The 844,930-nt window shown below is 28.7% G+C and carries 751 protein-coding genes, 31 tRNA genes, 5 rRNA genes, 2 other RNA genes and 3 pseudogenes (1 of these 792 running past the window's edge); 395 read left to right on the forward strand and 397 right to left on the reverse strand.

From position 1 onward, the window contains the following. A protein-coding gene (locus tag QIA19_RS00855) for a 16S rRNA (uracil(1498)-N(3))-methyltransferase (protein ID WP_301365125.1) crosses the window boundary here: on the forward strand, positions 1-124 show its final stretch. The gene continues 593 nt to the left of window position 1, outside the view; the window shows 124 of its 717 coding nt (coding positions 594-717); its start codon lies beyond the left edge, outside the window; it ends in the stop codon at positions 122-124. A 53-nt stretch (positions 125-177) separates the two neighbouring features. Here the strand turns inward: QIA19_RS00855 and QIA19_RS00860 are convergent, their stop codons facing one another. The 5 genes from QIA19_RS00860 to QIA19_RS00880 form a co-directional block, all read right to left on the reverse strand. Next, positions 178-1,185: a PASTA domain-containing protein gene (locus tag QIA19_RS00860; RefSeq protein WP_301365127.1), complete on the reverse strand. Its 1,008-nt coding sequence runs from the start codon at positions 1,183-1,185 to the stop codon at positions 178-180. 63 nt (positions 1,186-1,248) lie between these two features. Continuing rightward, on the reverse strand, positions 1,249-2,187 hold the full coding sequence (gene fmt / locus QIA19_RS00865) for a methionyl-tRNA formyltransferase (protein WP_301365129.1): 939 nt from the start codon (positions 2,185-2,187) through the stop codon (positions 1,249-1,251). Then, positions 2,184-2,681, reverse strand: a complete 498-nt coding sequence (def, locus tag QIA19_RS00870; RefSeq protein WP_008882607.1) for a peptide deformylase — start codon at positions 2,679-2,681, stop codon at positions 2,184-2,186. Before def ends, fmt begins: the two co-directional genes overlap by 4 nt. Before the next feature lie 38 nt (positions 2,682-2,719). Further along, complete coding sequence (locus QIA19_RS00875) at positions 2,720-3,409, reverse strand: hypothetical protein (RefSeq protein WP_301365132.1); 690 nt, start codon at positions 3,407-3,409, stop codon at positions 2,720-2,722. Further along, complete coding sequence (locus tag QIA19_RS00880; RefSeq protein ID WP_301365134.1) at positions 3,406-5,184, reverse strand: aminopeptidase P family protein; 1,779 nt, start codon at positions 5,182-5,184, stop codon at positions 3,406-3,408. The genes QIA19_RS00875 and QIA19_RS00880 overlap by 4 nt, the downstream gene beginning before the upstream one ends. Positions 5,185-5,298: 114 nt before the next feature. On the opposite strand from QIA19_RS00880, the gene QIA19_RS00885 reads away from it, so the two are divergent. The 13 genes from QIA19_RS00885 to QIA19_RS00945 all read left to right on the forward strand — a co-directional run bounded on the left by QIA19_RS00885 (position 5,299) and on the right by QIA19_RS00945 (position 19,849). Next, on the forward strand, positions 5,299-6,180 hold the full coding sequence (locus QIA19_RS00885) for an HAD family hydrolase (RefSeq protein ID WP_301365136.1): 882 nt from the start codon (positions 5,299-5,301) through the stop codon (positions 6,178-6,180). A gap of 9 nt (positions 6,181-6,189) precedes the next feature. Next, the gene (locus QIA19_RS00890; RefSeq protein WP_301365138.1) at positions 6,190-7,428 is read left to right on the forward strand and encodes an aminopeptidase; all 1,239 of its coding nucleotides are present in this window, start codon (positions 6,190-6,192) and stop codon (positions 7,426-7,428) included. Positions 7,429-7,442: 14 nt separating this feature from the next. Next, the gene (locus QIA19_RS00895; RefSeq protein ID WP_008882623.1) at positions 7,443-7,904 is read left to right on the forward strand and encodes a divergent PAP2 family protein; all 462 of its coding nucleotides are present in this window, start codon (positions 7,443-7,445) and stop codon (positions 7,902-7,904) included. Between the two features lie 15 nt (positions 7,905-7,919). After that, positions 7,920-9,392 carry a hypothetical protein gene (locus QIA19_RS00900; RefSeq protein WP_008882812.1) on the forward strand — a complete coding sequence of 491 codons (1,473 nt, stop codon included), beginning with the start codon at positions 7,920-7,922 and terminating at the stop codon, positions 9,390-9,392. A 7-nt stretch (positions 9,393-9,399) separates the two neighbouring features. After that, positions 9,400-11,718 carry an RnfABCDGE type electron transport complex subunit D gene (locus tag QIA19_RS00905; RefSeq protein WP_301365142.1) on the forward strand — a complete coding sequence of 773 codons (2,319 nt, stop codon included), beginning with the start codon at positions 9,400-9,402 and terminating at the stop codon, positions 11,716-11,718. Continuing rightward, the gene (locus QIA19_RS00910; RefSeq protein ID WP_301365144.1) at positions 11,715-12,275 is read left to right on the forward strand and encodes a hypothetical protein; all 561 of its coding nucleotides are present in this window, start codon (positions 11,715-11,717) and stop codon (positions 12,273-12,275) included. Before QIA19_RS00905 ends, QIA19_RS00910 begins: the two co-directional genes overlap by 4 nt. Before the next feature lie 15 nt (positions 12,276-12,290). Continuing rightward, positions 12,291-13,368, forward strand: a protein-coding gene (gene prfB / locus QIA19_RS00915; protein WP_301365146.1) for a peptide chain release factor 2 whose coding sequence is annotated in 2 segments (ribosomal slippage) — positions 12,291-12,346 and positions 12,345-13,368 — 1,080 coding nt in all. Because the reading frame shifts where the segments join, the coding sequence is not laid out codon by codon here. Beyond that, positions 13,350-14,759: a hypothetical protein gene (locus QIA19_RS00920; protein ID WP_301365148.1), complete on the forward strand. Its 1,410-nt coding sequence runs from the start codon at positions 13,350-13,352 to the stop codon at positions 14,757-14,759. The genes prfB and QIA19_RS00920 overlap by 19 nt, the downstream gene beginning before the upstream one ends. 36 nt (positions 14,760-14,795) lie before the next feature. Next, positions 14,796-15,641 (forward strand): signal recognition particle-docking protein FtsY, encoded by an 846-nt coding sequence (gene ftsY, locus QIA19_RS00925; RefSeq protein ID WP_301365149.1) that lies wholly within the window; start codon positions 14,796-14,798, stop codon positions 15,639-15,641. Then, positions 15,638-16,666: a hypothetical protein gene (locus QIA19_RS00930; protein WP_301365151.1), complete on the forward strand. Its 1,029-nt coding sequence runs from the start codon at positions 15,638-15,640 to the stop codon at positions 16,664-16,666. Before ftsY ends, QIA19_RS00930 begins: the two co-directional genes overlap by 4 nt. Continuing rightward, positions 16,667-17,920, forward strand: coding sequence for an ABC transporter permease (locus QIA19_RS00935; protein ID WP_301365153.1), 1,254 nt, complete (start codon positions 16,667-16,669; stop codon positions 17,918-17,920). It begins immediately after the preceding gene. A gap of 1 nt (position 17,921) precedes the next feature. Next, a complete protein-coding gene (locus tag QIA19_RS00940) occupies positions 17,922-18,602 on the forward strand; it encodes an ABC transporter ATP-binding protein (protein ID WP_002656931.1) in 681 nt (226 codons plus the stop codon). Continuing rightward, entirely contained in the window at positions 18,599-19,849 is a 1,251-nt protein-coding gene (locus tag QIA19_RS00945; RefSeq protein ID WP_301365155.1) for an ABC transporter permease, read from the forward strand. The genes QIA19_RS00940 and QIA19_RS00945 overlap by 4 nt, the downstream gene beginning before the upstream one ends. A 9-nt stretch (positions 19,850-19,858) precedes the next feature. Here the strand turns inward: QIA19_RS00945 and QIA19_RS00950 are convergent, their stop codons facing one another. Both QIA19_RS00950 and QIA19_RS00955 read right to left on the reverse strand, forming a co-directional pair. Continuing rightward, positions 19,859-21,157, reverse strand: coding sequence for a hypothetical protein (locus QIA19_RS00950; protein WP_301365156.1), 1,299 nt, complete (start codon positions 21,155-21,157; stop codon positions 19,859-19,861). After that, positions 21,150-21,470 carry a hypothetical protein gene (locus tag QIA19_RS00955; protein WP_301366211.1) on the reverse strand — a complete coding sequence of 107 codons (321 nt, stop codon included), beginning with the start codon at positions 21,468-21,470 and terminating at the stop codon, positions 21,150-21,152. The genes QIA19_RS00950 and QIA19_RS00955 overlap by 8 nt, the downstream gene beginning before the upstream one ends. Before the next feature lie 180 nt (positions 21,471-21,650). Between QIA19_RS00955 and QIA19_RS00960 the strand changes: the two genes are divergently transcribed. The 3 genes from QIA19_RS00960 to QIA19_RS00970 all read left to right on the forward strand — a co-directional run bounded on the left by QIA19_RS00960 (position 21,651) and on the right by QIA19_RS00970 (position 25,085). Next, on the forward strand, positions 21,651-22,919 hold the full coding sequence (locus QIA19_RS00960) for a cysteine desulfurase (protein WP_008882802.1): 1,269 nt from the start codon (positions 21,651-21,653) through the stop codon (positions 22,917-22,919). A gap of 208 nt (positions 22,920-23,127) precedes the next feature. Continuing rightward, the gene (locus tag QIA19_RS00965) at positions 23,128-23,553 is read left to right on the forward strand and encodes an iron-sulfur cluster assembly scaffold protein (protein ID WP_301365157.1); all 426 of its coding nucleotides are present in this window, start codon (positions 23,128-23,130) and stop codon (positions 23,551-23,553) included. Next, entirely contained in the window at positions 23,550-25,085 is a 1,536-nt protein-coding gene (locus tag QIA19_RS00970; RefSeq protein ID WP_301365159.1) for a YifB family Mg chelatase-like AAA ATPase, read from the forward strand. Before QIA19_RS00965 ends, QIA19_RS00970 begins: the two co-directional genes overlap by 4 nt. Before the next feature lie 29 nt (positions 25,086-25,114). Here QIA19_RS00970 and QIA19_RS00975 read toward each other — a convergent pair whose 3' ends face one another. From QIA19_RS00975 to murI, 14 genes are all read right to left on the reverse strand, one after another. Beyond that, entirely contained in the window at positions 25,115-26,065 is a 951-nt protein-coding gene (locus QIA19_RS00975; protein ID WP_301365160.1) for an L-lactate dehydrogenase, read from the reverse strand. 121 nt (positions 26,066-26,186) lie between these two features. After that, the gene (gene lepA, locus QIA19_RS00980) at positions 26,187-27,986 is read right to left on the reverse strand and encodes a translation elongation factor 4 (RefSeq protein WP_162470429.1); all 1,800 of its coding nucleotides are present in this window, start codon (positions 27,984-27,986) and stop codon (positions 26,187-26,189) included. 31 nt (positions 27,987-28,017) lie between these two features. Next, positions 28,018-28,998 (reverse strand): hypothetical protein, encoded by a 981-nt coding sequence (locus QIA19_RS00985; protein WP_008882446.1) that lies wholly within the window; start codon positions 28,996-28,998, stop codon positions 28,018-28,020. A gap of 71 nt (positions 28,999-29,069) precedes the next feature. Beyond that, entirely contained in the window at positions 29,070-29,504 is a 435-nt protein-coding gene (locus QIA19_RS00990; RefSeq protein ID WP_008882539.1) for an ATP synthase subunit K, read from the reverse strand. 16 nt (positions 29,505-29,520) lie between these two features. Further along, the gene (locus QIA19_RS00995; protein ID WP_008882839.1) at positions 29,521-31,347 is read right to left on the reverse strand and encodes a V-type ATP synthase subunit I; all 1,827 of its coding nucleotides are present in this window, start codon (positions 31,345-31,347) and stop codon (positions 29,521-29,523) included. Further along, positions 31,344-31,952: a V-type ATP synthase subunit D gene (locus tag QIA19_RS01000; protein WP_301365162.1), complete on the reverse strand. Its 609-nt coding sequence runs from the start codon at positions 31,950-31,952 to the stop codon at positions 31,344-31,346. The genes QIA19_RS00995 and QIA19_RS01000 overlap by 4 nt, the downstream gene beginning before the upstream one ends. 2 nt (positions 31,953-31,954) lie before the next feature. Next, on the reverse strand, positions 31,955-33,259 hold the full coding sequence (locus QIA19_RS01005; protein WP_008882586.1) for a V-type ATP synthase subunit B: 1,305 nt from the start codon (positions 33,257-33,259) through the stop codon (positions 31,955-31,957). A gap of 24 nt (positions 33,260-33,283) precedes the next feature. Then, positions 33,284-35,011: a V-type ATP synthase subunit A gene (locus QIA19_RS01010; RefSeq protein WP_301365163.1), complete on the reverse strand. Its 1,728-nt coding sequence runs from the start codon at positions 35,009-35,011 to the stop codon at positions 33,284-33,286. A 13-nt stretch (positions 35,012-35,024) separates the two neighbouring features. Continuing rightward, on the reverse strand, positions 35,025-35,570 hold the full coding sequence (locus tag QIA19_RS01015; RefSeq protein ID WP_002661908.1) for a hypothetical protein: 546 nt from the start codon (positions 35,568-35,570) through the stop codon (positions 35,025-35,027). A gap of 9 nt (positions 35,571-35,579) precedes the next feature. After that, positions 35,580-36,179 carry a V-type ATP synthase subunit E gene (locus QIA19_RS01020; RefSeq protein WP_301365166.1) on the reverse strand — a complete coding sequence of 200 codons (600 nt, stop codon included), beginning with the start codon at positions 36,177-36,179 and terminating at the stop codon, positions 35,580-35,582. 178 nt (positions 36,180-36,357) lie between these two features. Next, positions 36,358-36,744, reverse strand: a complete 387-nt coding sequence (locus QIA19_RS01025) for a hypothetical protein (RefSeq protein ID WP_301365167.1) — start codon at positions 36,742-36,744, stop codon at positions 36,358-36,360. 5 nt (positions 36,745-36,749) lie between these two features. Next, positions 36,750-39,092: an endonuclease MutS2 gene (locus QIA19_RS01030; protein ID WP_301365169.1), complete on the reverse strand. Its 2,343-nt coding sequence runs from the start codon at positions 39,090-39,092 to the stop codon at positions 36,750-36,752. Beyond that, the gene (gene rsgA / locus QIA19_RS01035) at positions 39,082-40,005 is read right to left on the reverse strand and encodes a ribosome small subunit-dependent GTPase A (protein WP_301365171.1); all 924 of its coding nucleotides are present in this window, start codon (positions 40,003-40,005) and stop codon (positions 39,082-39,084) included. Before rsgA ends, QIA19_RS01030 begins: the two co-directional genes overlap by 11 nt. Beyond that, the gene (gene murI, locus QIA19_RS01040; RefSeq protein WP_008882716.1) at positions 40,002-40,787 is read right to left on the reverse strand and encodes a glutamate racemase; all 786 of its coding nucleotides are present in this window, start codon (positions 40,785-40,787) and stop codon (positions 40,002-40,004) included. Before murI ends, rsgA begins: the two co-directional genes overlap by 4 nt. Before the next feature lie 163 nt (positions 40,788-40,950). On the opposite strand from murI, the gene asnS reads away from it, so the two are divergent. Continuing rightward, positions 40,951-42,339, forward strand: coding sequence for an asparagine--tRNA ligase (gene asnS / locus QIA19_RS01045; RefSeq protein WP_301365173.1), 1,389 nt, complete (start codon positions 40,951-40,953; stop codon positions 42,337-42,339). Between the two features lie 22 nt (positions 42,340-42,361). Beyond that, positions 42,362-42,883, forward strand: a complete 522-nt coding sequence (locus QIA19_RS01050) for a hypothetical protein (protein WP_301365175.1) — start codon at positions 42,362-42,364, stop codon at positions 42,881-42,883. On the opposite strand, the gene QIA19_RS01055 is transcribed toward QIA19_RS01050, so the two are convergent. The 7 genes from QIA19_RS01055 to QIA19_RS01085 form a co-directional block, all read right to left on the reverse strand. Continuing rightward, positions 42,880-43,473 carry a phosphoribosyltransferase gene (locus tag QIA19_RS01055; RefSeq protein WP_301365177.1) on the reverse strand — a complete coding sequence of 198 codons (594 nt, stop codon included), beginning with the start codon at positions 43,471-43,473 and terminating at the stop codon, positions 42,880-42,882. The two genes, QIA19_RS01050 and QIA19_RS01055, sit on opposite strands and share 4 nt — an antisense overlap. A gap of 181 nt (positions 43,474-43,654) precedes the next feature. Beyond that, complete coding sequence (gene htrA, locus QIA19_RS01060; RefSeq protein WP_301365179.1) at positions 43,655-45,079, reverse strand: DegQ family serine endoprotease HtrA; 1,425 nt, start codon at positions 45,077-45,079, stop codon at positions 43,655-43,657. A 66-nt stretch (positions 45,080-45,145) separates the two neighbouring features. Continuing rightward, positions 45,146-45,901, reverse strand: a complete 756-nt coding sequence (gene map, locus QIA19_RS01065) for a type I methionyl aminopeptidase (RefSeq protein WP_301365181.1) — start codon at positions 45,899-45,901, stop codon at positions 45,146-45,148. Continuing rightward, the gene (locus tag QIA19_RS01070) at positions 45,894-47,561 is read right to left on the reverse strand and encodes a tetratricopeptide repeat protein (protein ID WP_301365183.1); all 1,668 of its coding nucleotides are present in this window, start codon (positions 47,559-47,561) and stop codon (positions 45,894-45,896) included. The genes map and QIA19_RS01070 overlap by 8 nt, the downstream gene beginning before the upstream one ends. After that, positions 47,548-47,976: a transcription antitermination factor NusB gene (nusB, locus tag QIA19_RS01075; protein ID WP_039949481.1), complete on the reverse strand. Its 429-nt coding sequence runs from the start codon at positions 47,974-47,976 to the stop codon at positions 47,548-47,550. Before nusB ends, QIA19_RS01070 begins: the two co-directional genes overlap by 14 nt. Before the next feature lie 37 nt (positions 47,977-48,013). Then, positions 48,014-49,024 carry a peptidylprolyl isomerase gene (locus tag QIA19_RS01080; RefSeq protein WP_301365185.1) on the reverse strand — a complete coding sequence of 337 codons (1,011 nt, stop codon included), beginning with the start codon at positions 49,022-49,024 and terminating at the stop codon, positions 48,014-48,016. A gap of 79 nt (positions 49,025-49,103) precedes the next feature. Next, positions 49,104-50,300 (reverse strand): acetyl-CoA C-acyltransferase, encoded by a 1,197-nt coding sequence (locus QIA19_RS01085; RefSeq protein WP_301365187.1) that lies wholly within the window; start codon positions 50,298-50,300, stop codon positions 49,104-49,106. Between the two features lie 136 nt (positions 50,301-50,436). On the opposite strand from QIA19_RS01085, the gene QIA19_RS01090 reads away from it, so the two are divergent. Then, positions 50,437-51,801, forward strand: coding sequence for a hypothetical protein (locus tag QIA19_RS01090; protein ID WP_301365189.1), 1,365 nt, complete (start codon positions 50,437-50,439; stop codon positions 51,799-51,801). A 3-nt stretch (positions 51,802-51,804) separates the two neighbouring features. Here the strand turns inward: QIA19_RS01090 and dnaB are convergent, their stop codons facing one another. The 6 genes from dnaB to QIA19_RS01120 all read right to left on the reverse strand — a co-directional run bounded on the left by dnaB (position 51,805) and on the right by QIA19_RS01120 (position 56,733). After that, positions 51,805-53,172 carry a replicative DNA helicase gene (gene dnaB / locus QIA19_RS01095; protein WP_301365191.1) on the reverse strand — a complete coding sequence of 456 codons (1,368 nt, stop codon included), beginning with the start codon at positions 53,170-53,172 and terminating at the stop codon, positions 51,805-51,807. A 3-nt stretch (positions 53,173-53,175) separates the two neighbouring features. After that, on the reverse strand, positions 53,176-53,697 hold the full coding sequence (gene rplI / locus QIA19_RS01100; protein ID WP_008882747.1) for a 50S ribosomal protein L9: 522 nt from the start codon (positions 53,695-53,697) through the stop codon (positions 53,176-53,178). Between the two features lie 16 nt (positions 53,698-53,713). Further along, complete coding sequence (gene rpsR / locus QIA19_RS01105) at positions 53,714-54,004, reverse strand: 30S ribosomal protein S18 (protein ID WP_002556715.1); 291 nt, start codon at positions 54,002-54,004, stop codon at positions 53,714-53,716. A gap of 13 nt (positions 54,005-54,017) precedes the next feature. Beyond that, positions 54,018-54,467: a single-stranded DNA-binding protein gene (locus QIA19_RS01110; RefSeq protein WP_008882656.1), complete on the reverse strand. Its 450-nt coding sequence runs from the start codon at positions 54,465-54,467 to the stop codon at positions 54,018-54,020. Between the two features lie 11 nt (positions 54,468-54,478). Further along, positions 54,479-54,898 (reverse strand): 30S ribosomal protein S6, encoded by a 420-nt coding sequence (gene rpsF / locus QIA19_RS01115; protein ID WP_008882471.1) that lies wholly within the window; start codon positions 54,896-54,898, stop codon positions 54,479-54,481. A 140-nt stretch (positions 54,899-55,038) separates the two neighbouring features. Further along, positions 55,039-56,733: a PTS transporter subunit EIIC gene (locus tag QIA19_RS01120; RefSeq protein ID WP_301365198.1), complete on the reverse strand. Its 1,695-nt coding sequence runs from the start codon at positions 56,731-56,733 to the stop codon at positions 55,039-55,041. 203 nt (positions 56,734-56,936) lie between these two features. On the opposite strand from QIA19_RS01120, the gene trhA reads away from it, so the two are divergent. Beyond that, positions 56,937-57,638: a PAQR family membrane homeostasis protein TrhA gene (gene trhA / locus QIA19_RS01125; protein ID WP_301365200.1), complete on the forward strand. Its 702-nt coding sequence runs from the start codon at positions 56,937-56,939 to the stop codon at positions 57,636-57,638. Here trhA and rseP read toward each other — a convergent pair. From rseP to QIA19_RS01205, 16 genes are all read right to left on the reverse strand, one after another. Further along, positions 57,635-58,936 (reverse strand): RIP metalloprotease RseP, encoded by a 1,302-nt coding sequence (rseP, locus tag QIA19_RS01130; protein WP_301365202.1) that lies wholly within the window; start codon positions 58,934-58,936, stop codon positions 57,635-57,637. The genes trhA and rseP overlap by 4 nt on opposite strands. Before the next feature lie 18 nt (positions 58,937-58,954). Beyond that, positions 58,955-59,806, reverse strand: coding sequence for a phosphatidate cytidylyltransferase (locus QIA19_RS01135; protein ID WP_301366216.1), 852 nt, complete (start codon positions 59,804-59,806; stop codon positions 58,955-58,957). Position 59,807: 1 nt separating this feature from the next. Then, entirely contained in the window at positions 59,808-60,500 is a 693-nt protein-coding gene (uppS, locus tag QIA19_RS01140) for a polyprenyl diphosphate synthase (protein WP_301365204.1), read from the reverse strand. 4 nt (positions 60,501-60,504) lie between these two features. Next, entirely contained in the window at positions 60,505-61,059 is a 555-nt protein-coding gene (gene frr / locus QIA19_RS01145) for a ribosome recycling factor (protein ID WP_008882588.1), read from the reverse strand. 34 nt (positions 61,060-61,093) lie between these two features. Further along, complete coding sequence (gene tsf / locus QIA19_RS01150; protein WP_301365207.1) at positions 61,094-61,933, reverse strand: translation elongation factor Ts; 840 nt, start codon at positions 61,931-61,933, stop codon at positions 61,094-61,096. A 3-nt stretch (positions 61,934-61,936) separates the two neighbouring features. Next, positions 61,937-62,719 carry a 30S ribosomal protein S2 gene (rpsB, locus tag QIA19_RS01155; protein ID WP_008882320.1) on the reverse strand — a complete coding sequence of 261 codons (783 nt, stop codon included), beginning with the start codon at positions 62,717-62,719 and terminating at the stop codon, positions 61,937-61,939. Positions 62,720-62,932: 213 nt separating this feature from the next. Next, on the reverse strand, positions 62,933-63,211 hold the full coding sequence (locus QIA19_RS01160) for a hypothetical protein (RefSeq protein WP_002556726.1): 279 nt from the start codon (positions 63,209-63,211) through the stop codon (positions 62,933-62,935). A gap of 18 nt (positions 63,212-63,229) precedes the next feature. Continuing rightward, positions 63,230-63,952 carry a hypothetical protein gene (locus QIA19_RS01165; RefSeq protein WP_301365211.1) on the reverse strand — a complete coding sequence of 241 codons (723 nt, stop codon included), beginning with the start codon at positions 63,950-63,952 and terminating at the stop codon, positions 63,230-63,232. 56 nt (positions 63,953-64,008) lie between these two features. Beyond that, positions 64,009-64,620, reverse strand: coding sequence for a tetratricopeptide repeat protein (locus tag QIA19_RS01170; protein WP_301365213.1), 612 nt, complete (start codon positions 64,618-64,620; stop codon positions 64,009-64,011). Further along, positions 64,620-66,275, reverse strand: coding sequence for a 30S ribosomal protein S1 (locus QIA19_RS01175; protein WP_301365215.1), 1,656 nt, complete (start codon positions 66,273-66,275; stop codon positions 64,620-64,622). The genes QIA19_RS01170 and QIA19_RS01175 overlap by 1 nt, the downstream gene beginning before the upstream one ends. A gap of 2 nt (positions 66,276-66,277) precedes the next feature. Further along, entirely contained in the window at positions 66,278-66,943 is a 666-nt protein-coding gene (cmk, locus tag QIA19_RS01180) for a (d)CMP kinase (RefSeq protein WP_301365217.1), read from the reverse strand. Further along, positions 66,927-67,676, reverse strand: coding sequence for a pseudouridine synthase (locus QIA19_RS01185; RefSeq protein WP_301365219.1), 750 nt, complete (start codon positions 67,674-67,676; stop codon positions 66,927-66,929). Before QIA19_RS01185 ends, cmk (QIA19_RS01180) begins: the two co-directional genes overlap by 17 nt. Next, entirely contained in the window at positions 67,663-68,430 is a 768-nt protein-coding gene (locus QIA19_RS01190; RefSeq protein WP_301365221.1) for a hypothetical protein, read from the reverse strand. The genes QIA19_RS01185 and QIA19_RS01190 overlap by 14 nt, the downstream gene beginning before the upstream one ends. 23 nt (positions 68,431-68,453) lie before the next feature. Further along, on the reverse strand, positions 68,454-69,542 hold the full coding sequence (gene recA, locus QIA19_RS01195) for a recombinase RecA (RefSeq protein ID WP_301365223.1): 1,089 nt from the start codon (positions 69,540-69,542) through the stop codon (positions 68,454-68,456). Positions 69,543-69,555: 13 nt separating this feature from the next. Then, complete coding sequence (gene greA / locus QIA19_RS01200) at positions 69,556-72,261, reverse strand: transcription elongation factor GreA (RefSeq protein ID WP_301365225.1); 2,706 nt, start codon at positions 72,259-72,261, stop codon at positions 69,556-69,558. A gap of 37 nt (positions 72,262-72,298) precedes the next feature. Then, positions 72,299-73,243 (reverse strand): tetratricopeptide repeat protein, encoded by a 945-nt coding sequence (locus tag QIA19_RS01205; RefSeq protein ID WP_002656953.1) that lies wholly within the window; start codon positions 73,241-73,243, stop codon positions 72,299-72,301. 183 nt (positions 73,244-73,426) lie between these two features. Here QIA19_RS01205 and QIA19_RS01210 point away from each other — a divergent pair, with 183 nt between their 5' ends. Continuing rightward, entirely contained in the window at positions 73,427-74,554 is a 1,128-nt protein-coding gene (locus QIA19_RS01210; protein WP_301366218.1) for a tetratricopeptide repeat protein, read from the forward strand. A gap of 46 nt (positions 74,555-74,600) precedes the next feature. On the opposite strand, the gene hisS is transcribed toward QIA19_RS01210, so the two are convergent. Next, positions 74,601-75,971 carry a histidine--tRNA ligase gene (hisS, locus tag QIA19_RS01215; RefSeq protein WP_301366220.1) on the reverse strand — a complete coding sequence of 457 codons (1,371 nt, stop codon included), beginning with the start codon at positions 75,969-75,971 and terminating at the stop codon, positions 74,601-74,603. A 131-nt stretch (positions 75,972-76,102) separates the two neighbouring features. On the opposite strand from hisS, the gene QIA19_RS01220 reads away from it, so the two are divergent. Next, positions 76,103-77,992, forward strand: a complete 1,890-nt coding sequence (locus tag QIA19_RS01220) for a penicillin-binding protein (protein ID WP_008882417.1) — start codon at positions 76,103-76,105, stop codon at positions 77,990-77,992. A 9-nt stretch (positions 77,993-78,001) separates the two neighbouring features. Here the strand turns inward: QIA19_RS01220 and QIA19_RS01225 are convergent, their stop codons facing one another. The 5 genes from QIA19_RS01225 to QIA19_RS01245 all read right to left on the reverse strand — a co-directional run bounded on the left by QIA19_RS01225 (position 78,002) and on the right by QIA19_RS01245 (position 86,304). Further along, on the reverse strand, positions 78,002-79,894 hold the full coding sequence (locus QIA19_RS01225) for a long-chain fatty acid--CoA ligase (RefSeq protein WP_301365228.1): 1,893 nt from the start codon (positions 79,892-79,894) through the stop codon (positions 78,002-78,004). Between the two features lie 659 nt (positions 79,895-80,553). Beyond that, positions 80,554-80,871 carry a PG0541 family transporter-associated protein gene (locus QIA19_RS01230; protein WP_301365230.1) on the reverse strand — a complete coding sequence of 106 codons (318 nt, stop codon included), beginning with the start codon at positions 80,869-80,871 and terminating at the stop codon, positions 80,554-80,556. A gap of 1 nt (position 80,872) precedes the next feature. After that, the gene (locus QIA19_RS01235; RefSeq protein WP_301365232.1) at positions 80,873-84,085 is read right to left on the reverse strand and encodes an efflux RND transporter permease subunit; all 3,213 of its coding nucleotides are present in this window, start codon (positions 84,083-84,085) and stop codon (positions 80,873-80,875) included. Positions 84,086-84,103: 18 nt separating this feature from the next. Further along, positions 84,104-85,057: an efflux RND transporter periplasmic adaptor subunit gene (locus QIA19_RS01240; protein ID WP_301365234.1), complete on the reverse strand. Its 954-nt coding sequence runs from the start codon at positions 85,055-85,057 to the stop codon at positions 84,104-84,106. 11 nt (positions 85,058-85,068) lie between these two features. Next, the gene (locus tag QIA19_RS01245) at positions 85,069-86,304 is read right to left on the reverse strand and encodes a TolC family protein (RefSeq protein ID WP_301365236.1); all 1,236 of its coding nucleotides are present in this window, start codon (positions 86,302-86,304) and stop codon (positions 85,069-85,071) included. Positions 86,305-86,431: 127 nt separating this feature from the next. Here QIA19_RS01245 and yidD point away from each other — a divergent pair, with 127 nt between their 5' ends. Continuing rightward, positions 86,432-86,722 (forward strand): membrane protein insertion efficiency factor YidD, encoded by a 291-nt coding sequence (yidD, locus tag QIA19_RS01250; protein ID WP_363322305.1) that lies wholly within the window; start codon positions 86,432-86,434, stop codon positions 86,720-86,722. Here yidD and QIA19_RS01255 read toward each other — a convergent pair. The 5 genes from QIA19_RS01255 to fliD form a co-directional block, all read right to left on the reverse strand. Continuing rightward, positions 86,711-87,583 (reverse strand): glycine betaine ABC transporter substrate-binding protein, encoded by an 873-nt coding sequence (locus tag QIA19_RS01255; protein WP_301365238.1) that lies wholly within the window; start codon positions 87,581-87,583, stop codon positions 86,711-86,713. The genes yidD and QIA19_RS01255 overlap by 12 nt on opposite strands. Positions 87,584-87,595: 12 nt before the next feature. Further along, the gene (locus QIA19_RS01260; RefSeq protein ID WP_301365240.1) at positions 87,596-88,495 is read right to left on the reverse strand and encodes an ABC transporter permease; all 900 of its coding nucleotides are present in this window, start codon (positions 88,493-88,495) and stop codon (positions 87,596-87,598) included. 6 nt (positions 88,496-88,501) lie between these two features. Then, positions 88,502-89,620, reverse strand: coding sequence for an ATP-binding cassette domain-containing protein (locus tag QIA19_RS01265; protein WP_301365242.1), 1,119 nt, complete (start codon positions 89,618-89,620; stop codon positions 88,502-88,504). Between the two features lie 151 nt (positions 89,621-89,771). Next, positions 89,772-90,785, reverse strand: coding sequence for a flagellin FlaB (gene flaB / locus QIA19_RS01270; protein WP_301365244.1), 1,014 nt, complete (start codon positions 90,783-90,785; stop codon positions 89,772-89,774). A gap of 123 nt (positions 90,786-90,908) precedes the next feature. Next, positions 90,909-92,906: a flagellar filament capping protein FliD gene (fliD, locus tag QIA19_RS01275; RefSeq protein WP_301365245.1), complete on the reverse strand. Its 1,998-nt coding sequence runs from the start codon at positions 92,904-92,906 to the stop codon at positions 90,909-90,911. A gap of 190 nt (positions 92,907-93,096) precedes the next feature. Here fliD and nagA point away from each other — a divergent pair, with 190 nt between their 5' ends. Both nagA and nagB read left to right on the forward strand, forming a co-directional pair. Further along, entirely contained in the window at positions 93,097-94,302 is a 1,206-nt protein-coding gene (gene nagA, locus QIA19_RS01280) for an N-acetylglucosamine-6-phosphate deacetylase (protein ID WP_301365247.1), read from the forward strand. Between the two features lie 26 nt (positions 94,303-94,328). Continuing rightward, positions 94,329-95,135, forward strand: a complete 807-nt coding sequence (gene nagB / locus QIA19_RS01285) for a glucosamine-6-phosphate deaminase (protein ID WP_301365250.1) — start codon at positions 94,329-94,331, stop codon at positions 95,133-95,135. A 62-nt stretch (positions 95,136-95,197) separates the two neighbouring features. On the opposite strand, the gene QIA19_RS01290 is transcribed toward nagB, so the two are convergent. Continuing rightward, the gene (locus tag QIA19_RS01290) at positions 95,198-95,809 is read right to left on the reverse strand and encodes a superoxide dismutase (protein WP_301365252.1); all 612 of its coding nucleotides are present in this window, start codon (positions 95,807-95,809) and stop codon (positions 95,198-95,200) included. Between the two features lie 15 nt (positions 95,810-95,824). After that, a complete protein-coding gene (secA, locus tag QIA19_RS01295; protein WP_301365254.1) occupies positions 95,825-98,524 on the reverse strand; it encodes a preprotein translocase subunit SecA in 2,700 nt (899 codons plus the stop codon). Positions 98,525-98,586: 62 nt separating this feature from the next. Between secA and QIA19_RS01300 the strand changes: the two genes are divergently transcribed. From QIA19_RS01300 to alr, 6 genes are all read left to right on the forward strand, one after another. Continuing rightward, positions 98,587-99,723, forward strand: a complete 1,137-nt coding sequence (locus QIA19_RS01300; protein WP_301365256.1) for an LIC_12708 family protein — start codon at positions 98,587-98,589, stop codon at positions 99,721-99,723. 28 nt (positions 99,724-99,751) lie between these two features. Beyond that, complete coding sequence (locus QIA19_RS01305) at positions 99,752-100,186, forward strand: hypothetical protein (RefSeq protein WP_008882661.1); 435 nt, start codon at positions 99,752-99,754, stop codon at positions 100,184-100,186. Then, complete coding sequence (locus tag QIA19_RS01310; RefSeq protein ID WP_301365259.1) at positions 100,183-100,599, forward strand: hypothetical protein; 417 nt, start codon at positions 100,183-100,185, stop codon at positions 100,597-100,599. Before QIA19_RS01305 ends, QIA19_RS01310 begins: the two co-directional genes overlap by 4 nt. A 153-nt stretch (positions 100,600-100,752) precedes the next feature. Further along, on the forward strand, positions 100,753-101,544 hold the full coding sequence (locus tag QIA19_RS01315; RefSeq protein WP_008882553.1) for a S2/P23 family protein: 792 nt from the start codon (positions 100,753-100,755) through the stop codon (positions 101,542-101,544). Positions 101,545-101,567: 23 nt separating this feature from the next. After that, positions 101,568-102,242: a S2/P23 family protein gene (locus QIA19_RS01320; protein WP_301365263.1), complete on the forward strand. Its 675-nt coding sequence runs from the start codon at positions 101,568-101,570 to the stop codon at positions 102,240-102,242. Between the two features lie 47 nt (positions 102,243-102,289). After that, on the forward strand, positions 102,290-103,408 hold the full coding sequence (gene alr / locus QIA19_RS01325) for an alanine racemase (RefSeq protein WP_301365265.1): 1,119 nt from the start codon (positions 102,290-102,292) through the stop codon (positions 103,406-103,408). Here alr and QIA19_RS01330 read toward each other — a convergent pair. After that, entirely contained in the window at positions 103,400-105,001 is a 1,602-nt protein-coding gene (locus QIA19_RS01330) for a hypothetical protein (RefSeq protein ID WP_301365267.1), read from the reverse strand. The genes alr and QIA19_RS01330 overlap by 9 nt on opposite strands. 76 nt (positions 105,002-105,077) lie before the next feature. Between QIA19_RS01330 and QIA19_RS01335 the strand changes: the two genes are divergently transcribed. Next, positions 105,078-105,245, forward strand: coding sequence for a hypothetical protein (locus tag QIA19_RS01335; protein WP_002657037.1), 168 nt, complete (start codon positions 105,078-105,080; stop codon positions 105,243-105,245). Between the two features lie 26 nt (positions 105,246-105,271). Here QIA19_RS01335 and QIA19_RS01340 read toward each other — a convergent pair whose 3' ends face one another. The 4 genes from QIA19_RS01340 to malQ form a co-directional block, all read right to left on the reverse strand. Beyond that, positions 105,272-107,020 (reverse strand): hypothetical protein, encoded by a 1,749-nt coding sequence (locus QIA19_RS01340; protein WP_301365269.1) that lies wholly within the window; start codon positions 107,018-107,020, stop codon positions 105,272-105,274. 80 nt (positions 107,021-107,100) lie between these two features. Continuing rightward, a complete protein-coding gene (locus tag QIA19_RS01345; protein WP_301365270.1) occupies positions 107,101-108,087 on the reverse strand; it encodes a calcium/sodium antiporter in 987 nt (328 codons plus the stop codon). A 27-nt stretch (positions 108,088-108,114) separates the two neighbouring features. Beyond that, positions 108,115-109,959 (reverse strand): putative glycoside hydrolase, encoded by a 1,845-nt coding sequence (locus tag QIA19_RS01350; protein ID WP_301365272.1) that lies wholly within the window; start codon positions 109,957-109,959, stop codon positions 108,115-108,117. A 119-nt stretch (positions 109,960-110,078) separates the two neighbouring features. Then, entirely contained in the window at positions 110,079-111,599 is a 1,521-nt protein-coding gene (gene malQ, locus QIA19_RS01355) for a 4-alpha-glucanotransferase (RefSeq protein ID WP_301365274.1), read from the reverse strand. Positions 111,600-111,741: 142 nt separating this feature from the next. Between malQ and QIA19_RS01360 the strand changes: the two genes are divergently transcribed. After that, entirely contained in the window at positions 111,742-112,911 is a 1,170-nt protein-coding gene (locus QIA19_RS01360) for an OmpA family protein (protein ID WP_301365276.1), read from the forward strand. A gap of 11 nt (positions 112,912-112,922) precedes the next feature. On the opposite strand, the gene QIA19_RS01365 is transcribed toward QIA19_RS01360, so the two are convergent. Beyond that, positions 112,923-113,300, reverse strand: coding sequence for a TraR/DksA family transcriptional regulator (locus tag QIA19_RS01365; protein ID WP_008882447.1), 378 nt, complete (start codon positions 113,298-113,300; stop codon positions 112,923-112,925). Positions 113,301-113,465: 165 nt separating this feature from the next. Here QIA19_RS01365 and infA point away from each other — a divergent pair, with 165 nt between their 5' ends. Then, complete coding sequence (gene infA / locus QIA19_RS01370) at positions 113,466-113,687, forward strand: translation initiation factor IF-1 (protein ID WP_002556767.1); 222 nt, start codon at positions 113,466-113,468, stop codon at positions 113,685-113,687. 47 nt (positions 113,688-113,734) lie between these two features. Here the strand turns inward: infA and QIA19_RS01375 are convergent, their stop codons facing one another. Genes QIA19_RS01375 through mnmE form a run of 10 tightly spaced genes read right to left on the reverse strand, consistent with a single transcriptional unit; the run spans position 113,735 to position 125,005 of the window. After that, positions 113,735-115,738, reverse strand: coding sequence for an SH3 domain-containing protein (locus QIA19_RS01375; protein WP_301366222.1), 2,004 nt, complete (start codon positions 115,736-115,738; stop codon positions 113,735-113,737). Next, positions 115,732-116,319, reverse strand: coding sequence for a tetratricopeptide repeat protein (locus tag QIA19_RS01380; RefSeq protein ID WP_301365278.1), 588 nt, complete (start codon positions 116,317-116,319; stop codon positions 115,732-115,734). Before QIA19_RS01380 ends, QIA19_RS01375 begins: the two co-directional genes overlap by 7 nt. Then, the gene (locus tag QIA19_RS01385) at positions 116,301-117,287 is read right to left on the reverse strand and encodes a vWA domain-containing protein (RefSeq protein ID WP_301365280.1); all 987 of its coding nucleotides are present in this window, start codon (positions 117,285-117,287) and stop codon (positions 116,301-116,303) included. Before QIA19_RS01385 ends, QIA19_RS01380 begins: the two co-directional genes overlap by 19 nt. Then, positions 117,284-118,285, reverse strand: coding sequence for a vWA domain-containing protein (locus QIA19_RS01390; RefSeq protein WP_301365282.1), 1,002 nt, complete (start codon positions 118,283-118,285; stop codon positions 117,284-117,286). The genes QIA19_RS01385 and QIA19_RS01390 overlap by 4 nt, the downstream gene beginning before the upstream one ends. Then, on the reverse strand, positions 118,272-119,177 hold the full coding sequence (locus QIA19_RS01395; RefSeq protein WP_301365283.1) for a hypothetical protein: 906 nt from the start codon (positions 119,175-119,177) through the stop codon (positions 118,272-118,274). Before QIA19_RS01395 ends, QIA19_RS01390 begins: the two co-directional genes overlap by 14 nt. A 3-nt stretch (positions 119,178-119,180) precedes the next feature. Further along, positions 119,181-120,056: a DUF58 domain-containing protein gene (locus QIA19_RS01400; protein WP_002656651.1), complete on the reverse strand. Its 876-nt coding sequence runs from the start codon at positions 120,054-120,056 to the stop codon at positions 119,181-119,183. Between the two features lie 14 nt (positions 120,057-120,070). Then, complete coding sequence (locus tag QIA19_RS01405; protein WP_002556774.1) at positions 120,071-121,063, reverse strand: AAA family ATPase; 993 nt, start codon at positions 121,061-121,063, stop codon at positions 120,071-120,073. Positions 121,064-121,119: 56 nt separating this feature from the next. Further along, the gene (rsmG, locus tag QIA19_RS01410) at positions 121,120-121,746 is read right to left on the reverse strand and encodes a 16S rRNA (guanine(527)-N(7))-methyltransferase RsmG (protein WP_301365286.1); all 627 of its coding nucleotides are present in this window, start codon (positions 121,744-121,746) and stop codon (positions 121,120-121,122) included. Beyond that, positions 121,743-123,608: a tRNA uridine-5-carboxymethylaminomethyl(34) synthesis enzyme MnmG gene (gene mnmG, locus QIA19_RS01415; RefSeq protein ID WP_301365288.1), complete on the reverse strand. Its 1,866-nt coding sequence runs from the start codon at positions 123,606-123,608 to the stop codon at positions 121,743-121,745. Before mnmG ends, rsmG begins: the two co-directional genes overlap by 4 nt. A 2-nt stretch (positions 123,609-123,610) precedes the next feature. Next, positions 123,611-125,005, reverse strand: coding sequence for a tRNA uridine-5-carboxymethylaminomethyl(34) synthesis GTPase MnmE (gene mnmE / locus QIA19_RS01420; RefSeq protein WP_301365290.1), 1,395 nt, complete (start codon positions 125,003-125,005; stop codon positions 123,611-123,613). 83 nt (positions 125,006-125,088) lie between these two features. On the opposite strand from mnmE, the gene QIA19_RS01425 reads away from it, so the two are divergent. From QIA19_RS01425 to csrA, 5 genes are read left to right on the forward strand one after another with little or no spacing between them, the layout of a single operon-like run. After that, positions 125,089-125,583 (forward strand): flagellar protein FlbF, encoded by a 495-nt coding sequence (locus tag QIA19_RS01425; protein ID WP_301365292.1) that lies wholly within the window; start codon positions 125,089-125,091, stop codon positions 125,581-125,583. Between the two features lie 11 nt (positions 125,584-125,594). Further along, complete coding sequence (gene flgK / locus QIA19_RS01430; RefSeq protein WP_301365293.1) at positions 125,595-127,478, forward strand: flagellar hook-associated protein FlgK; 1,884 nt, start codon at positions 125,595-125,597, stop codon at positions 127,476-127,478. A 2-nt stretch (positions 127,479-127,480) separates the two neighbouring features. Further along, positions 127,481-128,755, forward strand: a complete 1,275-nt coding sequence (locus tag QIA19_RS01435; RefSeq protein ID WP_301365294.1) for a flagellar hook-associated protein 3 — start codon at positions 127,481-127,483, stop codon at positions 128,753-128,755. A gap of 1 nt (position 128,756) precedes the next feature. Further along, entirely contained in the window at positions 128,757-129,149 is a 393-nt protein-coding gene (gene fliW / locus QIA19_RS01440) for a flagellar assembly protein FliW (RefSeq protein WP_301365295.1), read from the forward strand. 2 nt (positions 129,150-129,151) lie between these two features. Further along, positions 129,152-129,397 carry a carbon storage regulator CsrA gene (gene csrA / locus QIA19_RS01445; protein ID WP_008882526.1) on the forward strand — a complete coding sequence of 82 codons (246 nt, stop codon included), beginning with the start codon at positions 129,152-129,154 and terminating at the stop codon, positions 129,395-129,397. Here csrA and tsaB read toward each other — a convergent pair. The 6 genes from tsaB to infC all read right to left on the reverse strand — a co-directional run bounded on the left by tsaB (position 129,381) and on the right by infC (position 132,062). Then, the gene (gene tsaB, locus QIA19_RS01450) at positions 129,381-130,034 is read right to left on the reverse strand and encodes a tRNA (adenosine(37)-N6)-threonylcarbamoyltransferase complex dimerization subunit type 1 TsaB (RefSeq protein ID WP_301365296.1); all 654 of its coding nucleotides are present in this window, start codon (positions 130,032-130,034) and stop codon (positions 129,381-129,383) included. The genes csrA and tsaB overlap by 17 nt on opposite strands. Next, complete coding sequence (gene tsaE / locus QIA19_RS01455) at positions 130,027-130,440, reverse strand: tRNA (adenosine(37)-N6)-threonylcarbamoyltransferase complex ATPase subunit type 1 TsaE (protein ID WP_301365298.1); 414 nt, start codon at positions 130,438-130,440, stop codon at positions 130,027-130,029. Before tsaE ends, tsaB begins: the two co-directional genes overlap by 8 nt. Next, a complete protein-coding gene (locus tag QIA19_RS01460) occupies positions 130,437-130,697 on the reverse strand; it encodes a hypothetical protein (protein WP_002556785.1) in 261 nt (86 codons plus the stop codon). The genes tsaE and QIA19_RS01460 overlap by 4 nt, the downstream gene beginning before the upstream one ends. Positions 130,698-130,910: 213 nt before the next feature. Then, positions 130,911-131,258, reverse strand: a complete 348-nt coding sequence (rplT, locus tag QIA19_RS01465) for a 50S ribosomal protein L20 (RefSeq protein WP_008882497.1) — start codon at positions 131,256-131,258, stop codon at positions 130,911-130,913. A gap of 20 nt (positions 131,259-131,278) precedes the next feature. Beyond that, positions 131,279-131,479, reverse strand: a complete 201-nt coding sequence (gene rpmI / locus QIA19_RS01470; protein ID WP_008882757.1) for a 50S ribosomal protein L35 — start codon at positions 131,477-131,479, stop codon at positions 131,279-131,281. A 22-nt stretch (positions 131,480-131,501) separates the two neighbouring features. After that, complete coding sequence (gene infC / locus QIA19_RS01475) at positions 131,502-132,062, reverse strand: translation initiation factor IF-3 (RefSeq protein ID WP_002556788.1); 561 nt, start codon at positions 132,060-132,062, stop codon at positions 131,502-131,504. 204 nt (positions 132,063-132,266) lie between these two features. Here infC and QIA19_RS01480 point away from each other — a divergent pair, with 204 nt between their 5' ends. Both QIA19_RS01480 and QIA19_RS01485 read left to right on the forward strand, forming a co-directional pair. Then, positions 132,267-132,920 carry a hypothetical protein gene (locus QIA19_RS01480; RefSeq protein ID WP_301365301.1) on the forward strand — a complete coding sequence of 218 codons (654 nt, stop codon included), beginning with the start codon at positions 132,267-132,269 and terminating at the stop codon, positions 132,918-132,920. A 1-nt stretch (position 132,921) separates the two neighbouring features. Further along, positions 132,922-133,668, forward strand: coding sequence for a hypothetical protein (locus QIA19_RS01485; protein ID WP_301365303.1), 747 nt, complete (start codon positions 132,922-132,924; stop codon positions 133,666-133,668). Between the two features lie 52 nt (positions 133,669-133,720). Here the strand turns inward: QIA19_RS01485 and QIA19_RS01490 are convergent, their stop codons facing one another. Next, positions 133,721-134,530, reverse strand: coding sequence for a TatD family hydrolase (locus tag QIA19_RS01490; protein WP_301365304.1), 810 nt, complete (start codon positions 134,528-134,530; stop codon positions 133,721-133,723). Further along, the gene (locus QIA19_RS01495; protein ID WP_301365305.1) at positions 134,527-135,666 is read right to left on the reverse strand and encodes a tetratricopeptide repeat protein; all 1,140 of its coding nucleotides are present in this window, start codon (positions 135,664-135,666) and stop codon (positions 134,527-134,529) included. The genes QIA19_RS01490 and QIA19_RS01495 overlap by 4 nt, the downstream gene beginning before the upstream one ends. A 337-nt stretch (positions 135,667-136,003) precedes the next feature. Between QIA19_RS01495 and prfA the strand changes: the two genes are divergently transcribed. Genes prfA through QIA19_RS01515 form a run of 4 tightly spaced genes read left to right on the forward strand, consistent with a single transcriptional unit; the run spans position 136,004 to position 142,154 of the window. Next, positions 136,004-137,077, forward strand: a complete 1,074-nt coding sequence (prfA, locus tag QIA19_RS01500; protein WP_301365306.1) for a peptide chain release factor 1 — start codon at positions 136,004-136,006, stop codon at positions 137,075-137,077. A 2-nt stretch (positions 137,078-137,079) separates the two neighbouring features. Further along, positions 137,080-137,940, forward strand: a complete 861-nt coding sequence (prmC, locus tag QIA19_RS01505; RefSeq protein WP_301365308.1) for a peptide chain release factor N(5)-glutamine methyltransferase — start codon at positions 137,080-137,082, stop codon at positions 137,938-137,940. After that, positions 137,897-139,900: a guanosine-3',5'-bis(diphosphate) 3'-pyrophosphohydrolase gene (gene spoT / locus QIA19_RS01510; protein ID WP_301365310.1), complete on the forward strand. Its 2,004-nt coding sequence runs from the start codon at positions 137,897-137,899 to the stop codon at positions 139,898-139,900. Before prmC ends, spoT begins: the two co-directional genes overlap by 44 nt. Then, entirely contained in the window at positions 139,890-142,154 is a 2,265-nt protein-coding gene (locus QIA19_RS01515) for a hypothetical protein (RefSeq protein WP_301365312.1), read from the forward strand. Before spoT ends, QIA19_RS01515 begins: the two co-directional genes overlap by 11 nt. Positions 142,155-142,168: 14 nt before the next feature. Here the strand turns inward: QIA19_RS01515 and QIA19_RS01520 are convergent, their stop codons facing one another. Together QIA19_RS01520 and QIA19_RS01525 are read right to left on the reverse strand one after the other, a co-directional pair. Next, positions 142,169-143,254: a D-alanine--D-alanine ligase gene (locus QIA19_RS01520; protein ID WP_301365314.1), complete on the reverse strand. Its 1,086-nt coding sequence runs from the start codon at positions 143,252-143,254 to the stop codon at positions 142,169-142,171. A gap of 1 nt (position 143,255) precedes the next feature. Beyond that, a complete protein-coding gene (locus tag QIA19_RS01525; protein ID WP_301365316.1) occupies positions 143,256-144,782 on the reverse strand; it encodes a UDP-N-acetylmuramoyl-L-alanyl-D-glutamate--2,6-diaminopimelate ligase in 1,527 nt (508 codons plus the stop codon). Between the two features lie 114 nt (positions 144,783-144,896). Here QIA19_RS01525 and QIA19_RS01530 point away from each other — a divergent pair. From QIA19_RS01530 to QIA19_RS01560, 7 genes and pseudogenes are all read left to right on the forward strand, one after another. Continuing rightward, positions 144,897-144,969 (forward strand) — tRNA-Cys (locus tag QIA19_RS01530). Positions 144,970-145,053: 84 nt separating this feature from the next. Continuing rightward, positions 145,054-146,293 (forward strand): annotated as a pseudogene (locus tag QIA19_RS01535) (hemolysin family protein). Positions 146,294-146,341: 48 nt separating this feature from the next. After that, positions 146,342-147,277: an FtsH protease activity modulator HflK gene (hflK, locus tag QIA19_RS01540; RefSeq protein ID WP_301365318.1), complete on the forward strand. Its 936-nt coding sequence runs from the start codon at positions 146,342-146,344 to the stop codon at positions 147,275-147,277. After that, a complete protein-coding gene (gene hflC, locus QIA19_RS01545; protein ID WP_301365320.1) occupies positions 147,278-148,249 on the forward strand; it encodes a protease modulator HflC in 972 nt (323 codons plus the stop codon). Between the two features lie 309 nt (positions 148,250-148,558). Beyond that, positions 148,559-148,631, forward strand: a tRNA-Phe gene (locus QIA19_RS01550). A 22-nt stretch (positions 148,632-148,653) separates the two neighbouring features. Further along, positions 148,654-148,726: transfer RNA gene (locus tag QIA19_RS01555), tRNA-Phe, on the forward strand. Between the two features lie 28 nt (positions 148,727-148,754). Further along, positions 148,755-150,305, forward strand: a complete 1,551-nt coding sequence (locus QIA19_RS01560; RefSeq protein ID WP_008882673.1) for an HD-GYP domain-containing protein — start codon at positions 148,755-148,757, stop codon at positions 150,303-150,305. 3 nt (positions 150,306-150,308) lie between these two features. Here the strand turns inward: QIA19_RS01560 and rsmD are convergent, their stop codons facing one another. Continuing rightward, positions 150,309-150,878, reverse strand: coding sequence for a 16S rRNA (guanine(966)-N(2))-methyltransferase RsmD (rsmD, locus tag QIA19_RS01565; RefSeq protein ID WP_301365322.1), 570 nt, complete (start codon positions 150,876-150,878; stop codon positions 150,309-150,311). A gap of 52 nt (positions 150,879-150,930) precedes the next feature. Here rsmD and QIA19_RS01570 point away from each other — a divergent pair, with 52 nt between their 5' ends. The 7 genes from QIA19_RS01570 to QIA19_RS01600 all read left to right on the forward strand — a co-directional run bounded on the left by QIA19_RS01570 (position 150,931) and on the right by QIA19_RS01600 (position 159,993). Next, on the forward strand, positions 150,931-151,767 hold the full coding sequence (locus tag QIA19_RS01570; RefSeq protein ID WP_301365324.1) for a UTP--glucose-1-phosphate uridylyltransferase: 837 nt from the start codon (positions 150,931-150,933) through the stop codon (positions 151,765-151,767). Continuing rightward, positions 151,754-153,499 (forward strand): BB_0208 family protein, encoded by a 1,746-nt coding sequence (locus QIA19_RS01575; protein WP_301365326.1) that lies wholly within the window; start codon positions 151,754-151,756, stop codon positions 153,497-153,499. Before QIA19_RS01570 ends, QIA19_RS01575 begins: the two co-directional genes overlap by 14 nt. 26 nt (positions 153,500-153,525) lie before the next feature. Next, on the forward strand, positions 153,526-154,293 hold the full coding sequence (locus QIA19_RS01580) for a tetratricopeptide repeat protein (RefSeq protein ID WP_301365327.1): 768 nt from the start codon (positions 153,526-153,528) through the stop codon (positions 154,291-154,293). Then, positions 154,286-156,997: a tetratricopeptide repeat protein gene (locus tag QIA19_RS01585; protein ID WP_301365329.1), complete on the forward strand. Its 2,712-nt coding sequence runs from the start codon at positions 154,286-154,288 to the stop codon at positions 156,995-156,997. The genes QIA19_RS01580 and QIA19_RS01585 overlap by 8 nt, the downstream gene beginning before the upstream one ends. Positions 156,998-157,003: 6 nt before the next feature. Further along, the gene (gene mutL, locus QIA19_RS01590) at positions 157,004-158,839 is read left to right on the forward strand and encodes a DNA mismatch repair endonuclease MutL (RefSeq protein ID WP_301365331.1); all 1,836 of its coding nucleotides are present in this window, start codon (positions 157,004-157,006) and stop codon (positions 158,837-158,839) included. Between the two features lie 18 nt (positions 158,840-158,857). Further along, positions 158,858-159,892: a coiled-coil domain-containing protein gene (locus tag QIA19_RS01595; protein WP_301365333.1), complete on the forward strand. Its 1,035-nt coding sequence runs from the start codon at positions 158,858-158,860 to the stop codon at positions 159,890-159,892. A 27-nt stretch (positions 159,893-159,919) separates the two neighbouring features. Beyond that, a tRNA-Ile gene (locus QIA19_RS01600) sits at positions 159,920-159,993 on the forward strand. An 11-nt stretch (positions 159,994-160,004) separates the two neighbouring features. On the opposite strand, the gene QIA19_RS01605 is transcribed toward QIA19_RS01600, so the two are convergent. Both QIA19_RS01605 and efp read right to left on the reverse strand, forming a co-directional pair. Beyond that, positions 160,005-160,658, reverse strand: a complete 654-nt coding sequence (locus QIA19_RS01605) for a hypothetical protein (protein ID WP_301365335.1) — start codon at positions 160,656-160,658, stop codon at positions 160,005-160,007. Then, the gene (gene efp / locus QIA19_RS01610; protein WP_301365337.1) at positions 160,636-161,214 is read right to left on the reverse strand and encodes an elongation factor P; all 579 of its coding nucleotides are present in this window, start codon (positions 161,212-161,214) and stop codon (positions 160,636-160,638) included. The genes QIA19_RS01605 and efp overlap by 23 nt, the downstream gene beginning before the upstream one ends. Positions 161,215-161,379: 165 nt before the next feature. Here efp and QIA19_RS01615 point away from each other — a divergent pair, with 165 nt between their 5' ends. The 4 genes from QIA19_RS01615 (at position 161,380) to pstB (ending at position 165,541) form a co-directional block, all read left to right on the forward strand. Beyond that, positions 161,380-162,219 carry an extracellular solute-binding protein gene (locus QIA19_RS01615; RefSeq protein ID WP_002556814.1) on the forward strand — a complete coding sequence of 280 codons (840 nt, stop codon included), beginning with the start codon at positions 161,380-161,382 and terminating at the stop codon, positions 162,217-162,219. A gap of 89 nt (positions 162,220-162,308) precedes the next feature. Then, positions 162,309-163,217 carry a phosphate ABC transporter permease subunit PstC gene (gene pstC / locus QIA19_RS01620; protein ID WP_301365340.1) on the forward strand — a complete coding sequence of 303 codons (909 nt, stop codon included), beginning with the start codon at positions 162,309-162,311 and terminating at the stop codon, positions 163,215-163,217. Between the two features lie 104 nt (positions 163,218-163,321). After that, positions 163,322-164,758, forward strand: coding sequence for a phosphate ABC transporter permease PstA (gene pstA / locus QIA19_RS01625; RefSeq protein WP_301366224.1), 1,437 nt, complete (start codon positions 163,322-163,324; stop codon positions 164,756-164,758). Then, on the forward strand, positions 164,759-165,541 hold the full coding sequence (pstB, locus tag QIA19_RS01630) for a phosphate ABC transporter ATP-binding protein PstB (RefSeq protein WP_002660520.1): 783 nt from the start codon (positions 164,759-164,761) through the stop codon (positions 165,539-165,541). Between the two features lie 2 nt (positions 165,542-165,543). Here the strand turns inward: pstB and QIA19_RS01635 are convergent, their stop codons facing one another. From QIA19_RS01635 to QIA19_RS01660, 6 genes are read right to left on the reverse strand one after another with little or no spacing between them, the layout of a single operon-like run. Beyond that, positions 165,544-166,365: a ZIP family metal transporter gene (locus QIA19_RS01635; RefSeq protein WP_301365343.1), complete on the reverse strand. Its 822-nt coding sequence runs from the start codon at positions 166,363-166,365 to the stop codon at positions 165,544-165,546. A 41-nt stretch (positions 166,366-166,406) separates the two neighbouring features. Beyond that, on the reverse strand, positions 166,407-168,191 hold the full coding sequence (locus tag QIA19_RS01640; RefSeq protein ID WP_301365346.1) for an alanine--tRNA ligase: 1,785 nt from the start codon (positions 168,189-168,191) through the stop codon (positions 166,407-166,409). Beyond that, positions 168,191-169,408 (reverse strand): flagellar motor switch protein FliG, encoded by a 1,218-nt coding sequence (locus QIA19_RS01645; protein WP_301365348.1) that lies wholly within the window; start codon positions 169,406-169,408, stop codon positions 168,191-168,193. Before QIA19_RS01645 ends, QIA19_RS01640 begins: the two co-directional genes overlap by 1 nt. After that, positions 169,395-170,102 (reverse strand): 6-phosphogluconolactonase, encoded by a 708-nt coding sequence (locus QIA19_RS01650; RefSeq protein ID WP_301365350.1) that lies wholly within the window; start codon positions 170,100-170,102, stop codon positions 169,395-169,397. Before QIA19_RS01650 ends, QIA19_RS01645 begins: the two co-directional genes overlap by 14 nt. Before the next feature lie 20 nt (positions 170,103-170,122). Beyond that, positions 170,123-170,476, reverse strand: coding sequence for an SIMPL domain-containing protein (locus tag QIA19_RS01655; RefSeq protein WP_301365352.1), 354 nt, complete (start codon positions 170,474-170,476; stop codon positions 170,123-170,125). Continuing rightward, entirely contained in the window at positions 170,454-170,729 is a 276-nt protein-coding gene (locus QIA19_RS01660) for an SIMPL domain-containing protein (RefSeq protein ID WP_301365354.1), read from the reverse strand. Before QIA19_RS01660 ends, QIA19_RS01655 begins: the two co-directional genes overlap by 23 nt. Positions 170,730-170,797: 68 nt before the next feature. Between QIA19_RS01660 and dusA the strand changes: the two genes are divergently transcribed. Then, complete coding sequence (gene dusA / locus QIA19_RS01665) at positions 170,798-171,805, forward strand: tRNA dihydrouridine(20/20a) synthase DusA (RefSeq protein WP_301365357.1); 1,008 nt, start codon at positions 170,798-170,800, stop codon at positions 171,803-171,805. Here the strand turns inward: dusA and serS are convergent. Next, positions 171,795-173,072, reverse strand: a complete 1,278-nt coding sequence (gene serS, locus QIA19_RS01670) for a serine--tRNA ligase (protein WP_301365359.1) — start codon at positions 173,070-173,072, stop codon at positions 171,795-171,797. The two genes, dusA and serS, sit on opposite strands and share 11 nt — an antisense overlap. 129 nt (positions 173,073-173,201) lie before the next feature. Here serS and QIA19_RS01675 point away from each other — a divergent pair, with 129 nt between their 5' ends. Together QIA19_RS01675 and QIA19_RS01680 are read left to right on the forward strand one after the other, a co-directional pair. Then, positions 173,202-173,903, forward strand: coding sequence for a hypothetical protein (locus QIA19_RS01675; RefSeq protein WP_002657065.1), 702 nt, complete (start codon positions 173,202-173,204; stop codon positions 173,901-173,903). Between the two features lie 15 nt (positions 173,904-173,918). Next, the gene (locus tag QIA19_RS01680; RefSeq protein ID WP_301365362.1) at positions 173,919-176,834 is read left to right on the forward strand and encodes an insulinase family protein; all 2,916 of its coding nucleotides are present in this window, start codon (positions 173,919-173,921) and stop codon (positions 176,832-176,834) included. Between the two features lie 35 nt (positions 176,835-176,869). On the opposite strand, the gene QIA19_RS01685 is transcribed toward QIA19_RS01680, so the two are convergent. The 8 genes from QIA19_RS01685 to QIA19_RS01720 form a co-directional block, all read right to left on the reverse strand. Continuing rightward, positions 176,870-177,115, reverse strand: coding sequence for a type B 50S ribosomal protein L31 (locus QIA19_RS01685; protein ID WP_151551523.1), 246 nt, complete (start codon positions 177,113-177,115; stop codon positions 176,870-176,872). A 60-nt stretch (positions 177,116-177,175) separates the two neighbouring features. Continuing rightward, positions 177,176-178,723, reverse strand: coding sequence for a transcription termination factor Rho (gene rho, locus QIA19_RS01690; RefSeq protein ID WP_301365365.1), 1,548 nt, complete (start codon positions 178,721-178,723; stop codon positions 177,176-177,178). 79 nt (positions 178,724-178,802) lie between these two features. Then, positions 178,803-179,210, reverse strand: a complete 408-nt coding sequence (locus QIA19_RS01695) for a bactofilin family protein (RefSeq protein WP_002556830.1) — start codon at positions 179,208-179,210, stop codon at positions 178,803-178,805. Continuing rightward, positions 179,211-179,537 carry an HU family DNA-binding protein gene (locus QIA19_RS01700; protein ID WP_002655986.1) on the reverse strand — a complete coding sequence of 109 codons (327 nt, stop codon included), beginning with the start codon at positions 179,535-179,537 and terminating at the stop codon, positions 179,211-179,213. It lies immediately after the preceding gene. A gap of 12 nt (positions 179,538-179,549) precedes the next feature. After that, entirely contained in the window at positions 179,550-179,807 is a 258-nt protein-coding gene (gene rpsT, locus QIA19_RS01705; protein WP_301365370.1) for a 30S ribosomal protein S20, read from the reverse strand. Positions 179,808-179,881: 74 nt separating this feature from the next. Then, complete coding sequence (locus QIA19_RS01710) at positions 179,882-180,709, reverse strand: hypothetical protein (RefSeq protein ID WP_301365372.1); 828 nt, start codon at positions 180,707-180,709, stop codon at positions 179,882-179,884. Positions 180,710-180,724: 15 nt separating this feature from the next. Continuing rightward, positions 180,725-181,831, reverse strand: a complete 1,107-nt coding sequence (gene ychF / locus QIA19_RS01715; RefSeq protein ID WP_301365373.1) for a redox-regulated ATPase YchF — start codon at positions 181,829-181,831, stop codon at positions 180,725-180,727. A gap of 32 nt (positions 181,832-181,863) precedes the next feature. Beyond that, entirely contained in the window at positions 181,864-183,870 is a 2,007-nt protein-coding gene (locus tag QIA19_RS01720; protein ID WP_301365375.1) for a hypothetical protein, read from the reverse strand. 148 nt (positions 183,871-184,018) lie between these two features. Between QIA19_RS01720 and lnt the strand changes: the two genes are divergently transcribed. After that, the gene (gene lnt / locus QIA19_RS01725) at positions 184,019-185,584 is read left to right on the forward strand and encodes an apolipoprotein N-acyltransferase (protein WP_301365377.1); all 1,566 of its coding nucleotides are present in this window, start codon (positions 184,019-184,021) and stop codon (positions 185,582-185,584) included. On the opposite strand, the gene QIA19_RS01730 is transcribed toward lnt, so the two are convergent. Next, positions 185,524-186,294, reverse strand: coding sequence for a hypothetical protein (locus QIA19_RS01730; protein ID WP_301365378.1), 771 nt, complete (start codon positions 186,292-186,294; stop codon positions 185,524-185,526). The two genes, lnt and QIA19_RS01730, sit on opposite strands and share 61 nt — an antisense overlap. A gap of 63 nt (positions 186,295-186,357) precedes the next feature. Then, positions 186,358-186,960 carry a deoxynucleoside kinase gene (locus QIA19_RS01735; protein ID WP_002663810.1) on the reverse strand — a complete coding sequence of 201 codons (603 nt, stop codon included), beginning with the start codon at positions 186,958-186,960 and terminating at the stop codon, positions 186,358-186,360. Positions 186,961-187,321: 361 nt separating this feature from the next. On the opposite strand from QIA19_RS01735, the gene QIA19_RS01740 reads away from it, so the two are divergent. From QIA19_RS01740 to QIA19_RS01750, 3 genes are all read left to right on the forward strand, one after another. Beyond that, a complete protein-coding gene (locus QIA19_RS01740) occupies positions 187,322-188,086 on the forward strand; it encodes an MIP/aquaporin family protein (protein WP_301365380.1) in 765 nt (254 codons plus the stop codon). A gap of 42 nt (positions 188,087-188,128) precedes the next feature. Continuing rightward, a complete protein-coding gene (gene glpK / locus QIA19_RS01745) occupies positions 188,129-189,634 on the forward strand; it encodes a glycerol kinase GlpK (RefSeq protein ID WP_301365383.1) in 1,506 nt (501 codons plus the stop codon). A 403-nt stretch (positions 189,635-190,037) separates the two neighbouring features. Next, positions 190,038-191,621: a glycerol-3-phosphate dehydrogenase/oxidase gene (locus QIA19_RS01750; RefSeq protein WP_301365385.1), complete on the forward strand. Its 1,584-nt coding sequence runs from the start codon at positions 190,038-190,040 to the stop codon at positions 191,619-191,621. Between the two features lie 86 nt (positions 191,622-191,707). Here QIA19_RS01750 and QIA19_RS01755 read toward each other — a convergent pair whose 3' ends face one another. From QIA19_RS01755 to QIA19_RS01765, 3 genes are read right to left on the reverse strand one after another with little or no spacing between them, the layout of a single operon-like run. Beyond that, the gene (locus QIA19_RS01755; RefSeq protein ID WP_002556843.1) at positions 191,708-192,202 is read right to left on the reverse strand and encodes a YaaR family protein; all 495 of its coding nucleotides are present in this window, start codon (positions 192,200-192,202) and stop codon (positions 191,708-191,710) included. Then, a complete protein-coding gene (locus tag QIA19_RS01760) occupies positions 192,189-192,743 on the reverse strand; it encodes a bactofilin family protein (protein WP_002556844.1) in 555 nt (184 codons plus the stop codon). Before QIA19_RS01760 ends, QIA19_RS01755 begins: the two co-directional genes overlap by 14 nt. Next, positions 192,744-193,769, reverse strand: coding sequence for a M23 family metallopeptidase (locus QIA19_RS01765; protein WP_008882330.1), 1,026 nt, complete (start codon positions 193,767-193,769; stop codon positions 192,744-192,746). 196 nt (positions 193,770-193,965) lie between these two features. Between QIA19_RS01765 and rdgB the strand changes: the two genes are divergently transcribed. From rdgB to QIA19_RS01800, 7 genes are all read left to right on the forward strand, one after another. Beyond that, entirely contained in the window at positions 193,966-194,571 is a 606-nt protein-coding gene (gene rdgB / locus QIA19_RS01770; RefSeq protein WP_008882676.1) for an RdgB/HAM1 family non-canonical purine NTP pyrophosphatase, read from the forward strand. 119 nt (positions 194,572-194,690) lie between these two features. Continuing rightward, a complete protein-coding gene (gene pepF, locus QIA19_RS01775; protein WP_301365389.1) occupies positions 194,691-196,463 on the forward strand; it encodes an oligoendopeptidase F in 1,773 nt (590 codons plus the stop codon). Between the two features lie 13 nt (positions 196,464-196,476). Further along, entirely contained in the window at positions 196,477-197,181 is a 705-nt protein-coding gene (pcsA, locus tag QIA19_RS01780; RefSeq protein ID WP_106017283.1) for a phosphatidylcholine synthase, read from the forward strand. Beyond that, the gene (locus QIA19_RS01785) at positions 197,178-197,792 is read left to right on the forward strand and encodes a DedA family protein (RefSeq protein ID WP_301365392.1); all 615 of its coding nucleotides are present in this window, start codon (positions 197,178-197,180) and stop codon (positions 197,790-197,792) included. Before pcsA ends, QIA19_RS01785 begins: the two co-directional genes overlap by 4 nt. Before the next feature lie 20 nt (positions 197,793-197,812). Then, positions 197,813-197,896 (forward strand) — tRNA-Leu (locus tag QIA19_RS01790). A 98-nt stretch (positions 197,897-197,994) separates the two neighbouring features. Next, complete coding sequence (gene leuS, locus QIA19_RS01795) at positions 197,995-200,517, forward strand: leucine--tRNA ligase (RefSeq protein WP_301365394.1); 2,523 nt, start codon at positions 197,995-197,997, stop codon at positions 200,515-200,517. A 14-nt stretch (positions 200,518-200,531) separates the two neighbouring features. After that, positions 200,532-202,835, forward strand: coding sequence for an efflux RND transporter permease subunit (locus tag QIA19_RS01800; RefSeq protein ID WP_301365397.1), 2,304 nt, complete (start codon positions 200,532-200,534; stop codon positions 202,833-202,835). Here QIA19_RS01800 and lon (QIA19_RS01805) read toward each other — a convergent pair. Further along, entirely contained in the window at positions 202,824-205,244 is a 2,421-nt protein-coding gene (gene lon, locus QIA19_RS01805) for an endopeptidase La (RefSeq protein WP_301365399.1), read from the reverse strand. The two genes, QIA19_RS01800 and lon (QIA19_RS01805), sit on opposite strands and share 12 nt — an antisense overlap. Positions 205,245-205,519: 275 nt before the next feature. On the opposite strand from lon (QIA19_RS01805), the gene recJ reads away from it, so the two are divergent. The 3 genes from recJ to rpsU are packed head-to-tail and all read left to right on the forward strand — an operon-like array spanning position 205,520 to position 208,807. After that, entirely contained in the window at positions 205,520-207,646 is a 2,127-nt protein-coding gene (gene recJ, locus QIA19_RS01810) for a single-stranded-DNA-specific exonuclease RecJ (protein ID WP_301365401.1), read from the forward strand. Next, positions 207,639-208,583 (forward strand): M23 family metallopeptidase, encoded by a 945-nt coding sequence (locus QIA19_RS01815; RefSeq protein WP_301365403.1) that lies wholly within the window; start codon positions 207,639-207,641, stop codon positions 208,581-208,583. The genes recJ and QIA19_RS01815 overlap by 8 nt, the downstream gene beginning before the upstream one ends. A gap of 14 nt (positions 208,584-208,597) precedes the next feature. Further along, on the forward strand, positions 208,598-208,807 hold the full coding sequence (rpsU, locus tag QIA19_RS01820) for a 30S ribosomal protein S21 (protein ID WP_002656880.1): 210 nt from the start codon (positions 208,598-208,600) through the stop codon (positions 208,805-208,807). A gap of 37 nt (positions 208,808-208,844) precedes the next feature. Here the strand turns inward: rpsU and QIA19_RS01825 are convergent, their stop codons facing one another. From QIA19_RS01825 to QIA19_RS01840, 4 genes are read right to left on the reverse strand one after another with little or no spacing between them, the layout of a single operon-like run. Further along, entirely contained in the window at positions 208,845-211,208 is a 2,364-nt protein-coding gene (locus QIA19_RS01825) for a DNA translocase FtsK (RefSeq protein ID WP_301365405.1), read from the reverse strand. Then, positions 211,205-212,005, reverse strand: coding sequence for an undecaprenyl-diphosphate phosphatase (locus tag QIA19_RS01830; RefSeq protein ID WP_301365407.1), 801 nt, complete (start codon positions 212,003-212,005; stop codon positions 211,205-211,207). The genes QIA19_RS01825 and QIA19_RS01830 overlap by 4 nt, the downstream gene beginning before the upstream one ends. Positions 212,006-212,019: 14 nt before the next feature. Next, a complete protein-coding gene (locus QIA19_RS01835) occupies positions 212,020-214,173 on the reverse strand; it encodes a flagellar assembly lytic transglycosylase (protein WP_301365409.1) in 2,154 nt (717 codons plus the stop codon). After that, on the reverse strand, positions 214,166-215,170 hold the full coding sequence (locus tag QIA19_RS01840; protein WP_301365410.1) for a hypothetical protein: 1,005 nt from the start codon (positions 215,168-215,170) through the stop codon (positions 214,166-214,168). Before QIA19_RS01840 ends, QIA19_RS01835 begins: the two co-directional genes overlap by 8 nt. Positions 215,171-215,376: 206 nt before the next feature. Here QIA19_RS01840 and QIA19_RS01845 point away from each other — a divergent pair, with 206 nt between their 5' ends. Then, a complete protein-coding gene (locus QIA19_RS01845) occupies positions 215,377-216,759 on the forward strand; it encodes a tetratricopeptide repeat protein (protein ID WP_301365412.1) in 1,383 nt (460 codons plus the stop codon). Between the two features lie 6 nt (positions 216,760-216,765). Here the strand turns inward: QIA19_RS01845 and QIA19_RS01850 are convergent, their stop codons facing one another. After that, complete coding sequence (locus tag QIA19_RS01850; protein ID WP_301365414.1) at positions 216,766-218,019, reverse strand: M23 family metallopeptidase; 1,254 nt, start codon at positions 218,017-218,019, stop codon at positions 216,766-216,768. Positions 218,020-218,080: 61 nt separating this feature from the next. Here QIA19_RS01850 and lepB point away from each other — a divergent pair, with 61 nt between their 5' ends. Beyond that, entirely contained in the window at positions 218,081-218,587 is a 507-nt protein-coding gene (lepB, locus tag QIA19_RS01855) for a signal peptidase I (RefSeq protein WP_301365416.1), read from the forward strand. Between the two features lie 25 nt (positions 218,588-218,612). On the opposite strand, the gene QIA19_RS01860 is transcribed toward lepB, so the two are convergent. From QIA19_RS01860 to QIA19_RS02100, 49 genes are all read right to left on the reverse strand, one after another. Then, positions 218,613-220,082, reverse strand: coding sequence for an Hsp70 family protein (locus QIA19_RS01860; RefSeq protein WP_301365418.1), 1,470 nt, complete (start codon positions 220,080-220,082; stop codon positions 218,613-218,615). Beyond that, positions 220,060-220,581, reverse strand: coding sequence for a DUF6115 domain-containing protein (locus QIA19_RS01865; protein WP_301365420.1), 522 nt, complete (start codon positions 220,579-220,581; stop codon positions 220,060-220,062). The genes QIA19_RS01860 and QIA19_RS01865 overlap by 23 nt, the downstream gene beginning before the upstream one ends. 19 nt (positions 220,582-220,600) lie before the next feature. Continuing rightward, positions 220,601-220,903: a hypothetical protein gene (locus tag QIA19_RS01870; RefSeq protein ID WP_008882674.1), complete on the reverse strand. Its 303-nt coding sequence runs from the start codon at positions 220,901-220,903 to the stop codon at positions 220,601-220,603. Positions 220,904-220,929: 26 nt separating this feature from the next. Continuing rightward, entirely contained in the window at positions 220,930-222,834 is a 1,905-nt protein-coding gene (locus QIA19_RS01875) for a FapA family protein (RefSeq protein ID WP_301365423.1), read from the reverse strand. Positions 222,835-222,836: 2 nt separating this feature from the next. Then, the gene (gene hfq / locus QIA19_RS01880; RefSeq protein ID WP_008882809.1) at positions 222,837-223,316 is read right to left on the reverse strand and encodes an RNA chaperone Hfq; all 480 of its coding nucleotides are present in this window, start codon (positions 223,314-223,316) and stop codon (positions 222,837-222,839) included. Between the two features lie 6 nt (positions 223,317-223,322). Next, positions 223,323-224,210, reverse strand: a complete 888-nt coding sequence (locus tag QIA19_RS01885; protein WP_002556868.1) for a MinD/ParA family protein — start codon at positions 224,208-224,210, stop codon at positions 223,323-223,325. An 11-nt stretch (positions 224,211-224,221) separates the two neighbouring features. Continuing rightward, entirely contained in the window at positions 224,222-225,388 is a 1,167-nt protein-coding gene (gene flhF, locus QIA19_RS01890) for a flagellar biosynthesis protein FlhF (protein ID WP_014023517.1), read from the reverse strand. A 3-nt stretch (positions 225,389-225,391) separates the two neighbouring features. Then, the gene (gene flhA, locus QIA19_RS01895) at positions 225,392-227,485 is read right to left on the reverse strand and encodes a flagellar biosynthesis protein FlhA (RefSeq protein WP_301365427.1); all 2,094 of its coding nucleotides are present in this window, start codon (positions 227,483-227,485) and stop codon (positions 225,392-225,394) included. An 8-nt stretch (positions 227,486-227,493) separates the two neighbouring features. Further along, positions 227,494-228,612, reverse strand: coding sequence for a flagellar biosynthesis protein FlhB (gene flhB, locus QIA19_RS01900; RefSeq protein WP_008882351.1), 1,119 nt, complete (start codon positions 228,610-228,612; stop codon positions 227,494-227,496). After that, positions 228,612-229,400 carry a flagellar biosynthetic protein FliR gene (gene fliR / locus QIA19_RS01905; protein ID WP_008882517.1) on the reverse strand — a complete coding sequence of 263 codons (789 nt, stop codon included), beginning with the start codon at positions 229,398-229,400 and terminating at the stop codon, positions 228,612-228,614. The genes flhB and fliR overlap by 1 nt, the downstream gene beginning before the upstream one ends. Positions 229,401-229,432: 32 nt before the next feature. Further along, positions 229,433-229,696 (reverse strand): flagellar biosynthesis protein FliQ, encoded by a 264-nt coding sequence (gene fliQ / locus QIA19_RS01910; protein WP_301365431.1) that lies wholly within the window; start codon positions 229,694-229,696, stop codon positions 229,433-229,435. Positions 229,697-229,704: 8 nt separating this feature from the next. Beyond that, positions 229,705-230,469: a flagellar type III secretion system pore protein FliP gene (fliP, locus tag QIA19_RS01915; RefSeq protein ID WP_301365433.1), complete on the reverse strand. Its 765-nt coding sequence runs from the start codon at positions 230,467-230,469 to the stop codon at positions 229,705-229,707. A 10-nt stretch (positions 230,470-230,479) separates the two neighbouring features. Next, positions 230,480-231,106 carry a flagella biosynthesis regulatory protein FliZ gene (locus tag QIA19_RS01920; RefSeq protein ID WP_301365435.1) on the reverse strand — a complete coding sequence of 209 codons (627 nt, stop codon included), beginning with the start codon at positions 231,104-231,106 and terminating at the stop codon, positions 230,480-230,482. Then, positions 231,099-231,440 carry a flagellar motor switch protein FliN gene (gene fliN / locus QIA19_RS01925; protein ID WP_002556876.1) on the reverse strand — a complete coding sequence of 114 codons (342 nt, stop codon included), beginning with the start codon at positions 231,438-231,440 and terminating at the stop codon, positions 231,099-231,101. The genes QIA19_RS01920 and fliN overlap by 8 nt, the downstream gene beginning before the upstream one ends. Positions 231,441-231,485: 45 nt before the next feature. Continuing rightward, the gene (gene fliM / locus QIA19_RS01930; protein WP_002656446.1) at positions 231,486-232,544 is read right to left on the reverse strand and encodes a flagellar motor switch protein FliM; all 1,059 of its coding nucleotides are present in this window, start codon (positions 232,542-232,544) and stop codon (positions 231,486-231,488) included. A gap of 37 nt (positions 232,545-232,581) precedes the next feature. Continuing rightward, positions 232,582-233,118, reverse strand: coding sequence for a flagellar basal body-associated protein FliL (gene fliL, locus QIA19_RS01935; protein ID WP_002656257.1), 537 nt, complete (start codon positions 233,116-233,118; stop codon positions 232,582-232,584). Positions 233,119-233,166: 48 nt separating this feature from the next. Further along, complete coding sequence (gene motB / locus QIA19_RS01940; protein ID WP_301365439.1) at positions 233,167-233,949, reverse strand: flagellar motor protein MotB; 783 nt, start codon at positions 233,947-233,949, stop codon at positions 233,167-233,169. Continuing rightward, on the reverse strand, positions 233,949-234,731 hold the full coding sequence (locus tag QIA19_RS01945) for a motility protein A (protein WP_301365441.1): 783 nt from the start codon (positions 234,729-234,731) through the stop codon (positions 233,949-233,951). Before QIA19_RS01945 ends, motB begins: the two co-directional genes overlap by 1 nt. Continuing rightward, complete coding sequence (locus tag QIA19_RS01950; protein ID WP_301365444.1) at positions 234,728-234,952, reverse strand: flagellar FlbD family protein; 225 nt, start codon at positions 234,950-234,952, stop codon at positions 234,728-234,730. Before QIA19_RS01950 ends, QIA19_RS01945 begins: the two co-directional genes overlap by 4 nt. A gap of 21 nt (positions 234,953-234,973) precedes the next feature. Further along, a complete protein-coding gene (gene flgE, locus QIA19_RS01955) occupies positions 234,974-236,302 on the reverse strand; it encodes a flagellar hook protein FlgE (RefSeq protein ID WP_301365446.1) in 1,329 nt (442 codons plus the stop codon). Between the two features lie 4 nt (positions 236,303-236,306). Next, a complete protein-coding gene (gene flgD, locus QIA19_RS01960; protein ID WP_008882406.1) occupies positions 236,307-236,750 on the reverse strand; it encodes a flagellar hook assembly protein FlgD in 444 nt (147 codons plus the stop codon). Positions 236,751-236,763: 13 nt separating this feature from the next. Beyond that, the gene (locus QIA19_RS01965) at positions 236,764-237,942 is read right to left on the reverse strand and encodes a flagellar hook-length control protein FliK (protein WP_301365448.1); all 1,179 of its coding nucleotides are present in this window, start codon (positions 237,940-237,942) and stop codon (positions 236,764-236,766) included. A 7-nt stretch (positions 237,943-237,949) separates the two neighbouring features. Further along, a complete protein-coding gene (locus QIA19_RS01970; protein ID WP_002656732.1) occupies positions 237,950-238,567 on the reverse strand; it encodes a periplasmic-type flagellar collar protein FlbB in 618 nt (205 codons plus the stop codon). After that, the gene (locus QIA19_RS01975; RefSeq protein WP_301365450.1) at positions 238,560-238,991 is read right to left on the reverse strand and encodes a flagellar protein FlbA; all 432 of its coding nucleotides are present in this window, start codon (positions 238,989-238,991) and stop codon (positions 238,560-238,562) included. Before QIA19_RS01975 ends, QIA19_RS01970 begins: the two co-directional genes overlap by 8 nt. Then, the gene (fliI, locus tag QIA19_RS01980) at positions 238,988-240,298 is read right to left on the reverse strand and encodes a flagellar protein export ATPase FliI (protein WP_301365452.1); all 1,311 of its coding nucleotides are present in this window, start codon (positions 240,296-240,298) and stop codon (positions 238,988-238,990) included. The genes QIA19_RS01975 and fliI overlap by 4 nt, the downstream gene beginning before the upstream one ends. Before the next feature lie 18 nt (positions 240,299-240,316). Continuing rightward, positions 240,317-241,237 (reverse strand): flagellar assembly protein FliH, encoded by a 921-nt coding sequence (gene fliH / locus QIA19_RS01985; RefSeq protein WP_301365454.1) that lies wholly within the window; start codon positions 241,235-241,237, stop codon positions 240,317-240,319. Positions 241,238-241,251: 14 nt separating this feature from the next. After that, the gene (gene fliG, locus QIA19_RS01990; protein ID WP_002556889.1) at positions 241,252-242,286 is read right to left on the reverse strand and encodes a flagellar motor switch protein FliG; all 1,035 of its coding nucleotides are present in this window, start codon (positions 242,284-242,286) and stop codon (positions 241,252-241,254) included. Positions 242,287-242,301: 15 nt separating this feature from the next. Then, positions 242,302-244,011, reverse strand: coding sequence for a flagellar basal-body MS-ring/collar protein FliF (gene fliF, locus QIA19_RS01995; RefSeq protein ID WP_008882741.1), 1,710 nt, complete (start codon positions 244,009-244,011; stop codon positions 242,302-242,304). 14 nt (positions 244,012-244,025) lie between these two features. Continuing rightward, on the reverse strand, positions 244,026-244,361 hold the full coding sequence (gene fliE, locus QIA19_RS02000) for a flagellar hook-basal body complex protein FliE (RefSeq protein ID WP_002660553.1): 336 nt from the start codon (positions 244,359-244,361) through the stop codon (positions 244,026-244,028). An 11-nt stretch (positions 244,362-244,372) separates the two neighbouring features. Further along, positions 244,373-244,831, reverse strand: a complete 459-nt coding sequence (gene flgC / locus QIA19_RS02005) for a flagellar basal body rod protein FlgC (RefSeq protein ID WP_184107401.1) — start codon at positions 244,829-244,831, stop codon at positions 244,373-244,375. Between the two features lie 23 nt (positions 244,832-244,854). Continuing rightward, entirely contained in the window at positions 244,855-245,262 is a 408-nt protein-coding gene (gene flgB / locus QIA19_RS02010; protein ID WP_008882632.1) for a flagellar basal body rod protein FlgB, read from the reverse strand. A 33-nt stretch (positions 245,263-245,295) separates the two neighbouring features. Then, a complete protein-coding gene (gene hslU, locus QIA19_RS02015) occupies positions 245,296-246,642 on the reverse strand; it encodes an HslU--HslV peptidase ATPase subunit (protein WP_301365458.1) in 1,347 nt (448 codons plus the stop codon). Further along, a complete protein-coding gene (gene hslV, locus QIA19_RS02020) occupies positions 246,635-247,183 on the reverse strand; it encodes an ATP-dependent protease subunit HslV (RefSeq protein ID WP_002556895.1) in 549 nt (182 codons plus the stop codon). The genes hslU and hslV overlap by 8 nt, the downstream gene beginning before the upstream one ends. 8 nt (positions 247,184-247,191) lie before the next feature. Continuing rightward, a complete protein-coding gene (gene dprA / locus QIA19_RS02025) occupies positions 247,192-248,136 on the reverse strand; it encodes a DNA-processing protein DprA (protein ID WP_301365461.1) in 945 nt (314 codons plus the stop codon). Between the two features lie 9 nt (positions 248,137-248,145). Beyond that, positions 248,146-248,838: a tetratricopeptide repeat protein gene (locus QIA19_RS02030; RefSeq protein WP_301365475.1), complete on the reverse strand. Its 693-nt coding sequence runs from the start codon at positions 248,836-248,838 to the stop codon at positions 248,146-248,148. Then, positions 248,839-250,038 carry a cell division protein FtsZ gene (ftsZ, locus tag QIA19_RS02035; RefSeq protein ID WP_002657741.1) on the reverse strand — a complete coding sequence of 400 codons (1,200 nt, stop codon included), beginning with the start codon at positions 250,036-250,038 and terminating at the stop codon, positions 248,839-248,841. Between the two features lie 21 nt (positions 250,039-250,059). Further along, on the reverse strand, positions 250,060-251,301 hold the full coding sequence (gene ftsA, locus QIA19_RS02040) for a cell division protein FtsA (protein WP_002656287.1): 1,242 nt from the start codon (positions 251,299-251,301) through the stop codon (positions 250,060-250,062). Continuing rightward, a complete protein-coding gene (locus QIA19_RS02045) occupies positions 251,301-252,044 on the reverse strand; it encodes a cell division protein FtsQ/DivIB (protein ID WP_301365479.1) in 744 nt (247 codons plus the stop codon). Before QIA19_RS02045 ends, ftsA begins: the two co-directional genes overlap by 1 nt. A 35-nt stretch (positions 252,045-252,079) precedes the next feature. Further along, positions 252,080-253,138, reverse strand: coding sequence for a putative lipid II flippase FtsW (ftsW, locus tag QIA19_RS02050; RefSeq protein ID WP_008882686.1), 1,059 nt, complete (start codon positions 253,136-253,138; stop codon positions 252,080-252,082). Positions 253,139-253,180: 42 nt separating this feature from the next. Beyond that, on the reverse strand, positions 253,181-254,236 hold the full coding sequence (gene mraY / locus QIA19_RS02055) for a phospho-N-acetylmuramoyl-pentapeptide-transferase (protein WP_301365481.1): 1,056 nt from the start codon (positions 254,234-254,236) through the stop codon (positions 253,181-253,183). Positions 254,237-254,253: 17 nt separating this feature from the next. After that, positions 254,254-255,645, reverse strand: coding sequence for a UDP-N-acetylmuramoyl-tripeptide--D-alanyl-D-alanine ligase (locus QIA19_RS02060; RefSeq protein ID WP_301365483.1), 1,392 nt, complete (start codon positions 255,643-255,645; stop codon positions 254,254-254,256). A gap of 22 nt (positions 255,646-255,667) precedes the next feature. Next, the gene (locus QIA19_RS02065) at positions 255,668-255,949 is read right to left on the reverse strand and encodes a hypothetical protein (protein WP_008882728.1); all 282 of its coding nucleotides are present in this window, start codon (positions 255,947-255,949) and stop codon (positions 255,668-255,670) included. Beyond that, complete coding sequence (rsmH, locus tag QIA19_RS02070) at positions 255,946-256,836, reverse strand: 16S rRNA (cytosine(1402)-N(4))-methyltransferase RsmH (protein WP_301365486.1); 891 nt, start codon at positions 256,834-256,836, stop codon at positions 255,946-255,948. The genes QIA19_RS02065 and rsmH overlap by 4 nt, the downstream gene beginning before the upstream one ends. After that, positions 256,829-257,665 carry a hypothetical protein gene (locus QIA19_RS02075; protein ID WP_301365488.1) on the reverse strand — a complete coding sequence of 279 codons (837 nt, stop codon included), beginning with the start codon at positions 257,663-257,665 and terminating at the stop codon, positions 256,829-256,831. Before QIA19_RS02075 ends, rsmH begins: the two co-directional genes overlap by 8 nt. Beyond that, positions 257,662-258,738, reverse strand: coding sequence for a hypothetical protein (locus tag QIA19_RS02080; RefSeq protein WP_301365490.1), 1,077 nt, complete (start codon positions 258,736-258,738; stop codon positions 257,662-257,664). The genes QIA19_RS02075 and QIA19_RS02080 overlap by 4 nt, the downstream gene beginning before the upstream one ends. 31 nt (positions 258,739-258,769) lie before the next feature. Continuing rightward, positions 258,770-259,528: a hypothetical protein gene (locus QIA19_RS02085; protein ID WP_301365492.1), complete on the reverse strand. Its 759-nt coding sequence runs from the start codon at positions 259,526-259,528 to the stop codon at positions 258,770-258,772. Positions 259,529-259,798: 270 nt separating this feature from the next. Beyond that, positions 259,799-260,638, reverse strand: a complete 840-nt coding sequence (locus tag QIA19_RS02090; RefSeq protein ID WP_301365494.1) for an NAD(+)/NADH kinase — start codon at positions 260,636-260,638, stop codon at positions 259,799-259,801. Then, on the reverse strand, positions 260,628-261,158 hold the full coding sequence (locus tag QIA19_RS02095) for a chemotaxis protein CheW (protein WP_008882745.1): 531 nt from the start codon (positions 261,156-261,158) through the stop codon (positions 260,628-260,630). Before QIA19_RS02095 ends, QIA19_RS02090 begins: the two co-directional genes overlap by 11 nt. Before the next feature lie 43 nt (positions 261,159-261,201). Beyond that, on the reverse strand, positions 261,202-261,780 hold the full coding sequence (locus tag QIA19_RS02100; RefSeq protein WP_008882734.1) for an SAM-dependent methyltransferase: 579 nt from the start codon (positions 261,778-261,780) through the stop codon (positions 261,202-261,204). Between the two features lie 50 nt (positions 261,781-261,830). Here QIA19_RS02100 and QIA19_RS02105 point away from each other — a divergent pair, with 50 nt between their 5' ends. Both QIA19_RS02105 and QIA19_RS02110 read left to right on the forward strand, forming a co-directional pair. Then, entirely contained in the window at positions 261,831-262,874 is a 1,044-nt protein-coding gene (locus QIA19_RS02105) for a polyprenyl synthetase family protein (RefSeq protein WP_301365498.1), read from the forward strand. After that, a complete protein-coding gene (locus QIA19_RS02110; protein WP_301365499.1) occupies positions 262,874-263,560 on the forward strand; it encodes a tetratricopeptide repeat protein in 687 nt (228 codons plus the stop codon). The genes QIA19_RS02105 and QIA19_RS02110 overlap by 1 nt, the downstream gene beginning before the upstream one ends. Before the next feature lies 1 nt (position 263,561). On the opposite strand, the gene QIA19_RS02115 is transcribed toward QIA19_RS02110, so the two are convergent. From QIA19_RS02115 to QIA19_RS02135, 5 genes are all read right to left on the reverse strand, one after another. Next, positions 263,562-264,368 carry an ABC transporter permease gene (locus tag QIA19_RS02115; RefSeq protein ID WP_301365500.1) on the reverse strand — a complete coding sequence of 269 codons (807 nt, stop codon included), beginning with the start codon at positions 264,366-264,368 and terminating at the stop codon, positions 263,562-263,564. Continuing rightward, positions 264,369-265,301 (reverse strand): ABC transporter permease, encoded by a 933-nt coding sequence (locus QIA19_RS02120; RefSeq protein WP_002664871.1) that lies wholly within the window; start codon positions 265,299-265,301, stop codon positions 264,369-264,371. Then, on the reverse strand, positions 265,298-266,758 hold the full coding sequence (locus QIA19_RS02125) for an ATP-binding cassette domain-containing protein (protein WP_301365503.1): 1,461 nt from the start codon (positions 266,756-266,758) through the stop codon (positions 265,298-265,300). The genes QIA19_RS02120 and QIA19_RS02125 overlap by 4 nt, the downstream gene beginning before the upstream one ends. Then, positions 266,758-267,810, reverse strand: a complete 1,053-nt coding sequence (locus QIA19_RS02130; protein ID WP_301365505.1) for a BMP family ABC transporter substrate-binding protein — start codon at positions 267,808-267,810, stop codon at positions 266,758-266,760. The genes QIA19_RS02125 and QIA19_RS02130 overlap by 1 nt, the downstream gene beginning before the upstream one ends. A gap of 412 nt (positions 267,811-268,222) precedes the next feature. Continuing rightward, positions 268,223-269,281, reverse strand: a complete 1,059-nt coding sequence (locus tag QIA19_RS02135; protein ID WP_008882718.1) for a hypothetical protein — start codon at positions 269,279-269,281, stop codon at positions 268,223-268,225. Between the two features lie 274 nt (positions 269,282-269,555). On the opposite strand from QIA19_RS02135, the gene QIA19_RS02140 reads away from it, so the two are divergent. Continuing rightward, the gene (locus tag QIA19_RS02140; RefSeq protein WP_301365507.1) at positions 269,556-270,692 is read left to right on the forward strand and encodes a LysM peptidoglycan-binding domain-containing protein; all 1,137 of its coding nucleotides are present in this window, start codon (positions 269,556-269,558) and stop codon (positions 270,690-270,692) included. A 94-nt stretch (positions 270,693-270,786) separates the two neighbouring features. Further along, positions 270,787-271,146, forward strand: coding sequence for an outer membrane protein assembly factor BamD (gene bamD / locus QIA19_RS02145; protein ID WP_301365508.1), 360 nt, complete (start codon positions 270,787-270,789; stop codon positions 271,144-271,146). A 21-nt stretch (positions 271,147-271,167) separates the two neighbouring features. Here bamD and QIA19_RS02150 read toward each other — a convergent pair whose 3' ends face one another. The 3 genes from QIA19_RS02150 to QIA19_RS02160 are packed head-to-tail and all read right to left on the reverse strand — an operon-like array spanning position 271,168 to position 276,058. Further along, positions 271,168-272,277: a VWA domain-containing protein gene (locus QIA19_RS02150; protein ID WP_301365509.1), complete on the reverse strand. Its 1,110-nt coding sequence runs from the start codon at positions 272,275-272,277 to the stop codon at positions 271,168-271,170. 50 nt (positions 272,278-272,327) lie between these two features. After that, positions 272,328-275,141: a periplasmic flagellar collar protein FlcA gene (gene flcA, locus QIA19_RS02155; protein WP_301365510.1), complete on the reverse strand. Its 2,814-nt coding sequence runs from the start codon at positions 275,139-275,141 to the stop codon at positions 272,328-272,330. A 20-nt stretch (positions 275,142-275,161) separates the two neighbouring features. Beyond that, on the reverse strand, positions 275,162-276,058 hold the full coding sequence (locus QIA19_RS02160; protein ID WP_301365511.1) for a 1-acyl-sn-glycerol-3-phosphate acyltransferase: 897 nt from the start codon (positions 276,056-276,058) through the stop codon (positions 275,162-275,164). 418 nt (positions 276,059-276,476) lie between these two features. Here QIA19_RS02160 and QIA19_RS02165 point away from each other — a divergent pair, with 418 nt between their 5' ends. The 7 genes from QIA19_RS02165 to QIA19_RS02195 all read left to right on the forward strand — a co-directional run bounded on the left by QIA19_RS02165 (position 276,477) and on the right by QIA19_RS02195 (position 285,711). Then, a complete protein-coding gene (locus tag QIA19_RS02165) occupies positions 276,477-278,048 on the forward strand; it encodes a peptide ABC transporter substrate-binding protein (RefSeq protein WP_301365512.1) in 1,572 nt (523 codons plus the stop codon). 120 nt (positions 278,049-278,168) lie between these two features. Next, complete coding sequence (locus QIA19_RS02170) at positions 278,169-279,755, forward strand: peptide ABC transporter substrate-binding protein (protein WP_008882564.1); 1,587 nt, start codon at positions 278,169-278,171, stop codon at positions 279,753-279,755. A 134-nt stretch (positions 279,756-279,889) separates the two neighbouring features. Further along, positions 279,890-281,515, forward strand: a complete 1,626-nt coding sequence (locus tag QIA19_RS02175) for a peptide ABC transporter substrate-binding protein (protein ID WP_301365513.1) — start codon at positions 279,890-279,892, stop codon at positions 281,513-281,515. 357 nt (positions 281,516-281,872) lie between these two features. Then, positions 281,873-282,793 carry an ABC transporter permease gene (locus QIA19_RS02180; RefSeq protein WP_008882696.1) on the forward strand — a complete coding sequence of 307 codons (921 nt, stop codon included), beginning with the start codon at positions 281,873-281,875 and terminating at the stop codon, positions 282,791-282,793. A 12-nt stretch (positions 282,794-282,805) separates the two neighbouring features. Beyond that, positions 282,806-283,855 (forward strand): ABC transporter permease, encoded by a 1,050-nt coding sequence (locus QIA19_RS02185; RefSeq protein ID WP_301365514.1) that lies wholly within the window; start codon positions 282,806-282,808, stop codon positions 283,853-283,855. 11 nt (positions 283,856-283,866) lie between these two features. Then, positions 283,867-284,739, forward strand: a complete 873-nt coding sequence (locus QIA19_RS02190) for an ABC transporter ATP-binding protein (RefSeq protein ID WP_008882343.1) — start codon at positions 283,867-283,869, stop codon at positions 284,737-284,739. Continuing rightward, positions 284,740-285,711 (forward strand): ATP-binding cassette domain-containing protein, encoded by a 972-nt coding sequence (locus QIA19_RS02195; protein ID WP_008882440.1) that lies wholly within the window; start codon positions 284,740-284,742, stop codon positions 285,709-285,711. A 12-nt stretch (positions 285,712-285,723) separates the two neighbouring features. Here QIA19_RS02195 and QIA19_RS02200 read toward each other — a convergent pair whose 3' ends face one another. After that, positions 285,724-286,455 (reverse strand): early set domain-containing protein, encoded by a 732-nt coding sequence (locus QIA19_RS02200; protein WP_301366225.1) that lies wholly within the window; start codon positions 286,453-286,455, stop codon positions 285,724-285,726. A 139-nt stretch (positions 286,456-286,594) separates the two neighbouring features. Between QIA19_RS02200 and eno the strand changes: the two genes are divergently transcribed. Next, positions 286,595-287,896 (forward strand): phosphopyruvate hydratase, encoded by a 1,302-nt coding sequence (gene eno, locus QIA19_RS02205; RefSeq protein ID WP_301365515.1) that lies wholly within the window; start codon positions 286,595-286,597, stop codon positions 287,894-287,896. A 66-nt stretch (positions 287,897-287,962) separates the two neighbouring features. Here eno and rpsI read toward each other — a convergent pair whose 3' ends face one another. The 9 genes from rpsI to QIA19_RS02250 are packed head-to-tail and all read right to left on the reverse strand — an operon-like array spanning position 287,963 to position 296,833. After that, positions 287,963-288,373 carry a 30S ribosomal protein S9 gene (gene rpsI, locus QIA19_RS02210; protein ID WP_301365516.1) on the reverse strand — a complete coding sequence of 137 codons (411 nt, stop codon included), beginning with the start codon at positions 288,371-288,373 and terminating at the stop codon, positions 287,963-287,965. A 19-nt stretch (positions 288,374-288,392) separates the two neighbouring features. Beyond that, a complete protein-coding gene (rplM, locus tag QIA19_RS02215; RefSeq protein WP_002556936.1) occupies positions 288,393-288,833 on the reverse strand; it encodes a 50S ribosomal protein L13 in 441 nt (146 codons plus the stop codon). A gap of 49 nt (positions 288,834-288,882) precedes the next feature. Then, the gene (locus QIA19_RS02220; protein WP_301365517.1) at positions 288,883-289,692 is read right to left on the reverse strand and encodes a hypothetical protein; all 810 of its coding nucleotides are present in this window, start codon (positions 289,690-289,692) and stop codon (positions 288,883-288,885) included. Beyond that, positions 289,685-291,142, reverse strand: coding sequence for an Asp-tRNA(Asn)/Glu-tRNA(Gln) amidotransferase subunit GatB (gene gatB, locus QIA19_RS02225; RefSeq protein ID WP_301365518.1), 1,458 nt, complete (start codon positions 291,140-291,142; stop codon positions 289,685-289,687). Before gatB ends, QIA19_RS02220 begins: the two co-directional genes overlap by 8 nt. Further along, the gene (gene gatA, locus QIA19_RS02230; protein ID WP_301366226.1) at positions 291,132-292,577 is read right to left on the reverse strand and encodes an Asp-tRNA(Asn)/Glu-tRNA(Gln) amidotransferase subunit GatA; all 1,446 of its coding nucleotides are present in this window, start codon (positions 292,575-292,577) and stop codon (positions 291,132-291,134) included. Before gatA ends, gatB begins: the two co-directional genes overlap by 11 nt. Positions 292,578-292,587: 10 nt before the next feature. Beyond that, positions 292,588-292,863, reverse strand: a complete 276-nt coding sequence (gene gatC / locus QIA19_RS02235) for an Asp-tRNA(Asn)/Glu-tRNA(Gln) amidotransferase subunit GatC (protein WP_008882666.1) — start codon at positions 292,861-292,863, stop codon at positions 292,588-292,590. Between the two features lie 9 nt (positions 292,864-292,872). Next, complete coding sequence (locus QIA19_RS02240) at positions 292,873-294,969, reverse strand: ATP-dependent helicase (protein WP_301365519.1); 2,097 nt, start codon at positions 294,967-294,969, stop codon at positions 292,873-292,875. A gap of 2 nt (positions 294,970-294,971) precedes the next feature. Beyond that, the gene (locus tag QIA19_RS02245; protein ID WP_301365520.1) at positions 294,972-296,171 is read right to left on the reverse strand and encodes a BB_0345 family helix-turn-helix protein; all 1,200 of its coding nucleotides are present in this window, start codon (positions 296,169-296,171) and stop codon (positions 294,972-294,974) included. Positions 296,172-296,182: 11 nt separating this feature from the next. Next, the gene (locus QIA19_RS02250; protein WP_301365521.1) at positions 296,183-296,833 is read right to left on the reverse strand and encodes a LolA family protein; all 651 of its coding nucleotides are present in this window, start codon (positions 296,831-296,833) and stop codon (positions 296,183-296,185) included. 192 nt (positions 296,834-297,025) lie between these two features. Between QIA19_RS02250 and QIA19_RS02255 the strand changes: the two genes are divergently transcribed. The 3 genes from QIA19_RS02255 (at position 297,026) to amrB (ending at position 300,730) form a co-directional block, all read left to right on the forward strand. Continuing rightward, positions 297,026-298,441 carry an NFACT RNA binding domain-containing protein gene (locus tag QIA19_RS02255; protein ID WP_301365522.1) on the forward strand — a complete coding sequence of 472 codons (1,416 nt, stop codon included), beginning with the start codon at positions 297,026-297,028 and terminating at the stop codon, positions 298,439-298,441. A gap of 97 nt (positions 298,442-298,538) precedes the next feature. Then, positions 298,539-299,972, forward strand: a complete 1,434-nt coding sequence (gene pyk, locus QIA19_RS02260; RefSeq protein WP_301365523.1) for a pyruvate kinase — start codon at positions 298,539-298,541, stop codon at positions 299,970-299,972. Between the two features lie 17 nt (positions 299,973-299,989). Next, positions 299,990-300,730 carry an AmmeMemoRadiSam system protein B gene (gene amrB, locus QIA19_RS02265; RefSeq protein WP_301365524.1) on the forward strand — a complete coding sequence of 247 codons (741 nt, stop codon included), beginning with the start codon at positions 299,990-299,992 and terminating at the stop codon, positions 300,728-300,730. An 18-nt stretch (positions 300,731-300,748) separates the two neighbouring features. Here amrB and rpmB read toward each other — a convergent pair whose 3' ends face one another. Together rpmB and QIA19_RS02275 are read right to left on the reverse strand one after the other, a co-directional pair. After that, a complete protein-coding gene (gene rpmB, locus QIA19_RS02270) occupies positions 300,749-301,027 on the reverse strand; it encodes a 50S ribosomal protein L28 (protein ID WP_002556947.1) in 279 nt (92 codons plus the stop codon). A gap of 17 nt (positions 301,028-301,044) precedes the next feature. After that, positions 301,045-302,610, reverse strand: coding sequence for a hypothetical protein (locus tag QIA19_RS02275; RefSeq protein WP_301365525.1), 1,566 nt, complete (start codon positions 302,608-302,610; stop codon positions 301,045-301,047). 109 nt (positions 302,611-302,719) lie between these two features. Here QIA19_RS02275 and QIA19_RS02280 point away from each other — a divergent pair, with 109 nt between their 5' ends. Next, positions 302,720-303,853, forward strand: coding sequence for a hypothetical protein (locus QIA19_RS02280; protein WP_301365526.1), 1,134 nt, complete (start codon positions 302,720-302,722; stop codon positions 303,851-303,853). Here QIA19_RS02280 and QIA19_RS02285 read toward each other — a convergent pair. The 6 genes from QIA19_RS02285 to QIA19_RS02310 are packed head-to-tail and all read right to left on the reverse strand — an operon-like array spanning position 303,850 to position 309,923. Continuing rightward, positions 303,850-305,649: a hypothetical protein gene (locus QIA19_RS02285; RefSeq protein ID WP_301365527.1), complete on the reverse strand. Its 1,800-nt coding sequence runs from the start codon at positions 305,647-305,649 to the stop codon at positions 303,850-303,852. The genes QIA19_RS02280 and QIA19_RS02285 overlap by 4 nt on opposite strands. A gap of 12 nt (positions 305,650-305,661) precedes the next feature. Beyond that, complete coding sequence (locus tag QIA19_RS02290) at positions 305,662-306,612, reverse strand: hypothetical protein (protein WP_301365528.1); 951 nt, start codon at positions 306,610-306,612, stop codon at positions 305,662-305,664. 34 nt (positions 306,613-306,646) lie between these two features. Next, entirely contained in the window at positions 306,647-307,135 is a 489-nt protein-coding gene (locus tag QIA19_RS02295; RefSeq protein ID WP_301365529.1) for a CarD family transcriptional regulator, read from the reverse strand. A gap of 39 nt (positions 307,136-307,174) precedes the next feature. Then, positions 307,175-307,768 carry a hypothetical protein gene (locus QIA19_RS02300; RefSeq protein ID WP_301365530.1) on the reverse strand — a complete coding sequence of 198 codons (594 nt, stop codon included), beginning with the start codon at positions 307,766-307,768 and terminating at the stop codon, positions 307,175-307,177. Then, positions 307,761-308,492 (reverse strand): 16S rRNA (uracil(1498)-N(3))-methyltransferase, encoded by a 732-nt coding sequence (locus tag QIA19_RS02305; RefSeq protein WP_301365531.1) that lies wholly within the window; start codon positions 308,490-308,492, stop codon positions 307,761-307,763. The genes QIA19_RS02300 and QIA19_RS02305 overlap by 8 nt, the downstream gene beginning before the upstream one ends. Positions 308,493-308,495: 3 nt before the next feature. After that, entirely contained in the window at positions 308,496-309,923 is a 1,428-nt protein-coding gene (locus QIA19_RS02310; RefSeq protein WP_301365532.1) for a S41 family peptidase, read from the reverse strand. A 64-nt stretch (positions 309,924-309,987) separates the two neighbouring features. Here QIA19_RS02310 and QIA19_RS02315 point away from each other — a divergent pair, with 64 nt between their 5' ends. The 5 genes from QIA19_RS02315 to mgsA all read left to right on the forward strand — a co-directional run bounded on the left by QIA19_RS02315 (position 309,988) and on the right by mgsA (position 315,055). Further along, positions 309,988-310,413: a hypothetical protein gene (locus tag QIA19_RS02315; RefSeq protein WP_363322310.1), complete on the forward strand. Its 426-nt coding sequence runs from the start codon at positions 309,988-309,990 to the stop codon at positions 310,411-310,413. A 3-nt stretch (positions 310,414-310,416) separates the two neighbouring features. Continuing rightward, positions 310,417-311,559, forward strand: coding sequence for a MinD/ParA family protein (locus QIA19_RS02320; RefSeq protein ID WP_002556956.1), 1,143 nt, complete (start codon positions 310,417-310,419; stop codon positions 311,557-311,559). Further along, entirely contained in the window at positions 311,559-312,545 is a 987-nt protein-coding gene (gene lgt, locus QIA19_RS02325) for a prolipoprotein diacylglyceryl transferase (RefSeq protein ID WP_301365533.1), read from the forward strand. Before QIA19_RS02320 ends, lgt begins: the two co-directional genes overlap by 1 nt. Before the next feature lie 20 nt (positions 312,546-312,565). Beyond that, complete coding sequence (gene pdeA, locus QIA19_RS02330; protein ID WP_301365534.1) at positions 312,566-314,578, forward strand: cyclic di-GMP phosphodiesterase PdeA; 2,013 nt, start codon at positions 312,566-312,568, stop codon at positions 314,576-314,578. A 93-nt stretch (positions 314,579-314,671) separates the two neighbouring features. Then, positions 314,672-315,055 carry a methylglyoxal synthase gene (gene mgsA, locus QIA19_RS02335; RefSeq protein ID WP_008882427.1) on the forward strand — a complete coding sequence of 128 codons (384 nt, stop codon included), beginning with the start codon at positions 314,672-314,674 and terminating at the stop codon, positions 315,053-315,055. A 41-nt stretch (positions 315,056-315,096) separates the two neighbouring features. Here mgsA and p22 read toward each other — a convergent pair whose 3' ends face one another. Continuing rightward, complete coding sequence (gene p22 / locus QIA19_RS02340) at positions 315,097-315,681, reverse strand: lipoprotein P22 (RefSeq protein WP_008882458.1); 585 nt, start codon at positions 315,679-315,681, stop codon at positions 315,097-315,099. 125 nt (positions 315,682-315,806) lie between these two features. Here p22 and QIA19_RS02345 point away from each other — a divergent pair, with 125 nt between their 5' ends. Together QIA19_RS02345 and QIA19_RS02350 are read left to right on the forward strand one after the other, a co-directional pair. Beyond that, positions 315,807-317,183 (forward strand): aminopeptidase, encoded by a 1,377-nt coding sequence (locus tag QIA19_RS02345; RefSeq protein WP_301365535.1) that lies wholly within the window; start codon positions 315,807-315,809, stop codon positions 317,181-317,183. Between the two features lie 7 nt (positions 317,184-317,190). Next, positions 317,191-317,469: a PTS sugar transporter subunit IIB gene (locus tag QIA19_RS02350; protein WP_301365537.1), complete on the forward strand. Its 279-nt coding sequence runs from the start codon at positions 317,191-317,193 to the stop codon at positions 317,467-317,469. 21 nt (positions 317,470-317,490) lie between these two features. On the opposite strand, the gene QIA19_RS02355 is transcribed toward QIA19_RS02350, so the two are convergent. From QIA19_RS02355 to QIA19_RS02380, 6 genes are read right to left on the reverse strand one after another with little or no spacing between them, the layout of a single operon-like run. After that, the gene (locus tag QIA19_RS02355; RefSeq protein ID WP_301365539.1) at positions 317,491-318,549 is read right to left on the reverse strand and encodes an NAD(P)H-dependent glycerol-3-phosphate dehydrogenase; all 1,059 of its coding nucleotides are present in this window, start codon (positions 318,547-318,549) and stop codon (positions 317,491-317,493) included. Positions 318,550-318,566: 17 nt separating this feature from the next. Continuing rightward, a complete protein-coding gene (locus QIA19_RS02360) occupies positions 318,567-320,855 on the reverse strand; it encodes an AAA family ATPase (protein ID WP_301365540.1) in 2,289 nt (762 codons plus the stop codon). A gap of 10 nt (positions 320,856-320,865) precedes the next feature. Next, on the reverse strand, positions 320,866-322,083 hold the full coding sequence (gene tyrS / locus QIA19_RS02365) for a tyrosine--tRNA ligase (RefSeq protein WP_301365542.1): 1,218 nt from the start codon (positions 322,081-322,083) through the stop codon (positions 320,866-320,868). Next, entirely contained in the window at positions 322,080-323,417 is a 1,338-nt protein-coding gene (locus QIA19_RS02370) for a glycine--tRNA ligase (RefSeq protein ID WP_301365544.1), read from the reverse strand. Before QIA19_RS02370 ends, tyrS begins: the two co-directional genes overlap by 4 nt. 17 nt (positions 323,418-323,434) lie before the next feature. Then, positions 323,435-324,907: a glutamate--tRNA ligase gene (gltX, locus tag QIA19_RS02375; protein WP_301365546.1), complete on the reverse strand. Its 1,473-nt coding sequence runs from the start codon at positions 324,905-324,907 to the stop codon at positions 323,435-323,437. Between the two features lie 12 nt (positions 324,908-324,919). Then, complete coding sequence (locus QIA19_RS02380; RefSeq protein ID WP_301365548.1) at positions 324,920-325,687, reverse strand: hypothetical protein; 768 nt, start codon at positions 325,685-325,687, stop codon at positions 324,920-324,922. Between the two features lie 124 nt (positions 325,688-325,811). Here QIA19_RS02380 and pdeB point away from each other — a divergent pair, with 124 nt between their 5' ends. The 4 genes from pdeB to QIA19_RS02400 are packed head-to-tail and all read left to right on the forward strand — an operon-like array spanning position 325,812 to position 329,333. After that, positions 325,812-326,951, forward strand: a complete 1,140-nt coding sequence (pdeB, locus tag QIA19_RS02385) for a cyclic di-GMP phosphodiesterase PdeB (RefSeq protein ID WP_301365549.1) — start codon at positions 325,812-325,814, stop codon at positions 326,949-326,951. A gap of 23 nt (positions 326,952-326,974) precedes the next feature. After that, positions 326,975-327,688: a 5'-methylthioadenosine/adenosylhomocysteine nucleosidase gene (locus QIA19_RS02390; protein WP_301365551.1), complete on the forward strand. Its 714-nt coding sequence runs from the start codon at positions 326,975-326,977 to the stop codon at positions 327,686-327,688. Beyond that, positions 327,685-328,863, forward strand: a complete 1,179-nt coding sequence (gene metK / locus QIA19_RS02395; protein WP_301365553.1) for a methionine adenosyltransferase — start codon at positions 327,685-327,687, stop codon at positions 328,861-328,863. Before QIA19_RS02390 ends, metK begins: the two co-directional genes overlap by 4 nt. Beyond that, positions 328,860-329,333, forward strand: a complete 474-nt coding sequence (locus tag QIA19_RS02400; RefSeq protein ID WP_301365555.1) for an S-ribosylhomocysteine lyase — start codon at positions 328,860-328,862, stop codon at positions 329,331-329,333. Before metK ends, QIA19_RS02400 begins: the two co-directional genes overlap by 4 nt. Before the next feature lie 10 nt (positions 329,334-329,343). On the opposite strand, the gene QIA19_RS02405 is transcribed toward QIA19_RS02400, so the two are convergent. The 23 genes from QIA19_RS02405 to QIA19_RS02515 all read right to left on the reverse strand — a co-directional run bounded on the left by QIA19_RS02405 (position 329,344) and on the right by QIA19_RS02515 (position 351,978). After that, the gene (locus tag QIA19_RS02405) at positions 329,344-330,006 is read right to left on the reverse strand and encodes a hypothetical protein (RefSeq protein WP_301365557.1); all 663 of its coding nucleotides are present in this window, start codon (positions 330,004-330,006) and stop codon (positions 329,344-329,346) included. Positions 330,007-330,032: 26 nt separating this feature from the next. Beyond that, on the reverse strand, positions 330,033-330,452 hold the full coding sequence (locus QIA19_RS02410; RefSeq protein WP_002656400.1) for an HIT family protein: 420 nt from the start codon (positions 330,450-330,452) through the stop codon (positions 330,033-330,035). A 50-nt stretch (positions 330,453-330,502) separates the two neighbouring features. Further along, positions 330,503-331,867 (reverse strand): magnesium transporter, encoded by a 1,365-nt coding sequence (gene mgtE / locus QIA19_RS02415; RefSeq protein ID WP_008882505.1) that lies wholly within the window; start codon positions 331,865-331,867, stop codon positions 330,503-330,505. Between the two features lie 53 nt (positions 331,868-331,920). Next, on the reverse strand, positions 331,921-333,345 hold the full coding sequence (locus QIA19_RS02420; protein WP_301365560.1) for an MGH1-like glycoside hydrolase domain-containing protein: 1,425 nt from the start codon (positions 333,343-333,345) through the stop codon (positions 331,921-331,923). 112 nt (positions 333,346-333,457) lie between these two features. After that, the gene (gene bmpB / locus QIA19_RS02425) at positions 333,458-334,483 is read right to left on the reverse strand and encodes a nucleoside ABC transporter substrate-binding protein BmpB (RefSeq protein ID WP_301365563.1); all 1,026 of its coding nucleotides are present in this window, start codon (positions 334,481-334,483) and stop codon (positions 333,458-333,460) included. An 86-nt stretch (positions 334,484-334,569) separates the two neighbouring features. After that, positions 334,570-335,589, reverse strand: a complete 1,020-nt coding sequence (gene bmpA, locus QIA19_RS02430; protein ID WP_301365565.1) for a nucleoside ABC transporter substrate-binding protein BmpA — start codon at positions 335,587-335,589, stop codon at positions 334,570-334,572. Between the two features lie 41 nt (positions 335,590-335,630). After that, on the reverse strand, positions 335,631-336,692 hold the full coding sequence (bmpC, locus tag QIA19_RS02435; protein WP_301365567.1) for a nucleoside ABC transporter substrate-binding protein BmpC: 1,062 nt from the start codon (positions 336,690-336,692) through the stop codon (positions 335,631-335,633). A gap of 319 nt (positions 336,693-337,011) precedes the next feature. Beyond that, positions 337,012-338,037 carry a nucleoside ABC transporter substrate-binding protein BmpD gene (gene bmpD / locus QIA19_RS02440; RefSeq protein ID WP_301365570.1) on the reverse strand — a complete coding sequence of 342 codons (1,026 nt, stop codon included), beginning with the start codon at positions 338,035-338,037 and terminating at the stop codon, positions 337,012-337,014. Between the two features lie 97 nt (positions 338,038-338,134). Next, on the reverse strand, positions 338,135-338,608 hold the full coding sequence (gene rpsG, locus QIA19_RS02445; protein WP_002556981.1) for a 30S ribosomal protein S7: 474 nt from the start codon (positions 338,606-338,608) through the stop codon (positions 338,135-338,137). A 24-nt stretch (positions 338,609-338,632) separates the two neighbouring features. Next, positions 338,633-339,007, reverse strand: coding sequence for a 30S ribosomal protein S12 (gene rpsL / locus QIA19_RS02450; RefSeq protein ID WP_212102622.1), 375 nt, complete (start codon positions 339,005-339,007; stop codon positions 338,633-338,635). A gap of 67 nt (positions 339,008-339,074) precedes the next feature. Beyond that, positions 339,075-343,208, reverse strand: a complete 4,134-nt coding sequence (gene rpoC / locus QIA19_RS02455; RefSeq protein WP_301365572.1) for a DNA-directed RNA polymerase subunit beta' — start codon at positions 343,206-343,208, stop codon at positions 339,075-339,077. A gap of 15 nt (positions 343,209-343,223) precedes the next feature. After that, the gene (gene rpoB, locus QIA19_RS02460; RefSeq protein ID WP_301365574.1) at positions 343,224-346,691 is read right to left on the reverse strand and encodes a DNA-directed RNA polymerase subunit beta; all 3,468 of its coding nucleotides are present in this window, start codon (positions 346,689-346,691) and stop codon (positions 343,224-343,226) included. Between the two features lie 82 nt (positions 346,692-346,773). Continuing rightward, on the reverse strand, positions 346,774-347,148 hold the full coding sequence (rplL, locus tag QIA19_RS02465) for a 50S ribosomal protein L7/L12 (protein ID WP_002556985.1): 375 nt from the start codon (positions 347,146-347,148) through the stop codon (positions 346,774-346,776). Between the two features lie 70 nt (positions 347,149-347,218). After that, complete coding sequence (gene rplJ / locus QIA19_RS02470) at positions 347,219-347,707, reverse strand: 50S ribosomal protein L10 (protein ID WP_301365579.1); 489 nt, start codon at positions 347,705-347,707, stop codon at positions 347,219-347,221. A 4-nt stretch (positions 347,708-347,711) separates the two neighbouring features. After that, positions 347,712-348,392, reverse strand: a complete 681-nt coding sequence (gene rplA / locus QIA19_RS02475; protein ID WP_008882498.1) for a 50S ribosomal protein L1 — start codon at positions 348,390-348,392, stop codon at positions 347,712-347,714. Beyond that, the gene (gene rplK / locus QIA19_RS02480) at positions 348,392-348,823 is read right to left on the reverse strand and encodes a 50S ribosomal protein L11 (RefSeq protein WP_008882701.1); all 432 of its coding nucleotides are present in this window, start codon (positions 348,821-348,823) and stop codon (positions 348,392-348,394) included. The genes rplA and rplK overlap by 1 nt, the downstream gene beginning before the upstream one ends. Before the next feature lie 51 nt (positions 348,824-348,874). After that, positions 348,875-349,429 (reverse strand): transcription termination/antitermination protein NusG, encoded by a 555-nt coding sequence (nusG, locus tag QIA19_RS02485; protein ID WP_184107488.1) that lies wholly within the window; start codon positions 349,427-349,429, stop codon positions 348,875-348,877. A 23-nt stretch (positions 349,430-349,452) separates the two neighbouring features. Beyond that, positions 349,453-349,623, reverse strand: coding sequence for a preprotein translocase subunit SecE (gene secE, locus QIA19_RS02490; protein WP_002556990.1), 171 nt, complete (start codon positions 349,621-349,623; stop codon positions 349,453-349,455). A 27-nt stretch (positions 349,624-349,650) separates the two neighbouring features. After that, positions 349,651-349,723, reverse strand: a tRNA-Trp gene (locus tag QIA19_RS02495). 8 nt (positions 349,724-349,731) lie between these two features. Then, on the reverse strand, positions 349,732-349,911 hold the full coding sequence (gene rpmG / locus QIA19_RS02500; RefSeq protein ID WP_002556991.1) for a 50S ribosomal protein L33: 180 nt from the start codon (positions 349,909-349,911) through the stop codon (positions 349,732-349,734). Between the two features lie 27 nt (positions 349,912-349,938). Then, positions 349,939-350,011 (reverse strand) — tRNA-Thr (locus QIA19_RS02505). A gap of 73 nt (positions 350,012-350,084) precedes the next feature. Next, on the reverse strand, positions 350,085-350,933 hold the full coding sequence (locus tag QIA19_RS02510; RefSeq protein WP_301365584.1) for a hypothetical protein: 849 nt from the start codon (positions 350,931-350,933) through the stop codon (positions 350,085-350,087). A gap of 13 nt (positions 350,934-350,946) precedes the next feature. Beyond that, a complete protein-coding gene (locus QIA19_RS02515; protein WP_301365585.1) occupies positions 350,947-351,978 on the reverse strand; it encodes a tetratricopeptide repeat protein in 1,032 nt (343 codons plus the stop codon). A 339-nt stretch (positions 351,979-352,317) separates the two neighbouring features. On the opposite strand from QIA19_RS02515, the gene QIA19_RS02520 reads away from it, so the two are divergent. After that, positions 352,318-352,977 (forward strand): ankyrin repeat domain-containing protein, encoded by a 660-nt coding sequence (locus QIA19_RS02520; protein ID WP_301365587.1) that lies wholly within the window; start codon positions 352,318-352,320, stop codon positions 352,975-352,977. Positions 352,978-352,986: 9 nt separating this feature from the next. Here the strand turns inward: QIA19_RS02520 and QIA19_RS02525 are convergent, their stop codons facing one another. Beyond that, positions 352,987-354,537: a hypothetical protein gene (locus QIA19_RS02525; RefSeq protein WP_301365589.1), complete on the reverse strand. Its 1,551-nt coding sequence runs from the start codon at positions 354,535-354,537 to the stop codon at positions 352,987-352,989. A 106-nt stretch (positions 354,538-354,643) separates the two neighbouring features. Between QIA19_RS02525 and QIA19_RS02530 the strand changes: the two genes are divergently transcribed. Then, positions 354,644-355,846 carry a dicarboxylate/amino acid:cation symporter gene (locus QIA19_RS02530; protein ID WP_301365591.1) on the forward strand — a complete coding sequence of 401 codons (1,203 nt, stop codon included), beginning with the start codon at positions 354,644-354,646 and terminating at the stop codon, positions 355,844-355,846. A gap of 11 nt (positions 355,847-355,857) precedes the next feature. Here QIA19_RS02530 and proS read toward each other — a convergent pair whose 3' ends face one another. Together proS and QIA19_RS02540 are read right to left on the reverse strand one after the other, a co-directional pair. Further along, on the reverse strand, positions 355,858-357,324 hold the full coding sequence (gene proS / locus QIA19_RS02535) for a proline--tRNA ligase (RefSeq protein WP_301365592.1): 1,467 nt from the start codon (positions 357,322-357,324) through the stop codon (positions 355,858-355,860). A gap of 52 nt (positions 357,325-357,376) precedes the next feature. Next, on the reverse strand, positions 357,377-358,054 hold the full coding sequence (locus QIA19_RS02540; protein ID WP_301365594.1) for a DUF2259 domain-containing protein: 678 nt from the start codon (positions 358,052-358,054) through the stop codon (positions 357,377-357,379). A 165-nt stretch (positions 358,055-358,219) separates the two neighbouring features. Here QIA19_RS02540 and QIA19_RS02545 point away from each other — a divergent pair, with 165 nt between their 5' ends. From QIA19_RS02545 to QIA19_RS02555, 3 genes are read left to right on the forward strand one after another with little or no spacing between them, the layout of a single operon-like run. Continuing rightward, positions 358,220-358,636 (forward strand): hypothetical protein, encoded by a 417-nt coding sequence (locus QIA19_RS02545; RefSeq protein WP_301365596.1) that lies wholly within the window; start codon positions 358,220-358,222, stop codon positions 358,634-358,636. Continuing rightward, positions 358,633-359,244 carry a DUF3996 domain-containing protein gene (locus QIA19_RS02550; protein WP_301365598.1) on the forward strand — a complete coding sequence of 204 codons (612 nt, stop codon included), beginning with the start codon at positions 358,633-358,635 and terminating at the stop codon, positions 359,242-359,244. Before QIA19_RS02545 ends, QIA19_RS02550 begins: the two co-directional genes overlap by 4 nt. A gap of 10 nt (positions 359,245-359,254) precedes the next feature. Next, a complete protein-coding gene (locus QIA19_RS02555) occupies positions 359,255-359,866 on the forward strand; it encodes a DUF3996 domain-containing protein (RefSeq protein ID WP_301365600.1) in 612 nt (203 codons plus the stop codon). A 52-nt stretch (positions 359,867-359,918) separates the two neighbouring features. On the opposite strand, the gene manA is transcribed toward QIA19_RS02555, so the two are convergent. Continuing rightward, entirely contained in the window at positions 359,919-361,037 is a 1,119-nt protein-coding gene (manA, locus tag QIA19_RS02560; protein ID WP_301365602.1) for a mannose-6-phosphate isomerase, class I, read from the reverse strand. Beyond that, positions 361,034-362,911, reverse strand: a complete 1,878-nt coding sequence (locus QIA19_RS02565; protein ID WP_301365604.1) for a fructose-specific PTS transporter subunit EIIC — start codon at positions 362,909-362,911, stop codon at positions 361,034-361,036. The genes manA and QIA19_RS02565 overlap by 4 nt, the downstream gene beginning before the upstream one ends. A gap of 173 nt (positions 362,912-363,084) precedes the next feature. Here QIA19_RS02565 and QIA19_RS02570 point away from each other — a divergent pair, with 173 nt between their 5' ends. The 3 genes from QIA19_RS02570 to QIA19_RS02580 are packed head-to-tail and all read left to right on the forward strand — an operon-like array spanning position 363,085 to position 365,368. Beyond that, positions 363,085-363,714, forward strand: coding sequence for a hypothetical protein (locus QIA19_RS02570; protein ID WP_301365606.1), 630 nt, complete (start codon positions 363,085-363,087; stop codon positions 363,712-363,714). Continuing rightward, complete coding sequence (locus QIA19_RS02575) at positions 363,711-364,592, forward strand: DNA/RNA non-specific endonuclease (RefSeq protein WP_301365608.1); 882 nt, start codon at positions 363,711-363,713, stop codon at positions 364,590-364,592. The genes QIA19_RS02570 and QIA19_RS02575 overlap by 4 nt, the downstream gene beginning before the upstream one ends. Further along, positions 364,589-365,368: a hypothetical protein gene (locus QIA19_RS02580; protein WP_301365610.1), complete on the forward strand. Its 780-nt coding sequence runs from the start codon at positions 364,589-364,591 to the stop codon at positions 365,366-365,368. The genes QIA19_RS02575 and QIA19_RS02580 overlap by 4 nt, the downstream gene beginning before the upstream one ends. Here QIA19_RS02580 and QIA19_RS02585 read toward each other — a convergent pair. Continuing rightward, positions 365,363-365,977, reverse strand: coding sequence for a diacylglycerol/polyprenol kinase family protein (locus QIA19_RS02585; RefSeq protein ID WP_301365612.1), 615 nt, complete (start codon positions 365,975-365,977; stop codon positions 365,363-365,365). The genes QIA19_RS02580 and QIA19_RS02585 overlap by 6 nt on opposite strands. 250 nt (positions 365,978-366,227) lie before the next feature. Here QIA19_RS02585 and QIA19_RS02590 point away from each other — a divergent pair, with 250 nt between their 5' ends. The 5 genes from QIA19_RS02590 to QIA19_RS02610 are packed head-to-tail and all read left to right on the forward strand — an operon-like array spanning position 366,228 to position 371,207. After that, entirely contained in the window at positions 366,228-367,085 is an 858-nt protein-coding gene (locus QIA19_RS02590; RefSeq protein WP_301365614.1) for a protein-glutamate O-methyltransferase, read from the forward strand. 32 nt (positions 367,086-367,117) lie between these two features. Further along, positions 367,118-368,245 carry a chemotaxis protein CheB gene (locus tag QIA19_RS02595; RefSeq protein ID WP_301365616.1) on the forward strand — a complete coding sequence of 376 codons (1,128 nt, stop codon included), beginning with the start codon at positions 367,118-367,120 and terminating at the stop codon, positions 368,243-368,245. A gap of 24 nt (positions 368,246-368,269) precedes the next feature. Next, a complete protein-coding gene (locus QIA19_RS02600; RefSeq protein ID WP_301365618.1) occupies positions 368,270-369,484 on the forward strand; it encodes a TraB/GumN family protein in 1,215 nt (404 codons plus the stop codon). 36 nt (positions 369,485-369,520) lie between these two features. Further along, positions 369,521-370,177 (forward strand): adenylate kinase, encoded by a 657-nt coding sequence (locus tag QIA19_RS02605; RefSeq protein ID WP_106020893.1) that lies wholly within the window; start codon positions 369,521-369,523, stop codon positions 370,175-370,177. Between the two features lies 1 nt (position 370,178). Further along, positions 370,179-371,207, forward strand: a complete 1,029-nt coding sequence (locus QIA19_RS02610; protein WP_301365621.1) for a hypothetical protein — start codon at positions 370,179-370,181, stop codon at positions 371,205-371,207. 18 nt (positions 371,208-371,225) lie between these two features. Here QIA19_RS02610 and rrp1 read toward each other — a convergent pair whose 3' ends face one another. From rrp1 to QIA19_RS02650, 8 genes are all read right to left on the reverse strand, one after another. Further along, on the reverse strand, positions 371,226-372,149 hold the full coding sequence (gene rrp1 / locus QIA19_RS02615; protein ID WP_301365623.1) for a cyclic-di-GMP-producing response regulator Rrp1: 924 nt from the start codon (positions 372,147-372,149) through the stop codon (positions 371,226-371,228). 2 nt (positions 372,150-372,151) lie between these two features. After that, positions 372,152-376,633, reverse strand: coding sequence for a response regulator (locus QIA19_RS02620; RefSeq protein ID WP_301365625.1), 4,482 nt, complete (start codon positions 376,631-376,633; stop codon positions 372,152-372,154). A 98-nt stretch (positions 376,634-376,731) separates the two neighbouring features. Next, a 5S ribosomal RNA gene (gene rrf / locus QIA19_RS02625) occupies positions 376,732-376,842 on the reverse strand. 23 nt (positions 376,843-376,865) lie between these two features. Next, a 23S ribosomal RNA gene (locus QIA19_RS02630) occupies positions 376,866-379,794 on the reverse strand. A gap of 183 nt (positions 379,795-379,977) precedes the next feature. Further along, positions 379,978-380,088, reverse strand: a 5S ribosomal RNA gene (gene rrf, locus QIA19_RS02635). Positions 380,089-380,111: 23 nt separating this feature from the next. Continuing rightward, a 23S ribosomal RNA gene (locus QIA19_RS02640) occupies positions 380,112-383,040 on the reverse strand. Positions 383,041-383,244: 204 nt separating this feature from the next. Continuing rightward, the gene (locus tag QIA19_RS02645) at positions 383,245-384,084 is read right to left on the reverse strand and encodes a Cof-type HAD-IIB family hydrolase (RefSeq protein WP_301365627.1); all 840 of its coding nucleotides are present in this window, start codon (positions 384,082-384,084) and stop codon (positions 383,245-383,247) included. Between the two features lie 106 nt (positions 384,085-384,190). Continuing rightward, complete coding sequence (locus tag QIA19_RS02650) at positions 384,191-384,718, reverse strand: DNA-3-methyladenine glycosylase (RefSeq protein ID WP_301366228.1); 528 nt, start codon at positions 384,716-384,718, stop codon at positions 384,191-384,193. A gap of 414 nt (positions 384,719-385,132) precedes the next feature. Between QIA19_RS02650 and QIA19_RS02655 the strand changes: the two genes are divergently transcribed. Further along, positions 385,133-385,206: transfer RNA gene (locus tag QIA19_RS02655), tRNA-Ile, on the forward strand. Between the two features lie 629 nt (positions 385,207-385,835). Here the strand turns inward: QIA19_RS02655 and QIA19_RS02660 are convergent. From QIA19_RS02660 to QIA19_RS02700, 9 genes are all read right to left on the reverse strand, one after another. Continuing rightward, positions 385,836-385,909: transfer RNA gene (locus QIA19_RS02660), tRNA-Ala, on the reverse strand. A 165-nt stretch (positions 385,910-386,074) separates the two neighbouring features. After that, a 16S ribosomal RNA gene (locus QIA19_RS02665) occupies positions 386,075-387,610 on the reverse strand. 210 nt (positions 387,611-387,820) lie between these two features. Further along, positions 387,821-388,369 carry a 2'-deoxyribosyltransferase gene (locus QIA19_RS02670; protein WP_301365629.1) on the reverse strand — a complete coding sequence of 183 codons (549 nt, stop codon included), beginning with the start codon at positions 388,367-388,369 and terminating at the stop codon, positions 387,821-387,823. Between the two features lie 227 nt (positions 388,370-388,596). Further along, positions 388,597-389,106 carry a nucleoside-diphosphate kinase gene (locus QIA19_RS02675; RefSeq protein WP_301365631.1) on the reverse strand — a complete coding sequence of 170 codons (510 nt, stop codon included), beginning with the start codon at positions 389,104-389,106 and terminating at the stop codon, positions 388,597-388,599. Between the two features lie 170 nt (positions 389,107-389,276). Then, positions 389,277-389,576, reverse strand: coding sequence for a nucleoid-associated protein EbfC (gene efbC, locus QIA19_RS02680; protein ID WP_301365633.1), 300 nt, complete (start codon positions 389,574-389,576; stop codon positions 389,277-389,279). Between the two features lie 4 nt (positions 389,577-389,580). Next, positions 389,581-391,263, reverse strand: a complete 1,683-nt coding sequence (gene dnaX, locus QIA19_RS02685; protein WP_301365635.1) for a DNA polymerase III subunit gamma/tau — start codon at positions 391,261-391,263, stop codon at positions 389,581-389,583. 191 nt (positions 391,264-391,454) lie between these two features. Further along, an RNA gene (gene ffs / locus QIA19_RS02690) (signal recognition particle sRNA small type) lies at positions 391,455-391,551 on the reverse strand. 3 nt (positions 391,552-391,554) lie between these two features. Further along, positions 391,555-391,641: transfer RNA gene (locus QIA19_RS02695), tRNA-Ser, on the reverse strand. A gap of 16 nt (positions 391,642-391,657) precedes the next feature. After that, positions 391,658-391,731 (reverse strand) — tRNA-Arg (locus QIA19_RS02700). Positions 391,732-391,805: 74 nt separating this feature from the next. On the opposite strand from QIA19_RS02700, the gene QIA19_RS02705 reads away from it, so the two are divergent. Next, positions 391,806-392,519 (forward strand): hypothetical protein, encoded by a 714-nt coding sequence (locus tag QIA19_RS02705; RefSeq protein ID WP_301365637.1) that lies wholly within the window; start codon positions 391,806-391,808, stop codon positions 392,517-392,519. A gap of 23 nt (positions 392,520-392,542) precedes the next feature. On the opposite strand, the gene QIA19_RS02710 is transcribed toward QIA19_RS02705, so the two are convergent. The 4 genes from QIA19_RS02710 to QIA19_RS02725 form a co-directional block, all read right to left on the reverse strand. Further along, positions 392,543-392,629: transfer RNA gene (locus QIA19_RS02710), tRNA-Ser, on the reverse strand. A 56-nt stretch (positions 392,630-392,685) separates the two neighbouring features. Then, positions 392,686-392,774, reverse strand: a tRNA-Ser gene (locus tag QIA19_RS02715). A gap of 63 nt (positions 392,775-392,837) precedes the next feature. After that, positions 392,838-394,148: a tetratricopeptide repeat protein gene (locus QIA19_RS02720; RefSeq protein WP_301365639.1), complete on the reverse strand. Its 1,311-nt coding sequence runs from the start codon at positions 394,146-394,148 to the stop codon at positions 392,838-392,840. Next, positions 394,141-395,658, reverse strand: a complete 1,518-nt coding sequence (locus tag QIA19_RS02725) for a fibronectin type III domain-containing protein (RefSeq protein WP_301365641.1) — start codon at positions 395,656-395,658, stop codon at positions 394,141-394,143. Before QIA19_RS02725 ends, QIA19_RS02720 begins: the two co-directional genes overlap by 8 nt. A gap of 121 nt (positions 395,659-395,779) precedes the next feature. Between QIA19_RS02725 and uvrC the strand changes: the two genes are divergently transcribed. Continuing rightward, a complete protein-coding gene (gene uvrC / locus QIA19_RS02730) occupies positions 395,780-397,591 on the forward strand; it encodes an excinuclease ABC subunit UvrC (protein WP_301365643.1) in 1,812 nt (603 codons plus the stop codon). Positions 397,592-397,642: 51 nt separating this feature from the next. On the opposite strand, the gene QIA19_RS02735 is transcribed toward uvrC, so the two are convergent. Then, positions 397,643-398,248: a hypothetical protein gene (locus QIA19_RS02735; RefSeq protein WP_008882500.1), complete on the reverse strand. Its 606-nt coding sequence runs from the start codon at positions 398,246-398,248 to the stop codon at positions 397,643-397,645. Positions 398,249-398,251: 3 nt separating this feature from the next. After that, a complete protein-coding gene (gene holA / locus QIA19_RS02740) occupies positions 398,252-399,241 on the reverse strand; it encodes a DNA polymerase III subunit delta (RefSeq protein ID WP_301365645.1) in 990 nt (329 codons plus the stop codon). Between the two features lie 56 nt (positions 399,242-399,297). Here holA and QIA19_RS02745 point away from each other — a divergent pair, with 56 nt between their 5' ends. Next, positions 399,298-400,449 carry a lipid galactosyltransferase gene (locus QIA19_RS02745; protein WP_301365647.1) on the forward strand — a complete coding sequence of 384 codons (1,152 nt, stop codon included), beginning with the start codon at positions 399,298-399,300 and terminating at the stop codon, positions 400,447-400,449. On the opposite strand, the gene QIA19_RS02750 is transcribed toward QIA19_RS02745, so the two are convergent. Then, a complete protein-coding gene (locus tag QIA19_RS02750) occupies positions 400,446-401,288 on the reverse strand; it encodes a mechanosensitive ion channel family protein (RefSeq protein WP_301365649.1) in 843 nt (280 codons plus the stop codon). The genes QIA19_RS02745 and QIA19_RS02750 overlap by 4 nt on opposite strands. A 207-nt stretch (positions 401,289-401,495) precedes the next feature. Here QIA19_RS02750 and QIA19_RS02755 point away from each other — a divergent pair, with 207 nt between their 5' ends. The 7 genes from QIA19_RS02755 to aspS are packed head-to-tail and all read left to right on the forward strand — an operon-like array spanning position 401,496 to position 408,336. Further along, the gene (locus QIA19_RS02755; protein ID WP_301365650.1) at positions 401,496-402,083 is read left to right on the forward strand and encodes a chromate transporter; all 588 of its coding nucleotides are present in this window, start codon (positions 401,496-401,498) and stop codon (positions 402,081-402,083) included. Between the two features lie 14 nt (positions 402,084-402,097). Then, on the forward strand, positions 402,098-402,631 hold the full coding sequence (locus QIA19_RS02760) for a chromate transporter (RefSeq protein ID WP_002557043.1): 534 nt from the start codon (positions 402,098-402,100) through the stop codon (positions 402,629-402,631). Between the two features lie 2 nt (positions 402,632-402,633). Then, a complete protein-coding gene (gene rpoN / locus QIA19_RS02765; protein ID WP_301365652.1) occupies positions 402,634-403,893 on the forward strand; it encodes an RNA polymerase factor sigma-54 in 1,260 nt (419 codons plus the stop codon). Beyond that, entirely contained in the window at positions 403,883-404,176 is a 294-nt protein-coding gene (locus QIA19_RS02770) for an HPF/RaiA family ribosome-associated protein (RefSeq protein WP_008882744.1), read from the forward strand. The genes rpoN and QIA19_RS02770 overlap by 11 nt, the downstream gene beginning before the upstream one ends. A gap of 12 nt (positions 404,177-404,188) precedes the next feature. Next, the gene (locus QIA19_RS02775; RefSeq protein ID WP_301365655.1) at positions 404,189-404,464 is read left to right on the forward strand and encodes an HPr family phosphocarrier protein; all 276 of its coding nucleotides are present in this window, start codon (positions 404,189-404,191) and stop codon (positions 404,462-404,464) included. A gap of 2 nt (positions 404,465-404,466) precedes the next feature. Beyond that, positions 404,467-406,572: a cation:proton antiporter domain-containing protein gene (locus QIA19_RS02780; protein ID WP_301365657.1), complete on the forward strand. Its 2,106-nt coding sequence runs from the start codon at positions 404,467-404,469 to the stop codon at positions 406,570-406,572. Between the two features lie 3 nt (positions 406,573-406,575). Next, positions 406,576-408,336 carry an aspartate--tRNA ligase gene (gene aspS, locus QIA19_RS02785; RefSeq protein ID WP_301365659.1) on the forward strand — a complete coding sequence of 587 codons (1,761 nt, stop codon included), beginning with the start codon at positions 406,576-406,578 and terminating at the stop codon, positions 408,334-408,336. Between the two features lie 454 nt (positions 408,337-408,790). Here the strand turns inward: aspS and fbaA are convergent, their stop codons facing one another. From fbaA to dnaA, 9 genes are all read right to left on the reverse strand, one after another. Next, positions 408,791-409,870 (reverse strand): class II fructose-bisphosphate aldolase, encoded by a 1,080-nt coding sequence (gene fbaA / locus QIA19_RS02790; RefSeq protein ID WP_008882527.1) that lies wholly within the window; start codon positions 409,868-409,870, stop codon positions 408,791-408,793. A 166-nt stretch (positions 409,871-410,036) separates the two neighbouring features. After that, positions 410,037-411,104, reverse strand: a complete 1,068-nt coding sequence (locus QIA19_RS02795; RefSeq protein WP_008882639.1) for an NAD-dependent epimerase — start codon at positions 411,102-411,104, stop codon at positions 410,037-410,039. 45 nt (positions 411,105-411,149) lie between these two features. Next, positions 411,150-411,878: an RNA-binding cell elongation regulator Jag/EloR gene (gene jag / locus QIA19_RS02800; RefSeq protein ID WP_002557035.1), complete on the reverse strand. Its 729-nt coding sequence runs from the start codon at positions 411,876-411,878 to the stop codon at positions 411,150-411,152. 12 nt (positions 411,879-411,890) lie between these two features. Beyond that, the gene (gene yidC / locus QIA19_RS02805; protein ID WP_301365663.1) at positions 411,891-413,525 is read right to left on the reverse strand and encodes a membrane protein insertase YidC; all 1,635 of its coding nucleotides are present in this window, start codon (positions 413,523-413,525) and stop codon (positions 411,891-411,893) included. After that, the gene (rnpA, locus tag QIA19_RS02810) at positions 413,512-413,871 is read right to left on the reverse strand and encodes a ribonuclease P protein component (RefSeq protein ID WP_301365665.1); all 360 of its coding nucleotides are present in this window, start codon (positions 413,869-413,871) and stop codon (positions 413,512-413,514) included. Before rnpA ends, yidC begins: the two co-directional genes overlap by 14 nt. After that, entirely contained in the window at positions 413,852-414,007 is a 156-nt protein-coding gene (rpmH, locus tag QIA19_RS02815; RefSeq protein ID WP_002557032.1) for a 50S ribosomal protein L34, read from the reverse strand. The genes rnpA and rpmH overlap by 20 nt, the downstream gene beginning before the upstream one ends. 91 nt (positions 414,008-414,098) lie before the next feature. After that, positions 414,099-414,398: a DciA family protein gene (locus QIA19_RS02820; RefSeq protein ID WP_301365668.1), complete on the reverse strand. Its 300-nt coding sequence runs from the start codon at positions 414,396-414,398 to the stop codon at positions 414,099-414,101. A 90-nt stretch (positions 414,399-414,488) separates the two neighbouring features. Further along, the gene (gene dnaN, locus QIA19_RS02825; RefSeq protein ID WP_301365671.1) at positions 414,489-415,646 is read right to left on the reverse strand and encodes a DNA polymerase III subunit beta; all 1,158 of its coding nucleotides are present in this window, start codon (positions 415,644-415,646) and stop codon (positions 414,489-414,491) included. A 232-nt stretch (positions 415,647-415,878) separates the two neighbouring features. Continuing rightward, positions 415,879-417,336 carry a chromosomal replication initiator protein DnaA gene (gene dnaA, locus QIA19_RS02830; RefSeq protein ID WP_301365673.1) on the reverse strand — a complete coding sequence of 486 codons (1,458 nt, stop codon included), beginning with the start codon at positions 417,334-417,336 and terminating at the stop codon, positions 415,879-415,881. Positions 417,337-417,523: 187 nt separating this feature from the next. Here dnaA and gyrB point away from each other — a divergent pair, with 187 nt between their 5' ends. From gyrB to QIA19_RS02845, 3 genes are all read left to right on the forward strand, one after another. Then, on the forward strand, positions 417,524-419,428 hold the full coding sequence (gene gyrB / locus QIA19_RS02835; RefSeq protein ID WP_301366230.1) for a DNA topoisomerase (ATP-hydrolyzing) subunit B: 1,905 nt from the start codon (positions 417,524-417,526) through the stop codon (positions 419,426-419,428). A gap of 11 nt (positions 419,429-419,439) precedes the next feature. Then, positions 419,440-421,872 carry a DNA topoisomerase (ATP-hydrolyzing) subunit A gene (gyrA, locus tag QIA19_RS02840; RefSeq protein ID WP_301365675.1) on the forward strand — a complete coding sequence of 811 codons (2,433 nt, stop codon included), beginning with the start codon at positions 419,440-419,442 and terminating at the stop codon, positions 421,870-421,872. Between the two features lie 117 nt (positions 421,873-421,989). After that, positions 421,990-422,772 (forward strand): ParB/RepB/Spo0J family partition protein, encoded by a 783-nt coding sequence (locus QIA19_RS02845; protein WP_301365677.1) that lies wholly within the window; start codon positions 421,990-421,992, stop codon positions 422,770-422,772. A gap of 177 nt (positions 422,773-422,949) precedes the next feature. Here the strand turns inward: QIA19_RS02845 and QIA19_RS02850 are convergent, their stop codons facing one another. From QIA19_RS02850 to QIA19_RS02860, 3 genes are all read right to left on the reverse strand, one after another. Further along, positions 422,950-423,663: a hypothetical protein gene (locus QIA19_RS02850; RefSeq protein WP_301365679.1), complete on the reverse strand. Its 714-nt coding sequence runs from the start codon at positions 423,661-423,663 to the stop codon at positions 422,950-422,952. A gap of 2 nt (positions 423,664-423,665) precedes the next feature. Next, positions 423,666-424,418: a ParA family protein gene (locus QIA19_RS02855; RefSeq protein WP_301365681.1), complete on the reverse strand. Its 753-nt coding sequence runs from the start codon at positions 424,416-424,418 to the stop codon at positions 423,666-423,668. 133 nt (positions 424,419-424,551) lie between these two features. Further along, positions 424,552-425,133 (reverse strand): YigZ family protein, encoded by a 582-nt coding sequence (locus QIA19_RS02860; protein WP_301365683.1) that lies wholly within the window; start codon positions 425,131-425,133, stop codon positions 424,552-424,554. Positions 425,134-425,246: 113 nt separating this feature from the next. Between QIA19_RS02860 and QIA19_RS02865 the strand changes: the two genes are divergently transcribed. Then, entirely contained in the window at positions 425,247-425,636 is a 390-nt protein-coding gene (locus QIA19_RS02865) for a DUF1893 domain-containing protein (protein WP_002557021.1), read from the forward strand. 29 nt (positions 425,637-425,665) lie between these two features. On the opposite strand, the gene QIA19_RS02870 is transcribed toward QIA19_RS02865, so the two are convergent. Next, positions 425,666-425,983 carry a hypothetical protein gene (locus QIA19_RS02870; RefSeq protein ID WP_301365685.1) on the reverse strand — a complete coding sequence of 106 codons (318 nt, stop codon included), beginning with the start codon at positions 425,981-425,983 and terminating at the stop codon, positions 425,666-425,668. Between the two features lie 211 nt (positions 425,984-426,194). On the opposite strand from QIA19_RS02870, the gene rsmI reads away from it, so the two are divergent. From rsmI to QIA19_RS02925, 11 genes and pseudogenes are all read left to right on the forward strand, one after another. After that, on the forward strand, positions 426,195-426,869 hold the full coding sequence (rsmI, locus tag QIA19_RS02875) for a 16S rRNA (cytidine(1402)-2'-O)-methyltransferase (protein ID WP_418905143.1): 675 nt from the start codon (positions 426,195-426,197) through the stop codon (positions 426,867-426,869). A gap of 150 nt (positions 426,870-427,019) precedes the next feature. Further along, positions 427,020-427,547, forward strand: coding sequence for a hypothetical protein (locus QIA19_RS02880; protein WP_002557056.1), 528 nt, complete (start codon positions 427,020-427,022; stop codon positions 427,545-427,547). Continuing rightward, entirely contained in the window at positions 427,544-428,239 is a 696-nt protein-coding gene (locus QIA19_RS02885; RefSeq protein WP_301365690.1) for an LptA/OstA family protein, read from the forward strand. Before QIA19_RS02880 ends, QIA19_RS02885 begins: the two co-directional genes overlap by 4 nt. Next, positions 428,217-429,008, forward strand: a complete 792-nt coding sequence (gene lptB, locus QIA19_RS02890; RefSeq protein ID WP_301366232.1) for an LPS export ABC transporter ATP-binding protein — start codon at positions 428,217-428,219, stop codon at positions 429,006-429,008. Before QIA19_RS02885 ends, lptB begins: the two co-directional genes overlap by 23 nt. Further along, entirely contained in the window at positions 429,005-429,694 is a 690-nt protein-coding gene (gene pgeF, locus QIA19_RS02895) for a peptidoglycan editing factor PgeF (RefSeq protein WP_301365692.1), read from the forward strand. Before lptB ends, pgeF begins: the two co-directional genes overlap by 4 nt. Position 429,695: 1 nt before the next feature. Next, positions 429,696-430,442, forward strand: coding sequence for a Nif3-like dinuclear metal center hexameric protein (locus tag QIA19_RS02900; RefSeq protein ID WP_301365694.1), 747 nt, complete (start codon positions 429,696-429,698; stop codon positions 430,440-430,442). A gap of 10 nt (positions 430,443-430,452) precedes the next feature. Beyond that, positions 430,453-430,965 (forward strand): signal peptidase II, encoded by a 513-nt coding sequence (lspA, locus tag QIA19_RS02905; RefSeq protein ID WP_301365696.1) that lies wholly within the window; start codon positions 430,453-430,455, stop codon positions 430,963-430,965. A 44-nt stretch (positions 430,966-431,009) separates the two neighbouring features. Then, a complete protein-coding gene (locus QIA19_RS02910) occupies positions 431,010-431,189 on the forward strand; it encodes a hypothetical protein (RefSeq protein ID WP_002665281.1) in 180 nt (59 codons plus the stop codon). A 13-nt stretch (positions 431,190-431,202) separates the two neighbouring features. Further along, positions 431,203-432,024 carry a TIGR00282 family metallophosphoesterase gene (locus QIA19_RS02915; RefSeq protein ID WP_002557063.1) on the forward strand — a complete coding sequence of 274 codons (822 nt, stop codon included), beginning with the start codon at positions 431,203-431,205 and terminating at the stop codon, positions 432,022-432,024. A gap of 89 nt (positions 432,025-432,113) precedes the next feature. After that, positions 432,114-433,397, forward strand: a complete 1,284-nt coding sequence (gene murA, locus QIA19_RS02920; protein ID WP_301365701.1) for a UDP-N-acetylglucosamine 1-carboxyvinyltransferase — start codon at positions 432,114-432,116, stop codon at positions 433,395-433,397. 788 nt (positions 433,398-434,185) lie between these two features. Further along, positions 434,186-435,423: pseudogene (locus QIA19_RS02925) on the forward strand (MATE family efflux transporter). A 196-nt stretch (positions 435,424-435,619) separates the two neighbouring features. On the opposite strand, the gene QIA19_RS02930 reads toward QIA19_RS02925, so the two are convergent. Then, a complete protein-coding gene (locus tag QIA19_RS02930) occupies positions 435,620-436,009 on the reverse strand; it encodes a hypothetical protein (RefSeq protein WP_301365703.1) in 390 nt (129 codons plus the stop codon). Positions 436,010-436,499: 490 nt separating this feature from the next. On the opposite strand from QIA19_RS02930, the gene tuf reads away from it, so the two are divergent. The 31 genes from tuf (at position 436,500) to QIA19_RS03085 (ending at position 453,861) form a co-directional block, all read left to right on the forward strand. After that, positions 436,500-437,684, forward strand: coding sequence for an elongation factor Tu (gene tuf / locus QIA19_RS02935; RefSeq protein WP_091972162.1), 1,185 nt, complete (start codon positions 436,500-436,502; stop codon positions 437,682-437,684). A gap of 50 nt (positions 437,685-437,734) precedes the next feature. Further along, on the forward strand, positions 437,735-438,046 hold the full coding sequence (gene rpsJ / locus QIA19_RS02940) for a 30S ribosomal protein S10 (protein ID WP_002557068.1): 312 nt from the start codon (positions 437,735-437,737) through the stop codon (positions 438,044-438,046). Positions 438,047-438,081: 35 nt separating this feature from the next. Continuing rightward, entirely contained in the window at positions 438,082-438,702 is a 621-nt protein-coding gene (rplC, locus tag QIA19_RS02945) for a 50S ribosomal protein L3 (protein ID WP_301365707.1), read from the forward strand. Positions 438,703-438,711: 9 nt separating this feature from the next. Next, a complete protein-coding gene (gene rplD / locus QIA19_RS02950) occupies positions 438,712-439,341 on the forward strand; it encodes a 50S ribosomal protein L4 (protein WP_002557070.1) in 630 nt (209 codons plus the stop codon). Between the two features lie 20 nt (positions 439,342-439,361). Then, entirely contained in the window at positions 439,362-439,658 is a 297-nt protein-coding gene (gene rplW, locus QIA19_RS02955; protein WP_002557071.1) for a 50S ribosomal protein L23, read from the forward strand. Positions 439,659-439,679: 21 nt separating this feature from the next. Continuing rightward, on the forward strand, positions 439,680-440,513 hold the full coding sequence (rplB, locus tag QIA19_RS02960) for a 50S ribosomal protein L2 (RefSeq protein ID WP_301365711.1): 834 nt from the start codon (positions 439,680-439,682) through the stop codon (positions 440,511-440,513). A gap of 9 nt (positions 440,514-440,522) precedes the next feature. After that, entirely contained in the window at positions 440,523-440,801 is a 279-nt protein-coding gene (rpsS, locus tag QIA19_RS02965) for a 30S ribosomal protein S19 (protein ID WP_002557073.1), read from the forward strand. 6 nt (positions 440,802-440,807) lie between these two features. Further along, positions 440,808-441,170 (forward strand): 50S ribosomal protein L22, encoded by a 363-nt coding sequence (gene rplV, locus QIA19_RS02970; protein WP_002656402.1) that lies wholly within the window; start codon positions 440,808-440,810, stop codon positions 441,168-441,170. Between the two features lie 3 nt (positions 441,171-441,173). After that, the gene (gene rpsC, locus QIA19_RS02975; protein WP_301365714.1) at positions 441,174-442,052 is read left to right on the forward strand and encodes a 30S ribosomal protein S3; all 879 of its coding nucleotides are present in this window, start codon (positions 441,174-441,176) and stop codon (positions 442,050-442,052) included. A 4-nt stretch (positions 442,053-442,056) separates the two neighbouring features. Further along, positions 442,057-442,473, forward strand: coding sequence for a 50S ribosomal protein L16 (rplP, locus tag QIA19_RS02980; protein WP_002656214.1), 417 nt, complete (start codon positions 442,057-442,059; stop codon positions 442,471-442,473). A 2-nt stretch (positions 442,474-442,475) separates the two neighbouring features. Then, entirely contained in the window at positions 442,476-442,676 is a 201-nt protein-coding gene (gene rpmC / locus QIA19_RS02985) for a 50S ribosomal protein L29 (protein ID WP_002557077.1), read from the forward strand. 2 nt (positions 442,677-442,678) lie between these two features. Next, positions 442,679-442,933, forward strand: a complete 255-nt coding sequence (gene rpsQ / locus QIA19_RS02990; RefSeq protein WP_002557078.1) for a 30S ribosomal protein S17 — start codon at positions 442,679-442,681, stop codon at positions 442,931-442,933. Positions 442,934-442,960: 27 nt separating this feature from the next. Then, positions 442,961-443,329 carry a 50S ribosomal protein L14 gene (gene rplN, locus QIA19_RS02995; protein WP_002655934.1) on the forward strand — a complete coding sequence of 123 codons (369 nt, stop codon included), beginning with the start codon at positions 442,961-442,963 and terminating at the stop codon, positions 443,327-443,329. A gap of 14 nt (positions 443,330-443,343) precedes the next feature. Then, a complete protein-coding gene (gene rplX, locus QIA19_RS03000) occupies positions 443,344-443,649 on the forward strand; it encodes a 50S ribosomal protein L24 (RefSeq protein ID WP_301365717.1) in 306 nt (101 codons plus the stop codon). A gap of 5 nt (positions 443,650-443,654) precedes the next feature. Next, the gene (gene rplE, locus QIA19_RS03005; protein WP_002557081.1) at positions 443,655-444,203 is read left to right on the forward strand and encodes a 50S ribosomal protein L5; all 549 of its coding nucleotides are present in this window, start codon (positions 443,655-443,657) and stop codon (positions 444,201-444,203) included. 16 nt (positions 444,204-444,219) lie between these two features. Beyond that, positions 444,220-444,405, forward strand: coding sequence for a type Z 30S ribosomal protein S14 (locus tag QIA19_RS03010; protein WP_002557082.1), 186 nt, complete (start codon positions 444,220-444,222; stop codon positions 444,403-444,405). A gap of 9 nt (positions 444,406-444,414) precedes the next feature. Then, positions 444,415-444,813 (forward strand): 30S ribosomal protein S8, encoded by a 399-nt coding sequence (gene rpsH, locus QIA19_RS03015; RefSeq protein ID WP_301365720.1) that lies wholly within the window; start codon positions 444,415-444,417, stop codon positions 444,811-444,813. A 16-nt stretch (positions 444,814-444,829) separates the two neighbouring features. Continuing rightward, on the forward strand, positions 444,830-445,372 hold the full coding sequence (gene rplF, locus QIA19_RS03020; protein ID WP_008882708.1) for a 50S ribosomal protein L6: 543 nt from the start codon (positions 444,830-444,832) through the stop codon (positions 445,370-445,372). A 17-nt stretch (positions 445,373-445,389) separates the two neighbouring features. Continuing rightward, complete coding sequence (rplR, locus tag QIA19_RS03025) at positions 445,390-445,749, forward strand: 50S ribosomal protein L18 (RefSeq protein WP_008882555.1); 360 nt, start codon at positions 445,390-445,392, stop codon at positions 445,747-445,749. Between the two features lie 12 nt (positions 445,750-445,761). Continuing rightward, a complete protein-coding gene (rpsE, locus tag QIA19_RS03030) occupies positions 445,762-446,259 on the forward strand; it encodes a 30S ribosomal protein S5 (protein ID WP_002557086.1) in 498 nt (165 codons plus the stop codon). Between the two features lie 3 nt (positions 446,260-446,262). Further along, positions 446,263-446,568, forward strand: coding sequence for a 50S ribosomal protein L30 (gene rpmD / locus QIA19_RS03035; RefSeq protein ID WP_002657114.1), 306 nt, complete (start codon positions 446,263-446,265; stop codon positions 446,566-446,568). Continuing rightward, on the forward strand, positions 446,568-447,005 hold the full coding sequence (gene rplO, locus QIA19_RS03040) for a 50S ribosomal protein L15 (protein WP_002658858.1): 438 nt from the start codon (positions 446,568-446,570) through the stop codon (positions 447,003-447,005). Before rpmD ends, rplO begins: the two co-directional genes overlap by 1 nt. 12 nt (positions 447,006-447,017) lie before the next feature. Further along, positions 447,018-448,322: a preprotein translocase subunit SecY gene (gene secY, locus QIA19_RS03045; protein WP_301365725.1), complete on the forward strand. Its 1,305-nt coding sequence runs from the start codon at positions 447,018-447,020 to the stop codon at positions 448,320-448,322. A 12-nt stretch (positions 448,323-448,334) separates the two neighbouring features. Beyond that, entirely contained in the window at positions 448,335-448,448 is a 114-nt protein-coding gene (rpmJ, locus tag QIA19_RS03050; protein WP_008882649.1) for a 50S ribosomal protein L36, read from the forward strand. A gap of 17 nt (positions 448,449-448,465) precedes the next feature. Further along, the gene (rpsM, locus tag QIA19_RS03055) at positions 448,466-448,843 is read left to right on the forward strand and encodes a 30S ribosomal protein S13 (RefSeq protein WP_002557091.1); all 378 of its coding nucleotides are present in this window, start codon (positions 448,466-448,468) and stop codon (positions 448,841-448,843) included. A 27-nt stretch (positions 448,844-448,870) separates the two neighbouring features. Then, positions 448,871-449,263, forward strand: coding sequence for a 30S ribosomal protein S11 (gene rpsK, locus QIA19_RS03060; RefSeq protein ID WP_002557092.1), 393 nt, complete (start codon positions 448,871-448,873; stop codon positions 449,261-449,263). A 15-nt stretch (positions 449,264-449,278) separates the two neighbouring features. Beyond that, on the forward strand, positions 449,279-450,313 hold the full coding sequence (locus QIA19_RS03065; RefSeq protein ID WP_008882817.1) for a DNA-directed RNA polymerase subunit alpha: 1,035 nt from the start codon (positions 449,279-449,281) through the stop codon (positions 450,311-450,313). A 21-nt stretch (positions 450,314-450,334) separates the two neighbouring features. Next, positions 450,335-450,706: a 50S ribosomal protein L17 gene (gene rplQ / locus QIA19_RS03070; RefSeq protein WP_002658786.1), complete on the forward strand. Its 372-nt coding sequence runs from the start codon at positions 450,335-450,337 to the stop codon at positions 450,704-450,706. A 72-nt stretch (positions 450,707-450,778) separates the two neighbouring features. After that, on the forward strand, positions 450,779-452,311 hold the full coding sequence (gene rny / locus QIA19_RS03075; protein ID WP_301365731.1) for a ribonuclease Y: 1,533 nt from the start codon (positions 450,779-450,781) through the stop codon (positions 452,309-452,311). Then, on the forward strand, positions 452,301-453,089 hold the full coding sequence (locus QIA19_RS03080; RefSeq protein WP_301365733.1) for a TIGR00282 family metallophosphoesterase: 789 nt from the start codon (positions 452,301-452,303) through the stop codon (positions 453,087-453,089). Before rny ends, QIA19_RS03080 begins: the two co-directional genes overlap by 11 nt. Further along, a complete protein-coding gene (locus tag QIA19_RS03085) occupies positions 453,070-453,861 on the forward strand; it encodes a TlyA family RNA methyltransferase (protein WP_301365735.1) in 792 nt (263 codons plus the stop codon). Before QIA19_RS03080 ends, QIA19_RS03085 begins: the two co-directional genes overlap by 20 nt. Here QIA19_RS03085 and QIA19_RS03090 read toward each other — a convergent pair. Then, complete coding sequence (locus QIA19_RS03090; protein ID WP_301366234.1) at positions 453,858-454,604, reverse strand: GerMN domain-containing protein; 747 nt, start codon at positions 454,602-454,604, stop codon at positions 453,858-453,860. The two genes, QIA19_RS03085 and QIA19_RS03090, sit on opposite strands and share 4 nt — an antisense overlap. An 86-nt stretch (positions 454,605-454,690) precedes the next feature. On the opposite strand from QIA19_RS03090, the gene der reads away from it, so the two are divergent. From der to trxB, 7 genes are all read left to right on the forward strand, one after another. Beyond that, entirely contained in the window at positions 454,691-455,992 is a 1,302-nt protein-coding gene (der, locus tag QIA19_RS03095) for a ribosome biogenesis GTPase Der (RefSeq protein WP_301365737.1), read from the forward strand. Further along, positions 455,989-457,248: a hypothetical protein gene (locus QIA19_RS03100; protein ID WP_301365739.1), complete on the forward strand. Its 1,260-nt coding sequence runs from the start codon at positions 455,989-455,991 to the stop codon at positions 457,246-457,248. Before der ends, QIA19_RS03100 begins: the two co-directional genes overlap by 4 nt. After that, positions 457,245-457,931, forward strand: a complete 687-nt coding sequence (locus QIA19_RS03105) for an HAD family hydrolase (RefSeq protein ID WP_301365741.1) — start codon at positions 457,245-457,247, stop codon at positions 457,929-457,931. Before QIA19_RS03100 ends, QIA19_RS03105 begins: the two co-directional genes overlap by 4 nt. A 19-nt stretch (positions 457,932-457,950) precedes the next feature. Further along, positions 457,951-464,451 (forward strand): SpiroCoCo family coiled-coil protein, encoded by a 6,501-nt coding sequence (locus tag QIA19_RS03110; RefSeq protein WP_301365744.1) that lies wholly within the window; start codon positions 457,951-457,953, stop codon positions 464,449-464,451. A gap of 11 nt (positions 464,452-464,462) precedes the next feature. Beyond that, on the forward strand, positions 464,463-466,034 hold the full coding sequence (gene pheS / locus QIA19_RS03115) for a phenylalanine--tRNA ligase subunit alpha (protein WP_301365746.1): 1,572 nt from the start codon (positions 464,463-464,465) through the stop codon (positions 466,032-466,034). Then, positions 466,012-467,712 carry a phenylalanine--tRNA ligase subunit beta gene (gene pheT / locus QIA19_RS03120; protein WP_301365748.1) on the forward strand — a complete coding sequence of 567 codons (1,701 nt, stop codon included), beginning with the start codon at positions 466,012-466,014 and terminating at the stop codon, positions 467,710-467,712. Before pheS ends, pheT begins: the two co-directional genes overlap by 23 nt. Positions 467,713-467,782: 70 nt before the next feature. Next, complete coding sequence (trxB, locus tag QIA19_RS03125) at positions 467,783-468,763, forward strand: thioredoxin-disulfide reductase (protein ID WP_301365750.1); 981 nt, start codon at positions 467,783-467,785, stop codon at positions 468,761-468,763. 55 nt (positions 468,764-468,818) lie between these two features. Here the strand turns inward: trxB and rlmB are convergent, their stop codons facing one another. Genes rlmB through grpE form a run of 4 tightly spaced genes read right to left on the reverse strand, consistent with a single transcriptional unit; the run spans position 468,819 to position 473,149 of the window. Next, entirely contained in the window at positions 468,819-469,559 is a 741-nt protein-coding gene (gene rlmB, locus QIA19_RS03130) for a 23S rRNA (guanosine(2251)-2'-O)-methyltransferase RlmB (RefSeq protein ID WP_301365752.1), read from the reverse strand. A gap of 1 nt (position 469,560) precedes the next feature. Next, positions 469,561-470,655, reverse strand: coding sequence for a molecular chaperone DnaJ (dnaJ, locus tag QIA19_RS03135; protein WP_301365753.1), 1,095 nt, complete (start codon positions 470,653-470,655; stop codon positions 469,561-469,563). Then, positions 470,655-472,562 (reverse strand): molecular chaperone DnaK, encoded by a 1,908-nt coding sequence (dnaK, locus tag QIA19_RS03140; protein WP_301365755.1) that lies wholly within the window; start codon positions 472,560-472,562, stop codon positions 470,655-470,657. The genes dnaJ and dnaK overlap by 1 nt, the downstream gene beginning before the upstream one ends. A 23-nt stretch (positions 472,563-472,585) precedes the next feature. Next, positions 472,586-473,149: a nucleotide exchange factor GrpE gene (gene grpE, locus QIA19_RS03145; RefSeq protein WP_008882627.1), complete on the reverse strand. Its 564-nt coding sequence runs from the start codon at positions 473,147-473,149 to the stop codon at positions 472,586-472,588. Positions 473,150-473,526: 377 nt separating this feature from the next. On the opposite strand from grpE, the gene nadE reads away from it, so the two are divergent. Further along, a complete protein-coding gene (gene nadE, locus QIA19_RS03150; RefSeq protein WP_301365758.1) occupies positions 473,527-475,065 on the forward strand; it encodes an NAD(+) synthase in 1,539 nt (512 codons plus the stop codon). 690 nt (positions 475,066-475,755) lie between these two features. After that, on the forward strand, positions 475,756-476,610 hold the full coding sequence (locus tag QIA19_RS03155; RefSeq protein WP_301365762.1) for an inositol monophosphatase family protein: 855 nt from the start codon (positions 475,756-475,758) through the stop codon (positions 476,608-476,610). Between the two features lie 23 nt (positions 476,611-476,633). Here QIA19_RS03155 and QIA19_RS03160 read toward each other — a convergent pair whose 3' ends face one another. Continuing rightward, positions 476,634-477,056 carry a hypothetical protein gene (locus tag QIA19_RS03160; protein WP_002557113.1) on the reverse strand — a complete coding sequence of 141 codons (423 nt, stop codon included), beginning with the start codon at positions 477,054-477,056 and terminating at the stop codon, positions 476,634-476,636. A gap of 103 nt (positions 477,057-477,159) precedes the next feature. On the opposite strand from QIA19_RS03160, the gene QIA19_RS03165 reads away from it, so the two are divergent. Together QIA19_RS03165 and QIA19_RS03170 are read left to right on the forward strand one after the other, a co-directional pair. After that, positions 477,160-478,983 (forward strand): hypothetical protein, encoded by a 1,824-nt coding sequence (locus tag QIA19_RS03165; RefSeq protein ID WP_301365765.1) that lies wholly within the window; start codon positions 477,160-477,162, stop codon positions 478,981-478,983. Next, positions 478,976-479,764 carry a type III pantothenate kinase gene (locus QIA19_RS03170; RefSeq protein WP_301365767.1) on the forward strand — a complete coding sequence of 263 codons (789 nt, stop codon included), beginning with the start codon at positions 478,976-478,978 and terminating at the stop codon, positions 479,762-479,764. The genes QIA19_RS03165 and QIA19_RS03170 overlap by 8 nt, the downstream gene beginning before the upstream one ends. Positions 479,765-479,783: 19 nt before the next feature. On the opposite strand, the gene QIA19_RS03175 is transcribed toward QIA19_RS03170, so the two are convergent. From QIA19_RS03175 to QIA19_RS03190, 4 genes are all read right to left on the reverse strand, one after another. Then, the gene (locus QIA19_RS03175; RefSeq protein ID WP_301365769.1) at positions 479,784-480,731 is read right to left on the reverse strand and encodes an aldo/keto reductase; all 948 of its coding nucleotides are present in this window, start codon (positions 480,729-480,731) and stop codon (positions 479,784-479,786) included. A 91-nt stretch (positions 480,732-480,822) separates the two neighbouring features. After that, entirely contained in the window at positions 480,823-481,632 is an 810-nt protein-coding gene (locus QIA19_RS03180) for a TIGR02757 family protein (RefSeq protein WP_008882349.1), read from the reverse strand. Further along, positions 481,616-482,230 carry a glucosaminidase domain-containing protein gene (locus QIA19_RS03185; protein WP_301365772.1) on the reverse strand — a complete coding sequence of 205 codons (615 nt, stop codon included), beginning with the start codon at positions 482,228-482,230 and terminating at the stop codon, positions 481,616-481,618. The genes QIA19_RS03180 and QIA19_RS03185 overlap by 17 nt, the downstream gene beginning before the upstream one ends. Before the next feature lie 2 nt (positions 482,231-482,232). Continuing rightward, on the reverse strand, positions 482,233-483,525 hold the full coding sequence (locus tag QIA19_RS03190; protein ID WP_301365774.1) for a hypothetical protein: 1,293 nt from the start codon (positions 483,523-483,525) through the stop codon (positions 482,233-482,235). A 193-nt stretch (positions 483,526-483,718) separates the two neighbouring features. On the opposite strand from QIA19_RS03190, the gene QIA19_RS03195 reads away from it, so the two are divergent. Genes QIA19_RS03195 through QIA19_RS03210 form a run of 4 tightly spaced genes read left to right on the forward strand, consistent with a single transcriptional unit; the run spans position 483,719 to position 488,843 of the window. After that, on the forward strand, positions 483,719-484,480 hold the full coding sequence (locus QIA19_RS03195) for an MBL fold metallo-hydrolase (protein ID WP_008882618.1): 762 nt from the start codon (positions 483,719-483,721) through the stop codon (positions 484,478-484,480). Between the two features lie 24 nt (positions 484,481-484,504). Then, positions 484,505-485,272 carry an exodeoxyribonuclease III gene (gene xth / locus QIA19_RS03200; RefSeq protein WP_008882525.1) on the forward strand — a complete coding sequence of 256 codons (768 nt, stop codon included), beginning with the start codon at positions 484,505-484,507 and terminating at the stop codon, positions 485,270-485,272. A 15-nt stretch (positions 485,273-485,287) separates the two neighbouring features. Then, a complete protein-coding gene (locus QIA19_RS03205) occupies positions 485,288-486,061 on the forward strand; it encodes a hypothetical protein (RefSeq protein WP_301365776.1) in 774 nt (257 codons plus the stop codon). Next, entirely contained in the window at positions 486,042-488,843 is a 2,802-nt protein-coding gene (locus QIA19_RS03210; RefSeq protein ID WP_301365777.1) for a M16 family metallopeptidase, read from the forward strand. The genes QIA19_RS03205 and QIA19_RS03210 overlap by 20 nt, the downstream gene beginning before the upstream one ends. Positions 488,844-489,000: 157 nt before the next feature. On the opposite strand, the gene QIA19_RS03215 is transcribed toward QIA19_RS03210, so the two are convergent. The 6 genes from QIA19_RS03215 to fusA (QIA19_RS03240) form a co-directional block, all read right to left on the reverse strand. Next, positions 489,001-489,073, reverse strand: a tRNA-Lys gene (locus tag QIA19_RS03215). Positions 489,074-489,181: 108 nt separating this feature from the next. Continuing rightward, positions 489,182-489,254 (reverse strand) — tRNA-Lys (locus QIA19_RS03220). Between the two features lie 48 nt (positions 489,255-489,302). Continuing rightward, positions 489,303-489,947: a tetratricopeptide repeat protein gene (locus tag QIA19_RS03225; protein WP_301365778.1), complete on the reverse strand. Its 645-nt coding sequence runs from the start codon at positions 489,945-489,947 to the stop codon at positions 489,303-489,305. Continuing rightward, on the reverse strand, positions 489,944-490,342 hold the full coding sequence (locus QIA19_RS03230; RefSeq protein ID WP_002656249.1) for a bactofilin family protein: 399 nt from the start codon (positions 490,340-490,342) through the stop codon (positions 489,944-489,946). The genes QIA19_RS03225 and QIA19_RS03230 overlap by 4 nt, the downstream gene beginning before the upstream one ends. Positions 490,343-490,376: 34 nt before the next feature. Beyond that, the gene (locus QIA19_RS03235) at positions 490,377-491,075 is read right to left on the reverse strand and encodes a Bax inhibitor-1/YccA family protein (RefSeq protein WP_002656001.1); all 699 of its coding nucleotides are present in this window, start codon (positions 491,073-491,075) and stop codon (positions 490,377-490,379) included. A 23-nt stretch (positions 491,076-491,098) separates the two neighbouring features. Then, complete coding sequence (gene fusA, locus QIA19_RS03240) at positions 491,099-493,180, reverse strand: elongation factor G (protein ID WP_008882337.1); 2,082 nt, start codon at positions 493,178-493,180, stop codon at positions 491,099-491,101. Positions 493,181-493,472: 292 nt separating this feature from the next. On the opposite strand from fusA (QIA19_RS03240), the gene QIA19_RS03245 reads away from it, so the two are divergent. The 5 genes from QIA19_RS03245 (at position 493,473) to QIA19_RS03265 (ending at position 498,029) form a co-directional block, all read left to right on the forward strand. Then, a complete protein-coding gene (locus QIA19_RS03245; protein WP_002557128.1) occupies positions 493,473-493,700 on the forward strand; it encodes a KTSC domain-containing protein in 228 nt (75 codons plus the stop codon). A 240-nt stretch (positions 493,701-493,940) separates the two neighbouring features. After that, entirely contained in the window at positions 493,941-494,468 is a 528-nt protein-coding gene (locus tag QIA19_RS03250; protein WP_008882451.1) for a tetratricopeptide repeat protein, read from the forward strand. Positions 494,469-494,587: 119 nt separating this feature from the next. Continuing rightward, a complete protein-coding gene (locus QIA19_RS03255; RefSeq protein WP_301365782.1) occupies positions 494,588-495,238 on the forward strand; it encodes a hypothetical protein in 651 nt (216 codons plus the stop codon). 202 nt (positions 495,239-495,440) lie between these two features. Further along, positions 495,441-496,661 carry a ribose-phosphate pyrophosphokinase gene (locus QIA19_RS03260; RefSeq protein ID WP_301365784.1) on the forward strand — a complete coding sequence of 407 codons (1,221 nt, stop codon included), beginning with the start codon at positions 495,441-495,443 and terminating at the stop codon, positions 496,659-496,661. 3 nt (positions 496,662-496,664) lie between these two features. Continuing rightward, positions 496,665-498,029: an FGGY-family carbohydrate kinase gene (locus QIA19_RS03265; RefSeq protein WP_301365786.1), complete on the forward strand. Its 1,365-nt coding sequence runs from the start codon at positions 496,665-496,667 to the stop codon at positions 498,027-498,029. Here the strand turns inward: QIA19_RS03265 and QIA19_RS03270 are convergent. The 6 genes from QIA19_RS03270 to QIA19_RS03295 are packed head-to-tail and all read right to left on the reverse strand — an operon-like array spanning position 498,012 to position 503,254. After that, positions 498,012-498,752 (reverse strand): SPOR domain-containing protein, encoded by a 741-nt coding sequence (locus QIA19_RS03270; protein ID WP_301365788.1) that lies wholly within the window; start codon positions 498,750-498,752, stop codon positions 498,012-498,014. The two genes, QIA19_RS03265 and QIA19_RS03270, sit on opposite strands and share 18 nt — an antisense overlap. After that, complete coding sequence (coaE, locus tag QIA19_RS03275) at positions 498,736-499,353, reverse strand: dephospho-CoA kinase (RefSeq protein WP_301365790.1); 618 nt, start codon at positions 499,351-499,353, stop codon at positions 498,736-498,738. Before coaE ends, QIA19_RS03270 begins: the two co-directional genes overlap by 17 nt. Beyond that, positions 499,335-502,061 carry a DNA polymerase I gene (gene polA, locus QIA19_RS03280; RefSeq protein WP_301365792.1) on the reverse strand — a complete coding sequence of 909 codons (2,727 nt, stop codon included), beginning with the start codon at positions 502,059-502,061 and terminating at the stop codon, positions 499,335-499,337. The genes coaE and polA overlap by 19 nt, the downstream gene beginning before the upstream one ends. Continuing rightward, positions 502,058-502,456, reverse strand: coding sequence for a hypothetical protein (locus QIA19_RS03285; RefSeq protein WP_008882318.1), 399 nt, complete (start codon positions 502,454-502,456; stop codon positions 502,058-502,060). The genes polA and QIA19_RS03285 overlap by 4 nt, the downstream gene beginning before the upstream one ends. Next, positions 502,446-502,865 (reverse strand): flagellar export chaperone FliS, encoded by a 420-nt coding sequence (locus QIA19_RS03290; RefSeq protein ID WP_008882355.1) that lies wholly within the window; start codon positions 502,863-502,865, stop codon positions 502,446-502,448. The genes QIA19_RS03285 and QIA19_RS03290 overlap by 11 nt, the downstream gene beginning before the upstream one ends. Positions 502,866-502,873: 8 nt before the next feature. Continuing rightward, entirely contained in the window at positions 502,874-503,254 is a 381-nt protein-coding gene (locus QIA19_RS03295; protein ID WP_002656967.1) for a response regulator, read from the reverse strand. Between the two features lie 241 nt (positions 503,255-503,495). On the opposite strand from QIA19_RS03295, the gene ligA reads away from it, so the two are divergent. Next, a complete protein-coding gene (gene ligA / locus QIA19_RS03300) occupies positions 503,496-505,478 on the forward strand; it encodes an NAD-dependent DNA ligase LigA (protein WP_301365793.1) in 1,983 nt (660 codons plus the stop codon). 21 nt (positions 505,479-505,499) lie between these two features. On the opposite strand, the gene QIA19_RS03305 is transcribed toward ligA, so the two are convergent. Next, entirely contained in the window at positions 505,500-506,993 is a 1,494-nt protein-coding gene (locus QIA19_RS03305; RefSeq protein ID WP_301365794.1) for a coiled-coil domain-containing protein, read from the reverse strand. Between the two features lie 279 nt (positions 506,994-507,272). On the opposite strand from QIA19_RS03305, the gene QIA19_RS03310 reads away from it, so the two are divergent. The 6 genes from QIA19_RS03310 (at position 507,273) to crr (ending at position 513,163) form a co-directional block, all read left to right on the forward strand. Further along, positions 507,273-509,135, forward strand: a complete 1,863-nt coding sequence (locus tag QIA19_RS03310; RefSeq protein WP_301366236.1) for a hypothetical protein — start codon at positions 507,273-507,275, stop codon at positions 509,133-509,135. Continuing rightward, entirely contained in the window at positions 509,122-509,589 is a 468-nt protein-coding gene (locus tag QIA19_RS03315) for a hypothetical protein (protein WP_008882580.1), read from the forward strand. Before QIA19_RS03310 ends, QIA19_RS03315 begins: the two co-directional genes overlap by 14 nt. Beyond that, positions 509,582-510,451 (forward strand): xanthine dehydrogenase family protein subunit M, encoded by an 870-nt coding sequence (locus QIA19_RS03320; RefSeq protein WP_301365795.1) that lies wholly within the window; start codon positions 509,582-509,584, stop codon positions 510,449-510,451. The genes QIA19_RS03315 and QIA19_RS03320 overlap by 8 nt, the downstream gene beginning before the upstream one ends. Before the next feature lie 137 nt (positions 510,452-510,588). Then, complete coding sequence (locus tag QIA19_RS03325; protein WP_301365796.1) at positions 510,589-510,849, forward strand: HPr family phosphocarrier protein; 261 nt, start codon at positions 510,589-510,591, stop codon at positions 510,847-510,849. 20 nt (positions 510,850-510,869) lie between these two features. Continuing rightward, a complete protein-coding gene (gene ptsP / locus QIA19_RS03330; protein ID WP_301365797.1) occupies positions 510,870-512,591 on the forward strand; it encodes a phosphoenolpyruvate--protein phosphotransferase in 1,722 nt (573 codons plus the stop codon). A gap of 2 nt (positions 512,592-512,593) precedes the next feature. Then, positions 512,594-513,163 (forward strand): PTS glucose transporter subunit IIA, encoded by a 570-nt coding sequence (gene crr, locus QIA19_RS03335; protein WP_301365798.1) that lies wholly within the window; start codon positions 512,594-512,596, stop codon positions 513,161-513,163. Positions 513,164-513,200: 37 nt separating this feature from the next. On the opposite strand, the gene htpG is transcribed toward crr, so the two are convergent. After that, a complete protein-coding gene (gene htpG / locus QIA19_RS03340) occupies positions 513,201-515,051 on the reverse strand; it encodes a molecular chaperone HtpG (protein WP_301365799.1) in 1,851 nt (616 codons plus the stop codon). Positions 515,052-515,163: 112 nt separating this feature from the next. On the opposite strand from htpG, the gene gnd reads away from it, so the two are divergent. Beyond that, positions 515,164-516,558, forward strand: a complete 1,395-nt coding sequence (gene gnd, locus QIA19_RS03345; protein ID WP_002557149.1) for a decarboxylating NADP(+)-dependent phosphogluconate dehydrogenase — start codon at positions 515,164-515,166, stop codon at positions 516,556-516,558. Positions 516,559-516,584: 26 nt separating this feature from the next. On the opposite strand, the gene QIA19_RS03350 is transcribed toward gnd, so the two are convergent. The 3 genes from QIA19_RS03350 to QIA19_RS03360 all read right to left on the reverse strand — a co-directional run bounded on the left by QIA19_RS03350 (position 516,585) and on the right by QIA19_RS03360 (position 518,487). Next, positions 516,585-517,127: a DUF3996 domain-containing protein gene (locus tag QIA19_RS03350; protein ID WP_301365802.1), complete on the reverse strand. Its 543-nt coding sequence runs from the start codon at positions 517,125-517,127 to the stop codon at positions 516,585-516,587. A 153-nt stretch (positions 517,128-517,280) separates the two neighbouring features. Continuing rightward, positions 517,281-517,799 carry a DUF3996 domain-containing protein gene (locus QIA19_RS03355; protein ID WP_008882541.1) on the reverse strand — a complete coding sequence of 173 codons (519 nt, stop codon included), beginning with the start codon at positions 517,797-517,799 and terminating at the stop codon, positions 517,281-517,283. Positions 517,800-517,881: 82 nt separating this feature from the next. Next, complete coding sequence (locus tag QIA19_RS03360) at positions 517,882-518,487, reverse strand: DUF3996 domain-containing protein (RefSeq protein WP_008882533.1); 606 nt, start codon at positions 518,485-518,487, stop codon at positions 517,882-517,884. A gap of 223 nt (positions 518,488-518,710) precedes the next feature. On the opposite strand from QIA19_RS03360, the gene QIA19_RS03365 reads away from it, so the two are divergent. Genes QIA19_RS03365 through QIA19_RS03390 form a run of 6 tightly spaced genes read left to right on the forward strand, consistent with a single transcriptional unit; the run spans position 518,711 to position 525,140 of the window. Further along, on the forward strand, positions 518,711-519,253 hold the full coding sequence (locus QIA19_RS03365) for a chemotaxis protein CheW (RefSeq protein WP_301365805.1): 543 nt from the start codon (positions 518,711-518,713) through the stop codon (positions 519,251-519,253). An 11-nt stretch (positions 519,254-519,264) separates the two neighbouring features. After that, entirely contained in the window at positions 519,265-519,576 is a 312-nt protein-coding gene (locus tag QIA19_RS03370) for an STAS domain-containing protein (RefSeq protein WP_002557154.1), read from the forward strand. A gap of 15 nt (positions 519,577-519,591) precedes the next feature. Then, a complete protein-coding gene (locus tag QIA19_RS03375) occupies positions 519,592-521,736 on the forward strand; it encodes a chemotaxis protein CheA (RefSeq protein WP_301365807.1) in 2,145 nt (714 codons plus the stop codon). A gap of 57 nt (positions 521,737-521,793) precedes the next feature. Next, positions 521,794-522,951: a CheB methylesterase domain-containing protein gene (locus QIA19_RS03380; protein ID WP_301365809.1), complete on the forward strand. Its 1,158-nt coding sequence runs from the start codon at positions 521,794-521,796 to the stop codon at positions 522,949-522,951. A 1-nt stretch (position 522,952) separates the two neighbouring features. Further along, positions 522,953-524,725: a BB0569 family chemotaxis protein gene (locus QIA19_RS03385; protein ID WP_301365811.1), complete on the forward strand. Its 1,773-nt coding sequence runs from the start codon at positions 522,953-522,955 to the stop codon at positions 524,723-524,725. A 40-nt stretch (positions 524,726-524,765) separates the two neighbouring features. Further along, positions 524,766-525,140 carry a response regulator gene (locus tag QIA19_RS03390; protein WP_002557158.1) on the forward strand — a complete coding sequence of 125 codons (375 nt, stop codon included), beginning with the start codon at positions 524,766-524,768 and terminating at the stop codon, positions 525,138-525,140. Between the two features lie 260 nt (positions 525,141-525,400). Here QIA19_RS03390 and QIA19_RS03395 read toward each other — a convergent pair. Beyond that, positions 525,401-525,484, reverse strand: a tRNA-Leu gene (locus tag QIA19_RS03395). Between the two features lie 8 nt (positions 525,485-525,492). Further along, positions 525,493-526,182 carry a UMP kinase gene (pyrH, locus tag QIA19_RS03400; protein ID WP_301365813.1) on the reverse strand — a complete coding sequence of 230 codons (690 nt, stop codon included), beginning with the start codon at positions 526,180-526,182 and terminating at the stop codon, positions 525,493-525,495. 199 nt (positions 526,183-526,381) lie between these two features. Here pyrH and QIA19_RS03405 point away from each other — a divergent pair, with 199 nt between their 5' ends. The 4 genes from QIA19_RS03405 (at position 526,382) to pyrG (ending at position 530,960) form a co-directional block, all read left to right on the forward strand. Beyond that, positions 526,382-527,458, forward strand: coding sequence for a glycosyltransferase family 2 protein (locus tag QIA19_RS03405; protein ID WP_301365815.1), 1,077 nt, complete (start codon positions 526,382-526,384; stop codon positions 527,456-527,458). A 62-nt stretch (positions 527,459-527,520) separates the two neighbouring features. Beyond that, positions 527,521-528,327, forward strand: coding sequence for an ATP-binding cassette domain-containing protein (locus QIA19_RS03410; protein ID WP_008882779.1), 807 nt, complete (start codon positions 527,521-527,523; stop codon positions 528,325-528,327). Positions 528,328-528,333: 6 nt separating this feature from the next. Next, positions 528,334-529,185, forward strand: coding sequence for a hypothetical protein (locus tag QIA19_RS03415; protein ID WP_301365817.1), 852 nt, complete (start codon positions 528,334-528,336; stop codon positions 529,183-529,185). A 173-nt stretch (positions 529,186-529,358) separates the two neighbouring features. Further along, positions 529,359-530,960, forward strand: a complete 1,602-nt coding sequence (gene pyrG, locus QIA19_RS03420; RefSeq protein WP_301365819.1) for a glutamine hydrolyzing CTP synthase — start codon at positions 529,359-529,361, stop codon at positions 530,958-530,960. A 16-nt stretch (positions 530,961-530,976) separates the two neighbouring features. Here the strand turns inward: pyrG and QIA19_RS03425 are convergent, their stop codons facing one another. After that, entirely contained in the window at positions 530,977-531,501 is a 525-nt protein-coding gene (locus QIA19_RS03425; RefSeq protein ID WP_008882472.1) for a DUF1761 domain-containing protein, read from the reverse strand. A gap of 139 nt (positions 531,502-531,640) precedes the next feature. Between QIA19_RS03425 and QIA19_RS03430 the strand changes: the two genes are divergently transcribed. The 5 genes from QIA19_RS03430 (at position 531,641) to recG (ending at position 539,894) form a co-directional block, all read left to right on the forward strand. Then, positions 531,641-532,228 (forward strand): hypothetical protein, encoded by a 588-nt coding sequence (locus QIA19_RS03430; protein WP_008882483.1) that lies wholly within the window; start codon positions 531,641-531,643, stop codon positions 532,226-532,228. A 262-nt stretch (positions 532,229-532,490) separates the two neighbouring features. After that, on the forward strand, positions 532,491-533,660 hold the full coding sequence (locus tag QIA19_RS03435; protein WP_301365822.1) for a methyl-accepting chemotaxis protein: 1,170 nt from the start codon (positions 532,491-532,493) through the stop codon (positions 533,658-533,660). Positions 533,661-533,748: 88 nt separating this feature from the next. After that, positions 533,749-537,234 (forward strand): DNA polymerase III subunit alpha, encoded by a 3,486-nt coding sequence (gene dnaE, locus QIA19_RS03440; RefSeq protein ID WP_008882335.1) that lies wholly within the window; start codon positions 533,749-533,751, stop codon positions 537,232-537,234. Positions 537,235-537,245: 11 nt separating this feature from the next. Continuing rightward, a complete protein-coding gene (locus QIA19_RS03445) occupies positions 537,246-537,824 on the forward strand; it encodes a YggT family protein (protein ID WP_301365824.1) in 579 nt (192 codons plus the stop codon). Positions 537,825-537,833: 9 nt separating this feature from the next. Further along, the gene (gene recG, locus QIA19_RS03450) at positions 537,834-539,894 is read left to right on the forward strand and encodes an ATP-dependent DNA helicase RecG (protein ID WP_301365827.1); all 2,061 of its coding nucleotides are present in this window, start codon (positions 537,834-537,836) and stop codon (positions 539,892-539,894) included. Here the strand turns inward: recG and QIA19_RS03455 are convergent. Then, positions 539,891-540,679, reverse strand: a complete 789-nt coding sequence (locus QIA19_RS03455; protein WP_301365829.1) for a M15 family metallopeptidase — start codon at positions 540,677-540,679, stop codon at positions 539,891-539,893. The two genes, recG and QIA19_RS03455, sit on opposite strands and share 4 nt — an antisense overlap. A 118-nt stretch (positions 540,680-540,797) precedes the next feature. Here QIA19_RS03455 and QIA19_RS03460 point away from each other — a divergent pair, with 118 nt between their 5' ends. The 3 genes from QIA19_RS03460 (at position 540,798) to murD (ending at position 545,032) form a co-directional block, all read left to right on the forward strand. Further along, entirely contained in the window at positions 540,798-542,147 is a 1,350-nt protein-coding gene (locus QIA19_RS03460) for an MATE family efflux transporter (protein WP_301365831.1), read from the forward strand. Positions 542,148-542,312: 165 nt separating this feature from the next. Then, positions 542,313-543,647, forward strand: a complete 1,335-nt coding sequence (locus QIA19_RS03465) for an MATE family efflux transporter (RefSeq protein ID WP_301365833.1) — start codon at positions 542,313-542,315, stop codon at positions 543,645-543,647. A gap of 29 nt (positions 543,648-543,676) precedes the next feature. Then, positions 543,677-545,032, forward strand: coding sequence for a UDP-N-acetylmuramoyl-L-alanine--D-glutamate ligase (gene murD, locus QIA19_RS03470; RefSeq protein ID WP_301365835.1), 1,356 nt, complete (start codon positions 543,677-543,679; stop codon positions 545,030-545,032). Here the strand turns inward: murD and QIA19_RS03475 are convergent. Both QIA19_RS03475 and metG read right to left on the reverse strand, forming a co-directional pair. Then, positions 545,029-546,072 (reverse strand): lipid II:glycine glycyltransferase FemX, encoded by a 1,044-nt coding sequence (locus tag QIA19_RS03475; protein ID WP_301365838.1) that lies wholly within the window; start codon positions 546,070-546,072, stop codon positions 545,029-545,031. The two genes, murD and QIA19_RS03475, sit on opposite strands and share 4 nt — an antisense overlap. Positions 546,073-546,081: 9 nt before the next feature. After that, positions 546,082-548,286: a methionine--tRNA ligase gene (metG, locus tag QIA19_RS03480; RefSeq protein WP_301365840.1), complete on the reverse strand. Its 2,205-nt coding sequence runs from the start codon at positions 548,284-548,286 to the stop codon at positions 546,082-546,084. A gap of 154 nt (positions 548,287-548,440) precedes the next feature. Between metG and QIA19_RS03485 the strand changes: the two genes are divergently transcribed. Together QIA19_RS03485 and pta are read left to right on the forward strand one after the other, a co-directional pair. Further along, a complete protein-coding gene (locus QIA19_RS03485; protein WP_301365842.1) occupies positions 548,441-549,235 on the forward strand; it encodes a 5'-methylthioadenosine/adenosylhomocysteine nucleosidase in 795 nt (264 codons plus the stop codon). A 105-nt stretch (positions 549,236-549,340) separates the two neighbouring features. Next, on the forward strand, positions 549,341-550,378 hold the full coding sequence (gene pta, locus QIA19_RS03490; RefSeq protein WP_301365844.1) for a phosphate acetyltransferase: 1,038 nt from the start codon (positions 549,341-549,343) through the stop codon (positions 550,376-550,378). Here the strand turns inward: pta and rsmA are convergent. Both rsmA and QIA19_RS03500 read right to left on the reverse strand, forming a co-directional pair. After that, the gene (rsmA, locus tag QIA19_RS03495) at positions 550,361-551,206 is read right to left on the reverse strand and encodes a 16S rRNA (adenine(1518)-N(6)/adenine(1519)-N(6))-dimethyltransferase RsmA (protein ID WP_301365846.1); all 846 of its coding nucleotides are present in this window, start codon (positions 551,204-551,206) and stop codon (positions 550,361-550,363) included. The two genes, pta and rsmA, sit on opposite strands and share 18 nt — an antisense overlap. Positions 551,207-551,242: 36 nt before the next feature. Beyond that, a complete protein-coding gene (locus QIA19_RS03500) occupies positions 551,243-552,493 on the reverse strand; it encodes a ComEC/Rec2 family competence protein (protein WP_301365848.1) in 1,251 nt (416 codons plus the stop codon). A 115-nt stretch (positions 552,494-552,608) separates the two neighbouring features. Between QIA19_RS03500 and QIA19_RS03505 the strand changes: the two genes are divergently transcribed. Beyond that, entirely contained in the window at positions 552,609-553,322 is a 714-nt protein-coding gene (locus QIA19_RS03505) for a CPBP family intramembrane glutamic endopeptidase (RefSeq protein ID WP_301365850.1), read from the forward strand. 25 nt (positions 553,323-553,347) lie between these two features. Then, a complete protein-coding gene (locus QIA19_RS03510) occupies positions 553,348-555,285 on the forward strand; it encodes a long-chain fatty acid--CoA ligase (RefSeq protein ID WP_301365852.1) in 1,938 nt (645 codons plus the stop codon). A 28-nt stretch (positions 555,286-555,313) separates the two neighbouring features. On the opposite strand, the gene argS is transcribed toward QIA19_RS03510, so the two are convergent. From argS to QIA19_RS03525, 3 genes are read right to left on the reverse strand one after another with little or no spacing between them, the layout of a single operon-like run. After that, on the reverse strand, positions 555,314-557,071 hold the full coding sequence (gene argS / locus QIA19_RS03515; protein ID WP_301365854.1) for an arginine--tRNA ligase: 1,758 nt from the start codon (positions 557,069-557,071) through the stop codon (positions 555,314-555,316). Positions 557,072-557,119: 48 nt separating this feature from the next. Further along, positions 557,120-557,746 (reverse strand): hypothetical protein, encoded by a 627-nt coding sequence (locus QIA19_RS03520; protein WP_301365856.1) that lies wholly within the window; start codon positions 557,744-557,746, stop codon positions 557,120-557,122. A gap of 21 nt (positions 557,747-557,767) precedes the next feature. Further along, a complete protein-coding gene (locus tag QIA19_RS03525) occupies positions 557,768-559,915 on the reverse strand; it encodes a methyl-accepting chemotaxis protein (RefSeq protein ID WP_008882811.1) in 2,148 nt (715 codons plus the stop codon). Between the two features lie 268 nt (positions 559,916-560,183). On the opposite strand from QIA19_RS03525, the gene QIA19_RS03530 reads away from it, so the two are divergent. Then, positions 560,184-562,391 carry a methyl-accepting chemotaxis protein gene (locus QIA19_RS03530; protein WP_301365859.1) on the forward strand — a complete coding sequence of 736 codons (2,208 nt, stop codon included), beginning with the start codon at positions 560,184-560,186 and terminating at the stop codon, positions 562,389-562,391. Positions 562,392-562,400: 9 nt separating this feature from the next. Here QIA19_RS03530 and murB read toward each other — a convergent pair whose 3' ends face one another. Then, positions 562,401-563,309, reverse strand: coding sequence for a UDP-N-acetylmuramate dehydrogenase (gene murB, locus QIA19_RS03535; RefSeq protein ID WP_301365862.1), 909 nt, complete (start codon positions 563,307-563,309; stop codon positions 562,401-562,403). Positions 563,310-563,360: 51 nt separating this feature from the next. On the opposite strand from murB, the gene QIA19_RS03540 reads away from it, so the two are divergent. From QIA19_RS03540 to QIA19_RS03555, 4 genes are read left to right on the forward strand one after another with little or no spacing between them, the layout of a single operon-like run. Next, a complete protein-coding gene (locus QIA19_RS03540; RefSeq protein ID WP_301365864.1) occupies positions 563,361-564,803 on the forward strand; it encodes a cysteine--tRNA ligase in 1,443 nt (480 codons plus the stop codon). A gap of 3 nt (positions 564,804-564,806) precedes the next feature. Next, the gene (locus QIA19_RS03545; RefSeq protein WP_301365866.1) at positions 564,807-566,363 is read left to right on the forward strand and encodes an IPT/TIG domain-containing protein; all 1,557 of its coding nucleotides are present in this window, start codon (positions 564,807-564,809) and stop codon (positions 566,361-566,363) included. Beyond that, on the forward strand, positions 566,363-567,616 hold the full coding sequence (glyA, locus tag QIA19_RS03550) for a serine hydroxymethyltransferase (protein WP_301365868.1): 1,254 nt from the start codon (positions 566,363-566,365) through the stop codon (positions 567,614-567,616). The genes QIA19_RS03545 and glyA overlap by 1 nt, the downstream gene beginning before the upstream one ends. Positions 567,617-567,641: 25 nt before the next feature. After that, positions 567,642-568,394 carry a J domain-containing protein gene (locus QIA19_RS03555; RefSeq protein WP_301365870.1) on the forward strand — a complete coding sequence of 251 codons (753 nt, stop codon included), beginning with the start codon at positions 567,642-567,644 and terminating at the stop codon, positions 568,392-568,394. A 54-nt stretch (positions 568,395-568,448) separates the two neighbouring features. On the opposite strand, the gene QIA19_RS03560 is transcribed toward QIA19_RS03555, so the two are convergent. Both QIA19_RS03560 and QIA19_RS03565 read right to left on the reverse strand, forming a co-directional pair. After that, positions 568,449-570,305: an integrin-binding adhesin P66 gene (locus QIA19_RS03560; RefSeq protein ID WP_301365873.1), complete on the reverse strand. Its 1,857-nt coding sequence runs from the start codon at positions 570,303-570,305 to the stop codon at positions 568,449-568,451. 246 nt (positions 570,306-570,551) lie between these two features. Further along, positions 570,552-572,054 (reverse strand): L-lactate permease, encoded by a 1,503-nt coding sequence (locus QIA19_RS03565; protein WP_301365875.1) that lies wholly within the window; start codon positions 572,052-572,054, stop codon positions 570,552-570,554. A 70-nt stretch (positions 572,055-572,124) separates the two neighbouring features. On the opposite strand from QIA19_RS03565, the gene QIA19_RS03570 reads away from it, so the two are divergent. The 13 genes from QIA19_RS03570 to QIA19_RS03630 all read left to right on the forward strand — a co-directional run bounded on the left by QIA19_RS03570 (position 572,125) and on the right by QIA19_RS03630 (position 583,796). Further along, positions 572,125-573,342 carry a D-alanyl-D-alanine carboxypeptidase family protein gene (locus tag QIA19_RS03570; RefSeq protein WP_301365876.1) on the forward strand — a complete coding sequence of 406 codons (1,218 nt, stop codon included), beginning with the start codon at positions 572,125-572,127 and terminating at the stop codon, positions 573,340-573,342. A gap of 4 nt (positions 573,343-573,346) precedes the next feature. After that, complete coding sequence (gene cheD / locus QIA19_RS03575) at positions 573,347-573,838, forward strand: chemoreceptor glutamine deamidase CheD (RefSeq protein WP_301365878.1); 492 nt, start codon at positions 573,347-573,349, stop codon at positions 573,836-573,838. Between the two features lie 2 nt (positions 573,839-573,840). Beyond that, positions 573,841-575,820: an ATP-dependent helicase gene (locus QIA19_RS03580; RefSeq protein WP_301365879.1), complete on the forward strand. Its 1,980-nt coding sequence runs from the start codon at positions 573,841-573,843 to the stop codon at positions 575,818-575,820. A gap of 116 nt (positions 575,821-575,936) precedes the next feature. After that, a complete protein-coding gene (pepD, locus tag QIA19_RS03585) occupies positions 575,937-577,367 on the forward strand; it encodes a beta-Ala-His dipeptidase (protein WP_301365880.1) in 1,431 nt (476 codons plus the stop codon). 132 nt (positions 577,368-577,499) lie between these two features. Next, a tRNA-His gene (locus tag QIA19_RS03590) sits at positions 577,500-577,572 on the forward strand. A gap of 24 nt (positions 577,573-577,596) precedes the next feature. Beyond that, positions 577,597-577,670, forward strand: a tRNA-Arg gene (locus QIA19_RS03595). Between the two features lie 79 nt (positions 577,671-577,749). Next, positions 577,750-577,830, forward strand: a tRNA-Leu gene (locus QIA19_RS03600). Between the two features lie 5 nt (positions 577,831-577,835). Further along, a tRNA-Gly gene (locus QIA19_RS03605) sits at positions 577,836-577,907 on the forward strand. A gap of 40 nt (positions 577,908-577,947) precedes the next feature. Further along, on the forward strand, positions 577,948-579,312 hold the full coding sequence (gene tig / locus QIA19_RS03610) for a trigger factor (protein ID WP_301365882.1): 1,365 nt from the start codon (positions 577,948-577,950) through the stop codon (positions 579,310-579,312). Positions 579,313-579,326: 14 nt separating this feature from the next. Continuing rightward, positions 579,327-579,911, forward strand: coding sequence for an ATP-dependent Clp endopeptidase proteolytic subunit ClpP (gene clpP, locus QIA19_RS03615; protein WP_301365883.1), 585 nt, complete (start codon positions 579,327-579,329; stop codon positions 579,909-579,911). 23 nt (positions 579,912-579,934) lie between these two features. Further along, positions 579,935-581,227: an ATP-dependent protease ATP-binding subunit ClpX gene (gene clpX / locus QIA19_RS03620; RefSeq protein ID WP_301365885.1), complete on the forward strand. Its 1,293-nt coding sequence runs from the start codon at positions 579,935-579,937 to the stop codon at positions 581,225-581,227. Beyond that, positions 581,214-583,604: an endopeptidase La gene (lon, locus tag QIA19_RS03625; RefSeq protein WP_301366238.1), complete on the forward strand. Its 2,391-nt coding sequence runs from the start codon at positions 581,214-581,216 to the stop codon at positions 583,602-583,604. The genes clpX and lon (QIA19_RS03625) overlap by 14 nt, the downstream gene beginning before the upstream one ends. A gap of 39 nt (positions 583,605-583,643) precedes the next feature. Continuing rightward, entirely contained in the window at positions 583,644-583,796 is a 153-nt protein-coding gene (locus tag QIA19_RS03630; protein WP_002656638.1) for a hypothetical protein, read from the forward strand. 57 nt (positions 583,797-583,853) lie between these two features. Here the strand turns inward: QIA19_RS03630 and rpsD are convergent, their stop codons facing one another. The 3 genes from rpsD to QIA19_RS03645 all read right to left on the reverse strand — a co-directional run bounded on the left by rpsD (position 583,854) and on the right by QIA19_RS03645 (position 585,998). Further along, positions 583,854-584,480, reverse strand: a complete 627-nt coding sequence (gene rpsD / locus QIA19_RS03635) for a 30S ribosomal protein S4 (protein WP_301365888.1) — start codon at positions 584,478-584,480, stop codon at positions 583,854-583,856. 28 nt (positions 584,481-584,508) lie between these two features. Beyond that, positions 584,509-584,581: transfer RNA gene (locus QIA19_RS03640), tRNA-Met, on the reverse strand. A gap of 67 nt (positions 584,582-584,648) precedes the next feature. Continuing rightward, positions 584,649-585,998 carry a cation diffusion facilitator family transporter gene (locus QIA19_RS03645; RefSeq protein ID WP_301365892.1) on the reverse strand — a complete coding sequence of 450 codons (1,350 nt, stop codon included), beginning with the start codon at positions 585,996-585,998 and terminating at the stop codon, positions 584,649-584,651. Positions 585,999-586,119: 121 nt separating this feature from the next. On the opposite strand from QIA19_RS03645, the gene QIA19_RS03650 reads away from it, so the two are divergent. Beyond that, the gene (locus tag QIA19_RS03650; protein WP_301365894.1) at positions 586,120-586,488 is read left to right on the forward strand and encodes a hypothetical protein; all 369 of its coding nucleotides are present in this window, start codon (positions 586,120-586,122) and stop codon (positions 586,486-586,488) included. Between the two features lie 22 nt (positions 586,489-586,510). Here QIA19_RS03650 and cdd read toward each other — a convergent pair whose 3' ends face one another. Next, positions 586,511-586,948 (reverse strand): cytidine deaminase, encoded by a 438-nt coding sequence (cdd, locus tag QIA19_RS03655; RefSeq protein WP_301365896.1) that lies wholly within the window; start codon positions 586,946-586,948, stop codon positions 586,511-586,513. 117 nt (positions 586,949-587,065) lie between these two features. Here cdd and QIA19_RS03660 point away from each other — a divergent pair, with 117 nt between their 5' ends. Further along, complete coding sequence (locus QIA19_RS03660) at positions 587,066-588,028, forward strand: DHH family phosphoesterase (RefSeq protein WP_008882163.1); 963 nt, start codon at positions 587,066-587,068, stop codon at positions 588,026-588,028. On the opposite strand, the gene QIA19_RS03665 is transcribed toward QIA19_RS03660, so the two are convergent. Further along, positions 588,006-589,601: a glycoside hydrolase family 3 N-terminal domain-containing protein gene (locus tag QIA19_RS03665; RefSeq protein WP_301365899.1), complete on the reverse strand. Its 1,596-nt coding sequence runs from the start codon at positions 589,599-589,601 to the stop codon at positions 588,006-588,008. The two genes, QIA19_RS03660 and QIA19_RS03665, sit on opposite strands and share 23 nt — an antisense overlap. Before the next feature lie 211 nt (positions 589,602-589,812). On the opposite strand from QIA19_RS03665, the gene QIA19_RS03670 reads away from it, so the two are divergent. Then, positions 589,813-589,886, forward strand: a tRNA-Met gene (locus QIA19_RS03670). Positions 589,887-589,899: 13 nt separating this feature from the next. Further along, positions 589,900-590,454 (forward strand): DJ-1 family glyoxalase III, encoded by a 555-nt coding sequence (locus QIA19_RS03675; protein WP_008882309.1) that lies wholly within the window; start codon positions 589,900-589,902, stop codon positions 590,452-590,454. Positions 590,455-590,516: 62 nt separating this feature from the next. Here the strand turns inward: QIA19_RS03675 and QIA19_RS03680 are convergent, their stop codons facing one another. Continuing rightward, positions 590,517-591,734, reverse strand: coding sequence for an acetate kinase (locus QIA19_RS03680; RefSeq protein ID WP_301365902.1), 1,218 nt, complete (start codon positions 591,732-591,734; stop codon positions 590,517-590,519). Positions 591,735-591,759: 25 nt separating this feature from the next. Further along, complete coding sequence (gene mfd, locus QIA19_RS03685; RefSeq protein WP_301365904.1) at positions 591,760-595,137, reverse strand: transcription-repair coupling factor; 3,378 nt, start codon at positions 595,135-595,137, stop codon at positions 591,760-591,762. Between the two features lie 96 nt (positions 595,138-595,233). On the opposite strand from mfd, the gene QIA19_RS03690 reads away from it, so the two are divergent. The 3 genes from QIA19_RS03690 to QIA19_RS03700 all read left to right on the forward strand — a co-directional run bounded on the left by QIA19_RS03690 (position 595,234) and on the right by QIA19_RS03700 (position 598,366). Beyond that, a complete protein-coding gene (locus QIA19_RS03690) occupies positions 595,234-596,196 on the forward strand; it encodes a hypothetical protein (protein WP_301365906.1) in 963 nt (320 codons plus the stop codon). Then, positions 596,156-598,252 carry a LysM peptidoglycan-binding domain-containing protein gene (locus QIA19_RS03695; protein ID WP_301365908.1) on the forward strand — a complete coding sequence of 699 codons (2,097 nt, stop codon included), beginning with the start codon at positions 596,156-596,158 and terminating at the stop codon, positions 598,250-598,252. Before QIA19_RS03690 ends, QIA19_RS03695 begins: the two co-directional genes overlap by 41 nt. Positions 598,253-598,294: 42 nt before the next feature. Further along, a tRNA-Asn gene (locus QIA19_RS03700) sits at positions 598,295-598,366 on the forward strand. Here QIA19_RS03700 and rnmV read toward each other — a convergent pair. Beyond that, positions 598,348-598,893, reverse strand: a complete 546-nt coding sequence (gene rnmV, locus QIA19_RS03705) for a ribonuclease M5 (protein WP_008882295.1) — start codon at positions 598,891-598,893, stop codon at positions 598,348-598,350. The genes QIA19_RS03700 and rnmV overlap by 19 nt on opposite strands. A gap of 2 nt (positions 598,894-598,895) precedes the next feature. Next, positions 598,896-600,167 (reverse strand): M18 family aminopeptidase, encoded by a 1,272-nt coding sequence (locus tag QIA19_RS03710; RefSeq protein ID WP_301365910.1) that lies wholly within the window; start codon positions 600,165-600,167, stop codon positions 598,896-598,898. An 80-nt stretch (positions 600,168-600,247) separates the two neighbouring features. On the opposite strand from QIA19_RS03710, the gene QIA19_RS03715 reads away from it, so the two are divergent. Then, the gene (locus tag QIA19_RS03715) at positions 600,248-600,973 is read left to right on the forward strand and encodes a hypothetical protein (RefSeq protein WP_008882310.1); all 726 of its coding nucleotides are present in this window, start codon (positions 600,248-600,250) and stop codon (positions 600,971-600,973) included. 20 nt (positions 600,974-600,993) lie between these two features. On the opposite strand, the gene QIA19_RS03720 is transcribed toward QIA19_RS03715, so the two are convergent. Further along, entirely contained in the window at positions 600,994-602,865 is a 1,872-nt protein-coding gene (locus tag QIA19_RS03720) for a fructose-specific PTS transporter subunit EIIC (protein ID WP_301365911.1), read from the reverse strand. A gap of 90 nt (positions 602,866-602,955) precedes the next feature. Between QIA19_RS03720 and pfkB the strand changes: the two genes are divergently transcribed. Then, positions 602,956-603,879 carry a 1-phosphofructokinase gene (gene pfkB / locus QIA19_RS03725; RefSeq protein ID WP_301365912.1) on the forward strand — a complete coding sequence of 308 codons (924 nt, stop codon included), beginning with the start codon at positions 602,956-602,958 and terminating at the stop codon, positions 603,877-603,879. 73 nt (positions 603,880-603,952) lie between these two features. Here pfkB and QIA19_RS03730 read toward each other — a convergent pair whose 3' ends face one another. From QIA19_RS03730 to QIA19_RS03755, 6 genes are all read right to left on the reverse strand, one after another. Then, positions 603,953-604,267 carry a hypothetical protein gene (locus QIA19_RS03730; protein ID WP_008882218.1) on the reverse strand — a complete coding sequence of 105 codons (315 nt, stop codon included), beginning with the start codon at positions 604,265-604,267 and terminating at the stop codon, positions 603,953-603,955. Positions 604,268-604,420: 153 nt separating this feature from the next. Then, a tRNA-Asp gene (locus tag QIA19_RS03735) sits at positions 604,421-604,494 on the reverse strand. 37 nt (positions 604,495-604,531) lie between these two features. Next, positions 604,532-606,364 carry an exodeoxyribonuclease V subunit alpha gene (gene recD, locus QIA19_RS03740; RefSeq protein WP_301365913.1) on the reverse strand — a complete coding sequence of 611 codons (1,833 nt, stop codon included), beginning with the start codon at positions 606,362-606,364 and terminating at the stop codon, positions 604,532-604,534. Next, a complete protein-coding gene (recB, locus tag QIA19_RS03745) occupies positions 606,361-609,870 on the reverse strand; it encodes an exodeoxyribonuclease V subunit beta (RefSeq protein WP_301365915.1) in 3,510 nt (1,169 codons plus the stop codon). The genes recD and recB overlap by 4 nt, the downstream gene beginning before the upstream one ends. Positions 609,871-609,875: 5 nt before the next feature. Further along, positions 609,876-613,115 (reverse strand): PD-(D/E)XK nuclease family protein, encoded by a 3,240-nt coding sequence (locus QIA19_RS03750; RefSeq protein WP_301365917.1) that lies wholly within the window; start codon positions 613,113-613,115, stop codon positions 609,876-609,878. A 3-nt stretch (positions 613,116-613,118) separates the two neighbouring features. Continuing rightward, a complete protein-coding gene (locus tag QIA19_RS03755) occupies positions 613,119-614,564 on the reverse strand; it encodes a nicotinate phosphoribosyltransferase (RefSeq protein ID WP_301365919.1) in 1,446 nt (481 codons plus the stop codon). 129 nt (positions 614,565-614,693) lie between these two features. Between QIA19_RS03755 and zwf the strand changes: the two genes are divergently transcribed. From zwf to QIA19_RS03770, 3 genes are all read left to right on the forward strand, one after another. Next, on the forward strand, positions 614,694-616,130 hold the full coding sequence (gene zwf / locus QIA19_RS03760; RefSeq protein ID WP_301365921.1) for a glucose-6-phosphate dehydrogenase: 1,437 nt from the start codon (positions 614,694-614,696) through the stop codon (positions 616,128-616,130). Between the two features lie 307 nt (positions 616,131-616,437). After that, entirely contained in the window at positions 616,438-617,781 is a 1,344-nt protein-coding gene (locus tag QIA19_RS03765; RefSeq protein WP_301365923.1) for a Na+/H+ antiporter NhaC family protein, read from the forward strand. Positions 617,782-617,879: 98 nt separating this feature from the next. Next, positions 617,880-619,268, forward strand: coding sequence for a Na+/H+ antiporter NhaC family protein (locus QIA19_RS03770; RefSeq protein ID WP_301365925.1), 1,389 nt, complete (start codon positions 617,880-617,882; stop codon positions 619,266-619,268). Between the two features lie 31 nt (positions 619,269-619,299). Here QIA19_RS03770 and QIA19_RS03775 read toward each other — a convergent pair whose 3' ends face one another. From QIA19_RS03775 to ylqF, 5 genes are all read right to left on the reverse strand, one after another. After that, a complete protein-coding gene (locus QIA19_RS03775; protein WP_301365927.1) occupies positions 619,300-620,346 on the reverse strand; it encodes an ABC transporter substrate-binding protein in 1,047 nt (348 codons plus the stop codon). Positions 620,347-620,365: 19 nt separating this feature from the next. Beyond that, positions 620,366-621,157 carry an ABC transporter permease gene (locus tag QIA19_RS03780; protein ID WP_008882167.1) on the reverse strand — a complete coding sequence of 264 codons (792 nt, stop codon included), beginning with the start codon at positions 621,155-621,157 and terminating at the stop codon, positions 620,366-620,368. A gap of 3 nt (positions 621,158-621,160) precedes the next feature. After that, the gene (locus QIA19_RS03785; RefSeq protein ID WP_008882225.1) at positions 621,161-621,964 is read right to left on the reverse strand and encodes an ABC transporter permease; all 804 of its coding nucleotides are present in this window, start codon (positions 621,962-621,964) and stop codon (positions 621,161-621,163) included. A 5-nt stretch (positions 621,965-621,969) separates the two neighbouring features. Then, positions 621,970-623,013, reverse strand: a complete 1,044-nt coding sequence (locus QIA19_RS03790; RefSeq protein ID WP_008882173.1) for an ABC transporter ATP-binding protein — start codon at positions 623,011-623,013, stop codon at positions 621,970-621,972. Positions 623,014-623,091: 78 nt separating this feature from the next. After that, entirely contained in the window at positions 623,092-623,931 is an 840-nt protein-coding gene (gene ylqF, locus QIA19_RS03795; RefSeq protein ID WP_301365933.1) for a ribosome biogenesis GTPase YlqF, read from the reverse strand. Positions 623,932-624,084: 153 nt separating this feature from the next. Here ylqF and QIA19_RS03800 point away from each other — a divergent pair, with 153 nt between their 5' ends. Further along, positions 624,085-624,783, forward strand: coding sequence for an N-acetylmannosamine-6-phosphate 2-epimerase (locus QIA19_RS03800; RefSeq protein ID WP_301365935.1), 699 nt, complete (start codon positions 624,085-624,087; stop codon positions 624,781-624,783). Between the two features lie 45 nt (positions 624,784-624,828). Next, a complete protein-coding gene (locus QIA19_RS03805; RefSeq protein ID WP_301365937.1) occupies positions 624,829-626,373 on the forward strand; it encodes a maltose/glucose-specific PTS transporter subunit IIC in 1,545 nt (514 codons plus the stop codon). A gap of 31 nt (positions 626,374-626,404) precedes the next feature. Here the strand turns inward: QIA19_RS03805 and QIA19_RS03810 are convergent, their stop codons facing one another. From QIA19_RS03810 to QIA19_RS03820, 3 genes are all read right to left on the reverse strand, one after another. Then, positions 626,405-627,388 carry a lipase gene (locus QIA19_RS03810; protein WP_301365939.1) on the reverse strand — a complete coding sequence of 328 codons (984 nt, stop codon included), beginning with the start codon at positions 627,386-627,388 and terminating at the stop codon, positions 626,405-626,407. Beyond that, positions 627,385-627,915 carry an oxidative stress transcriptional regulator BosR gene (bosR, locus tag QIA19_RS03815; protein WP_301365941.1) on the reverse strand — a complete coding sequence of 177 codons (531 nt, stop codon included), beginning with the start codon at positions 627,913-627,915 and terminating at the stop codon, positions 627,385-627,387. Before bosR ends, QIA19_RS03810 begins: the two co-directional genes overlap by 4 nt. 99 nt (positions 627,916-628,014) lie before the next feature. Next, positions 628,015-629,703, reverse strand: a complete 1,689-nt coding sequence (locus QIA19_RS03820) for a hypothetical protein (protein WP_008882220.1) — start codon at positions 629,701-629,703, stop codon at positions 628,015-628,017. Between the two features lie 194 nt (positions 629,704-629,897). On the opposite strand from QIA19_RS03820, the gene groL reads away from it, so the two are divergent. The 6 genes from groL to QIA19_RS03850 all read left to right on the forward strand — a co-directional run bounded on the left by groL (position 629,898) and on the right by QIA19_RS03850 (position 636,103). Beyond that, positions 629,898-631,535: a chaperonin GroEL gene (groL, locus tag QIA19_RS03825; protein WP_301365942.1), complete on the forward strand. Its 1,638-nt coding sequence runs from the start codon at positions 629,898-629,900 to the stop codon at positions 631,533-631,535. Positions 631,536-631,600: 65 nt separating this feature from the next. Next, the gene (locus tag QIA19_RS03830) at positions 631,601-631,897 is read left to right on the forward strand and encodes a hypothetical protein (protein ID WP_301366239.1); all 297 of its coding nucleotides are present in this window, start codon (positions 631,601-631,603) and stop codon (positions 631,895-631,897) included. Further along, positions 631,890-632,207 carry a preprotein translocase subunit YajC gene (yajC, locus tag QIA19_RS03835; RefSeq protein WP_002657363.1) on the forward strand — a complete coding sequence of 106 codons (318 nt, stop codon included), beginning with the start codon at positions 631,890-631,892 and terminating at the stop codon, positions 632,205-632,207. The genes QIA19_RS03830 and yajC overlap by 8 nt, the downstream gene beginning before the upstream one ends. Positions 632,208-632,291: 84 nt before the next feature. After that, complete coding sequence (secD, locus tag QIA19_RS03840) at positions 632,292-634,052, forward strand: protein translocase subunit SecD (protein WP_301365946.1); 1,761 nt, start codon at positions 632,292-632,294, stop codon at positions 634,050-634,052. Further along, complete coding sequence (gene secF, locus QIA19_RS03845; protein ID WP_301365948.1) at positions 634,036-634,935, forward strand: protein translocase subunit SecF; 900 nt, start codon at positions 634,036-634,038, stop codon at positions 634,933-634,935. Before secD ends, secF begins: the two co-directional genes overlap by 17 nt. Positions 634,936-634,960: 25 nt before the next feature. Continuing rightward, positions 634,961-636,103, forward strand: coding sequence for a hypothetical protein (locus QIA19_RS03850; protein WP_008882215.1), 1,143 nt, complete (start codon positions 634,961-634,963; stop codon positions 636,101-636,103). Here QIA19_RS03850 and QIA19_RS03855 read toward each other — a convergent pair. Further along, positions 636,100-636,930, reverse strand: coding sequence for a DnaJ domain-containing protein (locus QIA19_RS03855; RefSeq protein ID WP_008882211.1), 831 nt, complete (start codon positions 636,928-636,930; stop codon positions 636,100-636,102). The genes QIA19_RS03850 and QIA19_RS03855 overlap by 4 nt on opposite strands. Before the next feature lie 108 nt (positions 636,931-637,038). On the opposite strand from QIA19_RS03855, the gene psgB reads away from it, so the two are divergent. Next, the gene (gene psgB / locus QIA19_RS03860) at positions 637,039-638,172 is read left to right on the forward strand and encodes a HemN-related non-iron pseudo-SAM protein PsgB (RefSeq protein ID WP_301365951.1); all 1,134 of its coding nucleotides are present in this window, start codon (positions 637,039-637,041) and stop codon (positions 638,170-638,172) included. Here psgB and rpiA read toward each other — a convergent pair. Beyond that, positions 638,159-638,845, reverse strand: coding sequence for a ribose 5-phosphate isomerase A (gene rpiA / locus QIA19_RS03865; RefSeq protein WP_301365952.1), 687 nt, complete (start codon positions 638,843-638,845; stop codon positions 638,159-638,161). The two genes, psgB and rpiA, sit on opposite strands and share 14 nt — an antisense overlap. Positions 638,846-638,993: 148 nt before the next feature. Here rpiA and gpmA point away from each other — a divergent pair, with 148 nt between their 5' ends. Next, positions 638,994-639,740, forward strand: a complete 747-nt coding sequence (gpmA, locus tag QIA19_RS03870; RefSeq protein WP_301365954.1) for a 2,3-diphosphoglycerate-dependent phosphoglycerate mutase — start codon at positions 638,994-638,996, stop codon at positions 639,738-639,740. Positions 639,741-639,808: 68 nt separating this feature from the next. Here the strand turns inward: gpmA and lysS are convergent, their stop codons facing one another. Both lysS and era read right to left on the reverse strand, forming a co-directional pair. Then, the gene (gene lysS / locus QIA19_RS03875) at positions 639,809-641,374 is read right to left on the reverse strand and encodes a lysine--tRNA ligase (RefSeq protein WP_301365956.1); all 1,566 of its coding nucleotides are present in this window, start codon (positions 641,372-641,374) and stop codon (positions 639,809-639,811) included. Between the two features lie 86 nt (positions 641,375-641,460). Continuing rightward, positions 641,461-642,333: a GTPase Era gene (gene era, locus QIA19_RS03880; protein WP_301365958.1), complete on the reverse strand. Its 873-nt coding sequence runs from the start codon at positions 642,331-642,333 to the stop codon at positions 641,461-641,463. A gap of 104 nt (positions 642,334-642,437) precedes the next feature. Between era and QIA19_RS03885 the strand changes: the two genes are divergently transcribed. Genes QIA19_RS03885 through QIA19_RS03895 form a run of 3 tightly spaced genes read left to right on the forward strand, consistent with a single transcriptional unit; the run spans position 642,438 to position 643,683 of the window. Further along, positions 642,438-642,794, forward strand: a complete 357-nt coding sequence (locus tag QIA19_RS03885) for a hypothetical protein (RefSeq protein WP_301365960.1) — start codon at positions 642,438-642,440, stop codon at positions 642,792-642,794. 9 nt (positions 642,795-642,803) lie between these two features. After that, positions 642,804-643,214 carry a hypothetical protein gene (locus QIA19_RS03890; protein WP_301365962.1) on the forward strand — a complete coding sequence of 137 codons (411 nt, stop codon included), beginning with the start codon at positions 642,804-642,806 and terminating at the stop codon, positions 643,212-643,214. 19 nt (positions 643,215-643,233) lie between these two features. Then, positions 643,234-643,683 (forward strand): DUF192 domain-containing protein, encoded by a 450-nt coding sequence (locus QIA19_RS03895; protein ID WP_301365964.1) that lies wholly within the window; start codon positions 643,234-643,236, stop codon positions 643,681-643,683. A gap of 8 nt (positions 643,684-643,691) precedes the next feature. Here the strand turns inward: QIA19_RS03895 and QIA19_RS03900 are convergent, their stop codons facing one another. Beyond that, positions 643,692-644,360: a hypothetical protein gene (locus tag QIA19_RS03900; RefSeq protein WP_301366240.1), complete on the reverse strand. Its 669-nt coding sequence runs from the start codon at positions 644,358-644,360 to the stop codon at positions 643,692-643,694. 57 nt (positions 644,361-644,417) lie between these two features. On the opposite strand from QIA19_RS03900, the gene QIA19_RS03905 reads away from it, so the two are divergent. The 8 genes from QIA19_RS03905 to QIA19_RS03940 all read left to right on the forward strand — a co-directional run bounded on the left by QIA19_RS03905 (position 644,418) and on the right by QIA19_RS03940 (position 653,054). Further along, positions 644,418-645,377 carry a glycosyltransferase family protein gene (locus tag QIA19_RS03905; protein WP_008882190.1) on the forward strand — a complete coding sequence of 320 codons (960 nt, stop codon included), beginning with the start codon at positions 644,418-644,420 and terminating at the stop codon, positions 645,375-645,377. After that, on the forward strand, positions 645,370-646,368 hold the full coding sequence (locus tag QIA19_RS03910) for an N-acetylmuramoyl-L-alanine amidase (protein WP_301366241.1): 999 nt from the start codon (positions 645,370-645,372) through the stop codon (positions 646,366-646,368). The genes QIA19_RS03905 and QIA19_RS03910 overlap by 8 nt, the downstream gene beginning before the upstream one ends. Then, on the forward strand, positions 646,358-646,909 hold the full coding sequence (locus QIA19_RS03915) for a flagellar filament outsheath protein (protein WP_301365967.1): 552 nt from the start codon (positions 646,358-646,360) through the stop codon (positions 646,907-646,909). The genes QIA19_RS03910 and QIA19_RS03915 overlap by 11 nt, the downstream gene beginning before the upstream one ends. A 77-nt stretch (positions 646,910-646,986) precedes the next feature. Beyond that, complete coding sequence (flaA, locus tag QIA19_RS03920; RefSeq protein ID WP_008882275.1) at positions 646,987-648,012, forward strand: flagellar filament outer layer protein FlaA; 1,026 nt, start codon at positions 646,987-646,989, stop codon at positions 648,010-648,012. Positions 648,013-648,075: 63 nt separating this feature from the next. Then, positions 648,076-650,670, forward strand: a complete 2,595-nt coding sequence (locus QIA19_RS03925; RefSeq protein WP_301365969.1) for a chemotaxis protein CheA — start codon at positions 648,076-648,078, stop codon at positions 650,668-650,670. Between the two features lie 6 nt (positions 650,671-650,676). Beyond that, on the forward strand, positions 650,677-652,077 hold the full coding sequence (locus QIA19_RS03930; RefSeq protein ID WP_301365971.1) for a CheR family methyltransferase: 1,401 nt from the start codon (positions 650,677-650,679) through the stop codon (positions 652,075-652,077). Positions 652,078-652,088: 11 nt separating this feature from the next. Next, positions 652,089-652,574, forward strand: a complete 486-nt coding sequence (locus QIA19_RS03935) for a chemotaxis protein CheX (RefSeq protein WP_002557258.1) — start codon at positions 652,089-652,091, stop codon at positions 652,572-652,574. A gap of 39 nt (positions 652,575-652,613) precedes the next feature. Next, positions 652,614-653,054 (forward strand): response regulator, encoded by a 441-nt coding sequence (locus tag QIA19_RS03940; protein WP_002557259.1) that lies wholly within the window; start codon positions 652,614-652,616, stop codon positions 653,052-653,054. A 41-nt stretch (positions 653,055-653,095) separates the two neighbouring features. Here QIA19_RS03940 and QIA19_RS03945 read toward each other — a convergent pair whose 3' ends face one another. The 4 genes from QIA19_RS03945 to QIA19_RS03960 are packed head-to-tail and all read right to left on the reverse strand — an operon-like array spanning position 653,096 to position 656,170. Then, the gene (locus QIA19_RS03945) at positions 653,096-653,611 is read right to left on the reverse strand and encodes a hypothetical protein (RefSeq protein WP_301365973.1); all 516 of its coding nucleotides are present in this window, start codon (positions 653,609-653,611) and stop codon (positions 653,096-653,098) included. Continuing rightward, positions 653,608-654,654 (reverse strand): hypothetical protein, encoded by a 1,047-nt coding sequence (locus QIA19_RS03950; RefSeq protein WP_301365975.1) that lies wholly within the window; start codon positions 654,652-654,654, stop codon positions 653,608-653,610. The genes QIA19_RS03945 and QIA19_RS03950 overlap by 4 nt, the downstream gene beginning before the upstream one ends. Further along, positions 654,648-655,511, reverse strand: a complete 864-nt coding sequence (locus tag QIA19_RS03955) for a hypothetical protein (RefSeq protein WP_008882222.1) — start codon at positions 655,509-655,511, stop codon at positions 654,648-654,650. Before QIA19_RS03955 ends, QIA19_RS03950 begins: the two co-directional genes overlap by 7 nt. Next, positions 655,508-656,170 (reverse strand): HAD family hydrolase, encoded by a 663-nt coding sequence (locus QIA19_RS03960; RefSeq protein ID WP_301365978.1) that lies wholly within the window; start codon positions 656,168-656,170, stop codon positions 655,508-655,510. The genes QIA19_RS03955 and QIA19_RS03960 overlap by 4 nt, the downstream gene beginning before the upstream one ends. Before the next feature lie 238 nt (positions 656,171-656,408). Here QIA19_RS03960 and QIA19_RS03965 point away from each other — a divergent pair, with 238 nt between their 5' ends. The 5 genes from QIA19_RS03965 to QIA19_RS03985 all read left to right on the forward strand — a co-directional run bounded on the left by QIA19_RS03965 (position 656,409) and on the right by QIA19_RS03985 (position 664,417). Continuing rightward, entirely contained in the window at positions 656,409-658,019 is a 1,611-nt protein-coding gene (locus tag QIA19_RS03965) for an ABC transporter ATP-binding protein (RefSeq protein WP_301365980.1), read from the forward strand. Beyond that, entirely contained in the window at positions 658,020-659,171 is a 1,152-nt protein-coding gene (locus QIA19_RS03970) for an ABC transporter permease (protein ID WP_301365982.1), read from the forward strand. Further along, positions 659,143-660,069, forward strand: coding sequence for an ABC transporter permease (locus QIA19_RS03975; protein WP_301365984.1), 927 nt, complete (start codon positions 659,143-659,145; stop codon positions 660,067-660,069). Before QIA19_RS03970 ends, QIA19_RS03975 begins: the two co-directional genes overlap by 29 nt. Before the next feature lie 154 nt (positions 660,070-660,223). After that, entirely contained in the window at positions 660,224-662,485 is a 2,262-nt protein-coding gene (locus QIA19_RS03980) for a methyl-accepting chemotaxis protein (RefSeq protein ID WP_301365986.1), read from the forward strand. 30 nt (positions 662,486-662,515) lie between these two features. Next, a complete protein-coding gene (locus QIA19_RS03985) occupies positions 662,516-664,417 on the forward strand; it encodes a methyl-accepting chemotaxis protein (RefSeq protein ID WP_301365988.1) in 1,902 nt (633 codons plus the stop codon). Between the two features lie 42 nt (positions 664,418-664,459). Here QIA19_RS03985 and mnmA read toward each other — a convergent pair whose 3' ends face one another. After that, entirely contained in the window at positions 664,460-665,527 is a 1,068-nt protein-coding gene (mnmA, locus tag QIA19_RS03990) for a tRNA 2-thiouridine(34) synthase MnmA (RefSeq protein ID WP_301365990.1), read from the reverse strand. Positions 665,528-665,620: 93 nt separating this feature from the next. Between mnmA and QIA19_RS03995 the strand changes: the two genes are divergently transcribed. The 6 genes from QIA19_RS03995 to mvk are packed head-to-tail and all read left to right on the forward strand — an operon-like array spanning position 665,621 to position 671,903. After that, complete coding sequence (locus QIA19_RS03995; protein ID WP_301365992.1) at positions 665,621-666,844, forward strand: hydroxymethylglutaryl-CoA synthase; 1,224 nt, start codon at positions 665,621-665,623, stop codon at positions 666,842-666,844. After that, entirely contained in the window at positions 666,828-667,892 is a 1,065-nt protein-coding gene (gene fni, locus QIA19_RS04000) for a type 2 isopentenyl-diphosphate Delta-isomerase (RefSeq protein WP_301366242.1), read from the forward strand. Before QIA19_RS03995 ends, fni begins: the two co-directional genes overlap by 17 nt. Beyond that, positions 667,882-669,150 carry a hydroxymethylglutaryl-CoA reductase, degradative gene (locus QIA19_RS04005; RefSeq protein ID WP_301365994.1) on the forward strand — a complete coding sequence of 423 codons (1,269 nt, stop codon included), beginning with the start codon at positions 667,882-667,884 and terminating at the stop codon, positions 669,148-669,150. Before fni ends, QIA19_RS04005 begins: the two co-directional genes overlap by 11 nt. Then, entirely contained in the window at positions 669,134-670,072 is a 939-nt protein-coding gene (mvaD, locus tag QIA19_RS04010) for a diphosphomevalonate decarboxylase (RefSeq protein WP_301365996.1), read from the forward strand. The genes QIA19_RS04005 and mvaD overlap by 17 nt, the downstream gene beginning before the upstream one ends. Then, positions 670,063-671,016: a GHMP family kinase ATP-binding protein gene (locus QIA19_RS04015; RefSeq protein ID WP_301365998.1), complete on the forward strand. Its 954-nt coding sequence runs from the start codon at positions 670,063-670,065 to the stop codon at positions 671,014-671,016. Before mvaD ends, QIA19_RS04015 begins: the two co-directional genes overlap by 10 nt. Continuing rightward, positions 671,010-671,903, forward strand: a complete 894-nt coding sequence (gene mvk, locus QIA19_RS04020) for a mevalonate kinase (RefSeq protein WP_301366000.1) — start codon at positions 671,010-671,012, stop codon at positions 671,901-671,903. The genes QIA19_RS04015 and mvk overlap by 7 nt, the downstream gene beginning before the upstream one ends. Before the next feature lie 8 nt (positions 671,904-671,911). Here the strand turns inward: mvk and QIA19_RS04025 are convergent. Together QIA19_RS04025 and QIA19_RS04030 are read right to left on the reverse strand one after the other, a co-directional pair. Next, positions 671,912-671,985: transfer RNA gene (locus QIA19_RS04025), tRNA-Val, on the reverse strand. A 43-nt stretch (positions 671,986-672,028) separates the two neighbouring features. Then, positions 672,029-672,496, reverse strand: a complete 468-nt coding sequence (locus QIA19_RS04030; protein WP_301366002.1) for a BB0689 family surface lipoprotein — start codon at positions 672,494-672,496, stop codon at positions 672,029-672,031. 84 nt (positions 672,497-672,580) lie between these two features. Between QIA19_RS04030 and napA the strand changes: the two genes are divergently transcribed. The 14 genes from napA to rnc all read left to right on the forward strand — a co-directional run bounded on the left by napA (position 672,581) and on the right by rnc (position 682,822). Beyond that, the gene (gene napA / locus QIA19_RS04035; RefSeq protein WP_008882307.1) at positions 672,581-673,117 is read left to right on the forward strand and encodes a neutrophil-activating protein NapA; all 537 of its coding nucleotides are present in this window, start codon (positions 672,581-672,583) and stop codon (positions 673,115-673,117) included. Positions 673,118-673,190: 73 nt separating this feature from the next. Then, complete coding sequence (gene fusA / locus QIA19_RS04040; protein WP_301366005.1) at positions 673,191-675,200, forward strand: elongation factor G; 2,010 nt, start codon at positions 673,191-673,193, stop codon at positions 675,198-675,200. A 277-nt stretch (positions 675,201-675,477) separates the two neighbouring features. Beyond that, on the forward strand, positions 675,478-676,686 hold the full coding sequence (gene badR / locus QIA19_RS04045; protein WP_002557280.1) for a host adaptation transcriptional regulator BadR: 1,209 nt from the start codon (positions 675,478-675,480) through the stop codon (positions 676,684-676,686). Positions 676,687-676,748: 62 nt separating this feature from the next. After that, the gene (gene ffh, locus QIA19_RS04050; protein WP_301366009.1) at positions 676,749-678,083 is read left to right on the forward strand and encodes a signal recognition particle protein; all 1,335 of its coding nucleotides are present in this window, start codon (positions 676,749-676,751) and stop codon (positions 678,081-678,083) included. A 12-nt stretch (positions 678,084-678,095) separates the two neighbouring features. Further along, entirely contained in the window at positions 678,096-678,356 is a 261-nt protein-coding gene (gene rpsP, locus QIA19_RS04055) for a 30S ribosomal protein S16 (RefSeq protein ID WP_008882209.1), read from the forward strand. Then, positions 678,357-678,605: a KH domain-containing protein gene (locus QIA19_RS04060; protein WP_301366012.1), complete on the forward strand. Its 249-nt coding sequence runs from the start codon at positions 678,357-678,359 to the stop codon at positions 678,603-678,605. Positions 678,606-678,608: 3 nt separating this feature from the next. Next, the gene (gene rimM, locus QIA19_RS04065; RefSeq protein ID WP_301366014.1) at positions 678,609-679,109 is read left to right on the forward strand and encodes a ribosome maturation factor RimM; all 501 of its coding nucleotides are present in this window, start codon (positions 678,609-678,611) and stop codon (positions 679,107-679,109) included. Continuing rightward, the gene (trmD, locus tag QIA19_RS04070; protein ID WP_301366016.1) at positions 679,106-679,825 is read left to right on the forward strand and encodes a tRNA (guanosine(37)-N1)-methyltransferase TrmD; all 720 of its coding nucleotides are present in this window, start codon (positions 679,106-679,108) and stop codon (positions 679,823-679,825) included. Before rimM ends, trmD begins: the two co-directional genes overlap by 4 nt. Then, entirely contained in the window at positions 679,803-680,168 is a 366-nt protein-coding gene (gene rplS / locus QIA19_RS04075) for a 50S ribosomal protein L19 (RefSeq protein ID WP_002557286.1), read from the forward strand. Before trmD ends, rplS begins: the two co-directional genes overlap by 23 nt. Positions 680,169-680,540: 372 nt before the next feature. After that, positions 680,541-681,080 carry a hypothetical protein gene (locus tag QIA19_RS04080; protein WP_301366018.1) on the forward strand — a complete coding sequence of 180 codons (540 nt, stop codon included), beginning with the start codon at positions 680,541-680,543 and terminating at the stop codon, positions 681,078-681,080. Between the two features lies 1 nt (position 681,081). Next, positions 681,082-681,573 (forward strand): pantetheine-phosphate adenylyltransferase, encoded by a 492-nt coding sequence (gene coaD / locus QIA19_RS04085; protein WP_008882239.1) that lies wholly within the window; start codon positions 681,082-681,084, stop codon positions 681,571-681,573. 63 nt (positions 681,574-681,636) lie between these two features. After that, on the forward strand, positions 681,637-681,819 hold the full coding sequence (gene rpmF / locus QIA19_RS04090; protein WP_002557290.1) for a 50S ribosomal protein L32: 183 nt from the start codon (positions 681,637-681,639) through the stop codon (positions 681,817-681,819). 23 nt (positions 681,820-681,842) lie between these two features. Next, the gene (acpP, locus tag QIA19_RS04095; RefSeq protein WP_002656801.1) at positions 681,843-682,085 is read left to right on the forward strand and encodes an acyl carrier protein; all 243 of its coding nucleotides are present in this window, start codon (positions 681,843-681,845) and stop codon (positions 682,083-682,085) included. Beyond that, positions 682,085-682,822 (forward strand): ribonuclease III, encoded by a 738-nt coding sequence (gene rnc / locus QIA19_RS04100; RefSeq protein WP_301366019.1) that lies wholly within the window; start codon positions 682,085-682,087, stop codon positions 682,820-682,822. The genes acpP and rnc overlap by 1 nt, the downstream gene beginning before the upstream one ends. Here the strand turns inward: rnc and QIA19_RS04105 are convergent. Next, entirely contained in the window at positions 682,793-684,025 is a 1,233-nt protein-coding gene (locus tag QIA19_RS04105) for a CCA tRNA nucleotidyltransferase (RefSeq protein WP_301366020.1), read from the reverse strand. The genes rnc and QIA19_RS04105 overlap by 30 nt on opposite strands. Before the next feature lie 114 nt (positions 684,026-684,139). Here QIA19_RS04105 and QIA19_RS04110 point away from each other — a divergent pair, with 114 nt between their 5' ends. From QIA19_RS04110 to QIA19_RS04195, 18 genes are all read left to right on the forward strand, one after another. After that, complete coding sequence (locus QIA19_RS04110; RefSeq protein ID WP_301366022.1) at positions 684,140-685,912, forward strand: hypothetical protein; 1,773 nt, start codon at positions 684,140-684,142, stop codon at positions 685,910-685,912. 5 nt (positions 685,913-685,917) lie between these two features. Then, on the forward strand, positions 685,918-686,241 hold the full coding sequence (locus tag QIA19_RS04115) for a hypothetical protein (RefSeq protein WP_002557295.1): 324 nt from the start codon (positions 685,918-685,920) through the stop codon (positions 686,239-686,241). A gap of 85 nt (positions 686,242-686,326) precedes the next feature. Then, positions 686,327-686,400: transfer RNA gene (locus tag QIA19_RS04120), tRNA-Thr, on the forward strand. A 5-nt stretch (positions 686,401-686,405) separates the two neighbouring features. Then, positions 686,406-686,487 (forward strand) — tRNA-Tyr (locus tag QIA19_RS04125). 209 nt (positions 686,488-686,696) lie between these two features. Next, positions 686,697-687,728: an endolytic transglycosylase MltG gene (mltG, locus tag QIA19_RS04130; protein ID WP_301366026.1), complete on the forward strand. Its 1,032-nt coding sequence runs from the start codon at positions 686,697-686,699 to the stop codon at positions 687,726-687,728. Positions 687,729-687,733: 5 nt separating this feature from the next. Continuing rightward, positions 687,734-689,515 carry a DNA primase gene (gene dnaG, locus QIA19_RS04135; protein ID WP_301366028.1) on the forward strand — a complete coding sequence of 594 codons (1,782 nt, stop codon included), beginning with the start codon at positions 687,734-687,736 and terminating at the stop codon, positions 689,513-689,515. Between the two features lie 3 nt (positions 689,516-689,518). Beyond that, on the forward strand, positions 689,519-691,414 hold the full coding sequence (gene rpoD, locus QIA19_RS04140; RefSeq protein ID WP_301366030.1) for an RNA polymerase sigma factor RpoD: 1,896 nt from the start codon (positions 689,519-689,521) through the stop codon (positions 691,412-691,414). A gap of 12 nt (positions 691,415-691,426) precedes the next feature. Next, positions 691,427-692,185: a zinc ribbon domain-containing protein gene (locus QIA19_RS04145; RefSeq protein ID WP_301366032.1), complete on the forward strand. Its 759-nt coding sequence runs from the start codon at positions 691,427-691,429 to the stop codon at positions 692,183-692,185. Positions 692,186-692,211: 26 nt separating this feature from the next. Continuing rightward, positions 692,212-692,562, forward strand: an RNA gene (gene rnpB, locus QIA19_RS04150) — RNase P RNA component class A. Positions 692,563-692,586: 24 nt separating this feature from the next. After that, positions 692,587-693,555: a tetratricopeptide repeat protein gene (locus QIA19_RS04155; RefSeq protein WP_301366034.1), complete on the forward strand. Its 969-nt coding sequence runs from the start codon at positions 692,587-692,589 to the stop codon at positions 693,553-693,555. A 10-nt stretch (positions 693,556-693,565) separates the two neighbouring features. After that, on the forward strand, positions 693,566-694,615 hold the full coding sequence (locus tag QIA19_RS04160; protein WP_301366036.1) for a rod shape-determining protein: 1,050 nt from the start codon (positions 693,566-693,568) through the stop codon (positions 694,613-694,615). A 3-nt stretch (positions 694,616-694,618) separates the two neighbouring features. Continuing rightward, positions 694,619-695,464, forward strand: a complete 846-nt coding sequence (gene mreC / locus QIA19_RS04165; RefSeq protein ID WP_002657455.1) for a rod shape-determining protein MreC — start codon at positions 694,619-694,621, stop codon at positions 695,462-695,464. After that, positions 695,464-695,946, forward strand: coding sequence for a rod shape-determining protein MreD (gene mreD / locus QIA19_RS04170; protein WP_008882249.1), 483 nt, complete (start codon positions 695,464-695,466; stop codon positions 695,944-695,946). Before mreC ends, mreD begins: the two co-directional genes overlap by 1 nt. Beyond that, a complete protein-coding gene (mrdA, locus tag QIA19_RS04175) occupies positions 695,946-697,745 on the forward strand; it encodes a penicillin-binding protein 2 (RefSeq protein WP_301366039.1) in 1,800 nt (599 codons plus the stop codon). The genes mreD and mrdA overlap by 1 nt, the downstream gene beginning before the upstream one ends. Before the next feature lie 4 nt (positions 697,746-697,749). Further along, positions 697,750-699,066: a rod shape-determining protein RodA gene (gene rodA / locus QIA19_RS04180; RefSeq protein ID WP_008882187.1), complete on the forward strand. Its 1,317-nt coding sequence runs from the start codon at positions 697,750-697,752 to the stop codon at positions 699,064-699,066. 193 nt (positions 699,067-699,259) lie between these two features. Then, the gene (thrS, locus tag QIA19_RS04185; RefSeq protein WP_301366041.1) at positions 699,260-701,005 is read left to right on the forward strand and encodes a threonine--tRNA ligase; all 1,746 of its coding nucleotides are present in this window, start codon (positions 699,260-699,262) and stop codon (positions 701,003-701,005) included. Positions 701,006-701,009: 4 nt separating this feature from the next. Continuing rightward, positions 701,010-701,639 carry a CDP-diacylglycerol--glycerol-3-phosphate 3-phosphatidyltransferase gene (gene pgsA, locus QIA19_RS04190; RefSeq protein WP_008882268.1) on the forward strand — a complete coding sequence of 210 codons (630 nt, stop codon included), beginning with the start codon at positions 701,010-701,012 and terminating at the stop codon, positions 701,637-701,639. Then, entirely contained in the window at positions 701,626-703,071 is a 1,446-nt protein-coding gene (locus tag QIA19_RS04195; RefSeq protein ID WP_301366042.1) for a hypothetical protein, read from the forward strand. Before pgsA ends, QIA19_RS04195 begins: the two co-directional genes overlap by 14 nt. On the opposite strand, the gene cyaB is transcribed toward QIA19_RS04195, so the two are convergent. Continuing rightward, positions 703,045-703,578: a class IV adenylate cyclase gene (cyaB, locus tag QIA19_RS04200; protein ID WP_002665721.1), complete on the reverse strand. Its 534-nt coding sequence runs from the start codon at positions 703,576-703,578 to the stop codon at positions 703,045-703,047. The two genes, QIA19_RS04195 and cyaB, sit on opposite strands and share 27 nt — an antisense overlap. 96 nt (positions 703,579-703,674) lie before the next feature. Between cyaB and QIA19_RS04205 the strand changes: the two genes are divergently transcribed. Genes QIA19_RS04205 through QIA19_RS04220 form a run of 4 tightly spaced genes read left to right on the forward strand, consistent with a single transcriptional unit; the run spans position 703,675 to position 708,140 of the window. Beyond that, entirely contained in the window at positions 703,675-704,997 is a 1,323-nt protein-coding gene (locus tag QIA19_RS04205; protein WP_008882253.1) for a TrkH family potassium uptake protein, read from the forward strand. Between the two features lie 5 nt (positions 704,998-705,002). After that, complete coding sequence (locus tag QIA19_RS04210; RefSeq protein ID WP_008882162.1) at positions 705,003-705,785, forward strand: potassium channel family protein; 783 nt, start codon at positions 705,003-705,005, stop codon at positions 705,783-705,785. Between the two features lie 9 nt (positions 705,786-705,794). Next, positions 705,795-706,766: a MinD/ParA family protein gene (locus QIA19_RS04215; RefSeq protein WP_002557312.1), complete on the forward strand. Its 972-nt coding sequence runs from the start codon at positions 705,795-705,797 to the stop codon at positions 706,764-706,766. A 30-nt stretch (positions 706,767-706,796) separates the two neighbouring features. After that, on the forward strand, positions 706,797-708,140 hold the full coding sequence (locus QIA19_RS04220; protein ID WP_301366045.1) for an ATP-dependent 6-phosphofructokinase: 1,344 nt from the start codon (positions 706,797-706,799) through the stop codon (positions 708,138-708,140). Between the two features lie 11 nt (positions 708,141-708,151). Here the strand turns inward: QIA19_RS04220 and QIA19_RS04225 are convergent, their stop codons facing one another. From QIA19_RS04225 to QIA19_RS04245, 5 genes are all read right to left on the reverse strand, one after another. Then, positions 708,152-709,483 (reverse strand): CoA-disulfide reductase, encoded by a 1,332-nt coding sequence (locus QIA19_RS04225; RefSeq protein ID WP_301366047.1) that lies wholly within the window; start codon positions 709,481-709,483, stop codon positions 708,152-708,154. Positions 709,484-709,497: 14 nt separating this feature from the next. Further along, positions 709,498-710,889 carry an L-cystine transporter gene (locus QIA19_RS04230; protein ID WP_301366048.1) on the reverse strand — a complete coding sequence of 464 codons (1,392 nt, stop codon included), beginning with the start codon at positions 710,887-710,889 and terminating at the stop codon, positions 709,498-709,500. A gap of 65 nt (positions 710,890-710,954) precedes the next feature. Beyond that, a complete protein-coding gene (locus QIA19_RS04235; RefSeq protein WP_008882186.1) occupies positions 710,955-712,547 on the reverse strand; it encodes a glucose-6-phosphate isomerase in 1,593 nt (530 codons plus the stop codon). Positions 712,548-712,569: 22 nt separating this feature from the next. Continuing rightward, entirely contained in the window at positions 712,570-712,971 is a 402-nt protein-coding gene (locus QIA19_RS04240) for a ParB N-terminal domain-containing protein (protein WP_008882248.1), read from the reverse strand. A 6-nt stretch (positions 712,972-712,977) separates the two neighbouring features. Further along, complete coding sequence (locus tag QIA19_RS04245; protein ID WP_301366051.1) at positions 712,978-715,743, reverse strand: PBP1A family penicillin-binding protein; 2,766 nt, start codon at positions 715,741-715,743, stop codon at positions 712,978-712,980. Between the two features lie 308 nt (positions 715,744-716,051). Here QIA19_RS04245 and plzA point away from each other — a divergent pair, with 308 nt between their 5' ends. Beyond that, entirely contained in the window at positions 716,052-716,837 is a 786-nt protein-coding gene (plzA, locus tag QIA19_RS04250; RefSeq protein WP_301366053.1) for a c-di-GMP-binding receptor PlzA, read from the forward strand. A 148-nt stretch (positions 716,838-716,985) separates the two neighbouring features. Here the strand turns inward: plzA and QIA19_RS04255 are convergent, their stop codons facing one another. Then, the gene (locus QIA19_RS04255; protein WP_301366055.1) at positions 716,986-717,999 is read right to left on the reverse strand and encodes an L-threonylcarbamoyladenylate synthase; all 1,014 of its coding nucleotides are present in this window, start codon (positions 717,997-717,999) and stop codon (positions 716,986-716,988) included. Positions 718,000-718,104: 105 nt separating this feature from the next. On the opposite strand from QIA19_RS04255, the gene QIA19_RS04260 reads away from it, so the two are divergent. From QIA19_RS04260 to valS, 3 genes are all read left to right on the forward strand, one after another. Continuing rightward, entirely contained in the window at positions 718,105-718,893 is a 789-nt protein-coding gene (locus QIA19_RS04260; RefSeq protein WP_301366057.1) for a septal ring lytic transglycosylase RlpA family protein, read from the forward strand. Between the two features lie 191 nt (positions 718,894-719,084). Continuing rightward, a complete protein-coding gene (locus QIA19_RS04265) occupies positions 719,085-720,074 on the forward strand; it encodes a tRNA-dihydrouridine synthase family protein (RefSeq protein ID WP_301366059.1) in 990 nt (329 codons plus the stop codon). A 3-nt stretch (positions 720,075-720,077) separates the two neighbouring features. Next, positions 720,078-722,705 carry a valine--tRNA ligase gene (gene valS, locus QIA19_RS04270; RefSeq protein ID WP_301366060.1) on the forward strand — a complete coding sequence of 876 codons (2,628 nt, stop codon included), beginning with the start codon at positions 720,078-720,080 and terminating at the stop codon, positions 722,703-722,705. Positions 722,706-722,788: 83 nt separating this feature from the next. On the opposite strand, the gene QIA19_RS04275 is transcribed toward valS, so the two are convergent. The 3 genes and pseudogenes from QIA19_RS04275 to groES all read right to left on the reverse strand — a co-directional run bounded on the left by QIA19_RS04275 (position 722,789) and on the right by groES (position 724,558). Beyond that, the gene (locus tag QIA19_RS04275) at positions 722,789-723,385 is read right to left on the reverse strand and encodes a hypothetical protein (RefSeq protein WP_301366061.1); all 597 of its coding nucleotides are present in this window, start codon (positions 723,383-723,385) and stop codon (positions 722,789-722,791) included. A gap of 78 nt (positions 723,386-723,463) precedes the next feature. Beyond that, positions 723,464-724,139: pseudogene (gene mnmC2 / locus QIA19_RS04280) on the reverse strand (tRNA (5-methylaminomethyl-2-thiouridine)(34)-methyltransferase MnmC2). Positions 724,140-724,285: 146 nt separating this feature from the next. After that, positions 724,286-724,558, reverse strand: a complete 273-nt coding sequence (gene groES, locus QIA19_RS04285; RefSeq protein ID WP_301366062.1) for a co-chaperone GroES — start codon at positions 724,556-724,558, stop codon at positions 724,286-724,288. 141 nt (positions 724,559-724,699) lie between these two features. On the opposite strand from groES, the gene QIA19_RS04290 reads away from it, so the two are divergent. The 3 genes from QIA19_RS04290 (at position 724,700) to QIA19_RS04300 (ending at position 730,272) form a co-directional block, all read left to right on the forward strand. Then, positions 724,700-726,331 (forward strand): ABC-F family ATP-binding cassette domain-containing protein, encoded by a 1,632-nt coding sequence (locus tag QIA19_RS04290; RefSeq protein WP_301366063.1) that lies wholly within the window; start codon positions 724,700-724,702, stop codon positions 726,329-726,331. 35 nt (positions 726,332-726,366) lie between these two features. After that, entirely contained in the window at positions 726,367-728,064 is a 1,698-nt protein-coding gene (locus QIA19_RS04295; RefSeq protein ID WP_301366064.1) for a PQQ-binding-like beta-propeller repeat protein, read from the forward strand. A 105-nt stretch (positions 728,065-728,169) separates the two neighbouring features. Continuing rightward, a complete protein-coding gene (locus QIA19_RS04300; protein ID WP_301366065.1) occupies positions 728,170-730,272 on the forward strand; it encodes a P83/100 family protein in 2,103 nt (700 codons plus the stop codon). Positions 730,273-730,356: 84 nt separating this feature from the next. Here the strand turns inward: QIA19_RS04300 and QIA19_RS04305 are convergent. Beyond that, positions 730,357-730,429 (reverse strand) — tRNA-Pro (locus QIA19_RS04305). Positions 730,430-730,436: 7 nt separating this feature from the next. Next, positions 730,437-730,510 (reverse strand) — tRNA-Arg (locus tag QIA19_RS04310). Positions 730,511-730,612: 102 nt separating this feature from the next. Here QIA19_RS04310 and QIA19_RS04315 point away from each other — a divergent pair. Continuing rightward, a complete protein-coding gene (locus QIA19_RS04315) occupies positions 730,613-731,248 on the forward strand; it encodes an endonuclease III domain-containing protein (RefSeq protein ID WP_008882185.1) in 636 nt (211 codons plus the stop codon). An 8-nt stretch (positions 731,249-731,256) separates the two neighbouring features. Here the strand turns inward: QIA19_RS04315 and QIA19_RS04320 are convergent, their stop codons facing one another. From QIA19_RS04320 to QIA19_RS04330, 3 genes are read right to left on the reverse strand one after another with little or no spacing between them, the layout of a single operon-like run. After that, positions 731,257-732,117 (reverse strand): ABC transporter permease subunit, encoded by an 861-nt coding sequence (locus tag QIA19_RS04320; RefSeq protein WP_008882286.1) that lies wholly within the window; start codon positions 732,115-732,117, stop codon positions 731,257-731,259. Next, positions 732,117-733,097 carry an ABC transporter permease subunit gene (locus QIA19_RS04325; protein WP_301366067.1) on the reverse strand — a complete coding sequence of 327 codons (981 nt, stop codon included), beginning with the start codon at positions 733,095-733,097 and terminating at the stop codon, positions 732,117-732,119. Before QIA19_RS04325 ends, QIA19_RS04320 begins: the two co-directional genes overlap by 1 nt. 6 nt (positions 733,098-733,103) lie before the next feature. Continuing rightward, positions 733,104-733,562, reverse strand: a complete 459-nt coding sequence (locus tag QIA19_RS04330) for a septum formation initiator family protein (RefSeq protein ID WP_008882200.1) — start codon at positions 733,560-733,562, stop codon at positions 733,104-733,106. A 98-nt stretch (positions 733,563-733,660) separates the two neighbouring features. Between QIA19_RS04330 and QIA19_RS04335 the strand changes: the two genes are divergently transcribed. Beyond that, entirely contained in the window at positions 733,661-734,929 is a 1,269-nt protein-coding gene (locus tag QIA19_RS04335; RefSeq protein ID WP_301366069.1) for a hypothetical protein, read from the forward strand. Between the two features lie 220 nt (positions 734,930-735,149). Here QIA19_RS04335 and QIA19_RS04340 read toward each other — a convergent pair whose 3' ends face one another. From QIA19_RS04340 to QIA19_RS04365, 6 genes are all read right to left on the reverse strand, one after another. Further along, positions 735,150-736,163 carry a DUF4340 domain-containing protein gene (locus tag QIA19_RS04340; RefSeq protein ID WP_301366070.1) on the reverse strand — a complete coding sequence of 338 codons (1,014 nt, stop codon included), beginning with the start codon at positions 736,161-736,163 and terminating at the stop codon, positions 735,150-735,152. 19 nt (positions 736,164-736,182) lie between these two features. After that, positions 736,183-737,691, reverse strand: coding sequence for a GldG family protein (locus tag QIA19_RS04345; protein WP_301366071.1), 1,509 nt, complete (start codon positions 737,689-737,691; stop codon positions 736,183-736,185). 4 nt (positions 737,692-737,695) lie between these two features. Beyond that, positions 737,696-738,430 carry an ABC transporter permease gene (locus tag QIA19_RS04350; RefSeq protein WP_008882192.1) on the reverse strand — a complete coding sequence of 245 codons (735 nt, stop codon included), beginning with the start codon at positions 738,428-738,430 and terminating at the stop codon, positions 737,696-737,698. Next, positions 738,427-739,356 (reverse strand): ABC transporter ATP-binding protein, encoded by a 930-nt coding sequence (locus QIA19_RS04355; protein ID WP_301366072.1) that lies wholly within the window; start codon positions 739,354-739,356, stop codon positions 738,427-738,429. The genes QIA19_RS04350 and QIA19_RS04355 overlap by 4 nt, the downstream gene beginning before the upstream one ends. An 8-nt stretch (positions 739,357-739,364) precedes the next feature. Continuing rightward, positions 739,365-740,324: a ribonuclease Z gene (locus QIA19_RS04360; RefSeq protein WP_008882261.1), complete on the reverse strand. Its 960-nt coding sequence runs from the start codon at positions 740,322-740,324 to the stop codon at positions 739,365-739,367. Between the two features lie 191 nt (positions 740,325-740,515). Continuing rightward, positions 740,516-741,583 (reverse strand): NAD(P)/FAD-dependent oxidoreductase, encoded by a 1,068-nt coding sequence (locus tag QIA19_RS04365; RefSeq protein ID WP_008882208.1) that lies wholly within the window; start codon positions 741,581-741,583, stop codon positions 740,516-740,518. Positions 741,584-741,784: 201 nt separating this feature from the next. Between QIA19_RS04365 and QIA19_RS04370 the strand changes: the two genes are divergently transcribed. From QIA19_RS04370 to QIA19_RS04380, 3 genes are all read left to right on the forward strand, one after another. Then, positions 741,785-742,381: an ATP-dependent Clp protease proteolytic subunit gene (locus QIA19_RS04370; protein WP_301366074.1), complete on the forward strand. Its 597-nt coding sequence runs from the start codon at positions 741,785-741,787 to the stop codon at positions 742,379-742,381. Between the two features lie 46 nt (positions 742,382-742,427). Continuing rightward, complete coding sequence (locus tag QIA19_RS04375) at positions 742,428-743,087, forward strand: hypothetical protein (RefSeq protein ID WP_008882203.1); 660 nt, start codon at positions 742,428-742,430, stop codon at positions 743,085-743,087. A 67-nt stretch (positions 743,088-743,154) separates the two neighbouring features. Further along, positions 743,155-743,238: transfer RNA gene (locus QIA19_RS04380), tRNA-Leu, on the forward strand. A gap of 12 nt (positions 743,239-743,250) precedes the next feature. Here the strand turns inward: QIA19_RS04380 and QIA19_RS04385 are convergent. Both QIA19_RS04385 and QIA19_RS04390 read right to left on the reverse strand, forming a co-directional pair. Further along, complete coding sequence (locus QIA19_RS04385) at positions 743,251-744,108, reverse strand: undecaprenyl phosphate translocase family protein (protein ID WP_008882219.1); 858 nt, start codon at positions 744,106-744,108, stop codon at positions 743,251-743,253. A 39-nt stretch (positions 744,109-744,147) separates the two neighbouring features. Beyond that, complete coding sequence (locus QIA19_RS04390) at positions 744,148-744,477, reverse strand: nucleoside triphosphate pyrophosphohydrolase family protein (RefSeq protein ID WP_008882255.1); 330 nt, start codon at positions 744,475-744,477, stop codon at positions 744,148-744,150. 110 nt (positions 744,478-744,587) lie between these two features. On the opposite strand from QIA19_RS04390, the gene QIA19_RS04395 reads away from it, so the two are divergent. After that, the gene (locus QIA19_RS04395) at positions 744,588-745,475 is read left to right on the forward strand and encodes a LysM peptidoglycan-binding domain-containing M23 family metallopeptidase (protein WP_301366077.1); all 888 of its coding nucleotides are present in this window, start codon (positions 744,588-744,590) and stop codon (positions 745,473-745,475) included. 247 nt (positions 745,476-745,722) lie between these two features. Here the strand turns inward: QIA19_RS04395 and QIA19_RS04400 are convergent, their stop codons facing one another. The 14 genes from QIA19_RS04400 to QIA19_RS04465 all read right to left on the reverse strand — a co-directional run bounded on the left by QIA19_RS04400 (position 745,723) and on the right by QIA19_RS04465 (position 758,474). Continuing rightward, a complete protein-coding gene (locus QIA19_RS04400) occupies positions 745,723-747,081 on the reverse strand; it encodes a sigma-54-dependent transcriptional regulator (RefSeq protein ID WP_008882166.1) in 1,359 nt (452 codons plus the stop codon). A gap of 2 nt (positions 747,082-747,083) precedes the next feature. Beyond that, on the reverse strand, positions 747,084-748,232 hold the full coding sequence (locus tag QIA19_RS04405; RefSeq protein ID WP_301366080.1) for a two-component system sensor histidine kinase NtrB: 1,149 nt from the start codon (positions 748,230-748,232) through the stop codon (positions 747,084-747,086). After that, positions 748,229-749,275: a hypothetical protein gene (locus tag QIA19_RS04410; protein ID WP_301366082.1), complete on the reverse strand. Its 1,047-nt coding sequence runs from the start codon at positions 749,273-749,275 to the stop codon at positions 748,229-748,231. The genes QIA19_RS04405 and QIA19_RS04410 overlap by 4 nt, the downstream gene beginning before the upstream one ends. Before the next feature lie 10 nt (positions 749,276-749,285). Beyond that, positions 749,286-749,774 (reverse strand): CvpA family protein, encoded by a 489-nt coding sequence (locus QIA19_RS04415; RefSeq protein WP_008882172.1) that lies wholly within the window; start codon positions 749,772-749,774, stop codon positions 749,286-749,288. Continuing rightward, positions 749,771-750,862: an undecaprenyldiphospho-muramoylpentapeptide beta-N-acetylglucosaminyltransferase gene (murG, locus tag QIA19_RS04420; RefSeq protein ID WP_301366084.1), complete on the reverse strand. Its 1,092-nt coding sequence runs from the start codon at positions 750,860-750,862 to the stop codon at positions 749,771-749,773. The genes QIA19_RS04415 and murG overlap by 4 nt, the downstream gene beginning before the upstream one ends. Before the next feature lie 148 nt (positions 750,863-751,010). Next, entirely contained in the window at positions 751,011-751,805 is a 795-nt protein-coding gene (locus QIA19_RS04425) for a PfkB family carbohydrate kinase (RefSeq protein ID WP_301366086.1), read from the reverse strand. Then, on the reverse strand, positions 751,780-752,820 hold the full coding sequence (tsaD, locus tag QIA19_RS04430; RefSeq protein ID WP_002557356.1) for a tRNA (adenosine(37)-N6)-threonylcarbamoyltransferase complex transferase subunit TsaD: 1,041 nt from the start codon (positions 752,818-752,820) through the stop codon (positions 751,780-751,782). The genes QIA19_RS04425 and tsaD overlap by 26 nt, the downstream gene beginning before the upstream one ends. Beyond that, entirely contained in the window at positions 752,817-753,698 is an 882-nt protein-coding gene (locus QIA19_RS04435; RefSeq protein ID WP_301366087.1) for a divergent polysaccharide deacetylase family protein, read from the reverse strand. The genes tsaD and QIA19_RS04435 overlap by 4 nt, the downstream gene beginning before the upstream one ends. 50 nt (positions 753,699-753,748) lie before the next feature. Beyond that, positions 753,749-754,549: an RNA polymerase sigma factor RpoS gene (gene rpoS, locus QIA19_RS04440; RefSeq protein ID WP_002557358.1), complete on the reverse strand. Its 801-nt coding sequence runs from the start codon at positions 754,547-754,549 to the stop codon at positions 753,749-753,751. Between the two features lie 153 nt (positions 754,550-754,702). Beyond that, positions 754,703-755,029: a rod-binding protein gene (locus QIA19_RS04445; protein WP_301366088.1), complete on the reverse strand. Its 327-nt coding sequence runs from the start codon at positions 755,027-755,029 to the stop codon at positions 754,703-754,705. Beyond that, the gene (locus QIA19_RS04450) at positions 755,013-756,017 is read right to left on the reverse strand and encodes a flagellar basal body P-ring protein FlgI (RefSeq protein WP_301366089.1); all 1,005 of its coding nucleotides are present in this window, start codon (positions 756,015-756,017) and stop codon (positions 755,013-755,015) included. Before QIA19_RS04450 ends, QIA19_RS04445 begins: the two co-directional genes overlap by 17 nt. 170 nt (positions 756,018-756,187) lie before the next feature. Next, complete coding sequence (locus tag QIA19_RS04455) at positions 756,188-756,622, reverse strand: hypothetical protein (RefSeq protein WP_301366091.1); 435 nt, start codon at positions 756,620-756,622, stop codon at positions 756,188-756,190. 193 nt (positions 756,623-756,815) lie between these two features. After that, the gene (gene flgG / locus QIA19_RS04460; RefSeq protein WP_301366093.1) at positions 756,816-757,613 is read right to left on the reverse strand and encodes a flagellar basal-body rod protein FlgG; all 798 of its coding nucleotides are present in this window, start codon (positions 757,611-757,613) and stop codon (positions 756,816-756,818) included. 12 nt (positions 757,614-757,625) lie between these two features. Beyond that, the gene (locus QIA19_RS04465) at positions 757,626-758,474 is read right to left on the reverse strand and encodes a flagellar hook-basal body protein (protein WP_301366243.1); all 849 of its coding nucleotides are present in this window, start codon (positions 758,472-758,474) and stop codon (positions 757,626-757,628) included. A gap of 235 nt (positions 758,475-758,709) precedes the next feature. Here QIA19_RS04465 and QIA19_RS04470 point away from each other — a divergent pair, with 235 nt between their 5' ends. The 17 genes from QIA19_RS04470 (at position 758,710) to QIA19_RS04550 (ending at position 771,720) form a co-directional block, all read left to right on the forward strand. Continuing rightward, positions 758,710-759,270 (forward strand): DUF2147 domain-containing protein, encoded by a 561-nt coding sequence (locus QIA19_RS04470; RefSeq protein WP_301366094.1) that lies wholly within the window; start codon positions 758,710-758,712, stop codon positions 759,268-759,270. Between the two features lie 62 nt (positions 759,271-759,332). Further along, complete coding sequence (locus QIA19_RS04475; protein ID WP_008882202.1) at positions 759,333-759,863, forward strand: adenine phosphoribosyltransferase; 531 nt, start codon at positions 759,333-759,335, stop codon at positions 759,861-759,863. Between the two features lie 56 nt (positions 759,864-759,919). Then, positions 759,920-760,231, forward strand: a complete 312-nt coding sequence (rplU, locus tag QIA19_RS04480; RefSeq protein ID WP_008882214.1) for a 50S ribosomal protein L21 — start codon at positions 759,920-759,922, stop codon at positions 760,229-760,231. A gap of 5 nt (positions 760,232-760,236) precedes the next feature. Further along, complete coding sequence (locus QIA19_RS04485; RefSeq protein WP_002660340.1) at positions 760,237-760,557, forward strand: ribosomal-processing cysteine protease Prp; 321 nt, start codon at positions 760,237-760,239, stop codon at positions 760,555-760,557. Continuing rightward, positions 760,557-760,802, forward strand: a complete 246-nt coding sequence (gene rpmA / locus QIA19_RS04490) for a 50S ribosomal protein L27 (RefSeq protein ID WP_002656482.1) — start codon at positions 760,557-760,559, stop codon at positions 760,800-760,802. Before QIA19_RS04485 ends, rpmA begins: the two co-directional genes overlap by 1 nt. A gap of 55 nt (positions 760,803-760,857) precedes the next feature. After that, positions 760,858-761,844 carry a GTPase ObgE gene (obgE, locus tag QIA19_RS04495; protein ID WP_301366244.1) on the forward strand — a complete coding sequence of 329 codons (987 nt, stop codon included), beginning with the start codon at positions 760,858-760,860 and terminating at the stop codon, positions 761,842-761,844. 78 nt (positions 761,845-761,922) lie between these two features. Continuing rightward, a complete protein-coding gene (gene nadD, locus QIA19_RS04500) occupies positions 761,923-762,504 on the forward strand; it encodes a nicotinate (nicotinamide) nucleotide adenylyltransferase (protein ID WP_301366098.1) in 582 nt (193 codons plus the stop codon). Then, a complete protein-coding gene (locus QIA19_RS04505) occupies positions 762,501-763,685 on the forward strand; it encodes an LCP family protein (protein ID WP_301366100.1) in 1,185 nt (394 codons plus the stop codon). Before nadD ends, QIA19_RS04505 begins: the two co-directional genes overlap by 4 nt. After that, complete coding sequence (gene rsfS, locus QIA19_RS04510; RefSeq protein ID WP_301366103.1) at positions 763,660-764,010, forward strand: ribosome silencing factor; 351 nt, start codon at positions 763,660-763,662, stop codon at positions 764,008-764,010. Before QIA19_RS04505 ends, rsfS begins: the two co-directional genes overlap by 26 nt. Positions 764,011-764,209: 199 nt before the next feature. Continuing rightward, positions 764,210-764,503, forward strand: coding sequence for a DNA-binding protein SpoVG (spoVG, locus tag QIA19_RS04515; RefSeq protein ID WP_002557374.1), 294 nt, complete (start codon positions 764,210-764,212; stop codon positions 764,501-764,503). A 64-nt stretch (positions 764,504-764,567) separates the two neighbouring features. Beyond that, positions 764,568-764,639 (forward strand) — tRNA-Gln (locus QIA19_RS04520). 23 nt (positions 764,640-764,662) lie between these two features. Further along, positions 764,663-765,211 (forward strand): 50S ribosomal protein L25/general stress protein Ctc, encoded by a 549-nt coding sequence (locus QIA19_RS04525; RefSeq protein WP_301366105.1) that lies wholly within the window; start codon positions 764,663-764,665, stop codon positions 765,209-765,211. Positions 765,212-765,215: 4 nt separating this feature from the next. Then, positions 765,216-765,782, forward strand: a complete 567-nt coding sequence (gene pth / locus QIA19_RS04530; RefSeq protein ID WP_008882131.1) for an aminoacyl-tRNA hydrolase — start codon at positions 765,216-765,218, stop codon at positions 765,780-765,782. After that, positions 765,782-767,104 (forward strand): tRNA lysidine(34) synthetase TilS, encoded by a 1,323-nt coding sequence (tilS, locus tag QIA19_RS04535; RefSeq protein WP_301366107.1) that lies wholly within the window; start codon positions 765,782-765,784, stop codon positions 767,102-767,104. The genes pth and tilS overlap by 1 nt, the downstream gene beginning before the upstream one ends. After that, positions 767,101-769,020 carry an ATP-dependent zinc metalloprotease FtsH gene (gene ftsH, locus QIA19_RS04540; RefSeq protein WP_008882151.1) on the forward strand — a complete coding sequence of 640 codons (1,920 nt, stop codon included), beginning with the start codon at positions 767,101-767,103 and terminating at the stop codon, positions 769,018-769,020. The genes tilS and ftsH overlap by 4 nt, the downstream gene beginning before the upstream one ends. Positions 769,021-769,030: 10 nt before the next feature. Continuing rightward, positions 769,031-770,512, forward strand: a complete 1,482-nt coding sequence (locus tag QIA19_RS04545) for a hypothetical protein (protein WP_301366110.1) — start codon at positions 769,031-769,033, stop codon at positions 770,510-770,512. A gap of 104 nt (positions 770,513-770,616) precedes the next feature. Continuing rightward, complete coding sequence (locus tag QIA19_RS04550) at positions 770,617-771,720, forward strand: thymidine kinase (RefSeq protein WP_301366112.1); 1,104 nt, start codon at positions 770,617-770,619, stop codon at positions 771,718-771,720. Here QIA19_RS04550 and QIA19_RS04555 read toward each other — a convergent pair. Together QIA19_RS04555 and tmk are read right to left on the reverse strand one after the other, a co-directional pair. Then, positions 771,717-772,340, reverse strand: a complete 624-nt coding sequence (locus tag QIA19_RS04555; protein WP_008882132.1) for a hypothetical protein — start codon at positions 772,338-772,340, stop codon at positions 771,717-771,719. The genes QIA19_RS04550 and QIA19_RS04555 overlap by 4 nt on opposite strands. Positions 772,341-772,353: 13 nt before the next feature. Next, positions 772,354-772,962: a dTMP kinase gene (gene tmk, locus QIA19_RS04560; RefSeq protein ID WP_301366115.1), complete on the reverse strand. Its 609-nt coding sequence runs from the start codon at positions 772,960-772,962 to the stop codon at positions 772,354-772,356. An 80-nt stretch (positions 772,963-773,042) separates the two neighbouring features. Here tmk and QIA19_RS04565 point away from each other — a divergent pair, with 80 nt between their 5' ends. From QIA19_RS04565 to QIA19_RS04650, 18 genes are all read left to right on the forward strand, one after another. Next, complete coding sequence (locus QIA19_RS04565; RefSeq protein WP_301366117.1) at positions 773,043-777,440, forward strand: translocation/assembly module TamB domain-containing protein; 4,398 nt, start codon at positions 773,043-773,045, stop codon at positions 777,438-777,440. Positions 777,441-777,457: 17 nt separating this feature from the next. Continuing rightward, positions 777,458-779,923 (forward strand): outer membrane protein assembly factor BamA, encoded by a 2,466-nt coding sequence (gene bamA, locus QIA19_RS04570; RefSeq protein ID WP_301366119.1) that lies wholly within the window; start codon positions 777,458-777,460, stop codon positions 779,921-779,923. Between the two features lie 20 nt (positions 779,924-779,943). Then, on the forward strand, positions 779,944-780,477 hold the full coding sequence (locus tag QIA19_RS04575) for an OmpH family outer membrane protein (protein WP_008882138.1): 534 nt from the start codon (positions 779,944-779,946) through the stop codon (positions 780,475-780,477). Between the two features lie 288 nt (positions 780,478-780,765). After that, complete coding sequence (gene mutS, locus QIA19_RS04580; protein WP_301366122.1) at positions 780,766-783,354, forward strand: DNA mismatch repair protein MutS; 2,589 nt, start codon at positions 780,766-780,768, stop codon at positions 783,352-783,354. A gap of 1 nt (position 783,355) precedes the next feature. Then, positions 783,356-783,973, forward strand: a complete 618-nt coding sequence (locus tag QIA19_RS04585) for a ComF family protein (protein ID WP_008882116.1) — start codon at positions 783,356-783,358, stop codon at positions 783,971-783,973. 100 nt (positions 783,974-784,073) lie between these two features. After that, positions 784,074-784,511: a ribosome maturation factor RimP gene (rimP, locus tag QIA19_RS04590; RefSeq protein WP_301366125.1), complete on the forward strand. Its 438-nt coding sequence runs from the start codon at positions 784,074-784,076 to the stop codon at positions 784,509-784,511. 13 nt (positions 784,512-784,524) lie between these two features. After that, complete coding sequence (gene nusA, locus QIA19_RS04595; protein WP_301366127.1) at positions 784,525-785,973, forward strand: transcription termination factor NusA; 1,449 nt, start codon at positions 784,525-784,527, stop codon at positions 785,971-785,973. Positions 785,974-785,975: 2 nt separating this feature from the next. Continuing rightward, positions 785,976-788,558 carry a translation initiation factor IF-2 gene (infB, locus tag QIA19_RS04600; protein ID WP_301366129.1) on the forward strand — a complete coding sequence of 861 codons (2,583 nt, stop codon included), beginning with the start codon at positions 785,976-785,978 and terminating at the stop codon, positions 788,556-788,558. Between the two features lie 23 nt (positions 788,559-788,581). Then, positions 788,582-788,944 carry a 30S ribosome-binding factor RbfA gene (gene rbfA, locus QIA19_RS04605; protein WP_301366245.1) on the forward strand — a complete coding sequence of 121 codons (363 nt, stop codon included), beginning with the start codon at positions 788,582-788,584 and terminating at the stop codon, positions 788,942-788,944. Between the two features lie 2 nt (positions 788,945-788,946). Beyond that, positions 788,947-789,795: a tRNA pseudouridine(55) synthase TruB gene (truB, locus tag QIA19_RS04610; protein ID WP_301366131.1), complete on the forward strand. Its 849-nt coding sequence runs from the start codon at positions 788,947-788,949 to the stop codon at positions 789,793-789,795. A gap of 198 nt (positions 789,796-789,993) precedes the next feature. After that, positions 789,994-790,260, forward strand: coding sequence for a 30S ribosomal protein S15 (gene rpsO, locus QIA19_RS04615; RefSeq protein ID WP_002557393.1), 267 nt, complete (start codon positions 789,994-789,996; stop codon positions 790,258-790,260). 14 nt (positions 790,261-790,274) lie between these two features. Beyond that, a complete protein-coding gene (gene pnp / locus QIA19_RS04620) occupies positions 790,275-792,443 on the forward strand; it encodes a polyribonucleotide nucleotidyltransferase (protein ID WP_301366134.1) in 2,169 nt (722 codons plus the stop codon). A 6-nt stretch (positions 792,444-792,449) separates the two neighbouring features. Further along, positions 792,450-793,970, forward strand: coding sequence for a ligand-binding sensor domain-containing protein (locus tag QIA19_RS04625; RefSeq protein WP_301366136.1), 1,521 nt, complete (start codon positions 792,450-792,452; stop codon positions 793,968-793,970). Continuing rightward, positions 793,945-795,234, forward strand: a complete 1,290-nt coding sequence (locus tag QIA19_RS04630) for an LptF/LptG family permease (RefSeq protein WP_301366138.1) — start codon at positions 793,945-793,947, stop codon at positions 795,232-795,234. Before QIA19_RS04625 ends, QIA19_RS04630 begins: the two co-directional genes overlap by 26 nt. Continuing rightward, a complete protein-coding gene (locus QIA19_RS04635) occupies positions 795,231-796,298 on the forward strand; it encodes an LptF/LptG family permease (RefSeq protein WP_301366140.1) in 1,068 nt (355 codons plus the stop codon). The genes QIA19_RS04630 and QIA19_RS04635 overlap by 4 nt, the downstream gene beginning before the upstream one ends. Before the next feature lie 26 nt (positions 796,299-796,324). After that, positions 796,325-797,452, forward strand: coding sequence for a tRNA guanosine(34) transglycosylase Tgt (gene tgt / locus QIA19_RS04640; protein ID WP_301366142.1), 1,128 nt, complete (start codon positions 796,325-796,327; stop codon positions 797,450-797,452). Next, complete coding sequence (gene murJ / locus QIA19_RS04645; RefSeq protein ID WP_301366144.1) at positions 797,445-798,965, forward strand: murein biosynthesis integral membrane protein MurJ; 1,521 nt, start codon at positions 797,445-797,447, stop codon at positions 798,963-798,965. Before tgt ends, murJ begins: the two co-directional genes overlap by 8 nt. After that, positions 798,962-800,371 (forward strand): HEAT repeat domain-containing protein, encoded by a 1,410-nt coding sequence (locus QIA19_RS04650; protein ID WP_301366147.1) that lies wholly within the window; start codon positions 798,962-798,964, stop codon positions 800,369-800,371. Before murJ ends, QIA19_RS04650 begins: the two co-directional genes overlap by 4 nt. Positions 800,372-800,394: 23 nt before the next feature. Here the strand turns inward: QIA19_RS04650 and coaBC are convergent, their stop codons facing one another. After that, entirely contained in the window at positions 800,395-801,567 is a 1,173-nt protein-coding gene (gene coaBC / locus QIA19_RS04655; protein ID WP_301366149.1) for a bifunctional phosphopantothenoylcysteine decarboxylase/phosphopantothenate--cysteine ligase CoaBC, read from the reverse strand. A 116-nt stretch (positions 801,568-801,683) separates the two neighbouring features. Here coaBC and QIA19_RS04660 point away from each other — a divergent pair, with 116 nt between their 5' ends. The 9 genes from QIA19_RS04660 to miaA are packed head-to-tail and all read left to right on the forward strand — an operon-like array spanning position 801,684 to position 809,059. Then, on the forward strand, positions 801,684-801,836 hold the full coding sequence (locus tag QIA19_RS04660) for a hypothetical protein (protein WP_301366151.1): 153 nt from the start codon (positions 801,684-801,686) through the stop codon (positions 801,834-801,836). Positions 801,837-801,848: 12 nt separating this feature from the next. Further along, positions 801,849-803,231 (forward strand): sodium/pantothenate symporter, encoded by a 1,383-nt coding sequence (gene panF / locus QIA19_RS04665; protein ID WP_418905144.1) that lies wholly within the window; start codon positions 801,849-801,851, stop codon positions 803,229-803,231. A 9-nt stretch (positions 803,232-803,240) separates the two neighbouring features. Then, positions 803,241-804,188, forward strand: a complete 948-nt coding sequence (locus QIA19_RS04670; protein WP_301366156.1) for a pseudouridine synthase family protein — start codon at positions 803,241-803,243, stop codon at positions 804,186-804,188. After that, on the forward strand, positions 804,157-805,104 hold the full coding sequence (locus tag QIA19_RS04675) for a hypothetical protein (protein ID WP_301366158.1): 948 nt from the start codon (positions 804,157-804,159) through the stop codon (positions 805,102-805,104). Before QIA19_RS04670 ends, QIA19_RS04675 begins: the two co-directional genes overlap by 32 nt. Then, positions 805,094-806,500 carry a UDP-N-acetylmuramate--L-alanine ligase gene (murC, locus tag QIA19_RS04680; protein WP_301366160.1) on the forward strand — a complete coding sequence of 469 codons (1,407 nt, stop codon included), beginning with the start codon at positions 805,094-805,096 and terminating at the stop codon, positions 806,498-806,500. The genes QIA19_RS04675 and murC overlap by 11 nt, the downstream gene beginning before the upstream one ends. Before the next feature lie 10 nt (positions 806,501-806,510). Then, positions 806,511-807,377: a YicC/YloC family endoribonuclease gene (locus QIA19_RS04685; protein ID WP_301366162.1), complete on the forward strand. Its 867-nt coding sequence runs from the start codon at positions 806,511-806,513 to the stop codon at positions 807,375-807,377. Next, positions 807,374-807,916, forward strand: coding sequence for a (d)CMP kinase (cmk, locus tag QIA19_RS04690; protein ID WP_008882114.1), 543 nt, complete (start codon positions 807,374-807,376; stop codon positions 807,914-807,916). Before QIA19_RS04685 ends, cmk (QIA19_RS04690) begins: the two co-directional genes overlap by 4 nt. 35 nt (positions 807,917-807,951) lie before the next feature. Beyond that, positions 807,952-808,152 (forward strand): DNA-directed RNA polymerase subunit omega, encoded by a 201-nt coding sequence (locus tag QIA19_RS04695; protein WP_008882122.1) that lies wholly within the window; start codon positions 807,952-807,954, stop codon positions 808,150-808,152. Then, positions 808,139-809,059, forward strand: coding sequence for a tRNA (adenosine(37)-N6)-dimethylallyltransferase MiaA (gene miaA / locus QIA19_RS04700; protein ID WP_301366166.1), 921 nt, complete (start codon positions 808,139-808,141; stop codon positions 809,057-809,059). Before QIA19_RS04695 ends, miaA begins: the two co-directional genes overlap by 14 nt. A 141-nt stretch (positions 809,060-809,200) precedes the next feature. Here miaA and QIA19_RS04705 read toward each other — a convergent pair whose 3' ends face one another. After that, complete coding sequence (locus QIA19_RS04705; RefSeq protein WP_008882133.1) at positions 809,201-809,572, reverse strand: hypothetical protein; 372 nt, start codon at positions 809,570-809,572, stop codon at positions 809,201-809,203. An 82-nt stretch (positions 809,573-809,654) separates the two neighbouring features. Between QIA19_RS04705 and QIA19_RS04710 the strand changes: the two genes are divergently transcribed. Next, on the forward strand, positions 809,655-810,200 hold the full coding sequence (locus QIA19_RS04710) for a hypothetical protein (RefSeq protein WP_002663899.1): 546 nt from the start codon (positions 809,655-809,657) through the stop codon (positions 810,198-810,200). On the opposite strand, the gene QIA19_RS04715 is transcribed toward QIA19_RS04710, so the two are convergent. The 4 genes from QIA19_RS04715 to topA form a co-directional block, all read right to left on the reverse strand. Continuing rightward, complete coding sequence (locus tag QIA19_RS04715) at positions 810,193-810,975, reverse strand: phosphodiester glycosidase family protein (RefSeq protein WP_301366170.1); 783 nt, start codon at positions 810,973-810,975, stop codon at positions 810,193-810,195. The genes QIA19_RS04710 and QIA19_RS04715 overlap by 8 nt on opposite strands. Beyond that, positions 810,968-811,483, reverse strand: coding sequence for a hypothetical protein (locus QIA19_RS04720; RefSeq protein WP_301366171.1), 516 nt, complete (start codon positions 811,481-811,483; stop codon positions 810,968-810,970). Before QIA19_RS04720 ends, QIA19_RS04715 begins: the two co-directional genes overlap by 8 nt. A gap of 88 nt (positions 811,484-811,571) precedes the next feature. After that, positions 811,572-814,043, reverse strand: a complete 2,472-nt coding sequence (locus QIA19_RS04725; RefSeq protein ID WP_301366173.1) for an ATP-dependent RNA helicase — start codon at positions 814,041-814,043, stop codon at positions 811,572-811,574. Positions 814,044-814,045: 2 nt separating this feature from the next. Beyond that, a complete protein-coding gene (gene topA / locus QIA19_RS04730; RefSeq protein ID WP_301366175.1) occupies positions 814,046-816,598 on the reverse strand; it encodes a type I DNA topoisomerase in 2,553 nt (850 codons plus the stop codon). Between the two features lie 74 nt (positions 816,599-816,672). On the opposite strand from topA, the gene QIA19_RS04735 reads away from it, so the two are divergent. Genes QIA19_RS04735 through QIA19_RS04745 form a run of 3 tightly spaced genes read left to right on the forward strand, consistent with a single transcriptional unit; the run spans position 816,673 to position 821,716 of the window. Further along, positions 816,673-817,914: an exonuclease SbcCD subunit D gene (locus QIA19_RS04735; RefSeq protein WP_301366177.1), complete on the forward strand. Its 1,242-nt coding sequence runs from the start codon at positions 816,673-816,675 to the stop codon at positions 817,912-817,914. Next, positions 817,901-820,747, forward strand: coding sequence for an AAA family ATPase (locus QIA19_RS04740; protein ID WP_301366179.1), 2,847 nt, complete (start codon positions 817,901-817,903; stop codon positions 820,745-820,747). The genes QIA19_RS04735 and QIA19_RS04740 overlap by 14 nt, the downstream gene beginning before the upstream one ends. Before the next feature lie 33 nt (positions 820,748-820,780). Continuing rightward, positions 820,781-821,716: an ROK family protein gene (locus QIA19_RS04745; protein WP_301366180.1), complete on the forward strand. Its 936-nt coding sequence runs from the start codon at positions 820,781-820,783 to the stop codon at positions 821,714-821,716. A 16-nt stretch (positions 821,717-821,732) separates the two neighbouring features. Here the strand turns inward: QIA19_RS04745 and QIA19_RS04750 are convergent, their stop codons facing one another. Genes QIA19_RS04750 through QIA19_RS04765 form a run of 4 tightly spaced genes read right to left on the reverse strand, consistent with a single transcriptional unit; the run spans position 821,733 to position 829,645 of the window. Further along, on the reverse strand, positions 821,733-822,557 hold the full coding sequence (locus tag QIA19_RS04750) for a hypothetical protein (RefSeq protein WP_301366182.1): 825 nt from the start codon (positions 822,555-822,557) through the stop codon (positions 821,733-821,735). Continuing rightward, positions 822,551-825,679 carry an isoleucine--tRNA ligase gene (ileS, locus tag QIA19_RS04755; protein ID WP_301366184.1) on the reverse strand — a complete coding sequence of 1,043 codons (3,129 nt, stop codon included), beginning with the start codon at positions 825,677-825,679 and terminating at the stop codon, positions 822,551-822,553. The genes QIA19_RS04750 and ileS overlap by 7 nt, the downstream gene beginning before the upstream one ends. 14 nt (positions 825,680-825,693) lie before the next feature. Continuing rightward, positions 825,694-827,913: an AAA family ATPase gene (locus QIA19_RS04760; protein ID WP_301366186.1), complete on the reverse strand. Its 2,220-nt coding sequence runs from the start codon at positions 827,911-827,913 to the stop codon at positions 825,694-825,696. 22 nt (positions 827,914-827,935) lie between these two features. Beyond that, on the reverse strand, positions 827,936-829,645 hold the full coding sequence (locus QIA19_RS04765; protein ID WP_301366188.1) for a phospho-sugar mutase: 1,710 nt from the start codon (positions 829,643-829,645) through the stop codon (positions 827,936-827,938). 132 nt (positions 829,646-829,777) lie between these two features. On the opposite strand from QIA19_RS04765, the gene uvrB reads away from it, so the two are divergent. The 3 genes from uvrB to QIA19_RS04780 are packed head-to-tail and all read left to right on the forward strand — an operon-like array spanning position 829,778 to position 838,035. Then, positions 829,778-831,784: an excinuclease ABC subunit UvrB gene (gene uvrB / locus QIA19_RS04770; RefSeq protein WP_301366190.1), complete on the forward strand. Its 2,007-nt coding sequence runs from the start codon at positions 829,778-829,780 to the stop codon at positions 831,782-831,784. 3 nt (positions 831,785-831,787) lie between these two features. After that, positions 831,788-834,640 (forward strand): excinuclease ABC subunit UvrA, encoded by a 2,853-nt coding sequence (gene uvrA, locus QIA19_RS04775; RefSeq protein WP_301366192.1) that lies wholly within the window; start codon positions 831,788-831,790, stop codon positions 834,638-834,640. Further along, positions 834,595-838,035 carry an LPS-assembly protein LptD gene (locus QIA19_RS04780; RefSeq protein ID WP_301366194.1) on the forward strand — a complete coding sequence of 1,147 codons (3,441 nt, stop codon included), beginning with the start codon at positions 834,595-834,597 and terminating at the stop codon, positions 838,033-838,035. The genes uvrA and QIA19_RS04780 overlap by 46 nt, the downstream gene beginning before the upstream one ends. A 9-nt stretch (positions 838,036-838,044) precedes the next feature. Here QIA19_RS04780 and QIA19_RS04785 read toward each other — a convergent pair whose 3' ends face one another. From QIA19_RS04785 to QIA19_RS04795, 3 genes are read right to left on the reverse strand one after another with little or no spacing between them, the layout of a single operon-like run. Beyond that, a complete protein-coding gene (locus QIA19_RS04785) occupies positions 838,045-838,590 on the reverse strand; it encodes a hypothetical protein (protein ID WP_008882154.1) in 546 nt (181 codons plus the stop codon). Next, positions 838,559-839,161 carry a ribonuclease H family protein gene (locus QIA19_RS04790; RefSeq protein ID WP_008882103.1) on the reverse strand — a complete coding sequence of 201 codons (603 nt, stop codon included), beginning with the start codon at positions 839,159-839,161 and terminating at the stop codon, positions 838,559-838,561. Before QIA19_RS04790 ends, QIA19_RS04785 begins: the two co-directional genes overlap by 32 nt. A gap of 8 nt (positions 839,162-839,169) precedes the next feature. Beyond that, complete coding sequence (locus tag QIA19_RS04795; RefSeq protein ID WP_301366246.1) at positions 839,170-840,786, reverse strand: hypothetical protein; 1,617 nt, start codon at positions 840,784-840,786, stop codon at positions 839,170-839,172. Positions 840,787-840,950: 164 nt separating this feature from the next. Between QIA19_RS04795 and arcA the strand changes: the two genes are divergently transcribed. The 3 genes from arcA to QIA19_RS04810 are packed head-to-tail and all read left to right on the forward strand — an operon-like array spanning position 840,951 to position 844,697. Beyond that, positions 840,951-842,180, forward strand: coding sequence for an arginine deiminase (gene arcA, locus QIA19_RS04800; protein WP_301366201.1), 1,230 nt, complete (start codon positions 840,951-840,953; stop codon positions 842,178-842,180). Positions 842,181-842,237: 57 nt separating this feature from the next. Further along, positions 842,238-843,221 carry an ornithine carbamoyltransferase gene (gene argF, locus QIA19_RS04805; RefSeq protein ID WP_301366202.1) on the forward strand — a complete coding sequence of 328 codons (984 nt, stop codon included), beginning with the start codon at positions 842,238-842,240 and terminating at the stop codon, positions 843,219-843,221. A gap of 51 nt (positions 843,222-843,272) precedes the next feature. Next, on the forward strand, positions 843,273-844,697 hold the full coding sequence (locus QIA19_RS04810; RefSeq protein ID WP_301366204.1) for a YfcC family protein: 1,425 nt from the start codon (positions 843,273-843,275) through the stop codon (positions 844,695-844,697). Positions 844,698-844,930 lie beyond the last annotated feature (233 nt).

Below are 844,930 nucleotides of genomic sequence, written 5' to 3' on the forward strand. Positions count from 1 at the left end.
AGAAAAACAATTAATAGCGCAATATAATTTTTCCTCTTACAGCATATCCACAAACACCCTGAGAACAGAAACAGCCACAATTGCTGCATCTATTATTACAGCATCAAAACTAATTAATATGTGATTTTATTTAGAAATTTTTTTTATCATTTTAAATCAATATGTTTTTGAGCACAATTAATTTATAACTGTTTGATTAATTAGCTTGTCATAAATATAAAGCTCAATCATAGAACCTTTGTTAACCTCATAGGGCAACTTAATCAATCCTCCCTTTGACTTAAAAGAATAAATCAAGGAATTTTTACCATCCACGCCTTTTAACCTAACAGATATATCAACATAAGATGGATGTTGTCTTAATTTATAAGTCAAAATTCCAAAAACAATTTTATTGTCAACCTTGGGCTTTGCAATAGTAATTAAAATTTTATCTGATTCATTTATTTTGGTTCCAGGCGGAATAGACTGAGAAATAATATTTCCAAAATCGCCGATATTTGCCAAATCAATGTCAAAGTTAATGCTATCGCTTAAAAGAGAAGCAATTGCATCTTTATAATAAATTCCAACATAATTTTTAACATGTTTGTCCAAATGATCTTTACCCTTACTAATTAAAAATTGAAGATCCGTTAAACTTGATATTTGACTACCCGGTGATGGATTTTGACTAATTATTATTCCTTTTGGCAATTCGCTCTCAACCTCAAGAGGTTGAAGAATATGGTAAAGTAATTTAGAATTATCAAAAGAATTGGCCTTTAAATTAATAATAACATCGTCAATGTTTTTACCAATAAAACTATCAACTCTGTTTATTATAGCCCCTTTGCTAATGAAAATTATAACCTTATTGCCATGTCTTAAAACAGTACCTGGTTTTGGACCCTGATCTATTACTTTCCCTTTATCAAGAGCACTTGAAGAAAATTTAAATTCAATGTGCGGAATCAACTCTTTTCTCTGCAATTCAAGAACAGCATCCTCAATAGCAAGAGAATAGAGATTTGGAACGACTGTAATCTCATTATTTTCTAAAACCATAAAGAAAATTGCAAAAGAAACAATTAAAGATCCAAAAATAACTAAAAGCAATGCCTTAATTGTGGTTTTGGGCAAAATCAACATTTCATTATTGCAATTTTTGTCACTCTGAGTCAGATCTAATTTATTTTTAAACAATTCCTCTTCATTAGAAAATTTATTTTCTAGATTGTCATTATTATTAAAACTAATATATCCCCCCTATTCTATTGAAGAAAACACTTGCCCTATTAACTGCCTACTTCCATTATAAAAGGACTTAAAGTCCAAAACCTTTCTTCCAGGTCTTTGAACTTCTAAAAGCAAAAGAATCCCTTTCCCGGTATTAACAAATAATCCTTTTTCAGAATTAAAATCAACAATTTCTCCTATTTTTCTATTCTTATATAAATCTACCTCCAAAAAATCGGCACGATGAAAAATAATGTCATTATAATCAAGCCTAGCTCTTACAAGTGGCCAAGGATTGCACGCATTAATTTTATTTTTAATCTCAAACGCACTTAAATTAAAATCTATAAATCCAGATTCTTTTTTTAAAAAAGAACAAAAAGTAGCTTCGCTTGATTTTTGAGGAATTCCCAAAAAACCCTTGCTAATTTTTTCCAAAGCTTCTAGAACAAGGCTTGGACTAAGGCTTGATACAAGTTTTGAAATATCATGACTTGTATCATAAGATCTTATTTTAAAATTTTTTTGCACTAAAATATTGCCACTATCCATTTCTAAAGCCATGCTCTGAATAGTAACACCGCTAACACAATCGCCATTTAAAATTGCAGATTGAATCGGAGAAACGCCTCTATATTTGGGCAAAAGAGAAGGATGAACATTAATACACCCCTTTGGGAAAATATCTAAAAATTCTTTTTTAAAAATCTTGCCATAAGAAAAAACCAACATTAAATCTGGATTCAAACCCCTAACTAAATTTAATACATTCTCATTAAGAATCAAGGGATCAAGAACTTCAATATTCCTAGCAATAGCCTCTGACTTTATTACATTTTGACTTAACTTTTGCCCTCTACCCTTAGGTTTATCAGGCAAAGTCAAAACTCCCACCACTTCATAATGCTTTACAATCTCCTTGAAAACTTCTAAAGCAATAGAAGAAGAGCTTACAAAAAATATTTTCATTTTGCCTTAAGCCCTCTTTCTCTCATATAAGGCTTTAATAATTTATTTTTTAACTTTTCTTCGTAATAATCAATAAAAAGAACTCCATTTAAATGATCCATTTCGTGCTGAATAATTCTTGCCAAAAAATCAGAATTTTCTATAGTAAAAGATTTTCCATTCTCATCATGAAAATTTATCACAACAGCCTTAGGCCTCATTAAATCATAATAAACTCCTGGGATACTTAAACACCCCTCTTTGTAAGAACTAAGCTCATAAGAGGTCTCTATGATTGAAGGATTGATAAAAACCAAAGGCCTTGCCATTTTATTCTCTCTAACTACAAAAAGCGCCAAATCAAGGCCTACTTGAGGAGCAGCAAGCCCAACTCCACCGCTAATATCCATTAATTCTATCATCTTTTTAGCATAATCTCTAATCTTATCGTCAATATTCTCGACTTGCTTTGTCTTAACACGAAGCAAATCATTAGGATAAAATACCATTTCCATAAAAACTAATCCATCCCCCTTTCAAACAAAAAAGACACTTATTTTATTTTTCCAAAAAGCTTCCATTCTTCATTTCCCAATAATGAAAAATAAATATTACCAATCCTAGACTTAGGAATAGCATAAAGCTTGTTTTCATTAATATCTTTAAAAACTAAAAATTCTTTAAGATCTGTATCAAAAAGAACAAGCTTTCTGTCTTTACCATTAAACTTTAATCGCCAATCACCTTTTAATGTTTTGTAAAAAAAGGTTCTCTCATCAGCAGTATTAATTTCATAATCTTTTTGCTTTTTTAAAACACTTGTTGATTTTATAGCTCCCATAACATAGCTTAAAAAATCCTTATCAAATTGAACACTGCTCAAAACAGCTCCCACATAAGCTGCCTTTATTTGCTCATTCTTAGAATCAACAAAAAAAATAGTTGGACTTTTTTGTAGATTAATTTTATTAAAAATTTCATTATCCTTATCAATAACTAAAAAAACACTTTTTCTAGATACTTTGTGAATAACTTCACCATTTGCAAAAGAGTTTAAAAAATCTTTTATTAAATTTTCTTTAATATCTCTGCCAACCAAAATTAAAACATTTTTATTCAATTTTTGAGCTTTTTTAATTGCAATCTCATAAGAACTCTCAAAAATAATATCTTCCGGTGGCAAAGAAAACAAATTTGAAAATCCTTGATTTAAAATCATTAAAAATGCAATTATAAATCTCATATTTTACTTGTTAGCTTTGCTAAAAATTCCAACTCTCCTTCATTATCAAAACGCTCTTTTAAGGTTAAACACACACATTCATGATAATCATTGATATAATTTAACTCATCTTCTGAGAGCATTTCTTTTACTATCAACTCCTTTTCAAAAGGAACAAGGGTTAAATTTTCAAACTCTAAAAAAGCTCCAAAGTCGTTTGTAAAAGCTTGTCTTACAAAAACTAAATTCTCAATTCTTATTCCGTGACTAAATGTTCTATAAAGACCAGGCTCAATTGAAACTACCTCAGATCCTTTAAAAAGATAACTAGAATTAGGACTAATAGAAACTGGAAGTTCATGAACATTAAGAAAAAACCCAACACCATGCCCAGTGCCATGAATAAAATTCAATTCATTTTTTAAAAGCGGTAATCTACAAATTCCATCGAGAAAAGCTCCAGAAGATCCATATGGAAACTTTAAAGAAGAAAGGCCAATGAAAGCCTTAAGAACCAAAGTATAGTCACGCTTTTCTTCATCAGAAGCATCGCCTATTAAAAAAACTCTTGTAACGTCTGTCGTACCAAGTCCAAAATATGAACCCCCAGAATCAATTAAAAGAAGACCATTGGTATTTATTTTTTTACTTCTTTTGGGCTTATAATGCGGAAGAGCTCCATTTTCTCTAAAACCAACTATTGAGTCAAAGCTAGAGCTAAAAAATTCTTTGTTCAATTTTCTAAAATGCAAAAGCATATCAGCAATATCTATTTCATCTAATTCAGACAATTCAACCTTGCTAAGACTTTTAAATTTACGTAAAAATTTAATCAATGCAATAGCATCAATAACATGCGCTTCTTTCATCTTAAGAAGCTCATAATCAGTTTTTAATGCCTTAAGACTACTTATAATACTCTCTCCCAAAATAATATTAGCCTCACCAAGAACTTTTAAAACCCCAACATTGGCATAAAATGAAACAAAAAATTTACCTTCATGCTTTATTTTGTCCAAAAAACAGTAAAAATTGCTGTAAGACTCTATTTCAAAATTTTCCATTTCAAGTGCTTCTTTAACGCCTGAATCAAGTTTTTTTATATCAACAAAAAGAACGTTTTTTCGATTTTTATTCCTAGATATTAAAAGAAACGAATAAAACAATGCTGATTCTTTAACATCTGCCCCTCTTAAATTCAGTACCCAAGCAATCTCATCAAGAGCGGTAATAACATAAAAATCTGCCAAATTCTTTTCTAAAATTAAATAAATAGATTTGATTTTTTCAGCTCTTTTATTATTCTTCTCAGCATCAGCCAATTCAAATACATGGCTAAACTCAAGCTGAGGCCTAGATTTCCAAATCAAATCAATTAGATCTTGATTTAAAGCCTTGATATGTGTATTTTTACATTTTTCAGACAACTCTTTATAAAACTTTATACTAATCTCATCTGAATAAATTCCAAGCTTTGATTCTTGAAGATTCAAATTTATATACGTAAAAATATCAGGAAATCCTTTTATTCCAAGCTTTATTAATGTAACTTCGGTTCCCTTAAGCTCTTGTTCGGCCTGTAAGAAATACCTACCATCTGTAAAAAGAACAGCTTTTGATAATGTTATAATTACCGTACCAAAGCTACCAGAAAAACCTGTAATAAACTTACGAGTGCTATACCTTTCATGAGAATATTCACTAAAATGAGGATCGTAGCCTGCTACCAAATAAGCATCAACCCCATTATCCCTCATATGATCTCTAAGCAAAGCTAATCTTTTATTAATATCCAAAAAAATCCCCTTTATACAACCTTACTAATATTAGTATACCAAATAATTATCAATTTTAAAAAAAAAAAATATTTGATATAATTTAGCTTGAAATTAACTCCTAAAGGATAAAACATGAAAAATATTAAAGCGGTTGCCTCTGATCTTGATGGCACTCTTTTACTATCAAAAAGCTATATTGGAGCCTTTACAGAACTTGTAATTAAAAAATTAACAAAAGAAAAAAAGAAATTCATAATAGCAACAGGAAGAAGTAAAAATGAAATCATTCAAATTACAAAAAAAACAGATCAACTGCAAGTTTCATTTTTTATTACATTAAACGGAGCAAAAGTTTACAATCAAGAATGGAAATTAATAAAAAGTCATAATTTATCTGCTGAAGTGGTAAAGAAGATTTTAAATTTAAGAGACGAGAAATTTAGCCACATACCTCATTTTTTACATAAAGCAGATCAAAACGACGACCAATTAAATATTGACATCAAGACTAAAATTGCAATTGATCAATGTAAAAAATTGCAAAAAGAATCCAATGTCTTAAGACATGAAATAATCAGCCCAATCAATAAAATTCAAGAAATTAAAGACTTTAACGAGCTTAAAAATTTTGAAAATGTTGCAAAAATAATACTAGCTGGCAGAGAAGAAAGCCTAATAGAATATGAAGCAATGATTTTAGAGAAATATAAAGGAGAAATAAATGCATACCTTTCTACCCCAAATTCACTAGAAATTGTAGATCATAAAGTCTCCAAAGGCAATGCATTAAAAGAGGTTCTTAAAACTATAAATATTAATTTAAGCGAAACCATAGCTTTTGGAGATGGATTTAATGATACTGATATGCTAGAAAATGTTAAAAAGGGATTACTAATGGGAAATGCAAATTATAGATTAAAAGCAATGCTTCCTTACTTAGAAGTAATAGGAACAAATGATGAAGAAGCTGTTGCAAACTACATTAATGAGAATATCTTAGAAGAACCTATTTAGGAGGAATAAATGGAGAAAGATTTAATAAAATATGCAGAGCTTATAATTTTAAAGGGAATTAATTTACAAAAAAATCAATGTGTTTTAATTCAAGGTTCAATCGACAATTATAATTTTTTGAAAATATTATCAAAAAAAGCTTATGAACACGGGGCTAAGTATGTCAAACTAAACATTAAAGACATTGATATTTTAAAATCAAGACTAAAATTTTCACAAGAAGAAAGCTTGAAATTTATTCCAAATGCAGAAAAAAGCTTTTTAGAAGAAATGGTTCAAGATAAATGGGCAAGAATAAACGTCGATGATACAGAAAATTTTGAAGACTTAAAAGAAAGCATTGGTCAAAAAATGTCAATTTATCAAAAAGCCTTAAATTTGGCAAGCAAAACCTTATCACAAGCAATAATGAACAACGAAATAGCCTGGTGCGTTGTTTGTGCACCAGGTCCAAAATGGGCCTCCAAAGTTTTAAATAAAAAAGAAGGAAGTCAAACTTTAGAAGAATTTTTTAAAATACAAAAAAAAATATTATTACTCGACAGCGAAAATCCAATAGAAAGTTGGGAATCCCATGGGGAAAAACTTCACAAAAGATGCAAAATATTAAATGAACTTAACCTAAAAAAGGTAATTTTTAAAACCGAAAAAACAAACTTGGAAGTATATCTGCTTGAAACTTCCCTATGGACAGGTGGAAGCGAAAAAATCAAAGGAACAGAAATAGAATTCAATGCCAATATGCCAACAGAAGAAGTTTTTACAACTCCAAACTATAAAAAAACAAAAGGCATTGTGTACGCCACCCGCCCTGTAATGGTCCTTGAGACACTAATATATGGAATGTGGTTAAAATTCGAAAATGGAAAAGTTGTTGACTTTGGCTGTGATGATGAGAAGCAAAAAGAAATATTAAAATCACACATTGAAACCGACATTCAAGCAAAATATATAGGAGAAGTAGCATTAGTTGACAGCAGCTCCCCTATTTATCAAAGCAATCTTATTTTTTACAGCACATTATATGATGAGAATGCAAGTTGCCACATAGCACTAGGAGCTGCATATCCATCTTGTTTAAGCAATGAAGAAGATTTAAAGACCGATGCCGATAAGCTAACTTACGGATGTAACGTTTCATTGATACATACAGATTTAATGATTGGAAGCGATGACTTAAATGTCATTGGTGTAGACAAAAATGGAAAAGAGTACACAATAATAAAAGCTGGTAAATTCGCAATATAAAAGGAGGCTTAATAATGATAGGGGCATTGCTTACCAATGATCTTTTTTTGTCTTGTCTTGTATCAGGAATTTCTGCTCAAGTGATTAAATATGGTATCCAAACTGTAAAAACAAGAAAGTTAAAACTAACTCCAGTACATCTTTTAAAAAAAATTTTTCTAGAAACAGGAGGCATGCCAAGTAGTCATTCATCAACAGTCACCGCTCTTTCAACCTCAATTGCACTAACTGAAGGAATAGATACAAATTTTATAATAGCTCTTGCATTTGCCCTTATTACAATAAGAGATTCTTTCGGCGTAAGATATATGTCTGGAGTTCAAGCAGAATATTTAAATGCATTATCAGAAAAATTAAAAAAAGAAATAAAAATTGACACAACAAAAATAAAAGTGGTCAAGGGACACAAAAAGAAAGAGGTTCTAACGGGTATAATAATAGGAATAGTCTCTGCGTATATTGTGTGCTATTTTTAGCATAGGAAAAAATAAATGGTGCGTTTTTTAGGTTTTTTATATTTAATTACAACAATACCACTTATCAATTCCTGCGATGCAGCTCAATTTGGAGACTACAAACCTTTATACTTTGAAAATGAAAATGATCTAAAAACTGCCAATGAATATATAAATTCACTAGGATACAAAACAATCTCAGAATACACAACAAAAATTGACATTTTAGACTTTCCCGAAAATAAAGAAATCACAATAAATGAGATAAACAAACTTAACAATCTTGACCTGAGAAAAAGCATATTTTTAAAAAAGCTCTCCAATCTTTTCAACATAGAGCACAAAAAACTTCTTTATGTTGAAAACAGGTTCAAAAGTATAAATTTTAAAAACCTAAAAAAAGAACTCAATATTAATGCCGACATACATTCTCTTGACTACAAAACAAAAATTAATTTTATTTCAAGCATAATATTTCTAATCATAATAATTTTATTAATTTTTTTAGACCCAACAAATTCTATATTTACTTTAATTTTTCTATTAATTTCATCTCTTACTTTTATGATAAGCAAAGAAATAATGTATTTTTATCCATTTACAGTTCTCTCTTATTTGTTATTTTCAATAATCAGTAATTTTAACAAAAATTACAATAAAATATATTTAAAAGAAATAAATTTTTTAACACTAATGACAAAAATAAAACACTTACTATTTTTATTTATATTCACAGCTCTATATTTCATTACAATCACAACCTTTTTTACTACAAATATTGATCCCACTTTTATTGCATTTGTCGCAATACCAACCCTTTGCATTTTCTTAATTTTCAGCTGGATAAAAACAGAAAGCAATTTTAAAGGCACTTTCTTATTCCCAATTGAGATTAAAGAGAAAAAAATAGAAGGAAAAAAAGCTTTAAAATCAAAAATAGCAATACATTTACTGCTATTTACACTCTCATTAATTCCTTTTGCTTATTCAAGCTATATGCTAAATTCTTATGAAAACATTAACTACCTTTACAGCAAAAAATTAAATTACTTTGATTATTTAAATCCTAATAATATTTATATAATGCTGGGATACAACAAAGACATGCCCAATATTATAGGGTACCTGTCCCACATTCTTTATCAAAACGAACTAAAATACAATATTACCGCTAAGTATGGGAAAATTCTTAAAGATATAAAAGAAAATTACTTTGAAATCAAAAACGACAAAATAGAAATTCATCCTAAAACTGTTTACGAAGTAGACAAATCATTTATTGATGAAATTCTTAAAAAAGATCTTGCAAGTCTGTTTTTAAAAAATAAAAATCCAATCCTAATATATAAAGAAAACAAGAATAATATCAACACAGATAAAAAAAATTACAAAATACTTTTCTTTTTCTCTTTGCCCTTCTTTGTATTACTATTCCTATTTAAAGCAATAAGATTTACAATTCTTTTAAACATAAATGAAAAAACCTATAAAAAATATATTCAAGGATAAATAGCTAATGCTAGACTTAGAAAAAGTAAAAACAATTTTAAAAAAATACAATAAATACGAAATGAACATTAACGAGATTCAAATACCTGAGTATGCCCTAATACCCCTTGAAACAGAAAATTCAAAATCCATAATATACATAATTGAAAAACAAAAAATAGAAGAAAATCAAATTTTATCCAAAAACTCAAACATAGAGCTATACACATATTCTCCAATATCTGGAATAGTAGAAAAAATATACACAGCCAATTTTCCAGATGGAAAAAATTTAAAATCAGCATTAATCAAATTTCAAGGAAAAATAAAAACTGAAAAAACACCAATTGAAGAAGGAGCCTCAAGAGAAAAAACCTTGGAAAAATTAATTCAACTGGGAATTCCTTGGTTTAACGAAAATTCTTTATTTCAATTCATAAACAAATGTAAAAAAATAGACAAAATGATTTTATTAACAAACGGAAAAGATGCATTTACAAATATTTCAGAAGCACTGATGGCAGAAAAATTAGAAGAAATTTTTTCAGGATTCCAAATAATCGACAAAATATTCAAATTCAAAGAAATAATAATAATATCAAATAAAGACAAACTTAAAAAAGAATTTGAAAAATTGAGTATTTTTAAAAACAGAAAAATAAAAATTAAATCTTTAGAAAATGCATATCCTTATACAAATCACGAAATGATAATGCACTTTTTATACAATAATAAAAATACAAAAGATGATATAAACCCCCACAATAATATTTTATTAGCAAATATTGAAGATCTATACAATGCAAATCTTGTTATAAAAAATAACAACCCTTATAAAGAAAAATTTGTGGCTATAAATGGAAATAAAAAAATAAAAAGTAGAATGCTGAAAGTAAAAATTGGAACCTCTTTCAGCCAGATAATAAATGAGAAAATTGATACAAAAAAATATGAAATTTTTTTAAACAACCCAGCCAATAAAATAAAAATCAATACATTAAACATACCGATAACAAGAGATATTTATAGCCTCACCATATTAAAGAAAAAGTCAATATACGACAAAATTAAAGCATTATTTATATCAAGCTTTGCACCATTGCAAATGGAAAATATTATTTTTTCATTCTTAAAGAATGAAAAAATAAATAATAGCAGCAAATTAAAAATATTTAATTATACAGACAAAGAAGTAGAAGAAGAAATACATAAGGTTCAAAAAGAAATTAAAAGCAAAATTCTAAATGAAAGCCTAACAAATGAAGTAATATACACTGAAAACAATTTAAAAGACATATACTTTGCTATCATACTATCACTATCACCTAGCCTGATATTTTCTTTCCTAAATAACACAAAATTCATGACAGACACCTTGCTGTTAATATTTATTAGTGTGGTAATTTATATACCTATAATGCTAAAAATTAATTACAAATGTTTGTCTTTTTTTGTTTACGCCGCTTTAATGATAAGCATTATATTACCCTTGGATTTAGAAATTACACTAAAAATAACCTCCTTATTATTTACTTTTTTGGTATTCTTTTACTTTTTCAGACTATCAACATTTTTGGCAAACCCCATATTAATTTCTTTTATGTTTTTGGTATTAAATTTTCCAGTAAGTTTTAAGCAAACCTATCAAGAGGGACTTAAAAACTCAAATTCAATAATTCCAACCTGGAACGAAATAATTGAAACAAATTCAAACATAAAAAATTTAAAAAGTTTAAATACCTTTACAAGATATGAAAATAAAAAAATAGATGTAATTGAAAACTTTGTAAATCAAAACATTTTTTCCGCTTTTAATATAATTGTCACAAGATTTCATATTGAAAGTCTTTTGGGAGTTAATAATGAAAAAAAAATATCTCCTATCTTGCTTTATTTTGGCCTCTTATTAATAGTTGGCAAATATATAATCAACAAATTAATACCACTGTCATTTTATATAAGCTTAATGGCAATCTCGTACATAGCACATAATATAGGATTGCTAAACCACATCAGCTCCGACATGTTAACACTACTTATTTCCCCAATTCCAATGCTGCTAATATTTACAATGGCAACAGAATTGCAAATAACACCTCACTTTAAATTTGAGCAAATACTCTACGGATCAATATTGGCATTTATATACTTTTTGACATTAAGCTATATTCCTTTTGAAACTTTATCAGTCATAATATCTATTTTCATCTTACAAACAAGCTCAAACTTAATAAAAAAATATAGCTTAACCTTCAAAATTAAAAAAATAATACATGTTTTAAAAACAAATAAAGAAAAAGCACTCAAAACACCTCTTGAAAATGAAAAGGATATAATAAAATTATGACCAATAATTTAATTGCATGCCTAATTATTAACAACTTAACCTTAATACACTTTGTTGGATTTGAGGACATAAAAATAAAAAACAATATAATGCTAATAAAAAAATACGTCATAATAACAATTACTTCTTTATTAATATATTCAATATCGTTTTATTTCTATAAACTGTTTGCAAAGAATAATTTACTGTTCTTAGTGCCAATTTTTTATGTAATTTTAATTTACGTGTTGATATTATTATTTAAAGTATTAAATGATGTATTTATTGCTTACAACAAAAAATCAAATTATTCAAACGATTTCATGCTTTCAAATAGCAGCTTAATTGCAATAACGTTTTTTGCGCTTGATAAGAGCAACGGATTTTTTGAAGGATTAGAAATACTTATTCTATCTGCACTTGGCATACTAATAGCTTTAATGTCAATAACATCAATAAAAAAAAACTTTGACAAAAACCCCAAAATCAATATATTGGAAAACGAACCAATATATTTTTTTATAATGTTTATTTTATCTTTAATTCCAAATATAATTATATTAATATACAATCAATAATAGCGAGAAATAAAAATGAAAGAAAAAATAAATACATTACTCAAACAGGCCGAAGACATTTGGAGGAAGCTTTGACAAAAATGAAATTCAAGCTAAAATCGAAAAATATGAAAAAGAAATAAACCAGAAAAATTTTTGGAATGATCCTAAAAGAGCTCAAGAAGTAATTAAGGCTCAAAGTATTTTAAAAAATAAAATTGATCCGTGGAAAGAGCTAATAAATAAAATAAAAGACTTAAGCGATTTGTGCGAAATTGCTGAAAATGAAAAAGATACTAGCGGCTTGGAAATCGAATTTAATACGCTTGAAAAACAATACAAAGATTTGCTCACAATTTCTTACTTTAAAGAAGAGCTTGACGCAAACAATGCTTTTTTAACCATTCATTCTGGGGCTGGGGGCACTGAAGCATGTGACTGGGTTGCAATGCTTTACAGAATGTATTCAAGATATGCTGAGAGAAAAAAATACAAAACTGAACTTATTGATTTGCTCGAAGCAGAAGGTGGAATAAAATCTGTTACAATAGAAATCAAAGGTGAGTATGCTTATGGACTATTGAAAAGTGAAGTCGGAATACATCGTCTTATAAGAATTTCTCCTTTTGATGCTGCTAAAAAAAGACATACCTCTTTTGCATCAGTATTTGTTGACCCTGTTATTGATGACAAAATAGAAATAATAATCAAACCAGAAGATATAAGAATTGATACATACAGAGCATCGGGAGCCGGGGGGCAACACGTCAATAAAACATCTTCTGCTGTAAGAATAACTCACATTGAAACAGGAATAGTAACTCAGTCTCAAAGCGACAGAAGCCAGCACAAAAACAAAGACTTGGCAATGAAAGTTTTAAAATCAAGACTTTATGAATACTATAAGAACAAAGAAGATGAAAAAAACAAATCCAAGCAAGACACAAAAAAAGAAATTTCTTGGGGCAACCAAATAAGATCTTACGTATTTCAACCTTACAATTTGATAAAAGATCACAGAACAAAATTTGAAAATTCAAACACCACTTCGGTTATGGACGGCAACATAGACAATTTCATAGAAGAGTATCTAAAATGGAAAAGCTTAAACTAAAGCTAGCAATACCATTGCTAGTATTTACAATATGCAAAATACATTCTCAAAGTAATATTGAATACAATTTTTCCTATATCATTAATACAAAAAAAGAAAATATTGACCTAAAAAAGGGAATTGAAAAACAATTGGACAAAATCTATGATAAAATAACAGAACATATAGTAAGCAATGATGACAAGAATATTATTGAAGATATTTATATAAATCAAGATATAATAAAAACAGAACTGGAAATTAGCAAATTAAAAAAAGAAATGGATAAAAAAAAACTTCAAAACATAATAACCGCAAAAGAAAAGCATAACACCAAAACCAAAATTGATGAGCTTAAAAAAAATATTCAAAATATCAACAGTAAACAAAAAAAATTTGCAGAATATTTTAATAATTTAAAAAAACTAAAAGTAAAATATAAAAAAATCGAAGAGCAAACAAATATATCAAATTTAAATAAAGAATTTTTTATAAGAGAAGAATTATTTTTTATTAACTATATTGATCTTAAAAAAATAGAAAATTATTATTTGCTAGAAATTAGCAACATCACTCCTGAGAAAATTAAGACTAAAAAAGCGGTATTTAAAACATCATCTTCTGTTAATGAAATTGCAGATCAAATAACACAATACAGCCTCAAAGAAATATTGGGCAGAGAATTTTTAAAAATCAACATTAACGTCAAAAATAACTCAGATGCAAAAATCTATATAAATGAAAAATTTGTTTCAAAAGGAATCTATCACGATAATATTTTTGACATTTCTAAACTCCCAAACAAAGAAATTGAAATACAAATCACAAGTGCAAATTTCGAAAACTATTCTATCAAAAGAAAGGTAAAAAATGCAGACTCAATAATATTAGATATTGACTTAAAAAGAACAATATCTAAAAAAGTATCAATTACAAGCAATGTACAATCTAAAGTTTTTAAAAAAGGAATATTTATGGGAGAAACCCCAATTGAAATTGAAAAACCAGAAAATCAAGATATCATCTTGCTTAAATCTAAAGGATATAAAGATAAATTCAAGTTAATAAATAAAGAAGAAGATCAGGTAGAAATAGAAATGATAAAAACTAACAAAAATAGACTTATCGACACAAGAGATAAATTTTATGTCAATCTGGCTGTCTTTACATTAAGCACAATAGGAACCATTTTTGCAGGAACATTACTTAACAATTCAGAAATACTTTATAAAATAACGGGCAATCACTTTATTAACAAAAGATTAACAGCAGAAGATGTTTATATGGCAAAAGCGGAACAAATGACTGCAACATTTCTATTTGGAGTAGGAATCACTTTAACTATTGGAAGCTTTATCTCATTAATAACTCATTTAGTAGAATATATTAAAGAAGCAAATATGGGAGAATAGATTTAATAATCTGTAATAAAATAGGAGAACAAACTTTTGGGCATTTTAGAAAAAATAAAAAATTTATTTAAAAGCAAACAACAAGAAAATGTTATTGAAAATTTAGAAGACATTTTATTAGAATCAGACATTAATAATGAAATTGTAATAGAGATAATAAATAAATTAACAAAAGAAAAAAATGAAAACGAAAAAACTATTATTGGAAAACTAAAAGAACTTTTAAACAGCTATATTAACACAAAAAAATTTACTCTAGAAAATAACAAATTAAATATTTTATTAATAGTTGGTATAAATGGAATTGGAAAAACATCAAGCATAGCAAAACTTGCAAATAAATTAAAAAATGAAGGCAAAAATATATTAATATCGGCTGCTGATACATTCAGAGCAGCTGCAATTGAACAAATGAAAATTTATGGAGAACAAATCGGTGTTAGAATAATATCTCAAAACCAAGGAAGCGATCCATCAGCTGTGATATTCGACAGCATATCAAGCGCTAAGCTTAAAAATTACGATGCATTAATTATTGACACAGCCGGAAGATTGCAAAACAAAGAAAATTTAATAAAAGAGCTTCAAAAAATAAATAATGTAATATTAAAGCAAATAAAAAACACCAACATTAATTACCAAAAAATACTTGTAATAGATTCTACTATTGGAAAAAATGCAAATAGCCAAGCAGAAATTTTTAATAAAGCAATAGAAATAGACGGAATAATAATCACAAAACTTGATTCATCCTCAAAGGCAGGTACAATAATAAATATTTCAAAAATTCTTGAAAAACCTATATACTTTACTACCTTTGGAGAAAAACTAGAAGATATTAAAGAATTTGATATAAATGAATATTTTAATAAATTGCTATGAAAAAAAACCAATTAATACTTCTTCTATTTATGCCACAAATTATTTATGCAAAAAGCTATTTTGCATCTGATGTATTTTTTAATAAATACCAAAAATTAAATGAAAAACCAAAAACGGGGTTTTATATTGAGTATTATTCTGTTGATGATACTGAAAAACTCTACTTATACAAAGAAAATAACTTAATAAAATACAAAACAATTCAAATCATAGAAAACACAAAAAAAATTACATGTTATGATACAAAAGATACAAAAAGAAAAGAAGAGATTTACGATAATTTAAATAACAAAATACAAGAAATTGAATATGATAGCAAAGGAAAAATTCTTGAAACAGCAAATTACGTTTATGAAAACGAAAACTTAATATCTAAAAATTTAAAAACAATAAACCAAAAACCAAAATTAATATATTATTCTAAAGACGACAATGGTAAATTACTAAAAATAACAGGATCAAATTTCCAAATTTGGAACTATGGAATTAATGGCGACATAAAATCTACATATTTTGATATCAAAAAAGAAACAACAAAAGTGATAAAATATGATGATAAAAAAAGAAATTCAAACAGTACAATAATTGTTAATAATAAAATAAAATCCAAAGAAAAAAACCAATATTTGGATGAAGAAAAAATAGTAAATACCTTTGAAGAAGAGAATACAAAAATCATATCTACCTACAAGGCAAACAACCTAATTAAAGAAGAAACATATAAAAATAATGAACTTATAAAAGTAAATGATTTTCAATACAACGAATCTGATATGATAATTTTTCAAAACACTAAAGAAAAGGATAAAGACCAATACACCAATACTAAAATTGAATACGAATATAATAAAGACAATCAATTAAAAAGCAAAAAAATTTATGAGAACGATATAATTTATCTAAAAACTGAATACCACAATGACAATGAATATGAAGAAGAAATATACTACAATAAAAAACCTGCTCTTAGGGTAAAACACAAGAACGGAAAAGTCACCGAAGAAAAACCAATAGGAACAAATTAAATGGGTATAAGAAATTTTTTACTTAAAAGATTAATACTAGAAGAAAAAAATAGCCTAGCCCTCACAATTGTAATAATATTAAGCATTGCATTAGGCGAAACAATAATTATTCTAACAATATCAATCATGAATGGTTTTCAAAACGATTTTTTTCTTAGCATTACAAATGTAGAAAGTGGAAACTTAAAAATAGAAAATGAACTAACTCAAGAAGAAATCAAAAAAATTAAAAAGATTGAAGGAATAAAACATATAAATAAAATATACGAAACACAAGGCATTGGAATTCAAAATTATTATTATCCAACTATTTTAAATATCATTGCAGTTGATATTAAAGATCTCAAAAAAGATCAAAATTTTATTTCATTTACAGGACTTGAAAAAGATGAACTGGATCTTAAAGACAATGAAATCATTATTGGAAATGTACTCTCACACAATTTCAACTTATTCGAAAATGATCCCCTAGAATTAATAATAACCGATGAAATAAAAACACTTATATCGCTAGAAAATGATATAAAAAGCTTTAAAATAAAATCGATTTTCAAAAGTAATTATGCAAAAATAAATGAAACTTTAATTTTTATGAATATAGACTATTTCATTAAAAATAAAATTTTACATAATTCTGGTATTAATTACCAAGTAAAAACAAAAAATTTAAATCCAAGCAACAAATTAATTGAAAAGATTAAAGCTGTTAATCCAAAAATTAAAGCAAAAACTTGGAATGAATACAATAAAGAATTCTATAAAATATTGAAAATAGAACGAAATACAATGTTAATTATTTTAGCAAGCATTTTCATTGTTATTGCCGTTAATGCATATTATCTTCAAAAAAGAATAATAATAAACAAAAATAAAGCTATTTTAATACTATTAGCCATGGGACTTAGAATAAAAAAAATAAAGCAAATTTTTTTTATTCATTCAATAATAATTTGCACTGTAGGAGGACTTCTTGGCTTGACACTGGGAATTTCCATTTCCCTAAATATAAATGAAATTTTCAAAATAATTGACAATCTGGTAAACACTTTAATAAATTTTTTAAATCAAATATTGGCTTTAAAAATAGATGGCATTAAAATACAAATAGTAAAAAATACAATTACTCCTAAATTATTTTTAAGCGATTTAGCATTTACTTTCTGCTTTGCATGCTTTTCTACAATGTATTCAAGCATGAAGGCAACAAAAAAAATTGGAAGTCAAAAAAACATTGAAACTATTAATGGGCAGTAAAATGGAGAATATATTAATTATAAAAAATCTTTGCAAAGCATATAAAAAAAATAAAACAAAAATTCAAGTAATAGAAAATCTAAACTTAACTGTAGAAAAAGGTGAATTTATTTCAATTCAAGGAAAAAGTGGTTGTGGAAAATCAACTCTTTTTAACATGATTTCAGGAATTGATAAAATAGATTCTGGAGAGATAATATCGTGTGGAATATTTTTGAAAAATGCAAATGAAAAAACATTAAGTTTGTACAAAAACAGACAAATAGGCTTAGTATTTCAAAATTATAATTTAATAAATGAATTTAGTGTAATTGAAAATATAATTTTACCCCAAATTATCTCAGGCCAAAAAACAAAAGAAACAATAAATAAAAAAGCTTTAGATCTAATGAAAATATTAAAAATAGAAAACAGAGCAAATCATTACCCTTCAGAGCTCTCAGGGGGCGAATCACAAAGGGTTGCTATTGCTAGAGCGTTAATCAATGAACCTAATATAATATTGTGTGATGAACCCACGGGAAATTTAGACTTAAGCACAGCCAAAACTGTAGAAAATCTACTTATCAATACGGCAAAAAATTTTAAAAAAACCTTAATACTAGTTAGTCACAACCCACAATTTGCAAACAAAGCAGATTCAAAATACGAATTCAAAGATAGGACATTGAAAAAATTATGATACTAAGGCTACCAGAAATTACAAAAATTGCATATTTAATTTTCAAAAATTCAACAAATAAAATAGCTTTAATAGGTTCTGGAATATCATTAAGTTTAGTAATGATCCCATTAATTATTGTTTACTATATGTCTAGCAACATCATGACTTCTACTATTAATAAATATATTGAAAGTGAAGGATTTTCAATGCAAATAGAATACAACGAAACAAATAGAACTCATTATCTAAAAGACAAATTAAGCTTATTGAAAAAAAAATATAATTATAAGGATCTAAATTATTTTTTCGAGAAAAGAACCTATGGAATTATTGGAAACAATAAAAAACAAGGTGTATTAATAAGAGCAATAGAAAATAAATTCATATTAGAAAACAAATCAATAAAATTAATAAAAGGTACTAAAAATTTAAAAAAGGATTCTATACTCATTTCAAATCAAATCAAAAATAAACTTAATTTAAATCTTAATGAAAAAATTGATATTTTGATTCCAAATACAAAAAATGATAAAATAATGCCCAGAATAAAAAAATTTAATATCTCGGGAATAATTGAAACCGGATTAAAAGATATTGATAATAATTTGGTATTGATTTCTTTTGAAAACGAGAATGTAATGTCAAAAAAATTTTCAAAAAGCATAATTGGGCTTAAAATAAATTCCAATTCCATAAAAAATAATGAAATCTTAAAGCAGAATTTAGAAACCAAATTTCAAGAATTCCAAATAAAAACATTCTATGAACTTTACTCAAATAAATACAATAATCTAGATATAAGTAAAAAACTTTTAATATTCATTATGGCTTTGATTATAATATTCGCAAGCATCAATATATCTTCGTCCCTTTCAATGCTTATCTTTGAAAATAAAAAGAAAATTGCAATACTAAAATCAATTGGAATGAGTAATTTAAATATAAAAACAATATTTCTTTTGATATCGATCACATTAAGCACTGCCTTTTGTGGAATTGGAATAATAATTGGAAATTATTTAACACTTAAAATATCTTATTTAATAAACTTTGTTGACAATGTTTTAAACTTTTTTTTAAAAATACTTGGAGAAGAAAATTCTGAAATATTAAACTCAGAATATTATGTATCTGAATTTCAAATACATTTAAGCCTAAGCTTTAGCTTAACACTTCTTGGCCTTTATATGTTAATAAACATTTTAACTACACTGATTCCGCTTAACATTGTCTCAAATCTAAAAGAAAAAGAAATCTTAAGATAGCTTAAAACTTTATTTAATCATCACATTATAAATTTTAATAGAAGAAAAATCCTTTTCAATTGTAGGATAAATCTCATTTGGGAAAATCGTACTAATTGTGAAACTCTGCTTGGATTTAGACTTTAAAAAAGAATTGGCAGAAGAAATTAATTTGCGTCTCAAAGACCTAATGATTCTACCTTCCTTATCAATATAACCAATTTCAATCTCCAAATTTTTAACAACATCTTTTGAAGAATTGAAAACTTCTATAACAGTATTTGCCTTGCAAATCCCAAAAGACTTTTGAAAATAATTTCCAATATATTTAAATTTTAATATAAAAGAATCTGAGCCAAGATTTACACCAATTTTATCATCAACATTCTCAAAAAAATCAATGTCAATGATATCTAATACTATTTTTTTAGGATTAACATCAATGGCTCTTGGTATGCTTGATATAACATCAATTGGAATATAAACATCTTTACCCCATTTTGCAGAAAAATCACTTTCTTTAGAAAAAATCTGATTAAACACAGATTTGCCAAGATTATCGTAAACTGTAACTCTGTAGGAAATCTTTTTAACAGGGTGCATTGTTGAGATAATCCCCGCTTTAAGCTGATACAAATGCGCATCTTCAAATACCAAAACTTTAGCGTCCTCTATTTCTATGTAATATAGATCTTTGGGACTTGAAATAAGATTAACAGCTTCAACTACTAAATCCGTAGCCATAGTAATAGGAGGAAGACCTTGCGATGTAAAAGAGGGAGCAAATTTTTCTTTTAAAGCCATTGCACCATTCCCGTTCATACTCATGAAACCCTGAAAAGATCTGTAAGTAATCAAAGAAATACAAAATATCAAGATAGAGCTTATGGTTAATATTAACATCCTGTTCTTGGATTTCTTAAATTCATAATAGTCGATTAAATCTAAATCATCTCTTATTCCAAATTCTTTTGCCTGTAAAGTTACATGGATCATTTTTTTTTTAGATTCTTTAGTATTTACCTTATCCGCAACTTCTTTAAAAAGAAAAAAAAATAAACTGAACATTGACTTGTCGTGAAGAGAATAAAAATAGACAGATTCAAGCTCTCTAAAAGCAATATCTATCTTGCCTATATCAACAAATTTTTTGGCTCTCGCATAAGATCTTTTAAAGTGAAGACCCATATTTTCAATGTCATTATCAGAAATATCTGATACTTCAATAATATTTTTAATACTCTTTTTGCTTAAAATTTTATTTCTATGCTTCTTAAGCTTTGATAAATAAATCTTAATTCTATCTTCAGATGTTTTACTACTATTCATTGTCTTCTAATTCATCAACTTTTTTTAAAAGCCAATACGCAATATTTCTAGCAGTGGTCTTTGTAATAGAAATCCCTATAAAAGAGTTGATTAATACTATTTTTCCCTCTTCTCCGCTTTTAAATTCTTTTGAAACCTCTTCTAAAACACCTTCTTTGGTTTTTGTGTAAGCAATCTCTTCAGAAATCTCTGTGGATTCAAAAACAAGATCACAAAAAATTTCTCCTGTATCAGTTACATTCCCATAAATATTATTAACAGGAACTAATTTATAATCTTCGGCTTTTTCAAACCTATAAATTACTTCTTTCATATAAACGAGTATATCATAATCAAAAAACATAGCCAATAAACAAAATTTATATAAAAATAAATTTCAATTTAAAAAAAATGATTATTAATTAATAATCATTTTAAACTTTTCTTTTGAAATAAAAAATAATGATATAATAATTAAAAGCTAAAAATTAAAATAAAGGAACTTATAAGGATTATGGATTTCAAACAAATAAACAGCAATGTCGAAAAGGTTAAATTTTTAAGAAAAGATTTTCCTATTTTAAATAAAAAATTTGACAATAAGCATATAATTTACTTTGATAATGCAGCAACCTCTCAAAAGCCCAAAAACGTAATTTATTCTAACGTTGAATATTATGAAAATTACAACGCAAATGTACACAGAAGCGGACATAAATTTGCAATTCAATCGAGCATAAAAATAGAAAAAACAAGAGAACTTGTAAAAAATTTCATTAATGCAGAATCTGCAAAAAATATAATATTCACCTCTGGAACTACTGATGGAATTAATACCATTGCAAGTTCATTTTTTTATTCAAAATACTTTAAAAAAAAAGATGAAATTATTCTTACAACTCTTGAACATAACAGCAATTTACTGCCTTGGGTAAATCTTGCAAATTTAGCTAATTTAAAAATTAAATTAGCTAAATTCAATGAAATGGGAATTATTACCCCTGAAGAAATTGAAAAACTTATTACAGAAAAAACAAAGCTCATCAGTATTTCAGGAATAAATAATACCTTAGGAACCATTAATGATTTGGAATCTATTGGAAAAATCGCAAAAAAATACAATATATGTCTTTTTGTAGATGCTGCACAAATGGCCCCTCATATAAAAATAGATGTTAAAAAAATTGGCTGTGATTTTTTGGTATTTTCTGGACATAAAATGCTTGCTCCAACAGGAATAGGAATTTTATATATTTCAAATAATATGGTTGAAAAACTTCACAGCTCAAAATTGGGGGGAAATACTGTAGAAGAAATATTTATAGAAAATGAAAAAATTAAATTTAAAGCATCTGATTCTCCCAATAAATTTGAATCGGGAACCCCAAATATTGCAGGAATTATTGGACTTGAAGAGGCAATAAAATATATTGATAATATTTCTATGGATTTTATTTTAGAGCATGATAAGCAGTTAATCGAATATGGGGTAAAAAAATTACAAGAGATTGATGAAGTTGAATTTATACTAAATACAAATCTTAAAAGAAATTCAATAATATCATTTACAGTAAAAAATATTCACTCTCACGATATTGAAACATATCTAGATACAATGGGAATAGCAACCAGAGCCGGAAGAACTTGTTCCTATGTGGCATTTTTCCCAGAAAATTTAAATAAAAACCATCTTTTAAGAATTAGCTTTTATTTTTATAATACACAAGAAGAAATTGATAATTTCATATTGGGATTAAAAAAGGTAATAAAAGAGCTTTCATAAAAATTTATAAAATAAAGATCTTAACAAAGTTAATCAAAAATACAATTTTTGATTAACTTTAATTTTAGGATTAATAAGAATCGTTTTAATTTTTAAAAATATAAAAACAATTCCAAATGTATACTATATTTTTAAAGTTTTTTATTTAAAAATCTTTATATTATCTTTTATTATTGATTTAATAAATCAAAGAAAATAAAATTAAATTATGCTCACTGAAAAAACTAAAAAAGAATTAATAAGGTTAAGCAAAGTAAATAATTACATAATAAAAGTAGAAACAAACCAGAATTTCAAACATCAATCTAAATGTGGAGACCAAATTTTATTCCAAATAATAGAAACCAATAATGGGAAATTTAATTTAAAACATCATGCATCTGGATGCATAGTTTTACTTGCAAGCGCAAACGCTTTAAATAAATTGTGCAATAACAAGCCAAAACCCGAAATCCTAAATTTAGTGCAAAAAGTGATAAACAGTGATTTTGCAAATCTAGATGAAATTGACGTAAGTTTAAAAATTTTTGACGTATTTACAAATACAAATAGAAAAGACTGCTTTTTACTGCCATACAAATCATTAAAAGATAGTTTGGAAAGCTATAAGCCTTTAAGGAGAACTATCAGATGAAAATCTATTCACACTCATCAATCGGATATGAAGGAGAACTAATTGAGATTGAAATAGACATTAAAAAAGGAATTTCTGGAATTGATATCGTAGGACTTGCTGGGAGTGAAATTAAAGAATCAAGAGAAAGAGTAAAATCAGCTATCAAAAATTCAAATTTTCATTTCCCCAAAAATAGAATATTAATAAATCTTGCACCAGCTGGAATTAAAAAGCTTGGAACAGCTTTTGACCTTTCGATAGCTATTAGTATTATTAAAATCAAAGAAAGCAAAGATGATAAAAATTTAGAAATCTTAATATTAGGAGAATTGCAATTAGATGGCAAAATAAGATCAATAAAAGCGGTTTTACCAGCCATTGCACTTGCCAAAGAAAAGGAAATAAAATTTGCAATAGTTCCCTTTGAAAATTTAGAAGAAGCTAGCCTAATAAATGGTTTAAATATTTGGGGTGTTAAAGATTTAAAAGAAACTATAAAAATAATAGAACAATTAAACAGCAATATACTCCCCCCAAGAACAAATACTAAGCCTCAATCAATAATTGAAAAAGATTATATTATAGATTATGACTTTAAAAACATAAAAGGACAACAAAGGGCAAAAAGAGCAATTGAAATAGCAATTGCCGGTGGACATAGCATCATGTTATTTGGTCCACCTGGAAGCGGAAAAACACTTAGTATTAAATGCGCCCAATCTATTCTTCCTCCACTTACAAACAAAGAGCTTATAGAAACAAACAGAATATGGTCAATATCTGGGAAATTAATAGACAGAAAAATAATAAAACAAAGACCTTTTAGAAATCCCCACCACACTGCTAGCAAAGAAGGAATAATCGGTGGGGGTCCCAATCCTTTACCTGGAGAAGTGTCTCTTGCCCACAACGGAATATTATTTTTAGATGAAGCTTTGGAATTCAAAAAATCTATCCTACAATCTTTACGCGAACCTATTGAAGACAAATCAATTTCAATCTCAAGAGCAAGTTCTAAATTATTCAAATACCCCGCTAACTTCCAATTAATGCTTGCAATGAATCTTTGTCCTTGTGGAAATCTTGGAAAAAAAAATACAGATTGTTTTTGCTCACAACAAGAAATTTCAAATTATTGGAAAAAACTTGGAGCCGCAATGCTTGATAGAATTGATATTAGAGTTCCAACAAGAGCAATTAATAATGAAAAATTACTCAGCGAAACAAGCGAAAGTTCAAGTGAAATAAAACAAAGAATAATAAAAGCAAGAAATATTCAAAATATAAGATACGAAAATTTTGCAAACATAAATAAAAATTCTGATCTTAATTCCGATCATATTGAAAAATTTTGCGAATTAAGTGCAATCTTAAAAAATGATTTGATTTACATTTTAAATAAACTCAACATATCTTCAAGAGCAACACATTCAATACTAAAAATTGCAAGAACAATCTCCGATTTAAAGGAAGAAAAAAATATTTCAAGAGAAGCATTGCTTGAAGCAATTGAACACAGAAAAAACGGAGAAAATATGCTTGAAAAATGAAAACCCCTAAAATATTTGGGGTCTTAATACTAAAATTCTATTTTATCAATATAGCTTTTAAGCTGATTAGCAGAACTGTTAAACTTATCAAGCTCTTTAGGGCTTATCTTAAAGTTTAAAACTTCTTTGACCCCTTCCTTGCAAACTATAGCAGGTGCTCCAATATAAATATCTTTAATCAATCCCCCATACTGGCCATTAATATAAGAAGATATTGGCAGAATAACATTCTGATCTCCAATTATTGCATTTACAATATTCTTAATACCAAGTCCAATAGCATAATAGGTTGCCCCCTTTAACTTAATAACTTCATAAGCAGCATTCACAACCTTTTTATGAATTTCATCAAGCTCCAACTCAGTTATTTTACCTTCAGCAAGATATTCTGACAAAGGCTTCATTGCTATTTTTGTTTCATCCCACGTAGCAAAAGAACTGTCACCGTGCTCACCCATAATATATGAATGTATATTTTGAGTATTCACATTAAAATGATCACTTAAAAAATATCTAAGTCTTGAAGTATCAAGAATAGTCCCAGTACCAATAACCTTATGAATAGGAAATTTGGAATATTTCATTGTAACATAAGTCATAATGTCTACAGGATTGCTTGCAACAACAAAAATACCATCAAAACCACTAGATACAACATTAGTTATAATATCTTTAAAAATTTTAGAATTTTTATCAACCAAATCAAGTCTTGTCTCACCAGGCTTTTGATTAAGTCCTGCTGTAATTACAACAATATCTGCATTAGCACAATCTTTGTAAGTCCCAAACAATACATTAATATTCTTCTTTAAAAACATTTGGCCATGATTAAGGTCCATGACCTCCCCTTTTGCCTTACTTTCATTAACATCAATAATTACAAGTTCATGTACAAGTGAATTGTCTATTGTCAAAGCATAAACAAAGCTTGAACCAACCCCACCAGCTCCAATAAGAACAACTTTATTAGACTTAAGCATAATTACTCCATATAAATTAAAACTATATACAAAACTAATTTTAAATAAGTAATGATAAAAATATTCTATCGCATTTCTAAGGGCTTTGCCAATCACATACCTTTAAAAATTAAAAACAAATTTAATTATCATTGGATTTTAGAACCGCAAGAAAAGCACTTTGTGGAATCTCAACATTTCCCACCATCTTCATTCGCTTTTTACCTTCTTTCTGCTTTTCCAAAAGTTTTCTCTTACGAGTAATATCACCACCATAACACTTGGCAGTAACATCTTTTCTAACAGGAGAGATTGTCTCTCGAGCAATAACATTAGAGCCAATAGCACCTTGAATGGCTATTCTAAATTGTTGCCTTGCTATTTCATCTTTCAACTTTTTACAAATCCCAATAGCCTTAGTTCTGGCGCTATCTTTAAAAACCAACTGAGAGAGCGCATCAACTCTATCTCCATTGACTAATATGTCTAATCTTACCAAATCTGTATATTCATAATCTAAAAGCTCATAATCAAAAGAAGCATATCCACGGCTCACGGATTTAATTTTATCATAAAAATCAAAAAGGATTTCAGAAAGAGGCATTTTATAAATGAGTTCAACACGCTTAGTATCAAGATAAATTAAGTTCGTCTGAACTCCTCTTTTCAATAAACACACACTCATAATATTGCCCAAAAATTCTGTAGGAACAATAATATTGGCCTTAATATAAGGTTCAAGAACGCTTTCAATAGCTTCATTTCCGGGAAATTGCTCAGGAGTTTCAATAAAATAAGATTCTCCCTTTTTAGGAATTATTTTGTATCTAACAGAAGGAGAAGTCAATATCACATTTAAATTAAATTCACGCTCAATGCGTTCTTGAATAACTTCTAAATGCAAAAGACCAAGAAATCCACACTTAAAACCATGCCCAAGAGCAGATGATGAATCTTTTTCAAATGTTAACGATGCATCATTAAGTTTTAATCTATCCATTGCCTTTAAAAGATCATCATATTGATTAGCATCAACAGGATAAACTGAAGAGAACACTACAGGCTTAACTTCTTTAAATCCCTCAAGAGGAGACAATGCAGGAAAATCACAAAGTGTTACTGTATCTCCAATTTTCACATCTGATATATTTTTTATTCCTGCAATAAAATATCCAACATCTCCTGCTTCTAAGGTATCTTTTCTTTCAAGTGATATTTTAAAAATTCCGATCTCTTCAATTAAATGCTCGCTATTAGTATGCATTAACCTAATCTTATCGCCCGTTTTGATTTGTCCTTCGAAAATCCTAAAGTGAACAACAACTCCTCTATAAGAATCATAATGAGAATCAAAAATTAATGCTCTTAATGGATCCTTAATACTTCCCCTAGGAGATGGCACATACTTACAAATAGCTTCAAGCAAATCATCAATTCCTATTCCATTCTTAGCAGAAATCGAAATAGCAATTTCTTCATTTAATCCTAAATCATTTTTTATTTGCTTTTTTACAAAATCAACATTAGCATTTGGAAGATCTATCTTATTAATAACGGGAATAATTTCTAAATCATGCTCAAAAGCCATATAAAAATTAGAAACTGTTTGGGCTTGTATTCCCTGACTTGCATCAATTAATAAAAGAGCACCCTCACAAGATGAAATTGCCCTTGAGACTTCATAAGAAAAATCAACATGGCCTGGAGTATCTACAAAATTTAACTCATAAAAATCACCATCATTACTTTTATAGGTAATTGTTACTGCCTGACTTTTAATTGTAATTCCTCTTTCTCGCTCAATATCCATACTGTCAAGCATTTGACTTTTAAAATCACGATCAGATATTATTTTAGCCTTTTGAATAAATCGATCAGCTAATGTAGATTTACCATGATCAATGTGTGCAATAATGCAAAAGTTTTTCTTACGAATACTAATACTACTTCCCCCCTGAACTACAAGTCAAAATTTAAAAATTATTTTTTTTTAAATATACAGAATCTTTAATTTGACTTCTTGATTTCGCAATATAAGGAGAAAACCTTGGTGCAAGATCTACTATTAATTTCCAAGTATCTATTGCTCTAAATTTATAATTGCCATTAGAATATGCATAAGTAGCAGTAGCAACATTATAAACTATTTCCCAAAAATCTGTAGATTCAAAAGCATTTTTTATTGCCTTGTACTTATTAATTTTTTGAACAAAAGACCTTAAATTTTTAAACTGATACACAGGTTCATAATAACAAACATAATCATACATTCTTGTTAAAATTCCTACTGCAGCTATAAGTCCATGAGTAATTGAAAGTTCATAAGCTTTTAAGTGCAAATAAACTTTTGACAATAATTGATGAGTATCAATAACATTGTAGTTTTTAAATCTGTAAAGATTAAAAGTAAAATCAATACCAAAAGCTCCTCTTACTTGTTTTAAATAAGAAGTCAAATAAAATGAAGCATTAAGTTCATTGTTTGGCATACTATTTTCGCCTTGAGAATAATCATGATAACTATAATAATCTTTTTTAGTTGAAAACTTATTTAATATGTCATTCAAATAATCAATAGTATCAACATAATTATTCTCAAGCTCAGCCATTTTAGCTAAAGAAAAAAGTATTTTTTTTTCAAAAGATTCATCTAGTAAATAATATCTGTCTTCAAAAGACTTGTAAAGGTTTAATTTTTCAAGAATAGCATTGCCAGACATACCATAAGCTACTGACAAATAATAACTAGCTTCAGGATAAACGCCTTTTCTAAGCAAAGCTTCCTGCAAATAATTAATAGCATGTGTAAGATTAGACTTACTAAATTCAGATTTAGAATAAAGAAATTGCCTGCCTTTTTCAAGTAAAATCCAATACGGAAAATTTTTATTACTTGAAGAATTCAAAGAAATAGAAAAAGGCAAAGCAAAAAAAAATAAAACCACATTTCTCATAATAATAAATATATTAAATTAACTCATAAATTACGAGAAAATTTAATATTAAAAGAAATAATAAATCAAAATTAAACAAACTTAAATATCATTAAGAATACCATTACAAAAAGAGCAACAGATTCTATTAATCCTAAAACTAATAGATATGTGGCAAATCCTTTCCCAGTTTCAGAAAATGCATCGCAAGCACCTGCTGCCGCTTTACCTTGAGCAAACCCAGAAACAGCAATGGCAAGCCCACCACCAATACCAGCTCCAAGCAACAACCATGGATTTGTCTGCATCATTACCTCATATAACGTGTTCATCAAAATATATCCATATATTATTTGAGTCAATGGTGCTGAAACAAAAACGATCAATAAAAATGGTGCTGGCTTTCCTTGCATATAGCATCTCTTCCATGCTCCAATAGCAGCACTACCTGCCGCCCCCATACCCAACGCAGAACCTATTGCTGAGATTGTTAAAGCTGAATTAACCCCTATTAAACCTATATCCATAAGTACTCCTTTTTATTTATTTTTTCATTTTTTTAAAAGGCCTATAAGCACATCCACTCCATTCTTGCCCTAAATGGTTTGAAAATTCAAGCATATTAAGCCTTACTCCATGAACAATCACTGAAAGCAAAGATAACATTATATTTAAAACATGCCCAAAAAGTATGACAATAATTCCAGCTACTATAAGACCAATATTAGAAGATTTTAACAAAGGTATCGACATAGTATTAAAACTTGCTGATATTGAAAGCCCCGCAAGCCCAACTGCAAAAAGTCTAATATAAGATATTATATCTGCAAACCCCGACACAGTGGTTAAAAACTGTTCTATAATACCCCCAAAACTTTTCAATATACACTTGAAAAAATTTGAACCATCTTGCTTACCAAAAACAAATACAAGTGCAACGCCAAAATATATTACATTATAAACAACATTATACATGGGAAATCTAGATTGACTTAGTATTAAATTCAAAACAAGATAATAAAGTCCAACTATACACATAAGCCAACCAATCTGTGCAATTGAATGAATATGGGGCTTTTCTTTTACCTGTCTGAAAAAATTCCAAACATGCGCCAATGAAATTTGCAAAACCCCTATTGAAAAACAGATAAAGATAATATTTTGTACACTATTTTTCTCTGTCAAATAACTAACTTTAAATGAATTTAAAATAGGAAACATTTCAAGAATTAAAGGACTACCAAACCAAGTCCCAGTCATAGCACCATAAATTATCGATGATACACTCAGATAAAATATTAACCCATGAAATGGCGTTAAGGGCTTGCCCTTAAGAAGAAAACTCAAACTAAGCAAAATTCCTATCAAAAAAAATATCACTCCATAAGCTGCATCACCTATTATCATACCAAAAAACACAAAGAAAAATAACATAAAGATAAAACTTATATCCCTTTCTTTGTACCCAGGAATTGTCTCTAAAATATTAAAAATGGGTGCAGCTAAATTGGCAATTCCTTTTCTTTTTATATAAGTTGGAATAATATCATTTTCTTCAGGATCTGCAAATTGCGCTGCAAAACCTGCTTTTAAAACTGCGCTTTTAAGAGATTCTTGACTTTCAGCTGGAACAAATCCTGTAATATACGAAAAATCTTCAAAATCAGTTTGCATATCAGCTAAAACTTGCTCAAACTCTACGATTTGATCGTAATTTTTTATCTCATCTCTTAAAATATCAATATATTTATTAAAAAGAGAAATTTGTGTTAATTTTTGATCTAAAATCTCATCAACAACCTTTAATTTATTATTAATATAATAAAGATCAAAATTAAATTTAAACTCATCGGCAATTTCAATTTTTTGCTCAAACTCACCAACACTCACAAAATAAGAAGTGTTTTTTACATTTTTAATCAAAAGCACATTGACATTAGGGTCTCTTAATAAATTTTTATATTCACTTTTTTGGATTTTAAAAAATTGAATATAAATGTTAGACTCTTTTAATTCGTCAATATTCTCTAAAGAAAAATTTCCCCAAACAGAAATCAAATTCCTTTCATGTAATAAAGATCGTTTAATATCTTGAAATTCTTTAATTTCATTGCCTAAATTGACTATGCTTTTTGCAATATCTAAAAAATTTCCATTAGAAGATTTTAAAGCTTTAACACCTCCATCTTCTTTAAGCAGGGAAAAAGCTTGCATTAAAATTCGTCTATCATCAATGCTTTTTTTTAAAGAATCTGAATTCTTGTTGCAAGAATTAATATGAACTGCTCCAAAATCTCTTAAAATCTCTAATGACTCTTTTTTATATTTTGATAAAGTTAAAAGTAAAACTTTTTTCATTTTTACAATCATAAGCTGTTCCTATTTTTTTTTATCAAACTAGATTTAGCAATTTTGCCTCTTACAACAGCCGAAGTTTGCTGATCTCCAAGATATATATTAATTTTTTTTATATTAGCCTTAGCTGTTGGTATCATAACTTTCTCAAATAAATTAACCCTCTGAGATGTTATTCGAAACTCTCTTAAAAGCAAATCAATCTGTTTTTTTAAAATTTTAAGTTCTACATCAATTTGAATCACAACTTTAAGAATCTCAATCCCCTTATCTACCCAATAAGGAGTAAAAAGTAAATCATGCCTTATGTCTTCATATTCAATAGAATCGAATATAGGAATTGCAACTCCAGCAATATTTAAAGACTTTTTGACCACTGTTTTTACTTGAATCCAACTCTCAAAAGGAAATTTTTCACTAAAAAGAGAAATCCAATTAGAAATATTCTCCTTAAGTTTTTGTTGCTCAAGATTTTTGATCTTGTAAGAATTCTCAATTTTAACAATTTCCATATAAAGCTGCTGCTTCTTAAGCTGCAAAGTAGGCAAATATCTCTTAAACATTTTAAGTTCGTCTTTTTGCTTTTTAAGATCATTTTTGGTCAATTTAATTTTAGACATAATCAATAAGTCTCTTTTTTAGGCCAATATTTTTCAATAAGATCTGTTTTTATTCCCGTTTCTTTTGGGCTAAAACAACTAGCAAGAATGCTCCAACCTAAATCTAAAGCCTCTTCTAAAGGAATATTAACAGACAAATCCATCATCTTGCTTTCAAACATATTGCTATACTTGAGCAATTTTTCATCCCACTTAGTCATATTAAACCCCATAGCCTTTTTTTCTACAGACTCTTTTGAAGATGCATAAAGCTTGATCATTGAATCCATTATAGTCCTGTGATCGTCTCTAGTTCTACTATTTACCATTTGCTTAAGTCTTGAAAGAGACCCAAAAGGCTCTATTCTGCCGCCTTTTAAATAGTATTGGCCTTCTGTAATGTATCCGGTATTATCAGGAACAGGATGAGTAACATCGTCACCCGGCATTGTTGTAACTGCAAGTATTGTAATTGATCCTGCACCTTCAAAATCAATAGCCTTCTCATAACGATATGCAAGCTGAGAATATAAATCCCCGGGATAACCTCTGTTAGAAGGCACTTGTTCCATTGTAATAGATATTTCTTTCATTGCATCAGCAAAATTTGTCATGTCTGTGAGAAGCACCAAAACTTTTTTGCCCTTTAGAGCAAACTTTTCAGCAACAGAAAGTGAAATATCGGGAACAGTTAAAGATTCAACAACAGAATCATTAGCGGTATGAACAAAAAAAATTGCTCTACTTAAAGCACCTCCCTTTTCCAAAGAATCTTTAAAAGTTAAATAATCATCATGCTTAAGTCCCATTCCGCCAAGAATTATTAAATCAACTTCTGCTTGAAGTGCAATTCTTATAAGAAGCTCATTATAAGGCTCACCAGAAACAGAAAAAATTGGCAATTTTTGAGATTCAACAAGAGTATTAAAAACATCTATCATTGGAAGCCCTGTCCTTATCATATTTCTAGGAACAATACGTTTTGTAGGATTTGCAGAAGGCCCACCAATTTCAATCAAATTATCATCAAGAGAAGGGCCCCCATCTTTAGGATTCCCAGAACCATCAAAAATTCTACCCAACAAATTGTCAGAAAATGAAACCTGCATTGAATGCCCTAAAAACTTTATCTCGTCTGACGTGGAAACACCTCTTGTACCACCATAAACCTGAAGAGAAACTTTTTCTCGATCAAGCTTAATTACTTCGGCCAGAGAACTTGTATCTTTTGCTTTCACAATAGCAAGCTCACCATACTTAATACCTTGAGCTGTAACAGTTATTACATTGCCTGCTATAGACTCTATTTTACTATAGACTCTTTTCATATATATATTTCTCCAACCCCCCCCCTAAATTACCTTTTTAAAATTTATCAATTCACCCAAAGCATGCTCCAACCTATTAAACTTATGCTCCTTAAAAGAAGAAAGATTCATGTCTAAAAGATTTTGCCTTAACTCATTTATAAAATCTCTTGCTTGAAGCTTATCAGAAAACTCAAAGTTAGTTTTAAGAATGTTATAAACTATATCAAACATATAATTTTGACGCTCTGAACTAACAGCAGCATCAATAGAATCAAATGAATTTTGCTGTAAATAGCATGAATCAAGTAGCTCGGATTTTAAATAAATTAAAAAATCATCGTTACTTATGCCTTCTTCTCCAACAACTTTCATCATTTGATTAATTTCGTTACCTTTCACCAAAAAAGATCTTGCATATTCGGTCTTTTTTTGATCAATAACGCCTTTATATTTACTCCAAGATTCAAGAGGACTAATAGCTGGAAATTTCCTAGCATCAGACCTTTCTCTTGTAAGCCCGTGAAATGCTCCTACAACTTTTAAAGTTGCTTGAGTAACTGGCTCTTCAAAATTACCACCAGCAGGACTTACAGAGCCACCAACTGTTACAGATCCAATATCTCCATTATTAAGAACTACAATGCCTGCCCTTTCATAAAAGGAAGCAATAACAGACTCAAGATATGCCGGAAAAGCCTCCTCACCAGGAATTTCCTCAAGGCGACCAGACATTTCTCTCATTGCTTGAGCCCATCTTGAAGTTGAATCTGCCAAAAGAAGAATATCAAGGCCCATTTGCCTGTAATACTCACCAATAGTAATAGCAGTATAAACAGAAGCTTCTCTAGCTGCAACTGGCATTGAAGATGTATTACAAATAATACAAGTCCTGTCCATTAAAGACTTGCCGGTTTTTGGATCCATTAATTCGGGAAATTCTTTAAGAGTTTCTACCACTTCTCCTGCTCGCTCACCACAAGCTGCAATAATCACTACATCAACATCAGCATTTCGACTTGTAACCTGCTGAAGAACCGTTTTTCCTGCTCCAAAAGGCCCTGGAATACAAAAAGTTCCACCTTTGGCAACTGGGAAAAATGTATCTATAATTCTAGTTTGAGTCAACATAGGTTCACTAGGAATAAGGCGTTCCTTATAATTAGTAATAGGAACTTTAACAGGCCAATGAAAAGACATTGTAATATTATGCCTCATACCAGAATCATCTTCAATTACAGCAATTTGCTCATCAATCGAATAATCGCCATCACTTACAATCTCCACAATTTTATAAGAATCCCTTTTATAAAATGGAATCATTATTTGATGGTGAACAGTTCCCTCAATTACAAAACCCAAAAAATCTCCTGCAATAACGATGTCTCCAACTTTGGAGGTTTTTTTAAAATTCCACTTTTTATCTTTATTCAAGGGCCTTAAGTATACTCCCCTTTCTAAAAAAAATCCACATTGAATAGCCAATTCAGGCAAAGGATTTTGAAGCCCATCATATACTTGAGTTAAAAGGCCCGGTCCAAGTTCAACTGTTAAAAGTTTGTCTGTAAATTCAACTAGATCTCCAACAGATATCCCTTTTGTTAATTCAAAAACCTGTGCATCAACTTCATTGCCCCTAATACGAATTACTTCTGCTTTTAAATTTCTACCAGCAGTCTTTACAAATAAAACTTCATTCATAGAAACTGAACCTTCTACCTCAATAGTAACTAAGTTTCCATTAACTCCAACGACTTTTCCTTTTGTATTCATTTAAATTCCTTTTCTAAACTTTTTCATTAGTTTTATCAATTAAATTTTTACAAATATTGTCAAAATTTTGAATACCCAATTTTTCTTTAAATAAATTATGCCTTAAAAATAACCTTAACTTTAAAAAGTAAATTATTAATTTTTCAAAATCAAATTCATGCCCAACCTCAAGATCAGTTAAAAATTGCCACTTAAGAAGGTCAAAACTTAATTCTATTTCAAAAGGATTTTCTTTCAAGCAGATGTTTTTCAAAATACTCAGATAGTAACTTGAAAAATAAGTAGATTCTAAATAAAAATCCTTAGACAATCCCAATTTTTCTGCCCTTAAAGCTGCAAGTGTATACCTTATTGTATCTTCAAAATCAAGAAAAAGGTCAATAACTCTTGACTTACCCCTATCTACCCTAAATTCTAGCAACTCTTTTAAAAAATTGAAGTCCTTTTTACTTAAAGAAATTTCGACATTATTTAAAAAATCTGAAACACTATAATTTTTCAAAGATTTTAAATCAATATAAGGCAAAGAAGATAAAACATAATAATATGAATCCAACACAAAAGTCTCCTAGACCACTTTTATAACTTCCTTAAATCTTGGATTAAGATAATCAAAAAGAATGTCTGCAATAGTTTCAGCTGAAAAATCATAATGCAAACCAATATTCTTTTTTTGAATCTTAAAACCTTTGCTTATGCCTCTGAAAGGCCTAAGCTCCATCCCTTCCTTAAGCTTATTGCCAAGCTTTAGTCTTAATATCTGCTCTAAACTAAAAAAATCAGATTCATTTAATTGAATAACTAATTTTTCTCCCTTAGCCCATGAATCCGTTATTTTAATTATAAGCTCTGCTAAGAAATTATTATCACTTAAAACTTCCGTCACATTATCTTTTAAAGCATTTTCAAAAAGAGATTTAAGATTCTTTTCAACTCCAATAATTAAATCTCTTATTGCCTGACGAGAAGCTTCAAGGGCATGACATTTATAATCATTAGCTTCTTTCTCTGATTTTGCCTTTAATACTCTAGCAGCTTCTTCTGCTCTAGCAACTATTTCTTCTGCCTCTCTTTTAGCCTTCAAAATAATATCATTAGATGCTCTCTCAGCTTCTTCAAGCCCATCTTTTTTAATTTTATTTATCAGATCCTTTACTTCAAATTGCATCAAAACTCCTTATCATATAAGATAAAAATAATAACTTAACACTTATTAGCAAACAAAACTTTAAAAAAAAATTTCTAATATCAAAAATTTTACAATATTAAAAAATATATCAAGTTGGCGCAATAATACTTCTTTAAAGAATATATTTATTCTCAACTATTAGAAAATACTACAACCATTAAAAAAATGGTCCAATAATTTTATAAACATTACCATCAAGCACTATATCAAGATTTTTGCTTGGAAATTTATTTTTAAGTCCTTCTCTAAAGATTTCAATACCCCTTTTATTTATCTTATCCCAAAATTCATCATCAAGAAAATTTAAAGTTAATATCTCAATAATAATCAAATAACCTCTTCCAAACTTAGATCCATAGCCTGACGTAAAAGTTGTTGTAACACTAAAAAGACCATCTAAAAGACCATTTGCAGCCTTACCCCTAAAGGGCCTGTTGGGGTGAATATCATAAGAATTGCCAAATTCATTCTCAAGCACAAAATCAACATCAAGGCAAATGTGAAACAATACATTTTCAAATTCATTAAATTTCGATATATTCACTTAAATTAAATCTCAACTATGGTTTTTCCAGACCCTCCATCACTAGGGTGAGCAAAATAATATTTTCTAACAAACTTCAATTCTTTTAGTAAATTGTGAACTTCTCTCATAAGATGGCCTTCCCCTTTTCCATGAATGATCTCAAATTTATTAATACCATTTAATATAATATTATCTATTTTCTTATTCAAAAAGTCTAGAGCATCAACAGACCTCATACCCCTAATATCAATGGTAAAACTTAATAAATTTTCCTTATTATAATCAATTGAAAAGTTAAAATTTTTTCCACTCTCTTTTTTTTCTTTAAAGCTTTCCAAAGATATCTCTGAACTAGAAACACTAACGTTAAAAGCACCTACATTGACGGTGATCTTCTTTTTTGAAATCCCGACTATTTTTCCTTTTGCATTAGAATTAACTATTCTAACTCTGTCTCCTATTTTAAAATCTGCAAACACATTTCTCTTATTGTTAAGAGAATTCACTTTATTTGTCTTGAGGTCTATATTTTTTTCCAAATCTGATATAAAAGCTTTATTCTTTGCAACATTAATATTGCCCTCTTTTATTTCTCTAACCAAATTTTCTAAAACTTTTCTTGAATTTTTTAAAAATTCATTCTGCTCATTTAAAAGCTGTGTCTCAATATTTTTTTCCCTTAATAAAAGATCTTGATAAAAATTTTCTAGCTCTTTTTCTTGCAATTCTATTTGGATTAATTTCTTATCCATACTTTCTTTAATTAAAAGCAAATCTTTTTCTTTTTCTATTAATTTTTCTAAAATTTCATTAATTTCTGTTTTTTGAGATGAATAAATTTCATTAGCACGAATTAATATGCTCCTGTCAATCAAAGCCTTGCTAGCAACATTAAACGCATAACTTTCACCAGGAATGGAAAAAATTAAATTATAATTAGGATGCATTGTCTCTAAATCCACCCGCATAGAAGCATTAACAACACCTTTATGGGTATATGCAAAATATTTAAGAGCATTATAATGAGTTGATATTAAAACATAAGAATTAATATTGATCAAATATTCAAGAATTGAAATAGCAAGCGCCTGCCCTTGATCAATGTCTGTTCCTGAGCAAAATTCATCAAATATTACAAGGCTATCTTTTGTAGTATGTTTTAAAATATAAGAAATATTGCTCATATGGCTTGAAAAAGTTGAAAGAGAATTAGAAATTGACTGCTCATCTCCAATGTCAATAAAAATGTTATCAAAAATTTTAAAAGTGCTAGACTCACCAACAACAATAGGAATCCCAAATTGAAACATTGCACTAAGCAGTCCAATTGTCTTTAAAGTTACCGTTTTTCCACCAGCATTAGGACCAGTAATAATTACAACACGATTCTCAGCAGGAGTAAAAGTTATTGCCTTTGAATCCTTTAACAAAGGATGGTGTGCATCAAAAATATTTAATACATTTGAAATTTCGGGAAATACCCCTTTAGTTTTGATTCCATAAATCGCTCGAGCTTTTAAAGAATCATAATACAAAAAATTATTATAAAGGTTATCTAAAAGAACAATGTTGCTATGAACTTTAGCAGAAAGATTTAGTAAAATTTTCAAAATTATTCTCTCTTTTTCTAAGCTCAAATAATTTAACCTGTTGTTATCATTTACAATATCGTTTGGCTCAATATAAAATGTTTCACCCGATGAAGAAATAGAAATAATATTACCCTTAATTTTGCCTTTAAAATTAGACCTAAGAGCAAGAGTATATTTATTCGATTTATAATAAACAAAATTAGAAGTCAAATATTCTGTGTTTAAACTAATTATTTTTTTTATCTGATTTCCAACTCGTCTATTTAAATTTTTAATTTCAAATTCAATCGAATCATATTCTTTTACAACACCACTTTTCAATTCAAGAGCATCAACATCTATATGTTCTTTCAATTCATTAAGCAAATTTTTTAGCTCTGAGTTTAAAAATAATAAATCAGATAAAATCTGAACATTAAGATGCTTGATATCACTATTTTTATGCAAAAATAAATTTATTCTTAAAACCTCATCTAAAAACACTATAATATCTCTCAAATTTTCAATAGAAACTCTTGAATTTTCTTTTGATAATAATAAAATGGGATATTTTAAACTATTTATAAAAGAATTTGGATATCCTTTACAACTTTCAAAAAGCATTCTAATCAGACTTACAAAGGAAAATATTTTCTCCAAACTTTCTCTTGTTTTTAATATTTTTTGATTACTTAGTAAATTAACAGTGTCTGGATTAGAAACGTATTTAGATACTAAAGATAAAATTTCATAAAAGTCAATATTTTTTAAATATTTATCTTGTTCATCTTGCATAATTTTTATAATTTTTAAGCTCTGACAAAATCTTTAAATAGCTTTCGTATCTAAGTTTAGAAATCCCATTATCCAAAGAACTTGTAACAGAACAATAAGGTTCGCTAACATGCAAACAGGATTTATATTTACAAAAACTAGCAAAATTTTCAAACTCTTTAAAATAATACTTAAGATTCTCAAAGGGCAATGTTTCAATTCCAAACTCCTTTATTCCTGGAGTATCAACTATTATTCCGCTCTCAGAATGAAATGATATTGAATAAACGGTAGTATGTTTTCCCCTAGAATACTTATGTGAAATTTCATTTACCGATTGAGAAGCTCTTGAATCAATCAAATTTATCAAAGAAGATTTACCAACGCCAGACTGGCCAATAAAAGAAGTTCTTGAATTTTTCAAAACCTCTTTTACTTCTTTAATGCCCTCAGAAGTTTTAACAGAAGTTTTTAAAACCTTGTATCCTAGATTTTCATAAATTTCAGAAAATTCTTGTGCCCTTTGGCCTATTCCTTTGTCAATTTTATTAATCACAATAATAGGAACAATATTTTGTTCTTCTGCAACAACAAGAACTCTGTCAATAAAAAAATTTTTCATCTCAGGAAAATTAGCAGAACTTACAATCAAAACATTATCAATATTAGAAACAATTGTCTGTCTAAGATCTGCTTTCTTATTGTAACGCCAAAGAATATTTTTCCTACTTAATCGCTTATCAATATACACTTTGCGAGAACTATAAATATATCCTAAGACTATATCCCCTGGAACTAAAGGACTGTACTCCTTGCAACCTGTCTCTAATACCTTACCTTTAAAAATTCCTTCATAAATTAACTTACTGTTAAGCTCTAAAATGGAATATATGTTATTAACTCCCCAAATAACTTCAAATTCAAGATAATTCAAACTATCATTCCCTTAAAGCGGAGATTATATTTTTTGCAAAAATTTTGATAAAAAGTCAAATTTTTATTTTCGGTCAAATAAAACTCATCATCTACAAAATCAAAATCATTCTTATAATAATTACCTTTATGCTCAGAAAAATTCATTGATCTAATAAGATTTTTTACCACTAATTCACGATTCTCATAAACGGGAATTTTTAAAAAATCTTCTATCATTGCCTTAAGATGCAAATAATGCGTGCATCCAAGAAAAACAATTTCTCTACCAGTATTTACAACTTCAAATTTTAAAGCTTCTAAACATCTAAGAGCATCTTTTTTGTAATTCTCTCCATATTCAACAAAATTAACAAGCTCTCCAGCAGCTTTTACAATCAAATCATTATGTATATTTACTTGATCCTTAACAAATTTGCTTTCAAGAGTAGTATTTGTTGCAATCAAAAGAACTCTTTTTAAAACAAGATCTGAAACTGAACTTACATCTGGCAAAGTATAGACTACTGGAAAAACAAAATTTAATTTATTGTATACACTAACAGAAATTGTATTACAAGCCAAAACTAATGCACCAATATTATAGATTTTTTTAAGTTTCTCAATCAAAAACAAAACTGCTTCTAAAAGATATTCAGGACTTTTTTCTCCATAAGGGAAATTTTTATTATCGGCAACATAAACATATTGGCATTCCCCTATTCTACTTTTAATATATTTAAAATAAGAAAGTCCTCCTATTCCTGAATCAAAAATAATTATTACTTCTTTGAAATTTTTCATTACAAAATAATAATCACCCCTAAAAAGTAAAGTATAAATATTAACAAAGTTAATATCAAGAATTAAAATAATAAAAATTGTTAAATGTTTTTTTAAAAAAAAGTTTTAAGCTATAATAAAATTGATTTGACAATATTAATAAGTATTTAGGATGATAAATAAAATGTTTGCAAGCATTAAAGATATTTTAAAAAACCCAATTTTAAACAGCAATGTTACAATAAACGGCTGGATTAGAACCAAAAGAAGTAACGGCAAAATTGGATTTATAGAAATTAATGATGGTTCAACGCTTAAAGGAATTCAAGCTGTAATAAACGAAGAAGAAAATCAATTTAGTGGAAAAGATCTAAAAAAATTAACAACAGGAACAAGTATATCGTTAACGGGCCTATTAGTAGAAAGTCCTGCAAAAGGGCAAAATTATGAAATAAAAACACATAGTTTTAATGTAATCGGAGAAACAGACCCAGAAACTTACCCATTGCAAAAGAAAAGACATTCTTTTGAATTTCTAAGAGAAATACCCCATTTAAGAATACGAACCAACACATTTGGAGCTATTGCGAGGGTAAGAAATAAAATTTCATACAAAATTCATGAATATTTCCAAAAAAATGGTTTTTTTTATATTAATACACCAATAATTACATCAAATGATGGGGAAGGTGCTGGAGAAATGTTTAGAGTTTCCACACTAAAATTTAATAAACCAAACAATGCGCCTAGCAATATTGATTTTAAAGACGATTTTTTTGGAAAAGAAGCTTTTCTCTCTGTCACTGGCCAATTGCATGGGGAAGCATACGCAATGGCTTTATCTAAAATATATACATTCGGACCAACATTTAGAGCAGAAAATTCTAACACCACACGCCACGCTTCAGAATTTTGGATGATAGAACCAGAAATGGCTTTTTATAAGCTTAACGACAATATTGCCCTAGCAGAAGATCTCTTAAAATATCTTTTAAGTTCAATTTTAAACGAATGCTCACAAGATATGGATTTTTTAGAAAATTACATTGAAAAAGGTTTAATTAAAAAACTAAAAAATGTAATAAATTCAAATTTTGAGGTTATTACCTATACTAAAGCAATTGAAATTCTTGAAAACTCAAAAAAAAATTTTGAAATAAAGCCTTACTGGGGAATAGATTTGCAAACAGATCACGAAAGATACCTAACAGAAGAGACTTTTAAAAAACCGGTAGTGGTCATTGATTATCCAAAAAATTTCAAAGCATTTTACATGAAAGCAAATAAAGACAATAAAACTGTTAAAGGAATGGACATACTTGTTCCAAAAATTGGAGAGATTATAGGGGGAAGCGAAAGAGAAGATGACCTGCAAAAATTAGAAAATAGAATAAAAGAATTAAACTTAAACATTGAACATCTAAACTGGTATCTTGATCTAAGAAGATTTGGCTCGGCTCCTCATTCTGGTTTTGGACTTGGACTTGAACGATTGGTGCAATACTCAACAGGAATATCTAATATAAGAGATTCAATACCATTCCCAAGGACTCCTAAAAATCTTTATTTTTAATCAAAAGAAAGGAAACAAAAAGATGAAATTACCAAAACTTTACAAATTAATGCTACTCTTTCTTTTTACAACAAGATTGTTTTCAGTAAAAGATGAAAAATCAGACAATAAATTGGAATTATTTTCAAACGTAGAAACAAGAATAAAAAAAAATTCTAAAAATTACGATTCAAATTCAAACAGCAAAAAAATTAAAAAAGAATCAATTTTAAAAAGAGATAAAAAAAGAGAAAAAAATATAAATTCCAATATATACATACAAAAATCAAAAAAAATTAATTACCCCAACAGAAATTTAGGCAATAATATCAATCAAAAAACTGCAAATGATGTAAATTTTACAAAAACTAGTTACGTTAAAGTTTATCCCAACTATAAAGACGATAACTTTCAAGAAATTAAAAATGCTAATAAATTTCCAGTTAAAACCGAAAAAACTCACATGCTAATCGGCCCAATATTAAAAGATAATCTAGGAATAATAATTAAAATGCTAAAAACAAAGGGATTCACTTTAATAGAATACATAGAGGACAATAATTAAGATTTATTTTTTGCCAAAAATTTTAAAATCTCATTAAGCTCATCATCTATGTATTTGAAACTATTCTTATATTCGCTTTCACTTAATCCTGTCAGCTCATGATTTCCATAATGAATCCAAGTATTTAATTCTTCTTGGTTAGAATATTTGTTAACATAATAATCAGGAATATAATCTACAAATCCATGATCCTTATAATCGTAAACTGCTATTTTAACATTTTTACTCTCTATGCCTTTTTTTAAAACTTCATTTCTCAAATAAACAATAGTACGACCCGTATCAAAAATGTCATCAACAAATAAAACTTTATCGCCTGCCCTTAAATATTTTGGATCATAAGTCCAACCATCTATCATTATCTTTTTTTGCTCATTAAAAATATCATAAGATCTAGCAACAACAGCAGCATATAAAAGAGGTTTATCTGCTTTTACAAATTTAAAAAATTCGCTAATAATATTGCCAAGATAGGCTCCTCCTCTCAAAGAGACATACATAATATCTGGAATAAATCCATCTTTATAAATTTTATAAGCAAGCTTAAATCCATTAATTCTTATCTCCTCATAAGAAACATATTTCTTCATAATTCAAACTTATTCCTTTTATTCTTTCCTAATAACAATAAAATTTATTTAATCAAAATATTTTAACTTGCAAATTAACACACAAATATTTGCATAAAATAAAATCATTACAATCTAAAAGCTTTGCAATTATATGTAAAAAAAGGGCTAAGATCAACTCTTAACCCAAAACTAAAATTTACTAAAATGTAATTTTAAAAGAATCGTTTCCTCTTAAAATTTTATAAGTATTTTTTCCAACCTCAAGAGCATCATAAAATTCTCTTAAATTAGAAACACTTTTTGAATTTACAGAAAGAATTACATCTCCTGATTTCATTTTAATATTTGATGCTAAATTTTTATCAATATAATCAACAACAACACCTTTAATCCAATTTCTTAAATTAAGCTGAGCTTTAATATCCTCAACTAATGGATACACAACAAAACCTGGAAGCATCTTTGAAGAAGAAAGCTCTTTATCCTTAGGTCTAACAGCAAGAACAATCTCAATATTTTTTTTGACATTGCCCCTTAAGATTTCTACATTTACTTTCTCACCAGCATAAAAATCACTAATATATGATGTAACATCTTGAAAAACGCTCATGGAAACCCCATTAACCTTCATAATAATATCCCCTGCTCTAAGCCCTGACTTAACAGCAGGTGAACCTGGATAAAGAGAAGCAATAATTGCAGCTGAAACATCATTACTTTTAACCCCCAAGCTTTTTAGCACCTCAGAATCTCTTGTCTTTAGCGGATAAAAAGAAATTCCAAGCCACGCCGATTCAATTTTTTTACCCTTAAGGAAAAAATCTACAGTGCTTTTAATATTGTTAACAGGAATTGCAAAACCTAGCCCAATATTTCCGCCAGAATTTGAAGCTATCCAAGCATTAATTCCAATAACCTCGCCCTTTATATTTACAAGAGGACCACCTGAATTACCTCTGTTGATTGCAGCATCGGTTTGAATAAACAGATTCCTTGATTGCAAATTAGGATTTGCAGAACGTTGCAATCCACTCACAATGCCTGCTGTAACTGTAAAACTAAATTGAAAGGGGCTGCCCACTGCCATAACCCAATCACCTATTTCAAGCTTATCACTATCTCCAAGATCAGCTACTTTAATAGTTGCGTCATCGCTTTCAAAGCTAATAAGGGCAATATCTTTTTTTTCATCCTTGCCAATTAACTTAGCCTTGTGCTTTTTTTTATCATAAGATACAACTTCAAGTTCAGTTGCCTTATCTACCACATGACTATTCGTAACTACATAAAATAATGATTTTTTTTGAGAATCTCTACCAATTATTACTCCAGACCCCGCCCAATTGCTTTTTCTCTCAGAATCAAATTCTGGCATATCAAAAAAGAAAAATGGAATAGGAAAACTCTGCTTGATTACCCCTGTTGCATGAACTTCCACAGATGATGGTAAAATTTTCTTGGAAACCTCTCTAAAAGAATCTTGTAAGGCTCGTACGGTATTGTCCTTTTCTTCTGCAAAAACAATGTTGCTTCTATTAGAATCTAAATAATGCATTCCAATAAAAAATCCAATACTCAAAGCCAAAAAACTAAGAAGAAATCCAGAAAAAAACTTTTTTTCCACTTTTATAACCTCCACATAATTACTCAATTTTATAAATAATATTTAAATATTTGATTAATTTAAAATTTAAACTTCACTTAAAATTAAGGGCAATCCATCAACAACAGCAACAGTATGTTCAAAATGTGCAGAATAACTAAGATCAGATGCAAAAACAGTCCAACCATCACTTTTTATTGAAACCTTGTGCCCCTTTAAGTTTACCATAGGCTCAATAGCCAAAACCATACCCTCTTGAATTCTAATATTTTTAAAAAAAGGAGCATAATAATTTGGAACACTTGGTTCTTCGTGAAGTTCAAATCCAACACCATGACCCGTATATTCTCTAACTATTCCAAAACCAAACGGCTTTATATAATCTTCTATTGCCTTTGATATATTTAAAATTCTATTTCCAACTTTCATCTCAGCAATACCCTTGTAAAGAGAGGTATTTGTAACTTCTAAAAGTTTATCGATACTAGAATCCACATTTCCAACTTTAAAAGTTTTTGCCATATCGCTATAAAATCCATCAAGGATAACCCCACAATCAATACTAACAATATCCCCATCCGCTAATTTTCTTTTTCCGGGAATGCCGTGAATAACCTCTTCATTAACAGATGCGCAAATAGTGCCCTTAAATCCACGATATCCCTTAAAAGCAGGCTTAGCTCTATTTTTAATAATAAAATCATAGGCTATCAAATCAAGCTCCTTGGTGCTAATACCAGGAACAATATTTCTCTCAACTTCTAACAAAGTAAGCGCTAACAAACTTGCTGAAGCTTTTATTTTTTTAATCTCATCTTTAGACTTCAATCTTAGTTTAGTCAAAATTCAACTTCCTTTCTCTAAGTGTATCTATCATATTTTTATAAAGCCTTCCTTCATCGGTTTCGTAAAAAGAATAAGAAGCTAAAATAGACTCTTTGCCTTTTTCCATTTTTCCTAAATAAAGATAATTAATCCCTTGTTTTAAATAAATTTTTGATACAAGCTCACGCTCATAGGGGGTAGTAGAATCTTTATCGTAAAAACTACCAGGCAATAAAGATATTCCTTTATTAAAATATCTTTCCGCTTCTTTATAGTCTTTTTCAGAAAAGCTCAAAACTCCAAGATTATAATAAATTCCAAACATATATTTTTGAGATTTATTGTCAAAAATTATCTTTTTTGAACTAATAAAATCTCTTTTAAGGAAAAAATAATAAAATTTATAAAAATCATACCAATCTTGTTTATTTTCAGAAAAATTATAAATTCTAAAAAATAAATCCAAGTCCTTTAAATCTGAATAAAGTAGCAAATTCCAAGCCAAAAATTGAGCAATACTAGAATTATACTCAGTTTTATAAAATAATCGCCACAAATAAGATTTTTTTGCCTCATACTTAGAATTTGCATAATTTAATGCAAAATAAAGTTTAAAAAATAACGGATCTTCCTTATAATTAGCCGTAATTTCATTAGCTTTAAAATAATTTTTAATTCCAAAGTATATGTTTGCTAAATAATAATTTATTATCTTATTATCTTTAAACACCTCATTAGCCTTATTTAAATAAGAAATTGCTCTTTTATAATCATTCTCACTATTAGCTATGAGTGCAAGATTTAAATAAACAAGAACATTGTAATCAGGAAATCTTGTATAAAGCTTTAAATATTCATTCTTAGCATTTTTAATATCTCCTTTTTTAAAATAAGCATCGGCAAGCAAAAAAAGCAAAGTGGGATCTTCTTCATTTTTAATGGACTTAAGATTGGAAATTGTATAATCTAAATCATTAAGATTATATGAAATATATGCAAGTTCTTTTAAAAAACTTTTGTCTTCTTTGATTTTAAAAAGTATGCGCTTAGCAGAATCTATGTTTTTTTTCTCTATATACAAAAGCATTGAATTTATTAAAAATGCATTATTTTTAAGATTTAAACCTATCTCTTCAAAAATACGAGCATCCTTTTCTTTATAGATTTTATCAATAAATTTGTTAAAATCTAAAATCCCATTATCTGAACTTAAATTTTTAATAAAAACTTCATCATAAAGACCTTGATACTCTTCGCTATTTAAAAGATATTCATTTGCAATTCTATAAGCATCTTTTAAAAGCCCAATTTTAAGCTTAGAATAAACTTCCAAAGCTCTTAATTTCAAATTCCCCGGCAAAACTTTAACACCAAGATTTACTATCTCCCCCATAAGATGATAATCGCCTGTATTTAAAGCCCAAAGTTTAGCTCTTTTAGCAAGGGCTAGCCATTTAAATTCAGTATTAGCATAATATGATGAAAATAGCATTGCTTTTTTAGCATCAGCAAATTTTTTTTTATCAATATAAAAATCAATTCCCATAATAAGTTTGCTAAAATCTTTCTCACCTTTTAGAAGATATAAAATATTGGGATCGAAATAGAAATAAAAGCCACCTAAAAAAACTGATAATAAGAATAATGAAATGAACACTAAAGTTTTATTTTTTTTCAATACAACTCTCCATATTTTTAAGCAAAGCATCAAGTATACCATTTATAAACTTGTAAGAGTTTTTACTGCCATATTTCTTGGCAATCAAAATTGCCTCATCAATTACAGCACGTTTTGAATTTTCAAAATTTTGGAACTTCAAAGAATAGACGCCCATCCTAAGTATTGCAAGATCAACCTTATCCATGCGTTCTAAAGACCAATTCAAAGAAATATCCCTAATGAGGCTATCAATATGCTCTAAATTATTAAAAGTACCAATTACTAAAGAAGAATAAAACGACTTAATAGACTCATTTTCTATGTCTAATCCTTTATCTTCAATATTAAAAATATCAAAAATATCGTCCATTGCGCTTTGATTAATATCAATGCTATAAATCTTTTGAAAAGCTAAAACTCTAACTTCATGCATTAAATCCATAATAAAATTATATAAATAAAAATATGTTTTATTTTAGACTAGAATCCAAGATTTGTATATTTGCAGACTTGTTAAGCTTGCCATACATATCTTGCTGCACTTGAACAACAATTTGCTGTTGTTGAAAATTAATCATGTTATTTCTTATTGCATCTTTGACAATCAAATCTGCAGTAGGAGACACTTTATCATTCAAACCTAAAAATCTCTGAGCATATTTTTCTGTAACTTTAATAATATGAAACCCTTCCTTTGAAGCAATAGGCGAAGATATATCACCCTTATTAAAATTAAAAACCTCTTTCACAAAATCGGCTCCAAGAAGATTTTGAGCATTTTGATCGCCTCTTGATAAAAACCCAAGATCACCATTTTTAGCCTTAGAAGACTCGTCATTTGAATATTTTCTTACAGCTTCTTCAAAAGTAATTTTTTTTGATCTTATTTGGCTTAAAATATTTTTTGCTTGATCTAAAATATCTGATCTTTTTTTATCTTTAGTAGAAAAAAATATATGACTAACCCTTGAAATATCGGGATTTACAAATTTAGTTTTATTAGCCTCATAATACTCAATAATTTCTTTCTCACTGGGAGTTTTAATTTCAGAAAACTTGGGCTGAGCTTGCTTTAAAACAAGCTTTTGAGAAGACAGAGATCTTTTCATTGAAGACAAAAGCTCGACCCAATTTGTACCTTGTTTTTCTATCATCTGCTTGATTTGTTCATCAGTAAAATTCACAAGTCCAAATTGAGTTCTAATTGTTTGCATAACCTCATCATCTGAAATTTTAATTCCTTGTTTTGAAGCCTCTTGACTAAAAAGAACATCTGCTATTAAAACTTGCAGAACTTGCTTTTTCTCAGCATCAGTTAAGTCTCTACCTTGGGTCTTTTTAAATATATCAACCTTAGAATCAAAACCGGTTTTAGTAATAATTTCATTCTTATATAAATTAATAATAGCAACAGGAGTATTTTGAGCAAAAGAGCTAATCCCTACAGTTCCCAATATTACCCAAAATAAAAAACTCTTCATAACATAACCTCTTATTAAAGAATCACTTACCCACTAATTTAACAAAATTTTACATTTAAATCTAGTTAATAAAACATTTTCATCTATACAAAAAACTAGAAATTCCTTGTCCGCCACCAATACAAACAGATACTATTCCTTTTGTTTTATTCTTCATTTTCATAGAACGAGAAAGTGTTAATAAAATTCTTGAACCGCTAACGGCAAACGGATGCCCCAAAGCAATAGCACCACCATTTACATTAATAATATCACTAGTTATATTGTATTTTTTAAACAAGGCCTTTTCAATGCTTAATGCTTGAGCTGCAAATGCCTCATTTACCTCAATCAAATCTATTTCGCTAGGATTTAAACTTAATTTACTAATAATACCTTCAATAGCCATATAAGCTCCAAAACCCATATAAAGTGGATCAAGCCCCACACTTTTAAATCCCCCAATATAAGCTAATGGACTTACCCCTAAGCTTTTTACTCTTTGCTCACTTGCTAAAATTAAAAAACAAGCACCATCATTTAAACTTGAAGAATTTCCGGCAGTTACTGTGCCTGATTCTTTAAAAACAGGATTAAGAGATGCTAGCTTATTTAAAGTTAAATTTTCTCTTATTTCCTCATCACTTGAGATAGTCATATTAGAGTTGGTCTTCTTATCAAAAACAGTCAGGGGATAAATTTCATCCTCAAAATATCCAAGCTCTCTTGCCTTTAATGCCTTTACATGAGAATTATATGCAAATTCATCTTGCATTTCTCTTGTTATTCTATATTTTTTTGAAAGATTTTCAGCTGTAAGCCCCATGGAAATAAAATTCAGAGAATCTACTAGGGCGTCTTTTTGGATTGAATCTTCAATTCCAAAATTACCAAATTTAAGACCGTCAAATCTAATCTTTCTAGGTAATAAATAAGGAGAATTGGTTAAATCTTCAACTCCTCCAGCTAAAACAATATCATTGTCTCCAAGAGCAATAGAATTAAATGCAAGCTCCAAGGCCTTAAGCCCAGAACCACAAACTTTATTAACGCTAAATGCAGGCACAGTATCGCCTAAGTCAGACTTTAAAGCAATTTGTCTTGCAATATTTTGACCAAGTCCCGCAGATATTACATTACCAATAATAACCTCATCCACTTTGTATAACTTATTTCTTTCAAGCAAAGCTTTAACAACTTTTGAAGATTCATCAATAATATTTAAACCCCTAAAAGAACCTCCAAACTTAAAATTAGGTGTTCTAAGTCCATCAATAATAGCTACCTTTTTTATCACAATTACTCCTAAAGTCTTAATAAACTTATTGAATTATACAATACAATAGATCATATAAAAACTAAGTTTATTAAATAAAAATAAACTATTTAACCTGAATTATTTAATAAACAAGCTAAAATGTTATAATTTTAAAATGCGGTTTAAAAAAATATTTTTAATAATATTTATAATTTCTAATTTAAAAGTTTATTCTTATAATTATGCAATCCAATATAAAAATGAAGGTATTGACAAATATTATTTTGAAATACTAAATGATGGATTCGGATTTTCATTAAGCGATTTTTTTGATGACTTGAGAAGTGGTTCTCTTATTTTTAACTATGTTTCAAAATACAATTTTATAATAAATTTAGAAGCACACATGTTAACCTATAGGGGTTATAAAGACTCTCCGAAATCTTTAATTAGTAGAACAGACTTAATTGAAATAGGCTTCATGTACTATTTTCCAATCTTGTTGCTAATTAATGGAAAAAATTTTGGAGAAATAGACTTGGGAATTGGAGTTAAAAACTTATTATTTGGAGACTGGGGAGGGCATTTAATGCAAAGCATAATTCACCTCATTTTAAATCAACACCGTCCAATTCCAAGTATAAAAAGCTACGACAGCTACAATTATAGAGGATTTTTAAGCTTTGCTCTAAATTACTCTTACATGAATTTTTTAAATTTAGAAAATTATATGGATCTATCTTATTGTGCAGATTATTTTATTAAAAACAGTATTGGAATTACCTTAAAAAATGAAAATATTGGATTTGATATAAAACTTTATTCCCAAATTCAAAATCAAATCAAAAGCCTCAAAACATATTCAAAAACACAAGAAGCAGAAACAGGAATTGGAATAAATTATCAATTTTACTCTAAAAATTTTTTCATAACCAATAATTTAAACATTAAAAATTTTTCAACCAAAGAAAATTTCTTAAGCGTTGGAGGATTTGGAATAATCATTACACCTGAAGAATACAAAAAAATATCAGAATCAAATAATGAATTTAATGTTGTAAGTAATAATTTTTACTTTGGATTTGATATTATGATCCCATTAAAAATAAGAAATTCATTATTTTATAAAATAAATGAAAACATTAACCATTACTTTTCAATATCAACAAATTATTACACTAATTATAATGAAACTAATAGCTTCACAAATCAATTATCATCAGGCATCATGTATGAATTTTTACCACAAAAAACATTCAATCCTTACCTAATTTCGGGATTATTTTTTGCCTATAATCAAAATAACAAAGATATTAAAAGCATCTCAAGACCAATAAGAATAAAAAACATTCTTCAAGTCGGAATTGAAAATGAATTAGGATTTTTGTTCAAAATGCTAAAATACCGAAACACTGAGTATATTTTCAAAATATATTCAAAAGTTAGCTATATTCCTATAGCTTATAACTTAGATGAAAAAAAATTAGAAAAACATTCTATTAACTTTAATTATTTAGGAATTGGAATAGTCGTTAAATAACAACTAATACTGGTGGTCTTTGTTAACAAACTTAGTAATGTGTGGCAAAAATAATATATCTGCCCTACCTGTAGGGCCATTTCTATGTTTTGCTACAATAACCTTGGTTTCTATTGGTTCTACCTCAGCAGAAGACTCAAATTTAAAATCCTTGTCCCTATGAAGCAAAATTACAATATCAGCATCTTGCTCTAATGCTCCTGATTCCCTTAGACTAGCAAGATTAGGCTCGCGCCCTTCTGTATCTCTTGTAAGCTGAGACAATGCAACAATAGGAATCTCAAGCTCTCTAGCAAGCTCTTTGAGAGATTTGCTAATCGAAGCAACTTGTTCATGCCTTGGAAGATTTTTTGTTTCAAAAGAAATCAGACTGATATAATCAACAAATATTATATCTATACCATAAAATCGCTTAAGTTTTCTAGCTTGAGTTGCCAAAGTTAGCAAACTAATATTGGGAGTATCTTCAATATAAAGCTCAGAATCACTAATTTCATTTATAATATCATTTAATGATTTTATCTCCTGTCCAGATAAAATGCTATTTTGAACTTTAAAGCTATCAATACAAGATTGAGAAGATATTATTCTTTTTATTAAAGCATCTGCTGTCATTTCAAGGGAAAAAAATCCTACTTTTTTCTTTTCTTCTTTTCTTAATGCTATAGAAGAAGCAATATTTAAAGCAAATGCCGTTTTACCGATGCTGGGACGAGCACCAACTATAATAAAATCACTATTTCTAAATCCCCCAATAAGAGAGTCGACCTTTCTAAAGCCACTTGGAATGCCAAAGTTTGCTTCTTTTTTCTTCATGCTACGCTCATATATCTCATTATGAACACGTTCTGCAATAACTTTAGCATGATAGAGGTTCTTACTAGAATAATCTAACTCAATTGAAAGAATTTTTTGTTGAGATTCTTCAACAATCTCATTAATAGATTTTGTAGAATCATTTATATAGTCATTAAGCTCCTTAGAAACATTTAAAATGCTTCTGCGAACACTCTGTTCTTTTACAATTTTCGCATAAACATTTATAGTTCTATCTGTTGGCAAATAAACTGAAAGTGAATCTAAATAATCAGGCAAATTGATTAAATCTTTTTTAATCAAAAGTTGCGTTTTTGAAACATGCTTAGATACTTCTTCAAAAACAGTAATAGGATCAATATTTTCCCTTTTTTCATAAAGCGAAACCATTGCTTTGAAAATCAACCTATGAGTTTCATTGTAAAAATCATCAGCTCTTACATGAAAAGCAATTTGCTCTATCTTATCTGAATTATAAAATATACTAGAAATTACCGCTTTTTCTGCACCATCATTAAAAAGAAGTGCAGAATTCGAAAAAGCTGCTAAAGCCACAAACTACACCTCTACTCTTTCACCTTGTTCATCTGCTTTATTCAACTTTTTACTTAAAGACTTTTTATCCTCTTGCTTTCTTTCTTTTTTTATCTCTACTTTAATAATAGAGCTAATACCTTCATAAAGCTTAATTGTCACATCATAAGTTCCAAAAGTCTTTAAAGTTCCATGATGTATATCTATTTTTTTTCTCTCTATATCAAAACCAAGTTTTAAAAGTTCATCAGCAATATTTAAACTGTTAATACTATGAAACAATTTGCCAGAATCATTAGATTTCATAAAAAATTCTAATTTAACAAGATCAAGCTTGGATTTCAAATCGTTGGCCATTTGTTTTTTTGCTTCCTGCTTTTTTAATATTGATCTTCTTTTTTGATTAAAAATCTCAACATTATATTTATTTGAAAAAACTGCAAAACCCTTGGGTAGTAAATAGTTTCTTGCAAATCCATCTCTTACCTCTACAGTATCTCCTTCTTTTCCAAGATTAATAAAATCTTCCTTTAAAATCACTTTCATAATTACCCCCAAATAATCATTTTTTTACAAAAGGCAACAAAGCCATATATCTTGCCCGTTTAATTTCTAATGCCAAGCGCCTTTGATGCTTAGCAGAAGTTCCAGTAATTCTTTTGGGTAAAATTTTACCTTGCTCGGTAATAAACTTTTTAAGAAAATCAAAATCCTTATAATCAGGATGTTTACCAGAATCACAAAATTTACATGACTTTCTCTTAAAAAATCTGAAATTTGAATTTTTTTTAAAGCCATCCTGCTGATTTTCAAATCTTGAATCTCTTTGATTTGTATCTCTATCTTTATACATAACTTAAACTCCATTAAAAAGGTATATCTTCGCTAAATTTATCATCAACAATATCAATATCCTTAACTACATCTTCTTTTTTATGATTTGTCAAACTATTAACATCTGAATCTTGCATTTGAATAGTATTAGAACCTGAACTAAACATTTGCAAATTATCTACAAATATATTTATCTTACTCCTCTTGTCACCTGTATTTCTATCTTGCCAGCTTTCATATTTAAGAGATCCACTTACCACAACTTGTTTGCCCTTTTTCAAATAATCGTTGAGACTTTCGGCTCTTTTTGAAAAAATAACACAATCAAAATATTGTGGATAATCAATCCATTCATCATTCTTCTTCATTCTTCTATTATTAGCTATAGAAAATCTAAGAACAGCCATACCACTTTCTGTATAAGAAAGCTCAGAATCTCTTGTAAGCCTACCAGACAATACTAATGAATTAATATCAGCCATTAAAAACCTTCTTATTTCTCCTGAATATCTGCGCTTTCAGGACCTGTTGGTGTTTCAACTTTAGAGGCACCTTTAAGACTGTCTTTGTCAATATTGTCTCTAAATTCTCTAAAATTTCTTCTTTTGATTTTTTTAGTATTGATCTTTCTAACTATTTTCACCAAAATCATATACCTAAGCAAGTTTTTAATTAACTTAAGCCTTGATTCAAGTTCTTTTAAATTATTGCCTTCCATACTAAACTCTATTATTTCATAACGACCTCTAGCCTGCTTTTTAATAGGATATTCCAAGGCTCTCTCTCCAATAAAATTGCTAACAACATCAGTTGCACCAAAAAACTCTAAAGATTTTTTAACCTCTTCTAAAGAACCCTTATATTCAATTTCTTCACTTTTAAACAAAAAACATGCCTCATATCTTTTAATCATTACTAAAACTCCTTATGGTCTATCGCATTGCAAAATATGCAACAAAGGTTACTTAGTTAGTATATAAAAGAGACTAATTTTTTTCAACAATAAAAACTTTTTATAACATACAAAATGTAACTGAAAAATAATCTTAAACCCTAATCTTCTTCTAATTCGCTAAGCTTATAGGTTTTCCCTGATTTACCTTGCTTTTCAAGTTTTTTGTCTTCCTTCATTTCAATATAAGTCTTAAAGCCTTTTTTTACATTATCAACTGCAACCATAACACTAGCTTCAAAAAGACTCTTTGGAGAATAGGTATCAATGGCCTTTTTAATATAATAAACATTAGATCCATAAAAAAGCTGAACCTTGCCATTAACAAGCCCTATTTTAAGAACTCCAGCCTCTTTAAGCAAATCATTATCAACAAGCTCAGTATTAACAACATCTACATGCAATCTTGTAGAACAAACATCAAGCTTTGTAATATTATCAAATCCACCAAGACCTTGAATTAAAAGATGCGCAATCCCTAGACTCTCTAGCTTTCCTTCTTGGCCTTCAAAAAATGGATCGTCTGTAACAAATATCTGAAAATCAAAGTATCTATAAAGCCAACTAAAAGTAAAATAATAAAGAGCAAAAAACATTGCCCCCAAAGGCAATACACTAATCCAATTTGTCTTAGAATTTCCTTGAAGTATCCCAAACATAAAAAAATCCAAAAATCCAGTAGAGAAGGTATTGCCAATCGTAACATCAAAAAAATTAGCAAGCAACAATGCAAATCCCGAATAAGCGGCATGAACAAAATAAAGCAAAGGCGCTGTGAAAATAAATAAAAATTCTAAAGGCTCAGTTATTCCTGTTAAAAAAGCTGTCAAGGCTCCAGAAAAAAGAAGCGCTGCAACCTTATTTTTATCTTCATGAACAATGCCCTTGTAAACCCCTAATGCTGCTCCGGGCAGTCCAAACATAATAGAGAGATAAAATCCACTGCTAATTTTGGCAAAACCCGATGAAAATTTACCAAGTGATGGGTCTAATAGCTGAGCATAAAATATATTCTTAAGACCTCTAACAGTATCGCCATTAACTATCTCCACTCCCCCCAAAGAAGTAAACTCAAAAGGAAAAGATAAAATAGAATGCAACCCCAATGGCAATAAAAGCCTATTTAAAAATCCATAAAGAAAACTGCCAAAATATTCAAACTTAAAAACAAACACACCTAAAGATGTAATTAACTTGTCAAAACTTGACCAAATTAAACAAAAAAATATAGCTAAAACAACACAAAAGGGTAAAATTATTACTATAGGCACAAAATGGCACTCTGAAAAAAAAATAAAAGGCTTGGGCAGCTTCATATTATAAAATTTGTTATGCAAATAGCCAACTACAAGGCCTACCGCTAAAGAACCTGCAATTCCCGTATTTAAAGTTTGAACACCAAAAAAATTTATACGCCCCACAGAAGACATTGTCTCTGCTTCAACAAGCCCTGAAAAAGCCTCAATAAAATAATTTTCGGTAATATTAAATGTTAAATAACCAATAAGGCCCCCCAAAGCCGCTGTTCCCTGCCCCATTCTTGCAACTCCAATAGAAATTCCAATAGAAAAAATTAAAGGCATATTGAGAAGAATAGCATTGCCTATAGCCTTCATTAAGGCTAAAACATTTTGAATAAAAATTTTATCAACATAAACAATACTAGAAGAATTTGAAAATACAGATCCAATACCAATCAATAAACATGAAACTGGTAAAATAGAAATAGGCACTCGTAGTGCTTTAGAAAATTTTTGCAAACTTGAAAAGTTAATTATTTTAATAAAATTAATCATGCTAAGCCTCTCCAATGCTAATTTCAGCAAACACTATTTTATTATAAAGCTTTTTTTGCAAAAAAAAACTTTACTTACTAAACAAGCCAAATAATAAGATTGGATAAATCAAGCAAGATTTAATTTGATCTTGAGAAAAACTTACAATTAAAGTAAGGTATTATATATTTTTTATAAATAAATGATAAAACGGAGGCAAAGCTGTGCTTAGAGAAAACAAACTTAAAAATTACTCGTTAAGCGATGTTAACACAAGCAAAATACCAAAAAATGAGCTTTTTAGTTCAATCTCGCATCTTTTTGGAATTATTTTGTCTATCATTGGAACAACAATTCTTGTTACAATATCTACTCTTAAGAAAAAAGATTTACATATACTTGTATTCTTGATTTACGGATTTTCAATGACCCTATTATATGTGATGAGCACTCTTTACCACATATTTCCAAAAGGAAGTAAAATAAAAAAAATATTTAGAAAATTTGATCATATCTCAATATTTATTCTAATAGCAGGAACATATACTCCTGCATGTGCAATCCTTGTGCCAAATAAATCAGGACTAATAATCTTATGCGTAGTGTGGAGCCTGGCTATAATTGGAATAATTTTTAAAATAATATTTACAAACAGCCCCGGATGGTTTAATGGATCCATATTTATAATCATGGGGTGGATTATCATTTTTAAAATTAAGCCCATTTATAAGGCCCTCAGCGGAAAAGGATTTTTTTGGCTAGTTTTTGGCGGAATCGTATATACAATAGGCGGAATAGTATACATATTAAGTAAAAAATTCAATCCAACAATTAACATGAAAATGCATGATGTATTTCATATATTAATAATAATCGCATCAGCATCTCACTTTTGGCTTATGCTAAAATACATTTCTAATTTTTAATTAAATATATTCAAAAGACCTTTCAAATCATTAAAAAGGCCTAAACCAAAAAGAAACAGCCCAAAAAAAATACCAAAGCTATAAAAAGAATAAATGGTTTTGGCCTTAAATCTTTTTCCACGCAAAAGCTCAATAAAGCTGATAAAAATTTGTCCCCCATCAAAAATAGGTATTACAATAAAAAATAGATTCATACCAGCAAGAATTAAGCTCAAGAAAGAAATGCTATTAATCCAATACAATATCCCTAAAGAATAAGATGAAGAGAGAATGCCCACAATTCCAACAGGGCCTGATACACTCTTAGAAGTATTTAAGAAATTTGTCATTAATAAAAAAATAGAATATAAAATGTCTTGCAAAGCATTTACAACCTTAAAAAAAGAATTCTTAATGGCACTTGAAACATTTTCTACTTTAACTATCCTTTTTAAAGGTGGTGAAAAATATATACCAATCATTTTATTTTTATCATGAAATACTAACTTAGAAGAAAAAATCTCCCCATTTCTAGAAAACTTAATTTCCACAACATCCGAATTTAAATTCTTAAGAAAATAATCTAAATCTCTTTTATTTTTCAAAAGAACATTATCAATGCTGATTATTTCGTCACCCGGCTTCATTCCCGCAATCTTAGCAGGCGAATTTGAAACCACATCTGCTATCACAAGATCAACCCAAGGGCCAATTTCTTTTAAAAAATCTTGCAAACTAACAGTCTCTTTAACAGTAATATTTTCTTTTTCCCTTAAAACATCAAACGTAACTGTAGATTTTTCCTCAGGAATAACTTTTTTTAAATCAGAAAAATATTCAATTTTTTTATTATTAACCTTTAATATAACATCACCGTCTCTAAATTTATCTTTTAAAAAAGAATCTTTATTTAAAATACTAACTCTTGAAGAATAATCAAAATATATAATACCCGCCATACTTATAAAAATAAAAACAACAAATGAAAAAATCAAATTAAACAACGGACCTGCAAAATATATTAAGATTTTTTTAAAATGTGAAATTCCAAACAAAGAATCTTTATCTGCTTCTAATTCTTTATTTGCCTTAAGCTCTTTTTCTAAGTGATCAAATCCCTTAAGCTTACAATATCCTCCTAGAAGGATTGGGGAAAGTCTATACTCAGTATTATTAATTTTAAACTTTAATATGCTAGGACCTATACCCACAGAAAAAACTTCAACCTTAACTTTAAAAAGTTTAGCAAATAAAAAGTGCCCTAGCTCATGAATAAATATTATAAAACTGAGAGCCAACACACTAAAAAGAATATACATAATTTCCTCCAAAAATCACTAAGATAGGTATAAATAAAATATCGGGCCTGTTAAAAGAAAAGAGTCAATCGAATCAAGAGCTCCGCCTCTACCAGGAACGATTTTCCCAGAATCTTTTACTCCAGCACTTCGCTTTAATCCAGATTCAAACAAGTCGCCAATAATGGTAAAAACTCCAATCAAAATGCCTAAAATAATAGATTCTCCATAGCTTAAATTTATTAATTTAAAAACTACCGCAAATATAGCAGTAAGCACAGAAAACAAAATACCCCCCAAAAAACCCATTAATGTTTTATTTGGGCTAATAATAGTGGGGCGATAACTGTTTTTCCCTAAAAAATAACCAAAAAGATATGCAAAAGTATCGTTTCCACTTACCATAGCAAAAAGCATTAACATTAAAAATGGTGCCTTGGGTAAAGTTGTAATAGAAACCGTAAAAGACATTAATACCCCGGGATATATAAGTATAAAAAGTATTGACGTTGCTTGAGATAAAAAGTTTCCAATCTCATGCTCTTTAATAAACACCAAATCAACAATCCAATTGCTAAAAACTAAAGCTATAAACAAGTAATATATTACATTCATGCCTAAATAAAAAACATTAAAATGAATATATGTTAAAATTGGGGGAGCAAATCCTAAAAAAAAAGATAATATACTCGAAAGTCCTGAAAATTTGAATTTTAATTTTAATAAATCATTAACTTCTTTTGCCGCAAAGCCACTAAATATAAAAATTAAAATATTAAGGAATAAATAATTTTTAAAATCTAAAAATATTAAAAATAAAATCAAAGGAACAAAAAATAGAAATGTTCCCAACCTTGCAAAAAAAGCAAATCTCTTAACCTTGCTCAACAAATCATCTCCCAAAATTTCTTCTTCTAAATTGGAAACATTCCAAATCCTTACTATATCTAGTGTCATAATATTCAGGCCACAAAACATTTGAAAAAATTAATTCAGAATAAGCAATCCTCCATAAGAAAAAATTACTTATTCTAACATTTCCGCCTGTACGTATTAAAAGATCAAGATCGGGTAGTTCTGGATTGTCTAAAAAACTGGAAAAAATATTCTCATTCAAAGACTCTAAATCAAAATCACTTGAAACAAATTTTTTAACAGCTCTAAGTATTTCATTACGACCCCCATAATTGATTGCTAAATTTAAAATAAGGTTGTTGAAATTTTTAGAAAAGCTAATAGAGTCTTTTATAGAACTTTTTACTTCCCCGCTTAAAGACTCAACATCTCCTGAAACTATTATTTTTATTCCATTTTTTTCGTAAAAATCAAATTCAGCTCTCAAATAATTAGCAATTAAAAACATTAAATTTTCTATCTCACAATCATCCCTTCTCCAATTCTCAGTAGAAAATACATAAAAGGATAAATATTTAATACCTACCCTTAAAGAATACTTAACTATTTCTTTTGCTCTTTTAAGACCCTCTTTATAACCTTCTAAAAAAGACAATCCTTTGCCTAAAGCCCACCTTCTATTGCCATCCATAATAATTCCAACATGACTTGGAAGAGAACCTTTATTCATGGATTTAAGCTTCCATTATTTCTTGAATTTTAGATTCTAAAATAGAATCTATCTTTTTAATATACATATCTGTAGATTTCTGAATATCATCTAAAATTCTTTTTAAACTGTCCTCTGTAATTTCAGATTCTTTTTCTTGCTTTTTAACCTTATTATTTAAATCCTGTCGTATATTTCTAGTTGAAATTTTATGTTCTTCTGCTATTTTTTTAGCATGTTTTACAATGTCTTGCCGCCTTTCACTAGTTAACGCTGGAACCTTAATTCTAATAACAGAACCATCACCTGAAGGGTTCATAGAAAGATCAGAATTAAGTATGGCTTGTTCTATCTTATTCAAGATGCTTTTATCCCAAGGCTGAATAACAACAAGCCTTGCTTCAGGAATTCTAATGCTTGACACTTGAGTTATAGGTGTTCTTTGGCCATGGTATTGAATAAAAATTCTATCAAAAATATTACTACTAATTCTACCTGTTCTTAACGTTTTATATTCATTATCAAGTGATAAAAGAACCTTGCTCATCTTTTCATCTAGAAAAGCCTTATAATCTTCCATATAAACTCCTCCTTGCTGACAAAAAGCATATTATCTACCCTATTCTTAAATATTTAAACTCAACTATTTCTATCTTGCTTGAAACTGTCTTTGAAATCTCTTCAAGCATTTCCCTTACAGTAATTTTATCATTCTTTACAAAACTTTGCTCAAGAAGAGAAATCTCAGCAAGATGTTTTTTAATTTTTCCCGCAACTATACTCTTGATTATGCTTTCTGGCTTACCACTGGATTCTAATTGTTTGGCAAATATCTCTTCTTGCTCTTTAATATAATTTGGACAAACATCATCATTTCTCAAATAAACAGGAGCAAACGCAGCCACATGCAAGGCTAAATCCATAGCAAAATCTTGAAACATTTTATCTTCGGTTTTAGAAAAATCATCTACTTTTAATTTAACTAAAACACCTATCTTGGATTGTTCACCATGCAAATAAATTTTTACAAACTCATTAGATTGAATTTCGGTAATAAAAATTTTTTTAACCTGAATATTTTCTTTTATTGTAGCTGCTAAATTTTTAAGCTCTAACTCTTGAGAAGTAGTTAAAGAATCTATTCCACTTTCTACCAATTCCTTGATCAAGGAATTGCCAAAATTAACAAAATCGTGATTCAAAGCAACAAAGTCTGTCTCACAAGAAACAAGCAAAAGCCCAGCATGAATATTGTTTGAATATGAGAATACTCTACCTTCTTTTGCATCTCGGTCAAGTCTTTTCTCAGCAGATGCAATTCCCATTTCTCTAAGTTTTTTTTTAGCCAATTCAAAGTCTCCACCAGCAGCGGACAAAGCTTTTTTACAGTCTCCAAAACCAGCATTGGTTTCTTCTCGAAGCTTTTTTACATCTTGAGGACTAATACTGCTCATAAATTACTCTCCCCTTTCTTCAATAGAATCACTTTTATCATTTTTAATTTCAATTTCTTTCATCAAATCTTCTTCATTCAAATTTTCAATTATTTGAATACCAACCTCTTTATCACTTTCTAAAATAGCATCAGATATTATTTTGGTAAACAAAGCAACAGAACGAATCGCATCATCATTACCAGGAATTGGACAATCAATAACATCTGGATTACAATTCGTATCAACCACAGAAATAATAGGGATTTTTAATTTTCTAGCCTCATTAATAGCTATCTGCTCTCGCTTAGGATCAATGATAAAAATAGCACCGGGAAGTATTTCCATATCCTTGATGCCTGTTAAATTTTTAGCTAATTTTGATTTTTCACGATTAAGTTGTGAAATCTCTTTTTTACTTATCATATCAAAAGTTCCATCAACTTCCATCTTTTCTAGCTTTTTTAATTTTTGAACAGATTTTCTAATCGTATTAAAATTAGAAAGCATGCCCCCAAGCCATCTATTATTTACATATGGCATATCACTTCTTCTTGCTTCTTGTTCTATGATCTCACTAGCTTGCTTTTTGGTTCCAACAAAAAGCACCTTTTTGCCATCTTTTATTACCTTTTGAACAAGCTCATAAGAATCTTTAATGCCCTGCAAAGTCTTTTGAAGATCTAAAATATGTATTTCATTTCTCTCAGAAAAAATAAATCTTTTCATTCTAGGATCAAGCCTTTTTACTTGATGACCAAAATGAACTCCGGCCTCCAACAGGCTTTTCATCGTAACAATTGCCAAATCAACCTCCTATTATCCTTCTCTTTTACTCACCATGAAAACACACGGCGGAAATTATCCCCTCTTTTATAAGAATATAATAAAACAATCCAATTAATAAGTCCACCTCATTAAAAATAAACGTCATTCTCTTTAATAAAATTATCAGCAAATTATATTAATAAAAAATATTAAAAGCAAAATTAATATCCAACTCTTTAAAAAATGATTCTTTTATAAATCGTTCTTATTTCTTTCAGAGAATTTAATCAAACCTATTAAAATAACCGACCCCAAAATAGGAAACAAATAAAGAACAAAATCTATTTGCCTTTCATAATAATCAGAATAAAAAAAGGGAATAAAAAACTGAAATATAATTCCACCTAAAAAGCTTATTAAATAAACTACTATAAATTTAAAATTCAATATGTTTAAAAACGTAACAAAAAAGCTTACCAAAAAAGAAATAACAATGTTTGTTAAAATCAAATGAGAAAAAAATACTATCATGTTCCCCCTTAAAAAGAACTAATTAGATAAACTAAATCCTGACAAATCCCCAAGATTAATAAGAACACTATAAGCATCATCAACAATGCTGCCCACACCCATAACAAAAATTGCCAAATTATACTTGGGAGAAATATCTTTTGTAAAAAAATCCTCATTTATATGTTTCAGATCAATTGGCCTTTTCTCTTTATCTAAAAAATTGGATTTTTTAATAGATTTTGAAAAACCTACATATTCTCCTTTATCAATATGGGACCTATATATATTTTTTTTCTCAAGAATAACAGATGAAGAAGTATTCCCATTTTTTACAGTAATGAAAGCCTCACCAGGAACATCCTTTCTTAATTCCCCAAAATTTATTTCAAAATATAAAGGCAATTTGCTATCTACCCATTCTTTATTTAATTTAAAAACAGGTTTACCCGAATAAACAGTAGAACTCAAATTTATTTTATAAAACCCTCTATTATTAAATTCACCAACATTGTCAAAAACACCCTTTAAGGCTTCAAAATCTTTCTCTACGCTTTTCTGGAAACTACTTATGTGATAATTGGCACCTTCTGGATAAAATTTGTAATATATGTCAAAACCTCTTAATTTACCAGCTGCTTGATTAGAAAAATAACCCGCTGGTAAAAAAAAAGCTACAGAATCTCTTGAAATTCGATTATCAACCTTTTCTGGTGAAGGAAGTATTAAAATATTGTCAAGACCACATCCAAAAAACCCCATACAAAATACAAAATATAAGATAAAAAAAATTATAAAACCTCCCCCAAAAATACAGATTAATTTTGCTTAAGTTCTAAAATTTTATTATTTGCCATATTTATATATAAATTATTTTCATACGGAAACTTAACAATCTCTTCGTATACTTTCACAGCAAGCTCTTTATCTTTTTCCTCAATCAATATTGCCTTGCTCAAAAGAGCTCTTACCTTTAAAAAGTCCAAACTAGTACTATTGATAAGATCTTCATAAACCAACAAAGCATCTTCTTTAAATCCCATTTTTTCATAAACTGTAGCTTTATTAAGAAAAGCAATTTCACTTTCAATGCCTTTTACCTTAATAACAGCATCTAAATCTTTAATAGCCTCATCATACCGTGCTTGACTTTGGAAATAAACAGCTCTGGCTAAATAGAACCTTGAAATAAAATAAGATGAAATTTCTTTTTCCTTTGAAATAAGTTCCCTTATCCTAAGAAATATTTTTTCTCTCTCTTTGCTATCATTTTCTCTTAAATAATCATTTAAATCTTTTTCAAGATTTTCTACTATTTCTCCACCACTCTTTACATAATCCTTACCTAAAGAATTATAAAAAACAACAATAATAGACACAAACACAAAAATAATGGCAATAAAGAAAACTAAAAGATTATTTTTAGTCATTATTCATCCCTCTTTAGCAAATTCTCAAATGGCTTGTAAGATTCCTCATCATTGCCCTTAAATAAATAAGAAGAAATTTCTTCTCTTGATCTTTGATTTTCATACTCCCTATAAGAGAGCAGCACTGATTTGTCTTTAGAATCAATACTTGTTATTACCACTTTAAGCTTGTCTCCAACGTTTAATTTTTCGAAAGTTTCTAAACTAGATTCTTTTGTATCTCCCAATTGAATTTTACTAATAAATCCCATTATTTTATTATAAACTCTTACCTGAAAACCTTTTGATTTTTTTTCTACAATCTCAACCTCAATAGCATCACCTTTTTTATAACTTTTAGAAAAATCTTCCCAGGGGCTCTCTTCTAGCTGCTTAATTCCTAATCTAACATTTCTTTTTCGCTTGTCAACCTCAAGCACTTTCCCATTCACTAAATCGCCTATCTTGAAATATTCTTCAGGATCAATCTCTTCAAGCCAAGAAATATCAAACTTACTAATATAAGCATCTATGCCTTCTTCAATATTTACAAAAGCACCTGTTTTTGTAATATTAGTAACAACTCCTTGAACAACTCTCCCAATAGGATATTTCTCAGTTAATTTCTCCCAAGGATTCTCATTGATCTGTTTAATACCTAGCGATATTTTTTGATTTTCTTTATCTATCTCTAAAATCTTAACTTCTACAATCTGGCCAAGTTTTATTAATTCTTGAGGACTTTTTATTACTCTTATCCAAGAAAAATTACTTATATGCAAAAATCCCGACAATTCGCTGTCAAGTTCAATAACAGCTCCAAAGGGTAAAATTTTTACAACTTTCCCTTTTACAATGCTATCAATTTTATATTTAACATCTACAGAATCCCAAGGATTTGCTTTTAAGGCCTTAAGGGACAATTCCATTTTACCTGTTTGTGGATTTATCTTGATAATTTTCAACTTTAGCTTATCACCAACTCTAACAAAATCTTCAACATTTTCAACTTGATTAAAGGCAATATTTCTTTTATGCAAAATTCCTGTAACAAAATTTTTAATTTTTACAATCGCACCATATTCTGTAATACGCTCAACCATACCATCAACTACATCTTCTTCATTGTAAGAACTGACTAGCTCTATTCTCTTAGCAAGATCTCTTTCTTTTTCTAGGGTGCGTCTATCAAGAATAAGTCTCAAGCCGTCTGCTTCGCTTGCTTCAAGAATATAAAATTCAACAACAGACCCTCTTTTTAATTTCTCATCCTTAGATTTAGAGCTTAAATAAAAAGGCATGAAGCCAGAAACATTTTCATTAATTTGAATTTTATAACCATTTGGAAGCTCAAACAACACTTTGCCTTTAATTATTTTTTTGTTTTGAATATATTCATATACTTTATCTTGAAAATTTAAAGAATCAAGCTTTTCAACACTTAAAATAAGACCTAATTCTCCACCTATTCTTACAACGATTGCTTCAAGTCTATCACCAACTTTGGGAACATTTTCAAATTCTTCAATCTTAATAAAGCCTTCCGATTTATAACCAATATCTACTAGAACATAATCCTTCATAATGTTAACAACTGTACCAGAAACACGACTTCCAAGTTCTACTCTTTCAAGCACTTTCAAATAATTTTCTTGTAAATCTTTTTGATTTTCCATTCTCACCTCTCTCTTACTTTTTTCAAATTAAACTTTTCTATTATAATATTACACACATCGTCTAATCCTTTGTAGCTTGTATCAAGGTAAAAAACCCCTTTTGATAATTTTAACTTACCATATTGTTTTTTCTTGTCAACATCATCTCTTCTTTTAAGAGTATGCTCTAATTCTTCTAAGGTCTCATTCCCATTTCTTTGCTTATATCGCCTCAAAGCTCGAACTTTAACAGAAGCATCAAGATATATTTTAAATTCAGATTCTGGAAAAACTACAGTAGTAATATCTCTACCTTCTATTATATAATTATCATCGCTAAATTTAACAACCTCTCTTAATTTTTTATTCACAATGTTTCTTATTCCAACATAAGAAGAATAAAAAGAAACTTGAAAATCAATCTTATCGTTTAAAATTTGATTTTCAACATTCTCTCCATTAAGCAAAAAGGCGGAATTATTAAAACTTATATCATTTTCAAGAATCAAATTTAAAAGACTATCCTCACTAATAAAATCGCAGCTATTCATAAGAGATCTTTGAGCAATTAAAGTTATTATCCTGTAAAGATGTCCAGAGCTAATAAATTTATAGTTCAACCTTACACCAAGCTCTCTTGCAATTGAGCTTTTTCCTGATGCTGAAGGTCCATCAATTGCTATTATCATTTAATTTCTCCAACCTGGATTTTAAACTATTTATCTTAGACAAAGGAACAATTTTTACTTGCCCCTCCTTTAAACTATCTAAATTAATATTGCCAATTCTAATTCTATGAATTTTTTTTAAAAAAATATTCTTACTCAAAAACACTTTTCTTATTTCTCTATTTTTCCCTTCATCTAAAATCAATCTAGCAGAATTTTTATTTAAAATTTCATAAGATTTTAATTTAAAAAATTCTTTTTTTACCTTTACACCCGATTTAAAAGAAATAAGCAAATTTTCATCAATATCTTTTTTTGATTCAATAATATATTCTCTTTCAACTTTTTGCCTTGGATGAATAATATCGTTTGCAAATTTACCATCATTAGTGAATAATAGAAGTCCAGAGCTTTTAAAATCAAGCCTACCAATTGAAAACACGCGCTCTTTAAATAAAGGTTGAACTAAAGATATTGCTAAATTTCTTCCATTAATATCAAAATTGGAACATAAATAATTTCTAGGCTTGTTAAGAGCTAGATAAATTCTATTATTAATTTGAAAATCTTTAAAAACAAAAATCTGTTTTTTATAAATTATTCTGTCTCCTAAAGTTACTTTATCCCCAAGCTTAGCAATAGTGTTATTAACTTTTACAAGTTTCTTTCTTATCAGTTCCTCGCAAAATCTTCTTGACCCCACTCCCTTTTCAGCTAAAAAAACGTGAACTCTAGGAGCTTTAAGTGCAATCATTAATTTTACAACCTCGATACAATACTAATTTATTATTCAAATATCCTAAATTTACAATATTAAGCATTTTACACTCAAGAGATACTAAAAAATAAGAAAATCTCTCAAAAGAATAATTATCGGCATTAAAATCTAAAAGAGAATCAAAAATTACGCTACTCTCTTTATTTAAAAGAGAAATAATTTTCATCTTTTTCTCAAAAATTTTCAATTCATACTTATTGCAAACAGCTTTAAATTTTTTATCACACAAAAAATTTTTATTAATAACTTTTTTCTTCAATGTACAAGACATTCTCTTCAAATTTTTCTTTTTATTATTATCATTAGCAATAGTATTAATATTTTTAACAAAATTGCCACTATCGCTAAAAATAAACTCTTCAATCATTTTTGAGTCATAGAATTTAAAATTTTTCGCTTGGTTTAATTGTAATTTTTCATTTTCTCTATTCTTGCTATAACATATTAATCTTTCCACAACTTTGCGCTCAGCTTTATCTTTGTATTCAAACTTCAGTGGGAATAAAATTTGAGTTTTCCAATAAAACAAATTATTAGCAAGATAAAAAAAATCGATCAATCCCCTAATACTTATATTAAGGTCACCTGAAACAGCTATAAATTCTTCAATTATTTGATTTAAACTCAAAGTTCTCAAAACATGCCTATTCATACTAACATATTCAAAAAAAAGCTCTATTCCGCCTGTAAAATTATCAAGACTGATAGAGTAACTACCCAATTCAGACATTTAAATTTTCCATATTACTCAGATTAATCTTCTTTAAATTCAATAAAATTATCATTCTCTTGATCAAAATTATTAAAAATTATTTTTCTAAGCCTCTTATCCAAATCATTTGCAAGTTCTACTTCTTTGCTAAGATGCTCAATAACACTCTCTCTCCCTTGTCCCAACTTATTATCTCCTAATGAATACCATGAGCCTGTTTTTTGTATTAAATTATGCTTAATAGCAGCATCTAAAATGCCAGCTTCTCTTGAAATACCTTTCCCAAAATAAATTATCAATTCTACTTTACGAAAAGGTGGAGCAACCTTGTTCTTCACAATCTTAACTCTAATCTTATTGCCAATAACATCATCGCTTGAGCCCGATCTGGTTACTTGTTCGATCTTTCGAACCTCAAGTCTAAGAGATGAATAAAATTTTAAAGCATTCCCACCAGTAGTAGTCTCGGGATTGCCAAACATAACACCAATCCTCATCCTTATTTGATTAATAAACATAATGCAAGTATTGGATTTAGAAAGTATACCAGTAATCTTTCTAAGAGCTTTGCTCATTAGCCTTGCTTGAAGGCCAATCTGAGAATCTCCCATTTCTCCATCTATCTCTAATTTGGGGGTTAAAGCCGCTACAGAATCAACTACAATCAAATCAACACCACCGCTTCTGATTAAATGCTCAGCAATCTCAAGAGCTTGCTCTCCGGTATCAGGCTGACTAAGCCAAAGTTCTGCAACATTAACACCCAAAGCTTTTGCATAAACAGGATCAAGAGCATGCTCAGCATCAATAAAAGCAGCTATCCCGCCTTCTTTTTGCACCTCAGCAATCGCTTGAAGAGTTAAAGTGGTCTTGCCAGACGACTCGGGGCCAAAAATTTCTATTATGCGACCCCTAGGATATCCACCAATGCCAAGAGCCTCATCTAATACGATAGATCCACTTGACATACTTTTTATACCTTGTCCAACAGGAGATTCTCCCATCTTAATAAGACTTCCCTTTCCAAAAGCTTTTTCTATTTGAACTCTTGCAAGCTCAATAGCTTCCTCTTTACTTACTCTTTCTATGCCAACAACTGCTTTTTCCCTTTTTTCCTTTAACTTTGACATTCTTAAATTTTTCCTAGCTAAATTTTATGGGCTCTATTTTCTTTACAAAATATTTAAAATTAGTATTATTTATAACAAAATTAAGACTATCCCCTTCTCTAGAATCAAGCAAATTTTCTCCAAAAGGCGATTTATATGAAATAATGCCTTCATCGGGGTTTGATTCCCAAGGTCCAAGTATTAAATAAGATTCATCTTTGCCTGTAACTTCATTTAAAATGACAACCTTGGTCCCAAAACCAACAACAGAGCTTTGAAGATCCTTAGTATCTATAACTTTTGCATTCTCTATTTCCAGCATTAAGGAGTTTAATCTTTTTGTCAAAAACTGTTGTTTTTCCTTAGCAGAATGATATTCAGCATTTTCTTTTAAATCACCAAGTTCACGAGCTTTTCCAATTTCTTTTGAATTTTCTGGAATTTCAACTTCCTTTAAATATTTAAGCTCTTTTTGTTTTTTATTCAAAGAACTTAATATGGTTAAAAATCCAATTTCCATTCTCTCGACTGCAAGCTGCATCTTTTCATCTTCAAACTCAACAGAATCAAATAATTGCCTTATTATAGATTTAATCTCTAAAAGATCCTTTGGGGGAAAATCTTTTACATAAAAACAAGTCATATAAACTCTTTTTGCAAGTTCTTCATCTCTCACGACCTCTAAGACTGATTTAAGATACCCATCTTTAACTAAAAGATTAATTACCATTTTATAAATTCTTTTACTTGCAACAGAATTATTTTTATTATTAATTTTGATAACACTATCTGTTAAAATTTTAATCAAATTGGACAAAAGATCCGAATCTGAATAACTCAGCTCTATAGAATAAGTTTTACAGTGCTTCAAAATCCAAATATAAGCATCTTTATAGATCTTATAATTTTTTATAACATAATTAAATAATTTTTCCACTTCTCTGGGATCTTCTTTGTAAAGTGATTCAACCAATCTTTTATTAACAGAATGAGGAAAAAGTTCTTTGTAATACAAAATCCAATTGCTAAGTTCTTCTTTAATTAAAACAACTAATTCTTTTTTGATTTCTGCATTCAAAATTGAATCAAAAAGATCCACTATTCCTTTTGGATACTCTTTTAAAAGAGATTCTAAATTAACATCTTTTTCTATATTAACTTTTGATGACAATTCTTCAGAAAAATTACCTAAAGATTTAAGAATAACGTAAGAACTTATAACATGATGATCAACCTTTGTAAAATTGTTAACATAAATTAAAAAATAGTTAAGCATCTCTTCTTCAATATGCAAATCCTTAACAATTCCCTTAACATTGCAATAGTTTATAAATATCTCGTATCTTTTATAAAAATCTTTCTCAATCTTAAATTTATCATACATTTTTTCATTCAAATTGGAAGATCTCTCATTATATATATAACAATCAAGCTTGCCAGAATCCATAACAAAATGGGGATTATCCTTTAAAATTTGCTTTGCTTTCAAGCTCCATGAATTCCACGAACTTTGAGTCATCAAGCTTGGCACTAACTCTTTTTTTATTCCCTTTAAATCAATAGCTTTATAACTTTTTATAATAACCTTTATGGCCCACTCAATATCTTTTTTTACTCTATCTGCAAGTTCCTCTTTAGGTGTTACAGCCTTTAATACTCTAATATCATCTCTACTAAGGGGAGATAAAGCCGACATAGCCATATCAAAACCAATAAAATGACCTCTTTTGGAAACAAAATCAACCGTAATGCCGTTATCATTTACATCTCTTACTATTCCAACAGACCAAGTCTGATGATAAACAAAATTACCTTTTGCAAAAAACAAATATTTTTCAAAGTCTGAATATACATCAACAAAATTTTTATCTAAGTTTTCAATATCAGACTTTACAAGATAATCCTCAATATTTTTAACATCTTTATATCTTTCTCTTAAAAATTTAACTAAATTTTCTCTTGCCTTATGATTTTTGTTATCAAGCTTTAAAATACCTTTTAAAATTTCTATTGTCTCATCAACATTGTCAGTCAAAGAATAATGATCAAATAAATCCTCATAAAGAACTATGGCCTTTTTAAATCCAAGATCTTTTTCAATTTTTTGCAAAATAAGCAAAAAAGAATCAAAATCATCTGAAACATAATGAATAAGCTTGGCCCATACTTCTCTGATTCCTGACATTTGTTTTTTATCAATAAAACGATAAATAGCTTTTCTAAAATAGAAAATTGATTTTTGCAAATCAATAGTTTCATAATAAGTAGCAAGTTGCCTAACAAACACAGTGTCGTCAATATCTGCTTCAACAATTCTAGTCCAAATACCTGGAAGCTTATCATTTTCATTGTTCTGAGCATATATTTTTGCAAGAGTATAAAGAGCGTGCTTATTCTCAGAAATTAAAAGCATTTCATTGCATATATGCTCAACAAGAGTCCATTTTAAATTTTGAGAAAACAAATCAATAACAGCAAGTAAATTCATATCATTTAAAGGTCGCCTACTATATATAAGCATTCCAGAAATATAAAGACCTGCTATGCTTTTTTTAACGTCCTTTAAATGCCTGCCACAAATATCAAGCACATCCTCTGTTAACCCCTCATCAATTATATTATTTATTAAATCATCCAATTCTTTTATTTTGGCAAGAGAATAATTATTAACAACTATTCTTGTCCACTTATCTTCTTGTAAAATACTATCTAATTTCTCTATGGTAGTAACATTAGACATCAAACTCTCCTAATATCGATTTTTTAGCATCAAGCAACTAATTTACATACTGTTGATAAATACCTAGGTCTATTTCTTTTATGTATAGCAAAATCTCATCAATACGTGCTCTATCTTCTTTTATCCTTACATAATGATCAATAAGCCAAAAATATTTATTAATAAGCCTTGGAAGCAATATGCTCTCATTTATTGATCTATAAGACTTTTCTTTAAGTTCATTGCGCAAACTGTAAACAGACTGCTTTAGCTGTCCAAGCTCTATAGGCCTTAACTCTCTTTTAATATTAAAAACACCATTAAGAGAGCCATAAACAGGAATCCATTCTTTTATAAGATCATCTGAAATATTTCTGTCAGATTTAATAAGATCTATTAATCTTAAAATCATATCAGACTCAAGAGAATATATATCTATCTTTTGAGGATTAATAAAAAAAGCCTCTCTGAATAATACTTTAGCTTCTTTAATTTCATCAACTAACGCATAAGAATCAGCAAGCTCTGCAACAACATCTGAGTTATCTTTAAAATCTCCTAATATTTGCAAAAAAACATTGATTGCTCTCTCGTAATTTCCCATACCCTTATAAGACTTAGCAATTTTTATTAAAAGGTCCAAATTTTCTGGATGCATTTTGTATATATTTTTATATATATAAAGACAGGTCTGAAACACAAAATATTTTATAGAATTGCGACCTTGCAAAAAATTACAACCCATCTTTTTCAAATATCGTCCTGCAAAATTATTCCACTCTCTTATTAAAAATTCTGCCTTTTCATAATCTTGCCCTATTCTATCAAGGCTTTCAACTTGACCATTCCAATACACAGAACTTTTCAAAGCTGTTAGAATTTCAATATTATCAAAATCAAGAGAATGAGCCTCTTCGGATTTTACTAAAGCTTCTTTGAAATTGCCTTTTCTAAAATCTAAATAAATCTCTTTAATCAATTCAACGATTCTTTCTGATGACACATTCCCACCATTTTAAACAATATATACAAACCCCCGTTACACTTTATATAATTATATCATTTATCAATTTTTAGTCAAACAAGAAATTGGGGCAAAATAACAATATTTCATTTGTTATTCTTTTAAAATAAAATCTTATATTATAATATTAAAAAGAAAATTATGGGGTCAAATTCTAGCTATATGGAACCTAATAAAATTATCAACAAGTCTATTTATTACTATAATTCAAAAAAATATTCACAAGCAATAAAACTCCTAGAAAAAGAAATTTTTTTCTACAAAAATTACTATTTGTATCACTATGTCTTAGGAATGTCTTATCTTCGTATCGGGAACCTTGGCAATGCTCAAACATATCTTAAAAAAGCTTACACTTTAAATCCCAGCGAATCAAATATAAAACAGGCTATTGCTATACTTTTAGTAAGCCAGGGCAAAGAAGAAAAAGCTATTCAGATATGGCTTAAAATGATAGAAGAAAATCAAGAAGTAGATCGATCAGAGCTGTCTCTTGAAATTATTCGAAAAAATCCCATTAAAGGTTCTGCCTTTTTTAAAAATAGTAACCTATACGAAAAATTGTTCCCAACAATTAAAGCAATACCTGATAAAAATTCAACAAAGTTAATCATAATAATTATCATAGGGGGGATTGTATTTATTTCAATGTTAGCAATCTATTTTATTTTTTATGAACAAAAAACAACAACATCCGCAAATCTAAAAGCAGAAATAAACAAAAATTTAAACAATATTGCTGCTTACATTGATGACATTAAAATAAATAACAAAGAAAAAATAAAAAATGAAGAAGGTCAATTCATATTAATACTAACCAGCGACGAAATTAAAAACTCTTTCGAAAAAATCAAAATTTATTTAAAAAAGGGAAAAGATAATTTTGCAAGAGTAGAAATAAATAAAATATTAAATTCAAATGCATCAGAATCTATAAAACTAAAGGCCAAAAATCTTGCAAGCTTTATCTCAAGGCCAGATTTCATTGGCTTTAATGAACATCTAAACCTAAAAGATATTAAAAAAGATCCATCAATATATTCAAACGTATATGTAAAATGGGAAGGAGTAGTAAATAATATCGAAAAAAAAGATAACATAATTCAATTTGACTTTTATGTAGGATACAACAAAAATGTACTCTCCGGAATTATTCCCACAAAAACAACCCTTGATATTGATATTGATTTTAAAGACAATGTTGAAATACTTGGACAAATAGAATACAAAAAGAACAAACTTACCTTAAATGCAATAACAATTAGAAAAATAGATAAAAATGCAAATTAATCCTAATATCTTTGCCAAAATTTCAAAAAATAATTAACATTTAAGATTAAAAAGGGGTGCACAACAACTTTTCATTACATTTGATAAGATTTATTGATTCTTCAAAAGAAAGCAGCAACTCTTCTTTTTTGGTCAAATCTCTTACTTTCATTTTATTTTCTTTGTATTCTTCTTGACCAACAAAAATTAAAAATCTTATTTCTTTGCTTAAGGCATATTCTATTTGTTCTTTAATATTTTTACCATTTTTATTTTTAAAATAGACTTCACAAGAAATATTTTTAACCTTGGAATAATCATGATTTCTAAATCTAGTAGCAAGTTCATAATAATAATTTTGCAAAGCACTATCTAAATTTACAATTAAAACTTTAGATCTAGCCTTAGTGACAAATATTTTAATATAACTAAACTTTTCAAGATCAATTATATCCTTTATTCTGTCAACACCAAAAGATCCCCCAACCCCTGAAATTTTTTGAATAGAGTTTGAGAACAAAGAAACCAAATTATCATATCTTCCCCCACTGCAAACACTACCCATATTACTGCCAAACACCTCAGATTCAAAAACAATCCCCGTATAATAATCAAGTCCACGCGATATTTTAAGATTTAAGTTAAAAGAATCTTGAATTTTTAATAAACTAAGATGCTGGAAAACATCTTCTACTCTCTTGATAGACTCATTATCGCCTAGAATACTTTTTAAAGCTTGTATTTTGTCTTTAAAAGTACCTTGCAAACTCACTAAACTTAAGATTGAATCTACCGCTTCTTTTTCAATCTCAAGAAGCAGCGCTTCTTTAACCCTATCAATTCCTATTTTATCTATTTTGTCAATATTTCTTAAAATAAAAATAGATTTTTCTTTAAGTCCTAATTTTTCAAAAAAAGAATTCAATATGCCAATATGAGAATAATGGATAATAAATTTTTTATTAATGCCTTCTATAAAATTCAAAAAAATCTCTTCAAGTCCATAATATACAACAGAAAGAATCTCGGCATCGCCCCTAAAAGTGTCCTCTCCAACTATATCAAAATCGAACTGCATAAATTCTCTGTATCTACCCTTTTGAGAATTTTCTCCTCTGAAAACTTTTCCAAATTGAGAACGTCTGAAAGGAAGCTTTAAAGCAGAAATATTTGTAGCAACAAATCTGGCAAAAGGAACAGTTAAATCAAATCGCATGGAAACATCTCTACCTCCATTATCCTTAAACCTATAAATTTGCTTTTCAGTCTCATCCCCACTCTTTTTTAAAAGCAAATCTGAATATTCAAGAACTGGAGTATCTATTAGGTCAAAATTATAAGAATTAAGAACGCTAAATATTTGCCTAACAATATGAATTCGAATCAAAGAATCCTTCGGTAAATAATCTTTAAAGCCTTTTAAAGTTTTAATATCCATCACATTATACCCTCTGCTATATAGTAATTTACTTTTTCAGAATATAATAACATATAATAATATAGATGCAAAAAAAAATGAATAATTTTTTATTTCATATAGTCATAAATAATTTAAGAGGTCCAAAATTCATGACCAAAAGAATGCTTAATAACACTTATCGAATAAAAACAATATTAACAATATTCTTGGCTATAACTTTGCTAACTATTTACAAATATTTCACACTAATGGCCTTCAATAACAGCCCAGACAACACAATATCCTTAAAGTCAAATGATATTGCCAAAAGAGGAACAATTTATGATAGAAATGGCAAACCAATAGCATTCTCTTCAAAATCCTACTCAATTGGTACAAATCCTCAAAAAATAGAAAATATTGTAAGCACATCTGAAACTCTTGGCGCAATACTTCAAATTGATTCAAGAATTTTAAAGGAAAAGCTTTCCTCTAACAAAGGGTTTTTATATATAAAAAGAAAAATAAAAAGAGAAGAATCAGATTTAATAAAAAGAATTCAAGCTGAAGGCAGGCTTTCAAACATCACTTTATATCCTGATTACACAAGAATTTATCCCTTCAGAAATACCACAAGTAATATTACTGGCTTTGTAGGAACAGATAATCTTGGCCTTGAGGGCATTGAATTTTCCCTAAATAGCATATTAGGAAAAGATAAAACCAAACAACAATTTTTAAATGAGGAGCCAGAAACAAACAATATCCACTTAACAATAGACATGGACATACAACAAGGTGTTAGCAAAATAGCTAAAAAATACTTTAAAGAAAATAATCCTGAAAGTTTAATTACCTTGGTAATGAACTCCCAAAATGGAGAAATATTGTCCATGGTTCAATTTCCTCAATATGATGCAAACTTTTATTCTAAATATCCCGAAGAAATACGGAAAAACCTTTCTTCGTCTCTAACCTATGAGCCTGGAAGCATCAATAAAATTTTTACAGTTGCAATAATATTAGAAAGTGGAAAATTAAATTTAGAAGAAAAATTTTTAGACAATGGAATATATCAAAAACAATTTCCATCAGGAGAAAAAATTACAATCAAAACACTAAATCCTCCCTATAAACATATCGACTCTACAGAGATTTTAATTTATTCATCAAATGTTGGAATAGCTTACATTACTGAAAAAGTTAGCAATGAATACTTTTACAAAAAACTTTTAGATTTTGGCTTTGGGGAAAAAGTTGGATTTCCATTTCCCGGAGAAACAAAAGGACTATTAAATCATTATTCAAAATGGTCAGGACGAAGTAAAGCTACAATTGGATTTGGACAAGAAATAGGAGTGTCAGCGGTTCAAATATTACAAGCTGCAAGCATACTAGGCAATAATGGAATAATGCTAAAACCTAGAATAATAAAAAAAATAAGCAACGATAAAGGAGAAAATATAAAAGAATTTGATAAAGAAGAAATAAGAAGAGTAATATCCAAAAGTTCAGCACAAAAAGTTTTAAAAATGATGCGAGAAGTTGTAAATAAAGGTGGAATTCCAAATCTTAAAATTAAAAATCTTGACATTTCTGCAAAAAGTGGAACATCTCAAGCTATTGATAGAAAAACGGGAAAATACTCAGAAGAAGACTATACATCCTCTATATTGGCAATATACCCCACAGAACAGCCAAAATATATTATTTACATTGTATACAGATACCCCAAAAAAATAATATACGGAACAAGAATAGCAGCCCCAATGGCAAAAGAAATAATAGAATTTATTGAGCACCAACAAAATACAATAGCATATAAAAAAATTAAAATGCCATCAAAAATCAAGATCCCTAAAACTGAAACTAATTATAAAAACAAAACATACTTGCCAAATTTTATCAATCTTTCTAAAAGAGAAGCAATAGACATACTAAAATACTACAAAAATACTATGAAAATAAAAATAAATGGCGATGGATTTGTTTACAAGCAAAGTATATCTCCCAATACAAAATTAGAAGATATAGCAGAGCTTGAACTGTATTTAAAATAATTGGGTTAATTAAATAAATAAATTTTTAATTTCATTTTTATAAAAATTTAAAATATAGCTTCGCTTAATGTCCATTTTAATGGACATTTCTTTACCAACTTCAAATGGTTTTTCTAAAAGAGTAAACTTTAATATCTGCTCAAAAGGCTTAAATCCATTAGCTTTATTGATTAATTTTTTTATTTCATCATTTATGGCCTTAAGAACAATATTATTTGCAATAATTTGACGCCTATTATTAGCATCAAAAATTTTTTGCCCAACACTTTCTAGATATTTATTTATTTCTTCAAAATTTGGAAGAATAAGAGCGCCTAAGAATTTTTGATCTTGCCCTACAACAACTGCTTTTTCTATTAATGCTGATTCTTCAAGCTTAATCTCAATTGGAGCAGGCTCAACATTCTCTCCATTATTCAAAACAATTGTATCTTTTTCTCGACCAATAATTTGAACAACATTATCCTTAGATAATTTTGCAATATCACCCGTGTTTAAAAACCCATCAGAACCAATAATCTTACAAGTTGCTTCTTTGTCCTTGTAATATCCAAGCATTACTTGAGGCCCTTTTACAAACAAAATTCCCTTTCCAGGCTTTTTAAGCTTATTCCCATCAGTATCTCTAATCTCAGCAAGAGTTCCGGGCAAAATTTTACCGCAAGTCCCAATAATCACTTTTTTATGCTTATTAGAAGCCACTCCAGGCGAGGTTTCTGTCAATCCATAAGCATTGGCAAGTTCAATACCAATTGAATTAAAAAATCTAACAGCAGACAACGGCATACTCCCGCCACCAGTAATCCCAACAACAAAATTATTGCCCAAGATCTTATTTATTTTATTAAAAATTAAAATATTCCCCAAAGCCTTAAAAGGAAATGCGCAGATTAATCCAAATATTCCTAAAATTTTCTTTATAGGGAAAAATAAACTAAACCCGTTGTCTGGATAAAGCCCCATTACCACCCTATAGCAAATATCGCTAAGAAATGCCGCTTTTACAAAAAAATGAAAAATCATTCTAGAAATAAACGGTTTCTTAGAAACTTCTTTGTAAATATTTTGTCTTATTGCAATCCAAAGCCTAGGAACAGCTGCAATATAATGAGGATTAATATTTTTAATATCATCAAGCATTGCCCTTGGAACAATGGTGGAAAATAAACAAACCATACCCTTGAGGAAAATATTGTAAGAAAAAGACCTTTGAAAAGAATGCCAAATTGGCAAAATGCACATAAATATTTGTCCCACATGCGTATCAACCATTAAACTAAAGCTAGAAACCTGATAAAGAAGGTTGGCATGGCTGAGCATTACCCCCTTTGGATGGCCTGTTGTTCCAGAAGTATATATTATTGTTGCCATATCATTAGAATCAACTTTACTTGCAATCTCAATAATTTCTGAATCTTTTCTTAAGTTATCTCCAAATAAAATACAATCGCTATAAGTATAAATTTCGAAATCACTATATTTTAATCTATCCTCTTGGTTTAAATTTTCAATAATAATAAATATTGGCTTTACTGTAAATTTAATTTGAATAAACATATTAAGAAGATTTAAATTTTCTAAAATAACTACACTTGGAAGAACGGAGTTAAAAATAATTTCCGCTTCCAAAAGAGTAACATCAGAACCCTTTGGAATGTCAACGGCACCCAAAGATAAAATTGCAAAATCTATCACAGTCCACTCAGACCTATTCTCAGAGCAAATAAATATTTTATCTTGATGTTTAACATTGATTGACTTTAAAAAGGAAGCAAGCTTTAAAACATTGTTTTTTAAGTCGCCATAAGTAACATGGGCATATCCATTGCAAACTTTATATATTTGAGCAATTTTATCTTTTTGTTGATCAGCCACTTCAAAGAATGCCTTTGCTATTGACATATAATCCTCCTTTTAAAAAAGTTAACATGGTTTATTATATCATTATTAACCATAATCATAAAGATTATTTATAAAGCCCTCCTGTTGTAAAAAACATACAGAAAGCGATTAATTAACAAAACCCTAAAAAATCAAAACAAAGTTTAAAAAAATATTTTAATAAAAAAATAATTGAAAATCTAAAAGTAAATTTCAATTTTAATATTTTAGCAAGTAATATTTTTTTCTCAAAATACCTAAAGCATTAAATATTATCCAATTATTTTCACAAATATAAAAACAATGTTTAGGATCTATTTTATCACTTTTAAAACAATCCATCACTCTTTCTAAAAAATCTTCTTATTTTTTCTTCAGAAATACAGGAAATATAATTTTCATAGGCCTTAAAATATATTTATCTGATCATATCTATCTGATTTTGCTTGAATACGATGAATACGCCTATAAAATATATTGACCCTGACTTTAATAAAAGAATGTAAAGAAAAAATTTTTGTAGCTATTGAAATAAAATAATAAAATTTATTTTGTAATAAATATTTATCATTTAAAACAAAACACCCACAAACAAACTTTGATCGCGTGTCTATAATATTCTAATAATTTTTGAAAAATTATTAATTATTCCCTTGTTAACCAAAACAGCAAATAAAATTTTACCCTTGAGAATTTCTCAAAACAAAAAAATTAATCCCTTCTGTAGGGTAAGAACGATTCAAATCATCCACAATATCCTTTAATCGATCAACAATAGACTGATTGGAGGTATAAATAATCAAAATAAAATTTTCTTCAGGCCAAACACCATTACCATGCTTTTCCCCCTTCTTACCTTTTCCATAAACATTTCCTATCTTAGAATAATATATAGACTCTCCTAACTCTTGCTCTATTTTTTCTATACATTCAAAAACATCAAGCTCTAAAGATAAGTTAGAAACTATTTCAATCCTATAATTATAAAATTTAGTCATATCATTCCCCATCTTCTTCAAATAAATCATCATAACTGCTTTTAGTTGAATTATTAATTTTGAATGATTTTTCAACATCTAAATTGAACGTCACTCTTTTTAGCCTAGATTTGAAACTTGAAACAATGTTGGAAAAAATTTCAAAAAGCATGGGAATAAAAAACAAAGTAAGAAATGTGCTAGCTGTCATTCCGCCAATAAAAGTAAATGCAATTGGTTTTAGAAGTTCATTTCCACTTCCGCTAGAAAATGCCATTGGAATAAGCCCTATTATTGAAGTCAGAGAAGACATTAAAATTGGCCTAAGCCTTGAACGACAAGATTCAATAATTGCTTCTCTTAGGCCAAATCCCCTCTTGATCAATAAACCAGTATAGTCTACAAGAACAATTCCCGTATTTACCACAACACCAACAAGCATAAGCATACCAATTGCAGCAAAAATAGAAAGTTTTTCTCCTGCAAGAAAATGTATAAGCACAACCCCTATTGCCGTTAAAGGAATTGTAAAAATAATAATAAAGGGTTTTAGAAAAGATTCAAATTGAGAAGCCATAATACCAAACACAACAATAATAGCCATCATAATGATTATTTTAAACTGATTCATGATATTTGAAAATTCATTATATTCTCCTTCAACCTTAAGAACTATGCCTTCTTTATGAGGCACCTTATTATTAATAAAATCTACAACTTTTGCAGTTACTTGGGTTAAATTATCATCTGGAGAAATACCCGCATTAAGATAAATGGTTAAAGCTTGATTTTCTCTGTAAATAGATTCGGCTTTATTGGTTTTTTCAAAGGTGGCTATTGATGAAAAAGGAATTTTAACTCCAGATGAATTTGTAATAAATATTTTTTCTAAATCTTTTAAATTTTTAACATCCATTCTATCAAGCTTAAGAACAATATCATAATTAAGTCCCTTCTCCACATATTGCCCAGCAACAACACCATTAATATTGGCCTTCAACTCATTTAAAATAGTATTCATGTCAATGCCATAATTATAAGCTAGCGCTCTGTCTATCTCAACGCCAATTTGAAGTTGAAAATCACTTATGCTAAGCCTTGGATTTACAAGTTCAGGAATTTCCTTTTTTAACATGGAAACTAAAATTTTTCCATAATCTTTTATATATTCGAAATCATTGGCCGAAATTTTAATTTTAATAGAATCTCCACCACCCAAAGCATTACCACTGGAAGGATCAATATTAAATTCGGGATAAAGATTTCCAATACGATTCATAATTTTATATTTAACAGCATCGTAATCTATGTTTTGGATCAACTTATCTCTTGATTCTTCCTTGAGAGGGAACAATACGTTGAAAATTATTCTATCAGCATGCAAAGTAGCAATAATGCTTTTATATCCTTTAGCCTCACTTTTTACAATTTCTAAAAATCTATTAGAATAAAATTTTGCATATTCCAAATTAGTTTTATGGGGAAAATTTAAATTAATAGTAATTGAGTTCTCTTTGCCTCTAGCAAAAGTTGTCACATCTAGCAATAATCCTAAAAGCAAGCTACCAATAAAAGTAAAAAAAACAATCAACCCAAAAATCAATTTGTGATTTAAAACTATATTTAATAAATTGATATACAAAAATTCTAAAAAATAATAAATACTAGCAAAAAAAGCATCAATTTTCCTAATAAAAGGATTCTTAATATTTTTTTGGAAACTTGTGTATAAACCGACATAATGGCTTGATAAAACAGGAACCAAAAAAATCGCAACTAAAAGAGAAACACCTAAAGAAATAACAATCGTAAATGAAAAGTCTTTAAAAAAATCTCCATAGACCCCAAGTTCTGATTTGAAAATAAGAAATGGACCAAAAACACAAATAGAAGTAAAAGTTGAGGATGTAATAGGCAGCATCATCTCTTGAGCCCCGAGAATGGAAGACGAAATAAGCTTTGCTCCTTTTTGCCTATATTTGTATATGTTGTCTATTACAACAATTGAACAGTCAACAACCATTCCAATCCCAAGTGCAAGACCTGCAAGACTCATAATATTAAGGGAAATATTTACAAAGTACATTAAACAAAAGGTCAAAACAATTGCTATTGGAATAGAAATTCCAATAATTATTGTGGCCCTAAAGCTTCTTAAAAAGAAAAAAATAACAAATATTGCAAGCATGGCCCCAAAATAGGCTGAATTTACAACCGTTGAAATGGACGCTTTAATAAAATCGGTACTATCAGAAGCAATCTCCAATCTCATATCTTTAGGCATAGATAATTTCAATTTTTCTATTTCATTCATAACAACATTAGAAACTGCAATAGAATTAGCATCACTACGTTTTTGAACCGACAAAGAAATTGAAGGCAACCCATTATATTCAACATATTCAGATAAATCTTCAAAATCAGTTTTAATATTAGCAATATCTTTGAGTTTTATCTCAATAGGAGATAAATTTATGCCAGAAGAAATGTCGGGTATCTTATAAGCTATGACCACATTACCTATCTCTTCAATTGATTTAAATTTTCCAGAAACTTCAACCAAATATTCCAAGTTGTTCTCCAATATATTGCCAGCTGAAAGTTCCAAATTTTGAGATGCTATAATTGAAGATATTCTTGACAAAGAAAGCCCATAAGACTCCAGCCTGTTTTGAGAAACTTCAATTAAAACACGCTTTTTACTTCCACCATTAACAGTAACAATTGCAACTCCATCAAGCCTTTCAAGCCCAGGTTTAATGATTTCATCGGCATATCTTTTAAGCTCAGAAACTGGCCTTACAGAATTAATAACAATTTCCATTACAGGGATATTTTTAAGATTGTATCTAAAAATTCTAGGGGCCTGCGATTTGCTGGGCAATGAAGATTTTACCAATTCAAGAGCATCTCGAATTTCATTTAAAACCAAATCTAAATCGGTTCCATGATAAAATTCAAGTGAAACGGTGCTGCTTTCTTTGGAAGATACACTATATATATTTTTTAAATTCTTTACCGAACTCAAGCCACTCTCAAGGACTCTAGAAACACTCTCTTCAACTTCTCTAGGAGAAGCGCCAGGATAAACAGTGTGAATACTTATTTGGGGAATATCAATTCCCGGCAAAAGGTCTACTTTTAATCTTGAAAAGGTATACAAACTTATCATCAATAACAATGAAAATAAAATTAACATTGTTATTGGTTTGCCAACTATTCTCTTTACCAACATAACACATCCCCCAATAAATTAAATATTGCTTTCAGCTGAAAGACCCTCTTTGGTATCTACCAAATTTATTAGAGCTCCATTAGAAAGAGCAGACATGCCTTCTACTACAATTAAATCATTCTCTTCAACCTCGCCCGAAAGAGCTACAATGTTATCTATTTCAAAAAGCACTGTAATGGGCAACATTTGAACACTCTTACTCTCTAAATCAACCTTAAATACAAATTTTTTGCCCTCTCTCTCAACAACAGCCTCTCTTGGAATCTTAATTACATCTTTAAATCGTTTAGTAATAAGTTTGATTTTAGAAAACATACCAATAATCAGTTTATCTAAATTACTACCAATAGGCGTAAGATATACTTCGATAGTTCGACTTTTAGAATCTAAAATAGGAGATATTTCTGAAACTTTAGCTTTAAACTTTTCATTAGAATAAGCTCCAACCTCAATAATAGCATCATTTCCAACTTTAATATTTGAAATGTATTTCTCAGACACATAGGTTAAAATTTGCCTTGCATCTATCCTTCCCACTACTGCTATGTTGGACTGGGGATTAACTGTTTCACCAATTTTTTTTGTAATATTTAAAATATATCCTGATATTGGCGCTCTAACAGGGCTTTTCAAATATACAGAACCAGGTCTTGAGGGATCAAGAGTTGCAACTATTTGTCCCTTTTGAACATAAGCTCCAAGTTTTATTCTCAAAGAAGTTATTTTGCCCACAGCGTCTGGAAAAATATCTGCCTTAACTTTTGTATCTACATCTCCATTTAAAGACAAATAATCGCTTAAGATTCCCTTTTTAACTTTCATAGCAATTACTGGGAATCTATAAGGACTTTCTTTCTCCTTATCAATATTTTTGTCATCTAGCTTGTTCTTACCAACACAGGCAACTAAAACTAAGAATAAAACTAAAAAATATTTTTTTAAATATAAATTAATATTAAAAATCAAATTCATCAAAATACCTCTTAGTCTAATGAATTTATTAAATTTTTATATTCAAGTATAGAATTGGCATAATTTAATTTATCTTCAATGAACTTCAAATCGCTCTGCTTATAAACAAGTTCAATATCATTTAATTTAGAAAGATCCATGACTCCGGAATTAAAAGCATTAAATGCCATTTGATAATTTTTATTCGCTAATTCTACATTAATTTTAGAAGCATCAAGAATCGCCTTATATCTTCTAATATCCTTTCTTTTTTGCACAATACTAGATTTTAAATTCCTAATTTTACCTTCAACATTGTTTTGTAGTATTTTTAGCTGATAGTTATTATCTTGTATTTTTGTAAAACTCTTTGAAAATGGAAATATTTCAGTTAAACCATAATTTAAACTAAAGGATGCTAAAAATCCAGTTGAAAAACCTTTAGAATTTTCATGAAATGATTTATAAGGAGAGTAAGAAAATGACAAAGAAAAGCTTGGCAAATAGGTATCTAGCCAAAGCGAATCAATAAGCTGCTCGATCATTTTTAAGCGCATATTCAAATCCTTAATCTCTAATGATTCATTAAAATTTAATGCCTCATTAAATAGAGAAAAATCTATTGTTTCGTCTGGCAATTCTCCAATAATTTCAAAATCTTGATCTGGATCTAATCCTATTAATAATTTAAAAATTTCTTTTGATTTTTCAAAATTAATAATCTGACCATCCAAATCTGGTTGAGATTTTTTATACTTAAGCTGCGCATCAAGGAAATCTATTTCCGATATTAGTCCATTGTTATAAGCAATTCTAGCTTGTTCAAATTTAAGTTTACTATTTTGTATTTGACTCTCAAAAACTTTCAAAGTGCTTTTTAAAGCTATTAATTGATTGTAAGACTTAAGAACATTTAGCTTGATATTACGAACAGCACTCTCCCTTTCTATTTTTGCACTTTCATATTCCAACATAACAAGTTGCATTCTCTTTAAAACAGAAGGGGACAAAGAAAGATTAATCCCAACTCCAAACCCAAACCCCCAATAATCTCTCTCAAGCTCACTCAAAGCAGAAGGATTTCTACTAAGTGTAGAGCTAAGGTTAACATTTGGAACAAAAACATTCCATGCATTATTTTTATAAAGTTTTTTTATATTTTCCTTGTACAAAGCATTTTCTGAATCCAAGCTATTTTCTAAGGCCATATTTACAGCTTGTTTGGGTGATATTTGAATAATTTCAGCAAAAGAAAAAGAGACAGTCATAAAAATTAAAAAAATTTTTTTAATTTGAAGCCCCCTTATAATAAAAATCAAAACTTTAAAGTTATAAAACTTAATTAATATTTTCAATTCATTTGATTAATTATTATAATATAATACAATTCTAAGTATGAACATTTTCAAGATTTTATTTATCTTAAATTATCCTCTTATCTTTCTAATAAAAATTTACCAAAATACTTTATCTAAAATATTTGGACTACAATGCATATACAAACCTACTTGCTCAAAATATTCAATTGAATGTCTTAAAAAATACAATTTTTTAACGGCCTTAATATTAATGACACTAAGAATAATAAGATGTAACGCATTATTCAAAGGAGGAAGCGATTTTATTCCTGAATACAACCCTATTTTAGAATCTTTAAAAGAATTTAAAAAAAGATTAATCAAATAAAGTCTTATATTTTTCTGGAACCCACATCTTTACAACTTCTTTATTCTTTTCTACAAATTCAATTGCATTGCGGTATTCTTTGCCTGACTCTTTATCATTTCTATCCATTAAAGGCAATATTAAATCATCACCCCAATAAAAATGATCAAAAACATAATATGCATCAAAATCATCATTTTCAAGACCAAGTCTAACAAGAGTATGCACGCTCTCAATTCCCCCCATAATTAAATCAGGATCATCAAGAAACTTAATATCATACCTAGAAAAAGCCCAATGGGGCTTCCACAAAGGAACTAAAATCCACTCGTTCCTCTTTATTGAAGAATCCAAACTTGCAAGCATAACACTCTCACTTGAAGGAACTAGCTCATACTCTTTACTTAATCCATAATAATTAAGCGCTTGTTCTGTAACAATTTGAGTTCCCGCGCCAGCATCTATGCCAATCATTTTGTTTTTAAACTTATCGCCTTTACCCCTAAGCTCACTAATGCTGGAAATTGGAACATAGCTTGGCACCACAAAACCCTGAATAGTTCCTTCATAATTTGCACCAAGATCAACAAACTTTGTTTTCAGTTTTTCATAATAAAATTTATCGGCTGTAGGAACCCAAGAAGATACCGTACCATCTATCTTTCCAAATGCTAAGTATTGATACATTATAGATGTAGTAACTGAAAATATTTCTGCATTGTAGCCCATTTTCTCAAAAACAACCTTTAATACATTTGTAGCTGCTGTTTCTCCGCCCCAATTCACATATCCAATTTTTACCGATTTCAAATTCTTTGAAATCTTTTTTTCATCACAAGACAAAAACATAAGAATAATAAAAAATAAAAATAATTTATACATAAAATATCCTCCTTATTTATTATAGATTTCTAAGAATCTTTTAAATTTATTCTCTTTCTTTCCACTATAATGATCTGTGTTTAAATAGCTAAATTTAATAAAGATAGATTGCATAATCCTATCTAAAATAATAGCTATAATAACAACTGCTAATCCAGATATTAAACCCTCACCAAAATTTAATCTTTCTATGGAGTAAATCACAGTTCTGCCCAAACCAGACGATCCAACCATTGCAGCAATTACTATCATAGATATCGCCATCATTATTGACTGATTAATACCTTCAATTATACTTTGAAGAGAAAGGGGAAGCTGAACTTGAAAAAGAATACGCAAATTGCTACTACCAAAGGACTTAGCTGCCTCTATTACTTCATCTGAAACTTGAACAATTCCCAGTCTTGTATATCTAATAACAGGAGGCATAGCAAAAACTATTGTAGCAAAAATAGCAGAAGCTGTACCCATTCCAAAAAAAGGAATAGCGGGAATCAAGTAAATAAAAGGGGGCATGGCTTGCATTAAATCTAGAATAGGTTTCAAAAAAACATAAAATCTTGGGAAATATCCGCCCAAAATGCCTATAGGAATTCCCAAAATAACAGAAACTAATACAGAAACAAATATAATAGCTATTGTATCCATTGAAGCTTCCCAAAGATTAAAATACAAAATAAAAAAGAATCCGGGTAAAATTAAAAATATTAATCTCTTTTTTAAGAAAACAAAACTTAGCAAACATATAGTCAAAATAAAAAGAAGTGGATTAACAAAAAGAAATAAATTTTTTAAATTTTCATATAAAAAAATTATACTTTTAGAAAAACCTACCCCATCAGAAATTGAAAAATTATCAACCAAAAAATCAAAAAAATTATCTATTTTTAATATAAAAAAATCTTTAGTCATAAATTCCTATCTTGATAATAAATAAGAGATTTCATTTAAACTAATATATCCGACAATAGTTCCCTTTTCTTTTATTATTAAATAATCTTGCTTATTTAAATATTCAACAATTTTTTTTATCTCATCATTTAGATCTAAATTTAAAGATACAAGATTATCATACCTTTTGTTAAGAACTTTGTCATACAAACTAAAATTTTCACCTTGACATTTAATAACAACATTTAAGCCATTATCACTACCAGAGTTTAAATCAAAATCATCTTTTAAAATATCTTTTATTTTTAAAATATTTAAAACAGGTAAATTTTTAATAAAATCAGATATAAAATCTGTACTAGGATTAGCTAAAATTTCTAAAGGTTTGCCAACTTGAATAATTTTTCCATCTCTCATAAAAGCAATTCTATGTCCCAATTTAAAAGCTTCATTTAAATCATGAGTAATAAACACAACTGTTTTTTTAAGCTTAGCTACTAGCCTCAAAAGTTCTTCCTGCATTTCTCCTTTAATTAAAGGATCAAGTGCCGAAAAAGCTTCATCCATTAAAAGAATATCTGGATTAACCACCAATGCTCTTGCTATTCCAACTCTTTGTTTCATCCCTCCAGAAAGTTCATTAATATACTTATATTTTGAGTCTTCAAGGCCCACAAGATTTAACACCTCAATAGCAAGTTCTTCTCTAATTTTTCTGGGGATATGCTTAACCTCAAGTCCATATGTAACGTTTCTTAGTACATTCATATGGGGGAAAAGTCCAAAATTTTGAAAAACCATTGCAAATTTATCTTTTCTTAAATTAGAAAGATCTTTGCGATTTATAGCATTCATTTCCATATTATTTACCAAAATAGATCCTGAATCTATTTTATAAATACCATTTAAACACCTGACTAAAGTAGACTTGCCACAGCCCGACATACCCATAATAACTAAAATTTCATTTTCATAAACATCAAGATTAATATTGGCATTTGCAATAAAAATAGAAGATTCTTTGTAGATTTGCATTCTATCTTTGCCATCTTCATAGTCTTTTATAGCTCGACTTATCTGCTTTTTGTCAACATAATACGAAAATACTTTATAACAATCTTTAATTTTAACAGCAACCCTACTCAAAGCAAACTCCTCAATAAGCCTGCATTATGCTTTATAACACATCATTATAAATTATACTAAAATTATTAAATTTTTGCCGATCCGAAATAAAAAAACAAAAGATCCTTTAAAGGATCTTTTGTTAATAATTTGCATCAATTAAACTAAAATTTTATCTAAGCAATGACAAAACATATTGAGGAACTTGATTAGCCTGCGCAATCATTGCCATTGCAGATTGTGTTAAAATACTATTAGTTGTAGCTGCCACAACCTCATCTGTCATTGTAGCATCTTTTATTTGAGCATAAGATGCTTTTAGATTTTCAATTGCATACTCAGTGCTATTCTTTATAGATTCAAGTCTATTTTGGAAAGCACCTAAATTTGCCCTTTGATCACTTACCATTCTAATAGCATTTTCAATTTTAGCAAGTGATGTATTAGCATCAACTGTAGTTGTAACATTAACAGGAGAATTAACTCCACCTTGAGAAGGTGCTGTAGCAGGTGCTGGCTGCTGTTGAGCTCCTTCCTGTTGAACGCCCTCTTGAACAGGTGCAGCCTGAGCAGTTTGAGCTCCCTCACCAGAGAAAAGATTTGCAACATTAGCTGCATAAATATTTACAGCAATAGCCTCATCTTGGTTTGCTCCAACATGAACTCTTAAAGTCCAAGACGCTTGAGACCCTGAAAGTGATGCTGGTGTGTTAATTTTTGCAGGTTGCATTCCAAGCTCTTCGGCTGTTCTTACATTTTGAGAAGCAGATTTGTTTGATAACATGTGCATTTGGTTATATTGAGCTTGATCAGCAATTCTATTAATTTCGTCTGTAAGTTGCTCTATTTCAATTTGTATAGAACCTCGGTCTGCATCTGAATATGTGCCGTTACCTGATTGAACTGCCAATTCTTTCATTCTTACTAAGACTTTTTCTACTTCATTTAAATTCCCTTCTGTTGTCTGAATAAAATTGATAGCCTTTGAAGTATTTCTAGAAGCTTGTGACAAACCTCTTATTTGAGCATTAATCTTACCAGAAACTCCCATGCCAGCAGCATCATCAGAAGCTCGATTAATTCTGTACCCACTAGAAAGCTTTTCTTGAGTTTTACTAAGATTAGCAGCGTTAATGCCATTATTTCTTGAAGCATTAATAGCTGATGTATTATGATTGATAATCATATATCATTCCTCCATGATAAAATTTAATTATTTGGTTTTGGCAAATCCTTTTGCCTGTTAAAAAGAATAGCACAAAAATTTAAAAAAAAGAAACGCAGATAGCAATAGCATTAAAAATAATTATTATTTATTTCTTTGATTAAAATCAAAAGCCCTTAATGTATTTTCTTGATCTTTCATACGCTTAACGGTAAAATCCAAGGTATTAAGCTCACCTTCCACTTTTCTCTCTCTGTCTTCGTACTTCTTTTTATAATCTTCAACTTTATTTTTTTGATTAAAAATTTTCAAGTCGTAATTCTTTATTTTATTATAAATAACTCCTCCGGAAGCCACAAGAGGCGACAGGCAATCTCCTAGCATTTTAGCAATTCCATTATCATATACTCTGTCACCATTAAGATCATATAAAAAAAGCTCTCTAACATTATCAATATTATTGCGAATTGATTCATCAAACTTTTTCTCATCAAGTCTTAAATATCTAGAAAGTCCACCAGAAGAAGAAATGGAATTTGTAAAAACTCCCATCTGATTAATTATTGAAAAATTAGGATCACTAGTAACATAAGGCTTAAAAATTATTGACTCTAGCCTGGACTTAAGATTTTTCAATAAAAATTCAGACCTTAGAATACCTAAATTTTTATAAGCCTCTTCTTTTTGAGAATCACTAAGATAAGTCAGCTCTTCAACTATATTAGACTTTTGATTATTAGGCTGATCTCCATTAGAGCTTACAATATTAATCTCAGCAAGAACCTCATTATAAGCACCAATAAAATCTAAAAGAACCCTCTTAATCCCCTCATAATCAGGTTCAATTTTAGCCTCAACCATATCACTTGAGGGTTTTTTTAAACTTAATGTCACATTTGGAACCAAATCATTTATAACATTTGAATCTCTCTCAACATCTACTCCATCAAATTTAATTTTTGCATTTTCAGCAAAACTTTTAGCATTTATTGGCAAATGCCCATCTCTATTTTTTGGATCAAAAATTTCAACATTGCTAATCACAATTACTTTATTATTTGCTTTATTTTCAATATTTATTTCTTCCAGATTAGAAAGAGCTCCAACATCAACTTCAACTTCTTCAAAATTATTTGAAATATTTATTAAAGGAAGCTCTAAAGAACCTTCCTTGCTACATATTTTAACCATATTCATTTGAATATATTTTTTTTCCAAAGGAGTTTTTAAATCAGTTCCAAGATCAACTACACTATCTTCACTCTCAACTTTTGCATCCTTAAATGTAGCCCCTCCGGGATTAAAAATAATCTTACTATCAGACTCTTCCAAGCCTGTATCAAAATACCTAACTTCAAATTTAATCTTACTCCTAGATGTAATTTCAATATCTTCAGGAATTTCAATTGATACTTCTGAAAGCGGATTTAAAACAAGACTATTGTTTTCAAAAGCAAGTTTATTGTTACTGCTAGATTGATTTACAACAATGTCTGAAAGATTAGGATTAAAATTGGTTTTAAGTTCACTTAAAATTCCAATTTGCTTAGCAAAAGACAATCCTTCCCCTTTGATAACAAGCTTATTTTCTTTGCCTTCCTTTAAGGATTGTAAAACAAAACGACTATTTCCATTTTTATCACTTTTTACTATTTTTGCAGATAAAAAGCCCTTTCCCTTGTTATTAATATCCTTCACAAGTAAATCAATGTTGCCATTACTTTTTACATTAATTTCTTTCTTGCCAACTAAAAATATATAATCTCCCACTGGAATTGTAACTTTTTTAGGATCAAAATTTGAAGACAAAAACACATCAGCTGACGCTATTTGATCAACAATTAATTTATGGGTCTCATTCTTAGATCCATATCTAGTAGACAAAGTTAAAACTTCGCTATTACTAGAATTTCCTGACATTAGATTAAAAGGACTGTTAAGCGATGTAAGTTCTTTTGCAAGAAAATTTAAAGTAGAGATTTTTCTATTAATTAACTGCCAAGCACTTTTCTCTTGCTCCAAAGATTCAAGTTTCTTAAAAGAAGAATCAATTTTAGCCTTATCGGACTTAAGCATGGATTCACGAATTTCTTTAGTATTGTATTTACTCTCAAGTCCAGGAACAAAAAATCCTGATGCCAAAATAATGCCCTCCGGGGTAAATTATATCATTAATAAAATTGAAAACAAAATATAGCGTATAATTAAAAAAATAAAATAAATTTTAAAAACATTAATCCTTAAGCATCCAAACACTTTAAAATAAAAAATATAAGCTTTAAAAAAGATTAATGCTTATAGTAAAATAAAATAAATAAAAGGAAAATGAAAAATGCCAAATTTTTGCTTATTTAACTCAAAATCCGTTTTAACTGGAAATGATAAACTAGATAACTCAGCGGTTCTAATTAAAGATAATAAAATTTTTGATATTGTAACGTCTGACAGACTTAAAAAAATGGATCTCAAAGAATACCAAATGATTGACACAAAGGGCAATTATATAACTCCTGGTCTTTACGATAATCATATTCATGGATTTCACGGTCATGGGACAGACCAGTGCTCAACAGAATCGATACTTAAAATGTCAGAACATTTAGCACAATACGGTGTAGTAGGATTTTTACCAACCCTTTATCCAAGACCAATAGATGAAATGATTGAAACAATAAAAGCTTGCATAGCAGCAATTGGTAAAGAAAAGGGAGCTAAAATTCTGGGACTTCACCTTGAAGGACCATTTTTCTCTCCTGAAAAAAAAGGAGCTCATCCTGTTTCTCACCTTCATGAACCTAGTATTGAAGTTATGCAAAAACTAATAGATGCAGCTGGCGGAGTATTTACAGGATCAAACGGCAAAAGAAAAACACATATAAACACAATGACTGTTGCTCCTGAGCTTAAGGGCATGAGAGAGCTTGCAATATTTTGTCTTGAAAACAATATAAACCTTCAAGCGGGACACACAAATGCAACATATGAAAACATGATAGAAGGATTTCAAGTTGGAATACTTCATACAACCCATTTTTTCAACGCAATGTCAAAACTTGATCACAGAAATCCAAATGCAATAGGAGCGGTGTTAATACATGGCGATGTTTCTTGCGAAATTATTGCAGATGGCCACCATATACACCCAAAATTAATTTTAATGCTTAGAAAGCTTAAAGATATAAGTAAAATAGTCCTTGTAACTGACGGGCTTACTCCGAATTGTCAAACTTGTGGAAAACTAATTGCAAACGGAGACGAGGTTTATATTGCAGAAGATGGATTATTTCATAGCGTGAAAAGCAACACAATAGCTGGATCAACACTCACAATGATACAAGGTCTTAAAAATTTAGTAGAATTTGGTTTCAGCTTAAGCGATGCTGTTCAAGCAAGCTCTTACAATCCAACAAGAATTCTCAATATTGATAAAAAGGGCTTAATATGTCATGGATATGATGCAAACATCAATGTCCTAGATAAAGATTTTAATCTAAAGTTAACAATGATAGAATCTAAAATAATTTTTAACAATCTCTAACTTTAATTAATTTTAAGGAGATCTCAATGAGATTAATAATCAGACCCACATACGAAGACATATCAAAATGGGCAGCTAATCATGTAGCACAAAAAATTAAGGAATTTTCTCCAACAAAAGAAAATCCATTTATCCTTGGACTTCCAACAGGAAGCTCTCCGATTGGCATGTACAAAAACTTAATTGAATTGAATAAAAGTAAAAAAATTTCATTTCAAAATGTCATAACTTTTAATATGGATGAATACATAGGAATTGAAGAAAATCATCCTGAAAGTTACCATTCATTTATGTGGAACAATTTTTTTTCCCACATTGACATTAAAAAAGAAAACATAAATATACTAAACGGAAATGCTTCAAATCTCAAAAAAGAATGTGAAGAATATGAAAAAAAAATCAAATCTTTCGGGGGAATAATGCTTTTTGTAGGGGGAATAGGCCCCGATGGTCACATTGCTTTTAATGAGCCGGGCTCCTCCTTAACATCAAGAACAAGAATTAAAACCTTAACCCAAGATACAATTATTGCTAATTCAAGATTTTTTGAAGGCGATGTAAACAAAGTTCCCAAAAATGCACTAACTGTTGGAATTGGAACTATCATGGATTCACAAGAAGTTTTAATAATAGTAAATGGACATAACAAAGCAAGAGCATTAAAGCATGCCATTGAAAAAGGCATTAACCACATATGGACAATTAGTGCACTCCAACTACATAAAAATGCAATCATAGTATCTGACAAAAATGCAACTCACGAATTAAAAGTTGGAACAGTAGAATACTTTAATGACATAGAAAGAGAAAACTTTAATAATGACTTAAAATAAATTGCTTAAAATTTTAAAGTAAAATACTAAATATAGAATTGAAAATCTTTATTAAATAGAGGCTAATTGATCACTTCATTGTAAACTTTTGAAACTTCTTCCCAATTTAAAGCCTTTAAAAATGCATCGACATATTCAATTCTTCTATTTTGATATTTAAGGTAATAGGCATGCTCCCAAACATCAATACCTAAAATAGGCTTATAAGAATTCATCAAAGGACTATCCTGATTAGGCATTGAAATCACTTTAAGGCCACTCTCAGGACACAATACTAACCATGCCCAACCACTTCCAAAAATTTTCATTGCAGTATCTTTCAAATCGGCCTTAAGAACATCTAGGCTTCCAAAAGCTGCATTAATATCATCTTTAAACCTTTCAAAAAGATTATCCTTATTTCCTGGCCTTAAAGTTCTAAAATATAAAGTATGGTTAGAATAACCACCAGCATTATTTCTTATTAAAGTTTGAAATTCTTCTGGAAAATCATGAATATTTTTTAATATGTTTGACACATCTGTTAAATGAATTTTTCCCATTTTTTCCAAAATAGAATTCAAATTCATTACAAAACCATTATGATGCTTGCTGTGATGAATTTCCATAGTTTTAGCATCAATATAAGGCTCAACAGCATCATAATCATAACCAAGTTCTGGCAGCTTAAACATAAAAAACCTCCTGTTTTAACTTTTGCCATGACAATTTTTATATTTCTTCCCACTTCCACAATAACAAGGCTCATTTCTGCCTATTTTAGGAGAACTTCTAACCACTTGAACATTAGAAACGCTTTTATTCTCATTAATAACAATTCCAGAAAGTTCTTTATGAATTGGTTTAACATTCCTAGACTTCTTTGTTGACTTAAAATCGGAAGAATTGCTATCCAATTTTAATTGAAGAACACGCCTTATGGTAGACACTTTAATGTCTTTAATAAGCTCGCTAAATATTGAAAATCCCTCTTCTTTGTATTCTGTGATTGGATTTTTATTAGCATAAGACCTTAAATAAACAGCCTCTCTTAAAGAGTCTAAATTTGCAAGATGTTCCTGAAATTTAAAATCAATATTTTTCAAATATTCATATCTTAAAAATCCATTAAAAAGATCCCTACCAATCAAATTTTCCTTTTCATCTAAATTTGCTTTTGCTATTTGCATTAACTTAGCCTTTAAATCAAGAGAATTAATATTTTCAATAGAGCCAAGACTCTCAAGCATATAAGCAAAAATTGAATTTACTTCATTTAAAAAAACATTTGAAACTGTGCTACTTTTTGTCCCTTCAAGCAAAAAACTAAGATATTCTTCTAAAGCAACAAGAATACGATCCTTAATAGCTGTATCTTCAAGAATGGAATTTCTCTGAGCATAAATAAAATCTCTTTGTTTTGTAATAACATCGTCATACTCTAACAAATGCTTTCTAATTTCAAAATTTCTGTCTTCTACTCGTTTTTGAGCATTAATCAAAGATTTAGTTAAAAGAGAATGAGTAATAGGCTCTCCTGTTGCCATTCCAAGCTTACCCATTAATGATCTTAGATTGTCTCCAGCAAAAAGGCGCATTAAATCGTCCTCAAGGGACACATAAAATCTTGAGCGCCCGGGGTCACCTTGTCTTCCACTACGACCACGAAGCTGATTGTCTATTCGCCTTGATTCGTGACGTTCACTACCAATAACATAAAGCCCACCAAGACTTTTAACCTCATTATAGTCTTTCAGGTAATTTTCTCTCTCATTTTTAACAGCCTCTTGAAATTCTTCAAGGCTTACATTAGTTCCGATTTTTTTTCTAACTCTGTGCTCAATATTTCCTCCAAGTTTAATATCCGTACCACGACCAGCCATATTTGTTGCTATTGTAACCGCATGCTTTGCTCCAGCTTCAGCAATAATAAATGCTTCTCTAGAATGATTTTTTGCATTAAGAACTTCATGCTTAATGCCTCTACTTTTAAACATGGCTGATAAAATCTCAGATTTTTCAATAGAAACAGTTCCCACTAAAACCGGTTGACCCTTTTTGTAAGTTTTATAAACCTCATCTGTAATCGCATTAAATTTAAATTCTTCCGTATAATAAATAGTATCATCCTCATCTATTCGCGCTAACAATCTATTTGTTGGAACTACAACTACATCAAGATTATATATTTTATGAAATTCTTTAGCTTCTGTATCAGCTGTACCTGTCATGCCAGAAATTTTATCAAACATTCTAAATAAATTTTGAAAAGTAATAGTTGCCATAGTCTTATTTTCATTAGCAACTCTAACTCCTTCTTTAGCCTCAATAGCTTGGTGAAGCCCATCTGAATATCTTCTCCCTGTTAAAACTCTCCCGGTAAATTCATCTACAATCTCAACCCCAGAATCACCAACAATATATTCTCTATTTTTTAAAAAAAGCAAATGCGCTTTTAAGGCTTGAGTCATATAATGAACATAATTAAAATTTGAATCAGTATACATAGACCCACTAATAATGCCTTTAGAAACTAAAAGCTGTTCAAGATTATTAAGCCCTTTGGCAGTAAAAGAAATTCTTTTAGCTTTTTCATCAACAGTATAATCACCATCAAGGTCGTCTATTTCTAAAGGATAATCACCTGTTTTGGGATCTTTGGAGCATTCTTTTAAAAAAGATACAAGAGAATTAACTTCAAGATAAGCATTAGTGTTGCCTTCAGTAGGCCCTGAAATAATCAATGGGGTTCTTGCCTCATCGATCAAAATAGAATCAATTTCATCAATAATACAATAATTAAACTTTCTCAAGGATTTTTCATTCAAGTCATAACGCATATTATCTCTTAGATAATCAAATCCAAGTTCATTATTTGTAACATAAGTAATATCTTTAGCATATTGAGCCTTTCTTAGCTCATAATCCATATTAGATAGAACAACCCCCACGCTAACACCCAAAAGATCAAAAACCGGCTTCATCCAATTGGAATCACGCTCTGCAAGATAGTCATTAACAGTAACAATAATAACTCCATCTCCTGTTAAACTATTTAAATACGCCGCTTGAACTGAGGAAAGGGTTTTTCCTTCTCCCGTTTTCATTTCTATTATTTTGCCTTTGTGAAGAGCAAGACCTGCAATGATTTGCACATCATAAGGCCTTTCTTTAAGACGCCTTCTAGCAGCTTCTCTAGACAGAGTAAAAGCTCGCTCTAAAATATTCTCTAAAGAATTACCCGATTTTAATTCATCTTTAAGCTTTTCTGTCTCCTTTGAAAAATCTTCATCTGCCAACAATAATGCCCAACGCTCAAGCTTATTAATATTTCTTAAAGTCGGAAGATAATCTTTTAAATCTCTTTTACTTTTTGAGCCAATAGTTGTCTCAAGTACTGCTTTTAACATGGTAGGTATTAATTCTCCTAAATAATTGACTTAAAGTCATTTTAAATAATAATATAAAAAATATGAAAAAACACTATAAAGCTCTTATATTAAGCCTGCTTTTTGCAATTATATCATGTAATGCTAAAACTTTAAACGAATTAGGAGAAGAACAATTTAAAATACCATTTGGAACACTTCCTGGTGCAATAATGCCTTTGAATAACAAATTTACAAATTCAAAATTTGATATCAAAACGTATAATGGGCTAGTGTACATTGCAGAAATAAAAACAAATAAATTAATGATTTTCAACTCATATGGAAAACTAATACAAACATATCAAAATGGAATATTTAAAACAAACCCCGATTTAAAAATAAAAAAAATAGATTTTGAAGGAATTCAAGCAATATACCCACTAAAAGATTTTATTATTGTCGCAGACAAACTAAATAATAAAAAATCAAAATTCAACCAAAAAGAGAATATTGCCTACTTCATGAGAATACTAATACTAAACAAAAACTCATCTGTAGAAATTTTAGGTCAAGAAGGTTTAAACGGAATGCCATTTCCACAAATTTATGATGTTAATGTTGATGAAAATGGCAACATTGCAATAATATCAATATATAGCGAAGGATATATAATATATTCTTACAATAAAGAATTTTCCCCGCTTTATAAAATTTACGTCAACAAAAACCTGTTAAAAACAGTAGACAATCAAAAGAAAAAATACAACATTTCAATAGATAAGGTTTTTTTTGAAGTCAACAAAAAAACTCTTTATGTAAAAACTACTTACTATGAAAACATTGGTGACAATGAAAATATAAATGATCTTGGAATTAAAATTAAAGATCAATATATCTATAAAATGAGTTTGAAAAAAAACAAAGAATTAGAAGTAATAAATAAAATTGCTCTTCCTAAAAACTTACTAGATGATAAACAAGAAAGCTTTATAAACATTATAAAAATACAAAAAGACAAAATAATAGCATCTACTAATATGAAAAATTTATCTAACAATTTAATATGGAAATTAGACAGCAAGGGTTTAATTAAAGAGCAAATAGCTTTAATTGAGCCTCCAAATTTAATGTTTCTCTCTGAAAGTTTATCTAAAGATGGAATACTTAGTATACTTTATGGCGGAAAAACTGGCGTTAGTGTTTACTGGTGGAATTTAAATGCATTATTAAAATTATAATTATAGTAAGGTTAGATTTGCAAATACAATGAAAAAGATTAATTGCAATCAAAAACTAGAAATCGAATACCAAAAAAAAATGAAAAAACATATCATTATTGGGATAATCTTTGTTGTAATTCTTTTATTTTTTAAAATTTTATTAATTCCCAGAATTCAAAATCACGAAAATAATAAAAATAATATCAAAATGATAATAAGCTACAAGCAAGACAAAAACAGATTATCGCTAAAAATAAACATAAAAACAAAAAAAACTTCCAACCTGGGAAAAGCCAAACTAGATATTTATCTGGACAGTAAATTAATTGAAAGCAATTTGCTTTATATAAGCAGTAAAAACTTTACAACATATGCTAATATAATCTATCAAAATGAAAGTTTATTAAGTATAATATTAAAGAGTAATGGCAATAATAATGTCTTTTATAGTAAAAGAATAAAACCTAGAGGTAAAATATGATACAAATATACTTCATGTCTGTTTCACTTAACATCTTAGGGGGAATAATACTTGCATTTCCAATATTAATAGAAAAAATAAGCTTTTTAAAAATTTTTGAAGATTTTGTAAATTTAATAAACGATAACAAAAAAGTAAAAAGCATTTTTGGATTATTATTTTTAATAACCAGCGCCCTTGAAATAATCAAGCCCTACAAATTGCCAATAATTGGAAATTTGATTCCAGCTGTAAGTTTATTTTTAATTGGATTTATCTTGTTTTTAAAACAAAAATTACCTACAGAAGTTCAAAATAACAAAAAATATGGAAAATTTAAATCAATACTTGAAAGCAATCAGCAAATAATTGGCATTATATCAATCATTATAGGAATAATTCATTTTTTAGCAGCAGAAATACCTTTATTGTAAGATATTGAAAGATTAAAAATAAAAATGCAATTTTTAATAAAACCAAAAGCGACTTGACTTTGACATAAGCATTCTATATTATTACTATGGTTTAATGTAAATTTTAATTACCGCCTCAAAAAGGCTTTAAATGGTATAAAGGAAGAAGATATAATGATATTTAGAACATGTAAATATTTGGAACTAATAATGCTGCCCATGTTAATGCTGAGTTGCGCTTTTTTTAAGAAACCACAATCTGTACATCAAGACAGCAATACTGGCAAACCAATAAGTGATAAAAAAATACATTTAAAAAATTCACAACATACATCTGTACATCAAGAAAACGAAACTGGCAAACCAATAAGCGATGAAAAATTACATTTAATATCAGGCAAAATTTCAAATAAAAAATTGCCAATCATAAATGGTAATCATGACGTAACTTGGATAAAAACAAAGGCAATGAAAATCTTAGACGAATATGGAAAAGAAATACCAGAATTTAAAAACAAATTTGGATATTCTTATATACTATCTCCTATAAAAATGGATGGAGAATATAGTTATTACGCGTCACTATTAATGCTTTTTGAAACAACTAAAAATGGGGATAAAGAATATGAAATTGAAGATATTAAATTTGTAACAGCTGGTTCCACCCTAGAACTTAAAAATTCTCTTCTAGCTGTTGAAAATTCACAAGAAGAAGGATATGTTACTGCATACCCATTTGGAATATTAATGAGTGACGAAATTAAAAATGCTTTTAAATTAACACATAAAAATGGTCATTGGAATTATATGCTTGCAGATTTAACTGTCAAAAATAAACTTACTCAAGAAACTAAAATTTATAAAATTTCTCTTAATTCAAAATTAATTATTGAATTTTTAAAAGAAGTGCTAAAAGAAAATTCTATATTAAAAGACATAACTGGAGATTTATTTGAAGATATATAAATAAAAACAAAAGGAAATATCTTATGAACATTAAAAAATTTATTTTAACCTTGATAATTCTTTCTCTAGCTAAAAATAGCTTTTCTGAAAACGAAATTAATATCTTCGAAAACGAAAATTATATTGTAAAAGAAAATATAAAAACAGAAATTAAAAAACTAAAACAAAGTTTTTTACTTGCATCTGTTGATGTCGCCATTAGCCAACCCTACATGGAATTGGCAGACTTAAATGGAGAACCAATAAAAGAACTTGAGGGGATTAGTTATTCATTTATAAATGTATTTTCAAAAATTGGATCTTCTGCTATTATTTCATTTGACCTATCAAACGAAGCTTCCAAGAAATATAAAATCACAAAATTAGAATTTTTAAGTCCAGATAAAGGCAATTTTATTAACCGGCTAAGCAGCCTTACTAGTGGAAAACAGCAATCAAAAAAAGAGCTTGCAAAAGACGCTTACTCATTTGGTACATTAAAAACTGAATCTCTTTCAAAAACAATTGCAGAATATTATAAGGATAACAACTGGCATTATATTTTAGCAGCAATAACAGTAGAAAATAATATAAATAAAGAAACTGAAAAATACGAAATTAGAATTAACCCTAAAATATATAACGATTTTCAAAAAAAAATGAGATTACATTTTAAAAGCAACCAAATAAAAAAATTTCCAATACCCATTATAGAATAAACTACAAATTAATAGAAAAAAGATTTTCACTTCTCTAAGAGAGCTAAATGTATAATAATAAAACAATGGGTAGCAACAAAACAATAATAATAAATTTAAATAATTTAGAACATAACTTAAATTTAATTAAAAATAAAATTGGCGAAAAAGAAATAGTAGCCACCTTAAAAGGTGACGCATATGGTCACGGGCTTATAAACATCTTTAAATTTTTAAAATCAAAAAAAATAAATTATTTTGGACTTTCTAATATTGAAGATGCTAAAACACTTAAAAAAATTGATAAAAATATAAAAATATTGATGTACATTAAAGTGGATAAAAAAGAAATTAAAAATTTGATTAAATTTGAATTAGTACCATTTGTTGCTGATTTTGAATATCTATTTTCAATAGAAAAAGAATGCGCATTGCAAAAAAATAAAATAAAAGTCCACTTAAAAATTGATATCGGAATGAATAGATATGGAATAAAAATAGATGATGCCCTTGAAATAGCTACATATATTCAAAATTCAAAATTTCTAGAACTAGAAGGGGTCTGCTCACATCTCCCATCAACAGAAAACTTTAAAACCACACAAAAGCAAATAGAGCAATTCTTATTTTTTTTAGAAACACTAAAACAAAAAAATATTCATCCCAAATTTGTCCATATTTCTAATTCGGGACACATTATTAACTACAAACTAAGTCCACAATTTAATATGGTAAGACCAGGCCTTATTCTTTACGGTTACTGTCAATCACAAAAAAACAAAAAACCTGCTTTAAATTTTAAACCTGTATTAAGCTTATTTTCAAAAATAATATTTATCAAAAATGTCAAAAAGGGTGAAAAAATTTCATATTCGGGTATATTTCAAGCCAAAGAAGATATGAAAATAGGAATTATTCCAATCGGATATTTTGATGGAATACCTCAAAATATAAGTAATGATTTTTATTTTTTAATAAACAATAAAAAATGTAAAATAAGGGGAAAAGTTTGCATGAATCTGGCAATAGTAGAAATTCCCAAAGACCTAAAAGTTAAAACAGGTTCAAAAGTAGAAATTGTATCAGAAAAATTAAGTATAGATGAAATGAGTAAATTTTCTAAAAGAAGTCATTATGAATTACTATGTAATATAGGAAAATACGAAAAGAGAAAATACTTAGATTAAATTGCCCAAAGAATCAAATTTTTGAAAATCTATTAAATTGCCTCTAGAATCATAAATCCACTTATAAATTGAAAATCCCCCAACATCATCTCTTAATCTCAAATCCGGACCATGATTAGACTGCTTTGACATTTTCCCAAATTTATTATATTCATATTTATAAACACTAACTCCATGAATATCGTCCTGCAACTGTCCCAAGCTGCCAAAATTTTTTTGAGAAATAAGCCTATTTTGTTTATCATATTCATATAAATACTCAAAAACAAAATTACAATCAGCAACCAAAACTCCATCCTTAGAATAATTTTTCTTGGAAATCATATTGCCATTAGAATCGTAACTAAATTTATACTTTGAAACTCCTTCAAAATCATCTATTGGATTAACAAAATCCCCACCAAAATGTTCTTGAGCAATCAAAAATCCTTCTTTGTCGTAAGAGTATCTATAAATCATCACGCCTTTAACATCAGCTATTAAATTAAAATTTTTATCAAAAAAAATATTTTCTATTAGATAAAAATTATCATCATATTTATAACTATAAATAGCAATACCTTTAAAATTATCCATTATTTCATACTTTTCCTCATAAACAGTAGGAATATCTCTATTATAGTTTTTATTGATCTTATTACTGTAGTTTATTATTCTTTTTTCATTATTTTGGATATAAAAAATAGTCTTCTTCATGGCATACCCATTTTGACTGATTGTTAAATTATTATTATTGTCGTAATTATATTCCTTGTAATAGCAATCTTTATCTTTAAAATAATATTCATAGCGATAAATTGCTACATTATTTTCATCAGGAGTCAAGTTGTTATTAATATCATAATTTAAAATCTCAATAACTTTTCCATCAACATCATAATGATATATTTTAGTAGCTACAGAAAATGGATTTGAAACAGCATAAGCCGATTTATCAAGATATTCCTCTTTAATAAGATTATGATTAGCATCATAAGTTAATCTAAACCCAAAAGTACCATTTTTTGATCTTACGATATAACCATTCTCATCGTAATACAAAACCGTTTTAACAAATTTGGTATGATCATAGCTGATCTTTGTAAAATACACATTATTTAAATCTTTGATTTGAATCCCTGATTCATTAAATCTGTAAACACTAAACTCTCTCTCATTGTCGTATAAAAAATGATAATAAGAAACATCATATTTATCTCTAACCATTTCATTAGATCTATTATAATTAAAAATATTTTTAATCCTGCCATCACTCATATACTCTATATGTTCAATATAAACACCATTATTGTTTTTAAAAGCAAGTCCCCTATTTAGAAATATGCGCCTTTCGCTGCGCTTGGATCTTTCTATTTTAATTTGGCTTGCATTAAAAAAAGAAGGCATTAAAATACTAAGCTTACCAATATAATCAACTAAAATAAGATTATTATTGCGATCATAAGTAAATTTATATCCGTACTCTTCCTCAGATTCTTCTTTTGTAATCTCATATTTACCCACTATACTGTAATTAACAGAATAATCTGCAAACCTATAGTAAACTTCTTTTGAAAAAAGAGGAGCACTAATAAAAAATATTATAAATAACATGAATAAATTCCTTGATAAATCAACCCTATTTTGATAGATTTTATTATACAATAAATCTATCAAAAGGAGCTTTAAAATGGCTAAAATTTCTAAAAACGCTCAAAGAGTGGGTTCAAAAGAACTAATAAGTCGATGGGGAGGAAAAATTATAATGAAATCAAAATTTGAAAATGGGAAAATAAAGCATTATGCAGAATGTCAAACTTCAAAAAATACAGCAAGAAAGCCAAGGGATTTATTTTAACAAATAAATCCGCTTACTTACAAACGCTATTTTTTTTGTATCCTATCACTAAATTTGACCCAAGCTTCGTCTTGCTCTTGTTTTGTATAGCTCTTATTTGCTACTTGCTTAGACGCTGTGCCCTTCTTGGGGAAAGAATTTCTAACTTGCTCTTTTATTTCCTCTCTTTGTTTTCTAATTTTTTCCAATTGTCTTTTAACTCTTTCATTTGAATCAAAAAGACCGCTTCCACTTTTATTCAAACCAGCTCTAAAATCCAATCTAGACAAAGCCTCTTTATAACTTTGATGTTTGCCTGTCAAAAACAAAACAATTCTTTTAAACAAGCTTAAATCTTTATAAGCAGCATTTAAAATCGAATACAAATCAAGTTTATATATTTTATATAAGGGTAACAATTCATTACTATTCTTAAAATATTTTGCTGCTTCAACTTTAATCAAATCTTTAAGATGAACCTGAACACTTTGTGTTTTACAAACTCTCCTGTAATGAGAAACAATAAGATCAAGAAACTTAACTTTATTTTTTAAGCAATACTCATTCATAATATATCTAGATACCAATCTACTTAGAACTTCTTCTAAACCTTCTTCTGTGAAAATAGAAGAAGGATCATCCCCAAAGCTAAGAATTTTAAATATACTAGCCTTCAATTCACTATTAAGAAATTGCAAAACCTTTTCATATTCTTCTAAAAAAAACTCATATGCAAAAGGCTTGTACAAATAAAAATTTTCTTTTACTTGAAATATTTTTGGCAAAATATCATGAATTTTAGATTCAAAAAAGTACATATTAGCAACTAACAAAAAATTTTCAGGATCGTTTAGCCCTTCAGAATAAACTTTTAAAATCCCAAAAAACTCTTCTGTATCAATTGAGCCTTTTTTAAACTCTAAAGTCTTTTCAATTGCTTTTAAAGATTCATCAATTTTAACAGCTTCTATAGCCTTAAGCTCTTCTAAGTCTTTTTCATTTTTAATAAAAAAATTAAGAAACTCTAAAAAAACAAAATAATTTTTTGAAAAAGTAATTCCTTTTTTGCCAAGAACTTCATCCTTGATTTCAATTATGCCGGAGAGAATCTTAGAAATAGCACCAATAATATTCTTGCCCTCTTCTAAAGTTTTCTCATAATCAATAAGCTTTAATCCTTTTATTCTAACGAAAACATCTTTTACAACATTATTAGAAGCAATATTAAAAAATATTTTTTTAACAAACTCAATAAAATATAAAGCCCTGCTCGATGGAATTATCAATGATTTCCAAACTAATATTTCTTTCAATTGTGATTTTGTTTCAAAAAATTTATAGTTAATATCTGAATCTGTAATAGTTATAAATTCATTCTTAAAAACCAACAAACTAGATTCTATATTCTTAACAGTAAGCAAAGAGCTAAAAAGCTCTATTCCTATATAAGTTTTCAAAAATAAATCATCAATAGAATAATAATAAAAATCATAACTGGCCTCATCGGTCAAAATTATACTGTCTGGCAAAAATTCTCCATCAGTTGCTATTCTATTAGTAACTATTCCTCTTTTAACTTCATAAAGTTTACGAAATAAAAAATCAAGCTCCCCTTTTAAACCTCTTATTTTTACAGAATGCTCTTCTATAAAAGAAGAATAATCTATAGCTTCCTTTTTATAAGACAAAATAGTTTTCAAAATTGATTTTTGGGTATCAGAAGATATTCCTAGTTGAGAAATCAAAATATCCACTTCTTTGCTACTCATATAAAAAATTTCTGGTAATTTTTTCATATTGTTCCTTATATTACATTTAAATAATAAAACATATTACATTAAAAATATATTAACAAGTCAAAATTAAGATCAAATAATCAATAAAAGTTAAATAACATTAAATTATATAAAAAATATAAAAGCAAAAAAATTAAAGAAATGCCCCTACCAAAAACCCCTTTAAATTTAACCACTAAAAATAAAACTAAAGTTATAAATACCATTATACTAAAATCTAAAATATAAATATTTTGCAATAAGATAGGTCTGAAAAAACTACTACTAGCTAAAATAAATCCGATATTAAAAATATTACTACCAATAATGTTGCCAAATGCAATGTCTGATTCTTTTCTAATTATTGCAAAAAGAGATACAACAAGCTCGGGAACACTTGTCCCAAAAGCTACAAGTATAATTCCAATCAACTTTTCACTAATATTAAAAACATTGTTGGCAATGTAAAGAGCTCCATCTACCAATAATTTCGATCCCAAATAAAGAAAATACATGCTAATAGCAAAACTTAACAAGTTAAAAAATACAAAGTTAAAACTCTGATTTAAATTACTTGCACCTTCTTGGAAAGAATTTTCCAAGCTGGCATGCGCTTTTTCTTCTTTATAAAAAAGCAACAAATAGGATAAAAATAAAATTAAAATACTAAATGAGCTAAAACGATTATAAGGTGTTATAAAAAAAGAGTAAGATCTAAAATCAAATGAAAGCAATAAAAGAAGAAACATTAATAAAAACAAAAACATAAAAGAAAGTTTAAGTCTTTTAAAATCTGCCTTAATCTTAAAAAAGAATCCTGCTAAAGGCAGAGCAAGCAACATATTAATAATATTGCTACCAATAACATTAGAAACAACAATTTCGTTTTTACCCTTAAAAGCTGCCACCAAACTTGTAAAAAGCTCTGGAGCACTTGTTGAAAAAGATACTATTGTAACTCCTATTAAAAGTGTTGGGACTTTTAAATAAGTAGCAATACCAACTGAACTTTTTAAAAGTAAATTACCACCAAGATACAATAAAAAAATCCCAAATCCTACGTAAAAAAATTGAATTAAATGTTGCAAATAAATCTCCTTTACAAGAAACAATAATTAAAAAGAATCTAAATATTCTTTTAAACTACCTTTAATCATATAATAAACATTAGATGCATTCCAAAGACTAAAGCCACTACCAAATGACTCTTTGATTCCTTTAAGCTGAAACTTTAAATACTCCAAATAAATCTCGTCATCCACCAATCTTTCTTTTCCTAATAAAAAAGCTTGAACATAAGGTCTAATAACAACCCCATCTAAAGAAAAAGCAAGCGCTCTATCACTTCCCTCTTTATAAAGCCTATAAGCTCTTTTTGTGTAATAAAAATTGCTTGGCAAAAAATCATCAGTATAATGCGAAGGATAAAACATAGGAGATATAACGTCAACATAATCTGATAACATTGAAATATTTTGCCCAATACTATTGGTAGGAAACCAGCCATTGTACCCATAAATATCAACAGAAATAGGAACATAAAGCTGTTCTCTTGCCATAATCAAAAAAGATTCAAGTGCATCAACGGGTTGCATCTCATGCTTATTCATTCTCGAGATTGCAAGAGACACGGGCCCATCTGATGGAAATCTAATATAATCAAACTGTATCTCGTCAACTCCAAAAGATTGAATTTCTTTTGCGATAGAAATATTATATTCCCAAGTAGCAGGAGAAAAAATATCTACCCAATGCTCTACTTGTACATATTTCACAAGGCCACTAGAATCAACTTTTTTAATCAAATGAGCCCAAGGTTTATTGGTTTTTTTATTCCAAAGAGCGTGTTTAAAATTATCATAATAATACAATTTTGAATCTTTAAATACAACACATCTAGCAATAACATAAATTCCAAGCTCTTTTGCTTTTTTAAGAATATAGGGAACATCAATAAAGTTTTTAACAGATCTCAACTTATTGGGCAAAGAAAGCTTACTAGAATAAGTCAAATTACCATTATCATCTTTAAAATCAATTACAACGGCATTCATACCTGAATCTTTAATAAATTTAAATCTTTCATCAACTGCCCTCTTATTACGCAATGTATATGCTGTTAAATAAATAGACCCTTTATTTTTAGCAAGCCGCATCCTTTGTGATTTTTCAAAAAAATCCTGATCCTGCAAAGATAATTTTCCAATAAATACCCATTGCCCATTAATATAAGAATAAAAATGATTGTCATATGTTCTGACTAAAATTTTTTCTACATTCTTGCTAGATAAGTCTAAAATACGTATTATTTGCTTTTTAAAAGGAAAAGATATTTTTTTAATAAATCCACTTTTCTGACTAATTAAAAAAATATCTCCATAAACTCCAGAGGAAAAATATAAATTATTTGTCTCTTCTTTTGAAAATTCAATAGCACTAATAATATCGTAATATCCTGCACCTAAATAAATCTGCGGAATCAAACGATTTAAATTTTTAAAACTAATAGCTCCATTAACACTAATATAAATACCATGAATCGCAGTTCCAATAGCAATACGCTTGTAATCTCCTTGAGAAAAGGCACTAGATGTAATATATGCACCGCTATTAAATTTATCAATTCCCACTAATTTTCTAAAATTTTTTGAATAATCATAAGAAACATAAAGATTGTTACTTGTAGTCAAAAATGAACTTGAAGAATAAACATCCTCATAAATAGAAGTAATTCGACTAGGAACAAGCTTATGAAAAGGGTAAACCCACCTAGAATTTATCCCATTGACTTGAACTTTGGTTATTTTCCCATTAACATTTTTACTTAAAAATCCTTTATGAACAAAAAATAAACTATATTTTTTAAAAAATTCTTCATCGGTTAATGAATATATACTAAAAACCTTAAAAACAAAAAAGAAGAAAATAACCACCCAATAGATAAAAATTTTCATATACATTAATACATGATACTTGCAAATGAAAAAATATTAAATAACAGTGATTTTTATTTGAACAATTGGATCTCAATTAAATTTAAAAAAACCTAAATTTTATAACGACTTTGCTCTTAAAAATCTTAAGCTCTGCCATAAAGCCTTGTAATAAAACTTATATTTTGACTCAAAGTAGTATCTAAATCACTTTCTAATAATCTAAAAATACAATTATCTAAAGTGCTTTTTGGGATATTTACACTAAATTTATCTCCTAAATTAATATAATCTTGCATTGGCACTATCACATTATCAGAAACACTACCCATAGCACTTCTTATCATGTCCCAAACAACAAAATTTTCATTTGTATTTAAATAATCAAAAATGTACTTTTTATGCAAATCATCTAAAGAATTAATAAACTCTCGTATTGTATCATTATCACCACTTCCTGTGTAAACTATGCAATTTTTAATATAATTATGAGGAAGATTTTGATTGCTTGAATCAAAATCAAAGGCAAGATTCATTATTTTCATTCCTGGAAAATTAAAAAAATCTCTTAGTCTTGAAACATCTTCAAGATCATTTTGAAAATCTTCAACCCAAATTTTTAAATCTTTAATTTCATTTAAAATAAAATTGAAAAAATCTCGTCCTGGCGACTTTACCCACAACCCATTAAAAGCATAAGACTCACTCGCACTAACTTCCCAAGTAGAAACAAAACCTCTGAAATGATCAATTTTAATTATATCTGCATACTTTCTTAAAACCTCGATCCTTTTTGCCCACCATTCATACTTAAATTTCTTTAAAACATTCCAGCTATAAGCTGCACTATCCCAAGCTTGCTCTTGTTCTAAAAAATAATCTGGAGAAATTCCTGCAATCTTATCTTTGCTTGCATCAAATCTTAGCTTAAAATATTTTTGGTGTGCCCAAACATCAGCAGAGTCATATGCCATAAAAAAAGGCACGTTCATAATTAGCTCAATCCCCTTATCATTTGCATAGCACTTTAAAGCTTGAAACTGTGAAAAAAAGAAATACTGCAACACCTCTTGTACTTTAATCTCTTTTGAAAGGATATTTCTCAATTTAAATAAATCTTTTTCATTTCTTTTAAGAATTCCTCTATCAAAAAGAACATTAAAAGCATTCTTTGACTCTTTAAAAAAATATTCTTTAAACGCAACAAAACTTGCAAAATCTAAAAGCCAATAAGAAGACTTTTTTTTAAATTTTTCAAAGCTTCTAACCTCATCAGCTGAAGCTCTATTAATAAAATTTAAAGCGGCTTCTTTAAGAAATTTATCTTTAAAACTTAATTTTTTTAAATCAGAATACCTGGTTTCATTTTCTTTTAAAAGGCTTAAATCTGAATCTATAAATTTGTCAAGGGCTTCTAAATCAATATAATAAACATTGCCAGCAAAAGCCGAAAAAATTGAATAAGGGGGAGATCTTGTAAAATCAATAGGGGAATAAGCAAACATTTGCCAATAACTTTGAGAAGATGCAAACAAAAAATCTATAAATTTATAAGCTCCTTTTCCTAAATCTCCAATGCTATATTTAGATGGTAAAGAGCTTATGTTAAGCAAAATACCACTTTTTCTTTTTAAGTCTAAATTAAACCTTGTTTTTTTATATTTCATATAAAACCTCTATTAATTAATAATTTAAATAAATTCCCACTGTGTTATAAATTATAATAAATATCAGATCAGAACAACATATTAAATAGCAATTTTTAAAAAAAAATTTAGAAATTAAATACTTTTATGATAGAATCTATTAATGAATACCGAGGCGACTACACCATTGTTGCTATTATTTTTAGTTCAAAGCTTAGCTTTTTCTTCTGAAATCTTTGAATTTAAATACATTAAAGGTTCAAAGTTTAGATTAGAGGGTACAGATAATCAAAAAATATATTTCAATGGCCATTATAATTCAAGCTCTAATACCAATATTCAGATTTCAAGTGAAATAAAAGACATAAAAGAAAACTTTGCAAGCATTAAAGCTTTTTTTAGAATCTTAAAAAGAGAAAATATTAATGAACCTTACCTATTAAATGAAGAGTTTGAAGAAATCTTCAGCGTAAATAAGCAAGGAGAATATACAATAGGAGCAAATCAAAAAAGACCTTCTGTTAGAGGCATTCCAAGATTTCCAAAAACACCAATCAAAATAAATGAAAAATGGTCATATCCTGCAGAAGAATATATAGAAGCGTCAAAAATAGACAAAAGTATAAAAGATTTTGTTGTAAAATTTAATGTTAACTACAAATATAAAGGCAAAGAAGAGCACAATGGCAAGCATTACCACATAATTCTTTCGAATTATGAATCACAATACAATGTAAAAAACATCTCTTTCTATCAAAAAGTAGACCAAAAAATTTATTTTGATAATGAAATTGGCAATACATATAAATACAGCGATAAATATATATTTGAAATAAATCAGAACAACAACCAACATTTTAAAATGATTGGAAACTCTCTTGGTAGAATAGTTTCAATTGAGCTTCCAAATGATAATCTTATTGAAACTGAAGTTGAAAATTACATCCGAGAAAAAAAAATAAAAGCTATTGACGTTGAAAAAAACAATAAAGGTATTAATTTAAGCTTCGACATTGAATTTTATCCTAACTCATTTCAAATACTACAAAAAGAATATAAAAAAATTGACCTTATAGCTAAACTTCTTGAAAAATTTAAAAAAAATAACATACTAATAGAAGGACATACTGAGCAATTTGGATTGGAAGAAGAGATGCACGAGCTATCTGAAAAAAGAGCTCGTGCAATTGGAAATCATTTAATAAAAATGAAAGTAAAAGACAAAGACCAAATACTATTTAAAGGATGGGGATCTCAAAAACCAAAATATCCTAAATCTTCCCCATTAAAGGCTAAAAATAGGCGAGTAGAAATTACAATATTAAATAACTAACTTAAGATGTATCATCTTTTGTTCTTTTTTTCTTTTTTTGTCTGACAACTAATACACAAAAAAGCATAAGGAATAGCTAAAAGTCTCTCCCTAGCAATCTCTTTTTCACAAGCCAAACACTTACCATAAGAATTTTGAGAAATTCTATAAAGAGCTTGATTTATTAAATTCAACTTTCTCTTTTCAACAAAACCTAACGCTTCAAGATTATTTCCATCCATATTATCAAAAGCAATATCGACAACATCCTTTGGATACATGTCATTATTAATTATTTCTTTTTTGCTATTTTCTACAGACTTAATAGAATCTAATATCTCTCTTTTTTCAGCTGAAAGAAATTTTTTGATCTCTTCAATAAACTCATGCTCAGAAACAGCTTTTTGCATGATACCTCCCTATAAATTACATTTTTAAAAAACTTCGTGTAATTATATACACAATTTCTTATAATGTAAACAAAAAATAATGCTTTTATTCTTAAAAAGAATAATTGAAATGATATGTTTAATCATGTAAAATTTATCCTATTAGAGAAAATTATGGAGGTTGTCTTGAATATTAAAGAAGAAGCTATTGAAACTGAAGGAATTGTAAAAGAATCCCTTCCAAATACCATGTTTAGAGTAGAGCTTAAAAACAAGCACATTGTACTTGCTCATCTATCTGGCAAAATGCGAAAACATTTCATAAAAATAGTTCCTGGTGATAAAGTAAAAGTTGAGCTATCTCCTTATGATCTTACAAAAGGTAGAATAGTATACAGGGAAAAATAAAATTAAACCCTTTTAAAAAATTTTCAAGTGTTGTAAATATTTATTTTTTAGATCAAATCATCTTTTAAGGACACAACAAAATTCTTGTGAATCCAGCCTTGAAGTCCATAACTTGTTTCAATAAGAACAAAATCGTCTTTGCTGTCAAGAATATAAACACTTGCATTTCCTTTTAAAAATCTCCAACTCCTTGAAAAATTGTCAGGAACTTTATAAAGAGAGACTAAATCACCCTTAATTATTCCTACTTCAGATTGTTGTTCATAATAAAAATAATATGTTTCAAATATAGTAAAACAAACCGCAGAAAAAAGTAAAAATATAATTATTTTTTTTAAATTTTTTGCCAAAAATCTATAAGAAATAGATACAACTAAAAAATTAATCAAAAATAAACTGATAATAAAAAAAATATTAGAAAAAACAAAACTATTATTACGAACATTGTCTATAACTCCATTTTTAGCTTCAATCAAATCAATAACTTTATAAGAGGTTTCATTATTTGGAGAAGCCAAAAATGCCTTATAAGCTGAATAAATAGCATCAAAATCTCTATCCATTTTACTTAAAACAAGGGCTCTATTTAACCAAAGTCCTGAATAATTTGGATATTTTTTAAGAATGTTATCAATCTTGATAAGTGTGGCATCATAATTTTTAGTATTATAGTTTTCAATCAAATCATTTATATTTTTCTCTGACAATAAACCATCATTTACAGCATTTAAACTAATGCCAACAGCCAATATTAAAATAACCAGCCCAAAGCTTGATGCTGCAAAAAATTTTTTATAGTTAATTAAAATAATTAAAGATAATAAAAATCCTGGAATCAAAAGTAAATAATAGTATGAAACAAAAAATAAAAAAGTTTTATTTTTATAATTCAAAATATCGGCATAAGATAATAGTTTAAAATCAGAATCTACATTATTTTGTGCTCTATTTATACTGTTAAACTCTCCTGAATATTCGTACTTCAATTTTTTCCCTTTAAGGGTATAAACTGTATCATTATCAGGATTTAAATAATTAAAATCACCAATATTTAAAAATACACTACCTTTAGTGTCGGGCTTAACTGTATAAATTTGAGAAATACTACCCTTGTATCCATTTTTAGAAGGCTTAAAGCTATAATTTTTCTTTTTATTAAGAATTTTAGAATTATAAGTTTCAATCTCTGGAAAGTAAAAATGTGGGAAATTCCCTTGACCTGTAATTTTTATTAAAATAGTAAATATATCTTGCTCAATTGTCGAATAAGTTGGAGTCTCATAATCAATTCTAAAAGTTCCTACTGCTAAAGATTTAACCTCTCCAGGAATCGGTTTAACTTTTAATAAAAGCTCAGGGGTATTCCTAACAAGGCCAGAACCAATATTAAAAGAAAAACTGGGAATCAAAACATTTTTTGAGCCCTTAAGAGGAGTTAGTACAAAGTTATAAAAAGGTACATCTAAAATCTCTTTATTATGAAAAGTTCTATATTTAATATCCCCAAATATAGGCATCTTTTCAACCATTGCATCCTTAATAGCAGGCAAAGATCCAGACATTTCATTAGAATTGCTATCTGAAAGCCAATTTGAGCGCAAAATAAGTCCAATACTTTGATATTCATAAATTTCTTTCTTATCAAGATCCCAATATAAATCAACTGGCAAACCAAAAGAATTTATTTCATCAGCTCTTAGCACACTAACTTCAACTTCTGAAGATATATAAAAATCACCCTTATAAATTACTTTTAATGGAGGAATTTTAATAAATCCCAGACTCTCAAAAAGATATTCAACCCTGATCTCAATAAAAGAAAAGTTATTATCCGTTGTCCTAGATATTGATAAAACATTGGAATTGGATTGAACTTCTTTGTTTATTTCAACTTTTAGTAAACTTATGTCAATATCTTGCAAAGGATTATTAAGCCTTACAATCTGAATAAATTTGTCGCCCTTTAAAACTTTAATATTTTTAACAAAATCAATACCCGTAAGCGAATAAAGTCTTGCGATTGAAAAAAAATAAATAAAAAATATTACCAATCTTCTTTTGGAACAGCTAGATTCTCGTCTATTTTTCTCAACCATACAACCCTCTCAAGATTTTCAATATACCTTAAAAAATTTTCATTACTTTCAACAAAATTTTCACCTTTTTCTACACTTAAAGAATTCAAACTATCACGCACCGTTCGTTTTTTTATTATTGCAAGTTCAAGATTATATTTAGCATTATAACTGCCAGGATTAATCTTTAAAGCTTCCTTGAAAGCCACCTCGGCCTTATGATACAGCCCTTGATTATAGTATATTACTCCCTCGTTATAATTGACATTAAAATTTAAAAAAATATCATTAGTCTTCTTAGCGTAAGAGAATATTCTAAGAGAACTTTCATACTCCCCTAAAGAATAATATACAACACCAAGATTGTAATATCCCCAAGCAGAATATTTTTCATCCTCTACAAGATTATAATAATTTGAAATTGCATTTTGATAATTTCCTCTAACATATTCGTAATTACCAATAGCCATTAAAGACATGGATTTAACATTTGAACAAGACAAAAAACCTAAAAACAAAAAGCAAGAATATAAAATTGCTAAAAAGTTTCGTCCCACTTTATCATCCTGACAAATAAATACATAAAAATAAACAACAATGAAATAACCAAAAAAATTTTATATCTTGATACATCAACAAGTATAATGTCGTTTGACGTTCTTCTTATTATACCATTTCTTATATCATTGACAACAAAGTTAATCCCTTTTAAATACAAGTTATAATATGATCCCTTAAGAGAAGAGGCCAGAAGAAGCAAATTTTCTTCATTTATCCCAGTTTTAACAAGATTTCCATTTTTATCTTTAATGCTAAAATTTTGATTAAATAAAACGGGATTACTCCCGCCAATCCCAACCACAAAACTTTCCAATTTTAAATTATTGACAAATTTAGAAAACCTATAATAATTATTTTCCCCCCAATCATCGCCATCTGTTAAAATAACTAAAAAATTATAATAAGAGTCATCCTGCACATTAGAGATTACACTAAAAACAGCATCTCCTAAAAAACTCCCAGGAGAGCTTATTAAATCAGGCTCTATATAATTTAACATCTTGTTTAAACTGTTTTTATCCTTAGAAAAAGGTAAAACCAATATAGACTTACCTTTAAAAATAGTAAGGGAATATTCTGCATTCTCAAAATTACTTAAAATTAAACTAATCATATTTTTAGCACTCTCAAGCCTATTAATAATTTTACCTTCATCCACACTTAACATGCTACGAGAAATATCAAAAATAAAAGAAATTCTCAATTTATTTCTTTCATCCTCAACAGCTCTTTGTCCCCAAGAAATATCCAAAATGGATAAAATTAAAAAAATCAAGCTAAAAATAAAAAACATTGACATTAGAACTTTTTTAATGTAGTAATTTTGAATATAAGAATTGTCCCTATACATAAAACTTAAAGTTTTAAAAAACGGAATATTTCGTCTAAAATCAAGCACACATAGAAAAAAAATAAACAATAAAACTAAAAAAAAGTATAAAGCACTATAATTATTTATACTCATAGTATCTCTTTTAAGAAAATTTTTGAAAAAATAAAATAAATAAGCAATAAGCAAAACGCTAAAACTAAAAATTCTTTATAAATATCTTTATTGTCCACAGCTATTTTAATTTTTCTCTCCAAATTTTCCTTTTTTGAAAAATCTTGAATTGCAAATTGAAAAGAAAAATCATCATTAACCGAATAAAAAAGCCCCCCCGTTTTATTTGAAATCTCCACAAGCATACTAGGATCATAAACCTCTTTAAAACTTCCCTGATAAAATTTTCCAGATCTTAATTTAAACTCAACACTAAATTCCTCAGAACTTCCAATACCAATAGAATAAATCTTAACATTTAAACCTTGAGCAAGATTGATCACTTGATCTTTATAAATCTCATCTGAATTAACAACCCCATCTGTTAAAACCACTATTGATCTTTTAAGAGCCTCAGAATGCTTTAAATGAGACAGCGCAATAGAAATACCTAGTCCTAAAGCAGAACCATTGCCAAGATCCATAATATAAATATCATCTAACTTTTTATTAAAAAATTCTCTATCTGTTGTTATAGGCACTACTATTGAAGCATCTTTTGCAAAAGCTACCAAACCAATATTATCATTTTCGCGTTGAGAAATAAAACCTCTAATCAATTCTTTTGAAAATTCAAGTCTATTCTTGGAAGAAAACTCAACAGCCCCCATACTAGGCGATATGTCAAGAACAATGACAATGTCAGCACCAGCACTAAGATGTATCATCTTCTTTTTTGAAACTGAAGGACCTGCTAAAGCAAACACCATAACCATTGCAGCTAAATATAAAAAAGAATAAGTAAAAAAATACATTAAATTTAATCTATAATCCTTAAGTTTTAAAGAGTTGAAATTGCCGTAAAGCGATATTGGAAACTTTATCTTGCCTCCTCTATTTTTAAAAAAATGATTAAAGTAAATTATTAAAGGGAAAATTACTAATAAAAACAAATATAAAGGCTCATTAAATGTTAACATTAGCACCTCTATTAAATTCTTCAAAATTCGATGCTGCCGTTCTTAAATCCTCTAAAACAAACGACAAGCCATCAAATACCAAATCAACACCACTAAATTTACTAAAATCAGAAAGTCTTAACGTATTAATAAAAATTGAGCGAATCTCATAAGGAACCTTAAGATCTTGCAAAATTATAGAAATTTCTGTTGTAGTGATTGCATTAAAATCAAAACCTGTTTTTTTAGATAAATAAACTCTTAAAGAAGAATTTATTAAATTATAAAATGCACTTTGATCACCACCATCTCTAACGTATTTAGACAAAATAACAAACTGCCTCTGCAATACTTTATAAGGCTTTTTAAGTCCGTGCTTAACTATCAAGTAAATCAAAAGCCGATTTAAAAGCTTTAAAAGCTTAATAATCAAATAAGGAATTAAAAACAAAACAAAAATGAATAAAAACAAATAGGTGCTTGTTCCAGGAATAAATAAAACGCCTTCTATATTTTTAATTTTAAAATCAGAATTATTAGATACTAGCTTATCTGTATTGATTTTTATATTCTTTAGAATAACCTTATTTTTCTTACCATTGCTAATTACATCACCAATATAAATAGAGGGAAGAGAGCTGCTTCCAATATAAAAAGAAACAAAATTAACTATTATTTCATTTGTTGTGCTATTAAAACTAATCGAATTTACTTCAACAAATTCATCTTTAATATTAATATCTTTAAAATCTACAGGGGAAAACTCTTCACCATCATTTAAAATTAATGAAACTTTAAAATCAACAGAATCACCTACATAATAACGAGTCGGCATAAATATTTCATTTTTTATTTCATAAGAATACAAAGATAAGGTTAAAAAAAGAAAAAGATTTGAAACAGCTCTCTTCAAAATCTATTGTCCCTTTTTAAGAAGAATTTTAAGTTTTTTAAAAACATCTTCTTTAGTATCAATCTCAATAAAACTAATATTTTTTTTAATACATTCTTTTTTCCATTTTATTTTATCAAGCGTCCAATAGTTTTTATAGCCACTTAATGTTGACTTGCTAAACCCTGAAACTAAAAAATTTTCTCCAGTTTCAATATCTTCACAAATCAAAGTCCCAATTTTAGGAAAATTTTCATCAAAAAAATCTGAAATTCTTATAGCAATAACATTGTGTCTCTTGCTTAAAACATTTAAAGATTTAAAATAAGCATTCGCCTTAAAATCAGAAATAATTATAACTAAAGATCTTTTTTTATAATATTCTGCCGTATTTTTAAAAATATAAGCCAAGCTGCTACCCGGCTTAAGATTTCTATTAATTGTTTCACTTAATATCAATCCTAAGTGTGAATGACCTTTGCTAGAGGGTATAAACTTGTCTGTTCCACTTGAAAAAAAAGTAACGCCTATTTTATCATTATTAAAAAATGCCATATGTGCAAAAATAGAAACCAACAAATCCTGAACATCCTTTTTATTTACCTTGTCTCCCAAGCTCATGGAAAGTGAATTATCAACAAGAAGATGAAGATTCATCCCCCTATCCTCTTTGAAAACCTTTGAAAAAATGCTGTCGGCTTTTGAACTCACATTCCAATCAATAAATCTAGCATCATCAGAATCCTCATACGGTCTAAATTCATGAAATTCAAGGCCAAGACCTTTAAAAATTGAACGATAACCACCAAAATTAAGCTCTGAAAGCATTTTCCTTGAAAAGAATTTTAAAGCTTTTATCCTAGTTTTAGTACTACTACTTATCTCATTATCTTGTATCATTTTAAAATTATTTCCTAAGGAAGCGCTACAGCAGAAAGAAGCATTCTAATAATATCATCAATGCTCATTTCCTCTACCTCTGCCTCATAAGATGGTGTAATTCTATGCCTTAATACGCTGTAAGCAACAGCTTTGACATCTTCTGGTAAAACAAATATTCGCCCCTCATAAAGAGCATTAACACGGGCACACTTTAACAAACTAAGAGAAGCTCTAGGAGATGCTCCAAATTCAATATATTTGGCAAACGGATAAGTTTTTTTATCTCTCTCACGAGATGCTGAGATTAAAGTAACAATATAAAGCATTATCTTGTCATCAACTTTTACTCTGCCAACCGTTCTCTTGATATCAGCCAAAGAATAAGCATTCATCACCTTTGCAACTTTAATATTCTCAAGACGCCCATCTACTGAAAATATTTTCAAAAGCCTTACTTCATCTTGCACTGATGGATAATGAACATTAACTTTTAATAAAAATCTATCAAGTTGGGATTCTGGCAAATTATAAGTCCCCTCTTGCTCTATTGGATTTTGAGTGGCAAGAACAAAAAACGGATCTGGAAGTCTATGAGTTTCGTCCCCAAGAGTTACTTGTCTTTCTCCCATAGCTTCAAGAAGAGCAGACTGAACTTTTGCAGGAGCCCTGTTGATTTCATCTGCTAAAATAACATTTGAAAATACTGGGCCTTTTCTAACCTTAAAAGTGCCTGTAGCACTTTTATAAACCATATTACCAGTAAGGTCAGATGGCAAAAGATCTGGGGTAAACTGTATGCGCTTAAATTCAAGATCAAGAACATCAGATACAGTTTGAATTGCAAGAGTCTTGGCAAGACCTGGAACCCCTTCAAGCAAAACATGCCCATCTGTTAAAAGACCCATTAAAATAGCATCTATCATTTCTTTTTGACCAAGAACTCTGGTTGCAACCTCTCTTCTAAATTTATTTATCAAATGTAATGCATTCTCTACTTCTGAATCTATCTGAAAACCACTCTTCATAATACTCCTAGTCAAAATCGCTCTAAAATATAAATTGAACTTAAACGATAATAATATTATCTGTAAAGCAAAACCAAATTTCTATCTACTCTTAATTTTGAATTTAAAGGCTTTACTTCTATTTTACTAAATAAATTTTTAATTTGATTGACTTCAAAGTTAATTCTATCAAATTTACCCTTATATGCCATAATCAATCCCCCAACCTTTAAAAGATTTTTTAAAATTAATGCATATTCATTCATACTTCTAAAAGCTCGAATTGTAATAAATTCATACTTCTTTTTTTCTTTTTCAATCTCATATTCTAAAATTTTTACATTTTCTAAATCAAGTTCTAATTTTATCATTTTTAAAAAAGTAGACTTTTTTTTACTTCTCTCTAAAAGATAATATTTTCTAGAAGAGTCAAAAATAGCCAAAATAATGCCCGGAAATCCAGCACCACTTCCAACGTCAAGAACTTCGGAAGGATTAATCTCTTTAACAGTAGACAATCCCAAAAGAGAATCTATAACGTGTAGATTAAGAATAGAATTAAAATTGCTATTACTATTTGAAATTAAATTAAATCTAGTATTTAAAAGTAAAATTCTCTTTATGTATAAATTTATCTTCTGAAGATCTTTGTAAGCAAACTGCAAATTATGTCCTGACAAAGCAAATTCAATATCACTTATCATAAAGAAAAATTTATAACTACCTTATTTTTAGGATTTGAAAAATATATTAACAAAACAGTAATATCTGTACTTCTTATTCCAGGAATTCGACTTGCTTGAGCAAGGGTAGCTGGTTGAATCTTGGAAAATTTTTCTCTAGCTTCTCTTGAAAGGCCTTCAACAATCTCATAATTAAAATCAAATGGTAGCTTGACAAGCTCTAGATTATCAAGCCTTTTAATTAAATCCTTTTGTCTATTAATATAGCCTTCATATTTAACATCTAATTCAACTTGCTCTAAAATTACTTTTGAATCACTTAAACTTGGATCAATCTTTATAAGATTATCTAAACTAATAGAAGGATCTTTTAAAATATGGTAAAAATCTTTACTAACATGTTTTTTTAATTGTTCATCAACAACATCTTTTAAACTAAGGCGCCTTTGCTTTAAAAGCTCCTTTATCTCTTCAACCCTACTCTCTTTAAAAAGATATCTTGAATATCTCTCCTCATCAACAAGCCCAAGATCATATCCAATCTTAATCAAACGCTTGTCACTAGTATCGTGCCGTAAATTAAGTCTGTGCTCAGCTCTAGAGGTAAACATTCTGTAAGGCTCTTTAGTGCCTTTGGTAACAAGATCGTCAATAAGAACTCCAATATAAGAGCTAGTTCTTGTTAAAATCATTGGCTTTTTATTTTGAAGTCTAAGAGCAGCATTAATTCCAGCCATTAACCCTTGAGCTGCTGCTTCTTCATATCCTGAAGAGCCATTAGTCTGCCCCGCTATAAAAAGTCCTTTGACTCTTTTACTCTCAAGATTTGGGTAAAGTTCAATTGGATTTATATAATCATACTCAACAGCATAACCGGGCCTTGTAATAACAGCATGCTCAAGGCCTTCAATACTATTAATCAATTTTTGCTGAATATTTTCAGGCAAAGAAGAGCTAAGGCCATTAAGATACATTTCTTCAGTATTAAACCCTTCAGGCTCAATAAAAATTTGATGCCTATCTTTATCTTTAAATTTTACTATTTTATCCTCAATAGAAGGGCAATATCTTGGACCATTACCCACAATCTCACCAGAATAAAGAGGTGATAGATGCATATTCTCACTAATTATTTCGTGAGTTTTTTTATTAGTATAGGTTACATAACATGAAAGTTGAGATTTATCTAACTTACCATTTGAAAAAGAGAAAGGAATAATGTCTGAATCTCCAAATTGAACCTCCGTCTTTGAAAAATCAACACTTTTCTTATGAATTCTTGCTGGAGTGCCCGTTTTAAGCCTACCCATTTCAAATCCAAGACCAAGTAAAGTTTTATCAAGCCCATAAGCAGAAAATTCAGCAAGCCTGCCCATATCAGCTCTATACTCGCCAATAAATATTTTACCTCGAAGAAACGTCCCTGTTGTAAGTACCACAACGCTTGATCTAAACTTATTGCCTCTCTCTGTAACAACACCTTCAATTTCATTTTTCATAGAATTAAGAAGAAAATCAACAACTGTATCCTGAAAAAGATCAAGATTGTCTTGACGCTCTAAAGTTTCTTTAGCCTTGGTTTGGTACATTAATTTATCAGCTTGAGCACGTGGAGCTTGAACTGCCGGGCCACGACTTTTGTTTAAAACTCTAAACTGAATCATGCTAAAGTCAATAATACGACCCATTTCACCACCAAGAGCATCAATTTCTCTAACCATATTACCCTTAGCAAGCCCACCAATAGCAGGATTACAAGAAAGCTTACCTATTGTATCTAAATTTTGAGTAATCATTAAAGTTTTAAAATTCAGCCTTGAAAGAGCAAGAGCAGCTTCAATCCCTGCATGCCCCCCTCCAATAACAATTGCGTCAAAATCCATATTTATTTCCCCAAACAAAAATTCTTAAACATATTGTCAAGAACATCTTCACTACTAACTTCTCCTGTTATTTCCCCTAAACAGTTGATAATCTCATAAGCATCAAATGCTAACATATCATAACTTACTTGGCGATCAATTTTGCTAAGTAAATTTAAAATCAAAGCATAAGCTTTCTCTAAAAGTTGCATCTGACGACTTGATGATATTATTATATCATCAAGTCCAATCTCGACTCTCTCATAAGAGATCAAAGCCCTTATTTTGTCATAAAGGATATCTATTCCTTCTAAATTTTTAGTACTAATCATTATTAAATTTGAAGAATTTAAAACCTTTGAGCGAACAAATTTTTCAGTGGACTTATTTATCTTTAAATCTATCTTATTTAAAACAAACAATATTTTACTATTAGATTTATTTGAATCAATAAATAAGAAATCATCTTTTGTTAAATTTGAACTAACATCGATCACATAAATTACTAAAGATGCTTCCTTTATTAAAGAATTACTTTTCTCAATTCCCAATCTCTCAACAAAATTGTCAGCATCTCTTAGTCCTGCTGTATCAAAAAGATTAAATAAAATACCATCAAGCTCAAAACTTGCTTCAATATAATCTCTTGTAGTGCCTGGATATGAAGAGACAATTGATCTATCTTTTTTGAGAAACAAATTAAATAACGAAGACTTTCCAGCATTAACAGAACCTGCTAAAACCAAAGCAACACCACGATCAATTTTTTCATAAACCTTATAAGAATTAATTAATTTTTTAAGTTCAGCTTTGCTACTTAAAATTAAGTCAAAAGGAATGCTAATCTCATGATCATCAACTTCATAATCAAGATAAACACTAACAGCTGATAGAAAATTTAAAATACTTTTTTTTATTGCATCTATTTTAACAAACAAAGCTCCAGAAAGTTTATTAACTGCAAGAGAATAAGTTTTATTGGTTTTGGCAAAAATAATCTCATGAATTGCCTCTGCCTTTGTAAGATCAATTTTCTTAGCAAGAAATGCGCGCAAAGTAAATTCACCAGGTTCAGCCATCCTAAACCCACTTTTTAAAAACAAATCTATAATCTTTTTAATTCCAATCACAGAACCATGCGCCATAACTTCAATAGCATCTTGTCCTGTAAAGCTTTTTGGTGCTCTATATAAACAAACAACAACTTCATCTACCTTGCAATCATTCTCATTATCTAATATATAACCGTAATGAATCGTATTCCCAGATGCTGAATTGAGAGCTGAATGATTTGAAAAGATTTTAGAAAATTTAGATATAGAAGAAGCACCACTGCTACGAATCACACATAAAGCACTACTTAAAAAAGGTGTTGCAAGAGCTACAATATCATCATCTCTCTCAAAAAATTTACTCATACTTTAATGTATTATAACACAATAAAAAAGACAAAATTGATTTGTAAATATGTTTATAATAGCTTATAATTAATTTCATAAAAATGAAAACAAAACTTGAAGCTGAACTAAAAGAAGTCTTAAAAAAAGAACTTCTCTTGGTAGAAGAAATATATAATTCATACTTAAAAATAAAAGAATATATCGACAATAAAAATGAAATAGGACTTAAAGAGGTTGCAAACAAAACAAAAATATTGCTTGAAAGTTTTAAAGAAATTGAAACAAAAAGAGATGAAATTTGGAAAAAATTTACCAAAAATGAAAACTTTAAGTCAACTTACGAAGCTGTAGAAAAATTGACTACAATTTACAAGCAAGAAATATACGACTATCTACACAAATTGAAAATTGGTATACTGAATATTAAAAATTTAAATTACATAATACAAAACTATGTAAACACCTCCCTTGACATGTTATCAATAATATTTCAAGATATCCAAGAAAGCGTAGAGAATGTAACTTACAAAAACCCTTACAGGCCAAAAATTGGACGCTCAAACGAAGCTTCCGTTTTAATAAATAAAAAACTTTAAAGGAGTTTAGAGTGGATTCAACATTTTCAGGAATAGAAATTGGCAAAAGAAGTTTATTTGCACATAAAGATGCTATGAATACAGTTGGGCACAATTTATCCAATGCTACAAAGCCTGGGTATTCAAGACAAAAAGTAACAATGAAAACCGAAATTCCTCTTTATGCTCCACAATTAAACAGAGCCAAAAAACAAGGACAATTGGGCCAGGGGATTGTGGTTCAATCTATAGACAGAGTAAAAGATGAACTACTTAACACAAGAATCATTGAAGAATCGCACCGACTAGGATACTGGACTTCACAAGACAAGTTTATATCAATATTAGAAGATGTTTATAACGAACCTGAGGATCAATCAATACGGAAAAGATTAAATGATTTTTGGGAAAGTTGGCACGATCTAGCAAATCAACCACAAGGTTTAGCAGAAAGAAAAATAATTCTAGAAAGAGGCAAATCTTTTTGTGAAGGAATAAGAAATAGATTCCATTCGCTTGAAAGAATTTACATAATGGCAAACGATGAAATAAAAATTACAACGGATGAGGCAAACAATTACATTAGAAACATTGCAAATCTTAATAAACAAATTTCAAAATCTCAAGCAATGAAAGACAATCCAAATGACTTAATGGATGCAAGAGACTTAATGGTTGAAAAATTAGGCAATATAATAAGTGTATCAATTGAAAACAAACAAGATCCCAATGAATTTTTAATCCACGCAGAAGGAAGACATCTTGTACAAGGTTCAATTGCAAATGAATTCAAACTAGAAGCTACAAACGGGCCCACCAGAACTAGATGGAACATTTTATGGGCAAATAATGATAAAGCTTACCTTAAAACGGGAAAGCTAGGATCTTTGCTTAACATAAGAGATGAAGAGATTAAAAACGAAATCAATGAACTAAATAATATAGCTGCCAACATTATAGCAATTGTTAATGAAATACATGAAGCAGGACATGGAATGGATAAAAAAAATGGAAGAAGTTTTTTTTCTCAAGAACTAAAACTAACTGATGATCGAGGTAGATATGATACTAACGGAAATGGCCAGTTTGATTCTGTTCATATTTTCAAAATTAACAGCACAAACGAAATATTTCCAGAAGAAAAATTGGGATTTTACGGAACTCTTAAATTTGAAGCTACAAATAGTAATGAAATTGTAGAAATATCCTACAATGCTCCAGATACAGTTCAAGATGTAATAAATAGAATAAATAATTCCAACGCACAAGTTACAGCAAGAATTAACTCAGAAGGCAAGCTTGAAATCAAAGCAGTTAAAGAACAAGAAGATGAGAACATAACATTTAGAATCAAACATATAGAAGATTCTGGATTATTTCTAACAAAATATACAGGAATATTAAATGCATCTGGACCTGAGGGAGCTTATGATTATAAAAATATTGACACAACAGACAAATTGGCGCCTAAATCGACTTATTCAATCTCTCCTCTAAAAAATCCTGCAGCATGGATAAAAGTTGCAGACATAATAGACTCAGATCCTTCAAAAATAGCATCAGGAATTAAAAATCCAACAAATGAAATATCTATTGGAGATAACCAAGCAGCACTGAGAATCTCCTCTTTTGGAAATTCTCAGATTATGATTGGCAAAAATTTAACATTAAATGATTACTTTGCAAATACAGCATCAAATATAGCAATAAAAGGACAAATTTCAGAAATCACAAAAGAAAGCCAATCTCAAATATTAAAAGATTTAACAGAACTAAGAATGTCTATTTCTGGAGTAAACAAAGATGAAGAGCTTGCAAACATGATCGAATTTCAACAAGCATTTATTGCAGCAAGTAAATTTATCACTGTTTCTGTTGAACTAATAGACACGATAATAAATAAAATGGGAGTATAAGCATGATAAATAGAGTAAGTCATCCATTAACATATGAAAATTTCAAAACCTCTTCAGCAGAGCAAGAGTCTAAAATTACAAAACTTTTAGAAAACTTATACAAAGGCGGCAAAAGAATTGTAAAACTAAGAAACGATCCAACAGGCGTTACTCACGCAATAAGACTAGATAACGACATATTTAAGCTTAATGTATACATAAAAAATATTAGCACTTCTAAAAGCAACCTGAGGTATGCGGAAGGATATTTACAATCTCTTACAAATATTTTAACACGAGCTAAAGAAATTGCAATTCAAGGAGCAAGCGGAACTTATGAATCAGATGACAAAAAAATGATATCAAAAGAAGTAAATGCCTTGCTTGAAGATGTAGTTGCAATAGCAAACGCCAAAGGGCCTGATGGATACAGCATATTCTCGGGGACTAAAATTGATAGCGAGGCGTTTAAGGTAACTAGAGAGAATAAAATAAGCAAAACAAGCAAAGATGGTGCAGGCCCCCAAATAATCAAAGTAGAATACAATGGCAACCAAGCTGAAAAAAAAACAGAAGTATACAATGATATTCATATGTCAAATAATTATCCTGGAAATGTAATATTTTTCTTACAAAACCAAAATATTATATCATCAATAAACACTAATGGATTTGCCGTAAAAGAAAATACAAAAATTTATATTGACAATATTGAGATAGGACTAACAGCAGGAGATACTGCTCTTGACATTGTTGCAAAAATCAATGAATCTTCAGCGCCTGTTGAAGCAAGCATTGATCCCGTTTTAAACTCATTGTCTATTAAAACCACAACTCCACACCAAATTTGGATAACAGAAGAAAAAGAATCAAATGTTTTACAAACACTTGGAATACTTACCAAAAACAATGATACCAAATTACCTCCTTACAACCTTTCTAGCAGCACAGAAGTTAGAAGTAGATCTATTTTCGATGCGCTTATTGAGCTTAGAGACACACTTTACAATAACAAAGAAGAGCTTGTTGGAAGTAGAAGCCTGGCAGAAATTGACGAAAGCTTAAAAAGATTACTTATATCCGTTGCAGATCTTGGAGCAAAAGAAAATAGACTTGATAGAAGCTATGAAAGAATAAGCAAAGAAGCTGCAGATATGAAAGAAGATATGGTTCAATATACAGATCTTGATGTAACAAAAGCAATAACTAATTTAAATATGGCAAGCTTAGCTTATCAAGTGTCTATAGGAATATCTGCTAAAATAATGCAAACGACTTTATTAGATTTTATAAAATAGAATGATAGATGAAAAAAGTATAGAATTTGATTTTCCCGAGGGAATACTTGGATTTGAAAACATTAAAAAATTTATAATAAAAGACTCTAAGTATAAGCCTTTTTCTATTATGCAATCCATCAATAAAGACGTAAGTTTTTTGGTGACATCTCCTTTCAATTTTTTAAGCGAATACTTACCAAATATCCAGGAAAAAGATTGGTCAGACATTAAAGCAAAAGAAGAAGATGAAAAAGTTATACTATGCATAATCAATATGCATGTCAATGATTATAAAGACATTACAGCTAACCTAAAGGCACCAATTATAATAAACAAAAAAAAATTACTTGGAAAACAAGCTATATGCACAAATGAAAAATACTCACTATACCATAAAGTTTTCAAGGAATAAAGATGCTAGTATTGTCAAGAAAAGTAAATGAAAGCATTAAAATAAATTCTGATATTGAGGTTTTAATATTAGAAATAAAAAAGGATGCTGTTAAAATAGCAATTAAAGCCCCTGAAAACATTAAAATATTTAGATCTGAAATTTATGAATTTATTATAGAAGAAAATAAAAAATCACTACTAAAAGACAAACACAATATAAGCAAAATTAAAAGCCTTTTTAATCATTATTTCAAGAATGAAAATTAACCTTTGCATCACTTTGTCTTATGTAAAGAGGTCCTGACAAAATATCATCACCTTTGCGATTTTTTAAGTATTTAGCTACCCCAAGTTCTGTTAAAATTTTTCCAAACGAACTTAAATTTTCAATGATTTTAAATTTATAATTGAACTCTTTGCAAACATCTTCAAGATTGTTCCCAATAAGCACTGAATTTGGATCAATCTGATTCAAATATTCAAGCAAATCTTCCTTAGAAAAACTCAAAATCTTCCCTATCAATTTGCAATTTTTATAATTCCCAATAAAATATTTACCTGCAGTAAAAGTTAATACAATTACACTGGGGTTATTTTTAACTAAATTCGCAAAAACATCTAATGTGGAAATATTGACAAAAGGAATAGAAAGACCTAAAGCAAGACCTTTGACAAAACTTAAACTAATTCTAAGACCAGTAAAAGAACCAGGACCACAAGAATTTATAATTAATTCAATTTGATTAAGATCAATATTATTTTTAATTACAAAATCATTGAAAATTTTTGGAACACTAAAATTTAAATTTGATTTAAGTTCAACCAACGAAAAATTATTATTATTAATTCTACAATAAATTATTAATGCTTTATATGAATATTCAAATGCAAGTGTATTAACCATTAAGTTCTACAACCCTGCCTGAACCGACTATTTTAAAAGTTAAAGAAAATAATCTATCTTTTGGAACAATGTTCAAAGCAATTTGTGGCCATTCAATAGCAATAATTGAGTCAAGATCCATAAGTATTTCCAATCCCCCAACAAGCTCAAATTCTTCCAAAGAAGAAACCCGATATAAATCAATATGATAAAATTTAAAATTTACAAAATCATAAACATTAACAATATTATAAGTTGGACTTGTAAAATAAGAAATTCCAAGGTTAAGGGCAAGTCCCTTTAAAAAACTAGTTTTTCCAGATCCCATATCACCACTTAAAACAAATATTTTGCCAATTGGCAAAGGATAAAAAAAAGATTTGGAAAAATTTATCATTTTTTTTTCTGACTTAAATTCTAAAATCAAGGAAGCTTACCTTTAAACTCCAAATCGATTACACGCCTTTTAATTGCAACCATTAGTTTTAAAACAGGATAATTTAAAAGATCTATAAAATCAATAGTGACATGCTTTTCTCCTAAGGGTGTAGCTTCAATTACAAACTTGACTTTTTTGATTTCTAAGATGTCATTATACTTATAAATAACATCAGCAAAATATACATTTCTATAGTATATAAAACTCTCTTGCTTTTCAATATTATTAAGAGAAATAAGCTGCACAATAATAATCCTTAAAATAAATTAAACTCCCAAAAAGCCAACATAAGAACATTTTTATTTAGCGCTATTTTTCAAGGCGGAATTTTTATTCTTAACCTCTGAATTGCTTTTGGCTATCATCGACTAAAAATATTCAAATTCCTAAATTTTATGAGATGTCGCAAAAAAATAACTCTAATTCTTAAAATTAAACCTCCCAGGAGCTTTGATTTTTCATCTTCTTATTTCTAAAACAATTTTTTTAAAAGCTTCAACATCCTCAATTGCCAAATTAGACAAAATTTTTCTATTAATTTTTATATTAGATTTCAATAAACCCTCAATAAATCTTGAATAAGTAATCCCCGTATCACTTAAAGCAGCCGAAATTCTTGAAATCCACAAGCGCCTAAAATCTCTTTTTCTAACCTTTCTATCTCTTGTGGCATACATCATGCCTTTTCTCAAGGTATCCTTAGCTTTTTTATAATTGCTCTTTTTTGTACCCCAAAATCCTTTTGTTTTTTTTAAAATTCGCTTACGCCTTGCAACGTGAACTGTGCCGTTTTTAGCCCTAGCCATATATATCTCCTAAAATTATTTTAACCATAAGGTAATAAAGTTTTAATTCTTTTAACTTCAAAACAAGAAAGATTGCCCGATTTCCTTAAATTTCTCTTGCGCTTAGAAGATTTTTTTGTCAAAATATGCCTTAAATTTTGTTTTTTATGCTTAACTTTACCGTTTACAGTAAAAGAATACCTTTTTTTTGCACTTTTGCGTGTTTTCATTTTATTTGCCATTTCTTCCCCTTTAATTTAATATTTATTTTTTAAACTTAGGCGCTACAATCAAAAACATTGTTTTGCCTTCCATTTTAGCTGCAGATTCCAAAACATAATTCACATCCCCTACTTTTTCAAGAATGCTATTTAAGATACCATATCCTAAATATGTGTGAGCAAGTTCACGCCCTCTAAATCTTATTGTAACTTTAACCTTATTGCCATCTTTTAAAAAACCTAAAATGTTTTTTGATTTAAAATCAAGGTCATGAGCATCTATCTTGGGCTGCATTCTGACTTCCTTAAGCTTAATTACTTTTTGATTTTTCTTTTGCTCTTTTTGACGCTTTTCTTGATGGAATTTATATTTTCCATAATCAATAATCTTGCAAACCGGAGGAGATACATTAGGAGAAACCTCAACCAAATCAAGTCCAGCTTCTTTTGCTTTTTTAATAGCATCTTCAATTGATAAAACCTCTTGTGTTCCATTTTCAAAAATAACTCTTACTTCGCGAGCCTTAATTCTGTAATTAATTTTTAATTCCTTGTCATTTGATCTGGACCTATCCCTATCTCTATTGGCATTTCTATTTATCATCTAAAAAATATATACTCCTAAATCAATTAATAATTAACATTAATACTTAATTTTATTATACATTCACTAAAAAGTAAATTCTAGAAATAATGTTTACAAAAAGTAATAAAATCAATAACATTGATAAAACAAATATACAAATCACACAAGTTTTTAATCAATCAATTGATTTAAAAAACGTTTAAAAGTAGAATTGTACTTACAATGAGTTTATTTTTATTAACAAGTCTACCACTAATATTAAAAATTTATATAAATATTCGGCTAAAACAAGGTCAAACAAAAAATACCCAAGCCCATGTTTTAGCAATATTTCTTGCAATAACAATGTTTTCTTTTCTTTATTTAACTCAAGAATTTATTCTATACAGATCATTTGAATTAGATTACACATCAAGAATAAGCCTGGGGATTTCAATATTTATTAAAGAACATTTATACTACTATATATTCCCACTATTAATATTTATATTTTTCTTTACTCTAAATGAAAATTCTTTATTTAAAAAAAATTTAACAATTCTTATATATTTCACATTTGGACTAATATTTTCTAAAAACTTAGAAATAATAATTCTAAATAGCAAAATTTTTGGAATTTATGAATATATAGAATTACCAATACTTAATGCAATAGAGCTAATCTTTTCAGCCACAATTTTTGAAAAGAAAATTAAAAAATGCCAAAAATACTCGGCAAAAGAATACAAAATCATTCTTTCTCCTATTCTATTTTTAGGATTATTTATTGCAACTTTAAAAACATTAATTCTAACCAACATGAGCATCTATGCACTAATAATACTTGGCTTGGCTTTAATATCTATGGCTATTAATAATAAATATACTGAGAAATAAAATGTCTGGCCCCAAAAAACTTGCTATAATAGCGCTCTTAGTAATTTCAATACAAGGATGCAAAGAATCTTCTATTATTGAAAAACAATTTAATTATGCAATAATTTTTTCAGATGCAACTGAATATTTTTTTGAAATTCAAAAAACTCCATTCATAAAAAACGAAATACTATTTATAAATGATAAAAATTTAGAAATTATAAAAGACAAGCTTAAAACAACGAAAAAAATAATATTAACTCATAAATCAAATAATGAAATTCTAAATAACGAAATTCTAAAGGAGAAAATTTTTTATCTATCAAAAATAAAATTTTCTCTAAAAAAATCTATTGATTTCCTGCTTAACGAAAAATCAATAGATTTGCAAAAAACATTACTATTTAGAGACAAATCTCTAAATAACGAAGACCTTGAATACTTGGAAAAAAAGGGCAAAGAAAAAAATGTTAATATTACTCTAATAAACGAAAAAAACATATCCTATATTCAAACATTCATTACTTCTCAAATAAAAACAATAATATTATTCTCTTTAAGGGATAATATTATTATTTTAAAAAAGATACTAAATTCGCCTTTTTTTAAAAAAATAAAATTTGTATTAATTGGCAATACAAGAAAAGACTTAAAAATTATTAAGCTAAAATATATAATAACTCTTAAAGAGCCTGATTTGATAAAAATAGCAAAAGATGTTGAAAAAGATTTTCAATATGAATTTAACATTTATAAACAACAAAAATGATTAAATTTAAAACTAATAATAAACCATACAAATGAATAATTATAAATAAAATTTAATACAGCAATAAAAGATCTTTAAAGCTATTGTATACTGCAACAGCAACATCATTAACAGAGCAATTTTTAATCCTTGCAATCTCAAGACATACATATCCTAAAAACAAAGGTGAATTAATTTTGCCTCTCAATGGCACTGGAGCTAAAAAGGGGCTATCCGTTTCTATTAAAAGATCATTGATATTTAATTTGCCAACAAGAATTCTTAAAGGTTGTGCATTTTTAAAAGTTATATTGCCTGAAAAAGAAACTTTAAATCCCAAATCAATAAATTTTTTAGCATGCTCATAAGTTCCTGAATAACAATGCAATATACCCCTATTTAAAAAATTTAAAGACCTTACAATATTATAAACATCATCATAGGCATCTCTTATATGTAAAATAATTGGCTTTTTATATTTATCAGCCAAATACAATTGCTCTTCAAGAGCTTTAATTTGAAATTTCTTGTTATCTGCCTTAAAATAATCAAGGCCCATCTCCCCAACGGCAACAACATTTTCACTAATCAAAATTTTTTCAAGCTGTTTAATATCATCTTTAAAATGATCACTTAAATTTAAAGGATGAATACCTGCTGTTAAAAACACATTAGAATAAGGGCTTAAAAGATCTTTTCTATCATTAAAATCACTAGGGTGCAATCCAACATCAAGAAAATAAGAAAAGCCGTTTTTAAAACATTCATTAATAATGTAATTAACATCCAAAGATCTTTTCTTTAATTCATAAAAATGAACATGAGTATCTATTAATTTGTCAAAAAAAATAGATTTTTCAGTTTCAAGTAAAGAATCCATCATTCCATTTTTTTCCTAAGAGACGCAAGGTAGTCAATAACAACAATATTTTTCATACCAAGCTGCAAAAAGCTTGATAAAATATCAACAGCATTTCCAATCTGCCCTAATGCTTCATAACATTCAGCAGCATTAACATACAATGCTGAATTTTTAGGATTGTTTTTAATTAAACTTTTAATAGCTATTAATGCTTCTTCATATTTACCTTGTTCCTTTTGAATAAGGGCAAGTCCAAGTATGGCAAACATATCAAAATCAACATCAAGAGCCTTTTTATAATAAATTTGAGAATTTTCATAATCATTTAAATAACGATAAGCATCTCCTACTCTTGTAAGAACCAAATTATTTTTGGGATCTTTTTCGATAATATCAAGCCAATATTTTAAAGCCTCTTTGTACTCCTTATTGCCTCTATAACAATCAGCAAGTCCAAAAACAGCATAAAAATTACTAGGTGAAATTTCTAAAGCTTTTTTAAAAAAATAAATTCCTCTGGTAAATTCCCTTAGCTTGCGATAACAATTACCAATTGAAGTTAACACTCTAACATCAACTTTAGATTGATTTAATTCATACATTTTAAGCCAATACTTTAAAGCCTCTTTATATTCTTTAAAGTCATAATACAAATGGCCAATACCCACAAGAGCATAATCATTATCAGGCATTAATTCCATTACCTTAAGATAAGTTTGCTTAGATTTTTGAAAATTTTTTAGCTTCCTGTAAGATGCCGCAACTCTTGTTAAAACCGTTATATTCTCAGGATCATATTTTAAATATTCTTCCCACATGTCTGTGGCTTTTTTATAATTATCTAAATTTCTGTAACAATCTCCAAGTCCAAAAAGAGCATAATTATTGCTTGGATGCTTTACAAGACATTTTTGATAATAAACTATTGCTTTATCGTAATTATTCTTCTTCCTTTCAATATCTCCAAGCCCAACAAGAGCATAATTATTCTCATTATCCTTTTCAAGGATATCAGAAAATAAACTTTCTGCTTCAGAAAGTCTTTCTTCTTTGATCAACTGATACCCTCTTTTTGATTTCTCAGTGACATCAAGAAGTTGATCATCAGAAATGCTCGAGAGATCTCCTAAAGCATCCAAAATTTTTTCATTTAACATAAATACCCCTTTTAAATCGGTTTATCAAAGATATAACTTCAACTACCTCAAACACACCGCAAATAATAATACGCAAAGCTCAATTTATTTATAAATACAACAAAACCTAATTTAACTTTAATATCCAACTTAATAACATTTATTATATAAAAAAACATGAAAAAATATAATTGATTTTTTTTAATCACGCTTATTCTATTTATTTAATAAAAGCAGTTTTAAAAAAAAATGTTAAAATAAAACATAAACATGGGCATCCACACAAAACTTATTAAAAAGTCTAACAAAAAAATCTAAAATTAATATAAACTATTACTATCTTTCAGGAGAAACCATAATGCTTTTAGAAAAATTAAATTCAGCAACAAGCAAGATTAAGTTGATAGAAGAAAAATTGCAAGACATAAATCTAATTAAAGATCAAAAAAAATATTCAAAAATAATAAAAGAATATACATATTTAGAAAAAATAAATACTAAAAAAATTGAATACGAAAAAATACTAAGTCAAATCAATGATACCAAAACCATCTTGGAAAAAGAAGATCAACAAGAAATGAAAGAACTAATAAAACAAGAATTAATTGACCTGGACAAAAAAAAAGAAGATCTTGAACATCAAATAAAAATACTACTTTTGCCTCAAGATGAAAATGATAGCAAAAATATAATAATTGAAATTAGGGCCGGAACGGGTGGAGAAGAAGCTGCTCTTTTTGCAAACAATCTTTATAGTATGTATATAAAATATTCAGAGAAAAAAAAATGGAAAACAGAAATTATAAACTTCAATGAAACAGAACTTGGGGGATTTAAAGAAATAATATTTGAAATTAAAGGAAAAGATGTATTTAAAAAATTAAAATACGAAAGCGGTGTTCATAGGGTGCAAAGAATCCCTATAACAGAGTCTAACGGAAGGCTTCAAACTTCGGCTGCTACTGTAGCAGTGCTACCTAATATTGAAGAAACTGAAATTGATATCAATGAAAAAGATTTAAGAATTGATGTTTACAGGTCATCTGGAGCTGGTGGACAACACGTCAATACAACTGATTCTGCAGTCAGAATAACACACCTACCAACAGGAATTGTTGTACAGTGCCAAAACGAAAGAAGCCAACATAAAAACAAAGATCAAGCAATGAAAATATTAAGAGCAAGGCTTTATGAATTTGAAGATTCCAAAAAACAAGAGCAAAGATCAAGCAATAGAAAACAACAGGTCGGCTCAGGAGATAGATCTGAAAGAATTAGAACCTATAATTTTCCTCAAAATAGAATAACAGATCATAGAGCAAACATCACTCTTTATAAATTAGAAGAATTTATACAAGGAGAACTTGATCCACTTCTTGATCCTTTGATGATAGCACTTCAAGAACAAGAATTAAAAAGCAACAGTATATAGCAATGAATATAAACGAAGTTATAAATTATGCTAAAAGTAAAAATTTAGATACAATAGAAGCGCTACTAATACTTGAATTAATTTTAAAAACCAGAAAAGAATTGCTAATTGCAAATATAAAAAAAAGCTTAACAAAAAAAGAAAAAAAACTTTTTTTTGATCAAATAGATAAAATAGAAAAAGGAACTCCTATTCACTACATACTTCAAAAGAAAGAATTTATGGGGATTAAATTTAGCCTAAACAAGCATGTATTAATTCCAAGATTTGATACAGAATGTTTAGCAGAAGAAGCCTTAATTCAAATCCAACAAAATGGTTTTAAAAAAATATTAGACTTATGCTGCGGTAGTGGATGCATAGGGCTTTCGATTGCCTATTACATTAGAAAAAAAGTAATACTCTCGGATATTTCAACAAAAGCTTTACAAATAGTTGAAAAAAATACAAAAAAGCTCAAACTTGAAAAATTTGTAGAAATAATTCACTCTAATTTGCTAAAATGTATAAAGGGAAAGCTTGATATAATTATTACAAATCCTCCTTATTTAAATAAAGAAGAATTAGAAATAAAAAATAAAATAAAAAAAGAACCCACAAAAGCTCTTTTGGGATTTGGAAAAGATGGGCTTAATATTTCTAGAAAAATATTAAGCCAAGCAAAAGAAAAGCTTAACCCAAATGGACTAATAATAATAGAATCGGCTCCTTGGCAAATAAAAAGCTTGAAAGATTTTGCAATCAAAAAAGGATTTTCACATTTAAAAACAATTTACGATCTTGAAAAGAGAGCAAGGGCGCTGATATTGGGACAAAGAGATGATACAAGCATACGAGATTGCACATTTAATAAAGATAAATGATCTTGAAAAAGCTAGAAATATTTTTAAAAAAACTGTTGAGAATACTTACAAAAATGAATTTGAACGAAAAAGCATATTCAAAGCTCTAGAAATAGCAGAACAGCTCCACTATGGCCAATACAGAGAAAGTGGGGAGCCTTACATTATTCACCCAATAATGGTTTCATTATTTCTTGCCAAATTTCAACTAGACTTTAAAGCAACTATTGCTGGACTACTGCATGACGTACTTGAAGATACAAATGTTGAAAAAGAAGAAATAGTAAAAGAATTTGACGAGGAAATTTTAAGCCTAATCGACGGTGTAACTAAAATTCATGATTTACATAATAAAACAAGAAGCATAAAAGAGGCTAATACTATCTCAAAAATGTTTTTTGCAATGACACATGATATTAGAATAATAATAATAAAACTGGCAGATAAACTTCATAATATGACAACTCTCTCTTATTTGCCCAAAAACAGACAAGACAGGATTGCAAAAGATTGTCTTTCAACTTACGTTCCAATAGCAGAGCGTCTTGGAATCTCATCTCTTAAAACATATCTTGAGGATCTTTCATTTAAGCATCTTTATCCTAAAGATTATAAAGAAATAAAAAATTTTTTATCTGAAACAAAAATAGAAAGAGAAAAAAAATTATACAAAGGCAAATTATCAATAGAAAAAGAACTTCAAAAAAGCGGAATTGAAGCAGAAATTACAGTAAGATCAAAACACTTTTATTCAATATTTAGAAAAATGCAAGCAAGAACAAACAAACTTACTCAAATTTTTGATACTCTAGGAATAAGAATAATTTGCAAAAAACAAAAAGAATGTTATGAGATATTAGAAATTGTTCACCGGGTGTGGAAACCAATCCCGGGAAGACTTAAAGACTATATTGCAAGCCCAAAAGAAAATAAATATCAATCACTACACACTACCGTAAGAATACCTGAGGATAACCAGCTTATTGAAATACAAATTCGAACAGAAGAAATGGATAGAATTGCTAATTATGGGGTTGCAGCCCACTGGATATATAAAGAACAAATTGAACTTAAAGCTGATGATCTTTCATTTATAAACCGAATAAAAAAATGGCAACAAGAATCGGCCAACAAAAGTCAATATTCAATGAATGACATACACAAAGAGTTGTTAAATACATTCATATATGTTTACACCCCAGAAGGAGAAGTAGTAGAGCTTCCTTTTGGATCAAATTCAATTGATTTTGCATACATAATTCACACAGATATTGGAGATCAAGCTCTTTATGCAAAAATAAATGGAAAAATAAGCTCAATCACAAAACCGCTTAAAAACGAACAAATTGTTGAAATATTCACATCAAAAGACTCAAAACCGGATGTAATATGGCTAAACAGCGTAAGAACAAAAAAGGCCCGAACAAAAATTAGATCATGGCTTAACAAAAATGACAACACAATTTTTGTAGACAACAATATTATTGCTTATCTTGTTGGAGCAAACAAAGAGCAAAGAAAGCTTTTTAGCTTATTCAAATCTTATACCAAAACCAAAATAAAAAGAATTGCAATAGACCCTGAATGTAGTCCAACAACAGGTGAAGATATTATTGGAATAATACATAAAGACGAAATAATAGTGCACAATGAAAATTGTCAAAAGCTTAAATCCTATAAAAAAACCCAATTGATTGAAGTTGAGTGGGAAGCAACACCAACTAGAAAAGTGCATCACATTATTTTACTTTTAAAAGAGCTTAAAGGAATATTTAGCTATCTTGAAAACATTTTCACACTCAATGACGTAAGACTTATTAGCGAAAAAATAGAAGACTGCGGAAATGGTCATGGAATAACAAATATAATAGTCTCATCAAATGCTAAAAATATAACAAAAATTATTTCTGCTTTAAAAGAAAACCCAAATATCTTACAAATAATGCAAATAGAAGAAGACATTAAAAATTATGACAATTAATATATTGTTATTATTGTTATTGCTTGGTTCAACAGGCCCTACCATTGTGCCAAATAAAATGGAAAAAAATGCATTCAATTCAAGCAATAAAATTGCAAGCTTAGAAACTGAAAAGAACATAAAAACGCACATTAGAAAAATTCATCAACTAAATGAAAGACAAGAAAAAATAATAAACACTTTTAATTATATAAAAAAATATTTTAATACAAATGAAGTTAAATATATGGAATACTCTTTACAAGAAATTGGATTTATTGGGTATTCACAAAAAATAATACATTCTAAAATAAAAGGGAAAAACGCAAATACTTATAATATAATTGCTCCAATTAAAATACAAAATAATTTAAAAAATAATTTAGCAATTGGAATTGCAATTGAGCTTTTAAATAAACTTAAAAATACTAATCCTGAAAACAACATAAATTTTTTTTTTGTTGAGGATGATTCTTTAGAACAAAATACAATAATTAGTAGCAGAATTTTACTTAGTAATAAATATTTAGGGAAAAATACAAATACAATATACTTAATGTTAAACGAAAATAAAATAAAAAATAAAATTTACCTAGAAAATGAATCTTTCATAACAAATTCAAAAACAAATTTGGGATTTTTAAAAACTATTATAAAAACCTTTGAAAAAAATAAACTTGATTTTAATACAGCAAAAATAACTGAAAAAAAATCAAACAATTTGTACAATCTATATCGTGATGAATCTATACCCCTTTTAATAATAAATAATAATTTAAACCCTATATTAACTCAAAATAAAAATACTATTTTTGAAATTTACAAATCAATCGAAGAAACATTAACTAATGAGTACAAAAGTAAAAATACCGATGAAACACACTATATTGTAATTGATACACCTTTTAAAAAAATAATAATTAATGAAATTACTTTAATAGCATTAATTTACATTTGTTATAACTTAATTATAATTGTATTTATTAGAAAATTTAAAGAAGCCGGACTAGTTATGAAAAAAGTAAAAAATAATTATTACAAATTAGTAAGATTGTTTTTTACTTTATTTTTAAGCACTTACATATCCTTATTGCTTACAAATAAAATATTTGCAGGCTATGAAAATACAACGGTTTACAGCATAACAAATCCCAAACATCTAATAACTTTTTTTGCAACTTTGCTCATACATAATCTTTTGTCTCTTTTTACATATAATTTCACAATATATTTAAATTACAGGCAACTTAAATACCTAGCAATATCAACCTCTATTATTGAACTAATAATATTAATGTTTATTAAAATAGAATTTATCTTAATAATTATCATAAAAAGCATTTTATTATTAATAAAACCAAATAAAAATACTATTATTCGAAAAATAGTGATATTAATCATTTGGATAATCAATTTTGTATTAATAACATTAATACAAAATACTACATCAATCAAAAATACACTTACACTAAGCTATATAATATCAACTTGTCTTTTCTCTATCATATTTATTAATATCTCAGAACATTTAAAATCCAAACTCCCAAAAATTAAACAAAATTTAAAAAAAGCTGAAAACTTTGGTCTTGTAATTTTTTTTTTAATAACCACAATTATAATATCTAGCAATATTGATAAAAAAGAGCATGAAATACAAATAGAACAAACGGTTAGCTTTCCAGAAAAAATAAACAAAATAAAAATTGAATATCCAAAAGATAAAAAACATCCTATCCAAATAATTTCAAACGACTTTAATCTAACTTTACAAGCAAACGAAAAAATATTAAAAACCAACATTGAAGTCGATGATGAGCTAATGAATATTGATTTTAAAAAAATAGATATAGCAGAAAGAGCTGTTTATAGCATCGATTTAGTTACTCAAAAAATTGCAAATCAAATCGAGCTGCATTTTAAAAACGCATCTAAACTAATAATTTATCAAAGCAATACTCCTTATAAAATATTGGCTAATAAAATTATCTTTACACTTAAAAACATTAACTCTAAAAAAACAACAATTGCATTTACTCTTAAATCTCAAGATGATATAGCATATGAAGCATTTGCAAATATTCATATTAAAAAAAATCAAGTTAAAATTTACAATAAAACTAATAATACAGAAGAAAAAAATATAAAAATAAATTATTCTTACAAAATAAAATATTCAGGAATATTGCCTAAAGCAGAAAAATATAAAAATCTTGAATACTTTAAACTAAAAGATGATAAAGAGATTGAAAATCTAAAAAATTTAAAATTAAATTAATCTAATAATCTAAATTAATTTTCAAAATCAATCCTTTTTTTCCTATTAATGTAACTTTGAAAAGCATAATCGATTAAATTATCCACTAGGTCTTTAAACTGAAGACCATCATTACTACACATTTTAGCAAACATAGATATATCGGTAAATCCTGGAATAGTGTTTATTTCATTAAGATAAATGGTTCCTGATTTTTTTTCAACAAAAAAATCAACTCTTGCCATACCTCTGAGTTCTAGATTCTTATAAGCAAGAAAAGCATATTCTTTAATGCTTAACAACTGATTTGTCTCAAGATGTGCAGGAATATTAAAAATAATAGAATTTCCAGGAATAACAGAATATTTAGCATCATAATCATAAAATATAAAATCTTGAACAACAACTTCCCCAGGAGAAAATATTTTCATCTTTTCATTCCCAATAATAGAACATTCGATCTCTCTAGCCTCAATAAACTTCTCTATTACAATAGTAAGGTCATACCTTAAAGCCTCTTTAATAAAAGATTCAATCTGATTTTCACTGTAAGCCACATTTATTCCAATTGAAGACCCTAATACTGCGGGCTTAACAATAACAGGATAGCCTAAAACCTCCTTTACATTTCTTTTTATTTCTTCTTTGTCTAAAAAATAATCATGCTGTCTAAATCCAATAAAAGGAACCAAAGGGATATCAAAACTTTTAAGCAAAAGTTTGCAAAAATACTTATTACTAGAAATAGCGCTCCCTATAATACCAGCACCAACACAAGGAATGTCCACAACCTTTAAAACCCCTTGAATAGCGCCATCCTCACCGGTTCTTCCGTGAACAACGGGAAAAACAACATCAATTTCAAGATTTTTATTGTTTGAAAAAATTCCAAGACCTGGCAATAAACTAACAATAGGCAAAACATCTGTATTAATGGGCTTTGGAGGATCAGAAACAGAATCTAATAAATACCAAACACCTGTACACTTATCAATATAAACAGGGTAAATATTGTATTTATTTAAATCTAAAAGGGCTAAATAAATACTATAAGCGGATTTACAAGAAATTTCATGCTCAAAAGAAACGCCACCAAATATCAACATAAGATTTTTTTTCAAATCACTTCTCCTTTTCTGATTTTTCTAAACTTAAAATAGCATTTTTAACTACCTCTTGTTCATTCCAAAAAACTTCTCTATTTTTATAAATTATTGAACTTTCATGACCTTTGCCCAAAGCTACAACCAAATCTCCTGCCTTTGCAAGACTTATTGCTTTTTCAATAGCCTGCTTTCTATCAGCAATAAAAAATAAATCCTTATTTTCAACTTTATTTACAATTCCTTTTGCAATGTCTTTAATTATACACATACTATTCTCGCCTCTTGGATCTTCATCGCAAAGCACTATTAAATCAGAATAAATATCTGCAATTTGCCCTTGCAAAAATCTTTTTTCAACATCTCTTTCTCCCGCAGAACCAAAAACAGAAATTAATCTATCGGTAGTAAATCTCTTAAAAATAGGAAAAAGCTTGGAAAAAGCACCAGGAGTATGAGCATAATCAATTATTACAGAAAAATTTTGCCCCAAATTAATACTATCCATACGCCCATCAAGACTTTTAATACAGTCAAGTTTATCAACAATATCTTGAATATCGCTATTTAAAATTTGAGAAACTAAAATAAGGGCAGCCATTACATTCTCAACATTAAAACTCCCCAGCAAGTTAACATTAGCAAAATATTTAACCCCCTTGTGATAAAATTCAAATCTAGTAGAATCGGTTTTCTCATCAATAAAACTAACAAAAAAATCTGCTTTACTGCTTTTTAAGCTATAAGTAAAAGATTTCTTAACAGCATTCTTAAAATCAGAAGAATAAAAGTCATCAAGATTAATAACCCCAAAACCAGCATCATCGCTAACAGACCGAAAAAGACCCAGCTTGACATTCAAATAATTTTGAATTGTGCCATGAAATTCAAGATGCTCATGTCCAATATTGGTAAAAACAACTGCAAAATAATTAACATCAATAAGCCTTGCTGTTTCAAGATCAAGCCCATGAGAAGTAGATTCAAGAATTGCATATTGAGCTTCATTTTTAACCATGTTGCTTAAAAATGAATGTATTTCCGTAGACTCGGGAGTTGATTGTCTGTAAGGATTTTTAATCAAGCTCCCACTCCCATCATCAAAAAATACTGTCGATATAAAACCTACTTTAACACCCTTTTTTTTTAAAAGAAGATATATATAATAACAAACAGAACTTTTCCCATCAGTGCCAGTGACTCCAATAACTTTTAATTTTTTTGAAGGCTCATCATAAAAAATATTTGAAAAATTAGACATAAATTTTCTTATGTTAAAGTCATCTACCTTAATATAAGTAACATTAGAACTGTAAAAATCCACATCTCGTGAACACACAATAACATTACTACCCTTTTGAATTGCAATTTCAATAAAATCATGCCCATCAAAATGAATTCCTGGAAGAGCAAAAAACACAAACCTGGGCAAAACCAATTTAGAACTATAAGTAACTCCTGATATTTCTAAATCAAGAGAACCTTTTACACATTTTATTAAATCTTGATCTAACTTTAATAAAACTTCATTAAGTTTTTTATTCATACATTAAAATTTTACATAAAACTAATAAAAATAGCTAAGAAATTCAAAATTATGCTTCAATAGAAAATATATTTACAATTTTCTATTTTTTTAATAAACTAAGCAATGTTACAAGGCGCTGTACCCAAGTGGCTAAGGGAGAAGTCTGCAAAACTTTGATTCGCCGGTTCGATTCCGGTCAGCGCCTTCTAAGGTCAAGTCAAAAATATTTTTATACTTAAGGACATAACTTAAAGCATTTTTATTAAAGATAAATTAAAATAATACATATATGCTAGAATTAATCATAATACTACTATTTATAATATTATCTGCTATTTTCTCAGCATCTGAAACAGCTTATACTTCATTAAGCATAATTCAGATACAAGACATAAGAAAAAAAGGGAAATCGGGAATATCGGTGTACAATTTGGTTCAATCTCCTTCAAAATTAATTACTACTATTCTTATCGGCAACAATATATCAAACATTGTAGCAAGCACACTTACAACAAAATTTGTACTTGAAAAATACGGAAACAGTGCACTTGCAATATCAACGGGCCTAATAACAATAATCGTTCTAATTTTTGCCGAAATACTTCCAAAACAAATTGCAATTCTAAATAATGAAATAATTGCCCTATCTACTTCATTTTTTTTAAAGCCATTAATTTTTATATTTACTCCACTAATATATATAATAAACAAAATCATAAAAAAAAATATTAAATCTCTTTAAAGTTAAGACTAGCTCCCAAATGACTAAAGAGAGCATAAAAAATATGCTCTCTTTAGCAGGAAGTTTGGGAATTTTAAAAAATGACTCTAGAATATTTATGCAAAAAATGTTAGATATAGATCAGGTAAGAGCTTCTGAAATCATGACCCACAGAACAGGGGTTTTTTCACTCTCAAGCTCATCAAAGCTAAAAGATGTAATCAAATTGATCAAAGAAGAAGGATACTCTAGAATTCCTATATACAAAGGACAAAGCAGAGAACAGATAATTGGGATTTTAATAGCCAAAGACCTCATAGAAGTCAATAAAAAAGATATGAATAAAAACGTTTCTCAATTTATTAAACCAGCTGTATTTGTACAACAAAACAAAAGGATAAAAGACATACTGGATATTATGAGGAAAAAACAAAAAATAATGGCAATCGTAATCGATGAGTATGGTGGTTTTTCGGGGATACTTACAATAGAAGACATAGTAGAAAAAATTTTTGGAGCAATATCTGACGAATACGACATTAAAGAAGAAAAGCCTCTGATTACCCAAATCAACGACAATACTTACTCAATACTTGGAGAAACTACTTTTGACGAGATTGAAGAGGCAATTGGGATATCCATTAAACATAAAGAATATACAAATACAATTGGTGGATACTTAATAGATCTGCTTGACAAAATACCAACAAAAAACGAAACCGTAAAAACAAATGATGGAGAATATTTTATTAAGGAAATTCAGAATAATAAAATTGAAACAATAACTTTTATCAAATCTAAAAAGTAGTGACAAAATTCGCTTACTAAAAATAATTTAAAACATTAGGAGAAGCAAATGTTTGACATAAAACAAATTTTTAATAAAACTTATGAATATTTAATAATTATTATTACATTGATACTAATATCAATAATAGTTATTGCAAACATATTCATAGTAGGACCATCAGAAGAGGCAATTGTACTTCGCCTTGGCAAGCTTAACAGAACTCTTGATTCAGGAATACACGTAAAGATTCCATTAATTGAAGAAAAATTTATCGTACCTGTAAAAATAGTCCAAGAAATTAAATTTGGATTTCTAATATCTTCAAGCGATATTAGAGAAAATGATAATGCAAACGACGAAAGCAGGATTATTACTGGGGATTTAAATATCATAAACATCGAATGGTTAGTGCAATACAAAATAAGAGATCCTTATTCGTTCAAATTTAAAGTAGAAGATCCTGAAACAACAATTAAAGATATTGCAAAGTCATCAATGAATAGATTGATTGGGGATAATACTATTTTTGAAATAATAAATGATAACAGAGTGGGAATAACAGAAGGCGTAAAATCTTCTATGAATGAAATAATAGATAATTATAATTTAGGCATCGATGTAGTGCAAGTACAAATTAGAAATGCCCTACCCCCAAAAGGAAAAGTTTACGAAGCTTTCGAAGATGTAAACATTGCAATTCAAGACAAAAATAAATACATAAACGAAGGGAAAAAAGAATTTAACCAAATAGTTCCCAAAATCAAAGGTGAAGCATTAAAGGTTATTGAAGAAGCTAGAGGATACAAAGAAAGCAGAATAAACAATGCATTAGCAGACACAGAAATTTTCAATGCCATATTAGACGCTTACTTAAAAAATCCCGATATCACAAAAGAAAGACTTTACAATGAAACCATGAAAGAAATACTTGAAAACAAAGATAACATTGAATTAATTGACAAAAACTTCAAAAATTTTCTACCATTTAAAGAGGTAAAATAAATGAAATTTATAATAAATCTTTTATTATCTGCTATAAAGATTATAACCTTTACAGTAATAGTTTGCTTGACTATTTTGTCTATTTTCCAACCAATTTATATTTTAAAAGAAAATGAAATTTCAATAACCACTCGACTTGGAAAAATTCAAAGAACTGAAAATTTAGCTGGACTTAAATATAAAATCCCATTAATTGAAAATGTGCAAATATTTCCCAAAATCATTCTTAGATGGGATGGAGAACCTCAAAGAATCCCAACAGGAGGGGAAGAAAAGCAATTAATATGGATTGATACAACTGCTAGATGGAAAATTGCAGACATAAATAAATTTTACACAACAATAAAAACAATGAGTAGAGCTTACATTAGAATTGATGCAGCAATTGAACCTGCTGTTAGAGGGGTTATTGCAAAATACCCTTTGCTTGAAATTATAAGAAGCTCAAACGATCCTATTCAACGTTTGTCTAATGGAATACTCACCCCACAAGAAACAAAAATTAACGGTATTTATAAAATAACAAAAGGACGAAAGATAATCGAAAAAGAAATAATTCGTATAGCAAACAACAATACCAAAGATATTGGAATTGAAATTGTAGACGTACTAATAAGAAAAGTTACTTATGACCCAAGCCTTATTGAATCTGTAAACAACAGAATGATCTCAGAAAGACAACAAATCGCAGAAGAACAAAGAAGCATAGGATTAGCTGAAAAAACAGAAATTCTTGGAAGCATAGAAAAAGAAAAACTGAAAATATTAAGTGGAGCAAAAGCCACTGCTGCAAAAATAAAAGCCGAAGGGGATAGAGAAGCCGCAAAAATTTATTCAAATGCATACGGCAAAAATATTGAATTTTACAAATTCTGGCAGGCATTAGAAAGCTATAAAGCAGTATTAAAAGATAAAAGAAAAATTTTCTCAACAGATATGGATTTCTTTCAATATCTTCACAAAAGAAATTGAAATTTTATTAGCATAAATTTTTTCTTTAAATACCTGTAAAATATATATTATAAATCTGTTATTATAGATTAAACAGTAACGCAAATCTTTATTTAAATTTTAAAAAACAAACAAAAACATTTAAAAAAATACTCAAAAAATATTTTACTACACACCTTGAAAAATTAATTAAATTTTTAGAATTGTCCATTTTAAAGCCTAAAAACTAGCTATAAATCATTTTTTTAGCACTACATTTGAAAGCTAAAATTTAAAAAGAGTTGACAAACATATATACTTATGAAAAAATTAAGGTACTAGAATAAAAATGCTGCTGTAGCTCAGTTGGTAGAGCATAGGACTGAAAATCCTTGTGTCAGGAGTTCGATTCTCCTCGGCAGCATACATTTGTTTAAATTACAATTGTCGCTGTAGCTCAGTTGGTAGAGCATAGGACTGAAAATCCTTGTGTCAGGAGTTCGATTCTCCTCGGCGACATTTATTTAAAGATTAAAAGGATCTCAAAGTGATACTTAAAGAAATAAAGCAAATAAAAGATCTAAGCGAACAAGACATAATTTTTTCAAGAATAGGAAAGTTATCAAAACTTGGCACAAGAATAAATGAAAAAATCATTAAAATACTTTCCAAAGGCAATACGCCATACATTCCTGTACTTAAAAAAGAAGAAGATGAGTCATATGAAGACCTTATAAAAAAAATAAATGAAGAAATTTTAAATGATGATCTTAACTATTTAAGAGAAAAGCTAATAGATAATCTAAAAGATGTATATAAGCCCTTTAAGGAAGACGATCCAATATTTATTACCAAGGGCAAAAAACCGCTCATGAAAATAAATACATTGATGGAGACTGAGCCTAATCAAATTTATTGGAAAGAAATATTGGAAGGAAGCTTTAAAATACTTCCAAGACATAAAATAACATCTTTGCAAAAAATTTTATTAGAAATATATCATTATTTTGATGTTAAAAAGCTTAGAACAAAAGAAAATCTTAAAGATAAAAAAACTTTAAAAAAATTATATTTATATTCTGCTAGAAGAGACTATGAATTTTTTAAAGGAAAAGTCAAAACAGAAGGTGATTCAATACTGCTACATTCAGTCGATACAACAATTTACTTTCTAATTACAATTGCAAATTTAAACAAAATAAGGTCTTTGAAAAATGCACCTCGTTCAACCATTAAATTTTTTCTTGATAAAACTGAATATACCGAATTTACAGAATTTTTTTATGCAGAAGACATGATACTACAAGCCGCACTTGGATCGTTGCTACACTCAATAGGATTAATGCATATAACAATATTGGAAAATATGGGTAATAAAATAAGCCTTAAAGACAAGAATTTTAAAGAACATCACAAATTAAAAATAGAGCACTTGGAAAAAAATATTAACATTGCTAAAAATTTGTTTAGAATAAGAGAAGATATTTCAGCTATTACAAAAATGATAATCAATGGGCAAAAAGACTACCTTGATGCTACTGGGCATCCGCAACTAAAAATCAACAAATTTATTCATGAACTTGTTAGAATTTTTTGTATAGTAGACACTTACGATGAATTGGTAAATCCAATCATAATTAAAGAAAGTGCTAACCCTTTAGAGACTGTTAAATTCTTAATAGAAAATAGTGGGAAATACTACTGGAGCAGAAAAGAGCCAAAAGAGCAAACAAAAAACAAAAAATTCGACATTAAAATGCTTGAAAATTTTTTAACAATACTTGCACCTTTTGATTATGGGCAAATAGTAGATGTAAACAAAAAAAATAATAATGAAAATCTTTTTCAAGCTGCTGTTCTGGAATACAAAATGGGCATTACGCCAAATCTATCTATAATAAACAAAAAAAACCAAACTTACAAAATAGAAGAAATAATAATGGATCTTGAGAACAAAGAAATTTTAATAAAAGATGCAAATGGAAATTATAAAAAAAATCCGTTAAACAATGTGGATGATTTTGTAATAAAAAACAGTATTTCAGAATTAAATAAAAATGAAATTCAACTCATTCCTTTTAGTTATGGAAAAAAATAAATCCTACAATATTCTCAAAAAAATAAGTTTTGATCCCCCATACCTTTTTAAATTATAAACTGAAAATTTTGATGTATTTATCTCCAAATCTTCACTAGAAGGATAATGCATAATGATGTTAACTTTATCATTTAAAATTTTACCCTTTAAAATAATCTCAAGCAGATTAATCTTATTTTTATAATTAAACGGAGGATCAAGATAAATAAAATCATAAAAAAGATCTTTTTTACTCAAAAAATCCTCTGCTCTTTGAAAAAAGAATTTATAAAATTCCTCAACAAAATTAAAATTCTTAACTAATGTAATTTTAATTTTTCTATTACATTCAACAAGATGAGCAAGACTAGCCCCCCTGCTAAGAGCCTCAATAGACATTATACCAGTCCCTGCAAAAACATCCAAAAATTTTGAGTTAACAATATCCTTAAAAATAATAGAAAAAAAGGCTTCTCTAACAAGAGACATCACAGGACGAACAGAGCCATTCTTGGGAAATAAAATCTTTTTACCTTTATATTTACCCGAACTTACATACATAAATAAAAATTTTAAAACAATTTTAAAAAACAATGAATATATAAAATTAAATTTTTGCTATAATCTTATTTTAAGAGAGAAAAATATGAAAGGCATTATTCTGGCAGCTGGGTATGGAACAAGATTTTTACCAATAACAAAAACAATTCCAAAAGAAATGCTACCAATTTTAAACAAGCCAGCCATAGATTATATTATTCAAGAATTCATTGATTCAGGAATAAAAGATATTTTATTTATAAGCTCAAGAAGAAAAAAAGTTCTTGAAGATTATTTTGACAGAGAAATTGAACTTGAAAATATTTTTTTAAAAGAAAATAAAAAAGATGAATTAGAAAAGATTAGAAGCAAAAAAATCAACATAAGCTTCATAAGACAAAAAGAAATGCTAGGAACAGGAAATGCCCTACTTTATGCAAAACCCTGGATAAATAGAGAACCTGTAGTTGTAGCTTACCCTGACGATCTTTGCATTGGAAATCCACCATTAAGCTTGCAATTGATCAAACTTTATGAAAAAACTGGAAAGAACATAATATCTATCATTGAAAATCCAGAAAATATAAATAGATACGGAGTAATAGATCTCTACAAAGACGAAATCCATGTAAAAAACATTGTTGAAAAACCAAAGATTGGAAGTGAGCCTAGCAATAAAGCATCTATTGGAAGATTTTTGTACAATTATGAGTTTTTTGAACATTTAGAAGAAGGATTCAAACTACATAAAGAAGGTGAATACTATCACATTTATGCTTTAAAAAAGCTAATGGATCAAAAAAAAGTATTATATAAAACCATTGAGGGGAAAAGAATTGACATAGGAACTCTTGAGGGTTATCTAGAGGCAATAATAAATTCTGCTAAAAAAGATAAAAATTTAATGGAAATTATCAAAAAAGGAATAAATGAAAACGATTAAAAAGGATTCAGAATTTTATGATTCCCTTGCCACATTAAAAAAGTATATAAACAAATATATAGAAGAAAAAGTTTTAAAATATGGCATTTCTTCCCAGCTTTACAAATTAGAAAAACCTGAAATAATTGAACTTATAAAAATTAGCAATGATTATGAAAAAGAAAAAAATGCATTTAACACTTCACTTGAAGAATACTACTACAAAAACACTAAAAATGAAGCAATTAAAAAATGGATATTAGAAATAGTAAGAAGCAAAAATTTTATTCAAATAAACAAAGAAGCTAATCTCAACACCAAAAAACTAGGAACAACATATAAACTAAAATCTAGCAACTTTTTAAAACTAATTGAAATACAAAATAGCCCTTATTATTCTCAAGAAAAAAAAGACATTTACAAGCAAATTATATTAAATTTTTCCAGCAATATTAACATTGACAGCCTAGAACAAACAATAGATATTCTGGTAGCTGTAAGAAACAGAAATAAAATTAAAATACTAAATATTTTAAATAAAAATTTAAAATATCAACCAGAAAATCAAAAAGTTTTTAAATCAAGCTTAACCAATAAAGAAAGTAGACTAATAAAATTAAAAAGAATGCTAATACTTACATATTGGCCAGTTGGGTGTTTGAGTAAAAACATTTTTATTAAAATTTTAATAAAACATTACAAATACTTGGAAGAAGAAATTCTAGCGCTAAAATACAATGAAATTTTAAACTACTTACGTGCACTAAAAACTTTAAGTCTTAATGAAATTTTTTATAAAGGTTCGAGTAAAAATATTAGCTTTAATTATTTTTTTAGCGATTTCACACAATACACTCCAAAAGATTTTCAAGACACATTAAAGTGTTATTTATATGTAATTGAAAAAACAATAACAAAAAAATATTTAACTTGGTTTTTCAAAGACAAAATATCTAACAATTGGGAATCTTTCATAGATGCGCTTGAGTACATTGAAAAACATAAATTAATTAACATAAAAGAAAAAATAAAAGAAATTATAACTGCAAAATTTCAAACAGAAGATTTTTTTATATCTTTTGACAAAACAAATTTCAACCCATACGAAAGCTCAATCTTTAAAGAAAGATACATTAAGAGTGCATTCTTAGAAATTATTATGCATTATGTCAAAAAAAATTCTCAGAATATAGAAACTTATGGCTGGATTGCATTCTATATTTATGCTGATAATAAGGATAAAAAAATTTTTTGTCAACGCATGAAAGAATTTTTCAAATCTAAAACCTTTGAAATACAAAATCAAATACTTGTATATTTTCTATCCTTTTACCCAAATATTGAATATAAGCATTTCAAATTTATATCAGACATACTACTCTACCTTGACGAAAATAAAATTACAATACCCAAAAAAATAATAAAAATACAAAAAATAAATCCCAGCCAACTAGATTACCAAAAATCATATCTTTTAATAAAATCACTAAAAACAAGATCAAGAATTTTAAAAATTATTCTCAAAAATATAAGATTTAATCTTATTGAAAAACTGGAAGATGAAAATGGAAAAAAATTATTACCTGCAATGTGCTATTTAATATATTGTGAGAATCTGGTAGAATTAAAAAACAATAGAAAGATAAAATCTAATGAAAAAAATAGTTTATTAGAATTTATTTCTTTTTTCAAAACAAAATTGAAGCAAAAAATAAATTTTAAAAAAGAGCTTATGAAAGCTAAAAGCATTTAATCTAAAATAAGTATAATGGGAAAAGAATGAGGATTTATTTATTTTTAAATAAAAATTACAAGATTTTTATTTTATTTTTGATTTTAATATTAAATTCAAAATTGGCATATTCTCAAAGGCTAATTAGAATTGGCAAAGAAGAGATGAAAAACAAAAATTATATTCAAGCAATCGAAACACTAAGTGATGCTATTAAAAAATACCCAAAAGTACAACTCGGCTATTACTTTTTATCAATAGCATACAGAGAAAATAATCAACTAACAGAAGCAGAAGGAGCATTGCTTGATGGAATTGCAGTAGGAGGTGAAATCGACTACATACTATATTACGAATTAGGCAACATAATGTTTAACAGAGGGGAAGGTTACTATCCTTTAGCAATAAAATATTATTCTAATTCTATTAAAAGTAGACCTAATTATGACAGCGCGCTACTAAACAGAGCCAATGCCTATGTTCAACAGGGCAAAATAACTTCTAAAGAAAAAGAATACCAAAAAGCTTGGGACTCTTATACTATGGCTATCCACGACTACTCTCAATTTATTACCCTTAGATCAAAAACAGAAAAAAAAGATAGCATTTTGCTTATAATAAGTTATTTAAGAAATGAAAAAATTAATCTTGAACAACTTGACAAAAGTTTGAAGGGGCGAACCGAGCATATTGTATACGCGAAAGAAAATAAAAATCAAATACTTAAAGATAGTTTTAAAGACAACCTAGAAACGAATTCTTTAATTGAGCTAGAAAAACTTAATTGGCAAGAGGAGTTATACATAGATGAATAAAAAACATACAAATTTTTCGGTATTATTGCTTTTAATTTTCTTACTCATCTTATCATTTGGGGGCTTTGGTTACTATATATATCAAAGTAAATTAAATGACAAAAATCGAGAAATAATGCTAAACGAAGTTAAAAATAGCGTAATAGATCGAAACTATAAAAAAGCATATTCTGTTGCAAAACTTCTGCAAGACAAATACCCCCAAAACGAAGACATTGCAATGCTTACAAATACACTAGCAGAAATTGCCAACAGTAGTCCTTTTGAATCAAAAGACTTGCAAAGAGATTCTGCGAATCAAATCTTAGACAAGATTAAAGGTCAAGACAATACAAAAACAAATGTAAACGAAAATTTTGATATAGCATTTAATAATAGATACATCAAAGACAGCACAATAACAGAAAACTACTCTGACAGAAACGATGATGTTGGCATTGAAGATGAAGACATATCTGAATTTAAAAAAAGTAAAATCCCAGAAAAAATAAAACCAAATACAAACCCAAAAGAAGAAAACCAAATAATACAATCTCCAAATCCCAAATTGAGTGTTAATGACCAAAAAAATTTATTTAATTTGGAAAAACTAAAAAAAAAATTAAGTGAAAAATCAAATAGTGAAAATATTTTAAACAACTCTCAAAAAATAGAAAATGATAAGCAAAACACAAATTTATCCAAAGAAAAAAATTCGGAAAATATTTTAAAAGCTCCAGACAGCAGTAAATATCCAAACAATAACAATGCTACATCTTTAAAAAAAATTCCTTCAAATTTCCAAAAAGAAAGCGAACTTTCTCCGCCCAGTCAAACAATAATAGGGAAAATTTACAGGCCATATAGCTACTTAATAAAAAAAGAGCTCTATGAAATATTAGACGATATTAACACCGGGAGAGTCACACTTGGAAAAAACAGATTAAAAGAATTAATTAAAAAAGGTCTAAGCAACAAATTTCAAAAAGTAAATGAATTGATTGAAAATTCAAAAAATAAAGAAGCTTCAAATTTACTATTAACCTTAATAAAAAAAGATATTGAACCAAATCTCATTAATATACCAAAAGATCCTTACAAAAAAGAAATTTTTCAATTAGATAAAGAAGACAAGAAGCCTCAGCACCTAGAGGACCTTAAATCCAAAGTTCATTCAATAAAACCCACTGATCTTGAAAACACAAAATCACGTCAACAAGCCATTAAGAATCTAAACGAATTCTTAAAAAACAATCCCAATGACGCTCAGGCCTCTAAAACCTTAGCTCAAGCTAATAAAATACAGCACCTGGAGGACCTTAGATCTAAGGTTCATTCAATAAAACCCACTGATCTTGAAAACACAAAATCACGTCAACAAGCCATTAAGAATCTAAACGAATTCTTAAAAAACAATCCCAATGACGCTCAGGCCTCTAAAACCTTAGCTCAAGCTAATAAAATACAGCACCTGGAGGACCTTAGATCTAAGGTTCATTCAATAAGGCCTATTGATCTTGAAAATACAAAATCACGCCAACAAGCCATTAAGGATTTAAAAGAATTCTTAAAAAACAATCCCAATGACGCCTGGGCCTCTAAAACTTTAGCTCAAGCCTATGAAAACAATGGAGATTTGCTAAAAGCAGAAAATGCATACGAAAAAATTACCAAACTCACAAATACCCAAGAAGATCACTATAAGCTTGGAATCATTAGATTTAAGCTTAAAAAGTATGAACACTCAATAGAATCATTTGATCAAACAATAAAGCTCGAACCAAAACATAAAAAAGCATTTCATAACAAAGGAATAGCTTTAATGATGCTAAATAAAAACAAAAAAGCAATAGAATCTTTTGAGAAAGCAATACAAATTGATAAAAATTATGGCACTGCCTACTACCAAAAAGGAATAGCAGAAGAAAAAAATGGTGATATGCAACAAGCATTGGCAAGCTTTAAAAACGCCTACAATCTAAACAAAAACCCCAATTATGCATTAAAAGCAGGAATAGTATCAAATAACTTGGGCAACTTCAAACAAAGTGAAGAATATTTAAATTTTTTTAATGCCAATGCAAAAAAACCTAATGAAATTGCTATTTACAACCTATCAATAGCAAAATTTGAAAACAATAAACTTGAAGAATCTCTTGAAACAATAAACAAAGCCATCGATTTAAATCCAGAAAAAAGTGAATATTTATATTTAAAAGCATCTATAAATCTTAAAAAAGAAAATTACCAAAATGCTATACCACTTTACAGCTTAGTAATTAAAAAAAACCCTGAAAATACTTCAGCCTATATAAACCTAGCAAAAGCATACGAAAAATCAGGAAATAAAAGTCAAGCAATCTCAACTCTTGAAAAGATAATAAACAAAAATAATAAATTAGCCTTAAACAATCTTGGGATACTTTACAAAAAAGAAAAAAATTATCAAAAAGCAATTGAGATTTTTGAAAAAGCAATAATCAATTCAGATATTGAAGCAAAATATAATCTTGCAACCACTTTAATTGAAATTAATGATAACACAAGAGCTAAAGACCTTCTAAGAGAATATACAAAATTAAAACCAAACAATCCAGAGGCCTTACATGCACTAGGAATAATAGAATATAATGAAAATAACAATGATCAAACACTAAGAGAACTTATAAAAAAATTTCCAAATTACAAAAAAAATGAAAATATTAAAAAAATAATAGGAATATAAATTTCAATGAACAAAATAAGATTCTTAGATAAATACTTGGTTCAAAAAATAGCAGCAGGAGAATCAATAGACAGGCCATGTTCAATATTAAGGGAATTGCTAGACAATTCAATAGATTCTGGAGCTACTAAAATTGAGGTTTTTCTTGAAGAAGGGGGAATTCACAAAATCTTAATAATAGATAATGGAAGCGGAATAAGTAAAGAAGATTTAAAAATCTGCTATCTACCACACACTACTTCAAAAATATCATCAGAAGAAGATTTAAGAAAAATAGAAACTCTAGGCTTTAGGGGAGAGGCTCTCTCTAGTATTGCAATTTGCTCCAACATTTCAATAACAAGCTCAACAACTAGCAATGAAAGCTATCAAATAGAAGTAGAAAATGGAATTGAAAAATGCTTTAAAAAACAACCTGCCATAAACGGAACAATAGTAGATGTCACAAAAATATTTCACAACTTCCCAGCAAGGAAAAGATTCTTAAAGCAAGAACCCATTGAAACAAAAATGTGTCTAAAAGTTTTAGAAGAAAAAATAATAACCCACCCCGAAATCAATTTCGAAATTAATTTAAATCAAAAGCTAAGAAAAATTTACTTTAAAGAATCCTTAATTGACAGGGTTCAAAATGTATATGGAAATGTAATAGAAAATAATAAATTTAGGGTCTTAAAAAAAGAACATGACAATATAAAAATAGAAATATTTTTAGCACCAGATAACTTTTCTAAAAAAAGTAAAAGACATATTAAAACATTCGTCAACAGAAGGCCTATCGATCAAAAAGATCTCTTAGAAGCAATAACTAATGGACACAGAAGAATACTTTCTCCTGGCAACTTCCCAATATGTTATTTATTTTTAGAAATAAACCCCGAATATATTGACTTTAATGTACACCCTCAAAAAAAAGAAGTAAGATTTTACAATCTTCCATTTTTATTTAAACTAATATCTGACAATATTAATAATTTTTTTGATAAAAACATAAATAACTACCAAGACATAATAATAAAAAGACAATTAACAGAAGATGATCATTTAATAGAAATGACAAACCAACCAGAAAACTTTAATAAAATCAACACATATGATATAACACAAAACAATAATTTAGAAACAGAGGATAATGTAAACGAGCCAAACAAAAACATAACACAAAGCAATATTGACCTTAGAAGGTACAATTCAATTATACAGAATAGACCAACACTCAGGGAAAACATTGGAAACATTTTCTCTGACAACTTTTTAGAATTTGAAGAACCTCCAAATAAAAATGAAAAAGAAGAAATAAAATTTAACTATATTGGACAAATATTCTCTGAATTTTTAATCGTTGAAAAAATAAATGAAATTTACTTCATAGACCAACACGCAGTTCATGAAAAAATAATATATGAAAAACTTAGAAATTCAAAAAAAATTGTTCAAAAACTTCTAGTACCAATTGAATTCACAGTAGTTGATAAAAACACAGAAGAAATTATAGATAGTGAGATTGAAGAATACAAACAAATGGACATTATAATCTCTAAAATAGGCTCTAAAAAATATCAACTTGAATCTATTCCTAATATTTGTAGTCAATATGAAAATACTCTTATTAATTTTTTTCAATCAAGAAGAAGCAGGACAATAAATTCTCTTGAATCTGACTTATACGCAACTATTGCCTGTAGAAAGGCTGTTAAAAGAAATGACATGCTAAGCGTTGAATTTAGTAAATTTTTAATAAATGAATTTTTTAAACTAGAAATCAAACATTGTCCTCATGGACGAAAAATTTATTACAAAATATCTAAATTTGAGCTTGAAAAAAAAGTTGACAGAGCATAAAATAAAACCAGAGTTCCCATGATAAAAAAAATCAAATCAGAAGTCAACTTGTTAAAGATAGAAAAAGACAAAAATTTAATTGAGCTTGGAAAAATATTAAAAAATAATAATGTAGTAGAATTAAAAAATTTAAACCACTATCCCAATTTAAAATTAGTAGAAAAAGAATTGTATCAAATGAAAAGCAATTTAAGCAAATCAGAAGAAAATGAAAACATATTAAAAAATTTAAACAAAAAAATTTATATTCTTAAAAAAGAATATAAATCTACTAGTAAATCATATAAAAAAAACCTTAAAGAAATTGCTAAAACAATCATCGAAATTTATCCTCAAAATCTAGAATTAATATCCAAATACAATATGAATTTTTCTAAATTGAAACTTGAAAAATATAAAAAAATAGAATTAGCAAGCGATCATAAAACAAAAAATTATTTACAAAGAATAATGATTGAAGCTAGCTCAACAATAAACAATATTATTAATATGATAAATGTATATAAAATATCAAAAGAATTTGAAAAGCAGGTATTCACAAAATATTACCCTTCTGAAAACTTTGAAAGTATAATGAATGAATTTTCATTAAATAAAAAGTTAAACAATGTAATTGTTAAAGAATTTAAAATAATAAATGAAATCAAAATAAATATAAAAAACATAGAAGAAGAAATAAAAGGAATAATATCTACAAGCAAAAAAGAAAAAATATACAAAAAGAATAAAATAAAAAACGAAATCAATGTTATTACAAAAAACAAAGAAAACATTTTAAAAAAAATTGCTGAAGAATTTATTGAAATCACAAAAAAAGATAAAATGACAGCCAAAACCAATGCAATCAGCTCAATAATTCAAAAAATAGAAAAAATAAACCAAAAAATATTAAACTTAAATAATGATTTACTAAAAATAACAAAACAGGAAGAAATAAAAAACATTCAACAAAAGATACAAGCCCTAACAAAAGAAAAAAATAAAATTAATAACAAATTAGACGTATTAACTTCTAAAATAGAAGTTATTCAAAATGAACTTGACAATGAATAAAAAATAAATATAATAAATTAGAGCTAAGGGCCCATAGCTCAGTTGGTTAGAGCACCCGACTCATAATCGGTAGGTCCCAGGTTCAAGTCCTGGTGGGCCCATTTTGATCTTTTCAGCCAACTTTAAAAAAAAGATTTGAATTTTTTTCGACATAATAAAAACCTATGTAATTATCAAATGCTTTATCAATCTCTAGAATATCCATTGAATCGATTTTAATAACTGAAGAAACAGGATGTAGTTTATCTTTATAAGTTTTAACAAAAAATACTTTAGAGTTGCTTAACTTGTTTAACATTTCCATATCTTTAGACTTATATACATAATTGTGAACATCATCTAAATCATATTTTGACATGCCCAAAGAAATAACAAGCTCTCTATTGTATACTCTCATGCCCTTATCAAAAAGGCGAACACATGAGGTAAAATCTTCAAAAGTTTTATCAAAAAAATTAAACCTCAAATCCCTACAATATAGAATATCCTTTCCAAGGCCAGAATCAATAAAAAAAGAGCTATAATTATTATTAATCACTTGAATAAACTCATTAGTGTTCTTATTCTCTATTGATAATTTAAAAACATCTTTTGAATTTATAACTTTAATTGCAAAATCAAAACTCATGGAATAATCTAAGCGATTTTCAGTAAAATAATAATTTATCTTATAATCAAGCTCTTTTATTTCTGGATAATTTATGTCGCAAGAACAAGCAAAACAACAAAAAAACAATATTAATTTAACTTTTAATCCGCTCTGCATACTCTTTGGTTTCAGAATTAATTAAAACCTTATCTCCAACGTTAATAAAAAGTGGAGCTTTTACTACAAGCCCTGTATTAAGAGTAATATTTTTCATTGCATTTGTTACAGTGTCACCTTTAACAGCCGCCTCAACTTCTACAACTTCAAAAGCAATCTTTGGAGCCAGCTTAATGTCAATAACCACATTGTCAAAAGTTACAAGAGAATAGATTTCAGACTCCTGCAAAAAAGGCACTTTATCTTGTAAATTAGCACTTTCTTTTAAGTCCAAACTAACTTGATCATAAGTTTCTAAATCCATAAAAACCAAAACGTCTTTATCTTTGTATAAATACTGAGCACTAACTTCATAAATTTCAATAGCTTCTGCAGTATCTGCCCCTTTTAAAGTTTCTCTAATGACAAATTTGTTTTTTAAGTTCTTAAGCTTTAACCTTACTATCGCCCCCCCCCTACCTGTTTTTGAGAATTCTCTTTCAAGAACAATATGAGGAGCCCCTTTGATAAGCAAAAAAGAACCTTTTTCAATCTCACTAGATTTCACTACTGCCATTTAAATACCTCGCAAAACTTAACATACAAATCTAGTAGTAATTTATACCAAAAAATTAAAATATTTGCTATTATTCCTCAATTATAACTTAATCAATAAGGTTAATTTGTAATTGACTTATTTTAAATTAATGCTATTATATACTTAAACAAAGGAGTTTACTTGATGAAAAAAGTTATTATCTTAATTTTTATGCTATCAACAAGTTTATTATACAACTGTAAAAATCAAGACAATGAAAAAATTGTATCAATTGGAGGATCTACAACTGTAAGCCCAATACTAGACGAAATGATTTTAAGATATAATAAAATAAACAATAATACTAAAGTAACATACGATGCACAAGGAAGTAGTGTTGGCATAAACGGGCTATTTAACAAAATATATAAAATAGCAATATCATCAAGAGATTTAACAAAAGAAGAAATTGAACAAGGGGCAAAAGAAACTGTATTTGCTTATGATGCTTTAATTTTCATTACAAGCCCTGAAATAAAAATTACAAATATTACAGAAGAAAATCTAGCTAAAATACTAAATGGAGAAATTCAAAATTGGAAACAAGTGGGGGGTCCTGATGCTAAAATCAATTTTATCAATCGAGACTCTTCTTCTGGTTCTTATTCGTCTATAAAAGATCTACTTCTTAATAAAATATTCAAAACTCACGAAGAAGCTCAATTTAGACAAGACGGAATAGTGGTAAAATCTAATGGAGAGGTAATTGAAAAAACAAGCCTTACTCCCCACTCAATAGGATATATAGGTCTTGGATACGCAAAAAATTCAATAGAAAAGGGTTTAAATATTCTTTCTGTTAACAGCACATATCCTACAAAAGAAACAATAAATAGCAATAAATACACCATTAAAAGAAATTTAATAATAGTTACAAATAACAAATACGAAGATAAAAGCGTAACTCAATTTATTGATTTCATGACAAGCTCAACCGGACAAGATATTGTTGAAGAACAAGGCTTTTTAGGGATAAAAACATAATTAAATTAAAGAAAAAAAAACTTGACTTAACCTTAAGTCAAGTAATACAATTTAACACTGACATGAGCTTTAAGGGATTCTTTTAAAAAATGCATCTAAGCTTAAAGACAAAAAGAAAAATAATTGAAATTATTTTCAAATCTTTTATTCTTATATCTGCAATAATCAGCTCCCTATCAATATTGTTTTTGGGTTTGTTTATATTAAAAACCGGAATAATGCCATTTCTTAATAACAAAATTAAAATTTTAAACTTTTTATTTAGCACAAATTGGGATCCTGCTAGCAATTTACAAAAATCTTATGGTATTTTGGCATTCATTATTAATTCCCTTTTAACTACACTTTTTTCTATTCTAATTGCTTTACCAATTGGGTTGGGATTTGCGATATATTTACTTGAAAAAGCAAAAGGATTTTATCGACAATTTTTACAAACAGTAATAGAGCTTTTAGCGGGAATCCCCAGTGTAGTTTACGGATTTTTTGGAAGCACATTTATTGCAGCTTTAGTAAAAAACATTTTTAAAAGAGAAGACAATTTGGGATACAATTTAATAAGCTCATCACTCATATTAAGCATAATGATAGTTCCCACAATAATTAGCGTTTGTTATTCATCGCTCAAAGCCGTTCCAAAATCATATAAATTTGCATCTCTTGCATTAGCAGCAACAGACTGGCAAACAATATATAAGATAATAATACCATCAGCTAGTCGAGGTATTTTAGCAGGAACAATATTGGCAATAGGAAGAGCTATTGGAGAAACCGTGGCAGTATTAATGGTAGGAGGAGGCTCTCCTCTTTTTATAAAAAACATATTTTCTCCTATTAGAACACTAACTGTAAACATTGCTATGGACATGGGATACGCCTCGGGTGTTCACAGAGAAGCTCTCTTTTCTACAGCTCTAGTATTATTACTATTTTCAATAATTACAAATTTACTCAAAAATTTTATACTATCTTCCAATAAAGGGTTAAAGAAAAAGTGACTAAAACTCAAATAAATAAATTAATTAATAAGTTCTATTTCTTTATAATCAATTCTATTGCATATTTTTTAACAGCGGTATTAATTTTTCTAATAGCATATGTATTGTACAACTCTTTATTTTATTTCAAAAAAAAACAAACTTTATTTTTAAACAAAACTCAAAGCTTTGTGCCATTTAAAACAGAATACGGCAAAGAAATACAAATTGCTTTTATTGTTAACAAAAATATCAACACAGATAAAATCTCAATAGAAGACATTCACAACATATATAATAATAAAATTTCACACTGGGGAAGCATTTCAGATCAGGGAATTGACATTATACCTATTGGAAGTTCAATTGACAGCATATCTAACAAAGCTATTCTAAAAACACTAATCAAAAATAATGCATTTAATAAAAGATACATAAAAATCGAACCATCTACCAAAAAAATACTTCAAACCATAAACAGCACAATAGGCTCTGTAGGCTATTTAACAAAAGAAGAATTTGAATCCCTAGATTTTAAATTATATCCCAATATTAAAGCTTTAAAAATAAAAACTATGTCTGTCCTAATAAGTAAAAAAACTTTAACAAAAAATGAAAATGAAATAATCAATACATTAGGTGTTGATGAAGTTGAAAAACTTATTAAAGGCAAAGAAAAATGGGTCAATTTAATATCAAAAGATATTAAATTAGAAATAATAAAATATCTTGATCAAGAAAAAAATATAATACAATTTATAGAAAAAACAGAAGGCGCACTAGCAATTGTGCCTTGGCATTATTTTCAAAATTTTAAAGCACCCTTTATTAAAATGCATTATGTTGATAAAAGCAGTCCTTTAAATTTAAATTTCATATTATCTATTCCAAGAGATTCTGGCGCATATGGTGGAATTTCTTATTTAATATTAAATACCTTTTATGTAATACTATTAACAACCGCTATTTCAATATGCATTGGAATAGGAACTGGCATAATGCTTGCCGAATACACTTCTAATAAAATATTTTACAAAATACTGTCTATGAGCGTTGACATTCTCTCCTCAATTCCCGCAATAATTTTTGGACTTTTTGGACTGATTTTTTTTGTGCCAATTTTTGGAATAGGAATACTCTCGGGAGCAATAACAAGCTCCCTAATGATATTGCCAATGATCGTTAAAACAACCGAAGAAGCATTTAAAACAATCCCAAAATCATACAAATACGCTTCATTCGCCTTAGGGGCAAATAAAACAGAAACTATAATTAAGGTTATGGTTCCAGCAGCTATTCCTGGGATACTAACAGGAATAGTTCTTGCAATAGGAAGAGCTTTAGGAGAAACGGCTGTATTGCTTTTTACAATGGGAACAAACTTGGGGCTTGCAACAAATTTAAATGAACCTTCAAGAACATTAACTGTACACTTACTAATGTTATTTCAAGAAGGACACCTGGACAAAGGATTTGGAACAGCCTCAATACTTGTTATTATGGTACTCATAATAAATTTAACATCAAAATTTTTAATAAACAAATTATATAGGATTAAATAAGTGATAAAAGAAAAAGATACACCAAAAAATGAAGTTATAATAGAAACGGAAAATCTAAATCTATTTTATACAGACTTTAAAGCTTTAAATAAAATAAACATGAAAATACTGAAAAATAGTATTACCGCCTTAATAGGCCCATCTGGCTGTGGCAAATCAACATTCTTAAGAACTCTTAATAGAATGAATGACCTTGTTGAGGGAATTAAAATAGAAGGCAATGTAATATATGAAGGGAAAAACATTTATTCAAATAATTTCGATATCCTGGAGCTTAGAAGAAAAATAGGAATGGTATTCCAAACCCCTAACCCATTTTTAATGTCTATCTATGACAATATAAGCTATGGTCCAAAAATTCACGGAACAAAAGATAAAAGAAAGCTAGACGAAATAGTAGAACAATCATTAAAAAAATCTGCACTCTGGAACGAAGTCAAAGACAAACTTAATACAAATGCCTTAAGTCTCTCAGGAGGCCAACAGCAAAGGCTCTGCATTGCAAGAACTCTTGCAATAGAACCCAATGTAATACTAATGGATGAACCCACCTCTGCTCTCGATCCAATATCAACAGGCAAAATTGAGGAGTTAATAATAAACTTAAAAGAAAGTTACACAATAATCATTGTAACTCACAACATGCAACAAGCCGGAAGAATATCTGACAGAACCGCATTTTTCCTTAATGGATGCATTGAAGAAGAAAGTTCAACTGATGAATTATTCTTCAATCCTAAAAATACTAAAACTGAAGAATATATCAGCGGAAAATTTGGATAATTTTAACCTAATGAAACATCGAGAAACATCATTAATGTAAAACCAATAACACCAAATATACTTGGCACTTTATTGTCAATGTCTTTTCTCTTAGCTTCAGGTATTAATTGTTCAATTGACACATAAATCATAGCTCCTGCAGAAAAAGCCAAAGCAAAAGGTAAAATTCGAGTAAAAGAATAAACCGCATAAGCACCCATAAGCCCCCCCACAATTTCTACCAATCCTGACATTTGGCCATAGTTAAAGCATTTTGCCAAAGCAACATTACCTCTTCTTAAAGGTAGAGAAATAGCTGCTCCTTCGGGGATATTTTGAATACCAATACCAAGCGTAAGAAGCATAGCCCCAACTAAAGTTTGAATATCTGGATTAGACGCCAAGGCTCCAAAAGCAACTCCAACAGCTAATCCTTCTGGAAAATTATGTAAAGTAACAGCAGTAAAGAGTAAAAAATCTTTTTTACCATGTTTAGTTAAGTCTTCATCAATAAAAGTAAGTTTATCCAGATCTGGAACAAATACGTCTACAATATATATAAAAAATGCTCCAACAAGAAATCCAAAAACAGCCGGCACCCAAGCAATGTATCCAAGCTCTTCAGCTCTTTCTATAGCAGGCTGAATAAGCGAAAAAAAACTGGCCGCTATCATAATACCAGCTGAAAAACCAAGCATAGCGTCCATTATTTTATTATCTACCTTTCTAAAGAAAAAAACTGCTGCTGCTCCAAAAGCTGTAGTAAACCAAGTGAAAGTAGAACCCAAAAATCCCAATAATACAGGATGCAAAGTTAATAAATAATCTAAAATTGATTTTATCATAAAGCCTCCTATTAAAACAAATCAACAAATAATAAACAATTTTATTCATCAATCAAAATAGCTTTTATTCTTCTTATACCCGAAGATGAGGATTGTTCTTTTTGTATTTTAAAAGTACCAAGTTCATTAGTATTCTCTACATGAGGGCCTCCACAAACTTCAAGCGAAAATCCATCTATCTCATAAACGCTCACCAAATCGTCATATTTTTCTCCAAAAAGAGCCATAGCACCTTTTTCTCGAGCTTCACTTAATTCCATTATAATTTTTTTTACAGACAAAGAATTTTTTATCTGTAAATTAACAATCTCTTCAACTTTTTTTATCTCATCATCCGTCATCTTTTCAGAATGAACAAAATCAAACCTTAATCGCTCAGCAGTAATATTGCTTCCTTTTTGTCTAACATGATCGCCTAGTACTAATTGAAGTGCCTTATGCAGTAAATGGGTCGCTGTATGTAGCTTAGTGGTCTCATAAGTATAATCGGCAAGCCCTCCTTTAAAGACTTTGTCACCCCCTTTCTTTGAAGTTTTTTGATGCTTTTTAAAATGCTCATTAAAACCCAACTTATCAACATTAAAGCCATATTCAATAGCAAGCTCTTCTGTTACTTCGTATGGAAAACCATAAGTATCATATAGTTTAAAAGCGATATCACCAGGAATAGTCTTGGAAGGCAAATTTCTTGTTATTTTAATAAATTCTTGCTCTCCTTGAGATAAAGTTTTAAAAAACTTTTCTTCTTCTTTGCTTAATTCCTTTTTGATAAAATCTTTTTTTTCTGTTAGCTCATTATAAAAAGATCTATAAATAGCTTCTACAGAATCAACAAGATCAGCTAAAAAATGGGATTTTATCCCAAGTTTCTTTGCATATCTGATAGATCGCCTTATTAGTCTTCTTAAAACATATCCTTGCCCCAAATTGGAGGGAAAAACAACAGAACTATCAGCAAAAATAAAGCAAGCTGCTTTAACATGATCAGAAATTATTCTAATACATCTATCATCATCTTCTTTTTGTCCATAAATTTTACCAGAAATATATTCTATTCTCTTTATTATGGGCATAAATGCATCTGTATCATAAACTGAAGATTTGCCCTGCAAAAAAGCAATTGTCCTCTCAAGACCCATTCCCGTGTCAACGCATTTTCGACCCAATTCTATGTAATTGCCATTTTCATCTTTATTGTATTGCATAAAAACATTATTCCAAATTTCAAAATATTTACCACAAGAACACGTAATATTACAGTCAAGAGAACATTTAGACTTTCCAGTATCCACATATATTTCAGTATCTGGTCCACAAGGCCCTTTAGATCCAACAGGCCCCCAAAAATTATGATCCTTAGAAAGATAATGTATTCTATCTTTGGGAATACCCAGACTTTCCCAAACTTTAGCAGTCTCTGTATCACGCGGAATCTCTTGATCCCCTTCAAATACGCTCACATAAAGACTGTCTTTTGGAATATTTAAATAATCAGAAGACGTCAAAAATTCAAAACTACACTTTACAGAATACTCTTTAAAATAAGCTCCAAGAGACCAATTTCCAAGCATTTCAAAAAAAGTTAAATGGCTTAAATCTCCAACTTCATCAATGTCGCCTGTTCTTAGGCATTTTTGAACATTAACAAGCATATCTCCTGATGGATGCACTTCTCCAAGAAGATACGGGATAAGGGGCTGCATGCCGGCTGTATTAAAAAGAACTGTAGGATCATTTTCAGGAACTAATGATTTCCCCATTATTTCAAAATGTTTTTTTGATTTAAAAAAATCAATATATTTTTTACGCAACTTATTAAGTGTCATTAAATAAATTCCTCATTTTTTCTATATATTATTAAATCGCCTTTTAAAGTTAAATTTTTAATATAATTAACAAAAGCTGTTGTCATAGTTTTTAAATCTTTTTTACTTATTTTCCCCAAAAAAGCTTCTTCGTCTAAAATAATTTCTTTGCGCCTTTTTGAAACATTTGAAAGCATTTTATCTCTAACCTCATCAGCTTTATCCTTAATAATAATTGCAATCTCTTTGTCTGTAAACTCTCTTAAAATATTATGAAGGTCATTATCCATTATTCTCAATATTACATTGATATCAAATATTTTTTCTCGAATTTCACTGTCCACAACAGGATTTAAATCCCGCATATTAATATTATTAAGCAAATTTTTCTCTTCATTAGAATCCATATAGCTTAAAATATCAACAAGTATCTTAGATCCATCAAGTTTATCTGTCTTAAGATTCCCCTGCATCTTAAATCTATCCTTAAGCTTATTTGAAATTGCCTCTATTGTCTCCATGCTCAATTGCCTTGGTTTGGCAAGATCTTTTACAAATTTTCTTCTATCTTCTTCTTCTAGCATTGAAAAAACATATTTTTTTTGATCTTTATTTAAATAATTATATAATATAACAAGCGTTTTAATATTCTCATCCTTAATTAATGCCCAAAGTTGTTCATGCTCAATTTTAGACAAATAATCAAAAGGAATAAAAATATCATTACCAGTAACTTTTTTATAAATTGATTTTGCTTTAGATTTTCCTAATGTTTTATTTAATAACTCATAAGCAAAGTTATCATCAACCTTAACATACCTTTTTTGATTTCTTAGTAACTCTTCAAATTCTTTAATAATATGCTCTTTTTCTTCTGGAGCAATATAACTAATCTTTGAAATTTCTCTGGTAATTAAGATTATATCTGAATCATCAAGCTCAGACATAATCTTAGCAGATTTTTCAAGTCCAATAGCCAAAAAATATTTTGCAATCTTTGTGACCTTACTCTCTTTGCGAATAAACCCTGGCTTTAACTCATTAATATTGTTGGATTTAGGCTCGACAGGTGCTTTACTTTTATTACCCTTAATAAGGCTTATCCAAGATCTAAGCATAGAGCCTTGAATCTCTGAATCGGAAAAATTTTTATTTAAACTTAAAGTATTAATTTCTTCAACAGTTTTTTTGCTTAAATTTTTAGCATTTTTATACTTGGAAAGCCTAGGATCCTGCATAACTTTCATCTCTTTTAATGTTTGTAAGAACTAGTAAATTGGGATGCTCTTTGAGAAGTCTGGCTGGACATTCATTAATAGAGCTATTAGAAGCTAAAAAATTTTCTAAAGCACGCTTTTTATCAACACCCATAAATAACAAAACAACAGCCTTTGAACTAAACAAAGATTTCGGCGTTAAGCTTATTCTTTTGCTTGGGAATTTGGGAGAATTGTATTCATACTGATAACCTTCTACATCTGAAAACAACAATTTTCTTGAAGGGAAAAGCGATGCTATGTGGCCATCCTCACCAACAGAAACTATAATAAAATCAAAAATATTAAACCTAGAATTAAATTCAATATTATAGTCATGAATAGCTGTGGCTTCGTCTACTTCGCTATAAACAAACACATGAAATTTGGAAATGCTTATTAAATTTTTATCAACCATTTTGGAAAAAAAATTTTTATTTAAAAGATTATAATTGCTATTCTCATCATTTAACGGAACACACCGTTCATCAACTAAAAAAAAATGCGATCTTCTAAAAGAAAAATTTTGTTTAAGAAAAACGCTTAAAAAACCAACTATACTTCGGCCGCCACAAATTCCAATACTTGTATATTTATCTTTATCTACATTCATATTAAAAAAATCAAAAAATCTATCTTTTAAATAATTCTCTTCATCAGAATATAAAAACTCCATCTAACTTCCCTTAATACATATTAATCTAAATAATAATAAATAGTTGAAGCAATCCTTAATATTTTTTTAGGATAAAGCTTTGGATTGCCAAAGATTATATCAACTAGAAAAAATTTAAAGTATTCTTGATTTGCATTTTTAATTTTATCTAATTTAGAACCAAAATGTCTCGCAAATTCTAAAGCAGAGAGTTCTGCATTTCTTATTGAACCCGCTAGAATTTGAAAATTTGTATAATTAATTCTATTTAAATAATATCTTAAATCTATATTACTGCTAATTGGCAAGCCTTGATTATAAAACTCAATAATATTTTTTTCTAATGTTTTCATTTTTTCAATATCAATTGTATTAGCAATTAAAGCAACATACATACATATTTAATAAAAAAGTTTTAATCTTAGATAAATTTAAATTATTTGCTTTAATGCCGTCATTAATCGAATCACCATTCAAATCATACTGCAAATTACAACTCGAAGATGCCAAAAGGATTTCTTTTTCGCTTATGCCCTTAGCCTTAATACAATTGTCATTTTTGATGACAATTTCTTTTACTCTGCAAGAAATTATAATTGAAAATGACAGAAAAAGTATTAAAAAAAATAAATCTTTTCTTCCAGGCATATAACAATTCCTCCTAAAAAAGAACAAATAATTGTTAAATTGGCTCGTTTATTCTAACATATTATATAATGTTAATGAATCGAAAAATATCAATAGCCCCAATGGTAAACATCACAGACGAGCATTTCAGATATTTAATAAGACTTTTATCAAAAAAAGTTACATTATATACCCCAATGATTTCTGCAAAGTCAATAATTATGGGTGATGTAAAAAAAATTGTAAAGCAAAACCCCTTAGAATCTCCAATTGCAATTCAAATAGCAACAAACTCCAAAAATGATGCCCTTAAAGCTATTCAAATTCTTGAAAAACACTTTAATTTTGACGAATACAATCTTAATGTTGGATGCCCATCTCTAAAAATCCAAAATGCAAATTGTGGAGCTTGTCTAATGAGCAATGCTAATCAAGTAGGTGAAATTTTAAAAACGATGAAAGAAAGCACAAATAAGCCTATTTCAATTAAACATAGATTGGGTATAAGGCCTTTATCTAGTGATTACAAAAATGAAAGTTATTCTGAGGTAAAAAACTTTGTCAAAATAATCTCAGATTTTGGTATCAAAAATTTTATTGTACATGCAAGGATTGCAATATTAAAAAGATTTTCTCCTAAAAATAATAGGAATATTCCAAAATTAAGACATGAATTTGTATATAATCTGAAAAAAGAGAATAAAAATTTGTTTATTGAGATAAATGGAGGAATCAAAAACTCAGAGCAAATTAAAAAACACTTATCTTTTGTTGATTCTGTCATGATTGGGAGAAGTGCGTTTGAAAATCCATACTTTATTGCAAATGCCTCAAGAGAATTTTTAAACGAAACTGATGAAATTCTTACAAGAAAAGATATATTGATGCAAATTGTAGAATACATTAAAGAATACGAAAATTATTTGTCAATAAATATATTATTCAAGCATCTTATGGGAATAGTATTTTCCAAAGAAGGAGCTAAAAAATTTAGACAAAATTTAACAGCACCATTTCCAAAAAACTTAAAAAAGCATGAAATATTGCTAAAAGCTATAGAAACATTGCCAGAAAAAATACTAAATTCTAATTCTTAAAAGGAATATAATCAAAACCTGTATACTTAACCAAACTTTTAGGAATTCTAATTCCTCCCTTTTGATCCTGAAAGTTTTCAAGTATGGAAATAATAACCCTTGTTGTAGCTATTGCTGTTCCATTTACCATGTGTGCAAATTTATTTTGTCCATCTTGATCTTTGTATCTAATCTTAAGCCTTCTTGACTGATAATCTGTACAATTTGAAGTTGAAGTAATCTCCCCGTAACCACCTTTTCCGTCTCTTCCAGGCATCCAAGCTTCAATATCATATTTTTTATAAGCTGGAGAGCCAAGATCAAAAGAGCAAATATTTAAAACCCTATAAGGAATTTCAAGCTCAGTAAAAATTTGCTCTTGAATACTTAAAAATTCATCATGAATAACTCCAGATTCTTCTGCTTTGCAAAAACAAAACATCTCCACCTTGCTAAACTGATGAACTCTATAAAGACCTTTTGAAAGCTGACCATATGCTCCAGCTTCTTTTCGAAAACAATGTGAAAACCCTGCCATTCTTATTGGCAAAGTGAGATCTATTATTTTATTATAATAATAACCACCAAGCGTAATTTCAGAAGTGCCCACAAGATATTTATCTGTATCTTCAATCTTATAAATATTGCTTTCGTTGCCACGAGGATTAAAACCAATTCCATCAACTATAAACTCTCTTGCAACATCAGGAGTAATAAAAACATCAAAACCTTTTTCTCTTAATTTATTTAAAGAGAAATTAATAAGAGCAATTTCTAAAAAAACTGCTTCATTTTTAAGATAATAAAATTTACTCCCGCTAATCTCACGTGCTCTGTCAAAATCTAGAAGATCTAAATCTCTGCCAAGCTCTAAATGATCTTTTGGCTTAAAATCAAACTGCGGAACAACTCCAACCCTTTTTATTTCAAAATTATCTTCTTCACTACTGCCAATAGGCACATCAGGTGACAAAATATTGGGCACTTTCTTATTTTCAAGGTCAAAATCAACAGATACTCTTTCAAGCTCTTCTTCTAGATCAATAAGCTGTTTTTTCAAAATCTTTCCGGTTTCTATTAAAGAGATTTTTAACACCTTATCAAGATTTTCTCGCATTTTAGAAGAATTTTCATTTCTTTTTGCATTAAGCTCACCAATTTTGGTAATTAGTTTTTTTCTCTTATCATCAAGATAAATTAACTTATCAATATCTAAAACAAGGCCTCTTGCTTTAATACTTCTCTTAACAAGATCAAGGTTATCTCTAATAAATTTCAGATCAAGCATCCTATCTCCTAAGATATGTCTTAAGTAAAATTTTTAAACAAAATTACAAATAATATTAATTCATATCAAGGTTATTATATAATATCTTATAACAGGATTAGAATAAATATTGCAGGGAGAAATCATCGCATGCTAAATCCAAGAACAATAAAAACAACTTTTATGTTAATATCTACATTAATGATTTTTAACGGATGTACAAAAAAATTAACCAAGATCAATTTTAAAGATATTAGCTTAAATAGCAACAAAATGAATTCTTTAATAATAAATTCAATAAGCTCAAAAGAAGAATCACAATTTTATGAATACAATATTAGAATACCCAAATTAATAATTGAGGGAAAAGAAAAAGGAAATCTTGAAGAATTGAATAATGAGATTAATGAATATGTGAGCCAAATTGTAGCAAGACTTGACATTGTTAGCAAAGAGCTTAAACCTGAGAATAAAAAATTCAGCTTAAAAATAGACTATGAAATTTACCATGGGCACAATATTTATACAATAATACTTATTGCAACCCAAGAAATTAATGATAGCCCCATTACAAATTACAGAAGTTATTACATTCAAGATAAAGGAAATTATATTCATAATATTGACGACATAATTAAAACAGATGAAGCATTCCCATTTTTTATAAAAAAAATTAAAGAAAAAATTCTACCTAACGAATTATTATTTGATTTACAACAAGCAGTAATTTACTTTGAAAACAAAAAAATTATTATTAAATTCCCAGAATACACATTTAAACTAGATGACACAGAGGAGCTGCCAAACATATTTGAATTTAATGAAAGCGAAATAGCACAATTTGTAAAATAAGGATTAAAGACATAAATGAAAAAGAAAAAAATTTTCACACTAATTTCAAAAACTTATTTAGAAGAACATGATGCAGAAGGATGTTATTTTAAACATGAGAGTGGCCTTGAAGTATTTCACTTAAAAAGTGATTCTTTTAAAGAAAATGCATTTTGCATAGCTTTCAAGACAATACCTTCAAACAATACTGGGGTTGCACATGTTTTAGAGCACACAATTTTTTGCGGCTCTAACAAATATAAAATAAAAGATCCATTTCTTTACCTATTAAAAGGAAGTCTAAACACATTTTTAAATGCAATGACATTCCCAGACAAAACCATCTACCCAGCAGCATCAACAATTGAAAAAGACTATTTTAATTTATTTAATATCTATGCCGACTCTATATTTAACCCATTGCTCAAAAAAGAGTCATTTATGCAAGAAGGATACAATATAAATCCAAAAGATTTTAAAGTATCTGGAATTGTCTTTAATGAAATGAAGGGTAGCTATTCAAATAAAAATTCTCTAATAAATGAAATAGCAAGCAGTTCTCTTTTTGAAGAGGGCACATATAAATACGATTCAGGCGGAATCCCAACAAATATTATTGATCTTACCTATGAAAGTTTTTTAGATTTTTATAAAAAATATTATACACTTGAAAACTGCAAAATATTTTTATGCGGCAACACTCAAACTGAAAAAAATCTAAATTTCATTGAAAAATACATAATAAGGCCTTATAAAAAAGAAAAAAGCAACGTTAATATTGACATAGAAAACGTTAAAAGATGGGAAAAGGGGAAAAAATTAACATATAAAATTCCTAAAGAAAACGATAATTCTCTTGGAGTATACACAATAAATTGGCTTTGCACAGAAATTAATAATATTGAAGACAGCATTGGTCTTGAAGTTCTCTCAGAAATACTCTTAGACGATTCTTGTTCATTCACAATTAATATCTTAAAAAGTGGGATAGGAGAAGACATAGCCCACATTAGCGGAATCAATACAGATTTAAAAGAATCTATTTTTTCATTTGGACTCCAAAATGTCATTGCAAACAAAGAAAAAGAATTTAAAAATTTAGTTTTCAGCGAGCTTAAAAATTTAGTAAAAAATAAAATTCCAAAAGAATTAATAAAAGGAATTCTTTTTGGCTACGAATTCGCTTTAAAAGAAGAAAAAGGACAAAATTTTCCTATCGCTTTAATGATAAAAAGTTTAAAAGGTTGGCTAAATGGACTACATCCAATCAAAACATTACAAACAAGCTACTATATAAATGAAATTACAAATAAATTGGAAAAAGGAATTTATTACTTCGAAAATTTAATTGAAAAATATCTAATACTTAATAATCATTATACATTAATAAGCTTTATTCCATCACACGATACAGAAAAGAAAATGGAAGAAGAAATTGAAAAAAAATTGATGACAAGGGAAATTGAAATTAAACAAAATCCAGAAGAATTTTTACAATTTAAAAAAGACTACAATCAGTTTAAAAAATACCAAAATAAAAAAGATTCTAAAGCAGATATAGCAAAACTTCCCTTACTAAAAATAGAAGATTTGCCAAAACAAATAGAAAAAAGTTTGGATCTTAATGAAATAAAAGAGCTAAATCTACATTCTTTTAAGCTTAAGAGTAACAATATTTTCAATGTAAATTTATTTTTTAAACTAAATTTTTTAGAAAAAGAAGATTACATATACCTATCTTTATTCAAAAGAGCTCTTCAAGATTTATCTACAAAAAATTATTCTTACATAGACATTAACAATAAAATCCAAAATACTTTAGGGCAAATAAATATATCTGAAAGTTACGACGAGGATATTGATGGAAACATTTTAAATTCATTTAACATTGGCTTTAAGTCTTTTAACAATAAAGTTAAAGAATCATTTGAGCTGATAAAAGAAATTTTAATTAATATTAACTTTCATGATTATGAGAGATTAAAAGAAATAACACTAAGCTTGAAAAATGATTTTAAATCCTTATTAATCCCTAAGGGACATCTTTTGGCAATGTTAAGATCCAAATCAAAACTAAAATTAAATGAATATTTAAAAGAATTGCAAAATGGAATAACAGGTAGAGAGTTTTGGCAAAAAGCAAAAACCGATACAGAATCTTTAAAAGAAATCGCAAATAAATTAGACAATTTAAAAAACAAAATAATTTTAAAAAACAATCTATCTGCACTAATAATGGGAAATACTGACGACATTCTTAAAAACTTAGAAAATGAATTTTTCAATCTAAAAGAAAGCCTAGAAGAGAGCACTCATTACAATAGGTTGCTCAATCTTGATACAAACAGCAAAGCATTTAGAGAAATAATAATTATCCAATCAAAAGTAGCTTTTAATGCTATATGTTTCCCTAGTTACAAAATCAACGATGCGAATTATCCAAAAGCAAATTTTCTAGAGCATGTATTAAGAAGTGGAATTTTTTGGGAAAAAATAAGGGTAATGGGGGGTGCATACGGAGCAAGCGCATCAATTACCAATGGAATCTTCTCCTTTGCGTCCTACAGAGATCCTAATTTCACCAAAACTTATCAGGCTTTTGAAAAATCTTTAGAAGAATTAGCTAATAATAAAATGACAGATGAAGAGATTTATACCTATTTGATAGGCTTAATAGGAACTAACATCTATGTAAAAACTAAAGCTACAGAAGCTTTGCAAAGCTATAGAAGAAAAATGCTAAATATTAGTGACAGCTTAAGACAAGATATTCGAAATGCCTACTTTACAATTACACCGCAAGATATTAAAGAAATATCCACAAAGATTCTAACACAAATAAGACAACACAACAGCATTGCATCTTTGGTAAATAACCAAATATACGAAGAAGAAAAAAACAACCTAGAAAAATTAATAGGAAAAGAATATAGCTTAAAAAAAATTTATTAATATTTTCTCAAAATTTCATACAAAAAAGCCAATTTTTAGGACTTTTTATACCTTTTATTAAATTTATCAATTCTTCCTGCTGCATCAACAAACTTTTGTTGGCCGGTATAAAAAGGATGAGATTTGCTTGTAATCTCAACAGTAATCAATGGATATTCCTTTCCATCAATATATTTAATAGTTTCCTTTGAATTCAAAGTAGACCTGGTCAAAAACATTGCTCCATTTGATCCGTCTTTAAATACCACTAAATTATTTTTAGGATGTATATCTTTTCTCATAAAACCTTCCTCTTAATCTTCAATAAAGTTTAATTGACATTAAAAATAATGTCAATTTATTTAATTACCATTGCTCATTGTCTTTAAGAAAATTTCATTGTTTTTGCTTTTTTTCATCTTTTCTATCAGAACTTCAACTCCCTCATAATCATCAACACCTCCAAGTATTCTTCTAATAAGCAAAATCTTAGAACGCTCCTCTTCACTAAGAAGCAATTCTTCTTTTCTGGTACCTGACTTTTTAATATTAATAGCAGGGAAAAGTCTTCTGTCTGCCAAACTTCTATCAAGAATTAATTCCATATTACCAGTACTTTTAAATTCTTCAAAAATAACTTCATCCATTTTACTGCCAGTATCAACCAAAGCAGTAGCTATAATAGTTAAACTTCCCCCTTCTTCTATATTTCTAGCAGACCCAAAAAACCTCTTTGGCTTATGAAGAGCATTAGAATCTACCCCACCCGATAAAATTTTACCAGAAGTTGGCATAGTTTGATTATATGCCCTTGCAAGCCTTGTAATAGAATCAAGCAAAATAACAACATCTTTTTTGTTTTCAACAAGCCTTTTAGCCTTTTCAATAACCATCTCTGCTACCTGAACATGCCTACTAGCCTGCTCATCAAAATTAGATGCAATTACTTCGCCTTTAACACTACGAATCATATCTGTAACTTCTTCTGGCCTCTCATCAATAAGTAGTATCATTAAAATAACATCTGAATAATTAGTAGTTATTGCATTAGCTATTTTTTGAAGCAAGGTAGTCTTTCCTGCTTTTGGAGGAGAAACTATTAAGGCCCTTTGTCCCTTACCTATAGGTGAAAAAAGATTAATAAGCCTTGTAGAAATATTGCAATTTTCATATTCAAGATTCAATTTCACATTGGGATAAAGAGGAGTTAAATTATCAAAAGGTATCCTGTTTTGAGCAAACGTAGGATCTTGATCATTAATAGATTTAATTTTAACCATTGCAAAAAATCTCTCACCATCTCTAGGTGATCTAATTTGGCCATATAAAATATCACCTGTCCTTAAATTAAAAAGTCTAATCTGAGAAGGAGAAACGTAAACATCATTGCCCCCAGAAAGATAAGAATTTGATGCAGTTCTCAAAAACCCATAACCATCACTAAGCACATCAAGCACACCTGTAAATAAAACATCAATATTATTCTCACTTAATATTTTCACCAATAAAAATATTAATTCGGTTTTTTTCATTGTTACAGCAATAGTATGATTGGTCCCAAGACCTTCAACAATTTTCCTAACCTCTGTAATTGGCTTATCATAAAGTTTTTCAATCTCTACATAATCTTTACCATTAAAAAATTTGATGATATTACTTTGCTCTAAAGTTTTAATATTATTTTCTAAACCTGAAGAAGGAATATCATAATCAAAATCAGGAAATATTACCCCGTTTGAATCCTTTACACCACTTAAATCTGCAGATTTTGTCACGTTAGATGCAGAATCCTTTTTAGCAACAACTTTAACTACTTTTTTTTTCAAATTATCTTCAATCTTAAACTCTTTAGAAACATCCAACCGCCTTATTTCACTTTCTAAATCAAATCCACCATTTTTTTTATCCATATTTTCCTCTACGAATTAAATTTTTAAGAAAGGATTTTATAAAAATCTACTTATTATTAATTAATAAAAAACACTGGCTCTATTGCAAAGTATCTTTTATTTGTGAAACGGTGAAAGAAAATAAATCTACAATTTCATTAGATTTTATCATTTCACACTTACCATCAAAAATTATATTATCATTAATAAATATTTTTTTTGTTTTTACATCCCCATATATTTTACAACCGCTGTTTAAATAAACCTTACTAGCAGCATCTACATTACCCTTCAAAATTCCTTCTACTATTAATGTATCACAAATTACCACATTGGTAATAACCTTACTATTCTTGCCAATAAAAAGCACACCCCCTTTTGAAGATATTTCACCCTCAAAAGAAGAATCAAGATACAAAGTTCCTTCAAATTTTAATTTTCCTCTAAAAGTTAAACTGGAGTCCAGCTTACAATCCCATTTATAAGAATCTACAATATTAACCGGCATTTAACCTTTGATACCCCACACTCTCTCTTTCAAATCTTTGCCTGGACGAAAATACGCAACGTGATGATCCAAGACCTTAACATACTCCCCTGTTTGAGGATTGCGAGCATTTAAGCGCCCCTTTCTTTTTCTAACTTCAAATGTACCAAAAGATCTAAACTCAATAACATTATTAGAACAAAGATTACTTTTAAGCTCTTCAAAAAAAGCATCTATTACAAGTCTTATGTATTTTTTTTCTAATTTCAGATTATTATTTTTAATATTCAAAGATATTTGATCAACAATGTCTGACTTAGTAACCTTTGGTCTTCTTGAAAAAGACATAAACTAATTTCCTTACTTTAATAGCAAAACATTTAAACGAGATTTTTTTCTAGCAGCCTTATTTTTATGAATTATTCGCTTTCTAGCAGCAGTGTCTAGTTTTTTTGCAACAAATTTAAAAAATTCAATAGCTTCGTCTTTCTTGCCCGCTTTTATCATCTTGATACAGCGTTTTTCTATTGTTTTTAATTCACTTTTTACACTTACATTTCTAATCTTTCTTTTTAAATTTTGACGAGAGCGCTTCAATGCAGATGCATTTTTTCTCAAGTTATACTCCTTAACAATATTATTAAACAATAGCTTTAATATATCAACTAATTCAAATATAGTCAATCAAAGATTTAAGTTAATTCAGTGCAATAGTTTTGATTAATATATTCAAAAACCTTTTGCATGGAATAAGAAATTTTTTTATTCAAAATATATACCTTTTTTGTCTGATGATTTTCTTTGTATAAAAAGCATAAATAATTTTTATTGTTAAATTCAAATTCTCTGGCAATAAAAATTTTTTCAAAAAATTCATAAAAATAAATTTCACTTTTAAAAATTTTTCTTTCACAGATTGAATCTTTCCTAAACTCATAAAATAACACTATATTGCTAATAACTGAAAAATCCCCCAACAAAACTTTAATATCAATAAAACAAATAAATAAAAAAATAAATATATTGCTTAATGAAATGTAATAAACAAATAAAGCAATCATAATGCGAGCTAAAAACATAAAAAGATAAGTATAAGATAAATAATATCTTATTGGAAAATTTTCCAATTTTGGAACAAACAGATCTTTTCTCTTAATTTTAAGCTCTTTAAATAATTCACTTGAACCATTGCCTGTCCAAAAACAAACCTTAATCTTTTTTTTATTTTTTAATTGCAAAATCAAAACATTGTCTGATAATCTTTTTTCAAACGAAATAATATCACCAAAATCAAAATTATAACTTAAAAAAATGCCCTTATAATAAATCTCAGATCCCTTAAAAGAAATAAAACAAAAATATCTTAAATAAAAAAAAAATACAAAAAAATTTACCAAAAGAAGTGCTAAAACAAAGTAAAAAAAACTTACGTCATAAAAATCCAAATAAAGCAAACAAATCACAACATTAAACACAAACAAACTAATTAATTTTACATTATTGAAAAATAAATCACGCATAATATAAAAATAAATCTACACATTAAATTTAAAAAAGATTACATCTCCATCTCTTACAATATATTCTTTGCCTTCAATTCTAACAAGTCCTTTCTCTTTTAATTTTTGAACACTTTGAAATTTAAATAAATCCTCGCAAGAATAAACTTCTGCTTTAATAAAACCCCTCTCAAAATCACTATGAATTATTCCAGCAGCTTTGGGCGCTCTCATGCCCTGCTTGAATGTCCAAGCTCTAACTTCTTGTAAACCTGCTGTAAAATAGGTTCTAAGGCCCAAAGTATAATAGGCTTTTTTAATTAAATTGCCAAGACCGCTATCATTTATTCCAAATAATTCTAACATTTCATTTTTATAAGATATATCCTTTATTTGGGCAAGTTCAGCTTCAATTTTGGCACATAAGATTAAAAAATCATTTCCTTCTTTCAAGGCAATATTTTTTACAATATTTGTATATTTATTGCCGCTAAGTGAATTTTCATCAACATTACAAACATACAAAACTTTTTTAAAAGTCAAAAGATTTAATGATCTAATAAAGTTGTATTCAAGATCATCAAATTTAAACTCAACAGCAGGATTCATATTGCTTAAATGGTCTTCAAGTCTTTTTAGCATTAAAACAATTGCCTTAGAAGATTCACTAATTTTATTATCAGTGCTTTTGGCATTTTTTTCTTGTTTTTGAAGACTTTTTTGAACAGTTTCAAGATCAGATAGACAAAGCTCAACATTAATTGTAGTTATATCTTTCTCAGGATTAATATCGTCATTAATATGAATAACCTCTTTTTCTTCAAAACATCTTACAACATGAACAATAAGAGAAACTTCGCGAATATTAGCCAAAAATTTATTGCCAAGCCCTTCGCCTGTTGATGCTCCCTTGACAAGGCCTGCAATATCCACAAATTCCATAACAGCAGGAATAATTTTGCGTGGAACAATGCACTCTGAAATTTTTAAAAGCCTTTCATCGGGAATCTCTACTATTCCTATATTTGGCTCAATGGTACAAAAAGGATAATTCGCGATCTCAACATTAGATGATGTCAAAGATGAAAATAAAGTAGATTTACCCACATTGGGAAGTCCCACAATCCCCGCATTAAGTCTCATAGCTTAAACCTCTAATAAAATCAAAAATAAATCTAATTAATAAAATATGCAAACTCCCCTCTTCCTGTCTGTTGATTTATATTTGCTTCAACAGATAAATTAAAATATTTATTAGGTTCTTGAGGGCCTGGATAATAATATTCCAACAAATAAGTGCCCGTTTTTTGTTCTAAAATTAAATCATAAACTTTAGATACACCTTCATAAGATGAAAAAGGAATTATGGCGCCACCGGTTTCATTAACTAAGTACTGAAGCTTGCTATTAATAGGATCATTACCAAATAGTATTAAGTAAAACCTTATATCATTATTTTTATAATAGCTTACTATTGTATCTAAAGAGTACTTTTCAAAAGCTTTACGATTTAAAATACCACCACTAAAATAAACTACTGCTCTTCTTGAGCTTTTTGACATAAGCCCAGAACCTGCCAACTTCAAACTAACGTCTGTTTTTACAGCATCTGTACTATAAGGACCAAGAGAACTTGTATTTCTAATGCTATTTGTCAAGCTTTCAATATTATCTATAATGGGCACACTTGTTGCATTTATAAAACTAAAGTTCTTATTTTTTGACAACTCTATTAAAGAATTTAAACCTACAATTTGATCTAAATCATATTTTTTCATATAAGAAGATTTATCAAAAACAACTGCTATATTAATGTCTTTTGAAGCATTTACATTATATGCTACCTTAGGATTGATAATGTAATAATTTTCATTTGAAATTGAAAAATTTTCACTTTTAAGCCCAACAACTGGTAATCCGCTTTTACTGCTAACATTAAGCTCAACGTAAATTTTAGGCCCTCCAAGCCTAACTATTCTTCTAACATCAACATTTAAACTGTCATAAAGACTTGCATCACTCTTGTAAACTGAAACCTTGGCATTATTAAAATCTGAGACAATCATCTGATTATTGGCATCCAAAATAGATGAAGAAATTTTAGAATTCATTTTATCTGCTTTTAAAATTTTTGTAATTGTCTTTTTAGCAATACTATATTTATAAACACCATCTTTTGAGGATACTATAACATTGTTGCCTACAAAATCACTACTAAGCCCCTCTATTCCCTCAATAGAAGTAAAAACTGAATACAAATGATTACCACTGGTATCAAAAACTTCAATGGTATTTCTCAGAGAATCTGCAACATAAATGTTTTCATTCAAATAAGTAACACCTGTGGGGCCTAAAAGGCCCTTATAACCTGAAGTCCCAGAACCAAAATGCAAAATAAAATCACCCTCAAGTCCAAATTTACTTACTCTTTTATTTCCCCATTCACTTACATAAATATAATTTCTCTTATCAATAGCCATATACTGAGGAGCAAGCAATTCGCCATCTTTTGTGCCTTTCTTTCCAATAGATTTCCTTTTAACTCCAAGAACTTTGTCATAAACACCAATTTCATCACTTGAATAAAGAGTCACATAAAGCAGATTATTAGCTTCAATAACATCATAAGGTGATTTTAAATAACTAAAGCCATCTTTAACTAAAGCATTAACATTATTATTAACATCAAAATACAATATTTCATTGCCTACAAAGTTAGCAGCGTAATATCCGCCGTACTTATCAGCCCTTAAAGATGTAATCTGATACCCATGTGGCCTTTTATAAATAGAATTATCAAGAGAAGCAACTTTTACAAGTTTTTTAAAATTAAGTTCATAATTTGAAAAAATACCTCTCCTTTGCTCAATAGTAGAAATCAAATGTCTAAGATAGGGAACCTTATAGCCTTGATCTTTTAAATTTCTCCATTCCATTAAAGCTTCTTCAACATAACCCAGTCTATAATAAACATTGCCAGTCCAAAAATGATAATCAAGATTATTAGGATCAAAGCTTAAAATTTTTTTAAAAGATAAAAGAGCATCATCGTAAATTCCATTATTATAAGAATTAAGAGCCCATTTAAACTCTTCCTGAGCATCTTTATTAGTAACTATTCCTTGGGCATGCAAACTAAAAATATTTAAAAAAAACAAACCAATAAAACCAAAAATTAACATAATCCCCTTTACTCTTTAAATACCTATTATAAGCATAACTTTTCCAAAAAAAAATACAAAAAAATTAATACTATCATATAAAATTATTAATGATAATGTTAAATATACTACACCATTATGTTACTAATAATAGTAAAAAAGAGGAAAAATGAAAACTAGATGCTTTTGCTTAGCCGCATTTTCAGGAATTCTTACAACACTTGCAATTCCAAATGAGATTAAAGAAACCGGATATTCAATCCTGGGATTTGTTGCTTATGTACCACTTTTTATAGCCTTAAACAAACTAGAAGATAAAAAAACATTAATGGGACTGACGGTATTTTACTTTATAATAGCCAACAGCCTGCAAAATTTTTGGCTTGGGTTTTTTCATGCATTTGGATGGATTACATTCATTGGAGTGATAATAGGGTACATTCCATATTCATTAACTTTAGGCTATTTCCTTTATTATTCTTTAAAAAGCTTTAAAAATAAAACGATGAGCATAACAATGCTTTTTACATTTTATGATTACTCAAGATCAATTGGATTTTTAGCATATCCCTGGGGGCTTGCAGCTTTCACCGTAAATAACTTCAATAATTTAATTCAAGTAGCAGACATTTTTGGTGTATTTTTTGTATCATTTGCAGTCTACTTTTTAAACTCGGGAATTGTAGACTTTCTAATCCACAAAAACAAAACAAATTTGCTAAACATAGCATTTCCAACATTGCTAATAACAACATCTTTTACTTACGGAATGATCAAAAAAATTGAGCTAAAAAACTTATTAACAAAAGAAATAGACAGTCTAAACATTGCAGCTATTCAGCTTAACACTGATCCATGGTTGCCAGGAAATGACAAAAAAGGAATAAGAGATTCTATTGAAATTACAGAGCAAGCCTTAAAAGAAAATCCAAAAATAGAATTTGTAATCTGGAGCGAAGGGGTACTAACCTACCCTTTTAGCAAAGAAGATCAACACTTTAAAAGCTCTGATTTGCATAATGAGCTTAAAAATTTTATAAAAGAACACAAAATCCCATTTGCCATTGGGGCTCCCTCAAATTTGGACAAAGCCATGGGGATTCAACAAAATTCTATTTATATGATAGAGCCAAACCTCAACATTGCAAACATATATTCCAAAATATTCTTAGTCCCTTTTGCAGAAAAAATTCCATTTTACGAATATAAATTTGTAAGAAACTTTTTTTTAAAAAACTTTAGAATCTTGGGACAGATTGAAGGAAATAAAATTGAAATATTAAAATTGAAAAAGTTTAAATTTGCTCCTTTAATATGTTATGATGATGCATTTCCAGAGCTTTCAAGGTTTTACAAAACCCAGGGCGCTAATATATTAGTAAATTTTTCAAACGATTCTTGGTCAAAAACAAATTCAGCAGAATGGCAACACTTTGTTGTGGCTAAATTTAGAAGCATTGAAAATGGAATCAAAACTATTAGAGCTACAAACTCAGGAATTACTGCAACCATCAACGAATATGGAGAAACCATTAAAAAACTGGAAACTTTTAAAAAAGGATACCTATTATCAACCGTAAAACTGTCCCCAACGTTTACAACCATTTATGAAAAAATTGGAGACTCGTTTATACATATATTAGTGATGATGTTTTTAATCACAACACTAAGATTTCAATTTATGGAAGACAAAAACCAATTATTATCATCCTCTGTAGTAAAAATTAAAGTTTGACGTTCTTTCCAAAATGGAAAATTTTTAGTAACATCATTTTTTTTGGCATTAACATTAACAGCAAAAGAAGTATCGTTGGATTTTGAAATTTTTAAAGACTTTAAATCGTAATAATCATCAACTGACAGATACTCTAACTCATCAACATCGGCCTTAGATGAAGCACTTGACAAAGTTGATATAAAATCATTTTTTGATTCAAATTGACCCATAACATTAACTTTATCCGCAATAACTGAATCAAACAAGTCAAAGTTCCTAGAAATTAAAGCTCTTGCAAACTTTCCAAATTGAAACTTAATAATTTTATCTTGATTTTTGCTTCTCTCTCTTTGAGCAATATATTCTATTTTAGGAGCATTTGTAAAATCATTGATTTCTATTTTTTCGTGCACTATTCCAGGTACTTCCTCAAGCTTAATATCCTCAAGCATAACAACCTTAGGATTGTCATCTTTAATCCTAGCATCAAGCTCTTTAACTGCAAGCTTGATATCAAATCCCTTTTTCAAATCTGGATAAATCTTTAAAGCTTTTACTTGAAAAAGCTTTCCTTTTTTAATTTTACCAACGTTTATATATCTTTGACCAACCTCATAATAAAAAATAGCAAGTTCTTTTTGCTTATCAATATAAGAAGAACTACCTTGAGCAAATAAATTCAAAAAAACAAAAGAACATAAAATATATAGAAGAAATAATCTTCTCATAAGAACCTCCATTAACACTCAACCTTAAAATAAAACAAAAGAATGTCAATCTACTATAAATAATTATAGTACAAGTTTATCTCTAATTAAAGAAATCACTTTATTCCTATCTTCTTCGCTAAAAATATTTATATTATCGTAAGAAAATTTTATTTTTGACGACAAGTTGTATTCATCATACCACTTTAAATATTTCCTATTAAGACCCTCAAGATAATCTCTGGGAATATTCATTTCAAAGCTTCTATTTCTATTTTTAATTCTGCGCTCAACTTCATCAATACTACAATCAAGATAAACAAGCAAACTTGGTCGCTGAGAATGTTCAAGCATATTATCAAGAAGATCGATATATATTTTATATTCCTCATCAGAAATATGCCCATCACAATTTAAAAGAGACGCAAACACACAATCACCATAAATAGATCTGTCTAATATGCCCCCTTTTGTTCTAAATACACCTTTTATTAATTTAAATCTCTCATTAAGAAAATTAATTTGAACTGGAAATGCCCATCTGGATTTATCTTTATAAAATTTGTCTAATACAGCTAAAGTAAAATCATTATTCAGTTCACTGTAAAAAGGAACTTCCAACTCCTTTGATAAAATATTTCCAAGAGTAGTTTTTCCTACCCCAATTAAACCTTCTATTACAATCACCAAGTCTACCTCCAAAATAACTTAAATAAATTCAAATATAAGCTAAAAAAAGAATTACTAACGAACAAAACTTCATTAATGAAAAAATCCAATGTAAAAATTTTAATATAAAATAAAAAATCCTTAAACAAATTTTAGAAAAGAAATTCATAATTTAAAAATTAAAATTCCTAAATTATTGACATTAATCTTAATTAAAAATAAGATATTAAATATAATTTTAATAAAGCTTTTATTAGAAAAATTAATTTTTTTTAATAAAAGAGACTAAAATAAAAAAATTCTAACCATCTTGCAAAAAACAAAAATTAAAACTTCTTAATAAAAAATAAAATAGTTATAAAGATAAGGAGATATAATTATGAATTATACAAAATTCCAAGAATTTATATCGGAATTTTTGGGAACATTTATCCTATTGGCTCTAGGAACTGGATCTGTTGCAATGACAGTATTATTTTCCTCAAGTCCCGAAATACCAGGAGAAATAATAAAAGGAGGATATACAAATATAGTATTTGGATGGGGATTGGGTGTAACGTTTGGTATTTACACAGCAGCAAGAATGAGCGGAGCACACCTAAACCCAGCTGTTAGCATAGGATTAGCAAGTGTTGGAAAGTTTCCCGTTTCAAAACTTTTACATTACATTGTAGCGCAAATATTAGGAGCTTTTACAGGTGCATTAATGACACTTGTCGTATTTTATCCTAAATGGATAGAAATGGATCCTGGCTTAGAAAATACTCAAGGAATAATGGCAACTTTCCCTGCTGTTCCTGGATTTTTGCCTGGATTTATTGATCAAATTTTTGGAACTTTTTTGCTAATGTTTTTAATTTCTGTTGTTGGAGATTTTACAAAAAAACACAGCGACAATCCATTTATTCCTTTTATTGTAGGAGCAGTGGTTTTATCAATAGGAATAAGTTTTGGGGGAATGAACGGCTATGCTATTAATCCTGCAAGGGATCTGGGACCAAGAATTTTGCTCTTATTTGCTGGATTTAAAAATCACGGATTTAACGATCTAAGTATAGTTATTGTACCAATAATTGGCCCAATAATTGGAGCAATTTTGGGAGCTACAATTTACGAATTTACACTAAAAAATAACAAAGACTAAAAGAAAAAATATTTATCTTTATTAAAGAAAAAAGGAAAAACTATGAAATACATTTTATCTATTGATCAAGGTACTACTAGCTCGAGAGCAATGGTATTTGATAAAAATGCAAACATAAAAGGGTTTGCTCAAAAAGAATTTACTCAAATTTATCCACAACCAAGTTGGGTGGAACATGATCCTACAGAAATATGGGGCTCACAACTTGGAGTTATAACAGAAGCTATGGCAAATGCAAGAATTTTGCCCAACGAAGTTGATGCTATTGGAATAACTAATCAAAGAGAAACTACGGTTATATGGGAAAAAAATACAGGAAAACCCATCTATAATGCAATAGTATGGCAAGACAGAAGAACTGCAAAAATTTGTGACCAATTAAAAAAAGAAGGAAAAGATAAAATTATTTTGGAAAAAACAGGCTTGGTGCTAGATTCTTATTTTAGTGGAACAAAAATAATGTGGATATTGGATAATGTAGAAGGCGCCAGACAAAGAGCTGAAAATGGCGAATTATGCTTTGGGACAATAGATACATGGATACTGTGGAATCTGACTCAAAAAAAAGAACATGCAACTGACTACTCTAATGCTTCAAGAACATTATTATTAAACATTAAAACATTAGAGTGGGATGATGAGCTTTTAAGCATATTAAATGTTCCAAGAGCAATTTTGCCTGAACTTAAAGAAAGTTCTACAATATATGGCAAAACAGACAAAGCACTATTTGGAGCAGAAATTCCTATTGCAGGAATTGCTGGAGATCAATTTGCAGCAACATTTGGACAAGCCTGCCTTAAAAAGGGTATGGCTAAAAACACTTATGGAACTGGTTGCTTCTTAACGGTCAATATAGGAAAAGAACCAATCATTAGCCACGACAAGCTTTTAACTTCAATTGCATGGGGAAGAAAAAAATCTGTAACTTACGTTCTTGAAGGAAGTGTTTTTATTGGAGGAGCTGTAATCCAGTGGCTAAGAGACGGTCTTGAATTTTTCAGAAAAAGCTCAGATGCAGAAGCTTTAGCAAGCTCTGTCTCAGATAATGGTGGAGTTTATTTTGTGCCAGCATTTGTTGGGCTTGGTGCACCTCACTGGGATTCTTATGCAAGAGGAACAATCATCGGAATAACAAGAGGCTCAACAAAAGCTCACATTACAAGAGCTGCTCTTGAGAGTATCGCATTTCAAAGCTTTGATATACTAAATACCATGAAAAAATCCATTCCCAACTTTGAAATTCAAGAATTAAGAGTAGACGGGGGAGCAAGTCAAAACAATCTATTAATGCAATTTCAAGCTGATCTTTTAGAATGCAAAGTTGTAAGACCAAAAATAACAGAAACAACCGCTCTTGGCGCTGCTTATCTTGCAGGACTTGCAACAGGTTATTGGCAAAGTGCCGAAAAAATCATAAGCCTTTGGCAAGTAGACAAGATATTCGAACCTTCAATGCCAAAAAATCAAAAAGAAAAGCTTCTTGAGAATTGGAACAAAGCAGTTGGAAAAGCAAAATCCTGGATACAGAATTCTCATAGTTCATAAAAGTTCAAAACAGAGCTTTAAGATTATAACAAAAATATACTGGTAACAAAATTATGCATAATTTATTTGATTTTTTAAAACTAAAACAACATATAATAAAAATGTTTGGCAAGCAAATAAATCAATTATACAAACGGCTCTTAATTAAATTTTTTCATCGATATCTATTAATATTGTGCATGTATTCAAAAAATAAACTGTCTAATCCTTTCAAAAAGGTAAAATTCATTGGAACAATACAAAAAATGATTAATAATATATTAAATCTAAAGAAAAATCACAAAAAATTGAAAAATTTACCAGCGCAATTGGTCTATAGTGCTATTCAATAAAATTAAAACAAATGGACTTTTCGAATTTCTTCAATCTAGTATTTAACTAAAAAGAAAAGAAATTAACCAAAATGGAGGAATATTTAAATTTCATGAATAATAACAAAGAAACAAAATTAAAAGATCTTGAAAATCAAGAATTTGATCTTATAATAATTGGAGGAGGCGCAACAGGTCTTGGCATTGCGGTGGACGCAATTACAAGGGGGTATAAAGCAATACTTATAGAAAAATTTGATTATGCAAAAGGAACTTCCTCTAGATCAAGCAAATTAATTCACGGTGGAGTAAGATATTTAGCCCAATGGAATATTTCTTTAGTTAAAGAAGCTTTGCACGAAAAAGCCATTCTTGAGAAAAATGCACCCCATTTAATTAACGAATGTGCACTTATCACGCCTATTTATAATGTTTTAGAAATACCTTATTATTATTTTGGATTAAGTTACTACCACAATCTTATGGGTAAAGAAAAAACTACCAAATACAAAACTAAATTACTATCCAAAAAATCTACCATTGAAAAAGCTCCCAATATTAAAACAGAGGGCCTTAAATGCTCTGTTCTATATTACGATGATTCATTCGATGATGCTAGAATGGCAATAACATTGTTAAGAACCTTTACCGAAAAAGGAGGCATTGCCCTTAACTATACAGAACTTAAAAAATTCAACAAAGAAAACGGAAAGCTTTCGGGGGTTCTAATACAAAATAAATTGTCAAAAGAACAAATTTCATTAAAAAGCAAATGCATAATAAACGCAACAGGAATATTTTCAGATAAAATAAGAAGGTTGGATGATGAAAAAGCCTTAAACATCATTAAACCTTCCCAAGGTAGCCATTTAATAGTCAAAAAAGACAAATTTCCCAAAAATCATGCAATACTAATACCTAAAACTAGTGATAATAGGATTTTATTCGCTATTCCTTGGCATGATAGTGTTGTTTGTGGAAGCACTGATATTCCAATAAAAGAGATAGAAGAAGAACCTAAAAGATTTGAAGAAGAGATTGACTTTATAATAAATAATTTAAATAACTATTTAAATATTAAAATAGAAAAATCAGATGTAAAAAGTGTATATACCGGAATAAGGCCATTAATAATGGATCCAAAAGCTCAAGGAAACACTTCAAAAATCTCAAGAAACGAAAAAATATTTATATCAGATTCAAATCTTATTACAATAGCGGGGGGGAAATATACCACATATAGAAAAATGGCAGAAAAAACCTTGCTTAAGGCCATAGAACAAAATTTAATACCAAATTGTGCACCAACTACAGAAGATTTAAAGTTGCACGGCTATCTTAAAAAAGAAGAGGCAATGAAAATTCCTGAACCTTTTAGAGCTTATGGCAGCGACTTTGAAATTTTAAAAAATATGGAGGGTTTTGACAAAAAAATACACGAAAACTTGGATTTAAATGAAGCTCAAATAGATTTTTCAATTAAATTTGAACAAGCCAAAACTATTGAGGATGTTTTAGCAAGAAGAACAAGATCACTACCTTTAAATCCTCAAGCTACAATTGAGGCTGCTCCAAGAGTTGCTGAAATAATGATGGAAAAATTAAATAAATCTGAAGAGTGGAAAAATGAACAAATAAAAAACTTTTTAGAAATAAGTAAAAAATATTTAATTTAAAATTAATTTTTATATTAAACAAAGGGATTGTTTAACAATCCCTTTTAATTTTAAAACCTAAAACATTAAAAAGTCTTAAACCCAATTCACATTAGCAAATTCACAAGCAAACCCTGAATCTCTTCAATGCTATCCAAAAGTTTAATCTGAGTCATTTGATTTTGTAAAACAGAATAAGCAAGTTTGTCTAACTTGTCGTTAATAATCTTAATAATTCTATACTTGGGACGCTTGGGATCTCCCAAATTTCCCCCTTTTTGCTCTTTCAAACAAACAGAAGATGATATAATAATGGATATAAACTCTGAAATAACTTTTTTGTAAAAAATAACATTTTGTCTGGAAGGCTCACTCAAGAGTCTCTCACCAGTCTCATTAATTCCATCTAACATACTTTTAATTAAATCAAGATTAAATTCTCCATTTTCAAGTAAAATAAAATGCTTATCCTCTTTGACACTTTCAGCCTGAAACATCGAAGAAAAAAGATTGTTCTTATCAAAAGATACCTTTTTGCCACTTTTTTTATAATCTTTTGAATTAAGATTTAATGCCCCAGCAATTAAATTATTTACTTTCATCTATTTTGTTCACAACGCTTGAAAAATATTTATCATCTTTACCTTCTAAAAGTTGAAAAGACTTTTTTTCTTCTTGATGCACCTTATTGATTTCAATTAAAAGATCTTCATTAACCTTGTAAGAACCAGTATAAAAAAATGTATTTCTTTCAGGAGCTCTAAGATACTCAGCGCCAATATCCATATACCCATCAATAATAGCGCCCTCTTCAACTTCAATTGACTTACAAGAAATATTTCCAATAACACACCCTGATGCAAATATTTTAATCTTGCTTTTAGCATAAATATTGCCCACAACCATTCCAGAAATAACAAGTTCATTAGCATCAATGCTAGATTTAACCCTACCACTCTCCCCAATAATTACCCTTTTAGTAGAGCTAATGGTGCCTATAAAATCACCATCAAGCCGAATAAAATTATTTGAAACTAAGTCTCCTTTAAAAAAATCACCAACGCCCACTATTGTTTTTATTTCATCAAAAATAAACAAAGATGGGGCTTTTCTTTCTTTTTTTACAGTCAAAAAATTTAACATCTATTTTGAAGCTCCTGTTGCTAAATTTAAATACATATCGGGATTAATAACTTGAGAGCCTACACGAACCTCATAATGAACATGAGGACCTGTTGCATAACCTGTCTGCCCCATAAATCCAATTATCTGCCCCTTTTTAACATAAGACCCTTTAGAAGTATTAAGCCGCGACATATGCGCATAAAGGGTTGCAAGTCCATACTTATGCTTAATTTGAACAAAATTACCATAGCCTGCTGACTGATAACTTGCCCTAACAACCTCCCCATCAGCAGTTGCAACAATAGGAGTTCCAATTCTAACTCCCCCAAGATCTATGCCTTTGTGAATATACCATTGCCTAGTAAAAGGCTCAATAGCAGGACCAAAATGCAAAGTAATAATTCCAGATCCACCCGCAAGAGGCCAAAGAGAAGGAATATCATTTAAAAGCTTGTCTTGGGCGTGCAAGACTTTAACTATGCTTTTAAGAGGAGGAATTGAACTTTCTATTTTGCTTTTAATATTTTTAAGATCACTAAGCTCTTTTATTGAATTAGCTTCTAAAATTTGCAAATCAATAAAATCAGAAAGATCTCCATCTAGTTTATTTTTATTTAAATCAACACCATTAGAATTGATTTTTAAAGAAGTTTTAAGCTCATCTAAAACTTTAGAAAAATTTTTTGCAACAGAATTAATTTCTACAACTGTATTTCTAAAATCTTCAATCTCAGATTCTGCTAAAGAGTAATTTTTCTCTGTAGACTTCACAATTGATGAGAGAGTAACATAATTAACAGCAAGTAAAACAAACCCTATAAAACCGCCTAAAAAAAAAGTAGAAAAGAAAAATAAAGTCAAAAAAGAAATTTTAATATTTTTAACATTCCCTTTAACATGGGGAATAACAATAAAACTAATATTTTGCTTAAAAAAAGAATGTATAACTTTAAGGGCTATAAACAAAGAATTATAAATAGCTAAAAAAAACTTTAAAATTCCTTTAAAACCCAAAATAATCTTAAATCTAATTCTTTTCTTCATAACAAACCTTACTAAAAATTACCATGATCAAACAAGAAAATTAAAAATTTATTTTAACACCTTAGACAAAAATCCAAATTTTTTCGATAAAAACCTAGCAAAAAAATACTTAACAAATACACAAAATTAAAGAGAATAATACTTAAAACCAATATAATTATACAATTAAACTCATAAATACTTTATTATTATATAGATGAAAACACTATTTTTTGCAACAACAAATGAAAATAAAATAAATGAAGTAAAAAACATATTAGATATACCTAATTTAAACTTAATAGTCCCTCAAAATTTTAACATAAAAGAAACAGGAAAAACATTTAAAGAAAATTCTTTACTTAAAGCAAAAGCACTGTTTGAAATTTTAAATAACAATCAAAATGTTTTCGGAGAAGATTCTGGGCTGTGCATTGAGGCACTAAACTTGGAACCGGGAATTTACTCTAAAAGATATGACACTTATAAGCTATGTAAAAAATTAAGCACTAATGAAAAAAATCAACTAATTTTAGACTTAATGAAAAATGAAAAAACCAGAAAAGCATATTTTATATGCAACATAAGCTATATATCAAAAAATGGGCAAATATTAAATTTTGAAGGAATTATTAAGGGAAAAATTGCCTTAAGCTTAAATGACAAGAAAAACTATGGATTTGGGTATGATTCAATATTTTTAACTAAAAATAATAAAAAGCTTAGTGACCTAACACTTGAAGAAAAAAACAAAATATCCCACAGAGGAATAGCATTTTTAAAATTTAAAAAATTTTTACTAAAATCTTTATTCAATAGTTAAACTTAAAGGCTTTTTATATATAAAGTTTAGACTTTATTGTAAAATAAAAAGCACAATGTTTATAAAATTTCAACTTATTATTTCTTTTCAAACAATAAAAAAAGGAAGGGGAGAATTTAGTGATAAATAGAAATGAAATCAATGAGAATGATAAATGGGATTTATCTTTTCTATTTGCAAATGAAGAAGAATATGCAAAAGCAATCAATGCTATTGAAATTAAAACCAAAGAATTTAAAAAATATGAAAAACTGGAATTAAATTTTGATTTATTTAAAGAAACTTTAAACAAATACTACGAAATCATAGAAGATTTAGAGAAAGTCTCTTACTATGCAATGCTTCAATTAGAAACAGATGTAACCAATAAAGATTCAAATAAAATATATTCTATATGTGTCAATATAGCTACAAAAGTATCTAATACTACATCATACTTTATGCCTAAAATACTAAAAACAGATGAAAAAAAAGTTCAAGCCTGGATAAATGATCCAGAGCTTAAGGATAAAAAAATTGCAATTGAAAAAATACTAAGAGAAAAAAAACATATTTTAAGCGAACAAGAAGAAAAAATACTTGCTAACTACACCCCTCTTTACTCATCTTATCAAAGCATATTCTCAGCATTAACAAATGCTGATATGGAATTTGGAGAAATTAATAAACAGCCTTTAACCAATTCTACCTACACACTATTTTTACAAAACGAAGATCAAAAAATACGAAAAGAAGCCTTTTTAAGATTTTATCAAAAATACAAAAATAATGAAAATACACTTGCTAATCTTATTATTTCAGACTTTAAGAAAAATCACTTTATTGCAAAGACAAGAAAGTTTCAAAATACTTTTTCAATGCAACTCTTTTCAAACAATATTGATAAAAAAGTTTATACAAATTTAATCGAAACTGTCAATGAAAATTTATCTGTGCTTAACGACTATTATGAGTTTAGAAAAAAAGTCTTAAACCAAGAATATTTATATCACTACGATGTTTACGTACCATTAACAAAAGGAATAACATTTAAAAATTCATTTGAAGAAGCTTGTAAGAAAATATTAAAATCTTTAGAGGTACTAGGAAATGAATATACAAAAATCTTAAGAAACGGTCTTTTAAAAGAAAGATGGGTTGATAAATACGAGAATACTGGAAAAAGATCGGGGGCTTTTAGCGCTGGATCATACAACGGAAAGCCTTATATACTTCTTAATTACAAAGACGAATCAATAAGAGATATGTTTACGCTTGCACATGAAGCAGGACATTCAATGCACTCTTACTTTAGTATAAAAAACAACCCATTCCCGCACTATAATTATTCCATTTTTGAAGCAGAAATAGCATCAATAATCAATGAACAAATATTGGCAGAATATTTGCTTAAAAACGAAACCGATACTAACAAAATAAAATATATAAAACTAACACAAATTGATGACATGATTTCAACATTCTTTAGACAAACAATGTTTGCTGAATTTGAGTACATTATTCATGAAATGATTAGTAAAGAAGAGCCTGTAGTAAAAGAAACACTAACAGAAACTTATATGAATTTGTTAAAAAAATACTTTGGACCTAGTCTAAAATTTGATGAATTAAGTCCCCTTGAATGCCTTAGAATTCCCCACTTTTATTCACCCTTTTATGTGTATCAATATGCTACAGGCATTGCAGCTGCTCTGTCAATATATAAAGGCATTAAAGAAAATAAAAAAGATGCAGTAGAAAATTATATAAAATTTTTAAAAACAGGTGGTTCTAAATATCCACTAGATTCCTTAAATATTACCGGAGTAGATTTAACAAAAAAAGCAACAATAGAAAACACTATTAACATTTTCAAATGCAGACTTGAAGAGATAAAGAAAATATTCCAATAAAAGGAGATTTACTGTGAAAAATATCAATTTGATTTTAGCTTGGCTTGTACATATTTTTACAGCATCTGGCTTGATTGTAGGACTTTACTCAATAATTTCAATTGTAAATGGTGATTATTCTCTTCTTTTAAAACTAACAGTAATAGGGCTTATCATAGATGGAATTGACGGAACTATGGCAAGAAAACTTAAAGTTAAAGAATTAATACCTGAAATTGATGGCACTCTGCTTGATAATATTACAGACTATATAAACTATACATTCATACCCGTTATATTTTTTTATTTAGGAGAATTTATTGAAGAAAAATATAAAGTCGCCATTTGCATCGGAATTTTACTCTCATCAGCATACCAATTCTCAAGAACAGACGCCAAAACAAATGACAACTACTTTAGGGGATTTCCTTCTCTATGGAATCTCTTTGTGATATTAAACATAATATTTAAAATGGAACAAATAACAAATCTTATTACAATGTCAATATGCATTATAACAAGCTTTATTCCAATAAAATTTATTTACCCATCAAAAACCAAAGAATTAAGGAAAATTACAATACCAATAACAATAATAAGTTGCCTAATATTTGTTGTATCAATATTTTCAGAGCTGTCCACAACAGCGTTAAAAATGGCAAAAACAGTTCTTATCCTTTACTTTGCATATTTAACTTTAGCAAGCATATATTTAACTTATAAAACAAGAAATAGATGACAAAAATGTATATAAACACAATAATAGAATATATTGATTCAAACATAGCTTATTCCCCAATAGTATTTTTTTCTTTACTAATTTTAGCAGGACTTAATGTTCCTATTTCTGAGGATGCAATAGTGCTAATGGGTGGAATTTTATCTAGTCGAAAAAATGAATATACTGTATTAATATTTTTAGGAATTTTTTGGGGAGCCTATCTTGGAGACATAATATCTTTTTACATTGGAAAATTAATGGGAAATAAATTATTTAAAAACAAAAAAGACAATAACCTTCTTGACAAAATAAATTACTATTATGGTCAATATGGGGTACTAACTTTATTTATAGGAAGGTTTATACCCTTTGGAGTTAGAAACGCAATATTTATATCGGCAGGAATGGGAAATATGAAATCTAATCTATTTATTGTTTCTGACTTTTTTGCAACTTTGCTCTCAATAGTTGTTTATTTTACTCTAAGCTTTAAACTAGGCCAATCATTTGAAATAATATTTTCAAAAATAAAAATAATTATATTTGCAATATTTATCACTGTAATAGCAACAACAATAATAATCTACGTAATTAAAAAAAATAAAAAAGTTGACAAAAATTTAAAATAAAAAATATAATAATTAATAGTGCTGTGGTGGTGGAAGTGGTAGACACGCTAGCTTGAGGGGCTAGTGGGCGCAAGCCCGTGCTGGTTCAAGTCCAGTTCACAGCATCAAAATTGTTAGCAAATTATTAAATAAAATTAACAAAAATGCGATCTAAAAGAATATTAGAGAATAAGTTGTTGTGGGTTAATTTTCAAGAGGATAAATGTCTAAATACGAATTCATAAAAATTGAAAAAAAATGGCAAGAATTTTGGGATAATAATAAAACATACAAAGTAGAAGAAGATCCAAGTATTCCTAAGGAAAAAAGATTGTATATACTTGACATGTTCCCCTATCCTTCTGCCAACGGACTTCATGTTGGTCATCCAGAAGGATACACAGCAACAGACATATTTGGAAGATACAAGCTTTTGAATGGATTTCATGTACTTCACCCAATAGGATTTGATAGCTTTGGACTTCCTGCTGAAAATTACGCAATACAAACAGGAACTCACCCTCAAAAAAGTACAGAAGAAAATATTAATAAGTTTAAAAAACAAATAAAAGCTTTGGGGTTTGCCTATGATTGGGATCGAGAAATTAGAACACATGAGGAAAATTACTATAAATGGACACAGTGGATTTTCCTGCAATTATATAAAAAAGGGCTAGCTTATGTAAAAGAAATGCCTGTATGGTACTGCCCCGAGCTTGGAACGGTACTAGCAAATGAAGAGATTATTCAAACTTCAGATGGACCAAAATCTGAGAGAGGATCTTACAACGTCGAAAAAAAATATTTAAGACAGTGGGTTTTAAAAATTACAAAGTATGCTGAAAGATTGATAGACGACCTTGAAGAATTAGAATGGCCTGAATCTGTAAAAGAAATGCAGCGAAATTGGATTGGCAAATCAACAGGAGTTGAAATTGACTTTGAAATTGAAGGCCACAACGATAAAATTAAAGTCTTTACAACAAGGCCAGACACAATCTTTGGCATCACATATTTAGTGATCGCACCAGAAAATAAACTAATAGAAAAAATAACAAAGAACAACTTTAAACAAAATGTTTTAAAATATGTAAAGCGCGAAGAACTCAAAAGCGATCTCAATAGGACTTCTCTTGAAAAGGATAAATCGGGAGTTTTCACAGGATCTTACGCATTTCATCCAATAACAAATGAAAAAATTCCAATTTGGGTTGGAAGCTACGTACTAGGAACTTACGGAACCGGAGCTGTAATGGGTGTTCCAGCACATGATGAAAGAGACTTTCAATTTGCTACAAAGTATCAATTAGAAATTTTACCCGTAATATCAAAATCGGGGAAAAATGAAATATTAGAAAAAGCATTTGTTGATGATGGAATTTCAATAAATTCTCCCAATGAATTTAATAATCTTAAAAATTCTGAAGTAAAAGACAAAGTAATAAAATGGCTTACTAAAAACAAAAAAGGGAAAGAAAAAGTTACCTACAAGCTTAGAGATTGGATTTTTTCAAGACAAAGATACTGGGGAGAGCCTATACCCATTTTGTTTGATAAGCTTGGGAATGCAATACCTTTGGAGGAAAATAATCTTCCCTTAAAGCTTCCAGAAATTGCAAACTATAAACCTTCTGGAACAGGTGAATCTCCTTTATCAAGAATTAAAGATTGGGTAAACGTAAAAGATATGGACCTTATAAGAGAAACAAACACAATGCCTCAATGGGCAGGCTCTTGTTGGTATTATTTAAGATACTTAGACCCCAAAAACTCAAAAGAGTTTGCAAACAAAAAAAAAATTGAATATTGGATGCCGGTTGATCTATACATAGGTGGAGCTGAACATACAGTATTACATCTGCTTTACTCAAGATTTTGGCACAAAGTTCTTTATGATCTAGGATACGTAAATACCAAAGAACCTTTTAAAAAACTAATAAATCAAGGCATAATAACGTCATTTTCTTATCAAAAAGAAAATGGGGTTTTAATACCCAATGACCAAGTTATAGAAAAAGACAATAAATTTTTTGATAAAAAAGATAACAAAGAAGTAACCCAAGTAATTGCCAAAATGTCAAAATCTTTAAAAAATGTAATAAACCCAGACGACATTATTAAGGAATTTGGAGCAGACTCAATGAGAATTTATGAAATGTTTATGGGGCCACTAACAGATTCTAAACCTTGGAACACTAAAGGAATTATTGGTGTTTTTCGATTTTTAAACAAAATTTGGAACTTAAGAGAAAAAGAACTGTCAAAAGACAATCCTCCAAAGGAAATAATATCTGAACTACATAAAGCAATAAAAAAAGTCACAGAAGACACAGAAAAACTAAATTTTAACACAGCAATCTCCGCAATGATGATATTTATAAATGAACTTCTAAAGTATGAAAAAAATTATTTAAACATATTTAAACCGTTTATCATTATTTTATCTCCCTATGCACCCCATTTAGCAGAAGAGTTGTGGGAATATATTGGAGAGCTTCCTAGTTTATTTAAAAATTCAAAATGGCCAAAATTTGATGAAAGCCTTATCATTAAAGATAAAAAAGAAATCGTCTTGCAAATAAATGGAAAAATAAAAGACAAAATTTTATTAAACAAAGAAACAGACGAAGAAGAACTAAAAGAAATAGCAATGAGAAATAGCAAAATAAAATCAAACTTATTCAATAAAAAAATAGTAAAAATAATTGTAATTAAAAACAAGCTTGTTAACATAGTGATAAAGTAAAAAAGAGGCATTATATGGACTTTGAAGGTCTAAGCATTAGATATAAAGGAATTATATTCACAATATTTATCTTAATTACTATTTTTTTAGGATTTTTTTTAAAAAATCTTAAATTCGATGCAAACATCTTAAAGCTTATACCCAAGACCAAAGAAACTGAAAGCTTAATAGACATTGACAAAAGTAATTCACTTTTATCTACAATAGTAATATTTCAAGATAAAAAAAATATCTTCAATAAAAAAAATTTTGAAACAATAAACAGCGTAATCAATGAAATAACCAAAATTTTAAAAGTATCTCCAAATGCCGTTACAAGCATATTTTCTTATTTCCCACAATTTAAAAAAGAAATCTACACAGATAAAGATATAGAAGAAATAAAAAATAAAATAAAGGCAACTCCATTTGTAAAAAACACATTCTTAGGCAGCTCAGAAAATTTAATATACTTCATAATAATCCCATCAGAAAGTGACCAAATAAACTTCAGTAGAAATTTAAAAACCGAACTTGATGAGATGGAAAAAACAATTAAAAAATATGAAACTGACGATTTAAAGTTGTATCTTACAGGAGATTTAATAGTAAGAGAAAAAATTTTAAACTACATGGTTGAAGACTTCAAAATCTTAGGGCCTCTTGCTACTTTTGTAGTAATAATTTCACTCTATCTTATTATAAAAAATCTAATTGGCGCATTAATTCCTATTTTTATTGCATTATTATCATTGATTTGGACTTTTGGAATTAAAGGACTTGTACAATCCCCTATTACAGTGCCAGAAACTTCAATGATTGTTTTACTTATTTCAATCGGATGCGCCAATGCTGTACATATAATAAATGAAATATTTAAATTAATAAAAAAAGAACAACTCTCAAAAGAATCCATAAAAGAAACAATTAAAAAACTTAAAACACCCATCCTGCTAACATCTTTTACAACTGCATTTGGATTTTTATCTCTTACAACCTCTTCAATTAATGCCTACAAAACAATGGGTATTTTTATGTCAATTGGAGTAATTATCTCAATGATAATTTCATTAACCGTTTTACCTGGAATAATAACATTAATCCCATTTGCAAAAAAAAAGTCTTTTGAAAAAGAAAAAGAAAATAAACAAAATAAAATATTCTTCCTTGAAAGACTTGCCAAACTAAATACACAAATAACAAAATCTATATTAAAAAGAAAATATACATCCTCTATAATGGTCCTCATCATACTGGGAATTTCTTTTGTAGGTCTTTTAAAGATCGAAATCAATTTTGATGAAAAAGATTACTTTAAAGAAAGCACAAGTGTAAAAAAAACATTAAACCTAATGCAAAAAGAAATGGGGGGAATATCGATTTTCAAAATAGAAATTGAAGGCAAGCCCGGTGAATTTAAAAATGCTAAAGCAATGCGAATATTAGACTTAATTACAGATAAGCTTGATGCATTTTCTGCAAAAACTCAATCTAGTTCTATTAATGGCATTTTAAAATTTACAAATTTTAAAATTAAAAAAGAATCCCCACTAGAGTATAAACTGCCTGAGAACAAAATTATACTAAACAAACTGATAAATTTGATAGATAAAAGCGATTGGACTAAGGACAATAAAAGAATGTACATTAACGATGACTGGTCATTAATATCTATCATAGTAAGAATTGAAGACAACTCAACCGAAGGAATAAAAAAATTTGAAAAATATGCTATTAAAACAATTAATGAATATATGAAAAATAATAAATATCATTTCTCAGGTGTTTATGATAAGGTATTAATAGCTAAAACAATGGTAAAAGAACAGGTTATAAACATTATAACAACTCTTGGATCAATAACACTACTACTTATGTTTTTCTTTAAATCTATAAAAATCGGAATAATTATTGCAATCCCAGTAGCATGGTCAGTGTTTTTAAACTTTGCTGTAATGAGATTATTTGGAATAACCTTAAACCCAGCAACGGCAACAATTGCATCTGTAAGCATGGGAGTAGGGGTAGATTATTCAATTCATTTTTTCAATACGTTTATTTTACAATACCAAAAAAATCAAATCTACAAAACCGCACTTCTTGAATCAATACCCAACGTATTTAATGGAATATTTGCAAATTCTATTTCCGTTGGAATAGGATTTTTAACTCTAACATTTTCGTCTTATAAAATAATATCAACTCTTGGAGCAATAATTGCTTTTACAATGCTAACGACATCTCTTGCATCGCTAACTCTTCTTCCATTATTAATTTATTTATTTAAACCTAGAGTAAAACTAGCCTCAAACAACAATTTTAAAAAATTAAAACAATAATTTAATGACCTCGCGCATATTATCTACAAGATAAAAATTAATTCCGCTCTTAATGTTAGTAGGAATCTCTTCTAAATCCACTCTATTTGCCTTAGGAACAATAATATGCTCCACACCACTGCGCTTTGCTGCAATTATTTTTTCTTTAAGGCCCCCTATCATCATTACATTCCCAGTAAGAGAAAGTTCTCCTGTCATAGCCAAATGGGGTCTAACAACCTTATTAAGAGCAAGAGAGATAAAAGCACTAGCTATTGTAATTCCTGCAGAAGGCCCATCTTTTGGGGTAGCTCCTTCTGGAATATGTAAATGAATAATATTTTTTTCAAAAAAAGATTTACTAATACTTAAATCTCCTTTAATACTATTAACATAAGTATAGGCAATATTAGCAGATTCTTTCATAACATCTCCAAGTCTACCTGTTAATTTAATTCCACCTACCTTGGATTCCGTCTTTACAGTCTCAATCATCAAAGTTGAACCTCCATAATTTGTCCAAGCAAGGCCCATTACCATCCCTGAATACATAGCATTAGGCATGCTTTCTTTTCTAAAAACAGGAACACCAACATATTCTTCTAAATTGTCATTGGAAATTTGATAAGATTTAACCTCAGTATTCTCAATAAGCTTTCTAGCAACCTTTCTTACAATTTTGTTTAAATATTTTTCAAAATTTCTCACTCCATTATCTCTTGCATACTCTTGAGCAATTTGAACAAGAGATGAACTTTGAAATTTTAAAGAATCTTTATCAACTCCGTTTTCACTTAAAACTTTGGGAATTAAATACTTTCTTGCAATCTCTATTTTTTCGTTATCAATATATCCAGAAATTTCAATAATCTCCATTCTATTTAACAAAGGTCTTGGTATTGTTTCAACAGAATTAGCAGTTAAAATAAAAAATACATTCGAAATATCAAAAGGAAGATCAAGATAATGATCTCTAAACCTAACATTCTGTTCAGGATCTAAAACTTCAAGAAGAACCGAAAAAGGATCCCCATAACTTGAAGCAGAAATCTTATCCACCTCATCAATTAAAAAAACAGGAGAATTTGTCTTGGTAATTCTTAAGCCCTGAATAATTTTTCCAGGCAAAGCACCAACATAAGTTCTTCTGTGTCCCTTAATCTCCGACTCATCGCGCATTCCACCAACAGAAAACCTAAAAAACTTGGTACGCAAAACCTTTGCAATAGCTGCCCCAATAGAAGTTTTTCCCACACCAGGAGGTCCCACCAAAAGAATAATAGCCCCCTTTTGAGTCTTTCTTAATTTAAGAACAGAAATATATTCAATAATTCTATCCTTAACTTCGTTCATTCCGTAATGAGTTTTATCTAAAATTTTTTTAGATTTTTGCAAATCTAATTTATCAAAATTAATTTTCAAATCTCGCCAAGGAAGCTCAGTAATAAGTTCAAGATAATTTCTAACAACAATGTATTCAGCCGAACTTGTTTCAAGAAGCGAAAATTTTTCTAACTCTTTTTCAACTACCTCCAAAGGCTCACCCTTCAACTCTAAAGCCTTTAGCTTAGTTTTAAGCTTTTCTAAATCGCTGTTTTTTTTATCTCCTATGCCAAGTTCAGCTTTAATAGCCTTAAGCTGTTCTTTTAAAAAAAACTCTTTTTGCTGTTTCTCTAATCTCTCTTGAATGCCCTTGGCAATTTTATTTTGAATTTCAATTAAATTAAGCTCTTCATAAATCAGTTCTAAAACTTTTTTAAGCCTATCTTTTACATTCAAAGTTTCAAGAACTATTTGATGATCATTTTTTGAAGATGAAATAGTGCTGGCCACAATATCACATAGTTTCCCCTTATCCTCAATATTAACCATATTTAATTGAACTTCCGGCATTTTCCTATGTGCAAATATTTCTTTAGTTCTAAGCAAAATACTACCGTAAACTGCCTTTGATTGAATATCATCTTTTCTAACTGGAATTTGCTTTAAATAATCAATCTCAATTATGGGAAACTTATCATTAAGAACAACTTTAACAAATTTGATCCTATCAAAAGTTGAAACAAATATATTGTAACCACCATCCGGAAGATTAATTTTTTTTATTATCTTTCCAGTAACTCCAACAGAATAAATATCTTTACTATAATCAATAATTAATTTCTGTTGAGCATTATTGTTGTTTTTTTCTAAAAATTTATCATTCAAAACAAATAAGGCAATGATCCCATTGCCTTTCATAGCATAATCGATTGCTTTCATATCAGAATCAGAGATTAAAACAATCGGAATAAACATCCCTGGAAAAACTGGATGAGAAGGAACCGCTATTAAAGGCACTCTTGCGGGTTTATTAGAATGGGGTAAAATCCCAGCTACGGCTTTTTCTTTTTTTTTATCTCCTGACCTAGCTTTTTTAGATTCATCCATAAAATTTGAAATCTCCTAAGCTAATTATAACAAAACAAATATTTTATGGAAATTCATTTAATAATAATTTTTTTTATTATAAAATAATAAAATGAGAATTTTAACAGTTAAAATTATGACCATTAATTTGGATTATAGTAAAAATTACAATCCGCTAAAACTATACCATTCGATAATAAACATAATAACTACTACTTAAAATTAATTAATCTATGGTGAAGTTAGTAAAGAATAATCCTTGAAAAATCGATTAAAAATGAATTCTAGAGAAGTAAATGAAAATTTGGAAACAAAAAGAAACTAATATACAGGCCCAAGAATTAACTCGCATTGCTAAGCAATATAATATCAATACCTTTGCGGCAACTTTACTTATAAATCGAGAAATCAAAGAAGAAGATTTTATGTTTTTCCTTGAAGACAGCGTAAATTTATTGCACAACCCATTTTTATTAAAAAATATAGATAAATTTATAAACAGAATTAATAAAGCAATCAAAAATAATGAAAACATATTAATCTTTGGAGATAAAGATGCTGATGGAATCACAGCGACAATAATAATGTACGAAACTCTTAAAGATTTTGGACTTAATGTGAGCTATAAAATACCTTCAAATGGAGAGTTTTATGGACTTTCAAACGAATTAATCGACACAGCTTTAGAAAAAAAAATCTCTTTAATAATAACTGTTGATAATGGGATTTCTAGCATTGAAGAAATAAATTATGCAAATTCAAAAGGAATAGAAATAATAATAACAGACCATCATCTTCCAGGCGAAAATTTTAAAACTGAAAACATAGTTATAAATCCTCACCTAAAAGATGACAAATATCCATTCAAAGAAATAGCAGGATGTTGTGTAAGCTTTAAAGCTTGCCTTGCTCTTAATATGTCCTTTACAGACCTTTATTCTAAAAACCTTGTATTTTTATTTTTAGAAAAAACAAAAAATGAAATTATTCTTCACGCAATAGAAATAAACAACTACATTCTAAAACAATATCTAAGATTAAATAATAAAAATGATCCCTTAATTAACTCAAACAAACTAGAAAAATTTGTACAAAACAAATGTATAATAATCTTTAACAAAGAAGATCAAAATGAATTATTAAATAAACACTTCGCAAAAAGCATAAACATAAACACAATTGATATTAGTGAAAATTTTATAAAAAAATACCCAAACTTTAGAAAAAAAACATTAACGGACTTAATCCAAGCAACCAAATATTTCAAATACAAAGAAGTTGAGATTAAAGACAAGCTTTACTACATATTTTACAACGTAATTTTTGAAACTAACAGAAATTTGCTCCAAAAATGCCTAAAAAGACTTAGCTTTGTTGCAATAGGAACAATAGCAGACAATATGCCCATTATTAATGAAAACAGAATAATCCTAAAAGTAGGACTTAAAGAAATCGCACTAAGAGAGAGAATGTCTATTAATTATCTATTAAAAGATGCAAACATATTAACAAAACCAAATATAACTTCAACAGATATTGCATATAAAATTGCACCAATACTAAACTCAACAGGAAGACTTGAAAAAGCAGATATTGCAATAAATTTTTTACTAACTAATGACATTAATCAAATAGAGAACAAATTTAAAGAAATAAAAGAAATCAACGAACTGAGAAAATACAAAGAAGAAAAAGCTTGGAATTCGCATAATAAAAATACTATTTTTAAAAATGATAAATTCATAGTTTGCTATGATAACAATACTCCAAAAGGAATAAGTTCTAGAATTGCAACTAGACTTTCTTCTTACTACCAAAAAGTTGCTATTTTTTTAACAAAGCAAGATAACATTATTAAAGGATCAATTAGATCAAACAATAAAATCAATTCAAAAACACTAATATCAATAATACCTTCCCATTTAGTAATAAATTCGGGGGGTCATAAAGCTGCAGCTGGATTTACGCTGCATGAAAATTTACTCGAAGACTTTATTAAAGAATTAGAATATGCAACTACAAAAGTTGAATATGAAACTACTAATGAAAACGAATCAATACCAATAGATGCTATTCTTCCAAAGAATTTAACAAAAGATTCTCTTTTCAAAACAATAGAAATATTTGAACCTTATGGCTATGAATTTAGAGAGCCAATATTATTGATGAAAAATACTTACCTTCAAGAACTCAAAATAATTGACAAAAATCATAGCTCAAAACATATAAATATGCGAATTAAATCACAAAACGAATACTATAAAGCTATTTTTTTTAACGGAACAAAAAAAATAGAAGAATTGGATATAAAAGAAGATCAATACTTAGATATCATTTTTACAGTTAATGAAGATTTTTATTATCCTAGAGAAAAAATTTTGAAAATCATAGACATAAAAAAGAATGCTCAAATCAATGTATAAAATACAAAAAGTCCTACTTATACTGTGTATCCTAGGAATAGAAAATATAAATTCAGAAATAATAAATACTATTCCTAAAGTCCAATATAAAAAAGAGGCATTTCAAGGAGATTACATATACTTTGCAAGTAATCAAAACTTCAAAAGTTTATCACTTTTAAGCACAAATAAAAACCCAATCATAAGCTCTTCTCCGTTTAAATTTACAGTAGGAAGTAAAATTTACTACATAGCATTTATGGGAATTACACCAATGATAAAAGAAGGTAAAAGAAAAATTCAAATAGAATTTGAAAATAAAAGCTACATCAAGGAAATAGAAATAAAAAAATTTCACTTCAAAAGAACAAAAATTAGTTTTAATAAAGAAAAAGCCAAGCTTATCACCCAAAAAAAATCAACAAAACAAAAAGAACAGGCTTTGGTTTTGTGGAATATTATTGGCAATGCTGGAGACACAACAATATACCACTACGATGCTTTAGTCAAACCAATAAAAGATCAATACATTGTAACAAGCCTATACGGAGATTTAAGGCTTTACATGCAAGGTGACAAAAAAATTTCAAATTATACAATGCACAATGGAATTGATTATGCCCCATTCAAAAGAGAAAATACTCCGATTTTTGCTGCCGGCAAAGGAAAAGTTGTATTTGCACAAAATAGAGAGCTAACGGGCAACACCCTTATAATACAACATTTACCGGGAATATTTACAATTTATCTTCACCTCTCAAAATTGGGAATAAGTGAAAATAAAATAGTTAGTGCTGGGGAATATATTGGACATACTGGAAATACAGGCCTTTCAACAGGCCCTCATTTACACTTTGAAGCAAGAATTAATGGCATAGCAATAAATCCAGATTTCCTTTTAAATGGCATGCTTATTGACAAAAATAAAATAATAAATAATATTAAAAGAATAGAATAAAAGGGGGTGATTTTTTGGTAACAGTAACTGTGGACAAAAATGAAAATCTTGAAAAAGCATTGAAACGTTTTAAAAGAATGATTGAAAAAGAAGCAATTATTCGCGAATGGAAAAGAAGAGAATACTATGAAAAACCATCCACAATACGTGTAAAAAAGGAAAAAGCTTTTAAAAGAAAACAGGCAAAAAAAGTAAGAAAATTAAAACAAAAAACTAATAGATAGATCGCACAAGAGATGTTCAAATGGACATCTCTTTATTTTAAATTAACACCTCTCTTGGTTTTGATCCATTAACAGGTCCTACATATCCCATATCTTCCATAATTTCAATAATTCTAGCTGCTCTATTGTAACCTATCTTCAACCTTCTTTGCAGATAAGATGCTGAGGCTTTTCTTGTGGTTTTAACAATCTCAAGAGCTTCATCAAACATTGGCTCATCAGAAGGTCCAAGAGCAACCAAATCTGGCTCTTTTACACTATCAATAAATATTTCATCATCAATATAATTTGGAGAACCAAATTTTTTAACCTCTTCAACAAGCCTGTAAACTTCTCTTTCCTTTAAAAATCCACCCTGAATTCTTTGAGGAAAAGGATTTAAAGAGCTAATATAAAGCATATCCCCCTTTCCTAAAAGTTTTTCAGCACCAGAAGATCCAAGAATTATTCTCGAATCCATAGAACTGGCCACCATGAAAGAAATCCTTGAAGGAAAATTGGCTTTTATTACCCCCGTAATAACATCAACTGAAGGTCTTTGGGTCGCAAGAACCAAATGAATCCCCACAGCTCTAGCCATTGCAGCAAGTCTAGAAATTAAATTTTCCAAATCCTTTCTTGCAGAAAGAATAAGATCTGCAAATTCATCAATAATTATTACAAGATATGGCAAAATCATTAAATTCAAATTCTCATCTTTTATTTTTTTATTATAAGAAGAAATATCTCTTACCAATAAATTATCAAGAAGCACATACCTTCTCTCCATTTCATCAAGACACCATCTAAGAGCCTCTAAGGCTCTCTTTACATCTGTAATAACTGGAGTTAATAAATGAGGAATATCATTAAAAAGTTTAAGCTCAACTATTTTGGGATCTACCATAATTAATTTCACTTCATCTGGAGATTTTGAAAAAATAATTGAAGCAATTAAAGAATTCACACAAACAGATTTACCTGCCCCAGTTGCACCAGCTATTAATAAATGCGGAGAATTAACAAGGTCAAAAACAATATTTTCGCCACTAATCTCTTTTCCAAGAGCAAAAGGAATTCTAAAATCACCTCTGAATTCCTTACTGTCTATTATCTCTGAAATTAAAATAAACTCACGCCTTTTATTAGGGATTTCGATTCCTACAGCTTCTCTGCCAGGAATTGGAGCAATAATCCTAACCCTAATAGCCGCAAGCCTTAAGGCAATATTATCAGAAATAGAAGTGATCTTAGAAAGCTTAATTCCCTTATCCGGACGAACAGCATACATTGTCACAACAGGGCCTTTAATAATATCAATTAATTTGGCATTAATATTAAACTCTTTTAATGTCTCCTGGAGAATCATTGATTGCCTTTGGATTTCTTTATCATATTCAATATCCTCTACATCATTTTTAATCTCTTTCTGGTCAAAAACTGAAATATCAATAACGTAAGAATCACTTTTTTTATTCAAAGCTACACTTTCATTATAAGCATGAGAAATAGCGACCTGACTAATTATACCTTTAGCCCTTATCTCACAGGCTTTAACCTTTCCACTAATAATTAACTTATTATCCTCAAGATTGTCTAAATATTTATACTCACAAGACTCATTAATTTCATCTACATTTTCATCTGAATTTAAAGCATTCTCATTTAAAATGTCCTTATTTAAACAGCTTGCTTCTTTGAGATCTGAGCCTTCAAAAACAGTTTTGTCTAAATTAATATTGGAAGGCTTTTTATTGTTTCTTAAAAAAGCACTAAATGACCATAAAGCCTGATATTCTTCATCATTAATAATATTCTTTTTCTCATCAAAAACTTGAGAATCTTTAAGATCATCTACAGAATCCCCATAAACTTTAATATCTTTTTTTACATCCAATGAATTTGAAAAGGGAAAATAACTTAATATATTTTCAAACAAAATTTTAATCTTAAACTCTAAAAATTTAAAAGTATCTAAAATAAAATTAACATCCTTGAAAAAAACATAATTCAAGTAAATCCACACAACAAATTCTAAAATTAAAAGAGTAAAAATAAAAAAATTCCCCAATACTATGCCAAAATTAATAAGAAATATCTTAATAAAATAAGATTTTTCAACATTAGAATTAATTTTTATTAAAAATATTAAAGTAAAAAACAATATTACGGTATAATTCCAATTAAATATAAATCGTTTAGTAAAAATATGTTTTTTATAGGCGTACCAATTAACAATTGGATATACTATTAAATAAAATGACAAAAATGAAAAAACATTAAGAAGTATTTGTCCTAGTAAATTGAAAACAAAAAATACAAATACATTGCTCAAAGGGGTTAATGCTACAAAAAGAGAAAAAGAAATAACCGAAAGCATGAAAAAAAACAAAAATTGAAAATACTGATAAAAATCTTTCATATTCTAAAAAAATAACAAACTATAATTGAAAGTGCAAATAAATATATCGAAAAATAATACAGTTTTTTGTTATTAAGCATTTTAAAAAAGAAATTTATTGAGAAAATACCAACAACAAAAGCAACCAATGCTCCTAAGTTTATTTCAAAAAAATTTAAAACCATAAAAATATCATAAAATTCTTTATGTTTTAACAAAATCGCTCCAAAAACTATTGGAATTAAAGATAAAAATGAAATTTCAAATGCACTTTTTCTATTAAATCCAATAACCGAAGCCGAAAAGATTGTAATTCCTGAACGAGAGATTCCTGGAAGCGCACCCAAGCCTTGCATCAGACCCATAAAAATTCCTGCTAACAAAATATTACCTTTAAAATCAATTTTTAAAAAATTAAATTCTAGCATCAAGATTAAAATCCCTGTTATAATAAAATTAATTAAAACAAAAGGCAATGTAAAAATTCTCTCGTATTTTGAAATAAAAGTCCCAACAACTCCGGTAACAATGGTTATTATTAATATTAGCAATATTAATTTTAAGTTTGTTAAATCAGATTTAACAGTTTTTCTTAAAGAAAATCTAATAAAAGTTAAAAAAAGCTCTAAAATCCTTTTACGATAGTAAATAATAATCACCAAAACTGTTGCAAGATGTAAATAAATATCAAATATTATTGAGAGCTTTAAATTTATAAAATGCCTAAAAAGTAATAAATGTCCCGAACTAGATATTGGTAAAAACTCTGTAATGCCTTGAATAATGCCCAAAATAATTGCACTTAAAATATTTGTCATTAAATGCTCCAATATTAATTTTTGGGAAATTCGCCCATAATTTTAACTATTACCGAATCTATTCCCTTCTTTTCATACAAAGCATCATAAAATACCGAATAAACTAATATTTTTTTAATATAATTTCTAGTTTGACTAAAAGGAATTGCCTCAATAAAAAGCTCTTTTGACAAATGTCCGTAACTTTTCTCCCACTTTCTAACATTACCAATACCCCCATTGTAGGACGCAAGAGCCTTATAAAGACTGCCGGTTGTAGATATTCTTTTTTTTAAATAATATGTTCCAATTATTATATTATCTTTTGGGATCTTTAAATCATAGTTAAAATACTTAAGTTCTTTGGAAATATCATTTGCTGTTGATGGCATAACCTGCATAAGGCCAACAGCACCCGGTTTTGAGACAGCATTTTTCTCAAAGCTGCTCTCTGCTTTTATTAAAGAAAATACAACACTAGCTTCAAGCCCTCTCCTTTTAGCCCAATATTCTACCAAAGATCCATACAAATAAGGATAAAGTCTTTTATAGTCATTCTCCATTAAAGCAGATTCATCTTGGTTTACAAGATAATTAATCACAAGGGTTGCATCGTAATAATTTTCACTCTTTAAAAGTTCATCGTATACTTTTCGATAAAAATCGAGTGAAAATTTATATCCATTCCTAAAATCCTCAGAAATAAACCCTCTAACATAATTACAAAGATTGAATTTTAAAAACCCTTCCAAAAAAATCTCATAATCGGATTGCTCATACTTAATATCAGACCCACCTGTAAAAAATTCATCAATATTTTGATCTAATAAATACCTACTCATAAATGAAGAATAAGACCATTTATCATAATTAACAGCAGAATGCAAAAGACTCTTGTATTCTCCGCTTACGTTAGGTTTAATTAATTTATGATATATAAGCCTTGCATTAATAAAAGCAAGCTTAGATAAAACAGAATTAGAAATAACTTTTTGAGCATTAGAATAAAGCTTATAAAGATTACCATAGTCTTCAAGCTGAATTGATTCTAAAATATACTCTTCTAAAATCTTAATAAAAGTAGAATTTTTTTTATCGCTCTCAGTATAAAACTTGGCCACACTTTCTGCAAAATAATCCCTTGCGCTCTTAGTAAAAATTAAATTGCTAAAAGCAGTATTAAGCAAATCTAGCCTGTTAATCTCATTGTTAAGATTTAAACCTTCAAAATATTCTTTTAAAAGAAGAAGTCCTAAATTATTTTTTTCTCTAAGGTTTAGAATGCCTAAATAATAATTTTTATATTTGCTCTTTATTTTGCTAAAAAATGTTAAAGCACTTGAAACTTTGCCAGAACTAATAAAAGCCTTATAAACATCACTTAATACAATATTATTATCATAATAATCATTTAAACCATTTTTATTTAATATATTTATTGCACCATTAAAATTACCATTTGCCACTTCATACTTAAATCTAACAAGATTTAAAAAATTTGCACCAAAATACTTAGACTTATTTTCAATAATAAAATAATCATAAGCTCTTACATGTAAATAATTTGCAGGTAAATTCTCAAAAAGTTCATTAAAATAAATTTTTGACTCACTTACATTAGAAAGATTAAGATAAAGAGCTGCTTTTAATAAAATATTTTCATTTTCCTGATAATCGGAAAATTTCATCTTATCAAGCTTATTTAAAAGACTAAGTGCCTTATCGTTTTTCTTTTGCCAATAAAGACTTTTAAAGTACCCCAGTATAATAAATTTATTATTTTCGTATTTTTTATAAAGCCCCTCTCCAATCAATTCAGATGCAAAATACTCTTTTATTGAGTTAAAATATTCAATAAGCTTAATCCCAGCAAACTGGGATGCAATGCTATCTCCATTAGCTATGGCCTTTTTCATATACTCTACAAATTTCTCTTCAAATCCTATTTTTTTAAATAAATAAGCAACATATATGTAAGAACTTGGATCTATGTTAAAATGCTTATCAAAATTTTTTTTTGAATAATCAAAATTCCATAACCAATTTAAATTATTTAAATCAAACTCTTTTGAATGCGCCTTAATAAAATCATTGCCTGAGATTTCTTTTTTTGCAAAGCAAGAAACTAAACTTAAAAATAAAAAAAGAAAAAGAAAATTTTGTAATACACAAGAACTTCTATTAAACATATTGATCTTTTTCATATCTCTTAATTCTATCTTTATCATATTCAAAGTAATATGAAACAAAACCTCTAGGTTTTAAAATTTTTGAAAAAACTAAAAACAAAGAAAAAAATATCAAAAGAAAAAGAGAAATAAGACTCAAATACAACATAGGAGAATGAACCATCCCCTCACTTGAATTTAATTTAAAATTGTTTTTTACCATATCATTCTCAAAATCTTCTCTAAGATCTAGTTCAACATCTTCATCTGAAGTATCTATTAACTCTTTATCAATATCTGCAATAATGTCTTCAACGCTTAAATCATGCAAATCTTCTTCTTCTAAAGAAGATTCTTCTAATTTTTGAAGCTCAAAATTATTAAGATTTAAAGACTTCTCGTCAATATACTCAACTTTTTTATTTTCTAAATTAAGCTTTTTAGAATCAACATAGCTATCGTCATAATTATCATCAAAATCTGAAGCATTTGTCTCAATTTTTTGGTCTTCTTCGGTTTTTAAATCTAAAGAATTAATAGTAGGCATACTTATATCAGAAACATCTTTTTTGACAAAATCATCTTTTTCTTTAAAATTTAAATCAAATTCAGAACCCAAATTTTCAACAGACAAATCACTGCCAATGCCACTTTTAAAATCATTTAAAGGGTTGCCCCTATTAGATCCTTTAAAATTTTGATTAAAATCTACAAGGCCTAAATCAAACTTCGATTTATCTTTAATCCCATCAGATTCACCATAAACATAAAGTATTTCATCCACAACTTTAAAATAAACATTGACACTCAAGCTTTCCTTTTTTAAATTATCTAAGAAAAAAGAACCAACCAAAAAAGGATCTAAAAAATCTTCATATTCACTAACATAAAAATTCAACTTAATGCTGGTATCACCTGCAACCTTGCCCAATATTATTCTCTTAACAGAACTATCATCTAAATTTAAAACCGAATAATACTCATTATTAGATAATTTTATCGCTAAAAACCCTTTCAAAAATCATAACCTCTTTGCTTTGCTAATTTTATTGAAACCAAGCTTACGCACTAATTATAGTTATCATTATTATTATAACTATAATATAATATAAATAATGTGATATTCAACTTACAAATTACTTTTATTTTAAGTAAATAACTTTTATTAAAAGTAACTATGATGATGCAAATTAATGGGATATTTTTAATTTAGGAGCAATACGAGTGTTGTCACTATTTATAGTAATCTCTTCATTGACAGTATTTATTTTAGTGTTTTTATTTTTTAAAATAGCATTAAAACTTACAATAGGTAAAAATATAGGGAAAATCAAAAAAGATGATGAGAGAACGCGAAAATTAATCGAAAGAGCAATTTCCCTATTAAAAACAAACCCAAACGAAATAGGCGCCCTTGAAATTTTAAATAATTACTACTATAAAAACAAAGACTATGAAAATGGCATAAAATATGCAAAAAAATTATGCCAATTAATAGAAGATAACCCAATAAGTCAAGAAATAAACACATTTAAAGCTTTTTTAAGTTATGGATTTTATAATCTTAAAAGAAATTTTAACAGAGAAGCCTTAGAATATTTAAGAAAAGCTTTTCTGATTAAAAAAACAGATGAAGATGCAAATTATTATCTTGGTATAGCATTCTTAAAAAACGAAATGTATAAAGAGGCTCTATACTATCTTAAAAAAGTCCACAATTTTAATAAAAATAATAAAGATATCCTAAAACACCTGGGAATAACTTTATTTAATTTAGAAAGCTACAGACAAGCTGTTATAATATTTAACAATATAAAAAAAAATATACAAGGCGACATTGAAGCTCTTTTGGCATATGCTAAGTCTTTGTCAAAAATGAATCAAGATCATCTAGCACTAGAGATTGCCAACAAAATAAAACAAAAAGATGGAATGATTTATGAGGCTTTATTGATTACATCTGAGATTCATTCAAAAAATAAAGAATTAGAAAAATTAGAACAAAATATTAAAGAAATAATAAAAGTAAAGCCCGACTTGCCTAAAAAAACTTTCCTTGAATTATTTTATAATCTTGGAGAACTTCAAATCTCTGCTGAAAATTATCAAAAAGCTACAGAAGCTTTTACCAAGGTTGAAGAGATTGATCCAAATTACAAAAATATTAAAGAAAAATTGGAATTCAGCAAAAGGTTAAATGAAAACATAGCCCTAAGAATATATTTGCGCAGTTCAAAAGAAAATTTTGAAAAAATATCAAATGAAATTATTTTAAAACTATATTTAAATAAATTTCAAATAAGAGATTCTAAAATAAACGAAGTAACAACACAATTTATTGATATAAACTTTCACTTAGCTAACAATCAGTGGGAAGAAAATTTAATAGTGCGTTTTGTAAGAACTGAACAAGATACTTTTGGTGAATTATTCTTAAAAGATTTCATTTCAAAAATAAAAGAAAATAAAATAAAAGGACTCTGTATTGCTCCATCAAAATTCTCTTTAAAGGCTAAACAAATGATTGAAGGAAGACTTATTGATCTAGTAGAAGGCAAAAAACTAACTCAAATACTTAAAAAAATTAACATATCCAAATACACATGAAAAACATTATCTTAAATATTTCATAGGATTTTCAGTTTTACCATTTTTAAAAATGGTAAAATGCAGATGATTGCCCGTACTATAACCAGTACTTCCCATATAACCTATTACCGCTCCCCTTGAAACTTTTTTTCCAACCTTAACGGCAAAAGAATTCAAATGCGCATATAAAGTTTGGAATCCATTGCTGTGAGAAATGACAATATATTTTCCATACCCCCCCGCATTAAATCCCGCAGTTACAACAACACCTTCTCTTGAGGCTTTAATAGGGGTATTAGCTAAATTTGCAATATCTATTCCATTGTGAAAACTAATAACTCCTGTAAACGGATCTGGTCGATAGCCATACCCCGAAGTAATAACGCCCTGCACAGGATAAATAAAAGTCTCACCTAATACCTCTTTTAAAAAATCTTTGGGCAATCTTCCCCCGGGAATAAACAACTTTTGCCCTAAAAATAAAACTTCATTATCAAGATTATTAGAATCTAAAATATCAACCTTGGGAACATTATAAGCACTAGCTATAGATGAAATAGAGTCATTTTTTTTAACAACATAAACAATTCCTTTCATATTGGGAACTTTAATAACTGAATTTGGCTTAATATTTCTCACATCTTTAATTTCATTAAAAGAAATTAAAGTTTCACTGGTTATTTGATATCTAGCTGCAACATGCGAAAGCGTTTCTCCAGGCTTAATTTTATGATCAAATACCTTTAATACAAAATTTTTTTTAAATCCAGGAACATTTGCAGAAATATTAGATTCAGGTAAATAACTACTAATTTGAGCTATATCTTGATCACTATAATATAAAAATGTATCAATAAAATAATCTTTGGGCAAAGAAAGCCTATTTAAAAAAACATACGAACCATAATAAGAAAAAATGTTAATATAAAATGTTAATATAAAAATAAAGATTATTGCATTAAGCTTAAAAACAAATTTATAATCTAATCTTACACTAAAGATATCAAAAACTTTATCTCTCAAGCTCTTGTAATAATATTTATATTCATAATGATTAATATTTTGTATTTTAAGCTTATAGAAAAATAAAGAAACTTTTTTAAAAAAATTGATTTTTTTTTTAAAGAAGTTCTTAATCTTAAAAACTTTTTTTCTTCTTTTACCAATATTAGAAATATTTGCAAAATCTTTTAATTCAAAATTAACACTCTTTTTGCTATTGAATAAAAAATTTTTTTTACGTTTTTCTACCCTTTGCTTTTTTTTTGGTATAATCATAACATGCTATTTCATTATACAATAGAAAATTGCATTTGAATGAAAGCATCGTTTAAAAGTTATGAGAATATTTAAAGCTCACAAATATGAACTAGCGTCGATTTTAGCCGCTTGCTTATTTTTAATAACCTTAATAAAACTATTCTTATCATTTTACATAGTAAAAGGCGAATCAATGACTCCAGCAATATTTGAAAAAAATTGGATTGTAAATAACAAGTTTGCATATGGACTTAGGATTAAAAATCAGCAAAAATACCTTTTATTATGGAAAAACCCCAAAAAAAATGAAATGGTGCTTATTAAAGATCCCATAACAAACAAAATTGCCATTAAAAAAATTTTTGCAATTCCAGGAGAAAAATTTAAACAAATAGAAAAAAATAAAATATGCATACATAATTTAAACTTTAAAATAGATGAAAATATTTTAAAAAAAAATACTAAAAAAATTCCCGAAGACCACTATTTAGTTATAGGAGAAAACAAACGGATCTCATTAGACTCAAGAGATTACGGATTTATAAAAATTGATAATATATTGGGAAAAATAATTTATTACTTTTAAAAAATATTTTTGCTTCTTTGAGTTTTTAATCAATAATACTTGTAAAAGTGTTTGAAAGACTCTCTTTTGCTACATTGTCAGATGAACTTGTAATTTTTATTTCAATAAAATTAGAAGAATTGGTCTCTAAATCTTTAGCATTAACACTCAAAATACCACTTTCATTTAAAGTAAAAAGTACCTCTATTTTGGGAATTCCTTTTAAAGCTTTTTGAATATTGCCAAAGGAAAACCTACCTATAGAATAATTCAAAGAGGCTTTTTTATATTCGCCTTGAAGTATGTGAATCTCAATTTCATCTTGATAATCATTGGTAGTCGTAAATAGTTTGCTCCTAGAAATTGGCAAAGAAGTATTTCTCTTTATTAGAGTAAAAAATTCATTATCCTTTATCTCAAGTCCAAGAGAATAAGGAGTCACATCCTTAAACTTGATAACAGGGACATTTCTAGAAAGACTAAAAGCATGAATACCTGCACCAATAGCTACAACTTCATCTTGATTTAAAGCATCTAAAATTGTAGCAGAAGGAAAGGATTCCTTTAAAACTTTTTCAATCAAGGGTATCCTTGTTGAACCACCAGAAAGTATGATTTTTGAAACACTACTAATATTAACCCCAGAATCAGCAACACATTCCATAGATAACTGAATAGTTTTGTCAATATATTCACTTATCATTGAATTAAATTCATCCCTTTTAAGATTATAATTTAAATGCTTACCATCAAGAAAAAGCAAAGTAATGTCGACCTCTTCCATAACAGATAGATTTTTTTTACCCTCTTCAATTCGCTCTCTTAACTGCTCTAGAAGAAAAATATCTTCTAGATTAAAATCAGGATATTTATTTTTAAAACTATCTAAAACATGCTTTTCAATGATTTTATTAAAGTCATTACCTCCAAGTCGACTTTGCCCTTTAACCGAAAGAACAGTATAGGTGTCGCCTTGTTTTTCCATAAGAGTTACATCAAAAGTTCCACCCCCAAGATCATAAATAAGAAAAATTCCATCAATCCGTCTTTCAAAGGCATAAGCAATGGCAGCTGCGGTTGGTTCATTAAGTATGGCCTTACAATTCAAACCAGCAAAATTTGCAGCCTCAACAACACATCTTCTTTGAATCTCAGAAAAATAGGCAGGGACTGTTATTACAGCATTTTCAATCTCTTCATCTAAAAATTTTTCAGCGTTCCTTTTAACACTAGCAAGCAAATGTGCTGAAATATATTCTGCTTTATAAAATTCACCATCTACTTTATAAAAATTATTAGAGCCTATATTGGTCTTAAAATTATAAAATGTTTTTTGAGGGTTAACTAATATTTGATTTTTAGCGGCACTTCCAACAAGAACATCCTTATCTGAGAAAGAAACAATAGAAGGAGTTATTCGCTCACCCCTTTCATTTAATATTATCTTAGAACTAACATCAAAATACGATGCAACAGTATTTGTGGTTCCAAGATCAATACCTATCCATTTTTTCATGAATACCTCCCCTATGTATTGAAATAATCAACTCAACCTCACCTAAATCTAACTTAAACTTTTTAGCAATAGCTTCAAAAGACATACCTTGTTCATGAAGTAAAATAATCTGATTGCGAACATTATAACTTTCTTTTATTATATTTTTTTCAATAGTAGGCATAGAATAATCCAAATTACTTTTATAAATTCCATCACTTTTCGATCCAAAACTAGAAGGACTATTGCCAGGAATAGAGTTGTTGTTAAACCCTAACAACCTCTGGTCAAGAATTTCAATTCTCTCATCAACCTCTTTGATGATTCTATTTAAACTTTCAATTTTTATTTCAATAATATTTACATTTCTATCCGTAGCCTGATTAATTTCAATAATTGTTTTATCTACCTCACTTTTAAACTTTCTAAGTATGCTATTAGATTTTATTTTAAAATTAATATACACATGAAAATATATAAAAATAAATATAATTAAAATAAGATAAAAAACAATAAACATATAAAAGCCCTAAAACATTTTATCTCTTAATATTAACATTTTTACCAATTTTAGGATCTTCAAACTTATCAGAATATAAACTAAGCATTACCTTCTCTTCATTCTTGTTTTTTTTAACTGGAAACGAAAGTAAATAATTATCCTCGACTTTATTAACTACACATACATTACCAACCTCAGAATCAGTATGACAATCTCTTAAAAATCTAAATCTAGCATTTTGATTAATTTTTAATCTTTTGCGCTTTTCACTTTCACTTAAAAATTGTCTAGCTTTAAAAGATCCAACAACAGACATTTTAAAAACTTCAAATGTATCCATATACAAATCCTTATATTAAAGATCATTCACCTAGACTTAAAAGGAATATAGGTCATAACTTTAATATAATTATCATCCTCTATAAAAGTAACGTTGTTATAATCTTTTGAAAGCTCATAGAAAGCATTCTTAATATAAAGCTTAACGCCTGAACAAGCTATATTTTCAACAGAAATTTTACCCTCTATCTTAGTATTTTCAAGATCATTTTGCAAATTAATTCGCTTGGCCTCTATCATTTTTATTTCCATTCTAAGAATTTTACTCTCATTAACAAATTCATTGTAACTATCAATCTTTAAGGATTTTTCTGCCTTATCTGTAATGAGCACAATATTCTTTTTTAAAGCAACAATATCTTTAGTTAAAACTTCTAATCGCTTTTCAATCTTTTCAAGATGACTAGTAAACCTAGTTAGTAAATCTTTAATTTCAGGATCATAGCCAACATCAATGCAGGTTTCACAACTTCTATCAGAGCCTATAGAATAAGCCCTAACCTCTTCTTTTGCACAAACATTAGAACCAACTATTTTTGATTTTTTACCAATACAAAGAACTCTCTTTTTAGAAGAAACTGAAGAATTAACAATACCCCTTAAAACTTCAACTTCCCCACCACAATTTAAGGTGACATTTTCTAAAAACTTAGCCCTAACATTACCCCGCGCATAAATTTTAGAATCGCCCTTACCATTCACACCACTATGAAAAATAATAGACCCATCCGTTTTTAAATTGCACCGCCCCACCAATCCTTTCACCTCTATTCCACTTTTAGCCATAATATTGTATCCATCCAAAACATTGCCCTGCACAAGAACCATTCCATTGTTTACTATATCTCCAGTAGCAGGTCCAACATCACCTTTGACCAAATAAATATTATAAACGGATATTACACCATCTGAAACAGACATATACCCATTACATTTTGCCCGAATTTTATAACCATCTCTAAAAGTATTCTCGCCCAAAATAAAATCAATATCCTGCCCACTCTCTGATTTTAACACTTTGCCAAAAACGGTATAACCATCTACACCTTTGCCAAAAGGAATAATTCTGGCCAATTCCTCGCCTTCAATTACATTTCTAAATCCTATGCTTGAAACCTCATACTCATCAAACCTATTATTTTCATCAACAATAAAATCAATATAAGAATCCTTGCCCTTTACTGGCTCTAGACCCCTTGCAAGTTCAACAGGCTCGCCATAAACAGGATAATCCACAAATTTTGCTACTTTATCCTTAAGTATTGCAATATCTATTACTCCATATTTTCTAAGAATATTGAAAATATCTTGTGCAAAAATTTCAGCTCCATTAATTCCAGGCGCGGTAAATTCAATGGTAACTGACATTGAATTTTCTGATATTTGAACCATCATTGTAACATTTTCAGAAGGATCAGATTCAAAATCAGCAATTTTTTCATAATATCCACTAGCATTCTCAACTATACCTTTCACAATATCTTTGTTGAAATTTTCAATATTGCTATGCAATTCTAATTTAAAAATAACATCTTGATACTTAATAGGAATTCCTTGTCCTTTTGGTGAGATAACCTTTAGAAATACGCCTTTTGAAGATTTCCTGATAAAAAATTCACCATCTGATGAAATAACTTCTTTTTCTCCTGAATCATTTTTTGAATCAAGAGACACTTTAGGCTTGCTAGAAGAATTCCTATAGGCAACTATTTTCCATTTTTTCTTCCCATATCCCAATATACCATTACTACCTTTTAACAAAATCTCATAGTCTAATTCTTTATAAGGCACCGAAAGCTCCAAAGAAGCATCATTTAAGGCCTCTTCAAGAGTATCGGCTTCTATTTCCATCAAGTCAACATGACTTTCTCTTTCTAAGTAAGATCGCATCTTATCACAAAGTTCAGAAAAATTTATAGCCCTGTCATCCATATTTATTCCTTCTTGCTCATTAAAGTTTTAATAGCATCTGCAACAACTTTTGGATCATTATCTTCAATAAATGACATTTTTTTATTTTTGTCACTCCCCCCAATCATGTCTTCCGTCTCAAATTTATACTTTTTAACTTCTTCTATAAAATCAACACTACTACTGATATTTTGAGAATTCTCATAAAGAGAATTTTTATTTTGAAAATCAAGATTCTCTTTAAAATCTTTATCACTCTTCTTATCATCTTGAAGCTTATTTTCCATATTGCCAGACAATTCTGTTGAAAAAAGATTCGACAAATATTTCTTAAAGATATATTCAATTAAAAGTCCAATAACAAAAAAAAATAAAAACTGTAACAAAGATCTCATTAAGATTGTAAAAAATGATAAACCACAAAACAATCCTAAAACTGCTGAAATAAACAGTGCTGACACACTAGCTAATAAAATATACTTCAATTCTCTGCTTACAAACATAATGTCTTATTCCACACCAAAAAATCTTAATATAAAACCTATAACCCCTCTTCTTTTTCTATTATCTAGAGAAACCTCCTCAAGGGTGGCAACAATAGAATCAAGACAATAGCTAGCTTTGCTATTTGGATTTACCAAAACAAAAGGTTTTTGCTTAAAAACAGAGCTTCTAATGTTTTGATCCTCATAAATATGACCCAAATAATCAATATTTAAATTTAAAAATTGCCCTGAAATATCTATAACCTTTTTAGCAACTCCCTTGGCCTCACTAACATTAGCTACTCTATTAACAATAAGCCTTAAATTTTTCAAATTCTCCATCTTATAAGACAAAACCTTTATTATTCCATAAGCATCAGTAATCGAAGTGGGTTCTGGAGTAGTAACAATAACAACATCGTCACTAGAAAGCAAAAACGAAATAACCTGTCTTGAAATTCCGGCACTAGTATCTATTACAACTATATCATATTCATATATTTTTAATAATTCTTTTATAAATTTATTAACATCAACATCAGAGAGATCTAAAAGCTCCATTGTACCAGAAGCACCGGCCAAAAGATCAATATTGTACTCGGTCTTTGTTATTACTTCTCTGATGTCACGACTTTGAGCAATCATATGATATATACTATACTTGGGAATAACTCCAAGCAAAATATTAACATTAGCCATTCCAATATCAGCATCAAGTATTAACACCTTTTTACCAAGCTCAGAATATTTAAGAGCAAGTCCAATTGCAATATTACTTTTACCAACACCACCTTTGCCACTACTAACAGCAATAAATCTTGTTTTGCTGTTTTGAACTTTCTCATCAACTGAAAAATTAAATTTACCATTTAATCTCATCATATCTCTTAAACTTTGAGCTTGATCTTCCATTATAACTTTCCTTAATAATAAGATTTACTTTTTATCTTCTTAATAAACTCTGAATCATCGCTTATTCTGTAGCCATTTATTCTTCTAATAAAAGTAAGTGGTTCTGCAACGCTGATATTATGAGGAACAATTTGCCCATCCGTAACATAAGAAACTACCTTCTTCATTTCATAAATCAAACTTATCAAATTTCCAACACAAGTGGTTTCATCCACTTTGGTAAAAATCACAGTTTTATAATTAAAAGGAGAGAATTGGTGAAATATTTCTTTGACATCTGATGTTTTTGTAGTAGAACTGACAGCCAAATGAAATTCGGCATCCCTTCCACAAGCATTAAGAAGCTCCTTCATCTCAGCAAGCTTCATGAAATCTTTGGGACTTTTACCAATTGTATCAACAAGTATAAGATCAAAATCCTTTGAATCAGTAATTTCATCTTTTAAATCTTTAAAAGACTCAATTGCTCTAACCGGAATACCCATAATATCACCATAAGTTTGAATTTGTTTTTTAGCTCCAATACGATAATTATCAATAGTAATAATTTTAATATTTAAGCTCTTAGATTCTCCATTAATACCATAAATTGCTGCAAGTTTTGCAATTGTGGTAGTTTTTCCAACACCTGTTGGACCAACTAAAATAAAAACCCTTTTCTTAAGATTATCAATAATAGATCCTGAACATTTAATTGTCTTTGCAATATATAAAACAACATCCTCTCTAACCCTCTCATAATCATCAAGATCTGACAAGCTAAATTCTCTCTTAATAAACTCATTAATGTCTTTAATATAATTTTCAGAAAAATCATTTTCTCTTAAAATGTCTTCAATTTTTGTAATTGTTGGATGATTAATATTTTCTTTTTTATGAGCAAGTTCTGTTTTAAGAGACTTAACTTCTTTAAGCACATCTTCAATTGAAGAATTTTCTTCTCTTTTAATGCTTTGAAGAATCTTTCGCTTTTCATCTTCAACATTAATTTGTTGATTGCCAATGTCATATCTAACATAACCTGAAACTTCAACCCAATCTTTGCTAAATAAACCTAAAATCCCCCCATGGGGAACAGTTTTATAAGTCATAACCCTAGCATTCTTACCATATTTTTTCTTAATTATTTCTATGACTTCATTATAAGTTGGACCTTTTTCTGTAAAATATTGAACCATATATTATTCTTCAACCTCTACTGTTTTAAGAACATTAACTTTAATATTTTGGGGAACCTCTAAAACAGACATAACAACAAGATCTGGAATCTCTCTACTTGTTATCACTTTTATTATAGGTCTTGACGATTCGCTTGAGAGAACAACTGGATAAAACCCTTCTGCTTGAACTTCGTTTACAATTTTGAAAAGTTCATAAATAAATTTAGTTTTTAAATTAGGATCAATTGAACTTATAATATCATGATTGGATTCTACACGAGAATCAATTATCATTTGCTCAAAACTGGGGTTTAAAGTTATTACATTAAGCTCAGAATTTAAATCTAAATATCCACTAGTTATTTGCCTGCCAACCGATTGCCTACATTTCTCAATCAAGAAAAATATATCCTTAGTAATACTTGTGAAATCTGCAATTGTTTCAAAAATTGTAACCAAATTGCGAATTGAAACCTGTTCTTTTAAAAGACCTTGTAAAACCCTTTGAATCTCACCAACCGAAAAATTCTTAAGAACCTCTTCAACAATAGCTCCATAATCTTTTTTAAAAACATCAAGAGTATTTTGAACATCTTGACGAGTCAAAATTTCATAAGAATGTCTTTTAATAAGTTCTGTCATATGAGTAGCAATAATTGAAGGAGGATCTACAACTGTATATCCTAATTTTTCAGCAGTTTCTCGCCCATCATCATTTACCCAAAGAGAAGGAAGTCCAAACGAAGGATCTTTAACAAGATCTCCATCTATTCCAGAATCAATTCCAACATTTATCACTAAAAATTTGCCAAGCTTAATCTCGCCCCGCCCAACTTCAACTCCTCTTAGCTTAAAAGAATAAGCATTGGGCTCAAGTCGCATATTATCAACTATTCTAATCTTGGGCACAACTATTCCAAATTCAAATGCAATCTCACGCCTTATCTTAACAATACGATCAAGCAGCTCAGAAGTTTTTGTATCATCAACTATTGGAACAAGATTATATCCAATCTCAAGAGCTAATGGATCAAGCGGAACAACAGGAGCAACATCTTTGTCTGAATAAATTGACGCCTGCTCTTCTTCAAGTTTCATTTTTTTTTCTATTTCTTCTTTTTGTCTTATTCCTGAAAGAGAATAAGCTAAAAATGCAATTGACAAACTTAAAAACATAAGAATTAGGGTTGGAAATCCTGGAAGAAAAGCTAAAAAAAACAAAAACCCGGAAACAATCCAATAAATTCCTAAATGATTTGTGAATTGCTCAAAAATCTCGCCACCAAAACTATTTTTTGAAATCGACCTAGTAACAATCAAGCCTGTAGCCGTTGAAATTAAAAGAGATGGCAATTGAGACACAAGCCCATCACCAACTGTCAATGAAACATAATTGTTAAGAGCTTCGTTAAAGTTAAGACCTTGCAAAGTTATTCCCACTAACAAGCCACCAAGAATATTTATAAGAGTTATTAAAAATCCAACCTTAACATTTCCTGATACAAATTTAGAAGCTCCATCCATTGCACCATAAAAATTGACTTCTGATTGTAAATCGTTTTTTTGCCTTGTAGCCTCTTCTTCTGTCAAATTTCCAGAACTGTAGGCAGAATCAATCGCCATTTGCTTACCAGGAAGTGCATCAAGAGCAAACCGAGCTGCAACTTCAGCTACCCTTGTTGCTCCCTTGGTAATTACAATAAATTGAACAGCAATGATTATTATAAATATTATAAATCCAATAACAAGTCCTTGAATTCCAGAACTACCCACAACAAATGTCCCAAATGTTCTTATCATTTGTCCATCAAAATTTATACCTTTGGTTAAAATTAACCTAGTAGAAGAAATATTAAGAACGAGTCCAAAAATAGTCATCACAAGCAGCAATGTAGGAAAAACAGAGAAATCTAGAGATCTCTTAGAATAAAGAACAATTAAAATAATTAAAAGGCTTATTACTAAATTAACCGTAATCAAAACATCCAAAATAACTGCAGGAAGAGGCAAAATAAATCCGGCAACAACAAATATCAAACCGACCGAAATTATTAAATCAGACTTATTATTAAGCCCCAAATACCCTAATATAGAATTTTTTCTAGCATCCAACAATAGAACCTCTAATTAAACTTTTTAGTAATAGAATATACTCTCACAAGAATTTTTGAAACAATCTCCCAATATTCTCTTGGAATCTCTTCGTTAACCTTAACATTAGCATAAAGAGCTCTTGCAAGGAGCTTATTTTCCATTAAAGGAACATTATTTTCTCTTGCAATTTTTTTAATTGTGAGAGCTATTTCATCTTGACCTTTTGCAAGCACCCTTGGAGCTAGCATTGTTTCGCTATCCCATTTAATAGCAACTGCAAAATGTTCTGGATTTGTAATTACTACATCTGCTTGAGGAATAGCTACTCTTAAATTGGTACTTAAAATAACCCTCATTCTCTCTTTTATTCTAGATCGAAGCAAAGGATCACCTTCCATTTCCTTTCTTTCCTGCTTTACTTCTTCTTTTGTCATTTTCAAACTCTCAATGTACTGAGATCTTTGAAACAAATAATCAAACACCCCTACAATTGCCAAAAACATTACTGAAAAAAAACATATCTTATAGGCAAGCACTAACACAATAGAAATTCCAGACTGAAGTGTATACTCCGAAAGCTTAGAAATTTTGCCTATATTGTTTTCTATAATAAAATAATATATCAAGCATATTATAACAACTTTTAACAAACTTTTAAACAAATTGAAAAAAGCCCCTGCTGAAAAAAAAGAATTTTTTGCCCATCTGGAAAAATTAAAACTAATTTTATCCCACCTTGGCTCCAAAGATTTAAAAGTAATAAAAAAGCCTACTTGAATAATATTGACAAAAAAATTAACAGCTAAAGATGCTAAAAAAAACAAAACGACATACCCCATGATAGATCTAATATATGCAAAACCCATAGTATAAACACTCATACGCATAACTTCAGGAAGCTTGATGGCCTGCTCTTTAAAAACAGCTATTAAATCTAAAGCAAAATAAGAAAGCATGAAAAAAAACAATGCAAATAACAATAAAAGACTAACGGCAGTATTAATTTCAGTAGACTTTAATACCCGTCCTTCTTCTCTTGCTTTTTGCTTTTTCTGGTCAGTAGGTAATTCAGTTCTTCCCTCATCATCTGCAGAAAAAAAATCAAGGGGAATATACCAACTTTTAATCAAAAATTCATCTTTTATCATTATTTTAAAACTCTAGAAAACAATTTTAAAAAACTATCAAGAGAATCTAGTGAAAGTTCAATCACTCTTTTTGAAGATATTGCTAAGCTTGGAAATCCAATATATAAAATTAACAACCCTAAAAATAGCGAGGTTGAAAAACTAATTATTAATAAATTAATCTGAGGCGATGACTTTGAAAGTATTCCCAATACCAGATAAAAAAGTAAAAGCAAAGACAATATTGGAAACGAAATTAATAAAGCTTTTTCAAAAAGAAAACCAAAAGACATAAGCAAAAGCTTGACAAATTCTGAATTTCTCATATTGACCAAATGTTCAACCCTAATGTTCAAAACAGAATCATGTATGCCAATCACAAAAAACCGAAGTAAAAAATCGCTTGATAAGAACAAAAGCAAAAACAAATAAGCAAAAATTTGTGAAATAATCATGCTATCTTCTTCTGAAAAAACATCAAAAATATTTGCATAAGCAAGCCCAATTTGATTAGAAAAGAAAAATCCAACTAAATGAAAAACATTAAAAATTATATTAACAAAAAATGCCTGAATAAGGCCTAAAATAGCTTCTCCTAATAAAATTAACGCAAAAGAAAGCATATTGTCTAAAGGATAAATAATTTTAATCTTTTCAACAACAATTACGGAGAGAATCAAAGAAAAGAAAAAATTAAAATATCCAATTTTTATTGTTGAAAAAAATGGAGAAAATTTTAAAAACATAAAAATTCTAACCAACACAGGTAAAATTGTAAAAGATTTTAAAACCAAAAAATTTAAATTCAAAATTTCATCCCAATAGTACAATTAGTCATAAATTAAACATTTTGCAATTGACTAAAAATAATATAGGTAAACTGCATAAGCTTATTCAAAATCCAAGGACCAAAAATCACAATAGTTAAAAGTATAACAATAATCTTTGGAATAAAACTCAAAGTTTGATCTTGAATTGAAGTAATAGCCTGAAAAATTGAAATCAAAAGACCAACTATAAGAGCTATAATCAACATTGGAGCTGATAAAATAATAATGTTTTCAATAGAAATTCTAATCAAATAAAGAATGTGTCCTGCAGTCATATATAACCTTACATAAAACTTTTAATAAGACCACTAGTAACTAAAGTCCAGCCATCTACCATTACAAAAAGAATAAGCTTAAAGGGCAAAGATATCATCACAGGGGGCAACATTATCATACCCATAGCCATTAAAACAGAAGCAACAATAATATCTAAAACTATAAAAGGCAAAAATATTAAAATTCCCATCTTGAAAGCCACTTTAAGCTCATGTAAAATAAAGGCTGCAATTAAAACATGCGTTGGCACTTCGCTAAAATTTTTTGGTCGATCATAATTACTCATACTCATAAATAATCTAATCTCTTCATGACGCCCATCAGACATCTGCTTATACATAAAAATTCTAAGAGGAGCAATTCCTTTGTTATAAAATTCATTAAAATTTATTTTTGACTCTTTAAGGGGCAAATAAGCTTGTTCATACATAGAATTAAAAGTTGGCCACATAGTAAAAATGGTTAAAAATAAAGCTAATCCCATTACTATCTGAGTAGGAGGAGATTGTTGAAGAGATAAAGCACGCCTAATAAAATCCAAAACTATGGATATTCGCAAAAACGAAGTCATTAAAACTAAAAAAGCTGGAGAAAGGGTAATAATGGTTAATAGAATCAAAAGCTGCAAAGAAAAAGCTATCTCTGAACCACCAATACTGTCAAAATTTAAAAACGGAAAATTAAGACCATTAGTAGTCTGCAAAGATTTTGTTTGAGCAAAAGATAAACTTGTTACACTAAAAAATAAAAAAAAATTAAAACACTTTCTCAAAATAAACCCTCTAAAATTTTTTTAATCTATCTTGTTTATCCTTAAGTGAAGTCTCAATTTTCTCCTCAAGTTTAACATAATCATTCCCAGAAAAAGGAATCTCTTCTTTTTTGAGCAACATTTTCTTAAAGATTGACTGGAAAGAATCTTTCTTGACAGAATCATTAATTTTGCTAAGCCTAAGTTTTAAATCTTCCAACTCTTCTTCCGATTTAATCTCTTTGAGTAAAGTAAAAGAATTACTAGAAACTAAAAATATATAAACATTCTCTAATATGTTTATGATTCTTATTGAGTTTTTAACATCTATCTCGTAAAAAACAAGCTCCTTAATTAAATTAGAATTTTGTTCATATTTGCTTTTTTTTGAATAAAAAATTAACTTCTTTAATAAGAAAAAGATAAAAAAAGCAATAAGTAAAAATAAAACTATCTTAAGCAAATCCGAAATATTGAAAAGAGAAACTGGCTGAGTACTATCATTGTTAGCAAAATTTGCCTTATCCTCTTCAAAGATTGGCAAGTTAGATTCATTTCCTAAATCGGTAGATACTGAATTTACCTGCTCTTGTGAATTAGCATATGTAAAAACATTAAAAAACGCTAAAAAAACTAAAAATAAAAATTTATTATTCATTTTTAGTTTTAATTATCTCAGTAATTCTAACTCCAAAATTTTCATCAATTACAACTACTTCTCCCTTGGCAACTATTTTACCGTTTACTAAAATATCCACAGGCTCACCGGCAAGTTTGTCAAGAGTAATAATAGTCCCTTCAGACATGCCAAGTATGTCTTTTATCTTGCGCTCTGTTCTTCCAAGTTCTACAGTAAGCTGCATAGAAACATCCATTAAAAGCCCAAAATTACTAGGATCAACCCCCTCTGGTAAAGTATCAATTAAATCGGGAAGCTTAACCCCCTTTATTTCTGGCTTTTCTCCATTATCACTTTTTTCATCTACGCTCATAATTCAACCTCTTAATAATTTAAGTTTTAATAAATAAAATAACTATCACTCAACCTCTTCTGTAAGCTCTTTTAATAAATCAAAACCTTTTATATCTCCAATTTTTTCTGTAATTTGCACTGAAACTTTATTTCCCATTAAACCCATTCTACATTTAAACTTTTCTTTGGTGCCAACTTTCAAAGTTAAATCTTTATTTATTAGAGAAGATTCAAGATTTAAAACATCACCTTTGTCAAGCGATAAAATTTCTCTTACTTTAAGTTTAACTTCCCCTATTTCTGCTACCAAAGGCATCGCTGTATTTTCCAACTTTTCACGCAAAGCATCAAGATTCTCGCTAGTAGTTCCAACCCCAATCAAAGAATGCCAATATCTTGTTGATAATTTTGAAACAATAGGCTCTATGGTAATATACGGTAAACAAAAATTCATAAGCCCTTCTACTTTTCCTATTTTAACCTCAAGAGTTACTAAAATAATCATTTCTGTGGGGGGAACTATTTGAGCAAACTGTGGATTGACCTCAATATGACCAAATCTTGGTCTTAAATCAACCACTTGAGACCAAGCCTCTCTCATATTAGCAAGTATACGAATAATAACACTTTCCATAACAGACTGCTCAATTTCTGTTAAATCTCTACTTTTATCTTTAATCGTATCTCCATCACCCCCAAAAAGCCTATCAACAATAGCAAATGCTATTGTTGGATCAACTTCAAAAATAGCAGATCCTTTAAGAGGGTCCATATTTATTATTGCTAAAGTTGTGGGGTTGGGTATTGACCTAATAAACTCTTCATAGGTTAATTGATCAACTGAGGCTACGTGAACATGAACCATTTTTCTTAAAAGAGCAGAAAGTGAAGTTGTAGTATACCTGGCAAATGCCTCATGAAAACTTGAAACTGTTCTAACCTGCTCTTTTGAAAATTTATCTGGCCTTTTAAAGTCATAAACCTTAACTTTCTGCTTTTTGCCTGTAGGGCTAGAGATAACATTAGAAAGAGATTCGTCTAAGGATAAACTTTCAGACGAGTTAATAGACTCTAAAAGACTATCTATATCATCTTGAGATAAAGCTCCTGGATTGTTTGCCATTTAAAATTCCTTTAAATTTAAAATTCTTTTAAATTTATTACATATCAAAAATATCAATTTGGGTTAATGCTATTTCTTTTATTTCTCCATTTCTAAGAATGCTATTAATTCTTGCCTTAATTTCTGCTTTTATTTGACTTTCATTCTTTATTTCTTGACCAGTTCTTTGGCTAAAATATTCTCTAATAATGTCTTTTAAGCGCACCTTCTGTCTTCCAAGCTCATTAAGAATATTAACATTATTCTCTGCATACCCTAAAGCAAGCTTTACAACAAAAGTTTTTGGAGGAACATCTAAGGTGTTACCTCTAATCTCATCTATACTTTCATACCATATAAGCATAGGTGGCTTTCCTAAGTATTCATTAGAAAAAACTGGAAAATCACTAGGAGCTCCACTTTGACTTACCACCATTTTAGACACAAAATAAGAAACAATTATCATTATTGCAACAGTAAATATTCCTATTGCAAGTATTTGTAAAATTTTTATTATAATATCAGGCAATAAACCGCCTTTTCTACTAACATTGGAATCCCCCATATCTAAATTGTCATCGTCTTTATTAGGCATAATAAAATTCCTCCCATTAATTTCTTTTTTAAAGTTAAAAAGAATTACTTACTGCTTAATTTCCTTAGGGAAACTTAAAGATGCATCTGTAGTAATTAATATATCAATTCTTCTATTATAAGCCCTACCCTCAGGGGTATCGTCTGTTGCAATAGGCCTACTTCCACCAAAACCAGATACTTCAAAATTATTTTCAATTCTTTTAACATTAGATTGATCTAAATAGTTCAAAATATGCTCCAGCATATTAACAGATCTAGCAACCGAAAGTTCCCAATTGCTTTTCCAAGGTCCATTTATATCAGTATCAATATTATCTGTATGCCCTTCTATTTTAAAATTATAGCCTCTAGGGCTTAAAAAGCCAATAAAAGATGCTATTTTTTGAATAGAATCTCTATTCTCTTCAAGCTTAACATCTGCACTAGCAGAATCAAAAAATGCATCTGCTGCAAGAGATATTACAATACCTCTTTCTTCTTGCCTAACTACAATATTTTTAGACTGAATCTTCTCAATAAATTCAATCATAGATTTATTTTTAGCAGTCTGAGATGCTTGTTTATTGCGCACAGTAGAAGGTAAAGACATAAAACTATTACTCAAATAAGATAATTTACTAAAATCTAAAGTTTTACCGCCCTTGAAAAATCCCGCACCCGTGAAAGAAGCAGACATTATTCTTATCACATTTTCTTGAAAAATAATATCATTTAATGAAAACATTGTAACAAAAAACACCAGCAGCAAAGTAACCATGTCTCCATAAGTCAACATATAATCTGGAGACCCTTCATCACATTTTGAAGGTTTCTTAATTCGCAAAGCCATTATTCACCACCAATACTGCTATTAAGCTGACTTCGATCTTTGGGGGTTAAAAACGTCATTAATTTTTGCTCTAAAATTCTAGGATTATCTCCAGACTGAATTGATAAAACACCCTCAATTATCATTGTCTTTACTGCAGCCTCTTCAGTATTAATTTTTTCCAACTTAAGTTGAACAGGAGTAAACATTAAATTTGCCATTATAGTTCCATAAAGAGTTGTAATAAGAGCAACAGCCATAGAAGAACCAAGCGCAGATTTATCCTCTAGATTGCCAAGAAGAGCTACAAGCCCAATAAGAGTACCCGTCATACCAAAAGCTGGAGCAAGCTTTGCCCAAGTTTTAAAAAGATCTGAACCAACCTTATGCCTTTCTTGCATTTGATCAAGCTCTAAATAAAGCATAGTTCTAATTACCTCAGGATCTGCACCATCAACAACAAGCCTCATTCCTGACTTAAAAAATGGATCATTAATTTGTTCAAGCTCATCATCAAGAGATAAAAGACCTTCTTTTCTAGCCTTTTCAGAAAGCTCTACTAATATTTTTATAATAGAAACCTTAGCATATGAATTTCTTCTAAAGAAAAATCCCAAATACGTTGGAATTTTTTTTACAGCAACAACTTCTGAAGAAGCCATAAGAGCAGAAAAAGATCCAACAACAGTAATAAAAACAGAGCTTAAATCCCAAAAAACACCAAGTCCTGTAGGAGTAAATGCCATAGAAATTAAAATAGCTCCAAATCCAACTCCCCACCCAATTATACTAGCTAAATTCATAATTCAACGCCCCCATTTCCTTCTCCTAAAATTTTTTCTAAAGAAGCAACTTCTTTCCTATACAACTTAATCCTACTGACCACCTCTTCAACTTTTTCTCTAACAATTAACTTCTTACCATTCATAAGAAGAATTGTAGTATCAGGATTAGCCTCAATACTTTCAATATGATAAGGATTTAAATAATATCCATCACCATTAAGCTTAGTTACAAAAATCATATACTAAAAAACAATCTTAGATTAATTTTTCAATCTTACAAGTTCTTGTAATAATTGATCAGAAGTGGTAATGGTTTTGGCATTTGCCTGAAATCCTCTTTGGGTCACTATCATGTCTGTAAACTGCTCTGCAAGATCAACATTAGCCATTTCTAAAACACCAGATCTAATATCACCAAGTCCAGCAAGTCCAGTTTCGCCTATTCTAACTTGACCTGAATTGCTTGTTTCTACAAAATTAGTATCCCCTGATTTTGCAAGTCCTCCGGGATTCATAAAAGAAGCAAGAGCAATCTTGCCAAGTTCTCGTCTTATGCCATTTGAATAAATGCCAACTATAACACCATTTTGATCAATTTCATAATTTTCCATATATCCCATGCCATATCCATCTTGAATAATGGCCTTTGTACTACTAGAATCAGCAAACTGAGTAACTGAATCGGTGTAGCTTCCAACTGTTCCCAATTTTAAATTTACAGTTTGCTGCTCACCAGCTTCACCTACATTTGCGCCCAAAACATTAAATGTTATAGGAATTTGAAGAATATCTCCTTTTTGGCCTGGTTGACCATTTAAAGACGCTAATGCTCCTTCATTGTCAAATCCAAGTGTAAAATTTGAATTTTGCTCACCATTTATTAACACTGTTGCATTCCATAAATTAGGCGTATTTAGATCTTTTACAACTCTAAGCTCAAGAACACTAACATTTCCAAAACTGTCATACAATGATTTATTGACAACCCAAGTTCCACGTGCAATATCTGCAGGACTTGCACCTTCTTGAATTAAGGGCAATCTCTTATCAAGATTACAAGCAAAAGTAACATTTTTGGTAGACCTTGCTCCCTCTTTATCTCCAATCGGAATAATCAGATCCTCAATATCAGAAGCTGTATTTATAACCTTTTTACCTTCTAAATCTCTTGCCATCCAACCTTGAATTCGCATTCCATTTGCAGGATTTACAAGATGTCGATCAGAGTCCACATCAAAAGCGCCGGCTCTTGTATAAAACAAATTTTTACCTTCTTTTAAAATAAAAAATCCGTTGCCGCTAACCCCAAGATCAGATGCTTTTTGGGTGCTTTGAAAAGCTCCTTGAGTGTGAATAGTGTCAATTGAGGCAACATTCATGCCTAATCCAACTTGCCTGGGATTAGTCCCACCACGAGCATCAGTAGGGCGAGAAGCTCCAGAAATAGATTGCGATATCATATCTTGAAAATTTACTCTTCCCTTTTTAAAGCCAATTGTATTTACATTGGCGATATTGTTACCAACAACATCCATTCTTGTTTGATGATTCTGAAGCCCAGAAACACCAGAATATAAAGACCTCATCATATAATTATTCCTCCAAACCTACCGATAATATGTTTTTATATACATAATAATTACCATTAACCATAACTTGAGGTATTGCGCCTGTCTTAATGTTTGTGACACGACCTTCAACAATCTCCCCATCACCATGCTGAAATTTAATTACTTTGCCTAATAAATCCAAATCTTTTCTTATTTCTAAAGAAGATGAAAGTTTTTCAAACGATCTACTCATATTAGCCATTTGCTCAAGAGCCGAAAATTGCGCCATTTGCGCAATAAATTCTTTATCCTTCATTGGATTTGTAGGGTCTTGATACCTAAGTTGAGTAATGAGTAACTTTAAAAAATCATCCTTGCCAAGATTAACCTTATTAGATATATTGTCAACATTAAAATCTGGTTTTTTTTTAACTTTATTACTAATATTTAAATTAAAAACATTTTCAACACCGTTCATTTTATTCATTTAGCTCCACCCTCTAAACAATTAAATTAATATTTTTATCTACATCGTAAGAAAATTCAACTTCTTCTTCAATTTGAAAAAATTTATTATAACCAAAATGAAAATTTTGATTCTTAGGGTCATCTTTAAAATCTCCAGTAAAAGAATTTAAATTCTCACCTGCAAGAAAAAGATTTAAGCTGGCATTAAAACCACTCTCACCAAGCATTTTATTTAATGAATGCATATTTTGGTCAAAAAGCATTTTAACATTTTGATTATCCACTACAATCTTTCCCAATAAATTATTATTTGAATCAAGGTTTAAATTAATTCGTATACTACCAAGCTCTTTGGGCTTTAAAACCAACTTAATCTCTCCTGTATTATTCGATTTTAACACAACTTTAGCTTTATCCACAATATTTTTATTAATCTTAAGATTCCACTCTGGCTTTAAACTGCTGACAAAATCAAAGCCTCCAACATCTTTGGAGCTTTTTATATTATAATTAGCAAATTCTTCAACAAAGCCTTTTAAAGAATTGTTTGATATTTCTTTAACTTTATACCTATCAACAAAATTTTGACCATCAATTGCATTTAAGCTAAACTTTGAAAAAACAAAATCATTATGCTCACTATTATTCTTTTTGAAGTTTTTTACATCAATGTTAATAACATTCTTTTCTTCCTTTTTATCATTCAAGCTTATCTGATTATAATGATCATCAATCAAAGCAGTTAAAAAATCGAAAACCAAAAAAGAACTCAAATCATTAAAAGCTAAACAAAGTTTTTCGATTTTTTCAAAAAATTTTTCTTTACCTAAAAAATCAAAATTGGATGATAAATCTTCTTTAATGCTATTTAAACCTTTAAAATCTAAAAATACATTCATTCTAGCAATTAAGGATTTCAAATCGGAAACAAAATCTTCATTTTCAAGTTTTTTTAAAAAAAAGGATTTATTTAAAGGTGATTTTTTTAAATTTTTAGCAATAAATCCATTGTCTTTAAAAAAATTTAAAAAATCAAATATCATAAATTTTGCTTTAGCTAATTTTTTAGATTCAGAAGACATAACATTTAAAAAAGAGCTCGCATTTCCTTTAGATTCCATCTTAGAAACATTTAAATTTAACCCCTTAATTGTATTCAGGAGATTTAATTTATTCCCATAAGCTTTACTTAAATTTAATAAATTATTCATATACACACTACTCCAATGAACTAACAGACATTTTTCTAATCAATATAGCAGCTTTTTTAGAATCCATAAGAGACAACCAATAAGGAACAATTGATAAACGACCTTCTTTTTTGGAAAGCTCTTCAATTTTCCGCATATAAGATATTGCAAGCTCGGGATTTAAATCTTCAAGCCGCTTAACAGCATCTTCTGGCGGCATATTCATCAAATATACAGCTGTTTGCAAAATATTTGCTTCCTCATCATTATATTTATTTATAATGTCATCTATTACCTTTTGTTTTAAATCTAAATCTTTCTGCTTTTGTTTAAGCTCAAATTCAAGCTTATTTAAGCTGTCTTCTTTTAGCTTTAGATCTTCTTTAAGCTTTTCAATCTGCTGATTCTTAATATCAATAGCTTCTCTTTCCTTAACAAGTCTAGCTTCATCAAGAATTATATTAGAATTATGATCAAAGACCAGAGAAGTTTCTCCTAACAACTTGGTTCTTACAAATTCGGGAAAATATCTTTTAGTATTATACATTCCAATAAAATCAATAAAGAATAATACAAAGAAAAATAAAATAACAATTAAAAATAACAAAAAAAATGCCCTAAAAAAGAACGATAAAAAATTATTCACTTTCATTCCTTAGATTTTGACAAACTTTATAATTTACATGCTCATCTAGCAGCAAGCTTTCCTTTTTTTCTCTATTTTTAATTATAGAATTATTTAAATTTTTTATTAATATCTTAATCTTTTTTTCTTGCCTATATTTATCTACATAAATATCATAACATTTGTTATACTGCTTTCTAAGCTCTTCAAGAATTTTAAAATTTTGGGTTTTTTTATAATTTAAACAGTCTATATAACCTCTTATGTAAAGATCATCAAAACCATTCAAGTTTTTTAAAACATTAGGAATTCCATCTGAAAACTGATTTATTTTTGAAATTTTCTTATTTATATTCATTAAGTCTCTCTCGCTTAGCTTTCGAAAGTAGGTTCTAATCGTCAATATTCTACTAAGCTTTTGCTTTCTAAAGTTTAAATAATTCAAGATAATATTTCCTTTATTTCATCTTCTAAATTTTCAAAATCAAATGTTTCGTTTATTCCTTGAGAAATAAAATCAATAATCTTAGGATACTTGGAAATTGCAAAATCAACATCCTTATTGGATCCTTTGAGATAAATTCCTGTTCTAATAAGATCTTCATAATCTTTATAAATAGACAATAAATTTCTGGCTTTCATTATTAATTTTTGTTTTTCTAGGCTCATTATTCTATGAATAGATCTTGAAGTTGAACTTAAAACATTTATTGAAGGATAAATTCCCCTGTCAAACAAATCTCTGTCTAAAATAATATGACCATCCAAAACAGCTTTAATATTATCGGCTACAGGCTCTGTAAAATCATCCCCCTCAACAAGAACAGTATAAAACCCAGTAACACTTCCCCCATTACCATTAAAGCCCGATCTCTCAAGCAAAATTGGAATTTCAACAAAAACAGAAGGCGGATAACCTTTAGCTACCGGAGGCTCTCCTAAAGAAAGAGACATCTCTCTTTTAGCATTTGCAAACCTGGTAATAGAATCAAAAAGCAAAGCCACATCTTTGCCTTGCTCCCTAAAGTATTCTGCTATCATGGTAGCAACATAAGCTCCCTTATACCTTGAAATGGGAGATTCATCAGAAGTTGAAACAACTAAAACACTTTTTTTTAAACGCTCTTCACCAAGCTCATGTTCAATAAACTCATTAAGCTCTCGGCCCCTTTCCCCAATAAAAGCAATAACGTTTACATCTGCATTTGAATTTTTTGCAATCATGCCAAGCAAAGTAGATTTACCAACACCAGAACCAGAAAAAATACCAACTCTTTGTCCTTTTGCAACTGGCAAAAACCCATCAAGAACTTTAACTCCCGTTAATATTTGATCTTCAAAAATACTTCTATTAATTGGATTAATTTTTTCAAAAATTAACTCTTTATAACTATTGTTCAAAAATGACCCTTTATTATCAATGGGTCTGCCAAGAGAATCAATAACTCTTCCCAAAAGCTCATCACTAAGATTTATTTCTAGCCCTTTGTTTAAAGAATAAACTTTATTTCCAACTTCAATCCCGCTAAATCCTTCATAGGCCATAAGGCTAACATAAGGACCATTAAATCCTAAAACCTCTGCGCACACCTTTTTACCATTTCTTTGATCAATTAAACACAAATCTCCAATAGCACACTGAGGTCCTAAACTCTCAACTAAAAGACCTTTTATTTTTTGCACCCTGCCAACAAAAGAAACAGTTTCAATATTATCTACTTGTCTTAAATAATTTTCAAAAAAATTGCTCACTAAAATTCCTTTAGATACTTAACTTAATAAAGAAAAATTTTTAAACTTTTCCTCTATTTTATCAAGTTGAGAAGAAATGCGCGCATCAATCTCTCCAAAATTAGTTTCAATTATACAACCGCCTTTGCCTATGTTGGGATCTTCTATGATCTCTAAATTTTCTATAATATCAAATCTAGAAATAAAATCACTCTTTTTGTGTCTAACAATATCTAAATCATCAAGATTTACACGAATGGTAATCTGTGTTTTATCTTTTACCCTTTTCAAAACCTCATTAACATTTTCCAAAACAATATCTTTTTGAGAATCTGTAATCCTCTTAATAACCTTAATTGCAATTTGCATAACAAGACTTACTATCTGGCCACTCGAAGATTCAAGAATACCTTTCCTTTCAGCAATCAGAGATGCTATTATAGCATGTAATTTTCTCATAACTTTGTCAAAATCTTCAAAACCACTTTCATAACCTTTGCTATATCCCTCTTCCCTGCCTTTAGCTGTTGCTATCTCAAGATCTGTTTTTAATTTTTCTTCATACTCTCTTGCTAATCTTTCAATCTCGGCATTAGATTCAGTCTCAATAGATTCTTTCTTGTAAATAGCTTCCTTTTGTAAAAGATCTGCTTCTTGTTTGGCTGCTTCTAATACTTCATTAGCCTTTGCCCTAGCCTCTTCAATAAGCCGCTTAGATTCAATTTGAACTTCCTCTTTGGCAAGTTCTTGCCTTTTAGCAAGCTCTTCCTCAAGTCGTAATTTTTCATCTTTTAAAAGCTGCAACTCTTCTTTAAGATTGGAAATTTGATTTTCTATGTCGTAAACCTTGCCTTCCTTCTCCTTGATTTCCAAAGATTCAAAAACAGGCTTTGCTATCTCAACAAACTCAAACTTTACTAAATTATCAACTTCTGATGATTTATATAAAACCTTAGGCAAACAAAACTCCTTTATCAGACAAGCACATCTTCTTCACCACCCCTTGAAATAACTATTTCTCCCTGTTCTTCTAATTTTCTAATAAGAGAAACAATTTTTTGCTGAGATTCCTCAACATCTTTTCGCCTAGTAGGTCCCAAAAATTCCATGTCTTCCTTAAGCATTGAAGCCGCTCTTTTTGACATGTTTTTGAAAATTTTTTCTTGGACAGGAATATCTACAGATTTTAAAGCTTTTGCTAACTCTTGACCATCTATTTCTCTTAAAACTCTTTGTATAGATCTGTCATCAAGCAAAACTATATCCTCAAACACAAACATTTTCTTCTTAATCTCTTCTGCAAGCTCTGGATCTTCTTCTTCAAGAGATTCAATAATAAACTTCTCCGTTTTTCTATCAGCCATATTAATTATCTCAACAACATTGTCAACTCCCCCTGCTGATGTATAATCTTCTGAAGAAAGAGAAGCTAGTTTTTTCTCAAGAACTCTCTCAACCTCTCTTACAACCTCAGGAGAAGTTCTATCCATTAATGCAATTCTTCTTGCAACATTGGTTTGTACCTCTGTGGGCAAACTAGAGAGAATAAAAGAAGCCTTTTGAGGATCAAGATATGAAAGAATTAAAGCAATTGTTTGGGGATGTTCTTGCTGAATAAAGTTTAAAATATTCGCAGGATCTGCTCTTCTTACAAATTCAAAGGGTCTAGACTGTAAAGCAGAACCCAAATTATTAATAATATCAACTGCTTTTTGAGTCCCAAGAGATTTTTCAAGAAGCTCTCTTGCATAATCAATTCCACCTTTTTGAATAAATTCTTGAGCCATCATTAATTCTTTAAACTCTAAAAGAACATTATCTTTAAGCTCAGAAGTAATTGTCTCAAGCTTTGCTATCTCAAATGTCAAAGACTCTATCTCTTCTTGAGAAAGATACTTAAACACTTTAGAAGAGATTTCAGAACCTATTGAAACCAACAAAATAGCAGCCTTTTGCTTGCCTGTTAAAGCAGAAACATCCAGAATCTCCTTTTCTTTTTTTTCTTCCATATCAATTACTACCTTTTACGCGTTTTTCAAAAGCCATGTTCTTATAAGCTTAGCAACATCTTCTGGCTTTTCTCTGGCTAAAAGCTCAGCATTGCTTTGAAGCTCATCGCCTTCTCTAATCCCACCAACAACATCGTCAACGCCAATATCGTCACCACCATCCATTAAGGCTTGTTGACGTCTCAAGTGTGCTTGCTTTGCTAATTCCTCTTCTCTAAGACGTCTTCGTCTCTCAAGTTCTCTAGAAATAGCAAAAAATATCGTAAATACTAAAATTAATAATGAAAATACTATACTTGCAATAAATAAGAAATATTTAAACCTTTCACTTGCAAAATAATTTTCATCTATTTCTCTAAATTCATTCATACGATCAAAAGATATATTTCTAACCGTTATTGAATCGCCTCTTTCTGGCTTATATTCAAAAGAACTTTGCAAAACATCTTCAATATTTTTTATTTCTTCTAATGCCATAGGCTTATATTCTCTTTTTCTCATTCCATTTTCTATTACGAAATCTCCCTTCTCATCGTACACAAAATTCCAAATACCATCTACGAAAATACCAAGAGAAACACCTACAATCCTAGCGGGCTCTTTTTCGCTTGTAGATTTTTTTTCATTCAAAGCAACATTTTTGATCTCTTGAGACTCATTATATTTACCAGTAATATCACTTAAATCCTGATATTCAGGAGGAGTATTGCCTTCCTGCCCAGGAGGTCCCCAGGGGCTATATCCCTGACCCTGATATTCTTTTTTTTGAGTCTGAGAAGATATAATAGTTGAATCGCTTACTTTCCTAGTGTTATAAGAAGCTTTTGGATCTTGAGATTGAAGCTCAATAGGGGCATACTCTTTAGACTCTGTAGTTTCTTTTGAAGTATCAAGCTTTACATTTACTCTTGCTATCATAAATCTATCAACAGACAAAACCTTACTTAATGCAGAATCGATTTCACCCCTAAGCATAGCTTCATACTTAAGCTTTAACTTACGCTCTTTTTCTGCTAAGTCTATTCTATCTATCCCATCCAAATTAGAAAAATCATTTAAAATAGTTCCCCTATTATCAACAATAGCAATATTGTCAGATTCAAGACCTTCAATGGCATACTGAATAAGTTTAACAAGTCCTTCAACTTTTTTTCTATTGGTAATAATATCAGAACCGGGCCTTGGGGTAATTCTAACAGATGCCTTAACAGGCTCTTGAGACTCTTTAAAAAGAGCTTTCTCGGGCATAACAAGATTCACACTAACAGCATCAACATCATCTAAAGCTACAATATGCTGTTCAACCGCTCTTGTAATAGATCTTCTAAGATTAATGCTTCTTTCAAAATCAGTAATAGTCCACCTATCAATATCAAACAAAGCCCATGGATCCATATGAACGGGCACAAGCTCTTCTCTGACAAGAATTGCTCTCATTTTTTTTGCAAGCTTTTCATCATCTAAATAAATTCTTCCATCAGAACTCAAAAAATACTTAACATTTTCTCTATCAAGTCTTTGCGATATCCTATCTAAGAGATATTGATCTTTAATTTCAACCCCAAAAAGAGCAATGCTTTGACTTTTAGTAGAAAACCCTATTAAAAAAACAAGCGCAAGAATCACAAAAAAAATAATCAATCCTAAGGCTATTTTCTGAACCGTACTAGCTTTTTTGAAGATTCCTTTTGCTGAAACAAAAAAATTAGTAAAAAATTTGCTCAAAATCTTATGGCTCCTTAACGAATATTGATTATATCTTGATAAGCCTTCACACCTCTCTCAACAACGGCCTTTAAAATGCTTAAATTCATATTCGCCTTAGACATCGCTATTACAACATCATGAACATCAATGCTACTAGGCTTAAGAATAGCTTGTTCTGTAACCTTAGAAACATTTAATTGGCTTTTGTTGACATCAGTAATCGAATTTATTAAAACATCCTTAAAAGTTTTAATATCATTGTCTTTGGCATTACTTTTAGAACTAAAAAGATTCACATCAAAATGCAAAGGATTTTTTTTAACCAAATTAATATTATTTTCTGTAAAAAAAGCATCTGTTCTCACCAATGATCTCTCCTTTAGCCTTGAAGTATAGCTAACGCACTTCTAAACATAGACTTACTACTATTGATGACAGTAGAATTTGCCTCATAAGCACGAGAAGCTGAAATCATATCTACCATTTCTTCAACTAAATTAACATTGGGAAGCTCCACATAACCTTTTTTATCTCCAGAACTTATTGAATCAGGATGAGTTGGATCATATTTTAACTTTAATGGAGATTTATCTTTTTCAATGCTAGCAACCCTAACTCCTTGACCAATGCCATTATCAAGATAATCCGGAATAAAAGGCCCTTTCCAATAAGGATTATTAACCCTTGGTGCAAAAATAATCCTTTGCCTTCTATAAGGTCCACCATCAGGAGTTCTAGAAGTAGAAACATTTGCAATGTTATTAGAAATAACATCAATCCTTAACCTTTGTGCTGTTAATCCCGTTGAAGCTACATTAATGCTTGAAAACAATCCCATTTTACATTCCTTAAGATATTAATTTATTTTAATACAATATTTATACTTTTAAAATAATGCGCCTGAACATTAGTCATAAGATGATACATCATTTGGTTTTGCACAAGTGCCTTAACCTCAGAATCAATATCAACATTATTGCCATTATTATTCATAGTTGAAAAATGGTCAAGAACTCTGTGAGGCTTGACATCTGAATACTTTAGATTTTTAAACCCAGACAGGTGCTTATCACTAGATTTAATTAAGTTTAAATTATTTTTATCTTCATTTAAAAAAGCCTTTTCAAGCTCTGATTCAAAAGAAATTTTGCTTCTTTTAAAATTTGGAGTATCTACATTTGCTATATTGTCAGAAATAACGCTTTGTCTTAAACTCAAAACATCTAAATACCTATGTGAAAAATCCACAGATCTTTCAAAATCATTCAAATTGAAACCTCCCTCATTTAAAATTGCTTTTAACTAAATTATATAATAATTCAAATCTTTTTGTTCGTTAATTTGTATTTTTTTATTAACATAGTCCAAGTTTATTTCAAATTTTTTCAACTTACTGCCGGGCACTTCAAAAAAAAGATCTGCAAGCACTATTTCCATAACACCATGAAGTCTTCTGGCACCAAGATTTTCACTCTCAAGATTCATATTAAAAGTAAGCTCTGCAATTCTATCTATAGCCTCCTCACTAAACTTTAAATCTAAATCATAAACCTTAAACATCGCAACATATTGTTTTATTAAAGAATTTTTTGTTTGTTTTAAAATTTTTTTCAAATCGTCTATGCTTAAACTCTTAAGTTCAACCTTAATAGGAAATCTTCCTTGAAGCTCGGGTATTAAATCAGAGGGTTTGGCTAAATTAAATGCTCCTGCTGCAATAAATAAAATATGAGAAGTATCAACTATTCCATATTTTGTATTAACTTTAGAACCTTCAATAATTGGCAAAATATCTCTTTGAACACCTTCTCTGGACACATCATTGCCACTCCTATTCTTAGCAGCTATTTTATCGATCTCATCAATAAAAATAATTCCCATATTTTCAACTTTAGATTTTGCAATATCTGAAATGTTTTCGTGATCGACCAATTTCTCAAGCTCTTCTGCCAATATTATTTCCTTTGCTTTTTTAATCTTCAATTCTCTTTTCTTTTTTCTATCAAATATATTGCCCAGCAAACCGCCAATTCCCATATCAATCTCTTCAAAATTACCACCCGTAAATATTTCTATTGTAGAAAATGGCATTTTACTAGAAATTTGTATTTCAATAGTAGTATCATCAAGCTCACCTGCTCTAAGCTTTTTTCTAAGCTTCTCTTTTACCTTTTCTTCCGCCTTTATTTCATTTGGATCCATATTCTCAGAATTACTAGATCCCTTAAAAAGACTATCAACTATTCTCTCCTCTGTTCTTACTAAAGCATCATCTCTTACAGTACTATACATCTCTTCTTTTACCATATTAACTGCAATGCCCATTAAATCTCTAACCATAGATTCAACATCACGACCAACATAACCAACCTCAGTATATTTTGTAGCCTCAACTTTAATAAAAGGAGCTTTAATTAATTTAGAAAGTCTTCTTGCAATCTCAGTCTTCCCAATGCCAGTTGATCCAATCATAATAATGTTTTTAGGCATTACCTCATCTTTTATTTCTCTTGGAAGCCTAGACCTTATATATCTATTAACAAGAGCAATTGATACTAATTTTTTAGCTTCGTCTTGACCTATTATATATTTATCAAGTTCTGCAACTACATCTTTGGGAACTATATAGTGCTCTTCTAATTTATTCATTTTCAATCTCCTCAAGCACAATATTAGAATTAGTATATATACACACTCTTGCTGCTATTTTTAAAGATCTAAGCGCAACCTCAAAAGCACTTAATTTTTTGTTCTCCATGTAAGCAAGAGCTGCTGAATATGCATAATTGCCACCACTGCCAATTGAAATAACATCCTCTTCAGGCTCAACAACATCACCAGTACCAGAAATCAAAAGAATATTGTTAGAATCAGCAACAAGCATCATAGCCTCAAGCTTATGAAGTATTTTGTCAGAACGCCAATCTTTTGCAAGGTCAACAGCCGCCCTTTTAATGTCAATCAAACCATCGCCTTTTGCTTTGATTTTTTCTTCAAATTTTTCAAAAAGAGTAATTGCATCAGATGTTGAACCTGCAAATCCTGCCAAAATTTTCCCATTAAGCAATTTTCGTATTTTAATAGCATTACTCTTTAAAACAGTATGTCCAAAAGTTACTTGTCCATCTGCTGCCACCACAGTCTTACCATTTTTTTTTATTGCAATAACTGTGGTTCCTTTAAAGCTCATATTACCCCCTATTTATATACCTCTTTTAAAAGTTCCCCAATAAGAACATCAGATACATTTTTACAATCACAACACTCTTTAGAATCATCTTCAATATTATTGGAATCTACATATTTAATATTTAATAAAGCATAAAGATCCTTAACGGTTTTTATTTCTTGCGCACCAAAATCATGCAATTTTACAGCTCCATCACCACAAAAATCTAAATCATAAACATAAACATCAAGTCCTAAGTCAAGACCAAGCTCAGCTGTAATTAAAGCTCCTGATTTCAAGGGCGCATATGTTATAAAAATAGCATCTGACAGGCCTGAGACCAATCTATTTCTTTTGGCAAAAAAATAATTTTGAATTTTATCAAATGGCAAAGTCTCAGTAATTATTCCTCCACCTTGTTCTAAAAGCTTGAAAACATATTTTCGATTTTGCTTAGGATAAATATTATCAATATCTGTTGGAATAACAGCAAATGTTCTCTTATTCTCATTTATTGCAGCTATATGAGCCTCAATATCTGCCCCAATTGCAAATCCAGAAATAATCTCTACACCATTTTTTGCAAGATGTGAAGAAAATTCCCTTGTTCTCTCAGCAAGAGTTTTACTAATTTTTCTAGAACCAACAACAGCCCAAGACAATAAAGAACAATCTGGTAAATTGCCCTTGTAGTAAATAGCAAAAGGAGGGTCATAGATTCTTTTAAGCTTATTAGGATAAAACTTAGACCCCAGAATAGCAACTTTGGCCTTGGTCCTTTGAATAACTTTTTCTTGCAACTCTACTAATTTTAGATCGGGCAACCCAAACAATCTTTTAAATGATTTTAGAAAATAAGACTCAATGTCCTTCTGGGTCAATTTAATAACATTATTAAAATCAAAATTATTAAAAAGTTTTAATTTTTCTTTGCCTTTTAAAAATTTCAAATTATCAATATAAAGCAATTTCATCATAAATAATTACTTCAAATTACTCATGATCCTAGAAACACCTTCTTTTTGCTCTTCAGTTGAAGCCTTTTTACTAGCTTTATCATAAAACAATATAGCATTACCAAGATCGCCCAGCGAATAATAATTTGCACCTCTTAACATTAAAAACTCAAAATAGTCCTCACCCATATCACCAAGTTTATTTAAATAATTTTTAGCTTCAAGTTGTTTATCAAGATCATATACGTACATATTAGAAATGGCAAAAAGAGAATCTTTAAAATCATCTCTAATTGAAAGTGATTTTAAAAAAGAATTTTCAGCAAGAATTATGTATTTTTCAACTTCATCTTTTACTCTTAAATTTTTAGCTAAATTATAAGAAGCAACACCTATATAAAAATGAGATAAATAATTATTGGAATTGATTTCTAAATTTTTAGCAAAATATTCAATAGCAGGTCCGTACTGACCAAGCTTAAAAAATTCAAGACCAATTAAATTAAAAAATCTGGCTTTCTTATCAATGGAATTAACTATCTTTAAAATATTTTTATCTTCTTTTTCAATAAATTCTTTATAAACTTCAATCTTAGATTCAGATCCACCACCTGAAATTTCCAAATCTCTTAATCTAAGCCCAAGATTTGATTTTTCTTTAGACTCATTACCACAAGATAAAAATAAATTAACAAGAATTATTAACCACAAAATTTTCACCTAATCATCGCTACTTTTTTTATTTAAATTTCTAAGAAATGTTGGAACATCAATGTCATCATCAAAATAATTAACATTTTTGGACTTTGCCGCAAAAGAAGAATCTTGTTGCTCATAAGATCCAGAAGGAGCATTTTGATTGCCTGACATTAAAGTATCAAACTCTTTGGAACTTAAAGTATTATTTTCTGGTGCACTAGATATTTCTTTTTGCTTTTTAGATGCAAAGCCTGTAGCAACAACTGTAACGTAAATTTCATCTTCAAGATTCGAATTAATAGCATGCCCATATATTACAGTAGCCTCATCATCAACACTAACCGTGATTATCCCCATAATCTCTTCAAGTTCAAGCAATGAAAAATCATCTCCGCCAGTAACATTAACAAGAAGCCCTTTAGACCCTTCAATACGAACTTCCTCAAGTAATGGATTACTAATGGCAGAAGTTGCAGCATCAACAGCTCTATTTTCGCCTTTGCCATATCCTATTCCCATTAAAGCATCGCCCTGGCCTTGCATAATACTTTTAACATCGGCAAAATCAATATTAACCTCTCCATGCTCAATAATAAGCCCTGCAATACCTTGAACGCCCATTCTAAGAACATCGTCTGCACGCTTAAAAGCATCTTTAATGGTGGTTCTTTTGTCAACAACAGTTAAAAGCTTTTGATTTGGAATAATAATCAATGTATCTACAGACTTTCTTAAGTTATTTATTCCCTGCTCAGCAAGTCTCAACTTCTTAGGACCTTCAAACTTAAAAGGCTTTGTTACAACTCCAACTGTTAAAATACCAAGCTCTTTTGCAACTTGCGCAATAACTGGAGCTGCTCCGGTTCCTGTCCCGCCCCCCATACCAGCAGTAATAAACACCATATCGGCACCAGAAAGATGGTTGCGTATAACATCTATGTCTTCCTCTGCTGCAGCTTGCCCAATCTCAGGCTTTCCCCCAGCACCAAGCCCTGCTGTAACTTTTGCTCCAAGGGCAATTTTTATGGGAGCAATAGAGGTTTGGAGAGCCTGAAGATCAGTATTAGCCACAATAAATTCAACATCTCTTACTCCATATTCAATCATACGATTAACAGCATTACTACCTCCTCCGCCCGCACCAATCACCTTAAGAATTGTAGGATTTGTAGTAGAATCAAATCTTCTTGTATGGCTATCAATCATATTATAATCTTTCATTAACGCTTCCTCCATGATTGGTCAAAACCATTCTTTCAAAAACCAACCTTTCAACTTTGAAGATATTTTATTTTTTCTTTTAACTTTACTGCTTACCTTCTTTAATTTATTGAATTTTTGTTGCTCGTGCTTATAAAGAACAAGACCAAGAGCTGAAGAAAACTTGGGGTCTATATGCTCTTCTCCAATTCCATTAATACTCATTGGCAAACCTATTCTTGCAGGATAATTAAATACTTCTTCTATTAAATTAGAAATGCCTGGGAATAAAGCTCCTCCACCTGTTAAAACTATTCCACCATTAATTTTATTATAAAGTCCGCGCTTAAGTATTTCCGCTTTCATCATTTCAAAAATTTCTCTCAGTCTTGAATTAATTATTACAGACAGCTCTTTTCTACTTTTCTCTTGAGGAGGTCGAGTTCCAAGATTTGGAATAATTACAGTTTCCATTTGACTCTCAAGAATAGACGGATGAGCAATGCCAGCTGTTATTTTAATATTTTCAGCAACATCCTCAGGAACCTTCCAAACTTGCGCAATATCAAGAGTCACTCTATTAACACCAATAGGAATTACGCCTGTATAATAAGGAGAACCATCAATATAAAGAATAATATCTGTTGTCCCTTTACCCATATCAATAAATAAAACTCCCATCTCACGCTCTTCTTTGGAAAGAGTTGCATAAGATGAAGCTAGGCTTCCAAGAACAACCTCATCAACGGCAAAGCCAGCTCGATTTACGCATCTGACTAAATTCTGACTAGAAGAACTAGAGCCCGTAATAATGTGTACCTCTCCTTCAAGGCGAATACCCATCATGTCTATTGGATTTTTTATATGGGGTATCCCATCTACAATAAATTCTTGAGGAATAACATGAAGAATTTCTCTATCCATTGGAATAACAATTGCCTTTGCTGCTTCAATCACCCTTTCAACATCTTCTTCGTTAATCTCTCTTGTTTTTGAATTTATTGCAACAACACCGCGTGAATTAGTCCCCTCAACACTGCTTCCAGACATAGAAACTGAAAGTGATGTAATGTCACATCCTGAGATGAGCTCTGCAGCCTCAATAGAATTAGATATTGAATCAAGAGCCGCCTCAATATTTATTAAAACTCCCTTCCTAACTCCTCTTGATATACTAGTGCCTATTCCAACTATTTCTAATTGATCATTTAAATTTACCTCGGCAACAACAGTACAAATTTTTGAAGTTCCAACATCTAAACCTACTATCAAATTCCTAGACACTAACTTTCTCCTAACAAAATGATATCACCGCTTCTTAAATCTATAACGCCGGGCTTTCCTTTAAGTAAATTAACCGCAAGAAACACTTTATGCATCACATCCATTAAATTCATATCAACTGTTATCAATATTTTATTATATATACTTTTAATATACAAAATTACATTATAATCATAGAAATTCAATTTTAAAAAATTGACCTCTGATATTAAATTATACAAATATTTTTGATTTATTTTAAGATAATCAAGGCCTCTTACAATATTAAGCATTCTATCCTCTAGAAAATCTCCTATATTGTTGTCATTTAAAACTAATCCGCTAATTACGGGTAAATCATAAATTAAATGCTTACTCTTTTCCAAAATTACACCATCTGATGCAATACAATAATAAGTAATATTACCATTTACGTTTTCTAAAGCAACAGCAATCGGTATTCTTTTTTCTATTTTAATATTAATTTTATTGGGAAACTTAAGATCAACTTTAACATCCTTTACCCTTAAATCTTTTTTAAGATTCTCTTCATATATTCTAACATTAGCATTATGATAATACGTATTGGGCTTGATTCCTGAAATCTTGATTATATCCTCTTTAGAAAGAGAAATATCATTATTGATACTAATATACCTAATCAAAAAATAAGGAGATGCAAAAATGTTAATTATTATTTCAAAAAAAATTAAAGACGTCAAGAAATATATATACTTAATTAAAAATTTTCTCTCAAAAATCATAACCTAACTCAATTTACACTACTAAAAAAATCCAATCAATTATTACTTAAATTTTTTGAAACATTTGAAATAAGGCCAGACAGTGCCATGGTAACAATAATAGAAGATCCCCCAGATGAAAAAAATGGTAAATTTATCCCTGTGGGAGGCAAAAGACCGATTGCAATTAAAATATTCATCATGCTTTGAAGAAAAATTGCAAGACTTGAAATAAATGCAATAAAAAATTTAAACCTACTATTAGAATGAATAGCTATAAAATAACCAAAGTAAAAAAACAAAAAAAACAAGCTTATGGCAAACAAAACACCCAAAAATCCTAATTCTTCTCCAAGAACTGAAAAAATAAAATCCGAATTAGCCTCTGGTAATTTTCCAAGTTTTACCTCTCCCATTCCAAGCCCTTTACCTAAAATTCCCCCACTTTTTAAAGCATTAAGAGATGCTATTATCTGGTAACCTTTGCCAGAAGGATCATCGTAAGGATTGAGAAAGGCAAAAATTCTAGAAACCCTATAAGGTTCAAGCATCAAGAATATAGCAGAAACTGGTAAAAAAGTAACCACAATAGCAAAAACATAGCTAAATGCCATATTAGAAACAAACAAAACAATAAAAAAAAGAATGGCAAAATAAATAGCTGTTGAATAATCGTTTTGCAAAATTATTAACACCCAAAAAATTGCAAAAATTAACATTGGCTTTATCCAGTATGCAATACCATTGTTTTTTCTTGGGTCAAACTTACTCAAATAAGCTGAAAGATAAATAGTAAAAGATATTTTAAAAATCTCAGAAGGTTGAATGCTAACACCTTGAAAGAATATCCATCTCTTTGCTCCAGAAATACTTGGAGATAAAAAAGTTGCCATAATTAAAAAAAGAGTTATAATCAATACAGGAAATATTGATTTTTTTAAAAAATTTAAAGAAATCCTTTCAAAAACAAGAAAAACTATAAAACTTAAAAAAAGATAATTAAGTCTTGTGAAAAATAAAAAATTTGGATTACCTGTCAATTCTAAGCTTAGGAAAAAGGAAGAAGTATAAAAAACTACAAGGCCATAGGCTACTAATAGCAGCAAAACAAGCAAATAACATGTCCTAAGTGAATTTATCTCTACAACCATAATAAATTATCTGATTTTTATCGTGCTTAAAGCAATTATAGCAAATATTAACCCTACTATCCAAAATCTAATAACAACTTGCATTTCAGACCACCCAAGTTCTTCAAAATGATGGTGAAGTGGAGCCATTTTAAATACTCTTTTTTTGGTTTTTTTGTAAACCAAAACTTGAATAATTACAGACATAGTTTCAATAATAAAAACACCCGCAAGAATTGAAAAAAGTATTTCACTTTTTAAAATCAAAGCTGCCATTCCAAGAATGGCCCCCAAAGCCAGACTACCTGTATCTCCCATCATAATTTTAGCAGGATAGGCATTAAACCATAAAAATCCAAAACTACCCCCAAGCAAGGCCCCAAGAAATATTACAAGCTCTTCAGAACCTTTAATATTTGGAATATGTAAATAAGCTGCAAAATCAGCTCTACTTGTAAGGTAAGCTATTATTATTAAAGCCCCTGTTATAACTATACTCAATCCAATTGCAAGTCCATCAAGCCCATCTGTTAGATTGAAAGAATTAGAAGCAGAAATTAAAATAAACATGCCAAAAGGAATGTAAAATAACCCCAAATCTATTTGAAAAGACTTAATAAAAGGAAAATAGATTACACTAACATGCTCACCACCAAAATAATATAGAATGCCAACAGAAAAAAAAGAAAATATTATTTGTCCATAAATCTTAAATCGAGCTTTAAGTCCATCTGAGGTTTTCTTTTTGATTTTTAAAAAATCATCTATAAAGCCCAAAAAAGCAAATCCCAGCATAACAAAAACCATAATCAAAAAATAAACATTTAAAATATTGCTCCAAAATACTAAAGAGATAAAAACACAAAAAAAAATAAGAATGCCCCCCATGGTAGGAATTCCTGCTTTTTCACTCAAATGTCTTTTAGGGCCATCTTCTCTTAAAATCTGATCAGCTCTTAATTTTTTTAACTTTAAAATAATATAAGGACCCACAATCAAAGAAAGTAAAAATGCAAAAATTGTAGCATAAGCCATTCTAAAGGTAATATATTTGAGCAAACGCAAACCTAAAAGGTAAAACATAAAAACCCCACTATCATCTAAATATAATTTAAAATTCTCTCAAGCCTGTTAAACCTTGAGCCCTTAATGACAATAAAAACTGAAGGTTCCAAGCTTTTTAAAAAAAAATCAATAAATTTATCAAACTCGCTAAAGTAATATAAACACTTTTCAACTAAATTCTCAGAATCCCTAACATCTAAAAATTCTTCGCCAATTAGAAAAATTTTATCAAAATTCATTGAAACAGCCTCTTGGATTAAATCTTTGTGAGTTTTGTATGCCAATTCCCCAAGCTCTTTAAAAGACCCAAGAACTATAAACTTTTTGTTTTGAATATTAAGATCCAAAATCATATTTTTTAAGGCCATAAAAGAACCCATATTACCATTATAAGAGTCGTTTAAAATCAAATATCCATTTTTTGTCAAAATTTCTGCTCTACCTTTTTGAAAAGCAGTTTCAATAAGGCCCTCTTTTATTTCTTTTTCTCTCATTCCTAAAAATAAGGCCAAATTAATACACCCTATTGCATTAAAAATATTATGCCGACCCAGCAATAAAATAGAGTATTCAAACCCTTTGTAAACAAAATCAAAAGAGAATTTCCCCTCCAAAAAAGAAAATGATTTAATACTAAGATTTTCAAAATCAAAATAAACGATTTTAACATTTGGATTTGCGATTTTTGCTCTTTTTTCAAGATAAACACAATAATCATTCATTTCATTTACAACAAAGATTTCAATGTTTTTGCCAATTATTTTGCTTTTTTCAAAAGCAATAGTTTGTAACTCCTTGAAAGCTTGCATATGTGCACAGCTTATATTAGTAATAATAACAATTTCTGGTTTTAAAATTTGGGATAAAAGATCCATTTCTCCAACATAACTAACTCCAACTTCAAAAACAGCATATTCTTCATTACCCTCTACCCTTAAAATACTAAGAGGAAGCCCAATGTCAGAATTTAAATTGCCCCAAGTTTTGTAAGTTTTGTATTTCTTTGAAAGTATACTATAAAGCATCTCTTTAGTTGTGGTTTTGCCATTGCTACCCGTAATAGCAATTCTTTTAAAGCTTGTTTTTTCAATTAAAAACGATGCCAAAGTTTGAAGAAGTTTTATTACATTACTTGTAAGCAAAAAAACTAACTCTTCATTGTCATTTAAATATTTAATACACTCAGATTCATGCTCTCTTGAACATACAAAACATTTAACACCCAGATCAATTAAATATTTAACAAAAGAAAATCCATCTACTTTATTTCCCTTATACGCAAAATAAAGACTATCATTGATATTATCATCCTTTATTTCGCGACTATCTAACGAATAAAAAGACACTACTCTTTCAATATTTTTTATATTCCCCACAAATTTCACATCTTTAGAAGAGATTAAAATATCCTTAATCTTTATACGCACTCAAACCTCATTCTAAAATCTTTTACTCAACAAAAATATTTATATCTTCATTAGCTTTTTTTTCCAAATTTAATTCTCCAAAACAAAAACTCTCTATTCTATCAATATTTTCAAGCTCATATATTACCGTCAGCAACCTTAAATTATCATCAATAATATTTTCCTGTTCATTGTCTAAGCGATTAAATTCCCTAAGCTTTACAACATATCTGAAATTTAAATAAATATTAAAACACAATATAACTGTTAGTATCAAAACTAAAATACAATAAACTTTAAATTCAATCTTACTTATGCTGTTCATAATTTTTTTATAACTCTAAGTTTTGCACTCCTTGAAGGTTTGTTTTTTTTAATCTCATCAAAACTTGGCATAATGGGCTTTTTTGAGATCTTAGCATACAAATCACAGCTCAAGCCTCTAAAAAAATCTTTTACAATACGGTCCTCTATTGAATGAAACGTAATAATGGCTAAAATTCCATCTTTGGCTAAATTTTCTACCCAAAAAGGCAAGCTCCTTTTAAGCCGAGCAAGCTCATCATTCACATAAATTCTTAACGCTTGAAAAGTTTTTGTAGCTGGATTTATTTTAACTTTTGAAAAAGGATAAACTTTGCTTATTATGGATTGCAGCTCTTTTGTGGTTTCTATTTTTTTAATTTTTCTATATTCTATAATAGCTTTAGAAATTCTTCTAGAATAATGTTCATTGCTTAAATCATAAATTAAAGCTTCAAGGTCATATTTACTAAAAGTGTTTACAATCTCAGACGCACTAATTTTGCAAGAAGAAGAACAAAGTCTCATATCTAAAGGCTCATCTTCAAGAAAAGAAAATCCTTTTTTACTGCCCTTGTAATGAAACATAGAAATACCAAGATCAACCAAAATAAAATTGGCTTTGACATTTAAAGGATAATTGACGAAAAAATTATCAAACCAATCATTAAAATATGTAATTCTCTCTTCAAAAATAGAAAGAAAATGCTTTGCTCTTTCTAAAATTTGAGGATCTCTTTCAATTCCAACCAAACTTAAAAAGTCATATTTCTCAAGAATAGCTTTTGCATGAACACCTTCTCCAAGAGTAGAATCAATGTATATTAAATCACTTTTTACGGGCAAATCTTCTATAAGCTTACAAATTGCATCAAGAAGCACTGGAAAATGAAAAGCATTATTATTCATTTAATTTAAACCTATAAATTATTTTTTTTTCATTTCCATAAACATCGCCATATTTTATTTTAAGCTCATTCTTACCCTTAACAAAATTAAGATCATTTATCTTAAGGCATCCCCCATCTTTTTTAATATTCAAAATATCTAACCCATAATTTTTCTCTTGAGCTAAGGTATGTGTATTTTTAATCAAAAAAATATTTTGAAAATCTGAACGAAGAATACTTTTATTATTCAAAATAGCTTCAAAATAATAAATTCCTTTAAGAGAATTTTCAAAAGATTCTACTTTTTGAGTATGAAAATATAACAAAAGACTGTATTGACCAGAATCGACATTTAAATTTATATTTTTTGATAATTCCAATCTTTCATCATCACCCTTTCCTTTTAAAAAAACCCTATCCAATGTATAAACTGTCTCAGCAACCACATTATTCCTATTTTTGATAATAAACAAAGGATTGATAATTTTTTTAGCACTAGGATCATTAACTACCAAATCAATAACACTCTTTTCATCTTTTAAAAAAATTTTTCCAAGCTTATAAAAAAAGCTCCCAAAAACCTCTAAATTTAGATTTAAATCATTATCAAAAATAATTAAAATACTGCCATCCCTATTTAAACTATTTTTTGAATATAAAATTTTATAATTATTGGAAAAAACAGATACATTTTTTTCCAAGGGCCTTAACCTTAGGCCAATATTCAATTTATTATTATCCAACACACCAAAATCTTTAATTAAAGCAAACTTTTCATCATTTCTAAATTCCAAAAATGAATATAAATCTAAAATATTAAAGAAAAATATAAAAACAATTAAAATCACTGAGCCAATCCCAAGTATTTTAAATCATTATTACTATTAAAATACAAAAGTCCTTTTCCAAATTCAACAAAAGAGCTTATTTCATCTTTAATAAAAATATTATCAAACAATTTAAAAGAATTTGCAGAATAAGTTTTTATATTAATGATTTTTTCACTCTCAGAATAAAAATATACTCTATAAATATTTTGAAAATAATCATATGACACTCTTAAAATAGAATTTTTATTTTCAACCTTAAATATTTTACCACTTTTAATATTTATCACCGCAAGTGAATTTTTGGCCTCAATAAACAAATTATGATAATCATCTATTTTTATAAAAGTCTCAAAACTATTAATAGTTAAATTGTTTAATTCTAAAATTTTTTTATAATTATTCTCTAAATCAATTATTTCTAAAAAATACTCAGAATTACCTTTTAGTGAAACCAAATATTTATTATCAGAACTTAATTTAACAAAACATGTTGGAAATTTTCTCTCTAAAAAATTTTCCATATAAATTATCTTACCCTGTTTATATATATAAATCTCACCATTAGAAAGTCCCAAAACCAAAATTTCATTATTATAGTCCACACTTAAAATTGAGGACAAAAAATTGAGCATTAGTATATTATTTCCACTAGAATCATAAACTTCTAAAGTTTTATATAAATTGTTGAAAGTAAAAATTAAATTATTTATTGCAAAAACAAAATCCTTTAGCTTGAGTGTAAATAAAAATTTATTGTCTTTAACAGAAAAAACAGAATAATCCTCACCGGAATTAAAAAGAACATAATAATAGTCTGAATAACTTATTAAGTTATCACTTAAAGGGGAATAACAAGATTCCCCTAAATTAAGACTTAAAACCTTATTTGATACAAAAACATTCTTGCTTAAATTTATATTTTTACAATCAGATTTATTTTCAAAATTCTTAAAATCATAAAAATTAGATACATTCATAGTGGATCTTATAAAAAAATCAATCAAAATTATAAATAATAAAAACAAACTTAGAATCAAAAAAAATTTTAATTTTTTGAATTTAATAGTGCCCTCTTCTACATTAAAACTCAATATAACTACTTTTTCCCCCACTTTAATTTATCTATTTTACTTTAATTAAGTCTGAACTAAACTTTGAAGACCAAACTCCATGAAACCTTGAAAATTTTTCAGCAGCTTCTTTTTGAGAGGCTATGGTAGCCAAAGCCCTTCCAGCTTCAAGATAACCAAGAGAATGCAGTCCAAATTCATGAGATCCACTAATCTCATATTTGCCCCTTAAAATAAAAGCTCCTTCTTCTAAAAGCTCCAACACTTTAATAAGGTGTTCAAATTGAAATTTATAATAAGGACTCTCAAGTTTTAAATTCTTAGAAAAATCTCTAAAATCAATAATATTTTTAGAAAAAACAATAAATTTGAGATACATATCCTCAAGAAAAACAAGCGTTTTAGAATCTTTTTTGCTAAAAATTTTAGCCAAATCAATTAAATAGCCTAATTTTTTAATAATTAAAAACCTCTCTTCTGGATTTAAATTAAGAGCCTGAGGCATTTCAATCAACTCTCTTGGAGTAATGCTAAGAACAGGGCTAATAACTAAACTAAAATCAGAAATCAACCCAGACAAAATTTTTTTTATAGAATAATTTACTTTCAATCTAGGCCTAGTATAAAAATAATTTAAAGAAGAAATATAACTTAAAACATTTAAATTGAAATCAATAAGATTAAATGAAAGTTTAGCATTTGATGTAAATTCGCCAGTCTCTTTTATAGCTGCTATATCATTTAAAGTCCTTAAAACAAGATTATTAATGTACACTATTTTTTCATAATTTTCATTATCAATTAAATCCATAAACACCTGCCTAAAACTCATAAAAGGGTGATTTATCAGCTATCTAATATATTGATTTTAGCAAAAAATATATTAAATATTTTAACAAGTTATAAATTTATAAAAAACACCCTTTAAAAATTAACTCTGTGAATCAACAAAACATTAAAATCCTTATAATAAAACATGTAAAATCCTCTAGCCTTATTAAGGATTAGATTAAACCAAACATTCAAATAACAGCCAAGAAAAATTTTTATTAAAAAGAACACTGTTTAAAAAACATTGAACTTACAATAATTTGTTTTTTAATCTCTTAACAAAAGTATCCGTACAAAATGAAACAAAATTCAAGCTTTGAGAAGAAATTTTAAATTCAAAAACAACGTCAACCCCGAAAGAACCAAAATTAATCCCATCCAAAAAAATTGCTGCTGCTGCTATAAAATATTCCTTTGAAAAAGAAATAGAAAGTTTACTTAATTTAGAAAACACAAAAGAACGATTATAAACAGAATGTGGAGAAATAGGCGTAAGTAAAAATCCCTCAAGATCTGCTTCTAAAATAGGCCCCCCCGCTGAGAAAGAATACCCTGTTGAGCCTGTTGGAGTAGACACAATTATCCCATCACTTTTGTATGATAAAAAACTCTCAGAATTAACCATAAGATCTACATAAATCATTTTATTAAGAACGCTTGAGCGAATAATAATATCGTTTAAAGCATATTTAGAAATTAAATCTTTACCATGTTGAGAAACTGCTACATGAAGCAAAAATTTTTTATTAATAACCAAAGAATTGTTAAAAAATCTATCTATGACTTTTTTAAAATCTTCAATCTTAATATCTGCTAAAAATCCCACATTGCCCATATTAATTGAAATAATTGGAATATCAATATTTTCATCTTCAAGAAGCAAATTAACAGCCAAAAGAACTGTACCATCTCCTCCTAAAGTTATCAAAAAAAGAAAATTTTCTTTTGGGAAAGAAAATAAAGGTCTGCTAACATCTACTAACACTACCTCAACAAAATACTTGGTTTCTAAATAAACTTTAACATCATTGCCTAAAATACTAGCTCCCGACTTTAAAGTATTAATGCAAAGAAGAACTTTATTCTTCATGTTGATCTTTATAGGGAATATCGTCAAATTCGCATTTATCAAAAATTTTTGCTATATCAATTAATACTAAGTATTCACTCTCAAGATTATCAGCCTCGTCAAGCTTTACAACTCCAGATATATATTTTCTATCTAAAGTTTGTAAAGTAGCGGGAGGTTCTTGAATCCTAGAATCATCAAAACTAATAACTTTAAGAACTCTATCAACAAAAATGCCTAAAAGCTTATTTTTAATCTTAACTATTAAGTATCCTGTTAAAAGCATATCTTCTTCTGTTACCGAAATAGAAGGAACTCCAAATTTAATATTTAAATTAATTAAAGGAATAATACTGCCTCTAAGATTATAAATACCTATAATATATTCAGGAACATTTGGTATAGCATAAACTCCTTCTGATGGAACTTTAATAATTTCTCTAATGTGCTCTATTGACACCCCATAGCTTTCTTTTCCTATTTTAAAACCTGCAACTTGAAGCTGTGATCTGCTGTCTTTAGAACTTTCTTTTCTAAACATATTTTATACCTTTAAATTTGTTTATAACAATTTGATTAATTTGCTACTTGCCAAAACTTTTGCCTAAAAAATAAATTTCAAAAGAATTTTTCCTTACAGCTTTGGGTCTAATTTTTTTTACAAATTTAAAATATTTTTCAAACTTTTTAAAAATTTGCATCTCGTCTCCTCCCTGAAAAACTTTAACAAGTAAATTCCCTTTTTTAAGTAAAACTTCAAGTGATAAATCTATTATTCTCATGCTTAAATTAAAAGAATTGCTGGTATCTACAAGTCTATTTCCAGTAGTCTTGGGAGCCACATCGCTAATTACAAGACTATAGGGTCTAAACGTATTAATTTTAAAAACTGTATCATCTGAAAAGATATCTCCCTTTATAAAATAAAAATTATCATCATATCTAAGACCAATATCATTAATATCAACAGACACTAGAATTCCTCTTTTAAGCTTTTTATAAGCATACTGAGAAAAGCTGCCAGGTGATGCACCAATATCTAAAACATTGCCAGAAGAAAATAAAGAAAATTTTTCATTAATTTCTATCAACTTGTATACAGACCTTGCCAAATATCCTTCTCTTTTGGCTTTTTTAGAATACTCATCATCCAAGCGATACACATCAATCCCTTTAATACACTTTATTATACTTTTTCATTATAATTCTTATTATGCAAAATAAACTATTTTTAAAAAATATTGAAAAAAATATTAATAAAATCTTTTCAACAACTAATTTTCTAAATTTATTCAAAGATAACGATTTAAAATTTACTTTTAAAATAAAAAAGAAAACCCTTGATTATATTAAAGCACCGGCAATTGAAATTGTTAATAGGGGCGGAAAACGAATAAGACCAATGATAATGATTCTTTTAGCATATGCATTAGGTTTAAAAGAAAAAAATACCAAACTAATATATAAATTAAGCTTGCTGCTTGAACTTCCTCATTCTGGAAGCTTGATTATTGATGACATTGAAGACAATTCACTAAAAAGACGCGGTGAATCAGCAGTACATTTAATCTACGGAATAGATAACAGTATAAATGCTGGCAATTTAATTTATTTTTTACCTGCAAAATTAATAGAAAGATCAAATTTAAAAGAAAATCAAAAATTACTAATTTATGAAAATTTCTTTACAACTCTTTCAAATCTTCACCTAGGACAAGGAATTGATATTAAATTTCACAATGAGTCATACATCCCAAGCATTAAAGAATACATCTCTTTAGTAGAATTAAAAACAGCTTCACTTTTTGGAATGGCCAGCTTTCTAGCTGCAATACTCACAAATAATGAAGACAAGGCGAAAAAAATTTACAGTACATTTTTAAAACTTGGTGTTTATTTCCAAATAATAGATGATATTAAAAACATTAAAAATAAAATTAATGGTAAAGAATTCGGAGATGATTTACTCGAAGGGAAAAAAAGCTTGCCAATAATTTATTTTTTACAAGAAAAAAAGTTTGAACCAAAAATTATTTCAAAATTCAATAAAATAAAAAATACCAAAACTACTAAAGCAAGAAAAGAAATATTTAAACTAACAGAAATGATAAACTCATCAAAATCAATAAAAAATTCAACTATTGTTGCCTTAAAATACTTAAACGAGTTTAAAAACGAACTCAATTTATACCCACTAACAAATAGATATAAAAATCTACTAATAGATACTATTGAGCAAATAAAAGAAGGAATATAATGAAAAAAATAATAATAATGATACTTTTCTATGGCTTGATTATAAATATTTGCCCTACTACAACAACATCAATATTAAAACTTGATGAAAAAGCAAACAAATATACAATAGAAAAACTTTACCAAAAATCAATGTTGCTAAAAGATTCAAAAAAATATAATAAAGCAATAGAAAGTCTAACAAAAATAATTAACATGGATAAAAATCAAGCTGATGCTCATCTTTTGCTCTCAGAATTAGAATATTTAAATAAAAACTGGAAAAAAGCAATTATTAAATCTCAAGATTACTTAAAAATAATAGACTTTAAAGATAAAAAGAACTTTTTAGATATCTCTTGGGCATACTTTTTAATAGGAGAAGTTAAAAATTCAATGGACTATATAATTAAATTTTTCCAAAGCGATAAAGAATTGTTCAGAGAAAACATATTTATAGCAATTGATGCCCTTTTTAAAAAAAGTATTTATCATTTTACAAACAATGAAAATGCAGTATTCAATGCAATATTATCTTCAACGTTTCAATTAGCACTTAATGACGACACATTGTTTATAATTTTTTTAAATAATTTAGAAATAATAAAACAAATACCCTTCTATCATTTTAATAGAAAAAAATTAGAAGAATTATATCTACAAATCAGCACTCTAAAAACAATTCAAAACACAACATGCAGAACTTAAACTAAGATCCATCTTTTCTCTTAATCAACGAAACCAATATATTTATTATTATTGCTACATAAAATTGAAAAGAAAGAGAAAAATAAGAATTTACATACTCTTGAGTACGAAAAAATTGATATTCAAAAAAAACTATCAAAAAAGAAATTGGGAAAATTAATAAAGGATTTGAAAATGCAATATAAAGAATGCAAACAGCAAGCCAACCATTGTTTAATCCTAAATTATAAGAGTAGGCATTAAGACTTACCGCAATAAATGAGCCAGCAAGACTTGCTGTGAAAATTGATACAAAAATTGCAAAAGATTTGAAACGACTGCTTATTTTCTCGCCCAAAATGTCTTCATAATTCCCCGAAGAGATAAATTCAAACACTGCTCTAATTCTTGAATAACTTATAACATAAACAGTAATAAATAAAAAAATGAAAAAAACAGCAATAAAAACAAAAATCTCAAAATTTCCAGATAAATTTAAAGTAAAACTAGGAATAAAATTAAAATTACTCTTCATTAAATAATCAACAAAAAAATAACAAAAAATATTAATGCCTATTCCTGCTATAAAAATATCATAATTTTTTTTTACTACAAAAGATAAAAAAAATCCAAACAAAAAACTAATAAAAAGGGTAAAAATGGTTGACATAAAAATTCCATATCCTAAATAGATGAAAAAAGATGTTAAAAATATTGAAAGATACGAAATGCCCTCAATAGATACATTTAAAAATCCTATTTTCTCTGTATAAAGAACTCCAAGTGCTAAATACGAAAATACAATGGCCTGCTCAAAAATACTAAACATCTACTTTTTCCTAGCTTTAATCAAAAATAAAGAGATAAAAATAGCAATTGATTGACAAAGCCCAATAAATTCATACTTAAAGTCATAATTTATATTAAGAAAATTATTAAATTCAATTAATATCGAAAACAATAGGCTAAAAAATAATACATAAACATAATTAAATCCTGAAATTACAGCAACAATTAGACTACTCCAACCAAGTCCTGAAGTTAGCCCTAAAACCAAATATGGTCTAAAAAACACTACAAACATAGAGCCTGCAAGACCATTTAAAAAAGCACTGCCAAATACAGCGAAAAACTTATATTTAAATTCATTTATATTGAAAAAAATGTCTATCTTTTTTTTATTGCTTAATATTTCAAGCTGAAGACCATAAATAGTTTTTTTGTGAATAAAAACATAAAAAAGCCAAACTGATACACCAAACAAAAATAAGTAAATAAGTGATGAATCTAAAGCAAACAAACTATTAATCCTTTTTGTCTGATTAGAAAAACTACCTGTTTTTAACATATTTAAAATAAATCCATCAACCAATCTTTGATTTCCATAAGATATTAAAAGACCTGTTAAGGCTTTATTTAATCCGAAGAAAAAAGTAATAAAAAAGGGAATAAGCCCTAAAAGTCCTACAAAAAAAGAACTTAAAAGTATCAAAAATACAAAATTAAAATAGGTTAATCCAAAAAAACTTGAAAATATATAAACTAAAAATGCCCCAAAATAAATCTGACCTTCATTCCCAAGATTTAATGAATTACTCTTGGCACAAGTAGCAATCCCCGTAGCCATGATTAAAAATAAAATAAAGCGCCAAGATATCATCTTAATATAAGAAAATTGAAAAAAATCACCGAAAAAATAGCTAATACTTAATATTGAAAAAGAAAAAATTAATGCCATAAAGCTATTTCTAAAAAAGATCATAAAAATAGCAATTCCTTTAATTTTTCTTTACTAATCTTTTCTCTAGATACGTTTAACAAAATTCCTCCCATTTTCATTGCTAAAATGTTATCAGAGAGCAAAAGCAATTCATCTAAATTGGAAGTAATCAAAAGAACTGGCTTTTCTTTTGAATAATTACGAATAGCAACAGACATTTCATTATAAGCTTTGTGATCTAAATTGCTCAAAGGAGAAAAACAAATTAAAAAACTTTTTGCAATATACATCTCTCTATAAAGAGCAAATTTCTTCAAAGTTCCTCCAGAAAATGCCAAAGATTTTGAATAAAGAATTCTATATATTTTCTCTTCGCTATAAAATTCCATTTTTTTTTTAAAAAAATCTTTAATTTGATTAATGTAAGATTGCCTAATAAAAATTTTATTTTCAAAATTCATAAATTTGGCCAAAAAATTATCTAATATGCTGCTATTATCGGGGAATAAATTACCAATACCTAAGGGTAAAAATCCCGCTTTACACTCAAAAATATTTATTCGCTCATATCTAATGCCATCAATTTTTATGCACCCAACAAAAAGAAGCTCTCCTAAGAATAATTTTTCCCAAGTTTTAATTACAGCTTCTTCACCAATTATTCCTAAAACACCCCTTTTATTTAAAGAAAAACTAACATCGTACTTCCAAAAATCTTCAAAAAACAAATTAAATTTAATAGGATCTTTTTCAAATTTGTTGCAATTAATGTTTGCAACAAATGCTTTGTCACTAGAGGATTCAAGTTTACTTAAAATTGATTCTTTGTTTACTGTTCTAAAACACTTTCCATCTTTTAAAATAATAAACTCATCGCTAAATTTTACAGCATCTGTAATCTCACTGTGGGTAATAAAAAGAGACGCAACTCCCGATTTCTTAAGCAATACAAGCAATTTTATAAAAGCTTGCGCTTCTTTTTGAGAAAAATAAGCAGCACTCTCATCAAAAATAATTATTTTTGCATTCTCTTTAAGAGCAGCAATAATAAGTAAAAAATAAATCTCTTTAATATTTAAATCTTTAATTTTCTTATCTAAATCAAAAGAAATTTTATAAAATTGCATAAGCCATCTATAATATTTGTAGGTCTTAGATTTATTCATCGGCATGAAAAATTCATAACCAAACCAATAGATACTCAAATATTCCCATACTCTTAAATTCATTTTCAAATTAGGAACTTGAGAAACAAGATAAATACCATTATTTTTAGCTTTATCTACATTCCAATTTTTTTGCTTAATACTATTTACTAATATTTCACCCTCATCAAATTCAATAAGTCCGGCAATAATCTTGGCTAGAGTGCTCTTCCCTTCTCCATTTTTACCAACTACTGTAAAAATTTTAACTTCCCCAATTTTTAAATTAATACTGTCCAAAATAGGCTTGTCAATATCTGGAAAATACTTAACTATGTTTTTAAACTCTACCATTAATTTTGTTCCAAATTAATTTTTATACCATTTGCACTAACTTCTTCTATTTTTTTAAAAAGATCTTCTTTTAACTTTTGACTGGTTTGCTCTAAATAAAAAACATTCGAAACATTAAACAAAACTCCTTTATGTTTTATACCAAAAATATCAGAATTTCCATAGTTAATCTCTGACTTAAGGGCTTTATCTAAAATATGTGAAACATAATATTTTTGATTTGTAATTCCTGAACCAATAATATTTTCTTTATTATCCAAATAATCTTCGCTATCAAAAAGAACCGCAGAGATATTATTCTCTCTAACAGAAGAAAGCACTCCTTCAACAGCAGGCCCCACAATAGGAAGTATTACCAAAGCCCCCGAATCCTTAATCAAAGAGTCTGATAACAATTTAGCTAAATTGCTATCATACCAATTGCCCAAAACTCGATAATAAACTTCAGATCTCATACCAGTATCAAGAATGCCTTTCTTGAAATAACGATAAATATAATCATTCATAACAGGATAATTTTGACCTGCAATCAAAGCAGCATTTCCAAAGCCAGATTTAATAAATTCCTTTAAAAAAAGTCCTACATAATATCCTAAAATATATGCCTCTTCTGCTACATTATAAGAAACTGAATAAACCTGCTTATTGGTATTTTTAACCAAAGAATCAAAAATGAGAAACTTAGTATTAGGATAATTACTTGAAACACTGTCAACAATGTCTTGCATAGCATTATTTGTAGTTATTAAAAAATCATATTTTTTTGAAGTTAATAGTTTTTCAAGCATTTCTATCCACTCGCTTTGATTAAATCCAGCTTCTAAAACTTTAATTTCAAGATTTTCGTGATTTTTTTTAAATTCAAACAAAGAATCATACATTTCTTTATAAGATGGAGATCCTGAAATAACCCCGGGAATAAATAAAGCAATATTAGTTTTGTTAGAAATATCAACCTTTCGCTTCTTGAAAAAAATTAAATAAACAAATAAATATAAATGAAATATCGTAAATAAAATCCAAAACCCTTTAAAAAACGCCTTTTTACTCATAAAAATAAAACATCCTTTTATTAATTATTATTAAATTCACTTTAATGCCATAAAAGTCAAATAAAAAATCAATAACAAGCTATAAAAAATAAAACCGCCAAAACTAATTAAAAAATTAATTGTCCGAACAACTGAAGAAAGCATTTTTCCCCCTTACGATAAAATTTTGGCAAAAAAATTCTCAACCCAAATTTAATAAAATATTAAGCAAATTATGAATGTGAATTTTAAATTCCGCTGAATAATATAATAAAACTTGAAAATTTTTCATTTTTTTTAAAAATGGCTGATATTAATAGTTTTAAACAGCTAATAAAAACAAATATGTTAATTTCTTCTTCAATTTGAATTTTCAAAGAATATATCATGTCATCTAACAAATAACTTTAACATAAAGCTAAATATATAAAAATCAAAACTCTCTAGGGCGCAATAAATACAATTCATCAACATTTAAATTACTAGTAATATCATCATTTGAGCGTCTTAAATACATCTTTAGAGAATGGATTGTTTTAAAAAACTTATTTTTTAAAAGATTTTTATTAGCTTTGTAATCTTTTAAAAATTTTGAAATGGGCCCGTTAACAGTTATTGAATTGTCGAAAAAAGCGGGAAAATATTTCAAAACATCATCTACAAAATAAAACCTATTAGCCAAATCAACAAAATTATTAAAAAGCACTCCGATTCTACCCTTTAAATAATTAACATTTTTAATCATATCAACCCTGTTACCAAATTTATAATTTTTATCTTCCAGGCTCCATTTTGAATATATAGAATTAAATTTAAAATCTTTCATTAAATAATTATACATAAAGTTGAATCTAAAACTATCCTCAATATATTTTAAAATAAAAAAATATAAAAACCCCTTATTTAAAGACATAAAATTATCTTTAGCCATCCTTATAAAATTTTGATTAACACCCTTTAAAGTGCCTTCATTAACTTTGTGTAAAAAAGAATTTCCATTAAAAAGCAAAAGACTGGTATTGGGAAAAATTAAATATTCAGTTTTATTAATATGCCTGATGCTACCCTTGTAAACATTAATAAAACAATTATTAAAATAATCGCTATTGACATAAAATTTTGAAGTATTTTCGGCTTTAAACAGGTTATTATCTATTATAACAGAAAATGAAGATCCTTTAACAATGTTATGAACTATAGCATCAACACTTCCTCTAAATAAATATATTTTTGCGTCTTGCAAATCTTTAAGAGAAGAATAAAACACAAAACTATTTGTATTGGAATAAAAAATTAAATCTGCAGAAATACCATTTATTTCATATAAATTTATTTTAAGCTTTGAATTTTCTCCAACCTCAATAAAATCATATTCAAAAATTTCGTCATCTAAATCTAACTTAACAAGAAATGTATTTCTAACAACACTAACTCTACCTTCTATTTCTTTTACAACTGCCACTTGAGAAAATAAAGCTCTACTTGAAAGCAATATTAAAAGTATAAAATGATATATTCTAAAAATATAGTTCTCCTGATCTTTGAAAAACTCATAAATTTAATTATACCTTGTTTTACATAAATTTATTACACTTTGAACAATGATAAAAAAGAAGTATAATTTAATTTAAGAATTAAAAATATTAAGTTTTTATTGACATACTATAATTGCTATACTAATAAAAATAGTAAAAGTAAGAACTTTAATATTTATAGGTTCTTACTTTAAAGATTAATAGAAGCCAAGTTATTAGAAGGGTGTATTTATGAATATAAAGAATAAATTAATATCGCTGCTGCTAATTGCAGTAGCAATCTCTTTTATCGCATGCAAAACGCCTCCAGAATCAAGAGAGAGTAAAAATGCTAAAATTGCACAACCAGATAACAAAAATTTTCAATTAAGAGATATAAAAGACATTAAAAATGAACTAATAAGAGAACGGGGACATCTTTTTTATTCTAAAGAGTTTAATGAAGCTGAAAGATTAGAAGAAGCAATGAAACAAAGTTTTTCCAAAAAAAAAGCAATAGAGGGAAATGAAATTGCTCTAAAAGTACTTGAAAGATACAAAACAATAATAAGAGAAACGAGGGAAAAAAAAGAAAAAACAAATTACCTTAAAGAAAATATTGAAAAGTATCTAAACGATGCAGAAGCAAATGAAGCATACATATGGATCCCGCTGGAAATTGACGAAGTAAATAATTTATATTTTGAAGCAACAAGAAAATATAAAAATTACGATCTTGACAATGCCCTTGACATGTATAGCAAGGCCTTTAACAGAGCACAACAAGCAGCAAAAAATGCCAAAGAAGCTAAAGCTTTAAAAGAAACTGATGAGAGAATGTACAAACAATTAAAAGCACTTGAAGCGGCTTCCAACTTGCCAATTTATAGCAATAATAAACTTATAAAGCCATCCCCATGGAATGGTAGAGCATTCATTAAAGAAAGAAACAGTCACTTAAACCTTTTAAATACCAATAAAGACACTTATCTTCTTGGAGAAGCAGAAGCTTCAATTCCAATAGTACTCGCATACGAAGAAAAGATAGAAATAGCAAAAAACTCCAAACCTCAAGAACAATTCAAAACACTAGAACTTATTGAGCGATCTAGAACATTGTGGGAAAAAGGGGTTGAGGCTAAAAATGTAAAAAACTTTAGACTTGCCAATGAACTATTTTTAGAATCTGCAAGATACCTTGAAGCTTATCAAAGCAATGCAAGCAGCGAGCTTTACGTAATAAAAATAGGCAATACCCTATGGGGCATTTCCAAAAAATTATACAACGATCCTTACTTGTGGCCAAAAATTTGGTTTGCCAACAGACAAAAAATACAAAATCCGGATCTAATTCATTCTAACTGGAAGATAATAATTCCTGCCAAATAAGCAAAAACAATCATAAAGCAAGGCTTTTAAGCCTTGCTTTCTTATTTTATATCTAATAAAATTAAATAATAAAAACATTCTAAAAGAGACAGAAATGAAAAAGCTGATATTACTAAACTTAATATTTATTTCCTGCTATACGATCAACTTAGAAAAATTAACAAAAGAAACTCCTTATGGAGTTTATCTCAGAGAAGCTCAAAAAGCTGTCAATGTTAATGATTATAACTCTGCTTTAAAAGCATACGAAAAAATGATTCAAAATTTTGCTCACAATTCAAATATAGTTGCTACTGGTAAATATGAAATTGCATTCATATACTATACAACAAAGAAAACAGAAAAAGCAAAAAAAATCTTTGAAGAGTTAATAGGAAATAATATGGAAATGCCTAAATGGATTAAGCCTTTAGCTAAAAAAATATTAAATAAAATAGAAAATAATAAAAAATAATAATTTAAGAAATAAAAATTTTTACTGGAATATTATTCCATAAATTGTAATATCTTTTTCCTTTGCAGAATTGATAACATCTTTATAAACAACAGACCCTCTTGGATACTCATGAGGAGGCGCATCTCCTATAACAATAATAAATCTTCTTTCTGCCCGCCAATCAAACTGGGTCACAGCAGCATCAATCCCCTCAAAGACAGCTTCTGGATAATCCCCACCGCCACCAACATTAACATACTTAAGAATATTATTTAAATAAGGAATAGTATTAAAATCAAAAGCTTTGGTTAAAAAATCTTCAAGATAGTCTTTATAAAAAACAAGACCTATTCTGTAGGATTTAAACTTTTGAAGTTGAGGTTCTATTATTGAAAACAAATGCTCTTTTAGAATCTCAATATTGCTTTTCATACTATCAGTAACGTCAACAACAAGAACTAAATCTAAATCATAAACTGAATCTTCTGAGTTTTTTAAAATTTTGTTTATTTTATCAACAATATCAATGCCATTATTAGCAATAACAACCTCATCTGAAAATTTTGTAAAAGTATCTTTTAATTCATTAAATTCAATTTTTCCCTGATTTTGATCATCCTTGAAAAGCAATTCATAAGCATTGTCTTGATACCTGCCCAAATAATCATTATATTTTTTCTCAAAAGATCTTATAGAAAACCAAAAGGGCTCTTTTTTGTTTTTTAATACTTCTAAGTCAATATCACCACTTCTTGTTGAAAAATTTGGAAATCCATATTTTAATTTTTTTGGAATCAATATATGAAAAGCTTCTCCAAACTTTTTATTAGGAACAGGGGTGGAAGATGTCAATGATAAAAGTTCTTTATTCTTAATAACTCTTCCATTTAAAATACGAATTTCATCTCCATTAACCTTATTATAACTTAACGTACGAAATGAATAAGTGGCCACATCTTTTTTCTTATCAGGAATTTCAAAAGACTCTGTCAATATTACTGATTTGATTGCAGGTTTTTTTCTAATAAAAAGATGAAATCCCTCTTCATGAGCCTCAACATAAACATCATCAATGCCTATTTTCAAAGAACTATCTTCAAATCCAAACAAATAAAAGCTAATAAAAAGAAATAAAAAAATTTTCTTCATAAGGAAACCACCCTCATAAATAACTCAAAAACAATGAATAAGATCTATAATTAAAGTTTTTCGGATAAATTTTCATAAAATAAAACATTGGATTTAGAAAAACTATTCTTAAAAATATTCCTGAGATTTAAACTAGCAAGATCTTTTTTAACACTTTTCACCATATCTTCATCCCTATTTAATATATCAAAAATCTTGGCTGACTCGCTTAAATTGCTAACCCCAGAATTAAAAAGTTTAGTGTCTCTTATAGATGAAAAAGAAGCCATCACTTCTACAACCCCCAGATTATTATAAGTCTCAACTTCTTTTAATAAAAGAGTTTTATGATAATCATTTTCTTTGGGATTAAAATTCAAAACATTAGCCTTCTCTAGTTCTAAATTTTGCATAACCCTTAAATAATAGCTTCTAGAAGCTAAAAAATCACCTATTTTATAAAGGGTTAGGGCAATAGTATTTAAAACTTCGTTACTACTTGAAAACCCCGCCATACTCTCTACTTTAAATAAATATTTCAATGCATCATCATAATTATTTTCTCTGTAACTAAGTAGTCCAACTTTATAGCAAACATCTGGATAATCAACGCCCTCATTTATTGCCAATTTGTAAGAAGATATCGCAGACTTAAAGTCATTTAAAGATCTAAGAATATCTCCTTGCTTTTCATAAATTGAAGAAATCTCCTTAGATCCTTTTATAAGATTATGTTTTTTATAAAAAGAATAATCACTCAAGGCTAAACCAATAATATTACTAGCCCTAAGAGAATCTCGAGATTTTTCATAAATGTCCGCTAAAATTTTATAAGCCAATATCTTGTCCCCAGCATCTTCAATTGAATTTTTATGCCTAAAACTATTTAACGCTTTAAGCAAATAAACTTCGGCCTTCTTAAAATCTCCTATGTAATACGAATATCTTCCACTTTCAAAAAGTGCCTTGTCGTAATTGGGATTTTTATTCAATATTTTTCTGAGAATGTATTCAATCTCTGAATTCATATTAACATTATTGTCAAGCTTAAAAATAGTTCTGCCATCATTTCTTTTAAAATCAGAAAATTCCTTATTCAATAAATTTGTTTGCCCATTAAGATAATTTAAATTTATAGCAAGATTATTTGCTCTTTGATTATAAGTCACAAAAGAGACATACTTATCTACAAGCTTTTTAGCATATTTTGTGTAAACAACTTCATCAATATCTAGAATTTCATTTGACTTAATAAAATTATTAACATTGTCGGACTCGGTATCTAAATTAGCTTCAATATAAGCATTGAAAAGCTTAAATAAAATTTCCTTCTTTTGTCCATATTTAGAAAGCACGACCGTATAGCTATTAATACTATCTTTATAGTAGTTAGAATTTGTTTTAGCCCATTTAAAATAATTATCTCCCTTTAATACTAAAGCATCATAATCGTAAAGATCATAAGATATAACCTCATCAAGTATTGAATTAGCCTCAGAGTGCTCTCCAAGACCAATTTTCATGGCAGCATATGAAATATATCCTTCCTTATTAAACTTTTTTCGTCTTCTGTTTGTAGAATTTTTAGAAAAAGGCTCAATAGTAAACAATTCCTCATACTTCTCTTCAGCACTATCAAAATCTCTAACGTCTTCAAACGCCTTAGCATAATTAATAAACCATTTATCATCAGGCCTAATATAATAAGCATCTCTAAAGATAGATTTGGCAAGATCTCTTTTATTTGCATATATAGATTCTATACCCTCTTTATACTTGCTCTCAGAGGCAACATAAAAAAATATTACATCTACTATAAGGTATAAAGAAACTAAAACTAAAACAACAAAAATAGAGGCTATTTTTATCAAAGGTAGCAAAGCCCTTGAAACTCTGTAGCTCAACTTTTGCTGAAGCTTGCTAAATTCTTCCGCCTTGAAATAAATTACAGGCAATTTAATAGATCGCCCAACAATATCTCCTACAAATTTAGCAATAAATTTCAACCTTTTTTTATTTTTTTCAACAAGATCAATTAGCGCTTCAAGCTTAAACCTTGAAACATTTTCCTTAGTTAAAGCTTCAGCAATTGCAATTCTTAAATTTCTAGGATAGGAATTTAAATGCTTTAAAAATAATGGGTAATTAACCTTAAATTCAAAACGTTTAAAATTTGCATTTTGCTCATACTCTAAAAATTTAAAATCATCTACAACGTTTTCAAAATCATCCTCATCGGCACTTAAATTTAAACTGTCTCCAACAAACATCTCTGATTGTTCATCTGTTTGGTTTTTGCCATTTACCGCATCATCAATATTAAATTCATTAGATTCATTAAATTCATTAGACTGTAAAAAATTACTATCCCCTGAAACAGAAGAATCATTATTGGCTTCAAAAAAATTATTATTGCCTTGATTATTAATCAATTCCTCAGAACTTAATTCTGGGGAATTGATTAAATTATCAAAATCAAGCTTAGAAGCAATTTCTAAATCAATAGAATTATCATCAAGAACTTTGTCAATATTATTCTCAAAAGAATCGCTAGAAGAAACGTCAAAATCATTATTTAAAGTTGAAAGCTCTGAATCCACATCAACCCTCAAGTCAGAACCACTTAAAGGCAAATTGTCATTAAAAATGTCAGAATAGGACAATTTATCCTCATTCTCAAGAGCATCAAGCATAAAATTTAAATCAAGTTCATCATCGGTTTCACCTAAGGCAAGATCTTCGCCTATCCAAGGAACAATACTCTCTCCAGGCTCAGGGAGCTTAACATCCATGCTTACGCCAAAAGATTCTTTAGATAATCTTTCATTAGAAAGATTATCTAATATTTCTCTTTTAAATTGTATTATCTTATCTACATCAGGCATATTGTAATCAAGTTCCTAGCTCATAAAAAGCTTTTTTTATAAAATTCATGACCTTCTGCATGAAGAACATTAAAGCGATTTTCTAAATCTTCAGCAATTTTTAACCCCAAAACTTCCTTTGTAATCTCAGCCTGAGAATCTTTCAAGGTGTTTAAAATTTCATCCCTATACTCAGCAATACTTATAACCTTGTCAGCATTATATATAAGTGAATCTCTTTTAAAAACATCGTGAGACATATCTCCATCCTCAGAAACTTCTAAAACATTTCCATTGACTCCAATCATCAAATAATAATCAAAAATTTTAAAATAATTGCCAATTTCTAAAATTATTTTTTTTGTTTCAGGTCTTCCTTTTCTATACCTAGTAGCAGTAGGAAAAATAAGTATAATGTACCCACTATTTTTCTTTTCATAAATATACTTCATAGAATTAGCATTAAAAACACGCCTTTGCCTAGCATGTTCTAAACCAACCCCAACAAATGCGTGCGGTGGATACACTAATATTGCATTGTATCCCAAAGAAAGAGTCTTAACAAATAAATTATCCCTGAAAAGCTTAACTCCAGCTATTGGAATAATATGATCTGCAATATCATGATAACCCATTTTGTAAAGTAAAAATTGGAAACAAGGAAAATCAAAATTACTATAATGCTCCATTAATATAATTGAAGACTTGCCAGATTTAGTCTTTTGGTAAAGTTCTAAAATATTTTGTATACCAACAATGGTAGATCCACTCTCAAGAAGTCTCTCTATCATTCTATCTGCCAATCTTCTACTATTAGAATCTGCATTTCGATAAGACTTATCCAAATAATTAACATTTTCAACAGACTTAAATTGACTTACAAAGTCGCTTTCCATGTCTTTAAAATATTTATCAAAACTTTCATTTTGTACAAACATAAAACCAGCACCCTTTAAAGCATTCTATGTTGCCACTTAACCATTAGTTATATTTTATTTACTAAAGACAAAAAGCTCTATAAGACTAACAATAAATAACTAATATTAAACAAGCATACATTTTTGAAAACATTTCACACCATTATACCTTATTTACTATACAAATTAAAGTAAAATTTTAGCTTGCAACAATAGACAAATAATACTAAAAACTATTTAAAATTATTAGACTTTTTTTATTGCAAGAATTAAAGTAAAATTTAAATACAAGACAAATCAAAGCAAGACAAATCAAAGTACTGGAGGCATACATATTTAAAATTAAAACAAAATAAATATTCTTTATTAAAATTTATTAAAAAAGATTAATAAAGAATGAGAACAAAAAATATATAAAATATTGAAAAAGGAAAATCCCATGAAATATACAAAAATAGCCTTAATGCTAATAATTTTTTCTTTAATAGCATGTATTAGTAATGCTAAAAAAGAAAAAATAGTTTTCAGAGTATCAAACTTAAGCGAGCCATCATCACTTGATCCTCAACTCTCAACAGACCTTTACGGTAGCAACATTATTACAAACCTATTCTTAGGCCTAGCGGTAAAAGATTCTCAAACTGGAAAATATAAACCAGGACTTGCGAAAAGTTGGAATATTTCTGAAGATGGAATTATTTACACATTTAACCTAAGAGAAGATATAGTTTGGAGCGATGGAATTGCCATTACTGCTGAGGAGATAAAAAAATCATATCTAAGAATTTTAAATAAAAAAACAGCTGCAATGTATGCTAATTTAATAAAATCTACAATAAAAAATGCACAAGAATATTTCGATGAGACAGTGCCTGAATCTGAGCTTGGCATAAAGGCTATTGACAGCAAAACCCTAGAGATAACATTAACATCTCCAAAGCCTTATTTTCCCGATATGCTAACAAACACAGCATACATACCAGTTCCTATGCATATTGTTGAAAAATATGGAAAAAATTGGACAAATCCTGAAAATATAGTTGTTAGTGGCGCATACAAACTTAAAGAAAGATCAATTAACGATAAAATCGTAATAGAAAAAAATGATAAATACTATAATGCAAAAAATGTAGAAATTGATGAAGTAATATTTTACCCAACAGAAGGTAACGTGGCCTACAATATGTACATAAACGGTGAAATCGATTTTCTACAAGGAGCAGAAAAGAATAACTTGGAAGAAATTAAAATAAGAGATGATTATTACTCCGGATTAAAAAACGGAATGGCATACATAGCATTCAATACAACAATAAAACCACTAGATAATTTAAAAGTTAGACAAGCCATCTCCCTTGCTATTGACAGAGAAACTTTAACTAAAGTAGTTTTAAAGGGAAGTTCAGATCCAACAAGAAACCTAACTCCAAAATTTGATGATTATTCTTATGGGAAAAATTTAATACTATTTGATCCTGAGAATGCAAAAAAACTTTTGGCTGAAGCTGGATATCCGGATGGAAAAGGATTTCCCACATTAAAATTTAAAATATCAGGGGGAAGACCAACAACAGCAGAATTCTTACAAGAACAATTTAAAAAAATACTAAACATTAACTTAGAAATCGAAAATGAAGAATGGACAACATTTTTAGGAAGCAGAAGAACTGGAAATTACCAAATGTCAAGCGTGGGGTGGATAGGAGACTATTTTGATCCCTTAACATTCTTAGACAGCTTATTTACAACAGAAAATCATTTTTTCGGAGCGTACAAATATTCAAACAAAGAGTATGATGCTTTAATAAAAAAATCTAATTTTGAACTTGATCCAATAAAAAGACAAGACATTTTAAGACAAGCTGAAGAAATAATAGCAGAAAAAGACTTTCCTATGGCACCTTTATATATACCCAAATCTCATTATCTTTTCAGAAATGATAAATGGACGGGGTGGGTACCAAATATCGCAGAAAGCTATTTATATGAAGATATTAAAACTAAAAAATAATAAAATTAAGTAAAATAAGTAATTTTAAAATTAAGATTTAAAATTAATATCTACGGAAGGAAAATTATGAAATTAAAGTTAAATTTTAAAACAAACTTTAAAATGGAGGTATAAAAAATTATGAAATTACAAAAGTCATTATTTTTAATAATATTTTTTCTAACTTTTCTTTGTTGTAATAACGAGGAAAGAAAAGAAGGAGTATCATTTAAAATAAGTTTGGGGGCAGAGCCAAGCAGTCTTGACCCCCAATTAGCAGACGATAATGTCGCATCAAAAATGCTAGACACAATGTTTAGAGGGATTGTCACAGGAGATCCTAATACAGGGGGAAATAAACCAGGACTTGCAAAAGGGTGGGATATTTCTTCTGACGGAACAGTTTACACATTTAATCTAAGAGAAAAAATCACTTGGAGTGACGGAGTTGCGATCACTGCAGAAGGAATTAGAAAATCTTATCTTAGAATTTTAAATAAAGAAACTGGCTCAAAGTACGTTGAAATGGTTAAATCGGTAATTAAAAATGGTCAAAAATATTTTGATGGACAAGTGTCTGACTCTGAACTTGGAATTAGAGCGATTGATGAAAAAACATTAGAAATAACACTAGAATCACCAAAACCTTATTTTATTGATATGTTAGTACACCAATCATTTATTCCAGTACCAGTTCATGTTACCGAAAAGTACGGACAAAGTTGGACAAGCCCTGAAAACATGGTGACAAGTGGTCCTTTTAAATTAAAAGAAAGAATTCCTAACGAAAAATATGTCTTTGAAAAAAATAACAAATACTACGACTCAAATGAAGTAGAATTAGAAGAGATTACATTTTACACAACAAATGACAACTCAACAGCGTATAAAATGTATGAAAATGAAGAGCTAGATGCAATTTTTGGTTCCATACCTCCAGATCTAATCAAAGATCTAAAATTAAGAAGCGACTATTACTCATCAGCTGTTAATGCCATATACTTTTACGCATTCAATACACACATTAAACCACTTGACAACGTTAAAATTAGAAAAGCCTTAACTCTTGCTATTGACAGAGAAACGCTTACATATAAAGTTCTTGACAACGGGACTACCCCTACAAGAAGAGCAACTCCCAACTTTAGTTCATATTCTTATGCAAAAAGTTTAGAATTATTTAATCCTGAAATTGCAAAAACTCTTCTAGCTGAAGCTGGGTATCCTAATGGCAATGGATTTCCAATTTTAAAATTAAAATACAATACAAACGAAGCAAATAAAAAAATTTGTGAATTTATTCAAAACCAATGGAAAAAAAATTTAAATATTGATGTGGAGCTTGAAAACGAAGAATGGACAACATACTTAAACACTAAGGCAAATGGAAATTATGAAATAGCAAGAGCAGGATGGATAGGCGATTATGCTGATCCTTTGACATTTTTAAGCATATTCACACAAGGATACACACAATTCTCATCTCATAATTACTCAAACCCAGAATACAACGAACTTATAAAGAAATCCGACCTTGAGCTTGATCCAATAAAAAGACAAGACATTTTAAGACAAGCAGAAGAGATAATTATTGAAAAAGATTTTCCAATAGCACCAATATACATATATGGGAACAGTTACCTTTTCAGAAATGACAAATGGACAGGATGGAATACCAATATTTTAGAAAGATTTGATTTATCTCAACTAAAATTAAAAAATAAATAATTAATATTTAATTTAATCAAATAAAAATCGTCTATTATTTTATTCCTTATGGACGATTTTTATTGACTTTCTTATAAAGAAAAGATAGCTTAAAACTTATAAATAAATAATTTTAATTTGGGGAAAAGGTTAATATGAATTTTAATAAAACTAAAAAAATCGGTAAAAAAATTAAAATAGTAACACTGCTTATGCTTGCTGTGTCTTTAATTGCATGTAATAATAATTCAGAAAAAGAAAAATTAGCATTTAAAGTATACATAGGGGGAGCGCCCTCATCGCTTGACCCTCATTTGGTAGATGAGACAATAGGAGCAAGAATTTTAGAACAAATATTCTCAGGGCTTTTGACATTAAATACCAAAACAGGAAAGCTAAAGCCCGGACTTGCTAAAAATTGGGAAGCCTCAAAAGATAAAAAAACATATCAATTTTATCTAAGAGACAACCTTTTTTGGAGCGATGGAGTTGAAATTACTGCTGAAGGGATAAGAAAATCTTTTTTAAGAATTCTAAATAAAGAAACAGGATCTACAAACGTTGACATGCTCAAATCAACAATAAAGAATGGACAAGAGTATTTTGACGGAAAAGTATCCGATTCTGAACTTGGAATCAAGGCAATTGATAGTAAAACGCTGGAAATAACACTTACAGCTCCAAAGCCATATTTTCTTGAGCTGCTTCTACATTACGCATTCATGCCAGTACCTATTCATGTGATTGAAAAGTATAAGGGAAATTGGACAAGCCCTGAAAACATGGTTACTAGCGGTCCTTTTAAATTAAAAAAAAGATTACCTAATGAAAAAATTATCTTTGAAAAAAACGAACGTTATTATAATGCAAAAGAAGTAGAACTTGATGAGCTTGTCTACATTACGTCTGACAATGATCTTACTGTGTACAATATGTACAAAAACAACGAAATTGATGCTATTTTTAACAGCATCCCGCCGGACATTGTAAATGAAATAAAACTACAAAAGGACTATTACCAACACAAAAGCAATGCAATTTATTTATATTCATTTAATACAAAAATAAAACCCCTTGATGATGCTAGAGTTAGAGAAGCTTTAACCTTGGCTATTGACAGAGAAACTTTAACTTACAAAGTGCTAAATGATGGCACAGTTCCTACAAGAGAAATAACTCCTGATCTTGAAAATTACAATTATGGTAAAAAATTGGCTTTATTTGATCCTGAAAAATCTAAAAAGCTTTTGGCGGATGCAGGGTATCCTAATGGGAAAGGATTCCCAATGCTAACACTAAAATATAATACAAACGAAACTCACAAAAAAATTGCTGCATTTATTCAAAACCAATGGAAAAAAATTCTAAATATCAATCTTATGCTTACTAACGAAAATTGGCCTGTTCTTACCAACAGCAGAAATACTGGCAATTTTGAAATAATAAGAGTTGGGCGAATTGGGGAATATTTAGATCCACACACATACTTTACTATATTCACAAAAGAAAATTCACAACTTGCATCATACGGATATTCAAACCTAGAATTTGACAAACTCATCAGAGAATCAGATCTTGAAAAAGATCCTATAAAAAGAAAACAATTGCTCAGAAAAGCAGAATCAATAATAATTGAAAAAGATTTTCCTGCTGCACCAATATACATATATTCTGGGCATTATCTTTTTAGAAACGATAAATGGACTGGATGGAGTCCTAATGTATCAGAGGTTTATTATCTTTCTGAATTAAAACCAATTAAAAATGCAAAACATAATTAATTTTAAAAGGATTTTAATATAAATCAAAAACAATATTTAAGTCTAAAAGCAAAGCTGACTAAGCTTAAGACAGTATCTTTATTTAAAACAAAAATACATAAATAATGTGTAAGATTCTATGATAATTTTACTTAGAATCTTACACAAAAAAATTCTTCTCAAATCAAGACAATAAAATTTTAAATAAAAAATTAAAAACAAAAAATACATTTTATTAAAAATTAAATTAATCATTATAATACAAAAAACCCCCTATTCTATCAAAAATTATCAACCATAGCTTGAAAAACAATAAAGACTATATGATATAATTGACTAATACGTAAGTTATCAATATCTATTTACAAAGGAGCAAAAATGTTAAAGTTTACTTTAAAGAAAATATTAGGAATAATACCAACTTTACTGGTAATAATTTTTTTATGCTTTTTTGTAATGAGAATGGCTCCTGGAAGTCCATTTGATTCTGAAAAACCTATTGATCCTCAAGTAAAAGCAAGATTGATGGAAAAATATCACCTTGACAAACCTTTTTATATTCAAGCTTTTTATTACATTTCAAATGCTCTCAAAGGAGACTTGGGGCCTTCTTTAAAAAAGAAAGACCTTACAGTCAATCAATACATAAAATTAGGATTTCCAAAATCACTTACACTAGGAGTAATATCCCTTATTATATCACTATCAATAGGAATACCAATAGGTATATTAGCTGCCATTTATAAAAATACTTATGTGGATTATATAATAACATCAATAGCAATATTGGGGATTTCAATACCATTATTCGTAATAGGGCCAATTTTGCAATACTTTTTTGCAATTAAATGGGGCTTGCTTTATACCTCTGGATGGATTACAGAAAGAGGAGGATTTTCAAATTTAATTCTACCCATAATAACTCTTAGCATGCCTAATGTAGCTATTTTCGCAAGAATAATCAGAGGATCAATGCTAGAAATAATACAGAGTGACTTTATAAGAACTGCACGTGCAAAAGGGCTAAGCTTCAAAACAATAGTTATAAAGCACATGTTAAGAGGAGCAATGTTGCCTGTAGTAAGCTATATAGGCCCAGCATTTGCTGCTATAATATCTGGAAGCGTAGTTATTGAAAAAATATTTAGAATTGCTGGAATGGGAATGTTTATAACAGAATCCGCACTAAACAGAGATTATCCCGTATTAATGGGAGGACTATTAGTATATTCAATAATCCTGCTTATTTCCATATTAATATCAGATATTATATACAAAATGTTAGATCCAAGAGTATAAGGGGAAATCAAAATGAATAGCCTTAAAAAACAAAACGAAGAAAACAATTCTAAACTTGAAAGAAGAGCTTGGTCAAGATTTAAAGAAAATAAGCTTGCATTTGGCAGTCTTTTTGTAATTGGATTTTATATCTTAATTGCCATTTTACAACCAATATTGCCAATATATAAATACCATACTCAAATAGTAGAGCATTCTGATTTGCCACCATCTTTCCAGGCCGCTGGAGAACTCTGGTACAATAAAGAAAAAAAATTTATTGAAAAATTAGCAAAAAAAGAAAAAAGAGAAATAAACGAAGAAGAACTAAAAAAACTCGAAGACATAAAAAGAAAAATAGAAAATGAAGTTCAAATAATAGATAAAAGGGAAGTAAAAATACATAAAAGAGTATATTTGCTTGGTACAGACAATCTTGGAAGAGATTTGCTTGCAAGATTAATACAAGGTAGTCAAATTTCTCTTTCTGTAGGATTTATTGGGGCTTTTTTGTCTATGATAATAGGAACTATCCTGGGATCCATAGCGGGATTTTTTGGGGGATTGCCTGATAAAATAATAACTAAAATAATCGAAATTCTTTACGTACTACCCTATCTGCTTATTGTAATAATACTAATGGCAATAATGGAAAGAAGTATAATAGGATTATTCATAGCACTTGCATTTGTGTCGTGGCTAACAGTAGCTCGAGTTGTACGAGGTCAAGTACAATCACTATCAAGTTCAGAATTTATACAAGCAGCCAAAACGCTTGGCGCAACAAATCAAAGAATAATCTTAAAACACCTAATCCCTAATAGCATTGGAATGATCGTTATATTCACAACAATAAGGGTTCCAAGCTTCATTATGGCTGAAGCATTTTTATCCTTTTTAGGACTTGGAATTTCAGCTCCAATGACAAGCTGGGGAGAATTAGTGCAAAATGGAATTGCTGCATTTGTTGAATATCCATGGAAAGTTTTTATTCCAGCTATAGTTATGACAATATTTCTATTATTTATGAACTTTTTAGGTGACGGGCTAAGAGATGCTTTTGATCCAAAAGATAGCATCTAAGGAGAAATTGAATGGAAAAAGAAAATATATTGGAAATAAAAAATTTAACAGTTGAATTTAGATTAAAACATACGACAATTCATCCCGTAAGCAATGTTAACCTATCTGTAAAAAGAGGAGAAATTAGAGCTATTGTTGGAGAATCCGGAAGTGGAAAATCCGTAACAAGTATGGCTATTTTAAAATTATTACCAGAACTTACAACGGTATATAAAAGTGGAGAAATACTATTTGAAAATCAAGATTTGCTAAAACTTAGCGAAAAAGAACTTTTAAAAATCAGAGGGAATAAAATATCAATGATATTTCAAGACCCAATGACTTCATTAAACCCATTTTTAAGAATATCAACTCAACTTGAAGAAACAATAATCTTGCACCAAGGATTAGGGAAAAAAGAAGCCAAAGAAAAAGCAATAGAAATGTTAAAAACTGTTGGCGTTGTAAATGCAGAAGAGAGAATAAAACATTTCCCACATCAATTTTCAGGAGGAATGAGACAAAGAGTTATGATTGCCATGGCTCTTAGCTGTCATCCATCCTTATTAATAGCAGATGAACCGACAACAGCACTTGATGTTACAATCCAAGAGCAAATATTATTATTAATCAAAAACCTATCTAAAAAATTCAATACCTCTACCATATTTATAACTCATGATCTTGCAGTTGTTGCTGAAATTTGTGATACGGTATCTGTAATGTATCAAGGAAAAATTGTAGAAGAAGGAACAGTAGAGGAAATATTTAACAATCCTAAGCATCCTTACACCATTGGGCTTTTAAAATCAATTCTTACGCTAGAACACGATCCAAATAAAAAGCTTTATTCAATAAAAGAAAACCCTATAAAGATCACAAAAACCAGCACCGAGGAGTTTTAAATGAGCAGTAAAAAAGAAATAATTCTTAAAGTAGAAAACTTAATGCAAACATTCACAACAGGAGAAGATTTTTTATTCTGGAAAAACAAACAAAAAGTAAATGCGGTAAACAATGTTAGCTTTGAAGTTGAAAAAAATAAAACTTTAGGACTCGTAGGAGAATCTGGTTGCGGCAAATCTACTACTCTTCGCTCAATAATGCAGCTTTACACGCCAACTTCTGGAAATATTTACTTTAACGGAAAAAACATAACTAAACTTTCAAAAAAAGAACTCTTAAAAACAAAAAAAGATATGCAAATGGTATTCCAAGATCCTCATACTTCGCTTGACCCAAGAATGACAATAAAAGAAATAATAGCAGAACCACTAGAAATATATAATGAAAACAAAATTCTTCCAAAAACAAAACAAGAAATAGAAAAAAGGGTAAACGAACTAACAGATATTGTTGGACTACATAAAAATATGTTAACCAGATATCCTCATGAATTTTCAGGAGGACAAAGACAAAGAATAGGAATTGCTAGAGCACTAGCTTTAAATCCTAAGCTTTTGCTTTTAGACGAAGCCGTTTCTGCGCTTGATGTATCAATCAGAGCTCAAATTTTAAATCTTCTAAAAGCTCTGCAAAAAGAATTCAATTTGTCTTATTTATTTATTTCTCACGATCTTGCCGTAGTAAAATATATGAGTGATAAAATTGCTGTAATGTACCTTGGAGTTATCCTGGAACTTGCACCTAGAGAAACGCTATTTTCAAACCCAATTCATCCATATACTAAAATGCTAATAGCATCAATTCCTGAAATCAACCCCGAAAAAAGAAAAAATAAAAATATAAAACTAGACGAGCAAACTCTAGCAAACATTAGAAAAATTCATTTATCAACCCAAGTACATCCAAAGCTCGAAGAAGTAGAAAAAGATCACTTTGTATCTAAATATCTTTTTGATGAGATGAATAGATAAATAATTAAAAGCTTACTTATGATCAAAATAGGAAACTTCGAAATCTATTTTATTATCAATTCCCTCAACAAAGTATAAATTAATTCTATTAACATTATTTTTATCTATTACTTTGTTACCAGAATCAATAAAATAATAATAAATTCTATCCTTGGGTAAATTTTTAAGCTTAATAGTATAAATTCCCTTATTGTCCTCTTTCTCAATAAGCCTATTTAAAAAAGGATTAAAATTATTAAAACTACCAACTATTGTAACTATTTGTCCAGGACGACCTATATAAAAAATTTCAATTTCATTGTTATCATATGATTGTATTGGATTTCTTAAAGAAATATAGCTGGACTTCTCTTTAGAGACCTCAATTTTAGAAAATGGGATTAAATCCTCATTATAAACTACATTTTTATTATACTCGTCATTAGTCCAAACACCGTCTACAATAAGCCTATATTTTAGGCTGCTTGTGCCATGAGGAATATTAACTTTAACAAAAAAAACTCCATGCTCATTTTTTTTGAATAAATATTTCTTAGAATACTGATCAAAGTCAAAGGCAGCAAAAATTTTTCTAATTTCCTTATTGGGAGGATAAAACAATAATATACGATTGGAATCAACCATAGGCTCAAGATTGTCTTTTCTTGTTGAAACTTCTAGAAATTCATTCAAACTTAAATCAAAATCATAAATTAAATAATCATCTGAAAAAAGATTGTTAACACATAAAGCTACAAAAACCAATAAATACAAACACCTTTCTTTCATAGATTATACACAAAGCTCACAATAATAATTCTTTTGGCAAAATACTACACATTTAAACTTTTTAACATTATACTAAAAACATACATTAAAGTAAATAATACGAGGAGTACAAAAAATGGGTTTTCACATTTATGAAATCAAAGCCAGACAAATCATTGATTCTAGAGGCAATCCAACAGTTGAAGCTGATGTCATTTTAGAAGATGGAACTTACGGAAGAGCTGCCGTACCATCAGGTGCATCAACAGGAATTAACGAGGCTGTTGAGCTTAGAGATGGTGATAAGTCTGTATATATGGGAAAAGGGGTTTTAAAGGCAATTGAAAATATAAAAAACATAATTGCCCCAGAACTTGAAGGTATGAACGCCTTAAATCAGGTTGCAATCGACAGAAAAATGCTTGAACTTGATGGCACCCCTACAAAAGAAAAGCTTGGTGCTAATGCAATTTTAGCAGTTTCAATAGCTACAGCTAAAGCTGCTGCAAAGTACCTTGGACTTAAGCCTTATCAATATCTTGGAGCGTACAAAGCCAACATTTTGCCTACACCTATGTGCAATATTATTAATGGCGGCGCCCACTCTGACAACTCTGTTGACTTTCAGGAGTTCATGATAATGCCAATAGGAGCAAAAACATTCAGTGAAGCAATAAGAATGGCAGCAGAGGTTTTTCATACGCTAAAGGGCATTCTAAGTGGCAAAGGGTATGCAACTTCTGTTGGAGATGAAGGAGGATTTGCTCCAAATTTGAAATCAAATGAAGAAGCCTGTGAAGTGATTATAGAGGCAATAAAGAAGGCAGGATATGAGCCTGGAAAAGACATTGCAATAGCTCTTGATCCCGCAACATCTGAGCTTTATGATCCAAAAATAAAAAAATACGTACTTAAATGGTCAACAAAAGAAGAACTTACTTCCGAACAAATGGTTGAATATTGGGCAAAGTGGGTAGAAAAATATCCAATTATTTCAATTGAAGATGGAATGGCTGAAGAAGATTGGGATGGATGGAAAAAACTTACAGACAAAATTGGAAACAAAATACAACTTGTTGGAGATGATTTGTTTGTAACAAATACCTCGTTTCTTAAAAAAGGAATTGAAATGGGAGTTGCTAATTCAATCCTTATTAAGGTCAATCAAATTGGAACACTAACAGAAACATTTGAAGCTGTAGAAATGGCTAAAAAAGCAGGTTACACGGCAATAGTCTCTCACAGATCGGGAGAAACAGAAGATACAACAATAGCTGATCTTGTAGTAGCTCTTGGAACAGGACAAATCAAAACTGGTTCACTCTCAAGAACAGACAGAATAGCAAAATACAATCAACTCATAAGAATAGAGGAAGAATTGGAAACAACTGCTGAATACCACGGTAAAAGCGTCTTTTACTCCATTAAACAAAAATAAATCAAATCCCTTTTACAGGGATTTTTTTAATTAAATAAAAATGTAAAATGTATAAAAAAAATAAAATTATCTTTTGGAAAATTGGAAACTTTTTCGTGCTTTTTTCTGCCCAAATTTTTTACGTTCAACCTTCCTTGAATCTCTTGTTAAAAAACCATTAGATCTCAAAATCATCTTATTAGATTCATCAAGTTCAAAAAGAGCTCTTGAAATGCCGTGCTTTATTGCCCCTGATTGACCTGAAATCCCTCCCCCATAAACATTAATATAAAGGTCATATTTCCCAAGTGTGTTTGTCAAAACCAAAGGCGATAAAGCCATTGTTCTTAAATTTTCAAGTTGGATGTAAGAGTCAAAGTCTCTATTATTTACTTTGATATTGCCAATACCCTCTCTAATGTAAACTCTAGCAACAGAAGATTTTCTCCTACCAGTTCCCATTGATAAATTAACATTGCTAAAATTTGATTTTTTCATTTTACCTCTCTAAATTAGCTTACAGCTTTATAGGATTTTGAGCTTTAAGAGTATGCTCTGAACCAGAAAAGACTTTTAAATTTCTAAAAAGATTACGCCCCAAAGGGCCTTTTGGCAACATACCCTTAATAGCAATTTCAAGAGGAGCACAAGGCTTTCTCTCTGACAATGTTCTAAAAGTGTCAGAATAAAGACCTCCAGGATATCTTGAATGCCTATAATAAAGTTTTTGTTGATATTTTTTTCCCGTCAGCTTAACTTTAGAAGCATTAATAATAATAACATTGTCACCTAAATCTTGATGGGGAGTATAATAAGCCTTATGTTTGCCTCTTAAAATTTTAACAACATCCACAGCAACTTTACCTAAAATTCTATCTGCTGCATCAATTACATACCATTTTTTCTCAACAGTCTTTGGCTTGATCCAAATCGTATCATTATTGGTTATTTTATTCATAATAGCGCTATACCCTTTATAATTTTATGTATAAATCTCATTCATTGTATTATTTGTAAGGTTCACTGTCAAGTCCATCAATAAACTTATTTTTAAGAGCAAAACAAAGTTTTTTAAAATTATCCAGATCTCCTTTAGAGAACTTCAAGGGAACAATAGATGGAATACTAAAATTTGGACTAATTAAATACCCAAATTTGAGAAATTCATTAAAAATTTCAGCATGATAACAAGCATCATAAAGAGGAAGCATATACCTATCGGTTATTCTAAACAAAGGTGTGGCAAAAGAATTAAAATCAATATCGATATTTTTCTTATAAAATAAAAGCTTGCTTAACGTATGTCTAGCTAAAGATAAAGTTACAGCATCAAAATTATCTTTAAATTCTATTTTTCTAGAAAGATTATCCATAACAACAATGCTAACAGACATAAAATCGGGCAAAGGAATATTAAAAATCATAGGATATTTAATATTGCTAAATCCTACTCTAAACTCATATATTCCTTCTTCTTTTTCCCAGGGCATAAAAAATTTATTTTTACCAGTTAAAGATAATAAAAATTCTTTTGCATCTTTTTCTAGCTTAAAAATATAAACAGCCCCAGCCTCTTTAAAAAAAGTAAATACCAAATTGATAAACTGATTTTTAAAAACAGAAGGATAAGGAGATATCAAACCCCTTGACATAGTTTGTTTAAAAAGACGATTTAAACCTTGAACCCTATAACCTAAAAAATTTTTTCCACCATTTAAATATAAATCCAAATATCTCTTACCATGAATATCGTAAAGATAAAAAAATCTTGCCCTTTTAATCACTGGTAAATTGTCTATTAAAGGCAAATCATACATTTGATAAACTTTCTAAAAGAATTTCATTTGCAAGTATAGGATTAATCTTTCCTGAAGATTTTTTCATTATTTGCCCCATCATAAATTTGATAGCATGATCTTTGCCCTTTTTGTAAAGTTCAATTGATTTAGGATTTTCATCTAAAACTTTAAGCACAATCTGCTTAATAACAAACTTATCACTTACTTGCTCTAATTGATTTTCACTTATAACAACAGAGGCAGAAACTCCTCTGGTCATCATCTCTGAAAATACCCTTTTTGCCATTTTGCCACTTATTTTGCCAGCAACAATAAATTCAACAAGCTCTGTAATATAGCTTGGAAGCAAATTAAATTCAAGAACACTAATTCCTTTATCATTAAGAACGCTTAAAACTTCAGACAATATCCAATTGGCTACTTTTTTAGGATCGCTTGAATTAATAACAGCCTCTTCAAAATATTTAAGCAGGTGCTTATCTGCTGTTAAAGTAATAACATCAAAATCACTTAACCCATATTGGCCCTTAAGCCTAATTCTTGCATGAAATGGAAGTTCAATTAACTTTAAATTTTTAATATTATCAATATAAGAATCATCAATCTCTATTAAAGGCAGGTCGGGCTCTTGAAAATAGCGATAATCAGATACTGTCTCTTTATTTCTTTGAATAACCGTTGCTCCACTCTTATAATCAAATCCTCTAGTGTGCTTACCACAACTATCAAGAGTTTTCTTAAATTGAACCCACTCCTGTTGCTGCCTTAATTCTTCATATTCAATGGCCACTTTAATAGATTTAAAAGAATTTAAATTCTTTATTTCAGCTATAGGAGTTTTATACTCAACACCATTCTCTTTAACAATTAAATTAACATTTACATCACATCTAAAAGAACCATTCTCCATATTACATTCAGACAAATCAAGATACCTAAAAATTTCTCTTAAAGAGCTTAAAAAAGCAACTGCCTCATCCCCACTGCTAATATCTGGAGCAGAAACAATCTCAAGCAAAGGAGCACCCGAACGATTAAAATCAACATAGCTTTGATTTTCACTGTCCAGTAAATGTAGGCTCTTGCCAGAATCTTCTTCCATATGAATTCTAATAATGTTAATCTTTTTGGGCCCAGAAGGGGTTTCAATCAATAAGCTTCCCCCCTCACAAATTGGCTTATCATTTTGCGAGATTTGATATCCTTTTGGCAAATCTGGATAATAATAATGCTTTCTATCAAATTTAACAACATTTCTAATCTTTGAATTTGTGGCATGCCCCGCTAAAATTGCACTATTAATAAGCTCTACATTCACACTTGGTAATGAACCCGGCAATCCAAGACAAATTGGACAAACACGAGAGTTGGGAACTCCTCCAAACTCATTTTTACATCCACAAAAAGCCTTTGTTTTTAAACCCAGTTGAACATGAATTTCTAATCCAATAACTAATTTATATTCCATTAAGTCCTAATTCCCTAATCACATTTTTTGAAAAACTTAAAAGTTCAAAATCCTTCTTGCTACGCCCAATAATTTGCATCCCAATTGACAATCCTTCCTCATCCTTAGAATATGGAAGCGAAATAGCAGGAGCTCCAATAAGATTTGCAATAACAGTACAAATATCTGAATAATACATTTTAACAGGATCATCAAAATCCAAACCAAGTCTAAAAGGCTTAACAAAGCTTGTTGGGGTAATAATAAAATCACAACTTTCAAAAAGCTTGTTAAATTTAGGAATAATCAAATTTTGAAGAATTTCACAAGCTTTTGCATAATATTTAGAATCATACCCTTCTGATAACAGATAATTTCCAAGAACAATACGCCTTTTAACTTCTTCTGAAAAGAAATTGCTCCTATGTTTAAAATAAAAATCATTAAGACTCAAGCTTTCAGAGATTCTCTTGCCATAACAAAGTCCAGTATAACGAGCAAGATTGGAGGATGCTTCAACAGGAGAAATTGTATAATAAATTGATAAAATAAAATTAATCTCTTCTATTGAAACTTCTTTTATATTAATGCCTTTTGACAAAAGGTCTAATTTAAACTTTGCAAAACTATTTGCAACATTTTTGTCCATTAGATCTTCGCCAAGCTCTTTGATTACAGCTAAATTTTTACTTTGCAACGATTCAATTTTTAAAGGATAAAAATCATCAAAAATGTCTACGCTAGTAAAATCCATTTTATCAGATCCACAAGTATGCTTTAAAATCAAAGCAATATCTTCAATAGAATGAGAAAAAAATCCTATTTGATCAAAAGACGAAGCATAAGATGCAAGCCCATAGCGAGAAAGACCTCCATAAGAAGGTTTAAAGCCCAAAATTCCTGAAAAAGATGCGGGCAGCCTAACAGAACCCCCAGTATCACTACCAAGCGAAAAAGGCGCTTGAAAAGCTGCAACTACAGCTGCAGAGCCTCCAGAACTACCACCTATAACATATTCTCTATTTAAAGGATTTAAAGTTGCGCCGTAATAAGAAAATTCACAAGTAGAGCCCATGGCAAATTCATCCATATTGGTTCTACCAATTAAAATTGCTCCTTTATTCTTAAGCCTTTTAATCACAGTCGCATCATAAGGAGAAATATAACCTTTTAAAATCTCAGAAGCACAAGTTAAAGATTTATCTTGAATTGAAATATTATCTTTAACTGCAATAAGCATACCAATTAACGGCAAATCTTCTAATTCACAATTTTTTAAACAATCGTCATACCTTTTTGCAATCTCTAAAGAATCATCAAAAAATTCAATATATCCATTGATATCTTTATTTAGCTCATAATTATTTTTATAAGCAAGCAAAATATCATAAATTTTACATTTTCTAGTTAAAACTAATTCTTGAATTTTGGTTAAAGTTAAATTACTTAAGTCCAACACCTTATCCTTACTCCAATATTTTAGGAGATGAAAAATATCCATCTAAAAACGAATTACTAAGTTTTTTAATTGATTCAATAGAAAGAGAAAATTCTATTTTATCCTCGCGCAACGTAGAAATCTTTTTCTTATTAGCATTAAAATTAATTTGAACCTCAAAATTTGAAATTTCATTAACCAATTTAATAACTTTCTCAAATTTTGAAATAAATTGATCTTCACTCTCTCTATTAAGTGTCACTAAGCTTAATTTTAAGCTATTTTTTAAATGTATATCTTTCAAAATAAACCTCTAAACTTTGATAATTTTTTTAATATACTCAGGACTCAAAATAGCTTTCTTACCATTTCTCAAGCTAATTTTAACAAACTGCAAGTTGCTTTGGTACCAGCTATCAACAACTATTCCCTTTTCTCCATTATAAATTATATAGTCTCCAATATTAAATCCAATATCCCTTTTATTATTAATAAAAAAATTATTAAAATTCTCTTTTAAATACTCAGGGATAAAGATAATGTCATAAGAGTTTTTGTCAATATCTTGGAAAAAAACAGAAGGCAAAGTGCCCTTATAAGAACCTCTAAAAGCTCGCCTTAAGTTTAAGGTAACAATAAGCTCTGATTTAGCTCTTGTGATTGCAACATAAAAAAGCCTTCTCTCCTCTTCAAGTCTATCTTCTGTTAATTCTTCAATTTCAGCAGGTAAAAGACCTTTCTCAAGCCCAGAAATTACAACTCTATCAAATTCAAGCCCCTTAACACCGTGAATTGAAGACAAAAGTATATTGGACTTAAAATCTCCAGAAATTAAAGGAGAAAGTGAAGAATTTTCTAAAAATATAGCAAGACCTTCAAACGTGCCTGAATATTCAATTCCACTATTAATAAGTTCATCAATATTTCTTAATTTTTCATCCTTATCAAATTTTTTATAATAATCTAAAAGACCAAACCTAATTACGACATCCTCAATAAAAGTAGATAAATTAATATAATTATCTTCAAAAAGTTTTTTACCCAGCTCATCATAAACATTTAAAAATAATAAAAGGGACTCTTTGGCTCTATTTTTAAGCAAACCTAAAGTCTTTTTACTAGCACAAAACAAATTGAAATTAACATCTTCATCGTTTAATGAACTAATTATTTTGTCTAGAGTAGTTTTTCCAATTCCTCTAGAAGGCTTGTTTATCATTCTCAAGAAAGATATTTTATCTTTCTTGTTTATAAAAAGCCTAAGCAAACAAATAATATCTTTTATTTCCTCTCTATCATAAAATTTAATTGATCCTAAAACCTTGTATGGGATATTCTTCTTTAAAAAAGATGTTTCAAAATGAAAAGATTGAGAATTAAATCTATAAAGTATTGCTGTCTGAATATCATTGGAAATAAGCAAATTAGAAAAATATTCAGCTTCATCTGAAGTGCTTTGAAAAACTAAAAATTTCATCCTTTTATTAGAACTATTTTGAGTTGTTATTTGCTTTTCGTATCTATTTTTATTTTTTGAAATAACCTCATTTGCAATGCCCACTATATTTGAATTTGAACGATAGTTTTGAACTAAATAAAATTTAATAACATTGTCAAAAGTTTTTTCAAATTCAAGAATATTTTCAATTCTAGCTCCCCTAAAAGAATATATTGACTGATCTTCATCTCCTACGACCATAAAATACATACCATCTAAATAAAGTTCTTTTAAAAATAAAAATTGTGAATAATTTGTATCTTGATATTCATCTACAAAAATAACTTTAAATCTAGATTGAATAGACTCTTTTAAAGATTTAGATTGCCTCAGCATTAAAATAGGCTTAATAATAAGATCTGAGAAATCAAAAGCATTATTTTTGGCTTTCTCTTCCTCATAAATTTTAATATACTCATATTCCTTTTCTGTAAATTCAATAAATTTTTCTAAGAAAAAATTTTCTTTGTCTTTTAAAATCAAAGCTGCAATATGTTTTGCCATTTCAAGATTTGGAGCAAGATCAATTTGTTTAATAAATTTAACAACATCATTAGTATCCCAAATTGTAAAATTTGAATCATAATTTTTGTTAAAATCCTTATAGTAAACTCTCAAAAGCCAAGACCCAAAAGAATGAAAAGTTTGAATATGAAGTTTTTTATCAAATTTTAAAAGATCATTTATCCTATCATTCATTTCATTTGCAGCTTTATTGGTAAAAGTTAAAGCCAAAATTTCATTAGGATCTATATTCATATGTTTGATTAAATACACAATTTTTGCAATTATAACTCTTGTTTTACCACTTCCAGGCCCTGCTAAAACAAGCATTGGATTTTTACTTTTATTAAAAACAATTTTTTCTTGAGAAGTATTTAAACTAGAAAAAAATTTTTTTATTTTATCCATCACTAATAAACTTCAGAAACCTTAAGATCAAACCCTGAGGGGGTCTTTACCCAAAAAAATTGAACAGCAAAAATTTCTTTTCCCTGCTCTTTTAAAAAAGGAGTAATGTCTCTGTCATTAAGAATGATATTAACATCAGAAAGTCTTGAAAAAAATAGTATCAAAGATTTTTCAAAAGCTAAATTAATAGGAATACCTTTGGATGCAAAAAGAGACTTGCCATAAAGATTGTTTTCATCGGCATATCTAAAAAATGTATCATTTAGAAAATCGATTTTCAAATCAACATTTGAAAGTTTTTGAGAAGAATATAGGGTAAGATAATTGCTGCTCGGCAATTTTTCAGTTCCCTTAACATCAAACTGCCAATTTAAAATATTAAATCTATTGTCAATATTAGTTTCAGATACATATTTAACATTTAAGGCAAAAGACTCTAAACTTACATGAGCTATTTTCAACTTATCATAATAATAATTCTCATAAATAATTTTGACTCTAATATTATCATCAAGATTTATCTCTTTAAACTCTCCTAAATTTAAAATATTCTTACTTTTTTTAAACTCATCAACAATAACTAAATCATCGCCAATAAACGATGCTCTATATTTTGCAATATCATCACTATACGTTAAAGATAAAAAATCTCCCTCTTTAAGAGAAACGTTCCAAAAATTCTTTTTATCAAAAGACACTTCATGAATATTTGAAATTATCTTTTCATCCTGGCTAAGATTGAAAAATTTTTTAAAATAGCCTTCCACTTCTCTAAAATATACAAACACAAATAATAATAAAAGAACACCAACAATGCCTAAAAAGACTTTAAAAATACTTAAAGACTCTAAACTAAAAAAAAACAATTTTTTTTCTGAAACTTTATTGTCGCTTAAAAACCCTAAATTTGAAATTTTATCTTCAGATTTAATCCCAATATAACTATTATTAAGTCTACTTTTATAATCCTTAAAAAGTGTTGATATCAATCTAGAATCAATGTCTAAATATTCGCTATAAGTTCTTAAAAATCCAACAGCCAAAACTTCGTTTGGGAAAATTTCAATATTAGAATCTTCAAGGGCCTTAAGATACTTAATAGAAATTTTAATATCCTCAGCTACCATTTCAAGAGTAAAATTTTTACTATCTCTAACTTTTCTCAAGTAACTCCCAAATTTAATAAAATCATTTTCTTCCATAGATTTAAACCTTAATTTTTTTTAATATCATATAAAAAATTGTCTACCTTATTTGAAGATTTTGGAGGATCATATTTAAATTTGCTATCAAGAATTCCAACATTGAACTTCACAGCAGTCAAATCAATAACTATTTCGCGCCCACCACTAGTAGGAAAAGCAGTAATTCTTCTAATTATTCCATCCGGAGCAAAAGCAATAATAAAAGAATTAATAGTAGCAGCCCCCTTGTAAAGCTTTCTAGAAAAAGTTAATTTAATATATTTTCCAGGCTCAGATGAATCGAGATCTTCTAAATTTGGAGAATTGGTATAAGATACGCTGTACTCACTATTTAAAACTTTCATAAGACCTCCTCCACTACTACCCTTTAATAATTGCTGATTAAAAGAAGTCCCAAGAGATGGAACATAAACTGTCAAAAATTCACCATCACTTACAAAAACTTGATTATTTGAATCTAAATTAATAATAAACTTGTCTGGAAACTTATAAAGCAAAACACCTGTTTGCTTTAACCCCTTTAAAGTAAAATTAATTGTTGCTTGCATATCCTCTATATTTTGATATTTAGCATAAATTCCTTCAAAATATTGATTTGCAGATATTTGAGAAAACACAGCAACAGGATACAAAACTAATAAAAGCATTGTTTTTATCATTCTATGAACTCTTATTATTAAGCTTAAGCTATTAACAAAACTACATTTAAACTATTTATTGTCAATAAACTTTATTTCCATAATACTACATATCATGGAAATAAACTATTATTAATAGTACTAGTTTAATACATAAAATAAAAATTTAAAGCTTGGGTATAAACACCTTGAAAGAATTAGGATTTGATAAAAATGTCTTTGAATTACACTGAAATAAATACTTTAATTAAAGAAATTCCTTTCACAAACTCTTTAATAACAAAAATAATACAACCAGATTACAAGAGTTTAATTTTAGAGATTTACAATAAAATTGACAATAAAAAATTTAAAATACTAATCTGCTTAAATCCAAACACTACAAGATTCCATATAACAAAAAAAAATTTCAAAAAGAATGCTTTAAAATTAAGATTTTCTGACTTCTTAAAATCAAAAATTCAAAATGGAAAAATTATAAAAGCTTTCCAAATGAAAAATGAAAGAATCATTTCTCTTGAGATTTTACAAAAGGACATAATTATCTTATTTATTAAATTGTGGCCATCCTCGCCCAATATAATAGCTACAAATTCAAACTTTAAAATACTAGATGCATATTACAGAAGGCCAAAAATAAAAGAAACAACAGGTGAAATCTTTTTAAAAGCCAAAGAAATACATGAAAGCAATAAAATGTCTGATAAAAAAATTATGGGACTAAAGGAAGAATATAATAATACTAGCTATACATCTTATTCTGAATTTCTTGAAAATTACTACGAATCGCTTAATGATCAAATTAAAAAAAACAATACAAAAGAATTGCTTATTGAAAAATATAAAAAAGAGTTAATTGTTTTAGAAAAAAGAATAGACTCTTTAAAACAACAAATTAAACTGCTTGAAAACATTGAAAACGAAAAGGAAAAAGGCGAATTGATTTTATTAAATATTAATAAAATACAAAAAGGGATTAAAAAAATAAACCTATTAAATTATAAAGAAGAAAAAATTAAAATATCCTTAAACCAATCATTATCACCAAAAGAAAATGCCTTACAATATTTTAAAGCATATAAAAAGGGTAAAAATTCTTTTAAAACCATACAAAATCAATTAAAAGATAATCTAGATAAATTTAATTTAATTCAATCAAAAATAACAATGTTAAAAGTCGAAAATTTAATTCCGGAAGAAGAATATAATAAAGAAAAAACTGCTAAAGAAAAAGAAAAAACGCCAAAAATAGGCTTGCATTTTACCTATTGTGGATTTGAAATTCTTATTGGAAGACACGCAAAAGAAAACGATGAACTTTTAAGACATTGCGTTAAAGGAAATGACTATTGGCTTCATACAAGAGATTATCCTGGAGCTTATGTTTTTATTAAAAATCAAAAAAATAAAACTCCTAGCCTTGATGTCCTTTTGAGTGCTGGTAATTTATGCGTATTTTACACAAAATTAGCAAAAAAATCGGGAAAAGCCGATCTTTACTATACTCAAGTTAAAAATTTAAGAAGAGTTAAAAATAAAAAGCTGGGCCTTGTAATTCCAAAAGCAGAAAAAAATTTACATATTAAGCTAGATGAAAATCTAATAAAAAAAATAAAAAATCAAACCTAAACACTGCTTATAACAAAGTAAAGTTTTGAATTTTTTGCAAAATATTGTTATTCAATGACAAAAAGCATAAAATTTATAAAAGTGGAGGAAGAACTTTATGATTTCAAAGTTAACAAAAATTGTAGCAACAATATCTGATCTTAGATGCGAACCAGAACATATAAAAGATTTGCACGATGCGGGGGTAAATGTTATAAGGCTAAATACTGCCCATCAATCACACGAAGATACAATAAAAGTAATAGACAATGTTAGAAAAATTTCAAATAAAATAGCTTTAATGATTGATACAAAAGGACCAGAAGTTAGAACAGCAAATATTGAAAATCCTATTATTGTAAAAACTGGAGACAAGGTAATCATTTCAACCTCGCCTATTAATGAGCCTAATAACTTTCAAACCAATTATGATGGATTTGTTAAAGAAGTACCCCAAGGATCTAAAGTGCTAATTGATGACGGTGAGCTTGAAATGACTGTTGTTACCAAATTGCCTGACAGATTAATTTGTGAAATTAAAAATGACGGCCAAATTAAAAATAAAAAATCAATCAACACCCCCGGAATTTCTCTTAAGCTACAATCAGTAACCGAAAAAGACAAAGGATTTATTGAGCTTGCAGCAAAATATAATGTTGATTTTATTGCCCATTCGTTTGTAAGACATTCCAAAGACGTTCAAGATGTTCAAGAAATTTTAACTGCCTCTGGAAATCCTGATGTAAAAATTATATCCAAAATCGAAAATCAAGAAGGAATTGATAACATTGAAGAAATTGCAAAAGCTTCTTACGGAATAATGGTTGCAAGGGGAGACATGGGAGTTGAAATTCCTGCAGAAGATGTACCCATTGCTCAACTCAAAATAACACAAACCTGCATAAAGTATGGAATACCCGTGATTACAGCAACTCAAATGCTTCATACAATGATTGAAAATCCAAGACCTACTAGAGCAGAGGTGTCTGACATCGCTAACGCTATTTTAAACGGCACAGACGCAATTATGTTATCCGGAGAAACCGCCTACGGGAAATATCCAATTGAAGCTGTAAAAATGATGACAAGCATTGCTAAAAAAGTTGAAAAACACAGAAAAATGACCTTATATAAGGATGAACTTTTTTACGATAAAAGCATCACAAGAAACTATATTATCAAATGTGCAATTGATGCCACAAAACTTATGGACGTAAAAGCAATTATTGTAGATTCTCTAAAAGGTAAAACCGCAAGAATAATGGCAACCTACAGAGCAAGTGTTCCATTATTCATTACAACAAATAGCGAGAGACTAGCAAGAGAATTAGCATTATCTTACGGAGTTTATTCTAATCTTGTAGACAATAATTTCAAAAGAACTACCGAATTTGTAGTAACTTCTCTTAAAATGTTAAAAGAACAAGGTATTGTTAATGACAAAGATACTGTAATAATTATTTCTGGAAATCCAAATAGAAATATTGAAAAAGGAACAGAATTTATGGAAATAAACACAGTAGAAGATGCAATCAAAGGACGAAATATATAAAGCAAGCTAGAAACTCCTTGGTTGAAAACATATTTTATTTAAATAATACAAACGACTTGTCATTTAAGTTGGAAGAAAAAAAAACTCACAAAGCCCTCCTAACAAGTTATGGAAGCTATGAGTTTTTTTTAAAAAATGAATGCTTGTTTAAAAAAATAATATCAAATCAAACTAATAATGTATTTATAATCTCTGAAGCCAAAAGCAATTTTTTAATTAATATATCTAATCACAATGTGTGGAAAATTTTTAATAAAAATATTAAAGTAAACCTAAAGATATTAAAATCATTAAAAACCTTAAATTTTATTAATATAGACGATAAATTAATCGAAAATGATCATAAAATTGAAATTACATTGAATTTTATTAGCAACATAAAGGAAAACATAAAAATAATTCCAATAATTTTTGGAAAAACTTGCAATAAACATTTACTAAAATTTTGCGAGTTTTTAAAACCTTTTATAAACAGAGAAGAAAATTCATTTATTTTGCTATCTTGCTTTATTTCAAAATCTACAAATATAAAAAAAGCCTTAAAGCTTGAAGAAAATTTAAAGCATATCCTTCTTGAAGAAGAATTGCCTAATCTTAACCTAATACTAGAAAACTATAAATCAAAAAAAATATTTCCGGAAAATATAAATGCGATCATGACCATTTCAAGCCTTTTTAAACATTTCGAATTTACAGACTCAAAAATAACATTTAACTCCCCAGAATACTTAATATCAAGCAGTATTCTAATAAGATAAAATTATCAAAATTAAAATTTATAAAAAGTTTTCTATTTTTTTGCAGTTTTTCTTTAAAAAAGCATCAAGCCCTATCTTTGAAATACTTCTTAGCGCATTAGCAGAAACTTTAATGCTAACACTTCTTCCAAGATTTGGAATAAAAAATTTTTTATTTATTAAATTAACCTTAAAGGTTCTTTTGGTTTTTACTCCAATATGTTGTCCAGCTCCACCTTTTTTCTTGGCAAGCCCCTTCCTTGGAACATTGTTTCCAAACATAGTTTTTTTCCCTGTTATCTCACACTTCCTAGCCATTTTAACACTCCTTCAAATTAAGACTTTTTTTCCAAATATAAATCCATTAACTTTAAAAATAAAGCTAAACTACCCAAAATATTTTTCATTATACCTCCAAAGTTTAAATTGTTTCCATAGCTTTTAGCAAGATCCATATCAAGCTCTTTCCAATTATAAATCAGCTCTCTTTCCAAAGAGACTTTTGAATAGTCTGAAAGACAATCTTGCAAACGCTGCTCAATAGAATATATTTTGGAATAATATTCGCTTGATATAGTAAACGCCTTTTTATTAACATCTGCTATTATATTTAACAACAATTTCTCCGAAGATTTATCCCCCAAAGAAGCTCTGTGCAATAATGCATTTATTCTATTGCCATAACCGCCTTGTTCCCCCAAATTAGAATCAAAATCAATAAGACTTGCATAAATATTAATCAAAGCATGCATGTCGTTAGACATTTCTCTTGAAAGCTCTATAAGCTTCCATTGTCCTTTAATAATAAGCAAATTAATAATATCATTAAGATCTTTTTTAACAAAATAAATAGTATATGTTCTCAAATAAACTAAAAGTTCGCAATAAATATAACCCGTAGTGCTCATAATTTTAGATACAATCTTTTCATTCATTTTTTCATTATAATTATCCAAATTTAAAAAAGATATTCCTGGGAAAAGCTGTTCGGCTAATATTTTAGATTTATTATTTTTTTGCAAAACTTTAATCTTTTCAATTTCAGTGGCAACATGCTTGGTAAGATCATTAAAAAATATTCTTGCTATTGGATTGGGTTTTTGCCCAACAGAAATAGGGAAATAATCTGGATCCCCGCTAACATATCTTATTAGATATAAAATTTCTTTACCCTTATTTATATCCAAAATAGAAGAAATAATCTTAATCCAGACATTAGACTTAATAGGAAAATCTTCTTTATTTCCATAAATTTCTAAAATAATGTCATAAAGGTTTTTCCAAATAGAAATATTCTTAATGCAAGAAATACATTCTAACAAATCTTTAAGATCATCTATAATAACTCCACAACCTATAGAGCTGAATCTAGGCCTATACACAAAATCATCTTCTGGAAGTAAGTTGTCAAAATTTTTAAGAACCAAATGATATTGATATAAGACTAAATCAAAAAAATTATGCAAAGCTTCATAAGTTTCATCTATCAATTTAATTTGCTCTTGAGTTATGTTTTTAAACAAATAAGATAAATTATTATGTAAATTTTTAGGAAGATCTGAAGCAAAATTTATGTTATCGCTTGCAGAAAAAGAATAAATATAATCTAAAGACTTCTTCTGGCTTTCATTTAAGTATTTTTCAACAACAAAATGAACAATTTTATTAGAATTTTTATATCTTTGCGCAAATGGCCTTAAGGGAGAAAAAATTTTATAAAAATTATAAAGAAATCTAGAAAATTGAGGTAAAGCCTGAATTTTTGAAGCATTAAAAAAATTACTTACTCTGCCCAAACTAACTTTAACTTCTTTTAACCTTTTTTGCTTTATTTGCTCAGAAGTAAGTTCTTTATTAATACTAAACATAGAAAGTATAAAATCAAATAAACCCAAATTCATCATCCCCCTAAAAGCTCTTAAGCCGCCTTACTCTAATTTCCAATTAAGCATGGAAATTAATATAACTATAAAAATTATACATAATTTATTGTAAAATAAAAGAAAAAACTTGAATAATTTTATGATAATAAAAAATTTAATACTAACAGCAATTTTATTAATTAGCCCTAGCTGTTCAACAAATAAGAACATCGTTGTACTAACTGACAATAAAACAATACCATTTTATATAAATCAATTTAATATAGAAAATAAAGCAAATTTTATAATTAAGTTTAGAAATAATATTGACCTGCAAACAATAGGAAAAGAAAATGCACAAATAATTATTTCTAAAAACATTGGTAACACAAATATTGCCAACCATTTTAAATCTGTAAAAATCAATTACAATCCAGATTATCCCATCTTAAAGCATATTTTCAAGCAATTTAACTACAAAATTATTCCATTGGGCTTTGACATTCCTATTTTAATCTATAAAAATACACATCATATTAAAAAATACATAAACACTAAATATTTAAAAGAAAAATACGAAAATTTCATTAAAGATGGAAAATTTTTTATATCGCCTTATGTTTCTGAAAATTTATTTTATGTGATTTCTCAAATAAATAATGTGAGATTTTCTTTTGAAAAAAATAAATTAAATTATAATGAGAATCAAATTTTAAAAATGCTAGAATATTTCTCATCATTTTTAAATACAAAACAAATGGACTTGCAAAAAGATTTCTTTAATAAATACGGCTACTTAAAGTTAAATAAAATATTACTTAATAAAAAATCTCTTTTAATAGCAGGATTGAGCGATATAACCTTCTACAATAGCTTAAGCGAACAAGAGAAGTCACAAATAAAATTTTCTTATTTAATAAACGATAACAATGAAATTGTTATCTCAAACCCAAATTTTATTGGCATTTTAGAAACATCTGTTTTAACTAAAAAATTTATCAACTGGATATTGGATAAAAAAACCCAAAAAACCCTAATTGGATTTAACAATCAATCCCAATCAAATATATGTTTTGGATTTGCCGATGGCTTTACTCCTTACAAAGAATTAAATCTAAAAATAAAACATTCAATTGATGGAATATCTCCTTTTATTATTGACGAAACTCAAATCAATAGCCATTCCTATGTATTAAGCAAAAAAACAATTGGAAAAGAAAACTTACTAATAAATGAATGGTTTTTCTCTAAAGCTAATAATCTAAAAAAAAATAAAAATTAAATATGTTTTTCCTTGTAATTCAAAGTAATTATTTTAAAAATAAGAAAAAACAATAATGCAGAAAGAATAGCTAAAGATACGTACACGCCATTAAAAACATATATAAGAAGAGAGGTAAAAACAATTAGAAAATAATTTACAAAAAGACAAGTAATCCCTGAGAAAATAGCTATCATTAATGAAACTAGAAAAATCATAGCCTTGGAATTGAAATTAAATTCTATTTTAGAAAACAAAGAAATAAAAAATGCCCCTATTAAAACTAGCGAAATAGGAGAAATCAGTAAAACCAAACTTAAGGAAAAAGTATTAATTAATTTCAAATTTAATATAGCAACCCTATGAAAAGCGCTTGGCAAATTTTGAATTTTCAAAAAAAATCCAAACTCAGTAAAATTTGAAAATAAAGCTAAATTTTCTACATTCTCATTAATTTTGACAACCTCTAAAACATTTGTATCAAAGCTATCCGTAGACACAAAGACCTTTGTAAGAGTAATTTCGCTCTGCTCATTGTCTTTATCTAAAACATTTTGATACACAGAATTACCCTTCAAAGTAGCAAATGGAATTTTAATATGTAATATAACATTCCCTGTATTATTAAATCTAATAAGTTCAAAATTTTTTATTATTTTAGAATGATTGTTAAAGGCGACAACTTTTTGCATGTAAATATAATCATAAAAACCTCTCTTAGAATCTGGTTGCAGTAAAAATACATCGTTTATTCCGTAATATTCAAAATATTTTTCAATCTCATCAAAAAAAAGATATCTTTTCCTAAGCTTTTCAAGAGATTTATTTTTATAATTCAAAATTTCATTATCACTGGGCAATAACTTATGAAGATTCGAAAACCCGTAATAAGCTAATTTAAATTTTTCAGTATTAAGAAACAAAAAATTTTTTTGTTTTTCTTCGGAAATCAACTGCATTTTTTCTTTTTCAAAATTCCTGTTTTCATTAATAAACTTTAAAGTCAAATTTAAAAGCACAACAAAATTATCGTCTTTTGTTGCAACATAAGCAATATAAGCAAAATAATTGGCTGTATAATAATCATTTTGAGAAATAAATTCATTGACAATATTAAAAAAATCTTGCTTTTTAAGACTTTGTAAAGGATATTTTGAAAAAGTTTTTTTAACCTTTTCTAAATCAACGTCATAACTTGGAATTTTACTATATTCAGATTTCACTAAATAATAATTTGTTAAAAGCTCTTCATTATTTACATAAATAATTCGCATTTTATCATATATTCTAATCAAATTTTCAAGATGCTTTCTCTTTTGCTTCATTGAATCTGCCAAATCAGAAGATAAAAAAAATCTATTTGCAGACAAACTTATATCTATATGTTTGATTTTAAGAGATATTTCATTTGCTTCACTTTCAAGAAGATTATATCTGTCGTAACTAAACTTATACTCATTTCTCTGAGCAATTATATAAGGCAAAATTAAATTAAATATAAAAGTAAAAAAGAGTCCTATAATAAAAAATAATAGTAAAAATGCATAAAGCCTAGAAAATAAATATCCATTATGCGATTTTAAATAAATCTTTATTTCTTGCTGAACAAAAAAAGCAAAGTAAATGCAAACAATAAAAATAAAAAACCCAAAAAAATACTTATAAAAAAGCAAAATAGAATCAAAAAAAGTTGCTATTAACTTATGCTTTTCTAAAAAATTTTCTCCAAAAAAATATGAATAACTAAAGAGCAAACCCAGAAAAAAACACATAAAAATAATAAAATTGCTCAAAAATGCATATATTTCTCTTTTCATAAGCCTTAAGAATTAACTACCCTTATATAAATTATTATCCAAATCTTTGCTGATTTTAATATATTCTGAAACAAAACCAAATAAATAGGTAGAAAAAAAAGTTAAAACACAAAAAATAAAAGGAATAAAATCAGAGATCATACTCTTTCCTATTATTACATTGTAAATCTTGGGAAACTCAATCGAATAGACATTATAAATTTTTAAAAAAAATATAATAAAAATAGGATAAAGAAATATTGCAAAACTATTTGAAAAAATAAGATTAAAAACATAAGAAAAAGCAAATAACAATAAAGAAATTCCCAATATATTAAAAATTAAATTTAAATAATTTAGCGAGAGTAGAAAATTATTTAAAATTTTTAAATCTCTGAAAAGAAAATCAACAAAATTATTATAAATCTTTTGCTCTAAAAAATTATTCTCAACAAAATCAATCTTACTAGAATTAGAAATATTTGATTGGCAAGAAAAACCTTTATCCCCTTTGTCATTCTCTGAAACGATTAAAGCTCCATTAAAACCATAAAATCTAGGCCTATTGCTAGAAAATATTATCCCACCATTTAAAAAATGCACAACCTCATCTTTAAGGATAAAATTATCATTTCTATTGCTATTAATATAGTAAGAATGAAAACTATGACTAACTAAAAATCCTAAATAAGAAAACAATAAAATAAGAACAAAGATAATACAATAAAAATAGAAAGACTCTCTAGATGAATTTAAAACTATTCCATAAAAGGGACAAGATATTCTCATAAAAGTAACAACAAGGGACAAAGGAAAAGAATAAATATAAGCATTGTAATAAATACTATAGCTAAAAATAGAAAAATTAAAATACAAAAACTTATATTTTAAATAAAATGTACATATAAACATTAAAGAAAAAAGGCAAAATATTAAGATAAACCTACAAATTATTAAAAAGATAAATCTTAAAGAATCAAACACAGCAAATCCTCCCCCCTCGAAAATTGAAAAAACTTTAAGCCCTTTTGTTATCGACCAAAATATTTTTAATCTTCTTCTTAGCCTCTTCAAAGCTAATTTGCAAAGCTAAGCTAATCTCGTGCTCCAATATTAACTCAAAATCATTCAAAATCCTTTTTTCGTAAAAAGGAAGTTCTTTTTGGGTAGATTTTTTATATAAAAACTTATATAACTTTGCTGTATCTAAAATATCGCTTTTTTTATAAAATTCATGGCCACCATCTTTTATTTTTTTTGAATCTATTTGACCTTCAAACTCTTTAATAATATCAAAAACTTCTTCTACCTTTTCCCTGCTAACCAAAGCTCTAATTCCAAAATCATCAACTTTAGCAACAGGAACCATAAAAATCATATCATTAAATGGAAAATGTATTTCATAATAATCAATAATCTCACCATTAAACTCTTTGGTCCTAATATCCTTAATCGTCCCTACTCCATGCATTGGATAAACTACTGATTGATTTAGCAAAAATGCCATACTTACCTCATAAAATATAGATAGTTAAAATTTAAAAGTTCATAAAAAAACGCTTAAATTGGTTCTAATATTAAATTTATTTTCATAAAATAAATTTTCAAGATGTCTATCATTACAAAAGCTTATTATTACACTAGGAGTAAGTTTATTAATATTTGCAAAAAACATTTCTTTATTTCTCTTTACAGCTTTTAAATCATAATACCCAATAAAACTAATTTCTTTATGAGATTCTTTCAATCTTAAAAATTTTTTCTTTGAAATCACTTTATCCTTGTCAATAATATAACATGTTTTATGGGCATTTTCTAGTATTTCCATTAAAATGAGAAGAACTGTATTTGAATCATAACAATCAATATTAACTCTTTTAAAAATCTTATAAAAAAATCTTACAATCTTAGAATTTAAAAAAACAAGAGAAGAATTTTTAATATGATTTCTAAACTTTTTAAAAATCAAAGCCTTTAGAAAAGCTTTAAGCCCGATAAAAATTACTATTGAATGATAAGGATGCCCTGAAAGATACACAAATCTGCTTATAAGCTTGCTACGACTATCAAAAACATCTATAGGCACACCTAAAAAATAAAATCTGTCTGGTTTTGAATATATGTCTTTTAAATTAGCCATTATAATCCTCTAACAATGCCTTAAAATAAGCAAGCGAATAAATAATAGCCGTATCTGCTCGTAAAATTGGAGTGTTAAACCTTATAAAATTAAAGCCTTTCTCCTTGAAAAAGACAATTTCGGGCTCCGAAAAGCATCCTTCAGGACCTATTATAATTCCAATTTTGCCAAAATTGTCAAAACTTCCATTCTTGCTTAAAAGCATTCCGCTTGGATGAGCAACATAATATCTGGTAGTACAAAAAGAATAAGGTAAATAAAAAAAATTATTATAAAAATTAACTTTAGGAACAATTTTATTACCACTTTGCTTTAAGGCCTCATCTATTATTTTTGAAAATCTTAAAATTTTGGCAGGTGCATTGTTTATATCTATTTTCGATACAGAACGATCCGCATTAATAATATTGATTTCTGAAACTCCAATCTCAACAACCTGTCTTAACACCAAATCTATTTTTCTGCCCTTTAAACTAGAAATAAAAATACTTATCTCAAAATTATTTTTTTCAATTTTATCTATTTTATTGGTAGTAAACTTAATAAAATTACTACCAATCTTTACTATTTCTGAGGCCCTTAATTCTTTATCTTTTAAAAGAATGTTCAGCTTATCACCCTTTTTAATTCGTCTTACATTAACAAGATGGTGATATATTTTTGCATCTTTAACAATAATAAAATCACCTGCTAAACAATTCTCATCCAAAACAATTTGCTTCACAATTTAATTACCTAATTTAGACAAATACTCACAAGCTGTTTTTAAAACTTTGTCATAATGTAGATTATAAATTGGCAATTCTTTATTATTGTCCTGATAGTAATTAAAAAACACATACTTGCCTAAAAATTCTTTATCAATTTTATATTTTGGATTTTCTTTTACAAGATTCTCAACAAAAAAATCAATCTCTTGTTCGGTAATGGATTTTTTACCCTTCAAAAAATCTTCTATCAGCTTTTTATCAAAAATTTCTTTATATATTAATGCTTCCTCCTCAGAAAAATCTGGAGATTTTATTTCCAAATCAGGCTCAATTCCAACCTTATGAATACTCTTTCCAGATGGAGTATAATACTTTGAGCTTGTAATTTTAAATCCACCAGTATAAAAAGGAACTACATGCTGAATAAGCCCCTTGCCATAAGACTTTTCCCCTATAATGTATGCTCTCTTATTGTCTTTTAAGGCTCCTACAAAAACCTCTGATGCTGAGGCTGATGATCTGTCTATTAAAGCAACAATTTTTATATCTGAAGGCAAAACTTGTTTTGAGCTTGCCTTATAATCAATAGGCTTGCTAGAATTTCTTGATTTTGTGGAAACAATAATTCCTTTAGATAAAATATCATCCGCCATTTTTATAGCTGCCTGAAAATATCCTCCAGTATTAAGCCTTAAATCTAAAATTAAAGATTTAATATTTTTATTCTTAAGATTATCTAAAGCTTTTCTAAAATCTACAGAGGTGTGTGGATTAAAACTTACTATTCTTATATAGCCAACATCTGAATTAATAACGTCATACTTGATTGTTTGTATTTCTATCTTCTCTCTTGTAAGTTCAAAATCCAATGTTAAATTTTTTCCCCTAAGAATAGATACTTTAACTTTTGTGCCTTCTTTACCTTTTAAAAGATCAACAACTTGATCTACTTCCATAGAATAAACACTCTTGCCATCAACAGCGGTAATACAATCTCCAGATTTAATTCCAGCCTTATAAGCCGGACCTCCTTCAAAAGGCGTAACAATAGAAACGCAAGCACTATTAGGATCAAAATCTTTTGCCTTGTCTTGCTTATCTTGGGAATGCATTTTTTTTATTATAGAAATTCCAATGCCAACATAATCTCCTACTGTTGTTTTTGAAATTTCTTCTAAATCTTTTTTTGTCAAATATTGAGAATAAGGATCGCCTAGGGATTGAAATATTCCTTTTAAAGCGCCTTCAAAAATTACTTCATCGCTTACAGGATCAACATAATTTTCTTTTACAAATTCAAAAGCTTGAATCATCATCTGCTCATAATTTGATCTTGATAACTTATTATTAGACTCATCAAAAGCAAAAATAGATTCAACAATTACTAAAGAGCTTATACCCAAAGTCAATAAAAAATATACACATATTAAAAATTTATTTTTCATTTATTCATTCCTAATGCAAAAATTAAAACTTGATTTTATTTCCATAATATAATATTTTAAAACTATGTTAAACTCACATCCTAAAAAAAAACAAAGCCTTTACAGAGCAGGACTTATTGTTTTACAAATTACTGAAAGCCTTTTAATCTTAGCCTTATTATACCAAGCCATTAATAAATTAATTTTCATTAATAATTACTCCATAAAGTTTATGCTAACATTTATCTTATACTCACCTGAATTTTTCATGGCCAATTTAACAATCTATTACTTTATTTACGAAAAATTCAAAATTCTTCACAGCATTATAGTAATAACTAAATTATTCCAAATAATATTAACATTAATATTATTCATCTTGGGATTTATTTTTAAAATATACGTCTATCAAACCTCTCTAGCTATACTTTTAGGAATTACAGTAGTTTACCTAGCATTTAATGTAACAATATTAGCGCTAATTAAAGCAAAAATAAAAAACCTGGAGTAAAGCTTGATTATTATTCCTGTAGCCAGTGGTAAGGGAGGAGTTGGCAAATCCCTTTTTTCAACAAACATAGCAATTTGCCTGGCAAACGAAGGAAAAAGCGTATTGCTTGTTGATCTTGATCTTGGAGCATCTAATTTGCACTCAATGTTAAACATTATACCTAAAAAAAGTATAGGAACATTTTTAAAAACAAGGATTAATTTCTCAGACATTATTATTCAATCTGGAATTAAAAATCTAAACTTCATTGCAGGAGATTCTGACATTCCAGAACTTGCTAATATAGCTGCTTCTCAAAAAAAAATCATAATAAAAAATTTAAAATCTTTAAAATATGATTACTTAGTGATTGATCTTGGAGCAGGAACAGCTTTTAATATTATAGACTTTTTTTTAATGTCAAAAAGAGGAGTAATAGTAACAACACCAACAGTAACAGCTACAATGAATGCATATTTATTTCTTAAAAATATAATATTTAGACTGTTATCAAGTGTGTTTAAAAGAGGGACAAAAGGAAATGAAATTCTCAGAACAATAAAACAAAATTCAATCGATCTTCAAAGGGTTTATATACCTAATTTGCTGTTAAAACTTGAAAGCGAAGATCCTGAAAATTATTCTAAATTTAACAAATTGTTTAAGACAATTAGCCCTTTCATGATATTTAATATGCTCAAAGCTCCCAAAGACATTGAAAAAACCGAAAAAATAATAAAATCAGCAAAAAACTATTTAAGCATAAATTTACAAAGTATTGGAGCAATCTATAAAGATGAAATAGTTGATCAGGCTTTAAACAGCAAAATACCCATCACTATATACAAACCTACAAGCTCAACTTCTAAAAGTATAAAAAAAATTGCAAAAAAATTAATCGAAATTGAAGATTTAACAAATGATGCCGAGCTTTTAAACGAAGAAGATTTAAATGAAAGTTATGATTTTGTACTAAGAGAAGCTCAAGAAGAATATATTGAAAAAATTGAATACCTTGAATCGTTGATAAAAAACAAAACAATAGAAAGTAGTGAAATTATTGATATAATAAAATCTCAGAAAAGAGAAATCGAAACCTTAAGAAAGCAAAATATGCTATTTAAAAAAAAGCTTGTTGAAAAGCTTGAAAAGGCTAAGGAGGTCTAATGCCAAATTACATAAATTACCCAAGTTGGTTGCATCCTGAAGTAATTCAAGGTATACCAATTACATGGTATAGCCTATCTTATATTTTAATCATACTAATCTCTTATAAGTTTATTTGGTATCAAATACAATCAGACAACGTTGATATCAAAAAAGAAGATTATGAAATATTTATGTTCTCACTTGTACTTGGAGCAATTTTAGGAGGCAGATTAGCATCTACCTTAGTTTACGACAAATCGGGAATTTATTATTCTAATCCCTGGCTAATCCTTTTGCCATTCGACCAGCATTGGAATTTTACAGGCTTTAGAGGCATGGCCATCCATGGTGGTTTTTTGGGGGCAATAATTGCTCCTCTAATAACAATAAATACAAAGCTCAAAAATACAAATGTTCAAAAATATTTTCTAAAACTAACAGACTATGGATCAATAGCTTTTTCTTCTGGCTACATACTTGGAAGACTTGCTAATTTCGCAAATGCAGAACTTTATGGAAGAGTAATGAAAGGGGGAATAATATTTCCCAATGCAGAACCATTTGACACAAATATACCAGGTGTAAAAGAATTTGCATCATCAGTAGGGCTTGAAATTTCGCCTCATGACCTGCTAATCAACCTTCCAAGAATACCTTCTCAACTTATTGAAGGATTTTTCGAAGGACCTGTAACTTTTCTGTTGCTATGGTTTTTATTTAAAAAAATTAAAAAATATGATGGATTTATTTTTGGTACATATGTAATGCTTTACGCTTTTTTCAGATTCTTTATTGAATATTTAAGAGAACCGGACAAAGAACTTGGATTTATAATAACCTACAAACCAATTACAAGCCTGTCCGAATTTTCTTTTTTAAACATATCAATGGGACAAATTCTCTCGCTAACGCTGATGCTCTCAGGATTAATCTGGATAATAGTCACCAAAAAAATTGGAGATAAAAAAATAAAAAACAACACCAACTTGGCATACAAAAATTAAAATAAGAGCAAGCCAATAAAATGAACGAAGTCAATAATTATCAAAATATAAATTCAGTTATAATCTCTAAAAAAGAAGTTGAACTTAGAGATCTCATAAAGCTTAAATCTATTTTCAACTTAATTCAAATCGTAAAATCTGAAAAAGCTTTATACAGCGAATATGTAAAACAAAATAATATTAAATTCGCTATTATTTATAATTATGAAAAACCAATAGATTTTTCAATAAACGTTGCAAACGAATTAAAAAATGCAAACAAAATACATTCTATTATAATTAGCAAAGAAAAATTTGATGAGAAATATTTAAAACTTGATCACATAGAAATAATAAAAGATATAAGCGAATTAGAATATAAGCAAAGTTTAATACATCAAAAAAAATTATTTTGCGACAATAAAAACACAACTCTGGATTTCTTTTTAAATTTATCAGAACTCATAAAAGAAATAGTAATCATCACAAACACCAAAAATGAAATTATTTATATCAATGAAAAAGGTAGTAAAAATCTTAATCTTCCAATGAAAACTTCTGGAAATATAATCAAAGTAACCGACATAGATATCAGAGATTGGGAAAAGTTAGAAAAAATAAATTTAAGTTATCACACAAATTCTATTCCTGAATTTAAAAATATATTAATAACTGATTGTCTTTTAATTTTAAAAAATAACAAAAAACTGCATGTGGATATATTTATTAGCACAATTGCTCAAAACAATATCGATAAATTAATAACGATTAAAGAAATATCAAACTCTAATAAAATAGAAAACTATAAATATCTAGAAATTATTGATTCGCAAGACGAGATTCAAAATGCCAAAGAAATTGAAAAATTACTAGTAAACCATATGGATATTTACAAAAAAAAAAGAATATATTTGCTTAATTTAGACGTATCTCTAACAGCAGAATATGAATACAAAGAAGATCAAGAAAAGCTTAATGCAAAAATACTTAAAATAATGTATTCAAAAATAATGTCATTATACTCTGAATATATTTTTAAGTTAAAACACAACAATTTAATAGTAATCATAAGCACAAGTGGCGGAGAAAAGCGAATAATCTCAATTGCCAAAAAAATCAAAAAAACAATTGCTCTGGCATTTAAAAAAGAAGATATTATTATATTCAAATTCAATATTGGAATAATAGAGGTAAATTTAAAAGAAAACTTAGAATTCAAAATCCCTAAATTAATGATGGCTACAAAAATATCATCGGAATACAAAGAATCTAATCCCACTATATACAAAGAAGAACTACCAGAGGCGGTGATTTTAAAAAATCAAAACAAAATTTTTCAATATATACTCAAAGCAATAAAAAATGATTTTTTTACTCTTTATTATCAAAAAATAAATCCTCTTAAAAAGAACTTAAAGCCCAAAATAGAAATCTTGACAAGACTTTTTGACCACATGGGCAAATCAATTCCAAACAATCAAATTTTTAAATTAATAGACAAATATAATTTAACTGTTGAGGTTGATACATTGGTGGTTAAAAAGGCTTTAAGAGAATACAAAAGCTTTGTATCAAAAAATGGAATTCACATTTTCTCAATTAACATATCTCCTTATTCACTAAAATCACAAAACTTTCGAATCTTTTTAAGAGATACTTTATTGAAAAGCCAAATCCCGCTTCAAAATATATGCTTGGAAATAACAGAAACTGGAATTCTTGAAAACTTTGAGATAATAAACAAATATTTTCAAGAATTAAAAAGTTTTGGAATCAAGCTAGCACTTGATGACTTTGGAAGCGGACATACATCACTCTCATATATTAAAACACTACCAATAGACTTACTTAAAATAGACGGATCTTTCATAAAAGCAATAAACTCTAGTGAAATAGATTTTGTAATAATAAAATCTATTAAAAAAATAGCAGATACAAAAAATATAAAAATTATTGCCGAATTTGTGTATAATGAGGAAATATTAAAAAAAATAATTGAACTAGAAATAGACTATGGGCAAAGATTTTTATGGCACAAACCAGAACCAATATAAATTCTAAAAAAGTGAAATCTAAAAATATACTTATGCCTAAATTTTATTAAATTTCAACAAAAATTATTTTACATTGAAAAAGGAATAAAATTAATGGAAAAAAAAATAGCATTAATTGCACATGATAAAAAAAAGGAAGATTTGGTAAATTTTGTCAAACAAAACTATCTATTCTTATCCAAATTCAAGCTTATTGCAACAGGAACAACAGGGTCTAAAATCCAACAAGCTACCGATCTTACGATTTTTAAATATAAATCAGGCCCTATGGGAGGAGATCAGCAAATTGGAGCTGAAGTAGCCGAAGGAAATATTTTAGCTATATTTTTCTTTAGAGATCCCCTAACAAGCCAGCCTCACGAACCAGATGTGTCAGCTCTTATTAGGCTTTGCGATGTACATAAAATACCGCTTGCAACCAACGTAAAAACAGCAGAAATTTTAATAAAAGGACTTGAGAGCTTAATTTTAAAATAGGCTTTAATTTAGATTAAAGCCTATAAAATCAAAAATATAAATTAATTCGTTAACATAGGTGAAATTTTTTCAACACCGTCGATAATGTAATTAACAGATTCAAGGAAAGTCTTGGCATCTGAATTATTCTCATCAACTGTAATTTCCAATTTTGAATTTTTAATATTAAGATCTTTAAAAGTACCAATAAGATCACTTCGAACACCATGTAAATTACTATTTATAATCTTTTTAAAGTCAGGGGTAATCCCAACAAAAATAAAGGCTTCTTTTCCAGAGATACTAATTGGAGCCTCTCCTGCATAAATATTGTCATAAAAATAAACTATTAACTTTGCATTTTCTTTTGAGGGTATTGTTCGAAAATGTCCATCTTCTTCAGAAAAATAAAAAACCTTTATATTTTTCCCCAAACTTTTTCGATCCTTTTTTGAATGAACTACTCCCATAGCATGAAAAACGTGCCCAATAGTATGTTCATCTATTTTAGAATCATCAGGCTTAGAAGAGTTCTCCGCTTCTTGCTCCTCAACATATTCATTTGAGCTGTCTTTTGAAGTACAAGCAATTACTAAAAAAATTAAAAGCAATGACAAATAGTTTTTAAAAAAACCATTTTTATACATAAAAATTCTCCCTTATAATTTATTAATTATATTAAAATTAAAAGTAAGTTTACAATAAATAATTTATTTTGTACACACTTTAAAAACAATTAAAATGTTAAAATGAAACAGGAGGTCTTATTAATATGAAAAAACAAAATCCATGGATATATTTAAATGAAGAAGAAAAAAATCAAATTTTCAATTTTTCTGAAAGTTACAAAAAATTTATAAGCAAATTCAAAACAGAAAGAGAAGTTACAGCCTATGCCCTAGATAAAGCAAAAAAATTGGGGTTTATTAACGCTGAAGAAAAAAAAAATTTAATGCCAGGTGACAAAATTTTTTATACCTGTAGAGAAAAATCTGTTGCTTTTGCTATTATTGGCAAAAATCCCATTGAAGATGGAATGAATTTTATTGTTTCTCACACAGATTCACCAAGACTTGATGCAAAACCCTCACCAATCTCTGAAGAAAATGAACTTACATTTATTAAAACCAACTATTATGGGGGAATAAAAAAGTATCAATGGCTATCTACACCCCTTTCAATAAGAGGTGTGGTATTTTTAAAAAATGGAGAAAAGGTTGAAATCAACATTGGGGACAATGAAAACGATCCTGTATTTGTAATTCCCGACATTTTGCCTCATCTTGATAGAAAAATACAAAGAAATAAAAAATCAGATGAAATTGTTGAGGGGGAAAATCTAAAAATTTTAATTGGAAGCCTACCAATCGAAACAGAAGAAAAAAATAAAGTTAAACTGGCAACTTTGCAAATAATAAAAGAAAAATACAAAATAGAAGAAGAGGATTTTGTATCATCAGAAATTGAAATAGTGCCTGCAGGAACAGCAAAAGACGTTGGATTTGACAAAGCGTTAATTGGGGCTTACGGACAAGATGACAAAATATGCGTTTTCACTTCACTAGAATCCATATTTGATCTTGAAGAGACTCCAAACAAAACAGCCATTTGCTTTCTTGCAGACAAAGAAGAAATTGGTTCAACAGGTTCAACCGGACTAGATTCAAGATATCTTGAATATTTTGTTTCTGACATGATCTTCAAAATTAAAAAATCAGAATACAACAATCTTCACGTCCAAAAAGCTTTGTGGAATTCAAAAAGCATTTCTGCTGATGTTTGCGCAGCAATAAACCCACTATTTAGTTCAGTCCATGACGAACAAAACGCTCCCCAACTTGGCTATGGAATACCTATAATGAAATACACAGGACATGGTGGAAAAAGTATGGCTAGCGATGCTGATGCTGAGCTTGTTTCTTATATTAGACAATTATTAAATAAAAACAATATAGCCTGGCAAGTAGCAACACTCGGAAAAGTAGAAGAAGGAGGAGGAGGAACTGTTGCTAAATTCTTAGCTAGCTATGGAATAAGAACAATAGACATGGGGCCTGCTGTTATAAGTATGCATTCTCCAATGGAAATAACTTCTAAATTTGATTTATACAATGCTTATTTAGCATATAAAGCTTTCTACAGAGAATAAAATTACTATGATAGATTTAGAAAAAACAAATAAAATTAAAGTAGCAGAGCATATTGTAGAATGCTTTGGAGGAATTAAAAATATCAAAAACATAAACAAAGACCTAACAAGAATAAAAATTTTAGTAGACAGCAATTCTTTAGTCAAAAGAGACGATTTAACAAAAAATGACAACATAATAGGAACTATTAAATCTAATGAACTTACAGAAGTTGTAATGAATTTTGAAATAATCGAAGATGTTTACAATAAAATTTTATATATGATGAATGAGCAAAAACAATAAAGCCTCTGCAGAGGCTTTATTTTATTGTCTAACATCTCTCATATACTCAATAATAGATTTGGGCTCCAACTCTTTATTTAAAATTTTATATATAACGCTTAACAAACTATTAGGATTGAGATCACGATTTAATTGTTTAAAAAAGGAAAAAATTGATTTAGCAGCCAAAACTCCCTCTGGCAAATATCCAATTTTTTCAATATTACTTATCAAATCATCTATACTGAAAAAGCTTTCTAAAATGTTTTTGCTAACAATTTCATTGCCAAATCGTCTATTTCTTCCAAACATGCTTCTACAAGTAACATCTAAATCACCAGAACCAGACAAAAATAAAAACGTTTCAATATTTCTTCCCCCAAGCTCCATTGCAATATCTTTTATATTATTTAAGGATATTGAAAATAAAAATGATTCTGTATTATTACCTATTAAATTAGGATAATTCAATTTATAGGCATCCAAAATTCCAAATGCAATGGCAAACACATTTTTTAAAGCTGCTGCTATTTGCACCCCAAAAACATCGTTGCTATAAAATAAAGAAATTGGGGTTTTACTAAATAAATTAATAAACAAATATGCATTTTCTCTGTTATTGCTAGCCGCAACAAGTCCTGTTATCACACCAAGCCCAACTTCCTCAGCATGACTTGGACCAACAATATAAGTAATTTCGTCTTTATATCCTTTCATAACTCTCTCAGCAGCTTCAATAACTGTCTGAGTTTTACCATCAAAAGTAATAAACCCTTTTGTAAGTATTGCTAGCTTTGGTTTTATCTCCAGAGAATGTAAAAATTGATCCATTTTTTTTAAAATTTCAACAGTAAAAAGAGAAGGTGTTGCAATGAAAATATAATCGGACATTGTTACAACTTCAAATAAATCTGAACTTGCAACTAAATTTTTTGGCAATTTAATTCCCTTTAAATATTTAGTATTAAAATTATCATTATTAATATCATTCTTAACATCTTCTTCAAAGACCCATAAAAAAATATTAAAATCAAATTTATCTGCCAAAGACTTTGCAATAGCTGTTCCCCAAGCACCTGCCCCTATTACTGATATTTTCATAAATACTCCCTATAACCTTATAAAAACTCATATTTTATTGTTTCATCTAAATAGATTTTTATTTTACCAGAATTTTCAATTTTCTTAAAAAGAATTTCATCTATCAAAAGCTTTCCCAATTCTTTGAAAATAAATTTTCTAACACTTTTTAAGCTGTACCCCTTTCCATAAATCTTTTCTCGAATATAATCAACAACACTTTTTTCAAAAAAAACATCAAATTTTCTATCTCTTAATATCCTTCCAAAATAATTAAGTTCATTAAAAATGATTTTTTCAAAATCTAACTCATCAATAGATTTAAATACAAACACATGATCTATTAACTCTAAAAACTCATTGGGTAATCTCTTCTTTAATATAAAGTTAAAATCATTTTCCCCCGCCATTTTGTTTTTAAAACCAATGCTATTAAGCTCTTTGCTCTCAGCATTGATACTTATTATTATTAAACTTTCTGATAAACTTACCTTTTTCCCAAGACCATCAAAAAGTTTACCTGTTTTAAACCCCTCTAAAAAAAAATCTAAAACCCTTTTATTACATTTATCAAAATCTGATAAGAAAATAATAGAATTAGAAGATTTGTTCAAAAATTTAAAAAATCTGGTAGATTCATAATATCCTTCATTACTTAAAACAGGCCCAATCAATCTATCAAGAGAATTAAAATCACCATACTCACCCATGTTAAGACTAAATTTCGGAATTTTAAACTCTTCTGATAAAATATCCATCAATTTGCATTTTCCTGACCCAGAAACACCAATAAAGGCAAATATTCCAATAGTACTTCTATTGGCAAGCAAATTAAATTTTAATAATTTAATATTTAATATCAAATCAAGTACCAAGTTATCATGTATAATAAGTTCTTTTTTTATTCTATTTTCTAAATTAATTAGCAATTCATCATCATACTCTTCAAAATTAAAAATATTAGAACCAACAATAGATTTAATCAGATTACAAACATCATCTTTTGTTATAATCCTTTTTATGTTTTCAAGCTTAAACTTAGAGCCTAATTCATCTAAAATATCAAAAGCTTTGTCTGGAAGAAATCTATCTTTAATATATTTTTGAGACATGAGAATGCAAGCTTGTATTGCCTCGTCTGTATATTCCACATTATGATATTTCTCATAATCTTTTTTAATCTCCTGCAAAATATTATAAGCGTCTTCAAAATTAGGCTCTTTGAGCTCTATACTCTGAAACCTTCTCATTAAGGCCTTATCTTTTAAAAAAAATTTTCTATATTCATATTCTGTAGTAGCTCCAATAAATTTAATTTTTCCTAAAGTGAGAATGGGCTTTAACAAATTGGAAATATCCATACTACCAAATGAAGTAGCTCCTGCCCCTACTATCATGTGGATTTCATCAATAAAAAGCATAACTTTTTTTCTTGAGCTTAAAAAATCTAAAACCCTATTCACCCTAATCTCAAGATCCCCCCTATATTTAGTACCAGAAACAAGCCTGCCAATATCAAGAGAATAGATTTCATACCCTATTAAATCCTTTGGAACATTCTCTATTTTTATTTTATATGCAAGACCTTGAATTAATACTGTTTTTCCAACACCAGGCTCTCCAAATAAAATAGGATTACTTTTATGCTTCCTAAGTATCACCTGGATTAACCGAGACAATTCTTGATTTCTACCAATTAAAGGATTGTATTTTAAATCCAAAGTATCAATAACGTTTGTTAAAAAATTGCCAATAGAGCCTTTACTTTCTAAGAAAATATTATTTTGATCCAACTCATCACGCTTATCATCAAAAATATGAAAGCCTCCTTTCATTTTTGGCGCATTATGAATATATTCTGCAATTAATTCACTGTTGCCTAAGGCAGATTTAGTATTTACAGCTAAATAATCATGAACTTCAATAAGTTTGTCAAAAATAGTCAAATTAAAACCCGAACTAAGCAGCGCATCTAAAATACTATTTTTTCTTTTTTTGACAAGCACCCATAATAAATCTTTTTCTTGTATTTTATAAGGTTTTTTATAAAAAAAAAGAACACTAATTATATCGTCATACAAATAATCCATACTAGAAACATAGTCTGGGATATAATTGCCTCTTAAGGGAAGTTTGCTAAAAAATTCTTCTAGCTGTTTATTAAGTTTATAAAAGTCAATTGCACACAAATTAAGCAGTTCTTTAACTTTATCACTTTTAATAAGCCCATAAAAAATGTGCTCTTCTGTAAACACAAGGTGCCTAGATTCCATGAAAAACAAAAAGGCATTAAAAAATAAACAATTTAAAGCTCTTCTATCATACATCCAAAATCAACTATAAAACAATTCGTAAAAATTTTTTTTTACCTACTCTTAATTCAACTTCATTGTTATTAAAATCCTTTTTAGTAAGAAGGTGGCTCTGACTTTCTACCCTTTTACCATTAATATAAACACCTCCAGAATCAATCAATCTTCTGCCTTCTGATTTGCTGGGCACAATTTTTGAATATAGCATTAAATCAACCAATAATATCTCTTCTTTTGGGTTAGAAAAGCTAAATTTAAAAAATGGAATATTGCTCCTATCTCCACTTCCTCTAAACGCAGCAAAAGATGCCTCTTGAACTTTCAAGGCTTCTGCTTCTCCGTGAACAATTTTAGTTATCTCAAAAGCCAAAATCTCTTTGGCCTTATTTAAAGAATTCCCCTTAAAATTTGAAATTAATTCAATCTCACCTTCTTCTAAAAAAGTAAAAAGATATAAAAAGGTTTTCACATCAGAATCTGAAGTATTTCTAAAATACTGATAAAAATCATAAATACTAAAAAGATTTGGAGCAAGATAAACAGCACCTTTTTCTGATTTACCCATCTTTTTTCCATCACTTCTTGTAATTAATGGAAACGTAAGCCCAAAAGTTTCTGATCCATTTTTTTTTCTAATTAGGTCAACCCCTGAAATAATATTCCCCCATTGATCATCACCGCCAATTTGAAGTCGGCAATTTTTAATTTTATTAAGCATAAAATAATCATAAGACTGCAAAAGTTGATAATTAAACTCAATAAATGAAAGTCCAAAATCCAGCCTTCTTTTATAAGTTTCAAAGCTTAACATACGATTAACAGAAAAATGCATGCCAATATCTCTTAAAAATTCAATATAATTGAGATTATCTAACCAATTTGAATTATGAATAAAACATTCTGAAGTAAACTTAGTTATTCTTTGAAGTTGATTTTTTATCAACAAAGCATTATTGCTAATCTCTTCTGAAGATAAAATCTTTCTCATCTCACTTTTTCCAGAAGGATCGCCTATTTTTGCTGTAGAATCTCCAATCAAAACAATTGGGATATGCCCGTGTTGCCTAAGATGCATCATTGCTAAAAAGGGAATCAAATGACCAATATGAAGAGAACTAGATGTTGCATCAACTCCTGCATAAAAAACTATTTTTTCCCTATCCATTAAATCACTTAAAACTTTTAAAGATGTACATTGCTTTAAAAATCCGCGTTTATGTAAAAGACTTAAAGCAAGATTCATTTATTAAAATCCTCTTTGTAATTTAAAATCTCTGTTTTAATGTATGAATATAAATCATTAATAAAAATTCTCTTCTGAGTCATGCTATTTCTTTCTCTAACAGTAACTGTCTCATCCTCAATCGTATTGTAATCTATTGTTACGCAATAAGGAGTTCCTATTTCGTCTTGACGTCTATACCTTTTACCTATTGTTCCACTATCATCGTAAAATATATGAAAATCATCGCAAAGCTCCATATAAATCCTTCTAGCAATCTCAGTAAGCTCAACTTTTTTAACAAGAGGAAATATAGCAATCTTGTAAGGAGCCAGCTTGGGATGTAAGCGCAAAACAATACGCTTATCTCCATCTGAGAGCTCTTCCTCAGAATAAGCATCACAAAGAGTCATTAAAACAGACCTTGTAAGACCAGCAGAAGTCTCAATAACATAAGGCACATATTTCTCTTTTGTCAACAAATCATGATACTCAAATACTTTGGGCTTGTTGGAAAATTTAGCGTGCTGAGTTAAATCATAATTACCTCTATTATGAATGCCTTCTACTTCCTGAAATCCAAACGGAAATTCATACTCAATATCAAATGCAGCTTTTGCATAATGAGCAAGCTGCGTTGGATCATGCGCCTTAAATCTTAATCTATAGGGACTAATTTTAAGAGTTTCTATAAAAAAATTCATTCTATTTTGCTGCCAATAACAAAACCACTCGTCTATTTGCTTGGGATGAACAAAAAACTGCATTTCCATTTGCTCAAACTCACAAGTTCTAAATATAAAATTTTTAGTAACTATCTCATTTCTAAACGCTTTACCTACCTGAGCAATCCCAAAAGGAATCTTAAGCCTTGAAGAATCCAAAACATTTCTAAAATTAACAAAAATTCCTTGTGCTGTCTCAGGCCTTAAATAAACCTCACTAAAACTATCCTCCACTACTCCAATATGGGTCTTAAACATTAAATTAAAACTTCTTGGGGAGGTAAAATTATTTCCAACTTTGCAATTCGGACAATTTTTTGACAAATCAACAAAATCAGCTCTAAATCTACTTTTACAATCTTTGCAATCAACCATAGAATCCGAAAAACCATCAACATGGCCAGATGCTCTCCAAATTTCAGGGCGCATAAAAATAGCACTATCTAAGCCTACAATATTTTCATGCAAGTACACCATGCTCTTCCACCACTCTTTCTTTATATTCTTTTTAAGTTCAACCCCCAAAGGACCATAGTCCCAAGCTCCTGAAAGGCCCCCGTAAACCTCTGAAGACTGAAATATAAATCCTTTTCTTTTTGCAAGAGAAATAATATCTTCCATTCTAACCATAAAAATATCCTTAATAGCTATTCATTTATTCTTAAAAATTCCTGTGCTAATTTTATTCTTTCAAAAACTTTAGACTTGCCTATCAATTTTAAAGAATCAAAAAGCGGCGGAGAGACTTTGCTGCCAAGCGCTGCAATTCTAATAGGAAGAAGAATTTCTCCCAATTTAAAACCATTACTCTCAGCAAAATCATAAAAAATTTTATCATTTTCTTCTGACGATCTTTCTTCAAATCCTTCTAAAATAGGCTTTATTAATTCTAAAATAGAACAAACTTCTTTAGCTGTTTTTTTTCTACTTAAAAACTCATCTAAATTCCAAGATTTAATGTCCTCATAAAAAAATTTAGTCATATTTAAAGCATCACTTAATTTTTTAATTCTAATCTTTATAAGAGGAATTAATAACTTTAATTTTTGATTTTCTTCCAAAGTACTAGGCTTAGAAACATACCCTTTTTTTTGGAAAAAAGGGAGTAAAAGATTAAATAAATCTTCATCTTTTTTTTCTCTAATATAGTAGCTATTGAAAAAATCCAACTTATGATAATCAAAAATAGCAGGGGATTTATTGATCTTCTCAATTGAAAAAAATTGCTCAAGATCATTTTTTGAAAAAAATTCTCTCTTATCATCGTAAGACCAGCCAAGCAAAGTAACATAATTAATAATAGCCTCTGGAAGATACCCATCTTCAATAAACTGTCTTAAAGCTGTTGAGCCATGTCTTTTGCTTAATTTTTGACCATCATTTCCCATAACCATTGGAAGGTGACAATAAATAGGAGGTTTCCATTTAAAAGCCTTATAAAGAAGTACGTGCAATGGACCTGAAGAAACCCATTCTTGAGCCCTTAATACATGGGTAATTTTCATTAAATAATCATCAACAACATTGGCAAGATGATAAGTCGGCAATCCATCTGACTTGAGAATTACGGGATCAGGACTAATGTCTTTATTCGCCCATGTAATCCTTCCAAGCAAAATATCATCAAAGCTGGTATCTCCTTCTAAAGGAATTTTAAATCTGACAACGGGCTTGATTTTTTTAATTAGCGCATTTTCAACCTCTTCATTACTTAAATTCCTGCAATGCCTATCATATCCAGGTGGCATCTTATTAATATTTTGAATTTTCTTAATCCTTTCAAGCCTTTCGGGACTGCAATAACAATAATAAGCATGCCCAGATTCAATCAAATATTTAGCATATTGCTTATATATTGAACTTCTTTGAGACTGAACATAAGGCGCATAATCACCCCCTACAACAGGGCCTTCATCAAAAGAAATGCCAAGCCATTTAAGACTTGAATAAAGATCATTTTCAGCTTCTGGAGAATACCTGCTCTGATCTGTATCCTCAATCCTAAGCAAAAATTTACCTCCGCAAGACTTTGCAAAAAAATAATTAAACAAAGCTGTTCTAATCCCACCAATATGTTGCAAGCCCGTTGGAGAAGGCGCATAACGAACTCTCATACTCAAAACACAACTCCTTTAATAAAAAACATCTTTTTTAGAAAAATCATAAATATAATAAAAAACAACAAAAAATAAATTCGAACCAAGTAGCTTTGTATGCTTAGAATCTATCCTGTTTTTAAATTTATAGTATCGATTTCTAATCTCAATTTTCTTGCTTTCAAGCAAATCAAAAGATGTTTTTGATTTTCGCAATAAATAATAAAAATAAATAGTAAAAATATCATTTTTCAAAAAAAACTTATCTAAAAAATTTACCAACTCTTTTAGCTTTGAGTGCTCTTCAAATGACAACATACTAAGAGCCTCACAATATTTCACCCACTTATTTCTACTGTACTTGTAATTTAAAATTAAACTAGAAGCCTTTTCTTTTTCTCTAAAGCTAATAAGAACAGAATAAAGCTCTATTATTGTTTTATGTCTTAATCTAGTGTCTTTTAAATAAAAATAAAGCTCATCAAGGCTTTTTTTATCTTGTTTTATTAAAATAAACCTAAGAAGAATAGATATTTCAAAAACACTTTTAAGCTTTTTGCGAACCATTTTAAGCTTCAAAAAAGTGAATGTATCTTCCATCCCATTTAAAATAAAATACAATCTTGAAAAAAAATACTGGGAATAAATAACATTAAAAACAATCACTAATAAAAAATAAACTACAATAAATTGGTAATTAAACAAAATGAAGCTTAATTTCATTTGAAATCTTAAAATTGCCAGAAAATAAATAAATAATCCAAGAAAAATAATATTAAAACCTAAGCGTATTTTTTCTACCATAAAAATCTCTTCAAAAAAGCTTAATTCAAAAATTGAGATATAATAAATACATTATACTAATAGATAGACAATTAATAAATAATATGATATACATGGTTAATAGAGCTTAATTTCAAGGGAATAAATGCAAAATTCTGAAAGCATTATCAAAAACATAAAAAATTCATCGTATTTAATAGACAAGGAATTTTTAGTTTGGCCTGAGAATGCATTTATTGGAGACAAAAACATTGAGCTTATTGAAAAATGGAATTTAAAGTCATACATTAAAGAGAGAAAAAATTTTTTCAGTGACGATTCTGTTAAAAGAGAATATGAAGAAATACACAAAAAATTCAACGAAGAGGCTATTTCTAGTTATCATGTAATAATAAGCAATTTAGAAGAAATTTATGAAAATTGCAAAAGAAATAAAAAAATATATTACCAAGATATTATGCCTACTGTAAAAAAAGTAATAGAATTTTACAAGAAACAGAAGAAAATTTTTATCAAATATTTTAGAATTCCCAAGCTTTCTGCAAACTATCACATTATTCATTCAGTAAATACAGCTATCCTAACAGTAGCCCTTGGCAATGAAATGGGACTAAATAACTATAAAACAGTAGAACTTTGCAGTATTGCTCTTTTACATAAAATAGGATTTTTATTTATTCCATCAAAAATCAGCGAAAAAAAAGAAGCATTAACTGAGGAAGAACTAGAAATAATAAAAAAATATCCCATAATAAGCTACAAAATAGCTTCAACAAGCAACTTGTCACGATCAATATGTTTGACACTTTTAACACATAAAGAAAATCTAGACGGAACTGGCTATCCTAAAGGATTAACAAGTGAAAATATCAGCATAGAATCAAATATAATAGGCGCTGCTAGCGCCTATTCTGCTATCATTTTAGATAAGGCATACAAAAAATCTTTTAATTCTGGAGCATCTATTATTGAATTAATCAAAGATGCTGACAAAAAATTTGACAAAAGAGTTTTGAAGCTAATAATCAATGCAATATCTTCTTGTCCTTTAGACTTTATTGTAGAACTTAATGACAATTCTATAGCCAAAATAGTAGATACAGATGAGTCTAACCCAAATCTCCCATACATCAACTACATAATAAAAAATGGAAAAGTTATAGACAAAAATGAACAATCTAGTGTTCAATCTATACCAAATACAAATACAGGAATAAAAAAAATACTCAATCAAAATGAAATAGAGCTAATTAAAAATAAATATTCTTTAATAGATATTATATAAGACGCTTAAAAAGGAGAAAAAATATGATTTTGATAATATCAGCTATGCAAGAAGAATCAGAAGAAATAAATAAAATACTTGACAACAAAGAAGAAATTGTATTAAACGACTACTTAGAAAATAAAAAGATTTATAAAGGAAAAATTCTAGGAAAAGATGTAATATCTTTAACTACAGGAATTGGAAAAGTTAACGCAGCAACTTGGAGTAGTCAAATTATATCTAAGTATAAAATCACTCACATAATAAACTCTGGAAGTTCTGGGGGGATAAAAGAAAACTCTAACCTTAAAATATCAGACATTATAGTATCCTCAGAAACAGCATACTATGACTTTGACTTAACCAAGTTTGGACACAAAATAGGACAAGTCCCTAATTTGCCACAAAAGTTTAAAGCAGATGAAGAGCTACTTAAAAAAGTAGTCAATATTGTTGACAACAAGCTTTTAAACATTGATATCCATATTGGCTTAATACTAACAGGAGATCAATTTGTTGACAATGAAAAAAATCTTGAAACAATTAAAAAAAATTTCAAAGATGCTTTAGCTGTAGATATGGAAGGAGCTGCAATAGCTCAAGTAGCACATATATTTAAAATACCATTCATAATAATTCGTTCAATTTCTGATCTACCAAACAATAAAGACAACCATATAGATTTTAATAAATTTTTAAAAACATCATCAATAAATTCAAGCAAAATGACAAAGGAACTTATTAGGCTAATATGAATAAAATAATAGCAGCGAACCAAACTTTAACTTCTGAGGCTGTATCTGAAGGACATCCAGACAAAATTGCAGATCAAATCTCTGATGCCATCCTTGATGAAATACTAAAAGAAGATAAAAATGCAAAAGTAGCTTGCGAGGTCATAATTGCACAAAATTTAGTAGTAATAGCAGGAGAAATAAATAGTCCTGTAAAAAAAAACATAGATATAAAAGAGGTTGCTAAGAATATCATCAAAGATATAGGCTATACAAATATTGATTATGGGCTTGATTACAAAACAATAACGGTAATAGACACTATTGGCAATCAATCACGTGACATTATAAACGCAATTGAAAAAAAAGGATCCAATGCCCTTGGAGCAGGAGATCAGGGAATAATATTTGGATATGCCTGCGATGAAACAAAAAATTTTTTACCTGCTCCTTATGAATTAGCCAATTCAATTCTAAAAAAAGCTAGCAATCTTAGAAAATCAGGAGCAATAAAATGGTTAAGACCTGACTCAAAATCTCAAGTTACCATAGAATACGATAAAAACAGAAACCCTGTAAAAATAAAAAATATTATAGTCTCTCATCAACATCATCCAAACATCTCCCAAAAACTAATACAACAAACAATAATTGAAGAAATTATCAAGCCCACTGTTCAAGACAAATCAATGCTTGACGAAAATACTGCTTATTGCATTAATCCTTCTGGAAATTTTGTAATTGGAGGCCCTACCGGAGACACTGGGCTTACAGGAAGAAAAATTATTGCAGATAGCTATGGGGGATTTGCAAGACACGGAGGGGGAGCATACAGCGGAAAAGATGCCACAAAAGTAGATAGATCAGCTGCCTACATGGCAAGATATATCGCAAAAAATATGGTGGCAGCTGGAATTTCTAAAGAATTTGAACTACAGCTCGCATATGCAATTGGCATTGAAAACCCAATATCTATTCAAATAACTGGAGGAATAAATGATCCTAAATATGCAAACAAAATATTAAATTTTATTATTAATAACTTCGATTTAACTCCCAACGGTATAATTGAAAAATTAAAACTAAAACAACCCATATATCTTAAAACTTGCACTTATGGTCATTTTGGAAAAAATGAATTTGAATGGGAAAAATTAGATTTTGTAAAAAAAATACAAACGGCGCTAAAAAAATGAAAAAAATAACAAGCTTTACAATAGATCATACAAAACTCAACCCCGGCATATATGTCTCAAGAAAAGATACCTTTGAAAATGTAATATTTACTACAATAGACATTAGAATCAAAGCTCCCAACATCGAACCAATAATTGAAAACGCAGCAATACATACAATAGAGCACATAGGAGCTACTTTACTTAGAAATAATGAAGTTTGGACCGAAAAAATAGTATATTTTGGCCCTATGGGATGCAGAACTGGCTTTTACTTAATAATTTTTGGAGACTATGAAAGTAAAGAGCTTGTTGACTTAGTCTCATGGCTTTTTTCCGAAATCGTAAATTTTTCAGAACCTATCCCAGGCGCAAGTGATAAGGAATGCGGGAATTACAAAGAACATAACCTTGATATGGCTAAATATGAATCTTCTAAATACTTACAAATACTAAACAATATTAAAGAAGAAAATTTAAAATATCCTTAGCTCATAAAATTTACAAAATAGAAAGTATTTCGCTTTCATTTTTTGTTGCTACATCAAACTGAAAAATAAATCCTAATGTTATTTTATGCATTTGATTTAAAAGTAAAGGTTTGTTATAAAAAATTGGAGAGATTGTATATTCCAAAAAAATAAAATCTACATTAATTCTAGCTCCAATGTCTATTCCCAAAACAAAATTATCCAATAACACCCAATCACGCGAATCTACAAAACAAATTTTTGCACCAATGTATGAAAATTTTAAACCTGTAAAAAAGATTAAACTAAACATTGGTGTATAGGGTAAAAAGAAATAATTACCATACATTCTCAGTGAAAATGAAACATCTTTTATTATGAAATAATTTAGAGAATGCTTCAAATATGCTTGATCATCCAACATAAATATAATCTCATTGGTGTAAGGAGTATGGCTTGGTAAAAATTTAATATCTAAATTAAATTCTCCACCAAATGCTAAATTTTGAGAAACATTAACACCAACTCCACTGAAAAATTGATACTTAAGTCTTTCATAAAAGAATAAATCTTGAGTAAAATTGTCAACACCAAACCCAACTCCACTGTATACATTAAGATAGTCAGGAATTCCTGAATAAATTCTAAATGTATTAAGCATAAAAACAAAAAAGAATAAAAAGTTTCTTCTCATAAAGAATCCTTTTGGGCAAAATAAAATTAAATATTCATACTTATTTGCATAGACAACTCTTTAAATTTTTCAACTTCAAGATTAAGTTTATTGCCTCTCTTAAAACCAAAACCATCGTTTTTAAATCTTGGAATTACATGAAAATGAGTATGAAAAACCTCTTGCCCTGCGCCAGCCCCCAAAGCAGAATAAATATTTATTCCACCATAAATGCTTGAGTTTATTCTTTTTAAAGCATTTGAAATTTTTTTACATACCTTTAAAACTCTTTCGTTAAATTTATCATCCATGTTTAATAAACTCTCACTATGTTCTTTGGGAATAACAAGAGTATGCCCAACAGTTAAAGGATTAATATCTAAAAATGCTAAAACTAAATCGTCCTCATAAACTTTATAACTAGGAAGCTCTTTGTTTATTATTTTACAAAAAATACAATCGTACATTAAAAATATCCTATTATAAAAAAATAGCAATCAACATATTTAAACGAAATTTAAACAGCATAGCTAACTAAAACCCATTTTGCTATATTAAAATAAGCTATTAAAGTAATAGCATCTGCAATTGTAGTGATTAAAGGGCCTGCCATAAGTGCTGGATCCAACTTTAAAATTTTAGCAACAATGGGTAAAAGACCTCCCAATATCTTTGCAACTGTCAAACTTACCATCAAGCAAGATGAAACTACAAAAGCTATTTTCATCTTATCAGAATGGTGCGGAGCTACAAAAAATACAATTCTTAAAAAATTAACACCAGCAAGAATTGCTCCCACTAGAATACTAACACATATTTCCTTTAAAAACACTTTAAAAAAATCTTTTACCTTGACAGTACCAAGAGCAAGCTCACGAATTATTAACGCAGATGCCTGAGAGCCGGCATTGCCTGAAGTATCCATTAAAAGGGGGATAAAACTAGCTAAAACCACTAAAGACAACATTAAATTTTGATAATTTGAAATGATTGTAGCTGTAAAAGTAGAAGACACCATAAGAACTAAAAGCCAAATTATCCTATTTTTTGTCATAACTAAAATAGAAGTATCAAGATAAGATGTATCTAAAGGCTTAACAGCTGCAATCATTTGAAAATCTTCAGTATTTACAGATTGAATAACCTCTAAAATGTCATCAATAATAATAACCCCTATCATTCTCCCCTCATTATCAACAACAGGAACACTAGTAATATCATGTTTTTGAAAAAGAAGTGCGACATCTTCTTTCTCATCATTAACCCCCACAATATAAAACCCACTACTTCTCATTATTGACGAGAGAATAACATCATCTTTAGCCAATATTAAATCTTCAATTTTTATAACTCCTTTTAAATGCTTTTCATCATCTGTAATATAATAAGTGTAAATATCTTCTTTGGTTTTAGCCACCCTTCTAATGTAATCAAGAGCTTTGCCAACTGTGAAATCTTCCTTAAGCTCAACATACTCAATTGTTACGATCGAACCTGCAGAGTCATCACTGTAAGACAAAAATTTATTAATAATTTCTCTATTCTCTTCTGTAGAACTTGCCAAAAATCTCTGAACAACATTTGCAGGAACCTCTTCCAAAAGGTCAATAACATCATCAAGATTTAGCTCATCAATCATTTCACTTATTTCTTTATTGGTAAAAGAATTTGCTAATTTATTTTTTGTAGATTGGTCAAAATTAGAAAAAGTTTCAACTGCTATTTTTTTGGGCAAAAATCTGTAGAGTAAAATCAATTCAGTTCCATTAAGTCTTTTAAGAGCCTCAGCAATATCAAAGGAATCATGCTTTAAAAATTTTTCTTTAATTTTAGAATAGCTCTTCTCTTTAAGAAAAATTCTCAACTCATCAATATCTATCATTAAAAGGCCTCCAAAAATTTAAATTTTACAAGACATTTAATGAATCTAATTCATCAAAGCTTATCCAATAACATAGAACATCTTCCTGAAGGAATAGGAAGGGTTTTTTCTTTTTTATTTAATATATTTATTGTAAAATAATAAAGTTTTTCAGATTCCATTTTTATTTCCCAGCCTCTTTTCCCTTTATTGCAAATTATTGTAGTTTGATTCTTTTTAAGAGATAAGCTTTCTATCCCCATAATCTCAAGAGTGGGTATGTTCCAATATACAGTTTTATCAGGCAAACTAATTGTAAGCCCAATAATATTTTCTATCATTAAGCTAATACTAAAAAGTGCAAGATAACAAATAAGACCTTTCTCGGTATAAGTTTTTTTATTAGAATCAAAATATGCAGGTCCTTCTTGCATAGGTCTATAAGCTTCCCAAATGTGCCCCTTAATTTTATTAAAAGGCATTAAAGTGTCTAATATATAATACAAATGTCTTATAGTAAATTCTCTTGCAATATTTGCACGGCCACAATATTCAAGACCTTTAATTACAAAAAAATTCATATAAGTATAAACTGAACCATAATATCCATTGCCATCCTCACTAAAACCCGGCTCACTAACAGAAAGTGTTGGAAAAGGATTTGGAGTCCCAAAATGATTAGTGCTTTTTAAATAAAAAATCATTCTTTCTATTCTGTCCTCACTAGGAATCTCAGAAAGCATTGGAAAAAACCCTACTATTGTCTTAATTTCAAGAATATTTTCATTAACATCAAGATCATAATAAAATCCATCTTTTTCGCTCCACATTAAAGAATTAATTTTCACCTTAAGGGAAAAAAATCGTTTTTTGTACTCAAGCGATAAATTTTTATCATTTAAAATGTCTGCCAATTTAGAAATACAATATGCACTATGAACTTGCAATGAATTAAAATCTATAGGATAGTATGCATCTACTCTTGGAGAATTTTTATAAAAAATTTTATTTACATCAATCGAATAAAGGCCATTTTCCTTTAAAAATTTGCTCTCTATCCATTTATAATACTTATCAAGAATTGGTAAAACTTCAGAAATTCTCTTTTTATTTCCTGTTTTATGATATAAGTTATATTCAGCCCATGCAAAAATAGGAAATCCAATATTTTCTTCATTCTCATCAAGATCAATAATAGCATTGTTATTGTCATATCTAGCCCTGATTGCACCAGATTCTTCCTGCAATTGATAAAATTTATCAATTGCAGATGTAGATGAATATTCCCCATTACTATAGACAAGAAAAAAGCTTGACATACAAGCTTGCATCTGATCTATATAATCGCAATTTTCCGAATAATAATTTTTATCTTTTTTGCCTCTATCAGCAACTTTTTGCAAAATCACCTTATCTTGAATCCAAGATAAACTTTTATTATAAATATCAATAAAGTCTTGATCATAATAGTAAATTTTGGGAAACATTTTTTTATTCAATGCTAAATCCTCTAAAACAACAGAAATGTACTTCTACTTATTATAACACAATAAATATAACATAATTAAAAAATTAAAAACTGGAAAATTAAAATCTTTCTATTTCAAAAGTTTATAACTTTAATATTTGTTTTATAAAAATTTCATATTCCTCCTGATTGCAAGGAACAATGATCTCTTTATTGATTATTTTTCTCTCAAGAACTTTTATGTATTCAAATTCATTTGCATTAGGCAGCCCAATAACACCATCTCTTAATCCCATTTGAACAACTTTTCCACCTTCCCAAGCATTATTATTTTTAATATATTCGCTAGTAATCAAATACAATGCATCCCCAATGTTTTTTATAACAGAAGTAATAAAATTTTTAGGAGCAAGATATGATTGATCCTGATCAGCTCCAATAACATAGTAACCATCGCCAAGATTTTTTGCTGCCTCAATAACACCAATTCCTGCTAAACCAGCTGCAAAATGAATTACATCTATCCCTTTAGAATACATTTTACTAGCTATGGCCCTACCAATATCAACATCGGAAAAAGAATTGGAATATTCACTTATAATCTCTATATCTTTATTAGCATACTTTGCTCCAGCTTCATAACCATAGCGAAATGCATCTACTATATTGCCCTTCACTCCCCCTATAAAACCTATTTTGCCAGAAAAGCTTTTTTTAGCTGCAATATAGCCAGCCAAAAAAGCACCTTGCTCTACTCTGAAAACAACAGCAATCAAATTTTTAGGAATCTGAACATCATCACCATAAATAGGATCTATTATTCCATAGCTAATTTTTGGATTCTCCGATGAAACCAATAAAGATGCGTCCGTAAGCATGTACCCTACAAGCCAAATCAAGTCTGAGCCATTCCTTTTTAAATTATCAAGATCTGAAACATAACTAGAATAAACTCCAGAAATAGCACAAGAAAAAACTTTTTCAATGTTTTCTGAAAAATCTTTTTTCAAGCGTAATAAAGCCTCATTAGCACTAGAATTAAAAGATTTGTCATCAAGAACACCATCTACCAGCATAGATATCTTAATTTTTTTTGAACTAGATTCTATTCCATTTTTACTAAAGCAAGAAGTCAACAAAATACCGAATATAAAAATTACAATTCTCATATAAAGCACTTCTCCATTTCCATTATTTAAACAAAACCAATGTGTTTTCTATACTTAAAAATAAAATATATAAATTGATTCTTTATTTAAATAAATTCTTTAAGAAACTTCTCATAACTTTCTTTATTAGATGGAACAATAATTTCTTTGTTGATTATTTTGCTAGAAAGATTGTCAATTTCTTTTTCAAGTTCAAAGGGAATCATTTTAGGATTTCTTACAAACCCCACAACTCCTTCTTTAAGGCCATAATTTATTAATTTGCCACCTTCGAAAGTATTAGTTTTTAAATAGTTAGATGTAAAAATATTTAAAGCTCTACCAACATCTTTAGTTGTAGATGTTATTACATTGTCAGGAGCAAGATATGATTGATCTTCATCAACTCCAATAATGTAATGCCCAGAACCAAGTTCTTTTGCAACCTCAATAGCCCCAATTCCTCCAAGGCCTGCAGCATGATGAATAATGTCTATCTCATCAGAATACATTCTAGTTGCAACGCTTCTACCAACTTCAATGTCAGCAAAACTACCAATATACTGAGTAGATATCTTTATATCTTTATTAGCATACTTAGCACCAGCCTCATACCCATACCTGAAAGCATCTACTATCTCGCCTTCTATTCCCCCTAAAAATCCAATTTTACCTGTTTTAGAAAGTTTTGCAGCAATATAACCCGTTAAAAATGCGCCCTCTTGAGCTCTAAAGGTCATGCCCACCAAATTTGCAGGAATAGGATCGTTAGAATAAACAGGATCAATAATTGCATATTTCATATCGGAATTTTGAAGAGAAGCTGCTTTGGCCACATCGCTAAATCTATACCCAATAAGCCAAATTAAATTTGAACCCGCATCCTTAAGACCTTCAAGATCAGATAAATAAGAATTTGATGAGGATTCTTTTAAAACAAGATCAATCTTAAATTCTTCTTTAACTTTTTTTACGCCATTTAAAGCACTCTCATTAAAAGATTTATCATCAAAAGTTCCATCAATTATTAAAGACACCTTAGGAATTTCGCTCCCAAGACTACCTTTACCACTACAAGATAAAAAAATAATACTCTCAAGCAAGATCAACAACAATATTTTATTCATAAACTATTCCCCCTTTACAAATAACGCTATACCTAAGTAGTTTATAACTTTGATTTAAATAAATCAAATGCATATTCACTATCAGGAACAATAATTTCTCCACTTATTATTTTATTTTCTAGATCAATAACTTCATCAACTAACCTATTATTTAAAACATCAGGATCCTTAACAATTTCTATTACTCCTTCCTTTAGCCCCCGATCAATAACAATTCCACCCTTAAAAACTCCATTATTAATATACTCTGATGAAATAGAATAAATAACCTTACCAATATCCTTAATTATTGAAGTAATAACATTTTGAGGTGCAATATATGATTGATCTTGATTTAAACCGATAACATAATATTTAGGTCCAAGCTCCTTAGCAGCGTCATAAACTCCAAGACCAGTTATACCGGCTATTGGAAAAATAACGCCTACTTTATCTTCTTTATACATGAATAGAGCCATTGCTTTGCCTTTCTCCTTATCAAAAAGAGAAGGTGCTTTTTTTGAAACTAATCTTAATTTAGGATTAGCATAAAAAATTCCAGCCTTAAAACCAAACTTAAAATCTTTTAAATGCTCACTCATAGGACCTGTTAAAAATCCAATCTTCTCTTTTCTGCTCATCTTAGCAGCAATATACCCAGCCAAAAATGCAACCTCTTCATTTCTAAACTTAATAGCCAAGGAATTCTTGGGAACTTGAATATCACCATAATCAAAAGCATCTATAATACCATAATAAATATCTGGACGTTCATGGGAAAGCTTAACTGACAAGTCAGAAAATTGGTATCCAATCAACCAAAAAAGATTTAAAGGATTTTTTTGAACCCCATAAGCATCCTCAATCATTGCCTCATCAACAGTAAGAAGTCTTTTACCTTCAATAGGATAAGGCCTTAAAGATTTAGTTATAAGCTTTATTCCAAAATTATCCCTAAGTTTTACAACACCATCATGAACGCTTTGATTATAGCCTTTATCATAAAAGCTACCATGAGCCAAAACACCTACAACAACTCTGTCAGATTTAATAGACTTTTTATTAGATTTAAAACAAGCAAATACTAATAAAGATAAAGTAATAAAAATAAACCTTTTAAACAAAATTAATCCTCTCCTTGCAAAATTTATTTAAAAAATTCTAAATTTTTTAAAAATCAAAATATTAACTTTATTTTACTAACAAACAGTATTCTTTATTTATAAAATACAAATTTTAATAATCCCTTTTAAAAAAATACTTCCAGCATTAATAAAACACAGTAGTAGGAAAAATTATTTTTCCTACATCACCATAATATCTAAATTTAAACCCTTTTGCAAGATTAATTTAAATTCAAAACTTACAACAATTAAAAAACCCTTTAAAATATCTTTAAAGAATTAAAAAGATTTTTCACAAATCAGCTCAATAAAAATCAAATTAATTTTCCATTTGCAAAACAAAGTTATCATAAGATGCCTTGTCATAAGGTGCTTTTATTATACCATTAATTATACTTTGCCCGATTTTCAATGATTTGTTATAAATCTCAGAATAATTTGATTTTAAGTTTTCATTTAAAACTAAACCAAGACTATCTTCTTTAAGCCCCAAAAACATGGTCTTGCCACCATCCAAAACTCCAGTTTCTAAATACTTTTTTGTTAAACTATACATCAATGAATCAACTTTCTTTACGGCAGAAACAATAACATTATTAGGGGCAAGATATGATTGATCCTGATCGACTCCAATAATATAATGATCGGGCCCCAACTCTTTTGCGGCCTCAATTACCCCTATACCAGAAAGTCCTGCGGCTGCAAATATGATATCAACCCCATCTCGATACATATTAGATGCCGTTGAACGACCAAGTCCAAAGTCTCCAAATGTACCAACGTATTGAGAGACCACTTTAATATTAGAGTTTGCATACTTAGCACCAGCTTCATATCCGTACATAAAAGATTCTAAAACTTTTCCCCTAACTCCTCCAACAAATCCAATCTTACCCGTTTTAGAAGCCTTTGACGCAAAGTATCCTGCTAAAAAAGCCACCTCTTCGGATCTAAAACTAATATTAAGAAGATTTTTGGGTATTTGAATTTCATCATAAACCCCTTCTATGATTGCATAATTAACAGAAACATTCTCGCTAGCTCTTTGAAAAAGAACGTCTGACAATCTAAACCCAACTCCCCAAATCAAATTTGAATTACCATCTTCTAAGGATGCAATATCTCCTAAATAAGAATTACCTGTAGATGCTTTTTCAATTATATTTATATTTAAATCTGCCTTTAATTTTCTTATCGCCTTAGAAGAACTTTCATTGAATCCTTTATCATCAAAAGCGCCATCAACTATAAGCGAAACTGTTTTTGCCTCCGACTTACCATCATCAAAGCCAGAACAAGCAACAATAAATAAAAAAATTAAAAAATAATAAACTTTTTTTAACACAAAAATATCCTCCTTACTTTTAATAAAAAAATACAAAAAATAGATCTCATAATACACGGTATATAAACAAAAAAAGACACCTTTTTAAGGTGTCTTTTTACCATCTATAATGAGTAAAAGCTTTATTTGCTTCAGCCATTCTATGAGTATCTTCTTTCTTCTTGAAAGCAGCTCCAGTAGAATTATATGCATTTAAAAGTTCGTTTGACAACTTTTCTTTCATAGACCTACCGCTAGACTTTCTAGCAGCAAAAATAATCCACTTCATAGCCAAGGCTTCTCTTCTCTCTTCTCTAACTTCAACAGGAACTTGATATGTAGCACCACCCACTCGCCTACTTCTTACTTCCACCAATGGCTTAATATTATCTAAAGCTTTATAAAAAACAGCCATCTTGTCGCTTTCTTCAAGCTTATCGGCAAGCAAATCAATTGAACTATAAAGTATACTCTCACTTATTGATTTTTTTCCATCATACATCATTCTATTTGCAAACTTTGCAACAATTCTAGAATTATACCTGGTATCAACAAAAACTTTCTTTTTGATTTTTTTATTTTTTCTTGACATATTTAATATTAACCCACCTTTCAGTTAAGCTTTAGGCTTTTTTGTTCCATACTTAGATCTACCCTTTTTCCTATTATTAACACCAAGGGTATCCTTAGCTCCTCTAACAATATGGTACCTTACTCCAGGCAAATCTTTAACTCGACCACCTCTAATTAGAACCACAGAGTGCTCTTGTAAATTGTGTCCAATTCCTGGAATATATGCTGTTACTTCAAATCCATTTGAAAGTCTAACACGCGCTACTTTTCTTAAAGCTGAATTAGGTTTTTTGGGAGTTACGGTCATTACACGTGTACAAATTCCTCTTTTTTGAGGACAATTTTGAAGCGCAGGAGATGCGGTCTTCTCCGTTTGACTTTTTCTAGGCTTTCTAATTAACTGATTAATTGTAGGCATTTATCAACGCTCTCCTTTTCTTGAAACTATTAATAAAATGGTAGCAAATATATCACTTATTTTCAAGTTAAACTTCAGAATCGATATTTTCACTAACTTTAATTTTTTTATAAAGACCCATACCGGTTCCAGTAGGAATTAAATGTCCAATTACAACATTTTCTTTTAATCCCCTAAGATCATCAATTTTTCCAGCAATAGAAGCATCTGTTAATACTTTTGTTGTTTCCTGGAAAGAAGCTGCGGAAATAAAAGAATCTATATTAAGAGACGTTTTAGTTACTCCTATAAGAATTGGACTTGCTATTGCTGGCTCACCGCCTTGTTCGATTACTTTTCTATTTTGCTCATAAAAAGTGTGCTTATCTACCTTTTGCCCATAAACAAAATTAGTATCACCAACTGCAACAATCTTAACTTTTTTCATCATTTGCTTGATTATCACACCAATATGTTTGTCATTAATGCTAACACCCTGTTTTCGATAAACATCCTGGATTTCTGCCAACAGAAATTCTTGTAAACTAATCCCACCTAAAATTTCAAGCACATCATGAGGATTAATTCTACCATCACAAAGCATATCTCCTGCTTTTACAACATCTCCATCTCTAACCAAAAGATGTTTTCCAGCTGGAATATAATGCTTATGTTCAACCCCATACTCATCTAAAATATTAATAAGCCTTTTACCTTTTTGAATTGATTTAAATTGCACAATTCCGCTTACTTTAGCCATTTCAGTTAAATTCTTAGGAATTCTTGTCTCAAAAAGATCATTAACACGGGGCAATCCCCCTGTAATATCTTGTGTTTTTTCAGAACCTTTAGAAAGTTTCGCAATAACATCTCCTATGTTAATACTCTGGCCATCTTCAACTTGAAGATAAGCATCACCTGGTAATACATAAGATGCAATCTCCATGCCACTACTATCAATAATAAAAATTCTAGGATCAAGAGATTCAAAAACATTATCTGTAATTCTTTTTTCAACATTGCCTGTTTCAGTATTTATTTCCTCTTTAAGAGTAGTTCCTAAAATAATATCCTTAAATTTAATTTTACCCTTAACCTCTGCAATAATAGGCTCTGCAAATGGATCAAATGTACCAATAACTTTGCCTGATTCAACATAATCACCAACCTCTATTTCAAGCTTTGTACCCGCTTTCAAGGAAACTTCTTGCTCTTCTGACACTATGAAAAAATTATCGTCTCTTAATTTAACATAACCAATGTAAGAAGAGAGAATCTCTGCACCCTTTTTATCAACAAACAAAGGAATTCCTTTTATTACTCTTTGCGAATCTAAAACTTTAATCTCTTTTATGTTCTTAATTTTTTCCTCATAAAAAACATTGATTATTTTTAAAGTTCCTTTTCTTGTGAAAAGAATTCCATTATCAACTCTAACATTAAAACCTTCTATGCCATTGAGTATGAAAGCATTCTTTAAAGATATTTTATCATCCTCACTGCCAGCCTGAGCAACTCCACCAATATGAAAAGTTCTCATGGTTAATTGAGTACCCGGTTGACCTATGGACTGAGCAGCAATTATTCCCACAGCCTCCCCAATGTTAACAGGTTTGTTCTTAGAAAAGTCTCTACCATAACATTTTTGACAAACGCCATGCTCAGCTTCACACGTTAAAACAGATCTAATCACAAGTTTTTCAATACCAATTTTTTCTAATAATTCTATTTTAGCTTCTGAGATTTCTTCATTTGCATCTAAAACAATCTCACCAGTAATTGGATTTTTTATTCTTTCAATAGAATAACTCCCAACAGCTTTTTCTTTCAAAGATTCTAATATTTCTTCACCATTTTTTACAGTCTCAACTTTTATTCCGTTTATAGTTCCACAATCTTCTATTCTAACAACAACATCTTGAGCAATGTCTACTAATCTTCGAGTTAAATATCCAGCATCGGCGGTCTTAAGGGCAGTATCTGCTAGACCTTTTCTTGCTCCATTTGTAGATATAAAAAACTCTATCACAGAAAGACCTTCTTTAAAGTTAGAAATAATTGGAAGCTCAATAATATCCCCAGAAGTTTTTGCCATCAATCCTCTCATGCCAGCAAGTTGTCTTATTTGATTTCTACTACCCCTAGCACCAGAATCCGCCATCATATATATAACATTAAATCCATCTCTATCTTTCTTTAAAATTTCCATCATCTTATTAGTAAGTTCTTCATTAGTCTTTAACCAAACAGAAACTACATTGTTATAACGCTCTTCGCCAGTAATAACACCTTTGGCATAATCATTTTGAATCTTGGCGATTTCTTTATTAGCCCTTTCTACATAAGTTCTTTTTTCATCAGGAACAATAATATCGCTCATACTAATTGTGCATCCAAACTTAGTGGCATACCTAAAACCAAGCTCCTTGATGATGTCAAGCATTTCAATTACGGTAGAAGAACCATGAACTACATAAACTTTTGATATTAAAATTTGTAGCTCCAAATCACTAAGAGTTTTATTTACAAATTCAATTCCCTTGGGCAAAGCCTCATTAAATATAACCCTACCGGCTGTAGTTTTTTTGTACTCGCCATCAATTTTTACATAAATAGAAGCATTGTAATCCAGACTCTTATTATTTATAGCAAGAATAACATTGCTAAAGTTTAAAAACTTTTTACCCTCTCCAACAACATTCTTTTTTTCCATAGTTAAATAATATAGGCCCAAAACAATATCTTGGGACGGAAAAACAATAGGATGCCCATTGGCAGGATTTAAAAGATTATTTGTTGAAAGCATTAAAGCCCAACTTTCGGCTTGTGCTGCCGGAGTAAGAGGCACATGTACCGCCATTTGATCACCATCAAAATCGGCATTGTATGCATGACAAACAAGAGGATGTAATTTTATTGCCTTACCCTCAACTAACACAGGTTCAAAAGCCTGAATTCCAAGTCTATGAAGAGTGGGCGCCCTATTTAAAAGAATGGGATGCTCTTTAATAACAATATCTAAAATTTGCCACACCTCATCTACTTCTTGCTCTATTAAATTCTTTGCCCTTTTAATATTAAAAACAGCTTCACTCTCAATCAATCTCCTTATCACAAAAGGCTTAAAAAGCTCAAGAGCCATTTTTGCAGGCAATCCACATTGATGTAGCTTAAGCTCAGGTCCAACAACAATAACAGAACGACCAGAATAATCTACTCTTTTACCAAGAAGATTTTGCCTAAACCTTCCCTGCTTACCTTTTAATGCATCGGAAAGCGACTTGAGAGGCCTACTAGACGAACCTTTGACAACCTTTCTTTTATGAGAATTGTCAAAAAGAGAGTCTACTGATTCTTGAAGCATTCTTTTTTCGTTTCTCACAATAATCTCTGGCGCATTAAGAAGAAGCAACTTCCTTAAACGATTATTTCTGTTTATAACTCTTCTGTAAAGATCATTAAGATCAGATGTTGCAAAGCGCCCCCCATCAAGCTGAACCATTGGCCTAATCTCTGGAGGAATAACAGGAAGAACTTCCATAATCATCCATTCTGGCTTATTGCCAGAAATTTTAAAATTCTCAATAATTTCAAGACGTCTTAAGAGTTTCTTATCGGTTTTATCATCTTTATCTATCATTTGAATTCTAAGCTTAGATGAAAGCTCATCAAGATCAAGATTTTCAAGAAGAGTTTTAATAGCCTCAGCTCCCATTGAAGCATTAAAAGACATGCCATATCGCTCTCTAGCTTCTATGTACTCATCTTCATTTAAAAGCTGCATTTTTTTAAGATCAGTATCGCCCGGTTCAATTACTACATATTTTTCATAATAAAGAATAGAATTCAAACTCGATGCTGTAATATCAAGTAAAAGCCCAATCCTAGAGGGTATATATTTGTAATACCAAATATGAGCAACTGGGGCTGCTAGCTCAATATGCCCCATTCTTTCACGTCTAACCTTAAAATGGGTAACCTCTACATTACAACGATCACAAATAATACCTTTATATCTGACCGATTTAAATTTACCACAATAACATTCCCATTCCTTTGTAGTACCAAAAATCCTTTCACAAAAAAGTCCATCTTTTTCGGGTCTTAAAGTTCTATAATTAATAGTCTCGGACTTTTTAACCTCTCCATAAGACCAATTTCTAATTTGGTCGGGAGACGCTATTTTAATTTTTATTCTTTCAAAATCTTTTATCTCTTTCATAAAAACTCCAAAAACCTAGCTTTTATTAATCAATTCTTCTTCTTTTTCTGTCAAAGGAACCTGATTCCCAGCATCATCATAAATTGACAAATCAAGTCCAAGCCCTCTAAGCTCTTGCATTAGCACATTAAAAGACTCGGGGATCCCTGATACATTAGTAGGAACACCTTTTACTATATTTTCATATATTTTGACTCTGCCTGACATATCATCAGATTTAACTGTTAAAAGTTCTTGAAGGGTGTGCGCTGCACCATAAGCTTCAAGAGCCCAAACCTCCATTTCTCCAAGTCTTTGCCCACCAAATTGAGCTTTTCCTCCAAGAGGTTGCTGAGAAACAAGAGAATATGGGCCTGTTGATCTTGCGTGCATTTTATCATCAACAAGGTGGTGTAGTTTAAGCATGTAAATCACCCCAACCATTACTTCATTTTCGAACGGCTCTCCTGTATAACCATCATATAAAATTTCTTTAGAAGTTGGATTAAATCCAGCTTTTTTTAATTTTTCCTGAATTTGTTCATTTGTAGCAGATTCAAAAACAGGAACATTATAAGATTCACCAAGATATTTACCAGCAAGACCCAATTGAGATTCCATTAACTGTCCAATATTCATTCTAGATGGAACTCCCAAAGGATTTAAGCATATATCAAGAGGGGTTCCATCTGCAAGATAAGGCATATCTTCAATAGGAAGAATCTTTGCAACAACACCCTTATTACCATGTCTTCCAGCCATTTTGTCGCCCTCTTTAAGCTTCCTTTTTTTGGCAACATAAACTTTAAGTATCTCCTCAACTCCAGGAGAAAGATTGCCAACATCCTCTTTGGTAATCCTTTGAACATCAATAACTGTACCTTCAGTACCATGAGGAACTTTTAATGAATTATTTTTAACATCTTTTGCTTTTTCTCCAAAAATGGAAGTTAACAGTCTAAATTCAGGAGTAATGTCTCCTTCTGACTTTGGAGTAACTTTACCAACCAGAATATCACCAGGCTTTACATAAGTTCCTATCCGTATAATCCCATTTTCATCCAATTTATTTAGTATCTTTTCGCTAACATTAGGTATATCTCCTGTAACTTTCTCAGGACCAAGTTTAGTTTCTCTTACCTCTATGCTAAATTCTTTGATATGAATAGATGTATAAAGATCTTCCTTTACAATTCTATCAGAAATTAATATAGCATCCTCATAATTAAATCCATTCCAAGGAATAACTCCTAGCAATAAATTATTACCAAGAGCAAGTTCTCCATATCTAGTAGCAGGACCGTCAGCTATTATCTCGCCCCTTTCAACTTTTTGACCCTCTTTAACTAAAACGGATTGATTAAAACAAGTATCTTGATTTGTCCTTTCATACTTAACAATATGATATTCATCTAAATCTTTAGCATTCTCTGCCTCAAAAGGTTTAACAATTATCTTACTACTTGTTGCAAGAATAACTTCCCCACTTCTTTTGGCCTTAACAACTACTCCTGAATCCTTTGCAACAACGCTTTCCATACCCGTACCAACAATAGGAGGCTTAGGGAAAAGCAAAGGTACTGCTTGTCTTTGCATATTAGAACCCATAAGAGCTCGATTTGCATCATTATGCTCAAGAAAAGGAATTAACGCCGAAGACACTGAAATTAACTGCCTAGGAGAAACGTCCATATAGTCTATATTTGTAGGGCTTGTTGTAGTATAATCACCAGAAATTCTAACAGAAACTAAATCTTCAAGATACTTTCCATTAGAATTAAAAGCAGCATTAGCCTGAGCAATACACTTTTTCTCTTCGTCAATAGCAGATAAATATTCTAACTGGTCAGTCACCTCTCCATTAACAACTTTCCTATAAGGAGTTTCTAAAAAACCATAATCATTAACTCTAGAATAAGTAGCCAAAGAAACAATAAGTCCAATATTGGGCCCTTCAGGGGTTTCAATAGGACACATTCTACCATAATGGGTATAATGCACATCTCTTACTTCAAATCCTGCCCTATCTCTTGAAAGTCCTCCTGGGCCAAGAGCATTAAGACGCCTTTTGTGAGTAAGCTCAGCCAAAGGGTTGACCTGATCCATAAACTGTGAAAGCTGGCTGGTTGCAAAAAATTCTTTAACAGCAGATACAATAGGTTTAACGCTTATTAATTCTTGAGGCTTTAGATTAAAAACTTCTTTGTTAGACATTATATCTTTAGCAATTTTTTCAACTCTTGACATCGCGCCTTTATATATATTAGTAAGAAGCTCGCCAACAGAACGAACCCTTCTATTTCCTAAATGGTCAATATCATCAAGAATATCATGGCCTTCATATATTCTTAAAAGATGAGATATGGTGTTAACAATATCATCCATAGTTAAAACCGATGTTGTTAAATCATCAAATCCAAATTTTTTAGAAAGTTTATACCGCCCCACACGTCCAAGATCATATCTTCTTTCAGAAAAGAATATGGTTTTTAAATCGTTTTCAGCATTATCAATTGATATTGGCTCACCAGGAAAAAGAGAGCCATAAACAGCCAGCATAACTGATTCTTTTGGAAGCTCTTTAGAGCCATCCTTTAAAGCAAAAAAAGCATCCTCTTTTTCAAGACAATTTAGAATAACATTCGAACTTACAAAGCGCTTTCCAGAAATATCATCATAACCATCAAAATCAACAAGCTCTATTTCATTTACTCCATTTTGTAAAAAATCTTCAACATCTTGCAGAGTAATTTTATCTCCTGCACGATAATACATATTCTCTCTTATGTTAATACTCTTAGCTAAATATTGCCCTGGAAGATCTCTTTTTGTACCGTCTTCAACTTTAATTTTTTTAATGTTGTAAAAAGTTTCTATTATTTTTTCTCTCGTATCAAACCCCAAAGCTCTTAAAAAAAGAGTTATGAGTATTCTTTTTTTTCTATCTATTTTTACATAAAGATAATCTTTTTTTGAATCAATCTCAAATTCTAACCAAGAACCACGATAAGGAATTATTCTAGCAGAATACAAATCTTTTTCTTTATAAAAAACAACTCCTGGGGATCTGTGAATCTGAGAAACAACAACCCTCTCAGCCCCATTAATAATAAAAGTGCCTCTTTCTGTCATTAAAGGAATAGTTCCCATGTATACGTCTTTTTGCCTTATTTCCCCAGTAGTCAAAAATTGCAAATTCAGTCTTACTTTTAAAACAGCCTCATAACTTTGCCCCTTTCTTTTACATTCTTTTTCTGTAAAATTAAGGACATCATTTTCTATATAGTATCTTTCATATTCAAGAGCAACATCACCATTTCCACTTTTAATGGGAAATATATTTCTAAAAACAGACTCAAGGCCCTCATTAAGTAAAGGTTTTTTACTTTTTAATTTATCAAGTTGTAAAAATTTTTCATAAGAATTTAATTGTATTTCTATCAGGTTAGGTAGGTCTAAAATCTCATCAGCTCTTCCTTGTCCCAGATGAACTCTTTTTATCATTAAAAGACTCCTTTTTTAAGACATAACAAGCCGCACATCATAACGACATGCGGAATAACAACTTTGATATATTTTTAATTTTTTATTTAACTTCAACTTTTGCGCCAACTGCCTCAAGCTTCTTTTTTAATTCTTCAGCATCTGACTTAGAAAGACCTTCTTTAATAGCTTTAGGAGCAGCTTCAACCAACGCCTTAGCTTCTCCAAGACCAAGCCCTGTAATAGCTCTAACTTCTTTTATAACATTTATCTTGCTATCACCAAAAGACATAAGAATTACATCAAATTCAGTTTGTTCTTCAGAATCAGCCGAACCTGCTGAAACAGCCCCCCCTACACCAGCAGCAACAGCGGCAGTTACTCCAAACTTTTCCTCAATAGCTGTTACAAGGTCAACAACTTCCATAGTTTTTGCACCTTCAAGCCAGGTTAAAATATCTTCTTTATTTAGTGCCATATTAACTCCTTATATATTTTCATTTCACAGTGATAGCATGCACTCAAAAATTAAGACTAACACTGCCATGTTAATTTTTAACATCAGCCAAAGCTTTCAATGTTCTTGCAAGCTTAGAAACTGGCGCTTTTAACACGCTAGCAAATAAAGAAATAGACTCTTTTTTGGTAGGAAGTTTGCTGTAAGCTTGAACTTTAGCCTCATCATAAAACTCTCCTAATACAAAACCGCCCTTTACTTTTAAAGTACTACTTTTTACAAAATCATAAAAAATTTTTGCTATTACATTAGCTTCTTCTAATGCAGTAACAACAACTGTGGGGCCAACCAAACAAGAATCAACAACATTAATATTCTTTTCTTTTAAAACCATCTTCATTATATTGTTTTTAACAACTTTTAATGCTCCATGTTCGCCTTCTATTTTATTGCGAAGTTCTGTCAACTGAGCTACATTTAAACCTCTATAATCTAAGAAAAAAAGATTTTGTTTGCTATCTATAAACTGTTTTAATAAATCAAACATTTCCAACTTTTTAGAATTTATCTTTGCGCTCATAATGTTACCTCCAAACAAAATTAACTTTTATAGAAGGCCCCATAGTAGATGAAATATAAATACTATCTATAAAAGCTCCCTTTAAGTCACTCGGCCTTTTTTTAACAACTTCCTTGATAAATTCCTCATAATTTTCTTTTATCTTTTCATTGTCCATAGAAGATTTACCAAAAGAAAAGCTTATTACACCATTTTTATTTGCCCTAAATTCTGTTCGCCCCCTTTTAAGACTATTGATTGCATCTTTAAGATTATTTGTAACTGTTTGAGTCTTTGGATTGGGCATTAAACCCCTTTTTCCTAAAATAGGACCAAGTCTTCCAACATCTTTCATCATATCAGGAGTTGCAACAACAACATCAAATTCATCCCAACCGCTTTTAATCTTATTTATAAGATCATCATCGCCAACATAAGTTGCACCAAAAGCCCTGGCTTCATCTGCTCGATCACCTTTTGCAAAAACAAGTATTCTTTTTGGCTTCATAAACTGATTTGGCAAAACTATAGTGTCTCTAACAGTATGATTCTTTTTTAAATTAAGGTTAATAGATATATCTATAGTTTCATCAAATTTGGCAAATTTAATTTCTTTTAACAGCAAAATTGCATCTTCAATGTTATAAAATTTATTCTTATCCACTTTAGAAAAAGCTTCAATATATTTTTTACCCTTTTTTGACATTATTTCTCCACCTCAACACCCATTGAACGCGCACTTCCTGCAATAATTTTAAACGCTGCCGATTCTGACTTTGCATTTAAATCAGGCATTTTAATTCTTGCTATCTCCATCAACTTTTCTTTTGATATGGTTCCAACTTTGTCTGTATTAGATTTTTTAGATCCTAATTCTATCCCAATAGCCTTTTTAATTAAAATCGAAGCTGGGGGAGTCTTTACAATAAAAGAAAAACTTTTATCACTATAAACAGTAATAATAACAGGAACCACAATGCCGGGATCCATCTTTGCGGTCCTCTCATTAAATTCCTTTACAAACTGAGGACCACTAACTCCATGAGGTCCAAGCGCTTGCCCTATTTTAGCTCCTGGAGCCGCTTGAGCAGCTGGAACCTGCAATTTAATCCAAGAAATTGCTTTTTTTTTTGCCATATAATCTCCTTATGGTAATAACGCCTTAAAAGCTCCCATTAGTATTAAATTTTAAATCTTTTCTATATGTTGGAAATCAACTTCAACAGGCGTTGATCTTCCAAAAATTTGAACTGCAACTTTTAATTTCTTTCTTTCATAATCAATAGAACTAATAAGCCCTTCAAAGGAGTCAAAAGGTCCACCCTTAATTCTAACTCTTTCCCCTTCTTCAAAGTCATAAAGCATAAAAATAGATTTATTTGCTTTAATCTCACCAGTAAGCATAAAAACACTTTTTACTTCTTCATCATTAATAGGAATAGGCCTTTGCCCCTTACTAACACCAACAAAATTAATAACACCTTGAACTTTGATGATATTAGCAACAATATCTTTCCAGCCTACTTCTGGAAGATCTAGCTCAATAAGAATATAGCCTGGCCAAATTTTTCTCTCTCTTATTCTTTTCTTGCCATTTCTTATCTCTTCTACTTTTTCAATAGGAGCCTTAACATCTAATACCACACCACCAAAAACACCTTCATTTATTAAAAGCCTTATGTCCTGCTCTATCTTTTTCTCATATTGAGAATAAGTTTGAACTACATACCAAGCTCTAGACATAATTTATCCTTCTTATAACAAAACTAAAATACATAAGTTACAACAAGAAACATGAGATAATCGACTATACCCAAGAAAATTGAAACAAATAATACCAGCCAAAAAACTTGCTTTCCATTTCCAACAACTTCATTATACTTAGGCCACGTTACCTTCTTAAGCTCCAAGATACTATCTTTGATAAACCTAAACACTTTAAAGCCTCACTTTAATTCTAACAACAGGTCAGGAGGGATTCGAACCCCCAGCATACAGTTTTGGAGACTGTCGTTCTACCGTTGGAACTACTGACCTATTATTTATTATTTTATTTTTCCCTCTTTATGAAGAGTGTGTTTTCGTAATTTTGGACAATATTTCATCAATTCTAACTTTTCTTGCTTATTACGTCTATTCTTAGTAGTGGTATAATTTCTAATTCCTGTCTCTTCACAAATCAAAGATATAAGCTCAACAGCCCCTTTGCCCTTCTTTTTACCCATATAACAAAACTCCTAACTACCAATAAAAGCCCTCAATCGGACTTGAACCGACGACCCCCACCTTACCATGGTGGTGCTCTACCAACTGAGCTATAAGGGCACTAATTCCCTATAAAACTCTTTATTATCTTAGTTGATTGTTTAGAAAAAAACAAGTACTAAATTTAATTTTCTTACTTTATTACAACAAGTTTTCCATCTTGCAGAAGTTTAATGTTGTTACTATTTGAAAACAACTTATTAATAGAATACTCATCAAGTATAATATCTGTATTATTTTTACCATAAATACTTTTGGCAACTAATTTCAAAGGACGATGTCCAACCCTATTTTTATTATTATAAAGAACATCATTGCTATACTCAAGCATTCCCCATTTTTTCAAAGCCTCTGAAGAAACCATTCTCTTATCAAAATATGGCCTAATGTTTTCATCATAAATTTTGATAAAAAAAGAGTCTTCTAATTTTTTAGAACCAGAAGTATTATTGTAGACTTCGCCTACATAAATCACAATTCCTGTATAATCGGTTTTATCAACATCAGAATTTACCAATGGATAAAAAGCTTTATAAGGAGTTTCATGTGAAAAAAATAAATTTATAAAATCGGGAAAAAGACTAAGCTCATACCTAACAGTAAGACTTCTTAAATCTTCTGAATATTTTATATAAGACCTTTTCAAAATACTATTAGGCCCTGAAAAATTAAGTATCAAGCTGGGATTCAGGTCAAAATAATTCTTAAAAGTATTTTCAGAATCCATAATTATCTTAAAAAGAGATTCTCTTATTAACGTATCTTTAAAATCATTAATGGTTGCTATTAATTTAGACGCTGTATTTAAACCCACTGGTCTAAATTCATTTTCATTAATTTGCTTAACAATGTCAAAACAAATAACCTTCCTATCCCAATCGATTATTCTGTGCACACTTGTTTCAGTAGCTTCATCTTTTATTATGGAAACATTAGAATAAAGTAGAAATAAATAACTAAAAAGAAACTTAAGAAAATGCATTATCTCCTTCCTATTATTTTTTACCTAAATACACACCTATCCAAGTCCAACCATTATTAATTTCTGGATCTTTAGGATAAACAATTCTTTTAAAAACAAAATACCATTCACGAATATGGTCCCAGCCCCTTGACTCAAGATAAGATATATCGTCACTAGAATCCGCCTCAAGATGATTTGCAAATTGTATTCCGTTTTTTCTTCTCCCTCCAAGCCTAATCATCGTGGTTAAAAAGCTATTGGTATTAATAGAATTGCTCTTTCCGCCCTTTTGATCCCAGCTTTGAATAAAAAAATTATTCTTATCTCTTATATTAAGCAATTTAGAAGTATTCCCAGAAAGAACAAAATTTTTAACATCCTGAATTAAATCTCCTAAATTTCTATAAACAACAAACTCTGGATTATTAAAGTAATTAATTTTTGTAACAACATTAAAATAGTCTCTAGAATCTATTTTTAAATGTTCCCTTGGAATTGAAAGAAATTTTTTATAATAAAAATAAGATTCATCATAATCTTGAACATCTTCCAAGCTTAGCGCAAGATTATAAAAATAATTACCCTTTTCCTCATTATTTAAATTATCAATCCCCGTATTTAATATAAATTTGTAATAATTGATTTTATCGATTGAATCAATATTTAAATTGACAATCTTTTTAGCCACCCTTGTTTTCATTGAATAGTTTTCATAAACATAATCATCGAAATTATCAACAACACGCTTGTAAATACTAAAAGCTACAAAATCTTCTCCCATGGAATCATAAATATTGCCCATTAAATAAAGATACAAAGGATAATATTCTCTAGATTCATCATCAATAATTCCACTATTTACAATTTCTAAAGCATCTTTATAATTTTTATTTGCAATATATATGTTAACAACCCTATCAATAATAAGAAATTTATCTAATCTATTTTTATTAGAAGATTTTAAAAGATGTGTAAGATTTTGAATCTCGCTTTGCTTTTGGTTGCAAGAAGTAAATAAAAATAAAATCAAAATAAATTTAGCAATTTTGACCAATAGATTCATAAGAGTATTTTACAATATAAACTACACATAATAAAATGCACACCTCAATTTGAAAAGTTGTCAAAATTTTTATAAATACTAACTTAACATGACCACATTTTACATTAACGCCAATCTAAAAATATTAAAACAACAGAACTAAAGCCTAAATTTAAAATTTAATATAAAACTCCAATATTAAAAAATAGTAAAAATCATTTCATACCTGACAATTATGACCACAAAAATGTTGAAAAATAATCTTACAATGACCTATAATAAATGTTAATTTAATACCTATTTAAAAAGCAATCGCCTAAAATTAAACACTTTATTAAAGGAATATAAAACTCACAAAACATGAAAAAAGAATTCATTATGCTTTTACTGTTATTGCAAACAATAATGAATTTAAACTCAATAAATACTAATACAAGTGCTTCAATAGTAAAAGAATTGCAAAAAAATTTATATGTTTTCAATAGCAAAGAATATCAAAAAGATAAAGACACTTTAAATGAATTTATAAATTCAATAAATATAAACGACAAAAAAATCTTACAAAGTTTAGAAAAAATTAAAAATGAACTTTTTATAATATCTGTTTTTTTCAACAATAAAAAGGGGGTTTTAATTGCACTAAATCTTGGAGCAGAAATAAACTTTAAATATAAAATATCTCCAATTTCAATTTCAATAATAAACAATGAATTTGAAATCACAAAAATATTGGTAGATTGCGGAATAAGCCTTAATCAAATAGATGATACTGGTTATTCTCCAATATTTTGGGCAATATATACTAATAACGAAAAAATATTTGAATTTTTAAAAGAAAGCGGAGCTGATTTAAGTTTCACACTTAAAAATAGAAAAACACCAATGCAAGCCGCAATAGAAACAGAAAATATAAAACTAATTAAATCTCTAAAAAAGAAAAAAATTTACATTGACGACAATTTCAAAAAAGAACTTAAAAAGCTTAAAAACAAAGAAATAGTTCGAATTTTCGCAAAATAGAAAATAAATTTAATACCCATCAGATGCTTGGATATTTTTATCTTTATCAATAAGATCCTTGTATATAAAAGATTTTTTAGCAAGCGTCTCTTTTAAATTTTTAGAAAAGGGTAAATTCCTCCACATTATTCCACGTACTAATTTCTCAAGCTTTTGAATTCCTTTACTTTCTTTTTCTATCCAAAGAAAATAATCTTCTAGAAAAAAATTTTTAACATTTCCTTTTTTAATAAATTTAACATAATAATCGTAATATTGACCTGTAATTCCTGTTTCCATCCACCTAAAAGAAGCTTGCTCTTTTGCAAGTTCCCAAACAAAATCACCAATACCCAAAATAACTGCCCTTCTTAAGTTTTTAGCATACATAGGTATTAATATTTTACCCCTGCCATTTGCTCTGTTTTTAACATCAATTGATTCCCAACAAATTCCTTTATCACCATAAGAAGGTATTAATATAAAATAAGGAACTACTCTGAGCAAATCTCCTCTATACGCTTTTTGAAAAAGTCTAGGCTGAATATCTTCGATTTCCCAAACAAGCTGCATAATTCTTTCTCTACTTCCAAAAAATTGAGGGTTAGCAACTACATTATTTTTCAAAAGTATAGGAAAATGATTACCTCTTGGCCCTATTGCAAGTTTATTGGCACTTCTGATAACTTCAACTTCATCATGTGCAATAGTTGATTCAGTAGACATCCCAATATTATTCATTTTATTTTGAATTTCAAAAAGCTCTCTGTTAGCATCTTCAATTTTATTAATAAAAACATTAATATCCCGATTTGATTTAATAAGATCATCAACATAATTACTAGCAAAATTTAAAGGCTTTAGAATCGAATTAGGATAAGAACTCTGCACTCCGTATTCAGTCATATAGGTTAAATCGCTTTGACTATTATTTGAAAATAAAAATTCAAACATGCTTCTTAACTTACTAAGAGCCTCTTCTCTGATCTTATCAGTTCTCTTAAGGCTACTTTTTGCAAAATCAATATTTGCCAAAAGTTTTTCTTTCTTATTAAGTAAAATTTTTTCCATATCTTCTTCTTTAAAATTATCCGTTGGCAAATCGGTTGCTAATCTACTAAGCTTAAAATTATTAACCCCATAAAGCCATTCATCAAAATAAATAAAAGACTCATTATAATGATTGTCCCAAATAGTTTTTGAAATTAATAGCTGAATTTCAGATCCAAGTGCATTTGGAATAAGGGCGGCAAATCTAAATAAAATTTTCTGCTCCATGGTCAATTTTGAAATGTTTTTTGCAATTGATCTGAGAAAAGACCAATAAATGTTAATCACTTGATTATATTTTAAAACCCTATCAACCTCTTCTGACTGTGGATTTAAATAGTCTACCAAAACTTTATGAAGCTTAAAGCCAATTTCTTTACTGCTTGAAATAAGATTTTTATAAAAATCTTTAGTAAAAAATTGCTTATCATGCTCCTCTAAAGTTAAAATATTTGGCAATCTCGAATTTAAATCTGTATCTACAGAATCAGGATACTTATACAAACTACCCCCAAAAACACCCACAAGCAATATAGCGACACAAGTACAATTGTAACTCTAAAGTTTATATTTACAAAAAAATTTAGTACTATTTATTATACACAGTGTACCTTAAATCTCTGAAAGGAGAAGTCATATGAATATAAAAATCAATTTTTTTTTCACTCTGCCTATTGGAATCTTTTTAGGATTGTTTTTCCCTCTTGAAATTTATAGCTCCTTATCACATGCCTTTATACGATTATCATACTTATCTCTTATTCCCTTTTTAATATTTTCAATTCCATTAGGAATTGAAAATATTATTGAAAATAAAAACTTTAAAAAACTTTTTGGAAAAACAATTTATTATGGAATTTTAACTAACCTATCTGGAGTTGCTATATCAATAATAGCCGCAACAATATATCTTCCGCAAAGAATTCCAATACTAGAAAAAACAATACAAAATACATGTTTTTTTGAAAAAGAAGCTTTACTAGAAACATTTTTTCCAAAAAATATTTTCAAAATATTTACATCTAGTAATCCAAATCTACTAAGCATCTACATGATTTCAATAATCATAGGCACAAGCTTTTATTATGCAAAACAAAAAGGCAGAATAGCTAGAGAACTGATGCTAAGTGCATCCAATCTTTTTTATCATGCAAATGGGTTTATTGTAAACATATTAAATGTAGGAATCATTTTTATAACAGCAGATTACGCTACAAACTTAAAAAAGTTCAAAGATTACCCAAATTATACAAACAGCATAACATTCTTTTTGGCATGGACAATTATAATTTTATTTGTAATATTACCAACAATTAGTTATAGATTAACAAAAAATTTTAAAATGATATATAAAGGCATTTTTGTATCATTTCAAAACATAATATTTTCAGGACTTGCAAAAGATTCTTATTCCCCTTATGTGATATTAATAGAAGATATTAAAAATGAAAGAATAAATATAAAAAAATCCATAATTATAAACATACCTTTAATAAATTTTGTATCTAAATTTGGTACTATTTTTGTTTCAGTAATATCATTTTTTATAATTTTAAAATCATATTCTAGCTTACCCATTTCTATTTATGAAATAAGCTATATGAGCACTTTATCGTTTTTTTTTGTCTTTGCATTTCCTCATATACCAAATAGTTTAATTTATATAATTACAATGCTTTGCTCTACATATACAAAAGGAATAGAGCTAAATGTTTCTAACATAACACCAATGCTGCCGATATTAATCTCTTTGGCTTTACTAATCGACTTTGCTTTTAATATTGCAATCATTCATATAATAAACTTCAAAGAATTAAAAGATCAAGAAAAAATTAATTAAAGCTAAACAAATTAATAGGATTTGGCAAATAAAACAAAATATTTGGCTTTAGACGAACAATAAATACAAGTCATACCTGTTAAATCTCTGGCTTTAAAATCATCGGGAATACATCTTATTGTGGCTTTAGTTTCATTTTTAATAATATTTTCACAATTCAAACTGCCACACCAACAAGAAAGCACAAATCCAGAATAATCATTCACATAGGCCTTGAATGTCTCATAACTATCCTTACTGCTTCTAAAAATCTCCTTAGTATTCAAAGTCCTAAAATTTAATGCTCTTTTAAATAAAGCTTTTTGCATCAAATCAAGCTCTACCTTAACCTTGCTTACAAGAGAATCAAGTGATATTTGATACTTAAATTTTCTATCTTTATCTCTTCTTGAAATAGTAACAGAATTTAAAAGGACATCATTTATCCCCACTTCAAGACGTATTGGAATTCCTTTAAACTCGGCAGATGAAAATCTAAATCCTGGAGAGTTTCTAATGTCCTTATCAATTTCAACCCTAAATTCTGCTTTTTTTAAAGTATCCACAACACAATCAGAATAATCTAAAATTTTTTTATTAATCTCATCTTCTTTTTTAAAAATGGGAATAACAATAATTTCTATGGGAGCAATGCGAGGCGGTAAAACTAAACCTTTCTCATCAGAATGAACCATAATCAAAGCACCAATCAATCTGGTAGAAACACCCCAGCTACTAGCAAATACATGCCGCATCTTGCCATCTTTGTCTTGAAATTTTACATCAAATGCCTTTGCAAAATTTAAACCTAAATAATGGGATGTAGCGGCTTGAAGCGCTTTTTTATCTTGCATTAATGCCTCAATTGAATAAGTGGAAACAGCCCCCGCGAATTTTTCCTTTTCAGATTTTTTACCACAAAAAACCGGAATGGCCAAATACTCTTCTATGAATCTTTTATATACATCTAAAATAAGTAAAGTTTCTTCTAATGCCTCCTCTTCGGTAGCATGAGCAGTATGTCCTTCTTGCCATAGAAATTCGGTAGTGCGCAAAAAAGGCCTTGTTCTCTTTTCCCAGCGAACAACATTTGCCCATTGATTAATTTTAAGAGGAAGATCCCTGTAAGAATTAATCCATTTGCTATACATATTCCAAATAATTGTCTCAGAAGTAGGCCTTAAAACCAAAGGCTCTGCCAGACTCTCCCCACCAGCATCCTTAATAATAGCAAACTCGGGTGAAAATCCATCAACATGATCCTTTTCTCTTTCTAAAAAACTATAAGGAATAAGCATAGGAAAATATGCATTCTCGTGTCCTGTCTCTTTAAATTTTTTATCAAGTATACTCTGAATTTTACTCCAAATAGAATACCCATAAGGCATAATTACCATACATCCTTTTACAGGGCTGTAATCAGCAAGTTTTGCTTTCTGAACTATATCTAAATACCATTTAGAATAATCATCTTCTTTTGATGCTATAAAATCACTCATAAATTATCCTTAATAAAGCATTTCACTTCTTTAAAAAACTAAATAATTATATTCAATATTTTTTAACTTCAACCATAAACCGTTTATACCTATTTCCATAAGAATTTAACATGATTTTTTCCAAAACAAAAACAATTCCATCTTCATTTGGGAATAAAACAATCTCTCTTATTCTGTAATCAATAACATTCTTTCTATAATAATTTCCTCTTCCAACAGTCAAATGCTTTTCTAGAGTTGAATTACAATATCTGACAGATAAAAAAATATTAAAAGAAGAAGAAAGTTCTTGAGAATTAATATCCTTATTTATAAAAACTTGATATTCGTTTCCCGTTTTAAAATCAACAAAATTTAAAAAATCTGTTTCTGGAATTTCACTCTTTACATAAAAATAAATTTCGCGCCCTCTTCTTAAATGATTAATTTTAAATTCTTTAACTTTAAAATTAATCATCTTTAAAAGCTCATAAAGACTTTTATCATAGCTGTCTGAATACTCAATATGCTCCTTAAAAGTCTTAGAATGTACTCCAGAGTTTGCAAAATTATTTTTAAAAACATCAACAAAGTACACAGCAGAGTAATAATATCCATTTTCAAAACCATATTCGCCAAACATAAAATACCGATCATTATTAGAAAATCCTAAATTTTTAAAAAAAATATTTTCTGGAAACCCCAATAAAAAAGAAAAAAAATAAAAAAAAACGATATATAGTTTAATCATAAGCTTTGTATAAGTTTAATAACAATAAATTATGTACTAAATCTTATTTATAATTAATTTAGCCTTACTTAAAATAATATCAAAACAGCATTTCAAATTCAAAACTTTGATATACTATTTGTTTATAGATTAAAAACTTAATATTTAAATTTTTGGGATAAATTTTTGAAAAAAAGAATTAATGGCCTAAAGTTAGCTTCAAAAAGCTTGAGGCAAATAAAGTTTTTTTGCCATAGTTTTCTTATAAAACATTGCAAAAAAACTTATTTATTGCAAATTCATGAATTTATATTTCTTTCAAAGGCCAAAAAATCAAAACAAAAATATCTTCCCAAAAATCCTTTACAAACAAACAAGATTAACATCAATATACAGTCAAGTAGTATAATAATAGCTGTATTTGTGATTAAAAATTTTTTGATAACCAAAACCTTGATAAACAAAGCGATAAAAAATTCAACAATAAAGTTTTGCTATCAAAATAAGCAAATAAATATCGATATTTTTAATTTTTTATGCTTTATTAAAAATATTGTAAAAATAATTTCTAAAATTGAAAATAAAAAAGGAGAATTTCAATGAGAATGCTATTAGCAACAATAATACTTATATTAACAACGGGTTTATTAACTGCCCAATCCAAAAGCAAAAGTATGACTGAAGATGACTTTGATTTTGATAAACTTCTTGCAAAAGAAGAGTCTGTGCGCCGTTTATTTGGCATAGGTTTTGGAGTTGGATATCCACTTGCAAACATTACAATATCTGTTCCATATGTAGACATAGACCTTGGGTACGGAGGGTTCGTAGGGCTTAAACCCAACAATTTCTTGCCCTATGTTGTGATGGGTGTAGATCTTCTATTTAAAGATGAAATACACAAAAACACTATGATTTCTGGCGGCATTGGAATAGGTGCAGATTGGTCAAAAGGAAGTCCTGAAAAATCAAATGAAAAACTTGAAGAAGAGGAAGAAAATGAAGCACAACAAGTGGCTTCTCTTCAAAATAGAATAGGGATTGTGATAAGATTGCCTTTGGTAATAGAGTACAGCTTTCTTAAAAATATTGTGATTGGATTTAAAGCTGTTGCTACTATTGGAACAACCATGCTACTTGGCAGCCCAATGTCATTTGAAGGAGCTAGATTTAATTTCTTAGGCACAGGCTTTATAAAAATATATATATAATGGAAAATAAATGATAAAAATTTTTAAAAAAATATACATTTTAACATTAGTATTAGGCATGGCACACCTTTCTTTTGCATCTGACAATTATATGGTCAGATGCAGCAAGGAAGAAGATTCAACCACCTGTATCGCAAAGCTTAAAGAAATAAAAGAAAAGAAAAATTATGACTTATTTTCAATGGGCATTGGAATAGGAGATCCTATTGCAAATATTATGATTACAATTCCTTATGTAAATATTGATTTTGGATATGGAGGTTTTATTGGCCTTAAGTCAAACAATTTTGAAAATTATCTAAATGGTGGAATAGACGTTATTTTTAAAAAGCAAATTGGACAATATATGAAAATTGGAGGCGGCATTGGAATAGGTGCGGATTGGTCAAAAACATCCCTTATACCTCCTAATGAAGAGGAAGAAACTGATTATGAAAGAATAGGTGCTGTTATAAGAATTCCTTTTATAATGGAATATAATTTTGCAAAAAATTTATCCATAGGATTCAAAATTTATCCTGCAGTAGGGCCAACAATATTACTAACAAAACCAAGCATTTTATTTGAAGGAATTAAATTCAATTTTTTTGGATTTGGATTCATAAAATTTGCATTTAACTAACCAAATAATTAAATTGGTAATTAAAATTAAGCTCGCATAAGCAAGCTTAATTTTAATTAAAACCGGCAATAAAAGCTTCACCATCCCCATCAATAAATAAGTTTTCTGCTTTTCTACCTATAAATATGCTCTCACCTTTCTTAAGACTTAAGGATTTATTTACACTCACGCACCCATCTAAAACTAGCAAAACCATTGCACTATTTCTATTAATACAAATGTTCTCATTTATTTTTTTTTGAATCAATTTCAAATTAGTATTTGGAAGTCTAAATACGCTAAAATTATCTTGAATATCGGGATTTAAAAATGATAACTTGCCTTCCTCAAATTGACCAACTCTTAACATCTCGTCTTTATTAATATACTTTGTAGTAAGCCCAGCCCTAATAACATTGTCGGAATTAGTCATAAGCTCAATGCAGTCTCCCTTAAGATATGCATGCACCTCCTGACTATTTGTATAAACAACTTCTCCTGGTTTTAGTTTTAAAATATTCATGCCCAAAAACACTAAAAGGCCCACATCTATACCATAAATATTGTAAATTTCATTAAACCAATAGCCCCTAAAATTATCAATAAGATCCAAATTTTTTAAAATTTTTTCAATAATCTTCTCAAGTTCATACATTTGTAAATCAAAAATAGTCTTTACAAAGTCTTTATGTGATTGAAAGTCGAAATTTAATTCCAGAATTTCACAAATTTTTTTAATCTCATCTAAGGGTAAAAAACCCTTAAGAGCATAAAAATCACTAAGAGCATAAATAAGTTCAATTTTGGGGTTTTTGTCTTTATATGTCCTTTTGGGATCATTAATGTCTATCCCTTTATTATTCTCTGATTCATACCCTTTTAAGGCAATATCTTTAGAAGGATGAATTTGAATAGACAAGGGCTTATTTGCAGACAATACCTTAAACAAAAAAGGAAATTCGTCATTACAGCCTAAAAGCTCTTTATGATCTTCTAAAAAATCGCTTAAAAGCACATATTCATTTTTATACAAAATCTTACTAGAAAATGTCTTGTGTGCTCCAAGCCACATTTCAGCCTTGGGCTTTCCATCAATCTTATCACCCAAAAGATTGGGAATAAAATTAATTCCGCCCCAATCATATTCTTTAATATTATTTTTCATTAAAAAAATATTATCTTCATTATTCATTCAGATTCCTTTAATTTTAAAGATTTCAAAAAAATTACCAAAGCTGTTGCAACTGCAACTCCAACAGCAATTGCAATAATAAACCCAAATTTATTATCAATAACAGGAAGTACTATTGGTCCTCCGTGTGGAGCATGATTGGCAACACCCAAAAAAGCAGCAATAATGCTTGATACAGCTCCTCCTACCACTATCGAAGGGATTACCCTTCCAGGATCACTAGCAGCAAAAGGAATAGCTCCTTCGCTAATACCAATAAATGAAATTAAAAAGGCTATTTTACCAGATTCTTTTTCTTCATTTTCAAATAATTTAGGTGCTAAAAAGGTTGCAAGTCCCATAGCCATAGGAGGAACAGGAATTGCTGCTGCTACCATTCCCATTATTTCTGGCACTTGAGGAATTAGCCCTACACCAAAAAGAAATGCCACTTTATTAAAAGGACCGCCCATATCAACAGTAATCATTGAACCTAGTACTAAGCCTAAGAAAATTTTACCCAACACACCAAAAGTTTCTGAATTACTCTGCAAAGATTTAAGCCCACTCTCAAGCACCCCCATAAATTCTCCAATATAAACACCAAAATACAGCATAAAAAAGCCGACAATAATGGTGCTTATTAGCGGAATTACAAATATAGGCATCACAGGTCTTAACCACTCAGGAACAGATCTTCTTGCTAAAAACCTTGCAACATAACCTGCAAGAAAGCCTGCAAATATTGCGCCCAAGAAACCAGCTTTTACATTCCCAGACATTACTCCACCAACAAGACCAGGGGTAAGACCAGGCTTATCAGCAATTGCCATTGCAATAAAACCAGCAAGCACGGGCAACATCATCCCAAAAGCTATAGAACCAATATCTGCAATCTGCTTATAAAATGGATGCTCAGCAAAATTAGGCCCATCAGGTCCAATTCCAACAAAAGCAATGCTAAGAGCAATTAAAATTCCTCCACTTGCAACAACGGGAATCATTGGAGATACCCCACTCATTAAATATTTATAAAAACTACCTTTGCCTGTTGCAACCGAAGCTTTAGGAGCGCCATTAGCACCGGAGTCTTTGCTTTTAAATACCGGAGCATTAAAAGACTCCTTAATAATATTTTCTGTATTGTTTATAGCTTTTACAGTTGAAACTTTATAAACTCTCTTACCTTCAAATCTCTTTTCATCAATATCCTTATCAACAGCAAGTATTACAACGGACGCATTCTTAATTTCCTCTTCTGTTAAGGCATTTTCAATGCCAATAGATCCTTGAGTTTCTACTCTAATGCTATAACCCTGCTTTTTAGCTTCATTTTCAATTTTCTTTGCTGCAATATACGTATGAGCAACTCCAACAGGACAAGCAGTTACAGCCACTATTTTTTCTGCTTTTGTAGCTCCAAAAACCTCTTCTTTAGCTTTTCTTTGAACATTTTCAATGTAATAATAAATGTCATCGGTAGTAACAAACCCACGTAAAGCATTTTGAAAAGCATCATCTTCAAATAGTTTAGCTATAAACGCAATCGCCTTAAGGTGTTCATTGCCTTGTTGTTTTTTTGACATACAAATCAAAAATATTAAATTAACAGGAGGGTTTTCTTCAGACCACTTAACCCCAGAACCTTTAATGTAAAGCAATGAAATAAAACTAGTCTTAACAACATCTCCTATAAAATGAGGAATTGCAACCCCATTTTCCCAAGAAGTGTCACCTATCTTTTCTCTATCAAGAATTCCTTGAAGAAAATCTTTTTTATTATCTATATATCCCTTATCATTGATTTTTTCAATTAAAAAATCAATTACATCTTCTTTTGAATTTACTTCTGGTAAAACAAATACAAGATCTTTTTTTAAAAAATTAAAAAACATAAATGTGGTCTCCTAGCAATTAAACATATTGTATAATATATAATAAAATAGCATACCACAGCCACCTAATATAAAAAATATTTTTTAAACTAAACAGGGAAATTTTATCTAAATACATATTGTAATATTGAAAAGGTAAAACAATTTTTATATTATTTAAATATAATCAGTTTATGAAAAAAACTCCAAACACTTGTATTTTCTTAACATTGCTTATCATTTCCAATTTAAATGCACTTGCAAATGAAGAAGGCAATACTAATGAAAAAAATGATCAACCTAAACAAATCTCTAATTTTTTTAGCCCAGAAAGAGGATTCACATATTCAACAGGAATTGGGATTGGGGTTGGATTTTTCCTAAATTCAAATATTAAACACCTTATCTTTAGACCTTATTATACATTCTCCAATAATACTTTTGATTTTTTAATCGTTGCTATGATATTAACAAGGGAAAGCCTTAATATCCCCAAAAAAATGCAATACTTTAAATCTTATATTGGAGGAGGAATAAACTGGCACATTGCAAACTTAATTAAAAAAACAAAATATTTTTCCGCCACCATTGGCATAGGTGGTCGTTTTTACCTATCTACAAACTTTATAGGAGACATTCGATTTTATGAAAAATTGCCTTATGTAATAGAGCCTTACATGTTTATTGAAATTTCTTCTAAAAAGGCAATTCCTTTAATGGGACTAGACTTTAAAATTGATTTTTTATTTTTAGATACATTTAACATTTCTTTTAATTTCACTATTAGATATAATTTTAAGGACGAAAACGAGATGGAAACATGAAAAAAAGGTCGAAATTTTTTCTTTACTGCTATATTTTATGCCTAACAGAATTTTTATTTTTTTCCTTAAATCCAAAAGCCCTAAAACAAATTAAACACAAAATTTATGATTATTTAGAAATAATAGAAAATAAATACATTGACATTACAAAATCTATTCCAATAAAAGAATCCCAATTAATCCCAAAAGGATATCTTACTACCCAAATAATAAGCAAAAAACACTATACCTTAGGATATGCTGAAAGCGCAAGACAATCTGAATGGGCTGCTTATCCGCTTAAAAGAGAAATGGTAGAACTAGCATTAACTTTGTTAAAATCAAAAAAAATTAAAAGGAGCACCAAATTCTTTGAAGACACCAACATTAAGGGCGCTTTTCCAAAACTTGAAGATTACTTTAAAAGCGGTTATGACAGAGGACACATAGTAAGTTCTGCAGACATGTCTTTTTCTGAAAATGCAATGAAAGATACATATTTTTTATCAAATATGTCACCTCAAAAAAGCGAATTTAATTCTGGAATTTGGCTAAAACTTGAAAAATTAGTAAGAGAATGGGCAATCTCAAAAAGATATATATATATCATTAGCGCTGGGATTTTAACAGAAAATAAAGGATTCATTGGTAAAAACAAAATTTTGATACCTAAAAATTTTTATAAAATAGTACTGGCAATTAATAATAACAATTATTATGACATAATCTCTTTTATTATCCCAAATGAAAAAGCAAAAGACCCGGATTTGGAAAATTATGTTGTTAGCGTTGACTCAATTGAAAAAAAAACAAAGATAGATTTCTTTGAAAAACTTGATTCAAAAATTAAAAAACATATTAAAAAAATAAAAAACACGCATTCTTGGAAATTTAAATGAAATCAATATTTGCAAAGTTAAACGCTTCTATTAATCTCTTTCTTTTTATAATTTTTATTTTGGCAACAATAGTTATACTGACTTTCTCTTATAAAATAAAATATAATGAAAATTATCAAAATTATATTCTAGAAATTTACAACAATAATTTTATAATATTGGTTAATAAATTAACAATCTTTATTGCTGGGATCATAGGCTCGCTGTGGTCATACATTAACTACAAAAGAACCAACAATATACAATTTATATTTTTCTATTGCTTTATTAGCTCATATACATTAGACCCTATTTTAATCTCTGAAGATTTTTTTTTAAAAAACAATCTAAATTCAAGTTATTATTTATTTACAAAATTTATCCTTTTTGTAAATACTTTTTCATTATTAAATTTATTTTTTCTCAGTTTATATATATGCGATTTCAAAATAAAATCAATACATTATACAATTTACATTATTTTGATCTTTGCCTGCATATATAGTTACACAATGCCTATTAATTCGTACGAAAATAGCCAAAACCACGGAATTCTTAAAATCGAAAATACAAAATTTTACATAGACGCATTCTTGCTACTTATTTTAATAAACTTTATGGTAGCCTTTTTAAGAAAAAAAAGCTTTGACTATTTTTTCCTTTTTGTTTCAATGCTTTTAATATTAAGTGGAATTTACTTGAATTTGCTAAAAATGCCTTATGCCTTTCTCCCAATCTCAATTGGCATACCAATCTACTTAAAAAAATCAGGGAAAATTTTCTTTTACTGGCTATAAAAAAAAAGAAGTTAAAAAATAGGAAGAAGCTGAAACAACAAGCGGTAAAAATAAATTGTCATAATTAGCAGCATCAAAAAGTTCTACCAATACTGCTAAAATTCCAAGAATTAAAGCTACTGTCAAATAAGGAAAAAAATAATAATATGAAAAAAAAGTAACACAAAATACAACAAGACTGCCAGAAATCGTTTTTTCGTTTACAAGCTTAAAAGAAGGAATTAACTTTCCAACAAGACTTGCAAACCCATCACCAAGACATACCGAAAATATTCCAATATAATTAAAAGGATGCATAGATAAACAATATGATATCAATATGCCTAAAAACAAAAAAACAGGTGAAAAAGAAACTTTATTGGGTAATATTTTTCTTGATTTTAATATTATGTTTGAAATGTTTTTAAAGAAAAGTATTTTTTTTTCAGTAATTCTAAAAATTTCAGAACTTAAGTATAAAATCATAAAAAGTATATTAGAAAAAAGCCCTATCAAAAAATTTATTTTATAAAAAACCAAAACTATTAAGCTAAAAATATGAAAAAATTTTCTAAAAATTTCATACTTAATATCTTCTCTAAGAATTGTTCTTTTAAACCCATCAAACATCATTTGCTCTTTTTTAAATACATATTAAATCGACATTTGAAAAAATTTTTTCCAACACTCATTAAATTCCTCATTTATTACTGCAAATAAATTAAAATAAACAAAAACCTTTCTATAAAGATATGTCTTATAATAAAATTACTTATATTAATTTTACAATTTTTTTTCAAAAAAAATATTCTTACCTAGAGATTTATTATAAATAGGCAATACTTATTTATAAAGAGAAGAATTAAGCAGGTTCCTAAAAATGCTAGAAATTGAAGATAAACTATTTTTAAAATTTTGTGATTTTATATATAACAACAGCGGAATTCGTTTTGATGAAAAAAATAAATTTGTTCTTCAAAGCAGAGTGAATGACGCAGTACGAGCTCTTGCTCTTGAAAACCCATCACAACTTTATAATTTAATAATTAGTGAAAAATTAAAAAAAGAATATTTCTTGGATTTAGTCACAACTAATTTAACAAGATTTTTTAGAAATTCGCTACATTTTCAAACTTTTGAAAAATTTGTAATTCCCAATTTAATTAATATTAAAAACATAGAAAAAAAAAATAGGATTATCATCTGGTCTGCAGGATGTTCAACAGGAGAAGAGCCTTATTCATTAGCATTTGTACTCAAATCAAAGCTTCCAAAAGAAATAGATTTTGTTATTATTGCTTCTGATTTAAGCTTAAAATCTTTGATGATAGCAAAAGAAGGATATTACTCATCAAATAAATGTGAAAATATTCCTAAAGAATATCGACACTACATATATTCTCATTCAAGCGGATATAAAATTAAACATGAAATTAAAAATCACATAAGATTTGATTATCATAACCTAAACTTTGAAAGCAATTTTTCAGAAATTGATGTTGTTTTTTGCAGAAATGTTTTGATATACTTTGATGAAAAATCAAAAATTAAAGTACTTAAAAAATTTTACAACAATATGTCTAAAAACAGCTATTTATTTATAGGACACTCAGAATCACTTTTTGGGCTCAACCTTCCTTTTAAATTTTTAAAAACACCTTGGGCAATAATATATGAAAAAAAAGATACTGGCTGTCAAAAAGAAAAATTCAAATCACAAAATAAATATAAGTTATAATTTAACAAGAATAAAATGGGAAAAAAGTAACGGTGGAAACAAAAATTTCTGTACTTATCATAGAATACTTTGCTGTAAAGAGAAAACTTATATCAGACCTTATCAATTCATCTCCAAAACTCCAAGTCATTGCAACTGCTTCTAGCAGCAAATTTGCAACAAATAAACTTAAAAAACATAAACCCGAAGTAATATTAATGAATTTAGAAGAGAACAATATTAAAGATATTCTATTTTTGGAGGAAAAAAACAGCTTAAACAAAACAATACCAATTGTCGTCACATCTTCAAATCAAAACCTAATAAATATTGCTGCTTTAAAAGGCGCCGATGATCTTATATTAGTATCTAAAAACAAAAAATCACATGAAATCAAAAAAGAACAAATTATTAATTCTCTTTTGGCCTATGGATCGATATCTATAAAAAATAAAATTGCCTGCAATAAGGATATGAAAACAAAAAACTACGAAAGAGCTAATTTTATTTTAAATCACAAAAATGACATTTCTTCATTAAATCAACTTGAAGAACATGCAAAAGCAAAAATATTAAATGAAAAAGAAATAAAAAAACTTAAACTGAGAAAATTTGACATAATAGCAATTGGAGTATCAGCGGGGGGGCCTGTAGCCTTGAAATCAATATTACCAGAAATACCTGAAAGCTTTCCCCCAATAATAATTGTTCAACACATGCCTAAAGGATTTACAGAAGAATTTGCCAAAAATCTTAATAATTTATGCAAAATAAGCGTAAAAGAAACCACCAATAACGAAATATTAAAGCAAGGATATGCATACATTAGCTCGGGCGGATATCATACAAAAATCAAAAAAATCGATGGTAACTATCAAATAAAAACTCTCGATGGCAAACATATAAATGGTCACAAACCATCTATTGGAGTATTATTTCAATCTATTGCAGAGATTGCAAAAGATAAAGCAATTGCCATAATAATGACTGGAATGGGAAATGATGGATCAAGAGAAATTGGAGATATAAAAAAAGCTGGAGGACTAACTATTGCACAAGATAAAGAAAGTTCTATGGTTTTTGGAATGCCAAAAATAGCAATAAAGGAAAACAATATAGACTATATAGTTCCACTAAGCCATATGGTAAAATTATTAAAAGCTATACTAATTAATAGCTAAATTTTTTTAAACAAGGAATATTTTTTGGACAATAAAAAAGAAAACACCGAAACAGAAGACTGTTTTTCTCATGTAAGTAAATTTAATATACACAATAAAACAATATACATACTTGGAACTGCTCACGTGTCAAAAAAAAGCTCAGAAGATACTGCAAATTTAATAGAAATCTTAAAACCAGACTATATTGCCGTTGAACTTGATGAAGCTCGCTATCATTCGATCTTAAATACCAATGAAAATGAAAAATGGAGAAACTTAGATATAGATAAAGCATTAAAACAGGGAAAAGCTTTCTTTCTCATAATAAACATAATTCTTAGTAATTTTCAAAAAAAATTAGCAAAAGAACAGGGAATAAAACCTGGTGAAGAAATGAAAACAGCCATTTTAAAAGCTAAAAAACATAATATTCCACTAATTCTTGCTGACAGAAAAATTGAAACAACACTAAAAAGAGCTTGGATATCTATTCCAATATTTGAAAAAGCAAAAATAATCTCAAGCCTTTTTTCCCTAACAGATGCAAAAATTACAAAAGATGAGATTGAAAAACTCAAAGAACAGGACGCTCTTTCAAAAATAATGGAAGAACTTTCCAAAGAAATACCCAAAGTAAAAAAAGTTTTAATTGACGAAAGAGACGAATTCATTGCAAACAAAATACTTGAAGGAACAGGCATTATTCTTGCCGTTGTGGGTGCAGGTCATGTAAGCGGAATAATGAGAACTTTAAAAGAAATAAGTCAAAATAAAAAAATAATAAACGTTGAAGAACTTGAGAAAATACCTAAAAAACATTTTTCATTTAGCAAAGTGCTATCTTACTTGATTACAATTTCAATCATTTTACTAATAGTAAGCTCTTTTTACCTTAAAGGATTTGACTTTGCTTACAAAAATTTAAAGCTTTGGATAATATCTAACTCTCTTTTTTCAGGCATCGCATCGATTTTATTAAAATCTCATCCCTTAACAATTTTAACAGCTATTATAGGCTCTCCAATATTCTCCTTAATACCATTCATAGGAACAGGTATGGTAGCAGGGCTTGTTGAAGCTTATATAAACAAACCAAAAGTCAAAGATTTTGAAAATCTACAAGAAGAATTGTCGACAATAAAAGGATATTTCAAAAATAAAGTTACAAGAATTCTATTAATAGTGCTTTTTGTAAACCTTGGATCTACAATTGGAACAATTGTAGGACTTAAATTTTTATTAAATGTTTTCAAATAAACACTTAAAATAACAAATATTTAAACAGGAGTATATATGGGGCTTGTATTTTTAGGTCCTCCAGGTTCTGGAAAGGGGACTATTTCAAAAATTATTTCTAATGAATTTAAATATCAACACATTTCAACAGGAGACTTATTTAGAGAAAATATTTTAAATTCTACGGCTCTTGGGCAAGAAATAAAAAAAATTGTTGAAAGGGGAGAACTGGTCCCCGACCTAATTACAATCAAAATAGTAGAAGATAAAATTAAAGCTATTAAAAAGAACAAAGATTTTATTTTAGATGGATTTCCGCGCAATATTTGTCAAGCCGAAGCTCTTGACAAATTTTTGCCAAATGTAAAAATAATAAACTTTTTAATTGATGAAGAGTTAGTGATAAAAAGACTCTCGGGAAGAAGAATTTGCAAATCTTGCAATAATATTTTCAATATATATACCCTAGCAACAAAAAAAAATGGTATTTGCGACGTTTGCGGAGGAGATCTTTATCAACGAGAAGATGATAAAGAAGAATGCTTAAAAACAAGACTCAAAGAATATAAATTACAAACAAAACCGCTAATAGAATTTTACTCAAAATGCTCTAGACTTAACAATGTTGATGCATCTGTTAAAATTGATGAAATAAAAAAAAAGATAATTAAAATAATGTTAAAAAAAATTAAATGGAAAAGGTATTTTAAATAAAATGTTAATAAAAAAAATTTGCTTTTGCTTGTTACTTTTGCAAGCGAAAATAATTCTTTCCCAAGATCAACAGAACCTAGAATTTAATAATGAATATTTTTATTTTAATTTTCAATCTGCTTATTATCCTCCCCACGAGCTGGGTACAAATGGAAGCGGCTTTTCACAAAGCTTTAAACATCCTAACTTCCAAAATATTGACCCAAGTTTAAAAATTCCAGTCAATTATTGGGGGGGAATAAAACTAATATCATATTTGGGCTACTATAAAAATTTTAAAGCCCTAAACAATCCCAATTCTATATTTTTTAAAAAAAATGGTATAGACATAGATTTAAATATCGGATTGTCTCCTGTAATTGTCTCATTTAAAAGCACAGTAAGCTTTACTCCTATTGCTTTTTTAAATTTATATGCATCAAATGAACTTGGAATAGGTTGGCAAGCTTTTGGATTTAAAGGAGTAGGCGTACACATTGAAAATGGGAAATATTCAAATGCTGTTGAATTTTATTCAGAAATAACAGTGGGGGGGCGATTCCAATTTGACTTAAACGCTATTTTTCAAGGAGAATGGACACACATTATTACAGTTATTGGAAATGATTTTACATACTTAATCAATCCCCATGCAAAAAAAGATCAACTTTGGAAATATAAAGCAGATGATGGTAAAAATATAAATGGCATGCTAATAAAACCCTACGCTCTTTTGGCTTACAAAATGCCAATACCTCTTAACACCATTGGCATACTTTATGAAGGAAAAACACAAATTGGCAAAGAAAGAAACATAAGCTCTTGGAAAAACAAAGGCTGGGGAAGTGATATTTTTTATCACAACATTTCTATTGTTGCTAATTTTGAAATTATCAAACCTTTAACACTTGGCCTTCAATTTAAATTATCTACAAATCCAACATACACAAGTAACACAGCCGGACTGGCTGATATTTCAAAAAGAATAGCAACTGGCAATTCTTATTTTTATTACGATTCTATTGGAATGTCTATAACTTATAAATACTAAAGTCTATTAAATATAAATTTAATATCTAAACTGATTTCTTCCAGAAACTTTAGCCTCATAAAGCTTGCGATCAGCGAGCTTTATGATATTGGTAAAATTGTTATCAATAGGAACTTCTTGAGCAAGCCCAATTGAAACAGTCACAATGCTAGAAACACTACTGTGCTCATGAACTATTCTTAAGCGTTTTATATCATTAATCATTGTTTTAATAATGCTAATCATTTCATTTAGACTTTTGTTGACAGAAAAAAAAATAAATTCCTCCCCTCCATATCGAGCAACATCTATTTTATATTTTAAGGAAACCTTATATAAGGCTTTAGCAATCAATTTAAGACATTCATCACCATTGGTATGGCCATAATTGTCATTGTAATTTTTAAAATTATCAATATCCAACATCCCAACAATTATTATTTCTTTACTTTCTAAAGCTTTCATCCACGACTTAGAAAATTTATCCATAAAAAATCTTCTGTTTGGAATTTGAGTAAGCCCATCAATTCTAGACAAGCTTTTAAAATAATCTCTTAACCTTTTTAATTCAAGATGCGTCTTAACTCTAGCATCAATTATTCGACTATTAAAAGGCTTTAAAATATAATCTACTCCACCAACGTTAAATCCTTCAAGCTGAGCATCTGTGGAACTTCTTGAACTAATGAAAATTACAGGAATCTCTTTAGTATCAGGATCGCTTTTTAGCTTTCTGCATACCTCATAACCGTTAATATCTGGAAGACCTACGTCAAGAAGTACAAGATCAGGACTATCTTTTTCAACTTGCTTTAAAGCATCAAGTCCATTTGTTGCAACCTCAATCTCGTAAGCACCTTGCAATATATTTACCAATAAATCTAAATTGTTGGGAGTATCATCCACAATTAAAAGCTTCTGATTTTCTGCTTCAAAAACTTTATCTTTAATTATCATTTCCACTGCTAATATCTCTTATTATTAAGCATTTCAATAATCTCTTCAAGAATCTTAGAGCTCTCAGCAAATCTATATAATCTCAAATTTCTGCGAAGATCACTAAATAATACCTGAATATTATCATCTAAAACATATTTATCAATGCTCTCAAGAATTTCTTTGTATTCTCTTGGCTTTCTAGTCTTAATGCCAATTAAAAGTTTATTGAGAAGGTTTAAAAATTGATCATTATTTTTAAAATATAGCTTGTTCTCCCTAACAATCTCAGACTCAAACAAAATATTTTCCTTTATGTCGCTTATTAGTTGAAATAAATCATCTTTTACAAAAGAATACATTTTTTTCAACTCAGAAATTGAATCTTTACTTGTTTCAATTTTTTGAAAATCTTTATATAATTCGCTACGCATATTAGAAAGAGCTCCGGATATTGAATGAGATATATCCTTAATTAAAGACAAATTTCCCTCATCAAAAGCTTTTTCCAAATCAATAATATTAATAGAGATAAAATCAACAAGCCCTCTACATAATTCAGAATATAATGCATATGAAAGATTTAATTCTTTTAAAGCCATATTAACATCTAAATTAGGAAACTTAACAAGTTGATTCAAATCTTCATTCTCCCCAATATCATCAACTTCAAACTGTAAGTATTTCTTTAATATAGTTTTAATTGAACTTATGTGTATTGGTTTTGAGATATAATCATTCATACCACTTGCAAGACACTTATCTTTATACTCTTGCAAAGCATGCGCTGTTACAGCAACCAAAACACAAGGCTTTAAATTCTTTGCCTTTTCAAATTTTCTAATTTCCTTAGCCACCGAAAATCCATCATATCTTGGCATTCGTATATCAATAAAAGAGATAGCATATTTTTTATCTTTTAAAGATTTTAAAGCCTTTACTCCATCATCTACAACATCAATAAAATTTTCATTAATGCCTATTACAACAAGAATATCTTTCAACACTTTTTGATTTACCTGATTATCTTCAGCTATTAAAACATTAATGGGCTCTTTTATCCTTAAAGCACTATCTATTGGAACCAAATCCTCAAAATTCATTTCTGGGTTAAACTTTTTTTTATAAAAAATAGAACATATACCAAGCCCCATTAAAGGCTTTTTAACATAACTATATTTTAAATTTTTTAGAGCTTCATTATCTAAATAATAAAATAAAAAAATAATTTGTACATCAGAATTTAGTCTTTCAATATTATTGGCAAATCGAATACCCTCTTGAATATTATCGTTATTTACATTTACATAAACAAAATTATAAGAAGGGTATTTCTTGAAAACTTTATAAGCATCCTCAAAAGACGCTACATAGCGCACATTAGAAGAGCATCCCAATAAAATCGAACAGCGCTCAAAAATTTTAATAGATTTTTGACTTAAAAGCACATTTAATACTTTATTATCACTATTTATCTGAAATCTATTGATTGACAATTTTTTACCTTTAAGCTCATTACCCAATAAAAAGGGCAACATAAATGAAAAAGTTGTGCCCTCTCCCGCCTTACTATCAACAGCAATGCCAAGACCACCCATTAGTCTTACAAGCTCTCTAGATATTGACAATCCCAATCCTGCACCCTCATGAACCCTTGAAGAAGAATCATCCTCTTGTTTGAATATTTCAAATATCTTGGAAAAATTTTCTTTTTCAATCCCCTTGCCTGTATCTATTACCTTAAATTCAACTGTAACTAAAACCCTATTACCATTAGTTCTTGTCCTACATACTTCTTCATAGTTTAAAACAATAACACCATCATCTGTAAACTTAAAAGCATTTCCTATTAAATTAATTAAAACTTGTTTAATTTTTACAATATCACCCTTTATATAATTCTTAAAAATAGATTTGGAATAAGAGAATAAATCAATATTTTTCTTTGCACATTGAGATTGAAAAGCTTTTAAAACCATTTCCATTTCATTCTCTAAATCAATCTCTTGACTCTCAACATATAATTCATTGACATCTATTTTAGACAAATACAATATATCATCAATTAAAGAAAGCAAAGAATCAGATGAATAATTTATCATCCTAACATAATCTTTTTGAACATCTGTAAGAATAGTTGTATCCAAAAGCTCAGTAGCCGCCATTATTCCGTTAATAGGGGTACGAATATCATGACTGACATTGGCTATAAAAATGGTTTTAGCAGCATTAGCAGCTTCCGCAATCTTTTTTTCATTCATCACAAAAGAATATCTTCTTTTCTGCTCAAATGATAATCTGGACATAAATATAATTACAAATCCTAAAAAAGTAAAATAAAATATAATGAATGTTATCACTAAAAATTTGAAATTTTTAAACCTGATACTTTTGGATTTATAATAAATATCAAATTTCCAATCATTTAAATACATCTGACCGTCAACATTTGAACGCATAACAACTTTTTGAATAATTTCTTTCAAGATATAATCCTGATTATAAATAGCAAGACTCAAATCAAAAGCCAAATCTCTAAAAGTAGGAATTTTTTCAACATCATCAATATTTAATTCCTCAAAAACAGCAGCAGCTGTATACTCATCGCTAATAATCCCATCTACCTTTCCCTTATAAAGAAGAAGCAAAGCTTCTTTAAAGCTGCTTACCAGAATAAGCTTTGATTTAATATTAGAAGCCAAATTTTTACTATATAAGAAATCAGGTATAGCAAACTTTTCTAAAGATCTAGATGGAAGCACCCTTTTCTTATTTGAAAAAATATAAAGTGGAATTCGAGAATTTAATTTTATGTTGAAAACATTATCTAAATTTGAATCGGTTGCATTAGTACTTAGCATATCGATTTTTCCAGATTTGATTAATTTTTTAAGATCTAAACTGCTGTGTGCTTTAATTACGTTAAATCCCAAACCTGAAAACATTCTAATCTTATCAAGCAAAAATTGATTTATTCCTTTATAATTATTTGCTTCAACATAATCTATTGGATACCAATTTTTAACAGCAAGATTTAATTTATTATTTTTTGATAACCAAATTTTTTCTTCTATATTAAATTTAACCTTATTCATAATTTTATAACTATTTATTCTAGAACTATTAATCTCTTCTTTATCCAACCAATTTTTATCTATTTGAAGCAAAGATTCAAATGAAATATCATCAAATATAGAATTGAGAATATATTTAATAACCTTATAAATCCTATTATCAATAGCTAATACTAAAAACCTATTTTTATTAAAAATCGAATCGTAAGATTTTAATCTACCGTTATATCCATTTAATTTTAATAAATATTTTGTTGTTATTGAATTTTCTATAAACCCATATGAATTATTAACAATATCTATAAAGTTATTAACAATATCTTTATTCTTATTTAATTGAATATTATTAAAATTAAAATCAATAAACTGAGAATTTATTGAACCAGTATCATTGTTTAGGCCTTTAGAATAAAATTTAAAATTAAGAGGATATATTGGCTTACTTACTACATAATTAACATTTTCAAATACACTATCATTGCTAATAATTCCTCCAAAAATACCTACTGATTTTCCATCTAATGATTTCTTAATATCCTCTTTGGAAAATCCCTTAAAAATAGGTTTAAAAATATGCTGTCTTGAGAGAAGATTCCATAAATCCACTAAAATGCCAGACAATTTTCCCTGTGAATTAATAAAACTTAAAGGAGGATAATCATTATATAAACCAACATCAACAAAACTTCCCTTAGCATTGCTATCTAAAAAAGAAAAAACAAGTTCCTCAGGCATTTTCATTAAATATGAAAACAAATCTAAATTCAAATTCTTTACTATCTCAGGAGCATTTCTACTAATAGCTACTCTATTTTTGATACTATAAAAAACATCTCCAGTAAAAATCACAAGAACTTCGCTTAAAAAATGATTTGCAATATAATGTAAAGTCTTACAATCACCATATATATAATCAACTTTATCATTTTTTAAAGCCAATACTAACTCTTGAGAATTATCAGCCAAAAAAATGGTGTTAACGCTTTTTAACCTTAAGATATCTTCATATATTGTATTTCTAATAACTCCTATATTAAAATTGGACAAAAATGTTGAATGAGTATTTTTATATTTTTTATTAGAGTTTTTAAAAAATAAAATTGAAATACTCCTAGCAAGCTCACTTTTAAAATAAAAAAAATCATTTAATTTTGCATTATAAGTCAATCCTAAATATATTGCTTCGTCTTCAATTTCACTTTCATTTAAATTATCAATATGTTCAACCCTAATATCAGCATTATTATCTTTTGCCCATTTATCTAAAATAGAAAAAATAAGCCCTTCATATTCTCCTTTATTATTCTTGTAGTAAAAAGGAAAAAACTGATCTACAAGCTTAAACTTGAAAATATCCTTAGAAAATAAATTGACGTTGACAAAACAAACCAAAAGTAAAATTAAAAAATTAGTACTTAAAAAGTTTGCTTTTTTCATGTTATTTTAAAATTCCCTTATTAAAATACAATAGTTTTATCACTGTGTAAAAACAAATATACATAATAAATTTAAGATTTAAAGCATAAAAATAAAAACCCTGGCAATAACCTACTCTCCCGCGAACTCGCAGTACCATCAGCGAATAAGAGCTTAACTTCTGTGTTCGGAATGATAACAGGTGTTTCCTCTTTTCTTTAACCACCAGGGTTTTTACAAGGAAGACAAAAATATGGCCAAAGATATGGGTAATTAGTATTAGTCAGCTCAATATATTACTATACTTACACTTCTAACCTATCAACCTGGTATTCTTCCAGGACCCTTAAAGGATATCTCATCTTGAGGAAGGCTTCCCACTTAGATGCTTTCAGCGGTTATCCTTTCCGAACGTAGCTACCCAGCACTTACCCTTGGCAGGATAACTGGTACACTAGAGGTTCGTCCATCTCGGTCCTCTCGTACTAAAGATAGCTCCTCTCAAATATCCAACGCTTGTGGCAGATAGGGACCAAACTGTCTCACGACGTTCTGAACCCAGCTCGCGTACCGCTTTAAATGGCGAACAGCCATACCCTTAGGACCTGCTCCAGCCCTAGGATGCGATGAGCCGACATCGAGGTGCCAAACCCTTCCGTCGATGTGAACTCTTGGGAAGGATAAGCCTGTTATCCCCGGAGTACCTTTTATTCGTTAAGTGACGGCGCTTCCACTTGCCACCGCCAGATCACTAAGACCTACTTTCGTATCTGTTCGACTTGTCAGTCTTACAGTTAAGCTACCTTATGCCTTTACACTTACAGAGTGATTTCCAACCACTCTAAGGTAACCTTTGCGCACCTCCGTTACTCTTTAGGAGGCGACCGCCCCAGTCAAACTACCCACCTGGCACTCTCCTCATATTTCTATAAGTTAGAAACCTAATTAAACAAGGGTGGTATTTCAAGATTGACTCCACTACCCCTAACGAGATAGCTTCAAAGTCTCCCACCTATCCTACACATATTTAATCAAATCTCAATACCAAGCTATAGTAAAGGTTCACGGGGTCTTTCCGTCTAACCACAAGTAATCGGCATCTTCACCGATACTTCAATTTCACCGAGCTCCACGTTGAGACAGCGTCCAAATCGTTACACCATTCGTGCGGGTCGGAACTTACCCGACAAGGAATTTCGCTACCTTAGGACCGTTATAGTTACGGCCGCCGTTTACTGGGGCTTAAATTCAATGCTTCGCATAAACTAACATCTCCTCTTAACCTTCCAGCACCGGGCAGGTGTCAGTCCCTATACTTCTCTTTACAGATTTGCAGAGACCTGTGTTTTTGGTAAACAGTCGTTTGGACCATTTTTATGCTACCTAATTGCTTAGGTCGTACTTATCCCGAAGTTACGTACGTATTTTGCAGAGTTCCTTAACGTGGATTCTCTCGCGCGCCTTAGAATTTTCATCCCACCTACCTGTGTCGGTTTGCGGTACGGTCCCTTATAGCCTAACCTTAGAAGCTATTTCTTGGCACCTTGACTACCTACATTTCATGCTACCTAAATAGCACTCATCATCACATCTTAGCTCTCTTAACGGATTTTCCTATTAAGATCATCGCCTTAATGCTTAAACTAGGACAACCATCGCCTAGCAGTAGTTAACCTCATGCGTCACTCCATCGAAACTATAAGAGGTACGGGAATATTAACCCGTTTCCCATCGGCTACACTTTTCAGCTTTGCCTTAGGGGCCGACTAACCCTGGGAAGACGACCTTTACCCAGGAAACCTTAGGTTTTCGGCGAATGGGAATCTCACCCATTTTTTCGTTACTCATACCTGCATTCTCACTTCTGATACCTCCATCAAACTTTCCAGTTTAACTTCTCTGGCTTACAGAACGCTCCCCTACCATCTTAACTTTCGTTAAGATCCAAAGCTTCGGTAATGTGTTTAGCCCCGTTACATTATCGGCGCTTAAGTACTCGACCAGTGAGCTATTACGCACTCTTTAAAGGTATGGCTGCTTCTAAGCCAACCTCCTGGCTGTTTACGTACCTAAACCTCCTTTTCCACTTAACACATTTTTGAGACCTTAGCTGTTGGTCTGGGTTGTTTCCCTCTCGACTATGAACCTTATCGCCCATAGTCTCACTCCTATTCATCATTTAATAGCATTCGGAGTTTAACTGAGTTTGGTACCCTTTGACAGGCCCTAGCTCAATTAGTGCTCTACCTCTATTAAACTAAAATAAGGCTGAACTTAAATCCATTTCGGGGAGAACCAGCTATCTCCGAGTTTGTTTAGCCTTTCACTCCTATTCACAGCTCATCCCTGCCTTTTTAAACAGACTAGAGTTCGGCCCTCCACTTGGTTTTACCCAAGCTTCAGCCTGGCCATAAATAGATCACTCGGCTTCGGGTCTACCACATCTAACTAAATCGCCCTTTTAAGACTCGCTTTCGCTTCGACTCCAACACTTCTATGCTTTAATCTTGCTAGACATGATAACTCGCAGGTTCATTATGCAAAAGGCACGCCATCACCGCAATAAATTACGGCTTTGACTGCTTGTAAGTCTACGGCTTCAGTTCTATTTCACTCCCCTCCCGGGGTTCTTTTCACCTTTCCCTCACGGTACTCTTCTCTATCGGTAGCTTTCTAGTATTTAGCCTTGGAGAGTGGTCTCCCCAGCTTCAAACAAGGTTTCTCGTGCCTCGTCCTACTCAGGAACATTTTAAAAAGATATTTACATTTAAATTACAGGACTATCACCTTCTTTGGTTAAACTTTCCAGATTATTCTTCTATATAAATATTTTGTAACTTTTTTGCTTATTACAGACTAAGCTTAAACGTCCTACAACCCCATAAATGCAACGCTCTGCAGCTTGACACATTTAAAGTTTGGGCTACTCCCTTTTCGCTCGCCACTACTAAGGGAATCTCTTTGATTTCTTTTCCTCAGGGTACTTAGATGGTTCACTTCCCCTGGTATCGCCTCTATTATTTAAATAATAGATAGCTAGCATCTTGCTAGCTGGATTACTCCATTCGGTAACCTTGGGATCAATAAATGTTTGCTTCTCCCCCAAGCTTTTCGCAGCTTACCACGACCTTCTTCGCCTTAAAGCTCCTAGGCATTCACCATAGACTCTTATTACTTTGACCATATTTTTATCTTCCATCTCTATTTTGCCAATTTGTTTATACAACATAAAATAATATATATCTTTGTTTAATCCATGTCAATATATATTTTATTTTTTATGTTATTTAAACAACACATTCAAAAACACTAATATTTAAAAAAACATAAAAATAAAATCAAGAATTAAGGCATAAAAATAAAAACCCTGGCAATAACCTACTCTCCCGCGAACTCGCAGTACCATCAGCGAATAAGAGCTTAACTTCTGTGTTCGGAATGATAACAGGTGTTTCCTCTTTTCTTTAACCACCAGGGTTTTTATAAGGAAGACAAAAATATGGCCAAAGATACGGGTAATTAGTATTAGTCAGCTCAATATATTACTATACTTACACTTCTAACCTATCAACCTGGTATTCTTCCAGGACCCTTAAAGGATATCTCATCTTGAGGAAGGCTTCCCACTTAGATGCTTTCAGCGGTTATCCTTTCCGAACGTAGCTACCCAGCACTTACCCTTGGCAGGATAACTGGTACACTAGAGGTTCGTCCATCTCGGTCCTCTCGTACTAAAGATAGCTCCTCTCAAATATCCAACGCTTGTGGCAGATAGGGACCAAACTGTCTCACGACGTTCTGAACCCAGCTCGCGTACCGCTTTAAATGGCGAACAGCCATACCCTTAGGACCTGCTCCAGCCCTAGGATGCGATGAGCCGACATCGAGGTGCCAAACCCTTCCGTCGATGTGAACTCTTGGGAAGGATAAGCCTGTTATCCCCGGAGTACCTTTTATTCGTTAAGTGACGGCGCTTCCACTTGCCACCGCCAGATCACTAAGACCTACTTTCGTATCTGTTCGACTTGTCAGTCTTACAGTTAAGCTACCTTATGCCTTTACACTTACAGAGTGATTTCCAACCACTCTAAGGTAACCTTTGCGCACCTCCGTTACTCTTTAGGAGGCGACCGCCCCAGTCAAACTACCCACCTGGCACTCTCCTCATATTTCTATAAGTTAGAAACCTAATTAAACAAGGGTGGTATTTCAAGATCGACTCCACTACCCCTAACGAGATAGCTTCAAAGTCTCCCACCTATCCTACACATATTTAATCAAATCTCAATACCAAGCTATAGTAAAGGTTCACGGGGTCTTTCCGTCTAACCACAAGTAATCGGCATCTTCACCGATACTTCAATTTCACCGAGCTCCACGTTGAGACAGCGTCCAAATCGTTACACCATTCGTGCGGGTCGGAACTTACCCGACAAGGAATTTCGCTACCTTAGGACCGTTATAGTTACGGCCGCCGTTTACTGGGGCTTAAATTCAATGCTTCGCATAAACTAACATCTCCTCTTAACCTTCCAGCACCGGGCAGGTGTCAGTCCCTATACTTCTCTTTACAGATTTGCAGAGACCTGTGTTTTTGGTAAACAGTCGTTTGGACCATTTTTATGCTACCTAATTGCTTAGGTCGTACTTATCCCGAAGTTACGTACGTATTTTGCAGAGTTCCTTAACGTGGATTCTCTCGCGCGCCTTAGAATTTTCATCCCACCTACCTGTGTCGGTTTGCGGTACGGTCCCTTATAGCCTAACCTTAGAAGCTATTTCTTGGCACCTTGACTACCTACATTTCATGCTACCTAAATAGCACTCATTATCACATCTTAGCTCTCTTAACGGATTTTCCTATTAAGATCATCGCCTTAATGCTTAAACTAGGACAACCATCGCCTAGCAGTAGTTAACCTCATGCGTCACTCCATCGAAACTATAAGAGGTACGGGAATATTAACCCGTTTCCCATCGACTACACTTTTCAGCTTTGCCTTAGGGGCCGACTAACCCTGGGAAGACGACCTTTACCCAGGAAACCTTAGGTTTTCGGCGAATGGGAATCTCACCCATTTTTTCGTTACTCATACCTGCATTCTCACTTCTGATACCTCCATCAAACTTTCCAGCTTAACTTCTCTGGCTTACAGAACGCTCCCCTACCATCTTAACTTTCGTTAAGATCCAAAGCTTCGGTAATGTGTTTAGCCCCGTTACATTATCGGCGCTTAAGTACTCGACCAGTGAGCTATTACGCACTCTTTAAAGGTATGGCTGCTTCTAAGCCAACCTCCTGGCTGTTTACGTACCTAAACCTCCTTTTCCACTTAACACATTTTTGAGACCTTAGCTGTTGGTCTGGGTTGTTTCCCTCTCGACTATGAACCTTATCGCCCATAGTCTCACTCCTATTCATCATTTAATAGCATTCGGAGTTTAACTGAGTTTGGTACCCTTTGACAGGCCCTAGCTCAATTAGTGCTCTACCTCTATTAAACTAAAATAAGGCTGAACTTAAATCCATTTCGGGGAGAACCAGCTATCTCCGAGTTTGTTTAGCCTTTCACTCCTATTCACAGCTCATCCCTGCCTTTTTAAACAGACTAGAGTTCGGCCCTCCACTTGGTTTTACCCAAGCTTCAGCCTGGCCATAAATAGATCACTCGGCTTCGGGTCTACCACATCTAACTAAATCGCCCTTTTAAGACTCGCTTTCGCTTCGACTCCAGCACTTCTATGCCTTAATCTTGCTAGACATGATAACTCGCAGGTTCATTATGCAAAAGGCACGCCATCACCGCAATAAATTACGGCTTTGACTGCTTGTAAGTCTACGGTTTCAGTTCTATTTCACTCCCCTCCCGGGGTTCTTTTCACCTTTCCCTCACGGTACTCTTCTCTATCGGTAGCTTTCTAGTATTTAGCCTTGGAGAGTGGTCTCCCCAGCTTCAAACAAGGTTTCTCGTGCCTCGTCCTACTCAGGAACATTTTAAAAAGATATTTACATTTAAATTACAGGACTATCACCTTCTTTGGTTAAACTTTCCAGATTATTCTTCTATATAAATATTTTGTAACTTTTTTGCTTATTACAGACTAAGCCTAAACGTCCTACAACCCCATAAATGCAACGCTCTGCAGCTTGACACATTTAAAGTTTGGGCTACTCCCTTTTCGCTCGCCACTACTAAGGGAATCTCTTTGATTTCTTTTCCTCAGGGTACTTAGATGGTTCACTTCCCCTGGTATCGCCTCTATTATCTAAATAATAGATAGCTAGCATCTTGCTAACTGGATTACTCCATTCGGTAACCTTGGGATCAATAAATGTTTGCTTCTCCCCCAAGCTTTTCGCAGCTTACCACGACCTTCTTCGCCTTAAAGCTCCTAGGCATTCACCATAGACTCTTATTACTTTGACCATATTTTTATCTTCCATCTCTATTTTGCCAATTTGTTTATGCAACATAAAATAATATATATCTTTGTTTAATCCATGTCAATACTTATTCCAATATTTTAATAAATAAATTTTCAAAAATACATTTTAAGTAAAAAATTTATATTTTAAATAGAAAATCCTGCTAAAAATAAATCAAATGGATTAAACATTTAAATACAAATTATTAGTATTTAATATTAAGCTCAAAAAAATCAATTAAAAACCTAGCAACACCATCCTCATTATTACTAAATCTTGTTATTTCATTCTTTGCTAAATTAATTTTAAGAAATTCATTGGCATTTTTCATTAAAACCCCTTTGCCAAGATTTTTGAGCATTTCATAATCATTATTATTATCTCCAAAAGCTAAAACATCACACAATGGAATGCTTTCAAGAAAAGCAATATTTTTAATAGCATTATATTTATTAGCATTAATATTGGTAACCTCTAATAAATCTTTAGAAGAAAAAAACACTCTTGTGTCCTGAAAATCTTTACTTTTAATCTCATTGTCAAGTTTATTAAGAATTACCAAATCGTCACAATAATAAACAATCTTAGAAACAGAATCAACGTTTAGTTTAGTCAAATCCCCAATAATAACATTTAAGCCCAAATCCTTAATAAAATGTTTCATAATAGGACTTTTAACATCTGCATTAGAATACCAAGTATCAAAAGTATAAAGATTAACATCAACATTATCTGTATGTATCTTGAGAATTTCTTTTGCTAAGTCATAACTCATTGCGTATCTAAAAATTAAATTTTCTTGCAAAAACACTTCAGCCCCATTCGCCGTTACAAGATAATTTTCATTAATACCAATTTCTTTTAATTGGCTCCTTATATTTTTAACTTCACCCAATCTTCTACCGGTTGCAATAATTATTTTAAAATCTTTCTTCAAAGCCAAAAGAACCTCAAGAGTTAAAAAGGCAATCTCATGGTTATTATTCAATAAAGTGCCATCAAGGTCAAAAACCAGCATTTTATATCTTTTATAATTAGAATTCATATATAAATCTCTCTTTCAAAATATACTATCCCAAATAATTTATTATCAATAAATTACTCTTAAAGCATAAAATAATAAAATTTAAAAAAATATAATTAAATGAAAATCAACGCCTTGAAACAAATTTGTTATCTTTGATATAAAACCTCCAAAGCTTGTTTATATCACCCTCTTGTGCATAATCAATATTAATTCTTTTTGAACAAACTATATTAAAATCTAGATTCAAACCTCTTTGTAAAAAAAGCTCATTATTCCCAATAAGATCAACTTTATTAAAAGTTAAATCAATGTTTAAAAATTTTGTAAGTTTTCCAGGACCATTAGTAAGAATGCTTTTCTCTTCCAATAGTGGAGAAATGGGCTCTACACTTCTGATTAAAACAGCTTGAGGATTATTTTTATCTGCAGTCACAATGTTAAACATATAATGCATACCATATATTATATACACATAAGAATATCCTCCTATGCTATACATAGCATTTGTGCGATTTGTTATCTTGCCGCCATAAGAATGACAAGCGCTATCTGTTATCCCCATATAAGCTTCCGTTTCAACAATTCTGGTAACTATTTCCTCTTTATCGATCTTTCTGATCAACAAATTACCAAGCAATAACTTTGCAACGATAGTAGCATCTTATAAAAAAAAATATCGAACCATAAACTCAATTTTAAAACAAGATAATAATAATAATAAAAAAAATTATTACCAAAGCACACATGTAAAACATAAAAACATATTGCCCAGAACAAAAATAAAAATTAAAATCACTTAATCACCCAGTAAATATATAATTTAATAAATTCTTGGTTGATTAATAATTTTTTTAAATTTTTTGATTAAAAATTTAAAAAGTTGAACTGGTTCAACTTAAATCAGCTTATATGAAAATGCTAATCTAAAATATAAAATATCGAGCATTGATAAATATATAAAAAATTATAAACTATATGCAATATCTCTTATATCTTTTCAAGATATAAGAGATATTGACAAAGTCATAAGATTTAAATAAAATTTGTAAAGAATTGATATGCTTAAGGGACCATAGCTCAGGTGGTTAGAGCGCAGGTCTGATAAACCTGAGGTCGGATGTTCAACTCATCCTGGTCCCAATGTATTCCATTGTTTTAAGTACGACAGTACTGCTTTAAGCTATCATTAATAAGAACAACAAAAGTTTATTCAATTTATATATTAAGGTATATACGATTCCAACTTCATAAAGTTAAGTTTCAGACTTCAATCTGAATTGAGACCTGCTTTATGGTATTTTGCTTAGCTTTTTTAGGTTATTACGACAAGCTTGTAACCCAGGACAAGGAACATGACGATTTAATGCAATCTTTGCCTTACTCCAACTTATAACTGACGGTCTTATCCAAATCCCCACTACTAGATGCTGACAGCGATAACAAGGGCTGCGACTCGCTACAATACTTGTCCCTACCTAGACATCACGCTTAGCAATCCACATTATTTTCTAACTAAAAGCTATTTTATAAATGATCTGCATTTATAAAATAGGCCGCTGGAAAATATAATTCTGTTTAATCCTTGTGCTTTAGTGAAACAACCTTGGATTTTATCTAAAGTTTACCTTCGCTTTTAGACATTCTTCTTAATATCAACAGAACCCACCTTTAACCCAGAAATCCTAACTTCCTCTGTTTCACATTCCAATAATTACTTTAACAAAGCTACTTAAAAACATACTTAATCACAATTTAGGGCACAAGCCCAATGGAGGTTAAGGGACTCGAACCCTTGACCCTCGGCTTGCAAAGCCGATGCTCTAGCCAACTGAGCTAAACCCCCAAAATGACCTAAACTCAACAAAGCTCTTTAATATCAAAAATAAAAATTTAATACATAAGCTTCTCTTAAATCTACAGAAATAACACTGGTTTTAAAAACTCTCTTATCAAAAGAAAAGAGCAGGGAAGAGTTAATGGAACCAGCCTTAGTTTATCTTTCTCTTAGAAAGGAGGTGATCCAGCCGCACTTTCCAGTACGGCTACCTTGTTACGACTTCACCCCCCTCACTAAACATACCTTAAATACCTTCCTCCCTTACGGGTTAGAATAATAGCTTCGGGTATCCTCAACTCGGGTGGTGTGACGGGCGGTGTGTACAAGGCCCGAGAACGTATTCACCGTATCATTCTGATATACGATTACTAGCGATTCCAACTTCATGAAGTCGAGTTTCAGACTTCAATCCGGACTGAGACCTGCTTTATGCGTTTTGCTTCACATCACTGCTTCGCTTCGCTTTGTACAGGCCATTGTAGCACGTGTGTAGCCCAGGACATAAGGGCCATGATGATTTGACGTCATCCTCACCTTCCTCCGACTTATCACCGGCAGTCTTATCTGAGTCCCCACCATTACATGCTGGTAACAGATAACAAGGGTTGCGCTCGTTGCGGGACTTAACCCAACACCTCACAGCACGAGCTGACGACAACCATGCAGCACCTGTATATAGGCCCCAAACGGGGAATAATTATCTCTAACTATATCCTATATATGTCAAGCCCTGGTAAGGTTCCTCGCGTATCATCGAATTAAACCACATGCTCCACCGCTTGTGCGGGCCCCCGTCAATTCCTTTGAGTTTCACTCTTGCGAGCATACTCCCCAGGCGGCACACTTAACACGTTAGCTTCGGTACTAACTTTTAGTTAACACCAAGTGTGCATCGTTTACAGCGTAGACTACCAGGGTATCTAATCCTGTTTGCTCCCTACGCTTTCGTGACTCAGCGTCAGTCTTGACCCAGAAGTTCGCCTTCGCCTCCGGTATTCTTTCTGATATCAACAGATTCCACCCTTACACCAGAAATTCTAACTTCCTCTATCAGACTCTAGACATATAGTTTCCAACATAGGTCCACAGTTGAGCTGTGGTATTTTATGCATAGACTTATATATCCGCCTACTCACCCTTTACGCCCAATAATCCCGAACAACGCTCGCCCCTTACGTATTACCGCGGCTGCTGGCACGTAATTAGCCGGGGCTTATTCATAAATTAACGTCATCACTTTGTCATTTCCTACAAAGCTTATTCCTCATTTATAAAAGAATTTTACAATCTTTCGACCTTCTTCATTCACGCAGTGTCGCTCCGTCAGGCTTTCGCCCATTGCGGAAGATTCTTAGCTGCTGCCTCCCGTAGGAGTCTGGACCGTATCTCAGTTCCAGTGTGACCGTTCACCCTCTCAGGCCGGTTACTTATCATCGCCTTGGTAGGCATTTACCCTACCAACTAGCTAATAAGACGCAGACTCATCTACAAGCGAAGCTTTAAAGGCTTCCTTTCATCACTTAACAAATTAATTGACCTTATTCGGTATTAGCTACTATTTCTAATAGTTATCCCCATCTCGTAGGTAGATCATCCACGCGTTACTCACCCGTTCGCCACTGAATGTATTACTACATCCCGTTTGACTTGCATGCTTAAGACGCACTGCCAGCGTTAGTTCTAAGCCAGGATCAAACTCTTCGTTATTTTATTTTTTTATTTAAAAAAATTAACAGGTTTTGTTTATTCTTTTGGCTTTTAACCTTACTTAACTCTTCCCTTCTCTCATCTTCCAATAATCATTTCAACCTTTAATACTTTAACAAAAGAAGAATCATATTGTCAATACCTTTGCATTATTTTTATTAATATAAAATGTAAAAAAATAAATTTTATTAATAAGCCATAATAAAAGCATTAACAGCCACACTTTTCATTAGCAGGCAAAGTTGTAAAAATTTTTTTTAATTTATTCCCCAATTTAGCTTTTAAATAATCAAAAAAAGTTCTGAAATTTTCATTATCTCCTTTAAACTTAATCCACAGTTCTTTAAAGGTTAAAATTCCTTCCCTAAGATCCTTGTAATTGGAAAAAGCAGCAATACAGTCGCTATACATTAAATTATAAAAATCAGAATCTTGTTTATCTTTAAAAAAATCTATACTTGGTATTTTCTTGGCAAAGGCGAATCCTCTCTCATAAGCCGTGCCAGAATCAACATAATTAACCAGGGCTAAAACAATATCGCTACTAACTAACTCTTTTAAATCTATTTCTCTTATCTTCTCCCTTATATCTCTATTTGCAAACTTATAATCAACCTTCTCAAGCAATCCCATCTTTTTGACAGCATGATGCTCTGGAGAAAATACTTCTAAATTAAACTCTTCAAGAAATTTCAAAACCTCATCCCTTAGTTTAATTTCCTTTTCCTTAAAAAATGGAGAGGCTAAATAAATCTTCATAAAAACCCCTATCAAAATTCAAGTATAACACAATAAATCAATCGGGTAAAATCAAGAATAAATAAACATAAAATCAAGGTAAAAACACTATTCTTAAGAACAATTTTCTATATAAGAATTCTCCTAAAATACAAAAATTCAAACAAAAGTACAAAAATTGCTCTTATTTCGGGCTAACACAAAGGTAATTTACAGCTTATTCCTTTTAAGAGATAGACTTATAAAAATTAACAATAATAATGCTCACATTCATCATCTCTTTTGTAGTTTAAAATTTCATTGTCTTTAAACCAAATTGGTATTTCGCGCATCGCATCTGCCTCATTTGCAGATGCATGAATCACATTGTAAATTGAAAAACCTTTTTCATTTGAATACTTAAAACTATGATAAGAAAAATCTCCCCGTATTGTTCCAGGAATAGCCAATTTTGGCTCAGTAGCACCACAAAGCTTCCTCACAACCTCAATGCTTTCAACCCCTTCAACAACAAATGCAAAAACAGGGGAATTTGAAATAAATTTAATTAAAGAATTCCAAACAGCCTCACTATGTCTAAAGACAATATCATTGTATAAATAATGTTTTTTTGCCAAACTCTCATCAACAATAAGCATTTTAGCAGCTACCATCTTTAAACCTGCCCTTTCAAATCTAGAAACTACATCGCCAATTAAACCTCTTCTAACTCCATCTGGCTTAACAATACATAAAGTTTTTTGCAATAACATTGACATAAATCCTCCTAAAATTTAGGATATATATTTAAAAATAATTGAATAAATAAAAATACTTATTCAATACAAAAATTATATCTGATTAATTACATTTATATGGAATAATACAAATTATAAAGCACTTAACATTGTATTGAAAAATTCAAGTATAACTTTTGCAAAATCAAAAACTACATTCCAAAAGGAAGAACTCCAATAGTTTTTAATTTTATCTCTTCTTTAACCTTAGAGACAGCATCATTTAAAGCAGATTTAACCATTTGTTCAAAAGCATCATTGTCTAAATCATCAAAAAATTCCTTATTGATTGAAACTTTTTTAACATTAAATTCGCCATCCATCTCAATAGTAACAATATTGCTACCTGCTTTACCACAAACCGTAATTTTAGAAATTTCCTTTTTAATATTGTCAATATTATCCTTAACACTAGACATATTTTTCAAAAAATCTAACGGATTTACTGCCATATTTTTATCCCTCCAGAACTTCACTTGCTCCAAAAATATTTTTTACAGTTTCTATTTTTTCAAAATCCTTTTCAAGGTTTTTAAAATTTTTCTGAAACACAATGCTTAAATTGGGGAATTCTTTATAAAATTCAGATCTTATCTCACCTTTATAATTTTGAAGCTCATTATATTCAAACTCACTAAAAACCTTATAATAAAGAACATTGTCGTCAATAACAACTTCTCCCGAATGAACTAAAGTTTGAACATATCTTGAAACAATATAAATAAACTTATCTCTTATATCAATAAAATCATTTGAATTACTCGAATTATCATCTTCAATAAAAATCTCATCAATCTCGTCAATACTATTGGTCTCTAAAATATTTTTATCAATTTTTGTTGACAAATTTTCATCACGATCAGCTTCCTCTTTTTCTAAAGATTTGATTTCGGGAAATTCACATTTTAAGTTAGATTTTGATGGAATAAAAGCCAAATCATCTTCGCTCTTATTATTTGATAAAACATCAAAATTGTTTGAATCTGCAACAATATTTTCTAACAAATTGTCTTCAAGATTTTGAATTTGCTTTATTAAAACATGATTTGGAACATAACTTTTAAGTCTTAAAATTTTAATAAAATTAATCTCAAGCTCATATCTTGGATTAACCGAAAATTGCAAATCCCTGTAAGTTTCAAGCAAAACAACAATAATTCTCTCAAGATAGTTCAAATCAAACTCAAGTAATTTCTTTTTCAAATCCTCAGATTTAATTCCAATAAACTCAAAATTTTTAATACCTATCTTTAAAAATAATGCCTCTCTAAAAAATTCGATTGAATCTAAAAGAAATTGCTCATAAGACACTCCAGATGAAAAAATAGAATCAAGAACACAAATTAACTCTTTCACATCTTCACCAAGAATGCTAACTGACAACTTTTCCAAAAATTCATCGTTGGTTAAGCCCATCTTAGATCTTATTTGATCTAATTTAATGTTAGAATCAGTAAAAGAAACTATCTGATCAAAAAGAGTATAAGCATCTCTTACGCTACCACTACTTTTATACGCAATCCATTTTAAAGCTTCATCTTCATATTTAATATCATCCTCTAAACAAACTTTCTTAAGCATATTATAAATCTTTTCTAAAGATAAAAGTTTAAAACTAAAATGTTGACATCTGCTTTTTATTGTCTCTGGAAGCTTGTGTGACTCTGTAGTGGCAAAAATAAAAACAATATAATTTGGAGGCTCTTCAATTGTCTTTAAAAGAGCATTAAAAGCAGAATTGGAAAGCATATGAACTTCATCAATAATATATATTCTATATTTAGAAATTGCAGGAGGAAACATTATCTCTTCTTTAATTTGTCTAATATCTTGAACCGAGGTGTTTGAAGCACCATCAATTTCAACAACATCAAGGCTGCTGTCATTCTCAATAGATTTACAATTGCTGCAATCCCCACATGGCATAACTGTTGGACCATTCCTGCAATTTAAACATCTGGCAAAAGCTCTGGCTGATGAAGTTTTGCCAACACCTCTTGGCCCTGAAAAGATATAAGCATTGGCTATTTTATTTTTCTCTATAGAATGCTTTAGAGTTTCAACAACAAAGTCTTGCCCTTCAAGAGAGTTGAAATCTCTAGGGCGTTTCTTAAGAGCAGTGCCTCTTGAAGACGCCATTAACTTTTTACCTCCCTATGCTTTAATAAGTAAAATATTAGTAAATATATACTATACAACATATTTATATCTCAGAACTATTACTTTAAAAGAATTTTATGAAACATAAAAAATATAATAAAATTGAAAGTTGCAAAAAGACAAATCCATATCTTAACATAAAGCAAAACATTGCATTTGGGTTCAAAATTAAACCTAAGACTTACGTACTCATCAAAAAAATCGCTTACCGCTGCTACTTTCCAGTCCTGACGGGATTCGGCAATACTTGATAGTACGGGCCCTAGGAATCGGAGAGAATGGGATTCGAACCCATGATACATTTTACTGTATACACGCTTTCCAAGCGTGCGCCTTAAGCCACTCGGCCATCTCTCCAAACTAACAAACTTTTCGTGTCCAAGAGGACTTGAACCTCCGACCTTAAGAATCGCAATCTAACGCTCTATCCAACTGAGCTATGGACACAAATAATTAGCTTTTATTGTAATAAAAATTACTATTTATTACAATAAAAACATTCAATAGAAAATGGAGAAATTGTGAAAACTAGAATAATCATTTTTCTTTCAATATTATCTATTCTATCATGCTCTAAATCAGTCTCAAGTAAAGTTAATTCCGAATTTGAAATTAAAACTAAAAATATCAAAGAAAATGAAATACTAAAAAACAATAATATTCTCCACATAGATGCAAAAATTCCTTTTATGGAAAATGCAAACTTTGAATTTGAAAATCTTATAAAAAAATGGAAAAAAGACATCGAAAATAAAATATCAAAACCCGAAAACTCAAAAAATGAATATTTTTATTTTTCCAATTTTACAATATTTAAAAATGAAAATATTGGCATTACATCTATTTTATACAAAGAATCTTTCAGAGAAAAAGAATCAAGCACTTTCTTGAAATATTATTCTTTAAACTTAAAAGGAAACAAAAAAATAGAAATTTCAGAAATAATATCAAAAGATCAGCTAGACTCTCTAATAAACGTATTAAAAGAACAGCTAAATAGTAGAATTAAAGATTTTTATGTTAAAGGCAAACACAGTCAAAAAGAATTGGAAAAAAAATTCACAACAATCTTTCCAAGATATAAATATTATTTTAAAAATAACCAAATTATAGTTTTTTATAATCCATTCTCAAATGATTGTAATGGCTGCGATAAAATTGAGTTTCAATTCCCCATACATGAAAACACAGAAAATGAATATCAACCAAACAAAAACCTTCACCCCCAATCTTAATACTTAAAATTAAATGATAATTACGGAGAGGGTGAGATTCGAACTCACGGTAGGCTTACACCTACAACGGTTTTCAAGACCGTAGCATTAAACCACTCTGCCACCTCTCCAGAGTTAAAACAAATTTTAATAAATAAAATACACGCTGTCAATATTTAAATAATTACGGAGAGAATGGGATTCGAACCCATGGTCCCCTTTTAAAAGGACAACTTCTTAGCAGGAAGCCCCATTCGGCCACTCTGGCATCTCTCCTATAACATTAATACATATTATCTTAGAGATATCATTATTGTCAACCAAATAAATTATAAATTATTAGTAATTTATTCTAAACTCTTTATAAGCTTCTATTAAATTTTGAAAATCCCCAATAGAAATGTCAATTTCAGGCAAAATACATTCTTCATGTAAGATTTCTTGAACCATTTTTTCCTCATTGTTGCTAAACTTTAATTCAATGCACTCATCTTTAATTCTCCAAATATACGTATTTACTCTTGTATTGTGATCAAAAATAAAAATAGGATCTCTCAAATTTAAAGAATTGTCAATAAAAAATAAATACTCTAAATACCAATTTACTCTTAAAGATACTGCAAATTCTTCAAGCAGAGTTTCAATTAACATATCCTCGCTGGACTCAAGCAATTTTAAAAATTTTGAATAAGACCCTGGATTAAGCTCACAAAGTTTTTTCATATAAAAATAGGCATCCTCAAGATCACGATTTCTAAGAAAAAATAAGGTTGCATATAAATATATCAAATCTAAGTTAGAATAATCATTAACCATTCTTTCAATAGACTTTTTAGGAGAAAATTTTAAAAGCTCAACTGTTGCAATATGCATATTGTAGATCGTATAAATATTGGGAAAATTTAAAATGGCTTTAACATAAGATGTTGTGGCTTGAGTCATGTTGCCTATTTTATGGAAAATAGTTGCCCTATTGTGCCAAATATATTTAGAATAATGAGAGTCTGTTAAAAATTTCTCAGAAAGCCTAATTGCTCTGCTTATTTCCCCAATAGAATAGAAATAATACATTAAATAATTAACAACAAGAGCAAGATTGGCATCATAAAAAATTTTATCTACTTTTAAAAAGTTTGCTGCTTGAAGAGATTCACTATTTTTTAAAATCCAAATATTAAGCTTAACTAGAGAATTGTTTTGATCCAAATCTCTAGCCTCAAAAAATAATTTTAAAGCCTCGTCTTTGTTACCCAACATTTCAAATAAAACAGCACTATTGTTTAAAGCTTGTACAAAATCAGATTTTTGCTCTTTAGCTTTTAAAAAACAACTTAAAGCAAGTTCATATTCTTTTAAATTAAAATAAAAAACACCTAAATTATAATTCTCAAAAGGACCTAAATCATCTTTATTTTTTTCAATTTTGCCATAATCTATAAGTTTAACTAAAAAATTATATTCGCTCAAAACAACAGGATAAGTATTTAAAACATATAAAAGAGCCTTATAATCCTTTTTCTTGAAATAAATAAGCGCTTTAAGTGCAAGAGAATCAAAATTCTCATCAAAAACATCTAAATTATCAAGAGAGCTTTTAAAATCACCATTTTTATAAAAATTTAAAGCCTTCTCAAAACTAAAGTTATTCATATTTTTTAAAAATCTCCATAGGCCTTACAGAAATTTCCTTTGAAAAAGAAGTCTTATTAAGACTTTTATCCAAATTGTAAGCAGCAATACTAATATAGTAAAGTCTTCCATCTTCAAGTCCTGTAATCTTAAAAGAAGTTTGATTTCCAACATCAATAGGAGAAGTTAAAACACCGCCGGTTTTTCCATGATAATTACCAGAAACAACACCAATATAAATGTAATACCCCTCAACACTGCTATTAACAACAGGAATCCATTCAATAAAAACTTCCCTGGAGCCTGGAATAACTTTTGTTATCACAGGAGGAAATGGAGCTGCTTCAGGAACGTAAGTAATTGACATACTATAAAGAGAAGGACTGCTTACAGAATCCCCACTGGGATAAAATTCAACTTTTATTTGAATATATTTTGATATCTTTGAATCTGGAAAATCTTTTTTAGGATCAAAATGAATCCATGCCCCAGTTAAATTTTTTTTAATATTCCCATGACTATCTGTATCATAAAATACCTTATTATCTAATCTGTAATAATAAACAATCTCTGTATCCTTAGGAACATTGGAATCAACATCAAAGGATAATACTTGAGAATAATATTTAGAAAGCTTAATAGGCTCTGTAATAATGTATCCCATATTCTTTGAGAAAAAAGCATTACTAACCTCTTCAAAGCTTTTATGTATTTCCAAATTCTCAACCGCACCAGTAAAATAAGTTCCTAAGGTAAAATCAATAAAATTACCAATACTTAATAAATATCCTGATCCTTCCTTCTTATCATCTGTTATATATTCTATTGCCTGAGGTTTAGAATCTATCAAATATTCAAGTATGCCGTCCTTTTGCCTATATCTTAAAGTATGCAAATGCCATTCCTTTGGAATAAAATCATCATTGCTTTTCATTCTAATTTTGATAGGATTTTTATTGTCTTTTAAAAATACATTGTTTAAAACCCAAACAAAATTTCCCTCATCGCTTTCCAATCTAATAGACTGATCTACCCACGAATTATTAATCTTTTTATAACCATCCCAACTAAAAATAATTTCTCCTGTAACAGACGTTGTTCGATATACCCAAAACTTAATAGTAAAATCAGAAACAGTATTGCCTGAAAAAAAGAACGCCTTCTTTGTAAGTGGCTTAAACTTAACAGGATTTTGATTTGAATAAAAAATTAAAGAGCCATTAGAAACATTACGAAATTCATTTGAAACTCTCAAACTTTTTGCACTAACTAAATAATTTGAAGATGTGTCTTTTAATTTATTATCCCTTCCTATTTCTAAGCGCAAATCAATATTATTTAAATCTAAAACAGCTTTATATCTATCCAAATAAATACCAAGCAAACCCCTCATATCCCTTTCAAAAGTAACATTGCTAGAATCTTGAATAAATTTAAAATTTTTTTTCGAATCAAGTATCAACTTCAATTCTTGAGATAACAGAGTAGAAAAGCACAAAAAAGATAGCAAGAGTATTAAAATTAATCTCATTTTTGACCTTTTATTTGTTATTACCCATATTTTTAAATACCCCAAAACATAAAACAAACTGCCTTATGATACAATATTATATCATAAGATGATTTTTAAAATCTAAAAACTGCCTGACATTATGAAAGAGAGCCTAACAAATTTATTCGAAAAAGTAATAAAATTACCAACCACAAGCGGTTGCTATAAGATGCTAAATGAAAATAAAAAAATACTCTATATTGGAAAAGCAAAAAATCTAAGATCAAGAGTAAAAAGTTATTTTTTAGAAAAAAATAGCCTCAAAATCAAAATATTAATGAAAAATGTAAAATCAATAGAAGTCATTACAACAAACAGCGAATACGAAGCATTGCTTCTAGAGTGCAATCTAATTAAAACCCACAAACCTGATTACAATGTAAAATTAAAAGATGGAAAAGGTTATCCCATGGTAAGGATAACCCATGAAAAATATCCAAGAATTTTCAAAACTAGAAAAATAATTAATGACAAAAGCGAATATTTTGGACCATTTACCAATGTAAAAAAATTAGACCAAGTACTAGATTTTATTAACAAAACATTTAAGATTAGAAAGTGTAAAAAAAAATCCAATGCTCCTTGCCTATATTACCATATGGGGCAATGCCTTGGAGTATGCCACAAAGAAAACCTTGAAAAAGAATATCAAAAAGAACTAGATAAGGCAAAATCCATACTAAATGGAAATATATCCGAAATATTAAGTCAAATTGATATCAAATTAAAACTTGCCATACAAAAAGAAGATTTTGAAACCGCTATCAAATTAAAAGAAATTAAAAATTCTTTAATAGAAATCAATCAAATCCAAATCGTTACAAAAACCAACAATTTAAACATAGACTATGTACATGTTCATCCAGGAGAAAATGTAAATACAATAATAGTATTAAAATATAGAAATGGAAAATTAGTTGAAAGAGATGTAAACTTTGATGAGAGTATATGCAAAGAAAATGAGCTGATTTTACAATTTTTGACTCAATATTACACATCTATTAATATGATAGTACCAGACAAAATTCATATTTTTCTCAAAGATATTGACACCAAAAATGTTGAAAAACTAATAAATGAAATTAAAAATACAAAAACAGAAATTATTTACAAAGAAACAGAAGAAATTTTAAAAATAATGGAAATGGCCATATCTAATGCTGAATTATCTTTAAGAGAATATGAAAACAAAAGCAACAAAGCGCTTGAGAGTCTAAAAATTTTGCTAGAAATGGACAAACTTCCCAAAATAATCGAAGGATTTGATATTGCTCATCTTAAAGGTCAAGAAACAGTAGCTTCTATGGTTACTTTTAAAATGGGAATACCTTTTAAAAAAAACTACAGGCTTTACAAACTAAATTCGCTATTAAAAGGAGAAATTGACGACTTTAAGGCAATAAAAGAAGTAATCTCAAGAAGATATTCGGAAATAATTAATAACAATTTAGAACTGCCAAATTTAATTTTAATTGACGGGGGCAAAGGGCAATTAAATGCTGCTATTTCTATCTTAAAGGGCTTAAAAATAGAAAACAAAGTTAAAGTCTGCTCGTTGGCAAAAAAACAAGAAACAATATTCTTAACAACCAACAAAAAGGGAATAAATCTACCCCACGGACATCCTGCCCTTAGGATACTGCAAAATGTAAGAGACGAAGCACACAGAAAGGCCAACGGATTTAACAAAAAAAGAAGAGAAAAAATAACCCTATTGTATACAAAAATACACGGAATTGGAGAAAAAACAGCCCAAAAAATATTAAAATCAATTGGAACCTATAAGGATATATTTCCTTTAAGTGAAAACGAAATTTCAGAAAAAATAAAAGTAAACGTGCAACTTGCAAAAAGAATAAAAGAATTTGCAATAAAAGAAAACTCAATAAAAAATAATAATCAAGATAAATAAATTTTAAACTAGATTATTATTTATTAACATTTTTTAAAATAAAACAATATTTTAAATTCCAGGCGATAAAACCAAAAAAAGATCATTAATAAGCTTATTTCTAGACTGTATATTTAAAACATCTCCCAAAAGCTCTATTTTATAATTTTCAGAAGAACTCTTAACTACTCTAAAAAAATGAACAATCTCGGTGTAATCAAAATCATTCAACTCTCCAATAACTTCATTTATTAAATTGTCAAATATTTTTTTACGCTCTTTTTTTTCTAAATTTTTAATATTTAAAGATCTCCCTTCAATTTTATTTAATTTAACCAAAAATTTTTCTATACCGCTTTGAAAGTTAATATTTTTAATAATAACTTCAAATTCAAAGCCCTTAGAAATATTTTTTCTGCCTATTATCTCATATCTTAGATTGTTAAAAAACAAAGGATAAAAAATGAAATCGTCCTTTGCCTGAGATTTTAAGCCACGAATTTTTGCCTTCAGGTCATCATCACTTGGAATATTTAAATAATTAAAAAACATTTCAGGATTGCTTTGAAAATTTTTAATAGAATCAAAAAACCCTATTAAAACATTTTCAGCCAATCTAGATTCAAATCTACAAGACAAAAAACAAAATAATAAAATCCAACTTAATTTTTGCTTCATACATTAAAAATTAAACTTTGATTCTGTAGAATAATGCATTAAAAAATTATTATTAAGCTTTAAAATTGAGAATATTAAAAAATATGACAAATTTTGATGAATATTTTTAGAATAAATTCTCAAATATAAATCAAATTTATATAAAATTTTCAAAACAATTTTAATTTCTGGAATTGAATAATTTTTAATTCCTGCTCTATAAATTTTATTTAATGAAAAAAAGATTTTATTTTTATTCAATGCACTCTGTAAGCTCCCACATGCATTATAATCTATTTGCACCTTTAATAATCTTTTAAATTGCCAAATAAGACTCATTAAAATATTAAGCAAATCTTCTCCCTGGTCCAAAATAGACTTAATCTTGATCAAAGACTGAGTCATATCTTTTCTCAAAATTGAATTAAATAAGGAAAAGGTGTTTTCAAAGCGAATAAAACTAATCCAAGAAGTTATATCTTCCTCATCAATGGTATTATTCTTCGCAAAAAGCGCAAAAGAATCTATATAAAATTTCAAAATTTTAGTATCTGAATTTAACATTAAAAGCATTAAATTTATTGCAGAATCTGTAATTTTAATATTAAGATTAAAAAAATTTCTTTTTACAAATGTAAATTTATCATCATCAGGAATCTCATAAAAAACTTTTTTTATAAACTTAAGCTTATTCTTAAAATCAATGTTACATGTATTGCTATTAGAAACAAAAATAACAGTTTTATTGTTAGACTTCAAAATTGCATTACACACCAGCTCTAAATCTTTTTCTGCTTTTAAAAGTTCAGACTCATAAACAATAAAAATTTCTTTTTTTGAAAAAAAAGAATTGGAAAATAATTTCTCAGCAAATCCTACAGCTGAGAGTTCTGACAAAAAAATTTTAGTAACTGAAACTTCGGATTTAAAAGCATCCATTTTGATTAAAAGCTCTTTTAAATAAGCTTCTTTTAAACCTTGCTCATCCCCCAACAATAAATAAACCGCTTGCATTAAAGTAAATTATAATCCAAGTAGCAAATATATTATACTTAAGCTAGGAGGAGAATATGAAAGTCGCAATATTTACAGATACGTATATCCCAGAAAAAAATGGAGTAGCAACATCAATAAAACAAATTAAAGAGGGATTTGAAAAAAATGGCTATGAGGTTTACATATTTTGCCCAAAATCCAAAAAATCTTTAAACGAAAAAAACGTTTACAGATGCTCATCTATTCAAATAAATAAAAAACTTGACGCTGTAATAGCTTTTCCCAACAAAAGAAAAATATCCAAAATAATACAAAGCTATAAACCAGACATCATTCATACTCACTCCGAATTTTCTATGGGAAAAATTGGAAAACAAATTGCATTAAAACACAACATACCAATAGTTCATACAAGCCATACAATGTGGGATTATTATTTGCATTACTTAGGAATTTTTAAATATTTTATCAAACCCGACAAAATGATGCGAAAACATTATAATAAAATAAAACATTTTATTTACCCATCAAGTAAAGCAAAAGAGAGGTATTTCCAACTTTCAAATAATTCTTCTAACTATAAAATAATCCCAAATGGAGTTGATAGAAAGCTTTTTATAAAAACTCTAAGCAAAGAAAAAAAAGATGAAATTTTGAAAAAGCACAATATAAAGCAAACAGACAAAATAATAATATTTGTTGGAAGAATAAATAAAGAAAAAAACATAAATTTATTAGTAAAACACTTAAAAGATCTTTTAATACAAAACAATAATTATAAACTTATACTTATTGGTAAAGGAAGTGAAGAAAAGGAAATAAAAAATTTTAGCATCAAACATGGGCTTGAAAAACAAATATTGTTAATAGGAACAATTCCATGGGAAGAAATATACTATTACTACAAAATTTCTGATATCTTTGCTAGCCTATCAAAAAGTGAAGTATATCCAATGACAGTAATAGAAGCATTAACCGCTGGAATACCTGCTATTTTAATAAATGATTATATATATAAAGACGTAATAAAAGAGGGGGTAAACGGATTCTTAATAAAAAAATATGAAAACTTATCTCGGTACATAGACAAAGTAATAAAAGATGATGAAATACTAAAAAAATTTAAAGAAAATGCAAAAAAACACTCCACTAAATTTTCAAGCTATTTTTTCACAAAAAAAATTGAAAACTATTACTCAGAAATTATTGCAAAAAAAAATCATTAATACAGCTTATCAAAAGGCACAAAACAAATTGGAACCTTAATTTTCATATCCAATAAAACATTTTGAATAGACTCCCCAACAAAATATTGAAAATCCCAAAAAACCTCTGTATTAACAAAAAATCGAACTTGCAAAACTATATAATAAGGAGTGTATTTTTTAACAATAAGAGTAGGAGCGCAAAGCTCAACATTAAATTTCTTATTATTAAAAATCATTAAATCCTCTATTTTATCCTTTAATAAACCAATATTCGTATCATAGGGAACTTGAAAAGAAAACACAACTCTTCTTCTAGGGCATGACGAAAAATTAACAACAAAATTGGATGTAAGCTTACTGTTTGGAATTTTAATAATTTCTTTGTTAAATGTTTCAAGTGTAGTAAAAAAAATCTGGACATCCGCAACCAAACCTTCAACATCTCCGCATTGAATATGATCTCCACACTTAAAAAACTTAGAATTCAAAACAATAAATCCACTAACAAAATTAGATAAAATATTCTGAGCAGCAAGCCCAACGGCAAGCCCTAATGATCCAAATACAGCAAGAATAGATGTTGTGGGCACCCCAAGATATGGCAATATTATTAAAACAATAACAAAGTCTGTTAATATTTTAAAAAAAGATTTTAAAAAGTTAAAAACTGTAACTTCTAACTTTTCCTCTAATCTGGACTTTTCTAAAGTTTTAAATAAAATTTTTCCCATTTTATTAACTATTAACTTTAAAAAATACCATAGCACTATAGCAATCGAAACTTTTAGACCATAACCTACCACGCCCTCAATAATATAATTAAAATAATCTTGAAATATAAAAAACTCCTTAAACAAATTAAACTTTCTTTCCAGGCTTCACATAAATTAATTGAATTATAGCACAAAAAACAAACAAGCCTTCCAATAAAAACCCCAATTAAAACAATGGCTCAGTGCTTTAAAGCCACAATAAAGCATGTTTTCATTACTGACACTCAACAACAAAATGAACATTACAACAATATTTGTGATAAAATTAGTATCCAAAGGTTTTTACTAAATTTGACAAAACAAATGTATAAAAAGAAACAAAAAAAAATATGTGAAATTCTGGACTTGTTTTTACTTGTCTTTGAAACAACAACACTTACAATTGGCGGAGGATTAATAATTATATCTGAGCTTAAAAAAATATTTGTAAAAAAAAGAAAAATAATATCTGAGGACGATTTTAACAAAATACTAGCAACATCAAATGTTATTCCTGGAGTTACAGCGATTAATTTTGTGTTCCTAGTAGGAAGAAAATTTGGAGGTTTCCCATGCGCACTTTTGCTCGTTGTTGCAGGAATTTTACCCTCCATTATTGCAATAATAATGGTTTTCCTTTACCTAAAATTAGTACCAGATAGCATACATGTTAAAAAATTTCTCGAAGGTGCAAAAATATCTTCAATTATCATAATGATAACCGTTGTTTTAAAATTTTCCAAAAAAATGTTAAATGATTCTATAATAAAATGGACAATATGTTTTTTTGTAATTTTTGCAATTTTTAAATTAAAAATAAAAATATCATACATATTGTTAATTTTCTTTTTAGTATACACATTTAAATATATAACAATAAAAAAAATATTAACTAAATAGAAAAAGGGTATCGGTTGATTTTAATAAATTTATTCATTACATTCTTAAAAATCGGATTATTAAATTTCGGAGGCGGTAATGGAATTGCAGCAATAATAAACAACGAAATAATTAATAATAAACATTGGATAACAAAAGAAGAATTTGTCAATATGATTACAATATCAAGAATAACCCCTGGGCCTATTGCAACAAACATAGCAACATACGTTGGAATGAAAACTGCAGGAATTGCAGGAGCAATAATTGCTACAGTAGCATTAATAACAGCCCCAATAATAATAATGATTATAATCCTCCTAATACTACATAAAATCGGCTTTTTAAATTATTGCCTAGAAAATCTAAAACCTATTATTGTTGCGCTGTGGATAATTACAATAATCATTCTACTTGAAAATACATATTTAAAAATAGAAAACAACAAAACAGAACTTTTGAGAACTCTGGCTATTGTAGGAATTAATTTTTTTATTTTATTTTTTTATAATAAAATAAGTCCAGCATTAGTAATTATACTTAGTGGATTTTTTTATACATTAATATAAATATGATTAAACAAAAATTAAAAATATCTCAAAATTTAAACTCAATTCAAATACAAACAATAAAAATATTAGGCCTTAATCAAAAAGAATTAACAAAGCTTATACTAGAAGAAATCGAAAATAATGAATGCCTAAAAATAGACTCAAATAAAATATTTTTTGAAACATTGAAAACATATAGGTTTAAAAAAGTTTTTTATAAAGAAGATGATATGATAAAAAATCAACACGACATAGCTCTTGAAAAAACACAAACAAATATTTCTTTAAAAGAACACCTTTTACTGCAACTAAGAATTCAAAGAATAAATGAAGATGAAATTAAAATAGGCGAAATACTAATAAACAATCTAAACAGCAAAGGTTTTCATATAATAAACCCTTACGATCTTTTTAAAAAGGAAGAAAAAGAAAAAGTAAAAAAAATAATTGAACTTATTCAAAAATTTGATCCAATTGGAATTTGTGTCCCCAACATAATAGAATCGTTAATTTTGCAAGCAAAGCATCATAAATTAGAAACTAATATTATTAAAATTCTTGAAAAAGCAGAGCTTCTTGAAAAAACTCAAGAAAAGTTAAAAGAAGAGCTTAAAATAAGAAGCAAAGAATTTAACAAAGCTTTAGAAATTATCAGACAAAAACTTAACCCCAACCCAACACTTGAATTTAAAGACCCAGACGACACTAATTTTTATGTTGATCCAGATATATTAATAATAAATCACAATAATAAATTTAAAATTAAAATCAAAGAAGTTAATATCTTTAAAAAAGAACTTAAAAGGACAAGTGAAAATCCCCAAAAACAAAAAAAAGCAAAGTGGTTAATCGAATCCCTACGATACAGAGACGAAATACTTGCAAAAATAGGGATAGCTATATATACATTGCAAAAAGAATTTCTAAGAAGAGGATTTAAAAGCTTAAGGCCAATGAACTTGAGCATTTTATCAGAAAAAATTAGTGTATCAAAATCAACAATATCAAGAGCAATAAAAAATAAATACTTAAAATGCAAATGGGGTACAATATTAATCAAAGAGCTTTTTAGCTCTGTTGGTGGAGCAAAAACAAATGAATTTTCAAAATTAAGCATCAAAATAACAGTAAAAAAGTTGTTAGAAGCAAATAAAAAGATGTCAGACAAAGCGATTTCTGTTATACTGAAATCCAAAGGAATCTCTATTTCTAGAAGAACAGTAAACAAGTACAGAAATGAATTGAAATCTGAAAAAGGGAGAACATATTATGGAACCTAAAATTCAAACGGTTAATTACAGCTTAAATGAGAATGAAAAAAATTTTATTCTCAAAAAGCTAGAAAAATTTGATACTCATATCAAAAAACATATTGATAATTTAAAAATTACAATTAAAAAAGAACATGAGCTTTTTGAATTAGACGCACATATTCACTTTAATTGGGGGAAAATAATACATATAAGAGAAGATGGGAAAATACTTCTTAATCTTATTGATAGCGCAATAGCAAGACTTTACAAAACAGCAACCAAAGAGAAAGAGAAAAAAAACAACAAATAAGATAAGCAAAAAATGCAAGAAGTAGAAATTGAGATAATAAATAAAGATGGAATACATTCAAGGTCGGCAAACATCATTGCTGAATTCGCAAATAAACATTCTTCCTGCAACATAAAAATAACAACAAAAGATGGTAGAAAAGCTGACGCAAAGTCCATAATAGAAATTATCATATTGGGAATAATATACAAAGAAAAAATAAAAATAACAGTCGTAGGAAAAAAAGAAAAACTAGCAATTAAAAATTTATTAAACTTGCTAAAATATAATTTTTCAAAAGAGCTTTAAAAATGAACAAAAAAATTTTTTACACAACAATACTGCTGCACTTACCTAATCTTCTATTTTCATACTCAACAAGATACGACATTGAGGTAAAAATGTCTGCTTTTGTCATGAGTCTGGCAATCATTGTAATCTCATCTATTTCAATAGGAAATCTAGTAGCTAAAATAGGAATTCCAAAAGTAATAGGGCAAATAACAGCAGGAATAATTCTAAGTCCAAATGCCTTTGGGAAAATTAAAATACCTTTATTATTCCCATTGGGAATAACTCAAATTGGAGAAAATTATTTAATAAATGAAAAAATATTTGCAATCTCTACCATAGCTTCAATAATATTGCTTTTCACAGCAGGACTTGAAACTGACCTAAAATTGTTTATCAAATTTTTGCCACGCGGAGGAATTATTGGAATAACAGAGGTTGTTGGAACCTTCACAAGTTTTGTACTAATGGCAAGCATAATTTTTAACGTTCCCCTAATAAGCCCAACCTCACTTTTTATTGGAATAATTGGAACCCCAACATCAGCGGGAATAGCAGCAAGCATACTCTCGGCAAAGAAAAAAATGAGCACCTCAGAAGGAGTGACAATAATCTCAACTTCAATTATTGATGATGTGCTTTCAATGCTTATGCTTACAAGTGTAATAACTATATCAAGATCTATATCAGATCTTGATATAGCAAGCTCAATAAAAGCCATAGTTCAAAACATAGTAATTTGGCTATGCTTAACTTTCTCTTTAATATATATATCAGAAACACTCTCAAGACTGTTAAAAAAATTAAACAGTGTCACCTTAGCAACCGTAATAACGCTCTCTCTAGCCCTTACTATTGCAAGCATTTTCCAAAATTTAGGAATGTCTTTTGTTGTTGGGGCTTATGTATTTGGACTTGCCATGTCAAAAACAGACATTGTATACGTAATTCAAGACAAACTAACAATCTTTGAAAGATTTTTTATCCCGATCTTTTTTACATCAATCGGACTTATGTCAGATATTAATGAAATACTCTCAAAGGAAGTTCTTATTTTAGGATTAGCAATTAGCGCAATGGCAATAATTACTAAAAGTATATTTTGCTTTATCCCAGCACTCTTTTTAGGATTTAATAAACTTGGAGCCTTAAAAATTGCAACCGGAATGGTTCCAAGAGGAGAAGTTTCACTTATTATGGCAAATGTAGCATTATCTTCAGGATTTATTAGCCAAAAAATATTTGGAATCATAATAATAATGGTGTTTTTGCCAACAATCATTGCAACACCCATAATAAACTTTTTATTTAAAATAAATAAAAGCGGACTTAAAAAAGAACTCCCAATAGAACAAAATACACACATATGCGTATCATTTGAATATGATAATTTAGCCAAAATTCTTATATGGGACTTTAAAAATGAGTTAAGAAAAGAAGGATTTTTTACACAACAAATTAAAAATGATTCTTCACAATATATTAATGCAAGAAAAAACAATATATCCTTCTCAATAAAACGAGAAGGTAGCAAAATCACATTTGAATGCCCAAATAATCATTTAATTATAATACAAGATCTTTTTAGAGAAACAATCTTAAACCTAGAAAAAATAACCAAAGAAGTTGAAACAGTTTCTTTAAGAGCAAAAAAACTAGATTACTCAATAAATTACGATAAAATCCTTAGTAATATCAACCTAAATAAAAGAATAAAAAAGGAAAACATTATTCTAGAATTAAAATCAAGCAATAAGGCTGATGTAATAAGAGAGCTTCTAAGCGTAATAAACATTGAAATTGATAAAGAAAGAATATTCCAAGATTTAATGGAAAGAGAAAAGTTGATTACTACTGCACTAAAAGAAGGCTTTGCCATTCCCCATTTAAAAACAAATTTAATATCAAAAATACATATTGCAATAGGAATAAGCCATGAGGGAATTGACTTTAATGCTCTTGACAAGAACTTAAGTCATGTTTTTATATTAATACTGTGCCCAGCAAAAGATTACGTTAGCTATCCTAGAATTTTAGCATCTGTTGTGGGCAAAGTTGATCTGTACAAAAAAGAAATTTTAAATGCAAAAACAGATAAAGAAATTTATAATATAATAGTGAGCTGAATTATGTTTAAAGTTATCAAATGTAATGAATTGAATGAAAAATTGATAGACAAAAAAGTTGAAATAAATGCTTGGGTAAAAAAAATTAGACACCACGGAAAATTTATCTTTCTAAACATAAGAGACAGATATGAAAAAGCTCAAGTTCTGGTAAATGAAGAAAAGCTTCTAAAGATCGCAGAAAAAATAAAACTTGAATATTGCATTAAAATTCAAGGACTGTTGATCAAAAGACCCCCTAACATGATAAATGCAAATATGAAAACGGGACATTTTGAAATATTGGCAAAAAACATTGAAATTATCTCAAAGTGCAATGAATTGCCATTTATGATAGAAGATAACAATAATGCAAGTGAAAACTCAAAACTCGAATACAGATACTTAGATTTAAGAAGAGATTCCTTGAAAAATAAAATTATTTTAAGATGTCAGGCTACTCATCTTATTAGAAATTTTTTAATAAAAAGAAAATTTTTAGAGCTAGAAACTCCAACTTTTGTAAAATCAACACCAGAAGGTGCAAGAGATTTTGTAGTCCCATCAAGGATTCACAAAGGATCTTTTTATGCACTACCTCAATCTCCACAACTTTACAAACAACTCATAATGATAGCAGGATTTGACAAATACTTTCAAATAGCCCGCTGCTATAGGGACGAAGATTCAAGAGGAGACAGGCAACCAGAGTTCACCCAGCTAGATCTTGAAATGAGCTTTGTCAAAAAAGAAAATATTTTTAAATTAATAGAAAATATGCTTTTTTTAATATTCAAAAATTGCATCAATATTAACTTACCTAAAAAATTCAAAAAAATAACATACAAAAAGGCAATGAACAAATATGGAAGCGACAAACCAGATACTAGATTTGAACTTGAATTACAAGATATAAGTCGCAATCTAAAAAATTCAGAATTTAATATATTCAAAGATACTCTAAAAAACAAAGGTTCAATTAAAATTTTAATAGTAAAAGACAAAGCTGACAAGTTTTCAAGAGCAAAAATAAACAATTTAGAAGGAATTGCAAAGCTTTACAAAGCACAAGGGCTTTATTTTACAAAAATTGAAAACAATAAATTTTCCGGAGGAATTGCAAAATTTTTAAAAACAGAAGAACAGGAATTAATAAAAACCTATTCCTTAGAAAATAATGACATAATTTTCTTCACAGCTAATAATAACTGGGAAACTGCATGTAAAGCAATGGGTCAAATTAGAATAAAAATTGCAAATGATCTTGGACTAATAGATGAAAATAAATTTGAATTTCTATGGGTCTACGATTTTCCACTATTTGAATATGATGAAAATACAAAAACCTATTCACCAGCTCATCACATGTTCTCGCTTCCCAAAAAGCAATATATTGCTAATTTAGAAAAAAATCCAAAAAAAACTATAGGTGAAATTTACGATCTTGTTTTAAATGGTGTAGAACTTGGCTCGGGTTCAATTAGAATACATAAAAAAGAAATTCAACAAAGAATTTTCAACATAATAGGATTTCAAAAAGAAAAATCAGAAGATAGATTTGGATTTTTTCTAAAAGCATTAGAATATGGGGCTCCTAATCATGGTGGCATTGCTATTGGCATTGATAGACTAATAATGCTAATGACAAAATCAACTTCAATAAAAGATGTAATACTGTTTCCTAAGAATTCTTTTGCAGCAAGCCCTCTTGATAATTCCCCCTCTAAAATCTCAAATGAACAACTCAAAGAACTGGGAATCAATATTGTTGATGGAGATATTTAATCCATAATGCAATCTCTAACTATGTACCTTTAAAATTATAAAAATCAGCTAACCCACATTCCTTGGAATTTTTCAAGATAATGCTATTCTTTCAAGAAATTAAGTCTCAAATCTCAAGGTTTAATTTTTCAAAAACAAAAAACACTATAAAAACGCATAAAATCAATCTAAAACAAAATGCTTTTTAAAATTTTAAAAAAAAATCTTATTAATTAATTACTTCTTCAATCAAAACAGCCTCATAAACACAGAATGTAATAATAATTTTAAAAAAAAATTAATCTATTATTCGGGTTTTGAAAAAATAAACAAAAATAACAAAAAAAGATACCCAATAAATAGTAAAAAAAATATATCAAACAATCAATAATTTTATAAATATCTAAAATATAATTAGAATAATAAAAAAGCCGCTCAAAAAGCAGCTTGCAAATAAAAATTAGTGAATTTTTATTTAATTCCTATTAATATTATTAAGGTTTTTGCATGCAATCTTCACACGGTCTTTCATAGAAACCTCAGCTTCTCTTAACCAAACTCTTGGATCATAAAATTTCTTATTTGGAATATCAATATCCTTGCCATCTCCTAATTGACCTTGTAAACGACTTTCATTTTTTTTGTAATAATTTAAAACACCCTCCCAGGCAGCCCACTGTGTGTCTGTATCAATATTCATCTTTACAACGCCATAAGAAAGTGCCTCATTAATCTCATCAATTGTAGATCCAGACCCCCCATGAAAAACATAAGAAACTGGCTTAGCAATATTTACTCCTGTTTTCGATATGACATAATCTTGACCATCTTTTAAAACTTTTGGAGTAAGCTTAACATTCCCCGGTTTATATACTCCATGAACATTTCCAAAAGCTGCTGCAATCTGAAAATTTGGGCTAACTTTTAAAAGTTCTGAATATCCATAATAAATATCCTCAGGAGTAGAAAATAGTTCATGCAAAGCTCTATCTGAATTGTCAACTCCATCCTCTTCCCCGCCCGTAATTCCAAGCTCTATTTCCAAAAACATTTCAATTTTTGCCATTCTTTCTAAGAATTTTTTAGAAATTTCAATATTTTCTTTAATAGGTTCTTCTGATAAATCTAACATATGTGAAGAAAATAATGGTTTTTTGTGCTGACTATAGTATTTCTCTCCATATTCTAAAAGGCCTTCAACCCAAGGGAGCAAATTTTTAGCACAGTGATCAGTATGAAGAACAACAGGAACACCATAATGCTCTGCCATTAAATGAACATGCATAGCACCAGAAATAGCTCCAACTATTGAAACTCCTTGTGGTTTTTCCATCTTTAATCCTTTTCCAGAAATAAAAGCAGAGCCACTATTAGAAAATTGTATCATAATAGGAGAATTAATTTCTTTTGCTGCCTCCAAAACTGCATTAATAGAATTCGTTCCTATACAATTAATAGAAGGAATAGCAAATCCTTCCTTTTTACATATTTCATATAAAAAATGCAGTTCCTTCCCATAAACTACACCTGGTTTAATCTTATCTAAAACACCCATTTATATCACTCCTTTCCATTTTATTTTTTCTTTTATCAAATGCCTATAATAAATTATACACCTAAGAAGTTGAATTGAATTTAAATCAAAAAATAAATAATTATTAAATCAAACCCAAACATAAAATTTATTAAAAATTTATTATTTTGCATAAAAAAGTTTAAAATCAAGCCTTCTTGGTAGACTCTAACATTTTATACCACTGTGAAAATTCTTTTATTCCTTCTTGAATAGAAACTTTAGCCTCATACCCAACATCATTTTTAAGCTTTAAAATATCACAACAACTTTCCACAACATCTGCTTTTTGCATAGGCATATAATTTTTTAAGGCCTTTTTATCAAAATTTGCTTCAAGCTCACTAATAAAATCTAGCAGCTTAGTTGCGTGTCCGGTTCCTATATTATATATTCTGTAAGGAAAAGAAGAAGTTGACGAATTTGGATTTTTAACGTCAAAATTACAATCACTCTTAGCCGGATTTTTCAAAACCTTGTAAACACCGTCTGCAATGTCACTCACATATGTAAAATCTCTAGCCATATTCCCATTATTAAAAATATTAATAGCCTTGCCATTTTTAATTCCATCTGAAAATAAATATAAAGCCATATCGGGTCTTCCATAAGTCCCATAAACTGTGAAAAATCTAAGCCCTGTTGTGGGAATATTAAAAGATGCACTATAAGCATGCGCCATCATCTCATTAGATTTTTTGCTAGCTGCATATAAATTTAAAGGGTGATCCGTAATAGAATCTTCACTAGACGGCATATTTTCATTTATGCCATAAACCGATGAAGTTGAAGCATAAACAAAATGCTCGATGTTTTCTTTATAAACTCTACATACATCTAAAACATTAAAAAACCCAACAATATTTATTGAAACATAGCTATCAGGATTTTCAAGACTATCTCTAATGCCCGCTTGAGCAGCCAAATGGCAAACATGTGTAAACTTATGATCTTTAAAAAGTTCTAGCAGTTTATCCTTATTTAGGATATCAAGATAAGCAAAAGATAAATTATTATATTTTTCACTCTTAATGATCTTATGCGTTTTAACATCCTTAGAACAAAGCCCTAAAGCTTCTAATCTTTCATGCTTAAATTTGAGTTCATAATAATTATTTAATACGTCTATTCCCAAAACTTCATGACCTTTTTCTACAAGCTTTTTAGCTACATGAAATCCAATAAACCCTGCAATTCCGGTTAAAAAAATCTTCATACTATTATTCCTCTTTAAAATTCAATACAAAGCAAGCCCATTAATCTATTTTTTAAAACCAATATCTCTTTTCTGATAACCACGGGAATTGTTGATACCATACCTATTATTTCTAACATAAGAGACTCTTATTCTTTTTATATTTCCATCTCCCTCACTTTCAGTTTTTATGTCACTATAACGATTTAAAGTTGTATGAACAATCCTTCTTTCAAAAGGATTCATTGACGGCAACAAAATAGAGCGCCTGGTTCTTTTGACTTTATGAAAAGAATTTATTGCTAAATTAATAAACCTAGATTTAAACCGTTCTCTATAATCTCCAATATCCAATATAACCCTATTAAAAGCACCATTTTCACCAATAAGCTTAGAAGCATAAACATTTGTTAAAAGCTGCAAAGAATCTAAATTTTTACCCTCTCGTCCAATCAAAATATTTGGACTATCTGTTTCAATAGAAATCTTAACATATCCCCCTTCTTTGGGTTCTATTGTCAAATGTACAGAATATCCCATTTTAATTAGCATTTCTTTTACAAATTCTAAAATTTTATCACAAATTTCATCACCAATTTTAATTTCAAAACCGTCTTTTTTAACCTCCTTTACATGAGGAGAAACCCTTATTTTAATCATTTCTTTCTTAAATAAAAATCCAACCCTTTCTTTATCTAAAATTTCTACATCAAACTCGCCTTCTTTTAATTCTAGATCTCTCATTGCTTTCTTTATTGCTTCTTGTTCGGTTTTTCCATAAAATTCATAGCTCATATTATTCCCCCTTTAAGACAAATGCATCTTTATATAGTATTGCTGCAAAATAGTAAAAATATTTGTTGTAATCCAATATATCAAAAGCCCTGATGGCATATTGTAAAGTATGAAAAAAAACATAATAGGCATTCCAAAATATAAAAACTTCTGCTGCGCCCCAAGATTTTTTAAATCCATATTAGAACTAACAATTGTAGATCCCAATTGAGTAAACATCATAATAAAAGGCAAAATTCTAATATCGGTCCAAGAAACAAAATAAAGCTTATATCCAAAATGATATACACTGTCACCGATAGATAAATCATCAATCCATCCCGGAATAAAACTAGCTCCTCTTAATAAAAATAAATTATTTACAAGTGAATAAAGAGCAAAAAATATAGGAAGCTGCAAAATTACAGGAAGACACCCCCCAAGAGGATTAACTCCTTCTTCTTTATAAAGCCTTCCCATCTCTTCATTTAACTTTTTAGGATCATGCTTAAACTTTACTTGAAGCTCTTTCATTCTAGGTTGAAGCTTGGAAAGCTCCGCAGTAGCTCTAAATCCCTTAAATGTCAAAGGAAAGATAAGTATTCTAACAACAATTGTCAAAAAAATAATTGAAAGCCCCCAATTAGGTATAACGTCATAAAAAACTTGCATTACCATTTGCATAGGAACTTGAATCAAATGCCAAAAACTCTTTTCCACTGACATTCCAAAAAAAATATCAAATAAACCAAAGGTATTGTCACCTCTATTGTCAAAAACGTCTAAATATCTATTATCCTTGGGGCCAGCATAAATAAAAAACTCATCGCTAATATTTTTTTTATTTCTAACATTATTAATAATAAACGATTTAAGAATTCCTCTTTCCTTCTTAAATTCAACCTCCATATTTTCTTTGGAAACTAAAACCCCAAAATACTTAGTACTAGAACCAATCCATCTGGGATTGTTAATTCTTAGACCATCTTTACCATATTTAAGCTTATTATCATAATAAATTATTTGAGACAAATAATTGTTATATTGTAGCTTTGCTTTATCACTCAACCTTTCAATCTCAGAACTAAAAATAATTTCATAAGAATCAATATCAAATAAGTCATAATCCTCAAGACCATTTACAATAACTTTGAATTTCATCAAGTACTCATCTTTTTTCGAAAATGTATACTTCTTCACATATTCATAAGTTTTACCATTATTTTTAAAATAAGCTTTAAATTCATGATTAAAATCATCTATCTTTTTATACAAAAACAAATCATCTACAAAATAGTCAAAACTAACGTCAAAAAAAGTTTCATTTTTTCGATCAATATTAATCAAATCTGTAGGATTTTTTTCCAAATTTAAATGATTTTTAAGCTTTAATGAAACCAAATTTCCTTTAAATGTAGAAAAAGTAGCAACATATATCCCTGTTTCTACAATAATATCTTGAGATTTATTAATCAAATTAAAGCTATTACTCTTAACTGAAAACATCTCATTATCATCAAAACTTTTGTTTAAATCAAACTGCACTTCCCTATCAGAAGACCTGGAACTTAAAATGTTTGAAGAAAAAATATCATTAATAAGCATGAAAAGACCTATTAAAAATAAAGACAAATAAACTGTTCTTAAAATTCTTCTACTTTGATTCACCTATGCCCCTTTCACACCTTAAAACCAAACCTTTCATAAGAAATTCAATGCTAAAATAAGTAAAAGTTAACTTGCCGTAAGAAACTACAAAAATAATATCTAAAGTAATCCCTTCTAACAATTCTAATCTTTTTCTAAAAGCTTCTTTAAAAAGTCTTCTAATGCGATTCCTTTTAACAGATCCCCTAAAGCCTTTAGAAAAGGTAACAAGAATTCTAGAATAAGCCAAATGATTTGATTTATAGAACATTTTAAGATTAAGATTGCTAAATCTAATCAGCTTGCCTTCTTTGAAAATTTTTTGAATTTCTATTTTTGATTTTAAACTAATATTTCTTTTTCTCATCAGAAACAGTTAATTTCATTCTTCCTTTTGCCCTTCGCCTTGAAAGAATAAGTCTTCCACCTTTAGTTTTCATTCTAGCTCTAAACCCAAATTTCCTATTTCTTTTAACACGACTGGGTTGATAAGTCCTTTTCAAAACGCTCCTCCATTAAAAACAATTTTATGCTGCCAAACTACAAATTGAACACTACCATGGTATAGCATATAAATGCAATTGTCAATAATAATTACCTTACTAAAACCTTTATATCTATTATTTTAATACCTGTTAATTCTTTTATTGAATTTATTATCTTCGGCTTATTGATTGATATACTATACAAAATACTTGAATTGCTTACTTCAAGAAAAAGGACCTGCTCATTTTTAAAATCTAAAAATTTTACATCATCTGACAAAGCCTCAAAGATCTGATTCCATTTATCAGCAATCAATAATTTCGAACTTATTTTTTTATTAACAAGCAAATTGGAATCTAAATAATCTTTAAGAATATTGCCTATTTTTTTAAAAGCAGAATCATTCATAGCAATTTTTTATACCACAATGCAAAAAACAATATTAAATAGGCCTAGAAAAGCTTATTTTAATATTCAAAATAGCACTGATAACTCACTTTAACCTAAAGACATCGGCATTATCAAGTGTGTAAAATTAAAATTTTCAGGTTCGCTCAATTTCAATACATTGCCTGAATTAAATTGTATTTCTATCTTCGAAGTTTCAAAAACACTAATAGCTTCAACAAAATATAAAATATTAATAGCCATAACCTCATCTGCTCCATCATACAGATAATTCGGATCTTTAATGAAAAATTCACCTTTTCTTCCAGTAATCAAATCTTCTCCAAGAAGTTTTAATTGCAACTCAGAAAAAGTTAAAACTAACTTTCTTGATTTATCAACATATAAATTGACTCTTGCAAGTCTATCTTTTAGAATGCCTAGCGAAACTAAAGATTTATTTTTCTGTTCTTTAGGTATAATGCTCTTATAATCCGGATAATTACCATTAATTAAGCTGCAAGCTATTTTATAATTATCAAATTCAACATAAAATTTTTTATCCGAAAACTTTATTTTAACAACACCTTCTCCTGACATAAGATGTTTTAAGAAATTAAATATTTTTACAGGAACTATAAAATTCACATCTTCTTCAACCATAACTTCTGTTTTACAAATAGACATTCTGTGACCATTAGTAGAAACAAGTAGCAATTTAGAATCTTCATCTTTTGAAAAGTACACACCATTTAATACATTCTTAGATTCGTCAAGATGCGCTGAAAAAGCTATTCTATTTATTACTTTTTTAAAAGATTTTTGTTTTATTTCAATTTCAAAGGTGTAGTCTTCATTAACCATATCATAATTGTAATTTTCTATTTCTTCGTATGAAAAAGTGGGTTCTTTTAAATGATCTTCATATTTCTCTTTCTCGTCTTTTAACTCACCCATAATTTCTAATTTACTATTATTTTCATTAAAAACTATTTTGATTTTCTTATAAAAACTGAACGCTTTTACTGCATCATAAAAATTTGAAGCATTAATCAATACCTTAAAATTTGTTTCTGAAACAATTGAAATTGTGCTTTCAAAAAATATATTTCTGTCTGTTGATTTGATTATGAGATTAGACTTTTTTACCTCTATTAACAATGCACTCCAAATGTCATTCATATTTCTGTTCAATATTATTCCCTTTGCTTTTTCTATCTCATTTATAATTTGATTTGTTTCGCAAATAAAAAATGTGTTATTTAGCATGATGCCTCCTTATATATTCTATTACATTTTGTCTTTGTAAGATTTTGTATTTTTAGTTTTTATAAATATATGTAGTAATAATAGTAATAAGCCCCTGTTTGATTGTTTAATTGTGTGTAATGCAATGCAATGTAATGAAATATCTTGTTAAATTATAGGTTGTTTTTTGTTGTATTTTTGATAAATTATTTGTTTCAATTGTTTAAAAGAATTTTTGATTCTTCAATTAAGTTTAATTTTTTTTTATTTTGTTCATAAGTTCTGTGATTAAATTGTTAATTTCTTTGTCATTGCTTCTGTCCCTATCTATTTTATTTATCGAATAAAGCACCGTTGAATGGGTTTTCCCTCCAATAATTTTTCCAATTTCAACTGTTGATAGCTCTGTAAAATTCCTCAAAAGGTACGCATAAATATGTCTAGCTTTTGTTATTTCTGGTTTTTTACTATGCCCCTCAATATCCTTGTGTGTGATTTTTAGCTCTCTTAAGAGTATTTTTTTTATATTTTCGATATTAATTTTATTGTTTGGCTCATTGGTTGTTTCTTTTTCGTAAATTATTATTTCTTTGATTATTTTTTCAACAATGCCAATGTCAATTTCTATATTGTCTAAATCTATATATGCTTTCAGTTTTGTTACAGCGGCTTCAAGGTCTCTTACATTGGTTGTAACTTTTTGAGCGACCAGATTTAGTATATTTTTAGGGATATTTATACCATCTTCTTCTGCTTTTTTTTCGACAATAGCTGCTCTGAGTTCAAAATTGGGTTTTGATATATCAACATTTAGCCCCCTTGTGAATCTGCTTTTTAATCGATCTGTAAAATTTGTAAGTTCAGAAGGAGAACGGTCACATGTAAATACTAGTTGCTTGTTGTCTTCATAAAGGGCATTAAATGTGTGAAAAAGCTCTTCTTGTATGCCTTCTTTTTTTTGTAAATCGTGGATATCGTCTATAAGTAGCATGTCTAAGTATCTGTATTTTTTTTTAAATTTTTTTGTTTCGTGAGTCTTTATGCTTTCTACAAATTCATTTAAAAAATTTTCAGCAGTAACATATAATATCTTAAGGCCATGATGCAATTCTTCTGTTTTGTTTCCTATGCTTTGAAGCAAATGTGTTTTTCCAAGTCCAACTCCACCATAAATTAAACACGGATTATATTTTTTCCCAGGATTTTTTGAGATTGACAAGCTGGCATTGTATGCAAGTTTATTATTTGGCCCGATGATAAAATTTTCAAATGTATATTTCTTTTTAAGAAAGGGGTTTTTAAAATTTGTGGGCTCTTCTTCTTTTTTGATATACATTTTTATACGATCTTGAATATTTTGAATTGGTTCTTTGGAGAGTGTTTTTTCTTTGAGCTTGTCGAACTTTAGAAAAGTTTCGTTAAAAGCCAGGTTTTTGGTCTCTTGTTTGTTGGAATGAGTTTTAGGTGGTTGATTTGTAAATGCAATGACTATGTTATTGTAGCCATTTTTTATAAGGATTTCTTTTATTTTTTTTGTAAATCTTTTTTCTATTTGATTTTTATGAAATAAATTTGGAGTAGATATTTTAATATTGTCACCTATTGATTCTAAAAAGCACAAATTTTCAAACCAAACATAAAACTCTTCTTCTGATAGTTCTTTTTTTATTTCTGTTAAAATCAGGCTCCATATATTTTTTGATTTTTCCATTTTTTTGTCCTTGTTGGTTTTAGCACTATACTTTTAACATTATATAGTATAATGTTAAATTAGGATTCTATCTAAATTGTTTGTGAATTTTTAAAAGTTTTTGGTATTTTCTATGTAATAGATATTATTTTTTTTTTAATGTAGAATTTACCTGTGTCTAGATTTTGATTAAATGAATGGAAGGTTTATGAATTATGTTGCTAGTAACATTCAAGTCTTAAAAGGACTTGAGGCTGTTAGGAAAAGGCCTGGCATGTATATAGGCTCTGTTTCTGTTAATGGATTGCACCATTTGGTTTATGAGGTGGTTGATAATAGCATTGATGAGGCTTTAGCTGGGTTTTGTGATAGAATAGATGTTATTATAAATTTAGATAATACTATAACTGTAATTGATAATGGGAGAGGTATTCCTACTGATATTCATGAAGAGGAGGGTATTAGCGCCCTTGAACTTGTTTTAACAAAATTACATTCTGGTGGTAAGTTTAATAAAGGCACCTATAAAGTTTCTGGGGGACTTCATGGCGTTGGAATTTCGGTTGTAAATGCTCTGTCTTCGTTTTTAGAGGTTTATATTAATAGGGATGGAAAAATTTTTAGGCAAACTTTTTCAAAAGGTATTCCAACTTCTAAAGTAGAAGTTGTGGGGGAATCTTCTATTACGGGGACCAAGGTTACTTTTTTAGCGGATTCTGAAATTTTTGAAACTTTAGATTATAATTTTGATGTTCTTGAAAAAAGGCTTAAAGAGCTTGCTTTTTTAAACGATAAAATATACATTTCAATTGAAGATAAAAGAATTGGCAAAGAAAAATCTTCAAAATTTTATTTTGAAGGTGGGATAAAATCTTTTGTAGATTACTTAACTAATGACAGTAAAGCCTTTCAATCACAACCTTATTATATTGATGGTTTTATTAATGATGTTATTGTTAATGTGGGGCTTAAATGGACTGAAAGCTATTCTGACAACATTCTTTCTTTTGTTAATAACATTAATACAAGAGAGGGGGGAACCCATGTTGTGGGATTTAGAAGTGGCCTTACTAAGGCCATGAATGAAGCTTTTAAAAATTCAAAAATAAGTAAAAAAGATATTCCAAATCTTACAGGAGATGATTTTAAAGAGGGGCTTACGGCTGTTATTTCTGTAAAAGTTCCAGAACCTCAATTTGAAGGTCAAACAAAGAGTAAACTTGGCAATTCTGAGATAAGAAAAATAGTTGAAGTTGTTGTATATGAACATTTATTGGAAATTATTAATTTAAATCCCTTAGAGATAGACACTATTCTTGGAAAAGCAATAAAAGCTGCTCGTGCTCGTGAAGCTGCAAGAAAAGCAAGAGAATCAGAAAGAAAAAAAAATGCATTTGAAAGCTTGGCATTGCCTGGAAAATTGGCTGATTGTGCTTCTAAAAATCCTTTGGAAAGAGAAATCTATATTGTAGAAGGTGATTCTGCCGGAGGAAGTGCTAAAATGGGTAGAAATAGATTTTTTCAGGCCATTTTGCCATTATGGGGGAAAATGCTTAATGTTGAGAAAACGAGAGAAGATAAGGTGATTACCAATGATAAGCTTATTCCTATAATTGCATCTCTTGGTGCAGGAGTTGGTAAAACTTTTGATATTACAAAACTTCGTTATCACAAGATCATTATTATGGCAGATGCTGATGTTGATGGATCTCATATTAGAACTTTGCTTTTAGCTTTTTTCTTTAGATATATGAGAGATTTAATTGAGAATGGATATATATATATAGCCATGCCTCCTCTTTATAAAATAAAGTATGACAATCGTATTTATTATTTTTATGAAGAGAAAGAAAAAGAAAAATTTTTAGATTCTATTGAAACTAAAAATCGCAATAGTATTTCTCTTCAAAGATATAAGGGGCTTGGGGAGATGAATCCAACGCAGCTTTGGGAAACAACCATGGATCCTGCTAGAAGAAAAATGAGATTGATGAATATAGATGATGCTATTGAAGCTGAAAAAATTTTTGTTACTCTTATGGGAGATTTAGTTGAGCCCAGAAAAGAATTTATTGAACAGAATGCACTTAATGTAATTAATCTTGATGTGTAATTGGAGCGTTAATGGCAGTTGGAGAAAATAAAGAACAAATATTAAATGTTAAGATAGAAGATGAAATAAAAACGTCTTATTTAAATTATGCAATGTCAGTTATTGTTTCCAGAGCTCTTCCAGATGTAAGAGATGGTCTTAAACCAGTTCACAGGAGAATACTTTATTCTATGTATGAGATGGGACTTCGTTCTGATAAGGCTTTTAAAAAAGCTGGTAGAATAGTGGGGGATGTTCTTGGGAAATATCATCCCCATGGAGATCAATCAATTTATGATGCTCTTGTAAGACTTGCTCAGGATTTTTCGCTTAGATATCCCGTAATACGGGGACAGGGAAATTTTGGATCTATTGACGGAGATCCCCCTGCTGCTATGCGATATACTGAAGCTAAAATGGAAAAAATAACTGAATATATTGTTAAGGATATAGAGAAAGAGACTGTTAATTTTAAGTCTAATTATGACGATTCTTTAAGTGAGCCTGAGATTATGCCGTCATCATTTCCATTTCTTTTGGTAAATGGCTCTAGTGGAATTGCTGTTGGAATGGCTACTAATATGGCACCTCATAATTTAAGGGAAATTTGTGATGCCATTGTTTACATGCTAGATAATGAGAATGCTTCTATATTTGATTTGCTTAAAATAGTTAAAGGGCCTGATTTCCCAACTTTTGGAGAGATTGTTTATAATGATAATTTAATTAAAGCATACAAAACCGGCAAGGGAAGTGTTGTTATTAGGGCAAGATATCATATTGAAGAAAGAGCAGAAGATAGAAATGCTATAATTGTTACAGAAATACCTTATACGGTAAATAAATCTGCACTTCTTATGAAAGTTGCGCTTTTAGCAAAAGAAGAAAAGCTAGAAGGACTTTTAGACATAAGAGATGAATCTGATCGAGAAGGTATTAGGATAGTTCTTGAAGTTAAAAGAGGATTTGATCCTCATGTTATTATGAATTTGCTTTATGAATATACTGAATTTAAAAAGCATTTTAGTATAAATAATTTAGCCCTTGTTAATGGTATTCCCAAACAGTTAAATTTGGAAGAATTATTATTTGAATTTATTGAGCATAGAAAAAATATTATCGAAAGACGTATTGAATTTGACTTAAGAAAGGCAAAAGAGAAAGCACATGTTCTTGAGGGATTAAATATTGCTTTAAATAATATAGATGAGGTTATTAAGATTATTAAATCATCTAAATTAGCAAAAGATGCAAAGGAGAGACTTGTTTCAAATTTTGGTCTTTCAGAGATTCAGGCCAATTCAGTTCTTGATATGAGGTTACAAAAACTTACAGCCCTTGAGATTTTTAAGCTTGAAGAGGAGCTTAATGTACTGTTAAGCTTAATAAAAGATTATGAAGATATTCTCTTGAATCCAGTAAGGATTATTAATATTATAAGAGAAGAAACTATTAATTTAGGTTTGAAATTTGGCGATGAACGTCGAACTAAAATAATTTATGATGAGGAGGTTTTAAAAACTAGTATGTCGGATTTAATGCAAAAAGAAAATATTGTTGTTATGCTTACAAAGAAAGGTTTTCTTAAAAGACTTTCACAAAATGAGTATAAATTGCAAGGTACGGGAGGAAAAGGTCTCAGTTCGTTTGATCTAAATGATGGGGATGAGGTTGTTATTGCTTTGTGTGTCAATACCCATGATTATTTATTTATGATTTCAAATGAAGGAAAGCTTTATTTAATCAATGCTTATGAAATAAAAGATTCTTCAAGAGCTTCAAAAGGCCAAAATATTAGTGAGCTTATTAATTTAGGAGATCAAGAAGAAATATTAACTATTAAGAATAGTAATGATTTAACCGATGATGCTTATTTGCTGCTTACAACTGCAAGTGGAAAGATAGCTAGATTCGAATCTAAAGATTTTAAAGCAGTAAAGTCACGAGGTGTTATTGTTATTAAACTGAATGATAAAGATTTTGTTACAAGTGCAGAGATTGTTTTTAAGGATGAAAAAGTAATTTGTCTTTCTAAAAAGGGTAGTGCATTTATATTTAATTCAAAGGATGTTAGGCTTACTAATAGAGGTACCCAAGGTGTTTGTGGCATGAAATTAAAAGAAGGTGATTTATTTGTTAAAGCTTTAGCGGTTAGAGAAAATCCTTATCTTTTGATTGTTTCTGAGAATGGGTATGGAAAAAGGTTGAGCATGGCTAAAATATCTGAGCTTAAGAGAGGAGCCACTGGTTATACTAGTTATAAAAAATCTGATAAAAAAGCGGGTAGTGTTGTTGATGCTATAGCAGTTTCAGAGGATGATGAAATCTTGCTTGTAAGTAAACGTTCAAAAGTTTTAAGAACAATGGCTGGAAAAGTATCTGAACAAGGCAAAGATGCTAGAGGAATTCAAGTATTATTTCTTGATAATGACAGCTTGGTTTCTGTTTCAAAATTTATTAAATAAAGAATTGGTTTTTCTTATTTAAGAATGTTCCACGTGGAACATTCTTTTTTTTATTCTTAAATTGTAATTCAATATTATAACCTGGTAAAATTTTGTGTTGTAGGAGGTTCTGATAATATGGATGGAGTTTTTAAAATGATAGATATTCATCTTTTAGATATTGATAATGAACAGCCAAGGAAATCTGTTAGTCTTGTTGAATTAGAAGAACTAAGCATTTCTATAAAAGAAAATGGAATTTTGCAACCTTTAATTGTTTGCAAAGCAAATGACAGATATAAAATAATAGTAGGAGAAAGAAGGTTTAGGGCTGCTAAACTTATTCAGATGACAAATATTCCTGTCATCGAGGTTGACATGAAAGAATCCTGTAGAGATTTTATGCCTTTAGTTGAAAATATTCAAAGAGAAAATTTTACTCCTGTTGAAGAGGCTTATGCCTATAAAAATGTAATGAATAAATATTCGTTAACTCAAAAGGATTTATCTGAAAAAATTGGCAAAAGTAGGGTCTATATTTCAAATTTAGTTAGAATTTTAGATCTTGAGCAAGAAATATTAAATGCAGTACATAGAAAAGAAATTTCTTTTGGGCATGCTAAAGTTATTTTATCCTTAAAAGACAGGCAAGACAGGTATAATCTTTATTTAATGATACTTAAAAAAAAATTTTCTGTAAGGGATGCAGAAAAATATGTTAAAAATTTTTCCAAATCCATAGTAAAAAAAAGAGAGCTGGAACAAGATCCTTTTTTAAACAATATAAAAGAATTTTTATTTGATAAAATCCAAACAAAAATAGATATTAAGGGAAATCAAAATAAAGGCAAAATAGAGATAGAGTATTTTACTTCAGGCGATTTAAGAAGGATTGTTTCCTTTTTTGGTCATAGTAGCTAAATTGTTTTTATAATTTAAAGATTGTAAAATATCTTTTCTTAATTTTATGAGCATTTTTATTTCTAGGTATTTGTCACAATATTTTTTAAGCTTATTTTAAAATTGTTTAGTTTCTATAAAGAAATATTGGGTTTTAAAAAAGGGCAAAGTTTATATTTTGTTATTTATAGTTAAATATTAAATAGAATTATTTTTAATATATTTTATTTTTTTCTTTATTTCCAAAATAGAATTAAAAAATAATTTTAAGTTTTCTTGTCTTAATTTGTTAAATTCGATATTTTTAAATTCTTTTATATTTTTTAATATAAAATCTAATACTTCTTTTATGTCGTTTTCATATTTTTCGTTTTTCTTAAGTAATGATTTGCGTGCATCTTTTAAATCAAAACTTTTTTTATAAACAATTTTAAATTCTTTTAAAGAATTTATTTTGCCATTTAGAACCTCGGTTTTTAAAATAGGGGGACAAGATTTTTTAGATATTTCATATGATAATGATAAAGGTAATTTTTCTATAGTGAGCTGCTTGTCGGAATTTTCGACAAGCAGATTGTATCTTGATATTAAAGCGTAAACCTTGTCTTTTTTAAATCCCATGCTTTTGAACCACTGATAAAAAAGCCCGTTATATTGATTGTTTCCTTTTAATTTGTCTTGTGCGTCTTTAAGTATCTTTCCAATTTTTGTATAAGTGTTGTTGAAAATATTGAAAATTTCATATTGTTTTTTTTTTAAAAAATCAGAAATATCTTTATCTAGCTTATTGTAGTCAAAGTTTGTTCTTTCAATCGAAATAATTTCTTTTTTTTCAGTATTTTCTGAATTGTTGGAAGATGTTTCTAATTTTTTACCCATTAGAAACATTAAAGTTTCTAAATTGTCAGACATAGTTATTCCTTAATTTTGTTTATTATCTCTTTTGAGAGCTCTAAAAAATCTCTTGCAGCATTGCTTTCTTTGTCATATTCATATACAGGCATTTTTGCTTCTTGAGATTTTGAAATAGTTATATTTTTCCTTATTTTTGTATTTAAAAGTTTTTCTTTAAAAACTTTTTTTAGCGAGCTTATATATTTTTCTTTACTTTTGTTCCTTATGTCGTATTTATTTATAAAAACACCTGCAATCTCTAGATTTTTATTTATTTGCTTTACAGTATTTATTGTATCTATTAGTTGATTTATGCCTTCAAATGCAAAAAATTCCGTTTCAATTGGTATTAATAAGTAATTGCTTGCAATAAGGGCATTTATAGTTAATATTGAAAGTGTGGGGGGGCAGTCGATAATAATAAAATCATATTTGTCTTTTTCATACAGTGTTAATGCATTTTTTAAAAAATTTTCTCTTGAAAGTTCATTTATTAATTCTTTTTCAAGCAAAGCTAATTTAATACTAGAAGGAATTATGTCTAATCCAAAATGATTTAAAGGTTTGACCTTTATTTTTTTGTTAATAAGTTCATAGCTTGATTTTTCGGCTATATGCTCCGAGGTATTTGTGCCGCTAGTGGAGTTTCCTTGCGAATCAATATCTATTAGAAGAATTTTTTTATTAAGCAGGGTCATTGAATAAGAAATATTAATGGCGCTTGTGGTTTTTCCTACGCCCCCTTTTTGATTGATTACAGATATTATTTTCATATAAATTTTCTCTTTTTATTTGGTTTTGTTTTTATATTTTAAAACATAAATGATAAAAATAATAATATTTTAAATTAGTTTTTAAATATTTGATTATTTGACATACATATTATTCTTTATTAAAATTTAAAATTTATTGAATTAAGCCATTTTCTATAAAAAATTCCGATATTTTTTGTTTATTTTTTGTTTTGAATTTAATTGAAGTGTTTATTTTGTTTGAAAAGTTTGAATCTATTATTTCTATTTCAAGTTTATTTTTCATTTTTAATAATGAATTGTATTGGTTATAAGTTAAATTTAAGCTTAAAATTTCTAATTCTTCTTTTTCCATTGTGGATGTATTATTAATGACTTCTTTGGCAGACTTGTAATATGCTTTGATTAATCCCCCCCTACCAAGTAAAGTGCCTCCAAAATATCGCAATGTGATTATTAAAGTATCAGTTAAATTGTTGTGTATTATGGCATCCAATGTAGGCTTTCCAGCTGTTAAATTGGGCTCTCTATCATCACTCATTCCATTTAGAAATGAGTTTTTATTTCCGATTCTAAATCCATAAACTACATGAGTAGCATTTTTAAATTTTATTTTGTATTTTTTAATAGTTTTATTTATATCGTCTTTTTTTTCAATATTAAAAATATATGAAACAAAGATGGATTTCTTTATTTCAATTTTAGAATTACTATTGTTTTTTGGCACAAATATCATATAACGCAAGTATACCATCTTTTTAGATATTGCAGTATTTATTGTTTATGTATATTATTAATAGTGTTTGTTTTTATTATTGATTTTTATAAATATCCAGAAAAGAGGTAAAAATGATATCAGGCTTGAATCCAACATTAAGGTTGTTTAAAGATCATAAAATACTTTATTCTAATATGGAAAGAGGATTGAAGCCTCTTTTAGAAGTAGATAATTTTATCAATAAGTATATCCAGAATAAAGAAGGACTTGAAATTTATGATAAGGTTGTGGGCAAGGCAGCAGCTGTTATTATTTATAATATAGGGCTTCAAAATGTTCAAGCTGGGGTTGTTTCTCAACCTGCAAAGGATTTTTTAGAAAGTAGGGGAATAAAAGTGGCTTATAAAAAATTGGTAGAAAAAATAAATGACAGGGCAGAAAGCTTGATTGAAAGCTTAGAAAATCCCGAAGAGGTTTATAAGTATATGATTAAAAGAGGTATTATAGTCAATAATTTATAAATTATGAAAATAATTGAGCCATATTTTAGCTAACTATGTGACTTTGAGTAGACAGTGATAATTAGGGCTATGTTGTATATTGATATTATTAAATTTCCCCAATTTAGGTAAAAATTGCTTTTGTCATAGTTAAAGATCCAAATTCCAGCATAAACACCTAAAAATCCTCCTATAGAAGATGTAAACATGATTAAATTGGGTTCAATTGTATGTTGATTAATTTTGCTTTGATTTTTTTTAACATCAGGCTGTTCGGTAAATTTGCTGTCAATAAAAATCATGGCAAAACCTGCAAGAGTAATGCATAGAAAATAGATCACAAATATTTTTCTAATTAATGCAAACATAAATTTTCCCTTTCTTTTAACTTTTTAATCATTAATACTTAATGATATAACTAAATATAATACAAAAGCAAGTATTTTGATAGACATATAAAATATGGCTTATGCCTTATTCTTGTATTTGGTGAGTAAAAGGTTTTAGATTTTTATCATTAAGAAAAATGCTTTTAATATATTTTATTTATTTTTTGTTTTGGAGGAATTAAAAGGAGCTGTGTTATATATTGTTGGTACGCCAATAGGCAATTTAGAAGATATTACCTATAGAGCAATTGATGTTTTAAAATCGGTAAATGTTATCTTTGCGGAAGATACGAGAGTCACTAGCAAACTTTTGTCTCGATATAAAATTAATAAAAAAATGATTTCTTGTAATGCCGTAACAGAAAGCAAAAAGATAAGCTTGCTATTGGATTATTTGGCAAAAGGAAATTCTGTTGCTTTTGTTAGCGATGCTGGTACTCCGGGGCTTAGTGATCCGGGCAGCTTATTAGTTGCTGCTGCCTTTAGAGAGGGATACAAAGTTTGTCCAATTCCTGGAGTAAGTTCTTTTAATGCAATTGTAAGTGTTAATCCTTTTAGAGATAAATCAGTGTTTTTTGAGGGATTTTTGCCTAACAAAGGTCTTAAAAGATTTAAAAGAATTGCTGAGCTATATAAAAGGGGAGATGCTTTTGTTTTGCTTGAATCTGGTCATAGAATTTTGAAATTGCTTGTTGAAATTTCTTCTGTTAGTTTAGATGCAAAGGTTCTTATTGGTCGCGAGATGACAAAAATTTATGAAGAATATCAAATTGGCAAACCTTTAGAATTAAAAAAATATTTTGAATCAAGCAAGGAGAAGGTTAAAGGAGAGTTTACTATTCTAGTCAGCAGAAGTCGTTCATAATAAATGTTTTTTATTTAGATTTTAAAAATTTAACATTATAATTGATTATATAAATAAATTTTGTTTGATAAAGTTTTTGATGTTGTGTTGTTATGTTTGGTAGATTGTCAATTGAAATAGAAAAAATTTCTAGTCTTGTGAAAAATGTTTATGAAAATACTTAGACTTTGTTTGTTGTTTTTGTTTTTTGCTTGTACTTTCGATTATGATGAGTATTCTAGTAGATCTGATGTGGCCAAAAAGTTTCCTTCAATACAAATATTAGGAATCAAGTATTATGATGTTGTATACAATAAAGAGCAAACTGTTTTAAATTCTTTAAGCTTTAGTTATTTCAATGACTATAAAATTTATAAGGCAGAGAATGGAAGGTTTTTATATCATTCCCTAGATAATGAAATTTCAGGGAAGTTTAATAATTTGGAAGGTTCTTATATTACAAAGGATTTGGATATGAGGGATTCTGTAGAATTTAAAATAGAAGATAAAAATAATTATTATTTACTTAATTCAAATAGGCTTTTATGGAAGAATAAAGACAAGAAGTTGCAATCTCCCCCAAATGAGCTAGTATTAATTAGATTTAATGATAGCAAAATAAACGGAAAAGGATTTTCTTATTTTTTAAAGAGCAATGTTTTTTATTTTGATTCTGGAGTTGAAGGAATCATGAATTGAGGGATTTAATTTTAACATGGATTTTTATTATTTTTATTAACAATATTCAAGCAACACAAATAGAATCCAGCCTTAAATCTGGAAGGATTAAGGAAAGTGATGAGAAAAGCACCAATTTTACCTTTAAGTCAGATTTTGCACAAGGAGTAGTGTCTTCTTTTTATAAAAAAATTGTTTTAAAAGGGAATTCAGAGGTTATTTCCTCCGATTTTAATCTTAGAGCAGATGAAATTGAAATTTATGGAGAAAATGGCTCTTATCTTGAAGCTAGAGGCAATGTTTTTTATAAAGATTATAAGAATAAAATGAATGTTAAAGCTCAGTTTTTGTTTTTTAATAGAAAGTTGGATAATTTTTATCTTCAAAAAGGGGTTGAGCTTGAAGACTTAGAAAACAATATGATTGTTAAAGCAGAAAGAATTGAAGGCAGTAATAAAACTAATGTTTATATTATGCAATATTCTGTTAAAATATATAAGGATGATACTTTTGCAAGAGCTGAAAATGGGACTTATAATAAAGAAGAAAAAGAAATGATTCTTGAGGGGGTTCCAGTAATTTACCAGAAAGACAACTATTATTCTGCTTCAAGAATAATTTTCAATACAAAAACCAATAGGTATAAACTTGAGGGAAGTGTTGAAGGAGAATTTACTCAAGTTGAAAATGATGTTTCTGAAGAAAAAAAATAAAATAAAAGAGATTAAGGAAAGCCTTAACCTTGATTCTGTTAATAATGTTGTCTTAAAAGCAGACAACATTATTAAAAAGTATGGTGAAAAGCTTGCTGTTAATGGTATTACAATTGGCATTCATAAAGGTGAGGTTGTGGGGCTTCTTGGTCCAAATGGAGCAGGCAAAACAACAACATTTTATACTATTGTAGGCTTTATTAAGCCTAATGCAGGCAAGGTTTTAATAAATGATTATAACATTTCATCTCTTAATATGTATGAGCGTGCACGAATAGGAATTGTATATCTTCCCCAAGATGCTTCAATTTTTAGAGAACTTACAGTTGAAGAGAATATCATGGTTGCTTTAGAGAGAAGAGAAGATCTATCTAAAGCTGAGCGCAAAATAGAGCTTGTGAATTTGCTTAAAGAATTTGAGATAAAAAGAGTACAAAGCCAAAAAGCATATACTCTTTCTGGTGGAGAGAGAAGGCGAGCAGAGATAGCAAGAGCTTTGGCTGTAAATCCCTATTTTTTACTCTTAGATGAACCTTTTGCTGGTATTGATCCTATTGCGATTGGGGATATAAAGAATATAATAAAAATTTTAAAAGAGAAAAACATAGGAGTTCTTATTACTGATCATAATGTAAGAGATGCTTTTGATATAATCGACAGAGCTTATATTGTTTATCAGGGGCAAGTGCTTGATGAGGGCGATGTTGATTATATAATAAGCAGCGAGAAAGCCAAAAAGCTTTATTTGGGAGAAGAATTTAGATTATGAAAACAATAGATCATGAACTTTATTATGAATTTAGGATAGCTGATGATGTTAAAATGATTTATACTAAAAAACCTTTTAATTTAAAATTAAAAGAACTTAGCAATGATAATTTTAACTTTGTTCCTAGGTCTAAGAAAATAAAATATTTAAAGCAATTGCATACAGATATTATTTATAAAGTTGAAGATGATTTTGTTAATTTTCAAGAAGGAGATGGTCTTATATCTAGCTCTTTAGATGTAGCCCTTGTTGCTTACTTTGCAGATTGTCTTCCAATATACTTTTATGATTCGGTGAAAAAAATTATAGGACTTATTCACAGTGGATATAAGGGAAGCTTTAATTTGATTATTTTAAAAATGTTATTTGTGTTTGAAAAAATGGGATCAACTTTTAAGGATTTGAAAATTGTTTTTGGGCCTTATAATAGATCTTGTTGTTATGAAGTTTCTGAAATTTTCTTAAAAGAAGTAAGTAATAAATTTAGCAAAGATTTATTAAATGCTTCTTTTGTTACAAGAGATGGTAAAATATACTTTGATAATGCTAGTTTTAATTTAAATTTACTTTCTAGTTTTAATTTAAATATTTATAATTCAAAGCTTTGTACGTATTGTTTGAAAAATCTTTATTCTTATAGAAGATTAAGAGAAAGTCAAAGTTATGCTTTAATTTGGAGAATTTAATTTGAATGTAAGAGATTTGTCTTTTAGGCTTAATTCAATTTTTGATATAAATAAGTATGAGCATATTGATAAAAATTTAAATGGGCTTCAAGTGGGGAATATTAATGCTAAGGTTAACAAGGTTGCCTTTGCTGTTGACGCTAGCTTTTCAACCTTAAAAGAAGCAAAAGGAAATGATTTTTTAATTACCCATCACGGTATTTTTTGGTCAAAAAAAGAGAGCATTGTTTCTAATATGTATGATAAAACAAAATTTTTAATTGAAAATAATTTAGCTCTATATTCGGTGCATTTGCCTATGGATGCTCATTCTGTTTATTCGCACAGCAAAGTGTTTTCAGATTTTTTAGGATTAAAAAATCCTTTTGCTTTTGCAAATTATGGAGGGTTTAATCTAGGAATTATTGCTGATTCTGTTTTTAGCTTTTCTGAAATTTTAGAAAAAATCAAAAAGGAAAATAAACATATTCTTTTTTCGAAAAAGTTCAAAGAATCGGTGAATAAGGTTGCAATTGTTAGTGGTTCTGGATACTCTTTTTTTGAAGAAGCTTTATGTCATGATGTAGATTTGTTTATAACCGGCGACACTTCTCATCAAATATATTCTTTGGCAGAAGAATTCGGTGTGAACTTAATTTTTGCAGGTCATTATTTTACTGAAACTTTTGGTTTAATTAAATTAATGGAAGATTTCAAAATTCAAGAAGATTTAGAGGTTAAATTTATTTGTAAAAATACTAATTTATAAGGATTTTTGTATGAGCGCTAAAAGTAAGCAATATTTCAATATTTTTGTATTTATTATTAGTTTGATTTTTTTTGATCAACTTTCTAAGTATTTGGTTGCAAAGTATGTTAAATTAGGCTCAATATATTTTTCCTTTTTTGATGATTTTTTTAGGATAATACATGTAAGAAACACAGGTATTTTATTTTCTATGGGCTCTAATATCCATTATAGCTTGAAAAAAATTTTTTTTCTTGCAATGCCTATTTTCATTTTAATATTTGTTTTTTATCTTTCTTTGAAAGAAAGAAATTGTATTGCCAGAATTTCACTTTTATTAATTTTTTCAGGGGGAGTGGGAAATGTTATTGATAGATTGTTTAGGCCTTCTGGGGTTGTAGATTTTTTAGATTTGAAATTTTATGGAATTTTTGGACTTGATAGATGGCCTACTTTTAATTTTGCAGATAGCTATGTTGTTATAGGTATGATTTTATTTTTAGTTTATGATTTTTTTATAAAAAGAAAAGCGCTTAATAAATGAAAATTTTGAGTTTTATTTTATGTATGTTAATGAACTTGTCATTAATGTTTCTAGTTTTCTTTTTAGAGTTTTTTTTAGTTGTTAAATTTAGCATTATTGTAAAGCCTTATTTGCAATTTATATTGATTTTTATGATGATTGTTTTCGCTGTTTTGGTGGGGTATTTTGTGTCAATTTTTATTGTAAGAAGTTTGCTTATTAAGTTGTTTGAATTAGATCAATAAAAAGAGAGGCTTTGTGTCTTTAAGGATTTTAATTACTGGCGAGGTTGTCGGTAAAGCTGGGATTATTGTTATAAAATCTTTTTTATCATCCTTTAAGGTGGAAAAAAAGATTGATTTTGTAATATCTGGCAATAATTTTACTACAGGCTTAAGAGGTCTTGGAAAAAAGCATGCCTTTTTATTAAAAAAGTATGGAATTGATGTTTTAACTTTAGGTGAAAATGCTTTTGCAAGGCCTGATTTATCTGATGATCTTGATAAGTATAATTTTATTTTAAAACCTTTAAATTGTCCTGCAAAATTAAAGGGATATTCTTATTTTATTTATAATATTAATGGCAAAAAATTGGCTGTGATTAGAATTGTAGGTCAAACAGGAATAACCAAATATAAATTTAATCATCCTTTTTATAGTTTTGATTTTTTTTATCAAAGAATCAAAATGCAAACAAATAATATTATTGTTCTTTTTGATTCAAATACTACAGCTGAGGTTAATGCTTTGTTTTTTTATCTAAAATCAAGAGTTAGTGCTTGTCTTGGAACTGGGAAAAGGATTTTAACAGCTGATTTGAGAATTTTAGATAATACTGCTATTATAACTGATTTGGGGAGAGTTGGGAGTTTAGACAGTGTTATTGGATATTCTCCCGATTTAGAGGTGGATAAATTTTTGAAAGGATTTTTAAATCAGAAATTTAATGAATCTTGGGAAGGCCTTGGTTTTAACGGTGTTTTAATTGATATCGATGAGAATGGCCATTCTTTTTCTGTAGAGACTGTTAGAGAATATATAGATTGTAAATCGAGTTTAAAAGATATGGATATTGTTTGATATTCATATCTTTAGATATTCTTTAAATTTTAATAATCTTATCTGTGTGATTTAATTTTATTAAGTTTTTATATATAGGAGGATGGATTATGCATAGTTATATTGTAGAAGGTGGCTATAAGATAGGTGGTCAAATTACAGCTAGTGGGAATAAGAACGCTGCTTTACCTTGTATTTTGGCTGCTTTGCTTACCGATGAAGAGGTTATTTTAGAAAATATTCCTAATATTAATGATGTAAAAGTTGTTTTAGATATTTTAAATGATATAGGAGCAGATATTGCAAGAGAGGGAAATACTTTAAAAATAAAAGTTTTAAATATTGTAAAAACAGAAATAGATTCTTCTTTTACAGATTTAATTAGGGCTTCCATACTTTTATTAGGACCTTTTGTTTCTAGGTTTGGGGAAATAGATATGGCGCTTCCAGGAGGAGATGTGATTGGAAAGAGGAGGCTTGATACTCATTTTTACGGGCTTTGCAAGCTGGGGGCCAAGTTAGGCACAAAAGATAGAAGGATTGTTTTAAAGGCTAACAAGCTTGTTGGCGCTGAAATGTTTTTAGATGAAGCTTCTGTTACAGCCACAGAAAATATCATTATGGCTGCAGTTCTTGCTGAAGGAAATACTGTTATTATGAACGCTGCTTGTGAGCCACATGTTCAAGATTTATGTAATATGTTGAATTCAATGGGTGCTAATATTTTAGGAATTGGTTCAAATGTTTTAGAAATAAAGGGTGTAAAAAAATTAAGTGGGACCGTATTTAGAATAGGAGCTGATTTCATGCAAGTTGGTTCTTTAATTAGCCTTGCTGCATTAACAGGGGGTGAGTTGGAAATTAAAAAAGCAGACCCCCAGCATTTCAGATTAATTAGGCATGTATATTCAAGACTTGGCATTAATTTTGAATATGACAGGGAAAATGTATATGTAAGAGATAAGCAAGAATTAAAAGTTAAGTTAGATTTTGGTGGGCACATTCCAAAAATTGATGATGGCCCATGGCCAGCCTTTCCAACAGACCTTATGAGTATTATTGTAGTTACTGCAACGCAAGTAGAAGGCACAGTTTTAGTTTTTGAGAAGATGTTTGAATCTAGGATGTTTTTTGTAGATAAATTAATAAAAATGGGTGCTCGAATTGTGCTTTGTGATCCACACCGCGTAGTAGTTACGGGTAAATCTTCTCTTAAAGGCAATGTTTTGTCTTCTCCGGATGTACGAGCGGGAATGTCTCTTCTTATTGCTGCTTTTGTTGCTGAAGGTCGCAGTGAGATTCAAAATGTTTATCAAATTGAAAGAGGATACGAAGATGTAGCTAACAAATTAATTAATTTGGGTGCAAAAATCAAGAAAGTTAAAAGTCAATAGTTTAGTGTTGAGCTTTATTATATGTGTGATTTATGGAAAATGTTTTTAATAGAAGATAAAGATAAGGTATTAAGAGGTTGAATTATGAATGAAAATATATTACATTAATTTTTATTGTTGAGATTTTTTGTTATTTTATTTAGTTGGTCTGTAATTTGAAGTATTATTAGGGTTTTAGTGTTTTTATCTAATATTATTAATTTTTTTATTTTATAGTTTAAAGATCTTAGTGTAAAAAATAATATTGAAAGATTGATAAAAATTTGCAGAGAGGTATTTCTGATTTTGAATTTTTATTTTTATAATATTAATTATTCTTTTAAATAAAGTATTTATTTCTCTGCTTTAATTCGTAAGAATGGTTTTAATTTTATTAATTACTGTTTATTTATGATTAATATCAGAATTATTAAATTTTTATTATTTATTATATCTGGTTTTAATTTTTCTGTTTTTGGTTATGATTTTTTTGTTGTGGCAGATTAATGGATTTTATTTATATCTTGGTCATTTAATGCATAACATGTTGACTATTAATTGTTTTGACATTGTATATTAATTTTTAATTTCAAAAATTAAAAATTAAATACTTGTTTATTACTGATGAATAAATTTGATTTTAGATTTTTTATAAAAAATGTTTTAGATGGAGATAAAATTTTATGTCTACAGATAAGAGCAAGACTAGGGAATTAATATTAAATGGCAATTTATACAAGGTTCTTTTTTTAATAAGTTTTCCTATTGTTATAACCAATATTATTCAAGCTTTTTATGATCTTACTGATATGTTTTATGTTGGCAAACTCGGAGCCATGCCTTTGTCAGCGCTTTCACTTGCTGGTCCTGTAAATTTTTTTATTATAGCTATTGCTATGGGAATGGCTACAGGAAGCATTTCTTTGATGTCAAAATGCATAGGAGAGGGAAATTTTTCTCGTTTTTCAAGATATGCAGGGCAACTTATTGTTTTAAACTTTGTTTTATCCTTATTTGTTACTATTTGTGTTTTTTTTTTATTGATCATCTTTTAGATTTATTGGGTGTAAAAGGAGAGCTTAAAGAACTTTCAAGAGTTTATTTTTATGTGACAATTTTTGCAATACCTATTATGTTTTTAAGTATTTCGATTACATATATTTTAAATGCTCAAGGAGAAACTATCCTTTCAATGACAATAGTTTTATTTGCCAATATTGTTAATTTTATTCTTGATCCAATTTTAATATTTAGTTTTAATATGGGCATTACTGGAGCTGCTTGGGCCACTTTATTTTCAAAATTGTTAACAGTTGTCTTTTATTTATTTTTGACTTACAGGCTAAATTATGGATTAAAAATTCATCTGAAGGATTTAGTGATAGATGTAAGATCTATTAAAGAAATTGTTAATCTGGGATTGCCCTCAACTTTTGGGCAAATAATGGTTTCGTTGTCTTTTTTTATTTTCAATTATATAGTTATTGAGATTAGTCCAAAATTTTTGGCGGCTTATGGACTTACAAACACCATTATTTCTTTTTTATTTCTTCCTGCTATGGGAATTGGTACTGGAATTATTTCAATTGTTGGGCAAAATCTGGGTGCTAAGAAAGTCAATAGGGTGGGAGAAGTTTTGAAAAAAGGGTTTTTTATTTCTTTGGCAATTTTATTGATAATAAATTCGATTGTTATTTTTAATAAACATTTTATACTAAGGTTGTTTACAAATGATTTAGAAGTTTTAAATTATGCTAATAATTATTTATTGTTAACAACTATTGGTACTTTTGGATATGGACTCCAACAAGTATTTTTTGGGGGACTTATTGGGTCTGGTAGGACAAAAATTGCAATGATTGTTATTTTTATTAGGCTTTGGCTTATTCGTCTTCCAGTAGTTTTTATTTTTCAATATTTTGGCATAATCGAAAATTCTTTAGGTTATGCTTTTATAATTTCAAATTATTTGGCAATTATAATTTTAATTGCTTTTACTTTCACTCGTTATTGGGCTAAGCCTATTTTAATTAAAAAATACAAATAGTAATTAAGATTTATTTTATATTTGCATTTTGCTAAAAAATGGCTGATTTGTTTTTAATAAATTTAATGTCTTGGCCTTAAAAATAGATTTTAGATTCTTCGTTAATCTATTTTTAAGTGTAATTGTTTGTTTGCAATAAAGCTTTTTTAAGTAGAATTAATTTTAATAATTTTAGGTTTTAAATCATTTCTATTTGTTATTGTTTTTCAAAAATATATAATGTGTTTTTTCTTTTAGTATTGATTTTAGTTTTTAAATGAAAAGTTTTTGTTTCAAGCCCATTAAGTTTTTCTTTTATTAATTCACCTGTTTTGCTGCCTTCTTTAAAAATTGCCAATGAATTTGCATTTATATCTTCTGAGCTTTTGTTTTTAAGGGTAATTATTAGATTATTTTTGCTGTCGGATTTGTAGTTTATTATTTCTACTTTTTTTTTGGTTTTTATAGTGCTAATAAGATAGATAATTTCTTTTGCATTTTCTTTTGATTTTATTGTGCTTGTTTTCATGCAAGACATAAAAACAATTGAAATGCTAGAAATTGAAAGTATTGGCAATAATTTAAGCTTAAATTTTTGAGCTTTCATCATTTTTATTATATTTTTTTACTAGGGAAAGTGTTAGCCTTTTTGATAAAATAAAGGTTTTTTGATCAATTTTAAATAGTTACTAGATTTCAAAAAGTATTTACTATTGTGTTAAATTTCATTTTTTCTGAATGTGTTGAGTATTGCTTATTTTAAGTGGTTGCTTTTAAAGCTTTGTTTTTCAACATTTTGTGATTTTCTTTAATTAATGTAAAGTTTCTATTAATTTTTAATACTATTATATGTGTAGTGAATTGAGTTTAAAAGTTTAAGCGTATTGACTATATTTTATAAAATGTGTAGAATTTTAAAGCTATTAAAATTTTTTAGAAAAACACGTAGTTCGGGTCAATTTCTAAAAAATTGATTTTTTTATTTTTTTGATTATTTGTAGCTATTTTCTTATTTTAATAAGAATAAATTTGTTAAAATTTTTTAAAGAGATTAAATGTAAGTAGCTATTTAGAATGTGAAATTTAGGAGGTTAGTCATGGCAAAAGAAGTTTTTCAAAGAACAAAGCCGCACATGAATGTTGGAACAATAGGTCATGTTGATCATGGTAAAACAACACTAACAGCGGCTATTAGTATTTATTGTTCAAAATTAAATAAAGATGCAAAAGCATTAAAGTATGAAGATATTGATAATGCACCCGAAGAGAAAGCAAGAGGAATAACAATTAATGCTAGGCATATTGAGTACGAAACAGCTAATAGACATTATGCTCATGTAGATTGTCCAGGCCATGCCGATTATATAAAAAATATGATTACAGGAGCAGCTCAAATGGATGCAGCGATACTTTTAGTTGCTGCTGATAGTGGTGCTGAGCCTCAAACAAAAGAGCATTTGCTTCTTGCTCAAAGAATGGGAATAAAGAAAATAATAGTTTTTTTAAATAAATTGGACTTAGCAGATCCTGAACTTGTTGAGCTTGTTGAAGTTGAAGTTTTGGAACTTGTTGAAAAATATGGCTTTTCAGCTAATACTCCAATAATCAAAGGTTCAGCTTTTGGGGCTATGTCAAATCCAGAGGATCCTGAATCTACAAAATGCGTTAAAGAACTTCTTGAATCTATGGATAATTATTTTGATCTTCCAGAAAGAGATATTGACAAACCATTTTTGCTTGCTGTTGAAGATGTATTTTCTATTTCAGGAAGAGGCACTGTTGCTACTGGGCGTATTGAAAGAGGTATTATTAAAGTTGGTCAAGAAGTTGAAATAGTTGGAATTAAAGAAACTAGAAAAACCACTGTTACTGGTGTTGAAATGTTTCAGAAAATTCTTGAGCAAGGTCAAGCAGGGGATAATGTTGGTCTTCTTTTAAGAGGCGTTGATAAAAAAGACATTGAGCGGGGACAAGTTTTGTCAGCTCCAGGTACAATTACTCCACACAAGAAATTTAAAGCTTCAATTTATTGTTTGACTAAAGAAGAAGGCGGTAGGCACAAGCCATTTTTCCCAGGATATAGACCACAGTTCTTTTTTAGAACAACCGATGTTACTGGAGTTGTTGCTTTAGAGGGCAAAGAAATGGTTATGCCTGGTGATAATGTTGATATTATTGTTGAGCTGATCTCTTCAATAGCTATGGATAAGAATGTAGAATTTGCTGTTCGAGAAGGTGGAAGAACCGTTGCTTCAGGAAGAATTCTTGAGATATTGGAATAGGTTAAGACTTTAAGGATATATTAATACTCTCTAAAGTTTAGGAGAATAAATTGATTGCTAAAGATAAGATACGCGTAAGATTATTTAGTTTTGATGTTAAAATATTAGACCAGAGTGCCGAATCTATTGTTAAAGCTGTTCAGAAGGCTAAGGCTCAGATTAAGGGTCCAATCCCTTTGCCGACAAAAATAAAAAAATATACTGTTTTACGTTCTCCTCATGTCAATAAAAAATCAAGAGAGCAATTTGAGATGAGAACTCATAAAAGGCTTATTGATATCTTAGAGCCTACTTCTGCTTTAATGGACTCTTTAATGAAATTAGAGCTTCCAGCAGGTGTTGAGGTAGATATTAAACAGTAAATGATATTTTAAGTATATGAATTTGAGGTATTTTAATGTTGGGATTGATTGGAAAAAAAGTTGGCATGACTCAGATATTTCAGAAAAATGGCATTGTGGTTCCTGTTACTGTTATAGAGTTTCAGCCCAATTATATTATAGGGAAGAAAACGGTCGATAGAGATGGTTATAGCGCTCTTATAGCAGGTTCTGTTGATCTTAAGAGTTCTAAAGTTTCAAAGCCTATAAAAGGCCAGTATAAAGGTTTAAAAGATATTGAACCTAAAAGATATGTGATAGAGCTTAAGGGGCTTGACGGGTATGATGCTGGTGATGAGATTAAGGTTGATGTTTTTAAGTCGGTTAAGTATGTAGATGTTACAGGGACTACTAAAGGCAAAGGTTTTCAAGGGGCTATTAAAAGGCATAATTTTAGTGGTGGGCCATCTTCTCATGGATCAAAATTCCATAGACATCTTGGTGGAACAGGACAAGCTACTACTCCTGCAAGAACATTTAAAGGGACTAAAATGGCTGGTAGAATGGGCGGAAATCAACAAACTATTCAAAATCTTGAAGTTGTTTTAATCGATGAAGAAAAAAGAGCCCTTCTAGTAAAAGGGGCTGTGCCTGGTGCTAAGGGTTCTTTTGTTGTTGTTAAGAAATCTAAAAAGTAGGTATTTAGTATGGAAAGAAAAGTTTTTTCTAAAGATGGGAAAGAGATTGGAACTATAAATTTGGATGATAGAGTTTTTAATATAGAAATTAGTCATGGGTCTATTTATAATGCTATAAAAAACGAATTGTCTAATCTTAGGGTTGGAACATCTTCAACTAAAACCAGATCAGAGGTTAGAGGTAGTTCTAAAAAGCCTTGGAAGCAAAAAGGAACCGGTAGAGCTAGGGTTGGTACAAAGCGAAATCCAGTTTGGATTGGCGGAGGTATAGCATTAGGGCCAAAGCCTAGGGATTATAGCTATAGATTGCCTAAAAAGGTAAAAAAGCTTGCATTTAAGTCTGTATTAAGTTTGCGTGCTGCTGATGAAAATAGTTTTAAAGTTATTGAGAATTTTAATGTTGAGTCTGGAAAAACGAAAGATCTTGCTTTAATAATAAAAAATTTTGCAAGTTTTAATGGTAAGGTGGTTATTCTTTTGGGCAATGATGATCAGATGATAAAAAGGGCTGGTAAAAATATAAGAGATTTAAAGATTTTATCTTTTGATAAACTTAGGGTTGTTGATTTATTTTATGCTAAGAATTTAATAGCTCTAGAATCTGCTGTTAACAAGCTCAATGAGTTTTACATTAAATAAAAAGGATGTTGAGGATAAGTATGAAGGCTTATGATATAATAGTTTCACCGATGCTTACTGAAAAAACTAATACTCAAAGGGAAAGTATTAATGTTTATGTTTTTAAAGTTAATAAGAGAGCAAATAAAAAAGAGGTTGGTGCAGCAATAAAAGAACTTTTCAATGTTACTCCAGTATCGTGTAATTTGCTCAATATTAAAAGTAAAGCCAAGGTTGTGGTGTCTAGAAAAGGGTACCCTATAGGTAAGGGAAAAACTTCTTCATGGAAGAAGGCATATGTTTATCTCAAAAAGGAAGATAAAATAGATATTTTTTAGTGGTTTTGGAGAAAAATAAATATGGGTATTAAGACTTATAAGCCAAAAACTTCTTCTTTGCGCTATAAGACGACTTTATCTTTTGATGATTTGAGCAAAGGTAATGATCCTTTGAAATCTTTAACAAAAGGTAAAAAATTTAAATCGGGCAGAGATTCTTCTGGTAGGATTAGTATTAGAAGAAGAGGTGGTGGGCATAAGAGAAAGCATAGGTTGATTGATTTTAATCGAAGAGATAAATTTAGCATTCCTGCTCGAGTTGCTTCTATTGAATATGATCCTAATAGAAGTGCTAATATAGCTTTGCTTGTTTATAAAGATGGAGAAAAAAGGTATATTATTTCTCCTAAGGGCATTAAGGTTGGAGATGTTTTGGAAAGTGGTCCTAATGCTCCAATTAAAATTGGCAATGCCTTACCTCTTGAAAATATTCCTATTGGAAGAACTGTTCACAATATTGAGCTTAATGTTGGAAAGGGTGGACAGCTTATAAGAAGTGCTGGTGGATATGCTATGATACTTGCTTCTGACGGGAATTATGTCACTGTAAAATTATCATCTGGTGAGATGAGATTGATTTTTAAAAAATGTATTGCAACGATTGGTGAAATTGGAAATGAAGATTATGCCAATATTTCTATAGGGAAAGCTGGTAAAAGTAGGTGGCTTGGTAGAAGACCCAAGGTTAGAGGTGTTGCTATGAATCCTGTTGACCATCCACATGGTGGTGGTGAAGGAAAAACTTCTGGAGGGCGTCATCCTGTGTCTCCTTGGGGACAGCCTACTAAAGGTTATAAGACTCGCAAGAAAAAGAGATATTCGGATAAATTTATTATTAAAAGAAGAGATAAATAGGAGGGTATAGTGGCAAGATCTATTAAAAAAGGACCTTTTATAGAAAAGAGTCTTTATCAAAAAGTTTTATCATCTTTTGGAAGTGAGAAGAGGGTTGTTATTAAAACCTATTCCAGATCTTCAACAATAATCCCCGAAATGGTAAGCCTTACTATATCTGTTTACAATGGCAAAACTTTTATACCTATTTATATTACTGAGGATCTTGTGGGGCATAAGCTTGGCGAGTTTTCACCTACAAGGATTTTTAGAGGGCATGCTAAGTCAGATAAAAAGGGAAGGAAGTAAGTAGTTATGTTGGTAAATAGAAGATATACGGCAAAGGGCAAAAATTTACCCTCTTCTCCAAAAAAAGTTAGGCCAATAGCTGACAATATACGGGGAGAGTCTTATATTAAGGCTATTGCAGTGCTTTGTTCTATGCCTAATAAAGGAGCTAAGCTTTTAGAAAAAGTTGTTAAGTCAGCAGCATCAAATGCTATGTATCACAATAAAAATCTTTCCGAGGACATGATATTTGTTAAAACAGTTATGGTTGATGATGGGCGTCGTCGTAAAAAGATTTGGCCTAGAGCTAGGGGTAGAGCTGATAGGCTTGTTAATAGAAATTGTCATATTTTTGTTGAAGTTGATGAAAAAAAAGATATTAAAGGATAAAGCATGGGCCAAAAAGTACATCCATATAGCTTAAGGGTAAAAATTAATAAGGATTGGAAATCAAAATGGTATTTTGATAAAAAATTGTATTCTGCAATTCTTCATGAAGACTTTTTAATAAGGCGAGAAATTATGAAGTTTCTTAAAGGGATTAAATTTGATATTTCTGATATAGAAGTAATTAGAAATAATCCCCAAAAAGTAACAGTAGTAATTGTTACTCCAAGGCCTGGTTCTGTGATAGGGCTTAAAGGTTCTAATCTTGAAAAGATTGGTCAATTGTTAACTAAAAAAATTTCTAAAAAGATTAGCATTAAGATTAAAGAGGTTAAAAGACCAGAGCTTGATGCTCAAATTATTGCTAATGGGATTGCAAAGCAAGTAGAAAATAGAGCGTCTTATAGAAAAGTTTTAAAATCATCTCTTTCTACCTCTATGTTAAAAGGTGCTCAAGGGTTAAAAATTAAGATTGCTGGTAGACTTGGTGGGGCAGAGATTGCTCGAAGCTTTGAGGTTAAGGAAGGTCGGGTTCCTTTGCACACTCTTAGAGCCAATATAGATTATGGATTTTCTGAGGCTCAAACTACTTATGGCATTATTGGAGTTAAGGTTTGGTTATTTAAGGGTGAAGTTTTAGGGAGGCAAACTAATTCTGATGCTGGCCAGGTAATAAATAAAAAGCCTTTTAGGGAAAGAGGCGATGCTGTTAAAAATTTTGATAAAACTTTAAATAATAGAGAAAAGACTAATGAAAAGCAAACTAGGCTTTTGAATAAAAAAGATGGGCCGTTTAAAGATGAAGTAGATCTTTTAAATAAAAAAAAACTTAGTGTGTCTTTTTCTAAAGAAAGAGGCGATTCTAATGAGCAGGATGGAGGATAATTAGATGTTAAGTCCAAAAAAGGTTAAATATAGAAAGAAGCAGAGAGGAAGATTGTCTGGAGAGGCCCAGAAGGGCAATAAAATTTCTTTTGGAGAATATGGACTTGTTTCTTTGGAAACAAATTTTATTACTGCTCGTCAAATTGAGGCTGCTCGTATTGCAATGACTCGTAAAATAAAAAGAGGTGGAAGGGTTTGGATAAGAATATTTCCTGATATTCCTTATACTAAAAAACCAGCTGAAACTAGAATGGGTAAGGGCAAAGGGGGTGTTGATCATTGGAATGCTCCTGTTAAGCTTGGCACTGTTATGTTTGAAATGTCGGGGGTTGTAGAGGAGCTTGCTCAAGAGGCTATGTCGCTTGCAAGCTCTAAGCTTCCAGTAAAAACCATGTTTGTTGTAAGGCGAGATTTGAGGTAATTATGTTGAAAAATTTCAAAAATTTTACTCTTGAGGACATGAAGGCTAAAAGGCTAGAATTGAAGAAAGAATATTTAGATTTAAGATTTAAATCTGTTGTTGGTCATGTTGAAAATCCTTTAAAGAAAAGAGAGATTAGACGTGATATTGCAAGACTTAATACAATGATTTGTGAATATGAATTAGGTATTAGAAAGGTTTAGATATGGCAAGAGAAAATAAAAAAGAATTAATTGGTAAAGTTGTTAGTGATAAAATGTCTAAGACTATAGTAGTAGAAATTGTTCAAAGAAAGATGCATCCAATTTATCATAAGTATTTAAAGGTTAGTAAAAAAGTTAAAGCACATGATGAAAAAGAAGTTTCAAAGGTTGGCGATAAGGTGAAAATTATTGAAGTCCGACCTATTAGTAAAGATAAAAGATGGTCTCTTGTTGAGGTTTTAGAAAAGTTAAAATAGTTTTGATTTTTCTAAAGGAGGTTGATTATGATTCAGATGCAAACTTATTTAACAATTGCGGATAATACTGGTGGCAAGGTGGCTCAATGTATTAAGGTGCTTGGTGGCAGTAAGAGGCGTTATGCCAAAATTGGGGATATAATAACCATTGTAGTAAAGCAAGCAATTCCTAATTCTTCTGTTAAAAAAGGAGATGTTCATAAAGCTGTAATTGTTAGGACTTCTAAAGAAGTAAGACGTAAGAATGGAACTTATGTTAGGTTTGATGACAATGCTTGTGTGATACTTGATGCTAATTTAAGCCCTAGGGGCAAAAGAGTATTTGGACCTGTTGCAAGAGAACTTAGGGATGCTAATTTTATGAAAGTAGTATCATTGGCTTCAGAGGTTATATAGCAAAAGGGGGTTTTGTGAAGACAAAGTTGAAGATAGGTGATAGCGTAAAAATTCTTTCTGGAAAAGATAGAGGTAGAATAGGTAAGATTGCTAGTATAAATAGAAAAAAAAATAAAGTTATTGTTGAATCTTGCAATTTGGTTAAAAAAGTCATTAAAGCTAGGACGCCTCAAGAAAAAGGCAGAATAATAGATAAGGAGGCCGCTATAGATATTTCAAATGTGATGATATTTGTCAAGGGAGCTTCTTCAAGATTAGGCATTAGATTTGAAAATAATGAAAAAATAAGGTATTTTAAAAAAAATGGACAGAGGATATAGAGTTTATGAATTATGTTCCTGAATTGAAGAAATATTATAAAGATAGTGTTATAAAAGAGCTTGTTAAGGAATTTGAATATAAATCTATAATGCAAGTTCCCAAGCTTGAGAAGATAGTAATTTCTGTAGGTGTTGGGGAGGCTGTTAGGAATAAGAAGTTATTAGATTCTGCTGTTTTAGAGCTTGCTCAGATCACGGGTCAGAAAGCTGTAAAGACAAAAGCAAAAAAAGCAATAGCCGGGTTTAAAATTAGGCAAGGACAAGAAATAGGCGCTAAAGTTACACTTAGGGGTAATGCAATGTATGAATTTTTATATAAGCTTATTCATTTGGCATTGCCAAGAGTTAAGGATTTTAGGGGAATCAATGGGGATGCTTTTGATGGTAATGGAAATTACTCTTTTGGGATAACGGAACAAATAATATTTTCTGAAATAGACTATGATAAAATAGAGAGAATATCTGGTTTGAATATTACAATTGTGACAACAGCTTCAAATGATAAAGAAAGCAAAGCTTTGCTTTTGAAATTTGGAATGCCGTTTAGTAATTAGGGGATTTATAAGGTATATGGCAAAAAAATCAATGATTATTAGGGCTTTAAGAAAGCCTAAGTATAAAACAAGGCAAAATAATAGATGTAAATTGTGTGGTCGTCCAAGAGGATATTTAAGGGATTTTTGTATGTGTCGAATATGTTTTAGAAAGTATGCGTCTGAAGGATTAATTCCTGGCGTTTCAAAATCAAGTTGGTAAGGGAATTTTATGGCGATTACTTATTCAGTAGGAGACATGCTAACTAAATTAAGAAATGCAAGCAGAGTTGGGCATGGATCTGTAGATTTAAAGATGTCTAATATGAATAAATCAATATTAAACATTCTTAAAGAAGAGGGTTATATTAAGGATTTTAATTTTTTAGAAAAGGAAGGGATTGCTTTTATTAGGGTTTTGATAAAGTATGACAGCAAAAGAAATCCTGTTATAAATAAAATAGATGCCATTTCTACTCCTGGTAGAAAAATTTATTCTTCATATAAAAATATGCCAAGAATAAAGAATGGATATGGAATATTAATTATATCTTCTTCTCAAGGTGTTATTACTGGCAAGGAAGCTAAAGATAAAAAAATAGGTGGTGAGTTGATTTGCTCAGTTTGGTAGTTTAATAGGGGGATGTATGTCACGTATTGGAAGACTTCCGATAAAGATTCCAGATGCTGTTAAGGTTGATGTTAAAGACAACTTAGTGATAGTTGAAGGTGTTAGGGGAAGATTAGTTCAAGATATAAAAGACAGTATTAATGTTAAAGTTGAGAATGGTAGTGTTATTATTGTTCGAGTTTTAAATGATAAAAAAGCAAAAGCCTACCACGGTCTTTACAGAAGTTTAATTTTTAACATGGTAAAAGGAGTGACTGAAGGATTTTCTAAGTCTCTTACTATAAATGGTATAGGATATAGAGTAGAGCAACAAGGCAATAGCCTTTTTTTAAGCCTTGGTTATTCAACTCAGTTTGAATATGTTATTCCAGATGGTATTAGCGTAAAGCTTGACGGGAATACTAAAATTTCAGTTGAAGGAATAGACAAGTTTAAGGTTGGTCAGGTTGCTGCTGAGATTAGAAGTTTAAAAAAACCAGAGCCATATAAAGGAAAGGGCATTAAGTATGATAATGAAGTTATTAGAAGAAAAGTTGGAAAATCTGGTGTAAAAAAATAAATTTTAGGTTAATAATTATGAAAAAAATAAAAGAAGCAGAACAGAGAAAGCTTAGACGTAAAAAAAGAATAAAGGACAAAATAGGGCGCGGAGTAGCCAGTAGGCCACGAATTACTATATTTAAATCTAATAGGTATTTTTATGCGCAAGTTATAGATGATAGTAAGGGACATACTGTTGCAAGTATTTCTACTATTGAAAAAAGTCTTAATTTAGGCAAAAATATTGATGATGTAAAAAAACTTGGAGAAGTTCTTGCTAAAAGGCTTAAGGAGAAAAATATAAATAATCTTATTTTTGACAGAAATGGTTATAAGTATCATGGACTTATTGCAAGTTTTGCAACTTCTTTGAGAGAGTTTGGTATTAATATTTAAGGGAGTGTATTTATGGTAGATGTTCAGGCTCAAAGAAAGCAGATAGAAAAATTAATATCACTCAATAGAGTTACTAAGGTTGTTAAGGGCGGAAGAAGATTCTCTTTTGCTGCTTTCATGGTTGTTGGAGATGGAGAAGGACATGTTGGTTGGGGCTTTGGTAAAGCTAATGATGCTAGTGATGCAATAAAAAAAAGTTTAACAAGTGCTAGGAAGAATTTAAGATTTGTTCCTATTCGAAAAGGAACATTGCCACATGAGGTTATTGGTTGCTTTAAAAAAGCTAAGGTTTTAATCAAACCAGCTACTCATGGTACTGGTGTTATTGCAGGGGGCCCTGTTCGTGCTGTAATGGAGGCTTTAGGAGTGCATGATATTTTGAGCAAATCTCTTGGTTCTAATAATTCTATGAATGTAGTAAAGGCGACTTTTAAGGCATTTGATTTAGTTTTGAATGCTGAAAAAGTAGCAGAAATGCGAGGAAAAACTTTGAAAACTTTATGGGGTTAATGTATGATTAAAAGGAAATTAAGATTACAACTAAAGAAAGCTAGGTTTAATGCTTCAAGATCTAGATCTAAGAATAAATGTTTTATTAGAAGAATGGAAAATAATAGAAAAATTATTTCTAAAAACAATATTAATGTGCAAGTTTTTCTTGTAAGAAGTCTTATTGGGAAATTAAATAAAAAGGTCAAAGTTTTAAAAGCATTAGGTTTAAATAAAATAGGCGATAAAAAGGTACATTTTTTAAATGAATCTATTAAGGGTATGCTTAACGAGACTATTAATATGATTTTATTAAGCGAGGTAATGTAATGTTTAACTTGTTAAAGCCTAAGGGAGCGAGCAAGCGACGTAAAATTGTTGGCAGAGGTCCAGGTTCAGGACTTGGCAAAACTTCTGGGAGAGGTCAAAAAGGGCAAAAAGCAAGAAATACTTCGCCAAGACTTGGATTTGAAGGTGGGCAGACTCCTCTTTATAGAAGATTGCCAAGGAAAGGTTTTTCTAATAGTGATTATAAATTGGAATATGCAATTGTTAATCTTGGAGATATAGATAAAAAATTTAAGGATGGACAAGTTGTCAATTATGATACTTTGCTTGAAAATAAACTTATAAAAAAGAAAAATAAAAAAATTAAAATTTTGTCTAATGGTAAGCTTACGAAAAAAGTTTCTTTTGAGGTTTCTAAAATTTCTAAATCGGCTGAAAGCCTTATAATAAAAATTGGTTGTACTATTAAATTAGTTTAAAGTGGAATAAAGATGAAAGAATTGTTTTTAAGTTTATTTACTGTTAAGGATTTGAGAAATAAGTTCTTGTTTACTTTATTTGTTCTTTTTCTTTTTAGAGTTGGTTCATATTTGCCGATACCAGGAATAGATTCTGTAGCGCTTAAAAGTTATTTCAAGTCGCAATCAGATTTTTCAATTGCCAATTATTTTGATTTTTTTTCAGGGGGAGCTTTTAGTAATTTTTCTATATTTATGCTTAGTATAGGGCCTTACATTTCGGCATCTATTATTGTTCAGCTTCTTGTTTATTCTTTTCCTTCTTTGAAAAAAATGCAAGAAGGTGACGGCGGAAGACAAAAGACTAAAAAATATACAAAATATTTAACAATAGTTGCAGCCGTAGTTCAAGGATACGCAACAAGCCTTTATGCTAAAGGTATTCCGGGTGCCGTTACCATTCCCTTTTATAGATATATATTTATTGTTATTTTAACAGTTACTACGGGGACATTTATCCTTTTGTGGTTTGGAGAGCAAATTAATCAAAGAGGTGTAGGTAATGGAACATCTTTGATAATTTTTTCTGGCATAGTGGTTAGACTTCAAGCGGCTTTGTTTAACTTGTTCCAAAGCATGCAGGATCCTTCTCAAAATGTTAATCCTGTTTTTGTTATACTTATTATAAGTATATTTATTTTAGTTGTTATATTGATTATATATGAATATAAGGCTCAAATGCGAATTGCCATTCATTATGCTAGAGCAAATTCTAATAGTACAGTTAGTTCATATTTGCCAATCAAGTTGAATCCATCGGGCGTTTTGCCTGTTATTTTTGCCTCTGTTTTAATTACTCTACCTTTACAAATTTTAAGTGGTTTTGCAGAAACTTCTTCCATAGCCAGACAAATTTTATCTTATTTAAGGCCCAATGGTTTTTATTATACTTTTTTGAATGTAATTTTGATAATTGGATTTACGTATTTTTATTCTAAGATTCAGTTAAGCCCTAAAGACATAAGTAATAATATTCGTAAGAATGGGGGCGCTATTCCGGGAATAAAGTCTGATGAGATGGAAAAATATTTAGATGAAATTATGAATAAAACCCTATTTTCAGGATCTGTTTTTTTGTCAATTATTGCAATTATTCCATTTTTAGTGCAAAATATTTTTAGATTTCCACACGATGTTTCTAGAATAATGGGGGGGTCTTCTTTGCTTATTATGGTAGGGGTTGCTCTTGATACATTAATTCATATTGATGCTTATTTAAAAACTCAAGGATTTTCTCATGGAAATAAAAAGAATTATGCATTTTTGCAAAAAATTTAGGAGTGTTTGATTATGAAAGTTAGAGTGAGTGTAAGGCCAATTTGTGAAAAATGTAAGGTTATAAAAAGAAAAGGTGTATTAAGAATTATTTGTGATAATTTAAAGCATAAACAAAGACAAAAGTAAAAATTAGAGGAAATAAAATGGCTAGAATATCGGGAATAGATTTACCAAATAATAAACAATTAAAAATAGCGCTTACTTCTATTTATGGTATAGGTAGAACAAGAGCTTTGGAAGTTTGCAATAAATCAAGTATTTCTCCAAGCAAAATTGCTAAAGATTTAGATAATGATGAAGTTAATCGACTTAGGAAGGTAATTGAGAGCGATTATGTTGTAGAAGGAAAACTTAGAAGTGAAGTTGCAATGTCTATTAAAAGACTTATGGATATAGCGTGTTATAGGGGCGTTAGGCATAGAAAAGGATTGCCTTTGAGAGGACAGAGAACTAAAACGAATGCAAGAACTAGAAAAGGAAAAAGAAAGACTGTAGCTAATAAGAAAATAGCTAGCAAATAAAATAGTTTTTAAGATTTGGAGGGCAAGTTGAGCGCAAAATTATCAACTAATAGTAAAAAAAAAATTAAAAGAAATATCGGAGAAGGAAACGTTTATATACAAGCTACTTTTAATAATACCATAGTTACTGTATCTGATATAAAGGGGAATGCTTTAGCTTGGGCAAGTGCTGGTGGAATGGGTTTTAAAGGGGCTAAAAAGTCGACCCCATATGCTGCTCAAATAACAGCAGAGTCTGCTTTAAATAAAGTGAGAGATTTTGGAATTAATTATGTTCATGTGTATATAAAAGGGCCAGGCATTGGTAGAGAATCTGCAATAAGAGCTATTGGTTCGATTGGTATGACTGTAAAATCAATTTCAGATATTACGCCTATTCCTCATAATGGATGCAGACCGAAAAAAACCAGACGAGTTTAGCTAGAAGGAGTTATGATGCCTGTGGAAAATTTTTTGAAAGATTTCACTATACCTGAAAAAATTGAATTTTTGAAAAGCCAAGGTGATGGGTCTTATGGTAAATTTACAATATATCCTTTTGAAAGAGGCTTTGGGATTACTATAGGTAATACTTTAAGACGTGTGTTACTTTCTTCTATTGAAGGGTATGCGATTACTGCTATGAGGGTTCAGTCCAACAATAAAGACTCTTCATCAAAGGTTGTTTCAAGTGAATTTGATTTGATTCCTGGAGTTTCTGAAGATACTCTTGAGGTTATTGCTAATATTAAAAATATTCATTTGAAACTTGGAGAAGGAGAGCAAAAAAAGACAATAAGCTTTAGTGTTAGCGGCAAAGATACCAATGTTTTAAAAGCTTCTCATTTTGAAAGAGATGGAGTTGAGGTTTTTAATAAAGATTTAGTTATAGCTACTTTATCACGTGATGTTAATTTGGATCTTGAATTTCAAATTAATTATGGTAGGGGTTATGTGTCTTCTGAGCAAAATTCTAAGTATTTAGAAGAAGTTAATGTTATTGCTTTAGATTCTATATTTTCTCCTATAGAAAAAGTTTCGTATTCTGTAGAAGATACTAGGGTTGGTCAAAGGTCAGATTATGACAAGCTTGTAATGGAAATTTGGACTACAGGTGTGATTTCTGCCAAAGATGCAATAAAAAAGGCCGCATCAATAGTAAGAGAGTTTTTGTTTCCTCTTGTTGATTTTGAAGACAATGTTAATACATCTTTTGAGAAATCAAAATCAGAAAGTTCTAACTTGCTTGATATGAGTATTGAGAAATTGAATTTGTCAGTCAGATCTTTAAATTGTTTGGCCAAAGAAAATGTTAGGACTTTAGGAGAACTTATTAGTAAAAACGCAGAAGAGCTTTCTAAAGCTAGAAATTTTGGGAAAAAAAGTTTAGAAGAGATAATCGAAAAACTTGGCTCTTATCGATTATATTTAGGAATGTCTAAAGAAGATGCTCTATCTGTATTGAGTAAGAATGTTAAAATATCTGAATAAAAGGAGAGTTTAGGCTGTTTCATGAAAACAAAATTGGGTTTTAATAGATTAAGTAGGAAGTCTAGTCACAGGAGAGCGCTTTTAAAAAATATGGTAATTTCTTTTTTTAAGCATGAAAAAATTTCTTCCACTAAGACAAAATTGTTCGAAGTTAAAAGATTTGCTGAAAGATTGATTACAAGGGCAAAAGTTGATACTGTGCATAATAGGCGAGAATTATCAAAATTTATACATGATAAGCATATTTTAAATAAGCTATTTACCAAAATTTCTCCTGTTTTTAGACAAAGAAGTGGTGGGTATACTCGGATGATTAAATTAGGAAAAAGATATGGAGATGCGGCTGAAATGGCTATCCTAGAATTAGTTGAAAAGCCTTTAAAAGTTGAATAATTAATAATTTGAGGGCACTGTTTTAAAGATTAAATTTTAAATTGCTTTTAAACAGCATAGGAGTTAAATGATATGATATATATTATTTTTTCTTCTATTTTTGCTGGCTTTATATTAGGATTTTTAGTAAGAGTTTTTTTAGGTAGATTGTCTTTATTAGATTTAGAAAAAAATCTGAAAAAAGTAAGAGTAGAATCACAATTAGAGATAGAAAATGAAAGAAGGCAAATTATTGCTAATGCAAAATCTCAAATGCTTAAAGAAAAAAACCAGCAAGATAGGGATATAAGAGATCGGAAAAATGAGATTGTTAATTTAGAAAAAAGATTATTACAAAGAGAAGAAACCTTAGATAAGAGAATATCTGCTCTTGACAAACAGCAGTCTAGGGTTGATTTTAAAATTAAAGAATTTGAACAAAAAGAAAAAGTAATAAGAGAAAAAGAGGCTGATCTTGTTAAAAAATTGGAAAATATTTCTGGTCTTACAAGAGAAGATGCTAGAAAAATTGTAATTGAAAAAGTTGAGCATGAGTCTAAAAGAGATGCTCAAGTTATTATCAATAAAAGTGAGCAGGAAGCACAGCTATTAGCAGATAAGGTTGCAAAAGATATTTTAGTATCTACTATGCAGCGTATTGTTACGGAGGTGAGCTCTGAGTTTACAGTGGCTTCTGTTGAGCTGCCTAATGATGAGATGAAAGGTAGGATTATAGGTAAAGAAGGGCGCAATATTAGGGCTCTTGAGACTTTAATAGGAGCAGATATCATTATTGATGATACGCCTGAAGCTGTTGTTATATCTTGCTTTGATCCAATAAGAAAAGAGCTTGCCAAGAGGACTTTAGAAAGGCTTGTTACAGATGGCAGAATTCATCCTGCTAGGATTGAAGAAGTTGTGTATAATGTTACCAATGAGATAAATAGCATTATTCAAGAAGAAGGTGAGAAGGTAGTTTTTGACCTTAATATACATGGGCTTGATAAGAGACTTATTAGGGGGTTGGGAAGGCTTTACTTTAGAAGCAGTTATGGTCAAAATGTTTTAAGCCATTCTAAAGAAACGGCTATAATAGGAGAAATTTTGGCTAAAGAGATGAAATTAGATCCTGTTGTAGTAAAAAGAGCATGCCTTTTGCATGATATTGGGAAAGGGATGGAAAGTATTTCTGATAATAGCGAGGGACATGCTATTACTGGTGCTGAACTTGCTCAAAGTTGCGGAGAGAGCGAAATTGTTGTTAATGCTATTGCTGCGCATCATAATGAGGTGAAACCCGAGAGTCTTGAGGCTATTGTGGTTCAAATAGCAGATGCCATTTCAGCATCTCGTCCTGGAGCAAGAAGGGAAAGTTTAAACAACTATATAAATAGACTTAAAAGACTTGAAGACATTGCGTATAGTTTTGAGGGTGTTCAAAAATGTTATGCTATTCAGGCAGGTCGTGAAGTTAGAATTATTGTTGACAATGCTTTGATTAATGATGAAAAGTCAATTTTACTTGCAAGAGATATTGCTAAGAAGATAGAAGCTGAAATGAGATATCCTGGAAAAATTAAAGTTACAATTATTCGTGAAACCAGAGTTATTGAATATGCAAGATAGCACTATTAAAACCTTGATAATTGGGGATATAATAGGCGAGAGTGGATTAAAAAAAGTTTTTTTTAATCTTAAAAACATTAAGAATAAATATAGAATAGATTTGGTAATTGCTAATGGGGAAAATTCTTCAAATGGTTTTGGAATAACTCCAGAAATAGCAAATAATCTTTTTAGATCGGGGGTTAATGTTATTACTACCGGTAATCATGTGTATTCTAATTGCAAAATAAATGATTACCTAAATAAGCAAACATATATCTTAAGGCCAAATAATTTTTCAGATTTGTTAGATGGGCATGGTTATTGTTTTTTAACTATTAGAGATGAAAAAGTTGCTGTTGTTAATGTTCAAGGGGTTTTAAATATGAATTTTATTGTAAAGAATCCTTTTGATAATACAAAAAAATTGGTTAATATGCTGAGTAATAAGGCTAGAACCATTTTTGTAGATTTTCACGCTGAAAGTAATTATGAAAAAGAAAGTTTTGGATATTTTTTAAATGGTTTTGTAACAGGTGTGGTTGGTACTCATACCCATGTTATGACTCAAGATGAAAGAATATTGTCAAAGGGGACAGCCTATATTAGTGATATTGGTATGACAGGTGGATTAAATTCTGTAATAGGATTTAATCCCGATATTTCTCTTAAGGGCTTGCTTGAATATACTCCCTTGAGAGCTGAAGTTGTAGAAGATGACACAATTTTACAAGGAGTTATTATTACTTCTAATTTAAAGACAGGCCATGCTTTAAAAATTGAAAGGATTCAGAAATAATTTATTAAATATACTTTGTAAAAGGTATCCAGAAAAAACACGAAAAGAATTAATGATCTTAATTTTAAAAGGCAATATATATGTAAATTCTCATAAAGAAAAAAATCCTAAAATGTTAATAAACAAAACAAGTAAAATAGATTTAGTTGAGAACATTTGTCAAACATTTGTATCAAGAGGAGGTTACAAGCTTTTAGAGGCTCTTAAAGATTTTGAAATCGAAGTTAAAAATAAAATTTGTGTTGATGTTGGCTCTTCAACTGGTGGTTTTACCGATTGTCTATTGCAGTGTGGTGCCAATTTTGTTTATTCAATTGATGTAGGTATTAATCAACTTTCTTATAAATTAAGAATTGATCCAAGAGTTAAAGTTTTAGAGAGAACTAATATTTTTGATGTTACAGAATTTAAGATTGTTCCCAATTTTGCCGTTGTAGATGTTTCTTTTAGATCATCAATAAGTATATGTGTAAATTTAATAGATAAACTTTCTGATAATTTTATTATAGTTTTGATTAAACCTCAGTTTGAGTTTAAAAGTTTAAATTTAGATATAAAAAATTTTAATGGTGTTGTGAGTGGTGAGTATTTGAAGATAATTTTGCAAAGCGTAATTGAAAAATTCTATAAAAATAAATTACAAGTTAAAAAGATATTAAAGTTAAAAACTAAAGGTAAAAAAGGCAATCAAGAATTCATGTTTTTAGTTGTTAGGGCAAGTGTTTTAAGAATTGCAAGCTCTATGCAATTGCTTAGCAATATTGAATTTTAATATTTGTCCAAAGTCTTTTTATTTAATATTCCTGAGAAATTTAAGTTTAATTCTTCAAGTATTATTGGATTATTTTCTATTGTTAAAATTATTCCATCAATTCCTTTAATTTCAAGGCATGTTAAGGTTATTTGAGCGATTTGATTAATTATTCCTTCAATTCCAAAACTATTTTCATAAAATTCTTTAGATAAGTTTATTTTGGCAATTCCTTCGCTTAGGCTTAAATTTAAAAGCTTGGTTTTTATAGGGATTAAACTTAAAAAATTATTTTTTAGCTCGTATTCATTTGGTCCTTTGATTAAAGATTTTAGTGTTTCTTCAAGAATATTTTTGTCGTAATATATAGCTCTTTTTACAGTTTGTCTTAAAAAATAACCCTCTGGGGTTACTTTTATAAAATAAAGTTTAATAAATTTTTTGTTTTTAAGGTTATTATTTCTTTGGTTTTGCTTGAGTTCTTCTTCAAGTTTTTTTATTTCTGGTGGCTGGATTAAAAAACTTTCATTTTTAAGTATTTTTATATTTGTATTTTTATTGGTGGTTTTTTTAGCTTCAATTAATTTATTATCTTGTGTTTGACTTGATTCGAATAAACTGTTATCATAATTTTTTTCTTTAAAAATATGCATAATAAGTGAATTTTTGATTATTAATAGCACACTAATTATTGTTAAAACAATAGCAATTAAAATTAAAAGTATGTCTGACTTGGCTGAGCTTGAACTTTTTTTTCTTTTCAATACAAACACTCATGTGTAATTGGCATAAATACTAATATTTGCTATTATAATGGAAATATCGGAATAAATAAAGAGGTGTATTTGCTTTGCTTAGTTATAAAAAGGTTCTTATTGTTGGTAGGCCAAATGTTGGTAAATCTGCTTTATTTAATCGAATTTTAGATACAAAAAGAAGTATTACTGAGAGTACTTACGGTGTTACTAGGGATTTAGTTGAAGAGGTTTGTAAGGTTGATTCTTTTAAGTTTAAATTAATCGATACTGGTGGGTTTACTATCTTGAAAGATGAGATTAGCAAAATTGTTGTGCAAAAGGTTTTAAGCTCTTTAAAAAAAGTTGATTTAATTTTATTGGTTTTAGATATTAATGAAATTTTACTTGAAGATTATCAGATTATTGAAAGACTGAGAAAATATAGTAGTAAGGTGGTTTTGGTTTTAAACAAAGTGGATACTAAAGATAAGGAATGTTTAGCTCACGAATTTCATAATTTAGGATTCAAGCACTATTTTCTGGTTAGTGCAGCCCATTGTCGAGGCATTACTAAGCTTAGAGATTTTTTAAAAGTAGAAGTTGGTGAAGCTGGCATTGAGAGTAGCGCTGATATTAAGGTTGGGATTATAGGTAAGCCTAATTCAGGCAAATCTACCCTTATTAATTATTTATCTGGAAATGAAATTGCAATTGTTTCTGACCAACCTGGTACTACTAGAGATTTTATTAAAACTAAGTTTACTAGAAATGGGAAAGTTTTTGAGGTTGTTGATACAGCTGGGATAAGGCGAAGGGCAAGAGTAAATGAAATTGTTGAATATTATTCTGTTAATAGGGCGCTAAAAGTAATTGACATGGTAGATATTGTGTTTTTGTTGATTGATGTTAAAGAAGAATTGACTTCTCAGGATAAAAAAATTGCTCATTATGTTACTAAAAAGGGAAAAGGAATTATTATTGTGTTTAGCAAATGGGATCTTGTAGATGAGTCTAAAGGTTATTTTGAAGCATTAAAGAGCCGTGTGAAGTTTTTTTTCCCTATTTTAAATTTTGCTCCTATATTTAGAATTTCTGTTCATAAAAAGATAGGCCTAGATTCTCTTTTTAAAGAATCTTTTAAGTTAAAGGATCAGCTTGAGCTTAAAACCAGTACTCCAGATCTAAATAAAATGCTAAATTTATGGATCAAAGATTATCATTTAAATATTTCTCATAAAATTAAATATATTACACAAGTTAGTACTAATCCTGTTAAGTTTCTTCTTTTTGCAAATAAAATAAAGAATTTTCCAAATTCTTACTATAATTATTTAGTAAATAATTTGCGTAAAATTGGATATAAAAATATTCCAATTTTAGTAGAATTAAAGGAAAAAATAAGAGATTTAAAGTGAGATATATATTTTTATTCTTAATATTTAAGAGTCTAAATCTTTTTGCGCTTGAGAGTTTTTTTTATGATTTTGATGTAAGGACTAAATATTCAAAATATTTTAGTTCAAGCTATGCGCAAAAAAAAATAAGTCCAATAAAACATTTTATTACAGAAGATTATTACATTGAAGTTTCAAGTGAAATTTCTTCTGAGTATGTTTATTATTCTTTTTTTAATAAAAAAAAGAATGTGGGTTATATTTTTCCAGGGTCTTACGTGATTAAAGTGGGCAAAGAGGGTATTGAGCAGATAAAAATATTTTTTATAAACAGAGGGGATACGTTTATTAGAATAAAGTCTTCAAAATTTTCTTCTATTGCTGATTTTTATTTAGTAAATACTTTGATTTATAAAGACGTTAAATTGCCCTTTAAGATTGAAGACATTGCGGTAATTTCTCTTGTCAATATAATAAATTATATTGGCAAGGTCATTGATTTTAGATATTTTATTCCTGAATATTTTGATATTTATAAAAATATTTCTAATATGGTAATTAGTTTGAGAAAATCTCTTGGATCTTTTCCCATTGCTGAGATTGCTGATGGTGCAATGGATGAATATGGTAAAATGGTGCATATAGAAACTGGATTGTTGCAAAAAGATCCTGTGGGGTTTAATTGCTCAGGATTTGTTAAATGGGTAGCGGATTCGATTTATAAATCAATGACGGGACGGCTTTTAAAAATTAATGATCTTAAGCTTAGACATATTGGCGCTAGAGGCAGTGGTTTTACTAGAAGTCAGGAATTTAATAAAGATCCTTTTTTTGGTCTTGATTGGATTCGTAATATTGCTTATAAGGTAAATAATATTAATGTAGATTTAAATTTATCTAAAATCAAGGAAAATGATGTCAATAACATTAGGTTTTTTGATTATATTGACAATCGTGGTTATAAAATTGAAAATTTAGAGTTTTTATTATATAGTCTGGCTTTAGATGAGCCTGGATATATTTATTTAGGATCTATTAGCACGGGTGTTAACAATTTATCAAGCATGGTGCTTCATAAACATGTTGTTTTGTTTCTTCCATTTCTTGATGAAAATAGGATTTTTAGGGTTTCTGTTAACGAAGTTAATGCTGAAACTTCAATCAAGTCTCTCCAGAAAAGATATCCAAAATCTTATATTCATTTGGTTAGGGTTAAGGTTCCCGAAAATTTACCAATAGTGCCTATACCTATAAAGGCAAATAATCAATCATCATGATTAAAGCTGTAGTATTTGATTTAGATGGCACCTTGTATCCTGAGGCGGATAGAAATAAGCTAATGTTTTTTGAATTTTTAACTAATGTTAAGTTTTTTTTAGCTTTTAAACAGATTAGGAAAAAAATACGAATTTTACAAAGCAATCAATTTTCACCCTCAAACAGGGATGAACTCTTTTCTCTTCAGGTTAAAATGCTTTCTAAGTATTTAAATCTTGATGAGAATCGGTGTGCTTTTTTGTTAAATAAAATATATTATAGTCAAATTTTTAGCGATAAGTTTAAAAAACTCAAGCCCTATCTTGGAGTTCAAGATTTAATCTATTGGCTTAAATTCAAAGGAATAAAATTAGGTGTAATGTCAGACTTTCCTATTTTAGGTCGTGTCAAAAATTTATTAGGCATTCAAGACAGTTTTTGGGATATTCTTTATTCTTCAGAAGATACTGGATATTTAAAGCCCCATAAGGCACCTTTTTTAAAAGTTATTGAGGATTTGAATTTAAGGAGTAATAATATTTTGTATGTAGGGAATTCTTATGAATATGACATTTTAGGTGCTAGAAATGTTTCAATGAAAGCAGCTTTTTTTTCAAAGAAGAATATAAATCACAAGGGAATGATTGACTTTATTTTTCATGATTATAAAGATTTAAGAGAATATATACGTTTGAATATATAGAATATGGGTAAAATATTTTATGATAGATTTTGCGACTATTTTAGTTAACCTTTTTTTGGTTTCAATAGTTTTATTTGTTTATAGACAATACGATAAACGTTCTAGAGCATTAGATAAAATTAAAAAGTTCGTTGATCTTACAAAGGTTAATCTTGAAGATTTTATTGAAGATAAGACAAAAGAGATTAATGATCTTGCTGTTGATATGGAAGCTTATCAAAGATCTAGTATAGAAATAATAAAAAAGATTGAGGAAGTTCAGCAAAAGATTAAAAATAAAAGCAATGATTTTGCAGAGGTTGAAAAAAAGATAGCTTATCATGATTCTATGCTTAAGGATCTTGATGAAATGACTTTTAAAGTTCAAGAGAATATACAAAGATTGCAAGTTGACGGGAAAATAGTAGATAAACTTTCAAAAACTTTAAAAGGATTTAATACTCAGATTGATTCGGTTGAATCAAATTTGAATTCAGTGTTAGAAAAATTTGACAAGACTAATAAGGAAAATCTCGAGTCTATTAAAATTGCTAGTTGGGAAAAGTTTGACACTAATATTAAGGAACTTGTTTTTAAAATGGATAATTTAAATAAAGAGATTAGTCTTTATGAAAAAGATTTAGCAAATATTGAAGAGAGAAAAAATGATATTTTAGTTAAGGGTAATGAGAAATTAGATTTAGAATTTAGCGATTTTCTTGAAAAGGTCGAATTTAATATTGGCAAATATAGCAAAGAGATTGAAAGTTCTTTTAATTTTTATGAAAACAAATATAAGTTAATAGAAAATTCTATAGAGCTTATTATGGAGAGTGTGAAGAATAAAATTAATGAAAAAGAAGATTTTATTTTAAATAGACTGAATGAAGAATTACAAAATAAATTTAAGGATATCTTTGCATATGTTGATGATCGCTCTAAGGAAATTAAAGATAAGCTTGAAGATAAATTGGTTTTAGTGGACAATGAAATTTCTTCTATGAGCTCTTCTTTTAAAGATAATGTTTATTCAAGAATTAATTCACTTGAGGAGTCAATGCGAATAGAGATAGGAAAGTATGAAGAGCAAGTTGATGATGTTTTTGATAAATTTAGATCTCAAGTTGAGTTGAATCTTAAAAATATTTATGAGGATTATGAAGATAAAATAAGTCAAGTTGATAATAACATTAGAGAAAGAGTAGAGCTTAGTTTGTTAGATTTGAATTCTAAAATGGAAAGTGTTCAGTCGGGTGCTATTGATTTAATAAAGAGGCTTGAAGATGATTCTAATGGAATATATCTTGAATTTAAAGGTAAGTTTGGGGCAGATATTGAAGTATTTAGTGAAAGTTTTAAAGGTGATATTAATCAACTTAAGATGCAGTTAGAATCCCAACTCTTAGATGTTGATTCAAATATTCAAGAAAAGCTTATTAAGCTTAATGATAATTTGATTTCTAATTTTGAAGAAATTAATGGTAGGTTTAATAATAATTACTCAAATTTAAATGATAATATAAATGCCAAGTACACAGCTCTTTTTGAATCTTTGAATTCTAGCAGCTCTAAATTTGAAAATCAAATGGAATCTAAATATAAGAGCTTTACAGATAAATTAACAGCAGGAATGGATGAATTTTCTTTAATGTATGGTGAGAAATTTGAGACACTCTTTCAAGAGGCGACCAATAATTATCAAGAATTTCAAGATTTAAACAAGAAATTAGAAAATGAAATTGAATCTTTTTATAATATGTTTGAAAAAACCCAAGAGACTTTAAAGGGAGATTTTAATGCCAGTTTAATTAATATTAAAGATGAAATTGGTAAAAATATAGTAGAGTTTAAGGATCGTTATTACGATGAGGTAAATATTTTTATTACTCAGTTAGAAGAAAGCAAGCTTCAATATTCAAAGTGGCAAGACGAAATGGATTCTAATTTAAAAAATATTGAATCTCAAATAAATAAAACAAATGAAGAATTTTTAAGTTTAATTCAGATTCAAAAAGACAAAGGAATAGAGCTTAGTGAGAGCGTTTTTAATGATCTGTCAGAACATATTCAAAAAAAAGCTATTGATATGCATGGCAGTTGGAAAGATGAGCTTATTGCTTTAAATAAATCTTTGCTTGATATTAAGGTCTCTAGTGAAGAGCTACTTTCATCTGCTACTTTAAAAATAGAAAGTTTAGAAAAAGATGTTAACGATAGAATGGAATATGTTTTATTAAAAACAGGCGATATTGAGAGTTTAGTGATAGAAAAATATAAAGAATTAAAAGATATGTCATATTCACAAAGTGATGAGGCTATATTAGGAATTAAAGAGTTTATTAATAGACAGACAGAAATAATTAAAGATAAAAGCGTATTTATGCTTGAGGATTTGAATAAAAAATTTGATGATAAGAATAATTTTGTTATAAGCAAGATTGAAGAATGTGATTATAAATTAAAAGATTTCAAGATTGAATCAGAAGATATTTTAAATAATTTTAAGTCTGATCTTAATGAATTTATTGAGTCAAAACTACAAATTGTCTCTAATATAAAATCGGACAATCAAAAGCAAATTGATGATTTTTTAGATAGAATTTCTAAAGATATTTTAAACAGGAAAGATTCAATTAACAATGAAGTAGATAGTAAGCTTAGTGATTGGCAAAGTAAATTAAATGAAATAACGGTTAAAATTGAAAATTTATTGTCTTCAGGTAAAGTTGATTTGGATTTAATAGATTCTGAAGTGACTACAAAAATTAAAGAGCTTAAATTTTCTATAGAAAGTCTTGAGAGTTATTATCTTGAGAAAATAGATGAGTTTAGAAATCAAGGTGCCATATACTCTGATGAGCTTTTGCAAGACATAATGAACCATTTTAATAAAGAGACTAGAGAACTTGAGGAAAATTTATCAAAAAAATTTGCTGCAGTTTTAAATAATTCAGAGGAATTTGTTAAAGAGGTTGATAGTTTATTGCAGGACAAAAGAACCGATATTGCTTCTTTTCAGGCTAACATAGATATTACTCTTGATTCTCTTAATGTGAAGTTTAATGATATAAACAAAGAAATTAATGGAAAATACAATGAGGTGATATCTAATTATAGGGGGTATTCAGAGAATATTTCTAGTAAACTTGAAAATGAAATAATGCATGAGATTGAAAATCTAAGCAGAAGATTGACAGATAGAATAGACAGTCTTAGCAAAGGTATGGATGAAAATCTTCAAAAACTTAAGGAATCTTTTGATGTATCAAAATATCAAGTTGAAAAATTTGAATTGAAAGTTAAAGATTTAACAGATGATGGAGAGGCAAAAATTAACGAGCTTGTTAAAGAGATCGAACAGTATTATAAATCTAGATTAGAAGAAGCAATTGATTATAGAAGAACGATTGATAGCGATATTATGCAAGCAAAAGAGAGATTTGGGGAGATAACAAATGAGCTTAAAAATAATATTGAGAGTAAGTCTGAGTTTTTGAACGATCTTTATAAGGAAAGATTTAAGCTTATTGAGAGTAATTTTGAAGAGAGATATTCTACATTTTTAATTGAAAGTGAAGGGGCTATTTCAAAAATTAGAGATGAAATCTATAAAACACTTACAAGCAATGATGAAAATTTGCAAATTAAGATTTCTGAAATGGATCAAAATTTTGAGATAATAGAGCAAAGATCAAAAGATATTTTAGAATTTGAAAAAGAATTGCAAGATAAAATTAAAGATTGTTACGGTTTTATAAATTCTCAATTTGGAGAGATTAAGGCAGGTGTTGAAGAGAATATAAAAAATCATTTTGATGTTTGTATAAAAAAGGTAAACACCTTGATTGATGATGACATTGTAAAGTATGAGAATGAAATTCACAAGAGAATTGATTCTTTAAAATCGATTGAGAGTACTTTTGATAGCATAGAGAAAAATTTAAATGATAAGGTGAGTGGGTGTATTGATAAAATGGCTAATGATTTTAATCTTAAATATATTGAACTGGAAGAAAGGTGTAATGAAGGGCAATTAAATTTAGAGAATAAAATTGACAACAAAATTAAAGCCATTGATAATTTAGCTTTAAGTCAATATGATGGACTTGAGAAAAAGTATGCTGATATGTACGATGAGTTTTCAGAGAGATTAAATTCTTATATTGCAACTTTAAGTGAAGAGTTTAAGAGTTCAAATAAAGAGATGATTTTTGAACTTGAATCTCAACTGAAAAATCTTAAAAATCTTGAATCTGATTTAAATAATGTTGAAAAGGATGTTGTTAGATTAAAAGAAGAGTCTTATCACAATGTTTCATCACATCTTAAACTATTAGAAGAAGACTTTTTTAAAGATTTAAAAATTAGAGGCGAAGAGCTTAAATATTCTTTAGAAAACTTTATTGTCTCATATAATAATAAAATTCAAAATTTAGAATATGATTTGTCTAAAAATTTGGAAAACAAAACAGAACTTATTCAAAGTTTCCGTTTAGATATTGAACAAAAAATGAAAGATGATAAAGAGAATTTTTATTTGGATTTTACTAAAGAATTTTCTTCTAAAAAAAAAGATATGCAGAGTGAGATAGCTTTAATGGAAACCAATATTACTGGGAAAGTAGATGAATTTGTTGATTTTGTAAATAATAAGCAAAGTATTATTGATTCTTGGTTTTTGAATATTAAAGATGATGTAAAAGATTGGCAAGAAAAATCTTATAGCACAATAGAAAAGAGAATAAATCTTGCTGAGCTTGGAATTAAATCATTTGAGAATGACATTTTTAATGTTAAGATTGGTTTAGAATCTTTTAAAGATGGTTTTGAGATTAAGGCTGAAGAGATTTTTAACAATTTGCAAAACGAGGCTAAAAAAATTGAACAATCAGTTCATCTTGATTTTAAAAATATTGGCGAGTCATTAAATCTTAAAGTTTTAGATCTTGAAAAATTTGTTGATTTTAAAGTAGAAAAGATAGACGAAAAGGTTAATAAAAAAACAGAAGATATCTTAATTCAAGCAGAGGTGAAATTTTTAACTCAGCAAAAGGATCTTGAAGATAAGATTTTTGATCTTAATCAGAAATTAGAGCATGAATTTACAACCTTGTCTTCTAATCTTGATAAAGTAAGGCGGGAAATGGTTGATGTAATTTCTAGTGATAAAGAAAGCTTTGAAGGGCAAATTGAATTAATTAATAAAAATATTTCAGAATTTTCTGAGAAAATTAGTTTATACAGAAATAATATTGAGACATCAATTGAGAATGAATATAATTCGTTTTCTAAATCTATAAAATCAGATCTTGGTTTACTTGAAGATGAGCTTAAAAAAAGTTTAAAACATTCAACATCAGAGATTGAAACCATAAAGAGTGGTTTGCAAGAACAAATTGATAAATTTGAGGTTGAATTTAAGAAAAATCATAAAGAATTATTAAAAGAAGTTGATAATAATATTTTAGAACTTGAATCTAAAATATTAAATTGTGATATTCAATTTAACAAATTTATTAGTGAGATTAAAGACAATTTAGTTGAATACAAATCTGATTTGAGAGCAGAATTTGAAGATAGTTATGATAAAATAAATTTTCAAATCGAAAATCAAATTGAAAATTTTAAAAAATTGGATTCTGAACTTGAAAAGAATAATTCAATATTTTTGGAGGCTTATTCTCTTAAGGACAAGTTGGAAAAATTATGGGAAACTTTAAAAAATGAGATAGATCTTGCTCAGGAATATAAAAATAATTTTGAAAACGTTAACAAAGAATTTTATAATATTCAAAAAGAAACATTAGGTATTATTGAAATTTTTAATGAGCTAAAGTCAGAACAAGAATCAATTAAATCTATTAAAAATGATTTTAATAGATTTTTTGAATTTTACTCTTCATTTGATAGTAGATATAAGAGTTTAATTGAATCTTATGATGAAATGCAGATATATAAAGCTAAAATAAAAGAGATAGCTGACGAGCAGAGAACTATTCTTGATAATTATGAAAGAATTAGCAATAAAGAGAGCATATTAAAGAGTACTATAGAGTCTGTTGATAAAAATTTTGATTTAATAAATGAAGTGGAGAAAAGATTTAATAATTTAAGTAAAGAGAGTGCTAAGTTTCAAGACAATCTCAAGGATATGGAAAATGTTGTTTCAAGTCTCTTATTAAACAAAGGGTTGTCAGAAGAAGTGTTGATTAATGCTCAAAATTTAAAAGAAATGCTATTAGATATTGAAAATAAGTTGAAAAATACTATGACTATGAGAGAGAAGGTGGTGAAATCTGAGACAAGGTTAGAGAATTTAAATATTGCAGCAGAAGAGAGAATAAAAACTCTTGGTATTCTTGTCAAAACTGATTCTAAATATCAAGATAATGTTGGTCTTAATAATGAAACTGTTAGGAATTCTGTAATAAAATTAATGAGGCAGGGATGGAGTGCTGAAGAAATTTCTAGAGCTACCAAATTATCTATTGGGGAAGTTGAGCTTATTTTAGAGCTTGGTATAAGTAATAAAGGTGATTGAAGGTTATATTTATGAAGGCAGATTTAAATTTAATAAAAACATTACATCCTCTTGAGATAAAAGTAATTGCAAACAATGAAGAAGAGGATGATATTTCTGCTTCAATTATTATTGAAAAATTGGGGTTTAATGAAGGTCAAGCAAATAAAACAATTGAATGGTTAAATTCTAAAGGGATTATTGAAGAGATTTATAGGAAATTAAATGTATTTTATAAAGCAACAGAAAGGGGTCTTGCTGCTTTAAGAGATGGGTTTGTTGAAGAAAAAATAATAAATTTAGTATCTCAAAAAGCAGTGTTGGCTTCAAATTTAGTTTTAGAGCTTGATATTGATGTTAAAGAAGTAAGAAAAGCCTTTGGCAATTTGTTAAAAGAGGGCATTCTTTCTCTTGATTTAGATAAACAGATTATTATAAATTGTTTAGATGGCACAGATACTAATTGTCAAAAAGTACGTGTTTTGTTGGAAAGAGCAAAAAATAGCGATCTTCTTAGAGAAAGTTTGACAACCGAAGAGCTTTTATTAATATCAAATTTTGCTAAGAAAAAAGGAGCAGATTCTGTATTTTTTAAAATAATAGAAAAACTTGATTTAAAGTTTAGATTATCTAGTTTTGGATTGGAAGTTAAAAATTTTTTAATGAAAAGTAAATTGACTGGAGATGAGCTAACTAAGCTTACTCCCGAAATTTTAAAAAATAAAACGTATGAGAATAAAAAATTTAGAGCTTACAATATTCATATTCCATCAGCTAAGACTTTTATTGGGCGTGCCAATTCTTATTTAGATTATATTTCTAAAATTAAAGACAAATTAGTAGGTCTTGGCTTTCAAGAGTTTGATGGTCCTTTGGTAGAAACAGAATTTTTTAACAACGATGCTCTTTTTATGCCCCAATTTCATCCTTCTCGTGACATTAAGGATGTTTATTACATTTCAGATCCTAGTATGCAAGAATCTTTGCCAGAACCTTATTTTTCTAATGTAAAATTAGCCCATGAAACAGGATATGCAACAGGTTCAAGGGGCTGGAGATATAGTTTTAGTGAAGATCTCTCTAAGAGATTGGTTTTAAGAACCCATGGTACCGTTCTTTCTGCAAAACAATTAATTAATGCCAAAAATCCAAGCAGATATTTTGGAGTTATTAGATGTTTTAGGTATGATCAAGTAGATGCAACTCACGGAGTAGATTTTTATCAAACCGAGGGGATTGTTATTGAGGATGGTGTTAGCATTAAAACTTTGCTAGGCCTTCTTGAAATTTTTGCCAAAGAGCTTGCGGGCGCTACAGAAATTAAATATGTTCCCGCATATTTTCCCTTTACTGAACCTTCGATTGAGATACATGTAAAGCATCCTGTTCTTGGCTGGTTTGAACTTGGAGGAAGTGGAATTTTTAGACCAGAAGTTACAAAGCCTTTAGGCATTGATCTGCCTGTTATTGCTTGGGGAATTGGAATAGATAGAATGGCTTTAATGCACTTGGGTCTAAATGATTTAAGAGATCTATTTACTTATGATATTGGTGATGTTATTTTAAGACGAGGAAAGATAGATGCCAAAGTTAGAAATTTATAAAAATCTTTTTTTAGATAAAATAGGAAAAAATTTTACAAATTTAGAGATTTCAGAATTGCTTGAACCATTTAAGGCAGAATTTGATGGGTTTGATGAGAGTTCGGGAAAAATCAAAATAGAATTTAATGATACAAATAGGCCAGATTTGTGGTCTTATTTAGGACTTGCTCGTCAGATAAAAACGTATTTTTTTGGAGAAATGCCCTATTATGATTTTTTTTCAAAAAAGGGAGATTTTAAGAAGTTTTATGGTGAAATTTTAGTAGATGGCAAAATGTCTCAAATCAGACCCTTTATTTTTGGATTTTTAGCAAAAGGATTGATTATTAATGATAAAATGCTTGAGACACTAATTCAATTTCAAGAAAAACTTTGTCAGAATTATGGACAAAAGAGAAGAAGAATTGCAATGGGGATGTATAATTCTAATTTTATTAAATTCCCAATAAGTTATATTGCCTCATCTCCTAATCACAAGTTTGTTCCCTTGGGAATGGATTATGAGCTTTCTCTTTTAGAGATAAATGAAAAGCATCCCAAAGGATTGGAATATTCACATATAATTAAAAATTTTGATAAGTTTCCGTTATTATTGGATGATAATAATAATGTAGTTTCTTATTCTCCAATAATTAATTCTAACAATATTGGATCTTTAAAGGTTGGTGATACTGATATATTTGTTGAGGTTACGGGTATTGATTTTGAAGCAACTTTGTTAGCGTTATCTATAGCAGCCTGTGATTTTTATGATATGGGTTTTGAAATTTTGCCTGTAAAAACTGTGTTTAGGAAGCCTTTTAATTTAGATTTTAAAGAATTAGTATGTCCTTATTATTTTCAAGAAGAAGTGGAGTTTAATGTTGAAAATATTAATAGACTGCTTGGAAGCAATTTAACATTAGAGCGTATTTGCCTTAGTTTAAAAAAAATGGGAGTAAATTCTTATTCCAAAGATTTTAAGAACTATATTATTCCACCTTTTTATAGAAACGATTTTCTTCATGAGGTTGATGTAATTGAAGATGTAATGATAGGGGAAGGTCTTTCAAGTTTTAATCCAGAGCTTCCCAAGGCTTTTGCAGTGGGAAGGCTTAGTCCTTTAGAAGAGTTTTCAAGGAATGTTAGAAATTTAATGGTGGGTATGGGATTTCAAGAGATGATTTATAATTATATGGGTTCTAGGAAAGATTTTATTGACAGAATGAATATTAATGATCAAAATTTTTTAAAAGTATCTAATCCAATGACAGAGAATTATGAATATATTAGAGCATCAATAATTCCTAATTTATTAAAATCAGAAAGTGTTAGCTCTAATTTTCCTTATCCACATAAAATTTTTGAAATTGGTAAGGTGGCTTTAAAGAATCTGGATACTACCGAAGGAACAAGTACTTTTACTAATTTAGCTTTTTTAATGTCTGGTAAAGAAATTTCTTTTAATGAGATTAATTCAATTGTTGCAACACTTTTTTATTATTTAAATATTGAGATTAATTTAATAGAATCAAAAACCACTTTTTATATTAATGGTAGGGGAGCGGATATTTTAATTGAAGGTTTTAATATAGGTAGTTTTGGCGAAATTTCACCTTATGTGTTAAATAATTTTGGTATTTTTATTCCATGTTCTGTTTTTGAGGTTAATATAAACAAACTTATGAGTCGATCTTAAGCATTGAATATTAGTTTTAGCAACGTTAAGATTAATATTCAAATTTTTAAGAGAGGCCTGAAGTTTAGATATGTTAGAATTTGAAACTATTGATATAAATCTAACCAAGAAGAAAAATCTATCTCAAAAAGAGGTAGATTTTATTGAAGATGTAATAATTGTAGGATCTGGCCCGGCCGGACTAACAGCTGGGATTTATTCTGTTATGAGTAATTATAAGGCTGCTATTTTGGAAGGTCCTGAACCTGGGGGACAGCTTACTACAACCACAGAAGTTTACAATTATCCTGGCTTTAAAAATGGAATAAGTGGTAGAAATTTGATGTTAAATATGAGGGAGCAAGTAGTAAATCTTGGGGCTAAAACTTTTCCCGAAACCGTTTTTTCTATAAAAAGGAAGGGTAATATTTTTTACCTTTATACAGAAAATTATATTTATAAAAGTAAAGCTGTTATTATTGCTGTGGGATCAAAACCTCAAAAACTTGAAACTCTTAAAAATTCGGGTTTATTTTGGAATAAAGGTATTTCGGTTTGCGCTATTTGTGATGGACATCTTTTTAAAGGGAAAAGGGTTGCAGTAATTGGTGGGGGCAACACTGCCCTTTCAGAATCAATTTATTTAAGCAAATTGGTGGACAAGGTTTATCTTATTGTGAGAAAAGATAATCTTAGAGCTATTGCTATGTTAAGAGATAGTGTTGCTAAGTTGCCTAATATTGAAATTTTGTATAATTCAGAAGCCATAGAAGTAGATGGCAAATCTTCTGTTTCTTTGGTTAAGATTTTTAATAAAAAAGATAATGTTGTTTATGAATTAGAAGTGAGTGCTGTATTTATGGCTGTTGGCTATAAGCCAAATACAGAATTTTTAAAGGGATTTTTGGATTTGGACGAAGAAGGATTTATTATCACTAAAGGTGTTGTTAAAACAAGCGTTGATGGTGTTTTTTCATGTGGAGATGTTAGCAATAAACTTTATGCTCAAGCCATTACTGCTGCTGCTGAGGGGTTTATTGCATCTGTTGAGTTGGGAAATTTTTTAAAATAGTTTTTATTAAGATGTTTTTGTTTTTTAAAATGAAGTTTTTATGTAATTTAATGCTTTAGAGTAGATTTAATTGCCTTTTGATTTCAAAAATTAAAATGCCTGTAGATACAGAAACATTAAGTGAGTCTATTTTTCCGCTGGTTGGTATCCTTATTAAAAAATCAGAATTTTCTTTTATTAGCTTATGTACACCTTTTCCTTCATTTCCTAAAATAAGTGCAATTTTTTTATCGTTTATTTTGATTTTGTTTATATCTTGTCCTTTAATATCACCAGTATATATCCAAAAGCCATAATTTTTTAAAAGATTTATTGTGTTGTTTATGTTTGTCACTGTCATTTTTTTTACATATTGACTTGCGCCAGAGCTAGTGCGCAAAACTGTTGAATTGTCTTTTGCGCTGCGTTTTTGAGTAGTAATTACAAGATCTATACTAAACTGTTCTGCTGTTCTAAGGATTGCTCCAAAGTTTTGGGGATCTTCTATTTCATCTAGAAGTAAAATGAAAGCATTTTCTTTTTTTTTAAATGTTTCTAGTAAGTTTTCAAAATTTTTGGTTTGTGTTTTTACATTTTTATTTTTTTCAAGTTTTAATTTTAATGCAAATCCTCTGTGGTCTTTGTTTTTAAGAATTTTGTCAAGTTCATTTGCATTTATTCTTATTATTTTTATATTTTGTGTTTTAGCTAGCTGTTCAATTTCTTTAGTTTTTGGACTTTTTTTTGATATATAAAGTTCAAATCCTTTATTATTTTTTATGCTTTCAATTATTGAATTGGCATGAGTTATATACATATTATGCTTTGAGTAAATCTATTTCATCACCATCTTTTAATTCTATGCCCAAGTTTTCAAAAAGTTTAATAGCATTAGAATTTAAATTTTTAGGTGTTTTTATTTTGGTGATTAATATTAAATTTCCAAACTTTTCTGTTTGAAGAATTGGCATTCCTGCGTTTTTAATTAAAATTTGTTCTTCATTGTTTATTCCTTTTGGAATGTGTATTTTGATCTCTTTTGAAGCAATTGTTTTTATTTTCACTTCTTTTCCAAGCGCTGCTTGAGTAAAGCTTATTGGAAGCATTGCATAGAGATCTTTACCATTTCTTTTGAATACTTTATGAGATCTTATCAATATTTTTACATAAAGATCACCATATTCTTGATTGTCTGGATTAACATTTCCCTTACCTTTCATTTTTATTTGTTGGTTATTATCAATGCCTGGAGGAATGTTTAATTGAATAGTTTCTTGCTTTGCGAGACTTCCTTTTCCTTTACAGGATTTACAAGGGCTTGATATTATTTTACCTTCTCCGTAACATTTAGAACATGTTGTTGTAACTCTGAAAAATCCTCCGCCTTGTACTACTCTTCCGCTGCCGTTACACATGTTACATATCGAAGGACTTGTACCTTTTTCGGATTTTTTCCCGAGACAAGAATCACAGAGCATTTGTCTTGTTATGTTTATATTATTTTTGTACCCAAAGTATGCATTTTCAAGAGATATTTCTATGTTGTATCCTAAGTCTTCACCTTTTGCATGTTTTCTATTTCTTTCTTGTCCTTTGTTTCCAGTGAAAAATGAATCAAAAATATCGCCAAAATCTTCAAAGATGTCTGAAAATCCACTAAATCCACCTGAAAATCCTTCAAATCCTCCTCCTTCAAAAGCAGAATGCCCAAATCTGTCGTATTTAGCTTTTTTATTGTCATCTATTAAAATTTCGTAAGCCTGAGTGGCTTCTTTAAAGATAGAGGTAGCTTCTTCATTTCCTTGATTTCTGTCTGGGTGATATTTAATTGCTATTTTTCTATAAGCTTTTTTTATCTCATCTTTTGAGGCTCCTTTTGAGAGCCCCAAAATTTCATAATAATCTTTTTTCACTATTTTTTATCCTCGTCAACAACCTCATAATCAGCCTCTTTACCCTCTTCGCTTGTATCGCTTTGTGGGCCATTTTCTTGTTGGCTGTTTGCATTTTGCTGGGAAGAATCTTTATACATCATCTCAGCTATTTTGTAAGAAGCTTTTTGAAGTTCTTCTGTTCTAGATTTTATAAGTGAAATGTCTTCTTTTTCAAGACTTTCTTTTAATTCTTTTATTTTACTTTCAATAGCTTCTTTGTCTTCGCTTGAAATTTTTTCAGAATATTCTTTTAATGATTTTTCTGTTTGATAAATTAAAGAATTAGCTGTATTTTTTGCTTCAATATTTTCTTTTAATTTTTTATCTTCTTCCGCATGAGCTTCTGCATCTTTTACCATTCGATCTATTTCTGATTCAGAGAGTCCTGATGATGATTCAATTCTAATTTTTTGTTCTTTGCCCGTTCCCATATCTTTTGCAGACACGTGAACTATTCCATTAGCATCGATGTCAAAGCTAACTTCAATTTGAGGCACTCCTCTTGGTGCTGCTGGTATTCCATCAAGTATAAAATTACCAAGTATTCTATTTTGTGCTGCCATTTCACGTTCACCTTGAAGGACTTTAATATCAACAGAGGTTTGATTGTCAGCAGCTGTTGAGAATACTTGACTTTTTTTTGTAGGAATTGTGGTGTTTCGTTCAATAAGTTTAGTCATAACCCCGCCTAGTGTTTCTATTCCTAGTGAGAGTGGAGTAACGTCAAGGAGTACCATGTCTTTAGTTTCTCCTGTTAGAATACCACCCTGAATAGCAGCTCCAATTGCTACAGCTTCATCTGGATTTACTCCCTTGTTAGGATCTTGTCCAAATATATCTTTTACAATTTTTTGAATAGCAGGAATTCTTGTTGATCCACCCACAAGTATTACTTCATTAATATCAGAAGCTTTAAGTCCAGCATCTTTAATAGCCTTAAGGCATGGTTCTTTTGTTTTTTGAACTAAGTGGTCTACCATTTGTTCAAATTTTGCTCTTGTTAGAGTATGTTGTAAGTGTTTTGGACCATTTGCATCTGCTGTAATAAATGGAAGATTTATTGAAGCTTCTTGAGCGCCCGAGAGTTCTATTTTAGCTTTTTCGGCTGCTTCTTTGAGTCTTTGAAGAGCCATTTTGTCGTTTGACAAATCAATAGCACTTTCTTTTTTGAATTCTGAAATTAAATGTTTTATTATTTCGTCGTCAAAATTGTCACCACCAAGATGTGTGTCTCCATTGGTTGACTTTACTTCAAAAACACCATCTCCAAGTTCCAATATTGAAATGTCAAATGTTCCTCCACCAAGATCGTAAACAGCAACAATCTCTTCGTGTTTTTTTTCAATTCCATAAGCAAGAGCAGCAGCAGTTGGCTCATTAACAATTCTTTTTACTTCAAGACCTGCTATTTTGCCAGCATCTTTTGTGGCTTGTCTTTGAGCATCATTGAAGTAAGCAGGAACTGTAATGACAGCCTCTGTAACTTTTTCACCTAAGTAAGCCTCTGCTGTTTCTTTCATTTTTGTAAGAGTTGCTGCTGAGATCTCAGGCGGTGACATTTGCTTTTTTATATTGGAAATGTTTACTCGTGCGTCGCCATTTAGCCCCTTTTCTATTTTATAAGGAACCATTTTTATTTCGCTTGCAACCTCTTCAAATCTTCTTCCCATAAATCTTTTAATAGAATAAATTGTGTTTTCAGGGTTTGTAACCATTTGGTTTTTTGCGACTTGTCCCACAAGTCTTTCGCCTTTATTTGTGTAAGCAACAATAGATGGAGTAGTTCTTCCCCCTTCTGAATTTTGTATTACAACTGGTTTTCCATGCTCCATTATAGCTACGCATGAGTTTGTTGTTCCTAGGTCAATACCTATTATTTTGCCCATATTATAAACCTCCTTTTTTCTAATTAATTTTTGCTTTGAGCAACTTTAACTTTCGCTGTTCTTAATATTCTGTCGTTGTAGCAATATCCTTTTTGGTATACTTCTACTATTTCTGGATTTTTAAGGCCCTCTTTCTCTTCAATGCTTATTGCTTCATGACGACTTGGGTCAAAATTTTCGCCATTTTCTCCAAATTTTTTTAAATTATATTTTTTATCAAAGATTGATAGTATTTCATTTTCAATCATACTTATTCCTGTTAATAAGTTGTCAAAATCTTTGGATTTTTTTGAAGAGTTAATAGCTCGTTCTAAGTTATCAAGAAAATTAACGACATCTTTCATTATGGTTTCATTTGCAAATTTAACAAAATTGTCTTTTTCTTTTTCTAATCTTTTTCTGAAGTTTTCAAATTCTGCTTGTTTTCTTAAATACAAATCTTTAAGATTGGAGATTTCATTTTCAAGTTCAGTAATTTTTTTATCAGAATTTACTAAATTTAAGTTTTCTTTTTTTTGAGATTTTGTATTTTTATTATCTTGTTTGTTGGTTTTTTCAGATTCGCTTTTTGTTTCTTTTTTTTCCATTTTTCCTCCTTTGATAAAGCATTTTATCTTTAAAAAAAATATTTTACAAATTTTTTTCTTTCTTGAAATTTAATAAAATTGATTCATTTTGATCATTTGCAAGATGTATATTTTTCTTAAGCTTTCAGTAATAGTGTTGTATTGATACATATTGTTATTTAGTAAAATGTTCGTGTGTATTTTTTTGTCAAAATAAAAAATTTTATTTTTTTATTTATAAGAATATTTTTGGTATCATTTTTTGATTTTGTTGTGTTTTTAGTGCTTTTAGACATCCTTAATATTAGGGTATTGTTAAAATGTGGATGAGTATTAGCTTTGCCAAGCTGTTAATTTTTTTTATTGTAATTTAATGTATTATTGCTTATTATTTACCTATGAAAATAAGCATTGCTCAAACAAAATACAGAGCTTTAGATTTTGATAAATGTATTGCTGATTTTAAAATTAATTATGATGAAGCTTTGCTAAGGGGATCAGACGTTTTAGTTTTTCCTTCTATGTTTTTAGGCAATACTAAGTATGGTGAGTTTTTTGGGCTTTCTAAATATTCTCAAAATATATGTAAGTTCATTGAATTTATGAAAGAGCAGGTTAATGATAACACTTTAATTGTTTTTGGTCATAGTGTTTATGAGGGTGGTAAATTTGTAGATGTTATTTCTGTCATCAGTAATCATAAAGTTATTTTAACTGTATCACAATGCAATTTGCCTGGTTTTTTTAGTTATAAGGACAATTTATTTGCTATATTAAATTTTGAGGATGCTTTGTTATTTAAAGAATTAATTCCCAAATTGGGTGAGGATTTAAAGAAGGCGCAGTATTTAATAATACCGTCCAAATCTTACTTCACTAAGGAGAAGAATAATCTTAGGTTAAAATTCTTTCAAAGAGTTGCTATTGAGAATAATCTAGATGTTATTTATTCGAATTTTTATGGAGCTGAAGATTCTGCAGTTTATGATGGGTGTAGCTTTTTTATTAATAGTTTTGGCAAGATAAAGCAAGCCAAAGGATTTGAATTTGATTTTATATCTAATGATACATTCCAAGATTTAAAATTTGATACATCTAACGAGCTTTTTGAAAAAATTATTTTAGCAATATCTTTTGTTTTAAGAAAATATGTTTCTTTTTCGGGATTTTCCAAAGTTCATTTGGGGGTATCTGGGGGTATTGATTCTTCTCTTGTTGCGTATCTTGCATGTTTTGCTTTGGGCGCTGAGAATGTTGTTGGGATTTCTATGCCTAGTAAATTTTCATCAGCAGGTTCTATTTCTGATGCTAAAGAACTTTCTAGAAAATTAGGTTTTAAATTGATTGAAATGCCAATAAAAGATTTATTTGAGGTAAGTAGTAGATTTTTTGAAAGATATTTTGATGTTAAAGGTATTACTGGAGAAAATTTGCAAGCGCGGTTAAGAGGGCTTTTATTAATGTCTTACAGTAATTCTCAAAATTCTTTGCTTTTAAATACTGGTAACAAAAGCGAAATTGCAGTTGGTTATTGTACCCTTTATGGGGATACTTGCGGAGGGCTTGCTTTGATCGGAGATCTTTTTAAGACTGAGGTTTATGATCTTGTAAATTACATTAATGCAAAATTTGACCAATGCATTATTCCTGTTAATATTATTTTAAAGGAGCCTTCGGCTGAGTTAAGGTTTGATCAAAAAGATAGTGATTATCTTCCAAAATATGAAGTTCTTGATGTTATTTTAAATAGATATTTGATTGGCAATGAATCTGTAGATTCAATTTATCTTAATTTTGAAAAAGGTATAGTTGATAAAGTTTTAAATCTTTATTTTAAAAATGAATACAAAAGAAAGCAGGGAGCTCCTATAGTTAAAGTTTCTAAAAAAACTTTTGGTTTTGAGCTTTCAATGCCTATTTTAAATAATATGATTTGAAATTATGATTGGAGTTTGGGTTTTGAAATTCTTTTCTTTTTTAAATTTTATTAATAATATTTTTTACTGGAAAAAATTGGAAAATAGCTTTTTAAGTTCAAATTAAATTTTATCCCTTTAAATCTATTTAATAGACATATCTGGTAATAGTATAGGATTTGCTTTTTTATTTCTTAGTGTATTAATATTATTAATTTTTATGTTGTGATAGCTTAAATAACACAAGTCCTTTTTAAGTGTTAAACTATGTCAATAATTATTTATTGAATTTAGAAGTAATATGTATATTCCATTGTTGTATAGAATTTTGAATGTAAAAATTATAAAAATGAGATTTGTCCCAATGCTTTTACTTCAGTTTTTTAATTTTAATGGGATTTATGGGATTTTAGAACTTGAACAAAGGACATTGTTTTTAATTGGGATCTATGTATTTCTATTAGAAAAAAGAGTTTGTGTTTGATAAATTTTCTTAGCTTTTGATATTTAATAGAATCTGTGAGATTGAAAATAAAAAAATGTGAGTATGGATATTTATGATTTTTATACTATGTTTAGTAAACGCTATTCTAATTTAGTGCATTTTTAGAGATGCTTTATTGAAAAATATTTAATTTATCAAAGTATAATGCTTTTAAAGATGATTTTTCAATTTTAGAATTTATTATTAATAAGAGAATCAAGATAAAAATGGATTGGGATTTTGAAAAAATTATATTTTTATTAAATGAATCAACTAGGCTTGCATTAAGTGGTTGTGCTAAATTGATTTTAGATTTTAAATCCGATGGGTCTATTGTAACTCAGGTTGATAAGCAAATTGAGCAATTCTTATTCAAGGAGATCAAAAAGCCTGGAAATTTTGTTCTTGGAGAAGAGACAATATCTACTTATGAAGAAGAGTGCATCAAAGATGCTTTAATATCAGAGAGTACTTTTATTATTGATCCTATTGATGGAACTTCTTCTTTTGTAGCAGGTCTTCCTTCATATGGAATATCGCTAGCGTATGCTAGCGGCGGCAAAATTATTGAAGGAGCTATTTCTCTTCCTTTAAGCGGAGAGTTTTTTATTACTTCTAAAGATAATGTATTTTATGCTAAAAAAAACATTGGTAGTTATCCTTTAAAAAAGGATTTTAATAAATTTATTTTTGATAATTCTAAATGTTACAATATTCATAGTTTACTTGCAGTTTCAAGGTCTATTATAAGGGCATTTAATCTTGATATTTCTTCTCATATTCATATTAATGGTTCTTGTGTCTATTCTTTTGCTAAACTTTTTACAGGTTCTTATAAGGCCTACTTTTCTTTTGTAGGACTTTGGGATATTGCAGCGTGTTTAGCTATTGGTGATAAATTGGGCATGGTTGGCGAATTTTATTGTTGTAATAAAATGACATTAGATATCTTAGATTCAATGTATATTTTAGAGCCTAATAATCATAAAAGATGGTTCTTGAAAGATTTTTTTATTTATTCTGATAATAAATCAACAATAGACATTGTAAGGAAAGGCGCAAATAAAAAAATCAATAAGTAATGTATAAAAAAAATTCAAAATTATTATTTATGTTTTGCGGTTTTGTTGTTATTAGATTCAATGTCGAGTGTTTTGATTAGCTTGTTTAAGGTCCAGCTTGAAAATTTTATGTAAAGCATTTTAAATGGATTTTTTGTATTTTTCTTTAACACTTTTAACGATTCTATATTCATTAAAGCTATTATTTCTTTTAGTGTTTTTGGTAAATTATTGAAAATTTTGGAGCCTATTTTATGTCCTTCTAGAATAAAATTTTGAAGAGTTATTTGATCTTTTTTTTGTAGGCGCCTCATATATAGCTTCAAAATACGCTCTTGAGATTTCATAATTTCTGAGTTAATTTGTTCTTGTTTTTTAGTAATTTTTTTCTTGTTTTCAATAATAGGTTTTTTAGGTAGAGACTTGTAAGGGTTTGTTCCTGGAATATAATTTTTAGGAATTTTCATATATTTTACTCCTATTTAACTAGCTAACCTATAATTTTATTATTTTTTTTGTTTTTATGCAATCAATATTGATATTTTGATTTTTTATGATTAGAATCATCATATGAAGGAGTTTTTAAGGGCAGGGGCTTTTAATTTATTGCTTGGTGCTTTAATATTGTTTGTTGTTATTTTTTTACAATTTAGGAATTTAAACTTAAATATATTTTTTTTAAAAGATATAAAATTAGAAGTAAATAATAAGGTTTTAAATAGTGAATATACTTTAAATGATCTTGTTGTTAATGTTAGGGGACTTAGGATATTTTTGTCCAAGTTTAATCCACTTGTTGTTTTAGAAACAGGTTTGAATCTTTTGCCTATCTCTTATAAAGTGCAAGACATGGGTATTTATGTTTATTTTGAGAATAATATTTTTCTCGGATTTTTGCTTGATTCGGAAAATAATTTTAGCATTGAATCAAATCTCTCTAAGAGCTTTTTGTTAAGTTATGAAGTTGAAGATCATTATAAGGTTTTATTAGATAAGCCTACTATTTTAATAAGACAAGGGGAGAATTTGGAATATAAAATCTTTTTAGGAGAAAATGTAAAGATAAGAGAAAAAGATATTTTGATTTCTCCTCAAGCAGCATTTAGAATTGGCAATGCTATTTATATCGATTCACCAAAAAAAAATATTCCAAATTCCATTATAGAGGGCAACCAAACTAATAAAAGTAATGTATTAGATTATTCTATTATGCATTCAAAAATTAAAGAGGTGGATAATAAGATTTTTAATGATGCTTTAAGCAATTTTAGACAAAATGCTTATGATTCTTGGAACAATTCTGTTAATTTTAATGCTTCAAGGGGAGGATGGCTTAAATACGGTGTTTATAGCTTTGATGAAAATTTAATGGTTTGTTTTTTAGCAGAATCTTTAATCAGAGGGGATCACGAGTCAATATTTTTAAAATTAGATTCTTTATTGGCCAAAAATGAACATAAGTTGACTTATTTAAGTTTATGTTATTATGCTAATTCATATCAATTTGATAAATTTTTTTCTTATTTATCAAGGAATAAAACTTTTATTGATTCTCTTGAAGAAGACAGGCTTGTGGTTTATTTAAAGGAAGATCCTCGTCTTTTGGAAAAAATTTTTTTATCAGAAAATGGTTCTAAATTAAATGGTGCTTTAAATCTTCTCAAAGATCCTAAAAAAATGTTAAGTTCTAATTTTAATTTTAGCCAAGCTTACAACATTTTATCTAATTATCTTACTTTTCTTAAGATTAGAGTTGACGATTCTTTTTATTTAAGTTTTAAAAAGGAGCTTTATAAATTTGTATTTACTTTATTTGGCGTTACAGATGAAGGAAAAATGTATATTTTAAATAATAGCATTAATTCATCTAATGTTGTTGAGCATGCATTAAAGATTTCTGGGGTTCTTAAAAGAATGGCATCTTATTTAAAAGATAGCTTAATATTAAAGCTTTCATTGAATATGATTTATTATTCTTTAATGAGTGATTATGCCAAAGGAATTCCTTATGAAAGCTATTATTCTGATATTATTGATAATCAATATATGCCCCAATTTATCTTTATTTCTAGCTATGGATCTATCAGGTGGATATATGCTGCTTCTAGGGTTTTAAATCGTGAAATTACTGATACTAAAGTTGCAATTGATTTTGATCAAGAGATTAATTATTCAAGCTATATATTTTTTGGAAACATTTTAAATCCAACTTTAGTTAGATTTAGAGAAATTGATTGGTTTACAGATTATAAGTTTTACGTATATTCTGATGGTTGGAAGTATTATCCTTTAAACAAAATTTTGGTTATTAAAGCAACGCCCAAGAAAAAGAGAACTTTTAATCTTTTATTGAGATTTGACAAAATTTCAATAAAAATAAATATTTATGAATAAACCTTTATTATCAGAATTGATAATTGATATTGGAAATACTAGCATTGCTTTTGCCCTATTTAAAGATAATCAAGTTAATTTATTTATTAAAATGAAAACAAATCTTATGTTAAGGTATGATGAGGTTTATAGCTTTTTTGGAGAAAATTTTGATTTTAATGTAAGTAAAGTTTTTATAAGCAGCGTTGTTCCTGTTCTTAATGAAACATTTAAAAATGTCATTTTTTCTTTTTTTAAGATAAAGCCTTTGTTTATTAGTTTTGATTTGAATTATGATTTGACATTTAATCCTTACAAAAGCGATAAATTTTTGCTAGGCTCAGACGTTTTTGCCAATCTTGTTGCAGCCATTGAAAATTATTCATTTGAAAATGTTTTAGTGGTAGATCTTGGAACAGCTTGTACCATTTTTGCTGTTAGCAGGCAAGATGGAATACTCGGTGGTATTATAAATTCTGGTCCTTTGATAAATTTTAATTCTTTATTAGATAATGCCTATCTTATCAAAAAATTCTCCATTAGCACTCCAAATAATCTTTTAGAAAGAACTACATCTGGGAGTGTAAATAGCGGTTTGTTTTATCAATATAAGTATTTAATAGAAGGTGTTTATCGTGATATTAAGCAGATGTATAAAAAAGAATTTAATTTAATAATTACTGGGGGTAATGCGGACCTAATTTTGTCATTAATTGAGATAGAGTTTATTTTTAATATTCATTTAACTGTAGAAGGCGTTAGAATTTTAGGAAATTCTATTGACTTTAGGTTTGTTAATTGAAATATTTGTTTTTGAAGTTTTAAATTTTTTTGTTAAATAAACTTGGGAAGTTTTTTGTTTGGTGCTTGAAATTATCTAAAATTGATGTAATCTCTTCATATACTTTATCATTAATTTCTGCTTTAAATGAATTAACGTTTGATTCTACATAATTTTCCTTGCTAAAACCCACTATAAATCCACTTAATTTTGTTTTTTTAAGCCATGAATATGTTAATTCTAAAATTGTTAAGTTATTTATCTTTGCTATCTCCTCAAGTTTATTTATGGTTTTCAAAGTATAAGGCCAAATTTCTTTTTTGAAAAGTATCAATTTTTCTGTTCTAATATCATTAAATTTGTTTTTGTCTTTTATATTAGCTTTAGATAAAAGTCCTTGAGCAATTGTTGAATATGATATGGTGGCAATATTGTTGTCTTCACAGTAAGGAATTACATCTTTTTCTTTATTTCTAAATAAGGGGTTGTATCCTATTTGGTTTACGTCAATTTTGCAAACTTTTTTTATGCTTTCCATGTGTGATATTTCAAAATTACTTACACCTACATATTTTATTCTTCCTTTTACTCTCATTTCTTCAAGAAATGATGCAATTGGTCTTAGGTCAAAATCGTTTTTAGGCCAGTGTATATAGTAAATATCTATATAATCAGTTTTTAAATTTTTAAGACTTTCATTAAAGTTCTCTCTATATTCTGAAATTTCCATCGGGTAGCATTTACTTGCAATTAAAATATTTTCTCTTATTGTTGGATCTTTTTCTATTATTTCGCCAATTATTTTTTCTGAAATTCCATTTCCATAAGCTCTTGCAGTATCAATATTTCTGATCCCGTGATCATATGCTTTTTTTAATATTTTTTTAGCAGTTTCTTTTTCGACCTGCTTAAAATATCCTCCTCCGAATTGCCAAGACCCTAAAATTAATTTGCTATAAGTATTTATCTTTTCTTTAAGATTATTCACAGATTCTCCTTTTTATTTTACGATAAATTGGTATTTTTGTTTTAATGATGATTTAAGTATGTCTTATTTTAAAAGTTTTATAAATAAAATTTTATAGTTTGTTAATATTTTTTAGCAATTTTTCTTTATTAAAATCTCTATTTATTCCAAATCTGGTTAAAGAGAAATCGTATTTTACAGGATCTTCATTATTTTCTTTTGAAAAATAGCTTGTAATTTTTATTGCTTGTTTAAGATTTACGTTTTTTATTTCTTTGATTTTAAATAGTTTTGAAGCAATGCTTGTCATATGAGTATCCATTGGCACTATAAGCTTATTGGGATTGAATTTATTCCAAATACCTAAATCGACCTCATCTTTGCGTATCATCCATCTTAAGAATAAAAAAAGCCTTTTACAAGAACTTCCCTTTGAAGGCTTTGGAAGTAGCATGCCAAATTCTCTCCCATTTATTTTTTCCATATGCTTTATTAATTCATCTATGCTAAGTATAAAATCTTGGTTTTTATAATAAATACTGTAAAGAAGATTTTCAAGCGTATGGTGCTGTTCTTTTATTATCTTAAGGGTGCATAGTAGCCTTACAATATCTTCTCCTTTGAAAAATCTATAAACGAATCCTTTAAATATTTCTTTTAAGTCTTTTTCATTTGCTAGCTTAAGGCTCTCAGAAGGGGATTTGCCAAGTGGCTTGAGTATTGTCTCGATTGCTTCTAAAATTTTTTCTACTCTTCCAAGGGACAATGAAGAACTAATTAGGCCTACAAGTTCAATGTCTTCTTTTTCTTTATACCTGTATAGAAATTCTAAAGGATCAGGATGTATAAATTTTTTTTTATTGTATTTTGAATATATTTTTTCTAGAAAATCATATAGTGAGCTTTTAGCTTTTATTTGCATTATTATATTCTAATAGTTCTAATAATATTTTTTTAAGTTTTTTGTCGTAAAATTTGTCTTTTGCCCATTTCCCAGTCAAATCATATATTGTTGGAGCAGATCCTCTTTTAACAAGGTAAAATCTAGGATCAACCATATTTGATTTGATATTTTGTTTTGAAGCATAAGCTTTTAAATGTTGAATGTGAGCTTTAATTCCTTCTGCAATATTGGAAAAAGAATTTCCTTTTGTAAGATTATTAGTAGCGCCTATTCCTGAAAAATTGTGTTGTTCTTTTGAAACTATTCCATTGAATTTTAGAGCCCCTGTTTCTAATAACATTTGAGCATAGGCAATGTCATAATTAACTCCTTCAATCAAAGATTCGTCTATATAGGTTTTAGCAACAGTATTTACATAGTTTTTGTCAAGCTCTGGATTTATTTCTAGAGTATATTTTACAAGGTCTTCTAGTTGAGTTTTTCCTCTACTTATTAAAAAGGGAATATATTTTTCCTTTTGTATTTCAGTACTTATTTCGATTATCTCTTCATTACTATGAGCTTTATTTGTTAAAAAGATGTTGAGCATTGCAAATAGCAAGAATTTTTTTATCATTATTATTTTTCCTCTTCAATAAATTTATTAATTTCATTAACTATAGAATTAAATCTTGATAACATCGATTTTTTGTTTTTTAAGAAATTAAAACTTTTTAAATAGTTTCTGCTGAAAATAAGATCAGAAATTTCTGCAATATTGCTTATGTCTGTTAGCTTTATGGAGTTTGTATTAGCAACTTTTGTGTGGAGGTTCTTTTCATTTTCTTTTAGAATTAGTTGTAAGTTTTTTAAATTTCTTATTGTTTGCGGTTCTCCTCCTATATTGATATATTTTGCTATGTTTGTGTTTTTTGCAAGGATAAAATTAGCAATATTTGCTTGATTTCCTAGTGTAATTAACGTTAGTTTATTGAGGTTCATTTTTGAATTTAAAAATTCCAAATTTTGGCTTGATTTTGCTAGTTCAATAATATTTTGAATTTCAGTTTCAGTAGATGCAATATCAGCTTTTTCATTAAGGATATTGGCAGGCTCAATTAAATAGCTAATGCTTTTATTGATTACATAGCTAAATATACTTTTATGGCTATTTTTAATAAAATCGTAGCTTTTCATATGTTTATATTTTGGTGAATATAAATAAACAATTTTTCCTTTCTTAACAAGCCTGCTAACTAGAGATTTGAACATTGAATCGTGAGAATAATAAGGAAGTATAAGTAAAACAGAATCATATAGTTTTTGGTTATTGCTAATAAGGGCTTTTTTATATATGTTATTCTGTTTTGATAAATAATTCATTTCGTTTATGAAAAAAGGATTAAATTCGTACAAAAGAAATGGATTTTGTTTTTTAAGGCCCAATGTTGAGCTTACAGGGTACCAAATCGATAAGTTTAAATCATTTTTGTGATCTTTAATTCTTGCGAAGCCAAGTTGATAGCTATTGTTTTCATCTTTGGGATAATTTATAAAAAGTGCTAAGTATGAAAAAATAGTTGCAATAATAACTGTTAAAATAGCGGGCATTACAAGTATTGTTTTTAGCAAAATTGAAAGAAATATTCCTTTTGATTGTTTTGCAGACCCGTTGTTGATTTTTCTTCTACTATTTACTATTGTTTTGATGTTTTTAAAGAAGATTATTATCATAAAGATTAAGAATATACTGCCAATATATAACATTAACGGTCTAATTTCTGTAAAATATAAAGTTATTACAAAAAACGTACCTGGAAATATTATGAAGTAGTCTTCATAGGTGAATTCTTTTTTAAAATTAAATAAATTTACTATTAAAAATATGCTAAAACTGGTTAAGAAAATGAGTTCATAAATTTGCGTATCCATAAAAATAATTTTTCCTTAAATAATTATAAGCATAAAAGCAATTTTTCCAAAATAGTTTACAGAATTGATTATTAAATAGTGTTAATCTAATTTTAGATTTAAGAAGAGTTGTTTGATTAAGAGAGTTTATTTTTGTTTAATATAAAATGTTGTGTTAAAATAGATTATGTTTACAGGCGAAAGGTAGTAACATATGGTTGGAACCTTTTTAGGAACGGGGGCTTCAAGTGGTGTTCCTATGTTAAATTGTAGCTGTAAAGTCTGTACTTCAAGTTATAGTAAAAATAAAAGATTGAGAAGTTCTTTTTTTCTTGAGTCATCTTCTGGCATCAAATTGTTGATTGATACAGGTCCTGATATTAGACAGCAACTTTTAAGAGAGAAAATAGATAAGCTTGATTTAGTGCTTTACACGCATGAACATTATGATCATATTATGGGTTTTGATGATATTAAGTTCTATACACGATGTGCCCCTTTAAACATTTATGCTAGAGATACTGCCATGGCTCACATAAGGAATGCTTTTCCGCATAATTTTACATCCAAACCCTCTTTAAGTGGAAAGGCAGACATTATTGCCAATGTTATTAGGGATTTTGAGCCCTTTTTTTTTAAAAGTCTAAAGATAGTGCCAATTCCTTTGATTCATGGGGATATAATTAGTTTGGGTTATAGGGTAGGCAATTTAGCGTATCTTACTGATGTTAAATTTATTCCCGAAGCGTCTTATGATTATTTAAAAAATTTAGATCTACTCATAATAGATGCTATGAGGATTAAGCCTCATCCTGCGCATTTAAATTTTTCAGAGGCTTTTTGTGTAATTAAAAAGATCAATCCTAAAATTTCTTACTTTACACATATTGCACACGATATAATGCATGAAGAATTTGATTATTTAGAAAAAGATAATATCTATTTAGCTTATGATGGATTAAAGATTTATATTTGATTTAACTTTAGTTAGAGAGGATTTATGAAATTAATTTCATGGAATGTAAATGGAATTAGAGCTGTTTTAAAGAAAGGTTTTCTTGAGTTTGTAAAAGAATATACCCCAGATATTTTATGTATTCAAGAAACTAAAGCTCTAAGAGAACAGTTACCAAAGGATTTAATTCTTGAAAATTATTATTCTTATTTTTCAAAGTCAAAGATTAAAGGTTATAGTGGTGTTTGCATTTATTCAAAAGTTGAGCCTATCTCTGTAAGGCTGCTTGGAGAAGAAATTTTTGACAATGAGGGTAGGGGGCTTGTAGCATGCTACGACGATTTTATATTGGTTAACGGTTATTTTCCTAATTCTCAAGTTTTAAGAAGAAGACTTGGGTATAAACTTGATTTTTTATCTTATGTTGAAAATCTTGCAGATTCTCTTGTATGTGATGGTAAAAATGTAGTAATTTGTGGTGATTTTAATATTGCTCATACCGAGATTGACCTTATAAGCCCCGATTCTAATAGAGAGTCTCCAGGATATTATATTGAAGAGACTACTTGGTTAGATGATTTTTTAAACAAAGGATATGTGGATACATTTAGGATATTTAATAAGGATCCTGGTTATTATACTTGGTGGAGCTATAGAACAAGAGCTAGAGAGAGAAATATGGGGTGGAGAATTGATTATTTTATTGTTAATGAATTTTTCAAGAGAAATGTTGAAAAATCTCTAATTTTAGACAAAGTAATGGGAAGTGATCATTGCCCTGTTTTTTTAGAGTTGGCTGATGTAGTTAGCTAAAGGGGAGAGGCTAGATTGAAAAAAAACATTGTAATTTTTTATTTAATATTTATTGTTAATTTTAGTTTTGGAATTGCTTTAAATGATTTTGATTTTTACCGTAGTCTTGAAAAGGAAGAATTGATATTTTTTATTAATTTATTAAAGAGGGAGCAACTTGTTTTGGAAAATAGTTGTGCTTTAGAGTATATTGAATTAGCCTATAAGGCATTAAAAGAAAAGAATATAAATTTTTTATTAAAAAATGACAAAGAATTAGCAGTAGACAATAATGTCGAGCACTTAGTGCAATCCAAGGCATATAACAATGCAAGGCTTATCTTTAATGCTACAAAGGATTTAAATACTTTGGTTCATATTGGCAAAGATGGTCTTTTAAAGACTTTAGATGGGAGAAATGTAGGGGTTAAGGATAATAAATTTATTATTTTAGATTCTTTTTTGAATAGCGATTTTTATGATAATGTTCCAAGCGAATATACTACCATTGAAATTTATAATAAAAGCATTTTAATGCCCAATTTAAATAAATTTCTTCTAGATAAGCGCTTAAATCCTTTTATTTATCTTGAAGATTTTAATAAAAACGTTTACTTAAATGATATTCCAAAATTAAGCAAAGAAGAGTTGTTGTTTTTATTTTATGAACTATTTCCAGTTTCTAAGCTAAAAAGTTTAAAAGATTGGAATGATTTTGGATTTTCATCTATTTCAAAAGCATTGAATAAAATTTATTCTGAAAAAATAAATTCAATAAGGGGGAGTGCAAATGAATTATCAAAGAATTAAAAATTATTGTAAATTTACAAGCGTTTTTCTATTTTTTTTGTTTTCCTGTGTTTCTAATGAGCTAAAGTTAGATCAAAGTTTGGTAAAAGGAAAACTTGTCAATGGGCTAAGGTATTATATTTATAAAAATCAAACCCCAAAGAATGCCGTTAATATGGGAATTGTTTTTAATGTGGGCTCTCTTAATGAAGAAGATAATGAGAGGGGAATAGCGCATTATCTTGAACATATGGCTTTTAATGGGACAAAAGATTATCCAGGAAATTCTATAGTTGATGTTCTTAAAAAATTTGGAATGCAATTTGGTGCTGACATTAATGCCGCTACTAGTTTTGATTTCACTTATTATAGACTTGATTTGTCAGATGGTAATAATAAAGATGAAATTGATGAATCTATAAATATTTTGAGAAACTGGGCTTCTCAAATCAGTTTTATGAAAGAAGAAATAGATCTAGAGCGAAATATTATTATTGAGGAAAAAAAGCTTGGTGAGACTTATCCTGGAAGAATGTATGAGAAAATGTATAAGTTTTTGACAAGCGGAAGTCTTTATGAATTTAGAAGTCCTATTGGACTTGAAAAGCAGATTTTATCTTTTCAGCCAGAGGATTTTAAAAAATTTTATAGAAAGTGGTATAGGCCAGAACTTGCAAGTGTTATTGTGGTAGGAGATATTGATCCCATAGAAATTGAAGAGAAGATAAAGAAGCAATTTTTTTCTTGGAAAAAGCCAACCGATAAAATTAAAGAAGTAAAAGTAAGTTTAGACGTAGAGCTTAAAGATAAATTTTTACTTTTAGAAGATTTGGAAGTTGGAGAGCCTAGTTTAATGTTCTTTAAAAAGGAAATTATTAACTTTGTAAAGACCAAAGATGACCTTTTAAATGATATTAAAAGGTCTTTATTGGCCGCTCTTTTTGAAAATAGATTTTCTGAATTAAAGACTGCTGGAGTAAAGCAATTTAAAAATGTTTCAAACAAAGATTTTTTTTCATTTAAATCAGATAACAATAATATTGTTGCAAAATCGATTTCTTTAAACTTTAATCCAGATCATTTGAACGAAGGAATACAAGACTTTTTTTATGAGCTTGAGAGGATAAGAAAATTTGGATTTACCCAAGGTGAGTTTGAAAAAGTTAGATCTCAGTTTTACAAATCTTTAGAATTAAGGAAAAAGAATATAAATAAAACAAATTCATGGGCTATTTTTCAAGATTTAATAGAAATTGTTATTGATGGTTCTAATAAATTTGATATGAATGAATATTGCGATCTTTCTGTTCAATATTTGGAAAAGATTGATTTAAAAACAATAAACAATCTTGTAGGAAGAGAGTTTGATGTAAAAAATTGCACAATTTTTTATTCTTACCATGGAAGAGTGCATCCTGTTCTAACTCTTGAAGATATTGACAATCTTCAAAAGATAGCTTTAGAAAGAGAGTTAAGGCCTTATGAGAATTCTTTAATTGAAGGTAAATTTTTTAAGAAGTCTTTAGATGATAAAGATATTATTAGAGAAAATGAGTTTGAAAATGAAATTTCGTCATTTGTTCTTGAAAATGGGGTTGAAGTTTATTTTAAATATAATGATCAAAAAAAGGGTGTAATTGATTTTAGTGCAACTTCTTGGGGAGGTTTAATTAATGAAGATTTAAGACTTATTCCTGTTTTATCTTTTGCTCCCGGAGTAGTATCTGGTTCGGGTTACGGTGATTATTCTGCATTACAGATTGAAAAATATTTATCAGATAAAGCTGTTTCTTTAAGAGTTGGGGTTGGAGCTCAAGAATCATATATTTCTGGAAGTTCAGATAAAAAAGATCTTGAAATTCTTTTTCAGCTTATATATTTTACTTTTAAGGAACCCAAAATAGATGATGTTTTTTTGCAAAATGCTATTAATAATATAAAAGCATTAATAAAGAGTAATGAAAATAGTTCTAATTATCATTTTAAAAAAGCTATTAGTAAATTTTTAAACAATAATGATCCTAGATTTGAAGATACAAAAGATAGTGATTTACAATATTTTACAAAAGAAAATATTTTGTCTTTTTATAAGAAAAGGTTTACTTATGCAAATAATTTTAAGTTTGTCTTTGCTGGAGACTCAGATATTCAGACAATAAAGGCTTATTCAAAGAAATATTTAGGCAATCTTAACTTCAAAGAAATAAACGAGTATAAAGATTTAGATTACTCTTACAGTAAAAATTTTAATAAAATAGTTGTAAGGAAGGGAAAAAATTCAACTAGTTTTGCCTATGTAATTTATCCTTTTAAATTTAATTATTTAGCAGAGACCTCGTTAAATTTAAATGCTTTAGCGGATCTTTTAACGGATGGGCTTATAAAAAATATTAGAGAAAAAATGTCTAGTGTTTATGCAATTCAAGCTTCTTTTGACTCCAATTTAAGGAAAAATGTAGATTCCGATGGTATTTTATCTATTTTTTTTACTACCGAGCCTAAGGAGCTAGATAATGTTTTAAATTCTATTAATCGCTATATGACCGAAAGACAAAAAATAGATTTTAATGATAAAGATTTTTCTTATGTTAAGAAGAATTATGTTAAAAATACAAAAATAAATTCAGAGAATAATGGTTATTGGATTTCAAATATATTGGCGTCATTATCATGGTATGGAGTATTTAAAAATAATTTTGGTGTTAAGTTTATAGAGACAAACTTAAACAAAGATTTAATAAATGAATTTTTTAAGAAAATTAATCTTGATGAAAAAGCAGAAATATTGCTAATACCTGAATAGCTTGTGTTTACTTAAAAAACATTCTTGTTTTCTGGGTTTGATAGAGAGCAAGAATGTTTAGCCTATTTTTATTAGCAAGACATCCTCTAGGGGAATCGAACCCCTCTTGCCAGGATGAAAACCTGGAGTCCTAACCGATAGACGAAGAGGACAAAAGTGAGCTCAGTAGGACTCGAACCTACGACAAACGCCTTAAAAGGGCGCTGCTCTACCACCTGAGCTATGAGCCCAAAAGTCATTTTATGACCATCGAAAGTAATAGTATATTTATTTTCCAATAATGTCAAGTTAAATTGGCATAAAATTAATAATTTATACCAAAAATGTATTTAACAATTTGAGCTGCACAGGACTTGAACCTGTAACCAGCGGATTAAGAGTCCGATGCTCTACCACTTGAGCTAGCAGCCCAGTTTATTAATTTGCTAACAATAAGAATAAGTTTTTATAAATTGAATGTCAAGGTTTGTTGTTGCTTTTTTTTAATTCTTCTAGTAAATTTTTTGCTTCTAGATTATTAGGAGAGATTGTAAGAATTTTAATTAGTGCTTCTTCTGCTAATATTTTATTTTTTGCATTTATTCTTGATCTTGCTAATTTTATTAATAGATTTTGGTTATTAGGAGAAAAACGTAATGCATGTTCGTATGCAAAATCTGCTTCATTGTATCTTTTTAGCTCATAAAAAGAATCTGCAATTAAATTATAAACTTTTATTATTCTTGCTCCTTTATAATCAAGGCTAATGTATTCTTGAAAGTATTTTAATGCATTGTCATAATTTTTTTGAAAAAAATAAGCTTCTCCTAGTGCTTGAATAATTCTTATGTCATATTTTTTAATGCCAAGTCCTATAATCGCCTCTTTTTCAGCTCTCTTGTATTCTCCTATGGCTATTAAGCTCCATATCAATATTGTCCTAGCATCTAAGTTGCTAGGATTTAGTCGAATTTCTTCTAACGTGTTTAAAATAGCTTCTTTAAATTTTCCTTCTTTGTATAGAAGAAGAGAGTCTTCTTTTTCTTTAGGCAGCGATTGTCCAAATAATAAGCTTGAATTGGATAGCAGAATTAAAGCTATTTGTAATAGAAAAAAAAATTTCATTCTTCTAAATCCTCCATTTCACAATTCCCTTTAAATATTGCTCCAGAATCTATAAAGAGTTCTTTGGTTTTAATGTTTCCTATTAATTTGCCGGTTTTATAGATTTTAATTGTTTTTAAAGCCTCAATGTTTCCTTTTATTTTGCCATGATTTAGTAAATGTTGACATTTTATTTCAGCTTCAACATCAGCTTTTTCCCTTAGATAGATTGAGTTTGATGAGTTTATTAAACCCTTAAGCTTTCCTTCTATTATTATTGGCTTATTGCTTTCAATATATCCTTCAAACTCAAAATTTTTTTTTATTACATTTTGAGTACTACTTTCTTCGAATTCTAAGCTATCTATACTCATTGAAACCTCTAAAAATGAATGCTTTAAAGTTAAAGCATTCATTTTTTATTGAATTTTTTATGAATTTTTTATGATTTTAATCGTTTCTTCTTTGGCCCAAAAATCTTAGAAGATATAAGAATAAATTTATAAAATCTAAATAAAGTTTAAGTGAGGCTACAACCGCCATTCTGTTTTTTATTTCAGTGTCGTCTTGTAGCATTTTGTCCATTTTAGAAATATTTTGAACATCGTAAGCTGTTAGGCCTGTAAATATGACTACGCCCAAAATAGATATAAGGAAATTAAGGCCTGAACTTCTAAAAAACATATTAACAAGAGATGCAATAATGATTCCCCATAAGCCCATTATTAAATAGCTTCCCATTTTTGTTAGATCTGTTGTTGTAGTGTATCCATAAACAGACATTCCAAGAAATGTTCCAGCAGTAATTCCAAATGTGAATACTATTGATCCTTGTGTATAAATCATAAATATAGAAGATAATGTTACTCCTGTTAATGCTGAGTAGAGCAAGAAAAGAGCTGTTGCAGTATTGCTTGATATTTTATTAAGAGCACCACTTATTGCATATACAAGTCCAAATTGTATAAGTATCATAGCCATAAATGACATTGAATTTGAGAATATTATTGCTTTGATTGTTTGATTTTCTGAGGTTGCATATGCAAATACTGCTGAGATTAAAAGTCCAATTGACATAAGCCCGAAAACTTTGGCTAAGAACTTGTTTTTTATTAGTATTTCTTGTTTTTCTTGTGTTAAATCGATCATAATAAAGCCTCCTTATTATTTTATTAAGATTTGTTTTGATCGTTAAATTTTTTGCGAAGTTCATCAAATATAGCACTTGGGACTTTTCCATACCTTAAGAATTCCATTGAGAATTCTGCTTTTCCTTGGGTAGAGGATCTAAGGACTGTTGAAAATCCAAACATTTCGCTTAAAGGCACCTCGGCCTCAACTTTTGAAAAACTTCCATCTTCTAGCGAACCTGTTATTATTCCTCTTCTTTGGTTTAAAAGTCCAAACATATTGCCTTGGAATTCAGTAGGTCCTTCAAGGGTAACTTTCATTATTGGCTCAAGGATTGTAGGTTTTGCTTTTTCATAAGCCTCTCTAAAAGCACCAATTGCTGCTAATTGGAATGCAATATCAGATGAGTCAACAATGTGATATTGGCCATCATTGATTGTAATTTTTATGTCAACTATTGGAAAGCCAATTAATGTTCCCCTTTCCATTGCTTTTTGGAATCCTTTGTCACATGATGGGATATATTCTGTTGGGATTACTCCTCCTTTTATTAGATTGACAAATTCGTATGTTTCTCCTTCTTTGTCAAGAGGTTCCATAAACCCTGCGACTCGTCCAAACTGACCAGCTCCCCCAGATTGCTTTTTGTGAGTATAATTAAATTCAGCTTTTCTTGTAATCGTTTCTCTATAGGCTACTTGCGGCATTCCGGTTTCAACTTCTGCCTTGAACTCTCTTTTCATTCTTTCAATGTAAACTTCTAAGTGTAGCTCTCCCATGCCTTGAATTATTGTTTCATTTGATTCAATGTCAACATAAGTTTTAAATGTTGGATCTTCTTTTGTAAATCTTCCAAGGGCTTTGGCCATATTATCAGCAGATTTTTTATCTTTTGGTTTTACAGAAAGAGAAATTACTGGATCTGGAATAAACATTGATGTCATTGAATAGTTGATCGATGGATCACAAAACGTATCTCCTGATGCGCATTCTATTCCAAATAAAGCAACAATGTCACCACTTCCTCCAAATTCAATGTCTTCTGTATTATTTGCATGCATTCTGATAAGTCTTCCGACTTTGAATTTTTTGGAAGTTCTTGAGTTGATAAGTTCTTGTCCTTTTTTTAAAATTCCTTGATAGATTCTCACATAAGTTAACTGTCCGTATTGTCCGTCTTCAAGCTTAAATGCAAGAGCAACAGTTGGGAGTTCATTGTCAATTTTAAGATCGATTTCTTTTTCATTATTATTTAGGTCAAGAGCGGTGTTTTTTATATCATGAGGGGATGGCAAAAATCTGGTTACAGCATCTAAGAGCAATTGCACTCCTTTGTTTTTATAAGCAGATCCCATAAATACAGGGCATAATTTTAAAGCCAATGTTCCTGTTCTAGTTGCATTGTATATTATTTCAGTAGGAACTTCTTTTCCTTCCATGTGTAATTCCATAAGTTCATCATTAAAGTCAGCAAGAGTATCAAGCATTATTTCTCGTTTGCTTTTTGCTTCTTCTAAGAGATCTGAGGGTATTTCTTTTTCTATTATTTCTGTTCCATCTTTTCCTTCAAAATAGTAGGCTTTCATTAATACAAGGTCTATAACTCCAATATGTTTGTCTTCTAATCCAATTGGGATTTGCATTAAAACGGAGTTTAAGTCGAGTTTTGATCTTAGTTGATCTTTTACATTGTAGGGATTTGCTCCGGTTTTATCACACTTGTTTACAAATGCAAGGCGAGGCACACTATATCTTTTAAGTTGTCGATCAACAGTTATTGATTGGGATTGAACTCCTGCAACAGAATCAAGAACCAATATTGCTCCGTCAAGTACTCTAAGAGATCTTTCAACTTCAATTGTAAAATCTACGTGTCCGGGTGTATCAATAATATTTATCGGAAAATCTTTCCATTCAACGTGAGTTGCAGCTGATGCTATTGTGATTCCTCTTTCTCTTTCAAGTTCCATTGAGTCCATTGTTGCACCAACCCCATCTTTGCCTTTTACTTCGTGAATTGCATGAATTTTATTACAATAAAAAAGAATACGTTCTGTAAGAGTGGTTTTTCCTGAGTCGATGTGCGCGCTAATACCTATGTTTCGTAATTTATTATAGTCCATTAGACTTTGTCCCTCCTGATGATATGTGGGTAGAAGATTAACTATCTTAGTAATTTTACAAAATTTTTTTTTAAAAATCTATCTTATATCGTTTTATATTATTAAATATTTGGAAGTTTGAACTATTTTATATGAAATTTGACAGTTTGCTTGATTAAATTTGCAATAATGTATATCCTTATTTTAGGGAATATATCATTTAGTAGATTTTGATTTTATTGATTAAATATTTAGTGAATTAACTCTTACTTTATTATTATACTCCTAAGATAATTATGTGGAGGAATTTGAGTTGGAAACTTTAACAATATCTAATGAGTTGAGCAAAATATCACAGGTAGATTATGATTCTTCTGTGTCTGAGCTTTCTGTGTTTTTTAAGGATGGAAGAGCTTATAAGTATTTTAAGATTGAACCAAGACATTTTAGTGCAATATCTAAACTTGTTGAGGACAGAAGATCAGTTGGTAAATATTTAACAGAAAACGTATTTAACAAATATGACCAAGAAAAGCTTTAATTTGTTTTTTAGATAGTATTAAAAGCCCTTTTGTTTTTAAAGCAGGAGGGCTTATTTATGTTTATGACTAGCTTTTAGAGTAATAAATTTTGTTTTATAATCATCAAGATGGTTTATTTAATTTTAAAATTCAACAGCATTGAAGTTTTGTATTTTGATTATTATTAGGTTTAGTGTTATTTTGCTGCTTTGGATAATTTAAATAGTATAAATAGTATTAAGGATTCAAGTAAATTTTTTATGTATAAATTGTTGTTTATTATTGTTTTTGTTTTGTCTTGTAGCTCTATTTTTAAGGAATATCAGAGCATATCAGGTGAATACTATAAGCTTGCTAAATTAAATGAAGAGTTTGGTAATGATGAGACTTCTGTTTTGCTTTATGAAAAATCTATTAAATTTAATATTAATGCTGGTGATGATTCAAGTTACAATTTTATTTTAGCTTGCATTAATTTGAAAAAATATATAGAGGCTGAGTTGAAACTTAATTCTATTATGAAAGAAGATACAGAAAATATTTTGTTAATCAATCTTAAGGGATATTTGCTATTTAAAAAAAATGATTTGGACAATGCTTTGATTTATTATTTGAAAACTCTAGAATTTGCGCCTGCGAATAAAGAGGCTCTATTTAATATTTTTTACATTTATCATTTAAAGAGTGACAAAAAAAATGCAAAAAAATATATCTCAAAATATAAAGAACTAAATCATCCTATACCAAGTGGTGCGGAAGAAATAGTTTCTTCTGTTCTTAAGAGTTAATTTTTTAGTTTTCTGTTTACTTTTTACTTGTGGTAATCTTTATGGTAATTATTATATAATAAGGTATGCAATATAAACCCTGTTTTATTTTTCATAAATTTTTGTAGGAGAGTTTGTATATGATTAGGCTTAAAGTTTTAATTTTGTGTTTATTTGGAATTATTGTGTTAAATGGTTTTGCAGATACTAATTTTGAATTCAATTTTGGTGGTGGGGTTGCTTTTCCTGTTAGTCCCTTTTCAAGCTTTTACAATGAGGCTTTAGAGATTAATGCAAAGCTTAAGCAAAATTTGCCTTCAGATTTATCCCCAATAGAAAAAGAAGAGATAGTCCAAAATTTTTCCGATTTAGCCAATATTGCTAAAGCTGGAATAAGATATGGAACTTACGCTCAATTTGGTGCCAAATTTGATGATTTTGTTTCTATTGGATTTGAGCTTTTGTTTGACATTAATCTTCTTAAAGCAATAAAGCGTTCGGATGGAACTGCAAATGAAAATTTCTCGTTTATTATGGCAATAACACCAAGATTTTATACAAAATTAGATTTTTTTGTTTTAGCTTTAGCGTTTTTCACAGGTCCTAAGATCAATATAGCGACTTCTTCTGCAGATTCTGTTTTAGCAGAACTGGGAACAATGGGCTGGGATATTGGTGCTAGACTTTCATTTTCTTTTTTAATTCTTGAAGGTTACTATGTTTGGAATATTAAAAATCCTAAATTTTCTGATTTCAAGTTTGGAATAGGTTTTGAATTTGGAATTGTGTAGTTTATTTAATTTTATTTTTAGGATTATGTTATAGTATTTGTTTTTGCTATTAATAGAATTTTTCGATTTTTATTTTTATTATTAAAGCTAAAATATTTTAATGACCTTGCTTTAAAAAATTTTAGTCATGTTTGTGTGTATAAGTTTTATTAATTAGCAAATTAAGATTGTTAAGATTTTTTAAAAAAGAACGAGGAGCTGGGTGAATTTACTTAAAAAGAAATCAATAGGAATTATTGCTTGTCCTGGGGGTAGGGTTTTTGCTAGTAAAATAATAGAAGAGCTTGACAGAATATTTATAAATATTGAAAATGAGATTGTAGAGAGCATATGCCAAGATTCTAAAGCCTTAAAGGAAGAAATTTTTAAGATTGAAAAAGTTTTATCTCCTTTTTTAGAAGGGCTTAGTTTGTCTACTCTTAAAAGCAAAGAGCCTTTAGAAATTCCTGTAAAATTTGTTAAATTTGCCAATGGTGAATTTAAAACAGAAATTTTAAAAACAATCAGAAATAAGGATATTTTTATTGTTCAAGATGTTGCTAATGCCTATGAAGTTGAGATAAACAGTAGCGAAAAAATAATTATGACGGTTAATGATCACATAATGAATTTAATGACAACAATAGATGCCTGTATGCAGGCTAAAGCCAATTCTGTTAGTGTTATTATTCCGTCTTATCCTTATTCAAGACAAGATAAAAAGCATTCAAGAGAATGTTTAACAGCAAGTCTTATTGGAAGATTTTTAGAAGAGTTGGGCATTAGACATATTTTAACCCTAGATATTCACTCAAAGGCCATTGAGAATGTATTTAGGAAAGTTTATTTTGAAAATTTAAATGTTTCTTATGAAATCTTTAATTCTCTTAAGGATTTAATCGACATTAGAGATTCTAATTTAGTTATTGTTTCACCCGATACAGGTGCTGTAAGTAGAAATAAATTTTTTGCATCAAGCCTTAAGAGCCCTCTTGCTTTGCTTTATAAGGAGAGAGATTATTCAAGAGTTTCAAATGATGTTGCTGATTCAAATATTTCTGTAACCAAGCTTTTAGGAGATGTCGAAGGCAAGAATGTTTTTATGAGTGACGACATGTTAGCCACTGGGGGTACTTTAATTAAGGCAATGAAATTGCTTAAAAGCATGGGTGCTAAGAAAATTATATGTGGGATTAGTTTGCCGTTTTTTAATGGAGATGCTATTAAATATTTTGATAAAGCTTATGAGGAGGGATTTTTTTATAAAATAATTGGAACAAATGCTGTTTGTCATAATGATGAATTAATAAATAAACCTTGGTATCATGAGGCTAATGTTGCGCCTCTTTTTGCGGAGGCAATATTTGCAATTTATAATAAAGTTGGTTTGCAAAAAATTCTTGATAGAAAGGATGATATTCAAAAATTGATTACCAAGGGTTAATTTATGAATGCTCTTAGTATTGATATTGGTACCAGTGTTTTAAAGGCAGCATTAGTTAGTTCTAAAAATGGAGTTTTAAGTTATATTGATGTTAGTTACTCAGATTATTTTGATGTTGATTTCGAAAATTTTGACTTTAATATATGGCTTTTTTCTTTTAAGAAAGCCATATCCAATTTTCAGCCTAGCAAAATAGATTGCATTTCTGTTGGCGGCATTTCGCCATGTTTAATTGCTTTAAATTCAAATTTAATTCCTTTGGAAGTGTTACATTGGAATTCCTTTAAAATTAAGCCTTATTTTAGGGGTAAGTCTGTATTTTTGCCCTATGTACTTAGTACGGTTGAAAGAGGAACATATTCTAAAATAAGCTATTTTGTTTCTTGTTTTGAGTATTTTATTTATTTGCTTACAGGAAAGCTTTTTACAAGCTTTCCAAGCATGGAGTATATTCCTTTTATTTGGGATGATATAGAAATAAAAAAATATGGGCTTGACAAGAACAAATTTCCTCCATTTGTAAAAATGGGAGAAAATATTGGCGTTGTAACTTATAAAGCAGGAATTGAATTTGGGCTAAATAGTGGAATTAGTGTAATTAATGCGGGATCAGATTATTTGAATGTTTTGGTGGGAAGTGGTGCTTTTCAAGAAGGAATTGTGTCAAATAGAATGGGTACAAGTGAAGGGTTTAATTTTGTTTCAAGTACATATTTACCAGGATTTTCTCTAGAATATCCTTATTTTTTAGAAGGATTTTTTATTATTGGGAGAATTGTTCCTTTTGGATATTTGATTCAATTATTAAAAGACAGTTTTTATAAAAAAAGTTTAACTTTTGAGTTGCTCTTAAAAAAAATTGTTAAAAGTGTCACTTTAAATAATGTATACTTTTATCCAAGCAAAATTAAACTTTTTAATGATTTATTTGTTTTAGATCCTTGTCTTTGCAAAGATTTAAGTAAAGGAATTTTTGGTAGTATTAAAAATCCATTAGAGATTGGGTTATCAATACTTGAGTTTGTATGTTTTGCTTTTTACAACAGATTGGTAGAGCTAAAAGCCTGCAATAAAGAAATTTTGAGTATTTTTGTTAGTGGATCTAATTCTGATAATTTGCTTTTAAATCAAATAAAAGCAAATATTCTTGGCAAAGATTTAAAGATTTTTGATTTTAAGCATTCAGAGATTATTGGGGGAGCAATTCAAGCATTCTATTCTTTAAGAGAATTTGGCAGCTTAAATGATTCTTTTTTAAAACTTACAAAGATTAAGCATATTGTTTCGCCTATTATTGAGGTTCATGAAGAATATTTAGAAAAATATCAAAAATATATTAATAATTATAGTCTATTTGTTAACGGGTAATATATAAGTTTCTTTAAATTCACCTATTCCTGCTATTTTTTTAAAGTCCGCTTTTGCTTCTGATTTTGTTTTATAAGGACCAGATCTTACTCTGTAAATATCTTTATTATCTATTGTTGCAGAATATATTCTAGCAATTATATTATATTTGTGTAATTTTTGAATATAGTTGTCTGCATTGATTGGGTCTGAGAGTGATACAAATTGTATGTAATATTCTGTATTAGGATCATAAATGTTATCAGTATTTAAAATTTTTTGGGCTACGGGTTGAGGCTTTTCAATGGTTTTTGATTTCTGAGTATTAGGTATTTTTTGAGTTATGGGTTGAGGCTTTTCGATGGTTTTTGATTTTTGAGAGGTGCTAGGTATTTTTTGAGTTGTGGGTTGAGGCTTTTCAATGGTTTTTGATTTCTGAGAAGTATTAGATATTTTGTTTGGAGGTTTTTTTTCTTTATTTAAATCTTGTGTTAAATCTATGATTATTTCATTTTGAGTTTCAGATACCTTTAAAGATTGTTCATTTTGGTCAACCTTTTCTAAGGTGTTTTGATCTTTATCTTCTTCTAAAACAATATTTTTTTCTGCAATGTCTGAGGTCAAATTTTTGTTTGGAAAGAAAATAATTATCCCAAGAAATATTATGATACAAACTGTTGCAATCGATGTTAATGCTACAAAAAATCCTTTGTTATTATCATTGCTTTCATTCAAATCTTTCATAGTTAATTATCTCCTGCATTTTTTTTTCAATTTCTTTTTCTAGATATGCATAATTCTTGTTATTAATTATATTGATTATTTTTAAGTTTATAATATTTTTTTCAAAAAAAATATCTTTTTGGATTTTGAGTATTTTATTAATTATATTTGAGTCAATGTTTGGCATAGAATATGATAATCTATTTTTTATTATAGAATTCTTTGTCTTAAGCACAATTATGTAGTCGCAAAGTTTTTCTAAATTTATTTTAAAAAGTAAAGCAGCATTAATTATTATTTTTGTAGATTGGTTTTGGATTAGCATTTTTTTTATTTTGCTGAGTATGACAGGGTGTGATATGCTCTCAAGCTTTTTTAATTCTTTATTGTCATTAAATACAAGATTTCTTAGTAAGAGTTTGTCTATTTCATTTTTAGTATTTAATATTTTTTGGCCAAATATTTTAACTATTTCTTCTTTTTTTTCATGTAATACTGAATGTCCAAGCTTGTCTGCATTTATTTCGTAAAATCCATATTTATTGCCAATTATTTTTGAAACAGTATCTTTGCCAGATGCAATTCTTCCTGTTACTCCAATGATTAATGGATTTCTCCCCACGATTTACCCGTTTCAATATTTGCCCTTAAAGGCAGATTTAATGTGTAGGCAGTTTCCATCATAATTTTTAATATTTTTTTCACCTCATTTTCTTCTTCAATAGGAGATTCAATGAGCATTTCATCGTGCACCTGTAGCAATATTTTTGATTCCATTTTTTTACTTTTAAATTCATTAAATACTTTGACCATTGCAATTTTCATGATATCGGCGGCACTTCCCTGAATTATGCTATTTATTGCTATTCTTTCAGCGGCAGATCTTTCCAGATAATTATTGCTATTAATTTCTTTTATATATCTTCTTCTTTTTAAGATGGTTTCGCTATATCCAGCATTTCTTACGAAGTTTATTTGATTTATTATAAATTCTTTAATTTTTGGATAAGAATCAAAGTAAGAGTTTATAAATCCCTTTGCCTCTTCTTTTGTAATTCCCAATTCTTTTGCAAGTCTAAAATCCGACATTCTATAAATTATTCCAAAATTAATAGATTTTGCTATTCTTCTCAAGTTAGGAGTAATTTCTTTTTCTTCTATTTTGAAAAGCTTAGAAGCAGTTTCTGTATGAATGTCTTTATTGTTTTCAAATGCTTTAATAAGGACTTCATCTTGTGATAAATGAGCAAGTATAGCAAGCTCAATTTGAGAATAATCAGCTGAAATAAAAATATTTCCATTTTCTGGTTTAAATGCTTTTCTTATTTTTCGCCCTTTTTCATCTTTTATTGGTATGTTTTGCAAGTTGGGATTTATGCTAGTGATTCTACCAGTTGCTGTTTTTGTTTGTATAAAGCTTGTGTGCAGTCTGTTTGTTTTATAGTTTATTAGTTCTATCAAATTATCTGTGTAAGTACTCTTTAATTTTGCAATTTGTCTGTATTTTATTAGATTTTCAATTGATTCATGCTGTTCTCTGAGAGATTCAAGCACTTTTATATCAGTTGAATCTTTTTTCATTTTTTCTGGTAATTTTAGATTTAATTTTTCAAATAAAATTTCATGCATTTGTTTTGGAGAATTTAGATTAAAATCAATTCCTATGCTTTTTATTATTTCGTTTTCAATTAGTTCTAATTCTTTTCCAAGTTCTTTTCCATATTCTTTTAAATATTCTTTATCAAGGTAAATTCCATTTTCTTCCATTTCTATAATTACCTTGTTAAAAGGCATTTCTATTTCGTGCATTAACTTGTCGAGTTTGTCTTCTTTTAGTTTTTTGGTAAATAGATTAAATAATCTAAATGTAATATCAGCATCTTCAGATGAATAGCTTGTTGCCATTTCTAAAGATATATTTGCGAAGTTGTCATTTTTTTGTATCACATCTTCATATTTAATATTTTTATGCATTAAATATTTTTCTGCAAGAAAATCAAGCGATACTTTTGAGTTTGTGTCGATAAGGTATGCAGCAATCATTGTGTCAAAATAAGGTGGTATAGGGCTAAATCCATTGTTTTTAAGTATTTTATAGTCAAATTTATAATTTTGACCAATTATTTTTGGATTTGATTCAAAAAGATTGTTAAATTTTTGTATTATATAGTTTTTTTCTATGTAAATTTTTCCTTTGGCTTCGATTGGAATATAGTAACCTTCAAATTCTTTAAATGAAATGGATATCCCAATTAATTTTGCTGTGTAAGTATCAAGCGAAGACGTTTCCGTGTCTATTGATGTGTATTTAGCCTTTTTAAGGCTTTCTATTAAATCATCAAGTTCTATTTTTGTTGTTATTGAGTGGTATTTAACATTTTCTGTGTCAATTGTATTTATGTCATCTAAGCTGTTGGTAGTAGCTTCTTGCTTAAATAGACTTTTTTGGTCTGCATTTTCTTTTTCTTGTTTTAAGATGTCCTTTTTATAAGTTTTTATTAGGGCAATTGCCGAGTGCTTTTCAAACAAAGATATTATCTCTTCGCTAAAATTTTTTAAGGCGAAGTTTTCAATTTCTGGAATTTTTAAATTTTCTTCAAGACTTACAAGTTCATAGCTTAAAAAAGCATTTTCTTTTTCTTTGATTAAAAGTTCTCGGTGTTTTTTATTTATTAGTTCTAAATTTGAATATATCCCGTCTAAGGTTTTGAATTCTCTTAATAAACTTGCTGCTCCTTTTGCGCCAATGCCTTTTATTCCAGGTATATTGTCAGACCTGTCTCCAACAATAGCCAAATAATCTTTTATTTGAAAGCTATTTACTCCAAATTTTTTTGTTACGTACTCATTATCCATTTCAATAAAACTGTTGTTTTCTATTTTAAGTATTTTTATGTATTCTGACATTGTTTGCAGCAAGTCTTTGTCTGGAGAAATAATGTAAGTTAAATAGTTATTTTTTGCAGCCTTTTTGGCAAAACTAGCTAAAAGATCGTCAGCTTCGTAGCCCTCCATCTCAAAGATTGGTATTTTTGCCTTTAAAAGGCCTTCTTTTATCCATCCTATTTGAGGTATTAAATCGTCCGGAGGTGAATCTCTTGTTGCCTTATAGTTTGGATATTTTTGTTTTCTAAAAGTTGGCACCTCTGAGTCAAAGGTGATAATCAAGTGTTCAGGATTTTTTTCTTTTATTATGAAAAATAATGTTTTAAAAAAGCCAATAAATGCGTTTACATTTTCTCCTTGTGTGTTTAAAAGTGGATAATTTTTCATTACGTGATAATTTCTAAATATTATGTTTAGTGCATCAATTAGGTAAAGTTCTTTCATATTTTAATATCTAACATTATGGGTAAATTGTTTACTACAAGGTTTTGTTGTTTTTTAATTTTTGGAATTTTTCTTTTTGCATTTGCAATTTGTTGTAAGATTTCACAACAAATTTGATATTTAATGTATATTTCTTCTTTTAGTAGATTAATTTCTTTAATTAAGTAATCAAAATTATCCAATTTTTGGTTTTTAGATTTCAACCATGCATTTATTGTTTTATAATAGTTTTTGATTGATTCTAATATTAAATCTTTCTTAGGATTGGTTATATTTAATATTTCTATTTCTTCCCTTTGTAATTCATAACTTTCTATTGTTAATATTAATTTCAATTCTTTTAATTCTAATAACAAATTGCTAAAATATTTTTTTAAAATTTCATTAGCTGACAATATTTATTCCTAATTTACCCTGAGTAACATTATTTTCTTTTTTGCTTAATTGTTTCCAGGTAAAGTTTAATATTTGCAGTTGTTTTATAACATTGTCAATTTTGTGTATTTCTTTTTTTAAAAGAACATTTTCTAGCTCTTTATTTAGAAACAAGTATATTGAAAGTAAGTTTGTAGAAATGTTTCCACCTTGTTCAAAATTTAAGGTTGACATTAATTCGGTAATTATTTCTTGTGCATGAAAGATTTTTTCATTAGCTTTAACTGCATTTTGCCAATTTCCATCTTTTATAAGCTCTTTTGCAACTTTTAAATCCTGTATTGCTTTCTCATAAAGCATTATCAATATTGATAGGGGATTTGATGTGTTTATTTGTGTTTGTTTGTATATTTTTTCTTTTGCTATCAAAATTTCCTCTAATCCAAAAGTTTAATTTGCTCTATTATTTGGTCTTTTTTAAAAGGTTTTGTAATGTATCCTCTAGCTCCAAGAGATAAAGCTTTTTGTATTAATTCTTGTTTTCCAATAGCTGTAACCATTAATATATTAACTTTTTTAAGCAATTTTTTATTAATTTCATACATTCTCTCAAGAGCTGTGATTCCATCCATTCCCATCATTGTTATATCGAGTGTTATTAAATCAATATTATTTTGTTTTTCAAATTCTTTAACAGCCTGAATGCCATCTTCGGCTTCTAAAAATTCTTTAAATCCCAACTGACTTAAGATTTTTATTAGGTTTTTTCTCATAAAAAGTGAGTCATCAGCTATTAAAGCCTTTTTGCTTTCTTCCAAACTAGCACTCCTTTTATCCATTTTAACATATTAAAATATCTTTAACGACAACTAAAATATAATTCACATTTTCATAATATTGTCTTTTTGATTGATATTTTTCTTTAAAGATTATTTTAATTTGAACATAAATAAAATAGCATGTATTTTTGGTGGTATTTTACAGTTTGTATAGTAAAGTCGGTTTTTGCTTGTTAGAATTGTTTGATAAAATGATAAGGAATATGTTAAATTTTACCCTATGAGCAGCAAAGTACAGCAAGAAATCGCAGACTTGAAGAAGTTGATTAGAAAGTGGGATAAAGAATATTATGTCGATTCTTTGCCTAGTGTTGAAGATTTTGTATATGATAAGCATATTTTAAGGCTTCAAGAGCTAGAAAATAAGTATCCCGAATATAAGACCTTAGATTCCCCTACTCTTAAATTTGGCAGCGATCTTTTAAATGACTTTAAAGAGGTTGAACATTCTGCACCTATATTAAGTCTTGATAAGGTTTATGATCTTGATTTGCTAAAATCATGGATAGATAAGATTGATTTTAATAATTCTTTTAATATTTCTGTTGAGCCAAAGATTGATGGATGTTCTATCGTTCTTTATTATAAAGATGGCATTCTTGAAAAAGCTCTTACTAGGGGTAATGGAAAATTTGGTAATGACGTTACTATAAACGTTAGAACCATTAGATATATACCTTTATTTCTTGATGAAAAGGTTGATTTAGTATTAAGGGGTGAGGTTTATATTACTAAAGAAAATTTTTTGAAAATAAATAAATTTTTGGAAAAGCCTTATACGAATTCTAGAAATTTGGCTTCGGGAATACTTAGAAGGATTGATAGTAGAGAAGTCGCTAATTTTCCTTTAAATATTTTCATTTATGATTTTTTGAATGCTGGATTGAAATTTAAAACCAATGATTTAGCTACTGCAAGACTTAAGAAATTGGGTTTTAAAGTCAATCCCTTGATTAGGTTTTTTGATCAAAAAAATTCAATTGGAGAAGTTTTAAATTACATAGCAGATATAACAAAAAAAAGGGATTCTTTTGAATATGAAATAGATGGTGTTGTTCTTAAGGTTAGTGATTTTGCTTTAAGAGAAAGATTGGGGTATACTGCGCATCATCCCAAATGGGCAATGGCTTACAAATTTGAAGCGCTTTCGGGTTTTAGCAGGGTAAATAGCATTGTTGTTCAGGTTGGACGTAGTGGTAAAATTACTCCGGTTGCTAATATTGATAAAGTTTTTGTTTCAGGAGCTTTTATTACCAGCGCAACGTTACACAATCAAGATTATATAAGGTCTATTGGTTTGAATGTTGGTGATGTTGTTAAAGTTTCAAGAAGAGGAGATGTAATTCCTGCTGTTGAAATGGTGATAAATAAATTTTCAACAGGATTTTTCAAAGTTCCTGATAATTGCCCAGCTTGTAAAACGGCTGTAGTAAAAGAGGGGGCACATTTTTTTTGTCCAAATAATAATTGTCCTTCAGTGGCAGTTGAGAGAATAAAATATTTTTGTAGTAAAAATTGTATGGATATTGAAGGGTTTTCCGACAAGATAATTTCTTTTCTTTTTGAGAAAAAATTTATTTTTTCAGAAATTGATCTTTATACTTTTGATTTTTACAAGCTTCTTGAATTTAAAGGGTTTAAAGATAGAAAGATAAATAATTTGATAAATTCAATTGAAGCTAGCAAAAAAAAGCCATTTAGTAAATTACTTCTTAGCATGGGAATTAAAGATTTAGGGGAAAACACAATAAGGTTGTTGTTTCTTAATAATTTAAATTCATTTTCAAAGCTTTTTAAGCTTTGTCAAGACAGATATTTTGCATTTTCAACATTGTTGAAAATTAAAGGCATAGGAAAAAAAATTGCCTTAAATATTATTGAAGCTTTTAATGATTCAGTAATACTTAATAAGTTTAAATTTTTTGAAAATTTGGAATTTAAAATGGAAGAGGTTGTTGCGATTGATGGTGAGAATAAGTTATTGGCCGGTAAAAAGTTTTGCATTACTGGAACTTTTAATGGTTATTCCAGGTCTATTGTTATTGATAAGCTAAAAAATAAAGGAGCAATTTTTAATACTTGTGTGACTAGGAGTTTAGATTTTCTTATTGTAGGAGAAAAAGCTGGATCAAAACTTAAAAAAGCTTTGAGTTTAAATATAAAAATTATGCCTTTTGAAGACATAAAAAGTTACTTAGATTAGTTGGACTAAAAGTGTTTATTTTTATTTAATTATTTTTATTTGCTTAAATTCAGGCTTTAGATTTTTATACATAATTCCCAGTTCGTGGATATTTTTGACTTCTATTAAGTTTCTAAAAAATTCTTCTTTATTTTTTAGAATAGGGTTAATGAAATATTTTTCAAATTTATATTTTGAGATTATTTCATGATTTTTTAAAGCCTCATTTAAATTGTTAGTGGGGTCTATTTCAATATAGTATGTGTTTTCTTTTTTAAATGCAAATTGGTCCCCCTTTTCTTTAAATTTATAATTATTAAGATATATGTCGGGGTAGATTTGAAAATCTGCTGTTTTTATCATAGTTGTTTTGGGAGTGCTTTTAGTATTTTCTTCTAGATCTCGGCTTTCTTTTTTTTCTATGGGCTTTAAATATTCCTTTTCTAATTTATTATTTTCTTCTAAGTCGTCATTTTTACTTGTAATGCTTGGAGTGAAGGTTTCTTCATTTAAGGGTTTTTGATAAATTTCTTTTTTTTTAAAATTGTTTAATTCTTTTTGAAGTCTTAAAATAGTTTCTTCATTTTCCTTTATTTTATCTTCTAATTCTTTGAGTTTGTGTTTATCGGTTCTTATTTTTTTTTGATTTTCTTTGTTTATTGCTTCATTTGCGCTTATTTTTCTTTTTAGATCATTAATTATTCTTCCCATTGAAGATAAATTTTTCTCAATTTCTTCTAAGTTTTTATCTGTGCTATCTTTTTTCTTAAAATTTCTTAATTCTCTTTGCAAGTCTAAAATAGTGTTTTCATTCTCATTGATTCTGTCTTCAAGTTCATCGATTTTTTTTTCATTAATAGCATAATATTTTTCGTTTTCATTAAGATTTTCTTTTAGATTGTTTATTATTCCTTCATCAGAAGGGTAATTGTCCTCATTTGCTTCTTCAATTTCATCATTATATTCATAATTGTCTTCAAAATCATCATCAGTTTCTTCTTCAATGTTTTCAATATTTATTTTTTCGTAATTTTCATCTTCTTTGGGCTTGATTTTTTTGTTAAGGAGCTTTTTTATTTCTACTATTTCGTTTTTTAATTTATTGGTTAAAATTTCATATTTTTTTGCTTTTTTTTCGATTGATTCTATTTTTTTATTTTCATTTTCTGATGTTTTTTGATTTTTGGTTTTTAAAAGCTTTTCTATATTTTTAATTTTATTTTCATAATTTTCAATTACAGATTTTAGATCATTTTCGTCCATTCTTTTTTTTGGTGGTTTTTTGTCTCTTATATTTTCTGGCAATTTTAGATCTTTACCCTTTTTGGGGTCTTCATAAGAAACTATGTTTTTGTTTAAATGTTTTGAGGTATTTATTTGATCGCTTTTATTCCCAGAACTTTTAAATTCTTCACTTAAGTCTTCTAGAGGAATTTCAATGCTAGAGTAGCTTATTGTATTATTATTAGCCCCAAATAATGATATACATGAAAGTATTATAAAATACGCAAAGCTTAGATTTTTTGTTTTATTCATAAGGTCCTTGTTTTTATTTAGAAAACATCTATAATTTATAATGTTAACATAATTTGTCTATTTATCAAAAGAGATAAAAATAGCCGAGGGCTATTTTTATTGACAAATAGTGCTGATTTCAAATTAGTTTTAAGTGAATTTTTTATTAAGTTATTTTAAGATTGTTGCATATATTGGGTAAGGTTGGATGTTTTTGAGGTTTTATTTTTTAATCCTTTTTATTTATGCAATGTTAGGTTTTTACTAATTTAATTTTTTTGTTTGGTGGAGTTTTTGAGTTTGATAAATGTGGATGCGCATGAATTTTGGGCTTTGCCAGTTTGCTGCAATGTTAAAGATTCTTTTATTGAAGATTTTAGTTTTGTAGATGAACATGTAAATTCAATTTTTAGCATCAGTTATAAAGATAATATAACTTTAAAGTTTAGAGATTTTGTTGATTCTAATGAATTTAACTTGAAGCTTTTTGATAATAAAATAAGCTTTGAAGGTCAAATTCCTTTGGTTTTGTATTCAGACAATTTGGATTATTTACTAAAAGCAGAAAAAAGTGTTCTTTTTAATCTAAGAGTTGGTGATGCTAGCAGTAGTTATTCTTCTGGATTTACAAAGAAAGAGTCTGGAACTTGCAATGTTTTGAATGCTTGTTATGAATTTAGTGATTACAATAGTTTTTCAGATGATTTTATTTTAGTTAAAATATTTTTTGATTCTGAAAATTTAATTATTGATGCTAATGTAGACAATATTTCTTTTTTAAAATTTTTTATTAGTGAAAATTTTGGTGTAAGTAAAGACAAAATAAAAATCAATTCTCTTGATAATTACTGGTCTAGCTCTATTTTCCCTATTTCTTTTAATGCAATTTTACAAGGCATTGTAATTTCAAAAAAGATTAATAAAAGGGTTAATATTGTTTACTACAAAAGACATTTTGGAATTTTAGATAATTTAAATTTAACTTTTTCAGTTTCTAATTGTTTGGTGGCAGATAATAAGCTTTCAAAAATTATTTTAGAAATTATAATAAATAGACCTTTAAATTTTTTATATAAGTTTTATTTTAAATTTATTAATAATATTTTCAAAAATTTGTTTTTTGATGGGTTTTTAGAAATTTTTTTTGTTGAGAATAAAAGTGATTTTATCTTTTTTTATGACAATCTTTTGGCATTTGAGACCTCTGTTTATAATTTTATTTATTCCAATTTTTATAATCTTGCTTTGTCGATGTCTTGTGAGCCAATAGGTTATTTACTTACACAGATTAAAGGTGATTATGCTAGTTTTTTAAAAATTTTTAAAAAACTAGATTTAAAAAATTCTTTAATAAAGAAATCTGCCGTTTTAAGTGTTAATAAGGATTATGATATTTTTGATACTAGTCGAAGGGGAGTTGGCTTTGCTTATTTGAATTCAAACGCTTATTTCTTGAGCGAAGAGCAATGTGTTGTTGCTTTCTTATACAAGGATGGATTAAATGTATTTTTGCCCTACAGCATTATTGACAACAATTTAAGCAATTATTTGAAAAATAGTTTGGCTAAAACACTGTGCTTGCCCTATAGCAGTGTAAATTTTTTGATAGGCGAGAGCTTATTAGATTTTGCTAATTTTTATAATCTTCTTTTTAAAGATCCTTATTTAATTGAAAAAGCAATTTTAATCATTAAGGACAATTTTTCTTCTTTGATAGATTCAGATTTTATAAATGAATATCCTGTAGTTTTTAAGGAAAAAATAGCTATTAGCGATGTTGATGATTGTGTGCTTGGGTGTTCTGTTGAACTTAAATTTGAATTTTATTCTCTTAGCGCTGTTTTTAGCAATGTAAGCTTTTTTGTAGAGCAAGGCAAATTTATCAAGCTTAAGTTAAATAACAAGAGAATTCGCACAATATTTGGATTAGCGGTTGATTATGTATTTTGTCGTGCTAATGTAAGTTGCGATATTAAAGATTGTTTAAGCTTGGAATTTATTGAAGATGGCGAGTTTATTTTTTCTTTTAGAAGTGTTTTTATTGTTTCTGTTTCTGCAATTCGAACTGCTTTGATTCAGGTATTTGATTTTAATGCAAGCAGAACGCCTCTTGATTTTGAAGAAATTTTAAATAGTTGGAGTATAAAAATTGACATTAATTAATTTCAACTTAAATGGAGAGAGTATTTCAAAAAAGATTAGTCTTTCTTTAGGGACCAGAAATCTTTTGGATTCTATTTTTTTTGCTAAGAGCAATAGTTTGGAGTACATTGTTAATAACAGATTTTTTTTAATTTTATTGGATTTCAAACTTGTTTATTCTGATTTAATTCCCGCTTTTATTTTAAATGGTCGGAATGTAGTTACCCTTGAAGGACTCAAGAAAAAAAGTTTTTATAAGCACATGCAAAAAATTTTATTAGAAGACGATTTTAATTTTTGTAGCAATTGTTTTGAATCTAATGTTTTGCTGTTTTATTACTTTTTGGAAAACGAGATTGTAAGCAAATCAGATATTTTAGGCTATAGAAAGTCATTAAAATGTAATTGTATGGATGTTAATACTTTTTTATCTCTTTATTTGAAAGCTGAAGAATTGTATAGAAAAAATGGCTAATGTTAAGGTTTATTACCCTGAAAGTTTTAATATATTATCTAATTTATTTAACAAAAATTTAAATAATTATATCATTTATAATGAGCTAGATTTTAAAAAAAATCCTGATTTGTTTAATAGAGAAACGCTTATTGATAATTTTTTTATTGTTGGTAATTTTGAAAAATTTAATAAGGTATCTTTAAGGGGTAATTTTCTTGAGATGGGGCCTTGTGTTACTTATAACGAGATACTTCGGATTGGTAAGAAAAATATTCCAAGTTTGTTTTATGAATTTATTTCAAAATTTAATGATAAAATATATTTAAATAGTATTAACCTTGCAAATGGGTTTTATTATAAAAACACCGTTTTTGATATTTATCCTTTGTTGATAAGCCTTGATGCTCAAATTGAGTTTAAAAATGTTTTAACCAAAAAAACTTATGTTTTTAGTGCTTATAATTTAAATAGAGCTGAGTATATTGCAAATCGAAATACTGTTCTTATTACTAAATTTAAATTTCCAATGATGAATTTATGGAACAGAAGCTTTTATCATAAAATATTTTTCAATACTTTATCTTTTGACATTTTAGAAGAAGCAGACATTATTTTTATATGTATTCTTTTAAACATAAAAAGAGACATTATAAATGATTTTTTGTTAAAGATATTTTATGATGACAAGGTGATAGTCATAAAGGATTTCCAGATTTTACTTTTAAACAAATCTTTGCCGCTTTCATTTTCTGAGATAGAAAATTCTCTTAAAATGTTGGATAAACATATAAGAGATTCTAAAAATTTCAACATAGGAGAGAGAAATTTAAAGCTAATAAAGAATTTTTATTTAGACATATTAATGAGTTTTAATTTTTAATTGTTAGAATAAGTTTAATTACTATCTTTAGTATGCTATATTTCTTATATAAAGGGAATATATAATTTATTTTTATGTATTATAATGTAAAAAGTTAATCAAAAAAACAATATTCATAATGAGGGGTTTCTGTACTTATGGTAAAAAAAGAAGCAATTATTAAGGCTGTAAACGGTTTGCATGTTAGGCCTGCATCAGCTTTTGTAAAAAAAGCTAAAGAGTATTCTAGCGAGATAACAATAGAATCTGATGGAAAGTCTGTTAGCGGAAAAAGTTTGTTCAGGCTTCAAACTTTGGAATTATCATCAGGTAAAAAGCTTTTGATATGTGCTGAAGGTGAGGATGAAGAGATCGCTGCTTCAGAGCTTGCAGAGCTTATCGAATCTTTTAAGGAATGAATTTTAGAAGGATTTAAGTTATGACTTTATCGGGCAAAAGAATATCCAAAGGGATAGGCATTGGGGAAGTTCTTTGTATTAGAAAAAATTTTGATAAAATTATAAGTAGAGAAAAAATAGACTTTTCTCAGGTTGATAGCGAGATATCAAAATTCAATAAAGCGAAGTCAAAAGCAATTGAAGCGCTTAGGGATCTTGAGAGAAAAGCTATGCTTCAATTTGGGGATGATAAAAAAGGCATTTTTGAAGGTCAGGTGTTGATCGTTGAAGACGATGAGCTTTCTGAGCTTGTTATTGAGCTTATTGTAAAGGAAAATTATAGCGCTGCTTATTCTATTTATTTAGCGTTTGAAAATTTGGTTAAAAGTGTAGAAGATTATAAAGATCCTTATTTAAAAGAAAGAGCGTCTGATTATAAGGACATTAGAAATAGATTAATTTCTATCATTTTAGGCCAAGTATCCGATTTTTCTGAGATTAATAAAGATATTATTCTTGTTACCGAGGAATTAACCCCATCTGATACCATGCAATTTGACTTAAATTATGTTAAAGGTTTTTTAACTGCTGTTGGAGGGGAAACTTCTCATGCTGCTATTTTAGCAAGAACAATGGGGCTTCCAGCGCTTGTTATGACTTTGTCAGATATTGATGTGTTAAAGGATGGTGATAAAATAGTAATTGATGCAATGTCCTCTATTGTTATTAAAAATCCTTCTTCTGATGAGATTAATCTTTATGAAGGTAAGATTTTGCGGCAAGTGGAGTTGGAAAAAGAGCTTTTTTCTTTAAAAGACAAAGATGCTGAAACAAAAGATGGCACAAAGGTGTTTTTAAAGGCAAATATTGGAACACCTATTGATATTACCTATGTTAATAAATATGGTGTTGAGGGAATAGGTCTTTTTAGAACAGAGTTCTTATATATGAGATCTTTACAACCTCCAACAGAAGATGAGCAGTTTGAAACTTATAAGAGAGTTATAGAGACAATGGAAAAGAAAGGGGTTGTTACGATTCGTACTCTTGATGTTGGTGGTGATAAAGAAATTCCTTATCTTAATTTTAAGAAAGAGGAAAATCCCTTTTTGGGCTTTCGGGCACTTAGGATGTATAAGGAATATGAGGAATTAATCCAGGCGCAGTTCAATGCTATTTTTAGGGCCAGTCATTATGGGAAGATAAGAGTAATGGTTCCTATGCTTACCATATATGAAGAGATCGAAACGATAGAATATTTTGTTAATAATGCAAAAATCAACTTAAAGTCTAGAGGCTTGCCTTTTGATGAAAATTTGGAAGTGGGTTGCATGATAGAAGTTCCTTCTGCGGCTTTAATTTCCTCTAAACTTGCCAATAAATTGAAATTTTTTAGCATAGGGACTAACGATTTAACCCAATATGTTTTAGCCGTTGATCGTGGTAATCAAAAGATATCAAATTTATATGACAAGTATAATCCTGCTGTGTTGAAATTAATCAAAAAGGTTCTTGATGATGGGGTTAGTTCTGGAATTGATGTGTCTGTTTGTGGTGAGCTTGGAGGAGATGATGCTGGAGCGTTGCTTCTTGTAGGCCTTGGGTTTAGGTCTTTAAGCATGATTCCTAGTGCTACGCTTAGAATTAAATATTTGCTTAAAAAGCATACAATAATGGAATTAGAAGAATTGGCAAACAAGGTTTTAAATAGTGATTCCGAGCAAGAAACTTTAAGTTATTTTGATAAATTTATAGGAGATTAGTTATGGGGTTTTTAGATTTTTTTAAAAAAACCGCTACATTGGATTTGATTGCTCCAATTAGTGGAAAAGTTATGTCAATTGATAAGGTTCCCGATGAAGCTTTTGCTGAAAAAATAGTTGGCGATGGAATTGCAATTCTTCCAACAAGCAATGAGTTGTTGGCGCCTTGTGATGGGAAAATAGGTAAAATTTTTAAAACCAATCATGCCTTTAGCCTTGAAACTAAAGAGGGCGTTGAAATTTTTGTCCATTTTGGAATTAATACTCTTAATTTAAATGGTAAGGGTTTTAAAAGAGTTGCTGAAGAGGGCATTAATGTTAAACAAGGTGAAGTTATTATTAGGCTTGATCTTGAATATTTAAAAGAGCATTCAGAATCCGTTATTACTCCGGTTGTTATTGCAAATTCTGATGAAGTTTCAAGTATAGAATATTCTTTTGGAAGGCTTGAAAATGATTCTGAATATATTTTATCATCCTCGACTGTTTTGACAGAAGAAATTAGGCATAAAATATCTCAAACAAAGCCTGTTATAGCGGGCAAAGATTTGGTGTTGCGAGTTAAAAAGTAAAAAGAGGGAGCTTAAAACTCTCTCTTTTTACTTTTAATTATAAGAAGTCTTTTTCTATAAATTCGTTTATTATATTTATGAATTTTCCTGGATTTTTGCTAGGCATTCCTGAAGTTAACATAGCTTCTTCAAAAAGAAGAATGCTTATTTTTTCTAATTTTTCAGGCTCTAGATTTTTTAAATTTTGGATTATTTTGTTATTAGGGTTTAATTCAAGTATTGGTTTGATTTCTTTTACTTCTTGTCCCATTGACAGCATGATTTTTTGCATTTGGTAAGTTGGATCATTGCTATCAATTATTATTGCTGAAGGCTCTTTTATCAATGTTGCTGATAGATTGACTTCTTTTATATGATCCTTGAGGATTTCTTTTACTTTTGTAAGGGTATCTTTGAATTCTTCTTCAATTTTTTTGAAATTTTCATCTTTTAATTCATTACTGGTTTCGTTTTTATTTATTGCCTTTAGTTTTAATCCTTCGTATTCTGGAATTAGATTTAAAATAGCTTCATCAAGTTCATCGTCCATGATTAGAATTTCAAATCCTTTTTCTTTATAAGCAGCTACTATTGGGTTTTCTTTTAATATATTTTCTTTACCGCCTGTTATGTAGTAAATGCTTTTTTGACTCTCATTCATTCTTTCTTTATACTCTTTAAAAGACACAAACCCATCTACACTTGAGGATTTAAATCTTATTAATGATATAAGCTTTTCTTTGTTTTCAAAGTCAGAATAAACACCTTCTTTAATGCATCTCCCAAATTCTTTAGAAAACTCTGAAAATTTTTCAGGATTTTTTTTACTTAGCTTTTCAAGCTCGCTTAGTATTTTTTTTACAGAAGATGATTTTATTTTAGACAAAATTTTATTTTGCTGTAAAATTTCTCTACTTACATTGAGTGGTAAATCTTGGCAGTCTATAATTCCTTTTATAAATCTTAGATAGTTTGGAAGCAAGCTGCCTTCAGAATCTGTAATAAAGATTCTATTTATAAATAGCTTTACCCCAGGCTTAGTGTTTGGGTAATATAAATCATAGGGAGCTTTGCTTGGGACGTAAAATAAATTGGTATATTCCAAATTTCCTTCGGCTTTTGTATGAATATGCATTAATGGATTTTCATAATCAAAGGTTGTATTTTTATAAAATTCATTGTATTCTTCTGCTTTAATTTCGCTTTTATTTTTTGTCCAAAGAGCAGTAGTTTCGTTTAATTTTTCTTCTTTTTCTTCTATTCCCTCTTGTTTCCCGTCCTTCATTATAGGTTCGTTGTATTTAATATAAATGGGATAATTTATGTGATTTGAATATTTTTTGATAATTTCTTGAATTTTCCATTTATTAGCATATTCAAGACCTTCTTTATTAAGATATAACTTTATTTCTGTACCTGACTCTTCTTTTTTTGCTTTTTCTATTTCATACCCTGTTTTGCCGTCGCTAGACCAAGTATATGCGTCGCTTTCTAATGCTTTTTTTGATGTAACTTCTACTTTTTCTGATACTATGAATGCACTGTAAAATCCAACTCCAAACTGGCCAATTAGGCTTGCAGATTTTTTTTCATCTTGTTTTAAATTGTTAATAAATTCTTTAGTTCCTGATTTTGCAATTACGCCAAGATGATTAGTTAAATCTTGTTCATCCATTCCGATTCCATTATCTTTAATTAGGATGCTTTTATCATCAAATGATATTTCTATTTTTGGTTCTAGAGCAATGTTTTTGAATTTTTCGTTTGTCAAGCTTAGAAACTTGAGTTTATCAATGGCGTCAGACGCATTTGATATCAATTCTCTTAAAAATATTTCTTTATGTGAGTAAAGAGAGTGGATGATTAAATAAAGCAAATCATTTACTTCTGTATCAAATTGTTTTTTCATGCAACTTTTCCTTTTCAATTTAATCTTTACTTTTTTTATAATATAACATAATCTAAAAATAATAAATAAAGCAATTTGTTTAAAATAGAAAATTAGAATCAAGGAGAATGCAATGGATGTAGGAATTTATGGACTTGGTGTTATGGGTAGTAATTTAGCTCTAAATATTGCTGATAACGGTTTTAATGTTTCTGTTTACAATAGAGATAATGAAAAAACTGAAATTTTTGTTAAGCAAAATTCTCATAAAAAGATAAATGGTTTTAAAGATATTGAATCTTTTGTTAAAAGCTTGAAAACTCCAAAAAAAATCATCTTAATGGTGACAAGCTCTGCTATAGAAAAGGTTATTGAGCAAATTTTACCCTTCATGAATAAATCAGACATAATTATTGATGGTGGGAATTCTCATTATAAGAGCACAATGAGATTGGAAAAAGAATTGTTTGCTAAGGATATTTATTTTGTAGGACTTGGAATTTCTGGAGGGGAGAGAGGAGCAAGATTTGGTCCTGCTTTAATGTATGGAGGAAGTAAATCAGCCTATGAGATTCTTGAGCCCATGTTAAATAAAATTGCAGCTAAAACCAAAAATAATGATATTTGTTCGACTTATATTGGGGAGAACGGTTCTGGGCACTATGTTAAAATGATACATAATGGGGTGGAATACGCTGATATGCAGCTTATCAGCGAGGTTTATTTTTTCATGAAAAAAGCTTTCAATTTGGATAATTTGAAAATTTCTGAAGTTTTTGAAAAATGGAATGAAGGCGATCTTTCAGGATATTTACTAGAAATAACTTCTAAGATTCTTAAATATAAAGAAAATAATGAATATTTAGTTGATAAGATTTTGGATATTGCAAATCAAAAAGGTACTGGTGTTTGGACATCTATTGATGCTCTTGAATCTGGTATGCCTGTGAATTTAATTGTTGAATCTGTTTTTTCAAGATTTATGTCGGGGTTAAAACACGAAAGGATTATTGCTAGCGATTTGCTTAAGATGGATACTTCTTCTTTTGAGTTTGAGCTTAGTGACTGGATTTTAGATCTTTATTATGCTCTTTTAGTTTCAAAAATAGTAGCTTATGCTCAAGGTTTTATGATGCTTAAGACTGCGTCTGTGAATTATGGTTGGGATTTGAATTTAGGTAAAATTTCTTTGGTTTGGAGAGAAGGCTGTATTATTCGTAGCAGTTTTTTAGATAAAATTAAATTAGCTTATGATAAAAATCCTCATCTTATTAATTTGCTTTTTGATGATTATTTTTTAGATTTACTAAAAAATAATCACAAATCTTTAAGAAGAATAATTTCAAAGGCTAGTGAAATTGGGATTCCTTTGCCAGCATTTTATGCCAGCCTTTCGTTTTTAGATTCTTATTCCACTAATTATCTGCCTTCTAATCTAATTCAAGCACAAAGAGATTTTTTCGGTGCCCATTCTTTTGAAAGATTAGACTCAAAACGAGGTGAATTTTTTCATAGCGCTTGGCAATAAATTTAATAAATTAGAATGAATTGGCATTAAAAGATATAGTACTTAGCAAATATTCCCCCAGCAAAGTTTGATTTTATGCCCGAATAGGTTCTGTGTTGAGCAAGAGACCTTGTATTTGAGATGAATTCTACTGAGGGTGCTATTTTCATACCTATTTCTAAATTTTCTGTAATGTCGTAAAAAATAACCAATGGAATTCTCATTCCAAATCCTAATTCTATATTTATTAATTTAGATGTGTGAGACGATATGCTTATATTTCCTCCAATTCCAATTCCTAAATTTAAATTTTTTATCAAAGATATTGTAAAAATGAAATCAAGTGCTGCTATTGCTAATAAATTAAAATCATAAAATTTTGATTCAAGTTTAGGGCCTGATAGATTTATTCCATTACTACCACCATAGCCAATTTCAAAATCAATGAAAGGAAATGACATTATTAAGTTAATAATTGGATTTCCAATACTTGCTCCAAAGCCAATTCCTCTATTTAAATATGAATCTTTTGCAAAACCATTTGTAGATATGTTTGCAATCATGATAAATAATATAAAAATTTTTTTCACCGTTGTCTCCCAAATTTTGTCTTATTATTATATTTTATTTTTGAATTTTAAAACAATAAAAACAAGACCTTGCTCTTAAAATTTTATTTTTAAGTTTTTGGGAGCTCGGTTTGATTTTTCAATAATTGTTCTTTTTTAAAAAGAATTTTATTATTAAGTAAACCAGAATCTTAGTCCCAATCCTGCGAATACTTCCCATCTAAATCCAACGCCATTGCTCCAAACATTCATTCCAAGTCCGGGTGCTATTCGTAAAAATATGTCGAATTTCTTCCTAAATACTGCAATATTTAAGGCCAAAGGCAATCTTGCTCCAATGCTCATTGGTCCTGAGCCTGACTTACTGCCTCCAAATCTTGAAAACCATATTGTTCCATATCCCCCTGCGCCAACTGAAAAATCCAAAATATTAGCAGCTCCTGGGAATGTGTATATGTAGAAAATATAGTCTAATGCTATAAATAATGTTTTCCAGTCTGAAAATAAATTATTTACTCCGCTGTAAAGACCAATGTCAAGATCAAAGTTTCCTATATTAATCTGTAGAGCAATTGGTAATGGAAGTATAATTCCTGCTCCAAATTTACCCCTTGCAGATCCTTTTGAATTAGAAAATCCTGAGATTGGGGCTAATAAAATAATAATTGTCATAATAATTATTTTTGTTCTCATTGCTTTATTATCTCCTAAGTATAACATTCTAGTCTTTAAAGGAATTTTAGTTCAATAATTTTTTTTATCTAAAAAGTGAAAACTATATCTTAAGAGAGCCTTTTATTCCAATCGAAAAGTTACCTTTTATTGGAAATATTAAATTTCCATTAGGCATTTGGCCAATGAAAATTGATGGTGTTGTTTTTATTATAATTTCAATAATGTCATAATAAGCTTCATATATTATTCCCAGGGGCAAACCCACCCCGATTTTATAGGTAATCCCAGAAGAAACATTTGTTAAATTTGAGCTTGTAATTTTGCCTATTTCAAAAAATAGGCCAGATCCCAAGAAAAAGATAAAATTTGAATCTTTAAATTTTAAATTTAAAAATATATAGTCACAATATATTTTAAATAGCAATGCTATTGGTGATTTTGGAAAAAATTCCGAGACACTCAATATTGTTACTCCTACCCCAATATCAAAGTTATTAATGCTGAATTCTATTGCAGTAGGGTAAGGTAGAATAAAACCAAATTTTATTTTAGTTTTTGCCTTTAAGCTTTCTATTTTTGGATCAGGTGTACTGTTTTGACCAGTTATATTGTTTTTAGATTTTTCGTTTGTGAAAATATTCTCAACATTGAAAAATAATGTGATAATAATTATTAATAATCTGATTAGTTTGTTTTTACTTTGCATTGTTAGCTTTTTATATGAAAGCTTTTTTATATGAAATTTAATTTAACCTACAACTTTCTACCTTAAATTATAAGATAGAATTCTGTTAAAATTATATTTTTTATTGTTTTTTGGTAAATTAAATTTTATTAACTTCTAATTTGTATTTATGAATATATGAGGTAATATTAATCTTGATATTAGCATTCTATTTGCGATTTAAATTACATTCAAAGGGGCGTTTATGAGCACAGATTCAGATGTGCAAGGTTCTTTAAGTCAGTATCTTTTGTTTAGTTTGGACGAACTTTATGCTATTGAGATTAAATATGTTGTTGAGGTTTTAGAATATACTAAGATATCAAAAATCCCAAGAACTCCCAATTACATGGCAGGAATAATAAATAATAGGGGCAAAATCGTTCCAATAATTGATATTCGAAAACAATTTGGAATGAGCGATCGCGTTGTTGATGAGGATGATAAAAAGAGGAATAAGGGAGTTAACATTTCAAATATTATTATATTAAATTTGGTTTACGAGGGGGATGAATTTAATCTTGGAATTTTAGTAGATTATGTCAATGAAGTTCTTGAATTAGATCCATTTAGTATTGATGATGCTCCTAAGATTGGATCGGGGTTTAATTCAAAATTTATTTCAGGAATTGGCAAGAGTAATGATAAGTTTATTATTATTTTAAATGTAGAAAATTTGTTTGACGTTAGAGAGCTTTCTAAATTTAGAAATACAACAATATATGATCCTGAATATCAGCAGCAATAGGAGTTTTAGTCATGATTTATAGGCCTGAAGGAGAGCTTGTAATAAATAGTATTTTTAAGGTAAAAGAAGATTTGTTGCATATTTTTAAGAAAATGAAAGAAGGGGATACTCTTATTATTGACCTTTCAAATGTTGAAAAAATAGATATTACTTTTATACAAATTTTGTATGCATCTAATAAATATGCTAAGAATAGAAATTTGTTTGTAAAAATTGAGTATCCATCCGATGAGGTTTTAAGTTCATTAATATATGGTGGGTTTTTAGTAGATATTGAAGATGTTGATAGCTTTGATTTAGGACTTAATTTAGTTGGATTTTAGATTTAAGGAAAGCTTATGGATAGTAGTGATGTTATTGATAAATTTAAGAATTCCTTTAAGGAAGAATCAATAGAAAATATTTCAGATATTGAGCAGGCGCTTCTTAATCTTGAGGTAAGCTCAGATCAAGATATTGTTAATTCTATTTTTAGAAATTTACATACCATAAAGGGAAGTTCTGGTATGTTTGGCTTTAATTTTACAGCATCGCTTGTCCACGAAATAGAAACAGTTCTTGATGTTGTAAAAAATGGTAAGGCCACTTTTAATCAGGCTGCTATTGATGCTACCTTAATGTCTGTTGATTTTATTAGAGAGCTTATTGAAGGCGATGAAGTAATTTCTGAGATCGACTTTGATAAGCGTAAACAGTTTTTGGTAAATGAAATTAAAAAGGTTCTTGAGGTTTCTAATGATGTTAAGGGAGCTTTTCAAGAAGCTTTAGAAAATGATTTTTCAAAGTCTGATAACAGTTCGGTTTTGGAAGAGTCTGTTAAAGTAAATTCAGAGAATAAATTTGATGATGAGGCCTTGCAGTCTGAATTTAAGAGTTACAAAATTCTTTTTTATCCGGCTAAGGGTATTTTGTTTCATGGGCACAAGCCTATAAATTTATTAAGCAAGTTGATTAATTTGGGTAGTGGTTATGTTAGGGCCAAAGTAGATAACATTCCTGATTTAGAGCTTATCTCACCCGATAATGTTTATGTTGATTGGGAGATAAGATTAGACACAGAAGAGAGTAGAGAGAGTATTGAAGATATTTTTACATTTTTAGATTCTCAATCAAAAATTGATATTCAAGAATTGGATAAATGTTTAGAGGCAAATGAAGGTGATAATGTAGAGTCTAAAAATTTTAATTTGTTGCGCTTGGACAGAAACAGTAAAGACTTGGCTAATTCTTCATTTGAAAAATCGGAATTTGTTGGGAAATCCTTTTTCAATGGAGATAAAAATAGATCTAATATTCAAGATGATACTGCTAGAAGCAAGGTTAATATTGCTAGTATTAAGGTGGACTCTAAAAAGCTTGATCATTTGGTAAATCTTGTTGGAGAACTTGTTACAATACAATCAAAACTTTCAAAAGAAGCTGAAAATAGGAATAGTAATATTTTAAATTCAATATCAGCAGAATTTTCTTTGCTTATTAATGAGCTTAGGGATTATACAACAGGGCTTAGAACCGTTCCTATTGAGATTTTGTTTGTAAAATTTCAAAGGATAGTAAAAGATCTGTCTACTAGCCTTGGTAAGTCAATTCTTTATCATGCTTCTGGAGGCGACACTGTTCTTGACAAAAGTATTATTGAAAAGCTAAATGAACCTTTGGTTCATTTAATTCGCAACTCAATAGATCATGGAATTGAATCGGCTCAAGAGAGAGAAAGTTTAGGCAAAGATCCCAAAGGTATTATTAAGCTTTCAGCGTGTCAATCTGGGGATTCTGTTATTGTTATTATTGAGGATGATGGAAGAGGGCTTGATAAGAATAAAATACTTAAAAAAGCTATAGAGCGCAATATAATTTCTGATTCAGTTGCCAAAACCTTATCAGAGATTGATGTTTATAATTTGATTTTTGAGCCTGGATTTTCAACTGCAAGTTCTGTTACTGATATATCAGGTCGTGGAGTTGGCATGGATGTTGTTAAAAAACAGGTTGAATCTTTAAGGGGGCATGTTGTACTTGAAAGTGAATTTGGTAAATATACTAGAACTAAGTTAATTTTTCCATTGACTTTGGCTATTATTGAGGGTTGGCTTGTCAGAGTAAAAGATGAGCATTTTATTGTTCCTCTTTCGAATGTTGAATCTTGTTTAGAATCTAATAAGTTAATTTCTCAAATAGATGGAATTGAGACTAAAAGCAATGTAATGAATTATAGGGGTAGCATGATTAGTTATATTAGGCTTAGAGAGTTTTTTCAGATTTCTAGCGAGAAGAGTTTAAGTGAGCAAGTTGTTGTTGTAAATACAAATAGTGGGAAAATGGGCATTGTGGTTGACGAAGTTTTGGGGCAACATCAAACTGTCATAAAAGCTTTAGGTAAAATTTATTCTCGAGTAGAAGGGGTTTCTGGAGCTACTATACTTGGCGATGGAAGTTTGGCTTTGGTTATTGACATAGATGCAATAACTAAACTTATAAAATAAAGAAAATAGAAAATGCAGCTTTTTGGTTTTAAAGGTTAAAAATATTAAAATATAATAATGAAGATATTAGTAATTGATATTCAAGGTCTTATAAAGCAGGTTTTTGTTAGAGCTTTTTCTAAAGATAATGATGTTGAGATATTAAATGCTGGTTTTAATTCTTTAAATCTTATTAATGTATTTTTACAAAAGTTTCCAGATTTAGTTATTATTGATGAGAATACAGCAAGATCTAATTTTGGGAATTCTTTAAACAATGTTCTTAATAACATATCTCTTCCGGTTGTATTTATTGCGCAAAATGAAATGTTTCCAAATTTTGGATGTCTTGAGCAAAGCAAGGAAAAGGTTAAATTAATAATAAATAAGCTTAATTTTAAGCTTACAGTTGATTTATTTCGCAGCAAGTATTTGGCTTTAATAAAGCTTGAGTTGAAAAATCTAGGCAAAAATAAATTAATATCTTCTTTTGAAGTTAAAAGGATTCAAGCCCCCGATTTTTCTAGTAATTCTAAAGTAGAGCTGAGGGAAAATAGTTTAAATGATTCAAGTATAAGAAAAAGTTATAGAGTTTCTGATGTTATTAATTTTGCTCCCAAAAATGATCCGGATGTTATTATTAAATATCAAGGTCTTATTAATAAGCACAAAACTGGTAAAATTATTGTTGTAGGCTCTTCAACAGGCGGTACAGAGGCTTTAAGAATTTTTTTAAGGTCTTTTAAAAAAGATTCTCCCCCAATTATTATTGTTCAGCATATGCCGGGAGGATTTACAAAATCTTTTGCAAAAAACTTAAACAATGAGTTTAATATTGATATTAAAGAAGCTGAGGATGGAGACATTCTTCGTCCAGGTCTTGTAATAATTGCTAATGGAAGTTATCATTTGATTGTAAAATATAGTAGCGGAAATTATTTTGTAAACCTATTAGATGGACCTCTTGTTAGTAGACATAAGCCTTCTGTGAATGTACTTTTTAGGTCTGCTGCAATGTATGCAGGCTCTAATGCTATTGGAGTTATCCTTACAGGTATGGGAGATGACGGCGCTGTTTGTATGCTTGAAATGAAAAAAAATGGCGCTTATACTATTGCCCAAGATCAAGAAACCTCTGTTGTTTTTGGTATGCCAATGGAAGCTATAAAAATAGGGGCTGTAGACAAAATCCTTCCTTTAAGCGAAATAGCAGATCATGTTCTAAGGAGATCTTAAAATGGATAATAACAATAATGGTTTTGATGCCAACGATTGTTTGGCAACCTTATTTCATAAACTTGAAGCTTTTGATGAAAGCACAAGGCATATTTATTCAAATTTAAGCAAATCAATTCCTAAATTAATAGAAAAAATTTCTAAAGATTCTAAGGATTTATCTTTTAGTATTGATTTGATTTCCAATCTTGATCTTGATAATGATTCTTCTTTGAATAATTTTATAGCTAAAATTATAGGAGCATTAGATGATTTTGTTGCTTACTTTAATTCTTCAACAACTTCTCTTGAATCTCAATTTAGCATAATACGGAGTAAGGTTAAAGATATAGAAATACTTGAAGATGTTATTGAAAGAATGAAAAAAAGCTCTCTTGATATGGAAATAATGTCTATTAATACACTAACAGTTGCCATGAGAGCGGGTAAGGCTGGTGGAGCCTTTTCTTATATTACAAGTGAAATTAAGGTTTTAACCCAATCTATGATCAAACAGGCAGATCAGCTTACAAGCAAGGGGCGCGAGGTTAAAATTGGTCTGGATAGAGCTAAAAATCAAGTATATGAAAGCAATACAGCTGAAAATAAAATTCTTGAAGAATTTAGAGATAATTTAATGAAAAAAATAGATGCTTTTTCAGATGGAATAGGAAGTGTTATTGCTCTTTATGATGATATTTTAAAAGTTTTATCTGAATTTAAGTTTAAACTTGTAAATTCTATTTCTTATCTTCAGTTTCAAGACAGGCTAACTCAATCTTTGCAACATTTAAATATTATGTATTCTAATATTGATGTTTTTAAATTTAGAGATATAAGTGAGATCCAAAAATTAAAAATTTTATCAGTTTTTACTGATACGTCAAAAGTTATAGTAAAAGATGTTCTTGAAAAGCTTGAAAAAAATTATACTGTTTTTGAGAAATTTATTGATTCCTCTCTTAGTTCTATTCAAACCATTAACGATTTAAGGTCTGATAATTCTTTATACATAGATATTCCTAAAATAATAGAACAATTTTCTAGTATTTTGTCTGATCTGCTTAGAAGAATTGATGATGTTGAGAAGAATAATTCTAATTTTTTGAATTTATATTATGAACAGGTCAAGCTTATAAAATCATTAGAATTAATGTTTTCAAATATTTCAGCTATTTCTGCTAGGTTTCAAAATATTAATATAGCCTCAAAGATAGAAGTTGTTAAAAGATCTGAACTTAAAGCCATGGAGGGCAATATTTCAGAAATGTCTAAGATTATCAAAGAAATTGATTCTAACATTACCAAGGGAATAGAATTTTTAGATCAAATAATCTTTTTTCTTGAAAAAGTTGTTAAGGATTATGACAATAGATTTTATCTTGAAAAGAATTATTTTAATAAATTTAAAAAATTATTTATGGAAATTAAAAATGATATTCTTGATATTAAGAATATAGCTATTGATAATATTTTGTCTTATGAGGTTTTTTCAATTGAATTTATGGAAATATTTGAAGAGATGAAATTAGAAGTCTACAATGTTAGAAATTTAAAAAATTCTCTTTTAGATATAGATAACTTTTTAAGCAATATGGAAAGCAAAATAAATTTCAATCTTAATCTAGAATTATCTAAGATTGGAATTCAATCTATTGAGATTGAAGATAAAGAATTTGTTAATAGAATTGCTAATCGATTTACTTTGTTTGTTCATAAAAAACATTTATTATCTTTGATAGAGGAAGCCAAGGATGTTCATTCCTTTGATGAGGGTAGTGTAATTTTGTTTTAATTTTTATATACTTTTTAGGAGGGTTTTAGGAGAAAATTAGATGAAAAAAAGAATTTTGGTTATTGATGACAATAGGGCAATAAGGCAGAGCGTTGCTTATATTTTAGAACAAAACGGTTTTGGAGTCTCAGAAGCAAAAGATGGTTTAGAAGGGGTTTTAAAATTTAAAGAAGCAGTTGGGCAAGGGGATAAAGATTTTGACCTTGTTATTACAGATATCAACATGCCTAATTTAGACGGCATTGGTGTTATTAAGCAAATAAGGGAATTTGGCAGCTTTGTTCCTATACTTGTTCTTACCACTGAATCTGAGCAATCTAAGGTTGATGAAGGCCGTAAAGCGGGTGCTACTGGTTGGCTTGTTAAACCTTTTAATCCTGAAGCTTTAATGAAAACAATCTCAAAGATATTTTAAGTTTATATTTGCAATTAATTTGTAGACTTTAAAGTTTTATTATAATTAAAATGATTTTCAATATGTTATTTTAGAATAAGGACAACATATTGAAGGGGGTGTTTTATCCTTATTTTAATAATATTAAATTTTATTAATCATAACATTAGATTTTTATTAGTATAAGCAAGTAATTTATGAAAGAAAATTTTTCTTAAAAGAAGCAATTATTTTATTAGTAATGCTTGATAATCTTGAAGCTTCTAAAAAAGCAATCAAAATACCGGTAGTCGGAGTCGAACCGACACGAAGTTGCCCTCACCAGATTTTGAGTCTGGCGCGTCTACCAATTCCGCCATACCGGCATTAACTTTTATTTTACTATAACAGTGCCAAAAAAATCATTATTTTTGTTGAAAACTTTTTCTAAGTTTTCAATATTATTTCCATTTACTATGTAAAGGGTAAGTCCGAGTTTTGAAGAGAGCTTTGTTGCTATTGGGTCAAAAGGTAAATTTAAGCCCGGATTCCACTTTTGGCCCACAATGTTTTGTAATTGTGTCCAATTTAATTTTTTAAAAGCCGTTGCGTTTTTAAATTTTTTTGGATCTTTATCATAAACTTGATTTACGTTTGTTATATTTATGATATTTTTTTTATTAAATTTTTCTGCAAATTTTACGGCAATGTAATCTGTTGAGAATCCTGATTTCCATCCGGAAGCAATTAATATTTTTCCTTTAAAAGAAAAATTTTTTAAGGGATTGGTGACAATTTTGTCTTTACAAAAGGGATTCATTACTTTGCGCAGAAATTCTGCGTTTAGTCTTGTTGACATTATTCCAATCTCATCAAGCTCATGAACTTTAAAATCAGGATTGATTTTTTTATAAGCGTCTTGGTATTCTCTTGCAACTCTTCCTCCACCAACTATTAAAATGATTTTTCTTTTTTCATTTTCTAGTAGCCATTTAAAAACAAAGTTTTTAAAGTTTTTAATGAATTCTATGTTGATTTGATTTGAATTTATTACTCCTCCCCCAAGACTTATTATTTCAAGCATTCAAGCTCCTTATTTAGGTTAATGTTTTTTAAATTTTTTACTTTTAATAATATAGCAATTTCTGCTAAACTTTTCATTAAAACAAGTTTGAAACAATACAAACTTGTTAATTATATATTACAATTTAATTGTTATGCAAAAAATTAAAAGAATTTGTTGTTAAGTATTTTAGCTTTGATTTTGCTTAGCAGTTTTTGTTTTGGAGGATATTGTGCATAAGTATAAAGTTTCTGTTATTATTTGTTTTTTTAATTCGGCTGAAACTCTTGATGCAATGATAAAGGATGCTGTTAATCAAACATTAAAAGATAAAGAAATTATATTAATTAATGATGGTTCTTATGATGGTAGTTTAGAGATAGCAGAAAAATATGCTAATAAGTATAGCTTTATTAAGATTTTTAGTCAAAAAAATATGGGACTTTCTGCTTCTAGAGACAAGGGACTTTCTGAGGCTCAAGGGGAATATGTTATTTATTGGGATGGTGATGATTCTGTAGAGAGCACCATGCTTGAAGTTCTGTATAACAGAGCAAAAGCAGATAATTCCGATGTTGTTTGTTCTCAATTTTATATTTATTTTCTTGCAATAAATGTAAAAAGAAAATCTCTGCTTCCTTTTCCTAATTATCCATTAACAGGCAAGGAGGCGTTTAAAAATTTGCTTTTTACTGTTTATGCGACTTTTGGAAAGAAAAATTTTGTTGTTGGAACTTTATGGGATAAATTAATTAGACGGGAATTAATTTTAAAGAATAATATTCGTCAGCAAAATGTAGTATTTGAAGATATAGTTTTTGTTATGCAAATTTTCTTAAAAGCTTCTAAAGTTTCTTTTGTAAATAATTATTTTTATACTAATTTTCAAAGAATGGGAAGCATGAGCTCTTCTATTAGTGTTTTACATAAATCTAAATTATCTCTTAATACAATGGAAACTTTATTAAAAAGAGAAGGTATTTTTAACGAATGTCAAAATTTGTATAAAAAATTTTTCTTGCAATTTTATTATTTTATTTCTTTTAAGCAAATTTATATTATTAGTTGGAATATTCCTGATAAGCTTGTTTATAGGGCTTATAAAGAAAAGCTCATTTCTGTTCTTAATGAGATTAAAGGATTATCTGAATTTCAAGATTGTTATGAATATGCAAAAAGTTTTGGATTTAATGAAATTCAAATTTTACCTAGAATTATGCTAAAAATTTGGAATTTTAGCTCAAGACTTTATGTAAATTTTTCTATATTTATTTATAAGTTTTTCATAAAAAATTGAATTTATATTTTTAATTTTATTATTTTTTTATGTTTTGACTTTTAATATATTAAGGAGTGTTTATGGCTATTGAGGCTGTTAATGTAAAATTTTCCTATAAGAGAAAAGAAGTCTATTCAGATTTAAATTTAAACATTGAGACCCCTCAAGCCTATTTGCTTCTTGGCAAAAATGGAGTTGGAAAAACAACTTTACTTAAACTTGTAAGTGGACTTTTGGAGCCCCTAAAAGGGAAAGTTTTATTTAACTCATTAGCAGCTTTTCCAAGAAATCCCTTGAATTTAGTGAATTTGTTTTTTATTCCTGAAGAATTTTCACTTCCCAGATTGTCTTTAGCTGAATACAGCAAGGCTTTATCTATATTTTATCCAAATTTCAATGAGGCAGATTTTAAAAAATATTTATCGGATTTTGATCTTGATATTTCTCTTGATCTATCTTCAGCTTCTTTTGGACAGAAGAAAAAAAGTATTATTGCATTCTCTCTAGCTGCAAATGTTTCTTGTTTATTGTTTGACGAGCCAACAAATAGTCTTGATATTGTTTCAAAAAATGTTTTTAGAAATATGCTTTCTAATTTAAAGGATAGAATCATTTTTATTACAGGCCACAATGTAAGAGATTTGGCAGGGGTTGTGGATTATTTAATCATTGTTGGGGAAAAGTCAATTCTTTTTTCCAATTCAGTATCTTATATTAATAAAAATTATAAGATTAAAATTATCAGCGAGCTGAATGGAAATGAATTATATTATGAAAAAAATAAGGATGGATTTAAGGCGCTTTATTTTGAGAGTAGCAATGGAGCTGAAGTTGTTGATATTGAGTTTTTCTTTTTATATGTTACTGAAAATAAAAAGAAGAGGTAATAAAAGATGTTTAGCTTAAAAAGATTTTTGAATTTATTTTATTTTGATTTTATTTACAATAAAAAATTCTATACTTTATTAATAATTCAAGTTTTAGGAATGATATTTATATCTTATTTGCTTGTTAGATTTTATTTTAATTTTTCAGCAACTGATTTTTTAAAATTTTTTGCTCCTAAAATTTTTATTTTAACCTTGATTATATCGATTTTTACCATGTTTGATTATTACAAAGTGATTCACGATCCGTTTAGGAATATTCTTTATTTATCTTTGCCTGTTTCAACCTTTGAGCATTATTTTTTCAATTTAATTAAATATTTATTTGCGCTACCTTTAATTTTAATATTTATTTATTATTTAGGGGTTAATATTTTTTTATTCCTAGATAATGCATTCTTTTTAAGAGGTGGGGGTGCTGCATTCTTAGAATTTAGATATTTTTATGATTTTTTATTTGTTCGTTATTTTAATTTTTTATCTATTTTTCCAATCTTTATGTTTTTTAGAATAACTTTTAAAACGCATCCTTTTGTTAAGGTTTTGATATCCTTTTTAGGGACCATTGTGTTATTGTTTTTTTTCACGTCTTTTCTTTATTTGGGTTTTAAATATGTGCCATGTTCTTCGGATTTAATTTTTTCTTTTGACAGATTTTTAGGAGACTTATTTTTTAAAATAGTTTATAGTTTGGGATTTTTTTTATATTTGGCTTCATATTTTAAGATAGTAGAGTTTGGAAGTATTAGAAAAAAAAGCAATTTGTTTGCTATTCTTGGGTTTTTAGTTTTTTTGGCAATATTTAATTATTACTATTTAAGCAAAGGTTCATTATATTGTTTTGTTAATTATAATTAAAATAGTTTAAAAGATTTAAAACAATGGCTTAGAAATAGCTTTGTAGCTAAGCATTAATAATTTTAATTTAATGTTTTTGTTTTAATGCAAGTCTGTTTTATTATGATTTGTGAATTCTTTTTAAGCATAAGCTTAATTGGATTGAAATTTAAAGTTTTAATTTTGGGGTATACATGAAAAAAAACTTAAAGATTTTAGTAATAACAGGAGGCGTGATCTCTGGAATTGGTAAGGGAGTTACATCGGCAAGTATTGCAAGGTTGTTTAGATATGATTTTAGAGTTACTCCAATTAAATGTGATGGGTATTTAAATACTGATCCTGGCACTATTAATCCTGTTGAGCACGGAGAAGTTTTTGTGCTTGATGATGGAGGAGAGGTTGATATGGACTTTGGCCATTACGAGAGGTTTTTAAATCTTAATGCCAAGTCTAGTTGGAACATTACAATGGGCAAGGTATACAAAAAGATACTTGAAAATGAGCGAAAGGGCAAATATTTAGGAAGAACAGTTCAGCTTATTCCCCATGTTACTGATGAGATCAAATCTACAATTTTTCAGATTGCAAGTTCTGAGAATAGTGATATGTTGATAATTGAAATTGGTGGAACCGTGGGAGATATGGAAAATATTTTATTTATTGAGACAGTAAGACAAATAAGACAGGAGATTGGGAGTGGTAATATTTCTTTTATTCATTTAACCTATGTGCCAAGTCCAGCTGGAATTAATGAGCAAAAATCTAAACCTACCCAACAGAGTGTTAAAACCTTAAATAAAGCAGGTATTTTCCCCGATTTAATTATTGCTAGAAGTTCACAAGTATTGACAGACCAAATCAGAAAAAAAGTGGCAATGTTTTGCAATGTTGAGAGCACTTCTATTATTGACAATGTTGATGTTTCTACTATTTATGAAATTCCTATATCTTTTTATAAGCAGGGTGTACATGAGATTTTAAGCTCTAAGTTAAATATTAAGGTTGATCCAAAGATAGAAGAGCTTTCAAAGCTTGTAGGAGTTATAAAATCTAATTTTTTTGCGCCTAAAAAAATTATTAATATTGCTATTTGTGGTAAATATGCTGAACTTGATGATTCTTATGCATCAATTAGAGAGTCTTTGGTTCATGTTGCAGCCCATTTGGATTTGCTTATTAAAAGCACTTTAATTGATTCTAATGATTTAAATGAAAGCTGTTTAAAAGAGTTTGACGGCATTATTGTTCCTGGCGGCTTTGGAGGCAAGGGGTATGAAGGTAAAATTATGGCTATTAAATATGCTCGTGAGAATAATATTCCCTTTCTTGGAATTTGTCTTGGTTTGCAGCTTGCTGTAATAGAATTTGCTCGCAATGTTTGTGGAATACTTGATGCTGATACGGAGGAAAATTTAGCAAAAGACAAGCCCTTAAAAAGTCCTGTTATCCATTTACTTCCTGAGCAAAAGGGAATTAAAGATAAGGGCGCTACAATGAGGCTTGGTGGATATCCTGTGATTCTTAAAAAGAATACAATAGCTTTTAAACTTTATGGCCAAGATCGGATAATTGAAAGATTTAGACATAGGTATGAAGTTAACAATGATTATATAGATTTATTTGCAAAAAATGGGCTTATAGTATCTGGATTTTCAAGTGATTTTAAAATGGCAAAATTAATAGAAATTCCTGAAAATAAATTTTTTGTAGCTTGCCAGTTTCATCCAGAACTTATTACAAGAATAGAAAATCCAGCCAAGCTTTTTCTAGGACTAATTAAAGCTTGCATTTGAGTGTCTATTTGATTGCTTAGTGAGTAGGCAGGTTTTCAAAATTAATGTTTGTAGTGCTCTCAAATTGGAATATTTTATAGCTTAAAAATAATTTAGAGAATATGGTTAGTAATATTATTGTTAAAAGGTCAAAAAAAGCATTAGCTATTGTTAAATTAAATGGTCTTTTTTCATAGATTATATCGTTTATTACTTTGGGTAAGCTAAAGGCAAGCCAAGTTATGCTAGATATTAGTATTGCAGATAATATATTGTAATTTAAGTCTGTTAAGCTTCCAAGAGAGTTGTTAGTAAGAGTTATTAGATTGTTGAATAAATTGATAAGAGCATTTATTAAAAAACTTTGTAATAAATGATTTAAAGCTAAAACAAAGATAGCAATTATTTTATATTGTTTTTTTTGAGTATTTAATGTGTTGGCACTAGTAATTATTTTTTTTAATAATATTTTTCGGTATATTGTTTCTAATAATATTTTAAATAAAGTCATGCTGACTATTAATATTAAATTAATATTTGAGAACATGAATTTGATTAACATAATTTTCCCTTTCATTTTCGGCAATGATTTAATTATAATTAGTATATAATAAAATATTTTGATTTCTTTAATAAGATTTGTATTTTATTATATTTATATAATAGCTTTAATTTTTGGCAATTTTTATCAGGAGGATTGAATGAAAGAAGAAGACATTAGAAAAACAATTTTAATGAAAAGGCTAGTTAAATATTTTTTTGATGAGCTTAAGTATAGAATGAAGATTCGTTGTCTTAGAATAAGCAATAAAGAGATGAGCACTAAGTACATACTTCTCAATCTTTTTAGGAAAATTGCAAATCTTCCTTTTAATAAGCAATATGAAATAGAAGAGCAGTTTGCTCTTGAAGTTGGCGAGAGAGTTGTGCTTACAGATGCTGTTTTGATTAAAAGAATTGATCATGAACGATGTGTTATTGTTGGGATTGTTGAGGCAAAAACGGATCAAGTTGATCTTGATTATGAATTTAATAGATTTTTTATTCAGGACAAAAAAATCAACGTTCTTTTTTGGCAACCCAAAAAAGTTATCCTCAAGCAAGATGATAAGTTGTTTACAGTAGAATCAGACGATATTTTTAATTTTGACAACGATTTTAACTTGCCAAAAGTTAAAGCTAAATTAGAAGAGTTTATTGATATTTTTTTATGTTTTTTTTCTTACAGAGATGTTCTTTTTGAGTATAATGAAGTTAGTGGGCGTTATTCTTGGGTAAAAAGAAAGTAAATTTAATTTAAAATTAGTTTTAAATTAAATTAAATTAAATTAAATTAAATTAAATGAGGAGAATGATTTGTATCTTTAGATGGTTTTATGGTTTAAGATGAAAGCTTAAATTTATTTCAAAGTAATTAATTTTTACCATTTAAATGTAAAAATATTTTTTGTTTATTGATGTATTTAATTTGATATTAAAAGTTGAAACAATGTGTCAAATTAAGTACTGGTGACTCTATTCAAAAAAAAGTTTTTATGGTAGAATCCCTTTATGAAAAAATTTTCGTTTTTTAAAAAAAAGAAAAAAGCTGTTGATTTAAATCTTTTAAATGTTGTTGGTAATGACAAAAAAGATTTGAGTACTTACGAATATAAGGCTCCTGTTAAGGAAATGCTAAAGGGATTTTATCATACCAAAGCTTCCATTTCTACTCTAAAAATAGGGTTTGAGTCATTACAAAGGATTTTGTTTTCTGAAATAGAAGATTTTGATCAGATATTTTCTACTTTTGTTGAGATGACAAATAATGCTCGTAATCAGATAAGCGTTATTTTTAGTGATCTTGGTAAAAATAATAAGGAAAAATTAAATCAAATATCTTCTGTTATTGTTGGAATTCAAGGCAGCTTAGAAACAATAAGTAATTTTTTAGGTGCTACCAATATGATTTCTCTTAATGCAAAGCTTGAGGCTGCAAGAGCTAAAGAATATGGTAAAGGATTTTCTGTTGTTGCAGATGAGATCAAGCGACTTTCTGATCAGGCAAAAGGTGTTATGAATATGATTTCTGTAAAGGAAATTGAGGAGGTTTCTAAAGATTTGATTTCTCATAACCTTAAGGATTTGCAGATTGATATTGATAAGTTCTTTGCCGAGATTCTTGAACAGCTTAATTATCTTGAGAACATATTTAAGCGCTTTTCAAGGAGTCAAGAGGAATTTTCTTCTTTGATTGAAAGTCTTGAGAGTATAGATGCTAATATGGCTTATTATTCAAGAAGCTGTGATTCTTTGATTGGCTCTGATACTTTTATGCTGTCTAATGATGAATTTTTAAAAGAGCTAGAATTTATTATCTCAGACCAATTTTCTTGGATTAATAATTTGAGATTACTTGTTGAGGGGCAAAGGACAATATTCATTCAGACAGATGCTTCCAAGCATGGGTTTGGATTGTTTTATAAAGGATTGTCCCCCAAGAATGATGCTATCAGGCAGTTGTGGGAAGAAGTATACATTCCTTATTTAAATATTAATAAGTTTGCAGCTGAAATTTTGATTATATTTAGGGTAGAGAATCGTAGTGATAGCGGTTTAAGGCAAGCTAAAGATTTTTTGTCTCAAGCTGAGAGTTTATCTGAAGAAATTGTTAGAAAACTTGAGCACATTAAAAAGATGGTAATTGAATTGGATAATCAAGGAATTAGTATTTTTTCTTGATTATTTTGATAAGATTTGTTGCAATAATTTAAATTAGAGATTTAAAAATTATTATGACTTTTTTAATTTTTATTTATTTGGCTAAGGTTTGTTAAAAATCAAGTTTTATTTTGATAAAATAATTTTAGGTATGAGTTTTAGGTCTAGGTTTATTCATCTTCATGTTCATTCAGATTATTCTCTTTTGGATGGAGCTGCAAAAATATCAGATATTATATCAAAAGCAAAAAAATGCAATATGTCGCATATTGCATTAACAGATCATGGCAATCTTTTTGGAGCTATTAAATTTTACAAAGAAGCTAAAAAAGCAGGAATTAAGCCAATAATTGGCATTGAAGCCTATATGGCAAAAACTTCTAAGTTTTTAAAAAAACAGGATGATCTTGGAAAAATGTCTTACCATTTAATTTTGCTTGCCAAGAATGAGTTGGGTTATAAAAACCTATTAAAGTTAACAAGTATTTCTTATCTTGAAGGGTTTTATTATCGTCCAAGGATAGATAAAGAGGACCTTGAAAAATATTCAGAAGGTTTGATTTGTACTTCAGCTTGCATTGGGGGGCTCATTCCAAGACTTATTTTGGCCAATAGATTTGAAGATGCTAAGAATGAAATTCTTTGGTTTAAAAAAGTTTTTGGCAATGATTTTTATCTTGAGCTTCAAAGGCATGGTATTAAAGATCAAGACATTGTAAATGAAAGGTTGGTTAAGTATTCTAGGGAACTTGGAGTTCCTTTAACAGCAGCCAATGATTCTCATTATGTTAACAGAGAAGATGCAACTGCTCAAGACATCATTGTTTGTATTGGTACTGGCGCTAAGAAAAGCGATGAGAATAGATTAAAAATGGAAACCAATGAATTTTATATTAAATCTCAAGAGGAAATGTGTGAACTTTTTAATGATTTGCCTGAAGCTTTAGAAAATACTGTAAGGATTGCAGAAAAGTGTGATGATTTTAAAATAACTTTTCCAGGCCCTATTTTGCCTGATTATCAAATTCCTGTTGAATTTAATACTCTTGGTGAATATTTGGAACATCTCACACTTGAGGGGTTGAAATTTAGATATAAAAATTTGACAAGCAAAATAAAAGATAGAGCTTTTTATGAATTGAGCGTAATAATTGGAATGGGCTTTGAAGGCTATTTTTTGATTGTTTGGGATTTTATTAAATTTGCTCATGATAACGATATTCCTGTTGGAGCTGGGCGTGGTTCTGGTGCTGGTTCAATTGTGGCTTATGCTCTTAGGATTACTGATATTGATCCTTTAAAGTATAATTTGCTTTTTGAGAGATTTTTAAATCCCGAGCGTATTTCTATGCCCGATTTTGATATTGATTTTTGTTTTGAAGGCAGAGATGAGATTATAAAATATGTTACCAACAAGTATGGAGAAGATAAGGTAGCTCAAATAATTACTTTTGGAACCTTAAAGCCTAAGGCTGTAGTTAAGGATGTGGCTAGAGTTTTAGATATTCCATTTGCTGAATCAAATGAACTTACTAAGTTTATTCCTGATGGTCCTAAAGTTTCTTTAAAAGAGGTTTTAGATGACAATTCTTTGAAGGAGTATTTTACTAGCAAGCCTGTTTATAAAGAATTAATGAATGCCGCATTGGTTCTTGAGGGAATGAATAGACATGCTTCAACTCATGCTGCAGGAATTGTAATTTCTAAAACCCCTTTAACCGACTATGTGCCTCTTTATAAGGATTATAAGCAAGGTTCTGTTTCTACTCAATACACAATGGATTTGCTTGAAGAATGTGGGCTTGTTAAGATGGATTTTCTTGGTTTGAAAACATTGACGTTAATAAAAAATGCAGAAAATCTTATTAGAAGTGTAAATCCAGATTTTAAAATAAAAAATATTCCAGATAATGATGTTAAGACTTTTAATATGCTAGGAGAAGGAAGAAGTGCGTCTGTTTTTCAGTTTGAATCTGAAGGAATGCAGCAAATTCTAAAAGACGCAAAGCCTGATAGCATTGAAGATTTAATAGCTTTAAATGCTCTTTATAGACCAGGTCCTATGCAATTTATTCCTCAATTTATTGCTGCTAAAAAAGGTGTTAAGAGAATTAAATATCCTCATCCCGATTTAAAGGAAGTTTTAAGACCAACTTATGGGGTTATTGTTTATCAAGAACAAGTAATGGAAGTTGCAAAAATAATTGGGGGCTTTTCTCTTGGCAAGGCCGATATTTTAAGACGTGCTATGGGTAAAAAGAAAGAAGACGAGATGAATGAAATGAAAGTCGACTTTTTAAGAGGCGCTATTGAGAAAGGATATGACAAAGAAATTGCTAGTGAAATTTTTGAACTTTTAAAGCCTTTTTCTGGGTATGGATTTAACAAATCGCATGCAGCGGCGTATTCTTTAATAGCATATCAAACCGCTTATCTTAAGGCTAATTATCCTGAATATTTTATGGCTGCCAATTTGACCAATGAAATTAATAATAATGATAAGCTTTCTTATTACATTGAAGAGTCAAAAGCTATAGGTATAAACGTGCTCAAGCCCGATATAAATCGATCATTTAGGGAATTTCGTGTAACTGATTCTGGAATTTCTTATGGGCTTAATGGGATTAAAAATCTTGGAGGAATTGTTGTTGATTTAATAATTGATGAGAGAGAAAAAAACGGCAAATATAGTTCTTTTGAAGATTTTATAAGACGCGTAGATGATAAAGTAATTAATAAGAAATTTTTAGAATCTGCAATAAAATCTGGACTTTTTGATAGTTTGGATCAAAATAGAAAAACTTTATTTGAAAATCTTGATCGTTTGATTGAAGTTGTTTCAGAAGATAAAAATAATAAAAAACTTGGTCAAAACAGCTTATTTGGTGCTCTTGAAAGTCAAGATCCAATTCGGCAAAGTTTTAATTATCAAGCCTTTAAAGAGTATTCTTATTCTGAGCTTTTAGGATTTGAAAAAGAGCTTTTAGGATTTTATGTGTCAGGTCATCCTCTTGATCCTTATAAAAAGGCAATTGACAGTTTTTCCAGTTTAAATGTTTTAACAGATCTTGCTGCCAAAAAAGATAGCATTGTTCAATTTTCTGGCATTTTAAATTCAGTAAAAGTTATTCAAACTAAAAGAAATAATGCAAAAATGGCTTTCGGTGTTATAGAAGATTTTAAAGGCGCAATAGATATTGTAGTTTTTACAGAAAGCTATGAAAGATATAGAAATTTTTTACTTGAAGGCAATGTTATTGGGGTTGTGGGTAGGCTTACGTTTAACAGAGACAAATTTTCAATTGTGGTTGAAAAAGTTGTAAATATTGAGAGACTTTCCGAAGATAAAATAAATAATATTCATATTAAGTTTTTAAATAATAAATTAAATGACCTACAATTACTTAATTCTTTAAAGGAAAGTATAAGTAATTTTGAGGACAATTCTGGATTTTCAAATGTTTATTTTTATTTAAGGGAAAATGGTAAAGATTTGAAATTAAAAATGAATTCGATTTTAAATTTTGTGCCAGATGAAGATAAGCTTGATAAGTTGAGAAAGTGTGTGATAGTTGAAGATGTTTGGGTTGATTAGGAGGTGCTGTTTTGGTTGTTTTAATACAAATTTTAATGGTATTTTTGCAGATTTATAGGATTTTAATTTTAATTAGGATCCTTCTTAGCTGGCTTGTGTCTTCAGGGATTAATACCAATGTATTTTTCAGATTTATACATGTTGTTACAGAACCATTTTTATCTTTTTTTAGAAAAATTCCTCTTTTTACATTTGGTATGTTTGATTTTTCTCCAATTGCAGCTTTAATAACTTTGACTATTTTTGAAAGAATGTTGGCTTATGGGAATTATAAGCTTTCTACATTTATTATTTTATTTATTGTTGAAGTTTGGGGGATATTTAGAAGCATTTTTATTGCTATAGTTTTCTTTTTATTGTTGAGATTATTATTGTTGCTTTTGAATTTGTTCCAAGGCTCAGACTTTTTTAAAACAGTCGATTCATTTTTACTTCCTTTGTCCACTAAGATAAGCGGTGTGATTACTGACAAACACATGTCTTATACTTTACGTTTGATTGTTGGGAGTGCTTTAATGGTAGCATTTATAATTATTATTGAACAAGTTGTATTTGCTATTAGAGTTTTAGGAACATATTTGCCTTTTTAGGAGATTAAAATGTTTTTACATGAGTTTGAATATGAGCTTAAAGGTATAGGTGGTCTTGGTGAGAAAGGGGTTGAAAGGTTAAATAATCTGCAAATTTTTAATGTTAAAGATCTTATTGAGTTTTTTCCTGTAAAGTATGAAGATCGTCAAAATATACAAACTTTTCCAGATTTTTCTAAGGTGAAAAGTTGCGATATGATGACGGTGTTCACAGTTCTTGGGCACAAAAAATTTGGGGATAGTTCTAAAAAAAATTTAAAGTTAACAGTTAAAAGTATAAATGAGGAACCTTTCGAAATTCTACTTTTCAATAGGGCTTTTTTAGAGAATGTTTTTAAAATAGATAAAAAATTTTATATTTATTCTAAATTTACCTATAACGATTATAGTAGTTTATGGAGTTGTTCTAATTTTGACAGCGAAGTTTACAGTGACAAGCCTGAAAGGTTTAAAAAAATTCTTCCGGTTTATTCTTTAACAGAAGGATTAACGTCCAAGAAAATTTCATTATATGTAAAAGAAGCTCTTGAATATTTTTTTAAGTTTGGGCAAACAGACATTCCCAGATTTTTAATAGAAAAGTATTCTTTATTATCGTTAAGTGATGCTTTAAAAGAGATTCACTTTCCAAGTTCATTAGAAATGCTTGAAAAGGCAAAAAAGACATTAATTTACAGAGAAATTTTTTTGCTTCAGTTTTTTTCAAGGTATAGATCTTCTAAGATTCTTTTTCGAGAAAAAAAAGATTTATCAAAAGATTTGCTTGAAAAGGTTGTCTCGAGCTTGCCCTTTGAGCTTACAGAAGATCAAAAAATTTCTATTGATGAGATATTCCTTGATCTTAACTCTTCTAAGCCAATGAATAGATTGCTTCAAGGTGATGTTGGAAGTGGTAAAACCCTTGTTGCCTTGCTTTCAGGACTTCCTTTAATTGAAGCTGGATATCAGGTAGCATTTATGGCTCCTACAGATCTTTTGGCTCGTCAACATTATGATAATTTATCTAACATATTGGCGCCTTTTAACATTTCAATGACTCTTTTGACTGGTAGTTTAAGAAAGAGGGATAAGGAGCAAACTCTAGAAAGCATTAGAAATGGGACTTCTGGTTTAATAGTTGGAACACATGCTATTTTTTACGAAAGTACAGAATTTAAAAGATTGGCGTATGTTATCATTGACGAACAGCATAAATTTGGAGTTGTTCAAAGAGAAGAGCTTAAAAACAAAGGAGAAGGGGTGGATATGCTTTTAATGTCTGCAACACCTATTCCTAGAAGTTTTGCATTAACACTTTTTGGTGATCTTGAAGTTTCGTTTATTAAAACCTTGCCTAAGGGTCGTTTGCCTATTACTACTTATTTAGCAAGGCATGGAAATGAAGATAAAGTTTATGAGTTTTTAAGAAAAGAGCTCTTAAAAGGTCATCAGGTTTATTTTGTTTATCCATTAATTTCATCTTCAGAAAAATTTGAATTAAAAGATGTTAATAATATGTGTTTAAAATTAAAAGAAGTGTTTGGCGAGTATGTTGTGGATATGCTTCATTCTAAGTTGCCATCTGATTTGAAAGAAGAAATTATGAAAAATTTTTATTCGAAAAAAGTAGATATTTTGGTGGCGACTAGTGTTATTGAGGTTGGAATTGATTGTCCAAATGCAACTTGTATGGTGGTAGAGCATGCTGAGCGTTTTGGGCTTTCTACTTTGCATCAAATTAGAGGTCGTGTTGGTAGAAGCAATTTACAATCTTTTTTCTTTTTGCTATATAAAGAACCTTTGACAAGTGCTGGCAAATTTCGATTAAAAACTATAAAAGAAAATTTGGATGGATTTAAAATAGCAGAAGAAGATTTAAGGCTAAGGGGGCCTGGCAATTTATTTGGACTTGAACAAGCAGGATATTTAAAATTAAAAATAGCTAATTTTGTTGATGATAGAGAAATCATAGTCTTGGTTCGAGAAGAGCTCGATTTATTTTTTTATGATAATTCTGCTTACGATAAGCTTGATATTGATTTACTAGACAATCTTTTTTGTTCTTATTTGAATGCTGGAAGAAGTATTTAGTTTGCATATTTTTCAATTAGGTTGATAAGATTTGTTTTGTTCTGGCTCCAAAATTCAAGAAGCTTGTGTTGTAAATTATTAAAATATTTTTTCTGAATAAAGCATGGCTTAGGTCCTATGTATAAGTAGTGCCAAGGCTCTGCTTTATATCCAGTTTCCATTTCATATCCTTTTGGGTATGAAATGGAAAATCCGTATTTTAGAGAGTTTTCATAAAGCCATTTTCCTTCTTTTGTGTTTAGTAAATTATCATCTATATTTATAAAATCTATTGCTGTTCCCATATGATGTTGAGAATGGCCTGGAATTGCTGATTGAGTTTCTGCAACTTTTCTGCCATAAGTTTTGACATTGTAATCAAATAAAAATTTTTGATATTCTTGCGTTCTGTAAGCGGATTTGATTTTAATTTCAATTCCAAATTTTTTTGCATCTTTTATTAGTCGAATTAAATCTTCGATTAATATTTTTCTTACTTTAATAGTCTTTGCTCCAAGATTTTTAAGATCTTTAAAATCATCAATATTTACCAGATCAGGTATTTTGTAATTTTCAGGAATTGGTATTTTTTTATTTATTAGAGTTAAGAGGTTATTTTTTTCTGCATCGACTAAGGGTTTTATTTCTTTTAAGAACTGAATAGGATTTTTTTCAATAAAATTTTTGCATTCCTTATTCATTGTTTGGGCAATCTTTAGCAGTATTTCTAAATCTTTTTTTGAAATGTTGTTAGCCAGCAAAGATAGGTTAATAAATAGAAATAATAAAGCATAAATTGATTTCATATTATTTAATTATAATATATTTTAGTATAATTAGTAGTTAATTCTAAATATATGTATATTCTAGATTGGATTAAATTTAGTTAAAAGTAATAAATAAAGGAGATTGTATATAAGGAATATGATCAAAAAGTTTAAAAATTATGATCAGATAATAAAAGAGCTATTTGTTATAGCTATTCCTACAGCTTTTGAATCGCTGTTATTTCAAATGGTAACTTTTTTTGATAATTTTATGATTTCCTATTTAGGCTCTTTTCACGTTACGGGAGTTTCTTTGGCAAATAGAGTAACTTTTCTTTTTTTTATTATTGTGTTTGGGCTTGGTACGGCTTTAAGCGCTTACGCTTCCCAAGCAATTGCAAAAAAGAAGTTTCTTCAAGTAAGACAATCTTTTGCTTATATATTATTAATTGGAACTGCAATAGGAATAATTTTTTTCATATTTTCATTTCTTTTTCCAAGAAACATTATAAAGCTATTTACAGCTAATCAGGATTCTTTAAATTTTGGATCAGAGTATTTAAAAATTATTTCATTGTCTTATGTGCTAATGGCATATTCTTTTTTATCGGCTATGGGATTTAAGAGTGCTAAAGAAGTAAAAATACCTTTATATGTTACTTCTATTGTTGTTTTAATAAATATTGTTTTTAATTACATTCTTATTTTTGGCTTTAGCATGGGAATAAAAGGTGCCGCATATGCTACTGTGCTTGCTAGAATTGTTGAGTTTGTTTTCTATTTTTTATATAGTTTGATAAACAGTAATTCATATTATCGGATTAAGTTTGGCGATTTTTTTGCTCCAAAGGTAGTTACTAGGGCTAATTTGAAACTGATTATACCTGTTTTGTCTCACGAGATTTTTTGGGTTTTAAGTATAACTATTTTACATGCATTTTATGCTCGTGTTGGGAGCATTGAATACGCTTCATTTGCTGTTGCATCAAATCTTTTTGATATTTGTTTTGTATTGCTTCATGGTATGGGACTTGCAACAGGGGTTGTTATTGGGCATTTAATGATTTACGATAAGAAACATGTCAGGTCGGTTGGATTTTTTTTATCTTTTTTAGGATTTCTTTTGGGCATTTTTGTAGTTATTTTGCTTATTGGAATATCGAGCTTTGCACCTTATATTTTTAGTAAATTAGATTCTCCCGAACTTGTTAGCGTGTTTATTTATGTTTTTGCAAGTATTGTAGTTTTTAAAGCTTTTACGGCACAAGTTCTTGTTGGAGTTTTTAGGGCTAGCGGTATACCAAATGTTTGTTTTTTTATTGAATCGGGAGTAATTGTTTTTTATACGCTTCCAGTTGCTTATTTATTGGTGTTTTATACAAATTTAAGTTTACCAATAGTTGTTTTTATTGTAAATCTGGAAGAGATTATTAAAAATATATTTATTATAATTGAATTTTTTCACGATGATTGGATACGAGAGATTGAGTATGAAGAACTTGCTTAAGTATGGGGTAGCGTGATATATTTAGTGTTAATAAAAATTTTAATAATCTTAGTGAATCTAGAATTCATTCTAGTTGTGCTAATTTTAAAGCAATTCCTTTTGTTTTATTATAGGTTTCGGTATTTGTCTTTACAAAAATCTTAATTTTTTTATTTGGAGAAATTTATGTATTCATTGGGTGTATCGAAAAAGGATAAAATTTATAAAGATCTTTTAAAAATTGCGATTCCAACTGCTATTGAGTTTTTTTTATTTAATTTTATTTCTCTTACAGATAATGCTATGGTTGCGTATCTTGGTGACTATCCTGTTGCAGGAGTTTCTCTTGCAAATAAATTTTTTGAACTGTTTGTTACTATTGGGTTTTCCATGGCAGGAGCTTACAATATAATTGCTACAAGACAATACAATCAGGGTGATTTTAAGAGCTTTAGAAATACGTTTTTTATTAGCATATTAACCATTATTTTATTTTCTTTTCCGTTTATTTTGATTTCCATAGTGAATCCTTTTTTTTTACTTAGATTGATTTCTAATGATGAGCGGGCGGTTTACTATGGAGCAGCTTACTTAAATATAGCTATTTTTTCTTTCGTATTTGCAATCATAAAAGGACTTATTGCTAATGCTCTTAAGGTTGTTGAAATTGTTAAATTTCAAGTTTACATTTCTGTTTTTTCAGTGCTTTTGAATTTTGTATTTAATTATATTTTTATTTTTGTTTTTCATATGGGAGTAGTTGGAGCTGCTATTGCAACAACAGTTATTCGTACTTTAGAGCTTATTGTTTATCTTGTTTGTACAGCTTTTAACAAAAATTCAATTTTGCACTTTAAGTTAGATGATTTGAATATTAATATTAAGCCGTTTGCTCAGCTAATTAAATTTTTTATTCCAATTCTTTTAAATGAGTTTGCTTGGTTTTTTGGCTATCTTGTATTGACATCGATTTTTATAGGAATTGATACTCATAAATATGCTGCTTACAGCATATCTTTTTCTACTTATTTTATTATCTTTAATATAATTCATTCCTTTTGTATTTCTTTAAATATTATGATGGGCTATGAAATGCATAATAGTAAAAAAGAAATCATGAAAGTTGCAATATATTTGAGTAAAATTGGCCTTAAGCTTGCTTTTTTAACATCTTTTGTATTGTTTATATTTTCATTTTTTGCTCCTTATATTTTTTATACATTAAAGTATTCTCACCTTATAGGAATTATTTTAAGGTATTCTTCTGTTTCTGCCTTTTTCATGGCTCTTGCTTTTCAGTATCTTTTTGGATTTTTTCGTGCAGGAGCATCTCCAAGTTTTGGCGCTATTATGGAAGGCTCTGTAACTTTTGTTTATACTATTCCTATTGCTTTTGTTTTAGCGAATTATACAAATTTGCCTTTTGAAATTATTGTTTTTATTCCATCTCTTGAGGATGCAATCAAACTTGTTGTTTCACTTCCTTATTTTTATAGTGAAAGGTGGATTAAATCCGTTTAAACAGTTGACAGGTTTGATATAATTTTATTGTGCTTTTAGACGAAATTAAAAATTTAAATTTTTTAATCATGGGTTTAGGCCTTAATGGAGGAGGAGTAGCTCTTTCTAGATTTTTATTAAAGCGTGGGGCAAAATTAGTAATTACTGATCTTAAAAGTGAGACGGAATTAGCTTTAAGTATTGATGCTTTAAGAGATTTTGAGGATCAAATTAGATATGTTTTAGGCAAACACAATGTAAACGATTTTAAAAATGCTGACATTGTTGTAAAAAATCCCAGTGTGAAACCCAATAATAAATATTTAAAGTTTGCAAAACGAGTTGAGACAGATATTAGCTTATTTTTAATGTTTAACAAGAACCCTATAATTGCAGTAACAGGCACTAAAGGAAAATCTACTCTTGTGTCTCTTTTGTATCAAGCTTTGAAAGAAAAATATCCGGGGGTAAAGCTTGGGGGTAATATTGGTGTATCTCCTTTAAGTTTTTTTGATCAACTTGATGGAAAATCTCCTTTGATTTTAGAGCTCTCTTCTTGGCAGTTGCAATCTTTAGAGAATTTTAATCCTATTATTAGTATTATTACGAATGTTTACAACGATCACCAAAACTATTATTTAAATTTTGATGACTATATTATTGATAAGTCAAAAATTTTTGTAAATCAAACTTCAGGAATTGTGATTATTCAAGATCAGGCTTATTACAAATATTTTTCAAAATTTAAATCAAAAGTCAGAGTTATTTTATTTTCCGAATTTAATCCTTGTGATTTTGATCAAGATATTTTTTATTGCAATGAAGGCAAAGTATATTTTAATGACAACTTGATTGGAAGTTTTTCTAATTCACGAGCTGTTTTTATAATTCCTAAAGTTATTACTTTTTTTGTTTCGTATTATTTAAACATAGACCTCAATCATACGGGTCAGATTTTAAATAATTTTAAAGGTATTGAGCACAGATTAGAGCTTGTTAAATCAGTTCAAAATGTAATGTTTTATAATGATACAGCTTCAACTATTCCTGAATCTACTGTTTTATCTGTTAAAAGTTTAAAAACAAAGGATAACCGTATCAACTTAATTGTTGGGGGAACCGATAAAGAACTTGAGTTTTTAAGTTTTAGCAAGATTGCAGATATTGTGAGAACTTGGATTTTAATAAGAGGTAGTGCAACTGTAAAAATTATTAAGATTTTAGAAAAAAGTAGCATACAATATTTTCTATTTGATTCTTTAAGAGATGCAGTAAATTATGCTTTCAAGATTTCAAGTCCGGGTGACATTGTGTTATTTTCTCCTGCTAGTGCTTCTTTTGAGCTTTTTAATAATGAGTTTGATAGAGGTTTGCAATTTAAAAATTTAGTTAATAATCTTGGTTAAATTTTTTTCCTTATTACTTTGTAATAGAAGTATCTAAGTTTTTCAAGATTTGCATAAATTTTATAAATAAAATTTTTGTAAGTAAAATCATAACAACCAATTCTGTGAATAATATTTCCTCCAAATCCTGTTTTAAAACCAAAAAGACCATATAAGGGGTGGTTTTTATTTGCAATTGGGGGAATTCCTAATAAATCATATTCTTTTATTTCTAATTTTTTTAACATTTCTATTGCTTTAAATTGTACAGCGTAATTGGGCATTAAATTTCTATATTCCTTGCTTGAAGCCCCATAAAGATAGACTGCTTTTTCTTTGTAAATTCCCACTATTATGCCAGAAATAATTATGTTGTTGTAAAATGCAATTATCAATTTTATTTGAGCATTTTTATCTTGTTTGAATATTTGAATTAGGTTTTGTATATATTCTTCTGAGTGAATAGTAAATTTATCTCTTTTGCTAGTTTCTTTGTATAGCTTGTAAAATTCACTTAAATGTTTAAATTTATCATCTATTATTATATTTAGATTTTTTTTTGTGCTGAGCTTTATGTTGTATCTTGTTTTTTTTTTCATGTTAAGCAAAATATTCTCAAGAGAATTATTTAAGTTTAATATTGTTGTGTTTGCGGGTTGTATGTCATCAAAGGATTTTTTTAGATATTTGATTTTAGTTTTTAATGGAGAGTATTTGTCATTCAGTGTTCTTTGGTGGTAATACATTAAATCGAATCTTAAAAAAATTGTATTTTTATGTAAGTAGGGTTTTATTTTTATGCTAAATTCTTTAATACTTTTACTGATTTTATCAATATTAATGTTTTCAAGAATTTTGTTTGAGAATTCTGGATGTGGAATGTATGCTAAGTAAAAATTTTTAAATAGTCTTCTTTGCATTACAACAATTTTGCCAAGAACATCGCTATCAAATGCTATGGCTTTCCAATTACTGTTTTTTGTTGTTTTTATCAATGCCCACAGTTCGCTTTGAAGATAATTTTCTTCCATTTCTTTTGTTTTTATTTTTTTAATAGTCATTAATAGCTCTTAGCAAACTGTTCCGTTTGGAATATCTTTAGATAAAATTTTGTTCTTAGAATTTTCTAATATTAAATTTATTCCGTTTATTTTAAGCTCTCCGTTTTCTGCTATTATATTGGCTTTTAAAAATTTATTTATGTCAATTTTAGGTGGACAGGCAAGATCTTTATTCTGATCGTTTTCAAGTATTATTCTCTCTCCAGCAATAGGATTTTGGATTGAATCTTCTACAATTATAACTTTAAAATTTTTATTTTTGTCCTCAACAGCTATTAGCATTCCTTCAGATTTTATTCCCCTAAACTTTGCAGGCTTTAAATTATCCACTATTATTATATGTTTTCCCAAAAGCTCTTCTTCTGTGTAATATCCTTCAAGGTTGCTTACTATTTGTTTGTCCTTGTTAGTTCCGTCATCTAGTTTTAATATAAATAAGTTTTTAGCCTCGAGATTTCTTTCTATTTTATTTATTTTTACAACCCTTAAGAGCACTTTCTCTCTAAACAAGTTTTCCGGTTGCTCTTTTGCTATAGGTAAGTTTTCTGCTTGTTCGTTTTCTTTCATGTTTTTCTCTCCTGAATATTTTAGCTTTAAATTATTAATTTTTTTTTGCTCTAGTTTATTGAATAATATTTCTGTGAATTCAATTTTTTTAATTCCCGATTTAGTTCCAAGAATTTTGGTTGAAAATTGATAACTGTTGCCAAAGAATTGTTGTATCTTTTTACTTGTTTCGGGAATGAATGGCATCATTAAAATAGATAAGTCTCTGATTAGGTATATTAAGTTTGAGATTAGTTCTTTTGTTTCTTGTGGAGAGTTATTTTTTCTTTTCCATGGTTCGTTATCTTGAAATATTTTATTTCCAAGGGAGGAAATTTTAAGTATTTCTTTGAGCGCAGATTTTAGTTCTGTCTTTTTAAAAAGATTTAGTATTTTGTTATATTTTGGTGTTATTTGTTTCCAAAATTTATTTTGAATTTCTATTGTTTCTATTACATCTCCAAAGAATTTTCTTTGAAATGTTAATACTCTGTTTACAAGGTTTGAAAAATTATCAATAAGCTCTGTATTTACTCTTTCCATGAGATCTTGCCACATAAATTGAAAATCAGATTTTTCAGGCCTGTTATAATAAATATAAAATCGCCAAATATCAGAGGGGATTCCTGTGGTAATAGCATTGTTTCCAAAAATTCCTGTTCCTTCTGATTTTGAAAATTTAAGATTTTCGTAATTTAAGTATTCGCTTGATGAGAGTTGATTTAATATTGTCCAATTTTCTTCACTTCCAATTTCTATGCAAGGGAATATAATTGTATGAAACAATATATTGTCTTTCCCAATAAATTGTACAAGATTTACTTGATCATTGTTTTTCCACCAAGATTCCCAATTTTTGATAATGTTTTTGGTAATTGAAATGTATCCTATTGGAGCATCAAACCACACATAAAATACTTTATTTTCAAAACCCTTTTTAGGCACAGGAATTCCCCATTTAAGGTCTCTTGTAATTGCTCTTTCTTTAAGGCCATCTCTTAAAAAAGCTTTTGTCATTTTAAGGGCATTGGTATTCCAATTTTTGCTAGTATCTGGATTTTTTATCCATTTTTCAAGTTTTGTTTTTATTTTGGGAAGATCTAAATAAAGATGATTGGTTTTTTTCAAAATAGGCTTGTTTTTACAAATTATGCATTTTGGATTTATTAGGTCTGTTGGATTTAGAAGCTTAGAACAGTTGTCGCACTGATCTCCTTTAGCCATGCTTTGGCATTCTGGGCATTCTCCTATTACATATCTATCAGCTAAGAACATTGAATCTTTATTGCAATAAAACTGTTCAGTTTCACGCTCTTTTATATAGCCGTTTTTTTCTAATTGTAGGAAAAAATTTTGTACAATGTCTTGATGGTGCTTGTTGGTTGTGCGACCGAAGATGTCAAATTCAATATTGAACCATTTGTAAATTGATTTATGTATTTCATAATATTTATTGCAAAGTTCTAAAGGGGTAGTATTTTCAATTAAGGCTTTGGTTTCTGTAGCTGTTCCATATTCATCTGTTCCACAGACGTAAAGAGTTTCAATTCCCGACATTTTCGAATATCTTGCAAAAGCATCAGCTGATAGTACTTGAACTAAATTCCCAAGATGAGGTATGTTATTAACATAGGGTAGAGCAGCTGTAACTAGATTCATTTTTTTCATTCAGTTTCCCCTTTTTTTATGCTATTAATATTGTAATATGGATAGGATATTTTTTTTCAATATCTTTTACAAAAAATCTTTCAAAAGCAATTCAGTTTTGGTTTTTTTGTAAAAAATGATATAAATATTCTTTTGCTATAAGGAGCGTGATTTTATGAATAATTGTTTAATAAGGTTTTTTATTTTTTTATTAGTTTTTTCAAACAGTTATGTTGCTTTTTCTAAAAATGTCAATGTTTTAATAATAACTGCTATAGACTCTGAGTTTGAGCAGATAAATAAGCTTGTGTCTAATAAGGAAGAAATAGTACTTAAGGAGTATGGTCTTAATAAAAAGATTTTAAAGGGAAAGATGTCCAATCGGGATGTTATGGTTATTATTAGTGGGGTTGGCAAGGTTAATGCTGGTGTGTGGACTAGTTATATTTTATCAAAATACAATATAAGTCATGTAATTAATTCTGGAGTTGCTGGCGGTGTTGTTAGTGCTAAATACAAAGATATTAAAGTGGGAGATGTGGTGGTGTCTTCAGAGGTTGCATATCATGATGTTGATTTGACTAAATTTGGATATAAGGTGGGGGAGTTTAAAGGATTGCCTCAAAAATTTAGTGCCAATAAAAATTTAATTAAGAAAGCCACAGAGGCTGTTAAATTAAAGGTTGGGGGCTCTAATGCATATTCAGGATTAATAGTTTCAGGAGATCAGTTTATTGACCCAGCTTATATTAACAAAATTATAGGAAACTTTAAGGATGTAATAGCTGTTGAAATGGAAGGCGCAGCAATAGGGCATGTTTCTCATATGTTTAATGTACCTTTTATAGTTATTAGGTCAATATCTGATATTGTAAATAAAGAAGGGAATGAAGCTGAATATAGTAAATTTTCTAAATTAGCTGCTTTTAATTCAGCCAAAGTTGTACAAGAAATTTTAAGAGTGCTTTAATAAATATTTAATTTTTATAATTGAAAATTATGCATAAAAAAAAGACATTTTTAAATAAAAAATCTTTTTTTATGCATTTATCAATCTGTATTATATTTTTATAAGGTGTTTTGTTTAAAAGATTATGTTTTTAAGAAGGCAAAGATATTCGTAAAAGAGAATAAGCTTAAGGCCAATATAGTTTTTCCCGAAAGTAGTGATTCTAGAGTTTTAAAGGCAGCTGTTATTGTTTTGCAAAAAAATCTTGCAGATTCAATTATTTTGATAGGTAAAAAAGATACTGTCATTAATTCTTTAAAAGAATTTTCTAATTGTAATGATATTTTAGAAAGAATAGAAGTTGTTGATCCTGGTTTTTTTCCAGATATTGAAATGTATTTGGATGAATATTGGAGTTTGCAAAAGCTAAAAGGAGCTACAAAGCAAAGTTTAAAGACTCAAGTTTTAGATGAAATTACTTTTGCTATGCTTATGGTAAGATTTGGTTATGCCAAATCTTGTGTTTGCGGGGCGATTTCAACTTCTGCTAAGGTTTTGTCTAATGCTTTAAGAATAATCCCCAAGTTGGAAGGTGTTAAGATTGTATCATCTTTTATGATTATGGATACTTTAAGTATTGCTCGTAATGTTGATTGTTGTTTTGGACATAATGGAATCTTATTTTTTGCAGATTGTTCTGTAGTGGTCAATCCCAATTTTTTAGAGCTTGCAGAAATTGCATTGCAAAGTGCTAAATCCTTTAAAGATATTTTAAATGCAAAGCCCAAGGTTGCTCTTTTAAGTTTTTCAACAAAAGGGTCTTCTAGTGCTAAAGAAACTGAAAAAGTAAAAAATGCTTTAAATATTGTTAGGAATAAAGAGTGTGATTTACTTATTGATGGTGAGCTTCAGCTTGATTCAGCCATAATAAAAGATGTTGCAGAGAAAAAATGTAGAGAATCTTTAGTAGCAGGTTCTGCTAATGTTTTAATATTTCCCAATTTAGATGCGGGGAATATTGGTTATAAATTAGTAGAGAGATTTGCTTTTGCCAAGGCCTACGGTCCCTTTTTGCAAGGTTTTTCCAAGCCCATTAGCGATCTTTCAAGGGGCTGTTCTGTTGACGAAATTGTATTTGCAAGTGCTTTAATGATAAGCATTTAAAGTGTTGGAAATTTGTATAAATTCTTCAACAGAAATGTTTTCAGGTCTTTTGTCTAAATATTCTTTTAGAAAATTTTCTCTCAGAGTAGCTTTATTGGCAATGAAATTAATAATAGTGTTTTTTAATTTCTTTCTTCTGCTTAAAAATACAGTTCTAACCAATTTGTTGAATTCTTTGAAGTTTTTTATGTTGTTTTTTTTAGGAACTAATTTTAGTGTTGTGGACTTAACTTTAGGTGCAGGATAAAAATTGTTTTCTCCTATGTCTAATATTTTAATTACCTTGAAGTGTGATTTTACTAAGACTGTAAATGAAGAATAGTTTTTGCTATTTATTTTTGCAGTTATTCTGTCGGCTAATTCTTTTTGTACTGTGAATACCATTTCTTTTAAAAAGCTTTCTTCAATTAATTTAGATATTACTTTTGATGCAATATTGTATGGCAAATTTGAAAATATTTTATCAATGTTTTGATTTTCGTTTTTGTATTTTTTTAAAAAATCCCCTTTTATCAATTTAAAGTTTTTTAATTTTCCAAATTTTTCATTTAATATTTCTGAATATTTTAGGTCAATTTCAAATGCGGTTAAAAGATTAGTTTTTTTTAATAAAATCTCAGTCATTGCGCCAAGGCCTGGGCCAATTTCCCAGATTTTTTCATTTTCTTTTATATCCAAGCTTTCTATTATTTTTTGCCTTATGCTCTCATTGATTAGATAGTTTTGTCCCCACAATTTTCTTGGAGCGATTTTTCTTTCTTTTAATGTTTGTTTTATGCTAGTTATACTGTTATAGTTGATATTCATAGATAAAAGAGATAGTATCATATTATTCTTAATAATGGCAGATATTTTAAAATTATTTTAATTTTTTTTAGTTTCGTTATTATAAATAATGTAAGTTATAAGAAAAATACTTAATATTAAAAATATAGGTATTTGATGGTGCTTGACTATAAAGAATTTGCTAAAAAATGCTGCTGTAATTTTTATTGCTTGAAATATGTAGGCATTTATAAGGTCAAGGGGAAAAAATAAATTTAAACTTGAAAAGTAAGTTATTAAGCTTAATATTGTTATTGCTAAGAAAATTGATATTAATGGAATAACTATTAAATTTGACAGTATTGAGATTGGTGCTAGATCAAAGTTATTAACATAAATTACTGGCGAGGTGAATATTTGAATAAAAAATGTTGTAAGCATTGATGATGCTAGCCTGTTAAGACCGTATCTATTTTTTAGATGAACCGATGCTGATATTCCTATTGTTGCAAGATAGGAGAGCTGAAATCCTATTGAATTTAGCGTTTCGGGGAATGCAAGAGCATTTATTATAAAGCTAATAGATGTGCAGCTTATTAAATTAATTTTGCCGTAAATTAGTTTGTATATTATAAGAGATTCTGTCATTAGAAATGCTCTTACCGTTGAGGGCGCAAATCCAGTTAATATTAAATAATTTAATAAAATTATGCTTAATATTAAGTATTTTAATTTTTCATTTGTGATTATTAAAAGCAAATAGTAACTTATTAAACTTATTAGATAAAAATGCAGTCCAGATACTGTCAAAATGTGGGCAATCCCCGCATTTTGAAATAATGTTTTTTCATATTTTGTTATTTCTGATTTGATATTCAAAATTATTGCTTTTGAAAAATGGGAATAGCTGGGATTTAGTGTAGTGAAAAAGTTGTTTAAGGTGTTTGTATATTTTTCTCTAAGCTTGGCAAAAAAGGGCCTTTTAATAAGTTTTATTTTTTGATTTTCAATTTTAATGATATCTCCTATTTTGTAAATATTTTCAATATTTTTGAAGCTATATTTGTATATATTTGATTTATTGTCAATTACTTCTACAATGGTTTTTGAATCTTTTTTAAAATTTTTAATGTTTGTTATTTGATAAATATTTTTTTTTAATGTTTTAAAATTTAATCTCGCTTGAAAACTTAATAGCAATATTGTGCAAAAAATAAAACTAAGTGCTAAGTGTTTGTTGTTTTTTATAATAAAAAATAATGCTAGCATTGTATTAAAATAAATTAAATTGAGTTTCAAATAATATTGAATTAATAAATTAAGTGAAATAAGGACAAATATTAAAATCATTTATAATATTCTTATTTTTATTTAGAAATAATTATATTCTGAATTTTAATTTGTTTTGGTTAATCAATCAATAATCATTCGTTGACAATTAATAATTATTTAATTATAATACTTTATGCAATTGTTAAAAAATAAATATCCATTCAAGCGGGCTTTGCTCGATCTTTTTTTGGTCTATACCATTGTTTATTTGTCATCTCCTTTTGTAAATGTTAATTCAGAATTTTGGAATGTTGATGAAAATCATTTTTATTTTTGGATTTCAAGATCTTTTTTAATTATTTTTATAATTTATTTTTTTAAACTTACCAGTTCTTATGATGATTTTAGAGTAGAATTTTTTATTCCTAAATTTAAATTTATTTTTCTTTGGGATTCTGTTTTAATTTTTATTAAAACAATATTGATTGCAATGATAGTCATTTTTTTTCTAGCTTTTTTGCTTGAATATTTGTTGCCAGAATCGGTACTTGTCTATTATTTTCAAAACAATGCTGGATTTAATTGGAAGATTAGCAGTAAAAAGGCATTTTTGTTAATGACTTTTACCTCTTTTTTTACAGGAGCTTTTGAAGAGCTTTTTTACAGGGCTTTTGTTATTACCAAGTTTACACAAATGGGATTTCCTGTTGTAGCTACCGCCATTCTTAGTAGTATGTTTTTTGCTTATGGGCATTTATATTATGGAATTTTGGGATTTTTGGTTACATTTATATTAGGGATATTTTTTGCTTTTACTTATTTAAGGTATAAAAATGTATATTATGTGATTTTTATACATAGTTTTTATAATATTATTGTTAGCAGCTTGTTGCTTTTTTTGAATTAATTTTAAATTGTTTTGAGGGGGATTTATGAGTGATACTGTGCCTAAGCGTTTTAAAGATGTGGTGGCTCTTTATAGTGAGCTTGATATTTTTATATATAAGGAAGGGGAATCAAAAAGTTTTAAGAAGCAAATATACGCTGATTTTTGGAATGAGACAAAAAGAGTGGCTTCTGGGCTTTTGCATTGTGGCATTAAAAGGGGAGAAAAGGTTGTAATTATTTCTGATTCTAGAAGAGAATGGATAATAATCGACGTTGCTACTTTGGGGTTAGGCTGCGTTGATGTTCCTAGGGGAAATGATTCTTCTGAGGATGAATTAACTTATATTATTAACCATTCTGAATCTACTTTTATTTTTGTTGAAAACAATAAGCAACTTCACAAGGTTTTATCCAAAAAGCATGATCTTAGATTGGTAAGACGTATTGTTGTTATTGATGATGATAAATCTTATGAAGAAAAAATAGGAAATATTATTGTATTTTCTTATAAAAAATTACTAGAACTTGGAACTGAGTATTTAAGAGCTAATCCAAAATCATTTGATATGGAGATTGAAAAAGGTTCTTCAAAAGACATTGCAACTATAATATATACTTCTGGTACAACAGGCATGCCAAAGGGAGTAATGCTGAGGCATGAATCTTTTATTTTTCAATTAGATAGACTTTATGATTATCTTCCAACACTTAAACCCGGCAAGATAATGATTTCTATTCTTCCTCTTTGGCATTCTTTTGAGCGGGCTTGTGAATATATAGTTGCTTTAAAGGGCATAGCAATTGCATATTCAAAGCCCATAGGTCCTGTTTTGTTAAAAGACTTTTTGCTTTTAAATCCTCAAATGATTATTTCTGTACCCAGAATTTGGGAAGGTATAAGAATAGGTATTATTAAAAAGGTATCAGAATCTTTTATTAAGAAAGTTGTGTTTGGGGGGTTTTTAAAAGTTGGGATTATTTATGCAAAGCTTAAGGAGAGATTTTTAGGGCTTTCTCCTATTTATAAAAAAACTAATTTTCTTATTTCGCTTTTTTCAAAATTATTTTTATTTATTGGGATTGTTTTAATTTTTCCTATTAAATTATTGGGTGATATTTTAGTATTTAAAAAAATAAAAAATGCTCTGGGACAAAATTTTGAATTTGGAGTTTCTGGTGGTGGGGCATTGGTTGATTATGTTGATTATTTTTTTAAGGCCGTAGGAATTAAAGTGCTTGAAGGTTACGGCCTTACTGAAACGGGTCCTATTTTGAGCGTTAGGCGTCTTAAAGGCCCTGTAGCAAAAACTGTCGGTCCTATTTTGCCAGATGTTGAATACAAAGTAGTTGGAATTGATGGGAGAGTTTTGCCTTATGGAGAAAAAGGCGAGCTTTGGGTCAGGTCGCCACAAATAATGAGCGGCTACTTTAAGGATAAGGCTAAGACAAGTGAAGTTTTAACAGAAGATGGTTGGTTTAACACTGGGGACTTAGTTAGATTAACAATTAATAATGAAATTTCAATTGTTGGTAGAAGCAAGGATACAATTGTTCTGAGGGGGGGGGAAAATATTGAGCCTGAGCCCCTTGAGAGAGTTTTGGGTAAATCTTTGTTTATTGAAAATATTATGATCGTTGGTCAGGATCAAAAATTTTTGGGGGCTGTTATTGTGCCTAATTTTGATAATCTTGAAAAATGGGCAAATTCTAGTGGAGTGTCTTTTTCTTCCAGAAATGATTTGTTAGCCAATGAGGACGTCAATAAACTTTATTCTAAGCATATTTCAGACACTATTAATACCAAATTAGGTTTTAAAAATTTTGAAAAAATAGTGGGCTTTGTTTTACTTCAGGATCCTTTTACAATTGGAGAAGAGCTTACCAATACTCTTAAGTTAAAAAGATATTATATATCCAAAAAGTATGAAGATAAAATAAAATTAATTTTTAGCAAAAGTGATTTAGATTTAAACGGATATTAGACAAGAAAATTTTGTAAAATTTTCTTGTCTACATTTTTAACATATAGGGGATATTGAGCAGGTACATGCAATTTTTTATTGTTTGTAATATGGCTTTTAAAAATTCGATTCTTGCGGCTGTTAAATTGATATTGTTTGTATCTATTACTTTAACTTCTTGATAGTATGTGCTAAAATGCTTTGCAAGCGAGTATGAATAGCTTGTAAGTATTGAAGGGTTTAAATCTTTTGCTGCATTGATTATATTTTCTTCTAATTCTGATATAATTTTAATAATTTCCCACTCTTTTTCATGTTTTAAAAGTTCAAAATCAATTTTTTCCATTACAGGAATAGAAAGTGCTTTATATTTTTCAAGAATGCTATTAATTCTTGCTCCAACATATTGGATATATGGTCCAGAATTTCCTGTAAAAGACAGGCTTTCTTTTTTATTAAATACAATGTCTTTATGTATAGCTGATTTTAGCAGATAATAGTGAATTGCTCCCAATGCAATATTTAAAGCATTTTTTTTAGCGCTCTCTTTGTTTTCAATTTTTTGTGTCATTTCGGGCATTATTGATTCTATTAGGTTTGAGATTAAGTTATCCGCATCAATTACATTGCCTTCTCTTGATTTCATTTTTCCATCAACAAGATTAACCATTCCGTGTGACAAATGAATAAGTTTCTTGTTTTTAGAAAGGCCTAATTTTTCTGCTACAAAAAATAAGCTTTTGAAGTGCTGAATTTGTTCGCTTCCAACTACATAAATCATTTCTTCAAAATTAAATTCTTTTGTTCTAACTGCTATATTTCCTAAATCTTGGGTAAGATAGATAGATGTTCCGTTTGATCTTATGAGTACTTTTTGTTTTACCTTGGTGTCTGCGTTTTCATCTGAGTCTGAGGGTAAGTCAATGCATATTGCGCCATCTTCTCGTTTGTAACAAAATCCTTTTTCAAGCCCTTCTAATACGACATTTTTTCCAATTTCAAAAATTTCACTTTCAAGGTAAATTTTATCAAATGAGGTGTTTGTAATTTCGTATGTTTCTTTTATTCCTTCAATTGCCCATTTATTTAACTTTTTCCAAAGTTCAATTGTGCTTGCATCTTTTTGCTCCCAGAGTAAAAGTAAATCTTGAATTTCTTTTTCAGCATTTTCATTTTCTTGTGAGTATTTGTTGTATTTAACATAAAAATCGCCAATTAAATGATCTCCTTTTTTAAAAGCTTTTTCAGGGGTAATGCCATTTCCAAATTTTTTGTATGCAAGCATTGATTTGCAGATATGAACTCCTCGGTCATTTATTAAGTTTATTTTTGTAATTTTTGCACCCACAGCCTTTAATATTCTTGACAGACTTTCTCCTATTACGTCATTTCTAAGATGTCCTACATGCAGTGGTTTGTTTGTATTTGGTGATGAAAATTCTAATATTATTTTTTTATTGTCTAGATATTTGCTTGTTCCATAGGTATCTTTTTGAGCATTTACCATTTGTATTGTATTATTTATATATTCTTCTCTAGAAATTTTGATGTTTAAGTAAGGCCCCATAGCTTTAATTTCATATTTAGTTTTAAGATTTTTTATTATTTCTTCAGAGATGATTTCAATAGGGAGTTTTAAGGTTTTACTAATTTCAAACATTAATATGGAAATATCTCCCAGATCACTTTTTGGAGGTTTTTGAATATTTATATTGATATTATCTAGCTTTATGTTATTTGATAATGCTAGATTGGTAACTATAACATTAATTTCGTCTTTAATCTTTTTTTTAACACTTTTATCCATTTTTTTCCTCTTTAACACTTTTAGTAATTTTTTTCCTCTTTAACACTTTTAGTAATTTTTTTCCTCTTTAACACTTTTAGTAATTTTTTTCTCTTTAATTTTTGTTAGCATATTGATTAATAGCAAAATTAAAGACGCTACAATAAAAATGTTTGAGCTATGGGTCGACATTTTTGTATTTACAAGTCCCTTTATTATATGTATTTCGTTGTTAAAAAGTTTTAAATTGCCCGTGTTTAATATTTCTCTAATAAGTGAGGTTGTTGAGCTTAGGGCAATGAAAATTAAAATTGGAATTTTAGAATATTTAATTATCATTGATGGGTTTTTTAGGATTTTAAAGGGTTCGTTTTTGTGAAATGATATTATTATGGCTATTAAAATGGGTATTGAAAATTTAAATTCTTTGTATAAAGTTGGTGTTAAGTAGAGCATGAATAAGTAAGTTAGACTGGTAAAAATTCCTATTATTAATAGATATATCCCTAATATATGGCTTTTTTGCTTTTTCAATTCTATTTGATTGATTATTAGGGCAGGAAGTATAATGCATATTGAAATCCAAACAGATGCGATACTAGCATCTAAAAAGTTTTTTGTATAAGCAAAAATAGGAAATAACATTAAATGACTTTTAAGATATTTTTCAGTATTATAAAATGTCTTTTTTTGCATATTATTTCCTTTTAATCTAATTTATTTGGTTTTAAATTGATTTATACTTTCGCTAATCCCAGAAATATGACTTGAGTTTGTAGTTCCTAAAACTTTAATACGCTCAATTGCTTCTACTAGCGTATTAATCTCTTCTTTTAAGCCTTTCATTGAGTTTGAGACCGTAATATTAATTTCTCCTAATAGTTTGATAGTGTCAATGATTTCTTTGTTGCCTCTAAACATATCATTTGAGCCAATTTTTACTTCATATGTTATTTCCCGCATTGTATTTAAAGCCTTTAAAATTTCTTGGCTGCCTATTGATTGTTCTTGCATTGTATGATTTATTTCTTCTATTACTTGAACTACTAAATTGATTGAATCGAATATTTGGTTGAAAGCTTTATTTGTTAATTCAGAGGTGTTTACGGTTTTGGTTATTGAATCCATTATTTCGTTAATTGATGAGGCAACAGATTCTGATTGTGATGTTACCTGTTCTGCCAGGTCTTTTATTTCTTCTGCAACAATTGCAAATCCTTTTCCGGCTTCACCAGCATGAGATGCTTCAATTGCGGCGTTCATTGAGAGTAGGTTGGTTTGACTTGCTATAGATGAAATTAAAGAGTTTGCTTCTTGTAATCTTGTTGAGTTTTTAAAAATCTCTTTGATTTGAGTGATAACTTCTTCTTGTTTTTTTCGCCCATCATCAGAGAACCTTTTTAGTTCTTCTGTGCTTTTTGCAGCTTTTTGAGTTATTTCTGTTATTGATTGTATTCCTCCTATCATTTCTTCTATAGCCGATGAGGACTGTTCAACGCTTGCGGCTTGAGTTTCAATTGAATTGTCAAGAGATGAAATATTTTTTGATAGGCTTTCAATTATATTTGTTGTATTAGAGATGAATTCTACCTGCTTTTCTACTTCTTCTTGTGTTTTTTCTATGTATTGATTTGAATTTTTTATTGTATTATGTGTTTTATTTATCTCGCTAAATAAATGGTCTCCATTTTCTTTAAGCAGCTTTACTCGTTCTTGCAGTGAATTGATTACATTTTTTAGATTTTCAATAAAATGACCAAAAAGATTTATTGTTGAGCTTATTGAATCTTTGCCTTTTGATTCGATTTTAAATGTTAAGTCGCCGTTTTTAACTTTTGGAATGACAACATTGAGTTTATCTATTTTTGATATTATTAAAGTTTTTATAGTTGATATCATTATTAATATAAAAATTATTACCAAGATAAATATAATGGAAAGCGAAACCAATCTCATGTTTTTAAATTCTTTTGAAAATATGTTGTTATAATCTATTTTTATTCCTAAGTACCAATTGGATGTTGTGATCCTTGCTAAGGAGATTATTTCATTTGAATTGCTTGTATTGTAATTTGCTTTTCCTTGAGATAGTGCATTTAGTATTTCAGTTAATGTTTTTGGGTTAAATCCAAATATATGCTTTATGTTCTTTAAAATTTCATCTTTTCCTCCGAATGCATCACCATTGCTGTTTATTATGTATACATTAAAGTATTTTGATGAGTTTTCGGTGCTTGCATTTTGTTCTAGCAATGAGTTTTCCAAAAGCAGCAAGAGATATTCTTTTAGCTCAGCGATTTTTTCTGAAATGTCAGCATATAAAATAATATATCCAACATTAGATTTTTTTGAATCTGTTATTTTATATGCTATTGGAATATAAAAATTGTTATTTATCTTTGCTAAACTGTTGTGAAGAATTGAAATTTGAAATGTAGTTAAAGCTTTGCCCAATAGCAATTCTTTTAAACTTATGTACTGTCCGGTTCTTTTTTTTTCGCTTGATGCGATTATGTATCCATCTTTGTTTGTATACTCTATTATTTTAATAAAGGAAGGAAGCGTAATTAAAATCTTGTCAGATACTAAGTGCTCTTCACTTTTATTATTTAGGATTGCAGACTGATAGTCGTACCTAGTTGTTAATATGCTTAAAGCTTTTATTATTTCTTTAGATTCATCAGAAAAGCTTTTAATCATTGCCTGGTTAATGAATTTTGTAAAGTCTTGAAGTTCTTTTGTTATGATTTTTTTATAGCCTTGATCTAGTAGCAAAAAGGTTGTTGCAATAATTATTATTGTATATGCCAGAATTATAAAATTGAATTTATAAAAAAGGTTGGAGTTAAGTTTCTTTCTTTTCACTAAGTCTCCTCAAAATTTTGTTTTTTCATAAAATTTTTAAAACATTAAATTTTTAGTATTCTACATGTTTTATTATATAATTATATATGCATGTAGCTAAATAATAAAATAATTATTTGCAAATATTTGAAGGATTTAATCTTTAAGATTTAGAAAGAAAAGTCTAATTTGCCAATTGTTATTAGTAATTATTTATATATGATTTATGAAGGTGAAAGTTTTGTTTTAAGATTTTAATCATACTAATATTTATGTTTGGAGAGCTTTTATGACAGATGAGAATTTAATCGATGTTAATCTGAAAAATACTAAACGATTTCTTTATCTAGTTTTATTTGGATTCCTTTTTTTAAATTTTTTATTCATAGGCTATGCTTATATGAATCATAAAAATGAATATTTGGATCGCTTTAAATTTGATTCTAAGTTGTTTTTAAACAGTGTGTCTGCTGTTATTAAAGCCAAATATTCGGAATCCTCTAGGTTTCTTGAGGAGCTTGTAAGAGATAGCTATAGGTTTGGGATATTGGTGAATTCTTCAAAAAGCTTTCTTTTGTCTTCAAGTTTAAAATTAGGTGATAGTTTAGATGAAAATAGCGATTTGTTTTTAAGGTCAAGGGAATTTAGCTCTATAGATAAAATTTTTAAAACTATTCCTTTAGTAGAAGATTCACTCGAAGGCATATTTTATATTCCTATAGGGAAAAATGTTTTAATATCAAATTCAAATTTTTCATCTTTAGGCTTAAAAGATGTTAGATTGGATCCAATTTATTCTGTTCCCGTAGAAAAAAATTCTAAGTATTATTCAAGATATATGCAAATAGATGGGAAAATTTATTCTATAATAAGTTTTCCAGTTAGAGATTCTGTTTCAACATTGGGTGTGATAGGGATTTTAATATGCTTTGATGAGTCGTTAGATATTATTGAAAATCAGTTATATTCTTCTTTTAAATTTGGTAGTAAAAATTATAATTTTTTTATGCTTGACAGAAATTACATACCCATTTTTTTAAATCTTAATAATCTTCAGGCTAAATCTTTTTCTACAGCTTATAGTGAGAATTTTTTGAGTAAAGTTATAGCTTATGCTAAAAAAGATTCTTCTAGTTCTCAGTACACTTTTAATTATGAAAGAGATTTTTATTCTTTAAACTTTGTAAAAACCGATGATTTTTTGACTCAGGGGCTTATTTTAAATGTCAATTCCATTCCTATTATGTTTAAATCAAATTGGGTTATATTTGTTGCATTCTTATTATTGTCTTTTGCAATTATTTTTTATTTATGCAATACTTTTGTTTTTTCATTAATTAATGATTTTAACAGAATTGTTGACTATCAAAAATCAAAAAGCGATCCTTTTAGTCTTGAGTCTCCCTTAGTGGTTAAGTATTCTTCATCTATTATTTCTTATATTAGTTCAAAGCTGGATAATCTGTCTTCTAAGAGTAATGAATCTTTTGAGAAGATAAAATTTTATTCTGAAGATTTGAATGAATATTTGGGACAAATAGAAACTGCCATATCAAATACTGAGAGTATAGATTCTAGCATTTTAGTTTACGAGCAACTAAGAGATACTTTTTCTAGATTTGAAAAATCAATTGTCGATATTTTAAAAGGCTTTGAATCTATTACTGATCCGATTAATGATCACAATAAGTATATATCAGAAATCTCTTCAAATTTTGAAGAGAGTGTTAGTTTTTTCTATAGTATAGATAAAAATTTAGAAATTTTTAATAAGGTTGCTACTATAAATTCTACTGATATTGAAAATATTAAAAGTAAGGTTTTTGATTTAAATATTGTTTTTGAAAATGTGAATAAAAATTTTGCAGATCTTTTGTCTCAAACAAATAGTTTGCAAAGTGTAAATAAGCTTTTAGTTTCAATTTCAGCTCAGACCAATATGCTTGCTATGAATGCAGCAATTGAAGCAGCAAAAGCAGGTGATGCAGGCAAAAGTTTTGCAGTTGTTGCTGAGGAGATTAGAAAGCTTGCTATTAATTCTGGAAAATATTCTAAAACCATTAAAGATGAACTTAAAACAGTCGACAGCATTATTGCAGTAATCAATTCAGAGATTGATACAATTTATAAAAATTTCATAGACATTCAAGATAATGTGGACAACAATTTTTCAAGACATGAGAAAGTAGATCTTACTCTTGCTAAGCATTTTAAAGAAATTGGCGAGTTTAAAGAAAGGTATTTATCTCACGATACTAAGATTAGAGATGCTAAGAATATGTATAAAGAAATATTTAATAATCATTATTTTGTTAGTGGCAAGTTTAACAACTTTAGTCAAGATTTAAAAGAGTTTAAAGTTTCTAAGATGAATTTAGATGCGGTAAGTTCTCTTCAAGAATATTCATCTTTAGCAAAATCTTCTAAGGATAAGATATTAAAGACAAAGGAATTGATTCAAAAGATTAATGATGAGATTAAAGATATTCTTTTTTAGTTTTTTTGATTATTTGAATCCTATGTAAAGAACCTCTTCTTCAAGTAAAAGTCCAGTTTTCAAGTAGACCTCAGCTTTTACTTTTTCAATTAAGCCTTTTATGTCTTTGGAAGTGGCATTGTTAATATTGATAATAAAGTTTCCATGATATTTAGATACTGTGGCGCCTCCAATGCTTAATCCTTTGAGCTTGCACTCTTCAATTATTTGTCCACTAGGCTTGAGAAATGCTTTATTGTTTTTAAAAGTGCTTCCACCACTTGGAAATAAATAATGACCTCTATTTATTCTTGCTTGTTTGTTTTTATTCATTTTTTCTTCAATAATTTTCTTATTGTCTTTTTTTAAATTCAATTCAATTTTTAATATGAAAAAGTTTTTATTTTGAAAAGGTGATATTTTATACTTAAAGTCTTTTTTTTTAAATTCTTTGCAAATAGTTTTTCCTTTATCATCTATAAATGTAATTTTTTTTAGTATCTCAGAGATTTCATTTCCAAAACATCTAGCATTCATCCACACAGCACCCCCTAGTGTTCCGGGTAGCCCATAGATAAATTCTAGGCCACTTAAGCCGTTATCAAGTGCAATTTTACATAAACTTTCAAAATCTGCACCACATTCGCCGACAATTTTATTTTCGTGAATTTCTATTTTGTTTAGATATCCGGTGTATATTATTGGAAAATCAATCTCTTTCTCGTCATTGACTAAAATATTCGATCCTCCCCCAAGAATAAATAGTTTAATTTTTTCTTCTATTGCTGCTTTAAAAACATTTTCAGCTTCTTTAATATTTTTAGGGGTGAAAAATAATTTCGAAATGTTTCCAATTTTATATGTTGTATAGTCAGCTAGATTTTTTGTTTGAGGCTTAATATTGATTTTTTTAAGAAAATTATTTAGGCTTTTAGGCATACGTACTTAATAATAGATTAGATTTTTTATTTTTTCAATTTTGAGAAATGTATGATTTTAAAGTTATATAATACTAGAACAAAGGATTTTTCAGAGTTAACAAATTTTGAAAATGTTAAAGTGTATGCTTGCGGGCCTACTGTTTATAATTATGCTCACATCGGGAATTTTAGAACTTATATTTTTGGAGATTTATTAATTAAAACTTTAAGGTTTTTGGGGTATAAAGTTAATTATGCGATGAATATTACAGATATTGGGCATTTAACAGGCGATCTTGATGATGGAGAAGATAAGGTTGCTAAGACCGCAAGAGAGAAGGGCCTTACAGTTTATGAGATTAGTGAATTTTTTACAGAGGCTTTTTTTAACGATTGTAGAAAATTAAACATTGTATATCCCGACAAAGTGCTTATTGCTAGTAAACATATTCCCATAATGATAGAGGTTGTTAAAATTCTTGAAGAAAAAAAAAATACTTATTTTTCTAATGGTAATGTGTATTTTGATACTTCTTGTTTTAAAAGCTATGGTGAGATGGCCGGCATTGATTTGATTGATAAAGATATGACTTTGCCCAGAGTTGATGTTGATAAATTTAAAAGGAATAAAACCGATTTTGTTTTGTGGTTTACTAATTCTAAGTTTAAAGGTCAGGAGATGAAGTGGGATTCTCCTTGGGGATTTGGTTATCCAAGTTGGCATTTGGAGTGCTCTGCGATGAATTTGGAGTATTTCAAAGATACTCTTGATATTCATTTGGGAGGAGTTGATCATATTGGAGTTCACCACATAAATGAAATAGCAATAGCAGAGTGTTTTTTAGATAAGAAATGGTGTGATGTCTTTGTTCATGGAGAATTTTTGATTATGGATTATAATAAGATGTCAAAGTCACATGGAAATTTTATTACAGTTAAAGATTTGGAAGATCAAAATTTTTCCCCCCTTGATTTTAGATATTTGTGTTTAACGTCGCACTACAGGAACCAATTAAAATTTTCATTAGATAATCTTCAAGCAAGCAAGATTGCTAGAGAAAATTTGATAAACAAGCTAAGTTATTTTTATGAATCTTTAGATCCAGTTGATTTAAATACACTTAATAAGGATTTAAAAAATTTTGGTTTTAGTGTAGAAAAAGAATATTATGACTCTTTTGTAGAAAAAATTTCTTTTGATTTAAATGTTTCTCAAGGATTGGCTTTGCTTTGGGAGATAATTAAATCTGAAAATTTAAGCTTTGTTTCAAAGCTTAGATTAGCTTTTATTTTTGATGAGATTATGTCACTTAATCTGAGAGAAGAAATTTTAAAAAATTTACAAAACCATGATGTAGTTATTGATGAGAATATGAAGGCTTTGATTGAAGAGAGAAGAATAGCTAAATGTGAAAAAAATTTTAAGCGTGCTGATGAAATTAGAGACTTTTTTGCCAAAAAAGGTTTTGTTTTGGTTGATACTAAGGAAGGAACTAAGGTTAAAAGAGGCTAACATTTGGCTATTTTTTTAAAAAACAAATATTTTTATTTAAGCTTAATTTTTATTATTTTTTTATTTTTATTTGTTTTTTCTGGATTTTTATTTTATTCAAAGCCAATTATTTATGATATATCTCCAATTCCCACTTCGCACAAGGATATTATTATTATTAAAGGAAATAATTTGGGCTACAGTACAGGGGAGATTAATATCAACAATAATTATTTGGTTAAAAGTAGCATTATTAGCTGGAATAACACGGAAATAGTTTTTAAAATTACAGATGAAGTGAATTCTGGACTTATTTTTGTAAAAGGCGAAAGGGGTACTAGCAATGAACTTTTTCTTGTTATTAGTAGGCAAGTGCCTGTTAAGCTTAATAGGAAAGATATCCCTTTTATTTTTTCAGAGGATAAAATAATTTTAAATGCAAATTCTTCAACTTTATTGCAGGGTATGAATTTGTTTTCGCCTTTTAATACTATTACAATTTTTCTTGAAACTAAGGATAAACTTTATACAATTTTACCTCAAAATATTTTAGATGTTTCTGAGAATAGAGTAGAATTTGTTTCTCCTAAAACTTTAAATTCTGGTGGTAAGCTTTATGTTTTATTGGACAATATTCAAAGCAATAAAATTCCGTTTTCTGTTAAAAATGATTTTTTTAAGTGGACTTTGAGCGATTCGAAAGAGTTTGCAATAATTGAAGAGATTTATTTTAGTCAAGATGTTAGTAGTAATTTTGATTCAAATCCCGAAGATATTAATTTCAATATCTTCTATTTAAGGCCAATTGAGAATGAGCGTCAAAAAATTACGGAGCGCAATAGTGAGCATCTTGATTTTAATATTGGTAATTTATTTTTTGAAAACCTGAAGACAAATAAATTTATTTTTAAGACCAGGGTAAAAACTTATAAACTTAATTTGGAATTTTTAGATGCGAAATACTTAGAAAGTATTGAAGTTAATAGAGATGTTAGCAATCAAGAGTACAAAAAGTATGTTCAAGACAAAAAAAAAGATTATTTATCTTACAGCTCTGTTGATTTAATGTCTTTAGATTCTTTAATTTTATCTAAAACCGCTGGCAGCAATTCAGTTTATAAGTTAGCTAAAGCAATTGTTGATGTTTTGGCTTCAAATTTTAAAGTTGTTGAGAATAATTTGAGCTTAAAGGATTCTATTAAAGAAAGAAAAATTACATCTGGCAATTTAATAGTTCTTACTAATTTATTATTTTTAAAGTATGATATTCCTCTGAGAAATATAGTTGGGCTTTACTATGATTCTAATTCTCTTAAATTAAAAGAGCATTTTTGGTTTGAATTTTTTTTAGCTGGGGTTGGTTTTGTATATTTTGATATAATAAATGCAGTATTATTTAAGGATAGCTCTAAGTATTTTTTGGATATGTCTGATGACTATATTCAATATGGATGCAAAGAGAGCTATGATAAAAATGAATTTTTTGATGGATATTTAGATTCTGGTTTTTTAAAGTATAAAAGCTTGACAAACGGAACGTATTCTTTAATGCATAGGTTTGTTTTGGAGGATAATTTTTAATGAGAGATGATCAAATATTTAATTTAATTGAAAAGGAAAAATTAAGAGAAAGAGAACATATTGAACTTATTGCTTCTGAAAATTTTACATCTTTAGAGATAAGGCAGGCTGTTGGCAGTATTTTAACTAATAAGTATGCTGAAGGATATCCTTTGAATCGATATTACGGTGGTTGTTCTTTTATTGATGAGATTGAAGCTTTGGCAATTTCAAGAGCAAAAGAGCTTTTTGGTGCAAAGTATGCCAATGTTCAACCGCATAGCGGATCTCAGGCCAATATGGCTGCCTTAATGGCTCTTATTAGCCCAGGTGACAGGATTCTTGGTATGCAATTATCTCATGGGGGGCATTTAACTCACGGCAGCAGGGTAAATTTTTCTGGTATATTTTTTAACACTTATTTTTATGGTGTTTCTAGAGATTCTGAGCTAATTGATTATGATGAAGTTCTTAAAATAGCTAGAGATTGCAGGCCAAATTTAATAATAGCTGGAGCTTCTTCTTATTCAAGAGAAATTGATTTTAAAAAATTTAGAGAAATAGCAGATGATGTTTCTGCTTATCTTTTGTGTGATATTGCTCATATTGCAGGCCTTATTGTTGCCGGTTTTCATAATTCTTCAATTGATGTGGCGCATCTTACTACAAGTACTACGCATAAAACTTTAAGAGGGCCAAGAGGTGGAATAATACTTTCTGGAAAGGATTTTGACAAATTAGTAAACTTTAATGGAAAAGAGAAGCCTTTGTTTAATGCTGTAAATTCTACAGTTTTTCCTGGAACTCAAGGGGGTCCTTTAGTTCATGTTATTGCGGGTAAGGCTATTGCATTCAAAGAAGCTCTTCAAGAAAGTTTTAAAGAATACATTGCTAACGTAATAAAAAATACTAAAGTTATGGCTGAATATTTCAAATCGGAAGGATTTCGTATTGTTAGTGGGGGCACAGACAATCATTTGTTTTTGGTTGATCTTAGTAGTTCGGATCTCACCGGTGCTGATGCTGAGAAATTACTTGAGAGTGTAAATATTACTTTAAATAAAAATGCTATTCCTTTTGATAAAAAAAGCCCTTCTTTGGCTTCTGGTATTAGAATTGGGGGCGCTGTTATTACTTCTAGAGGCCTAAATGAAAGCGATTCTTTAAATGTTGCTAAATTTATTGTTAGAGCTTTAAAGGCAAAGTCTGATATTGAATTAAAACAAATAAAAAAGGAAGTTGTAAGATTTATTAGAGATTTTGACATGCCTTGATTACGCTGGAGGTTATGATCAATAAATGCCAAGCCCAATTAGAGTGTTTTTTTTAGTGTTGTTGTTTATTTTTATTTTCAATCCCGTTTTAATAGCAATGCTTTTTATTTTATTTCCTTTTATTTTGATATTATTTAGTTTTTTAGGTGTTTTTAGAATATACTTTACAAGGGATTACTCATATTCTAGATCTAGAGAGTTTGAATTTTATAAACTTTCTTTTTTATTAATGGCTAAATTGCTATCTATTTTGGGAACTGTAACTGGGGAGCAGCTAAATTATGTCAATTTTATTATCAATTCTTTGAATTTGTCTGAACGTGGTAAATCAGAATTGTATACTATTTTTCATTCTGCTATTACTAAAAATAATAATGCTGATAAAATTTTATATACCCTTAAGCTTGGTTATTTTCAGCACAAAGATCTTTTTATATGGCTTTTTGCCACTCTTAAAGAAATTAACAGACTTTCTAGGTATAAAAATTTAGAAGCTGAAAAATTTATTTCTTATGTTGGTATTTTTTTAGAACTTGAATCTGATGGTTATGAAGCTTATAAAGATATTAATATTAAAATTGTAAATCCCTATAGTGTTTTGGGTTTAACATATAGTGCTAGCGATGATGAGATTAAAAAGGCGTATAAAAGCCTTGTTATAAAATATCATCCTGATAAGTTTGCAAATGATCCTGTAAGGCAAAAAGATGCAAATGATAAATTTATAAAAATTCAAGATGCTTATGAAAAAATTTGCAAGGAAAGAAATATAAGGTAATCACTCAATTGTTTTTAAAGATAAAAAAGAAGGGCCAAAGCCCTTCTTTTGCTGTTAGCTTCCGCTGTAGGCTATTTTGAATTGCAAGAAAGCACTTCCAATAGCAGCATTATTTGTGTTTTTATTAGCAAGTTCTATAATGTTATTTGAATCCCAACCAAGAGAAATTGTTGTAAATCTTATTAGTTTTTCAAGGCTAAGTCCTGTTTTTAAATAAATTTTTGTAGCATCGCTTGAGAGTTTATTAGAAGGTCCTAAAATGTATGCTCCAATGTAAGGTACTACATATGCTTCTGTTGAAATGGATGCTATTGGAATTGCATAATCAAGATATAAGGCTAAGCCAAGTTTCATTGCATCTTTAAATGTCAGATTAGGGGTTGTGGCCTTTGCGCTTGTTGAGCTTTGTACAGCTTGATTGTTTTCATTAGTGCTTGAAATTGTTGTAGGATAGTTTTCTACAGATTTTTGTCTTAAAATATCGTAAAGTCCGATAGATGTTATCCATCCTAGTCCATTTATAATACCTTTTTTGTTGTCTTCATAGCTTGAAATTTCAACATTTAAGCTTTGAAATGCATTTTCAGATATGGTTTTTAATCTTTTTTCTGTATCTTTAGATCTGTAAAGGTTTTGTCCATAGCTTATTCCCAATGCAACTCCAGATTTTTTATCTTGTTCTCCAAAGAGTCTTGTACTGTAGGAATCAGATCCTTTAACTGCCCAGGATTCTTTTTCGCCGGTATCTTTATTCCAAGCAAAACCTATGCTTGCTCCTGTTGAAAATGCAATTCCCAATTCTGTGTTTTTACTGAAATTAAGAGCATTGCCATTTGGATCAAATATTTCAGTTTTTTTATTAGGATCTGAGGGTGTTTCTTTTTTGAAATTCGCTGCTTTTGAGATGTGTCCAAATACAGAAAAATCGCTTGCAAAAGGATCTATTCCAAAATCAGTTCCCATTTGCAAAATAAGATAGGTATTTTTATCATTAATTTTTGTTAATCCAAGCTTATATTGAGCTCCAAAAGATGCTAAAATTGCAGAATTTGATAAAGTTGGACTCAATAAATCGTTGCCAACTACGGATTTATCTTTTAAAGAGTATGTTATTGATGAATTATTGAATGTCTCATTTCCATAGGCTCCTGACAAGCCAAAATTTAATTCAAAAGGTGTTTCTGCAATTACAGATTTAGTATCTTCGTTTTGATCAAGTAGATTTTTTATTGGCTTCCATGTTGCTTGAATTCCATAAAGGATTCCTTGATATGTTTTATTGTATGGAGTGTCTTTGTCATTCTCTTGATTTCTGTTACCCGTGCCTGTTCCCCCTATTGCAAATGTAAGGTCGAGTTTTGGGAGTTTGTATCCCAGCTGAATTGTTCCTATGTTTTTAGAAGTGCCTCTTGCAAGAATTGTCCCTTTTACTGCCCTATCATTGCTTGGGAATCCATAGTAAGTGCTTTTAAATCCAGTCATAGGTGCAAAACTAAATAAAGACTCTTTATTAAAGTCAAAATCTGTCATAGTACTTATTTTAATAAAAAAATCGTACATATTGATTTGGGCTGTAATATCTCCTACGTCAATTTTAAATTGATCGCCTTTTTTGCCTTCCGCTTTTAGTGCAAGATCTTCTACCTTAATGTAGGCTGAGAATGGATCGTCTTTGCCTAATTCGGGATTAGCTTCAAATGGTTTAAGCTTAATGGTAATTTTGCTTTTGTTTTCAAACCCAGGAACAAGCTCGTCCATATCTAATCTGAATTCACTTGTGTTTTCAAATCCGAATGTCGGCATCCATGGGTTTATTTTAAATATATCTTTTTCCTTTAATGCGTCTGCTGCAAATATTGCTGCAGATGTGGTTAAAAATATAATTAATTTATATAAAATCTGGCTTTTCATAATTATACCTTCCTGTTGCAATTATAACTTTTATTAGTTTTAGTTTTTAATTAAACGTATTAATAAATATATTATAGACATGCTATTATGTATAACATATTAACATATATATAACATGTATATAATATTAAAATATTAAATAAAAATTCAAGGCCATATTATTATTTTGTGATTTTTGTATTATTCAAATCTATAAATAAGATTAATTTTAGTATAAATTAATCTTATTTATTTTAAATCATTAATTTATACTAAATAAACTAGCAATCCCGTTACTAAAATGTAGCATAAAGCATAAATTATTGTTTTTGATAAAAGCTTGCCTTCTTGTCCAATTAATCCGGCAGTTGTTGTTGCTATTGTGATATTTTGGGGAGAAATCATTTTTCCTCCAGTTGCTCCTGTTGTATTTGCTGCTGCAAGCCAGTAAGGATTTGCTCCAATATTTTCTGCCATTTGTGTTTGTAAAGGTCCAAAAAGAACATTTGAAACTGTGTCACTTCCTGTTAAAAATGTCCCAATAGCTCCAATTAGTGGGCTAAATAATGGTCCAAATTTACCTGTTATTATTGAGATTCCATTAGCAAGATCTCTTATCATTCCACTATGTGTCATTAATCTTGATATTGCAACAATGCATATGATTATAAAGGAAGATAATGCCATTTTTTTCAAGGTTAATGTAAATATTTTTAGCTGTTTTAACATTGGAACTCCCCGTATTGAATAGGATATTATTGTTGCAAGTATAATCAAGAAGCCCGGAGAGATAATCCATTTAAAGTGTAGGGGATTTGCTTCTGGATAAATGCTAATAGTGCTTTGAAAAGTTTTTAGGTATTCATGAATTTTGTTAAAAAGAGGAGATACAAGTACTATAAAAGTTACTATTAAAATGTAGGGTGAGCAGGCAATAATTCCGTTTGATAAGGATATTGTGTTTTTGCTTTGGTGCTCAGTAGTTTCTTTATTTTCAAAAAACTTTGCATAAACTATTGATATTGTCATAGAAAGAATGCTTCCAAGGATTGCAGGAAGTTCTGGGCCCAAAGTTTTTGATATAAATACTTGAGATATTGCCATTGACATTCCTGAGAGTAAGGTAAGAAGAAATACTCCTTTTAATCCTTTAATGCCCCCTCCTGTAAGAATTACCAGTACAAAAGGTATTGTTAAGGTTGGAAATATTAGTTGGAATGCAATCTCAGATGAAACAATGTTAACATCCAAGTTAGTTGCTTGAGCTAAAGATGTTATAGGAATTCCCACAGATCCGTAGGCGGTTGATGAGGTGTTCATTATTAAACAGATTAAGCAGGCAAAAAATGGTTCAAATCCCATTGCTATTAATATTGATACAGGAATTGCAACAGCAGTTCCATATCCAGCAACTCCTTCTAAAAAATTTCCAAATCCCCATGCAACTAGTAATACTATAATTCTTCTATCAGAAGACACGTTTGATAAAATATTTTTAATAGTTTCTATATCTTTTTGATCTTCTGACATTTTGTATGTAAATATGGCAGCAATAATTACAGTTGCTATTGGCCATATCCCCATTAAGGCGCCCTCAAGCATTGCAAGACTTGTGTTTACTATTCCCAAGTTTTTATAAAATATAACTATAGCAACGGTGGCTATTAATGATATGGGTATTACATAGTAAGCTGGCTTTTTTATTATGCCAAGTCCAATAATTATTAGGATTATTGGTATCAAAGCTGTTATAAAATCATAAGAATTCATAAAAATGGCTCCTTTTTAATTGTATTGTAATTAACAATCAATAAATAATATATAATTTTAATATTACAACATGAATAGTATCTATGTTATTGGGAAATTGTTATTAACTTTATTTTTAATTTTTTTTCCGTTTTGTTATAATCTTTTTGCAGTTAATTTAGCTGAAATTAATAAATTGTCAGAGTATGCAAAATCAATAGTTTTAATGGATTTTGATACTAAGCGAATACTTTATTCTAAGAAGCCCAATTTGGTTTTTCCTCCAGCATCGCTTACAAAGATTGTTACAATTTATACAGCTTTAATTGAAGCTGAAAAGCGAAATATAAAATTAAAAAGCATAGTTCCTATTAGCGATTCTGCTTCATATTATAATGCGCCCCCCAATTCTTCTTTAATGTTTTTAGAAAAAGGTCAAATTGTTAATTTTGAAGAGATTTTAAAGGGACTTTCAGTTTCTTCGGGCAATGATTCTTCTATTGCAATTGCTGAGTTTGTAGTAGGCAATTTAAATAGCTTTGTTAATTTAATGAATATTAATGTTTTAAATTTAGGACTTTTTAATATGCATTTTGTTGAACCTTCTGGATATAGCAGCGAGAATAAGATTGCAGCACTAGATATGGCTTTTTTTGTGAAATCTTATATAGAAAAGTTTAAATTTATGCTTAATATTCATTCTTTAAAGTATTTTATTTATCCAAAGAGTAAAAATTTAGGAACTGCTTTGTCATCAAAATTTTTAAACTTAAAACAAAGAAATGCTAATTTATTAATATATGATTATCCTTACTCAGATGGCATTAAAACGGGATATATTAAGGAATCGGGCTTAAATCTTGTTGCTACTGCTAAAAAGGGTGAGAGAAGATTAATAGCAGTTGTATTGGGGGTTGAAAAAGGAATTAATGGATTTGGAGAGAAAATGAGATCTTCGATTGCAAAAAATTTATTTGAATATGGATTTAATGAATATTCTAAATTTCCTTTAATAGTAAAATTAAAAGAAAAAGTCTATAATGGTACAGTGGATACAGTTGCTATTTTTTCTAAAGAGCCTTTTTATTATATTTTAACTAAAGATGAATTTGATAAAATTAATATAAGTTATACTGTTGATAAATTGGTTGCTCCACTTAGTGGGGACATGCCTGTTGGGAGGGCTATGATTTTTTTAGAAAATGAAAAAATAGGGGATGTTGCTTTGTTTAGTGGTAAGGTAAAAAGATTAGGGTTTTGGCAAGGTCTTTATAAGAGTTTTATAAATTTTTTTTCAAGAGAGTATTAATTTTATGTTAAATCATTTTAATTTTAAATTAAAACGCGATGTTACGATAGTAGTTCCTGGTGAAGCTTTTGTTTCAAATAAAAGGGTGATTTCTACAATTCTTGGTTCTTGTGTTGCTGTTGTGCTTTACGACGAATCAAACAATTTAATTGGAATGAATCATTATGTTCTAGTTAAGTCAGATCTTGACATATCTCCTGATCAAAGGGGAAGATATGGGATTTATGCTATTCCTATGTTAATAAATGCAATGCTCGAAAATGGAGCTAGTAAAAGTAATCTTAAGGCCAAGCTTTTTGGGGGAACTAATTTTATGGCAAAAGGATCGGTTAAGGTGGGGCTTGAAAATTCAGAGTTTGCCGTTAATACATTAAATAAGTATCGTATTCCAATCTTAGCTAAAGATTTTGATCAATCTAAGTCGCGAAAAATTTTTGCTTTTCCTGAAAACTTTAAGGTTATTGTGGAATATCCAGACGGAACAAAGGTTTTTTAATTTTGTCTAGTGATGATTTTTTTAAAAATTCTCTCAATCAATTTCAATATGAAGCAGTTACTACTATTGAAGGTGCTCTTTTAATTATTGCTGGTGCTGGTAGTGGAAAAACAAGGGTTGTTACTCACAGAATAGCGTATTTGCTTTTAAAGGGCATTGCTCAGAGGGAAATTTTAGCCTTGACTTTTACCAACAAGGCTGCTAATGAAATGAAAGACAGAATTAAAAAAATTTTAAAAAGTCCTCTTAGTAATCTTATGGTTTCAACTTTCCATGCTTTTGGGCTTTTCTTTTTAAAAGAAAATTATAAATTGTTAGGATATAGAAAAAACTTTAGCATTTATGATGACAATGATAGAATCTCTCTTCTTAAAGAGATTTTACTTGATGAGGGTCTTTTTAATAAAAAAGTTTCTTTAAATTCGTTTAGCAATGTTATTTCACTTTTAAAAAACGGTATTCTCACTCTTAATGATTTAAAGGAAGAAGATATAAATATTTACAGGCTTTATGAAGAGAGATTAAGGCTTTATAATTCTTTTGATTTTGATGATTTGATTTTAAAGCCAAAAGAATTGTTAAGTAATAATTCTGATATTAGAAATAAATATTCTAAAAGATATAAATATGTTTTGATTGACGAGTTTCAAGATACTTCTTTGATTCAATATAATTTTATTCGCCTTTTGATAAATCATAGTAATTTGTGTTGTGTTGGAGATGATGACCAGTCGATATATTCTTGGCGCGGGGCTAATTATAACAACATGTTGCAATTTGAAAAAGATTACAACGTTAAAGAAATAAAGCTTGAACAAAATTATCGTTCTTCAAAAAATATTTTAGACGTTGCCAATTCTGTGATTTTAAATAATAAAAATAGAAAAGAAAAGACCTTGTGGTCTTCAAAGATGTGTAGCAAAGTTATAGATGTTTTTATATTTGAGGATGAAATTCAAGAATCTGAGTTTGTTGCAAATCGAATAATAGAGCTTTCAAGGCTAGAGGGTTTTAAGTCTAAAAAGATAGGGATTCTTATGAGAACCAATGCTCTTTTTAAAAACGTTGAGATGATTTTTAGAAGACAGGGCATAAAATATAAAGTTTCGGGGGGAACATCTTTTTTCCAGAGAAAAGAAATAAAAGATATTATTTCTTATTTGAATGTAATAATAAATCCTAAAAGTGATTATGATCTTCTTAGAATCATTAATGTTCCAAGAAGGGGGATTGGTAAGGAATATTTGAAAAAAATTAGAGATATAGCAGACAAGAAAGGTTGTTGCATTTATGATGCTCTTTGTGACATTACTTTTTCTTTTACAAACATTTCTAGTTATGACAAGGCTTTAAATAAGCAGGTCATTGAAAGCATAGAAGATTTTGTATCTTTTATTGAAGAGTATCAATATAAATTTAGTATAACAAAAAACACGTATTCCAATACAATCAAAGAAATGATAGAAAGTATTGAATATTGGGGATTTTTGGTTAGTGAAAATCCCAATTCAATCAAAGTGGCTGAATATAAGTATCAAAATATAGAAGGGTTTTTAAGTATAATTAAAAATTGGGAATCCAAACAATTTGGTGAGTTGAGAGATTTAAGCAGTTTTTTAAATTACATAGTTCTTCAATCTAACGAAGTAAGTGAGGAAGCTGAAAATATTAATATTAATTTAATGACAGTACATTCTGCTAAAGGTTTAGAATTTGATTATGTATTTTTTATTGCTGTTGAAGACAATATTATTCCTCATTATAGAATCATTGAAGATAGTGAGGTTGACTTAGAAGAAGAGAGGAGAGTTTTTTATGTTGCGTTAACTCGCGCAAAAGATTCTCTTGTTATTACTATGGCTAATAAGCGCAAAAAAGATAGGCAAATTTTTGATCAGTTGCCTTCAAGATTTATTTCAGAAATTCCTAAAGAATTTTTAAATTTTAATTATTGTGTAGATTTTGTTGAAAACAAAGCTTAACCAACATTATTAAATTTATTGAATGAATTTAAAGATTAATTTAGTATATTATATGATTAATTATAAATTAAATCTAAGTATATTTATGGATTTAATTTAATCAAAGGAAAGTTATTGTGAGTATTGTAATTGATTCTTTTAAAGAGATATCAAAAATTCCAAGATGTTCAAGAAATGTTAAAGGAATTATTAATTTTATTAAGCAGAGAGCCAAAAAATTTGGCTATTCTTTTAAAGAAGATAGTGTTGGTAATATTGTGGTGCAGATAAAGTCAAATAATAATATTGATATGCATCCTATTATTTTACAATCTCATGTTGATATGGTTTGCGAAAAAAATGAATCCAGTTTACATAATTTTGAAACAGATCCAATTGAAATTATTGAAGAGGGTGGATATCTTAAGGCAGTGGGGACTACTCTTGGAGCTGATAATGGGATTGGAGTAGCTATGATGCTGGGGATTATGAGCGAAGCCAATAGTTTTCTTCATCCTGATTTAGAACTTCTATTTACCGTTGATGAAGAAATAGGTTTAATAGGTGCTCTTGGTCTTGATTCTAATTTATGTAGTGGCAAAAGCCTTATTAATCTTGATGGAGAGGAAGAAGGTTATTTTACAGTTGGTTGTGCTGGATCAAGACTTGTAGAAATTGTTTTTTCTCCTCAGTATAGCCTTGTAACGAAAAAAACAAAGCTAGAGATTTTGTTTAAAGGGCTTAAAGGTGGCCATTCTGGAGCAGATATTCATTTGGATTTGGCAAATTCTTTAAAATTAATGTTTTTTGCTCTTTTTGAAATTAAAGCAAATATTAATTTTGAGATTGAATGCATTTTTGGTGGAGACAGTAGCAATGCAATTCCAAATGAAGCCAGGGCCTTAATCTTTATAGATGATACCGATTATGATTTATTAAAGAAAGAGCTTAAACTTTTCGTACTTAAAGTTAGAAGTATACATTCTCTTGAAGATGAATTTGATATTGTTGTTAATAAAAGAGAATTTTCATCAGTTAAAGTTCTTGATGAAAATAGCAAAAATAAGCTTCTAAATATGGGAATGGGATTTTTACATGGAGTTCAAAAAGTAGAAAATTATGAAAATAAGCTTATAAAGACCTCTTTAAATTTTTCAAGTCTTTTAAAAATGCAAGAGGATTATATTTTTACTTTTTTAATAAGATCTTTATTGGACTCAGACAAAGAGTATGTTTGCAATCATTTACAATCAATAAGTGATTTGTCGGGAGCCAATTTGCGTATAATTTATGACTATCCTTCTTGGGAGCCTGATAAAAATAGCAATCTTTTAAAACATCTTCAAGGAGTGTATAAAGAGATGTATCTTGAAGATGCCAATGTTTCCATAATACATGCAGGGCTTGAAACAGGCATAATATCTTCTAGGTTGGGGGGTATAGAATCTGTTACTCTTGGCCCTTGGATTGAATGGCCTCATACTATTAGGGAAAGAGTAAATATTTCTTCAACTATTAGAGTTTATGATTTTTTAAAAAAAAGCTTAGAAAGATTTCAAAAATTTTAGTTTTAAAAAAATTTAATGTTTTATTATAAATTTTTTAATAAAAGTCTTATGGCTTTTATTATTTTTATCTTTTATTGACTTAGGAATTAAATATTTATAAAATATTATAATAATCATAGTCACTAGTTATTGGTGGTTGTAGCTCAGTTGGTAGAGCGTCGGGTTGTGGTTCCGAATGTCGCGGGTTCAAGCCCCGTCAATCACCCTTTAATCAATTTTATTTTTAACTGCATTCATAGCTCAATTGGATAGAGCGGCGGACTTCGAATCCGAAGGTTGCAGGTTCGACTCCTGCTGAGTGCGAAATTATTATTTATTTAGTAGATTAGGTATACTTGCAAAAGCTTTTAAGTTTTTGTATACTATTTTGAGTATGAAGTATGCAGGAGTGGTGGAATTGGCAGACACGCTAGACTTAGGATCTAGTGCCTTTGGCGTGTGGGTTCGACTCCCACCTTCTGTAAAAATGCGAAAGTAACTCAGGGGTAGAGTGTCACCTTGCCAAGGTGGAAGTCGCGGGTTCAAATCCCGTCTTTCGCTTTTTAATAATTATCAATAAAATTTAATTGAGGCATTAACAGTGATTTTGAGTAAAGATATTAAGCTTCTTCCAGGTTCAAAAGTTGAGGTTTCCATTAGAGTTTCAAAAAACGCTATTCAGGAAAAATACAATTCATTGTTGCAAGATTATTCTTCCCGCCTTAAGATTCAAGGTTTTAGAATTGGAAAAGTTCCTATTAATATTATTGAGAATAAATATTCTGAGGGTTTAAAAGCTACCGTTTTAGAAGAAGTGATTAATAATTCTCTTAAAGAATTTTTCAAAGAAGAGTCCAAAATGCCTTTAAGTTATGCTACTCCTACTGTAAAGGAAAAAAATTTAAAATTGAATCTTGACGAAGATTTTGAATTTACTTTTACATATGAGACTTATCCTGAATTTAAAATTCCAAGTTTTGATGAGATTGATATTAAAGTGGAGATTCCTGAAGTTTTTATTGATGATTCTGATATTGATGATGAGATTAAGAATCTTCAAATAGAAAATTCAATTATCATTGAAGATAAGGAAGGAGTTGTCAAGGAAGATAGCATTGTTAAAGTGGATTTTGTTGAGCTTGATGACCTTTCAAATGAGATAGTATCAACAAAAAGACAAGGCTTTGTTTTTACGGTTGGAAAATCTGAGACCTATTATGATTTTGACAAAGATGTAATTGGTATGAGAATAAATGAGGAGAGAGTTGTAGAAAAATCTTATATTGCAGATTACAAATTTGAAGAACTTGCGGGTTCTTCAAGAAAATTGAAGATTAAGATTAAGAGTATTAAAAAAAGAGATCTCCCCTTAATAGATGATGAGTTTGCACAGGATATTAGTGATAAATATAATACACTAGATGATCTTAAAAATTTTATAAGATCTAGTCTTTTAAACATTGTTGAAGAAAAAAAAGAAACTTTAAAGCTAAATAAATTTTTTTCTACTATTTCTGAAAAATTAGAAATAGATATTCCCCATTCAATGATTGAGGCTGAAATTGAAATTGCTTTTAAGGATACCAAAAGGCAAAATAAAAATAGTATGAGCCTTGAAGAGTTTAAAAGTATTTTTTATTCTTCAGGATATATTGGTGGTGATAATTTAAAAGATGAGATTCTTAGGAATTTGAAATCTAAGCTGATAATGCAGAAAATGGTAGATTTAGACCCAATTAAAGTTAATGAAAGCGATATTGAAGATGAAATGGCCAGGCAGTCTAAGAATTTAAGTGTAAGCTATGAGGAGATTAAAAAATTTTATGAAGATCAAAATTTGATTTCTTATTTAAAGGATGATATTAAAAGGGAAGGAGCTAAGAAAAAAATTTTGGAAAATATTAAAGAGGTAAAGTGTAAAAAACTAAATTTTAGAGATTTTGTTAATTATAAAATTTGTGAGTAAGAAAAATGGAGTTTATGCATAATTTAATACCCACCGTAATAGAGAATACGGGAAATTATGAAAGAGTATTTGACATATATTCAAGATTGCTTAGGGAGCGCATAATATTTTTGGGTGGTGAGATTAATGATCCTAAGGCAGATACGGTGATTGCTCAACTTTTGTTCTTAGAATCAGAAGATTCAAACAAAGACATCTATCTTTATTTGAATTCTCCAGGCGGCAGTATTACTGCAGGACTTGCGATTTATGATACTATGCAATATATAAAGCCCGATGTAAGGACAATTTGCATTGGGCAAGCCGCTTCAATGGGTGCTTTTTTGCTTGCTGGTGGTGCTAAGGGTAAAAGAGAATCTCTGACTTATTCTAGAATAATGATTCACCAGCCTTGGGGTGGAATAAGTGGTCAGGCTAGTGATATTAATATACAAGCTAATGAAATTTTAAGACTTAAAAAATTAATAATAGATATTATGTCTAATCAGATAGGAGTTGATAAGGAAAAACTGGCTCTTGATATGGAAAGGGATTATTTTATGACTTCAAGCGATGCTCTTAAATATGGTCTTATTGATAGTATCTTAGTAAGGGAGTAGTTTTATTTTCGGTAAAAGTTTTTATGGCAAGAGTAAAAGGTCAAAAAGTAAAAGAGTGTTCTTTTTGTGGACTTAGTGTCGCTGAGCTTGGTGGTAATGTTGTTATATCTAATGGGGTAGCGATTTGTCCGGAATGTTCTAAAATATGTCACAATCTTTTTAAAGAAAAGTTGTGTAAGCCGCTAGATTCTAAGTCCAACGGTTTGCCAACTCCCAAACAACTTAAAGATCATTTAGACATGCATGTTGTTGGGCAAGAAGATGCTAAAAAAGTCTTATCTGTGGCTGTTTATAATCATTATAAGAGAATATTGAAAAATAATAAATATGACAATGGTATTGAGATTGAAAAATCTAATATACTTTTGGTTGGTCCTACAGGCAGTGGTAAAACTTTGCTTGCAAAAACGTTGGCTGCAGAGATGAATGTGCCATTTGCAATAGCAGATGCTACAACTTTGACAGAAGCAGGATATGTTGGCGAGGATGTAGAAAATATTTTGCTTAAATTGATACATGCTGCTCATGGGGATGTTAGCTTAGCTGAAAAAGGGATTATCTATATAGACGAGATAGATAAAATTGCTAAAAAAAATGAAAACGTCTCAATAACAAGAGATGTTTCTGGAGAAGGGGTTCAACAGGCTTTATTAAAGATAATTGAAGGCACGGTTGCCAATGTTCCTCCAAGAGGCGGTAGAAAGCATCCCTATGAGGATACTATTGAAATTAATACTCAAAATATACTCTTTATATGTGGCGGTGCTTTTGTTGGACTTGAAAACATTGTTAAGAATCGAATAAATAAAAGTTCTATTGGGTTTTCAGCAATTGAAAAAAAGAATATAAGAGAAGATACTTCATTAAAGTATTTAGAAATGGAAGATTTGATTAAATTTGGCTTAATACCAGAGTTTGTTGGCAGACTTCCTGTTCATTCGTATCTTGAAAAGTTGAATAAAGAGGATTTGTTGAGAATATTGGTTGATCCTCAAAATTCTATTGTTAAGCAGTATTATCATATGTTTAAAATGGACAATGTTGAATTGGTATTTGAAAAAGATGCTTTAGAATCAATTGTAGATGAAGCCATTTTAAAAAATACTGGAGCAAGAGGTCTTAGATCTATTTTAGAGGGTCTTCTTAAAGATGTTATGTTCGAGGTTCCTTCTATTGGTAAGGCTAAGAAGGTTGTTGTTACAAAAGAATCTGTTTTAAATGCAGATGTTAACCCATTAATTTTGGTGGGAAATGCAATTAAAAAACCTTGGGCAAAAGAGTTATATGAAATCAATCTTAAATATGATAAAAAATAGAAAAGAAGATCTTCCAATTGTTATTTTAAAAGAAAATGTTCTTTTCCCCAATATGACATTGTGGGTAACCTTTGATAATGAATATGTAATTAATTCCATAGCTCAATCCATGTTAGAGGAAAGATTGATTTTATTTGCTTATCCAAATGAACCTAATTATGATGAATCTGATAGGGGAGTGGTTAAAAATCTATGCTCTGTGGGTACTTATTCTAAACTTATTCAAGTTATAAAGGTTAGTAAAGACGTAATAAAAGTTTTAGTTGAATGTCAAAGTAGGGTTCTTATAGGCAGTGTTTCCAAAAAAAATGATTATTTGAGAGCTAAAGTTACTTTTGTGCCTGATTCTAATGGATTAAACAGGGAGCTTTTTACCTATTCTAAATTTTTAAAAGAAACTTATGAAGCTTATAGAAATTCCTTATCTTTAAAATCTTATGATGCGGATAATGAACCAATTAATTATTTTGAGAATCCAAGTAAGCTTGTCGATATTATAGCTTCTAATTCAAATTTGGAAAATAGCATAAAATTAGAGCTTTTGCAAGAGCTAAATGTTAAAATCAGAATAGAAAAGTTAATTGTTAATTTAAACATTGAAATTGATCTTTTAGATCTTAAAAGAGATATTAATTCTAAAGTTAGAGCTAAGTTGGATAAGGGGCAAAGGGATTATTTTCTTTCTGAACAAGTTAAAGAGATACAAAAAAGATTGGGTAAAGATGAAAATGATTATATTGATAGATTAAACTCTAAAGATATTCCAGAAGATGTTAAATCCAAGATTGAAAAAGAAATTTCTAGATTATCTAAAATGCAGATGAATTCACCCGATGCTAATATTATTAGAAGTTATATAGAATTAATATTAGATCTTCCATGGAATGAAAATACTGTTATGAAAAATCATTTAAGCGAGATTGAGTTTATCTTAAGAAATTCTCATTATGGTATGGATGAAGCAAAAGAAAAGATAATAAATTTTTTAGCTGTTTATCAAATTAATTCTAAGGTCAAAGCTCCTATTTTATGTCTTGTGGGGCCTCCTGGTATTGGTAAAACATCTCTTGTGGAATCTGTTGCAAGATCGCTGTCTAGAGAATTTGTTAAAATATCTCTTGGTGGCTTAAGAGATGAGGCAGAAATTAGGGGGCACAGAAGAACTTATGTTGGTTCTCTTCCGGGTGTTTTTATTAACGCAATGAAAAGATCCGGCAAATCCAATCCTGTTATTCTTCTTGATGAAATAGATAAAATTAATAGTAGTTATAAGGGAAATCCCGAATCTGCCCTTTTAGAAGTTTTAGATCCGGAGCAAAATTATAAGTTTATAGATCATTATTTAGAAATTCCTTATGATCTTTCTAATGTTTTATTTGTTACAACAGCCAATTCTCTTAATGGTATGTCAAAGCCGCTTCTGGATAGAATGGAAATAATTAAGGTTGAGGGTTATTCTTATATTGAAAAGTTAGAGATTGCTAAGATTTTTCTGATTCCAAGCATAATTAAAGAGAGTTTTTTGGACAAAGTTTATATAAGAATAGAAGATGATGTTATTTTTAATTTGATTAGAAACTATACTATGGAATCTGGTGTAAGGGGGCTAAAGAGAGTTTTGACTAATTTGATCAGGAGACTTGTAAGGGAGCTGCTTTATGAGTATTCTAAAGATCAAATCATCAAAGGCAACTTTTATTCACCAAGTTCTTTGATACATGGGAATAATTCGCTTTTTACTCATGATCCTGATATTCCAGGTATTTATAAAATAATCAATATTAATAATTATTATAATTATGTTGATACTGAGGATAACTTGGATTTAATTAAGATTGATTCTTCGGGGTTTGTTTATGGGCTTGCTTGGACAAATTATGGTGGTACGGTTCTTCCTGTTGAGGCAACTAAGTTTGAGAAAAAAGGAGACATTATCCTAACAGGTAGTCTTGGAGCTATTATGAAAGAGAGTGCACAGCTTGCATATTCTATAGTTAAGACCTATTCTTCTAAGCTTAATTTTGATGTGAAGGAAAGTCCTGAAATTCATTTGCACTTTCCAGAAGGAGCAACTCCAAAAGATGGGCCTTCTGCAGGTATTACCATTGCAACAGCAATTGCTTCGATATTGTCTGATAAGAAAGTTCCTTTGGACCTTGCAATGACCGGTGAGGTGACTTTAAAGGGCTTTGTTCTTCCTGTGGGCGGTATTAAAGAAAAAGTTTTAGCAGCCTATAGAAACGGTATAAGTAAAGTTATTTTGCCCAAAGATAATAAAAAAGATTATTCTAAGCTTCCAGAAGAAGTTAAGGACAATATAGATGTTAAGTTTGTCTCCAGCTTGGAAGAAGTTTTTGATTATTTGAATATTATTTAAAAATATACATATTTAAATTTATATTTTAGGAGTAGATCTATGAAAGATGGAGTTAGAAAGCCTTCGGGCAATAGAGCGTCTTTTAGCGCTCAGCCTAATGTTAAGGGCTTGAGAAAGAATAATAGTTTTTCTTGTTTTGCTAAGAATAATTTGGGTAAAAGTTTTTCAAAGGGTAAAAAAAAGGGTAAATAAAAAAGTGGCCAATTAAAGCCACTTTTTTCCTTTAATAATGCAGAAATAAAAGATATTTTATGCTCTCTTAGAATAATATTCTACAACCATTTGTTCATTAGCAAGCGTAGGTATCTCGTCCCTTGATGGAGCATGCTTTACTTTTATGTTTAAATCATCAGCATTTACTTCTATCCAAGTTGGCAAATTTCTAAGAGACGAAGTTTTTTCTATATTTGATCTTATTAATTTTTTTAGGCTATCTTTTTCTTTTATTTGAATTTGGTCATTTGTTCTTAGTATTATTGAAGGGATTGTAACTCTTCTTCCATTTAATATAATAATACCGTGAGAAACCATTTGCCTTGCGTGTGCTCTTGAGATGGCAAATCCAGCCCTATATACAACATTGTCAATTCTTCTTTCAAGTATTGATAGCAAGTTGTCTCCAGTAACACCGTGATGTTTTTTTGCTTCTTTAAAAGTGTTGGTTAGCTGCCTTTCACTTACACCATAAGTAAACTTTATCTTCTGTTTTTCTATTAATTGTTTTCCATATTCTGTGATTTTAGCTTTTCTGGCTTTTCCGTGCATTCCGGGAGGATGTGGCTTTTTTTTGAGGATTTTGTCATATTTTGGCTGCTCAAAAATGTTGATACCAAATCTCCTTACCAGCTTGCCTTTAGCTATTTGTTTTCTATTCATCAATTCCTCACATATTCAAAATAAAGCATAGCAGGGATAGGACTCGAACCTATGACCTTCGGGTTATGAGCCCGACGAGCTACCAACTGCTCTACCCTGCGTCTTACAATTTAAAATGTTAGCACAACTTTATTATGAGTGTCAATTATTTGTTTATTATTAATTTAATTAGACTAAAAAATATATATCATTTATTTCTTTATATTCTTGTTTTATGATATTTTTAATATCTTGTGTTTTATTTATAAAATTTTTAAAGTCATTTTCTGAATTTAAATTTATTTTGATATAAAGCACAAGTTTGTTGCCTTGATTATGAAAATTGAGTGTTTTAAAGTTTATATTTGAATTTTTTAACGTGTCTTTTACGCTTCTTTTAAGATCTATATTTTGTTTTGAGAGCAAATTGTTTGCGTTATTTATTATTACGTTAAGCCCTTCTTTTATTATGATAAAGCCAATAAATATAGACATAATTTTGTCAAAGCCACTCCACATGTAGGTTGCAAGCAGTAAACTTAGTGTAATCCCACCATGTGAGAATATGCAGTTTTTATCAGCAGAAGCTAGTGCTAAGAGAAGTTGATTGTTGTATCTTTTTCCTATTTGAAATTTTGTCAAATATTCTATTATTTTCACTATAAAAAAAATGAAGGGGGTTAGTGGTATCCACAAGCTTTTTTTAAGAGATTTATTTGAGAATATTTCTAGTATGTTTTTTTTGTCTTCTTCGTTGTGGTCGTGGTTATGATCGTGATCGTGTGAGTGGTAGTGGTCATGTTCATATATAGTATCATTTTTATTTTTGTTCTGGTGTATGTGTATATTAAATCCAGACTCTCCCCCAAGAGTGATAAATTTATTTAATCCGGTTGTATTTAGAAATAGTGTAAATCCCGTCATAAGTATAATTATTCCCATGATAAAAGCTATTAAGCTTTCCATTAGTTTGTGTCCATAAGGATAATGGATGGTTTCAGGCTTGCTTGTAATTTTCAAACTAAAATAAGTTATTGTAGATAAAACAAAGTCGGCCATCACGTGGAAAGCATCAGCAATAAGTGCAAATGAATTAAACAATATTCCAACAGTAAGCTTAGAAGATATTGATGCTACTTCAGTAAATATAGAGATTATTCCTATTCCCATTACAAATTTATCTTCTTCTATTTCAGGTGCTAATTCTTTTTTATATTTAGAATCGTTATGTTCAAATCCCAAGCTTAAAAGCTCTTCTTGTATTTCAGCAATTTGGCATGAAATTGTTTTAAACTTATTTTTTTTGCCGTAGTGAATTAAATTGCTAATCATTATTCTTTCTATGCCTTCCAATTTAAAATCATCATCAATATAAAAATTAATTATTTCAATTTGATCAGCTTTTGCTTTTGCTTTAAGATTTGCAATTAATTTTGAATTAGTTTCAATATAAACAATGTAGATATCTTCTTTTTTTAAAGTATCCAGTTTTAAATAAGCAAATTTATGAATGTTTTTTAAGCTTATTACCTTGACCATAATTGTAACATTCTCCTAGTTGTTGCATAATTTTACCATATTAGCAGTAATGTTAAATTTTATCATTTATTAAATTTAAGCTCAATCTTGGTTTGTTGGGGGCAAAAGTGAGGGATATTTTATGCGGCAAGCAGATTTTTTTGTGAAAAAATGTAAAAAAATTATTTTAAATAATAATGATTTGCACAGTTTAGTTGATAATATTAAAAATATTTTTTACGAGATTTTAAAAGAGTTTGACAAAAGGTCATTAGAAGATATATTTGATTATTATTATGAAACCTATAATGTTAATAATAGTTTATACAGCTTTATAGAAAAATTTGTTCCAATTATTAATTTTTTATTATTTGAAGATTTGGAATATAATTTTAATTCTGATGAGAAAAAACTTATTTTAAATGTATTTGATTTATCTGCCAATACTCTTGAAAGCAACAAATTAAATAAGTTTGCAAGTGCTTTAGTTTCTCTAAAGATATTAAATTGATTTAATTTTTTGCAAGTTGAGATTATGTTACTCTTCGTAGCTCTTTTTTATCAAAAGGAGCTTTAAGTAAATCTTTTAATGTATAAATTTTTATTGGCGTTTTGTTTTCACTAAATGATTTAGATTCTGTTATTATTATTTTTGTATCTTGATCAAAAAATTCTGCCATTACTTGCAAGCATATAGCGCACGGAATAGATTCAGGACTTGTATTAAGCAATAAAAAATCTATTGCTTGTACACCAATTTTTGCAATCATATTCAAAATTGCACTTCTTTCTGCGCAACAAGTTGCTCCAAAACTTGCATTCTCAACATTTGTTCCAATGAAAAAATCGTTTGTTTTGGTCTTAATGCAGGCACCTACTTTGAATTTTGAGTATGGAGAATATGAATTATTTCGTGCTTTTTCTGCCATATAAAATGCTTTATCTATATCTTCTTGTTTTAGTTTTTCCAAAATTTTCCACCTGTTATATTTTATTAGCCATTGTGGTTTATTTTATTGAAATATTGTAATATAGTCAATGTAAAATAAGCCAAAAACTTGTTTTGCGGAAGGTTTGCGAACTTTATTATGAGAGATGTTATTAATTTTATTAGAAAATATAATAATTTTATTATTATTGGGCACAAAGATCCTGATTTTGATTGCATAGGTTCTTCGTTAGCTTTATCGTCTTTTCTCTCAAGAATTAGTAAAAATTCTATTTTGTTAAATGAAGGTCCTTTTATTAGAAAAGAAATAGTTCCTTTTAAGGATAAGTTTTTATCTGAATGGCCCAATATTGAGATTTCAGAGTATTCAGTTATTATTTTAGATTGCTCGATTTTAGATAGGATAGGTGATGAATTTATCTTTTATGTAAAGAATATGCCTACTTTAGTAATCGATCATCATATGTCTGGAGAAAAATTAGAATGTGAGGGCTATATTGATCCTTTTGCGCCTTCTACTACTTTTTTAATTGAAAAATTGATAAGAGAGTTTGGACATGATCTTACAAAAGAAGAGGCCTGGTATATTTTAGTAGGATTTTGTACTGATACTGGTTTTTTTAAATTTATTTCAAGAAGTGATCCAGAGCCTTTTGAAATGGTTGCAAGACTGGTTTCAAAAGGAATAAGCCTTAAAGAAGTTTATAGCTATATAGAAGCCACCAAAAGCCTAAAATCAATAGAAACTCTTAAGTTAATGCTTAACAATCTTGAATCTTATTGGAATGGAAAGGTTTTGTTTACATTTTTATCTTCTTCTAGCTCTGGCAAAGATGGTGGAGTTAGTGGGGTTAATGAGCTTTTTTATATGATTTTAAGCAATGTTGAGAATAATGAAATTTTAGGCATTTTAAAGGAAATGGAGGACGGTTCGATTATAGTTGGGCTAAGATCTAAAGATTCTTTTGATGTTGGAAAATTGGCAGAAGATTTTGGAGGCGGTGGGCATAAAAATGCCAGCGGGTTTAGAATCAAACAAGGTTCTCTAGAGATTGTAAAAAATCGAATGCTAGCATACATTAAGGATAATATTTATTTATAATATTTTTTAAAGGGATGGTTCCTTTTGGATCAAAATCTTTAGTGAGTGTTAAAAATCCAGATTTAAATGCCAAGGGTGTTGTTCCATAAATAATTACTATGTTTTTTATCCAATTTAATTTTTTAATATGGTGAGGCGTAAGAGATACAATTACGCTTATTTTATCTTTGTATTCTTTCAAATTTTCTAAATATTTCAAGCTTCCAGGTGTGGATAAATTAAATATTACTTGTTCAAATTTATTAATTAATTTTTTAATTTCGTCGAGTTTTTGGGGATTAATTCCGTTTAAGGGATAATAGTTGTAATAATAAGCGTATGTATTTTGAAATATTTTTCTACCTTCTGTAATCATTTTGTAGTAAGGAGATATTATAAGTGTTTTTTTGGTTTTAGATATTTCTTTTTCTATTCTTACTTTTGTAATACTCCTTAATGTGTTTTGTTCAAAAAATTTTTCACCTTCTTTTGAATATATTTTCTCATTTTTGTTGAAATTAGGATAAAGATCAGATTTATTTTTATTTTCTTTTAAGTACATTAATTTTATTCTTAATATTCTTTTATTAGATTCAATAATATTGTTTTTTATTTCTGAATCTTTTTTCATTAAGTTTAATAGCATGTTGTAAGCATTTTGTTGTATATTTTCATTTAAAGATATTAAAAAAATGTCACTTTTGGTTCTAACTATTCTTTCAATCGTATTATAAATGCTCTCATTATTGTAGTTTACTGCGTTCATTAAAAGGTCATCAGTAATTATTATGTTATTATATTTTAATTTTTTTCTCAGTATGTCTTTAATTATTTTTATTGAGGATGATGCAGGGATATTTTTTCCATTTGTAAGCTTTGGATATGCTAAATGACCTGTCATTATTACGGGAATGTTTTCTTGGATTAATATTTTATATGGTAAAAGTTCATTTAAGCTTATTTCTAGTAAATTAGAATTTATTATTGGAATATTGATATGAGAGTCAAGGGTAGTATTGCCGTGTCCTGGGAAATGTTTTGCAGTAGAAATTACTCCTCCTTGCTTTTGTCCTTTGTAAAAAGCCAGAGAAAGAAGTGATACTATTTTGGGGTTATCCGAATATGTTCTTGGTCCTATTGCAAAATTATTTTCATGACTGTATATATCTACTATGGGTGCAAAGTTTAGATTTATTCCAAGTTGCCTTAGCTCTTGTGCTATGTAATATCCTGTATTATAAGAATCTTTTGGAGAAAGCGATGCTGCAATTCCAAGATTGCCAATTGTTTCTGATGTATTTAATTTTATGTGTTGCGCCAATCCCCCTTCTTGATCTGTTGCTACAAATAAAGGAATTTTAAATTTATTATTTTGAGATGTTTTTTGAGCTTTATGAATACTTTCTGTTAAATTTTTTAAATTTTTTGCGTTCCATCCAAAAATTTTAATTCCCCCAAGATTTTTTTTACTTATAAAATCAAGAACAAAATTTGTGATTGATTGATTTGGGTAGCTTATCATGAACATTTGCCCCAGTAGTTCATGATCTTGCATTTTGCTTACCATTTCATTTATTAATTTTTCTCTTTCCATCGTATCCCAAAAATCAATGGAAAAGCAGTTATTAGCTATAAAAAGGACAATGAGATAAAAATTTCTTTTCATTTAACCATATAAATAATAAATGCTAATTTAGTAATTTATATTTATTAGCAAGCTATTTTGTATTATACTTTATAATAATGCTTTTAAATAATAACATTGACAAAGCATTATTGAATTTATACACTTAATAAAAGTTTAAGCTGATGTAGCTCAGTTGGTTAGAGCACTCGGCTCATATCCGAGTTGTCGTGGGTTCAAGTCCCTCCATCAGCATTAGAGGTTGTAAATGGTAGTAGGAATTATTCTTGCAAATGGCTTTGAAGATATTGAGGCCATAATCCCGATTGATATTTTAAGACGGGGTAATGTTAATATTCAAATTATCAGTGCAAATGATAGCAATGTTGTGATAAGTTCAAAAGGCGTTTCTTTTTTAGCAGATGATATAATATCAAACTGTAAGGAAAATTGTTTTGATCTAATAATTCTCCCAGGAGGTATGCCTGGAGCTACTAATCTTTTTAATTCAAAAGAATTGGATTTGATTTTAAAAGATATGAATTCCAAAGGTAAATATATTGCAGCTATTTGTGCTTCTCCGGTAGTAGTGCTTGCTGCTAAAGGTCTTCTAGGATTCAATAAGTTTACATGTTATCCAAGTTTGGAAAAAAATGTTCTTGATGGTGAGTTTGTAGATGAAAATGTTGTTAGAAGCAATAATTTTATTACTTCTAAAGGAGTTGGAACTTCATTTGAATTTGCTTTTACTCTTCTTGAAATGGTAAAAGGAAAGCAAATAATGGAAGATGTTAAAAAAGCAACTTTACTTTGCAAGAGTTAAATATAAATCTATTTTAAATAATTATAATAAATAAACCAGATTTTAGTTTTTAAAATTGTAAATTATAAATTTTTTGGAATTAAATTATAAATGTCTTCAAGAATGGTTGATTCTTCGTTTGTTGGTATTGCCAGTATTTTTACTTTGCTTTTAATGGTTGATATTTCAGATTCTAAGGTTTTACTTTGGGACATTTTGTTTTTTTCAAGGTCCAGCTCTATTCCAATTTTTTCAAATCCTTTTAACGCAAGATCTCTTACTTTATAATCAACAACCCCAATTCCACCTGTAAAGACTATTGCATCGACATTAAAATCAAGAGCGGCAATGTAAGATCCAATATATTTTTTCATTCTATATGTCATTATTTCTACTGCAATTTTTGATTGATATTCTCCTTCTTTAATTTTGTTCCAAATATCTCTCATATCATTTGATTTTTCAGAAATTCCTAGCATGCCGCTTTTTTTATTTAATATTTCTTCAATTTGTTTAGTGTTTTTATTTAATATTGTGCTCATCAAATTAATAATTGATGGATCTATATTTCCACTTCTTGTTCCCATTACAAGGCCTTCAAGCGGAGTAATTCCCATGCTTGTGTCGTAAGATTTTCCATCTTTTACAGCATTAATACTTGCTCCGTTTCCAAGATGCAATATTATTAAATTTAGATTATCTATTTTTTTATTTAAAATTTCTGAGGTTCTTTTTGTTATGTACGAATAAGAGAGTCCGTGAAAGCCATATTTTCTGATACTGTGATTTTTATACCAAGAATATGGTACTGCGTAAAGAAAGGCGTGTTCTTTTATAGTTTGATGCCAGGATGTATCGAAGCATAAAACTTGTTTGGTGTGTGGCAAAATTTTAAGCACTGCTTCTATTGCGATGATTGCACTTGGGTTGTGAAGTGGAGCAAGTTCAGAAATTTGTTTTAATGTATTTAAAATACTGGTTTTAAGAATTACTGAATTTTTAAGACTTGAGCCCCCATGTACAACTCTGTGTCCTATTATTTTAATCTCACTAAGAGTTTTAAGGATTTTTAAATCGCTGTTTGTGAGTATTTTAAACATTTTTTCTATTGCTTTTTGGTGATTTTCAATTCCTTTTTCAGATCTTTCTGTTGTTGATCCGTCAGTATTTACAATTTTTATGATTGATTTTTTCTCTTTTATTTTTTCAATAATTCCAGATATTATTTTTTTCGAATTTTCATATTGATAAATAGCAAATTTTAATGAAGAACTTCCTGTGTTTATGATTAATATTTTCATTTTTTTCCCTTTTGTATTTAACAAGTTATGTGTTTGTCTTTAGTAAGTTAATATTTTTGTATATGTAATTTATTTTCTCAGATTTTTCAATATTTTTAAAGCTTAAAAATATCGATTTTTGATATGAGGGATTTAATATTAATAAATTAGGATGTTTTTGAAGTATTTCTATTATTTTTTCCATAGGAATGCTTTCTATATTTTTGTATTCTATTTCCAAAGTTCTGTTTGTTTCTTTTAATTTTGTTATGTTTAAATTTTTTGCCAAAATTTTAAGCTCAGCCAACATTAATAGACTGTTTATTTCTTCGGGTATTGGGCCAAAGTTGTCGTGGAGCTCTGATCTTATTTTTTTACTTTCTTCTTCAGTTTGAATTTTAAAGATTTTTTTGTAGATTAGTAGTTTATCCTGCTCATTTTTTGCATAATTTTCAGGAATAAATCCACTATAGTTAATTTCAATATCAACCTCTTCTTCGTCTGATGAGATTTTTCCCATTTTCTTTTCAATTGCTTTATTTAGCATTGTTAGATAGTAATCTAGTCCAATCGATTCAATTTCCCCATGTTGTTCTCTACCAAGTAAATTGCCAACACCCCTTATTTCCATATCTTTCATTGCTATTTTAAATCCTGCTCCTAGCTCTGAAAATTCTGTTATTGCTCTTAGTCTTTCAATAGAGCGTTCATTTAGCTTTTCGCTGTCTTGGTACAAAAAATAAGCATAAGCTTTTTGAGATCCTCTTCCAACCCTTCCTTTTAGTTGATATAGCTGTGCAAGTCCAAACTTGTTTGCATTATTAATTATTATTGTATTTGCATTTGGAATGTCTATTCCATTTTCAATTATTGTTGTTGCCAATAAAATTTGATACGCTTTTTTAATAAAATTGTGCATTATATTTTCAATCTCTTCTCCTGTTAGTTTTCCATGAATTATTGCAATTCTTGCATAAGGTGTTAATTTTTCAATTAGTGTTTTTAAATAATACAGTTCTTCAATATTATGATTTACTAAAAAAACTTGACCATCTCGAGACAGTTCACTCTCAATTGCATGTTTTATTAAAAGTTCACTAAACGATTCTAAATAAGCTTCTATTTTTACTCTGTTTTGAGGCGGAATTTTTAAAACGGAAATATCTCTAAGCTTAATTAGTGACATGTGAAGAGATCTGGGAATTGGTGTTGCAGAAAGAGCAAGGCAATCAACCGAAATTCTTATTTCTTTAAGTTTTTCTTTTTCTTTTACGCCAAATCTTTGTTCTTCATCAATTATTATTAACCCTAAATTTTTGCAGGTGAATTTTTTTGAAAGAATTTTGTGTGTTCCTATGATTATATCAATTTTTCCACTTTTAAGTTCTTTTAAAATCCGGCTTTCTGCGTTATTTTTTATAAATCTGCTTGATACTTCGATTTTGATTGGAAAATTTTTAAATCTTTTTTTGAATGTATTGAAATGCTGTTCTGCTAAGATAGTTGTTGGCGAGAGTACAATAACCTGTTTGTTTCCCATTACGGCTTTAAAAGCAGCTCTCATAGCAACTTCAGTTTTTCCAAATCCAACATCTCCACAAAGAAGGCGATCCATCACTTTGAAGCTCATCATATCTTCTTTTATTTCTTTTATTGCTTTTATTTGATCTGGAGTTTCATTGTATGGAAATTCAGATTCAAATAACAATTGTAATTCGTTATCTTCTGGGTATTTAATACCTTTGATGCTTTCTCTTTTTGAATAAAGTTCTATTAATTTGTCTGCAATCTCTTCGATTCTTTTTTTTGCGTTTGCTTTGTTTTTTATCCATGTTTTAGAACTAATTTTATCTAATTTAATATTTTTAGGATCACTTCCAATGTATTTTTGGATTAAATTTGTTTGTTCAATTGGAATAAATAGTTTTTCTCCTTCAGCGTATTCAATTTCAATATAATCCTTTTCAAGAGAGCTTGTTTTTATTCTCTTTATTTGCTTAAATATGCCAATTCCATGGTTTATGTGAACTACATGACTATTTTTCTCAATCCCAACAAAAGAGTCAATAGCTTTTGTTTTTGAAGATTCAAAGGCTTTGTTTATTTTTTGCCCCGTATTGAAAATGTTTGATTCAAGAATAATGGCAATTTTTTCTTTTTCTATTATTAAAGAGCTAGATATTTTTAAAACCCCAATTGATACTTTTGGCAATTCTTTGAAAATATATTTAAGTTTTTCTTTTTGTGATTCAGATTCTGCTGCAATAATGATTTTAAATCCATTTTTCAGCCAATTTTCAAATTCTTCTTTTGTAAGTGCTATATTTGAAAAAAAGTTTCTCTCATTTTCGATTTTAAACTCGATAATTTCTTTGGATTCAGGGCTTTTAATTTTTGAAAATAAAACATCGCTTTTTAGATTGAAGTTTTTATAATTTAAGAGAATTCTTTTTGGATCAATTATATTTTTACCGGCTTCTTCTGCTTCTTTGTAAAGCTTTTCGTATTCTTGATGTATTTTTTCAATTTCTTTTTCGAAATTGTTAATTTCAAAGTTTACAATAGGTGTGTGTTTTTCAATCTCATCACCTAAGTAAGTATTTGCTACTAGTGGATAAAACATTTCTTCTGTTTTTGTTTCTTTTTTAAAATCCAACTCTTCAAGAATCTTTTTATATTCAACAGATTTAATTTTTGTTTTTAAGGTGTTAATAGTTTCATCGTCCCAAATAATTTCTTTTTTTGGAAGAATTTGGAATTCTAAAATTTCATTATCGTGTTTTAATTGGGTTAAGGGATTAAATTTTCTTATTTCTTCTATTTTGTCAAAGTTTAGTGCAATTCTTATTGGATTTTGTTCTCCAAAAGGGTATATATCTATAATTTCTCCTTTTACTGTAAATTCTCCTGGAATTGTTACTCTTAATGTTTTTTCATATCCCAATGTTATAAGAGTTTTTTCAATGTCTGCTGTATTAATATTGGTATTTTTTTCAATTTTATATATATTCTTTAGTAATGTATTTTTATCGGGTATTTTGCTAAGCAATGATTTCAAGACTGTAATATATATTCCAGGGTTTTTTTTATAAAAATTGATTAAAAATTTGATTCTTTCGTTAAAGATCGTACTTTTTGAGCCAATGCCCTTGTATACAAGGGGGCTAAAATAGTTAAGCTCAAAGATTTGATTTGTAATTACCTGTAAATCGTTTTTGATTTTATCTAATGTGTGTTCGTCTTTAACTATTAATATTATTTTCCCGGTTTTACTATATTCTTTGATTTTTTTAATTAAAAAGGCTTTGAAAAATCCTTCATATCCTGTTAATGAAAAAAATGTATTTTGTTCTAAAAATTCTTTCATTTTTTTTAAATTGGAATTATTCTTTAATATTGTTGTTAGTTCTTCATCTATATTCATTTTTTACCTTTTTGTTTAATTAATTTAGTATAATAATATACTATAGGTATTATTACTTTCTTTATATATAATGTGTTTAGGTTTTGAGGGGAGCTTATGAATATTAGAAAATTGCTTTTTTGTATCTTTTTTATGAATATTTCTTTTCTTTTGTTTGCGGGGGATTACAAGGGTCTTGATTTTAAAATCAAGTTTTTTAATCAATCTATTTATCGTGTCAATAGTAGTGTTTTTATTGAAGTTTCTCTTAGCAATGCGTCTGAGAGTGTTTTAACTTTAGAAATAGGCGATATTAATTCTTTTGGCTTTGATTTTGATGTTACTGATACCACCAATATTAAAGTTAAAAGACCTATTGAATATGTTAAAAAGAGATCTAAAAATGTTGCAATTCCTGTTAGAAATATGAGCTTGAGACCTAATGAAAAATTTTCTGTAGTTATTAACTTAAATCAATTTGTTAAGTTTAGTAAAGATGGAGTTTATTTTGTTAAGGGTATTTTTTTCCCAGACATTTCAGATCCATCTAAGAAAAAAGAATCCAATATTATTACGCTTTTTTTAAATGATGGTTTTGACGAAAATCCAGGTAGCATAGACCTTGTTAATTTGTCTGAAAATAATGATATTCAAGATATCTTGAAAAAGAAAAAATTATCTCCCGATGAGATTGTTAAATATTTATTAAAGGCATTGCAGCTTGGGAAAAAAGAAAAGTTCTTTTTATATCTTGATATTGAAGGTTTATTATTAAATGACAAAGGCAAGGCATACCTTTATAAGCAAAAGTTATCACCTATTCCCAATAAAAATGTAGTTGAAGAGTATAAAGAATATTTGTGGAATTCTAATAATTCAGATATTTCAAAAGCACCAAATAAATTTTCTATTATTGAAACGACTTATTCTGATACTTCGGGCAAGGTGATTGCTGATTTATATTTTGACGATGGGCAATTTTATATTTCCAAAAGATATACTTTCTTCTTCAAAAAATATGATTATTATTGGATAATTTATGATTACATTGTTCAAAATACTGGCATTAAGGAAAAGTAAAACTTTTTGTGTTTTGCAAATTATAGATCTTATTATATTATTTTATTTTTTAATAATAAGTCCTGTAAATCTTAATGCCGATTTTGAGTATAGAGTTGTCAAAGGAGATACTCTTTTTTCAATTGCAATTAAATATAAAGCCAAAGTAAGCGATCTTAAAAGGATTAATAAACTTAATGTTGACAATATTAGGGCGGGTCAAATATTAATTATTCCAAGTGATTCTAATTTAGGTCAAAACATTACCCACAAAGTCAATCATTCTTTTAGTGCGCTAGAATCTGTTAACAAAGGGGTAATTTTTTACACCGTAAAAGAAGGCGACACCATTAAGAGCATCTCAAAGCTTGTTGGATTAAGTCAAGAAGAGATAATCGCTTGGAATGATTTGCGATCTAAAGATCTTAAGGTTGGAATGAAGCTTGTATTAACTGAGCCTGATTTTTTAAAGCCTTATGTGGTTAAGAAGGGTGATTCACTTTCAAAACTTTCTCAGGATTTTGATATTAGTTCTAAGGATATTTTAAAATTTAATTTTCTTAATGATGATAAATTAAAGATTGGTCAGCAACTTTTTTTAAAAAAAGCCACTAAGAATGTTAATTTTCATTATGTTAAAAGAGGGGAAACTCTTGGCAAAATAGCTTATATTTATGGCGTTACTGCTAAAGATCTTGTAGCTCTTAATGGCAATCGGGCTGTTAATCTTAAAGCAGGTTCATTGTTAAATGTTTTAAAGATTGTAAATAATGATTTAGAAAAACCTGTTGAGAGAGATTTTAAAATTGAGAAAAAAATAGATAATAAGTTTATCTATCATTCAGTTGCTGTAGGGGAGACTTTGTATAGCATTGCCAGACATTACGGTGTTTTAATCGATGACCTTAAAAATTGGAATAATTTAAGCAGCAATAATATTATGCACGATCAAAAATTGAAAATTTTTGATAAAAAACTTTCAATTGATTCTTCTATAATTAAAACTAAAAACGATTTATATATTAAAAAAAAGGTTGATTCTGTCCCTAATTCTTCTAATAAAGTGCAAACAATAGTTAATCTTCCTTCAAGTAAAAACAAAAAACTAAATTTAAATACTTTTGGAATTACTGCCAATCAAGATCTTTTTGATATTAGCTCTTTGGTTATTTTAGACTCCAAAATACCAATATTTGAGGTTGTTGGTGATTTCTATTATTGGTATAGACCAAGAAAGATAAGTCAGCCAAGTGAGTTTTATTCAGAAGATTGGCATTCTCCTTTGAATTCTTATAAAAAGGCAACCCAACTTTTCAAAAGTTTTGAAAAGTTGGTAAATTCTAGGTTTAATAAAGGATCAAGGCTTAAGGATAAATTAATAATTCTTGATCCAGGTCACGGTGGGCTTGATCCTGGAGCTATTGTTAAATCTAGAGATGGTCTTGGAAATGAAGTTTTTGTTGTTGAAGATGAATATGTATATGATATTGCCTTAAGGCTTTATGTATACCTTAAAGAAGAGGGGGCCAATGTTGAATTTACTATTTTAGCCCCCGACCATTTAATTAGAAATAGTGTTTTTGCTAACAATACTTTTGTTAATGTTAAAAACGAGGTTTACAATGATTATGATCTAAATAAAAATGATACTGTTGATTCTTGGATAAGCGGCACTCCGTCAGGCCTTAAAAAAAGATTAGTCGTTGTTAAAAACATTGTTAATAAATATAAACATATTAAAGATAAGGATATAGCCTTTTTTAGTTTGCATGCGGATAATAGTGTTGGAGCGCCTAAGAGTATGGGGTTTTATTATCAAAAAGATGACGATAAAAAATATGATATTCATTCAAAGTCTGCAGCAGAAAAAATTACAGAAGGAATGAAAAGAAGTTTTTATATTAAGGGTCAAAATCTTCATGTTTTAAGAAATAATATAGTAATGACTAAGCTTTTAGTAGAAGTTAGAAATTTGGCATTTCCAGAGGAAGCTTGGTCTATTAGATCTTCTAAGCTTAGAGATCAAGATTCCAAAATTCTTGCTAATGGGATTTTAAAAATATTGGAAAATAATTGACAAAAATTTTTAAATTTAAGATAATGTTTTTAGTGTTCAATTTCCCCTATAGCTCAGTGGTAGAGCGGGTGGCTGTTAACCACTAGGTCGGAGGTTCAAGTCCTTCTGGGGGAGTTAGTTAAAGCCAATTGATTTTTTAGGTCTGTTTTTGTTATTTTAAAGTAATTCAGTCTTTCTAAGAGTTTTTTACTGTTTCCATCCCCCAAACAAAAGTGTTTTTGTATTTTTTGTCTATTTTCTTTTGAGTTTTCTCCTATTATGCCAAGTTCTAACAAATCGCTTAATGTTAATAAATCTTTTTGATTATCTTTAGATAAAGTTCCAACCCCCTTAAGTATTTTTATTATTTCTGTTTTATTTACTGATTCAACTTCAGTGTCTTTAGTATTAAGATATGCATGTTTGATTTTATTATTTTCTCCCAGATGTTTGACTATTTTTTGTCTAATAATATTTCCAGATTTATCGCTGTCTGTTAAAATTATTATTCCTTTGTATTTTAATGCTTTTTTTAACAATTCAATAGTTTCAATTTTTAAAGCAAATCCTTTTGTTTCTATTACTGTGCAGTCAAAAGATTCTTTGATTCTTTTAAGATCATCTTTTCCCTCAACTACAATTATTTCTTTTATTTTTTCCAATTTTAAATTCCTTTTTCAAAGAAAGCTCTTAGCAATTTAATTGCTTCTATGTGGTCAGCTATTGATACTGTTTCGCGCAGGGAATGCATTGCCCACATTGGTGTTCCAATGTCAATAGTTTCTATTCCTGTTCTTGCATTTGAGATTGGACCAATTGTTGTGCCTGAAGGAACATTTGCTTTCATTATTATTTCTTGAATCTTAATATTGTTTTTAATGGCCAAATTTTTTAATTTTGCAAATCCTGTTGAAGTTGTTGCATATCTGAAATTAGCGCTATTTTTTACAACTACGCCCTTACCCAGATTTGCTTGATATTTTGGATCATGTTTAGATGTATAGCCAGGATGAATGCCGTGAACGCTGTCAATTGAGATATTAAATGATTTGTTTGTTTTTATTAAATGCTCTTCTCTGGTTAAATCAAGAGCAAGATCGATTCTTTCTAAAACTTCTGATAAAAATTTTGAATCAGCGCCTCTTGATGTTAAAGATCCTACTTCTTCGTTATCAAAAAATACAGCTATTTTATTTTTATCATTGCTTGTGTGAACATAAGAATTCATGATTGCATGGCATCCCGATTTGTTATCAAGATTTTTAGAAGCCAAAAATTCTCCTTCAGTTCCTATTATTTTAGAAGGTTGTGATTCTGTGAATATTAAATCACAAGATAGAAAATTTTCACATTCTATTCCAAGTTGTTCTAAGATATTATCTTTTATTGCTTTTTTAGTGCTACTGATTACTGTTAAATTGTCATGAGTATTGTATTTAAATCCTTCGTTAATTTGTCGGTTTAAATGGATTGCAAGGTTTGGAATAATTCCTATGTTTTCAATATTGATTAATTTTGATTCAATATTCTCATTTTTTTTGAAAAATACAATTCCTGCTAAGCTTAAGTCTCTGTCAATCCAAGTAGAAATTATTGGACTACCATAAACTTCAATATGGTTATAAAACACACCACTTGCTTTTTCTGTTGCGTCTATTTTTAATTTTAATCCCGGACTGTCTGTATGTGCTGCTGCTATTAGAAACGGTTCATATTTTTTTTTGACATCAATATTAAAGGCAATAAGGCTAGTTCCTTCTTTTTTTATGTAATATGATCCTGTTTCAATTTTCCATTTTTCATCAAGTTTTAATTGTTGTGCATTAAAATAATTTATTAATTTCTCTTCAATATAGTTTACTAAGTGATAAGGGGTAGGGCTATTGTCTAGCAGGCTTTGAAAAAATTTTGGTTCTAGTGTTTTATCATTCACCATGGGTGTTCTCCTTTAGTTTTATTGCTTTGTAGCTATATATTCTATTATAATAGTTTTTAACTGTTAGTTAGGAGTTTGTTATGAGAAAGTGTTTTGTTAGCTTGAGTTTATTGTTGATTTTTTTTGCCTGTAGCTCTAATGTTGAAATTGAGTTAAATGATGATATTAGTGGTGTTGTTTCAATATTTGTTAATGTTAATAGAGAATTTGAAAAAATTAGAAAGGAACTCTTAACAACTTTGGTGGGAGAAGAAATTGCAAATATGCCTCTTTTTCCTGTAGATGAAATAAAAAAATACTTTAAAAATGGAGAGGAAAAGCTTGGGTTTAAGCTTTTGAGTATTAAAACTCAAGGAGATTCTATTAATTTAGTTGTTAAGTTTGATAATTTAATTAAAATTTTAGGCGATTATATGAAAAAACCCGATATATCTGTGTTTAAGATAGAAAAAAAAGATGGTAAAAATATTATTGAACTTAATATTAATTTGGAAAACGCTACTAAGAATATTAATGAAAATAAAGAATATATTAGTGATGCACTTGCTGCTCTTTTGCCATCGGATGAGATTCCAATGTCTGCCAAAGAATATAAAGATGTTTTGGTTTATTTTTTATCGGATTTTACTTCCAAAGCAAGTGAACTTATTGACAATTCCAAACTTAATCTTATAGTTAAGACCTCTAGAAATGTTCAAGAACAATCTGGATTCAAACAAATTAACTCAAACACACTGAGGTTTGAGATGGATATGGTTAAAGGATTAAGTCTTGAAACACCAATAAAACTTAGATTAGTTTATTGACTGGGTTCAAGAATATAAACTTAATCGTTTATATTCTTGTATTCTTTTTTAAAAATTCCTATTAAAACAGCTGTTATAATAGATCCTATCAGGATAGATGTTATCCATATTAATGGGTTTACTACTATTGGTAGAATAAATATTCCGCCGTGTGGCGCTATAACCTCTACCTTGAAAAGTGCAGAAATAAATCCTCCTACAGATGAGCCTAGTATGCATGCGGGTATTACCCTTAAAGGATCTGCTGCTGCAAATGGAATTACTCCTTCTGTAATAAAGCATGCTCCCAAAAAATAACAAACTTTTCCAGATTCTCTTTCTTCTTTTGAGAATCTATTTTTAAATAAACTTGTAGCAAGAGCAATTCCTATGGGAGGTATCATTCCTCCTGCCATTATGCTTGCGTGAGGAATATAATTTTTTGCAGTTATCATTGCAATTCCAAATGCATATGCAGCTTTATTTACAGGTCCTCCCATATCTATTGCCATCATTCCTCCAAGCAAAGCTCCAAGTATTGCCATATTAGTACCGCTAAGTTGATTTAGCATATTTGTTATTGATTCATTAATAACAGATATTGGACTAAGCATTACATATATCAAAATTCCTGAAATTATAACTGATAAAAAAGGATAAGTTAATACCGGATTTATTCCTCTTAAATTGCTAGGAATTATTTTGTCAGATATTTTTTTTACAGTTAGTGTAACGTAGCCTGAAATAAATCCCGCTAAGATGCCTCCCAGAAATCCTGCATTTCCATTGCTCATCATTAATCCTGTAATCATTCCAGGCGCAAGTCCTGGTCTTTCTGCTATGCTAAATGAAATATAGCCAGCAAGTATTGGAATCATTAAAGCAAATGCGCTTCCACCGCCGATTTGCATTAGAATATCTGCTATTTTATTGTAGCTTGGATCGTTTATGTCAAATGCTTTGATTCCAAGCATGAATGATATTGCTATTATTATTCCTCCTGAGACTACAAATGGAAGCATAAATGAGACTCCATTCATTAGATGTTTATAAATCCCCGTTTTTTTGTTTTGTTTTTGGAGAGTTTCGGCGGTTTTGTTTGTGTTACTTTTTTTGTAAATTGGTGCTTCGTTTTTAAGAATTGTTTGGATAAGCTCTTTTGCTTTGTGTATGCCGTCTTTTACTCCCACTTCGATTAAAGGTTTTCCGCTAAATCTTTCTTTATCGATAGTTTTGCCAGATGCAATAATGACCCCTTTTGCTTTTTTTATTTCTTCTTCTGTTATTGGGTTTTCGGTTCCACTAGATCCATTTGTTTCTACTTTTATATTTATGTTTAATTCTAAAGCTGCTTTTTTAAGGCTTTCTGCTGCCATATAGGTGTGAGCTATTCCCACAGGACATGCTGTTACGGCAAGAATGAAATCTTTTTTTGTATTTAAATTGTTAGATTCATTTATATTGTCATTATTCAATATTATTTCTAAAAATCTATCTTCATTATTTGTGCTCATAAGTTCATGTCTTAATAGGTTGTTGCTAAAAGTATTACTTAGGTATGATATAGCTTTTATGTGTGCATTGCTTGGAGTTTCTTCGGGTAGAGCCATCATGAAAAACAGTTTTGAAAGCTTTTGATCAGAAGAGTTGAAGTCAAAACCATTGCCAACAACTCTTAAAATAGCAATTCCGTGTTTTTTAATGAAATTGCCTTTTGCATGAGGCATAGCTATATGTTCTTCAATGCCTGTTCCGTTAATTTCTTCTCTTTTTTTAATTTCTTTTATAAATGCTTCCATGTCATTTAAGTATCCATTTTCATTGAACATGCTAGCCATTTTTTTAATTACATCTTCTTTGCTAGTTGCATTGTAATTTAAAACAATCAAGTTTTTTGAAAATAAATTTTGCATAATAATCACCTTTATATATTATATAGTGTATATACATTTATTAAATTTTACTATTTGTTTAATTGATTTTATAAATCAAAGGAGATTATCTTGATATATACTCTAACACTCAATCCTTCTGTGGATTATAAAATAGTTTTAAAAGAATTTCAGGAAGAAAGTCTTAATTATGCTTTAAATAACAATTTTTTTGCTGGCGGTAAGGGAATAAATGTAAGCACCGTTCTTAAAAATTTAGGAAAACCTAGTACGGCTTTGGGATTTTTGGGAGGTTTTACAGGTGATTATATAAGATTTTTTCTTGATTCTAGGGGCATAAAAAACGATTTTATTAAAATAAAATATGATACAAGATTAAATATTAAAATGATAGCAAATGGCAGAGAAACAGAGATTAATGCCAATTCTCCAGATATTTCTGAGAATGAATTTGAACTTTTGAAAAATAAACTTAAAGGTTTAGCAAATAATAGTACATTGGTGATGTCAGGAAGTGTTCCCGCAGCTCTTGGTGAGGATGCATACAATGAAATAGCTAATAGCATTTCTAATGATGTTAGGCTTATCATTGATACCAGTGGCAAACCTTTGCGAAAAATTCTTGGATTAAATCCCTTTTTAATAAAGCCCAATATTTATGAACTTGAGGATCTTTTTAATACTAAATTTGACTCTACAAAAGAATTGATTAAAATCGGAAAAAATCTTGTAGAAAGTGGGGTTCAAAACATTATAATTTCCATGGGAAGTGACGGAGCTATTTTTATTGGCGGTAAAAATATTGCTTTTAGGGCCTTTGTTCCAAAGATTAATTCTGTTAGCACTATTGGAGCAGGAGACTCTGTGATTGCCGGGTTTGTATATGCTTTTGATAATGGGAGTACTTTAGAGGATTCATTTAAATTTGGTGTTGCAGCTGGTACAGCTACGGCATTAAAAGGCAATCTTTGTGAATTTCAAGATGTTAAAAATATGCTTTGTCAGATTGGGATTGAGGATATTTGCACTTCTTAATATTTTAAATAGAGCTGAAGGATTGATTTTGAAACTTTACTGTAGCTTTTAAAAGCTACAGTATTTAGTTTGCTTAAATTTTTAATTTTGATTTATATAATTTCTTTTTTGCTAGAGCCAATCCTGTAATTACTAGCAATGCAAGTATAGCCATGCTTGTAAAAAAGCCCGTTGTATTTGATTGAGAGACTTTTGCAGCGATTTCTGTAGTTTGTTCATCGCAAATACAGTTAACATATCCGCATATTGGGCAGATCTCTTCTACTCCAAATTGGCTTAAGTTTCCATTTGGAATTACATTTTCTTTTGTTATTGTATTGGTTTGTGCGAAAACAGATGTTGAAATTAATAATAAAGCAGTTAAAAATAGATATTTTTGTAGATTCATTTTACATTCTCCTTATAGATTTTCTTTTTTTTAATTATTTAAATTATAACTTTTAAATTAAAGATTTGTAATTTTTTTTATTAAAAATTTGCTAGAGCATCAATAGATTCTCTAAGAAAAGCTGTTGACACAATAAAATGTAAAATTCATCATCGGGAGCGACGGGTCTCGAACCCGCGACCTCCTGCGTGACAGGCAGGCGTTCTAACCATCTGAACTACGCCCCCAAAGCCATTCTTTTAAAAGATTATAGTAGGTTTTAATTTATTTGTCAATTTCTTTAAATGAGTTTACGTGTTCTAGTATTTTTGAATCTCTTTTGCTAGATTTTTTGCTTAGCTTAATAATAGTCTCTTCGTTAGAAATTATTTCTAAGCTATCCTTGGCTCTTGTTATTGCAGTATACATAAGTTCTTTTGTCAAAAAAGGGTTATTTTCTAATATTACTTTTATATGCTTGTATTCAGATCCTTGGCTTTTATGTATTGTTGTGGCAAAGCTGAATTCATAATTTGTTAGTAAATTTAAATTTATTTTTTTATATTTTTCATCTTTTCTTTGGAATAAAGCATAAAATTTAGAATTTTCATTAAAAATAACACCCCGTTCTCCATTAAATAATTTATTTTTATAGTCAGTTTTAGTTATCATTATTATTTGGCCAATAAAGCTTCCATAGGTCTTTTTCAGGTAAGTTTTTATTATTTCATTTAGTGTTTTAGTTCCAAATTTACCAAAATTTTTTGAACTTAAAATTATATTTTCAAGTAAAGTTTCAAGTATTGTTTCAATTTTTGATTCTTTTAGTAATTTAAGATTAAAAGTGGGTATTTTTCTGTATAAATTGTTTGTATATTCTATTAGATCTTTTTTTAAGTTTATTTTTTCTATTTCTTTCAGTTGAATATTTTTATTGTTATTAATGTATTTGCAAATCAAAGTACTATCTTCTTTGTATATTGCTTTTGAGAGTAAATTTATTTCTTTGTTGCTTCTGAAGTTTTCTTTAAGATCTTCTACATTATTGCTATTTATTTTTTGTATTCCCAAAAGACTTGAATATACATTTCCTTCGTTTACTGACGGGAGTTGATTTTTATCTCCTACCATTATTAATTTAGTGGTTATTGGAGTTGCTTTCAGTAGTTTTAAAAAAGTATGTGCATCTACCATTGAAGCTTCGTCAATTATTATTACGTCAAAATTTAATTGATTTTCTTCATCATATAGATTTTTTTTGTTTATGAATTTGATTCCCAATAGTTTTTGGATTGTATTACATTCTATTTCTAAGTTTTTGAATGAATAGTCGATACTTGTTTGCAGCCTTAGGCTAGCTTTTCCTGTAGGCGCTGTAATGGCTACTAATCCTTTTTTTTTATTGTTTAATGTTTTATTAATTGCTTTTAAGATATAGTTAATAGTTGTTGTTTTGCCTGTTCCCGGGCCTCCGCTTAATAGAAAGAAGTTGCTTTTTAATGCCTTTCTCACTGATGTAATTTGCTCTTTATTTAAAATATTGGTATTTAAATTTGATATTATATTTTGTATTTTATTGTCATTTAATTCGCTTTTATGGTTTTCTAATCTTTTTATAATTTGTTTTATTAATTCTTCTTCTTCTCTGTAGTTTTTTTGAGTATAAATGTAGATATTGTTTTCCAGGATTAGGGGAGTTGTAATTTTAAGCTTGTTAAATTCCATTAGTATGTTGTTTTTCTTCAAAAGTAAAACTATATTCTTAATAGTTTCTAGATTTCCAAATGTTTCTAGCCCTTTTAGCATTTTTATTAATTTGTTGTAACTTTTATTGGTTTTTTCTAGGTTGTCTTTTGTGAATATTATTGTATTTTGAATATCTTTTGCTAATAGATTTATGTCAGCTCTTAAGTGGCCTTTATCAAAGTAGTTAAATAAAAATATTAAAAATATTACAATATTTTCATTGTTTGTGGACCTTGCAAGTGTTTGTGCTTTATAACAATTTTTTTTATTGATATTTAAAAGTTCAATTATTTCATAAAGTTTAAGCTCGGGGGTTAAGAATTTTTTGTTTTTATCTTTTAGAAATTCTCTTAATACTAAAAAATCTCTCATAAGTTCCTTTTAATGCCTAACTCTAAGATGATTTTATCTAAATCCACGTCGTTAAATTTTGGAAGATTAAAATAAATACCATTTTCAAATTTTGATTTTAAGCATTCAATATTTTCTTTAAATGCTCTTGTAAAAAGATATATTATTCCACCAAATTTTTGATTATATTCTTTTTTGTTTTTAAATAATATTTTTTTTATTCCAAGGGCATATATTTTATATTGCAAATCATAATATTCCTTTTTTATCGTATTTTCTAAATTTGTTATATTATAATCCTCCTTATTTTTTCCAAGATAGTTTGTTTTGTAATCTAGGATATATATTTTATTATTAGCTTTAAATATGAGATCTACTATTCCTTTCAAATATCCATCGCTTAGTTTTATGTGAAGATCTTCAAAGTGTTTGTCAAAAAGATATTTTTGTTTTTGAAATTCAGGATTTATTTTTATTAAAAATTCCATTTCTTTTTGTAATTCTTCAATATCACACAGACGAGTATTAATTGCTCTTATATTATAAGTTAGTATATTATAAATCATTTTAGCTAATGAATTTTGTATTTCTATTGTATTGAGATTTGAGCTAATTTTTTGTATTTGTTTTTCAATAATTTCAATGTTATTTTTTTTAAAATTATCAAATGTATCTTTTGCTGTGCTAAAGATTATTTTCTCCATCGCTGCATGTAAAATGTTTCCGATGTCTTTTCCTTTAGGCAGAATCTCTTCTAATCCAGGCTCATAATCAAGTTCTGTTTCTTTTTCGTAGTTAATATTTTTAAAATCATAGTTTTCGTAAAATTCTTTATGATGAGCTTGTGCTGTTAAACTTGAAAAACTAGATGTATATTCTTTTTTAAACATGTTTTTAATTATTGGTTTTGGCGGAATTAATTTTGTATTTACATTTGTATTGTATTTTTTTTTATTGAATCTCTTTTGGCCAATAAATTCATGTATGTTAAAGTCATGTTTAATATCATCGATAGTAAAAATTTTTGCTATTTCTAATAATTTGCTAGTTATGCTATTTATTTTTATAATAAAAAGAGCAAATTTAGCTCTTGTTGCTCCCACATAAAATATATTTTTTTCTTCGCTTAGTATTTTTAGTCTTGCGTATTTTTTATTTTCTTCCAATTTAAAAAAATCATATTCAATTTTTCCGTCTTGATAAAATTTGTAAAATTGATTTTTTTTTGAAAAAAAATTGCTATTTTCTATTGGAGTTGTATTTAGTAAGAATACAATATTCATGCTAAGCCCTTTTGATTTGTGTATTGTCATGAGCTCTATAGATTCATTATCATTATTTATATTATTTATTTTTTCTTCTATTTCTTCAGGCTCTTCGTTTATTATTAGGTTTTCTAAAGTAGAGATTAGAGATTGTATGTTTTGTTCTTTATGATATATTTTAGAGATGATCTCAAGTGTTGTTTCATAGGTTTTTAAATTTTCAAGCTTACCTTCTTTAATAAGAAGGCCTTTGTAATTTATTTTATTTTTTGCCCATTCGATAATTTTTTGATCTTTGGTGATATTTGCAATTTTGATCCACAGGTTTTTTTCGAATGCAATTTTGTTAATTGCATTTATTAATGTTATTTCATTTTTTTCAAGCAAAACTATTATATTTTCAATAAATTCTTCTATAAGGTGAATTTTGTCTTGTTTGATTAAAATTCTTTGTAAATTCCACGGCACATTTAATATTTTGCTGCTTAGAATATAATTTAGAGTTTTAAAACTTTGCTTTCGGTCTAAGCACTTAATAATATAAAAAATTTCGCTAAATTCTTTGGTTTTTAAAAATTTTTCTTGAGTTTTGTTTGTTTGGATTTGCTCTTTTTTTAATGCTTTATCAATTAAATTGATTTCATTTTTCCCCCTGCAAAGTACTTTAATGTCTTGCATTTTAATATTTCTAATTTTATTGTTCTCAGCAATTTTTCCATATGCAAGCAAATATTTTATTGTTAATGCTGTTTTTTGGTAAATGTCTTCTTCGCTTTCTGTATTTGTGGTTATTATATTGATTCCTTCTATTTCTTGTCCATTGATGACAATTTTATTATTGTCGTTTTTTTGATTTGGAAGTGAATTGGTAAAATCAATTTTTTCAATTTCATCGGCTATTGCATTATTGTATATATTATTAAAAATTTTATTTAAAGGCCCTATGAGTTTTTTGCTTGATCTGTGATTTATTTTTAGTACAATTCTAGCGTCTGTATTGATTTTATTTTTTATTTCTTTGTTATAAAATGAAATGTCAGCTTTTCTAAAGGAATATATTATCTGTTTTGGATCGGCTATGAATATCAATTTTATTCCTGCTGTTTTTAATATTTTAAATATCTCAATTTGTATTAGGCTTAGATCTTGCGCCTCATCAATTAAAATGATTTTGTACCGATTTTTGATTGCATTTAGAAGCTTTTTGTCTTCTGATTTTAGGTAATTTTTTAAATTTGAAATTATGTAATTTTGATCTATTGTGTTTGTTGATTTAATAGTTTTCTCTAGTTCTTTTTCTATATACTTTAGTATTTTGTATTCAACTTTTAAAATGACATATTGCTTTAAATTGTTTCTATTTTTATTTCTATTGTCTTCTGATTTATATTTTTCATGTTTAATATTAATTCCCAAACAGATTAAATCATTTTTAATCTTAAGTTCTTTAGATGATAATTTAGAATTTTTTTTAGTTTCTTTTTCTATTAGAGTTGAAAAAAATTTATTTTTTAATAATGTTTCTGCTATTTTGAATATGTCGTTTTCTTTAGAGTATTCTATTTCAAGTTTACCAGTTTGAATATGTTTATTATAAAAACTTAATATTTCATCTTTTGTCATTTTATCTAAGTCTTCTATTATTTTGTTGTAATCTTTGATCAGCTCTTCCTTTTTAAGAAGAATGTTTTCAAAAGCCGTTTGGGTTTTAAGCCAATCTCCAAGCTCTTGAGTCGTATCTCTTTCGTAAGCTTTTTTTATTTTTAAAACAATCTCTTCTGTTTTTTTAGGATCAGATTTAAACACTTTAAGTTCGTAGTCTTTAATATCAAGAGTTTGAATCAAGCTATCTGATTTTCTTAAAAAGTCATAAACTATTTCATCTATTTCTTTTGAAAATTTTTCTTTAGGTTTATATTTGGAGTAATTTTCTGTTTCAATTTGAAAATTATTTAAGGCATGTAATGCAAATTTATTGATTGTTGATATAAAGAGTTTTTTTGATTGCTCATAAGCTTCTTTTAAGATTTCATTTGTTTTTGAGTTAGAATAAGCATTTTCTATTACTTTTAGTATTCTTGTGTGCATTTCTTCTGTGGCTTTTTTTGTAAAAGTTAATACCAAGATTTCATTTATGGAGTATAGCTTGATTTTTATTAAATTTATAACCACATTTTCCAGTATGTGAGTTTTGCCGGTGCCCGCCGATGCTTCTATTAATATTGTTGTGTTATTTTGGATTTTTTCTAGGATTTTGTTCATGAATTTTAATTTTTTGGCCTTACGAATTTAATGTAAAATTTTTCTATCAATATTAATAAATTTTTGTCTAACTTGAAATCATGAGTGTCTTTAAATCTGTTATAGTAATCGCAGAGTGTTATTTCGCTAGTTTTTAAAAATCTCTCGTGTGCTTTGCTTGTGAAATAAGCTTTGGAAGGATTTTTTATCTGCATTTTTATTAAATTCTTAAAACAATTTGAAAAATTATTTTGAGTTATTTTTGTTAAAATTTTAATTATCAAGCTTTGGTAAATTGGAGTTGGATAGCTTGATATGTATGCAAATTGCATAAGCATATTTTCAATGTCATCAATTATTATCTCCTTGTGATGATAGCAAATAGTTGTTTTTGCCGTTAAGCTTTCAAGATCAATTTTTACTTCTGTTAATGAATTGAAGTTCTGTATTTCTTTTTTTATTAGCAGTCCTGTTATATATAAATCTATTTCATTTTTTATTTTATCTGGGATATTGCAATAGTCTTTTTTTACAAAATTTAAATAAAAATAATCGTTTTCGACTTTATATACATTCTCAATATCTTTTTTTAATTCAAATTCTATATTTTTATTTTGAAAATTTAGTTTTATTTTTTCGCAAAATTTAATTTTGCTTTTTGTCATTGCTGAAAGCTTTTTTAAGCTTTCAGCAGCGTTATATTTTAATTTATTTATTTTTTTTAAGATTTTATTTACAGTCGTTTTTTGATCTATGTTGAAGGGAATGCTTCCTTGTTGTATTTCATGTCTAATATGGTTTTTAATAATTTCTATTGCTTTTCTTGCATCATCTTTTTTCTCCATTATGTATTCATGCAGTAGTGTTGAATTTTTTATAAGTCTGTAAATAATTTCAATAACACTGAAAATTTGTTCTTCTTGTTTTTCTTTGATTTCATTTTCCAATCTTATGTCTTGTATTTTAACGTTTAAAGTTTTTTCGTAAAAGTGCTTGTAAGGATTAGAAAGGGCATTTTTTAATTCGTATAAATTTAGCTTAATTGGGCTTTCTAGTTTAATTTTATTTTGCTTGAATCTAATTGGTTTAGAATTTTGTAGTATTTTTGCGATATTATAGGCTTCTAGATCATAGTTTATTAAATAATTTTCTTTTACATCTTTAAAATATACTGGGTCGTGGTTTTCATTTGGATGCTTTTCTATTTGAAAATTTTTTTCATACTTTTGTATGTGTTCAAGTATTTTGTTGATTGTTTTTGATGTATTAATTTCTAGACTTAAGTTGTCTTGAAATGAGCAGTAAAGGTAAAATTTTTCTGATGTTGCAAAAATCAAATTAAAAAGAGCTGTTATTTCCTCTTTTTCAGTATTCTCATGTTCATAGTATTCATTTAATAAATTCATATTATCATAATTTATCTTAGAGTTGAATTTTTGAAATCCCAAAAAATGAATTTCTTTTTTTTGAAGATATTCTATTTCTTTGTAATTGGCAATCAATATTCCATTTTTTTTATACATTACTCCGTATTTTTCTTTTTCAAGACTTTCTTCAAACATAATTTTAAAAAGATAAAATTCAATTTTTATTTCATTAATTTCTTTTAAATAGTTTTTGTAAAGATTGTCATTTAAATCTTTGGGGAAATTTTTAAAGGATTTTATCTTATTTTGTAAATATTCATCGGTTGTATTAAAATCTTCAAGATCAATATATTTTTGAATAAAAATTTCTATGATTTCTGCCCATTCATATACTTTGTATGCTTTATTTTTAAAATAGTTTATATCTTCATACAAACTTTTTACTATTGTTATAAGTTTCATTATTGACTCTTGATCTTGGAATCTTGTGCTTTCTTTTTGGGTTTCCTCTTCGTATTTTTCGTCAAATATTTCAGACATTAAAAATCGATTAAATCCATCTTCCCACGAGTTTAAAAAGTTTTGATCATAGTTTAGATTTTCTTTGTGAGTTTTGTTTGCGCCAAAACTAATGTTCATCGCATCGCTAAATTCTATTAAATAGTTTAATTCAGATGTTGATATATTAAATTTTTTCATTACCTTGTTGTTACTTAGCAGGTCAAATACTTCTTTTCTGCTAAAATTACTAATTGTTCCGTTTTTTGATATGAAAAGATCCATTAGCTTTTTTAAAGCTATTATACTTTCTCCTCTTGACAAATTGTTATAACATAGAATACTATATTCGATTTCATATTTATTTAGGCATTCTTCTATATATGGCAAATATTCATTAAATTTTTCTTGCAAACAAGTTATTGCTATGTCGCTTAATTTTAGGTTATTTTTTTGCATTGAGTGTACTATTTGATTTGTCAAAATTTCTACTTCACGTTTTTGATTTTTAGCTTCTATTATTTTAAAGCTATCGTCTAATGTTGAAATTGGAGTTTTTGCTATGATATTATTTTTAATGCTTGTTAAAAAATTTTCACCTTTAAATAATTCAATATCTACTTTTTCTAAAGCTTGATATTTTATTGGGTTGATTTTTGTTTTTTTTAACAACAATTCTTTAACAAGAGTAGATTCATAGTTTAGTAAATCTTCAAAAATTAACACATGCACTTCAAAATCAAAAATTTTTTCTAAAGAGTTGATAATTTTTTTCTCAATCTCTCTGTTGTTGCCAATAAATATTATTTTTTTAATTTCAATTTCTATATTTTTTGTTGGTTTTTCCCGAATTATTTTTTTATGTAAGTTTAAAATATTTTTTTGTTTTTCAAAGAGCTTTTTAAATAGTTCTTTTTGCATATTCTCGTAGGGTTTTAAATTTTCTTCTTGGAATAAAAATCCATTATCTTCCCAAGTTTCAATTAATTTTGAAAATTTTGAGTAATAATGGTGGAATAAATCTATTATTTTTGATGCAAAAAAGTACCTATTCTTTGTGGATTTGAAATCTTTTATGTATTTTAGTTTTTCAGTTTTCAATATGTTGTATAAAATAAATTTTTCTGTTTCCAAGTAAAATGAAAAAGTATTTTCTTCTATGTATTTTTTTATATTGGGATTTTTAAAAGAAATTTCATATATGCTTTTTGCGGCATTTTTTTTAATATTTAGATTATAAGAAATCCCATTTAGTTTTGCTATGGTTTTTTTAATTTCTTCTCTTAAGAGATCATTTTTTACTATGATGAGTGTTTCTTTTTTAAAAATATTGTCGTTTTGAGTTAGTTCTTTAATTTTATTATAAATTTTATTTACTTTGTTAGTTTTATATATATACATATATTAATTGTTTTTGATATCTTTTGTGAGCTTGTTTTTTAACTTTCTTAAGTTTTTACTGATACTTACTTTATATATGTGGGGATTAATTATTCTTTTGTACGTATGTTCAAGTTTGCTTAAGTCAAGTTTGGTTTTATTTCTAATATTGTTTAAGCTAGGCTCGTAGCCTTTGCGAAGTTTTCCATTTTCTAAGACAGTGTGAGTTAGAAATTCAAAATCGTCATATTGTTTGATGATTTTGAAAATGTTGTCTTGTATTGGATGAAAAACGGTAAATTCTTTTCCTGAATCCAGATGATCTTTGATTTTATCTTTTTCTTCTTTTAAAAAGATAAAATCAAAGATCATCTGGCCATTTAAATACATTCTTGCAACTTCTTTTTGGTCAGGTAATGTGGATTTTTCTGCGTTATTTGATATTTTTATTTTTGGTATAAATTTTCCATTTTTTTCTATAGAGATCATTTTATATACTCCTGAAAGGCTTGGATCTCCTTTTGCTGTAACTAAATTTGTTCCAACGCCCCAAATATCAATTGGAGCATTTATTGAATTTAAGTACATGATAATATTTTCGTCAAGCTCATTAGACGCAATAATTTTTACATGATGTAATCCATTTCGGTTTAATTCTTTTCTTGCTGCTTTACTTAAATATTCAAGATCTCCGCTGTCAATTCTTATTGAAAAATTATTTTTTTCTTCCTGTTTTAATTCTTTGAATATTTTAATGGCATTTTTTAATCCACTGTTAAGCGTGTCGTAAGTATCGATTAGCAAGCTTACTTTGTTTGGATATGTTTTTGCATATTCTCTGAATGCTTGCTCTTCGGTTTCAAAGCTCATTACCCAACTATGAGCCATTGTTCCTGTAACTGGTATATTGTATTTATATCCAGCAAGCATATTGCTTGTAAAATCTGCTCCCCCTATGTAGGCGGCTTTGCTGGCAGAAAGTGCTCCATTTATTCCTTGAGCTCTTCTTAGCCCAAGTTCTGCTAAAATTTTTGCACCAGATTCTTTTATTCTAGCGGTTTTTGTTGCTATCAAACTTTCAAAGTTTATTATATTTAACACTAACCCTTCTATTAATAATAATTCTATTAAGTGTCCTTCAATCACAACTATTGGTGCGTGGGGGAAAACTAGTCGACCCTCTTCTATTGAGCTTATTTTTACGTTTAGTTTGAATTCTCTTAGAAAGTTTAAAAATTGTTTATCTAATATATTAAAGCTTTTTAAATATTTAAGTTCATTTTCTCCAAAACGAATATTTTTTAATTCATTAATCAATGTGTGCATTCCAGCTAAAACAATATAGCCATTTTTAAAGGGTGTTTTTCTAAAAAATACTTCAAATTTTGCTTTAGGATTAATTCCTTTTGTAAAATAAGCGTTCATCATTGAAATTTCATAAAAATCTGTAAATAGTGATAGATTTTTCATTCTCCTTATTATATACTAGTTTTGTTTATAAAAAAATGATATTTAATTTGAGCTTAATTTTTGTCTGCTAATCTTTATGAATATGTTTTTTGTGATATATAATAAATTGATCAGATTGGACTAAATTCTATGAAAGAAAGAAGTGTTTCTAATTTTGATATTGTAATTTTTGGGGTTACCGGGAATTTGTCTAGAAAAAAGCTTATTCCTTCACTTTTTAATTTATTTAAAAATAAATGTATTAGCAATTTTAGGGTTATTGGTTTTTCTCGTAAGATTTTTACAGATAAAGAATTTAGATTGTATATTAAAGATTCTTTATGGCAGGAAGAGACCGATTCGTTGATTGAGATTTTTTTAAATTTTTTTGTTTATGTATTTGGTGATTTTAATGAAAAGGAGCCTTATAAAAATTTATTTAAATTTTTAGATAGAAGTCGAGAAACGATATATTATCTTTCGACGTCTCCGGCATTTTATGGACCTATAATTAATCATTTGAAAAAGTATTTTTTAAGCGAAAGATTGACTTTGTCAAAAATAGTTCTTGAGAAGCCTTTTGGCTCTAGTCTTGAGACAGCAAAAAAATTAAATAGCTTGCTTTATTCTGCTTTTAAAGAAGATCAAATTTATAGAATAGATCACTATTTGGGTAAAGAAACGGTTCAAAATATTTTTACATTTAGATTCGGCAATTCTATTTTTGAAAATATTTGGAATAATCGTTATGTAGATTTTGTTCAGATTACGGTAGCAGAAGAATTAGGTCTTGATGGAAGAGTGGAGTATTACGATTCTGTTGGCGCTTTGAAGGATATGGTTCAAAATCATATTTTACAATTGTTAAGCCTTGTTGCAATGGAGTCTCCTATTAAATTTGATTCTGAGTTTATTCATGATGAAAAAGTAAAAGTTTTAAAAAGTTTGAGGAAAATTAGCAAAGAAGATATTAAGAATTACATTGTTAAGGGTCAATATATAGGTTCACAAGTTCAAGGGGTTTTTAAAAAAGGCTATAAAGATGAAACAGAATTTTTGGGAAATTCAAATACCGAAACTTATTTAGCTATGAAAGTGTTTATTAATAATTGGCGTTGGTCTGGGGTTCCTTTTTATCTTAGAACTGGAAAAGGTCTTGCTAGAAAATTTTCAGAAATATATATTCAATTTAAAAAACCAAGCTTTACTCTTTTTAACAATAGCTCTGTTGATTTTTCTAATGCTTTGATATTTAGGATTCAACCAAGGGATGGAATTGAAATTAAATTCAATACCAAGAAGCCCGGATATAATTATGAAATTCAAACCGCTAATATGGAGTTTTCATATCACGGAGCATTTAAAAGATTGTTTGATGAGGCTTATGAGCGTTTATTGTTAGACGCTTTTTTAGGAGATGGTACTTTGTATGCGACAAGTGATGAGATTGAAAGTTCTTGGGAATTTGTTTCAGATGTTGCAAATAAATGGGCAGATATTGAAATTTGTAATTATTTTTATGGCTCTGAAGGACCAAAAGAGATAGACTCTATTTTAGAAAAAGATCATTTTTGGCGTAAAATTTAATTTTCTAGTTTTTTAAAAGATATTTTTTAAATATATAAATGAGATAAAATTTTTTATATAATTTATTCCTATTCCTTTTTAATGCTTGTTTTATTTATAATGAGCGTTCTTAGATTTTTATTTCTTGCGACTTAGTAATAAAGTTTTTGATAAATTTTTATTTTTCTTTTTAAGTATTTTAAGGGTTTTAAGGATTTTTATTCTTGATTTGATTGCAAATTTATGCATCGATTAATAATTTGCGTTATCATTAAAAGATATAAGTAATCTGTTTTATAAAAACAATGCTTATATTTAAAGGATGTATATGGAAAATATTGAAGTAAGAGGGCAGCCAAGTTTTTTTGGGCTTATTCCTTTTTTTGTTTTTATTATTATCTATTTAGGCACGGGGATTTATTTGGGGGTTATTGGTGTAGAAATGGCCTTTTATCAACTGCCGGCTAGTGTTGCAATGTTTTTTGCTTCCATTGTTTGTTTTTTAGTGTTTAAAGGAAAATTTTCCGACAAAATTCACATATTTATTAAAGGAGCTGCTCAGTACGATATTATACTAATGTGTCTTATTTTTATGCTTTCGGGAGCTTTCTCTTCTCTTTGCAAAGAAATAGGCTGCGTTGAAACTGTAGCAAATTTGGGAATTAAATATATTAATCCTAATTGGATTGCTTCTGGTATATTTTTTGTAACTTGCTTTCTCTCTTTTTCTGCCGGCACTTCTGTTGGATCTATTGTTGCAATTGCTCCTATTGCTTTTAATATTGCTGTTAAAAGCGGTATTAATCCTAATTTAATAGCAGCATCTGTAATGTGTGGAGCTATGTTTGGAGATAATCTTTCTTTAATATCAGATACAACTATTGTTTCTAGTCGAACTCAAGGTAGTAGCATCTTAGATGTTTTTATTAGTAGCAGTTTTTATGCTTTTCCATCCGCCATACTAACTTTTTTTTCTTTTTTCTTTCTTTCTGAAAATTTGCCCAATACCACAAACTTTTTACACGAAAGTTCAATAGACTTGGTGAAAACTTTGCCTTATTTAATTATTATATTTTTTTCTTTAGCTGGAATGAATGTTTTTATAGTTCTTTTTTTAGGCGTTCTTTCTATATGTCTTATTAGCGTTTTGTATGGTGATTTATACTTTCTAGATGTAATGAAAAACATTAATAAAGGGTTTTTAAATATGGCGGATTTGATTTTTCTTTCAATTTTAACAGGGGGAGTTTCTTTTGCCGTGATTCATAATGGAGGCTTTAAATGGCTACTTATTAAATTAAAATCCTTGATTAGAGGAAAAAGTTCAGCGGAATTTTCTATTGGGGCTTTTGTTTCAATAGTTGATGTTTTTCTTGCTAATAACACAATTGCTATACTTATTTGCGGCAAAGTAGCAAAAAAGATAGCTTTTGAAAATAACATCAGTGTTCAAAGAAGCGCTTCTATTTTAGATATGTTCTCTTGTATTTTTCAAGGTATTATTCCTTATGGTGCACAAATGATTATTTTAGTGAACTTTTCAAATGGACTTGTGTCGCCAATTAGTGTTTTGCCATTTTTAGTTTATTTTGGATTTTTATTGTTTTTTGTTATTTTATCTATTTTGGGCCTTGATATAAAAAAACTTTTTTTATTTTTTTTTAAAAAATAAAAATTTTAAAAATTTTAAGATTTGCATTGTTTAATTTTTTTGATTTTATTTAGAATAAATTATTCTTAATTATTTTATATGATTTAGGAGGGTTAAAATTGGAAAGAGATCTAAAATTAGAAAGAGAAACCAATGTGGTTCCAAATTTTTGGGGGCTTATGCCTTTTTTTCTTTTTATAGGGATTTATATTGGCACAGGACTCGTTCTTTATTTTAATGGTGTAAAAAGGGCATTTTATCAAATGCCTCCCGTAGTTGCTATGTTTATTGCTATTGTTTTGACATTTATTATTTTTAGGGGATCTTTTTTGGCAAAAATGAATAAATTCATTGAGGGATGCGCTCAGCAAGATGTTATTTTTATATCTTTAATATTTATGTTATCCGGTGCTTTTTCTGCTGTTTGTAAAGAAATAGGAAGTGTTGATGCTGTAGTAAATATTGGTCTTAAATATGTTCCATTGAATTTAATAGTATGTGGCATTTTTTTAATTACTCTTTTTTTGTCTTTTTCCACCGGAAGTTTTATGGGGACTGTTGTTGCTGTTGCTCCTATTGCTTTGGAGCTCGCAGATAAGGTAAACATCCCCCTTCCATTGATTGCTGGTACTATTCTTAGCGCTGGTGCATTTGGAGACAACATGTCTTTAATATCAGATACCCCTATTATTTCAAGTCATACTCAAAAGGTTAATATTGTTGATGTTTTCAAAAATGGAGCTTTTTATACGTTTCCAGCAGCAATTTTAGCAAGCCTTGCTTTTGCATTTTTAGGTTCTTATTATTGCAAGACCGATAGTTTTATTATTGAGTCTGGTGAAATAAATTTTTTCAAAATTATTCCGTATATTTTTGTTATGGTTTTTGCAATCTCAGGCTTTGATGTATTTTTAGCCCTGTTTTTAGGCATTGTTGTTGCTGGTATTATTGGAATTTATTATTCAGATATTACTTTTTTATTGCTGGCTAAAAAAATCAATGAAGGATTTTTAGGTCTAGGGGAAATGTTTATTCTTGTTATTTCTACAGGTGGAATTTCTTATATGACAATTAAGTATGGGGGGTTTGATTGGTTGCTCTTAAAATTGCAAAAAATGTCAAAGTCTAAAAGAACTTCGGAATTTGTCATTGTTGTTTTAGTTGGCATTTTGACCATGTTTCTTGCAAATAATGGGCTTGCTATTTTAATGAGTGGTTCTGTTGTAAGATCAATAACTAAGGAGAATAATTTAAACTCAAAGCGTATTGCGGCTTTACTTTGTATGTCTTCGTGCTTTTTTTTAAGTATTTTGCCCCATAGTATGCATGTTATAGCTCTTGTAGATTTTACAAAAGGTAAGCTTTCTCCTTTTGACATTTTTCCATTTTTAATTTATCAAGGATTTTTGATCTTATTGATTGCTTTGTCTATAATTGGACTTGATATTAAATTAATATTTAAGTCTTTTTTAAAAATAGTCACAAAACTTAAAAGCTTTAAATTTTAAAAGCTTTTAAGTTTTTTTTGAATTTAAATATTTAAGAAGACAGATTTAAATATATTTTAAGGATTTCTTCTTTTATTTTTTTAGGTATTTTTTTAAAAATTTCAAATTTTGAAAAATCTTTTGGTAAAAATTTTTCTTCTAAATATAATTTCATTTCGGGGTTATTTTTTGCCTCTTCTTCTATTCTTTTTATTACGTTTTTGTTTGGAGAATTATATCTAGTTTCTTTGAAATTTTTATAAGATGGTTCATTCTCGTATAAAAAGTTTATAAATTTGTAAGCCAAGTTTTTATTTGGAGCATCAATAGGAATTACAAATGCGTCTATCCATAGATTGGTGTTTTCAGGTGCATAAAAATCTAAGTTTTTGGCTTTTAGCATAGCGCTTTGTGCTTCGCCGCTCCATGTGAGTTGAATAGATGCTTCTCCATTTAGCATCAATGATTTTGCAGGCACATCTGAGAAATATCCGATTAATAGTGGATTTTGGATTTTTAAAAGCTCTCCAGCTTCTTTAATTTTATCTGTATCATGCTCATTTATTGAGTATCCAAGTTTTTTTAAAGCAACTCCAATATTGTCTTTAGGGGAATCTAGCATTGTAATCTCTTTTTTATATTTTTTATTAAATAAAATGTCAAAACCTTGCATGTCATTTAAATCTATTTTAGTTTTATTGTAAAGTATGCCCATTAATCCCCAGTAGGCTGGCACTGAATAAAGATTGCCAGGATCATGTTCCAGGTTTGTAAGATTTTGAGTAATATTTTTTGTTACATTTGGCAATTTTGAGTAGTCTAATTTTTCAATTTTGCCCTCATCGATTAATTCTTGGATTAAATATTCTGATGGGACTATTATATCGTAGTAATTCTTTGTGTTGTTAAATTTAGCCATCATTTCTTCATTATTGTGAAAGATTTCATAATTAATTTTTATATTGTTTTCCTTTTCAAATTGATCTAATAAAGTCTCGTCAATATATTCTGCCCAATTAAATACGTTTAAAGTTATTGTGTCTTTGTTGGTGCAAGCAAAAGTTGTAAGAATTGCTATTAATATAAAAATTTTTTTCATAAGTACTCCTTTTTTCATTTTAAAGCTCAGCATCTGTTGTTAATTTTTTAATTCCTATAAATTTATTAATAATAAACAAAAGGCTCAATATTGTAAAAAACAATATTGCAGAAATAGCATTTATTACGGGTTTGATGCCTCTTTTTGTTAGCGAGTTTATTAGGATAGATAAATTATTAAATCCCTGTCCAGTGGTGAAAAATGATATCAAAAAATCATCTATTGATAATGTAAAGGCAATAAGAGCTCCAGTTGCTATGCTTCCTACGATTTCTGGATAAATTATATTGAAGAATATTTGAATTTCTGAGGCTCCAAGATCTTTGGCAGCATCAATAATATTGTTGGGAAGAGAGTATAATTTGGGTAAAATTATTATTACTACGTATGGTGTTGAAAAAATTATATGTGATATTAGCATTGTAGAAAATCCCAATTGCATTTTTATTGCAGAATAAAATGTCATTAAGCTTATTCCTGTTACAATGTCAGGATTAATTATTGTTATTTTATTTGCTGATAATAGTATTGTTTTTAATTTTTTGTTTTCTGATTTATAAATTGCATAAGCACCAATAATTCCAATAACAACAGAAGTCAAAGATGAGATTGTAGCTATTAAAATGGTGTTAAATATTGCTGATTTGATTTGACTTGAGGCAAAAATTTCTTTATACCATTTTAGACTAAATCCTTGCCATATAAATCCACTGTCACCAGAGTTAAAGGAATAAATTATTAAGATTATTATTGGAAGGTAAATAAAGCTGAGTATTAGAAATAAGAAAATGTTTTTAAAGGCTCTAAACATATTTTACTCTCCATTATTTTTTCGCATTAATTTTATTATTATTAAATTAAAAATTAATATTGCTAACATTAAAATAAATGAAATTGCAGCTCCAGTATTCCAGTCTTCTATAAAGAGAAACTGTTTGCTTATTAGATTTCCTATTAAAATTTGTTTAGAGCCCCCTAGCAAATCTGAAATGATAAATACCGTAATTGAAGGAATAAATACCATAATTATTCCTGTTGCCAGGTAAGAGAGCGTTAGTGGTATTTTTATATAAAGTAATATTTGCCACATTCTTGCTCCAAGATCTTGTGATGCTTCAATGTATTCTGGCTTAATTTTTAAAAGCCCTGTGTATATTGGCAAGATCATAAAAGGCAAAAAATTGTATATCATGCCTATTGTAACAGCCTGTTCATTATAAAGAAGATCTAAGGTTCCAATTCCGATCTTTTCAAATAAGTTGTTGATGAATCCGTTTTTTCCAAGTATTCTCATCCAGGCATAAGTTCTAAGCAATGTATTTATCCACATAGGAAGTATTATCATGATTATTAATTTATTTTGAGCACTTTTTTTTGATAATGAAATTAGCCAGGCGGCAGGATAGCCTATTAAAATGCAAAAAATTGTTGCTATTGTTGCGAGTTTTAGACTTCTTGAAAAAATATTAAGATAACTTGGATTTAAAAGTCCAATGAAATTATAGATGGTAAATTCGTTTTTTTCATTTAAAAATCCAAGCAATATTATTATTAGTAAGGGAAGAATACTAAATGTTAGTAGGAATATGGAGTATATGATTAATATCAACTTTTTCAAAACCATTATTCCTTATGCATAACATGAATATCATCAGGTTCTAAGAATATGTCAACTTCTTCTCCAACTTTTGTAAGTCTTGTGCTTTGAACTATCCAATTTGTTTTTTGGATTTCTAGAGTCATTTCGTAATGAACCCCTTGAAAAATTGCTGATGTTATAGTGCCGCTTAAATGCCCTTTTCCTTTTGGAAGTAGTTTTACATCTTCTGGGCGTATTACAAGGTCAACTGCTTCTTCAGCTTCAAATCCTTTGTCAAGGCATTCAAATTCATGACCAAGCAAACTTACAACCAGCTCTTTTTTATATGTTCCATCAAAAATATTGCTTTCTCCAATAAAATCGGCTACAAACTTTGTTTTAGGCTCATTGTAAATTTCCTCAGGTGTTCCTATTTGTAGAATTATTCCTTCATTCATTACAACGATTCTGTCACTCATTGTCAATGCCTCTTCTTGATCGTGAGTAACATATATGAATGTGATTCCAAGCTGACGCTGTATTTTTTTTAATTCTTTTTGCATCTCTTGTCGCATTTTCAAATCAAGCGCGGAAAGTGGTTCATCTAGGAGTAAAAGCTTGGGTTCCATTACCATTGCCCTTGCTATTGCAACTCTTTGCTTTTGCCCCCCCGATAGTTCGTTAATATTTCTGTATGCGTATTTTGGCATTCCTATCAGCGAAAGCGATGTTTTTACTTTTTCTTTGATTATATCTTTTGGCGTTTTTTTCATTCTAAGTCCAAATGAAATATTGTCAAAAACATTCATATGTGGGAAAAGCGCATAATTTTGAAATACAGTATTAATTTCTCTTTTGTTTGGACTGGTTTTAGATATTTCCTTAGAAAAGAAATAAATTTCTCCATTTTTTTGGTTTAAAAAACCACCCAATATTTTTATTAATGTTGTTTTTCCACATCCGGATGGGCCTAGTAGTGTAATAAACTCATTTTTTTTAATTTTTAAATTTATGTTATCTAAAGTTTTGTTTCCATTGTTATCATAATAATGACTTAGATTTTTAATCTCTAGGATACAATTATCCAACTAATTCCAACCTCCTTATGGCTGTATTAATACAAATCAAGATTATACTTAATATTATTATTTATGTAAATGCCCTTTTTAAAATGCATTATAATTCTTATCAAGAATTATTTTGCCAAATTTGCCTTCTCTAAATTCTTTGATTAATATTTTTGATGCTTTCTCAAGGTTAAGTTCATTTTTTTTACCGATTAATTTTCTTGCTTTTGCAAAATTTTGTAGAATATCAAGTGAATTTTTATGATATATTTCGTATTTTTTTAGTAAAATATTTTTATTATTTTGATCCATTATTTCAAGTAAATACAATGCAAGATCTGTGCTATCTACTATTTCATTTTTGATCATATCCAATATTGCAAGTTTTTTTGCAATCGACTGGTCTGCTAGATTATGCCATAAAACTCCTGGCATATCAAAAAGATTGATTTCTTCATTTATTTTTACTATTTGTATATTTTTAGTATATCCAGGTTTATTAGCAACTTTTGCGCTCTTTTTGCCGGATAATAGATTTATTATTGAAGATTTTCCAACATTTGGAACTCCAATAATCAAAACTTTTATTTTTTCTTTATAGTTTTTTATCTTTTTAACAATGGCCAATTTTTTAATAATATCTATTATCTGCTTACGCATTCCTTTTTTGTAAATATTGCTTATTATTACAGTATTGCCAAGATTTTCAAAATATTTTTTCCATTTTATAATTTCATTTATTTGAGCAACATCTGATTTGTGTAAAAGAATTATTTTAGCTTGATTTTTAGTAATTTTTTCAGTTAATGGATTTTTACTGCTAAATGGAGCTCTAGCATCAAGTATTTCTAGCACAATATTAGCTTTTTGTAAATTATTCTTTATCAGATCTAAGGCCCTTTTCATGTGTCCAGGAAACCAGTTGATTTTATTTGCCATGCCTAAATTATAGCTTAATGTGTATTGAATGATAAATTGTTTTTGTTTTTAATTTATGTTAGTTTTCTTTAAAAGAATTATTTTTTTTAAAGAAAAAATATAATCTGTATTTAAGTTTTTATTTTTTTTAAAAAAATAAATTTTACAGGAGGTTTGATTATTATTGTAAAAATCAAAAGAGGGTTAATAGTATCCTGTCAAGCTCTTGAGAACGAGCCTTTACATAGTAGTTTTATTATGTCTAAGATGGCTTTGGCAGCTAAAATAGGTGGAGCTATTGGAATAAGGGCCAACGGAGTTAGTGACATTAGTCAGATTAAGTCGGAAGTTGATTTGCCAATAATAGGTATTATTAAAAAAAATTATAATAATTGTGACGTGTTTATTACTCCTACCATGAAAGAGATTGATGAGCTTTGTAATGAAGGGGTAGATGTAATTGCCCTTGATGCCACTTTTAGGAATAGGCCTGATGGTGTGCTACTTGATGATTTTTTTGAAAATATTAAAAAAAAATATCCAAAACAGAGTTTGATGGCAGATATTTCTTCTTTAGATGAAGCTATTAATGCCGATAAATTGGGATTTGATTTTATTGGAACAACTTTGTATGGCTATACAAAAAATACCAATGGTTTGAATATTGCAGACAATGATTTTAATTTTTTAAAAACCTTGCTTAATTCTAATTTGAAATCTACTTTAATAGTGGAAGGGAAAATAGACACCCCTTTAAAAGCTCAACAATGCTTTGAAATGGGGGTTGATTTAGTAGTTGTAGGGGGTGCTATTACAAGGCCCGCTGAGATTACTAAAAAATTTGTAGAAAAAATAAATCAGATTAAAAAATAATTTTAAACTTAAAGGTTAATTTATTTTTTATTTTAGGAGGGTTTTATGTTAAAGGGTTTTGAACAAGCTCAGAAATTTGGACGTTCTTTTATGCTTCCCATTGCTATTTTGCCAGCAGCGGGGCTGCTTTTAGGAATTGGAGGTTCTCTTTCTAATCCAGAAACTGTTAGGACGTATTCTTTTTTGAATATATTCTTCTTACAATCAGTTTTCAAAATAATGAGTGCGTCAGGTTCTATTATTTTTTCAAATTTAGCACCAATATTTTCTATTGGAATTGCTGTTGGACTTGCAAAATCAGATAAAGGTACATCTGGAATCGCAGCATTTATTGGCTACCTTGTAATGAATGCTACTATTGGAGTTTTAATTGATGTGTCAGGCAGAGCGGAGTCTTTCTCTAGCGGTGCTGTGGGTTTTGTTCTTGGAATTAAGACTTTAGAAACGGGGGTTTTTGGCGGGATTGTAGTTGGTATTTTGACTTATTATCTTCATTCTAGGTTTAACAAAGTAGATTTGCCCAAGGTTCTTGGATTTTTTTCTGGATCTAGATTTGTTCCGATCATTGTTTCTTTTTCTAGTATTTTTCTTGCTGTTATTATGTTTCTTTTTTGGCCATTTGTACAAAGCGGAATTAATAAAGTAGGAGGCTTAGTAGATTCAACCGGTTATATTGGAACACTTATTTATGGAATTTTTTTAAGGATGCTTGGACCTTTTGGTCTTCATCATATATTTTATTTGCCATTTTGGACAACAGGCCTTGGGGGATCTGTTATTATTGATGGAAAGTTGATTGAAGGAACTCAGAATATTTTCTTTGCGGAACTTGCTGCTCAAGGTACAAATAGATTTTTTATCGGAACTAGCCGTTTTATGAGTGGACGATTTATTACCATGATGTTTGGCTTGCCCGGAGCTGCACTTGCTCTATATTACACCGCAAAGCGCGAGGAGAGAACAAAAGTTTTTGGTCTTTTGATGTCTTCAGCGCTAACGTCATTTTTAACAGGTATAACAGAACCTCTTGAATTTTCTTTTCTTTTTGTAGCCCCTATTCTTTATGTTGTTCATGCTACATTTGATGGATTTGCTTTCATGTTGGCGCATATTTTTCAAATTACAATAGGTCAAACGTTTTCTGGAGGGTTTATTGATTTTATTCTTTTTGGTATTTTGCAGGGAAATTCAAGAACTAATTGGCTTTTGGTACCAGTTGTAGGCATTGTTTGGTTTTTTCTTTACTACTTTACTTTTATATTTTTAATAAATAAGTTTGATTTTAAAACCCCGGGTAGAACGCAAGATTTAAATTCTGAAGATTCTCCAAGTTCTAAGAGTAGTGAATTTGAAGAAAATTATGCTACTAAGGTTATTATTGGGCTTGGTGGCGCTTCAAATATTGTTGAGCTTGATTGTTGTGCAACTAGGCTTAGAATTACAGTAAGGGATGTTCTTAAAGTTTCTGAAAAAATTTTAAAAAAAACTGGCTCTAAAGGAGTAATTATTAAAGGCAATGGGGTTCAGGTAGTTTACGGACCAGGTGTTAGTGTTCTTAAGAATGAAATAGAAGAATTACTAGAGGCTTGATTTTTTTTAATAAGTAATAGCCTTAAGGCTATTACTTATTAATCTTGTTTACAAAATCAACTGCATACTTTGTGAAGTATGATGTGTTTTGGGCGCTTTTGTAGCTTTGGTTTCCAATAGGTACGTGAGCGTGTGAATTTTCAAGAAGTATGATGGGAATATCCTTTTTTTCACCCCCATAATTTTTTATAAATTCGTTTATTTTTATTGGGTCTACTGTATGATCATTTGATGTGTGGGTTATTATTAAAGGTATTTTGATTTCGTTGAAATTATATGAATTTAATAATGTGACAAGGCCCATCATTGCAATAATTGCGTCTACATGCTGTACTCTTGAAGAGTGGCTTTTTATAGTCGGGTGTTCTTTTCGTTTATACTCTTTTGTTTCGAATTTATTGTAGCCACCTGTTATAAGATATGCAATTTGTCGTCCCCAAGGATAGTAAACGATATTTGTTCTTTTGTCATAAGGGAATATATTAGGAGAAATTAATACCGCCGAGTTTATTTCATTTGGATAGTTTGCCAAGGCCCAGATGCTGGCAGCGCCCCCGTTAGAGGTGCCAATTAATATTAATTTATCACCTATTAATTTGCCAATGTTAATAGCCTCATCAATATCTATAAGCCAATCTTGGGTAGTTATTCCCCGAAATACATTTTTATTGTTAATTCCGTGCCCTTTAAGTCTTGTAAAAAAAATATTTGCATTAAGAGCTTTTGCAATATTATTTGGAACCGGATAAATTTCATTTTTTGATGCTCCAAATCCATGAATATAGACCACAGAATATTTTGTTTTTTGTGCTTTTTCTTTATTCCAGATTATTTCTTTTTTTGTATTGTTTTCTAAATTAAATTGTAATTCTTCTTTTAATAAGTAATTGTCAATTTCTTCTATGTTTTTAGGAATTAGTTTTTTTGAAAATTCATTTTTAAATTTTATCCTCGGACTAACGAGTATTAAGAGCAATAAGAATATAAGTATAAAAATGATATTTTTTATATTCATAAAGTGATTCCCTTGTTCTCTTCTGGGACATTATTGTTATTATGGGTATCTTTTTTGTAGCAATTATTGCAATGCCCTGAGTAAATTATTTCAATAGATTTTGTTTCCCAGTTTTCTCCAAGTTTGTCTTTCAAAATATCTTTAATATCGTCAAGTTGAATAGGGTGGACTTGATTACATTTATTGCATTTAAAGTGAGCTATTGTGGAAGCCAAGCTTAGATAAAATTTTGTTTCTTTTTGATCAGTAGTTTTTATATCTTTTAGTATATTTCTTTCTTTTAGAATATTTAATGTGTTATATACCGTTGCTTTTGATAGGCTTGGAATTTCTTTTATAAGTTTATTATAAACTTCTTTTGCCGTAAAGTATTCTTTTGGGTTTGATGCTATGTATAAAATGATTCTGTTTCTCGAGTGAGATGCTTTCATTCCTAATTCTGATGTTAAATTTTTCAATAATACAGGATCGTTTGTAATGCCGACTTTTTCCAATGTGGAATGTACGTCTATTATGTTGTCGTTCATATGATTATACCTTTTTTGTTTAAATTAAAGATTAAATACTTTTTATGTTCTTCTTAGGATAATTTTATACCCAGTTATTAATATTTTACTACTTATTATTTATTTATTTTCATATTTTTTTATATTAGTATAAAAAATTAAATTTTTTATTTTTGAATTCAGTTTTATTTTGTTATCAAAATTATTATTTAATGGTAGTATCATTAAATTTAGTGTTTGAGAGTAATTTATTACATCTTGGATCTTAACTGTGTTATAAGAACCTCCTATATTTAAAATTAACCATTTCTTAGAATTTATTTTTTCAATTTTATAATTAATTGTATGAATGATATGTTTTTCAACATTTAAAAAGCTTATAAAAAAGTTGCTGTTTTTATCATTTCCTTTAGATATCAAAAATTCTGTACCATTAATGTAGCCTTTGGGATTGTTTTTAGTTATTATTATTTTTTCATAAGTATCAAGATCGCTGTATTTTGCTGTTATTTTTAAATTAGTGCCTTTTGCAATTTCAAAAACAGGTATTTCAAGAGCTGAATATTCAAGAAGATAATCAGGATTGCATTTTTTTAATGTTTTTTTATCTAGATCTATTTTAGAAGGCCATTTTATTTTAATCGATATAAAGAAGCTAGAGATAGTCTCGTCTATAAAAAAATCAATTGTTGATTTTTTGGCAGAGTTAAAAGCTAAATATTGTTTTATTCCTAAAATTTTTTCATTTGAAAATGAAAATGAACTTTCAATAGATGCTTCTTTTATTAGTTCTTTTTTTGATGAAACCTTAAAATAGGTTCTAGATGTGTTTAGAAATTCAGCTTTTTTATCTTTAAATTTTATTTTATTTAATTTTCCATTTTCGAATTTAATATTGTATTTATCGTGAGATAGCGTGAAATTTCCTTCCATATTGTATTCCAAATTTTTAGGCACAATTGATTCTGAATTTTTAATGATTTCATCTTGGTGTTTATTTATTAAAAATTCTCTTAAGCTTTTTTCGTTGATTTGATAATCTTTAAGTCTTTTGTTTTGAAAATTTATTATTGGCTCTTGCTCTTTAAGGGAGTTAAATTTTGGAATCTCTAGTAGTTCGGTGGTAAGTTTGGATCCTTCTAGATTTTGTATCTTAATGCTGTGTAAGTTATTTTCCAAAGCTTTTAAATAAAGTAAAAAATTTTTTAGTTCTTGATTATCATAAGTTTCTTTGATTTCATAAAAATAAATAAGAGTTTCTACGTTGCTTTTTGGAGAATCTATTTTTTGTACTTCATATAAATATTGGCAGTTATTTTTATAAAAAATTAAATAATTTTTATTATTTTTACTCTGCCTTATTCCTTCTGTATAATTGAAATTAAGCTTTCTGTAAAGCTCAGTCACCTTTTTTCTAAACTTTTCTATGTTGTATATATAAAACATAATAGGCGTATTTTGAAATATGTCTTTGTATCCACTTTTGAATGGATTTTTTAGTGCCCAATACAAGTCTAAATGTATCTCATCGTGCAGCATGTATTCATGAGGGCTTCCACTGTAAGTTCCAGGCATATATATATCTGTATTGGTTTTGAATCTTTCAAATAGCCATTTATTTAATTCCTCATGTTCTCTTAGAATTTCAAAAAAGTATATTGGAAATGTCCAATGTATTTTGTAAGCTAGCTGTTTGTGTTCAATCAAATATTTTATATTTGATATTATTAATAACAGGTTATCTTCTGAAAATTTAGTTATTGAAATAATAATAATATAAGTTTTCAATTTTTTTAGTTTTCTAAACATAAATTCTTTGTCTTTATAATTTAAAGATTAGTCAATATTTACATTATATAATAAAAATTTTTACTGGTTTTGTATATTTTGTATTTTTTGATGCATAGAAGTAATACGCTACTATAGCGAATGTATTAAGTTTATGTTAATCTTATATTGTTATATGTAAATTATTTTTATTTATAGAAAGGGGTAAAATTTTTATGGCTAAAGACATATATTTTAATGAGGATGCTAGAAAAAGCTTACTTAGTGGCGTTGAAAAATTATCCAATGCTGTAAAAGTAACTCTTGGGCCAAAAGGGAGAAATGTCCTTATTGATAAAAAGTTCGGCTCTCCAACGGTTACAAAGGATGGGGTTAGCGTTGCTCGTGAGATTGAGCTTGAAAATCCATTTGAAAACATGGGGGCACAGCTTTTAAAGGAAGTTGCTATTAAAACAAATGATGTTGCTGGCGATGGAACAACAACCGCTACTGTTCTTGCTTATGCTATTGCAAGAGAAGGCCTTAAGAATGTGTCTTCAGGAATTAATCCTATTGGAATAAAAAAGGGAATAGATCACGCTGTAAATTTGGCTGCTGAGAAAATTCGTCAGTCTGCAAAAAAGATTACAACAAAAGAAGAGATTGCACAAGTAGCTTCAATTTCTGCTAATAATGACAGTTATATAGGTGAAAAAATTGCTGAGGCAATGGATAAAGTTGGAAAAGATGGTGTTATAACAGTTGAAGAGTCAAAAACTTTTGATACTACGATTTCTTATGTTGAGGGTATGCAATTTGATAGAGGATATCTTTCTCCTTATTTTTCTACCAATAAAGAAAATATGAGTGTTAATTTTGACGATGCTTTCATATTGATATATGAGAAAAAGATTAGTTCTATTAAAGAGCTTTTACCAGTTCTTGAGAAAGTTTTAGGGACAAATAAACCTTTATTAATTATTGCTGAGGACATTGAGGGGGATGCTCTTGCTGCTCTTGTTTTAAACAGCGTTAGAGGAGCATTAAAGGTATGTGCAATTAAATCTCCTGGTTTTGGTGATAGACGAAAAGCAATGCTTGAGGATATTGCAGTGCTTACCGGCGGTGTTTTAATCAGTGAGGAGCTAGGTCTTACTCTTGAGACAGTTGAGATTGAGCAACTTGGACAGGCTAAAACTATTAAGGTTGATAAAGACAATACCACTATTATTAATACTGGCAATAAAGAGCAAATAAAGGAGCGTTCAGAGCTTATTAAAAAGCAAATTGAAGATTCAACATCTGAATATGATAAAGAAAAACTTCAAGAGCGTCTTGCAAAACTTGTTGGCGGAGTTGCCGTTATTAATGTTGGAGCTGTTACTGAGGTAGAGCTTAAGGAGAAAAAGCATAGAGTTGAGGACGCTCTTTCTGCAACTCGTGCTGCTGTTGAAGAGGGTGTTGTGCCTGGCGGTGGATCAACTCTTATTGAAGTTGCTATGTATTTAGATACAATAGATACAAGTAAATTAAGCTATGAGGAGAAGCAAGGTTTTGAGATCGTAAAAAGAAGTCTTGAAGAGCCAATGAGACAGATTATTTCAAATGCTGGTTTTGAGGGATCTATTTACATTCATCAAATCAAAACCGAAAAAAAAGGGCTTGGGTTTGATGCTTCCAGCTTTAAGTGGGTAAATATGATTGAGAGCGGAATAATTGATCCTGCTAAGGTTACAAGAAGTGCGCTTCAAAATGCTGCTTCAATTGCTGGACTTTTATTAACAACAGAATGTGCAATCACAGATATTAAAGAAGAGAAAAATACTTCTGGTGGTAGTGGTTATCCTATGGACCCAGGAATGGGAATGATGTAAATTAAAGTTTCACCGGTAAGCTTGTGTTTTTGCCGGTGAATATTTTATTATTCAAAGGAATTATTTTGAGTGAGGATGAATTTGTTTTTTGTATAGGCTTTGATTGTTCAAAGGCAATAGTAGATAGGCAGCTTTTAAGAGAAAATAAGAGTAAAAGTGCTAAGGAACTTTTTGAACTTGGACTTTACAGAAGTGCCTTTAGCAAAGCTCTTTATAGGAATGACGATGGTCTTATTAATTATTTAATTGAAGAGTATAATAAAATAAGTAACTCTAATTATACCAAAAAAGATGATTTTAAGCTTTTATTTGGAGTAGTTTATCCCGATGATATTAATAAGATAAAAGTGACATATGTATAGTATGGGAGGTTTTGTGTTTTTATTGCAAGAATTTAGCGGCAATAGTAGCTTTTTACGAAGTTTATTAGTTTTTGTGCCTGTTATTGCTATATTTTGGTTTTTAGTGATATCTCCTCAGCGTAAGGAAGAGAAGAATAAAAAAGAAATGATAAAAAATCTAAAAAAGGGCGATAAGGTATTAACAATAGGTGGAATTTTTGGAGTTGTGAAAAAATTAGGCGATACGGATGTTATTTTAGAATTAAGTCCAAATAACGAAGCAGTATTTATAAAAAACTCTATTGATAAAGTTTTGTCTGAAAAAAAATGAAGTTAAAAAAGGGTATTATTTAAAGGTAAAATTAGAACTGTTAGCTAATGATGGTATTTTTTAAAAATTTTAAGGATTTGTATAATGAAAAAAGGATCTAAGCTTATATTAATATTGTTGGTGACGTTTTTTGCATGTCTTTTAATATTTCCGACTTTAAAATGGTATTTTTTAATGAGCGTTGAGGATAAAAAAATAAGCTCATATTCACAAGAGGCCTTAAGGGATTATTCAAAGAAAAAAGCCCTGAATGATCTTGTTAAGCTTAAGGAACTGTATAATAAAGATCCCAATAGCAGTATTCCAGCTAGTTTGTCTTATTTAATTCCAATAGCAAAAAATAATTATAGGTCTTCAATGAAAATTCCACCTAATATTTTTACTGCTAAAATCTTGCGTGAAGGATTTTTGACTGATTCGGATATGGGAGAAGTAAGCTTAGAGATTTATAGGTATTATGAGAACATAAAGAGGGGCAAAAGCAGAATAATACATCTTGGGCTTGATTTGTCTGGAGGGATGAGTGTTACTATTTCTCTTGATTATTCAAGTGTTGAAAAAAAATTAGGTCGTTCTTTGACTTTTGCTGAGAGAGAGGATGCCATTTATCGGATAATGCAAATTCTTAAAGATAGGGTAGATAGGTTCGGGCTTACAGAGCCTAAAATTGTAAGAGAAGCCGGGGGAAATAAAATTTTCTTAGATATTCCTGGAGAAAAAGATGAGAGTAGAGTAAGCACTCTTTTGAGCGGTAAAGGTAATTTGACTTTTTATGTGGTTGATGATGAGTCTACATCTCTTTTACATGGAAAAATATTAGAAGCGGGCTCTCTTTTTTCTATTCCTGAAATTCAGGCAAGCATGAACCTTCCAGATAGTAAACAAATTTTTCCTTGGTATGTTAAAGATTCTTATGGTGTGGATGATGAGTCATCAGTTCGTTATTATGTAGTTGATGCAAGCCCTGAAAATTCATTTGATGGTGCTCACATTAAAGATGCTGGGGTTTCTAACGATCCTAGAACGGGCCGAGATACTGTTGCCTTTAGCCTTGATGTTGATGGAAGTGAAAAATTTTTTAAATTTACTCAAAAAAATGTTGGAAAGTCTTTGGCCGTTGTTATGGAGGGTAAAATTAAGTCTGTGGCAGGAATTGGATATGCTATTACTGGGGGCAACGTTTCAATTCAAGGTGATTCTTTTGATAAAAAAGAGGCCCAAGATCTTGCTTTAGTGTTTAAAACTGCAGCTTTTCCAGTTGATATTAAAATAGATGATTTGAGAATAATAGGGCCTACTCTTGGTGCTAGGACTATTGATCTTGGCATTAAAGCTTCTGCGCTTGCTCTTTGTTTAGTTTTTTTGTTTATGTGTGTTTATTATGGCTTGAGTGGTGTTGTAGCTGGATTTTCACTTGTTATTTATAATGTATTTTTAATTTTAGCGATATTGTCGGCCTTTAATTTTACTTTAACTTTAACAAGTGTTGCAGGTCTTATTTTGACAATGGGTATGGCCGTTGACATAAATATAGTTATTTATGAGAGAATTAAAGAAGAAATTAGAGAAGGCAGAAGATTTGAAAATGCTTTTGAAGATGGTTTTAAAAAGGCATTTTTATCAATTATGGATGCAAATATAACAACATTTATTGCGGTGCTTTTTTTAACTCTTCTTGGGACAGGAGTTATTCAAGGTTTTGCTTGGTCTCTTTCTGTTGGAATTGTGGCATCCCTTTTTAGTAGTTTGATTTTTTCAAGATTTATTTTGGAATTTATCATATCTGTTAGAAAAAGCAAACTTATAAGTATATCTTGGAGTTCAAAATATGCAAAGAGTAATTAATTTTTCAAAATATGGAAGCAATGTTTTAATTGTTAGTGCCGTTTTTATTTTGGTTGGGCTTATTTATACTTTTTTTTATCATGGTGGATACAATTGGGGAATAGATTTTTCTTCTAGGGTTAATATTAATCTTTCAATAGAAAAATCAAATATTAAAGAAAATGAAATTAAAGAAATATTCTCTCCAATTTATAAGACTTTAGATGTTAATAGTATTTTTTCACCAGATCAGAATAAAAGTGAATTCTCTATTATGGTAAAGTCTGATGTGATTGATTATGCTTTTAAAACAGAAGTTCAAAAAACAATATTAGATAAACTTAAAAAAACATTTGATGCTAATATTGAAGTTTTGGATTCTTATTTTATTGATTCAAGTTTTTCTTCTACTTTGAGAATTAGGTCAGTATTTTTAGTATTAGGAACATTTATCCTGATTTTGATTTATATAACTTTAAGATTTAAACTAAGTTATGCTATTGCTTCCATACTTTCAATATTTCATGATATATTTTTTATAGTTGCTTTTTTAGGGGTATTTAGAATAGAGATTAATAGCTATATTATTGTGGCAATACTTACCATTATTGGATATTCTTTAAACGACACAATAATTATTTTTGATAGGATTAGAGATAATGTTAAGCGATTAACCGATAACACATTTTTAAATGTATTAAACATAAGTATTAGTCAAACTTTATCAAGAACTGTTTTGACGTCAGTTACAACATTTGTTGCAGTATTTTCTATTTATGTGTTTACTGAAGGATCTATAAAAGATTTTTCTTTGGTATTTATGGTAGGGGTAATTGTTGGAACTTATTCTTCTATATTCATAGCGTCTCCAATACTTTTAAACCTGTATAAAAAGATAAAGTAGATCTTAAATAAGATGATATTGTGGCATGAAGTTTTTTGATTTTGGTTCATTAGGATTTTATAGATTTTTTGATTTTCAAAAATATCTTAATTTTAGCATTTTTAGGTATAGTTTAATAAATTATTATTCTTATCGAGAACAGTCAAGCCTTATTAACGATGCCAATTTGCTAAAAGATAAACTTTTGTTTTTGGATAAGATTTATAGGGATTTTAATCCCAGTATCAATAAATCTTGGGGTGCCAATAAAGCTATTTTTTTAGATACTTTACTTATTGTTAAAAATTTGATAAGAAAATATCATCCTAATTCCCAATTTTTAGACATTCATGAAGATGAATTGTTAGAAGATGTTTCCTGTTTTAATAAATTTTTAGACAAGCTTAAATATTTAAATTTTAGAGTAGATCTTAAACAAAAAATTGAAAATTTTGAAAAAAAGAGCAAGGCTCCATTTTCTTGCATAAGAATTGCCACATTTTTTATTCAAGAAGAATTTTTAGATCGACTTAGTAATTCATTGGATTTTTTTTCCAATGAGGCCAATAGTAATAATTTAGATGTAATTAATAAAGAAATTAATGATTATTATGAAAAAGTAGAGCAAATTAAAAAAAGTAGCAATATTAAAGAAACTCATAAAAAATTTATTATAGATCACACAAAAGAGAGAATTGATAAAATTATGAAAGATCATAGTCTTGACATTTCTAAACTACTTATAAAAATTGCTTTGCTTGAAATTACAATTCAATGTTTTGATAGCTATTATTTAAATTTATTAGAAATTTTACAAATTCTTTTATCTATTAATAATATAATTGAGATTGGTTTAAACGAATTACCAGATGCTATTTTTAATGAGTGGAATGAGCTTATTTATTTACGAAGAAAAGAGTTTCAAAAATTTGTTTTAATCTCTGATTATGTTTTCCAAAAAAGGATTGTATCTACTATAAATTCTGGAAATTGGAAATTTGCTTTTTTTACTCTTGCTCCCAGACAAGGGGATGTTTTTCAGTTTTCAGTGGATATTGCTAAAAATTTTGATAATATTGAGGATGGAATCAAAGAATATGAATCTAAAATAAATAAATTTAATGAATATAGGTCGGGTTGGGAGGCAAATTTAAAAAATTTTGGTCATTTATTTTCAGAAACACTTTAGCTGTATATCTCTTTTAATCTTTCGTAAATAGTTTTTACTTCATTATTTATTATTTTTGGAATTTTTACTATCAAAGTGACTTTAAGATCCCTTTTTGAGCTGCTTCCAATTATAGGCATCCCCAATCCTTTTAAGTTCAGAATTTCTCCATTTTTTGCATCTGATGGGATTTTAAGTTTTATTTTTTTCCCTTCAATTGTTTCAAATAGCTTTTCGCAACCCAAAGCTATTTCCCAAGGGTAAACTTCTATTGTTGTTTCTAAGGTTTTCCCATTCAGTTTAAAATTTTTATAACTTGATATATTAAATTTGACCATTAAGCTTCCTTTTATTCCAGAAATTGGATTAATAGGACCCTTGTTGTTTATTTTTATTGTAGTTGTTTCTAATGTTCCTTTTGGAATTATTACCTCGATTTTTTTGTTGTTTATAAGTATTGTTTTTTTACTTCCCATGTAAGCATCATAAAGTGAAATATTTACAATTATTTCTCTGTCTGCTGTTTTTCTTGAGGATCCGCCAAAGATTTTGGAAAAAAAATCTAAATCTTCAAAATTGCCAAATCTTGTGCTGCTAAATTCTCTTTCAAAATGGTCGTTGTTGACATTAAAATTTGTGTTTCCCAAAGAGTCATAATTTCTTTTTTTATCAGGAGAAGATAAAATTTCATAAGCCTCGTTTATTTCTTTAAACTTTTCTTCAGCTATTTTGTTTCCCTTGTTTTTGTCTGGGTGATATTTTATTGCCAATTTTTTGTAAGCTTTTTTTATTTCCTCATTACTAGCATTTTTTTGTATTCCAAGTATATTGTAGTAGTCTTTGGTCATTAAAAAATCTCCTTCAAATCTACCTTATTTATTATATTTTTTAAATATATTTTAATATTTATACTTTATATATGTTATAATTAAACCTAAATTTTTAAAAGACCAATTATGAGAGTAGATCTTTTACCTCTTGTCGAGTTAAGTCTTTATATTAATTTGTCATTTTGTTGTAAAGATTTTAGCATTTTTAATAGAATTTTAGAGGAATTAAAATGTCATTTAATCTTGTTGGGTCATCCAATTATAAAAACACTTTACATTAAGCACTTAGATTTTTGTTTATCTAGGCAAGATAATTTAAAATTTATTTTCACTTCTTTGTTCAAGTATATTAATTTGGCTTTATTAGAAGAATTTACTTTAGAAATTATTCCAGGTTATGTTGATTTTGAAAAATTCAAACTTTTGGATGAATTTTGTATTACTAGAATTAATCTTAATGTTCAAAGTTTTTCTTTAGAGTTTAGAAAGATTGTGGGGATACCCGAAATTTCTTATGAAAAATTGAGTATTTTAATTAACAATATTAGAAAGTTTCCTTTTGATTTGAATATTGACATGACTATCAATATGCCTTTGCAAAAAAAATCTCATCTCAAGCGAGATTTGAAAGAATTGCTTTCATATATGCCTGAGCATATTTGTTTTAGCGATTTTATATGTGAAGAGGAAGACTTTATCTTGAGAGATTTTGACAACAGCATTGATTCGGAAAAACTATGGTTTTATGCTCTCGAGTGTCTGGAATCCAATGGCTACATTAATTATGAAATTACTAATTTTGCATTAAAGGGGCATGAGAGCAGACACAATAAGTTAAATTGGGAGTTAAAGCCGTATTTAGGATTAGGATTGCATGCTGTAAGCTTGCTTTTTTGTAATGACAAGAATAATAATGTAAGAGCTTTGATTAGAAAAACTGGCAGTTTTGTTAAAGCAAATAATCACTTAGTAATGTTTGAATTGTTAGAGGATTTGGAGTTTTTTGTTTATCATTTTATTCAGGGGCTTGGAACCATTCAAGGTGTCAGCTTCAGGGCTCTTAGGCTTAGATTTGAGTACAATGAAAAACAATTTTTTCAGTTTATTAATTACTGCTCAACTTTAAGTAAAAAGTTTGTTTTTGATGATAATATTATGCTATTAAAAGGGAGAGAAAGGTTCAAGTTAGATTTTTATTTAGTAAAAATTATAAACTATTTTAATGATAACTTTTTTAAAGTTAAGTTTAGGCTTCCTTGATTTGTTTGTCTTGGTAATAAACTATTTTTGTGTTTTTATGGTTGAATATTCCAATCTCAAGTATACCTGGAAATAGTTTGAAGTATTTTTCTGTTCCTTCAGGATTTTCCACATGCATTTTTACATCTAAGATATAATTATTGTTATCAGTTATAGTGGGTCCTTTTTTTTCTTTACAAATTCTCAAGGTTGCCTCTAAATTCATTTCTTCAAGTCTAGTCATAATAAATCCAACAGCATTTTGGGCAACTTCTATGGGAATAGGCATTTTTGTTCCTAATTTTTTAACAATTTTGGTTTCATCTGCTATTATTAGCAATGTTTCTGAATTGTAGGCTATTACTTTCTCCATTAGATGAGCACCCCCCATTCCCTTTATTAAGCTTTTTTTTTCTAATAAAATTTCATCAGCTCCATCAATTGCAATGTCTAGATTTTTGTTAAGTTTTGAAAAATTTGATTCATAAGGAATTTGTTCTTTTGAGAGTAAATATTTTGTATCACTACTTGTTGTGTAGAATTTTAAATTTTTTAAGCTACCCGATTTTATCTTTTCGCTTAAATATTTTATTGCATAATAAATAGTTGTACCTGTTCCGATTCCAAGGTTCATATTGCTTTTGATATAGTGATCAATTGCATATTTTGCTACCAAAATTTTTTGATTTTCCATAAATTCTTTTCCTTGCTTGATAAACTTAAAGCTTAATGTATTTTAAAGTATATCATTATTTAATTACTAAGGCTTAAATCTTGACTAGATTTTATGCTAATTTATAATTATTAGTATTGGTAAATAAAATAATATGCTAGGAGATTTTATGTATAAATTAGTTTTAGTAAGACACGGAGAGAGTGAGTGGAATAAAGAAAATCTTTTTACTGGTTGGACAGATGTTAAACTTTCTGACAAGGGTATCGATGAGGCTGTAGAGGCGGGTTTGCTTCTCAAACAAGAAGGTTATTCTTTTGATATTGCTTTTAGTTCTTTGTTGTCAAGGGCTAATGACACTTTAAATATTATTTTGCGAGAATTAGGGCAATCTTATATTAGTGTAAAAAAAACCTGGAGATTAAATGAAAGGCACTATGGGGCTTTGCAAGGTTTAAATAAGTCAGAAACAGCTGCAAAATATGGGGAAGATAAGGTTTTAATTTGGAGACGTAGTTATGATGTGCCCCCAATGTCTTTGGATGAGTTTGATGTTCGTCATCCCATAAAAGATCCAAGATATAAACATATCCCCAAAAGGGAACTTCCTTCAACAGAGTGCCTTAAAGATACTGTTGCAAGAGTTATTCCTTATTGGACTGATGAGATTGCAAAAGAAGTTCTTGAAGGTAAAAAAGTTATTGTTGCTGCTCACGGTAATTCTTTAAGAGCGCTTGTTAAATATCTTGACAATTTAAGTGAAGAAGATGTTTTAAAGCTTAACATTCCTACAGGCATTCCTTTAGTTTACGAATTAGATAAAGATTTAAACCCCATTAAACATTACTATCTAGGTGATGAGAGCAAAATTAAAAAGGCAATGGAATCTGTTGCTAGTCAAGGAAAGTTAAAGTAACGATTTATTTGTATTAAAGTGTTAATAAGTCATATAATTATGACTTATTTTTTTATTAATTTTAAGGCTTAAACGCATTTACTTGTAATCTTTTCAAAGCGTTCAATACCAATTATTTTGATAAATCCAGCTAATTTGGGCCCTTTTTCTTTGTCAATTAAAATTTTATAAATTTGTTTAAAAAACAAAGCAGGCTCTATATTATTTTCTCTTGAAATTTTATATATTTTGTTTTGAATGTCTTGTTCTGTGGCAACTTCAAAATTTTTCTTTAAAAAATCCAAAAGCTCATTAATTGCTTTTTTGCTATTTTCTTCTAATATTTCCATATTATCAAATTTAGATCTTAATGAAAATTTGAAATCTTCGGGTGCAAAATCTCTTATCCAATTAATTGCGCAATTTATTTTATTTATTAGTTTGTCTTTTTGATCTTCTTGAACGTTTTTCAAGTAATTTAAAATTTTATTTATATTATTTTCAAATATTTGACAGATTACGGTTAAATGCCTGAATCCGATCTGATAAGGGATTCTTTTGCTTGGCATGTATGGTTGAGATAGTTCGTAAATTCTTTTAAATGCTCTTTTTTTTTCTTCTTTTACATCTTCTATTCCATAGTAGATTCTTTCAAATTTGTCGTAATCTTCGTATATTTTAATTACATCAAGATCAAATGAGATTGAAAATTCAGTATTTGGTTTAGTAGCAGCAAATAAAAATCTTGTGACCTCGGGTATATAGACTTCAAGAACATCTTTGAGCGATATGACATCTCCTGATGAGGAGGATATTTTTCCACCACGTCCTTTTATTGAAATGAAGTCATATTGAAATGTTACAGGAGGACTACCTTGAAAAATTTTTACAATATTTTTAGATGTATCAAAACTGCCGCCACTGCTGTGGTGGTCTTTTCCTGCAGGCTCAAAGTCAACTTTTTCATATTTCCATCTCATAGGCCAATCTATTCTCCAGGGAAGTTTAATGGCCCATGTGGTTCTTATGTCTAGAGATTCTTGATTTCCACATTCACATGAATACTCAACAGAGTAATGATTGTCATAATTATTTACAGTTGTTGTGTCTCTATTGCATTTTGTACAAAATATACTGATTGGATACCAATTTTCTTCAAGCTTTGAGGTTCTGTATTCATTTAATGCTTCAGATAGTTCTTTTTTATGATCAAGTGCAAATTTTATTTGGTTTGCATAAGTGTTGCTGGTATATTGTTTACTTTGGTCGATGAATTCAGGATTGATCCCCACTATAGGCAGATATTTTTCAAATTCAATTTCATTAGCCCTTGCATAACTTGTTTTGTAGCTTCTTGTGTCAGGGACTCTTGTTATTGCTTGTCTTAAATAAGTTGTAAGAAGTTCTTGTTCTGGCATATTTTTGGGAACTTTTCGAAATACGTCGTAATTATCCCAAGAATAAATAAATCTTACTTTTGATCCAGAGTCTCTTAGTGCTCTTGCTACAAGGTCTACCGAAATAACTTCTCTAAAATTGCCAATGTGCACGGTTCCAGATGGAGTAATTCCCGATGCTACTGTGTATAAGTTTTTTGGACCTTTTTCTTTTTTTATTTTTTCTGCGTAAAAATCTGCCCAGTGTGCTGTTTTCACATTTTATTCCTAATTTAAATTTAGGTAAATTTTAGCATTTTGTTTTTCAAGTTTCAAGAATTTAAAAAAATGTAGTTAAATGTTTGTTAATTTATAAGTCTTTTTATTAGCTTATCTTCTTTGTTCCAATTTTTTTTAAGTTTTACCTGTAAGAATAGGTTGCATTTTGTTTCAAAAATTTTTGCAATTGTTTTTCTTGCTCTTTCTCCTATTGATTTTATTTCTTTTCCGTTTTTTCCTACAATTATTCCTTTTTGACTTTCATTGGCTACAAAAATATTTGCTCTGATAAAAAGACTTCCTTTTTTATTTTCTAAGGTATCAATATCCACATACAAAGAATAGGGAAGTTCTTCTTTTAGGTTTTCAATAGCTTTTTCCCTTATTATTTCACTAATTCTAAAATTTATTTCTTGATCGGTGTAGTATTCTTGTGGATAATAAAGTGGGCCTTCTGAAAAATTTTCATAAATTTTATTTTTTAGTTCTTCTGTGTTAATTTTTTTTTCAGCAGATATTTTAATTATATTGTTATCTTCTATTCCTTTTTCTTTTAGAAATTGCGTTATTTCTTTTATTTTTGTATTTTTAAGGTCAATTTTATTAAGTATTACTAAAAATTTAATTTTAGAGTTTTTAATTATTTCTAACATTTTATTTTCTTCTTCTCCAGGTTTGTCTTGAATGTCTATTATGTATAAAATGAGTTCAACTTCTCCTATTGAAGAGTGGATATTTTTCATCATTGCAATATTAAACTTTTTTTTACTCAGATGAAATCCTGGTGTGTCTATAAAAATAATTTGTCCTCTGTCGTTCGTAAAGATTCCTTTTATTTTATTTCTAGTTGTTTGCGGAATAGGGGATATTATTGATATTTTATGTCCGCATATTGAATTTAAAAGGGTAGATTTTCCAGTTGATGGTCTACCAAGTATTGCTGCAAATCCCGATTTCATGTTTTAGTATTCCTTAAATATGTAATATTCATATATTTTTTATTATAATTAATTATATAGTATTTTAAATACTTATTTTTAAGTAAAATTTGAGGAATTTTCGTTTGGCAAAGGTAAATTTTGAAGTTTTTTGCGAGCAATGTGGCGAAAAAGTTGGACTTAATCGATCTGTTTGTCCCAATTGTGCTGCTAAGCTTGGTGATATCGAATGTCCAAATTGTAGGCATGTAGGTCCAGTTTCTGCTTTTGGAGAAGGTTGTCCTAATTGTCACTACAGTCCTTTTCAAGAACTTAAAGAAAAACCCTTTAAAAGAAAAGAAAGAGCAAGAATGGTAAGTGATAGAGCAGCTTCTAGGACCTTTGTAAGGCTTTTCCATTTTGGGATTAATGTTGATATTTTGCTTTATTTATTTTCAAGTTTTTTATTTGTTATACTTTTTCTTTATATTGTTTATGGCTAAAGGCTTTGTATGGGTATTACAGTTTTTTATTTATTTTCTATTTTTACATCTTTTGTTATGGGTTCTAGCATGGATTCTGTTAAAGAGAATGTTCTAAAGAGCACTATTTTTTATTATGATGTTGAAGAAGTTGAATTTCCTTATGCTAGGAAGCAGACTTTACAATTTATTGCTAAAACCCATTTAAAATATGCTGTTTTTAATTTTGACAAAAATAAAATGTTTTCGTACACTTTTGTTTTTGATAAAAAATTAATATCTCAGTATGCAATTTTTATTGAGGTAAAGAAAAAGTTTGGCGAGGCTACACTGGTAACGTCTTTGAATTATTTATGGGATCTTGGTGATTTTATTATTGTTTTAAATAAAAATATTTTAAGAATGACTTTAAAATCTTATATTTCAAATTATAATAAATGATTTTTAATAAGGCTGATAATTGAAAAAAATTTTAAAACGGTTTTTATTTTTAGTTTTGTCAATGTCTTTTTTATCTTTTGCTGATCATTTTTACGATAAAGAAATTATGATAAATGGGGTTAAGTTTGTTGTAAAAATAGCATCTAATGAGCTTGATAGGGCAAAAGGTTACATGGGGACTCAAAAAGTTGAATATGGCAATGGAATGCTTTTTGTTTTTAAAAAAGATCAAAATTTATCTTTTTGGATGGAAAATACACCTTTTCTGCTTGAAATAGCTTATATTGATTCAAATGGAATTATTAAAGAGATTTATGATTTAGAACCGTATTCCAGGGCAAATGTTAATTCTCTTTATAAGGTAAGGTATGCTCTTGAGCTTCCAAGGGGCTCATTTTCTAAATTTCAAATAAAAATAGGCGACAAGGTTCATTTTTGCTTTGATGTTAATTCTTTATTAGTAGAATGATTTTGAAATTATTGGGCTTTGATTTCTTGAAGTTCTTCTTCTATTTGATCTTCTTTAAGTTCATTATTAGATTCTTTTGTTGAATTTGTTTTTTCTTGCTTTAAGGTAGGCTGCTCATTTGATTCGTTTGTATTGCTGTTTTCTTCATTATTATCAATGTTTTCGTTGTTGGTTGTTATTATTTTTTTGAAAATACTTATTGTTGAGGTGATCTCGTCAATTGCATCAAGCAAAAATGTATCATTTGCAAATTCTTCTGCTTTTACAATATATACCAAAGAGTTGATTCCTCTTTCTGCATTATGAATAATCTCCCACGATCCAAATACTCTGTTATTATAACTATCGCTCATAAGCGAGTCAGATATTTCTTTTATTTTTGGTGTGTTTATATCAAATACTTTGACAATTCCAAATATTTCTCTTATCTTTGAATTTTTATATGAGTTTAGTTTTGATCTGATGATCACTTCTTCTTTTTCGTTATTGTTTATATCTTTAAATGCTATAAAGTCATTTTCTGAGTCTATTTTATATTCAATTTTGTTTTTATCTAAAAATTTTTTAATTCTCTTGTCGTACTGTATATTCTTATGATTGCAAGAAATGAGTGCAAAAATGATAATGATCATGCCGTAGAATAATGTATTAATATTCATTATTCTTGCAATTAGCATTGTATTATGTAACATATGATTATTATAATTTAATTATAAGGATTTTGAAAGTAATTTATGCGTCTTCCAGGTAGTGGCTATTCATATACTGTTATTCAATCTAAAAATAATTATTCACAAAAATCTTCTTTTGGAATTTCTTTTGTAATATTAAGCAGAGGAACAAAAATTTTTAGAGAAGATTTGTTTGAATTTTTATCAAATTTTGACTTTATAAGAGAAATAATTTCAATTGAAAAACAGAGCAATAGAAGTTCTTTGCAATTTATCTCAGAAAGTTATGGTAAGTTAAAATTTATTTTACTTTCTGACGATTTGAATTCTGGGGAAAAGGTTAATTTAGCAATGAAAGAATCCAGCTGTGATTTTGTTTTTGTTTTGCAAAGTGATATGTACTTGTTAAATCCCTTTTGGATTCCAAATATATTCGATGAAATAGTAAAAAAAAATGTTCTTCTTGTTGGTGGTGAGTTTTTTGATAAAGAAGAAGAAATGATTCCTTCAATTTTTCTTCCCAGTATAGATAAAAAGCAAAAGTTTAAGGTAATTTTAGTAAATTCTGAGAAAGACTATGAAAAAACTTTGATTACCATGGATTATTGCGGACTTTATTCTAAAGAGAAATTTTTACAGCTTGGAGGTTTTGATGGAAGGATTCAAAATGAATATTTTCAAAGAATAGATTTTGGACTAAGAGCTATTTATTTTGGGGAACATGTTTATATTTATAGAAAGCTGAGAATCCAGTATACTGCATTAAATTCGCCAGAAAATTTAACCAAAAGCAAAAGTTTTTTGATTTTTTTACTTAAGAATTATGTCCCAATTTTTGTTGGAAATGGCGTTGTTTTTTCTTTTTTAAGGTTTTGCAAAATTTGTTTAAAATACAAAATTAATCCTTTTCTCTTCCAAAAAGAGTTTAAGGAGATAAAAGGTGAGATTACTAAAAATAGCTTAAGATTCAAAGGAGACTTAAAGAGTGCCATTGAGCTTTGGGAAAATGATATTATTGATTGATTTGATTTTGTTTTCATATTTAAGCTTGTATTCTAAGCCCCCCGATTATTTAAATGTTCTTGATTTTTTTGATACTAATGTTTTTAAGTTTGATTTTAACATTGAAAATGATGTTTTTACAATTGAAAATGATAAGGGATATTTGAAGTTTAGGGTAGGCTTTGAATATGCGCTTACATCTTCTGGTTATTATATGTTTGTGGACCCAATTATTGACGTTCGTGGAGAAATTTTAATAAGTCAAAAGGTATTAAAACAAATTGAAAATTATTTTAGTTCTCTTAAAGACTATAATAAACCCAGAATTACTTCAATAATCATTGATCCTGGACATGGTGGGCATGATACTGGTGCTGTTGTGACTTTAAAGATAAATGGTTATGACGTTGTGCTTCAGGAAAAAGATTTTGCATTAACCTATTCTATATATTTGTCTAAAATTTTAAGTAATTATTTTGTAAATAAAAATATTTTGTTAACTCGTATAAATGACGTTTATTTAACTTTAAAAGAACGGTCGGAATTTGCAAATGCAATAAAGCCAAATTTTCCAAATAATGTTATATTTTTATCCATACATGCTAATGATGCTCCAAACAGTGAAGCTAGAGGAGTTGAGTTTTGGTATCTTCCTAAGGATTCAAAAAGAGAAGTTATTAAAGATTTTAAGGGATATGATATTAAAGGTAATAGATACTTAAGCGAGCTTAATGATATACTAGATATTAAATATAAATATGAATCAAAAAGATTGGCTGAGATTTTGTATAAAGTGTTTAAAAATGAGTTAAGCGAAACTAATATTAGGCCAATCAGAAAAGAGCAATGGTTTGTAATAAAAAACAGCAGTATGCCTGCTGTGTTGATTGAAATGGGGTTTTTATCCAATATTTTAGATGCTAAATTAATTTTGGATTATAATTACATGAGCAAGTTTAATATTCTAATACTTAAAGCTTTAATGGAATTTATAAATTTTTATGAAAAATAATATTTCGGATGTATTTTTTAAATATAATGTAGTGATTTATAAATTTTTAAATTCAAAAAAAGAGCATATGATTAGGGTGCTTTTTGGGTCTTTGGCAGTAAGCTTTTTGTTTTCTATTTGTATGGTTTTTTTAAATTATGATAATTTTTTTTCAAAAAAGGTTTTTTATTTTCATTCTAGCAAGGGATTTGTTGCTAATTTAAGATATTTAAGAGATGAAAAAACTTTGAAAGATAATTTGGATCTTTTAGTAAAAGATTTTCTTTTAGGAAGCAATGAAGGTTTTTCTTTTGGGTTTTTATTAAGTGATGCAAGATTCTTATATTCTTTTTTAAAGAATGGAGTTTATTATGTAAATCTTTCAAGAGAATTTTATGATTCTTTTAATAATGGTGATTATAATGAATCTTATGAATCTTTTGATGTTAAGGTTAAATATTTTGCTATGTCTTTAATAAAAACAATGCGCTTTAACTATCCTGGCAAGATGAAAAAGCTTGTTATTCTTGTTGAAGGGTGTATCTTAAAGGAGCAAAGTTGATAAATTAAATTTTACTAATAAAAATAATTAAAAAACTAAAATTTTATAAAAGATTTATATATAAGGAGTTGGTTTACATGAAAAGGAAAGCTAAAAGTATTTTATTTTTTTTATTATCCACTGTTCTTTTTGCTCAAGAGACTGGTGGATTAACAGAGGGTTCTAAAAGGGCAGAGCCTGGAGAATTAGTTTTAGATTTTGCCGAGCTTGCAAGAGATCCAAGTTCAACTAGACTTGATCTTACAAATTATGTTGATTATGTATATTCGGGCGCTTCTGGTATTGTTAAGCCGGAAGATATGGTTGTAGATCTTGGGATAAATAATTGGAGCGTTTTACTTACTCCTTCTGCAAGGTTGCAAGCCTACGTTAAAAATTCAGTTGTTGCCCCTGCTGTTGTTAAGAGTGAATCAAAAAGGTACGCAGGTGATACTATTTTGGGGGTAAGAGTTTTATTTCCAAGCTATTCTCAATCATCTGCTATGATTATGCCACCATTTAAAATTCCTTTTTATTCAGGGGAAAGTGGTAATCAATTTTTAGGCAAAGGTCTTATTGATAACATTAAAACCATGAAAGAAATTAAAGTATCTGTTTATAGTTTAGGATATGAGATAGATCTTGAGGTTTTATTTGAAGATATGAATGGCATGGAATATGCTTATTCTATGGGTACTTTAAAGTTTAAAGGGTGGGCTGATTTAATTTGGTCAAATCCTAACTACATTCCTAATATATCATCTAGAATAATTAAAGACGATGTTCCAAATTATCCTCTTGCTTCAAGTAAAATGAGATTTAAGGCTTTTAGAGTTTCAAAGTCACACAGTTCAAAAGAGCAAAATTTCATCTTTTATGTTAAAGATTTAAGAGTTCTTTATGATAAGTTGAGTGTTTCAATAGATTCTGATATTGACAGTGAGTCTGTATTTAAAGTTTATGAGACTAGCGGAACTGAATCCCTTCGTAAATTAAAGGCACACGAAACTTTTAAAAGAGTTTTAAAGCTTAGAGAAAAAATTTCTATGCCTGAAGGCTCTTTCCAAAACTTTGTAGAAAAGATTGAGAGTGAAAAACCTGAAGAATCATCTCCGAAAAATTAGGTTTAAATTAATATGTAAAGCTACCTAAAAGGTTGGCTTTACATATTAATAATAGGAAATAGTATGGAAATATTAGATTTGGAAAATGAAGAGCTTTTAGGAGTTTTTTTTGAAGAATCTCAAAATCTTGTAGATATTCTTGAAGAGAATATTATGTCATTAGAGGATGATCCTAATAATTCTGATACTATTGATGAAATATTCAGGGCAGCTCATACTTTAAAAGGAAGCTCTGCTTCTCTTGATATGATGGAGCTATCTGATTTTACCCATATTGTCGAAGATGTTTTTGATGCTATTAGAGATGGTAAGGTAAATATAAATAATGATCTTGTTGATCTGCTTTTAAGTTCATTAGATGTTATTAAGGAAATGCTTGCGCTTCGTATTGATGGCAAGGTTTATTTAAATGACATAAGTGATCTTAAAAGCAAATTAAAGCAATTTTTAGTAATTGATGATCAGACTTTTATTAAGAAATTTGATAGAAATTCAATTAAAAACAATTTTTGTCTTTCAAAATCAGATCTTGAGGAGATAAGAGAAGGGCTAGGAATTGGACAAAAGGTTTTAAGGATCAGTGTTGTTTTTAATTCAAATAGCAATTCTGAAGTTAAAAATGGTGGACTAAAAATATTTAATATTTTAAAAAATTTAGGATCTGTACTTCATACAATTCCTAAATATGAGCAAATCATAGAAGATAAATTTTTAAAAAGAGTTGATTATTATCTGATATATTCAGATATAGAGGGCGTGAAAAGAAGTTTAGATTCTTTAAATTTAATTGAAAGCTATTTGGTTGATGAATTTAACGTAAAAGAAGAATTAAAAAAGCTTGCAGATGAAGAGGTTAAAGATATTGATTTAGATTCCAATTTTGTTTTAAATGATAATTTTGATTTTACAGAGGATGAGATTGCTGATTTATTGCTTGAGGTTGAAAATCAAAAGTTATTTAAAGTTAGATTGGATTTTGTAAAAGACAATCCTATGGCTACTATTAGTGGGCTTCAAATGCTTCAAGCATTAAAAAGTCTTGGTAAAATTTTCAAGTCTATTCCAGATTCTAGCGAATTATTGGCAGATAAGTTTTTTGATTTTGTAATATATTACTTAATATCAAATACCAGTGAAGAAAGTATTTTTAAAAAGATTAATTTACCAGATGTTGTTAGTCATTTTGAAATCAAAAATGTTAATTTAGAATCTTTAAAGAGCGTAAGGCTAAAAGAAGACGATGAAGCACCTCTTAAGGAAAGTAAAAATATTAAGAAAAATAGTCCAATTAGTGTTAATTTAATTAGAATAGATAGCAAAAAAATAGATTACATATTAAATCTTGTCAGTGAGGCTGTAATAAGTAAATCATCTTATAATCAAATAAATTCAGAAATGATTACATTATTTTATAATTTTAATTATTTTTATGATTATCAAGAAAGTTTTCAGAGAAACTTTTTAATTGATTTAAAGATAGTTTTCAAAGATGCAGGTTTAACATTAGAAGATGAGATCGAATCACATATTAATTCTTTAATGAGTCTTAAAATGGAAAAGGCCCTTAATGATATATCTGAATTGAGGAATTCTTTTTTCAGGCTTCTTCAAAATTTTAAAATGACCTCTGGGCGACTGTCAAGAATAATTACAGATTTGCATGAGAGTGTTTTAAAAACTAGAATGTTACCAATATCTAATATATTTTCAAGGTTTACAAGAGTTGTAAGAGATCTTTCAAAGAAATTAAATAAGATTGTAAATCTTAAAATGGAAGGGGAAGAAACTGAGCTTGATAAATCTGTTATAGATGACCTTGTAGATCCTTTGATGCATTGTGTTAGAAATTCAATGGATCATGGCCTTGAAACAGCTGAAGAGAGAGTTAAAAAGGGAAAGAGCAAAGCAGGTACTATAATTTTGCGTGCTAAGAATGAGGGTAATGTAATATCAATTGAGATTGAAGATGATGGGATTGGTATAGATCCAAAGGTCATTAGGCGCAAATTAATTGAAAAGGGAACAATAAAAGATGATGCAATTTACTCTGATTTTGAACTTATTAACTTAATTTTTGCTCCTGGGTTTTCAACAGCAGTTCAAGTGACAGACCTTTCAGGTAGAGGAGTTGGTCTTGACGTTGTGAAAAAAAGCATTGAAAAGCTTAATGGAACTATTTTGGTGGAATCAGAAATTGGTCTTGGAACAATTTTTAAAATTAAACTACCATTGACGTTAGTGATTATACAAGGTCTTTTAGTAAAGTCGGGGTCTGAGACTTATGTTATTCCTTTAAATAATGTACTTGAAACTCATAGAATAACTGAACATGATATAAAATTGCTTGAAAATTATCATGAAGTTTATAATTTAAGAGATGAAGTCATTTCTGTTCTCAGGCTTGATAAACTTTTTAACATAACAAGAGATGATTCATTAATAGAAAAATTTTTAATAGTTGTTAATACTAGCAACATGAAGACAGCAATTGTTGTAGACTCTATTCTTGGTGAGGAAGATTTTGTAGTAAAGCCTATTAAGGATAAATTTTCATCAAGCGCGGGTATAGTTGGGGCTACTACGCTTGGCAATGGTAAGGTTGTATTGATAATTGATGTTTTTAAACTTTTTGATTTACAAAAGGATACTAAGGAGTGATCTCTTGTGCAGATAAAAGAAATTTATTTTGGACCCAAAATTTTAGATGATAAAAATTCTAATTCTAAATTGACCAATTTTGATTTTAAAGTTGTTTCTTTTGAGCTTGGGTCGGATCATTATTTAGTAGACATTATGCAGGTTAAAGAAATTAGAAAATCTAGTAATTTTACTTATGTTCCAAATGCCAAAAAGTATGTTGCTGGGCTTGATAATTTACGAGGTGAAATAATTCCTATTATAGATCTTAGAATAATGTTTAATTTAGAATTTAATAAAAAAGATATTGAAGATATTATGGTTTTAAAAAACGAAGACCTTCTTATAGGGGTAATTGTTGATAAAATTAATAATGTTTTTTCAATAGATTCTAGCCTTATTCAAGATCCACACCCAGTTTTATCTCAGGATTCTTTAATAAACTATATAAAAGGCGTTGTAGATTATAACGAAAAGCTTTATATACTTCTTAATGTTTTTAAAATTTTTAATTATGGTGAAGAAGAAAAGTTATTAAAACCTGGTCAAAATTTTGTTGAAAAAAGCGACTTTGCAAGCGATTGTTATAATTTAGATATACTAGAAAATTCTAAGAATGATTTTCCCAATAAGGTTTCTTCAAAAAATGATGGTAACAATGAAAATTCAACTCTAAACAATACTGCAACTTTTAATTTGGAAAATATTAAAAAAAATCTTTTGAAATACTCGTTTAATGCTTCTTTGGTAAATGATGTGTTTTTGGAAAAAGTTGGAGTAAAATTTAGTATGGTTGATACTGATTACTTGCCTTACGATAGTTTTTTAAATGAATTTTATTCAAAATCATCGGGAAATTTGTGGGGAGCTGATTGTTTGGAAGAATTTAAAAATGAAATTGTTGAGAGTCACTTAAATTTTATGAATAACTTAAATTCTATTTTCAATGTATTGGAAATTGGTTGTGGTAGCGGAAAGGAGACTATGGCTTTAGCCAATGCTTTGTCTGAATATTATATAAAACCTTTTAAGTTGACGGCTATTGATAATGATTTATCAAAAGTTGTTGAAACCTCTAGGTTGGTGTTTTCAGAGTCAGAAATTAGCATTAGTGAGATTTATCTTAGGAATTCTTTTGAACAAAGTCCCGGAGTTTATAAATTTAAGTCAGAAATTCTAAGTAATGTTTTATTTGAATATTCCGATGCTCTTTTTTCAGATTTGCCTGATAATTTGGGAATGGTTTTTTTAAAAGATGTTTTATGTTTTTTGGATAGTAAAGATCAGATTTTAATTTTAAATATCATTGCTTCCAAAGCTATTAAAGGGGCTCTTTTGGTTTTGGGAGATAACGAAGAGCTTAAAAATAATGATGTTTTTATAAAAGAGAAATCCACAAAATATTTTAACTTGTACAGGAAAGTCTAAAGGAGAAATTAATGAGAATAGATTATATAGAGCCATTTTTGGATGCTGCTTCTTCGGTTTTAAGAGATATGTTGCTTGTTGAGAATATAGAAATGGGTAAGCCCGGGCTTAAGTCGATAAATCAAAAGATAAAAGGTGTTTCTGTAATAGTAGGACTTGCTGGGTCTGTTGAGGGTAGTATAATTATTGATATGGATATAGAAACAGCTCTTTTTGTTGCTTCTAAATTAAATTTTGAAGAGTATGATGATTTTGACGATGAAGAAACAAAAGAGATGGTTGCTGCAACTCTAACTGAGGTTGGCAATATTATTGCTGGAAATTTTGTTACTACTTTGCATGCCAAGGGTTTTGTATTTGATATAACCCCTCCAGCTTTTATTTATGGAGAAAATATGAAAATAAGTAATAAAGGTTCTGAGGCTTTAATTGTTCCTTTTTCTTTGCCCGATGGTAAAATTATAGAAGTTAATATTGCAATAAGAGAGAGGGTTTGATATGAAAAAAATTCTTTTTATTAGAAGAGAGAGGTTAATATGATTCAAAAGACTACAATTGCTGCAGATTCTTCATCTAAGCCTAGAGGAATCAATTATGATACAGGCATTCCTTTTAATGTTTTAATTGTTGATGATTCTGTTTTTACCGTAAAGCAGCTTACTCAAATTTTTACATCAGAGGGCTTTAATATTATTGATACGGCAGCTGATGGAGAAGAGGCTGTGATAAAATACAAGAATCATTATCCCAATATTGATATTGTCACTCTTGATATTACTATGCCCAAAATGGATGGAATAACTTGTCTTTCTAATATTATGGAATTTGATAAAAATGCTAGAGTGATAATGATATCTGCTTTAGGCAAAGAACAATTAGTTAAGGATTGCTTAATAAAAGGAGCAAAAACATTTATTGTTAAACCATTAGATAGGGCAAAGGTTCTTCAAAGAGTAATGTCTGTATTTGTTAAATAAATTATTTATAAAAAAAAGTTCAAGCTTTAATTTTATTATTTTCATTCTCTTGGGAAAAAAATCATTTCATTACTTATTTTATCTAAATTCTTTAAAAAATAAGTAATGTTAAGGTTAAATATTTTTAGAGGTTCTGCATTATTTTCTATGTAAAGTTCTAATTTGTAAAATCCTTTTTTTGTGTATATTAGTGAATAGCTTTTAAAAATTCCATTTATATTTTTGATTTTAAATATTTTATATTTTAAAAATTTTTTATCAATGAGTTCGCTTTGAATTAGATATTTATTTGCTTCTTTGTAGTTTGAATTTAACAAGTTGTAGTTAGTTTTATTGAGCATTATGCTTTTTACAAAATGTTCTGTTAGTTTATAAATATTTTTTTCTATTTCGCTTGTTGGAAAATTGGTATAGTATTCTTTTTCTAAAATTAAATTGTAAGACGAATATTTTTTTATTTCTTCATCTGCTCTTTTTTCAATTGAGATGTCCAAAAGTCTGGCATTAAGTGGAAAATCTAACAATGCAAGTAGCATTATAATTATTTGAATTTTCATTTTATTTCCTGGTTTTTATTAATTATTTTTTTTACTTTTTCAATTTCTAAAGGTATTTTGCTTTTTCGTTTTGAGTTTAGTTTTTCTTTTAGCAAGAGATTGTTAAATGATTTTGCAAGTTCATATACTTTTTCTTCGCTTAAAGTGAAAGGAATTTGAATTTTTCGATATTCTAATGGGTCTTGTAAAATTTTTGTCATTAAAATAATAGGATTTAAAAAGCTTGCTTTAAAGAATTTATAAAAATTCATTAAAAAAATAGTAAATGATGCAAACAATGTAAATAGAAAAATTCCAAGAATAGAATCGCTTTTTCTTTGTAAATATTTATCTATATAAAATTTTGTTTTCTCTATTTCTATTACTCTGTATTCACTGGGACTGTAGTAAACAAATATTTCGTCTGATTTTGAGTATATTATGTCATCTTTTTCCTTGATTATTAAGATGAAGGGATATTTTTCTTTAATGTAAGCTTTTTCATTTATTATTGATATATTTTTAATAATATTAAATTCTTGTTTTTCTGGTATTGAATTTACAATTTTTGAGCTTGATATTATTATAAAAAATGTAAATGGTATTAATAAGCTCATTGAAAATGTCCTAGCAAATGCTATTAGTATTAGGTTCTTTTCTTTTGAATTGTAATATATTTCTATTATTAGGTCATTAAACCTAAGAAGTCTTAAAAATCTTAACTTGAAAAGTGATAGCATTATTGGATTTAATATTGTTTCATGGGCGACAATTATGTTTTTAAGCTGATATGAGCTATAAAACGCTAAAGGAATAAGGCAGTGAATTATATCGAAGAATAGATTGTTTCTGACGTAGATTTCTAATCTTTGGGAAAAGTAGGCCTTGGTTATTTTGTATAAAAAAATGAAAATAAAAATTGTGTCAAATAGAAACCCAAGAAATATTAATGCAAATCGTATTTTGTATGGTAAAAAAAGAATTATTGAGAGTTCTTCGATTAAAAGTTCAAATATTGAAAAGATTATTATTGCTTTTAAGAAAATTGAAAATTTTTTTACCATTTATTTCCCTTAGCTATTTCTGATAATTCTTTAATTATTCTTGAATCATATTCTCTAGAGCCCGACTGTTTTATTGAAAACCAACTTTCATCATACCCAATAAAACCTTTAACCGGATTGTTTTTGTATTTTGGAGTTCTTGCTCTGGCTGAAAAAATGGCAATTAATGTTGAAATTGGAGACATTGTTTGTAAGGTCTCATATTTGAAAAAGCTTTCAATTATAAGCTTGGCTGTCTTTTCGTCTAGAAAATCGGTATCATTGCTTATTGCTTTTGAAGTGGATTCAATGTTTTTAGTAGTAAGCTCTATTCCTTTTTCAAAGCAGTATTTAATTACCAATACTTTTAAGAGAAGTAGTATCTTTATATAATTTTTTATGATGTCTGATGAATAAAGTGCTTTATTTTCCTTTTGTATTAAATATATTGTATAAGAGTTTTTTCCTTCAAATAGTTTGTTTATATAAAAAGTAATGTATCCATTGCTTATAGTATTAAAATTATAAAAGAATTCTTTTCTTAAAGATGAGTTGACTTTGACAAAGTTAAATATCAAATTTAAGTCGTTTTTTGTCAATTCTTTACTAAAAAGAGGCTTTACAATGTTAAAATCAATAGCTTCAATGCCAGATAAAACAAATGGCGTAATCATTATATCTGTTTTATCCTTGACGTATTGAATTAGGTCTTTTAGTTCTGATTCAAAATCATTTTTGATGAATGTAGCAATTGTTTTTTTGTTTTCTTTTAAATAGTTAAGCATTTCAATTTCTTTTTCTATAGCAGATAAACTTTTTATGCTTTCATGATTGAATAGATAATGATATAAATAAGGAAAATATGGTTTTACATTCATTTTATTAGGTCCAATAGCTCAAGTGGGTTGTGTATTATATGTTTTGCTCCACTTTCTTTTAATTCTTGAACACTTCTAAATCCCCAAGAAACTCCTATTGGTATAAATCCAGCGTTTAGTGCGGTTAGCATGTCCACATCGCTGTCTCCAATATATGCGATTTCTTCTTTTCGGACATTTAATTCTAATATCATATCAAGGGCATTTTCAGGATCTGGCTTTGGTGGAAAATTTTTTGAATAACCCCTGATTTCAAAAAAAAATATATTTCCAAAAATATTTTTTACCAAATTTATTAATTCTTCGTGGTTCTTATTGCTTAAAATTCCAATTGGAATTTTAAGTTTATTCATAGTTTCTAGAAGGGTTTTTATGTTTTCGTATGGTTGTGTTTGGGATGAAAGATTTTTATTGTATTCTTTTACAAATTCTTTGTAAAGTTTGTCTTGCAAATTAGGATTGCTATGTTCAAGAGATAATAGCTTTAGAGTGTCTATTACAAACTTGTCAAATCCTCTGCCAACAAGGGCATTGAATTTGCTTAGTTCTATTTGATTGTATCCTAAGTTTGAAAGAGCAGAATTCATTGAGAATGTAATATCCATGATGCTATTTACCAGGGTTCCATCCATATCAAAAATGCAGGCTTTGATTTTCATAGTACTCTCTTTTATAATAGTTTATTTATTCTTTTATTTTAACATTAATTTGCTCTCTTTATTAAGGTTTTTTATTTTAAGCATTTTTTATTTATTAGTAATTAATTTTTATAGATAATTAATTTTGTTTATTAAAATTTAAAATGCTATTGAAAATATAAACTTTAAGCTTTATTATATTTCATTAGAATAGAATATTGTAAGTCATTTGTTTGATATTTATTAGGATTAAAATTTGATGAAAGAAGATGTACTGGTATTAGAAAATATTACAAAAAAGTATGGTGATTTTATTGCCAATGATAATGTTTCTATTAAATTTAAGGCGGGCGAAGTTCATGCTATTCTTGGAGAAAATGGTGCTGGAAAGACTACCTTAATGAAAACTATTTATGGGATTCATCAAGTAAATAGCGGTCGAATTATTTTAAAAGGTCAAGAAATGAACTTTAAGGATTCAAGCGAAGCTATTCGAAATGGGATTGGAATGGTTTTCCAACACTTTATGTTAATTCCGCAATTTACTGCTGTTCAAAACATTATTTTGGGATATGAAAATTCAAAATTTGGTTTTCTTGATTACAAACAAGCTAGAAAAAAGATAAGTTCTCTTTCGGAAAAGTATGGTTTAAAGATAGATTTAGAAAAAAGGGTTGAAGACTTGAGTGTTGGCATGGAGCAAAAAATAGAGATATTGAAAGTTCTTTATCGAAATGCAGATATTATTATTTTTGATGAACCTACAGCAGTGCTTGCTCCAAGTGAAGTTGATGATTTTATGAATATTTTAAAGGTACTCACCCAAGAGGGTCATACTGTAATACTTATTACCCATAAAATAAAAGAAATTAGATCTATTGCAAAGAAATGTACAATTATGCGTCTTGGGAAGGTTGTAAAAACTGTTAATATTGCTAATATTGATGACAAAGATCTTACAAAATTAATGATAGGAAAAGAAGTTACACTTCGCTCATCTAAAATTAAATTTGAAAATCATTTTAATATTCTTGAAATAAAGAATTTAAGTGTTAAAGATGAAAGAGGAGTTTTAAAAGTTAAAGACGTTAATCTTGATCTGAAAAATGGAGAAATTCTTGGGATATCAGGTATTGAGGGGAGCGGCCAGGAGGATTTAGTTGATGCAATTTTGGGCTTGAAAAGCATATTTAAGGGTGATATTTTGAAAAAAAATTCTTCGGGGAATTTGGAATCTTTAAAAGGTTTAACTATTAAACAAAGAATAGATAAAAAAATTGGCAATATTCCTTCGGACAGGCAAAAACACGGCCTTATTTTAGAATTCAATGTTATGCAAAATATTGGACTTAAGAGCTTTGATAATCCTGATTATTTGAGATTAAAAACAATTCATTCGAAGAGTAATTTTTATTTAAAATTCAATTTTTTCAATTTTATTAAAAGACAATTCAATAAGTTTAAAAGACAATTTGTGGGGTTTGATCTTAATATTTTAAGAAAATTGAGCAATCAACTTGTAAGTTATTTTGATATTAGACCAAGAGATATTTTAAGCAAGGTAAAGCATTTATCCGGAGGTAATCAACAAAAAGTTATTATTGCTCGTGAGATTAGTTTAGAGCCAGATATTCTTTTGGCTATTCAGCCTACAAGAGGCCTTGATGTTGGAGCTGTTGAGAATATTTACAAAAGAATAATAGAGCAAAGAGATGCGGGTAGATCTGTTTTATTGGTTTCTCTTGAACTTGATGAGCTTGTTAATGTTTGTGACAGGATAGCCGTAATGCATGGTGGAAGGATAGTGGGCATTTTAGAGGACAATTTTGATATTGATGTTATTGGTAAAATGATGATAGGCTTAAGCTAAATGACAATTAGTAAAAACGTATTTAGTAAATTTATTTTGAAATTTTTAAATTCTTCAGCATTTGTTAGTGTATTTGCTCTATTTGTTGGATTTTTAATTGTTGGGCTGGTGGTGATGGGGCTTGGTCATTCTCCTTTTAGAATGTATTTTATAATATTAGAAATTATTTTTTCTTCTCCCAAACATTTAGGTTATGTTTTAAGTTATGCAGCTCCTTTGATTTTTACAGGTCTTTCTATTGGTATTTCTTTAAAAGCGGGACTTTTTAATATTGGGGTTGAAGGTCAGTTTATACTAGGATCTATTGTTGCTTTAATAGCATCAGTTTTACTTGATTTGCCCCCAATTTTACATGTAATTACTATTTTTATTATTACTTTTTTAGCCTCAGGCAGTTTAGGAATTTTAATCGGATATTTAAAAGCCAAATTCAATATTAGCGAAGTGATTTCAGGAATAATGTTTAATTGGATATTATTTCATTTAAATAATATAATTTTAGATTTTAGTTTTATTAAAAGAGATAATAGTGATTTTTCAAAACCCATTAAAGAAAGCGCATATATTGATTTTTTAGGTTCTTGGAAGCTCTCACCAGAAGGTCTTGCTTATAGATCTTCTCATCCTTTTGTTAATGAGCTTTTAAAAGCGCCTCTTCATTTTGGAATAATTTTAGGCATAATTTTTGCTATTTTAATATGGTCTTTGCTTAATAAAACTATTATTGGATTTAAAATAAATGCCACAGGAAGTAATATTGAAGCTTCAAGATGTATGGGTATTAATGTTAAAGCTGTGTTAATTTTTTCAATGTTTCTCTCAGCAGCTGTTGCAGGTCTTGCTGGTGCTATTCAACTTATGGGCGTTAATAAAGCTATATTTAAGCTTTCTTATATGGAAGGAATTGGTTTTAATGGGATAGCCGCTTCTCTTATGGGAAACAATTCACCAATTGGCATAATATTTTCTAGCATTCTTTTTTCTATATTACTTTATGGAAGCAGTAGAGTTCAAAGTTTAATGGGTCTTCCATCTTCAATTGTATCTTTGATGATGGGAATAATTGTTCTTGTAATTTCTGCTAGCTATTTTTTAAATAAAATTGTTTTAAAAGGTGTTAAGCGTGTCAAATATAATAATATTCTTGATTAGTGAAACTCTAATAAATTCTCAAACCTTAATTTTAGCTGGTCTTGGAGGTCTTATAAGCGAGAAAAGTGGGATTATTAATATTGGACTTGAAGGAATAATGACAATAGGAGCATTTTCAGGAGCTACAGTTGCATATTTTACAAATGATCCATTGTTTTCAATTTTTGCTGGTGGGCTAGCAGGGCTTGTTCTTGCTATTTTGCACGCTGTTTTTACAATTTTTTTAAAATCAGATCAAGTTATAACTGGAATGGCACTTAATTTTTTAGGACCTGCTATTGCTGTTTTTATAAGCACTTTGATTTTTTCTTCTATTTCAACTCCGCCTATAGAAATAAAGTTGCCGATACTTTTTGATGGAATTTTAAACAAAACATCTTTTATTTTTCAAATTTTTGGTAAAAGATATTCTGTATACATTGCAATCCTAAGTGTGGTTTTATTTCATATTGTTTTCAAATACACTAAAATTGGGCTTAGAATTAATGCAAGTGGTGAAAATCCAGAGGTATTAGAGTCTGTTGGAGTTAGTGTAAATAAAATTAGATTTTTTTGCGTTCTTTTGAGTGGTTTTTTAGCAGGGGTTTCAGGTGCTGTTCTTACAACGGTGGTTGCATCAAGTTATGTGCAAGGGGTTACAGGTGGACAAGGTTTTATTGCTATTGTAATGTTAATTTTTGGAAAATGGACGCCTTTGGGAGTTTTAATAGGCAGTTTTTTGTTTTCATTTGTGAAAACTTTGGCAATTGTTTTGGCTCAATTGCCCTTTTTTTCTTTAATAATGCCTCCCAAAATGTTAGTTATTACTCCATATTTAATTATTATTCTAAGTCTTATATTTTTTTCAAAAAGAAATTATGCGCCTAAGTTCTTAGGAATACCCTATAAAAAGCATTAGCAGTTAATAATAGTTTATAATTTGGTTTTCATGTTGTGAAAATTCTTTTAATTTTTTGAGAGTTTTTGATTTTTTGCTGTAAATTTTTTTTTGATACCCTTTGATCTTTAGTTTGTTTGATTAAATAAGTAGGTGATTTGTGAGGTAGTTTATTATGTTATTGAAGCTTAAATACAGGTTTGTTGGATTTTTATTATTGTTTTTAATTTTCATACTGTTTCTTTTTTCCACGATTTTTAATTTTGTTTTATGCGGTTATTTAGAAGATTATTATAAGCAGCTTACAAGGGCGCAAGTAAGAAGAGCAGCTTTTTCTTTGCAATCTTTTTTAGACACCCTGTATGTCATAATCAATGGTGCAGCTTCTAATTTGGCACTTGAAACCATATCAGAATTTGCAATGTCTGAGAATAGAGGAAAAGATTTCTCTGAGTCGGAATTGATAGATTTAAGAAAAAATCCAAAATTTGTTATTGACTCTGTAAAGGTGAGCAAAAAATATCGACAATACTTATACAATTTTATGGCCAATCTTAAAAATGATACCTTTTTTGAAGAATTCGCTTTTTTTGATTTTGAAGGGAGAATAATTGTTAGCACAAGGCATGAGAATAATATGGATTTTGGCCATTCTGAGGCTAATACCAATTATTTTAAAAAAGCTATTGAGGATTATAGGCAAAACCAATTAAAATTTATAGGTTGGTATTCAAATCTTTCCGAAGGAATATCCGCAGAAGTTGCTATTAGGTCTAAACAAAGCGAAAAAAAAGCTTTTGCAATAATTGTACCTGTATATTCCCCAGAAGATAAACTTGTTTGTGGATATTTGGCCGGATATTTACTTAATGATATTGTAGCAGATAGTTTTGATAGATTTAGATTTGGTTTTTATAAAAGAGGCAATTTTATTTATGTGGATCCCAACAATATAGCAGTTAATCCTTTTGAAGAATACAATGAAACCAGCAGGGTTAGTTCTAAATTTTTAAATATTCTTAAAGATGTTTTCTCTAAGCCACCTTTTCCATCAAACATTGCCAGTGAAGTGTCGGTTTACACTATTGATAGAATACTTTTGTCCGAAATGGGAGAAGATTGTTATTATGCAATGTTGCCCATAAGTAGTAAATTGGGAGAAAAGAGTGGAATACTTATTGCTAGGCTTCCTTATAAAGATATTTACGGAGTAATATCTAGCCTAAGATTTCAGTATATTTTATATTCTGTCTTAGGCATTATAGCATTAAGTATTGTTCTTTCAATTAGAATAGACAGGATTATTAGTTTTCGTTTAAACGCAATTAGAGTTCTAGTTCAAGATATGGTTAAGGGCGATTTAGATAAAGATTATGCTCTTGATGATGATGAGAATACTCTTGATGAGCTTGGCATGTTAAGTCTCCAGGTTGTTAAAATGAAAAAAGCTATTTCTGTAGCAATTTCTAGTGTTTTGAGAAATATTAGCTATGTAAATAAGGCAAGTTTAGAAGTTGCCAGTTCAAGTCAAAATTTAAGCTCTAGCGCATTACAACAGGCATCTGCTCTTGAAGAAATGTCAGCTAATGTTGAGCAAATAGCCTCAGGTGTCAACATGAGCGCCAATAATTCTTATGAAACAGAACAAATAGCTTTAAAGACGAATGAAAATTCTCAGATAGGTGGTAGGGCCGTTGAAGAATCTGTTATTGCTATGCAAGACATTGTAGAAAAAGTTAGCGTTATTGAAGAGATAGCTAGAAAAACCAATTTACTTGCTTTGAATGCGGCTATTGAAGCTGCAAGAGCAGGAGATGAAGGAAAGGGATTTGCTGTTGTGGCTAGTGAGATTAGAAAGTTGGCTGATTTGAGTAAAATTTCTGCTCTTGAGATCGGGGAGTTAGTTGAAGATAACTCTAAGGTAGCAACTGAAGCGGGAGTGATCTTTAAAGAAATGCTACCTGAAATTGAAGAAACGGCTAATCTTGTTAAGAAGATTTCAGAAGGTAGCTCTAAGCAAAGCGATCAGATTGCTCAATTTAAAATGGCTTTAGATCAGGTCGGAGAAGTTGTTCAATCTTCAGCTTCAAGCAGCGAGCAGCTTTCTAGTATGTCTGATAAAATGTTAGAAAAGTCTAAGGAACTTAGAAGATCTGTATTATTTTTCAAAATTAAAGATTCTAAAATTGAAAATCCAGAAAATGATGATTATGATTTCAGGTTAATAGATTGTCCTGAAAATTCTTTTAAAGATGAAAATCAAAATTTGAAAAGCAATGGAATTTCTACTTCAAATGGCAGTGGGCACAATAATTATTCTTTAGATATTGAGAGCGAACCTTCTGTAAGAACTATTAATAAGCGAGTTGATCCTAAAAAAGCTATCGATATTGCTGATAAGGATTTAAATTTTGATGATGATTTTTCAGAGTTTTAGAATTTATTTTTTGTAAAAGAGGTGGTTAGTATGAAGCTTAAAGCTAGGATGTTGCTACTTGTTCTTATTCTGATAGCATTCTTTATATCAATTTTGTTTTTTGTTTTTGGAATGCTTATTAATAGTAAATTGGTGGATCAGCAGTTTAATCTTATGATAAATCTTATTGGAAGCATTAGAAGTTCTTTTAACCTTTATATCTCTTCAATGGAGGAGAAAGTTAGGGTTAGTTCTATGTATTTCAACTCTGCTGAAAAATTTAATGAGGCTAGTAAAATTAAATCCAAAAGGTTGAGCTTTATTTCAGATCAATCTGAAATTCTTATTCAAACCGGTAGTAATATGATGGTTACAGATAAAGAAGGTAAAATAGTTTTTACTACGGCGGTTAAGGATAATAGTGATTTTGGCAAATCTATTGGGGATAGAGAATATTTTACAAAACTTAAAGAGTCTAATAGTATTGTTTACAATTCCTTTGTCATGTTGGCAGATTCCGGGTCTATTGAAGAGTCTTTACTTAAAGATATCTCCAAGATAAAAAATAAAAAAGGTCAGATTCCTTACATATTAATAGGTATGCCATTAAGAGATTTTGAAACAGATGACATTTTTGGTTATTTTATGTTTCTTTATTCAATGGATTATATATATAGGTCTTTTAGAGGGATTAATTTTGGAATACTCTCTAGCGGTCGTGCTCTAGCTTATGATACTACGGGTAGATTATTGGTTCATCATACAGTATTGCCAGGTGATATTTTGACTGATATTAGTGCTTCTTATTCCAATATTATTAAGAAAACATCTGAAGATTTATTGCAAAAGAATAAAGAAATTTCAACTGTTTATTATTATGATCCTAAAAGCAATAAGAAATATGTGGGAATTAGTCAAAAGGTGTTATTAAATTTGTCTAATAATAGATTTATTCTTTTAATGAGAACTTCAGAGGACGACTTTTATTACATGTCGCGAGCTACAACTATAATCTTAGCAATTAGTTTTGTATTTACATTACTTATGCTTGCTATTGCAACTCTTTATCTTGTGAAAAAGTTAAGCTCTTCTTTGAATAAGATACTAGAATATTCTGAGCGACTTGCTTCTGGTAATTTTACTGCTGATATTAATTTTGGCAAATGGGATACTGTAGAGCTTTACAGTTTGTACGAAGGGCTTGAGCAATTGAGAACCAATTTTTCTTCAGTTGCAAAAGGAGTTATTGAAAATCTAGATTACCTTTATGAAAATGCGATTCAAATAGCAAATGCAAGCCAGAATTTAAGTTCTGGTGCTGTTGAGCAGGCTTCTACTTTAGAGCAAATGACAGCAAATATTGAGCAAATTTCACAAGGTGTTTCTGAGAATACTGAAAATGCAGCTACTACTGAAAAAATTGCTGTTAATACTAATGAAAGGACTAAAGAGGGACATAAATCTGTTGTTAAGGCTATTGAGGCAATGACTGTAATTACTGAAAAAATTGGAATTATTGATGAGATAACAAGGCAAACCAATTTGCTTGCTTTAAATGCCTCTATTGAAGCTGCACGAGTGGGAGAAAAAGGCAAGGGGTTTGAAGTGGTAGCTGCTGAGGTTAGAAAGCTTGCAGATCAAAGCAAAGAATCGGCAAGAGAGATTATTGATATTGCAAACAGAAGTTTAACTGTTGCAAGTCGTGCTGGGGAAAATTTTGAACAAATAGTTCCTGGTATGGAACAAACAGCCAGACTTGTAAAAAATATTTCTAATGAAAGTTATAAGCAAAGTGTTCAAATAGAGCAATTTAAAAATGCAATAGAGCAGGTTAGTCAGTTAGTCCAAACTACAGCCTCAAGCAGTGAAGAGCTTTCTGCAATGTCTGAAAAGATGTTAGAGAGCGTAAAAGATTTAAAAGAATCTGTTGATTATTTTAAGATCGAAAAGTAAGTAGAAGATTGAAAAATCTTCTCTAACTTTTTTGTCGGATTATTATTCTATGATTTTAAAAATTTTAGCACCCCCCAGGCATTCTGTATTTTTATAAAAAATTGCAAATTGTCCTGGGGAGATTCCTTGATCTTTTTTGTTTAAAGAAATTTCCATTAATTTATTTGTAATAAGTTTTAATTTGCATGAGTATTTCTTTTCGCCATGTCTTATTTTAATTTTGAAATTTTCAAAGTTCGTAGGTGTGTCGTTTATCCAATGTATTTCGTGAACTAAAAATTTGCGTTTTGCTTGTTTTAAATAATTTTCGTTATGGGATATGTATATAATATTTTTTTCTAGATCTTTTTCTATGACGAACCATGGCCCGTTGCTAAGCTTTATTCCTCTTCTTTGTCCAGCTGTAAAAAACCAATATCCGTTGTGAATTCCTATTATTTTTCCTGTTTCTTTTTCAATTATATTCCCCTTTTTCTCTCCAAGATGGTATTTGATAAATTCGTTATATTTAATTTTTCCTAAAAAGCAAATACCCTGACTATCTTTTCTATCTTTGTTGGGTAAATTTATGCTTTTAGCTATTTGCCTTACTTCGCTTTTAAGTAATGTGCCTAAGGGGAAGTATAGTTTTGACAATTGTTTTTGAGAGAGATGAGATAAAAAGTAGCTTTGGTCTTTAATTTTATCTTTTGCCTGTTTTAACAAAAATTTACTTTCTTTTCTTTGTATTTTGGCGTAATGTCCTGTTACAACCAAATCATATTGGCTATTGATTTTCTCAAAAAATGCTCCAAACTTTATCCTTTGATTACAAAAAATATCTGGACTTGGGGTATTTCCATTTTTAAGTTCTTCAATGGTATAGCTTACTACTTTGTTATAATATTCTTTTTGAAAGTTTATTATTTCATATGGTACATTAAATTTGTTGCATATAGCTTCAACATAATTTAAGTCTTCTTGCCAAGGGCAGTTTCCAATATAAGACAGTTCATCTTCAACCCAGATTTTTAAATAGTAGCATTTTATATTTGAATATCCTTTGTTTATAATTCTATAAAGGGCAACAGAGCTGTCGACTCCTCCAGATAAAAGTACGGCTATTTTCATAAACTTCCATTTTTAGGTTTTATTATATAAGATTTTGCTAATTTTTGTAAATTATAATATAATACTTAAGGCCATTAATTCATTGAGGAGTATATGAAAATAGGTATTAGTGATGTTAGAATTTTTTTACCTTTAAATTATTTAGATTTTTCTGTTCTTTTGGAAAATCCTTTATATTCTTCTAATGAAGTTTTTTTTAAAAAAATCAAGAGAGCAATAGATGCAACCTTGCAAAAAGGTTTTAGGTTTACCAGTCCTAATGAGGATAGTGTAACCATGGCAAGTTCGGCTGTTAAGCTTATTTTTGATAACAATAATCTTGATTTAAGCAAAATTAGAATGCTTTTGGGTGGAACTGAGACAGGCGTTGATCATTCAAAGGCCATTTCTTCCTATGTTTTTGGAGCTTTAAAGCAATCTGGTATTTGTCTGGGAAATAATTTTCTAACTTTCCAGGTTCAACATGCGTGTGCTGGTGCTGCTATGTCTTTGCACACTGTGGCAAGTGTTTTAAGCCATTCCAATAATTCTGAATACGGCATAGTTTTTTCTTCAGATATTGCGCATTATAGCAATCTTACTACGGCTGAGATTACCCAAGGAGCCGGCGCAACTGCAATTTTGATTGAAAAAAATCCAAAGCTACTTTCGATCAATTTATCTGAATTTGGAGTTTATACCGATGATGTTGACGATTTTTTTAGGCCTTTTGGAAGTGTTGAGGCTAAGGTGCGAGGTCAGTATTCAGTTGAATGTTACAATAATGCAAACGAAAATGCTTTAAGAGATTTTGCTTTCAAAAAGCAACTTAGTATGAAAGATTTATTTTCTAATTATAGGTTTGTTTTGCATGTTCCTTTTGCTAAAATGCCAATAGATTCAATGCATTATATTTTGAAAAAATATTATAGTGATAACGAATCTGTTAGAAATGCTTATTTAGAATCAATAGATTTTTACGATGGAGTTGAAGCTGCTATGGAAGTGGGAAATTTGTATACAGGTTCAATTTTTTTGTCTTTAGCATTTTATTTAAAAAGAGTATTTTCCAAGAAAGATATTACAGGGGAAAAGATATTGTTTTGTTCTTATGGATCTGGCAATATTATGATTATTTATGAACTTACCATCGAAAAGAGTGCTTTTGATGTTATTAAATTATGGGATCTTGAAGGTCTTATAAAAAATAGAAATAATGCAAATTTTGAAGAATATAAAGATTTTTTTCAAAATAAAATAGTTCCTGGTGAATCCAGGGGATTTTATTTAAAAGAACTAAGGAATGATGGATACCGAGTTTATGGGTATCGAGCCTAATATATTAGAAAATAAAAAAAGGCATATTGAGATTTGTTTAAATAAAAACGATGTTAAAAGTGGCTGTAATTTCTTAAAGTTTATTAAGCTAAAACACAATGCTCTTAGTGATTTTAATTTTTCCGAGATAAACATAAAAGAAGAGATATTTGGATACAATATTAGCATGCCCGTTTTTATTTCTTCCATGACAGGAGGCAGTAAAGAGGGGAATGACTTTAATAAGTCTTTAGTTAGAATTGCAAATGATTTAAAAATTCCTATGGGTTTAGGTTCTTTTAAGCTTTTGTTTAAGTATCCCGAGTACATAAGAGACTTTGCTCTTAAAAGGTATGCTCATAATATTCCTTTGTTTGCCAATATTGGTGCTGTTCAGATTGTTGAGTTTGGTATTTCTAAAATAGCTGAAATGATTAAAAGATTAGAAGTTGATGCAATTATTGTTCATCTTAATGCAGGACAAGAATTGATGAATGTTAATGGAGACAGAAATTTTAAAGGAATAAGAGAGTCAATAGCTAAATTGTCAGACTTTTTAAGTGTTCCATTGATTGTCAAAGAGACAGGTTTTGGAATTTCGCCAAAAGACGTTAAGGAATTGTTCAGCCTTGGCGTTTCTTATGTTGATCTTTCAGGGAGTGGTGGAACTAATTGGATTTTAGTAGAAGGCATGAAGAGTAATAATCTGAACATTGCATCTTGTTTTTCTGATTGGGGTATACCTTCGATTTTTACTTTACTTAGTGTTGATGATTTTCTAAAGGCTAATATTTTTGCATCTGGTGGATATGAGACGGGCATGGATATTGCTAAAGGCATTGCCCTTGGAGCTAGGCTTATAGGTGTTGCAGCAGTTGTTCTTAGGGCTTTTTATGATTCAGGAGAAGATGCTGTATTTAGTCTTTTTTCTGATTATGAGCATGTTTTAAAAATGTCTATGTTTTTAAGTGGAAGCAAAAGTTTATCAGAGCTTAGAAATAATAAGTATTTTTTGAGTAGTTATTTGCTTGATGAACTTGGAGTTTTTAAGCAGTTTTATGGAACTTAGTAAAAATTTTAGACATAAAAGCGTTTTAGAAAAAAGGCAAGAGATAAAAAGTTTTTTGGAATTATCTTATAAAGATTTTTTTTATAATAATGCCAATGAAGATTTTCTTTTTAATATGATAGAAAATTATATTGGATATTTATCTTTTCCTATTGGAATTGTAAAAAATTTGAAAATAAATGGCAAATACTATTCTTTGCCAATTGCAACAGAAGAATCTTCTGTTGTTGCTGCCCTAAATTTTGCGGCAAAGATTCTTGAAAATGCTAATTTGAGGTATTCTTTGGGTGAAGTGTTGGGAATTTCTCAAATTTATATAAAATCGGAAAAAGATTTAAGCAAAATTTTTGTTGACCTTGGTGATAAAATTAAGACTTGGGTTGGTCCCCTTTTAACTAATATGAATCAAAGGGGGGGTGGATTTAGAAGGTTGTCAACTAGGTACATTAAAGAGCTAGGTATTCAAAAATTAAATCTTTATGTGGATACTTGTGATGCTATGGGTGCTAATTTGCTAAACTCAATTGCAGAGCGTGTAGCAGAATATATTTTTTTAGAATTCGGATATGCGTGTGTTTTAAAAGTTTTAAGTAATGATATTAGTGAATTTACAGCCAAAGCCCGTTTTGTTTTAGATTTTAAGCATTTGCTACCGGGTAAAGAGGATTCTTGGAATTTGGCTAAAAAAATTGAACTTATTTCTAGTATAGGTTTTTACGAAGAGGAGCGAGCTGTTACTAATAATAAAGGCATTATGAATGGAATTACAGGGGTGTGTCTTGCAACTTTTAATGACACAAGAGCTCTTGAGGCTTCTGTCCATAAATTTGCTTCAAAAAGCGGTAAATATCTCCCCCTTAGTAAATTTTATACCACTGACAATGCTTTAGTTGGAGAAATTGAAATTCCTTTGCAAGTTGGAACTAAAGGTGGGGTTATATCTTTTAGTGAAGCGTCAATTTTAAGTTTTAAAATTATGAATGTAAATAGTAAGAGCGAATTTATTGGTATTCTCTCTTGTGTTGGACTTGCTAGTAATTTTGCAGCATTAAGGGCTCTTGCATTTAATGGGATTCAAAAGGGTCACATGAGATTGCATGTTAATAAAATACTTTGCCTTTTAAAGACAAAATATAATATTTCTGATTTTGAAAAAGACAAATTATTATTGGAAATGGAAAGAATGAATATTTATTCTTTTGATTTTGCTTTTAAAATTTTGAAGAAAATAAGGTTAGAGAATGAAAATAAAGTGTAAAGTTCATGCAAGTTTGGCTTTAATTAAATATTGGGGGAAGAAGGATGTTTTTTTAAACATTCCAGCGACTTCCAGTCTTGCTGTTAGTGTTGACAAGTTTTATTCAATAAGTGAGCTTGAACTTTCAAATCGAGATGAAATAATTTTAAATTCAAAGCCAGTTATATTAAAAAATAGAGAAAAGATATTTTTTGATTATGCAAGAAAAATTCTTAATGAACCAAATGTTAGATTTAAAATTAAAAGTAAAAACAATTTCCCGACAGCAGCAGGCCTTGCAAGTTCAAGTTCAGGTTTTGCTTCTATTGCTGCTTGTATTTTGAAATATTTTAATAAATATTCTTGTAATAGCGCATCTAATCTTGCAAGAGTGGGATCAGCTTCTGCGGCAAGGGCCATTTACGGGGGGTTTACTATTTTAAAAGAGGGTTCAAAAGAATCTTTTCAATTAAGAGATCAATCTTATTTTAATGATTTGCGAATAATATTTGCCATAATTGATAGTAATGAAAAAGAATTGTCTTCAAGAGCTGCAATGAATATTTGCAAACGGCATGAATTTTATTATGATGCTTGGATTGCCTCTAGTAAAAAGATTTTTAAAGACGCTTTATATTTTTTTTTAAAAAAAGATTTTATACATTTTGGAGCAACCATTGTAAAAAGTTATCAGAATATGTTTGCCTTAATGTTTGCATCTTCTATTTTTTATTTTAAAAATAGTACAATAGATTTAATTAGGTATGCTGCTGATTTGAGAAATGAGGGGATTTTTGTATTTGAGACAATGGATGCAGGCCCCCAAGTAAAGTTTCTTTGTTTGGAGGAAAATTTAAATACTATTTTAAAAGGACTTAAGCAAAATTTTACTGGCATTAATTTTATTGTTTCAAAGGTTGGGTGTGACTTAGAATGGATCTGATTAGTTTTTCTGTGCCCGGAAATTTACTTTTAATGGGGGAGTATGCTATTTTAGAGGAAAAGGGATTGGGGTTGGCAATTGCCATCAACAAGAGAGCATTTTTTTCTTTTAAAAAGAGCGATTCTTGGCGCTTTTTTAGTAAAAAGAAAGAAATAGACGATTTTTCTTTAATAGAAAATAGAAGCGATTTTGTTTTTAAAATGTTTGTTTACTTGAGTCAAAATTGTTTTTTTAATCTAGAGAATTTTGCATATGATGTATATATTGATACAAGTAATTTTTTCTTTAATGATGGAACTAAAAAAGGATTTGGTTCAAGTGCTGTCGTTGCTATTGGCATAGCGTGTGGGCTTTTTTTAATTCACAATGCTATCAATGTTGTTGAGAAAGATGAAATTTTTAAATATTGCTTGGAAGCTTACAGGTATTCTCAAGGAGGAATAGGTAGTGGATATGATATTGCTACTAGTATTTTTGGGGGTGTTGTTGAGTTTGAAGGCGGCTTTAATCCTAAATGCAGGCAGCTGGGTGGTGTAGAGTTTAATAATTTTTATTTGATGCAGGGTTTGCAAGCAATTAAAACTACTGCGTCTATTTATGAATACAATAAACATAGAGATTCTATTTTAGATTTTATATTGAAATGCAATTTGGAGATGAAAAAGCTTGTTTTAAATGTTAGCAATTCTAAATCCGCATTAATTTCTAGTTTAAGAAGGGCTAAAGAATTGGGATTGGCAATTGGAGAGGCAATAGGAGTTTCGGCAGCTTTGCCTTCAAGTTTTGATCACCTTTTAGGTCAATGTGATTTGATTAAAGCTTTGGGAGCCGGAAATGAAACTTTTTTAGTTTACAGGCCCAATATTGAAGCTTTCGATTTGTCAAAAATTATTCCAATTGTTTTAGAGTATGAAGGCATTAAGTTTGAAAGCGATAGATGTTAAGAATAAGAAAGCCTGCTAAAATATTGTTCTTAGGCGAACATAGTGCTGTTTATGGGTTTCCGGTTATTGGAGCTACAGTTCCAATTTACATGGACCTGGTTTATAGTACATCTAAAAATTGGAAATATTTAGGAAAACCCAGTACAAGATTAAATAGCCTTATAAGTTTTATTGTTTCAAATTATAACAAAGTTAATCCCATTGAGTTTGATATAATTTCTGAAATTCCTATTGGAGTTGGCCTTGGTTCTTCTGCTAGTCTTAGTTTATGTTTTGCAGAATATATTACAAGTCATTTTGAATATAAGGATTGTAATAAAATTTTGTTGGCAAATCAAATTGAAAACATTTTTCATGGCAAATCTTCTGGAATGGATATTAGACTAATCGATCTTAATGGAACTTTTTATTTAGAGAAAAAAGAAGATGTTTTACATTCAAAGAAAATAAAAGATTCTGGTTTTTATTTTTTAATAGGAGCAATAAAAAGAGATTTAACAACTAAAGAAATAGTTGTTAGTTTGAAAAAACGGCTATTATCCAATGCTGATTTATTTGTTTTTATTGAAAAGCTTGGCCTTGCTGTAAGCAATTCTTATGTTTCTTTTCAGAATAAGGATGTGTATTTTTTAGCTAATGAAATGAATGTTGCACAATATTGTTTAAAGCGTTTGGGGTTGTCTAATGATACTCTTGATTGGCTGATAAGTGAGGGGATCAAATTGGGTGCTCTTTCTGGCAAGTTAAGTGGTGCTGGTAAAGGAGGAGCATTTATTTTTCTTTTTGAAAGCCTAATAAAAGCTAATACAGTGCAAAAAGAATTAAATAATATGCTTAAAGATTCTAAAATAAATTTGCTTTTACAGCTAAAGGTAATTGAGACTTAGATTATTTTTGGGCCCAGAGAGATTCGAACTCCCGACATCCTGCTTGTAAGGCAGGCGCTCTGACCAACTGAGCTATGAGCCCTTTTATTACTAATAAGTAGTATACAGCATAAGCTTTAATGGTGTCAATTCTTATATTTTCTTTTTCCAAAAAGGACTACAAATATATCTATATTGTCAGCCGTTTTTAATCTATAGCCACCTATTTTATCGGTATCTGTATTAATAAGAGCTTCTTTGTGGCTTGGACTATTAAGCCATGCATTAACTACTCTGTTAAGTTCAATTCCTGATGCCAGTATTTCTCTTGTTAAATTAAAGGATTGATCGTATTTATGTATTCTTTGCATTGGGGTTGTGCCAAAAAGGGTGTGAGTTATCGTTCTATTTTCTCCCAGTTTAATGGCATATTCTTTTGCAACTTTTTCAAGGGTATCATCTATTTCTAGATGGTTTAGATTTAAATTTTTTCTCAATTCAGCAATTTCTGAATATAGAATTTTCATATCTTCTTTTGTATCTATTTTATTCATTGTACTTAAATTGCATGCTTGAGATAAAAACAGCGTAAAAATTAAAATCAATTGTTTCATTAAATATCCTTTTTATTTATTATGGTATTAAAATTATAATTATATCTCATTATGTATTATAATAATTATATAAAGGAGATAGTTATGGAAAAGTATTTAAGCTATATAAAAAAGGATGATTTAGAATCAATACAATTAAAATTACAGGAATTGTTAGCAAGTTTGCATATTTTTTATTCTAATTTAAGAGGTATTCATTGGAATATAAAAGATACCAATTTCTTTGTTATTCACAAAAAAACTCAAAAACTTTATGAATATATTGAAAAAATTATTGATATTGTTGCAGAACGATCAAGAATGCTTGGATATGATTCTGAATTTAGGTATTCTGAGTTTATGAAAAAATCCTTTATTAAGGAGCTTGATATTGAATCAACTTCTAATTTTTTGCCTTCAATGGAAAGCATTGTTTGCAGTCTTACTGAGATTTTGAAGAATATTTTTGGAATGAGAAAATTAATTGATACTGCTGGTGATTATGGTACTGCTAATATTATGGATGATATCATGAGTGATCTTGAGAAACATTTATGGATGCATAAGGCATTGCTTGAAAATTGTGGTTGTTTTTGTCACGATGAGAATGAAAGCAAATGTTGCGAGTGTGATGCAAAATAGCAATTTTATTAAAAGGCTTAACTTGTGCTAATGAATTTATCTGCATTGAGGCTGTAGTAGTTGTTGGGGATTTATGAGTATTAGAAATATTGGAATTATGGCGCATATTGATGCTGGAAAAACTACTACCACAGAAAGAATTATTTATTATACTGGCAAAAGTCATAAAATGGGAGATGTAGATTCAGGGAACACTATTACTGACTGGATGCCTCAAGAGCAAGAAAGAGGAATTACTATTAGTTCAGCTGCCATTACTTGCCATTGGAAAGATTGTCAAATAAACATTATTGATACTCCTGGGCATGTGGATTTTACAGCAGAAGTTGAAAGATCTCTTCGAGTTCTTGACGGGGGTATTGTTATTTTTAGCGCTGTTGATGGAATTCAGGCCCAAACAGAAACTGTATGGAAACAGGCAGAAAAATACGAAATCCCGCGACTTGCTTATGTTAATAAGATGGATAGAATAGGTGCTGATTTTTTTAAAGTTGTGGGAGATATTGAAAATAAATTTAAAACTATTCCTTTGGTTTTGCAAATTCCAATTGGAAATGAAAGCAATTTTGAAGGAGTGGTTGATATTATTTTAAATAAAGAGCTTCATTTTTCAATGGAAAATGGAATTCCAAAATTAACTTATAGTCAAATTAGAGAAGAATTTGTTGAAAGAGCAATTCTTTTTAAAAAAAAATTAATAGACATTCTTAGCCAATTTAGCGAAGAAATTACTCAATTATTTCTTGAAGACAAAGAGATTGGTTTAGATATTATTAAAAGAGAGATTAGAAGAGGTACTATTTTTGGATTTATTATTCCTGTTTTAATGGGAACTAGTTTAAAAAATATTGGAATAGAACCTTTGATTGATTCGGTTGTAGATTACTTGCCAAGTCCTTTTGAAAAAAGTTTTAGCGCTTTTTCTTTAGACACAAATAAAAAAATTTTAGTTGCTCCTAATGAAAATAAAAAATTGTCAGCCCTTGTTTTTAAAGTTCAATATTCAAGCGTGATTGCTTCTCATCTTTATTTTGTTAGAGTTTATTCTGGCGAGATTAATCCTAATAAAAAAATTATCAATGCTTCAAATGGTAAGCGTGAAAAGTTTACAAAAATTTTTAGAGTTTTTTCAAATAAAAATGAACAAATAGATTTTGTAAAAACAGGCGATATTGGTGCTGTTTTAGGATTAAAGTTTTCTGTTACAGGAGATACTCTTGTTGAAGAGAATAATAATGTTTTACTTGAGTCTGTTATGTTTCCAGAGCCGGTTGTTTTAATGTCTGTTGAGCCTGAAAGATCATCAGATGAGGTTAGGCTTAAGGAAATTTTTGAAATAATATCTAAAGAAGACCCTACCTTTAGTTATTCTGAGAGTAAAGAAACAGGGCAATTAATTATATCTGGAATGGGTGAATTACATCTTGAGATTATTTTAACAAGAATTAAAGATGAATTTAATCTTAATGTTTATACAGGAAAACCTCAAGTAAGTTACAGAGAAAGTGCTGGCAAAATTGTAAAAGAAGTTTTTGAGTTTAACAATATTTTTGCTGGCAAAAATATTAATTTTAAAATTGGAATGATCATTAAACCTTTGTCGCGGGGTGCGGGAAATAAAATTGATTTTGAATGTGGCATTGAACCTGTAATTAAGTCTGCAATATTGAGGGGAATTACATCTGCATTTGTAAGTGGAATTTTTGGATATCCCATTATTGATATTAATGTTAGTATTTTTTCTATTGTTTGTGGGACCAATAAGATTAGCGAGAGTGCTTTTGAGTCAGTTTCAGGATTTGCTTTTCATAGTATTTTTCAAAAATCAGATCCTATTAGACTTGAGCCAATAATGTTATTAGAAATTAGAACACCCATTGAGCATACAGGAGAAATTATTTCTACATTAAATGTTATGGGGGGTGTTATTCATTCAGTTAGCAATATTGGAGAGTATGACTTGATAAAATCAGAGGCGGCGTTTGAGAAACTTTTTGGGTATGCCTCTATTTTGAGAAGTTCTACTAAAGGAAGGGGCAGTTTTACTATGGAATTTTCTTATTTTAAGGAAAAAGTAAGTTAAAGTTAGTGGTTTTTAAGGCAAAATGACTTTTCTTGTGTTTATTATTTTTAAATCTAATTAATTTTATTGATGAGTTTTTATGTAAAAATGATTTTATTCCCTTTTTTGTTAAGCTTTAAGTTTTTGATATTTTATGAATGTTATATTATGATGTAAAATGTTTTTTAGCCTTATAAAGGCATGTTTGTCTTTTAAGAATAGATAAAATATTGTATTGGTTTTTTTGATATGATATTTTATAATATTTTTTTTATTTTAAAAATAAAGGAGGTGTATTATGCAGGGTGAAAATATGGTTTCAATTAGAGGCGGAAATAGAAGAAAAATTCTTCTTAGTTTGAAAAATATGCAATATTCAAGAACAGACCTAGCTCGTAAGTTAAGCTTGACAAATGCTGCAGTTACTATTTTGACTAATCAAATGATAAAAGAAAATCTTTTGATTGAAGTTGGTTCTAGGGTGTCTGATGTTAAAAAACATGGACGAAAAGAAATACTTCTCGATATTAATAAAGATTATGCGTATTCAATGGGAGTTATTATTTCTAGCAATTATTTTCAAATAGGTATTGCCAATCTTAAATGCGAGGTTTTAATAAGCGAGACTCATTCTTTTGAGCCCCCAGTTAGTGCTTATGACATTTTAGAAAAAATAAAAGATCATATGATAGAAATTATTTGGAAACATAATTTCTCAAGAGATAAGTTTATTGGCTTAGGCTTTAGTATTACAGGGTTAATAAAGGATAAAGAATTAGGCATTGTTAATGATAGTTATGGATCGTGGATTGAAAAAGATGTTCCTGTTAAGAGAATACTTGAGGAGTACTTTTCACTAACAGTTTATCTTGAAAGTTATGTTAAAAATTTATCTCTTGCTGAATTTATGGGTAAGAATATAGATAATATTATGTTTTTTGATTACACAGATACTGCTGAACTTTCGATTTGGTCAGGCGGCAATGTTTATCCTGGTTTTAATAATAAATCAGGTATGGTTAGTCACATGATAATTGATTATGAGGGAGAAAAAAATTGTCCAACTTGTGGTAATAAGGGTTGTGTCAATATGCTAATATCTAATTTTGCTTTGCAGAGATTGATTTCCAAAGAGTTTATGAATGGTGAGATTCCCGAGCTTTATGAAAAGTATGAGGGCAGATTGAAAAAGGTTACGATATATGACATTTTTTCTCTTTATGAAAAATATGATTTTATAAATAAAATTATGCAAGATACTGTTAAATACTTGGCAATAATTATTATTAATATTCAAAGAATGCTTGATTTTAATTATTTAGTACTCTATGGTCAAAGTTTTAAATTAAAAGCTTTTTTTGATTTGTTAAAAGAAGAGATTAAAAAGCTTAATAAAGAGAATATAGTATTAAAGCTTAGTTCATTAGATACTGAAGTTTCTGTTGTTGGACCTGCTTCTAGTGTTATTTTTAATAAATTTTATTTGACTGGAGGAGATATTGATTAATATTGCCTTTTTTTGTATCTTATATTTGACAAGATTATTTTTGAGAATAAGGGTTGCTTTTAATGCTTGAAAGTTTAGGGTCAAATTTTAGAAATTTTATAAACTATCTTTCTGGAAAATCTACGATAAATGATAAAAACATTGCAGAGGCTATTGAGATTATTAAAAATTCTTTAGTTGATGCTGATGTTAACTTAAGAGTTATAAGGCGTTTTTTAAATTCTATAATTGAAGAATCCAAGGGAGTAAAAGTTTTAAGGGGTATTGATCCTAAATCTCAGTTTATTAAAATTGTCAATGATAATCTTGTTAAATTTTTGGGAGGCAAAAGTTATGGGCTTAGTTTACATCCTGCCAATAAGCAATCTTATATTCTTATGTTGGGACTCCAAGGTTCTGGGAAGACCACGACATGCGCCAAGCTTTCTTTAAAGCTTAAAAAGGAAAATAGAAAAGTACTTCTTGTAGCTGCTGATACTTTTAGAGCGGCAGCCGTAGAGCAGTTAAAAACATTGGGTGGTCAAGTAGGTGTTCCAGTATTTTCAATTGAAGGGGAAAAAGATCCTATTAAAATTGTTAAAGCGTCCATGAAGTTTGCCGAGTCTAATTTTTTTGATTCTGTAATAGTTGATACCAGAGGACGACTTGAGATTGAATCTTTGTTGGTTGAAGAGATAAAAAAAATAAAGGGGATTTTGCGACCCACAGAAACCATTTTAGTAGTAGACTCTATGATGGGGCAAGTTGCTGTAAATATTGCTAAGGAATTTGATGAGAATGTTGGACTTACCGGTGCAATATTTTCTAAGTTTGATTCAGATACTAGGGGGGGGGCTGTATTATCTTTTAAAAGTATTTGTGCAGTTCCCATTAAATTTATTGGTGTTGGAGAGAAAATCGAAGATCTTGATTCCTTTTACCCAGAAAGAATTGCTTCTAGAATTCTTGGCATGGGGGATGTTGTTAGTCTTGTAGAGAGGGTTCAAAGTGTTGTTGACAAAGAAGAGGTTATTAAGCTTAAGGAAAAAATTAATAAAGCCAGTTTTAATTTTGAAGACTATCTGAGTCAATTTAGGCGCATTAGACAAGTAGGAGGATTTTCTAATTTTGTAAGTTTTTTACCAGGTGTTTCAAAATCAATGCTGAATAGCAATAATTTAAATGAAGAAAGTTTTAATAAAGAAGAAGCTATTATTCTTTCTATGACTAAAAAAGAAAGAATAAATCCAGTGATTTTGAATAATCCCTCAAGAAAAAAAAGAATAGCCATAGGAAGTGGAACAACCGTTTTTGATGTTAATAAGCTCATAAAAAAGTTTAGTCAAACAACTTTGATTATGAAAAAAATGAAAAACAAAGATTTTCAAAATAAGATTGCATCCCTTTTGGGAAAATAAGGAGGAATAAATTTGAGCGTTAAGATAAGATTGAAAAGAATGGGAGCTAAAAAAAGACCTTATTATAGGATTGTAGTTATGAATTCTACGTCTCCTAGAGATGGTAGAGCAATTGAAGAGCTTGGTTATTATCATCCTGTTGAAAAGCAAAACCAAATAAAAATTAAGGAAGATAGAATGAAAGATTGGATAAGCAAGGGAGCAATTTTAAGTGATACAGTGAAAATGCTTTTAAATAAAAACAACTTGAATGCGAAAAGTCAGGAGGTTTAAATGAAAGAGTATGGGAATGAGATTGAACTTATAGAGTTTATAGTAAAGTCTCTTGTAGATAAAGAAGATGAAGTAAGGTTAAATGTAATTGAAGGGGAAAAATCAACTATTTTGGAATTAAGGGTTTCTCAAAGCGATGTGGGCAAGATAATCGGAAGACGGGGTCGTATTGCACGGGCTATTAGAACTTTGCTTGGAGCTTGTGCTGCCAAAACCAATAGGCGAGTGCAATTGGAAATTTTAGATTAATTTATGTTTATTAAAGGCGTTATATTATCGTCTTATGGAGTTAATGGGTATGCTAAGGTTAAAAGCATATCCAATAATTTTTGTGATTTTATTAATCTAAAAAACAATAAAGTTCTTTTAAAAAAAAGCAATAGTTCCAGTGTTGAAGTTAAAGTTGTAGATGTTAATATAAAGGGTAATTCCTTATTTTTGAAGTTTGAAGAGATCGATACCCCAGAGGCAGTTAGGCTGTTGATTGGTTTTGAATTGTGGGTTGATGATTCGCTTGCATCGAGCTTAAAAGAAGGCGAATATTATTTAGGAAAGCTTATTGGCTATGCCATTGTTAATAATAATAAAAAACTAGGAGAAGTTGTAGCTTTCTTTGAATATTTAAATAGTGTATTTCTTGAGGTCAGAGTGGGTATTAAATTTTTCTTTATTCCCTTTTTGAATATATATATTGGAGATATAAATGCTCAAGAAAAAACAATTGAGCTTAAGGTTTTAGATCTTTTAAAATGAAATTTACGGTTTTATCCCTTTTTCCAGCAATAATTAAGCCATTTTTTGAAAATTCAATAATGAAAAAAGCTATTAATAAGGGAATAGTAAGTTTTGAGCTTGTTGATGTTAGAGATTTTTCAAAAGATAAGCATAAAAGATGTGATGATTTGCCTTATGGGGGCGGTGCTGGGATGGTGTTGAAGGCTGAACCAATTTCTTTTGCTCTTGAGCATGTAGAATCTGCCAAGAAAACGACAATATTTTTAAGTCCCTCTGGGATAAAGTATAGCCAAGAGTTGGCTTATTCCTTGTCAAAAAGAGAAGAAATTGTTATAATTTGTGGAAGATATGAAGGAATTGATCAACGTATTATAGATTTGTATGTTGATTTTGAGATTTCTATTGGGGATTATGTTTTATCTTCAGGAGAGATTGCAGCTCTTGTTTTAATAGATAGTGTATATAGGTTACTAGATGGAGTAATAAATCCCAATTCTTTATTAGAAGAATCATTTGGTATAAAAAATGGATTACTTGAATATCCTCATTATACCAGGCCCTATAATTTTAAGGGGATGAAGGTTCCAGAAGTTCTTCTTTTGGGGCATCATGCAAATATAAAGAATTGGAGGCTTGTTAAAGCTAGAGAAAAAACTAAGAAAAATAGATATGATTTATACCTTAAATATTTAGAGATAATAGGAGAAGATAATGGATTTGATAAGAAAAATTGAAGCTCAGAATAAGAAAAATGAGGCTTTTGTCTTTAATGTGGGAGATACTGTGAGGGTTGTTTACAAAATTATTGAGGGTAGTAATGAAAGATTGCAGAGTTTTGAAGGGATTGTTATTTCTTTCCAAAACAAGGGAATTGGCAAAACATTTTTGATTAGAAAAATTTCTTCAGGAATAGGTGTTGAAAAAATTTTCCCAGTATATTCTCCTATTATAGAAAAGGTTGAGGTTTTAAGAAGGGGAAAGGTTAGAAGGGCAAAGCTTTATTATATGAGGAATAGAATCGGTAAAGCTGCTATGAAGATAAAGGAGCGCCTTAATATTAAAAAAGTTAAGCATTAGTTTTTAATTATTTTAAATATTTTAGTAAATTAGGCTATAAGATGAATCAAATTAGATTGAGATTAAAAATTGTTTTTGATTGATCTTTTGTTTTGTAAATTTTTATTCAAGATTTAATAGAGTTTTTACTATTTTAAGAAATAATTTTGGTAAGCTTGGTCGTGTGTTTATTATAATTGAGGGCATTATTTAACCATTCTTATTAAATTTCAATGAGGGTTTAATTTTACTTTTGTCTTTAAAAAGCTAAAGATTTAAAGTTTTGATTTTTTGAAAAACTTTCAGGCTATGTGAGTGATTTTGTTCTTAAATATTTGTTTTTATTTTTTTGAAGAGTAAATATTTATTTTTTGTAGTTAAGGAGAGTTAATTTTGAAATATACTCAAAGTAAGTTCAAGAGTAGTAATTTTCAGAAACATAATAAACGTTTTTATGGTTTTAAGAATAAAAGATTAAATTCTGAGAGCAAAAGTCAAAATGTTGCCCCGCTAAACAGTTTTAATAATAAATCGACTGTTTTGAATGCAGATAAACAAAATGTTTTTAAAGGTAAATTTAGAAGAAAAAGTATAAAATTTAAAACAAGAATAAATCTTGATGTTGCTTGTGCTATTTGTGAAAAAAAAATAAATGATATTGTTTGTAGCATGTCTTTAAAGGTTGAAAATGAAGATAAACCTGTTCATTTTGATTGTGTTATCAATAAATTAACATCTGAAAATAATCTTTCAAGTAATGAAAAATTGGTTTATAAAGGTGCTGGTAAATTTTTTATTGTGGATACATCTTCTAGAGGAGAATATTTATATTTCAAAATTATTAAGGAAATTGAATTTGAAAATTTAGAAGAACAACCACTATGGCGTAAAAAAATTTTCAAAGATATTAATAGGGAGTTTAGGCTTTCTTGATATGAAGGTGGCAGTTTTTCCAGGATCTTTTGATCCAATTACTTGGGGGCATATTGATTTAATTAAAAGATCGTTGGCTATTTTTGACAAAGTTGTTGTTTTAGTAGCTAAAAATAAATCAAAAAAATATTTGCTAGGTGATATTGAGAGGTTTAGCCTTACAAAAGATGTTGTTTCGTCTTTAAATTTTTCAAATGTGTTTGTAGATAGGTATAGCGGGTTTATTGTTGATTATGCATTGATTAATTCTATTAAATTTATTGTTAGAGGAATTAGGGCTTTTAATGATTTTGATATAGAGTTTGAAAGATATCTTGTTAATAATAAGTTAAATTTTGAAATTGATACTATATTTTTACCAAGTAGTGCAGAACATTTATATGTAAGGTCGGATTTTGTAAAGGAATTAATGTTGAAAAAGGATGTTGATCTTTCTAATTTTGTTCCAGAATTGGTGTTTAATAGATTAAAATCTAAGTTTATTGACAAATGACTTGGTTAATATATATATTATTAAGATAATTTAATGTAGTTTAAAAGTAGTTAGGAGAAAGTAATGGCTGTTCCAAAATTTAAGCCTTCAAAATCTAGAAGTAGAACAAGGCGTAGTATAAATATGAGAAAAAAAATTCCACAATTTCAAGAATGTTCTAATTGTGGTAATCTTGGCGTGAGACATAGGATTTGTTTAAAATGTGGATATTATAGGAATAACCAATATCTAGAAATAGGTTTGTAGCTTGTAGTAAGGAAGGTGTATTCATGGATAATGATGAAATTTTTAGCAAGGTTAGGTCTATTATATCTGAGCAACTTGATAAAAAAGAAGATGAAATTACCACAGACTCTAGATTTGTTGAAGATCTTAATGCAGATAGTCTAGATATTTATGAGCTTTTGTATTTGCTTGAAGAGGCCTTTGATGATAAGATTCCAGAGAACGAAGCCAATGAATTTGAGACGGTAGGCGATGTTGTTAATTTTATTAAAAAGAGAAAGGGTTGATGAAAAAAAATTCTTCTGATTTTTGTTTGTGTAATGAAAGAAAAGCTCAATTGAGTAAATTTTTGGAGAATTTGAGCATTGATTTTAGTAATTTTGATTTATTGAATACAGCATTGTGTCATTCGTCGTATTCTAATGAGTTGGATCAAAAATCTAGTAATAATGAGAGATTAGAATTTTTGGGAGATTCTGTGCTTAATTTGATTATTACAGATCATCTTTATAAAACTTATCCAAATAAAAGTGAAGGAGAGCTCAGTAAGGCCAGATCTTATATTGTTAGTGAAGATTCCCTATCTAATATTGCTAGAGAGATTAATCTTGGTTCTTATATTTTGCTAGGTAGAGGAGAGGAGAGTAATGATGGTCGAAACAAAAAAGGCATTCTTGCAGATGCTATTGAAGCTTTTGTAGGCGCTATTTATCTTGATAGTGGGTTTTCAAGAGCAACAGAATTTGTGGTTGGACTTTTTGATATGTATATAAGATTGATGTTTAATAGGGGTGATTTTAAAGATTATAAGAGTTTGTTACAAGAATATGTTCAAAAGAAATATAAAATCTCACCAAGTTATAAGCTAGACAAGGAAATAGGTCCAGACCATGATAAAGTTTTTTGTGTGGAACTTTATGTTGGAGAAAATTTTATATCAAATGGAAAGGGCAAATCTAAAAAAGAAGCGGAAATGAGGGCGGCTGAAGTAGCTTTAAAAGCTATGGAAAACATTAACCTTTAAGGTTTTGATTTTTTTTATAAGATAATTTTTAGTATTAAGCTTGGGATTTTCAATTACACATCGTAGTAGCATATTTAAAATTTTACCTATATTTTTGTTTTCTATTTGTTCTAGATTTTGAATATCTTTTCCGTTTATTTTTAAATCTTTTAAAGAGAGAGGATTTTTTAGCAATTTTTTTCTTTTTATGTTTTTTATTATAAATAAATATCTTTTATTTTTTCCTTTGAGCGCTTTGTATATATCAATTATTTCTTTATAATGCTCTCTTGTGCTTTTGCTAAGCAAATATCTAATATCACTTAATTTTTTGACATTAAAAATATTGTTATTATCGATTATGCTTCTATAAAATAAAATTAGCTTAATTTCTTTATTTGAGAATTTAAGTAAAGTTAATTTTTCTTTTAGTTCTTTGATAGGTTTTTTAATTGTCAATATTGTGATTGCTTTTAGATAAAATTTGTTTTTATCAAGTAGAGCAATTTTTTTGATTACTTTTGTTTTTATTTCTAGATTAAAAAAATTTTTAAAAAAATCAACTTTTTTAAGATAATAAATTCCTTTTTGTATATTTATGCCTTCTAATAATTTGTGAAATTCATTTTTTATTCTTTCTTTTGAAATCATTAAAATATTTTCTTTTTTATATTTCATTGAAATTAAAGTATTTTTTTCAATGTTAAAATTAAGTGTGGATGAAAATCTTGCTGCTCTAAGTATTCTAAGGGCGTCTTCTTCAAATCTTTTGTTTGGATTTCCTATGCATCTTATTATTTTCTTATTAAGGTCTTTTTTCCCATTATAGCAATCTATTATGTTGAAGTTGAAAATATCCATTGCAATTGCATTAATTGTAAAATCTCTTCTTTCAAGATCTTGAATTAAATTTTTAGTGTATTCTACTTGTTTGGGGGCTCTGTTGTTTTTATATTCTTTTTCTATTCTGTATGTGGTGATTTCAAAGATTTTTTTATTAAAAATAATACCAATTGTGCCATGTTTTATTCCTGTTTTAATGTTATTTGGAAATAATGTTATTATTTCTTCAGGAGTTGCATTTGTTGCAAAATCAAAATCGTAAGGCTGCTTATTAAGTAGTAAGTCTCTTAAAGCGCCTCCAACTAAATAAAATTCGTAGTTATTTTTTTTAAATATTTTACCAATTTTAATTATATTTGGATTGTTTCTTCCTAGATTCATATAAAATTATATTATAGTGTAAATAATTTTTTTCTAAAATTGATTTACAATTTTAATTTATTTGAAGTATGCTGTAAGTAGTACTTTATTTTTAAATGGTTTTATTGGGGTTTTATGAGTGGTAATAACAATAGCGTATACAACTCTATAGGTCAACTTTCAAAGGAGACTAAAAATAGGTTGATGAATGATATAAGAAAAAGTTTAGGTTTGAATTCTTCCGATTTTGTTTTGCCCAATAGTAGTAATGAGCCTTATGTTGATTCTCAGCTTGAAAAATTTCTTTCGGGGCGCTTAATGGAAGAATCATTTCTTATTAGAATGTGGTTAACTATTTTAAATTTTTTCCAGAAAGATAAAAGCAAGGAAGATATATATAAAGCTTATGTTATAAAAAACCTGGAAAATCAAATTAATGAAATGTGTAAAAATCCAGTAATAGATTTTAAGAGAGAATGTTTGCATGTTGGTTTTGTAGAAATGTTTTTTAGTGTTTGCCGATATTCAATGGAATTGAAAGAATTTTTTAGGAAATTAGAAAAAGGTGGTATTGTTGTTGAGCAAACTATTTTAGAAATTATTCAAAGCAAAGTTCTTAACTCCAAGAACAATTTGGAAGATTTTTTGGATGAAGGTGAATATGAGCTTTTTTTAAAAAAAGAAAAAACCCAAAACGATTTAGAAGAATCTCTTAAGGTCAAGATAAATGAATATATTGATTCTATTCCATCTAGTACTTACAAAATTGTCTCGGATATGTTTGAGTTTTATTATGTTTTTAATAGTTTGGCGTTTTTTCCTTACAAATCTTTTTTTTCATTTTTCAATGTAGATCTTTTAGATAGTGCTGAGAATATTAGCATTGTTGACTTTGAGGTTGGATTTGGAACCAGCTTTTCAAGTGTTAGTAAGTATTTGAATTCCTTTTTTGACATTTTGTATACATTAAAAGATATTGAGATAGATGAGGATATTGTTAAAAGCATTATATCAAATTATTTTTCAATATCTGATGATATTAGTAATTCAGAGATAATTTCAAGAGAAGATCATATATCTCGGGTAGAATATGTATTGAAAAATGTTTTATCTATTATATCTAAGATTGTTGGCTTGTCGAGGACTTTGCCTTATTTAGATATTTTTAGAGTATATTGCAAAAATCCTGTTGTATCTCCTAAAAAATATGTACCCTTTTTTGATGTAAAAAATTTTTATGAGAATATTTTATTTTTAAATGTTATGGGTCAGGCTATTAAAAAGCGTGATAGCTCTTTAAAAGTTCTTGTTATCAAAGAAATAAAAAATCTTGTTAGAGATCCTAGTGTAATTTTAAATTTAAAAGGGGAGATTTTTAATGAATTAAATCTTGGTCGTTATAGTTTTAAAAAGTTATATTTTCTTAATGATTTTTTTAAAAACATATATGATGTTAGAATGATGGAAGTTTTAAGAACTATAAATAATGTCGTATTAATCAATAATCATGATTTGAGAAATATATATGTTGACATTGAAAATAATATTACTGCTTTGAAAAAAGAAATTTATAATATTTACTTTGAGATTGATTATAAAAATGAAGAGTTTGAAAGGTATAAAAGAGATGTTAAAATTGATGACTCTTATAAGGAAAGGATTTTGAAGTGGTGCTTAACAGAATCGGTTTCTATTGATAAGGTTTCCAATAGATTTGTAGATTATTTTATTGAGCTTAAAAAGAGGTGCTTGTCTCTGTTGGAAAATCATAATGTTTTTATTCGAAAATCTTTAACGGTTTCTTACAAATCAATGGTAACTGAAAATAAAACAATTACATTAGCCGATGTTATTGGCAATCTTTTGGAAATCATAAATCAAGCACTTTTTATAATAAAAAATTTATAAATTTCATGAAAGCTTTTAAAGTAAAAAATCTAAGACGTTTTTCAAATTTTATTAGAATTTTGGTTATTGTATTGTTTTTAAATTCTTTGCTAAGTTTGTTCGTGTTTTTGGCCGGTTCTTACAATATTTTTGTTTACAATTTTCAGAAATTTTATCTTGATCTTGCTATTATTTTAAGTTCTGTTTCTTTTGGGCTTGAATCTACTAGACTGATATTTTTTTATTTTTTGAAAAATAAAAAAATTAAGTATTATTTAATTTTAATTTTTAGTTTTATAATTTTTTTTATTGCTCTTGTTTTTAAAATTTTTCTTTCTGGTAATAAATAGATTAAGGAAGATTATATTAATTATTTATCATTATTCTATTGACTAATGAATTTTATTTTTATAAACTAACTATTAGTTTTTGTTTGCCGACTTAGCTCAGCTGGCCAGAGCAGCGGTCTTGTAAACCGCAGGTCGTCGGTTCGAATCCGACAGTCGGCTTTTATGGGGCGGTACCGAAGTGGTTAACCGGGGCAGACTGTAAATCTGTTGGCTTTGCCTACGTGGGTTCGAATCCCACCCTCCCCAATTTAGTGAAATTGTAAGCGATTGCCTTTTTACAATTTTTTGTTGTGATCTTTTCAATGTGTTATGTCGTTTCATTTTGATGCTTTTATTTTTGTCTATTTAGAAAAGTTATTATTGGTTATAAAATATGATGTTAGCTATCAATTAAAAATTTTAATTGATAGCTAAAGTGTAATTAGCAAAGACTTTTGTTTGGCTAGGAGATTCTTGTGTTTATTAAAATTGGGAAAGTGTTTATTCTTTTTTTCTTTTTAGGATCTATTTTGTCAATTTTTATATATTTTTTAAATTTATCTTCTTTGGCAAATGACTTAGTTTATGAATTTAATATTGAAAAAGGTTGGGGAGTTAAAAAAATAGCTAAAGAATTGAAAAAACAAAAGTTAATTAAATCCGAACTGCTTCTTGTTTTTATTTCATATATTTTAGGTAGTGATAAACAATTTAAAGAGGGGAGATATTTAATAAATGGCGATCTTTCTACATTTGAAATATATAAAGAGTTTTTAAAGGGATCTTCTAGCGTAAATATTGATGTTACAATACCCGAAGGGTATACTAGCAGAAGAATTGCTTTAAAGCTTAAGGAATTTTCTGTTATTGATGATGTTCAAGATTTTCTTTTTTTAATCAACAAAAAATCCTTTATTTATGAGCTTGGGCTTGATTATGACTCTCTTGAGGGATTTTTATTTCCAGATACTTATAAATTTTATAAGGGTGTAGAAATAAAGAATGTAGTTCGCATGTTTGTTGATAATTTTTTGAATAAGCTTAAGTCTATAGGAGTTGTTCTTGGTGATTATTCAAGTAAGGAGCTTTACAATAGGGTAATAATAGCATCTATTGTTGAACGTGAATATAGGGTTAAAAGTGAGGCCCCAATAATGTCTTCGGTTTTTTACAATAGAATAAAATCTGGTATGGCATTACAATCCTGTGCTACTATTGAATATGTTATTACAGAGGAGCTAGGACGAAGCCATCCTAAGAGAATTTATTTTTCAGATTTAGAGATAGATTCTCCTTATAATACATATATTAATAAAGGATATCCTCCTACTCCAATTTCAAATGCCGGTATTATTTCGCTGCAAGCAGCTTTTTTCCCAAAAAATACGCAATATTTATTTTTTGTTGTAAAAGATTCTAAGTTGGGCACACATCAATTTTCATCAGAATATTCATCACATCTTTTAGGGGCAAAAGATTATATTAAAAATTTTATTACTAAGGATTAAAAAGTATGAAGTATTTACAAACTGTAGCTTCAATGAAAAGTAAATTTGATATTGTAGCTATTGTGGAGCAGTATATTAAGCTTGTTAAATCGGGATCTGCTTACAAAGGTCTTTGTCCTTTTCATGCTGAGAAAACCCCCTCTTTTTTTGTAAATCCTTTGCAAGGATATTTTTATTGTTTTGGATGCAAAAAGGGTGGAGATGTTATTGGATTTTTAATGGATATGGAAAAAATCAATTACAATGATGCTCTTAAGATTTTATGCGAAAAATCCGGCATTCATTATGATGATTTAAAAATAAGTCGAGGAAGTGAAAATAAAAATGAAAATAAAGACATGGTTTCAAAAATTTACTCTTTGAATTCTCGGTTAATTAATACCATTAAATTTTTTTTAAGTAAAAACAAGAAAGCTTTAGATTATATTTTAAAGAGTAGAGCAATATCTAAGGAAATTGTTGATTTATTTGAACTTGGTTATTTGCCATTTAACTTTAAAAATGGTTTAGAGCTTCGTGATTTTTTAGTTTCAAAAGGATACTCTTCTGAAGTACTTAGAAAAAGCGGTTTGTTCTCGAAAACTAATCCCAAAGTTTCTATTTTATTTCAAAGATTAATTTTTCCAATTAAAGACTTTAAAGGAAATGTTGTTGGTTTTGGAGGTCGAGATTTAGATGGGAAAGGTTCTAAGTATATTAATTTAGGCGAAACTGAAGTTTTTAAAAAAAGGGAGCTTCTTTATGGATTTTATGAGGGTTTTGAGGAGATTAAATCTACAAAATCAGTTATATTAGTAGAAGGATATATAGATGTTCTTGCTTTTTTTACATCTGGGATTAAGAGAGCTGTATCTACTCTTGGCACTGCTTTTTCAAAAGAGCATTTAGCTTTAATTCAAAGATATGCTGATGAGATAATATTTTCTTTTGACGGGGATGATGCTGGACTTTCTGCAACTTTAAAAGCTTATCAAATTTGTTTGCCGTTTAATATCAATGTTAGTGTTGTTAGAATGGATTTTGGTAGTGATCCTGCAGATGTTCTTAAAAGTGAGGGCGTAGACTCCTTGCAAAAAATTTTGAATAATAGATGTGATGCTTTTGAATATCTTTTGGATGTTTATTCTAATAAATATGATTTAAATAAAACTGTAGATTTAAATGCCATGATTAATTTATTTTTAAATTTGATAAATTTATCAAAAGTAGATACTCAGAAAAAAATTTTTTTAGACAAGCTAAGCAATAAACTTGGTATTGGCGTGACAACTTTATTGAAAGATTATTATAGAATAAAAGAAAGATTTGTAGTTGACAATAATAAAAGAAATTTGTATGCTCATAATGATGATTCTTATGAGAGGTATCTAATAGTAGCTTTGTTGAAAAATTTTAGTTATTTTAGCATAGTAAGGCGCAATATTATTGATAGTGATTTAATTAATGTCGATGCCAGAAAAGTTTTTATGTGTTTTGAAAATTTATTTGAAAATAATAAAGATTTTTCATTAATGGATTTAAAAAAAAATTTAAAGGATACCTATAAAGTTAGTGAATTTTTTTTTGAAGAAATTTTAAATTCTGAATTTGAAGTGGATGATGAGATGCTCATTCATATTTTACTTGCAATCAAGAGAAGAAAATTAGATTCTCGTGTTTTGCTTTGCAAAAAAAGATATGATGGGGACTCTTTGGTAAATGCTAAGATTCAAATAAATGAGTTAATGTTTTTAAATATGCAGAGAAAAAATTTAAAAATCTACATAGATGATGTTCCAGGGAGTTAGGTTTTGTCGGATTTGGAAAAGAAATATTCGAAGCTGATAGAGGGTATTATTACTCATTTGGGAGATAGAAAATCTCTTAGTTTTAGTGAATTATCAAATTTACTTCCCGATGATATATTAGAACCAGAGATTCTTGATTGTATTTGTTCGGTACTTGAGGATAGGGGAATAAGTTTGGTTAATAAAATTTCGGAATTAGATCTGGTTGTCAGTGAAGATGGAAATGATGAAGAGGAAGAGGTTGAAATTGAATCTGATAGAAATTTTATGATTTTAGATGATGGTTTTCAAAGTGATGAGGAAGATATTGACATTGATGTTAAGCTGGATGATTGTGATGAAGAAGATATTTCTATTAAGGATGATTTAGGTTCAGGGTATATTAAAAGTAATGTTTTAAAAGATAGTCACTCAGAAGATCCAATCAAGCTTTATTTAAAGGAAATAGGAAAAGAGTTTTTATTAACAGGAAATCAAGAAGTTGAACTTGCAAAGCAAATGGATTCTGGAGAGAGTATAATTGAGAATATTCTTAAGAATGAGGGACTTGTTATAGAAAATTATTATAATCTTGTGAATACTATTTACTCAAGAATGGAAAGGGAAGAGTTTTTTAAAAGAGAAAAAGATAAGGATAAAGAGAGTAGTCCGGATTATTATAATAAAAAAAAAAGAATTGCCTCTTTTTACAAAATTCCTTTAAAGCCAATTCAAGATCGTTTAATAAGTTATGTAGATAATAAGCATAGGGTGTATGATCTTGGGGGGGATATTTTTGAAAAGAATTTAAAAAAGGAAAGATTAGCCCTAAAAGAGCTTTTGAGAGACATTCCTTTGTATCAAGAGGAGCTAAGGATTTTCTCAGATGATTATATTGACTCTGCTAACAAAATAAAAGATTTACAAAGACAACAAAGAATAATTCTAAGCAGGCTGAAAATTGAAAAAATAAGAGATTTGAGGGTGCTTGGAAGAGATTTAACTATTGCTGAAAAAAAAATAGAGATAGAAAAATCTCTCAAGCTTAAAGAAGATGCTATTAAAGAGCAGATTACAGAGGCGCAGCTTGCCCAAAAAGAACTTGAGAGAATTGAGATGTATTATGAATATCCAACTGATAAAATAATAAGCATGTCAGAAGAGATTGCTAAAGGGAAGCAAATGATGCAGCATGCTAAAGATCAGTTGATTAAGGCTAATTTAAGGCTTGTTGTAAGCATTGCTAAAAAATATGCAAATAGAGGCCTTCATTTTTTTGATCTTGTTCAAGAAGGCAATATTGGATTGATTAAAGCTGTTGAAAAGTTCGAATATAAGAGAGGTTTTAAGTTTTCAACTTATGCTACTTGGTGGATTAGACAAGCCATAACAAGATCTATTTCTGATCAAGCTCGCACAATTAGAGTTCCTGTGCACATGATTGAGCAAATAAATAGGCTTAATAGAGAAACTAGATATTTAATTCAAGTTTTAGGCAAAGATCCCACAGATGAAGAGCTTTCAGACAGACTTGGATGGGAACTTAAAAAGGTTAAAACTGTAAAGAGTGTTTCAAGAGAACCTGTTTCTCTTGAAACACCAATTGGAGAAGAGGAGGATTCTGTTCTTAGCGATTTTATTGAGGATAAGGCAATAAAAAATCCTGCAAATCACACATCTTTTGTAGTTTTGCAAGATCAAATAAGAGCAATTCTTGGAACTCTTCCTGAAAGAGAACAAGAAGTTGTAAAAATGAGATTTGGACTTGAAGATGGCTATTCTTTAACTCTTGAAGAGGTTGGACTTCATTTTAATGTTACAAGAGAAAGAATTAGGCAAATTGAATCTAAAGCATTAAGGCGGCTTAAAAATCCCAAAAAAACTCAAAAATTAAAAGATTATCTTGAAGATTTAAATTGAACAGGAGGATTGATGGAAAATAATATTGATACATTAAAAAAACTTGAAGTTATATATAAATCTAAGTTTGAGCTTGAAGAAAGGCGAAAAAGTATTCCCAAGTATTTGGAGGCGAAAAAAAATCAGATTGAAGAATTGTCGAAAGTTCTTGTTGATTTGCAACAAAAGTTTAAGGAGTATCAAAAAGAAGACTCTGCTTTAAAGTTAGATATTCAAGATATTAATTCAAGAAAGAGCAAGGCTGAAGAAAAAATTGATAGCATTAAAACGCAAAGAGAATATGAGGCTCTTGAAAAAGAACTTCAGGTTATTATTGACGATGAAGTTACAATTAGAAAAAAGATGACACATGTTAATGGGCTTAAAACTAAAATAGAAAAGGAAATATTAGATGTCAACGAGAAGCACAGTAAAGAAGAGGAATGTTTTAGAGTTGAAAGCAGTAGTTTTGAGCTGGAGCTTTTAGAAATTAAAAAGAAACTTTTAGAAATAGAGAGTGAAGAGTTAAATTGTGCTTCTAAAATGAATGAAGATTTTTTATTTAAGTTTCAAAGAATAATAAGAAATAAATCAAATGGAGTTGTGCCTTTGGTTAACAATGTTTGCAAAGGCTGTCATATGATACTTCCTATTGAATTTGCAAATAAAGTAAGACGTGAGCCCAACGATATTAAATTTTGTCCTTATTGCAGCAGAATACTTTATTATCAGGATAAAGTTCAAATAAGCGATGAAATAATTCCTGGTAGTTTAGCAGATCTTGTTGAATAAAATTTATTAATTTGATACTTTTTATTTAAGCTGGCAGTCAGCCATCGCTTAGTTTTATAATTAAAGCTTAAGAGGAAAGTCCGAGCTCCAATAAGAACATAATGCTAGGTAATGCCTAGGGGTTTTAAACCTAAGAAAGTGTCGCAGAAAATTACCGCCGTAAAAGGTAAGGGTGAAAAGGTGAGGTAAGAGCTCACCGCTTATTTAGCAATAAATACAGGCAAGATAAACCTCATTAGGAGCAAGATCAAGTATGTAAGCGCCCTTTGTTCTTGAGGACATGCTTGCGGGTAGATCGCATGATTTTTTTAGCGATAAAAAAACAAGAGAGATGATGGCATAGTACAGAACTCGGCTTATGGGTGTCAGCTTAATTTCATTGACCTAAAAGAGAGTTTTAAATGGAAATAAGATATTTAAGATATATTTTTTACTCATTTATGATTTTCATTTTCATTTTTTTAATTTATTACATTTTATCATATTTTAAATCTTTTTCTAGTTCTTATTTAAAGGCAGGTCCAACAGAAGTTGATTTGCTTTTACTCTGGGATAAAAAAGAATATAAAGAAATAATAGATTATGCTGAGAATGATATTAAAAATCATAGATTTGATTTTAATTTAAATTTACTTTTAGGATTTTCATATTTTTATTATTCTTTAATAGTCAATGAAGGGTATTTAAAAGGAGAATTTTTAGATAAATCCATAGAAAGGCTAAGATTTTTAATTTCTATAAGTGATGGAGTCTCCATAAGCCCTTTGTATTACATATTAGGAAAGGCATATTCTCATAAAGGAGAGTTTTATAGCGAGCTTGCTGTAAAATTTTTAAAGAAGGCCTTAAGTGCCGATAATTTTGATTTCATGAATATTAGAGAAGATATTTTTGAATATTTGGGATATTCGTATCAACTTTTAAGAGATTACAAATCTAGTTTGAAGTTTTTTGAAAAAGCTTTTAATGAAAATAAATCTGATTTAGTGCTTTGGAGTTTAGCTTATGTTAATTATAAGTTGAATGATATAAACAAAAGCATTGAGTATATAAAAAAAATAATAGAAGAAGAGAAAAGAAAATTATCAAAGGGTGAAAAAACGGATGAAAATTTAATTCAAAAGGTATATTTGCTTTATGGAGACATTCTATTAGATAAAGGCGATTATGACAGTGCTTTTAATTACTATAATAAAGTTCTAGAAATTAATAGTTCAAATTCTAGCGTTTATGTTAAAATAGGAGATATATATAGAAAGAAAGATAAAGATTATCCTAAAGCTAGAAAATACTGGAGAGAAGCTCTCAATCTTAATCCTTATTTAGAAGCAGCAAGAGAGAGACTTGGAATTACTTTGGAAGACTTTTAGGGAGGTTGTTTTGAATTTGTTTAAGTCTTTTTTAATAGATATTGGCATTGATCTTGGAACATGTAATACATTGGTTTATATTAAAGATTATGGCGTGGTTATGAGCGAGCCTTCTGTTGTTGCAATAGATATTACCAAAGGTAATAAAGTTGTTGCGGTTGGTAGAAATGCTAAAAAAATGCTTTGGAAAACTCCAGAAAATATTAAAGCTGTACGCCCACTTAGAGATGGAGTTATTGCTGACATTGAGAATACAGAGAAGATGATTAAATATTTTATTAATCAAATTTTTTCTCGTAAAAAATTGTTTTTTAAGCCAAGAATGGTAATAGGTGTTCCCACCTGTATTACAGAGGTTGAGCGAAGAGCTGTAAAAGAGAGCGCAATGAATGCTGGTGCAAGAGAAGTTAAAGTAATAGAAGAATCTCTTGCAGCTGCTATTGGATCTGATATTCCTATTTTTGAACCTACAGGTCATATGGTGTGTGATATTGGGGGTGGAACTACAGAAATATCTGTTATTTCTCTTGGTGGCATGGTTGTAAGTAGAGCAATTAGGACTGGTGGTGACGAATTTGATGAGAGCATAATAAAGTATATGAGAAATTCTCATAATATTATAATTGGTCAACAGACAGCAGAAAAATTGAAAATTAGGATAGGAAATGTATATCCCGATATTCAAAATTTAAGGGTAGAAAAAATAGACATTAAGGGTACAGATGCTGTAACTGGTCTTCCTAGAAAGCAACTTGTTGATTCTATGGAAGTAAGAGAGTCTTTGCAAGAACCTATAAATGTTGTTGTGGATGAAGTTAAGCGCACTCTTGGTGCAACTCCCCCAGAACTTGCTACAGACATTGTTGAGCGTGGCATTATTTTGACAGGGGGGGGGGCTCTTCTTAAGGGTTTAAATAGACTTCTTTCAAAAGAGACTGGAGTTCCTGTTTATGTTGCAGACAATCCGCTTCTCTCGGTAGCTGTTGGTGCCGGGTTATTTTATGATTATGCCAATAGAATAGATATTAGTAAGAATATTTACAGTTTTATCAATGAATAAGTTATGAATTTTCTTGTCAAATTCAAGAATTTTATCAAAGTACTTTTGGTATTGATAGTTTCTCTTGTTTTTATGATTTATGATTCAAGCAGCATTCAAAAGAGAAGATCAGATAATTTTTTGTTTTTTACTCTTAATTCTTATATTCAAAGCAGAATGCATGGGGTTTTTAGTTTTATTTCCAATGTTTTTAAAACTGTAAATGAATACAAAAATTACAAGGACAAGATAGAATTTTATAAAAAAAGGATACAACAGCTTGAAATAGTCACTCAGAATATACAGTCACTAAGGCAAGAGAATGTTCGTCTTAAAGAGCAATTAAATTTTTATTCGTCAAGCTCTAGCGATTTTATTTCGGCAGAGATTATATATCTAAACTATTCAAACATATCGACTTTAATGGCTATTAATAAAGGATTCAATGATGGGATAGAAAAGGATATGATAGCAGTTGCATATCAGGATGGATTTAGTGGCCTTGTAGGCAAAGTTGTAAAGGTTTATTCTAATACTGCTAAAATTTTGCCTTTAACTAATTATGAAAATTTTGTGTCCGCAAGGATTCAAAGTAGTAGGTTTATAGGCCTTATAGAAGGCAATGGTTATGGTAAAAAACTTGAAATGAATTACGTTAATAGACTTGCTGAAAAAGATTTAAAAATAGGGGATTCTATTGTTACTGCTGGATTTAGTGAATATCCAGTTGGTATTTATATTGGAAAGATTACAAATTTTCATATTCTTGATTACAATTCTCTTTTAAAAATAGAAGTAGAGCCAGCTATAGTTTTAGATAAGCTTGAGTATGTTTTTCTTGTTAAAAACAACAAAGAGATTGGTGAATAATGGCAACATTTTTTACATATTTTATTTCTAGCGCATTTTTGGGCAAAATTTTTCAACACTATTTTGCAACTTATTTTTATTTTTCAATAGATATTTTTTTAATTTTTCTAGTTTTTAATTCTTTGAATTTTATTTTTAATGTGGGATTATTATCTAGCATTTTATATGGTCTTCTTATGGATTATTTTACAGGATTGCCACTTGGATTTTTTGTTTTTGGGTATACGATAATATTTTATTTTAACAATAAAATAAAATTATTCATGCCCAAAAATATGCTTAGCATGACAATATTTTTTATTCTTTCAAAAGTTATATTATGGTTTTTAGCTATTGTGTTTTATGATTTTGTAGACTTAAAATCTTTTAATTATTCAATTTTCAACCTTGATCTTATTGTAAATATAATGTCTATTAACTTTTTATATCCAATTCAAAATTATTTTACTAGAAATTTTTATTCTTTTAAAGAGGATTATTAGTGGGTGTTATAACAAATTTTAGATACAAGTTTGGCATATTTTTTTTAATAATAATTATGGTGCTTTATTTGGCAATTTTATTCCAAATGCAGATTGGTAAGCATTTGTTTTATGACAGAGAAGCTAATGTTTTTTTATCAAGATTGGAAAAAATCAATGCCTCAAGAGGTGAGATTTTGGATTCTAATTCCAATGTTTTGGCAAATAATTTAACCATGTTTATCTTAAAGATAAGCTTACAACAGTATTACAATATGCCTGCTGCTACTAGAATTGAGATGATAGATTTTTTATCAAGCACTCTAGATATTGATAAATCAATTATTTTGTCTAAACTTCAAGAGCCTGGCGGATATCTTAAGGATGTTGAAATAATTGAACTTACCCCAAAGATGCTTTTCAAAATTTCTGAAAAGAAGTTTTATTATCCTGCTCTTTTGTGGTCCTATTCTTTTAAGCGTAACTATTTAGTTGACGATTCATATTCGCATTCAATCGGTTATGTTGGGCAAATAAATCAAAGAGAGCTTAGAACGTTTTACAATGTTAGTGGGTATGATAATACTTCTACGATTGGAAAGTTAGGCGTTGAACAAGTTTATGATAATTACATTAGAGGGCAAGAGGGATTAATAAAATACAAGGTAGATTCTAAGGAGAGAAGAATAGACGATGGTTCTATTATAAAAAATATGGTGCCTGGTAATGATGTTGTGCTTAATATTAATAAAGATATTCAAGATCTTGCTAAGAATGCTTTAGGTAAAAGGTATGGTTCTGTTGTAGTATTAAAACCATCAACAGGTGCTGTTCTTGCTCTTCACAATTATCCTTATTATTCTATGAAAGATGTTTACAATAAAGATAATAAGGAAGATTACTCTTTTTTAAATAAAGCAATTCAATCTGTTTACCCGCCTGCGTCTATTTTTAAATTAGTTGTTGCTGCTGCCATTCTTGAAGAAAGAGTTATAGACAAAGATCGTAAAATTTATTGTCCTGGATATTTTAAAGTTGGAAATAGAATTTTTCATTGTTGGAAGCCCGGTGGTCATGGGTATGTTAATTTAGAAGAGGCAATTGCACATTCTTCTAATGTTTATTTTTATACACTTGGGCTTAAGTATCTTGGAGTTGATAGAATTAGAAAATATGCAAAAGAATTTGGGTTTGGAGAAAAAACAGGAATTGATTTGCCAAATGAAGTAGCTGGTCTTCTTCCTAGTCCTGAGTGGAAAGAAAAAACTTTTAATCAGCCTTGGGTAGGAGGAGATACTGTAAATTTTTCAATAGGTCAAGGATTTTTAAATGCTACTCCTATGCAGATTGTTAACATGGTTGCTATGATTGCAAATGAAGGTGTTGTATATAGACCTAGAATTGTAAATAAAATTTTAAAAGGTGGTACTAATAAGGTTGTTCTTGAAAATAAACCAGAAATATTAAGAAAGACAAATCTTATTAGTAAAAACACATTTAAACTTCTGAAAAAATATATGAGAAGTGTTATAACTTATGGTACAGCAAGATATGCAGTTCTTACCAAAGCTGTTAAGGTTGGAGGAAAAACAGGTACTGGTCAAACCGGTATAGATGGTTTTGAAAATAGTTCTTTTATTGGACTTGCCCCTTATAACGGTTCAGCCGATAATCAAATTATTGTTTTTAGTTTGGTTGAGGCGAAAAGTAATGTGGATTGGTGGCCTGCAAAATCTACAGATTTAATAATGCAAGGCATTTTTGCAAATCAAAGTTATGAAGATATTCTTAAAGGTTATAGACCGTGGTATATTAGGTAGATTAATGGTTTTTAGAAAAAATTATGATTATTTGGCTTTGATAAGCTTACTTATAGTTTCTTTTGTTGGTATATTGTTGATTTATTCTAGCGATTATAATATTAGTGGATCTTTAACCAAGAATGAATATATAAAACAAACCCTTTGGGTAATTATTGGATTTTTTCTAATTTTTATAGTGGGCAAATATGATTTAAAATTTGTTTATAGCATGGTATATCCTTTATATTTTTTATTAATATTGGCTTTAATTTTTACTGCATTTTTTGGAATGACAGTAAATGGAGCAAGATCTTGGATTGGCATATGGAAACTTGGAGGTCAGCCTTCTGAATTTGGTAAAGTTATTATTGTTTTGACCCTTTCAAAATTTTATACTGAAAAAAAGGGTTATAATGAATTTTTTACCTTTATTACTGCATTTTTATTAATTTTTCCATCGGTAATTCTTATATTATTGCAACCCGATTTTGGTACAGCAATAGTATATTTAACCATTTTTATATTTATTTCTTTTTTTGCAGGAATAGATTTGCACTATGTTTTAGCATTTGCGTTGATAGGGTTTTTTTCTTTTGTTTTTGCAATTTTACCGGTTTGGTATGAGTATAAGGTGAATATGGGTAATGTATTTTATCTTATTTTCTCAAATCCTTTTTATTTTAGAGTAATAATGGGAGTGCTGCTTTTAATTCTTTTGATTTCTGTTTTAGGATTTTTCATTTCTAAATATGGTTTAAGTATTAAAATAATTTATTTTTATGTATTTTTTGCAAGTTCTATTTTATTAGTTTCAATAGTGTTTTCAAAGGTTCTTTCAAAGTTAATGAAGACTTATCAGATTAAACGGTTTTTGGTATTCTTAGATCCGGCTATTGATGCTAAGGGTGCTGGTTGGAATTTAAATCAGGTTAAAATAGCAATTGGTTCTGGCGGTCTTTTGGGTAAAGGATTTTTAAAGGGACCTTATACCCACGCTAATTATGTGCCATCTCAAAGCACAGATTTTATTTTTTCTATTCTTGCCGAAGAGTTTGGGTTTTTGGGTGTTAGCACTATTTTAATATTATTTTTTTTCCTTTTTTTTAAATTTTTGATAATAATGAATAAAAGTCAAGATAGATATATGGCCTTAGTAATATCTGGAATTTTGGGACTTTTATTTTTTCATACCTCTTTTAATGTTGGAATGTCTTTAGGAGTTCTTCCTATTACTGGGATTCCTTTTCCTTTTCTTTCTTATGGAGGTTCTTCTACTATTACATTTTTTTTAGCAATGTCTTTTTATTTTAATATTGAATCAATAGTTGCTATGGATTGAGAATTTATTTTCAGGTTTTTGTTTTCTTATCTCTATTTTTTTAGAAAATTTTTTTGTATATTTTAATTTAGTAATTATAAATATTTGAGGTGCGTATTTTTGCGTAAAAGTGATGAGTGTGAATTTTAATTTTTTAATAAAAAGCGAAAAGCGAAAAGCGAAAAGCGAAAAGCGAAAGGCGAAAGGTATTGTTGTGAGCAAAGATTTAGATAAAGAAGATATTCTTTACAAAAAAAGACACTCAATAGCTCATGTTATGGCAGAAGCTGTTCTTGATTTATTTCCAAATACCAAGATTGCAATAGGTCCTCCTATTAAAGATGGTTTTTATTATGATTTTGAATTTAAAAAGCAGATTACAGAAGATTCTCTTTTAGACATAGAAAATAGAATGAGAGAAATTTTAAAGACCGGAAGTTCTTTTGAAAAAGAGATAATAAGCGTAGAACAGGCTCTTGAAATTTTTAAAGATGAACCTTATAAGATTGATTTGATTAAAAATTTTGATTTACAAAATGAAGTTTCTATTTACAAGAGTCACAATTTTGTCGATCTTTGTAGAGGTCCTCATGTTGAGAATATGAATAAAATTGATCCAAGGGCATTTAAGCTTACTAGTATTGCTGGGGCTTATTGGCGGGGCAGTGAAAAAAACCCAATGCTTACCAGAATTTATGGAACCTTATGGAATAATGAAAAAGAACTGAGATCTTATCTTAATTTGAGAGAGGAAATAAAAAAAAGAGATCATAGAAAGCTTGGAAAAGAGCTTGATTTATTTTCTATTCATGAAGAGATTGGGCCAGGACTTGTTTTTTTTCATCCCAATGGTGCCAAAATAAGAGCTTTAATAGAAGATTTTTGGAGAGAAGAGCACTCTAAAAATGGGTATGATATTCTTTTTACCCCTCATGTTGGTAAATCTTGGCTTTGGCAAACTTCTGGTCATTTAGACTTTTATAAGGATAGCATGTTTGCAAAAATCGAAATGGATAAAAGTGATTATTATCTTAAACCCATGAATTGTCCTTTTCATATTGCAATTTACAATACAGGTAAGCATTCTTATAGAGATTTGCCATTTAGATGGGCCGAGCTTGGCACTGTGTATCGTTATGAAAAGATAGGCGCTTTGCATGGTATGATGAGAGTCAGAGGGTTTACCCAGGATGATGCTCATATTATATGCACCCATTCTCAAGTTTTAGATGAGATTAAAGAAGTTCTTAGGTTTGCTATTTATATGTGGAGTAAATTTGGCTTTAGCAATCTAAAGGCATATCTTTCTACAAAGCCTGACAAATCTGTTGGCAATGATTCTGATTGGGAAATGTCTTTAAAAGTTCTTGAAGAGACTTTAAGCGATTTTGAAGTTCCTTATGAAATTGATAAGGGGGGAGGTGCTTTTTATGGGCCTAAAATTGATCTTAAGATAGTTGATTCGCTTGAGAGAGAGTGGCAGATGAGTACAATTCAATTTGATTTTAATCTCCCTGAAAGGTTTAATATGACTTATACCGCTGAGGATGGTAAAGAAAAAAGACCATTTATGATTCATAGAGCTTTGTTAGGATCTATTGAAAGATTTTTTGGAATTCTTGTAGAGCATTATGGTGGTGCGTTTCCTTTATGGTTATCTCCTGTTCAAGTAGTAATCATTCCTGTTAACAATATTGTCGAAGATTATGCTATTAAGGTTTTTAATAAATTTAAAAATGAGGGGATTAGAATAAAGCTTGATAATAGTTCCTCAAGAATGAATGCTAAAATTAGAGAATATCAGGCTAAAAAAATACCTTATATGTTTATAATTGGTGAGAGAGAAGCAACAGAAGAGAGAATATCTATTAGAACAAGAACAAATGAGCAAATAAATGGAATTAAACTTGATGAAGCTCTTAAATTTATTTTATTTAAAATAAGAGATAAGGAGATTTGATAAATTGAATAATTTAATCAAGGTCATTACCCCTAATAAAATAACATTAGCTAGAATTGCACTTTCCTTTATCATATTAATTTTATTTTTTTTGGAAAATGTATTTTTTTCGTATTTGTTTTTTGGAATTATTTGGTTTTTAATTATTTTTAATGAATTTACTGATTTTATTGATGGTTATCTTGCAAGAAGATATGGTCTTGTTAGCAATGTAGGTAAAATTTTAGATCCTTATGCGGATGTTTTGCAACATTTAACATATTTTGTTTTTTTCTTTTACAAAGGTATAACCCCTTATTATTTTTTTGTAATATTTATTTATCGTGAAATTTCTATTGGGTTTGTTAGGAATTTAATTATTCAGTTTAATGTAGTTCAACAAGCAAATTTTTTGGGGAAATTAAAGTCACTTCTTTATGCTGTTTGCACTTTTGCAAGCCTTTTATTTTATACTTTAAATCAACTGAACTTTACAGAGCCCGTTCAAAATTTTATTAGTTACATTTTAACTTTTGAATTTAAATTTTTATTTATTGTTCAAATTACATATGTTTGTGCTGCTTTTTTTGCAATTTTATCATTTTTAGAATATGTGTTAATATTTTTGAATGTAAAAAAATATGAAAATAAATAAGACATTCATTTTGCTATTTTTATTGACAAAATTTTCTTTTATTCAAGCTCAAGCAAATCAAATATTAACAGAAATTAGTCCTTTAAGTATTTTAAGCAAAAATGGGAAAGGAAGTGTTTACTTAAAAGTTAGCAAATCTTCTGATTATATTTTAACCCTAGATAAGAGTTCAAATTCCGATTTTGTTTTTAGAATTTATGATATTTCTAATAAAAAATATATAACTGATAAAGTAAAAAGAAGAGATTTTAAAATAAGATTAGATAAAAATTCTCTTTATGCAATAATATATGTTGGTACTAAAAATGAAAACATTAAGTTTTTGCTTACAGATTTAGATTTTTCAATTTTAAGTAGCGATTCCCTGAAAGCTAAAACATCTAAGATTGAAAAAGAAGATTTATTTTTTACTTTAAAAGATTTGCCTGTTTTAAATTTAACTGCCAAGCTTAAAAAATATGTATTAAGGATTTATAAAGGCAATATTTATATTGCTTATCAGTTAGAAAATAGCGATGATATTAAAGTTGCTGAATTTATTGAGGATGTTGGTTGGTTTAATCTTGATTCATCTGTTAATAGAAATATTACTAATATAGTTAATTTTGATTTTTCAATTAATTCCAAAGGAAATTTATATATTGCTTTTGTTACGAAATCGGGGGCTGATTTCGCCAGTGAGCTTGTAGTTAAAAAATTTAATAGTAGAAAATGGATTGATATTAGTCCTGGTCACATAGAAAATTTTGGATCTTTATTAAATATTAGCATTGATTTAAAAGATAGGTTGTATTTAGCGTATTTAAGGGAAATTAGGGGTGAATATAAAATTAATTTAATCTCGAATATGGGTTACGGAAGTATTTGGACCGATGTAATACATTCTTATTTAAGTAAAGGTGATTCTAATGTTAATTCATCAAACATTGGGTTAATATCTGAACCTTTTTTGGGCATTTTTTATAATTATAAGTCAAATAATGAGATTAAATCTGAATTTATTATAAACAATGAAAATGCTTGGGTAAATGCAAATATTCCTTCTGTTTATATGGCTAATTTTATTAAAGGCTTTTTTGATTCTAATTTTAATCAAATAATTATGAGTTTTGTTTCTGAAAATAGACCTATTGTAAACATTTGTCCCTTGAAAAGTAGTAGATGGATTAATATAAGCCCTAATGTTGAAATGGAAGGTTTAAGTACTGACATTGGGCTTTATAAAAATAATTTGTTTTTGGCTTTTGAAGACAATAATAATGTGAGATTAATTTATTTTAAGAATAAAAATTGGTATTTTTTAAATAAGCTTGAGAATTTTAAGAGTGATGTTAAAAGCCCTCAGATTGGAATTTATGGCAATCAAGGGCTTGTAATCTCTACTTTAAGCTCTAATTCCAATGAATTATTTTTTACTTTGATTTGCCAATGAAAGTAATTCAGAGTAAGGTCTAGTTTCGATGTTTTCTTTTAATCCAAATTGGTTGATTATGTTATCAATTTCTTTTTTTGCCAAGTCTATATCATTTTGATTGTTAATTATTTTTTCTATTTCTAAAAAAAACCCAAGATTTTTTATTTCGTTTATCTCTACATTTAAATTGTTAGTTTGATAAATTAAACTTTTTTTTATCTTTTTGTATAGCTTTTTAAATTTAAGCTCTTTTATAAGGGTTAAAAAATTATTAATACTATCTATTTTGAATTCTATCTCTTTATTAATTTCTACAGTATGGTTGTTGTCTAATATTTTTTTTTTAAATGTGACAATTTTTTCTAGAGTATTTAATTTTCTTATTCTTATAATTTTTTTTTGGTTTGAGTAATAGATATCAGTTTTTATTTCTTCTTTAATAAACTTAAATTTTTTATTTGCTAGCTTAATAATTCTTTTTAACTCTTTTGGAGGAATAAATGCTTTTGATTCTATTTCAAACATATATTAAAAATAATGTAATTATGATAATATTTCAATGTTAAAATATTATGCTATATAAGATAAATTTTTAATAATTTAAACAACTTTTTGTATGATATGTTGAAATTTGAATTTAGCGACAGGTTTTTACTTTTTAGTTATTTTGTTTTAATTATGTTTATAGGCTCTCTTTTGTTGATGTTGCCTATTTCCTGGGAAGGTGATGGCAAATTAGCATACATTGATGCTCTTTTTACTGCTGTTTCTGCTGTAAGTATTACGGGCCTTACAACAGTTAAAATGGAAGGCTTTTCTACTTTTGGATTTATTTTGATAATGTTGCTGATCCAGCTTGGAGGACTTGGATTCATAAGTATTACCACTTTTTATTTGCTTATACCTAAAAAGAAAATGAATTTAACAGATGCAAGAATAATAAAGCAGTATTCCCTTTCAAATATAGAATATAATCCTATTAGAATTTTAAAAAGCATATTGTTTATAACTTTTTCAATTGAAATGATAGGTTTAATATTAATACTTATTTGTTTTAAACTTAGGGGAGCGAATATTTCATTCTTAGAGGCTTTATTTACGACAATTTCTGCTTTTTGCAATGCAGGTTTTTCTATGCATTCTGAGAGTATTTATGCATGGCGAGATGTTCCTGAAGCTATAGTTGTGGTCTCTATTTTAATAATTTGTGGTGGGCTTGGGTTTATGGTTTATAGAGATGTAAATAATACTATTAAAAACAAAAAAAAACTATCGCTTCATGCCAAAATAGTTTTTTCTTTAAGTTTCTTTTTAATTATAATTGGTGCAATTTTATTTTTTTTTACAGAGATGCATAAATTAAAAGCTGGTTATTCAATGAGTACTTTAATATTTAATTCAATTTTTTATTCGATTAGTACCAGAACAGCTGGCTTTAATTATCTTGATAATTCTTTAATAAGTGGAAGAACTCAAATAATTTCTCTACCATTCATGTTTATTGGTGGTGCACCCGGATCAACTGCAGGAGGGATTAAGATTACAACATTTTTTTTAATTGTATTAGCTGTTGTTAAAAATCAAAACGGCAATGGATATATTATTGGTTCTTACAAGGTTTCAATAGATAGTATAAGATTTGCACTTTTATTTTTTGCAAGAGCTATTTTTATTTTAAGTTTTTCTTTTTTCATGCTTCTTTTTTTTGAGGGAGGATCTGGCAATTGGAAGGTTATTGATTTAGGTTATGAAGTATTTTCTGCTTTTGGAACGGTTGGTCTTTCAGTTGGAGTAACTCAGGATTTGTCATTTTGGGGGAAAGTCATTATAATTTTTACTATGTTTGCAGGACGAATAGGGCTTTTTTCAATGGCTGTTTTTGTTTCAAGAAAGTCACGTTTTGAAGAATTTACAAGGCCAAGGCAAGATATTTTGGTTGGTTGAAGCATATGAAAACATTTGTTATTATTGGACTTAGTAATTTAGGCATTCATCTACTTGAAGATTTAAGCAGGCTTGATTGTCAAATTATTATTATAGATACATCTAAAGAGCTTATTGAAGAATATGATGTGATATCTACAGAAAGCTTTGTTGTTGAGCAATTCACTAAAAATGCTTTGAAAAGAATAATTCCAGTAGATACAGACGCTGTTGTTATTGATTTTGATGATGATCTTGGCAAAAGTGCTCTTGTTACTCACTATTGTAATCTTTTAGGTTTGAAAGAAATATGTGTTAAGACAGAAAATAGAGATGATGCTGAAATATTAAAAACTCTTGGGGCAACAAAAATTATATTTCCAAGTAAAGATGCTGCAAAAAGATTAACTCCATTATTAGTATCTCCGAATCTTTCAACTTATAATATTATTGGGTATGATATTATTGTTGCTGAAACTGTTATTCCCAAGGAATATGTTGGTAAAACTCTTTTTGAAGCCGATCTTAGAAGAGAATGTGGGATTACAGTTATTGCTGTTAGAAATTTAAGTAATTCTAGGTATGAATTTGTTGATGGCGATTATTTTTTTTTAAAAGATGATAAAATTGTAATTTGTGGTAAACCAGATAGCATTGAAAATTTTACAAATAATAAAGATTTAATTAAAGATTTAATTTCAGGCTCTAAAGAGGATGAAAATTTAAATAAAGATGCTGAGAAAAAATCGAGATTTTTAGGGATTTTTAATTTTATGAAAATTTTTCAAAAAGATCGTAAGGATAATTAGGATTTAAGAATGACTAAAATTATTCCTGTAGCAAGTGGCAAAGGTGGTGTTGGAAAAACATCTTTTGTTGCAAATGTTGGTTATAAGCTTTCTAGTTTAGGTAAAACTGTAATACTTGTTGACCTTGATCTTGGTGGCTCTAATCTACATACGTGTTTGGGGGTTAAAAATAAGGGTGTGGGCATTGGTTCTTTTATTAATAAAAAGAGTAAAAGTTTTTCAGATTTAGTATGCAAAACATCTTATGATAAACTTTATCTTATTCCAGGTGATGCTCTTTATACGGGAACAGCTAATCTTCCTTTTTCTATTAAGAAAAAGATTATAGAATCTATTCAAAAAGATCTTATTGCCGATTTTATTTTTTTAGATTTGGGATCTGGAACTTCTTATAATACAATAGATTTCTATTTGGCATCTTACAGCGGTGTAATTGTTACAATCCCAGAAACCCCCTCCATACTTAATGCTTATTCTTTTTTAAAGAATGCTCTTTATCGTCTTTTATATTTAGGATTTCCGCAAAAAAGCCCCGAACGGGATTATATTGGTAATTTTTTTAAAGATAAGATTGAAGGGACAAACCTTGGATTTAAAGATTTGGTTGTTGGGATTGAGCTTATTTCTTTGAGCTCTTCTTTGAAAGTTAAGAGGATGATGAATAATTTTTATCCTAGAGTGGTGCTAAATAGAATAGAAACTAGTGAAGAGATTGCTATGTGTGAAAATTTGATTAATGTTGTTAAGAATAATATTAATATACCAATAGAGTTTATAGGTTTTGTGCCTTTTGCAAAAAGTTTCAGAGAGGCTATTAATAATAGAGTTCCATTTATTGATTTTGAGAAAAATTCAAAGTTGAATAAATATTTTGAATTCATAGCTGGTAATTTAATTAAATCTCCTATTGAAGGGTCTCCTTATATTTACGATGACATATACGATATGATTAAAGATCAAAGTCGATTTATTAGAAAATAATTAGGCTATAATTCTATAAAGGAGTATTTGGTGTATAGAATTAAAAATGAAAATTTAGATTTTAAAATAGATAGCTTGGGAGAATGCAAGCAAAACAATCCTTTGATTGATTTTTATGCTAGTGAAGGTTATTCCCATTTTGTTAATGAAAAAAATAAAATCAAGTTTAGTGTATATAGAAATGAGGATAAGGGAGATAGGTATGAAGATGTTCTTTTAGAAAAAGCTGGGCCTAGAGAAAAAATTTATTTTGTGCCCAGGCATGTTAAAGCTGCTATTACTACTTGTGGTGGGCTTTGTCCTGGCTTTAACGATGTTATTCGCTCTATTGTGCGAACTTTATGGAAAATATATGGGGTTCGCAATATTTATGGAGTAAAATTTGGATATCAAGGGCTTCTTCCTGAGTCAAATTCACCTTTTATTAATCTTAATCCAGATGTTGTTGATGATATTAATAAATTTGGAGGCACTATTCTTGGTTCTTCAAGGGGCGGTATTAAGCCTGTGGAAATAGTTGATACTTTAGAGAGAATGAACATTAATATGATTTTTAACATTGGCGGAGATGGTACTCAAAAGGGGTCTCTTCTTATTGCTGAGGAGATAGAAAAAAGAAATTTAAAAATAGCAGTTGTGGGCATTCCTAAAACTGTAGACAATGATTTTATGTTTGTTCAAAAATCTTTTGGATTTGAGACTGCCGTAGAACAAGCCGTTGCAGCTGTTGCTGGTGCTCATTTTGAAGCTAATAGCGCTTATAATGGCATTGGGCTTGTTAAAGTTATGGGACGGGATTCTGGCTTTATTGCTGCTCATACCGCGCTTTCTTCTAATGATGTTAATTTTTGTTTAATTCCAGAACTTGATTTTGACATAGAAGGTCCTAATGGATTTCTTGTTCATCTTGAAAGACGACTTTTAGAGAAAGAAAGCTTAGAAGAGATTCCCCATGCAGTAATATTGATAGCAGAAGGAGCAGGTCAAAAATATTTTGATCATTTTCCTAAGAAGAAAGACGATTCCGGGAATTTGCTTTATGAGGATATTGGGCTTTATATTAAAGATAAAATTACAGAATATTTTAAATCAAAAAATATACAATTTACTCTTAAATACATTGATCCCAGCTATATTATTAGAAGTTCACCTGCTAATGCCAGTGATTCGCTTTATTGTGCTAGGCTTGGTTCGAATGCTGTGCACGCTGCAATGGCTGGTAAGACAAAAATGTTGATTAGTTTATGGAGTACAAAATTTGTGCATATACCGATTAAGATGGCAGTAATTGACAGAAATAAGGTCAATCCAAATGGTTCTTTTTGGAGAGATGTTCTTTCAAGTACAGGGCAACCAATTAGCATGAAGAATTAAATTAATTCTTTCTATTTGGCAGCATTGCCAGCAATATTTAATATATCCCAAGTTCTTGAGAAGGGTGGGGAATATGAGAAATCCATCATCCCCAGCTCTTTTGTTGTAAGTTTTGAATAGATTGCAATTGATAAAGCATGAATTCTTATTACGGCCCCATTTTTTCCTATTGCTTGTGCCCCAAGGATTATTTTGGTATTTTCCTCATAAATTAATTTAATATAAAGATCTTCTTGGCCTGGATAATAATTTGTATGATTTTTGTCCTTTACAAAAATAGTTTTATATTTTATTTGGAGCTTTTTTGCATCTTTTTCTGTAAGTCCTGTTCTTGCAGCTTCTAAAGATAGTATTTTAATTGAAGCTGAGCCCAATGTGCCTTTAAATGCCGTATGATTCCCAGCTAAATTTTCACCAACTATTCTTCCAAGTTTATTGGCTGTTGTTGCCAAGGGTATGTATTCATTTTTTTTACTTACTATATTATAAATAGTTGCACAATCTCCTACAGAAAAAATATTTTTTATGCTAGTTTCGCCATACTCATTTACAATTATTGCTCCATTTTCAGTAGTTTTAAGCTGGTTTTCTAAAAATTCAGTATCAGGTTTTATTCCGGTAGCAAGTATAACAGCGTCAGCTTGATAAGTATTTTTGTTTGTTACTACTCCTTCTACCTTTTTTTCTCCTATTAAACTTTTTACAAACTCATTTGTATGAAGATCAATCCCTTTTTTTGTTAGTTCTTCTTCCATTATTGTAACTATTTCTTCGTCAAAGGAATCTATGAGTATGTGCTTATCTAGTTGAATTAATCTTACATTTTTTCTTTTATTTTTTGCTGCTTCTACCATTTCAATTCCAATGTATCCACCACCAATTATCACTATATTTTTAATCTCTTCTCTATCCATTAAATTTTTTATTTTTTGACCGTCTTCTAAATTTCTCAGCGTATGAAAATTTTCTAGATTGATATTATTGATTGGTGGAATAATAGGTTTTGCACCAGTTGCTATCATAAGTTGATCATAAGTATTGTTAAAAATGGTTCCTGTTTTTTGATTTTTTATTACAATTGTATTGTTTTTTGCATCTACCTTGATAACTTCATGGTTAGTTTTAACAGAGATTCCAGTTTTTTCGAATTCTTCTTGTGTTCTTAAAATCATTGTATTGGGGTTGTCAAAGAATCCCCCCACAAAGTAAGGCAGGCCACAGGTTCCAAAAGATACAATATTTGTTTTTTCATAGATAGTAATGTCTAGCTTTTTGTTTAAGCGGTTTGCTTTAGCTGCGGCACTAGTTCCTGCTGATGTGCCCCCAATAATTATTATTTTCATCATTGTTTTCCTATTTATTTGTTTACAAGCTCTTTTTGGTTGTATATATTGTGGTTGAATTGTTTGAGCTGTTTAGCAGATATAACGCCTGCAAGCATTGAGCCTCCCACATTAACAGCTGTTCTTCCCATGTCAATTAAAGGCTCAACAGATATTACAAGTCCTACCAATCCCACTGGAAAGTTCATTGCTGAGAGCACCATTAGTGAGGCTGTTGTTGCGCCTCCACCAGCTCCAGCAGCTCCAAATGAAGTTATTATTATTAATCCAATAAGTGTTAGTATAAATGAAATATCTGTAGGGTTTATTCCCTGAGTTGGTGCTATCATTATTGCAAGCATAGCGGGATGTAGTGCTGCACAACCATTTTGTCCAATTGATGTTCCAAAGGAGCTTGATAAATTTGCTATTCCTTCGCTTACTCCCAGAGTTTTAGTTTGAATTTCTATATTAATAGGTATGGTTGCAGCACTCGATCTAGATATGAATGCAAATGATAGTGCTGGGAATATTTTTTTTATAAAAGTAATTGGGTTTAATTTATTTATTGCAATTAATGTCATATGCATAAGAAATGTAAGACCTATGGCAATGTAGGAAGCAATTACAAATTCTCCAAGCTTTATTATGCTTTTGATTTCGCTGGTTGCTGTAATTTTTGTCATTAAAGCTAATATAGCATAAGGCGTTAGCTTTAAAATTAAAGTTACTACACCTAATATTATGTCTTGGAGTGTTAATATTATTTTTTTAAAAAATTCTATTGATTCTGGCTTTTTGATAGATGTTTTAAGGGCGGCTATTCCTATGATAGCTGAAAATATCACGACCCCGATGGTTGAGTTTTTTCTAAGCCCTGCAAAATCTTCAAATATATTTTGTGGAATAAGATCTGTGATTTTTTTTGTGATTGTTGTTTGATTTAATATTTCAAGGCCTTTTTCCAATTTTTCACTTTGTAAAATTTCTATGGTTCCCGCTTGTAGTCCTTCGGCTGTTAATCCCAATGCTAAAGCAGTGGAAATGCCAATTATGGCAGCAATACCCGCTGTAAATACTAGCGTTAATATTACAAGTAGGCTCATTTTCCCAACATCTTTACTATTGGTTAGTTTTATTATTGCAGAGATTATTGATGTTATTATTAAGGGGATTATAATCATTTTAAGGAGCCTTACGTATCCATCGCCCAAAATACTTATCCAATTTATAGTTTCGTTTGTTATTTCTGAATTTGTTCCATAAAAATATTGAATGGTCATTCCAAATACTATTCCGATTGCTAACGCTATAAACACTCTTTTTGTAAAAGAAACATTTTTTCTTTTACAAAGATAAACTATGCTTATTAGAATAAGCATTATTATAATATTGATTAATGTATATAATATACTTATTTTATCCATTATTACCTCTTATATAAGCTTAGTGCATTCTTTTTTAAACTTAAGGCGGTATATTCAAAAATTAATTAATCTTGTTTTAGAATTTTTTTAGAATAAGATTCTATTACTTCATCTTTAAAATTGTCATTTTTTAAAATTTGATTTGCAATAATTTTTCCTAGCTGAACTCCTTCTTGGTCGAATGAGTTTATATTTAATAAAAATCCCTCAAACATTACTTTATTTTCATAATGGGAGAGTATTGCTCCTATTGCATAAGGTGTTAATTCTTTTGAATATATTAGTGCAGAAGGCCTTTCACCTTGGAAATTTTTATTTTTATTGTTATTTTCTTTACCTTTTGAAAATGCTATTATTTGGGCTATTAAATTTGCTTTTAATTTATCATTGCTTGAGCTGTTATTAGATATTACATCTTCTTTAAGTTGTGTTTCATTAAAACCTATGAAATCCATTGGAACTATATCTGTTCCTTGGTGAAGCATTTGAAAGAATGAGTGTTGAACATCTGTTCCAATGCCTCCCCAAATTATTCTTACAGTTTTGTAGTTTATTGTTTCATTAAATCTGTTTACACTTTTTCCATTACTTTCCATTTCAAGTTGTTGTAAATGAAGATAAAAATTTTCCATTGCTTTAGAATAAGCAATGATGCAGTTGCTACTGTAATTTAGAACATTTCTTTCATATATGCTAATTAGTGCTGCTAAGAGAGATGCATTGTCTTTTACGTTTTTGTTTAATGATTTTTTGTCAGCCTCATTGGCTCCTTTTAGAATTTCTTTTGCAATTTTTTCTGTGAAGCAAAGAGTAAGCAGTGTAAGTCCAACTGCTGATGTTGGAGAGAATCTTCCACCTATTGAGTCATGCATGAAGAAATATTCAAGATATCCTTTTTCCTCTATTGCCAACATGCTATTTTTTAGTGTTATAATGACCATTTGTTTTTTGTATTCTTTTATGCCATTTAATTTTAATTTGTTTATTAAGAATTGCATATTAGCTTTAGTTTCTAATGTATTTCCACTTTTTGAGACAATAATAAAAAGCGTTTCATCAACATTAATGCTATTTAATACTTCTTCTGATTCGTCTGGATCAATGTTTGAAATAAAATAACCATGCATTAGGGCTAGATTGTGTTTTTTTGCATAATTTTTTATTGAGCTGTAAAGAGCTTTTGGTCCCAGGCTAGACCCACCAATTCCTATTTGAACTACATTTTTAAACTTTTTACCATTTGAACTTTTAATGTTCCCAGAATGAATTTGCTTTGCAAAATTATATATTTTTTCAAGTTCTGATTGAAAAAACTCTCTCATATTTTCTTTATTGTCTTCTATTACGTCCTTACCAATTTGCCCTCTTGTAAGGTGATGCAGGACTTTTCTATTTTCACTAATATTGATCTTTTCCCCATCAAGCACTTCTTTATATTTTTCTATTAAATTTGCTTCATCGCTTAAATTTTGAAAAATTTTAAGGTGGGTTTCATTAATTTGTTTTGAAGCATAGTTATAATGTACACTATCTCCTTCTATTGTAATGTCGTATTCCTTTATTCTTTTTCCAGTTAATGCCGTTTTGAGCATTTCTGGAGCAATACATTCAAGGATTTTAAAATTTTCAAGTTCATTAAGATTTTTGTAATTTAACATAAACACACCTCTTTATTATGATTTAAATTTTTCTATTTTTTCTTTTACACATGTTTTTAATTTTTAAGATAATAAATTTAAGGAATCTTATTATTATATTGCTTTCAGAATAAATTTTTAAGTAAGCTTCTCCCTCGTTTGCCTCGCTTCTTGTAAATGATTTTCTAACATTATTCTCATCAAGTTCAATTTCAAGTAAAGTTTTTTTGTTTTCAATTGAGATTACCTTTACTTCAACTTCTTTATAGCCTATTTCTTTTAAAGCCTGATATCTTCTAAGTCCTGCTATCAAGTTTTTATTTTTATCTATTATTATTGGATAAATTAATCCATGTTTTATAATGCTGTTTTTAAGAGTTTCAATGTCTCCTATATTTTTTCTAATTCTTTTTTTTATTTTTATTTGATCGATATCTATTAACATATTGCTTTAATCCAATTGGATATCTTCTCCGTTGACGTCTTTATTGGTAATTTTTTCATTTTCATCATTGTTGTTTGAATTTAATTCTTTTGTGCTTTGTGTTTCTGTGTTTGTTTTATTAATAATGACTCCTTCTTTAATTTCTTTGGTGTTTTCAATAAGCATTTCCTGGTTATTATTGTTATTCACTGGATCTTGTTGTGAGTTTTTATTTTCTATTTCATTTAAGGGTTCTTTAATGTTCATTTCCATTTCATCTTCATTTTTATTTTCTTCATTATCATTAATGCTCTCAAGATCATTATTATTATTGTTATTAAAGCTTTCAAGATTATTATCAAGATATTCAAATTCAGGAGTGTCAAAATTTATTTCATCGTTATTATTAATCTCATCAATTCCATATATGTTAAATTCTATTGTATTTTTAAATTCTTGTTTATTTTCATAATATTTTGATTTTTCAACTGGCTGGGTGCCGGAAATAAATAGTTCATTTATTATTTTCTCATCAGCAATTTCTTCCGGTAGTAGGCCCGTTTCTGCTTGTACGGGGATGCTAATTATTCCTGCAGGTTTTACAAAAACTTTTTTGGGTAAGTTTTTGTGATATTCTGCCATAAATTCTCCCCAACTAGGCCCTGCCAATCCTGTTCCTGTTCCAGATATTCCCAGCGAATATCCTTTTTTGTCAAATCCAACCCAAAATGCTGTTGTTATATAAGGAGAGTATCCTATTGCCCATCCGTCTGCCCAATTTTGTGTTGTTCCCGATTTTCCAGCAATGTCTGATTTAAAATTTTTGAGATTTGTATATCTTTGATTTGCTAGGGTTCCGTATTGAATTGTTGATTTCATCATATCTGTGATTATATAAGCGGTTTGAGGAGATACTATTTGAGTTTGGTGTTCTTTGTTTTTTATTTTAGCCAATATGCTTGCTTCTTCATTTGTTATTATTCTTCCAGCTCTGTCTTCAATGTATCTTATTCCATAAGGTTCTATTTCGCTACCACTATTTCCTAAAATTGCAAAGGCTCTTGCCATTTGGATTGGAGAAACCGATATTACACCTAGTGCTAGTGGATAAACTTTTGGAAACGTTTTTTCTATTTCTTTTGGATCTGTTATTCCTAGTAGTTTTGAGGAGTAGCTAATTGCAGAGTCAAAGCCTAGCCTGTCTAATATTCTTAATGCCGGAATATTTAAGGACAAGGCCAATGCTTGGCGCGTTAAAACGTTACCTCTCCATTTACCACCATAATTTCCCGGAGCATAAACTTCTCCGTTTTTATTTAGAAATGCTACTGGAGAGTCTGAAAACATTGTGGCAGCTGTTATCTTTTTTAGATCAATTGCGGCTGCAAAATATAGTGCTTTGAATGCACTTCCAGGCTGAACTTTTGCTTGTGTGGCTCGATTAAATTCATTGTCTTTAGTATGTCCACTTCCTCCAACCATGGCTCTTATTGCTCCACTTGTTGTATCTATTGCTATCATTGCTCCTTCAGGCTGTGCAATAAGTTTTGGTGTTAATTTATTTTTGATAATATATTCTTTTGTTGCCTTATCTATTTTATCAATTCCAAGTATAGCTCCAAAACTTGCAATTAGATCAATATTGTCTTCGTAAAATTTTCTTTTTCTCAGTTTTTTATATTGTCTTCCATTTATTCTTAAATTTTTAATTCCCAATAAATCTGATATTGCATCTACTACAGGGACAATTTCTGAATTAATGATTATTGTTTCAGATGATCTATTTAAATTGTGCATTGTTCTTGCTTTATTAATCATATCGTTTGTAACTTTATCTGCATATTTTTGTGCCTCAAGATCAAGTGTTGAATATATTGAGTATCCATCTTTATATATGTTTGCACCATCTGGTAAATATTTTAGTATTTTTTGTCTTATATATTCAGAGAAATAAGGAGCTTGGTCTTTTTTGTTTGAAATTGCAGATGTATCAGCCATTCTGGTCCAATCATAATTTTGCCAGTATTCATTAAATTCTTTTTCAGCAATTTCAGCCTTGACTATTCCATTTGATACAACTTGGTTTAAAACTGCGCGTTGTATTTTTTTTGAAAATTCTGGATTGTAAAGAGGTGAATAAAGTTTTGCGTTTGGAAGCTGGATTATCATCATCACAGATTCTGCTGTATTGATTTTATTTACACTTTTGCCAAAAAAGAATTTTGATGCTGCAACTATTCCATAATTTCCGTTTCCAAAATAAACTTTATTAAGGTACTTCTCTAGTATTTCGTATTTTGAGAGTTTTTTTTCAAGTTGAATTGCCCACCATATTTCATGTAATTTTCTCAAAATAGATCTTCTTGCTTGATTTGTGTAGAGAAGTTTTGCAAGTTGTTGGGTTAATGTGCTGCCGCCTGAAAAATATCTGCCAAGAACAATATTAAATGCGGCTCTAAATATTCCTATCAAGGAAAAACCTCGATGAGAAAAAAAACCAATATCTTCCCGTATTAAAAGCGTATTAATTAGATTGTCAGGCATTTTTCTCAAAGGCATTAATTCTCTATTCTCATCAGATATAAATTGAGTTATTTGTTTTCCATTAATATCTAAAAGTCTTGAGGGAACTGCTGGATTTACATATCCGAAATTTTTATCTTTTTGTATGTTTATAGTCTTGGATACCGCTAATGAGAGTGTGATAATAGAAAAGCTAACTGCGAAATATGTTAAATATATAAGCAGCTTATGCATATTTATTTTTTTCAAATTAGGGATATTCAATTTCATACTTTTTACTAAAGTATACTATAAGTGCATAAGAATTAATAATGTTATGGGTTGATTGTTATAGTGTAAAATTATTGTTATAATTTTACACTATGTAAACAGCATTTTGTAAGTTTTGTTAATTAAAAGATGCTGTGAGAGGTGGGTGATGGTATGTTTTTGATTTTAAGAGTAGATTTATTGATTGTTGGCTAAGCGTGTTTATAGCTTAATTGTTTTAAACTTTTTTATTTGTGTAAAACTGTTTAAAACAATTTGAAGCTTTGTTTAGTATTTTTATATTCAAAAAAAGGAGAAAGGAGAGGTTTATGCTTTTATCTAGAAAAATAAGAGATTATGGGGCTAAGTATAGGGGTAAAGAGATTAAAATGAGCACAGAGATAAATAGTTTTTTAAATCTTCGCAATACTATTGAGATGAGAATAGGCTCTTATACCGCTTTTGGAGTAATTTATTCTATTTCTATGGATTCTCTTAAGCTTATTTTTCAAGAAGATACGGTATTGCCCGCTTTGGCTAAAAATAAAAATTTAGGTTCTATTCAACTTAAGAAAAATTCGGATTCTAAGAGTAGTGCGGCTTTTTTCCCTTTTTTGTCTGTAAAACTATTGAGTGCTTCTGCTTATTCTTCTTTGAATAAAGAATACAATTTATTAACATTAGAATTTTTATCTTCTGTACCAGAAGAGATTGCTATTAAAGTTGGAAAGCTTCTTGATTTAAAGCTTGGGCAAAATCAGAGAATTCATGAGAGGATTATTATTGATAAAGATTCTATTAGAAAGCTAAAAATTGATTCTGATAAAGCTTTTATCAAGTTTAATGGAGCAAAACATAAATGCTTAATAAAAGATTTATCTTATGGGGGCGCTTTAGTAATTTCTTCTTTTGATTATGGGGATGTCGAGGAAGACGCAATTGATTTGATTTTTAGTTTTGAATTTATAGATGGAGAAATTTTTATTGAAGGCAAATCAAAAAGCTTAAGCGTTATTCAGACGCCCAGCGGAAAGGTTTTTGCGCTGGGTATTGCTTTTGATGAAGACAAAATACCACTTGAGTATACTATGTTAATCCATGATTATTTCAATTAATCAAAGGATTGAAATTTTTCTTATGTGATTATGCGAAAATTTACTTATAATATTTAGGTTTAAGTCTTCTTGGTTGTATTTACTGGTTTTGCTCGGGTTGGGGAGGAGAGGTGTGGTGTGTTTTAGTTTTTTGCTTTTGGCTTTAGGATTATTTTTTGTTAATGAATCTATTTGAACTAGCTTTTTTGATTCTATTGTTTATTGAATGTCCAAGTTCTTCGTCTTTTAAGAATTCACTAAGTATTTGTTTGTAGTTGTTTTCAGAATTTACCAACTCTTTGTAAAGATTTTGTGCATATTCTTCAAGAGTGTTAAATACTGTAATATTTTTTTTATCCCAAAAAAAATTAAATAAATAGGATTTTAGAGTAGCTTTTGTGATAAGTATTTTTGTATCTTTGTTTAAATATCTTCTTATGTTATCTTGACTTTTAAATAAATAAACGGGAATTTTTGGCTTGTAGTGTTCTATTATGTTTCCGGGTGATTTTTCTAGTTCTATTTTTGTTTCTGCGTAATTTACCGTATATTTTCCTTGAAGTTCATTTTCTATCATTTTTTTTGTTATTGCACCTGGTCTTAATATCAGTACGTTATCTTTTAGGTCAAACCCAACCACAGTTGATTCGATTCCAATATTAAAGTCTTTGTTCTCTTCTGTTTTTATTATTCCTCTTACAAGCCCATTTAATTCTTTTAAGGCCATTTCGAAATTTGTTGAGCTAGGTCTTTTTGATATATTTGCAGACGGTGCTACTATGGGGACTTTAGATGCTTTTATTAAGCTTAAAGCTGTTTTATTTGCAGGAATTCTTATTGCCACTGTGTCTAGGTTTCCACTTACAAATCTAGATATTTTTATTGATTTTTTAAGAACATAAGTTAAAGGGCCTGGACTAAATTTTTTGATTAGCATGAGGGCACTTTTGGGAATGTATTCTGATAATTCTTTTATTTTTTTTACCGTATCAACATGTACTATTAAAGGATTGTTGATGGGCCTTTTTTTTACTAAAAAAATCATTTTTACAGCATCTTCATTGTAAGCATTTGCGCCAATTCCGTAAACTGTTTCTGTTGGGAATACTACAAGTTCTCCCATTTTGATAAGTTTTGCTGCTTTTTGTATTTGGCTGCTGCTAATTATCTCTGTTGATATCATTTTTTAGACTTTTTTCTTTTTATAATTAAATCAAAAAAAATGTAAATAAGCAATTTGCAAGCTTAATTGTTTGTTGAAATATGTTTTTATATTATAATAAACATTATGAGAAATTTAATTGATGCCATCTTAAGAGATAATAAAAACTTTGTTTTTATCTTTGTATTTTTTTTTATTGCTTCTCATTTAAATTCTGCCACAGTGGGCCTTGCTTCATGGTATGGCGAAGCTTTCCACGGCAAAACTACTGCTAATGGCGAAAAATTTGATATGATGGCGCTTACTGCTGCTCACAAAGAATTGCCCTTTAATACTACTGTAAGGGTTACAAATCTTTTAAACAATAGATCAGTTGTTGTAAGAATTAATGATAGAGGTCCTTTTAGGAAGGATAGAATAATCGATTTGTCAAAATATGCCGCTGAGAAGCTTGATTTTTTAGGAATAGGAGTTGCTCCTGTAAAAATTGAAGTGATTGAAAGTTCGAATGAAAAAAGACCTTCTGTATCAAAATCTAGTGACTTTAAAAAAACATTTAATATTCCTGAGGTTAAAGAAGAAAAGAAAACTAAGCAATCAGACGAAAATATTTCTGTTGAAAATAAATCCAAAGATTTATTGGCAGATTACTCAGTTTCTGCTGACAAAGAAACAGATTTTTACATACAAGTTGGATCTTATAGGAAAAAAGATTACGCTGACAGGGCTTATCGAATATTAAAAAAAGCGGGTCTTTTTGTTGTAGTAAATTTTCATGGGCCGTTTTATACCGTTTTTATCCCTACTAATGCCGATGATGTTCAAAAAAATATAGAACTTATTCAATCTGCCGGATATAAAGATACTTTAATAAGGAAAACCAAGGTTCCAGGCGAGAGCCTTATTATGGATTGATTTTTTAAATTATTTTTTTATTAAAATTATTTATTAACTTTTTAAAATTTTATGATTATGTCCTTTATTGCCGGTCCTTTTGTGGTATTTTTTTATTTTAAAAATTGCGATATTATTTTTGGAAATTTAAATTTATTAAACGACTGTTTTACTTGGTTTAAATTTGTATTTTATTATTATGTAGTTATTTTATGAAGTTTTTATTTGATATTCCTCTTCCAATTATGATTTTGGCTCCAATGGAGGATGTTACCGATACTGTTTTTAGAAATTTAATTCATTTAATAGGATCTGAAGAAGGAGAGCCTCATATTTATTTTACTGAATTTATTTCTACAAAAGGAATTTTAAATGGATCAAAACAATCTGTTCAACATATTTTTTTAAAACCCAATGAACTTAATAGGCCTTTAATTGCTCAGATTTGGGGCAATGTTCCTGAGCAATTTTATAGAGCAATAGAAATATTAGGGGGCATGGGGTTTTGGGGAATTGATATTAATATGGGTTGTCCTAAGAGTAAAATAATTAAAAAAGGAGTTTGTTCAGCTTTAATTAATAATAAATCTTTAGCTAAAGAGATAATTCTTGCAAGCAAAGAAGCTTGTGCGAGATTTAATTTGCCTCTTAGTGTTAAGACCAGGCATGGATTTTCATATCCAGAAGTTGATGATTGGCTGGGGTTTTTGTTGGGCCTTGAAATTGATATGTTAACGGTTTATCCAAGACTTGCTGTTAATCAGAGTAAAGGTCTTGTTAATTTTGATATTTTTTATGAACTTGTTAAATTACGAAATAATCTTAGTCCTTCTACTCTGATTATTGGAAATGGGGATGTTTTGAGTCTCAAGGAAGCTAGATATTATGTTGATAAATATTTAATTGATGGAATTATGTTTGGTCGTGGAATTTTTGATAATTTGAATTTATTTAAGCCCTTTTCAAAACACTTTTTAGATAGTAATTTAAATTTTAGGTTAAATATATTAAAATTCCATATAAAGGATTTTCATGCTACTTGGGGACTTGAAAAAGATTTTAATAAACTTAAAAAATATTTTAAGATATATTTTACTGAGAAGGAAAGACAGAGTAAGTATTTCTCAAATCTTATAAATTCAAAAACCTATGAAGAGCTTTTTGAAAATTTAAAAGTTATTGACATGGTAGGAGATTTTTAAACGATGAATTGTAGACCTCTTGAAAAATATGATCCTAAGGCATTTGAAGATGAAATTTACACCAAGTGGCTTAAAAACAATGTTTTTTTGCCAGATAATTCTTTATTTGAAAAATTTAGTATGGTTGCGCCTCCTCCTAATGTTACTGGCGTGTTGCACATGGGGCATGCTCTTAATTTTGTTTTGCAAGATATTCTTGTAAGGTATAAAAGAATGAAAAGACACAATACTTTGTGGCTTTTTGGCACAGATCATGCAGGAATAGCAACGCAGGCTGTTTTTGAAAGACATCTTAAAAAGATTGGTAAAAGCAAAGATGATTTTGAAAGAGAAGAGCTTGTTCAAGAAATTTTTAAATTAAAAGATAGGCATAGAGGGATAATTGTTAATCAGATAAACAAACTTGGGGCGTCTTATGATCACTCAAGAGAAAGGTTTACTCTTGATGAGAGTCTTTGTAAGGCTGTTAACAAGGTTTTTAAGGACTTGTATTTTAAGGGGTTGATTTATAGGGGCGAGTATCTTGTTAATCTTGATCCTGGATCTGGGAGTGTTGTTAGCGACGAAGAGATTGAATACAAAGAAGTTGATGGTAAGCTTTATTTTGTTAAGTATTTTATTGATAACTCTTCTTTTATTGAGGTTGCAACAACTAGGCCTGAGACAATGTTTGGGGATACTGCTATTGCTGTTAATCCTAATGATGAGAGATATAAGTCTTTAGTTGGCAAAGAAGTTACAATTCCTTTGACAACTAAAAAGATAAAAATTATTGCAGATTTTTATGTTGACAGCGCTTTTGGCACTGGGGCTTTAAAAGTTACTCCTGCGCACGATCCTAATGATTTTGAAATTTCAAAAAGGCATAATATTTCTAAGGTCAATATTTTAACTCAAGATGGAAAGCTTAATAAAAATGTTCCTTTGCAATACCAAGGATTAAGTGTGAAAGATGCAAGATTTAAAATTGAGACAGAATTAATGGAAAAGGGTTTTTTGCAAGATGTTAAGAAGCATAGACAACAGGTTGGGCATTGTTATCGGTCAGGTGAGGTTATTGAACCTTATTTGTCTACTCAGTGGTTTGTGAGAATGAAGCCTTTAGCAGACAAAGCTTTAAAGGCTTTACAGAATGGCGAATTAAAATTTTATCCTAAAAAGTGGGAAAATACATATAAACATTGGTTATCAAATATTAGAGATTGGTGTATATCAAGACAGCTTGTTTGGGGACATAGAATACCGGTTTGGTACAATGTTGATACATCTGAACTTATTGTTAGTGATACTGATCCTTCTTTAGATGAAAAAAATATGGGGAAGAGATTTGTTCAAGATCCAGATGTTCTTGATACTTGGTTTTCTTCTTGGCTATGGCCTTTTTCTTCGCTTGGATGGCCCAATGTTGATGTTGATTTTAAAAATTATTATCCAACAAATACCTTAATAACAGCTTACGATATAATATTTTTTTGGGTTGCAAGAATGGTGATGGCAGGATTAGAATTTACAGGGCAAGTTCCTTTCAAAGATGTTTATATCACACCTCTTTTGCGTGACAAACAAGGTAAAAAAATGTCAAAGTCCTTAGGCAATGGAATAGATCCTCTTGATATTATTAATGGGTATGGAAGTGATTCTTTGCGGTTTACTTTATCCTTTTTGTCTGTTCAAGGTCAAGATTTGAATATTGACGCTAAAGATTTTGTGTTTGGGGCTAAGTTTGCAAACAAAGTTTTTAATGCTTCCAAATTTATTCTTTTAAATTTAAAAAATAGAGAAATATTAAATGATTTGAAATTTAACGACATTGACAAATGGCTGCTTACAAGCTTAAATTCGACTATTCTTGGTGTAGAGTCTTCTTTTGCAAATTATAAATATAATGAAGCTTCAAAATTTGTTTATGAGTTTTTTTGGAATGATTTTTGTGATTGGTATATTGAAATTAGCAAAATTGATTTAAATAATGAAAATATTGATATTCAAAATATGGCTATTTCTAAGTTGCTATTTTTTCTTAAAAAAGCATTATTAATTTTGCATCCGTTTATTCCTTTTGTTACAGAAAAAATTTATTCTGAATTTTCAGAAAAGGAAGATTTTTTGGCTTTAAATGAATATCCAAATTTTGATATTACCAATAATTTTCAAGAAGAATTTGAAAGTTTTAAAGTATTGAAAACTTTTATTATAGCTATTAGAACACTTAAGAGCGAATTTAATATACCTGCTAGCGTTGAAATTGATGTTGCTTTGAAGTTTGATGCTGATTTTAAATATGAGGCATACTTTAAGGCTAATGAAAGTATTGCAAAAAGAATGATTAACTTTAAAAATATATTTTACAATGAAAATTGTGATGGTATGCTTGGTGTAGCTGCAGTTGGTTTTGAAATTTATGCAGATGTTAAGTCATTGATAGATAAAACCAAAGAGTTGATAAGGCTTGAAAAGCAGCTTGAAAAGTATAAAATGCTCAATATTTCTGTTTCAAAGAAACTTGAAAATAAGAATTTTTTAATGAATGCTCCTAAGGAAATTGTTGAATCTGAAAAATTAAAATTTGTAGAATTTTCTTCTTTAATTAATAAAATAAATAATTATATTTTTAATTTAAAAAATCTGTAAAAAGATTGAAAAATTATTATGTAATGAAATTGGTTATGGTTAGTTTTTAAACAAAATGCTATTAGAAATAGCATTTTGAATCTTTAATTATCATTTAATATTTGAGAAGATAAGAAGTTTGAATCTTGTAGCTTCGTAAAGCTGTTTATTATTATTGATACATCTTCTTCTTTAATGTAAATTGATGGAAACGTTTTTCTTTGATCAAATAGGAAATTGAAATCAAGAATTAAATAAATTTGATTATTTTTTCGAGTTACACTTAGCTTTAACTCAAAATCATCATCGTCTTTGTATCGTTTATAGGGATTTTCTTTAATCATTTTTGTCTCTAATAATATGATTTCATTTTCTTTAATGTTTTTTGGTCTGCTATCAAATAAGCTTAGACTTTTGATTATATTGCTAGTATTTAAAAGATTAAAAAAGTTGAAATTTCTTCTATATCCGTTTTCTTTTAGGATAAGCTTAACTTCTGAATCGTGATCTTTAATGTATGGTCCGTTGTGTTCAATTTCAATAATGCCTTCAAGGCTTGCATTATTTAGAACTTCGGAATATTTTTCTTTTTTTATTAGTATATCTTGTATAAAGAACAAATCTTTGATTATGTCTTTTGCAAAAACATAATTATTAAATATTAAAAAGATTAACACCATAGCAAATAATTTTTTTGTCATTAAAATTCTCCTTGTGCCATTTGGTAGTATATCATACTTGTTGGGATTTTTTTAACGACTTATGTTAAAAATAAATTTTTAATTTTTTTGAGCTTTTATCATATGTCTTTTATTTCCAAATCCTTTTTCTATGTAAATGTATTTAAAATTAGCAAGTTTTAGGCCATCTTTTACAATTCTTGCAGAGGAAAATGTTGAAAGCTTGCATTCTGGACTGCTTTTCTCAGAAATTAAATTAAATATTTCATTGCTCCACATTTCAGAATTTTTTTAGGATTAAATCGGTCTAAAAACCAGTATTCTACATTTTCAGGAATTTCTTTGATTTTTATTTTGGCGTCTCCAATTAAAATTTTTAAATTAACATTTTCTGTTATTTTTAGTTTTAAATTTTTTTTTGGAATTTTAGGATAATTTTTCAACATTAATTTGAAATAAGCGGTTTCTTTAGCAAAGAACTTTGAAATTTGCATTATTGTTTTTTTTCGAGTGGAAATTTTTCTATAGAATAATAATTAATTTTTGAGGTTATGTTGTTTTCTTTTATGAATTTTAAAAGACATATAAAGTTTAATCCTGTTCCAAATCCCAGCTCTGCTATTAAAATATTTTTTTTTGTTTTTAATTCTAAATCTGAATTGCAACCTTTAATAAATTTATAAAAACTCTCTTCAATTCCCTGCTTTGGATTGTAATAGATGTCATCGAATTTGCTTGAATATATGGTATTTTCTTTAAAAATTGGCTTTTTCATTTAATTTTATTTTTTCAAGCTTACAGAATTTTGTAAGCTTGAAATTTTTAATTTGATTGATCAGAATAATAAGTTTTTATGTATAAATTTGTAATTTTTATTAAATATTTCATAAAAATTAAAGCTAAGTAGCTAAACTTAGCTTTTTACTCTTCTATTATTGCAACTATTTCTTTTGCTTTTAGTATTAAATGTTCTTTATTTTCGATTTTTACAGCAGCTCCTGCGTATTTTTCATAAAGCACAGTATCACCAACTTTTACATTGATCTCTTCTTTGTTAGAACCAACAGCTATAACTGTCCCAATATTTGTTTTTTCTTTTGCATTTTCTGGTATGTAAAGTCCTGAGATTGTTTTACTCTCAGCTTCTTTGATTTTTATTAAAACTCTATCAGCCAACGGCTTAATATTTTTCATCTCAAACATCTCCTTATATAATAATATTAAATATACGAAAAAACTGAGAGTTGAGTCAATATATTTATATGGTGCTTGAAAATTAAATTAATTTTCAAGATAATTTTGTTATTAGAATATCAATTTAGGCAGGGTAATGGTTTGATAACTGTAAGTAATTTGGAAGTTGCATTTGGAGAGAGAGTTTTATTCAAAGATGTAAATATTAAATTTTCTCCTGGAAATTGCTATGGAATAATTGGTGCTAATGGGGCAGGAAAAAGCACTTTTTTAAAAGTATTAGGGGGAATGATTGAAGCTAGTAAGGGTGAAATATCTGTCCCTAAAAATCAAAGAGTAGCAGCTCTTGAACAAGATCAATTTGCTTATGATGGATATAAGGTTATCGATACTGTTATTATGGGTCACAAAAGACTTTATTCTGTTCAAAAAGAAAAAGATGAAATTTATAGTAAGCTTGATTTTACTGATGAGGATGGAATTAGAGCTGGAGAGCTTGAAGCAGAATTTTCAGAGCTTGGAGGATACGAGGCTGAATCTGATGCAGCGGTTCTTCTTAAAGGTCTTGGAATAGATGAGGCAATTCATAATAATTTAATGGGTGATGTTGAAGGGGCTTTAAAAGTTAGAGTTCTTTTAGCTCAAGCACTTTTTGGAGATCCTGATGTATTACTTCTTGATGAGCCTACTAATAACCTTGATCTACAATCTATTAAATGGTTAGAAGAGTTTTTAATTAATTTTGAAAATACAGTTATTGTTGTATCTCACGATAGACATTTTTTAAATCAAGTTTGTACTCATATTGTTGACATTGATTATGGCAAGATTCAAGTGTATCTTGGAAATTATGATTTTTGGTATGAAACAAGCCAGATTTTAAACAAGCAACTAAAAGATGCTAAAAAGCGATCTGAAGATAAAATTGCTGAACTTAAGACATTTATTCAAAGATTTTCTAGTAATGCATCTAAGTCTAGGCAAGCAACATCAAGGAAAAAGTTGATTGAAAAAATAAAGGTTGAAGATTTAAAACCTTCTTCAAGGAAGTTCCCTTATGTTAATTTCAAAAGCGAAAGAGAACTTGGCAAGAATGTTCTTACAATTAAAAATTTAATAAAAGAATTTGAAGGGAATTTAATTTTAAATAAATTTAGTATTATTGTTGAGCCCCAGCAAAAGATTGTTTTTTTGGGAAATCCCATGTTTGCAACTTTTTTGTTTGATATTATTACAAATGAAGATAGAAATTATAAAGGTCATTATGAATGGGGATCTACTGTTAATTTTTCATATTTTAATAAAGATAATGGAAAATATTTTGATTTAGATTTAAATTTAGTCGATTGGTTGCGTCAGTATTCAAAAGAACAAGATGAAACTTATATTAGAGGATTTTTAGGTCGAATGCTTTTCAGCCAAGATGAAGCTTTAAAAAAGGTAAATGTTCTCTCAGGGGGAGAAAAAGTAAGATGCATGCTTGCTAAGGCTATGCTTAGCGGAGCTAATGTTTTAATACTGGATCAACCCACAAATCACTTAGATCTTGAGGCAATTACATCTTTAAATTCCGGGCTTAAAGAGTTTAAAGGAGTTGTTCTTTTTACATCACATGATCATCAATTTATAGATACTGTTGCTAATAGGATTATAGAGTTTACTCCTAACGGAATAATTGATCGATATATGACTTTTTCTGAGTATGTTGATGATGCTAAGATTAGGGATCTGAGAAATAATCTTTATGGCAATAATGCTGGTTTTAGGCTTTAGCAGTAGTTTTTTAGAAACTCAAAAGGTTTTTTATTTTGAGAGGTCTACTTTTCATATTTGTGTTTTCATCTTCTTTTTTAAGGCTTTATTCTGATATTAATTTATATTTTCAAAAAGCATTAACTGGTAAAGTTGCAGGCAATCCAATTATTGATGAAAAACGTGATACCATTACAGTTTTAACAAAAGATAGATGGTTGACTACTTATACAATGTCATTTGAAAAGAAATATTCTTATAGATTAAATAGAATGCCATATCCTTTTCTTTTGAAAGATTTTGATAATGGGTATTATGTTATTACAGTTAGAAATGAAGTTCAAAAGATCAGAAGAGGAAAACTCGTTTGGAAGTATAAGCTTGATTTTTCACCTTTGAGCTCTCCTGCCATAGGGAATGATAGCATTTTAGTTCCCCTTGTTAATGAAAAGGTTGTTTCTATTGATTTAAATAGCGGTAAAAAAATGTTTGAGGTTGACATAGGTGGTAGGCCTGCTACTTCTCCTGTAGTTTTTGATAATGGGGATTTTTGTATTGCAAGTGAAAATGATGAAATATTTTTGTTTGATTCTTTGGGTAATAAGAAATGGTTTTCCAGGTTAATTGCTTTCCCTTTTTTGTTAATGATAAATACAAAAAAAGAGGTAGTCGTTGGGCATAAGTCAGGGCATATTGTTGCTTATGGAAGAGATTTTGGGGAAGTTATTAGCTCTATTAAGTTGGATTTTCCTATTAATTTTTTGTTTGAAAAGTTTAATGGTGAATATGTCGCAATTTCAAATGTTGGTATGTTTTTTGATTTGAATAGAAACTTTAAGCTTAAATTTAAAAAAAAAATGAACTTTGAGATTGAGAAAGCTGTTCTTTATAATAATAGAAATCTTTTGATTTTAACCAAATCAAATGGAATTTTGTCTTTTGAAGAGGATTTTGATATATCTTTTTCAGATACTAAACTTAAGGGCTTGTCAGGGCTTAGTGCTAATTCAGGTATTCTTGTCTTAGGGGGAGATGATTGGATTCTTAGTACTTATTATTACGAATACGACAGAGAGCTTGATGTTAGTGTTTGGAACCATTTTGGAGGCAATAAATATAATCAAGGCAGAATAGATTTAAAAGAAAAGCGTTTTGTAGATTATGATAAAAATTATTTACTTCTTGAAGAGATCCTTAATTCTAATTATAGTGATGCTGCTTATAATAAATTTTTAGAGATTTTGGATTTTCTTGCAGCTGAACATGGAAATTTTCCCGCAAAATATTTAAATTTATATGAAAAAGCTTTTAATGTGTGGCTTTTGCCAGAAAAGAGGTTTGATAGAATTGCTTCAAGGGGTAAGCTTTATAGATATTTTGTATATATTAATGATAAAGCCGCAATTAAGAGTTTTATTAATTTGGCAATTAGAGAGAGAGATATTAATAATATAATTACCATAGTCCAAACTATTACTAAATTTGAAAGTTATTATGGGCAAGATTGTATTATATATAATTACATCCAAAATATAGTGTTAAATTATCAGGGTAATTTAGAAATAGCTTATTCTGTGATTTTAAATTTGAGAAATATAATTTTAAATTCAACAGCCGAACTTCTTAAACTTTGTAAGCATAAGTATATAAAGTTATTAATGTTTATGAGGCGTCAAAATTTTTCTGAAAATATTAACAAGTACATTAATGAAATTATTTCAAGCATTCAAGATATTTCAAGTACCCAAGATTGAATTAGCTGTTTTGCATATAAATCCGATTGTGTTAAAATTAGGTTTAAATTGGTGAATTTAGTTGGTAAGGTAGATTATAATTAAATTTATAGGAGAATTTCTTTTATGAAAAAAATGTTACTAATCTTTAGTTTTTTTCTTATTTTCTTGAATGGATTTCCTGTTAGTGCAAGAGAAGTTGATAGGGAAAAATTAAAGGACTTTGTTAATATGGATCTTGAGTTTGTAAATTATAAAGGCCCTTATGATTCTACAAATACATATGAACAAATAGTGGGTATTGGGGAGTTTTTAGCAAGACCGTTGACCAATTCCAATAGCAACTCAAGTTATTATGGTAAATATTTTATTAATAGATTTATTGATGATCAAGATAAAAAAGCAAGCGTTGATGTTTTTTCTATTGGCAGTAAGTCAGAGCTTGACAGTATATTGAATTTAAGAAGAATTCTTACAGGGTATTTAATAAAGTCTTTCGATTATGACAGGTCTAGTGCAGAATTAATTGCTAAGGTTATTACAATATATAATGCTGTTTATAGAGGAGATTGGGATTATTATAAAGGGTTTTATATTGAGGCTGCTTTAAAGTCTTTAACCAAAGAAAATGCAGGTCTTTCTAGGGTTTATAGTCAGTGGGCTGGAAAGACACAAATATTTATTCCTCTTAAAAAGGATATTTTGTCTGGAAATATTGAGTCTGACATTGATATTGACAGTTTAGTTACAGATAAGGTGGTAGCAGCTCTTTTAAGTGAAAATGAAGCAGGTGTTAACTTTGCAAGAGATATTACAGATATTCAAGGCGAAACTCATAAGGCAGATCAAGATAAAATTGATATTGAATTAGACAATATTCATGAAAGTGATTCCAATATAACAGAAACTATTGAAAATTTAAGGGATCAGCTTGAAAAAGCTACAGATGAAGAGCATAAAAAAGAAATTGAAAGTCAGGTTGATGCTAAAAAGAAACAAAAGGAAGAACTAGATAAAAAGGCAATCAATCTTGATAAAGCTCAGCAAAAATTAGATTCTGCTGAAGATAATTTAGATGTTCAAAGAAATACTGTTAGAGAGAAAATTCAAGAGGATATTAACGAGATTAATAAGGAAAAGAATTTACCAAAACCTGGTTATGTAAGTTCTCCTAAAGTTGATAAGCAGCTGCAAATAAAAGAGAGTCTGGAAGATTTGCAGGAGCAGCTTAAAGAAACTGGTGATGAAAATCAGAAAAGAGAAATTGAAAAGCAAATTGAAATCAAAAAAAGTGATGAAGAACTTTTAAAAAGTAAAGATGATAAAACAAGTAAAGATGGCAAAGCCTTAGATCTTGATCGAGAATTAAATTCTAAAGCTTCTAGCAAAGAAAAAAGTAAAGTCAAGGAAGAAGAAATAATCAAGGGTAAATCACAGAAAAGCTTAGGCGATTTGAATAATGATGAAAATCTTATGATGCTAGAAGATCAAAAATTACCCGAAGATAAAAAATTAGATAGTAAAAAAGAATTTAAACCTGTTTCTGAAGTTGATAAATTAGATAAGATTTCCAAGTCTAATAACAATGTTGGCGAATTGTCACTGTTAGATAAGCCTTCTTATAAAGACATTGATTCAAAAGAGGAGACAGATAATAAAGATATTAATTTACAAAAGACTAAGCCTCAGGTTAAAGACCAAGGTACTTCTTTGAATGAAGATTTGACTACTATGTCTGTAGATTCCGGTAGTCCTGTATTTTTAGAGGTTATTGATCCAATTACAAATTTAGGAACTCTTCAACTTATTGATTTAAATACTGGCGTTAGGCTTAAAGAAAGCACTCAGCAAGGCATTCAGCGGTATGGAATTTATGAACGTGAAAAAGATTTGGTTGTTATTAAAATGGATTCAGGAAAAGCTAAGCTTCAGATACTTGATAAACTTGAAAATTTAAAAGTGGTATCAGAGTCTAATTTTGAGATTAATAAAAATTCATCTCTTTATGTTGATTCTAAAATGATTTTAGTAGCTGTTAGGGATAAAGATAGTAGTAATGATTGGAGATTGGCCAAATTTTCTCCTAAAAATTTAGATAATTTTATTCTTTCAGAGAATAAAATTATGCCTTTTACTAGCTTTTCTGTGAGAAAAAATTTTATTTATTTGCAAGATGAGTTTAAAAGTCTAGTTATTTTGGATGCAAATACTTTAAAGAAAGTTAAATAACTTTACAGTTAGATTAAATTTGTATAAATTGTTAAAAAACTAAAAAAGCTAAAAACTTTTGTTTTTAGCTTTTTTAATATTTTTTCGGGATGGTGGGATTCGAACTCACGATCCCCTGCTCCCAAAGCAGGTGCCTTAGCCACTAGGCCACATCCCGAATGAAGCGCACCAATTAGGACTCGAACCTAAAACCTACAGATTAGAAGTCTGTTGCTCTATCCAATTGAGCTATTGGTGCATTTAAAATTCTAATGATGAGTATATCATTTTGAAAAATCCTTGTCAATAAAGTCTAGATACCTTTACTTTGTATATTTTTTATTTTTGTTTTGTGTTTATAATGTTTTATAATTTTTTTATGATTAATCTTGATTTGATTGTTGATGAAACTTTGTTTAGATATCCTGATGTTAAACCTTTTTTAAATTATAAAAACAATTATGAACTTTTAATAATGGTTATTTTAAGTGCAAGAACAACAGATAATTTAGTGAATAAAATTTCTCCGTACCTTTTTGAAAGGTACGAGAATTTTGAAAGTTTATCAAGAGCAAATGTGAGAGATGTTGAAAAATTAATTTATAAGACTGGCTTTTATTCAAGAAAGGCTAAAAATATTGTGAATTGCTCTATTGATATTTTAGAAAAATTTAATGGTGTTATTCCAAATAATATTTTTGATCTTATTAAGCTACCTGGAGTAGGTCGAAAAACAGCAAATGTTATTCTTGGGTCTGTTTACAATAAACCCGCAATTATTGTAGATACTCATTTTAGTAGAGTTATTACAAGACATGCTCTTTCTTTGGAAAGTTCTCCTATTAAGATTGAATTGGATCTAAAAAGAAGAATAAAACCTTGTAAACAGTATAGATTTTCTATGGCTATTAATAAGCATGCAAGAGAAATTTGTACTTCTAGAAATGCAAATTGTGATAATTGTTTTTTAGAAAAATTTGCTCCAAGAGTTTGTTAATTTTTTATTTAAGATGATATTAAATGTTTCATTTTTTTTCTTAGCTTAAAATTTATAATTGCTAGTATTATGTTTATGCCTATTAGTATGAGTAGGGGATTGATCCATATCCATAGATATTTATTGCCCATTTGCATATAGTTGAGCAGTTCTCCAAGACTGGGATATAGATTTTTATCTTGTTTTTGTAAAAAGCTTACTACTTCAAAAGTAGTAAGACTTCTTCCCATTTGCAATGGGATTATAGATGATATTGATGAGAATACTTCTGGAAAAATATGATACAATATTATTCTAATTTTGCTTGCTCCCATAGCTTCGCTGGCTTTAATATAATCTAAATTTTTTATTATTAATGTATTATTTCTTGCAATAAAAGCAAATCTAATCCATCCATGAATCAATGCCAATAGTGTTGCTGTTTGAAGCATATTGTAAGTTTTTTGTTTTAAAAAGTAGTAAAAAACTAAAGACACAATGTAAAAAAAGGGTAATGTTTGCAATGTTTCAATTGGTTTTGAAATCAGCATACAAATTTCAAAACTAAACATGCCAATAATTGTTCCAATAAATATTCCAATTATTGCAGAAATTGTTGCGTAGCTTAGTGAAAGTAAAATAGAGTTTCTGGTTGCAATTATTAATCTTGCCATAATATCTCTTCCCATTTTGTCGATTCCTAATGGGTTGTCTTTTGTGGGTGGCATAGGTACATTTTTAATAGATTTTAAATAGACTTTATTTGGATCTTTTTTATAGATTGCAATTTTTGAATTTTCATTAACCAATGACGGAGTAATAATTAGCAACACAATAAATATATTAAAGAGTACGATATAAATTTTTTTTATTATTGTATCTGGTTTCATTACTTTAGAGTGTCCTTATATGGGTTAATTTTGTAAATTAGTATATCTGTTATTATATTTGGAATAAGCATAATGAAAACACCAATAAAAATCAAATCTTTAGAAATAGCATAATCGTTAAATTTCAAAGCATTTAAATATAATGCCCCAATTCCATCAATTTCAAACATTGATTCAATCATTGATGCTCCAAAAAAAGCGGTTGTAATAATAGGTCTCATGTTTGTGAGCAGTGGCGTTATTGATGGAATTAATGCATGTTTTAAGATTATTTGCAATTTATTTATTCCTCTTGATTTTGCAGCTTTTATATAAAATTCTGATAAAGTTTTGTCAAGAGATTGTTTAAAAATTACAGAATTAAATATGAAGAATGAAAAAAACCATGCAAATCCACCCATTATTAAATTTTTTGGATTTAAATTAAGGTAATATATTAAAGACAATATTAAAAATACTGTTAAGTTTCTTGGCATGGAGTGGAGCAATAGCATTAAATATTCTAGAATATTATTTATTAGATTATTTTTTATGTAAATTTTCCAAATTATAATAAGGATTATTGCTGCAATATAAGAGAGTAGGGCGCCTGGAATTGAGACTTTTAAAGTATTAAATATTTTTTGAAAAATTATTTTAGTAGTTGGCTTTCCTTTGCTCAGCAGAGAGTATCGATGATCGCCCCACAGTATTCCCTCATTTTTTGTTTTGTATATTATATATGAATTGCCAGCTATATGCTTTAAAAAGCAATCTTTTTCTAATTTTGATTTAGGGTTAAAGTCATGTATCAGGGCATATCTTTCTATACTTTTATATACTCCAATGTATTGTAAGTAATTTTTTATGACATTTGTTTTAACAAAAGGAGTATACTGTTGTTCATTTGAAAAAAGATTTACTAACGATACGCAAAAAAATGATGCACAAGTTAAATTAATTAATAAATATATTGTATTTTTTAAAATAAATATTTTCAATAAAGACTAATCCTTAGAGTTGTTGGAAGCAAGCTTATTGCTTTTTGTAATTTTCTTGGTTTGGATAATGCAGCTTGATAAAAAATAATAAATTAAACCTATTGCTATTGATATAAGGTAAAAATTTTGATTCTTGGAAAGGGGTTTTTGTAAGGTTAATATTTGCCCCTGGTTATATTGATCTTTATTATTGTTGGTTTTTATTACTGTTGAGTTTTTTGGGTAGTAGCCCAATTTTTTAGCTTCTTTTAGAATTTCTGATTTAGATACTTGTAGGTTAATATATCTTGCTTTTAATTCTTTTTGAATTTCTTTTAGTTTTTCGATGTGATTTTTTATTAATGTTAAGTTGTTATCCAATTTTTGATAATTAACAAATCCTCTCTCTCCAAATATGGGAGCTATTATAAAGTAGCTTAGTATTCCTGAGTAAAAAGACATTGCAATTTTTTTATAAATAGCCATATAGCTTGTAATTATATTCTTAATATACTATATTTACAAGTAGTTAAAATTGGTTTAGATTGTAGTTTTATTGAGTAGTTTTGGAGAGCAAGTTTGGCATGAAGGAAAGTGTTTTTTTTATCAAAGAAGGTCCCAAGGAAGTTAATTTTGATATTGAAAAGGTATTTTTAAGAAGTGAGTCTGTTGATATTGTTTCTACAGCTCCAGATAATCTTAAAACTTTTTTAGATGAAAAGCTGTTAAAACTCGATAACATCTTAAAAGAAAGGCACGGCGAGCTGATTAATTGTTTGAAGGGCGTTGAGCTTCGTGTTGAGAGAGTTGAAAAAGAAATGCTTGATAATACTCTTAAGCTTGTTCAAAGGGATTTTATTTCTTATGATTCGAAGGATTTTGAAAAAAAATCATCCGAGACGGATGATTCATTTTCCAAAAAAGAAGATAATTTGCCCAATATTTCTATTGGTCAAGAAGAATTAGATGCGCTGCTTGAAGGTATTAATTATACTCCAAAAGAAAATGAAGAAGTTCAGCACGATGTTAAATTTAATAGAGATAAAGATTTGAATTTGACTAACAATTTGCATGTGGCTGATAATTTTTCTAATAATATTCTTAAAAAAGAAGATATTAATGTTGACAGTGATAATGTGTCCATAGGAAATATGGAGTTAAATAATAATAACGATCACAGTGAAAAATTTGAAAGCTTTGCTACAGAGCAAGATAAACACCTAGATTCTGTTAATAAAAATTTGGATAATAGTTCTTCTTTAGGACATGAAGTGGAAGCAGAAGATCCCTATTCTATTGCTAGCGATAACTCTAGAAAATTGGAGAGCTTTGTAGATAATAAACAACGTTTGGATTTAATTGATGAGAATGAAAACATTGAGCATGAGAATGGTGATAATTGTGCGATTCTTAAAAGCTCTGGTGAACGTTTTGAGTCAAAAGAATTTGATGATTTTGAAAATATTTTAAAAGAGGATCTAGATTCTACGGTTGCCGAAGGCTCTTTTTCTAATGCTGGAGAGAAAAATTTGCATGATAATTTGAGAGATAAAGCAGATCAAGATCAAAGCCATGATGTTGCTAATTATGAAAAGCCCAGCTCTCAAGGCATAACTAATGACCCTTTTCCTTCTAATTTTAATTTTAATGATGTTGAAAAGGTTGTAAGCAAATTTAATGCTGAAGAATCTTTAAGTAATGTTATGCTAAATAGCGATGAAAAAGCCATATTAATAAATTTTATTGATAGGGTAGAAAGTGAACTTGAGTTAAATCCTAATAGAAATATTTTTAAAATTAAACAAGAGTATGAAGTTTTAAAAAAAGTTAAATTTTTACTTACTAAAGGTTAAAAATCCATTCGTTTAAGTTCTATTTTTTATAAAAATTCTTAAATTAATTTTTGATAACTGAACGGTTTGTTTGATATTAATATTAATTTTAATTTAAAGATATGTTAGCAAAGTCAAACAACATCTTATCTTCTGATAAAATGTTGTTTTTGTCATGGTATATTTTGATTATATTTATTTTTATATGTTTTTCTTTTAATGCTTTTTATGTATAGCAAGATTAATCTGCATTGTTTTGATGTTCATGATGATCTTCTTGATTATCGTTGCTAGAAATATTATCTTTTTCTGTTAATTTTTTTTCTAAGTCGAATACATCAAAAAAAGTCCATTTACTAGTCATGTAGTAATATTCATCTTTATCTTTTTTGATTAATATGTCTTTGTCATTTTCTTCGTTTTTATTAAAATAAACTTCAATATTATTGACACTTTTATTGCTCCATTTGACTTCAATCTTGTATTGAAGATTATAATCATCTATTTTAGATTTATCAATTTCAAGTCCGTCAGCTTTAAATTCAGCAATAATATTTAAAGGCCTTTCTTTTGTCATTTTTTGGTTATTTAAAAAATAAAGGCCATCTTTAGTGATAATCTCATAGTTATTATTTATGTTATTTTCATTTTCCTTGTTTAATTTTCTTATTATTTTGAATGATAAATTTTCTAATTTTGTGTTTTTTTCTTGGAACAATGTAGTATCTGAAAATGTATTGTAAGAATTCCCTTTGTATGATAAGAAAATGTTTTTTGTTAAGTAAACATTTTCGTCACTACCTTTAATGTATGCCAGTCTTGAATCGCCTTCTCCTGATTTTCCAACAAAAATTTCTGTTAGCAGCTTATTATTATTGTCAAATAATTTAAAGCTTGGTTTTTCTCCAATTCCCAGTTCCTTATGTTTTTTTTGATCTCTACTTACAAGTTTGTTTTTTTGAAGCTCGTCTAATGCTTTGATTAGAGAGTTAACTTTTTTGTTATCAACAGGAATATTTTGTTTATTGTATGTTAGCATCCAATCTTTGCCAAGTTTTGTTAGCGTTCCTTCAAGCTCTGTTTCAATTTTAGAAATTAAATTAAAGTCAAAATCAAAAAATTTTTCTTCAAGAATCCTTGCCACTTTATTTTCATTTGAAAAAATTATTCCCAATAAGAATGTAGATGTTAACACTACTATTATCAATATTTTTATTTTTTCTTTATTGATTGAGAATATTTTTGGTTTTGTCATAAACACTCCTTTGTTCTTATTAATTTGCTTTTCTTTTTCTAGTAAATCTAATAAGTCCAAATATTAATATTATTGTTGGAAGAATAATTAAGTTAATAATTATTAATGAAAACTTTGCGTTGACCATTTCGTTTGAAGAGCTTGCAAATTTTAATTTAGCTCGTACCTCTCTGGATTTAATATTAAAAAATTCTTCCTTTTGCATTAAATAATCCGAAATTCTTCCTGATAGTTCAAAGTTTGATGGAGAACCGTTGTACATATAATCACTAAATATCATGCTTGATCCTGTTAGGATTATTTTAGAATTTTTGGAATATTGATCTTTATAAGGACTTTTAATTTTTCCTTCAATTGCATATCCTAGTATTTTAGTTTTATTCTCTTCAAATTTATTTGGAACTTCAAATGCATTCAAAGATATGTTTGAAAGGTTAGGTTCTTTAACTTGCCATGATTGTTTGGAACTTGCAAATAGAGGGAAAAATTTTACTTCTGTTGCATCTTTTTTTATAAGTTCTAATGAGCTGCTCCAAGGAATTGTAGCGGTATAAAAATTTTTAAGTAATGGCATGTCTTTTTTTACAATATTGCTTTTGTCTATTAAGATCCATGGATAGTAAGTTTGGAAATTGCCACCTAAAAAGATTGTGGGTGCTCTTTTATCAAGAATAATATTATCGTTGTATTTTATCCCATAGCTTTCAAATAGATCAAATAGGCTGGATTTAATGGGAGTTATGCCATATGGATTTTGAGGATTGTAGTCAATTGTGCTTGTTGCAACAAATATTTTTCCATCATTAACAATAAAATCGTCAATTTTTTTTGCAATTTCTTCGTCAATTTCTTTAGCGCCAATAATGAATAATCCATTTATATCTTTTCTAATGTCTTCTAATTTTTCAGTTTTTAAATCTATTTCTTTTATTTCAATTCCAAATGCTTTTTTCATTATTTCGGAAAAGTTTTTATGTGCTTCTTTTAAAGTGTTGTCTCCAAAAGCAAGTCCTAAAACCTTTTTTGTATTGTTTATTAGCTTGTCAAGTCCATTTGCAAGGTCATATTCTAAATTGCTGATTTCTGTTACAACCGGTATTACTTCTCTTTTTCCCTCGTAAATAATCTCAATTCCTGAGTATATTTTGAGTATTGAAAGCTGATTAATATCTCTTAAGTCGATTTGCTGAGAGGGAATACCAATGTGCTCTAATGGTGTTGAAATTTTATCAGCGTCAATTTCTTTATAAATTACCTTACCTTTTGAAGCATCAGAAAAACTTATTAAAAAATTTTTTATTTGGTTTGGAAAAGCAAAATAGTTTTCAAGGCTTCCTGAATTATAATATGTTATATATATTGTTTCATTTGCGCTTGAGAACAAATTTTTTGTAACTTTAGATATTGTAAAAGCTTTGTGTTTTGTAAAGTCTATTTTAAAAATGAAAATAGATATATTACAAAAAATCAAAAAGATTATTGTAAGGTTCAAAGTTAGGTTTAAAACTTCATTTTCTTTATTTTTCATAAATTTATCTCCATTTTTTTAGTGTTATGCTGTGTGTGCTTAGTATTAGAAATGTGATTGTGAATGTAATAAAATAAATAAAGTCTGATAGGTTTAATATGCCCATATTAAAATAGCTAAAGTGATTAGTTATTGAAACAAAATTAAGCATTTCTCCTATTATATTTTCTTTTCCAAAGATCATAACCAATTTCCCAGAAAATAGTATTAATATCAATGTAAATACGGTAAGAATGTAAGAGACTATTTGGCTTTTTGTAATGGAGGATATAAATGTTCCCATGCTTAGCACAGAAAGAGAATAAAGAATTATCCCTAGATATTGAAGCAATATTATCCCAAGATCAAATTCGCCCATGAAAATTGTCATTATTGTAAGAGGTAGGGTAAGTGAGAATAGTATTAAGGTAAATATTTTAAGCGTAATAAATTTGCCCAAGACTATCTCTTGAGGGCTTAGCGGTAGAGCATAAAGAAGTTCAATGCTTCCTGTTTTGTGTTCTTCTGAGAATACTCCCATGCTAAGTGCTGGCAGTACCAACATTAAAATAATAGGCATTGAAGAGAAATAAGAGGTAAGAGATGCATTGTCTTTAATAAAAAATCCTGATAAAAAAATAAATGAAAAGTTTATGAATATTAAAAAAAATAGCATCACAACGTATGCAGTTGGAGTTCCAAATAATATTTTTAGTTCTTTTTTAGAAAGCGATAAAGATTGCTTTAAATCTATTTTCATTTTTCTCTCTCCTTGGTTAATTTGCTAAATATCTTTTCAAGGCTTTCATGTTTTGGAATCATTGCTTTTAAGATTATATTATTTTTTACTATGTAGCTAAAGAGGTCTTCTTCTGTTTTGCCTTGAGATAGTTTTAATGAAATATTTAAGTCTTTTTCGTGTTCTTCAAGCTTTATTAATGAAAAAATATCATTTTTGCTGTTGAAAATTTTTTTCTCATTTTCAGATTTTTTTAAAACTATTAATTCTATTTCAATCTCTTTAAGTTTATTTTTAATAATATTTTCTTTTGTGTCATCAGCAACAATTACTCCGTTGTTGACAATAATTATTCTTTTACAAATAGATTCTACTTCGCTTAGTATGTGTGAAGAGAATAATATTGTACTTTCTTTTGCAAGCTCTCTTAAAAATTCTTTAAATTCAATTATTTGATTTGGATCAAGACCATTTGTTGGCTCATCAAGTATTACGAGCTTAGGATTGTTTATTAAAGCACCAGCTATTCCTACTCTTTGTCTAAATCCTTTTGAAAGTTGAGAAATCAGCTTATCTTCAACTTCTTTTAATTTAAATATGCTTATTACTCTGTCAATTTCTTTTTTTAATTTTTTAACACCTTTTATTTCTGATATAAACTTTAAGTATTCTTTAACAGAAAGCTCTGGATAAAGAGCTAGTTTTTCAGGAACATATCCTATTTGCTGTAGTATTTCTTTCGAATGCTCTACAATGTCTTTTCCAAAAATTTTTACATTACCTTTGCTTGGATAATGAAATGATGTTAAGATTTTGATTAATGTGGACTTTCCGGCTCCGTTTGGGCCAAGTATACCAAGTATTTCACCTTCTTCAACCTTAAAGCTAACATTAAATAGTGCTGTAAATGGCCCATACATTTTAGTAACTTTTTCTACATTTATCATATACCCTCCTATTTAATAATAAAGTTATTTTTGTTTGCTTCAAGCCTCATTCCATCTCTTGTTAAAAAAATTTCTCCGTCTGGATATTCCAATTTTGCCTCCTTTAGTAAGTTTTCAAGATCTTTTCTTAATGTATATCTTTCACTAAAATGGATAAGTCCCGTTTGTAAAACTTTTGCTTGCTTGACAATATTTGCAGCCTCGCCAGCTGTTAAGTGAAGTTTTTTATCGGCTTCTTTTTTTAGCTCATTTTTAAATGTGCTTTCAATTATTACAAGGTTAAAATTTTTGATTTGCTGTATAAGTTCTTTAAAATAACCAGTATCTGTAATGTATGCAACTTTTAGTCCTTTTTTAGATTTTCCAAGTATTTCTGATGGCTTTATAATTTTCCCGTTTACCAATATTTCTTTTCCATCTTGTAGGGCTTTTCTAATAGGCCCTTTAGGAATATTTAGCTCTTCTGCTTTTTCTGTGTTGAATTTGCCGGGTTTATCTTTTTCTATAAATAAATATCCAACACATTCTATTGAATGTTTTAGTTTGGTGTATTCAATTTTTTTTGTTTTATCTTCATATATTATTTTTTCGGTTTTATCTATGATTATTTCTTTATAAATTATTTCATAGTTTTTATATATTTTAAGCATATTTATATTAGCTTGTGTATAGGTTTTTATTCCAACAGGTCCAGCGATTATTAATGGCTCTTTTCTTGTTTCTCCACTTTGTGACATTAGCATTACTATTCCAAGTAGTCCTGTGATGTGGTCAGCATGTAAGTGCGTAATGCAAATCATTTTTATTTTTTGCCAGGATATTTTTTGTTTCCTTAAAGACATTTGGGTTCCTTCACCACAATCGAATAAAAAGTTATCTCCATTGTATTCGATTAGTACGGATGACAAATATCTATTGTGGAGTGGCCTTGTTCCTCCAGTTCCTATGATATTAATATTAAATCCCAAAGATCATTCTCCTGGTTTATTTTGAAAGTGTCAATTAATTTTATTTGCTTTGTTAAATCTTGTTTCACTCTTAGTTTCTCTTTGGATAAGAATTATTTTAGCTTAACTTAAACATTATATTATTTTTTTATGAATTTAGAAATATTAATAGTAGTCGTTTGTCAGTATGTATGGATTTAAAAATTTTGATTTTAAGAATGATCCAAAATATTGTAATATTTTGCATATCTTTTAATATTGTAATGATTTGGAATTTTGTCAATTTTTTCAATATTATTAACTAATAAATTGGATAAGTATGGAGCCATAGATATGCCCCTTGTTCCAAAACCATTTAATATAAAGATATTTTTATGCTTAGGGTGTTCCCCCAAGAAAGGTTCTCTGTCAAGGGTTGAAGGCCTTATATGTGCTTTTTGAGCAATGACCTTACATTTTAGATTTGTTATTTTTTTAAATTTTTTCAATAGCTCTAATTTTGCCCATTCATTTGTAAGTGTATTCCAAGTGTTCCATTCGTAAGTGCCTCCAAGGTAAAATTTATTGCCTTTTAAGTGAATTAAAGATACGTGTCTATTGTAAATCTCTTTAAAATTTAATTTTTTGCATTCTAATATAATGATTTCGCCTTTTGCAGGCTCAAATGGGAGATAAGAAAAAAATCCTTTGAGTTTTTCTTTATACCCTTTTGCAAATATTAATTTTTCAAATTTCAAATCTTCTATTTTGAAAAAACTTTCTCCAAGTTTAATTTTATTTTCGTTTATATTTTTGCTTATGTAAGAATTTTTTTCGATTAAGTATTTTTTAATATTTTTTATATATGTTTTTGTATTAACCCTGGCGCCTTTTATTATCATTCCGCCGTTAGAGTCGTTTGAGAAATTGTAAGTTTTTCCATCTTGTATTTTTAAAATAAAGTTTGTTATGTTTTTATTATTTTCAAGTTTATCAATCAGTTCATTTTTTTGATTTTCAGTAGTAAAGGGTCTAAAGATATTTTTTTCTATAAAAAAGTTGGATTTAATGGTTTTTTCAATTTCTTGATAGTAGTTTTTTGCAAATTCAAAAATATGTGGTTCTTTCCAGGCAATGTTCATTTTTCTACCCATAATAGGATTAATAAGCCCGCCCGCCACTATTGTTGCTTTTGTATCTTCATCATCAAAAAGAATTACTTTTTTATTTCTTTTAAGCAGTTCGTAAGCAACGGTGCTTCCCGCTATTCCCCCTCCGATAACTGCAAATTCATGGTGCATTATAAGCTCCTTTTTAAATTTTACTTAATTTGTAAAATTTAGAGTATTTTTTGACTTTGATGAAGCTTAATTAAAGATTTATTAGTCTTTTGCTTTTCAGAAATTAAGTGCAATTGTTTAATTTTTGTGCTTTTTTATCATTTAAAAACCTTTTATTTTCAATTATAATATATCATTATGTTTTTGTATAAGGGATGTTTTATGACCGGGAAAGAAGATAATGATGCTTGTGTTTTGCATGATAAATCATTGAAGTTAGTTTTAAAGAGCAGATCAATAGTTATTGCTGGTGAGATTACTAAGGATGTTTCCAGGCTTTTTCAGGAAAAAATATTATTGCTAGAGACTCTAGATTTTAAAAAGCCTATATTTGTGTATATTGATTCAGAAGGAGGCGACATTGATGCTGGATTTGCTATTTTTAATATGATTCGTTTTGTTAAGCCTAAAGTTTTTACAGTTGGAGTAGGGCTTGTTGCTAGCGCTGCTGCTTTAATTTTTTTGGCTGCAAAATTAGAAAATAGATTTTCACTGCCCTTTGCCAGGTATTTATTGCACCAGCCCTTGAGTGGATTTAAGGGAGTTGCTACAGATATTGAGATTTACACTAATGAGTTAAATAAAGTTAAAAAAGAGCTTAATAATATTATTTCAAAAGAAACGGGTCAAAAAATTTCTAAAATAGAAAAGGATACTGATAGAGATTTTTGGTTGGATAGCAGCGCTGCAAAAAAGTATGGGCTTGTATTTAAAGTTGTTGAGACAAAGTATCAACTTGAAGAGTTTATTTCCGCTTAGTGTTTTATTTTTTTCCTGTAGTGTTGTAGATACAGATTTTAGTGTTTTGGAGCTTAAGGTTGCAAATTTTAATTTAAATGATGACTCTTCTCAAGGGTTACTTGATTCTGCTTATAATATTCTAAATCAAAGTTTTGATTTAATAATTATTAAGAATCTTGAGAATAAAAATGTTCTTGATTTAATTAATAATAGAGTTTTATTTAGAGCTTTTAAGAATGCTTATTTTATTGATCAAGGTAGGGGTCTTTCTGTTAGCATTCTTTCTAAGCGCAAAATAAATATTAAAGTTTTAAGTTTAATGCAAGATTCTTGCGATTTAAAATTAGGATTGCTTGTGGATTTTAAATTTGAGAATAATCACTATGGTATTGTTATTTATAATTTAAGCAAGGATTTTATTAAAAGTATTGCCAATTTGCAAATTAGTGAACAAATTTTATATTTAAAAGCCCAAATGGATAAATTGATGTTCATTTTAGATGAATCTGAATTTGTTATTTTTGATTTATTAATTAAAAATGGATTTTTTAGCTTAATAAATGATTCAAACGACATTTCAATGTTAGCAAATAAAATTGATTTTAGAGTTTTTTCTAATTTTTTTGCTAGGGTTTCTTTATATTCATTTATGTTTGTAATTGCAGATTATTTGCATAGCAATTATGTTGTTGAAAATTTTCCTCAAAAAATAGTTATCAATTGAGTTTTTATATTTATTTTCTTGTTTAACTTGACATTGCAATATATTATTATTTATTATATTATTCTATGCCGAAGTGGTGGAATTGGTAGACACACAGGACTTAAAATCCTGAGGAGGAAGCTCCGTACCGGTTCAAGTCCGGTCTTCGGTATTTTTAAATTTTTTATTTATGTTTCTCAGCCAATTTTTTGTTTATAAAGATTCCCAGTATGAATGATGTTCCCAGAGATGTAAAAGATGTAAAGCCGATTTTAAAGTTCAATTTTAATACAATTAATATCATTTGTAGAATTGATCCAAAAATTAAGCCTTTTGATAAATAAATAAAATTATTTAAGTGCTTATCTATTATTTTCTTTATTATTAATATTGATGTAATTATTCCCATTGTTGCAGCTGCTGCAAATATTGTAATAAGAATAATGTTAAATTCAGACACAATAAGTATTATTTCTTTATAAAAGCCAAGTAGCAAAAGCATTGCAGATCCTGAGATTCCCGGTAAGATCATTGATGCTCCGCTTATTGTTCCAGAGGATATCAATAATAAGTAATATTTTATTGAGTTTTTGTCTTTAGGTATTGTACTTTGCAATTGTATATTAGATTCTTTGAGTATTAATAATAGCACGATAATGCTCATGCCAATAAAAAACAATAAATTATTTAATATTTTTGTATTACTATTTATTTCTTTTATAGATATTTCTGTTTTTAGTGTTAGTATATTTCCAAATGCTAATCCTATGAAAAATACTATTAGCAGTGCTTCTATTATTCCATTGTCAAAAGCATAAGTTTTAAATATTTTTGCAGTTAATAATATTGAGGTTAACATTCCTGTTGTCAAAATAGTTAAAAACATTAAATTTTTTTTAATTTCTGTGAGCTTTAAGATTTCTGAGATGGAGTTTATTATTTTGTAATAAATTTTTAATATTAAAGCCAGTGTTCCCCCAGAAACCCCTGGGATTATGTTTGCAATTCCAAGTAAAATTCCCTTGATATAAATATTAAGCATTTTTATTTTTAAGCTTTGAGTATTTTTAATTTAAATGCCTTATCTGTCATCGCCTTCGCCATTTATTGTTCCATTTTCATGTCGTTTTTGTATTTTTTTTAGGTTTGTAAGGGCAACATCTTCAAGCGTAATGCCTAAATTATTACTTAAACTTGACAAGTACCATAATACGTCCCCAAGCTCTTTTTTAATTGATATTAAATACTCATCATCAATAATGTAATTTTTATCTCTTCCCAATTTTTTTATTTTTTCAACAACTTCTCCAGTTTCACCAGCAAGGCCAAGTGTTGTTAAAATTAATTCTTCTTTTTTACTTTTGTATTTAGCAGTTTTTTTTGCTTTTTCTTGGTATTCGTTTAGTTCCATGTTGAGAGACAGTTTATTACAGTTTGTTATTATTTGCAAGTCCAAATAGGATTTATTTTTTTTATGTTTTTTATTATATTTGATTAATTAATCGTTAAAGAATTTATAGTATGAGTAAAATTTTTTTATTATTTAATGCAGTTTTCTTTTTTTTAAAAATAATTTATGTTTTTTCTTATCCAGAAATAAAAAATTTCTCAAGGCAAGATCCTGTTTTTTCTGATCTTAAAATTAAAGTTTTAAAATATAATAAAAAACAACATATTCCTCTGTTTTTTTACTCATATAAAGTTAAAAAAGGGGATACTTTTTTTAAAATTGCCAATAAAATAAATGGATGGCAGTCTGGCATTGCTACTATTAATTTATTAGATTCTCCTGCTGTGAGTGTTGGGCAAGAGATTCTTATTCCTAGTAAAAAAGGAGTTTTTGTTTTTGATAGTAAAGATTATAGGTTTAATAATTTGCTTTTAGCAACAAGGGATCTTGCTAAAGCTGAAAAGGTAAAAATTAAAAAGAACGACAGAGTTTATGAATTTTATTTTTTTGATTTTGTTAAGAATCCAGATTTTGGACTTTTTTCAGGCACAGAGTTGCTTTTTTTCTTAAATGCCAATTTTATTTTTCCTTTAAAAAAATTTATTGTTAGTTCTGATTTTGGATTTAGAAATGACCCTTTCACTGGCAATAAAAGTTTCCATACGGGAATAGATCTTGCAGCTCCAATGAATACTGAAGTGTATTCTTCTTCTTCTGGAATAGTTATTGAAGCTGGATATAATGATCTTTATGGGAATTTTGTTGTGGTTGGGCACAAAAACAATATTAAATCTCTTTATGGGCATTTAAATTTATATTCTGTAAAGATAGGCGATTTTGTTAAATCGGGAGAATTTCTTGGAAGGGTTGGGCAAACGGGTCGCGCAACTGGTCCCCATTTGCACTTTGAAATATTAAAAAAAAATATTCCTATTAACCCTTTAAAGTTTTTAAAGTAAGTCAGGCTCTGCAGCCAGCTAAATATATTGAATTATCAAATTGTATTGATTATTAATAAATAATGGTGTATAATTATTTGTTTGATAAAAATATTTTTACACTTTTGCGCCATAATTTTAAAAGAAAGTGTTTCATTTTAATATAATTATTGGCATTAAAAAATTTTTTGGTTTCAAAAATATACATGTAATTTAAAACAGTATTATTTTTTTGTACTCATTATAATTTAATAATTTAAAATAAATCCTATTGATCAATATTATATTCGATTATTTTATTGTGTAAAGTTTTTCTTCCTATTTTTAGTATTTCTGCGCATTTGCTTTTGTTGTTCTTGGAATGAAAAAGTGTTTGTTTTATTATTTCTTTTTCAGCTTCTTTTAGGCTAATTCCTATTGGTAGTGTTATTTTAAATATAAGATTTTCATTATTTTTGATTTTTGCTGGTAAATCTTCTTTAGTGATTTGTTTGCCTTTTGATAATATTAATGCGCTTTCAAGTACATTTTTTAATTCTCTAATATTTCCTGGCCAATCGTAATAATAGAGAGCTTTCATTGCATCATTAGAAAGAGTTTTTTCTTCTCTATTGTTTTCCTTTGCGACGTCTTTTATTAGTATGTTTGTTAAATAGGATATATCATCTTTTCTTTCTCTTAAAGGTGGTATGTTTATATTAATGATATTTAATCTATAAAATAAATCTTCTCTAAATTTTTCCTTTTTAATTTCCTCTTCAATGTTTTTGTTTGTTGCAGCTAGAAGCCTGATATCAACTTTAATTGTAGCTTCTCCCCCAACGCGTTCAAAAGTTTTGTTTTGCAGTACTCTTAAAAGTTTGACTTGAATTTCAGGTGAAATTTCTGCTATCTCATCAAGAAAAATTGTGCCTTTGTTTGCAAGTTCAAATCTGCCTTTTTTTTTGGAAATTGCTCCAGTGAATGCTCCTTTTTCATGGCCAAAAAGTTCACTTTCAAGGATGCTTTCAGAAAGTGCAGCGCAATTTACTTTTATAAATGGTTTGTCATTTCTATTTGAAAGATCAAAAATAGCATCTGCTATTATTTCTTTACCAACACCGCTTTCTCCCGTTATAAGAACAGATGCATTTGATTTTGCTATTTTTATTACAAGTTCAAAAATTTTTTGCATTAATAGTGATTTTCCCATGATTTTTTCATAGTATTTTAGATCTTTTCTTATTAGTATATTTTCTAAATTAGCATTTTCATCATCGTTATTTTCTTTTTTGTTTAGTGATCTTTTTATTATTAGCAAAAGTCTTTCAAGGTCTAAGGGCTTTGTTAAAAAATCATAAGCACCCTCTCTCATGGCATCTACAGCAGAATCAACTGTTCCGTGGGCTGTTAGAATAATAAAAGGTATTCCCAAGTTTTTTTCTTTAACTATTTTGAGCAATTTTTCTCCAGATATCTGGGGCATTCTCAGGTCAGATATTATTACGTCAAGATTTTCATTTTCAATTGTTTCAAGAGCTTCTTCTCCGTCGCTAGCAGTGAAAACAAAATATCCTTCATCCTCAAGATAAGTAGCAATTCCTTCTCTAATATTCTTTTCATCATCAGCTACAAGTATTTTGCTCATTTTCAATACCCTTCAATTAAAATATTTTTTTTATTTAGTTTAGGCAGTGTAATTGTAAAAATAGTGCCTTCGCCTTCTTTGCTTTCCACAAAAATTTCACCCCCAAGTTCTTTTATTATTTTATAAGAAATAGTAAGTCCTATTCCACTTCCTTTTTCTTTTGTGCTAAATTGAGGTTTAAATATTTCCTCTTTTACCTCATCTTTTATTCCGTTTCCGTTATCTTTTATGTTGATATGTATTTTATTGTCTTTTTCGAAGAGAAAAATTTCTATTTTTTTTATTTCTTTTTTTGTTTCAAGTAGTGCTTCTTCTGCGTTTTTAACGATGTTTATAATAACTTGTTTTAATAGTTTTTCATCAATGAGAATATTGCTTATTTTGTTTAAATTAAGCAATAGTTTTATGTTTTTATTTTCTAATCCAGGATTTAACAATTCACATACGCTGCCTATTACTTGTTTAATGTCTTTTTCTTGTAAGTTAATTTTTATTGGTCTGACAGTTAGTAAAAATTCTGTTACTATTTTATCTACTCTGTTTATTTCTTCTTTTATTACTTTAAAATAATTTTCAGCTTTACCATTTTTCATTTTTTGTTTTTCAATTTCCTTTTTTAGTAGTTGTAAATTTATATCGATTGCTCCAAGTGGGTTTTTGATTTCATGGGCAATATTTCTTGCATGCCTTGTAAAAGAGGCCAAAGCTTCAACTCTTCTAAATAGTTCCTCTTTCTTTTTTTTCTCTTTAATGTCTTCGATTAAAATAATGTTGCCTTCAAGTTTTTTTTCTTTTACATAGGGCATAAATGAGATTTTAATATATATGCTGTTTGAAATTGGAACTTCTAATCCTATTATTTTATCCTCTGTTCTAACTAGTTCTTTTATTAAATTTATTAAGATTGGAATTTGAATGTCATCAAGAATTTCTATTTTTGATTTAGATGTTAAAGCTAAAATTTGGTATAAAATCTTGTTTGAATAGATTATATTGTTTTGTTTGTCAAGTACAATGATTCCTTCATTAATTGATGCAAATATTCCGTCATATATTTCTATTTTTTTGTAAATTTGTTCAATAAATTTAGTTTTTTGTTCGTTAGATAATTTGTTTAGCTTTGTTAAAGCTTTTTTGAAAAAATTATTCATATCTCCTCATAATTTAGCATCAAGTTTTCTATTATTAATTTTTTATTTTGATTATAGGGGCGATATTTGTAAATATTTTTCAAATGCTCTGTGTACTTTAGATATTGATTAATATCTATTTTGTTTTCTAAAAAATCTTTTCTAATGTTAATTGTAAGTTCGTTTAAAAATATTTTAAAGCTTTGATCATCTTTTATAAAGTCGCCTTCTTCAAGATTAAATATGGATTTTTTTTCTTTTATTATATTTAGAATTTTTGTCAATTCTTTTTTTATTTTTTTGCTTTCTTCTTTGTAAAATGAGGCAAAATATTCTTCAATTGTTATATCTTTATTTATTAGAAAGCTTTCTTTAAATCTTTGAATTTCTAAGCTTCTTTCTAGTTTTGCAAAATTGTAGACTCTAAGTCTTGAAAGTATTGTGTTTGGTATTTTGTTTTTATTTCTTGCTGCCAATATAAAGTAAATATTTGAAGGAGGCTCTTCTAATATTTTTAAAAGTGAGTTGTGGACATTAAATGATAAATTTTCGATTTCGTTTATGTAGATTACCTTTGGTTTTTCTTTTTCAGAAAAAATCCAAGTTTGAATTTTTTTTACATCATAAACAGTAATTCTATGATTTAATTCTTTGTTTATATTTTCTATATTTTTTATAAGCTCATTTTTTATGTTTTCATTGTATTCTTTTTCATAATAAACAGAATTAATGTAGTTGATATTTTTTTCTATTTTTTTTAAATTTTTTTCATTACTGAAATAACATTTGGTAAAAATTACAGTTTTAATATATTCTAGGTATTTGTTTACTATCTTTTGCGAATTTGTAGAAAGATGTGCTTTTGCTTCTACTGTGTCAAGATTTGAGAAAATGAGCAAATTAGGGTTTGTTAAGTTTTTTCCGTTTAATATTTTTTTTGCAATCTCAATTGCGCTAATCTTTTTTGATGAAAATTTTTCTCCTAGTAAAAGGATTGCATTTGGCAGTATTTTTTGATCATATTCGTTTATTATCTCTTTTGCAATTTTTGGAAGCATTGTCATTATTAGTCCCTTATTTTGTTTTTGAAATTTTAAAGAGATAGTTTATTCCAGGATTTAAATAATCAAGTAGTTTGCTTTCTTTTAGGAAATATTCAGGTTTAAATATTTGTTGTGAGTGTATTATGTAAACCACGATTGCAATTATTCCAAAAGCTTCAAGTAGGCCAAGTACTAAGCCTAGTATTCTATTGAAGAATAGTAATTTAAGTTGACTTATTATTGATTCTATTAGGGATTGTAGTATTAAAAATCCTATATGTATAAGCAAAAAAAATACAAGTAGTGCTTGAATGTAGGATAGCTCAATAATAGGTTCAACAAGCCTTCTAAACTCTTCAGTTTTTTTGTAAAGCAGTAGGATTAAAACAAAAACTTCAGCAAATCCGCTAATTTCTTTAATAAATCCTCTTAAAAATCCTCTAAATCCCAAAGATGTAAAAATTATTATTATTAATATGTCTACTATTCCAGTTATTTTTACAGGATCGTTTATTATCATTTAGATTTTGTCTCCTTAATATCTTTTATTAGCAATTTGGCTATTAAAGTTGAAGAATGTTTATTATTGAATTTTTTGATATTTTCTTTGAGAGAGTTGATTTTTTCTCTATCTTCTAAAGTTTTTTTTATAATTTTTAAAATATTTATATTTAAAATTTCATCTTCATCTATATAAATGCAGGCATTTTGATTTGTTAGTAATTTTGCATTTTTAATTTGATCTCCTCTAGAGCCTTTTTTGAATGGAATCAAAATTGCACATGCACCAGCATTTGCAAATTCCTTTATTGCTCCAGCCCCAGCTCTGCTTATTATTATATTAGAAAATTTAACTATACTTGCCATTTCTTCTGCGTTAAAAAATTGCCTTCTAAGGTAATTCTTTTCGCTCAGGTCATTTAAATTTTTCCCCGATTGATGGATGAAGTAGATTTCAGCATCCTTTTTAATGCAGAGTGCAAGGTTGTTTAAAGCATTAGCGCCAAGAGATCCCCCAAGTATGCTAATAATTGGTTTGCTAGTGTTTTGCGTCAACTGTTTGATTATTTTGGGATCTGGATTTAAAAATTCTCTTCTTATAGGAGATCCTGTGTAAATAATATTTTTGTAATTTTTGAAGTATTTTTCACTTTCTTTAAAGCTTATGTGTATTTTATTTGCGAATTTAGAGTTAATTTTTGTTGCAAGTCCAGGATCTAGATCCATTTCATGGGTTATACTTTTTATTTTTAGCAAACTGGATGCAATAATTGCAGGAGTTGAAACAAATCCTCCGGTTGCATAGACAATCTGAGGTTTATGTTTTTTTAAAACGTAAAAGCTTTTTATTATTCCAAGTATTACTTTGAAAAAGTCAATAAAATTTTCAAAAGAAAAATAGCGTCTAAGTTTTCCGCATGGAATCGAAATAAATTTAATATTATCTTTTTCTTTTATTAGTTTTTCTTCTATAGAATTTTTTTTACCTATCCAAAAAAATTCAATTTCATTATCAAATTCTTTTAATTTTTGTATGATGGAAATTCCTGGAAATACGTGGCCTCCAGTTCCTCCCCCTGTAAAAAATATTATTTTTTTATTTGACATATTTTTATTTACTCATGAAAACAATAAAGCATTTACTTTGTAATAAATTTTTTCACATTTTATTTTAATAATATATTGCAATATCAGTATTTCCTTTGTACCAATAAATTGATTCAATCTTAAAAATTGAATTTAATAGAATTTAAATTCAAAATCTATTTTTTAAGAAATTTTCAATCCGAACCCCCTCTTTTTTTGAAACATTTTCTTTAATTGACTCTTTTATTATTAGGTGAATAGCCTTTGTTGTTTTTTCTAAGGCTTGCTCTGTTTCAAATTTTTCCAAATATCCTATAAGTAAGCTAGTAAATAAATCTCCTGTTCCACTGAAATTTTGTTTTAATCCTTCTAAAAAAAACTCCGAGTATTCTTTGTTTTTAGGATTGTAGCAAATGTTTCCCAAGAGATTTCCTCTTTTAACGCTTGTAACAACTACTGTCGCTTTTGTATCAAGATTTAATATTGCTTTTATGATATCATCTTTGTTGTTAAGTTGTGGGCTTTTGCTTAGCATTTCAAGCTCTGTGATATTGGGTGTTATTATGTTTGCGCACTTTATTATTTTTCTAAATCCGCTAATTATTTTATTATCAAATATAGGGTAAATTTCTCCATTGTCAGCAAACACAGGGTCAATTACAATTTTTTCAAATTTTATTAATTTAATTATTTTCTCTATTGTTATTTGTTGTTTTTCGCTTCCCAGAAATCCGGTATAGAGTATGTCAAAGTGCTCATTTTGTTCTTTCCATATATTGATAAATTTTTCTAAATGATCGGTTAGATCCACTATTTCAAATTTTTTATAAGCTGTGGAAGCAGAAAGGACAGCTGTCACAAAAGGACAAACTTGCATATTAAACGAAGATATTACTGGTATGCATATTGTAAGAGATGTTCTTCCCATGCTTGAAATATCATGCATTGCTAAAATTCTTTTCATTATTTTTCCCCCTATACTGGTTTTTATAATTTTCTATTCTTGAATTTGCATCAATTTCAATTGGACTTTCTCCATATTTTAAATACATATTAAATCCAAGTCCCGCAATCATTGCTCCATTGTCTGTGCAAAGGTCAAGAGGAGGGTAGTAAGTTTGTATTTTAAGCTTATCTATTTTTTCTCTTAAATATAAATTGCTTGCAACACCGCCTGCTATTACCAATTTGTTGATTTGAGTATCTTTTATTGCCCTTTTTAGTGGGGTGATTAGATTTTCAAAGGCAGCTTTTTGGAAGCTTGCAGCTATATTATTTTTTGTTGTTGGATTATCTTTGCTTTTGAATTTTTCGAGTTGGTGTATGCAAGCTGTTTTTAGTCCAGAGTATGAAAAATCATACCAGTTTTCTTTTTTTTTAAAGGTGGTAACTGGAAATTGAAATGTATTTTCATCTCCATTTTTAGATATTTGTTCGATGTTTGGACCTCCCGGAAATCCCATATCATAATGTTTTGCCACTTTATCAAAAGCTTCTCCACAAGCATCATCTAGAGTTCTTCCAAGTATTTCAACATCATCGAAATTTTTTTGTTTAGCAATCAATGTATGTCCACCACTTAATAATAATGATATAAATGGATATTCTATTTTTGAGTGCATTAAAGGGGCGTAAAGATGACCCAAGATGTGATCAATGCAAATAATAGGCTTTTTTAATGAAATTGCTAGACCTTTGGCAAAGTTTAATCCAACTATTAAAGACCCAATAAGTCCAGGTCTAGATGTTACAGCTATTAAGTCAATTTCAGATATTTTAGTATTTGCCTTTTTGAGCGCTTTTATGCAAACAGACATAATAGCTTCCGTATGAAGTCTTGAGGCAATCTCAGGCACTATGCCGTAATATTTTTTGTGTTCGGTTTGATTTAATTTTATATTGCTTAAAATATGAATTCCATTTTCTACTACAGCTACACAACAGTCGTCACAAGAGGTTTCTATTCCAAGCACTTTCATCTGATTGTTTCCTCGTAAAGATTTAATAAGTTGTCGAATTCGAATTCCTGGTTTAAATCAGGTCCTTCTTTTTTAAGGACTTTTAGCGTATTTTTAGACCAAATGTGTCCTATTACTTTTACCATTCCATTTTTTCTAGCAATATTTTTTGCTTTTTCAAGCTCCTTGATTACGGACTCTTCTGTGTCTTTGCTATCAAGAAATACGTCTCTTTTTTCTACTTTAACTCCAATTTCTTTGCCTATTATTTCTGGTACGCTTCCTGCAATAGTTACGCTGTCGAAAAAATATCTGTCAATCTCTTTAAGCTTTTCTAAAATGATTTTCATAAAATCTTTATTTGAAGTGATTAAACTTCCCATATGGTTATTCATTATTTTTGCATCAGGATACTTTTTAAATGCTTTTTCGATTTTTTTGTGTATTTCTTCTTTTTTATCTTTTATGTTTATATGAAATTTTTCTATTGAATTTCTATGTTTTGATTGCATTGGGAAATGTATTATTACTGTTTTGTTAGCATTTTTTAGTTTTTTGTATAAACTCATTGATTTTGGTAAAAATGGAATAATAGCATAATTTATTTTAAGATTAAGTTTTATAAATTGTTCTAACATAAATTCATCATAACCCACGTCGTCAATGATTAAGTAAAACTTAGGTTTGCTTTTGGCTTTTTTGTCCTCATTGTTGTTTTTTGTTATTAAGCTTTCTTTTTGTGTTTTTTTAAACCTATTTTTAAGTGGGGCATTTGCAATTTTTGAATTGTCATTAAAATATAAAAAACTTGCAAATGCCTGAGTTATTGCAATAACAATAGAAATTATAATAAAAATTACAATAATAAACTTGTTTTTTTTAATATAAAATACAAACATTCATGACCACTGACTTACAAGTAGACCAGAACATGTCATGAATGTCAATGTTAATTTATTTCTTCTTTTAATTTTTTAAGAACTCTTTTTTCAATCTGTCTTACAGTTTCTGATGATATTCCAAGTTCTGTTGAAATATCTTTTAAGGTGCTTTTTTTGGGACTATTGTCCAGGTTATATCTTTTTTTAATTATGTATCTTTCCTTTTCATTTAATTTTGTTTCAAGTATATAATTCAAATGTTTTAGAGTTGAATCTTGTTCAAGGGTAATTTCAGGGTTAAAAGAATTATCCTCGTATAGATTCAAGAGCGTTGAATTTTCAGATCCCTCTATTTCTTTGTCCAGGGAATATTCTTTTTCAAGATAGGGAATAATTTTTATATACTGAGCGGGGGATAGGTTGAATCTTTTCATTATTTCTTCTTTTTTGGGCGATTTTTCTTCTTCTGTTAAATATTTATTTATTTGTAGTATTAGATTTTCTTTTCTGTATGGGACTTTTACTAATCTGGTTTTAGTGTTTAATGCTCTTTGTAGTGATTGCTTAATCCAAAATGATGCATAAGTTGAAAATTTAGTATTTTTATTTGGGTCATATTTTTCAGCAGCCCTTATTAATCCCAAGTTGCCTTCTTGAATTAAGTCTTCAATTTTTAGCCCTTTGCCCGCATATCTTTTTATTATTTTTAAAACAAGTCGCAAATTTGCATTTATCATCTTGTTTTTTGCTTTTGCATTGCCTCTTTGTATTTGTCCTGCAAGTTTAATTTCTTCTTCGTGAGTAATTAGCTTGTGCTCTCTTACTGATTTTAAATATATGTTTAAATCCTCATTACTAAATATGTTCATAGTTATTATATTTTCTCCCCTTTTTTGAATATTGTGATTAAGTTTTTACTACTTAACTTTCATGCAAAAATTGTGCCAATTTAATTTAAAACCATTTTTTAATTAAATTGGATATAATTTTGAGTTTTTAGGTGGGAGTGTTTTTCGAATTATTTACTTTTTTTGTAATTGATTGTAAATTAAATCGGCAAGGCCAAAGCTTTGAGCTTGTGCCATTTGTTTTGCTCTTTGTTCGCAAAGCATGTCTTCAAAAATTTCTTCTACTTGGCCTCCGTTTAACAAATTTTGATCTTTGTTAAGAGTTTTTTTCATGCTTTCAAGCATTTGCTTGATAAAAATAGCCTCAAATTCTAAAGAAGCTTTTCGAAGCTCTTCGTTTTTTTGAAAGGATTTTTTTATTTCTACAGAATTTTTAAAATTATTTATTTTATTTATTTGATTTTTAAATTTTAGATTTTGTGAATTAATTTTGGTTTCCATCAATTTCCTCCAAGATAAGTTCCCCATTTAATTTATTAATTTTTTGCGCAGCTTGAATTATTTGAATTAATTCTTTATTGCTAAGATTGTTGGAATTTTTTAATATAAATTCATTTAATTTCATTGAGTTTATTTGAATTGTTGTTTTATTATTTTTACTTAAAATGTTTTGATTGTCTTTTTCAATGGAAAATGTAAAAGCTCCTATTTTTGCATTTTCACTTGCTAAAATAATGCCATTTTTTTTGTCTATTAATATCTTAGGGTTGGTTTCTATTTTAATATTTTCAATCTCTTCTAATAGGCTTATGTTTTTTTCTTCTATTTCTATTGTGCTGTCTGATTTAATTTTGTTGTTGATTTTTTTAGAGGTCAATATTTTATGAATTCTATTTATTAATGTATAATTTCCTTTTTTAAGAATTATATTATAACTGTGGTTAATATTTTGATTCTCATTTATTATTACACTATCTAGAGTATCTCCAGATTCTTTTAATTTATTATTGGGCTGTATAATTCCTGATGCAATTGCTATTATTTTTCCCTCTTTATTTTTAAGATTTGTTTTTAAAAGTATTCCATTTTTTAAATCTTTTGAGCCCAGCATTGATGCAACGCAAGCTTTATGTTTTGAACCTTTGATTGTATTACCTTTTGCTTGGAGGCTGACATTTACTAGTGCAATATTTTTACTTTCTATGTTATTAGAGCCTATTTCATTTATTATATTGTTTTCTTTCAAAATTTTAATTATAAGGCCTTTTTGTTTTATAGAGTCTCCTTTTCCAGCAAGTCCCGCTACTATTCCAATACCTGTTAAAAAAATTGTATTTGTGGGATAAATATCCGCAATTTCTTTTAATTTTACGCTTTCAGACAGGCTATTGTTAAATGATTGATCTGTTTTTAGTCCTGTTGAATCTTTGTTTGTTTGGGCTAGTAGACTCGTTGCAAATGTAATTAACATCAACATTAGTTTGTTCATTCTTTACCCTATTTATTGTATTTCTTTAATATCTATTATTTTATATCAATTATTGCAATTAATGAAACTTTTTTTGTCAAATTACTAATTAATCCTTGATTTGTTAAATATTATCTGTATTAAGGCAGATTAAAATAATAATTTTTAGAAAAGGAAGATAAAATTAGGCATTATTCTTTTTGCACTTTATTTAATCTTATCTCTTCATTTTTGATTGTGTTGTGTATAACTTTGTATTTACTATTGTTTAATTCATTTAGACTTAAAACATCATTTATTCTTGTTGTGTTAATTTTGTATTTAAAGTATGTATTGTGCTCATTAAGGATTTCATTTTTTTTTAGATTTTCTTTTGCAAATACAATTGGCTCGATTACATCAATGTACATATTAATGTAATTATGTCTTTTGTAGCTTTCAAAGTTTTTTGCATAATAAACAAGAGTTTTTTCAATTGGAATATTTTTGTATGAGTTGTTGCTTTTTACCTTAAATTTTACTTTTTTGAAAAATTTATCTTCTATGTTTATTTCAGATTCATCAAAGTTAAATTGAAGTATATAGATATTTTCATTTGATAAATTTTTTGTAATGTAATAAATCATTTCAAAAATTATTGATTTTTTTGTTAAATGTGGGGGGATATATATTTTTGATAAGCTTTGATTGTTACATATTTTTGAATACTTCTTTGAAAAGAAATATGTTTTACTGGGAGCAATGTTGAAACATAAATCATGAGAAGCGCTTATAATTGAGCTTGTTGTGAAAAATAAAATAAATAATCTTTTTTTTATTTTATTGCCTTTTTAAGTTATTTGCAATTCCTAACATATTGTCAGAAGTTTGAATAGCTTTTGAGTTTATTTCATAAGCTCTTTGAGCTACTATCATTGTTACCATTTCTTCAGCAATAGATACATTTGACATTTCAAGTATGCCTTGTCTTAGTCTTCCCATGCCTTCACTTCCTGGTATTCCTGCTATTTCTTGACCTGATCCAGCTGTTTCTTTAAATAAATTGCTTCCAATGGCACTTAGTCCTGCAGGATTGACAAATCTTGATATTTCAATTTGCCCAAGCTCTATTGGTTCGTTGTTGTTATCAATTTTTACTGATACTATTCCCTCTTCAGATATTGTAATTGAGTTTTGGATATATTCTTCTGGGAAGAATATATTAGGCAATACTTTGTATCCTTGGCTTGTTACAAGCTCTCGATTAGAATCGATTTTAAATGACCCATCTCTAGTATATGCATAAGTTCCATCAGGTAGAAGAATTTTGTAAAATCCATCTCCTTCAATGGCAACGTCAGTGAGTAAATTTGTGGATTGCATTTTTCCTTGTTCAAATATTCTCTGGGTGGCAGCAATTTTTGTTCCGTGGCCAACCTGATTTCCAAGTGGTCTTAAAGTATTTTCAGTTGCAGGGGTTCCTGCTCTGTTATGGGTTTGATAAATTAGATCCTCAAATTCTGCTCTTATTTTTTTAAATCCTGTAGTATTTACATTTGAAAGGTTATTAGCAATTGTATCTACATTGTATTGTTGTGCAGTCATTCCACTTGCTGCTGTCCATAATGCTCTCATCATAAAATATGCTCCTTAATATTTTCCAATTTCATTTATTAATTTTCCCAATAGACTGTCTTCAGTCTGTATTGTTTTTTGATTAGCTTCATAAGCTCTATTAATTTCAATCATTAAAACCATTTCTTTAACAGCATTAATATTAGAAGCCTCAAGTGTTTCTGTTTCTATTTTAGGCCTTAATGATACATCAATTTCTTGTGCTTTGCCAGATGTTTTTGTGTCGATCCATAAAGAATTTCCCTGTTTTTTGAGAAATCTGGGATTTTCAAAATTTACAATTCTAATGGTATCAAGCAGTTCATAATTTTCCCAAGAATTTTCATACTCACTAACAAGTCTTTTGGGGGCTGATTCAAAGTTTGAATTGTGAAAGATTTGTCCTTGAGGCATTATTTTAAAATTATTTTTTTTAAGATATATGTATCCTTTTTCTCCTAGGACGGGAAATCCGCTTTTTGTAACAAGGATTCCTTCTTTTCCAATAGTAAAAGAACCGTTTCTTGTATATCTTTCTCCATCTGAAGTTTGTATTACAAAAAATCCTTGATCGGTGAGTGCTAAATCTAATGGATTGCCAGTAGTTTTTAATGGGCCTTGTTCAAATACTGTGTATATCTCATTTTCTTCAACCCCTGTTCCTAGTTTGCCTACAACCGGAGCTGTTTCAAGATGTCCTTTGGGAAATTTATAAAGACCATCATCATTTAGTCTTCTTATTAGCATTTCTGGAAATGCTTTTTGAATAGACAAATCTTTTTTGTATCCAATAAGATCTATGTTTGCTAAATTATTTGAGACTGTATCAAGCTTGCGCCTTTCTGCCATCATTCCGCTGGCAGCTGTATAAATTCCTCTTACCACGGTTAAATCCTTAAAGACAATCAACTTTATTAATATTAGCATTAATTGTCCCATATAACAATTAATTGACCTGTTGTGTTTTTGCTTAATTTTATATTTTTTTGTCTAGGTTTTTATCTTAATAATTAAAATTATAAAATAAGTTGTATAATGATGTTTGTGGCTAATTTTTAAATTAGCCGCCCTAAATGAGTAATTTAAAAAAAGAGCTATAATTTAGTTTTAAGGAGGATTGATGACTAGAGTTTTTTCAAAGTTTTTTCTTTTTTTTTGTTTTTCAATGCTTTTATTTGCAAATTCAGAAGATTCAAATGAAAAGGATATTGCCAATAAGGATAAAAACCTTGGTTTTGAAAATGAAGTTTTAGGATATTGGGTTGGTTATAATGATGTAAGTAACACAAAGAATTCTATTATATATATTTATAAATATAATGGAGAAGTTTATGGCCGAATTTTAACTATAATAAAAGATGGCAAAAAGTATGATGCTAAAAATCCTTCAGGAGATACTGTAGTTGGTTTTGAAAATCTTGCAATAGAGGGTCTTGATTTTATGTGGGGTCTTAAGTATTCTTCTTCTTCTAAAAAGTGGGATAGGGGCAAAATAATAGATCCTAAAAACGGTAAAATTTATAATTCTGAGATGCGTGTTGATAGTAAAACTGGAAATCTTATTACCAAGGGGAAAGTTTGGATTTTTGGCAGAAGCAAAATTTGGACAAGAGCCAAAGATGATGAAATACCAAAATTAGATTTGCATAATCTTGTTCCAGCGCCCCCTGTGAAAAAATAAATTTGGCTTTTGGTCTTGCTATTTTGAAAAATATATAAATATATAGATGGGATAAGTAGGTTATGAAAAATAAGACAGAGTATTATGATCAGTTTATTTCAAAAATACCCGATTTTCCTAAAAAGGGTGTTCTTTTTTATGATATTACTAGCGTTTTGCTAAAACCCGAAGTTTATAGTTCATTAATAAATGAGGTATATTCTTTTTATAATTTTAAAAAGATTGATTGCATCGCAGTTGTTGAATCTAGGGGATATTTAATAGGTGCTCCTTTGTCTTTAAAGATGCAGCTACCTCTTGTTTTAATTCGAAAAGAGGGTAAATTGCCTAGAGAGGTTTTTAGTGAAGAGTATGAGCTTGAATATGGTTTTGGGAGGATAGAGGTGCACAAAGACGACGTTAGGACGTATTCCAATATTCTTTTAATAGATGACATATTAGCTACCGGGGGAACTTTAAAGTCGTCTGCAATTTTGCTAGAGAGAGCCGGGGGCAAGGTTAAGGATATTTTTTGTTTTATTGAGCTTTGTGCTATTAATGGTAGACAAAGTCTTGAAAGTTATGAAGTCAATTCCCTTGTAAGGTATAATTAATTTAATGCTTGACTTTTCTTTTTTATTAAATTTACAATGTTTAGTTGAGGTAATATATGTATGCACTGGTAGAAATAAATGGCAAGCAATATAAGGCTATTGAGGGTGAATTTTTAAAAATAGACAAAATTTCTCCTATTGAAAAAGATAAGTTGGAATTTAATAGTGTTTTGCTTATTAATAAAGACGGAGAGGTTAAAATAGGAAAGCCTTATGTTGTAAATTCTCTTATTAGATGTACCTATAAAGAAGATAAAAAAGATAAAAAGGTTATTTCTTACAGATACAGAAGAAGAAAATCAAGTGAGAGAAAAGTTGGGCACAGACAAACCTATTCTTATATTTTGGTTGATGAAATAGTTTTTTAAGTATATTGATTAATGTTTTGGTAAAAGTAAAAGACGATGTAATAATTTATCTTTTAGCCAATGGTCATGCTATAAGTAAGAATAATGTTAACGTTGTCTGTTCTTCTTTTTCTTTTATTTTGAGAACCTTTTTTAGTGTTCTTGATCTTGAGGGTGAGGCTTTTGTTGTGAAAAATTCAAAAAGAGGTTATTTAGAATTTAAGCCCTTTTTTAAGGATTTGAACAAAGAAAGTCTTTTTTACTATAGTAGGTTTTTAATTAGAGGCATAAATGATTTGTGCTTTGAGTATCCTAATGATATTAAATTAGTTTTGGAGGAAAATTAATGGCAACAAGTAAAAGTGGTGGTAGTTCAAAAAATGGACGAGATTCTATATCCAAGCGACTTGGAGTTAAAAGAAGTGGTGGTCAGTTTGTTAAAGCTGGAGAGATAATTGTTAGACAAAGAGGTACAAAGTTTCATAAAGGTAAAAACGTTGGTCTTGGAAGAGATTATACAATATTTGCGCTTTCATCTGGTAAGGTAGAGTTTAAAACTTTAAAGGGACGAAAATATGTAAGTATTGTTTAGTTTTAATTGAAAAGATTGGAGATTTTTGGTTTTAATTGAAAAGATTGGAGAAAGTTTGTATAGCTTTAAGGACTCTGTAAATATAACGGTAGTTTCGGGCAATGGTGGTTCTGGGTGTGTTTCTTTTTTAAGAGAAAAGTTTAATGCAAAAGGCGGTCCAGATGGCGGAAATGGTGGGAGTGGTGGGAGTGTAATTTTCAAGGTGAGAGAAAATCTTAGCACTTTATCTTTTTATAAAAATGGTCATGTGCTTTGTGCCGAAAATGGTAAACCTGGAATGGGTTTTAAAAGAAGTGGTGCTAATGGTAAAGATTTAACTCTTTTTGTTCCTCCAAATACAGAAGTTTATAATGAAAATGATGGAACTCTTTTGTATAGGCTTAAAAATTTAAATGACGAATTTGTTGTTTTAAAAGGTGGCAGAGGGGGTCTTGGTAATTTGAATTTTAAAACTTCAGTTAGAAGGGCTCCAAGGTTTGCTCAACCTGGAGAATCGGGTAATAGTTTGAGCGTGCGTCTTGAACTTTTTTTGGTGGCAGATATTGGGCTTGTTGGTTTACCTAATGCTGGTAAATCTTCTCTTCTTAATAGGATAACTTCGGCAAAATCTAGGGTCGCAAATTATCCTTTTACAACAAAAATTCCTCATCTTGGTATGCTCAGGCGTTCTTATGATGATTTGATTATTGCAGATATTCCTGGAATAATTAAAGGCGCTAGTTTTGGAGTAGGGCTTGGGACTAAATTTTTAAAGCATATTGCTAAAACTAAAATTTTAGCTTTGGTTATTGATGTTTCTGAAGCAAATTTTTTGGAATCATATAACATTCTTTTAAATGAATTAAAATCTTATAGCCATAAGCTTTTTAATAAAAAAAAAATTATTATTGCCAACAAGCTTGATTTGGACGGTTCTAAGAAAAATTTTGATTGCCTGATAAAAGCCTTAGGAAAAGAAAAGGTTATTGGCATCTCTATTTATGAGAATAGAGGAATTGATGAGCTTATTAAAGAATTTTTTATTTTGGCTAAAACTTTTTAATAAAATTGATTTTTATTCTGGGCTTTTTATTTTTAAGACTTGGTTTTTGGATGTCAGACTTGATTTAGGAAAAAAATTGTGAGAATTGCAATATTAGGGGGCACTTATAATCCAGTTCATATTGGACATATTTTTTTGGCCAAAGAAATAGAGTATTTATTAAATATTGATAGAGTAATATTTATTCCTACTTGCAATCCAGCTCATAAATTGATTGATGAGGATGTTAGTGTTAACAATAGAATAGATATGCTCAAGCTTGCATTAGAGAATGAAGATAAAATGTTCATAGATGATTGCGACATAATAAATGGTGGTATAACTTATACTGTTGATACTATTTCTTGTGTTAAAAAAAAATACAAAAACGATAAACTTTTTTTAGTTATTGGTGATGATCTTTTTCAAAATTTTGATTCATGGAAAGATCCTCAAAGCATTGTAAGCTCTGTTGAACTTGTTATTGCTCACAGAATCTACAAAGAGAGGCTTAAAAGTTCTTTTAAGCATATTTATATAGATAATAAAATAATACCGATTTCCTCATCAGAGATTAGAAATAGAATTGCAAATGGATTGCCTGTCAGCTATTTATTGCCTTTTGGTGTGTTAAAATACATTAAAGATAATAATTTTTATGTTAAAAAGGTAAATATTTGAGAAAGGATTTAATTTTTTTATTTTTAATTGTTCTGATAATAGCAAGTGCAGTAATTTTTTTTATTAGAAGTTCGAAAAAAGAGCTGGTTTACTTCGAGCTTAATACAAAGAGTAATATTAGTTTTTTGTTTATAATAGAAGATCTTAACAAAAACCTTGTAAGTATGCAAGAAATTTTTATTAATATGAAAACAGGAAATATTGGTTTTTTTGATATTCCAATTCATACTGGATATGAAGATTTAAAAGGGAATATATCTTGGTTTAAAGATCTTTATAAAAAAAATTCTTTTAATAAATTTTTATCTAAAATTTATACACAATTATCTCATGAATCAGATTATTATATTCGTTTTCAAAAAGAAAATTTTGTTAGACTTATTGATTACTTAGGGGGAGTTAGACTTCTTGTTAAAACCCCGGTAAAAGTTTATAGTTTCGAGGATTCTATTTTAATACCCTCTGGCACTTCTAATTTTGATGGTGATAAGGCGTATGATTATTTGAGATATTTTAATGATGTTAATCAGTTTGAAGAGAGAGTTGAATTTTTTAAAGAGTTTTTTAAAAGACTTCTTTTTCAAATTTCAGATTTTGGCATCGAAAATGACAATTTTTTTAAAATATATTCCATGTTAGATACTAACCTTTCAGAGGTTGTTTTTAAGTATATTGTTAAAAATTATAAAATAAATAATGATAAAATTATTTCTATTAATATTAAAGGACAAGAAGAGATTTTTAAGGATAATGATAATAATTTGATAAAGGTGGTTTTTCCTTATTATGGGGGTGCTATTTTAAAAGAATCGGTGGATAAATTAAACAAAGAGTTGGTTAATGAAGGCGCAGAAGAGATAGTAAAGATTGTTGTTTTAAATGGAACAAAAGTTGTTGGGCTTGCAAAAAAAACAGCAAATATTTTTAATTCTTTAAAATTTAAAGTTTTAAAATTTGGTAATGCAGATAAAAATTCTTATAAAAATACCCTGATTATAAATAATTCGGATAATTTAGAAATGGCTGTTAGGGTTGGAGAGGTGATTAAAACTTCAAATATTAAGCCAATTTCTGAGGTTCAAACTAAAAGATTGTTAGAGCTTGATAATCTTGATATTAATCCTGATGTAATAGTTATTTTAGGAGATGATTTTGATGGAAGATATGTTAAAAGTAAATGATATTAATGATTTATGCAAAATAATAAGTGATTTTAATGGAATTAATGTTATAGGCATTAATGTTAGCGATATTTGTAATTGGACTGATTTTTTTATAATAGCTACTTTTGTATCATTTAAGCAAATGGAAGCTTTATATCTTGATAAGATAATTAAATTTTTTAAAGAAAAAAAAATTAATATTAATGTTCAAGGAAAAGGGTTGGTTTATGACTGGACTATTGTTTCTGGTGCAAATTTGGTAATTCATTTAATGAGTGAAAAATCTAGGGAATACTATGAGCTTGAAAAAATATGGTCCAAGGGAATCATTATTTATCCTTAATTACTTAGTTTAATTAAAATTAATTAAAAAAACTAAAAATATCATAAAAACATATGGTCCAAAGGAATCATTATTTATCCTTAATTACTTAGTTTAATTAAAATTAATTAAAAAAACTAAAAATATCATAAAAACATGTTTACAAAAAATAGAAAATATTTTAGATTTAAGTTATGTACTTTTTGCGGGAGGCTTATAAGTGGATATTACAGACATAAGGATTAAGAAAGTTGATAGTAAAAATTCTGGTTCTAAATTATTAGCATATGTTGCAGTTACTTTTGATAACTGTTTGGTTCTTCATAATATTAGAGTTATTAAAGGGCAAAAGGGAGTATTTATTGCTATGCCTAACAGAAGAACTAGAGTCGGTGAATATAAAGACATTGTACATCCTATTAGTCAGGATTTTAGAAAAGCTTTGCAAACTTCTATTTTTAAGGAATATATAAGAGAAAATCCAGCCGATCTTGAACTTGAATTAGATTTTTAGATAATTGTTGACAAAGCTCGTTGTATCTTGTATGCTTGTCAATTGTAAGTATTAATAAGGTATTTGGGACGTCGACAAGTGGTAAGTCAACTGGTTTTGGTCCAGTCATTCGAGGGTTCGAATCCTTCCGTCCCAGTATTTTACATTAGGAGTTTTTTAGTGGAAAATAGCAGGGTTTTAAGTTGCCAATATAGATCAAGCTTTGGATCTTCTAATGCTCGCAGAATAAGAGCTAAGTCTGAAATACCAGCTGTTGTTTACGGGCAAGGCAATGATGTTTCACACTTGAGAATTAAGAGTAGTGAGTTTAATAAGAAATTTGCAAAATTTACGGATAATACTGTCTTAATATTAGATGATGGCAAGCTTGAAAGATGTGTTTTTGTTAAAGATGTTGCAGAAAATATTGCCAGCAAGCTCATTTATCATATTGATTTTTACGAAGTAGATAGGAATGTTGAGCTTGAAAAATATGTTCCTATTAAACTTATTGGAGCTTCTGTTGGGGTTAAAGAGGGTGGAATTTTGACTGTTTTAAAAGAGCAGGTTAAGGTAAGGTCTTTGCCCTTGGATTTGCCAGAATTCATAGAGCTTGATTTAACTCCTGTTAATAAAGGAGATGGCGTTCTTCTTAAAGATCTTGTGTTGCCTTCTAATGTTAGGCTTGCAGAAAATGACAAGAATTTGGAAGTTGTTATTATAAAGTGATTTTATGGGGTTGTTGATACTTGGATTAGGAAACCCTGGATTAGAATTTTCTTTAACTAGGCATAATGTTGGTTTTTCTCTTTTGGATAAAATTGTTTCTAAAAACGGCCTTTTTTTAAAAAGAAAAAAAAAATATGAATATTCAGAATTAAAAATGATTTCCGGAAGAGTAATTTTGGTTAAGCCATTGACCTATATGAATCTAAGTGGATCTTTATTTCCTTCAATATTTTCAGATTTTTATATGTGTATAAAGAATTTATTAGTGGTTCTTGATAATGTTGATCTTCCCTTGGGAAAATGCAGGCTTAAAGAGCGAGGTGGTGTGTCTACTCATAATGGTCTTAGATCGATTTCAAGTGTTCTTGGAAGCTCTAACTATAGTAGACTTTATATTGGGGTTGGAAGCAATCTTATGTGTGATATAAAGAGTTTTGTTCTTTCTAGATTTTGCAAGGATGAAATGGATAGGCTTGAAAAATTGTATGATTTTTTAAGCGATGAGCTGATTGATATTAGCGAAGCAAATTTTAAAAATAAGGTTCAAAAAATTAATTCTAGTAATTTTTAATGCATTTTTTAGACGAAAATATACAAATTAAAATAGATAAATTTTATAAAAAAAATTCTTTAGATAAAAATCGGGTTATTGTTGCTTTTTCTGGTGGGGCTGATTCTACGGCTTTATTGTTGAATTTAAAATATTACCTGAGCAATAATGTTATTGCATTTTATTTTGCCCATTTTATTAGATCTGATAATGAGCAAAATCAAGAGATAGAGCATGTAAAGGGGTTTTGCGATCTTTACAATATTGCTTTACAAATTAAAAAATGTGATATAGATATAAAAAGTGAATCAGCTAGGTTAGGAGTATCTATTGAGGAGCTTGCAAGGAAATTTAGATATATTGCTTTAGAAAATGCTCTTAAAGAAAATGGCGCAAATTATATTGCCCTTGCTCATAACGAAAACGATCAAATTGAAACAATAATTATGAGATTTTTTCAAGGATCTTTTTTGGATGGTCTTTCAGGTATTCCTGGTGTCAATAGAAACATTATAAGGCCTTTGCTTGAGGTTTCAAGACTAGAAATTGAAAATTTTTTATCTTTGAATAATATTGGGTTTTTTGTTGATAGTACAAATGCTCAAAATTTATATCTAAGAAATAGGGTTAGAAATAATTTACTACCCGCTATAAAAAAGGTTTTTAAAGGGTATGAAAAATGTCTTAAAAGAATATCTGAATTTTCAAGGGAATTTGCGGATTATTTTGAAAAAGATGAATTTTTTCCTGTTGAGAAAGGTAAATATTATTATTCTTTTGATCTGAAAACTTTCTTAGATTTTCCTAAGTATTTGGTATTTAGATTGATTTTTAAAATTTTAAATTCAGAAGGAATTACAGCTAAAGTTTCCTATAAAGCTCTTAATGAAGCGTTTAAAGTAGAGATTAATAGGAAAAAAAATAATGTTTTGTTAAAAACCAATGATTTTTTTTTAGAAAAAAGGCATAATAAAATTAATTTAATTTTTAAAAGGGATGAAAAATTTTACAAACCTTTTGATTTTATTTTGGAAGTTGGCAAATGGCATAGTTTATCTTTAGGTAAGATTTTGCTAAAATATTTAGAGTGTAATGCAGCTTCTGTATCAAGATTAAAATGTTGTTCTTATGAGTTTAGGTATAAATTTTTTAAGGATAGATTGAAAGCAAAAAAATTTTTTTCTAAGTTTATAAGGTGTAATCCGGCTTATTTAATGTTGTTAGCATTAGATAACAGATTAATTGGAATTATTGATTTAAATACTTTAAACTTAGTATGGATTGAAAAAAGCATTCTTAAAAAAATTAGTATATCTTTGATTGGAGGGCTTTTAAAGGAATGAATGGCAGTAATAATATGAATAACAATGGAAAATCTAACAACAAAAAGAAGAATAAAAATTGGATTTTAGGACTTGTTGTTGTTTTTCTAATTTCAGCAATATTTATGTCATATTTTATAAGGGGGGGGGAAAGCTATAAAAATGTTCCTTATAGCACTTTTCAGAGTTATTTAGACAATGGTCTAGTTGAGTCTGTAGTAATAATTGATAAAAATTTGATTCAATTTGTTGTCAAGGGTTCTAACTTTGCAAAGTCTTATTTTTCTACCAGTATTCCCTATCTTGATATAAATTTACTTTCAGAACTAAAAAATAAAAAAGTTGAGCTTAGCTCAGGAAAAAGTCAAGCTTCTCTGATTGGGGTTTTATTACAGACTTTGCCATGGATTTTGTTTTTTATTTTCTTTTTCTTTATATTTCGTCAAACTCAAGGTGGTGGTGGGAAGGTTTTTACATTTGGGAAAAGTAATGCTCAAAAGTATGAAGCTGGAAAGAATAAAATCACCTTTAAAGATGTGGCTGGCCAAGAAGAGGTTAAGCAAGAGCTTCGAGAAGTTGTCGAATTTCTTAAAAATCCAAAAAAATTTGAAAAAATAGGTGCAAAAATCCCCAAAGGAGTGCTTTTAGTTGGCTCTCCAGGTACTGGCAAGACTTTGCTTGCCAAAGCCGTTGCCGGTGAGGCTGGGGTTAGTTTTTTTCACATGTCAGGCTCAGATTTTGTTGAAATGTTTGTTGGAGTTGGAGCAAGTCGTGTTAGAGATTTATTTGATAATGCTAGAAAAAATTCTCCATGTATTATTTTTATTGATGAGCTTGATGCTGTTGGTCGAAGTCGTGGTGCGGGGCTTGGCGGCGGTCATGATGAAAGAGAGCAAACTCTTAATCAGCTGTTGGTTGAAATGGATGGATTTGGAACGCATACCAATGTAATTGTTATGGCCGCTACAAATCGTCCCGACGTTCTTGACTCTGCTTTGCTTAGGCCTGGACGATTTGACAGGCAAGTAACAGTTTCTTTGCCTGATATTAAGGAAAGAGAGGCAATATTAAATATCCATTCTTCAAAAACAAAGCTTTCAAAAGATATTAATTTACAAGTAATAGCAAGAGCTACTCCTGGAGCTAGTGGCGCTGATCTTGCAAATTTAATTAATGAAGGAGCCTTAATAGCTGCAAGGAATAATCAAGATGAAATTTTAATGAAGGATATGGAAGAAGCTAGAGATAAAATATTGATGGGGGTTGCAAAAAAATCCATGACTATTACTGATAGGCAAAAGCTTGAGACAGCTTATCATGAGGCAGGTCATGCTTTGCTTCACTATTATCTTGAACATGCTGATCCACTCCACAAGGTTACCATTATTCCAAGGGGTAGGGCACTTGGTGTTGCATTTTCTCTTCCAAGGGAAGATAGACTTTCAATAAACAAACACCAAATTCTTGACAAAATAAAGATATGCTATGGTGGTTATGCTAGCGAGCAAATAAATTTGGGTGTTACAACAGCGGGCGTTCAAAATGATTTAATGCAAGCTACTAGTTTAGCTAAAAAAATGGTTACGGAGTGGGGAATGGGTGAAGAAGTTGGTCCAATATTTTTAGTAGACGATGAAGCACCTATTTTCCTTCCGAAAGAGTTTTCAAAGGCTAAAGCTTATTCTGAGAACACTGCCGATAAAGTTGACAGAGAGGTAAAAAGAATACTTGAAGAATGTTTAAAAGAGGCATCAGATATTCTTTTAAAGCATAAGGATCAACTTGTTAAGCTTGCAAAAGAACTTGTTTTAAAAGAAACTTTGACAGACAAAGAAGTGAGAGAGCTTTTAGGTTTTGAAGCTAATAAGGATGACTACGATTTATTTTCATCAGACTCTACTGCAAAAGAAGTAAAGGAGGAGGATATAAAAGGTTAGGCGAGTGTTTATGTTTTATTTAAAGATGGGTTTCATTCTTTTTATTTCTATAAACCTATATGCAATTTCAGTTAAAGAAGATGAAGATATTTCAAGTATTCTTTTCAATGAGTCTAAAAATTTTTCCAATTTACAAAAAGGAAATGATTTAATTTATGGATCTCTTGATTTCAATTTGCTAGCTTCAGATGCTCTTTATGAGCTTTCATTAAAAGAGAATGTTGCTTTAACGGATAAAATTTATTTATTAAAAGAAGCAATTAATATTAATAACTTCAAAGTAGCAACTCTTAAAGAAGTATACACTTATTATTTTTCGTTGCTTTTAAGACAAAATGAAAATAAGAGTATGTATGAAGAAATTATTACTTTGTATAGAAAGTTGAATGAAGAATTGCAAATAGACAAAGATTTAATTTGCATGAGGCTTGAAGCTTCTGGAAGACTTGAAAGTTTTGGAGATGATTTCAAAAAAATTTTATTTAAGGCTTTTTATTTATATGGTAATGATTTTTTATTTTTTAAGTGGTTTTTAAAAGAAGATAGGTTTTTTTTTAGCATCTTTAATACTATTAGATCAAAAGAAGATTTTTTCTTTACAACTGAAAACATTAATTATATATTTAGAAATTCAAATTTTAATTATGACAATTCTGTTTCTTTGTTTTCTTTTCTTAAGGGCAAAATTAAAGAATATAATGGAATTCACAGTATTTATTTTTTAAAATACAAACTTTTAGATCCTGCTGAAGCTTATAGGGTTTTTAAAAAATTTCCTCCTGAGACAATAAATGAATATAAAATGTTTTATGATCTTTTAGAGGATCCTGACATGAAGAGTAAATTTTTAGAAGATTATAAAAGTTTGTCAGGAATTTATTGTATTGATAATAAAAATAATGTTGCCATACTAAAAGATGGAGTTTTAGTAGGCATTTTTTCAGGAATAGTAGATTTTGACAACAAATTTAGTTTAAATAGCAAATATTTTAGTAAAATTTATTTTAAAGATAAATCTCCAGTTTATTATGAGAATAGTTCGCTTGGTTATAAAATAAATTATTCTGTTTATCCTTATGTTGATATGATTGAAGTTCAATATCCTGATAAAAGAGATGTTTATACCTTTGCTTTACATGCTTTTAAGTTCAATCTTTTTAACAATTTGGGCTGCAATTTTAATAGTTTTGAGATCAGAGAGTTGTTCTTGATTGATATTAAGGATTTTATTATTCCAAATGCTTTAAATTTATTTTTTGAAAAAACTTCTGTTTTAGATATTAGATCAAGCTTGATAAGTAAAAAAAAATATTTTGGATCTAATTTAGTAGAAATTAAAAATTATGTGGTTGGAAGTTTGGTTTCAATTTATAGAAAAGTTAATGGTTCTAAAAAATTTAATTATATTGAAATTTATGAGAAGAATGAACTAAAAATAAAGAAAGCTTTGTTAGATGATGATAGTTTTGAAAGTTATTATTCTTTTGAATAATAACTTTAATAAGATCCTAAATTATTAATTTTTAGGCTTTTAATGTTAATGTTAATGTTTTTTTATTTATATAATTGAATTTTAATTTACTTTAGGGAGGATTTTTGGGTTTTTGTTTAGACTTTGCTAATAAAGAAGATACTAAATTAAATAACATTATCTCTGTTAGTCATTTTGATTTTAGGGTAAAAATAAACTTAATTCTTGTAGTTGGACCCATGGGAAGTGGAAAAACAGAATATGCTGCAAAAATTTATAAAGATTCGCTTGTTGTAAGAAAAAAATCTTTCAGGGTATTGGGCAATATTATTAAAGGAAATAGAAGTAGGGTTAATGTATTTTTTATTAGAAATTTTCTCGACAAGAGGAGGTTTCAAGATTATCCAGAAAACGTAATACCATATAGAGGTGGTGGAAAAGATAAAATTGATGAGATTGGTTATGCTAGCAACTCTTTTGATATTGAAAATTTAATAGCCTCTAATCCTAGTTGTGGCACTTTTATTATTGATGAGGCATGTTTTTATGATGAACGTTTAATTTTTGTTTTAAATAAAATTTCATCAAATGAGAATATTTTATTTATATTGCCTACACTGCTTTATAATTTTAGAAAAGAATCTTTTAATGATACTGCCAAGCTTTTAGTAGAATATTCAGATAAGATTTATAAGCTTGGAGCTTATTGTGGGCACATTGATTGTATGGAAGAATCTTTTTTTTCGTATAGGTATTATTTTTACAACAATAAAGAAATTCCAGCTCCTTATTTTGATCCTTTGCTTATTGTTGGTGGCGATGAAGAGATTGAATCTGCTATTTACCCAAATTACTCTACAAGGTGTTCAATGCACCATTATCTTATAGGCAAGGAATATTTTTTTTCTTTTTTAAAGCCATTTGCTTTGCTATATTCACAAGGAGATAAAAAATTTCTTGAAAATGAAATTGTAGCGCTAAGCACTGATGTTGAAAATTCCAATTTTGTAAATTCTTTAGATAGTGAAAAAGCGTGTGAATTTAGAGCTGAAATTTTAAGAAATATTTTAGAACTGCCTTTTTTAGCAGAAAGAGCCTTAATAACTCTTTTCTCAGAATATAGTATTTTAAGTAAGGATAATTTTAAAGATCTTGTTTTTAAGTTTTCTTTAAATAGGGATTATATAAATAAAATTTTTTTTTCCAAAGAGGGCAAAGAGTTTTTTTAATAATATTTTGGCCTTTGTTTAAAAAATGCTTTAGTTTCGTCAATTCTTAGTAGTTCTTTTTCGATAATATCATAGTAATTAAGCTCTTTAAGAGAAATTTTATGATATTCATCTTCCCAGTTTGTTATTCCATCGTTTTCTAGTTTAACAGATTTGTAATTTTCAAGTTTTTTGTGGTATTTTAGTGCTTCGCTGTAGTAATTAATAGCTAATTTATATAATTTTTTTGATTTTTCTAGATTGGAAATAATTCCATCTTTTTCTGGAGTTTTGAAAAAATGTAAATTTCTTGTGTCGAATAAATCTCCTAAATATAAATTTTGCCTAACTAGAAGCAAGTTTACATGCATTTTGAAAAGAAGTTTATATTTTCCCCACTGTTCTTTGGTTTCTATTTTAGTTAGAGAATATTTTGGATTTCCAAATGGGTATTTTAAGGCTTTTTGAAGAAAAAATATATTTTTTTTATAGTTTTCAGGGTTTTTTTTCATTTGAGAATTAAAGATTACATACCATTGTTCTGCGTAATAAAATTTGGACGATGCATTTATCTTTGCAACTGATACTAAAAGAAATAAAATTAAATTTATTTGGAAGGGGACATTTTTGAAAATACGCATATGATTAATTATATTAGAATTTTATTAGATTGAAAATTTTTTTTGCGTTTTTATCTAAATTATCTTTTATTGAATTGTTGATGTAAATCACATTAATTTTTTTTTCTAGTTTTTTAAATATTTTTAAATATTTTAGAGCAATTTGTTCAAAAGTTTTATATTTTTCAAGTTCAAAAAGATCACTTTGTGTTCTATTTTTCTGTATTCTTTCGTAAGCTATGTTTGGGTCTGTTTCGATAAAGAATACTTTTTCAGGCAATGGGAAATTTTTATTTAATTCATATCCTAATTTTCCTTGATATGCAATCGATGAGAATAAATAGCGATCAGTTATTATTTTTCTAGATTTTGTGTTTAAAATTTCCAGTATTCCACCTTTTTTATATAAATGATCGTGTCGGTCTGCAGCATAAAGATATGCAAATGTTGATTCTTCTAAAGGATTTTCAAAATTCATCAATTGTTCTTTTATCAGCTCTCCAATTATTCCGCTTGATGGTTCTTTTGTAAAATAATACCTTGATTCATCGTTGCAAAGAGCTTTCAGTTTATTAGTGATGCTTGTTTTTCCGCTTCCATCGATTCCTTCTATGCAATAAAAGTTTTTCAATATTTTAATCACAAATATTTTTTTCCTTTCTTATGGTGTCAATAATTAGGTTATCGATAATTATTATATAATAATAATTATCGATAGAGTGTATGAATTTGTTGTTTTTGAGAAGTAAGACATTTTTATTGTTGATTTTGCCATTTTTTATTTTTGTTTTAATAATTTTTTCCATTAATCTATTTGTTCAAGTTCAAATTTATTCTGCAAAGTTTTTTGCTATAAAATATCTTGAATCAAAATTTGGCTTTAAGATTAAATATGATAAAATTTCACCGTATTTCTTATCATCAATCAAGATAGACGGTTTAGAGTTAAGCTTGGATGGAAAAGATAAAATATTAATAGATATTGTTAGGATAGATTTAAATCTGTTTAAATTAATTTTGGGTGATGAAAATATTATTTTAAATGTTTACGTTAAGGGGAGTAATTTCAATTTTGATATAAGCGACTTTAGTTTATCTGGCGATTTAAATCCTAGCAATGCCTATTCTAACAATGAAAATGCAGTTTTTAATAAAATTTTAAACTATCTTTATAGATTAAATATTAATTTAGAAAATATCAATATTAATATCAAGCTTAATGATAATAGTTGGCTTAATTTTCAAGTTAAAAATTTTTCCTTAAGTACCGTAGATGAAGATTTTTTATTTAGCTCTGTGGTTGATTTTAATGCTGTTAAAAATTTAGAAATTAATTTACCCTCTGAAAGAGTTGATGATGGAATTTTGGATTCAACTTTCTATTTTGAGGGGAAATTTAAAAAAGGCTTTGAGGATGGCTATGTTAATTTTAGCTTTTTTGAATTTAAAACAAGTTATTTTTCTTTACTTGAGCAGGGGTTCCAAATAAATTATTCAAAAGGAAATTTAAAAATTTTTAATTTACGAAGAGAGAATTTTGATTTTAATTTAAGTTATGACAAGACTAATGGTTTTGTTCGATTAGATGCTTTATTTTTCAATGTTAATCTTTTAGATTGGATTAAGCTAAACAAAGGCTTTGAAATTTATAAAGATTATTTTGATATAAGTTTAAATGGGCAATTGGCATTTTCTTATGATTTTAAGGACAAAGATTTAAGATATGCAGGAATAATAGATTCGTCTTTAAATGTAGATACTATAGGCAAAGAAGTTCAAGGCTTGCAGCTTGAAATCAAGGGGGATGATAGAATTGTAAGTGTTAAGAATGCTTTTTTAAAGCTTAAAAGGGGGGTTGTAAACTATAAAGGTTATTATTCTTTGAAAGATTTGCTTCCAATGGGACGTCTTGACTTTAAGTCTGCAAAAATTTTAAACTTTAATGACCTAAATGGGTATTTAGATTTTAATAAAGATAAAGATATTTTTTCGGTTAAGTCTGATAATTTTAGTCTTGGAAATCTTAGTTTTCAAAATTTAATTTTAAAAACTTATTTTTTAAAGGATAAAATTTTTGTTGACTATTTGATTTATTTAGAAAATGAAAACTCTCAAATTTCTTTAAAAGGAGATCTTAATGATGAAGAATTTTCTTTAAGCTTAGGCATTAAAGAATTTCCTTTGCTTTTTTTAAAAGAAGTTATTCCCAATTCTCACTTGATAAATTTTTTCCCCAAGACTTTATTTTCAGGTAAATATTTAAGTTTGGTTTCTGATTTTAATTTAAATAAATTTGATTATCATAAAAATAAATTAAAAAAATTCAATTTCATGGTATTTTCAAAGTTAAACAATTTCAAATTTGTGCTTGATGCCAGTGGAGAAAAAAAATTTTACAAATCAAATAATTTTGATTTGCAGTACAATGAGCACAATTTGCATTCTAACTTGTTTATTGAGCTATTTGAAAGTGGGTTTAATATTAGCACGAATTTTTCTTATTTGAATAAAGTTTATCCTTTGCATTTTAATGTTAATCTTAAAGATAAGTTTATTGTTGCCGAATCTCCTCTTGGTATTAAATTAGATTTTAATTATTTTGATTCTAAAATAGTTTATGTTCTTAATGTTAATGATTTTAAGGTTTACAATAAAACCTCTGATCTTTTAATAAATATAAATTTTTATGGGAACTATTTAGGCCTTAATAAAGATTTGAAATTTAAAATAGACCAGTTTAATATAATAAAAGCTTCTAAAATACCTGCCTATAATTTCAATTTTGGTTTTAAGGGCTTATATGAATATGATAAATTGTACATTTCTGATGTTAAACTTGTAAACAAACTTTCAAATTTGCAAGGATATGGACAATTCACTTTAAAAGATAATTTTAATGGAAGTTTGAATCTATTTTCTAGCTTAAATTCAGAGAGATATTTTTTAGGGGTTAATTCCGATGAATATGGAAGTTATTTTTTGCTTAAATTTCAAGACTTAGATTTTTACAATTTTAATTCTTTATCCCTTTTAGAGGGAAAGGTTAATGGTAATTTTTTGCTAAATTTTAAAAAGAATGATTTTAAAAATTATTCTTTGAGTGGATATCTTGAGGCAGATAAATTAACTTTTTTGGGCGTTCCCGTTCAGTTTTCTATGAATTTAGGACTATTGGATAATAAGCTTAACATATATGACATAAAAGCCAAGCGCAATAAAAAAGAGTTTCTTACTGGGAGCTTAAGATATGACCTAAGCAGTTCTATAGGGGTATCTAATATAGTTTTTAATAGCGACTTGTTTTCTTACAAATTTAATGCAAATTTTAGAAATTTCCAAAGTGGAGTTGAAGAGCAATTTGGAGTTTTGAAAACCAAAACACAGGGCGAATTTTTCTTTAGAGATATTAAGTATAAAAATGAATCTTTATTCAATCTTACGATTGAATTTAGCAATGATTTTGAAAAATTTAATATGGCTTCAATTGATTATGACCTTATTAATGTTTTATATCATTATGGCAGTGGAGAATATAGCTTTATTTTAAAAGATTATTTGCCTCTTAGTTTTAATTCGTCAGGCAAAATAATTAAAAATAAAATTCTTGGAAATGTGAGAGATATTAAATTTGATTCAAAAATAATCACCAAAGATTTTTTGGATTCACATTTTTTATTTAATGTTGACAATCATTTTATTCTTTACGATCTTGTTTTAAATGGTGAATTCGATATTGATGGGGATTTATATAATCCTAATATTAATGGAAATTTAAATATTCAAAAAGGATCAATTAGCACTGAGTATTTAAGAGCTTCTAGAAAATTTGGTGGTGATAGAGCTTTAGAAATATTTGATATGCCAGTTGCAATTCAGGATAATAAAATAATTTTTAATAATGAGTTTGACCTAGATCGATATTCCAAGATTTTTGTTTCTACTAGTTTAAATTTAAATTTTTTAAGTGATACTATTATTGATTATTACAAAATAGATATTAATGTGACTGGTAGAACGGGAGTTCCTATTAAATTTGACAAAATTGCCTTAAGCTTTACAGGCTATGCTTTAGGCGATTTTTCAATTGAAGGAAATGCCGATGAAATTATGTTTAAAGGTATTTTAAATATTTCAAATGCTTGGGTTTATTCTCTTGAAAGTTCTGTTGTTGATTTATTAATAAATCCTTTCAAGCGAGCAAAAAGATTGCAAACTGATATTAATCTTCTAGATTTTGATATTTTAACCGATCTTGAGATAAATTTTGACAGCGGTGTTACTTTTCATTGGCCAGATAGTAATATTTCTTTTTTACAGGCTACTATTTCAAGAGGGGATAAACTTGTAATAAAATCTGATACAAAAACAGATGATTTTATTATTAAGGGGGATTTGAATATTGCAAGTGGTTTTGTTAATTATAATAATAAAAAATTTATCTTTAAAAGTGGCTCTTATATATCCTTTAATGAGAGTAGGGCTAAATTTGATCCATGGATAAAAGCGGAGGCTACAAATACTATTAAGGATAGAAATGATAAACTGCTTGTTACAATAAGCATTGATAGTCCTTTAAGTTTATGGAAAATTGAGTTTATGTCTTATCCTTCTAGAAATGAGCAGGAGATTAAATATTTGCTTTCAGGCTCAACAATAGGGGGGTATGAGGGAGGATTGCGATCGGCAGGGACTAATGCTGCTGAAATGGCAATTGGAATAGTAAGTGACATTGCTCTTGATTTTTTAATTCAACCCATTGAAGATTATATGCGTTCTGTATTAAACTTAGACTTGTTGAGTATAAAGACAGATATATTGAAAAATTCTATTAATAGTAATTTTTTCAAAATCGGGAATCCTACTTTTGTTGATGTTCTTGACAATACAAGTGTTAAGGTAGGCAAATATCTTGTTGAGGGTGTTTTTATTAGTGGGGGCTTTGGTTTTTTGAAAGAACAAATGACTCCTTTTTCAAAAGATTTAAATTTTGTTATCAATTTGGGTATTGAGTTTGATTCTCCATTTTTTTTGGTTAATTATGAGCTTGATTACAATTTTATGAAAAAAGGTTTAGATGGAATAGGAAATAATATAGGCATTTCTTGGAAATTTAAATATTAAATTGTTAAGAGGTTAAGATGGGTTCAATTAGAGGTTTGTTTTTTGTAAGTTTTTTAATATTTTTTGTTGTTTTTAGTTTTGGTCAAGTTGAAAATTACAAGGGGAAAATAATAAAGGGTATTAATTTTGAAGGACTTAAGAATAAGAAGGAGAGAGATTTTATTAATATTTTAAAACCTTACATTGGCGTGTCATATTCTAATGAAATTTTTGATAAATTGCAAATTGATCTTTATTCTCTTGATCATTTTTCTGGGCTTATTAAGCCTATATTTAAAATAGACGGTGAGGATCTTTTTATTACATTTATTGTAAAAGAAAAATCTTTAGTTAATTCTGTTGTTTTTTCTGATAGCAGTAGAGTTTTTTGGAATAGCGAACTTGTTGAGAAGGTGAATATTAAAACCAGTGAACCTTTAAATCTTGCAAGTGTTAATAAAGGTATTAGCAAGCTTGAAGAGATGTATAAAGACATGGGATATCTTGAGGTTTCTGCAAATTTTGAAATCAAAGAAGAGGGAAATTTAGTTGATATTATTTTTAATATAGTAGCTGGACCCAAATATGTTGTTAAGGGGATTGACTTTGAAGGAAATTTAAGCTTTAAAAGTAATACCTTGAGGAAATCTTTAGCATCAAGAGTAGTGTCTCTTTTCTCAGATGGTAAATATTTAAAAAGTAATGTTGATAAGGACAAGCGTCAACTAGAGTCTTTTTATAAAAATAATGGATATATTGATGTTAAGATTATCAATAGCACTGTTGATATTAAAGATTCCCTTAAAGATCCTAAAAGACTAGAAAAGGAAGTTTTTTTGAAATATTTTCTTTCAGAAGGCAATGTTTTTAGATTTGGAAAGCTTGAAATTTCTGGTAATTCAGTTTTTAGTTTGGAAGAATTAAAAAGTTTTATTACCTTTAGCGAAGGTGATATTTTTAATGATTCTAAATTTGAGCAGGATTTTGCCAAAATTAAGGAAAGTTATTTTAAAGAAGGATATATTTTTACAGAAATTATTCCTTCACAAAAGATAAGAGGGGAATTTGTTGATTTGTTAATTAAAATTTTAGAAAAGGATAAAGCTCATATTGAGTCTATTACTGTTTCTAAAAATAAAAATACAGCTTCGCATGTAATACTTAGAGAGATTCCTCTTCAAGAGGGAGATGTTTTTAGTTTGGACAAGTTTAAGATGGGTATGGCAAATTTACAGCAGCTTGGTTATTTTTCAAATGTAATTCCTGATATTGTTCCAGGCAATACAGAAGGGCTTATGAAAATAAATTTAAACATTGAGGAGCGAGCAACAAGTAATTTTGGATTTGGTATGAATTTTGGAGGCAATTCAAATTCTTCGTTTCCATTCTCAGTATTTGGGCAGTGGGAGCTTTCCAATTTTTTAGGCGAAGGCTATTATTTTGCAGCAAGACTAAATTTATCTTTTTTAGAGCAAAGTCTTAGTTTGACATTTAGAGATAATTGGTTTTTTCAAAAAAGATGGACCGTAGGCGGATTTATAGATTTTTCACATTCTGTTAATACTGCTTATCAGGATATTAATGGGCCTATTTTTTCTGGCAAAAGGGAAGTTCCTGATCCATTTACAAGTTGGGAAGAATATCGAGATGCTAAAAGCTTTTCTGATTTTAATGCTATGAATTATTCTTTGCTTAAACTTAGTTTTGGAGCGTTTACCGGGTATACTTTTTCTAATTATCTTGGTAAGCAAACCCTTCTTGGCACTTTGCAAACTGCTTTAAAATATGTTTTTTATGATAATGAGGTTAACAGACCTTCAAATTATTATTTAAGAGACAATTACAAAACTTTTAGATTTGAAAATTCTCTTAGTTTGAGCGCGGCTTGGGATACAAGAAATTCTACTTCTTTATCTAATAATGGATTTTTGCTTAAGCAGCAGTTTGATTTTTTTGGTGGATTTTTATTTGGTCAGAGCCATTTTATTAAATCTTCTACAACCTTTGAGAGATATTTTTCTCTTTTAGGATATGAGGATGTGTTTACTCCTTATTTTGATATTATTTTGACCTTAAGGAGCGTCTATTCAAATATATTACCTCCTCTTGGTAATGGTTTTGAAATTGAAATTCAACCTCATCACCACATAATTCTTAGTGAAAATTTTATGCAGGCTAGAGGTTGGGGGATTTTGAAAAATATTTACAGTTCTTTTGTAAATACTGTGCAGATATCTATTCCTTTGTTAAAAAATATTTTAGTTTGGGATGCTTTTTTTATAGATTTTGCTTCCTATTCTTTAGAAGGGCAAGAAAATTCTTTGTTTAGACCTTTTAGTAGTTTTGCTTTTAGCTGGGGAACTGGAATTAGAAGTCTTTTGCCTCAATTGCCGCTTTCTTTTGTAATAGCTTATCCTTTTTATTTTGACAATGATAAGGTTAACAGCTATTACAAATATTATTCTGGATTTAAATTTTTCTTAGGAATTGAGATGAGATATTGATTAATGCTATGGAGAAATTTGTGTTTTTTTTGATTTTACCATTGTTTTTTTTATTATCTTTTAATGTTTTTTCGATAGATGTTATTAAGATAGGAATTGTTGATTTTGATAGAATTGTGATTGAAGTTTTAAATCCTCAATTGAAAGCTAATCTTGATCAAATAAAAAATCGGTATCAAGAACAAATAAATACGTTAAATTTAGAGCTTAAGAGTTTAAAACATATGTATGATAAATCGATTGCTGATAATGATTTAGATAATGCAAGATCTTTTGGAAATCAATATAATTTGAAAGTTGATGAGCTAAAGAGAGTGTCTAGTTTAGCAAAGAATAATTTAGAACAGCAGAGATTGGCCAACATTAATAGTTTAAATAATAATAGTGAATCTTTAAGTAAAATACTTCGTGGTATTCAATATGTTGCAGAAATTAATGGGTTTTCTTTGATTATGAAAAAAAATAATCCATATATTCTTTACCACAATAGCACTGTTGATATAACAGGCGATGTTGTTAAGCATCTTTTAGAAAAGGACAATAAAAACCCTTAAAGACTTTTCTTTTAAGGATATTGCTTTCTTTTTTAAATCTGTAATATTTTGATTCAGAATAAGTTTAAATTTAACTTAAGCAAAAAATTATTGTTTATTGTAAAAGTTTTTTGCAAATTTTTTAAAATTAATTAAATTTAAAACATTAGGCTTTTTAATAATTAAATAGCGTTTAATTGCGTAAAATATTTCTTTTATAGTCTTTTTATCATTTTATATTCTTTCTTTTTAAATGAATTATATTTATTTTATAATATCAATTGTAATTCAATATTATTTAGGAAGCATATGGAAAAAAATGTTACCCCAATGATAAGGCAGTATTTAGATATCAAGAAAAAATATAAAGATGCTGTTCTTTTTTTCAGAGTAGGAAGTTTTTATGAAATGTTTTTTGATGATGCAATTGAGGTAAGCAAGCTTCTTAATTTAACGTTGACAAAAAGAGAAAATGTTCCAATGTGTGGGGTTCCTTATCATACCAGTAAAGAATATATAAGGAAATTAATTTTATTTGATAAAAAGGTTGCAATTTGTGAACAAGCGTCTAATTCTACTTCTGGGGGGCCTTTAGAAAGAGAGGTTGTTGAGGTAATAACCCCAGGTGTTATTATTGATGAAGATTTTTTAAATGATGATATTAATAACTATTTAGTTGCTATTAGTGATTATAAAGATTATTATTCGTTTTCTTATATAGATTTATCTACTTCCAGTCTTGGAATAATGTTTTATGAGAATGGTTTTTTTGAAAAACTTAAAAGGGATCTTGAGAAATACTCTCCTAAAGAGATAATAGTTTCTGAAAATTTTTATTATGAATACTCAGAGAAGCTTAATCTTAGTAGATTTTTAATCAACAGAGTTCCTACTTGGCATCTTGATAAGGATATTGCAATAAAAACAATAAAGGAGCATTTTAACATACTTGGATTGAGCTCTCTTGGATTTGATGAGGAAAAGCCCTATTACATTTCAATTTTTCTTATTATAAATCATATAAAAAATAATTTAAAAAATTTATTAAGTAATATTGATAAAATAGATATTAATAATGATTCTTCGTATATGTTTCTTGATGACGTAACTCAAGTTAATCTTGAACTTGTAAAAAATAATAATGATTTTTCTTCTCAATATTCATTATATTCTGTGTTAAATGATTGCAAAACTGCAATGGGAAAGAGACTTTTAAGAGAATTTATTTTAAATCCAATTTTAAATATTTCTGAGATTAATACCAGACTAGATCATGTTGAATTTTTTTGCAAAAATATTAGCTTGACTGTGACTTTAAGAGAAACTTTTATTAATATATGGGATATTGAGAGAATAATATCTAGGATTCAAATGAAAAGATATATTAAAAAAGATTTTTTATTTATTGAAAAAGCTCTTTCTGTATTTTTTACCGTAAAAAAGTTATTTGACAAGCATAATTTTGATTATTGGAATTTTGATAAATTTGAAGAGGATAGTATTTCTAAAGTTTATTTTTTGATAAATAGTGCAATTTCAAGTGCGCCTGATGAACTTATTAAAAGAGGTTATGACTTAAAGCTTGATAATTTAAAAGATTTAAAGATTAATGCAAATAAATATATTGATCAATATCTTGAATCAGAGAGATTGCTTAGCAAGATTAATAACCTAAAGATTAGAAAAATTAATAATAGGGGATTATTTTTTGAAGTTACAAAGAGTAATTATGCTCAAGTGCCACCGCATTTTATAGAAAGCCAAGCTTTAAATTCTTCAAAAAGATATAAAACAGAAAAACTTATTTCTCTTGAGGTGGATATTAATAATGCTGAAGATAATGTGGTTGCTTTTGAACAGGAAATTTTTGATGAAATAGCATCAAATGTTGTTATGCATAATAAAGTTCTTAAAAAGGTTGCAGAATTTTTTGCATATATTGATTTAGTTGTTAACTTTGGTTTTTTGGCAAAAAAAAATGAATATAAAAGGCCTGTATTGACATCTGGTAAAGAAATTCTTCTTGACAAGTCTCGACATCCTGTTGTTGAGCATTATGTGAAAAACACTGAAATCTTTACTGAAAATTTTGTAAGGATTGATAAAGAAAAGTATTTTTGTTTAATTACTGGGCCTAATATGGCAGGTAAATCAACCTATTTGCGTCAGGTGGCTTTAATTACTTTAATGGCGCATATAGGTTCTTTTGTGCCAGCTTCTAAAGCTTTAATAGGCATTACAGATAAAATTTTTTGCAGAATTGGAGCAAGTGATAACATTGCCAAAGGGGAATCCACTTTTTTAGTTGAAATGAATGAAACAGCCAATATTTTAAGGAATGCAACAGAAAAGAGTTTAATAATTATGGATGAGGTTGGAAGAGGCACTAGTACAAATGATGGGCTTGCCATTGCTTATTCTATTATAGAGTATATTTTAGAGTATATTAAAGCTAGAAGTTTGTTTGCCACACATTTTCATGAATTGTCGTCTATTAATCATAAAGCTTTTATTAATCTTTCAATGAAAATTGAAAAGCAGGGCAACGATCTTGTTTTCTTAAGAGAAGTTGAAGAAAAACCATCTCTTAATTCTTATGGGATTTATGTTGCTCGCATAGCAGGACTTCCTTTAAGGGTAATAGATAGAGCTAATGTTATTCTAGAAAGTTTGGTGGGCCGAGAGGGCAACTCTTGTTTAGAGTTTCTTCCCCATGTTTCTTCTGATGGTAATGATAAAGAGATCTTGAAAAATGACACTGATATTCATATTAAATTAAATGAGTATTTAGAGTTAAAAAATTTTATTTCTAACATAGATATTAATAATATTACCCCTTTTCAATCAATTGAGCTGTTAAATCAAATTGTTTTAAAGGTTATTTCTCAGTCTAGTTAGTATGAGCTATTTAAATGTTTTAAAGAGTATATTTTTACCTTTGTGTGTTTTTTGCGGAAAAAGATATGTATCTTCTAATGCTCTTTGTGACCAATGTAAGTCACTTTTTAATTTTAATATTAAATTTGATGAGAATTTGATTTATTTTTTTGAATATAAAGAGCATTATAAATCTTTAATTTTGTCTTATAAAAGGGATGCTCAAAAGTCAATTGGTAGATTTTTAGCAAGTGGCATTGCTGAATGTTTAAATAATATTGATTTTGATCAAATAGTAACTGTTCCTTGTAGTTTTAAAAGAAAATTATTTTATGGTTTTGATCATATGGAATACATTGGCATTTCATTAAGCCGTTTTGGTTTTAATTATATAAATATTTTTTCAAGAAAGTATGGAAAAAGTCAGAAGTTAATGAAAGGGAATCTCAGATTTAAAAATCTTGAAAATAAAATTAAATTAAGATCAAAATATAAAAATTTTCAGTTTAAAAGGATTGTTTTACTTGATGATATTGTTACTACAGGAGCATCTATGTCTATTTGTGAAGATCTTATTATGCAATTGGGAGCTTATAAGGTGATAAAGCTTTCTTTGGCCAAATCTTATAATTTGGTTTAATGTTGACATTATTTTTGCTAAGTGTTAACCTTGACTTAAGGTTTAGTTTATGTATTTAATAAGGTTCTTTTAAAGAACCTTATTATTTTTAGGAATACAGTTGATTAAGTATTTTGACGAAAGTAATGAAGTTTTTAATTTGATAAAAGATTTAACAGGGCGGTTAAATGTTGAGATATTAGAAATTAATATCTTTAGAAATAAAAATAATGGAAAAATTAAAATAGTTCTTTATAGTAAAAATTTTTCCTTAGATATTGATTTTTTGACTGATTTGCATAAGATAATTTTATTAATTTTAGAAGCAAATCTTAAATATGGTTTTACTTTAGAGCTTTCTACTCCAGGAATAGATAGAAAAATAAAAAGTGACAGAGAGTTTAAAATTTTTGAAGGTAAAAAGATTAAGTTGATGTTGGATAATGAATTTGAAGAGGGTTTTATATTAGAGTCAAAGCCAAAAAGTTTTATTTTTAAAACAGATAGCAAAGAAGTAAATGTTTTTTATAGTGATGTTAAAAAGGCTAGATTAGTTTAAGGAGGAAGTTTGGATGATAAAGGGCACGGGGCATATGATTGTAAATATTGCAAATGATCGCGGCATGAGTATAGATTCTATTAGAAAAACAATTAAAGAATCAGTATTAATAGCTTATAAGAAGTATTTTGGAAGCAATGAGAATGCTTTTATTAAGTTTGATGATGATACGGGAGATTTGTCTGTTTATGCAAAAAAGAAAATTGTAAAAGAGGTAAAAGATTCTTTTCTTGAAATATTAGAAAAAGATATCTCAAAGGAAAATATTGTAGAAGGTGATTATGCTTACATTGAAATTAATCCTAAAGTTTTTGATAGGCTTTCTATTCAGGTTGCAAAACAAAGAACCAAAAATGACCTGCAAGGAATTGAGGATAATGAAATTTTATCAGAATTTAAAAGTAAGTTGAATAAGGTTGTTATTGGGTACGTTCAACAAAATAGAAATGGTGATCTTTATGTTAATCTTGGCAATACGGATGGTATAATTCCCAAGAAATATCAATCGCCAAGAGAAGTTTATAACCTTAATGATAAGATTAGAGTTTTAGTTTATAATGTCAAAAAGGGTAAAAATGGTATTGAAGTTATTCTTTCTAGAACCCATCCAAAGTTTATTGAAGAGCTTTTAGCGCTTGAAATTCCAGAAATTGAAGAAGGTATTATTAAGATTCATAAAATAGTTCGCGATCCTGGTTACAGAATCAAAGTCGCTGTTTATTCTGAAAAAGAAGAGATTGATCCTGTTGGTCCTTGTATAGGGCAAAAAGGAGTCAGAATTCAATCTATAATTAAGGAACTTGAAGGAGAAAAAATTGATATTATTCCCTATAGTAAAGATATTAAAGAATTTATAAAGGATTCTTTGACTCCTTCAAAGATAGAGCATGTTTATATTCTTGACGAGGATTTACATAAAGCTTTAGTGGTTGTTAGTGATGACCAACTTTCTCTTGCTATAGGTAAAATGGGACAAAATGTTAGACTTGCTAATAGACTTCTTGACTGGGCTATTGATGTTAAAACCAGCAGTCAATTTGCAGAAATGAAAGCTAATTCGGAGCTTAAGCAAGAAACACTCGAAATGTTTGATAAAGTTATGCAGGATGTTGTTGAAGAGGAACAATTTGAAGAGATTAGTAAAATAAGTGATCTTAAATTGCTTGATCCTTCTGTGATTTCTAATTTATCAAAAGAGGGGCTTGATGATATTAACAATTTTTTACAAGCAGATGAGGGAGTGCTTTTTAATCTTGGTGTAAGTTATGAAAAACAAGAAGAAATTAACAAAATATTAAAAGAGGGGATGATAATAATTGCTAATGACAATGATGAGTCTATGGAAAAGGTAGAAGAAGATGAAGAGCTTCTTTGTCCTGAATGCGGTGTTGTTATTAATGAAAATATGACCTCCTGTCCGGGTTGTAAAATAGGGCTTAGTTTTGAGTTTGAGGAGGAGTAGGTTTGTCGAAAAACATTGATGATATTAAAAATGAAGATGGCAAAAAAGTTAAGATTATTAAGTTAAAAAAGAAGGTAGTAAAAATTGTAACACATAATGATTTAAGCGGTAAAAATGATTCAAATAGCTCTGTTGATTTGCATAATCACAGTAATAAGGCTGAATATTCGCAAAACAGAGACAACAGAGTTGGCGGGTATTCACAAAACAGAGACAACAGAGGCGGATATTCACAAAACAGGGATAACAGAACTGGTGGATATTCACAAAATAGGGACAATAGAACTGGTGGGTATTCACAAAACAGGGACAACAGAACTGGTGGGTATTCACAAAACAGAGACAATAGAACTGGTGGGTATTCACAAAACAGGGACAGCAGAACTGGTGGGTATTCACAAAACAGGGATAATAGAACTGGTGGGTATTCACAAAACAGGGATAATAGAACTGGTGGATATTCACAAAACAGGGATAATAGAACTGGTGGATATTCACAAAGCAGAGACAGCTTATCCTCTCAATATCAAGGCTCAGCAAAGAAAACATATGTTGCCAAAAATAATTCTCAAAATAAATATACTACTACTTCTATGTCTTTTAGAAGAGTTATAAAAACCAAAGTTCCCGCTATTGTTAGCAGCACACCTACAGCAGATTCTGAGAATAGTAAAGAGTTAAATCGTAAGCTTGGCGAGAAAAAAAAACAGCAACAAGAGAGTCAAAAAAGCTATAAGAGAAAAAAAGCAGAAACTGAGAGTAAAACAATTGAACAAAAAGTTTTTGAACAACTTCAAAAAAAGAAGAGAGAAAATTTAGCTAACCCTATTCCAAAGTCAATTGATATTATGGGCAGCATTACTGTTTCCGATCTTGCAAGAAAGATGAATTTAAAATCTTCTGATTTGATTGCTAAATTAATGGCTTTGGGCGTAATGGTTACTATTAATGAAAAGATAGATTCTGATACTGCAACTATTTTAGTTGAAGAATATGGTTCAAAAGTTAATGTTGTCTCTATTTATGATGAAACGGTTATAGAAGAAGAAGTGGAAGATCAAAGTAAAAGAGTTGAAAAGCCCCCTGTTATTACAATAATGGGGCATGTTGATCATGGTAAGACTAAACTACTTTCTGTGCTTCAAAATATAGATATAAATCAAACAGAGTCCGGTGGTATTACTCAGCATATTGGAGCTTATACTATTGTTTATAATGATCGAGAAATAACATTTTTAGATACTCCTGGTCATGAAGCTTTTACTATGATGAGAAGTCGTGGTGCTCAAGTTACAGATATTGTTGTTCTTGTTGTGTCAGCAATTGATGGTGTTATGCCTCAAACTATTGAAGCTATCAATCATGCAAAAGAAGCAAATGTTCCAATTATTGTTGCTATAAATAAGATTGATTTACCAGATTCAAATCCCGATAAGATTAAACATCAGCTTTCAGAATACGGCTTAGTATCTGAGGATTGGGGGGGAGACACTATTTTTGTAATGATTTCTGCTCTTAAAAACATAGGAATTTCTGAACTACTTGATATGATTCTTTTACAGTCGGATATGATGTTATTAAAGGCAAATCCATCCAAAAGAGCTATTGGAAAAGTGCTTGATGCCAAGATTGATTTGGGGCGCGGAATAGTTTGTTCTGTTATTATTGAGGATGGAACGCTTTATGTGGGAGATTCTTTTGTAGGTGGAGCGTGCTATGGTAAAGTTAAGGCATTAATTAGCGAAAAGGGTGTTCCTGTTAAGAGTGTTGGACCTGCTAAAGCCATTAGTGTTTTAGGATTTTCTTCAATGCCTCAAGCCGGGGATCCTTTTCAAGTAACTAAGACTGAAAAGGAAGCAAAATTGATCAGTTCTAAAAGACAAGATCTTAAAAAATATGAATCTTCCAAAAATGTAAAGAAAGTTACTATGTTAAATCTTTATGATTCAATCAAAGAAGGAACGCTTAAAGAGCTTAAAATAATTTTAAAAGCAGATGTTCAAGGCTCAGTGGAGGCTTTAAAGAATTCTCTTGAAAAATTAACAAACGATGAGGTTAGAGTAAGAGTTGTGCATTCATCAGCAGGGGTAATAACCGAAACAGATATTAGCTTTGCTTCAGCAAGCGATGCTATTGTTATTGGATTCCATGTAAGGCCTACTGCAAAAGCTCAGGTACTAGCAGATCAGGAAAAAGTTGAGATTAGAAAGTATAATGTTATTTATGATGCTATAAATGATGTTAAATCAGTTCTTGAAGGGATGCTTGAGCCAGATGTTGAGCAGCAGTTTATTGGCTTTGCTGAAGTGAGAGCTGTAATAAATGTTCCTAAAATAGGGGTAATAGCCGGTTGTTATGTTTCTCGGGGGCTAATAAAGCGAGATGCTATTACTAATGTAATGAGAGATGGTTTGCAGATTCATTCCGGCAAAATTTCATCTTTAAAGCGATTTAAAGATGATGTTAAAGAAGTTGCTGAGCAATATGAGTGTGGTATTATGATTGATAATTATGCTAATATTAAAGAAGGAGATATAATTGAAGCATTTGAGATAAAAAAGGTTAAAAAATCTTTTAAAACTTAGTATTGTTTTATTTATATGTGTTTATGTATAAGAATATTAAAAAGTTTAAACTTGAAAGTTTTATTGCTCAGGAAATTGGCAATTTAATAGTAAGTGGGGGGATTAAAGATCCCAGAATTCATTCATTTTTAACCGTGGTTAAAGTAGAATTTTTAAAAGATTTAATAAATGCTAAAGTGTTTGTGGGCTCTATTAAGGAAGGTGCTTCTTTGGACAATGCAGTTAAAGCTTTAAATAATGCTAAGGGATTTATTCAAAGTCAAATTATCAAGCGAATTAAAGTTAGAAGCACTCCCAAATTATTATTTGTTAAGGATGATTCTCTTTCCAAATCATTTTATGTTAATAAGTTAATTGAAGGATTAAATACTACAAGAGAGAATTAAATTTGGAAAATGGATTCCTTTTAATTAATAAAGAACAAGGTAAAACTTCTTTTGAAACTCTTTTCCCTATAAAAAAATATTTTAATACAAGTCGTGTTGGGCATGCTGGCACACTTGATAAATTTGCAAGTGGAATTTTGGTTGGTCTTGTAGGAAAATATACAAAGCTTTCAAGTTATTTTACTTCTTTAGATAAAGAGTATGTAGCAGAATTCAGATTTGGATTAGAAACAGATACTCTTGATCCGAATGGAAGAATAGTTAGTAAAACAGATTATATTCCTAATGTGGAGGATATAGATTTAAAGCTTAAAGATTTTGTAGGAGAGATTTATCAAAGTCCTCCTAGATTTTCTTCTGTTCATATTGATGGCAGCAGAGCCTATAAACTTGCTTTGAATGGAAAGTTTTTTGAAATTAAAAAACGAAGAGTAACTGTTTATAATATTCAAAGATTAAGTTATGATTTTAGTTCTTCTTTGCTTAGTTTGAAAATTAGCTGTTCAAAAGGTACTTATATTAGGAGTATTGCAAGAGATTTGGCGTATTCTCTAAATTCTTGCGCGTATGTTAGTAATTTAAAAAGGACTAAAGTAGGTATGTTTAGATTAAAAGATTCCACATTGTGTGAAAATTTGAGTAAAGCCTCCTTAATTAGTCTAGAATCTTTAAAAAGTTTTGAAAAGGTTTACATTGATTCTAATAAGATAAATCTTGTTAAAAATGGTGCTTATTTTGAAATTGAAATCAATATTAATGAATTTAAAATTTTAAAATCCAGAGAAGAGAAAATATTAGCAGTAATTCAAGGGGTGGGTTTGAATAAATATAAATATGTCATTATATTTTAATTATAAATATGTTATGACATTTTAATTTTACATTTGTTTTTTTAAAAAATTTAATAATTTTTTATTAAAAAAAACCTGAAAAGGATAAATTGCTTTTGTTATTTTTAAGAAAAAATATTATAATCTATCGTAGTAGTTATTTTAAATTATGGCAAGAGGTTTGTTAGAGCTTTGCTATAATGGTATAGGAGTTGCTTTATGATAGATAAAAAGCAAAAGCAAAAAATAGTTTCTGAATTTGGAAAAAATGAAAGCGATACTGGTTCTGTTGGGGTTCAGATTGCACTTATTACAGGTAGAATAAAGTATTTAACTGAACATTTAAAGATAAATAAAAAAGATCATAGTTCAAAAAGAGGCTTGTTAAAGTTGGTAGGGCAAAGGCGAAGTTTATTGCGGTATTACCAGAAAAAAGACTTAGAAGCTTATAGGATGTTGATATCTAAACTTGGTCTTAGAAAATAAAAAGAGGTTGAATTTTGAGGAAAATATTAAAGTTGAAAATAGGTAGAGACGAGTTAGTGTTTGAGACCGGATTTATGGCTAAACAGGCTAATGGATCGGTTCTTGCAACTTATGGTGGATCTTCGGTTCTTGCAACTGTTTGTTGTTCGAGTAACGTGAGAGAAGATTTAGATTTTGTTCCGCTTTCGGTTGAATATAATGAGAAATATTATGCAGCCGGTAAAATTCCGGGAGGATTTATCAAAAGAGAAGGAAAGCCAAAGGATAAAGAAATACTTGTTTCCAGGCTAATAGACAGGCCAATGAGACCTCTTTTTGATAAAAGATTTGGTCGAGAAATTCAAGTAATTCCTACGACTTTAGCTACAGATCAGCTTAATCCTCCTGATATTGTTGGAATGAATGCTGCTTTTACGGCAGTTTTTTTGTCAGATATTCCGTTTAATGGTCCAATTGCAGCTGTTAGAATGGTTTATTTGAATGGCAAGTTTATAGTAAACCCTTCTTTTGAAGAGATTCATGATTCTGATCTTGATATTGTTGTTGCCGGAAGTTTAAATGGAATTACTATGGTAGAAGGTGGTGCTAATGAGGTTAGTGAGGATATTTTGCTCTCAGCAATAGACGGTGCGCATGAATATATTAAACAAATTTGTAATGCCCAAAAAGAATTTTTAGATATTGTGGGCAAGAAGGAAAAACTTCCTTTAGCTTTTGAAGAAAAAATATTTGAATTTAAAGATGAGCTTAGGGATTTTGTTTATGCTGCTCTTAAAGAAGCTTGTTTTGTTAGGGGAAAGCTTAATAGAGATAAAGCTATAACTTTGCTGCGAAATAAATCTTATGAGCACTTTTCTTCTCTTGAGAAATTGACTGATAGCAATGAATCTCTTTTTCATAAAGCTTTTGATGATTTTGAGAAGGAGATTGTTAGAAGCTCTATTCTTGACGACAATATTAGAACAGATGGCAGAACTCCTAATGAGATAAGAGATATTATCTCAGAAGTTGATATTTTAAGTAGAACGCATGGTTCTGCACTTTTTACAAGGGGGGAGACGCAAGCTTTAGCGGTAACTACTCTTGGTACAAGCATTGACGAGCAAATAATGGATGATATTGATGGCGATAAGCGCCTTAATTTTATGCTCCATTACAATTTTCCCCCATTTTCAGTTGGCGAGACTGGTAGACTAATGACCGGCAGGCGAGAGATTGGCCATGGTCATTTAGCTCAAAGAGCTTTAGAATCAATGGTTCCTGGAAAAAATGATTTTCCTTATACTATTAGAGTAGTTTCTGAGGTTTTGGAGTCTAATGGATCTTCTTCAATGGCTACTGTTTGTGCTGGGAGCATGTCTTTAATGTCAGCAGGGGTTCCTGTTAAAGGGCAAGTTGCAGGGATAGCCATGGGGCTTATTAGCGAAGGGGATAAATATGTAGTTTTAAGTGATATTCTTGGAGAAGAGGATCATCTAGGTGATATGGACTTTAAAGTGGCCGGTACAAAAAATGGAATTACTGGATTTCAAATGGATATTAAGATTGAAAATGTTACTAAAGATTTAATGAGAGATGCTCTTGAACAAGCAAGAATAGGTAGAATACATATATTATCTATTATGAATACTGTAATTTCTAATTCAAGAGTTGGTATATCTAAGTATGCTCCTAAAATTGTTCAACTTCAAATTGACATTGACAAGATATCTCTTGTGATAGGATCTACTGGAAAAACTGTTAAGGCTATAACAGATGAATTTGGAGTTAAGGTTCAAATTGAGCAGAATGGAAAAATCATTCTTTTCGGGGATGATGATTTTAAGATGCAAAAAGCTAAAGAAAGAATAGAGAGTATTGTAAGAGAGCCAAAGGTAGGCGAAATTTATGAAGGAACTGTGAAAAAGATTAATAGCTTTGGGGCTTTTATTGAACTTACTCCTGCAAAGGAAGGATTTTTAAGTACTCGTTTGAAACCCAGAGACAGTAAGTATGGTTCTGGAAGATTTGGGAATAGTAATAGATATTCTAGATTTGGTGGCGGTGGAGAGAGTATAAGAGGTAATGCGGGGTTAGTTCGACCTCCAAAATTAGAAGAAGGTCAGCGAATTAAGGTCAAAATAATTGATATAGACAAATTTGGAAAAATTGATCTTGAAATTGTTAGAGATAAAGATTATTAAAATAATATGAAATTTGTTTTGAATAATTTATTTAAAGGTTGCCTTATATGTTTTTTCTTGTTTTTTTCCTGCCTTACTACGGATAGATCTATTCAAGATTCTCATATTAGTGATATTGTAGAGAATAAAAAAGAAGCAGCCATTATTGATGATAATAATGTTTTTCTTGAGAGTAATGAGGGCAAATTTAAAAGAGACTATTTGATAGGATTAAAAGATAATGAATCTTTTTTCCTTAGTGATGCTTTTTTAAAAGAAAATAATTTTTATTTTAAAAAAGCCAGAGAAAGTTATGCTAAAAAAAATATTGGCTTGACAAATTATTATTTGAATAAAATAGTAACTAATGAGAATCAGCACAGCAGAGAATTGCTAGCTAAAGCGAATTTGTTTTTTGGATATGTAAATTATGAGAATGGTTTTTATGATCTTTCCGAATATAATTTTGATCTATTTTTAAAAGACTATAAATATTCTCATGCTAGTTTAAGATCAGCTGAATTAAAATATCTTGTTAAAGAAAAATCTGATGCAATTTCTGCATTTAAAGAGATTAATGAATTTTCTATCTCGGGTTATGATAAAGAGATTTATGGCTTTTTAAGTAATAAACTTGGAGTAAGTCATTTAAACTTAGAGTCTTTAGGATTTCTTGACAACAGCGTTTTTGATGCATTTGTCTTTAATGACAATATATTTGTAACTAATATATTAGGAGGACTTTTAAGATATAATATTAAAAAAAATGATTGTAGGGTCTATCTTGAGGATAAAAAAAGCATTTTTTTAAATGGCATTAGGGGTTTTGCGGATTATAATGGAACAATTTATATTGGTGGTAAAAATGTTGTTTATTATATAGATGATTTTGATGGGGATTTAAAGCAAATAAATGTTCCCAGTAATGCTGATTTTAGCAATGTGCAAGTTTTACTTGCTGTTAAAAATGGAATATTTGTTGGTACTCTAAATTCTGGGTTATGGTTTTATGATTTAAAAAATTGGGAAAATATACCGCTTGGATCTAATAAGATTTCCTCACTCTGCTTTGATAGTTTAAAAAATTTATTATTAGTTGGAACAGTTGACAAGGCTATTTATAGTGTTAATGTCGACAATTTGAAAAAGATTGAACATTTGGATTTTTTTAGCAAAAATGGTAATGAAAAAAATATTAATTTTATAAAAGAATATAAAGATAGTTATTTTGTTGGAACATATGGTGGGGGTCTTTTTGAATTAAATTTAAATAAAAATAGCTACAAAAAGCATGTTATTGCCAATAATATTGATGTTAATTATTTTATGGATATGGAGATTAAAGATAAAAAGCTATTGTTTGCAACCTTTGATCATGGGCTATTGATTTATGATTCTGAAAATGGCAATTGGGATTATTTTGGACCCAATAATGGGCTTCTTAATTTGAATTTAATAAAAGTTTCTAGATTTGAAAATTATGTCATACTGGGCACTATTAATAACGGTTTGGTTTTTGTAGATGAAAATATTAAAAAACAGTTATGAATCTTACATAATTACTGAATTTTTTAAATATTTTTTAATTACGTTTTTATTTTTCTTTTTCGTATTTTTTATAAATCAAATTTTATTCTTTATGAGAATACTTCTTCAAAATTATGTTCCCTTTTTTAAGGCTTTTATTTTTATTATATATTCTCTTCCTATGGTTATTGCGCTTTCTCCCCCTTTTGCTTCTTTGATTTCAGTAATTCTTACTATTCATAAATTCAAGCTTCACAATGAAATTTTAGCTTTTCGTTCAATTGGCATATCAATTTTTGATTTACTTGTCCCATTTTTTAAATTAGGAATAGTTATTGCTTTTGTATCTTTTATATCTAATGATATTTTACTTCCACTTGGATCTATTGGCAGATTAAAAATTTTTAATGAAATAAAAGAAGAAGTTCCCCATTTGATATTAAAGCCTTATTCAAGCAAACAATATGGAGATTTGATTTTTGTTTCTGGTGAGAAATCGGAAAATGGTTATAAAAATGTAACTTTTTTTGATAACACTGGGCTTAAGGGTTTTGATAGAATATTTATGGCAAAAAATCTTGATATTAGAAAAGAAAATTTTCAAGTGTATTTTATTTTAAATGATGTTCTATCTATTGCCTTAACAGATAGTGAGAGTGGATTTTATGATTATTTTTATGCAGATAAGATGAAATATTCAATCGATCAGGTTACATTTAGTGATAGTTTTTTATTAAATTATGTAACTCCTTCACAAATGAGCATGAGAGATGTTATAAAATTAATTAAAAAGCAGAATAATTTAATTGCAGATTCAAATATAAAAAATAATCTAGAAGGAGACTTTTTAAGTTTAAATTTTTCAAATCTTTATTTGAATTATTTATATAATCAAAACTATTATGTGGATGAATCTTATGTTTTTGAAAATTTAAACTATATGTATAATTTAAATTTAAATTTTAAACCTTATCAAGATAGAAGCATGAAGCAAAATTTGGCTCTGTTTAATCTTGAATTTTATCAAAAAATTAGTTTACCGCTTTCAGTTTTATTTTTTATTTTTTTGGCTTTTTCAATGGGAATGTATTCTAATAGGAAATATTCCATTATTCTTGAGCTTGTAATTTCAATTATTGTTTGTGTTTTTTATTGGGTAATGTTTATTGGTGGAAAAGTTTATACTGTGCAGTATGCACCAAGTCCTATTATTGTTACTATTTTGCCTAATTTAATTTTAATTATTGCAGGAGCAATTCTCTTTTTGAGATTGTTAAAAAAATGAAAATAGATAAGCTTTTTATAAAAAGCATCATTCTTACTTTTTTGTCCATGAACTTACTTTTCATGATTTTAATTATGCTTGGTGATTTATTTGTCAATCTTCTTAATTATCTTGAAAAGAATATTGGCCTTAAGGATATTCTTTATATTTATTATTTATATTTGCCAAAGGCGTTCTCAGATGGAGTGGCTTTATCTTTTCTTTTTGCTATTTCGAATCTTATTGGCAATCTTTCTATGAGAAATGAAATAATAGGTCTTTTTAGTTGTGGAGTTCCACTTACCAGGATATTAAAACCAATCATTTTAATTAGTATATTTATTTCAGTTGTTCTTTTCTTTTTTGATAATTATTTAGTAATAGATACTATAGCAAGAAGAGATGTTCTTATTAAGAATAGCATTGGCGACAGTAGATCTGGGGATAAAACTATAATAATAAGAGATCTTGCTAGAGAAATTTATAATATTAAATCTTATGATATTGATAAGAATACTTTTGCTAACTTGATGATTATAATTAAAGACAGTAAAGATGAGTTTCAAACAAGGTACGATATAAATAAAGCCGAATGGAAAGATAATAAATGGAAGCTTTATGGTATTAGAGAGTTTGTTAAGGTTGGTAAAAAAATTAAGGAGAACGCCTACGATGTCCTTGATGGGACAGGAATTATTAAGCTAGCGCCTGATTACATAAGAACTGTGATGCTCTCATCAAAGGCATTAAATTTTACTAAACTTATTAATTGGATAAGTTTTCTCAAATCTGAACGTTTAAATTATTCTGATGCATTTTTTGATTTATTAAATAGGATATTCTTTTCATTTAGATTGATTCTTCTTAGCTTTACTGTTGGTTTTATTGCTCTTGCTCTTAAAAAAAATATTTTTATACTCAGCCTATTAAATAGCATTGCTTTTGCTGTTGTTTATGTTATTTCTATTGTAATTTTTAATTTTTTAGCGGATTTAGGCTATTTACATATATATATAGCAAGTTCTTTTACAACTATATTTTTTTTGATTATCAATTTTTTTGTTTATAGGATTGTTAGGAAATAATATATATAATTATTTGGGATATTTATATGTTTAGTGTAATCAAGAATGATAAACATTCTAATGCAAGGGTTGGATTTTTAAATCTTCCTCATGGTAGAGTAGATACTCCTTGTTTTATGCCAGTTGATATTTTGTGGGCAATGAAAGGATTAAAACATGCTGTTCTTGAGAAGTTAGAATGTAATTTGATGCTTGCAAATACTTATCATTTATATTTAAGGCCGGGAATTAAAACTATTGAAAAATATGGTGGTCTTCATAATTTTACAACTTGGAATAAAAATTTTTTAACCGATTCGGGCGGATTTCAGGTTTTTTCTCTTTCTGATCTGAGAAAAATTGATCTAAAAGTTGTACATTTTAAATCTTATCTAGATGGATCGTATCATTATTTTACTCCCGAGGGAATATTTGCTATGCAAGAAATTTTTGGCAGTGATATTATTATGCCACTTGACATTTGCAGTTCTTACGGGATTGATTATAATGAAGCCAATTTATATATAAATATTACAACTAATTGGGCTCACAGCACATTCAAATCTTATAAAAACAGAAAAGAGAGATACAACGGGCTTTTATTTTTAATAGCTCAAGGAAATTTTTTTAAAGATTTAAGGAAAAGAAGCATCAATGATATATTGGAATTAGACAGTCCAGGTATTGTCATTGGAGGCATTTCTGTTGGAGAACCAAGAGAGAAGTATTTAGAAATTCTTGAATATAGTTCTTTGTTGATGCCAAAAGAAAAACCAAGGTATGTAATGGGTATTGGCACTACCCATTACATACTTGATGCCATATATTATGGCATTGATATTTTTTATTGCGTTAATCCCTCAAGAATTGCTAGGCATGGGTCTCTTTTGACAGATAATGGGATTATGTGCATTGGTAGAAAGGAGCATAAGGATGATACTTCTCAGATAGAGAAAAATTGCATCTGTACTTTGTGTACAAGGTATTCAAAAGGATATTTAAGACATTTAATAAAATCGAAAGAGCTTTTTGGAATAGTTTTGGCAAGTGAGCATAATATCTACTATATGTTTCGGTTGATTTCAAAGATCAGAGCGGCAATTCTAAATGATGATTTTTTAAACTTTAGAACTTCATATTTAAAAAAGTATGAAGAGGGAAATTTCGATGAATAAATATGTTGTTTCTACAATTTTGGTCATGATTTCCACTTTTTTTTCAAGAATAATGGGCTTTGTAAAGATAAAGATTTTCTCTTATTATTTTGGTGCAAATCTTGATGCTGATATTTTTAACTATGTTTTCAATATTCCTAATAATTTGCGCAAAATTCTTTCAGAGGGTGCGATGACCTCGGCTTTTTTACCTGAATTTACACATGAAAAAAACAAATCGCACGAAAAAGCTGTTTCTTTTTTCAGAACTGTCATAACCTTTAACATTATTTCCATTGGATTAATTGTTTTAGTTATGATTATTTTTGCAAAGCCTATTATGTATTTTATATCTTATTATAGGGGAGAAAACTTAATTTTTGCAAGTTCTGTATTTGGTTATTTGGTATTATATATTTTACTAATAAGCCTATCGTCAATCTTTGTGTCTGTTTTAAATTCATATAAAATTTTTTTCATTCCTTCGTTTTCGCCTATTATGCTTTCTTTTGGAATAATATTGAGCATATTCTTATTTTATGGTCGTTTTGGAATATATAGTGCTGTTATTGGCGTAATTTTTGGAGGGTTTTTACAATTTTTGATTCCGTTTGCAAATTGCCTTCTGATTGATTTTGCCTGGAAACCAACATTTTATTTCAGAGAAAAAGTATTTTTAAATTTTTTAACCAGATGGCTTCGTATGATTTTTGGATTTTCCATTTCAATTGTTACTCAGCAGATTTCATTTGCATTAGCATCTACCCTTGAGATAGGAAGTGTTTCTATTCTTAGTAATGCTGTAGTTTATTATCAGCTTCCTGTAGGAATTTTTTATATTTCTATTGCAACAGTGATTTTCCCCAAAATGGCGGAGCACGCTGTTTTGGGGAATAATATAAAATTAAATGCCCTTTTAGTAGATGGAATTAAAATTTTATTGTTAATTTTTATTCCAGTATCTTTTTTAATGTTTATTTGGTCTGATTATATTTTAAATTTATTTCTTATGGGAGGCAAGTTTTCTATTTATGATACTCAAAAAACAGCGGGTGTTTTGAAATGTTTTCTTTTAGGCCTGCTTTTTTATTCAATGTTTGGTTTTTTCCAAAAATATTATTTTTCTATTCGTGATGCAAAAACACCGTTTTATTTGAGTGTTTTATTTTCTATTCTTGATATTGCACTTTCTGTTTTTGGTATTAATTATTATGGTTTGAACGCTTTAGCATTAGCCCAATCTATTTCTTTTATGATTTGTGTAATTGTTTTTTGTTTTATAATATTGAAAAGTGGAGTTAAAATTGATTTAATTGAAATTTTATTTGTTCTTTTAAAGTCAATTATTACACTTTTTCCTTTATATGCAATTTATTTCTTTTTTGAAAAGTTTCAGTGGGATGTGGGGTTTAGTTTTAAAAATCTTTATTTTTTAATGGCAGCTGGAATTGTTAGTATTTTTGTTTTGTTTATTTGTTATTCTGTTTTAGGAATAAATAAGCTTTTTAGATATATTAGGAGGGATGCTTTATGAAATACTTTTATTTTTTATTTTTTTTACTTATTTTTAATATGTATGCTCAAAATGTTAATTCTCCAACTCTTCCTAGTCCTCCTTTGTTGCCCGAAATTACAGAAAATAAGCTTGTTGAGAGAAAAAATTCTTCTAAGGGAGAGAATTTTTCTAATGTTGGCTTAGATGGTAAGTATGTTAACGATACAATTCTTTATGGGCTTGATAGCCAAGTGACAAGCATTATAAAAGCTCTTAAAAAATCAAGCGATAGTCAATATAATTTTTCTCTTAAAAAAAGACTTGAGAAAACTTTTAATGCTGAGCTTAAAAAGGAAATACTTGAATTGTTTATTTCTCTTAAGTATTCGGGAGGCATTGATACAGCAAATTATATTCTTGAAAATTATGAGAGTAAAAGATATTCAAACTCTTTATTTGGCTTGGCAATTTCGTATCTTAAGGAGTTTGATGATAAAGAAAAATTAAAAAAAACTCTTATTGACATTCTTGAAAATAAAGAGGGCAATGTGGTATCTATTGCAGCTTATTATTTAGGAGAGCTTAATGCTCTTGAGTATTCCAAAAACATGATGGAAGTTTTTGAAAAATATTCTGGAAATGATGGGGCTAGAAGAGAAATACTTATTGCTCTTGGAAAAATGGCCGCTGTTGATTATCAGGATAGAATTTATGAAATTTCGCTAGATAATTACGAGGGCCCATCAATTAAGGCTGCTGCAATCGAAGCGTTGTCATATCTTGCTTCAGATAAAGTAACTGAAAATGCTGATTTATATCTTCAGAGTAATAACAATAATTTAAATGTTAAATTAGCTATTATTGCTTCTTTGTCCAAAGATTCTTCTTTAAAGTCTAAAGAGATTTTACAAGGATTTTTAAGAGATTCTGATGATAATATTAGGTTTAAAGCTATTAATGCAATCAAAGGACATAAGGACTCTTCTGCAAAGGATATTTTGATTTATAAGCTTAAAAGCGATCCATCTCTTAAAGTTAGGGAGGTTTCTGCTAAGGCTTTAATTGATATGGATCTTGGGAATATTGAGATAAAAAACATTATGTTTGATTTTAAGATTGACAATAATTTTAAAATTTCAATGTTTAGTTACCTTTTAGATAAGGATTCTCTAAAAGCATTGTCAATTGCTTTAGAAATTGTTAATAAAGAAAATATTAATAGACCCTCAAATGTTTTAAGAGGTGTTGCTTCAATGTTGGCTGGTAAAAAGGGTAATTTTGATAATTTTTATTCTAAAATCATTGACAGCAAAAATATTGATTTAAGGTATTTGGCATTAAAGGGAGCTGTTTATAATAAATCTTCATCGCTTTCTGATAAGCTTAAAAAAATTAAAAGTGAAACGAACTCCGAATATATTAAAATGCTTTTAAAAGATTATTGATTATTAATAAACTATTAAGCATATTAGTATAAAATTTTTAAAATTTCTTTAGCTACTTCTGATTTTTCCATTTCTGGCAGTTCTTTTGTGCTTTGTTTATTTATTATATAAACTTTGTTTAAGTTTGAACCAAAATATTTAAGTTCATTTGCAATGATAAAGTCCAAGTTTTTCTTTTTTAATTTTTCTTTAGCTTTTTGAATTAAATTTTTAGAACTCTCAGCGCAAAATCCAATAACAATTTGGTTTTTAAGCTTATTGTGTCCTATGTGTTGAATTATGTCGGGATTTTTTACTAATTTTATATATAATCTATTGATTTTATTTTTTTTAATTTTACTATTGAAAATGTGTTTGGGTTTAAAATCGGCAACAGCGGCGGCTCCAATTATTATTTCAAATTTATTATATATTTTGAGAGCTTCCTTGTACATTTCCATTGCAGTTTTTATTTTTATAATGTTGACCCCTTCAGGCTCATTTTCATTGGTTGGTCCTGTAATAATTGTAACTTGAGCTCCTAGTTTGACAGCCTCTTGTGCTAAGCAAAACCCCATTTTTCCCGTTGATGTATTTGAGAAATAGCGAATTGGATCTATTAATTCTTCAGTTCTGGATGCTGTTATAAGTATTTTTTTGTTTTTTAGGTAGTCTTTTTGATTAAATTCATTCAATATTATTTTTATAATTTTGTCTTCATTTTTAAGGCGCCCTAAAGCATTTGATGAGCAAGCCAAAAATCCTTTATCAGGTTCAATGAATTTATAATTATAAGTTTTAAGCTTTTTTATATTTTCTTTTAAAATAGGGTTTGAATACATTATATTATTCATTGCTATTGCAAAATAAGTAGGAGCTGTGCTTGCAGATATTATTGTAGTTAATGCATCATCAGCAATTCCTGATGCAATTTTAGATATTGTGTTGTAGGTAGCAGGAATAATAAGAATTAGGTGTGCCCATTTTGCAATTTTTATATGCTCCACCTCATTGTGGTCTAAATCCCACAAATTAGTAATTATTTTGTTCTTAGAAATGGTTTCTAAAGTTAATGGAGTAATAAATTTAGTTGCATTTTGTGTCATTATAACTTTAACTTTGTATCCTAATTTAACTAAACTGGAAACCATGTAAACTGACTTGTAAGAGGCTATGCCCCCACATATACCAATTAATATATGTTTATTTTTATCCATATAATATATATTATATAATATACATTATATTTGAATTTATAAATTTTGATGTCCTTTTGTTAAGGTTGTTTTAAATGAGAAATAGGATTTTGTACGCTATATTATTGTATGTTTTTATGTTTGTATTGTGGTTTTGTTTTGCCTATTTTATTGACATATCAGCTACTATATTTAATATTCCTTTGTGGTTTTTTTTGTCAGGAATTTTATTCCCCAGTATAAATTTTTTTTTGGTTTGTTTTTTTATTTTAGTAATTAGTAAAACTTGATAAATTATTGATATTCTTTTATTTTTAGATTTTCTTAAAAAAAGAAATAGAGGTAGGTTTTTGTTATTAAATAAATATTTTCTTGCAAATCGAAATATTAATTTTATTGTTATGGCTTTGTTATTTTCTTCTAGCTATATTAGTGCTAGTAGTTTTATTTCCGGTCCTTCTGCTGTTTATAAGTATGGATTATCTTTTATATTATTAGCTACCATACAAATTCCTACAACTTTAATTGTTTTTATTATTGTTGGTCAGAGATTAAATCGCGAATCAAAAAAAATTAATGCAATTAATATTATTGATTATATTAGGCATAGATATGAAAGTGATTTTTTGGCGTTAATGAGTGGATTTGTGTTGATTTTTTTTTCAATGTTTTTGATTTCTGCCCAATTAATAGGTGGTGCCAAACTTATAGAAGTTTTTTGGGGTATTGATTACGTAGTTGGTCTTACTTTTTTTGCCTTCTTGGTTTTTATTTATGTATTTTTTGGCGGCTTTAAGGCAGTAGCTTATACGGATTTGATTCAAGGATTTTTAATGCTAGTTTCATCCGTTATTTTGTTTTCCAAGATGCTAGATTTGGGAGGGGGTATTAATAATTTATTCAAAACAGCAATGTCTAGCTTAGATAAAAGCCTTTTACTTCCTTCAAATGCTGACTTAAAGCCACAATATATAATTTCTTTTTGGATATTAATAGGAATAGGAATACTAGGGCAGCCTCAGATTATTAATAATTTTATAGCATTTAAGGATGAGAATGCTATAAAATTTTCTCTTCCCATTTCTACTTTTATTATTAGCTTTTTAATTGTTTTGATGCATTTAATAGGGTTTTTTGCTATTATTCTTTTTCCAGATTTAAGTCCAAATGATAAAGTTGTTTTAAATGTGGCTTTAAAAGTTTTAAATCCTTTTTCTTGTTTTATGTTTCTTATAGGTCTTTTATCTGCAATAATGTCTACAGTGGATTCAAATTTGCTATTAATAACATCTGTTTTAATAAAGTCAATATTTATTTATAAAGAAGATTTAAAAGAAGATGTAAAGATTGGCAGGGTAATAATGATTTCTAATATTTTTTTTATTTTAATAATACTTATATTTTCTCTCTTCCCTCCCAATTTTTTATTCTTCGTTAATATTTTTGCCTTTGGAGCTTTGGAAGTTTCGTTTTTCCCTATTATTGTTTTTGGACTTTATTTAAATTTTGTAAGCAAAATAGCGGCTTTTGCTTCTATGTTTTTAGGGTTAATATTTTATTTGTCCATTTTATTCTTTGGTTTAAATATTTGGTTTTTTCACCCCGTTTTTCCATCATTTTTTGTTTCTATATTTACATTTTTAGTAGTTAATTTTTTTTGTAAAAAAAATAGTAAGGTTTGTTAGGGGTATTTTTTGCATTTGGATAAATATATTTTTTTAAAAGTGCTTGCTAATGATAATGGCAAGCGACTAGATTCAATTTTAATTAAAATTTTAAATTTTTCTAAAGCGCGGATAATAAAACATATTAGAAAGGGCGACATTAGGCTAAATGGTTTAAAATCACATTTTTCATGCAGAGTTTGCAAAGGTGATAAAATTTATTTGTACAAATCTTTAGCCCAAAATTTGAACTTAACCACGGATGAATGCTTTAAAAGCAATATTGATTTTCAATATATTCGAAAAAGAATAATTTATGAAGATAGCGACTTACTTGTTTTAGATAAGCAAAGAGGCATTTTAGTTCATGGAGGTAAAAATTCTCTTGATTTTTTAGTGAATGCTTATCTCTTAAGTCAAAATTTAAGATCTCTAAGCTTTAAGCCTTCGGCAGTTCACAGGCTTGACAGAAATACTTCTGGTATTATTATTTTTGCAAAAAATATAAATACTGCAAGAAAGCTAAGTGAGGCATTTAGTGGTGGATCTATAATTAAAAAATATTTTGCAATACTTTTAGGCGAGGTTAAGTCTCCTGTTATTTATAAAAATCATTTATTTAGAAATAAAAGGTTGAGAAAAACTTTTGTTTTAGAAGATGAAAATTTTGTTAATGCAATTACAAAGGTTGATCCAATATTATCTTGCAAAAGAGCTACTCTTGTCGAGATTGTTATTGAAACAGGCTTTACCCATCAAATAAGGTCTCAGTGTTCCTTTAATAATCATCCTTTAATTAATGACAAGAAATACTGTAATAAATTCAAGAAAAGCGATTACTTTTTACATGCTTTTTTGGTAAAATTTAATGGAACATTCTTTAAAAAGAATGAATTTTACTCTAAGCCTAGTTTAGAATTTTTAAAGCAAGTAAAAGATATTTTTGATGTCTATGAATTTTCAGAATTTTTCAAGTGATTTTTTTTTAAAAAAAATATTAAGCAAGGTTAAAAACTTTGCAACTAGCATTAAGCATAAATTTGTTAGGGTTAAGGTGTATGCATTAGTAGGAACTGCTGGAACTGGTAAGAGCTTTAGATCGCATTTGGTAGCAGATAAATATTCAATACCTTTAATAATTGATGATGGTGTTTTAATTAAAAATATGAAAATTATTGCCGGAAGTTCTGCTAAGTTTGAAGATAATGTTTTTAAAGCGGTAAGGCGATCTGTATTTGAAGATGATGCTCATTGCAGAGAAATGCTTGAAGTGCTTGCAAAAGAAGAATTTAATAAAATATTAATATTAGGAACAAGTCTTAAAATGATAGATAAAATAATTTCAAAACTTTTGTTGCCAAATGTTTTTAAGATTATTTACATAACAGATGTTTCAACCAGACAGGAAATAGAAAAAGCAAGAATTTCAAGGCAAATGGGGGAGCATGTTGTACCAGCGGCTGCTTTTGAAATAACGTCTATTAGGCCCAATTTGCTATTAAACTCAATTAAAGTTTTTTTTAAAAGCGGATGGTTCTTTGCTAGGAAGAAAAATTATATTCGATCTGTTGTAAGGCCCCATTTTTATGAAGAAGGGGTTTTATCTATTTCTAAGAGAGCTGTAAGGCAAATTATTGAACATTGTGTTTCTGAGTATGATAGAAATTATATTGTTTATGATCTTAAAATCAAAAAAGATGGAAACAATTACCTTTTTAAGCTGTTTTTAAATATTCCTCTTGGAAATAACTTGCTTAATAATACAGAAATGCTTAGAACCTATATTATTACGAACGTACTTAAGTATACAATAATTAATATATTATCTATTGATATAGTTATACATAAATTTTATGACAAAAAAGATTATTTAGAAGAGAACTATGAAGGTTGATTTTGACGATTTGAATAATATTTTTTTTGTAGGAATAAAGGGAAGTGGGACTTGTTCTCTGGCTTGTTTTTTAAATTCAAAAGGGTATTGTGTAGAAGGGGTAGATGTTTCTGATAAATTTTATACCGATGAAATTTTAAGTAATAATAAAATATCTTATTATGAGAATATTTATGAGTTTTCATTAAAACAGCTTGATAGGTCTTTTGATTTAATAGTATATTCTTCAGCCTATAATAAGGATGGTTTGCAAGTTTTACTTGAGGCAAAAGAATTAAATATACCTATTTTATCTTATCCTGAGGCTCTTGGTGAGCTTTCTGGAAAGTACTATAGCATTGGAATTGCAGGCTCTCATGGTAAAACCACCACTACGGCGTTTTTAGGTGTTCTTTTTAATAAATTAGGATTAAATCCCAATGTTATTGTGGGGTCAAGCGTTAAAGATTTTAAAGATAATTCTGCAATAGCAGGTATTAGCAATATTTTTATTGTTGAAACTTGTGAGTATAAGAAACATTTTTTGAATTTTAGCCCTAATATGCTTATTTTAACCAATGTTGACTACGAGCATGTTGATTTTTTTAAAAATTATGAGGCTCTTGAAGAGGCTTTTTTACAGTATATTGATAATTTGAAGAAAAATGGAATATTAATAATTAATTCCGATGATAATAATTTGCTTAAAATTAAAAGGCAAATCAACAGAAAAGATATAAGTATTTTTAGCTATGGATCTGGAGATTTATCTGATTTTCAAATAAGTAATATTGCAGTTAGGAGTAAATATTTTTGTTTTTCTTTTTTAGGCTTTTTAAACGTTGAGCTTAAGACTGTTTTATTTCATAATGTATTGAATTTTTCAGCAGCGCTTTTGGCTTTAAATCTTTTCTTAGAAAGTAATGGGAAATCAATTTTTGATTTTGAAGAAGCAATAAAGAGAATTGCAAAAAATTATAGTGGTATAAAAAGAAGGGTTGAAGTTATTAAAGAGGAAAATGGAGTGATTTACATGGACGATTATGCTCATCATCCCAGGGAAATTAAAAATACTCTTTTTGGTATTAAAAATTTTTATAAGAACAAACGTATAATTTTGGATTTTATGCCTCATACCTTTACAAGAACAAAAGAATTTTTTGCCGATTTTGTTGAAGTTCTAAGTGCTGCTGATATATTAATTTTGCACAATATATATCTTTCAAATAGGGAAAATTTTAATCCAGATGAACTTTCTGTTAAATTGTTTTTAAGTATTAAAAAAATAAATAAGAATATTTATTTTTTTAAGGATGTTAAAGACTCTATTAACTTTATAAAAAGTTTATTAATATCTGGAGACTTGTTTATTACAATGGGCGCTGGAAATAATTTTATTTTACACGATTTTCTGTAAGGGTGTTATATTGAAAAGCATGACAGGATTTTTTTATTTGGAAAAGATAATTGGTAACTATGTGTTTAGTGTTAATTTGAAATCTTATAATGGAAAGTTTTTAGAATTTAAATTTAGGTTACCAGAAATTTTTTCTGGCTATGATCTTGATATAAGAAATTTGATTTCAAAATATATTAGCAGAGGCAATGTTTTTTTAAATGTAGGATATAAGGAATTGGTTCCTCGTGTGAATTTTACGATTAATCCCAATTATATTGAGGCTATTTCTAGACTTAGAGATTCTTTGGCACATACCAATCTTAATATTAAAAACGAACTAAGTTTAGGCGATTTTTTATCATTAAAAGGAGCTTTGATAATTGATGAGGATAGTGAACATCAAGAAGAGATTTATGGGTTGTTTAAGGGTGTTCTAGAAGAAGCCTTATTGCATTACAATAATGGAAGAAGTTTTGAAGGAGAAAATACCAAGTCGGACATAGTGTCAACCCTTGTGTTAATAGAGCGGGACCTTAAAATTGTTAAAGATGCTTGCAGTGATATAAATGTCAAATTATTTGCAAGCATTAAAGAAAATATTTCTAAATTAATGGATGAATTTAGAGATTTAAATATTGCAGAAGAGGCAGCTAAAATGGCAATTCGTCTGGATATTAATGAAGAGATCATGCGCTTAGATTCTCATATAGAAACTTTTTATAAAAATCTTGAATATGAGATATGTGGCAAAGTTCTTGAATTTATTTCTCAAGAAATGCACAGAGAAATAACAACCATGAGTAATAAGGCGGTTGATCTTGATATTAAGAATTTGATTTTGAATATGAAGTTAAATTTAGAAAAAATAAAAGAGCAAATAAGGAATGTTGAATGAAAATAGCACTTTCTGGTAAGAGTGGTTGTGGCAATACTACTGTAAGCGGGATGATTGCCAAACATTACGGTCTTGAGTTTATTAATTATACTTTTCATGATATTGCAAGAGAGCATAATATTCCTTTTTCAGAGTTTTATGAAAAAGAGATAATAGGGAGAAATGATTATTATTGGGATAAATACCTTGATAATAGATTGTCTGTGCTTTCTAGAAAAAATAATACAGTGCTTGCATCTCGTCTTGCTATTTGGATTTCTAAGAGTGCTGATTTAAAAATATATCTTTATGCTAAAATGGAAGTTAGAGCCGAGAGAATAATGACTAGAGAGGGGGGCATGTATTCTGACGTTTTAAGCAGTACTTTTGTTAGAGATGAAAATGATAAAAAAAGATATTTAGCTATTTACAATATAGATATTGATGATTATTCTTCAGAGACCGATTTGGTAATTGATGTTACAAATATTAATCCAAATGAAGTTTTTGAATTAATTAGAGATGAAATTGATAAAAGAAACTTGAAAAAAATTAGCTAAACTTATTTAATATGTTTAGTTTATAAGGAGATTAAATGACTAAAATGCCTTTAAAAAAAATACAAGATTTTGATGGAAATTTTTATGAACTTGTTGTTGCAACTATAATGCGCACAGAGCAAATTATAGACAATATTTCTTTAGCAGAACACGCTATTTTTGATGATAAAATATTAGGACAAGCTTTTAATGACGTTTTGACTGGTAAATTTAGCTATTCAATTGAAGGAAGATAGAGTAGTTTTTATTTTTGGCCCTACAGCTGTGGGCAAAAGCAATATTTTATTTCATTTTCCAAAAAATAAAGCAGAAATTATTAATGTTGACTCCATTCAAGTGTATAAAGAGTTTAATATAGCGTCTTCAAAGCCAAGTAAAAATTTAATGAAACATATAAAGCATCATTTAGTAGATTTTTTAGATCCCGAAAAGGAGTATACTATTGGAATTTTTTACGAACAAGCTTTAAAAATGGTAAAAGAAATAAGACAGAAAAAAAAAATTCCTATATTTGTAGGGGGTACTGCTTTTTATTTTAAGCATTTAAAGGATGGATTTCCTTCAACACCCGTGGTTACCTCTAAAATAAGAATTTATGTGAACAATCTTTTAGAGCTTAAGGGTAAATCTTATCTTTTAAAAGAATTGAAAAATGTAGATCCCATCAGATTTAATATGTTAAATAAGAATGATATTTATCGCATTAAAAGATCGCTTGAGGTTTACTATCAAACAGGAATTCCTATTAGCCAATTTCAAAAAAAACAAAATAGTGAATTTAAAAATATTGTGATTATAGGCCTTAAGAGATCTTTTGAAGATTTGAAAACCAGAATATCAATAAGAATTAATGAAATGCTCAATAGTGGACTACTTTCCGAGATTAAAGGTTTATTTAGCAAGGGTTACAATGAAAATACTCCGGCTTTTAAAGGAATAGGCTATAATGAGTTTTTGTTATGGAAAAGTAGACCTTGCTATGGTTTAAATGATATAATAAGTTTAATAAACAAAAATTCGTTTTTATATGCAAAAAGGCAAATGACCTTTTTTGCCAAAATTTCTGATGTTTTATGGCTTCATCCAGAGGATGATTTAGATAACATTTTGAATTTAATTTTTAAGGTTGATAAGGAGATTTAGGGAGTGCCTTGCGGAAGAAAAAGAAAATTAAAAAAAATTTCTACCCATAAAAGGAAGAAAAAAAGAAGAAAAAATAGACATAAGAAAAAAAATAAGTAATTTATTACATTGATCGGACTTTTGTCCGGTTATGTGGTAAAGCTATTTAGAATGATCAATTATTAGATTGTTGACTATATTGATATCTTTGCTAAAGATGTATCTTTTAGTTCCCTTGTAATTGACTAGGATCCAATTTCCTTCAATTCCATAGCGCTCTGTTTTTTCTAGTGTTTTTTCAATTTTTATGACTTCATCTTTTCTGAGTAGAATTGCGTAATCATAGTCCAATTCGCTATTTTTCTTAGTGCTTTTACTAAGAAAAGCATAATCTTTTATTATTATGCCCATTTTATTGCTGAAGCCAAGAATGCTGCTTTTGGGTAAATCTAATTTTTGAATGAGAGGAATTTTGTTATTTTTATTGCAAGCTAAAAGAATTAAGGATATTAAATATAATGTTTTTGTATTCATAATTTCCTTGATTTTTTATATACTACTTTAGTGTGTTACTATATAATAATATAGTATTTTTTAGAATTTTTAAGGATTGTTAATGAAGAAATATCTTTTTTTTATTTTATTTCTCATCTCTTCTAATAATTTAATTGTTTCTTATCCACTTTCTTTTGGTGGAGGTTTTTCTTATCAATTTACTAATTATACTGATAAAACAGGCGCTACTAAATTTGCTCCAAATTTTACCAGAGCAGATCATGGGATTAATTTGAATTTATTTTTTGATGCAAATTATGTACTTTTTGAGATGTCTTACAAAGAGGCTTTTGTTGCTACTCACAATGGGAGATATTTCTCGCTTGGGCTTTATGGAACATATCCAATGGTTTTCAAAGAGCAGGTTAGAATGCTTTTCCCATTAATTGGGTTTAAATATGCTTTTGATTTGAGCTCTAATAACTTTAATCTCTTTTTTTTAAGCATGGGGCTTGCTGCTGATCTTTTTATTCCCGATCTTGATGGTTTATATATTAGGCCGTTGTTTATGCTTTCTATTTCTCCATTTTCTAATTATAAAAATTTTTCTGGGTTAACAACCGAGATTATGCTTGGATTTAATATCGGTTGGAGATTTTTCAATTAGGAAGTTTTATTCCTAAATGAAATGGGACAGGTCTTTCCTGTCCAAAGATATTTGCAGTAAAGTTTAATTTGTAAGGAGCGTTATTTGATTTTACAACAAGAGTGCTTGAGCCCCCCCCGTCTAGATTAATAGCGTTAGTCATGCCATAGCTTAATGCAAAATCAATAGCTTCATTAAGAGAGGCTCCTTTACTATTATTGACACCTCTGCCTTCTATTGTAACAAGAAATAAATGCTTGTTATTTTTATCAGTTCCTATTATTGTTCTTGGGTGCTTTGTTTCTTTAAAATTTTTTTTATACTTTCCGTTTTTGATTAAAACAAAAAATCCGCTAAATCCATAATCGCAGTTTTCTATTTCTTCTTCTTTGGGATTTAATATAATTTTGTTGTGCTTTATTACAATCTCCCCGTAGTTATTTATTTGTTTTGAAATCATTTTTTTATTATATATGTATAGTCCTTTTGGGAAAAACATGTTTTGTTTAACTTCATATGGACTTGTGTTAATTGCAATGTCAACATTGTTAGAAATTAAGAAATGGCTTGTTGTTTGGCCTTTAAAGAAGTAATTATTTAGCTTTTTGTTGTAAATAGGTTTTGATATGGTAAATTTTAGATCTTTATTTTCAATTTTCACCAGAACATAATTGCTGTTTATGAAATAATCCCTAATAATTTTGTATTTGGATTTTTTAGTGATTGATTTGGACAGCATTAGTACTGATGAAATACTCAAAATCAATACTAGCAGTGTTAATATTTTTTTATTCATTTCTTTTTATTTTATAAGAATAAATGCTTTTGGGATAGTTTGTTAGTATTATGTTTTTAATTTTATTTGCTAATTTTTTATTTTTAAATTTTATAAGATTAAATATTTGATAAATTATTTTGACATCTATATTTTTTTCGTTATTTAAAATTTTTTTGATTTCTTCTTCATTAGTATTATCTTCATTTATTCTTAATTTTAGCGAAATGATTTCGTTTTTTATTTTTTGATTTTTTATCTTTTTTTGGTTTATTTTTTTAAAAAAATCATTAGCTTCTTTATATTTTTTTATTTTTAGATAATATTTTGTAATTAGCAGATAATGTTGTTCTAAGTCAAAATTTTTAATTTTATTTATTGTTTCCAATTCTTTTGACAGGTTATTAGTTAAATCATAAAGCATGTGTAGCTTTATTAAATTTTCTATATTTTCTTTATTATTACTCTGTAATTCAAAAGGAGAAATTACTAAAAATAATAAAACATAAAAAAAGGATAGCCAGTTCATAATTTATTATAAACTTCATTGCTGTTAACTTTAAATAATATTTGATTATTATATTTTATACTATGACAAGGCTTTCAAAGTTTAGTTTTTAAAAAAAGTAATTTAATTTTTTGTAAACTTTATTTATTAATTTTTTTATAAAATGTAACTTTTGTATATATTCTTTGTTTTCTATAAGGCTTTTTATGCTTTCCATAGATTCTTCTATTGCCATTATGAAATTTTGTTTGGGTTTTAGTCTAAAATTTCCAGAATAATCTGTTTCCAACGATAAAAAAAGAGCATTTTTTTTGGGGGGGGAGCTTATAAATTGCATTGTGCATTCTAAAAGATTTTTCATTTTTTCAGGTTCTTCAATGTTTACATTCTTTGTTTCATATTTTCTTATACAATGCCAATCTTTTCCCATGTTTTTGACTATTTCGATAGTTTCTAAAAATTTTTTGTTGTTAAAAACTGTTATATTTTTATGCATCAATTGTATTTTAATTTTTTTCAAATCTTCATTATTTTGATTGTTTAGTTCGTTTTTAAAAATTATTTCTTTTAGCGTTTCTAGGTTAATTTTTATTATATAAATGTTATTTTTGTATTCCGCTTTGAAAATTTTTTTCCCTATTTTGATTTCATTGATAATTTTTGTCTGCCCGGTATTTGTTATTTGGTTCTCTTTGCCAGATATGTCTTTATGTTTAAACTCTTCATTAAGGATAATGTCATCAATCCATTCTTTTTTTAAGACACCAATAGATCTTGCATACATTTTTGTAGTTTCTATAATTTCTCCTGCAACAAAATATTTCACAGAATCGGTGCTAATAAGTGATCCAGGATGAATTATTACGTTTTGAGCCTTGATGGTTTTATATTTCTTTTTTGAAGTTTTAAAGCAAATATAATCCCTCATTCCTCTCATTATTGATTTTAAATATCCTTCGTTGTCAAAAACACCTTTTTGTATTATTGGTATATTTAATTTGCTAATAATGTTTTCAAGCTGCATTTGCACATTTGCTATCTCTTCAAGTCCTTGTAGATCTAAATAATTTTCCTTTGTGAAAGCTTCTTTATTTAGAGCTTTTTTAAAATCTTCAAATATATTAACAAACCCGATTAAATCTCCCATTGGATTTTTATATTTTAAGTGAGCTTGTCTAGCTTCCATTTCTTCATTTTGGGGTAGTAGAAAAATTCCACTTGTGGATAAAAATGATAGACCTATTGTGGTTTGATAGATCGCTTGTGGGTAATTTATCATTGCTTCGACTAATGCTCTTGAATGTGCTGGTATTAATGGGAATAGTATCATATATTTCCCAATTTCTGTAAGTTCGTTTTTATTGTTTATAGCATCCAGAGATTTTAATATTTTGCTTGCAGTTTGAATCGAATGTGTTGATGGTTTTGAGATAAAGTCAAAGTGAGTAAAATCTCTAATTCCAATATCTGCCATTCTCAGTACTACCTCAGATAGGTCTGTTCTATATATTTCTTCTTTTTGATAATCTTCTCTTAATTGATAATCTTCTCTTTTGTAAAGTCTGTAGCAAGTTCCTTTTGAAAGTCTTCCTGCTCGACCAGCTCTTTGAGTTGCTGATGATTTTGAAATTGGAACTTCCTGGAGCGAATAGGTATGAGTTTTTGTTTGGAATTTATTTGTTTTAACTTTCCCACTATCTATTACTATTTTAATATTTTCAATTGTGATTGAAGTTTCTGCTATGTTTGTTGACACTATTATTTTTCTTTTATTTTTAGGAGTAGTCATAAATATTTGCTCTTGAGCTTCTTTGGGCATTCTGCCGTATAAAGGAAATATTATTAAATTTTTTTTTGAGTTTAATTCTTGTAATTCTTTTATAGTTTCTTTTATTTCTTTCTCTCCAGATAAAAATATAAGAATATCTCCTGCTTTTTTTTCTTTTATTACGTTTAAGACGATTTCTTTTATTTTTAATATCATTCCTTTTGATGTGTTTAAAAGAGGAGGATTGTATATTATTTGTACTGGGTAAGTGATAGTTTCAATACTAACAACTGGTGCATTATTAAAATATTTTGAAAATATTTTTGTGTTTATTGTAGCAGACGAAACTATGATTTTAAAATCATCCCTTTTTCTTGAAATGTCTTTGATAAGACCCAATATAAAATCAATGTTTAAACTTCTTTCGTGTGCTTCGTCTATTATTATTACATCATATTCATAAAGTAGTGTATCTTTTTTTAGCTCTTGCAGAAGCACTCCGTCAGTCATTAATTTGATTTTGGTTTTTGGACTTGTAATTTCTTCAAATCTTATCTTATAGCCAACTTCTTCCCCAACATTTACGCCAATATGCTTGGCAATATATTCAGCTATTGATACTGTAGCTATTCTTCTTGGTTGAGTTACTCCAATTTTTCCCAATTTTGCAAAACCCGCTTCATAAATTATTCTTGGTAGTTGGGTGGTTTTTCCGCTACCTGTTGGACTTTCTACAATTAAAACATTGTGTTTTTTTAGTACTTTAATTAATTCATCTTTGTATTTATAAATTGGGAGTTTGAAATCATTCATATTTATAACAAGCTGAATACATATTTCTCATTTATTTCTTCAAGATTAATGTTATCAGGTAAATCAATCTTCTTTCTTTTAATTTTAGCATAAAATTTGTCGTTTTTTTTGTAAATATATATTTTGTTGCCAATTTTGTTTTTAGAAAATGTGATTGTTTTAACGATTATACCCACTTTATTGGCTCTTTCGTTGAGTAGGCTGATGGCCTTGTCTAGTGTTATGTCATATGCTTTTAAATCTTTTTTTAGCGAGCAAGCAATACTTCCGCTTTCAGTTTTAATATAATCCCCAAAAACACCAGTTGCAGCAATGATTTGTTCATTAGTTTGGGGATGTTTGCCAATTGGTTTTGGCAGCGAGAGCAATTTTAAAGCAAGCTCTAATGTTATGTTTTCAGGGTCAATTTTTTTAGTTGATGCTTTTTTTGCTTTAATTATTTTTAATTTTTTAGGTTTTCCTTTTTTTGTATATTCTTGAGGGGCATGGGTGTCTTCTCCAAGTTGAACAATGTTTCCGTAAATTGTATTTTTAAAGATCACATTAAGTCCTGTTAAAGGATCAACCCCGAGTATATTGGGTTTTAGTTCTTTTTCATTTATTATTTTTTTTATTTCATCCTTTTTGTACAAATTTTCTAATGGAGTTTTTGCATTAATTGAGTAATTATGTCCTTTGAATATCAAATAAGGTCCATATTTACCAATGTTTATTGTGTAATTAATGTTATTATTGTTTTTATTTTCTATTTTTTGACTTTCAATAACGGTTCTAAATTCAGAGGAATCAATTTTGGGCTCTAGTTGCATTACTGTATCTTTTAGTCCTTTTTTGCCATTATAAAATTTACTTAGATATTTTATTTTATCTAGTTTTCCTATTGCTATTTTGTCTAATTTTTCTTCCATATTAGAGGTGAAATTTAGTTCAATTAATACTGGAAAATATTTCTCAAGAAGATTTATTACAGCAGCGCCTTTTATAGTTGGCATTAATGTGTTGTTAAGTTTGAATGCATATTCTCTTTCTAAAAGTGTTGATATAATTGTAGAATAGGTCGAGGGACGACCTATTCCTTCTTTTTCCATTTTTTGCACAAGAGACGCTTCTGTATATCTAAATGGAGCCTTTGTTTCGTGCTCGCTTGTTTTCATTTTAACTATGGAAAATGTATCCCCCTTTTTAATTAAGTCAAAATTTATGTTAAGGTGTTCATCTTGTTCTTTAGTGTGTTTAAGAAATCCATCAAAAATTATTTTTGTAAAACTTGATCTGAAAATTAAGTTTTTATATTTAAAAGTCAGTTTTATATTTTCTTTTATTGCATCTTTCATTCCAGAAATAATGGTTCTATCCCATATTATTTTGTAAATTTCTTTAGCAATTTTGCTTTCTATTTCTATGGTTTCATTTGGAATAAATATTTCAGAAGGCCTTATTGCCTCATGTGCATTTTGAGCCATTTTTTCTTTTTCATAAATTCTATCTTTTTCCTCTATATACCCTTTTCCATATTTATTTTTTATTATTTTTGTTATTTTATCTTTTGCAATTTTAGCAATATTATGAGAGTCTGTTCTCATATAGGTAATGTATCCGTGTTCGTAAAGTTTTTGAGCGTGTTGCATGATTTGCTTTGTTCCAATTTTAAGACGCTTATTTATTTCTTGTTGAAGTGTAGAGGTGGTAAATGGCTTTGGAGGAGGTATTTTTATTTTTTTAGTTTCTATTGAAATCAATTCAATTTTTTGTCCATTATTTAATTCTTTTTCAAGTTCTATCATTAAATCTTGGGTTATTATTGTTGTTTTGGCAATATTTTTAAGCTTTCCAGTTTCATTTACAAAGTCTTTACCCTCTGCTACATTTTTGCCGTCAATTTCTTCTAATTTTGCTTCAAGCAACAAGTTTTTTTTCTCGTGTTTACATTGAAGTAAAATTGAATAATAATTTGCCTTTTTGAAATTTATTCTAGTTTTTTCTTTCTCTATTAATAATTTTAACCCAACAGATTGTACTCGCCCAGCAGAAAGTCCATAAGCTACTTTTTTCCAAAGTAGCGGAGAGATTGTATACCCGTATAGCCTGTCTAATATTCTTCTAGCTTCCCCGGCATTGACAAGGTTCATGTCTATATTTCTAGTATTTTTTAGTGATTCAGTTATTGCGGTTTCTGTGATTTCATGAAATATCATCCGTTTGTAGTTTTTGATTTTTAATACTTCTTTTAAGTGAAATGCTATAGTTTCTCCTTCTCTGTCTTGGTCGGTTGCAAGATATATTTCATTTATTGTTTTTACTAATTTTTTTAGTTTTGATACAATTGGTTTTTTATTGCTGGGAATAATGTAAATTGGATTAAATCCATTGTTATAATCTATAGAAATATTTGCCCATTCGTATTTTTTATATTCTTTGGGGATTTCTTTTGCATTGTTTGGTAGATCTACTACATGTCCAATGCATGCTTCTACTAGAAATGATTCATCGAGAAACTTCTTTATTGTTTTGGCTTTTGTTGGCGATTCAACTATTATCAATTTTTTATTTTGCATAAATTCCCTATGTTTATATATTGTATTATAATATATAAACATAATTTAAGAATTAAAAAAAGTGAGAGTATTTTGTGAGCAATTATAAAATTCTGCATACTTCAGATTGGCACATTGGAAAAAAAATTGAAAATTTTTCAATACTTAAAGAGCAGAAAAATTTTTTATATTTTCTTTTAGAATTTATTAAAAAAGAAAATATAGATCTTTTACTTGTTGCCGGGGATGTTTATGATTCCAAAAGGCCTGGGTTTGAAGAGCAAAGATTAGTGAATAATTTTTTTTATGAACTTTCTTTTACTTCTTGTAAATGGTGTGTGGTTATTTCTGGAAATCATGACAAAAAGGATTATTTGAGTATAAATAAAAAACTTCTCTCACGGTTTAATTTTTTTTTAATAACAGAATATGATTCTGATGAGCAAATAGTTTTATTAAAGGATAATGGAAATCTTAAGTTTATTGTTGTTTGTCTCCCCCATATAAATGAAAGGCTTATTTTAGGTCAAAATTTTGACAATATTTTTGGACTGGAAGATCAGTCTTCCAGCAAGCTATTTCTTGAAAATTTAGAAAATGCCTACAGAGAAAAGATATCAAATTTATCGAATTTTTTAGAAAACAAGTATAAAGGAATTCCTAAGATATTAATGGCGCATTCTTTTTTTGGCAGCAGTAAAAAAATTGACATCTTGGGAGGTAGTTATATTATCCCTTTTAATGTTTTTGGGAATGGTTTTTCTTATGTTGCTCTTGGGCATATTCATAAATTCATGAAACTAAGAGATAATATTGTTTATTCAGGATCTCCTATGCAATATTCATTTAATGAGACCTGTGATAAATACATAAACGTTTTACATTTTAATGACAATAAATTAATCTTGCAAGAGGCATTTCCGGTGCCGATTTTCAATAAATTAATCTTTGCTAAAGGTTCTTTAAATGAAGTTCTTGATTTTTTGGCTAATGCCAAAAAAGAAGAGTCTTTTACTATTTATTTGAAAATTGAACTTAATGAGGCAGTTGATACTAGCGCTGAGGAGGCTATTTATGATTTAGCAAGGCTTAATTTTATGAATTTAGTTTCTATTTCCTATTCTTTATCCTCAAACCAGGATTTGCAAGACGATTCCAGCTTTATTGGAGAACTTGAAGTGCTTGAAATGGATGAAAAATATTTTTTTGAGAAAAAGTTGAGATGGGATTTTGAGAACGGTGTTATTAGGGATATCAAATTTAAGGAAGAAGAGCTTATTTCTCTTTTTAACGAGGTTTTAACTAACGGATATTTGGGTGAATATGAGGATAAATAAGCTCATATTTAAAAATATTGCTTCTTATAAAGGCGAGCATGAGTTAAATTTCGATACACTTCTTTTAAGACAATCGGGCATTTTTTTAATTTCTGGTAATACTGGATCAGGCAAAAGCACCATTTTAGATTGCATAACTTTGGCGCTATATGCTCGTGTTTACAGACTTGGAAAAAAAATTGTAGATATTATATCAAAAGGCGAGACTAGCGCTTATGTTAAATTAACGTTTACTATTTCTGGGAAGATTTATGAATCTTTTGTTGAGCTTAATGTAAAAAATATAGAGACTCCTAAGAGTATGTTGCTTAATTGTTTTTTTGATAATAGGATTATTGAGGGCCGAACCGATGTTTTAGAGCATATTAAAAGTCTTTGTCGATTAGACTTTAACCAATTTTGTCAAACTGTAATTTTACCACAAGGCAATTTTCAAGAATTTTTAACGTCAACTCCCAAAGAGAAAGCTGCAATAATTGATAATATTTTTAATTTGAAAAAATATGATAATTTGGAATTTTATTTAAAAAGTGATTTTGAGCGCACAAAGTTTAATATAGATAAATTGTTGAATTCTGAATCTTATGAAAAATCAATTCTTGATTATGATGAGAGTGAATATAGATCCCTTAAAGGTTATTTGGATTTGGTTGATATTGATCGATTAGAAATTGATCTTGAAAATATTAGAAGAGCTATTTCTTTGTGTAATCAGGCAATAGCGTCTAATGAGAGATATTTGGGCTTGGAAATTGAAATGTCTTCTCTAAACGATCAATTATCTTCTCAGATTAAATATTTAAATTCTCTAGAGAAGGATCATTCCCTTCAAAAGAAATTAAAAGAAAATTTGGATTTGGATCGAAAAGTTTATTTATGTTTAGATTTTTGGAGTTTGAAAAATTTAGTTGCTGTACAAGGCGAATTGTTTAATGATATTGGATTGCTTGATTTAGAACTTTCAAAAGTGATGAATAATTTAGAAGAAATTAAAGATTTGTATAGCAATGATTTTAATTTTAATTATGTTAAGGAGCTTTATAATAAAAATTGCAATCTTTTTAATTTAAAACTTGTTGAGAATGATTATCAAAGCTTGCTTTTAAGGAAAAATAGTCTTGAGGATGAAAAAAAAGAATTATTAAGATCTCAGAGCAAAAAAAATGATGAGATTAAAAGCATTTCTTCTGAGAAATCTAATTTTGATTTTGACAAATATGTTTACTATGAAGCATTGAAATTGTTTCAAACTTTTAATGATGAGTTGATTTCAAAATATAGAGATAGGCTAGAATTTTTATTAAAATCTACTGGCAAAGAAGATTTTAATAAAAATAAGGAAAAAAATATTATTAAGATTGACTTGTATAAAGAGTTGTTAAAATATCTTGATGATAAAAATTTTTCTATTGAGAGTGATAAAGAAAAGCTAAAATATATTGAGGCTGAATATAAAAATTATCAGCATAAAGATAAATTATCGGTTTGCAGTTTAAAAGAGCTTTACGCTTTAAATTCAAAGCTTCATTTGATACAAAATCAAATTGATGAGCTTAAATTTCAGCTATCTTGTAGACAAGAAGAAGTCTCTAAACAAGAGGTTAATGCTTTAGAGTTTGAAAAGAATAATGCTGAAATTTTAAGATTGATTGGAAAAAATTTATTTGACAAATACATAAATTATTTTGACAGAGAAAAAATTTTAGCATTTGAAAATAAATTAGAAAAGCTTGAACAATTTAAGGCTAAGAAAAAAGATTTAAAAATTGAAATTTCTTTGAAAAATAAAAATTTTGATCAAAATCTTTTAAAGATTAAGGATTTATCATTAAAACTTAATTTAAATTTAAGTTTTAATGATTATTCTTCTTTGGAAAGGGAATTTAATGTTGTTTTGGCTAAGCAGAAAAGTGTGGAAAATGAATGGAATATGCTTGTTTTAAATCTTAAAAATTTAGAAGATTTAAAAATTAAAACCGAAACACAAATTAAATTTATAAAGGAATCTGTATTGACTTTAAAAGCGAGATTAAATGAAGAGCAAAATAATTTTATTAATCTAATTTCAAATTTAAAAAATGTTTTTTTTAGTTCATTTTCTTTTGAATCAACAACTGACTTAGAACAAATCAATAAGAATAGTCTGTATTTTTTGCAAAAATTGAGTTTATCAATTAGCTCTAAGCTTGAATTTTTATCCAGAGATATTGAAAAGTATAAAATCAAGCTTTTAAATTTTCAAACTCTTCAAAAAAAGATTAATCAACAAAAAATTAATTTAGACTCGCTAAGGGGTGAATTAAATCTTGCTAAAGAAAGGAAAGATAAGCTAGATGTGTTAAGAAAGGTAGTTATTAGATCTTCTGGATTGAAATATTATGTTCAAACTTTTTTAATTAATGATATTTTAAGACTGGCAAATGAAAAGTATTTAAGGTGGATTTTCCCTGATTTTGAGCTCAAAACGAACAAAGAGAGCAAAGAGTTTGATTTTTTAATTGAAGACAAAAAAGATGTTAATAAAATAAGAACGGTAAAAACTTTGTCTGGGGGTGAGAAATTTCTTGTGTCTTTAGCTTTGTCCTTAGCTTTATCTGATAAAATAAGGGATAGCGAGTTAAAAATAGAAGCTTTTTTTCTAGATGAAGGTTTTGGTAATCTTGATGAAGATACTTTGGCTCAAGTTATGCCTAAGCTTTCTAAGTTTCAAATGATGACTGGGCGACAAATTGGCATAATTTCTCATGTTTCTTATTTGAAGGAGATGATTAAAGCGCAAATAGTTATAAACAAGATTTCTAAAATTTCTTATATTGCTATGGAAAATTTATGATCATTTATGTACAATTAGGCCTTGAGGATAAATATGAAACATTATTTAGCGATTGATATTGGCGGGACTAGTACCAAATATTCGCTTTCAGATTCAAGCGGTGTTTTTTTTGATAAAAATGAAATAAGCACAGGTGCTACTTCTGACGAACAAGTAAATATTTTAGTTAATATTATTAATTCTTACAAAGAATCAAGTGATATTGCGGGAGTTGCAATTTGTATTCCTGGGTTTGTTGATCTTAAGGGAAATGTTCTTAGGGTAAATGCTATTTCTGGATTTGTTAATTATCCTTTAAAAGAGCGATTAGAATCTTTAACCGGAGTAAGTACAGAGATTGAAAATGATGCTAATTGTGTGGCCTTAGCAGAAAAATTTAAGGGTAATGCTATTGACTCTAATAATTTTATTGCTATAACTCTTGGCACAGGAATTGGTGCTGGAATTTTTGCAAATGGCAAGCTTTTAAGAGGAAATTCTTTTATGTCCGGAGAGGTTGGATTTATGATTACTAGAGGTATTAGTAACAATATTCCCTTTAATTGCAGATGGGAATCCATTGCGTCTGTTTTGGCTTTAAGAAAAAGAGTTGCTATGCGATTAGGAAAACCTTTAAAAGAGGTTTCAGGAGAATTTGTTTTTGATCTAGCTGAGAATGGGAATATTCATGCAAAAAATGAAGTTGATAGATTTTTTGAGAATTTGTCATTTGGTATTTTTAATTTAACTTTTATTTTGAATCCTGAAAAAATTTTGATCGGAGGAGGAATAAGCGCAAGACTCGATTTAATAGATAGAATATATGAAAAATTAGAAAATTTATGGTCTTTAGAAATGGCTTTTGATAATAATAATAATATAAAAAATCTTGTAGCACTTGAGCCTACTAAATTTAATAATGAATCTGGTAAAATTGGAGCTTTGTATCATTATTTTACTTGCAAAAATCAAAATAATACCTCATTTTAGTGGAGTGACAGAAATTTTAGGTTTGAATATTTAAAGCTAGTTTTTCTATAAGGCTTTCAACACTAGATTTTTGAATATTAAATTCTATTTCAACTGTATTTTGGTCTTTTATTGTGGTCTTTATGTGGCTTGATATTGTGAGATTTGTCATGTTTGCCAAGACGGTTGGAATTAACTTTTTTGACAATATTTTTAGTATTGATGGATTATTTGTTTTGATTAAGGATTTAAAAATATATTCGTCTTGATTTAAGCTATTTATAGACAAAGTTCCACTGCTAAAGGGGATTAAATTTTTGCTGCTTGCTATTTGGCTTGGGAGCAATAATGTTAAATCTTGAATCCAAAAAAACATTTCATTTTTTTCTATTTCCCCAATATGTTTTGTTGTTAGCATATTATTGTCTTTTAAGGTTATATCTTTTTGGGTTATTGCAATGCTAGTTCTAGCTTTGTTTGGAATAATGTATATATTTGAATTTTTAAGTTTCCATTTTGGATTTGTAAATATATTGCCTATTGATTCTGTATTTCTATTTTTATGAATTCCCCAGAAAATATCTTTTGGGAAATTGCCCATTATTAGTAGAGCAAAATCGTTATTTTCTTTTTTATAGCTAAAGTATAAATTGCTTATAAGCCTAAGAACCGATTTATATTTAGGGCTTAAAGAGTTATAAATAGACCTGTTTTTAATTAAATTTACATGGGCGTATAAATTTGCGCCAGGCAAAAGTTCCATTAAGTAATTTAGATTTTGTTTTGGAGGGCTGTAAGGCAGACTAGCGCATCCCACTATGAGGCATGAAATGGTAATTATTTTTGTTAATGTTTTTAACATTTTTCAATTCCTATTAGTGTGAATATGTCATCGGCAAGGTTTATTTTTTTTTCTAGCTTACTTTTGTTTAATATGATATTTAAGGCTAATGTTTCAGTTTTAATGTATTTTTCAAATTTATTTAGCATTTCTTTCAAAGTTTCATTATTTTCTATGTATAAATTTATTCTATCGCTAACATCAAAATTTTTTTCTTTTCTTAAATTTTGTATTTGCCTTACAAATTCTCTTGTCAGCCCTTCCAAGTACAACTCTTTAGTGATTAGTGAGTCTATCCCTATTGTAATGGATTCTTCATTTATTACTTTTAAGTTCTCTTTTTCTTCTCTTTCTAATATTATATCATTTAATGATAAATAATGCTTTGCATTGGCTGCTTTTATCTCGTAGGATGTTCCATTTATTATTTTTATTATGTCTTCATTTTTTAGCTTGCTAATCTCAGCAGATACCGCTTTCATATCTTTTCCAAGCTTTTTCCCAAGTTCTTTAAAGTTTGCTTTTGCTTTGTAAGTTATAAGCTCCTCTTCGTTAGCTTTTATTTTCATTGCTTTTGCATTTATTTCATCTAATATTATTTCTTGCATTTCCATTAGCATATTTTGCTCATTTTGATTTTTTGTGACAATATATATCGTACTAATAGGCATGCGTATTTTTATATTGTGCAATGATCTGAGTGATCTTGCCATTGAAGTTATTTTTCTTGCGAGATTTATTTTCTCTTCAATTGTTTTATTAATGAAATTTTCATTTGCCTTTGGATAATCGTTAAGGTGTATTGATTGTTTATCTTCATCGGTTTTTAAATTTTGATAAATCTCTTCTGTTATAAATGGAATAAAAGGTGCAAGTAAAATCATTAAATTTTTGATTGCATAATATAATGTTTCGTAGGCATCATTTTTGTCTTTATCGTTTTCTGATTTCCAAAATCTTCGCCTTGATCTTCTTATGTACCAATTGTTTAATTTATCTATAAATTCAAGTAAAGATTCTATTGATTTTGTTAGATTGTATTTGTCTATTTCCGTATTTAGTATTTTTTTTAGACTTTCAAGTTCGCTTATGATCCATTTGTCAAGGTTATTGTTTTTAGCCAGGCTGAGATTTTTTGGAGGTTTGAATTTGTCAATTATTGCATAAGTTGTGAAAAATGAATAAGCGTTCCAAATGGGTATTATTATATTTTTAAGAACGTCTCTTACTCCATTGTCGCTATATTTTAAATCATCAGCTTTAACTACAGGGCTCATTATTAAATAAAGCCTTAAAGCATCAGCTCCGAAGGTGTTTATTACTTGCATTGGGTCTGTATAATTTTTAAATGATTTTGACATTTTTCTTCCATCGCTTGAAAGCACAAGTCCATTTACAATAACGTTTTTGAATGCTGTGTTTTCAAAAAGAGCAGTTCCCAGGATTGTAAGAGTATAAAACCATCCTCTTGTTTGATCTAGACCTTCTGCAATAAAGTCAGCAGGAAATATATTTTTAAAATTAATTTCATTTGTGAATGGATAATGGTTGCTTGCGTAAGGCATTGCTCCAGATTCAAACCAACAATCGAGAACCTCGCTCGTTCTGATAAATGTGCCACCGTCTTTGCTTGGCCAGGTTATTTTATCTATTTGGTCTTTGTGTAAGTCTTCGATTTTTTGGCCAGATAGGTTTTCAAGCTCTTTTTTTGATCCAACGCAAATTTTTTTTCCTGTTTTTGAGCATATCCAAATTGGAATTGGATTTCCCCAAAATCTGTTTCTGCTTATTGCCCAATCTTTTGCATTTTCTAACCATTTTCCAAATCTTCCTTTTTTTAAATGGGCTGGCATCCAATTAATTTTTTCATTTACTTCTAAGAGTTTGGTTTTTATTTTTTCTACATTTACAAACCATGAACTTATTGGTCTGTAAATAATTGGGCAGTTTGTTCTATAACAAAATGGATACCTGTGTAGATAATTTTCTCTTTTGAATAAAAAATTGCGTAATTTTAGGTTTTCTATTATTTTTTTATCAGCATCTTTTACAAAAAGTCCTTTAAAATCTTTTACCTGATTTGTAAATTTACATTCAGCATCTAAGGGGTCTATTATATCGACATTTGTGTGTTTTTTGAGTATTTTGTAGTCTTCTTCTCCAAAAGGAGCAATATGAACAATTCCTGTTCCATCGTCAGTTGTAACATAATCAGCTGTGTGTACCTTGAAAGCCCCCTTATCTTTTTGTTCTAAAAAGTAGTTAAAAATAGGTTCATATTCTATGCCTTCAAGCTTGCTTCCTTTGAATTTTTCTATAATAGTATATGAATTTTCATCATCATAATAACTATTAAGCTTTTTTGATCCAAGTATTAAAATCTCTTCTTTTTTTTTGTCAAAAATTTTAGAATATTCTATTTCTTGTCCTACTGCAATTCCAAGGTTTGAGGGCAATGTCCAGGGGGTGGTTGTCCACACTAGTAAGTATTCGTTTTTATCTTTAATTTTAAATTTTATTGTTAATGATGGGTCATTGACTTCTTTGTATTCTCCAAGATTCACTTCGAAATTTGAAAGCGGAGTTGCAAGCTTTGGGGAATAGGGTAGTACATAGTAACTTTCGTAGATTAAACCTTTGTCATAAAGATTTTTAAATACCCACCACACGGATTCCATGAAGCCTATGTCCATGGTTTTGTAGCCCTTTTCAAAATCTACCCATCTTCCAAGTCTCAAGATTATATTTTTCCATTCTTCTGTATATCTAAGCACTATTTTTCTGCATTCTTTGTTAAAATTTTCAATGCCATAATTTTCTATTTCGTATTTTCCAGAAATTCCCAATTTTTTTTCTACTTCGTATTCAACGGGTAGTCCATGAGTATCCCATCCAAAATTTCTTTTAACATGCTTGCCTTGCATTGTTTGATATCTTGGAATTATGTCTTTTATTGTGTTTGGAACAAAATGTCCAAAATGAGGAAGTCCTGTTGCAAAAGGCGGTCCGTCATAAAATGTAAATTCTTCACATCCTTCTCTCTGCTTTATTGATTTTTCAAAGATCTTATTGTCATTCCAAAATTTTAATATTTTTTCTTCTATTTTGGGAAAATTTGCCTTGTTTTCTACTTTTTTAAACATATTATAATTCCTCTTTATTCTATTATTATTTTTTCTTTTTCTAAATAAATCGTTATTTTATTTATGTTTTGATTTTCAGCTATTTTGGTGATAATATTTTCTTCTATTTTCCCCTTTATTGCAGCAATTACGCTTCTTGCTCCTGAATTTTTTTTATAGTATTTTGTGGTTATGAATTTGTCAACATCTTTTTTTATTTCTATCTCGATTCCTTTAGAGTAAAATTTTGTTTTAAGGGTGCCTAAGTAGTTTTTGCAAATTTCTTCTACATTTTCCTTTGTAAGGACATTTAGTATAATTTTTTTTTGAATTCTGTCTAAAAAGGATAATTTAAATCTTTTTTCAAGATCTTGTTTTATTTCTTCTTTAAAGCTTTTTGTTTCTAAGCTTTTTTGTTGATTTTTGTTGAATCCAATATTTTTTTCTCCAAGAAGCATTCTAGATCCAATGCTTGTAGTCATTATTATAATTGTGTTTTTAAATAGTATTTTATCTTCTTTGCTGTCAATAAGTTCTCCGTTTTCAAGCATTCGACTTATTAGGTTTAATATAGAGTTGTGGGCATTTTCAATGTTTTCAAACAATATTAAAGTTTCAAATGAATGTTTTAATTTATTTGTCAGAATGCCCCCATCAGAGTAGCCTACGTATCCTGGATTTGTGCCAATTAATTTTGAAATAGAGTTTTCTTCTTTATAGTCTGACATATCCAATCTTAATACTGAATTTTGATCTTTGATAATTTTTTTAGATATTTCATCAGTTAAAGTAGTTTTTCCACATCCACTTGATCCTATTAGCAATATTGAGGTTAAAGGCTTAGAATCGTCATTAAGTCCAAGTTTGACTTTAATAATTTCTTTGATAAGTTCGCTTACCGCATGTTTTTGTCCGATCACTTTTTTATTTATTTCGCTTTCTATTTCTTTTAATTCCAAAATTTCTTCTTTAGTGTTATTTGCTGTTTTAATAGATAGTATTTCATTTATTGCCTTTTGTATATCATCTGATGTTATGATTTTGTCTTTTGTAAGTTCTTCCTTTTTGATTGCACCGGCAATGTCTATTATATCTATTGCTTTATCTGGAAATCTTTTATTTATTAGGTATTTGGATGAAAGTTTTACTATATTTAAAAGCGCGCTTTTTTCATAGATCACTCCATGATAGTCTTCAAAATTTTTTGCAATATTTTCGATTATTTTTAGTGTATCTTCTTGATCAGGCTCTTTTACAGTAATTGTTTGGAATCTTCTGGCGAATGCTTTGTCTTTTGAAATATATTTTCGATATTCATTGTAAGTAGTTGCGCCAATAATTTGTATTTCAGCTCTAGAAAGTGATGGTTTTAGTATATTTGATGCATCAAGAGCTCCTTCAGAGTTTCCAGCTCCTATTAGAGTGTGTATTTCGTCAATAAATATGATTGTGTTTTTGTTTTTTTCAATATACTTAATTATATTGTTTAAACGATCTTCAAATTCGCCTCTATATTTTGTTCCCGATACCAAGTTTGAAACCTTAAGCATTAGAATTGTTTTGTCTTGTAGTTTGCTACTTATTTTTTTTTGTGCTATGCTTGATGCAAGGCCTTCAACTATTGCCGTTTTTCCCACGCCAGGTTCGCCTATTAGCATTGCACTATTTTTGTTTCTTCTCAAGAGTATATTTGTAAGAGTTTTAATCTCTGCTTCTCTTCCAATCAAAGGGTCTAATTTTTTGGCTTTTGCAAGTGCTGTTAAATTTTTGACATACTTTCCAATTTCAAAGTGCTCATTTTCAAGTCGTATTTCTTCATCAAATTCTTTGTAGGTTTCAATTAATCTTATTTTATTTTTTTCCATGTATTCTAATATATTTTGATCTTTAAAGTTGAAGCTAGATTTACTTAGTTTGTGTTTTTTAAGAAGTTTTTTATTTTTTAATATTTGATAAAAAATTTCTTTTGCCCCTATTAAAGGCTTGGATTTAAATTCCTTTTTAGCTTCTTTTATGAGAGTAAAGATTTCTTTATTGATTTTGGGTATAATTATCTCGTTTTTTTCTATTAAAATTTTCTCTAATTTATCTATTTCGCATATAACTTCTTGTTTAATGTTTTTTAGAGTTTTGGTATCTATAAATTTTATTTCGGATTTTTTGGGAGTGGTAATTATAGACATTAATAAGTGCCAAATTGAAACCTCTTTATTTTTATTTTTTCTTGCAATTTCTTTTGAGTCTATTTCTACCAAATTTATTAAATTTTCTGTTATGTTAATATTTTTTTATCTCCATCTTTATTGCATTTATTATATCAAATATTTTATGTTTTTCCTTATACTCTAGTTTTACAGATATGTAAAATTTAATTTTCGGCTCTGTTCCAGAGGGTCTTACAATTATTGCAATTTCGTTTTCAAGTATAAATTTTATTGCGTTTATGGGGTATTTATATTCTTTAATTTCTGAAATTTCATTTTTAAAGTTAATCTTTTTAAGAGTTTTATAGTCTAATTTTTCAATTATTTTAATTCCTGCAAATTGTACTTTTTGTTCTTTTCTTAGTTTTAGCATTAACTTTTCTCTTTGAATTTCTCCATTGGCCCCCTCAAAGTTTTTTTCTATATTAAATTCTTCATAATATCCAAATTCTTTGTATATCTTTTCAAGATAATCCTTAATTGTTTGTTGTTTAGCTTTTAAGTCAAGTGCTAAAGAACAAATTCCTTTTATGGCTGAAAATGCATCCTTATCTCTAACCTTTCTTCCTATTAGATATCCATGACTTTCTTCGCATGCAAAAGCAAATTTTTTATTTGGTTCATTTTTTTCCATTTCATTAATTAAGCTTCCTATCCATTTAAATCCTGTGTAAGTTCTAAAAATTTGAGAACCATATTTTTTTGCAATTTTTTCTAGCATTGGTGTTGTTACAAATGATGATATTACAAATGTATTTTTAGGATTTTTTTCTTTTGAGAGTATATAGTTCATTAAAATGCATGATATTTGATTTCCGTTTAAGAATATCCATTCGTTTTGATCTTTAAATGCAATCCCTATTCTGTCGGCATCTGGATCTGTTGCAAGGGCAATGTCACAATCTTCTTTTTTTGCAAGCTCTATTACTTTAAGCATTGATGTTTGCTTTTCTGGATTAGGATAATTTATTGTTGGAAATTCAGGATTTGGTAGTATTTGATTTTTTTCTAAAAAAAGCTGTATTTTGCTATTTGCAAAGAGTTTTTTTATTATGGTCCCACCGGTGCCATGTAATGCTGTGTAGGCTATTCTTAAGTTTGTTTCTTTGCTGTTCTTTTCAAAATCAGGCAATTCTTTGTTTATTGTTTTCACATACTCTTCGTCTATTTCATTGCCAAGTTCTTTGATGATCCCTTTTTCAATGCCTTCTTTTATGGTAGTTGTATTTATTATGTTTTTTGCATTTTTAATTTCATTAGTTATTAGTGTGTCATGAGGTGGTATTATTTGGATTCCACCTTTCCAATATGCTTTATATCCATTATATTCTTTTGAATTATGACTTGCTGTTATCATAACGCCAGCATCACAGTCAAATTTTCTTATTGTATAAGATAGTTGGGGGGAAGGTCTTAAACTTTTATATATATATGTTTCAAAATTATTTGAGGCAAAAATTTGAGCAGCATTGTAAGCAAATTCTTTTGAAAAATATCTTGAATCATAGCTTATTGCAACTTTGGGGTTTTTATTTATTTTAAGTATGTAGTTGCATATTCCTTGGCTTATTTTTTTTATATTATATGTGTTCATGTAGCATGTTCCAGCTCCAATGATTCCCCTTATTCCAGCAGTGCCAAATTCTAGATCTTTGTAAAATCTATTTAGAATTTCTGTTGAATTGTTTGTTTTTTGAATTTTTATTGCTTCTTCTTTAAAATGCATATCTTCTTCAAGAAGAATGTAATTTTTCAATTTTCTTTTAGCTTCGATTTTTTGCATCAATATTTCCTTTTATTTTATTAAACAAAGATTAATTAAATTATATTGATTTATAATGAATTATATACTTGATATAGAATTTATTATCATATAATTTATAAGAATGTGTATTAAATTTTGGTCGTTAAATTAATGATAGATTTTTTTTTGAAGTCAGAATATCTTCCTGCTGGGGATCAGCCTAAGGCAATAAAAGAGATTGAAAATTCTATTTTGCTTGGAAATAAATATCAAACTTTAAAAGGCGTTACAGGTAGTGGGAAGACTTTTACAATTGCAAATATAATAAAAGATCTAAACAGGCCTGCCTTAGTTGTCAGTCATAACAAAACATTAGCAGCACAGCTTTATAGAGAGTTTAAAGATTTTTTTCCAAATAATGCTGTTGAGTATTTTGTTTCTTATTATGATTATTATCAGCCAGAATCTTATGTTCCTTCAAAAGATTTATTTATTGAAAAAGAAGCCACTATTAATACTGAGATAGAAATTAAGCGAATAAGAACGGTAACGTCTCTTGCTAAAAGACGAGATGTAATTGTTGTTGCAACCGTATCTTCAATTTATGCTCTTGGATCTCCAGATTTTTTCAAAAAATCAGCACGAGAATTTTTTGTAGGTCAAAAGATTTCTATTAAAGAAATATCAGATATTTTTGTAGAGCTTTATTATGAGAGAACTTTAATGAATCTAGAAAGAGATAAATTTTCAATTAAGGGAGATGTTGTTGAAATTTGGCCTAGCAGTGAACATGGAGAGTTTGCTTATCGAATTTGTTTAGATTTTGATGAAATTGTTGAAATATATAGAGTTAGTTCATTTTCTAAAAAAAATTTAGGAGCTACAAATAGTTTTACTCTTTTTGCTAAATCTTATTTTGTAATTCCTTATAAAAACGTATTAGAAGCGATACCCAAAATATCTCATGATTTAAGTCTTCAATGTCAATATTTTAAAGACAATGGCAAACTTGTAGAAGCCGAGAGACTCAAACAAAGGGTAGAGTATGATTTGGAAATGCTTAGAGAAACAGGGTTTTGTTCGGGCATTGAAAATTATTCTAAATATTTGAGTGGAAGTACAATGGAAAGACCTTATTGTCTTTTTGATTTTTTTCCGAAAGATTACTTATTATTTGTAGATGAATCTCATGTTACATTGCCTCAATTTAGGGGAATGTATAATGGAGATCATTCCAGAAAATTAAATCTTGTTAACTTTGGGTTTAGACTTCCTGCAGCGCTTGAAAACAGACCCCTTAAATATGATGAATTTGACGCATTAATTAATCAGGTTGTGTTTGTATCTGCAACTCCGGGTGTTGAAGAGAGTGAGAAAAGTAGCGTGGTTGTTGATCAAATAATTCGTCCCACAGGTCTTGTTGATCCTGAAATTATTACTAGACATTCTGATGGGCAAATGGAAGATCTTTACAGCGAAATTCAAAAAAGAGTGGCTCTTAAAGAGCGGGTTTTAATTACTACTTTGACAAAAAAAATGTCTGAGGATTTGACCGAATATTTAGTAAATCTTGGCGTAAAGGCAAAATATTTACATTCAGAGCTTGATACTCTTGAGAGAGTGGAAGTTATTTCGCTGCTTAGAAAATCTGAAATTGATGTTATTGTTGGGATTAACTTGCTTAGAGAGGGCTTAGATATTCCAGAAGTTTCTCTTGTTGCAATATTAGATGCTGATAAGGTGGGATTTTTAAGATCTGCTACTTCATTAATACAAACAATTGGTAGGGCTGCTAGAAATTCTAATGGACTTGTAATAATGTATTACGACAAAATTAGTGTAGCTATGCGGGAGGCAATTGAGGAGACTAATAGAAGACGTCAAATTCAGATTGATTATAATGGAAAAAATAATATTACCCCTAAGACAATTGTTAAAAAGATTCAAAATATTTTAGAAAAAGAACTTAATAATAAAAATAAAAATGTTGGCTATGATTTTGAAAAAATTATTTCAGGTGAGAGATTGTCTAAAAAAAAGCTTATTGATAGGCTTAAATTTGACTTAGAAGAAGCTGTTAATGATGAAAGATTTGAAGACGCAATTGTTTTAAGAGATAAAATAAAAGAGCTTAGTAGCAAAATTAGTATAGCTCGTAATAAAAAAAGAGAGGTGTAATTTTTGGAAAAAAGTTTGAAAAAAAAAATTATTGTCAGAGGAGCAAAAGAACATAATTTAAAAAATGTTGATGTAGATATTCCAAAAGATGGTTTAGTTGTAATATCTGGCAAAAGTGGCTCTGGCAAGTCTTCTCTGGCTTTTGATACTATTTTTGCAGAAGGTCAAAGAAGATATATGGAATCTGTTTCAGCTTATGCAAGGCAGTTTTTAGGTGTAATGAAAAAACCCAATGTTGATTATATAGATGGACTTTCTCCTTCTATAGCTATTGAGCAGAGAACAATAAGCAACAATCCCCGCTCTACTGTTGGAACAATTACTGAGATTTATGATTACTATAGACTAATATTTGCAAAAATTGGTAAAGCATACTGTCCAAATGATGGCAGATTAATAGAAGAGCAATCTTTAGATAAAATAGTTAATACTATTTTAAGTTATTCTGAGGGATCCAAGGTTATACTTTTTGCACCAATTGTAAGGGGGGCTAAAGGCTCTCATAAAAAGGTTTTAGAAAAAATATTAAATCAAGGTTTTAATAGAGTTAGGATAAATTCTGAAGATTATTTAATAGAAGATGCACTTAATTTAAATTTGCATAAAAATAAAAAACATACCATTGAAATTATAGTTGATAGGATTAAGCTTGGTAATAATGTTCGAGTTAGACTTGCAGAATCTATTGAGACTTCTCTTGCTGTTTCTAATGGATATTTAAGAGTGGAAATTGATAATGATTTGGAAAAAATAGACAAACTGTTCACGGAGCACAATAGTTGTCCTTTATGTGGATTTTCACTTCCTCTTATAGAACCCAGACTTTTTTCATTTAATAGTCCATTTGGTGCTTGCAGTGAGTGCTCTGGTCTTGGCGTTACACTTGAGTTTGATTTTGAGAGCATTTGTCCTGATACTAGTCTTTCTTTTAATGATGATGCTTTTCTTACGTTTAAGACAAGTTCATCTTGGTCTGTGGCTATTTTTAAAGGACTTGCTAAACATTATAATTTTGACTTAAATACTCCCATAAAAGACATTCCAGATAAAGTTCTTAAACAGATTTTATACGGCTCAAATGAAAAAATAGATTTTATTTACCAGTCTAAAGAAATGGAAGCAAAGGAGCTAGATGGGGGATTTCATTATTCTAAAACATTTGAAGGACTTTTGCCCCTTTTAAAAAGGCGATATCTTGCAACAGAATCAGAGAGCACTAAAATTTTTTACGAAAATTTGATGTCTAAAAAAATATGTAATTCATGCAAAGGGAAGCGTTTAAGCGTTGGAGCTTTAACTGTGAAAATTAATGGGAAAGACATTCAAGATCTTACCAATTTGTCGGTATTTGATTCTTATGTATTTTTTGAAAACTTGCAGCTTGATATAGTGGACGAAAAAATATCTAAAGAAATTTTAAAGGAAATTAAAAGTAGGCTTAAATTTTTAATTGATGTTGGCCTTTCTTATTTATATTTAAATAGAATATCAGGCAGTCTATCTGGTGGTGAGGCTCAGCGTATTAGGCTTGCTACTCAAATAGGATCAGCACTTTCGGGTGTTATTTATGTTCTTGATGAGCCAAGCATTGGTCTTCATCAAAGAGATAATGAAAAATTAATCTCTACTCTTGTTAATCTTAAAAATCTTGGCAATACTGTAATTGTTGTTGAGCATGATGAGCAAACTTTGCGTACTGCAGACTATATTATTGATATGGGTCCTGGTGCTGGAATTCTTGGGGGGGAAATAGTTGCAAAGGGAGCTCTAATTGATATTTTAAATAGCAAAAATAGTTTAACTGGTCAATATCTTAGCGGCAAGTTTAAAATAGATATTCCAAGCTCTAGAAGAAAGGCAGATAAGGGAGAAATTTTGCTTTTAGGTTCTAATAAAAATAATCTTAAAAATATAGACGTAAGTATCCCTTTGGGAGTTTTTACCGTAATAACAGGTGTTTCTGGTAGTGGAAAAAGCACTTTACTTAACGAGGTGTTATATCCCGCTCTTGATAGTAGATTAAAGCTTAATGAAAAGTATTGTGATGGCTTTAAAGATATTGTTGGGTACGAAAAAATCGATAAAATTATTCAAATAAATCAAAAACCAATAGGGAGAACTTCAAGATCAAACCCAGCAACTTATGTTGGATTTTTTACAGAAATTAGGGAGCTTTTTGCTAAGCTTCCAGATGCAAAGTCAAGGGGTTTTAAAGCCGGCAGATTTTCTTTTAATGTTAAAGGTGGAAGGTGTGAGAAATGTCAAGGAGATGGGTATCTTAATATTCAAATGCATTTTTTACCAGATGTTTTTGTTCCTTGTGATTTATGTAAGGGTAAAAAATTCAATGAAGAAACTTTAGAAGTTAGATACAAAGGAAAAAATATACATGATGTTTTAGAGATGAGTGTTTTTGAGGCAAGTAAATTTTTTGAGAATGTCCCAAAAATTAGTCATTATTTAAAATTTTTAATTGAAGTTGGACTTGAATATATTAAATTAGGACAATCTGCAACAACTTTATCAGGAGGAGAAGCTCAGCGCATTAAGTTGGCTTTTGAGTTAAGTAAAAAGAGCACGGGTAAAACCTTTTATATTATTGATGAACCAACAACTGGGCTGCATTTTGATGACATAAAGAAGTTGTTAGAGGTTTTGCAGCGGTTAGTTTCCAATGGTAATACAGTTGTACTAATAGAGCATAATTTGGATGTAATTAAACAGGCAGATTATATAATAGATTTGGGTCCTGATGGTGGGTTGGCAGGGGGAAATATCGTTGTTTCTGGTATTCCTGAAGAGGTTGCAAAATGCGAGAATTCCTATACAGGAATGTTTTTAAAAAATCTTTTATAGTATTTTTAATTTTTTTAACATTTTCTAATGCAATTTTTGCCCAGACTATAGATGATGAAAATTCTAAAAAAAGGGATAAGCTAACTTTAAGTCAAAAATCTTATTTAAGAGAACTTGAGCTTTCAACCGATGAGGATTTAAAAAAATGGGCCTTAAAAGAGGGCCTAAAAGAAACAGATGTTTCAAAAATACGAGAATTACTTTTAAAAAAGTTTGGAATAGATCCTGAGCTTTTTGTCAAAGGAAAGGGACTTGCCGGACCTGGTAGATATAAAATAATAATTGAAACTGCAGATAATCTTGAAAATTTCACTTATGTACTTACTAAAGATGAAAGTATTATTTTTGAAGGAAGAGTTAATATCTTGGTTGAAGATATTAAAGAAAATAAAAAGCACAATATTAAAGGCGACAGAATAGTCCTTAATAAGAACTCTAAAAAACTTTATGCTATTGGAAATGTTGAATATATTCTTGATATGGATACCAATGAAAAGCTTTATTTTTATGGCAATGAATTTCTTGTCGATTTTGATTCTCAAAATTTTTTATTAAAAGATGGTATTCTTCAAAAAAAAATGCAAAAAAATCAAATAGATCATATTCTTTCGTTTGGAGGAAAGGTTTTAAAAAAGATAGACAACGATGTTACCATTTTGGAACAAGCTTTTGCAACAACTAGTAAAATTCCAGAACCTTACTATTCAATCAAGGCTTCTAAAATATGGGTATTGCCCTCGGGAGATTTTGGGTTTTTAAATGCCATATTTTACATGGGAAGAGTTCCAGTATTTTATATGCCTTTTTTTTTCAGACCGGGAGATAGTTTGTTTTTTAATCCATCTTTAGGTCTAAATCCACGAAAAGGTTTTTCTGTTTTTAATACCGTTTATCTTTTTGGTAATAAATCTTCAAGTGAAGATTCTTCTTTTTTGGATTTTGATTTCAATTCTGTTTATAATTCGGGTAAAAAACCTTATATAAGAAATGGATATTTAACTTATTTTTTTGCAGAAAATTTAGCACCCAGTGCTAATAAAGATTATGTTAAGCTTATTTTTGACATTTATGCTAATCTGGGATTTTATTCTGGAATTGATTTTAATTTGGGCAATACTTTGGGGCATTTTAAAACTTTGGAAGGAAATTTTGGATTGGGTTTTACCAGGAATGTTTATAGTTACGATGGAGGATATTATCCTTTTGATAATAGGACTTTAAAACAATCTCTTTTTAGTTTTTCCAATCTTAACAAAGGAGATATATTTGGGTTTGAAGTTCCTTTTAGGTATTTACTTAAATTTAAAACAGAATTTCTTTTAAGTGATGCGCTTTTCTCGGTTGTTTTAGAGCACTATTCTGACCCGTATGTTAATATTGATTTTAGAGATAGAATAGAAAGTGCTACATTTTTTTCTCTTTTAAATTTAGATAAAGATTCAGTTAAAGAGCAAACCAGCATTAGCACTTTTGATTGGAATTTATCTTCTTTTTATAAGCGAACATTTAATGACGGTTCAATTTTAGATTATAAATTAAATAATTTAGGTTTAAGTTTTAAATTGTCGGGTTATGAGAATCTTTATATTAAATCTCCCTTGGAGAAACCAAAAGATGTTAATGATCCTACAAGAAAATGGTTTTATTTGGAGAGAATTTATGCTCCATATATTGATTTGAATTTTCAAAAAGATCTTTACAATAATCAATGGACATTTCCAGCTGATACTAAAGAAATGATAATGCGTCCAGAAATTAAAAATCTAGAAGATAAAGATAATGATAAAAAGAGTGTGAAGGAGAAAAATACTAAAAAAACAACAGAATTAACCAAAGATTTATATATTCCTCCAGAACCAATTACTTTAAAAAATATTGATCAATCCGATTCTTTTTTTATTAGGTTTGGCATTAATCCTTATTTAAGAAATAATGTTTTTTTTAATAATTATGGTATAACAAGTCCAAAGGACTTTAATTATGAAATAAAAAATTATTTATTTGATATAAAAAATAAAACGGATATAAAAATTCATGCTGATTTTTACAATCGTTTAATTACTTTTGAAAATTTATTGTATCTTAATACTGTTGAGTATAGTCCTTTAAATAAAGATTTTAAGGTTGAAGATAAAGATAAAAAAAGTGAGCACGCTATTATTAACCAAATAAATTTAAACTTGCTTCCTTTTATTAGATATCCTTTATTTTCTAGAAGTACTTTAAAGTTTGAAAATAAGGCTACTTTATATTCATTTAATAAAAAATATGATTCTAATGTAAAATCTTTGGTTAATAAGAATAGTAGTATTTTTTTATCTGATCCGGAAACTTTTTATCAAAGTTTAACAGCTTCTTTAATTTATGATTATGATTATTTTACTACTGAGCTTTCAGGTGAATTAAAAAATAGTTTTGAAGATATTAAAGCTTCTTCTGAGCTTAAACTTTCTTTAGATTTTCCTTATTTGCTACAAGAAGCTGGGATTGGAATTAAATATTATAAAAAGTTTAAAGAAGATGTTATGAAAAACTCTGGAATTTCTACTGTTCAAAATCCTTTGGAGCCTCAAAAACCATCATCGCCTTATAAAAATTTAGAAATGTCTCCTGCTTTGTATTATAAAATTGAGCCGAGATATTTGGATTATTTTAAATTTAGTTTTTTAGTCGCCTATGATCCTTTGATAAATAGAGTTTCTGAACTTTCTTTTAAGCTTAATGTTTTTGATTTTCAATTTTTGTTTGCTATGAAAGATGAATTTGAATATAATTATGATCCTTTAAAAGGAGATTTTTCCAAGATTGGCACTACAACTAAACTTGTTCCATATTCTTTAGATTCTAGTTATAAGAAGGAATTGTACGTTTTAACTTTTTTTGACAATAAGCTTTCTTTTACCTTAGGGGTAGATGTTGGCTGGAAAATAAATTTGCAGAAATTTACGGACAATGAACTTCGATCCGCATTGACTTTTAAGCTTAAATACACAGAGTTTTTAGAAATTTACTTTTCTACTTTGTCTATTAATACTAAGACTTTTAAATACTTTAAAGGATATATGGACCAAATTGGTCTTGAACCCGTTAATGTCTTTGCTGATTTATTAAAATCTTTCAATTTCTTTAATTCTCAAGACAGAAAAGATTCACTTTTTAAAATTAAAAAATTTTCATCAGGCTTTAAATTCAATTTTTATGATTGGAAATTTGTTGGCGAATATAATTTAGAGCCAGATTTATTAATAGGATCTGACGGAATTTATTCTCCTATTTGGAGAAATAATTTTACAATTTATATTTCTTGGAATTTTTTTGCTCCTATAAAAGCATCATTTGAAAACAATAAAGATACAAACTATGAGCTTATTATTAATAGAAAAACAAAAAAATAATAACGATTTTCATGTATTAACATTAATTTTTATAGTTCTTGTTATTAAAACATTTATTGTTTTTTTTGCTTCAATTCCTATTTTTGTTATGTTGAGTTTGAAAATGGACGGATATTTAATAGCTGAGCTTAAGTTATTGCTATTTTTGTTTTTAGAATGAATTTTTAATGGATATGCTTTAAATTTAAATGAAGTTTTAGGGCCAATAAAAAACTCTCTGTATTTATTTTTATACCCTGTTTCATTGTTTATTGTAAGATCTTCTTTTTTTAAGACGATCTTATTGTTGTTAAGACTAGTGTTTTGCCAATTTATTTTTACTACGTCTAAGCTATTGTTTGTAATTTGAATATAAATATATTCATTTGTAGCTTTAATTACATCTATGTTGATGTATTTAGAGGGAGATTCTAGAACTTTAAAATCAGTTTCATAATCATGGTTTATTTTTATTGTTGTACAACAATAAAAATAAACCATTGAAATCAGAAATATTGTTTTTATGTATTTTTTGACAATATTTCTATTTAGTTTTATGAAAACCAAGATCTGCAATATTTTCATTTCCTGGAATAAAAGAAATTTTTCCACCTTGTTCTTCAAATTTTTTCCTTAGTTCGGTTGTTTTTTTGATTAAATTAATAGTAATTTGTGTTAATTTTTTGCTATTATAGATTCCTTTTGACCAATAGTCAATTATTAATTTACTGTCACCAAATATGTTTATTATATTTTCTTTTAATGCTATTTTGAGAGCTGTATATAGGGCAAGCAGTTCCCCAAAATTATTGCTAATTCCTTGAAAATTTTTGACATAATAATTTCCATATTCATTAATCAAGGATTTATCTAAGATTTTATCCAATATTGAAATTCTTTTTTCGTTTACAACTCTAATTTCTACGCCCTTTCCTCTTCCTGTTCCAGAATCAAAATATATTCCATTTGGGTGATGGTTAATTATTTTATTCTCATTATTAAATAGCCAATTCTGAGCTTGTTCTATTGTTTTGAAACTTTTTATTTTATTGTTTTTTCCTTTAATAGCGGTTTTGCATTCTTCCCAGGATTTGAAAATAATTTTTTCATTGCTGTTAATCAAAATACAGGCATAATATTTGTTCATGGGTAGTATTAACTTCCTAAGCACCAGATATTTGTAATGTTGCAAGCTCTCCCAAAAATTTTTTCTTTCGATTTTTTTAATTCTATTGCATCTACTATTTCTTTATTGTAACCAATGAATTTTTCTTTTAATGTTGGTTTAATGAGCCTTTTTGGAAGCACGCTTGGAAGTGTTCCTGCAATCGTATAAGACATGTAAAAATTGTAAGCCGCTGCATTTATTTCTCCAGGAGTAATTATTCCCGAAATTTCGTAATTTCTTGATACATTAAGTCCTGCTATTTTATATATTCTATCAACCATTAAAGAGCAATAGGTTTTGTTGTGAATTTCTTCGAGATTAAATGAATCTGTCCATAAATTAGAGGATATTAATGGAACCATATATCCAAAGTTATTGTCAATGTATCTACTTCTTCCAAAATTAATAGCTTTTTGAATTGTTCTTGTGTCTGTTATTGGTGAGAATATTTTTAATATTCTTGATTGTACGTATGTTGAAAGCTTTTCGTATCCTGAGCCCTGAGTAGATGCTGTATCGAATTTGATTTGATTGCTTGTAATTATTGATTTTATATCAAAACTATCATTTCCATCGAATGCAATTTTTTTAGTAGCTTCATATTTTTCTTCATCAAATATTCCTACATGTTGCCAAAAATAAAAAAACTCTGTCCAATCTATTTTTGGTTTTATTAGTATTATGTCGCCATTTGATAAAATAGATCTTAAATTTTTAGGAGTTATTTCAATGCCTGTATTTGGGTCTATTATTTTTGGTATTATATCGTATTTATTGTTATTGTCGGAGCTGGCAGTTGACCTTTTTCTTCTTCTGGGCGGGGATTGTTTTGAATAATACAGTTCATTGTGAAGATCTGAAATTTTTTGTTTTTCAATTATTGTTTTTATTTTGCTGTTTTCAACTTTTAAAAAGTGCATAAATTGTTCAAAATATTTTTTATCTTTTATTTTTAATAATTGATTTGCTATTATGTGTGGTGCAACATATTCTTTTCCATCTATTATTTCTTTTGTTATTGAGTTTATATTTTCTTGAGGAAAGAATGAATTGATGTGACTTAATTGTATATATCCTAAATTTTTATCATGAAATGTTTGCTCAATTAAGTTTAAAATTTCTTTTTCTAGATGCATTTGTAGTTCTATTAGTTCTGTTAAATTTTCATTATCTGAAGTTGTATGATTAAAATTTGTTTTTTTTTCAAAAGCAGTATCAATTTTAATTATTAGATTTCCATTGACGCTACTTTGATCTATAAACTTTATCCATTCTGTTTCATTATTTAGATAGTTTTTATAAGCATTTAGATAGTTTTTTATTTCTTCAAGTTTTTGCGGGCTTATTTTGATTTTTGCTGCTGTTTGTTTTATTAAAAAAGAATTATCATTATTGTTTAAAATTTCTTGGATATTGGATATTGGTATTCGATATTCTACATTAGAAGGATTTTTTATTAAAGAGCTTTCCAGTGGTGTTTTTTGTGTTAATATGATTTCTGATGTGCTTAGATTTTTTGATTTGTTATCTGTAATTAAGGCACAAGAGAATAATAAAATGTGTGCAGTTAATATTAATAACATTAATTTATTGATTTCCTTCATGAGTAGTATTTTAGCATAATTTTTTATCAATGTTTTTGATTTAAAGTTTTTTAGAATCCCTTTTTTGTTTTTGCAATTTTTTAATTTTTTTAAAAAAAAGTTGATATTTTTTAATATAAACTATAATATTTTAATATATGATAATTTTCATAAAGGGGGAATCGATGGAAGGATATTTAAACCCAATAAATATATTTTCGGAAATAGGTCGTTTGAAAAAAGTTTTGCTTCATAGGCCAGGAGAAGAATTGGAAAATTTGACGCCCTTTATTATGAAAAATTTTTTATTTGATGATATTCCTTATCTTAAAGTTGCAAGACAAGAGCATGAAGTTTTTGTAAATACTTTAAAAAATAATTCAGTTGAAATTGAGTATGTTGAGGATCTTGTTAGTGAAGTTCTTGCTTCTTCTGTAGCGCTCAAAAATAAATTTATATCTCAATTTATTCTGGAAGCAGAAATAAAAACAGATGGTGCAATTAATATCTTAAAAGATTATTTTTCTAATTTAACTGTTGATAATATGGTTTCTAAAATGATTTCCGGTGTTGCAAGAGAAGAGCTTAAAGATTGTGAATTTTCGCTTGATGATTGGGTTAATGGGTCAAGTCTTTTTGTTATTGATCCTATGCCCAATGTTTTATTTACCAGAGATCCTTTTGCTAGTATTGGTAATGGAATTACAATAAATAAAATGTCTACCAAGGTTAGACGTAGAGAGACAATATTTGCAGAGTATATTTTTAAATATCATTTCACTTACAAAGAAAATGTTCCAATTTGGTTTAATAGATGGGAAGAAACTTCTTTGGAAGGTGGGGATGAGTTTGTTTTAAATAAAGATCTTTTGGTTATTGGAATCTCAGAAAGAACAGAAGCGGGGTCTGTAGAAAAACTAGCTGCTAGTCTTTTTAAAAATAAGGCTCCATTTAGCACAATTTTGGCTTTTAAAATTCCAAAAAATAGAGCTTATATGCACTTAGACACAGTTTTTACTCAAATTGATTATAGTGTTTTTACAAGTTTTACAAGTGATGATATGTATTTCTCAATTTATGTTTTAACTTATAATTCAAATTCTAATAAAATTAATATTAAAAAAGAAAAAGCCAAGCTCAAAGATGTTTTGAGCTTTTATTTAGGCAGAAAAATTGACATAATAAAATGTGCGGGTGGAGATTTAATACATGGTGCAAGAGAACAATGGAATGATGGTGCTAATGTTTTGGCGATAGCTCCAGGAGAAGTAATTGCTTATTCTAGAAATCATGTAACTAATAAGCTGTTTGAAGAAAATGGCATTAAAGTTCACAGAATTCCGTCTAGCGAGCTTTCAAGGGGTCGTGGTGGGCCAAGATGTATGTCTATGCCTTTAGTAAGAGAGGATATTTAATATTTAAGCATGAGTTAAATGAGTTTTTAAAAACTTGATTGTAAAGGTTGGTGGTTGATGTATAATTTACGAAATAGGAGCTTTTTAAATCTTTTAGATTTTACAAGCAAAGATATTAAATATTTACTTGATTTATCGATTGATTTAAAAAAGTCAAAATATGCAGGAATTGAGGTGCAGAAACTTAAAGGTAAAAATATAGTTATAATTTTCGAGAAAGATTCAACAAGGACCCGGTGTGCTTTTGAGATTGCAGCTTATGATCAAGGGGCAAATATTACTTATTTAGGATCTAAGGGTAATCAAATAGGCTCAAAAGAGTCTATGATGGATACTGCTAGAGTTTTGGGGCGCATGTATGATGCTATTGGGTTTAGAGGCTTTTCTCAAGAGACTGTTGAATGTTTGGCGAATTATTCTAATGTTCCTGTTTACAATGGATTGACAAATATTTCTCACCCAACCCAAATACTAGCCGATTTAATGACAATAAAAGAACATAAGGGGAGTTTAAAAGGGATTAAAATAGTGTTTTGTGGCGATGGTAGGGGGAATGTTGCTAATTCTTTATTGAAAGGCTGTGCTATTATGGGGCTTGATTTTAGAATTTTTGCTCCCAAAGAGCTTTTTCCAGACCCCGATTTGACGCTTAAGGCTAGGTCTTTAGCCCTAGAGAGTGAGGGTAAAATTACAATTACAGATTCTAAAGAAGAGGCTGTTAAATGTGCTGATGTTGTGTATACAGACGTGTGGGTATCTATGGGGGAGAGTAATTGGGAAGATAGAATAAATCTTCTAAAGCCTTATCAGGTTAATCAAGAGATAATGCGCATGGCAAAAGATGATGCAATATTTATGCATTGCTTGCCTGCTTTTCATGACTTAAACACCGTGATTGGTAAGGATATTTTTGATAAATACGGACTTGATGGAATTGAAGTTACAGAAGAAATTTTTGAAAGTAAAAATTCAGTTGTTTTTGATGTGGCTGAAAATAGAGTGCATACCATTAAAGCTATTATGGTATCAACTTTGGGATAACAGTATTTTTTATGTGAAATTAAATTTATGAAATTATTTAGGAGAAACGTTATGATCAAAATGCCAAGTAGTTTTACAATAATATTTTCTTTAATTGTATTTGTTACCATTTTAACGTATGTGATTCCTGCCGGTAAATTTGATAAAGAATTTAAGCAAATGGGTGATGGATCTAAAAGGGAAATAATTGTTGCTGGAACTTATCAATATGTAGATCGAGGCCCTAGGGGATTTTTACATCCTATTATGACTATTTTAACTGCAATGTCAAAGGGGATGGAGCATGCAGTTGAAGTTATTGTTTTTGTTTTAATTGTTGGGGGCGCTTATGGAATTATTATGAAAACTGGAGCAATAGATGCGGGAATTTATTTTTTAATTAAGAAATTGGGGCACAAAGATAAATTGCTTATTCCTTTGTTAATGTTTATTTTTTCAATTGGTGGAACTGTAACCGGAATGAGTGAAGAGACCCTTCCTTTTTATTTTGTTATGATTCCTTTGATAGTGGCTTTGGGTTATGATAGTCTTGTCGGAGCGGCTATTATTGCTTTAGGAGCTGGAGTGGGAACTATGGCCTCTACTGTAAATCCATTTGCGACAGGAATTGCATCTGCAATAGCTTCTATTAGCTTGCAAGATGGATTTTATTTTAGAATTGTTCTTTATTTTGTATCAGTATTGGTTGCTGTAATCTATGTTTGTGTTTATGCGTCTAAAATTAAAAAGGATCCCTCAAAATCGCTTGTGTATTCTCAAAAAGATGAACATTATCAATATTTTGTTAAAAAAGATGGACTTTCTACTGGAGATAATGCTCAAAATGTCCTTGAGTTTACTTTTGCTCATAAATTAGTTTTACTTTTATTTGGATTTATGATATTGATTTTGATATTTAGCATTGTTAATCTTGGTTGGTGGATGCAAGAAATGACAATGTTGTATCTTGGAGTTGCTATTATATCGGCTTTTATTTGTAAATTAGGTGAGACTGAAATGTGGGATGCGTTTGTGAAAGGTTCTGAAAGTCTGCTAACCGCTGCTCTTGTTATTGGACTTGCTAGAGGTGTTATGATAGTATGTGATGATGGGCTTATTACAGATACTATGTTAAATGCTGCTACTAATTTTTTATACAATCTTCCAAGACCCTTTTTTATCATATTGAATGAAATTATTCAAATATTTATAGGATTTGTTGTTCCATCTTCATCAGGACATGCTAGTCTTACTATGCCAATAATGGCTCCCCTTGCTGATTTTTTGTCAATTCCAAGAGCTTCGGTTGTTATTGCTATGCAAACTGCATCTGGGCTTATTAATTTAATAACACCTACCAGCGGAGTTATAATGGCTGTATTGGGGATATCTAGATTAAGCTATGGTACGTGGTTTAAGTTTGTTTTGCCATTATTTATGATTGAGTTTTTTATTTCTATTTTAGTTATTATAGCTAACATTTATTTGAGTTTTTAAGGTTGGATTATTTTCTTTTAGTTGAATACTAAACATATTTTTAGGGCAATTAAAATAAAAAGTGGAAAAACGGCTAAAAGAAAGAGAAACAAAGCTGACTTTCCAGAAAAGAAAGTCTATTTTTATGAAAGTTGAAAAAAACTAACAATAAAGTGACATATCATACAAAGATTAGGATGGATTTGTTTGCATTTTGGAACTAATAAGAAACAAAAAGATAGGCTTTTATTGCA

It is taken from the genome of [Borrelia] finlandensis, from assembly GCF_030438365.2.
GTDB classification, from domain to species: domain Bacteria; phylum Spirochaetota; class Spirochaetia; order Borreliales; family Borreliaceae; genus Borreliella; species Borreliella finlandensis.

Coding starts and splice junctions, on each gene's coding strand:
- fmt (WP_301365129.1), bottom strand. CDS start 2,187: ATGAAAATATTTTTTGTAAGCTCTTCTTCTATTGCTTTAGAAGTTTTC.
- def (WP_008882607.1), bottom strand. CDS start 2,681: ATGGAAATGGTATTTTATCCTAATGATTTGCTTCGTGTTAAGACAAAG.
- QIA19_RS00875 (WP_301365132.1), bottom strand. CDS start 3,409: ATGAGATTTATAATTGCATTTTTAATGATTTTAAATCAAGGATTTTCA.
- QIA19_RS00885 (WP_301365136.1), top strand. CDS start 5,299: ATGAAAAATATTAAAGCGGTTGCCTCTGATCTTGATGGCACTCTTTTA.
- QIA19_RS00890 (WP_301365138.1), top strand. CDS start 6,190: ATGGAGAAAGATTTAATAAAATATGCAGAGCTTATAATTTTAAAGGGA.
- QIA19_RS00895 (WP_008882623.1), top strand. CDS start 7,443: ATGATAGGGGCATTGCTTACCAATGATCTTTTTTTGTCTTGTCTTGTA.
- QIA19_RS00900 (WP_008882812.1), top strand. CDS start 7,920: ATGGTGCGTTTTTTAGGTTTTTTATATTTAATTACAACAATACCACTT.
- QIA19_RS00905 (WP_301365142.1), top strand. CDS start 9,400: ATGCTAGACTTAGAAAAAGTAAAAACAATTTTAAAAAAATACAATAAA.
- QIA19_RS00910 (WP_301365144.1), top strand. CDS start 11,715: ATGACCAATAATTTAATTGCATGCCTAATTATTAACAACTTAACCTTA.
- QIA19_RS00920 (WP_301365148.1), top strand. CDS start 13,350: ATGGAAAAGCTTAAACTAAAGCTAGCAATACCATTGCTAGTATTTACA.
- QIA19_RS00930 (WP_301365151.1), top strand. CDS start 15,638: ATGAAAAAAAACCAATTAATACTTCTTCTATTTATGCCACAAATTATT.
- QIA19_RS00935 (WP_301365153.1), top strand. CDS start 16,667: ATGGGTATAAGAAATTTTTTACTTAAAAGATTAATACTAGAAGAAAAA.
- QIA19_RS00940 (WP_002656931.1), top strand. CDS start 17,922: ATGGAGAATATATTAATTATAAAAAATCTTTGCAAAGCATATAAAAAA.
- QIA19_RS00945 (WP_301365155.1), top strand. CDS start 18,599: ATGATACTAAGGCTACCAGAAATTACAAAAATTGCATATTTAATTTTC.
- QIA19_RS00950 (WP_301365156.1), bottom strand. CDS start 21,157: ATGAATAGTAGTAAAACATCTGAAGATAGAATTAAGATTTATTTATCA.
- QIA19_RS00955 (WP_301366211.1), bottom strand. CDS start 21,470: ATGAAAGAAGTAATTTATAGGTTTGAAAAAGCCGAAGATTATAAATTA.
- QIA19_RS00960 (WP_008882802.1), top strand. CDS start 21,651: ATGGATTTCAAACAAATAAACAGCAATGTCGAAAAGGTTAAATTTTTA.
- QIA19_RS00965 (WP_301365157.1), top strand. CDS start 23,128: ATGCTCACTGAAAAAACTAAAAAAGAATTAATAAGGTTAAGCAAAGTA.
- QIA19_RS00970 (WP_301365159.1), top strand. CDS start 23,550: ATGAAAATCTATTCACACTCATCAATCGGATATGAAGGAGAACTAATT.
- QIA19_RS00975 (WP_301365160.1), bottom strand. CDS start 26,065: ATGCTTAAGTCTAATAAAGTTGTTCTTATTGGAGCTGGTGGGGTTGGT.
- QIA19_RS00985 (WP_008882446.1), bottom strand. CDS start 28,998: ATGAGAAATGTGGTTTTATTTTTTTTTGCTTTGCCTTTTTCTATTTCT.
- QIA19_RS00990 (WP_008882539.1), bottom strand. CDS start 29,504: ATGGATATAGGTTTAATAGGGGTTAATTCAGCTTTAACAATCTCAGCA.
- QIA19_RS00995 (WP_008882839.1), bottom strand. CDS start 31,347: ATGATTGTAAAAATGAAAAAAGTTTTACTTTTAACTTTATCAAAATAT.
- QIA19_RS01000 (WP_301365162.1), bottom strand. CDS start 31,952: ATGTCTAAAATTAAATTGACCAAAAATGATCTTAAAAAGCAAAAAGAC.
- QIA19_RS01005 (WP_008882586.1), bottom strand. CDS start 33,259: ATGAAAAGAGTCTATAGTAAAATAGAGTCTATAGCAGGCAATGTAATA.
- QIA19_RS01010 (WP_301365163.1), bottom strand. CDS start 35,011: ATGAATACAAAAGGAAAAGTCGTTGGAGTTAATGGAAACTTAGTTACT.
- QIA19_RS01020 (WP_301365166.1), bottom strand. CDS start 36,179: ATGCAATTTGAAGTAAAGGATCTGATAAATAAAATTAAAAAAGATGGG.
- QIA19_RS01030 (WP_301365169.1), bottom strand. CDS start 39,092: ATGCAAGATGAACAAGATAAATATTTAAAAAATATTGACTTTTATGAA.
- murI (WP_008882716.1), bottom strand. CDS start 40,787: ATGAAAAATTTCAAAGAAGTAATAATTATTTTTGATTCAGGAATAGGA.
- asnS (WP_301365173.1), top strand. CDS start 40,951: ATGTTTGCAAGCATTAAAGATATTTTAAAAAACCCAATTTTAAACAGC.
- QIA19_RS01050 (WP_301365175.1), top strand. CDS start 42,362: ATGAAATTACCAAAACTTTACAAATTAATGCTACTCTTTCTTTTTACA.
- QIA19_RS01055 (WP_301365177.1), bottom strand. CDS start 43,473: ATGAAGAAATATGTTTCTTATGAGGAGATAAGAATTAATGGATTTAAG.
- nusB (WP_039949481.1), bottom strand. CDS start 47,976: ATGCATGAAGTTAGAGTTTTAGCTTTTCAAAAGATTTATAGCATTGAT.
- QIA19_RS01080 (WP_301365185.1), bottom strand. CDS start 49,024: ATGAAGAGTTTTTTATTTTGGGTAATATTGGGAACTGTAGGGATTAGC.
- QIA19_RS01090 (WP_301365189.1), top strand. CDS start 50,437: ATGCGGTTTAAAAAAATATTTTTAATAATATTTATAATTTCTAATTTA.
- rplI (WP_008882747.1), bottom strand. CDS start 53,697: ATGAAAGTGATTTTAAAGGAAGATTTTATTAATCTTGGAAAAGAAGGA.
- rpsR (WP_002556715.1), bottom strand. CDS start 54,004: ATGTATAAAGATAGAGATACAAATCAAAGAGATTCAAGATTTGAAAAT.
- QIA19_RS01110 (WP_008882656.1), bottom strand. CDS start 54,467: ATGGCTGATATTAATTCATTAGTATTGTCTGGTAGGCTTACAAGAGAT.
- rpsF (WP_008882471.1), bottom strand. CDS start 54,898: ATGATTAAAAGATATGAGGCATGTTTTTTGTTTAAAAGTGAAGAAATT.
- QIA19_RS01120 (WP_301365198.1), bottom strand. CDS start 56,733: ATGATTAATTTTATTAAAATAATTAACTTTTCAAGTTTGCAAAAATTT.
- rseP (WP_301365202.1), bottom strand. CDS start 58,936: ATGTATATTCTTTTTAGTGTGTTGGCTCTCAGTTTTATAATATTTATT.
- uppS (WP_301365204.1), bottom strand. CDS start 60,500: ATGAATAAAGGTTCTCTTCCAAGTCATGTTGGAATTATTATGGATGGC.
- frr (WP_008882588.1), bottom strand. CDS start 61,059: ATGGAAGATTATAAGGCTTTTCTAGATGAAAAGATGAGCAAGGTTCTT.
- tsf (WP_301365207.1), bottom strand. CDS start 61,933: ATGAGCAGTATTAGTCCTCAAGATGTAAAAAAGCTTCGAGAAGAAACC.
- QIA19_RS01160 (WP_002556726.1), bottom strand. CDS start 63,211: ATGATAGTATTTTTTTCTCATTTGATTTTAACAAACATTGTTATTTCT.
- QIA19_RS01165 (WP_301365211.1), bottom strand. CDS start 63,952: ATGGGGTTTTTTGGATGTGGTCTTGACAATATTTTAATACTTCCTTCA.
- QIA19_RS01170 (WP_301365213.1), bottom strand. CDS start 64,620: ATGACTAAAAATAATCTTTTAGTTTTCTTTATTGCCATTATTTTTGTG.
- QIA19_RS01175 (WP_301365215.1), bottom strand. CDS start 66,275: ATGGAAAATCAAAAAGATTTACAAGAAAATTATTTGAAAGTGCTTGAA.
- cmk (WP_301365217.1), bottom strand. CDS start 66,943: ATGATAATAGCAATTGATGGACCTTCAGCATCAGGAAAAAGCTCAATT.
- QIA19_RS01185 (WP_301365219.1), bottom strand. CDS start 67,676: ATGATTGCACTTAAAGCTCCTAGAGTTCACGTTTTTTTAGCTGAAAAG.
- QIA19_RS01190 (WP_301365221.1), bottom strand. CDS start 68,430: ATGTCTGAATTGGGTAGTTACTCTATCAGTCTTGATAATTTTACAGGC.
- recA (WP_301365223.1), bottom strand. CDS start 69,542: ATGTCAAAGTTAAAGGAAAAAAGGGAAAAAGCAGTTGTTGGCATAGAA.
- greA (WP_301365225.1), bottom strand. CDS start 72,261: ATGTCTAATGTTACTACCATAGAGAAATTAGATAGTATTTTACAAGAA.
- QIA19_RS01210 (WP_301366218.1), top strand. CDS start 73,427: ATGGAACCTAATAAAATTATCAACAAGTCTATTTATTACTATAATTCA.
- hisS (WP_301366220.1), bottom strand. CDS start 75,971: ATGGATATTAAAACTTTAAAAGGCTTTAAAGATTATTTACCGAAGGAT.
- QIA19_RS01220 (WP_008882417.1), top strand. CDS start 76,103: ATGACCAAAAGAATGCTTAATAACACTTATCGAATAAAAACAATATTA.
- QIA19_RS01225 (WP_301365228.1), bottom strand. CDS start 79,894: ATGTCAATAGCAAAGGCATTCTTTGAAGTGGCTGATCAACAAAAAGAT.
- QIA19_RS01230 (WP_301365230.1), bottom strand. CDS start 80,871: ATGACTAAATTTTATAATTATAGGATTGAAATAGTTTCTAACTTATCT.
- QIA19_RS01235 (WP_301365232.1), bottom strand. CDS start 84,085: ATGTTGGTAAAGAGAATAGTTGGCAAACCAATAACAATGTTAATTTTA.
- QIA19_RS01240 (WP_301365234.1), bottom strand. CDS start 85,057: ATGAATTTGATTTTTAATATTAATTTATATTTAAAAAAATATTTTTTA.
- QIA19_RS01245 (WP_301365236.1), bottom strand. CDS start 86,304: ATGACTGTCTCTTTTTCTTTTGCTGAAATTATTCAAATATCACCCAAA.
- yidD (WP_363322305.1), top strand. CDS start 86,432: ATGAACATTTTCAAGATTTTATTTATCTTAAATTATCCTCTTATCTTT.
- QIA19_RS01255 (WP_301365238.1), bottom strand. CDS start 87,583: ATGTATAAATTATTTTTATTTTTTATTATTCTTATGTTTTTGTCTTGT.
- QIA19_RS01260 (WP_301365240.1), bottom strand. CDS start 88,495: ATGACTAAAGATTTTTTTATATTAAAAATAGATAATTTTTTTGATTTT.
- flaB (WP_301365244.1), bottom strand. CDS start 90,785: ATGATTATCAATCATAATACATCAGCTATTAATGCTTCAAGAAATAAT.
- nagA (WP_301365247.1), top strand. CDS start 93,097: ATGCCAAATTTTTGCTTATTTAACTCAAAATCCGTTTTAACTGGAAAT.
- nagB (WP_301365250.1), top strand. CDS start 94,329: ATGAGATTAATAATCAGACCCACATACGAAGACATATCAAAATGGGCA.
- QIA19_RS01290 (WP_301365252.1), bottom strand. CDS start 95,809: ATGTTTAAGCTGCCAGAACTTGGTTATGATTATGATGCTGTTGAGCCT.
- secA (WP_301365254.1), bottom strand. CDS start 98,524: ATGTTAAAAGCAGTACTTGAGACAACTATTGGCTCAAAAAGTAAAAGA.
- QIA19_RS01300 (WP_301365256.1), top strand. CDS start 98,587: ATGAAAAAACACTATAAAGCTCTTATATTAAGCCTGCTTTTTGCAATT.
- QIA19_RS01305 (WP_008882661.1), top strand. CDS start 99,752: ATGAAAAAGATTAATTGCAATCAAAAACTAGAAATCGAATACCAAAAA.
- QIA19_RS01310 (WP_301365259.1), top strand. CDS start 100,183: ATGATACAAATATACTTCATGTCTGTTTCACTTAACATCTTAGGGGGA.
- QIA19_RS01315 (WP_008882553.1), top strand. CDS start 100,753: ATGATATTTAGAACATGTAAATATTTGGAACTAATAATGCTGCCCATG.
- QIA19_RS01320 (WP_301365263.1), top strand. CDS start 101,568: ATGAACATTAAAAAATTTATTTTAACCTTGATAATTCTTTCTCTAGCT.
- alr (WP_301365265.1), top strand. CDS start 102,290: ATGTATAATAATAAAACAATGGGTAGCAACAAAACAATAATAATAAAT.
- QIA19_RS01330 (WP_301365267.1), bottom strand. CDS start 105,001: ATGTTATTTATAATATTTTTTATTAGTGCTCCTCTTTTTTCAAAAGAA.
- QIA19_RS01335 (WP_002657037.1), top strand. CDS start 105,078: ATGGCTAAAATTTCTAAAAACGCTCAAAGAGTGGGTTCAAAAGAACTA.
- QIA19_RS01340 (WP_301365269.1), bottom strand. CDS start 107,020: ATGAAAAAATTACCAGAAATTTTTTATATGAGTAGCAAAGAAGTGGAT.
- QIA19_RS01350 (WP_301365272.1), bottom strand. CDS start 109,959: ATGTATATGAAAATTTTTATCTATTGGGTGGTTATTTTCTTCTTTTTT.
- malQ (WP_301365274.1), bottom strand. CDS start 111,599: ATGAAATATAAAAAAACAAGGTTTAATTTAGACTTAAAAAGAAAAAGT.
- QIA19_RS01360 (WP_301365276.1), top strand. CDS start 111,742: ATGAATACCGAGGCGACTACACCATTGTTGCTATTATTTTTAGTTCAA.
- QIA19_RS01365 (WP_008882447.1), bottom strand. CDS start 113,300: ATGCAAAAAGCTGTTTCTGAGCATGAGTTTATTGAAGAGATCAAAAAA.
- QIA19_RS01385 (WP_301365280.1), bottom strand. CDS start 117,287: ATGAGTATAAATAATTATAGTGCTTTATACTTTTTTTTAGTTTTATTG.
- QIA19_RS01390 (WP_301365282.1), bottom strand. CDS start 118,285: ATGTTAACATTTAATGAGCCTTTATATTTGTTTTTATTAGTAATTTTC.
- QIA19_RS01400 (WP_002656651.1), bottom strand. CDS start 120,056: ATGATACAAGATAATGAGATAAGTAGTAGTACTAAAACTAGGATAAAA.
- QIA19_RS01405 (WP_002556774.1), bottom strand. CDS start 121,063: ATGAAGAGTGGTTTTCAGATAGATTCAGAAGTAGAGAATGCATTACAT.
- rsmG (WP_301365286.1), bottom strand. CDS start 121,746: ATGATAAGTGATATTGAATTTGCTTTGTCAGGACATAATTTGCAGTTT.
- mnmG (WP_301365288.1), bottom strand. CDS start 123,608: ATGGATTTTGACGCAATTGTTATTGGAGGGGGGCATGCAGGGATTGAA.
- mnmE (WP_301365290.1), bottom strand. CDS start 125,005: ATGAGTAAATTTTTTGAGAGAGATGATGATATTGTAGCTCTTGCAACA.
- QIA19_RS01425 (WP_301365292.1), top strand. CDS start 125,089: ATGAAAACAAAACTTGAAGCTGAACTAAAAGAAGTCTTAAAAAAAGAA.
- QIA19_RS01435 (WP_301365294.1), top strand. CDS start 127,481: ATGATAAATAGAGTAAGTCATCCATTAACATATGAAAATTTCAAAACC.
- fliW (WP_301365295.1), top strand. CDS start 128,757: ATGATAGATGAAAAAAGTATAGAATTTGATTTTCCCGAGGGAATACTT.
- csrA (WP_008882526.1), top strand. CDS start 129,152: ATGCTAGTATTGTCAAGAAAAGTAAATGAAAGCATTAAAATAAATTCT.
- tsaB (WP_301365296.1), bottom strand. CDS start 130,034: ATGGTTAATACACTTGCATTTGAATATTCATATAAAGCATTAATAATT.
- rplT (WP_008882497.1), bottom strand. CDS start 131,258: ATGGCTAGGGCTAAAAACGGCACAGTTCACGTTGCAAGGCGTAAGCGA.
- rpmI (WP_008882757.1), bottom strand. CDS start 131,479: ATGGCAAATAAAATGAAAACACGCAAAAGTGCAAAAAAAAGGTATTCT.
- infC (WP_002556788.1), bottom strand. CDS start 132,062: ATGATAAATAGAAATGCCAATAGAGATAGGGATAGGTCCAGATCAAAT.
- QIA19_RS01480 (WP_301365301.1), top strand. CDS start 132,267: ATGAGTTTATTTTTATTAACAAGTCTACCACTAATATTAAAAATTTAT.
- QIA19_RS01485 (WP_301365303.1), top strand. CDS start 132,922: ATGTCTGGCCCCAAAAAACTTGCTATAATAGCGCTCTTAGTAATTTCA.
- QIA19_RS01490 (WP_301365304.1), bottom strand. CDS start 134,530: ATGATGGATTCTTTACTTGAAACTGAAAAATCTATTTTTTTTGACAAA.
- QIA19_RS01495 (WP_301365305.1), bottom strand. CDS start 135,666: ATGTTAAATGAAAAAATTTTGGATGCTTTAGGAGATCTCTCGAGCATT.
- prfA (WP_301365306.1), top strand. CDS start 136,004: ATGCTTTTAGAAAAATTAAATTCAGCAACAAGCAAGATTAAGTTGATA.
- prmC (WP_301365308.1), top strand. CDS start 137,080: ATGAATATAAACGAAGTTATAAATTATGCTAAAAGTAAAAATTTAGAT.
- spoT (WP_301365310.1), top strand. CDS start 137,897: ATGATACAAGCATACGAGATTGCACATTTAATAAAGATAAATGATCTT.
- QIA19_RS01515 (WP_301365312.1), top strand. CDS start 139,890: ATGACAATTAATATATTGTTATTATTGTTATTGCTTGGTTCAACAGGC.
- QIA19_RS01525 (WP_301365316.1), bottom strand. CDS start 144,782: ATGAATAAAAAACTTAATGAAGTTTTATTAAAGTTAGATCAAGATTTA.
- hflK (WP_301365318.1), top strand. CDS start 146,342: ATGTTTGACATAAAACAAATTTTTAATAAAACTTATGAATATTTAATA.
- hflC (WP_301365320.1), top strand. CDS start 147,278: ATGAAATTTATAATAAATCTTTTATTATCTGCTATAAAGATTATAACC.
- QIA19_RS01570 (WP_301365324.1), top strand. CDS start 150,931: ATGAAAGGCATTATTCTGGCAGCTGGGTATGGAACAAGATTTTTACCA.
- QIA19_RS01575 (WP_301365326.1), top strand. CDS start 151,754: ATGAAAACGATTAAAAAGGATTCAGAATTTTATGATTCCCTTGCCACA.
- QIA19_RS01580 (WP_301365327.1), top strand. CDS start 153,526: ATGAGGATTTATTTATTTTTAAATAAAAATTACAAGATTTTTATTTTA.
- QIA19_RS01585 (WP_301365329.1), top strand. CDS start 154,286: ATGAATAAAAAACATACAAATTTTTCGGTATTATTGCTTTTAATTTTC.
- mutL (WP_301365331.1), top strand. CDS start 157,004: ATGAACAAAATAAGATTCTTAGATAAATACTTGGTTCAAAAAATAGCA.
- QIA19_RS01595 (WP_301365333.1), top strand. CDS start 158,858: ATGATAAAAAAAATCAAATCAGAAGTCAACTTGTTAAAGATAGAAAAA.
- QIA19_RS01605 (WP_301365335.1), bottom strand. CDS start 160,658: ATGCAGAGCGGATTAAAAGTTAAATTAATATTGTTTTTTTGTTGTTTT.
- efp (WP_301365337.1), bottom strand. CDS start 161,214: ATGGCAGTAGTGAAATCTAGTGAGATTGAAAAAGGTTCTTTTTTGCTT.
- QIA19_RS01615 (WP_002556814.1), top strand. CDS start 161,380: ATGAAAAAAGTTATTATCTTAATTTTTATGCTATCAACAAGTTTATTA.
- pstC (WP_301365340.1), top strand. CDS start 162,309: ATGCATCTAAGCTTAAAGACAAAAAGAAAAATAATTGAAATTATTTTC.
- QIA19_RS01635 (WP_301365343.1), bottom strand. CDS start 166,365: ATGATAAAATCAATTTTAGATTATTTATTAACTTTGCATCCTGTATTA.
- QIA19_RS01640 (WP_301365346.1), bottom strand. CDS start 168,191: ATGACACTTAATAAGTTGCGTAAAAAATATATTGATTTTTTTAAATCA.
- QIA19_RS01645 (WP_301365348.1), bottom strand. CDS start 169,408: ATGCAGGATCCTAGGCTTTCCAAGTATAAAAATGCTAAAAATTTAAGC.
- QIA19_RS01650 (WP_301365350.1), bottom strand. CDS start 170,102: ATGGAGTTTTTATATTCTGATGAAGAGAATTATTTAAAAGATAGATTT.
- QIA19_RS01655 (WP_301365352.1), bottom strand. CDS start 170,476: ATGTATGTTGCTTTAATTGCTAATACAATTGATATTGAAAAAATGAAA.
- QIA19_RS01660 (WP_301365354.1), bottom strand. CDS start 170,729: ATGCCTGGAAGAAAAGATTTATTTTTTTTAATACTTTTTCTGTCATTT.
- dusA (WP_301365357.1), top strand. CDS start 170,798: ATGTTAATGAATCGAAAAATATCAATAGCCCCAATGGTAAACATCACA.
- serS (WP_301365359.1), bottom strand. CDS start 173,072: ATGCTTGATCTGAAATTTATTAGAGATAACCTTGATCTTGTTAAGAGA.
- QIA19_RS01675 (WP_002657065.1), top strand. CDS start 173,202: ATGCTAAATCCAAGAACAATAAAAACAACTTTTATGTTAATATCTACA.
- QIA19_RS01680 (WP_301365362.1), top strand. CDS start 173,919: ATGAAAAAGAAAAAAATTTTCACACTAATTTCAAAAACTTATTTAGAA.
- QIA19_RS01685 (WP_151551523.1), bottom strand. CDS start 177,115: ATGAGAAAAGATATACATCCTAAAAATAATTTAGTGGTATTTAAAGAC.
- rho (WP_301365365.1), bottom strand. CDS start 178,723: ATGGATAAAAAAAATGGTGGATTTGATTTAGAAAGTGAAATAAGGCGG.
- QIA19_RS01695 (WP_002556830.1), bottom strand. CDS start 179,210: ATGCCGGTTAATATTGTAGATTCTTATAAATGGGATTGTAAGCTGGAC.
- QIA19_RS01700 (WP_002655986.1), bottom strand. CDS start 179,537: ATGTCTTTTTCAAGAAGACCAAAGGTTACTAAGTCAGACATTGTTGAT.
- QIA19_RS01710 (WP_301365372.1), bottom strand. CDS start 180,709: ATGCGTGATTTATTTTTCAATAATGTAAAATTAATTAGTTTGTTTGTG.
- ychF (WP_301365373.1), bottom strand. CDS start 181,831: ATGAGACTTAATGCGGGGATTGTGGGACTTCCCAATGTGGGTAAATCT.
- QIA19_RS01720 (WP_301365375.1), bottom strand. CDS start 183,870: ATGTTAATTTTTGGTTTTATTGGTTTGTTTTTTTTAAATATTTTTAGT.
- lnt (WP_301365377.1), top strand. CDS start 184,019: ATGAAAACTAGATGCTTTTGCTTAGCCGCATTTTCAGGAATTCTTACA.
- QIA19_RS01730 (WP_301365378.1), bottom strand. CDS start 186,294: ATGAGAAGATTATTTCTTCTATATATTTTATGTTCTTTTGTTTTTTTG.
- QIA19_RS01740 (WP_301365380.1), top strand. CDS start 187,322: ATGAATTATACAAAATTCCAAGAATTTATATCGGAATTTTTGGGAACA.
- glpK (WP_301365383.1), top strand. CDS start 188,129: ATGAAATACATTTTATCTATTGATCAAGGTACTACTAGCTCGAGAGCA.
- QIA19_RS01750 (WP_301365385.1), top strand. CDS start 190,038: ATGGAGGAATATTTAAATTTCATGAATAATAACAAAGAAACAAAATTA.
- QIA19_RS01755 (WP_002556843.1), bottom strand. CDS start 192,202: ATGAAAGTAAATAATTTAATTGCTGGGGCATTAAATCTTAATTCAAAA.
- QIA19_RS01760 (WP_002556844.1), bottom strand. CDS start 192,743: ATGTTAAATTTTTTGACTGTAAAAAAAGAAAGAAAAGCCCCATCTTTG.
- QIA19_RS01765 (WP_008882330.1), bottom strand. CDS start 193,769: ATGAAGAAAAGAATTAGATTTAAGATTATTTTGGGTTTTAAAGGAATT.
- rdgB (WP_008882676.1), top strand. CDS start 193,966: ATGAAAACACTATTTTTTGCAACAACAAATGAAAATAAAATAAATGAA.
- QIA19_RS01785 (WP_301365392.1), top strand. CDS start 197,178: ATGACAAAAATGTATATAAACACAATAATAGAATATATTGATTCAAAC.
- leuS (WP_301365394.1), top strand. CDS start 197,995: ATGTCTAAATACGAATTCATAAAAATTGAAAAAAAATGGCAAGAATTT.
- QIA19_RS01800 (WP_301365397.1), top strand. CDS start 200,532: ATGGACTTTGAAGGTCTAAGCATTAGATATAAAGGAATTATATTCACA.
- lon (WP_301365399.1), bottom strand. CDS start 205,244: ATGGATGAATCTAAAAAAGCTAGGTCAGGAGATAAAAAAAAAGAAAAA.
- recJ (WP_301365401.1), top strand. CDS start 205,520: ATGAAAATTTGGAAACAAAAAGAAACTAATATACAGGCCCAAGAATTA.
- QIA19_RS01815 (WP_301365403.1), top strand. CDS start 207,639: ATGTATAAAATACAAAAAGTCCTACTTATACTGTGTATCCTAGGAATA.
- QIA19_RS01825 (WP_301365405.1), bottom strand. CDS start 211,208: ATGAAAGATTTTTATCAGTATTTTCAATTTTTGTTTTTTTTCATGCTT.
- QIA19_RS01830 (WP_301365407.1), bottom strand. CDS start 212,005: ATGACAAATATTTTAAGTGCAATTATTTTGGGCATTATTCAAGGCATT.
- QIA19_RS01835 (WP_301365409.1), bottom strand. CDS start 214,173: ATGTTTAATAGAAGTTCTTGTGTATTACAAAATTTTCTTTTTCTTTTT.
- QIA19_RS01850 (WP_301365414.1), bottom strand. CDS start 218,019: ATGATTATACCAAAAAAAAAGCAAAGGGTAGAAAAACGTAAAAAAAAT.
- lepB (WP_301365416.1), top strand. CDS start 218,081: ATGAGAATATTTAAAGCTCACAAATATGAACTAGCGTCGATTTTAGCC.
- QIA19_RS01860 (WP_301365418.1), bottom strand. CDS start 220,082: ATGAAAAAATGGATAGGTATTGATCTTGGAACCACAAATACTGTTGCA.
- QIA19_RS01865 (WP_301365420.1), bottom strand. CDS start 220,581: ATGTTTATTGTTTTTTATCTTATTTTAATTATATTTATTTTTATATAT.
- QIA19_RS01870 (WP_008882674.1), bottom strand. CDS start 220,903: ATGGATACATTTGAAGTTTTTAAAATGTCTGTTGTTGGATCTTTTAAA.
- QIA19_RS01875 (WP_301365423.1), bottom strand. CDS start 222,834: ATGGATGACAGGGCTATAAATTTTTCTGAACTTTGTGATAAGATGCGA.
- hfq (WP_008882809.1), bottom strand. CDS start 223,316: ATGTTTGTAAGCAGAGAATTGAAGTATATTTTATTAGCTAGTGTGTCA.
- QIA19_RS01885 (WP_002556868.1), bottom strand. CDS start 224,210: ATGGAAGATCAAGCTCAAAGTTTAAGAGATATGATGAGATTAAATGGT.
- flhF (WP_014023517.1), bottom strand. CDS start 225,388: ATGGTTCAATATTTTACAGAAAAAGGTCCAACTTATAATGAAGTCATA.
- flhB (WP_008882351.1), bottom strand. CDS start 228,612: ATGATAAAAGATGAATTTTTGATTAAAAGTTGGTATATTCCCCTTGAT.
- fliQ (WP_301365431.1), bottom strand. CDS start 229,696: ATGACTGCAGGACACATTCTTTATTTGATTAGAATTTCTATTGAAAAC.
- QIA19_RS01920 (WP_301365435.1), bottom strand. CDS start 231,106: ATGAATAATAAATTTTTATTTTTAGTTTTTTTAGCGTTTTTTAATGTT.
- fliN (WP_002556876.1), bottom strand. CDS start 231,440: ATGAGCGTAGATGAAAAAAGTGATAATGGAGAAAAGCCAGAAATAAAG.
- fliM (WP_002656446.1), bottom strand. CDS start 232,544: ATGGCAAACAATCCAGGAGCTTTATCTCAAGATGATATAGATAGTCTT.
- fliL (WP_002656257.1), bottom strand. CDS start 233,118: ATGCCTAATAAAGACGATGACAATTTAGATATGGGGGATTCCAATGTT.
- motB (WP_301365439.1), bottom strand. CDS start 233,949: ATGGCTTTGCGAATTAAGAAACCTTCAAAATGTGATGAAGGGTCTCCA.
- QIA19_RS01945 (WP_301365441.1), bottom strand. CDS start 234,731: ATGAATTTAGCTAGTATAATTGGGTGGGGAGTTGGATTTGGAGCTATT.
- QIA19_RS01950 (WP_301365444.1), bottom strand. CDS start 234,952: ATGATTTTTGTAACTAAGCTTAATGGTGATGGATATTATTTAAATCCT.
- flgE (WP_301365446.1), bottom strand. CDS start 236,302: ATGATGAGGTCTTTATATTCTGGTGTTTCTGGGCTTCAGAATCATCAA.
- flgD (WP_008882406.1), bottom strand. CDS start 236,750: ATGAATAAAATGAACGGTGTTGAAAATGTTTTTAATTTAAATATTAGT.
- QIA19_RS01965 (WP_301365448.1), bottom strand. CDS start 237,942: ATGAATAATTTATTAAATTTAAGTAAAGCTTATGGGAATAAATTAAAT.
- fliG (WP_002556889.1), bottom strand. CDS start 242,286: ATGGAAGAAAAAAAAGAAAAGGAGATTCTGGATGTTTCTGCTTTAACA.
- flgC (WP_184107401.1), bottom strand. CDS start 244,831: ATGGGATTGTTTTCAAGCATTAATGTAGCTTCAACGGGATTAACAGCA.
- hslU (WP_301365458.1), bottom strand. CDS start 246,642: ATGAATAAATTAGAAGAGCACTATATAGTTCCCAAAGATGTAGTTGCA.
- hslV (WP_002556895.1), bottom strand. CDS start 247,183: ATGAGCTTTAAAGGAACCACAGTTATTGCAATAAAAAAAAATGGTAAG.
- dprA (WP_301365461.1), bottom strand. CDS start 248,136: ATGAAATTGCTTTATATTGATAATTTGAAATTTTTAAAAGGCAAAGAA.
- ftsZ (WP_002657741.1), bottom strand. CDS start 250,038: ATGAAAGATTATAATATGATTGATAGCCATACAAGAAGATTTGATTCT.
- QIA19_RS02045 (WP_301365479.1), bottom strand. CDS start 252,044: ATGATTTTTGAGAGAAAATTTTTAATTAAGTATATATATTTCTTGACG.
- mraY (WP_301365481.1), bottom strand. CDS start 254,236: ATGTTTTACCTTTTAGGTTTGCGTTTGCTCAAATATATTACCTTTAGA.
- QIA19_RS02065 (WP_008882728.1), bottom strand. CDS start 255,949: ATGAACAGCATAAGTAAGATTGAATTTAAAGTTTATTGTATTTTAGTT.
- rsmH (WP_301365486.1), bottom strand. CDS start 256,836: ATGAATAATAATGCTTTTCATTTTCCAGTGCTTCTTGATGCAATTTGT.
- QIA19_RS02085 (WP_301365492.1), bottom strand. CDS start 259,528: ATGGATTTAATTGATAATGAAAATTATGAAAAAATAGTGTACATTAAT.
- QIA19_RS02090 (WP_301365494.1), bottom strand. CDS start 260,638: ATGAAGAATAAAGTTCTTCTTTGCATTAATACTTTAAAGTCGGGAGCT.
- QIA19_RS02095 (WP_008882745.1), bottom strand. CDS start 261,158: ATGTTTAGAAAAGAAAGTTCTAAAGACAGCAGATCACAGCTTCAAGTT.
- QIA19_RS02105 (WP_301365498.1), top strand. CDS start 261,831: ATGCAAAATAAACTATTTTTAAAAAATATTGAAAAAAATATTAATAAA.
- QIA19_RS02110 (WP_301365499.1), top strand. CDS start 262,874: ATGAAAAAAATAATAATAATGATACTTTTCTATGGCTTGATTATAAAT.
- QIA19_RS02115 (WP_301365500.1), bottom strand. CDS start 264,368: ATGTTTAGTATTTTTGAGCAGGCCATTGTATTTTCGTATTTAGCACTT.
- QIA19_RS02120 (WP_002664871.1), bottom strand. CDS start 265,301: ATGATCTTTTTTAGAAATAGCTTTATGGCATTAATTTTTTCTTTTTCA.
- QIA19_RS02125 (WP_301365503.1), bottom strand. CDS start 266,758: ATGGTAGAGTTTAAAAACATAGTTAAGTATTTTCCAGATATTGACAAG.
- QIA19_RS02130 (WP_301365505.1), bottom strand. CDS start 267,810: ATGAGTAAAAAGGCGTTTTTTAAAGGGTTTTGGATTTTATTTACGATA.
- QIA19_RS02140 (WP_301365507.1), top strand. CDS start 269,556: ATGAATATAAAGAATAAATTAATATCGCTGCTGCTAATTGCAGTAGCA.
- bamD (WP_301365508.1), top strand. CDS start 270,787: ATGAAAAAGCTGATATTACTAAACTTAATATTTATTTCCTGCTATACG.
- QIA19_RS02150 (WP_301365509.1), bottom strand. CDS start 272,277: ATGAAGAAAATTTTTTTATTTCTTTTTATTAGCTTTTATTTGTTTGGA.
- flcA (WP_301365510.1), bottom strand. CDS start 275,141: ATGCCTGATGTAGATAAGATAATACAATTTAAAAGAGAAATATTAGAT.
- QIA19_RS02160 (WP_301365511.1), bottom strand. CDS start 276,058: ATGTTTGTACAAAATGAAAGTTTTGATAAATATTTTAAAGACATGGAA.
- QIA19_RS02165 (WP_301365512.1), top strand. CDS start 276,477: ATGAAATATACAAAAATAGCCTTAATGCTAATAATTTTTTCTTTAATA.
- QIA19_RS02170 (WP_008882564.1), top strand. CDS start 278,169: ATGAAATTACAAAAGTCATTATTTTTAATAATATTTTTTCTAACTTTT.
- QIA19_RS02175 (WP_301365513.1), top strand. CDS start 279,890: ATGAATTTTAATAAAACTAAAAAAATCGGTAAAAAAATTAAAATAGTA.
- QIA19_RS02180 (WP_008882696.1), top strand. CDS start 281,873: ATGTTAAAGTTTACTTTAAAGAAAATATTAGGAATAATACCAACTTTA.
- QIA19_RS02185 (WP_301365514.1), top strand. CDS start 282,806: ATGAATAGCCTTAAAAAACAAAACGAAGAAAACAATTCTAAACTTGAA.
- QIA19_RS02190 (WP_008882343.1), top strand. CDS start 283,867: ATGGAAAAAGAAAATATATTGGAAATAAAAAATTTAACAGTTGAATTT.
- QIA19_RS02195 (WP_008882440.1), top strand. CDS start 284,740: ATGAGCAGTAAAAAAGAAATAATTCTTAAAGTAGAAAACTTAATGCAA.
- eno (WP_301365515.1), top strand. CDS start 286,595: ATGGGTTTTCACATTTATGAAATCAAAGCCAGACAAATCATTGATTCT.
- rpsI (WP_301365516.1), bottom strand. CDS start 288,373: ATGAAAAAATCAAATTTTAGCAATGTTAATTTATCAATGGGAACTGGT.
- rplM (WP_002556936.1), bottom strand. CDS start 288,833: ATGAATAAAATAACCAATAATGATACGATTTGGATCAAGCCAAAGACT.
- QIA19_RS02220 (WP_301365517.1), bottom strand. CDS start 289,692: ATGTATGATTTGCCTTTAATAGACAATTTACCAGTGATTAAAAGGGCA.
- gatB (WP_301365518.1), bottom strand. CDS start 291,142: ATGGAATATAAATTAGTTATTGGATTAGAAATTCATGTTCAACTGGGT.
- QIA19_RS02240 (WP_301365519.1), bottom strand. CDS start 294,969: ATGGATAAAATAAAAAAATTTTTTTCTAGTTTAAATACTTCTCAAGAA.
- QIA19_RS02245 (WP_301365520.1), bottom strand. CDS start 296,171: ATGGAAGAAAATGATTTTATTAAATTTGGGAGTTACTTGAGAAAAGTT.
- QIA19_RS02250 (WP_301365521.1), bottom strand. CDS start 296,833: ATGATAAAAACAATGCTTTTATTAGTTTTGTATCCTGTTGCTGTGTTT.
- QIA19_RS02255 (WP_301365522.1), top strand. CDS start 297,026: ATGTCTTTGAATTACACTGAAATAAATACTTTAATTAAAGAAATTCCT.
- pyk (WP_301365523.1), top strand. CDS start 298,539: ATGATTTCAAAGTTAACAAAAATTGTAGCAACAATATCTGATCTTAGA.
- rpmB (WP_002556947.1), bottom strand. CDS start 301,027: ATGGCTAGGAAGTGTGAGATAACAGGGAAAAAAACTATGTTTGGAAAC.
- QIA19_RS02275 (WP_301365525.1), bottom strand. CDS start 302,610: ATGAATTTGGGTTTATTTGATTTTATACTTTCTATGTTTAGTATTAAT.
- QIA19_RS02285 (WP_301365527.1), bottom strand. CDS start 305,649: ATGAAAAGAGAAATATATGCATTTTTGAGCAATTTTATTATTTTTATG.
- QIA19_RS02295 (WP_301365529.1), bottom strand. CDS start 307,135: ATGGCATTTTTGCTAAATCAATCAGTAGTTTATCCAATGCATGGAGTA.
- QIA19_RS02300 (WP_301365530.1), bottom strand. CDS start 307,768: ATGGCTAATTTAAAAGACATATATTCAAAACCAGACAGATTTTATTTT.
- QIA19_RS02310 (WP_301365532.1), bottom strand. CDS start 309,923: ATGAAAAATAAATTTTTAATATGTGTATATTTTTTATTGACTTTGGGT.
- QIA19_RS02315 (WP_363322310.1), top strand. CDS start 309,988: ATGTTAAACTCACATCCTAAAAAAAAACAAAGCCTTTACAGAGCAGGA.
- lgt (WP_301365533.1), top strand. CDS start 311,559: ATGCCAAATTACATAAATTACCCAAGTTGGTTGCATCCTGAAGTAATT.
- pdeA (WP_301365534.1), top strand. CDS start 312,566: ATGAACGAAGTCAATAATTATCAAAATATAAATTCAGTTATAATCTCT.
- mgsA (WP_008882427.1), top strand. CDS start 314,672: ATGGAAAAAAAAATAGCATTAATTGCACATGATAAAAAAAAGGAAGAT.
- p22 (WP_008882458.1), bottom strand. CDS start 315,681: ATGTATAAAAATGGTTTTTTTAAAAACTATTTGTCATTGCTTTTAATT.
- QIA19_RS02345 (WP_301365535.1), top strand. CDS start 315,807: ATGAAAAAACAAAATCCATGGATATATTTAAATGAAGAAGAAAAAAAT.
- QIA19_RS02350 (WP_301365537.1), top strand. CDS start 317,191: ATGATAGATTTAGAAAAAACAAATAAAATTAAAGTAGCAGAGCATATT.
- QIA19_RS02355 (WP_301365539.1), bottom strand. CDS start 318,549: ATGAAAATATCAGTAATAGGGGCAGGTGCTTGGGGAACAGCTATTGCA.
- QIA19_RS02360 (WP_301365540.1), bottom strand. CDS start 320,855: ATGTATGATAGAAGAGCTTTAAATTGTTTATTTTTTAATGCCTTTTTG.
- tyrS (WP_301365542.1), bottom strand. CDS start 322,083: ATGAATCTTGCTTTAAGTCTTTTACATAAACGCGGATTTTTAAAGCAA.
- QIA19_RS02370 (WP_301365544.1), bottom strand. CDS start 323,417: ATGGTTAGAATGGAAGATATTATTTCTCTTGCAAAAAGAAAAGGATTT.
- QIA19_RS02380 (WP_301365548.1), bottom strand. CDS start 325,687: ATGGTAGAAAAAATACGCTTAGGTTTTAATATTATTTTTCTTGGATTA.
- pdeB (WP_301365549.1), top strand. CDS start 325,812: ATGCAAAATTCTGAAAGCATTATCAAAAACATAAAAAATTCATCGTAT.
- QIA19_RS02390 (WP_301365551.1), top strand. CDS start 326,975: ATGATTTTGATAATATCAGCTATGCAAGAAGAATCAGAAGAAATAAAT.
- metK (WP_301365553.1), top strand. CDS start 327,685: ATGAATAAAATAATAGCAGCGAACCAAACTTTAACTTCTGAGGCTGTA.
- QIA19_RS02400 (WP_301365555.1), top strand. CDS start 328,860: ATGAAAAAAATAACAAGCTTTACAATAGATCATACAAAACTCAACCCC.
- QIA19_RS02405 (WP_301365557.1), bottom strand. CDS start 330,006: ATGAGAAGAAACTTTTTATTCTTTTTTGTTTTTATGCTTAATACATTT.
- QIA19_RS02410 (WP_002656400.1), bottom strand. CDS start 330,452: ATGTACGATTGTATTTTTTGTAAAATAATAAACAAAGAGCTTCCTAGT.
- mgtE (WP_008882505.1), bottom strand. CDS start 331,867: ATGATAGATATTGATGAGTTGAGAATTTTTCTTAAAGAGAAGAGCTAT.
- bmpB (WP_301365563.1), bottom strand. CDS start 334,483: ATGAGAATTGTAATTTTTATATTCGGTATTTTGTTGACTTCTTGCTTT.
- bmpA (WP_301365565.1), bottom strand. CDS start 335,589: ATGAATAAAATATTGTTGTTGATCTTGCTTGAGAGTATTATTTTTTTA.
- rpsG (WP_002556981.1), bottom strand. CDS start 338,608: ATGTCAAGAAAAAATAAAAAAATCAAAAAGAAAGTTTTTGTTGATACC.
- rpsL (WP_212102622.1), bottom strand. CDS start 339,007: ATGCCTACAATTAATCAGTTAATTAGAAAGCCTAGAAAAAGTCAAACG.
- rpoC (WP_301365572.1), bottom strand. CDS start 343,208: ATGAAAGAGATAAAAGATTTTGAAAGAATAAAAATTAAAATAGCGTCT.
- rpoB (WP_301365574.1), bottom strand. CDS start 346,691: ATGATAAAAAGAGTTCATCTGGGACAAGGAAGAGCTGATGAGATTTTA.
- rplL (WP_002556985.1), bottom strand. CDS start 347,148: ATGGCACTAAATAAAGAAGATATTTTAACCTGGCTTGAAGGTGCAAAA.
- rplJ (WP_301365579.1), bottom strand. CDS start 347,707: ATGAGCGCAAAGATAAATTCTAAAAAGTTGGAAATGTTTGATTTATTA.
- rplA (WP_008882498.1), bottom strand. CDS start 348,392: ATGTCAAAAAAGGGTAAAAAATATATTGAAGCTTTTTCTAAAGTGGAT.
- rplK (WP_008882701.1), bottom strand. CDS start 348,823: ATGGCAAAAAAAAAAGCAATTTCTTGGATTAAATTGCAGGTTCCAGCT.
- nusG (WP_184107488.1), bottom strand. CDS start 349,429: ATGTCTAGAGCTTGGTATGTAGTTCAAACTTATTCTCAATATGAGAAA.
- rpmG (WP_002556991.1), bottom strand. CDS start 349,911: ATGGGTAAAAAGAAGGGCAAAGGGGCTGTTGAGCTTATATCTTTGATT.
- QIA19_RS02510 (WP_301365584.1), bottom strand. CDS start 350,933: ATGCATTTTCTTAAGTTTCTTTTTAGTTATTTATTTCTACTTTATTCT.
- QIA19_RS02515 (WP_301365585.1), bottom strand. CDS start 351,978: ATGAATCTATTGGTCAAAATTGCTAAATTTATTTTGATTTTATTTTTA.
- QIA19_RS02520 (WP_301365587.1), top strand. CDS start 352,318: ATGAAAAAAGAATTCATTATGCTTTTACTGTTATTGCAAACAATAATG.
- QIA19_RS02530 (WP_301365591.1), top strand. CDS start 354,644: ATGAATATAAAAATCAATTTTTTTTTCACTCTGCCTATTGGAATCTTT.
- proS (WP_301365592.1), bottom strand. CDS start 357,324: ATGAGTGATTTTATAGCATCAAAAGAAGATGATTATTCTAAATGGTAT.
- QIA19_RS02540 (WP_301365594.1), bottom strand. CDS start 358,054: ATGATTAAACTATATATCGTTTTTTTTTATTTTTTTTCTTTTTTATTG.
- QIA19_RS02550 (WP_301365598.1), top strand. CDS start 358,633: ATGAGAATGCTATTAGCAACAATAATACTTATATTAACAACGGGTTTA.
- QIA19_RS02555 (WP_301365600.1), top strand. CDS start 359,255: ATGATAAAAATTTTTAAAAAAATATACATTTTAACATTAGTATTAGGC.
- manA (WP_301365602.1), bottom strand. CDS start 361,037: ATGAATAATGAAGATAATATTTTTTTAATGAAAAATAATATTAAAGAA.
- QIA19_RS02565 (WP_301365604.1), bottom strand. CDS start 362,911: ATGTTTTTTAATTTTTTAAAAAAAGATCTTGTATTTGTTTTACCAGAA.
- QIA19_RS02570 (WP_301365606.1), top strand. CDS start 363,085: ATGAAAAAAACTCCAAACACTTGTATTTTCTTAACATTGCTTATCATT.
- QIA19_RS02575 (WP_301365608.1), top strand. CDS start 363,711: ATGAAAAAAAGGTCGAAATTTTTTCTTTACTGCTATATTTTATGCCTA.
- QIA19_RS02580 (WP_301365610.1), top strand. CDS start 364,589: ATGAAATCAATATTTGCAAAGTTAAACGCTTCTATTAATCTCTTTCTT.
- QIA19_RS02585 (WP_301365612.1), bottom strand. CDS start 365,977: ATGTTTGATGGGTTTAAAAGAACAATTCTTAGAGAAGATATTAAGTAT.
- QIA19_RS02590 (WP_301365614.1), top strand. CDS start 366,228: ATGCTAGAAATTGAAGATAAACTATTTTTAAAATTTTGTGATTTTATA.
- QIA19_RS02605 (WP_106020893.1), top strand. CDS start 369,521: ATGGGGCTTGTATTTTTAGGTCCTCCAGGTTCTGGAAAGGGGACTATT.
- QIA19_RS02610 (WP_301365621.1), top strand. CDS start 370,179: ATGTTAATAAAAAAAATTTGCTTTTGCTTGTTACTTTTGCAAGCGAAA.
- QIA19_RS02620 (WP_301365625.1), bottom strand. CDS start 376,633: ATGAAAAAAGCAAACTTTTTAAGTACTAATTTTTTAATTTTACTTTTG.
- QIA19_RS02645 (WP_301365627.1), bottom strand. CDS start 384,084: ATGAATTCTAATTATAAAAGATATAAAATGCTGGTTTTTGACCTTGAT.
- QIA19_RS02670 (WP_301365629.1), bottom strand. CDS start 388,369: ATGAAGATTTATTTAGCCTCTCCATTTTTTAAGGAAAAGGAAATTAAA.
- QIA19_RS02675 (WP_301365631.1), bottom strand. CDS start 389,106: ATGTCAATGTTATTGCAAAAAACTTTATGTATTGTTAAGCCAGATGGA.
- efbC (WP_301365633.1), bottom strand. CDS start 389,576: ATGGCAGTAAATCCGTTAGATTTTTTGAAAAATATGTCTAGTGTTAAG.
- dnaX (WP_301365635.1), bottom strand. CDS start 391,263: ATGGCGTCTTCAAGAGGCACTGCTCTTAAGAAACGCCCTAGAGATTTC.
- QIA19_RS02720 (WP_301365639.1), bottom strand. CDS start 394,148: ATGAATAACTTTAGTTTTGAGAAGGCTTTAAATTTTTATAAAAATGGT.
- QIA19_RS02725 (WP_301365641.1), bottom strand. CDS start 395,658: ATGAGATTAATTTTAATACTCTTGCTATCTTTTTTGTGCTTTTCTACT.
- uvrC (WP_301365643.1), top strand. CDS start 395,780: ATGAAAGAGAGCCTAACAAATTTATTCGAAAAAGTAATAAAATTACCA.
- QIA19_RS02735 (WP_008882500.1), bottom strand. CDS start 398,248: ATGAAGCAAAAATTAAGTTGGATTTTATTATTTTGTTTTTTGTCTTGT.
- holA (WP_301365645.1), bottom strand. CDS start 399,241: ATGCAAGCGGTTTATTTATTGTTGGGGGATGAGCAAGGTTTAAAAGAA.
- QIA19_RS02745 (WP_301365647.1), top strand. CDS start 399,298: ATGAAAGTCGCAATATTTACAGATACGTATATCCCAGAAAAAAATGGA.
- rpoN (WP_301365652.1), top strand. CDS start 402,634: ATGATTAAACAAAAATTAAAAATATCTCAAAATTTAAACTCAATTCAA.
- QIA19_RS02770 (WP_008882744.1), top strand. CDS start 403,883: ATGGAACCTAAAATTCAAACGGTTAATTACAGCTTAAATGAGAATGAA.
- QIA19_RS02775 (WP_301365655.1), top strand. CDS start 404,189: ATGCAAGAAGTAGAAATTGAGATAATAAATAAAGATGGAATACATTCA.
- QIA19_RS02780 (WP_301365657.1), top strand. CDS start 404,467: ATGAACAAAAAAATTTTTTACACAACAATACTGCTGCACTTACCTAAT.
- aspS (WP_301365659.1), top strand. CDS start 406,576: ATGTTTAAAGTTATCAAATGTAATGAATTGAATGAAAAATTGATAGAC.
- fbaA (WP_008882527.1), bottom strand. CDS start 409,870: ATGGGTGTTTTAGATAAGATTAAACCAGGTGTAGTTTATGGGAAGGAA.
- QIA19_RS02795 (WP_008882639.1), bottom strand. CDS start 411,104: ATGAAGATTTTTTTAACCGGAATTGCAGGGTTTATTGGATTTCATGTA.
- jag (WP_002557035.1), bottom strand. CDS start 411,878: ATGAGCTATGAATTTTATGGAAAAACCGAACAAGAAGCAATAAAGAAA.
- rnpA (WP_301365665.1), bottom strand. CDS start 413,871: ATGAGAAAAAGAAATATTAGTTTAAAATCAAAAATAGAAATTCAAAAA.
- QIA19_RS02820 (WP_301365668.1), bottom strand. CDS start 414,398: ATGAATGATTCTGCTTTTAAAAAAATAGGCAATATTCTTAAAGATTAT.
- dnaN (WP_301365671.1), bottom strand. CDS start 415,646: ATGCTAAATAACACATTTTTTATTTGCGAAACAAATCAAATTATAAAT.
- dnaA (WP_301365673.1), bottom strand. CDS start 417,336: ATGGAAAAATCAAAAAATATATGGAGCCTGATTTTAACAGAAATAAAA.
- gyrB (WP_301366230.1), top strand. CDS start 417,524: ATGAATTATGTTGCTAGTAACATTCAAGTCTTAAAAGGACTTGAGGCT.
- gyrA (WP_301365675.1), top strand. CDS start 419,440: ATGGCAGTTGGAGAAAATAAAGAACAAATATTAAATGTTAAGATAGAA.
- QIA19_RS02845 (WP_301365677.1), top strand. CDS start 421,990: ATGGATGGAGTTTTTAAAATGATAGATATTCATCTTTTAGATATTGAT.
- QIA19_RS02850 (WP_301365679.1), bottom strand. CDS start 423,663: ATGTCTGACAATTTAGAAACTTTAATGTTTCTAATGGGTAAAAAATTA.
- QIA19_RS02855 (WP_301365681.1), bottom strand. CDS start 424,418: ATGAAAATAATATCTGTAATCAATCAAAAAGGGGGCGTAGGAAAAACC.
- QIA19_RS02860 (WP_301365683.1), bottom strand. CDS start 425,133: ATGATATTTGTGCCAAAAAACAATAGTAATTCTAAAATTGAAATAAAG.
- QIA19_RS02865 (WP_002557021.1), top strand. CDS start 425,247: ATGATATCAGGCTTGAATCCAACATTAAGGTTGTTTAAAGATCATAAA.
- QIA19_RS02870 (WP_301365685.1), bottom strand. CDS start 425,983: ATGTTTGCATTAATTAGAAAAATATTTGTGATCTATTTTCTATGCATT.
- QIA19_RS02880 (WP_002557056.1), top strand. CDS start 427,020: ATGAAAATACTTAGACTTTGTTTGTTGTTTTTGTTTTTTGCTTGTACT.
- lptB (WP_301366232.1), top strand. CDS start 428,217: ATGTTTCTGAAGAAAAAAAATAAAATAAAAGAGATTAAGGAAAGCCTT.
- pgeF (WP_301365692.1), top strand. CDS start 429,005: ATGAAAACAATAGATCATGAACTTTATTATGAATTTAGGATAGCTGAT.
- lspA (WP_301365696.1), top strand. CDS start 430,453: ATGAGCGCTAAAAGTAAGCAATATTTCAATATTTTTGTATTTATTATT.
- QIA19_RS02910 (WP_002665281.1), top strand. CDS start 431,010: ATGTTTCTAGTTTTCTTTTTAGAGTTTTTTTTAGTTGTTAAATTTAGC.
- murA (WP_301365701.1), top strand. CDS start 432,114: ATGCATAGTTATATTGTAGAAGGTGGCTATAAGATAGGTGGTCAAATT.
- QIA19_RS02930 (WP_301365703.1), bottom strand. CDS start 436,009: ATGAAAGCTCAAAAATTTAAGCTTAAATTATTGCCAATACTTTCAATT.
- tuf (WP_091972162.1), top strand. CDS start 436,500: ATGGCAAAAGAAGTTTTTCAAAGAACAAAGCCGCACATGAATGTTGGA.
- rplC (WP_301365707.1), top strand. CDS start 438,082: ATGTTGGGATTGATTGGAAAAAAAGTTGGCATGACTCAGATATTTCAG.
- rplD (WP_002557070.1), top strand. CDS start 438,712: ATGGAAAGAAAAGTTTTTTCTAAAGATGGGAAAGAGATTGGAACTATA.
- rplW (WP_002557071.1), top strand. CDS start 439,362: ATGAAGGCTTATGATATAATAGTTTCACCGATGCTTACTGAAAAAACT.
- rplB (WP_301365711.1), top strand. CDS start 439,680: ATGGGTATTAAGACTTATAAGCCAAAAACTTCTTCTTTGCGCTATAAG.
- rplV (WP_002656402.1), top strand. CDS start 440,808: ATGTTGGTAAATAGAAGATATACGGCAAAGGGCAAAAATTTACCCTCT.
- rpsC (WP_301365714.1), top strand. CDS start 441,174: ATGGGCCAAAAAGTACATCCATATAGCTTAAGGGTAAAAATTAATAAG.
- rplP (WP_002656214.1), top strand. CDS start 442,057: ATGTTAAGTCCAAAAAAGGTTAAATATAGAAAGAAGCAGAGAGGAAGA.
- rpmC (WP_002557077.1), top strand. CDS start 442,476: ATGTTGAAAAATTTCAAAAATTTTACTCTTGAGGACATGAAGGCTAAA.
- rpsQ (WP_002557078.1), top strand. CDS start 442,679: ATGGCAAGAGAAAATAAAAAAGAATTAATTGGTAAAGTTGTTAGTGAT.
- rplN (WP_002655934.1), top strand. CDS start 442,961: ATGATTCAGATGCAAACTTATTTAACAATTGCGGATAATACTGGTGGC.
- rplE (WP_002557081.1), top strand. CDS start 443,655: ATGAATTATGTTCCTGAATTGAAGAAATATTATAAAGATAGTGTTATA.
- QIA19_RS03010 (WP_002557082.1), top strand. CDS start 444,220: ATGGCAAAAAAATCAATGATTATTAGGGCTTTAAGAAAGCCTAAGTAT.
- rpsH (WP_301365720.1), top strand. CDS start 444,415: ATGGCGATTACTTATTCAGTAGGAGACATGCTAACTAAATTAAGAAAT.
- rplF (WP_008882708.1), top strand. CDS start 444,830: ATGTCACGTATTGGAAGACTTCCGATAAAGATTCCAGATGCTGTTAAG.
- rplR (WP_008882555.1), top strand. CDS start 445,390: ATGAAAAAAATAAAAGAAGCAGAACAGAGAAAGCTTAGACGTAAAAAA.
- rpsE (WP_002557086.1), top strand. CDS start 445,762: ATGGTAGATGTTCAGGCTCAAAGAAAGCAGATAGAAAAATTAATATCA.
- rpmD (WP_002657114.1), top strand. CDS start 446,263: ATGATTAAAAGGAAATTAAGATTACAACTAAAGAAAGCTAGGTTTAAT.
- rplO (WP_002658858.1), top strand. CDS start 446,568: ATGTTTAACTTGTTAAAGCCTAAGGGAGCGAGCAAGCGACGTAAAATT.
- secY (WP_301365725.1), top strand. CDS start 447,018: ATGAAAGAATTGTTTTTAAGTTTATTTACTGTTAAGGATTTGAGAAAT.
- rpmJ (WP_008882649.1), top strand. CDS start 448,335: ATGAAAGTTAGAGTGAGTGTAAGGCCAATTTGTGAAAAATGTAAGGTT.
- rpsM (WP_002557091.1), top strand. CDS start 448,466: ATGGCTAGAATATCGGGAATAGATTTACCAAATAATAAACAATTAAAA.
- QIA19_RS03065 (WP_008882817.1), top strand. CDS start 449,279: ATGCCTGTGGAAAATTTTTTGAAAGATTTCACTATACCTGAAAAAATT.
- rplQ (WP_002658786.1), top strand. CDS start 450,335: ATGAAAACAAAATTGGGTTTTAATAGATTAAGTAGGAAGTCTAGTCAC.
- rny (WP_301365731.1), top strand. CDS start 450,779: ATGATATATATTATTTTTTCTTCTATTTTTGCTGGCTTTATATTAGGA.
- QIA19_RS03080 (WP_301365733.1), top strand. CDS start 452,301: ATGCAAGATAGCACTATTAAAACCTTGATAATTGGGGATATAATAGGC.
- QIA19_RS03105 (WP_301365741.1), top strand. CDS start 457,245: ATGATTAAAGCTGTAGTATTTGATTTAGATGGCACCTTGTATCCTGAG.
- QIA19_RS03110 (WP_301365744.1), top strand. CDS start 457,951: ATGATAGATTTTGCGACTATTTTAGTTAACCTTTTTTTGGTTTCAATA.
- pheS (WP_301365746.1), top strand. CDS start 464,463: ATGAAGGCAGATTTAAATTTAATAAAAACATTACATCCTCTTGAGATA.
- pheT (WP_301365748.1), top strand. CDS start 466,012: ATGCCAAAGTTAGAAATTTATAAAAATCTTTTTTTAGATAAAATAGGA.
- trxB (WP_301365750.1), top strand. CDS start 467,783: ATGTTAGAATTTGAAACTATTGATATAAATCTAACCAAGAAGAAAAAT.
- rlmB (WP_301365752.1), bottom strand. CDS start 469,559: ATGTATATAACTCATGCCAATTCAATAATTGAAAGCATAAAAAATAAT.
- dnaK (WP_301365755.1), bottom strand. CDS start 472,562: ATGGGCAAAATAATAGGTATTGACCTAGGAACAACAAACTCATGCGTA.
- grpE (WP_008882627.1), bottom strand. CDS start 473,149: ATGGAAAAAAAAGAAACAAAAAGCGAATCTGAAAAAACCAACAAACAA.
- nadE (WP_301365758.1), top strand. CDS start 473,527: ATGAAAATAAGCATTGCTCAAACAAAATACAGAGCTTTAGATTTTGAT.
- QIA19_RS03155 (WP_301365762.1), top strand. CDS start 475,756: ATGGATTGGGATTTTGAAAAAATTATATTTTTATTAAATGAATCAACT.
- QIA19_RS03160 (WP_002557113.1), bottom strand. CDS start 477,056: ATGAAAATTCCTAAAAATTATATTCCAGGAACAAACCCTTACAAGTCT.
- QIA19_RS03165 (WP_301365765.1), top strand. CDS start 477,160: ATGAAGGAGTTTTTAAGGGCAGGGGCTTTTAATTTATTGCTTGGTGCT.
- QIA19_RS03170 (WP_301365767.1), top strand. CDS start 478,976: ATGAATAAACCTTTATTATCAGAATTGATAATTGATATTGGAAATACT.
- QIA19_RS03180 (WP_008882349.1), bottom strand. CDS start 481,632: ATGCAAATAAAAGCTAAAAGCTCACTATATGATTTTCTAGAAAAAATA.
- QIA19_RS03185 (WP_301365772.1), bottom strand. CDS start 482,230: ATGATAAAAAAATTCTTGCTATTTGCAATGCTCAACATCTTTTTAACA.
- QIA19_RS03190 (WP_301365774.1), bottom strand. CDS start 483,525: ATGGATACGCAAATTTATGAACTCATTTTCTTAACCAGTTTTAGCATA.
- QIA19_RS03195 (WP_008882618.1), top strand. CDS start 483,719: ATGGTTGGAACCTTTTTAGGAACGGGGGCTTCAAGTGGTGTTCCTATG.
- xth (WP_008882525.1), top strand. CDS start 484,505: ATGAAATTAATTTCATGGAATGTAAATGGAATTAGAGCTGTTTTAAAG.
- QIA19_RS03210 (WP_301365777.1), top strand. CDS start 486,042: ATGAATTATCAAAGAATTAAAAATTATTGTAAATTTACAAGCGTTTTT.
- QIA19_RS03225 (WP_301365778.1), bottom strand. CDS start 489,947: ATGAAATTTTTTTTTCTATTACAAATAGCTTTAATTCTGCTATCCAAT.
- QIA19_RS03230 (WP_002656249.1), bottom strand. CDS start 490,342: ATGAATGCTTTAACTTTAAAGCATTCATTTTTAGAGGTTTCAATGAGT.
- QIA19_RS03235 (WP_002656001.1), bottom strand. CDS start 491,075: ATGATCGATTTAACACAAGAAAAACAAGAAATACTAATAAAAAACAAG.
- fusA (WP_008882337.1), bottom strand. CDS start 493,180: ATGGACTATAATAAATTACGAAACATAGGTATTAGCGCGCACATCGAC.
- QIA19_RS03250 (WP_008882451.1), top strand. CDS start 493,941: ATGTATAAATTGTTGTTTATTATTGTTTTTGTTTTGTCTTGTAGCTCT.
- QIA19_RS03255 (WP_301365782.1), top strand. CDS start 494,588: ATGATTAGGCTTAAAGTTTTAATTTTGTGTTTATTTGGAATTATTGTG.
- QIA19_RS03265 (WP_301365786.1), top strand. CDS start 496,665: ATGAATGCTCTTAGTATTGATATTGGTACCAGTGTTTTAAAGGCAGCA.
- QIA19_RS03270 (WP_301365788.1), bottom strand. CDS start 498,752: ATGAAAGATTTGAATGAAAGCAATGATAATAACAAAGGATTTTTTGTA.
- polA (WP_301365792.1), bottom strand. CDS start 502,061: ATGAAAGAACTTTACCTAATTGATGCACTAAACATAATATTTAGAAAT.
- ligA (WP_301365793.1), top strand. CDS start 503,496: ATGAGCAGCAAAGTACAGCAAGAAATCGCAGACTTGAAGAAGTTGATT.
- QIA19_RS03305 (WP_301365794.1), bottom strand. CDS start 506,993: ATGAATAAAACAAAAAATCTAAGCTTTGCGTATTTTATAATACTTTCA.
- QIA19_RS03320 (WP_301365795.1), top strand. CDS start 509,582: ATGGCTAATGTTAAGGTTTATTACCCTGAAAGTTTTAATATATTATCT.
- QIA19_RS03325 (WP_301365796.1), top strand. CDS start 510,589: ATGGTAAAAAAAGAAGCAATTATTAAGGCTGTAAACGGTTTGCATGTT.
- ptsP (WP_301365797.1), top strand. CDS start 510,870: ATGACTTTATCGGGCAAAAGAATATCCAAAGGGATAGGCATTGGGGAA.
- crr (WP_301365798.1), top strand. CDS start 512,594: ATGGGGTTTTTAGATTTTTTTAAAAAAACCGCTACATTGGATTTGATT.
- htpG (WP_301365799.1), bottom strand. CDS start 515,051: ATGAAAAAACAATTTGATACAGAAGTAAATGATTTGCTTTATTTAATC.
- gnd (WP_002557149.1), top strand. CDS start 515,164: ATGGATGTAGGAATTTATGGACTTGGTGTTATGGGTAGTAATTTAGCT.
- QIA19_RS03355 (WP_008882541.1), bottom strand. CDS start 517,799: ATGAGAACAAAAATAATTATTATGACAATTATTATTTTATTAGCCCCA.
- QIA19_RS03360 (WP_008882533.1), bottom strand. CDS start 518,487: ATGCAAAGTAAAAACAAACTAATCAGATTATTAATAATTATTATCACA.
- QIA19_RS03365 (WP_301365805.1), top strand. CDS start 518,711: ATGAGCACAGATTCAGATGTGCAAGGTTCTTTAAGTCAGTATCTTTTG.
- QIA19_RS03370 (WP_002557154.1), top strand. CDS start 519,265: ATGATTTATAGGCCTGAAGGAGAGCTTGTAATAAATAGTATTTTTAAG.
- QIA19_RS03375 (WP_301365807.1), top strand. CDS start 519,592: ATGGATAGTAGTGATGTTATTGATAAATTTAAGAATTCCTTTAAGGAA.
- QIA19_RS03380 (WP_301365809.1), top strand. CDS start 521,794: ATGAAGATATTAGTAATTGATATTCAAGGTCTTATAAAGCAGGTTTTT.
- QIA19_RS03385 (WP_301365811.1), top strand. CDS start 522,953: ATGGATAATAACAATAATGGTTTTGATGCCAACGATTGTTTGGCAACC.
- QIA19_RS03390 (WP_002557158.1), top strand. CDS start 524,766: ATGAAAAAAAGAATTTTGGTTATTGATGACAATAGGGCAATAAGGCAG.
- pyrH (WP_301365813.1), bottom strand. CDS start 526,182: ATGCTTGAAATAATAAGTCTTGGGGGAGGAGTAATAAATTCAAATCAA.
- QIA19_RS03410 (WP_008882779.1), top strand. CDS start 527,521: ATGGCTATTGAGGCTGTTAATGTAAAATTTTCCTATAAGAGAAAAGAA.
- QIA19_RS03415 (WP_301365817.1), top strand. CDS start 528,334: ATGTTTAGCTTAAAAAGATTTTTGAATTTATTTTATTTTGATTTTATT.
- pyrG (WP_301365819.1), top strand. CDS start 529,359: ATGAAAAAAAACTTAAAGATTTTAGTAATAACAGGAGGCGTGATCTCT.
- QIA19_RS03425 (WP_008882472.1), bottom strand. CDS start 531,501: ATGTTAATCAAATTCATGTTCTCAAATATTAATTTAATATTAATAGTC.
- QIA19_RS03430 (WP_008882483.1), top strand. CDS start 531,641: ATGAAAGAAGAAGACATTAGAAAAACAATTTTAATGAAAAGGCTAGTT.
- QIA19_RS03435 (WP_301365822.1), top strand. CDS start 532,491: ATGAAAAAATTTTCGTTTTTTAAAAAAAAGAAAAAAGCTGTTGATTTA.
- recG (WP_301365827.1), top strand. CDS start 537,834: ATGTTTTTACATGAGTTTGAATATGAGCTTAAAGGTATAGGTGGTCTT.
- QIA19_RS03455 (WP_301365829.1), bottom strand. CDS start 540,679: ATGAAATCAATTTATGCTTTATTATTTCTATTTATTAACCTATCTTTG.
- QIA19_RS03460 (WP_301365831.1), top strand. CDS start 540,798: ATGATCAAAAAGTTTAAAAATTATGATCAGATAATAAAAGAGCTATTT.
- QIA19_RS03465 (WP_301365833.1), top strand. CDS start 542,313: ATGTATTCATTGGGTGTATCGAAAAAGGATAAAATTTATAAAGATCTT.
- QIA19_RS03475 (WP_301365838.1), bottom strand. CDS start 546,072: ATGACTATTAAAAAAATAAAAACAAAAGAAATGGAAGAAAATTATCTT.
- metG (WP_301365840.1), bottom strand. CDS start 548,286: ATGAAAAAAATGAATCTAGTTACAGCTGCTCTACCCTATGTTAATAAC.
- QIA19_RS03485 (WP_301365842.1), top strand. CDS start 548,441: ATGAATAATTGTTTAATAAGGTTTTTTATTTTTTTATTAGTTTTTTCA.
- rsmA (WP_301365846.1), bottom strand. CDS start 551,206: ATGATACTATCTCTTTTATCTATGAATATCAACTATAACAGTATAACT.
- QIA19_RS03500 (WP_301365848.1), bottom strand. CDS start 552,493: ATGATTTTAATATTTGTCCTTATTTCACTTAATTTATTAATTCAATAT.
- QIA19_RS03505 (WP_301365850.1), top strand. CDS start 552,609: ATGCAATTGTTAAAAAATAAATATCCATTCAAGCGGGCTTTGCTCGAT.
- QIA19_RS03510 (WP_301365852.1), top strand. CDS start 553,348: ATGAGTGATACTGTGCCTAAGCGTTTTAAAGATGTGGTGGCTCTTTAT.
- argS (WP_301365854.1), bottom strand. CDS start 557,071: ATGGATAAAAGTGTTAAAAAAAAGATTAAAGACGAAATTAATGTTATA.
- QIA19_RS03520 (WP_301365856.1), bottom strand. CDS start 557,746: ATGCAAAAAAAGACATTTTATAATACTGAAAAATATCTTAAAAGTCAT.
- QIA19_RS03530 (WP_301365859.1), top strand. CDS start 560,184: ATGACAGATGAGAATTTAATCGATGTTAATCTGAAAAATACTAAACGA.
- murB (WP_301365862.1), bottom strand. CDS start 563,309: ATGCCTAAAAGCCTAAATAATTTTCTTAAAAAAATCAATATTAAGCCT.
- QIA19_RS03540 (WP_301365864.1), top strand. CDS start 563,361: ATGATTTTAAAGTTATATAATACTAGAACAAAGGATTTTTCAGAGTTA.
- glyA (WP_301365868.1), top strand. CDS start 566,363: ATGAGAGATGATCAAATATTTAATTTAATTGAAAAGGAAAAATTAAGA.
- QIA19_RS03555 (WP_301365870.1), top strand. CDS start 567,642: ATGCCAAGCCCAATTAGAGTGTTTTTTTTAGTGTTGTTGTTTATTTTT.
- QIA19_RS03560 (WP_301365873.1), bottom strand. CDS start 570,305: ATGAAAAGCCAGATTTTATATAAATTAATTATATTTTTAACCACATCT.
- QIA19_RS03565 (WP_301365875.1), bottom strand. CDS start 572,054: ATGAATTCTTATGATTTTATAACAGCTTTGATACCAATAATCCTAATA.
- QIA19_RS03570 (WP_301365876.1), top strand. CDS start 572,125: ATGAATAGTATCTATGTTATTGGGAAATTGTTATTAACTTTATTTTTA.
- cheD (WP_301365878.1), top strand. CDS start 573,347: ATGTTAAATCATTTTAATTTTAAATTAAAACGCGATGTTACGATAGTA.
- clpP (WP_301365883.1), top strand. CDS start 579,327: ATGCATAATTTAATACCCACCGTAATAGAGAATACGGGAAATTATGAA.
- clpX (WP_301365885.1), top strand. CDS start 579,935: ATGGCAAGAGTAAAAGGTCAAAAAGTAAAAGAGTGTTCTTTTTGTGGA.
- lon (WP_301366238.1), top strand. CDS start 581,214: ATGATAAAAAATAGAAAAGAAGATCTTCCAATTGTTATTTTAAAAGAA.
- QIA19_RS03630 (WP_002656638.1), top strand. CDS start 583,644: ATGAAAGATGGAGTTAGAAAGCCTTCGGGCAATAGAGCGTCTTTTAGC.
- rpsD (WP_301365888.1), bottom strand. CDS start 584,480: ATGAATAGAAAACAAATAGCTAAAGGCAAGCTGGTAAGGAGATTTGGT.
- QIA19_RS03645 (WP_301365892.1), bottom strand. CDS start 585,998: ATGGTCAAGGTAATAAGCTTAAAAAACATTCATAAATTTGCTTATTTA.
- QIA19_RS03650 (WP_301365894.1), top strand. CDS start 586,120: ATGCGGCAAGCAGATTTTTTTGTGAAAAAATGTAAAAAAATTATTTTA.
- QIA19_RS03660 (WP_008882163.1), top strand. CDS start 587,066: ATGAGAGATGTTATTAATTTTATTAGAAAATATAATAATTTTATTATT.
- QIA19_RS03665 (WP_301365899.1), bottom strand. CDS start 589,601: ATGGAAAGAGAAAAATTAATAAATGAAATGGTAAGCAAAATGCAAGAT.
- QIA19_RS03675 (WP_008882309.1), top strand. CDS start 589,900: ATGGTAGTAGGAATTATTCTTGCAAATGGCTTTGAAGATATTGAGGCC.
- QIA19_RS03680 (WP_301365902.1), bottom strand. CDS start 591,734: ATGAAAATATTAATCATAAACACAGGAAGTTCTTCATTAAAATTTGCT.
- mfd (WP_301365904.1), bottom strand. CDS start 595,137: ATGAATATAGATGAAGAACTAACAACAATATTAAAGAATAATTCCAAT.
- QIA19_RS03690 (WP_301365906.1), top strand. CDS start 595,234: ATGAATATTAGAAAATTGCTTTTTTGTATCTTTTTTATGAATATTTCT.
- QIA19_RS03695 (WP_301365908.1), top strand. CDS start 596,156: ATGATTACATTGTTCAAAATACTGGCATTAAGGAAAAGTAAAACTTTT.
- QIA19_RS03710 (WP_301365910.1), bottom strand. CDS start 600,167: ATGGTGAATGATAAAACACTAGAACCAAAATTTTTTCAAAGCCTGCTA.
- QIA19_RS03715 (WP_008882310.1), top strand. CDS start 600,248: ATGAGAAAGTGTTTTGTTAGCTTGAGTTTATTGTTGATTTTTTTTGCC.
- QIA19_RS03720 (WP_301365911.1), bottom strand. CDS start 602,865: ATGCAAAATTTATTTTCAAAAAACTTGATTGTTTTAAATTACAATGCA.
- QIA19_RS03730 (WP_008882218.1), bottom strand. CDS start 604,267: ATGAATCTACAAAAATATCTATTTTTAACTGCTTTATTATTAATTTCA.
- recD (WP_301365913.1), bottom strand. CDS start 606,364: ATGAGAGATTTTTTAGTATTAAGAGAATTTCTAAAAGATAAAAACAAA.
- recB (WP_301365915.1), bottom strand. CDS start 609,870: ATGAACAAAATCCTAGAAAAAATCCAAAATAACACAACAATATTAATA.
- QIA19_RS03750 (WP_301365917.1), bottom strand. CDS start 613,115: ATGTATATATATAAAACTAACAAAGTAAATAAAATTTATAATAAAATT.
- QIA19_RS03755 (WP_301365919.1), bottom strand. CDS start 614,564: ATGAAAAATCTATCACTATTTACAGATTTTTATGAAATTTCAATGATG.
- zwf (WP_301365921.1), top strand. CDS start 614,694: ATGAAAGAAAGAAGTGTTTCTAATTTTGATATTGTAATTTTTGGGGTT.
- QIA19_RS03765 (WP_301365923.1), top strand. CDS start 616,438: ATGGAAAATATTGAAGTAAGAGGGCAGCCAAGTTTTTTTGGGCTTATT.
- QIA19_RS03775 (WP_301365927.1), bottom strand. CDS start 620,346: ATGAAAAAAATTTTTATATTAATAGCAATTCTTACAACTTTTGCTTGC.
- QIA19_RS03780 (WP_008882167.1), bottom strand. CDS start 621,157: ATGTTTAGAGCCTTTAAAAACATTTTCTTATTTCTAATACTCAGCTTT.
- ylqF (WP_301365933.1), bottom strand. CDS start 623,931: ATGGCAAATAAAATCAACTGGTTTCCTGGACACATGAAAAGGGCCTTA.
- QIA19_RS03805 (WP_301365937.1), top strand. CDS start 624,829: ATGTTAAAGGGTTTTGAACAAGCTCAGAAATTTGGACGTTCTTTTATG.
- QIA19_RS03810 (WP_301365939.1), bottom strand. CDS start 627,388: ATGAATATAAAAAATATCATTTTTATACTTATATTCTTATTGCTCTTA.
- bosR (WP_301365941.1), bottom strand. CDS start 627,915: ATGAACGACAACATAATAGACGTACATTCCACATTGGAAAAAGTCGGC.
- QIA19_RS03820 (WP_008882220.1), bottom strand. CDS start 629,703: ATGTTTAGAAAACTAAAAAAATTGAAAACTTATATTATTATTATTTCA.
- groL (WP_301365942.1), top strand. CDS start 629,898: ATGGCTAAAGACATATATTTTAATGAGGATGCTAGAAAAAGCTTACTT.
- yajC (WP_002657363.1), top strand. CDS start 631,890: ATGTATAGTATGGGAGGTTTTGTGTTTTTATTGCAAGAATTTAGCGGC.
- secD (WP_301365946.1), top strand. CDS start 632,292: ATGAAAAAAGGATCTAAGCTTATATTAATATTGTTGGTGACGTTTTTT.
- secF (WP_301365948.1), top strand. CDS start 634,036: ATGCAAAGAGTAATTAATTTTTCAAAATATGGAAGCAATGTTTTAATT.
- QIA19_RS03850 (WP_008882215.1), top strand. CDS start 634,961: ATGAAGTTTTTTGATTTTGGTTCATTAGGATTTTATAGATTTTTTGAT.
- QIA19_RS03855 (WP_008882211.1), bottom strand. CDS start 636,930: ATGACCAAAGACTACTACAATATACTTGGAATACAAAAAAATGCTAGT.
- psgB (WP_301365951.1), top strand. CDS start 637,039: ATGAGAGTAGATCTTTTACCTCTTGTCGAGTTAAGTCTTTATATTAAT.
- rpiA (WP_301365952.1), bottom strand. CDS start 638,845: ATGGAAAATCAAAAAATTTTGGTAGCAAAATATGCAATTGATCACTAT.
- gpmA (WP_301365954.1), top strand. CDS start 638,994: ATGTATAAATTAGTTTTAGTAAGACACGGAGAGAGTGAGTGGAATAAA.
- era (WP_301365958.1), bottom strand. CDS start 642,333: ATGAAATCGGGATTTGCAGCAATACTTGGTAGACCATCAACTGGAAAA.
- QIA19_RS03890 (WP_301365962.1), top strand. CDS start 642,804: ATGGGTATTACAGTTTTTTATTTATTTTCTATTTTTACATCTTTTGTT.
- QIA19_RS03900 (WP_301366240.1), bottom strand. CDS start 644,360: ATGCTAATTGCAAGAATAATGAATATTAATACATTATTCTACGGCATG.
- QIA19_RS03905 (WP_008882190.1), top strand. CDS start 644,418: ATGCGTCTTCCAGGTAGTGGCTATTCATATACTGTTATTCAATCTAAA.
- QIA19_RS03915 (WP_301365967.1), top strand. CDS start 646,358: ATGAAAAATAATATTTCGGATGTATTTTTTAAATATAATGTAGTGATT.
- flaA (WP_008882275.1), top strand. CDS start 646,987: ATGAAAAGGAAAGCTAAAAGTATTTTATTTTTTTTATTATCCACTGTT.
- QIA19_RS03925 (WP_301365969.1), top strand. CDS start 648,076: ATGGAAATATTAGATTTGGAAAATGAAGAGCTTTTAGGAGTTTTTTTT.
- QIA19_RS03935 (WP_002557258.1), top strand. CDS start 652,089: ATGAGAATAGATTATATAGAGCCATTTTTGGATGCTGCTTCTTCGGTT.
- QIA19_RS03940 (WP_002557259.1), top strand. CDS start 652,614: ATGATTCAAAAGACTACAATTGCTGCAGATTCTTCATCTAAGCCTAGA.
- QIA19_RS03945 (WP_301365973.1), bottom strand. CDS start 653,611: ATGAAAATTCAAATAATTATAATGCTACTTGCATTGTTAGATTTTCCA.
- QIA19_RS03950 (WP_301365975.1), bottom strand. CDS start 654,654: ATGGTAAAAAAATTTTCAATTTTCTTAAAAGCAATAATAATCTTTTCA.
- QIA19_RS03955 (WP_008882222.1), bottom strand. CDS start 655,511: ATGAATGTAAAACCATATTTTCCTTATTTATATCATTATCTATTCAAT.
- QIA19_RS03960 (WP_301365978.1), bottom strand. CDS start 656,170: ATGAAAATCAAAGCCTGCATTTTTGATATGGATGGAACCCTGGTAAAT.
- QIA19_RS03965 (WP_301365980.1), top strand. CDS start 656,409: ATGAAAGAAGATGTACTGGTATTAGAAAATATTACAAAAAAGTATGGT.
- QIA19_RS03970 (WP_301365982.1), top strand. CDS start 658,020: ATGACAATTAGTAAAAACGTATTTAGTAAATTTATTTTGAAATTTTTA.
- QIA19_RS03980 (WP_301365986.1), top strand. CDS start 660,224: ATGTTATTGAAGCTTAAATACAGGTTTGTTGGATTTTTATTATTGTTT.
- QIA19_RS03985 (WP_301365988.1), top strand. CDS start 662,516: ATGAAGCTTAAAGCTAGGATGTTGCTACTTGTTCTTATTCTGATAGCA.
- mnmA (WP_301365990.1), bottom strand. CDS start 665,527: ATGAAAATAGCCGTACTTTTATCTGGAGGAGTCGACAGCTCTGTTGCC.
- QIA19_RS03995 (WP_301365992.1), top strand. CDS start 665,621: ATGAAAATAGGTATTAGTGATGTTAGAATTTTTTTACCTTTAAATTAT.
- fni (WP_301366242.1), top strand. CDS start 666,828: ATGGGTATCGAGCCTAATATATTAGAAAATAAAAAAAGGCATATTGAG.
- QIA19_RS04005 (WP_301365994.1), top strand. CDS start 667,882: ATGGAACTTAGTAAAAATTTTAGACATAAAAGCGTTTTAGAAAAAAGG.
- mvaD (WP_301365996.1), top strand. CDS start 669,134: ATGAAAATAAAGTGTAAAGTTCATGCAAGTTTGGCTTTAATTAAATAT.
- QIA19_RS04015 (WP_301365998.1), top strand. CDS start 670,063: ATGGATCTGATTAGTTTTTCTGTGCCCGGAAATTTACTTTTAATGGGG.
- mvk (WP_301366000.1), top strand. CDS start 671,010: ATGTTAAGAATAAGAAAGCCTGCTAAAATATTGTTCTTAGGCGAACAT.
- QIA19_RS04030 (WP_301366002.1), bottom strand. CDS start 672,496: ATGAAACAATTGATTTTAATTTTTACGCTGTTTTTATCTCAAGCATGC.
- napA (WP_008882307.1), top strand. CDS start 672,581: ATGGAAAAGTATTTAAGCTATATAAAAAAGGATGATTTAGAATCAATA.
- fusA (WP_301366005.1), top strand. CDS start 673,191: ATGAGTATTAGAAATATTGGAATTATGGCGCATATTGATGCTGGAAAA.
- badR (WP_002557280.1), top strand. CDS start 675,478: ATGCAGGGTGAAAATATGGTTTCAATTAGAGGCGGAAATAGAAGAAAA.
- ffh (WP_301366009.1), top strand. CDS start 676,749: ATGCTTGAAAGTTTAGGGTCAAATTTTAGAAATTTTATAAACTATCTT.
- QIA19_RS04060 (WP_301366012.1), top strand. CDS start 678,357: ATGAAAGAGTATGGGAATGAGATTGAACTTATAGAGTTTATAGTAAAG.
- rimM (WP_301366014.1), top strand. CDS start 678,609: ATGTTTATTAAAGGCGTTATATTATCGTCTTATGGAGTTAATGGGTAT.
- trmD (WP_301366016.1), top strand. CDS start 679,106: ATGAAATTTACGGTTTTATCCCTTTTTCCAGCAATAATTAAGCCATTT.
- rplS (WP_002557286.1), top strand. CDS start 679,803: ATGGATTTGATAAGAAAAATTGAAGCTCAGAATAAGAAAAATGAGGCT.
- coaD (WP_008882239.1), top strand. CDS start 681,082: ATGAAGGTGGCAGTTTTTCCAGGATCTTTTGATCCAATTACTTGGGGG.
- rpmF (WP_002557290.1), top strand. CDS start 681,637: ATGGCTGTTCCAAAATTTAAGCCTTCAAAATCTAGAAGTAGAACAAGG.
- acpP (WP_002656801.1), top strand. CDS start 681,843: ATGGATAATGATGAAATTTTTAGCAAGGTTAGGTCTATTATATCTGAG.
- rnc (WP_301366019.1), top strand. CDS start 682,085: ATGAAAAAAAATTCTTCTGATTTTTGTTTGTGTAATGAAAGAAAAGCT.
- QIA19_RS04105 (WP_301366020.1), bottom strand. CDS start 684,025: ATGAATCTAGGAAGAAACAATCCAAATATAATTAAAATTGGTAAAATA.
- QIA19_RS04110 (WP_301366022.1), top strand. CDS start 684,140: ATGAGTGGTAATAACAATAGCGTATACAACTCTATAGGTCAACTTTCA.
- QIA19_RS04115 (WP_002557295.1), top strand. CDS start 685,918: ATGAAAGCTTTTAAAGTAAAAAATCTAAGACGTTTTTCAAATTTTATT.
- dnaG (WP_301366028.1), top strand. CDS start 687,734: ATGAAGTATTTACAAACTGTAGCTTCAATGAAAAGTAAATTTGATATT.
- QIA19_RS04145 (WP_301366032.1), top strand. CDS start 691,427: ATGGAAAATAATATTGATACATTAAAAAAACTTGAAGTTATATATAAA.
- QIA19_RS04155 (WP_301366034.1), top strand. CDS start 692,587: ATGGAAATAAGATATTTAAGATATATTTTTTACTCATTTATGATTTTC.
- mreC (WP_002657455.1), top strand. CDS start 694,619: ATGAATTTTCTTGTCAAATTCAAGAATTTTATCAAAGTACTTTTGGTA.
- mreD (WP_008882249.1), top strand. CDS start 695,464: ATGGCAACATTTTTTACATATTTTATTTCTAGCGCATTTTTGGGCAAA.
- rodA (WP_008882187.1), top strand. CDS start 697,750: ATGGTTTTTAGAAAAAATTATGATTATTTGGCTTTGATAAGCTTACTT.
- QIA19_RS04195 (WP_301366042.1), top strand. CDS start 701,626: ATGAAAATAAATAAGACATTCATTTTGCTATTTTTATTGACAAAATTT.
- cyaB (WP_002665721.1), bottom strand. CDS start 703,578: ATGTTTGAAATAGAATCAAAAGCATTTATTCCTCCAAAAGAGTTAAAA.
- QIA19_RS04205 (WP_008882253.1), top strand. CDS start 703,675: ATGTTGAAATTTGAATTTAGCGACAGGTTTTTACTTTTTAGTTATTTT.
- QIA19_RS04210 (WP_008882162.1), top strand. CDS start 705,003: ATGAAAACATTTGTTATTATTGGACTTAGTAATTTAGGCATTCATCTA.
- QIA19_RS04215 (WP_002557312.1), top strand. CDS start 705,795: ATGACTAAAATTATTCCTGTAGCAAGTGGCAAAGGTGGTGTTGGAAAA.
- QIA19_RS04225 (WP_301366047.1), bottom strand. CDS start 709,483: ATGAAAATAATAATTATTGGGGGCACATCAGCAGGAACTAGTGCCGCA.
- QIA19_RS04230 (WP_301366048.1), bottom strand. CDS start 710,889: ATGGATAAAATAAGTATATTATATACATTAATCAATATTATAATAATG.
- QIA19_RS04235 (WP_008882186.1), bottom strand. CDS start 712,547: ATGTTAAATTACAAAAATCTTAATGAACTTGAAAATTTTAAAATCCTT.
- QIA19_RS04240 (WP_008882248.1), bottom strand. CDS start 712,971: ATGTTAATAGATATCGATCAAATAAAAATAAAAAAAAGAATTAGAAAA.
- QIA19_RS04245 (WP_301366051.1), bottom strand. CDS start 715,743: ATGAAATTGAATATCCCTAATTTGAAAAAAATAAATATGCATAAGCTG.
- plzA (WP_301366053.1), top strand. CDS start 716,052: ATGCTTTTATCTAGAAAAATAAGAGATTATGGGGCTAAGTATAGGGGT.
- QIA19_RS04255 (WP_301366055.1), bottom strand. CDS start 717,999: ATGATATCAACAGAGATAATTAGCAGCAGCCAAATACAAAAAGCAGCA.
- QIA19_RS04260 (WP_301366057.1), top strand. CDS start 718,105: ATGAGAAATTTAATTGATGCCATCTTAAGAGATAATAAAAACTTTGTT.
- QIA19_RS04265 (WP_301366059.1), top strand. CDS start 719,085: ATGAAGTTTTTATTTGATATTCCTCTTCCAATTATGATTTTGGCTCCA.
- valS (WP_301366060.1), top strand. CDS start 720,078: ATGAATTGTAGACCTCTTGAAAAATATGATCCTAAGGCATTTGAAGAT.
- QIA19_RS04275 (WP_301366061.1), bottom strand. CDS start 723,385: ATGACAAAAAAATTATTTGCTATGGTGTTAATCTTTTTAATATTTAAT.
- groES (WP_301366062.1), bottom strand. CDS start 724,558: ATGAAAAATATTAAGCCGTTGGCTGATAGAGTTTTAATAAAAATCAAA.
- QIA19_RS04300 (WP_301366065.1), top strand. CDS start 728,170: ATGAAAAAAATGTTACTAATCTTTAGTTTTTTTCTTATTTTCTTGAAT.
- QIA19_RS04315 (WP_008882185.1), top strand. CDS start 730,613: ATGTTTTATAATTTTTTTATGATTAATCTTGATTTGATTGTTGATGAA.
- QIA19_RS04320 (WP_008882286.1), bottom strand. CDS start 732,117: ATGAAACCAGATACAATAATAAAAAAAATTTATATCGTACTCTTTAAT.
- QIA19_RS04330 (WP_008882200.1), bottom strand. CDS start 733,562: ATGGCTATTTATAAAAAAATTGCAATGTCTTTTTACTCAGGAATACTA.
- QIA19_RS04335 (WP_301366069.1), top strand. CDS start 733,661: ATGAAGGAAAGTGTTTTTTTTATCAAAGAAGGTCCCAAGGAAGTTAAT.
- QIA19_RS04340 (WP_301366070.1), bottom strand. CDS start 736,163: ATGACAAAACCAAAAATATTCTCAATCAATAAAGAAAAAATAAAAATA.
- QIA19_RS04345 (WP_301366071.1), bottom strand. CDS start 737,691: ATGAAAAATAAAGAAAATGAAGTTTTAAACCTAACTTTGAACCTTACA.
- QIA19_RS04350 (WP_008882192.1), bottom strand. CDS start 738,430: ATGAAAATAGATTTAAAGCAATCTTTATCGCTTTCTAAAAAAGAACTA.
- QIA19_RS04355 (WP_301366072.1), bottom strand. CDS start 739,356: ATGATAAATGTAGAAAAAGTTACTAAAATGTATGGGCCATTTACAGCA.
- QIA19_RS04365 (WP_008882208.1), bottom strand. CDS start 741,583: ATGCACCATGAATTTGCAGTTATCGGAGGGGGAATAGCGGGAAGCACC.
- QIA19_RS04370 (WP_301366074.1), top strand. CDS start 741,785: ATGACCGGGAAAGAAGATAATGATGCTTGTGTTTTGCATGATAAATCA.
- QIA19_RS04385 (WP_008882219.1), bottom strand. CDS start 744,108: ATGCTTAATATTTATATCAAGGGAATTTTACTTGGAATTGCAAACATA.
- QIA19_RS04390 (WP_008882255.1), bottom strand. CDS start 744,477: ATGGAACTAAACGAATACCAAGAAAAAGCAAAAAAAACTGCTAAATAC.
- QIA19_RS04395 (WP_301366077.1), top strand. CDS start 744,588: ATGAGTAAAATTTTTTTATTATTTAATGCAGTTTTCTTTTTTTTAAAA.
- QIA19_RS04400 (WP_008882166.1), bottom strand. CDS start 747,081: ATGAGCAAAATACTTGTAGCTGATGATGAAAAGAATATTAGAGAAGGA.
- QIA19_RS04405 (WP_301366080.1), bottom strand. CDS start 748,232: ATGAATAATTTTTTCAAAAAAGCTTTAACAAAGCTAAACAAATTATCT.
- QIA19_RS04410 (WP_301366082.1), bottom strand. CDS start 749,275: ATGACAATGCTTCCAAAAATTGCAAAAGAGATAATAAACGAATATGAT.
- QIA19_RS04415 (WP_008882172.1), bottom strand. CDS start 749,774: ATGATAATAAACGATCCTGTAAAAATAACTGGAATAGTAGACATATTA.
- murG (WP_301366084.1), bottom strand. CDS start 750,862: ATGTCAAATAAAAAAATAATATTTTTTACAGGGGGAGGAACTGGAGGC.
- QIA19_RS04425 (WP_301366086.1), bottom strand. CDS start 751,805: ATGAAAAGAATTTTAGCAATGCATGATATTTCAAGCATGGGAAGAACA.
- tsaD (WP_002557356.1), bottom strand. CDS start 752,820: ATGAAAGTGCTTGGAATAGAAACCTCTTGTGACGACTGTTGTGTAGCT.
- QIA19_RS04435 (WP_301366087.1), bottom strand. CDS start 753,698: ATGTTTGTATTTTATATTAAAAAAAACAAGTTTATTATTGTAATTTTT.
- rpoS (WP_002557358.1), bottom strand. CDS start 754,549: ATGAACATATTTAGTAATGAGGATTTAAACATATATTTAAAATCAGTA.
- QIA19_RS04445 (WP_301366088.1), bottom strand. CDS start 755,029: ATGGAAACCAAAATTAATTCACAAAATCTAAAATTTAAAAATCAAATA.
- QIA19_RS04450 (WP_301366089.1), bottom strand. CDS start 756,017: ATGAACAAACTAATGTTGATGTTAATTACATTTGCAACGAGTCTACTA.
- QIA19_RS04455 (WP_301366091.1), bottom strand. CDS start 756,622: ATGATTTATTACATTACAAAAAATTTATCAAATGAAAATATCTATATA.
- flgG (WP_301366093.1), bottom strand. CDS start 757,613: ATGATGAGAGCATTATGGACAGCAGCAAGTGGAATGACTGCACAACAA.
- QIA19_RS04470 (WP_301366094.1), top strand. CDS start 758,710: ATGACTAGAGTTTTTTCAAAGTTTTTTCTTTTTTTTTGTTTTTCAATG.
- QIA19_RS04475 (WP_008882202.1), top strand. CDS start 759,333: ATGAAAAATAAGACAGAGTATTATGATCAGTTTATTTCAAAAATACCC.
- rplU (WP_008882214.1), top strand. CDS start 759,920: ATGTATGCACTGGTAGAAATAAATGGCAAGCAATATAAGGCTATTGAG.
- rpmA (WP_002656482.1), top strand. CDS start 760,557: ATGGCAACAAGTAAAAGTGGTGGTAGTTCAAAAAATGGACGAGATTCT.
- rsfS (WP_301366103.1), top strand. CDS start 763,660: ATGGAAGATATGTTAAAAGTAAATGATATTAATGATTTATGCAAAATA.
- pth (WP_008882131.1), top strand. CDS start 765,216: ATGGGGTTGTTGATACTTGGATTAGGAAACCCTGGATTAGAATTTTCT.
- tilS (WP_301366107.1), top strand. CDS start 765,782: ATGCATTTTTTAGACGAAAATATACAAATTAAAATAGATAAATTTTAT.
- ftsH (WP_008882151.1), top strand. CDS start 767,101: ATGAATGGCAGTAATAATATGAATAACAATGGAAAATCTAACAACAAA.
- QIA19_RS04545 (WP_301366110.1), top strand. CDS start 769,031: ATGTTTTATTTAAAGATGGGTTTCATTCTTTTTATTTCTATAAACCTA.
- QIA19_RS04555 (WP_008882132.1), bottom strand. CDS start 772,340: ATGCGTATTTTCAAAAATGTCCCCTTCCAAATAAATTTAATTTTATTT.
- QIA19_RS04565 (WP_301366117.1), top strand. CDS start 773,043: ATGAATTTGTTGTTTTTGAGAAGTAAGACATTTTTATTGTTGATTTTG.
- bamA (WP_301366119.1), top strand. CDS start 777,458: ATGGGTTCAATTAGAGGTTTGTTTTTTGTAAGTTTTTTAATATTTTTT.
- mutS (WP_301366122.1), top strand. CDS start 780,766: ATGGAAAAAAATGTTACCCCAATGATAAGGCAGTATTTAGATATCAAG.
- QIA19_RS04585 (WP_008882116.1), top strand. CDS start 783,356: ATGAGCTATTTAAATGTTTTAAAGAGTATATTTTTACCTTTGTGTGTT.
- nusA (WP_301366127.1), top strand. CDS start 784,525: ATGATAAAGGGCACGGGGCATATGATTGTAAATATTGCAAATGATCGC.
- rbfA (WP_301366245.1), top strand. CDS start 788,582: ATGTATAAGAATATTAAAAAGTTTAAACTTGAAAGTTTTATTGCTCAG.
- rpsO (WP_002557393.1), top strand. CDS start 789,994: ATGATAGATAAAAAGCAAAAGCAAAAAATAGTTTCTGAATTTGGAAAA.
- QIA19_RS04625 (WP_301366136.1), top strand. CDS start 792,450: ATGAAATTTGTTTTGAATAATTTATTTAAAGGTTGCCTTATATGTTTT.
- QIA19_RS04630 (WP_301366138.1), top strand. CDS start 793,945: ATGAAAATATTAAAAAACAGTTATGAATCTTACATAATTACTGAATTT.
- QIA19_RS04635 (WP_301366140.1), top strand. CDS start 795,231: ATGAAAATAGATAAGCTTTTTATAAAAAGCATCATTCTTACTTTTTTG.
- tgt (WP_301366142.1), top strand. CDS start 796,325: ATGTTTAGTGTAATCAAGAATGATAAACATTCTAATGCAAGGGTTGGA.
- murJ (WP_301366144.1), top strand. CDS start 797,445: ATGAATAAATATGTTGTTTCTACAATTTTGGTCATGATTTCCACTTTT.
- QIA19_RS04650 (WP_301366147.1), top strand. CDS start 798,962: ATGAAATACTTTTATTTTTTATTTTTTTTACTTATTTTTAATATGTAT.
- coaBC (WP_301366149.1), bottom strand. CDS start 801,567: ATGGATAAAAATAAACATATATTAATTGGTATATGTGGGGGCATAGCC.
- QIA19_RS04660 (WP_301366151.1), top strand. CDS start 801,684: ATGTTTGTATTGTGGTTTTGTTTTGCCTATTTTATTGACATATCAGCT.
- QIA19_RS04675 (WP_301366158.1), top strand. CDS start 804,157: ATGTCTATGAATTTTCAGAATTTTTCAAGTGATTTTTTTTTAAAAAAA.
- murC (WP_301366160.1), top strand. CDS start 805,094: ATGAAGGTTGATTTTGACGATTTGAATAATATTTTTTTTGTAGGAATA.
- cmk (WP_008882114.1), top strand. CDS start 807,374: ATGAAAATAGCACTTTCTGGTAAGAGTGGTTGTGGCAATACTACTGTA.
- QIA19_RS04695 (WP_008882122.1), top strand. CDS start 807,952: ATGACTAAAATGCCTTTAAAAAAAATACAAGATTTTGATGGAAATTTT.
- QIA19_RS04705 (WP_008882133.1), bottom strand. CDS start 809,572: ATGAATACAAAAACATTATATTTAATATCCTTAATTCTTTTAGCTTGC.
- QIA19_RS04710 (WP_002663899.1), top strand. CDS start 809,655: ATGAAGAAATATCTTTTTTTTATTTTATTTCTCATCTCTTCTAATAAT.
- QIA19_RS04715 (WP_301366170.1), bottom strand. CDS start 810,975: ATGAATAAAAAAATATTAACACTGCTAGTATTGATTTTGAGTATTTCA.
- QIA19_RS04720 (WP_301366171.1), bottom strand. CDS start 811,483: ATGAACTGGCTATCCTTTTTTTATGTTTTATTATTTTTAGTAATTTCT.
- QIA19_RS04725 (WP_301366173.1), bottom strand. CDS start 814,043: ATGAATGATTTCAAACTCCCAATTTATAAATACAAAGATGAATTAATT.
- topA (WP_301366175.1), bottom strand. CDS start 816,598: ATGCAAAATAAAAAATTGATAATAGTTGAATCGCCAACAAAAGCCAAA.
- QIA19_RS04740 (WP_301366179.1), top strand. CDS start 817,901: ATGAGGATAAATAAGCTCATATTTAAAAATATTGCTTCTTATAAAGGC.
- QIA19_RS04745 (WP_301366180.1), top strand. CDS start 820,781: ATGAAACATTATTTAGCGATTGATATTGGCGGGACTAGTACCAAATAT.
- QIA19_RS04750 (WP_301366182.1), bottom strand. CDS start 822,557: ATGTTAAAAACATTAACAAAAATAATTACCATTTCATGCCTCATAGTG.
- ileS (WP_301366184.1), bottom strand. CDS start 825,679: ATGTTTAAAAAAGTAGAAAACAAGGCAAATTTTCCCAAAATAGAAGAA.
- QIA19_RS04765 (WP_301366188.1), bottom strand. CDS start 829,645: ATGCAAAAAATCGAAGCTAAAAGAAAATTGAAAAATTACATTCTTCTT.
- uvrB (WP_301366190.1), top strand. CDS start 829,778: ATGATAGATTTTTTTTTGAAGTCAGAATATCTTCCTGCTGGGGATCAG.
- QIA19_RS04780 (WP_301366194.1), top strand. CDS start 834,595: ATGCGAGAATTCCTATACAGGAATGTTTTTAAAAAATCTTTTATAGTA.
- QIA19_RS04790 (WP_008882103.1), bottom strand. CDS start 839,161: ATGAACAAATATTATGCCTGTATTTTGATTAACAGCAATGAAAAAATT.
- QIA19_RS04795 (WP_301366246.1), bottom strand. CDS start 840,786: ATGAAGGAAATCAATAAATTAATGTTATTAATATTAACTGCACACATT.
- arcA (WP_301366201.1), top strand. CDS start 840,951: ATGGAAGGATATTTAAACCCAATAAATATATTTTCGGAAATAGGTCGT.
- argF (WP_301366202.1), top strand. CDS start 842,238: ATGTATAATTTACGAAATAGGAGCTTTTTAAATCTTTTAGATTTTACA.
- QIA19_RS04810 (WP_301366204.1), top strand. CDS start 843,273: ATGATCAAAATGCCAAGTAGTTTTACAATAATATTTTCTTTAATTGTA.